This is a genomic window from Rhizobium sp. CFBP 8752 (assembly GCF_014842035.1).
GTDB lineage: Bacteria > Pseudomonadota > Alphaproteobacteria > Rhizobiales > Rhizobiaceae > Neorhizobium > Neorhizobium soli.
On sequence record NZ_JACYUZ010000001.1, the window covers coordinates 1 to 899,411 of the forward strand.

An 899,411-nucleotide genomic window follows, 5' to 3' on the forward strand; every position below is an offset into this window, starting at 1 on the left:
CTGAAGGCCGCAGGTTCAAATCCTGCCCCCGCAACCAAATCATCATTATCGAAAAACACCCGTAGCCATAAGCTGCGGGTGTTTTGCGTTTGTAGCCTGACCGAACCGCATCGACGGCCGATACGCCGTGTCCGCCAAAGACGGGTGACGCCGGATGCGATCGGGTTTGCACTGCATCCGGCAGTCTCTACTGATGGGTTGCAAGACAGGGGCACGGTGTGGCCGCCAGTCCCGCCCCCTCAGACCGTATTCCCGGCACGTGTATCGCGTGTCTTCACCAAGCTCCAGATAACGCCCGAGGCGATGATAGCGAAGGTGATACCGAGCGAGAGTGAAGCGGGAAACTTTTCGAGACCCAGGAGGTCAGCGACGAAGATTTTCGAGCCGATGAAGATCAGCACGATTGCGAGCGCCGGCTTCAGATATCGAAAGCGATGGATCATCGCGGCGAGTGCGAAATACAGTGCGCGCAGCCCAAGGATCGCGAACACATTCGACGTGTAGACGATGAACGGATCGGTCGTGATCGCAAAGATCGCAGGGACAGAGTCGACCGCGAAGATCACGTCGGCGATTTCGACCATGACGAGCGCCATGAACAGCGGCGTCATGAACCAGACCAGTTTGCCGGTCGTGGGATGGGGCTTCTTGACGAAGAAATCCTGACCGTGATGCTCTTCCGTGACGTTAAACCTGCGCCGCATGAAGCCGACAATGGGATTGTTGCCGATCTCGGGTTCCTTGTCGCCGATCAACAGCATCTTGATGCCGGTGATAACGAGGAAGGCGGCAAAGAGATAGAGGACCCATGAAAAGTTCGAAACCAGCGTCGCGCCAAGTCCGATCATGATGGCGCGCAGAACGATCACACCCAGCACGCCCCAAAAGAGGACGCGGTGCTGGTATTTGCGCGGCACTGCGAAGAAAGAGAAGATGAGCGCGATGACGAAGACGTTGTCCAGCGCCAGCGTTTTCTCGACCACGAAGCCCGTCAGGTAGTTCATCCCCTGCTCGTCGCCGAGCTGCCACCAGATCCAGCCGCCGAACGCAAGACCGAGCGCGATATACATCGAAGACAGGATCAGGCTCTCGCGGACACCAATCTCGCGGTTGTCGCGGTGAAGAACGCCGAGGTCCAAGGCCAAAAGGGCAACCACGATCGAAAGGAAACCGAGCCACATCCAGACGGGCTTGCCGAGCCAGTCTGCGAAGAAGAATGCAAAGTCCATGTGAACACTCCAGCCGGTCGTTCACGGTGGATGCGGCGTCCGACATCGCGAGAGGACCGGCAGCTCTCGCCAGAGGGGCCCGGACAGGGGCACAAGGAGTAAACCGCGGGCGCAGGACCCGCGGTAGCAGATGGAACTGGATCGTGATCAAGAGGGCTTGCGCGTTTCAGTCGGAGCGCCGCGATGGCCTTTCGAGGTCGAAGCCAGTTCCATCTTCGACCTCCTCTTTGATCAAAGACTGATCTGGCGATCCCATCGTCATTGCGCCAATTGATTGTTGAAATTGTCTCGATAGTGATCGACTATTGAGCATGCCGTTTCGCCCCAGTCTTCGCCAACTCGAATACGTCGTCGCGCTTGCTGAATGCGGTCATTTCGGAAAGGCCGCGAAGCAATGCCATGTCTCGCAACCAACACTCTCCGTCCAAGTGGGGATCGTGGAAGAAAATCTGGGCGTCCAGCTGTTCGAGCGGACGTCGACGACGGTTCTCCTCACGCCGGTCGGGGAACGTTTTGTGCATGGTGCCCGCGTGGCGCTTGCCGCAGTGGGCGATCTGCTCGAGACCGTCGCAAAGCACAGCGCAGCGCTTGGCGGCGTCATCAGGCTGGGCACGCCGCCGACTTTCGGGCCGTATTTCCTGCCCAGGTTCCTACCGTCCTTGCATAAACAATACCCCGATCTGAAGATCTACATCGTCGAAGATCGTCCTGCTGCGATCGAAACCGCTGTCGCGGAAGGAACGCTCGACTGTGGCCTCGGCCCCTTATTCGGCGAGCGGCCCCTGATGTTCGTGCCGATCGGCAGGGAGCGGCTGCTGCTGGGCGTTCCCGCTGACCATCGGCTTGCAAAACGTCGGGCTGTCTCCGTTCAAGAGCTGAAAGGCGAGCGTCTGCTGGCGCTTGGAAGCGGACACCAGTTGCTCGAGAGCGTTCAGCGACTGGCGAAGGCGTCCGGCGCGACTGTCATTGACGACTATGCCGGTACCAGCCTGGACGCGATCAGACAAATGGTGTCGATCGGCATGGGCTGCTCGCTGTTTCCCGAACTCTACGCACAGGCGGAGTTCCGCAACGCAGAAGACGTTCATCTCCTGGAAATCGAGGGCTGGAGTGAGACCCGTCAGGTCGGCGTCTATTTCAGGTCAACCAGCGGCCGGGTGGCGCATTTTCAGGAACTTGCCAGAAGGGCGACAGACGCTGCATTGGAGCTCGGGATCGGCTGACGCGCCGGCGGTCCTTTCTGCTCAGCAAGTCATTCCATTGGCCGCGAACCTTGCAGCAGCCAGTTTAAGCTCAGGCAGAACTGCGCGCGACCAGTCGGCACTCCACCTTCAGCTGGTCGTGATTGCTGGTCAGCCCGCCAGCCATATCGGAAAGCAGCTCGACGGCCATTACGCCCATCTCGAACATCGGGAGATGGAAGGTTGTCAGCGGCGGCATCGTGAACTGGGCAATGTCTCTGTTGTCGAAGCCGACGACGGAGACATCCTCCGGGACAGACTTGCCGAGTTCGTTCAGCGCTTCGATACAGCCGAGCGCCATGAGGTCGTTCGCGCAGAATATCCCGTCCGGGGGATTCTTCAGCTTCATCAGCGCATGCGTCTTTTCGTATCCGGACGGCGGTTCCCAGTTGCCATAGTGCACGAGGTCGGGGTCGTAGGAGAGATCGTTGCTGGCAAGAGCCTGCTTGTATCCGCGCAAGCGGTCGCGCGGATTGTCGAGACCTTCCTGGCCGTTGATCAGGGCTATCCGCTTGCGCCCGGCGCTGATCAGCCGTTCCGTCGCCGCCCGGCCGCCGGCGACGTCTCCCGGCAGGATGGACGGAAGCCGACGCTCTTGATCGTAGCAGTTGACCAGCACAGAGGGGACCTTCAGAAGCGGTTCCGGCGGATCGATCTTGCGGGTCAAAATAGTGCCGAAAATGTAGCCGATAAGTGCCTGTCCGTCACAGATCGAAAAGATGCCGCCATCCGGGTCCTCGCCTTTGCGGAAGACGCCAAGTGTGACGATAATCCCGAGTTCGAGTGCCTTTTCGCGGGCACCTTCGTAGGCAAGGGCCATCCATGGATCGGTGGTCAGTTCGTCGACGGCAAAAACGATTACCTTGTTGGCGGGCGCACTGCCGGGTCCGGAACTGGCTGATGACTTGTTCGCGAGACGATAGCCCAACTGATCCGCCGCGTCGAAGACCCGCTTGCGGGTGGCTTCGGTGAACCGGGCGCCGGAACTGCCATTGAGAATGAGGGAAACGGTCGCCTGAGATACGCCTGCCAGCGCGGCCACGTCCATCATCGTCGGTTTCAAGGCATTCTCCATGTCGGACACCGTGGTTTCCGGGGTATGGTGCCGTGTCAGGATCGAAAGTGCCGGACACGGTCGAAGGCTACGGCAACCACAATGAAGGTACCTATGAACATTCCTTGCCAGAATGTCGAGATGCCGAGCAGGATCAGAGAGTTGCGAATAACTTCTATCAACAGTGCTCCAACGACCGCACCGAGCGCATTGCCTTCGCCACCGGCCAGATTGGCACCACCGATGACGGCCGCGGCAATCACCGTCAGCTCCATGCCTTGGCCGAGATTGGTGGTCACGCTGCCGAGCCATCCAGCCATCAGAACGCCGGCGAGCCCGGCGGTGAGAGCCGACACGCCATAGATACTCACCTTCATGCGCCGCACGGGGATGCCTGTCAGGATGGCGGCGTTCTCATTGCTGCCGATCGCAAGCAGATGCTGCCCCCATCGGGTCCACCTGAAGACCAGCGACATTACAAGGGCTAGCGCAGCGAGGACGTACAGGGGGTGGGGTATGCCCAGCGTCGAGCCGCCGCCGACCCAGATCAGCAGGTCGTGGTCGGGGCCGAAATTCCAGATCATCTTGTTGTCCGACAGGACCATGGCCAGGGACCGAGCGGCCGAAAGAGTGCCCAAGGTGACGACGAAGGGTGGCATTCCGGCATAGGCGACAAGCACGCCGTTCAGTACGCCCACAAGGAGGGCTGCAAGCAGCGCAAGAGGAAATGCGAGGAGGAAGGGCATGCCACCCTCCATGGTGACGCTGATCACCATGGCACTCAACACGACGGTTGAGCCCACCGACAGATCGATGCCGCCCGAGGCGATTACGGTCGTCATTCCGATCGCGATGATGCCGACGAAGGCGAAGTTGCGCGCAACATTGAAGAGATTGCGCTCTGTTGCAAAGCTGTCCGTTAGAATGCTGAGCGCGAGGCAGGCAAGGACCGCAGCGATAAAGACCCAGAACAGCTGCCGGCTCGATACGCGTGAGATCCAGCTTCGATGCTCGCTGCGGGCAATCACGTCATCCAATGTGGTCATGGCGATCTCCTTTCAAGCGGCTTCGATGGCGCCGGTGATCAATCCTGTCACTTCTTCGGGCGACGACTGATCGGCGCGTTTGCTGGCGACGAGTTCGCCGCGCCGCAGCACCGCAATCTTGTCCGAAACACCGAAGACGTCGGGCATGCGGTGGCTGATGAGAATGACGCTGATGCCGTGATCACGCAGCCTGCGAATGACATCGAGAACCTCGGCCACCTGGCGGACGGAGATTGCGGCGGTCGGCTCGTCCATGATGACGATCTTGGGTTCGGACAGCAGCGTGCGGGCGATCGCAACCGCCTGGCGCTGGCCACCGGACATGCGGCGCACCAAATCGCGTGGTCTCGTTTCCGATTTCAGTTGCCGGAACAGCTCCGCTGCGACGCGGTTCATCTTGGCATAGTCGATGTAGCGCAGCGGCCCGAGGCTGCGCATGGTCTCTCGCCCCAGGAAGACATTGGAGGCAGCCGAGAGATTGTCGCACAGCGCAAGGTCCTGATAGACGACCTCGATGCCGTGTCGCTGTGCGTCGCGTGGGTTGTGAAAGGTCACCGGTTGATCATCGACGCGGATCTCTCCTGTCGATGGTGGGAAGTTGCCGGCGATAATTTTGACAAGCGTCGTCTTGCCGGCGCCGTTGTCCCCCATCAGTCCCAGAACCTCCCCTGGTTCGACGGTGACACTGACACGCGACAGCGCGTGTATTGCGCCGTAACTCTTTGAAATTGAATGCAATGAAAGCCGTGACACGCTCCGCCCTCCCTCGGCTGATCCCACGATGGCATTCTGTCGGCACCATAGCCTGCACGTTGCCCGCCCGTAAACGGGTATCAATAATGCTTGACTTAATATTATAACCAAATATTAATTATTCAACCTGAAAGCGAAAAGGGGGCGGTGATGCGGTTGCTCGTGACGGGCGCCACCGGAAAGGTGGGCCAAGCCTTCCTTCCCGCCTTCCTTTCCAATCCGCGCTTTGCGAAATGGAATGTCGTCGCGCTCTGCAACAACCGGGCCCTGGAACCCGGTCCCCGTGTCTCCGTCGTGAAGGGGTCCATGGCAGATCCGCAGATTGTCGGGAAGGCGCTCGAAGGTGTGACGCATGTGCTGCACTTGGCTGCCGTGAAAGAGACGCCCGATCAGGCCATCGATGTTGCTCTCAAGGGGCTCTACCTCCTGCTGGAGGGTTTCAGCCGTTCGGCTGCGAAACAGCAATTTATGCTGCTGAGCGGTGATTGTGTCGTTGGGCACATTTTTCATGGTTACAGCGCACCGATCACGGAGCAGTCGCCGAGGCGAGCCTATCGCGGTGTCTATGCCCTGACCAAGGTGCTGGAAGAGGCCATGGTGGAACAGTTCGGGGTCCAGGAGGGTCTCAACTGGACCACGCTTCGCGCGCCGTGGATCATGGAAAAGGACGACTTCCGCTACGCCCTAGAGGTCGGTCCTGATCAGTTCGGTGGGCCGCCCTGGTCAGCGATGATGGGAGCGGACGATCTCGACGAGATTAGGAAGAGCCGGGCCATACCTGCCATGCGGGATGGTCGCGGCGCCTATCTCAAGCGCAGCTTTCTTCATGTCGATGATCTCGTCAATGCGATGATCGCCGCGCTGGACAATCCGGCTGCGTATGGAGAACTGTTCAACGTCGCCATGGACCAGCCGGTCGATTACGGCGCGCTGGCCGGTATCCTGGAGGCTTCCGGCGATCGGCAGCGCCGCGACATCCCGACACCGTTTCACAGCAACTGGCTCGACAATTCAAAGGCCCGGATGGTTCTCGGCTGGCAACCGGAAATCGATGTCGAAGGACTTGTCGAGCGTGCCTGGAGCTACAGGCGTGCAGGAAATGATCCGCGCATCATTTGGTATCCCGGCTGAGCAGGAGGGTTTCGCCGGCGATTTGGAGGAGGAGAAAGGCAATGAAAACAAGATATTTGGCATTCACTGCAATACCTATTCTCATGTTGCTGGCCGGCGAGAGCGCTGCGGAGAGCAAAAAGACACTCGCCATCGTCGTCAAAGGGCTCGACAATCCGTTCTTCGAACAGATCAATCTGGGCTGCAAGAAGTGGCTGTCGGAAAATCCGAAGAGCGAATACGAGTGCCTCTATACGGGACCGGCCTCTTCGGCCGACGAAGCGGGTGAGGTCCAGATTGTCGACGATCTGCTGACGCGCGGTGTTGCAGCGATTGCAATCTCGCCGTCGAACGCGCCGGCCATGGCGAACCGCGTGCGCCAGATCGCGCCGCAAATTCCCGTCATGACCGTCGATGCGGACTTCCTCGAGAAAGACCATGATCTGCGCAAGACCTATCTCGGCACCGACAATTATCTGATGGGTGTGAAGATGGCTGAGCAGACGAAGAAGCTGAAGGCGAAGGGTGGCACGGTGTGTCTGCAACTCGGCAATGTTGGTGCCGCCAACATCAATGCGCGTGCCCAGGGTTTCCGTGACACGATTGCGGGAGCCAAGGACGTGAAGCGGCTGAGCGGACAGAACGGCTGGACTGAAATCGAGGGATGCCCCGTCTATACCAACGACCAGGCGGACCTCGCCAATCAGCAGATGTCGGATGTCTTTACAGCCCATCCCAAGCTCGATGCCTTCATCCTGATCGGCGGGTGGGCACAGTTCGCGCCACAGGCCTATACCCAGGTCACCGACCAGGTCATGAGCAAGCTGAAGTCGAAGGAACTGGTGATCGTGGCGGGGGATACGCTGCCACCGCAGACCCAGGCCTTTCGTGAGGGCCGCAGCCATGCGCAGGTCGGTCAGCGGCCCTTCGAGATGGGCTACAAGGCACCCGACGTGATGATTAAGCTGATCAAAGGCGAGAAGGTGGATGATCCGCTGTTTACCGGCCTCGACATCTGCAACGCCGAAGATCCCGGTTTCTGCAAGACCAACTGACGGCGCCGTGGCGCCCATGGCGCAGACGCTGAAACGGACCCGATAACCGGGCTGAGGCTTTGCATCGCTCGGTTGTCGCCCTTCAACCTGGAGCAGCCCTGGAGGAGTGGGTTGCGGGAGGACAAGATGAAAAGGATTACGATCACGGCCCTCGTGGCCATGGCGACCATGGTGGCTATGCCAGCGGTCGCCGCAGAGAAAAAGGCTCTCGCCTTCGTTGTCAATGCCGCTTCCGATTTCTGGAAGCTGGCTGAGGCAGGGGTCAAGGCGGCGCAGACCGAGCTTCCGGATTTCGAGTTGCAGTTCCGTTATCCCACGCAGGGCACGGCTGCACTGCAGAACGCCCTGATGGATGACCTCGTGGCTGCGGGGACCGACGCAATCATGATCTCGTCGGCTGACCCGAAGAATTCCGTCGATGCCTTCAACCGCATCGCAGCGCAGGTTCCGCTCTTCACGACGGACAGCGATGCGCCGCAGTCGAAGCGCATCGCCTATCTGGGTTCGTCCAATACCCAGGCCGGCATCCAGGCGGGGGAAATCGCGGTCAAGGCGCTCCCCAAGGGTGGTAAATGTATGGGATTTGTCGGCTTCCTTGGCGCTGATAACGCCAGGGAGCGGATCGACGGTTTTCGCCAGGCCGTGAAGGGCAAGTCGATCGAACTCGTCGATGTGCGGGGCGATGACGTCGATTTTGCCCGCGCGCGGTCCAATGTCGACGATGTCCTCGCGGCAAATCCGGACATCACCTGCATGGTGGGCTTTTATTCCTACAATCCACCAAAGATCTATGAAGCGTTGAAAGCGGCCGGAAAGCTCGGGAACATCACGGTGATCGCTTTCGATGAAGATCCGATCACGCTCGGAGCCGTGCGGCAAGGCGAGTTTGCAGGCACGGTCGTTCAGGACCCCTATCAATGGGGCTACCAGGGGATGAAGCTGATGGCGGCGTACCTGAAGGGGGACAAGTCGAAAGTGCCGGCAGATGGATTGATCATCGTGCCGACCAAAGTCATCGACAAGGCGAATGTCGATGCGTTCGAGAAGCAGCTCAAGGCGCGGATGGGCGGGTAATACGCGCCTGGACGCGGCCAGCGCGGATCTTTCGGGCTGCGCGCTGGCCCTCAACGCATTCGAGGTTCACGCCAGATGACAGCTGCCGCCCGCATATCTCTTGATCTCATCGGCATCACCAAGGTCTATCCAAGCGCTGTGGCGCTCAATCAGGTGTCGCTCGGCATCCGGGGCGGTGAAGTTGTCGGGTTGATCGGCGAAAACGGTGCTGGAAAATCCACGCTCATGAAGGTGCTTGGGGGCACGATCGTGCCCGATGAAGGTGAGATCGTCATCGATGGGAAGACGGCGTCCCATCTGACACCCGCCGAGGCCTTGGCCCGTGGCATCGCGTTCGTGCACCAGGAGCTCAACCCATTTTTCAATCTCGATGTGGCGGGCAACGTTCTCCTGGGCCGTGAGCCGCGCAGCCGCCGCTTCGGTTTTATCGACCATGCGGCCATGGCTAGGCGGGTGAAACCACTGCTCGACATGCTGGGCGCTCGCTTTCAGCCATCCACCCAGGCTTCGGAACTTTCGCTGGCGGACCAGCAGCTGATGGAAATCGCCAAGGCGCTCTCGACCAATGTCCGCTTTCTGATCCTCGACGAACCGACATCGAGCCTTACGCTTGCGGAAACCCAACGGTTGCTCGATGTGGTGCGCCGGTTGCGGGCAGATGGAGTGGCCATCCTGTTTATTACCCATCGCCTTGCCGAAGTCGAAGCCGTCGCAGACCGGGTGGTTGGGCTCAGGGACGGTCGAAATGCCGGGGAGCTCCGAAGCGGCAGCATCAATCGAGATGCTATGGTGCGATTGATGATCGGCCGCGATGTGACGCAATTCTACACGCCCCCGCATGTAAGGCAGGGGCCGGTGGTGCTTCGGACACGAAATCTCAAAACCGAAGCCTATCCGCAGGCCCCGGTCGATCTCGAGGTTCGAGGCGGGGAAATTCTCGGCCTTGCCGGTCTGGTCGGCGCAGGTCGGACGGAACTTGCGCGCGCGATCTTTGGCATCGATCCCGTCCAGGGCGGCCGTGTCGAGATGAACGACAAGCCGGTCGCATCCGGATCGGTGCCTGCAGCAATCGCCGCCGGCATCTGTTTGGTGCCGGAAGACCGCAAGGGTGAGGGACTGTTCCTCGACTTCTCTCTTTCTGAAAACGTGGTGATGCCGAACCTTTCGGAGATCGCGACCGCTGGCTTCGTCGATCGCGGGGCCGAAATGGAGATCGCTGATCGGTCCCGCAGCCGGCTATCGATCCGTGCGCCGCGGCTCGACCGTGCGGTCAGCGAATTGTCGGGCGGCAACCAGCAGAAGGTCGTTCTGGCAAAGTGGCTCGGGCTCGATCCCAGGCTCATCATTCTCGACGAGCCGACGAGAGGCATCGATGTCGGAGCAAAGGCTGAGGTTTACCGCCTCATGCGCGATCTCGCGGAAGGCGGAGCCGCGGTGCTGATGATCTCGTCCGATATGGAAGAAGTCATCGGCGTCTCGACGCGCGTGGCGGTGATGCGGCGCGGGGCCATTGCCGGCATCCTGTCGCGGGCGGATCTGTCCGAAGAATCGATCCTCAGTCTGGCGGTCGGATAGGAGATTGGCATGCACAAGAAAGACATCGGCCTTGCCGTCCTCGTTCTGACCGTGGGCGCCATCGTGACACTGGTCAATCCGCGTTTCATTTCTCCGGTCAATCTTGCCAACACAGCCAATCTGATTGGACTGTTCGGGCTGTTTTCGATTGCCGAGGCCTTCGTCATCGTCACTGCAGGGATCGAGCTTTCGATCGGCTCCGTCATCGCCCTTCTCGGCGTCATCTTCATCGACCTGATCGCCTCGCATGGCGTTCCCTGGCCTGTCGCCTTTGCGATCGTGCTGGTCCTGTCGGTTGTGATCGGATTGCTGCATGGCTGGCTCATTACACGGCTCAAGCTGCAGCCCTTCGTCGTCACACTGTGCGGTCTGCTGATCTACCGAGGCATAGCGCGCTTCTACACGAGGGACGGGACGGCCGGCTTTACCTTTGGGACGGATCTTCCCATGCTCGAATATCTGTTCGTCGGACGAACAGCGGGCGTTCCCCATTCCGTCATGGCTTTTGCCGTGTTTGCGGTGCTTGCATGGTTTCTCCTGCACCGAACCGTTTTCGGACGTCATCTTCTGGCCGTCGGAAAGAACGAGGAGGCGGCTCGTTATTGCGGGATCAATACAAAGCGCGTGATCGTCACGGCTTATGTTCTCTGTTCCTTCCTGACGGGCGTCTCGGCCATTTTCTTCGCCATGTACACGAAGTCCGTCCAGCCCTCGTCGCATGGGAATTTCTACGAGCTCTATGCCATCGCGGCTGCGGTCCTCGGCGGATTTTCCCTGCGCGGTGGGGAAGGCTCGATCGTCGGGGTGGTGCTCGGGGTCGTGTTGCTTCAGGTCCTCCAGAACCTCGTCAACCTGCTCGGCATTCCCTCATCGCTCAATTTTGCGGTGATGGGTGCGGTCATTCTGGTGGGTGTTATTGCCGATACGCAGTTCCATGCCTATCGGCAAAGGCGACATCATCAGGCGACCCGCTCTGCCTTGGCCGAGGTTTCCCGCATCCCGTCGGCAAACGGATGACGGATAGGTCGTCGACGATCGACACAGAGCTGGTCCCGGATGCTGGAAATGATCAGGGTGGCAGGAGCCTGAAGTCCGCGCCTTCCGGCAGGAGCTGTCCGCCATCGACGACAATGGTGGTGCCGGTCACATAGCTCGCATCGTCGGAGGCGAGAAACAGGAAAGCATTGGCAACGTCGCGCGGCGAGCCGAGGCGGGCGAGCGGAATTGCGTCCTCCATGTTCTTGATGAAGGCGGCGCTACGATGCAGCTGGATCGCTTCCGTCAATATGTTGCCGGGCTCGACGCCATTGACATTGATGCCATAGGACGAGAATTCCAGCGCTGCCGAACGAATGAAGCCGTTGATGCCAGCCTTGCTCGCCGCATAGTGGCCATGGCCCGGGCTTGTAACATGCGGGCCGGTGATGGATGACGTAAACAGGATACGCCCCGAGCCCTGGTTTTTCATCGGCGTCAGCGCGGCGCGCGCGGCGTTGAAGCATCCGCGCAGATTGACCCCCATCACGCTGTCCCAGTCTTCCGGAGACGTATTCTCGATGAGCTGCCACGGATAGATGCCGGCGTTCTGGACGATGATGTCGAGCCGCCCGTGACGTTCGAGTGTGAACTCGACCGCAGCAACGGCGTCTTCCATCTTCGAGATGTCGGTGTGGACGAAGTCGATACCGAGATCATCGGCTGCCGCCTTGCCTTCGTCAGCTTCGGAATCGGCCAGTACCAGCTTTGCGCCTTCCTCCTGAAAGCGGACGGCGATTGCCTTGCCGATGCCGCGCGATGCGCCGATGACCAGCGCCACCTTGTCTTTCAATCTGTCTGTCATGCGAGCCTCTGGCGGAGCCTTTGTTTGAACGTATCGAGTAGAACCGCTGCAAGCACCAGGAAGCCGTGGATGACCTGGGTATAGTTTGCCGGCAGACCCATCAGGTTGATGGCGGTGTTGATGGACGAGAGGAGCAGCACTCCGGCGTAGACGCCGGGCAGCGCACCGACACCGCCCTTGAGGCTGACACCACCGATGACGACTGCCGCAAAGGCGTTGAACAGCAGCCCAACGCCGAGGTTTGCCGTGGCGCCTGATGTGCGTATGGCAAGCAGCCATCCAGCCAGGCCGGCAATGGCGCCTGCCAGTACAAAGGCGATGATCAAGTTGCGGGTGACGCGAATGCCGGCGCGGTAAGCGGCGGTCTCGTTCCCGCCGATCATTACCAGGTGCCGGCCGAATGGCGTCTTGGCCATCAGCACCGAAAAGACCACGAAACAGGCAATCGCAATCCAGGCTGACAGCGGAATGCCAGCCACGCGCTCGATGGCGAACCAGCGGATGGCCGGATCCAGATCCTGGGCGGAGCGCCCGCCGGAAACCGCCAGCACGATGCCGCGCACCCAAATGAAGGAGGCAAGCGTGATGATGAAGGCGCTCATCTTGAGTTTCACGACAAGGAAGCCGTTGAAGAGACCGATCAATGCGCCGATCCCGCAGGCAACGAGCAGTGACGCTGGGATCATCAGCCATTGCGGTGAGAGCTTGATCCCCATGCCGATCCCTGCCGAGCAGAAAAGGATGCCGACCGCCATGGCCGCCAAAGCGGCAACGGATTCTACCGAAAGGTCCATATGGCCGGCGATGATCACCAGAGCCAGGCCGATCGACATCACGCCCAGCACGCTCGACGCTTCGATGATGTTTGTGAAAATGCCGATCTGGAAATAGTTCGGGATCAGGGCCGAAAACAGGGCAAGCACGACGATGAGCATGAACCAGACGAGGTTATCGAGTACAGATTCTAGACTTTTGCGCGTACGGGGCTTCATGCGGCAAATCCGGACTTGAGGGAAGGAGTCCGGGGTCTTTCGACCCCGGATGAAGGGTTGTTATTCGACGGATTTGATCGAGGCTGTCGGCGCTTTCATGTTGCCCCAGAAGGCCGGGTTGTCGACATTCTCCTTGGTGATCGCCGCACCCGGGATCTTGATGTTCGGCCCCCAGGCTTCCTTCGTCACGACCCCTTTCAGGCCAAGCACGTCATAGTCGCCGGCCTTAATTTCCTGCTTGCCGACGATCTTGTCCATGAACATGGCAATGGCTGCCGCCTGGGCATAAAGCGGTTGCTCGACTTCGGTATTGAGCCAGCCCTTGCGGATCAGATCGAGGCCGACGGGAGCGCCGTTCGAGCTCATCATCATGACGTCACCTGGCTTCTTGCCGGCTGATTCCAAAGAGGCGACGGCTGCAACCGAAAGATGGGCTGCATGCAGGAAGATCAGGTTGATATCGGGATTGGCCAGCATCTGATCGGAGACGATCGTCCCTGCATTGCTGGCTTCCCACTGCATGGCGGGCACAGAGATGATGGTCACCTTCGGGAAGGCCTTCATCTTCTCTTCGAAGCCCTTCTGGATATCGAGCGTGTAGGGATCGCCAGGGTCGCCCAGAACCTGCAGGATCTTGCCCTTCACGTCGCCATTCTTCGCCTTGAGCATCGCTTCAGCCTGTTGCGCGGCAACATGGCCGATCTCGATCGTCCCGGCGACCGAGGTGAAGTCTGACACGGTCGAGGTGACCTGACGGTCGAACTCGAAGACCGGAATACCGGCCGCACGGGCTGCCTCGATGGATGGTTTCAATGCGTTGAAGTCGACAGCGGCGAGGATGATCGCCGCCGGCTTCAAGGCGATGACATCGTTCATCTGCGACTGCTGTGCGTCAGTCTTGTTGTCGGCGTTAAGGGTTTTCATCTCGTAGCCGGTCTGCTTCAGAAACATTTCCAAGGCGCTGACCGAGCCTGTCTGGAATTCGTCGAGCAGTGTCGGCACAAGATAATAGACCGTACCCTTGGACTGTGCGGCCGCCGTTGTGAGCATTGAAAGGCCGAGCACCAAAACGCTCAGCAAGCTTAGCATTATTCGTCTCATGATCGTTCTCTCCAGTTTTACGCCGGACCCCTTGTCATTGTTTGCCCACCGGTCCGGCGCCGGTGAGGGTTTGCCCTGTGATCATTTCGATCACTGCATCCGGGCTTGTCTTGGTTCTGTCGACATCGCCGGCGACGACGCCGTGGCGGATGACGACGATGCGGTCTGCGACCTGAAAGGCCTGCTGCATGATGTGGGTGATGATGACGACACCGATGCCCTGGCTGGCGACATGGCGGATCATGTCCAATCCCCGCCGCGTCTGTTCGACCCCAAGTGCGGCAAACGGCTCGTCCAGCAAGAGGAGCTTGCCACCCCAATGGGCAAACGATTGAGCTCGATCGCCTGCCGCTGGCCGCCGGACAGATGCTCGACCTTGGTGCGCATGGAGGGAATGCGGGTGCCGGCACTGGTCAGTGCCTTGGTCGTGATTTCCTCCATCGCACGCTCATCGAGGAAGGGGATGCCCGCGATCTTGCGGGTGATCTCGCGGCCCATGAAGAAATTGGCGACGACGTCCACATTGGTGCAGAGAGACAGGTCCTGGTAGACCGTCTCGATGCCGGCTGCCTTGGCCTCGGCAGGCGTCTTTGCCTCGAACTCTTCGCCTTCGAAGAGCATCTGACCTGACGTGGGTTGCAGACCACCCGAGATGATCTTCACAAGCGTGGACTTGCCTGCGCCGTTGTCGCCGAGAAGGGCGACCACTTCTCCCTTTCCGATCGAGAAACTGATGCCCTTCAGCGCTTCGATCGCGCCGAAATTCTTGCGGATATCATTCAGGACAAGCAGTTTTTCGGTCATTCGACAGTCCCCTTCTCTGAAGTCTCGAACATCTGGCCGAAGCGCGGCGACAGGACGCCGAAAACGGCTAGCGCGGCTGCGCCTCGGAGTGCCGAATGCTGGCAGTCACTGGCGACGACGACACGTGGATGCGGGCGGTTGGTGCGGGCGGAAACCGAATTGCTCAGGCCGTCGGCCAGTGCGGCAAGCTGCTCGATCAAAGACTGCGGCGCCAGGCCACCGAGCACGACAGTCTCTGGATCGAAAAGGTTCTCGATCGTGCGGATGGCATTGCGAAAGATCGGCGCGATCTCGCGGACCCATTCGGCCTCGGGCAGGCCTCGCCGCGTGAAGGCCTCGAGCGAAAGATAGCGCTCAAGGCAGCCATTGTTGCCGCAGGGGCAGGGCTCGCCATCGGGAACGGCGGGGATATGGCCGATTTCGCCGGCATTGCCCCAGGCGCCGCGCATCACTGTCCCGTCATGCATCATCGCGCCGCCAAGGCCGACGCCGAAGAACAGGTAATAGTAATCCGAAATCTGTTGGCCGAGACCGTAGAGCTGCTCGCCGAGCGCCGCTGCCGCCATGTCGTTTTCCATAAAGGCCGGCAGACCTGTCGCCTCTGTGAGGCGGGAATTGATGTCGACGTCTTTCCAGCCGGTCATCGTTGTCGGGCCAACGAAGCTGATGGATTCCACGTCGAACGGCCCGGGCAAAGCCAGTCCGACGCCCAGCAGGCGGCCGCGGCATGGGCTTGCCTTGAGTTCGTCCACCATCTCGCCAATCAGAGCGAAGGCTTCGTCCGGTTTCGGGTTGGACGCGCTGCGGTGGCGGCTCTCGACGACATCACCGCGCAGATTGACCAAGGCAACGTCGATGCCAAGCGGCGTCAGGTGAATGCCGACCGCATGCCCACCCTCCGGATTGACGGTCAGCTTCGAGGGCGGAATACCGCGGCCCCGAGGCTTTTCGCGCACCGAGACGATGAGCTCTTGTTCTTCGAGTTCCCGGACAATGGTGGAGACAGTCTGTACGGTGAGGTGAACCCGTTCGGCAATTTCGCCACGCGTCGTCGGACCAGTCAGGCGGATCGCTTCCAAGACGATCCGTCTGTTGTAGGGCCTTCCGGATTCCTGGTTGGTACCGCGCAGCGCCATTTCGAATGTCTCCGAATGACGAAAGTGTGTCAGCGGTCACGTATTTAGTCAAATGGTTTTCAAAAAAGAAAAATGTGCGCGCGAAGGGCCCGATCGCGCTGACGTTGCAAAGGCTGACCTGACGGTTCGCGCGCGCTTTCCGCGAAAGAGTTCGCCTCACCCTCGGAGCCAGGAATCATGACCAGCGCCTGATCAACATGAGCACGAAAGCGTCATCCTCCGCCGGTAGGTCGCGCTATGTCACGGGGGTCGTACCCGCAAGGCGGCCGGGTGGGCACGCCAAACGGGAGGCGTTTGGCAAAAGCCTATGCCGTCGCCTCCAACGGTTGAGCGAGGGGCGAGAATATCGCCCGGCTGCGATCGACCATGTATGACGCTGTATGGGAAGGGGCATCCCGGGCGAGTTGGATCACCGCTTCAAGGATGAACCTGACTTTTTCCTCGGAATGGAGAACGCTCAGATTGAGCCGGGTGAAACCCGGTTTCTCGATTTCGTTGCCGTTCCGGATCGATTGCCTGATCCGCTCTGACTGTTCTTCGTCGATCGACAGGAGGCGGTGGACATAGGGGCCGGCGCAGGCGCAGCCGCCGCGGGCCTGGATGCCGAAACGATCCGAGAGCATGCGGGTGATCAGTTGCTGGTGCACGTAGCCGCCCTTTCCATCCCTGATGCGGAAGGAAAAAATCGGTAGTCTCGACATTGTCATTGAGCCCAGCAGCTCGATCTGGGGGACGCCCTGCCAAGCCTTGAGCGCGCGCGCGGTGAAATCCTCGTTCAGGCTCGCAATTCTCTCAAGGCCGATTGCGTGCTTGACCATGAATGCGAGTGCGGCGCGAATATCGCCGATGACGTTGGGGGTTCCGGCTTCTTCGCGCGCTTCGATATTGTCGCTGTAATCGTGGCCCGTCGGGGAGACGAATTTGACGGTGCCGCCGCCTGGCCAAGAGGGTTTTGTAGTGACGACTGCATCGCGTCTGACCACGAGGATACCGGAGGCACCGGGGCCACCGAGGAATTTATGGGGCGATACGACGATGGCGTCGATCTCGGCGCCTTCGGCCGGTGTCATCGTGATTGGGATATAGGGACCTGCGCCGGCGAAATCCCAGAGGATCTTTGCGCCTGCCGATTTTGCGAGCCGGGTGACCGCTTCGATATCCGTCATGATACCGGTGATGTTCGATGCGGCCGAAAACGAGCAGATCGTCAGAACGTCCCTGCTGTCCTTAAGAGCCTTTTCCAGGAGGATGAGGTCAGGGCCTCCATCGCAACCTTCCTGAATTTCGATGATCTCAGCGCCGCTTTCCCGCCAGGGGAGGATGTTCGAATGATGCTCGTAGGGGCCGATGATGACGCGGGCGGGTTTGCCGGTAGTGACCGCATCCTCGACGCCGAGCAACTTGACCAGGCGGTTAATGCCGGCCGTTGCACCGGATCCGGCAAAGATCACCGCGTGGCGGCTGTCGGCGCCACAGCATTCGGCGATAGTGGCACGCGCTTCACGGCGCATGCGGGTCATCATCGCTCCGCAAAAGGACGCTTCCGTATGGCTGTTGGCATAGTAAGGCAGGACCTCTTCAAGAACGAAGGTTTCCACCTGCCGGAGCGCCCGTCCTGACGCCACATAATCGGCATAGATGAGATCCTTCAGGCCGTATGGCCCGTCCACCTTGGCGGATGCGCCAATCATTCCCGAGGTCAGTGCTGCAATCGGATCGGCGACAGCCAGACTGCGACGAAATCCCTGAAGAGCAGTTTCGGGTTCGGTTCGTGGCATGCAGTCAGCCAGCTGGCGCATTGTCGATCTCCTTGACGAGTTGACTGCGATTATAAACTGAAGCAGGGTCTGAATTCTTCACCATACTTGCGCTGATTTTGCCAGGAACTGTGTCACATGATCGAGAAAGACCTGAATTTCGATGAAATCGATCTACGGATCCTCACGAGCCTGCAACGCAACTCGGCCTTGTCGCAGCGTGATTTGGCAGAGCATGTCGGACTTTCGCAAAATGCATGCTGGCGCAGGCTGCAGCGTCTGCAGGCAAGCGGGATCATCGGCAATGCCCGATCCGAGATCGATCTCGACCTGCTGGGCTTCGATCTGACGGTCATTGTGATGATTCGCACACGCCACCATTCCAAGGAATGGGCTGACGATTTTCGCAGGCATGTCGATCGCCTGCCGGAGGTGATCGACTTTTACAGGATCGGGGGAGATTGGGATTATCTGATCAAAGTCGTGACCCGCGGAATATCCGGGTATGACGCATTTTATCAGAAGCTCATCACGAATTTCGATCTCGCGACGGTGACGGGCTTTTTCGCGATGGAGGCGATCATTCGCAACCGTGCACTGGATCTCAGCCGAATGAACCGGTGAGACTTGGTTCGGTTTCCAGCCATATTTGGCGGCACAACCGATGGATTAACCCGCAGAATGTGCCTAGCCCACCCTAAAGCAGGCTAGGCGCTTTTTATCGTCGCTTAGAGAACCGAGACGTTTTCAGCCTTCGATTTACCGGTCTTGCGATCCTGTCCGACTTCGAAGCTGACCTTGTCACCTTCGCGAAGCGAGCCGCCGCGCTGCAGAGCAGAAACGTGAACGAACACGTCCTGGCCGCCATTCTCAGGCGTGATGAAGCCGAAGCCCTTGTCGTCGTTGAAGAATTTAACCGTACCTGTCGCCATGAGAAACCTGTTTCCTATGTAATCCGCGAAATTGCGATGGGCAAACTATAGCGCCACCGCTTCACTATCAACCCCAGCACCATGAACACCGTGATGCCCGGCCCGTATCAACGCCAAATTTTCTTGCCACCGACTACGCAAAGTATCTTAAGCATTGATATCTCTGGCGAGCAAGCCTGCCGCGACACCTAACTCCGTTATCTTGATCGGATATTGGTCGCATAGCGGGCAATAAGCCGTATAAACCAGGGGGTTGCCGCCGACCCGACGCTGTAAACGATGCTAGAATTTGAGGAAGCCCATGACCAAAAGCACGACGGTTTTCACCAATGCCAGGCTGGCGGAGGGCGTTCTGCGCGATATTCACGTCGAGTCGGGGCGGATATCTACGATCGAAGCCGCAGGCTCGGTTACTCCTTCTGCCGAGGTCATCGACATCGGCGGCGAGTTGCTGGTTCCGGGTCTTGTCGAAGGGCACATCCATCTGGATACGAGCTTCTACGGCGATAAATGGATGCCGCATCGGCCCTGCACCAACGGTTTCGACGTGCAGGAGCGGGTCACCTTCCAGGCGGAGAACATGGCCGCCGCGGCGCCGATGGACAAGCGGGCCCGCGATCAGCTCGATCTCTGCATCGCCAATGGCACGCTTTCCATGCGCAGCCACGTGATGGTCGATGGTTCGGTCGGGTTGAAATCGCTGGAGACAATCCTGGCGGTTCGCGAGGACTATAGGGATGTGATCGATATCCAGCTGGTGGCTTTTCCGCAGAGCGGCATCCTCAGGAGCCCCGGCACACCGGCGCTGCTGGACGAGGCCATCGGGCTGGGTGCCGATCTGGTCGGCGGTCTCGATCCAGCCAGTTTCGATCGTGACGTCACCGGCCATCTCGATGTGGTCTTCGGCGTTGCCGAAAAGCACGGTGTCGATATCGACATTCATCTCCACGATTCCGGCAGCATGGGCGCGTTTACCATCGAGGAAATCTGCGCCCGCACGGTGGCGCTCGGCATGCAGGGCCATGTCGCGATCAGCCATGCCTATGGGCTTGGGGATCTCGGCGCTGATGCGGCGCGCAAAATTGCCGCAACGATTGCGAAAAGCGGCGTTTCGATCATGACCAATGCGCCGGGCAACCACAATTTCCCGCCGGTCGCTCTGTTGCGGCGAGAAGGCGTCACCGTGTTCAGCGGCAGCGACAATATTCGCGACAGCTGGTGGCCCTATGGCGATGGCGACATGCTGCACCGGGCGGAAATCATCGGCTATCGCTCGGGCTTTTATACCGATGAGGACCTGAAGGCGGCTTTCGATATCGTCACGTCGGAAAGCGCCAAGGCGCTTTGGATCGAGTCCTATGGCATCGAGGTCGGCGGACAAGCGGATTTCGTGACGCTTTCGGCCGCCAATATTCCGGAAGCGGTGGTCGCGTTCCCCGGCAACAGGCGTGTGTTCAAGGGTGGACGTCTCGTTGCCCAGGGTGGCAAACGGGTCTGATTCGCTTCGAGATCGGTGACGGAGGGCGGCTTGAAACCGTAACTCCGCCGATCGGGATGGCGGGCATGGTGTTCTTCGTCCACATCATGATACCGGTCGAACAGCCGGAGTCGGACAGGCCTTTGCTATTACCGGAGGTCCTGGAGCGAATTACCCTGCAGCTCATTCGATACTGAGAGGAGATATTTCATGACATTCAACGCCGATACCAAGGGCGTCTACGCCATTGCCGCGACACCGTTTCACGAGGATGGTTCGATCGATTTCGATTCCGTCGATCGGCTGACCGATTTCTATCAGGAGAGCGGCTGCACCGGCATTACCATTCTCGGCATTATGGGAGAGGCGCCGAAGCTAGAGGCGGATGAAAGCCGGGCGATCATCAAGCGGGTGGTCTCCCGTGCCAAGGTGCCGATCATCGTCGGCGTGTCGGCGCCCGGTTTCGCCGCCATGCGGTCGCTCGCTCGGTCCTCCATGGACATGGGCGCTGCAGGCGTGATGATCGCGCCGGGGCAGGGCGCCAAGACCGACGACCAGACCATCAATTATTTTGCAGGCGCCGTGGAAGCGGTTGGTGAAGACGTGCCGTGGGTGCTGCAGGACTATCCGCTGACGCTCAACACGGTGATCGCAACCAGCGTGGTCGCCAAGATCATCACCAACCATCCCTCCTGCCTGATGCTGAAGCATGAGGACTGGCCGGGTCTTGAGAAGATTTCGAAGCTTCGCGCCATGCAGAAAGCCGGAGAGTTGCGGCCGTTCTCCATCCTCTGCGGCAATGGCGGCATGTTCCTTGATTTCGAGCCGGAGCGCGGCGCCGATGGGGCAATGACCGGCTACGGTTTCCCGGACATGCTGACCGAGCTGGTCGGGCTTTTTGCCGCTGGCAAACGCGACGAGGCGCATGACCTGTTCGACGCGCATCTTCCGCTGATCCGCTATGAGCAGCAGCTCGGCATCGGTCTCGCGGTGCGCAAGCACGTGCTCAAGCGCCGCGGCGTGATTGCGTCCGATGCGCAGCGCAAGCCGGCACAGATGCTGACAGCCGCCGCCAAGGCAGAGGTGGATTATCTGCTCGCACGCCTCGCCAAACACGACAAGCGCGCAGCACTCTGACATCGGACGGAGCGGGATATCCCGTACCCGCTCCTTCCTCCGCCCGATTTTCCATGGATGAGGGTGACTGCTGCCTATCGGCCGCGTTCCGTGATAGGTCTTGAGCCCCAAGATTCGGTCAGCGACGGAAAAACAGCATGCATTGCAAACTCATCGGCGTTCCCCTTCAGGATGGAGCATCCCAGCTCGGTTGCGAGATGGGACCGAGTGCGTTGCGCACGGCAGGGCTTGCCGGCGCGCTCGCCGATCTCGGCCATGAGGTCAGCGATCTCGGCAATCTGGCACTGCCGGCGGTCTCTGATATCACCCATCCCAACACGGCGGTTCGCCGCCTTCCTCAGATCGTCGCCTGGGTCGAACTGCTGACGAAGATCGCCCACCGCGAAAGTGCCGAGGGCATGCCGATCTTTCTCGGCGGCGATCATGCGATGTCGGCCGGAATTGTTGCGGGTCTGGCACGCACCGCGTCGGAAAAGCAGCGCCCGCTTTTTGTTCTCTGGGTCGATGCCCACACGGATTTCCACACGCTGGAAACGACCGGCAGCGGCAATCTGCACGGCGTTCCCGTTGCCTATTTCACGGGCCAACCGGGCTTTGAAGGGTATTTCCCGCCGCTGTCGCATCCGGTCGATCCGGCCAATGTCTGCATGATCGGCATCCGCAGCGTCGATCCGCAGGAGCGCTCCGCGATCAACAAGAGTGACATCACCGTGCATGACATGCGCGCGATCGACGAACACGGCGTGGGCGCCGTGCTGCGCTCCTTTATCGAAAAGGTCGAGGCCGCGGGCGGTCTGCTGCATGTCAGCCTCGACGTGGATTTTCTCGATCCTTCGGTCGCTCCCGCCGTCGGCACCACGGTGCCGGGCGGCGCTACGTTCCGCGAAGCGCATCTGGTGATGGAAATGCTGCATGACAGCGGTCTCGTCACCAGCCTCGATCTGGTCGAGCTCAACCCTTTCCTCGACGAACGCGGCCGCACGGCGACGCTCTTGGTGGATCTGACCGCCAGCCTGATGGGCCGCACCGTGCTTGACCGCCCGACGCGGCGGTTCTGACGGCTCGTCAGATGAGCATGCTTGCGCCGCGGTCGAGATAGGTATCGAGGAACTGGTCGAGACGCGGATGGCGCGGCTTGGCAAAGACTTCCGAGGGCGGGCCGGAAAACAGCAGCTTGCCATGGTCGAGAAACGAGATTTGCTGGCCGACGGTCGCGGCAAAACCGATCTCGTGGGTCACGACGACCATGGTCATGCCTTCCTCGGCAAGATCCCGCATCACTTTCAGCACTTCGCCCGTCAGTTCCGGGTCAAGCGCTGATGTCGCCTCGTCAAACAGCATGATCTTCGGCTCGAGTGCCAGGGCGCGGGCGATGGCGACGCGCTGCTGCTGGCCGCCGGACAATTGCGACGGGTAATGGCCGGCGCGGTTTTCCAAGCCAACCTTGCGCAGCTGCGCCATGGCCTTTTCCTCGGCGTCTGCCTTCGACAGCTTCCGGACGATCTTCAGGGCTTCGCTGACATTACCGAGCGCCGTCATATGCGGCCAGAGATTGAACTGCTGGAAGACCATCCCAGTTTGGGCGCGGACAGCGCGGATCTGCGCCGGTGGCAGTCGTTCGCGCTTGCCCTCGGGCTTTTCGAAAAAGCCCAGCGCCTCGCCGTTGATGGTGATCATGCCGCTGGTTGATTCCTCCAGAAACGCCAGGCATCGCAACAGCGTGCTCTTGCCCGAGCCGGAAGGGCCGATCAGGCAGGAAACCTTGCCCTCGGGTATTTCGAGATTGATATCCTGCAGAACGGCCGTTTCTCCGAACCGCTTGACCAGGTTGCGGATGGTGATGGCGGGTAGGGTCATGCTTTCGAAAACCTCAAACGGGAAAGCCGGTGTTCGGCGGCGCGGCCAAGCCGGTCTGTCAGCTCGACAAGTGCCCAGTAGACGACAGCGAGAATGAAGATTGCCTCGAGATAGGCATATTGCTGCGAGCCGATGGCGCTGACGGTGGCCGTCAGTTCCGGCACGGTGATGATCGACAGAACGGCGGATTCCTTCAGCAGGATGACCGAGAGATTGACTGCCGGCGGCAGCACGATCAGCGCCATTTCCGGGATCTGGATGCGGCGGATCGTCTGCAGGCGCGTCATGCCAAGGCAGCCGGCAGCCTCAACATGGCCAACAGGCACGGCGGCAAAACCGGCTCGGAAAATCTCGCTGTAATAGGCGGCGCTGTACACCGTCAAACCGATCAGGCCGCAGGGGATCGGATCCAGCATCAGACCGACGAACGGACCGCCGTAATAGAGAAGAAAGATCTGGATCAGGAAGGGCGTGCCGCGCAGCACTTCGACAACAGAGCCGAGGGCCGCGTTGGTCGCAAATCCACCGAAGCGGCGGGCGGTTGCCACGAGAAAGCCGATGACGACGCCACCGGCAATGCCGGCGATCCAGAGCAGAAGCGTGACGAACAGCCCGCTGCCGAGTTCCGGCAGCTTTTCGATGATGACCTGAGGATTGAACATCATGCGGAAGTCCTCGCCATGGATCTTTCCGCGTATCGACCGAGCAGAGCGATCGTTGAGCAGATCACGAAATAGACCAGTCCGGCACTGAGGAAGATCGGGATCGGCTGGTAGGTGCTGGAGGCCAGATCCTGCGCCATCTTTGTCAGCTCGATGATCCCCACGACCGACACGAGCGACGATGCTTTGAGGATCATGATCGATTCGTTGACCAGCGTCGGGAGCGTCAACCGCAGGGCGATCGGGACCTGGATGCGTGCAAAGATCTGCAGCGGACTAAACCCCGTCACTTCAGCAGCCTCGATCAAGCCTTTCGGCACGCTGGAGAAGCCGCCGCGCAGGTTTTCCGCCTGATAGGCCGCGGTGCAGAGCGACAATCCGATAATCGCCGCGACGATGCTGGGCACATTGAGACCGATCGCCGGCAGCAGCGTGTAGATCAGCAACAGCTGGACAAGCAGCGGCACGCCGCGGAAGAAGCTGACGAACAGTCGTGCGGGTGCCGAGTAGATCGTCTTGCCGGACAGGGTCGCGGCCGAAAGCAGGATCGCGATGACGAATCCGATCGCAATCGAGACCAGGCTGATGCCGATGGTCGACACCGCCGCCTGCAGAAGAAGCGTGAAAAGTTTGAACGTCATCTGTCGTCACGTCTCGCCCGGAGGATGCGGCGGGCGGATGGAGCAGTGGGTGAAGCGGGCAGGACACGACTGTCGTCTCCTGCCCGTTCGCAAGGTTTGTTAGAACGCAGGTTCTTTCACTTCGTCCGGCGTGTCGAACGTCGTGCCGAACCACTTTTCCTGCAGTTTGGCTAGGCGTCCGTCCTTCTTCATCTTGATGACTTCGGAATTGACGTATTCGACGAGGCTCGCGCTGTCGGCGTCCTTCTTGCCGATGAAGCCGAAATAGGCCTTCTTGCCGAAGGCGGGTGTCACTACTTCAAAGACGCCGGCGCGCTGCTTTGCGACGAAGGCAATGTTCGGCAGCGAATTTGCGACGGCGACGATACGGCCGGCCGCCAGATCCGCATAGGCGTCGTTGAAGGAAACGTATTCGCGGGCGGTCACCTTGGTCGGCAGCGTCTCGGAATATTGCTGCAGCTGAGCAAGCTGCGCGGTCGCCTTGCCGGCGCCGACGGCCTTGCCGGCAATGTCTTCAGGCTTGGTGATCGATGTATCGCCGGCTTTCTTCAGGATGGCGACGGTTGCCTCTGCAATCGGCGCGGTCATCTTGAAGCGTTCCAGGCGTGCCTTGGTGATGGTGGCAGGGCCGGCTACGAAATCGAACTTGCCGGCTTCCAGTGCCGGGAAGACGCCATCCCAGGGCAGCTCGACCCATTCGATCTTGACGCCGAGATCCTTGCCGAGTTCTGCGAAGAAATCGACGTTGAGGCCCGTATGCGTGCCGGCATCGATAAAGTCGAATGGAGCAAAGGCGGTTTCCGTGCCGACCTTCATGACGCCGGCCGCCTTGATGCGGGCAAGCGCGTCATCTGCGGCATGGGCGGAAAGTGCCGTGGTTACGAGAAGCGCGGCGCCGACGGCGGCCTTCAGCAGGTGTCTCTTCAGCATTGGTGATGTCTCCACGTTATCGGCATACGCGTGCCGATTGCTGTTCCCGTTTATTGGCTCGGCGGAGTGAACCGGCCAAGCATGGAACAAATAGACAGAGCTTCCCAAACAGAGTCAACGCGCTTTCGCACCGCAATATAGAACCTTGGTAAGTGTTCAGATACTTACTGATCAGCCGATCGCGAGCGCGTCTTTCAATCCGAGGCCCTGCTTCTCCTGCAGGTCGAGATCGGCCTCGATATGATCGATATGGTGCAGCATCAGGGCAGCCGCCCGTTCGCCATCGCCGTCCTTGAGGGCGTCGAGGATCGCGAAGTGCTCGCTGTGGCCGCAGCTCGACACGCCGGAGCGTCCGTAAAGCGCGATCACCAGTGAAGAGCGGGCTATCAATTCGTCCATGAAGCGCTGCAGAATGGAATTTCCGGCGACCGAAGCCAGCATCAGGTGGAAATCACCGGAAGCCTTGATCTCGGCGCGTCGTGCGGCCGGACCGCGCTCAGTCATGTAGCGCTCTTCTTCCTGAAGCTGGCGCCGGAATTCTTCGATGTCATCCTGTGTGATCCGCTCGAGCGCCGCCGCGACTATGCCGGGCTCGATCAGCCGGCGCGAAGCAAAGATCTGCCGTGCTTCGTCCGGCGACGGATTGGAGACGAAGGCGCCGCGGTTTCGCTCGGTCTTTACCAGGCCTTCAAAGGTCAGCATCTGCAGTGCGGCGCGGGCGACAGTGCGGCTGACATCGAACAGCGAGCCGACTTCGGCTTCCGAAAGCTTGGTTCCCGGCGCCAGGCGACGGTCGATGATCGCGTTGCGCAGCGCTTCGCGTATCGCCATAGACCGGTCTTCCGGCGTCGTCTCGTTGAGAATGATCTGCTCGCTGATACTCATCACCACATCCCGTTAATCTCCATTACTCCAGACAAATAGAGATTGCCAGAACGGATGTCTTCGATCCACGGCAAGGATTGCATACGATTTGCGCATGGGATCGGTATCGATCGCACGATTTTTGCGCAGTGCACTCAAACGGTTTTATCAGCGCAAACCGATGTTCCAGTGCGGTCAAAGGGTTATCGGAACTGGCACGGCGGATGCATCTCATTCTGGAAGCAGGGAGCACCGCATGAGCAAGGCCGCCGAAATTGATATCGCCTCCGTCACCAAGACCTATGGGACGACGACGGCGGTCCATGCGATCAGTCTCAAGATCCCAGCCGGCACCTATTGCTGCCTGCTCGGCCCGTCCGGCTGCGGCAAGACCTCGACGCTGAGAATGATCGCGGGCCACGAGAGCATCACGTCTGGCGACGTGCGGCTTGGCAACACGGTCGTGACAGACCTTCCGCCGGCCAAACGCGGCACGGCAATGATGTTCCAGTCCTACGCGCTGTTTCCGCATCTCGATCTGGTCGACAACGTCGCTTTTTCGCTCAAGATGAAGGGCGTCGACAAGGATGTCCGCCGCGCCAAGGCTATGGACCTGCTGCGGCTGATGCAGATGGAAGGCTATGCGACACGCCGTCCGGCCCAGCTTTCCGGCGGTCAACAGCAGCGCGTGGCGCTGGCGCGTGCGCTGATCACCGATCCCGAAGCCTTGCTGCTTGATGAGCCGCTTTCCGCGCTCGATCCGTTCTTGAAGATCCGTATGCGGGCGGAGCTGAAGAAGCTGCAGACCTCGCTCGGCATCACTTTCGTGCATGTGACGCACAGCCAAGAAGAGGCGATGGCGCTTGCCGACATCATCGTCATCATGAATGACGGTCGCATCGAGCAGGCGGCCCATCCGCGCGTCGTGTTCGAAAAGCCGGCGACAGCCTTCGTCGCTAAGTTCATGGGCGACCACAACGTCATTTCCGGTCGCGTCACCAAAAGCGCGGGCCAGGAACTGATGTTGTCGGTGCCGGCCGGTGCCGATTTTCTGGCCGTCGGCGACAATGGCGACCTGACCGATCAGGCCGATATCGCCATCCGTACCGATCACGTCCGGATCGGCCAGCCGTCCGAAACGGGCCTCGGTTTTACCGGCTCGATCACCAATATCGAATATCGCGGTTCCTCGGTGAAGCTGTCGGTCAACGGCGCCGGCATCGAGGATTTTATGGCGATCCTCTCCGACACCGATTTCTTCGCCAATCCGGTCAAGGTCGGAGAGGCGATCCCCCTATGCTGGGGCCGGGAGGACGCGATTGTCCTCGGGCGCCTCAAGCACTGATCCCGCTCACAATAATCAACTAGAGGAGAACATGGGAATGACTGAAATTCAAAAGACCGCAAAGGGACTTTCGCGCCGCTCGCTGCTGAAGACCGCATCCGCCGCTGCCGGCCTTGCTGCCGGCTCGGGCGCCATTACCGGCTTCCCGACCATCTGGGCGCAGAACCCGATCACGATCCGCCAGTTCGGTACCGGCGTTTCGAACCTCAATGCGATTGCCGAAAATTGCAAGGCGGATCTCGGCATCACGCTCGAGATGACGGCAACCGATTCCGATGCCGCTGCCCAGCGCGCCGTCACGCAGCCGAACTCCTACGACATTGCCGACATCGAATACTGGATCCTCAAGAAGGTCTATCCGGCCGGCGTCATCCAGCCGATGGATGTGAAGAAGCTGAAATATTACGACAAGGTCGTGCCGCTGTTTAAGAACGGCAAGCTGAAGCCCGACAGCGTGATCGCCCAGGGCACGGCGCCGCATACGGTCGGCTTCGTCGAAAAGGCAGGCGACAAGAAATTCGCCAAGGAAGAGACCCAGTGGTTCACCATGATGCCGACGATCTACAATGCCGATACGCTCGGCATTCGTCCGGATCTGGTCGGCCGTGAAATCACGACCTGGGCCGACATCATGGACCCGAAGTTCAAGGGCAAGACATCTATCCTGAACATCCCGTCGATCGGCATCATGGATGCCGCGATGATCATGGAAGCTATGGGCAACATCAAATATGCCGACAAGGGCAACATGACCAAGGCCGAGATCGATGCGACCATCGATTTCCTGATCAAGGCCAAGCAGGCTGGCCAGTTCCGCGCCTTCTGGAAGTCGTTCGACGAAAGCGTCAACCTGATGTCGTCGGGCGAAGTCATCATCCAGTCGATGTGGTCGCCGGCCGTTGCCGCTGTCCGCTCCAAGGGCATTGCCTGCAAATATCAGCCGCTCAAGGAAGGCTATCGCTCGTGGGGCGGCGGTCTCGGTCTTGCCGCGCATCTGTCCGGCGCCAAGCTCGATGCGGTCTATGAATATATCAACTGGTACACATCCGGTTGGGTCGGCGCCTACCTCAACCGCCAGGGTTACTACTCGGCTGCCATGGACACCGCCAAGGAACACATGTCGGCCGACGAGTGGGGCTACTGGATCGAAGGCAAGGCAGCAAAGGGCGATATCGTCGCGCCCGACGGCAAGGTCATGGAAAAGGCCGGTGCCGTGCGCGATGGCGGTTCCTTCGAGGAACGCATGGGCCATGTCGCCTGCTGGAACTCGGTGATGGACGAGGACCGCTACATGGTTCGCCGCTGGAACGAATTCATCGCGGCGTAACGGCAGGTACGACATGTTCCCTCCCCCTTGTGGGGAGGGTTAGGGAGGGGCCTTTCTTCAAAACCCCTCCCGGCCTGCCGGCCACCCTCCCCACAAGGGGGAGGGGAACTTGCGGCACCGCTCCATCTTTCGACGAAGGCAGGAAACACCGATGGTGACGATCACATCCGCGGACGCGGTGAAACCGGAAATGCCCAAAGCCCGCAGCTTTCGCATCCCGCTCGGCCTCGTCTCCTATCTGCAGGCGACGCCGCTGACGCTGATCCTTGGGTTCTTCCTGGCGCTTCCCATCCTGATGATCGTGATCGTCAGTTTCTGGGACTATGACTTCGCCCAGATGTATCCCGACTTTCTGACCATGAACTATGCGGAAACGCTCGGTTCCTGGGTCACCTGGAAGACCTATCTCAACACGCTGAAATTTGCGGCCATCGTCTGGGCAATCACGCTGTTCGTCGGATTCTGGGTTGCCTATTTTCTCGCCTTCCACATTCGCACCTCGGCGATGCAGATGGTGCTGTTTCTGGTCTGCACCGTGCCGTTCCTGACATCCAACATCATCAGGATGATTTCTTGGATCCCGGTTCTCGGGCGAAACGGGTTGATCAACAGCGCGCTCGTCAGTGCCGGCATTGTGCCGGAGCCGATCCAGTGGCTGCTCTATTCGGATTTCGCCGTCGTGCTTGCCATGGTGCATCTCTACACGCTGTTCATGGTGACGCCGATCTTCAACACGCTGATGCGGATCGACAAGTCGCTGGTCGAAGCGGCGCGTGATGCCGGTGCCACGTCCTTTCAGATCCTCACCAATGTCATCATTCCGCTTGCCAAGCCCGGCATGGCGATCGGCACGATCTTCGTGGTGACGCTGGTGATGGCCGACTTTTCCACCGTGCAGGTCATGTCCGGCGGTCAAAGCGCTTCGGTGGCGCTGATGATGAAGAACCAGATGTCGCTGCTGCAATATCCGGCTGCCGCTGCCAATGCGGTGGTGCTTCTGGTCCTCGTTCTTTTGATGGTCGCGGGCATCCTGCGCATCGTCGATATCCGCAAAGAACTGTGAAGATGGGGGAGCTTTGAGATGCACAGCGACAAGCGCGGCCGCGAATTCTATTTCCTCGCCCTATTCTTCGCCATCTTCGTGCTGTTTCTCTACGGGCCGCTGTCTGCGGTGCTGATCCTTTCATTCCAGGGGCCGAACGGCGGCCTGACGTTTCCGTTGAACGGCGTCTCCACCCGCTGGTTCGTCAACCTGTTCGAGACCCAGGCGGTCGGCGATTTCGGCGGTTCGTTCCGCCGTTCCACAGCGCTCGGGGTGATGGTGATGATTGTCACGGTCGTCGTGGCGCTTCTGGCGGGCCTTGCCTTTCGCCGCAAATTTGCCGGTGCCACAGCTCTCTTTTATCTGGCGGTCGCCAGTCTCGTCGTGCCGTCGATCATCGTCTCGCTCGGCATCGGCGTTGTTTTCCAGCAGTTCGGGTTCGAACCGTCCTGGTACACGTCTGCCTTCGGCGCGCATCTGACATGGACCCTGCCGTTCGGCGTGCTGATCATGTTTGCCGTGTTCAACCGCTTTTCGCCGGCCTATGAGGAGGCTGCACGCGATCTCGGCGCTTCGTCCTGGCAGACGTTTTCCAATGTGGTGCTGCCGATGATCGCACCCAGCCTGATCGGTGTCGGGCTGTTCGGATTCACGCTTTCCTATGACGAGTTTGCCCGCACGCTGATGACGGCGGGCACGTACAATACGCTGCCGCTCGAGATCTACGGCATGACGACCAATGTCACGACGCCGGTGCTTTATGCGCTCGGGACAGTCACGACGGTGTTCTCGTTCCTGGTCATTGCCGGAACGCTCGGCTTGATCGTCTATATCAACCGTCGCCGCCTGCGGAGCTGATCCCATACGATGCGTATTCTGATCGTCAACCCCAACACCACCGCCAGCATGACCGCGACCGTTGCCGACAGCGCCGCCCGTGTTGCCAATTCCGATACGCAGATCCACGCCGTCACATCGTCCATGGGGCCGGTGTCGATCGAGGGCTATTACGACGAGGTGTTTGCGGTCCCCGGCCTTTTGGTCGAGCTTGCCAAGGGCGAAAAGGCCGGTGCCGACGCGGCGATCATCGCCTGTTTCGATGATACGGGGCTCGATGCAGCCCGGGCTCTCGCCCATATCCCTGTTATAGGCATCTGCGAAGCGGCGCTTTCTGCCACCACCTTTATCGCGCAACGCTTCACGATCGTGACGACCATGGAACGTTCGCGCCTGCCGCTCGAGCATCTCGTCCATCGCTACGGCATGTCCGGTCGCTGCAAGGTGCGGGCCGCCGATATTCCGGTCCTGTCGCTGGAAGATCCGACATCCAATGCGCGTGAACGGCTCCGCTCCGAAATCGCGCTGGCCTTGAAGGAGGATAAGGCCGAGGCGATCGTGCTCGGGTGCGCCGGCATGGCCGACCTTACCGCAGAGCTGCGGGCCGAATTCGGGGTGCCGGTCGTGGATGGTGTCGCGGCTGCCGTCAAACAGGCGGAAATGCTGGTGGCACTCGGCCTGTCGACAGCTAAAAACGGCGCCTATGCGACGCCGGTCAACAAGCTGTATGCGGGGCTTCTCGAGGGTTTTGCGCCTAGCAGGCTTGCGGCGCGATGACAGGCTCAGCCGTCGTCCGGACGCTGGCACTTTCGGAGCTTGAATGCCTTCTCGACTGGGCGAGAGCGGAAGGCTGGAACCCCGGGCTTGCCGATGCGGCCACCTTTTATGCCGCGGATCCCGATGGTTTCTTCGGCTGTTTCGTCGATGGCGTGCTCGCATCAGGCATTTCGGCGGTGCGATACGGCAGCGATTTCGGGTTCATCGGCCTCTATATCGCGCATCCCGATTTTCGCGGGCAGGGTATGGGCCGGCGCGTATGGGATGCTGGCATGGCCCATCTGGAGGGGCGCACGATCGGTCTCGACGGCGTTGCGGAGCAACAGCAGCATTATCGCAGCATGGGGTTCGAGCCGTTCTACGAGACTATCCGCTGGAGTGGCCGCCTCAGAGGTACCACCATCGCCGGCGTGACCGATGCCAGCGTCGGTAATTTGCCGGCTATCATCCACTACGATGGCAACGTCTTCCCGCAAGTCCGCAAGGCGTTTCTTTCCGAGTGGCTGAAGCCGCCGAGGTCGACGAAGGTCCTGATCGATGATGGAGAGATCAGAGGATATGGCGTCTGCCGCAAATGTAGCGACGGGTTCAAGATCGGTCCGCTTTTCGCCGAGGGTGCGACCGAAGCCGTCACGCTACTGCAAAGCCTCGTCGCGGAAACCGGAGGCGAGACCGTGCATATCGATGTGCCGGCGCCGCAGCAGGAATTTTCGGACTATCTTTCAGAAGCCGGATTCCAAAAAGGTTTTACGACAGCCCGAATGTATCGCGGCTTGCCGCCGTCAGCGCAGACATCCGATGTCTTCGGGGTCACGACGTTGGAACTCGGGTAGAATCTGGGAAGCGCAGCTCGGCGGTCTTGTTGCCTGGCACGTTCTCCGCAGCATCCAGCGACGTGCGGATGCGGATTTTGCCGACGTCGATCACATGACGCATCGCCGACATCGCCTTTTGCGGATCGCGGGACGCGATGGCATGGGCGATGCGCAGATGGTTGGAGGCGACTTCGTCGATCATTTCCGGCGACGCGGCCGGTGACGACAGCTGGAAGGAAATCGCCAGTGCCGCCTCGATCAAAGCGCTTGCGGAGCGCATGAACGGATTGCCCGACATGCGGGCAATGGCCAGGTGGAATTCGAGATCCACGTTGGCGATCGATTCCGGCGTGTGGTTGAGATTGTCGAATTTGGCAGCGATCGCGTAAAGCGAAACGATGTCATCGCTCGTCGCCCTCAAAGCCGCCGCTGCCGCCGCTGCCGGCTCAAGCGCGGTGCGCATTTCGGCCAGATGCTCGATGAACTCGTAGTCGAGACTCGTCTCGAAACGCCAACTTAAGACATCCGCGTCGAAGAAATTCCAGCTCGAACTGTCGAGGACGCGGGTACCGACCTTCGCCTTGGCTTCGACCAGCCGCTTGGCGGACAGCGTCTTCATCGCCTCGCGTAACACCGTGCGCGATACGCCGAACCGTGCGGAAAGCTCGGTGTCGCCGGGCAGGAGAGAGCCTTCGGGGAACGTGCCGGAAACGATCCCGCGGCCAAGCCCAGCGACCACCGTTGCGTGGTTGCTACGGCGCTTTCGCCCGTTAATCGTCGTTTCCAGCAAACTCAAACTAGATCTCCTTAAGCCGACTCTCGGCCAATCGCCGGTTTGAATACCAGATGATACCGCGCTGCAACACAATGAACACGAAAAGGAGGATGCCGATGACGATCTTCGTCCACCAGGACGACAGGGTTCCGTCGAAGACAATGTAGGTCTGGATCAGCCCTTGGATAAGGATGCCGACGAACGTGCCGGCCACAAGCCCGACGCCGCCGGTCAAAAGCGTACCGCCGATGACGACGGCTGCAATCGCATCGAGTTCGACGCCGACGGTCGCAAGCGAATAACCCGACGAGGTATAAAGCGTGTATGCAATGCCGGCCAAGCCCGACAGAAAGCCTGACAGGGCATAGATGCCGATCGTCGTGGAGCCGACGGGTACGCCCATCAGTTCCGCAGACTGGATATTTCCACCGATCGCGTAGACATTCGCGCCGAACCGCGTCCTTCCGGCAATGAACCCGCCGATGATGAAGACCAGCAGCATCAGGATTGCCAGCGCCGTCAGCCGCCCGCCGCCGGGAAAGCGGAAGTAGAAGCCCTGGATCGCGTCGATCATCTCGTGGCTGATCGGAACCGACGCCGTGGAGATCAGGTAGGCAGCGCCGCGTGCGAGAAACATGCCGGCCAGTGTCACGACGAAAGGCGGAATGCCGAGATAGCGGATCATCGCCCCCATCAGACTGCCAAACAGCGTGGAGATGACGAGAACGGCTAAGAAGGCAGTGAGCGGGTGCAGGCCGAGCGAGCCGACTGCAACCGCCACGAACACGCTCGTGAAGGCGATCACCGAGCCGATCGAGAGATCGATGCCTCCCGACAGAATGACGAAGGTCATGCCGACAGCGGCGATGCCCAAAAACGCATTGTCTGTCAGCAGATTGCCGATCACCCTCGTCGACAGCATGTTTGGAAACTGCAGGATGCAGAGACCGTAAGCTATTACGAAGATCGCGAGCGTCGTTACGAAGGGAAGGTTGCGGGTGTGGATCATCGGGCCGCTCCTTCAACCTTGGAAACCGGGTTCTTGCTGGCTTTCGGCTGAGACCTCAAGAAGCCGAGCATGGTGATGACAGCGGGTGATTGCAGTGTCAGCACGATGATGATGATGCCGGCCTTGATGATGAGGTTGAATTCCGGCGGGAAGCCGGAAACGAGAATGCCGGTGTTGATCGACTGGATGATCAGCGCGCCGATCAGCGACGCCGTGATCGAGAAGCGACCGCCGTTCAGCGACGTTCCGCCGATCACGACCGCGAGGATCGCATCGAGTTCGAGCCAGAGGCCCGCATTGTTGGCATCGGCGCCACGGATATCGGCGGTCACGATCAGGCCGGCGACGGCGGCACAAAGGCCGGAGATCGCATAGACGAAGAACAGCAGGAAGCGGGCTTTGACGCCGGCAAGCGTTGCTGCACGGCGGTTGATGCCGGTTGCCTCGATCAGGAAGCCGAGCGCCGAGCGGCGGACCAGCAGGCCGACGAGAAGGCCGGTGCCGAGCCAGAGAAAGATCGGGATCGGAATGCCGGCGAACGAACCGGATCCGAGCGCCGAAAACGTGTCGTCATTGAAGGTGAGGATGACGCCCTCTGTGATCAGCTGGGCAATCCCGCGTCCCGCGACCATCAGGATCAGCGTCGCGATGATCGGCTGGATATCGAGGAGGGCAACCAGAATGCCGTTCCAGAGACCGCAGACGAGGCCGATGCCGAGCGATACGACGATGACGACGGGGATCGGATATCCATCGGCGATCAGCGTTGCGGCAACGGCACCGCAAATGGCGATGACGGCGCCGATCGAAAGATCGATACCGCGCGTCGCGATGACCAGCGTCATGCCGATGGTCAAAAGGGCCACCGGTGCGGCGCGCACCAGAATGTCGATCAGGCTGCCGTAGACGCGGCCGTTCTGGACCGAGATCGTAAGGAAGCCGGGCGCGATCGCCGTGATCATGCCGAGGATGATCGCAAGCGCGATCAGCTGCGGCGCAAGTCGCTTGAGGCGACGGGTTATCGGGTTCATCAGGCGGCCTCCGTCCGGTTCGGTGCGGCAATCGCCTGCATGATATTGTCGGCGTTGACGTCGCTGCCGGTGAGTTCCGCCACGTGGCGGCGGTCGGAAAGTACAATGACCCGATGAGCGATCGCCGTCAGTTCCTCCAGTTCGGAGGAAATCACAACAAGCGACATGCCTTCGGCACACAGCCGCTCGATCATTTTCAGGATTTCCGCGTGAGCGCCGATATCGATGCCGCGGGTCGGTTCGTCGAGGATCAGAAGCCGTGGTTCCGTCGCCAGCCAGCGGGCGAGGATCGCCTTTTGCTGGTTGCCGCCGGAGAGGAATTTGATCGGCCGCTGGGCATCCGCGGGGCGAATGTCCAAGGATTTGATAAACCCTTCAGCCAGAGCCTGGCGCTCACGCGACGAAATCGGTTTTGCCCAGCCCTGACGGGCCTGCAGTGCCAGGGCGATATTGTCGGCCACGGAAAGATCGCCGATGATCCCATCCGTCTTGCGTTCTTCCGGACAGAAGCCGAACCCGTTCGAAATGGCCGCGACCGGCGAGGAGAGGGCGATCTCCTTGCCGTCGATGCTGGCTGTGCCGCTGTCTGCGCGGTCGATGCCGAAAAGGAGGAAGGCCGTTTCGCTGCGGCCAGACCCGAGAAGTCCGGCGACGCCGACGACTTCGCCTGGGCGGATGTCGAGATCGAACGGGGCGACGCTGCCGCGTTTTCCGTAGCCGGCGAAACGAATGGGCGCCTCGCCGGTCGGGGCGATGGTTTCTTCCTGGACCTGATGCTCTCGGGTAATGTCCTGCAGCTCGCGGCCGAGCATCATCGAGATGAGTTCGAGACGCGGCAGTTCGGCCAGCGCCCGGCTGCCCACCAGCCTGCCATTGCGCAACACGGTGACCCTGTCGGCCACTGCATAAACCTGGTTCAGGAAGTGGGTGATGATGATGATGCCGAGACCTTGTTCGCGCAGCCTGCGCAGCACGACGAACAGCATTTCGACTTCCTGGCTGTCGAGACTTGCGGTCGGCTCGTCGAGAACAAGCACCTTGCCGGAAAGATCGACGGCACGGGCAATCGCGACGATCTGGCGGATCGCGACGGAATAGGAGGAGAGAAGCGCATCGACGTCGATATCGAGGCCGTATCTCGCGAGAAGCGCTTTCGCGCGCCGACGCATCTCGCGTCGGTCGATGAACCCGAAGCGGCTTGGTTGGCGACCGAGGAACAGGTTTTCGGCCACCGTGAGATTTTCGAGAAGATTGACTTCCTGGTAGACGGTGCCGATGCCGAGCGCCTGCGCTTCCGCGACGTTGGTCGGAGTCACGTCATGGCCATCCAGCCGCATCTCGCCGCGGTCACGCGTGTAGACACCTGTCAGGATCTTGATCAACGTGGATTTGCCGGCGCCATTTTCACCAAGCAGCGCATGGATCTCGCCCCGCTGCAGCGTGAAGTCCACGCCCTCAAGCGCGGTGACGCCGAGAAAGGATTTGCCGACGCCCCTTGCTTCCATGAGCGGATCATCGAGACGTTCTCGGTCTGTGGCGGAGAACGAATTTTCTGAGGAAGTCTGTATGTCTGTCATGCTCCAGCCCGCATAAGTGGAGGCCGGGACAGCTCTTGAAAAAGCTGCCCCGGTTGAAAACTGCCCGGCTCGGTCGAGAGCTAGATCGGGCGGCGGGAGATCAGTAGCCGAGGCCCTTCTTAGCTTCGTACACCTTCATCGGGTCATCAGAAGCCGTGTACAGCTTCGATTCTGTCTGGATCCACTTTGGTGGTTCCTTCTTGTCCTTCAGGTAGGCTTCGAGTGCGTCGAGCGCGGGGCCTGCCATGTTCGGCGTGAGCTCCACAGTCGCGTTTGCTTCACCCTTCGACATAGCCTGGAAAATATCCGGAACGGCGTCGATCGAGACGACCTTGATGTCGGTGCCCGGCTTCAGCCCGGCTTCCTTGATGGCCTGGATCGCGCCGACGGCCATGTCGTCATTATGAGCGTAAACGGCGCAGATGCCCTTGCCGCCGCCTTCTGCCTTGATGAAGCTTTCCATGACTTCCTTACCCTTGGTGCGGGTAAAGTCACCGGTCTGCGAACGCGCGATCTTGATGTTCGAATGCGAGGCAATAGCCTGTTCGAAACCCTTCTTGCGGTTGATGGCAGGTGAGGAACCGGTGGTTCCCTGCAGTTCCACGACCTTGCAGTCCTTGGAGCCGACATCCTTCACCAGCCAGTCGCCTGCAACCTTGCCTTCAAAGGTCTGGTCAGAGGTGACGGCCGTCAGGTAGAGATCTTTCGGTGCATCGATTTCGCGGTCGAGAAGGATGACAGGGATCTTTTCTTCCTTGGCTTCCTTCAGGACTGCGTCCCAGCCGGTGGCAACGACAGGTGCGATCAGGATCGCATCGACGCCCTGGGCGATAAAGCCGCGGATTGCCTTGATCTGGTTTTCCTGCTTCTGCTGCGCATCGGCAAACTTCAGGGTGATGCCGCGCTTTTCGGCCTGCTGCTTCGTCACTGTCGTTTCGGCAGCGCGCCAGCCGGATTCAGATCCGATCTGCGAGAAGCCGATTGTCAGGGATTTTGCGGAAACGCTCGACGCTAGGCATGCGGTAACAATGGCGGTAGCCGCCCATAGTGCTCTCTTCATCTTAAATCCTCCCAGAGATGATAAGAAAACTGACGGTCGAAGGTTTGGCATATAATCATACTTTTGCAAGACGCAAAATTGCGAAAAATCACGCTTTCGAAACGCGATTTTGCGAGATCCTCATTTATCTATATGATTCCACTCGCTATTTAGAATTCTCCCTTGTTTACGATGATGGCACTCTGAAGCCATCTCGTTCTTGACAGTACGTCCCGTTATCCAATAGTCGTATTAATGACGCATCGGATCGTGATCTGATGGGAGGGGTTGGCGCGGTTTCGGGAGACACTGCGCTTCAATATTATCAGACTTATCGGATGGCAGGGCATATGTTGCGAATTCTTCAGGTTGCGAGCTTGTCTGGCGATGTTCAGGTTGTCGCCTGGAGCGGAGAGACTCCGCGCGTCGTCAATGGCGTTTCCTCAACCTACGAGCTTGCCCAGAAGGCCATTGCAGCAGGCCTGAGTCTGGCGCAGCAGATCGAAGCACTCGGGCTTGGTGATGAAGTCGACCTCGACGTTGCCGCGCAGAGCGGACGTCTTGGTCTGCCGGTCTCGCATCCCGATCCAGCCCATTTCATCGTTGCCGGCACCGGCCTCACGCATCTCGGTTCCGCCGATGGTCGCGACAAGATGCACAAGGCAGCGCAGTCGGAAGAAAAGCCGACCGATTCCATGCGCATGTTCCTGATGGGCGTCGAGGGCGGCAAGCCGAAGGACGGCGAAGTCGGTGCTCAGCCGGAATGGTTCTACAAGGGCAATGGAACGCAGCTGCGCGCAACCGGCGAAGATCTCGTTTCTCCCTCGTTCGCGCTCGATGGCGGCGAGGAGCCGGAACTGGCGGCGATCTATCTGATCGGCCCCGATGGTACGCCTTTCCGTCTTGGCTTCTGTCTCTCCAACGAGTTTTCCGATCACGTGACCGAGAAGGGCAACTATCTCTGGCTTGCCCATTCCAAGCTGCGCCAGGCAGCGCTCGGGCCGGAACTTCTGGTCGGCGAACTGCCTGATCATGTCGAAGGCACGTCGCGCATCTGCCGTGGTGACGAGGTGATCTTCGAAAAGCCGTTCCTGTCGGGCGAAGCGAACATGTCGCACTCGATCGCCAACCTCGAATACCACAATTTCAAATACGACCTGTTCCGCCAGCCGGGCGATCTGCATGTGCATTTCTTCGGCACGGCGACACTGTCGGTCTCGCATGGCATCAAGACCGAAGCCGGCGATGTGTTCGAGATCGATGCGGCGCCGTTCAAGCTGCCGCTCGTGAACCGTCTGGCTGTGGCGGCGGAAACGCCCGTCACCATCAAGGCGCTCTGAGGTGGCCATGACACCCATCCGTCTCGCTATCGTCGGACTTGGCAAGATTGCCAGGGACCAGCATCTCGGCGCAATCGAAGCGACTGACGGGATCGATCTCGTCGCGGTCGCCAGCCGCAACGCCTCGCTCGAGAATGTCGCGTGTTTTGCCGATATCCATGAGATGCTGGCTTCCGGCGTGGAAGTCGACGCTGTTTCTCTCTGTACGCCGCCCCAGGGCCGGTTCGAGCAGGCAAAGGCAGCACTTGAAGCCGGCAAGCATGTGATGCTTGAAAAGCCCCCGGGTGCGACGCTTTCGGAAGTCTTTGCGCTGGAAACGCTGGCGAAAGACAAGGGCCTCAGCCTGTTTGCAACATGGCATTCCCGCGCTGCCGCAGCTGTCGAGCCTGCAAGGGCGTTGATCGCCGAGCGGACGTTGAAAAGCGTTTCGGTCGAGTGGAAGGAAGATGTTCGCCACTGGCATCCGGGTCAGGCGTGGATCTGGGAGCCGGGCGGTCTCGGCGTTTTCGATCCCGGCATCAATGCTCTGTCGATCGTCACGCGGATCATGCCCGAAACGTTTCATCTCGTGCGCTCCGAACTGACCTTCCCAGCCAATCGTGCAGCGCCGATCGCTGCAAGCCTTGCCTTCGAAACGAAAAGCGGCTTGCCTGTGGCGGCCGAATTCGACTGGCGTCAGACGGGGCCGCAGACCTGGGACATCCGGGTCGAGACCGAAGAGGGCACGATCGTCCTCACTCACGGCGGCAGCCGCCTGATCGTCGACGGCGAGGCGCAGATCGTCGAGGAAGATCGCGAATATCGCAATCTGTATCGGGATTTCGTGGCGCTCGTCACCAAGGGTGACAGCGATACGGATTTCTCACCGCTGGTGCATGTGGCGGATGCCTTCATGCTTGGCCGGCGCATTGAAACTGAAGCATTCGAGGACTGAAGATGAGCAATTCGGAAAACGCGCCCTCAAGTGAAATCGCCGAAACCGGAGAGCGCCGCCAGGACGCGCGTAAGCTGCGGTCGCGCGCCTGGTTCGACAATCCTGACAATGTCGACATGACCGCGCTCTATCTCGAGCGCTACATGAACTTCGGTCTCAGCCAGGCCGAACTTCAGTCGGACCGGCCGATCATCGGCATCGCCCAGACCGGTTCGGACCTGTCGCCGTGCAACCGCCACCACCTCGAGCTTGCCAACCGTATGCGCGAAGGTATTCGCGAAGCGGGCGGCATCGCCATCGAATTTCCGGTGCATCCGATCCAGGAAACCGGCAAGCGCCCGACCGCGGGCCTTGACCGCAACCTGGCCTATCTCGGCCTTGTCGAAGTTCTCTACGGTTACCCGCTCGATGGCGTCGTGCTGACGATCGGCTGCGACAAGACCACGCCAGCCTGTCTGATGGCCGCTGCCACCGTCAACATTCCAGCCATCGCCCTGTCGGTCGGCCCGATGCTGAACGGCTGGTTCCGCGGTGAGCGCACCGGTTCCGGCACGATCGTCTGGAAGGCACGCGAACTTCTGGCCAAGGGCGAGATCGATTACGCGGGCTTCGTGAAGCTTGTCGCGTCTTCGGCACCATCCACCGGCTATTGCAACACGATGGGTACGGCAACGACGATGAACTCGCTTGCCGAAGCGCTGGGCATGCAGCTGCCGGGTTCGGCCGCAATCCCGGCTCCTTACCGTGACCGCCAGGAAGTTTCCTATCTCACCGGCCTTCGCATTGTCGAAATGGTCAAGGAAGACCTGAAGCCTTCCGACATCCTGACCAAGGACGCTTTCATCAACGCTATCCGCGTCAACTCGGCGATCGGCGGCTCGACCAATGCGCCGATCCACTTGAACGCGCTCGCCCGCCATACCGGCGTGGAACTGACGGTCGACGACTGGCAGACCTATGGCGAGGAAGTGCCGCTTCTCGTCAACCTGCAGCCAGCCGGCGAATATCTCGGCGAAGACTATTACCATGCCGGCGGCGTTCCGGCGGTTGTCAACCAGCTGATGACGCAGGGCCTCATCAACGAAGATGCGATGACGGTGAACGGTAATACGATCGGCGACAACTGTCGCGGTGCGATCATCGAGGACGACAAGGTCATCAAGCGTTACGACGAACCGCTGAAGGCACGCGCCGGCTTCCGCGTTCTGCGCGGCAACCTGTTCTCTTCCGCAATCATGAAGACCAGCGTTATCTCGCCTGAGTTCCGCGAGCGTTACCTCTCCAATCCGAACGATCCGGAAGCCTTCGAAGGCCGTGCGATCGTGTTCGACGGTCCGGAAGATTATCACCACCGCATCGACGATCCGTCGCTCGAGATCGACGAGCATTCGGTTCTCTTCATGCGCGGTGCCGGTCCGATCGGTTATCCGGGCGCTGCCGAAGTCGTCAACATGCGCGCTCCCGATTACCTTCTGAAACGGGGTATCAGCTCGCTCGCCTGCATCGGTGATGGACGCCAGTCCGGCACGTCGGGCAGCCCGTCGATCCTCAACGCGTCTCCGGAAGCGGCAGCAGGTGGTGGTCTTGCACTTTTGAAGACCGGCGACCGTGTGCGCATCGATCTCGGTCGCGGCGAAGCCAACATCCTGATTTCGGATGATGAGCTTGCACAACGTCGAAGCACTCTGGACGCCGAGGGCGGCTATCGCTATCCGAAGCACCAGACGCCGTGGCAGGAAATCCAGCGCGGCATCGTCGGGCAGATGGAAACCGGCGCGGTTCTCGAACCGGCTGTCAAATACCAGCGCATTGCGCAGACCGAAGGTCTGCCGCGCGACAATCACTGACCTGAAAAAGGTCGTGAGGGGAGGCGGGGAGCCTCTCCCGGATAATACGGCAGCTTAATTGTGAGCTGCTTGAAACGGAGGAGTTACTTATGAAAATTTTGAAACTCATGACTACGGCTGCAATTTTCGCAGGTGTCGCTCTCGCGTCGCCTGTGTTTGCTGCAGACAAGGGTCTCGTCGGCGTCGCGATGCCGACCAAGTCTTCTGCCCGCTGGATCGCCGATGGCGACAACATGGTCAAGGTTCTGAAAGAACGTGGCTATGACGTGGACCTTCAGTACGCTGAAGACGATATCCCGAACCAGCTGTCGCAGATTGAAAACATGGTCACCAAGGGTGCCAAGGTTCTCGTGATTGCATCGATCGACGGCACGACACTGTCCGACGTTCTGCAGCAGGCTGCCGATCAGAAGATCAAGGTCATTGCCTATGACCGCCTCATCCGCGAAACACCGAATGTCGACTACTACGCGACCTTCGACAACTTCCAGGTCGGCGTTCAGCAGGCAACCTCGCTGGTAAAGGGTCTCAAGGCCGATACCGAAAAGGGCCCGTTCAACATCGAACTGTTCGGCGGTTCGCCGGACGACAACAACGCCTTCTTCTTCTATAACGGTGCGATGAGCGTCCTTCAGCCGCTGATCGACAAGGGCACGCTCAAGGTCGGCTCCGGCCAGACCGGCATGGACAAGGTCGCGACCCTTCGTTGGGATCCGGCAACTGCCCAGTCTCGCATGGACGCCATCCTGTCCTCGACCTATTCCGACAAGAAGCTGAACGGCGTTCTGTCTCCCTATGACGGTATCTCGCTCGGCATCATCTCGTCGCTGAAGGGCGTCGGCTACGGTTCCGGCGACATGCCGATGCCGATCGTCTCCGGTCAGGATGCGGAAGTGCCTTCGGTCAAGTCGATCATCGCCGGCGAACAGTATTCGACGATCTACAAGGACACGCGCGAACTCGCGAAGGTCACCGTAGACATGGTCGATGCTGCCATGAACGGCAAGGAACCGGTTGTCACCGACACTAAGACCTATGACAACGGCAAGAAGGTCGTTCCGTCCTACCTGCTGAAGCCAGTTGTCGTCGACAAGACGAACTGGAAGGTCCTCGTCGATACCGGCTACTACCAGGAATCGCAGCTCAAGTAAGTCTCTGGCCGCGCGGCGCAAGCGTCGCGCGGCTTCCTATTCCAGGAGTTCTCATGCTTGATCCTGTATTGTCGGCGGACAAACCGCCTATTTTGGAAATGCGCGGCATTTCAAAAAGTTTTGGCGCCGTTAAGGCGCTTTCGGACGTCAGCTTTACCGTCAAGGAAGGCGAGATTCACGCCCTTGTCGGCGAAAACGGTGCCGGCAAGTCGACGCTGATGAAGGTGCTTTCGGGCGTGTACCCGCATGGTTCCTACGAAGGCTCGATCCTGTTCGACGGCGAGGAACGCCACTTCCGCGACATCAACGATTCCGAAAAGCTCGGTATCATCATCATTCACCAGGAGCTCGCGCTCATCCCGCTGATGTCGATTGCCGAGAACATCTTTCTCGCGAACGCGCCATCCAAGTACGGAGTGATCGACCGCGATGCTCGCTACATCCGCACCAAGGCCCTGCTCGCCAAGGTCGGTCTCGTTGCCGAGGTGCCCGAAACCCTCATCACCAACCTCGGTGTCGGCAAGCAGCAGCTGGTCGAGATCGCCAAGGCACTCTCCAAGGACGTGCGCCTGCTGATCCTCGACGAGCCGACCGCTTCGCTCAACGAAACCGACAGCGCAGCCCTGCTCGAACTCCTCAAGGAATTCCGCCGCAACGGCATTACCTCGATCATGATCAGCCACAAGCTGAACGAGATCTCGGAAGTTGCGGACCGCATCACCGTGCTGCGCGACGGTCGTACGGTCGGCACGCTTGACTGTCACGAAGGTCCGGTCGACGAGGACGAGATCGTCCGCCGCATGGTCGATCGCGATCTCGAAAGCCGTTACCCGAAGCGCGAGCCGAAGATCGGCGAGGTGATCTTCGAGGTCGAGGACTGGTCCGTCCACCATCCGCAGCATTCGCACCGCAAGGTGGTCAAGAACGTGTCCATGAAGGTCCGGGCCGGCGAAGTCGTCGGCATCTCCGGCCTGATGGGGTCCGGCCGCACCGAGTTCGCGATGAGCGTGTTCGGTCGCGCCTATGGCCGCGATATTTCCGGCACCGTTAAGATCCATGGCAAGCCAGCGGATACATCGGACGTGCACCGGGCGATCAAGGCGGGCCTTGCCTATGTCACGGAAGACCGCAAACATCTCGGGCTGATCCTGTCTGAGGACATCCGCAAGAATGTCTCGCTCGCGCACCTGGGCGGCGTTTCGTCACGCGGCGTGATCGACGACATCCGTGAAATGAAGGTTGCCCAGGAATTCCGCGACCGTATGCGGATCCGCAGCCATAACGTCTACCAGGAAACCGGCAAGCTTTCCGGCGGCAACCAGCAAAAGGTCGTGCTGTCGAAATGGCTGTTCACCAACCCGGACATCCTGATCCTGGACGAACCCACACGCGGCATCGATGTCGGCGCCAAGTACGAAATCTATTCCATCATCAACGAACTTGCGGATGCCGGTAAGGCAGTCATCGTGATCTCGTCCGAAATGCCCGAGCTCATCGGCATCTGCGACAGGATCATGGTCATGCACGAGGGCGAATTTGTCGGCGAAGTCGCCGGCGAAGAGGCAACGCAGGAAAATATCATGCGCGCTATCATGCGCCGCAAGGGGAGATAATTATGAGCACTCCGCAGGAAGCAATTACCGCTCCCAAGGCGGCGACAGGTTTCTGGAAGGAAAATCTTCGTGACTACGGGATGCTGATCTCGCTGGTCGTGATCGTCATCTTCTTCCAGGTCGCAACGGGGGGCGTTCTGCTGAAGCCGCTCAACATCACCAACATCGTTCTCCAGAACAGCTATATCGTCATCATGGCGCTCGGCATGCTGATGGTGATCGTGACCGGCCACATCGACCTTTCGGTCGGTTCGGTCGCCGGTTTCGTCGGCGCGGTCGCGGCGATGCTGATGGTGCAGTACAGCTTCGACTTTGTCACGGCGAGCATCATCTGCCTCGTGCTCGGTGGCGTGATCGGCGCAATGCAGGGCTATTTCGTCGCCTATTTCAGGATTCCGTCCTTCATCGTGACGCTTGCTGGCATGCTGGTCTTCCGCGGGTTCATGATCGCGGTCCTTAGCGGCCGGTCGATCGGTCCCTTCGACCCGACCTTCCAGAAGCTTTCTTCCGGCTTCATCCCGGAACTGATCTCCTCGACGGGCGGCCTTTATCTGACGTCCTTCATCATCGGCCTGGTACTGGCCGCCCTGATGGTCTGGCAGAACTTCAGAAGCCGCGCACGGCGTGTCGAGCATGGCGTCGAATCCGAACCGATGGCTTTCTTCATCGGCAAGAACATCCTTGTCATGGCTGCCATCGGCTATGTCGCCTACCTGATCTCGTCGCACCGCGGCCTGCCCAACGTGCTGATCATCATGGCCGTGCTGATCGTCGCCTACGGCTTCTTCACCAACCGCACGATCATCGGACGGCAGATCTATGCGGTCGGTGGCAATGCCCGCGCAGCTGAACTGTCGGGCATCAAGACCGTGCGTCTGGTGTTCTGGACCTTCGTCAACATGGGTGTGCTGGCAGCGCTTGGCGGCCTCGTCGTTGCCGCTCGCCTCAACAGCGCGACCCCGAAGGCCGGCACGGGCTTCGAGCTCGACGTCATCGCGGCCTGCTTCATCGGCGGCGCCTCGGCTTACGGCGGCGTTGGCAAGGTCACGGGTGCCGTCATCGGCGCCTTCCTGATGGGCGTGATGAACAACGGCATGTCGATCCTCGGCATCGGCATCGACTATCAGCAGGTCATCAAGGGTCTGGTTCTGCTCGGCGCCGTCTGCGTCGACGTCTACAACCAGCGCCGTTGAACCCTCATCACAGAGAGACAGCGAAAGGCGGGAGCTTCAGCTTCCGCCTTTTTTATTGCGACGCCGATGCGCTAAACCCTTATTGAAAGTAGGCGAGCGCCTACGTAATGAGGGCGGCAACACAGACATATTATTGCCGCGATCGGGTCGCCTTAGCTGCCCGGCTCGTTCGGGGAGAAATCCCCGGCAATGCTTCAACAACCGGCATGACCATTGATGTCCACAGATCAGCAGAAGACCGGCCTCCGCGAGACGTTTGAAAACTATCGCGGCTATCTCGTTCCCTTCATCATCCTCGTGGTCTTCGGCTTCACGACGTTTGCGATCTACGATCTGACGACCGAAGTCAGTTATGACGACGTGCTTGCAGCGCTTGCGGCCACGAAGGCATCGTCCATCCTTCTCGCGATCTTCTTCACCGCGCTGAGTTTTGTTGCCCTGACCGGATACGACCTCAACGCACTCTCCTATATCGGCAAGAAGCTGCCACCGGTGCCGGTCGCGATGACCGCGTTCAGCGCCTACGCGGTTGGCAACACAGCCGGGTTCGGTGCCTTGAGCGGCGGCGCGATCCGGTTTCGCGGTTACTCGCGGCTGGGCCTCAGCCCCGACGACATCGGCCGCGTGATCGCCTTTGTCACGCTCGCCTTCGGGATCGGCCTGCTAGGGGTGACTGCGATCGCATCGCTTGTCACGGCGCCTCGGATCGGCAGCCTGCTCGGCATCGGCGAGGGCTGGGTGCGCGGCATTGCGGTTGCGATCATCGTGGTGCTCTCAGCGCTTGTCGTTGCCGGCTGGAATGGCCGCGAAGTGGCATTGGGCAGGCTGAAGCTGCGGCTTCCCGATACGAAAACCTCGTCGCAGCAGTTCCTGATCACGGCGCTCGATATCGCAGCCTCAGCGTCGGTTCTTTACGTGCTTCTGCCGCAGACGGATATCGGCTGGCCGTCGTTCCTGGCGATCTATGCCACAGCTGTCGGAGCCGGCGTTCTCAGCCACGTTCCGGCGGGGCTGGGCGTGTTCGAGACGATCATCGTTGCGGCGCTCGGAAGCACTGTCGATATCGATCAGGTTCTCGGCAGCCTTGTTCTCTACCGGGTCATCTATCACGTGCTGCCGCTTCTGGTCGCGACGCTGTTCGTGATCGGCATGGAGGTGCAGCAGCTTTCCAACCATCCGGTCGCCTCGACGCTGCGCAAGCTGGAATTCCGTCTGGCGCCGCTTCTGCTTGCCGCATTCGCGATGATCGCCGGTGCCATGCTGGTATTTTCGGGCGTCACGCCAACGCCGGATTCGGATCTCGATTTCCTCTATAACTATCTGCCGCTGCCGGTCGTCGAAGGTGCGCATTTTCTGTCCAGCATTCTCGGCATCGTTCTTTTTGCTTCGGCCCGCGGTGTTAGCCAGAGGCTCGACGGGGCGTGGTGGACGGCAACGGCTTGTACCGCGCTGGCTTTGCTGCTCGCCTTCGTGCGTGCGGTCGCGGTGTTTGAAGCGATCTTTCTGGTCATTCTGCTCGCCGGCCTGTTGCTCAGCGCCCGGCAGTTCACCCGTCCGGCGTCACTCCTCCGGCAGGTGCTGACGCCTGCGTGGGTCGTGGCGATGCTGGTGCTGGTGGCGGCAGCGATAACAGTTCTTCTGTTCGTCTATCGCGAGGTGGATTACAGCCGCGAGCTCTGGTGGCAGTTCGAGTTTTCGGCAGAAGCGCCGCGCGGGCTTCGTGCGATCCTGGGTGTGGCCATCGTTGCCGGCACGATTGCGATTGCCAGCCTGCTTCGGCCCGCTGCGACCCGCACGGCACACTCCACGCCGGAGGAGCTGGAGCGGGCGGTCTCGATCGTTCGGCAGCAGGACGTCGCCGACGCGAATGTCGTGCGCATGGCCGACAAGCGGTTGATGTTTTCCGCAAACGGCAAGGCCTTCATCATGTACGGCATCCAGGGTCGCTCCTGGATCGCCTTGTTCGATCCGGTCGGCCCGGCAGAGGAAATCCCCGAACTGGTCTGGAGCTTCGTGGAAGAGGCGAGGGCCCAGGGCGGACGGGCCGTCTTCTACCAGATTTCGCCGGCGCTTCTGCCTTACTGCGCCGATGCCGGCATGCGAGCCGTCAAGCTCGGAGAACTGGCGATCGTCGATCTGGAGCGCTTCGATCTCAAGGGAAGTCGTCTCGCCGGTCTGCGCCAGGCCGTCAACAAGGGTCTTCGCGAAGGGCTCGAATTCGACGTGATCGAGCAGGCGGATGTGATGGGCTCGATCGAGGATCTGCGCCGCGTGTCCGATACCTGGCTCGCAGCCCATGAGACACGCGAAAAGACGTTTTCGCTCGGGGCCTTCCAGGATGCCTATGTGGCATCCCAGCCGGTGGCGGTGCTGCGCACGCAGGGAAAGATCGTCGCCTTTGCAACGCTGTCGCTGACGGAGACGAAGCAGGAGGCAACCGTCGACCTTATGCGGTTTGCGCCGGATGCGCCGAGAGGCTCGATGGATTTCCTGTTCGTCCGCTGCATGGAATATCTGCAGGCCGCCGGCTACCGGACCTTCAACCTCGGCATGGCGCCGCTTTCCGGCATGGCACAGAGGGAAGCCGCCCCTGTCTGGGACCGGATCGGCAGCGTGATCTTCGAACACGGCGAGCGCTTCTACAATTTCAAAGGCCTGAAGGCATTCAAAACCAAGTTTCACCCGCACTGGGAACCCCGCTATCTGGCGGTGGCAAGCGTCAGTCCTGCCATTGCGATGGTCGATGCGACGCTGCTGATTGGTGGGGGCTTGAGAGGAGTGGTCGGAAAATGATGATGCTGTCCCGAATTCTCGCCGTCGGCATTCTGCTGGCCGGTGCCGGTTTCGCCTCCGCTCAGCAGCCTGCTTCCGAGCAAACCGGTTCGCAGACGGATGACTACAAGACCGGCATGATCGTCTCGCCGCATATCACTCTGCCCGCCGACAAGGATCTGAAGGCGATGGTCTTCCTGATCTCGAAGGGCGCAGGCTGGGGTGCCGAGGAAGAAAGCCAAGCCAAGGCGCTTGTCGATCAGGGGGCGGCGGTGGTCGGTATCGATTATCCCTCCTACATTGCGTCGCTCGCCAAGGATGACGGCGATTGTATCTACATGGTCTCCGATATCGAAGACCTGTCGCAGCAGGTGCAGCGCCGGATCGGCAATGCCAGTTACCGGCATCCGATCATTGCCGGAATCGGGGATGGCGCAGCACTTGCGCTCGGCATGATCGCGCAGAGCCCGTTTGCGACAGTCTCGAAAGCCATCGCAGTCGATCCGACGGCCGGCATTCCGCTCGAAAAGGTTCTCTGCACCCCCGCGACCAAGGAAAAGGCCGGAGACCGGACGATCTACGGCTTTACCGATGGAAAGCTGCCGGCCGACGTGACGATCGGCTTGACCGATGCGGCCGATGCCGCCGGCAAGGACCACGCCACCAGCCTCAAGGCCGGTTGGCCGGATCTTGAGCTCAAGGACGTATCCGGGCCTGCAACTGAAGCGCTCGCAGATCTCCTCGACACGGCGATTGAAGGTGACGGCAATAGCGATCAACTCGATCTGCCAGTAACGGTCCTGGACACGAAACCGACACTCGACACGATGGCGGTTGTCTATTCCGGCGATGGCGGATGGCGTGATATCGACAGCGAGCTCGGCGGTTATCTGCAGGCCCAGGGTGTGCCTGTGGTCGGGGTGGATTCGCTGCGGTATTTCTGGAAGGAACGCACGCCGCAGGAAACGGCGGATGATCTCGTCAAGATCATCGACACGTACCGGCGCCAGTGGAACGTGAAAAACGTGGTGCTGATCGGCTATTCATTCGGAGCCGACATCCTGCCGGCGACCTTCAACGTCCTGCCGGCTGCGACCAAAGCGAGGGTGAAACAGATTTCGCTGCTGGCGCTGTCGAAAGAGGTCGATTTCGAGATCTCCGTTACCGGTTGGCTTGGTGTTGCCGGTGAGGGCAAGAACGGCGACAGCATTTCCGATATCGCCAAGATCGATCCACATGTCGTGCAGTGCCTCTATGGTACCGACGAAGACGACGATCCTTGCCCGACGCTGAAACCGCAGGGTATCGAGACGGTCGGCATCGAAGGCGGACACCATTTCGATGAAGATTACGAGGGGCTTGGAAAGCTCATTCTTGAGAGCCTCCACAAGCGGCTGACCAAGTAGAAGCCGTTTTCCCGCGAAGAAATCACACTCCCGTGAGCTGGTTCGTGAGTTGGGGCTTGATTTCTGCGGCTCCCAAGATAAATCTCAGCGCACCAGGACCGGGCCCCTCTGGCAGTTCGCAGGAACTGTGATGTCGGACTGGATTGTTCAACTTCAGGTGCCTGGTGTTTGTGGGGGTCGTCACTCGACCTTGACGGCAATCGAATGGATAGCGGTGAATTTCCGCCCGTAATTCGTCGCCCCTCTCCACGACATGGGTGCTCCGTATTGAAAGATCGGGTACCAAATGATGGAATTCTTTACGCCGGAGGCACTGTCCGCCCTCGCGCAAGTAATCATGATCGACCTTGTTCTGGCGGGTGACAACGCAATCGTCATCGGCCTCGCCGCCGCCGGACTGCCCAAGGATCAGCGCGCCAAGGCGATCCTGATCGGTATCATTGCCGCCACCGTGCTGCGTATCGGTTTTGCGCTTGCTACGACCCAGCTTCTGCAAATCGTCGGCCTGCTTCTTGCCGGTGGTGTCCTGCTTCTGTGGGTCTGCTGGAAGATGTGGCGCGAGCTGCGCACCCCGCACAGCCATGAGGACGATGCCGAAAATGTCGTCTCGAAGGCCGTCGAGGAAGGCGAGAACGCGTCCGTCAGCGGTGCGCCACGCAAGACCTTCGCCCAGGCTGCCTGGCAGATCGTCATCGCCGACGTTTCCATGTCGCTCGACAACGTTCTGGCCGTTGCCGGTGCTGCACACGAACATCCCGAAGTGCTGATCTTCGGCCTCATTCTTTCGATCGCCTTGATGGGTATCGCGGCAAGCTTCATTGCCCGCCTGCTCAACAAGCATCGCTGGATTGCCTATGTCGGTCTGGTCGTCATCCTCTACGTTTCGCTGGAGATGATCTACCGCGGCGTTCTGGAAGTCATGCCTTACATCAACGGCTGAGTGCACAAGACCCTGCGGCGGTTTTTCCGCCGCGGGGTCCCTCAGGCAAAGCGGGCGCGCAGTCGCGTCAGGCTGGCCTGAACGGGCTTTGAAAGCCCAATGATCGCCCGTCTCGCGGCAGGCTCAACTGTTCTTGCGATGATCATCGCGACAGCCAACAATCCCCCAATCAACAAAGCCAGGATGGCGAAGCGATTGTCCGACGTGCCGAAATTGGCAAAGGCGGCATAGCCGATATTCTGATGCAGAAGGTAAAGCGGATAGGTCAGCCCGCCGAGCGAGATCGCGAGCCCTCTCTTGATCGGCAGTGTCGGCGCGTAGATCGCGATCGTCACGGCCGCAAGCGCCAGCGGCCCCATCGCGGCCAGGCCCGCGGTATTTCTCCCGAAACCGTACAGAGAAATCAATTCCGGCTCCGTTATGAACGGTGCAGCAATGGCCCAGCCGGCTGCGAGGCTGAGCACTGCAAAGCTTGCCTGGGAATTTTCCAGTCGCGTCCGAAACAGCGCCAATCCGAAGGCAAAATAGCCTGAATACTGGGTGATCAGCAGTTTCTGCAGCACGACGCTTTGCAGCGCTGTCTCGTTCAGCACCGAAATGGCAAGCCAGACCGTGACGATGAGACGCCAGTGCGACTTCAACAGGCCTGTCGCGATAGCGACGACGATCCAGCCGTAGAAGATGATCTCGTAGGCGATCGTCCAGTATGCTCCGTCGAGGAAGGGTTGGCCGAATACGCGCGACAGGATCACGAGATGGGCCAGCCATTGCCGCACCGTCGGGGCACTGAGCGCCGGGACCGGCCAGATCGACAGGACGACGGCGGTGATGGTGGCGCAGACGACGAATGTCGGCCAGAGCCTTGCAAGCCGTCCAGCGGCAAAATCAAAGGCCGATCGACCTTCTGCCGACATCATGATGACGTAGCCGGAGATGGCAAAGAAGATCAGCAGGCCGATATCGAACCACTTGGCTAGCGGCGCGAGCTCCGGAAAGCCGATCCCGGCGCCTTCGCCGGTGATCCGCATGCGAAAAGCGTAGTGGAAGAACAGGACGAGCAGGGCCGAGACCAGCCGGAGCAGATCGAGGTTCAAGAGCCGCACAGGCTTTGCTTCCGTCATCACAGCCTCCCGGCAACCGCAACATCGCTACAGCGTATCGCGGTCGCGTTGGGAAAGCGTGAATGAGGCGGGCTGCGCTTGCCGCTTTACCGGAATGTGGGTCCCAGCCTCTATCGGGAAGTCCGTTCTCGTCTATAACCGATTGATCGCGGTTATCCGGAGCGGGGGGCTCATGACGGTTTTTCTTTGCAATGCCTGTAGCACATCCTATCCCGATCGTGCCGAACCACCCGCATCGTGCCCCATCTGCTTGGACGACCGGCAATATGTCCCGGCTTCCGGCCAGGCGTGGGTTCCCGCTGAAAAGCTCGCGCAGGGGCATGCCAATAGCTGGCTCGAACTCGAACGGGGCCTGCTTTCCATCCGTACCGTTCCCGCGTTTGCTATCGGCCAGCGGGCGCTTCTGGTGCAAACGCCGTCCGGAAACATCCTCTGGGATTGTATCGCGCTCCTCGACGATGCGACGAAGACGCTGGTCAAATCGCTCGGCGGCTTGAGCGCTATCGCGATCTCTCATCCGCACTATTACTCAACCATGCAGGATTGGGCCGAGGCCTTCGATTGCCCGATCTATATCCACGCTCTGGACAGTAAGTGGATCCAGCGTCCGTCCGATCACGTCCGCCTGTGGGACGAGGATGCGCTCGTCCTGTCTTCTTCCGCGACGCTTGTCCATGCCGGCGGTCATTTCGCTGGCGGAACCGTGATGCATTGGACAGCGCGGGATGGGACAGGTGTGCTGCTCGCCGGCGATATTGTCCAGGTGACGCCGGGGGCCGACCGGGTTTCGTTCATGTGGAGCTACCCCAACATGATGCCGCTCAGCGCAGCTGAGGTGGCGGATGTCGCCGAACGGCTGGCGGCCTGGCCGTTCGAGCGGATCTACGGAGCCTTCGCCAAACAGGATATCCGCGGCAACGGCCAGGCGATCGTCGCGCGCTCGGCAAAAGACTATATCGCGCGGATTTCAGCCAGCGCAGGTTGACGCTCGTTCATCCATTCCGCGCTGGCGCGGATACCACCCAGCGGGAAGACGTGGATCTGCTCGATCAAGCTTTGCGGGTTGCGGGCCTTGTAGTCGGCGATCTCGGTCAGGAATTCGGTCGGCTCGTAGGGCACCAGGAGTTTGGAGATGTCCATGGCCCGCTTCTGGATGACGCTGATCGACGGGCCGACACCGCAGGTGAGGGCGAATTTGATCAGCGTCTGAAGCTTTGTCGGTCCAGCGACGCCGAGATGGATCGGCATGCGGACGCCGGTTGCGGCAATGCGTTCCGCCCAGAGGATCACCGGCCGTGAATCGAAGGCGAACTGGGTGACGATTGCGAGCTTCGCATCGGTGCTTTCGGAGTAGATCTGCTTGAACTTCAAGGCTTCGTCGACAAGCTTGGTCGTGCCGTCGAGGTCGATATCCCTGTTGCCTTCCGGATGGCCGGCGACATGCAGGCGCTTGAAGCCGTGACGGTCGAAGATGCCGGTTTCGATCAGCTGCAGCGAACTGTTGAGAGCGCCAGCAGGACGCGACAGACCGCCGCCGAGGACGAGCGCCTGGTCCACACCTGCCTCGGTGTGATATCGGCTCACCCAGTCTTCGAGCATGGCGCGGCTTTCGATGCTGCGGGCCGGAATGTGCGGCATGACCTCGAAGCCATCTTCACGCAGCCGTTTGGCCGTCTTCACCATATCGTCGATCGGTGTGCCATCGATATGGGCGATATAGACCCGGGTGTTTGCGGGAAGCAGCGTCGTGAAGTCGTCGATCTTGGCCGCGGTTCGCGGCATCACCTCGATCGAGTATCCCTCGACCAGGGACTTGAGCAAGGCGGGCTCCGGCGCTTTGTCCTGCTGCCTGCCTCTGAACAAGTTCAACAATGCCATGCCGCTACTCCCACCCTGCCACAATGACGCTCGCCGTTTTCCGGCGAGCTGGCAGAGGTTTCTTCTTGCATGACTTCTGATGCGAGAGATTTCTCTCTGCGTCAACTTCAAGCTCAATTCCGTGATAATGCCGACAGCTGCCGGCATTATCAGTGCATCTTAGGCGTTCAAGCGGCCGAGGCAGCCTTCTTCTTAGCAATACGAGCGCGGATCGATTCGACATCGGCGCGCGGCGTCGCCTTGAACAGGGTCTGGGTGTATTCGTGCTTCGGCGCGGAGAACACCTCTTCGCGGGTGCCGTATTCGACCGCCTCGCCGAAATACATTACCATCACCTCGTCGGCGATGTAGCGCACAACGGAAAGGTCGTGGCTGATGAAGACGTAGGTGAGGTTGAACTCGTCCTGCAGGTCGGCCAGCAGGTTCAGAACCTGTGCCTGAACCGAAAGATCGAGCGCCGAGACGGGTTCGTCGAGCACGAGAAGCTTCGGGTTCATCATCAGCGCACGGGCGATCGCGATGCGCTGGCGCTGGCCGCCGGAGAACATGTGCGGATAGCGGTTGTAGTGTTCCGGCCCGAGGCCGACCTTGATCAGCATCTCGGTTGCGCGGTCGCGCCGCTCGGATGCCGGCATCGACGTGTTGATCGCCAGCGGTTCGCCCAGAACGTCGCCGATCTTCTGGCGCGGGTTGAGCGAACCATAGGGGTTCTGGAACACGATCTGCACCTTCTGGCGCATTTCTGATGTCAGGTGGCCCGGACGCGTATCCATCTTCTGGCCGTCGATGATCAGTTCGCCGGCCGTCGGTTCGTCGATGAAGGTGATCATGCGGGCAAGCGTGGACTTGCCGCAGCCGCTTTCGCCGACGATTGCCAGCGTCTTGCCGCGTTCAAGCTTGAAGGAAACGCCCTTCACCGCATGCACGGTCTTTTTGGGCTTCATGAAGCCAGCCGGCAGTTCGTAGTCGCGCTTGATGTCGCGCACTTCCAGCATGATGTCGGTGTTGGTCATATCGGTCATGCATTCACTCCCGAAGGCTGGTCCGGATTTCCGTCGAAGAAGGCGGAGACGGTGGTCAGGCGGTCACCCGTCGCGTTTTCCGGCAGGGCTGCGAGAAGCGCCTTGGTATAGTTGCTCTGCGGGTTCTCAAACAGCGAAAGCACATCGGCTTCCTCCATCTTGCGGCCCTTGTACTGCACCACGACCCGGTCGGCGGTTTCGGCGACCACGCCCATGTCATGGGTAATCATGATCAGGCCCATGCCGGTGCGGGTCTGCAGGTCCATGATCAGGTCGAGGATCTGTTTCTGGATGGTGACGTCGAGTGCTGTCGTGGGTTCGTCGGCGATCAACAGCTTCGGGTCGCAGGCAATCGCGATGGCGATCATCACGCGCTGACACTGGCCGCCCGACATCTGGTGCGGAAAGCTGTTCAGCCGTTCCGCTGGGTCCGGCAAGCCGACCAGCTTGAACAGTTCGATGGCGCGGGCGCGGCGGGCTTGTCTGTCGAGGCCGAGGTGGATGCGCAGCACTTCCTCGATCTGGAAGCCGACCGTGAAGCAAGGGTTGAGGCTTGCCACCGGCTCCTGGAAGATCATCGCGATATCCTTGCCGATCAGCTTGCGACGATCGGCAGGGCTCAGTTTCTGGAAGTCCTTGCCTTCAAACAGCATGCGGTCGGCGGTGATCTTCGCCGTCCACGGCAGAAGCCCCATGACGGCCAGCATCGAAACGGACTTGCCGGAGCCGCTTTCGCCGACGATGGCGAGCACTTCGCCCTTTTCGACCGTGATCGAGACGCCGTCGACGGCCCGGAACCAGCCGGTCGCGGTTTCGAACTCAACGGTGAGATTGTCGATTTGCAGAAGCGCCATGATCAGGACCTCTTCAGTTTCGGGTCAAGCGCATCGCGCAGGCCGTCGCCCATCAGGTTGATGGCAAGAACGGTGATGAGAATTGCAAGGCCGGGGAAGGTGACGACCCACCAGGCGCGCAGGATGAACTCGCGTGCTTCGGCCAGCATCGTGCCCCATTCGGGCGCCGGCGGCTGTGCGCCCATGCCGAGGAAGCCCAGCGCCGCTGCATCGAGGATCGCGTTCGAGAAGGACAAAGTCGCCTGGACGATGAGCGGTCCGGTGCAGTTCGGCAGGATGGTGCGGAACATCAAACGGATCGGACCGGCGCCGGCGATGCGGGCAGCGGTGACGTAATCCTTCGTCTTCTCTTCCATGACGGCGGCGCGGGTCAGTCGCACGAAATGCGGCTGCAGGGTGAGCGCGATGGCGATCATGCCGTTGGTGAGGCTGGGCCCGAGGATTGCGACCAGAACGAGCGCCAGAAGCAACGACGGAAACGCCAGGATGATGTCCATCAGGCGCATGATCACCGTATCGATCCAGCCGCGATAGTAGCCTGCGATCAGGCCGACGAGAATGCCGCCGAGCAGCGACAGCGTCGTCACGAACAGGCCGATGAACAGCGAATACTGCGCGCCGTAGATGAGGCGCGAAAGAATGTCGCGACCGACGGGGTCTGTTCCGAGAAGAAAGCTCCAGCTGCCGCCTTCGGCCCATACCGGCGGCCGCAGCACGGCGTCACGATACTGTTCGAACGGTGAATGCGGGGCAATCACCGGAGCGAGGACGGCTACGACCACGAGAGCGATGAAAACGAACAGGCCGATGACGGCACCGCGGTTTTCGGAAAAGTAGAACCAGAACTCCTTGAGCATCTGGCGGCGCATCTGCCCGGTCGTGACGATCTCTGGCGTCTTGGCGGTTATTGCATCTGCCATGGGATTTTTCTCCTTCTTATCTCGGCGGATCAGTGGCGGATACGGGGATTGATGAGGCCGTACATGAGGTCGACGATGAGGTTGACCGTCATGATGATCGCCGCGATCAGAAGCAGGCCACCCTGGATGACCGGGTAGTCGCGACGGAAGACGCTATCGACCATCCACTTGCCGATGCCCGGCCAGGAGAAGATCGTCTCGGTCAGGATCGCGCCCGCAAGCATGACGCCGATCTGCAAACCGATGGTGGTGATGACCGGGATCATCGCGTTGCGCAGGGCATGCACGCCGACGACGCGGAACGGCGACAGGCCCTTGGCGCGGGCTGTGCGCACGTAGTCTTCGGACAGCACTTCCAGCATGGCCGAGCGGGTCTGGCGGGCGATGACGGCAAGCGGGATGGTGGCAAGCACGATCGACGGCAGCGCCAGGTGGCTGATGGCCGAGGAGAAGGCACCCTTTTGCCCGGACAGCAGCGAGTCGATCAGCATGAAGCCGGTGACCTGCGGGAAGTAGAACATAAGCGAGATGCGACCCGAAACCGGGAACCACTGCAACGTGCCGGAAAACAGAATGATCAGAAGCAGGCCCCACCAGAAGATCGGCATCGAATAGCCGACCAGCGCGATGCCCATCAGGCCCTGGTCGAAGATCGAACCCCGCTTCATGGCGGCGATGACGCCGGCGGGAATGCCGAGCGCAACGGCGATGATCATTGCGCAGATGGACAGCTCGACGGTCGCTGGAAACAGCGCCCAGAACTGGTCGAGGATCGGCTTCTTGGAGACGATCGAGGAGCCGAAGTCACCCGTCAGCACGCCGCCGAGATAATCGAAATACTGGATGACCATCGGGCGGTCCATGCCAAGCTGGGCGCTGATCTGCGCATGCCGCTCGGGCGACATGACGCGCTCACCGGACAAGAGCATGACCGGATCGCCCGGCAGGAGCCGGATGAAGGAAAAGGCGATGATCGAGACCCCGAGGAAGGTCGGGATCAGCACGGCGAGGCGCCGCAGTAGCAAACCAAACATTGTAAGCCTTTGTGGAAGGGGCTCCGGTCGATTTCAGACCGTGTCAAGCCACGAACCGAGCCATTTCGGCGTCGCGCCGCATTTTTGGGCGTCTCATAAGAAAATGCCGCGGGAAACGCAACGCTCCCCGCGGCAAAAAGTTGTGATTAGGCTGGATTACTCAGCGATATCGACGGTCTCGAACGTAAAGTCGCCAAGCGGGCTCTGGGTAAAGCCGGTCACACCCTTTGCCATCGGGACGATAGCAAGCGAGTGATCGAGGGTTGCCCAAGGTGCTTCCTTCTTGAAGACGACCTGCGCCTGCTCATAGAGCTTGGTGCGCTCCGCCATGTCGGACGTGACCTTGGCCTTCTTCACCAGTTCGTCGAACTCCTTGTTGCACCACTGAGCGCGGTTGTTGCCGCCAACGGCGTCACAACCCAGCAGGGTATCGAGGAAGTTGTCCGGATCACCGTTGTCGCCGGTCCAGCCGAGCATGGCAGCACCGTCGCGGTCCTTTGCCTTCGAACGCTGCAGGTATTCTGCCCATTCGTAGGAAACGATCTCGACCTTGACGCCGATCTTGGCGAAATCGTCCTGGATGATTTCAGCGGCGCGGCGCGCGTTCAGCATGTAGGGACGCGAAACCGGCATCGCCCAGACCTTCATGGAGAGGTCCTTGACGCCAGCATCGGCCAGCATCTTCTTGGCGGCTTCGAGGTCGTATGTGTCGTCCTTGACGGAGTTGTTGTAGGACCACATTGTCGGCGGGATCGGGTTGGTCGCAGGCGTTGCCATGCCCTGGAAGACGGCGTCGACGATCGCGTTCTTGTTGATCGCCTTGTTGAGCGCGATGCGCACTTCCGGCTTGTCGAACGGAGCCTGGGTCGTGTTGTAGGCGAGGTAGGCGATGTTGAGGCCTTCCTGCTCCAGAACCTGGAGGTTCGGGTCCGACTTCATCGACTGGACGTCAGCGGCGTTCGGGAAAGGCATCAGGTGGCATTCGCCGGCCTTGAGCTTCTGGTAACGAACGGCAGCGTCGCTGGTGATCGCAAAGACGAGGTCGTCGATCTTCGGAGCGGTGCCCCAGTAATCGGCGTTCTTCTTGAAGCGGATGATGGCATCCTGCTGGTAGGCGACGAAGGTGAACGGGCCGGTGCCAACCGGGTTCTGGTTCAGCTGTTCCTTCTTGCCGTCCTTGTCGAGGCTGTCTGCGTATTCCTTCGACAGGATCGAAGCGAAAGGCATGGCCAGGTTGGCGAGGAAAGGTGCTTCCGGACGGTTCAGCGTCATCTTCACGGTCAGGTCATCGACCTTTTCGATCGACTTGATCAGCTTCGGGAAGCCCATGCCGTCGGCATATTCCCAGGAAGCGCCGTTGATGTACTTGTTCCAGGCGTTCTTCTCGTCGATCTGACGACCGATGGAGAAGATCACGTCATCGGCATTCAGCGCGCGCGTCGGGGTGAAGAATTCCGTGGTCTGGAACTTCACGTTCGGGCGCAGCTTGAATGTGTAGACGGTGCCGTCGGACGAAATGTCCCAGCTCTCGGCAAGACCGGCTTCCGGCTGCGTCGTGCCAGGCTTGAATTCGAGCAGGCGGTTGTAGATCGGGTGGGCCGAAGCGTCGAACGTCGTGCCGGCGGTGTACATGCCGGGGTCGAAGCCTTCTGGCGAGCCTTCGGAGCAATACACGAAGGTCTTGGCGTTCGCAGCGCCTGCGAAAATTGTTGCCGACAGCAGGGCTGTGGCAAGGGCGAGCTTGTATTTCATATCGGTCTCCCAATGACCTTGAGCCGGCTAACTGCCAGGCTAGGCCGTGTTTTGAATTTGATGATACGCTTACGTGCGCGTCAATCCTGCTTGTGTGTCTCACCTCCTGGTCGCAAATCTTTTGTTTGCTGACCGTATTCTTCAGTCTTCGACGGATCTCCGATACCTTTTCGGCACTCAACCCACGTTTTCTCGAATTGACGACGGATTTCCAAGTATTCGGCTTTCATGAGCATGAACTCACGGCATCGGCCTTATTTACGCAAAATTGTTATCGTCTTCTGCGGTATCCTTGGTCTTCCTGTGACGTCGGGCGCGAGCATAGCGATTATGATGCACTTGTCGAGATACCAAGTTTCACGCGTTGCGTTGCCGAGCGCGGCGTGTTGATTTTTTCAGCCGCGCTTATTTTTTAAGCTGCCGGTCCATTGTCATTGGGCGGGAAACGGTTAGGGTTTGGCGCCTTCAGGACCGAATGCTTGATCGAGGCGCATATTATGACGACCGTAAATTCCAATCTTCCCCACATCTTAACTCTTATCGACCGCAAGACCGAGGTTTTCCGGGAGCTGTCCGACCGCGTCTGGGAGACGCCGGAAACCTGCTACATGGAAACCCTGTCCGCGGCAGCGCATCGGGAAATGCTGGAAACGCAAGGGTTCCGGATCACCGATAACGTGGCCGGCATTCCGACCGCGCTGATCGGCGAGGCTGGGGAAGGTGGACCGGTGATTGCCTTTCTCGGGGAGTTCGACGCTCTTGCAGGGTTGAGCCAGAAGGCGGGCGAAACCGCTTACGATCCGATCACTGCCGGCGCAAACGGCCATGGCTGCGGTCATAATCTTCTCGGATCCGCCTCGCTTCTTGCAGCCACGGCTCTCAAGGATTGGCTCGATGCCAACGGAACGCCGGGCCGCGTGCGCTATTACGGCTGCCCGGCGGAAGAGGGCGGTGCGGCCAAGGCGTTCATGGTGCAGTCCGGTGCGTTTGAAGATGTCGATATCGCCATCAGCTGGCACCCCAGCAATTTCGCAGGCGTCCAGCGCGAGACATCGCTTGCCAACTGCCGTGTCGATTTTACCTTTACCGGGCGTGCGGCGCATGCCGCGGCGGTTCCGGAACTTGGCCGCAGTGCGCTCGATGCCGTCGAGTTGATGAGTGTCGGCGTCAACTATATGCGCGAGCACATGCCATCCGATTGCCGGATCCACTACGCGGTTCTCGACAGCGGCGGCATTTCGCCAAACGTCGTCCAGGCGCATGCCAAGGTTCGCTACGTCATTCGCGCACCCGAATTGCCGGGCCTGCTGCCTCTGATCGAGCGGGTCAAGAAGGTCGCGGAAGGTGCGGCGCTGATGACCGAAACGAAGGTGGAAAGCACGATCCTTGCCGGCGTTTCCAACCTCGTCGTCAACACACCGCTGATGGACGCGATGCAGGATGTCTGGGAAAGCCTCGGCCCGCCGCCTTTTGATGCCGCCGACCAGGAATTTGCGGCCAAGATCCGTGCGACGCTGACGCCGGAGGATATCGCGGCCAGCTGGCGCCAGGAGCGGCTTGACGAACGCGATGTTCCCCTGGCGGATTTCGTGCTCCCGGCGCATGGCGAGCTTCGCCAGATGGGCGGCTCGACCGATGTCGGCGATGTCAGCTGGGTGGTGCCGACCGTTCAGGCCTATGGCGCAACGCTTGCCATCGGAACCCAGCTTCATACATGGCAGGTCGTCGCGCAAGGCAAGAGCGAGCTTGCTCACAAGGGCATGGTGTCCGTTGCCAAGGCGATGGCCGCCACGGGTCTTGCGGCGCTGGAAAGCGAGCAGCTGCGCGAGGCCGCCTGGGCGGATCTGAGGAAGCGGCTGAAGGGCCAGGCCTATATCAGCCCGATGCCTGCCGGTACCGAGCCGCCGGTCGCCGCAATGACGGTGAAGTGAACACGTCAGCCGTCGTGTCAACTATTTCGAACAGAGAAGTTCTTGGACAGTGTTTTGCGCTGTCCAAGATCGGCGTTTCGCCGTAAGAATGACGCCAAAATCAGTCAGGTGCAGAGGAGGCCCTTCGTGACGGTACAGCCCAATTCCATGGAAGCCCGCGACAAGGCTTATCACATGCACTCCTACACGAACGCCCGCGCTCTGGAGCGCGACGGTGCGCTCGTGATGGAACGCGGCGAAGGCATCTACGTCTACGACAACAACGGCAAGAAATATATCGAAGGCATGTCCGGCCTCTGGAGCGTCGCTGTCGGCTTTGGTGAAAACCGGCTGGTCGAGGCCGCCACGCGGCAGATGAGCAAGCTGCCCTATTACCATACGTTCACATCGCGGGCGAACGGCCCGTCGATCGAGCTTGCCGAAAAGCTGGTGCAGATGGCGCCGGTGCCGATGTCGAAGGCGTTTTTCACGAATTCGGGTTCGGAAGCCAACGATACGGCCATCAAGATGATCTGGTACCGGTCGAACGCCATGGGCAAGCCGGAGAAGAAGAAGATCATCTCCCGGATCAAGGGCTATCACGGCGTGACCGCCGTTTCCGCGAGCCTGACCGGTCTGCCGAACAACCACCGGTCGTTCGATCTGCCGCTGCCCGGCATCTTCCACACATCCTGCCCGCATTACCGCGCCTTCAAGCTTGAGGGCGAGAGCGAGGCTGCCTTCGTCGAACGGTGTGCCAAGGAACTCGAGGACCTGATCCTGCGCGAAGGCCCCGAAACCGTCGCAGCCTTTATCGGCGAGCCGGTGATGGGTGCTGGCGGCGTGATCGTGCCGCCTGCCGGTTACTGGCCGGCCATCCAGGCCATCCTCAAGAAATACGACATCCTGTTCATCGCCGACGAGGTGATCTGCGGCTTTGGCCGCACCGGCAATATGTTCGGAACGCAAACCTTCGATCTGCAACCGGATTTCATGACGCTGTCGAAGCAGATCTCCTCGTCCTACCAGCCAATCTCGGCGCTTCTCATCAACGAGAACGTCTACGCCCCGATCGCGGACGAATCCGCGAAGATCGGCACGTTCGGACACGGCGTCACCGCCGCCGGCCACCCGGTGGCGGCGGCCGTTGCGCTTGAGAATATCGCGATCATCGAAGAGCGCGATCTGGTCGGAAACGTCCGGGCGCTTGCGCCAAAATTCCAGTCGCGCCTGAAGGAACTGGAAGGTCATCCGCTGGCGATCGAAGCGCGTGGCATCGGTCTCATCGGTGCGCTCGAACTTGCTCCGCGCGAAGGGTTTGCCACCGGTCAGCTCGGCCCGAAACTGTTTTCGATCATGGTCGAGAAGGGGCTGATCAGCCGTGCGATCGGCGACTCGCTGGCGCTTTGCCCACCTCTCATCATCAACGAGTCTCAGCTGGATGTGCTGTTCGACACATTCGAAGCGTCGCTCGACGTGCTGAAAAAGCAGCTCGACGCCTGATGTCATCAGGAGCCGGGCTAACCTTTGTCCGGCTCCGATTGCCCAAAGCGATGGGGCGCATATATTCGCCTCATGCTTGACCTCTTCCATACCTACTGGCCGCACATCCTGTTCGTCTTTTCGCTCGTTGCCGGCACGGCGGCCGCGATCCATGCGGCCATGACGAAGGAAGAGGTGCGCTCGGCGATTGGCTGGGTCGGCATCATCGTCCTGTCGCCCATCATCGGCGCGTCGCTCTATATGCTTGCCGGCGTCAATCGCATCCGCCGAACGGTCATCAGTGATCGCCGTGCCCTGCTGCAGGGCCGCGAGTGGGCGCATTTTGCCTCCTACGACGCGACAGATGCCCTGATCATCAAGGATTTTGGTCACCGGTTCCGCGCGATGAAGACGCTGGGAGACCGGGTGACTTCCCATCACCTCACATCCGGAAATTCCATTCTTTCGCTGGATACCGGCGACGCCGCCTATGCCGCCATGCTGGGTGCGATCCGCAAGGCGAAGAAGAGCGTCATTCTGGAAACCTACATCTTCGATCGGGACAGGATCGGACGCCAGTTTGTCGAGGCCCTGATTGCTGCGGTAAAGCGGGGTGTGGAAGTGCGTGTGCTGATCGATGCGGTCGGCGCCCGCTACTCGGTTCCAAGCGTACTCGGCATGCTGCGCGATGGCGGCGTCGGGGTCAGCGTCTTCAACGGCAACGTCATCGTCGGCTTGCGGCTGCCTTACGCAAACCTTCGAACCCACCGCAAGATCCTGGTCGTGGATGGCCGCGTCGCGTTTACCGGCGGCATCAACATCCGCGAAAGTTTCTCGAGCGAATTCAATGGCGATGGGTTTTCGCTCGATACGCATTTCAAGGTTACCGGGCCATTGGTGGCCGACCTTTTTGCCGTTGCCGCAGCCGACTGGCAGTTCACCACGGGCGAGACATTGGAAGATGATGCGTGGGAGCTTGTCGCGCCCGCGGCGGAACCCGGCAAGGCGGTCATTGCCCGGGTCGTTTCGACCGGACCGGACCGTAGCGTCGAGACCAACCACAAGATGCTGATGGGCGCATTTTCCGTCGCCCGGTCATCGATCCGCATCGTGTCGCCCTATTTTCTGCCGGACCGGGAGCTGATTACCGCGCTGGTTACGGCGGCAAGGCGCGGTGTGCGGGTTGATATCGTCGTGCCCGGCGCGAACAACCTGACGCTTGTCGATCGGGCGATGACGGCGCAGTTCGACCAGATGCTGAAGAACTACTGCCGTATCTGGCGGGCAAGCGGCGCCTTCAATCATTCCAAGCTTCTGACCGTCGACAGCCGCTGGTCCTATGTGGGGTCTTCCAATCTCGATCCGCGTTCGCTGCGGCTGAATTTCGAGGTGGATCTGGAAGTGCTGGACGAGGCTTTTGCGCGAACTTTGGAACGAAGGATAGACTTGATGATTTCCTCTTCGACCGAGGTGACGCTTCACAGCCTGAGATCACGGCCGTTTCCCGTTCGCCTGATCGAGAAAGTTCTTTGGTTGGGATCGCCCTATCTTTAAACCGGCAAGACCGAAGCGCGATATCATGCATCAGAAACGTCCCAACCTTCCGGCCAGCATCCTGGCATCGATCAAGGCCCGCAAGAACCGCGGCGAAGGCGTTCATTCCGTGCATGACAGAGACAGCGGCATGCTGATTGCCTCCTACAACGTGCATAAATGCGTCGGCATCGACCGCAAGTTCGATCCGGCCCGTATCGCTCACGTGATCCGCGAAATCGGCGCGGATGTGATTGCTCTGCAGGAGGCGGACAGCCGGTTTGGCGAACGTCGCGGCCTGCTCGATCTCGGCTGGATGGAGCGTGAAACGGGGCTGCTTCCGGTGCCGATCTCCGGCGTCGCCAAGGCGCATGGCTGGCACGGCAATGTGATTTTTTTCCGCGAAGGTCTCGTCCGCGACGTGCATCAGGTCAAACTGCCGGGGCTGGAGCCGCGCGGGGCGCTGATCACCGAACTCGAGATGAAGGATGGCAGCACACTTCGCGTGATTGCGGCGCATCTTGGTCTTCTCAACCGGTCGCGTCAGCAGCAGGCGCGCATGCTGCTCGACATCGTCGGCTCCCGCGACGAGCATCCGACAGTGCTGATGGGCGATCTCAACGAGTGGCGGCTGGGTGACCGCTCGGCGCTCAACACACTCGCTACCGTATTCGGCCTGCCGCCGGCGGTTCCAAGCTTTCCGTCGCGCCTGCCGGTGCTGGCACTCGATCGGATCATGGCGAACCGGCCGGGCCTGATCGAGAGGGTCGTGACCCATGACACGCCGCTTGCGCGGCTCGCGTCCGACCATCTTCCAATCAAGACGGTGGTGAAACTCGGTTCAACGGCTGAAGGATAGCGGCACTTGTCGGTCCTCGGCATCTTTACGCCTGCAGTATCGGCGAATAGGTTCGGGGTCTCGCCTGTTCGTCCCCAAGGATTTCCCGATGACCGATATTGCTATGATCGAAGCCGCGCGCGGCCGTCTTTCCGGCCATGCCCGCCGCACGCCGCTTCTGTCCTCGTCATTTCTGGATGACATCGCCGGGCGGCGCATCTTCGTGAAACCCGAATGCCTGCAGCAGACCGGCTCGTTCAAGTTCCGTGGCGCGTGGTCGGCAATTTCGTATCTTCCGGCGGACGTTCGCGCGAAGGGCGTTATCGCCTTTTCGTCCGGGAACCATGCGCAGGGCGTGGCGCTGGCGGCCAGGATGCATGGCATTCCGGCCGTCATCATCATGCCCGCCGATGCGCCGCGCATCAAAATTGAAAACACGCGGGCCTACGGCGCCGAAGTGGTGCTCTACGATCGCGCCAGGGAGGATCGTGACGAGATCGGCCGGCAGCTTTCGAGCGAAAGAGGCCTGACCCTCATCAAGCCATTCGACGAACCGCTTGTCATCGCCGGGCAGGGGACGGCAGGTCTGGAAATCGCCGAACAGGCTGCGGAAGAGGGGATCACGCAGGCCAGTGTTCTGGTGCCGACCGGCGGGGGCGGCTTCATATCCGGGATTTCGCTGGCGCTCGAAGCACGTGCACCGGGCTTTACCGTGCATCCCTGCGAACCTGAAGGCTTTGACGATGTGACCCGTTCGCTTGCGAGCGGAACGATCCAGAAGAACGCCACACAATCAGGTTCGCTCTGCGACGCGATCGTCACGCCGCAGCCTGGCACGATTACCTTTCCGATCATGTCGCGTCTCTGCGGCCCGGGCATAGTGGTGACGGAAGATGAAGCGCTGCATGCGGTGGCGCTTGCCTTCAACCGTCTGAAGATCGTCGTTGAACCGGGCGGCGCGGTTGCGCTGGCGGCGGCGCTTTTCCATGGCGAGAGCCTTGGCGAGACGGTGATTGCGGTCTGCTCGGGCGGCAATATCGACCCGGACGTTTTCCGCCTGGCGCTCGACAGGTTTGCCGCCTGAGGTCTCGTTTTAGGCCGCAGGCATAATAAACCGTTAACCGGCACGTTGGGGCGTTAAGAAAAAAGTATTTTCCAAGGAACGTGGTGCTCAGGAGAAAGTTATCTCTATCAGCTTGGTAGAGTTAAGCTAAACTACATGGGAAGAGACACAAAACCGGGAGGTTCGCATGCAGCCGATCCAGCATCATACTCGGGCATTCCCTCACCGCGCCGCGGGCGTCGTCAGCAGGTGGCAGTGGGTCGCATATGCAGGCCTTGTGACTGCCGCCTTCGTGTTCATCGGTGCAGTCACGCTCGGTATTCTCGCCTAACACGTATCCAAAATTCAAGGTCTCAATAGCAACGAAGCCTTCCGATCCGCGCCCGGATCGGAAGGCTTATTGTTTCAGCCCTGTGTCGTCGGCAGATAGGCTTCTGCCAGTTCCACCCAGAAATTCGTCCCGATCGGCAAGGCGTCGTCGTTAAAGTCGAATTTCGGATGATGGAGCGGGGGATCGTTCTTGGTTCTTGCGGTGCCTAAGAAGAAATAGGTGCCTGGCTTCTCTGCAAGGAAATAACCGAAGTCCTCGGCGCCCATCATCGGCCGTTCGATTTCTGCAAGGTTTTCCGGGCCGACTACCTTCTTCGCCAGGTCCCTGACAAAGTCCGTCTCCGCTTTGTGGTTGACGGTCGCGTCGTAGCCGCGGGTATATTCGATCGTCGCTGTCATGCCGTAGCTTGCCGCCTGGCCAACTGCTACACCGCGGATCCGTTCCTCTAGCTTGTCTCGCACGGCAGGGTCGAAGGACCGGATGGAGATAACCATTTCTGCCCGCTCCGGAATGACATTGCTGGCGATGCCGGCGTTGAATGCGCCGACCGTGACGACGGCCGGATCGAGTGGATGGATGTTGCGAGAAACGACAGTCTGCAGCGCCATGATGATGCTGGCGCCGGCGACGATCGGGTCTGCGGCATCCTGAGGTTCGGCGCCATGGCCGCCGCGGCCGTTGACGACGATACGGCATTCGTCGACCGCCGCCATGATCGGCCCTTCCTTGACGAAGATCTTGCCGAAGGGCAGGCCTGGGTCATTGTGCAGGCCGAAGACGGCGTCGCAGGGAAAGCGATCGAACAGTCCGTCCTCCATCATCAGCCTGGCGCCGCCGAAATTTTCTTCTGCCGGCTGGAAGATCAGATTGAGTGTGCCGTCGAAGTTTTTGCGCTGTGCGAGTATCTTTGCGGCACCCAGAAGCATGGCGGTATGGCCATCGTGACCGCAGGCATGCATGACGCCCTTGTTGATGCTGGCATAGTCCGCGCCGGTTTCTTCCTCGATCGGAAGCGCGTCGATATCGGCGCGAATGCCGACCGATCGATCGCTCGATCCATTCTTCAGGGTCGCAACGATGCCGGTCTTGCCGAGGCCGCGGGTGACGGCGTAACCGAATTCCTCAAGCTTTGCCGCGATATAGTCCGAAGTGGTGAATTCTGAGAGGCCAAGTTCGGGATGCTGATGCAGAAAGCGGCGGGTTGCCACAACTTCGCTCATGTCGTTGGTAAACTTGATCGTCATCGTTCCATCACCCTATCTGCCTGCAAACGCGTCCAAGCTGCTCACTCGTATCGTTCACGTTTAGCAGTGCCATCATCGTTCAGGCAAATGAACAGCCTCGCATTCAGCATTTATTCAGGCTGTTGGCCCTAGAGCCGACAATGTCTTACTGCGTGAGCAGATGCGATAGCGATTGATCCACGATTTGCAATATAAGGATCGCTCTCTATCTCATGCTTCGCATCTTAGTTCGTGAAACGAAATTCATTCAGAAGTTCATCCATGTCCCCTGATATTCAGCCTTCGGCTTCTACCCGCGAAACGGAAAGCAAGCAGATCGATCATAACGATTCGATCCGCGCGACGTATTTTACGGCTGATGATCTTCGGCAATGTGGAGAAACGCTGGGTCGGCAAGGTGCAGCCGATCTGCCGGGCTTCATGAAATTCGAGTTTTTCACGCGCCACGCGGAAAACGAGAAGGAAATTCTCAGGGTCTATCGCGCCGCCGCGCAGGATGTCGATGCGGGTGCTTCGATCACGCCTGCCGCGGAATGGCTGCTCGACAACTATTACATTGTCGAGGAAGCGATCCAGGAAGTCCGCCGCGACTTCCCGAAGAAATTCTTCAAGCAATTGCCGACGACCAAGATCGGCAGCCAGGAAATCCCGCGCGTTCTCTCGCTGGCATGGCTTTATGTGGCGCACACCCACAGCAGCATCTCGCGCGAAACGCTGGCCGAGATGGTCGAGGGTTACCAGACCGACGAGCCGCTGGAGATCGGCGAACTCTGGGCGCTGCCATCGTTTATCCGCTTCGTTCTCATTGAGAACCTGCGTCGTATCGCCAGCCGAGTTGATCGCTCGCGCAACATGCGCCGCCGCGCCAACGATGCCGCCGACGAGATCATCCGTCTCAACGACGAGACTGCCGGTGGCGAGCTCCTGAAGAGCCTCGAAGGCCTTACCGACGACAACACGTTCACAAGCCAATTCCTCTATCGCCTGCGCAATGCCTCGCAGAATTCCGGCTTTGCCATCGAATGGCTCGAAAAGCGGCTGGTCGCGTCCGGCAAGGCTGTCGAAACCGTGATGCAGGCGGAACAGAGCCGCTTGTCGTCCGGCAACGTGACGATGGGCAACATCATCAAGAGCCTGCGCCTGATCGACGATACGGAGTGGAGCGTCTGGTTCGAAGAGGTCTCGCAGATCGACAAGATCTTCCGCGAGCATACGGATTACGAAGCGCTCGATTTCGGCTCGCGCAATGCTTTCCGCAGCCGCATCGAAAAGATCGCCCGCGTTTCCAAGCGCAGCGAAGCCGAGGTGACCCAGGCTGCCGTTGATCTTGCGATCGCGGCTAGGGCGCAAAATCCGGACGAGCGCGAAACCAATATCGGCGCCTTCATCGTCGGGCGCCGCCGCAAGGAGCTGGAGACGGCCGTCGGCTACCAGCCGCCGCTTCTGCAGCGGGCTGTGCGCGCCTACCGCAAGCTCGGCTGGTTCGCCATCGGCGGCCCAGTCATGCTTCTCACCTTTCTGGCGCTCGCCGTTACCGGCTATTTCCTCGTGGCGGCTGCCATTCCGCTGGTGGTCGTCTTCTTCCTGCTTCTGATGTTCGCGCTGCCCGCGTCGGAAGGCGCGACCGGTCTGTTCAATACGGTCGTGACCTATTTCGTCAAACCGGCCCGGCTTGTCGGATACGAATACAAGGAAGGCATTCCCGAGGAGGCGCGCACGCTGGTCGTGGTGCCCTGCCTGATCGCCGACCGGGATACGGTCGATGAACTCGTCCGCAATCTCGAAGTCCATTATCTGGCCAACCCCAAGGGCGAGATCTATTTTGCCCTCCTCAGCGACTGGCGCGATGCCAAGTTCGAGGAACAGGAAGCTGATCTTGAAATCCTCGAATATGCCAAGCGCGAGATTGCAGCGCTGAACACCCGCTACATGGAAGAGGCGGGGACGCGCTTTTACCTCCTGCACCGCCGCCGCCTGTTCAACCCGAACGAAGGCGCCTGGATGGGTTGGGAGCGCAAGCGTGGCAAGCTGCACGAACTCAATCTTCTGCTCCGCGGCGATCGTGACACGACCTATCTCCAGGGCGCCAACATGGTGCCGGAGAATGTCCAGTATGTCATGACGCTCGATGCCGACACCCGCCTGATCCGCGATGCGGTGACCAAGCTGGTCGGCAAAATGCATCACCCGATCAACCGTCCCGTCATCGATCCTGATACGCACCAGGTCGTGCGCGGCTACGGTCTGATGCAGCCGCGCGTGACGCCGTCATTGACGACCGGCAAGGAAGCCTCTGTCTTCCAGCGCGTGTTTTCGGTCGGCCGCGGTCTCGATCCCTATGTCTTTGCGGTCTCTGATGTCTATCAGGACCTGACGGCCGAAGGCTCGTTTACCGGCAAGGGCCTCTATCACGTCGACGCGTTCGAGACGTCCCTCAAGGGCCGTGTCGAAGAAAACGCCGTTCTCTCGCACGACCTTCTCGAAGGCTCGTTCTCGCGCTGCGCGCTGATCACCGATGTCGAGCTGGTCGAGGATTTCCCGGTTCGCTACGAGGTCGAGGTCTCGCGTCAGCATCGCTGGGCGCGTGGCGACTGGCAGCTCCTGCCTTATATCCTCGAAGCCAAACGGGGCGTCAGCGCTCTTGGCCGCTGGAAGATGCTCGATAACCTGCGCCGGTCGCTGACCCCGATCGCATGGTTCTTCGCCTCCATCCTCGGCTGGTACTTCATGGATCCGCTCGGTGCGCTGATCTGGCAAATTCTGCTGATCTTCTCGCTGTTCGTGGCGCCCACCATCTCGCTTCTCACCAACCTTCTGCCGCGCTCCAGCGACAATGTCACGAGCGCCCATTTCTATTCGGTCTGGTCGGATGTGCGCTCCACCAATGCGCAGGTGGCGCTCCGGATCGTGTTCATCGCCGATTCCGCTTGCATCATGACCGATGCGATCGCCCGTTCGCTCTATCGCCTGCTCGTCAGCCGCAAGCTGATGCTGGAATGGAAGACCGCGGCCTCGATCCAGTCGGGCGCCCAGGGCAGCCCTACCGATTACTACCGTGCCATGTGGCATGCGCCGGCGATTGCCGTTCTGTCGGTAATCCTTGCGGCACTTCCGGGCGACAACGCGTTCCTGGTCGGCATTCCGTTCGCCATCCTGTGGATCTTCTCGCCGCTCGTTGCCTGGTATGTCAGCCAGTCCGCTGAGACCGAAGACAAGCTGTTCGTACCGGAAAACGTCTCGATCGAGCTGCGCAAGATCGCGCGTCGGACCTGGCGCTATTTCGAAACCTTCGTCACGGCCGAGCAGAACTACCTGCCGCCTGACAACTACCAGGAAAAGCCAAATCCCTCGATCGCCAAGCGGACGTCACCGACCAATATCGGCGTCTATCTTCTGTCGATTGTCTCAGCACGGCATTTCGGCTGGATCTCGTTTACCGAAACGATCGAACGGATCGAGCAGACGCTTGCGACCGTCGAGCGTGCGGACAAGTTCCGCGGCCATATGTACAACTGGTATCACACCGATACCCTGAAGCCTCTGATGCCGCGCTATGTGTCGTCGGTCGACAGCGGCAATTTCGCGGGCCATCTGATCGCCATTTCGTCGGCCTGCCGTGTCTGGGCGGAAGCGCCTTCTGCGCATCTCCAGGGCAATCTCGATGGTCTCGGCGATGTCGTCGGCATTCTCGAAGAAACGCTGAAGTCGCTGCCGGACGATCGCAAGACCGTCCGTCCGCTGCGCCGCCGTCTTGAGGAGCGTATCATCGGCTTCTCAAACGCGCTCGCCGCCGTCAAGCGCGAGCACGAGTTTGCCTCGATCCGCATCATCAACCTGTCGGTGCTTGCCCGCGACATCCAGAAGCTGTCGCACAATCTCGATCATGAGGTGCGTTCCGCGCAGAGCGAGGAAGTGACCAAGTGGGCAGCGTCGCTGGTTGCCGTCTGCGAAGCGCATATCGGCGACAGCACGTTCGACAACGGCAATATCGAGGAACTGCGCGACCGTCTCGCCGTGTTGCGTGACCGTGCCCGCAAGATCGCCTTCGGAATGGACTTCAAGTTCCTGTTCCGCAAGGACCGCCGCCTTCTGTCGATCGGCTACCGGGTCGAAAGCAACGAGGTCGACGAGGCCTGCTACGACCTTCTCGCGTCCGAAGCGCGTCTCACCAGCCTGTTCGGGATTGCCAAGGGTGATCTGCCCACGGAACACTGGTACAAGCTTGGCCGTCACGTCGTGCCGATCGGCGCGCGCGGTGCGCTCGTCTCTTGGTCGGGTTCGATGTTCGAATACCTGATGCCGCCGCTCGTCATGCAGGAGCGTCAGGGTGGTATCCTCAACCAGACCAACAACCTGATCGTCAAGGAACAGATGAACCACGGCCGCCGTCTCGGCACGCCATGGGGCATTTCGGAAGCCGCGTTCAACGCGCTCGATCATCAGATGCACTATCAGTACACCAACTTCGGTGTGCCGACGCTGGGTCTGAAGCGCGGTCTCGGCCAGAATGCCGTTATCGCACCCTATGCCTCGATACTCGCCAGCCAGTACGATCCGATCGCGGCCGTCGAAAACCTCAACGAGTTGCGCAAGCTTGGCGCACTCGGCATCTACGGCTTCCACGATGCGGTCGACTTCACGCCGACCCGTGTGCCGGAAGGCAAGCGCTGTGCGGTCGTCTACAACTACTATGCCCACCACCATGGCATGTCGATTGCAGCCGTTGCCAACGTCGTCATGAACGGCCTGCTGCGCGAACTCTTCCATGCCGATCCTGTAATCGAGGCGGCGGAACTGCTGCTTCAGGAAAAGGCACCGCGCGACATTCCAGTGATGAGCGCCAAGCACGAGGAAAAGCCAGGTACCGGCGGCGGCGAACTGCTGCGTCCGGAAATCCGCACGGTCACCAACCCGGCCACCAAGGACCGCGAACTGGTTCTGCTCTCCAACGGCCATTACTCGCTGATGCTGACGGCGACCGGTTCCGGCTATTCGCGCTGGAACAACCTGTCGGTTTCCCGCTGGAAGGCGGATCCGACCGAAGACCGCTGGGGCCAGTTCATCTTCCTGCGCGACACGACATCCGGCGAATGGTGGTCCACCACCGCCGAGCCGCGCCGCGCCGAAGGCGAACAGACCAAAACGGTGTTCGGTGACGAAAAGGCCGAATTCCACAAGACGGTCGGCGAACTGACCAGCACGGTCGAAGTCATCGTCGGTACCGAACACGATGCCGAAGGGCGTCGCGTGACGTTGCTCAACATGGGCGACGAGGACCGCTTCATCGAAGTGACCTCCTACATGGAGCCGGTGATTGCCGGCGACGATGGCGATAGCGGCCATCCCGTGTTCTCGCGCATGTTCATCCGCACCGAGATCGGCAAGCGTGGCGATGTCATCCGCGCATGGCGCAACAAGCGCGATCCGAGCGATCCCGACATGATCGTCGCACATCTTGCCGCCGACAATGCCGGCTCTTCGCGCCCGACCGAATACGAAACCGACCGTCGCAAGTTCCTCGGCCGTGGCCGCACGCTGTCGGAAGCTGCCGCTTTCGATCCGGGTGCGTCGCTGTCCAACACCGACGGTTTCACGCTCGATCCTATCCTGTCGCTGCGCCGCACGGTTCGTGTGCCCGCCGGCAAGAAGGTCAGCGTTATCTTCTGGACGATCGCTGCGCCCCGGCGCGAGGATCTCGACAAGGCGATCGAACATTATCGTCATGCCGAAACCTTCCAGAACGAACTGACCCAGGCCTGGACCCGCACGCAGGTGCAGATGCGCCATCTCGGCGTTACCTCGCAGGATGCAGCGGCCTTCCAGCATCTCGCCCGCTATCTGGTCTATCCGGACATGCAGCTCAGGGTCGATCAGCCGACATTGAAGGCCGGCATGCAGGCACAGTCGGGCCTCTGGCCGTCGGCGGTGTCCGGCGACCTGCCGATCTTCACGCTGCGCATCAATGACGAAAACGATATTTCGGTCGCCAAGGAAGCGATCCTTGGCCAGCAATATCTGCGTTCGCGCGGCGTCGTGTCCGATCTCGTCATCTTCAACGAGCGGGCCGCAGACGGTGCGCAGGATGTGCAGACGTCGATCGAACACATGTCTGCCCGCATGGGCCAAGAAGGTGGACGCCAGCACGTCTTCACGCTGCGCCGCGACCTGATCGAAGGCGCCGGTGCCGATGGCCTGATCGCCGCGTCTCGCGTCGTTCTCCATGCCCGCAACGGCCGCATCAGCGACCAGTTGAACCGGACCAGCACGATCTTCGCCCCGCCGAAGGATCAGGAGATCGAGGTCGATCGCCGACCGCTGCTGAACGGCGAGATCTATGCGGCTCCCGTCGAGACCAGCGAAGGTCCGGCCGGCGTCGAATTCTGGAACGGGTTTGGCGGCTTCTCCGCTGATGGCAGCGAATATGTCGTGCGCCTCAACGGTGGTCAGTCGACGCCGCATCCGTGGATCAACGTCATCTCCAACGACAATTTCGGTTTCCACGTTTCCGCGGAAGGCGCAGGCTTTACCTGGGCGCAGAACTCGCGCGACTACCAGATGACGCCGTGGACCAACGATCTCGTCATCAACCGTCCCGGTGAAGGCTTCTACGTGGCCGATATCGACAAGGGCACCGTGGTCACGCCGTTCGCTGCTCTGTCGCGTCGTCCAGAAACCGTGTTCGAAACCCGTCACGGCCTCGGCTATTCGGTGTTCTCGACCGAGGAAGATGGCGTCAAGTTGTCGCTGACCCAGACGGTGGACCGCAACCGGTCCGCGAAGCTTTCGCATATGAAGCTTCGCAACACCGGTTCGGAAACGAAGAAGCTGCGCATCTACGGCTATGTCGAATGGCTGCTGGGCACCAATCCTGCCAAGACCTCGCCATTCATCCTGTCCAGCCGTGACGAGGCGACGGGCACGCTGTTTGCGACCAACCCGTTCAGCATCAACTTCTCGCGCTTTGCCTTCCTCGGCATGCACGAGACACCGTCGGGCTTCACGGCAAGCCGTCGGGAGTTTGTCGGCAAATTCGGTTCGGTGCAGTTGCCGGCAGCGGTTGTTTCCGGTTCAAGCCTCAGCGGCTCGCTCGATCTCGACGGCGACCCGTGCGGAGCACTTGCCTACGACGTCGAACTGGCGCCGGGTGAAGAAACCGAAGTCACCTTCTTCCTTGGCGATGCTGCCACGAAGCAGGAGGCGGAAAGCCTTGCACTGGCACTTCGCGGCGACCGGTTCGAGGATATCCTTGCGGGGAACCGTAGCTTCTGGAGCGGTTTCACCGGCCGCCTGAAGATCTCGACGCCGGACAAGTCGCTCGACAACATGGTCAATCACTGGCTGCCCTATCAGGCACTCGGTTGCCGCATCATGGCCCGTACCGCCTTCTACCAGGCATCGGGTGCCTTCGGCTTCCGCGACCAGTTGCAGGATACGCTCGCGTTCCTGCTGCATGAGCCGTCGCTTGCCCGCAAGCAGATCCTCAATGCGGCGTCGCGGCAGTTCCGCGAAGGCGATGTCATGCACTGGTGGCTTCCCAACACCGGCGCCGGCGTTCGCACGACGATCTCCGACGACGTGGTGTGGCTTGCCTACGCGATCCACCAGTATGTCTCGGTGACCGGCGATCTGTCGATGCTCGATGAGAAGCTGCCGTTCCTCACCGGACCGATGCTGGAAAAGAACAAGCACGACGCCTTTATCCAGCCGGAGATCTCCAACGAGGTCGCCGATCTCTACGAACACGCAGCACGCGCGCTCGATCTCGCGGTTGAGCGGACCGGAGACCTGGATCTTCCGCTCATTCTCGGTGGCGACTGGAACGACGGGATGAACCGTGTCGGCATTGCCTGTCGTGGTCAGAGCGTCTGGCTCGGTTGGTTCCTGGCGGCTGCGCTTCGAAACTTCCTGCCCTATGCGGAAGCCCGCAAGGATCGTTCGCGTGCCGATCGTTGGAGCAAGCATATCGATACGCTGAAGGCTGCGCTGGAATCGGATGGCTGGGACGGTGCGTATTACCGCCGCGGTTATTTCGACGACGGTTCTCCGCTCGGCTCGGCCAAGAGCGACGAATGCCGCATCGATTCGCTCGGCCAGTCCTGGAGTGTGCTGTCTGGCGAAGGCAGGCCGGATCGTTCCGAGCAGGCTATGAACGCGGTCATGGACAAGCTCGTGGACGAGGATGCGGGTATCATCCGCCTCTTCACCCCGCCTTTCCAGGACACGCGCAGGGATCCGGGCTACATCAAGGCCTACCCACCCGGTGTGCGTGAAAACGGTGGCCAGTATACCCATGGTGCAATCTGGGTCGTGCTCGCGCTCGCCCGGCTGAAGCGCGGCGACGATGCCTGGAAGTGCTTCCAGATGCTCAACCCGATCAACCATGCGCTTGACCGGAATGCCGCCGAAACCTACCGCGTCGAACCGTACGTGGTTGCAGCCGACGTCTACGGTGCCGGCGACTATCAGAGCCGCGGCGGCTGGACCTGGTATACGGGTTCCGCCGGCTGGCTCTACCGCGCCGCGGTCGAAGGCATTCTCGGCATTCGTCGTGCCGGCGACACGCTGTATGTCGATCCGGTCCTGCCAAGCGGCTGGGATGGCTTTACCGCCGAACTTACCCTCGATGGCGTCACCCACGAGATTGTGGTCAAGGACGGCAAGGCGTCGATCGGTGGCGTCGCTGTCGATCCGGTCAACGGCTTGAACCTTGCTGCGCCAGCGACCAGCGCATTGCCGGCTCCGCCCGCAGAAAGCTGATCCCACCGGACGTCGAACGTCCTGATGGTATCCCAAACAGAAACCCCGCTTCCAGCAATGGCAGCGGGGTTTTTTGTTGGTTTGTGCCCGGTGAGGAGAAGTGTCGGCCGATCCGGGGGAGGGGCGATGTCCTGCTCTGATGTCCACGTATCGTGCCAGCCGATCGGGATGCCGCTCACAATGCGCGGCATGGATCCCGGCAGGAACAGGTCGGGACCCAACCCGCGCGCCGCTCACGCGCTTTGTATGGCAAGCACTTGCAAAGCCGCGTAGGCAGAAGCTCACGCGAAAAAGCGGTGCTCCCGCATTACCTCACAAAAAACCCCCGCCTCCATTTCTGGAGGCGAGGAGTCTGATGTTCGATCGGTATAAGTGGTCGAGAGCTTAGGCGTGCTCGGCGGGTACCGGGAGCTTGTGGCCTTCCTCGTCCTCGTCGATGACGATGCCGCTGGCGGTGAGGAGCGACGTAAAGCGGCCGCCGCTGCGGCTCAGCTGGTCGTAGGTGCCCATTTCGGCAATCCGCCCACCCTCGAGGAAGATGACCTTGTTGGCGTCGCGGATGGTGGAGAGCCGGTGCGCGATGATGAACGTGGTGCGGTTCTGACGCAGCTTGTCGATCGCCGCCTTCACGCGCTGTTCCGTCTCCACATCAAGCGCCGAGGTTGCTTCGTCGAGAACGAGGATCGGTGCGTTTTTGAGGATCGCACGGGCGATGGCAATACGCTGGCGCTCTCCGCCCGACAGGCGGTTGCCACGCTCGCCGACCGTCGTGTCGTAGCCATTGAGACGCGTTTCGATGAATTCGGCCGCAGCGGCCGCTTCTGCCGCCCGGACGATGTCTTCCCGCGTTGCACCTTCTCGTCCCAGCTGGATGTTGTCGCTGATCGAGCGGTTGAGCAGGCCCGCGTCTTGGAACACGGTCGCGATGGAATGGCGCAGTGACTTGCGAGTGATGGTGCCGATATCGACGCCGTCGATCAGAATCTTGCCCTGCTGCGGATCATAGACCCGCTGGAGGAGATTGATCAGCGTCGTCTTGCCGGCACCGGTCGGGCCGACGATCGCAATCGTTTCCCCCGCTTGCGCGATGAACGATACGTCGTGAACGCCCTGGCTCGTGTTGGAGAAGCCGAAGGAGACGTCGCGGAACTCCACTTCGCCCCGGACCGTATCTCCCAGATCGCGTGCATCCGTCGGTTCGGCGCGCTCCTCGACGGAATCTTCCAGAACGAAGAAATCCTCGAGCTTGGCGCGGGCTTCGAAAATCTGGGTTGCGAACTGGCGCAGAAGATCGAGGCGGCCGATCAAAAGGTTGGCGAAGCCGATAAAGGCGACGACGTCACCAACGCGGATCTTGCCCTGTTGCACCAGCATAGTGCCGATCACAAGGATCACGCCCATCGAGACGGTCGATGCCGTGCGGTTAAGGCCGCCGGCCAAAGCCCACCAGTCCAGCACCGGATACTGCGCCTTCAGCAGATCCTTGGTGTAGTTCTTGAGGGCCGAAGTTTCGGCTTCGATGCGGTTGTAGCTGTGAATCACAGAGACGTTGCTGATCGAATCGCTGACATGGCTGAAAACCTGGTGGTAATGGGTTTCGACCGCGGCCTGGCCTTCCTTCGTGCGCTTCATCACGGCAACGCCGATGATCCAGTAGAAGATGCTCAGAATGAGAAGCACGATGCTGAGGCGCCAATCCATCGAGATGGCGGTCGGGATCAGCAGCAGGATTGCAACGGCGGTCGCGAGATGCGTTCGCATGAATTCCAGCCACAGACCGAACAGGCTTTCGGAGGCACGCAGCAGCGTATGTAGCGCGTTCGACGTGCCGCGCTGGTGGTGCCAGGACAGCGGCATTGAAATGATGCGTCCGAAGGCTTCCGTCAGCAGCGAAGCGCGGCGCCCGTGGGCCAGACGGTCGGCCTCGCGTGCAACGAGCACGAATGCGACGGTGTTAAAGACCCCGAAGCCTGCCCACAGAAGCAGAACGTTGGTGACGTCACTCTTGGAGGAGATCGCGTCGATGATTCGACCGAACAGAATCGGTTCGGCAATCGTGATGATGGCCAGAATAATGTTGGCGACGACGACCGCGGCGACCCGCCAGCGGTTCTTCGTCAGATATTGCAAAGCTCGGGCGTAAACTTGGAAGAGCGTCAACGGGCGCAACTCCTATTGAAGTGCAGGCATGAAACGATTGGCAGCATAGTTATGGCAAGGACAGGGCGAATCCGAGACGAACCTAGCCGGTGAACTTCTTTTCCGAAAATAATCCAGTGAGAGCAAGGGTTCGCCCGTAGTTAGGTTACCGATGCGGTATGCTGATGCCGATCCTGATCGCTGCGTCAATCACAAGATTTCGGCATGTACGTGGTATAAATGATAACTATGTTAAGCGGGCGGTCGGGTTCTATGCCGGCGTCGGTGTTTTATAAGAATAAAGCCGATCGTCGGGGAGACGGTCTGGGGGCGAATTTGAGCATCCAATTTGTTGTGCAGTTGCTTGTATTGGTTGAAGAGGCACGAACGACGAAGGAAGTGGCGAACAATCTTGCGTCACTCCTCAAAACCTACGGTTTCGAATTCTATGCAATCGTCCTGAGAAAAGGGCAAACGGATCCCGAGGGAATGACCTTGATCTCCCGCTGGCCGGACAGCTGGGTCGAGGTCTATCGCGCGCGCAAATATACCGTCATCGACCCTGTCATGCGGATGCTGAATGCGGCCCATCGCCCGTTCCGCTGGCGCGATTCGATCCTTGCCCTGAAGTCCGATCCGCATCGTTCGCGGATGGACCGGATGATGCAGGAAGCGGGCCGCCATGGTCTCGACGACGGCTACGTGTTTCCGATCCATGGACGCAACGGATTTCTCGGCAACATGATCATCGGCGGCAAACCGATCGATCTATCGCCGACCGAGATCTCACTGTTCGACACGGCCGCCAAGCGCATTTTCTGGAGACTGCTGGAGATCGCCGGCGACGCGACGGCGCTCGAGGCCTCGGCCAGACTGGATACCCAACTCACCCGTCGCGAGATGGAAGTCATGGCGCTCCTTGCCGACGGCATGACATCGCACGAGATCGCACGTTCGCTCGACATCTCCAACCACACGGTCGACTGGTATATCAACGGCCTCCAGGAAAAGCTGAAAGCGAAGAACCGACAGCATGTGGTGGCCATGGCATTTCGCCATGGACTGGTGACCTGAAGCGTAAGTGACGCCGGCTATCGACCAAATAGCCCTTGCCTAATGCGGGAGATGTTGATCTCTTGCGGTGCACCATTCGAGGCACCTGGGGAGGCTTGTCTTGCCGATATCGAAAATTCTCGTCGCCAATCGCTCCGAAATCGCCATCCGCGTCTTTCGTGCTGCCAATGAGCTCGGCATCAAGACGGTGGCGATCTGGGCGGAAGAAGACAAGCTCTCGCTGCACCGGTTCAAGGCGGACGAAAGCTATCAGGTCGGTCGCGGTCCGCATCTCGAAAAAGACCTCGGCCCGATCGAGAGCTACCTGTCGATCCCGGAAGTGATCCGGGTTGCCAAGCTCTCGGGCGCCGATGCGATCCATCCAGGTTACGGCCTTCTGTCGGAAAGCCCTGAATTCGTCGATGCCTGCGACGAGGCCGGCATCATCTTCATCGGCCCGCGTCCAGATACGATGCGCCAGCTCGGCAACAAGGTTGCGGCGCGCAATCTTGCGATTTCGGTCGGCGTGCCGGTGGTACCCGCAACCGAACCACTGCCTGACGACATGGATGTCGTGGCGAAGATGGCCGAGGAGATCGGTTATCCGGTCATGCTCAAGGCGTCCTGGGGCGGCGGCGGTCGCGGCATGCGTGCCATCCGCGATCCGAAGGACCTCGCCAGGGAAGTCGTCGAGGCCAAGCGCGAAGCAAAAGCGGCCTTCGGCAAGGACGAGGTCTATCTCGAAAAGCTGGTCGAGCGGGCCCGCCATGTGGAAAGCCAGATCCTTGGCGATACCCATGGCAACGTCGTGCATCTGTTCGAGCGTGACTGCTCGATCCAGCGGCGCAACCAGAAGGTCGTGGAACGCGCCCCGGCGCCTTATCTTTCCGAGGAGCAGCGGGCCGAACTCGCTGCCTATTCGCTGAAGATCGCTGGCGCCACCAATTATGTCGGCGCCGGCACGGTCGAATATCTGATGGATAGCGATACCGGCAAATTCTACTTCATCGAGGTCAATCCGCGCATCCAGGTGGAGCACACGGTGACCGAAGTCGTCACCGGCATCGATATCGTCAAGGCGCAGATCCACATCCTCGACGGCTTTGCCATCGGCACCCCGGAATCGGGCGTCCCGGCGCAGGAGAACATCTGGCTGAACGGCCATGCGCTGCAGTGCCGCATCACCACCGAGGACCCCGAGCACAATTTTATTCCGGACTACGGCCGAATCACCGCCTATCGCTCGGCGTCGGGTTTCGGCATCCGTCTCGATGGCGGCACATCCTATTCGGGCGCGATCATCACCCGTTTCTACGATCCGCTGCTCGTCAAGGTCACCGCCTGGGCGCCGCAGCCGCTGGAAGCGATCGCCCGCATGGACCGGGCGCTGCGCGAGTTCCGCATCCGCGGCGTCGCGACGAACCTTACCTTCCTCGAAGCGATCATCACCCACCCGAAATTCCGCGACAATTCCTATACGACGCGGTTTATCGACACGACGCCCGAACTGTTCGAACAGGTCAAGCGCGCCGACCGCGCCACCAAGCTTCTGACCTATCTGGCCGATGTCACCGTCAACGGCCATCCGGAAACCAAGGGTCGTCCGACCCCGTCGGAAAAGGCTGCGAAGCCCGTTCTGCCGTACATCAACGGCGATATTCCCGCTGGTACCAAGCAGAAGCTGGATGAACTCGGCCCGAAGAAATTCGCCGAGTGGATGCGGGGCGAAAGCCGGGCGCTGATCACCGACACGACGATGCGCGACGGCCACCAGTCGCTGCTCGCTACCCGCATGCGGACCTATGACATCGCCCGCGTGGCCGGGGTCTATGCACGCGCGCTGCCGAACCTGTTCTCGCTGGAATGCTGGGGTGGTGCCACCTTCGACGTGTCGATGCGGTTCCTGACCGAGGACCCGTGGGAACGGCTGGCGTTGATCCGCGAGGCGGCGCCCAACATCCTCCTGCAGATGCTGCTGCGCGGCGCAAACGGCGTCGGCTACAAGAACTATCCCGACAATGTCGTGAAATACTTCGTCCAACAGGCCGCCAAGGGCGGCATCGATGTCTTCCGCGTGTTCGATTGCCTGAACTGGGTCGACAACATGCGCGTCTCGATGGATGCGGTGAACGAGGAGAACCGGCTCTGCGAAGCCGCGATCTGCTATACCGGCGATCTCTTGAATTCGGCGCGCCCGAAATACGATCTCAAATATTACGTCGCACTGGCGGAAGAACTCGAAAAGGCCGGCGCTCATATCATCGCGCTGAAGGATATGGCGGGCCTGCTGAAACCCGCGGCTGCCCGCGTCCTTTTCAAGGCACTACGCGAAGCGACCTCGCTGCCGATCCACTTCCACACGCATGACACGTCGGGCATCTCGGCTGCGACCGTGCTTGCGGCTGTCGATGCCGGCGTCGACGTCGTCGATGCGGCGATGGATGCGCTGTCGGGCAACACGTCGCAGCCCTGCCTCGGTTCGATCGTCGAAGCGCTGTCGCGAACAGACCGCGATACCGGGCTTGATCCGGAATGGATCCGCAAGATCTCGTTCTACTGGGAAGCGGTGCGCGGCCAGTATGCGGCGTTCGAGAGCGATCTCAAGGGTCCGGCCTCGGAAGTCTACCTGCATGAAATGCCGGGTGGCCAGTTTACCAACCTCAAGGAACAGGCCCGTTCGCTCGGTCTCGAGAGCAAGTGGCACAAGGTCGCGCAGACCTATGCCGATGTGAACCGGATGTTCGGCGATATCGTCAAGGTCACGCCGTCGTCCAAGGTGGTGGGCGACATGGCGCTGATGATGGTCAGCCAGGATCTGAACGTGGCCGACGTTGAAAACCCGGCCAAGGACATCGCCTTCCCGGATTCGGTCGTGTCGATGCTGAAGGGCGATCTCGGCCAGCCTCCGGGCGGATGGCCGCAGGCGCTCCAGAAAAAAGCGCTGAAGGGCGATCAGCCCTATACGGACGTTCCCGGTTCGCTGCTGGCGCCGGCTGATCTCGATGCCGAGCGCAAGACGATCGAGGACAAGCTGGAGCGCAAGGTCGACGACTTCGAGTTCGCCTCGTATCTGATGTACCCGAAAGTGTTCACCGACTTCGCCCTGGCGTCGGAGACCTACGGTCCGGTCTCCGTGTTGCCGACGCATGCCTATTTCTACGGGATCGCGGATGGCGAAGAGCTGTTTGCCGATATCGAACGCGGCAAGACGCTTGTTATCGTCAACCAGGCGACGAGTGCGCCGGATGCGCAGGGCATGGTCACCGCCTTTTTCGAACTGAACGGCCAGCCGCGCCGCATCAAGGTGCCGGACCGGGCCCATGGCGGAAGCGGTTCGGCTGTGCGGGCCAAAGCGGATATCGCCAATCCCCTGCATTTGGGCGCGCCGATGCCGGGCGTGATTTCCCGCGTCTTCGTGGCGGCGGGTCAGGCGGTCAAGGCCGGCGACGTGCTGGTGTCCATCGAAGCGATGAAGATGGAAACCGCGCTGCACGCCGAAAAAGACGGCACGCTTGCCGAAGTGCTGGTCAAGGCCGGCGACCAGATCGACGCCAAGGATCTGCTCGTCGTCTACGGGGCCTGACGGGTCAAACTGTTGACGGCTCAGGCGCCCGCCGGTCCGTCCGATCCGTCCGCAGGTTGAGCGAGGCGATAGCGCCTCGCCGCCAGCCGCTCGCTGGCGACGATCAGCAGTCCGGCGCAGAAGATCAGTGCGGCACCGGCGGCGACATTGCTTGCGGGAATGTCCTGCCAGATGGCGTAGCCCAGCACGAACGCCCATATCAGCGAGGAATATTCGAACGGGGCAAGCACCGAGACCGGCGCCCGTCGCATCGCCTCGAACAGCGTCGCCTGGGCGGTGCCGCCGAGAATGCCGACGAGCGCCAGAAGCGCACCGCTTTTCAGATCGACCGGCTGCCATGTCAGCACGGCCATGACGAAGGTCATCACCACGAAGAAGAAGTTGGTGAGCGTCATCTGGACAAGGGTCTTCTCGTTCATCGCCGTCTTGCGCAAGAGAACGCTGCCGATGGCCCATAGGATTGCCGCGAGGAGCGCGAGACCGACCGGGAGCGAAAGTGTCAACCCGGCCGGATTTGCGGCAATCACCACGCCGACGAAGCCGAGGATGATCGCCACCCAGCGGACCGCGGGCACCTTTTCGCGCAGAACCGGAATAGCAAGCAGGGTGGCGACGATCGGATTGGCGTAATAGATCGTCGTCAGTTCGGCCAATTGCAGGGACTTGGCTGCGGTGTAGAAAGAAACCCATGCGGCGAGAAGGATAACGCTGCGCACCATCATCGGCCGCACGATCGGCGAGCGGACAACGCGCGGGATGAAACCGCGTCCCCCGATGACGAGGCAGGCGATCAGAACCGTCAGGCTTCGGAAGAAAATGATCTGCCAGACGCCGACATCGACCACCAGCAGCTTGATCACCGCATCATGAAGCGTGAACACGAAGTAGGAGGTACTGACGAGAAGAATGCCGCTGCCGATGCTGGATTTCAAGAAAGTCACACGCCGGATACCGACGCCTCATATCATTGCATATCCGAATGCTTAAGGCGTTCTGCAGCGATTGCAATCAGCTTCGTCGCGCTCCATCCGTCGTTGCTAAGGGGTGACAAGCGTGAACCGGAGACATAAATCGTGAAACTCATGCTGAGCGCGGAAGATTGCAATCTAAATCGATTTAATTAAATCTCAGCGCCTGGAGGAAGCAACCTGATGAACGATTTGTCTTCGCCGGCGGAAGCCAAGACCCGACGTGCGTTCATCACACCGCAGCGGATCGGCGTATCGCTGCTGTTTCTGATGAACGGCTTCATGATCGGTGCCTGGGCGCCAAAGATCCCGGAATTTGCGGCACGTCTGGCGCTCAGCGAAAAGTCGCTCGGCGTGATGATCCTGATCTTCGGGCTAGGCTCCATCGTGATGATGCCGATCGCCGGCAGCCAGATCGCGAGGTTCGGCTCCAGCATCGTCTCAAAGGTCACCGCAGTCCTTTTGACGCCGACGCTTCTTCTCCTGTCGCTGATCGGCAGCGTCTGGAGCGGAGCGGTTGCGTTGTTTCTGTTCGGCGGCCTGATCGGCGCGATGGATGTGGCAATGAATGCCAATGCCGTTGCGACTGAGAAAGGCATGCGCCGCGCGATCATGTCATCCTGCCACGCGTTCTGGAGCCTCGGCGGCCTGCTCGGCGCCTCGACCGGTGGCTTTCTTCTTGAACGGATCGGCGTTCTTCCGCATGCGCTTTTCGTAACCGTCGTCGCCGCCGTCATGATCGCCGTCGCCTGGAAAATGGTGCTTCAGGATGCGCCGCATCCGGAGGAGAGGGCGGCCGGTGCCGGACGCCGCCTGCCGTCGTCACCGCTTCCCTGGCTGCTCGGAATCATGGCGCTGTTCTGCATGATCCCCGAGGGATCCATTCTTGATTGGGGCGCTCTCTACATGCGCAACGAGCTTTCGGCGTCGCTGACACTGTCCGGCTTTGCGTTTGCGGCTTTCTCGTTCACGATGGCGGCAATGCGTTTTGCAGGCGATCTCATCCGCGACCGGTTCGGTGCCGTCAATACGCTTCGGGTCTGCGGCGTCATCGCCATGCTGGGCATGCTGACGATCGGTTTTGCGACCAGTTCGACGATGGCCATTGCAGGCTTTGCTCTCGCCGGCATCGGCATTTCCAACATCGTGCCGATCCTGTTTTCCGCGGCCGGCAATCTGCCGGGCATGGCAGCGGGCGTCAGTTTGTCCGTGGTCACCACGATGGGCTATTCCGGAATTCTCGTTGCACCGTCGGCGATCGGCTTTATCGCGGAGCATACGGGACTTGGCAGCATTTTCGCGGGATTGTCGGTGCTGATCCTGGTGACGCTGCTTCTCTCAAGCCTTGCCCGGCACGCGGACGGCGCGCATCACTAACCCAACTATTCATGGCCGCTGGTTGACAAGCCGGCGGTCATACGCCACCTGAAAGACGGTTTATGCCCCCAGTTAGCCCCAGGGCAAAGGCAACGAGACGATCCCATGAACGCACCGATTGACTATAATCCGAAGCCCCGCCGCGCCACGGTTGCCGTCGATGTCGGCGGTGTGATCGTCGGTGGTGGTGCGCCTGTCGTCGTCCAGTCGATGACCAATACGGATACGGCTGATGTGGATGCGACCGTCGCCCAAGTCGCCGCGCTCTACAAGGCAGGCTCCGAGATTGTCCGCATCACCGTCGATCGCGACGAGAGCGCTGCCGCCGTGCCGAAGGTGCGCGAGCGTCTGCTGCGCCTCGGCCTCGACGTGCCGCTGATCGGCGATTTTCATTATATCGGCCACAAGCTTCTGGCCGATCATCCGGCCTGCGCCGAAGCGCTGGCAAAATACCGCATCAACCCGGGCAATGTCGGGTTCAAGGACAAGAAGGACAAGCAGTTCGGCGACATCATCGAGATGGCGATCCGTTACGACAAGCCTGTCCGCATCGGCGTCAACTGGGGCTCGCTCGACCAGGATCTTTTGACGACGCTGATGGACCGCAATTCCGAAGCCGGTTCGCCGCTATCGGCCCGCCAGGTGATGCATGAGGCGATCGTCCAGTCGGCGCTGATTTCGGCCGAGCTTGCAGAAAACATCGGCCTGCCGCGCAACCGGATCATTCTCTCCGCAAAGGTCAGCCAGGTGCAGGATCTCATCGCCTGCTATTCGATGCTGGCCGAGCGCTCCAACCATGCGCTGCATCTTGGCCTCACCGAGGCGGGCATGGGCACCAAGGGCATCGTCGCCTCGTCGGCTGCCATGGGTTATGTCCTGCAGCACGGGATCGGCGATACGATCCGTGTCTCGCTGACGCCGGAACCGAACGGTGACCGCACCCGCGAAGTGCAGGTTGCGCAGGAAATCCTGCAGGTCATGGGGTTCCGCCAGTTCATTCCGGTGGTCGCCGCTTGTCCCGGTTGCGGGCGCACCACGTCGACGGTGTTCCAGGAGCTGGCTCAGAACATCCAGAACGATATCCGCAAGAACATGCCGATCTGGCGCGAAAAGTATCCGGGCGTCGAAGCCCTGAACGTCGCCGTCATGGGCTGCATCGTCAACGGCCCCGGCGAAAGCAAGCATGCCGATATCGGCATCTCGCTGCCCGGCACTGGCGAGACACCTGCCGCCCCGATCTTTATCGACGGTCAGAAGGCGATGACGCTGCGCGGCCCCAATATCGCTCAGGATTTCGAAAAGCTGGTGATCGATTACATCGAGAACCGCTTCGGCCAGAAAACCGCCGCCGAGTAAGCGTCATTCCCGGATAGGGATAATTCCTTATCCCGGCTGCCGCGGCCTCTCCTCGCTATTGCCGTATTTCATGGTAAATGAGGGGTACTACGGACGACGGGGAAACTGATTCATATGTTGAAAAAAATTGCTATCGTCGCAGCTTGCGCGACGTATCTCTCTGCCTGCACGACGACCGATCCCTATACGGGTCAGCAGAAAATGTCGAACACGGCTGGTGGCGCTGCCATCGGTGCCGGTCTCGGCGCGGTCGGCGGTCTGTTGATCGGCGGCGGCAACAAGGGCCGCAATGCGCTGATCGGCGCTGCGATCGGCGGTCTCGCCGGTGGCGCCATCGGCAATTACATGGATCGCCAGGAAGCCGAACTGCGCCAGCAGCTGCAGGGAACCGGCGTATCGGTGACCCGCAACGGCGACCGCATCATTCTCAACATGCCGTCGAACATCACCTTCGCCACCGATCAGGACCAGGTGATCCCGCCGTTCTATGCCACGCTCGATTCGGTTGCGATCGTGCTCAACAAGTTCGGCAAGACCTATATCGACGTCAACGGTCACACGGATTCGACCGGCAGCCTGCAGCACAACCAGGCGCTTTCGGAACGCCGTGCCGTCTCGGTCGCCAACTATCTCGGTGGTCGCGGCGTCGATCAGCGCCGTGTGTCGACGATGGGCTATGGCCCGTCGCAGCCGGTTGCCTCCAACGCCTCGCCGGATGGTCGCGCCCAGAACCGCCGCGTCGAAGTCGCGATCGCGCCGATCGAGCAGGGCTGAGTTCGGTCAGATATCGACGAGCCGGTCAGATCCGGCTCGTCAGCAGTTTCACGCCGGCAATGCTGTAGAACACCGCCATGGTGCCTTCGATCCAGCGCCGGGCGGCCTTGTAGGCGCGAAGCGCGTGGCGGGTCGAAAACAGAACCGCATATCCGGTGAAGATGACCAGGCTTGAGGTCGAGCAGATGCCGACGATCAGCAGGATTGCCGAAGGCGGTGCATCCGCCGGCAGGCCGAGCGAGATGATCGCCAGCCAGCCGAAGATTGCCTTCGGATTGGTGACGTGGATGGCATAGCCGCGCAGCCAGAGTTGCCTTGCCGTATAGGACGTCCTGCTCTCGCTCGATGCGGTCTCGATATCCGGGGTCCGCGCCGAGCGGTATGCCTTCCAGGCGAGATAGATCAGATAGAGCCCGCCGAGAACCTTCATGATTTCGAGCGCGATCGCGTAGCTGCGCAGGACTGCGGCGAGCCCTAGTGCGGCAGCGCAGGCCCAGGTCAGCGAGCCGCAGAAGACGCCGAGCGCAAGAATCACTCCGTTGCGACGGCCATGCGAAATCGCCATCCCGATAATGGCGAAATTGGCAGGTCCGGGGCTGAGGACGGCGATGAGATAGGCGAGATAGGCTGGCCAGATATAGGGCAGGTAGGCGAATACATCCGGCATGCTTTACTCCTCGGGGTTGATCCGGGAGGCTTGCCGTTGTCCCGTCTCGTCAGTTCTGACGGCTGGCGATAAAGCGCGCCGTCTGCTGCAGAATAAATGCCTTTTCGCCGTAGGGCGCAAGCAGGTCGACGGCCTCTGCCGTCAGCGTATCGAGCTTCTCTTCCGCCCAGCCTGTGCCATGCATGGCAACCAGCGTGCCCTTGCCGCGGGCGGCATCCTTGCCGGTCGCCTTGCCCATGGTCTCGGCATCGGAGGTGATGTCGAGAAGATCGTCGGCGAGCTGAAAGGCAAGCCCGATGACCTGGCCGAATTTTCTGAGGCGCTGACGATGTTCCTGATCTGCGCCCGCGATGATCGCACCTGCCTCGCAGGCGAAACGGATCAGTGCGCCGGTCTTCATCGCCTGAAGCTTGGTAATCCCTGCCTCGTCCGGTGCTGATTTTTCCGCAGCCAGATCGAGCGCCTGGCCACCCACCATGCCGCCGGAACCGGCGGCGCGGGCAAGGGCCAGAACAAGTTCCGTCTTTGCCCGGTCCGGCAGGGCTGTTTCAGGCGCTGCGATGATGTCGAAGGCGTAGGTCAGCAGGCTGTCGCCGGCAAGGATCGCGGTCGCCTCGTCGAATGCCCTGTGGACCGTCGGCTGACCACGGCGAAGGTCGTCGTCGTCCATGGCCGGCAGGTCGTCGTGGATCAGCGAATAACAGTGGAGACATTCGAGAGCCGCGCCGACGCGCAGGGCAGCCAGTTCGTTGCCACCAAGAAGAAGCGCGCTTTCGCGCAGCAGGAACGGTCGCAGGCGCTTTCCGCCATTCAGCGAACCATGGCGCATCGCCGCCATCAGATGGGCCGGGCGCGTGACTTCGTCGGGCAACGTTTGATCCGAAAGAAGCGACACAAGCAGCGCCTCGGTGGCGACTGCGCTGTCTTTCAACCGGCTTTCGAATGCAGGATCGGTCGTGTTCATGCCGGGCTGTTTGGCATGAGGCGACGATACAGGCAATGTCGATTTACCAGCATTGCCGAAGTTTCAGCCGGTGGACTGGCCTTCGAAAGCGCCACCGGCTATGAAACTTTAAACGGGCGGGTAGAAGCACCTTGGATATCGCACCTGAACAGCATGCCGAAGAAGACGAACCCGTGAGGCCCGCACGACGGTTTCGCCTGCCTAACGCCACGTGGCTCCGGCGCGTCATCCTGTTCGTCATTGCGCTGGTGGTGCTGCCCTATCTTCTCATCCCGGTCTATGCGCTGCCATTCACGCGGCCGGTGTCCACCCTCATGCTGTCGGAACTGTTTCTTCTGCGCGGGTATGACCGCCAGTGGGTTAATATCGAGGACATCTCGCCCAATCTCGTGCGGGCCGTGATGATGTCGGAGGACGGCCAGTTCTGTTTCCACGGCGGCGTCGACTGGCGCCAGATGCGCGGCGTCGTGCAGGATGCACTGGACGGCGAGGCAACGCGTGGCGCGAGCACCATTCCGATGCAGACGGCCAAAAACTTGTTTTTATGGAACGGCCGCTCCTTCATCCGTAAAGGGCTGGAACTGCCGCTGGCGCTGGCTGAGGATTTCATTTGGCCGAAATGGCGGTTGATGGAAATCTATCTCAACGTCGCAGAATGGGGACCTGGTATCTACGGGGCTGAAGCGGCGGCGCAGTATCATTTCAAGGTGCCAGCCGCCAAGCTGAGTGCCCGTCAGGCCGCGTTGCTCGCCGTCGCACTTCCCAATCCGCATACGCGGGTCGCCAGCAAGCCCGGCCGCGGAATGCAGCGGCTGGCGGGTGTCGTGGAACGGCGCGCCCGCGCATCCAGCGATTACATCAAATGCATTTATGGGTGACGTCAAAACTAAGCGTTAAACGTCCCTCATGTCATCTGTCAGTATCGACGCTGGCGTAAGAGCGCGTCGAGCACGCTTTGTGAGTGCGTTTACGTAGAAAGTGGACCGCCGATGGATGCCAGACTGATTTCGCCCGATCTCCTCAAATACTCGGCGACGCACAATCCAAAACCGCCGCCGCTGCTCGGAACGCGTTACGGACGGCGAGGCGGCTTTCTGCCCGAGCCCGGCAACACGATCGTCTGCCATCTGGAAAAAGGATCGGCAACGCAGGCGCTGCTTGTGTCGGCACGCGCGCGCTATCTCGAGATGCCGGAAGCTGAGCGTTTTCTTTTCACGCCGATCACCAGCCTGCACATGACGCTGTTCCAGGGTGTCATCGAGCATCGCCGCAAGCCTCGCTTCTGGCCGGACGATATGCCGCTCGAGACGCCAATCGAGGATATGACGGAAATCATGGCCGCGCGGCTTGAAGGTTTCTCGACGCTCGATCCGTTCCAGGTCGCCGTGAAAAGCGCCAAGCCGTCCGGTCTTGTGGTCGAGGGGAAGTCCGAGAATGACCGCAGGGCGATGAAGGCCTGGCGCGATGCGCTGGCGCGGCTCCTCGGGTATCGCCATCCGGATCACGACGACTATGCCTTCCACATTACCTTTGCCTATGTGATCGAGCGCCTGTCGGATGCAGCGCTGCCGGCCTGGCAGTTGATGCTCGACGAGGTGACCGCTGAGATCCAGCGCGCGGCCCCGGTGCTTCAATTGCGTCCGCCGGCATTCTGCTCGTTCGAGGACATGAACCATTTCCACGAACTGATGATTTTCGATTCCGAGACCTGATGGAAACCGCGCCGATGGAAAAACTCGTCCTCTATATTGCAAATAAGAACTATTCGTCCTGGTCCTTCCGGCCGTGGATTGCGCTCACAGCTGCCGGCGTTCCTTTCGAGGAAGTGCTGATCCCGTTCGATTATCCGGCAGGCAATCCACGCTACAAGACGATCTCGCCCAATGCCCAGGTGCCGGTGCTGCATCATGGCGACGTGCGCGTCTGGCAGTCGCTGTCGATCATCGAATACGCAGCCGAGCTGTTTCCGGAGAGCGGGCTCTGGCCGACATCCTCTGCGGATCGTGCCGTCGCCCGTTCCATCTCGATGGAGATGCTCTCGGGCTTTCGCGCGCTGCGCAATGCCTGCCCGATGAATTTTCGCCGGCCGAAGCGGCGTATCGAGCTTGCCGATGGGGTGATGGAAGACGTCGCGCGCATCTCCACGATCTGGCGGGAACTGCGGGCAAAATCCGGCGGTCCGTTCCTGTTTGGCGAGTTTACCGCAGCGGACGCGATGTTCGCACCGGTCGTCAATCGCTTTGCGGTCTATGATCTGGTAGACGACGCCGACACGCTTGCGTATATGGAGGCAATGACGTCGCATCCGGCCTGGGTTTCATGGCAGGAAGCGGCCCTTCAGGAGACAGCAATCGTCGAAGAAGACGAGGCCTGAGGTGTTTCGGCGTGGTTTGCGAAAAAATCCCGCCAATATCCCTGCAGGGACTGGTCAAGTACCCGGTTGGCATGTATAAGCGCGCCAAATTTCCGAGATCGAGACATGGAATGTTCGGCCTCAGTTCCGGCCGGAAATCCCTGTTTTGCACGAAGTGGAGTAACGAAAATGGCTGTACCTAAAAGAAAAACGAGCCCGTCGAAGCGCGGTATGCGCCGCTCTGCTGACGCTCTCAAGACCCCGACATTTGTCGAGGACAAGAACTCCGGCGAACTGCGCCGTCCGCACCATATCGATCTCAAGACCGGTATGTACCGCGGCCGTCAGGTTCTGACGCCGAAGGAAAGCGCATAAGCTTTTCTGATGATTGCTTGAAAGGCCGGCTTTGCCGGCCTTTTTTGTTGTGCGCTCGGTAAGGCGCGTTTCTTCCCGCAGCAGGTGCCGTTCAGGTGCTCATGCTGTCGAGACGACCCTGAAGCGCGCGGAGCTGCTCCTTCAGTTCGTCGATGTCCTTGGCTTCCGCCTTCTTGCCCGATGGTGGGGCGGACTGGTGCTGAGGCGGCGTCGCGGCACCGGCAAAGGGCGTGAACATCTGCATGGCCTGACGGAACATGTCCGTATTGCGCCGCACCTGTTCTTCCATCATCTGCATCGGAAGGTGCAGGTTCTTGGCGATCGGCGTGTCACCGAACGCACTCGTCATCTGCTCGCGCATCTGCACCTGCTGGTCCGAAAACGTCTTCATCGAATGTTCGAGGAAGGTCGGCACCACCATCTGCATCTGGTCGCCGTAGTAGGAAATCAGCTGTCGCAAGAAGGACACCGGCAGAAGCGTGTTTCCCGTCTTGGACTCCTGCTCGAAAATGATCTGGGTCAGAACCGAGTGCGTGATGTCCTCGCCCGTCTTGGCATCCTGAACCGTAAATACCTCGCCCTTCTTGACCATTTTCGCCAAGTCTTCGAGCGTCACGTATGTGCTTGTTCCGGTGTTGTAGAGACGCCGGTTAGCGTATTTCTTGATCGTCACGTCACCTTCGGTCTTTGCCATGATTTCCCTCCACTTCGCCATTCGCGCGATTATTAGTGCTTGGCATCTTCTCCCGCCTCGAATGTAAGCTTAAATTGGCGCAACTGACAATCGATTTGTGCGCCGCGATGGATCACCATGCTGCGCAGCAAATCGATGAAAAACCGGGTGTTTCGGGCGAAAACCGGGCGTTTGACAGGGCGCTCAGGCTTTGCCAGTCTCGGTGCCAAGAAACGGAAAGAGGAGACATCATGTCCAATCCATCCATCGTTATCGCAGCCGCAACAAGAACGGCCGTCGGCTCCTTCAACGGCGCATTTGCAAACGTGCCCGCACACGAACTTGGCGGCGCGGTAATCAAGGAGGTGCTGGCGCGCGGTGGCGTGGAGGCGGGGGAAGTGGACGAAGTCATCATGGGGCAGGTCCTGCCTGCCGGCGAGGGACAGAACCCCGCCCGCCAGGCAGCGATGAAGGCCGGGGTGCCGCAGGAGGCGACGGCCTGGGGCGTCAACCAGCTCTGCGGTTCCGGTCTTCGTGCGGTCGCACTGGGCATGCAGCAGATCGCGCTCGGCGACGCCAAAATCATCGTCGCGGGAGGCCAGGAATCCATGTCGATGGCCCCGCATTGCGCACATCTGCGCGGCGGCGTGAAGATGGGTGATTTCAAGATGATCGATACGATGATCAAGGATGGCCTGACCGACGCGTTCTACGGCTATCACATGGGCATCACCGCTGAAAACATCGCCCGACAGTGGCAGTTGTCGCGCGAGGAACAGGATCAGTTCGCGGTGTCCTCGCAAAACAAAGCGGAGGCAGCGCAGGTTGCTGGCCGCTTCAGGGACGAGATCGTTCCGTTCCTGATCCAAACCCGAAAGGGCGATGTTCGCGTCGAGAACGACGAATACATCCGTGCCGGTGCGACTTTGGAGGGGATGGCGAAGCTTCGGCCGGCCTTCGACAAGGAAGGCACAGTGACTGCCGCCAACGCATCCGGCCTTAACGATGGCGCCGCCGCAGCGTTGCTGATGACGGAGGAAGAAGCCGGTCGTCGTGGCATTGCGCCGCTCGCGCGCATCGTCTCCTGGGCCACCGCCGGCGTCGATCCGCAGATCATGGGAACCGGCCCCATCCCGGCTTCGCGTCGCGCGCTGGAAAAAGCCGGTTGGAAAATCGGCGATGTGGATCTGATCGAAGCGAATGAGGCGTTTGCCGCACAGTCCTGCGCGGTCACGCGGGATCTGGGCCTCGATCCGTCGCTCGTCAACGTCAACGGCGGAGCGATCGCCATCGGTCACCCGATCGGTGCGTCGGGTGCGCGAATTCTCAATACGCTGCTGTTCGAAATGAAGCGCCGTGGCGCGAAAAAGGGGCTTGCGACGCTCTGCATCGGGGGCGGTATGGGCGTCGCCATGTGTCTGGAAGCGCTCTAGCACTGGGTGGCAGCTGCCCACGTTATCGGCGTGAGCAGCTCCGTTACGCTGACGGCGGCGACGGTATGAAAGGAAGTTTACATGGCGCGTATCGCGTTGATTTCAGGAGGCACGCGCGGCATCGGGGCTGCGATCAGCACTGCCATGAAAGCGGCAGGCTATTCGGTCGCCGCAAATTTTGCGGGCAATACCGAAAAGGCCGCTGAGTTTCACGCGGCGACGGGCATTCCGGTGTTCCAGTGGGACGTGTCGGATTACGATGCCTGCGTGAAGGGCATCTTTGAAGTCGAAGCGCAGCTCGGGCCTGTCGACGTCCTCGTCAACAATGCCGGAATCACCCGCGACGGCATGTTTCACAAGATCACGCCACAGCAGTGGAAGGAGGTCATTGATACCAACCTTTCCGGCCTGTTCAACATGACCCATCCGGTGTGGCCCGGCATGCGCGAGCGCGGCTTCGGCCGCATCATCAACATCTCCTCGATCAATGGCCAGAGGGGCCAGATGGGGCAGGTGAACTATTCCGCCGCCAAGGCTGGCGATCTCGGCTTCACCAAGGCTCTTGCGCAGGAAGGGGCCTCGAAGAACATCACCGTCAATGCGATCTGCCCCGGCTATATCGGAACCGACATGGTGCGTGCCATCCCGCAAAAGGTGATGGATGAGAAGATCATCCCGCAGATCCCTGTCGGACGGTTGGGCGAACCGGAAGAAATCGCCCGCTGCGTGCTGTTTCTAGCCTCCGAAGAAGCCGGATTCATTACCGGCTCGACGCTCAGCGCAAATGGCGGTCAGTATTTCGCCGGGTAAGCGGATACAAAAAAACCGGCGCCCATGGGACGCCGGTTTCTATTCTGCGACTAAACGCAGGACTTAGCGGCAACGCGCTTCGTATGTACGGCCATAACGGTCGCGATAGACGCAGTAACCGTTGCGCTTCTGCGATTCGCCGATAGCAGCGCCAACCAGACCGCCGCCGACAGCGCCGACTGCAGCGCCACCCCAGCTGTTGGTTACAGCGCCACCGATAACGGCGCCTGAAGCAGCACCGATTGCAGTGCCCTTTTCAGTGGATGTGCAGGATGCCAGCATTCCGACGAGAGCGCCGACGAGCAAAACTTTTTTCATGTCACTTTCCTTCCCTTGGTAACGTGCGGCTTCGCCGCTTTTAGATCCTGCCCATCAGCAGGAGGATGATGATAATCAGCACAACGAGGCCGAGACCGCCGGACGGACCATAACCCCAGTTCCGGCTGTGCCCCCAATTCGGCAGCGCGCCGATCAAAAGCAAAATCAGTACGATAAGTAGGATGGTTCCGAGCATAGGCTTGTACTCCGCTGACCTCCCGGCTCGACATGTCCGGTTGGGATTGCCGAGAAAACGTAGCATGGTAACTTTTGTTCCACTCACCACTAGCTCGCCCGTGAAGTGTGGTTAACGGGTTACACTTTGGCCATGCGTCGGAAAGCCGGGTAATGTTCGAAACAGATCGAGAACGCTCCGGAATCCGCAATCGTCGCCGATTCGTTCACGTTTGTTCGAACGAAACTGGCGTGCGTATCGTACACATGTTGATCCTGGAAATCGTGGTCTCGCCTTGTCGAGGACAACATATCGGCTTGCGTTTATCGTCGAGCATGGCCATCTGATACTGCGATTGCGTTTCCGTGGAGGATCGCATCGGCGGATAAGCAGGAACTGGCTTTGCATTCTCAGCCCATGATTCTCAGCGGCCGCGGCGTCACGGCCGTGCTAGGCCCCACCAATACCGGCAAGACCCATTATGCCATCGAGCGCATGGTTGCGCACGGTTCCGGCGTCATCGGTCTGCCCCTTCGCCTGCTTGCACGCGAGGTCTACACGCGTGTCGTGGAGAAGGTGGGCTATCACAATGTTGCGCTGATCACGGGCGAGGAAAAAATCACGCCGCATATGGCGCGCTTTTCCGTTTGCACCGTCGAGGCGATGCCGCGCGAGACCAAGGCCGCCTTCGTCGCGATCGACGAGGTGCAGCTTGCCGGCGATCTCGAGCGCGGGCACATCTTTACCGACCGCATCCTGCATCTTCGCGGACGCGAGGAAACGTTGCTGCTCGGTGCCGGCACCATGCGGCCGATCCTCGAACGGCTGCTTCCCGGGATCACCGTGGTCGAACGGCCGCGCCTCTCGCAGTTGTTTTATGCCGGTCAGAAAAAGATCACCCGCCTGCCGCAGCGTTCCGCGATCGTCGCCTTCTCTGCGGAAGAGGTCTATGCGATCGCCGAACTGATCCGCCGCCAGCGCGGTGGTGCGGCTGTCGTGCTTGGCGCCTTGAGCCCGCGCACCCGCAATGCCCAGGTCGCTCTCTATCAGGAAGGCGATGTGGAATATCTCGTCGCAACCGATGCGATCGGCATGGGCCTCAATCTCGATGTGGATCACGTTGCCTTCGCTCAGGATCGCAAGTTCGACGGCTATCAGTTCCGCAATCTCAATCCGTCCGAAATGGCGCAGATTGCCGGGCGTGCGGGCCGCCACCTGCGTGACGGAACCTTTGGTGTCACCGGGCAGGTCCAGCCGTTCGACGACGAACTGGTCGAGCGGATCGAGGGTCATCATTTCGAGCCGGTGAAAGTGCTGCAGTGGCGCACGAAAAGCGTCGACTATTCCTCGCTTGCCGCTCTGCGCGCCAGTCTCGACCGGCCGCCGACCGTGGCGGGTCTTGCCCGCGCGCTGCCGGCAATCGATATCCAGGCGCTCGACTATCTGTCGCGCTACGCAGAAATCCGCGATACGGCGACAACGCCGGAGCGGGTGGAAAAATTGTGGGAGGCCTGCGCTCTGCCGGACTATCGGCGGATTGCCCCTGCGCAACACGCAGACCTCATTTCGACTCTTTTCTCGGATCTTGTGCGCTTCGGCACGGTGAACGAGCAATTCATGGCAGAACAGGTTCGCCGCGCCGACCGGACCGACGGAGAAATCGACACCCTGTCGGCCCGAATCGCGCAGATTCGTACCTGGACCTATGTTTCGAACCGCCCTGGCTGGCTTGCCGATCCGACACACTGGCAAGAAAAGACACGGGAAATCGAGGATAGGTTGTCGGACGCGTTACATGAACGGTTGACGAAACGCTTTGTTGATCGCAGGACATCTGTGCTCATGAAGCGCCTAAGAGAGAATGCGATGCTGGAAGCTGAAATCAGTGTGAATGGGGATGTCTTCGTCGAAGGCCATCATGTGGGGCAATTGGCTGGATTCCGATTCACGCCTATAGCCGGCACGGAGGGTCCCGATGCGAAGGCCGTCCAGGGTGCCGCGCAAAAGGCGCTTGCGCTGGAGTTCGAGGCACGCGCCGCGCGGCTTTATGCATCCGGCAACAACGACCTTGCTGTCGGCTCGGACGGTTCCGTGCGCTGGCTAGGCGAACCTGTCGGCCGGCTTGCGTCAAGCGACCATATCATGCGCCCGCGCCTGATCCTGCTTGCCGACGAGCAGTTGACCGGCAATGCCCGCGAACACGTCGTTGCGCGCATCGAGCGTTTCGTGAACCACCATATCGCGACCGTGCTGAAGCCGCTGGACGATCTGTCGCGCGCTGAAGACCTGCAGGGTCTCGCCAAGGGCCTGGCCTTCCAGCTGGTCGAAAACCTCGGCGTCATGTTCCGGCGCGATGTTGCCGAAGACGTGAAGACGCTCGATCAGGATGCGCGCGCTTCGATGCGCCGCTACGGCATCCGCTTCGGCGCCTACCATGTGTTCATGCCGGCGCTGCTGAAGCCTGCTCCGGCCGAGCTTATCACGCTTCTCTGGGCGCTGAAGAACGACGGCATCGACAAGCCGGGTTACGGCGATCTCATTCCGGCGCTTGCTGCCGGCCGCACATCGGTCGTCGCGGATCCTGCTTTCGAGCGTACCTTCTACAAGCTCGCCGGTTTCCGTTTCCTCGGCAAGCGTGCCGTTCGTATCGACATTCTCGAGCGTCTGGCTGATCTCATCCGTCCGCTGCTGCAGTGGAAGCCGGGCTCCAGCCCGCGTCCGGAAGGCGCCTATGACGGTCGCCGCTTCGTGACGACGACAGCCATGCTGTCGATCCTCGGTGCGACGCCTGACGATATGGAAGAAATTCTGAAAGGCCTCGGATATCGTGCCGATGCCGTGAAGCCTGAAGAGGCGCAGGCATTCCTGGCTGGCCAGGAGCCAGCTGCGGCTGCCCCTGCCACACCAACGGCTGCAGCAGACGAGGCCGCACCGACTGCCGAAGGCGATCAGGTCGAAGCAACTGAAGCAACCGAAGCTTCCGCTGAGGTTGCGGCGCCTGCCGAGGCTGCTGCTCCTGCAGAAGACGCTGCGAGTGAAGAAGCTGCGGCGCCTGACGTCGCCGCTTCCATGGAAGCTGAAACCGTTGAGGCACCTGCAACGGCCGAGCCGGACGCTCAGGCCGAGACAGCCGCCTCGACTCAATCTGCCGCTGCCGTCGAACCCGAAGAAGCAAAGCCTGTTCTCCTGTGGCGCCCGGGTGGCGGTCGCGAGAACAGCCAGCGCCAGGGTGGTCGGCCACAGCAGGGTGATCGCCGTGGTAACGGCCAGGGTCAGCGCAATGCCGGTGCTGCCTCAGCAGGCCGCACCCAGGAAGCCCGCCCCCAGGGCGAAGCCGCTCCCAAGGAAGGCCGCCGCGATGGTCGTCGGGATGGCGAGCGCCGTGACGGTGGTCGTCCAAACCGCGACAACAACAACCGTCGGCCTGAAAACCGGGGCGATCGTCCCGAGCGCGGAGATCGTAACGATCGTCCGGACCGTAACAAGGGACCGCAGCCCGCTCGCTTTGAGGCCAAGCCACCGCGCAAGGAAAAGCCGATCGATCCGGATTCGCCCTTTGCCAAGCTTGCTGCTCTCAAGGAGCAGATGAAGAAGTAGGCGCATGGTTGAAAAAGAGCTGCATGCAGGTTCGCGACAGCGCATCGACAAGTGGCTCTTTTTCGCGCGCATGGCAAAGTCACGCTCCATCGCGCAGTCGCTGATCCAGTCCAACTGCATCCGCATAAACGGCGCGCTGGTTTCTCAACCGAGCTATCAGGTCAAGACCGGGGACCGCCTCGACATCAAGCTGGAACGGCGCGATGTCGTTCTGGTCGTCAAGTCCGGGGGTGATCGGCGCGGACCGTTCGAAGAGGCGCGGCTTCTCTACGAAGATCTGACGCCGCCTCCGGAGGAACGCCAGAAGTTGACGGCGTTCGAGCAGGCGCAACGCCTGCCGGGCTCCGGGCGTCCGACGAAGAAGGAAAGGCGGGAGACCGAACGCCTGTTTCCCGAAGCGGGCGAAAACTAGGTTTAGAAAATCCGCCCTCAAGACCCGGTTTTTACGCACGGTTTATTCTTGCGCAGTTGCAGCAAAGGCATTAGGTGACACTCGAAAAGCATGACTTCCTTGAGTGCTGAAGCCTGCCGGCTTTTCGCCTGCCGCACCTTTCGTCGGCAGCGTGCCGCAATCTGCGATATTCGGAGTTTCGCATGACATTCGTCGTGACAGACAATTGCATCCGCTGCAAATACACAGACTGTGTCGAAGTATGCCCGGTCGATTGCTTCTACGAAGGTGAGAACTTTCTGGTCATTCACCCGGACGAATGCATCGATTGCGGCGTCTGCGAGCCTGAATGTCCGGCTGAGGCCATCAAGCCTGACACGGAACCAGGTCTCGACAAGTGGCTGAAGGTGAACTCCGACTTCGCGCAGATCTGGCCGAACATTACCGTGAAGCGGGATCCTCTTCCGGAGGCCAAGGAAATGGACGGCGAAGAGGGCAAGTATGAAAAGTACTTCTCGGCAGAGCCAGGTTCCGGCGATTAAACCCGGATGGTGACGGTGCGCCCGTCACCCGCTCGAATCAGCTGTCTTTTGGTTGGGCACTGTCCGACTGTCATGCGGCTTGCAAGAATAAAAGCAAATTATTGATTTCCGCACTTTTTTGTGGTAGAGCTTACTCACTGTTCCACAAGGTGGCACTCGCGTGCCCGAAAAACATCACGAAAGAAACAGATCGCTCCCCGCGTTCCCCGTGACATTGCAACACTTTGATGTTGTCGTCGCCGTTTCGCGAGTTGGTCTGTTTTTGCGCGCGTTGTCGGATCAGTATGGAGTGTCCCGACGGTTTCCCCCGTCTCATCCGGGCCTGACAGACCCGGTTTCCCCAGACCCGATAAAACGGGTGAGTCAAAGGGAGTTTGTGAATCGAATGACGACCCAACTGAAAAAGAATTCTCCCGCACGCCAGGGCTTTAGAACTGGTGAATCGATTGTTTATCCTGCGCATGGCGTCGGCACGATCACCTCTATCGAAGAACAGGAAGTCGCGGGCATGAAGCTCGAGCTTTTCGTGATCGATTTTGAAAAGGACAAAATGCGCCTGAAGGTTCCGGTCGCCAAGGCCTTGAGCATCGGCATGCGCAAGCTCTCCGAGACGGATTTCGTCGAACGTGCATTGAAGGTGGTCCAGGGCAAGGCCCGCGTGAAGCGCACGATGTGGTCGCGTCGCGCACAGGAATATGATGCCAAGATCAATTCCGGTGATCTGATTTCCATTGCAGAAGTGGTGCGCGATCTTTTCCGCGCCGAAAACCAGCCCGAGCAGTCTTATTCCGAGCGTCAGCTGTATGAAGCGGCGCTGGATCGCATGGCGCGCGAAATTGCCGCCGTCAATAAGATGTCCGATACGGAAGCTGTTCGCTTGATCGAGGTCAACCTTGCCAAGGGTCCCAAGCGCGGCAAGACAGTTGAGGAAGATGAAGCTCAGGAAGAAGAAGCAGCCTGATTTTGTCTCTGAAAGACAACACCAAAAACCCGGCCTAGTGCCGGGTTTTTTGTTGGAACCTTTACAACACAAGCGCGTTAACCCGCCGGAACGGCGAATTTAATGCTGCATCGTGCTGCGTGTTCTCCGTCCTAACCAATAGCGGGGCGATTGCCTAACCGGTCCAAGACCTCCGCGAGACACTTGAGGGACATCGGCAGAAACTCGCAAAAATCAAGGCTGGAATATCGGTAATCCCGCAATTCAGCGTTTTTTTTTGGTTCTGCCCTTTGTCGATCACGGCACCACGGAGAACACTATGACAGCCATGTCCGCAGACCGCACAATGATCAAGATAGCGATGTCGGCTCCGTATCTCGCCCGCGAGGAAGAGCGTGATCTGGCAATCCGTTGGAAAGACCGCCAGGATCAGGGTGCTCGAAACCAGATTGCACTCGCCCACATGCGTCTCGTCATCGCGATGGCGTCGAAATTCCGTGGGTTCGGTCTACCCATGAGCGATCTCGTTCAGGAAGGTTATGTGGGTTTGCTCGAGGCTGCGGCAAGGTTCGAACCGGCCCGCGATGTCCGGTTTTCCACATACGCCAGCTGGTGGATCCGTGCCTCCATGCAGGACTATATCCTGCGCAACTGGTCGATCGTACGCGGTGGTACGAGTTCAGCCCAGAAAGCGCTGTTCTTCAATCTGCGCCGCCTGCGCGCAAAACTTGCCCGCGGCGACTCCAACCTCACGGCCCAGGCCATCCATGAGGAAATTGCCGTCGCACTCGGCGTCAGCGTTTCCGACGTGCAGACCATGGATGCCCGTCTTTCCGGCAATGACTCGTCGCTTCAGGCTCCAACGATTTCCGGTGATGCAGACAGTGGCGAACGCCTCGACATGCTGGCCAGCGGCGAACCACTGCCGGACGAACAGGTCTCTGGGATGATTGACGGCGAGCGTCGTCTGAAATGGCTGCAGGGTGCCCTCACCAAGCTCAACGACCGCGAAAAGATGATCATCCGCGCCCGCAGGCTGACGGATGACGGTGCGACGCTGGAAGCGCTTGGCGCCAAGCTCGGCATCTCCAAGGAGCGTGTACGCCAGATCGAAAGCCGCGCGATCGAGAAACTGAAGTCGGCGCTCGTCACTGCAAATCCGCAGATGGCGCTCGTGTCTTAAGGACACGGTCCCCGCACCGCTCCGGCGGTCGCGACATCTCGACAAGATGCTTCAAAGCGCGCAGGCCCCTGAAACGGCCTTCGCGCTTTGAAGCGTTTATACGAGCCTTATTCCGAAATGATTTTGACCTTCTGGCCCGGCGACAGTGTCGCACCGACCGGAATGGCATTGATCAGCTTGAAAAGGTCAAGCTTTCGGTCGGTGCCCATCATCCGGCTTGAGAGCGATGCCATCGTATCCTGCGGCCCGACGCTCACGACGCGGACGCGGAGCGGCTTCAGCGACGCGATTTCAGGCTGTGTCATGCGGCGGAAGCTGTTGCGCAGGATTTGCGCGGTCGTGTCGAGCGCGGGACTGCCCTTCGGAACCGCCGTCAGGAACCGGAAGATCTGATCATTGACCTTGATCACGGTCACATCGAAATCCCAGCGTTCGGCAGAGGCGCGTGCGGTTGCGGCCGGCAGGCCGTTGACGGTTGTTTCCCGCACGGTTTCCGGCTGAAGGCCGGCTACCCAGCCACTGGTCAGGTAATTCGGCAGGCTGCTGGTGTCGCCAGCGGCGACGCCGTCGAAACGGATCGCGGTCTCGCCTGGTCCCGTCGCCAACACGGCTTCGACCTTGTTGTCGATGCGGAAGTCCGGCGGAACGTCGAAGCGTATTCCAAGGCCCCCGTGCAGGAAGGTCTGGCCTCGGACATAACCCTCCTGGGGGCTGTCGCCATAAAGAAGACCGTCAATGCCGGCGAGGAAATAGTCGCGACCCTTGTCGCCGACGCCTTCCTGGCCGAAATTGCGGGCATGCCGGCGGGCCAGATCGACGCGCTGGGCGGAGTTCGGGTGGCTGGACAGGAAGTCCAGGCTCTGGTCGCTGTCGGGATCGACAGCGGAATAGCGCGCATAGGCTGCCATCGAATCGAGGAAGCGGGCCGCGGCATAGGGGTCGTAGCCGGCTTCGCCGAGCATTCGCACGCCGATCACGTCTGCCTGCAGTTCCTGCTGGCGCGAAAACGCTGCCAGCCGCAGCTTGCCGCGGGCAAGCGCCTGCTTGCCCGCGATGTCGCTCGAGAGAACTTCGGCGACCACCCGGCTGGCGATCACTTCGGCTTCTTCGCGCCGCTGGCGTTCGATGCCGTGGTTGGCGGTCACGTGGCCCATCTCGTGCGACAGCACGGCTGCGACTTCAGAAGCGTCGTTGGCGAGCGCCAGAAGCCCACGCGTGACATAGAGATAGCCACCGGGCAGGGCGAAGGCATTGATCGCCGGGGAATTGAGAATGGTGATCCGGAAGGACTGCGTCGGATTTTCCGAAACGGCGGTCAGGGCGCCGGCAATCCGGGCAACCAGCCGTTCGGTCTTTGCGTCACGATATTCGCCGCCATAGCTTGCTACGATGCGGGGATGCTCGCGTGCACCCATCTGCGCCCGTGGATCGTTCTTTTGAACTTCGTCGACGATCTGCGGCGAGTCTGATGGAGAAACGTTCGGCGTATAGGCCTGGTCGAACACGGACTGACAGCCTGCGAGTGCTGCACTTGCGAGCAACACGACGGCAAAGCGTCTCCAACGGCGCGGTGCGCTGGTCTGCCCGGTCCTGCCGGGTGTCGCGTCCTCGCGTGCTTTGATCCGTGTCTTCTGCACCGTCAGTCCTGTTCACCTTCGCTTCGTACCGATTTTCGCATCGCATGCACAGATAAAAGAGATAGGTTCAGCCGGCGCGTTTGCAATTGACTTCTGATAAACCAAGGCGATGACATCGCCGCAAGACCAAATTGTGGCACTGCGATAACGTTGGTTTTCGCCTGTCTCTATTCGTGACGACGCTCCGTCGACTGGCCTCTAGCGGGCGTAAGGAATAGCCGTGTTTGCGGCGGCGTTGACGATGGTGCCATCGTCGACAGCGACCACCACGTCAGCAAGCTTTTGAACCTCGGCGCGGTCGTGGCTGACGATCACCACCGTATTGCCGGTTTCGCGGTGCAGGTCCAGAAGCAGCGACGCCATCGAAGACCTGAGTTCGGGATCAAGCGCCGCAAACGGCTCGTCCATCAGCAAAACGGGTCTCTTTCGCACCAGTACCCGCGCGAAGGCCGCGCGTTGCCGCTCGCCGCCGGACAGCGTTCCCGGTTTGCGCGTCTCGAAGCCGGCAAGCCCGACGCGGTCGAGTGAGTGCGATATTCTCATCCTGTCCTCACGCGAAAGCTTCAGGGACGGATCGACGCCGAGACCGATATTGGTGAGGAGGTCGAGATGGGCGAACAGGTTGTTGTCCTGAAACACCAGCGAAATCGGCCGCTGAGACGGGTGGGCGTGGGTCACATCCTCGCCGGCAATCAGGATGCGGCCGGACTCCGGTATCTCGAAACCTGCGATCAGGTTCAAGAGGGTCGATTTTCCTGAGCCCGACGGACCGGTTACGGCGGTAATCGCGCCGTCGGTCATCGCAATATCGAAGCTGAACCGTTTGGTGCCGAGTTGCAGCGCAGTCTTTTCCAGGCGGATGCCGTCAGCCATCGTATCCCTTTCGCCGGCCCAGACTTCCGAGGATCGTGAGCGCCAGACATATCATGCCCAAAAGCAGGGCAAGCCCGTCGGCGTCGTTCGTTCGGTAGCTCGACAGCCTGCTGTAGACGAGCCAGGGCAGGGTCGTCAGTTCCGTGGAGCCGAACAGTGCCACGGCTCCGAGATCGCCGAGCGAGAGCGCCATGGCAAACGACAGTGCCGTAAGGATTGGGCCGATCAGGAAGGGCAGGTCGATCCGCCGCAATCGCGAAAGGCCTGATACGCCGAGGCTCGCGGCCAGCCGTGCCGTCTGCCGCCGATGATCCTCGATCGAGGGCTCCAGGACCCGCATCACGAAGGGCAGCGCCATCAGCATGTTGATCGCCGCGACCAGTGCCGGGGCAAACCGCGAGACATCGCCAAACGGGCGAAGCAGCAGGAACCAGCCTGTCCCGATCACCACCGGCGGCACCAGCAGCACCAGCGACGACGTCGCGCCGAGCATCGCCGCCAGTCCACGCGCCGGGATGCCGGGATGGCGGAGGTCTCTTATGGCAATGCGCGCATGGATGATCGCCAATGCAACGCTGACGGCCAGCAGCCCGGACAAGAGCGCGATCGACAGGCTTGTATAGGCCGCGTTGAGGAAGGCGGGGCTTGAGGCCAGCCGCCAGAGATCGGCCTTGATGCCGGCTAGGAAGATCGAGGCAAGCGGCAGGACGAGAAACAGGGTCGCAGCGAGGATGGTCGAGCCGTCCCACAGCCTTGCGCCCCATGTCCGTCCATCGAAGCGGCGGGTGGCGCGGCCGGCAGTGACATGCGTGCCGTCGGGGGCGGGGAGAAACGCGAGGGCGGCGAGGATCAGGCCCGTCACAGCGATCTGTAGCACCGCCAGTCCGATGGCACGCGGCGGATCGAAATCGAAGCGCAGCGACTGGTAGATCGCCACTTCCAGCGTCGTCGCCGCCGGCCCGCCACCCAGGATGAGGACCAGCGTGAAACTGGTGGCACAGAGCATGAAGATCAGCCCGGCAATGCCTGGCACGACGCGGATGAGGGCGGGCCTCTCGATGAAACGGAAGATCGACAGGGGCTTCATGCCGAGGCTGGAGGACAAAAGCCAGTATTCCGCCGGCTGCCGCTCAAGCGCCACGAGAAACAACCGGGCGGCAAGCGGCAGGTTGAAGAAGACATGGGCCAGAAGAATGCCGGTCAGCCCGTAAATGCTGATCGGCTGCTCCAGTCCCAGCGTCGAGAGGACACCATTGACGGCACCCTGGCGACCCCAGATGCCGATCAGACCCAGCGCACCGATCAGAACCGGCAGACCCATCGGCAGCGCCATCAGCCGCACGATCCAGACACGACCGACGAAACGGGGCCGTCTTGCCAGGGCAAGTGCGACGGGAAGCGCCAGACACACCGAGAACAGGGTGGAGAGCGCCGCCTGCCACAGCGTGAACTGCAGGATCCGGCCGGTATAGGCCGAGAACAATCGCCCCTGCGTTTCAGGGGCATCCCAGAGCAGCAGGGCCGAGACCGCAATGCCGACGAAAAGCGCGATCGCGCCAAGGCTCATCACCCCGCCGGAAATCCCCCGTCTTCGCTCGGCAGCGGTCAGCAGCATACCCGGTTCAGCCGATCAGTTCATGCTCATGGCGTTGAGCCATTCGTCGATCCAGGCCTGGCGGTTTTTTGCGACTTCGTCGGATCCCATCAGGAATGTCTTTTCCGGCTGAACCAGCTTGCCGAAAGCGTCTGGCAGCGGTTGCGACGTCTTCGTTACCGGCATCATCCAGTTGGTGGTGGGGATCACATCCTGGAAGCCCGGCGACACCATGAATTTCAGGAAGTCACGGGCGAGATCCTTGTCACGGGCGCCCTTCAGCATGCCGGCCACTTCGATCTGCACGTAATGTCCCTCGGAAAACGCGGCGGCCTGGTAACGGTTCTCGTTCTCCTCCACCATGTGATAGGCAGGCGAGGTCGTATAGGACAGCACCATCGGCACTTCGCCCTTGGTAAACAGGCCATAGGCTTCCGACCAGCCGGGCGTGACGGTGAGGATGCGGCCCTTCAGCTTTGCCCAGGCTTCCGGCGCCTTGTCGCCATAGACGGATTTCATCCACAAAAGCAGGCCGAGGCCGGGTGTCGAGGTGCGCGGATCTTCGATCGCGATCTTCTGCGAAGGATCGCCCTCCACCAGTTCCTTCAGGCTCTTCGGCGGGTTCTTGATGGTTTTCGTGTCGTAGACGACGGCGAAATGACCGTAGTCATAGGGCAGGAACGTATCGTCGGCGTAATTGCCGGGAACGCTGATCCCGCCATTGCCGGAGGATGCCTGCAGTCCATGCGGTTCGAATAGGCCGGTCGCCTTCGCCTCCGAAATCAGGTTGGTGTCGAGCCCGAGCGCGATATCGGCCATGGTCGTCTCCCCCTCCAGCTTCAGCCTGGTCAAGAGTGCGACGCCATCGGCGACAGCCACGAATTCGACCTTGCAGGCGCAGGTTTTTTCGAAAGCGGCCTTCACCTTGGGGCCGGGGCCCCAGTCGGCGGTGAAGCTTTCATAGGTGTAGATGGTCAGCACCTTGTCTTCGGCCCTTGCGGCCGGTGACAGGATGATGGTGGCCGCAGCCACGGTGAGCGATAGCAAGAGTTTGCGCATCAACGCCTCCTTCAAAGTCAATCTACAAGGGGAATAGGCGCTGAGCGTGAGCCGTCTAATCCCTCCGCCGGTGTTAGCCGGATCAGGTTCCGCGGGTTGGCTGAAAGCCTCTCAGCCGCACGTTACCGCGCAGCACCCCGTTAGAGCGGGAGTAGATGTAACGGTGAAGGAATTGTCTGGCAAGTGGTGTCGAACCGGTGCCGGCTTGAGTTTGCGGGCTACGGAGGCCACCAATACGAACAAAGCCGCCCGGTGTGCCGGACGGCTATCTTCATTGCAGGATCAGTTCGCGTCAGGCGTTGAGCGAATAGCCCGACTGTGCCGCATTGCGGAAGATCTTGAGGTCGCGCGGCACGATCGCCATGCCGCCGAGACGGTTGGCGATAGCGTAGTCGATCGTCTGTTCCACAACATGCGGCATGACGGGCTTAGTCAGAACGCCCAGCGATCCTTCGACGCCGTCTTTCACGTCTTCCGGATTGGCCGTCATGAAGATGACGGTCAGACCATACTCGGCAGCGAGTTCGCGGCCGATTTCCGGACCTGTGCGGCCATCGGCGAGATTGACGTCGACCAGCGCGATATCGGCGTATGCACCGAGCGACAGGGCGTGCTTGCGGGCGCTGGCAAAGCCTGCAACCTTGAGACCCATGCTCTCGACAGTCTCGGCAACATCAAGCGCGATCAGGAATTCGTCCTCAACGATCAGAACGCGCTGTTCCATTGCATCACTCGCCAGCCGACGACGCATCACATTAGTCAGCATTGGACATTCCTAACCGTTTTGTTTCCATCTGGTCGGCATGTCGGCATTCATACCGCACTACGCATTTCGACCACTTGATGGATGCCGAACGTCACCGGGGAATGTTTGTTCCGGCTCGCGACAAATAAAACTGTGGATATTTATTTGTTAAGTATAGGAATTCTTTAACTATCCTTCAATCTGTTCTCGGAGCATCTCGAGTTCCAGCCATTCTTCTTCCATTTTGGCGACGCGATCGCGCAGTTTTGCCGTTTCTGCGGCAAGCTTTGAAAATGCCGACGGGTCTTTGGCAAAGAGTTTGGGATCGGCCATCTTGCGTTCGGACGTGGCGATGTCGTCCTGTGCCTTCGCCATTTCCTTGGGAAGGTTTTCGAGCGCGAATTTCTGCTTGAACGAAAGCTTGCCCTTTGCCTTAGTGACACCGGGCGCACTGCCTTCGGTCTTTGCCTTTTCCGCCTTATCGGCGCGGCGCTTTTCGTCGGCCATGCCTTTGCGCTGCTGCAGCATGTCGGTATAGCCGCCTGCATATTCGATCCAGCGTCCATCCGGCGCATCCGGATCTACCGGAGCGATCGTCGAGGTCACGGTGCGGTCGAGAAAGTCGCGGTCATGGCTGACGAGAATGACGGTGCCGGCATATCCCGCAACGATTTCTTGCAGAAGGTCCAGTGTCTCGATGTCGAGGTCGTTGGTCGGTTCGTCGAGGATCAAAAGGTTCGATGGTTTTGCCAGCATGCGGGCCAGCATCAGCCTTGCGCGCTCTCCGCCGGAGAGGTTCTTGATCGGCGTGCGGATCTGTTCCGGCTGGAACAGGAAGTCCTTCATGTAGCCCGCCACATGCCGCTGTTCGCCGTTGACCAGCAGCGTTTCGCCGCGGCCGTCTGTCAGGTAGTGGGACAGCGTGTCCGCAGGATCGAGGTCCTCGCGCTTCTGGTCGAGCGTGGCGATCTCGAGATTGGTGCCGAGCTTGATCCAGCCGCCATCGGGGGCGAGCTGGCCCGTCAGCATCTTCAGAAGCGTCGTCTTGCCAGCACCATTCGGGCCAACAAGACCGATGCGGTCGCCGCGATGGATGCGGATCGAGAATGGCGCAACGATCGGCTTGTCATAGGTCTTGGTGATGTTTTCCGCTTCCACCACCAGCTTGCCGGACTCGCGACCTTCGGCGACGGAGGCCTGAACGGAGCCCTGCGGCCCCTTGTGGCCACGGTAGTCGGCACGCATGGACTGCAGTTCGCCGACGCGGCGCATGTTGCGCTTGCGCCTTGCGGTCACGCCGTAGCGCATCCAGTGTTCTTCACGCTCAATCGCCTTGCCGAGCTTGTGCTGCTCGATCTCTTCCTCTTCGAGAACCTGATCGCGCCAGGCTTCGAAATGGCCGAAACCGCGCGACAGGCGGCGGGATGTGCCGCGGTCCAGCCAGACTGTGGCGTTGGACACCTTTTCGAGAAAGCGACGGTCATGGCTGATGACGACCAGTGCGCTGCGGGTCTTGCGCAGCTCGTCTTCCAGCCATTCGATGGTCGGCAGATCGAGATGGTTGGTCGGCTCGTCCAGCATCAGGATATCAGGTTCCGGTGCCATGACGCGGACAAGTGCTGCGCGTCGCGCCTCGCCACCGGAAAGCCTGACCGGATCTTCCTCTCCTGTCAGGCCCAGATTCTCCAGTAGATAGGTGACGCGGTAGGGGTCGTCGCCCGGTCCAAGCCCCGCTTCTGCATAGGCCTGCACGGTTTTGTAACCAGCAAAATCCGGCGCCTGTTCGAGATAGCGGATCGTCGCATTGGGGTGCCGGAAAACCTCGCCCGACTGTGCTTCCACCATGCCGGCGGCGATCTTCATCAGCGTCGATTTGCCCGACCCGTTGCGGCCGACGAGGGAGATGCGGTCGCCGGGCTCCACCTGCAGCGCAGCTCCGTTGAGAAGCGGCGTGCCGCCGAAGGTTAGAACGATATCGTCGAGTTTCAGAATAGGCGGTGCCATGCGGCGTCTATGCTCCGGAAAAATCGTTTGGACGGGCAAGGATCATCGCCCTGCCGTCACGTAAATGGAATTGGACCGGCCCTTCTGCAACGTTGGACACGGTGCGGGAGGAACCGAAGGGCAGCGCGTAATCCTTGAGTGGATAGCGCGCGCCGAGAATGTCGAGGCCTGCAAGGCCGGTAAAACCGATGACGGAAAACAGCGCGCCCTTCGGCAGGTCGAGCGTCATCGTGCCGGTGAGAAACGGCACAGCCTCTTCCTCGCCGGATGTCAGAAGAACGTCATGGCCGCGTTCGGCAAGGCTCATCGCATGCAGAAAATGCTGGAGCGCGTGGTCGGATCGTTCGCCGCCCAGTGCGCCGATCAGGATCAACCGCGTCGCGCCGCGTTCGATCGCTTCAGCCGTCGCAATCTCGCCGTCCGTCTCGTTCTTTTCAGGCGGATAGGTCCGGCGCTCGACATCCGGAAAGCGCTCGATCAGGGCGGCGTCGGAGGAATCGAAGTCGCCCACCCAGAGCTCCGGCATCACACCCAGCGCCTCTGCATGGCGCATGCCGCTGTCGGCCGCAATGAAGCGGCTTGCGGCAACTGCCTTTTGCAGTCGGTCGGTTACGGTGAGGTCACCGCCGAGCAGGATCGTGAAGGTCGAGTTGGCCATTGCCCATGCCCATATCCTAAAGCGGCTCGCAAGGGAAAGGCGCGTGTCGCACTGTTCGTGCGAAAGCGGTCATTTTTGCTGCCATTGACGGCGGGCGTGGCAGGGATTATTTGAAAAGTCGAAATTCCGTGGTGATTTGGCCGGCCGGCTTGCAGCCACGTAAAAAAAGTCGCTAAAGGGCCGCGAGAAGAGTTTCAAAAACTTCCCACGGGCCGGCTGCGATTCTTCGTGCCGGCTTTTTGTTTTTGGGTTGAAGAGATGCCGATCAAGATCCCCGATACGCTGCCTGCCTTCAACACGCTCGTTTCCGAGGGCGTGCGCGTGATGACCGAAACGATGGCGGTCAGGCAGGACATCCGGCCACTGCAGATCGGGCTTCTCAATCTCATGCCCAACAAGATCAAGACCGAGGTGCAGATGGCGCGCCTTGTCGGCGCCTCGCCGCTGCAGGTCGAATTCTCCCTGGTTCGCATCGGCGGCCACAAGGCCAAGAACACGTCGGAAGACCATCTCCTGTCGTTCTACGAAACGTGGGAAGAGGTGAAGCACCGCAAGTTCGATGGTTTCATCATCACCGGCGCGCCGGTGGAAACCCTGCCATACGAGGACGTCACCTACTGGCAGGAAATGAAGGAAATCTTCGACTGGACCACTACCAACGTGCATTCCACCATGAATGTCTGCTGGGGGGCGATGGCCGCCATCTATCATTTCCACGGCGTTCCAAAGCACGGGCTGAAGGAAAAGGCATTCGGGGTCTATCGCCACCGCAACCTGTCGCCGGCGTCGGTCTATCTCAACGGTTTCTCCGACGATTTCCAGGTTCCGGTGTCGCGCTGGACGGAAGTTCGTCGGGAGGATGTTGAGAAGGCCGGCAACGATCTCGAGATCCTGATGGAATCCGACGAGATGGGCCTCTGCCTCGTGCATGAGCGGGCCGGCCGGCGGTTGTTCATGTTCAATCACGTGGAATACGATTCCACCTCGCTCGCCGACGAGTATTTCCGCGATGTCGATGCCGGCATCCCCATCAAGATGCCGCACGACTATTTTCCGCACAACGACGATACGCTGGCTCCGCTCAACCGCTGGCGCGGCCATGCGCATCTGCTGTTTGGAAACTGGATCAACGAGATCTACCAGACGACGCCGTACGACCTCGAAAAAATCGGCACCGAGTGACCGAGACCGGTTTCTGCCCCGTCATCCTTGCTGGATGAGAGCCTGACGGAATTTTCCGCTGGCCTCGTTGCAGCTTTGATCGAAATCACGCAGTTTGCCGCAAACATTCGGGAGATGGGTTATGACGGGTCATGAATTCGAGATTTTCGGCACGACGAAGAGCGGCGAGGCGGTGCATCGGATCACGCTATCGGGCGGCGGGCTGACAGCCCAGGTTCTCACCTGGGGTTCGGTTATCCAGGATCTGCGGCTTGCCGGCCACGAGCCGCCTCTGGTGCTGGGGTTCGACAATTTTGCGGACTATGAGGCCTATTCTCCGTATTTCGGCGCCACGCCTGGTCGCTGTGCCAATCGCATCGGCGATGGCCGCTTCTCGATCGACGGCACAGAATACCAGCTGGAACTCAACGAAGACGGCGTAACCCATCTGCACGGCGGATCCGACGGTATCGCCCGGCGCATCTGGTCGATCGTCGATCACGCGGAAGACCGGGTCGTGCTGCAGATCACCGACCCGGATGGACGCGCCGGATATCCCGGCAACTGCACCGTCACCGCGACCTACCAGCTGATGGAAGACGGGGTGCTTTCGGTGATCTACGACACGGTGACCGACCAGCCGACGCCCGCCAACGTCTGCCAGCACTCCTATTTCAATCTCGACGGTCGCCCCGACATTTTCGGCCACGACATGATGATCGCCGCGGCTGAGCTGACGGCGGTGGATGAAAGGATGGTGCCGACCGGCGTCCTGATGCCGCTTGCTGGCACCACGTTCGACCTGAGCGAGATGGGTCCGATCCAGCGCACCGGCGCCGATGGCGAACAGGTGAAGTTCGATCATAACTACTGCCTCTCGGAGGAGAGGACTGCCAAGCGCTCGGTCGCGCTTGCCCGCAGCCTGTATTCCGGCGTGCAGCTCGAAGTGCGCACCACGGAGCCGGGGATCCAGTTCTACGCGGGCTTCAAGCTCGCCTTGCCGGTGCCCGGCATGGAAGGCCGTCCCTACGCGCCTTACGCCGGCTTCTGCCTGGAAACCCAGATCTGGCCCGACGCAATCAACCACGAGACTTTCCCCAATGCAGTGCTGCGCCCGGGCGAAACCCTGCGCCAGGAAACCGACTACGTGTTTTCGAAGAGCTGATGCGAGGGGGACGAGGCTGCCGCAAGGCGGCCTCGGTCTGGCTGCGAGGATGCAGGCAGCCAGCGAATGACGATAATAGACGAGGTACCCTACTGGGTACCAATACCGTTATTCGTTTTTTCGTCTGAAGGGAGAATTTGGAGCGGGCGAAGGGATTCGAACCCTCGACCCCAACCTTGGCAAGGTTGTGCTCTACCACTGAGCTACACCCGCTCATAAACCGTCGACCCGGTGGTAGTCTGGATCGTCGGTGCCGCTCGTTGCCGGCGACGGGCGGTATATGGCCCAGACTTTTTTTAAATGCAACAGGGAAATGACGATCTCGATGAAGAATTTTTCAGGCGCTTTGAAAGTCCCTGCGAAACAAGGGTTTGCGCCCAGGCGTGCATCTTGGCCGGTCGGAACAATCTGTCTATAGTCCGCCATCCTTACCCCGCCGGCCGGGGCCAACACCTCAAGAGCAGCCAAGATCGATCATGCCAAAAACTGCAGAAGACCTGTTCGCCTTTCTCGATAGCCTCGATATTGCCCACAAGACGAAAGCGCATGCACCGGTGTTTACGGTATCGGAATCAGCCAGTCTGCGTGACGAGATCCCGGGCGGGCATACCAAGAACCTGTTCGTCAAAGACAAGAAGGACCAGTTCTTCGTCATCACGGTTGAAGAAAACGCCAGCGTCGATCTAAAGACTGTCCACAAGGTGATCGGGGCCTCCAGTCGCGTGTCGTTCGGCAATCCTGAAAAGATGCTGGAATTTCTCGGCGTCGTGCCAGGCTCCGTCACCGTGTTCGGCGCGCTGAACGACACGGATAACAACGTCACGTTCGTGCTCGACGAAGACCTCATGCGCGAAGAGGTGATCAATGGCCATCCACTCTCAAACGATGCGACGACGTCGATTGGTCGCGACGATCTTATCCGCTTTCTGGAGGCGACGGGCCATACGCCGCTTGTCTTGAAAGTGACGGGCTGACATACGATCTTTGCAATTCAGAGTAAGACATAATGCGCATCGGCCGTGTGCCGATTGGACTTTTTCCGGGAGAACACTTTCATGAGCGGCACGAACAATCCTTATGGTGGCTCCTACGGCGCCGGTAACTACGGTGGCCAGAACGCGACGGTGAACTTCGGTTCGACGCCTGCAGCGGCCCCAGCGCCCGCGGCTTCCTCTGCCCCTGCTGCTGCCGGTAGCTATATCTCGGACACGACGACCGCAGGCTTCGGCAAGGACGTGATCGAGGCATCGCGCAGCCAGCCGGTTCTCGTCGATTTCTGGGCGCCCTGGTGCGGTCCGTGCAAGCAACTCACGCCCGTCATCGAAAAGGTCGTCAACGAAGCCCAGGGTCGCGTCAGGCTCGTCAAGATGAACATTGACGACCATCCCTCGATCGCTGGACAGCTCGGGATCCAGTCGATCCCGGCCGTGATCGCCTTTGCCGATGGCCGTCCGGTCGACGGGTTCATGGGTGCCATTCCGGAAAGCCAGATCCGCGAGTTCATCGAAAAGGTCGCAGGTCCAGAGGGCATGGACCAGGCGGCCGAGATCGAGGCGGTGCTCGGCGATGCGGAAACCCTGCTCGGACAGGACGATATCCAGGGTGCCGCACAGCTCTACGGCGCCGTGCTGCAGGCCGACCCGGAAAACCCCAAGGCTGCGGCAGGCATGATGCAGTGCCTGATCGGCATGGGCGAAACGGCCCGCGCCGGCGAGATGCTCGCCTCCCTGCCCGAAGAGATGGCTGCCGATCCCGCAATACAGGCGGTCGCCAAGAAGCTGGAGCAAATCGAGGAAGCCCGCAAGCTGGGTGACCCTGTCGCACTCGAGCAGCAGCTTGCCGCCAACCCCGACGATCACGAGGCGCGTATGAGCCTTGCCAAGATCCTCAACGTCCAGGGCGAACGCGAAAAGGCGGCCGATCATCTGCTGACCATCATGCGCAAGGACCGCACGTTCGACGACGATGGCGCGCGCCGCCAGCTGCTGCAATTCTTCGAGGTCTGGGGCCCGAAAGATCCGGCTACGATTTACGGGCGCCGCCGCCTTTCGTCGATCCTGTTCTCCTGATTGTGTTGCCGATTGATCGCTAAGCCGGATCGCAGCCTTGCGTTCCGGCGACGATGCCCCACATTAGTTTTATAGGTTTGGCTGAACGGCCAGGTTTGGACAACGGCCAGATTCGGACAGACATTTTTGTCCGGTGAATGTGGTCTGGGAGGTATCGGACCAATGCATGTGGGAAACGCGCGCTATCTGAAGCGGGAGGATCTTCCGGAAACGATCCCGGTCTTTCCGCTGACTGGGGCTTTGCTCCTGCCGGGAGGCCAGCTTCCTCTCAATATCTTCGAGCCGCGTTATCTGTCCCTGTTCGATGCAGCGCTTGCGGGCGACAGGTTGATCGGCATCGTGCAGCCATCATTGATGGAACCGGATGAGCCGCTCGGCGGCGGGCGCTCGGCGCTGTCGTCGATCGGTTGCGCCGGTCGGATCACGTCCTTTGCCGAAACCGGCGATGGCCGCTACATCATTTCGCTCAGCGGGATCTGCCGCTTCAGGCTGCTCGATGAGATCGGTGGCGGCCATCCGTTCCGCAAATTCAGACACGCGCCTTTCCTGTCCGATCTGACCGACGAGGATGATGAAAAAGCCGTCAATCGGCCGGAACTGCTGCGGGTCTTCAAGGCCTATCTCGACGCCAACAAGCTGGAGGCGGACTGGGAAAGCATTGAGCGGGCCGGAAACCGGACGCTGGTGAATTCGCTGTCGATGATGTCGCCCTTTGGCCCTGCCGAGAAACAGGCGCTTCTGGAGGCACCGGATCTGAAGAGCCGGGCTGATACGTTGATCGCAATCACCGAGATCCTGCTCGCGCAGGGGTCCGGGACTGCGAACGTGCTGCAGTAAGGCAAAGACCGGTCATGGACGAAAAACTCAGCAAGGTGGACCCGAAACTGCTCGATCTTCTCGTCTGCCCGATGACCAAGGGCAGGCTGTCACTCGATCGCGAAAACAACGAGCTCGTGTCGCAAGGCGCGCGCCTTGCCTATCCGATCCGCGACGGGATCCCGATCATGCTCATGTCGGAAGCCCGCAAGCTCGAGGACTAGCCTTCAGATCGAGCCGTGAGCAACCTTCAGATCGATCGGCCGCTCAGCAGTTTCGGGTTGTCCTTCACCGTCGTTCCGGCAGCCTGACCGATGAAGAAATCCTTGATCTTCGGAAGCCGCTCCACGACGCCCAAGCCGAAATCGCGGGCGATGCGGATTGGCGTGACGTCGTTTGAAAACAGCCGGTTCAGCACATCCGTCGTCACACCCATCCGGAACGTATCGAAACGCCGCCACGACTGGTAGCGCTCGAGCACATTGAGCGAGCCGATGTCGAGGCCGAGGCGATCCGCCTCGACGACGGTCTCGGCAAGCGCTGCCACATCCTTGAAGCCGAGGTTGAGGCCCTGGCCGGAGATCGGATGAATGCCGTGGGCGGCATCGCCGGCAAGCGCGAAGCGCGGTGCGACGAATGCACGCGACAGGGTGAGGCTGAGCGGATAGGCCTTGCGACCGCCGACCAGCCGGATCTCGCCCAGCTTGTGGCCGAAGCGCCGCTGCAGCTCTTCCTCGAAGATCAGGTCGTCCGATGCCATCAGGCGCTCGGCGGCATCGGTGCGCTCCGTCCAGACCAGCGACGAGCGATTGTTGGTGAGCGGCAGGATGGCGAACGGGCCGGACGGCAGGAAATGCTCTTCCGCCACGCCTTCGTGGTCGCGTTCATGGGCAACCGTCGCGACGATGCCGGACTGGTCGTATGTCCAGTTGACAGTGCGGATACCGGCCATGTCGCGCAGCTTTGAGCGCACGCCGTCGCACGCAACGAGAAGGCGGGTTTCCTCGGTCGAGTCATCGGAAAATTTCACGGTCGTATGCGTTGCGGTCGTCTCGAAGCCGGTGGCGGAAAGGCTGTGACGGATCGATACGCCGAGCCGTTCGGCGGCACCGCGCAGGGCGCGCACCATCGCGACGTTCGGCACCATATGGGCAAACGGCCTGCCTGCCTGGATCGTGCCGTCGAAGGTGAGAAAGACCGGGCGGACCGGATCGGATGTCCGGCTGTCGGTGACGATCATCCGGTTGATCGGCTGGGCGTGCGGCAAGATTTCGTCCCAGGTGCCGAGGATGTCGAGCATCTGGCTGGCGGCCGCGATGATCGCGGAGGCTCGCTCGTCCTTTTCCCAGACACCGGCCGGTGCGGCCTCGACGACCTGGACCTCCAGATGCGGCGCCGCCTGCTTGACCGCGACCGCCGCCGCAAGGCCCACATAACCACCACCCACAACCAGCATGTCCAGCATTGAAAAACTCCCGAGCACGTCAAACACTTCGTGGCGTTTCCATTTGAGCTCGAAACGCTTAGCCTTAGATATAGATCATCAAGTGCCCGCTTCCTACCGCCGGAGTCCGTCTTAATGTCGAGTTCTTCTACCCCGATCGATCCCATCAGCGCACTGCTGACCGTACTCGACCTCGAAAAGCTGGAGGAGAACCTGTTTCGCGGCAGGACCGGCCCCGACACGGGATGGCAGAGAGTGTTCGGGGGACAGGTGATCGGCCAGGCGCTGGTTGCGGCACAGCGGACGGTGGCCAGCGATCGCTTCGTGCACTCGCTGCATGCCTATTTCCTGCGGCCTGGAGATCCGCTGGTGCCGATCATCTACCAAGTGGAGCGTATCAGGGACGGGTCGAGCTTCACCACGCGACGGATTGTCGCCATCCAGCATGGTCATGCCATCTTTTCGATGTCCGCTTCGTTCCAGATCGACGAAGGCGGTTACGACCATCAGATGTCGATGCCGCCCGTCGCCATGCCGGAAGAGCTGATGCCGGAAAGCGAATTCAAGCAGATGTTCCTGAAGCACGGCTCGGATGCCGTGCGCCGCTACTGGTCTCGCGAGCGTCCGATCGAGATGCGGCCGACGTCGCTTGCGCATTATCTGTCCAAGGAGAAGCTGGAGCCGCGCCAGGATATCTGGGTGAGGACCACCGGCCCGGTGCCGGACGACCGGGCGATCCAGGCAGCGCTGCTTGCCTATCTCTCCGACATGACGCTTCTCGATGCATCTCTCTATCCGCACGGCACCTCGATCTTCGATCCAACCATCCAGGCTGCGAGTATCGACCATGCGATGTGGTTCCACCGTCCGATCCGTTTCGACGACTGGCTGCTCTATTCGCAGGACAGTCCCAGCGCATCCGGCGCGCGCGGCATGACCCGCGGCGCAATCTACAGTCGATCCGGCGAGCTCGTCGCATCCGTCGCGCAAGAAGGTTTGATTCGTAAAAGAGCAAATGAATAATATTTGGGCATTTTGAGAAAACTGCACAAGTTTTCGCCGCAATTTGGCCGGCGCGTTGCCCGTTATTTGGCGACGTTCTGAAAGGGTCATTCTTATCAATAGCTTAATCTGGCTTCTCAAACTGGCATGACCCTTGAATGTGTCATGTCAGTCGCTGCTCTTGATCAGGCAGTGATCCAGGAGAATCGGCCCCGAGCCGAGCAACAAAGGATGGGAAGCCAGATGAAAATTGTAATGGCCATTATCAAGCCATTCAAGCTGGATGAGGTGCGCGAAGCCCTCACCGCTGTCGGTATCCAGGGCCTTACCGTGACCGAAGTAAAGGGCTACGGACGCCAGAAGGGACACACGGAAATCTACCGTGGGACGGAATATGCGGTCAGCTTCCTGCCGAAGCTGAAAATCGAGATCGCGGTTCCGACCGACCTCGTCGAAAAAGCCGTTGAAGCAATCGCCTCTTCCGCCAAGACCGGCCAGATCGGCGACGGCAAGATCTTTGTCTATTCGATCGAGCAGGCCGTGCGCATCCGCACCGGCGAAACCAATACTGAAGCGCTGTAAGAACGGCTGACAGGGGAGTCTTCAAGCTATGCAATTCACCAAATTTTCCACTCTCGGGCGCCTCGGTGCCGCGGCTGCGGCCTTCGCCGCGCCCGCCGTCGCCTTTGCGCAGGACGCTGCCGCACCGGCAGTCGCTGCCGCGGCCGCGGCCCCGGTTGCCGACAAGGGCGACACCGCGTTCATGTTCATCTGCACGCTTCTCGTGCTGTTCATGCTGATGCCGGGCATCGCCCTGTTTTACGGCGGCCTCGTCCGCACCAAGAACATGCTGTCGGTCCTGATGCAGTGCACCGTTGCCGGCGCCGCCATCATGATCATCTGGGTCACCTACGGCTATTCCTTTGCCTTCGGCGGCAGCACCTCCGCCTTCTGGGGTGGTACGGCGAAAATGTTCCTGTCGGGTGTCAACATGGACTCGACGGCTGCAACCTTCTCCGACGGCGTGGTCATTCCGGAATTCATCTTCGTGATGTTCCAGATGACCTTTGCGGCTCTGACGCCTGCACTGATCATTGGCGCCTTCGCCGAGCGCATCAAGTTCTCGGCTTCGATCCTGTTCTGCATCCTGTGGGTTACCTTCGTCTACTTCCCGATCGCCCACATGGTCTGGGACGCAAACGGCCTGATCTTCGGCTGGGGCGCGCTTGACTTTGCCGGCGGCACCGTCGTTCACATCAATGCAGGTCTTGCAGGTCTGATCGGTGCGATCATGGTCGGCAAGCGCACCGGCTACGGCAAGGACATGATGGCTCCGCATTCGATGACGCTGACGCTGGTCGGCGCTGCAATGCTCTGGGTCGGCTGGTTCGGCTTCAACGCAGGCTCCAACCTCGAAGCTTCGGGCGGCGCAATGCTCGCAACGGTCAACACCTTTGTTGCAACCGCTGCAGCCGTCCTCTCCTGGTGCGTCGTCGAAACCTTCACCCGCGGCAAGGCTTCGCTGCTCGGTGCTGTCTCGGGCATGATCGCCGGTCTCGTCGCCATCACGCCGGCTGCCGGCATTGCCGGTCCGATGGGCGCCATCGTCATGGGCCTGATCGTCTCGCCGCTGTGCTACTTCTTCGTTGCCGTCATCAAGAACAAGTTCGGCTATGACGACACGGCAGACGTGTTCGGCGTCCACGGCATCGGCGGCCTGTTCGGCGCTCTTGCCACGGGCATCTTCGCATCCGCCTCGCTCGGCGGTATCGGCTATGCCGAAGGCGTCACGATGGGCGGTCAGTTCATGACCCAGGTCTATGCCGTTCTCGTCACCATCGCATGGTGCGGTATCGGCTCGCTGGTCATCTACAAGATCGTCGATCTCGTCGTCGGCCTGCGCGTCACCGTGGAAGCAGAACGCGAAGGTCTCGATCTCGCGTCGCACGGCGAAGCTGCCTACCACTCGTAAGAGGCTGCAACTGCCTCTCGAAGGCAGCGTCAATCTCTGATGACCATCACTCAAGCCCGGGCCTCTGGTCCGGGCTTTTGCGTTTTGCCAAGCGAATTCCAGCCGATCAATCTTGGTTAAAGTCGCGTTAACCATCGCGGGGGTATTCTGCCTGGAATTGCGTGACCGGCCGAAACCTGCCGGTTCATGAAACAGGCGGTTTTTCAGGACGGCGGGCAGACAAGATGGGCAGAAGCAGTTCGGCGGCTATGGCAAATCGATCCACCCGCCTGGTACTCACAGCCTTTGTCTGGCGACAGGCGCTTGCGCTGACAGGCTTTGGCATTTTCACGCTGCTGGCGCTGGCGGTGGCAGCCCTTGCCACGTGGAATGTCGCAGATCCGAGTTTCTCCTACGCCACCGACAACCCGCCTGCCAATATCCTCGGCTTTTCGGGCGCAGCCTTCGCCGACCTGATGATGCAGTTCCTCGGGCTTGCCAGCATCTTTGCGCTGCTCCCGATCCTTGCCCTGGCACTCGCTCTGATTTCCGGGCGTCGTTACGATCGCATTCCGGCGCGGCTTGCAGCATGGGGCGGCGGTACGCTTCTCGCCTCGGCGACGCTCGGCTGCTTTCCGGCGCCGGCGACCTGGCCGATCCCGAACGGCATCGGCGGCGTCATTGGCGACATGATCCTGCGCTTCCCGGCTCTCTTCGTCGGCGCCTATCCGACCGGCATGGTCGCAACCGTGCTCGGCTGCATCTTTACCATTCCCTGCATCTGGCTGATGCTGTTTGCCTCAGGCTTTGTCGGCGAGGCCGTCGAGACGGAAAGCGATGACGACGATGCGCCCGTGGCTGCCGTCTCCGCGCGCAACCGTCAGGATGAGGACGATGACGGCGACGACAATGGCCTCTTCGGGGGCTTCCTGGCGTTCGGCGCACTGGCCCATTACTGGTATATCGCTCAGGCGCGCCTGCGGCGGCTGACTGGCGCAAAGCCCCGCGCCCGTGTCGGTTTCGACCAGCCCTATGATTTCAACGACGACGAATTCGGCACCCTGAACGAGCCGGTCCGTGCCAAACAGGCCTCTGCCGGTGGCAGAAGCCGGATGGAGCCGTCGCTCGATGGCGCACCGGAGCGGGTCCTGTCGCCACGCCGGATCGTATCTGCACCGCCGATGCCCTCCAATGACGCGGATGACGACGATGATTCGTCGCTCGATACGGCAGACAATCCACGTCGCCCGGCCGGGATCCTTGCCGACCACGATGAGGATTTCGCGGCCGCGCGCGGGCCGAAATCTGCTGGCAACGGCTCTCCGCGCGTCGTCCCGGCGGCACCGCCTCCCAAGCCCAGCGCCCGCGTCGGTCGCGATGCGCAGGGCTCGTTCATTTCGCCGGAAGGGTTCCAACTGCCCTCCGTGCACCTGCTTGCCGAACCAAAGGCGATTGCCCGCGATGCTTCGCTGTCGGCTGACGCGCTGGAGCAGAACGCCCGCATGCTGGAAGGCGTGCTGGAGGATTTCGGCGTCAAGGGCGAGATCATCCACGTCCGCCCGGGCCCTGTCGTGACACTCTACGAACTGGAACCTGCGCCGGGCATCAAGTCGTCCCGCGTGATCGGACTTGCCGACGATATCGCCCGCTCCATGAGCGCCATTGCTGCCCGTGTCGCGGTCGTTCCCGGCCGCAACGCGATCGGGATCGAGCTGCCGAACCGAATTCGCGAAACCGTCTATCTGCGCGAAATGATCGGCTCGAAGGATTTCGAAACCAGCAAGGCAAAGCTTGCCATGGCACTCGGCAAGACGATCGGGGGCGAGCCTGTTGTCGCCGATCTCGCCAAGATGCCGCATCTTCTCGTGGCCGGTACCACCGGTTCGGGTAAGTCGGTTGCGATCAACACGATGATCCTCTCGCTTCTCTACCGCTACACGCCGGAGAAGTGCCGCCTGATCATGATCGACCCGAAGATGCTCGAACTTTCCGTCTATGACGGCATCCCGCATCTCCTTTCTCCGGTTGTCACCGATCCGAAGAAGGCTGTCGTTGCGCTCAAATGGACCGTCCGCGAGATGGAAGAGCGCTACAAGAAAATGTCGAAGATCGGCGTGCGCAATATCGACGGGTTCAATTCGCGCGTCGAGCAGGCGATGGAACGCGGCGAGGTTCTGACCCGTACCGTCCAGACTGGTTTCGATCGCCAGACCGGCGAGGCGGTTTACGAGACGGAAGAGTTCGACCTGCAGCCGATCCCATATATCGTCGTCATCATCGACGAAATGGCCGACCTGATGATGGTAGCGGGCAAGGATATCGAAGGCGCTGTCCAGCGTCTGGCGCAGATGGCGCGCGCGGCCGGCATCCATGTGATCATGGCGACGCAGCGCCCCTCGGTCGATGTCATTACCGGCACGATCAAGGCCAACTTCCCGACCCGTATCTCTTTCCAGGTCACGTCGAAGATTGACAGCCGTACCATTCTCGGCGAACAGGGTGCCGAACAGCTGCTGGGTCAGGGCGATATGCTCTATATGGCGGGCGGCGGTCGGATTCAGCGTGTCCACGGGCCTTTCGTCTCCGATACCGAGGTCGAAGAGATCGTCGCCTACTTGAAAACTCAAGGGTCGCCCCAATATCTCGAAGCTATCACGGCTGATGACGACGAGGATGGCGAGGGCGCAGGACCTGCCGGCACTTCCAACCTCTCCGACTCGGACGATCCTTACGACCAGGCGGTGGCGGTTGTGCTCAAAGACGGCAAGGCCTCCACATCCTACATCCAGCGCCGTCTCGGCATCGGCTACAACCGTGCGGCATCGCTGATCGAGCGGATGGAGCAGGAGGGCCTGATCGGCCCGGCCAACCATGCCGGAAAGCGCGAGATCCTCGTGCCGACCGAAGCGGATGTGCTGGATCGGTAAGGCCGGTAAAGCGGTCTTCAGGGGTTCGTGATCCGGCGCAAGCGGCCATCAAGACGCCGTGTTTCCACAACAGAAACACGGAAGGAGACCAGAATGACAGAACAAAAGACCACTCTTTCCAAAAGCATGACCGGACTTCTCGGCCGTCGCCAGTTCTCGCTCGGCCTTGCCGGCGGTGTTGCCGGACTGCTGGTTGCGGGAGCGGCCAAGCCCGTTCTGGCGCAGGCCGCAGCCGGTGCCTCGGCTCAGCGGATCGCCGACCATTTCTCGTCGGTGAAGACGATGATGGGCGAGTTCGTTCAGTTCGGGCCGCGCGGTGAACAGACCGGCGGCAAGTTCTTTATCGAACGCCCCGGCAAGCTGCGCTTCAACTTCGAGGATCCGTCGCCGCTGCGCGTGATTGCCGATGGTCGCAACGTGGTCGTGGGCAACGTCAAGCTCAAGACCTGGGATATCTACCCGCTGTCGAAGACGCCGCTCAGCCTGCTCTTGTCCGAGCGCATCGATTTGACATCCGCGACCGTGCGCAGCGTGCGTGAGGAAACCGACCTGACGACGATCGTGCTCGGCAACAAGTCGATCTTCGGCGACTCGACCATCACCATGATGTTCGACACCAAGACCTTCGACCTTCGCCAGTGGACGATCACCGACGCCCAGAACAAGGATACGTCCGTGATGGTCTATAACGTCCGCAACGGCGTGGCGATGGACGAGAGAGTGTTCACCATCCCCTATGATCAGGTGAAGTAAGACATATCGACTAGGACGGATCGCTTTTGGAGGGCTGCGGAAACGCGGCCCTTTTTGCTTTTACTGCTATCCGAAATTGCCTAGAGGTGATGCCCATCAGCGAGGGCAGGCATGACATTCTCCATCACCACCTGGAACATCAACTCGGTCCGGCTTCGCATGCCGATCGTGCAGCAGTTCATTACCCGCAACCAGCCGGACATTCTCTGCCTGCAGGAGATCAAGTGCCAGGAGCCTGAGTTCCCCTACCAGCCGCTGAGAGACCTCGGTTACGAGCATATCATCGTGCACGGCCAGAAGGGCTATCACGGCGTCGCCATCGCCTCGCGGATCCCGCTCTCGGAAGATCACCGCCAGAATTACTGCAATGTCGGCGATGCCCGGCACATCTCGGCGCTTTTCGGGACGGGTACCCGGCGCATCCGGGTGCATAATTTCTACGTGCCTGCGGGAGGCGACGAGCCGGACCGGACGATCAATCCGAAATTCGGCCACAAGCTGGATTTTGTCGAAGAGATGAAGGTTTTGCAGGCCGATGCGACGCCCGGCATTTCGTCGATCCTCGTCGGCGATCTGAATATCGCACCGCTGGAGCACGATGTGTGGTCGCACAAGCAGCTTCTGAAGATCGTCAGTCACACGCCGGTCGAGACTGAGGGCATGAAAGAGATCATCTCCAAGGGCGGCTGGCTGGACCTGATGCGCCAGTACACGCCGGAGCCGGAGAAGATCTATACCTGGTGGAGCTACCGAGCCAAGGACTGGGAGGCCGCCAACAAGGGCCGCCGTCTCGATCATATCTGGTCATCGCCGGACCTTGGCCCGTTTCTCGACCGGATCGAGGTGCTGAAGGAAGCCCGAGGCTGGACCCAGCCATCGGACCACGTTCCGGTAACGGCGGTGTTCAAGTTCTAAGCGGCGGGTGCCGTCTAGCGGCTGTGCTTATGTTCCGATGGATCGTCGCTTAGAGCATTGAAATAGGTTTGGTTTTCCGGCGTCATTCGCGATTGGAACCGGGCGCGTTGATCGATGAGACGGTTCATCTCGCGGTTTGATTTCCAGGACCAGATCAGCAAGCCCAAGAGATAAACGCCGCCCAAACCAGCGAAGATTTTAGTTGCCCAGAACGCGAATTCACCAGCTGGAGCTGGAAGCATCTCCCAGGAAATAAGCGATGCCATTATTCCGGCGAGGGCTCCGACAATGATTGCCGCTTTACCGATACTGCTTTTTTTGCCTTGCATGGCCACCCCTAAGCTTGTCCGCGCAAATTAACACGCAAAAATTGCCATGCGGGGTCGCTGCAATTTCGTGGTTAATCAAGCATTTAGGGTGAGGGATGGTCGACTAGGGAAGCAGCTAGCAGCCAAACTTCAGCGGAACCGGTGCTGCATGGCGAGCGCTGCCTTGGCGAGGTTGACGATGTTGTCGCGGATGCGGTTTTCGATGAGACGACCGACCTGGGGATATTCTTCCAGCAGGCGCTCGAACAGGGATCGGCCGATCCTGAGCGTTTCGGAATCTTCGGCCGCGATTGCCGTGAACTTGCGCTCGACCATGGTCACCAGCGCGAGCTCGGATAGAAGCGTGCCGGGCCCGACCGTCTTGTCGAGACGAACGGTGCCGTCGCGGGTGGTCGAGTAGAGGTCGAAACTGCCTTTGCAGACGATGAAGGCGGATTCGGCGGGGGAACGCTCGCGAAACAGCTCCTGGCCGCCGGATGTCGAGCGTCGTTCCGCCCCGAACGCAATCAGCCGCAGCTGGTCGCCATCCAGTTCCCTGAAAAGCGGCACTTGCGACAGAAGCCGGATATCGTCGGACAGTGCCATTTTACGGGTTTGCGGTCTTCGGGGTTAAGGAACGATCTTGTATCCACCGTTTTCCGTCACCAGAATCTCAGCATTCGAGGGGTCGCGCTCGATCTTCTGTCTCAGACGATAGACATGGGTTTCCAGTGTATGCGTTGTAACGCCGGAATTATAGCCCCATACTTCTTCCAGAAGAATATCGCGTGTGACGACCTTCAGCCCTGCGCGATAGAGATAGCGGATGATCGCCGCTTCCTTTTCGGTCAGACGGATCTTCTTGCCATCGTCCGTGGTCAGAAGCTTCTGGCTCGGCTTGAACAGGTAGGGGCCGACGGTGAACGTGGCGTCCTCGCTCTGTTCGTACTGGCGAAGCTGGGCGCGGATACGCGCAAGCAGCACGGCAAAGCGGAACGGCTTCGTCACGTAATCGTTGGCGCCTGCTTCGAGGCCGAGGATCGTGTCGGAATCGGTGTCGTGGCCGGTCAGCATGATGATCGGGGCCTTGAAGCCGTTCTTGCGCAGAACCTTGACCGCCTCGCGGCCGTCCATATCCGGCAAGCCGACATCCATGATCAGCAGATCGACCTGGGTCGCCTTGGCGGTATTGACCGCCTTGGTTGCATTGGCTTCCTGCAGGATCGAGAATTCGTCGTAGAAGCCGAGCTGCTCCACAAGGGTCTCGCGCAGATCATCGTCGTCATCGACCAGCAGTATCGTTCTCGCCATGCAGTTCTTGCCTTCCGTAGCGCCTATTGCGTTTGTAAGACGTATCTAGGGATCTTCGATGTAAAACCCAACCCGCTATGAATTCAAACGAAATCATATTCAAAGCAAAACCTTGTGAGTGAAATGCATCGTTTTCGCGAGAAAGATCACAAAATCGGACCCGTGGTCGTGGTTCGTACCGCGCCGCGAGACCGCCGGCGTGCCATCGTGACATGTGGCGGGATCACCGTTCAGGCAGCGCTGGGGCGATCCGGGACGACCGCCTTCAAGCGCGAAGGCGACGGAGGAACGCCGATTGCCGCGATGCGGATCCTCAGCGGCTTCATCCGCGGCGACCGTCTTTCCGTGCCGGGCACGCGGCTTCCGCTTCGCCGCATCGGCCACGACATGCTGTGGTGCGACGAGCCGAAGCACCCGGCCTACAACCGCCTGGTGAAGGCCCCGTTCAAACCCTCCCATGAGGAGATGCAACGGGCAGACGAACTCTACGATATCTGCCTCGTGCTCGACTGGAACATCACCTCGCGCAAGCGCCACGGCGGCTCGGCCATCTTCTTCCACCTGATCCGCCCAGGCTACCTGCCGACAGCCGGCTGTGTCGCGGTTCACCCGCGCGACATGAAGCGGCTGCTGCCGTTTCTGCGCAAGGGGACGGTGGTGCGGGTTTTGGGGTGAGGCTTTTCGGATGGGCTACCGGCCGATGGCAATCGCGCCGGCCGCCACGATGAGCCCTGCCACGATGCGCTTCGGTGTGAGTGTCTCGCCGAGGAACAGCCTGCCGATGATCATCGCGAAGACCACGCTCGTTTCGCGGATTGCGGTGATGGGACCGGCAGGTCCCATGGAGTAGGCGATGATGACGACGCCATAGGCGATCAGAACGAAGATGCCGGCCAGCAGGGCCTTGCGGGTTTCCCGCTCGCGGATGTCGAGGCGCAAGCGCCCCCGCATCAGCGTATACGCGACAATCAGCAGCACGCCATAGGTGAACAGCACCCAGGCTGCATAGGCACCTGGATCGGGCAGATCGCGTACGCCGATGGAATCAACCGTCGCGTAGGTGGCGATGATCAGGCCGGTCAGCAGCGCCCACAAAATGGACGTGGTCGGCGCGCGCTGGCTGCCGGTCGAGAGGCTCATGATGCCAGCCGCTACCAGGATTAAGCCGAGAATCTGGGAAGAGGTGAGCGTTTGTCCCATCATCAGGAAGCCGCCGAGTGACACCAGAAGCGGCACGGAGCCGCGCACGATCGGGTAGACCTGTCCGAGGTCGCCCAGCCGGTAGGCGAAGACGAGGAAGATGCTGTAGGCCACCTGCAGCATCGATGAGGCGAGGATAAACCCGAGGCCTGCGGCCGTCGGCCATGGAAACCACAGCATGACCGGGAGAGCGGCGAGAATGCCCGTGATGCCCATCACGGTGAGCGACCATAGCCTGTCGGCGCCCGAGCGCAGGAATGCATTCCAGCTGGCATGCATGACGGCGGCTGTAAGCGCCAGCGCGATGACGGTCGGGCTCATTGCTTGGCGATCCTTCCGGCCCGCGGCAAAAGACGGAGCGGGCAGACAGGCATTGCCGTACCGATCTCCTTAAAAATCTACCGTATTGGCGCGTCCCGAAAGGTCAAACGTGTTTTCCTGAACCGGCTGTGAGCGCTGCTCATCGCAGCAAAAAGCCGCCGGATGCTTTCACATCCAGCGGCTTCGCTTGTCTGGCATGAAGAGCCTTCAGCCTATTTCCAGTCGCGGATATCCACGAAGCGACCGGCGACGGCGGCAGCTGCTGCCATGGCCGGTGAGACCAGGTGGGTGCGGCCCTTGGAGCCCTGACGGCCCTCGAAATTGCGGTTCGAGGTCGAAGCGCAGCGTTCATAGGGGTTCAGGCGGTCGTCGTTCATAGCAAGGCACATGGAGCAGCCCGGCTCGCGCCAATCGAAACCGGCAGCCTTGAAGATCCGGTCGAGACCTTCGGCTTCCGCCTGTTCCTTGACGAGGCCGGAGCCCGGAACGACCATGGCCGACACCGTCGACGCAACGGTCTTGCCTTCGACCATCTTTGCCGCAGCGCGCAGATCCTCGATGCGGCCGTTGGTGCAGGAGCCGATGAAGACGCGATCGATGGTGATGTCGGTCATCTTCGTGCCCGGCGTCAGGCCCATATATTCGAGCGCGCGCCATTTGGAGGTGCGCTTGTTCTCGTCCTTGATCTGGTCCGGATCCGGCACCGTGCCTTCGATCGTGGTGACGTCCTCGGGCGAGGAGCCCCAGGAAACGATCGGGGGCAGGGCGGCGGCATCCAGCACGACGACCTTGTCGTAATGGGCGCCTTCGTCCGTGTGCAGCGTCTTCCAGTATTCGACGGCCATATCCCAGGCGGTGCCCTTCGGCGCGCGCGGCTTGCCCTTGATATACTCGAACGTCGTCTCGTCAGGCGCGATCAGGCCGGCACGGGCGCCGCCTTCGATCGTCATGTTGCAGACGGTCATGCGGCCTTCCATGGAGAGCGACCGGATCGCCTCGCCGGCGAACTCGATGACGTGTCCGGTGCCGCCGGCCGTGCCGATCTCGCCGATAATCGACAGGATGACGTCCTTTGCCGTGACGCCGGCGGGCAGTTTGCCGTCGACGCGGACCAGCATGTTCTTTGCTTTTGTCTGCAGCAGCGTCTGGGTGGCCAGAACGTGCTCCACTTCCGATGTGCCGATCCCGTGCGCCAGCGAACCGAAGGCGCCGTGCGTCGAGGTATGGCTGTCACCGCAGACGATCGTCATGCCCGGCAGGGTAAAACCCTGTTCCGGCCCGACGATATGGACGATACCCTGGCGGACATCGCTTTCGGAAAAGTATTCGACGCCGAAATCCCTGGCGTTTTCCGCCAGCGCCTCGACCTGGATGCGGCTCTCCTCGTTCTTGATCCCGAGGTGACGGTCAGGCGAGGTCGGCACGTTGTGGTCGACGACGGCGAGCGTGCGCTGTGGCGAGCGCACCTTGCGTCCGGCAAGGCGCAGGCCCTCGAAGGCCTGCGGGCTCGTCACCTCATGCACCAGGTGACGGTCGATATAGAGAAGACAGGTATCGTTTTCATCGCGGGAGACGACGTGGTCGTCCCAGATCTTGTCATACAAAGTACGAGGTGCGCTCATGGCTGCGGTCCAATAAGATTGAGAATGGGTGGGGAAATAGAGGCGGCATCTTAGGCCGCGCCGGACATGTCTGCCCGGTCAGCTAAGTCGGCTGCATAGAGCGCCGGATACGCGCGCAAAAAAGCGTGACGGCAGACGCTTGTGGTCCTGCAGCACGATCATGCGGTTCGCGAGACATCCGAATTTCGATCCCATGGCAAAGGGTGTAGCAGTTTTTTGAATTCTCGGCAATTGCCTCCAGAAAACGTACATGCGAGAACGCTACTAAAGGAACCCCCTCATGGGGGGCCGGTCTGCAGCGCCTCCCGGGCCTGAAAGAGGAGACGAGAATGGCTTTGCCAGCCCAGCTTCCCGACAACGAGGCTGAACGCCTGCTCTCTGTGCGGGCCCTGATTTCCGCCGACGGACCCTCCACGCCGGAGCTCGAGGCGCTTGTGAAGCTTGCCAAGGATGTGTTCACGACGCCTTATGCGGCCGTCAACATCGTCGACGCCGATTGGCATCGGGTGGCCTGCCAAGTTGGCATTCGAACGAGCGAATGCCCGCGCGACATCTCGATCTGCTCCCGTGTCGTGTTCGACAACGAGGTCGTGGTGGTTCCCGATCTTGCCCGCCATCCGGAACTGCGCGATCTTCCTTATGTGCTGGGCGAGCCGGGTTTCAGGTCCTATGCCGGTGCGCCGGTCGCGCTGGAGCCGGGTCTTCCCGTTGGTGCCTTCTGCCTTCTCGATACCGAGCCGCGCGAATTCAGCGACCGGGAGATCGCCAATCTCATGCATTTCGCCGAGGTGGCGAGCGGTCTTTTGCGGCTGCAGAAGGCAAATCATGTGATGGGTTTTGCCGAGGAAAAGCTGCGGCTGGCCGCAATCACCGATCCGATGACCGGGTTCTACAATCGCGCGGCGCTGGTCTCGATCGTCGACGGCATGCTGGCCGATGCGTTTTCGGCGCAGCAGACGGTCGGCGTTCTCTACATGGATATGGACGGGTTCAAGACGATCAACGACACGCTCGGCCATCCCGCTGGCGATGAAGTGCTGAAGCAGGCGGCGCAACGCATTACCGAATGCCTCGGTGTCCAGGAAATTGCCGTCAGGATGGGTGGCGACGAGTTCGCCGTCTTCGTACCGAACCTTGCCAATGCCGATGCGCTGGCCGGTCTTTCGGAACGCCTCGTGAAACGGTTCCGCAGCCCGTTTGCCGTGGGCAGGCATATCGTCAATGCACGTCTGAGCGTGGGTGCTGCCCTTGCGCCGCATGCAGGGTCGGATCGCCTCAGCCTGTTGCAGGCCGTGGACGAAGCGCTGTACGAGGCGAAGGCATCCGGCCGCGACAGGTTCGTCCTCAGGTCCTCCTGACGGCTCGCAAAGGAAACGTCCTTCGCCGCACTATCGGCGGCTTGCCTTTCTGATCCCCTGTTCCCGCATCTTCTTTTCGACCTGCCGCAAGGCGATCGACAGGCCGATCGTCAGGATCAGGTAGATATAGGCGACGATCGAATAGGTCTCGAAAAACCGGAACGAGCCGGACGCATAGATCTTGCCGGCCTGGCTGATATCGGCGACGCCGAGAACCGAGACGAGGGAACTGTCCTTCACCATGGCAACGAAGTCGTTCGAGAGCGGCGGGAAGATCACCCGTATCGCTTGCGGAAAGATGACGAGGCGAAAGCGCTGACCCCGCGTCAACCCGAGCGCCATGGCCGCTTCGACCTGGCCGCGATCGATGGACTGGAAACCGGCGCGAAAGATCTCGGCGATAAAGGCCGAATAGCCGATCGTCAGCGCAATGATCGCACGCCACATCAAAGAGAGATCACGGACCTGCATCGGCTCGAGAAAGCCGCCGTCGACCAGCGGCGCGATCAGGACATTGTAAAAACCGACGATCGCCGATGCGCCGGCAAAGGCAATGTAGAACAATAGAACCAGGATGGGGATGCCGCGCACGACTTCCACGTAGAATCGCGCCGCTTGCCGGAGCGCGAGGCGATCGGAAAGGCCCGCAAGGGCGATGGCCAGCCCCAGAGCGGTGGCAAGCACGAAGGCCGTGACCGTCACGAACACCGTCACCCAGATGCCGCGCGAGACGGTGGCGAAAACCTGGGCATAGAGATCGTTGACGACGATCACGGCTGCGAGCGCGAGGCCTATGACGACGACGGCTGCGAGCCACCACGGACGATCACCATCGCCGCCCGATGTCGGCAGGGTCTGAAAGGTCATCAGGTTTCGACCCTGTCCGCGGTGCCTGCCATCCTGATGGTCACTGGCCCATCTTGTAGTCGAGGAACCACTTTTTGTTCAGGGCATCCAGCGTGCCGTCGGCTTTCAGCGCGGCGATCGCGGCGTTGACGGGCGCTGCGAGATCCGATCCTTTCTTGAAGATGAAGCCGAAATCTTCGGCTCCGAGCGGGCCGCCGATCACCTTCAACCCGCCGTTCGACGCGTCGACATAGCCTTTGGCCGCGACGCTGTCGGTCAGCACGAGATCGACGTCGCCGCCTTTCAACGCCTGCACGGTTGCGCCAAAGGTCTCGAACAGCTTGATGCGCGGGTTCTGCTCGTTGCCGTCGAGGATGCTGTAGACTGACGTGTAGAAGGGCGATGTGCCCGGCTGGGCGCCGATCAGTGCGCCGTCTACGGCCGCAAAGGCCTTTTCATCGGCAAAGCGGGTTTCGTCGCCACGCACCAGCATGAACTGTTCGGAGCGCAGGTAGGGATCGGAGAAGTCGACCTGTGCCTTGCGTTCATCCTTGATGGTGATGCCGGTCATGCCGATGTCGTACTGGCCATCGGACACGGCCTGGATCATCGCGTCCCAGCTGACGTTCTGGTACTCGACCTTGAAATTCAACCGCTTGGCGATCTCGTTCATCGCATCATACTCCCAGCCGATCGCCTTGCCCGTCTTCGGATCGACGAACTGCAGGGGCGGGTAGGCGTTTTCGGTGACGACGACGACCGATCGGGCCTTCAGGTCCGGCAGGTTTTGCGCAAAAGCAGTGACCGGTGCCAGGCTTGCAACTGCGAGGGCGGCAATGACAAAACGTCTTTTCAGCATGGGGCGATCCTCAAGAGAAATATCTCAGCCAAATCTCACCAATTTCTGCGGGAAGACAAGCACAACCATTCCCTCAGACGAAGATCGCTGGGTTTGCCTTTGCAGACGCAACTGCAGTGGGGTCGATATCAATGCCCGAGGGCAATCGCAGGCAATAAAAAAGGCGGCCAAACGGCCGCCTTTTCGCATCCCATGAAGGGAAATCTTATTCAGCAGATGCTGCTTCTGCAGCCTTTGCTTCTTCCGCAGCCTTCGCTTCAGCGGCTTCTGCTGCTGCCTTGTCGGCGGCGAGAGCCTGTGCTGCTGCGATCTTTTCAGCTTCGATGCGTGCCTTTTCTTCGACAACTGCAGCGCGCTCGGCTTCGTTCAGCTTGCGTGCACGCGTGCCGGTGTTCTCGACGATACGAGCCGACTTACCGCGACGATCGCGCAGGTAGTACAGCTTGGCGCGACGGACGCGACCGCGGCGAACGATTTCGACGCCTTCGACGAGCGGCGAGTAGACCGGGAATACGCGCTCGACGCCTTCGCCGTAGGAGATCTTGCGAACGGTGAAGCTTTCGTTGATGCCGCCGCCGGAACGGGCGATGCAAACGCCTTCATAGGCCTGTACGCGGGTACGGGTGCCTTCCGTCACGCGGACGTTGACGCGGACGGTGTCGCCCGGGGAAAATTCTGGAAGCGAGCGCTTGGCTTCGATCTTGGCGACCTGTTCGGCCTCAAGCTGCTGGATGATGTTCATGTGTCAAACCTCAGGTTTTTCTGAAACAGCCAGAGCGCTCTTAGGATCCGTTGGTCAAAGCCTCTGGATCTGCCTTGCGGCAGAGCGTTTCGCCATTCTTTGTTGCTGGCAGACGGGACAGTTTTCCCATTTCCGTTCGCGCCATTACACGAAAGGCATGCGCTTGTCATCGGGCATGCCGCAATTTTGTGGCGATCGGTGGCGTTTTCGCCGCTTGCTGCCTCTCTATAGCAGGTCTAAAGGCTGACCGAAAAGAATTCGGGAGGATTCATGTCGATCACCATGGTGGTGCTGCTGGCCGCTGCCGGCTTTTTCTCGGGTGCCGCCAACGCGATTGCCGGCGGCGGAACGTTTCTCGTTTTCGGCGCCTTGACGCTTGCCGGCGTGCCGCCGATCGCGGCCAACGCAACATCGTCGATCGTGCAGTTTCCGGGCTATGTCACCTCGACGCTTGCCTATCGCCGCGAGATTGCCAGCCACTGGCGAAGTGCTTTGGCGCTCGCAATCGTCTCCGTCATCGGCTCGATTTTGGGAGCGTTGATCCTGCTGGCGCTCGACAATGACGCGTTTCGCCAGGTCGTGCCGTGGCTCCTGGGCGCTGCGACCGCCGTGTTTGCGGCAGGCCCGTGGCTGAAGCCGAAAGCCTCGTCCGAGCGCCCTGCCAACTCGCCGCTTTCGGTCATCGGTCAGTTCCTGACATCGATCTATGGTGGGTTCTTCGGGGCCGGAATGGGGATCATGATGTTGGCGGTGCTGGGGCTGACGACCGGCGGCAGCTATCACCATCTCAATGCGCTGAAGAACATGCTGGCGGCGCTGATTGCCGGCGTCGCGATCGTCGTCTTCGTCGGCGGCGGCGTGATTGCCTGGCCGGAAACGATCATCATGATGCCGGCCGGCGCGCTCGGCGGCTATTGCGGCGTGTGGCTCGCACGACGCGTTCCGCAGGCAGTGCTGCGCTGGTGCGTGGTGGCGGTCGGCGCAGGCCTGACCGTCTACTATTTCGTCACCGGCTAGCTTTCGTTCAGCAGGTCCGGGCGGCGTTCCCGAGTAAGCCGCAGCGACTGTTCGAGCCGCCATTTCTCGATCGCGGCATGGTTGCCGGAGGTCAGAATAGCGGGGATTGCCCGGTCTTCGAAGACCTGTGGACGCGTATAGTGCGGGTGTTCGAGCAGGCCGTGCTCGAAGCTTTCGTGGGTGCCGGACAGCGCATTGCCCATCACGCCCGGCAGAATGCGAACGACGCTGTCGAGCAGCGTCAAAGCGGCCGGCTCGCCGCCCGAAAGGATATAGTCGCCGATCGACACTTCCTCGAGCTGGCGTGCATCGATCACCCGCTGGTCGACGCCTTCGAAACGTCCGCAGACGATCACCACGCCCTCGCCCTCGCCAAGCTCGCGAACGCGCTTTTGGCTGAGCGGCTTTCCGCGCGGGCTCATCAGCAGGCGGGGACGGTTGTCATCTGCGAGGGAATCGATCGCCTTGCCGAGAATATCCGCCCGCAGCACCATGCCGGCGCCGCCGCCGGCCGGCGTGTCGTCCACGGTGCGGTGCTTGTCCTCGGCGAAATCACGGATCTGCATCGCCTCAAGCGACCACTGCCCGCGTTCCATCGCTTTTCCGGAGAGGGAAAAGCCGAGATGGCCGGGAAACATTTCCGGATAGAGGGTGAGCACCGTGGCGCGAAACGGCATCGCGGTCACTTGTCCTTACGCGGAAAATTCGAGTTCGCGCCGTCTTCGTCCGGGTTTTCGATGAGGCCTGCGGCTTCGGGATCAATCAGGATCTTGCCGCCTTCGAGATCGATCTCCAGAACGGCTGCCTCGGTAAACGGAATGAGCGACGGACGACGGCCGGGGCCTTTCAGCTCCAGAAGGTCGCCCGCGCCGAAATCGAACACGGCGCTGACCGTGCCAAAGCTCTTGCCGTCCTTGTCGACCGCTTCCAGGCCCTCTAGGTCGGCGTAGTAGAATTCGTCGTCGTCCAGTCCCTCGTCCGGCAGGTTGTCACGGTCGACGAACAGCTCGATGCCGTTCAGCGCTTCTGCATCCTCGCGGCTGTTGATGCCGCGGAAGCGGACGATGACGACGGTTTTCGCCTCGCGGATATCGAGGATCTCGAAGACCCGGCCGTCCGCGGTGTAAAGGTTGCCGTAGTCGCCGAGCGCCGTCGGATCCTCTGTAAAGGATTTCACCCGCACCTCGCCCCGCAGGCCCTGGGCAGCGCCGATCGTTGCCATCAGAACTGGGTTTTCGAGCTTGGTCATGCGGGAAGGCTCCGGTTTCTTCGCGCCCATTTAAGCGCAACACAGTGAAATGAAAACAGTCTCGGCGGAATGAAAACAGCAAAACGGGCGGTGCGTTGCCGCACCACCCGTCGAATCAAAAGAAGCGGATCTTATTCCGCGGCAGCAGCTGCCTTGGCGTCTTCGATCTTCTTTGCGCGCTCGGCAGTGCGTTCCTGAGCCTTCTTGCCCGGCTTTGCCTTTTCCGGGTTGCTCTTGGCATCGCGCTGGCCAACGCCGGCTTCTGCCAGGAAGCGCAGAACGCGGTCGGTCGGCTGTGCGCCGTTGTCGAGCCAATGCTGAACGCGCTCTACGTTGACTTCAACGCGCTTTGCGTCGTCCTTGGCAAGCATCGGGTTCCACGAACCGACCTTTTCCAGGAAGCGGCCGTCACGCGGCGAACGGGCGTCAGCGACGACGATCGTGTAGTAAGGACGCTTCTTCGAGCCACCACGGGCAAGACGGATCTTCAAGGGCATTGTATTCACTCCTAGGTTTGTCTGGGCCGCCGTCCCGGCGGGCCGTGTCGTTATTGGTTTAAGCTGTTTCCTTACCGCCGTGTTCGGCGGCGATGGCTTCATGATGCCGGATGACTTCCTTGATGACGAAGTTCAGGAACTTCTCGGCGAAATCCGGGTCCAGATGAGCGTCGTCGGCCAGGCGGCGAAGGCGTTCGATCTGGTATTCCTCGCGCGCCGGGTCTGCCGGCGGCAAATCGTATTGGGCTTTGAGGACGCCCACTTCCTTGGTGCAGCGAAAGCGTTCCGCCAGCATATGCACCAGTGCCGCATCGATATTGTCGATCGACTGGCGGTAGCTCGAAAGCTTTGCCTTGATTTCAGGGTCAACCATCGTGTCCTCCCCTTACTTCTTCTTGCCAGGCAGGCCGGGAAGACCCGGGAAGCCGCCGAGGCCGGGGAGCTTTCCGCCGCCAAGACCCGGCATTCCACCGCCGAGACCCGGCATGGAGCCAGGCTTCATGCCGGCAGCTTCGGCCTGCTTCTGCAGGGCTTCCAGCTGCTTCGGATCGAGCTTGGAAAGATCGGGCATGCCGCCCATTCCACCCATTCCGCCACCCATGCCACCAAGACCCATCTTGCCGGCAAGGCCGCCCATCATCTGCTTCATCATGCCGCCCTTGCCCTTGCCGCCCATCATTTTCATCATGTCGGCCATCTGGCGGTGCATTTTCAGCAGCTTGTTGATTTCGGATGCGTCCGTGCCGGAGCCGGCTGCGATGCGTTTCTTGCGGGAGTGCTTCAGCATATCCGGGTTGGCGCGTTCGGCCTTCGTCATCGAGCCGATGATGGCGATCTGGCGGTCGAACATCTTGTCGCTCATGCCGGATGCGGCAAGCTTGTCCTTCATGCCGGCCATGCCGGGCATCATTCCCATGATGCCGCCCATGCCGCCGAGCGATTTCATCTGGCGCAGCTGGTCGGCAAGGTCGTTCAGGTCGAACTTGCCCGACTGCATCTTCTTGGCCATCGCCGCGGCTTTTTCCGCGTCGATGTTTTCGGCTGCCTTTTCGACCAGGCTGACGATGTCGCCCATGCCGAGAATACGGTCGGCGATGCGGCGGGGATGGAACTCTTCGAGTTCGTTCATCCGTTCGCCGACACCGATCAGCTTGATCGGCTTTCCGGTGACAGCGCGCATCGAAAGCGCTGCACCGCCGCGGCCATCGCCATCCATGCGGGTCAGAACGAGGCCGGTAATGCCGACGCGTTCGTCGAAATTGCGCGCCAGGTTGACGGCGTCCTGGCCGGTCAGGCTGTCGGCCACCAGCAGGATTTCATGCGGGTTGGACTTCCGCTTGATTTCCGCCATTTCGGCCATCAGCGGTTCGTCGATATGCGTGCGGCCGGCGGTGTCGAGGATGACGACGTCATGGCCGCCGAGCTTGGCCGCCTGGACGGCGCGCGCGGCGATATCGGTCGGCGACTGGCCGGCAATGACCGGCAGCGTATCGACGCCGGTCTGGGCGCCAAGCTGGCGCAACTGTTCCTGAGCTGCCGGACGTCGCGTATCGAGCGACGCCATCAGCACCTTTTTCTTTTCGCGGTCGGTCAGCCGCTTGGCGATCTTGCCTGTGGTCGTGGTCTTACCCGAACCCTGCAGACCGACCATCATGATGACAACAGGGGCCGCGGCATGCAGGCTGATGCCGACGCCTTCGGTCCCGAGCATTTCGACCAGTTCGTCATGGACGATCTTGACGACCATCTGGCCGGGCTTGATCGATTTCAGAACCTCGGCGCCGACGGCCTTTTCACGAACCTTGTCGGTAAAGGCGCGCACCACTTCCAGCGCCACGTCGGCTTCCAGAAGCGCACGGCGAACCTCGCGCAGGGCGGCGGATACATCCGCTTCGCTCAATGCGCCACGGCCGGTCAGTCCATTCAGAATGGAGCCAAGACGGTCCTGGAGGTTTTCGAACATCGTGTATTCCTTCTTCGTTTCCGGGTGCCCAAAAACGTCGGTTCTTTCGCCGGCAAATACAAGGCACCAAGGAGTACGCAAAGCCAAATAGCACCCGAGGGCGCCACGCGCTGTCGGGTGTTGACCTCCGGGTTTCCGAATAGTTCGGCTCCCGGTCGGCGGCTCCAAGTTCTCGGACTTGTCAGCAGATTGCCGGGCTTAAACAGGAAATGGGGGTGGAAGTCAAGGCGCGCCGGGGTTTTGCCGCGGGCGAGGGCATCCGCTGACGAGATGCCGGAGATCTGATGTTGCCGCAAGCTTCCGCCCGTGCGCGAATTGCCGTATTCTATAGGGGATATATGCGAACCTAGATAGAGGTGGCCTTGATGGCGCAGCTCTTGCAAACCCTGGTGATCGAACAGACCTCATGAAACGTCGCAATTTTCTCAAATGGTCCGGGATCGGCGCAGTGGTAGCCCTTGCCGGCGGGTTGACCGCAAGAGGTGCCATGGCAGCCAACAGCTATTATTCCGGGCCGGTATCCGATCACTTCGACGGAACGCATTTCTTCAATCCCGGCGGAGAGGAGCCGCGCGGAACTCTCGATCTCCTGCGCTGGAAGTTCGGCAACGGCAATATTCCCTGGCCGGACACGTTTGCCAGCCCGTTTCCGCAGGCCGTGCCGGAGACGCGCGTGACCGGCAATCGTCTTGTCGTCACCATGGTCGGCCATGCGTCGCTGCTGATCCAGGTTGCCGGCGTCAATATTCTGACCGATCCGGTCTGGTCGGAGCGTGCCAGTCCGGTCTCCTTCGCCGGGCCCAAGCGGGTCAATCCGCCGGGTATCCGCATCGGTGATCTGCCGCCGATTGATATCGTGCTCGTTACCCACAATCACTACGACCACATGGATCTCGAGACGCTGTGGGTGCTTGAGGGCCGCGACAAGCCGCATTTCATCACACCGCTCGGCAATGATGCGATCATCCGCTCCAAGGTGCCGGATGCGAAGATCACGGTCATGGACTGGGGCGGCAGCGAGACCGTCGCGCCCGGCGTCGTGTTTCACTGCGAGCCCTGCCATCACTGGTCGGCGCGGGGTCTCGGTGACCGGCGCAAGGCGTTGTGGGCGGCCTTCGTGTTTGAAACGCCGGCCGGCAAGGTCTATCATGTGGGCGATACCGGATTTCACGAGGGCGTCAACTATCGCGCCGCGGGCAGTAAGCATGGTCCTTTCCGCCTCGCGAACCTGCCGTTCGGCGCCTATGAGCCGCGCTGGTTCATGAAGGCGCAGCATCAGGATCCGCAGGAAGCCGTCGAAGGTATGCAGCTTTGCGGAGCCTCCTTTGTTGCCGGGCATCATTGGGGCACGGTCAAGCTGACGGACGAGGGCATCGACCAGCCGGTCGAGGCGCTGTTTGCGGCGCTCGACAGTCGTGGTATTGCGCGTGAACGATTCCGGCCGATGCGGGCAGGTGAGGTTTTCGACGTTCCGGCGTGACGGAGCTTGACGAGCCGCTCCACAGTTTGCTTGATGCGGAAACATGAGTGAATGGGGCAAGATATGCAGATCGAACTGGACCGCCTGACGGACGCTACTCGCATCCAGCGCCTCAAGGCGCAGACAGCGGGTACGCATGATACGCTCGACAAGCGGATCATGCGGGCGGAGCCATTCGCCAATCGCGAGCGCTATGCCTTGTTTCTCGACGTGCAGCATCGGTTCCACGCCGATGTCGCGCCGCTCTACGCGGCCGCCGAACTCAACCGGCTGCTGCCCGGCCTTGCCGAGCGTTGCCGGTTGGAAGCGCTTCGCCACGACATCGCGGATCTCGGCGGCGTGCCGGAACAGCTGGGATCAACGACCGGCCCCCTCAATCCTGCGACCGCACTCGGCTGGCTCTATGTCGCCGAAGGCTCCAATCTCGGCGCAGCCTTCCTGCGCAAGGAAGCGGCCAAGCTCGGGTTGTCGGATGATTTCGGCGCGCGGCATCTGGCCGGCCACACGGACGGCCGCGGTCTGCATTGGCGCAATTTCGTTTCGGCCTATAACGAGCTTCTGCTGACCGAGGCGGAGGAACTCGAGGCGGCTGAAGGCGCCAGGGCGGCGTTCCGCCGGGTGCATGCGCTGGTCGACCAGATCTTCGGATGACACGATCGGAGAATGGCGATCGCAGCACAAGTTGCGCGCGCTACTGGCAATTCGTGGCGATTTCCGCCATATACGGCCGATGACCGGTAATTTACCGCACGGGTTGGCAATCATGGCAGAACAGGTCGAATTTGCGCGCATGAACGGGCTTGGCAACAAGATCCTGGTCATCGACATGCGCGGTCGCGCCGACAAGGTCACGCCGGAAGCAGCCGTTGCGCTCAACGCTGATGCTGCGACGCAGTTCGACCAGATCATGGCGATCCACGATCCGAAGATTGCGGGTACCGACGCGTTTATCGACATCCTGAACTGCGACGGCAGCAAGGCCCAGGCCTGCGGCAACGGCACGCGCTGCGTCGTGCAGGCCTTGAGCTCCGAGACTGGCCGCAAGGTTTTCACCTTCCAGACGGTTGCCGGCATTCTCAATGCGCGTGAGCACGAGGATGGCACGATCTCGGTCGATATGGGCAAGCCGGCCTTTGCCTGGGACAAGATCCCGTTGTCGGAAGAATTCTACGACACCAGCCGGATCGAGCTGCAGATCGGCCCGATCGATGCGCCGATCCTGCATTCGCCGTCCGCGATGGCGATCGGCAATCCGCACGCGATCTTCTGGGTCGACCGCGACCCGATGGACTTCGATCTGGAACGGTTCGGACCGCTTCTCGAAAACCATCCGATCTTTCCGGAAAAGGCGAATATCACGCTTGCGCAGGTGACATCGGAAACGTCGCTGCGTACCCGCACATGGGAACGCGGCGCGGGGCTGACGCTTGCCTGCGGTTCCGCCGCCTGTGCCGCCGGCGTGTCCGCTGCGCGCACCGGCCGCACGGGTCGCACCGTGACCATCGATGTTGCCTCAGCGCCCACCCGGCAGCCGCTCGTCATCGAGTGGCGTGAAGACGATCACGTGGTGATGACCGGGCCTGCGGAATGGGAATGGTCCGGCAAGGTCGATCCGGTCAGCGGTGAATTTTCGCGTGACGAGGAACTGGGGCAGGGCGCTCACCAAGGGGCGCAGGTCCATTGAGTGGCGTCGAGGTCATCACCTTTGGCTGTCGGCTGAACACCTACGAATCGGAAGTGATGCGGGCGGAGGCCGAAAAGGCCGGGCTCAACAATGCCGTGCTGGTCAATACTTGTGCGGTAACGTCCGAAGCGGTGCGCCAAGCCCGCCAGACGATCCGCCGCGTGCGCCGTGACAATCCGCATGCCCGTATCGTCGTCACGGGATGCGCCGCCCAGACCGAAAAGCAGGCGTTTGCCGAGATGCCCGAAGTGGACATGGTGCTCGGCAACGAGGAAAAGCTGAAGAGCCAATCCTACCGCGCGCTTCCGGATTTCGGCGTGTCGTCGGAAGAGAAACTTCGCGTCAACGACATCATGAGCATCAAGGCGACGGCGCCGCAGATGATCCGTCATATCGACGGTCACGTGAGGGCCTTCATCCAGGTCCAGAACGGCTGCGACCATCGCTGCACCTTCTGCATCATCCCTTATGGTCGCGGTAATTCCCGTTCGGTGCCAATGGGCGCGGTCGTCGAACAGGCGCGCCGGCTTGTCGAAGGCGGGTATCGTGAGATCGTGCTGACCGGCGTCGATGCCACCAGCTACGGCGGCGACCTTCCCGGCCAGCCGACGCTCGGGCTTCTCGCGAAGACGCTTCTGAAGCAGGTGCCTGAAATCCTGCGGCTGCGGCTGTCGTCTATCGACAGTATCGAGGCGGACAATCACCTCTGGGATCTGATCGCCGACGAGCCGCGCTTCATGCCGCATCTGCACCTCTCGTTGCAGCATGGCGACGACATGATCCTGAAGCGGATGAAACGCCGCCACAGTCGCCGCGAGGCTTTCGCCTTCGTCGAACAGGCGCGGCGCCTGCGGCCCGAAATCGCATTCGGCGCCGACATGATCGCCGGGTTTCCGACCGAGACGGAAGAGATGTTTGAGAATTCGGCGACGCTTGCGCAGGACGCCGCCATTTCCTTTCTGCATGTTTTCCCCTATAGCCCGCGTCCCGGAACGCCGGCCGCGCGGATGCCGCAGCTCGACCGGGCAGTGGTCAAGGAGCGTGCAGCACGGCTTCGTGCAACGGGTGAAGCGTTGCATAATGCCCATCTCGACCGCATGGTGGGGACCGAACAGATCGTCATCGTCGAAAACAACGGCCTGGCGCATACCGAAAACTTTTCGCTGGTCGCCGTGCCGGGGCTGGTTCCCCGGAACGTCCAGCGCATTATGATAACTGGCCATAACGGCAAACATCTCGACATGCGGGTCATGGCCGCTCCCGCCACAGAGCGGGCGGCCTGACCGGAACGGATTTCTTATGGCACTGAGTTTCATCAAACGCGTCTTCACCTTCGGCGACGTCCCCCCCGAACAGCAGGTCGAAGATCGCGCTCCGGCACCGATCACCGAAGCGGATTCCGTTCAGGCGGAGCTTGAACCCAAGACACGCGCGGAAGACCTGCCCGTTGCCGCTGTCGATCCGGTGGCCGCGATCGAGATGGAGACTGCCGGCGGACCGGTGTCAGATGCGCCGGCCGACATGGCTGACGTCGACGCGCCGGTTTCAGAGACCGCCATTGAGGACGACGCTGCCATTCTCCCGGGTGTCGAGGAAACCTCCGAACTCGGTATCGTGCCGCTGTCGCTGCTCGAAGCCGAAGCGGCGGCAGATGTTGATTCCGCCCCGCTGCCGGCGCCCGTTCTTCCCAAGGGCTTTTCCACCGCCAGCGCGGAACCGGAAACGGTCACCATTGTGCCGCCTGCCAAACTCACCTGGTTCCAGCGTCTGCGCGAAGGTCTGTCGCGGACTTCGTCGCAGCTGACTGGCCAGATCGCGGCGCTGTTTACCAAGCGCAAGCTGGACGACCAGACGCTCGAGGATCTCGAGGATCTGTTGATCCAGGCCGATCTCGGCGTCGAGACCGCGATGCGCATCACCGGCACGCTGTCTTCCGAACGCTACGGCAAGGACGTGACCGGCGAGGATGTGTCGCGCATCATGTCGGCTGAGATCACCAAGGTTCTGACGCCGGTTGCCAAGCCGTTGCAGCTCGATCTCAGCCACAAGCCGCATGTCATTCTCGTCGTCGGCGTCAACGGCACCGGCAAGACGACGACGATCGGCAAGCTTGCGGCAAAACTTTCGGGCTCGGGGCTGAAGGTGATGCTGGCGGCCGGCGATACGTTCCGTGCCGCTGCCATCGAGCAGCTGAAAATCTGGGCCGACCGGACGGAATCGCAGTTTATCGGCACCAAGCTCGGCGCCGATGCGGCGGGTCTTGCCTATGACGCTTTCGAACAGGCGCGTGCCAACAAGTCGGATGTGCTGATCATCGACACGGCCGGCCGGTTGCAGAACAAGACCGAGCTGATGGCGGAACTCGAAAAGATCGTTCGCGTGCTGAACAAGCTCGATCCGGACGCGCCGCATACGGTGCTGCAGACGCTCGATGCGACGACGGGCCAGAATGCGATGAACCAGGTCGAGATCTTCCGCAATATCGCCGGCGTCAGCGGTCTGATCATGACCAAGCTCGACGGCACCGCGCGCGGCGGTATCCTTGTCGCGATCGCCGCCAAGCACAAGCTGCCGGTCTATTTCGTCGGCGTCGGCGAAGGGGTCGACGATCTCGAGCCTTTCGAGGCCAAGGATTTCGCCGAAGCGATCGCCGGGCTGGCGCCCGCGCCCCATTGATGACACACAGAAACGAATTTGCTCCAGGCAATTACTGGCTTTAAAGTTGGACCCCATGCAGACGATTGAAAGCGACACCAAGCCGACCAAGGAAGAAAAGCAGCATCCGGGCCTGAAAATGGCGCTGGAGCTCGGGCCGCTCCTGGTGTTCTTCTTCGGCAACCTGCGCGGCGAATGGCTGGTGCAGAAATTCCCGGCGCTTTCGGCCGTCGGCGGCCCGCTTCTGGTGGCAACCGCGCTGTTCATGGTCGCCACGGTGATCTCGCTGGTGATCTCCAAGATCGTCTTCAAGCATCTGCCGGTCATGCCCTTCGTGTCGGGCGTGGTCGTCATGGTGTTCGGGTCGCTGTCGATCTGGCTGCAGGACGAAACCTTCATCAAGATGAAGCCGACCATCGTCAACACGCTGTTCGGCGTGGTGCTGCTCGGCGGGCTTTTCTTCGGCAAGTCGCTGCTCGGCTATGTCTTCAATGCCGCCTTCAGCCTGAATGAAGAGGGCTGGAGAAAGCTCACCCTGCGCTGGGGGATCTTCTTCCTGTTTCTCGCCGTGCTCAACGAAGTGGTCTGGCGCAATTTCTCCGACGAGGCCTGGGTCAACTTCAAGGTCTGGGGCACGATGCCGATCACCATCCTGTTCACGCTGTCGCAGATGCCGCTGATCATGCGGCACTCCGTCGAAGAGCCGAAATCAGGTTCCGAGGTGTGACTGCCGGGGTGCTGTCCTCAAGCGGTTCATCCGGACGGCGCTGGCTTGTCGCAGCACTCGTGCTGTTTGTGGCGCAGATCGTCATTCTCTACGCGATGGGCCGCGTTCCGATCTGCGAATGCGGCTACATAAAACTGTTCGAGCCTGAGGTGAACTCGCCGGGCAATTCCCAGCATCTGGGCGACTGGTATGTACCGTCCCACATCATCCATGGTTTTCTGTTCTACGGCTTCGGATGGCTGATCCTGCGCCGTGCGTCGGTGCCGGCCCGGTTCTCGCTTGCCGTCCTCCTCGAGGCCGCGTGGGAAATCGCCGAGAATTCGCCCGTCATCATCGACCGCTACCGGACCGCGACGATGGCGCTTGGGTATTCGGGCGACAGCATCATCAACTCGGCGATGGATACGGTGTTCATGGCGCTCGGCTTCCTGTTTGCCGCGCGCGCGCCCATCTGGCTCACCGTCTGCATCGCCCTGTTCTTCGAACTCTTCACCGGCTGGCTGATCCGCGACAACCTCGTCCTCAACGTGCTGATGCTGGTCTGGCCCGTCGATGCGATCAAGGTCTGGCAAAACTCGGTTTGAGGCGTTGAACAAGATTTAGAAGCAGCACGTGCCGGCTCAGCCTTTGCCTGCCGCTTTTTCGATGGCCGGTAGCAGATCCTGGGTGACGCTGCGGGTGTCGAAGGGGCCGACCTTCTTGTAGAGGATCGTGCCGTCGGGGCCGACCAGATAGCTTTCCGGAATGCCGTAGACGCCCCAATCGATCGCGGACTTGCCGTTCGGATCGATGCCGATCGCCTTGTAGGGGTTGCCGAGCTCGCCGAGGAAGCGCAGCGCGTTGTCGTTGCGGTCCTTGTAGTTGATGCCGACGATGGTGAGCCTGTTGTCTTCCGCCAGTTGCTTCAGGATCGGGTGTTCCTGCCGGCAGGGGACGCACCAGGAGGCGAAAACATTGACCAGCGTCAGCTTGCCGGCAATGGCCGGAGAGGTCAGTGCCGCGGTCCTCGAGCCTTCGAGAGGCGGTAGCGCGAGGGACGGCGCTTTCTTGCCGATCAGGGCTGACGGAATGGACGAGATGTCGCGTCCGTTGACATCCTGATCGTAGAGCATCTTGCCGGCGATTGTGGCAAAGCCCGCGAAAGCAAGAAGCGGGATCAGCGCGAAGGCATAACGGGCGAGACCGCGGCGCTTCGGCTGGATGTCCTGCGAGGACGAGGATTCGGTGCTCATGCCTTGCCGCCTTCCGGTACTTTCGCGGACCGGCGGCGGATGCCGGCTGCTTCGAGCTGCGCAAGCTCCCTTCGGCGGGCGCGGCCATCGAGCCAGACCCAGCCGATCAGACAGAGCGAGACGAGGCCGGCAATTCCATAGGACATGGCGATATAGAATGTGTGGCTCATGTCACGTGCTCATCTCAGTCGTCAGGCCGGGTTTGTCGCCGGCCATTCTTGCTGCCATCCGGCGCTGCGCCGACACGCGGCGGCGCCAGATCTCGTTGCGCATGGCGGCGATGTGCAGGGTGAAGAACAACATCGTGAAGGCCAGTGCCATCACAAGCAGCGGCCGCAGGAAAGACCCGTCGATGCTCGATCCGCCCATGCGAATGACGCTTGCCGGCTGATGCAGCGTGTTCCACCAATCCACCGAGAACTTGATGATCGGAATGTTGACGAAGCCGACCAGGATGAGGATGGCGCAAAGGCGTGCGGCCTTGCCGGGATCATCCATGGCGCGGTTGAGCGCGATCAGGCCGAGATACATCAGGAACAGCACGAAGACGGAGGTGAGGCGCGCATCCCAGACCCACCAGGTTCCCCACATCGGCTTGCCCCAGAGAGAGCCTGTGGCGAGTGCGATCAGGGTAAAGGCGGCGCCGAGCGGGGCGGCGGTCTTGTGGGCAACGTCTGCCAGCGGATGGCGCCAGACCAGCGTGCCGATCGCCGAAAGCGCCATCACCGTGTAGCACATCATCGACAGCCATGCCGCGGGCACGTGCACATACATGATGCGAACCGTCAGCCCCTGCTGATAGTCGCCTTCGCCGGCAAAGCTCAGATAGAGGCCTGCTGCAAACAGGATCGCGGTCACCGCCGACAGCCAGGGCAGGACGCGCGACGCCAGGCCGAGAAACCGGGTCGGGTTGGCGAGATCGCTGAATTTGGTGATGGCAAGGCTTTCGGACATCTGGGTTTTCTACTTCAGGACGAGAAGAGGTTCCATCTAATCAATCGCCGGCGTTTCGCAAAGCGAGCGCTGCGCCAAGGGGCCCAAGCACTGCAAAAAACATCGTGATTGCCACCAGTATCAGAAAAGGCGGCAGGAATGGAGCAGGATCCTCCACCGCCGCATAGGAAGCGCTTACCCCGAAGATCAGCACCGGCACGGCAAGCGGCAGGACGAGGATCGAGACAAGCAGCCCGCCGCGCGGCAGGGTGACCGCCACAGCTGCGCCGACGGCACCGATGAAGGTGAGTGCCGGCGTGCCGACCAGCAGCGTCAGCATGGTAGCGCCGATTGCCACCTCGTTCATGTTCATGAACAGGCCAAGCAGCGGCGAGGCGATGACCAGCGGCAAACCGTTGCCGATCCAGTGCGCCAGGCATTTGATAAGCACGGTCAGGACCAGCGGGTGCTCCTGCATCAACATCACGTCCAGCGATCCATCCTCACGGTCGGTCTGGAACATCCGGTCGAGGCCGAGCAGGGCGGAGAGGAGCGCTCCGATCCAGACGATAGCCGGACCGATTCGCGACAGGAGGTTGAGATCGGGACCGACGCCGAAGGGAATGACGGCGACAACCGTGATGAAGAACAAGACGCCGATCAGCGCGCCACCGCCGGCACGCACGGAGAGCTTCAGATCGCGCAGAAGGAGAGCGGTCATCACCAGACCTCCTCCGCAAAGCTGGCAAAACCCGCCATCTGCAATTCCTGGGCGTTCTCCAGCCCGAGCGGTTGGTGGGTGGCGGCGATCAGGATGCCGCCGTTTCGGAGATGTGATTCGATCAGCCCGGTGAACACGCGTTCCGCACTCACGTCGAGTGCCGCGGTCGGTTCATCGAGGATCCAGACCGGCCGGAAGGAGACGAGAAGCTTGGCAAATGCCATGCGCCGCTGCTGGCCGGCGGAAAGATATCCGAACGGCAGATGGGTGATGTCGGAAAGGCCGACCGCGTCGGCCGCTTCGTCGACCGGAAGAGATTTGCCCTGCGGCGAGGCTCCGAAAAACTTCTGCCAGAATGTCAGGTTCTCATGCACGGAAAGCTCGGCTTTCATGGCGTTGCGGTGGCCGAGGTAATGACAGGCTTCGGCGGCCCGCATGCCCTTGTCAGCCGTGTCCGCCTGCCAGGTGACGGTGCCGCTTTCGGGGCGCAGGAGGCCTGCGACGACGCGCAGCAGCGTGGATTTTCCTGATCCGTTTTTCCCCGTCAGAACAAGGCTTTCGCCGCCAGACAGTGCGAAGGAGACGCCCTGGAAGATCAGATCTTCGCCGCGCCGGGCGCTCAGATTTTCGGCAATCAGCCGCATATGGTCTATGCCTTTTCGGGCCGGATTAAGCCTTCGATCACACCGCTGCCAAAAAATGTTTGGCGACCTGCGTCAAAGTGTCTGGAACGCTTCTTAGAAATTATCTATAAGCATCGCAACACGCCAGCGGCCGGCGTGATTTTCATCTAGCGCCGAACTTGAGGATCATCAAAAGTCCTTTCGTGCGGACAGCGGAAATGGTCGTACCCGCATCCTGATGTGCATGAAGTGCATAGGCGTCCGCACGCGCGTGTTGGCTCTTACATCAGCGGGGTTTATCCGTGGCTAAATCTGTCGACAGTTTCAATTGTCGCTCCGTCCTTACCGTAGGCGGTAAGGACTATGTCTATTACAGCCTTCCGAAAGCCGAGCAGAATGGTCTGCCGGACGTTTCCAAGCTGCCCTTCTCGATGAAGGTTCTGCTTGAAAACCTGTTGCGCTTCGAAGACGGAAAGTCCGTTACCAAGGACCAGATCCTGTCGGTTGCCGAATGGCTCAACAACAAGGGTCTGGCCGAGGCTGAGATCGCTTATCGTCCAGCCCGCGTGCTGATGCAGGACTTCACCGGCGTTCCGGCAGTCGTCGATCTCGCAGCCATGCGCGACGGCATCAAGGCACTCGGCGGCGATCCTGAAAAGATCAACCCGCTGGTCCCGGTCGATCTCGTCATCGACCACTCGGTCATCGTCGACGAATTCGGCACACCGACTGCTTTTGCCCGCAACGTCGAGCTCGAATACGAGCGCAACGGCGAGCGCTACCGCTTCCTCAAGTGGGGCCAGCAGGCGTTCAAGAATTTCCGCGTCGTTCCGCCCGGCACCGGCATCTGCCACCAGGTGAACTTCGAATATCTCGGTCAGACGGTCTGGACCAGTGAAGAAGACGGCGAAACCGTCGCTTATCCGGATACCTGCGTCGGCACCGATTCGCACACGACCATGATCAATGGTCTCGGCGTTCTCGGCTGGGGCGTCGGCGGTATCGAAGCGGAAGCCTCGATGCTCGGCCAGCCGGTCTCGATGCTTCTGCCAGAAGTCATCGGCTTCAAGCTGACCGGCAAGCTCAAGGAAGGCGTTACCGCGACCGACCTCGTGCTGACAGTCGTGCAGATGCTGCGCAAGAAGGGCGTGGTTTCCAAATTCGTCGAATTCTTCGGCCCGGGCATGGACAACATGCCGGTCGCAGACCGCGCGACGATCGGCAACATGGGTCCGGAATACGGCGCGACTTGCGGCTTCTTCCCGGTCGATGCCGAAACCGTCAGCTACCTCCACATGTCCGGCCGCACGAAGGAGCGCATCGCGCTCGTCGAAGCCTATTCGAAGGCTCAGGGGATGTGGCGCGACACCGATGGTGCCGAGCTGGTCTTCACCGACACGCTGGAACTCGACCTCAACGACGTCGTGCCGTCGATGGCCGGCCCGAAGCGTCCGGAAGGTCGCATCTCGCTCGAGAACATCGCCTCCGGTTTTGCCGGCTCGATGGACACCGACTACAAGAAGCCCGGCCAGCTTGAAAACCGCTACCCGGTCGAAGGCACGGATTACGATCTTGGCCATGGCGATGTGGCGATTGCCGCCATCACGTCCTGCACCAACACGTCCAACCCGTCGGTGCTGATCGCTGCAGGCCTTCTCGCCCGCAACGCCGTTGCCAAGGGTCTGACGTCCAAGCCGTGGGTCAAGACGTCGCTTGCACCGGGATCTCAGGTTGTTGGCGAATATCTCGCCAAGTCGGGCCTGCAGGATTCGCTCGATGCGATCGGCTTCAACCTCGTTGGCTTCGGCTGCACGACCTGCATCGGCAATTCCGGTCCTCTGCCGGCGCCGATCTCCAAGACGATCAACGACAAGGGCCTGATTGCCGCCGGCGTTCTCTCCGGCAACCGCAATTTCGAAGGCCGTATCTCGCCTGACGTCCAGGCCAACTACCTGGCTTCGCCGCCGCTCGTCGTCGCTTATGCGCTGGCCGGCTCGGTGCGCAAGGACCTGACCACGGAACTGCTCGGCATCGGCAGCGATGGCCAGCCGGTATTCCTGAAGGACGTCTGGCCGACCTCCAAGGAAGTCCAGGAGTTCATCCAGAAATACGTCACCCGCGAACTGTTCGAAAGCAAGTATGCGGACGTGTTCAAGGGCGACGAGAACTGGCAGGCAGTCCAGATCCCTGACGGCGACACCTATGCATGGGACGACAAGTCGACCTATGTGCAGAACCCGCCGTATTTCGTCGGCATGGGCAAGACGGGAACCGGTCTCAAGAACATCCACGGCGCCCGCGTCCTGGGTCTGTTCGGCGACAAGATCACCACCGACCACATCTCGCCGGCCGGTTCGATCAAGGCAGCTTCGCCAGCCGGTGCCTACCTGTCGGAAAACGGCGTCGCCGTTGCCGACTTCAACCAGTACGGTACGCGTCGCGGCAATCATGAAGTCATGATGCGCGGCACGTTCGCGAACATCCGCATCCGCAACCACATGCTCGGCCCGAACGGCAAGGAAGGTGGCTACACCATCCACTATCCGTCCAAGGAAGAGATGTCGATTTACGATGCGGCCATGAAGTACAAGGATGAAGGCACGCCGCTGGTCATCTTTGCCGGCGTCGAATACGGCAACGGTTCCTCGCGTGACTGGGCTGCAAAGGGCACCAACCTGCTCGGCGTCAAGGCCGTCATCGCCCAGTCGTTCGAGCGTATCCACCGCTCCAACCTGGTCGGCATGGGCGTCGTTCCCTTCGTCTTCGAAGAGGGCGTGACCTGGGCTTCGCTCGACCTCAAGGGTGACGAGACGGTCGAGATCGTCGGTCTCGAAGGCGATATCAAGCCGCGCGAATGGAAGATCGCAAAGATCACCTATGGCGACGGTTCGGTGAAGGAAATCAACATCCTCTGCCGCATCGATACGCTGGACGAGGTGATCTACATGAACAACGGCGGCATTCTGCAGACCGTTCTTCGCGATCTGGTCGCTTAATAAAAAATCCTCCACCCGCCGGTCAGACCGGCGGGTGGAATTTCTTTAATGGCGATCGGCTCTCCCTCGTGGCTGCGCTGTCGCAACACTTCGTCAGCCCGGATTCCTGGGCTGTACGCTCAATTCCCCTGACCAGCACGGGGATGCGGTGGTGAGCATTTCGCCTTGGCCACCGACGTTAAGGTCTTCATTCCTTGTCCCTCATCATTTTTATCGGCATGGCCGTTACGGTTTTCCTGACGTCGCTTCTGTCTGGGATTTTCGGCATGGCGGGCGGGCTGATCCTCTTGTGGGTCCTGCTGTTTCTCTATCCGGTCGGCACCGCCATCGCGATCCAGGGCGTCATCCAGATGGTCTCCAACGGATCCCGCGCCTGGTTCTCCCGTGCCTATATCGACTGGAAGATCCTCTCGATCCTGTGCTCTGGTGTGGCGGTTTCCGCCCTCATCCTGTTTCTGACGAGCTATATGCCAAGCCTGATCGTGGTTCTGATCGGTGTCGGCCTGATGCCTGTTCTCGTCTGGTTGCCGGTCAACAGGCTGCAGCTCGATGCGTCCCGTCCCTCGCATGCGTTTCTGGCTGGACTGCTGTCGGGTGGGATGACGATCAGCGTCGGCGTGGCAGGTCCGACGGTCGATATCTTCTTCATTCGCACCGAGATGGACCGGCGCAAGGTCATCGCCACCAAGGCGTCGATCCAGACGATCTCGCATCTGGCAAAGATCGCCTTCTACTGGGATGCCGCTTCGAACCTTCCGACCGTCGACATGGTGGCGGTGCTGATCGCCGCGCCGATCGCCATCCTCGGCGCACGGGCGGGCAACGGTATCCTGCAAAAGATGACGGACGCCAATTTTCGGAGCTGGACCCGATGGGTGGTGACCGGCGTCGGCGCGGTCTACCTGACCCAGGGATTGCTGAGCTTTTTCTAACAGGCGGAACGGGCCGGACACGCGATCGCAGAGAGCGATCACATGTCGGATCCTCACCCGTTCGTGACTTCCTCTTGAACCGGTGCCGCGGTTACTTATCCGGCGTCCCACCGTTATGGCCTTGATTGCCCCTCGCAATCGTGGATAACAAACAACCTATCAAAGGGTTTGCCATTCATGCTGCTTCGTTTTCGCTCCATGGTCGTCGTTGCCGGTCTGCTGATAGCAGGCTCGGCTTCGGCAGGGGAATCGAAGGCCCCGAAGGGCGTCGTGGAACTGTTCACCTCGCAGGGCTGTGCCTCCTGTCCGCCTGCGGACACCACGTTCAGCCAGCTTGTGGCCCAGGGCGACGTCGTGGCGCTGTCCTATCACGTCGACTACTGGAACTATCTCGGCTGGACCGACACGCTTGCCTCCAAGGAAAATACCGAGCGTCAGTACGGCTATGCCAAGACGATGGGCCGCAGCGGCGTCTACACGCCGCAGGCCATCATCAACGGTCGCGACCATGTCAAAGGTACGGACCTGGTCGGCATCAACTCCAAGGTCGATGGTATGCGCAGCAAGGGAGAGGGCCTGGTTGTTCCCGTCTCGGCTGCCATGCACGGAGACGAGATCGAGATCGAGATCGGCGCCGGCAATGCACAGATACCGGCCGAGGCCGAAGTCGTCGTCGCCTACTTCACGAAGAAGCAGCAGGTCGAGGTGACGAAGGGCGAAAACAGCGGCAAGAACATGGATTACTGGCATAGCGTCTACGACGTGCAGTCGGTTGGCATGTGGAACGGCCAGACCATGTCGCTGAAGCTGCCAGGCAAGCTGATGGGCAAGTCCAAGAAGGACGGTTGCGCAATCCTGCTTCAGGCATCGGGCCCGAACGGCGAGCCGGCCGAAATCATCGGCGCAACAATCCTGATGGCCGGGCGCAAGAAGCTGGACGACTGACAGGGCATACCAACACCGCTCACCAGCAAGCTGGTCGCGGAGCGCCGCGCGCTCATTCTTTTCGACGGGAAGTTTGTTGGCGGCCCGGTCCAAATCCACTGGGGGGCTGGGGGTAAGGGTCAGCGAACCGAACCGGGCCAAATGGCGCTAAAGAACGCGCCAAACCAACATCTACAATCTCGCTTGCAATTCGGGCGCTGTTTTGACCGAAATACGGCTTTCTCAGAAAACATCGCGGCAGCCGGTAACCGGGTATGCCAGCGTTGCAATTTCTAAAATGTCGGGGCACACTGTCACTGCTTTGACATCTATGATTGGGAGTCTTGATGACCGATCAGCCTGAATTTCCGAGGGGCCACCGGCCTCACGATGCTGCCGTCGTCGTCAATCTCAGCGAATACCGACAGAGCCTCGATCCTGCGCCCGTGACGTTTCACCGTCGAGAGCTCGACTCCATCCTGTGGATCTATGGTCGGATGGTGGGCGAGGGCGAGTGGAAGGATTACGCGATCGACCACCTGAAGGACAAGGCCGTCTTTTCGATCTTCAAGCGATCGGGCGAGATGCCGCTGTTCAGGATCGAGAAGAACCCCAAGCTCGCCAACAAGCAGGGTGCCTATTCCGTCATCAACACGAACGGCGTGATCCTGAAGCGTGGTCACGAGCTGCCACAGGTGTTGAAAGTGTTCGACAAGGCGCTGAAGCTCATCGACTGAACTGGTTCACTCGGTGAACAGCGAACCGGGATAGACCGTCGGGTCAGGCGGTGTATCCCTAGCCGCGCCGAGTGCAATCTGCATCAGGACCGTGTCCAGCCACTGACCGTGCTTGAAGCCGGTGCCTTTCAGCGTACCGGTCATTTCGAAGCCTAGGCTCTTGTGGACCGCGACGGATGCGGGGCTTGCGCCACCGATCACGGCCACCATCTGGCGAAAGCCGAGCGCTGTGCAGCGGCTGAGCAGTTCCTGCAGCAGTGCTTTGCCGGCACCCTTTCCACGCGCCCCCGGAGAGAGATAGATCGAATCCTCTACCAGCCAGCAATAGGCCGGCCGCGTGCGGAAGGCGGATGCATAGGCATAGCCGATGAGGACGCCGGCGTCGTCGATGGCGGCGATGTAAGGATAGCCCTTCTCGCAGATGGCGTGGAAGCGCGCGGTCATCTCTTTCAGATCAGGCGGGGTGATCTCGTAGCTTGCGGTGCCGTTCAGCACACTGTCCCGGTAGATGGCCGTGATGGCGGGCAGGTCGTCGGTTGTGACGTCGCGAAGGTGCTGGGGCATGGCAGGACTTGGGGCTTGAGGTGAGGCAGAAAGCCTATGACGCAGCCTCCCGGCGGGCAACAAAAAAGGCGACCTTGCGGCCGCCTTCTTGTTTGTCGTCTGGTCTGTCTTCCACTTCGTGGATCAGTTGTTACGGTTGCCCATGAACTGAAGCAGGAAGGTGAACAGGTTGATGAAGTCGAGGTAGAGCGTCAGGGCGCCCATGATCGCCTTGCGGCCCATGACCGTCGCATCATCCGCGTCGTAGTACATTTCCTTGATCTTCTGCGTGTCGTAGGCGGTAAGGCCTGCGAAGATCAGCACGCCAATCGCGGAGATCGCGAAGCCGAGTGCCGAAGACGCCAGGAAGATGTTGACGATTGAGGCGATGATCAGGCCGAACAGGCCCATGATCAGGAACGAGCCCATTGCCGACAGGCTTCTCTTCGTCGTGTAGCCGTAGAGCGACAGAGCGCCGAACGAAGCTGCGGTCACGAAGAACGTCTGCACGATGCTCTGGCCGGTAAAGACCAGGAATATCGACGACAGCGAAAGACCCATCAGGGCAGCGTAGCCCCAGAAGGTTGCCTGGGCGGCGCTTACGCTCATCTTGTTGATCCTGAAGCTCAGGAAGAACACGACGGCGAGCGGCGACAGCATCACGACCCAGCGCAGCGGGCTTGCAAACAGCAGCTGGCCGAAGGGGGTCAGCTGGCCATCGGCGACGGCCATCTGCCAGGTCGCGAATGCCGCGATGCCGGTGATTGCCAGGCCGAGTGCCATCAGGTTGTAGACCTTGAGCATATAGGCGCGCAGGCCTTCATCGATCATCGCACCGGACTGCGCACCCGTCTGGGCGGCTCGGTTTTGATAGTTGTTGAAGTCAGCCATAGTATCCTCTTCAAGCTCCGGAATTTGTCACGGTGTCGGGCCCTAACGGTCAGACCCAGGCGCCGCTGCGGAGCCCAGCAAGCCTACCATCAAATATGAGGCGATAACCACGCCTATACAAGGGGGAAGGAACGCAATGGATCCCAAAGCTCCCGATCACAATTCCCGGAGGACCGGCGCCGCCTTCTGGCCCAGCACCCGCCACGTGCCGATAAGCCCGATGCCGACGGTCAGCACCAGCGAGGCCACAACCGTGATGATCGCCACATCTGGCAGGAAGGTCGAGGGAAGGCGCATGATGCGCGACACGATGAACCAGGCGGATACGCCGCCGGCCAGAAGCGCAAACACGGCGGTGGCGAAGCCGAGGATCATGTATTCGTAGCTAAAGGCACGAATGAGCATGGATCTCGTTCCCCCCAACGTCTTCAGGATCACGGCATCGTGGGTACGGGCGCGGTTTCCGGCCGCAAGCGCCCCGGCAAGCACCAGCACCGAAGCGATCAGCGCCACGGCGGCCGCTGCCCGGATCGCGGTTGCTAGCTGGCCGATCAACTGATCGACGATATCGATCGCATCCTTGACCCTAACACTCGTGATGGTCGGATAGGCATTGCTGACGGAGCGCAGGATTGTCGCTTCCTGCTGCGCCGTTGCCGATGGATCGGTGAGGGTCGCAAGCCAGGCATGCGGCGCGCCGCGGAACGTGTTGGGCGAGAAGACCATGACGAAGTTGATGGACAGCGATTCCCATTCGACGTTGCGGAAACTGGAGATCTTGGCGGTGATGTTGCGGCCGAGCACGTTGACGGTGACCGTATCACCGAGTTTCAGTCCGAGTTCGCCTGCCTCTTCCGCCGAAAATGAAACGAGAGGCTCGCCGTCATAGTCGGCCGGCCACCATTCACCCTGCGTCAGGGTCGAGCTTTCCGGCTTGTTCTTGGCGTAAGTGATGCCGCGATCGCCGCGCAGAACCCAACGGCCCTTTGCCGGAACATTCATCTGACTGACATCCTGACCGTTGAAGGCGAGGATGCGACCCCGCAGCATCGGCACCTCGAACAGCTTGGCGCCGGGTGCCTGCTCCTGCAGCAGCTTGCGGAAACCATCGACTTCGGCGCTCTGGACATCGACGAAGAAGAAGTTCGGCGCGTTGCGGGCGATGTTGCCGGTCAGCTGGTTGCGCATGTTGCCGTCGATCAGCGCCAGCGTCACCAGGAGTGCCAGACCGAGGCCGAGCGAGAGCACGACCGAGGGCGTCAGGGCGCCGGGACGGTGGATATTGCCGAGTGCCAGCCTCAAGGCCGGCGAACTGACGCGCGGGGCACGACGGGCAAGCCACGCAATGAGCGCCGCCACAAGCCGCAGCAGCACGAACGCGCAGGCGACCGCGCCGAGGAAGACCGAGGCGACGAAGTGATTTTCGGACGAGAAGATCGCAAGGATTGCGAGAGCGGCGAGTGCTGCGCCTGCGGCTGCCAGATACGGCCAGGATGGAAGCCGGCCCGTGTCGAAACTCTGTTCTCTGAACAAAGCTGTGGCAGGGACCTCGCGGGCATGTCCAAGCGGCAGAATGGCGAAGGCAAAGGTGATCAGCAGACCGAACAGGGCGGCAAGCCCAAGCGCCGACGGATAGATGTTGATGCCATCGGGTACCGGAAGCACGCCTTCGAGAAAGCGCAGTGCCACGATGGGCGAAACGGCGCCGATGACGAGGCCGGCCAGAATGCCGATCACTGCCAGAACCATGATCTGGAACAGGTAGATCAGCGTGACAACGGTTGCGGGCGCGCCGAGGCACTTGAACGTGGCGATCGTGGTGCGTTTCGCATCGAGGAAGGCCCGCACGGCGTTCGCCACGCCGACACCGCCGACGATCAGCGCGGTGAGGCCGACCAGCGTCAGAAACTGCGAGAAGCGCTCGACGTTTTCGGTAAGCGAGGGGGCTGCGCGGTCGCTGCTTCGGATCGACCAGCCGGCGGCCGGGAATTCGCGGTTGGCGCGATCGGCCAACCCGGTCCGGCTGGCAGGATCACGCAGCTTGATCTTGTAGGCGTGTTCGACAAGGCTGCCGTTTGCCATCAGGCCCGACGCCTGCAGCGCTTCCCGGCTGACCATCAGGCGGGGCGCAAAGCCGAAGCCATCGGACACCGCGTCCGGTTCCGACGCGATCGTGCCGCGCAGGACGAGCCTGATATTGCCAAGCAACAGTTCGTCGCCGGTCTTTATGCCGAGGCGCTCGAGCAGAAGCGGTGCGGCCAGCGCGCCGAAGGTCTCGCCCTGTTTGGCGACGAGTTCCTGCAGGGGCGCGGCCGGCTCGGCCTTAAACTCGCCGTAGAGCGGATAGGCGCCGTCGACGGCCTTGACCTCGACCAGCGCCTGTTCGGATCCATCCGGCTTGCGGGCCATGGAGCGCAGGCCGGTTGAGACAGACATTTCGCCGAGCCCGCTCAGAAAGGCGCGTTCCTGCTCGGTCGCTTCGCGGTTGTTCAGCTCAAAACGAATATCGCCGGCAAGCAGTTGCTGGCCCTGGCCGGCAATCGCCTCGGTAATGGCGCGCGAAACGGAATTGACGGCGGCGATCGAGCCGGTGCCAAGGGCGATGCAGGCGAGGAAGATGTAGAAGCCGCTAAGGCCACCGCGCATTTCCCGCAATGCCAGGCGCAGCGCAATCTTAAGCCGAGGGACCGCGACCATCATACGGATGCGACCTGAACGGCCGGAGCGCCTGCTCCGTCGTCGATTATTTCGCCGGAGCGGACGCGGATCTGGCGCGAGCAGCGGGCAGCGAGCGAAATGTCATGGGTGACGAGGATCATCGTCATGCCGCGCTCGGCCTGCTTGGAAAACAGAAGGTCGGCGATCTGGCGCCCGGTCTCGGTATCGAGATTGCCGGTCGGTTCGTCCGCGATCAGCACGGCGGGCGAGGGGGCGAGTGCGCGGGCAATCGCCACGCGCTGCTGTTCACCGCCAGAGAGCTGGCCGGGATAATGGTGCAGGCGTTCACCCAGGCCAACGGCTGTCAGCTCGCGGCGGGCGATCTCGAACGGATCTTTCGCATTTGCAAGCTCCAGCGGGACTGCGACGTTTTCGAGCGCGGTCATGTTGGCGATCAGATGGAAGGACTGGAAGACGATGCCGATATTACGGCCGCGGAAATCCGCCAGCGCATCTTCGGAAAGGTTGTGAAGCGCCTGGCCGTTAATGACGATCTCGCCGCTGTCGAGGCGTTCGAGGCCGGCCAGCACCATCAGCAGTGTCGATTTGCCGGAACCGGAGGGACCAACGATGCCGACCGCTTCTCCTGCGTCGACGTCAAGATCCATGCTCTTCAAAACGTGAACGGATGCCGCCGCGCTGCCGAGGGTGAGATCGGCTTTTCGCAGCGTGATGATGGTTTTAGTCAATGCAGACCGTCCTATATAGGCTTCAAGAGCAATTCATGCCGCGCTGCGGTTAAGCCCAAATCTAGGAGACCGATCGTGCGTTTTAAAGCAAGACCGCTTCAATTCCTCGTCATGATACTGGCAGCACTGACCGCAGCCCCGGTTTTCGCCCAGAACAAGACCCTCCAGATCGTCGGTTTTGGAGACAGTCTGATGGCCGGTTACCAACTGGCGCCGGCAGAATCCTACACCGCCCAGCTCGAGGCAGCGCTGAAGGCGAAGGGCCTCAATGTGGCGATCAACAATGCCGGCGTGTCCGGCGACACCAGTTCCGGCGGGCTTGGACGCATCGACTGGTCGGTTCCAGATGGCACTGATGGCGTGATCCTTGAGCTTGGCGCCAACGATGCGCTGCGCGGCATCGCACCCGAGCAGACGGAAAAGAACCTCGATGCGATGATCACGCGGCTGAAGGCGCGCAACATTGCGATCTATCTGGTTGGCATCATGGCGCCGCCGAACATGGGCAGCGACTATGCGCAGAAGTTCAACCCGATCTACGAAAGGCTCGCCAAGAAACACGCGCTGCCGCTCTATCCGTTCTTCCTTGATGGCGTGACCACGGTTGCCGGAATGCAGCTTGAAGACGGCATGCATCCAAACGCAAAGGGTGTCGCGGCCATGGTCGAAAAGAGCCTTCCTTCCGTCGAAGCCTTCCTTGGGGACATCGGTAGTCAGCAAAAATAATATCTTGCGCGGAAGCGAGTTGCATGTTCCGCTGTTAGCATCTGCAAAAGATTCGAGGAGGTCCCTATGCCGAGACTTTTCATCGCCCTCGAAGTTCCACGCAATGTCGCCATGAGCCTGTCGCTGCTTCGTGGCGGCATCCCCGGCGCACGGTGGATCGATGTGGAGAACTATCACATCACCCTTCGCTTCATCGGCGACATCGACGGACGGACCGCAGACGAGATCGTCGACCGGCTGGACCGGATCGACCGTCCGGAATTCCAGCTAAAGCTGACCGGGATAGGTTCGTTCGGGTCCAAGAAGCCGCACTCGATCTTTGCCGGTGTCTCCCCGTCGCCCGAACTTCACGCGCTGCAGGGGGAAACCGAGCGGATCTGCCAGCGTCTCGGACTGGCGCCGGATCCGCGGAAATTCACGCCGCATGTCACTCTGGCACGTCTCAAACACTGCCGACTCGATGAAGTCGTACATTACCTTTCAGGGCGCGGGAATTTTCACACCGCGCCCTTTGTCGTTCCGCGTTTCGTGCTGATGTCTTCCAAGGAATCCTGCGGTGGCGGGCCCTACCTGACGGAGGAAATCTTCCCGCTGCGCGAGCTCAGCTACGGCTATGCCCAGGACGAGATGGAAACAGCCGAGCACCGTTTCTAGTCTCTGGCGAAGGTATGCTGATGGCTTATGAGGTGCTGGACAGAGAAGCGATCGAGCGCGAGATCGCCACTCTCGATGGCTGGACGATGGGACTTGATGGCGACGCGATCACAAGGAGCTTTGTCTTTGCGTCTTTTCCCCAAGCCTTCGGGTTCATGACGGAATGCGCGTTGGCTGCTGAAAAACTCGACCATCATCCGGACTGGTCCAACAGCTATTCGCGAGTCGAGGTGCAGCTCACCACGCATGCGAAGAAGGGACTGACAGATCGTGATTTCAAGCTGGCGCGAGCCATGGACGAGGCATTTCGCGCACGGATCGTCACGCCCCGGAATTGAACTTCATACCGGCATTCCCATATGCTGATGCATTGAAGCGAGCATCTGGAGTGACGGAATGAGCGTGGATGACGTCAAGATCGGCGAGATCCTTCTGCCCGGCGACGAAAAAACGCAGGATCGCCGGGAAAAGCAGGTGCGTGCCAGGTTCTGGCCGACGATGCGGCGAGCCGCGCGGCAAATTCCATTCAGCCGCGATCTGGTCGCCGCCTATTACTGCGCCGTGGACCGAAAAACACCCTTGCGCGTTCGCGGGACCTTGCTGGCAGCGCTTGCCTATTTCATTCTCCCCATCGACATCGTCCCAGATTTCTTTGCGGTCGTCGGGTTCAGCGATGATATCGCGGTTCTTGCTGCGGCCCTGCGCATGATCCAGGGCCATATCAACGACGGACATTACGACGCAGCAGACAGCGCGCTTGCCGATCACCCCGATATTGCAGCCGGAATGAAGACGAGCGGCTGATCCGGCCGCCCCGCCGCTTCAGTTCGGTGAAGTCTCTTCCAGTGCTCGCCGCAGGCGCTCGAACGCCAGCCTGATGCGCGACTTTACGGTGCCCAGCGGAAGCCCGGTCGAAGCGGCGATTTCGGAATGGGACTGACCCAGGAAAAAGGCGGCCCGCACCAGCTTCATCTGCTCGTCCGGAATCTGAGAAAGGGCATCACGGACCCGCTCGTCGCGCTCCTTGCTTTCAAACAAGGTGTCGACGCCCGGTACCTCCGCCAAGGCAAGAAATGTCTCCTGGCCGTCAAACTTGCGGTTTCGGGCGCGGCGCTTGGCATCGATGTGGCGGTTTCGTGCGACCCGGAACAGCCAGGTCGACAGGCTTGATCTTGCGGGATCATAGAGGCTGGCACGATGCCAAAGGATGGTCATGACATCCTGGACGAGTTCTTCTGCCTCGTCCGAATTCATGCCGCGCTTCATCAGCCAGGATTTCAGGCGTGGCGCGAAATGATCAAAAAGCGCAGTGAACGCGTCTTGATCACGCGTTGCAGCCACTGCCCTGACCAGGCGGGCGAAGCGGTCTCTCTCGTCCCCTAGCATCTAACCGGCAGTAGGCTTTCTTTGTGAGTAGGCGTCAGCTTTGCGACTATCCTACCGTATCGGTAGAAAAACGGGTAGCGGTTTTAAGCAGGATTTATACGTAGTTTCAAAGTGCTGCGGCCTGCGTCATCGGACGGACAAACTCTTGCCCAAATCGTTGTTGAGTGATGCGCCCAGAAAACTCGACGTTTGGAACGGGCATCATCAAACGCAACCCTGCGCCGCATTCGACCACATCCCGGTTCACTACATATTCAGCATCCAACCGATAGTGTTGACTCTTTGGTAACCGGAATGAAGTCAAAATGGGACCCGACCGTTGGGACGCCGCATATGACGCCCAGACATGACGCCGAGAAGGCATGTCCGTACTGGCCCGGCTCGGGCCCTTGAAATTACGAAAATTGGCAGGAGATCATGGCCGCTAGAACCGTCGCAATCGCATTGGCGCTTACTCTCGCCGGAATTGGCGCAGGACTTGGCGCCGGCACGGGTACCGCTTCCGCCCAGACGCCGAACCGCATCCAGCAGTTCAAGGCGTGGGGTGCGTATTCCTACAAGCAGGGCGCGGCTACGGTCTGCTACGTCTTGTCCGTCCCGACGACCAAGGAGCCTGCAAGCGTCGATCACGGCGATATCTTCTTCATCGTGTCGCAGCGTCCAGGCCAGAACATCTCCTACGAGCCACAGGCGATGATGGGCTACACGATGCAGACCAATTCCAAGGTCGTCGTGACGATCGACAACAAGAACTTCACGATGTTCACCAAGGACAAGGCTGCCTGGGTCGAGAACGCTGCCGAAGAACCGGCTCTCGTTGCTGCGATGCGCACCGGTCAGAAGATGAGCGTCAGCGCCGTATCCGGTCGCGGTACCAAGACGTCCTACGCCTATTCGCTGCAGGGCATTTCAGCGGCTCTGAAGCAGGTCGAATCCTGCAAGTAAGCAGAGATTGCCACCACCGCATTGGAAGGCCGGTCATCGACCGGCCTTTTGCGTTTAACGAAGAATAGTGACGTGGCGTCGTTTTGATGATAAAGCGCCCGTCAAGATTAGTCCTGCGCGACCGTTCCTCGGAAAGTCGCTTACCCGGGACGCCATGATTTCACAGAAAGACATGCCACGGCGATGCGCGAAACCTGCGCTGGGCGAAGGCATGTTATTCGAACGGGATATGAAGAAATGTCGGTCTCCGAGGCCTTTGCGCCTGTCGCCATCAAGAAGCCGCTCGTCGCCAATCCGGACCTCTATAGCGAAAAGCCGTCGCTGATCGGTATGTCGCGCGATGATATGGGCGCGGCGCTGCGAGAAAAGGGCATACCGGAAAAGCAGGCGCGGATGCGTGTCAGCCAGCTCTGGCACTGGCTCTACATTCGCGGCGTGTCGGATTTCGACGCGATGACGAATGTCGCCAAGGACATGCGCGAAATGCTGAAGACGCATTTCACGATTGCGCGTCCCGAAGTGGTGGAAGAGCAGATCTCCAATGACGGCACGCGCAAGTGGCTGCTGCGCTTTCCGCCGCGCGGTGCCGGCCGTCCGGTCGAGGTCGAAACGGTCTATATTCCCGAAGAGGGCCGCGGCACGCTGTGCATATCCAGCCAGGTCGGCTGTTCGCTCACCTGTTCCTTCTGCCATACCGGCACCCAGCGCCTCGTGCGCAACCTGACGGCCGAGGAAATCCTTGGCCAGCTGCTTCTGGCGCGCGACCGGCTGGGGGATTTCCCCGGTGCCGACACGCCGCCCGGCGCTTTCGTGCCGACTGGCGACCGCAAGGTCACGAATGTCGTCATGATGGGCATGGGCGAGCCGCTCTACAATTTCGAAAGCGTCAAGACGGCGCTGCTGATCGCGACAGACGGCGACGGGCTTTCGCTGTCAAAGCGTCGTGTCACGCTGTCGACGTCGGGCGTCGTGCCGGAAATCTATCGGACCGGCACGGAAATCGGCGTGATGCTGGCGATCTCGCTGCATGCGGTCCGCGACGAACTGCGCGACATGCTGGTGCCGATCAACAAGAAGTATCCGTTGAAGGAACTGCTGGAAGCCTGCCGCCAGTATCCGAGCCTGTCCAACGCCCGTCGCATCACATTCGAATATGTGATGCTGAAGGACGTCAACGACAGCCTCGAGGATGCCAAGCTGCTGACCCAGATGCTGAAGGGCATTCCGGCTAAGATCAATCTCATCCCGTTCAACCCGTGGCCCGGTACCAATTACCAGTGCTCGGACTGGGAGACGATCACCAAGTTTGCCGATTTCATCAACCAGGCCGGCTATGCCTCGCCGATCCGCACGCCACGCGGCCGCGACATTCTCGCCGCCTGTGGCCAGCTGAAGTCGGAATCGGAGCGCATGCGCAAGACGGAGCGTCTCGCCTTCGAAGCGATGATGATCGCCGGCCATGGCGAAGACGACTGACGCCGGGAGGGCTTCGATTGCTGGCTGAACCGGCTCGAAGCCTGGAAACCTCTCATCAGTCCTTTCGTTTCCGACACCAAGCGCTCGATGGGCGGCAAAAATGCCGCCTGGCGCGTCGCAAATGCGCTTGATTCCGTTGTAGGGGTCATATGCAGTCTGCAATAATCTGATATCGATGTGGCTCATCCAGGTGCAACCGGAAGATGCCGCCATGTTTCAGCATCCCATTAGGAAGTCTGCATTTTATGTATCACTAACAGGCGGAACGATAGTTACTGCCTTAATTTCCACAACCGCAGAAGCGCATGTGAAATGGTTCGCACCCTACATCGTGGGTGCGCCACTGCAGCCGGTCGAAACTGTTCTGCGTGATATCTGGTTTTGGGTGGCGATCGCACTTGTTCTCGTTTGTTTCGCCGCAGCCCGGGTCATAGAAACCAGCCGTTTTGGACCGCTGATCTTCGAAGCGCTTGATCGCTTTACCTCGCCGCTCTGGGCGAGGATCGACGATTATGTCCGCGTCGTCATTGCCTCGTTCTTCGTCGCGATCTTTGCCACGGGTGGCGTTTACCTGACGCCGGACCTGAAGACGCCTGCCGAATGGGTGTCCTGGCTGCAGTTGCTGATCGCTGCCCTGATCTTCTCGCGGCGGACCATGCCTTTCGCCGGCCTTGGAATTGTTGCCCTATGGCTGCTCGCGGCGCGGGACTACGATCTCTTCCACTTGTTCGACTATTTGGCGCTCGGGCTCGGCGTTGCCGCCTACCTGATCATTGAGCCGATGATAGACGACTGGCGTGTCCACCGTTTTGAAGTGCTGCGCTGGGGGCTAGCCGTCGCGCTCATGTGGTCGAGCCTCGAAAAATTTGCCTATCCCGAATGGTTCTATCCGCTGGTGCTGGAAAAGCCCTTTCTCACGATGGGCATGCCCCGCGATGTCTTTATTCCCATGGCCGGTATCGCCGAATTCACCATGGGCTTCGGTCTTCTCTGGACCGCGCTTATCCGCCGCCTTTCGGCCATCGCAATGATCGTCATCTTCACCTCGGCCGTCTTGCCGTTCGGGCGTATCGACCTGATCGGCCACGGTTTGATCACCGCCATCCTGGTGGCGGTTGCCTGCGACCAGAACCGGGCAGACGGGCTGCTGCCCGGACTGAAGCAGAAGCTTTCGGCCATCCCTGCCGGGCTGGCTGTCGCCATCGTGGTTTTCATGAGTGGCTATTGGGGCCTGCATCTCGCCTTCTATGGTGCCGGAGGCTTTTCCGGGCCGATGACGGCCGAAAAGACCACCCATTCCCACAGCGTCGAATACCCGCATGGCCCGCAGTCCGACATCGGAATTGGTGCCCCGCCCACCCGCGGCCAGGGGGAGTAACAGAAGAGTCGTCCTTCGACGCGAAGCGAAGGTAGTTTGAAACGAAGGGGCGACCTTATCTCGACTGCGTCATGAAGATCTTCACGGCGAAGACAGAGAACACGCCGGCGAAGGTGTAGTCGAGGCCGCGCAGGACTTTCGGATTTCTCTGCAGCCAGTTTGCAAGCCGATCGGCAGCAAGCACGACGATCAGGTTTACCGGCATGCCGATGGCGATGAAGAAGATCCCGAAGAAGACCAGCTTGCCCGTCACATGCGGATCTGTCGCCGTCACGAACTGCGGCAGGAAAGTCATGAAGAAGATGATCACCTTCGGATTGAGGATGTTCACCCAAAAGCCGATCGAGATATTTGCGAGCGGGCTCGCCGTTGCGCGCTCCACGGTTTCGACGGAGAAGCTGGAGCCGAAGCGGATCGCCTGGATCGCCAGCCACAGCAGATAGGCGGCGCCGCCGGTTTTCAGGATGAAGAAGGCGGTGGGCGAGGCGGTAATCAGCGCCGAGATGCCGAAAGCGACCAGAAGCGTGTGGCAGACGACGCCAAGACTGGTGCCGAGCACCACGAACAGTGCCGATCTGCGCCCCTGCGCAAGCGCCCGGCTGATCGACAGCGTCATATCAGGCCCAGGCGTCAGAGCCAGAAGCAAGCCGGCTGCGGTGAAGGCCAGAAGCGATGCAAGGCTTGGCAGGAATTCCATTAAGTGTCCTCGAAAGCCGGATGACGGTTGTCGCTTTTTATCCGGCTTTCGAAGTCCTGCCAAACCTGTCGATCAACTGCCGCTGATGAATTCTTTTGATGCATCCGCAAAGTCCGGATGCCAGCGCGACAGAGGCGGACGGTTTTCGATGATGTCGCCGATCGCCCAGGCCATACGCCGCTCGTCCGTCTTGCGGTCGACGTCGTTGTCCGGGCAAAGGATGTAGAAATCCCCGCGTTCGAGACTTTCCAGCATGAACTGCACCGTCTGTTCTGAGGTCCAGGCGGCATCGGGCTTTTCGGTGCGGTCTCCCTTGGTCAGTCCGGTATAGACGAAGCCGGGGATGAGAAGGTGGGCGCTGACTTTGCATTCGGGCATGTTGCGCAATTCGTGCTGCAGGGCTTCGGTAAAGGCTTTTACGCCGGCCTTGGAGACATTGTAGGCGGGATCGCCGGGCGGCGTGGTGATGCCCTGTTTCGAGCCGGTGTTGATGATCAGCGCCGGTTCGCCATGGGCGATCATGCGGGGACCGAAGGTTCTGCTGCCATTGACGACGCCCATCAGGTTGACGGCCAGAACGTTGTCCCAGTTGACCTGCGGGCCGAACAGGCTGCTGCCGGGCTGGATGCCGGCATTGTTCATGAGCACGTGCACCCGGCCGAAGCGCTGCAGAACGGCACGTTCCAGAGCTTCGATCTCCGCCGGCTTCGAGACGTCGGTGCCGATTGCCACGATATCGGCCTCGCCATCGTCGGCAAGGGCGGCCACCTCGCGGCAGGCCTCTGACAGCCGGTCGCCCTCGAGATCCGCGAGGACGACGCACATGCCAAGTTTCGCAAATTCCTTGGCAGCGGCAAGGCCGATACCGGAGGCGGCGCCGGTGACGACGGCGACATTGTCTTTCTTCAGAGCAGGGTGAGTGATGGACATGGAAAGTCTCCTCTTTGACGCTTCTGTTGAAAGGTTTTGGCGTTCGAAGGTTCGGGCTGTTCTGAGACCCAAAGGTGTTCAACGGCTCGGCGCGATATGGTATGCTACAGCAGATCCGTCAACATGACGCGAGACCGAACCGGAGCCGGCATGATGGGCGAACTTGGATCTATCAAAGTTGACGAAAGACTGGCCGCCTTTGTTGAAAAGCAGGTCGAAGACGGACGATATGGCTCCGCCAGCGAAGTGATCGAGGACGCTCTGCGGATGCTGCAGGAAAGCGACGCGGCCTCGCTGGAGGCCATCCGCGCGGCAATCCAAGAAGGCGAAGATTCTGGTGAGCCAGAGCCGTTTGATTTCGATGAATTCATAGAGCAGAAGCGGGCGCGGCGCCTGCAGCCATGAAGGCGCTGGTTTTTGCGCCGAACGCCGTCGCCGATATTGATGGGATTTACGATCATACGGAAGAATTCTGGGGCTTCGAACAGGCTGAGGACTATACGTTCAGCCTGAGGCAGGCGTGCCGGATCCTCGCTGCGGGCGAACGACGCGGCCGGCATGTGCGCGGGATCAAGACCGGGTATCTGGCGCTGACCTATCGGTCTCACTTCATCATCTATCGTGAGACAAAAACCCAGGTCGTGATCATCCGCATCCTCCATCAACGCATGAACCTGTCGCGCCATCTCTGACGCGGTCGCTTCCGGGTTTTTCTTGCGCGGCTTTTGAAACTCGCTAAAAGTGCGCCATCCCAGACACGACGGTTGATCCAACCGCCGCCACCCGCAGACGGACAATTCGACATGGCACTTCCGAAAGACGTAAAAAAGGTCGTTCTCGCCTATTCCGGCGGTCTCGACACCTCGATCATCCTGAAATGGCTGCAGACCGAACTCAATGCGGAAGTGGTGACCTTCACCGCCGATCTCGGTCAGGGCGAAGAGCTGGAACCGGCGCGCAAGAAGGCCGAGATGCTGGGCATCAAGGAGATCTATATCGAGGACGTCCGCGAGGAATTCGTCCGCGACTTCGTCTTCCCGATGTTCCGTGCCAATGCCGTTTATGAAGGCGTCTACCTGCTCGGCACGTCGATCGCACGGCCGCTGATCTCCAAGCACCTGATCGAGATCGCCCGCAAGACCGGTGCTGATGCCATCGCGCACGGCGCGACCGGCAAGGGCAACGACCAGGTCCGCTTCGAGCTGTCGGCCTATGCGCTCAACCCGGATATCAAGGTCATCGCGCCTTGGCGCGACTGGGCTTTCAAGAGCCGCACGGACCTTCTGAACTTCGCCGAACAGAACCAGATCCCGGTTGCCAAGGACAAGAAGGGCGAAGCGCCGTTCTCGGTCGATGCCAACCTGCTGCACTCGTCTTCCGAGGGCAAGGTGCTGGAAGACCCGGCGGTCGAGGCTCCCGAATACGTGCATATGCGCACGATTTCTCCGGAAGCAGCACCGGATCAGGCGACAACCATCAAGGTCGGCTTCCGCAAGGGCGATGCCTGCTCGATCAATGGCGTCGAGATGTCTCCGGCAACCCTGCTCGCTGCGCTCAACACCTACGGTCGCGACAACGGTATCGGCCGTCTCGATCTGGTCGAGAACCGGTTCGTCGGCATGAAGTCGCGTGGCATCTACGAGACCCCCGGCGGCACGATCCTGCTCACCGCTCACCGCGCCATCGAATCGATCACGCTCGACCGGGGTGCAGCTCACCTCAAGGACGAGCTGATGCCGAAATATGCCGAGCTCATCTATTACGGCTTCTGGTACTCGCCGGAGCGCGAGATGCTGCAGGCCATGATCGACAAGAGCCAGGAGCATGTGGAAGGCGAAGTGACGCTGAAGCTCTACAAGGGCAACGTCATGGTCATCGGCCGCGAGAGCGCGAAGTCGCTCTATTCCGACCAGCTGGTCACGTTCGAGGACGATCAGGGCGCCTACGATCAGAAGGATGCAGCCGGCTTCATCAAGCTGAATGCTCTGCGCCTGCGTACGCTCGCCAAGCGCAACCAACTCCGCTAAGCGCCCTCGCATCGGATTAGTCTTAGAGGCCCGCTTCCGAAAACGGAGGCGGGCTTTTGTCATTGGCGGCGGTTGATGATCCGGTACGCGATGTAGCTGCCGACGGCGATATATTCCATGGCGGGAATGATCGTGCCGATCGCCGTCAGCGGGTCGCCGAAAAAAGCGGCGAGAAGGCCGCCGACAAAGCCGCCGCCCATCTGGATGAAACCCATCAGTGCGGAAGCGGAGCCTGCCGTCTTCGGGAATGGGGCGAGGCCGACCGTCACTGTGTAGGGCGAGATGAACGCGATGCCGAAGGTGGAGACGCCGACCGGCAGCATGATCGACAGGAAGGATGGCGGCAGCAGATATACGGAAAGCGCCATCATCGTGCCCCCGATACCGCTGAACATGAGCCCGATCACCACCGTCGTCGGCCCGCTGATGCGCCCGGACACAAGCCGCAGTGCAATCGACCCGCTGAGAAAAGCGCCGGTCTGGATGAGCATGCCGAGGCCGAACTGCGTCGGGGTCAGCCCCACTTCACCGATCAGCACGAAGGGAAGCATCGTTCCCTGGGCGTAGAGCGCGCCGATCGCGCCGCCGAGAACAAGCGAAGGAAGCAGAAAGCGCAGGTCCTTCAGAAGCGAAACGTAGGTCGCGACAAGGGTCGAGGGTCTGAGCCGGCTTCGGTCGGGAACCGTTGTTTCCTTGAGGAACAGCAGGCAGCTTGCAAGCACGATAACGCCGAAGATGACCATCAGCACGAAGACGGATTTCCAGCCGAATACCGACAGCGACAGGCCGCCGATCGTGGGGCCGATTGCTGGACCCACCGCCAGCATGATGCCGATCATGTTCATGATTCGGGTGGCTTCAAAACCGACGAACTGGTCGCGAACCGCGGCACGGGCAACGGTCATGCCGACGGAAGCGCCGATCCCCTGCACCAGCCGTCCGGCCAGGATCCAGTCGACCGAGGGCGCAAAGACCGCCATCAGCGAACCAACGAGGTAGATCAGCAAAAATGCGATGCTGGCAGAGCGGCGACCGAATGCATCGGATGCCGGGCCTGCCAGAAGCTGTGCGACGGCGAAGCCGCCGAAGTAAAGCGTCAGGCTGAGCTTGATCGCCGCTTCCGACGTGCCGAAGGCTTTCACGAGTTCCGGCATCGCCGGCGTGTAGATCGCCATCGAGACCGGGCCGATCGCCGTCAGCAGCGCGCCGAGCAGCGTGGTTCGCAGCGCGGTCATCCTGTTGGGCGGAGTCGTTGCGGAGGCGGCCAGCGTATCAGCCGTCATCAATGTCGGCCTGAGAAGAATTGAAGCTTTGCAGGTTGCCGTTGAAGATTTTCATGGCCGCTGCGATGCGTGTCGCGGTTTCGGCATCGAAGCCTTCAGTGGCGCAGGTGATGATGGCGCGCAGTTCCTGCTGGATTGCAGCCAGCATGTCGGCGGAGGTCGATGTCAGCATGATGCGCTTTGCCCGCCGGTCGGCGCAGCATTGCTGCCGCTCAATAAGGCCAAGCGCCTGCAGCCTGTCGAGATAGGCGCAGAGCGTCATCGGTTCGACGCCCATGCGCAAGGCTATGTCGAGCTGGCGGCTTCCGTCGACTTGCGCGATATGGATCAACGCTCTTGCCTCGCCGGCGGTGAGGCCAAGGCCCGCCTGGGCGATGCGACGTTCGAAAGCCGTGCGCAACAGCCGCGCCGCATCGGCGATCAGAAAGCCAAGCGTTTCACCGTGCACGTCCTGGCCGGGTGTTGTCGGGCACTGTTCAATCGCGAGCTTCATAAGGCTGCCTTACTATCTTTCCCCGACGAGGCAAATCGAAAAGCCGGGAAACCGCATGGCGGGGCCATTTCGGCGCGATGTGCGTCCCAAAAATCTGCTTCGACAGATGAAGCCCTTGCCGCGCCTGCCTATATATGGTCGCTCTATGCACTTAGACTGGATACCGAAGCAGCACAGTGAAGGACGACCCAATGGCAACTTTCTCAGCGAATTCTGCGCTTTTCGACTGGAGCGGGCATCATGGCCTGCCGCGCTTCGATCAGGTAAAGGACGAGGATTTTGCACCGGCCTTCGATGCCGCCATCGCCCTGCACGAGCAAGAAATTGCGGAAATCGCCGGCAATTCTGATGAGCCCACGTTCGAAAACACGATCGTTGCACTGGAAATCGCCGGCGACGAGCTGTCGCGCGTTTCGTCGGTCTTCTGGGGCAAGGCGGGTGCGCATACCAACGATACGATCCAGGCGCTGGAACGCGAAATCGCACCCAAGATGTCGCGCCACTATTCGAAGATCGGCACCAATGCCGAACTGTTCGCGCGTATAGACGCCCTCTGGCAGAAGCGGGACGACCTTGATCTGACGGTCGAGCAGCAGCGGGTGCTGGAACGTCACTGGAAGGGGTTCGTCAAATCAGGCGCCAATCTGCCTGAGGACCAGCAGAAGCGGCTGTCGAGCATCAACGAGACGCTTGCCGGTCTCGGGGCGAGCTTCGGCCAGAATGTTCTCGGCGACGAAAAGGCCTGGTCGTTGAAACTGACCGAAGAAGCCGATCTCGAGGGTCTGCCGGTTTTTGTGAAAGAGGCGATGGCGGAAGCTGCCAAGGAGCGCGGCGAGGGCTCAGGCTATCTCGTCACGCTGTCGCGCTCGATCATCGAACCGTTCCTGACCTTCTCGACCCGCCGGGATCTGCGCGAACAGGCGTTCAAGGCCTGGGTGGCGCGCGGCGAAAATGGCGGCGAGCGGGACAATGTCGCGATCGTTCGCGAAACGCTGGCGCTGAGGGCCGAAAAGGCCAAGCTGCTCGGCTATGAGAATTACGCCGCGTTGAAGCTCGACAACACGATGGCGAAGACACCGAAGGCGGTAAACGGTCTGCTCGGCCAGGTCTGGCAGAAGGCCCGCACCAAAGCGCTGGAGGAAGAGGCAAGTCTTTCAGGTCTGATCTCGGAAGCGGGCGGCAATCATCCGGTCATGCCCTGGGACTGGCGCCACTACGCCGAAAAGCTGCGCGAGCGGACCTTCTCTTTCTCCGAGAGTGAGCTGAAGCCCTATCTCCAGATCGAGAAGATCATCGAGGCGTCCTTCGATGTGGCCGAGCGGCTGTTCGGCATCAAGGCTGTCGAGGTGAAGGGCTTGCCGGTCTATCATCCTGACGTCCGGGTATTCGAAATCCATGACGAGGAAGGCAATCTAAAAGCGCTTTTCCTAGGCGATTATTTTGCTCGCTCGTCGAAGCGCTCCGGCGCCTGGATGAGTTCGTTCCAGTCGCAGCACAAGCTGACGCTGAAGAACGGCATGCAAGGTGAGCTGCCGATCATCTACAATGTCTGCAATTTCGCAAAGCCTGCCGAAGGCAAGCCGGCGCTTCTGTCGCTCGACGATGCGCGCACGTTGTTTCATGAATTCGGCCATGCGCTGCACGGCATGCTGTCCAACGTGACCTATCCCTCGGTTTCGGGCACTGGCGTCTCGCGCGATTTCGTGGAGTTGCCGTCGCAGCTTTACGAACACTGGCTGACGGTGCCGGAAATCTTCGAGAAATATGCCGTCCACTACAAGACCGGCGAGCCGATGCCGAAGGCGCTGCTCGACAAGGTTCTTGCCGCGCAGACATTCAATGCCGGTTTCTCAACGGTGGAATTCACCTCGTCGGCACTGGTCGATATGGCTTTCCACACCCAGGAAAGCACGGTCGAAGACCCGATGGCGGTGCAGGCCAAGGTGCTGGCCGAGCTCGACATGCCGGCCTCGATCGTCATGCGCCACGCCACGCCGCACTTCCAGCACGTGTTTGCCGGTGACGGATACTCGGCCGGCTACTATTCCTACATGTGGTCGGAAGTCCTTGATGCGGATGCATTTGCCGCGTTCGAGGAGGTCGGCAATGCTTTCGATCCGGTGACGGCGCGCAAGCTCAAGAACAATATCTATTCGGTCGGCGGCTCGATCGATCCGGAAGAAGCTTATGCAGCCTTCCGCGGCAAACTGCCGGATCCGACCGCAATGTTGAAGAAGCGGGGCCTCTCCATCATGGCCGAGCTTTCGGGCGGAGACGGCTGACAAAAGCCATTATCTTTAAAAGATGAAGAGCGGGCGTTGATCGCAGATCGCGCTCGCCCCCTTTCGCATTTGCGAAAAACAGGGTATGAGCGCGCCAACGAAATAGGTGCGGTCCGTCGATCTGCGCCCCGAAACATCCGAGATCTAAAAATGGCTATGCGGAATATCGCGATTATCGCGCACGTCGACCACGGCAAAACGACCCTTGTCGATGAACTTCTGAAGCAGTCCGGCTCGTTCCGCGACAATCAGCGCACCGTCGAGCGCATGATGGATTCGAACGACCTCGAAAAAGAACGCGGCATCACCATTCTCGCCAAGGCAACTTCGGTCGAGTGGAAGGGTGTTCGCATCAACATCGTCGACACCCCCGGCCACGCCGACTTCGGTGGCGAAGTCGAGCGCATCCTGTCGATGGTGGATGGCGCCATCGTTCTGGTCGATAGCTCGGAAGGCCCGATGCCGCAGACCAAGTTCGTGGTCGGTAAGGCGCTGAAGGTCGGTCTTCGCCCGATCGTCGCGATCAACAAGATCGACCGTCCGGACGGTCGCCACGAAGAAGTCATCAACGAAGTCTTCGACCTGTTCGCGAACCTCGACGCCACCGACGAGCAGCTCGACTTCCCGATCCTCTACGGTTCGGGTCGCGATGGCTGGATGAACGTCAACCCAGAAGGTCCGAAGGATGAAGGTCTTGCACCACTGCTCGATCTGGTCCTGAAGCACGTTCCGGAGCCGAATGTCGGCGAAGGCCCGTTCCGCATGATCGGTACGCTTCTCGAAGCCAACCCCTTCCTCGGTCGTCTCATCACGGGCCGCATCGCATCCGGCTCGATCAAGCCGAACCAGGCCGTCAAGGTTCTGTCGCAGGACGGCAAGACCGTCGAAACCGGCCGTATCTCCAAGATCCTCGCATTCCGCGGCATCGAGCGTCAGCCAATCGAAGAAGCCCATGCTGGTGACATCGTAGCGATCGCTGGCCTTTCCAAGGGTACGGTTGCCGACACGTTCTGCGATCCTGCGGTCACCGAAGCGATGACAGCGCAGCCGATCGATCCGCCGACCGTTACCATGTCCTTCCTCGTTAACGACAGCCCGCTTGCCGGCACCGAAGGCGACAAGGTTACCAGCCGCGTCATTCGTGACCGTCTGTTCAAGGAAGCCGAAGGCAACGTTGCGCTGAAGATCGAAGAGTCTGACGGCAAGGATTCGTTCTTCGTGTCCGGCCGCGGCGAATTGCAGCTTGCCGTTCTGATCGAGACCATGCGTCGCGAAGGCTTCGAGCTTGCCGTTTCGCGTCCGCGCGTCGTCATGCACAAGGACGAAGCAACCGGCCAGACGCTGGAGCCGATCGAAGAAGTCGTGATCGACGTCGACGAAGAGCATTCCGGTATCGTCGTGCAGAAGATGTCCGAGCGCAAGGCCGAGATGGTCGAGCTTCGTCCGTCCGGCGGCAGCCGCGTTCGCCTGGTATTCTACGCGCCGACCCGCGGCCTGATCGGCTACCAGTCGGAACTTCTGACAGACACGCGCGGCACGGCGATCATGAACCGCCTGTTCCACGACTATCAGCCTTACAAGGGTGCGATCGTCGGTCGCGTCAACGGTGTTCTCCTGTCGAACCAGTCCGGTGAAGCCGTCGCCTACGCGATGTTCAACCTGGAAGACCGTGGCCCGATGATCATCGAGCCAGGCGAAAAGGTTTATGCCGGTATGATCATCGGCATCCATACCCGCGACAACGACCTCGAAGTCAACGTTCTCAAGGGCAAGCAGCTGACCAACATCCGCTCGGCCGGCAAGGACGAAGCTGTTCGCCTGACGCCGCCGATCCGCATGACGCTCGACCGCGCGCTGTCCTGGATCCAGGACGACGAACTGATGGAAGTCACGCCGAAGTCGATCCGCCTGCGCAAGATCTATCTCGACGCAAACGACCGCAAGCGCTTCGACAAGTCGAAGGCCGCTCTCTAACAGCGCGCCTCCCAAGACCATCCAAGACCCCGGCAGAAATGCCGGGTTTTTTTTGTGGCTTGGTCTGGGCCACGCTTGTGGCGAAGGTAAAAAATGCGTTAACCTCCTTGCCATCGTCCACATGAGAAGCTTGTGGGCAATCCGCTTTACCCGGGTCTCGGGAATGGCGGAGAGCCCATGGCAGGACCTAGAATCGCGTTATGAAAACGTTATCGATCGATGTCAGGCGTGCGGAGCCGCAAGACGCCCCGGCTATCTCCGAGGTGCACCGCCAGGCATGGTCGCAAGCCTATGCCGGCCTCATTCCGCACAAGCCGCTGATCCAGATGCTGGAGCGCCGCGGCGAGGGTTGGTGGCGCAAGGCCGTCCGCGGGCCGGCGACGCTTCTGGTTCTGGATATCGGTGGCGTTATCGCGGGTTATGCGACGATCGGCCTCAACCGCGCCCGTGCGCTTCCCTATGACGGCGAGATCTACGAGATCTACCTGCGCCCGGAATATCAGGGCGTCGGCCTCGGCCGCCGCCTGTTCGGCGAAAGCCGCAGGCTGCTGAAATCGCTTGGCTGCAAGGGCTTGGTCGTCTGGTGCCTGGAAGACAGCGAGCATGCCGTCCGCTTTCTGCGATCCCATGGCGGGGCGGATCTTGCAGAGGGCATGGAGGACTTCGACGGAAAGTCCCTAAAGAAGATTGGTTTCGTCTGGCACTGACTTCGGGGCGGAAAGGTGCGCCACGACTTAACCTTGGCGGCAAACCTGTGTTGCCTTGCCAGCCAATTCCCGCTATCGACGGTTCACAAGTTCGTAAACCTCATCGGGGAAGACTATGCGCATCGATGCAATTTCTGTTGGCAAGAATCCGCCTGAAGACGTCAACGTAATCGTTGAAGTACCTGTCGGCGGCCAGCCCATCAAGTACGAGATGGACAAGGAAGCCGGCGCGCTGATCGTCGACCGTTTCCTGTACACACCGATGACCTATCCGGGCAATTACGGCTTCGTGCCGCATACGCTGTCCGAGGATGGTGATCCGATCGACGTTCTGATCTGCAACACCCGCCCGCTGGTTCCCGGTTGCGTCATCAATGTCCGCCCGATCGGCGTGATGGTGATGGAAGACGACGGCGGCAAGGACGAGAAGATCATTGCCGTGCCGGTTCCGAAGCTGACCCAGCGCTACGACAAGATCAAGAACTACACCGATATGCCAGAAATCACGCTGAAGCAGATCGAGCACTTCTTCACGCATTACAAGGATCTGGAGCCCGGCAAGTGGGTGAAGATCGAAGGCTGGAAGGACGTTGATGTCGCCAAGAAAATGATCGTCGCGGCGATCGAACGCTTCAACGCTCAGAAATAATCTTTACCGCTGATCGCTTCCAAAATCCTCCGGTTCGTCTCGAGCCGGGGGATTTTTTGTTTCAGCTCGTAAGCCCAAAACAAAAACGGCCCGCGCGGGAAATTTCCCACCGCGGGCCGACCGTGTCCGTGCTGAAAGTCTTTGGCTTCAGCCTGCGAGAGCAGGATAGATCGAGGTCCACATCAGCGAGCGAATGAAGAAGATGATCAGAAGCACGATGATGGGCGAAATGTCGATACCACCGAGGTTCGGCATGACCCGGCGGATCGGCGCGAGGACAGGCTCGGTGACATTGAAGAGAAACCGGCCGATTGCATCGACGAACTGGTTGCTCGAATTGATCACGTTGAAGGCGAACAGCCAGGAAAAGATGGCGCTGGCGATCAAGATCCAGGTGTAAAGGTTCAAGGCCAAGTCAATGGTCTGAAACAGGGCGAGCATTCACGTCTCCATTTCTTTGTTGACAGACATGTAGACATTGGCGAACTAACGGGCAAGTGCCGTCTATGGCCCGCGTCGCAGGATGTTTAACGGCGGCGTGTGCATATCGTGGGTTTCCGGCTTCGCTGAAAGTACAGGTTCCATGTCCATACCCACATCGGGTGATCGCTTCGCCGCCTTTCGTCACGCAGCTTATACGCGTTTCTTTCTCAGCCGGTTCTTCGCAGCCTTCGCGATCCAGATTGTCAGCGTCTCCGTCGGCTGGCAGATGTATGACGAGACGCGCAATCCGCTCTATCTCGGTCTGATCGGGCTTTTCCAGTTTCTGCCGTCGCTGCTTTTGATCCTGGTGACGGGTTCGGTCGCCGATCGCTACAACCGACGCATGATCATGGCGATCTGCATGGTCGTCGGCGGACTGTGTTCGGCGGCGCTTTTGGCGCTCACCATCACCGACTCATTCACGCCGTGGCTGGTGTTTTCGATCCTTGTCGTCTTCGGCATCGAGCGCGCCTTCATGGGGCCGGCGGTGCAGTCGCTCGGACCGAACCTCGTGCCGGAAGAAGACCTTCCCAACGCCATCGCCTGGAATTCCTCCTCCTGGCAGACGGCATCGATCCTCGGACCGGTATTCGGCGGGCTACTCTATGGCGCGAGTTCGATTGCAGCCTATTCGGTCGCCTGTTTTCTGATGACGGTCGCCGCCATCCTCGTCTTCCTGATCCCGAAGCCGGCGCAGCGTACACCTGCCTCCAAAGTCAGCTGGGACGAGATGCTGGCCGGTTTCCGCTTCATCGCCGGCGAGAAGATCGTGCTCGGTGCGATCTCGCTCGATCTGTTCGCCGTGCTACTCGGCGGCGCCGTGGCGCTGATGCCAATCTTTGCCCGTGACGTGCTGGAGCTTGGTCCCTGGGGCCTCGGCCTGCTGCGTGCGGCGCCTGGCATCGGCGCGATCGGCGTTGCGGTCTGGCTTGCCATCCATCCGATCCGTCACCATGCGGGTACGGCGATGTTCATCGGTGTAGCCCTGTTCGGTCTCGGAACGCTGATCTTCGGTCTGTCAGCTACGCCGTGGATCTCGATCGCGGCTTTAATGCTGATGGGTGCGGCCGACATGATCTCCGTCTATGTGCGTGAGACGCTGATTGCGCTCTGGACACCGGACGAGGTTCGCGGTCGGGTGAACGCCGTCAACATGGTGTTTGTCGGCGCCTCGAACGAGCTGGGCGAGTTCCGGGCCGGAACCATGGCGCATGCGATCGGCGCGGTCCCTGCCGTCGTCATCGGCGGCATCGGCACGCTGGCGGTTGCCGTCATCTGGTCGATCGGCTTTCCGAAGCTGCGCAAGATCGACAACCTCGAGGCGCCGCAGCGCTGAGTTATTCGTTGCTCTGGGCGGGATAGGCGGGCCCGGCGGGGCGGCTTGCTTCAGCGGCGGGCCGATCGAAGACGATGTCGAGGAAGTTCCACAGCCAGTCCTTCAACGCGTGGTCGAAGATCATCCGTCCTTCCAGATGCTGGCTTCCCTGCTGGGCATTCGGCATGCCGAAGCGTTCGGCGCCGTGCACCACCCAGCGATGCATCATGGCGCGGGTGAGTTCTGCATGGAACTGCACGCCCCAGGCATTCTCGCCGTAGCGGATCGCCTGATGCGGATAGGCGTCGCCTTCTGCCAGAAGCTTCGCGCCACGCGGCACGTCGAAGCCTTCGCGGTGGAAGTGGTAGACCATTTTCGGCCAGTGCATGAGAAGCCGGCCGTGCTCGGTGGCGCGTAGCGGATACCAGCCGATTTCGGTTACCTCGCCTTTCTGCGGCCCAACGCGGCCGCCGAGATTGCGCACCAGCATCTGGGCACCGAGGCAGATGCCAAGATACGGCTTGTTCTCCTTCAACGGCACGTCGATCCAGTCGATTTCCGTCTTGATGAACGGGTCCGGGTCGTTGGCACTCATCGGACCGCCGAAGACGACGGCGCCTGCGTGGCCGGACATCGTGTCGGGGAGGGGATCGCCGAGAGCGGGCCTGCGGATATCCAGCGCAAAGCCCTTGTCGACGAGCATCTGGCCGACGCGTCCGGCGGAGGAGGTTTCCTGATGCAGGATCGCGAGGATCGGGAGTTTAGAGGATGGGCGGGAAGGGGTTCTCATGACGTCACGTCCTGGAGCGTTCCGGGCTAAACCTTTTCTTCCTCTTCCCCTGCGACCGGATGAGACGAGGTGCGCGCGGCCGCCTCCTGCCGCTGCAGAACCCGATCACGGGCAGAGACGCCCAAGAGATCGGCGATCCGCCAGATCACATGATCCTCGATCTCGCTGCGCTGCCCGTCCGCATAGACGATATCCCAGAGAATGCCGAGAAGCTCGATCCGGTCCTCTTCGTCAACCAGATGCTTTCTGAGATCCGATGTGAACCGGTAATAGTCGACGGCTTCGCTTCCAGCCTGCCGGCCCGCCTCGATCAGCGACTGCAACCCTTCCGGGCTCAGATCGTAACGATCGCGCATCAGATCGCGGAATTTCTGCTGCTCTTCCTCGGACATGTTGCCATCGGCTTCCATGACCTGGAAACAGAGCGCCACGAACGCAACGCGCGGGTCGTCTGGCGCAAATTCATCCGTATGGTGCGGGGCTGTCAGCGTGTGGAGGAAGGCCTGGATGCGATCGAGCATATGTAATCTAGGCCTTCTCCGGTTTTTCTAATAAAGCCTCAGCCTCGTGGGAGACTTCTCGGCACTTGCGTCCTTGACACCGGGATCATCGGGCGGACGACCGAAAAAGGGAACGGTCTCGTCCTGCTTTTCTGCCTCCGGAGGCTGCTCCGCTGTCACATTCGTGGCCGTAGGTGTTTTTGCTGCAACAGCTAAGTCTTCCTGAGGCACTACAACGGGCTGCATGTCGGCAGCAACCTGATTGGTGCTCTCGTTTTCCGGTGTTTCGACAGCCGGCGTGACGTCTTCGCGAATCGTGATTGCCGGAAGCGTTGCGATCGCCTCGTCTGCGGCCAGGGTGCCGTCTTCCACGGGTCCTTCGATCTGGCCGAACGGGACTTTCCATTCGAAGGCATCAAGACGTCCTGTGACCGGCGAGAGCGGCAGCCATTTGTCCGAAACGATACCGTCGGCAACCCAGGCAGGATCACGGCCAGCACGCAGCGCTTGCGCCATCCAGTGACGGACGCGGCCCTGATCGCCGGTTTCCGCTTCCTCGATATCGGCCAGCAGGAGATAGGCGGCCTCACGCGACTGCATGCGGGCTGCAGCTTCCGCCTTGGCGCGCGCCTTGGGGAACTGCTGGGCATCGAGAGCTGCCTGCGCGACGACCAGCAGCGATTCGATGTTGTTGGGACGCAGCGCTTCGAGCTTTTCGGCACGCTTCAGACGGTCAAGCGTGCTATCGCCGCTGCGGGCGCGGACATAGGTCCGGCCGACATCCGGATGTGGCTCGAGCTTCCAGGCGCTTTCGAGGATGCTTGCTGCCTTGCGGATATTGTCTTCCCGGAGATAGGCTTTCGCAGCAATGATCGCGGCGGGCACGAGGCCCTTGGCGAGTTTCAATGCGGCCTTGGCATCATCGCGGGCGCCGTGCGGATCGCCTTCTAGGCGTTCGCTTGCCTTGGCGGTCAAAAGAACTGCCTTCAAACGCTCGGCTTCGCCGCGTTCCAGCACACTTGCCGCCCGCTGCTGGTCGAGGAGGTGGATAGCATCGTCCCAGCGTCCGGACTGGCTGCGCGATTCAAGCGTCGCCTGGGCTGCCCAGGGCAGGTAGGGCGCATTCTCGACAGCCTTCTCCGCATACTGGCGGGCAGCCTCGTTGGCGCCGAGGCGGCGTGCTTCCATGTAGAGGCCGCGCAGACCGAGTTCCCGGGTTTCCGGATCGTCGGCCATCTGTTCGAACTTCGCACGTGCGTCCGCGTGGCGGCCTTCGATCAGGGCTGCCTGGGCTTCCAAAAGGTGAATGAGCGGTTCCTGATCGGCGCTGAGCAGGCCGCGCGTGCGGATGCTCATCTTGCGGGCGAGAACCGCGTTACCGGCACCGGCCGCAATCAGGCCGGTCGACAGCGCCTGATAGCCGCGGTCACGCTTGCGGGTGCGGAAATAGCGGCGCACCGACAGCGGCGATGTCCAGATCACGCCGATGACCCACCATACGATCATAACCGCCGCGATCAACGCCACGACCATGGAAGCGGCTACCATGATGCTGGTTTCGATCAGATGGTCCTGCCAGGTGATCGAGATCAGCCCTGGGCGATCCGCAATCCAAGAAAAGCCCCAGCCGAGGCCCAGAACCACGAGAAGAAAAATGAAGAGCCTGATGATCATCCGTTTCTTTCTTCTTCAGCCTTAAGAGCCTGATTTCGTGCCAGCAAGCGCGCGCGAAAGAGTTCCGCTCACGAGATTTTCAACCTGTACCCGCGCATCGAGCTTGCGCTTGAAATCGGTAGACGCAGATTTCGCGGCGTCCGGCAGCGTATCCCACTGCTGGGCGGCAGCCTGCAGGTCGCCGTTGCGCAACCGGTCCTCGATGCGCGATACGATCGCGTCGATCGTGTCACCCTCGACATCGCCGACGCGGCGAACCTTGACCACCGACATGGCGGAGGACAGAAGCCGGCCGGCAATGCCCTGGTCGGGATCTGCAGGCACAGACGCCTGGATGATCGCATCCGCGACGGCGGGAAACTCGCTCTGCAGCTGTTCACGCGACGGCGCGCCGTCTGCGGCGAATGTCTTTAGCTCGGCGATCGCGGGATCGTCGCCGGCAATGTTCGTATAGGCCTGAAGCTCTGCCTCGAACGAGCCGCCACGATCGATGGCGGCCTTCAATCCGGCAGCAGCGACGGCGCGGGCAACCTGCTGTTCCGGGCCGCGATCGTTGATCTGGGCCTCTGCCGCTTCGAGGCGGCGGGAAAGCTCGGCCGTCTGCGTGGCTGCCGCAGCTTTGGTGTCTGCCAGCTGCTGCTGGAGGGCATTCAAGCTTTCTTCGGTCGGACCGCCGGAATTCTGCGCGACAGAACTTTCCAGCGCCTGAACGCGGCTTGCGAGTTCCGTATCGGGAGACGCCGGCTGGCTGCGCAGCGTCTGGATATCCTGGCGAAGAGCTTCGACTTCGTCCGACAGTTCGGTCGAGCCGGATGCTGCGGGGGTCGATGACGGAAGATAACCGGCATATTGCATGCTGCCCGCCAGCAGAAGCGCTACGATGCCGCCGAAAATGCCGGCAGCAATCAGCGTGGACGCCGAGGTCCCACTGGAGCGGCTGGCTGGCTGGGCGTCCGATGGCTTGTCAAAGGTTTCATGCTTAGCGGCAGGTTCGTCAAAACCTGGCGCGGGCGACGGGGTGAATTCCTCGGTCGGCGAGGGGTCAGCGTCACGAGCAGCGTCTGTCGCAATCGGCGCGTCCGGCTCGGTCACAACCGGATCGGCTGTTCCCGTCACACCTGGCTCGTCTCGCCCATGGGAGCTATCCGGCTGGCCGATCACGTGGGACGTGTCGGTCTCTTCAGGCACGGTCGATGTCACCGGCTCGCCGGCCAGCGGGATGGCATCCGTCGTCTCAGAAGCTTCGACTTTTTCCGAAGCGGTTTCCGGGATGTCGCTGTCATTGCTGCGCACGGGCTCGGCCACCACGCCAGCGCCATCGGCCGTCAGGTCGATCGTGACCGGTTCTTTCTCCGCCATCGATCGGCGGGGTGGTTTTTCCGTTACCATCTCGACCTCTTTTCGCATCTGCTCAGGGAAAGTAGTTGGTGGGGCAGGGTAAGGAAAGGGGAGCGAGAGAATTTGGCTTGGCACTATGGTGAAAGAAACGCGAAAAGTGCGTCTTCGTCGGGTGTTTCAGCGACGAAGATAGCAGGATGAAATTTTTCAGGCACCGCGGTAGCGACGTTTTTGCTGAGGCAGATGACCTGCAAATGTTCGATCGAGGCTGCAAACGGCTGCACGAGTTCGAAGAACAGCGCGGCGTTGTGGCGCGAATAGAGAAGGACTGCGTCGGCCGCCGGGCGGGTCAGAAGCGGTTCGATGATCTCGGTCCGGTAGCCGACCTTGACCATCCGGTAGATCTCGATCGTTTTGCAGGCGATGTCGCGGGCGTGTAACCCGTCCTCCAAATCCGGCGAACGCGGATTGCCGGCAAGATAGAGGAGACTGGATGTTTCGCCGACATCCTGGGCGATCCTCTCCACCAGATCATGCCCGGTGCCATCGCCGCAGCGGATATCGGTAAAGCCGAGGGTGCGTGCTGCCTCGCCGGTCGCTTCGCCGACGGCGTATATCTGCGTGGACAGGCGATGCCGGAGTTCGTGTCCAAGTTCGCCAAGCACGCGAACGGCTTCGGCGCTGGTCACGACAAGTGCGGAATGGGGTTCGGACAGCGCTTCTCGGGCGATCTCCAGGTGATGCTCGGCGCGGGTGAGCGGCAGGAAGACCGGCTGATGGCCGAGGGTTTCGAGCCGTGCTGCGGTTCGCCGGGCGGAATGGTCAGGGCGGGTAACGATGACCCGCATGCCGTCAGACCCAGCCTTCGAAGAAGCCCGGTCCGGCAGCGGCGCGGACGGTTTCTCCGGCCTGGCGACCAAGCGTTTCCGCATCCGCCCGTCGGCCGCTGATGTCGACCGCATGTTCGGTCGATCCGTCCGGCGTCAGGATCAGGCCTGAAAATTTCAGATGATCACCGTCGCAGATCGCGTAGCCGCCAATCGGCGTCCGGCATGAGCCATCGAGGGCTGCCAGAAACGCGCGCTCGCAACTGACCGCGTCAAAGGTGGGACAGTCGTTGACGGCTTTCAGCAGGTCATCGATGGCCGTGTCGCCGATGCGGCTCTCGAGGCAGATCGCGCCCTGTGCAGGCGCTGGCGGAAAATCGACGGGGTCGAGCAGTTCGGTCGCAACTTCCTCGCGGGCCAGCCGCTTCAGCCCGGCATACGCCAAAAGCGTCGCGTCCACATGGCCTTCATTGAGCTTGCGAAGGCGCGTGCCGACCGATCCGCGAAAAATCGCGACCTGGATATCGGGACGAAGACGGCGCACCAGCGCCTGACGCCTCAGAGATGCGGTTCCGACCGTCGCGCCGTCGGGCAGAGCTTTGAGGCTCGGCGCCGTGCGGCCGATGACGGCATCGCGGATATCCTCGCGGGGCAAGTAGGCGGAGATGTAAAGGTCTTCCGGAAGCTTGGTCGGCATGTCCTTGGAGGAATGCACCGCGAAGTCGAGATCTCCCGAGGAGAGCTTTTCTTCGAGCTCCAGCGTGAACATGCCCTTGCCGCCGATCTCGCTCAGGGCGCGGTCGGTGATGCGGTCGCCGGTCGTGGACAGGACGACAATTTCGAACATTTCCTCCGGAAGGTCATGGGCTGCCATCAACCGTGCACGGGTTTCGGCCGCCTGGGCGAGCGCCAGCGGGCTGCCCCGCGTTCCTATCCGGAAAGGTTTTGTTTGCATCCGCGTCATTCCATTGTTACCGGAAGCCCTCGTAAACCTGTTTTCCTCTTCAATCAACGATAGGTCATGGCGGCATTTCTTCGCATCCTCGGCATTGAAACAAGCTGCGACGAAACCGCGGCCGCAATCGTCGTGCGCCACGAGGACGGTCGCGGCGAGATTCTCTCTGATGTCGTGTTCTCGCAGCTCGACGAGCACAGTGCCTATGGCGGCGTCGTGCCCGAGATTGCGGCGCGAGCCCATGTGGAGGCGCTGGACGGTCTGATCGAGGAAGCCCTGTCGCGAGCTGGCGTCTCGCTGGATGAGATCGACGCGGTGGCGGCGACCTCCGGTCCCGGCCTGATCGGCGGATTGATCGTCGGGCTGATGACGGCGAAGGCGATTGCACGCGCCACCGGCAAGCCGCTGATGGCGATCAACCATCTCGAGGGACATGCGCTGACGGCGCGGCTGACGGACGGATTGTCGTTCCCTTATCTTATGCTGCTGGTCTCCGGCGGGCATACGCAGCTGGTTCTGGTGCGTGGCGTCGGCGATTATGAGCGCTGGGGCACCACGATCGACGACGCTCTGGGCGAAGCCTTCGACAAGACGGCAAAGCTGCTCGGCCTGCCATACCCGGGCGGTCCCGCCGTCGAGAAGGCGGCGCTGACGGGCGATCCCGATCGTTTTCAATTGCCGCGGCCGCTGGTCGGCGAAGCCCGGCTGGACTTCTCGTTCTCCGGTCTCAAGACCGCCGTGCGTCAGGCTGCGACCGAGATCGCGCCGCTGTCCGAGCAGGATATCGCCGACATCTGCGCCTCGTTCCAGAAGGCGATCTCGCGAACGCTGCGCGACCGGATCGGGCGTGGACTTGCGCGGTTTGCCAAGGAATTCGGCCATCTGGATGTCGGTCCTGCGCTGGTGGTTGCCGGCGGCGTTGCCGCCAACCAAGAGATACGCCGGACGCTGCAGGCGCTCTGCATCGAACACGGATTTCGCTTTATTGCGCCGCCGATGAAGCTTTGCACCGACAATGCCGCGATGATTGCATGGGCAGGGCTTGAACGTCTCGCCGAAGACATGCCGTTCGACGGCATGGATGTTGCGCCGCGCTCGCGCTGGCCGCTGGATGCCAATGCGCAGACGCTGCTTGGCTCCGGCAAACGGGGTGCCAAGGCATGAACGGGGCAGACACCTCGCAGGAGCGGATCGTCGTGATCGGGGCAGGCGCCTTCGGCACGGCACTGGCAGCCGTCATCGCGCTCGAAGGTCGTCACCCGGTAACGCTGATCGGTCGAAATACCGGCCTGATGGCCGATCTCAGAAACGACCGTGTGCATGACGCGGCACTTCCCGGCGTGCAGCTGCCGGATGATCTCGAATTTTCAGCCGAACCCGACGCCATCTCGGAGGCGAGCATCGTGCTGTTTGCCATGCCTTCGCAGGCGCAGAGCGATGCGGCGCGGTATTACGGTCCGTATATCGCAAAGGATGCGGCGGTCGTTACCTGTGCCAAAGGCATAGACCGCGTGTCAGGGCTTTTGCTGACGGACGTTCTGGAGGCATCGCTTCCGAGCCACCCGATCGCGGTTCTCTCCGGCCCCGGTTTTGCATTCGACATTGCGCGCGGGCTTCCGACGGCGATGGCGCTTGCGGCGGAGGATCGGCTGCTTGCCGAGCGTCTGGCGACCGTGCTGTCCAGCCGCACCTTCCGGCTTTACGCCTCGTCCGACCGGATCGGCGTGCAGCTCGGCGGCGCGATGAAGAACGTGCTGGCGATCGCCTGCGGCATCGGCGAGGGCGCAGGCCTTGGTGATTCGGCCCGTGCCGCGCTCATTTCGCGCGGACTTGCGGAAATGTCGCGTCTGGTCGAGGCGATGGGCGGCAAGGCGGATACGGTTCGGGGCCTGTCCGGTCTCGGCGATCTGGTGCTGACCGGAACCAGCCACCAGTCCCGCAATCTGCGCTTCGGCATTTCGCTCGGGCAGGGGCAACCGGCATCGGCGTCCGGCGGGCCGCTGGTCGAAGGCGCCTTTGCCGCGTCGGTCGCTGCCCAACTCGCGCAGACCCACTCCGTCGATCTGCCGGTGACGGAGGCCGTTGCCGCAATCATCGACGGACGGCTTGGCGTGGCCGACGCGATGGAACGCCTGATGACCCGCCCGATTACGACGGAATAGATCAACCCCAGGAGAGAACGATGCTGTTTGCCTTCCTCTGCACCGACAAGCCCGGCCATCTCAACGTCCGGATGGAAACCCGTCCGGTCCATCTCGAGCATCTCAACAAGCTGAATGCCGACGGCACGCTGAAGTTTGCCGGTCCTTTCCTGGACGATGAAGGCAAGCCGAATGGCAGCCTGGTCGTGGTCGAGGCTGCCGATATGGCGGCGGCCCGCACGCTTGCCGAGGCCGATCCCTATTACCTCGCCGGCCTGTTCGAAAAGGTCGACGTGAAGCCGTGGAACTGGACGATCAACAAGCCTGCGGAGTGAGATAACCATGGCCTATTGGCTCTATAAATCCGAACCGGATGTCTGGTCCTGGGAGCAGCAGAAGGCCAAGGGAAAAGCTGGCGAGGAATGGACCGGCGTGCGCAACTATCAGGCCCGCAACAACATGCGGGCCATGAAGATTGGCGACAAGGGGTTCTTCTATCACTCGAACGAGGGGCTGGAGATCGTCGGCATCGTCGAGGTCTGCGCGCTGTCGCATCCGGATTCCTCGGCCAAGGGCGATCCGAAGTGGGACTGCGTCGATATTCGCGCCGTCGAGGATGTGCCGAAGCCGATCACGCTGAAGGACATCAAGGCCAATCCGCAGTTCGAGAAGATGGCGCTGGTCACCTCGATGCGGCTTTCGGTGCAGCCGGTGACGGAAGAGGAATATCTCGAGATCTGCCGGTTGGGTGGTGTCAAGAACCCGCCCCGTTCACCGGACTGACGCGTCTTTGAAAACCGACCCTGCGACCTTCATCCTCGCCAACACGGATATCACGGCGCCGCCGCATGTTCCTGAGATCCGGCTTCATCTGGCGACCGAGGCGCATGATCTGTGGCTGAAGACGGAGGAAGAGTTGCAGGCGATCGGTCTGCCGCCGCCGTTCTGGGCCTTTGCCTGGGCCGGCGGGCAGGGGCTCGCCCGCTATATTCTCGATCATCCCGATACGGTTGCGGGCAAGCGGGTGCTGGATTTCGCCTCAGGATCCGGGCTGGTGGCGATTGCGGCGAAACAGGCTGACGCAGCGCATGTGTTGGCCGCCGATATCGATCCCTGGACGGAAGCGGCGGTGAGGCTCAACGCTGCAGAGAACGACGTCTCTATATCCTTCACGTCGCAAGATCTGATCGGGCGAGAGATCGAGGCGGATGTGCTGCTCGCCGGCGACGTGTTCTACGATCGCGGCATGGCCGATCTGTTGATACCGTGGTTTACCCGGTTATCGGAAGCGGGAAAGGTCGTTCTGGTCGGTGATCCCGGCAGGAGCTACTGCCCCAAGGATCGGCTTACCGAGATGGCCGTCTACCAGGTACCCGTCACCCGGGCACTTGAAGACAGCGAGGTCAAAAAGACGACCGTATGGCAGTTCGCCTGAGACGACTATCGGCCGCCGCGAATGACGCAGACGCCGGCTTCAAACGAGCAGGATTTGTTCGAGGCCACCGCGTTGCCGCCCATCTCCTGCGCTACATCGATCACCTTGGCTTTCGGGGCGAGTGCCAGACTGCGGCGTTCCTGCTGCGGCCAGTAGATATCGTCGCGCACAAAATAGGTCCCATTGCCAGGGATCGAGTAGGCCTGGATCGAGCCTGCATAGGTATCAATCCCGCGCGTGAAGGATGACGAGCCCCGATCAAAGCGACCCGATGCATAAGTACGGGTCATCCGGTTGATCTCGGCAGGACGGTTGCGTCGTCCGTCACCCTGGCGATCCCAGCGATTGTTTTCGACGAACTGGTGGCGATGGCCTCTGTCGTATCCACGGTCGGCATAGCCCTGATGGTGATGCCTGCGATCTGCCGCAGAAGCGACCGATGCGAAGGCTACGAGCGCTGCTGCGGCGATGACAAGGGGCTTGATCCGGTGACTGATCATGACGAACTCCGCGACACACAGGTTAACGAAACATTAACATGGAGCGAAAGCGGGTTTCTGGCAAGAAACCAATTGTTCGGGTTTGCCAGATATCGTGCCGCGATCTGGCAAACCCGAGACCTTGAGAAAAACACAATCGATTAAATTCTCGATCGTTTAGAATTGTTCTTGTCGTTGGGGAATTCCAAGATTAAACCACGCGAATGATGCAATGCACATTTTCTCGGCAGCGTGCATTGCCAAGGGCTCCCGCTCTTTGACGCATTACGACGCCGCGAGGTTCTGATGGCGAATGTGACTAACAACCGGCCTCTGTCGCCGCATCTCTCAATCTACAAGCCAATCCCCACAATGGTCATGTCGATCGTTCACCGTATCACCGGTGGCGCTCTGTATTTCGGCACGATCCTTGTCGCGTGGTGGCTGATCGCTGCAGCAAGCGGCCCGGCCTATTACGACTGGGCCAACTGGGCGCTCGGCAGCATTCCCGGCAAGCTGGTTCTTCTCGGCTATACATGGGCGCTGATCCACCACATGCTCGGCGGCTTCCGCCACTTCATGTGGGACTTGGGCCGTGGCTTCGAGAAGGAATTTTCGACCAAGCTCGCCATCGCCAACATCATCGCATCGCTCTGTCTGACCGTGCTGGTCTGGGTGGTCGGCTTCATCGTTCGCTAAGGAACAGCTTCCATGGATATGCGCACCCCGCTCGGTAAGGTCCGCGGACTGGGCTCCGCCAAAGACGGCACCGAACATTTCTGGCGCCAGCGAATGACCGCCGTCGCCAACGTGCCGTTGATGACCTTTTTCGTGATCTTCATGATCATCTATGCCGGCAAGCCGTTTGCCGAAGTGGTCGAGGCGCTGTCGAACCCGTTCGTCGCTGTTGTCATGGGCCTTGTCGTGATCTCGGGCATCATCCACATGAAGCTCGGCATGCAGGTCATCATCGAGGACTACGTGCACAGCGAGTTCGCGAAGGTCCTGTTCGTCATGCTCAACACATTCTTCTCGATCCTGATCGCCGGGCTCTGTCTGTTCGCCGTTCTGAAGATCGCTTTCGTAGGATAATCCGTCATGGCATCCGTCACCCCCATCGCTTCAGGCGCCTCTCAGACCGGCAAGGCCTATACCTATGTCGACCATTCCTACGACGTGATCGTCGTGGGTGCCGGCGGTGCAGGATTGCGCGCCACGCTCGGCATGGCCGAACAGGGCTTCAAGACGGCCTGCATCACCAAGGTCTTCCCGACCCGTTCGCACACCGTCGCCGCACAGGGCGGCATTGCCGCCTCGCTGCAGAATATGACACCGGATTCGTGGCAGTGGCATCTCTATGACACCGTCAAGGGTTCCGACTGGCTTGGCGACGTTGACGCCATGCAGTACATGGTCATGGAAGCACCCAAGGCCGTTTACGAACTCGAACATTACGGCGTGCCTTTCTCGCGCAACGAAGAAGGCAAGATCTACCAGCGCCCGTTCGGCGGCCACATGCAGAACTTCGGTGCCGGCCCGCCGGTGCAGCGCACCTGCGCTGCCGCAGACCGCACCGGCCACGCCATCCTGCACACGCTCTACGGCCAGTCGCTGAAGCACAACGCGGAATTCTTCATCGAATATTTCGCGCTCGACCTGATTATGTCGGACGACGGCCGTTGCACAGGCGTCGTTGCCTGGAACCTCGACGACGGCACGATCCATCGCTTCACCGCCAAGATGGTGGTTCTGGCGACCGGCGGTTACGGCCGCGCCTATTTCTCGGCTACCTCTGCCCATACCTGCACCGGCGACGGCGGCGGCATGGTGGCGCGTGCCGGCATGCCTCTTCAGGACATGGAATTCGTCCAGTTCCACCCGACCGGCATCTATGGTTCGGGCTGTCTCATCACCGAGGGTGCACGCGGCGAAGGCGGCTACCTCGTGAATTCCGAGGGCGAGCGCTTCATGGAGCGCTATGCGCCATCCGCGAAGGATCTGGCCTCCCGTGACGTGGTCTCGCGTTGCATGACGCTGGAAATCCGCGAAGGCCGCGGCGTCGGCAAGAACAAGGACCACATCTTCCTGCATCTCGACCATCTCGACCCGGCCGTCCTGCACGAACGTCTTCCCGGCATTTCCGAGAGCGCCAAGATCTTTGCGGGCGTCGACGTGACGCGCGAGCCGATCCCGGTTCTGCCGACCGTGCATTACAACATGGGCGGCATTCCCACCAATTACTGGGGCGAGGTGCTCAACGCAGACGCCAACAATCCGGAACGCATCCTGCCTGGCCTTATGGCCGTCGGTGAAGCGGGTTGCGCCTCGGTGCACGGTGCCAACCGTCTCGGCTCCAACTCGCTGATCGATCTCGTCGTGTTCGGTCGTGCCGCCGCCATTCGCGCCGGCCAGGTGATCGACCGCGTCGGACCGATCCCGGCACTGAACACGGCCGCCTGCGACAAGATCATGGACCGCTTCGACAGCCTGCGCCACGCCAGCGGCTCCACGCCGACGGCGATCCTGCGCGACAAGATGCAGCGCACCATGCAGGATGATGCCGCCGTGTTCCGCACACAGGAGTCGCTGGAATCCGGTTGCAAGCGCATGTCGGCAATCTGGGGCGAAATGCGCGACGTGAAGGTCACCGACCATTCGATGATCTGGAACTCGGATCTCGTCGAAACGCTCGAACTGCATAACCTGATGGCGAACGCGATCACCACGGTCTACGGCGCCGAAGCGCGCAAGGAAAGCCGCGGTTCTCACGCACGCGAGGACTATACGGACGGCGCGTTTTCCGGCCGCGACGACGTGACCTGGCGCAAGCATACGCTTGCCTGGGTCAACGACGCGGGCGACGTGAAGCTCGACTATCGCCCGGTCCACACGGACCTGATCGCCGACGGCATCGATCCTTACAAGATCGAGCCGAAAGCGCGCGTGTATTGATCTGAGGAAACTGGAACATGGTTGAACTCGCTCTGCCCAAGAATTCCCAGATGACCGAAGGCAAGGTCTGGCCGAAGCCGGATGGTGCCACGAACGTCCGGGAATACCGCGTCTACCGCTGGAGCCCGGATGACGGCCAGAACCCGCGCATCGATACGTTCTACATCGATATCGACGACTGCGGCCCGATGGTTCTCGATGGTCTTCTCTACATCAAGAACAATATCGACCCGACGCTGACACTGCGCCGTTCGTGCCGCGAAGGCATTTGCGGTTCCTGCGCCATGAACATCGACGGCACAAACACGCTTGCCTGCACCAAGGGCATGGACGACGTGAAGGGAACGGTCAAAGTCTATCCGCTGCCGCATATGCCTGTGGTCAAGGACCTGGTTCCGGATCTCACGAACTTCTACGCCCAGCACCGCTCGATCGAGCCCTGGCTGAAGACCGTCTCGCCGACGCCTGCCAAGGAGTGGAAGCAGAGCCACGACGACCGCCAGAAGCTCGACGGTCTCTACGAGTGCATTCTCTGCGCCTGCTGCTCGGCATCCTGTCCCAGCTACTGGTGGAACGGCGACCGCTATCTCGGTCCGGCTGTTCTGCTTCAGGCCTATCGCTGGCTGATCGACTCCAGAGACGAAGCCAAGGGCGAACGCCTCGACAATCTCGAGGATCCGTTCCGGCTCTATCGCTGCCACACGATCATGAACTGCGCGCAGACCTGCCCGAAGGGTCTGAACCCTGCCAAGGCGATTGCCGAAATCAAGAAGATGATGGTCGAGCGCCGCGTCTAGTAAAACCTTACAGTATCCCGACCCTGCAGACGCACGGTCGGGATTTTTCGATTAAAACAGCTCGCGTAATCGTGACAGTTGTCGTGCCTTCGCCAAATAGCGCCGGTATGACTTGATTAACTAAGTCCTTTTACGGTAATTCCGTCTCAATTGAATGGATCAGTTCCATGCAGAGATGCGGCTGAAAGCAGGAGTTTTGTGATGCAGTTCAGATATGTGGCGACAGGCGTTGTTCTTGCGCTGGCTCTTGCCGGTTGCCAGCGGACGTCCAATACCTCCTCTTATGCTGATCTGCCAGCACAGCCGTCCCGGCCCGCGCCGCTCCAGGCACAGCCTGTTCAGGGTGTGCAGGGCGGCCAGCTTCCACCTCCGGGTGGTGCAGCCCAATATCCGACGGCGCCTCAGGGTGGCCAGCAGATGGCATCCGTCGATCCGAATGCTGCGGCGCCTGGCAATGCTCTCGATATTACCAAGCAGCAGATGGTCGGCAACTGGCGCGTTGCCAATGGCGGCTCGTCCTGCGACATGTTCCTGACGCTGACCAATCTCGGCAGCGGATCGCGCGGCGGCACCCGTGGCTGCTCCGGCGAACTGACGACGATGGGTTCGTGGGAGGTGTCGGGCAAGATGGTTCAGTTCAAGAACCGCGCCGGCGACGTCATCGGCCGCGTCTACAAGAGCGGCGATACCCGTTTCGACGGCACCACCAATTCGGGCCAGCCTCTCGGTCTCAGCCGGTAAACGGTCTGCGGAGGCGGCAGGGTGGAGCCGATCCCGGACTACACATCAAGCGTCGGTGAAGAGCTGAAGGCACTGGCGGCGTCCGGGGTGCTGACGCCGGACACTGCGCAGATGCAGGTGGCCGCCAAGCTCGACCACATACTCAAATGCTTCAGAGACACGAAGCCAGCCAAGAAGACGAGTGCTCTCGGCTGGCTGTTTGCCCGCGGTGGCGGCAAGCCGCGGGAAATCCGCGGGCTTTATGTGCATGGCAGCGTCGGTCGCGGCAAGACCATGCTGATGGACATGTTCTTCAAGAAGGCATCCATCGCAAAAAAGCGGCGTCTGCACTTTCACGAATTCATGGCTGACGTGCATGGACGTATCCACGAGCACCGTCAAAAGCTGAAACGCGGCGAGACGAAACAGGCAGATCCGGTGCCGCCAATCGCTGCGGCCCTGTTCGCAGAAGCGGAACTTCTCTGCTTCGACGAATTCTCGGTGACCGATATCACTGATGCTATGATCCTTGCACGTCTGTTCACGGAATTGTTCGGCCTTGGATGCGTTCTCGTCGCGACATCGAACGTAGCCCCCGACGATCTCTACAGGGATGGCCTCAACCGCGGTCTGTTCACGCCGTTCATCGCGCTGCTCGGCCGCTACGTGGATGTCGTCACGCTGGACTCGCCAACCGACTACCGGATGCAGAAGCTGGCGAGCCTGCCCGTCTATGTGACGCCTCTCAGCCCCCAAGCGGATCTCGCGATCGAAAACACCTGGCATCAGGTGATCGACGGCGAGAAGGCGAGCCCTGTCGAGTTGCCGATGAAAGGTCGCACCATCAAGGTGCCGCTGGCGTCCGGCCGGGCTGCACGGTTCAGCTTCTCGGACTTGTGTGAAAAACCGCTAGGCGCGTCGGACTATCTGGCGATCGCCGATCGCTTTGACGCTGTCTTCATTGAGCACGTCCCGCAGCTCGGACCCGAAAAGCGCAACGCAACCAAGCGCTTCATCAATCTCGTCGATGCGTTCTACGACCATTCGGTCAGACTCTACGTCTCCGCCGCGAGCGAACCGGATCAGCTTTTGTTGGAGAAGCGCGGCACCGAGGGGTTCGAGTTCGATCGAACAATCTCCCGTCTCTGGGAGATGCGGAGCACCGATTACCTCGCCCTGCACAACGCAAAGCGTCAAGAAGCCTGACACTTTCATGACAGAAGTTCTTACGTTTACGTAAGGTAATTGATATCTAACCGATTGAAAAATATCACTCCGAAATAATCGATTGCGATTTTTCCGATATGGCGCTATCGGTGGCGCCGCACGTGAACCTGCTATGACTTGACGCAGGTAAAGTCTTGAGAGGAAGCTTTTCGATGGCGCGCAAGAAAATTGCACTTATTGGTTCGGGCATGATCGGTGGCACGCTGGCGCATCTTGCCAGCCTGAAGGAGCTGGGCGACATCGTCCTCTTCGACATTGCTGACGGTATCCCGCAGGGCAAGGGCCTCGATATTGCCCAGTCCGGTCCCGTCGAAGGCTTCAACGCCAAGCTTTCCGGTGCCAGCGACTATTCCGCCATCGAAGGCGCTGACGTCTGCATCGTCACGGCCGGCGTTGCCCGCAAGCCCGGCATGAGCCGCGACGATCTGCTCGGCATCAACCTGAAGGTGATGGAACAGGTCGGCGCCGGCATCAAGAAATATGCCCCGAACGCATTCGTCATCTGCATCACCAACCCGCTCGACGCGATGGTCTGGGCGCTGCAGAAGTTCTCCGGCCTGCCAAAGAACATGGTCGTCGGCATGGCCGGCGTGCTCGACTCGGCTCGCTTCCGCCTGTTCCTGTCGGAAGAGTTCAACGTTTCCGTCCAGGACGTCACGGCCTTCGTTCTTGGCGGCCATGGCGACACGATGGTGCCGCTCGCCCGCTACTCGACTGTCGGCGGCGTTCCGCTGACCGATCTCGTCAAGATGGGCTGGGTCACTGCCGAGCGTCTCGAAGAAATCATCCAGCGCACCCGTGACGGTGGCGCAGAAATCGTCGGCCTGTTGAAGACCGGTTCTGCCTACTACGCTCCGGCTGCTTCGGCGATCGAGATGGCCGAATCCTTCCTCAAGGACAAGAAGCGCGTTCTGCCTGCCGCGGCTTACCTGTCCGGCCAGTACGGCGTGAAGGACATGTATGTCGGCGTTCCCACGATCATCGGTGCCGGTGGTATCGAGCGGATCATCGAAGTCGAATTCAACAAAGACGAAGAAGCTGCCTTCGCGAAGTCGGTCGGCGCTGTTTCGGCTCTCTGCGAAGCCTGCATCAATATCGCGCCTGCGCTGAAGTAATCGCCTTCGGGCGCACGGATTTAAGGATACGTCGATGAACATTCATGAATATCAGGCCAAGGCCCTCCTGAAGGGTTATGGCGCACCGGTTGCGGAAGGTGTTGCAATCTTCTCCGCAGAAGAAGCCGAAGCTGCTGCAAAGCAGCTGCCGGGTCCGCTTTACGTGGTCAAGAGCCAGATCCACGCAGGTGGCCGCGGCAAGGGCAAGTTCAAGGAACTCGGACCGGAAGCCAAGGGCGGCGTTCGCCTGGCTTTCTCGATCGATGAAGCCAAGAGCCATGCCAAGGAAATGTTCGGCAACACGCTGGTGACCGCGCAGACCGGCGATGCCGGCAAGCAGGTCAACCGCCTCTATATCGAAGATGGCGCAGACATTGCCCGCGAACTCTATTGCTCGCTGCTCGTCGACCGCTCGGTCGGCCGCGTTGCCTTCGTCGTTTCGACCGAAGGCGGCATGGACATCGAAGCTGTCGCTCACGACACGCCCGAGAAGATCCACACGATCGCGATCGATCCGGAAGCCGGCGTGACTGAAGCAGACATCGCTGCGATCTCTTCGGCGCTTGAACTGTCGGGTGCTGCTGCGGAAGATGCAAAGTCGCTGTTCCCGCTGCTTTACAAGGCCTTCAACGAGAAGGACATGGCGCTCCTCGAGATCAACCCGCTGATCGTCATGAAGGACGATCATCTGCGCGTTCTCGATGCCAAGATGTCGTTCGACGGCAACGCGATCTTCCGCCATGACGACGTCAAGGCGCTGCGCGACGAGTCGGAAGAAGACGCCAAGGAAATCGAAGCGTCCAAGTGGGACCTCGCTTACGTGGCGCTCGACGGCAACATCGGCTGCATGGTCAACGGTGCCGGTCTCGCGATGGCGACGATGGACATCATCAAGCTGTACGGCAAAGAGCCTGCAAACTTCTGCGACGTCGGCGGTGGCGCCGGCAAGGAGAAGGTCGCTGCAGCCTTCAAGATCATCACGGCTGACCCGAAGGTCGAGGGCATCCTCGTCAACATCTTCGGCGGCATCATGAAGTGCGACGTCATCGCCGAAGGCGTTGTCGCAGCGGTTCAGGAAGTCGGCCTCAAGGTTCCGCTCGTCGTGCGCCTCGAAGGCACCAATGTCGAGCTGGGCAAGAAGATCCTCAACGAATCGGGTCTTGCGATCACGGCTGCTGACGATCTCGACGATGCTGCCAAGAAGATCGTCGCGGCGATCAAAGCCTAATTTGGGGACCTGATAATGTCTATTCTCGTCAATAAGAATACCAAGGTCCTGGTTCAGGGCCTGACCGGCAAGACCGGCACGTTCCACACCGAACAGGCGCTTGCCTACTACGGCACGCAGATGGTCGGCGGTATCCATCCGAAGAAGGGTGGCGAAACCTGGACCGGTTCGAAGGGCGAAAGCCTGCCGATCTATGCGACTGTCGCCGAAGCCAAGGAAAAGACCGGCGCCGATGCGTCCGTGATCTACGTTCCGCCGGCCGGTGCAGCTGACGCGATCATCGAGGCGATCGAAGCCGAGATCCCGTTCATCACCTGCATCACCGAAGGCATTCCGGTCATGGACATGGTTCGCGTCAAGGCCCGCCTCGACCGTTCCAACTCGCGCCTGCTCGGCCCGAACTGCCCGGGCGTTCTGACGCCGGAAGAATGCAAGATCGGCATCATGCCGGGCTCGATCTTCCGCAAGGGTTCGGTCGGTATCGTGTCGCGCTCCGGCACGCTGACTTACGAAGCTGTATTCCAGACATCCAACGAAGGCCTCGGCCAGACGACGGCTGTCGGCATCGGTGGTGACCCGGTCAAGGGCACCGAGTTCATCGACATCCTGGAAATGTTCCTCGCAGACGAAGCCACGCAGTCGATCATCATGATCGGCGAAATCGGCGGCTCGGCTGAAGAAGAAGCGGCACAGTTCCTGATCGACGAAGCCAAGAAGGGCCGCAAGAAGCCGATGGCAGGCTTCATCGCCGGCCGGACCGCTCCGAAGGGTCGCACCATGGGCCATGCCGGTGCTGTCGTTTCCGGCGGCAAGGGCGATGCGGAATCCAAGATCGCTGCCATGGAAGCAGCCGGTATCAAGGTTTCGCCTTCACCGGCACGTCTCGGCACGACGCTGGTTGAAGTCCTCAAGGGCTAACGCCACATAAAGGTCACCCATCGCCGATAGATAGACGGCGATGGACCAGACATCAAATGACCCGCGGGTTGCTGCATGCGACCTGCGGGTAAGTCGCTCCAGGGTAGGTCTACCCCAGGTAGGTCTATAAAAGAGCGGCGCCGCTCGCAGCGGTATCGAGCCATACGTCAGAGAATGCGGTTTCCGGTCAATTCATCCGGTGCCGATCAGGTCAGGAGGCGGGCGCGGCGCCCGCGGGAAGCAATGGCACGGCAAGAAGCCAACGAACAGTTCCTCATCACGTCTTTCCTCGATGGTGCGAACGCTGCCTATATCGAGCAGCTCTATGGGCGCTACGAAAGTGATCCAACGTCGCTTTCCGAGGAATGGCAGGCCTTCTTCAAGGCGCTGGCAGACAGCCCCGAAGATGTCAGGAAGGCCGCGCAGGGCGCCTCCTGGAAACGTTCGAACTGGCCGATCCCTGCCAATGGCGATCTGATCTCGGCACTCGACGGCAACTGGCCGATCGTCGAAAAGGCGATCGAGACCAAGGTCAAGGCAAAGGCGGAAGCATCTGCCGCAGTGACCGGCCAGCCGGTGCAGCAGACCGACGTTCTGCAGGCGACCCGCGACAGCGTGCGCGCCATCATGATGATCCGTGCCTACCGCATGCGCGGCCACCTTCATGCCAAGCTCGATCCGCTCGGGATCGCGAGCCCGGTCGACGATTACAACGAGCTGTCGCCGAAGTCCTACGGCTTCGAAGAGAGCGATTACGATCGCAAGATCTTCATCGACAACGTTCTCGGCCTTGAATACGCGTCCGTTCGCGAAATGATCGAGATCCTCGAGCGCACCTATTGCTCGACCATCGGCGTCGAATTCATGCACATGTCCAACCCCGAGGAAAAGGGCTGGATCCAGGAGCGTATCGAAGGTCCCGCCAAGGGCGTCACGTTCACGCCTGAAGGCAAGAAGGCAATCCTTTCGAAGCTGGTCGAAGCCGAAGGCTACGAGCAGTTCCTCGACGTGCGCTTCAAGGGCACCAAGCGTTTCGGCCTGGATGGCGGTGAATCGCTTATCCCGGCGTTGGAGCAGATCATCAAGCGCGGCGGTCAGGAAGGCCTCGAGGAAGTCATCCTCGGCATGGCCCACCGCGGTCGTCTGAACGTCTTGACCAACGTCCTCGGTAAGCCACATCGCGCCGTGTTCCACGAGTTCAAGGGCGGTTCGTTCAAGCCCGACGAAGTCGAGGGTTCGGGCGACGTGAAGTACCATCTGGGTGCCTCGTCGGACCGCGAGTTCGACGGCAACAAGGTTCACCTGTCGCTGACCGCCAACCCGTCTCACCTGGAAATCGTTAACCCTGTCGTCATGGGCAAGGCCCGCGCCAAGCAGGACATGTTGACCAAGGTCTGGGACAAGGACAACATCATTCCGCTGTCCGAGCGCGCCAAGGTTCTGCCGCTGCTGCTGCACGGTGATGCGGCCTTTGCCGGCCAGGGCGTGACGGCTGAAATTCTCGGCCTGTCGGGTCTGCGCGGCCACCGCGTGGCCGGCACGATGCATGTCATCATCAACAACCAGATCGGCTTTACCACCAATCCTGGCTTCTCGCGTTCGTCGCCTTATCCGTCTGATGTTGCCAAGATGATCGAGGCACCGATCTTCCACGTCAACGGCGACGATCCTGAAGCGGTCGTCTACGCGGCCAAGATCGCCATCGAATACCGGATGAAGTTCCACAAGCCGGTCGTGGTTGATATGTTCTGCTACCGCCGGTTCGGCCATAACGAAGGCGACGAGCCTGCGTTCACGCAGCCGAAAATGTACAAGGTCATCCGCGCGCACAAGGCCGTGGCCGAGATCTATGCCGAACGTCTGATCGGCGAAGGTGTCATCACCGAAGGCGAATTCGAGAAGATGAAGGCCGACTGGCGCGCCAATCTCGAAACCGAGTTCGAGGCCGGCCAGAGCTACAAGCCCAACAAGGCCGACTGGCTTGACGGCCAGTGGTCGGGTCTTCGCTCCGCCGACAATGCCGACGAGCAGCGCCGCGGCAAGACCGCGATGCCGATCAAGGATCTGAGAGAGATCGGTCGCAAGCTTTCGACCATTCCGGAAGGCTTCAACGCCCACCGTACGATCAAGCGTTTCATGGATAACCGTGCGCAGATGATCGAGACCGGTGAAGGGATCGACTGGGCCATGGCGGAAGCGCTGGCGTTTGGATCGCTCACCGTCGAAGGCACGAAGATCCGTCTTTCGGGTCAGGATTGCGAACGCGGCACGTTCTCCCAGCGTCACTCGGTTCTATACGATCAGGAAACCGAAGAGCGCTACATCCCGCTTTCCAACCTTCAGGCTGGCCAGGGCAAGTACGAAGTCATCAACTCGATGCTGTCGGAAGAAGCGGTGCTCGGGTTCGAATACGGCTACTCGCTGGCGCGTCCAAACGCGCTGACGCTCTGGGAAGCCCAGTTCGGTGACTTCGCCAACGGCGCGCAGGTCGTGTTCGACCAGTTCATCTCGTCGGGCGAACGCAAGTGGCTGCGCATGTCCGGTCTCGTCTGCCTTCTGCCGCACGGCTACGAAGGGCAGGGTCCGGAGCACTCCTCCGCCCGCCTGGAACGCTGGCTCCAGATGTGCGCCGAAGACAACATGCAGGTCGCAAACGTCACGACGCCATCCAACTACTTCCACATCCTGCGCCGTCAGGTGAAGCGCGACTTCCGCAAGCCGCTGATCCTGATGACGCCGAAGTCGCTGCTGCGCCACAAGCGCGCGACCTCGACGCTGGCGGAAATGGCGGGCGAAAGCTCGTTCCACCGCCTGCTGTGGGACGATGCGGAGATGATCAAGGACGGTCCGATCAAGCTGCAGAAGGATGCGAAGATCCGTCGCGTCGTGATGTGCTCGGGCAAGGTCTATTACGATCTGCTGGAAGAGCGCGAAAAGCGCGGCATCGACGACATCTACCTGCTGCGCATCGAACAGCTCTATCCGTTCCCTGCCAAGGCGCTCATCAACGAGCTCAGCCGCTTCCGCAATGCGGAAATGGTCTGGTGCCAGGAAGAGCCGAAGAACATGGGTTCGTGGTCGTTCATCGATCCGTATCTGGAATGGGTTCTGGCGCATATCGATGCCAAGTATCAGCGCGTCCGTTACACGGGCCGTCCGGCAGCAGCATCGCCTGCAACCGGCCTGATGTCCAAGCATCTGGCACAGCTGGAAGCCTTCCTCGAAGACGCTCTCGGCGGCTGATTTTTCAGCCGTCTCCACCAATTGCTCCGAAACGATATCTGACAAACACGGAAAATAGATCATGGCCACCGAAATCCGCGTCCCTACCCTCGGCGAGTCCGTCAGCGAGGCAACCGTCGGCACCTGGTTCAAGAAGGTCGGCGACACGGTCAAGGCCGATGAGCCGCTGGTCGAACTGGAAACCGACAAGGTTACCGTCGAAGTCCCAGCTCCAGCATCCGGCGTTCTGACAGAGATCGTCGCCCAGAACGGCGAGACCGTCGGCCTCGACGCGCTGCTCGGCCAGATCTCGGCCGGCGGTGCTGCTGCCGGCACTGCAGCTCCTGCTGCACAGCCGGTCGAAGCTGCTCCGGCAAAGGCTGCCGAACCCGCTGCTGCTGCTCAGGCACCTGCTGCCGCCGCAGCGCCTGCTGGTGGCTCGTCCATGCCGCCAGCACCGGCTGCCGCCAAGGTTGCTGCCGACAACAACATCTCCACCTCGGATGTCGACGGTTCGGGCAAGCGCGGTCAGGTCCTGAAGGGCGATGTGATCGCTGCCATTTCCAAGGGCCCGGCTGCTCCTGCCGCTCCGGCTTCGGTTCCGGCAGCTCCGCGCCCGGTTTCGTCGGCTGACGATGCATCGCGCGAAGAGCGCGTGAAGATGACGCGTCTGCGCCAGACGATCGCCAAGCGCCTCAAGGATGCCCAGAACACAGCCGCCATGCTCACCACCTATAACGAGGTGGACATGAAGGCCGTGATGGATCTTCGCAACCGCTACAAGGACGTGTTCGAGAAGAAGCACGGCGTGAAGCTGGGCTTCATGGGCTTCTTCACCAAGGCCGTCACGCACGCGCTGAAGGAACTCCCGGCCGTCAACGCCGAGATCGACGGCACAGACCTCATCTACAAGAACTACTGCCACGTCGGCATGGCCGTCGGCACCGACAAGGGGCTCGTCGTTCCTGTCATCCGCGATGCCGACCAGCGCTCGATCGCCGGTGTCGAAAAGGAACTTGGCCGTCTCGCCAAGGCTGCCCGCGATGGTACGCTGTCGATGGCAGACATGCAGGGCGGCACGTTCACGATCACCAACGGTGGCGTCTACGGTTCGCTGATGTCGTCGCCGATCCTCAACGCGCCGCAGTCGGGTATCCTCGGCATGCACAAGATCCAGGAGCGTCCGGTCGCGATCGGCGGTCAGGTCGTGATCCGTCCTATGATGTATCTGGCGCTGTCCTACGATCACCGTATCGTCGACGGCAAGGAAGCGGTCACCTTCCTCGTGCGCGTCAAGGAAAGCCTCGAAGATCCGGAACGTCTGGTTCTCGATCTGTAAGCTACGGAGAGCAAAATGGACGCCGCTTCAGCCAATGCGACCTATCTCCTGGTACTTCTGTGCCTGAGTGTCGTCCTGCTTCTCGTGCATATTCTGCTGCAGGGGAATTTCGCCACCAAGGATCGCGGCACGGCATGGAATGCCGGTCCGCGTGACGGCGACAACGAACCCCAGAGCGTGATGGCCGGTCGTGCGGCCCGCGCTTCGCGAAACTACCAGGAAACCTATCCCGCCTTTATCGGCTTGCTGCTGGCGATGATCCTGACGGGTGACTCGTCGGGCTTCGGTCTGTTCGGGGCTGCGGTCTGGCTGGTGGCGCGGATCGTCTACATTCCACTTTATCTCAAGGGCATTCCGTATGTCCGCTCGCTTGTATGGCTGGTCAGCCTCGTCGGCCTCGCGCTGATGATGATCGCACTGTTCGTGTGACCGCCTCCTGCTCAATCAAAAGGATAGTCTGATGGCTTATGATGTTGTCGTAATCGGATCCGGCCCGGGCGGCTATGTCTGCGCAATCAAGGCGGCCCAGCTTGGGCTGAAAGTCGCCGTCGTCGAAAAGCGCTCCACCTATGGCGGTACCTGCCTCAACATCGGCTGCATTCCCTCCAAGGCGCTGCTGCATGCTTCGGAAATGTTTGCGCATGTGGCGCATGGCGTCGAAGAACTCGGCGTCGAGGTTCCGGCACCCACGCTGAACCTTTCGAAGATGATGGCGCACAAGGATGCGACGGTAAAGTCGAACACCGACGGCGTCGCCTTCCTGTTCAAGAAGAACAAGATCGACGGTTTCATCGGCACCGGCAAGATCGTTTCGGCCGGCAAGGTTTCGGTGACCGGTGAAGACGGCAAGGTCCAGGAAATCGAGACGAAGAACATCGTCATCGCCACCGGCTCCGACATCGCCGGGATTCCCGGCGTCAATGTCGACATCGACGAGAAGGTCATCGTCTCCTCGACGGGCGGTCTCACGCTCGACAAGGTCCCGGCCAACATGATCGTCGTCGGCGGCGGTGTCATCGGTATGGAACTCGGTTCGGTCTGGTCGCGTCTCGGCGCCAAGGTCACCGTGATCGAATATCTCGACAAGCTGCTCGGCTCGATGGACGCGGACGTTTCCAAGCAGTTCCAGCGCATGATGGCCAAGCAGGGCATGGACATCCGTACCGAAGCCAAGGTTACCGGCGTCGAGAAGACTGAAACCGGCGCCAAGGTCACCTATGAGCCGGTCAAGGGTGGCGATGCCGTCAGCCTCGAAGCCGATGTCGTGCTGATCTCCACCGGCCGCAAGCCATACACAGCAGGCCTTGGCCTCGAAGAAGCAGGCGTTGCGCTCGACAATCGCGGTCGCGTCGAAATCGACGGCGGCTACAAGACCAATGTTGCCGGCATTTACGCGATCGGCGACGTGGTGAAGGGCCCGATGCTGGCCCACAAGGCCGAAGACGAGGGCGTCGCGCTTGCCGAAATCCTGTCCGGCCAGCACGGACACGTGAACTACGACGTCATTCCGTCTGTCGTTTACACCCAGCCGGAAGTGGCATCGGTCGGCCGCACGGAAGAAGAGTTGAAGGCTGCAGGCATCGCCTACAAGGTCGGCAAGTTCCCGTTCACGGCGAACGGTCGCGCCCGCGCGATGCTTGCCACCGACGGCTTCGTCAAGATCCTCGCCGACAAGGAAACCGATCGCGTTCTCGGCGGCCATATCGTCAGCTTCGGCGCCGGCGACATGATCCACGAGATTGCCGTGCTGATGGAATTCAGCGGTTCGTCGGAAGATCTCGGCCGGACCTGCCACGCTCACCCGACCCTGTCGGAAGCCGTCAAGGAAGCCGCACTCGCGACCTTTGCCAAGCCGATCCATATGTAATCGGCGACAATATCGCATCGGAAAACCGGCCCGGTAACAGGGTCGGTTTTTTTGTGTCCGGTTGACGGGTGTACGTCCCTCGCCAGGGGGCTCAGTTCACAGCGGTGACTGTGAAACCCTGTTTGCGCAAAAGCTCGACCAGGCCGTCATTGCCCGGCAGGTGCAGTGCGCCGACGGCGATGAAGGTGCTGCCTTCGTTGAGGATGGGTGCTGCGCGTTCGGCCATCAGCAGGTTGCGCTTGCGCACCACCAGTTCCTCGAATTCGGCATAGCCGCTATCATCGTCCTCGCCCTCAGGCACGACGGTCTTCAGGAAGGGGATGGTCATGCCCATGTCGCCGGACAGATAGAGCCCGGTCATCGTCTCGAACACGTCGTCCAGCTTGGGACCGAGCTTGATCGCCTCGATCAGCGACTTCATGTGGATATCGACCGGAATGGCAGCCAACGTCGAAAGCTGCTCGGCAAAGGTCTCAAGCCCCTTCACCGACTTGCCGGCTTTCGCCGCATCGAGCGCCAGCTGCTTGTCGAGGAAGGCGGTGTTCTGGGTCTTGCGGGCCATCTCGCAGGCGGGCATCGAGACCAGGCCCATCAGCAGCCAGGGCTTCATGCGTGAGACGGCAGCGAGCGGCACGCCGCGCTGTTTCAGGGCATCGGTGAGAAGTGCGAGATCGTCCTTCGTCAGCAGGCTCTCGATCGAGCTGCCGTCGGTAAACATCGTCAGCTCCGGCTTGGACAGCATGCCCGCCATCGCCTTCTGCTCGTCGAGCACTTCGTCCGATTCGACGACGATAGTCTTTGCTTCCTCGCGCGCGGCATCTGCGCCCTCAGGCATTTTCAGAACGCGTGGATCGGTCACATGCATGGTGCCGAGAAGGTAGGACGGGGGGAGGCCGGCTTTCTCGATTTTCCAGAAGATGCCGCGGCCGTTGGGAATTTTTTCGCCCTCTGCGACAACCTGCCGATAGGCGGCCGGATCGTTGGCCTTCATCTCCGCGATCAGGTCCCGCCCGGTGCAGGCCGGCGTCTCCGCGCGTGCGGCAAGCGAGGTGATCACGAGGCAGACCGAGGCCAGCAGCAGAACGTGCAGGGCGGCAAGCAACCAAAGCGCAGCCGTCTGGGCGCGTTGAAGGATTGTGCCGGCGAAAATGCTGCGGATCATGTCATCAGTCCCAATTGTAGGGCTCACCCTAGCGGGACTGCTCGAACAGCGGCTTAACCGATGTGGTTAAGGATGGGTTCATGCCCTTGGATGGGCGCGGTCGTAGACTTCGAGCAGTCTCGACGTATCGACGCCCGTATAGACCTGCGTGGTGGAAAGGCTGGCATGTCCCAGCAGTTCCTGGATCGTGCGCAGATCGCCGCCTCCGGCGAGAAGATGGGTCGCAAACGAATGGCGCAGCGCATGCGGCGTGGCGCTGTCCGGCAGGTTGAACGCGCTTCTGAGCTTCTGCATCTCGCGCTGGATGATCGCCGGCTGAAGCGTCTTGCCGCGCGCACCGCGGAACATCGGGGCATCGGCGGCGAGGTGGTAGGGGCAGAGTTTCCTATAGGTCTCGACCGCTTCGAGGATGACCGGAAGCAGCGGCACGATGCGCATTTTGCCGCCTTTGCCGAGAATGCGAAGGGAGGTTGCGCCTGCGTCGACATCGGCGGGCGTCAGGCCCAGCGCTTCGGAAATGCGCAGGCCGCAGCCGTAGAGCAGCGTCAGGATGGCTGCATCCCGTGCCGCGATCCACGGCTCCTCGTGTAGTTGCGCCTCTGAGGTGACGATGTTCAGAGCCTGGGTGTCAGTCAGCGGCTTTGGCAGCGATTTCGGCTGGCGCGGGGCACGGATGGCACCGGCTGCTGCGGCGTTCACCAGTCCCTTGCGCTCCAGATACCGCAGGAACGACCGCAGTCCCGCGAGGTGACGGCCGAGCGAACGCGCACCGGAGCCTTCGCGGCGACGTGCAGCCAGAAAACTTCTCAAGTCTGCCGGACGCAGCGTATGGATGTCCGCAATCGTCGGCGGTCCGGCGAGGTGCGTGGTCAGAAAAGTCAGGAATTGTCGGGTGTCGCGCTCATAGGCGTCAAGCGTGTTGGGCGACAGCCGGCGCTCGCCACTCAGGCTTTCCAGCCATTCGCGGCGCCTCTCGAGAAGATCGGGAGCGGCGATAATGAGCAGTTCGTTCATGAGGGCGACGTTGATTTCCGTGGCATGCCGCCCCAGATTGCTCCCAGCATCGTTACGGAATCCCTAAAGGCGCGGTAACCCTGCCATCGTAATATCATGCGGGCCTGCTCCAGTGGGGACCCGCTTCAAGGAGTTTTAATGGACCGCCGTGATTCCATGACGAGCTTCGGCCAGGTCGCCGAAGCCATCGCACGCGTATCTCAAGGGCGTCCGGGCCACATCGTCGATACCCTCATCGCCGAGCGGGGCAAGCGGATCGTCGGCAGTCCGTTCTGGCCGGTCATGCGTCCGTTTCTCTACACGCTGCTGCGCTACGGCCGGGCGATCGAGTTCGCCGACGATATCGCGCCGAAATCCGGCTACCAGTGTTTCGAATATTTGAGCGCGCATCTGAAGCTGAAGCTTTCGGTCAAAAACGAGGAGCGGATCCCCGAAAAGGGCGGTTTCATCCTCGTCAGCAACCATCCGACCGGCATTGCCGACGGCGTCGCCGTGTTCGACCTGTTGAAGTCGCGCCGTCCGGACCTGATGGTGTTTGCCAACCGCGATGCGGTGCGGGTCAATCCGCGTTTTGCCGAGATGATCATTCCCGTCGAATGGCGAGACGATCACAAGAGCAAGCTCAAGACCCGCGAGACGCTGGTTCTCACCAACAAGGCGGTCGAGGAGGGCAAGGTGATGATCCTGTTCCCGTCCGGCCGTATCGCCTACTGGGAAAATGGTCGGCTGAACGAGCGTCCGTGGAAGACCTCGGCCGTCGGACTTGCCCGCAAATACAATCTGCCGATCCTGCCGGTCCACATGACGGCGCGCAATTCCGGGCTGTTCTACTGGCTTGCCAAATGGTCGACCGAGCTGCGCGACATGACGGTGTTCCATGAGCTCCTCAACAAGAAGGGCAACCAGTTCGATTTCACCATCGGGCACATGATCCAACCGGACCAGCTGGAGGGTGACGTCGTCGAGGTCACCAAGGCGCTGGAGCGGCATACGGTTTTCGGTCTCGCAGCCGACGGCGATGCGCAGTTTGTGCCACAATCAGTAGTCCTCGAGGAAGCGCTCCAGGCCCCGGTTCAGGCGTAGATACTGCTGGCGATCGAGCTCTTTGATCGCCCGCTCTTCGGTCGCAGACACTGCCGATGTCGCAGGCTGTTGCCTCGGCCGCGCGGGCGCCGTCGGCGTCATCTTCTGCGGCTTCGGTTTTTGTCTCAGTTTCTCTTTCTCTTCCGTCAGCGTCGGCATGGAGAGTGCAAACAGCAGCCGGTGCTTGTGGATGCGCGACGCGGAATTCGTCATGCCGAGGCTCGATATCGTGACACCTGAGGTCACCGGGTTGAGCTCGATCTTCGGATCGATATTTCCCTTCAGCGTGGTCGAGAATTCCAGCGTATCGGCCATGGTGATCACGTCGGTGCCGCTTGGGGCTTTGAGATTGCCTTTCTCGTTAAGCCACACGAATGTCTCGAGCGTTTCCTTCAAGCCGATCCGTCCGACGATCGGGTAGATGAGGTTGCCGCTTCTCGCTTTCGGCGCACAGTATAAATCGTTGACCTCGGTCGCCAGCTTCGCAAATTCATCGGTGACACGAAAGCTGCGGTTGTTTTGGCGGGACAGATCGACGCTGCTGCCCAGTCCGAGACTGCGGGTGCCGTTCGAGAACGGGTTGAGCAGGCCCAACGAAAACCCGTGGCTGTCCATTTCTGTCATGTTGAGCTGAAAGTCGTAAGCGATGAACGACTTGGCATAGCGGTCGAAATAGAGACTGATGTCCGGGCTGTAGCGGCGTGTGAAAGCATCGGCATAGGTTACCGTCCCGGCTAGAAGCTCTGCAGAGAGCTGCTTCTCCGCCGGGGATCCGTATTCGCGCAGTAGCCCCGTGGCGATCTCGCGGATGGCATCGCGCGCCTCGCAGCGCACCTTGGCGACAATCTGGTAGGTCGTATCCGGCTTGGAGAAATCCTCTGGCAGAGGATGAATATTGCAGCCGGCCAGCAGAATAGCAGGCACGACAAGCGTCGTCATCGACTTGCAGAACATCCGTAGCCCCCACTCCGGTTAGGACTCTACCTATAGTTAATATTTATTTATGATACAACCTAAATTTCACGCCGCGATGTGTGTCGTCAACGGCGGGGAGCGCCAAACAGCGGTTCCCTTTCGTTCCGGTTTTGGGCATGGTCCCGCCATGGACACAGATTCGTCCGACCTGTTCGGTCCGCTCCTCGATAAGCCCGTCGCGGCCGTCGTGCCGGTCCTGGTGCCTTTGCCGGTGCCGGGTCCGTATAGCTATGCCGTGCCCGAGGGACTGACTGTTGTGCCCGGTTCGGTCGTGCAGGTGCCGGTCGGCCCACGCCAGATGATCGGCGTCGTGTGGGATGGCGCAGACGACAGCACGCTCGACCCGAAGAAGCTTCGACCGATCACGCTCGCTTTCGATTGCCCGCCGCTCTCCAAGGAGATGCGCGATTTCGTCGACTGGGTCTCGGCCTACACGCTGTCGCCGCCGGGTTTCGTGGCCCGCATGGCGATCCGGGCTCCGGCAGCGCTCGATCCGGAACCTATGGTGGAGGGGCTGCGCTTTATCGGCGGCGAGCCGTCGCGACTGACACCGGCCAGAACCCGGGTGCTGGACCTTGCGAAAGAGCAGGAAGCGCCCTGGACCCGCAGCGGCCTTGCGCATGCGGCCGGCGTTTCACTGAGCGTCGTCGACGGATTGATCAAGCAGGGTGTGTTCGACACGATTTTCCTGCCGCCGCCGCCGGTCGTGGCAAGGCCGGACCCGGAATACACCGCGCCCCGTATCGAGGGACCTCAGAAGGGGGCGGCCGAAGAGATCGTCGCTTCGGTTAGCGCCGGCGGGTTTGCCGCCTCGCTGATCGATGGCGTCACCGGGTCCGGCAAGACGGAAGTCTATTTCGAGGCGATTGCCCAGGCGCTCCGACAAGACAAGCAGGTTCTGATCCTGTTGCCGGAAATCGCACTCACGTCGAGCTTTCTCGATCGGTTCGAGCAGCGGTTCGGGGCAAAGCCTGCCGAATGGCATTCGGATCTATCCCCCCGTATCCGTGAGAAAGTCTGGCGCGGCGTCGTGACGGGGGAGGTGAGGGTGGTTGCCGGGGCCCGTTCGGCTCTGTTCCTGCCGTTCGAGGATCTGGGGCTGATCGTCATCGACGAAGAACACGACCCTGCCTACAAGCAGGAGGACCGCGTCTTCTACAATGCCCGCGACATGGCGGTGGTGCGGGCCCGGATCGGCGATTTTCCGATCGTGCTGGTGTCGGCGACGCCTTCAGTGGAAAGCCAGGTCAACGGGCTCTCCGGGCGCTACACGACGGTCCACCTGCCGACCCGCTTTGGTGATGCAGCACTGCCGGACCTGCATCTCGTCGACATGCGCCGCCATCCGCCGGAACGCGGTGGGTTCCTCTCGCCCATTCTCCTGCGCGGCATGAAGAAGGCGCTGGAGCGCGGCGAGCAGTCGCTGCTGTTTCTGAACCGTCGCGGCTATGCGCCGCTGACGCTCTGCCGTGTCTGCGGCCACCGCTTCCAGTGCCCGCAATGTTCGAGCTGGCTGGTGGAGCATCGCTTCAGAAACCAGATCCAGTGCCATCAGTGCGGCTATCACGAACATACGCCGGAAGCCTGCCCGGAATGCGGGACGTTCGACCACCTCGTCGCCTGCGGGCCGGGCGTGGAGCGGATCGCGGAAGAGGTGGAGAAGCATTTTCCGGAAGCGCGCACCATCGTCATGTCGTCGGACCTGCTCGGCGGCGTCAAACGGCTGCGGATGGAGCTCGATGCGATCGCCAAGGGCGATGTGGATATAGTGATCGGCACGCAGCTGGTGGCGAAGGGCCACAACTTTCCGCTGATGACGCTGGTCGGCATCGTCGATGCAGATCTCGGCCTGTCGAACGGCGACCCGCGGGCCGCCGAGAGGACGTTCCAGTTGCTCAGCCAGGTAACGGGCCGCGCCGGGCGAACAGGGTTGAAGAGCCATGGCCTGATCCAGACGTTCCAGCCGCAGCATCCCGTCATGCAGGCAATCGTCTCAGGCGATGCGGGCGCGTTCTACGAGCGTGAGATCGCAGAGCGCGAAAAGGCGATCCTGCCGCCGTTCGGGCGGCTTGCGTCGCTGATCGTCTCGGCCGATACGCGCGCCGATGCGGAAACCCATGCACGGGGATTGCGCGCGGCCGCACCAAGGGTGACCGGGATTTCCGTGCTTGGTCCAGCTGAAGCGCCGCTCGCGCTGGTACGCGGCCGCCATCGATTCCGGCTTTTGGTGCACGGACGGCGCAATTCCGACATGCAGGCTTTCCTGAAGGCGATGATGTCTGCCGGCCCGAAGGTCCGTGGTACGGTGCAGATCCAGCTCGATATCGATCCTCAGAGTTTTCTCTGATCCTATCTTTGCGAGTTGTTTACCGCTTTCGATAAAATCGCCGCACAAGAACGATTCGAGGATTCCATGGAATTGTATTTCCCCACCGAGACCGGCGAGCAGCTGGCGTTTGTCTGCGCTGCCGCGACGGCTCTCATCGGGCTCCTCATCCTCCTGTTTCCCGGCCCCTGCCTGCGGCTTTCGGCGTTCCGTGTCGGCGATGTCCGGCCGGAGGGTTATGGATCGGTGCGGGCCGCCGGCGCTCAGTATGTCGGCCTCGGCGTCGTGCCGATCATCTTTGCCCAGGACTGGTTCTATATGGTGCTCGGCATCGTGCTTGGTCTGGGGGCATTCGGAAGGCTGGTCTCGTTTGCTTTCGATCGTGGCGCAACTGTGAAAAACACGCTGATTTTCCTACTACAAGTTGTCCTTTCAGCCGGCCCGCTCGCCTATGTCTTCGGCTATCTCTGAGCTATCCAATCAAGAGCGTTCATCTCAGACGCGGTCAATTCCAGCGGAGTCCGACATAAAAACGACTCAAGCTCTAGTCCCAGGGGCGTTTTCCCGCCTCTCCCGTGTTGCGAGTCCCTACATCCTATGCTAGACGGACCGCGAAAGTCGGAAAGGGTGGGGTGGAGGCCCCGCTGGTTCTGATTAAAAATCAAATATTTTCAAGGTCTTGCTGATCCTCTAAAAAAGGGCGCAGCGCTTGGATGGCAATTCAGGGAAACTGTGCCCGTGGCTGACACGTCCCCGCTTATTTCCGGTGTCGCAGAGCGTTACGCTTCTTCGCTTTTTGAGCTCGCGCTCGAAACCGGTTCCATCGATAAAGTCAGCGCCGATCTCGATCGGTTTCAGGCGTTGCTGGATGAGAGCGAAGACCTTCGGCGTCTGGTTGCAAGCCCGGTGTTTTCCGCCCATGATCAGCAGAACGCGGTGACAGCCGTTGCCGAAAAGGCTGGCATCACCGGTGCCGTTCTCAACTTCATCAAGGTCGTTGCCGGCAACCGCCGTCTGTTTGCTCTGCCGGGCATGATCCGTAGCTTCCGTCAAATCGCTGCCGAGCATCGTGGCGAGGTTACCGCAGAGGTAACGTCTGCCCACGCGCTCACCCCAGCGCAGGAAACTGAACTTAAGTCGGCGCTGAAGGGCGTCACCGGCAAGGATGTGACAATCGCCGTTACGATCGATCCGTCGATCCTCGGTGGCCTGATCGTCAAGGTCGGGTCGCGTCAGATCGATACGTCCCTTCGCACCAAACTTTCCACCCTTAAGCTTGCATTGAAAGAGGTCGGCTGATGGATATCCGTGCAGCGGAAATTTCCGCAATTCTCAAGGACCAGATCAAGAACTTCGGCCAGGAAGCCGAAGTTTCTGAAGTCGGCCAGGTTCTGTCCGTCGGTGACGGTATCGCTCGCGTTTACGGCCTCGACAATGTCCAGGCTGGTGAAATGGTCGAGTTCCCGGGCGGTGTCCGCGGTATGGCGCTGAACCTCGAATCCGACAATGTCGGCGTGGTTATCTTCGGCTCCGACCGTAACATCAAGGAAGGCGACACCGTCAAGCGGACCGGCGCCATCGTTGACGTTCCTGTTGGTTCAGAACTGCTTGGCCGCGTCGTTGACGCGCTCGGCAACCCGATCGACGGCAAGGGCCCGATCAACGCGACCCGCCGTTCGCGCGTCGACGTCAAGGCTCCTGGCATCATCCCGCGCAAGTCGGTTCATGAACCGATGTCGACCGGCCTCAAGGCCATCGATGCTCTGATCCCGGTTGGCCGCGGCCAGCGCGAGCTCGTCATCGGCGACCGTCAGACCGGCAAGACCGCGATCATTCTCGACGCGTTCCTGAACCAGAAGGCCATTCACGAGAACGGCCCGGAAAACGACAAGCTGTTCTGCGTGTACGTGGCCATCGGCCAGAAGCGCTCGACGGTTGCCCAGTTCGTCAAGGTTCTCGAAGAACGCGGCGCACTGCCATACTCGATCATCGTCGCTGCGACGGCTTCCGACGCTGCTCCTATGCAGTATCTTGCTCCGTTCGCCGGTTGCGCGATGGGCGAATACTTCCGCGACAACGGTCAGCACGCGCTGATCGCTTATGACGACCTTTCCAAGCAGGCCGTTGCATATCGTCAGATGTCCCTGCTGCTGCGTCGTCCTCCGGGCCGCGAAGCTTACCCCGGCGACGTCTTCTATCTGCACTCGCGTCTTCTCGAGCGCGCTGCCAAGCTCTCCGACGAGCGTGGCGCCGGTTCGCTGACGGCTCTGCCTGTCATCGAAACCCAGGGTAACGACGTTTCGGCGTTTATTCCGACCAACGTGATCTCGATCACCGATGGCCAGATCTTCCTTGAAACCGACCTGTTCTACCAGGGTATCCGTCCGGCCGTGAACGTCGGTCTGTCGGTGTCCCGCGTTGGCTCGGCCGCGCAGATCAAGGCGATGAAGCAGGTTGCCGGCTCGATCAAGGGCGAGCTTGCCCAGTATCGTGAAATGGCTGCGTTCGCGCAGTTCGGCTCCGACCTCGACGCCTCGACCCAGCGCCTGCTCAACCGCGGTGCACGCCTGACCGAACTTCTGAAGCAGCCGCAGTTCTCGCCGCTGAAGACCGAAGAACAGGTTGCGGTGATCTTTGCTGGCGTCAACGGCTACCTCGACAAGATCGCGGTTTCCGATGTCGGAAAGTTCGAGCAGGGTCTGCTCTCCTACCTTCGTTCCGAAGGCAAGGCGGTTCTCGAAACGATCCGCAGCGAGAAGCAGGTTTCCGACGACACGAAGGCAAAGCTCAAGGCAGCTCTCGACAGCTACGCCAAGTCTTTCGCCTAAAACGGATCTAGATCGAGGACCGATAACGGATGCCTTCACTTAAGGATCTGAAAAACCGGATCGCCTCCGTCAAGGCGACGCAGAAGATCACCAGGGCGATGAAAATGGTCGCCGCTGCGAAACTGCGCCGTGCACAGGAGGCGGCCGAGGCTGCCCGTCCTTATGCGGAGCGTATGACCAAGGTGTTGGCCAGCCTCACGGCTGCCAATGCCGGCAATGCCGAAGCACCGCTTCTCTTGTCCGGGACTGGCAAGGATCAGGTTCATCTCCTGATCGTTGCGACCGGCGAGCGTGGTCTGGCGGGGGGCTTCAACTCCTCGATCGTCCGTCTGGCACGCGAGCATGCGCTGAAGCTGATTGCACAGGGCAAGACGGTCAAGATCCTGACCGTCGGCCGCAAGGGCAACGACGTGCTTCGCCGTACGTTCAAGGACAACATCGTCCACTACGTGACCTTCCGCGAAGTCAAGCAGCTTGGTTTCGTCCAGGCCGACGAAGTGGCCCACAAGGTGCTCGAGCTGTTCAACGCCGGAGAATTCGACGTTGCGACGCTTTTCTTTGCGCGCTTCCAGTCGGTTATCGCACAGGTGGCAACTGCCCAGCAGATCATCCCCGCAAAGTTCGACGTCAGGGATGCAGCACAGCCGGATGCCGGTTCTGCCGCACTCTACGAATACGAGCCGAGCGAACAGGAAATCCTGGAAGATCTGCTGCCGAAGAACATCGCAGTGCAGATCTTCCGTGCACTTCTTGAAAACAACGCTTCCTTCTATGGCGCGCAGATGTCTGCAATGGACAACGCGACGCGCAATGCCGGTGACATGATCAACAAGCTGACGCTCTCCTACAACCGTCAGCGCCAGGCACAGATCACCAAGGAACTCATCGAAATCATTTCGGGCGCGGAAGCGCTCTGAGGTAAAGAAAGAGGGTAATAATCATGGCTACCGCAACGGGCACGTCCCTCGGCAAAGTGACCCAGGTTATCGGCGCTGTCGTCGACGTGGCGTTCGACGGCGAACTGCCGGCGATCCTCAACGCGCTTGAAACAGAGAACAACGGCAACCGCCTCGTTCTCGAAGTCGCGCAGCATCTTGGTGAAAACCAGGTTCGCACCATCGCCATGGACTCGACCGAAGGTCTTGTCCGCGGTCAGCGCGTGACCGATACCGGCGCTCCGATCACCGTTCCGGTTGGTCCAGAAACGCTCGGCCGCATCATGAACGTCATCGGCGAGCCGGTCGACGAAGCTGGTCCGCTGATCACGTCGGGCAAGCGCTCGATCCACCAGGAAGCACCGTCCTACGTCGAGCAGTCGACTGAAGGCCAGATCCTGGTAACCGGCATCAAGGTCGTCGATCTCTTGGCACCCTATTCCAAGGGCGGTAAGGTTGGCCTGTTCGGCGGTGCCGGCGTTGGCAAGACCGTTCTCATCATGGAACTGATCAACAACGTCGCCAAGGCGCACGGTGGTTACTCGGTATTTGCTGGCGTGGGTGAACGTACCCGCGAAGGCAACGACCTTTACCACGAAATGATCGAATCCGGCGTGAACAAGCATGGCGGCGGCGAAGGCTCGAAGGCAGCTCTCGTTTACGGCCAGATGAACGAACCTCCGGGTGCGCGCGCTCGCGTCGCTCTGACGGGTCTGACGATCGCTGAAGACTTCCGCGACAAGGGCCAGGACGTTCTGTTCTTCGTGGACAACATCTTCCGCTTTACCCAGGCAGGTTCCGAAGTGTCGGCTCTTCTCGGCCGTATTCCTTCGGCCGTTGGTTATCAGCCGACGCTTGCGACCGACATGGGTCAGATGCAGGAACGCATCACCACCACGACCAAGGGTTCGATCACCTCGGTTCAGGCCATCTACGTTCCCGCCGACGACTTGACCGACCCGGCTCCTGCAACCTCGTTCGCCCACTTGGACGCAACGACGGTTCTGTCGCGCTCGATCGCTGAAAAGGGTATCTACCCGGCTGTGGATCCGCTCGACTCGACCTCGCGCATGCTCGACCCGCTGGTTGTCGGCGAAGAGCACTACGAGATCGCTCGTAAGGTTCAGACGACGCTTCAGCGCTACAAGGCTCTGCAGGACATCATCGCCATCCTCGGCATGGACGAACTGTCCGAAGAGGACAAGATGACCGTTCAGCGCGCCCGCAAGATCGAGCGCTTCCTGTCGCAGCCATTCTTCGTCGCCGAAGTCTTCACCGGTGCGCCGGGCAAGCTGGTTGCTCTCGAAGACACGATCAAGGGCTTCAAGGGCCTCGTTGCCGGCGAATACGATCACCTGCCGGAAGCTGCCTTCTACATGGTCGGCTCGATCGAAGAAGCGATTGAAAAGGCCAAGAAGCTTTCCGAAGCTGCTTGATCCTATAAGACGGCGCGCGGGACATGATCCGGCGCGCCATTCCTGCTTGAAACACTCGAGGGAAGTGGACCTTAATGGCCGACGCTTTCAAATTTGAACTGGTATCGCCCGAGCGCCTGCTCGTTTCGGAGAATGTCTCCGAAGTGGTGATCCCGGCAACGCTTGGCGAAATGACGGTGCTTGCCAACCATGCGCCGACGATGACGACGATCAAGCCGGGCGTCGTGTCCGTGAAGCTTGCCTCGGGTCAGGTCACCAAATACGTCGTCTTCGGTGGTTTTGCCGACATCGTCCAGGACAGCTGCACGCTGCTGGCGGAATCCGCTGTGCCGGTGACCGAACTGAACCAGGACACGCTGCAGAAGCGCATCGATGCCACGCAGGCTGCCATCGACAACGCCAACAGCGACGAGCACAAGACGAAGCTCGAACAGTTCCTGTCCGAACTGACGCATCTGAACGGCATCGTCGTTCCGGCCTGATTTTTCAGCGTTAGCTATAATTTACGAAGGGCGGTCCATCGGGCCGCCTTTCGCGTTTTAGCGCTTTCGGTGCCTATGGGTTTCCAAGCAGGTGCTGGTGGAGACGTGCGGCGCCGGGGGTGAGTGAGCGGTAGCGCGGCATGCCGAGATAGTAGCCATAGCCCGTATCCAGCTGCGCCGTACCAAGCTCCACCAGTGTTCCGGACGCGAGCTCCTCGGCGATCAATCCCCTGCTGCCAAGCGTCACGCCCTCGCCACGCAAGGCTGCATCGATCGCCAGTGAATAGGTCGAGAATGACAGGCGCGGCTTGATCGCTGCCTTGGGTGGCTTCGGCAGGCGCGCGAACCATTGCCTGAGCGAAATCCAGTGGGCGTTGGCTCGCTCGTAATCGATCAGGTCCAGCTGGGTCATGGCGTCTGCGGTGAGCGAGGCTGCATCGAGCCCCCGTCTTTCCACATAGGCGGGGGAGGCGACGGGCACGAGGCTTTCCCGGATCAACAAAGTGAGGTTCCACCGCGGGTGTTCGCCGGCGGCATAGAGGATGACGAGGTCGTTGGCTTCCGAGGCCAGTTCCGACGGCACGTCGGTTGTCAGCAAACGCACGGAGACAGACGGGCTCTCATTGTCGAAATCCTTCAAGCGCTTGCCGAGCCACAGATGCGAGACCGAGCTGCTGGCGGCGATCGAGATGGTTTCCCTTCCGCCGCCCCGGAACGGCTCCAGACTTTCCTCCAGATATTCCAGCGTTGCGCGCACCCTTTGGGCAAGCCGGTCTCCCTCCGATGTCAGGCTGAGATTGCGGCCGCGCCGCGTGAAGAGTTTTGCGCCGAGTTGGTCTTCCAGCCCCTGGATACGCCGGCTGACGGCGGCCTGGGTGATATGAAGCTCACGACCGGCGCGGGAGAAATTCATGAGCCGGCAGGCGGCATCGAAGACGCGGAAGGCTTCCAGCGGAATTCTGTCCAGCATCGACGTCTCCATGATCTGAAGTCATCATTAAGCCTGAAAAACTGATGGATTTGAAGATGTGAAATTGTGTTGCACACTCACGGCTAGCGTTCCTGTCAGGGTGTTTCCGTCATGCAGTTTCAGACGTCATCAGTACCAGATATCCGCTTCGGCTCCGGCCTGTTTGGCGATCTCGCCTCCGCGGCCAAGGGCTTCGAAGACGTGGCGATCGCAACCGTGGTCATGGACGGGTTTCTGGCGTCGACAGGTCTCGCCGCAGCACTTGCGGATGAGTTGGTCGCCGCCGGGATCGAGCCGCGACTCTATTGCGATTTCTCGGGCGAACCCAAACTCGCGCATCTTCGCGCGGCAAGTGAACTCGCAAAGGGTTCCGATCTTGTCATCGGTATCGGCGGTGGATCGGCGCTGGATATCGCCAAGATTGCTGCCTGCTGCGCCGCGTCCGGCGAGGACCCGATGCATTATGCGCTGGCCGCCAATCCGCTTCCACGCAACCCCCTGAAGAAGATCATGGTGCCGACGACGGCGGGCACTGGCTCGGAAACATCAGCGACCAATATCTTTGCCGGGCCGGAAGGCAAGAAGCTGTGGATCTGGGGAGGGGAGACCAAGGCGGATCTCGTTATCCTCGATCCGGATCTCACCATCTCGCTGCCGCCGCATCTGACGGCGTGGTGCGGCCTGGATGCCCTTATTCACGCGTTCGAGGCGGCAACGAACCGCAACACCCATGCCGGCGCGAAACTCTATGCCCATGAGGCCATGCGGCTGGTGGCAGGTTCGCTGGAGACAGCCGTCAAGGCTCCAGGCAATCTCGATGCCCGCGGAAAGGTGCTGCTCGGCTCCTGCTATGCCGGTATCGCGATCGACAACTGCGGCACGGCTGTCGCCCACAATATCAGCCATGCGCTGGCCGGGCTTGCGCCGGTTCATCACGGGCTTGCAACGGCGCTCGGCTTCGAGGCGACGCTTTCTTGGCTGTGCGATGTCGACACGCCGGACCTGAACGACGCGGCTCATGTGTTGGGTCTTGCCGATGCACAGGCGCTGCCCGGCTTCGTTACCGATCTCATGGATCGCTGCGGGGTGAAGCGCGCGCTGCCGAAGGCATTCGACGTCTTTTCAGCGTCAGACCTTGCCGCCGAAATGCGGGCGCCGGAAAACCAGCCGATGCGCCGCTCGACCGTGCGCGAAGTTTCCGACGCCGACATCGATACCTTCGCGACCACGATCATGGCGCTGCCGAAGACGCTTTAGGAACAGGGACACTCCGATGACCACGACCTATACCCGCGATTACTGGGAAAGCGCGCTTTCCTCGCTCAAGCTCGAAGGCCGTCTTTTCATAGAAGGCGACTACCGCCCGGCGCAGTCAGGCGAGACCTTCACCCGTCCACGCCCCATGGACGGCAAGCCGGGTGTGGCACTCGCGCGCGGGGTCGGCGTAGATATCGACGCCGCCGTCGCGTCTGCCCGCGCAGCCTTCGAAAGCGGTGTGTGGCGCAAGAAGGAGCCGCTCGAGAAAAAGAAGATCATGCTCCGATGGGCCGAACTCATCCGCGCGCATGCCGAAGAGCTTGCGATGCTGGAAACGCTCGATGTCGGCAAGCCGGTTCTGGCGTCGCTCAATGTCGATGTGCGCCTCTGCGCCGATGGCATCCAGTATTACGGTGAAATGATCGACAAGCAGTATGACGAGGTCGCACCGACCGGCCCGAATGCCCGCGCACTGGTGCGAAAAGTGCCGCTCGGCGTGATCGGGGTCATCACGCCCTGGAACTACCCGATGATCATCGACGCCTGGAAGCTTGGTCCGGCAATCGCGGCCGGCAATAGCGTCGTCCTCAAACCGGCCGAACAATCGTCTCTCTCGGCGCTCCGGCTTGCGGCACTGGCGGTGGAGGCCGGTCTTCCCCCCGGCGTGTTCAATGTCGTCACCGGCTACGGCGAAGAGGCGGGTAAGCCGCTGGCGCTGCATATGGATGTGGACATGATCGCGTTCACCGGTTCGACCGAAGTCGGCAAGCTGATCATGGGGTATGCAGCCCAATCCAACGTCAAGCGCGTGGCGCTTGAGCTCGGTGGCAAGTCGCCCATCGTCGTGTTCGAGGATGCAGACCTTGATGCCGCAGCATCTGCCGCCGCCTGGGGATGCTTTTACAATGCCGGCGAGACCTGCCATGCCTCGACCCGCCTTCTGGTGCAGCGCTCGGTTCAAGAGAGATTGATCGCCAAGATTGAGGCGGTGACCGCAAGCGACATAGCGCTCGCGCATCCGTTCGAGCCTTCCTCCCAGATCGGCGCCCTGATCGACCAAGCGCATATGGAAAAAGTACTCGGCATGATCGCTGCCGGCGAGACGGAGGGTGCCAAACGTGTCTTCGGGGCCGAGCGGGTGCTTTCCGAAACGGGGGGCTTCTACATCTCGCCCGGCGTCTTTATCGACATGACCAACGACATGAGCCTGGCGCGGCAGGAAATATTCGGCCCGGTGCTTGCCGTCATCCCCTTCGATACGGAGGAGGAGGCGCTGCGGCTTGCCAATGATACGATCTATGGTCTGGCTGGCGCGGTGTTTACCAAAGACATGGACCGCGCCCACCGCGTTTCGGAAGCGATCCATGCGGGCACGGTGTGGATCAACACCTATGACATGGCAAATTTCTCGACACCCTTCGGCGGCTTCAAGCAATCCGGTTTCGGACGCGACCGGTCGGTGCATGCGATCGACAAGTACTGCGACTACAAAACCATCTGGCAGCAGTTTGGGTAGGAAGGCCCTCTCTGGCCTGCCGGCCATCTCCCCCACAAGGGGGGAGAAGACTCGTGGCGGTCGCTCGTCTGGAATTGATCTCCGGCGTTGCGGCGGGTTAAAGCCCTCCCCCTCGTGGGGAGGGTGGGGAGGGGTCTTCGTCAGTCCGGCAACATCAGCGGAGGAAAGAACATGAGCCGTATCGCATCGATCGAGATCACCCATCATCGCCTGCCGCTCGATCCGCCGTTCAAGGCGAGCTGGGATGGCAGGCCGCGGCGGCATTTCGACGCCACCATCGTGCGCGTCAAGGACGACGAGGGCCGGGAGGGGATCGGGTCGGGCGACCTGATGAAGGGTTTCGAGGGTCACGAGGACCTGTTCATCGGCCAGGACCCACGTCATCTGGAGCGGCACTACGAGGTGCTCTCACATATCAACTTTCACTATGGCCGATGCTGGCCGCTGGATCTGGCTCTGTGGGATCTGTCGGGCAAGATCAATGGAGAGCCCGTCTGGCGGATGCTCGGAGGGCGGTCGGACAAGGTGCGCCTCTACGCATCCTCGGGCGTGCTGCGCGATCCACAGGCGATGGCGGATCAGGCGGAGCGTTACGTCGAGGAGGGGTTTCCGGCCATGAAGGTGCGCTTCTCGTCCTCTGCCGGCGGACGGTCGAGCTGGCGGGATGACATCAAGGCGCTGGGAGCGATCCGTGCCCGCGTCGGCGATCGCCTGGAACTGATGGTCGACTGCAATCAGGGCTGGCGCATGCCCTGGGATACGACACTGCCATGGACGTTCAAGGATGCACTTGCGGTTGCGAAGGAACTGGAAAGGCTCGACATCTACTGGATGGAAGAACCGCTGTTCCGGTCCGACCGCAAGGGCATGCGAGCGTTGAAGGAGGCGACGTCGGTGAGGATCGCGGGCGGCGAGATGACCCGCGAGCTCTCGGAATTCCGCGATATCATCGAGGAGCGTGCGTTTGACGTGATCCAGCCGGATGTTGCGCTGGTGGGCGGCATTACCGGTTGCCGGCGGCTCGTCTATCAGGCGCGGGAGGCGGGGGTGACGTTTACGCCGCACAGCTGGACCAACGGAATCGGCGTGCTCGCCAACGCGCATCTGACTGCCGGCGTGGGGGACGCGCCTTTCCTCGAATACCCATATGACAATCCGGAATGGAGCGGGGCGCGGCGGGATTATCCAATGGCTTCGCCGCTGAAGCACAGTCACGGCTGGCTGGAACTGGGCGATGCGCCGGGTCTCGGCATCGTGCTGGAAGAGGATCGTCTCGCGTCAACCCGGATTGCCTGATCCCGGGTGGTGCGCGCCCTGAGTTCGCAGAGCCTGCGGTCTACCAGCGTCGACCAACGAAGAGGTGATTGACGACGCCGAAATCTCCTGCGCATTCGATTTCTTTTGCCGCTATAAGTTGCCGGCAGAGTGATTTGATAGGATGTGGCGCCGGAAGTTCCGGCAAGTCAAAGCCATATCGTGTGGGAGCGGGCTTTGATCGACAAGCTGGAATTCTTCATTGCGCTGGCACGGGAAGGCCATTTCGGTCGCGCGGCCGAGGAATGCGGCATTGCCCAACCTTCCCTGTCGGCGGCGATCCGGCACCTCGAAGACAGTCTCGGCGTCCAGCTCGTGGTGCGCGGTTCGCGCTATCAGGGCCTGACGCCCGAGGGACAGCGCGTGCTGGAATGGGCAAAACGCATTGTGGGCGATGCCCGCACGATGCGCGAGGAAATGCGCGCCGCCCGCAAGGGTCTTGCGGGCCACATCCGTCTTGCCGTCATCCCGACGGCGCTTGCCATGGTGCCCAGCCTGACTGGGCCCTTCCAGACCCGGTATCCGGATGTGACGTTTTCGGTCGTGTCCCGCACATCGTTGCAGATCCTGACGCAGCTCGACAATTTCGAGATCGATGCGGGCATTACCTATCTCGACAACGAGCCGCTCGGTCGTGTCGTCAGCATTCCGCTCTATTCAGAAAGCTACAATCTCGTCACGGCCGACGGCACGCAGCTTTCCGATCGTAAACAGGTGACCTGGACCGAAATGGCCGGGTTGCAGCTCTGCCTTTTGACGCCGGATATGCAGAACCGCCGGATTATAAGCCAGCACCTCGCGGAAGCCGGCGTGACGGCGAGGCCGATGCTTGAATCCAATTCGATGGTCACGCTGCTGGCGCATGTCGGTACCGGTCGCTGGGCCAGCATCATGCCGCAGAACGTGGCCGAGTCCTTCGGTTTCTCGCAGAATATCCGCACCATTCCGATCGTGGAGCCGCATGTCAGCCATACGGTTGGTCTTGTCGCTCCGCATCGCGAACCCAATACGCCACTGGTTTCAGCGCTGCTCCACGAGGCGCGCCTGCTCGGAAAGTCCTGATGTCCACGTTGAATGATGAACACAAGGGCGGCATCGCGCCGACCGTTTCGCTGGCTGAAACGTCCTATCGCGATGGGCTCGTCAAGGAAACGAGCCGGTTCGTACCCGAGGAGGTGCCGATCGCCTTTTCCTACGGTGGCTCAACCCAGGCGGTGATGATGGGCACGCCTGCCGATCTCGAGGACTTCGCGGCCGGTTTCACGCTGACGGAAGGCATCATTGCCTCCATCGCCGAGATTGAAGGGATCGAGGTGCTCCAGGAGGGCGACGGTCTCGATGTTCAGGTCACGCTTGCCGAAGACAAGGAAGATGCTCTGCGCGCCAGACGACGCCATATGGCAGGACCCGTCGGCTGCGGTCTTTGCGGCATCGAATCGATCGAGCAGGCCATGCGTCCGGTGCCTGATGTCTCCGGTGTCGACATGCTTCTGTCAGCCGCCGACATTGCGCGTGCCAGCAACGCGCTCAACTCCGCCCAGCCGTTGCATGCCCAGACTCGCGCGGTTCACGGAGCCGGTTTCTATGTCCTCGGCGAGGGACTGGTTGCGGTGCGCGAGGATGTCGGCCGGCACAATGCGCTCGACAAGCTTGCGGGCGCCGTGATGCGCGCAGGCCGCACGGGCGCCGAAGGCGTCGTCGTCGTTACCAGCCGCATCTCGGTAGAAATGGTGCAGAAGGCCGCCATTCTCGGTGCCCCAGTCTTGATCGCCATATCGGCGCCGACCGCACTGGCCATCCGCACGGCGGACGCCGCAGGCATGACCCTTGTCGCACTCTCACGCGGCGAGGATTTCGAGATCTTCACGCATCCGCACCGGATCCGTTTCGAGCCAGCCGAGGTTGCCTGAACGCCGCCCCGGCTGCTCTTGAGGGTGTCTCAGAAATCTTCCCAGCCACCGGCGGCTTTCAGATTACCTTGAACCATGCGCAGCGGCGCCACGTTGGCTGCTGCCGGCATATAGTTCGACTCCGGCCTGCGGACCTGGGAGGTGACGGAGCCGATATCGAATTGGCTGAGCAGAGCCTTCAGGCTATCGGCCTCGTTGGCCAGTGAATAGCTGGCAGCGGTGGTTTCCTCCACCATCGCGGCGTTCTTCTGGGTCGCCTGGTCCATGTGATTGACCGCGCTGCTGATCTCTCGCAGGCTGGTTGCCTGTTCACGGGATGCCTCGACGATCGCGCCGACATTTTCATGGATGCTTGCCACCTGCACGAGGATTTCCTGCAGTGATCGGCCGGTACGCCCGACCAGTTCGACACCGCTGGAGACCTGATGCGCCGAGGTGTTGATCAGAGTCTTGATTTCCTTGGCGGCCTTGGCCGAGCGCTGAGCGAGTTCGCGCACTTCCTGAGCAACCACGGCAAATCCCTTGCCCGCTTCACCCGCGCGCGCCGCCTCGACACCGGCGTTCAGGGCCAGGAGGTTGGTCTGGAAGGCGATGTCGTCGATTACACCGATAATGTTGTTGATCTCGTTCGACGAGGCGGCGATCTCGTCCATCGCCGAAATGGCACTGCGGACGACAAGGCCGGATTGTTCGGCATTTTCCTTGGTGGCCCTGACCTGCTTGCCGGCCTCGTCGGCGCGGCTGCTGGAATCGGTGACGGTGCGCGTCACTTCCTCAAGGGCTGCTGCGGCCTGCTCAAGTGCGGCTGCCGCCTGCTCAGTGCGCTTTGCGAGCTCTCCAGATGCGTCACGGACTTCGGTTGAAGCCGCGGCAATACCGGCTGCATTCTGCGCCACGGTACGCATGGCATCGGTCAGCTTGGCGGCGACCTCGTTGAAGTCGCTTCGGGTGGTTTCCATGCTCGGCACGAAGGGCGTATCGAGCGACTGGTCAAGCTTGCCGTCCGCGAGATTGCGCAGGCCTTTGCTCAGCATGCCGATTGCGTTCATGCGCGGCGTCACGTCGGTTGCAAACTTGACGACCTTCGTGACCTTACCGTTGAGATCGCGGATCGGGTTATAGGCGGCCTGGATCCAGATCTCGCGGCCACCCCTTCCGTAGCGGACAAACTCGTCGGCAATGAACTCGCCTTCCGACAGCTTCTTCCAGAATTCCGCATAGGCAGGTGACGCCGCATAGCCAGGCTCGCAGAACATCCGGTGGTGGCGTCCCTTGATCTCGGCCAGATCGTAGCCGACAGCGTTGCAGAGATTTTCGTTGGCGTCGAGGATTTCGCCCTGTGGTGTGAATTCGATGACGGCCTGCGACCGGCTGATCGCCGAAAGCTTGCTCGCGTCATCGGCTGCCTTCAGCTTCGTGGCCGTGATATCGGTCGCGAACTTGATGACCTTGTATGGTTTGCCGTTGCGCATGACCGGGTTGTAGGAGGCCTGGATCCAGATTTCCCCGCCTGATTTGGTGATACGCTTGTACTCCCGCGCCTCGAACTTGCCGGCAGCGAGGTCTTTCCAGAAAGAGCGGTATTCGTCGGACGCAACGAAAGCGGGCTCGCAGAACATGCGGTGATGCTTGCCTTTTATTTCTGCGAGCGTGTACCCCAGCGCCTGGCAGAAATTCTCGTTGGCATCCAGGATGGTGCCGGTCAGATCAAATTCAATAACGGCCTGCGAACGCGATATGGCGTCGAAGATCCGCGCCACATCCCCGGCTTTACCCAATCCCAGCATGATGATCCCCTTGCCGCGCCGCGTCGGACACTTGGCTGCGTACTTTTGACGCCTTTTCCCAACAGCGGGATGGTCGTCGCCCCGGGATAATATTAGAAAGCATAAATATTAAAAAGTGATGGATGAAAACGGATTGTGAGCAAGTATTACGAAGCAAACGACAAAGGCCGCATGACTTAGTCATGCGGCCTTTGTTCAAATCGCGGGGATGGTTTAGGCAGCGAGTTCTTCTACTTCGGTGCCCTTGAACATCTTTGACAGGTTGAGGAAGCAGATCATGCCGTTTTCGTTGGCGATGATGCCTTCAGAGAATGACTTGTCGAACGAAGCGGAGACTTCCGGAACCGGCTGAACCGTGTTTGCGGGAATGGTCAGGATGTCGGACACGCGATCGACCAGCATGCCGATGACCATGTTATGCACCTCGGCGACGACGATCGCGCTCCGCTCGTTGGCGACAGTGCTCTTCATGCCCAGCTTGAAGGCCAGATCGATGATCGGGATGACGGATCCACGCAGGTTCATGACGCCGATGACGTCGGCCGGTGCATGCGGGAGCGGTGTCGACGGGGCCCAACCGCGAATTTCGCGGATGGTGGTGGTCTTCACGCAGAACTCCTGATCGTGAAGGCGGAAGGCGATGATCTCAAGCGTATCGCCACTGTAAGTCTTCGAGTTGATCGTCGCGGACATCAAAGTTCTTCCCGGTTCGTGCAGGCCTTTACGGCGACAGCGGCAGGTCCGGTTCAAGGCTTTCAGCTGGCGCTGCTGACCTTTCCGCAACGGTGCTGCAAACCGTATGGCAAGTTTCAATTCGCTAACTGTATGCGAAGAGTATTTCGCAATTCTAAACTTGCTCACCAGTTCGCTAATGTTCTGGCATGTCTCCGCAGGCAGGGCAGCTCTTGCTGCGCCCGGTTGCCGGCCACGTTCAGGGCAGTCGGATGTTTCCCGTCTGGTGGGCTGTGGGTGGCTCTACGTCACCTGGTCAGTATTCTTTTTCGTAGAATACGCCTGCGGTGCCGCCTTCGCTGCCGGCGCCGGCCTTCAGCTTGACGCCACGCCCGACATCCAGATTGATGGTGGCCTGAGCGCCGTTCTGGCCGCCCTGCTCGACCTGGAAGTAGGTGCGCTTGTTGATGTAGCGCCCCACCGATACCGTCGTCTGGCCCGTATCGTCTGTGCTGATGTCGAGGTCATCGACGCCGAGGTTGCTGCGCAGCTTTTCGAGCAGCGACGTCGAGCCCCCGCCGGCAAGCTGGGTCACGGCATCGGCCAGCTGTGCAATCTGCAGCGGCGACAGACGCGACATCGACTGGTTGAAGATCAGTCGTGCCAGAACCTCGTCCTGCGGCAGGGCAGGGGCGGAGGAGAAGGAAATCGTCGGATCGTTGGCAACCCCGGTAATGTTCACCGTGATCGTCGTCTGGCCGGAGCTCGTGTTTGCTTCCATGTCGAGGATCGGTACCAGACCGCCGCCGAAGGTGATCTTGCCTTCGGTAAAGTCCAGCCGCTTTGACAGGATGACAATACGGCCTCTACGCATGTCGAAGCCACCGGAAATGACAGGGGTGACTGCGTCGCCCCTGATCGTCAGGTCGCCGCCGAGCTCGGCGTCGATACCGCGGCCTCGCACGAAGATACCGTTCGGTGCCAGGATTTGCAGGTCGAGTGCAATCGGCTCGCTGGCACCCTTTGCGCTTTTCGGCCGGATTTCCTCCATCTGGCGCACAACGTCGCGTGGGGCGTTGCGGTGGCGGATATCGATCGATGACAGTGATGACGGAAGCCGGGCCGGCACGGTGATTGCAGCCTTGGTCAGCGACACCTTGCCCTTCAGCGCCGGGCCCGACAGCAGCGGGCCGTTGATCGTGAGATCTCCGTCAGCGGTGACCGCAAACAGGTTTCCGTCCGCATAGCTCGCCTTGTTGAGGACGATGCGCAGATCGGCCGGAAAGCCCTCGGTCGTCTCTACAGAGCCTGTCACGGCGACGGTGCCGCCGCTTGCAAGCGTTCCGCCCAGCCGCTCGATCGTGGCGCGGGTGCCGTCGAGCCGAACGTTGAGAGCGAGATTGTTGATGGCGAGATTGCGCCTGGCATCGACGAACTTCGCCCCTGAGGAGGTGACGCTGCCCGAGAGAAGCGGTGCCTTGGCCGTTCCGCGAATGCCGAGATCGACATTGCCGGTGCCTGTCAGCACGAAGCCCTGGGCGGCAAGTTGGCCCGCGAGTATGGAAAACGGAAAGCGCCCATCGAATTTAAGGTTCAGCGCCTTGTCGCCTTCGAGCGAGACAGCGCCGCCACCGGTGAGCGAAATACCGCCGCCGCCGGTGAGACCGAGGTCGACGGTTACGCGCGTACCCTCATAGGTACCCTCGGCAGTCACATCCACCGAAGCAACGCCTGCGGATGTCGACTGGCTGACGGAGGCGTTCGCCCAACGCAGATCGTAACGAACGGCCGGCGCCTGGGGACTTCCGGTTGCCACCACGGTCCCGGAGATCGCGCCTTTTGCGCCGAGGCCCGGTACGAAGGCATTTGCGAGACTGGCCGGGACAGATCTGGCCCGGGCATTGATGTCGAGCGCCGGCGCGCCGTCGGCGTTGAGGATCACGCGTCCGTCGGCGGTCAGTTCCAGACCATCGGATCCCGTGAGACGGGTGCGGTCTAGTGTGACTGTACGGTCGGCGAAGCTTCCGGCAGCCTGGAGTCGAAAGGGTGTGATGCCAGCGTCGCGCATCTGGCGAAGCTGTGCATCACTCCATTCCAAATCATATTTGATCGCCGGGGCAGAGGTCGTGCCCGTTGCATTGATCGTGCCGGAAATGACGCCGGCTGCATTGATCGAAGGTACGAACGTGTTGATCAGGCTGGCCGGCAGGGACGTGATCTTGGCGGAAAGATCAAGCGCCGTGCCGGCGGTCCCGTTCAGAGACAGACGGCCGTTGCCTGTGGCAATGGTAAAGTCGGTAAACCGCGCGTTGCCGTTCTCGACAACGATCCGGGTTGGGGCAGCGAGGCGCACGGGGATCTTGCGCGGAGTCGCATTGAAGCTGTTGATCTCGACAGCAAGCCCGTCCGCGGTCTGGATCGCGCCGGCACCCTCGAGTGGCGCATTGTCGTAGGTCGCGGACAGCTTGAAGTCCGTCGTCGTACCACCGTGGGTGATACCCAACTGCATGTTATCGATGACGTTGGTGCCGCTGCCGATGCGCGCCGCACTGATCGAACCGGCAGCCGCAATCGCCTTCAGGTCCGGGATCGTCAGGTCGACCTTGGGTTGGGTGATCTCGATAGCACCTCGCTTCAGCAAGGAAGCTTCGGCCTTCACGACAGCGCTCGCCTTGCCGTCGACATTGGCAAAGGTCGCCGAACCGCGAAGGTCGCCTTGCGCCTGCTGGGCTGCGAGTGCGGCAAGAAGTGCCACATCGGGGAAGTTGAATGTGACTTCCCCGGTGGGAAGGAATTCCGGCGAGAAGGTCAGTGCGCCGTTCAGGCGGTTCGGGCCGATTTCGGCGACGATATTGGGGGCAGACGTCTGGCCGTTCGCCGACTGCACATCGGCATTGATGCGGATCGGCTGGCTGTCCAGAGTGCCCTTGGCGACGATCGTGCCCTGCGGCGCCTGTGGATTGGCGGTGCCATTGATCGTGAAGCTCAGATCTTCGAGCTTGCGGCCTACGAGCCTTGCCTCGGCGGAGTTGACGACGGCCTTGACGGCCAGTGCCGTGGTGGGGCCGCTGGTGGTGATGTCAAAGCCTGCGGCGCCTTCGGCGTCCGGCAGCCAGCGCTTGATGTCCGGAAGGCGTCCGGCAAGGTGGCTGACCAGCGTGCCGTTCTCATAGAGCACGTTGCCGCGGGCTTCGAGTGCGTTCGATTTCAGCGTGACGTTTTCCAGGCTGATGCGGTTTGCCGAGGAGGCGTCGACATAGCCTTCGGCGGCAATTGCGCCCTCAAACTTCGGTGCCAGCGACGGCGGCAGGACCGAGGCATTGGTCGAAATGCGGAAATTGCCGGTGACTGTCTGCTTCGACGTATCGAATGCGCCGCTGACCGTGCCGCTGATGCCGGCGCTTTCGAGCGTCGCTGCATCCAGGCCGATGGCCGGTGGTGCCAGCCGAAGTGGTGCGTCGAGCGTCAGCGGCCCGCGGATCACACGGTTGAGGTCGGGATTGACGAAGCTCATCTGACCAATTGTCAGGCGGCTGCGGATGCTGCCGGCCCGTTGGATGAGGTCGAGATCCTCGCTTTCAGCCTGCAGCCGCACCTGGCCAAACCGGCCTTGCGGAAGTTCGGCGGAATTCAGCGCTGCCGTCGCATTGAAACGGGCAGAGGCTGCGGCGCCGGTCAGGGTGAAATTGATCGTATCAATGGAGAAGCGGCTCTCCTGGCCGTTGATCGGCCACGCGATCGAGACCGGGCCCTTGGTGCCGGAAACGCCGGCCGTCAGGCTGTTGTCGCCGTTCGGGTCCCATGCGCCCTTGGCGGTAATCTTCACGGCGCCGGAGGTGAGGTCGCCGCGCTGGATGTCGACGCGACCCGAAGGCGCGTAGATGGCGGCCACATTGATGTCCGTTGTACCTTCGACCAGCGACCGGAAGGCTGGCGGCATCAGCGTTGCAAGCTGGCCGCCACCGATGATTTCCACGCGGTGGGCGCCGTTGTCGACCAGGACATGTTTTCCATCGACGGAGATGACAGGTGCGCCATCGACATTGCCGACGAGACGGCCGGCCCAGTTCGAGAGAGGTCCTTCGCCATCCAGCCCCAATGCGACGGCAGGAGCGCCGGGAAGGCGCAACAGGCGGGCGAGCAGTCCGCCCTGCGGTTCGGAGACCGAGGCCTTCAGCTGCAGGCGGTTTTCCGACGGTGCGTAGACGATATCGGCGGATGCCTTCGCATCCATCTCGTCCTTGCGGGTTGCTTCCAGCTTGAGCGAGATGTTGGGGCCGGTCGCATCGATCGAGCCCTTCACCGACAGCGCAAAATCGCGTCCGGAGAGGGCCTGCGACAGGTTGATATCCGGCAGATCTATCTGCGCGACCCGAATGCCGACCGGCAGCGGCGAGCCGGACGACTTTGTCGTGCTCTGCGTCGTTATGGTCGCATCCGGCTGCGGCGGACGAATGAAGTTCACGGTCGTTGCGGAAACCCGGTCTGCGCGGAAGACGCCGGAGACCAGCGCCGATGGCGACCAGTCGACCTCGATGCCGCCGATTTCGGCATAGGCACCGTCCTTGTCCGACAGCGTCAGGCTGTCGATGCGCAGATCACCCGACAGCAGACCTTCCGGTCGAGAGAAACTGACCTTGCGGTCCGGGGTGGACACCAGCGCCGAGATCCGCTCTGCCGCAATGTTTCCGCCGAACGGCGTCAATGCAACGAACAGGACGACGCCGAGCGCCATGACGAAAAGGACCCCGACCGCGGCAATCGCGGCCTTGAAGACCCATCTCAGCAGGCGAACGAAAAGCGTCATGCTGGCAACTTTACCTTTCAGAATGCCTGGCCAATGCCGGCATAAATTCCATACTGGCTACCGTCGTCATAGCGTCGCAACGGAAGCGCGACGTCCAGCCTGATCGGCCCGAAAGGAGTGGCGTAACGCAACCCGATCCCCGCTCCAGCTCTTATATCAGAAAAATCAGGCACGATTTCGGTCGAAACCGTACCGACGTCGAGAAACGGTACGATGCCGATGCTATCTGACACTTTTACGCGCATTTCAAAAGAGGCCACAGTGTAGGATCGTCCGCCCAGCGCTTCGTCATCGCCGTTATAAGGCGAAATTTCGCGATAGGAATAGCCGCGCACCGATCCGCCGCCGCCGGCATAAAAGCGCCTGGTGGCTGGGATGTCCTGCAGCTCGTCGGCGCCGACCAGCGTCCCCGCACTCAGCTTGCCTGCAAACACGACCCGATCCTCTGCACCCAAACCGAGATACCCGGAAATCGAGCCCTCGAAAGACGAGAAAATGCTCTGATTGAAGAACTCATAACTAGGCTTGGCGGAAAGCGTTGCGCGGTAACCTTCGGTTGGGTCCAGTTTGTTGTCACGCGCGTCGCGTTCGAAGCCGACAGGCACGCTGAACGTCAGGTACTCATTCTTTCCGAAGGCATCGTCGGCGAGAATATACGCGACTTCACCGCCGGCGGTGAGCTTGTCGGTGTCGTTGAGTTCGTAGGAAAAGCCGGCCGAATAGGCGATCGACTGCGCGTCGTAGATATCGTCTGGATTTTCGCTCTTGGCTTCCAGGCGCGATTCGAACGTTGCCTCAGGCACGGGAAAGCCCGGCTTGGTAAAGACGATACCGGCGGAATAGTCGAATGTGGTGACGTCGGTCGTTGCGCCGATGCCGGAAACCTTGCCTTCCACGCGCAGCGATTCGGCCTGGCCAAACAGATTGCGATGCCCCCAGTAACCCGAGAGACCCGCTCCATCGAGCGAAGAGTATTCGGCACCAAAGCCGAAATACCGCTGCTTGCCGTCCGAAACCTCGATCATCAGCGGCAGCGATCCATCCGGTGCAAGAGCATCGGATTCCTGAATCGTGACGCTCGAAAACACGCCGAGCTCGCGCAGCCGGTCATTGGCCTTTTTCAGCTGCACCGGTGAATAGCGGCCGCCCTTGTCGAGGCGGGAATAGCGTTTGATGAAGGCTGGGTCGACTGTGCGCGAGCCTTTGACCGTGACCATGCCGAACGGTGCGATCGGGCCCGAGATGGCGCCAAGCACGACATCGACCGTGTTGGTGCGATGGTCGGCGGTCACCTGCCGTTCGGTCAGCTTGGCAAGCGGTCGACCTTCTGCCTTGACGTCGACCAGCAGCTTTTCGCCGGCTTTCAGAATCACGCGCGAGCCGGCTTCGCCGCCAGGCTCCAGATCGTAGTCCGCGGGGTTACGACCGGCCGCATCCTTGTCGAACCGCACCGAGCCAAGTTTGAAAACCGGTCCGGGTTCGATCTGAACCGTCACGGGAACGGGTGATGAGTGGTCGAAGGTGGGGTTGGGTGGCAGCGCGTCGATATCCGTTCCGGCAACAGAGATACGGACGACCCCGCCATACCGGGCTTCTTCGTAGAGAACAGCAACCAGGCGGTCCCGGTCTTCGCGGGCCTTGATGACGATGCCGAGATCACCGGATACAGGCTCGTCCTTGTCGGCGATCAGCGATGCCGCGGTTTCCAGGCGATCCTTGAGTTTCTTGTCCGCATCACCGGCTTCCAGAGTCGCGTCGTAGCGGACCGGGTCGATCACCTCGACCTTGTCCTCGTCGTCGCCAAACAGTGTAATGCCGAAAAGCTTGAAAGCGTAGGCGCTCTCGATGAGCGCAGGCGAACAAAGAAGGGCGGCCGCAATCGCTGCGACGGAACCGGTCCTCCGGTAATTCATCTTCTTCCGCCCGCTGCTTACGTTCTGCATACGCTAACTTATTGCCGACTTATCACCGCCCCGGCCATCATGACCAGCTCCTGGTCTTGTGTAGCCGCAAATTGTTTAACGGGGTACCCCCGTCTCGTCGATAAGTATGTCTTCATAAATGAAAAAGCCCTGGAGCATGCTCCAGGGCCACAGTCTTGCGGTGCTCGTCGAGCGCCGCTCCGATTAGTAACGGCGCGGGCAATCGTCGATGTAGCGACGGCCGTAGCGATCGCGATAATAGCACTGGCCCGGCTGTTCCGACACGTTGCCGATGACCGCACCGGAAACGCCGCCGATGGCTGCGCCGACTGCTGCGCCGCGGACGTTACCGGTAACTGCGCCGCCAATGATGGCGCCGGATGCAGCGCCGATACCGGCACCCTTTTCAGTCGCGGTGCAGCTCGCGAGAGATGCGCCGAGCACGAGAAGCATCAAAGCCTTTTTCATGAATTCCTCCTGAGTAGTTCCTGCCGATTGATTGTGTCCGGCGAAACCCTTGCAGGTGCGCACGCCGGGCTTTTGTGCATCCGATGAACAATAGGCCGGCTCTTCAAATAGTCCATATAAGCAAGACACATTCTGCTCTCATTCTTCGATGGCTGTGGCAAAAATCCGCTTTCAGTCAGGTTTCGCCGGTATGAAATGGGGATTGATCGGCTGGCCGACTTGGGGAATGATGAGAAGGTGGGGGAAGTCGCATCACGCCAGCTCGAGCCGATTGTTCGGAAAGTCTTTCGTCTTTTCGGGGTCGCCTGACTCGTAACGATTTCGGCAGATTTCAATGGTAGTTTCGCTTCATTGGAATTGTTCCAAAAAATCGGACTTTTCGCCGCAGGTCGGGGCAAATTGACGTATTCGGGCTTGACGCATGGCGAAACCGGACCCAAAACCGGGGTAGGTTCTGGAGTGTGACATGGATTTCGAGGCATTTTTCAAAAGCGAACTGGACGGACTTCATTCGGAAGGCCGCTACCGCGTGTTCGCCGATCTCGAGCGGCATCGCGGAAGTTTTCCGCGCGCGACGCGTCATACGCCCGAGGGACCGAGAGAGGTTACCGTCTGGTGTTCCAACGATTATCTCGGCATGGGCCAGAACCCGGCCGTGATCGAGGCCATGCACGAGGCCATTGATCACTGTGGCGCGGGTGCGGGAGGCACCCGGAATATTTCTGGCACCACCCACTACCATGTTCTTCTGGAGCAGGAGCTCGCTGACCTTCACGGCAAGGAATCCTCGCTCGTGTTCACGTCCGGATATATCTCCAACTGGGCGACGCTGGGTACGCTTGGCCAGAAGATCCCCGGTCTGATCATTTTTTCCGACGCGTTGAACCATGCCTCGATGATCGAGGGCATCCGCTATGCCAAATGCGACCGGGTGATCTGGAAGCATAACGATCTGAACGATCTGGAAGCAAAGCTTGCGGCAGCCGATCCGAAGGCGCCCAAGATGATCGCGTTCGAGAGCGTCTACTCGATGGACGGCGATATCTCGCCGATCAAGGAGATCTGCGATCTCGCCGACAAATACGGTGCGATGACCTATCTCGACGAAGTTCATGCGGTCGGGATGTACGGCCCGCGCGGCGGCGGCATTGCCGAACGCGAAGGCCTCATGGACCGTCTGACAATCATCGAAGGTACGCTTGGCAAGGCTTTCGGCGTCATGGGCGGCTATATCGCGGCATCGACGGCGCTGTGCGACTTCATTCGTTCGTTCGCATCCGGTTTCATCTTCACCACGGCTTTGCCACCGACACTTGCGGCCGGCGCGATCGCCTCCATTCGCCACCTCAAGGCAAGTCCGTTCGAGCGCGTGCGTCACCAGGACCGCGTCAAGAAGCTGCGGATGATGCTTGATCAGCAGGGCATCCCGCATATGCACAACCCAAGCCATATCGTGCCTGTCATGGTCGGCGATGCGGCCAAGTGCAAGTGGATCTCCGATATCCTGCTCGACACCTGCGACGTCTATGTCCAGCCGATCAACTATCCGACGGTTGCGAAAAAGACCGAGCGCCTGCGCATCACACCGACGCCGCTGCATACGGATGCGGATCTGGAACATCTGGTCAGCTCGCTGCATCAGCTGTGGTCGCGCTGCGCATTGGCACGCCAGGTCGCCTGACACGACGTCTGCCTCATCCCCGTGCGTGTCACGGGGATGCCGGGCGCTCCAAGTCGCCCCGTCTTCACATCACGCAATGAACTTGTCTGATCACTCGGCCGTCCCGCCGTAGCCGATGGCTTTCGGCGCTTAGGCGGCCAGTTCCCGTTTGTCGATGATTTCGTCGGCACGGCGGCGTGCTTCAGCGTCTGCTGCAAACACGGCATCCATCGTTGTTGCCGCGTGACCCATCATCGCGTCCATTACGTCTTCGACCACATCCGCCATGGTGAGGAAGCCGATCCTGCCGGCGCAGAAGGCATGAAACGCCATCTCTTCCGCGGCATTCATGATCGCGCCCTGCGCGCCGCCGCGCTCCAGGGCAGTTCGGGCGAGCCTGAGTGCCGGGAATCGAACCTCGTCCGGCGCCTCGAAATCGAGCCTTGCCAGCTTGGCGAAATCGAGCCGCTCCACATTCAGCTTCGGCCGCTCGGGATAGGTCAGCGCATAGCCGATGGCGGTGCGCATATCCGGGCTGCCGAGCTGCGCAATGACGGATCCATCCTGGTAACCCACCATGGAATGAATGATGGACTGCGGATGCACGATCACCTCGATCTGGTCCGGCCTGATATTGAACAGGTGCTTCGCCTCGATGATTTCAAGCGCCTTGTTGAACATCGAGGCGCTGCCGATTGAGATCTTTAGCCCCATGGACCAGTTGGGATGGGCGCGGGCAACCTCTGCCGTGACGCCGGCCATCTCCTCGCGGCTCCATGTCCGGAACGGTCCGCCGGACGCGGTCAGAACAATGCGTTCGACTGCATGGTGCTGGTCGTCTTCCAGCGACTGGAAGATCGCGCTGTGCTCACTGTCGACCGGGATCAGCCGACCGCCGCCCTCGGCCACCGCCCGAACGAAGAGTTCGCCGGCGGAAACAAGGCACTCCTTGTTGGCAAGGGCGATGTCTGCTCCGCGCTCCGCAGCAGCAAGCGTCGGCGCAAGGCCGGCAGTCCCGACGATTGCCGCCATCACCAGGTCGGACGGTCGTGCACCCGCTTCGATCAGCGCCGAGCGTCCTGCCGCGACCTCGATCCCGGTGCCTGACAGTGCTGATTTCAGCGCGTCGTAATGGGCATCATCGGCGGTTACGGCCAGCGCTGCACCGCAGGCTATCGCCTGCTCGGCCAGCAATGTGACATTGGCGTTGCCGGTAATTGCCACGACATCGAATGCGTCGCGCCCGCCAAGCTGGCTCACGACATCGAGCGTGTTGACGCCGATCGAGCCGGTGGAACCAAGAATGCTGATGCGACGCTTGCCGGTTTCGGCCATGGTATGTCCTGTCTTTACGGTGACCGCTGGTCTAAAAGAGAAAGCGGCGGCTCACAAGTGTAAGCGCTCAACTCCGAACTTTCGAAGAGCCCGGTAGGTCATGACGGATATGCAGACGATCGAGACCCAGACGATCGAAACCCAGAAGATCGAAACCCAGTGTGTCATCGCCGGGGCAGGGCCGGCGGGCCTGATGCTGGGCTTTCTTCTGGCGCGGGCCGGCGCCGATGTGGTCGTGCTCGAAAAGCACGCGGATTTCCTGCGCGATTTCCGTGGCGATACCATCCATCCCTCGACGCTGGAAGTGATCACAGAGCTCGGCCTGATCAATGACTTTCTGGCACTGCCGCATACAAGGGCGCCAAAGCTTTCCGCGCAGATGGGCGGCGAGACGATCACCATGGCGGATTTCTCCCGTCTCCCGGTCAAGAACCGTTTCATCGCCTTCATGCCGCAATGGGATTTTTTGAATTTCATGGCAAGGCAGGCGCAAAGCTATCCCAATTTCAAGCTGATCATGGATGCCAAGGTAACCGGGCTCATCGAGGAGAAGGACGCAATTGCCGGCCTCTGCGTCGAAACGCCGGATGGTCCGCTGACCATCCGCTCGCAACTCGTCGTCGGGGCCGATGGCCGCAATTCCATCATCCGGGAAAAGGCCGGCCTCACTGTCGAAAGCTTTGGAGAGCCGAGCGAAGTCCTGTGGATGAAGCTTTCCAAGCAGAAGGATGACCCGAACGAGGTGATGGGGCATGCCGGTCCAAGCCAGGGTCTGGTGCTGATCGACCGGGGTGACTACTGGCAATGCGGCTATGTGGTCCGTCGCACGACCTATGCAGACATCCGCGAAAAAGGCATCGAGGCTTTTCGTCAGCGAGTGGTGGACGTTTCGCCGCTTCCGGCCGCGCGGATGGCGGAGATCTCCTCCTTCGACGACGTCAGCCTTTTGACCGTACGGATCGACCGGCTGACACAATGGTGGCGCAGCGGCCTGATCTGCATCGGCGATGCGGCGCATGCGATGTCGCCGATCGGCGGCGTTGGCGTCAACCTTGCCATCCAGGATGCGGTGGCGACGGCAAACATTCTGGCAAAGCCGCTGCGCGAAAACAGGCTCTCGGATGCGGATCTCGCGGCCGTGGAAAAGCGCCGCAGCTTTCCGACGCGCGCCACGCAGAAACTGCAGCTGATGATGCGCTCGAGCCGCCGCAGCGATGAGGTCGATGCGCAAAAACGCAAAGGCCCGCCAGCTTTTATCCGCGGCATCGCCCGATTTCCGCTTCTCGCCCATCTCTCGGGACGACTGATGGGCCTCGGCTTCCGTATGGAGCATGTCCGCAAGACCTGAACCGTTTGCCGTGGGTTTTCAGATCGACGAGGTCGGCGCAGCGGGTAACGCGCAACTTTGAGGCGCCTCAAAATGCCACCAGTATTCCTGCCCGCAACCTTTCCAGGTATCTCCCGTTGTGAAAGGGGTCCACGAACGGGGTGATGCGATGCTGATGTTCGGACGAATGCTGACGATGGCTGCAGCGATACTGGGCGGCCTGTTTTTCTCTCAGGCGCCCGAGTTTGCCCAGCAATACCGCCAGCGCATCGGCGGCGCGCTCGATGAGCTGAAGGTGATGATCACCCAGTTCGACACCCAGGCCAACCACCACGGTCTTGGCCGGCAAGAAGCGCTCAACGTCTATTCGAGCTCGCCGGAAACCTTTCTGCGCGACCAGGGCGACACGATGCGCGGCATCTTTCAGCGTTACGAGACTTTGCTGACGCAGCAGGATGAACTGATCAAGGCCTCGCTGCCGATCAAGCCATTCGTGGTGATGCGCAACGCCGACCCAATGACCTTCACCAATACCTGGCGCGACTACGTGCCGGCGGTGCCGATCGACGCCGCAGGCCTCATCTGGGCCGGCGGCGGCTTCTTCGCCGGCTGGCTGCTCGCCGGCATTCTCGGTTTTGTGCTCAAGGGGGCGACCCGCCCATTTCGCACAAACCGCGGCAGCAAGCAGGCCACGCCGCAAGTATAGACGAGGAGGGTGCGGAATTGGTGATTCCGAATGGACGGCGAAATCTCCGAGAACGTAATCCCGGGAATACGGAATTTTCGTAGGGAGAAACGCGACATCCTTCCGACAGCGCGCGTTCTCAGCCACGGGAGCGGCCTTCGGGAAATGAAAGGCGTGGCGCAGTATGTAGACATCGTGCACTGGTATAAGAGTTTGGCCTGCTAGCGCCACACGTTGGCCAAGTACCCGCTTTCTATAGGTATCGACCTCAAGTCGATCTCGTACGGTGGCGCCGATCTACTACATCGCCAGGTCTTCGTTCCCACACGACAGTCACCAGCCCCGCTCAAGTATTGCTCGCTAAATTAGCTCTACTTGCGGATTGGGCGAGCATAGCCATGGCTGAATGGGACAACGTCGTCACCATCGAGTTGCGGGGGGAAACCAAGACCTTTGTGCGTATCAAAAGCACGAAGGAGGCGGCGAAGTATTTGATCGAAGCGTGGCCGGGTTCCCGGGACGCAGCTTACTATGATGCCGTGGTCGCCTGCGCTGGAGCATTGAGGGGCCTCACGAACGAAAGACGCGTTGTCGAAGTGCTGTGTAAGGCGGCTTCGTCGTCCAACCTGATCGCCTACGACAGCATCGATGCTTTTGAGGCAGAGATGATCAGCGCAATCAGAATGGCCTTGGACACCGATCTTCAATCTTGTCTCGAGGCAACGTTAGATAAATTCGAGCCAAACAGTATAAATTTCGTCGAGGTCGGGATTTAGTTGATCCGCTGTTTGATGAAGTTTGCAGGCGCTCTATTGTGTGTGAAAGAGCCATGCGAAAATTGAAGCCTGGCCAAAATCGAGACGTTGAGCATGGCCGCAGCAAAGCAGTTACGATGGCTTGGGTCGAAGCAAATCCTTTGCAACTACGAGTTCTCGCCACGGTTCTGAGTTTGCGTATTTCGACGGTAGCGGATGGTTGTGGTGCTGAGCTGTTTTTACTGTGCAGCAACGCATCACGTCGCGGGTAACGGCTGAGCGAACTCGGACGTAATCAGCCAGCGAATGATCAGTTTGTGGGAACGCGGGAACGCGGACGTCCCAAAAGTCCTGCAAATGTGGTGATCCCAATTGGATTCGAACCAATGGCCTCAAGATTAGGAATCTTGCGCTCTATCCTGCTGAGCTATGGGACCACTCGGCAAAACCCATACAAAAGGTGATGCGTTTAGCCAAGTGTTTTTCTGCGGGTTATGGTGACAGGCGCTGCTCCGTGAGCTTGACCCAGTAGGAGATGCCGTAGGCGAGGGCTTCGTCGTCGAAGTCGTAGTTGGGGTTGTGCAGCGCTGCCGTATCGCCGTTGCCGATGAAGATGAAGGCGCCGGGGCGGCGTTTGAGCATGAAGGCGAAGTCTTCGCCGGCCATGGTCGGTTCGACGTTGGCATCCACATTGGCGGCGCCGACGATCGATGAGGCGACGCCGATTGCGTGGTCGGTCTCGCTGTCGTGGTTGGAGGTGACAGGGCATTTGCGCTCATAGTCGATCGACCAGCCGGCGCCGTGGGCGCTTGCCAAGCCTTCGACGATCTGGCGGATGCGGTTTTCGGCGAGATCGCGGGTGTCCTCGTTCAGCGTGCGCACGGTGCCCATGATGATCGCGTTGTCGGGGATGATATTGTGTGTCGTTCCGGCATCGAAGCGGGTCACTGATATCACCACCGACTGGACGGGGTCCGCATTGCGGGCGGCGATTGCCTGCAGGCTGCCCACCAGCTGCGAGCCGATGAAGATCGGGTCGATCGTCTTGTGAGGCTGGGCCGCGTGGCCGCCGCGACCCTTGATGGTGATGGTGAAGCGGTCGGGTGCGGCCATGATGCCGCCCTTGCGGATGGCAAACTGGCCGACCGGAATGCCCGGCATATTGTGCATGCCGTAGACTTCGTCGATGCCGAAGCGCTCCATCATGCCGTCTTCGATCATCGCCAGCGCGCCGGCGCCGCCTTCTTCGGCGGGCTGGAAGATCAGCGCCACGGAGCCTTCGAAATTGCGGGTTTCGGCAAGGTATTTTGCAGCACCCAGCAGCATGGACGTGTGCCCGTCATGGCCGCAGGCATGCATCTTGCCAGGGGTTTTCGAGGCCCAGGTCTTTCCCGTGAGTTCGGTCAGCGGCAGCGCGTCCATGTCGGCGCGCAGACCGATCGTGCGTCCACTGCTCCCTGCGCCTGAGCCCGCGGCGCCCTTGCCCCTGATGATGCCGACAACGCCGGTGCGGCCGATGCCGGTCGCGACCTCGTCGACGCCGAATTCCTTCAGCTTAGCGGCTACGAAGGCTGCGGTCTCAACGACGTCATAGAGGATTTCGGGGGTCTGATGGAGGTGTCGGCGCCATTCGCTGACTTCGCCTTGAAGTTCGGCGGCTCGGTTCAAGATGGGCATTCGGATTTCCTGTCGCTGCTGCTGTTCATAAGGTTGTGACCCATCCTCCCGAAGGGAGTGTGCCTCGCCTGATTGACGTAATCAATCATCTTTGCCATTGCTTGGCCACAGTGGCCACATATGCGCCAAACGTTTCGGGCCTCCATTCCCGGCTCCAGCGACGAGGAACGCTCTTGTCATTCTTGCATCTGAAATCCGCGACCGCCGTTCGGGTGGTCTCCGCCATTGCGGCACTAGGCCTCCTCGTTTCCGCCGGCAGCGCTGCGGCCAATCCGCGGCTGATCGTCGATGTGAAGAGCGGGCGGGTCATCGCCCATCAGGATGCGTTCCTGAAATGGTATCCGGCTTCGCTGACCAAGCTGATGACGGCCTATGTCACCTTCAAGGCGATCAAAAGCGGCCGTCTTTCGCTCGAAACCCAGGTGGTGATGAGCAAGAAGGCGACGGACCAGCCGGCCAGCAAGATGTATTTCAAACCGGGCACGCGGCTGACGCTCGACAATGCGATGAAGATCCTTCTCGTCAAGTCTGCCAACGATATCGCCGTGGCCGTCGCCGAAACGGTGGGTGGCTCGCTCGACCAGTTCGTGGAAATGATGAATTCCGAAGCGCAGGGGCTCGGCATGGCATCGAGCCATTTCATCAATCCGCATGGCTTGCCGGGCAAGGGCCAGTTTACCACGGCGCGCGATCTCGCCGTGCTGACGCTGGCGCTGAAGCGGGAATTTCCGCAGTACCAGAGCTATTTCTCGCTTGAAGGCATCGATACCGGCAAGAAGCAGTATCCGAACTTCAACACGCTGATCGGCCGCTTTGATGGGGCCGACGGCATGAAGACCGGTTTCATCTGCGCCGCCGGCTTCAACCAGATCGGCTCGGCCACCCGCAACGGCCGCACGGTGATTTCGGTCGTGCTCGGGTCCGACAGTCTCGCCGGCCGGGCGGATGATACTGCGAACCTTCTGCAGCAGGGGCTCACCTCCCAGGCAAACGAAGGCGTGCCGCTCGCCTCGCTGCCGCCCTATGGAAACACGGCCGAGGTGAATGATGTCAGCGCCGAGATCTGCAATCCGAAGGCTGCCAAAGTCCGCAGTGAAAATCGCGACGATGCCGGGCGAACCGTTCTGCATTCGCCCTTTATCCACGAGATGACGCGGCCACCGCAATATGCGGTGACAAGCCTCATCCTCGGCGGCGAAGACGTGCCGGATGCCAATACGGGCACAAAGTCCGTGCCGATCCCGCAGCCGCGCCCAGCCAATCTCTAAAGAGCGGGCTGAACTTTAAGGTACTAAAACATGTCCTTTAGCGGTCGCATTCCGGTTTCCATCCTCACCGGCTTTCTGGGGGCGGGCAAGTCCACGCTTCTCAACCGGATCCTGAAGGATCCGGCCGCCAGCAACACGGCCGTCATCATCAACGAATTCGGCGATGTGAGCATCGACAATTTCCTGGTCGAAAGCTCCGGCGATGCGCTGCTTGAACTTTCCAACGGCTGCCTGTGCTGCACCGTGCGCGGAGAGCTGATCGATACGCTCGCCACGCTGATGGACGGCGTGCAGACCGGGCGGCTGAAGCCGATCCACCGGGTGGTCATCGAAACGACAGGCCTTGCCGATCCGGCGCCGGTCATGCATTCGGTCATGGGAAACCCGGTCATCGCGCAGAATTTCGAGCTCGACGGCGTCGTCACCGTTGTCGATGCGGTCAACGGTATCTCGACGCTCGATCGTCATCCGGAAGCGGTCAAGCAGGCTGCGGTCGCCGACCGGCTGGTTCTCTCCAAGCTTTCCATGTCCACACCGGAGGAGAGCGACGCGCTGCGGGCCCGGCTGCGCGCGCTCAACCCGCGGGCACCCATCGTCGATGGCGATGACGAAAGCACCGGTGCCGCCGCGATCCTCGTCAACGGGCTCTACGATCCGGAAACAAAGATCGCCGATGTCGGCCGCTGGCTGCGGGAAGAAGTGGCGCACGATCACGCGCATGAGGCTCATGGGCACGGGCACGACCATCACGACCATAAGCACGATCCCCATGATCACGGCCATCATCATCACGATGTAAACCGGCACGGCGCCAACATCCGCTCCTTCTCGATCGTCCACGACAAGCCGATCGAGCCGATGGCGCTCAGCATGTTCGTGGATCTGCTGCGTTCGGCGCATGGCGAAAAGCTTCTTCGCATGAAGGCGATCGTGGCGATGTCTGATAATCTCGAGCGTCCGCTGGTGCTGCACGGCGTGCAGAGCATTTTCCATCCGCCGGAACGGTTGGCGAAATGGCCTGAAGGCTCCGATCGGCTGACGCGGATGGTGCTGATCACCCAGGATCTGCCGGAGGCGTTCGTGCAGGATCTTTTCGCGGCCTTCACGGGCAAGCCGCAGATCGATCGTCCGGATCGTGCGGCGCTCGAAGACAATCCGCTGGCCGTGCCGGGCATGCAGTTCTAAGGCTGCATCGCCAGTTCCAATTTTCGATTTGATGCTGTTGCGCAATCAACCCTTGCGGATCACGAACCTGTGGCCCGTCTCGGTCCGCTCGGACGAGAGCAGGACGTGGCCGTCCTGGCTGCAGAAATGCGGGATATCGATGCCTGCAAGCGGATCGGTGGTTTCCAGGGTAAGAGACGCGCCCGTCTCCATGGACTTCAGACGCTTGCGGGTCTTCAGCACGGGCAGGGGGCATTTCAGCCCGCGAAGATCATAGGTCTCTCCGAGGGCTTCCCCAGGCACTGGCGTCAGTCCTTGGACCAGAACTTCCAGGCGGGCTTCTTGGCGGTCTCGGTCACCGGCTGTGTTGCCGTATAGGCAAGCGGGTTCTGTTCCGGCACAGGAACGGCAACGGTCGTGCCCTGCGCTGTCTGAACGGTCGGCGTTGCAGCCTGTGGTGCCGGCGCCGATGGAACGCTGGCGGTCTGGGCGCCACGCAACTGCGTATTGGCAATCGAGCCGGTCGTCGTTGCAGGCAGGCGGTCCTGCTTTACCATCATACGCTCGTTGATCGAGGCTGTACGGGCAGACGTCGGGCCAGCGGAGGCAAGCACGGTGGTCGCCGGCTTCTCGCCGCCTGAGGCCATGCGCTTTTCCATCATCTGCTTGAATTCCGACTGGCTCAGCAGCTTGCCGGCTTCCAGCGAGGTGCCTGTCGGCGCATAGGCGAGTTCACGGCCCTTGCGCTTGCCGGCAACGACGGCCTTGCGCTCGGCTTCCGTCGGTTCGTACCAGACTTTGCCGTCATACTTGTCCATCGCCTTCTGATAGGCGAGTTCGTAGGTCTTGGAATAGGACGACAGTGCGGATACCAGCGTCGGCGGCGTCGACATGGTCGGGCAGGCGGCGGCCGGTGCGAACTTGCCGTTGCTGTCGGTCTGCTGGTTGAAAACGTACTTCTTTTCGCAGACGTTCACTTCCGGCGGGCGCTTCGTCACTTCGAAATTGTCGTAGCCGGTCTTGATCATCTTCCAGAAGTCGTAGTTCTGGTTGTCGCGGTGGCGCACCATGTTTTCCGCGCTCATGCGGAAGGGAAGCGCCTGCAGCTGGATCGAGGTCTGGCCGCCCTTGAAGGCGTCGCGTGCAAAGGCGTAGATTTCCAGAACCTGTTCGTCGGTCATGGAGTAGCAACCCGACGACGAGCAGGCGCCGTGGATCATCAGATTGGTGCCGCTGCGGCCGTTGGCGGCGTCATAGCGGTTCGGAAAGCCGGTGTTGATCGCGAGATAATACTGCGAATTGGGGTTCAGGTGCGCAGGGGTCAGGCTGTAGAAGCCTTCAGGCGCCTGGCGGTCGCCTTCCTTCACCTTCGGTCCGAGCTTGCCGGACCAGGCGCATATATCATAGCTCTTGATGACGTCGAAGCGGTTGTCGGCCTTTGCCTTCCAGATCTCGAGCTTACCCTCTTCCTTGAGGATACGGATCATGATCGGCGACTGGCGCGGCATGTTCCTCTTTTGCATCTCGGCAACGATGCTGGAAGGAAGAGGCTGCTCCTTCTTGTTCTTGACGGTCGAGAGATCGATCTTTGCAGAGTCCAGCGTATCGTTACAGCCGGTAAGGGCCGTTGCGACAAGAAGGGCGAAGGCGATGTGTTTCAGGCGCATCGAGACAAACCACATATCAGGAATGGCGAACAAAACCGTACGAGACACGATCAATAAGACGGTAAGCTTTACATCTTCTTAAACGCTTGCACGCGGCTGTCTAGCGAAACCGCCGCGGTTTTCACCGCACACCGGCAATTGCCAAAGTCCTATACCGGCGATTTTGGCAATTTCAGGGGCAGACGATCGGTTTTACGCCTAATCCTACAGGTTGCGGCCGATATCGAGGAATTTCTGCCGGCGCTGGTTGCGCAACTCGATGCCGGAGAGCTTCCCAAGTTCTTCCAGAGCCGAAGCAATCACCTTGCCGGTGGCAGCAATAACGGTTTCCGGGTCGCGATGCGCGCCGCCGATCGGCTCCGGAATGATCTCGTCGATGATGCCGAGACCCTTCAGGTCGTCGGAGGTGATCTTCATGTTAGTCGCAGCTTCACGGGCGCGGGTCGAATCGCGCCACAGGATGGAGGCGGCGCCTTCCGGCGAGATGACCGAATAGATCGAGTGCTCGAGCATATAGACCCGGTTGCCGGTGGCGATGGCAATCGCACCGCCGGAGCCGCCTTCGCCGATGACGATGGAGATCAACGGGACTTTCACGCCAAGGCACATTTCCGTCGAGCGGGCGATGGCTTCCGCCTGGCCGCGCTCTTCCGCGCCGACGCCCGGATAGGCGCCTGCCGTATCAATCAGGGAGATGATCGGAAGACCGAAGCGGTCGGCCATTTCCATGATGCGGATCGCCTTGCGATAGCCTTCGGGACGCGGGCTGCCGAAATTGTGCTTCAGGCGGCTCTTGGTGTCGTGACCCTTTTCCTGGCCCATCAGCGCGACAGGCATACCGTTGAAACGGGCAAGGCCTGCCTGGATCGCCGCGTCTTCACCGAAATTGCGGTCGCCGGCAAGCGGCGTGAAATCGGTAAACAGCTTTGCGGCATAATCGACGAAATGCGGGCGCTGCGGATGGCGGGCAACCTGCGTCTTCTCCCAGGCGCCGAGCTTGGAATAGATGTCCTTGACCGCTTCCTTCACCCGGCCTTCAAGGCGGGTAATCTCGTCGGTCGTGTCTATGCCTTCATTCTCGTCCGTGAGCTTCTTGAGCTCGTGGATCTTGCCCTCGAGGTCAGAGATTGGCTTTTCGAAGTCGAGATACGTTTGCATGAGATCCGGTTTCCGGTTGTTTTTCTCTTGAGGAACGTAGCGTTCCAATTTTCGATCGGGGCTTCTAATCCCGGTTTTTGGCCTGTTTTGCAAGAGGGTGATGTGTTTGCACCGTCTGGCGAAGCCGTTCTTCCAGGACATGAGTGTATATTTGAGTGGTGGAAATGTCTGAATGTCCAAGCAGTTCCTGTACCACTCGAAGGTCGGCGCCGTTTGCCAAAAGATGGCTTGCAAAGGCGTGACGCATCACATGCGGCGAGATCGCAGCGGTTTTTAAGCCCGCCCGCGCCGCCAGTCCCTTGAGGTCGCGGGCGAAAACCTGGCGGGGAAGATAACCTTCCTTGCTGCTGGAAGGGAAGAGCCAGATGCTCTCCGCATCTTTTTCGCGGCTGCTCCGCATTTCGCCATAAACTTTCATCGCGGCGATGGCCGAGCGGGAGAGCGGCACCAGCCGTTCTTTGTTGCCCTTGCCGCGCACCATCAGGAACCGGCCTTCCTGGTCCAGCACCTTTGCCGGCAGTGAGACGAGTTCGCTCACCCGCATCCCCGTTGCATACAGAAGCTCGAGCAGCGCCAGCATGCGGGCGCGGGAAATCTGATCGGGTCCCGGCTGTGCCGCTTCCTCGATGGCAAGACTTAAGAGACGTGTCACGTCTGCCTCGGTCATGATCTTCGGCAGCGAACGGCCCTTCTTCGGGGCGTCCAGAATGGATGTCGGATCGTCGGTCCGAAGGCCTTCGGCATAGAGGAACTTGTAGAATTGCCGCATGGCAGAAAGGCGTCTTGCCTGCGAGGACGCGGCAAAGCCCTGCTTGCCGAGATGGCTAAGATAGGCCGACAGATCGGCGCTTTGCGCAGACGACGGCGTCGATTTGTGGGTCGCGAGGAAGGAATGCATGTCCTCCAGATCGCGCTCATAGGACGAAAGCGTGTTCATCGCCGCACCGCGTTCGGCGCTCATCATTTCCAGAAAGGCTTCGATGTGAGCGCGAGACAGGTCGGCCATTGGTTCGTCCTATCCTTGTCAGGCGGTCAGGGCTTCTGGGCGGGCGGGTTCAGCCGTTCGGAGGGCACGCGCACGGTGACATCGCGTTCGCGCGGCTCCACCAGAAAGACCAGTGCCACCATGCTTCCGTAGATGATGCCAGCGATCACCGCGAGCACGAATAGAAACCGGAACAGGGTAGGCATCGAGAACTCCGCTTCGTTGCGCTGCACTATATCCGTAAATGTTTATAGATCGACAAGAAGAAACGGTGAGGGCGGTGTTTCAGGCGCCGCGCGGCTTGACGCCCATCCCGCATTTGTCGATACCGTTTCGCAAACGGACGAGACGATGAACGAAGTTGCATCCATTGCGGAACAGTCGCTCAAGCAGCGGGCGAGCGCGGCACTCGATGGCCGCAACCTGACCCTTGTCGGCCTGATGGGAGCGGGCAAGTCGGTGATCGGAAAGCTGGTCGCCCAGGCTCTCAACGTGCCCTTCGTCGATACGGACGCGGAAATCGAAAAAGTCTCCCGCATGACGATCTCGGAGCTTTTCGCATCATACGGCGAAACGGAGTTCCGGGCGCTGGAAACGCGGGTTATCGAGCGGTTGCTGAAGCAGGGACCGCGGGTGGTCTCCACCGGCGGCGGTGCCTTCATCAACGAGGCGACCCGCGCGCAGATCAAGGCCGGCGGCGTTTCGCTGTGGCTGAAGGCGGATCTGGATGTTCTGTGGGAGCGCGTCAACCGGCGCGATCACCGCCCGCTTCTGAAAACCGAAAACCCGAAGCAGACGCTGGAGAACCTGATGATCCAGCGCTACCCGATCTATGCCGAAGCCGATCTCACCGTGCTGTCGCATAATGTCCGCAAGGACGTGATGGTCAACGAGGTGCTAAAAGCGCTGGCCGGGCTTCCCAAGGCCGGCCTTGCAAAGACAGGTGACATGCCATGAACCAATTCTCCCGTGCTTCCGAACGCCTGGTGCATGTGCCGCTCCAAGGGCGCGCCTACGATATTCTGATCGGCCCCGGCCTCATCGAGCGCGCCGGCGGCGAGATCACCTCGCGGCTGAAAGGTCGCCGTGCAGCCATCGTCACGGACGAAAATGTGGCGCCGCTCTATCTCGAAGCACTGATGGACAGTCTGCAGACCGACGGCATCGAAGCCGTGTCGTTGACGCTGCCGGCTGGCGAAAAGACCAAGAGCCTCGAACACCTGTCAACCGTCTGCGACATGGTTCTGTCGGCGCGGATTGAACGTAACGATGCGGTGATCGCGCTTGGCGGCGGCGTGATCGGCGATCTCGCAGGGTTTGCGGCGGGCATCGTGCGGCGCGGCGTGCGCTTCGTGCAGATCCCGACCTCGCTTCTGGCGCAGGTGGATTCGTCCGTCGGCGGCAAGACGGGCATCAACACCCGTCACGGCAAGAACCTGCTCGGCGTCTTCCACCAGCCGGATCTGGTTCTCGCCGATACCGCAGCACTCGACACGCTGTCCGAGCGGGAGTTTCGGGCAGGTTACGCCGAAGTCGCCAAATACGGACTGATTGACCAGCCGGATTTCTTCGACTGGCTGGAAAAGAACTGGAAGGCGGTGTTCTCAGGTGCGCCCGAGCGGATCGAGGCGATTGCCAGAAGCTGCCAGTCGAAATCCGATGTGGTCGTGGAAGACGAGCGGGAAACCGGCCGTCGCGCGCTCCTCAATCTCGGCCACACGTTCGGCCATGCGCTGGAAGCCGCCGTCGACTATGACGGGAAGCGCCTCGTTCATGGCGAAGGCGTCGCGATCGGCATGGTGCTGGCCTACCAGTTTTCGGCCCGCATGAACCTTGCAAGCCCTGATGATGCCAGCCGGGTCGAGGCGCATCTGAAAGCCGTCGGCCTGCCGACCAGGATCAGCGACATTCCAGGTGACTTGCCGCCGACGCAAAAGCTTCTCGATGCGATTGCGCAGGACAAGAAGGTCAAGAGCGGCAAGCTCACCTTCATCCTCACCCACGGGATCGGCCAGTCCTTTGTTGCCGACGATGTACCGTCTTCCGAAGTGCTGAGCTTTCTTGACGAAAAGCGGAGCCGATGAGCGCGAAACGCAGCCTGCCATCGCGCCTGCTGAACGCGGTCATCCGCCGCCTGCTTCGCATGTCCGGCCTGTCGCTGTCACCGGAAACGCTGGTCTTTGCGGACCGCGACGATCTGCATTCGGCACTCGAGGCCCGGCACCGGGAGCGCGATCCCGTGCAGCGGGACCGCAACCGGCTGAGCGGACTGTTCGAGCTTCAGGAGCTCGAAGTCTCCGACGTTATGCGGCATCGCACCGTCATGCGCGCCTTGAACGCCGACGATCCGCCCGAGGTTCTGGTGCGCACCGTGTTGGAAAGCCCCTATACCCGCATGCCGGTGTGGCGCAATTCGACCGAAAACATTATCGGCGTGCTGCATGCCAAGGACCTGTTGCGCACACTTGCCGACGTGGAGGCCGACGGGGCCCCTGTCGATGTTGTGAAGATCGCCCAGCGGCCGTGGTTTGTGCCTGATAGTACCAGCCTCAAGGACCAGCTTGCCGCATTCCTGAAGCGCAAGGTGCATTTCGCCGTCGTGGTCGACGAATATGGCGAGGTGCAGGGCATCGTCACGCTGGAGGATATTCTCGAGGAAATCGTCGGCGATATCGCAGACGAGCATGATATCGAGGTCCGTGGCGTGCGCCAGGAAGCCGACGGCTCGATCCTGGTCGATGGCTCGGTGCCGATCCGCGATCTCAACCGGGCGCTCGGCTGGAGCCTTCCCGATCAAGAGGCGACGACGATCGCCGGCCTCGTCATCCACGAATCGAAGCTCATCCCCGAAGAGCGTCAGGCCTTCACCTTCCACGGCAAGCGCTTCATCGTCCTGAAGCGCGAGAAGAACCGCATCACGCGGCTCAGAATCCGCCCGGCAGTTGAGACGGCTCTACCAGGCGAATAAGTCTCCGCTACCAGCGGGTGGCTTCGCCCGGTGCTGCGGCTTCCACGGCCAGCGCGTGCAGGCCTGCGTCGAGTTCGGGCTTCAGCAGCGCATTCACGGCCCGGTGCCGGTCGAGACGGCTCTTTCCCGCAAATGCCGGAGACACGATCCGCACCCGCATATGGGTCTCGCCGGTTCCTGTAATATCCGGCTGATGTCCGGCGTGATGCTGGCTCTCGTCGATCACCTCAAGCCGATCGGGGGCAAGGTTGTCGCGAAGCGTAGCTTCGATGCGGGCTCTTACGGTCATGTTCGGCTTCCTTTGATGGCAGGCAGGGCGACGCAGAAGGGCATCTCAGAAACCAGCAACAAACCGGTTTGTCAATTCTTGTCCCGTCCTGAAGGCGGCCCCATAATAGGAGCCTTATGAAACTCGATTCCAAATATTTCGACCGTATCCGGACGCGCCGGAACAGGCAGCAGGAAACGGCTGCGCAGGCTCCGACCTGCCAGTGGGACGGGTGCGACAAGCCCGGCGCCCACCGCGCGCCCGTGGGTCGAAATGCGGAAGGACAGTTCTTCCTGTTCTGCTTCGAGCATGTGAAGGAATACAACAAGGGTTACAACTATTTCTCCGGCCTGTCGGATGGTGAGATTGCGCGCTACCAGAAGGAAGCGATCACCGGTCATCGCCCCACATGGACGGTTGGCGTCAACAAGGCGGCGAAAGACGGGCCATTGCATTCGAGCGCGCGCTCCAGTGCAGGCGGCGCCAGCGGAACTGCTTACGCGCAGCAGCGTTTCAAGGATCCGTTCGGTTTCGTTTCTCAGGCCCGGGCGGGCACCGGTGGACGGTTCGAAACGCAGGGACGAAAGCTGAAAACGCTGGAAGCCAAGGCTTTCGATACGCTGGAACTGGCGGCAAACTCGAATTCGACCGATATCAAGCGGCGCTACAAGGAACTGGTCAAGAAGCACCACCCGGATGCCAATGGCGGAGACCGCGGTTCTGAAGACCGTTTTCGCGCTGTCATTCAAGCATACCAGTTGTTGAAGCAGGCGGGTTTCTGCTAAGCCGTAAAAACATATGGCAGCGAGGATGAAGGCCGGGCATTTGCCCGTGCCCTGGAGTTATGATGAGCAAGATCGACTTAGACATTTCCAACCTTCCCGACACCACAGTATCTGTCCGGGATGTTTTCGGCATTGATACCGATTTGAGGGTTCCGGCCTACAGCCACGGCGACCCTTACGTTCCGGACCTCGATCCGGACTACCTGTTCGACCGCGACACGACGCTCGCTATCCTCGCAGGCTTTGCCCATAACCGCCGCGTCATGGTGTCCGGTTTCCACGGGACCGGCAAATCAACCCATATCGAGCAGGTTGCCGCCCGCCTCAACTGGCCTTGCGTGCGCGTCAACCTCGACAGCCACGTCAGCCGTATCGATCTCGTCGGCAAGGACGCGATCGTCCTGAAGGACGGCAAGCAGGTTACCGAATTCAAGGACGGCATCCTGCCCTGGGCCTACCAGCACAATGTCGCACTTGTGTTCGATGAGTACGATGCAGGCCGTCCCGACGTGATGTTCGTCATTCAGCGCGTGCTGGAATCGTCGGGCCGCCTGACGCTTCTCGACCAGAGCCGCGTCATTCGTCCGCACCCTGCGTTCCGCATCTTCTCGACCGCCAACACGGTTGGTCTGGGAGATACGACCGGCCTTTATCACGGCACCCAGCAGATCAACCAGGCACAGATGGACCGCTGGTCGATCGTGACAACGTTGAACTACCTGCCGCACCAGAAGGAAGTCGATATCGTTGCCGCCAAGGTGAAGTCGTTCGGCAAGACGGCGGAAGGTCGCGAGACCGTGTCAAAGATGGTGCGCGTCGCCGATCTGACCCGCTCCGCCTTCATCAACGGCGACCTCTCCACCGTGATGAGCCCGCGTACGGTCATCACCTGGGCCGAGAATGCCGAGATCTTCGGTGATGTCGCCTTTGCCTTCCGCATCACCTTCCTCAACAAGTGCGACGAGCTTGAGCGCACGCTGGTGGCCGAACAGTATCAGCGCGCCTTCGGCGTCGAGCTCAAGGAAAGTGCCGCCAACATGGTTCTCGGCGCTTAACGTCGTCAGGGGCGTGACCTAACGCGCCAAGCGAAGGAAATGCAGGCCATGTCAGGTCGTGGAGACAATTCGAAGCCCAAGTCCAGCGGCATGGTCGATACCGAGCCGTTGCGCCGGGCGATCACCGGCTGCGTCCGGTCGATTGCCGCCAATGGCGAGGTCGAGGTGTCGTTCGCCAACGAGCGCCCCGGCCTTGCCGGTGATCGCATTCGTCTGCCTGAAATCTCAAGGCGTCCGACGGCTCATGAGCTTGCCGTCACAAGGGGCCTCGGCGATTCTATGGCGCTGCGGATTGCCTGCCACGATACGGCCATGCATGCCAATCTGGCGCCGCAGGGATCGGATGCGCGCACCGTGTTCGATGCGGTCGAGCAGGCCCGGATCGAATCGATCGGCGCGCTGCGAATGACCGGCGTTGCCTCCAACCTCAACTCGATGCATCAGGAGAAATACGCCAAGGCAAATTTCACCGGCGTCGAGCGTCAGGAAGACGCACCGATCGGCGAAGCAATCGCCATGCTGGTTCGCGAAAAGCTGACCGGCGTGAAGCCGCCCGAGAGCGCCGGCAAGGTGCTCGACCTCTGGCGTCCGTTCATCGAGGACAAGGCGTCCGGCGATCTCGACAATCTGAGAAATGTCATCGAGGACCAGCAGGCCTTCTCCAAGGTCGTGCGCCGCATGTTGTCATCCATGCAGATGGCAGAGGATCTCGCCGGCGACGAGAGCGAGCCTGAGGACATCGACAACCAGAACGACGAGGAACAGCCGAGCAGCGGCGAGACCGAGAACGAGGAAGTCGAAGAAGAAGCAGGATCGGACGCCGCGCCCGCCGAACAGAGCGACGTTGCCGACGACGACATGGACGAAGGCGAGATGGACGGCGCCGAAATGTCGGACGAGGAGATGTCCGACGAAAGCGACGATCACTCCGAGACACCAGGCGAAACCCGCCGCCCGAACAGCCCGTTCGACGATTTCAACGAGAAGGTGGATTATCACATCTTCACGCAGGAGTTCGACGAGGAGATCACCGCCGAAGAGCTGTGTGACGAAGCGGAACTCGACCGGCTGCGCGCTTTCCTCGACAAGCAGCTCGCGCATCTGCAGGGCGCCGTCGGCCGTCTGGCCAACCGGCTGCAGCGTCGCCTGATGGCGCAGCAGAACCGGTCCTGGGATTTCGACCTGGAGGAAGGCTATCTCGATCCGGCACGCCTGGTGCGTCTGATCATTGACCCGATGCAGCCGCTTTCCTTTAAGAAGGAGCGCGATACACAGTTCCGCGATACGGTCGTGACGCTGGTGATCGACAATTCCGGCTCCATGCGCGGCCGGCCGATCACGGTTGCGGCAACCTGCGCCGATATTCTCGCGCGCACGCTGGAACGCTGCGGCGTGAAGGTCGAGATCCTCGGCTTTACCACCAAAGCCTGGAAGGGCGGCCAGAGCCGCGAGAACTGGCTTGCGAACGGCAAGCCCGCGACGCCCGGCCGTCTCAACGATCTGCGCCACATCGTCTACAAGTCCGCCGATGCTCCGTGGCGCCGCTCGCGCCGCAATCTCGGCCTGATGATGCGCGAAGGCCTGCTAAAGGAAAACATCGACGGCGAGGCGCTGATGTGGGCGCATAACCGTCTCATCGCGCGGCCGGAACAGCGCAAGATCCTGATGATGATCTCCGACGGCGCGCCGGTCGACGATTCGACGCTTTCGGTCAATCCGGGCAATTATCTGGAGCGGCACCTGCGCGCCGTGATCGAACAGGTCGAGACCAAGTCTCCGGTCGAACTGCTGGCGATTGGTATCGGCCATGATGTGACGCGCTACTATCGCAATGCTGTCACCATCGTCGACGCAGACGAGTTGGCAGGCGCGATGACCGAGCAGCTGGCTGAACTGTTTGCCGACCGGTCGGCGCAGGGTGGCCGTGGCGCGCGTGGCGCCCGCATGCGACGAGCAGGCTGAGGGCTTCGGTGAAGTCCTTGCGCGTGGCCGTTGCTGCGGCACTGATGTCGACCGTAGTGTTCGCTCTGCCGGCCGGTGCCGCAGGTCCTGATATAGAGGCGAGCGTCCATACCATCTCCCGTTTCAAGACGGGCTCTGACGCCACCCGTTTCGGCAAGCTCGAATTTCTGGGCGGGCTGCAGTTCTCCTCAAACGACAGCATGCTGCAATCGCTTTCGGCGATCCGATTCCGGCCGGACGGTAAGAGTTTTGTTTCGGTGCTCGATACCGGTCACTGGCTGACCGGGCAGATCGAACGGGATGCGGAGGGCCGTCTCTCGGGTCTCAGCCGCCTGCAGGTGTCGCCACTGCTCTACAGAGGCGGGCGGCCGGGGTCGAAGTTCCATTCGGATGCGGAGGGTCTTGCCCTGCGTAAGGGCGAGGCGGTGGTGAGCTTCGAGCAGCTGCACCGGATCGAGACCTATCCGGATCCTGGTTTCGAGGCTTCAGGCCCGACGCGCACCATAGACTTCGTCTTTCCCCGTAGGGAATTGCGGATGAATGCCGGCATGGAAACGCTGGCACTCTCGCCTGAAGACAGCCCGCTGAAGGGCTCGCTCGTGACGGTCACGGAACACAGCCTCGATCAGAACGGCAACATGTTTGCGGCCATTCTCGAGGGACCGCTGAAGGGCGTTTTCAAGATCGTCCGTCACGACCCCTATGACGCGACCGATGGCGCATTTCTGCCTGACGGCGACTTTCTGCTGCTGGAGCGCCGTTTCAGCTTCCTCGGCGGCCTCGGCATGCGCATCCGCCGCTTCGACGCCGCACAGATCCGTCCGGATGCCCTAATCGACGGTGAAATCCTGCTCGAAGCGGACATGACCTACGCGATCGACAATATGGAAGGTCTCGACGTGATCGAGGCACCCGACGGCCGCCCGCATCTCATCCTCGTCTCGGACGACAACGGCAACTTCCTGCAGCGCAATCTGATGCTGGAATTCCGGCTCGCGGAATAAGAAAGGGGAGCTGCAGGCTCCCCTTGATTATGTCACACGGTCTTTGCAGTGACCTGCGGCATCGGCCGCAACACGGTCATCAGCGCGCCATAGGGCAGCAACAGAACGATGCCGACTAGGATCTTGACCACGAGGTCGCCGAGCGCCCAGGAGACCCAGCGCGGGGCTTCGGTCGAGAGTGCGCCCAGAATCGGAGACCAGCCGACGGCGAAGTCGTCATTGGCGCCGAGGAAGGCGAAGATCGGGGCAAATGCCAGCGAGAAGAACAGCAGCGTATCAAGCGCCGATCCGAGCAGCGAGCCTGCCAGCGGCGCCTGCCACCAGGACTGGCGACGCAGGCGGTTGAACACCGAGATGTCCAGAAGCTGGCCGACCAGATAGGCGGTGCCCGAGGCGATGGCGATGCGCGGAGCGGATGCCCAGAGCGACAACGTTACGCCGAAGATGAAGCCGACCAGAACCACACGGCGTGCGATTGTCGTCCCGAACTGGCGATTGGTAAGGTCAGTGACGAGGAAGGCGAAGGGATAGGTGAAAGCGCCCCAGGTCAGGAGATCGCCAAGGGCTACTCCGAAAAGGCTTCCTGTGACAGGGAACTGTACGAGGAAGTTCGAGGCGACGACGACCGCTGCCATCAGCAGGGCATAGATAAGGGTATAGCGTTTCGCTTGCATTTTTTTATCCTGGGGTATGCCACCAGTTGCGGATATGACCATGAGAAAGGGCTTGTCCGGTTATCCGGTCAAGCCCTCTTCAAAGCCGGTGATGTCGAAGGTGCTGATTAAGCAGCAGCAGTCGCTGCTTCTGCAGTCTTCTTGGCAATCTGGCGACGCAGAAGACGAGCGCGCATGGACAGCTCAGTCTCGCTGGACTTCAGAAGGAAAGCGTCAAGACCGCCGCGATGCTCAACGGAGCGAAGCGCGTGAGCGGAAACCCGCAGACGGAAGCGCTGGCCGAGCGAATCGGAGATCAGAGTGACCTGGCACAGGTTCGGCAGGAACCGACGACGGGTCTTGTTGTTGGCATGGCTGACGTTATTGCCGGTCATTACGCCCTTGCCGGTCAGTTCGCATACACGAGACATGGGATACACCTTTGTTCTATTCTGCAATTGGAAGCAATTTCCGGGCAATGCCCGACATGCCGATCCAACTGGTCCTGAGTGGAAAGTTGCGGTTCTATAGTCAGTGGGGTCCGGCGCGTCAAGCCAAAACCTTGCGTTTCGGACTCTCAAGGCGTCGCTTGGCGCTTTTGCGGCTGGCGCGTCGCTGTTTTCTTGCCATTATGGTCAGTCACACTCGTCAGGCACGTCGCTTCCATCTCATCCGTCAGGGCCGTTCATGCTTTCTCGCACATATTTCGCCGTCGCCCTGTCCTCTCTGGTGAGTTTCGGTGCCGCAATGCCCTCGATCGCGGCCGAAACCCGGCAGGTCAGCCAATACAGTATCACGCTCGGGATACTGCCGATCGCGACAGCGAGCTTTTCGAGCGAATTCGACGGCGGGCAGTACAAGATCAACGGAACGTTCAAATCTGCCGGTATCGCCGATATCATCAGCAAGGTTTCTGCGGAAACCAGCGTGACGGGTCGCATCCAGGGCGAAAAGCTGCAGGCCGACCGCTACAGTCTCGTCTACAATGTCGGAAAGCGGAAGCGCGTCTACGATATCTCCTACAGCAACGGCAATGTGACGGATACGAAGATCACCCCGCCGCCGCGTCGCAACCGGGAAAACTGGGTGCCGGTGACGGACAAGGATCTTCGCTCCGTGCTCGACCCGTTGAGCGGGCTGATCTTTCCGGCGGATGCCAAGATCTGCCCGAACCGGTTGCCGATCTATGACGGAGAATCGCGCATGGATCTGGTGCTGTCACCGATGGGCACCAAGCCGTTTGCGGCGGAAGGGTTCAAGGGAGAGGCCATCGTCTGCTCCATCCGCTACACGCCCAAATCCGGGTTCCGTCGCGGGCGCACCGATATCGAGTATCTGCGCAAGACGCCGATGGAAATCTGGTTTGCCAAGGCCGATGGCGCAAATGTATATGCTCCTGTCTATGCCCGTATCCCGACCAGGATGGGGCCGCTTTACGTGACGGCCGTGAAGATCGGCGATTAGAAGATCGGCTTATGCCGAAGGAGGCATAGTGAAGATCCGGGGGACGCTGATCGGTTTTACGGCCATTCTGATGTGGTCGCTTTTGGCGCTGATGACGGCGGCATCCGGCAAGGTTCCGCCCTTCCAGATGAACGCGATGACGTTTGCGATCGGCAGTCTGCCGGGGCTGATCCTGTTCGCCTTCAGGCCGCAGCGCATCCGGTTGCTCAAACAGCCCGCCAAGGTGTGGATCATCGGCATCGGCGGGCTTTTCGGCTACCACTTCCTGTATTTCACGGCGCTGCGCAATGCGCCGGCCGTCGAGGCGGGTCTGATCGCCTATCTCTGGCCGCTGCTCATCGTCGTCGGCTCGGCGCTTCTGCCAGGCGAGCGGCTGCGCTGGTACCATGTCGCCGGTGCCGTTGCCGGACTTTGTGGCACGATCGCCATCGTCTCGCGCAACGGCCTGTCGTTCGACGGTGCCTATACGCTGGGCTACGGCACGGCATTCATCTGCGCCTTCACCTGGGCGGGGTACTCGCTGCTGACCCGCAGCTTCGACCGTGTCTCGACCGACGTGGTGACCGGGTTCTGCCTCGCCACATCGCTATTGTCGCTTGTGTGTCATCTGGCGCTGGAGACCACGGTCTGGCCGGCGGACGCCAATCAATGGGCGGCGGTCGTCGGTCTTGGCCTGCTCCCGGTGGGGGCCGCCTTCTACGCCTGGGACTACGGCGTGAAGAACGGCGATATCCAGGTGATCGGCGCCGCAAGCTATGCCGCGCCGCTGCTCTCGACCCTGATCCTGGTGCTTTCGGGCTTTGCCGAACCGGACTGGCGCATTCTCGCGGCCTGCGTGCTGATCACCGGTGGAGCGGTGCTTGCTGCACGTGATATGCTGCGGCCGAGGAAACCAGTTCAGCTTCCGGTGGAGTAAGGTATGTCGGCGGCAGACAACGAACGCGTGAAGTATGTCGCCAACGCATTTGATCGTGCGTCCACGTCCTCCCTGACAGTCGGCGTCTTCGCGCCGATCGCGGCGGCGATCTATGCGCCGGCAAGCTCCGTCGGGAACTTATGGGTGCTTTCAATCGCCGGCCCCTGTTGGCTTTTCACGGCAGGCATACTACATTTCGTAGGAAGGTTCATTTTACGGAGGCTGCTATGACTGGCTTGCAGATCTATGCATTCATCGTGTTACCGCTCTCGATCGCGGCGGTTGGATCTGCCTACGCGTACTTTTTCGTGAAGAGTGAAGAGCGCAAACGCAAGCTTCCGCCTGCTGAATAAGCCGATCCTTTTCCGGCGCCCTTAACCCGGCTCCCAGCCAGGCGCTGCCATCTCGAAGCTCGCAAACTCGAATCCCGGCGCCACCGTGCAGCCCACCAGCGTATAGGCGCCGAGCGGTTCTGCTGCCTGCCAGACATCGGCCGGCACCACGGCCTGTGGCCGCTCGCCGTTCAACAGATCCACACCGAGCCGGATTTCCTCGACGGTCTTTCCGTCCGATATCTTCAGCAGCAGCGGATCGCCGGCATAATAGTGCCAGACCTCCGCTGCATCGCGAACCCGGTGCCAGTGAGATTTCTCGCCGGCCTGCAGCAGATAGTAGATCGCCGTCGAGGCGCCGCGCCCGGTACCGTCTCCATCGCGAAACGTCTCCGCATACCAGCCGCCTTCCGGGTGGCGCTGCATGTGAAGCGTGGTGATGATCTCTTGCGCCGACATCGCTTTAGAAACTGTCCTTGCGCTTGCGGATTTCGGCAAACACTTCCTCGTTGGTTTTGCCTTCCATGATCAGGTTGCGGCGGATCGCCGGATCTGCGGGGCGCAGGAAGGGGTTTGTTTCCTTCTCCAGGCCCATCATCGTCGGAATGGTGAACTTTCCGTCGGCGCGCAGTTCCTCGATCTCGGCGGCGCGGGTCTTCAGCCGCTCGTTATCCGGATCGATCGTCAACGCGAAACGGGCGTTGGACAGCGTGTATTCATGGCCGAAATAGATCGCCGTCTCATCCGGCAGGACCGCGAGCTTCTGCAGCGAAGACCACATGTCGGCGGCTGGGCGTTCGAACAGGCGACCGCAACCGAGCGCAAACAGCGTATCGGCGGCAAACAAGATCTTGTCGTCCGGGAAGTGGAAGCAGATGTGTCCAGCCGTGTGGCCCGGCGTTTCGATGACGCGAACGAGATGGTCACCGAAATGGAACTCGTCGCCATCTGCAACCGTCCGGTCGAGGCCGGGGATCGCCACCGCCTCGTTGACCGGGCCGATGATCTCCAGTCCAAACTTCTGCTTCAGCGCGAGGTTTGCTTCCACGTGATCGGTGTGGTGGTGGGTGGTGAAGATGTGGGTGATCGTCCAGCCGCGGCGGGCGGCGGCATCGATGATCGGCTTTTCTTCCGGCGCATCGATCGAAGCGGTCAGTCCGCTTTCGGGATCATGCACGAGAACGCCGAAATTATCGCTCCGGCAGGGAAAAACTTCGAGTTCCAACGGCTTCATTCTGCCTCACCTCTTGCTCAATTCCACTTGGCAGACAATGTAGAGACTGGTGCCTTGAAGTCCAACCACCTTCAGCGAGCAATTAATCTTGTCCGTCGATATCGTCGATCTGCGTGAGTTCTATCATTCTGCCCTTGGCCGGTTTGCCGAGCAGTCGATCGTCGTGGCGTTGTCGTCGCTCTGGGCGCGCCTGCCGGAGGAGCGCCTGGTCGGGCTTGGATATGCCGTGCCTTATCTCGATCACTTCCGGGCCGATACCGAGCGCACCTTCGCCTTCATGCCGGCCGGGCAGGGGGCCGTGAACTGGCCGCCGGGCGAGCTTTCGAGCACAGCTCTGGTGTTTGATGAGGAATTGCCGCTCCCGGACAGTTCGGTCGATCGCGTGCTGCTGGTGCATTCGCTGGAATTTGCTGAAAACCCGCGCGAGACGCTGAAAGAAATCTGGCGGGTGCTGGCGCCGGGCGGGCGGTTGGTGATCGTCGTTCCAAACCGTCGCGGTGTCTGGGCACGCATGGAACATACGCCCTTCGGCTCCGGTCGCCCCTATTCGCGCGGGCAGTTGACGACGCTGATGCGCGAGACGAACTTCACGCCAGGCGCCAGCGCCGAGGCACTGTTCTTTCCGCCGTCGAAGGCGCGAACGATCATGAAGATGCGGCAGGTGTTCGATCGTATCGGTCGTCGCTTCTGGCCGGTGTTTTCCGGCGTCATCGTGCTGGAAGCGCAAAAGCGGCTCTATCAGGGGCTGCCGGTTGCGGCGCGCGCATCGAGACGCGTGTTCGTGCCGGTCATGGCACCACGCGGCGTTCCGACGACGCGGACGCAGCCCGACGCGCCCAAAGGCTCTTAAAACCGGCTCGACATTGGGCCTTTTGAGCTTTAATGCCTGAGCATACCCGCCCACAGACACTACCGAGAAGGTCAATCGATGAGCATCGTTGCGAGTGAGCCCGTTCCGCGTCCAGGCATTCTGGATATCGCCGCCTATGTGCCCGGCAAGGATCATGCTCCCGGCGTTGCGCGGGTGTTCAAGCTCTCGTCCAACGAAACGCCGCTTGGTGCGAGCCCGGCTGCGATCGAAGCCTTTCGCGAGGCGGCCGGTCACCTCGAGCTCTATCCCGATGGCCAGGCTTTGGCGCTGCGCGAAGCGATCGGCTCGGTGCACGGCCTGAACGCTGCCAACATCATCTGCGGCAATGGTTCGGATGAACTGCTCGGCCTGCTTTGCCATGTCTATCTCGGAGCCGGCGACGAGGCGATCATCACCCAGCACGGGTTCCTGGTCTACAAGATCCAGATCACAGGTGCCGGCGCCAAGGCGATCGAAGTGCCGGAGAAGGATTGCATCGTCGATGTCGACGCGATCCTCGCGGCTGTGACGGAGAACACGAAGATGGTGTTCATCGCCAATCCGGGCAATCCGACGGGCACCTATGTTCCGGTTTCCGATATCCGCCGCCTGCATGCCGGCCTGCCGAAAAGCGTCATCCTGGTTCTCGACGCGGCCTATGCGGAATACGTGAAGAAGAACGATTACGAGGCTGGCCTCGAGCTCGTCTCGAACAGCAAAAACGTCGTGATGTGCCGGACCTTCTCGAAGGCCTACGGTCTTGCGGCGCTGCGGATCGGCTGGATGTACGGCCCGGCCGCGATCCTCGATGCGCTCAACCGTGTTCGCGGACCGTTCAACCTGAATGCGCCGGCGATTGCCGCAGGTGCTGCGGCCATCCGCGATCGGGCGTTCGTCGAGAAGGCCGTCGAGCACAACACGCTCTGGCTCGACAAGCTGACCCATGCGTTCGAGACGCTCGGGCTCAAGGTCACGCCGTCGGTCACCAATTTCGTGCTGATCCACTTCCCTGATCTGGACGGCAAGCGTGCGCCGGATGCCGATGCGTTCCTCACCAGCCGTGGCTATATCCTGCGGGTCGTCAAGGGCTATGGCCTGCCGAACGCGCTGCGCATGACGATCGGCTCGGAAGAGGCCAATCGCGGCGTTATCGAAACGCTCGGCGAATTTCTGGCACGCTGACAGCAACGGGACCGACATCATGACCCATCCGCAGTTCGATCGGATCGCTCTGATCGGCATCGGCCTGATCGGCTCATCTATTGCGCGCGACGTGAAGGAGCTCGGGCTCGCCAATCACGTCGTCATCTCGACACGCAGCGCCGACACGCTGAAGCGAGCCGAAGAGCTGGAGCTTGGCACCGAATATACCGCGTCTGCAGCCGACGCGGTGAAGGATGCCGATCTCGTCATCGTCTCCGTTCCCGTTGGTGCGTCGGAAACGGTCGCAAAGCAGATTGCGGGCAGCCTCAAGCCAGGTGCGATCGTCACCGATGTGGGTTCAACCAAGGCGTCTGTCATCGCGCAGATGGCGCCGCATATGCCTGAAGGCGTGCATTTCATTCCCGGTCACCCGCTGGCCGGGACCGAGAAGTCCGGTCCGGATGCGGGCTTTCCGGGTCTGTTTCGCGATCGTTGGTGCATCTTCACGCCGCTGCCGGAAACGGATCAGGCGGCGCTCGAGCAGTTGAAGGCCTTCTGGGTGGCGCTCGGTTCGCGCATCGACGAGATGGATCCCGAACACCACGACAAGGTGCTCGCGATCGTTTCCCACCTGCCGCATATCATCGCCTATAATATCGTCGGCACGGCGGATGATCTGGAAACGGTCACCGAATCGGAAGTCATCAAGTATTCCGCCTCCGGTTTCCGCGATTTCACGCGTCTTGCGGCCTCCGATCCCACCATGTGGCGGGACGTCTGCCTGCACAACAAGGATGCGATCCTGGAAATGCTGGCCCGGTTTTCGGAAGATCTTGCCTACCTGCAGCGGGCAATCCGCTGGGGCGAGGGCGACAAGCTGTTCGAACTGTTCAGCCGCACCCGCACCATCCGCCGCTCCATCGTTCAGGCCGGCCAGGATGTGGACGCGCCGGACTTTGGCCGGCACGCACTGGATGTGAAGAAATAAGCAGGCCGATTGTCTCAGATCCGCGGAATTTCGCCGATCTCGATCAGCCCGCCGGCCAGAACCTTGCCGCGCCGGATGGTGATGTCGAGTGAGGCATTTTCACCACCGCCAAGCGCTGCCAGCATGTTTGCCGCGGTCTTGATGGTCGATGCGAGATCCGGAAACACTTCGCCGAGGCTCTGCTGCCACGCGTCGATCTTTTCCACGCGCAGTTTGAGCTTGCCTGACATGCGCCCTTCGTCATCGAAGGAGAAGGGGCCGGAGATAGTGGCAACCCGTCCCTCGCCAAGATCGGCCTTCAGGGAACGAAGCTCGCCCTTGGTATTGTAGAGTGCCGTGCCGTTCGGATCGCTGCCGTCGATCATGCCGGCGCGACCGGCAAGCGTCACGTCCACGAGAGCGTTGAGCTTGGGCAGAAGCTCTGCCACGCCCTCGGCTGTCGTCGAGGTGCCGTCGAGCGAGATCGCGGCATCGAGATCGTCGCCGTTCTGGCGCAGATGGATTTCCGTCCGGTCGGTGGTGATGTCGAAGGGCTGGGTGTTCGTCGCGGAAACGACGCTTGCGCGCGAGCCCTCGATGACCATCGACGCCCGCTCGACGCCTTTCAGCTTGGCAGCGATACTGGATTGCAGCGATTTCCAGGTGGTGGATACGGAGAAGCCATGGCTGGTGCGGACTTCAGAGGGTGCGTCGAGTTCCCAGACGATGTGACCAGGCGCATAGACCTGGGCTGCCGAGCGCAAAGCGCCGAACGTGCCCGAGATGCCGTTTTCACGGTCATCCACCGTCACCTTGGAGCAGAACAGGCCTATACGGAAAGGATAGCCGCGATATTCGGCGTCGGTGCATTCGGCGACGATGCCGCGCTTCTGCTGGCTGCCCAGGAGCGCCAGCGTGTTTTGCTTCAGGACCGATGCGGCATAGAACCAGCCGGCCGTATAAAGGGCTATCGCCAGAATGACGGCACTCGCCAGGATCCATAGTTTTCTGCTGACGCCGCTTCGGCTTGACGCTGCCATGTTGTTCTCCCAATGGTCTTTTCGCAAATCTCGATGACGGCATGGCGTGCGATATGGACGAATTTTGGGTGTTTGGCTACGGATCGCTGATGTGGAACCCGGGCTTTCCGTTCGAAGAGAAGGCGCAGGCCCGCGTTTACGGCTTTCGCCGGTCGCTGTGCATCTGGTCGACAGTGCACCGTGGAACGCCGGATCGTCCGGGTCTGGTCATGGGGCTCGATCGTGGCGGATCGTGCAGGGGCGCGGCCTTCCGGGTAGCTGGCGGCGAATGGGACGATGCGATCGAGTATCTGCGTCGTCGCGAACTTGTCACCAATGTCTATCTCGAAAAGATCGTGCCGATCACGCTGTTGGACGGACGGCAGGTCAAGGCGGTTACCTATGTGGTCGATCGCTCACATCGGCAATATGCCGGTGCGATAGGTGTCGAGAAAGCCTCCGAGATCGTGCGCCACGCGGCCGGCCAGTCGGGGCCCAACGATGCCTATGTGTTCAACACCGTCGAGCATCTCGCCCAGAACGGCATTCGCGATCTTTGGCTGGAAGGCGTCGCCGCAGCCCTTGCCGCGTGAGGCGATCCGTTCAAACCGGCGTCGGCTCTGTCTTCTGTTCGGCCTTCAGTTCCGCCAGTCGTTTTACAGCAGTCGGAGGCAGCGGCACATGCGGGTTTGCCGCAACGGTCTCGACCAGCAGCTGATCGCTTGCCGTTTCCAGCGTTTCGATCAGGTGCTTGTAGAAGGCATCCGGCTGCATTCCCGGCTGGATGGGCGGAAGGATGCGGACCTTGAAATGACCGGGGTATTTCACCAGCTTGCGGCGTCCCCAGAACAGGCCCCAATGGGCGACGACCGGGACGACCGGAACCTTCGCATCGCGATAGATGCGGGCGATGCCGTAGCGATAGTCCGGCTCGGCGCCAGGCGAGCGACGGGTTCCCTCGGGGTAGATGATCAGCTGGCGGCCGCTCGCCATCTCTTCCTTGGTGCGCTTCATCACCTCGACCATGACCTTGCCGCGGGCACCGCGGTTGACCGGGATCATCCGCTGCCTGGCCAGATACCATCCGAACAGCGGGATCCACAGAAGCTCGCGCTTCAGGATATAGACCGGGTCGGGATAGTGGGGCATCAGCGCAAAGGTGTCCCACACAGACTGGTGCTTGGGCGTAAAGATGCAGCCGCCTTCCGGAATATTCTCGAGCCCCTCGATTTCGAAGGTCGCGCCGACAATCTTGCCCATCAACCAGTTGCTGGATGAAGCCCAGCCCTTGGGGACGCTGAAGGCGGCCTTTCGCGAAGCCAGGAAGTAGTAGGGAGCAAACACGATCATCCGCAGGATCATGTTGGCGTAGAAGGCGGTATTGAACACGACGGAGCGGATGAGAAGCATGGAGCGGGCTTTCTTGCAGACTGCCCGTTGCCTACACGAGAACTCGAGCGGACAAAAGCGCGAGATCGACGGCCTGCTCAGATCAGGGAGATTTTTTCGGCACCGACCCGGTCGGATCGCCGTCGGTTCGAAGCCCGCTGCCCTTCTGCATGCCCACCCAGTCGCGAATGGTTGCCAGCACCACCTTGACGTATTCCGACAGCATCGTGCGCAGAGTATCCGGCTCGGCGAACCAGGCGCGGCGGGCGAGATCTGCATTGATGACCGGATAGGGAATGAATTCCGTCGCGGGATCGGCGCGGCGCAGTTCGTGCAGACTGCGCAGCATGTGGTAGTTGTTGGTCACGACGAGCACGGATTTGTAGTCGTTGTCGTGGATCCAGCGGGAGATCTCGTTGGCATTGCCGATCGTATCGATCGCATCATAGCCGATATCGACGCAGCACTTGAAAAGGTCGGGCGAGGCCTGCGTGACCTTGCGGATCTGGGTCGGCGTGGTGGATGGATGCGCGCCGGAAATCAGAAGCCGCCTGCCGGCCCCGTCGCGCAGCAGACCGAGCGCCTGTTCTATGCGCAGATATCCACCTGTCAGAACAACGATTGCATCGGCCTTGACGCCATCGGGCGCTCGCAACGATGTGACCGCGTCCGCGAACCAGAGGAAACCGCCGACGACGATCGCAACGCAGATGAACGCCACCATGACGATCCGTCTTGCTATTCGTCTAAACGTGCTCCGGCGCGAGAGCAAAGCCCTTCGTCTCCGGTCCGAAGTCCGGTCGTCCGTCACATCGGGAGGGGTCTGGCCGAGTGTCATGATTTCGTTGATAGACCTAGATTTCGTTGTCGCCTAGCCCCACAACGGGTTCACTTCAAAAAACACGTGCGGGTTATGATTTCGGCGCGCCATCCGCCCGTGCCGGATCGGAGCGGATCAGGTCGATCTCGTCGATGGTTTTCATCACCGTCAGGCGGGCGGTCAGCGTCGTCAGAAGGGCGATCACCAGGATCGTCGCGAAGATCCCGAGATAGCCGCCGAATCCGATCGTGAAGGATCCGAACAAGGCGGTCGCCTGCTCGCTCTGTGGCGTCGCGCGCGAATTCGACTGCCACAGATTGGCGGCCGCAAACAGCAGTGCCGCCAGCGCGCCGCCGGCTGCCGATCCCTTGATGCTGATCTTCAGGAAATGCTTCTGGAATTCGCGGGCGACGAAACCGCTTTCGGCGCCGACGAAATGCAGGACTTCGATGATATGCCGGTTGCCGGACAGGGCGCCGCGGGTGGCAAACACGACGGTCAGGATCATCGCGGTAAAGACGAGGATCAGCACACCCATGCCGATCAGCACCGTGGTGCGCGCCATCGAGACCAGCCGGTCCACCCAGGTACGGTGGTCATCGAGAAAGGCTTGCGGCACCTCGGTCTTCAGGAGGTCGCGCATGGCTGCGAAATCGGGCGGGTTCTGCTCGTCGATCGTGATGATCACCAGCCGCGGCACGGGCAGGTCGGCAAGGTCGAGGCCGGTGCCGAGCCAAGGTTCCAGCAGCCGCGCGGTGGCGCTGTCATCCATGATCGTGCCGTCCCGGGTGCCGACAAAGGTCAGTGCGACATCGCGCGCCTTCTTCAGCGCCGCATCCATGTCGAGGCCATCGTCCGGCTTGATCTGGATGGTGATTTCGCGGGCGATCTCGCTCTGCCAGCCGGCCGCGGTGGCGCGCACCATGCTGACCCCGCCGAGCGTCAGGCATGCGAGGAAGGCCATGATGGCGATCACCACCATCAGCGCATTGCCCTGGATATTGGAGGGAGGCAGGATCGGGGCCGTCGGGCGCACGCGCATCGAGGCGCGGCGCGGACCCTGGTCGTTCGCTGTCTCGGCGCCTTTCTCCTGCCAAGCGTTTGCCGGTGCCGGGGCTTTCTCCGTCTTAGCCGGTTTGGTCTTCTTGGGAGGGCGCGGCTCATTCATAGATATCAAGCCGCCCTTCGGTGAGGATCATCCGCCGTGCATCGACCTGATCCATCAGCGCCAGATCGTGCGTCGCGATGACGACGGCGGTGCCGAGCCGGTTGAGCTCGAGGAACAGGCTGAGCAGCCGGCGGGCCATGGGCGGGTCGACATTGCCGGTGGGTTCGTCGGCGAGCAGGATTTCCGGACGGTCCATCAGCGCACGGGCAATCGCCGCACGCTGCTTTTCGCCGCCTGAAAGCACCGCGGGCAGCACATTGATGCGCTCGCCGAGGCCGACCCATTTGAGGAGCTCGATCACATCATTGCGATAGGAAGCCTCGTCCTTGCCGCGCACACGGAGCGGCAGGGCGACGTTCTCGTAGGTGGTCAGATGGTCGAGCAGGCGAAAGTCCTGGTAGACGATGCCGATCCGCCGGCGCAGCATCGGCAGCTCGCTGCGAGGGATCTGCGACAGCTCACGGCCGAACATGCGGATGATGCCGCGGGTGGGGTAGAGCGAGGTGAAAAGCAGGCGCAGAAGCGTCGTCTTGCCGGCACCGGACGGGCCGGTCAGGAACTGAAATGACCGTTTCGGGATGTCGAACGTCATGTCCCGGAGAATCTCCGGGCCCATGCCGTATCGCAACCCAACATTTTCGAAATGAATCAACGGAAGACCAAATCCCTGAACCCTTCAGATTCGCACCTGACCATCTCTTAACGATGAAGGTAAACGAAAGGTAAAACGCCGGTCAAAAAGGGCTTATTTCGGGCGCTGTTTGCAAACGGTTAACCAATCGAATTTACGACTAGGGGGGATTCGTTTCAATGGCCGCCTCTTTCGATATCGGGGGACAAGCGGCGCCGAAGAGGTCCGATGAACACGTTCAGCAGCCGCGCCGGCAAGACGATTGTCCGCATGGACATCCTGCCGCCCGAAATCACAACAGGCCCCAAAGGCCGGGTGAAGGCGCGTGGTCCCGTGGTGGATGCGCAGTTCGTGCCCGTGACTGATGGCGGGTGGCAGCGGTCCAGACCGCGTTCGCACAACGACAATTCAGACAACAGGACCAAGAACCGGGCGACCGGTAAGCCTGCAGAGAGGGTGAGGTCCGGTGCTCCGGCCCCGGTGCCGAATGGCTTCGTCGGCAAGGTCGAGCGCGTGCTGAATACGCTTTCGGCCGATCTGTTCTGCGCTCTTGTGGCTGCCGCTTTCGTGCTGGTCTTTGCGAGTGCCGGTGGCTTCTCGTTCCTGTTCAACGACAGCGGAGAAGCCCAAGCCGAGCCATCGCTCGATATTACTCACATCACCATGACGCCACGCGATGCGGATGGCATGCGGGTTCTACTGATCAACGGAATCGTCGAGAACCGGACCAGTGACGCAAAGACCATGCCCGCGATCCGGGCCGAATTCATGGCCGGCGACACGCTGGTCGCCTCGACGTTGATTGCCCCGCCGGCTTCCGCCATTGCTGCCGGCCACAGCCGCGGGTTTTCTGCGCGGGTGCCGCATCCCGGCGGAAAACTCCCGGATTTGCGCCTGACCTTTGCGGAACGGGATGCGTCCCGCCTCTGATTGTGCTATCGCGGCGCTTCCGATCTATCAGGAGTATCCGTATGCCCGTCGTCCGCGGCAAAAACATCGAGCCGCTTTTCACTGCCGAACAGATCGCCGTGCGCAATCACCAAATCGCAGCGCAGATCGCGACCGGTCCCACGAAGGATCTGCTCGTCATCGCCGTCCTCAAGGGCTCGTTCATTTTCGCAGCGGATCTTCTGCGCGCGCTGCATGAGACGGGCCTTGCACCGGAAGTGGAGTTCATCACACTTTCGAGCTACGGCACCGGCACGGTCTCGCAGGGCGTTCGCATCGTCAAGGATATCGACAGCGACGTGAAGGACCGCGATGTTCTTCTGATCGACGACATCCTGGAATCCGGCCGCACGCTGAAATTCGCCAAGGAACTGCTCTATGAGCGCGGCGCCCGCCATGTTTCGCTGGCCGTTCTTCTCGACAAGAAGGTGAAGCGCAAGGAAGAGCTTGAGGCGGATTACGTCGGCTTCGAATGCCCCGACTACTTCGTCGTCGGCTACGGCATGGACGTCGCCTACGCGTTCCGCGAACTGCCTTTCGTCGGCGTCGTGACTGGCGACGCGTGAGTTGATTTTGGTTCGGAAGGGGGCAGAAATCTGCCGCCATCCGGTCGCAAGGTGTTAACCATGGCGCGGTTTGAGCCTCGCCTGTTTACTCCTCGACAACCAAACTCTGGTGAATTGCTCCCGGATTGATACACAAAACGGGAGCGATGATCGCTATGGCCAAGATCCTTATTACCGAGGATGAACACACGTTGCGCATGTTTGTTGCGCGCGCTCTCCGGATGGATGGCCATGAGACGCATGAGGCCGGCGATGGCGCCGAAGGCCTCGAAAAGCTCGAGCAGGGCGCGTTCGATCTTCTGCTTTCCGACATACGCATGCCTGTCATGGATGGCATTGCGCTGGCGCACGAAGCCGCCGCCCAGTATCCCGACATGAAGATCCTGCTGATGACCGGCTATGCCGAACAGCGCGAACGCGCCGATGACCTGTCGTCGAAGATCGTCGATGTGGTGCAGAAGCCTTTCGCATTGCCAGAAATCCGCAAGGCTGTCGCCATGGCGCTTGCCGTGCAGACTTCCTGCGCGGCCTGATCTCTCGCAGGTGGATTTAGCGGATCTCGAGCAGCCGCTCGAGATACTGCCGCTCGGCATCGCCTGATAGGGCGTTGCCCAGCTTCTCGCGGATCGCATCGAGGATCTCGCGGGCGCGCTGCACGTCGATTTCATCCGGCACCTTCACCTGATCGCCGAAGTCCGGGCCTGACGTTGCGCGGGGGCGACCTAGGGGATCGCGACCGTTCTGGCCGCCCTGGTTGGCCATGCCCTGTCCCTGGCCGTCCTGCTGGCCTTCGCCTTGGCCCTGGCCCTGCTGCATCGCCTGCATCATCTGCTGCATCATGCTCTGGGCGCCTTGGCGAAGCGCGTTGAGTGCGTTGCCCTGGCCTTCGACGGCCTGTTCGCCCTGGCCGTCACCGAGCGCCTTGCCGGCGCTGCCCATTTCACTCTGGGCTTCCCCGAAGCCTTGGCCTGGATCCATGCCCATGCCCTTCAGCGCCTGCTGTAGCTCGCCGAGCTGTTTTCCGAGGCCTTCCTGCTGGGCACGCAGGTTCTTCAGCGCCTCACGCAGCTGCTCGGCTGTCATCTGGTCGGTATTCTGTTCGCCGCCCTGGCCGTTCTGACCCTGACCTTGCTGGCCCTGCTGCCCGCGCTGTGCCTGCTGGCCTTGCTGACCCGGTTGGCCCTGCTGACCCTGTTGGCCGTTCTGGCCCTGCTGCTGCTCGCCCTGTTCACCGCTCTGCGGATCGGGGTCGCCGCGCTGCATGCGATCACGCAATGCCTGGTCCAGCTTGAATGTCTGGTCCATCAGCCGCTGCTGTTCCTGCATGATCTGGCCGAGCTTGTCGATCTGCTGGCGCATCTGGCTGTTCTGCTGCTGTTGCTGACCCTGCTGGCCCCGCTGCGGGCGTCCGGCCTGCAGGTTGTTCATCATCCGCTGCATCTGCGACAGCATCTCCTTGGCCGCGTCACGATTGCCGGATCGAGCGAGGTTTTCGATCTGGTCCATCATGTTCTGCAGGTCGCGCTGGCGAATGACATTCTGCGCCTGCATGTTCTGCTGGCCCGGCGGTGCGTTTTGCATGCGCTGCACGAGCTCGTTCATAAACTGCTGCATCGCCTCGCGCAGTTCCTTCATGAGGGCAGCGATTTCCTGATCCCCGGCACCTTTCTCGAGCGCGTCCGACAGATTGCGCTGGGCATCGCGCAAACGGCGTTCGGCGGCGGAAAGATCGCCGTCCTCGATGCCGAGCGCGATTTCCCAGAGGTAGTCGGCGGCGTCCTTCAGCTGTTCCTCGTTGCGGGCAATCTTCATGCGCTCGCGGGCCGAGCGGATTGCCAGGAAGTGGCCAAGGTTCGGAATGGTCTCGTCGGGACGGATCGCCAGCGCGTCGTTGAGCTCGATCGCGCGCGGCACCTGGCGCGTGTCGAGCGCGAAAACCTGGCGCTGTTCGGCAACGGCTGCCGCCAGCGGTTCCGAGAAGCCGCGGCCCGGCATTACCATTTCATGGGCGGGGCTGCGGCCGGTCTGGCCTGCGCCGTCCTTGGCAATCAACGTAATCCTGACCCGCTTTCCGGACAGCGGATGCTCGACCAGGCTACGGCTGGTCAGTGCCTTCACCTCTTGGCCGCGGTTCTGGCGCGGCAGGTCGAGGCGGTATTCTGGCGCCGGGTAAAGCGGCGTGGCCGCCGGGTCGACAGGGCCGACAGGCTCGATCAGCGCATGGGCTTCCCGAATGCCGTAATCATCCTTGCCGCGGAAACCGATTTCCAGCGCGCCATTGACGGACCGCTTCGGCTGGCCGTCGAAGGCGATCTCCGGCGGCCGGTCGGGAATGACGTCGAAGGTCCATGTCTGGCCATTGACGGTGAGTTCGCCGCTTTCGTCCACGTTGAAGGCGTAGCTGCGCGGCGGCACAGTCTGTGCGGTCTGCGGCTGTTTGACGGGTGGCTGCGGCTTGGCCTGCTGGCCCTCGGGCAATGGCGTGCCTGGTGCCTTACCTTGTGCCTGCTTGCTTGCGTCTTCAGCCGCCTTGCGCGCTTCCTCGGTGATCAGCGTCAGCGGCTCTCCGCCGGATTTCGGCGTGAAGACGACCGCTTCCTCGCCCTCGCCACCGGTTACGCGCACGGTCAGGCCGGAATTCTGCGGCACAGATGCCGTGTTGCCGGCCGTATCGCCCGCAGTTGCGGGCGCCGTGTCGCGGCCGGTCAGGAATATCGGGGCGCGCCCGGTGTAGGATGGCGGCGTCAGCCAGGCGTCGATGCGCAGGTCAGGGTTGGTGCTTGCAGCCAGTGGTGCCGGACGGAAGGCGTCCGCAGGCGACCCGCCGCCGTTCGAGAAGGAATAGCCGAGCGCCACGGCAAACACGAGCGCCGGCACGGCGCGCAGCGCGAAACGGTCATGGCTTGCAATATCGGGGCGCGGCATGCCCGTATCGAGCGCTGCGATCCGCTCGGCCATGCGGATCTGGTGTTCTTTCCAGAGCGCGCGGGCAAACGGTGTCTCGAACGCCGGCTGGTCTTCCTGCACGGCGACGGGCTGGTGCGGCAGGCCGTTGCGATCTTCCAGCAACCGATCCGCATCGGCGGCGTCTGGCCAACGAAGTCTCGCCAAAGGAAGGAGAGAGGTCAGGAACGCGAAGGTGAAGAAGCCGAGCAGGATCCAGCGCAGCAGATCAGGCGTGACGCGGAAAAGACCGAACCAGGAGACGGAGAAAAACAGGGCGACGACCGCGAGGGGGGCCAGAAGCTTCGGCAGAAGGCGTTCGGAGAAAAGCACGAAACGGGCAAACGACCGTTTCAGCGCAACGCGTCTTGCGAGCGCCGGATGTGTTTCGAATGCACCTTTGCGGATCAAGCTCATGCGGTCCGTCTCCGATCGTGGCGGCCCAAATCAAGCTATCAACATAACAATGTTTGTGGCGAAGACGAGGGCGGCGACATGCCGGCCCCGATATTTCCAGGCGGTTTGCCGCAAAAGTGAACGTTTCTGCGCGGGTCTAACCAAGCCAGGCAGGCATGGAATCCAGTCCGATCAGGTCATCATAGGAGCCGCGCGGGCGGATTACATGGAACTCCGAGCCCTTCACCAGCACTTCCGGCACCAGCAGGCGGGAATTGTAGGTACCGGCCTGCACGGCGCCATAGGCACCGGCAGAACCGACGGCGATCAGGTCGCCGGGCTTCGGTTCCGCCATCTCGCGGTCGAGCGCCAGATAGTCTCCGGTCTCGCAGACGGGGCCGACCACGTCGCCCTTGATCCGCGGCGCATCCGCCGCCGGCACCACGACCGGGCGGATCGAGTGATAGGCTTCATAGAGCGTCGGGCGGATCAGGTCGTTCATCGCGCCGTCGACGATCACGAAAGTCTTTTCGCCGCCATCCTTCACATAGATGACTTCGGTCACGAGAATACCGGCATTGCCGACGATCAGGCGGCCGGGCTCGGTGACGATCTTGCAGTCGAGCGTGCGCAGCTGCCGCTTGATCGTTTCCGCATAGGCGTCCGGCAGCGGCGGCGGGGTGTTGTCGTCCTTGTAGGGAATGCCGAGACCGCCGCCGACATCGACGTGGCTGATCGTGTGGCCGTCGCCGCGGAGAACATCGACGAGTTCGCGCAGAAGTCGGTAGGCATCCTCGAACGGCTGGAGCTCGGTGATCTGGCTGCCGATATGCATGTCGATGCCGGTCACTTCGATGCCGGCAAGCGTTGCCGCATGGGCATAGACGTCACGGGCCCGGTCATAGGCGATGCCGAACTTGTTTTCCTTCTTCCCCGTCGAAATCTTGGCATGGGTGCCCGCATCCACATCCGGATTGATGCGGAAGGAGACATGCGCGCGTTTGCCGACTTTGAGGGCGCGCAGGTTCAGCACTTCCAGTTCCGGCTCGGATTCGACGTTGAAGCAGTAGATGCCGGCCTCGAGCGCCAGATCCATTTCCGCCACGGTCTTGCCGACGCCCGAAAACATGATGCGGGAGGCGGGGATGCCGGCCGCCAGCGCACGCCGCAATTCGCCGCCGGAGACCACGTCGACGCCGGCGCCGAGCTTTGCCAGCGTCTTCAGCACGGCCTGGTTGGAGTTCGCCTTCATGGCGTAGCAGACCATCGTGTCCACATCGGAAAACGCCTGCGCGAACACCTTGTAATGGCGCTCCAGCGTGGCGGTCGAATAGACGTAGAATGGCGTGCCGACGGCTTTTGCGATTTCCGGGATGGCGACGTTTTCGGCGTGAAGGACGCCGTCGATGTAGTGGAAATGATTCACGTCAAAACTCGGAAAACTGAAGGGGTCTGGGAACTACAGAAGCGGGTCGAGGACGAATGGTCGCTCGGCAACCGGGTCCTTGTTGGCCTCACCAGGTTTGTTGTTCTTGCGGATGTTCTGCTGTTCGACGGGCGTGCTGGGGCGGTCGAGGTCGCCCTTGCGGCCGCAACCGGCGACAACGAGGCTGACGACGCCCAGGATCAGGCTGACATGGGCGATTTTCACCAGGGATTTCGACATTCTCTTCCTTCTCCGGCACGGGCACGCAGACTTCATAGCGAAGTTCCGCGCGCTTGTGCAGTATCCTTGCCGCTTCATTCGTCGCGCAGGCGTCAGTTTCTCTCGCGCCACCAGGCGATCTGCTTGCGCACCTCGGAGGGAGCCGTACCGCCGAAACTGACGCGGCTGGCAACCGATGCATCCACCGAGAGAACGTCGAAGACCTTGTCGGTGATGGCAGGGTTGATCGCCTGCAGTTCTTCAAGGGAGAGCTCGGAAAGGTCGCAGCCCTTTTTCTCCGCCAGCGCCACGGCATGGCCGGTGGCATGGTGGGCTTCGCGGAAGGGCAGGCCGACTTCGCGGACCAGCCAGTCGGCAAGGTCGGTCGCGGTCGAGAAGCCGGCGCCGGCAGCGGCGCGCATCTTGTCGGCGCGGATGGTCATGTCGCGCATCATGCCGGTCATGGCGGCAATCGCCAGTTCCAGGTTCTCGGCGCAGTCGAACACCTGCTCCTTGTCTTCCTGCATGTCCTTGGAATAGGCGAGCGGCAGACCCTTCATGACGGTCAGCAGCGCGACCAGCGAACCGTTGATGCGGCCGGTCTTGGCGCGCACCAGTTCGGCGGCATCCGGGTTCTTCTTCTGCGGCATGATCGAGGAGCCGGTCGAAAACGCGTCGGACAGGCGCACGAAGCCGAATTGCGGCGTCGACCAGATGACGATTTCTTCGGCAAGACGCGACAGATGCACGGCGCAGATGGCAGCAACCGACAGGAATTCCAGCGCGAAATCGCGGTCGGAAACGGTGTCGATCGAGTTGCGGGTCGGTTCGCGGAAGCCGAGGGCCTTTGCCGTCATGTGGCGGTCGATCGGGTAGGGCGTGCCGGCAAGCGCCGCAGCACCGATCGGGCTTTCGTCCAGATGGTCGATCGCGTGGCGAACGCGGGCGCGGTCACGGCCGAACATTTCGACATAGGCCATGCAGTGATGGCCGAAAGTGACCGGCTGTGCCGTCTGCAGATGGGTAAAGCCGGGCATGACCGTATCTGCATGCTCTTCGGCGCGGTCAAGAAACGCGGCGATCAGGCCCGTCAGCATCTTCTCGGTCTTGACGAGCTCTTCCTTGACCCAGAGGCGGAAATCGAGCGCGACCTGGTCATTGCGGGAGCGGGCGGTGTGGAGGCGACCGGCGGCGGGACCGATCAGGTCTGCCAGCCGCGCCTCGATGTTCATGTGAATGTCCTCGAGCTTGCGCGAGAACTGGAACTGTCCGCTTTCGATCTCTGACATGATCGTGTTCAGGCCGGAAACGATCTTGTCTTTATCTTCGTGCGAAATAATGCCTTGTTCCGCCAGCATCGTCGCATGGGCGATCGAACCGCGGATATCCTGGGCGAACAGCTTCTTGTCGAAACCGATCGAGGCATTTATCTCCTCCATGATCGCATCCGGCCCGGAAGCGAAGCGCCCGCCCCACATCTGGTTGGAAGATGTCGCGTCCTTCGTGTCGGCCATGAATTCAGTCCTGGAGTAGTTGATGACGTCCAAAAGACCGCTTGGCCTTCCGTCTGTCCGATTGATCCTGATTGCCGCCGTCCTCGGGATCGTCGCCGGCACTGTCGCCGTATACGTGACGAACATGGGGTCTGGCAATGGTTCGGGTGGGGGTTTGGATGGGGCGGCAGAGGCCTCACTCTCCCCGTCGGCCGGCCAATGCGAGGGCTCGGCCGAACTCGCAAAGTCCGTCGGTGCCTTCTCCAAGGGCCAGGTTGCCGCCATGGTCGAGGCACAGCCACCGCGCCCGCTCTCCCTGTCCTTCAAGGGACCGGCGGGGCAGGACATGACGACGGCCGATCTCGCCGGCAAAACGGTGCTGCTTAACCTCTGGGCCACCTGGTGCGTGCCCTGCCGCGAAGAGATGCCGGCGCTGAACGGGTTGCAGGCGGCGATGGGTGGCATTGATTTCGAGGTCGTCGCCATCAACATCGATACCGGCAGCGACGAGAAGCCGAAGACCTTTCTTGAAGAGTACAAGATCGACAAGCTCGGCTTCTACCGCGACAGTTCGATGGGCACGTTCAACGCCCTGAAAAAGGAAGGCCTCGCCTTCGGCCTGCCGGCAACGCTGATCCTCGACAAGAAGGGCTGCCTGATCGGCGCCATGAACGGCCCCGCGGCCTGGGACAGCGACGACGCGAAGGCGCTGGTGACGGCCGCCAAGGGCGCTTGAGGGCTGCAAATGAAGGTCTTGCCCTTCACCTCAGTCGACCCCTTCTAGCAGCCAGTCAAACGGGTGCGGAGCGAACCGCCACAAGGCTGATCCTTACCGCGTCGGGACCGGGACTTCGCCGCGATAGTCGTAGAAGCCGCGGCCGGATTTGCGGCCGAGCCAGCCGGCTTCTACGTATTTGACGAGAAGCGGGCAGGGGCGGTATTTGCTGTCTGCGAGGCCGTCATGCAGAACCTGCATGATCGACAGGCAGGTGTCGAGGCCGATGAAATCGGCGAGCTGCAGCGGTCCCATCGGGTGGTTGGCGCCTAGCCTCATGGCCGTATCGATCGCCTCGACCGAGCCGACGCCTTCGTAGAGCGTATAGATCGCCTCGTTGATCATCGGCAGCAGGATGCGGTTGACGATGAAGGCGGGAAAATCCTCGGCAACGGTCGCGGTCTTTTCGAGTGCGACCACGTATTCCTTGGCGGCCCGGAAGGTTGGCTCGTCGGTTGCGATACCGCGCACCAGTTCCACCAGCTTCATCAGCGGCACCGGGTTCATGAAATGTATGCCCATGAAGCGTTCGGGACGGTCGGTCGCGGCGGCAAGCCTGGTGATGGACAGCGACGAGGTGTTGGTGGCGAGAAGCGCTTCGGGTTTGAGAACCGGACAGACCTGCGCATAGATCTTGCGCTTGACGCTTTCGTCTTCGGTCGCAGCTTCGATGACCATGTCCATCGGTGCGAGGTCGTTGACATCGGCGGAGCCGGTGATGCGGGACAGGGCTGAGTTGCGATCCTCGTCGGAAAGCTTGTTGCTGGAAACCTGGCGGGCGAGGTTGCCGTTAATGGTTGCAAGTGCGCCTTCGATCCGGTCCTTGGAGAGATCATAGATATGCACGTGATAGCCGGCGAGCGCCGAAACATGTGCAATTCCGCAGCCCATCTGGCCTGCGCCGATGACGCCGATATTCTTCATGATCTCACTCGCTCCCTGGGTGCGGTTTTCGCCCGCGTCTCGCATTCATCATAACCGTACGGCGTCTCACAGCAAAATGCCGGGTTGCGTGAGACAGCCCGGCATTTTTCTAGTCTGCTAGCGTGTTTTTTGCCAGCATTTTCGCGTCGCCGAACTGCGGTGCGAAAAAGCCGGTCGGCCTCACAGGGCCTTTTCGAGCTGCGGCAGGATCTCGAAGAGATCACCGACGAGACCGTAGTCGGCCACCTGGAAGATCGGGGCCTCCTCGTCCTTGTTGATCGCAACGATGACCTTGGAATCCTTCATGCCGGCCAGATGCTGGATGGCTCCGGAAATGCCGACAGCGATGTAGAGCTGCGGTGCAACCACCTTGCCGGTCTGGCCGACCTGCCAGTCGTTCGGAGCATAGCCTGCGTCGACCGCTGCGCGCGAAGCGCCAACGGCCGCACCCAGCTTGTCGGCGACGGGCAGGATGACTTCCTGGAATTTTTCCGAGGAACCGAGTGCACGGCCACCGGAGATGATGATCTTGGCGGATGCGAGTTCAGGACGGTCCGAGGAGGCGAGTGCATCGGAGACGAAGGACGAAACGTCAGGGTTTGCTGCGGCGGCCACTGTCTCCACGGAAGCGGAACCGCCTTCGTCCGCTGCCGCGAAAGATGCCGTGCGCACGGTGATCACCTTCTTGGCGTCGGTTGCCTGGACGGTCTGGATGGCGTTGCCGGCATAGATCGGGCGACGGAACGTATCTGGCGAAATCACCTCGATGATTTCGGAAACCTGCGCCACATCGAGCAACGCTGCAACGCGCGGCATGACGTTCTTGGCGGACGCTGTCGCCGAGGACATGATGACATCGTAGGAGCCGGCCAGCGACACGATCAGTGCTGCAAGCGGTTCGGCAAGGCTGTTGGCAAGGCTTGCGTCGTCTGCAAGCAGGACCTTCGAGACGCCGGAGAGTTTCGCCGCCGCGTCGGCTGCGGATTGCGCGCCCGAACCGGCGACCAGAACGTGGACCTCGCCACCGATCTGCGAAGCTGCCGTCAGCGCCTTGGCGGTCTGGTCGTTGAGGCTGGCATTGTCGTGTTCTGCCAGAAGAAGAATGGCCATGAGTTTATCTCCCTAAAATCAGATCACGCCGGCGGTCTTCAAGGCGCCGACCAGTTCCTCGACGGACTTTACCTTGATGCCTGCCTTGCGGCCGCCCGGCTCCTCGGTCTTCAGAACCTTGAGGCGAGGGGCGATGTCGACGCCGAAATCCGCTGCCGTCTTCTTGTCGAGCGGCTTCTTCTTCGCCTTCATGATGTTCGGCAAGGACGCGTAGCGCGGCTCGTTCAGGCGCAGGTCGGTGGTGACGACGGCTGGAAGCTTGACCTCGACGGTCTGCAGGCCGCCATCGACTTCGCGGGTAACCACAGCCTTGTCGGCGGAAAGTTCGATCTTCGAGGCAAAGGTTGCCTGGCCGGTTCCGAGCAATGCTGCCAGCATTTGGCCGGTCTGGTTGGAATCGTCGTCGATCGCCTGCTTGCCGACAATGATGAGGCCCGGCTGTTCGGCGTCGACGACGCCCTTCAGGAGCTTCGCAACGGCAAGCGGTTCGACCGTTTCGTCGGTCTCGATCAGGATCGCCCGATCGGCGCCCATTGCAAGCGCGGTGCGCAGCGTTTCTTCGGCCTTTGCCGGACCGATCGATACGACGATCACTTCCTCGGCCTTGCCGGCCTCTTTCAGGCGCAGTGCTTCCTCGACGGAAATCTCGTCGAACGGGTTCATCGACATCTTGACGTTGGCAAGCTCGACACCGGATCCATCCGGCTTGACGCGGATCTTCACGTTGTAGTCGACGACGCGCTTTACAGGCACCAGGATCTTCATGGGGTCCTTCCTTGACTTTTCTCCAGCCGCAGATTGCGACATTTGCGGCTTATCCATTTGTCAGTGGGCGACATGGATACCCATTTTTGCCCTGATGACAACGTGGATTATCCCATCTGGGTTGCGGTTTTCTCATAGGCCTATTCGGCCGGTCGCGTCTCTTGCGATATGCTCTGCTTGTGCAGCACGGCCTTCGGCGTGACGATCTCGCGGTCGAACAGGGGAACGCCCCGGCGCCGCATCACGATGACGAGTGCGGCGCCCGCCAGAATTCCGCCGACATGCGCGCCCCAGGACACTGCACTATCGGCTTCGAGCCAAAGCATCACGAATTGCTGAACGATCCACAGCGTCAGCGGAACGAAAGCGGGCAGCGGCAGCGGAATTCGAAACAGAACAAGCACCCATACCCGAACGCGCGGATGCAAAAGGAAATACGCGGCGACGACACCGGAGATCGCGCCCGATGCGCCGATCAGTGGCCCCTCGGACATCGGGCCGACCAGGCCGTGCACCAGCGCGCCGGCTGCGGCACAAAGCAGGTAGAATATCAGGAAGCGGACATGCCCCAGTGCATCCTCGACATTATCGCCGAACACCCAGAGAAACAGCATGTTCGATGCAAGGTGCCAGAAATCCAGATGCAGGAAGGCGTAGGTGACGAAGGTCGCGTCTTCGGGGACGAGGATGGCAGAGGGGTCTAGCACCGCATAGTCGAAGATGATCGCCGGAATGAAGCCGAGACCCAGCGAGGCGATCTCCGTCGTTTCCGACGGAGCAAGCGTCGTGAATACCCACATGAGCACGTTCGCGGCGATCAGCGAGATCGTCACCCACTGGACACGGATATATTTCAGCGCGACGGCATCATGCAGCGGAATGAACATGCGTCGCTTCCTCTCCTCCCGTCCGTCGCGCCTTGGTCGCGCTTTCGCCTAGCGGTTCTTGCCGGGCACCCACAGAATGTCGGTCCTGCCATTCTCGTTGGCGACGCGCGCCGCGACAAACAGGAAATCCGACAGGCGGTTGATATATTTCAGCGCAGCCGGGCCGATCGCCTCATGCCGCGAAAGCTCGACCATCAGCCGTTCGGCACGCCGCGACACGGTGCGGGCGAGATGCAGATAGGCGGATGCCGGCGAACCACCGGGCAGCACGAAGGATTTCAGCGGTTCGAGATAGGTGTTCAGCGCGTCGATCTCGGTTTCGAGACGTGTCGCCTGCGCTTCGATGATCCGCAGAGGCTCGTATTCGGGCTTTTCGCCGGTGTCTGGAGTTGCTAGATCGGCACCGAGATCGAACAGGTCGTTCTGGATGCGAAACAGCATTTGGTCGACTTCCGCCATCCCGTTCGTATGAAGCCGCGCCATGCCGATCGTCGAGTTGACCTCGTCGACCGTGCCATAGGCCTCGACCCTGATGTCGTGCTTGTCGCGTCGCGGGCCGGATACCAGTGCGGTGGTGCCGTCGTCGCCGGTGCGCGTGTAGATCTTGTTGAGCTTGACCATGAAGACTGTAATTTCCTTAGTTCGGCATTTGCCTAGCTAGGCCGGCCGCCGCCGGTCAGCCAGAGCGTGAACATGATGAGGATGACGGCTACGGCCTGCAGTAGCAGACGCAGTTGCATCAGCTTGTTCGACCGGTTGGCATCGGTGCCCTTCACCATGTTGAACAGGCCCTTGATCAAAACGAGCACGACTAGGCCGATGACGATCACGGTCAGAACGGTGGTAAAGGTGGCCATCAAGATTTTGCTTTCCGCTTGCGGGCGATCAGTCGATCCGTTGCATCAATTTGTAGAAGAGTGCTGCCGGCAGGATGCGTTTCAGAAACGCGCCCTGCTTGGCCGGCTTCGTCACCAGATAATGTGGCTTCGGGTTGTCGGCGGTCAAGGCATGGTTCAGTACCTTATGAACGGCATCTGGCCCGAGCTTGTGGCGGTTGACCGGCCCGCTCCCGTCCAGGCGCTGCAATTGCCGCTTGTACTGTGCGGCATGCGGTGAATTGACGAGGTCGATATGCTCCTTGACCTTGGCGAGCGCGTTGGCCGTAAACTGCGTGTCGATCGGTCCGGGCTCGATCAGGCTCACATGGATGCCGCTTCCGTAAAGCTCCATCCGCATCGTCACGGTCAGACCTTCCAGCGCGAATTTCGAGGCGGTGTAGGCGCCTCGGTAGCGATAGGGAACGATGCCGAGAATGGAGGAGCAGTTGACGATGCGTCCATGACCCTGTCGCCGCATGACAGGGATGATGCGGGTCGTCAGGTCATGCCAGCCGAACAGATTGGTCTCGAACTGGATCCTGAGCACGTCGGTCGAAAGGTCTTCCACAGCACCTGGCTGGCCATAGGCGCCGTTGTTGAAGAGCGCATCAATGCGGCCGCCGGTGCGGGCGAGAACGGTGTCGACCAACGCCGCGATCGTTTCAGGCTTGGTGTAGTCCATCACCAGGGCTTCGATGCCGGCCTCATCCAGCGCTGCCAGATCGGCCTCTTTGCGCACGGTCGCGAACACCCGCCATCCCTCGGATTTCAGCGCGCGGGCACAATGAGCGCCGATCCCTGAGGAACAGCCTGTCACGATAATCGTTCTTCCGTCTGTCATGCCGATTGCATACCGTTAAGGTCTCTCTGTACAAGTTGCCGCCTACCTTCCATATTTTGTCATAAGCCTCAACTCATCCTCCACCGAAGCCCTCAGGGAGATGCCGCCTTTGGAAGAAAACTCCCCGGTCAGGTGGCCGAGACTGGCGTTCAAGGTGCTCTGGGATGCCTATTGGCATTTCTCGGAGGATGATGGGTGGGCCATGGCGAGCCACGTGGCGCTGTCGGGCCTTCTGGCGCTGTTCCCCTTCCTGATCTTCGGCACGGCACTTGCCGGCTTCCTCGGTGCAGGCGGGTTTTCGCAAACGACAGTACATCTCCTGTTCGATACATGGCCGGCCGATGTTGCCGATCCGATCGCGTCTGAACTGCAGCGGGTGCTGGAGATTCCGCGCGGCGGGTTGCTGACCGTATCGGTGCTGGCGGCTGCATACTTTGCGTCGAACGGCGTCGAGGCGCTGCGCATCTCGCTCAACCGCGCCTACCGGGTCACCGAAACGCGACCCTGGTATGTGACGCGCCTTGCCAGTCTCGGCTATGTCATCCTGGCGGTGGTGATCTTTGCGGTCATCAGCATTCTTCTGCTGGCGGTCCCCGTCGCATCGCGGTTTGCCCAGACCCGTTTCCCCTGGCTGATCAGCGATCTCAACGCCGCTGCCAACTGGGGTCTCGTCGGCACGGCGTTTCTCCTGATGATCGGCCTGCTCGGGTCGCACAAATACCTTCCGGCGGGAGATCGCCGGCTGATCGACATCATGCCGGGCGTGGCGCTGACGGTGCTTCTGTGGACATGCTTTGGGTTCGGTTTCGCGGCCTATCTTTCGACCTTCGCCAATTACGCAGCGACCTATGCGGGTCTGGCGTCGATCATGATCGTGCTGATCTTCCTTTATATGGTGGGCGTGATCTTCATGCTGGGAGCGGAGTTCAATGCGGCGCTGATGAAGTACCGGATCTATTCGGTCTTCTCCCGAGTCCGGAAAGAGCGTCGCCGCCGTGGCGATGCTTCGGCTCTAGCCCTTAAGGCCGAGGAGGCGGCGAATGTCGAGCGGGCTGAGGCCCGCGTCGCGCAGAGCCGCAAGCCCGGTTGATCCCTCGCTTTTCGAGAGCTTCCGGCGGTCCGTGCCAAGAATGAGCCGGTGATGGTGGTAGAGCGGCTGCGGCAGACCGAGCAGATCCTGCAGAAGCCGGTGAACCGAGGTTGCGTGATAGAGATCCATGCCGCGCACCACGTGGGTAATGCCCTGCGCCGCGTCGTCGACGGTGACGGAGAGATGGTAGCTCGAGGGGGCATCGGAGCGCGACAGGACGACATCGCCCCAGGCTGCCGGATCCGCCGGGACTAGCCATTCGGCGCCGTCGCTTATCTCCCGCCATGTCAAAGCGTCCGAAACTCTCGCCAGCGCCTTGTCCATGTCGAGCCGCCAGCTGTGGCGGATGCCGCTTTCGATCCGCGTCTTTCGTTTGGTCTCGCTCAGGTGCCGGTCATGATCGGGATAGAGCGGTGACCCATCCGGGTCGCGCGGCCATGTCGCGCCATCGGCCTCGAAATCTGCGACCCTTGCCTTCACCTCGCCGCGCGTCATGAAGGCCGGATAGACGAGCCCCATCTCCATCAATTCAGCAAGTGCCTGGCGGTAGGTCTCGAAATGCTCGGACTGGCGGCGCGGCGGTTCTTCCCAGGAAAGGCCAAGCCAGTGAAGGTCGCGGTAGATGGCGTCCTCGTAGTTAGGCGTCGAGCGAGCAAGGTCGATATCCTCGATCCGCAGCAGGAAGCGGCCATTTATGTCCCGGGCCATGTCGTGGTTGAGGATGGCCGACAGCGCGTGCCCGAGATGCAGCAGTCCGTTCGGGCTTGGCGCGAAACGCAGGATTGGTCTATCAGGATTGGTGGCGATTTGGGCGGCTGGCATGCCTCCTTGTGCCATGATTTGTGATGCGCAACCATGGAGAAAACCGTGCGGATCATCCGCGATCGATCGGATATCAATGAGGGGCTCGCCGAACTGGTGATCGCCGATCCGCGACTTGCACCCATCATCGAGGTGTCCGGCGAACTGCCACTGCGGCTCATCGAGCCGGGTTTTGCCGGCCTTGCTTCCATCATCGTCTCGCAAGTGGTTTCGCGGGCGAGCGCCGACGCGATCTGGAAGCGCATGGCAGCTGTTGGTGCCACCGAAGCTGAAGCTTTTGCAGCGCTTGATCCCGAGGTGGTGGCGAGCTTCGGTCTATCGCGGGCCAAGGCTGCGACGCTGATGCATCTTGCGACGGCGATTGCGGAGAAGGGCTTCGACCTCGATGCAATCGGAGGCTTGGAGGCGTCCGAGGCGACACGGCAGTTGATCGCACTGCCCGGTATCGGTCCCTGGACGGCAGAGTGCTACATGATGTTTTCCGCGGGCCATGCGGATTTCTTCCCCGCTGGCGACGTGGCGCTGCAGGCAGCGGTTGCCGATGGGCTTGGCATGGAAGCACGCCCGACAGAAAAGCAGCTCGCCGCCATCGCGCTCATCTGGCGTCCGTGGCGCTCGGTCGCGACGAGGCTTTTCTGGTCCTATTACGGGGTGAGGACCAAGCGTGACGTCTCGCCGATTTTGTGAAGTTTGAGTGACGGAGCCGCCTGTATTTAAAGGGCTTCACAATCCTGTAACAACGGTCCTAATATAGAGGTGATAGATGCCGAATCCGTTAGGAGCGTCATTTGACGATTGCAGTCTCCCCGCAGGCCTTACCGGCGCTCGTGTTGAACGCTGACTATCGGCCACTGAGCTATTATCCCTTGTCGTTGTGGTCCTGGCAGGACGCGATCAAGGCGGTTTTCCTCGACCGTGTGAACATCATTGCCGAATATGAGCATTCGGTGTGTTCGCCCAGCTTCTCGATGAAACTGCCAAGCGTCGTCAGCCTGAAGACCTATATCCAGCCGACCCGCAACCCCGCCTTTACCCGCTTCAACGTGTTCCTTCGCGACAAGTTCGAGTGCCAGTATTGCGGCGATCATGACGATCTGACCTTCGATCACGTGATCCCGCGGGCCCATGGCGGCGAAACAACCTGGCAGAATGTCGTGGCGGCGTGTTCGCCCTGCAATTTGCGCAAGGGCAGCAAGCTGCCCAAGCAGGCCGGCATGTTCCCGCACCAGAAGCCTTATGCGCCGACCGTGCAGGACCTGCATAACAACGGCCGGCTGTTTCCGCCCAACTATCTGCACGAAAGCTGGATGGATTATCTTTACTGGGATTCCGAGCTGCAGCCGTAAGAGTTACGGCTTACGCTGCCTTCTTAGCGCCGATGAAGGCGATGGCCGCGAGGATGACGCTGGCGATCACGTTCCAGCCTGCAAAGGAAAGACCGAGCACGCGGAGTGCTGCTTCCGTGCAGGATGGTCCGTGCACCGTGTTGAGGTCGGAGAGAAGGCTGCCGGCATTGGTGGTGACGCCCGCGCCGCCGCCGCAGCTTGCGGGACCTTCCCAGAAAGCCCATTCGACGCCCGCGTGATAAACGCCCATGCCGGCGCCAACCAGCATCATCAGGCCGACAAGGATCAGAAGCGTGCGGCCGATCCAGGCGGGCATGCCGAAGGCGAGGGCGCCCATGGCAAGAATGCCGACCGGGATTGCGTAGTAATAGGGTTCGCGCTGCAGCAGGCACATCGCGCAGGGAATATAGCCGCCGAGATACTGGAAGCCAAGGGCCGTGCCGACGGTTGCCGCCATGCCGAGCGTGACGATGACCGCATGGCCGAGACCCTTGCGGGCATGGGTGGTGGAAGCTGTCAGCGCCATCGGCTTATCCTTGTATTCCCGACGAGATTTCGGGCGAAGCTGTAAATCAGAACCGGTCATCCTGTAAACCGTGTGCCCCTTGTCAGGCAGGCCGTGTGCGGCACATTGCCGTGATGGCCCCATCCGATTTCCCATTTCTTACGAAAAGGTGCCTTCTTACTAAAAGTTACTATGGATGATATTGAAGCGCATCAGCAGCATTGGAGAATGCAAATGGATTTCACGAAAGCAACAATCCTGATCACCGGCGGCAATTCCGGCATCGGCCGCGGTCTCGCCATCGCCCTTTCCGAACGCGGCGCGAAGGTGATCGTTACGGGGCGCAACGAGGCGAGTCTGAATGAAACGCTGAAGGACAATCCGGCGCTGTCCGGATATCAGCTCGATGTGACGGACAAGGACAGTCTCAACGAGTTTGCCGCATCGGTCGTGAGGGATCATCCGGATCTCAACGTCGTCATCCACAATGCCGGCATCATGGAGCGCGAGAACGTGCTCGCTGATGTCTATGACGTCGATGTGGCCGAGCGCACCATCACCACCAACCTTCTCGCGCCGATCTGGCTGACCTCGGCCCTGCTTCCGCATTTGCGTCAGAAGCCCGAAGCGGCGATCGTCACCGTCTCCTCCGGCCTCGCCTTCGTGCCGCGCACCGATTCCATGACCTACAGCGCCACCAAGGCGGCTATTCACTCGTGGACGACAAGCTTGCGGCACGAATTGCGCAGCACCAAGATTGCCGTGGTGGAGCTTGCGCCGCCGCAGGTGGCGACGGAGCTGACACCCGGTCAGTCGAAATTCGCGACGGCCATGCCGCTGGCTGATTTCGTGTCCGAGTCCGTCGGTCTGCTCTGCGCTGATCCAACGCCGTCAGAAGTCATGGTTCAGCGGGTGATGCGGCAGCGCACGGCCGAAGCCACGGGCAATTTCGACCAGGTGTTTGCGATGATCAACCCGAGCTGACGGCGGCAATCTCTGGAGGCGCCGGTATCGTCGGCGCCTTCATTCTTCGTCGTCGAATGCTGTCCTCGCCTTTGCCACCGCATCGTGGTTCTCGACTGCCCAGATCCACACATTGCAAAAGGCTGCCCCCAGTGTGAGGCCGAGCGGCGAAAGGCTGTATTCCACCTTGGGCGGCACGCAGGCATAGGTCTTGCGGATGACCAGACCGTCGCGTTCCATGCGCCGGAGCGTCTGGGTCAGCATTTTCTGGCTGATGCCGGTAACGCGGCGGGCGAGGTCGGAAAACCTTAAAACACCTTCGTCCCACAGCGTATCGAGGATGACCACCGTCCACTTGTCGGCGAAGCCCGAGATCATCTGGCGGACGAGGTCTTCCACCTTGGGATCGACATTGTCAGGATAATCGCGGGCCTTGTAGCTCTCTGCCCGCGCCACGTCGTCGGCCGTGAAGACCGGCTTCTGCTGGATGCTCATGGTGGCGTTTTCCTTGGGCTCGAACCTTGAGTGTGTTTGTATCGAAAAGAGAGTTAGGCAGCAAGACGAGCGCCTTCGATCCATCCACCGTGCGTTGTGGAACTATTGCGCCGGTGGGACATTCGGACTCCCTAGCCGTGCCGGGAGCGTTCCATGTCCGATACTCTTTCAACCTACCGCAGCAAGCGTGATTTCAAGAAGACCAAGGAGCCGAGCGGCGCCGCTGAAGTGCGGCCGTCCAAGCGCGGCCGCTTCGTCATTCAGAAGCACGATGCGACGCGGTTGCATTACGATCTGCGGCTGGAAATGGATGGCGTGTTCAAGTCCTGGGCGGTCACCCGCGGTCCCTCCCTCGATCCTCAGGACAAGCGCCTTGCCGTCGAGGTCGAGGACCATCCGCTCGACTATGGCGACTTCGAAGGCACCATTCCGAAAGGCGAGTATGGCGGCGGTACTGTCATGCTCTGGGATCGGGGATATTGGGAAGTCGACGGCGCGCTTTCACTCGAGAAGGCGCTCGCCAAGGGCGATTTCAAGTTCATTCTGGATGGCGAAAGGCTGCAGGGCGGTTTCGTGCTGGTGCGCATGAAAAAGGACCGCGATGGCGGCAAGCGCACCAACTGGCTGCTGATCAAGCATCACGACGATCACTCGGTCGACAAGGACGGCGATGCCATCCTGAAGGAGACCGAAACCTCGGTCGCTTCCGGTCGCGACATGGCGACCATTGCTGCGGGCAAGGGGCGCAAGCCGAAGCCTTTCATGCTGACCAGCAGCGCGGTCGATGCGGATGCGGTGTGGGACAGCAGCGAAGGACTGGCGGCTGAAGAACGGCGCGGCAAGGCCAAGGACAAGGGCGCAGATAAGGGTAAGAGTGCAGATAAGGCCAAGCCTGCTTCGGTAAAGATGCCGGATTTCATCGCACCGCAGCTCTGCCAGATCCGCGACCGTCCACCATCGGCAGAAGGCTGGCTGCATGAGATCAAGTTCGATGGATATCGGGTTCAGATGCGCGTGCAGGATGGCAAGATCATCTTGAGAACCCGCAAGGGGCTCGACTGGACGGAGCGGTTTTCGCAGATCGCCGAAGATGCTGCGGTCCTGCCAGATACGGTCATCGACGGGGAGATCTGCGCGCTCGATCATGACGGTGCGCCAGATTTCGCCGCGCTGCAGGCAGCACTTTCCGAGGACAAGACAGACGACCTCGTCTATTTCGCCTTCGATCTCCTCTTCCACGAGGGCCAAGACCTGCGCGACATGCCGCTCGATGAGCGCAAATCGAGACTTTCGCAGTTGATTGCCGAGGCGGAAGCGGGCGCCCGGATCCGCTATGTCGACCATTTCGAAACCGGTGGCGATGCGGTTCTGCGTTCCGCCTGCCGTCTCTCGCTCGAAGGCATCGTCTCGAAACAGGCGGACGCGCCGTACCGGTCGGGGCGAAGCGACACCTGGGTCAAGGCCAAGTGCCGGGCCGGCCACGAAGTGGTGATCGGCGGCTATGCGACAACCGAAGGCAAGTTCCGCTCGCTTCTCGCCGGGGTCTATCGCGACAACCATTTCGTCTATGTCGGACGCGTCGGAACCGGTTTTGGTGCGGGCAGGGCTGCGGATCTGATGTCCAAGCTCGAACCACTTTCAGCCGAGAAAAGTCCGTTTACCGGTATCGGAGCGCCGAAGAAGACCAAGGACATGCATTGGGTGAAACCGGAGCTGGTTGCCGAGATCCAGTTCGCGGGCTGGACCAATGATGGTCAGGTGCGCCAGGCGGCATTCAAGGGCCTGCGCGAAGACAAGCCGGCTGATGAAGTTGAGGCGGAAAAGCCGGCTTCACCGGATCAGGAGACGCCGCAGCCAAAGGCGGAAAAGACCGCCAGCGCTGCAAAGACGACGAAGGTGCCGCGCGGCAGGGGCGGCAAGGCGGAAGTGATGGGCGTGATGCTCTCCAATCCCGACAAGCCGCTCTGGCCAAGCGATGCGCAGAACGGCGATACGCCTGTTACCAAGGAGGATCTCGGCCGTTACTACGAATCGGTCGCGGGCTGGATGATAGAGCACATCAAGGGTCGGCCCTGCTCGGTCATCCGCGCGCCAGACGGGATCGGCGGCGAGCAGTTCTTCCAGCGACATGCCATGCAGGGCACGTCGAACCTCCTGGAGCTGGTCAAGGTCCATGGCGACAAGAAGGCCTATCTGCAGGTCGATCGCATCGAGGGACTGGCGGCGCTGGCGCAGGTCGGATCGCTTGAGCTGCACCCGTGGAACTGCCAGCCGAACAAGCCCGAGGTTCCGGGCCGGCTTGTTTTCGACCTCGACCCGGCTCCCGATGTCGCCTTCCCAAGGGTGGTCGAAGCCGCGCGGGAAATCCGCGATCGGCTCGACGAACTGGGGCTGATGAGCTTTTGCAAGACGACAGGCGGCAAGGGCTTGCATGTGGTCGTGCCGCTGAAGACGGGCGGCCGCAAGGAACTGACTTGGGATGAAGCGAAGGATTTTGCGCACCGGGTTTCGAACCTGATGGCGCAGGACGATCCCGACCTCTACCTCACCAAGATGTCGAAGAAGCTGCGTGAAGGCCGCATCTTCATCGACTACCTCCGCAACGACCGCATGGCGACGGCCGTCGCGCCGCTTTCGCCGCGTGCGCGCGAGGGTGCGACGGTGTCCATGCCGCTCACCTGGACCCAGGTCAAAGCCGACCTCGACCCGCAACGCTTCACCATTCATACGGTGCCGGCGCTGATTGCGAAAAGCGAAGCGTGGAAAGACTATTGCGACGCCGAGCGGCCGCTTGCAGAGGCGATCAAGCGATTGAAGAAGGTTGAGGCTCGAGGCTGAGTGGTGAGGACAGTAGGCCGGCGTTCGGCCTACTCACGCAGCTGACAATGCTGTTATTGAACAACTCTACAGTCAATTGGAAAAGTGAGCCTAGTCCCAAACGCCCCTCATCCTCGCCCTTGTGGCGTGGATCCAGTCAGCTCAAGTCCTTGAGCTGACAAGAGCCTTCGACCCGACAGGCGTCGTGTAGCTGGATCCCCGCCACAAGGGTGAGGATGAGGGAAGTGGGGCGTCGCTCTCGTCAAGCAACGCGCGGCTGGGGGACTTTCAAGGCCTGCGCGACCGAGGTATCGCCTGCATCCTGAGCAGTAGCTTCTTCAGTGGTTGTCAGCAGCCTGAGGCCACCGTTCCCCAAAAGCCGTTAGCCTACTTGCTTTTCCGCTTGTCGGCCGCCAGCGAGCGTTTCAGCGCATCCATGATGTCGATGACGTTGCTGGGCTTCTCCGAGTCTTCCTGTTCGGCTTTCTTTGCTGTCGGCCGGCGCTGTTTCTTTTTCGACTTGATGATGTCGAGCAGATTGTCCTGCACCGGATCGGTCACGAATTTCGCGTCCCAGGGGCGGGTCTGCTGTTTGATCAGCTTGCGGATCAGCGGCAGTGTCTCTTTCTCGGGCTCGGCCTTGTCCAGTCCGTCAAAATAGTCCTTGGCTTCGCGCACCTCGTCGCCGAAGCGCAGCGTCCAGAGAACGATGCCCTTGCCGCGGGGCTCGATCATCACGGCCCGTTCGCGCCGGCCGAGCACCAGTCGCGAAATGCCGACCATCTCCTGGCTGTCCATCGCGGCACGGATCACCGAGAATGCCTCTTCGCTGACCTTCTCGTTGGGGGTCAGGTAATACGGTGTATCGAGCCAGATCCAGTCGATGTCGGAACGCGGCGTGAAGGTCGAGATATCGATCGTCTTGGTGCTTTCGAGCGCGACATTGTCGAGCTCCTCGTCTTCTAGCATCACGTAGTCGTCTTCGCCTCGCTGATAGCCTTTGACTTCATCGTCATCGCGCACGGGCTTGCCGGTCACCGAATCCACGTAGTGGCTCTGCACCCGGTTGCCGGTTTCGCGGTTAAGCGTGTGGAAGCGCACCTTCTCGCTTTCCGAGGTCGCCGGTGTCATCTCGACGGAGCAGGTGACGAGCGAAAGCTTCAGATAGCCTTTCCAGTAGGGACGTATCGCCATGGCTGTCGTTTCCCTTAACCGGCCTTGCGGCGCGTGCTTGTCGAGGATGATGGTGCGGATTTGGCAGTCTTGCGTGGCGTCTTGTTGGTGTTGGCGGATTTCGGCTTGGCGGGCGCCTTGGTCTTTGCCTTCGGCTTGTCCGTTGATCCGGACTTGCCGCCCATGCCAGCGCTTTCACGCAGGGCCTGCAGAAGATCGGATGGCTTGGAGGCTGTCGGGGCCTTCCGCTTCGGGATCTTCTTGCCCTCGAGCTTCGCCTTCACCAGTTCGGCCAGCGCTTCTTCATACCGGTCGTCGAACTTGGTCGGGTCGTAGCTACCCTTCTTGGTGCCGATGATATGGGAGGCGAGTTCGAGCATCTCCTTGTCGATCTTGACCTCTGTCACGTCTTCGAAGGCCTTGTCCGTCGAGCGGACCTCGTAATCGAAATTGAGCGTGGTGCCGATCAGCCCGTCGCCGTGGGGACGGATCAGCACGGTGCGCAGCCGCCGGAAAAGCACGGTGCTGGCGATCGCTGCGACGCCCGCCTCCTTCATGCCGTCGCGCAGAAGCGCAAAGGCTTCCTCGCCGAGCTTTTGGGGCGCGAGATAATAGGGCTTGTCGAAATAGATGTCGTCGATTTCCGAGCATGGAATGAACGCGTCGATATCGAGTGTCTTGTCGCTCTCGGGGATAGCGGCGGCGATTTCCTCGGGTTCCAGCACCACGTATTTGCCGCTGCCGGTCTCGTAGCCCTTCACCTGGTCGTCGTGCTCGACGGGGTCACCTGTCTCGCTGTCCACAAACTCGCGGCGCACGCGATTTCCGGTCTTGCGATTGAGGATGTTGAAGCTGATCCGGTCCGACGATGAAACCGCCGTATAGAGCGCGACGGGGCAACTCACCTCGCCGAACTTGATATGACCTTTCCAGTTGGCACGTGGTGCACTCATATCGGCCTGCTCCCTTGCTTGACGGCGGGATCGTCAACGAAGCTGACGTAACGGAGCCAGAGGGCGATAGTTCCTTTTCGCGAGCGGTTGTCATGAAGTTCGATGCGACGCGGCCCTTAACGCTTATCGTTTCCACAGGGCAAAAAATTTTCGTTTGGGCTGGGAACAAAATTCGAAGTCGTGCATTGCGCCTGTTCGAGCCGGGGGTGAAGAGCAGAATGAACGATGACCGCGTGACCGGCGACAGCCGGCCAACCCGATCTCAAACCTATTTCGACGATGTCATCGTCCGCGCCCTTCTGCCTGCGGCGAAAGCGATCCTCTCCCTAATTCTCCTCTGTCCGCTGATGGTTTCCTGCTCCGGCGTGCAGTCGGTGCTTGATCCTGCGGGACGGGAAGCCGCGGGTGTCGCGACACTGTTCTTCGCAATGCTGATCGGCGGCGTCGTGATCTGGGTCGGCGTCGTGGCGGTTCTGTTTTATGCGGCGCGCAAGAAGAACGCCCATTCCGAAGCGGGGGCGGGGCGGTTGATCCTCTGGGGCGGCGCCGTAATGCCCTGCATCATTCTCGGCGCGCTTTTATCCTACGCCATGTGGCTGATGCCCAATGTCCGTCCGTTTTTCTCAGGCGGCGGTGAGGGGCTGCGGCAGATCGATGTCACCGGCGAGCAGTACTGGTGGCGCGTCCGTTATCTCAATCCGGATGGATCGGTCGCCTTCGAGACCGCCAATGAGATCCGCATGCCGGTCGGCGAGCGGGTCGCGTTTCAGCTGACCTCACCCGATGTCATCCATTCGTTCTGGATCCCGGTGCTCGGCGGCAAGATGGACATGATCCCTGGTCGTCGCAACGTGCTGACGCTGGAGGGTGACAAGCCCGGCTCCTATCGCGGTGTCTGCGCCGAATTCTGCGGCACCTCGCATGCGCTGATGGGCTTTACCGTGGAGGTGATGGAAAAGCCGGCCTATGACGCCTGGCTCGCCTCCCGCCGCAGCGCTTCCGGTGGCGGCGATGCCGAGGGACTGGCGCTGTTTCTGAAACACGGCTGTTCCGCCTGCCATGCGATTTCCGGCACCGAGGCGCGCGGCGTCATCGGCCCGGATCTGACTGCATTCGGCGAACGCGGTTCGGTCGGGGCCGGAACGCTTGGCAATTCGACCGCCGATATCGCCCGCTTCCTGCGCGATCCCGCCGGCATCAAGCCCGGCGTGCGGATGCCGCATTACAACATGTTGCCTGAAGCCGAAACCGATCGCATTGCACAGTATCTGAAGGGGCTTCGATGAGCGTTGAACTCGGAAATTTCTCGCCCGAGGAGCGCGCCGCCCAGGAAAAGAGGCTGCGCGATACCTGGGAAACGCCAAAGGGCTGGCGCTACTGGACCTCGGTCAACAACAGCGAGATCGGGCTTTGGTATGGCGTCACGGCATTCGTCTTCATGCTGTTTGCCGGCGTTCTCGGGCTGCTGATCCGGCTGCAGCTGGTCGTTCCCAACAACGATTTCATGTCGGCCGAGCTGTTCAACCAGGTCTTCACCCTGCATGGCACGGTCATGATGTTCCTGTTCGCGGTGCCGATCTTCGAGGCGATCGCGATCTTTCTTCTGCCGTCCATGCTTGGCGCGCGCGAACTGCCGTTTCCGCGGCTATCGGCCTTCGGCTACTGGAGCTTTCTGCTCGGCGGCATCTTCGTCTGCGGCTCTATCTTCTTCAACGCGGCGCCGAATGCCGGCTGGTTCATGTATCCGCCGCTTGCCACCGACAAGGAATATGCAGGCATCGGCGCCGACATCTGGCTGCTTGGCCTCTCCTTCATCGAGGTCGCATCGATTGCCGCGGCTGTCGAGATCATCGTCGGCATCATGAAATGCCGCGCGCCCGGCATGCGCATCAACATGATGCCGATGTTTGCCTGGTATCTCCTGATCGTCGCGGGCATGATCCTGTTTGCCTTCCCGCCGCTGATTGCCGGCGACATCCTGTTCGAGATGGAGCGGATGTTCAACTGGCCGTTCTTCGATCCATCGCGCGGCGGCGATCCCTTGCTCTGGCAGCACCTGTTCTGGATCTTCGGGCATCCGGAAGTCTACATCGTCTTCCTGCCGGCCATCGCGTTGATGGCGATGATCGTGCCGACGTTTTCGCAGCGTCCGATCGTCGGCTATTCCTGGATCGTGCTGGCGGCGGTCGGCACGGGTTTCCTGAGTTTCGGGCTGTGGGTCCACCACATGTTCGCGACCGGCCTGCCGCAGATTTCGCTCGCCTTCTTCTCGGCGGCATCGGAAGCGGTGGCGATCCCGACCGGGGTGCAGATCTTCGTGTTCATCGCCACCATGCTTGCGGGCCGGGTGATCTTTTCCGTGCCGATGCTGTTTGGCGCAGGCGGGCTCATCATCTTCGTAATCGGCGGGCTGACCGGCGTCATGGTGGCGCTCGTTCCGTTCGACTGGCAGGCGCATGACACCTATTTCATCGTGGCGCACCTGCATTACGTGCTGATCGGCGGCATGTTCTTCCCGATCGTCGCCGGCATCTACTATTACTTCCCTTTCGTGACCGGCAAAAAGCTGTCGGATAGCTGGGGCAAGGTGTCGTTCTGGCTGATGTTTACAGGCTTCAACACCGCGTTCTTCCCGATGCATTTTTCCGGGCTGCGGGGCATGCCGCGGCGCGTCTTCACCTACCCGGAAGAATTCGGCTGGGATATTTTCAACCTCGTCTCGACCATCGGCGCCTTCATCTTTGCAGCCGGTGTCGCCACCTTCGTGATCGACATCTTCCGCCCGAAACCCAAGCCGGCAGAGCGCAATCTCAACCCGTGGAATTCCGGCACGCTGGAATGGACCAACGATCCGGATGAGAGCTGGGGCATGCGCTCCGTCCCAATCATCACCAGCCGCTACCCGCTGTGGGATCAGCCCAACCTGCAGGCTGACATCGAGGCCGGCCGGTTCTATCTGCCGGACGCAAAATCCGGCCGGCGTGAGACGCTGGTTACGTCGGTGCTGGATGCAAAGCCGATCCAGTGTCTGCGCGTCGGCGGCGTGTCCTATGTCACCATCATCGCCGCGCTGGCGCTCGGCGGCGTGTTCATCGCGCTCACCTTCCACTGGTGGATCCCCACCATCATCTGCGCCATCATCACCTTTATCGCAATCATCTACTGGCTGTGGACGGGCACGGCACAGATTCCGGAGGCGGCTGAAACCGATGTCGGGCTGGGCCTCAGCCTGCCGGTCTATGTTTCAGGCCCCGCGTCCGTCGGATGGTGGGCGATGTTCATCACTATGGTCGGTGACGGTACCGCCTTTGCCAGCCTGATCTTCGGCTATTTCTTCTACTGGACGGTGCATGACGATTATACCGGCGTCAGTGCCGGGCCCGGCGTGTTCTGGCCGATGGTGGCACTACTGCTTTATCTAGCGGCCTGGGGCCTGACGATGCTGGCCCGGCAGCTGAACGAGAAGGGCCCAACGGGTTGCCGCTTTGCCCTCGTTGCAGCCGCAGCCGTTACCATCGCCGCCTCGCTTGCCGGTCTCGCCGGTCCATATCTTACCGGCATGGACCCGACTTCCAACGTCTATCCGGCCACCGTCTGGGTGATTGCCCTCTGGACCGTCATCCACGGCGTGGTCGGCGTCGTGATGCAGCTCTACTGCCTTGCCCGCAGCCTCACGGGCAACATGACCGGCGAATACGATCAGGATATCCGCAACGTCACGCTCTACTGGCATTTCATGGCGTTTACCGCTGTCGTCACATTTGGCGTGCTCGGTCTCTTTCCGCTGGTGGCATCATGAAGAGCGTTATCCCCCGCGAGGTCGAAACTCTCTGGACCCTGTTTACGGCGCCAGTGGTTTGGGCGCTGCATTTCATCATCTGCTATGCGACGGTCGCGGTTTTCTGCGCCAAGCGTCTGCCGGCGTCGTTCAGCTTCGATACGGTCCGGATCGTGCTTGTCGTCGTGACACTCGCCGCCCTCGCGATGATCGTGCTTTCGGCCTATCTCGCCTGGCGCCAGTGGGGGTTCGGTGCCAAGGACGCGCCGCATGACGAACCGACGCGCTCGTCGCGCACGCTGTTCCAAGGGTTTGCAACGCTGCTTCTGTCGGGCCTGAGCTTCGTGTCGGTCGTCTATGCGGCCATTCCGCTGATCTTCATTGCGGAGTGCCAGCCATGAAACGTCTTGCGCTGATCGCGGGGGCGCTGGTCCTCGGTCTGCTCTGGTTAGGCATCCTGCCGTTTTCCGATCGCGGCTCGTTCTCGGTGCATATGGTCGCCCATATGGGTGTCGTTGCCATCGCGTCGCCGCTGATCGCGTTTGGCATTTCCGGAAGCCGCTTCGATTTCACGGCCGGTCATCTCTGGCTCACACCGATGCTCGCCTCGGTACTCGAACTGTTTGCCGTCTGGGGTTGGCATATTCCGGCCATGCGGTCACTTTCGGAAGGTTCGGTGCCGTTCGCCGCGCTCGAGCAATTGGTGTTTCTCACCGCCGGGCTGACCCTGTGGCTCACCTGTCTCGGCGGTGCGGCATCGGGACGCGAGGCGCGTCGACTTGCCGGCACGTTCGGCCTCTTGTTTACCTCGATGCATATGACGCTGCTCGGCGCGCTCCTGTCGCTTTCGCCGCGGCCGCTATACGGGGCGGGCGAGGTGAGCTGTTTCGGTATACCACTCACCGCACTCGCCGATCAGCAGACAGGCGGTGTGGTGATGCTGCTGGTCGGTGCTATCGTCTATCTTGCAGGCGGCGTGGCGCTGCTCGCCGGCATGCTGAGGCATGATCCGGCTCCTGAGCTTGAGGGGAACGCATGATGACGATCCGCTGGAAGCATCTGATCATTCTTGCCATCCTTGCGCCGATCCTCGGCTTCGGCGTCGCCTGGTCGGGCCTGATCAGCGTGCGCGCCTCGTCGGGACACTGGGCAGCGACCGACTGGTTCCTGCATTGGGTGATGCGCAATTCGGTCAGCACCGCGTCGATGTCAGTTGATCCGCCACCGCTCGACAATCCGGCTTTGGTGCCGGCCGCTGCCGGCCATTTCGAAAGCGGATGCGCTACCTGTCACGGGTCGCCGGCGCAGGGCCGGTCCGATGCCGTGCTGTCGATGCTGCCGCCTCCGCCGGATCTGAAAGTAGTCGTGCCGACCTGGACCGACGCGCAGCTGTTCGAGATCGTCAAGCACGGCGTTCGCTTTACCGGCATGCCGGCCTGGCCGGTGCAGACCCGCGACGACGAAGTCTGGGCGATGGTAGCGTTTCTGCGGAAACTGCCCGAGATGGACGGCAAGGCCTATATCGCCGCATCAGGGCTGCACGGCATGGGAACCGCCGGCGAAGTGTCGCCGCTGCCGATCACCTGCGAAAGCTGCCATGCGGAGGCAAAGCTCAACGATGGCAGCATAATCCCTAGGCTGGCGGGGCAGTCGGAAACCTATCTGCTGGAAAGCCTCAAGGCCTATCACGAAAACCGGCGGCCGAGCGGTATCATGGGTGTCGCAGTCGGGACGCTCCCGGAAGAAAGCCTGCCGGAACTGGCGCGCTACTATGCCGGTCAGCAAAGTCCGAAACGCGATCTGCAGCCGAAGGACCAGGCGCTTGTGGAAAGAGGCCGCGAGCTTGCCGAGAAGGGACGGTCAGCGGACAAAATTCCCGTCTGTCTCAGCTGTCATGACAAGGATGGTGCGAACCCGGGATATCCGAAATTGTCGGGGCAGAATGCCGCCTATCTGAAGCAGCAGCTCGATCTGTTTCGAGGCGATGTTCGTGGCGGCACGTCGTCGAGCCATCTGATGGTGAATGCTGCGAAATATCTTCAGGATGACGATATCGACGCGCTGTCGGCTTTCTTCAGCCAGCGCTGAAGCCTGAAAGAGATCGGCCGGGCGCAACGGGTGTTGCGTCCGGCCGGTTTTGTTTTTAGGCGCGCAGGTCGAAACGGTCTGCGTTCATCACCTTCACCCATGCGGCAACGAAATCCTTGACGAACTTCGTCTTGGCATCGGCCTGGGCATAGATTTCGGCAATCGCGCGCAGCTGCGAATGCGAGCCGAAGATCAGGTCGGCGCGGGTGGCAGTCCACTTCTGCGCGCTGGTGCTGCGGTCGCGACCTTCATAGACGCCCCGCTCGCCGGCAACAGGTGCCCAGACGGTGCCCATGTCGAGGAGGTTGACGAAGAAGTCGTTCGTCAGCGTCTCCTTGGCAGTCGTGAACACGCCATGCTCAGGGGTGCCGACGTTCAGAACACGAAGGCCGCCGACCAGAACGGTCATTTCCGGTGCCGTCAGGGTCAGAAGCTGGGCACGGTCGACCAGTGCTTCTTCCGCCTGCATGAACTGCGTGCGCTTTTCGTTCACGTAGTTGCGGAAACCGTCGATGCGGGGCTCGAGTGCTGCAAACGACAGGGCGTCGGTCTGCGCCTCGGAGGCATCCATCCGGCCTGGCGAGAAGGGCACGACGACATCGTGACCAGCAGCCTTCGCCGCCTTTTCAACGCCGGCAGCACCCGCCAGCACGATCAGGTCGGCAAGCGAGACCTTCTTTGCACCGGCATGGGCCGTGTTGAAGGCGTTCTGGATGTCTTCCAGCTGACGAAGAACCTTGGCAAGCTGTTCCGGCTGGTTGACTTCCCAGTCCTTCTGCGGGCTCAGACGGATGCGGGCACCGTTGGCACCGCCGCGCTTGTCGGAACCGCGGAAGCTGGACGCCGAAGCCCAGGCGGTGGACACCAGTTCCTGAACCGAAAGCCCCGTTGCCAGAACCTTTTCCTTGAGGTTGGCGATGTCGCTGTCGTCGATCAGCGGATGATCGACCGGCGGAATGACGTCCTGCCAGATCAGGTCTTCGGCTGGCACTTCCGGACCGAGGTAGCGAACCTTCGGGCCCATGTCGCGGTGGGTCAGCTTGAACCAGGCGCGGGCAAACGCGTCGGCAAATTCAGCCGGGTTTTCGAGGAAGCGGCGCGAGATCGGCTCGTAGATCGGGTCGAAACGCAGCGCCAGGTCAGACGTCAGCATCGTCGGCACATGCTTGCGGCCCGGGATATGGGCGTCCGGCACCGAAGCGTCGGCGTTCTTTGCCTGCCACTGGTGGGCACCACCCGGGCTCTTCGTCAGTTCCCATTCAAAGCCGAACAGGTTCTCGAAGAAGTAGTTGCTCCACTGGGTCGGTGTCTGCGACCAGGTCACTTCAAGGCCGCTGCCGATCGTGTCGGCGCCCATGCCGGTGCCGTGCTTGCTCGCCCAGCCGAGGCCCTGCGATTCCAGCTCGCCGCCTTCCGGGTCGGTTCCGACCAGCGACGGATCACCGGCGCCATGGGTCTTGCCGAACGTGTGGCCGCCGGCGACCAGCGCCACGGTTTCCTCGTCGTTCATCGCCATGCGGGCAAAGGTGCTTCTGATGTCGCGGGCAGACGCCAGCGGGTCCGGGTTGCCGTTCGGGCCTTCCGGGTTGACGTAGATGAGGCCCATCTGCACGGCGCCGAGTGGTTCGGCCAGCTCGCGCTCGCCGCTGTAGCGCTCGTCGCCCAGCCAGCTGCCTTCGGGACCCCAATAGAGTTCTTCCGGCTCCCACACGTCGGCGCGGCCGCCGGCAAAACCGAAGGTCTTGAAGCCCATCGATTCCAGCGCAACGTTGCCGGTCAGGATCATCAGGTCGGCCCAGGAGATCTTGTTGCCGTATTTCTGCTTGATCGGCCACAGAAGGCGGCGGGCCTTGTCGAGGTTGACGTTGTCAGGCCAGCTGTTGAGCGGTGCGAAACGCTGCTGGCCCATGCCGGCGCCGCCGCGGCCGTCGGTGATGCGATAGGTGCCGGCGCTGTGCCAGGCCATGCGGATGAACAGGCCGCCGTAATGGCCGAAATCGGCCGGCCACCAGTCCTTGCTATCGGTCATCAGCGCGTGAAGGTCCTGCTTCACGGCGTCGAGATCGAGCGTCTTGAATTCTTCCGCATAGTCGAACGACTTGCCCAGCGGGTTGGCCAGTGCCGTGTGGGTATGCAGGATCTGAACGTTCAGCTGGCTTGGCCACCAGTCGCGGTTCGAGCGACCGCGCGGCGTATTGCCCTGGGGGTTCTGGCCATGTGCAACGGGACACTTGCCCGCAGTGTCAGTTTTCGTGTCCATGACATTCTCCTTAGATTGCCTGTCGTGTAGTGCATGAAAAAGGGAGGATTGTATGTCGCAACCCGTTGTCTCAAGTCCTACAGGAACATTTCGATAAATTTAAGTTGGATTTCCTGATCGTTGCGATAATTTCGCCTTATGACTAATTTCACTCTCAAACAGCTCCGCTATTTCGAAGCTTTGGCCCGTGACGCGAGTTTCCGCAAGGCGGCGGAAGCCTGCGCCATCTCGCAGCCTGCATTGTCGATGCAGATCAAGGAACTCGAAGATCAGGTCGGCCGCGCCCTGTTCGACCGGGGCACGCGCGACGTTCGGCTGACCGCGTTCGGAGAGCTTTTTGCGCTCAGGGCGCGCGACATCGTGCGGGCCGCCGACGAACTCGCGGATCTGTCGCGGGCCTCGCGGGACCGGTTTCTGTCACGGCTTCGCATCGGCGTCATCCCGACCGTGGCACCCTATCTGCTGCCGTCCGTCATCAACGAGCTCAACCGGGCATTCGACGGTATCCGGGTCGAGATCCGCGAGACGCAGACGACCAGACTGGTGCAGGAAGTGATGCAAGGCGGGCTCGATGTGGCGATCGTCGCGCTGCCGGTCTCCGAGCCGTCACTGACGGAGCTGAAACTGTTCGACGAGGAATTCGTGCTGGTGCGAAGCCAGGAGGATGGGGCGAAGCCGGTGCCTGAGCCGGACGCGCTGAAGGAAATGCGGCTTCTTCTTCTCGAAGAGGGGCATTGTTTCCGCGATCAGGCGCTGTCCTTCTGCGGCATCGGGTCGAACCGGCCGCGCGAGATCCTGTCGCGGGAAATCATGGAGGGAAGCTCGCTGTCGACGCTGGTGCAGATGGTCGGTGCCGGCATCGGCGTCACGCTCATTCCGGAAATGGCGGTGCCGGTCGAGACCCGCTCCGCGCGGGTCTCCATTTCGCGTTTTCAGTCGCCGCCACCGGCCCGCAGCATCGGCATGATCTGGCGCAATTCGACGCCGCTTGCCAAGCAGCTGCTGCAGGTGGCCGATGTGGTGCTTAGCGCTGCCGCCATCATGCGGCAGCAGCAGACGGCCTATACGAGGCCGTCGTCCGATGCGCTTGAGATCGACGACGTAGGCGCTGCATCGTCGTTGATCTCGTAGGCATGGATATAGTCGATGACCATCTTGGCTCCGCCGGACAGATCACCCGGCTTGCCGGCCGCGCCGCCGACGGCCAGATTGACCAGAAGGTACATCGGGTCATGCATGTCTGACGGTGTCTCGGCGCTGGCAATCGCCACGTCGTCGAAATACCAGACGATTTCCTCTTCGGTCCACAGCATGCCGTAGGTGTGGAAGCCTTCGGTGCTGGGAACGCTGATCGCCGACGTCTGCGTGGTCTGCTTGCCGGTCTCGTTGGAATGCGCGGAAACCTGGATTGTGTTCGGGTCCTGTCCCCGCATTTCCACCACGTCGATTTCCGGCGGCCATGAGCCATCCTCGGGCAGCAGCCAGAAGGCGGGCCATGTCGCCTGATCGGTCGGCATGTCGGCGCGCATCTCAAAATAACCGTAGGTCTGCGAGAATGTCGAATGGGTGTTCAACATTCCAGACACGTAGTCGTAGCCGTTGACCGCGTCCGAGATCGCATCCGGCGTATTCTTGGCGGTGATCGTCAGCGCGCCGTTTGAGACCGAGAACGGGCTGTAGCCGGCGGTCGGCGCATAAAGCGGGTTCACGTACCATTGGCTTTCGCCATTCGTCGGCAGGGAACTGCCCTGGTCCGGCGCCCAGTGGAAGTTTGCGTCCCACGTGCCGCTCGTGCCGTTATTCAGGGAAAGCGCGTTGAACTCGTCGCCGAATGTCTTCGTCAGGACCGAGCGGTCGAGGCTGAGCGCAAACTGGTCCGCAGACAGGTCATCGGCTGTCGTGCCCGCAAACACGAGGCTGTCGCCGTCCCCGAGGTCAAGCCGCAGATTGGCGCCTTCCTGGGTCAGGCTGTTGCCCACCTGTTCGAAGGAGGTGAAGCTGTAGCCATCGAGGCGGATCTTGTCGTCGGCACTGAAATCGGTGATCAGGTCGCTGCCATTGCCCTTGGCGACGATAAATGTGTCGGCGCCGCCGCCACCGGTCAGCACGTCGTTCCCCGCACCGCCATCGAAGGTCTGGCGCGAGGACGAGCCCGAGATGATGTTGTCGAGATCGTTGCCGAAGGCGAAGCGGTTGTCACCGGTGACGCGCAGGTTTTCGATATTGGTCGGCAGCGTGTAGCTCATCCAGGTATCGACCGTGTCGATGCCATGGCCTGCCGCTTCAGCGGCCCGGTTGATGCTGGAATAGAGATAATAGACATCGTCGCCGGCGCCGCCGCTCATGGTCACGTTGACGGCGCTGTCGCCGTACATGGAGTCATTGGCCGCTGTGCCTGAGAGTGCGGTGCCGGCACCCGTCGCCGAAATCCAGGCTTTGGATGTGCCGCTGTAATACAAAGTTTCGCCAAGGGCGTTCAAAACGGTTTTGGTCATCAAAGTGTCTCCTGTTTGAAAAACGTTGACCTTTGGTCTTCTCCTCCGTTTCGTCAGAGCTCCCTGTTTCAGGCTACCGCGTCGATGCTGCACCGCACAGCGCGAACCGCTGGAGGGCTGAACAAGCTGTTCCCATTTCTGGACGCGACTGTTCGTGCCGTCCTTTTTTGCGACAGAAGCGTGCGGGCATGGGGCAGGTGTGCCAGATCTGGCTGTGGACAGTCGCGGTTACGGGCGATCCAGTTCAGGTCCCAGCTGCGCGGTCAACCATGTCTTGAATGTCAGCATGGACGGGCTGGAATGGATATGGGGCGTGCTGAACCAGTAGCCGAAATCGCTCCGGTAACCGAGGCCGGCCGGATTGATGAGCCTGCCGGTAGCAATCTCGTCGAGGATCAGGCCGCGTGGGATCAGTGCCAAGCCCTGGCCGGCAAGTGCGGCGCGGATCACCATCGTGTAATAGCCGAAGCGGGTAATGTGGCGAACAGTAGCCCCGTCGCGGTTGTGATGAGCTACAAAATGTTGCCAGTGAAACGGCGTCTGGGGATGTTCGAGCATCACGTGTTCGGCAAGGTCGTCGATGTCACAAGGCGTTCCGGCCTTGGCGAAATAGTTCGGTGCGCTCACCAGAAGCACGTCTTGACCGAAGAGATAGGTGCTGTTGTCTCGGTGTTGTGGCGTCGCCGCAAACTCGAAAATGCCGTCCGGGACTTCAGACTGCGATGGCGAGATGAAGGTCGTGAACTGCACCTCGATGTCAGGATGCTGTTCCGCAAACAGATGAAACTTCGGCAACAGCCAGCGATCGCCGAAAATCGGCAGGACCTGCAGGCGCAGCACGCCCGGGCCGGGCTTCAGCCGTGCGACCAGCAGGGCCGCATCCTCCATGGCCTTCAGGGCCGTGCGCGCGTGGTCGATATAGATGCGGCCGGCCTCGGTTGCCACCATGCCGCGCGGCGTGCGCAGGAAGGCGGGGCTGCCGATCAATTCCTCCAGCGCCAGCAGCTGCTTGCTCACAGCACTCTGGGAGAGCGCCGTCGTTTCCGCGGCAGCACTCGTCGATCCGCGTTCGGCCACCGCCAGCAGAACCTGAAGCGATGCGGTGGACGGCAGGCGCCTGCGACGTTGCTCCATCAGGGTCTCGCTGTTTTGTCGGGATGCGTTCGATCCATTATCGCCAGCGCGCCGTTTCGCGCTAGTCGTTTTTGTCATAGGGCCAAGGAAATAAGTTCGCTTGCCCATTCGTGGTGCACATGGGATCCCTGCCCATTATCTGAACAGAAGGGTTTGCTCATGTCGGCATCCGCACAGCTCTGGGGTGGACGTTTCAAGTCCGGCCCTTCCGAAGCTCTGGCCAATCTTTCACGGGCACCTGCCTCCTATTTCCGTCTCTATCGCGAAGACATCGCCGGCTCACGGGCGCATGCGTCCGAACTGAAGCGCGCCGGCGTGCTCGATGCGGCCGAGTTTTCGGCCATCCGCTCGACGCTCGACACGATCGAGGCCGATGTCGCGGCAGGCCGCGAAACGCCTGTAGCCGGCGATGAGGATGTGCATACGTTTCTCGAGCGGTTGCTGATGGCCCGTCTCGGCGCTCTCGGCGGCAAGCTGCGCGCCGGTCGGTCGCGCAACGACCAGACCGCCAACAACACCCGTCTTTATCTGCGCCGCATGGCACGCGAGCTCTCCGCCGGCCTGATCGAGGTCGAGGACGCGATCCGCGAGCAGGCGGTACGCCATGTCGAAACGGTCATGCCCGGTTTCACCCATCTGCAGCCGGCGCAGCCCGTCGTTCTCGGTCATCACCTGATGGCACATGCCCAGTCGCTGCTGCGCGATCTGGAGCGCTTTGGCGATTTCGACCGCCGCTTCGACCGGTCTCCGCTTGGTGCGGCAGCACTTGCCGGTTCCGGCATCGTCAACCGGCCGGACCTTTCGGCACTCGAACTCGGATATTCGGCAGCTGCCGAGAACTCGATCGACTCGGTCGCCTCGCGCGATATCGTCGCCGAATTCCTGTTCATCGCCTCGCTGATCGGCGTCAACCTGTCGCGTCTGGCCGAGGAAATCTGCATCTGGAGCTCCAAGCAGTTCTCCTGGGTGCGCCTGCATGACAGCTATTCCACCGGCTCCTCGATCATGCCGCAGAAGAAGAACCCTGATATCGCCGAGCTGACGCGCGGCATGTCCGGCACGCTGATCGGCAATGTCACCGGCTTCCTTGCCACGATGAAGGCAATGCCGCTCGCCTATAACCGCGATCTTGCCGAGGACAAGAAGGTCCTGTTCGAGACGATCGATACGCTGCAGCTCATCCTTCCCGCCTTTGCCGGCATGGTCGCGACGCTTGAGTTCGACGTCGAGAAGCTCAGGGCAGAAGCGCCGCGCGGCTTTACGCTCGCAACGGAAGTGGCCGACTGGCTGGTCAGCCAGAACGTCACCTTTGCCGAAGCCCACGAAATCACCGGCGCTGTGGTGCGCTACTGCGAAGAGCGCGGCCATGATCTTGAAGGGCTGACCGTCGAAGATCTGCCGAAGATCGATCCGCGCCTCGGCCCCGGCCTGCTCGAAGCGATAACGCTCGAACATGCGCTTGCCAGCCGCACCGGTTACGGCTGCACGGCACCCGCTGCGGTGCGCGACCAGATCCGCCGGTTCGAGGTAGCAATCGACGCCCGCCGTCAGTTCGCGCTGGAAGAGATCGGCGCAAAGACGGCTGTTGCCGCAAACTCTGCGGAGGCTGGCACACGATGAGCGCACCCACGACCGTTGCTGTAGACGACAGCGCAAAATACGAGGTCGCCCATCTGAAGCTGGTGCCGAAGCGGCATATCGGCCGCAATGTGGCCGCCGGCATCGTCATTCTGCTGATGGCAGCGCTTATCCGCGCCTTCAGCGTCGGCCAGATCGAATGGTCCTATGTGCGCGACTTCCTGTTTGCGCCCGTCATTCTGCAGGGCCTCGTCAACACGCTGGTCATGACGGTTGCTGCCATGGCGATCGGCATCGTGCTCGGCGTCGTCATCGCCATCATGCGCATCTCCGGCAACCCGGTTCTGTCGTGGATCGCGATCGGCTATCTGTGGATCTTCCGCGGCGCGCCGGCACTGCTGCAGCTGATGCTGTGGTTCAATCTGGCGCTGATCTTTCCGACGCTCGGCATTCCCGGCCTGTTCGAATTCCGCACTGTCGATATCATGACGCCGTTTGTGGCCGCCATGCTCGGTCTCGGTATCCAGCAGGGCGCCTATACGTCGGAAGTGGTGCGAAGCGGCCTTCTGTCGGTTGATAGTGGCCAGTATGAAGCGGCCCGCACGATCGGCATGACGCAGATGAAGATGCTGCGCCGCATCGTTCTGCCGCAGGCCATGCGTGTCATGGTGCCGCCTGTCGGCAATGAGGTGATCGGCATGGTCAAGCTCACCTCGCTTGCCAGCGTCATCCAGTTTTCCGAAATCCTGCACAATGCGCAGGTCATCTACTACGCCAACACCCGCGTTCTCGAACTGCTGCTGGTGGCAAGCTTCTGGTATCTCGTCGTGGTGTCCGTTCTGTCCGTCATCCAGCAGCGCATCGAGCGCTATTATGGCCGCGGATCGAAATCTATCAGAGCATCGATGTGAGGTTGGACATGACGAAAGATATTCTGGTCAAGGCAATCGACGTCACCAAGAGCTTTGATGCGTTCAAGGCGCTCGACAAGGTGAGCCTGGAAGTCCGGCGCGGCGAAGTCGCCTGCATCGTCGGACCCTCCGGCTCCGGCAAGAGCACGTTCCTGCGCTGCATCAACCTTCTGGAGCGGATGGACGAAGGTGCCATCTGGGTCAATGACGAGCTGATGGGCTATCGCCGCGAAGGCGACAACCTGCATGAACTGGCGGACAAGGAAATTTCCCGCCAGCGTCGCCGCATCGGCATGGTGTTCCAGCGTTTCAACCTGTTTCCGCATCTGACGGCTGTCGAAAACGTCATGGAAGGGCCGATCCAGGTTCTAGGCCAGCCGGCCGCCAAGGCGCGCGAAGATGCGCTTGCGCTTCTCGCCCGCGTCGGCCTGTCCGACAAGGCGAACCATTACCCTTCAGAACTCTCCGGCGGCCAGCAGCAGCGCGTCGCGATCGCCCGTGCCATGGGCATGCAGCCCGATCTGATCCTGTTCGACGAGCCGACGTCGGCGCTCGATCCGGAGCTCGTATCGGAAGTGCTCGACGTGATGAAGGATCTGGCCGCGTCCGGCATGACCATGATCGTCGTCACCCACGAAATGGGGTTTGCACGCAACGTTGCCAACACCGTCACGTTCATGGAAGCGGGCAAGGTCGTGGAAACCGGCCCCGCTTCGGAAGTGTTGTCGTCACCGAAAAGCGCGCGCACCGCGGAATTCATCCGGGCGGTCCATAACTGACCGCGTCAACGTTCAACCAGACGACCAAAAACAAGAGAACAGGGGATTTCATGACCAAGACATTCGCAATCGTCGCCCTCGCAGCCGTTGCGGCGGCCAGCTCGGTTTCAGCTCAGGCCCTGCCGGAGCGTATCAAGACCGCCGGCAAGATCGTCGTCGCCAACACGCCGAACTATCCGCCGATGGAATACAAGGACCCGGCCACCAACACGCTGATGGGCCTTGATATCGATCTTGGTCTGGCGCTTGCCAAGCAGCTCGGCGTGACTGTCGAATGGTCGGATATCGGCTTTGAACAGATGGTGCCGTCGGTTGCCACCGGCCGCGTCGACATTATCCATTCGGGCATGAGCGATCTGCCGAAGCGCCGCGATGCTCTCGATTTCGTCGACTACATGAAGTCCGGCGCCCAGTTCTATACGACGGCGGCCCGCAAGGACGAACTGAAGTCCGAAACCGATCTCTGCGGGAAGAATGTCGGCATGAGCCGCCGTACCTCGTTCCCGGACGAAACGGCAAAGTGGAGCGCGGCCAACTGCGAAGCCAAGGGCCTGCCGGCCGTCAAGGTCGTCGGCACTGAAGGTTCGGCCGATGCCCGCACACAGCTGAAGCAGGGTCGCGTCGATGCAGCCGTGCAGGGTTCGGAAACCGTTCCCTACCTGATGACGCTCGAAAAGGGTGCATACGTTTCGATCGGCGCGCCGTTCACCGCCATCTACCAGGGAATCGGTTTCTCCAAGAAGGATGCCGAGCTGCGTGACGCCTATATCGGCGCAATGAAGGCCCTGATGGCCAGCGGCGAATACAAGACGATCCTTGCCAAGTGGAACCTGGAATCGGCTGCCCTCGACGGCATCTACGTCAACAGCGAAGCCCAGAAGTAATCTTTCACGTGTCGCAGAACGGGTGCCTCCGGCCTGATCTCCTTCAGGCCGGACGGTCGGCGGACCAGTCCGTTTTGCATCGGAAGCCGGGCTATCTGTTCAGCGGTGGCCCGGCTTTGCATTCTTCCCGACCGGAGGTTTTATAATGCCCTTCGACCTTTCCCCCCGTCCGCTCAATCCGGCGCCTGCCACACCCGAGATGGTCTGGCCGAACGGCGCGAAAAGCGCCGTCTTCATCGGCTTCGACGTGGACGCGGAAACCGCCTGGATCGGCAACAATCCTTCCAATGTCGACCGCATGGTGACGACGTCGCATGGCGGCTACGACGCCCGCGTCGGGATCTCCAAAATCGTGTCGCTGATGGATGAACTGTCGCTGCCGGCGACCTTCTTCATTCCCGGCTGGACGGCACTTGCGCATCCCGCCCAGTGCGAAGCGATCCTCAAGGCCGGCCACGAGATCGGCCATCACGGCTATCTCCACAAGCTGCCCGACCGGGACAAGCTTGACGAGGCCTTCGAGGAAATCGATCGCGGCTATGAGGCGCTGCAACAGGTGCTCGGCGTGCGGCCGATCGGCTACCGCGCGCCATCGGGTGAGAATTTCCCGGAACTGCTCGCCTATCTCTCGAAATCCGGCATGCGCTATTCCAGCTCCTTCCGCGACGATATCCTGCCTTACAGGCATGCGGATCATGGCGGCGAGCGCGGTCTGATCGAGATCCCGGTCAACTTCGCCTTCGACGACTGGAATTTCGGCATGACGAGCCGCACCAGTTCACGGCCGATCTTCGGACGCGACGCGGTGCTGCAGCTGTGGATTGACGAATTCGAGGCGACACATGCTTGGGGCGGCGTCACGACGCTGGTCCTCCATCCGCAGGTTTCGGGACGGCCGATGCGCTGGCATCTGCTGCGCGATTTCCTGATCCATGTGCAAAGCAGAACCGATGTCTGGATTGCCACGGGCGCCGAGATATCGGACCATTTCGACGCGCTGGAAGCGGCCCGCGCAGAGCTTTAAGAAAGACCTGGAGAAACCGACATGACGTTCGACACGAAAAAGCTGGAAGAGCTTCGAGCAAAATACGGCGAAGGCCACGGCGGCAGCATCCATGATCCGGAATTTCGCGCCGTCGCCGACCGGATCTTTTCCGCAAGCGGCACGCGCTCGGCCCCCTATGCGGGCGTTCCGACGCTTCTCGATGCGCCGCTCGTCCACATCGATGCGGACAATCCGGATTTCGGCGATCTTCAGGTAGCGCTGATCGGCGTGCCGATGGATCTCGGCGTCACCAACCGTCCGGGCTCCCGCTTTGGGCCGCGGGCACTGCGCACGATCGAGCGCGTCGGTCCCTATAACCATGTCCTGAAGACGGCCCCGACCTTCGAGATGAAGGTGGCCGATATCGGCGACGTGCCGTTCCGCAGCCGTTACCGGCTGGAAATGAGCCATGACGATATCGAGGCGCATTTCAACAAGGTGGTCGATGCGGGCGTCATCCCGTTATCGGTCGGCGGCGATCATTCGATCACCCACCCGATCCTCAAGGCGGTCGGCCGCGACCGTCCGGTCGGGATGATCCATATCGATGCGCACTGCGATACGGGCGGCGCCTACGATCTCACCAAGTTCCACCATGGCGGTCCGTTCCGCAACGCGGTTCTCGATGGCGTCCTTGATCCGACACGGGTGATCCAGATCGGCATTCGCGGCGCGGCCGAATATCTGTGGGAGTTCTCCTTCGAAAGCGGCATGACCGTCATTCATGCCGAAGAGATCGGCAAAATGGGCATCGACGCCGTCATCGCCAAGGCGCGCGAGATTGTCGGTGATGGCCCGACCTATCTCTCCTTCGATATCGACAGCCTCGATCCGGCCTATGCGCCGGGCACCGGCACGCCTGAAATCGGCGGGCTGACGAGCCGCCAGGCGCTCGATATCCTGCATGGGCTGAAGGGTCTGAATTTCGTCGGCGGCGACGTCGTCGAAGTGGCGCCGCAATACGATACGACCACCAACACGGCGCATGCGGGCGCCCAGATGCTGTTTGAAATCCTCAGCCTGATCCGTTTCAGCCCGGCGCTGAAGGGCTGATTTCTCACGCCTTCTGACAGTAATGCGCCGTCGGTGCGTTACTGTCAGGCTCGGCAACGCCGGGCTGCGGCGACACGATCGGCTTGAACAGGCTCCGGTCGGGCTTGAGATCAAGAAGCGGCGTGCCATCGAGGCAATCCATGCCGCGCACCAGAAGCACATTGCCCTCGACGCCTTCGAGAACCACGATCGACGTCCCGATCGGGTTCGGCCGCACCGGTGAGCGCAGCGAGAAGGTGCCGTGCACCTTGCCGCTGCTGGCCGGGCTCTGCAGGACCAGATCGCGGCGCGCCTGGTGCAGCCAGTAGAGGATTTCCAGCCGCTCGAATGTCTCGACGCCCTTCAAGGCCGCAACCCAGGGCTCGAAGATCTCGATCCGGCAGATCGGTCCGGTATGGCTGCCCTGACGCGGCGTTTCGCTGCGTGCGGTCCAGGGGGTCGAAATGCGTCCGATGAAGATCAGCCCCGCATCGTTCGCCTCCGGCGGAGTCACCTGAACCTCGTTCTCGCGGATGCCGTTATCCTGCGCCATGTCATTCTCCGATCAACCGGTCCTGCTTCACGTTTCGCGAAGCAACCAGATCTCCCCAGCATGGCTGAAATACTGCTGTTTCGCAAAATGTGAAGCTGCGCGGAACAGTTTCCTGCTTTCCGGATTTCTTATTGCGAATAATTTGCAACTACGATCTTTATGTGCGAATGAATTGCAATTGCAACAACGAGAGCACGATCGACGATGGATATCCGATCCAAGATAAATTCCACCGGCTGGCTCAAAAGCGGCGGTGATGCCTCGTTGATGGATGTTCATCGCTCCATCCCGGTGCGCGGACAGGGCTCCAAGCTTCGCCGGGCGTTTGCGTTCTTCGGTCCGGGTTATCTCGTTGCGGTCGGCTACATGGATCCGGGCAACTGGGCGACGTCCCTCGCCGGTGGTTCGCAGTTCGGTTACCTGCTTCTGTCAGTCGCACTCCTGTCGAACATCATGGCGATCGTGCTGCAATCGCTCTGCGCCCGGCTAGCGGTCGCCTCCGGCCGAGACCTCGCACAGGCCTGTCGCGACGCCTTCCCGCGTCCCGTCGCCTACATGCTCTGGCTGTTTGCCGAAATCGCCATCATCGCCACCGATATCGCCGAGGTGATCGGCACCGCGATCGGCCTCAACCTGATTTTCGGCATACCGCTGGAGATCGGCGTTCTCATCACAGCGCTCGACGTCTTCCTCATTCTCTACCTGCAGAAGCTCGGCTTCCGCTTCCTGGAAGCCTTCGTCATCGGCTTGCTGGGCGTGATCACCGCCTGTTTCGCCATCCAGATCGCCATGGCCGATCCGAACTGGGGCGAGGTGATCCGCGGCTTTGCGCCGACTACCGAGATCGTCACCAACCCCAACATGCTCTACCTAGCGCTGGGCATCCTTGGCGCCACCGTCATGCCGCATAACCTTTATCTGCATTCCGGCATCGTCCAGACCCGCAATTACGGGGACAGCGTCGAGGAGAAGCGGGAGGCGATCAAGTTCGCCACGATCGACAGCACCGTCGCCTTGATGTTCGCGCTTCTGATCAACGCATCGATCCTCATTCTCGCTGCCGCCGCTTTTCATGCCAACGGCCATACGGCGGTGGCGGAACTCGGCGATGCGCATAATCTTCTCTCACCGGTTCTCGGTTACGCCATCGCGCCAACACTGTTCGGCATCGCGCTCCTGTGCTGCGGCCTGAATTCCACGGTGACAGCGACCTTGGCCGGGCAGATCGTCATGGAAGGGTTCCTGCATATCCGGCTGGCAGCCTGGGTACGGCGGCTGATCACCCGCGGCATCGCCATCATTCCGGCGGCAGCGGTCACCATCTTCTACGGCGATGGCGGCACGGCGGAGCTTCTGATCCTGACGCAGGTCGTGCTCAGCCTGCAACTGTCCTTCGCAGTCTTCCCGCTGGTGATGTTCACGTCCGACAAGCGCAAAATGGGCGTGTTCGTTGCACCTCTCTGGCTGCGTGCCTTTGCCTGGCTGATCGCCATCGTCATCGGCGCCCTCAACATCAAGCTGCTGGTGGATTTCGTCCTGTAACCGGAAAAGGCATCGAGCCCAGGATGTGTTCGGCCGTGCGAGCGATCGTCTCGGCTGCCGCTCCCTTTTTCCACGCAAGCGACAGATGCATGTCGTAGGCCTCGGGAAGCGCGATCGCCGCCATCCGCTCGTCCGGCTGCGGAATGGCCCAGAGCGGCAGAAGCGCGATATAGCCGTGATCGCTGACGAGATTGGCGATGACGGGAATGGAATCGATTTCGACGAAGGTCAGTGCCGCCCGTTCGGATGCGGTCAGGATGTCCTCTGTCAGCGCCCCGAATTTCTGCCGCAACCCGCTTTTGAGGCTCGGCAGCGCTATCGGATGACGCAGCAGCAGTTGCCGCAGATCGCCGCGTTGGTCAGCGATCACATCAGCGGCTCCAACCATGGCAAGTCCGCTCCGCGAAATCACCCGGTGTTCGACGCCGGGCGGCATGTCGAGCGTGTCGACCAGCACGAGATCGTAGGTCCGGTCGGTAATGCCGGACAGCAGCTCCTCGGCATTGGTGCTGGAGATATAGAGCGGCCGTCGCGGCATGTGCTTCGGCCAGTCGGCGGCAAGTTTTGCGAGGATCCGGGCAATCAGGCTTTCGCGTCCGAGCGGCGTCACCGAGCCGACGCGGGTCGTCGATGCGGCACGCCGGAAACGGTCGCCGGCATGGTCAGAAATTTTCAGCCAGATCGCTTCGAGCTCTTCTCCGAGAGCGATCACCCGTTGCCCGCTCGCATTGGGAACGGCGCCGGCGGCCGCCCGGTCGAGAAGGGGAAGGCCGAGATCGCGCTCCAGACTGCGGATCTGCCGCGTCAGCTGCGGCTGGCCGATGCCGATCTCCTGCGCCGCCCGCCTTATGCTGCCGCTGCGGCCGACCACGAGGAAACGCTGCAGCGCCAGAAGCGGTACGGAAAGCCGGGCTCCGTCTTCGGGCGAGCCGTCCTTGTCGCCGAGACCCGAGAGCTCGCCGACCAGCATGGCAGCTCGCTGCAGATCGCGACCGATCCTGACGCCCTCAAGCGTTGGCTGGATGCGGTTGCCGGATGTCGTCGTCAGCGGTGTGGCGATATGAAACTGCAGCCTTGCCAGCGCGGCAGAGACGCTGGAGACCGGTCGGTCCAGCACCTTCGCCGTTTCGCGGATGCCGCCCAAGGCGAGCACATGATGGGCGATCAGCAGCGAGGCAAGGTCCATGACGGCTTCCGGGTGAGCATATAAGAGGATGACAGCAATGATATCGTGCGTTCACGATATGGGATATCCCTCTGCCGATCAAATTCTCCTAGTCTGCCCCCAAGCGGTTCCGATCGAACGCGCGCCCCAAGGCTAAAGGGCTCAAGGCTTCAAGGCTTCAAGGAGACAGGCCGATGTCGGATTTCGATCTTGTTCTGAAAGGCACGCTGGTCCTTGCCGACCGCATCGTTCCCGAAGGTTATGTGGCGGTCCGCGACGGGCTGGTTGCGTCAGTCGGTCAGGGCCAGATGCCGTCCGCGCGCGAAAGCCACGATCTCGGCGCGTCGCTGATCCTTCCGGGTGCCGTCGATGCGCAGGTGCATTCGCTCTCCCAGAAGAACCAGGAGGATTTCATCTGGTCGACCCGCTCGGCAGCTGCCGGCGGCGTCACCACCATCGTCGACATGCCCTATGACGAGGGCAATCTGGTCTGCTCGGCGGATGCGGCGCGAAGCAAAGTTACTCATGCGGAAAGCCAAGCGCGGGTCGATTTTGCGCTTTATGGCACCGTCGATCCGCAGGAGGGCGCGCTGCGTATCCGCGAGCAGGTGGAGGCCGGCGTCGCGGCCTTCAAGTTCTCCACGTTCGGGACCGATCCGAAGCGCTTTCCGCGCATCTTCGCGCCGCTGATGGCTGAGTGCTTTGCCGCGATTGCGCCAACCGGCCTGACGGCCGGCGTCCACAACGAGAACGACGAATATGTGCGCTGGGCGATGGACCGGGTGAAGGCCTCCGGCATTACCGATTACCGTGCCCACGAAATGTCGCGTCCGCCACTGACCGAGCTTCTGGCGATGACCGAAATTTACGAGATAGGTGCGGCCACCGGCTGTCCGGCCCATGTGGTGCATTGCTCGCTCGGTCGCGGTTACGAGATCGCCGCCGGTTACCGCGCGCAGGGGCATCGCGCCACGGTCGAATGCCTGATCCATTACCTGACGCTCGACCAGGAGACCGATGCGAGGCGGCTCGGTGGCAAGTCGAAATGCAATCCGCCGATCCGGCCGCGGGCGGAGGTGGAAAAGCTCTGGCGACATCTGGCGGCCGGCAATGTCACGCTTCTCTCCACCGATCACGTCAGCTGGTCGCTCGACCGCAAGACCAATCCGGACATGCTCGCCAACGCCTCCGGCCTGCCGGGTCTCGAAGCGATGGTGCCACTGTTTATCAAGGGCGCGCTGGAGCGCGGCGTGTCGCTCACCTGGGCCGCGAGGCTGATGGCACTCAATCCCGCCCGGCATTTCCGCATCGATCACGTCAAGGGCGCGCTTGAAGTTGGCAAACACGCAGATATCGCGGTGCTGACGGCGGAAGAGCATGTGTTCGACGCGTCGAAGAGCGGCAACAACGTCGTCGGATGGTCGCCCTATGACGGAATGACCTTGCCCTACAAGGTGGCCGGAACCTATCTTCGCGGCGCACTCGCCTATGACGGATCGACGGTGGTGGCCGAGCCCGGCAACGGCCGGTTTGTGCGGCCCCCGGCCAACCTTTCACTTCAGGATTTTTGATCGCATGACATCCAATCTCGCCGTTAACGCCGACCGGATCGCTGCCGATATCAAAGCGCTGGCCGATATCACCGAACCAGACAGGCCCTGGACCCGGCGTGCCTTCACGCCGATGTTTCTCAAAGGTCGCGCTCACGTCGAAAAGATCTTTCGCGAGGCCGGGCTCGAAACCCACATCGATGCTGCCGGCAACATGACCGGGCGCCGCAAGGGAACGGTGGAGGGCAAGGGCACGATCATGCTCGGTTCCCATACGGATACGGTGCCGAACGGCGGCCGGTTCGATGGCATTGCCGGGGTGATTGCTGGTCTGGAAGTGGCGCGCGCGCTTGACGATGCCGGTATCGCGCTCGAACACGATCTGGAAATCGCCGATTTTCTCGCCGAGGAAGTCTCGATCTTCGGCGTGTCCTGCATCGGCAGCCGCGGCATGACGGGCGTTCGCCCGCCCGAATGGCTGGAGCGCAGCACCGACGGCGTCACGCTCGCAGAGGGCATCCGTCAGGTCGGCGGCGATCCGGATGCCGTGTTCACGCGCACCGATATCAAGGCATTCCTCGAACTGCATATCGAGCAGGGCACGGTGCTGGAGCGCGAAAACGTCGACATCGGCATCGTCGGCGCCATTACCGGCATCTCCCGGTTCGAGATCCTGGTGGAAGGCCGCGCCGATCACGCCGGTACCACGCCGATGAATGCCCGCTATGATGCGCTGGGGGCCGCATCGATCATCGTGCTCGGCATCGAGGAAATCGCCCGGGAGCTCGCCTCGGGCAAGAGCTATTTCGCCGGCACCGTCGGCGAGTTCTCGATGGAGCCGAACGCCGCCAACGTCATCCCCTCGCATGTCCGCATGCTGATTGATGCGCGTGCTGTCGATGACGCGGTGATGGACGAATTCGTCGACTCGGTGACAGCACTTTGCGCACAGACCGCCGTCAAGCGCAGCGTGACGATCGCCGACCCGCGGCGCGTCTCGCATGCCGCGCCAACGCCGATGTCTGACATGGTGACCGGCGTGCTTGCCGAAAGTGCGCAGCGGATCGGCGCGACCAGCCGGCCGATGGTGTCGGGCGCCGGTCACGATGCGGCCTTCCTTTCCAAGGTGGCGCCGGCTGCGATGATCTTTATCGCCAGCAAGGATGGTCGCAGTCACGCGGCGGAAGAATGGTCCGACAACGACGATATCGCACTGGGTGCTGCCGTTCTCTACGAGGCGGTCTTGGCACTCGACAAACAATAGGAGCCCGGGATGGGTCGCATACTGACGGAGAAGGATGTCGAGGCGGCGGTGCGCGGCGGCTCGGTCTATGCGGCGGGCGGCGGCGGCTGGTCGGATCACGGGCGCATGCTCGGCTATGCGGCCGTCTCGGTCGGCCGGCCCGAACTCGTCTCCATCGACGAGCTGTCCGACGACGACTGGGTGGCGACGGCTGCCGCGATCGGAGCCCCGGCGTCGACCACGGCCTGGGAAATGCAGGGCATCGACTATGTGAAGGCCGTGCAGCTGCTGCAGGATGCGCTGGGCGAAAAGGTTGCGGCGCTGATGATCGGCCAGAACGGCAAGTCCTCGACGCTTAACGGCTGGCTGCCATCGGCCATCCTCGGCACCAAGGTGCTCGATGCGGTCGGTGACGTGCGCGCCCATCCGACAGGCGATATGGGCTCGATCGGCATGGCGAATTCGCCCGAGCAGATGATCCAGACCGCAGTCGGCGGCAACCGGGCGGAAAACCGCTATATCGAACTCGTCGTGCGCGGCGCCACCGCCAAGGTCTCGCCGATCCTGCGCACCGCCTCGGACATGTCCGGCGGCTTCATCGCCTCGTGCCGCAATCCGCTGCGGGTGTCCTATGTGCGCAACAATGCAGCGCTCGGCGGCATCAGCCTTGCGCTGGCATTAGGCGAAGCGATCATTGAGGCCGATGACAAGGGTGGATCCGCCGTCATCGACGCGATCGTCAGGACCACCGGCGGGACGATCCTTGTAGAGGCCGAGGTGACGGCCAAATCGGTGGTCTATACGAAGGAAGCCTTTGACGTCGGCACGATCATGCTTGGGTCAGGCGACGGGGCGATTACGCTGCATGTCATGAACGAATACATGGCGGTGGACGATGCCGGCGGCAACCGCCTCGCCACCTTCCCGGACATCATCGCGACGCTGTCTCCGCAGGGCGAACCCTTAAGCGTCGGGCAGTTGGAGATCGGCATGCCGGTGTTTCTCCTGCATGTGCCGAAGACGCTCATTCCGCTGTCCTCCAGCGTCAAGGATCCGTCGGTCTATCCGATCTGCGAGACGGCGCTGGGGATCAGCATCGCGGATTATGCGCTGGGGTAGGGCGGAACAAGACCCCGCCCCAAACCCCCCCTCCCCACAAGGGGGAGGGGCTTAACCTGCCGCACCGTCACAGCCTTTTGGGGACACGACAGTGCCGCAGATTTTCTCCCCCCTTGTGGGGGAGATGGCCGGCAGGCCAGAGGGGGTTTGATTGCCCTCACCTAACTCTCTCTCCCCGCGAGCAGGGAGAGGCGACGCGCCTCGATTGGGGCAGGGAGAGTGCCGCTGGTTTTCTCCCCCCTTGTGGGGGAGATGGCCGGCAGGCCAGAGGGGGTTTGGCTGCCCCTCATCCTGCGAGCAGGGTGAGGCGACGTGCCTCGATTGGGGCAGGGAGCGTGCGGCTGGTTTTCTCCCCCCTTGTGGGGGAGATGGCCGGCAGGCCAGAGGGGGCCTGGCTGCCCTCACCCTAATCCTAACCCCGCTTGCGGGGAGAGGCGACGTGCCTCGATAGGGGCAGGGAGAGTGCCGCAGATTTTCTCCCCCCTTGTGGGGGAGATGGCCGGCAGGCCGGAGGGGGCTTTCTTGGCCCGGCACTACATTGGGTGAGGCAATCCTCACGAGACAGGAGATCACGCCATGCCAAAGCCCAATCCGCGCCATCCGAAATTCCCGATCCCCGGCGGCCCCGAGCTGCGCGCCAAGGGCTGGCGGCAGGAGGCGTTGCTGCGGTTGCTGGAAAACGTGCTGTCGGTGGGTGAGGATCCGGACAATCTGATCGTCTATGCGGCGCTGGGCAAGGCGGCGCGCAACTGGGCGGCGCATGAGGCGATCGTGCGCACATTGAAGACGATGGATGAGGATCAGACGCTGATCATCCAGTCCGGCAAGCCGGTCGGGCTGTTGAAGACCCATGACAGGGCGCCGCTGGTGATCATGGCCAATTGCAACATCGTCGGTCAGTGGGCGAAGGCCGAGTATTTCTACGCGTTGCAGGAAAAGGGCCTGATCTGCTGGGGCGGGCTGACGGCCGGGGCGTGGCAGTATATCGGCAGCCAGGGCGTCATCCAGGGCACCTATGAAATCTTCATGCGGATCGCCGAGAAGCGCTTCGGCGGCTCGCTTGCCGGGCGCTTCATCCTTACCGCCGGCCTCGGCGGCATGGGCGGCGCGCAACCGCTTGCCGGTCGCATGGCGGGCGCTGCGATCCTGGTGATCGATATCGATCCGGAGCGGGTCGCCAAGCGCCGCGAGATCGGGTTTCTCGACGAGGTTGCGCCGGATCTCGATACGGCGATTGCGATGATCGATGCGGCGGTCAGCGAAAAACGCGCCGTCTCGATCGGTCTGGTCGGCAATGCCGCCGACATCTACCCGCAGATCGTCAAGCGCGGCATCGTGCCCGATATCGTCTCCGACCAGACTTCGGCGCATGATCTCGTCTATGGCTACGTCCCGAAAGGGATGAGCCTTGAGGAAGTGCGGCGTCTTCGCAAGGAAGGCCAGGGCCAGTTGATGGCCGCGAGCCGCGCCTCGATTGCCGATCATGTCCGCGCCATGCTGGCCCTGCAGGAACGGGGTGCGGAAGTGTTCGACAACGGCAACCTCATCCGCACCCAGGCGCGGGAAGGTGGCGTTGCCAACGCGTTCGATATTCCGATTTTCACCGAAGCCTATCTGCGGCCGCTGTTTAGCAAGGCGATCGGGCCCTTTCGCTGGATGGCGCTATCGGGCGAAGATAGCGATATCGCCCGCATCGACGATCTCGTGCTCGAGCTTTTCCCGGATAATTTCATCGTCACCAACTGGATACGGCTGGCGCGCGAAAACGTGCCCTTCGAGGGCCTGCCGGCGCGCATCGCCTGGCTCGGGCATGGCGAGCGCACGAAGCTCGCGTTGGCCGTGAACGCGCTGGTCGCAAGCGGCGAACTTGCCGGGCCGATCGCGTTTTCGCGCGATCATCTCGATGCCGGCGCGATGGCGCATCCCAATATCATGACCGAGAACATGAAGGACGGATCGGACGCGATCGCCGACTGGCCGCTGATCAACGCGATGACCATGTGCGCGTCGATGGCCGATCTCGTCGTCATCCACTCGGGCGGCGGCGGTTACGCCGGTTACATGACGTCAGCCGGTGTCACGATCATTGCCGATGGGACGGAAAAGGCAGCCGAACGGCTTGAACATTCGATCACCAACGACACCTCGCTCGGCATTATCCGCTACGCGGATGCCGGCTACGACGAGGCGATCGAGGCTGCCGAAACGGCCGGACTGAAATTGCCTTAGAACGGGTCTTCGTTAAAGCTTTGGAGGGGTGCGTTAACCTTTTGTTAACCACCCCGGCGCTACATCTAACGTCAACGATTTGTTTACGTAGATGACCAAAGTGCTAACAGACGCTCGCTCAATCCGTATCAAGGGCCGCTCGTTTTTGGCGGTCGTCTTGTCCCCCGATCTGCCGCTCGACAACTGGCTCGCGCGCCTTGACGATCTGGCAGCCCGCTCGGCCGGCTTCTTTCTCGACCGGCCGGTCGTGCTCGATATTTCCGAGGTCTCGATCGACAAGATCGAGCTGAAGGACCTGCTCGAACAGCTGGCCGAACGCAATGTCCGGATCATGGGTATCGAAGGCGCTCGCCCGTCGATGCTTGGCCCCGGCATGCCGCCGGCGATGCGGGGCGGCAAGGCTGCATCCGATTTCGAAGTCCCGGAAAAGTCCGAGGATAAGTCGGCTCAAGAAAGCTCCGGACAAGTTGGCGTTGCTACCAAGCAAGGTGCCAAGCAGCCGGAAACGGATACCGACAGTCAGCTCCGCAACGAGCCGATCAAGGTTGCCGAGGTCCGGCCGGTCATCCAGTCGCTGGTGATCAACGAGCCGGTTCGCTCCGGTCAGTCGGTCATCTTCGCGGAAGGTGACGTGACCGTTATCGGTTCGGTTGCCTCCGGTGCCGAAGTGATTGCCGGCGGTTCGGTGCATGTCTACGGCGCAATACGCGGCCGAGTCATGGCTGGATCATTGGGGAATGCAACGGCTCGGATCTTTTGCCGCAAGCTCGAGGCCGAACTGGTCGCGATCGACGGCATCTACAAGATGGCCGAGGACATGGACGCAAGCCTTCGCGGGCAGCCGGTCCAGCTCTGGCTCGACGGCGACATCATCATGGCAGAAACGCTCAGTTAAGAAATGAAAAAAAGCAAATGATAACGGGCCGGCAGGACACAGGAGAGATTGGTATGGGGAAAGTCATAGTTGTGACTTCGGGCAAGGGAGGGGTCGGCAAGACGACCTCGACCGCGGCCCTCGGCGCGGCGCTCGCCAGCCGCGGCGAAAAGGTCGTCGTCGTCGATTTCGATGTCGGGTTGCGTAACCTCGATCTCGTCATGGGGGCCGAGCGCCGGGTCGTCTACGACCTCGTCAACGTCATCCAGGGCGATGCGAAGCTTCCGCAGGCCCTGATCCGCGACAAGCGCCTCGACAACCTGTTCCTGCTGCCCGCCTCGCAGACACGCGACAAGGATGCCCTGACATCCGAAGGCGTCGAGCGCGTGATGGCCGATCTGAAGCGCTACTTCGACTGGATCATCTGCGACAGCCCTGCCGGCATCGAGCGCGGTGCGACACTTGCCATGCGCCATGCGGATATGGCCGTCGTGGTCACCAATCCGGAAGTCTCCTCGGTGCGCGACAGCGATCGCATCATCGGTCTTCTCGATTCCAAGACGCTCAAGGCCGAAAACGGCGAGCGGATGGAAAAGTATCTTTTGCTGACCCGCTACGACGTCAACCGTGCCGAGCGTGGCGACATGCTGAAGGTGGACGACGTTCTGGAAATCCTGTCGATCCCGCTGATCGGCATCATTCCGGAAAGCATGGATGTGCTGCGCGCCTCCAACATCGGTGCACCGGTGACGCTGGCCGACGCCAAGAGCGCTCCGGCCCAAGCTTATTTCGATGCCGCGCGGCGTCTCGCCGGCGAGGTCCTGCCAATGACCATCCCGGGCGAAAAGCGCGGTCTCTTCGGCAAGATCTTCGGAAGGAAGGCCGCATGAACATGTTCCGCCTTTTCAACAGGCCGAAATCAGCGCCCGCGGCCCGCGAGCGTCTCCAGGTACTGCTTGCTCATGAACGCATGGTTGTCGGCACCGATCTGGTCGCCGTGCTGCGCGAGGAAATTCTGGCCGTCATCGCCAAACACGTCCAGCTGGACGCCGACCGCGTAACGGTAAAGATGGATCGCGACGAGCACTGCACTATCCTGGAGATCGACGTCGAGATCCCGCTCAATGCGAGCGCCCAGGCCGCAGCCTGAACGTCTCTATCGAGTTAGCCTCCCAAGGCTGGTTTGAAAGGCGGGTATGTCCGGCGGGACATGCCCGCCTTTTGCGTCGTCCCAGCGGACTTCCAGATGGCCGCCGAGCGCCCGGACACCCTTGTCGATGGCTTTGAAATCCGGGTAGCGGCTCTTGTATCCGCGGGTCTGGAAATACTGGCCGGTGCCGGCCTCTTCATCCATATCGCGCATGATCCACCGGATCGCGTAGCAGCGGCTTCGCAGCTGATCCAGCGCCGGAATGCCTGTCAGCTTGTAGGGCTTCCGGCTGCGGCGAAAACCGTAATAGCGGGCCGCCGCCTGGATCCGGTCCCAGCTGACGCCCGGAAACGCGTCGCAGATCTCTTTCCGGTCTGCGGCGGGATAGAGCCTGCGCAATTTCTGCCGGGCCGACCATCCCCAGGCCTGCCGGCGTGGTGCAAGACCCAGTCTCTGGCAGCGTGTCTGTATGGCCTTTTTCGACCGGGCATGCAGAACCTGGCTTATGGCAAAGTAATCGGGATGAAAGATCCGGCAGATCAGGTCTTCCTCATCCGTCCAGAGCTTGTGTCCGCTGACGGTGAAGCCCGAACGCAGTATCTTCAGTCGTGTCCGCTCGGTGAGAGCTAAGTCTTTCGCAAGCTGCGCCAGGTCCATCGCAGGGTCCTCTGACGCTGGCGGCTATGGCTTCTTGACGTTCAGCGCCCGGAATGAGTTGAACGTTCCTCCCTTGTCGGTGAACAGGTCCACAAGCGGCTTCGGCAGACCGTTCAGCTCCCGCAGCTTGAGCGCGAGGAAGGCAAATTCCAGCTTGAGGCGATCGATTTCCTGCGCCCGGGCATCGAGAATGCGTGCCTCGATCTCAGCTTTCTGGCGAAGAAGATCATCCAGTACGGACATGACAACGCTCCAAAATATGACGTTTGAATTTGGCTTTCTTGAAAAATTGCATGCGGGAAAAACCGTGTGCGGTCACACGTTCGGACAAGCTGTCACGGAAATTCGATTTTGCCAATCGCCGTCGCCATTTCCAACGTCACCCGATTCTGATGTCGCTACGCTGGCGCGTGTTTACAGAGGTGCTATACAGGCCAATGATTTAGGTAGGCGTCTTGGGCAGTCGCAAATGCGAGACGTCACGATCGCAGCCAATGACCATGCCTTCGGAGTGCCAGATGAATTTCCATTCGCCCTATAGCCACGGCTTCATTCGCGGCGCCGCCTGCACGCCCGTCTGCGAACTCGGCGACCCGGACTTCAACGCGCGTGCGACGCTGGATCTGGCCCGTGAAGGTCACGCGCGCAGCGTTGCGCTGATGGTGTTTCCGGAACTTGGCATTTCCGGCTATTCGATCGACGACCTGCTCGGCCAGGACGTTCTTCTCGATGCGGTCGAAAGCGCGCTTGCAACGATCGTCGAGGAAAGCAAGGCGCTGCTTCCCGTGCTTCTTGTCGGCGCACCGCTGCGTCACGAAGGGCGTCTGTTCAACTGCGCCGTCGTCATCCATGCAGGCCGCATTCTCGGTGTGGTGCCGAAGACCCATATCCCGAATTACCGCGAATTCTACGAGAAGCGCTGGTTCGCATCCGGCCGCAGCGTGCGCGACATGATGATTTCGGTTGCCGGACAATCGGTGCCCTTCGGCATCGATCTGCAGTTTGCCGCTGAAAATATCCGCGATTTCATCTTCCACGTGGAGATCTGCGAAGACGTCTGGCTGCCGGCGCCGCCGAGCGATTTCGGCGCGATGGCCGGTGCTCTGATCCTCACCAACCTGTCGGCCAGCAACATCACCGTCGGCAAGGCGGAGATGCGCAAGCTGCTTTGCGCCACCCAGTCGGCGCGCAACTTTGCGGCCTATCTCTATTCGGCGGCCGGCCCCGGCGAATCCACCACCGATCTGGCCTGGGACGGCCAGGCCTGCATCTACGAACTGGGCGATCTGTTGGGCGAGACCAAGCGGTTTCCGGCCGGCCCGCAGATGTGCGTCGCCGATATCGATGTCGAGCGGCTGCGTCTCGAGAGAATGCGCACCGGCACGTTCAACGATGCCGCAACGCTGCATCTGACGGCAGGCAAGACGTTCCGGCGCGTCCTGTTCGACTTCGAGCGGCCGCAAGAAACGCTTGATCTGGAGCGGGCCATCCAGCGCTATCCGTTCGTGCCATCAGATCCGAGACGGCTCGATCAGGATTGCTACGAGACCTTCAACATCCAGGTCCAGGGCCTGATGAAGCGGTTGAAATCGACCGGCATAAAGCGGCTCTGCATCGGCATCTCAGGCGGCCTCGATTCGACCCATGCGCTGCTGGTCGCAGCCAAGGCCTATGACCAGCTCGGCTGGCCGCGCACCGATATTCTCGGCTTTACCATGCCGGGTTTTGCCACCGGCGACGACACGAAGTCGAATGCCTGGGCGCTGATGCGCGGCATGGGCATTACGGCCGAAGAGGTCGACATCAAGCCTCTCTCGACCCAGCTCCTGCACGATCTCAAACATCCGTTCAGCGGCGGCGAGCCGGTCTATGACGTGACGTTTGAAAATGTGCAGGCGGGTCTGCGAACCGATTTCCTGTTCCGCGCCGCCAACCAGCGCAACGCGCTTGTGCTCGGTACCGGCGACCTGTCGGAGATCGCGCTCGGCTGGTCGACCTACGGCGTCGGTGACCAGATGAGCCATTACAACGTCAACGCTTCGGTGCCGAAGACGCTCATCCAGCACCTCATCCGCTGGGTCATCGAGGCCGAGAGCTTCGATGACGAAACCAATGCAACGCTGCAGCGCATCCTCAACACGCTGATCTCGCCGGAACTGGTGCCGGCGGGCGCCGATGGCGCCATGCAGAGCACGGAAGACAAGATCGGCCCCTACGATCTGCATGATTTCACGCTCTACTATCTCACCCGTTTCGGCCTGAAGCCGTCGAAGATCGCCTATATGGCGCTGCAGGCCTGGAAGGATGCCGGCGCTGGCGCCTGGCCGTCGCATTTCCCGGAGGAGAAGAAGCGGCAGTTCGATCTGCCCGTCATCAAGCGCTGGATGGAGACGTTCCTGTTCCGGTTCTTCACAATCAGCCAGTTCAAGCGCTCCGCATCGCCGAACGGGCCGAAGGTGACATCCGGCGGATCGCTGTCGCCGCGCGGCGACTGGCGGGCGCCGTCGGATGGCAACGGCCGGATCTGGATCAAAGAGCTCAAGGACAACGTGCCGGACGCATGACGTCCGTGCTCCGCAACACGCAATTGTCAGGCGGAATCGGCGAAATCGGGAAACCGATGGGCGCCTAAGGGGTTGTTCCTTCCAGAGACAACAGGGAAGGAGCTCAATTCATGGAACTCAACCGTCGAACCGTTCTCACCGCAACCGCTTTCACAGCGGCCGCTGCGGTGTTTCCAATTCCCAATATTGCACGGGCCGCCGCGCCGTTTGCACAGCCGAAGCTGCCATTCGGCGAGGGCGATCTGGCACCCGTCATTTCCGCAAAGACCGTGGGCCTGCATTACGGCAAGCATCACAAGGCCTATTTCGACAAGCTGAACACGCTGTCGACCGGCACCAAGTATGCCGACATGGATCTTGAGGCGATCGTTGTGGAATCAGCCAAGTCCGATGCCGATGCGGACAAGAAGATCTTCAACAATGCCGCCCAGGCCTGGAACCATGTGGCCTACTGGGATCAGTTCGTACCCGGTGGCCCGAACCGGCCGCAGGGCGAGGTTGCGACGACGATCAACGAGACGTTCGGCGACTATGATGGCTTCATCAAGCGCGCCGTCGATATCTCGGATACGGTCTTCGGCACAGGCTGGGTGTGGCTCACTCGTGATGACGCTGGCAAGCTGGCACTGATCGGCTATGAGGACGGCAAGAACCCGATTGCTGTCGGACGTCCCGCCTATCTCGGCATCGATATATGGGAACATGCCTATTACGTCGATTACGAGAACCGAAAGCCGGAGCATATCCGCGCCGTCCTCGACAAGCTCGTGAACTGGCGTTCGGTCGAGGAACGCATGGCCGCCTGAGGCTGCGATGTTCCCTTTAGTCAACAGAGAGAGGAGTGCCCATGGCCCAGGATCCATTTGAACCCGTACCCGGCCCAATCCCGCCAACACCCGCTCCGCCGGTCCCTCCGATCGGTGAGCCGGAGCCCGACAGGTTGCCGGATGAAGATCCGGTGCCGAACCCGGATGAAAACGACGATCCGCCGCAATACGCCTGAGTTAGCGGCTCACCACGAAGAACGGACGGCCGGTCAAGGGACCGGCTGTCTTTCTGTCTGCTTCGCCGGAAGGCGCCACAGGCCCGTCCGCTTTCCCCTCACCAGTGCCTGCATCGGCCGCTCCAGCGCCTCATAGGCGAGGACGCCGACCAGCGTGCCGGCGACCACGGCGATCGTGGTTGCCGCGACAGGCGGCAGGGATGCAGACGACAGGATCTTGACGGCGACCGAGACCGCAAACGTATGCCAGATGTAGATTGAGTATGACGCATCGCCGAGATAGGCGAGGGCAGGGATCTTTGGGACCGAGCGGCTCTTTTCAAGGCTGAGCGCGCCGGTCACCAGCATGATCGCAAGCGGTCCACAGGACCACGCATCGAATTCAAGCTTGAAAATCTGGATCGCCGCGAACCCGGCGATCGAAAGGCAGATCAGCGCCAGCCCGATCGGGGCCGGCGGGACCGCGCCGCGCTGCCAGAGTTTCGCAAGCGCTGCACCTGCCACGAATTCCAGAATGACCGGGGCCGTGTAGAAGCCAACCGACGGATTTTCGGGCGGCATGACGAGGCCGATTGCGACAAGCGTTCCGAACACCAGCGCCAGCAACGGAAGCCGGGCCGATGGGCGCGCAAACAGGGTGAGCGCAAACACGGCGTAGAAGAAGATCTCGTAGTTCAGCGTCCAGCCCTGCACGAGGACAGGCCACAGTGCGCCGGTGCTGGGCGAGGCAACGGGCAGGAACAGCAGCGAGCCCAGCACATGCGGCAGGCTCAGCACGAGGTTTGGAAACGCACCGGCGAGGGCGCCGGCGATCATCAGAAGTGTCGCCGCCCAGTAGATCGGCACGATGCGCAGCAGCCGGTTTTTGAAGAACTTGCCGGGACTTGCCGAGCGGGCGTCGCTGATCGCCATCATGATAAAGCCGCTGACGACGAAGAACACGTCGACACCCGCCGCACCGATGGTGAAGTGCAGGCCGCTTTTCTCGCCGGCATGAAACAGCACCACGGCCAGCGCCGCAAAGGCTCTTAGATACTGGATCGAATAGAGAGTAGGCATTGTCTTCACGTCCTTCGACGCCCGTTTGGGCGTGTCAGCCTGCCGGAATGCCCGGTTCGCCATTTTGCCCGCGCTCAGGCCCCGTGGGTGAATTCGGCATGAAACCGTATTGAGGGCGGTCCGCCTTTGCCTTGACCGGTCTTACCGCCAGCGTCAGGCGACCGGCCATGAAGTAGAACAGGAAAGACCCGACCTGGTATGGGTTGAGGATGTCGATCTCCACGAAGGACCGAATCACAAGCAGGGTCGACAGCCCGACAAACAGCAGCGATTCCGGCGTGCGCGAGATGGTCAGCAGCCGTTTCAGATGGCCGGTGAGGCAGGCGATCAGGATGAAGACAAGCAGGCCCGTGCCGATGATTCCAGTCTCCACCATGCTTTCGATATAGGTGTTGTGGAAATGGAATCCGCTGCGGCCGGTAATGAAGAATTCCTGCCAGAGGCGTTCGGCCTCGGAGGCGCCTGGAACCCAGTATCCCTGGTAGCCCATGCCGATGATGGGAGACTGTGCAGCGGCGGCAATGCCCTGCTGCCATAGATAGGTGCGGCCCGTCAGGGTCGAGTCCTTGCCGAACACGCCGAGGATCGCATCCATCGCGCCGAACTGCAGCGCACCGACGATGCCGGCAAGCCCGAACACGAGCGCAATCGCAAAGAAGCCGCGTCGGTGCTTCGGCGAAAAGAACATGAACCCCTGCAGGCCGATGCAGAGCGCCACGACACCGGCCGTGGTGATGACAGAGGTCGCAGACTGCGAGGCGAGGAGGCAATAGGCCGACAGAAGCGCGCTGCCGCCGGCACCGATCATCCAGATGCCGCGCATGCGAAACAGCATCACCGCCGCATAGGAGAAGATCACGCCGAGGGACGCGAAGAAACCCAGCTGGTTCTTGGAGGAAAATGCGCCGACGAAGCTGAACGTATTGTCCATCGCGTCCATCAGATAGGTGCCGAACAGGATCGAATAGACGAGCACGATCCCGGTTCCGATCAGGCCGCCGCGCAGCAGCGTCTTGGTGCTGAGCATCCGCATGGCAATCAATGCGCAGACGATATGCGTCAGATACTGGATGGCGGTGCGCAGCGACACGCCAAAGGCTGGCGACCAGAAAGCGGAGATGAAGCAGAAGATGCCGAACGAGAAGATCCAGAGAAACCGGGAATAGCGGCCCAGCACCCGTCGGTAGTCGGTTACGACCGGAAGGAACCATACGCCGTAATAGGCAAGGATCGAGATCTGCCCGAACCTGCTCGAATAGGCGAAGACGAAAAAGGACAGCGCGACGGCGGCAATCCCGTAGATCTCATTCTTCTCCGGGTCGATCAGGGACGACTTGACAATCTTCATCCGGTTACCCCTATTGCATCAGCAGTTCGGAGGTCACCTTCACCACGTCGCCCGGCATCAGACGGGCATTCTCGTCGACGGCCAGTTCCTTGGGGCCGTCGCCTTCGTCGCGCACGACAGTGTATTTGATCGTCGCGGCTGTCTTGCTCGGGTCGAAGCGCAGCGCCTCGGCAGACTGTGCAACTGCCTCCGAGATCAGTTGGCGGCTGGTGGTCAGCTGCAGGCCGAGCTTTTCAAGTTCCGCTTCGGTATCCTGAAGCTCCTTTGCCCGGTCTGCTTCCCAGTCGTTGCGCAGGTTGATCTCGTCCTGGTTCGCCTGGCTGATATCCTGCTTTGCCTTCAAGGTCGACGTGTCGATGTCGAGCAGGGTCGACTGGATGCTGGCCGTGCGCTCCTCGATGGTCAGAAGGCGGCTGCTGGTTGCCAGACCCTGTTCGGTGAGCCGGGACATCTTGTCCCGGTTTTCCGACACGAGATCGAGCTGGCGCTGTTGCGTCTCTGTCTTTTGCGCGAGCGACTTCACTTCGCTTTCGAGAAGGCTGCGCAGCTCGTTGAGGGCCTGCAGCTGCAGCTCATAGCGGTCGCGGCGCGATTTCATCAGCGATGTCTCGCTGGCAATCAGCTGCGCGGCATTGGGCACGTCTTTCAGTTCCGCCGGGATTGGCAGATCGCGCGATCCGGAAACCTCGGCCACAAGCCGTGCCCGGCGGGCAATCAGGCGGCCGCGCTGGTTGTCGTAGACGGCAACGTCGCCCTGCGCGTTGATGAAATCCTTGGCGAAGCGCTGACCAGCATCTGAACGGCGCAAGCCGCCGGCAAGGCTTACCGCCTTCAGCACGGTCAGGTTCGGGGAATAGGGAAACTCTCCCGGTGTCGTGACGTCGCCGGCGAGATAGACCGGCCGGTACTGGCTGATTTCAACCGAGGCAGAGGGCAGGTTTCGAAGTGCGAACTTGTCGCGCAGCTGCTGGCCGATCAGACCGGCAACTTCGGCGGTCGTCTTTCCGGCTGCGTCGAGATCGCCGATAAACGGAAGCGACAGCGCCCCGGACGGGCCGACCGTGTATTCGCCGCCGACCACGTCCCAGTCGCGCACCGTGCCATCGGCCGGCTGCCATTCGGCCACGCGGATGCGCAGCTTGTCCATGACGCCGAGCTTATAGCCGCCGCTGGCGGGACCGCTTGCGGCAGCCGCTGCAGGGGTCTTGGGTGCCGCAGCCTTGCCAGGTGTTGCGGTTTCGGCCTCAGTGGAGGTCTGTTGTGTGGTCTTCGGGGCTTTGTCCTGCGCCAGGACTGGCGCGACTGAACTCAGCAGCAGGGCGCCGGCTGCAAAAAGGAGCGCCGGCGAACCGCTTTTCGAATGATCGTTCTTCAACATCTACGGGTCCTTCAATCGCATTCAAACGCAAATCCGTGGGAGGTCGGCTTGCGCTTGTTTCGACTGTTGAGTTCGTCTGGTGACTTGTTCTTGGTTTTTCTTGCGGCCGGTGACCGACCAGGATTTCTCAGGCTATCAAAAGAAACTCAGATCAATAGCTGCCGCGGGCAAAGCAGACCGCAGGGATGGTCTTTGCAATGATGGCGATGTCGCGAACCAGCGACCAGTTCTGGACGTATTGCGTGTCGAAAGCGATGCGGGTCTCGTATGACACATCGTTGCGACCGCTGATCTGCCACAGGCCTGTGAGGCCGGGACGGGTGCGAAGGTAGTAGACGGCAAAGGCGTCATAGACTTTCAGTTCCTCGTCCACGACCGGACGCGGTCCCACCACGCTCATTTCGCCACGCACGATGTTGAGCAACTGCGGCAGCTCGTCGAGAGAGAGCTTGCGCAGGACTTTGCCAACGGAAGTCACGCGTGGGTCGTCTTTCAGCTTGCGCGTCAGACGCCATTCTTCCGCGGCATGCGGATTGTCACGCAGATAGTTGCGCAGCAATTCGTCGCCGTCGGTCGCCATGGTCCGGAACTTGAGGCATTTGAAAATGCGTCCGTTATGGCCAATGCGGCTATGGCCGTAAAAGGCCGGGCCCTTATCGGTGAGTTTCACCAGGGCCATGATCATCAGAAATAGCGGGCTGAACAGGATCAGCGCGCATGCAGCTGCGGTCATATCGAAGCTGCGTTTAGCGAGGCCACCGATCGGGAGGGTACCGAAGGCCTGGTCGGAGTCTACAAACGGCGAACTAGCCGAACGTGTCGCTGACTTCATAGAGGGTAACTCCATTTAGGTTTTGCGATAGTCGGTGATGCCTTTCGGCGGGTCTTTTCGTCGACAATTTGATAATAAGTCTGTGTTCGGAATTTGATGCCAGCCAATTTTTTCCGGGAGCGCTGTCCCGATGCGGGTCGATGCGCGCCGAAATCCGATCAGCACTCCGATTTTTTTACAATCGATTGAATAGCGACCCCAGGTCTACTGTTCTTTTCTGGCAACTATACCCGTACTTAGAATAATACCCGTGCCATTAGCGTATTGGGGGGCTTCTGCGCAGGGCCAGTCCAGAGCTAAACCTGTGATTGCTTCTTTGAGCAGGGCCAGGAAGTAGCTTGCGTATAAGACCAAAGGCCTACGCATTTCGCACCGCAATACAATGATGCAGCGCAATATGGCTTCGTCGGGCCTCGTCACCTTTGTAACAAAAGTTGAACGCCGGTGACCCCGAGTCTGCGACATCCAGCAGCGGAATGTTCCAGACGGCGAGCTTCACGTCCAAATTGTGGCGGAAATGCGATTGGGCGCTGTGGTACCAAGGTAAGAATCCATTCACGCTAATCGCAAGGAACTGCCAAGGCGGGGCAGGGAACCGGCAAACCTTACGAAAGTTTCATTAATACTCGGCATAGCAGATGCTGTATTGCTTGCATCCGACTACTGCCGGTCCTATCGTGACGGTGCAGGGAGGAGCCTGCGTCTAGAAGCCAAGAACTATAAGCTGCTCGGGAGGGCGATCATGTATGCGCCGCGCGTATTTATAAGTATCCTTTGCGTCCTGGTCGTTTTCGCGCTCGCGTCCTTTTTCATCAGCGGGTCCGTCTACACAGCATTTATACACACGCTCCTCTGCGCGGTTATTATCCAGGTGGGTTATTTCGTTGGCATCGTTTACCTCGTTCACCGCGAGAAGCTCGCGGGTAGCAGGGGTCGGACAGATACCGCCGTCGCTGCGCGCTCCAGAGAGGTTTCCAACCTTCCGTCCGACGTGACGTCACACCTGCCTGCCCGGGATATCTAGCCGGCGCTCACAGTCCCATTTCGGTTTTTGTTGCAGTGCTTCCATATGGAGGCCATCTTCCTGCGTTCAGGTCCTCGCACGACGAACGATGGAGACAGTCTCATGGAGAGCGCAACGGCCCACCCCGATGTTCAGACGATTTGCGTCGTCATCGCAGCCAAGAACGCGGCAGACACGATCGCCACCGCCGTCCGGTCCGCCTTGCATGAAGCGCTTGTCAGCGAAGTCGTCGTGGTCGATGACGGCTCGAGCGACGACACGGCCGGCGCTGCCCGCAGTGTGGATGATGGCAGCGGGCGGCTCCAGATCATCTCGCTGGAGAAGAACCAGGGCCCGTCTGCTGCGAGAAACCGGGCGATCGCCGCCTCCAGTGCACCGCTGATCGCCATTCTCGATGCGGACGATTTCTTCTTTCCTGGACGGTTCGAGCCAATGCTGGCGCTTGGCGACTGGGACATGCTGGCCGACAACATCGCCTTCATCTCCGATCCTGCCGCCGCATTGCCGCCCGAAAAGTTCGAGTCGAGGGCGCGGACGATCTCGCTCATCGAATTCGTCGAGGGCAATATTTCCGAGCGCGGAAAGCCGCGCGGCGAGACAGGGTTTCTGAAGCCGATCATTCGTCGCTCGTTCCTCGATGCCCATCGTCTTCGGTACGACGAGGGCCTGAGGCTTGGCGAGGATTACGATCTCTATCTGCGGGCTCTGGCCAAGGGTGCGCGCTACAAGGTGATCGAGCATTGCGGCTACGGCGCCGTCGTCAGGGCCGATTCGCTCAGCAGCCGCCACCGGACCCATGACCTCAAGACGCTATACGAAGCGGACGAGGCGATCCTGTCGGATCCGCTTCTGCCGACGCAGGCCAGGGCGGTGATTACCCGTCACCGCGACCACATCCGGGAACGCTACGAGCATCGCGCCTTCCTTGATACCAAGTCGAATTCGGGGATTGTCGCAGCCGCTAGCTACATGTTCGGCCGGCCGCAGTTCCTGCCCTATGTCGCGCAGGCGATCCTGCTGGACAAGATGGAGGCAAGACGTGGCGGACCGGTTCCGGTCGCCACGCCGCATGCCATGCGCTATCTGCTTGCCGGGGTTCCGGCCGCAGCGGACCCTGCCGCCGTTCAGAAGTAGTCGCGGCGGATCTCGTCCAGAACAGCGCGAAAACGCTGCTTCTTGTCTTGAAGCATCTCATCCGGGCTGAGCTGTGGCTCGGTCCGGCTGGCCTGCCAGAGCGCCAGGATCGACGGTGCCGCAAGGACCTGCTTCGCCATGCCGCGAAGGCCTGACTGAGCAGGAGCCGCAGGGGCAGCGGTCCGCGTCATTACCGATGCATCTGCGCTTGCAGGTTCGTGATGGGCCGGCTGCTGCTGGCCGCCGCCGCCGTCGAAGCTCATTCCCCAGAACTTGGTTTTCTTGGCCACTGCCTCGGCGCGTGTCGAAACCGGCACGAAGTGCGGATTGTAGGTCGCACCGACGGACTGTGCCCAGTCGTTCCACTTGAAATTGTTGATAGATCTGGATGTGCTCACCGCAATCCACGGCACCCGGAATGCATCGGCCAGGATCGCGCCATGCATGGATTCGGCAACGATCATCTCGGACTGGGCAATCGCCCGGATGACCGATTTCGCCTCGCCGCGCGGGTCGAGCCAGGTCAGTCCGGCGGGCTCGCAGACCGATTGCCACATGCCGAATTCCGCCGATTCCCAATGGGGAACGAAGGTCTTCTTGTGGATCTTCGGCAGGTTCTGGAATTCCGGCATATCGGGGATGAGGGCCGCGGGGTCAGTGATCCCCCTGTCGAGGGGAAGACCGAGCTTCGCCGCCGTCAATGGTCCGCGCACGCAGCGCACGTCCCATTCGGGATCATTGATATCGGGTGCCTCGCCATAGCCATAGCCGCTGCCGATCACCAGTTTCTTCTGCCCGGGCGGAAGCAGGACGGGGTTGAGAACGGTACCGACGCCGACCAGCATCGTATCGGCGTGGACGTCGCGAAAGCCCGGAAGAAGATAATCCCAGAGCCACAGATTGAGGTCGTCGCCGAAATTGCCGTGGTGGGATGCCCAGTAATAAGGTTGCATGCAAGCCTCCTGATGGGAGTGAAGTCTTTGTAAAAAATGCGAAGTTTACGTCGCCGAGCGCTCGCGCGCACCCATACCGAGTTTCCCTGCGCCCAGTTCGAAGGCCGCGCGGATCAGCGCCGGATCGCGCATCACCCATTTGGCCAGCAGGCCGAATTCCGGGCTCTGGCGCCGCTTCATCCGCCCGGCCTGGCTCCACAATGCCTGCCGTCTTGCGGTGTTCTTATAACCTGCAATCGACGCGACGTCGCCCGGCCTGTTGCTGAAACGCTGTTCCAGCGTATCAAGCGCCACCCAGGTGTTGAACTGCTGGCGCAGGAATTCCGGCGACTGGTTGTCGATCGAATGGAAGATGTTGATGCCCATGCCGCGGGCAGCGCCCGGCTCGTCGCAGAGGATCGTCCGCTTCGATTTCAGGATGCAGTCGCAGAAGAACAGCACGTCTTCGGCGGCCAGTCTCAATTCGGGCTCGAAGCGGACAGCCTCGAAGACCGGACGGGACATCACCATGCAGGTGAGATGCAGAAAGCTCCAGTTGCGCAGCATGACGCTTGCCAGGTCCTGAAGCTCGATGATGAGCGGCTTTTCCGATAGCCGTGTGCCGCCTTCGGTCTTCTCCAACTGCGCCATGCCGAAGTGGTAATAGAACTCTTCGCTCGCCTGCATCGAGGCCCAGTAGCACTCGGCGCCGAAGCGGCTCATGCTCTCGAATGCGTTGGTGAGATGATCCGGAAGCCACACGTCGTCGCTGTCGAGAAGCGCCACAAAACGCGTTTCGGCGGGCACCGCGTCCAGCCCAGTATTGCGCGCCGCCCCCGGCCCGCCATTCTTTTGTTCGATGATTCGGATGCGCTCGAGCCAGGTCGGATCGGCGTCCTGAAGTTCGATTTTTGCGTTATGGGGTGACTCGTCGTCCACGACGATGATATCAAAATCCACGAAGCTCTGGCTGAAAACAGATTGCAGGGCCCGGGTAAGGATACCCGGTTCCCGTTGATAAAATGGAATAATTACGGTGAATGTCGCCATGTTTCTGCCCCTGCTTTTTTCAAGAATTGCAAACCGCTAGCCGCCTGGACGGCTTGGATTGCGGCTTCACGCTGGCTCTCAATCAGTATCCAACAATAGGAATTCGAAGATGGCCCCAACCCAAGGCGTGAAGACGATCACGACAAATGTCGGTTGGAGTGTGCTGTCAAAGACCGCCACATTCGGGCTGAAATTTGTCACTGTACCGATATTGGCAAGACTGTTGACCCCGGAAGATTTCGGAACGGTGGCTGTCGCACTCACCGTCGTACAGTTTTTGGCGATGATCGGTGGTGCCGGTTTGACGTCGGCACTGATCGTCGATCGGGACAGTGGCATGGATACGGTGCACACCGTTTTCTGGGCCAATCTCGCGATGTCTTTGATCATGTCGGTGATCCTTTTCCTCGGTGCAAACGGCATCGGCAGCTGGATGGGTGCGGCCCAGAGCGCCGATCTCCTGCGTATCATGGCCTTTCTCATTCCGCTGCAGCTGACGGCCGATGTCGCCTATTCGCTGCTCGCCCGCGAGATGAATTTCAGCAAGGACGCGATCCTCAGCACGGTGTCGGAAACCACGGCGGCGCTGGTCGCCCTGGCGCTTGCCTTCATGGGGTTCGGCATCTGGGCGCTGGTCGTGCAGCTGTTTTCCTCGGCGGTGATCCGGCTTGTCGGCCTCTACTCGATCACGCGCTATGTGCCGCGTTTCGTCATCAAGCCGGATCGGATGGGGCCGCTGGTGCGCTATTCTTCGGGGCTGATGGGGTCGGAGATCGCCAATTTCGTGACTTTCCAGGCGCCGATGGTGGTGATCGCGCGGATGTTGACGCTTGCCGATGCGGGCGCCTATTCGGCCGCCAACCGGTTTGCCAGCATTCCGAACCAGGTCGTGCTGTCGGCGGTAATGGGCGTGCTGTTCCCCGCCTTCAGCCTGATGGGCGACGACCGCAAGCGCCGCACCGACGCCCTGATGCTGTCCACTCAGGTAATGACGGTGGTGCTGGCGCCGGCCATGTTCGGGCTGTGGGCGGTGGCGGAACCGGCGATGCTGGTGCTGTTCGGGCCGCAATGGGCCTATGCCTGGCCGGTGCTTGGCCTGCTCGCGCTGTCGAAGGCGATCGTGACGCCCTGCAGCACGTTCATACCCTATCTCAAGGGCACCGGCCAAAGCCGGGTGCTGTTCTGGTCGGCGGTGCTGCGGGCCGTTGCAACGACACTCGCCATCATCCTCGGTGCCACCTATGGCAACCTTGTCGATGCAATGGTGGCGCTCTGCGTCGTCAACGCCATCACGCTGGTCGGTTATTCCTGGGCCGTGTTCCGGGTCGACGGCATTCCGTTCTTTTGGGGTCTGATGACCAGCAGCCGGTCGATGCTCACCTCGCTCGTCATGGGCGTCGGGGTCCGGTTGACCCTTTCCACCTTCGAAGCACAGCTCACCAGTCCCTATCTCCAGCTCCTCGTTGGCGCTGTCGTGGGCGGCGTGCTCTACGGCGCCATGTTCCTCGTGACGGAAAGGGCGCTCGTCAAAAAAATAATCGGCATGGTCAAGCGGCGTCGTGGTGGGTCGGTTGCGGACGCACCTCCTGCATAACGAAGGATGCCCTTGCCTCATCGTTGAGACGCATTTTCGCCTTAATCGCGCCGCAATCGGGCGAGGATGCGAACCGATTTGATTGAGTGTCGTCTGAGGTCGAAGTTATTTTCACGACGAATTGATTTTTTTCTCTGTTGTGCAGTGCAGCATAAGAAATCAGTGATCCCCCCGGAATCCATAGCGTTTCAGCACTCGCGAAAGTAGAACTCGCGAATGGAACGGGTAACGGGATGCCGCTGCGGACCGGGCGGATCCCGGCTTTTCGCTGCGCCGCCACATTTTGTGCCAAACTGCACCTGATCCTTGGCACTCGAAAATGCGGGCTCAAAGTCTGCTCTGATTGAAACGGTGGTGACGGGAGGCGCCGCCCAAAAAGGGTAGTTCGTTTGACTGTTGATCAAACCATTTCCTCCCGTATCAATTTGATGCGCATCCTTCTGATCTCGGGCATCGTGTTCGTCCACGTCCCGTTCGATCCGCAGACCAGCCCGTTCCTCGGCCAGAACGGTTTCTTCGATTGGCTCCGCGTGTTTTTTGGCGACAGCCTGTTTCGTATCGGCGTACCGTGCCTCAGCGCGATTTCCGGCTATCTGCTGTTTCGCCGTGGCTGGGATGCTTTCGACTACGGCAAGGTGATGCAATCCAAGGCGCGAACCGTGCTTGTGCCGTTCCTGTTGTGGAACCTCGGCCTGTTCGCCGTCGTCCTTCTGGTGCAGCGCGCCGGCATGGGCATCGGGTATTTCCCGGACCTGTGGAATGCATCCTCCCGTGAACTGGCGAACTATGCGTTTGCGAGCGAGAATTTTCCCGTCGACATCCCGCTCTATTTCCTGCGTGACCTTGTCGTCTGCATCGCCCTGTCGCCAATCCTTTCCTTCTTCGTGCGCAAGGCTGCGGTGCCGACGCTGGTCATCCTGTTCGTGGTGGCGATCTTGCCGGATCTCACGCTCTTCATCGTTTTGAAGAAGTCGATCCTGTTCTCCTTTACCTTCGGCATCTTCCTCGCTTTGAACCGGATCGATCTCTCGGTGCTCGACCGTTTCGCCATTCCCGGAACGGCACTGGTTGTCGCCGCCGCCGTCCTGTTGTCGATCGCGCTTTATCAGACGGGACCGGACTATTCCTGGTCGCTTGAGCTTCTGCGCAACGCGCTGTCGATCATCGGTGCGGGCGGATTCTGGCTGATGTCGGCACTTGCTATCCGCTCGACGCTCGGCAAACGGCTGGCCGCCACCGGCAGCCTCAGCTTCTGGATCTTCTGCGCCCATTACCCGCTGCTCGTGGTGATGTGGATGGTCTGGAACCGCATTGCGGGCGATCAGCTTTACCCGCTGTTCTATGTCGGCGCGATTTCCTCGGCCCTCGTGATCCTGGTGATTTCGAATGCGCTGGTGTCGCGCCTTATGCCCGGCCTTTATCAGACGCTGACGGGCAGTCGCGGCCGCAAGGCAAAGCTTGCGCAGACACAGAACTCCAATTCGTCCGGGCATTCCGCGCATGGCCGCGAGCCCGCCCTGACCCACAGAAGAGGTGAAACATGACGGCACCAGCCAGACAGATTCGACCCGCTTTCCGAGCCGCTGCAACGGCATTCGCCGCGTTGACGGTGCTCGCCTGCGCTCCAGCTTTTGCCCAGGCGCCTCAGCCTCCGGCGCCTCCCGGGACAGCCCCTAATGCTCCAGATCAGGCAGCCAGCAAGCATCCGGGTGGCAAACCCCACCCGGGTGGCAAGCCGCAGCCGGATGCCAAGGGCACGTCCTTCGTCGAAAATTTCGATCGGCTCGACCGGTCGTTCTGGTTCGTTTCGAACGGCTGGAACAACGGCGCCCATCAGAACTGCACCTGGTCGCAGCGCCAGGTCACGACGGATGGCGGCAATCTCAAGCTCACCTTCGAGGAGCGCCAGAACAAGGACCGCAAAAACGTCTGCGGCGAGATCCAGACCCGCGCCCGCTTCGGTTACGGTACCTATGAGGCGCGCTACAAGTCGGCGACCGGTCCTGGCCTCAACTCAGCCTTCTTCACCTATATCGGCCCGACCGACAAAAAGCCGTGGGACGAGATCGACTTCGAGGTGCTCGGCAAGAATGTCGATCAGGTTCAGCTCAACCAGTATATCAATGGCAAGGGCAAGAACGAGAAGATCGTTCCCGTCCCCGGTGGCGCCGACAAGGGCTTCAACGACTACGCCTTCATCTGGGAGCCGGAGCGGTTGCGCTACTTCCTCAACGGCAAGCTGGTGCAGGAAGTTACCGATCCGTCGAAGATCCCGCAGAACGCCCAGAAGATCTTTCTGAGCCTGTGGGGCAGTGATACGCTGAAATCCTGGATGGGCCCGTTCGCCTATTCCGGCCCCACCACGATGGAAGTCGATCGCATCGCCTATACGGCGCTCGGCGAAGACTGTGCTTTCCCGCAATCCGTGCTCTGCACGCTCGACTGATCTTTCGACAGGGAGTTGAACGACGTGACACTGCAGGTCCTCTATCTGGCCCATGATCTTGCCGACCCGGCCATTCGCCGGCGGGTGCTGACGTTGAAGACCGGCGGCGCCAGCGTCACGGTCGCAGGCTTCAGGCGCGCGGGAAACCTGCTGGGTCAGGAGGAAGGCGTGCGCTCCATCGATCTCGGTTCAACGCAGGACGGACAGTTCAGCCAGCGCATCAAGGCCGTGATTGCTGCCCGGATGCAGCTGCAGAAGAGGCTTGTCGGCGTTCCGATGCCGGATGTCATCATCGCCCGCAATCTGGAAATGCTGGTTCTCGCCGATGGCGCCGCGTCGCTGTTCGGCGGCGACGTGCCCGTCGTCTACGAATGTCTCGATATCCACCGCCTGCTGCTCGACGAGGGTGTGAAGGGGCGGGTGCTGCGTGCCGTGCAGCGGCATTTCGCAAAGTCGGCCCGCCTGCTGATCACCAGCTCGCCGGCGTTTGTCGAAAACTTCTTCAAGCCGAAATCCGGGCTCGATCTTCCGGTCCTTCTGCTCGAAAACAAGGTCCTGCAGCTGGGCGAAGTGTCTGTCACAAAGCCTGAACCGCGTTTGCCGAAAATGGGTGAACCCTGGAAGATCGGCTGGTTCGGTGCGATCCGATGCCGCAAGTCGCTCGATATCCTGACGGCCTTCGCCGAAAAGATGAACGGCGGGGTCGAGGTCATCATCCGGGGACGGCCGGCCTATAGCGAGTTTGCCGATTTCGACGCGCAGGTGAAGAACGCGCCGTTCGTTCGGTTCGAGGGTCCCTACCGCAATCCGGAGGATCTGGCAGAGATCTACAACGAGGTCCAGTTCACCTGGACGATCGATTTCTTCGAGGAAGGTCTGAACTCCGAGTGGCTTTTGCCGAACCGCCTCTATGAAGGCGGGCTGCATGGCGCGGTTCCGATCGCGCTGGCGCGCACCGAGACCGGCCGCTTTGTGGCTAAGCGCGATATCGGCATCCTTCTCGACAACGCGACGCCTTCGGATCTGGAAATCCTGTTCTCGGGCATGACCGACGCACTCTACCTCGATCGGTTTACCCGGCTTGCGGCCGTCGATCGCAGCCAGTGGGTTACTGATGCTAACGATTGCCGCGCCCTGGTCGACAGGCTTGCGGGCCTCAATCGCAATATTTCGCTGGCCGTACCGTCGGTACCGGCCATTTCAACCGTGCAGTCGTGAGGTGAGATAGGTCATGCGTGTGCCTTCGAATGCCGATGTTTCCACTGGCGACCTGTCCTTGATCCGGACACTGATCGTCGTCCCGTGCCTGGATGAGGCAAAGACCATCGAGCCGCTTTTACGCAAGCTCGACCAGCAGCGTAGCTCGGCCAGCGACATGATCGTGGTTGCCGATGGCGGCAGCAAGGACGGCACGCAGGAGATCGTCCTTCGCGTCGCTCAGGAACTGCCGAACGTGGCGCTGATGCACAATGCCAAGCGCATCCAGAGTGCGGCGATCAATCTCGCCGTCCAGCGCTTCGGCGCGGAGTTCGAATATCTGATCCGCATCGACGCGCATGGCGATTATCCCGACGATTATTGCCGGACGCTTCTGCAGGAAGCGGTGTCGCTTGAGGCGGATTCCATCGTGGTCGGCATGGAAACGGTCGGCTTTGGCCTGTTCCAGCGGGCAACGGCTGCGGCGCAGAATTCCAAGCTCGGCAATGGCGGCTCCAAGCACCGGGCCGGCGGCGGCGGCGAGTGGGTCGATCACGGCCACCACGCGCTGATGCGCATCTTCGCCTTCCAGGCTGTCGGCGGTTACGACGAGAGCTTCAGCCATAACGAGGATGCGGAACTGGATTTCCGCCTTCGCCAATCCGGCTTTCGCATCTGGATGACCGGCAAGACCTACATGACCTATTATCCGCGCTCCAGCGCGTCGGCGCTGTTCCGGCAGTATCTCGGCTATGGCCGCGGCCGGGCGAAGAACCTTCTGAAGCATCGGTCGATCCCCAAGATCCGCCAGGCCATTCCGCTGGCGGTCGCACCGGTCGTGATCGGCGCCGTGCTTGCCGTCCTCTACTGGTGGGCGGCAATTCCGCTGGTTGTCTGGGCGGTCGCCTGCCTCGGCTACGGCGTCTGGATGGCTGTGGGCCAGAATAACCCGCTCGGTCCGCTTGCTGCGGTGTCGGCGATGATCATGCATTTCGCCTGGTCGGCAGGCTTCTGGCTGGAACTGATCGGCATCAAATCGAGGAGGCGTGCATGATCGTGGCTGGCAGCGGCAAGCTCCGCATCGATATCGGCATCTGCACCTATCGGCGCCCGGAACTGGAGGTCACGTTGCGGTCGCTGTTCGCGCTCGACGTGCCTGAACATACGCAGGTCCGGCTGATCGTCGCCGACAATGACGCGGAGCCGAGTGCGCAAGCCCTGGTCGAGCGGCTGAAGGCCGTCTCGCCCTTCGAGATCGAGTATGTCCATTGCCCGAAATCGAACATCTCGATTGCGCGTAATGCCTGCCTTGCCGCCTGCCAGGCGGATTATCTGGCGTTTATCGACGATGACGAGACGGCCGGTCCTGGTTGGCTTGCAGCGCTTGTCGATCGCGCTGAAGCGACGTCGGCCGATGCGGTTCTAGGACCCGTGCGCGCCATCTATCCGGATGATGTTCCGGCCTGGATGCGCAGCGGTGATTTCCACTCGACCAATCCCGTCTGGGTCGATGGCCGTATCATCACCGGCTATACCTGCAACGTGCTTCTCGACATGCGCTCGCCGAAGCTTGCGGCCCGCAAGTTCGCGCTGTCGCTCGGCCAGAGCGGTGGCGAGGATACGCACTATTTCACCCAGCTGACCGATGCCGGCGGGCAGATCGAGTTTGCCCGCGAGGCCATGCTGGAAGAGCCTGTGCCGCAGAAGCGCGCCAGCTTCTCCTGGCTTGCCAAACGCCGCTTCCGCTCCGGCCAGACCCATGGCCGCATCGTTGCGGCAAAAAGTGCCGGTCTCTCGCGGTTCAAGAAAGCAGCAATCGCCGGGCTGAAATTCGCCTATTGCGCCGTGGTCACGGTCGCAACTGTCGCAATTCCGGTCACCCGCACGCGCTATGCTCTCCGGGCAGCGCTCCACGCCGGGTCTGTGATGGGGACGCTCGGCATGCGCGAGATCCGTCAGTACGGCATGGTGGAGGCCACATGATCTCTGTCGTCCAAGAGCCCGATGTCAGCTTTGTCATCGCCGCCTACAATGCTGAGGAGACGCTGGAAAGCGCGATCGATAGCGCGCTCTCCCAGGTCGACGTGTCCCTGGAAGTGATCGTCGTCGACGACTGCTCCAGCGACGGCACCCGCGAGCTTGCGCTTCGCTGCCGCGATCGCGACGATCGCGTCAAGCTCATCGTCCAGCCCGCCAATGGCGGACCGGCGGCCGCGCGCAATGCCGGGTTCGATGCGGCAACCGGCCGCTGGATCGCCGTGCTCGATGCCGACGACACGATCCATCCGCAGCGCCTGAAGCGGATGATCGCACGCGCCGAGACGATGGATGCTCGGATCGTGGTCGACAATATCGATGTCGTCCCGCTCGAGGGCGGTCAGCCCACGGCGATGTTTTCGCGCACCGATCTCGAGACGCGCAAGGTGCTGGATCTCGCCGATTTCATCCAGTCCAACATCATCTTCGGCAGCACTTTCAATTTCGGCTATATGAAGCCGATCTTCCGCCGCGATTTCCTCAACGAGCACGGTCTGCGGTTTGACGAAAACCTGCGGATCGGCGAGGATTACATCCTGCTTGCCTCTGCGATCGCGAGCGGCGGCATCTGCGCCATCGAGCCCGAGGCCGGTTACGTCTACCATCTGCGCCACGGTTCGATCTCGCGGGTGCTGAAGCCCGAACATCTCACGGCGATGCTTGCCGGCGACGAGAAGTTCCTCAAGCGCTTCTCTCTCGAGCCGCGGGCAATGAGCGCCCAGCGGCGCCGCACGCAGAGCATTCGCGAAGCGGCTTCCTTCCTCACACTCGTCGACGAGATCAAGAAACGATCGTTCGGCGGGATTCTGAAAACGGCAATCGACAACCCGCGGGCGCTCAAGCACCTGCGCATGCCGATTGCCGTCCGTATGCGCCGGTTCGCAAGAGCTGCCGGCGTTTCTTGACAATCCGATCGACGGGGCGGGGGCGTCCCGGAAAGGACAACGACACTATGGAAATGAGACCTGTTCGCAAGGCGGTCATTCCGGTTGCAGGCAATGGAACACGGTTCCTGCCGGCTACCAAGGCGATGCCAAAGGAAATGCTGACGATCGTCGACAGGCCCGTCGTGCAATATGCGGTGGATGAGGCCATGCAGGCCGGTATCGAGCACATCATCTTCGTGACCAGCCGCAACAAGACTGCGATCGAAGACTATTTCGACAGCAATCCTGAACTGATCGCCAGCCTCACCCGCGCCGGCAAGACCGTTCAGGTGACACAGCTCGAAAAGATGCTGCCGCTTGCCGGCACCGTCAGCTACACCCGCCAGCAGGTTCCGCTCGGTCTCGGCCACGCCGTCTGGTGCGCCCGCGAACTGGTGGGCAACGAGCCCTTCGCTCTGCTTTTGCCGGATATGGTGTCTTATGGCGCCCGCGGCTGCATGGCAGGCCTCGTCGATCTCTATGAGGAAGTCGGCGGCAACGTCTTTGGCGTCGAGCAGTGTGCGCCCGAGGAGACGTCCAGCTACGGCGTCGTCGCGATCGGCGAAAGCAAGCAGCATGGCTTCGAAGTGACCGGCATGGTCGAAAAGCCCGCACCTGCCGATGCACCGTCGAACTATTACCTTAATGGTCGCTATATCCTGCAGCCGCAGATCTTCGAACTGCTGGAAAGCCAGGAACGCGGAGCCGGCAACGAGATCCAGCTGACCGACAGCATGCAGAAACTGCTGCAGAAGCAGCCGTTCCACGCACAGCCCTATACCGGACGGACCTTCGACTGCGGTTCCAAGCGCGGTTTCATCGAAGCCAATGTGGCCTTCGCGATGTTGCGGAGCGATATGGGCGAGGAGATCTATCACTCCGTCAAGGAGCTTCTCGCCAACCACGAATCGAAGGTTAAGGCGGCTTAAGGGCCGCTCCAACGTCGCAGTCAGACCAAAGCCCGAGGAACGGCAGTCCATTTCTGCCGTTCCTCTCGACAATTCCGGAAAGCGGACAAAGCCATGGACCAGGTTAATTATAGGCCGATGAACATCTTCCCGAACGAGCAAAAAGAAACTGACACGTTCATCGACCTCGACAAGCTGTGGTCGGCAGCCATGCGTCGGCTTGGCGTGATCATCATCTGCGTGGTCGCCATGGTCGCGCTTGCGGCAGCCTATCTGTTTACCGCGCAGCCGAAATACACGGCCGCGACGCAGATTTTGGTGGACGACAACCTGTCCCGCTATGCGGAAGAGGAAACCGAAGGCCAGACCGCGCAGCAGATCGACAACCGCATGTCCAGTTCGGTCGAGATCCTGAAATCCAAGGCGCTGGCGCTCAGCGTCGTCGACAAGGGCAAGTTTGCGGAAAACGACCTGATCGTCGATCCGCCCAAATCGCCGGTCGATCTTGCCAAGGACATGGTGAAAAGCGTTGTCTCGCTGGTTTCATCAGGCGGCCCGTTGCCGAGCGAAGACCAGGTGCGCGCCGGACGCCGTGAAAAGGCTGCCGCCATCCTTCAGCAGTCGATCACCGTCGAGCGCGTCGGACGCAGCTCGGTCATCTCGCTCTCCGTCCGCTCGCCAGACCCGGTTCTTTCCGCCCAGCTTGCCAAGACCTATGCCAGTTCCTTCCTGACGGAAGAGCTCAATGCCAATTTCGACGCGACCGAGCGCGCTTCCGTGTGGCTCCAGGAGCGTTTGAACGACCTCAACATCCGGGCACAGCAGGCATCGCTGACGGTCGAGCAGTATAAGCGCGACAACGGCCTCGTATCGCCGCGCGGCGAGCTGATGTCGGCCCAGCAGCTGTCCGATCTCAATACCCAGCTGATCTCGGCACAGGCCGAAGTCGCCAGCGCCCAAGCCCGCTACAACCAGTACAAGGTGATCATCGACAAGGGCTCGGAAGCAGCCGTCGCAAATGCTGTCGTCGCCAACCGCGATACCGACAACACGGTGCTGCAGAACCTTCGCCAGCGCTACACGACGGTCAACGATCGTGAAAAGGGCGTGGTCGAGCAGTTCGGCGCCGATCATCCGCAGGCAGTCGCACTTCGCTCCGAAAAGCAGGACCTGGCACAACAGATCCTGCGCGAGTTGCAGCAGCTGACCGGTTCGTTCCGCAACGAGCTGGATGTCGCAAGCTCGCGCGAGCAGTCGTTGCGCGCCAGCATCGAAAGCGTCGCCGGCCGCAACCAGGATGCCAATGTCTCCATGGTGCAGTTGCAGGAGCTGCAGCAGCGTGCCGATGCGCTGAAGACGCTCTACCAGTCCTATCTGCAGCGGTTCGAACAGGCGTCGCAGCTGCAGTCGCTGCCGATCGCCAAGGCCCGCGTCATCTCGGAAGCCGGCGTGCCGATCTCGCCGTCCAGCCCGCGCAAGACGCTCACCATGGCTCTGTCCGTCGTGCTTGGACTGCTGCTCGGCGGCGCACTTGCAGCGCTTCTGGAATTTCGCGAGCGCTTCTTCCGCACCGGCGCCGACGTGCAGGACAAGCTCGGCGTCCGCTTCCTCGGTTACCTCCCGAAGATTGGCAGCGCCCAGACCGACGACAACGGCTCCGACAAGCCAGCCGACGCCATCGACGGCCAGATCCTGCCGGAGGGTGATCCGATCGCGCTTCGCCGCAAGATGCGGGTTGCCGTCGAAGCGCCGCGCTCGCAGTTTGCCGAGACGCTGCGCAATGCCAAGCTTGCCGCCGATATCGTGCTGCAGGGTCGCAAATGCTCGGTCATCGGCGTCGTCTCCTGCCTTCCCGGCGAAGGCAAGTCGATGGTTGCAGCCAACCTTGCCGGCCTCATCTCATCCAACGGCGTTCGCACGCTGGTCATCGATGGCGATCTGCGCAATCCGGGTCTGTCCAAGATGCTGGCGAGCGAACCGGATGTCGGCCTGATCGACGTCGTGCTGCAGAAGGTTCCGTGGACGGCGGCCGCCCGCGTCGACCGCCGCTCGCGCCTGACGATCCTGCCGATGACCACCCGCAGCCGCCAGCTTGCCCATACATCGGAGCTTCTCGCCTCGACCGGCATGAGCCAGTTCCTCGAAAGCATCAAGGACACGTTTGACGTCATCATCGTCGACCTGGCACCGCTGATCCCGGTCATCGATGCGAAGGCCTTCGAGCCCTATGTCGATGGCTTCATCTTCGTCACCGAATGGGGTGTCACGCCGGTCAAGGCCGTGCAGAGCGTGCTTCAGTCGGAACCGCAGATTGCCGCAAAGACGATCGGCGTCATTCTCAACAAGACCGAGATGGGCGAGCTGCGCAAATATGCCGATCCGGGCGCGCCAGAGCGCCTGCATTCAAGCTATTCATCCTATTACAAGGATGCCATTCCCGGCGTGCCGCGCTAAGTTGCGGCACGTTCCGAAAGACTGATCGAAGGCCGCCGCTCCCTGAGGAACCGGCGGCCTTTCACGTTTCAGTGGTTGCCGTGTGCCTTTAGCGCCAATGCGTGCTTCCGTGCGGGAACAAAATTCCCTACCATGTCCCCAGTCCGATGATCCGCGAGGCCGATTTCATGAGCACTCTCAACCGTTTCTCCGTTCACCCGCTGGCATCCATGACGCGATTGCTCGCCGACGTCGCGTCGGCACGGCGCGAGCCTGATCTGGTCATCCGGGATGCACGGATGCTGTCGACCTATTCGGAGCGCATCCTGCCCGGGCGGGAAATCTGGCTCTCCGGCGGCCGTATCGCCGCGGTAAAGCCCACCGGTTCCTACAAGGGAACATCGGCCAAGATTTACGACGCAAAGGGCGGCATTCTCGCGCCTGGCCTCGTCGATCCGCATATCCATATCGAATCCTCGATGGTGACGGCCTGCGCCTATGCGGAGGCTGCCCTTCTCAATGGCACCACCACGATCTTCTGCGACAGCCACGAGATCGGCAATGTCATGGATGTCGCCGGTGTCGAGGCGATGCTGGAAGACGCGCGCATGGCGCCGCTGTCGATCTTCCTGACGGTGCCGAGCACGGTTCCCGCCACCTCGCCGGAGCTGGAAACCGCCGGCGGCGACCTGACGCCGGACAAGATTGCAGCGCTGTTCGACAAATGGCCGGAAGCGGTGGCGCTCGGCGAAAAGATGGATTTCGTTCCCGTCGCGATGGGCGACGAACGCAGCCATGCGATCCTCGCTGCCGCTCTGTCACGCGGCCGTCCCGTATCGGGCCATGTCTATGGCCGTGAATTCGTCGCGGCCTATGCCGCCTCGGGCGTCACCGACACCCATGAGGCGATCGACCGCGATATTGCCGACGATCTGCTGGAGGCGGGCGTCTGGCTGTTCCTGCGCGGCGGCCCGCCGACCACGCCCTGGCATTCGCTGCCACAGGCGATCAAGACCATCACCGAGCTTGGCGCCTCGCACAAGCGCGTCGCCGTTTGCACCGACGACCGCGACGCCGAGGATCTGCTCGCCTTCGGCATGGACTGGGTGACCCGCGAGGCGGTCAAATACGGCATGACGCCGGAACAGGCCTGGGCGATGGGTTCGCTGCATGGCGCCACCCGCTTCGGCATGGAAAACGAGATCGGCGGTCTCGGCGGCGGACGCAGGGCGGATCTGGTGCTCCTCTCCGACAACCTGGAGCCGGTCAGTACCTGGTACGGCGGCGAACTGGTCGTGGACCAGAAGAAGATCACGCCGGTTCTCGATGAGGCACTGTCCAAACCCTATCGCTATCCGGAAGCCGCCTATCATACGGTGAAGCTGCCGAAGAACCTCAAGCTGACGCCTGAACTGCCGACCGAGACCGTCATTGCCCACACGATCAAGACGGAGCTGCCCGGCATCACGCTCGGCCATGTCACCGTCACGCTCGAACCCGCCAACGACTGGCAGACCCAGTTCGATCGCCACGGGCTCTGCTTTGTCACGGTGGTGGAACGTCACGGCAAGTCGCCAGGCAATGTTGCTCACGGTCTGCTCAACGGCTTCGGGCTGAAGAAGGGCGCAGTCGCCTCCTCAGTCGGGCATGACAGCCACAATATCATCGTCGCCGGCACCAATGAACGCGACATGCAGGTGGCGCTCGACGCGATCGAGGCCGTCCAGGGCGGCGTCTGCGTGGTGATGGATGGCAAGGTGACCGCCATGGTGCCGCTGCCGATCGCCGGGCTTCTGTCCGACAAGCGCGTCCACGCGGTCGCCGACGAGGTGAAGGCCTTGAAGCTCGAATGGGAAAAGGCCGAATGCACGATCGCCTATATGGGCTTCAATCTCATTCCGCTGTCCGTCATTCCGGATATCCGCATTACCGACAAGGGCCTCGTGCTGGTGCCGGAAATGCAGATCCAGACCCTGTTCGAACCGGCATGAGAGCTTGAGCATGACATCTGAAAACACCGATCTCGTCCGCGTTCTCGCCCATATCGATGCCAACAGCGACAGTTTTGTCGAACGGGTGATGGAGTATGTGAAGCACAAATCGATCAGCGCCTCCAACGAGGGGATCACGGAAGCCGCCGATATCCTTGTCGGCATCCTCGACGGGCTCGGCATGCAGGCCCAGGCGATCACCACCCGCAACCACCCGATGGTGATCGGCCGGATGGAGAACCAGCCCGGCAAGCCGACCGTGCTGCTCTACGGCCATTACGACGTGCAACCGCCGGAGCCGCTGGATCTCTGGAAAAGCCCGCCCTTCGAGCCTGAGATCCGCGACGGCCGCATCTATGCGCGTGGCATCGGCGACAACAAGGGCCAGCATTTCGCCCAGTTGCTGGCGATCGAATCCTATCTCAAGGTGGTCGGCGAACTGCCCTGCAATGTGATCTTCCTGCTCGAAGGCGAGGAGGAGATCGGCAGTCCCCATATGGCGGAATTCGTCGCCGAACATGCCGACAAGCTCAATGCCGATCTCGTCGTCACCTCGGATGGCTCGCTGCACGACAGCGGCCGCCCCGTCGTCACGTTTGGCGTCCGCGGTGTCGCCTCGTTCGAGCTGCGGGCAAAGACCGCCAATCGCGATGCCCATTCCGGCAATTTCGGCGGCGTCATGCCGAATGCGATCTGGAAGCTCGTGCATCTTCTCGCAACGATGAAGAACGACCGCGGCGAGATCACCATAGATGGCATCTACGATCCGGTGGTGCCGCCGACCGATCTGGAACTGCAGGCGATGGCCGCGCTGCCGCTCGATGTCGACAAGATCAAGGCCGAGCTTGGCATGACGGCGATCGAAGAGCCGGTGGATCGTCCCTATTACGAGCGGCTGATGTTCCAGCCGACTCTCACCATCAACGGGTTGCATGGCGGCTATGGCGGGCCCGGGCAGAAGACGGTTCTCCCGAGCGAAGCCTATGCCAAATGCGATATCCGCCTCGTCGAGAGCCTGACGCCGGACTACGTGTTCGAAAAAGTCCGGGCGCATGTTGAAAAGCACGCACCCGACGTGGAGTTCGTGCCGCAAAACTCCATGCTGCCATCGAAAACGCCGATGGACAGCCCGTTCGCATCCGTGATCCGCGAGGCGATCGTCGCTGCCCGCGGCGTCGAGCCACTGCTCTACCCAAGCCTCGGCGGCAGCCTTCCAGACTACGTCTTCACCAAAATCCTCGGCAAGCCTGCTTTCGTCGTCCCCTATGCCAATGCCGACCAGGCAAACCACGCGCCCAACGAAAACCTCAAGCTCGACCTCTTCCACGCCGGCATCCGCACCGGTGCTGCACTGCTGGCGAAGCTGGGCGAGATGAAGGGGTGAATGGTAGGGCAGGGATGGTGGATTTCGCGAAACCGCTCAGTCGATCACCAGCATGTCGGCAACGGCCTGTCTAAGGTCGATGCCGAGGCTGTGATCGTAGGCTGCCCAAGCGCTGGTGACGAGAAGTGCCCATAGGACGCTGAACAGGGATCCGACCAGAAAATATTCGGCGAATTCACGCTGATCCAGCTTCTGGAACCGGGCAACCGTTTTCAGTGCGATCACGGCGGCGAGGATCTCCCAACTGTGAACAACGATCCCGGCCGCGAGTATCAGCCTCTCCAGAATGCCGATCACTCGTCCGGCGCTGATGGTCGAGGGAGGACTTTCCGAGACCATGTCCTTCAGGCCGGTCAGATCGAAAAGCTTGCGACATAGCCAGTTGCCTCCGTAAGTCAGCAAGCCCAGTGCGACAGCCGTATAGACGAGTGCGTGGATCATGCGTGCTGCCTTTCGAGCGACAAGGAACCGTCCAGTTCGGCAAGGGCCTCTTGAATGGCATTCCATTGAAGCAGGTAAAGATCAAAGTCTCCAGAGTTTCTGACCTTGTAGATGCTGTGCACGGAAACATTGCGTAGTTTCGCGATCTCGCTTGCCGTCTTTCCCGCCAGAAAGGCCTGGATGTCGTGACGCTGGGTCGGCGTCCATCGACGTTCGATGGCGGTCAGCGTTGCGCCGCCTGCCTCCAGCAGGGTCTCGAGCACCTGATAGCCTGGAATGTGGAACCGGTAATAGGTGGTGGCCGCTTTCTCGTTGAGCTTCGCCCTCGTGGCGGCGAGACCCGTCCCCATCATGTTCCAGGCGCGCTCTGGGTTGAGCGGCGTTTTCAACGCGGCAACTCCGATTGCAAACCGGCAGTCGATGGAATCGCGCATCAAATCGTATCGAATCTTGCGGGCAATCCGCATCGCACCAGCAAGCGAGGTCGCGAAACCCTGGAACTCGTCTCCCAAGGTGATCGTAAGCGGCGAGGCCAGGATTCGAGCAGATTCGGTGTTCTGACGGTCGATCGCTGCGTTAAATTGTTCATGGAGGCGTTCGATAGATGGGCTGATCTCGCTTTGAACGATATCACCCATGATGATCGCAAGAGGATTTTTGTTTGACCCTATCATGGGTCAAATCTACGATTTACCCAAAAAAGGGTCAATCAGAAAATTGACCCCAATCTGGTTCAAAGCTCCTGCCCCTTTCCAACCGGTTCAAACCCCACTGCAACGCTGCAGTTTACATTGCCGCGCTGGCCGCCTAGGCAGGGTGCCACATCAGGAACGGGTAGGTTACGGGTCATGTTGATCAAGCAGAGCGACTATCACCGCATTTATCGGGTCATCAACAGCCTGCTCGTAAACGAGAACGCCAACACCGCCGTTGCCGGGATGTATTTCAGCACGTTCGGGGCGTTCATCCTGCGCCAGCATTATGGTGTGACTGCCACGCCGAAAAGCGGGCTGGCCGCCTACAATCTCGGCGGCACCCGCATCCTCTTCGCAGACCAGCGCGAAGACGGGTATGTCACGGGTGCTGGCGAGAATTTTCATTGCTGGGTGGAGGCCGACGGCTGGGCGATAGATTTCATGGCGCCGGCGTTTTCGCAGAGCGCGTCCGAGCTTCGGGTGCCCTCTAAGATGTTCCAGAGGCCTCTTTCGGCCATGGCTTCAAGCATCAACGATCTCGAGCAATCCGGCGATTTCTTCTATCAGTCGGAGCCGCAAGCAAGCGCAAGGCGCTTCGCGGATTGGCACAAGCACGCGATGATCGGTGATCTCGCCTCGGTTGCCGCAAACTGGTTCCGGAAGTCGCCTAAGCAGATGCCGAAGTCACTGTCCATCGCGAGCGAGCCGGGAAAGAGCGTACCGTTGCTGGGGAATGCGCTTTCGGGCGCCTGGTGATGGCGGAGGCTTGCGGGCCGGGACAGGTTCGCCGATAGCGGCCAGCTCCGCTACGGGGGCGTTAGAGGGCGGGATGCTGTCGCACCCCGCCGCACGTGATGTCAGCCCTTCTTCAGCGCAGCGTAGGCCACTGCCATCTTGGCAGCGAGGCGGGCGTTGTTTCTGACCAGTTCGATATTGGCTTTCAGGCTTTCGCCCTTCGAAAGCTCGTTGATGCGGGCGAGCAGGAACGGGGTCAGTTCCTTGCGGCCGATGCCGCGCTCATCTGCTTCGCGCACCGCATCGGCAATCGTGCCGTCGATGAAGTCAGGGGTCAGTGCGGCTTCTTCCGGGATCGGGTTGGCGATCAGGAGGCCGGTGCCGGTGCCGAGCTGGTGGTGGTGGTGCATAGCGCGGGCAATCTCTTCTGCCGTATCCAGTCGGTGATCGGCCTTGTAGCCGCTCTGGCGGGTGAAGAAGGCCGGGAAGTCCTCGGTGCCATAGGCAATCACCGGCACGCGCTGGGTTTCCAGATATTCCAGCGTCTTCGCAATATCGAGGATCGATTTCACGCCGGCGCAGACGACGGCCGTCTTGGTGCGGCCAAGCTCTGTCAGGTCGGCGGAGATGTCGAATGTCTGTTCGGCGCCGCGATGCACACCGCCGACGCCGCCGGTTGCGAAGATCTCAATGCCGGCGAGGTCTGCCAGAAGCATCGTTGCGGAAACCGTCGTACCCGCCGTCTGGCCGCGCACCATGGCAACGGCGAGATCGCGGCCCGACGCCTTCACGACGCCCTTGGCCTGAGCCAGCTTTTCCAGCTCATCGTGCTCGAGGCCGACGCGGAGTTCACCGTCGATGACGGCGATGGTGGCAGGCACGGCGCCGTTTTCACGCACGACAGCCTCGACCGACAGCGCCGTCTCCAGATTGGCCGGGTAGGGCATGCCATGGGTGATGATGGTCGATTCGAGCGCCACGATGGCGCCGCCGTTTGCGAGAGCGTCTGCAACTTCCGGGCTGAGTTTCGGCTTCAGCAATGACATGGGATTTCCTTTCTGGAAGCAGTTCCGGCAAAGCCGTGGAGCGGTTTTGCGTCTGGACCTGCGTTGGGATTAAACACTGGAAGCACTCACGTGCTTCAGGACAAACGGTGCATATGGGCCTGCAAAAAGGCCTCGGAGAGGTCGGGGTGGACGCTTGCCGCACTTTCGGTGGTGAGCGTCGCCACCAGCGCGCCGATCCGGGCAGCGGTGTGGATTTCGTCGCCGGCAATCACCCGGTGCAGGGTGCCGGCAATCATAGCGTCGCCGGCGCCGGTCATGTCGATCGCCTTGGCTTCGACTGCTTCGAAACTGCCCGAAGCGTCTATGCCGGCAACCGCAATGCCGGCGGCACCCATCGTCACCACCGCCTCACGGGCGCCGGCTGCCTGCAGGCCGTGTGCCGCCTTCAGCGCGTCGTCGATCGTCTCGCGGGCCGACAGGCCGAGAATGGCGTTGGCCTCGTCGATATTCATGAACAGAAGGTCGATACCGGCAAGGTCCTTCGGCAGGCGCATGGCCTTGACGGTCGAGACCGCATCGATCGCCAGCCGGAACCGCGCGTCGCGTCGCCGCGTGATCAGCGCTGCCAGCGTCTCGGCGGGCGGGTTACAGTCGGAGAACACGAAGCTTGCCGACGCCAGATGCGGCCAGACGCGGTCGAGATGTTCGGGTCGCAGCAGATCGAATATGCCCATGTCAGCGATACCGAGCGAAAGATCGCCGCGCGGATCGAGGATGGCCGCATATTCGGCGGTCGGTCGCTCGGTGCTGATGATCATCTGGCTGACGTCGATGCCGCGCTCGCGCATATAGGTCATCAGCGTGCGGCCGCCCTCGTCGTCGCCGACGATCGAGATGAAACCGGTTTGCGTGCCGAGACGGGCGAGGTTTTCAGCCACGTTGCGGGCAACGCCACCCATCGATCGGGTGCTGTCGACGGGGTTGGAGGTGCCCTGAACGATTTCCTGCTTCGCGTGATATTTCCGGTCGAGAACGGCGCCGCCGAGGCAGATGGCGCGCGACGGCTGCGGCATCACATAGCCGCGGCCGAGAACATGGCCCTTCTGCATCAGCTGCACGATATGCGCCGCCACTGTGGAGCGGGCGAGGCCCAGCATCTCGGCAATCTCCTGCTGTCCGGCAAAGGGATTGTCCCTGATAATGCCGAGAACGGCGGCTTCCTGGCTGGTCAGATCGTCCATCGTGGCTTCCCATGAAGGTTCACGGTGTATAAACAACTGTTTCTTTCGTCAACAGTTGTTTTGGATCGCGCTTCACGCCGTCAGCTGCGCACCCGAAGACCGTCCATCAAAAGCATGATCAGACGATTGCCGCTGGCGCGCCACTCGGGGGAATCGGGAATGGAATAGATGCTCGACATGGCATGCATCAGGTCCGCCTGGCCGATATCGCTGCGGATGAGATTTGCCTCGCGACCGTTTGTTAGAAGCCTGTCGAGTGCCTGCCGTATTGTCCCGAACCCCTCCGCAAACAGTGTCGTGTTGGAACTGGCGATGATTTTCAGGCTGTTGGCCATGCCGCGCTTGGTCGCCATATAGCCGACGAAGCGCAGCATCCAGAGCTCCAGTGCCTTGTCGGCCGGATGGTTGGCGGCAAGTTCGTCCGCTGCTGCCGCCAGTGCCGTCAGCTCGCGGCGATAGACGAGTTCGACCAGATGTTCGCGGGTCGGGAAATGCCTATAGAGCGTGCCAATGCCGACGCCGGCCTGGCGGGCAATCTCTTCCAGCGAGGTCTCGACGCCTTTTTCCGCAAATGCCTGGGCTGCCACCTCGACCAGCTTATCGCGGTTGCGGCGAGCATCCGCGCGAAGTTTCGGAGCCGGGGTCTGTGCATTATTCGGCGTGGCCAAAGCCCGAAATCCTGTTCCAGTGGTTAGGCTCTCTGGGGTCGTAATCCTGGTTTCCGGCATCCTGAAACGGATGTTTTCGAAATCCAGCCTTGACTGATCTCAGCGAGCGGCTAGTTTAAACGGAGTTGCCTCCGTTTGAGGTGGCGCATATGTCTTTTTAGATCAGAAGGCGGCTGGATGTCATGTCGAAAGATTTCGCTCCGCCTTTTCGACCGCGATCGGCGGCGCGCGTTTAGACGATATCAGGGACCCATGCCCTCGCCAGACGGCCGGTCCAGCCTAGTTCTTTGAAATTCTCTTCGTGAAGATTGCAGGAGCCTGTCATGACACGAACCATTCACCTCAACCTCGATATCAACGGCAAGGGTTACGACCTCGATGTCGAGCCGCGCGTGACGCTGCTCGATGCGCTGCGCGACCATCTTGTTCTCACCGGAACCAAAAAGGGTTGCGACCAGGGCCAGTGCGGCGCCTGCACCTGCCATGTGGATGGCAGACGGGTGTTATCCTGTCTCACCCTGGCGGCCCAGGTCGAAGGCCGTCAGGTAGAAACGATCGAAGGACTGTCCGGGGCCGACGGAACCTTGCATGCGGTTCAGGCGGCTTTCCTGGAGCAGGACGCCTTCCAGTGCGGTTATTGCACGCCGGGCCAGATCATGTCGGCAGTCGCCTGTATCCGTGAGGGTCATGCGGGATCGGATGCGGAAATCCGCGAATATATGTCCGGCAATCTCTGTCGCTGCGGCGCCTATAACAGCATCGTGGCTGCGGTGCGCCAGGCGGCGCAGGCCGTCGTTCCCTCGAATAAGGAGATGGCCGATGCGTGATTTTTCCTATCTTCGCGCCGCCACCCTCGATGAGGCCCGCCAGGCGGTGCTGCAGGCAGGGGCATCCATTCTGGCGGGCGGCACAACCCTGATCGACCTTGCCAAATGCGGCGTTGCCGAACCGGAGACGGTCGTCGATATCTCCCATCTCAAAGGGCTCTCCAGCATCGAGGTCACGCCCCAGTCCGTCACCATCGGCGCGCTTTCGCGCATGTCTGATGTTGCCGATCATGCGGGCATCCAGGCGGAACTGCCGGCTGTGTCGGAATCGCTGCTGCTTGCGGCGTCGGCGCAGCTGCGCAACATGGCGACGATCGGCGGTAACGTGATGCAGCGCACGCGCTGTCCGTATTTCCGCGATCCCGGCACGTTTCCAGCCTGCAACAAGCGCAATCCCGGCTCTGGCTGTTCGGCGCTTGGCGGCATCACCCGCAACCATGCGGTTCTCGGCACCAGCGAGCACTGTCTCGCCTCCAATCCCGGCGATCTGGCTGTGGCGCTTGTCGCCTTCGATGCCGTCGTCGATCTCGGTTCCCGCACGGTTCCATTCGACGAGTTCTTCCTCCTGCCCGGCGATACCCCGGACCGGGAAACCGTGCTTCAGCCCGGCGAGATGATCGTCGGTCTGTCGATCCCGAAAAGCGCTGCCGCGAAAAACTCCACCTACCTGAAGGTCCGCGATCGCCAGTCCTACGAGTTTGCGGCCGCAAGCGCTGCCGTCGGCCTGGAACTGGAAGACGATGGCCGCACGGTCAGGGATATCCGCGTTGGGCTCGGCGGCGTTGCCACCAAGCCATGGCGGTCTCGCGCCGTCGAACAGGCGCTGATCGGCAAAGTGCTCGACGCTGCCACCATCAAAGCGGCGAGCCTGCTTGCCATGGAGGGCGCCGTTGCCCAGAGCGATAACACATACAAGATCGATCTTGTGCCGCGGGTCGTGGCCCGGGCGATCGAGACGGTCTCGACGGACAAATCTGGAGGTCTCGCATGACTATTATGCCCCCCCGCAAACACGGCGATGCCTCCGATGGCATGGTCGGCGGACGTCTGACCCGGTTCGAAGGCAGCCTCAAGCTCACAGGTGCTGCCACCTATGCGCTGGAATACCCGATCGATAACCTCGCCCACGCGGCCCTCGTGCAGAGCACGATTGCCGCAGGCCGCGTCGTCAGCGTCGATGTGACCCGCGCGCTCGCCTCGCCCGGCGTCCTGATGGTGCTGACACCGGAAGACGATCTCGGACTGCGCGTGTCCGCCGACTGGCAGGGCAACCGGCCGGAAGACAAGCCCTATCATCCGCTGCCGCGCGAGGTGCAGTTCAACGGCCAGTCGATTGCAGCCGTGATTGCCGAAAGCCGCGAACAGGCGACAGAAGCCGCAAAGCTTGTTGTCGTCACTTATGAAGAAACGTCGCCGGTCATGAGCATCGACGATCCGGCGGCTGGCGAAGGCAAGCTGATGGACAATCTCACCATCGGCTGGGGAGATGCGGAAGCAGCCCTTGCGGCATCACCGGTGCGGATCGAAAGCGAATACAGCACGCCGCGCGAATACCATTGCGCCATGGAGCCGCACGGGCTGGCCGCCAAGTGGGACGGCGACGAGCTGACGATCTGGGAACCAAGCCAGTGGTCGCACGGCATGGCCCGCATGTATGCCGAATGGTTCGGCATGGACTATGAAAAGGTGCGGATCATCTCGCCCTATATCGGCGGTGGTTTCGGCTCCAAGGGCCAGCCGCTCGCTTATGGCGCGGTGGCGGTTGCGGCGGCGAGAAAGCTTGGCCGACCGGTCCAGCTTGCCGTCACACGGCCGCAGAACTTCACCAGCTATGGCGGTCGTGCGGCAACCCGCCAGACGATTGCGCTCGGCGCCACCGAAGACGGGGTGCTGCAGGCGATCGTCCATCGCGGCAGGACCGAGACGTCAGTCTATATGGATTACCCGGAACAGACGGGGGCGGCGACCCCCATCCTCTACAAGGTGGAAAACTTCTCGTCCCAGTCGCGCGTCGTGCCGGTCAATACCGTCACACCCGGCGCGCTTCGGGGACCGGGCAAGAACCCCAGCGCCTACGGCATCGAAAGCGCCATGGAAGAGCTTGCCTACAAGCTCGATATGGATCCGCTGGAACTGCGGCTGAAGAACTATGCCGATCACGACTATCAGTCGGGCAAGCCGTGGTCGACGCGGATGCTGCGCGAAGCATTGACGCAAGGGGCTGCTGCCTTCGGCTGGGAAAAGCGCAGCCATCAGCCCCGCTCGATGCGGGACGGCAAGACGCTGATCGGCTGGGGCATCGGCTGCGGCACGTTCCCGGTTATCCGGGCACCGTCGGAAGCGATGATCCGCGTTCTCGCGAACGGCCGCGTCGAGGTGATCAGTGGATCGATCGACATGGGGCAGGGCACCTATACAATCCTTGCCCAGACGGCAGCCGAAGCGCTCGGCGTGCCGGTTTCGCAGGTCGATGTGCTCCTGGGTGACAGCCGCATGCCGGGTTCGTCGATCGCCGGCGGATCGATGCTGGCGGGATCCATCACCGGTGCCGTGCACAAGGCCGCGATCGCAGCCCGCGACGAACTGATCGGCCTTGCGCTCAACGAGACCGGTTCGCCGTTCCGCGATACCGGCGCCAACACTCTCTCGCTGGTTGGCGGGCGGATCGAGGCATCACGTGGCGGTGGACCTTCGCTCTCGCTGCAGGAGTTGATGCAGGCTCTCGGCCGCAATGAGCTGGAGATCCGCCGCAACACGCTTGCCGAAAACGCGCAGTCGCCTGATGATCAGAAACAGGCCTGGACGACCATGTCGAAAGTGCAGGGGCCGACCTCGGGCGACCTTTCCATGCACAGCTGGGCTGCCCATTTCGTCGAGGTCCGGATCGATGAGGATTTCGGGACGATCCGGGTGTCGCGCATGGTCTCTGCCTTCGATTGCGGCCGTCTCTACAATCCGAAGCTGGTGGAAAGCCAGTGGAAGGGCGGCATCATCATGGGCATCGGCCAGGCGCTGCTGGAGGAAGGTGTCGTCGATCCGCGCAACGGCCGCACCATCAACAGCAACATGGCCGACTATCTCGTGCCGACCAATGCCGACATTCCGGATATCGAGGTGATCTCGGTGGGCGTGCCGGATCTCGACGCATCCACGCTCGGCGGCAAAGGAGTTGGCGAAGTCGGCATCGTCGGCGTCGCCCCGGCAATCGCCAACGCCGTCTTCCACGCGACCGGCAAACGCATCCGCGACCTGCCGATCACGCTGGAAAAACTGATGTGATCTTATGGGCTGTCGCCTCTGGCGGCAGCCTTAGACTGCTGTCTCCTCATCCTCGCTCTTGTGGCGAGGATCCAGTCAGCTCAAGTCCTTGAGCTGAAAAGGCTCTTTGACCCGACAGACGTCGTGTCGCTGGATCCCCGCCGCAAGGGCGAGGATGAGGGAGCGCGGGGTTTCCACTCCGCTCAATCCTCCGAATACCGTTCCTCGGCCCAAGGGTCACCGCGCATGTGGTAGCCGTTCTTTTCCCAGAAGCCGGCATTGTCGATGCCGAGGAAGTCGATCCGCTTCAACCATTTGGCGCTTTTCCAGAAGTAGAGATGCGGCACGACGAGGCGCACCGGTCCGCCATGCTCTTCGGTCAGCGGCTTGCCGTCCCAGTGGGTCACGATGAGCGCGTCGGCCACGGCGAAATCGGAGAGGAGAACGTTGGTCGTGTAGCCGTCATAGGCGGTCAGCATCACCGCGGTTGCCTTGTCGGTCGGCTCCACGGCATCAAGCAGGTCGCGGGTGGACACGCCCTTCCAGTCGTTGTCGTAGCGCGACCAGGTCGTCACGCAGTGGATATCGGAGCGCATCTCGGTCTGCGGCAGCGCCTGGAAACTGTCCCAGTTGAAGGTCGTCGGCTTGTTGACGAGCCCGTAGATGTCGAGCTTCCACTGCGACGGCGAAATGCTGGGCTGCTGGCCGAGATCGAGCACCGGCCAGTTCTTGACCAGATGCTGGCCGGGCGGCAGGCGGTCGGTATCGGGCCGTGCATGCCGGCCCGTCAGGAATTTCCCCTCATCAGCCCATTTGCGCTTGGTGCTGGTGAGCTTGGAATCCTGCGGAAGATTGTCGTCCATAAGTGGTTCTCCTTGCCTCCGAGGATAATCTGATAAACAACAAGGGCAATCAATTCCTGACTTCCCCCGCCCGAGATTTCGTCGAGACCCCATGCCCGCCACCCATCCGCGCCTGAATGCCCGCTTCAATCCCTTGATCGAACAACTGTCCCTGCCACCGGTTCCAGCCGTCGCGGCCTGGGGTCGTGCCTATGACAAGGCTCTGGGGCCGCTGATCGACCTGTCGCAGGCGGTGCCCGGCTATCCCGCCCATCCGGACATGCTTCGTTTCCTGGGCGAGGCGGCGTCGTCCAAGGCCTATACCGGCTACGGCCCGATCGAGGGCGAGACGGTTCTGCGCACCGCCTATGCAAGCCATGTCTCCGAGGTCTATGGCGCAGCGCTTGCCGAGGAAAACATCCACATCACCTCCGGCTGCAACCAGGCTTTCGTCTGCGCGGCGATGACGGTTGCGGGTCCCGGCAGCACCATCCTGATGACCGAGCCGTTCTATTTCAACCATGAAACGACGCTTGCCATGATGGGCATCGGCACCGCCTTCGTGCCTTGTTCTGCCGAAAACGGGTTCCTGCCGGATCTGGTGTCGCTCGAAGCGGCGATGACGGATGGGGTGAATGCGCTGGCGCTGGTGTCGCCCAACAATCCGACCGGCGCCATCTATCCGGCGTCGCTGCTCGAGGCGATCTTCAAGCTATGCCAGGAAAAGGGCATCTGGCTGATCCTCGACGAGACCTATCGCGATTTCCTGCCGCAAGCCGGAAGCCGGGCCCATAGCCTGTTTTCGCAGTCCGGCTGGGAAGAAACGCTGATCAGCCTCTACAGCTTTTCCAAATCCTTCTGCATTCCCGGCCATCGTCTCGGCGCCATCACGGCCGGCGAAGAGGCGATCGGTCAGATCGCCAAGATCATGGACAATCTGCAGATCTGCGCGCCGCGAGCCGCCCAGGCAGCCGTTGCCGAAGCACTGCCGCTGCTGACTGCCTGGCGCGAGGAAAACCGCCAGGAAATCGGCCGCCGCGCCGAAGCGCTGAAAACGGTCATGCGCAGCGTGTCCGGTTGGAAGCTCGATGCGATCGGTGCCTATTTCGCCTTCGTTCGGCATCCTTTTCCGGGCAGGGGCTCGGCGGAAGTGGCCGAACAGCTTGCCAAACGCGCCGGCATCAGCTGCATCCCCGGCGTCTATTTCGGGCAAGGCCAGGATGGCTATTTGCGGTTTGCCTTCGCCAATGCGGATGTCGAAACCATCGGTCTTCTGGAAGAACGTTTGCGGAACTTTTCGCTGTCGTAACGGCCCGACCGGCTCTATAAGGAACCATGGTTCAACGAGCAGGCAGCGCCGATCTTCCGCTTCATGGTGGCCGGGTTCCCCGGTGGCTGGGCGACCGCATGACCAAGCTCGGTGCCGTCATTACCGAAGCCATCGTCCTGCATTACGGCCGTGACGAATTGCTCAGCCGGTTGGCGCATCCGTTCTGGTTTCAATCCTTCGGGTCGGTGATGGGCATGGACTGGCATTCGTCCGGCATCACCACCTGCGTCATCGGCGCGCTCAAACGCGGGCTGACGCCGATGTCGGGCGAACTCGGCATTCACGTCTGCGGCGGTCGCGGCCGCAATTCGCGGCAGACGCCGGACGAGCTGATCGCCATCGGCAACCGCGTCGGCATCGATGGTTTCGCGCTTGCCAAGACCAACCGGCTCGTCGCCAAGGTCGACAGCGCCGCGGTGCAGGATGGTTTCGACCTCTATCTGCACGGCTTCATCGTTACCGACGATGGCAAATGGGTAGTCGTCCAGCAGGGCATGAACGGCGACAGGAAGCAGGCGCGGCGCTATCACTGGCAGTCGCAGGGCCTCAAAAGCTTCGTGGATTCGCCGCATGCGGCGATCGAAGGACGCGGTCAGGGCGACATCGTCAACCTCGCCGATCACCGCGCACAGGCGTCGCGGAACGGCCAACTGGATCTGCTCGCATCGCTCGGTCCCGACCGCATTGTCCGCGAAGTGATCGCGATCGATCCGGGCCGGCAGCGCAAGAAGGATCTGTCGCAGCCGATGCTGCCGCATCTGATCATGCCCAATCATCACGACGTCCGCGAGGAGGACGTCAACATGAGGCGCCTGCACGGCACGCTTGCGGCTGCTGCAGACCGTGGGCCTAGGGATTTCGAGGATCTGCTTCTGACGCCTGGCGTCGGCGCCCGCACGGTGTCGGCGCTCGCCATGGTCGCCGAAGTCGTGCACGGCGCACCCTGCCGGTTTTCCGATCCGGCGCGGTTTTCGCTCGCCCATGGCGGCAAGGACCGGCATCCGTTCCCGGTGCCGATCCGGGTCTATGACGAGACGATCAGGGTGATGAAATCGGCCGTCGGCAAGGCAAGGCTTGGCCGCGACGAGGAAATGCAGGCACTGCGCCGCCTCGACGACCAAGCCCGCCAGCTCGAAAAATACGTGACCGGCCCCGACCTCAAGGAAATCGTCGCCGGCGAATTTTCCCGCTCGCACGAATGGGGCGGACGCAGTGTGTTCGGCTGGGAGCCGGCGGCGGAAGACGATAAACGGACGGGATAGTTGCCTTCTGCGATCGTCCCATATCCACCGAAACTGAAGGCACCTCGTTCCAGAGATGGCCGGGAGACCAGCAATTTGACGCATGAAACGGAGACGCGAAGCGCCGGGTGGCGATCCTTCGCGGCTGATACCTTAGCCCTCATCCTGTTCTTCACCACGACCGGCATTATCAACGAGCGGTTCGTTGCGGGAATGAGCTGGGAGCAGGTGTTTGACGCGCGCCTTCTCGGTGCCGTGCTCATGGTTCCGTCGGGACGTCCATACGGTCTCTGGCGAGACTGGGTGATGCGCTTTGCCGGCCCCGGGCGCATGTCGCAGATCCTGTGGGATACGCTCGCGCTCGTCAGCTTCCAGGTGCCGCTCTATGCCGCAATCCTCGCCATCACCGGGGCTGATAGCGCTGAGCTTTTGCGGGGAACACTGGGTGTGATCGTTATCATGCTGGCATCGGGTCGGCCCTACGGAGCCTTCCTCAACTTCATCAGGCGCCGCTTCGGTCTGTCGCCGGGCGGAACGAAGCCAATGTCGCTCAACACGTGAATGCGCCCGGGAAGAACGCCCGGGCGCATGATTCTATCGGCGCTCGCTTCCTTACGGGATCAGACGGTTTGCGCGCAGATCTTCGAACAGATCGAAGAAGGCATCGTCGGTTGGCTGGTACTCAAGGAAGCCGAGACGGCGGCTCTTCGACATGTCGGTGACGACTTCGATCGGGCGTCCGAGATCGGCATCCGTATGCCAGGGCGACACGAGGCGGTTCATGTCCGGTTCGGCCAGATTGTGGCGTTCTGCAATCTCGCGCCAGATCGCGGCATCCTCGGCCATCTGCTTTTCGAGCGGCTGTACGGTGCCGTCGAAGGTGGCGGGTTCCAGCTCGAACCAGGCGGCAATGCGGCTCCACATCCACTTCCAGCGGAAGACATCGCCGTTGACGACGTTGAATTCGCCGTTGGCTGCACCCGGTGTCGTGGAAGCCCAGAGGAGATGGCGGGCGAGAAGGTTGGCGCTGGTCATGTCGGTCAGCCCCTCCCACTGCATCTCGACGCCCGGGAAGCGGAAGGGGCGGCCGGTGTGCTTGCAGATGGCAGCGTAGACGGCAAGCGTCGTGCCCATGTTCATGGCATTGCCGACAGCCTTGCCGACAATCGTATGCGGGCGATGGACGCTCCAGGTAAAGCCGTCGCGGGCGGCTGCCGCAAACACTTCGTCTTCCTGGGCGTAGTAGAAATTATCGACCTCGAGCCGGCCCTGTTCCTCGCGGAACGGGGTCTGCGGCAGGGCGCCCTTGCCGTAGTTTTCGAACGGGCCGAGGTAATGCTTGAGGCCCGTCACCAGCGCCACGTGCTTGACGGAGCCTGCCGGAGACAGCGCTTCGAGGACGTTGCGTACCATCGACGAATTAACGCGGATGTTTTCGGCTTCCGTCGACTGCCGCAGCCAGCTCGAGATGAACACATGCGAGGGATCAAGACCCGCCAGCGCTTTTTTAAGCGAGGCCGGATCGAGAAGATCCGCCGCCACCGGTGTCACGTTGGTCTGCTGCTGCGGTGTGCGCGACAGGCCGAGAACCTGCCAGCCGTCGTCACCCAGAACCTTTGCTGTTGCGCTGCCGACAATGCCGCTTGCGCCCACGATCAATGCTTTTTTCGTCATAATTGCTCCTGTCGTTCTGACGGTGATCTAGTGTCTTGCGGCAGACTGTGCCAGAAGGCACCCGAATGGGACATAGGCACCCTGACGTAACCAGATGGGGAACAGATCATGCAGCCCGGCACACCTGACAACGAATGGCGAGAAGACTGCGCACCGCGCCGCGTCCTCGACCTTTTCTCTTCCAAGTGGACGAGCATGATCCTGCATGTGCTCGATACGCGGCTGGAGGGCTGTGCGCGCACCGGCGTTCTGCTGCGCAGCCTGCCCGGCATTTCCAAGAAGATGCTGACCCAGACCCTGCGCGACATGGAAGCCTCGGGTCTTGTCATCAGGCGCGTCTATGGCACGGTGCCCCCGGCAGTCGATTATACGCTGACGCCGCTCGGCAAGCGTTTCGTCGAGCTGATCGATCTGCTCTACGGTTGGGGTCGAGACAATGCCGATGCGCTGGACGCGCTCAAAGCGAAGAAGGGCGAGGGAGCCTAGATCAGGGATTGGGCCTCCCAGTTCGGATGGAACGATGGTGGCCGGCCCGTGTTCTCCTTGGGAACAAGGGAGACTTGCTATGTCAGACCACAAAGACGTCGACCCTGCAGCCGATACGGCTTCCAAGGAAGCGACCCGGTTCGGCAGCAGCCAGCCCAAGGTTTCCGAACAGTCAAGGGATAGCATCCACCCGGCCGCCGATGCGGCTGAGGATGTACAGGCTGACCACAAGGTCGAGAAGAGCTTTGGTACCGGCGAGGATGGGTCAGTGCGCAAGACGGATGCGGCAACCGTCGAACTCAATCGCGCCCGCAAGGCGGCTGGAGCCGAGGGCTCCGGCGTCCCAAGCGATCATGAGGCCGACGCCGGCGACATCGGCGGCTGAGACTTCCACCCGCGGTCGCCGCGGGTGAGAAACTACTGGATATGCGGCGGCGCTTCTTCGCGCGCCGCGATCCGGCCGGCGAGTTCGCCGATGCGGCGGATCGCTCCCTCCAGCACAACATCAGGCACCGTCAGCGATATGCGTAGAAAGCCTGCCGCTTGATCGCCGAAGGATGTGCCGGGCATGACTGCCACCTTTTCCTCGCGCAGCAGTTCCCAGGCAAATTCCTCGCCACCGAGGCCTGTTGCCGTCACGTCGAGCAGGATGAACATCCCACCTTCCGGCATCATCGGCTTGACCAGATTGTTGCCCTTCAGCACAGTTTCGACGATCGCGGCGCGCCTGTGATAATTGGCGCGCATCACGTCGGCTGTCGGGAAGTTTTCAGACAGCGCCATTGCGGTCATGTCGGCAATAAAGGGCTGCACGCCGAACAGCATGATTTCGGACACCGGCAGCAGACGTTCGCAAAATTCCTCCGGGCCGGCTGCCCAGCCGGATCTGAATCCGGGTGCCGCGTGCGACTTGGAGATGGACGAGACCACGATCGTGCGCTCCGCCAGTTCCGCCATGTCAAAGGGTGAGGCAAAGCTGGTGCCGTCGAAGATCAGCTGCTCATAAACCTCGTCGCAGATGATCCAGAGATCGTGCTTGCGGCAGATCTCGCCGATCCTTGCGATTTCGGAGGCTGACAGAACGGCACCGGTCGGGTTGTGCGGCGTGTTCAGAAGCAGCACGCGTGCTTCCGGCGTCACTGCCCGTTCCAGATCGTCCGGCTGCATGTGGAATTTCTTCTCCGGCCGCAGCGGCACGGGGATCATATGGGCGCCGGTGGAGGCGATGACGCCTTCATAGGTCGCGTAGAGCGGATCGCCGACCAGCACGCCATCGCCAGCGCCAACCAGACCGGTCATGACGCAGTAAAGCGCGCTCTGGGTGCCTGGAAAGCAGAGGAAGTTCTTTTCCGTCACGCTGCTGCGGCGTTTCGAATATTTCGCAACAAGCGCCTTCAGCGTATCCGGCTCGCCTCTTCCGTTGGAATAGCGGGTGCGGCCGGCATACATGGCGCGCGCGGCTTCATCCAGCAGCGCCTTGTCGGGCACGACGTCAGGCTCGCCGATCGTCAGCTCGACCACGTCCTCCCCCTCGGCCTTCATGCGCCTTGCGGTCAGATGCAGCGCCCAGCGGCCTGAACCGAGATGGGCGAGACGGTCGGTGATCGTGGCATAGCGCATGAATAGGCCTCATGTTCGAGGATTAGGATGGGCCGCCTCTAGCAAATACGCCGCGCCGGAGCAAATGGCGCGGCATGGGTGATCGGCACTCAATCCTTGTTTCCCGTCCGGTAACGACCGCCCACATGCCGGGCCGGCAATCTCGGTGCACCGAACAGTTTTTCGCGCAGCGTGCCCTCGCGATAGCCGGTTTTGTAGACGCCGCGTTCCTGCAGAATGGGGATCACCAGCTCGATCACGTCGTCGAAACATTCCGGCACCACGGTGCGCGACAGGTTGAAGCCGTCGACATCGGCTTTCTCCATCCACTCCTGGAGACGGTCGGCGATCTGCTCGGCAGAGCCCACCATCGGCATCTGGCGGCTGCCGAGAATCATCTGGTCCAGCAGCTTTCGCTTCGTCCATTGCGGTCCGGCGCTGCGGGTCATCGCCTCGACATTGGAGACGATGGCATCGCTTTTTCCGGTCTGGATCGGTTCGTCGAGATCGTAGCGCGCAAAATCGATGCCGAGCGATGCGCTGGCATGCACAAGGGCCGCCTCGGAACTGGCATGGCTGCGATAATCCTCGAACTTCTCCTGCGCTTCCTTTTCCGTGCGGCCGGTGATGATCGTTGCGCCAACAAAGACTTTGAGATCATCGGCGGTTCGGCCTCCGGCAATCGCGCGGGCGCGAATATCGTCGACGAGGTCCCGCACGCCTTCCATCTTCTGGCCGTTGACGAAGACGCATTCGGCATGGGTGGCGGCAAAGGCGCGGCCGCGGGTGGAAGAGCCGGCCTGATAGAGAACCGGCGTTCTCTGCGGGGAGGGGGCGGAAAGATGCATCGCGTCCAGCCGGTACTGCCGGCCTTCGTGGCTGATCTTTCGAACCTTGGCCGGATCGGCATAGACTCCGGCGGCGCGATCGAACACGACGGCATCGTCGTCCCAACTGCCTTCCAGCAGCTTGTAGATCACGTCCATGTATTCGTCGGCGAGATCGTAGCGATCGTCATGCGCCATCTGCGCATCGAGGCCGATCGCCTTGGCCGCGCTGTCGAGATAGCCCGTCACGATATTCCAGCCGATGCGACCACCGGTCAGGTGATCGAGCGTCGACATGCGGCGGGCAAACAGGAAGGGTTGCTCGTAGGTGAGGTTCGCGGTGACCCCGAAAGATAGGTGCTTGGTCACGGCGGCCATCGCCGGCACCAGCAGCATCGGATCGTTGACCGGCACCTGCACGGCGCCCCTCAAGGCCGCATCCGGGCTTTCGCCGTAGACGTCGTAGACGCCCACCACGTCGGCCAGGAAAATCCCGTCGAACAGGCCGGCCTCCAGCCGTTTGGCGTAATCCGTCCAATAGGCAAGCTCGGTGTAACGGTTGGACTGGTCGCGCGGATGCGTCCACAATCCGTGCTGGATATGGCTGACACAGTTCATGTCGAAGGCGTTGAATCGGATTTCGCGCAAAGAGCATTCCCCCGCGTTGCAGATCTGGTGCGTCTCTTATAAGTTCCTATCGTCCACTATAGAAGACGATCGTTCGGAGGCAAGCGGATAAAGCCATGGAAGCAGATGTTGGAGATGCTATTGCATCGCGTCTCAAAACGGAACGCGAGACACGCAAATGGTCGCTTGCGGACCTCGCCGAACGCTCTGGCGTGTCGAAGGCGATGATCAGCAAGATCGAGCGTGGCGAGGCGAGCCCCTCGGCCGCCGTGCTTGGCCGGCTGTCCGGCGCCTTCGGCCTGCCGCTGTCGGTGCTTCTGGCACTGGCGGAAGGCGGGGAGGAGCGGCTGCGCGTCCAGTCCGGTCAGCCGGTCTGGACCGATCCCGAGACCGGCTATACCCGCCGGGCACTGTCGCCGCCCAATGCGCCGCTCGAACTGATCGAGGTTCTGCTGCCGCCTGCCGTGCGCGTTCCCTATCCGGCCTCCGCCTTCGCCTTCCAGCATCAGCAGATCTGGCTTCTCGCGGGCGCGCTCGATTTCATCGAAGGCACGGTGCTGCATTCTTTGAAGGAGGGCGATTGTCTCATGCTGGGGCCGCCCGCCGAAGGCGTCTTCTTCAATCCCGGTAAGGTCCCGGCGCGTTACGTTGTGGCGCTTTCCCGAAGGTAACGGAGCAGAACGGCAGACGTGAAAAAGGCGCTTCCCGAAGGAAGCGCCAGTTGGGGAGATTGTGACTTTGCCGGTCGCGCTGATGGATGCGACCTACAAGTCCGTGAACACGAACCCCTGGCGGTTTGTTCCCGCAGAAAGTGTGAAATCCTTTTCTTGCCCGGAACGATCCGATATCCTGTCGGTTACACCGCAAGAACGGATCGAAGCCTGGGAGGAGGATGCGATGCTGGGATTGGGTCATTTCTGGAAACAGGTGCAGGCCCGCAAGGCGGAAACGGCAACGCCCGAGTTTGCCGATCGCAGTGATGCCGGCCGGCAGCTGGCCGAGGCACTGCATATCTCACAAGCCTTGTCCTCTGTCGCCGGCGATCCCGTGGTGGTCGCCGTGCCGCGCGGCGGCGTGCCGGTGGCGTTCGAAGTGGCGCAGCGGCTTGGACTGCATCTCGATCTCTTGATCCTGCGCAGGATCGCTGCCCCCGGCCACCCGGAATTTAGCATCGGCGCCGTTGTCGACGCCAAAGAACCAATCGTCCATATCGACGAGGCAAGCGTGCGGCGCTTTCCCCTGCCTCCTGGCTATCTTAACACGGAGCGGCAGCATCAGATCGCCGAGGTCGACCGCCATCACCGGATGTATTTCGGCGAGGATCACGCCGACGAGCACGATCTTGCCGGGCGTCACGTCATTCTGATCGATGAGGGGCTTTCCGATGCCGGGTCGATGGAGGTCAGCATCCACGCGCTCAGGCAGCTGGGTGTCGCGATCATTACCCTTGCCGTACCGGTCGCCTCGCAGGACACGCTCGATGCAATCAGGGACAAGGTTGAAGACGTGGTCTGCCTGTCGATCCCGCCATCATTCGGCGATGTCGGTGACCACTACGAGGATTTCCCGGAAACCACCGATCAGGACGTCGTCCGGCTGCTCACGGAAGCCAGACGGTCGGAGCGGTTGCTCAACTAGATTTCAATCGTCGCCAACAACGGCAAGTGGTCGGATGCCCGCCGCGTCAGCGGTGTCGAGACCACTTCGGCATCGATCACCTTGATGCTGTCGGAAACAAAGATGTGGTCGAGCCGAAGCAGCGGAAAGCGGGACGGAAACGTTGCCCGCCAAGGTTTGATCAGCGCCGTCTGCACGTCGGTCAGGCGCTTGGCCGCATGCCGGTAGGTCCTCGTGATCGGTGTCGAGTTGAAGTCGCCGATCAGGATGCGCGCCGGGTTTTCCTTCTCGAGGCCGCCGAGCCAGTCCGGGCCCGTCAGCTCCGTCATCTGCGCCATCCGGTCTTTACCGCGGAGTCCGAGATGGGTGTTGAAGACCTGCAGCGGTTTGCCACCGACGTCGATTTCCACCCAGACTGCGCCGCGCTGCTCGCCGATCGAGGAAAGCATGTCGGCCTTGATCACTTTCAGCGGTAGGGATGTCAGAATGGCGTCGCCGTAGCGTTCCTCGGCCACATGCAGCGCCGCGTGAAAATGGTAGTCCATCTCCACCTCGCGGGCAATGATATCGACCTGATCGACGCCACCGGTGCGCGAGCGGCCGACATCCAGTTCCTGCAGGCCGATGATATCAGGCTTCAACTCCGAGATGACGTCGGCGATCCGCGCGGGATCGAGCCGTCGATCGGTGCCGATGCAGCTATGCACGTTGTAGCTCAGGATTTTCAGGCGGCGCCGGGAAGGAGTTTGAGGCGAGGTGTCGGAGGGCGGTTTGGGAAGCGCATCGATCATAGCGCGGGAACACCTTGGACAGTCATTTCGTTCCACCCTGCACAGCATGAATGGAGATGGAATGAAGATCTGGCGGCCCCTCATCAAATGTCTTGTGGTTGCCGCGGTCTGCCTTGCCGCACTCCTCGTCTACCGCAGCCTGCAACGCTACACATGGGACGAAATCGAGGAGTCAGTGCTGTCCATCGCCGGCATTCGGTTGGTGGCCGCGTTCGGCTTCGTCATTCTCTCCTATGCCTGCCTTGGCATGTTCGATGCGCTTGGCGTGCGCTATGCGGGCAAGCCGCTTGCCTACCATAAGACGGCACTCGCATCCTTCACAAGCCTGTCGATCGGCCACAATGTCGGCATGGCAGCGCTCAGCAGCGGCGCGGTCCGTTACCGGTTCTACTCCCGCTGGGGCCTTCAGCCTCAGGACATCGCCAAGGTCATCGTGTTTTGCGGCGCGACTGTTGGGTTGGGGCTTGCCACACTGGGCGGCATTGCCATGCTGCTCGATGTCAATGGATCGGACGACTTCTTCGGTCTTGGCAGGGGAAAGAGGGCTGCCATCGGCGTCGCCTGTCTGGCCGTGCCGGCTTCCTATCTACTGCTTTGCGCTTTGGTGCGCCGGCCGTTGCCAGTCCGCTCCTGGCGTTTCACGCCGCCGGATCTGTCGCTCGCGATCGGCCAGATCATCGTCGGCACACTGAATTTCCTCTGTGTCGCCTCCGCGATCCGCCAGCTGCTGCTTGCGTTTACCGATGTCGGATTCCTGCAGGTCGCCAGCGCCTACGTGACCGCCAATCTCGGCGCGCTGGTTAGCCACGTGCCTGGCGGTCTCGGCGTGCTGGAAGCGGTCATGCTGAACCTGTTGCCGGGCACATCGGCGATCGGCGCACTGATCGCCTTCCGCGTCCTCTACTTCTTCGTGCCGCTCGCGATCGGCGTACCGGTGCTGATCGCAAGCGAGGCCTATTACCGGCGTCAGGGAAGTGCTTATTCAGGCCGCACGGCGGAAGGAAAGGCGTGAAAACAGCTTCATGATCCCGGACTTGATCTCCGGGATCGGCCAGAACGGCTGTTTCGGATCGACAATACCGGTGCCGAACAGCGAGGTAATCTCGCCCTTCAGCGTATCCACCTCGAACGGCCGCAGGCAACGTGGGTTGACGTTCAGGATGTCGATCGCCGCCAGCATCGATCCGGTCTGCTGAATGATGCGGGACACGTCTTCCTTGTTGGCGCAGAGATGCTCGGCCAGAAGATCGTCGCGCAGATCAAGGATTGCCTTTTGCGACGCAGCCTCGACGGTCTCGAGCGCGATATCGCATTCCGTATCGAGCCCTTCCGACCGGTTGTTGAGATTGGACGAGCCAACCCGCACGAAGCGGTCGTCGACCACGATCAGCTTGGAATGAACAATGATCTCGCGATCGTTGCCATCGGCATCCGGGGTCGTGGCGTAGTAGATCCGCAGCCGGCCGTAGCGATCCGCGCGCTTCAGGCGGCGGATCAGGCGGGTGCGGTTGTTGCCCATCATCAGCTTTTCGAGAAAGCCGTGGGATTCGCGCGTCACGATGATGACGATTTCCGGGCCCTGCGCTGCCTTGAGCTTGCGGGCAAGCGTGCGCGCCACGCCGAAGGAGGCGAGATACTGCGTCTCGATATAGAGGTGCCGCTCGGCTGCCTTCAGCGCATCATGGGTGAGCTTGATCGCCTCGCGATGACCGCGGCGACCCTTCCATTTCCAGGGTTCGGTCAGCGCAAGTCCGCTGCGGCAATTCGTGAGATTGGGTTCGAGATCCCGCGGCCAGGCGGCTTCGCCCGCAACCGTGACCGGTTCGAGCTCGATCTTCGTCACCTTTTTCCAGCGCCGGCGCGTCACGTCGCCGATCAGCCGGGCGATATCGCCGGTGACGATCGTCTGCATGTCGTGAACGGGACCATAGGTCGTGCCGTCGGGGGAGGTCCGAGCCGGGTTGATGCAGGCATGCCCGCGGTCGTCCCAGCGGCGCGCGGTCAGATCGATGCCGCCGACAAAGGCGGTCCTATCGTCGACCACGACGATTTTCTGGTGATGGCTGGCACGCAGCGGATGCTCGAAATCGAAGCGCAATTCGATGCGCGGATGGTCGTTCCAGTCCATCTTGCCGAACATCTTCAGGCTCTTGCCGGAATAGACCGGACCCATGCCCCAGACGAGGATACGGATTTCCAGTTCCGGCTTTTCCTCGACCATGCGGCGCAGCGTGGCACCAAGCGTCGGGCAATCAGGATCGCGCGGACGCAGCTTGATACCAGGGTTAAAGTCCCAGCCGAGGATCATCACGGACCGTTCGGCCTGCTTCAACACGTCGTCCAGGCGCTGGTAGTATTCCTCGCCATCGATCAGGAAGCCGACGCGCTCGGCCTCGGCGCTGCGCCAGACGTTGCGGCCGGGTCGAATGATTGCACGGCCGGATGGCTCCGACCGGCGCCAGGACGAAAGTGCGGAAGAGCCTGTATGGCTCGGCGAAGTTTTTAAAGAAAAATTAGACACGTCCACCTTTTGACCCCCGTCAATTGCGTGGCCCATTAACGCGCTAAGCTGCAAGATGTTCCAGGGACGCTGGAACATCGCGGACGTTGACGGGTTTACAGTCGTTGCGTACCAAATCGACCCGGGGGAAGACGTAACGAGGAGGACGTGAACATGACGCATGCGCGGGACAATTTCATTACTTGGCTACGCAATGCCCATGCGATGGAGGAACAGGCAGTCACGCTTCTGACAGCTCAGGCACGCCGGATCGAAAGCTACCCGGATCTCAAGGACCGCGTTCTGGAGCATCTCGAGGAAACCCGCGGCCACGTCGCGGCGCTGACCGAGATGCTGGAGAAGTTCGCCGTGACGACGCCGACCTTCAAGGACATGACCGCCAAGCTTGCCGCAACGGCCCAAGGTGTCGGCGGATTGCTGGTCAGCGACGAGGTCATCAAGACCATGACGACTGCCTTCGCATTCGAGCACACGGAAATCGCGACCTACAAGGTGCTGATAGCCGCTGCCGACGAACTGGACGAACCGGAAGCCGTCGCCGTCTTCGAACACATCCTGTCCGAGGAAGAGGACATGGCGGAATGGCTGAACGACAATATCGACAGCATCACGCGGATATTCCTGATGCGCGACGAGCGGGACCTCCAGGCGAAGCGGTAGTAGACGCCTCTGCTTCAGTCCTGACTTTTCAGAAGACCTGACAGGTCCAGCCGATGCTGGAGGGCACCTTCGTCGCAGGCGCCGTGCTGGTAGAGATCGATGATCTCGGCCGCGAGGTTCTTTGCCGCCGTGCTTTCGCCAGACAAGCCGCGTTCGGCGCAGGCGGCATCGAAGACGTGCTGCAGGAAATCCAGTTCCCGCGGTTCCATTGCCGCATTGAATGCAGGTGTATTCATCTGTGGCCTCCCGTCGTGGAATGGATGTTGGGGGAGATCGCTCTGATATCTTCCCGTCGCCGGCGGCCTTCGATTGTGCCGACGATGGGTGAAGTCTAAGCAAACTCCCCCCCGTTGCAAAGGGAGGGAGAAGGTTAAATTCCTGTAATGACGGGATTGTCAGTGAGCGCGCCGCAGCGCGTGAACGCCCCGTCATTCCGGATGGTTTCGTCAGCCTGCCGGCTTCATCGACTGGACCACGGTCGGCCACAGTTCCGAAACGGTGGGGTGGATGGGCACGGCCCAGCGCAGGGCATCATAAGTCGCGCCGGCATTCATCATGTCCAGCACGCCGTGGATCGCCTCGTCGCCGCCGGTGCCGAGAAGGGCGGCGCCCAGGATCTTTTTCGTCTGCGCATCGGCCACGATCTTCATCAGGCCGATCGTCTCGCCCTTTTCCACGGCGCGTCCCACCTGGCTCATCGGCCGCGTGCCGACGAGAACCTTGTGGCCAGCCTTCACCGCCTGGTGTTCGGTCATCCCGACCCGGCCGAGCGGCGGGTCGGTATAGAGCGCATACCCGAGCAGGCGGTCGGAGACCTTGCGGCTCTCGCCATCGAACAGATTGGCCGCAACGATCTCGAAATCGTTGTAGGCGGTGTGGGTAAACGCGCCGCGGCCGTTGCAGTCGCCCATCGCCCAGATGCCCTCGACATTGGTCGACAGATCGTCGCCCACCTCAATGTAGCCGCGCTCATCGAGCGTTACGCCTGCCTTGTCGAGCCCGAGATCGTCGGTGTTGGGACGGCGTCCGACCGCCAGCAGCACGTCGGAGCCGATGACTTCAGGCTCGCCTTCGTCGCAACTGAGGCCGACTGCAATGCCGTCGTCCGTCTTCCTGAAGCGGATGCAGTCGGCACCCGTTCTGATGACGATCCCTTCGGCTTCCAGCATCTCATGGATGGATTGCGAGATCTCCGCATCCTCGCGGCTGACGATACGCTCGCCGCGCTCCACGACGGTTACCTTCGCGCCGAAGCGGCGATACATCTGCGCATATTCAAGCCCGATATAACTGCCGCCGATGATCACCAGATGCTCCGGCACCCTGTCCAGCCCGACGATGTCGCTGTTGGTCATATAGGGGATGTCGTCGACGCCCTCGAAATCCGGAATGGTGGCGCGGGCGCCGACATTCAGGAAAATCTGCGGCGCCGTCAGCAATTCGTCGCCGACGCGGATCGTCTCGGCGCTCTCAAAGCGCGCATGGCCGCGGATCAGCGTGCAGTGGGGCATCTTCTCCAGCCAGCTTTCGTTGCTGCCGCGGCTGTCCATCGTCACTTTCAACGCCCGCCGCATCACAGCCGGCATGTCGATCGTCACGTCGCCGCCGATGCCGATGCCGTAATCGGCGCTGCGGCGCGCGAGATGCGCCGCATAGGCGCTGGCCACCAGCGTCTTGGTCGGCTTGCAGCCGGTGTTGACGCAGGTGCCGCCCACATGCTTGCGCTCGACGATGGCGACGGTCTTGCCCGCGTCGTTGAAGCGTCCGGCAAGCGATGGCCCGGCCTGGCCGGCGCCGATGATGATCGCGTCGAATGTCTGCATGATGCTCAGATCTCCGTTAGGCGGCCGGCGTTCCCGGCAAAAGCAGGATGACAATCAGGGCTGCGACGACGGCCACGCCGTCCTCGATAAAGGCTGCCGGTGCATCCTTGCCGAAATGGGCGGCAAGCTTTGCCCGCACTGCGGCGCCACCCAGCGTTCCGATCACGGCGCCGATAATGCCGGAGACGAGGCCGGCCAGCCAGTAGCCGTAGGGCATTCCAATCGCAGCACCCGAGAGCGCGCCGGTCAAGATGCGCGCACCGAATTGCTGCGGCACCTTGCGGCTCGGCGTCGAGGGCAACTGGTCGGTGATGAATTCGACGATGGCGATCAGCGTCAGGATCAGCACGGCCCATTTGGAGCCCATGAAGGCGAGCCAGGTGCCGGAGAGATCGAGCCAGCCGAGACCGGCCGCCCAGCTGACGATCGCCGGTGCCGTCATGGCGCGAAGCCCGGCCACCGCGCCGATGACGAGTGCAAGCATGTAACTCATGATGATTCCCTTTGCCGCCGCCGACGGATGCCGGTGAAATCAAGTCTTCGCAAGTTTTAGTGGAATTCGCCAGTGCCGGATTTTAAGGTGTCTGATGAGGACGAGTTGGGAGGAGGAGCCCGGCATCTGGTGAGATACGCAATTCTTGCAGCGGCGGGCGTGGCGGTCATGATCGGTCTGGGCATCTATGTCCAGGGCGCCGGCATGATCGCGAGCGGCTACATGGAGGAGGCGAAGGCGCAGGCCAACACCACGCTGAGGCTTGCCGTTTCCGGTCTCGACGGGCACCTGAAGCGCTACGAGGCGCTGCCGGCCCTGATCGCCGACCAGCAGAATGTCGAGGCTTTCGTGCTCGATCCGTCCAACACAACCCTGCAGGCCGCCACCAACGCCTATTTGAAAGACACCAACGCGCTCCTCAAATCCTCCGACATCTATCTGATGACGATGGACGGGCAGACCATTGCCGCCAGCAACCATGACAGCGACGTCAGTTTCATCGGCGAGAACTTTTCCTACCGTCCGTATTTCCAGGAGGCTGCTAAGGGCCGCCAGTCGCGCTTTTATGCGCTCGGCACGACGTCGCTCAAACGCGGCTACTACTTCTCGTCGCCGATCGAGATCGCCGGGGTGATCCGCGGCGTCATCGTCTTCAAGGTCGATATCGATCTGGTCGAGGACAGCTGGGGGAAGGGGACCGCCCAAGGCACCGAAGACCGCATCTTCGTTGCCGACCCCGAGGGCATAATCTTCATGACCAGCCGGCCGGAATGGCTCTATGCCACGACCCTGCCGCTGTCGCCGGGCCGGATCGCCCGCACCCAGACCTCGCGGCGCTATGCGGATGCGAAACTGCGCGAATTGCCGGTCCGCCGTGGCGAATTCGCCGGTCACGAGGTGATGACGATTGCCGATAATGATGGCGACCGGGAATATCTCGTCGTGTCGCAACCGATGCCCGATGCCGGATGGACCGTCAGCGTGCTGATGGATACCGGGTCCGTGCATGCCCAGGCAAAGACCACCGTCGCCGCCCTGCTGCTTTCCCTCTGTCTCGCCGTCCTCGGCCTTGCCGTCATCCTGCAGCGCCGGGCGCGGCTTGCCGAGCGCATGCATCTCCAGGCAGAAGCGCAGAATGCGCTCGAGCACCGGGTTGCCGAGCGCACCGCCGATCTTGCCCGCGTCAACGCCCAGATCGAGGAGGAGGTGGCTGAGCGCCGGGCCACCGAACAGCGGCTGCGCCAGACCCAGGCGGATCTCATCCAGGCCGGCAAGCTTGCCGGTCTCGGCCAGATGTCGGCAGCACTGTCGCATGAGCTCAACCAGCCGCTTGCGGCCGCGAAAACCTATGCGGAGACGGCCGGCGTGCTGATGGACCTCGACCGCACGGAAGAGGCCCGCGACAACGTTAGACGCATATCGGCGCTGATCGATCGCATGGCCTCGATCAGCAAGCATCTGCGCAACTTCGCCCGCAAGCCGAACGAGAAGCTCGGTGCCGTCTCGCTGCAGGAGGTGATGGACGACACACTGGAAATCGTCGCGGCGCGTCTGAAGGCGGCCGATGCGGATCTCGTCGTCGATATCCCCGCAAACCTGCCGAAGGTGAGGGCCGGCTCCATCCGTCTGCAGCAGGTTCTGGTCAACGTGATCGGCAATGCGGCCGATGCCGTCGAGGGACTTGCCGACCGGCGCATCGCCGTGTCGGCGTCGAGAACCCACGATACCGTGACGGTGCATGTGCGCGATGGCGGGCCGGGTGTGCCGGCGTCGATCCGCGAGCGTATCTTCGACCCGTTCTTTACCACCAAGGGCATCGGCAAGGGGCTCGGGCTCGGGCTGTCGATCTCCTACAACATCGTCAAGGATTTCGGTGGTAGCCTTTCCGTCACCGATGATCCCGATGGGGGTGCCGTGTTCACCATCGAGCTCGACATTGCCGATGAAAACCTGATGGAGGCTGCCGAGTGAGCGAAGCAAGGGATGCGGCGCAAAGGGTTTTGCTGGTTGACGACGAAGAGGAACTGCGCCGGTCCACCGCCCAGGCGCTGGAGCTGTTTGGTCTCTCGGTGCAGACGTTTTCCAATGCCGATCATGTTCTCGAACTCGCCGGTTTCGGCTTTGACGGCGTTATCGTCAGCGATATTCGCATGCCCGGAACAGACGGCATGACACTGTTGCAGCGGGTGCGTGAGCTCGATGCGGAAATCCCGATCATTCTCGTCACCGGCCATGGCGATGTGCAGCTGGCGGTGAAGGCGATGCGCGAGGGCGCCTATGATTTCCTCGAAAAGCCGTTCACGCCGCAGCATCTGGCCGGTGTCATCCGCAGGGCGCTCGATCGCCGCGCGCTGGTCATGGAAAACCGCCGGCTGAAGGCGGTGGCCGGCAAGCGCGACGATCTGGAAACCCGCATGCCTGGCCGCACCCAGGTGATGGTCGATCTGCGCTACCGCATCCGCGCGATCGGCGCCACCGATGCCGATACGCTGATCATTGGCGAGACCGGTGCCGGCAAGGAAGTGGTGGCGCGGGCGCTGCACGATGTCAGCCCGCGCGCCAACCGGCCGTTCATCGCCATCAACTGCGCAGCACTTCCGGAAACGCTGATCGAGAGCGAACTGTTTGGCCACGAGGCGGGCGCCTTTCCGGGAGCCATCCGGCCGCGATACGGCAAGTTCGAACATGGCCGCGGCGGCACGATCCTGCTCGACGAGATCGGCTCGATGCCCTTCGACCTGCAGGCAAAATTCCTGCGCGTCCTGCAGGAGCGTGTCATTACAAGGCTCGGCTCGAACGAAACCGTGGCCCTCGACGTGCGCTTTATCGCCACCAGCAAGGTGGACCTGGAGGCGGAAGTCGCAGCCGGCCGGTTCCGGGCCGATCTTCTCTACCGTCTCAACGTCGCAACCATCCATGTGCCGTCTCTGCGCGAACGGCGGGCCGATATCGCGCTTCTGTTTCTGCAGCTGGTCCGCGAAGCCTCCGCCCGCTATGGCCGTGACGATCTCGATGTCCCCGTCGATGTGATCGCCACGATCGGCGACCAGGCCTGGCCCGGCAATGTCCGCGAGTTGCGCAACGCCGCCGACCGGCTGGTGCTGGGTCTCGATCTTCCGTCGACGGATTCCAACGGCAGGCTTCGTGATCCGGCGGGACGGCTGGCAGACAAGGTGGCCGCTTTCGAGCGCAATCTGATCGCCGGCGAAATTGCAGCGCATGGCGGTGCACTGCGGCCCGTCTACGAATCGCTCGGCATATCGCGCAAGACGCTCTACGAAAAGATGCAGAAACACGGGCTGGACAAGCGGCTTATCTCGGCCGACCAGATGCTTCAGGACGATCTGAACGGGTGACGAAACACGCCCATAACCCCGCGCTGGGTGGATTTCCACCCAGGCTTTGACGCGATTGTTCCCTAATCCACCCATGCTGCATTGCACGCCAGCGATAAACTTGGCGGTGCTGCCTCCCGCCTGATTGCGGCCAGCGAAATCCGCACTGCAAATGGCACCACGCTGGCGAGGGAGGACTGTCGCCAGCACACAGTTTGCATGCTGATTTTCACGCTCGGGAGGACAAATCATGAAAATCGTCAACGCCATGATCGGCGCAACGGCTCTTGCCGCCATTTCGCTGTTTTCGGCTTCTGCCAATGCGCAGAGCTATCCGGATCGCCAGATCACGATGATCGTACCGTTTGCGGCCGGCGGCCCGACCGATACGGTCGCACGTCTCGTGGCTGAATCCATGTCGCGCGATCTCGGCCAGCAGATCGTCGTGGAAAATGTCGGCGGTGCCGGCGGTTCGCTCGGTGCCGGACGCGTCGCCAATGCGGAAGCGGACGGTTACACCGTTCTCCTGCACCATATCGGCATGGCGACCAGCGCCACGCTCTATCGCAAGCTCGCCTATGACACGCTGAACGCGTTCGAATATGTCGGTCTCGTCACGGAAGTGCCGATGACGCTTCTCGCCCGCAAGGACATGGAAGCCACCGACCTCAAGGGCCTGATCGAATACGCCAAGGCGAACAAGGACAAGGTGACGGTCGCCAATGCCGGCATCGGCGCTGCATCGCATCTCTGCGGCATGCTGTTCATGAGCTCGATCGAAACACCGCTCGTGACCGTTCCCTACAAGGGCACCGGCCCGGCGATGACCGATCTTCTCGGCGGCCAGGTCGATATCATGTGCGACCAGACCACCAATACGACAAAGCAGATCCAGGGCGGCACGGTAAAGGCCTACGCCGTCACCTCCGCTGACCGCCTCGACATCCTGAAGGACCTGCCGACCGTCAAGGAAGCCGGTTATCCGCAGATGGAAGTGGGCATCTGGCACGGCATCTACACGCCGAAGGGCACGCCGAAGGAAGCCAACGACAAGCTGTCTGCGGCGCTTAAAGTCGCACTGAAAGACCCGAACGTCGTTGCCCGTTTCGGTGAACTCGGCACCAAGCCTTCACCGGAAGCCGACGCCACGCCTGAGGCGCTGAAGACCAAGCTGGAAAGCGAAATCGCCCGCTGGAAGCCGGTCATCGAGGCAGCCGGCCAGTACGCCGACTGATCTCTCGTCACGGCACTGCCCCTCACCCTGGCCCCTCTCTGGGCAGGGTGAGGAGTTCTGCTCGATCGGCCTTGGAGCCCGCAACCTTTCGTCCTTCTCCCCCGCGGGGGAGAAATTGCCGGCAAGCTGATCGCTCAGATCGACCGCTGATCGGCGCGAACGTCTGCAAGGACCCCACCGGCAAGCGACACTCCTGCAAGCGACACTCCTGCTAGCGACCATGCCGACCCGCGGCGCAGATCCACAGAGCTCTTCCAATATTTCGGAGCCATCATGAATTCACTCAATATCGACAGGACCAATCTGGTCTGCGGGCTGGCGCTCATGCTGACCGGCCTGTTCTTTGCCTATCAATCGATCGAACTGGAACTCGGCACGGCGCTTCGCATGGGGCCGGGCTATTTTCCGTTCATCCTCGCTTGCGTGCTTATGCTCTTGGGCGGCGTGATCGTCTTTCAGGCCATCCGTGTTGAGGGCGAACCGGTCGGGGCGCTTGCCTGGCGCGGGATGGCCTTCATTCTGCCGGCACCGATCTTTTTCGGTCTGACCGTGCGCGGTTTGGGCTTCGTGCCGGCGATCTTCTTCACGGCGCTGATCGCGGCATTCGCCTCTCACAAGATGAAGCCGCTGATGGCCGTCATCCTGTCGGCTCTGCTCACGGTCTTTTCGGTTCTCGTCTTCAGCTATGGTCTTGGCCTGCCGTTCCGGCGGTTCGGGCCGTGGCTTGGCATGTAAGGGGCTCGGTTCATGGAATTATTTGCAAATCTCGCCCTCGGTTTCTCCACCGCCACGTCGATCGAGAACCTGTTCTTCTGCCTGATCGGGGTGCTGCTCGGCACGCTGATCGGCGTTCTGCCCGGCATCGGCGCAACGGCGACGATCGCCATGCTGTTGCCGATCACCTTCCAGCTCGAACCCGTGTCGTCGCTGATCATGCTCGCGGGCATCTATTACGGCGCGCAGTATGGCGGCTCCACCACGGCCATCCTCATCAACATGCCGGGTGAATCCTCGTCGGCGGTCACGGCGCTCGACGGTTACCAGATGGCGCGCAAGGGCAGGGCCGGGCCGGCGCTGGCCATCGCCGCCCTCGGGTCGTTCTTCGCCGGCACGGTATCGACATTCCTGGTGGCGATCTTCGCGCTGCCGCTCACCGCGATTGCCCTGCAATTCGGCGCGGCGGAGTATTTCTCCCTGATGGTCGTCGGCCTCGTTTCGTCAATTGCGCTGGCGCATGGCTCTATCCTCAAGGCCTTGGCCATGGTCTGCCTCGGCCTGCTGCTCGGCCTTGTCGGCACCGATATCTACACCGGCACGCCACGTTTCACGCTCGGTATCCGTGAATATGCCGACGGGCTGAACTTCGTCGCGGTCGCGGTCGGTATTTTCGGCATCGCCGAAATCCTGCGCAATCTCGAAAGCGAGAAGACCCGCACCGTGCTGATGGCGAAGGTATCGAACCTGATGCCGTCGCGCGAGGATTTCAAGGCGATGGTCGGCCCCGTGCTGCGCGGCACGGCAATCGGCTCCATCCTCGGCATCCTGCCCGGCGGCGGCGCCATCCTTGCGGCGTTCGCCTCCTATACGGTCGAGAAGAAGGTGTCGAAACATCCGGAAGAGTTCGGCCATGGCGCGGTTGCCGGTGTCGCAGGTCCGGAATCGGCCAACAATGCGGGCGCCCAGACCTCGTTCATCCCGCTCCTGACGCTCGGCATTCCGGCCAACCCGGTCATGGCGCTGATGGTCGGCGCGATGATCATCCAGGGCATCGTTCCCGGTCCGAACGTTGCCGTCGAACAGCCGGCGCTGTTCTGGGGCATCATCGCCTCGATGTGGATCGGCAACCTGATGCTGGTGGTCCTCAACTTGCCGCTAATCGGGCTGTGGGTGAAGCTTCTGACGATCCCCTATTACGTCCTCTTCCCGATCATCATGGCGTTCTGCGCCATCGGGGTCTACAGCGTCAATTCCAACGTCTACGACCTCTACGCCGTCGCCTTCTTCGGCCTGCTCGGATACGTGCTGTTGAAGCTTCGCTGCGAACCGGCACCGCTTCTGCTCGGCTTCGTGCTCGGCCCGCTCCTGGAAGAAAACCTGCGGCGCGCGATGATCCTCTCGCGCGGCGACGCCACCACCTTCATCACCCGCCCCATCAGCGCCGGCCTGCTAGCACTCGCTGCACTCGTGCTCATCGTCGTCTTCCTGCCAAGCGTCCGCAAGAAGCGCGAAGAGGTGTTTGTCGAGGAGGATTAAGGGGTAGCGCCTTTTGGAGGGGAGAGGTGGAAGTGCCACCTCTCCTCCTCATCCCTGTGCTTGTCACAGGGATCCAGCCACGCGAAGTCATTCGCGTGAAAAGACCCTTCCGCGTCGCAGACGCGACGCTGCTGGATTCCTGTGACAAGCACAGGAATGAGGGAGGTTGGGGATTGCGAAGCCCCCGTCATCACACCGTCTGCAGCGCCTGCAACTCCTCGACCGACACCTCTCCACCCATCTGCTTCAGAAGCAGCGCGGCCATCAGTCGTCCGGCTTCCGCCAGGTCCTCGTAGATCGTTTCGATGCGGGGGCGGACCTGGTCGAACAGGCCGGACGTCTGTTTGGCGACGAGGCGCACGTCGTGGCCGATGGTGCGGCCGGTGTCGTAGGCTGCCGACATCACGGCCATGGCGGAGACTTCGCCGCCGCAGATGAAGCCGTCGGGGGCGTCGGCGGCTTCCAGTCTTTCCGCCACATGGTCGCGGATCGCATCGGACTTGCTGTCGAGCGTTACGCGGTCGGAAATCTCGAAGCCGACGCCTTCCTCGCGCACCGCGGTCATGAAGCCGTGGCGCATGTGGTGGGCGAAGGTGAACCTTGCGGGCGGCAGGATGATGAACAGCCGCCGACAGCCAGCAGCGATCAGGCTTTTCGCGGCGCGGTAGCTGAAGGCGTAATTGTCGTAATCTACGTAAGGATGCGGCGTCGCAAGTTCGGTGCGGCCATGGCACACGAAGGGAAAGCCCTGTTCCATCAGGAATTTGACGCGCTCGTCGGCGGCTTCGGTGCGGCTGAACAGGATGCCGTCGGCCATCCGGTTGCGAACGATGTGCTTCACCGGATCGATCTGCGGCGTGTCTGAAAAATGCGGCGTGATGACGAGATGGTACCTCGTGCCGCGCAGCGCCGCACTCATGCCGCGGATCATCGAGGTGCCGTAGCCGAGGATTTCCTCGTGCGGGTCGAGCACCAGGCTGATCACGTTGGTGCGTCCGGTGCGCAACCGCTGGGCCGCCCGATCCGGCAGATAGCCGACATCTTCCGCTGCCTGGCGCACGCGGATGCGGGTTTCGAGCGCGATCTGCGGATCGTCGGAAAGCGCTCGCGATACGGTCGTCACCGCAAGCTCGGTCAGTTCGGCGACGGTCTTCAGCGTCGGTTTTTTCTGAGCTGTATCGCGGGGCTTAAGGTTCGCGCGCGGCCGTGCCGGGCGTTCTTCCGCGTCCATGTCCTCGCCCCGGTCGTCAAGCGGCATTGCTGTCTCCTCCAGCGCCCCTCCAGGCGGCCTGTTTATATCGTTGCAAAATGACACAAATTCGGCAAGTGCAAATCATCGCCCGATTGAGGTGCATCGCATAAATTGAATTTGTTGTTTTAGAACATGATGATGGTGGTTTTCACCATCCCTGAAGATCTGTCAGATTCAGGCTTGACACTCGCATGAGTTATATCGTTATAAATCGATGTCCGGAGAGGAGCCCGGCTTTGAGGGAGAGAGTTCAATGACTATTCGTTTGATCGGCAAACTGGCCGCGGGTGCGGCTATGATTGCGCTGATGGCCGGTGCCGCGAAGGCAGCCGAACAGGTTGAAGTTCTGCACTGGTGGACGTCTGGCGGCGAAGCCGCGGCGCTCAACGTGCTCAAGGAAAATCTGGCCAAGCAGGGTATCGGCTGGAAAGACATGCCGGTTGCCGGCGGTGCCGGTTCTGCCGCGATGACGGCGCTGCGCGCCCGCGTGACCGCCGGCGATCCGCCGACCGCCGTCCAGCTGCTCGGCTTCGACCTGCGCGACTGGTCCGAGATGGGCGTTGCCGCCAATCTCGACGATCTCGCCGCCAAGGAAGGTTGGGACAAGGTCATTCCGGCAGCGCTGCAGGCGTTCTCCAAGTATGACGGCCACTGGATTGCTGCCCCCGTCAACATCCACTCCACCAACTGGCTGTGGCTGAACAAGGCTGCCTTCGACAAGGCCGGCGGCAAGCAGCCGACCAATATGGACGAGCTGTTCACCATGCTCGACGCTTTCAAGGCGCAGGGCATCACGGCGCTCGCCCATGGCGGCGTTCCATGGCAGGACGGCACGCTCTGGGAAGCCGTGGTTCTCTCCGTCGGCGGTCCTGATTTCTACAAGAAGGCCGTGCTCGACGCCGATCCGACCGCTCTGTCGGGCGATACGATGAAGAAGGTGTTCGACGACATGTCGAAGCTGCGCACCTATTTCGACCCCAACTTCTCCGGCCGCGAATGGAACCTCTCCACTGCGCTCGTCATCGAAGGCAAGGCTGGCGCTCAGGAAATGGGCGACTGGTCGAAGGGCGAATGGCTGCGCGCCAAGAAGACCCCCGGCACCGATTTCGTCTGCATGCGCTTCCCCGGCACGCAGGGCTCCGTCCTGTTCAATGCCGATCAGTTCATGATGTTCGACGTGGGTGAAGAGCAGAAGGCCGCGCAGATGAAGATGGCATCCGCCGTCGAAGATCCCGCGTTCCAGATTGCCTTCAACACGGTCAAGGGTTCCGTGCCTGCCCGTACCGACATCTCGGACGAAAAGTTCGACGATTGCGCCAAGAAGGGCATGAAGGATCTGGCGGAAGCCTCGTCCAAGGGCACGCTGATGGGCTCGCTCGCCCATGGTTACGCCCAGCCGGCCGCCGTCAAGGAAGCCATGCTCGACGTCATCACGCAGCACCTCAACGGTCAGCTGACCACGGATGCCGCGCTGAAGCGCCTGCCGGAAGCGGTTGCTGCCGCGAAGTAGTCAAAAAAACCCCGCCCCAAACCCCTCCCCACAAGGGGGAGGGACTTAACCCAGCCGCACTGTCTGGGCCCGATTTGGTCGGTGGGTGCCCACAGGTTTTCTCCCCCCTTGTGGGGGAGATGGCCGGCAGGCCAGAGGGGGCTTTTTTGTTGGCGCACCTTCAAACGTCTCTATTCGCATCCGGAGATCCCCCATGACGACAATCGAACCGGCTCCGATGGTGACGCCGACCAGGCCGCGGCGGTCCATGGCCGATGGTTTGCGCAACGGCTTGCCGAAGCTTGTTCTGGCGCCGTCCTTTGCCATCATTCTGGTGTTCGTCTACGGCTTCATCCTGTGGACGGTCTATCTGTCGTTCACCACGTCGAAGATGATGCCGATCTACAAGTGGGGCGGGTTCGATGCCTATTACCGGCTATGGTCGCAGCCCAACTGGTATGTGGCGATGCAGAACCTCGCCATATTCGGCGTGCTCTACATCGTGCTCTGCACCGCGATCGGGCTTTTCATCGCGATCCTGATGGATCAGCGCATCCGCGCCGAGGGCGTTCTGCGGCCGATCTTTCTCTATCCGATGGCGCTGTCCTTCGTCGTGACAGGTACGGCCTGGAAGTGGTTCCTCAATCCGGGCCTCGGGCTTGAGAACACGATGCACAATCTCGGCTGGGAAAGCTTCAAGTTCGACTGGCTGGTCAACCCGAAAATGGCGATCTACACCGTCGTCATTGCCGGCGTCTGGCAGGCCTCGGGCTTCATCATGGCGATGTTTCTGGCGGGCCTGCGCGGCATCGACGGCGAAATCGTCAAAGCCGCCCAGATCGATGGCGCCTCGACCGTGTCGATCTATCGCCGCATCATCATTCCCATGCTGCGTCCGGTCTTCCTGTCGGCCTTCATCGTGCTCGCTCATATGGCGATCAAGTCCTATGACCTTGTCATCGCGCTCACGGGCGGCGGGCCGGGCAATGCCACCGAACTTCCGTCCACCTTCATGTATTCCTACACGTTTACCCGCAACCAGATGAATGTGGGCTCGGCCAGCGCCGTAATGATGCTGATGGGCATTACCGCGATCATCGTCCCCTATCTCTATTCCGAGCTTCGGGAGAAGAACCATTGAGCGCGATCCCTGAAAATGTCAGCGCCGGGTCGGTCCGCACCGTCCGCTATTTCATCTATGGCGCACTGATCATCCTTGCCGCCGTCTATCTGCTGCCGCTCTATGTGATGCTCACCACGTCGCTGAAGTCGCTCGACGAGATCCGCGGCGGCGACATGCTGGCGCTGCCCTCCGATCCCTCCATCGCCGCCTGGGTCAAGGCCTGGGGCGAAGCCTGCATCGGCGTCTCCTGCGTCGGCATCAAGGGCTATTTCTGGAACTCGCTAAAAATGGTGGTTCCGGCTGTCGCCATCTCGACGCTGCTCGGCGCGCTCAACGGCTACGTGCTCACCAAGTGGCGCTTCCCTGGGCATAAGCTCGTGTTCGGGATGATGCTGTTTGCCTGCTTCATCCCGTTCCAGGCGGTGCTGATCCCGATGGCGCGGCTGCTGGGTGCGATGGGCATGTCGAATTCCACCGCCGGCCTCGTCTTCGTCCATGTAGTCTACGGCCTCGGCTTCACGACGCTTTTCTTCCGCAACTATTACGAGGCGTTTCCGGACGAGCTGGTCAAGGCTGCGATGATGGATGGCGCCGGCTTTTTCAAGATCTTCTGGCGCATCCTGCTGCCGAGCTCCGGCCCGATCATCGTCGTCACGGTCATCTACCAGTTCACCAATATCTGGAACGACTTCCTGTTCGGCGTCTCCTTCTCGTCGGGCGAGGCATCGCCGATGACGGTGGCGCTCAACAACCTCGTTTCGTCTTCCACCGGCGTGAAGGAATACAATGTCGACATGGCCGCCGCCGTGTTCGCGGCATTGCCGACGCTGTTCGTCTATGTCGTCGCCGGACGTTATTTCGTGCGTGGCCTGATGGCCGGCGCAGTCAAGGGTTGATCCAACATGAGCTTTCTCGAGATCAAGAATATCCGCAAGAAGATCGGCAATGTCGAGATCCTCAAGGGCATCGACATCGATCTGGAAAAGGGCGGCTTCCTGGTGCTGGTCGGTCCGTCCGGCTGCGGCAAGTCCACGCTGCTTAACGCCATTGCCGGCCTGCTGCCGCCGACATCCGGTGACATCGTCATCGATGGCGAGGTGGTGACGGACCTGCATCCGTCCAAGCGCGACATCGCCATGGTGTTCCAGTCCTACGCGCTCTATCCGAACATGACGGTGGAGGAGAACATCGCGTTTGCGCTGGAGATGCGCGGCATCGACAAGGCGGAGCGGGAAACGGCCGTCGCAAGCGTGGCAAAGACCCTGCAGATCGAGCATCTCCTGAAGCGTCGTCCGAGCCAGCTTTCCGGCGGCCAGCGTCAGCGCGTCGCCATGGGCCGGGCGCTGGTTCGCAAGCCGCGCGTGTTCCTGTTTGATGAACCGCTCTCCAACCTCGATGCAAAGCTGCGCGTCGAGGTGCGGGCCGAGATCAAGGCGCTGCACCAGAACACCAATGCGACGATCGTCTATGTCACCCACGACCAGATCGAGGCGATGACGCTTGCGACCAAGATCGTCGTCCTCAAGGAAGGCATCGTACAGCAGGTCGGAACGCCTGCCGAAATCTACAATCTGCCGGCCAATCTGTTTGTCGCCGATTTCATGGGCTCGCCGGCAATGAATATGCTGAAAGGCAAGGTCGTCTCCGGGGGCGTCGCCCTGTTCGGCGGTTCAACGACGGTTGCCGTGCCGCCGACGGTGACATCCGTTCTGCCCGCGGGCAAGGATGTCATTCTCGGCCTGCGCCCCGAAGCGATCACCGATTCCGGCCTTGCCGATCCGACAGCCCATGCGATTGCCTTCGTTGATGCGCAGGTAACGATGGTCGAGCCGACCGGCTCCGACACGTTCGTGACCGGGCGGATGGACGGGGTCAATTTCACGGGACGCGCTCGCGCCGAAGTACCGGTCACGCTTGGCCAGACATTCCGCTTCGCCTTCAATCTCGACAAGGCCGTCGTGTTTGATCCGGAAAGCGGCAACCGCATCGGCTAAGTCCATGATCGGGCCAGAAAATTGACTTGACAAAAGACAATTTTCCTATCCCGAATCCGGTCGTTACGGGGCAATAGGGAACTATTCCTGTCCGCCCCGTGTTTCCCTTGTGACTGAAACAAGGGAGAGATGCCATGTCGCTGACCCGCGATTTCACGCCCTACGATTCGCGCCGGACCGCTTCCGGCCACGTCTCGTCCGGCGCGCCCGTGCGCCGATCCTTCCCCAAATCCTGGGGTGCCGAACATGTCGGCGAAAACAGCGTTCTGTTCCGCCTCTGGGCGCCGGACATCGAGCGCCTGCGCCTCCGCATCGCCGGCCGCAACCGCGAAATGCTGCCGGCCGGGCAGGGCTGGTTCACGCTGACCGTCGAAGGCGTCGAGCCCGGCACGCCCTACCAGTTCGTCATGCCCGACGGTAAGGCCTTCGCGGATCCCGCATCGCGAGCGCAGGACGGTGGCGTCGATGGCCACTCGATGATCGTCGATCCGGCCTTCTACCGCTGGAACATGCCGGCCTGGAAGGGGCATGCCTGGGAAGAGGCTGTGATTTACGAGATGCATATCGGCACCTTCACGGCCGAGGGTACGTTTCGCGCCGCAGCGTCTCGTCTCGCCGATCTTGCCGATCTCGGCTTCACTGTCATTCAGCTGATGCCGGTCAGCGAATTTCCGGGCGATCGCGGCTGGGGCTATGACAGCGCGCTTCCCTATGCCCCCCATCACACCTACGGTTCGCCTGATGACATGAAGGCTTTCGTCGATGCCGCCCACCGGGTCGGCCTGTCGGTCATGCTGGATATCGTCTACAACCACTTCGGCCCGGCTGGAAACCTGATCGTCTCGAACATCCCGTCTTTCTTCGATCTGCAGTTTATCACGCCGTGGGGTCCGTCGATCAACTTTGCCCAACCAGCCGTGCGTGCTTTCTTCATCGAAAACGCGCTCTACTGGCTGGAAGAGTTCAATCTTGATGGCCTTCGCATCGATGCGGTGGACGAGATTCTGGACGAAACGTCAGAGAAGCACATTCTCGTCGAACTGGCAGAGCGCGTTCATTCCGAAACGACGGGTCGGCGGCGCCATCTCGTGATGGAGGACCATCGCGCCATCCTGCGCAACCCGGAACGTGGCGGGACACCGGATGCGTTTGTGGCCGGATGGAACAACGACGCCTACCACGCCGCACATGTGATCGCGACAGGCGAGGCCGTGGGCCATGCCGGACCTTTTGCCGCGCAGCCGGTCGCCAAGCTCGCCGCTTGCCTCGCGCATGGCGGCATGCCGTCGCGGGACGATGACGAGCAAGACGCGAGGTCAGACGCGGACGCGGGCGGATCTTCGCCGCTCACTTCGTATATCCACTTCCTGCAGAACCATGATCATGTGGGCAATCGCGCCCATGGCGAACGATTGATCTCCCTGTCGGAGCCGGGGCTTCTCGACGTCATGACTTCAATGCTGCTTCTGTCGCCGCAGGTGCCGATGATGTTCATGGGCGAGGAATATGGGGAAGTGCAGCCGTTCGCGTTCTTTGCCGAATACGAGGGCGACATCGCCATGACCACCTGGGCCAACCGGTTGATCGAGGCGGAAAAATTCGGCGGCCTGCCGGAAGGCGTCACAGAACCTTGGCAGTTGGACAATCCGAATGCGCCGGAAGCGTTCGAGAAATCGAAACTGCGCTGGGAGCGTCGCGACACGGCGGAGGGCTCTGCCGCCTACGGGAAGATCCGGGATCTGATCGGAAAGCGGCGCGAGCACGTGGTTCCAGGGCTTTCCGGCATGCCTCACAGCGTCGGTCGCGTTCTTGCCTCGGCGCCGGAGACAATCGCAATCGACTGGCAGCTGTCGGATCGTCTCGTGCAACTGCGTGCCAATCTGAGCGCGTCTGAGGTCGAAGCACCTGGCATTTCCGGGTTTGTGATCCACCGGGTGCCGGAAACCGTCGTTGCCGATGGAACTGGCCGCTCGTCATGCCGGCAACGTCGCTGCTTGCCGCGATTTCGCGGCACTGAATATTCGAATATTCATCGGAAAGGTGACGGCCGCATCACCAAGTCCTTGGCCAGTGTTCCAAAAGCCGCTAGAACTCATGGCGTTGCTTTCAAAGCCAAGGGACGGGGCTAAGAATGGATCACCAGCGCGGCGGCTCTGCTGCCTGCCAACCATCCCGCGCAACGGTCGTGCGGGATGGCTAGGTTTGCGCGGCTCTTCCCGACGGCACCGATCGGGGCTTATCTGATCGCGCTCGTCGTGGGCGTGGCTTTACCGCTGCTTGTCTTCGGCGCCTTTCTCATGCTGCAGCTGGAAGAGCACGAACGGGACATGCTCTCCTCGAATACGGCAGAAGACGCCCAGATGATCGCTCGTGCGGTCGACCGCGAGCTGCAGGACATGGCAACGACGCTGCGCCTGCTGGTCAGTTCTCCCGAGCTGGAGTCCGGTGACCTTCGCGCCTTCCACGAGCGAACCCGGTCGAGCCTGCGTTCCACCAAGCTTTTCGTGATCGTCGCAGACCGGGACGGACAGCTTCGGCTGAATACCCGCGTCCCCTTCTATACGCCGCTCGGCAAGACCGCCAACATGCCAGCGCTCGAATCCATGCTGCGCAGCGGCTTGACGGAAGCCTCCAGCATGTTTCGCGGCACGACCAGCGGAAAGTGGGTCTTCAACGTCGCGATGCCGCTGTCTGAGAAGACAAACGCCTCGGGCGCTGCGATGATCATCACGCAGGATGCCGAGGATCTGCAAAAGCTACTGTCCGTCGATGGCCTGCCGGATGGCTGGTCTGCCGCGGTCCTCGATGGCAGCGGTCAGGTTGTCACCTCGGTCGGTGCCGCAAAGATGGCGGAGGGCGCCAGGTTTCCCAGCGAAACTCTGCGGCTGATGACCGGTTTTCGCGGCACGATCGAAGATGTCGATGGTGCGGGCAAACAGATGTACGGTTATGCGCAGATTACCGGCTGGGCCTGGAAGACCGTCGTCTGGGGGCCGATCGCGTCCGCGCAGGAAAACATTATCTCCACCTGGCGGCAGCTCGTTGCGGGCGGCATCGTCTTTCTCGCCATAGCCATGGTCGTCGCCTACCTCGTCGCCTGGCAGCTGCGGATCCCGATTAGGCAGATCGCCGACATGGCCGAACGGATCGGCAAGGGCGAAATCGTCTCGCCGGTGGAGACCAAGATCACCGAGGCGAACCAGATCGCCGTCGCGCTTTCGAACGCCTCGTTCGACCGGAGCCAGGCGGAAGACCGTATCCATCTCATCCTGCACGAGCTGGTTCACCGGACAAAGAACATCCTCACGCTTGTCCAGGCGATGATGCGCCAGCTGGCACGCAAGGATACGCCGATGGACGAGTTCCAGAGGGCAATCAGCACCCGCCTCCAGGGGCTCGGGAAATCGATCGAGGCTCTCGCCGAAGAGCAATGGGGCGGTGTTCCGATGCATCGGGTCGTCGAGATCCACATGAGCACGTTTGCGGAAGCGGCGGACCGCGTCCAGATCCAGGGCGAGGATTTCGTGCTGAAGGCGGGAGCAGTTCAGAATCTCGGCTTGGTGCTGCATGAACTCGCCACCAATTCCGTCAAATATGGCGCATTGTCTGTACCCCATGGTACGGTACGGATCTCATGGAGCGATATCGCCGAGGAGACCGTCTCGGATGCAGACGGCGAGAGCAGTGGTGTGAACCTGCTTCTGGTCTGGGAAGAAAGCGGCGGCCCGACGGTAAAGCCGCCCACCCGCACCGGGTTCGGCACGACCATCATCAAGCGCCACGCGACCGCTGCATTCAGCGGCACTGTCGATATCGATTTCCGGCCCGGCGGCCTGGTCTGGCGGATGACGGTACCGCGTGCCAACCTGGAGCGCCCGGACGCTTCGGAAGGCTTGCGCGACGTCCCTCTTTAAGTTCTCCGGGTGTTTCAACGCGTGGGAACGAAGCGATATCCATCTCAGTTTAGCGGTTATGGATACGTTAGTCAGCACCATTGAAATTGACGTCGAGTCTCTCAAGACGATCGGCCTCACCTATGTCAACGATACCGAACCCGGCATTCGGCGGGAACGACGCGGCAAGGGGTTCAGTTACCGGTTGCCGGATGGTGGCTTGCTGGTTGAGGATGACCACCATACCCGCATTTCCGCACTCGGCCTGCCGCCAGCTTACGAAAACGTCTGGATCTGTCTCGATGCCAGCGGCCATCTGCAGGCAACCGGCTATGACAGCCGCGGCCGCAAGCAGTATCGTTATCACACGGACTGGCAGAATTTCCGCAGCGAGCGAAAGTTCGACCAGCTTGCCCAGTTTGGCGAGGCCTTGCCGCGCATCCGGTCCAGAGCTGCCCGCGATCTGTCGCATGGTCTCGACAAGTCCGAGGCGGTGATTGCAGCGCTTGTGGCGCTGATGGATATGACACATCTGAGGGTCGGCAACCGCGCCTATGCCAAGGAAAACCGCACCTATGGCGCAACGACGCTTCTGAAGCGGCACATGGTTTTGTCCGGTGACGGTATCCTTTTGAAATTCACCGCCAAGGGTGGAAAGCGGGTGCAGCACACGCTGAAACATCCGCGTCTCCAACGTATCCTGGAAGACGTCGCCGACCTTCCGGGACGCCAGCTGTTTTCGTTTCCCGATGAACACGGTACGCCGCGACCGATCGATTCTGGCCGGCTTAACGCGTATCTTGCCAAGGCCGCCGGTTTTCCGGTCACGGCAAAGACGTTCCGCACCTGGGGCGGAAGCCTCGCAGCCTTCATGTCAGCCTGGAATACAATGGCTGAGGACGGACACCGTCCCAAGATCAAGGCACTGTGCAACGCAGCTTCCGAAGCGCTGCACAACACGCCTGCCGTCTGCCGCACCAGCTATATCCATCCGCAGATCCTGGGCCTTGCCGAGGATGTCTCGCCGCTCGAAAAGATCATGAACGCGAAGACCCTGCCGACGGACGGCCGCCGTGGTCTGCGCATGAACGAGCGCCGGCTTCTGGCATTCCTGAAGCAGGAACAGACCTGACCTGACCGGTTCTCGCTCCGTCAGCCAGCGTATGATCTCGTTGCACCCAGACAAGAGAAAGCCCGCACCGACCATGTCGGAGCGGGCTTTCGTTACCAGTCATCCTGCAATCAAGCGGCCTGTCTGTTGTGACGGCCTTCGTTGACTTCCTCGACGATCTTGTCGACGAACTGCTGCAGGTCGTCGGGCGACCGCGATGTGATGATGCCGTTATCGCAGACCACGGCTTCGTCCTGCCAGGACGCGCCTGCATTGCGAACGTCGGTCCGGATCGACGGGTAGGATGTCGCCTTGCGGCCACGCAGGGCATCCGCCTCTATCAGCAGCCATGGACCATGGCAGATGGCAGCAACAGGCTTGCCGCTCGCCACAAAATCTCGCACGACGCTGATCGCCGTTTCATCCTTGCGCAGCACATCGGGATTGATCTGTCCGCCGGGCAGAACCAGCGCATCAAAATCGCTTGCCTTGACGTCCTTCGCTTCAAGGTCGACCGCGACAGAGTCACCCCAGTCGGTCTCGTCCCAGCTTCTGATCTCTCCAGACTTGATCGAAGCGATCTTCACGTCGGCACCACGTTTGCGCAGTTCATCGAGCGGAAACCGGAGCTCCGAGCGCTCGTAGCCGTCGGTTGCTAGAATCAGGATGGAAGCGGACTTCATGTCAGCCATGTTTCACTCCTTTTTATTGTCATGGACTGTTGTCGTGGGCCGGCCCGGTTACAGGCGGCCAGTCGAGAGATCCCTGCCATTGATCGACGCGGGGACACTGATCTCCTCTCGCGCTGTTCTGGGAAGCGGCAGTACGACGGCATCGGGCACCAGGACCCTAAGCTCCTCCGGGCGTTTGGCCGCAAGATGCTTTGGCTGGCCGAAGCTGCGATGCGAAAGGAACCGGTTCTTCAGCATTGTCAGAACGTGATGCATGATGGATCTCCCGTCGTGAACACAAGGTTTGTCGCCCGGTCACTGGATGTCCAACCCGACCGGTGTCATTTCGTTCCAGATCTTACACGATGTAATAGTACGTTACTGAACGACTCGAACGCGCCAAGCTCACAGGAAGTCTCGCCGATAAAAAGTTGACGTCAGCGAAGAGGCCAGCCACAGTCATGTGTCGCTGGTGTCAGTCAATGGGATGACCGGTCGATCGCTAGATCGGAACGACCATCATGTAACAGGCCGCGATGACCATCACAAAACCTGCAGCCTCGATCCATTCCTTGACCATGATTGCCTCCCGCCACACTCCTAAAGCCTATCAACTGCGATACGGAATCATGGTTCCACGAAATGGCCACAAATGCGGCGAAACGGCCTTATTCATAAAATTTGATTAACTCTTGTCGGCTTCTGCCCTTGCACGTGCCGCTTCCAACACCGAGCGCACTTCGCGGGCCATGGCGTTTTCGATCGCGAAGGCACCATCGGGGGAGAAACCGGGATCTTCCTCGTTGTCCTTGAACGTGGCGTCGTCACGCAACCGCTGCACGAACCGGGTGGTCGTCAGCTCGCCGCCAATCATTGCAGCGATCAAATCGATCATCAGTTCGCGATGCGCGTTCAGCCGGCCTTCGAGCTCTTCCGGGGGCATGGTCGTCATGGTCTTCTCCCTGTTGTTATGGGTACCATTAGAGAGATAGGGGAGGCGGCCCATCCGGAAACGCGTGCCGCCCTCAAAATTTCGCGGGCAACTTGCGAAACCTCCTAAATTGCAGGGCCTCTGGAACGAATTGCAGCCTCGCACCTTCTATAGGCGAAAGTTTCAATTGGTATGACCAGCGGGGAAATATGGATACGAAATCGAGCCACTTTGTCGTTCACCCGGGTTCCTGGCTTCAGCTGGGTGCAAATTACGACGGCGATGGCGTCAACTTCGCGATTTTCTCGGCGCATGCCGAGCGCGTCGAACTCTGCCTGTACGACCCGAGCGGCAAGGTGGAAATCGCCCGCCTCGAGCTGCCGGAATACACCCACGAGATCTGGCACGGCTATATCCCCGGCCTGAAGCCCGGCGCTCTTTACGGCTATCGCGTGCATGGCCCCTATGACCCGGAAAACGGCCATCGCTTCAACCCCAACAAGCTGCTGATCGACCCCTATGCACGCGAACTGTTCGGCGACGTTGAGTGGAACGAGGCACATTTTGCCTATGATCTCCTTGCCGAAGACAAGGACCTGACCTTCGACGAACGCGACAGCGGTCCCTACACGCCGAAGGGCGTTGTCATCGACCCGAATTTCGACTGGCACGACAACAACCGTCCGAAGATCAGCTGGCCGCAGACAGTCCTCTACGAAACGCATGTGAAGGGCTTTACCCAGCTCAACCCCGGCGTTCCGATCGACTTGCGCGGCACGTACGAAGGCATGGGCCACAAGGCGACTGTCGATTACATCAAGAACCTCGGCATCACCTCGGTGGAGCTGCTGCCGGTCCACTCCTTCCCGGACGACCAGCACCTGCTCGATCGTGGCCTGAAGAATTTCTGGGGCTACAACACCCTCAACTTCTTCTCGCCGGCCTCGCGCTACTTCGGACCGAAGGGCATCCAGGGTTTCCGCGAGATGGTGCGGAACTTTCATGATGCCGGCGTCGAGGTCATTCTCGACGTGGTGTACAACCACACGGCCGAAGGCAACGAGCTTGGACCGACCCTGTCGTTCAAGGGCATCGACAACTTTTCCTACTACCGCACGATGCCCGACCAGCATCGTTACTACATCAACGACACCGGCACCGGTAACACCGTCAACACTTCGCATCCGCGCGTACTGCAGATGGTCACCGACTCCCTGCGCTACTGGGCCGAAGCGATGCATATCGACGGCTTCCGCTTCGATCTTGGCACCATTCTCGGTCGTGAGCCGGAAGGCTTCAACGAGCGCGGTGGCTTCTTCGATGCCATCACGCAGGATCCGGTCCTTTCCAAGGTCAAGCTGATCGGCGAGCCTTGGGATATCGGTCCGGGCGGCTACCAGGTCGGCGGCTTTCCGCCTGGCTGGGCCGAATGGAACGACAAGTACCGCGATACGGTGCGCGAATACTGGAAGGGCGACAACGTCTCGACGGACTTTGCGGCGCGCCTTCTCGGTTCCGGCGATCTTTACGATCAGCGCGGTCGTCGTCCCTGGGCATCGGTCAACTTCATCACCGCCCATGACGGCTTCACCTTGAACGACATGGTTTCGTACAACGAGAAGCACAACGACGAGAACGGCGAAGACAATAACGACGGCCATAACGACAACCGTAGCTACAATTACGGTGAGGAAGGCCCGACGGAAGACGAGGGCATCAACGCGGTGCGTGAGCGCCAGAAGCGCAACTTCCTCGCCACGCTCATGTTCTCGCACGGCACGCCGATGCTGCTGGCCGGTGACGAGTTCGGTCGCAGCCAGCTCGGCAATAACAACGGCTACTGCCAGGACAGCGAGATCTCCTGGGTTGCCTGGGAAAACCTGCCTGAAAGCAACGAGCAGCTGCGCGAGTTTACCCGCCAGATCATCAAGCTCCGGCACGAGCAGCCATTGCTGCGCCGCGAGAACTGGCGCGATGGCATGGACATCAAGTGGTTCAACGCCGGCGGTGGTTTCCAGACCTCCGAACAGTGGGACGAAGGCTCGACGATCGGTCTGTACATTGGCCGTGGCGACCTGAAGGAAGAGGAAGGCATCTGGCACGACGTGCTGCTGCTGTTCAACCCGTTCGAAGGCAACGTGCCGTTCCAGATCCCGCAGTTCGGCGAAGGTGGCTGGGTGCTGGAGATGACCACGTCGGATTATTCCAAGAAGGGTCTCGTGATCACCAAGGAACGGGACTTCGAACTCGAAGGCCGCAGCCTGGCACTGTTCCGCCGTCCGTGATGGCAGCCTGAATACTCTGATCTCCAAGCCCCGCCGGTCTCCGGCGGGGTTTTTCGTTTGGGTGGTATGCCCCAAAGGCAGAACTCACCAGCCTTCAGCCGAACTCATTCGATGACAGCTTTTCCTCATGCTATGTCTCTGTTCACACCACGATGCAGGGAAGGGAAGCACAGCATGTCGGCAGAAAAGGTAGCGATCGTCACAGCGGGCGGAAGCGGTATGGGAGCGGCGTCTGCGAAGAAGCTCGCGGCCGATGGGTTCAAGGTGGCGATCCTGTCCTCTTCAGGTAAGGGCGAGGCCTTGGCGCAGGAACTCGGGGGGCTCGGCATCACCGGCTCCAACCAGTCCAACGACGATCTCAAGCGGCTCGTTGATGCGACTATGGAGACATGGGGACGGATCGACGTGCTGGTCAACAGCGCCGGCCATGGACCACGTGCGCAGATCGTCGAAATCACCGACGACCAGTGGCATACCGGCCTCGATGTCTACTTGCTCAACGTCATCCGTCCGGTGCGGCTGGTGGCGCCGATCATGCAGGCCCAGAAGTCGGGCTCGATCGTCAATATCTCGACCGCTTGGGCCTTCGAGCCGTCCGCGATGTTCCCGACATCGGCGGTGTTTCGCGCCGGGCTCGCCGCTTTTACGAAAATCTTTGCAGATACCTATGCGGCCGACAATGTGCGCATCAACAACGTTTTGCCCGGATGGATCGACAGCCTGCCGGCAACCGATGATCGGCGCGACAGCGTGCCGATGAAGCGCTACGGCACAAGCGAGGAAATCGCCGCAACGGTCGCGTTCCTGGCATCCGAGGGCGCCGGTTACATCACCGGGCAGAACCTGAAGGTGGACGGTGGTTTGACGCGGTCGGTCTGAGACCTGCGGTTTTCGTTAGCCGAACGCTGTGTGCGCCGTGCGCCGTTTTCGTCAAGGAATCAAACGACGCAGGTGCCGATCACGGCACCTGCCGGATCAAAAGCTCGCTCGTCGGTCCGCGGAGGAGTTGCCGGCCTTGCGCACCAGGTTGGTGTAGACGGTGGCGTATTGCTGGGCACTGCGCTCCCAGGAGAATTTCGCCTTCATCGCCTGGTTCTGCAACCGGGCCCACATTTTCGGTTCCTGGTAGGCGTGCATGGCCCGGCGCAGCGCGAGCCGCAGCCCGTCGGTCGTGACGGGGTGGAACTGGAAGCCGGTCGCAACCCGTGCCGACATCGCTGCATCATTGGCATCGATGATGGTTTCCGACAGCCCGCCGGTGCGCGAGACGACGGGCACGGTGCCGTAGCGAAGCGCGTAAAGCTGCGTCAGGCCGCAGGGCTCGAACCGCGAGGGCTGGACGATCGCATCCGAACCGGCATGGATGAGATGCGCGGTCGGTTCGTCGTAGCCGATGTGGACGGCCATCTTGCCGGGATAGCGCGCAGCCGTATCCAGCAGCGCCTGTTCGATATCCTTGTCGCCTTGGCCGAACACGATGATACGACCGCCATTGTGGATGACCTCGTCCGCCGTATCGGCGAACATGTCGAAACCCTTTTGCCAGGTGAGGCGGCTGACGGCGGAAAAGATCGGTCCGTTGCCTTCAGGGTCGAGCCCGAACTTTTCCATCAATACGGTCTTGTTGTCGCGCTTGCGCTTCAGCGAACTGACATCGTAATTGCGCGGAATATGCGGATCCGTTGCCGGGTCCCAGATGTCGAGGTCTGTGCCGTTGACGATGCCGCGCAACACGGTCACGCGCTCGTTCAGGACACCGTCAAGGCCCATGCCGAAACGCGGCGTGAGGATCTCCCGGGCATAGGTGGGGCTGACTGTGGTGATGGCATCGGCCGTCAGCAATCCGCCCTTCAGGTAGCTGATGCCCCCGAAATATTCGATCCCGTTGATTGAAAACAGCGAGCTGGGAAGGCCGATCGCGGGGAGAATGTCTGCGGAATACTGGCCTTGGAACGCGATGTTGTGGATGGTGATCACGCTCGGAATGGCGCAGCCCATTTCGCGCATGTAGACCGACGTCATCGCCGACTGCCAGTCATGGGTATGAACGACATCGGGTACGAAACCAGGCAGAAGCCCACCGGCGATTTCCGCCGCAGCCTTCGACAGAGCTGCGAAGCGCCGCCAATTGTCGTGGTGGTCGTTGCCATGCTCGTCGACATAAGGTCCGCCCAGCCGGTCATAGAGTTCCGGCGCGTCGAGCACGAACAGGTTCAGGCCTTCGATCTTCACATGCAGCAGCGACGCGCGGGTACCGAGCAGGTCGTCGAACAGAGCAAGTGGCGTCACGCCGGAGCTTACCTGGGCCATCACTTTCGGATAACCCGGAATGAGCGTTATGGTATCGATCCCGAGGGCAGCAAGCGCCTTCGGCAGGGATCCTGTCACATCGGCCAATCCGCCGGTCTTGACCAGCGGGAAGATTTCCGAGGTGACCGACAATACTTTCATCGCGAAATTTTCCCCACTGCGTCCCCCAAGGCTCCGCTGCGTGCTACGCCCGGGAACGGCGTCCGACGACTGCGAACGGTCAGTACTCTGACTGGCAACCGGGTCATCAACTGATGCTATTTCGATGGGGCCATCCAAGGGGCCGTACGCGTCCATCATGCCAACTCCCACCCTTGTCCATGCCATTTCACATCAGTGCCGGAGGGGAGACCTGTGTCAGCGACCGCCGAAATGGGAAAACCAGTCAGAGAAATACACGAATACGCAAAAGCCATTGCCGTCTTTCAGATGTAATGATTACCCCGCGGCAGAGGCTGCCGCGGCCCGTCATGTCCGCTCTTGTCTGCGTGACCCGGCTGGCGTCAAAGGCCAGCCCGGCCTATCGGGACCGCTTCTTGGCAGGCTGTTTGCCCGCGGGAACCGGGGCCGGAGAAACCGGCACGGACTTCTTTTCGCTTGAGGCCTCGGAGGCGAGCGCTTTTTTCGATTTTTCGGACCCCGCCGCCGCTGACTTGGCAGGCTTAGCTGCTTTGGCGGTGGAATCCTTGGCATTTGCGGTGGGCAGTTTCGGCGCGGATGCTGCAGGCTGTTCGTGGGCGGCCGGTGCCGACGCAGTCGGCTTCAGCGTCGCAAACTCCAGTTTGGCGCGCTCCCAGTGCTCCGTATCTTTGCCTGAAGGATACCCCTCTTCCTCCCAGAGCGCGTACGCGCGGTGCTTGATCCAGTCTTGTTCGGAATCAGCCATCTTTGTCTCCATTCACCCAAAAGCCGAAACGACCTTGTTGGGAATAAGTTCCATGGATTTCACGACAGAAATTCGATTGATTCAAATCGTGTTGGCACAAACAACCGACCGGACGGAACTATTCGAGGAGTTACGCGTTTGAGACCGCCGGGAGGAGACGCTGCAATGCAAAACTACTGCGATATTGTTCCAGACGCAACGGGCTGGGTCTATGTAATTGACGGGGTACATTCAACTTCGTACTTCCATACAGTGGAACTTGCCGTGGAGGCGGCGAAGGTCCAACTGATGCGGCGTGGACGATTCCATGCCGGAGTTTTCCGCAGGCTTGGTGTGGATGGAAAGATGGCTCCGATCGAAATGCTGCCGAAATCCGGCATTCCGAAAGCCGCTTACCATAGTTGATTGACACCATTTTCTAGCTGCCACGTCATTCATACGTCTTCGCAATCCTGTGGGACTGAGGAGCGTTTTTGTTTTGGCGATAGTCCGCGCGCCGATGTCGCAGACCGCAAATCAATCCAAAAAAGTCCGGCATGTGCCGGACTTTTCGTTTTTCTGGCGTCACGTTCGCGAGGAGACACCCGATCTGGTGATCGGGCGTTTGTCGCTGTGGCGATCAGGCTGCCTTCTTGGCAGCGGCGTTGACGGTGGACTGTGCCAGCGCAGACAGCGCTTCGTCGGTCTTGCTTTCTTCGGCAAGCGTCTCGTCGAGAAGCTTTGCTACGTCCTTCAGGCCGAGTTCGGTCGCCCATGTGCGCAGCGTGCCGTAACGGCTGATCTCATAGTGTTCGACTGCCTGCGCAGCGGCCAGAAGGCCGGCGTCGAGGGCCGATGTGCCCTTGAATTCTTCGAGGATTTCCTCGCCTTCGGACAGGATGCCTTCGATCGCGTCGCAGGTCTTGCCCTGAGCGCGCTTGCCGATCAGTTCGAAAACCTGCTTCAGGCGTTCGATCTGGCCTTCGGTCTCTTCCTTATGGGTCTCGAAAGCGGCCTTCAGCTTCGGATCCTGGGCACCGCGGGCCATTTTCGGCAGCGCTTTTACGATCTGGCGCTCGGCGTAGTAGATGTCCTTCAGCGTTTCGTAGAACAGGTCTTCGAGGGTTTTGTCTTTAGCCATGGTGGATCTCCTTGAGAGTCGAATTCGCACCCAATGAACCAAAGCAGAAGCTGAAAGTTCCTCACATATTTGTGAAAAAGGTCGAGAAGGGGCGACAGCTTGCGGTTGGTCCGCAGATCAGATGTTCGCGCATGCGCCGGCGGGCGCTCATCTCGAGGTCAGGCGGTCAGCTGCCTTTACCGTCGAGCTTTTCGGACAATTCCTTCTGAAGCTGCAGGGCAAGACCGAGCAGGCGATCGGGCACGTCTTCCTTCTGGATCTCCGCCAACAGAACGGAAACCTTGCGGTTGACGCTGCGTCCGAAACTCGCGTCTTTTTCTTCCACCGGCTTGCTCTGCTTCTTCATTCCGACCTCTGACGTCACCGCCACCGAAAACACCCTCTGCCGGACGCGTTCGCCCGCATTCCCTAAGCCCTTTAGAAACCTCTTATACCAATAAGATTAATTTCGGATATCCCGAAAAAGTCACAGCGAAGAACGAAAAAGGGCGACCTCCTATTCGGAGGCCGCCCACTTTGTTCCAATGGTCCGGGTCGGTATCAGTTCTTCGGCGGCTCCGGGGTGCCGGCCGGAATGGACGTTATTGTTGCGGCGACCGGATCGCTTGCCGGAAACGTATCTTCCAGGCCCTCGTCGAGTTGCTGTTCGAGGTCAGCGTCGCTGCCCTTTTCGCGCGCCGACTGCTCAGCCTTCTTGGCCTTCCACTCGTCGCTCTGTGCGCTGTTCTGGTCGTTGTCGTTGGTTTTGTCGGTAAAGCTCATGACATTCCCTCCTTGGCGTTGCCGATGATGCTGAAAAAACGGCGTGCTGCTTCTGTTTGTTCCGGCAGGCCGGCAAGAGCTCCATATTTTCAAGGTGATCTGCCGGCAATCTCCGGGTGGGGTTGAGAGGGCGGAACCAAAATGAAGGGGCACGCGTTTGCAGAAGTCAATCCGGCCGTCGAGACTTGGGAGAGGTAGGCAACGGTGTCTGAATCACAGTTGAATGGCGATCCTGCGCGGGCAGATATCGTGAAGCTTATACCGGCGCTTCGTGCCTTCGCGCGTACGTTCTGCCGCAATACGACGGATGCCGACGATCTCGTGCAGGAAACACTGATGAAGGCGCTGGCCAACCTCGACAAGTTCGAGCGCGGCACGCGGCTGAAGTCCTGGCTCTTCACCATCATGCGCAACACGTTCTATACCCGATCCAAGATTTTAGGCCGCGAGGCTCCAGGGCTCGAAGAAAACGTGTCTGGCGATACGCCGATAGCTGCTTCGCAGGAAATGGCAATCAGGGCGAAGGAAGTTCGCGACGCTCTCGTAAAGCTGCCTCCCCATTACCGCGAGGTACTGACGCTGGTTGCCATTCTCGGTGAGAGCTACGAGGCAACGGCCGAAATCTGCGGCTGCGCTGTTGGAACGGTCAAGAGTCGTCTCAATCGCGCACGGCACCAGATCCTTCAGGAACTGGGGGAGGAAGCAAGATAACCCCGCTCGTCATCCAAACGCGGCTGCCCGAAGAGGCAGCCATCAATGCTCAGGAGCGCAAGGACATGAAGTTCGTACTGATCGCGACCGCGATCATGATAGCCACGGTCGCTCCTGTCTTCGCATTTATCTAGCCAGAAACGTCAAGGCGCCGAAGCGCCTACGCCGGATCCTCGTCGAGTTCGGGATAGTGGCGAAAGATACCGCTCTCGTTGAAAGCGATGCGGCGCTCCGATTTGAGATAGGCTGCGATCCTCGGCCTTTTCCCAACGGCGTCGCGAAGTCTCGCCACGTTCGGATACCGGCTGTCCAGCGATGCCATTGCCCGCGGGAAAGCGTAGGTCAACCCTTCGGCGATCTGGAAGAGCGACAGGTCCACATAGGTGATCGCGCCGCCGACAGCCCAGCCTTCGCCGGTCGGGTTTGATCCGATCACGCCGTCGAAATAACCGAGAAACTTTGGCACCCTCTGCGCAAGAAACGCCTTTGTGCGCGCCTTGGCTTCCGGCTTCTGATCCTCGTAATAGTCCCCGGTGCTGATCGGATGGTGGGTGTCGTGAACCTCGGCCACGAAGTCGGTGATCGTCAGCTGCAGACCCTGCGCAAACACACGCAACCGTTCGTCATCGGGAGCAAGCCCGAGCTTCGGGCCGAGATAGTGCAGGATGTTGGCGACATGCGAGACGACGATCTCGCCGTCTCTCAGAAACGGCGGAGCGAATGGCAGGTCGGGATAGGCTTGGCTGCCCTTCAGGTAATTCATCATCTTTTCGGACCCGTCCGTGGTTCTCGCCACGTCGAGATAGTCCGCACCGGCGTCTTCCAGCGCCAATCTGACGAATTCGCCGCGACCCTGCAGGCCGTCCCAGTAGTAGAGTTCATATGCCATGGCTGTGCTTGCAATCCCTGTTTGAGTGGGTCGCCGTCGATCGCTGCGGCGTTCTCTTTCCGAACGAGCAGAGCGCCCGTTTGTTCTCGCACTTCTGCACGGCTGGCATTCCGTATCGTATCTTGAACATCTCCGGAGAGCGCTAGATTACCACGCGACACCGGCTGAATGTCCGGCTTGCCACCTATAATGCCCGTCTTCAGTTCGGAACGGAAACCACCATGGCTCTCAAGATCACCGCCATCATCTTCACCCTGCTCGGGCTCGCTCTCGCCATCGGCGGCGGACAGCTCGTCATGCTGGGGGGTAGTGTTTATTATCTCATCTGCGGCCTTGCCTTTGTGCTGACCGCCATTCTGCTTTTCCTTAAGAAACGCGCGGCACTGCATGTCTATGCCGGTATTGTCATCGTTTCGCTCGTCTGGGCGCTTTGGGAAGTCGGTTTCGACTGGTGGCAGCTCGGCCCGCGCGGCGGTCTCATCATCGTCCTCGGCTTCTGGCTGCTGACCCCGTGGATCCGCAAGCCGCTCGGCTTTCTCAGCCCATCCGGCATGCAATACAGCGCCAGTGCCGTACCGCTGGCCATCGCCTCGGTCATTGCCGTGGTCGTCGCCGTCGCCTCGATGTTCTTCGACCCCTACGACCAGAGCGGCGAGCTGCCGGACCAGTCGGTCGCAGCCGCCCCAAAGCTCGGTGGTGATGTGCCGGATGGCGAATGGCACCAGTATGGCCGCACGCCCTATGGCCAGCGCTATTCGCCGCTCGACCAGGTCAATGTGGACAACGTTGCCAACCTCACGGAAGTTTGGCGCTACCAGACCGGTGACGTAAAGCGGCCGGACGACGTGGGCGAGACCACCTATCAGGTCACGCCGCTCAAGGTCGGTAGCTCGCTTTACATCTGCACGCCGCACAATCTCGCCATCGCGCTCGATGCTACGACCGGCAAGGAGAAATGGCGCTACGATCCGAATTCCGGCATGAACCCGGACCGCCAGCACCAAACCTGCCGCGGCGTCAGCTATTACAAGGACCAGGCGGCAGCCGCGGGTTCGGCATGCGCCGAGCGCGTCTATCTCCCGACATCCGATGCCCGTCTGATCGCGCTTGATGCGGCCAACGGTCAGGTCTGCCCGGCCTTTGCACAAAACGGCACGCTGCGTCTGGAAACCGGCATGCAGCACAATCCGGCCGGCTACTACTATTCCACATCGCCGCCTGCGATCGTCGGCAACAAGATCATCATCGGCGGCGCCGTCAACGACAACTACTCGACGCAGGAACAGTCCGGCGTCATCCGCGCCTTCGATGTCAACACCGGCGCATTGATCTGGAACTGGGATTCGGGCAATCCGAGCCAGACCCAGCCGATTGCCGAGGGCCAGACCTACACGACCAATTCGCCCAACAGCTGGTCGGTCTTCTCGGTCGATGAGGAACTCGGCCTCGTCTACATTCCGCTCGGCAACCAGGTGCCCGACCAGCTCGGCATGAACCGTTCGGAAAGCGTCGAGAAATACTCGTCCTCGATCGTTGCGCTCGACATCAATACCGGTGCCGACCGTTGGGTTCGCCAGACGGTGCATCACGATCTCTGGGACATGGACGTGCCGGCGCAGCCGGTGCTGATCGACCTGTCGCGCCCGGATAATTCCGTGGTGCCGGCGCTGGTTGGCCCTACCAAGCAGGGCGACATCTACGTTCTCGACCGTCGCACCGGCGAGCCGATCTTCCCGATCACCGAAGAGCCTGCTCCGAAGGGTGCCATTCCGGAAGACTTTTCCGCGCCGACCCAGCCCACCTCGGCCGTCTCCTTCAAGCCGGAGCCGCTGAAGGAAAGCGACATGTGGGGCGTTTCGATGCTCGACCAGATGGTGTGCCGCATCTGGTACCACCAGTATAACTACGAGGGTCGCTATACCCCGCCGTCGCTCAACGGTTCGATCATCTATCCCGGCAATTTCGGCACGTTCAACTGGGGCTCCGTCGCAGTCGATCCCGAACGCCAGGTGATGTTCGGCATGCCGACCTATCTCGCCTTTACCTCCAAGCTGGTTCCGCGTGCGGATATCCCGGCGAAGGGTCAGGACGAAAAGGGTTCGGAACAGGGTCTCAACCGCAATGATGGCGCTCCTTACGGCGTGTTGATGGGTCCGTTCCTCGGTCCGTTGAACATTCCTTGCCAGGCACCGCCATGGGGTTATGTCGCCGGCGTCGATCTTCGCACCGGCAAGACCGCCTACAAGCATCGCAACGGTACTGTCCACGACATGACCCCGCTGCCGCTGCCGTTCAAGGTCGGCGTTCCCGGCATCGGTGGCCCGATGATCACCAAGGGTGGCGTTGCCTTCCTCGGTGCCGCCGTCGACAACTACCTGCGTGCCTATGACCTGAAGAACGGCAAGACGCTGTGGGAAGCCCGGCTTCCGGCCGGCGGTCAGGCGACGCCGATGACCTACGCGGTCGAGGACGGACGCCAGTTCGTCGTCATGGTCGCAGGCGGCCACGGCTCGGTCGGCACCACACCCGGCGACTACGTCATCGCCTACGCGCTGCCGCGTTAAGCGGCAGTCGCTCAGGCGGCCTGCTCTCAGCCAACAAAAAAGCCCGGAAGCGTCTGCTTCCGGGCTTTTTGCATTGAAGGCTTTCGAACCCTCAGGTGAGATGGCTGCCGGCTTCGGCGGTGATGCTGTTGCGCACATCCGTCACGCCTTCGACGCTGCGGACCACTTCCTCGGCGCGGGCGATCTCGCGGGCGTCGGCGACCCGGCCTGCGAGAGCAATGGAGCTTCCGGTGACGGTGACGGTCACTTCGCTTGCATCAATGCCGCCCGCCGAGGCAAGCGCATCGGCGACCTTGCCTTCCAGCTGGGCGTAAGCCGGGAACTCGACTTCGATCTCCGGCGCGGTTTCGTTAAATTGCGGATGTTTGAATACCATGTGACGTTCTCCCTGATGTCGTCGCGTCCGGCAGGAGATGAGGGCGAAACGACCCTCGCGCGGCACCTGCGGATCATCAGGAGATACAACGCGGCGCACAGCCGTTGGTTCAGCTCGCGCTTCCGAGCATGGTGGCGATCACGTCCGCCAGCTGGTTCTGGGAGAACGGCTTCGGCAATCGCGGCAGTTGCAGGCGGTCGTCCTCGCCGGGCGGCAGTTCGGCATAGCCGGTGGCCAGCACCACCGGCAGGCCCGGCCACTGGCGGTTGATCTCCGACGCGAGTTCGCTTCCGGTCATTCCCGGCATGGAATGGTCCGTGACGACGAGATCGATCGTATCCGTGCGGGCTAGCGCAGCCAGCGCTTCGCGGCCGTTATGGGCTTCGATCACCGTGTGGCCGAGATCCTCCAGCATCAGGGATGTGTTTATCAGCACCAGCGCGTCGTCGTCGACGGCGAGCACCGTCAGCCTCTCCTTTGGTCGCGCCGCAGGGAGATCCGAGGCGGGCTTCTTCTCCTCCGGGCAGTCTTCAAGACGGGCAACGGGCAGAAACAGGGAAACCGTGGTTCCCTTGCCCTCTTCGCTGTCGATCGAAAGCCGGCCGCCCGACTGCTCGGTCAGGCCCTGCACCATGGGCAGGCCGAGACCCGTTCCCTTGCCGACGCCCTTGGTGGTGAAGAACGGTGTGGTGGCGCGGGCAAGCGTTTCCGGATCCATGCCTTCGCCCGTATCGGAAACGCTGATCTTGACGTAGCGACCCGGCTGGAGCTTGTCGTCGCCTTGCGCGAAGTGCACATCAATGGCGGTGATCGTCACGGTTCCGCCTGTTGTCATCGCGTCACGGGCATTGACGACGAGGTTCAGAAGCGCGCTCTCGAGCTGCACCGCGTCACTTAGAACCGGGGGCAGGCTGTCGGGAATGTCGGTTCTGATTGTGAGGTCCGATCTCAGCGAACGCTCGAAGAAATTCATCATGCCATCGATCAGACCGGCGACACCGATCGGGGCCATGTGGAGTTCCTGCCGCCTCGAAAAGGCCAGCATGCGCTGCGTCAGCGCTGCACCGCGCTCGGCGCCCTGAATGGCGTTTTGCAGAAGCGGCATTAGCGACGGGTCGTCCGGCAATCTCTTCTTGAGGATTTCGAGGCTTCCCAGCACCGCCATCAGCAGGTTGTTGAAGTCATGGGCGATGCCGCCAGTCAGTTGGCCGATCGCTTCCAGTTTCTGCGCCTGGAACAGATCCTCACGGGCGACGGTCAGCGCCTTCTGCGCCTCGACCTTTTCCGTGATGTCGCGGGTGATCTTGGCGAACCCTTTAAGCTCTCCAGTCTCGTCGCGGATCGCGTCAATGATCACATGCGCCCAGAAACGGGTGCCGTCCTTGCGGTGGCGCCAACCCTCGCCCTCGAAGCGGCCGTCCCGCAGGGCCGTTGCAAGATTTTTTGTCGGTTCGCCGGCGGCGCGGTCGTCCACCGTGTAGAAGGTCGAAAAATGCTCGCCGACGATCTCCTCGGCGCGGTAGCCCTTGATGCGTTCGGCACCGTGGTTCCAGTTGCTGACATTGCCCTTGCCATCGAGCATGTAGAGCGCGTAGTCGCTGACCCCTTGCACCAGGACCTCGAACTGCCGCTCGCTGCGTTTCAGGTCTGCTTCGGCATTCCTGCGCTCGGTGAGATCGCGGGTGACCTTGGCAAAGCCGAGGAGCTGGCCATCGCCGTCGCGGATAGGATCGATGATGACATGCGCCCAGAAACGGCTGCCGTCCTTGCGAACCCTCCAGCCTTCGTTCTCGAACCGGCCTTCCGCCGCGGCAATCCTCAGTGCGCGTTCCGGCAGATGGTCAAGCCGATCTTCTTCCGTATAGAATCTGGAGAAATGCTGGCCGAGGATTTCGGATTCCTCGAACCCCTTGAAGCGCCGGGCGCCCGGATTCCAGCTGGCGATGTGGCCTTTCGGATCCAGCATGTAGATCGCGTAATCCGTGATGGAATCAATCAGAAGCCGATACCGCTCCTCGTTAAACGGGGATACCTGATGGCCTTCCTGCACGGTCTTCAACTTTCCCACCGCCCAAACTCAATATGCGATGTACCCCGAGCTTACGTCTCGAGGCGCCAGTGGGTCCACCATGCCTTGCATTGCAGAAAAATACGAGTGCCTTGACACAATGAGGTTAAAGATGAATAGTGACGAAAAATGAAATTCGTCAGTCGTTAATTGAAAGCCATTCCGTTATGGACGTTCCCGTCAGCACTCCCGAGGATACACGCCAGGAAAACGTGGTCCGCATCCTCGAAGCGGCCGAGCGACTGTTCAAGCATTACGGTTACGCCAAGACGACAGTGGCCGATATCGCCAAGGATCTCGGCATGTCGCCGGCCAATATCTACCGGTTCTTCGGGTCGAAATCCGAGATCCACAAGGCGCTTGCCAACCGGATGCTCGAGGCGAGCCGAGCCGTTGCCTGGGAGAATGCAAAGCGCGCTGTCAGTGCCACCGAGCGACTGCGTGACCATTTTCTGCAGCAGCACCGCATCACGGTCGAGACGCTGCTGCACGAAAACAAGGTCCACGAGATGGTTGTCGTAGCGATCGAGGAACAGTGGTCGGTGATCGAAGACCATATCATGCAGCTTCGAGCGATCGTCGCAGGCCTCGTCGAGGAGGGGATTGCAATGGGAGAGTTCCGCGCACAGGACGCTGAGCTTGCCGCAGAATGCCTCTGTGATTGCACGGTTACGCTGTGTCACCCGCAGATCATTGCCGAATGTCTGTTTGAAACCCGGCGCGCCGCGCCGGCCGATGTCGTCGACTTCGCCCTCAGGGCGCTGAAATAAGAACCTGCGCTTGTCGCGCTCACCGTAACCCGCCTTATGGAGTGGGATCATGTCTTTCCGAGGAAAGTCTTTCGTCGCAGCCCGTCATTTTTCTTCCGCCTTGAAAGGCGTTGCAGTCGCTGCGGCGCTTCTTTCGCTCGCGGCATGTTCCGAAGAGAAAAAGGCCGAGGCGCCGGAGATCGTGCGGCCGGTCAAGGTGACGCAGATCGGTGCGCCGGATGAGGGCCGCAAGCTCGTCTATTCCGGTTCCGTGCGTGCCCGCACCGAAATGAATCTCGGCTTCAGGGTCGCGGGCAAGATCACCGAGCGGCTTGTGGATGTAGGCGACCGCGTCACGCCGGGCGAAGTGCTCGCTCGGATCGATTCCACCGATTACAAGCTTGATCTCGGCAGCGCCGAAGCCGATCTCGCATCGGCCACCAAGCAGGTCGAGATTTCCGGTCTGGCGCTTCGCCGCGCGGAAACGCTGGCGGCCAAGGACGTCACGTCGAAATCGCAGCTGGAACAGGCGCAGCTCAGCAGCGAGCAGGCCTTGGCACAGCGGGATTCAGCGCAGTCTGCGCTCGAAAAGGCCCGCAATCAGGTTGCCTATTCCGAACTCAAATCCGACCGCGACGGTATCGTCACGGCCGTCAGCGCCGATCGCGGCCAGGTGGTGAGCACCGGCACCTCCGTCGTCACGGTCGCCGTCGATGGCGAGAAGGAAGTCCAGATCGCGGTTCCGGAAATGGATGTCTCGCATTTCAAGCCGGGCGACGGGGTCAAGGCGCGGATCTGGTCGTCTGCCGATCTCGTGATCGGCGGCAAGGTGCGTGAAGTTGCGCAGAGCGCCGATGCCCAGTCACGCACGTTCGCGGTGCGGGTGAGCCTTCCCGCCGACCCGAAGATCCTGCTCGGCATGACCGCATCGATCGAGACTTTCGCCGGAAACGCGGTCAAGGCCTTTGCCATTCCGCTTGCAGCGCTTTCCAAGAAGGGTGACCAGCCGATCGTCTGGGTGGTTGATCGCGGCAAGGGAATTGTCGCGTCGCGTCCGGTTAAGGTGGCGGATTTTTCCGATGACGGCGTGCGCATCTCGGAAGGACTTGCCGAAGGCGATCTCATCGTCTCGGCCGGCACCCAGTTCATGAAGGACGATATGAAGGTGAAGCTGCCGGAAACGGTCGCGACACGCTTCGGCTCGGTGTCGAGCCAGTCCACCGCTTCCGTCCAGCCCTGATATTTCCGGTTAGAGGATCAAGATCATGAGTTCCGATCATCAGGCCAATCCGCTGGAAAAGCAGAAGGAAAAGGGCAGTTTCAACCTGTCCCGCTGGGCCATCGGCCATCCCAGCATCGCGCGTTTTCTGTTCGGTCTCATTATCGTCATGGGTGCGCTTGGCATCATGAACATGGGCCAGAAGGAAGATCCGGACTTTACCTTCCGCGTCATGGTGGTGCAGGCCCAGTGGCCGGGTGCCTCGATCGAGGACATGCAGAACCAGGTGGTCAACAAGATCGAGCGCAAGCTGCAGGAAACCCCGCATCTCGACTGGGTCAAATCCTACACCCGCGCCGGCATCTCGATCACCACGATCCAGGTCAAGGGCGACACGAATGCGCAGGACGTTGCAGATGCCTTCTACCAGGTGCGCAAGAAGATCGGCGACATTCGCCAGGATCTCCCGTCCGGTATCTACGGGCCCTATTTCAACGACGAGTTCGGCGATACCTATATCACCCTCAACGCCATTACCGGCGAGGGCTACAGCTATCCGGAGCTGAAGCAATACGCCATCCAGGCCCGCGACATGCTGCTGGCCACGCCCGGCGTCGAAAAGGCAACGATCCTCGGCGACCAGCCGCAGAAGATCTTCATCGACGTGTCGTCGCAGGCGCTTGCCGAGCGCGGCCTCACCGTCAATGACATCAGCACCGCGCTGGCCGGCCAGAACGATGTCGATGCGTCCGGCTCGGTGGAAACCGCCGATCGCTCCGTGCGGATCTCGGTCGAGGGTGGCGTGACCACGCCAGATGATATCAAGGCGCTGCGGCTGCGCGCCGGCGACCAGGTCTTCCGTCTCGGCGATATCGCCACGGTGAAGGAAGGTCTCGAGGACCCGTATCAGCGCAAGTTCCGCTTCAACGGCCATGACAGCGTGCAGCTCGGCGTGGTGATGGCGAACGGCTACAAAGTGACCGACGTCGGTCATGCGGTGGAGGAAACCTACAAGCGCTTCGAGGAGACGCTGCCGGTCGGCGTCCAGGTAGAGCAGATCTCCAACCAGCCTGAGGTCGTCACTGAAGCCGTCGGCGAGTTCACGCAGGCGCTTCTCGAAGCGCTGGTCATCGTGCTGGTCGTGTCGCTGATCTCGATCGGCTGGCGCTCGGGCATCGTGATTGCGATCGCCATTCCGCTGGTTCTGTCGGCAACGCTTGCCATCATGTTCTATCTCGGCATCGAGCTGCAGCGTATCTCGCTCGGCGCGCTGATCATCGCGCTTGGACTGCTCGTCGACGATGCGATGATCGTCGTCGAGTTGATGGAAAGAAAGCTGGAGGAGGGGTTCGAGCGGCTCGATGCGGCAAGCTTTGCCTATTCCTCCACCGCCTTCCCGATGCTGACCGGGACGCTGATCACCACCGCCGGCTTTATCCCGGTCGGCTTCGCGGATTCGACCGCCGGCGAATATGTGCGGTCGCTGTTCTATGTCGTCGGCATTGCGCTCGTCGTATCCTGGTTCGTGGCCGTCTATTTCACCCCATGGCTCGGCTACATGATCCTCAAGCAGCGCAGTCATGCGGGCAGCGGCGATCATCACGATGCCTATGATACCCGTATGTATCGTAGCGTGCGCCATGCAGTTGGCTGGTCCGTGCGCCACAAGGCGATCGTGCTTATCGCCACGCTTGGGGCGTTTGCGGCAAGTCTCTGGTCGTTTCAGTTCATTCCGCAGAGCTTCTTCCCGCAGTCGTCGCGACCAGAAATTCTGGTCGACATGTGGCTGCCGGAGGGCACCGCGATCAAGGAAGTGGAACGCCAGGCAAAGGCGCTCGAAGACCGGATCCTCAACGACCCCGACAAGAGCTTTGTCGCCACCTATATCGGCGAGGGCGCGCCGCGGTTCTTCCTGCCGCTCGACCAGCAGCTGCGCAACCCGAACTACGCCCAGCTCCTGATCATGTCGAACGGTCTTGAAGAGCGTGAGCGGATGATCGTCAAGCTGCGCAAGATCCTTGCCGAAGAATTCCCGACGGTGCGCGGCAAGGTCGACCGTCTCTTCCTCGGCCCGCCCACGGGCTGGGCCGTGCAGATGCGCGTCGTTGGCCCGGACAAGGCGGAAGTCCGCCGCATCGCCGACCAGGTCAAGGCACGTTACGAACAGCAGCCAGACTTCGGCGCCATTCACGACGACTGGATGGAGCCGGTCGCGGGCATGAAGCTCGTCATCGACCAGGACCGTGCCCGTGCGCTCGGCGTCTCGTCGCAGCGGGTGCGGCAGATGCTGCAGGCCGCAACGTCAGGCGCTCCGATCAGCGACTTCCGCGATGGCGAGGAGACCGTTTCGATCGTGGTGCGCGAGCCGGATGCCACCCGCAACCTGCTGGCCGCCGTCCAGTCGGTCTATATTCCGACAGATCTCGGCACCTTCGTGCCGGCTTCGCAGGTGGCCCGTGTCGAGCCTGTCCTCGAACAGGGTATCGAGTGGCGTCGCGACCGTCTGCCGACGATTACCGTCAAGGCGACCCTGCCTGACGGCGTCGAGCCGACGCAGGCCTCGGTAAACCTCTATAACTCGATGGCCGACCTGCGGGCGGCCCTGCCGGCCGGCTATTCCGTGGACATCCAGGGCGGCGCCGAAGATGCGGCCGAAAGCCAGGCCTCGATCGCGGCAAAGGCCCCGATCATGCTGCTTGTCATCATGCTGCTCCTGATGATGCAGCTCAAGCATTTCGGCAAGGCGATGCTGGTTCTGTCGACCGGTCCGCTCGGCATCATCGGCGCTGCAATGGCGCTTCTGATCACCGGTGCACCGTTCGGCTTCGTCGCCATCCTCGGCGTCATCGCGCTGCTCGGCATCATCATTCGCAACTCGATCATCCTGATCGACCAGATCGACCAGGATATCGCGGCGGGCATGCATCGCCAGGAAGCGATCGTAGGCGCCGCCGTCAGGCGTTTCCGGCCGATCATGCTGACCGCGCTCACGGCGGTGCTGGCACTGATCCCGATCTCGCGCGGCCTGTTCTGGGGACCGCTCGCCTATGCCATGATGGGCGGCATCCTCGTCGCCACCGTCCTCACCATCATCGTGCTCCCTGCCGGCTACTCCCTCTTCTTCGGCCGCGAGCCGAAGGTGAAGAAAGACGACAAGTCCGAGACGCCCGCCAACCAGGGCGAGCTGTTCGAGGACAAGCATGATATGCCGATGGCGGCGGAGTGAGCGGCTTTCCCGGTGGGACAGCGCCATAATCTCCCTCATCCCTGTGCTTGTCACAGGGATCCAGCTGCCCCAAGTCCTTGGGGCTGCAAACCCTCTTTCGCCACGCAGACGCGTGTCGGCTGGATCCCTGTGACGAGCACAGGAATGAGGGTGGGTGGGGTAGAGGGAGGAGGACACAATGGCCAATCCAGTGCAACCTGCAACTGAAGCCGAGGTGCTGTTCAGTCGCCGCGGGTCTGCTGCGGTGGTCTCGCTCAACCGGCCGAAGGCGCTGAACAGCCTCAATCTGTCCATGGTGCGGGCGCTCGATGAGATACTCGACCGCTGTGCTGCCGATACCGATATTTCCTGCGTGATCATCAGGGGCGAGGGAGAGCGTGGTCTGTGTGCGGGGGGTGATATCCGGGCCATTCATCAGGCAGGGCGGGCGTCCGACCCCGAGGTGACGCGGTTCTGGCGGGAGGAGATGCCGTTTAATTATCGCATCTCGCGCTATGAGAAGCCCTATGTGGCGCTGATGGACGGGATTGTGATGGGCGGCGGTGTCGGCATTTCGGCGCATGGGAGCCACCGCATCGTTACCGAGCGCACGAAACTCGCCATGCCTGAAACCGGGATCGGCTATGTGCCGGATGTGGGCGCGACGTGGCTTTTGCCCCGGGCGCCCGGCGAGGCGGGAACCTGGATGGGCCTGACCGGTGACGTGGTTGACGGTGCCGATGCGATCCATGCCGGGTTGGCAGATTTTCTTGTCCCGTCAGAGAGGCTGGGTGATCTCGTCGACGCACTCGGGCAGCTTGCTGGAGACTCAGAGGCTGAGGCAGTGCAGGCCGTGATCGATGCTTTTGCCGTGTCTGGCGAAGGTGGCACGCTTGCGCAGAACCGTGACGTAATCGACCGAACCTTTGCGCATGATACGGTCGAGGAGATCCTCGCGGCGCTCAGCCGCGAGACGGGAGAATTCGCCGCCCGAACCCGCGAGACTCTGTCGAAACGCTCGCCGACCAGCCTCAAGCTGACGCTGAAACTGCTGCGTCTCGGCCGTGACAGTTCAAGCCTCGTCGAATGCCTGGAGCGGGAATTTACCGCCGCTTGCGAACTGCTGAAACACCATGATTTCTACGAGGGCGTGCGGGCCGCCGTGATCGACAAGGACCGCAATCCGCGCTGGCAACCGGCAAGCCTTGCCGAGGTGACAGAAGCCGATCTTGCTCCCTACCTTGCGGCGGGCCACCCGGTCCTGTTTGCCGATCATCGGATGTAGCAGCAAAACCATCCACACCGGCGAAACCGGCGTGGTTGAAACGGGAATGGGGCAGGCAGCGGTATCGTGGGTATGAGGGAGATGATGATCTGCCTGCCCCGATCGAGTTTCCTGCGATATTTTCGGGAGATGTCAGTTCCCGAGAGACCGCATGTCGTTCGACCATCACCGGAAACCGAGCTTCGTCCTCAGAAGCGCTGAACCGTCGGGGACCGGTTCGCGAAAACGGTTTCCCATCCGATGACGACGCCATTATCGCGTGGCTTTCAGGCGTGAGGATGAAAAAGGCTACGACGAATTTTTCTTCGCTTGTCTTTCAGGGGCTTAACAAAAACATGCTGCCCGTTTCGTCCTCACGGCCCAAAACGGCCGTATCCTCTTTGCCCCGGATCGGGGCGATCCACTGCGCTTTGGCGCCTTCCGGCAAAACCATCGCCGAATGCTGCGATAAATGGATGAAATTTCTCCGTGTATCACCTGCAGGAGAGGGCAGTTCCTCGCGGTCTACCGATACTCCCGGTAGTGTCGCCTCAACTTCCCATTCCGGAGACACTGATGAACCGCCTTCTTATTCTCGGCACGGCACTTGCCGCCCTCTTCGTGCAGCCGGCGTTTGCGCAGGAGCAGAAACTGCTCAACGCTTCCTATGACGTCGCCCGCGAGCTGTTCGTGGCCGAGAACGAGGCCTTCGTGAAGGCGCATCCGGGCGTCACGATCGATCAGTCGCATGCGGGTACGTCCAAGCAGGCACGCTCGATCGTCGAGGGGCTCGAGGCTGACGTCGTCACCTTCAACCAGTCGACCGACGTCGATTTCCTGGCAAAGCAGGGTTTTGTTGCCGCGGACTGGAACAAGGCGTTTCCGAACAACGCCTCGCCCTTCTATTCCTTCCCGGCCTTCCTTGTGCGCGCCGGCAATCCGAAGAATATCAAGGACTGGGGTGATCTCGCCCGTGACGACGTCCACGCGATCTTCCCGAATCCGAAAACATCCGGCAACGCCCGCTACACCTATCTCGCGGCAACAGCCTGGGCGAAGGAAGAGTTCAAGGACGACCAGGAGAAGATCGAAGCCTATATCACCAAGATCTTCGACAACGTTCCGGTGTTTGATACCGGTGGCCGCGCCGCCACGACGACCTTCGTCGAACGCGGCCAGGGCGACGTGCTGATCACCTTTGAGGCCGAAACCCGCAACATCGAAAAGCAGTTCGGCAAGGACAAGGTCGAAAACGTCATTCCGTCGGTCTCGCTGCTTGCCGAATTCCCGGTCGCAGTCGTCGACAAGGTCGCGAAGAAGCATGGCACGGAAGCGCTGGCAAAGACCTATCTGGAATTCCTCTACACCGAGGAAGGCCAGAAGATCGCCGCCGAATTCGGCCACCGCGTCCATAACGAAAAGGTCGCGGCCGAGTTCAAGAGCCAGTTCCCCGAAATCCGCCTCGTCAAGGTCGACGATGTGTTCGGCGGCTGGGCCAAGATCCAATCCGAACACTTCGCCTCCGGCGGCACGCTCGACAAGCTCTACGGCAGCCGCTGATTGGACTGGGGTTGATTGGCTGAGGTGAGTTGTCTCTCAAGGATTGCTACCCATTCACCCTCATTCCTGTGCTTGTCACAGGAATCCAGCCAGCCTAAGTCCTTAGGCTGAAAAAACCCTTCAACCCGGCACGCGTCGGGTCCTGTGGCCGCCACAAGAATGGGGGACGCTAAAGAACTGCGAAACCAGACCGGTGGATATTCGTCCGCCGGTTCTTGCTGTTGAAGACTTTGTTGCAGTTGAAAACGAGGAACTGATCATTTGAGACGACGCAATGTCCTGCCTGGCTTGCCGCTATCGCTGGGCGTGACCCTGTTTTATGTCGGCCTGATCGTCGTGCTGCCGCTGGCGGCGCTTGTCATCAAGGCCGCGAGCCTGGGGCCTGAAGACTATTGGCGGATCGTCTCCTCGTCGCGGGCGCTTGCCAGTTACCGGGTGACCGTGCTGTCGGCGCTTGGTGCCACCGTGTTCAACCTGTTTTTCGGGCTGTCACTTGCCTGGGTCATTACCCGCTACCGGTTTCCCGGCCGCCGCATCATCGATGCGATGGTCGATCTGCCGTTTGCGCTGCCAACGGCGGTTGCCGGCATTGCGCTAACGGCGCTGTTTGCCAACAATGGCTGGTTCGGTTCGGTGCTGGAAGGTTACGGCATCAAGGTCGCCTATACGCCGCTCGGCATCATGATCGCCATGTGTTTCACTTCGCTGCCGTTTATCGTGCGCACGGTGCAGCCGGTGCTGGAGGATCTTGATCCGGCGCTCGAAGAAGCGGCGCAATCGCTCGGCGGTTCCGACTGGACGATTTTTACCAAGGTCATCCTGCCGCTACTGACACCGGCACTGCTGGCCGGCCTTTCCCTGTCGTTTGCCCGCAGCCTTGGCGAATTCGGGGCGATCATCTTCATCGCCGGCAACCAGCCGATGTCGACGGAAATCACAGCACTGCTGATCTTCATCCGGCTTGAGGAATACGATTACCAGGCGGCGGCGGCGATTGCCTCCGTGCTGCTGCTCGCCGCGTTCACGATGCTGGCCGTTACCAACTGGCTGCAGTCGCGGGCGCTGCGTTACACGGTGAAGGGATAAGACCATGAGTGCCGTTTCCTCTCATCGCAAACCGCCGCGCGTCGGCGATAACAAGGTGTTTCGCCGCACGCTGATCGGCATCGTGCTGGTTCTCGTCGGCTTCGTCATCGTCGCGCCGCTGATCATCATCGGTGTCGAGGCCTTTTCGAAGGGCTGGGCGGTCTATCGCGACACGATCCTTCATCCGGATACCCGACACGCGATCATGCTGACCGTGGTAGCGGCGCTGATCGCCGTTCCCGTCAACACCGCCTTCGGCATCGCCGCCGCCTGGGCGATCACCAAGTTCGATTTCTGGGGACGCCGCTTTCTGCTAGTGGTGATCGAGATCCCGTTTTCCGTCTCGCCCATCGTTGCCGGCGTCGCCTATCTGTTCGTCTATGGGCTGCAGGGCCTGTTCGGGCCTGTTCTCGATGCCTACGGGATCAAGATCCTGTTTGCGGTGCCCGGCATCATCATCGCCTCGATGTTCGTGACCGCACCCTTCGTTGCCCGCGAACTCATTCCGCTGATGCAGGCGCAGGGGCGCGATCTCGAGGAGGCCTCGACCTCGCTTGGCGCATCCGGCTTCCGCACCTTCTTTTCGGTGACGCTGCCAAACGTCAAATGGGCGCTGCTCTACGGCGTCATTCTCTGCAATGCGCGCGTGATGGGCGAATTCGGCGCCGTCTCGGTCGTATCGGGCAATATTCGCGGCCAGACCAATACGCTGCCTTTGCATATCGAGCTGCTCTATCACGACTATCAGGCGGCGGGTGCCTTCGCGTCGGCCTCCATTCTGGCGTTGATCGCCGTCCTTACCATCATCGCCAAGGTCGCGCTCGAGCGCCAGGGTGCGGGCCGCGTCCGCAAAACCGCCATTCCGGCAGAGAAAACAGCATGAAGATCCGTCTCGAAAACGTCGTCAAAACCTTCGACACCTTCCGTGCCGTGAAGGGCGTGTCGCTCGATATCGAAAGCGGCGAACTGGTGGCGCTGCTCGGGCCCTCCGGCTCCGGCAAGACGACCATTCTGCGCATGGTGGCCGGGCTCGAATATGCCGATGGCGGCGCCATCTATTTCGGCGATCAGGATGCCACCGACATCCCGGTGCGCGCCCGCGGCGTCGGCTTCGTGTTCCAGCATTATGCGCTCTTCCCGCATATGACGGTGGCGCAGAACATCGCCTTCGGCATGAAGGTTTCCAAGGTGAAGCGCGACAAGGCGGCGATCGATGCCCGCGTCACCGACCTGTTGCGGCTGGTGCGGCTGGACGGTCTCGGCGACCGGTTCCCGGCGCAGATTTCCGGCGGCCAGCGGCAGCGCGTGGCGCTCGCACGGGCGCTGTCGGTCGATCCGAAGGTGCTGCTGCTCGACGAACCGTTCGGCGCGCTCGATGCCAACGTCCGGCACGATCTCCGCCGCTGGCTGCGCGAGATCCATTCGGAACTCGGCATCACCACGATCTTCGTCACCCATGACCAGGAAGAGGCGCTCGATCTCGCCGACCGGGTGGTGATCCTGAAGGACGGTCAGATCGTGCAGCAGGGCACGCCGCAGCAAGTCTGCCGCGATCCGCAATCGGCCTTCGTGATGAAATTTCTGGGCGATGCCAACGTGCTCTCAGCCCAGGTCCGCGACGGCCGCGCCCATGCCGGCGGCCTTTCGGTGGATGCACTGGGGATACCAGACGGCAAGGCCGAACTCTACGCCCGCCCCGCAGATCTCGACTGGTCGGCGCAGGCACCCGGCATTGCCGCAACGATCTCCCGCGTCCTCGACCGCCCCGACAGCCGACGCGTGCTGGCGGTAACGGGAACCGGCGAACAGCTGGAATTCGACGTGGAACCGGAACGCCAGGTTTCAGCCGGTGAGGGCGGGTTTGTGACGCTGCGGCGGGCGAAGGTGTTTGCGGTTTAGGGGGACGCCCCACCTACACCCCTCATTCCTGTGCTCGTCACAGGAATCCAGACACGCGAGTGGAAAGACCCTTTTGCGCCGCAGACGCGACCCTGCTAGGTTCCTGTGAGGAGCACAGGAATGAGGGAGGTCAGACGTCGGCATCGCAAGACGCGGGCATTGCGGATGATCGCGAGGCATCATCATCTGCCGGACGCATGACCGTCGTCAGTGAACGTGAAGCGTCAGTTTTCAAACGTTGAGATTGGCGACTTCTCTAATCCGCCATTTGCCGTCATCGCAGCGCTCCTGTCGCAAATCGGTGGTAGCGTCGGCAAACTGCGTCTTTCTACGATTGCCGAGGACAGAATGAGTGCGACATTCAAGGAGCTGAGTGACCGGATTGGTCAAGTCGGCGACCTCTATGCCAGGGTGCATGCCATTGAACGGAGCGCCGACTGGTATCTTTTGAAGCTGACCGAGGAACTTGGTGAACTGACAGCTGAGCATCTCCTGATCACCGGTCGGGCGAAGCCAAATGCCTATGGTTCAGGCGGTACCCGCGAAGCCCTGGAAAACGAAGCGGCCGACTTGTTCGGGCAGTTCGTTTTGTATCTTCGGGCGAACGAAATCGACATCGAGGCGGCCATCGAGCGCAAATGGCTCAGGCATCTCGATCAGTATGTTGCTCTCGGCACGGAAATTTAAGCGCTCTGGCGGCTATGAGAGGTCGTGGAGGTCTTTGCCCAACGCCTGACCGATCTGCCACTCACTGAATCTCACCTCCAGGCCGGCTCTTTCGGGAGTACAGCACATCGGGCCAACGAAATAATGATCCGCTTTTGGGAATGGGCAAAGGCGGACGAGTGGCCAAGTTTTTCCATCGCCTGACGCCTGTATTCTGAGAACGCCGCTCTGGACGGTCACTCTTATCCAAAAATCTGATGGGTCGCCGTCGTATCGTCCTGTGGCCCAGTCGGAGGCTTCATTCGTCAGCACACTGCCGAGCAAGCCATAGCCGTCCGAGAACTCGATCCCTGTCTTGACCCAGCGTCTTTCGTCAAGCCTGACCATGAGGCCAGCCTGGTCGTAAAGATGCTCAAAATGCGCCTGGACGCGAACCTGGGCGGTGAAATCGCCGTCGGCCTTGAATGCGTAGAAGTGGCCGTTGTCGCGGACAAAGCCATAATGGGTCTCTCGCCAGAAATCCGTGCTGGCGTCGGTCGTGACAGAGAGTGCGAGATCCGAAGCTTCTGAATTTGCGGGCTGATTGAGCCACCGTCCATTCTTAAGGCTCTGCAATAGTAACTCCTATGACAACCGGCGGGCTTGCTTTGCCGCGTATTTCGTCGAGAGATTATTGCTAGAGCGCATGAACTGCCAATGAAAAAGGACTGACAGAAAAATTCTGCGTTGCGCCAACAGCGGCCGGGAGAATGCGGAATGATAGCGCACGACGATCACTCTTCCTTCGGCCAGCGGCATAGCGGCTGCGCGGCGCAGGAGTGGTCGTGGTGGGGCATAAAACGATAGGGCATTCCTCTCTCATTCGGGCCGAACTCAGCTCCGCGTCCTGACATCGGTCGGGGTGAGGGACAGATCTACTCGCGACCAAACGCGACACCGCGGCCACCCATCCTTTGACTTTTCGCGCCGAAGCCTATAGGGACGGCGCAAACGTTCGGCTGCGATCGTTGCAGCCATGGGGCCTTTGAGCCCGACATATCCGAAAGACAGATTTGATGACCGATATCAACGGCGCCGCCCCGGCGATCGCGAAGGCTTTGCAAAAGCGCGGCTATGAGACGCTAACCCCCGTCCAGCTGGCCATGCTTGATCCCGCGCTTGAAACCGCCGATGCGCTCGTTTCCGCCCAGACCGGCTCCGGCAAGACGGTTGCCTTCGGCATGGCCATGGCGCGCACGTTGCTCGACGATGGCGAGAAATTCGGCCGGGCTGCGGCACCTCTCGCACTCGTCATTGCGCCGACACGCGAGCTTGCCATGCAGGTGAAGCGCGAGCTCGACTGGCTCTATGCCGAAGCGGACGCCGTGATCACCTCCTGCGTCGGCGGCATGGATATCCGCGCCGAGCGTCGTTCGCTGGAACGCGGCGCCCATATCGTCGTCGGCACGCCTGGCCGTATCTGCGACCATATCCGCCGCAACGCGCTCGACATGACGGAAATCCGCGTGGCCGTGCTCGACGAAGCCGACGAGATGCTCGATCTCGGTTTCCGCGAAGATCTCGAATACATTCTCGAGGCAGCCCCTGCCGAACGCCGCACGCTGATGTTCTCGGCAACCGTTCCGTCGGCCATTGCCAAGCTTGCTAAGAGCTACCAGCGCAATGCCGTGCGCATTGCCACCGCATCTGAACAGAAGCAGCATGTGGATATCGAATATCGCGCGCTGGTCGTGACCCCGTCGGACCGCGAGCATGCGATCGTCAATGCGTTGCGTTTTTATGAGGCGCCAAACGCCATCGTGTTCTGCTCGACGCGTGCTGCCGTCAACCATCTGCACGCCCGTCTTGCCAATCGCAATTTCTCCGTCGTGGCGCTGTCGGGCGAGCTGACGCAGACCGAGCGCACCCATGCGCTGCAGGCCATGCGTGATGGCCGCGCTCGCGTCTGCATTGCAACCGACGTCGCTGCCCGCGGCATCGATCTGCCGGGTCTCGAACTCGTCATCCATGCGGACCTGCCGACCAATTCGGAAACGCTGCTGCACCGTTCGGGCCGCACCGGCCGTGCGGGGCGCAAGGGCGTCAGCGCCCTGATCGTTCCGGTCAGCCAGCGCCGCAAGGCCGAGCGTCTTCTCGCCGGCGCGCAGGTCGAGCCCACCTGGGCCCGCCCGCCATCGGCCGAAGAGGTGACCGCGCGCGACGAGGAACGTCTGTTTGCCGATCCGATCTTTGAAGAGATCGCCAAGGACGAGGAAGAACAGGGCCTGATCGACAAGCTGGTGGCGCGTTTTGACGCGACGAAGCTGGCCTCCGCCTTCGTCAGCCTCTATCGCGGCAAGAATTCGGCGCCGGAAGATATTACCGAAGTGTCGCTGGAGACCCGCAAGCCCCGCGAAGGCGGCAACGATTCCGCACCGCGGCCGCTGACGCCGCGTGGCGATTTCGGCGCAGCCGTATGGTTCTCGCTGTCGGTCGGTCGCAAGCAGCGCGCCGAACCGCGCTGGCTGATCCCCACCATCTGCCGCGCCGGTGATCTCACCAAGCACGAGATCGGCGCGATCAAGATGCAGGCCGACGAGACTTTCGTGGAAATTGCCGCCGCCCATGCCGACAAGTTCATGGCCAAGCTCGGCAAGGACGGGATGATGGAACGCGGCGTGCGCGTGACGCGTCTCGACGGCGTTCCGGATTTCAGCAAGTTCTCGCGCGGCGATGACGAAGGCTTCGTCAAGCGCGAAGGCCCGCGTCTCGACAAGCCCTACAAGGACAACAAGCCGTTCAGCAAGGATGGCCCGCGCAGCGACAAGCCGTTCAACAAAGACAAGCCCTACGGCGACAAGCCTTTCAACAAGGACAAGCCGGCCGGTGCCAAGCCTTACGGCGATGCGCCGCGCAAGGACTGGAAAGCCAAGCCCGCCGGCGCCAATGCCGATCGCCGCGTCGATGACGAAGTCTGGGGCGAAAAGCCGAAGTCCAGCTTCGCAAAGAAGCCGGGCGACAAGCCGTTCAACAAGGCTGGCGGCGACAAGCCATTCAAGAAGCCGGCCCCCAAGGGTGGGTTCGACAAGCGCAAGTAGTTGATAGCGGGGGGCGAGGTTTCGTCCCCCGTTTGCTTATTGGGATACCTGGCGGGCAGGTTACATCCCCTAGCCCTCAAAGCTGCCGCCATAGTCCTTCGGGACGAGGTCGGCTTGCGCATTGCCGCTCCGCACAAGCTCAAGGATCATGTCTGCCACGCGTTCGGGCGGATGTGCGAAGGATGCGGTTTGGATCTCCTGTGTCTTTGCCGATTCCAGCCCAGACCTGACAGCGCCATAAAACTCGGTCGCGGTGATGAACGGATGCATGATCGAGACGGCAATACCAGCATCGGCAAGCTCCAGGCGCGCGACACTTGAAAGCATGTTCAGCGCTGCCTTGGAACTGGTATAGGCGGCCGAGCCCGGATAGGTGGCAAGCGTTGCGCCCGAGCTGACATTGACGATGCTGCCGGCACCTTGCCTGCGCATATGGGGAATGACCGCCTGCATCATGACCAGCGGCGCGACGCAGTTGAGATCGAGCACATCTTTGAAATCATCAATGCCGATGTCTTCGATCGTGGCATGCAGGCCCTGTCCGGCGTTGTTGACCAGAACATCGATGCGACCGTATTTCTGAGCGGCGGCCTGGACGGCGTGTTCAACCTGCTCAGGGTGCGTGACATCACACACCACCGCGAGCGCCTCATTGCCAATCTCCCGTGCCAGCGCTTCGATGCGATCTTTCCTGCGGGCCAGCAAAACGACCCGCGCGCCGGACAAGGCCGCAGCGCGCGCCGTTGCTTCGCCGATACCCGAGGAAGCGCCGGTGACAATCACAACTGCGTCTCTGATTTCCATCTGCATTTTCCTTCATAAAATGGTGTGCCGCGCAGCATCGCGACAAGGCGGCGCTGGTCAGTATCCGTAGACCGGAGGCAATCCCGTCGCGTGTCCGATCCGGTCTGAAACTTGCACATTCCTGCTTATGCGTTGCTCTGGACGGAAAGCCGTGCCACATCTCTGCTCATGAGCGATGCCATCAGGATGTTGAAGGAGTTTGTGGAAGAACGCGCTGCAGGCGTGCTCACGACCACGGGCATTCCCCGCGTCGAAATCCTCAAGGTGACCGAACCGACCGAGCTGTTTCCCGAAATCTATCAGCCTCTGGTTAGCCTGATCCTGCAGGGAGAAAAGCGCCTGCTGATCGGGAGCGAGGTGATGAATTACACGGCCGGGCAGACATTCATCGCCTCCGTGGCGCTGCCCGTCATCGGCGAGATCGTTCATGCGAGTGTGAAGGGCCCCTATCTCGCGGTCAGGCTCACCTTCGATCGCGCGATGATCGCCGATTTGCTGCTGGACGATCCTGGCCCGGCTGTGTCGGCCGACACGCCCAGTTTTTGCGTCAGTCACGCAAGCGACAGACTGATCGACGCCTGGTTCAGGATGCTAAACCTGATGGAGCAGCTGGACGAGATTGCGGTGATGGCACCCCTGCTGGAACGGGAAATCCTATTCCGACTGCTGCGCGGCCCGCAAGGCGCCGTGCTGCGGCAAGTCGCCAGCATCGACGATCGGTTCGCGCAGATCAGGAACGCGCTGGTCCGGCTGCGCAAGGACTATGCCACCACCTTCCATGTGGATGAGCTTGCTTCCGCTTCAAACATGAGCCCATCCGCCTTTCAGCGGCGCTTCAAGACGAGCACCGGCCTGTCGCCGATCCAGTATCAAAAGCGGATCCGGCTATACGAGGCGCGCGGCATGCTGTTTGCACGGCCGGGCGATGTGGCAGCCGTCGCACTTGCCGTCGGCTATGAAAGCCTGTCCCAGTTCACCCGGGAATACGCAAGAATGTTCGGATCGCCACCCGCCCGCGATATCAGGAATTTGCGGGCGACCTCGCCGGTGGGGCCGCCGGGGTATGGTGGGGCCGCGGCGGGGTAGGTGGGGGCGGCTTGGGTGTTGAGCGGCGGGGCGTTTGGGTCGCCGGCGCGGGTACGGCGGATTGCGGCAAGTCTAAGGGGTCGCCGTAGCGTCTGTCATCACGAATTTCTTTGCATCCGTTGTGCGAATATAGACGGTCTCGGCTGCCGCAGACATGAGCGGGCTGTCGACCACTCCGAGAACACGATAGCGCACAACGAGTGGCATTGGCCCAAACGGAGTGCTGTCGCCAGTCGGATGGACAAGCGTTATGAAGTCACCCGGCTTGATTGATAGTTGTTTCGAAAGGTTTGCACCGACGAAACCGCCTTCGCCGAGCCTGAACTTATCTAACGCGCCATCGATGGTCGAACTCGATAGCGACTTGAGCGCAAAGGCCTTGTCGGCATCGATACCCAAGATCAAAACCCCGAGGCTTTCCCCTGATGCTGCGGCTAAAGCCATTCCCTCGACGAGAGAACCTGCGGGCTGTCCGCTGCGTCCAGATTCGACAGCAACCGTAAGAGTGGCCAAGCAAGTCGCGAGGAAAAGTGCTCGTGAGAAAAAGGGACGTTCAGAAAGTATCACAGCGTTTCCTATTGATCCTTACCAAGCGGTATCTGTTCGACAGTCCATTTTCATCTAGATGAGCAACCGGCGCAATGGAGGTTTGTGCTGCAAACTCCTCATCCCACCATGCCTGCCCCAGTTTAAGCCATCGGCACCATACAAAACATATCTCGTTCCCTTCTACGCCGCGACGCCTTCGGAACCGCAGCCGGGATACCTTGACGGCGCCGAGGGGGACTTCGGCAAGCCGTTGCGGTCGATGGTCGGCATGCCAATATGCCGGTTGCCGTCGAAGCGAACGCGGCGTGTTGATCCAAGCGCAAAGCAAATATCTTCTAATTATTTTATTAATATTATAAAATGTTCGGAAATTTGTGAATTTACGTATTCATTGAAGTCCGATATGCCGAAATGCTTGGCGCAAGCTTCGCATTCGATAGTGCAGTACCATTTCTATACTTAAGGTATTGCTACAATGAAAATCGACACAGCAACAAGTCGCCGCTACGCGAGCCAGAGCACGCAGACATCTGCGGCTTCCGACGACACCTCGGCCTCGTTTTCGGCCGCGCTGAACACGGCAGATGCGTCCACGTCGGATGCAGAGGACGCCGAACAGACTGACTTTGCCAGTATGACCCGCCAGGAAATGCAGGAGTGGAGCAATGAACAGATCCGCAGCGGGAATATGTCGCTTGATGAAGGCCTGCCCTTTATGGCGATGACGATGAAAATTCCGGTGGGTGGGGGTACTGCCGGCGCGTTGCAGGCTTCCGATGATGGCGAACGCGTTGATTTCACGGAAAAGGTTCGCGCCGGTATCGAGGGGGCGATGTCGCGCCATGACGAGGTCACGCGCGGAATGCTCGAGAAGGCCATGGAGACTATGCAGCAGTATCAGGACGAGACTGCCAGCGACGACGCCCGGGCTTAAAACCCCTCAGCCCAACATGCCTGCCTGAACCGACACCATCGCCCAAAACAAAAAAAACGGCCGGAGCTTTCACTCCGGCCGTTCCGCATTTCACCAATCAGCCGATCAGTTCATCTGGCTGACATACTTCGTTTCCAGATAGGCCGCGACGGCTTCGGAGCCGCCTTCGGTGCCGTAGCCGGAATCCTTGACGCCGCCGAAGGGGACTTCGGGCAGCGCGAGGCCGTTGTGGTTGATGGTCAGCATGCCGGCTTCGACTTCACGGCCGAGTGCGTGGGCGGTCTTGACCGAGCCGGTGAAGGCGTAGGAAGCGAGGCCGAACGGCAGGCGGTTTGCCTCGGTGATGGCTTCTTCATAGGTCGAGAAGCGGTTGACGATGGCGATCGGGCCGAAGGGCTCGTCGTTCATGATCTTGGCTGAGGTCGGCACGTTGGCAAGAACCGTCGGTTCGAAGAAGTTGCCCTTGTTGCCGATGCGCTTGCCGCCGGTCTTCAGTTCGGCGCCGGACGAGACTGCGTCCTGGATCAGCGCTTCCATGGCCGGGATGCGGCGTTCGTTGGCAAGCGGGCCCATCGTGGTGCCGGCGTCCATGCCGTTACCAACCTTGAGGGCTTCTGCAGCCTTGACGAAACCTTCGAGGAACTTGTCGGCGACGCCATCCTGGATAAGGAAGCGGGTGGGCGCGACGCAGACCTGGCCGGCATTGCGGAACTTGGACATAGCGGTCACTTCGATCGCCTTGTCGAGATCGGCGTCATTGAAGATCAGGACCGGTGCGTGGCCGCCGAGTTCCATCGTGGCGCGCTTCATGTGCTTGCCGGCGAGGCTCGCGAGATGCTTGCCGATTGGCGTCGAGCCGGTGAACGAGATCTTGCGGATGACCGGGTGCGGAATGAGATATTCTGAAACTTCCGACGGAATGCCGTAGACCAGGCCGATGACGCCTGCAGGTACGCCGGCATCTGCAAAGGCGCGGATCAGTTCGGCCGGCGATGCCGGAGTTTCCTCAGGTGCCTTGACGATGATCGAGCAGCCGGTGGCAACCGCTGCAGACAGCTTGCGGACGATCTGGTTGATCGGGAAGTTCCACGGCGTAAAGGCTGCGACCGGGCCGACCGGCAGCTTGATCGTCATCTGGTTGACGCCGGAGAAACGGGCCGGAATGATCTGGCCGTAGGTGCGGCGGGCTTCTTCGGCAAACCAGTCGATCGTATCGGCGGCGCCCATGATTTCCATCTTCGACTGGGCAAGCGGCTTGCCCTGTTCGCGGGTCATCATAAAGGCGATGCTATCGGCGCGCTCACGCAGCAGGTCGGCTGCCTTGCGCATCATCTTGGAACGATCGAAGGGCGCGGTGTCGCGCCAGATCTTGAAACCCTTGTCGGCCGCTTCGAGCGCGAGATCGAGATCCGCCTTACGGGCATGGGCAATTTTGCCGATCACTTCGTCGGTCGCGGGATCGGTGACTTCGATTGTCTCGCCGGCGATCGCATCGCGCCATTCGCCGTTGATGAAGAGCTTTACGTCGGGATAGGTCTGCATAGGGTCCACTTTCGTTCGTGAAATTCGCGCAAGGGCAGGGGCCGAGGAGGTTCGTCCGGCCGCCGGCAGAGGTGTCAAATGTTCCGGTGCCTGAGTTAAGACAAAGACGGGAGACAATCAACGGCGGGCATCGAATAAGTCATACTTATATCGATTAAACCGGGCAGCGTTATCAGCTGCCGTGCCCCCGCGTGCTCTATAGATAGGGAGGCGTGACGGCGCTGACCACCTCGCAGCGCACAGGTCCGACATTTCGGTAGCGATGCGGCAGGCGGCTGTCGAACAGATAGGCATCGCCGCGCTTCAGGATACGGGTCTGGGTGCCGACGGTGACTTCCAGTTCGCCGGCAACAACGACGCCGCCTTCCTCCGCCTCGTGGGAAAGCATGGTTTCGCCGGTATCGGCGCCCGGCTCGTAGAATTCGTGAAACACCTGCACGCTGTGATATTTGGCATCACCCACCTGCAACAGCGTCAGCGCGCCTGTCGACAAGGGCGTCAGTTCGTCGGCGCGGTAAAAGATCTGGTCGACGGGCGGCAGCGTCAGCGCGAAGAAATCGGTCATCGGATAGTTGATCGCTTCCAGGATCTTCTTCAGCGATGCGACCGAGGGGCTGACCTTGTTCTTTTCAATCAGCGACACCAGCGAATGGGTAACACCGGCCTTCACCGCCAGGGCCCGCTGCGACAGCCCGTGCGCCTGGCGCACCAGCCGGAGCCGATCGCCGACATCGAACGCCGCTTCGGGTTCGCTGTGCGGGTTATCGGTTTCCGGTTTTTCCGTTCCGTGCATTCTTCGCGCGCGCCTTCATGCATCGCCACGCCCGAGCGGCGGCAGGGACTTGTGATACACCGAAGGGTGGGAGATGGCCAATGACGAAAAGCGGCGTGGGTGGTGAGGGGGTATGGGGTGTTTGGGATGGGTGAAGAGCCTAGTTCTCTGTCTTGGTTTCTCCAATCAAAATTTCCTCCTGCCGTGATCGAAACATCTTTGACACCTGAGCCGCCTTATCGGCCTCGTCCGCGTCTTCAACCCACGGCCAAGCTAACGGCAGAAGGCCGTCGATAGGCCCTTCGGTGCTAATGCTATCAACAATGACATACCAGCGGTCGCTTTTGGTTTCGTACTTGTGCTTTCTGCCGATAGCTGCCGCCGCGGCGTGGCTTCGTTCCGAAGCGTCCAAGGTAACTGCATATGTAAGCCCGCCGCTTTCAGTTGGGAGGGAAAATGCCTTGAGCGCTTTCCTTGTCTTTGCGACCTCGTCCCGAAGCATTGCAATGTTACTGCCAACCTCTTTAAGAGCCGCACCCGAAAACTCATAAAGCTCGATCACAACTGCTGCGATTTCGGGAGGAGCGGTCCTCAAATCCGAAAGAAGCTCCCTGATTATCGGGATTTCTATCGTTTCCAATACGCCCTTGGGCCGCTTTGGCTCGACGCCCATATCGGCGGAGATCATGTAGTCGTCCACAACCGTTGCGAAGTCGCGGTCTATCACCATGAAATCCGCCTCAGGCAGTAGCGCCAGTTTTGCCCGTATATGATAGCCAAGGAAGTTATGCTCGCTATCCGATATGATGCGGTCAAAAACGTCGCCGCGGGCCTTCAAATAGAAGAGCATCTCGATAGGCGACGGCAGCATGCGCGATGCACAATCAAAAAACCCCATATCCCAAATGACTGGGGCTGGATCGCCTTTTTTTCGTTCGAGCATGGAACGCGACAGGTTTGTGGCGGCGGGGAACATATCGCTTAGCAGCACGATCGGAAATACCCGAGGGAACTTGGGGAGGCGGATGGTCATTCCGTCAGCATCCACACATTTGATGCCTGCCTTGATCAGTTCGCCACTCGCCAATGCCTGCTCATAGGGATCCTTGATAGCTCCCTTGAAATCCGTCTTAAGCGCTTCTGGATCGCCCGCGCGCGCTTTGAGAGTAATCCGCTTGGATTTCGCCTGAACCACCAAGACAAATTCACCATACCGGACGAGAACGTCGACTTCTTCGCCCTTGTTATTTGCGGCCTCGGGAAAACGAGCATTTAAGAAGACGTTTTCGTCTCCAAAAACCTTACGCATGACATGCGCCGCCGTTTCCTCAAGAAAGAGCCCGCGGTTTGCCGCCGCCTCGTCACAATAATCCTTGTCCCCAACCATCCAGTAGAAAGGACTCTCATAGATGGACTCCATCAGCCGATATTGGCTGGGCACATAGAGGTATTCACCAAAGTCGATTAATGGCGCGATAAAGGTGCTGTTGATTGAAAACGGTGTACTGAAACCTACGTTCGAACCTATGACAGGCGTTGCAAACTTGGCGATGAAATCCTTGCCCTTCGAACCAAATTTCTTGCTCAAAACAGCTTTTGAGATGAGCAAGCTGTTAGTAAGGTCGCCGTTATCAGGCGCTTCGCCCGCCCTGCGCGCGCGACCGGTGGCATCCATTTGAGCCGTTATCTGCCCGACTATAAATGTCGCTATCTCAATCATCGGCCGGATTGAGATACCCGCCTTCTGCAATAGCCATGTACCGTCGGCTCTGTATCGATGCCGTGCAAACTTTGCGAACTGATGGATGTAGAAGCTTGCTGCACCATAATAGATAGCCTCCCGCGCAAACATGCCTAAAGACTCTGGCTTCTCAAGGAACTTTCGAGATTCTGGATCAAACACCGATGCCGCGTCAGCGTTAATCCTGTCGTGCAACTCACGCAGCAAGCGATCCGCCTCTGAAGAAAATCCTGATTTGACTTTGATATTGGCGTAGGTGCGGTTGTCGGGCGCCTGAACGAGCAACCCTAACAAGAGTAGCAGTTCGTTGGTGTTGAGCTTGTCCGAGGACCACCTGTCCGAGGGCGCGTCCGTAACTTTGCCCTCTTTCAGGTCGACATTCACCACCCAGTCGCGATAAATTATTTCGGAGATGTCGTGGAGTGCTCCGTCGGCCTGTGCGAGTGACCGCAAATCTTCGAAAATGGCATCCATTGATCTGGGTGTTACATCGGTCATGGTTGCTCTCCCTCGACACACATGATGTGACAATTCCAGTGGGGGGCGCTAGCAAATTTTGTCGCCTTCTCGCGACCTTCTCTGAGGAGCCAAGACCTGTAACTTCAACCTAGGGATAGGTAGCGGCAAGTCGAAAACATCAATCTCGATGTCCCTTCCCCCCAAACCAACCATCCCGACCTCGCGCAAAAAAGCCCGGCACGCAAAAGCGGGCCGGGCATGCTGCGGTTTCACCAAATCCCGCCTCAGAAAAACGCCTGAATCCCCGTCTGCGCACGGCCTAAAATCAGCGCATGGACGTCATGCGTGCCTTCATACGTGTTGACCGTTTCGAGGTTCTGGGCGTGGCGCATGACGTGGTATTCGATCTGGATGCCGTTGCCGCCGTGCATGTCGCGGGCTTGGCGGGCGATGTCGAGTGCCTTGCCGCAATTGTTGCGCTTGACGATGGAGATCATTTCCGGGGCCATCTTGTGCTGGTCCATCAGCTGGCCGACGCGAAGCGATGCCTGTAGCCCGAGCGTGATTTCGGTCTGCATGTCGGCAAGCTTCTTCTGGTAGAGCTGGGTGCCGGCGAGCGGCTTGCCGAACTGCTTGCGATCCAGCCCATACTGGCGGGCGCGGAACCAGCAGTCTTCGGCAGCGCCCATCACGCCCCAGGAAATGCCGTAGCGGGCGCGGTTGAGGCAACCGAACGGACCTTTCAGGCCCGACACGTTGGGCAGGATGGCATCTTCGGTCACCTCGACGCCGTCCATGACGATTTCGCCTGTGATCGAGGCGCGCAGAGAAAGCTTGCCGCCGATCTTCGGGGCCGAAAGACCCTTCATGCCCTTTTCGAGCACAAAGCCGCGGATCTCGTTGTTATGGGCTTCCGATTTCGCCCAGACGACGAAGACGTCGGCGATCGGTGCGTTGGAGATCCAGGTTTTTGCGCCGCGCAGGCGATAACCACCCTCGATTTTTTCGGCGCGGGTCTTCATGCCGCCGGGGTCGGAGCCGGCGTCCGGTTCGGTCAGGCCGAAACAGCCGATCAGATCACCGGAGACGAGGCCGGGCAGATACTTCTGTTTCTGCTCATCGGAGCCGTAGGTGAAGATCGGATAGATCACCAGCGAGGACTGGACGCTCATCATCGAGCGATAGCCAGAGTCGATGCGCTCGATCTCGCGGGCGACGAGGCCGTAGGCGACGTAGGAGGCGTTGGCTGCGCCATATTCCTCGGGCAGCGTCACGCCGAGAAGGCCGGTCTGGCCCATCAGCTTGAACAGGTCCTTGTCGGTGGTCTCGTCGAGATAGGCATCGTTGATGCGGGGCGCGAGTTCGGCCTTGGCAAAGCTTGCGGCCGCATCGCGGATCATCCGCTCTTCGTCGCTCAGTTGGTCTTCGATGAGAAAGGGATCGTTCCAGTTAAACGCCATGCTTCTCGGGCCTCCGGATTTCAGCAATTCTGTTGATGGCGATTATCGCCGTGGGGCGCGCAAGGGCAAGACCCGTTTACTCAAGCCGTCATGATCTATAGTCATAGGGCATGCTCACCCTGTCGCGAAAGCTTCTGCCGTCCACCTCGGCGCTTGCCGCCTTCGATTCCGTTGCCAGGCTCGGCAGTTTTTCGGCGGCTGCCGAAGAGCTGTCCTTGACCCAAGGGGCTATCAGCCGGCAGGTTTCCGGGCTCGAGGAGCAGCTGGGCATGTCGCTGTTCGAGCGCACCAGCCGCGGCGTGGTGCTGACCGAGACCGGGGCGGACTATGCCAAATCGATCAGCGTGGCGCTCTCTCAGATCCGCTCGGCCTCGCTTGCCGCCATGAGCAAACGACATGGCGACCAGCTGAACCTTGCGATATTGCCGACCTTCGGCACCCGCTGGCTGATGCCGCGCATTCCGCAATTCGTCGCCCGGCATCCGCAGGTGACGCTGAATTTCGCGACCCGCATCGGCGTGTTCGATTTCGACCGCGAAGGCATCGACATGGCGATCCATGTGGGCACGCCCGACTGGCCGGGGGCCGAGTGCACCTATCTGATGAGCGAAATGGTGGCGCCCGTCTGCTCGCCGGAGTTTCTGGCCAGCCACCCGATCCGCGCGGGCGAAGACCTGCTGCGGCTGCCGCTTCTGCACATGGCATCGCGCCCCGGCGCCTGGAGCCACTGGTTCGCAAGCCTTGGCATCGACACGGCACCCTCCCAGGCAATGCGCTTTGAACAGTTCTCAAGCGTTGCGCAGGCGGCGATTGCGGGGCTGGGCGTGGCGCTGATGCCGCTGTTCCTGATCGATTCCGAACTGGCGAGCGGCCAGCTCGTCGAAGCCTTCCCGCATGAAGTTACGAGCCCCAGCGCCTATTACGCGGTCGCACCCATCAGCAAACGCGATTTTAGGCCGGTGGTGGCGTTTCGGGAGTGGCTGCTGGAGGAGGTGGCGCGGTATGGGCAGGAGGTGGTGGGGTGGTGAAGGGTGACGGAACGGTGCGTCCCGCCCCTTCACCATGATCCATCCATCGCTCCTTGAGCCTATTCATCGTTGATGGTCGCAAACAGCAACGACCGGTGAACAGCCACACCCGCCAGGCTTCCATCGCCGACCGCGAGTGCAACAGAGGCCATCGGCCGCGCGGCGTCGCCGCAGGCGAAGACGCCGGGCAGGCTGGTTTCCTTCATCGCATCAGTCTTGATGGTGGCGCCAAGGGGGCCTTGTTCCATGTCGAGGCCGAGCTGCTGCGCGATCGAGGTGGAGACCTCGAAGGGAGCAAGCGCGAACAGGCCGGAGAAAGACAGGGTCCTTCCATCTACAAGCTGTACATCGGCGTGATCGGTGAGGGCCTTCACGGGGGAGCGCTCGATGACGACGCCGCGCGCTGCGAGGGATTGAAGCTGATCTCTATCCGGCTCGAATGCCTGGTTGAGAAGCAGGGTTGTCGGTCCCCAATCGGGAAGCATCAGCGCATGGTGCATCGAGAGCGCTGAGCCGGCGATGACGCCGATCTTGCCCTGGTTGAGTTCGTAGCCGTGGCAGTAGGGGCAATGGAACACGCTTTTGCCCCAACGCTCCTTCAGCCCCTCGATGTCAGGAAGAATGTCGCGTACGCCCAGCGCCAGAATCAGCCGGCGTGAACGGTAACGCGTGTCTCTCACCAAAACGGTGACATGAGCCGCTCCGGAGCCTTTCTCACCGTTGTGCTGAACGGTATCTGCGCGACCCGAGACCCAATCCACCGTTGGGTACTCCATGACCTGTGACCGGGCCTCGGCTGCAATTTCAGCGGGATTGACACGGTCCTGGGTGAGGAAGCCATGCGAGTGGGATGCAAACCGATTGCGCCTGAGGCCTTCGTCGATCATCAGAACCTTTCGACGCGCGCGGCCGAGTTGAAGCGCTGCCGACAGGCCGGCGTAGCTGCCTCCGATGATGATGACGTCGTAGATCGTGTCGCTCATGACTTTCTCCTTTATCTCGCAACAACATAAGTGTCATGAAAAGATGGGTCAAGCCTCATGACACTTCGATTGTATCGTGAATAACGATCGTGCTAGTGTCGGTTGGGAAAGCACGAGAGGGAGCATAGGATGAGGCAGGACAGTCGGCTATCGCGCATGCTGCATGTGTTGATCCATATGGGGCGACATGACGGGGCGATGACATCCGAGATGATCGCACAGATGCTCGACGCCAACCCTGTCGTCATCCGGCGAACCATGGCGGGACTGCGCGACGAAGGGTATGTCAGCTCCGTAAAAGGGCATGGTGGCGGCTGGACGCTGGCGCGTCCTCTCGAGGAGCTGACGCTTCTCGATATCTACCGGGCGGTCGGAGAACCGTCGATCTTTGCGGTTGGACCCGCTTACGACATGCCGGGATGTCCGATCGAACAGGCGGTCAACGGGACTTTGACGGACGTCTTCAACGAAGCAGAGGAGCTGCTGCGCAAGAGGTTTGCCGGGGTAACGCTTGCCGATATTGCCAACGGGTTTCAAGGCTCAAGCGAACAGGACGGCGGTCAACGATGCACGCCATGACCGCAGGCGACATCCCAGCCATGTCTTCGACCGCGGATTGACCCCTTAGTAGACCAAGCCCTCTGCTTCACGCTGGGTGTGCCCCAAGCCCATGCTGTGGTGCCGGATTTTCGCTCTGGCCGCCCAGGGTGTGAGTTTTCAACCATTCGGCGGGACTCGACTCCTCATCCGTTTTCTGCTTTTCTGATTAAACGATTAATCAGAGCGCCTCGATGGCTCCCATCCGCCCCGGTTCGAACATGAGTGCGATAGCGAGCGCCCTTGGCGTGTCGGCGGCGACCGTGTCGAATGCGCTTTCGGGCAAGGGGCGGGTTTCGCCGGAGCTTGGGGCGAGGATCCGGGCGAAGGCGGAAGAGCTTGGGTATGTGCCGAGCGTGACGGCGCGGGCGCTTCGCACGGGGCGCAGCCGCGTCATCGGGCTGGTGCTTCCCGATATTGCCAATCCGCTTTTCCCGCAGATTGCCCAGGCGATCGAGAATGCTGCAGCCGATGCCGGTTACGGCGTTTTGATCGCCGACAGCCGTGGCGACAGTTCGATGCAGACGCTTGCGATCCAGCGGCTGGTCGAGCGCCAGGTCGACGGGATCGTCATCGTGCCGCGGCTCGGTACCCGCATTGCCGACCTCGGTTGCCCGGTCGCCGTCATCGACAGCCCGTCGACTCCAGGCAACACGGTTTCTTCCGATCATTGGCAGGGTGGCCAGGTGGTTGCCGATCATCTGGTCTCGCTCGGTCACCGGAATTTCGTGCTGATTGGCGCCAGTCCGCTTTCGAACGTTCAGAACGACCGCATCGGCGGCATGAAATCGCGGCTGCCGAAGGGTGCCCGTGTCGAGACGATCTGGATCGAAAAGCTTGAGGCGCTTTCTGGAGCCGGATGTTCGCTTGGGTTGAAGCAGAAGGTCGAGCTCGGTTTTACCGCGTTTGCCGCCACGAGCGATCTGCATGCGCTGCGTGCGCTGACGGAACTGCAGCAGGCCGGCATCCGCATTCCGCAGCAGGCAAGCGTTACCGGTTTCGACGATCTCGTCTGGTCGTCGGTGGTTTCGCCCGGCCTTACCACCGTGCGTCAGGATATGGCGGCGATCGCCGAGATTGCCGTCGGCGCGCTGGTCGGTGTGATCGGCGACGATGCGGCCGAGCCTGATGCCGCGACCATCACGGTCGGCGTCACTGCCGTTGCAAAGACCGATCGCGTGCCGATGACACTCGTTGCCCGCCAGACCACCGCATCCGTTTCCAGCCCCGATTTTTCACCCGCATCCCCAGCCTTGGAAGGGAATGACCCATGAAGACCCTGATTACCGCATCCGCCGCAGTTTTGCTTGCCACGACAGGCCTTGCCCAGGCCCAGGAAAAGACGCTGACCATTTCCGTCTATGCGCTGGCGCAGGACGAATACAAGCAGATCGTCTATGATCCTTTCCAAGCGATCTGCGGCTGCAAGCTGGTGGTCGAGACGGGCAACAGCGTCGAGCGGGTTGCCAAGATGGAGGCCAACAAGGCCAATCCGGTCATCGACATGGCCGTCGTCTCGATGGCCGATGCGCTGTCCGCGTCCCGCAAGGATCTGACCGACACGATCGACACGGCCAAGCTCAAGAGCTTCAACGCGCTGTACGACATCGCCAAGGATCCGAACCAGGACGGCAAGAGCGTCGGCTACACGTTCTACGCCAACTCGATCGTCTACCGCTCCGACAAGATGAAGATTGAAAGCTGGGCGGATCTGTTCAAGCCGGAATATGTCGGCCATATCGCGTTTCCGAACATCACCACCAATGGCGCGGCACCAACGCTCTACATGCTCGGCCAGGCGCTGGGCAAGGATACGCCTGACCTTGCAGCCCCGATTGCGACGATCGGCGAAAACAAGGACGAGATCGTCACCTTCTACGAGAAGTCCTCGCAGCTGGTGCAGCTGATGAAGCAGGAAGAGATCTGGGCGGCACCGGCCGGGCGTTTCGCCTGGGCGCCGTTTACCAAGCTCGGCCTGCCGATGGCATGGGCGACGCCTAAGGAAGGCCAGGCGGGCGGCATGAATGTCATGGTCGTCACCAAGGGTTCCAAGAACCGCGACCTGGCGCTGCAGTTCATGGATTTCTGGCTGTCGACCGAGATCCAGACCAAGCTTGCCGAGAAGCTGGTGGACAGCCCTGCCAACAGCGAGGTGAAGGTGTCGGACGCGATCGCCGGCAATCTCACCTTCGGCAAGGCAACCGCCGAAAGCCTCAAGTTCATCCCCTCGGCCATCGCTCTCGATAACCGCGCCGGCTGGATCAAGACCTGGAACGACAAGGTCGGGCAGTAAGCTTCAGCAAACCGCGCGCCTTGCGGCGCCGCAAACCTTTCGGCCCGGGTTCCGGGCTGAAAGGGCGCGACCTGCGAAGCGCGCGGGAATGATGACGAGACACAGTTCGACGATACCACCGGAGACCAAGCATGTTTCAAAACCGGGCCGAGGCGTTTGCACTGGCGCTGCCTGCCGCGATTTTCGCGGCGGCGGTGTTTATTGTGCCCGTGCTGATCCTGCTGTCCGATGGGTTCAGGAGCCTTGATGGCGGCTGGACGTTTGCGGCTTACGGCGAGTTCTTCTCCTCGCCGCTCAATCAGGCGGTGTTTCTGCGCACACTGAAACTCGGCGCGCTGGTGACGGTGGTTTCGGCGGTGATCGGCTATGCGGCGGCGTTTTCCATTGTCAGCCTGTCGCCCGCCGCAAAGGGACGGATGACAGGGCTTGTCGTTTTGCCGCTGATGATCTCGCCGGTGGCGCGCACCTATGCATGGATCGTCATTCTCGGCCGGACCGGCATCGTCAACCAGGCCTTCCAGGCGCTGGGGCTGAGCGAGGCGCCGCTGCGCATCCTGTTTTCCGAAACGGCGATCTTTATCGGCCTGCTGCAGCTGTTCCTGCCGCTGATGATCATCTCGCTGATCTCGGCGCTCGAGAATATGCCGAAGGATGCGGTTCCGGCAGCACGGGTGCTCGGCGCCAACTGGTTCCAGGTGTTCTGGAAGGTGATCCTGCCGCTCACCAAGGAAGGTCTCGTGATTGGGGGAACGCTGGTCTTCACCGGTTGCCTCACCGCCTATATCACGCCGGCCATCCTTGGCGGCTCCAAGGTGCTGATGCTGGAAACGCTGATGTACCAGCAGGTTGCCGTCAGCAACAATTTTGTCGCCGCAAGCGTCATCGCCTGCATCCTGATCGTCATGAGCTTTGCCGCCAACCTTCTCCTGAAGCGGGTGGCAACGGCGCGCAACACGCAGAGAAAGGCCGCCCGATGACCGCTCGCAGCCTGTTCGTCCCCGCCACGCTATTTCTGCTCGCGACCTTTCTTATCGGGCCGTTCCTGATCATCGTCGCGGCGTCGTTTTCGGCCGGCGAGACGCTGGCCTTTCCGCCGCAGGGCTTTTCGCTGCAATGGATCCTCAAGGTCTTCACGGTCGAAAGTTTCCGCGCCTCGTTCGCGATGTCGATTTTTCTGGCGATCGGCGGCACGGCGGCAGCGCTGGTGCTTGGCATTCCCGCATCCTACGCGCTGTCGCGCTACCGGCTGCCGGGGGCAGAAATCATCCGCACCATCGTTTCGGCGCCGATCATCGTACCCGGCATCATCGTCGGCCTTTCGCTGCTGCGCTATGTGGTCGTGCCGTTCGGCGTCGGCATCACGCTTGCGCTGTTTCTCGCCCATACCGCGCTGATCCTGCCCTATGCGGTGCGCGTCGTTTCGGCGAGCCTCGACAACCTGCGCTCGGATATCGAGGAGGCGGCGGTGTTGCTTGGTTCCTCCCGGCTTGGTGCCTTCTTCCGGGTGGTCATGCCCAACATCAAGGGCGGCATTCTTTCGGCCTTCATCCTCGGCTTCGTCACCTCGTTCAACCAGGTGCCCGTATCGCTGTTCCTGTCCGGTCCCGGCGTGCGCACGCTGCCGATCGACATGATGGCCTATATGGAAATCGTCTTCGATCCGTCGGTTGCGGCGCTCTCGTCGCTGCTCGCCTTCCTGTCCATCGGCATCGTTTTTGCTGCTGAACGCTTTCTCGGATTTTCCCGCTATGTCTGATCAATCCTATCTCTCGCTTGAAAAGCTGACGCTTGCCTATGGCGACAGCGTGGCCGTTGCCGATCTCGACCTGTCGGTCCGGCGTGGCGAACTCATCGCGCTACTCGGCCCCTCCGGCTGCGGCAAGACGACGACCATGCGGGCAATCGCCGGGCTGTTGCCGGTGAAATCCGGCAAGGTCATTCTCGACGGCGAGGACATGACGCGCACGGCGCCGAACAAGCGTGCCGTCGGGCTGGTGTTCCAGTCCTACGCACTGTTCCCGCATCTCTCCGTCTACGAAAACGTTGCCTTCGGGTTGCGGCTGAAGGGCATGAAGGGTGCGGAACTGGATGCCAAGGTGCAGTCCGGCATCGCCTCCGTCGGGCTTGCAAAATTTGCCGACCGCAAGCCGGCCGAGCTTTCCGGCGGCCAGCAGCAGCGCGTGGCGCTGGCGCGCTCGATGGTGATGGAGCCGAAGGTTCTGCTGCTCGACGAGCCGCTGTCCAATCTCGATGCCCGGCTGCGGCTGGAAATGCGTACCGAATTGCAGCGCGTCCAGCGCGAGACTGGCGTGACGATGATCTTCGTTACCCACGACCAGGCCGAAGCCCTGTCGCTTGCCGACCGGATCGTTGTGATGAAGAACGGCGCGATCGAGCAGATCGGCACGCCGGAAGATATCTACAACCGGCCGACCTCCTCCTTCGTGGCGGATTTCGTCGGTTTCGAGAACATCTTCCGGCTCGAAGGCGGTGCGCTGAAGACGGAAAATGGCAGCGTTCCGCTCTCGGTTGCACCCGGCAGCGAGGCGCTTTCAGCTGCGGGTCTCGCCTGGCGTCCGCGCATGGTGACGCTTGGAACCGGTCCGTTTCGCGGAACCGTGCGCGGCACATCGTTTGCCGGCCATTCCCGCGAATATTTGCTGGACAGCGCGCTCGGTCCGATCAAGGCTGAGGTGGATGCTTCCGAACCGGTGCATGTGTCCGGCTCGGACCTGTCCTTCGACCTGCCGGTACACAAGGCCGCGCAACTTTCGCGCATTGCCTGAGGAGATATAGCCATGGGCATCTGGATCGACACCGATATGGGCTTCGACGACATCGCAGCGATCATGGTCGCAGCGCATGCCGGCCTCGGCGTGGACGGGGTTTCGCTTGTGTTCGGCAATGCACCGATTGAACGGGTGCGCGGCAATGCGGCCGGTGCCTGTGCGGCCTTCGTCTGGCCGTTCCCGGTTCACGCGGGCCGCGCCTTTCCGGTGATGGGCAGGCTTGAGACGGCGCAGGACGTGCTGGGCGATGAAGGCATGCCGAGCGCCGGTCTGCACCTGCCGGACATGCCCGACACATTTCACGACGATGCTTTCGAGGCGCTGTGCCGGTGGCTGGAAACGAGCGACGGCGACGCGCGCCGGATCCTGGCCCTTGGGCCGCTCACCAATATCGCAGCCGTTGCGCTGGCACGGCCGGATCTTGCCGCCAAAATCACCGATCTCACCTGGATGGGCGGAAGCCTGACGGCCGGCAATCACACCGCATCTGCCGAATTCAACGCCTATGCCGATCCGGAAGCGGTTGCGATCGTGCTTGCGCATCAGATCCCGCTCAGGATGGTCGATCTCGATATCTGCCGCAGGGTTTTGTGCTTTCCGGATGACGTGGCGCCGATCCGCGCTGCCGGCGGACGCAATGCGACGCTGGTGGCCGATCTTCTGGCCGGCTTCGTCGAGATCGCCACCAGCCGCGGCCGGCCGGCGATGGCGCTTTACGATGCGGTTGCCGCTTTCGCCTTCGCCTATCCGGATCACGTCACCTGGCGCGAGGCGCGCATCGACATGGAAACCGCCGGTACCGTGACGCGTGGGCGGACCGTGGTGGAGACCCGGGCGGCCAAGGTTAGCGGTTTCAACGGATCCTATGCGGCCGAGATAGACGTCGAAAAGGCGCGCGATACGATCCTTGAAACCCTCAAGGCGGAGGCAACGTGGTGATGAGCGGCGAGATGAAGACCATCGTGACTGACATCTACGGGTTTACCGATGCGGGCTTGCGCGACCGGGCAGTGATCGCTGCCCGCGGTGATGCGCCTTTCGACATCCTGATCACCGGCGGCACCCTGGTCGACATGGTGACGGGCGAACTCCGCGCAGCCGATATCGGCCTTGTCGGACCGCTGATTGCCAGCGTCCACGCGCCGGCAAGCCGCAGCGATGCGGACCGTGTGATCGATGCCGGCGGAGCCTTCGTGTCGCCGGGGCTGATCGATACGCATATGCATATCGAAAGCTCGATGGTAACGCCCGCCACCTACGCACAAACCGTGCTGCCGCGCGGGGTGACGACCGTCGTGTGGGATCCGCACGAATTCGGCAACGTCAACGGTATCGAGGGCGTGTGCTGGGCGGTCGAGGCGGTCAAATCGCTGCCGCTGCGGTGCCTGGTTCTTGCGCCGTCCTGCGTGCCATCGGCGCCGGGGCTCGAAATGGCGGGCGCCAGTTTCGACGCTGATGCGATCGAGGAAATGCTTTACTGGCCGAAGATCGCCGGTCTGGCCGAAGTGATGAACATGCGCGGCGTGATTGATCGCGACCCGCGCATGAGCGAGATCGTCCAAGTGGCGCTGGCTGCGGAAAAGCTGGTCTGCGGCCATGCCCGCGGGCTTGCCGATGCGGATCTCAATGCCTTCATGGCATCCGGCATCACCTCCGACCACGAGCTTGTTTCCGGCGCCGACCTGATCGCCAAGCTGCGCGCCGGACTGACGGTGGAGCTGCGCGGCAGCCATGACCATCTTCTGCCGGAGTTCGTCGCAGCGCTTGGCGAACTCGGCCGTCTGCCGCAGACGCTGACGCTTTGCACCGACGACGTGTTTCCCGACGATCTCGTCGATGGCGGCGGGCTGGACGATGTGGTGCGCAGGCTGGTGCGCTACGGCATGAAGCCGGAATGGGCGCTTCAGGCCGCAACGCTGAACGCGGCCCAGCGCATCGGACGCGCCGATCTCGGCCTGATTGCCGCCGGGCGTCGTGCCGATATCGCCATCTTCGAGGATCTCACGGAATTTCGCCCCCGGCATGTGCTGGCCAGCGGTACGGAAGTTGGCTGCCGCGGAGCGATTTCGGTCGAGATCAAACCGACCGATCCGGCCCCGCTGACGGCTTCGGTCAAGCTCAAGCCTTTGCAGGCAGACGATTTCCGGGTTCGGTCGGAGGGCACGAAGGTGCGCCTTGCCACGATCGACCGGCCACGGTTCACCCGCTGGGGGACAGCGGATGCCGATGTCGTCGATGGTTTCGTGGTGCCGCCTGAGGGTGCGACACTGATTGCCGTGACCCACCGCCACGGCCGGGCGGACTGCCGCACCCGGGTCGGTTTCCTCACCGGCTGGGGCACATGGCGCGGCGCTTTTGCCACCACGCTTGCGCATGACAGCCATAACCTGACCGTGTTCGGCGCCGATCCAGTCGATATGGCCGTTGCCGCCAATGCGGTGATTTCTGCCGGCGGCGGCATGGCGGTGGCGATCAACGGCAAGGTGGAAGTCCTGCTGCCGCTGCCGCTTTCCGGCCTGGTTTCGGAAGCGCCGATGGAAGAAGTGGCCGACGGCTTTCGGGCCATCCGCGCCGCGATGGACGGCATTGTCGACTGGACGCCGCCCTATCTCGTGTTCAAGGCCTGCTTCGGCGCAACGCTTGCCTGCAATCCCGGGCCGCACCAGACCGACAGGGGCATCGCCGATGTCGCAACAGGCAAGGTGCTGGAAAGCCCCGTTCTCGAAATTCTCGGATAAGGGGCGTTCATGCAGCCGCACGACTTCTGGCAGGAGATGCATCCGGCGGGCACGTTTTCATGCGAGGCGCCGTTTTCTGGGTTCTTTCCCGTCAGCCTCGATGACGGGCGGCAGCTGCGCCTGCCGATCCGCCCGCTTTCCGACGGCAAACACGCGCTCGCCTCGCTGATCATCAACCAGGCGAGTTTCGAGGTGCAGGATGCGCTGGCTGCGGACCTTGCAAAGAAGCTCGAACCCTACCGCCCCGACGTGATCGTCGGCCTGCCGACGCTCGGCCTCACTCTGGCGGCAGCCGTCGCCCGCGCGCTCGGCCTGCCACGCTACGTTCCCCTCGGGACCTCCCGCAAATTTTGGTACGACGAGGCGATGTCCGTGCCGCTATCATCGATCACCACGCCCGACCAGGTGAAGCGCCTCTATGTCGATCCGCGCATGCTGCCTCTCATCACGGGCAAGCGCGTGGTGCTGGTGGACGACGTCATTTCCTCCGGTACCTCGATCGTCGCCGGTCTGACGCTGCTGGCGTCGCAGGGCATCGAACCGGTCGCGATCGGGGCGGCAATGCTGCAATCGGTGCGCTGGCATGACAGGCTCGACGGGTATGGCGCCGAGTGGCGGGAGAAGGTCGTGGGAGTGTTCGGGACGCCGATGCTGGTGACGGCGGGTGAGGGGTTGTGGGGTTTGTGATGTCTGTCCAAAAAGTGTTCTCTCACGCGAAGGACTTCGCGCGGCTGGGTTCCTGTGACGAGCAAAGTGATGAGGGAGCTTGTCACAGGAATCCAGTGCCATCGCGTCCGCAATGCGGGGAGCTCTTGATTGGCTATGATTTCGACAGGTGCATCAGAGCGCATTTCCACCTTGCGAAACACGGCCGGCGGGATAGGATCGCGATCACCCACCGCTTCTGACAATCACGATATCGGGAATGAAATCATGCAATTGGTGTTCGACGGCCATAACGATGTGCTTTTGCGGCTTTGGCGGAACATGAAGGCTGGTGGGGATCCGGTGGCGGAGTTTGCCGGGGGGACGGCGGGGGGGCATATTGATGCGCCGCGCGCGAAAAAGGGCGGTCTTGGTGGGGGGCTTTGTGCCATCTACATTCCCTCGGGCGATCTGGTTCTGTCGGATCCGGATGCGGATGGATATTATGCGACGCCGCTGGCGGCGCCGCTCGATTATGCGCCGTCGCTGGATATAGCGCTGGAAATGGCCTCCATCGCGCTGCGGCTAGACCGGGCAGGGGCTTGGCGGTTGTGCCGGTCGGTGGCGGAGATCCGCAAGGCGATGGCGGATGGTGTGTTTGCGGCGGTGATGCATATGGAGGGCTGCGAGGCGATCGATGTGGATCTTGTCAATCTCGACGTGTTCCATGCGGCGGGCTTGCGGTCGCTCGGGCCGGTATGGAGCCGCCACAACATTTTTGGCCATGGCGTGCCGTTTGCCTTTCCGATGACGACCGATACGGGGCCGGGGCTGACCGATGCCGGCTTCCGGCTGGTGACGGAATGCAATCGTCTCGGGATCGCGATCGATCTTTCGCATATCACCGAAAAGGGGTTCTGGGATGTGGCGAAGACCAGCGACCAGCCGCTGATCGCCAGCCATTCCAACGCGCATGCGCTGACGCCGGTTGCCCGCAACCTGACGGACAGGCAGATGGACGCGATCAAGGAAAGTGGCGGTCTGGCCGGGCTGAACTATGCGGTGACCATGCTGCGGCCCGACGGGCGCGACGATGCGGCGACCCCGCTTTCCGACATGGTGCGCCACATCAACTACATGGTCGAGCGGATGGGGATCGACTGCGTGGCGCTTGGATCGGACTTCGACGGCGCCACGATACCGCAGCAGATCAGCGATGCTGCAGGCAATCAAAATCTGGTTGCGGCCCTCAAAACTGAGGGATACGCTGACGAGGATCTCGCAAAGCTTTGCCGTGAAAACTGGTTGAGGGTTCTGGGCAAGGCTTGGCAGGAATAGGCTCGGAAGACGGGCTTCGAACGGGTTAGAAACAGGCTTCCGCAACGTACGGAACAGGGGAAATCATATGCTTCATCTTCGCTCCCACACTCTTCGAATGCTGTCGGCGACCGCCGCGCTGTCGCTGCTTTCGTTTGCCGCACCCTATGGTCTTTCCGGAGAGGCGATGGCCGCAACGCCGGCCGATACGCTGGTCGAAGGCTTTGCGATCGACGACATTATCAGCATCGATCCGGGCGAAGCCTTCGAGCTTTCGGCGGCCGAGGTGACCGCCAACAGCTATAGCAAGCTCGTGACGCTCGATCCGTCCGACACGTCGAAGGTGATCGGCGATCTCGCCGACAGCTGGACGGTGTCCGACGATGGCATGACCTATACGTTCAAGCTGAAGCCCAACCTGAAATTTGCGTCCGGCAACCCGATCACCGCAGAAGACGTCGCCTTCTCGTTCGAGCGCGCCGTCAAGCTCGACAAGTCGCCGGCGTTCCTTCTGACCCAGTTCGGCCTGAAGGCTGACAACGTCACCGAAAAGGCGAAGGCATCCGGCGCCGATACGTTTACCTTCATCGTCGACAAGGCCTATGCGCCGAGCTTCGTGCTCAACGTGCTGACCGCAACCGTCGCCGCCGTGGTCGACAAGAAGGTGGTGATGGAACATGCGAAGTCCGTCACCCCGACTGCCGAATACAAGTTCGACACCGATTTCGGCAACGAATGGATGAAGACCGGCTATGCCGGCTCCGGCCCGTTCAAGGTTCTCGCCTGGCGCGCCAACGAGGCCGTCGTGATGGAAGCCAACCCCAATTATTACGGCGAAAAGCCGAAGCTGAAGCGGGTCATCTACCGCCACATGAAGGAAAGCTCGGGCCAGCGCCTGGCGCTGGAGAACGGCGATATCGATGTTGCCCGCAATCTCGAGCCGAACGACATGGATGCCGTGTCGAAGAAGGAGGGCATCGCTCTCACGTCCGCGCCGAAGGGTACCGTCTACTATTTCAGCCTCAACCAGAAGAACAAGAACCTCGCCAAGCCGGAAGTGGTCGAGGCGATGAAGTATCTGGTCGACTACGATGCGATCGGCGCGACCCTGATCAAGGGTATCGGCGAAATCCACCAGACCTTCCTGCCGAAGGGCCAGCTCGGCGCTCTCTCCGACAACCCGTACAAGCTGGACGTGGCCAAGGCGAAGGAACTGCTGGCCAAGGCGGGTCTGGCTGACGGCTTTACCGTGACCATGGACGTGCGCAACACGCAGCCGGTGACCGGCATTGCTGAAAGCGTGCAGCAGACGCTGGCGCAGGCCAATATCAAGCTGGAAATCATTCCGGGCGATGGCAAGCAGACCCTGACCAAGTTCCGCGCCCGTACCCACGACATCTATATCGGCCAGTGGGGTTCGGACTATTTCGATCCGAACTCGAATGCCGAGACGTTTACAGTCAATCCTGACAATGCCGATACCGGCACGACGAAGACGCTCGCCTGGCGCAATGCCTGGGACGTGCCGAAGGAACTGTCTGACGCCAGCAAGGGTGCGCTTCTCGAAAAGGATGCCGCCAAGCGCGCGGCCACCTACGAGGACCTGCAGAGAAAGGTTCTCGCCACCAGCCCGTTCGTGATCGTCTTCCAGCAGACCGAAGTGGCCGGCTATTCATCCAAGGTGAAGAATTACAAGCTCGGCCCGAGCTTCGACACCAACTTCGTTGCTCCGGTCTCGAAGGAATAGCCGATAGGGGACGATTTCCTTGACGCTTCCTGATGTAACGACTGTGACACGGCGCAACAGGCGCCGTGCTCCCTCCATTGTCAAAGGTACGCTGCGGTTTCTGATCACCGCGGCGACCACTTTTCTCGGCCTGTTGGCCGTTACCTTCTTCATCGGCCGCGTGGTGCCGATCGATCCGGCGCTGGCGATCGTCGGTGACCGGGCGCCAGCCCATGTGGTGGAGCGGGTGCGCGAGCAACTGGGCCTCAACCTGCCGCTCTATCATCAGTTCTGGATCTACATAAAACAGGCGCTGACCGGCGATTTTGGCACCTCGGTGCTGACGACGAACCCTGTGATGACCGATATCGCGCGGGTGTTTCCGGCAACGATCGAGCTTGCCACGATCGGCACGCTGATCGGTGCCGTCATCGGCGTGCCGCTCGGCGTGCTGGCGGCCGTCAAGCGCGGCTCGATCGCCGACCAGATCGTGCGCATCATTGGCCTGATCGGCTATTCGGTGCCGATCTTCTGGCTGGGACTGCTGTCGCTTGTCGTGTTCTATGCCAAGCTGCGCTGGGTCGCCTATCCCGGCCGGATCGATATCGCCTACGAATACACGTTCACGTCCGCGACCGGCTTCTTTCTGGTCGATGCCATCTGGCAGGGGGAGTGGGAGGTGGTGTGGGACCTGTTCCGTCACATCATCCTGCCCGGATGTCTGCTCGGCTATTTCTCGCTCGCCTATATCAGCCGCATGACGCGCTCGTTCATGCTGACCGAGCTTTCGCAGGAGTATGTGGTCGCGGCGCGGGCCAAAGGCCTGTCGGAAACGCGGATCATCTGGTTCCACGCGCTGCGCAACGCGGCCGTGCCCCTGATCACGGTCATCGCATTGTCCTATGCGGGCCTGCTGGAAGGCTCGGTTCTGACCGAGACCATCTTCTCCTGGCCGGGGCTTGGCCTCTACATCACCAACTCGCTGCAAAATGCCGATATGAATGCGGTGCTCGGCGGCACGCTTGTGATCGGCATGGTGTTCGTCGCCATCAACCTGTTTTCCGATCTTCTCTATCGGACGCTCGACCCGAGGACGCGCCGATGAGTGTCGTTGAACCGTTGAAACCCTATAGCCGGGCGTGGCTTTTGTCCGACCGGCCGGCCTCGCGTCATCAGGCGCGTATCGGCCGTGCCTATGTGGTCTGGCGGCAGTTTTCCGAAAACCGGCTGGCGCTGCTCGGCCTGTTCATCATTCTGGGCCTGATCTTCATCGCCATCTTCGCCAATGTTCTTGCGCCGCATAACCCGGTGCAGGGCGACCTGCGCAATTCCCGGCTGCTGCCGCCGGGTTCGGCCGGCTTCCTGCTCGGCACCGACGACCAGGGCCGCGACATTCTCTCGCGGCTGCTTTACGGCTCAAGACTGACGCTGTTCGTCGTGGTGCTGGTGGCTGTCATCGCCGCGCCAGTCGGGCTGATCGTCGGCACGGTCTCCGGTTATGCCGGCGGCTGGGTGGATGCGGTCCTGATGCGGATCACCGACATCTTTCTCGCCTTTCCGAAGCTCGTGCTGGCGCTTGCTCTGGTGGCGGCATTGGGACCCGGCATCGAGAACGCGGTGCTTGCCATCGCGGTCACGTCCTGGCCGCCCTATGCGCGTATTGCCCGCGCCGAAACGATGACGTTCCGCAACTCGGAATTCATTTCGGCCGTGAAGCTGATGGGTGCTTCGCCATTCCGCATTGTGCTGCGCCATGTCATGCCGCTCTGCATGTCGTCGCTGATCGTGCGCGTCACGCTCGATATGGCGGGCATCATCCTGACCGCCGCCGGCCTCGGCTTTCTGGGTCTCGGTGCACAGCCGCCGCTGCCGGAATGGGGCGCGATGATCGCATCCGGTCGCCGTTTCATTCTCGACCAGTGGTGGGTAGCCGCCATGCCCGGTATCGCCATCCTGATCGTCAGCCTCGGCTTCAACCTTCTCGGCGACGGATTGCGCGATGCGCTGGATCCGAAGGAGGCCGGACAATGACGGAGAAAGGCCAATGATGATGGGCAATCCTTCCGTCAACATGACTGCTACCACCGAAGCGCCGCTGCTTGCGGTCGACGACCTGCGCGTGACGTTTCCGACCCGCACCGGCGAGGTAACCGCTGTGCGAGGCGTTTCGTTCACGCTCGGCAAGGAACGTCTCGGCATCGTCGGCGAATCCGGTTCCGGCAAGTCGCAGACCGGTCGCGCCATCATGGGGCTGACGGCGGGGCATGCGAAGATCACCGCGAACAAGCTGGAATTTCGAGGTCGCGATCTTCTGTCGATGCCGAAGTCCGAGCGGCGGCATATTCGCGGCAAGCAGATCGCGATGATTCTGCAGGACCCGAAATATTCGCTCAATCCGGTCATGACCATCGGCCGGCAGATCGTCGAAACGCTGAAGACCCATGAGAAAGTCTCGGGAGCGCAGGCGAAGGAGCGGGTGATTGCGATGCTGGAAGCGGTGCAGATCCGCGATCCGGGCCGCGTCTACGATCTCTATCCGCACGAGGTTTCCGGCGGCATGGGGCAGCGGGTGATGATCGCGATGATGCTGATCTGCGGGCCGGAGCTTCTGATCGCCGACGAACCGACCTCGGCGCTCGACGTGACCGTGCAGCTCGATGTTCTCGACATTCTCGACAAGCTGGTGTCCGAGCGCGGCATGGGGCTGATCTTCGTGTCTCACGATCTGCGTCTGGTCTCCTCCTTCTGCGACCGGGTGCTGGTGATGTATGCCGGACGGGTGGTGGAGGAACTGGCGTCTGCCGATCTTTCCAAGGCGAGCCATCCCTATACGCTCGGGCTTCTCAATTGCCTGCCGACGATAGGCTCGAACCGGCATCCGCTGCCGGTGCTCGACCGCAAGCCGGAGTGGTCGCTATGAGTGCCATCATCTCCATCAGGGACATGCTCGTCACCTATGACGATTTTGCAGCACTCGATCATGTCAGCATGGATGTGGAAGAGGGCGAAAGTTTCGGGATCGTCGGTGAATCGGGCTCGGGGAAATCGACGCTGTTGCGCGCCGTTTCCGGGCTGGCAGGGTTCGACAGCGGCACGCTGACGGTCGCGGGAAAGACCTATTCGGGGCAGGCGAGGACCAAGGAATTCTACCGCACCGTCCAGATGGTGTTCCAGGATCCCTACGGATCGCTGCATCCGCGCCAGACGGTGGACCGGCTGCTGCTGGAGCCGCTGGCGATTCATGGCTTTACCGATGTCGATGTGCGGATTGCCCGCGCGCTGGATGAGGTCGGGCTGGGAGCGGGTTTCCGGTTCCGCTATTCGCACCAGCTTTCCGGCGGCCAGCGGCAGCGGATTGCGATTGCCCGGGCACTCATCCTCGAACCGAAGATCCTGCTGCTGGATGAGCCGACCTCGGCGCTCGATGCGTCGATCCAGGCGGAAATCCTCAATTTGCTGGAGCAGGCAAAGCGCGACCGCGGATTGACCTTTGTGATGGTCAGCCATGATCTCGGTGTGATCAGCCATATGTGCGGCCGTCTTGCGGTGATGAAGAGCGGCAAGGTGGTGGAAACCGTGCCGGCGCAGGCGCTGGAAAACCGCGAGTTCTCGGCGGATTACACCCGACAGCTGCTGGTGGCGAGCGAAGGCTTCAGCCGCGGCTAATCCTTGTGGCGGGCGGCAGAATGCTATTGTGCACCTGCGAAATGCCCGTAAGATCGCGGTCAAGAGATCAATAAGCAGGGGAACAATGCCATGAAGACGGTTGCTGGTTGGGGTGTGTTTTCGCGCCGGAGCGTGATTGCGGCGTCTGTTGCGCTTGGCCTTGCCGCCTCGATGGGAAGCGGGGCGTTTGCCGCGGCAAAGACGTCGGTCACGATCGGCATGACGATCGAACCCATCGGTCTCGATCCGACGATTGCCGCCCCTGTCGCGATCGGGCAGGTGAGCTGGCAGAATATCTTTGAGGGCCTGACGACGGTCGACAGCGCCGGCAAGGTGCAGCCGCAGCTTGCGGAAAGCTGGGAGATTTCCTCGGATGGGAAGACCTATACGTTCAAGCTGCGCCAGGGCGTGACCTTCCACAACGGCGTCGCCTTCGACTCGTCCGTTGCGAAATTTGCGATCGACCGGGCTCGCGGCGCCGACAGCGTCAATCCGCAGAAGCGCTATTTCGCCTCGATCGAGACAGTGGAGACGCCCGATGCCGCAACGCTGGTGCTGAAGCTGAAGCAGCCGGCGGGCAGCCTGCTCTACTGGCTCGGCTGGCCGGCCTCGGTGATGGTGGAGCCGAAATCCGCTGCCGACAACAAGACCACGCCGGTCGGCACCGGTCCGTTCAAGTTCGTGTCCTGGCAGAAGGGCTCGAAGGTCGATCTGGCGAAGAACACTGACTACTGGAACAAGTCCGTTTCGGTGAAGCTCGAGACAGCGGTTTTCCGGTTCATCGCCGATCCGCAGGCGCAGGCAGCGGCCCTGAAGGCCGGCGATGTCGACGCGTTTCCGGAGTTCGGCGCGCCGGAACTGGTCTCCTCCTTCGAGGGCGACACGAAGCTCACGACCGTGATCGGCAATACCGAGCTCAAGGTCGTGGCTGGCATGAACAATTCGCGCAAGCCATTCGACGACAAGAAGGTTCGCCAGGCGCTGATGATGGCGGTGGATCGTGCGACCGTTGTCGAAGGTGCATGGTCGGGTTACGGCACGCCGATCGGCAGCCACTACACGCCGAACGACCGCGGCTTCAAGGACCTCACCGGCGTCTACCCCTACGACGCCGAAAAGGCGAAGGCGCTTTTGAGCGAGGCCGGATATCCGAACGGCTTCTCCTTCACCATGAAGGCGCCGCAGATGGCCTATGCGCAGCGCTCGTCGCAGATCCTGCAGGCGATGTTTGCCGAAATCGGCGTGACGATGAATATCGAAACGACCGAGTTTCCCGCAAAATGGGTATCGGACGTGCTGAAAGCCGGCGACTACGACATGACCATCGTTGCCCATGCGGAGCCGATGGACATCGATATCTACGCCCGCGACCCCTATTACTTCCACTACAAGAACCCCGCCTTCAACGAGATCCTCGCCAAGGTCGAGGCGACCGCCGATCCTGCGGAACAGGACAAGCTCTACGGCGAGGCGCAGACGATCCTCGCAGAGGACGTGCCGGCACTGTTCCTGTTCGTAATGCCGAAGCTCGGCATATGGGACGCGAAGCTGAAGGGGCTGTGGGAGAACGAGCCGATCCCATCGAACGTGCTGACCGAGGTGTTCTGGGAAGAATGACGATGCGTCTCGCCGTGATCTGCGCCGGTGACGTTTCCGACAACGCGAGAGGCGTTAAGCTTTGCGATGAGGTGGCCTTGGGAAAGATGGGGCTTAATCGCGGATGACTGAAATCCCCCTCTGGCCTGCCGGCCATCTCCCCCACAAGGGGGGAGAAGGTATGCGGCACCCGATTGCCTCGATCGTGGCCCGGCGGTTCGGCTGGGTTAAGCCCTCCCCCTTGTTGGGAGGGTGGGGAGGGGCGACTGGCGTAGGCATGGTGGATGTTGGAGGGTGCGGCCCATGATCTCCATCCTTATCCGCCGCATCCTGTCGCTCATCGTCACGCTTCTCGTCGTGTCGCTGCTGATCTTCGTCGTCATGGATCTCTTGCCGGGTGATCCCGCGGCGATTGTGCTGGGGACGTCAGCAAGCCCGGAAACGCTGGCGGCGCTCAGAACCCAGATGGGGCTCGATCAGCCCCTGCCGATGCGTTATCTCGCCTGGTTATGGGGTGTTTTTCAGGGCGATTTCGGGCAGTCCTATACCTATGGCGTACCGGTCGCGGGGCTGATTGCGGAGCGGTTGACGGTGACGCTGCCGTTGGCGTTGATGGCGGTTCTACTCTCGGTCGGAATTGCCGTTCCTCTCGGCGTGCAGGCGGCGAAAAAGCATAACGGCATGTTCGATGCCATTGTCGGCGCGGTGTCCTATGTCAGTATCGCGGTGCCGGCCTTCTGGGTGGGGTTGCTGTCGATCATCCTGTTTTCGACGCTGCTCGGCTGGATGCCGGCGGGTGGATTTCCGGGCTGGGACGCGGGGCTGCTGGCCGGGTTGCAGGCGTTGCTGCTGCCAGCGATCGCGCTGGCGCTGCCGCAGGCGGGCGTGTTGACACGCGTTGCGCGGGCCGCGGTGCTGGACGTGATGAACGAGGATTATGTGCGCACCGCCCGCGCCAAGGGGCTGGGCGAGGGGGCGGCACTCTGGCGCCATGCGGTGCCGAATGCGCTTGTGCCTGTGGTGACGATGATCGGCATGCAGTTCACCTTTCTGATCGCCGGTGCAGTGCTGGTCGAAAACGTCTTCAACCTGCCGGGTCTCGGACGGCTTGCCTACCAGTCGCTGGCGCAGCGTGACATCGTTGTCATGCAGGACGTCGTCCTGTTTTTCTCAGCCCTTGTCATCGTCGTCAATTTCCTCGTCGACCTTCTTTACCTGGTGATCGATCCGCGGCTGAGGGTGGGGGTGAGATGAGGCAACTTCTGCGCCGTCCCGTTCTTCTTGCCGGGCTTGTCGTGACGCTGTTCCTGTTTCTAGTGGCGTTGCTTTCGCTGGTCTGGACGCCTTATCCGCCGTCGAAGATGAACATCGTCCACAAGCTGAAGCCGCCATTCGAATTCGGCCTGCTCGGGACCGACCAGTTCGGACGCGATGTGGCTTCCGCGCTGATGGTCGGCGCCTGGAATTCGCTGTCGACGGCGCTGCTTGCGGTGGCGATCGGTGCCACGATCGGCACGGCGGTCGGCACCGTGGTGGCAATGCGGCGCGGTTGGGTCGAACAGATCGTGATGCGCGGCTGCGACATCATCTTCGCGGTTCCGCCGATCCTGTCGGCGATGATGCTCGGCGCCTTTATTGGATCCGGCCGGTTCACGGCGGTCATTGCCATCGCCACGTTCATGGTGCCGGTGTTTGCACGGCTGACGCTTGCCGCGGCACGGCAGATCTGGACGCGCGACTATGTGGCGGCGGCTATCGGCATGGGGCGTTCGAAACTGAAGATCACGTTCGTTCACATTCTTCCCAATATTTCGAACCAGATCATCGTGCAGGTGACGATCCAGCTCGGTCTCGCGATCCTGACCGAGGCGGGGCTTTCCTATCTCGGGCTCGGCATGCCGCCGCCGAACCCGACCTGGGGGCGGATGCTTGCGGATTCGCAGACGTTCCTTGGGCAGGCGCCTTGGCTCGCCTTGATGCCGGGGCTGGCGATCGCGATCGCGGTGCTGGGCCTCAACATGCTCGGCGATGGTCTGCGCGACCTTCTCGATCCGCGCTCGACACCATGATTTTCAAACGACGACCTGAGTGAAAGACTTTTCATGAACGCCCTTTTGAAACTGACGATCCGGGACATACTTTCTCTTTATGCGCAGAAGAAGCTTTCGCCGCTCGAATACTGGGAGGTGGTCGAGGCACGGGTTGCGGCGTTCGAACACCAAGTTCAGGCGCTCTACCTCTACGATCCGGACAGCGCACGGCAACAGGCGAAAGCCTCCACCGAGCGCTGGGCGAAGGGCGAGACGCTGGGGATGCTCGACGGCATTCCGGTGACGATCAAGGAACTGATCGCCACGAAAGGGCATCCGGTGCCGCTCGGAACCGCCGCGACGGAGCTGACGGCAGCGGCCAGCGATGCGCCGGCCGCTGCACGGCTGCGCGAGGACGGCGCGGTGATCTTCGCAAAGACCACATGTCCCGATTACGGCATGCTGTCGTCAGGGCTTTCCAGCTTTCACCCCTTAAGCCGCAATCCCTGGGACCTGACGCAGAACCCGGGCGGATCCAGTGCCGGCGCGGCGTCGGCTGCGGCTTCGAGCTTCGGACCCCTGCATATCGGCACCGATATCGGCGGTTCGATCCGGCTGCCGGCCGGCTGGACGGGGCTTTTCGGCTTCAAGCCCAGCCAGGGCCGCATTCCGGTCGATCCGTTCTTTGTCGGGCGCTGTGCCGGCCCGATGACGCGGACGGTGGAAGACAGTGCGATCGCCATGGCGACCCTGTCGCGCCCCGACTGGCGCGACGCGACATCGCTGCCGCCCAACGCCTTCGACTGGGTGGATCTCGACATCGACGTCAGGGGGATGAAGATCGGGCTTATGCTGGATGCGGGCATCGGGATCTCTCTCGACGACGAGGTCCGCGCGGCGGTGACGGCTGCGGCAAAGCGGTTCGAGGCGGCGGGGGCCGAGATCGTGGAGGTTGCGCCCGTCATGACGCGGACGATGCTGGACGGGCTCGACAGTTTCTGGCGGGCGCGGTTCTGGGGCGATATCGAGGCGATGCCGGACGAGCGCAAGGCGCAGATCCTGCCCTACATCTTCGAATGGGCAAAGGGTGGCGCTTCGGTTTCCGGCGTGGAGGCGGTGCGCGGTTTCAACCAGACGATCGAGATGCGCAAGGCCTGTGCGAAACTCTTCTCCGGCGTCGATGCGGTTTTGTCGCCGACCAACCCGATCGTCTCCTATCCGGCCGACTGGGCATCGCCGACCAACGATCCTCTGAAACCGTTCGAGCATATCGGCTACACGGTGCCGTGGAACATGTCGGAGCAGCCGGCCGCCTCGATCAACTGCGGTTTCTCCCGCAGCGGAATGCCAATCGGGATGCAGATCGTCGGGCCCCGGTTCGCAGACGTGCTCGTTCTGAAGCTGTCGCATGCGTTTGAGCAGTGGACCGGCGGCGTGACCAACTGGCCAGAGCCGAGACTTACGCCCTGATCTGCGCATCGAGTGACGGTCCGAGCGCAAAAATCGGCGATGGAACCTTCACGGTTTCGCCGCGTTTCATTTTGGCAGACGAATGCGTGCACTTTGCGTCTGGTGGAGTATGATGTGCGAGAGGCATCCTTTCGAACATGACTGGGCCTGATATCCCGATCTTCGCCTAGCCTCACAGTTTGCATGTCGTTTGAACCTTTCCGCAAAGCCCGCGCCTTCCGCGCGGCGCCAAGATCCGTAGAAACAGGAGATCTCCATGGCCGCAGCTACTTCCACGAATGCCGAAATTGCCCGCGCTCGCACCGCCGCCGGTGCTGCTACGACGTCTGACATCGAAGCGCAGCTGCAGCAGCTCCGCGAAGATATCTCGTCGCTTGCCAAGACCGTCGGCGCCGTCGGCAGCAGCACGGCGAGTGAAGTGAAGGGCAAGGCCCGTCGCGCCGCATCCGATGCGACCGATGCGTCCATGCAGATGGTTGAAGCTGCCCGCGAGCAGGCGATCTCGTTCGAGCGCGACCTGGAAGCGAAGATCCGCAAGGCACCGATCCAGTCGATCGCGATCGCAGCCGGCGTTGGCTTCGTCTTCGCTCTCCTGTCGCGTCGCTAAAGATGATGGGCCTTGGTCCCCTTATCGCTTCGTTTGCCGCGATGGATATTGCGGCATTTACGGAGCGGCTGAAGCGCAACATCATGCTGTATGGGCTCGCTGCACTTTTCGTGCTGACGGCCTATGTGCTGGGCGTTGCGGCACTTGCCGTTCATCTGTCGCAGTTCTGGGGCCTTCCCATAGCGCTTCTGGTGGTTGCAGGCGGCGCATTGCTGCTGGCCGTGATTTTCTACCTTTCGGTGACGCTCACCGCGAGAGCGGAAGTCAAGCGCAAGAAGCAGGCAGTGGCCGCCAATAGCGGCAAGACGCTGGCTTTGACGGCAGCACTCACAGCGGTTCCGCTTCTTCTGAAGTCGAAGCCCCTGATGTTTGCATCGATCGCGGGGGGCCTCGGCTTCCTCGCCCTGAGCGGTGGCAGGACGCGTCGTCGCTTTACAAATCCTGGAGAGTAACACCAGCCGTTACTCGTCTTTCGATCATCGAGCTGCCGGACAAATTCCGGCAGCTTTTTTTGTGTCTTGTCGGATTGTCATGAGGCTCTGGTCGACGCTCGCGCGGAGCGAAGGGATGCGTGCTATTCAGAATTCTGCAAACACGGGGGAGGGCAGTTGTCTGGCGCTACGCGAAACACACAAAAACGCCGCCCGTGAAGGCGGCGTCTATGAGTTTACATGTACTTCGCTGAACGTTCAGCCGCCGAAGGCGCGGGACGTGATGGCTGCGTCACCGGCATCCGGGCCGTAATCGACCTCGCCGGATACGCCAAGCAGCTCCTGCAAGCGGGTACGAGCGCGCGAGACACGGCTCTTGATCGTGCCGACAGCGCAACCGCAGATCTCCGCCGCTTCCTCATAGGCAAAGCCTGCTGCGCCGACGAGAACAATCGCTTCGCGCTGATCGTCCGGAAGCTTGTCGAGCGCTGCACGAAAGTCCTGCAGGTCGAGGCGACCATACTGTTCGGGGTGCACGGAAAATCGTTCGGAGAACAGGCCGTCGCTGTCTTGCACTTCGCGGCCACGCTTGCGCATCTGGCTGTAGAATTCGTTGCGCAGGATCGTGAACAGCCAGGCCCGCATGTTGGTGCCGGCCGTAAAGCTCTTCTGGTTCGCCCACGCCTTCATGATCGTGTCCTGGACAAGGTCATCGGCCTTGTCGTGACGACCGGTCAGCGAGACGGCAAAAGCGCGCAGGTTCGGCAGCGATGCCAAAAGGTCGCGCTTAAAAATGCGATCGTCGTTGTCTTCTTCCTTGCTCATTTCGCATCCACCGACTTGGCGTTGCGCTCGGCATGGTCGAGCCGTTCGAGCAGATCGAGGAAGCGATCGGGGATACCCTCCTCCTGGACTGCGTCATAAAATTCACGCAGTTTGCGAGAGATCGAGGCGTTGGGAGACACTGACCCAGGCCTTGCTTCTTGAGATTGGCTTGTTGTCATGTCATCTTTTTTTGTGTTGTCGTCACTCATCACTCAAATGGCCTGTTCGATATCGTCACCTCACAATTCGCGGATCGAAAAAAAGTTCCACCCTTGCGGAACTTTTTTTAAGTACCCACGTTATTAGTCCGTCAATTGCCCTCATTGGGTCCCGGGGAGTATTTTTTTATGTCACTGACCTCACGCGTTGCGTCTCATCTTCCATATCTGCGCCGCTATGCGCGGGCCGTTACCGGATCGCAGACATCGGGAGACGCCTATGTCGCGGCGGTCCTCGAGGCCCTGATCGCGGACGTCTCCATCTTTCCGGAGTCGTCTAAGGATCGTGTATCGCTTTACAAACTGTTTGTCGCAATTTTTGGTTCCACTTCAATCGAGATCCGGCCGATCGACTCGCCGTTTGCTTGGGAACAGCGCGCAGCGGCTAACCTTTCGAACCTTCCGTCGCAGTCCCGTCATGCCTTCCTTCTGATTTCGGTCGAAGGCTTCACGATCGAGGAAGCGGCTGAAGTTCTCGATATCAGCGTTGGTGAAGTGAACAAGCTTCTCGACGAAGCCTCGCGCGAAATCTCCCGCCAGGTCGCGACCGATATCATGATCATCGAAGACGAGCCGCTGATCGCGCTCGACATCGAGCAGATGGTACAGGACCTTGGTCACCGCGTCACGGGTATCGCCCGTACCCACAAGGAAGCGGTATCGCTGTTCCAGACATCGCAGCCGAAGATGGTTCTCGCCGATATCCAGCTGGCGGACGGAAGCTCCGGCATCGACGCGGTCAACGAGATCCTGAAGTCCTCCAATGTCCCTGTGATCTTCATCACGGCATTCCCGGAGCGTCTGCTGACCGGCGAGCGGCCTGAGCCTGCTTTCCTCGTCACCAAGCCTTTCAATCCGGATATGGTGAAGGCTCTGATCAGCCAGGCCTTGTTCTTCAATGACGCGGTTAAGGCTGCTGCCTGATCTATCTGCCATCGATCGATTTTAGGCAGGAACAAACCCCAAAGAGAGGCGTTCTGGGATATCGGAACGCCCCGCTTGCTTTCCCGTTATGATGCCGAGCGATGTCTCCCCTTGATTTAAAGCGTCCGTGGGATACTTACCGGCGGATATTGAAAAAGAGATTTGGCCTGGTTGGTACGTCTCGTTAGAGCTAAGGATTACCAAAGGGTTGGGTTGTTTCGACAAGACCGACACTTTATAAGATTTTGAACTTGAATGAGTTGCGGAAGTCTATATTCAGACTTCCGTTCGCCTGGAAGTCGCAACGGAGTTTACCAAGTGACGCATCCGCTGACATGGCAGCAAGCTGGTCAGAGTGATGACAAGTTGCGTGAGTTTTTCATGCCAGCGCTGATTGATCTCGGCGCATGCATCATTATCCAGGACACCCAGCAGAATTACCTCCTCGTTGCCAACCTGCCTCAGGTCTGGTCGCTTCAAGGCGTGGATGCGCCAAGCGATGCAAGCCTGTTCGGCGACGACGTGGCCGCGAAACTCCACACGCTGAAATCGGAAATGACCGAGCTTGGCCGCAAAGGCCATATCGAGGTCACGGCGGGTTCGGACCAGGTCTTCGAATTCCGCGTCCAGGCCGTCGGCGTCGAAGGCGGGAACCTGCATCTGGTCACCACGATCAATGACCGGTCGGAAGAGCGGCATCGTGAGCGGTTGCTCCGGGCCCTGCTGCGCGAAGTCAGTCACCGCTCCAAGAACCTGCTTGCGATCATCCAGAGCATCGCGCTGCAGACGGCGCGCTACTCGGGGTCGCTCGATCTTTTCCTGCACAAGTTCCGTGGGCGGCTCTATTCGCTGTCGCAGAGTCAGGACCTTATCACCGATTCGAGTTGGCGCGGCGCCTATCTTTTCGATCTGGTTCAGCAACAGACCGAAAAGTATCTTCCTGATAACAAGCATCTCGTCCGCATGGGCGGTGACAACGTGCTGCTGACGCCCAATGCATCGCTGCATGTGGGGCTGGCACTGCACGAGCTGGTGGTCAACGCCGTCAGTCACGGCTCCGTCATGCGCAGCCGCCTGCCGATCGAAGTGGCGGCCAACCGGGTGCACGTGGATGGGCATGACGTTCTTGAGATCGTCTGGGACGAGGCGTTGATAGAAAACGACAGCGTCGACGTCAGCGAGGATGGGATGCGATCGCATTTCGGCAGCACCGTTCTCGAACGGGTGGTACCTGCGTCCGTCAACGGCAAGGCACGATATGTGATCTCCAACGATCGCATTCAGTACCGCCTGAGCTTTCCGCTCGAAGGCGCCAGCGACTGAAGGTCGGGCCTACCAATTCCCCTCATGACGCGGAGGCCCGATGATCGAAGCATCGGGCTGTTCGCGAATGTCGAGCCACAGGGATAGCCCCATGTGGGGCTCGTTGCTCGGCGCCATGTTTTCACGTCACAAGGAAATAAGTCGTGCCGGCGATAGCGGCTGCCCAAAACGGAGCTGGCTCGGTTCCACTAGGGAGCCGAGCCAGTTCTTCTCTTCGAGGGGGATTGAAGAGTATGTCCGAAGGCTCTTTGTAGGGCGGGGGACGGGGGGTCGCCTTCAGACATCAGTAGAACGGGCGTCCGGGAATAAGGTTCCGGCAGATTTTCAAAAAATCGAAGAAAAAATGAGAGCGGACGACGCAACGGAAAACGGCGGCTTTTGCCGCCGTTCCGGGTCGTATCTGAAGCGCTGAAATCAGCGCTTCAGGGTTCTCGGATCGAGCGCATCGCGGATTGCATCGCCCATGTAGTTGACGCTCAGAACCGTTGCAGAAATCGCAAGGCCTGGCCACAGCACGCGTGATGGCGTCAGCTGCAGGAAGTTGGCGCCGTCAAACAGCAATCGTCCCCAGGTCGGGAAATCCGACGGGAAGCCGAGGCCGAGGAAGGACAGCGACGATTCCGTGATGATGGCCGAGGCAATGCCGAGCGTCGCAGACACCATGATCGAGGACAGGACGTTGGGCAGGATATGCCTCAGCACGATCCGGTATTCCCGCATGCCGCTCGATTTCGCGGCCAGGATGAATTCCTGGCTTTTGACCGCAAGCACATCGCCACGCACGATACGTGCCGTGTGCATCCAGCTCGTGACGCCGATGACGACCACGATCAGGATGAAGATGCCGGTTTCCGGTCCGAAGGCTGCGCGCAGCGTATCGCGGAACAGAAGCAGGATCACGAGCAGGAGCGGCAGAAGCGGCAGGGCCAGGAACAGGTCCGTCAACCGCATCAACGGCCCATCGAGCCTGCGGAAGTAGCCCGAGAGGACCCCCACCAGCGTGCCGAGGAAGAGCGCGAGAAGCATGGCGGTGATGCCGACCGCAAGCGAGATGCGGCCGCCGGCCAGAACCTGGGCAAGCATGTCCTTGCCGAGGTTATCGGTGCCGAACGGATGCGCCAGCGATGGCCACTGGTTCTTCTCGCGGATGTTCAGCTGGTTGGGCGCGACCCTGTGGATATAGGGACCGACATAGACGGCGAGCACGATGAAGGTGAAGACGATGAGGCCGGCGACGCCGCCCTTGTGCGCCCGGAACTGCCGCCACATGTCGGCGAACGCGGAGCGGGTCGGCGATGACGCCTTGGCGGGTGCGGGGGTTGCGATTGTCGCGTCAGTCATACCGGATCCTCGGGTCAAGAATGCCGTAGAGAACGTCGGCGATCAGGTTGAAGAGTACGATCAGCACCGCAAAAATGAAGGTCAGTGTCTGAACGAGAGGAATATCGGCGCCCTGGACGGCGACGATCAGCAATTGCCCCAGCCCGTTCACGCGAAAGATCTGTTCGGTGATGATGGCGCCGGAAAAGATGGTGGGGACGCCGAGCGCAATGACAGTCACGACCGGGATCAGGCTGTTGCGCAGCACGTGGACGAGCAGCACGACGTTTTCCTTGACGCCCTTGGCGCGGGCGGTGCGGACATAGTCCTGATGCAGGTTGTCGAGCATGGAGGCGCGCACGAAGCGGGTGATCTGGGACGCATTGTAGAGCGCCAGAACCGCGACCGGCATGGCCATCTGCTTTGCCTGCGCAACGAAGGTGGCAAAGTTCGTGACCTGCAGATTGGTGTCGTAGACCGACGGGAACCACTGGAGGTAGGACGAGAAGATGACGATCAGAAGCACGCCGGTGAAGAAGGTCGGCACCGAATAGCCGACCATCGAGACGAAGGTGCCGACCTGGTCGAAGATCGAATACTGCTTGTAGGCGGAGATGACGCCGATCGGAACGGCGATCAGAATGCCGAACAGATAGGCGAGGCCAACGACCCAGAGCGTCTGCGGCAGGCGCTGGACGATGAGATCAACGACAGGGCTGCGCGTTGCCCAGGAGAGGACACGCATGCGCTGCCCATCGCCGAACTGCCAGCCTGTGAGGCGTTCGAGAATATTCAGCGGCTCGTTGATGAAGAACTGTTGCAGCCAGTAGAGATAGCGCATGAAAAACGGCTGATCCATGCCGAGCGAGGCGCGGATCTGTTCGCGGACTTCCGGCGGGATCGTCAGAGGCAGGTCGCCGGTCGGATCGTTTGGTGCCAGATCGAGCAACGCGAAAATGACGAAGCTGATGACCAGCAGGGTCGGTATTGCGAAGAACAATCGTCGCAACGTGTATGTGAACATGTACGAATTACTCCAGACGACGCCGGATCATGCCGCATAGTGCGGTGATAGGGCGCGAAGTCCTGATGTGCCGCATCGGATCTTCCCGAGCCCGAAGTTCGGAAAGATCATGCCAGTCTCAAGCGGGAAGGACGCCGGCAGCTTTGTGTGCTGCCGGCTGCTTTGCTTTACTTCTTGCGCGACCAGTCAGCGATGTTCCACACCTGGCTGTCCCACGAGTTCATCTTGATGCCTTCGAGGGTGGCTGCGAAGGACGACTGGTCACCGCGGTGGACGAGCGTGATATGCGCGCCTTCCTCGGTCAGCATGTCGTTGAGCTGCTTGGCGAGCGCTGCGCGCTTGTCGAGATCGGCGGTTCTGGAGAGTTCGCCGACCAGCTTGTCGTAGTCAGGGTTGCAGTAGCGCGGGATGTTCTGTCCCTGCCAGCCGTTTGCCGGGCCGGGGATTTTGTCGCACAGCCATTCCGCCAGATACTTTTCAGGATCCGTGCCATCGAAGTTGTTGGTGTACATTTCGACGTCGGCATAGAACTTCTGGAACGTGTCCGGGCTTGCCGGGTCGCCACCGAAGAAGACGGAGGCAGACGCGTTGCGGAGTTCCGCATCAACGCCGATTTCCGCCCACATCGCCTTGACCAGTTCCTGGGTCGCCTGGCGAACCGAGTTGGTCGAGGTGGAGTAGAGGTAGGAAAGGCGTACGCCATCCTTGGCGCGAATGCCGTCGGAACCCTTCTTCCAGCCGGCATCTTCGAGCAGCTTGTTGGCGCCTTCGATATCCTGCTTCAGGCACCAGCTGTCGTTCTTGGTGGAGGCGACGACTTCCGGTGCGGGCACGATGTTGCAGGTTGCCCTGCCGGACTGGCCGTAGCCGGCCTCGACGATGATGTCGCGGTCGATGGCAAGCGACAGTGCACGGCGCACGGCCGGATCGCTCAGGGACGGATGCGGGCCTGCTTCCTTGGTGGAGCGCTTGGCGCCCAGCGACGGATCGGCGTTGAAGTGGTTGAGGTTGATACGCTCGACCTGGGTGCCGAACGAGATTTCAAGACGGCCCTTGCCGGCAGCGAGCATGGTCTGCAGCACTTCCGGCTCGACCTGGGCGTTCCAGGCGTAATCGTATTCGCCGGTTTCAAGCACGGCGCGGGCAGCAGAGGCAGCGTCGCCACCGCCCTTCAGGGTGATCGACGCGAAGGCGGGCTTTGCCGGATCGCGGTAGTTCGGGTTGGCCTTGAAGGTGATGACGTCGTTCGGCTTGAAATCGGCGACCATGAAGGCGCCGGTGCCGATCGGACCGAAGTTGGCGGCCGTGCAGCCGGGAGCCTTGGCGCCGACGCAATCCTTGAACTGCTTGGCCTGGATGACCGGCGACTGGGCGCCGACAAAGGCCGAGTAGGGGTATGGCTTGGGTTCGGTGAAGGTGATCTTGACGGTGTTCGGGTCGATCGCCTCGACATTCTTGACACCTTCGTACTGGGCCGCCTGGGCGCAGCCGCCATCCGGCGCCGTGCAGTATTTCCAGGTGAAGATCACGTCTTCAGCCGTAAACGCCGTGCCATCAGACCATTTGACGCCCGGCTTGATCTTCCAGGTCATGCTGAGAAGGTCTTTTGCAACGCCGCCGTTTTCGACCGTCGGGATCTCGGTGACGAGCCACGGAACCAGTTCGCCCTTTTCGTCGTAGCGGGCGAGGGGCTCAATCACGATCGAGGATGCAAAGACTTCCTTCGTGCCGCCCGAAAGATACGGATTCAACGTGGAAACGGCCTGCCAGAACAGGGCCTTCAGGTCTCCGTCAGTGCCGCGCTCGGCGTGGGCTGCGGTGCCACCCAGGGCGAGCACGGCCACCGTGCCGACCAATAGGTGCTTCAACTTCTTCATGCTGCTATTCCCCTTGATGTTGATTTGTCTCGATTTTAGTGCCCGGATCGCCCGTTTGCCGGTGTCGATGCCGTCGAGCTGCATGGCGCCCTGTCTTCCCTGGCGCGTCGCAGAATAGAATTCCCGCATCCTCCTGAAAAGTAAGTCAGATATTACATTTGATACCCGCAATATGCCGAGGTGATCAAAATTTGAGCCATCTAAGCATAGGCCTATTTTGTGTTCAAGGGCGAAAATTGACGCTTGCAAATTCCGACGAAGCCGTCGCAATATCGCAGCCTTCGAGACCGGAAATACTAATAAATCTAGAGGATTGCCCAAATGCCTGTCATCAATCGCGTCGCCGAAATGCAGGATCAGGTTGCAGAATGGAGACGCCATCTGCACGAGAATCCGGAGCTTCTCTACGACGTTCACTACACATCCGCCTTCGTTGCCGAGAAGCTGAAAGCCTTTGGTTGCGACGTGGTTGAGAGCGGCATCGGCAAGACGGGCGTCGTCGGCATCATCAAGGGCAGCCAGGGCGATGGCCCGGTTATCGGCTTCCGCGCCGACATGGATGCGCTGCCGATTCTTGAGACATCGGGCGTGCCGTGGGCTTCGAAGACTCCAGGCAAGGCGCATTCCTGCGGCCATGACGGACATACCGCAATGCTTCTAGGTGCTGCGCAGTATCTTTCCGAGACCCGCAATTTCAAAGGGTCAGTGGCTGTGATCTTCCAGCCGGCCGAAGAAGGCGGTGCGGGCGCACTTGCGATGATCGAGGACGGCATGATGGACAAGTTTTCCATCAAGGAAGTCTATGGCATGCACAACGCGCCGGCGCTCCCGGTCGGCAGTTTCTCGATCCGCAAGGGCGGCATCATGGCGGCGGCCGATACGTTCGAGATCACCATTTCCGGCCGTGGCAGCCATGCCGCCCAGCCGCATCTTTCGATCGACCCGGTGCTGACCGCATCGCATGTGGTGATCGCGCTGCAATCGGTCGTGTCGCGCGAGACGGATCCTCTCAAATCGCTGGTGGTCACGGTCGCATCGATCCATGGCGGCCAGGCAAGCAACGTCATTCCGGCCTTCGTGACGCTGGCCGGCACCGTGCGCACGCTGCTGCCGGAAACGCGCGACTTTGCCGAAAAGCGCCTCAAGGAAGTGGCCGAAGCGACGGCGATCGCGCATGGTGCGACGGCCAAGGTCGTCTACAATCGCGGCTATCCGGTCACCTTCAACCATGACAACGAGACCGATTTTGCCGTCGGGATCGCCTCGAAAGTGGCAGGTCAGGGCAAGGTCGACGCCAATGCGGCACCGCATATGGGCGCTGAAGACTTCTCCTACATGCTGGAGCAGCGGCCGGGTGCCTTCATCTTCCTCGGCAATGGCGATACCGCCAATCTTCACAATGCGGCCTACGACTTCAACGACGAGGCCATTCCCTACGGCGTGAGCTACTGGGTTTCGCTTGCCGAAACGGCGCTCGCCGCCTGATCGTATCCTCTTCCGACCGGCCCCTCGCGATGCCGCCACCAGTCGCGACGGGGCCGCCCAAATCAAGGAAACATGCATGCTGCTTTCCGGACCTGCGATGGAACAGTCTGGCGGATCGGTCACTCCGGTCCTGTCTGTGAAGAACCTGACGACGTCGTTCAAGGTGAACGACGAATGGAAGACGGTTGTGCGCAACATCTCGTTTGATGTGGCACCGCGCGAGACGGTTGCGATCGTGGGCGAAAGCGGCTCCGGCAAATCGGTGACGTCGCTGTCGATCATGCGGCTGTTGCAGAAGAATTCGAGCCGGATCGAGGGGCAGGTCTTTCTTCAGGGCAAGGAGCTTCTGGCCCTGCCGGAGGAGGAGATGCGGCGGGTGCGCGGCAACGACATCTCGATGATCTTCCAGGAGCCGATGACCTCGCTCAATCCGATCTTCCCGATTGGAAAGCAGATCGCAGAGGCGCTGACGGTTCACACCAACATCTCCAAGGCCGAGGCAAAGGCGGAGGTGATACGGCTTCTCGAGAAGGTTCGCATCCCCAACGCCAAGAGCCGTTTCGACGAATACCCGCACCAGTTTTCCGGCGGCATGCGCCAGCGCGTGATGATCGCCATGGCGCTTGCGGCCAAGCCGAAGCTTCTGATTGCCGACGAGCCGACGACGGCGCTGGACGTGACGATCCAGGGGCAGATCCTCGACCTCATCAAGATGCTGCAGGAAGAAGAGGGCATGTCTGTCCTGTTCATCACCCATGACATGGGCGTTGTGGCGGAAGTGGCTGACCGGACGATCGTGATGTTCCGTGGCGATGCGGTGGAAACCGGCCAGACCGGCGATATTTTCCACCGCGGCCAGCATGCCTACACGCGAGCGCTTCTTTCGGCCGTGCCGCGGCTGGGCTCGATGGGGCAGAGCAAGCTGCCGATGCGGTTTCCGCTGATCGATGTCAACACAGGCGAACAGCAGGTTCTGGGCGAAGTGTTCGACACGGTTGCCAAGGGCAAGACGCCGATCCTCGACGTGAAGGACCTGACGACGCGGTTCGACATCCATTCCGGCCTTCTCGGACGCAAGTCCGGGGCAGTGCATGCGGTGGAAAAGGTCTCGTTCGATCTCTATGCCGGCGAAACGCTTGCGCTGGTGGGTGAATCCGGTTGCGGCAAGTCGACCACCGGACGATCCGTGACGCGGCTGATCACGCCGACCAGCGGTACCGTTCAGGTGGACGGCTACGACGTGATGAGCCTCGACCAGCATGCGCTTCGAACCATGCGCCGGTCGATCCAGATGGTGTTCCAGGATCCGTTCGCCTCGCTCAACCCGCGCATGAGCGTGGGGTCGGCTGTCGCCGAACCGTTTATCGAGCACAAGCTCGGCACCAAGGCGCAGGCGCGTGAAAAGGCGGCGAACCTTCTCGAAAAGGTCGGACTTTCGGCCGACATGATGCGGCGCTTCCCGCACGAGTTTTCCGGCGGCCAGCGGCAGCGCATCGCGATCGCCAGGGCTTTGATGCTCGATCCGAAGGTGATCGTTGCCGACGAAGCGGTGTCGGCGCTGGACGTGTCGATCAAGGCGCAGGTCTGCAACCTGCTGCTCGACCTGCAGCAGTCTCTGAACCTCGCCTTCCTGTTCATCTCCCACGACATGGCCGTGGTGGAGCGCGTCAGCCACCGGGTGGCGGTGATGTATCTGGGCGAAATCGTCGAAATCGGTCCGCGGGCGGCCGTGTTTGAAAATCCGCAGCATCCCTATACGAAGAAGTTGATGTCGGCGGTGCCGGTGCCGGATCCCTCGCGACGCCGGATCAAGCGCAACCTTTCCACCGAAGAGATCAAGAGCCCGATCCGGTCGGTCGATTTCGTGCCGCCGGTGCGGGAATATCGCGAAGTCGGCGCAGGCCACGTCGTGCAGGTGGCCTGACGTCGGACGGCCCGGAACGAACGCGAAGGCGGCGCCAACTGGGGCGCCGCCTCGCATCTATCATTTGTCGGATTTCGCGATCTGCAGTATGATGGCTGCATGAGCGACAGGGATGATATCCGCCAGCGGACACTGGAAGCAGCGCATTTGCAGACGATCGAGGGCAACCCGCTCGACGCTGACGATTTAGCCATGTTCGAAATGTTCGATCGAGAGGGGTTTTCGGTCGAGCAGCAGCTCGATTACGTGCGTCGAGACTTGAGGCGGCGAGCAGGTCTGGACGGCAAGGAGCAGGCTTCGGCGGCGTCCAGCCGATGATCCGAACACCCGATGAGTGACGATCCTTACGTCTATCCGGGGACCAGACTGTTACGAAACAAGTTCGATATTCGCGATGCAGCCGTGCTGGACCTTGCGGAACGTCGATATTCCACCATCCGCAGCATCCAGAAAATCCCCACGGGTGATTTCGACCTGAAGCATCTGCGGGCCATCCACCGTCATCTCTTCCAGGACGTCTACGACTGGGCGGGCGAGATCCGGACGGTGGAGATTTCCAAAGGGTCGAGCCAGTTCCAGTTCCGGCAGTATATCGAGACCGGCATGGCCGATGTGCATCGACGCATCACGGCGGGCAATTATCTGCGTGGTCTCCAGAGATCGGAATTTGCCGCAAAAGTCGCGCCGATCATTGGTGATGTGAACTATGTCCATCCGTTCCGCGAGGGCAATGGCCGCACGCAGGCACATTATCTGAAACAGCTTTGCGGACAGGCCGGACATTGGCTCGATCTGACGAAAATCGATCCCGCAGGTTGGATCGAGGCTTCGAAACAGGCGCAAATTAGCAATTATCAAATGATGGAGACCGTCCTCTCCGAGGCGCTGAGCAAAAGCTCTCTTTGAGGGCGTCGTTGCACCATCGCCATTTGACAGCCCCTCAAAAAACATGTCAGCAAATCGAACAGAGGAGATTTACTGCCATGGCTAAGCGGAGTGACACCCAAGGCCGGCTCGACGATGCTGCGCGCGCGGGCTGGCTCTATTACGTCGCGGGGAGGACCCAGGACGAGATCGCCAATGCCATGGGCATTTCCCGCCAGTCGGCCCAGCGGCTCGTGTCGCTTGCGGTTGCCGAGCGGTTGATCAAGGTCCGGCTCGACCATCCGATCTCCGCCTGTCTCGAACTCGCTGAAGGGCTGCGCAAGAAATACGATCTCAAGCATGCGGAAATCGTGCCAAGCGATCCGGGCGGCAGCTCGTCCACCGTCGGCATTGCCGAAGCCGGGGCGGGCGAGATCGAGCGCTGGCTGAAACGGCCGGATCCGATCATCATCGCCGTCGGGACAGGTCGGACGCTGAAAGCCGCTGTCGATCAGCTGCCGCCGATGGAATGCCCGCAGCACCGTATCGTGTCGCTGACCGGCAATATCGGGCCGGACGGGTCGGCCGCCTATTACAACGTCATCTTCTCGATGGCCGATGCCATCAAGGCGCGGCATTTTCCCATGCCGCTGCCGGTCCTTTGTGCCTCCATCGAGGAGCGCGACACGCTGCATGACCAGGCGCTCGTGCGCTCGACACTTGCGCTCGGGGCACAAGCCGACGTCACCTTTGTCGGGATCGGCGAACTCGGCGTCGATGCGCCGCTTTGCGTCGACGGATTTCTGGATCGCGACGAAATGGTGTCGCTGGTGGATCGCGGTGCCGCGGGTGAAATTTGCGGCTGGATTTACGATCAGCAGGGTGAGTTGCTCGACAGTGCCGTCAACGGCCGGGTGGCCTCCGTGCCGATCCCGTCGCGCGAGACCTGCTGTGTCATTGGCATTGCCCAAGGCAAGAAGAAGTGGGTCGCCATGCGCGCAGCCCTGAAAGGCGGACTGCTCAACGGCATCATCACCGACGAGGCCGCAGCGCGGTATCTGCTTACTGCTTAAGCGCGGCAGATAGAATTCTGCCTGAAATTTCAGTGAATTGTCGCTTTCGGTTGCATCGCAGCGATGAATTCCCATTGACTTGCGCTAGCTTTATGTGGGTAATTGCCCATGAGCAAAGCGAATGCTCGCATTCCATCTTCTCGGGAGGAAGATATGACTATGAAAACTATTCTGCTGGGCGCCTGCTCAGCTCTGGCCTTTGTGGCCACGACTGCATCTGCCGAAACCCTCACCATTGCGACAGTCAACAACGGCGACATGGTCCGCATGCAGGGCCTGACGTCCGAGTTCACCAAGGCGAACCCGGACATCCAGGTCGAGTGGGTCACGCTCGAAGAAAACGTCCTGCGCGAACGCGTGACGACGGATATCGCGGCCGGTGGCGGCCAGTACGATATCGTCACGATCGGCAACTACGAAGTTCCGATCTGGGCCAAACAGAAGTGGCTTCTGCCGCTCGAAGGTCTCGGCGACAAGTACGACATGGACGACCTGCTGCCGGCGATCCGCGGTGGTCTTTCGGTTGAAAACAAGCTCTATGCGGCACCGTTCTACGGTGAATCCGCCATGATCATGTACCGCAAGGACCTGTTCGAAAAAGCCGGCCTGAAAATGCCGGAAACCCCGACCTGGGAATTCATCGCTGACGCTGCCAAGAAGATGACCGACCGCAAGGCCGACATCAGCGGCATGTGCCTTCGTGGCAAGGCCGGCTGGGGCGAGAACATGGCCTTCGTTTCGGCGCTGACCAACTCGTTCGGCGGACGCTGGTTCGACGAAAACTGGAAGCCGCAGTTCGATCAGCCGGAATGGAAGGCAGCACTTACCTTCTACGCCGACATGATGAAGAATTCCGGCCCGTCGGGCGCTTCTTCCAACGGCTTCAACGAAAACCTGACGCTGTTCCAGCAGGGCAAGTGCGGCATGTGGATCGACGCGACCGTCGCTGCATCGTTCGTATCGAACCCGAAGGACTCCAAGGTTGCCGACAAGGTCGGTTATGCGCTCTTCCCAAGCAAGGAAGGCGTTGCCAACCACGGCAACTGGCTGTGGTCCTGGAACCTTGCCGTTCCGGCATCGTCCAAGAAGGCTGAATCGGCTCAGAAGTTCATCTCCTGGGCAACCAGCAAGGAATACACGACGCTTGTTGCTGCCAAGGAAGGCTGGGCCAACGTTCCTCCGGGCACGCGCACCTCGCTCTACAAGAACGCGGACTATCAGAAGGCCGCTGCCTTCGCAGCTCCGACGCTTGCTGCCATGGACGCTGCCGACATCACCAAGCCAACGGTCAAGCCGGTTCCTTATACCGGTGGCCAGTTCGTCGCGATCCCTGAATTCCAGGCTCTCGGCACCACTGTCGGTCAGTTGTTCTCGGCTGTCATCGCCGGCCAGTCCACGGTCGACGACGCGCTTGCCGCCGCTCAGGCAACGGCAACCCGCGACATGACCCGCGCCGGTTACATCAAGTAAGCTTGGTCAAGACACTGCTGTCCGGCATCCGTGCCGGGCAGCAGATCACAGGATAACGATTGGATGCTGAACCGCATCTCGCTGTTCCAGCACGCTACCCTATAAAAACAAGATCATGCCTTCGCGTCCTCCTCTGGCCGCGTGCGGCGCGCTTACCTCCGGGGAGGGGCCTCAAAGATGGCAACGCAAAATACCAAGACGTTGGCACGCCTGATGATGGCGCCCTCCGTCATCGTTCTTTTGGTTTGGATGGCCGTACCGCTCGCAATGACGCTGTACTACTCGTTCCAGAACTACAACCTGCTGACGCCGCAGAACGTGAGCTTCGCAGGCTTCTTCAATTACCAGTATTTCTACACGGACCCGGCCTTCTTCCAGTCGATCTGGAACACGATGCTGCTGGTGCTCGGCGTGCTCGGCATTACCGTCATCGGCGGTGTCGCGATCGCGCTTCTGCTCGACCAGCCGATCTTCGGCCAGGGCATTGTCCGCATTCTGGTGATCTCGCCGTTCTTCGTGATGCCGCCGGTGGCCGCGCTGATCTGGAAGAACATGATCATGCATCCGGGCTACGGCGTGCTGGCGGATCTCGCGCGGTTCTTCGGGGTTCAGCCGATCGACTGGTTTGCCCAGTATCCGCTGTTTGCGGTGATCATCATCGTTGCCTGGCAATGGTTGCCGTTTGCGACGCTTATCCTTCTGACGGCGCTTCAGTCGCTCGACAGCGAGCAGCGCGAAGCAGCCGAAATGGATGGCGCCAACTTCTTCAACCGCTTCATCTACCTGACGCTGCCGCATCTTTCGCGCGCGATCACTGTCGTCATCCTGATCCAGACGATCTTCCTGCTCGGCATCTACGCTGAAATCCTGGTCACCACCAATGGCGGTCCGGGCTATGCGTCCACCAACCTCACCTTCCTCATCTACCGCACTGCACGTCTCGGCTATGACGTCGGCGGGGGTGCAGCGGGTGGTATCATCGCCGTCGTGCTTGCCAACATCGTCGCCTTCTTCCTGATGCGCGCCGTCGGCAAGAACCTGGACAAGTAGGAGGAACGATCATGGCTCGCAAAGTAACAACCGGAGCGAAGATCGGCTGGACAATCCTGGCCTGGGTCGTCGCACTCCTGATCTTCTTCCCCATCCTCTACGCGCTGATCACCAGCCTGAAGACGGAGCAGGAAGCGATCGCCGGCTTCAGCCTGATCCCATCGGGCACGCTTGAGAACTACATCACGGTGCAGACGCAGCGCGATTACTTCAAGCCGTTCATGAACTCGGTGATCCTGTCGGTCGGCTCCACCATCCTCGCGCTGATCATCGCGATCCCCGGGGCCTGGGCGATGGCGTTTGCGCCCGGCAAGCGTACCAAGGACATCCTGATGTGGATGCTGTCGACCAAGATGATGCCGGCCGTGGCGGTGCTGCTACCGATCTTCATCCTGTTCCGCAACTTCGGCCTGCTCGACAGCCGCATCGGCCTCACCATCATGCTGACGCTGATCAACCTACCGATCGTGGTGTGGATGCTCTACACATATTTCCGCGAAATTCCGGGCGAAATCCTGGAAGCGGCTCGGATGGACGGCGCCAACCTGTGGAAGGAAATCGTCTACGTGCTGACGCCGATGGCGGTTCCCGGCATCGCCTCGACGCTGCTCCTCAACATCATCCTTGCCTGGAACGAAGCGTTCTGGACGATCCAGCTGACCACGACCAACGCGGCTCCGCTGACGGCCTTCATCGCCTCGTTCTCCTCGCCGCAGGGTCTGTTCTGGGCAAAGCTTTCGGCGGCCTCGACCATGGCCATCGCGCCGATCCTCATCCTCGGCTGGTTCAGCCAGAAGCAACTCGTTCGCGGCCTCACGTTTGGCGCGGTTAAGTAAGGATCACTCTTATGGGCAGCATTACTCTTTCCAAAGTCTCGAAGACGTTCGGCGAAGCCAAGGTCATCCCGTCGATCGATCTCGAAATCAACGACGGCGAATTCGTCGTGTTCGTCGGACCTTCGGGTTGCGGCAAGTCCACGCTTCTGCGTCTCATTGCGGGGCTTGAAGACGTGACCGGCGGCCAGATCAAGATCGACGGTCGCGACGTGACGGACGCCGCTCCGGCCGAACGCGGCCTTGCGATGGTGTTCCAGTCCTATGCGCTCTATCCGCATATGAGCGTGCGCAAGAACATCGCCTTCCCGCTCAAGATGGCGAAGATGGAACAGTCGGCGATCGACAAGAAGGTCGCCGATGCGGCGCACATCCTCAACCTCACCGATTATCTCGAGCGTCGCCCCGGCCAGCTTTCGGGCGGCCAGCGCCAGCGCGTGGCGATCGGCCGTGCGATCGTGCGCGAACCTTCGGCCTTCCTGTTCGACGAGCCGCTCTCCAACCTCGATGCGGCGCTGCGGGGCACGATGCGTCTTGAGATCAGCGACCTGCACAACCAGCTGAAGACCACGATGGTCTACGTTACGCACGACCAGATCGAAGCCATGACCATGGCCGACAAGATCGTGGTGCTCAACCGCGGCAATATCGAGCAGGTCGGTTCGCCGCTCGAGCTCTACAAGTCGCCGCGCAATCTGTTTGTCGCAGGCTTTATCGGTTCGCCGAAGATGAACCTGCTCGAAGGCGATTACGCCAAGGCAAAGAACGGCAAGACCGTGGGCGTTCGTCCCGAACATATCGGGCTTTCCAAGGACAGCGGTCTGTGGACCGGCCGGGTTTCGGTTGCCGAACATCTGGGCGCCGACACGTTCCTGCATCTCGACGTTGATGGTATCGGCCCGATCACGGCGCGTGCCGGCGGCGAGTTCGGCGCGAGCTACGGCGACACGGTCTACCTGACGCCGGATGAAACCAAACTGCATCGCTTCGACGACAAGGGTCTTGCGATCCGGGCCTGAATGATCCCAAAGGCCTGAACAGCAGGCCAATCGGAGTATGAGAAAATGACTGTGAAGCTTTCGTTGGCAACTCTCAAGGATGCCGCAGCGACCGCTGGCGTGCCCGCCTACGATCCGAAGACACTCTCCCCCGGCATCGTGCATTTCGGCGTCGGCAACTTCCACCGCGCCCACCAGGCGATCTACCTGGACGACCTGTTCAACATCGGCAAGGGCCATGACTGGGCCATCATCGGCGCAGGCGTGATGCCGTCCGATGCGGCCATGCGCGACAAGCTGAAGGCGCAGGATTTCCTCACCACCGTCGTGGAGCAGGACAACAACAAGACCGGCGCCCGCGTGACCGCGCCGATGATCGACATCATTGCGCCTGATGACAAGCAGGCGCTGATCGAGAAGCTGGCCGATCCGACCATCCGCATCGTCTCCATGACGATCACCGAGGGCGGCTATTTCATCGACGCGTCCGGCCACTTCAACCCGGCCCATCCGGCCATGGTGGAAGACGGCAGCAACCCTGATGCGCCGAAGACGGTGTTCGGCCTGATCCTTGCCGGCCTCAAGCTTCGCCGTTCGCGCGGCCTTGCGCCATTCACAATCATGTCCTGCGACAACATTCCCGGCAACGGTCACGTGACGGAAAACACCGTCGTTGGTCTCGCCAAGCTTTCGGATCCGGATTTCGCGACCTGGATCCACGACAATGTCGCCTTCCCGAATTCGATGGTCGACCGCATCACGCCGGCGACCGGCCAGCGCGAAGTCGATATCTTGAAGAATGACTACAATATCGACGATAACTGGCCGGTGTTCTGCGAAGAGTTCAAGCAGTGGGTGATGGAAGATCATTTCCCGCTCGGCCGTCCGGCGCTTGAAGAAGTCGGCGTTCAGTTCGTGCCCGACGTCGCGCCCTACGAGCTGATGAAGCTGCGCATCCTCAACGGCGGCCATGCGACGATCGCTTATCCCGGCGAGTTGCTGGACATCCATTTCGTGCACGAGGCAATGGAGCATCCGCTGATCCGGGCCTTCCTTGCCAAGCTCGAGAAGGAAGAGATCATCCCGATCGTGCCGCCGGTTCCAGATACCAGCCTCGACGACTATTTCGACCTGATCGAGCACCGCTTCCTCAACCCGAAGATCGGCGACACTATTCCGCGCCTGGCGCAGGACGGTTCCAACCGCCAGCCGAAGTTCATCCTGCCATCGACCCGCGACCGGCTGGACCAGGGTCTCGATATCGTTGGCCTGTCGCTTGTATCGGCGCTGTGGTGCCGTTATTTTGCGGGCACGTCGGACAGCGGTCGCCAGATCGTGTTCAACGATACGAGTGCCGAGAAGCTGCAGGCGGCCGCGATCAAGGCCAAGGACGACCCGGATGCGTTCCTGGTGTTCGACGAGATCTTCGGCGAAGTCTCGACGTCTGAGCTGTTCCGCAAGCGGTTTGCGCATGCGCTGAAGACGCTCTGGACGGAGGGCACGGCCAAGACGCTGCAGCTCTATCTCGACGACCAGCTCGTCAAGGATTGAGGTGAACACCGTGACGGGAATTAGCGCAATCAAACCACGCCATCTCGTGATCTTCGATTGCGACGGCGTCCTTGTCGACAGCGAGCCGTTGTCGGTGCGGGTTCTGGTGGCTGCGCTCAACCGCCACGGTATCGAAATGGCCGAGGAGGAAGCCTATGAGCGCTTCCTCGGCCGCAGCCTGGCGACCATGCGCCAGGTCATGGACGAGGAATACGGTTTCCACACCGGGCCGGAATTTCTCGAGGGTATGCGCACCGATCTCTACAGCCTGTTCAAGGCCGAGCTGAAGCCGATCCCCGGCATCGCCGAAACGCTCGAGGCGCTCGGGCTTCAAGCCTGCGTCGCATCCTCCAGCAATCCCGACCGCATCCGGCTGTCGCTGACGATCACCGGCCTGATCGACAAGCTCGATCCCCATATCTTTAGCGCCACAATGGTGAAGAACGGCAAGCCCGCGCCGGACCTCTTCCTGCTGGCAGCAAGCGAAATGGGGTTCGCGCCGGAAGATTGCATCGTCATTGAAGACAGCCCCGCGGGCATCGAGGCGGCCCAGCGGGCGGGCATGGCGTCATTCGCCTTTACCGGCGGATCGCACACCCACACTTCCGGATACCGTGACCGGATCGAGGCGCTATCGCCCGACGTCGTGTTTGACGCGATGCCGGATTTGCTCCACCTTGTCCAAAAATATATCGAGGATCGCAACGGTTCGGTTTCCGCGAACACCTGAAGCTCGGCTTTCAGGCTGGCGGGACGCGACGGGGACAGTCTGCGCGACTTACAGGGACAGGAAACAAATCGGGATGCGTGATTTTCTCGTTGCGGTCGATATCGGCACGGCAAGCGCCCGTGCCGGCGTGTTCGGCCCCGACGGAACGCTGATTGCGAAATCCAAACATCCGATCCTGATGTTCCGCCCGCGGGATAAGCACGCCGAACATTCCTCCGAAGACATCTGGTCCGCAACCTGCATCTCCGTGAAAGCGGCGTTGGCCGAGGCTGGGATTTCTGCATCCCAGGTGGCGGCCATCGGCTTTGACGCGACCTGCTCGCTTGTGGCGCGGGACCGCGATGGGGAACCGCTGAGCGTTTCGGTCAGCGGGAACGCGCATCAGGATACGATTGTCTGGCACGACCACCGGGCGATCAGTCAGGCGGAGACGCTGTCAAGAAGCGGCCATGCGGTGCTCGATTTCGCTGGCGGATCGATCTCGCCGGAAATGGAAATGCCCAAGCTGATGTGGCTGAAGCAGAACCTTCCAGACAGCTGGAGCCGGGCCGGTTATTTCTTCGATCTTGCCGATTTCCTGACCTGGAAAGCCACAGGTTCCGCGTCGCGTTCGCGCTGCACGCTGACGGCCAAATGGAATTACCTGGCGCATGAGACGCCGGGCTGGAGCGCGGATTATCTGGCGCTTGCCGGGCTCGACGACCTTATTGAGAAGGGCGGTCTGCCGGACGATACGATCGGTGTCGGCGGCTCGATCGGACCGCTCAGCGAAAAGGCGGCGGCCGAACTTGGCCTCGATACCAGCGTTCAGGTCGCGCCGGGAATGATCGACGCTTACGCGGGTGCCTATGGCGTGCTTGGCGGTGTTGGGGCGAAAAGCCTGCCAGGCTCGTCGCTGGAAACGAGCGTTGCGCTTATCGGAGGTACATCGAGCTGCATCGTCGCCTTCACCAGGGAGCCGAAACCCGGTCGCAGCCTTTGGGGCCCATATTACGAGGCGGTACTGCCCGACCATTGGCTGGTCGAAGGCGGACAGTCGGCGGCGGGCGCTCTGCTCGATCATATCGTCATGATGCACGCAGCCGGCGGCGAGCCGACCACCGAGCTGCATGAGCGGATCATTGCCCGTGTCGGCGAGATGCGGGCGGCAGCAGGCGATGACGAGATTGCGCCGGATCTGCACATTCTGCCCGACTTTCACGGCAACCGGTCGCCGCTTGCGGACCCGCATGCGACCGGCGTCATCAGCGGATTGACGCTCGATACGTCCTTCGACGGGCTTTGCCGCCGCTATTGGCGGACCTGCGTGTCGATCGCGCTCGGCATCCGTCATATTCTCGATGCGATGGCTGACTTTGGGTACCGGTTCGAGACGCTGCACGTGACCGGCGGGCATGTGAACAACCCGCTGCTGGTGGAACTCTATGCGGATGTCACGGGCTGCAAGGTGGTCATCCCGCACAACCGCGATGCGGTTCTGCTCGGAACGGCCATGGCTGCCGCGGTCGCGGGCGGTCTGCATGGCTCGTTGCTTGATGCCGGACATGCGATGAACAGCGGCGGCAGCGAGCGGCTGCCCAGTGCGGGGCGGGGCCGTTACGAGCGCGACTATCGGCGCTTTCTGGCGATGATCCGTCACCGTGAAGAGCTGCGGTCGCTGGACTAAGCTGCAACTCAGCCCGAAAGCTGATCCGCCTCGACGATGCGCTCGCCCTTTTCACCGCCGATCGCTGCATCCAGCAGAACTTTTGCCACCACATGGGCCGGGCTGATGCGCAGCCGTCGCGGCAGGAGGGGATGGGCGATCTTCAGCGCGATGCTGGCAAGCCGTTCGCCGAGCCGGAATTCGCTGCGGTCGCCACCCAAAAAGCCGGGCCTGACGATGGTGAGCATGGAAAAGCCGGTGGCGCGGATGGCATCTTCAAGCTCGCCCTTGGTGCGCAGGTAAAGCAGGCTGGACTTCGAATTGGCGCCGGTGGACGAGACGAGCGAGAAACGGGTCGCACCTCGTTCATGCGCGCGCCGGGCCGCACCGAGCGGCGTGGCGTAATCCACCAGACGGAAGGCCTCGTCCGATCCCGCCTTTGCCCGCGTGGTGCCGAGCGCCGAAATGACCGCGTCGACGGTCCACCAGTCCGCGTCGGGAAGACCGCTGCTAAGATCGGTGATGGGATTTTCGAGCTTCGGATGGGCCGGCAAGGCGGTCGGAGGCAGCGGCCGGCGGGTGGGCGCGACGACGCGGGTGACCCGGTCGTCCTTGAGCGCCAGTTCGAGGACGTGGCCGCCGACCAATCCGGTCGCGCCAAGGAGCAGCAGGCTTGTCATGCGGATCTCCGTCACTACCACGTCGGTGCGGGTGTATGCCGTGAGTATACGTTCCTCGCAGCCGGATTCCTATATCCACCGGCGCTTGTTCCCGGGCGATGGTTGACCTACATGCTGCGGGCTTAACCTGGAGACGCCGATGATCCTCGACGCCGCACGCCTATCGCTGATCAACCTGTTTGCGCCCGAGACGAGATCGGCCTTCTGGAAGACGCTGGGGCTGACATTCCTGATCCTGATCGGGTTGTGGTTCGGCTTGCGCGAGCTTTTCGCGCTTTACCTCTGGCCCTGGTTTGCCGCCTTTTTTCCGGATGTGCCGGATTGGACGGGATGGCTGACGCTGTTTGCGGCAATTGCGGCCGGGATCGGGCTCGCGCTGGTGCTGGCTTTGCTGATCGCGCCGATCACTGCGCTGATTGCCGGCCTGTTTCTCGACGACGTGGCGGCGGTGATCGAAAAGCGCGACTATCCCGATGACGTGCCGGGCAAGGAAATGCCGCTCGGCCAGGCGATCATGGGGTCGATCCAGTTTCTCGGCATCGTCATCATCGGCAATATTATCGCGCTGCTTTTGCTGTTCATCCCCGGCGTCAACCTGATCGCGTTCTTCCTGGTGAACGGGTATCTGCTGGGGCGGGAGTTCTTCGAGTTCGCCGCGATGCGGTTCCGGCCGCCGGCAGAGGCGCGGGCTTTCCGCTCGAAGCATTCCTCCACCGTGTTCGTGGCGGGCCTGCTGATCGCCGGCTTCCTGGCGATCCCCTTCGTCAACCTGCTGACGCCGCTGTTTGCAGCCGGGCTGATGGTGCATCTGCACAAGAAGGTATCGAAGCGCGATCCGTCCTTCCGGCTTCAGGCGCCGATCACCTGAGGCGGTAGCTCGATAAGCGGCGCTGGGATAGGACAGGTCTTTTCGGGCGACCGACAGAGGTCGGCGATAACGCAGTGCTCGCATTCGGGCTTGCGGGCCTTGCAGGTATAGCGGCCGTGCAGGATCAGCCAGTGATGGGCGTGGAACAGGTACTGGTCGGGGATGACCTTCAGGAACTGCTCTTCGACCTCATCCGGCGTTTTACCGGGCGCCATCAGGCAGCGGTTGCCGATGCGAAACACGTGGGTATCGACGGCAAGCGTCGGGATGCCGAAGGCCATGGACATCACCACATTGGCCGTCTTGCGGCCGACGCCCGGCAGGCGCACCAGGTCCTCGCGTGTGCTTGGCACCTCGGATCCGAACTCGTCGATCAGCATGCGACAGAGCGCGATGACGTTCTTGGCCTTGTTGCGGTAGAGCCCGATCGTCCTGATATGGGCGATGACGCCGTCCTCGCCGAGCGCCAGCATCTTTTCCGGCGTGTCGGCGATCTTGAACAGCTCGCGGGTCGCCCTGTTGACGCCGACATCGGTTGCCTGCGCCGACAGCGCCACGGCGACCACGAGCGTAAACGGGTTCACGTGCTCGAGCTCGCCCTTCGGCTCCGGCCGCTGCACCGAGAAGCGGCGGAAGATCTCCACCATTTCGTCAGGCGTATAGGCCGGCTTGAAGCGCTTGGGCTTCCGGCCTTTGGTGGTGCTGCTTTTTGTCGCCGGGGTTTTCGCGGATTTGATTTTCGCAAGGGCCATGACACTGTATAGTCTCGCCCCATGACGGAAATCAACGCGCAGCCGATCAATGAGAAACCGGTCTTTGCGGCCGAACTGACGCCCTATCGGTCGCTCGGCCGACGCGGGTTTTTCGTCGTGCTGTCGATATCGGGTGCCGTCTGCCTGTTCTACGGCCTTTTCTTCCTGGCGACCGGCGCTTGGCCGATCGGGCTGTTTCTCGGTTTTGATTTCCTGCTTCTCTATGGCGCGCTGAAACTCAGCTACCGTTCCGGCCGGCAGCGCGAGGAAGTCACGGTGTCGAGGACCAATCTGTCGATCCGGAAATTTTCTCCAACGGGGCGGATGGTGGAGCATCGCTACAACCCGTTCTGGGCGCGATTCAATGTCAGCAGGCACGAGGAATTCGGGATTACGGCGATGCAGGTCTCGGGTGAGGGACGGCAGACCGAAATCGGTTCGTTTCTGAACCCGGACGATCGTGAGAGCTTTGCGAGGGCATTTCGCGGAGCGCTTGCGACCGTCACGAGACGGTTGTGATCCTGTCAAGAAACGGGTGGCTCTGATGGGATCGAGCGTGCATCTATAGGGCACAGGGAGATTGCCATGAACGCTCTTGCTTCGCTTTCCAGGCCCGAGATGTCCGCACCCGGCATCGACGTGACGCCTGACGGCTCCGACTATGAAACCGTGCGGCGTGTCATCGAGATGCTGACGCTCGATTATCGCGCGCAGCCTTCGCTCGAAACGATCGCGGCCGAACTTGGCCAGTCGCCGACGCAGCTGCAAAAGGTGTTCACCCGTTGGGCGGGCCTATCGCCCAAGGCGTTCCTGCAGGCGGTGACGCTCGATCATGCCAAGCGGCTGCTCGGCCAGGAAGGTCTGCCGCTTCTCGAAACCTCCTATGAACTCGGTCTGTCAGGACCAGGGCGGCTGCATGATCTGTTCGTGACGCATGAGGCGATGTCGCCGGGGGAATGGAAGGGCCGCGGGGCAGGGCTGACGATCCGCTACGGGTTCCACCCGTCGCCATTCGGCATGGCGCTTGTCATGGCGACGGAGCGTGGGCTTTCTGGCCTGGCGTTTTCCGATCTCGGCGGCGAAAAGCCGGCCTTCGAGGACATGGTGCGGCGCTGGCCGAATGCGGCCTATGTCGAGGACAGTGAAGCGACGGCGCCTTATATCGGCCGCATCTTCGACCGGGGCCAATGGACGGCCGACCGGCCGCTCAATGTCGTTCTGATCGGCACTGATTTTCAGCTCAAGGTGTGGCAAAGCCTGTTGAAGATCCCGTTCGGCAAGGCGGTCACCTATTCCGCCGTCGCCTCCGATATCGGCCAGCCGACGGCAAGCCGGGCAGTGGGTGCCGCAATCGGCGCCAACCCGATCTCCTTCGTCGTGCCCTGCCACCGGGCTGTGGCGAAGAACGGGGCTTTGACCGGGTATCACTGGGGTCTGACCCGCAAGCGGGCGATCCTGGGCTGGGAGACAGGCAACGCCTGAGCCGCACAGTCCGCCCGACAACCTGCCGTCCTTCAGGTGCGTGTCAGCAAACAGGCCGAAATGATTGCCATCCTGCACTTCAACGGACGGCAGCATGGAACAGTCACGCGTCAGAAGCTGGTTTCGCATGGGAGCCTCGGCGATTTTCGCTGCCGCTCTGGGGTTGGGGGCCTATCTCGGGTATCTGCAGCTCAGCGGCAATTTCCATACGGTGATCGACGGCGAGCTCTACCGGTCTGCCCAGCCGAGTGCCGCCGATATCGAGACCTATGCAAAGACCTACGGCATCCGCACCATCGTCAACCTGCGCGGTGAGGACGACAAGGCCGGATGGTATGCCGAGGAGGTCTCCGCCGCAAAAAGGCTTGGCCTGACGCATCTCGATTTCCGGATGTCGGCTTCCAGGCAGTTGAGCGAAGCGGAGGCGGACCGGCTTGTCACGATGATGCGGGACGCACCGAAGCCGATCCTGATCCATTGCCGCTCGGGTTCCGACCGCACCGGCCTTGCCGCCGGACTTTACAGCAGCGCGATTGCCGGCATGTCCGAAGAGATCGCCGAGCGCCAGCTTTCCCTCTACTTCGGCCATATCGGCATTCCGGTCATCTCGTCGGCTTATGCCATGGACAGGACATGGGAGCGGCTCGAGCACCATTCCTGGCGCGACAGGATTGCATTGCTGACAACGGATATCGATCTCTGACGTCGTTGCGGCCGAGGCTGGGAAACTCTGCCGGCAGTTGGCGGGTCGTGCCCAATGCGCTAGGATCTCGGCCAGTTCCAAGGAGCCATCATGCCACCATGCAACGTCGTTCTGACAGAGCACCACCAGCAGGTGATCGAGCGGCTTCTGGAAACGGGACGCTATCAGAACGCCGGCGAAATCGTGGGCGATGCACTGCGGCTTATCGAGCAGCGTGAAGCGCTGGATGGGGCAAAACTCGCGCTATTGCAGAGCGCTGCAGCGACCGGTTTCGACGACCTAGAAACCGGCCGTTTTGCCGGTGTGCCGGTGACCGGGCTGGAGCAATTCATTGCCGGTCTTGGCGACACGCCGAGCCAACGGTAGTGGGTATGGCGACAGTCCGCTTTTCCGCGACTGCCCAAGCCGACATCACCAAGACCATTGCCTATACGGATGAGAACTTCGGACGCGGCGCAAGGCGCCGTGACGAACAGCTTCTCGTGACTGCCTTTCGCGATTTGTCGCAAGACCCGACCGGGTTCAATCGATAGGGCGGAGCTTGGGGCAGGCATACGCCGCTTCCATCTCAGGCATAGCCGGACGAGGGCTAAGCACGCAAGCGGACTGGTCGTGCAGCTTCGCCCCTTCATTCTCTATCGGTATCTTAAGCCGTCGCTTATCGGGATCGGTCGCGTGCTTCATGACGCTGTCGATCCCGACAGGCATCTCCCGCCCGCATTCGGCGATGAGGCAGGCCCGTCCTAATCCGCTTCCGCCAGCCGCAGCAGTTCCACTGCGGCGGTTTCGTCGGTGATCAGGGTGTTGCAGCCGATGCGGCGGATGGTGGCGCGGATGGCGATGGCGCGGTGTGTGCCGCCGGAGGAGAGGACGATGTGTTTTGCCTTGGCGAGCGTATCGAGGTCGACAGACATCACCCGCTCGTTGAGCTTCTGATCGACCGACCGGCCTTCCTCGTCGAGAAAATTGAACATCGTATCGCAGACGCAGCCGGCGGCGATCAGCCGCTCGAGTTCGGTGGCTGAAATGAAGCCTTCCGACAGCGAGGTCGAATGCGGGCCGATATCACCGCAGCTGACGACGGCGAGATCGAGGTTCTCGGCGAGGTCATAGACGGCATCGAGGCCGCATTTGTCGATCAGAGCCCGTTTGGTGGCGACGCTGTCGACCAGAAGCGGGGCGAGGAACATGAAGCATTCGGCGCCCAGCTGGCCGGCAAAGCGCCAGGTGAAGTCGATCGGGTTGGTCTGGTGGACAGCGACAATGCCGCCGAGCAGCGAGACGACCTTGCAGCGTTCGCGACGGGGCGGGCGGAAGCTCGAAAGCGCTGCCGTCATCGTGCGGCCCCAGCCGACGCCGATCGTCATGTCGTTCTGGATTGCTTCCGACAGGAACTGGCCGAGCGCCAGACCGACGGCGCCGGCCAGTGCATCGGCGCTGTTGTCGCGCGGGGCGGGCACCACGACCGCCTCATCCAGTCCGTAGGCGCGTTCCAGCTTGGTCGCCAGCTCGACGCAGGTGTCGATGCCTTCCGAGATCCAGATCTGCACTTCGGAGCGTTTCATTGCCTCGTCGAGAAGGCGGATGACGGTCGAGCGACTGATGCCGAGCCGCTCGGCTACCTCCTTCTGCGTCAGGCCCTGGTTGTAGTAGAGCCAGGCAGCGCGAAGCCGCAGGGAGGACGCTTCCGAATATGCGGTGTGGGTATCGCGTCTCAGCTTGGCCAAATTCTGATGTCCTTTTTCATTCAGGACCATAGGGCTGACGTGAAACATATGTCAATTGTGAAGGACAAATGTCTTGACTTCTTTACCCTGAAGGGTTGTTATCCGGTCAACAGCGATCCAGAAACCATACGACGCCCCGAGCGTTTGTATTCGCTTAACAAGGATTTATTCGGATGACGTCGAAACTAGAGCAGCTTCGTTCCATGACAACGGTCGTCGCCGACACGGGCGACATCGAGGCGGTGACCCGCCTCAAGCCGGTCGATTGCACCACCAACCCGTCGATCGTTCTAAAGGCGATCGGTTCGCCGGCATTTGCCGACACGTTCCAGGAAACGGTTGCCTGGGGCCGCAAACAGGGCGGCAGCGACGACGCGATCACGGTTGCCGTGGCTGACAAGCTGGCGATCGACGTGGGCGCGGCGCTTGCGGGGATTGTCCCCGGCCGTGTTTCGACCGAAGTCGACGCCGACCTTTCTTTCGACACCGAAGGTTCGATCACCAAGGCGCACAAGATCATCGCAGCCTACAAGGATCGCGGCATCGAGCGCGAACGCATCCTGATCAAGCTGGCATCGACCTGGGAAGGCATCAAGGCCGCCGAAGTTCTGCAGGCCGAAGGGATCGACTGCAACCTGACGCTTCTGTTCAGCCACGCCCAGGCCGTTGCCTGCGCGGACGCCAAGGCGTTCCTGATCTCGCCTTTCGTCGGGCGCATTCTCGATTGGTACAAGAAGTCGACCGGTGAAGACTACACGTCCGAGACCGATCCCGGCGTCGTCTCGGTGCGTTCGATCTACAATTACTACAAGGCGAACGGCATCTCGACGATCGTCATGGGCGCCTCGTTCCGCAATGTCGGCGAGATCGAAGCTCTTGCCGGTTGCGACCGCCTGACGATTTCGCCGAACCTGCTCGACGAGCTCGACAAGGCGGAAGGCACGCTGGAGCGCAAGCTTTCGCCTGAAAAGTTCGAGCCGGCCGCGCCGATCAAGATGGACGAAAAGACCTTCCGCTGGATGCTCAACGAAGACCAGATGGCGACCGAAAAGCTTTCGGACGGTATCCGGGCGTTCAACAAGGATCTCGGCGCGCTTCGCGAGCTCGTGAAGAAGGAACTGGTCCGCGCCGCGGCCTGATTTCCTCAACGTTTTCCAATGACAAGGCCCGCCTCGTGCGGGTCTTTTTCGTTTTCCTAATGTGCACGGCCGAGGCACAGGGTTAACCGAACGTTTAGCCGGAACTCCTAGATCTTTCAGCCTACAAATCACTTTGAAGCTGGAGCGCATCGATGGCTGGGATTCCTTTTGGCCGTATCTTGTCCAACGCCGCCGTGATCAAGGCCCTCAACCGGTCGCAGGCGATCATCGAATTCGATCTGAAGGGCATCATACTCGATGCCAACGAAAACTTCTGCAATGCGCTCGGCTACCGCCTGGACGAGATCGTCGGCAGGCATCACAGCATGTTCGTCGATCCGGCCGATGCAGCTTCCTCAGATTACTCGGCGTTCTGGGCACGGCTTTCCACAGGCGCGTTCGATCAGGGCAAATACAAACGCGTGGGCAAAGGCGGCCGCGAGATCTGGATCGAAGCCACCTACAATCCGATTCTGAAAGGCGGCAAGCCTTACAAGGTCGTGAAGTTTGCGACCGACATCACGGAAGCGCGCAAGCGGGCGCTCGAGGACCGGGGCAAGCTTGAGGCACTGTCGCGGGCGCAGGCGATCATCGAATTTTCGCCGACAGGCAAGATTCTCAACGCCAACGACAATTTCTGTGCCGCCGTCGGCTACCGTCTCGATGAGATCGTCGGCAAGCACCATTCTATCTTCTGCGAACCCGACTATGCGCGCTCGCCGGACTATCAGGAGTTCTGGAAGAAGCTCGGACGCGGCACCTTTTCGGCCGATCAGTTCACCCGCATCACCAAGACCGGCGAGAAGATCTATATCCAGGCATCCTACAACCCGATCATCGACGACAGCGGACGGGTGTTCAAGGTCGTCAAGTTCGCAACGGATGTGAGCGAACGGGTAAGGGTGGTCAACGATCTCGGCACCGGACTTGCACGTCTCGCCGATTGCAATATCCAGCAGACGCTGGATACGCCCTTCATCGTGGAATTCGAGCCGCTGCGCCGGGACTTCAACGCCTCGATCGGGGCGTTCCAGCAGACGCTGATGGGGGTCCTCCAGCAGACTTCCAGCCTCAACGACAGCAGCCAGGACATGCAGGTGGCGGCCGACCAGCTGTCCGCCCGCACCAAGGAGCAGGCAGCGTCGCTTCGAGAAACGACAGCGGCGCTGGAGCAGGTGACGGAGACGGTAAGGTCCTCCAACACCAATGCGGAGGAAACCCGCAAGCTGGTCGAGGGGGCGCTGCAATCTGCGACCACGTCCTCCTGCGTGGTGCAGGAAACCATCACGGCGATGAAGCGGATCGAAGGCGCATCGTCCGAGATTACCAAGATCATCAGCGTGATCGACGAGATCGCGTTCCAGACCAATCTTCTGGCGCTCAATGCCGGCGTCGAGGCGGCCCGTGCGGGCGAGGCGGGCAAGGGCTTTGCGGTTGTGGCACAGGAGGTGCGTGAACTGGCGCAGCGTTCCGCCAAAGCGGCCAAGGAGATCAAGGGACTGATCGAGAATTCTGGCCGGCAGGTCACGGAGGGCGTGCGCCTTGTCGACGCGACGGGCGCCGCGCTGCACGAGATCGAACGGTTTGTCGCCTCGATCGACCAGAATGTCCAGTCGCTGGCCACTGCGGCGCAGGAACAGTCGGGTGGCCTGTCCGACATCAACCAGACGGTTTCGCAGCTCGACCGGATGACGCAGCAGAACGCGGCGATGGTGGAGCACACGACCGGCATCAGCCGCCAGCTTGCAAGCGGCGCGGCTCTGTTGTCGGAACTGGTCGGACATTTCAAGCTCAACAGGCGCGGCGAAATGCGCGAAACGGGTTCACCGCGTGCCGGCGGCGGCCGCAGGGCCGCTTGACGCAACAGCGAGCGACGACTGGTGGAGAGGCCCGCGTCATGCGGGCCTTTGTCGTCTGAAGGTCAGGCATGATGGGCGATGTGCCGGCCGGAGCGTGGATGCGCTTCGGGAGCCTCATTCCGGGACAGGCGTTGGGCGAAGGAAAAGCCCAGGCTTAAAGCTTCTTCAATCAGAGTAGCGCAGACTGCGGCTTGAGTATTCCATGTCTTGTTGTGCGTGATGGGGTGAAGATGCCGGAGTTCGGCGCGTGACGATCCGGCTATCGAAGAAGCTGCTCGCGGTCGTCGGCGGTGTTTCCGTGCTCTGCGCCGGCAGCGGCGCGGCGGCCGTGTTCGTGGGCAAGGAAAAGTTTTTCGGCCCGTCCTACGCCGATCTCAACGGCCTGACCTGTTCTGTGTTGCAGACGTTCACGACCAAGCGCGACGGACGCACCTGGGTGCGCCGCTATGTGAATGCCGACGAGGTTGCCTCGGCGGATGGCGCCGGTGACGGCATGGCCCGCATCCGCACCGCGTTGCGCGTGGCAAAATCCATCCAGGAAAAGGAAAAGGCCGACATCGTCCAGGTGGCGATGGTCTCCAAGGCAGGTCCGAAGGACCGTGCCGAAATGCGCGGCCGCATGATTGGCGCGCAGGTCGTCTACATTCCAGATGTTTCCAAGGCACCTGACGGCGCGGCGCGGGAACCCTATTCCGCATTTTATGTCGAGGGCGCTGCGACGTCCAAGGGCGAGTATTACGGCCAGCGCATCGACATGCCGCTCGCCGATATCGAGCATCTCGAAGCAAGTCTCACCGACAAAACCGACTGTATCGACCCGGTGGCGATCGCCGCGGCCGAGGCTGCAGCTGCGGGAGGACACGGCGCGGCCACGGGGCATGACAAGAAGCCTGCCAAGGGGCATGAACCTGCCGGACATGGCGAAGCCTCCGGTGGGCATGACGCACCTGCAGCTGAAGGAGAGGCCCCGGCAGCCGAGCACGGCAGCGCGCCTACGGAAGGCCATGGCGAGGCAGCGGCCTCGGGCCATGGCGAGGGCGGAGAACCTGCCGCCAAGGAAAGCGGCGGTCTCCTGAGTTCGGTTACTGGCATGCTCTTCGGTTCGAAAGAGGAAGCAGCGCCTGCCGCCGCCGCGCATGCGCCGGACGGCGAGGGGCACGCTGCACCGCAAGGCGGCGAGCATCCAATCGACTCGAAGCAGGATGGTCATGCACCAGCTCCAGCCGCAGCGGGGGATGACACAGCCGAGGGTTCGAAAGAGCATGCCGCAAAGGGTGAGCCTATCTCTGCGCCGGCAGAAACACCTGCACCGACCGAAGAGAAGAGTTTTGTCTCTTCCATGAAGGAGATGCTCTTCGGTTCCAGTGACAAGGCTCCGGACGCGGCGCCGGATGCCACACATGACGAAGCCTCGGCTGAGCCGGCTTCGCCAAAGACCGAGCCCGCGCCAGAGCCCCGCGCCTCTGCCGAGGGCGGCAAGCGCTGGTCGAAGCAGGATGGCAGCGACGAGATCCGTTCCGGCGGGCCTTCAGCAAGCGACGCCGCACATGACGACAAGGCCGCTGAACCAGCCGCTACGGTCGCGTCGGATCAGCCGGGCGCGGCAGCAGGCGGGTCGAATGCCGCGGATGCGGCCGGTGCCGCGTGGCTTGAGAAGCTGCGGGCGCAACAGGCTGGTTCGGCCAGCAAGCCCTAAAAAAAGCAACCTGCCGGTTGCTCCATCGTCCAGAGAGGCCCGTGCCATCGAGCCCCGTTGGCGCGGCGGGCCGGGAACAGCATGGTGGCTGTTGCTGCGTATGGTCGGAACTTGCGAGAAGATCCACTAATCCTCTGCCCGTTTTAGGGAGTGGAGTCAGGCTGCTGACAAAGGTTTTATCAAACAACTCTTGATGTCACTTTGGAACCGATGCGGTTCGCAACCTCCCCTCATCCCCGCCCTTTTGGCGGGGATCCCGTCAGCTCAAGTCCTTGAGCTGAGAGAGTCTTTGACCCGACGGACGTCGTGTCGCTGGATCCCCGCCACAAGGGCGAGGATGAGGGAGGGTGGGGCGTCGCTCTCGTCAAGCAAGCTTCTTCAGCGTTTGTCGGCAGTCTGACCCTCTCCCTGTTTCAGGGGAGAGGAGCAGGTCTGGCTGATCAATCCGCCTTGGCGCGGCGGGCCGGGAAGAGGATGACGTCGCGGATCGATGGGGCGTTGGTGAGCAGCATGATCAGGCGGTCGACACCAATGCCGAGGCCGCCGGCGGGGGGCATGCCCTGGTCGATGGCGTCGAGGAATTCGTCGTCGAGCTGCTTGTCCTTTTCACCGCGGGCATGGGCCTGTTCGAGCTGCTCGACCATGCGCTTGCGCTGCTCTTCAGGGTCGTTCAGTTCCGAGAAGGCATTGCCCAGTTCCCAGGCGTTGCAATAGGTCTCGAAACGTTCAACGAGGCGCGGTTCGCCCGGGACTTCCTTGGCAAAGGGCGAGATGTCCTTCGGGAAATGGGTGACGTGGCTCGGCTGGATCAGCGTGGCCTCGACCTTTTCCTCGAAGATGAAGGCGAGGCATTCGCCCCAGGTCCAGTCCTTCTCGACTTCGAAGCCGGCGGCCTTGGCTGCAGTGCGGGCTTCCTCGTCGGTCTTCATGGCGAGGAAGTCGATGCCGGTGACTTCCTTGACGGCGTCTGGCATCGGCACGCGCTTGAACGGGCCCTTGAACGACAGTTGCTTGTCGCCATAGGCGAACTCGGTCGAGCCGTGGATCTTCATGGCAAGGTCGGCGAACAGGCGTTCGACGAGGTCCATGATGTCCTCGTAGTCGGCATAGGCCCAGTAGCATTCCATCATGGTGAATTCAGGATTGTGCCGGGTGGAGACGCCTTCGTTGCGGAAGTTGCGGTTGATCTCGAACACCTTGTCGGTCAGGCCCGACACCAGCGTGCGCTTCAAGAACAGTTCCGGCGCGATGCGCAGGTACATGTCGAGCTTCAGCGTGTTGTGGTGGGTCTTGAAGGGTTCGGCCGTGGCGCCGCCATAGACGGAATGCAGCATCGGCGTTTCGACTTCCATGAAGCCGTCGTCTTCCATGAACCGGCGGATGCCGGAGACGATCTTCGAGCGCTGCTGGAAGCGGAGCTTGCTTTCCTCGTTGCTGAGGATGTCGAGGTGGCGCTTGCGATAGCGGATCTCGACATCGGCAATGCCGTTCCACTTTTCCGGCATCGGCAGAAGCGACTTGGTCAGCATGGTGATTTCGCGGGCGCTGATGGACAACTCGCCGCGCTTGGTGCGGCGCACGATGCCGGTGACGCCGATGATGTCGCCAAGATCGATCATCGACAGCATCGCCCGGGCTTCCTCGGGCGTCACGTCCTTGTGGGAGAAGATCTGGATCTTGCCGCCGGCGTCATGGATATCCATGAACATGCCTGAATTGCGCGAGGAAAAGACGCGGCCGGCAACCGTGACGACATCGGTGGTTTCGACGTCCGCCTCGAGATCCTTGTACTTTTCCGCCAGTTCCGCATTGGTCATCGTGCGGTGGAAATGGGCCGGATAGACGTCGCCGACGGTTTCGCGCAGCTTTGCCAGTTTCTGGGCGCGCACTTCGGTCGCGTCGGAGGAGAGGGCGGTTTCGGTCTTGGTGTTCTTGGTCATGGTTTTATTCCTGTAACGGCGCTGCCGCGGCGAGCTTCGCTTCCGTATCCCTCATTCCTGTGCTTGTCACAGCAATCCAGTGCGGCCAAGTATTTGGGCGCGGAATACTCTTTTCATTCTTTCACGGCGCAGACGCGCCGTGGCTGGATTCCTGTGACAAGCACAGGAATGAGGGAGGCGAAGGTGAGACCTCGCCTCCGCAGTTATTACTTCTGCGCACCCACCATGGATGACACCACGGCGGCGGCGATCTTCAGGCGCTGGCGCACGACCGAGCGGCCGAGGATTGCCATGCTGTCGAACAGCGGTAGCGAGCGCTGCGAGCCGGACATGGCGATGAACAGCGGCGGGGTGACGACGCGCAGCTTCTTTTCGAGCTTGTCGGCGACGGAGCGCAGTTCGGCATCGATCGCCTCGACGTTCCACTCGATCATCTTCTCGATGTCGGCCTGGACCATGGTGATGATCGCGAGCGTGTCTTCCGGCGAGGTCTTGAGACCGGCAAACGAGGCCGGGCTCAGGTTGACGTCGGCGGCGAGCAGGAAGCCGGCGAGGTTCGGCAGGTCGCCGAGCTTGGAAACGCGGCTCTGCGAGTGCTTGAGGCCCTCGATCAGGCGCTGGTTTTCCATCGCCCATTCCAGCGTGCGCGACACGAACTCTTCCGGCGACAGCTTTTCGCGCAGCCAGCGGCCGTTCACCCAGTCCAGCTTCTGCAGGTCGAAGATCGCGCCGGCCTTGGACAGGGCTTCCGGATCGAAGCTGCTGATCATCTCATCCATGGTCAGAAGCTCTTCGCCTTCTGCGATCTGCACGAAGAACAGGCCGAGGAAGTTCATCAGGGCTTCCGGCAGGTAGCCGAGCGCCGAGTAATAGCTGATCGAGGTCGGGTTCTTGCGCTTGGACAGTTTCGACTTGTCGGCATTTCTCATGAGGGAGAGATGCATGAAGACCGGCGCTTCCCAGCCGAAATAGCGATAGAGAAGAATGTGCTTGGGCACCGATGCCAGCCACTCTTCGCCGCGCGCGACATGGGTGATCTTCATCAGATGGTCGTCGATGACGTTGGCCATGTGATAGGTCGGCATGCCGTCGCCCTTGATCAGGACCTGCATGTCGACCGAATCCCACGGGATCGAGACATCGCCATAGACGCCGTCGGTGAAATCGCACGAGCCTTCGGTCGGTATCTTCATGCGCACGACGGACTGTTCGCCGGCCGCCATCTTTTCGGTGACTTCCTCGGCCGAGTATTTCAGGCAGAGACCGTCATACTTCGGCGGCTTGCCGGCGGCACGCTGGCCTTCGCGCATCTGCTCCAGACGCTCCGGCGTGCAAAAGCAGCGGAAGGCGTGGCCTTTGTCGAGCAGGTCCTGCGCGTGCGGCCAGTACATGTCCTTGCGGTCCGACTGACGGTAGGGGCCGTAGGGGCCGCCGATATCAGGACCTTCGGCCCAGGTGAGACCGGTCCATTTCAGCGCGTCCAGCACCTTCTGCTCGTATTCGAGCGTCGAGCGGGTCGCATCTGTATCCTCGATGCGCAGGATGAATTCGCCGCCGTGCTTTTTCGCGAAAAGGTAGTTGAAGAGGGCGATGTAAGCGGTGCCGACATGGGGCTCGCCGGTGGGCGATGGAGCGATGCGGACGCGAGGGGTCGGATTGATCATGGATGCTGCTCTTTCCACGGCGCGCATGGCTGCGCAAAGCCTGTGCCTTTGAATAGGGATTGGCGCAGGCTTAGGCCATATTCAGGCGGGAGCGTCAAGGTTTTTGGCGAAAACGGCCGCCACCCCGTCCCTCATTGAGGGGCGGGGTAAGCCTGGGTGGGTCGAGCGCGGAAAGGACTAGTTCACCGGCCAGATATAGAGGAGGGCCGGGACGCTGACGACAATGATCAGGAACGACAAAGGCAGGCCAAGTCGCGGGTAATCGGAAAACTTGTAGCCGCCCGGGCCGAACACCAGAGTGTTGCACTGGTGGCCGACCGGGGTGAGGAAATCGCAGCCTGCGCCGATCGCCACCGCCATCAGGAAGGGCTCGGGGCGAAAGCCGAGATTGGTGGCAAAGCTTGCGGCGATCGGCCCCATGACCAGCACGGTTGCTGCGTTGTTGAGGAAGGGGGTGACGGCCATGGCGGTGATGAGGATCAGACCGATCGCGCCCCAGGCAGGCAAGGTCGCCGCGGCTTGGCCAAGCCAGCCGGCGATCAGTTCACTGCCACCGGAGGTTCGCAGAGAATCCGAAACCGGGATGAGCGCCGCCAGCATGACGAGGATCGGGCCATCAACGGATTTGTAGAAATCGGTCAGCGGAATGGCGCGGAAAACCACCATACCGAGAGCGGCCGCGAAGAAAGCGACCGGCACAGGGGCAAGCCCGACGGCCGTCGTGCCCATCGCCAGTGCCAGGATGATCAGTGGAATGAAGGCCTGCCTCCGCGTGCCGAGCAGCACTTCGCGCTGAGCGAGCGGCAAAAGCGAGAAGTCCTGCATCACCGTCGGCATGTTCTTGCGGCTGCCCTGCAACACGATCACGTCGCCCGCCATCAGGGTGATGGTGCCAAGACGCTGCTTGAGGCGTTCGCCATGCCGGCTGATTGCCAGAAGATTGACGCCACGGGTGTAGGAGAGCGCCAGTTCCTTGGCGGAAAGCCCCTTGAGCGGGGAATCCTGGGTGATGATCGCCTCGATGGAGATGACATCGGCCTGGGCCTGTCCGTTTTCCATCAGCGGCTTGCCGGAGAGCTGCAGCCTGCCGCCGGAGACCATCCGGTCGAGCGCCTTTGACGGGCCTTCGAGCAGCACGACATCGTTTTCACGCAGGATGAGGTCCGGGAACGGCGCCATGCGCGATGGACCGCGCAGGACGGCATTGGCAATCACCTCGCCGTCACCGATCTTCAACAGCTCGGCGACCGTTTTTTCAAGAACAGTCGACAGCGGGGTAATCATCACCTCGGACGTATAGTTGGTGATCTCGACTGCTTCCTCGAGGGAATCGTTCTGCTTTGTGCGGCTGGGCACCAGCCAGTGGAAGAACAACAGGAAGGTAATGCCGACAAAGGCGAGGATCGCACCCATCGGGGTGAAGTCGAACATCGTGAAGGATTCGCCGGTCAGTTCCTGGCGGATCCGCGACACGACGATATTGGGCGAGGTGCCGATCTGCGTCATCAGGCCACCGAGCAGAGCGGCGAAAGCCATCGGCATCAGGTATTTCGACGGCGAGGCGCCGGATTTGCGGGCGAACTGGAACGCCACCGGCATCATGATCGCAAGCGCGCCGATATTCTTGATGAAGGCCGACAGCACGGCGACGACGATCATCAGCAAGGCCAGCTGGGTGTGCAGCGTGTTGAGGTTGGGGAAGAATTTCTTGATCGCCATGTCGACGATGCCGGAGCGGGCAACGCCTGCCGAAACGACCAGCGCGCTGCCGACGATGATGACGATATCATCCGAGAACCCGGAAAACGCCTGGTCGACCGGAACGATCCCCACCGTCACCGCCACGACGAGCGCACAGCAGGCGACCACATCGTAGCGGAAGCGATCCCAGATGAAGACGGCCATCATCACGGCGATGACGGAAAAGGCAAGGATCTGCTGGGTTGTCATGTGGCTCCGGGGGCGCTGGAAATGGGATGCAGCGAGAGGCGATGATCGGCGTAGTGATAAGATCGTGCCCTAGAATGCCCCAGTGCCACAAATGTTGCAAAGTCTGATGACGTTTCGCAAAAGGCGTCTATCGCCGCTCAGGGCGTGTCTGCTGGACAAACCGTGGTGGACGAATAAGTAGACGATATCAACTGCAGTTGTTTGCGCCAATTCCCCTGCGCCAAAGCCCCCGGAGCCGTCATGACCGATATCCTTGCCATCCCCGTCAAGCTTGCCGACGGCCGGAACACGACGCTTGCCGAATACCGTGGAAAAGTCATGCTGGTGGTCAACGTCGCCTCCAAATGCGGCCTGACCACGCAGTATGAAGGGTTGGAAAAACTCTACGAGCAAAAGCGGGACAGAGGCTTTGTCATCGTAGCCTTCCCGGCCAACGACTTCATGGGGCAGGAGCCCGGTTCGGATACGGAGATCGTCGAATTCTGCCAGCTGACCTACGACGTGAAGTTTCCGATCTTCTCAAAGATTTCCGTCAAGGGCGATGCCAAGCATCCGCTCTACAAGGCGCTGACCGCAGATCCGGTGCCCACCACCGGCGACGGTCCGATGAAGGCGCGCCTGCGCGGCCGCGGCATGGACATCAAAGATGGCGAGATCGTCTGGAATTTCGAAAAGTTTCTGATCGGACGCGATGGCCGGATCAAGGCACGCTTCGCGCCTGACGTGACCGCAGACGATAACCGGCTGCTCGAAGCGCTGGACCGGGAACTGTCCGAGCGGTGATCCGCCGGGACCAGGCGTTTGGACTGAACACAAAAAAGGGCGCCTCGCGGGCGCCCTTTGCGTGTCGATGTTTGTAGCAACGTCAATGCAGCGTGCCGGAGGCCTTTTTCTTGGCGCGGGCGCCTTTCGCGAACATGTTGAGGGCCTCGACGCCGGCCGAGAAGGCCATGGCGGCGTAGATATAGCCCTTCGGAACGTGCACGCCGAAGCCTTCGACGATCAAGGTGCCGCCGATCATCAGCAGGAAGGCGAGAGCCAGCATGACGATGGTCGGGTTTCTCTCGATGAAGTTGGCAAGCGGGGTTGCTGCCAGAAGCATCACGGTGACAGCGGCGACGACGGCCACGATCATGATCGGCAGATGCGGCGTCATGCCGACTGCGGTGATGATGCTGTCGATCGAGAAAACCAGGTCGAGGATCAGGATCTGCACGATGGCGGCGCTGAAGCTCATCTGCACGACTTCCTTGCCGGCGCCGACCATGTCTTCCTTGTTGTCGACCACATCCACGGAATGGTGGATTTCCTTGGTCGCCTTGTAAACGAGGAACAGACCACCGGCGATCAGGATCATGTCCTTCCAGGAGAAGGGGTGACCGAAGGCTTCAAAGACCGGATTGGTAAGCTGAACGATCCAGGCAACGGTGCCGAGCAGACCAAGACGCATGACCAGCGCCAGGCCGATACCGATCTTGCGTGCCTTTTCCCGATGCTCAGGTGGCAGCTTGTTGGTGAGGATGGAGATGAAGATCAGGTTGTCGATGCCAAGCACCACTTCCATGACCACAAGTGTAACGAGCGCTACCCAGGCCGTCGGGTCTGCTACCAGCGCTGCAATGTCCATCCATCTCTCCTGTTTTCAATCAAAGGGCGCAATTTCCCGCCGCATTTGGGGATCGACCCATTAAAAACAAGAGTAGGTTGAATATGGACCGACCAGAATCAGGCGGAATCAGCCCCATTATCGATCACGGGTTTGTTATGACAACCGTAGGCCGCCATGAAAACGCGGACTGCACCTTGGATGGTCCGGTGGATTTCCTCGTCTGACGGGGCGTCTTCCATGGACCCGAACAGACGAACCTTGAAATAGCCGCCGCTAACGAGGTCGATATACTGGCCTGCGGCAAGTTCGATATCGTCGATATTCAGCCTGCCGGCCTCGACGTGGAGGGCGAGAAAGTCGCGCATCACTGTGCGCAGGTTTTCGGGTCCGCGGAAAAAGCGCCGACACAGGTCCGGCATACGCTCGCGGACGCCAAGCACGGTCCGCATCGCGGTGATGATTTTCTCTTCCGTCATGTGGCTGAGGAACGAGACGCCAAAATCGTAGAGGCTCTTTTCCACGTTGCCGTTGGTCGACAGAACGGACCGAACAGTGGCGAGGAAGGCGGCGCGCTCCTGTTCCACCATGGCGACGAACAGATCTTCCTTGTTCTGGAAGTAGACGTAGATCGTTCCCTTCGAAACGCCGGCCTCGCGCGTGATGTCGTTCATGCTTGCGGCTTCGAACCCAAGCTTCATGAAAACCCGCGTCGCGCCTTCCATGATCTGGCTGCGCTTGGCTGGATCCTCGCCCGCAGCAAAACGCCCTGCAGTGCGGGGGGACGTGTCTCGCGGCGCGGATCTCTTTAACGGTTTCGGCATTATAATTCAGCATTCCGGTTTTTTTTCGAACCGATTGGTTCGATGTGGTCTTGATATGTGTGATCGAAGGCTTTATGTCAACGCTCCGAACTGATCGGTTCGATCGGTTTTCGCTTTTCAAAGATGGTTACGACAATGACGGCCTCCAAGAATGCCGGCGCGCTGCGCACCGTAAAAAACGAAGATGTGAATGCCGATGACACGGCGCGCGACGACGCGTCGCCGGCTGCCGAGAAACCTGCGGCACCTGTTGCAACGCCATCGCCCGAAGCCAAGGCCGACGCACCGGCAAAGAAGGGCAAGCGTGGCCTTATCCTGCCGATCATCGTGCTGGCGCTGCTCGCCGGTGGCGGCTGGTATGGATATCAGTGGTGGACGACGGGCCGGTTCATGGTGTCGACGGACGATGCCTATCTCGAAGGCGATATTGCCACGATTTCCCCAAAGGTCACGGCTTTCGTTTCGAAAGTGAATGTCGCCGCCAACCAGCAGGTCAAGGCCGGCGATGTGCTGGCGACGCTCGACAATGGCGATTACCAGAACGCGCTTGATCAGGCCAATGCCGCCATCGAAACCGGCAAGCTGTCGCTGACCCGCATCGACGCACAGGTCGAAGGTGCGCAGGCAACCCTTGCCCAGGCGCAGGCCTCCAAGGTTGCACTGCAGGCAGCGGTCCGCGGTGCCGAGATCACGCTCAAGCGCCAGACCGAGCTTGCCGCCAAGTCGGTCGGCACGACCGCCGATCTCGACAGCGCCACGATTGCGCTCGATCAGGCCAAGGCCAACCTTGTCGGCGGCGATGCGTCGATCAAGTCGGCAGAAGCCAACATCACCATTCTTGAAGCGCAGCGCAAGGAAGCCGAAGGCCAGGTCCGGACGCTGGAACTGCAGCGCGACAAAGCGGCCCGCGACTTGTCCTTTACCGTTCTGAAGGCGCCCTATGACGGGATTGTCGGCAATCGCTCGGTGCAGGAAGGCGATCTCGTTTCGCCGGGACAGCGGCTGATGGCGCTGGTGCCGACGCGCCAGCTCTATATCGACGCCAATTTCAAGGAAACGCAGATCCAGCATCTGGAGATCGGCTCCAAGGTGGAAGTGCATGTAGATGCCTATAGCGAGGAGCCGATCATCGGGACGGTAGAATCGCTTGCGCCGGCTTCCGGCTCGGTATTCTCGCTGCTGCCGCCGGAAAACGCGACGGGCAACTTTACCAAGATCATCCAGCGCGTTCCGGTCAGGATCGCCCTGCCGCAGGATGCGCTCGACAGCGGTCGTCTCAGGGCGGGTCTGAGCGTTGTCGTCGACGTGGACATCCGCACCGCACCCAAGACGTAACTGGGCTTTGGCCTAACAGCCCCATCGGGGCGGAGGTGGTCCCATGGCTGGGAGCGCAACGACAACTGCAGGATCGATATCGTCTGCTGCGCCGGCATCGGCTGCGCCAAAAGTGGACGAGAAGATGCCGACCGGCCGGCTGATCGCGTTTTTCGCGATGGTCGTCGGCATGTTCATGTCGATCCTCGACATCCAGATCGTGTCTGCCTCGCTGTCTGAAATCCAGGCGGGCCTTTCGGCAGGTTCCGACGAGATCGGCTGGGTGCAGACGTCGTATCTGATCGCCGAAGTCATCATGATCCCGCTTTCTGGCACCTTGGCGCGTATCGTCTCGACGCGCTATCTGTTTGCGTTCTCGGCTGCCGGCTTTACGGCTGCGAGCGCGCTTGCGGCGACGGCATCCAATATCGACCAGATGATCGTCTACCGCGCGATCCAGGGTTTTATCGGCGGCGGCATGATTCCATCTGTGTTTGCCGCAGCCTTCACCATTTTCCCGCCGTCGAAGCGGGCGTTCGTCTCGCCGATCATCGGGCTCATCGCGACGCTTGCGCCCACGATCGGACCAACGGTCGGCGGTTATCTCTCGAACGCGTTTTCGTGGCACTGGCTGTTTCTGGTCAACATCATTCCCGGCATCTTCGTGACGATCCTGACCTGGCGGTTCATCGACTTCGACAAGCCGGAACTGTCGCTGTTCAAGAAGTTCGACTGGTGGGGTCTTGTAGCGATGGGCGTGTTCCTCGGCGGTCTCGAGTATGTGCTGGAAGAGGGCAATTCCAACGACTGGTTCAACGACCACATGATCGTCATCGGTGCCATCGCATCGGGGCTTGGCTGCCTGGTCTTCTTCTATCGCGCCTTTACCTCGGAATTTCCCGTCGTGGACCTGACGGCGTTTACGAACCGGAACTTCGCGTTCGGCTCGATCTTCTCCTTCGTGATGGGTATCGGGCTCTACGGGCTCACCTATATCTACCCGGTCTATCTCAGCCGCATCCGCGGTTACGACAGCCAGATGATCGGCGAGACGATGTTCGTCTCGGGTCTTGCCATGTTCGTCACGGCGCCGATCGCAGGCAAGCTGTCGACCAAGATGGACCTGAGAGCGATGATGGTGATCGGTTTCATCAGCTTTGCCTCCGGCACGTATATCATGACCGGCATCACCGCCGATTGGGACTTCTACGAGCTTCTGATCCCGCAGATCCTGCGCGGTTTTGGCCTGATGATGTGCATGGTGCCGATCAATAATATCGCGCTTGGCACTTTGTCTCCGGCCCGCATCCGGGGGGCGTCCGGCCTGTTCAACCTGACCCGCAACCTTGGTGGCGCGGTGGGGCTTGCGATCATCAGCACGCTTCTGTCCAACCGCCAGGACGTGCATTACGAGCGGCTGCGCGAGCATCTCGACTGGGGCAACCGGATAGCTTCCGACCAGCTCGACTCGATGGCGTCCAATCTGAACACCTACGGTCTAGATGGCGCGACCGGCGCGATCCGGCAGATGGTGCAGCTGGTGACCAAGCAGGCCGTGGTGATGTCGTTCTCGGACGTTTTCCTGATCCTGACCGTGCTGTTTGCGATGATGATCCTCGGCGTTGCCGCCATCGAAAAGCCAGCACCCCAGGGCGGTGGGGGTGGCAGCGGCCACTGATCGCGGACTTCGCGCTTAAGATTTCAAAGAACCACCGCCTGCAGAGGGGTCGTCGCAATCCGCGGCGGCCCCTTTGCGATTCGTAAGGCGGAGCGTGATGAAATAAATCTGATTTACGTACCTCAAAAACTTGGTTACGAAGATCGGTGGAGGACCGCATGAAGCCAACCGTACACGATATCGCGCGTAGCGCCGGCGTCAGCCTGGCGACCGTCGACCGTGTGCTCAACGGTCGGCCTGGCGTGCGGCGCATCACCCAGGAGAAGGTCGAGGAGGCGATCGCCGTCCTCGGCTACGTGCGCGACGTGGCGGCTGCCAACCTTGCCAAGGGGCGGACTTACGCTTTCACTTTCGTTCTGCCGGAGAACGACAACTCGTTCATGATCGGCTTGCGCGAAGAGGTGGAGCAGGCGGTTGGTCGCTCCGGTGCCGAGCGAACCCGTATCCGCGTCGTCGACGTGCCGCCTTTCGACGGGCAGGCCTTGTCGACCATGCTGGACGGCGTGCTTGCCGACAGGCCTGACGGCGTCGCGTTCGTGGCGGTGGAAAGTAGCGACGTGCAGGCCGCAGTCGCAAGGCTGCGGGAGGCGGGCATCGCCGTCGTGACGCTGGTGTCGGATCTGCCGGGCTCGCAGCGGCACCATTTCGCCGGGATCGACAACCACGCGGCCGGGCGCACCGCTGCCAATCTCCTCGGAAGGTTTCTCAGCGGTCGCGACGGGCGGGTGGCGATGGTTGCCGGATCGATGCTGGTGCGCGATCACCGCGAGCGGCTGGAAGGGTTTCTGTCCGTGCTATCGGAGGATTTTCCGCGGCTTGCGATCCTTCCGGTGATCGAAGCGCGCGACGATCCTGCTATTGCCGAGGAGCTGGTGACGGCCCTGTTTCGCCGCTATCCGGATGTGATCGGGCTCTACAGTCTCGGCGCCGGCAATCGCGGCATTCTGAAGGCTGTGCGCAGCCTGCCGGAAGCGCGAAGGCCTGTGATCATCGCGCATGAGCTGACGCGATCGACGCGGGCAGCGCTTGCCGACGGTGTCGTCGATGCGGTGCTGAACCAGGATGCGGGCCATGAAGTGCGCAGCGCCATAAGGGTGCTGAAGGCGAAGGCGGACGGGCTTCCCGTGATCGCCGCACAGGAGCGCATTCGTATCGACATATTCTTGAAGGATAACCTGCCCTGACGGGCAATCGTGCTCCGGACCATTTCAAGCGGACCGAACACGACGTGTGACGAAACAAAGATCTGCCGAAACGCGGCAGCAACAGGAGAAGGCAAGCATGTATCTCGGTCTCGATCTGGGCACTTCCGGCGTCAAGGCGATGCTGATCGACGGCGATCAGACGATCATCGGCTCGGGGAACGGGACGCTCGACGTATCGCGCCCGCATTCCGGTTGGTCGGAACAGGAGCCGGCTCACTGGATCCGCGCCTGCGAAGAGGCGATCGACGGGCTGAAGGCGAAGTTTCCCAAGGAGCTTGCCGCAGTCAAGGGCATCGGCCTTTCCGGCCAGATGCATGGCGCGACGCTGCTTGATGCCGACGACAAGGTGCTGCGGCCCTGCATTCTCTGGAACGACACCCGCTCCTTTAAGGAGGCAGCGGCGCTCGATGCGGATCCGCGTTTCCGGGCCATCACCGGCAATATCGTGTTTCCGGGGTTTACCGCGCCGAAGCTTGCCTGGGTGAAGAACAACGAGCCGGAGATCTTTGCGAAGGTCGCCAAGGTTCTGCTGCCCAAGGATTACCTGCGGCTATGGCTGACGGGTGAACACATTTCGGAAATGTCCGATTCGGCCGGCACGTCCTGGCTCGATACGGGCGCGCGCAAGTGGTCATCGGAACTCTTGGCAGCGACCGATCTTACCGAGGATCAGATGCCGTCGTTGGTCGAGGGCACCGAGGAAGCCGGTCGCCTGCGGGGCGAGCTGAAATCGAAATGGGGGATTGCCGGCGATGTCGTGGTGGCCGGTGGGGCCGGCGACAATGCGGCGTCTGCCTGCGGCATGGGCACGGTCGCCGAGGGAAATGCGTTCGTCTCGCTGGGAACATCCGGCGTGCTGTTTGCCGCCAACGCCTCCTATCTGCCGAAGCCGGAAAGTGCCGTACATGCGTTCTGCCACGCGCTGCCGACGACCTGGCACCAGATGGGCGTCATCCTGTCGGCCACGGATGCGCTCAACTGGCATTCGAAAGTGTCCGGCAAGCCTGCTGCCGATCTGGTTGCCGAGCTTGGCGAAGGCCTCAAGGCCCCGACCGGCGTCACCTTCTTGCCCTACCTTTCCGGCGAGCGCACGCCGCATAACGATGCCGTCATTCGCGGTGCCTTTCTCGGGCTAGAACATGAGAGCAGCCGTGCGGTGCTGACCCAGGCGGTGCTGGAAGGCGTGACCTTTGCGATCCGCGACAATCTCGAAGCGCTGAAATCGGCGGGAACCTCGATCTCCCGCGTGACCGCGATCGGCGGCGGTTCGCGCTCGCGCTACTGGCTGTCGTCGATTGCGACCTCGCTTGGCGTTCCCGTGGATATTCCGGCCGACGGCGATTTCGGTGCGGCGTTTGGCGCGGCCCGGCTCGGACTGATCGCGGCAACCGGTGCCGATCCGGTTGCCGTTTGCTCCGCTCCCAAAACGGAAGCGGTGATCGAACCGGAAGCTGGCCTTCACGGCGCCTATGAGGCGGCATACCAGCGCTACCGGGCTGCCTATCCTGCAATTCGCGGCTTGATGAACTAACCGGCAAAGGGGAGGAGACATCTCCTCCCCCCAAGTCGGGCAACTCGAACCACGCTTTACCGGCTATAGTGAGGTACGTACCTCACCGTGGCGCATTTACCAGAACCAAGTTTCTACCAAGGAGGAAACCACCATGAGCACAGGCTTTTTCGGCGATATCACCAAGATCAAGTACGAAGGTCCTGACAGCACCAATCCGCTGGCATTCCGGCACTACAACCCGGATGAAATGGTCGGCGGCAAGCGGATGGAAGAGCATCTGCGGTTTGCCGTTGCCTATTGGCACACGTTCACATGGCCGGGCGGCGATCCCTTCGGCGGCCAGACATTCGAGCGTCCGTGGTTCGACGACAGCATGCAGGCAGCCAAGCTGAAGGCGGATGTTGCCTTCGAATTCTTCGATCTGCTCGGGTCGCCTTACTACTGCTTCCACGATGCGGATGTGCGTCCTGAAGGCGCAAACTTTGCGGAAAACACGAAGAACCTCAACGAGATCGTCGACTACTTCGAAAAGAAGCAGGCCGAGACCGGCGTGAAGCTTCTGTGGGGCACGGCGAACCTGTTTTCGCATCGCCGTTACATGTCCGGCGCTGCTACCAATCCCGATCCCGACGTGTTTGCCTTTTCGGCGGCGACCGTCAAAACCTGCCTGGACGCCACCAAGCGTCTCGGCGGTGCGAACTATGTCCTGTGGGGCGGTCGCGAGGGTTACGAGACGATCCTCAATACCGATTTCACCCGCGAGCTCGACCAGATGGGCCGCTTCCTCAACCTGGTCGTCGAATACAAGTACAAGATCGGCTTTGAAGGTACGATCCTGATCGAGCCGAAGCCGCAGGAGCCGACGAAGCACCAGTACGACTACGACGTTTCCACCGTCTATGCCTTCCTGCAGAAGCACGGGCTGGACAAGGAAGTGAAGGTCAATATCGAGCAGGGCCACGCGGTTCTTGCCGGCCATTCCTTCGAGCACGAGATCGCGATGGCGAACACGTTCGGCATTTTCGGCTCGATCGACATGAACCGCAACGACTACCAGTCGGGCTGGGATACGGACCAGTTCCCGAACAACGTGCCGGAAATGGCGCTTGCCTATTATCACGTGCTCGCAGGCGGCGGGTTCAAGAACGGCGGCACCAACTTCGATTCCAAGCTGCGCCGCCAGTCGCTCGATCCGGCAGATCTGCTGATCGGTCATATCGGCGGCATGGATTGCTGCGCCCGTGGCCTGAAGGCTGCAGCGAAGATGATCGATGACGGTGCGCTGAAGACACCGCTCGATGCACGCTACGAAAAGTGGGACAGCCCGGAGGCGCAAAAGATGCTGCGCGGCGAGTACAAGCTCGACGAAATCGCTGCCCGCGTCGAGAAGGAAGGGATCAATCCCGAGCCGAAGTCCGGACGCCAGGAATATCTCGAAAACGTGATAAACCGCTACGTCTGATCAACGCTACCCCATCGTGCTGTGACAAAGCTGTGAACGGCCCCGAAATGCTGACCTTCAGCGCAACATTTCGGGGCTGGAAACGTTTGATCCCGTGCTTATGTTAAGGCTTGGCGAACGGGATCATCCTGCGACCCTTTCAAACGTGAGTTCTGCCGAGGCCTCGGTCGCGAAAGCGGTCGGCAAAGGCCTCCAACGACACGAAGGAGAATGACATGAAGTGGACTGCACCTAAGTTTGTCGAAGTAAGCTGCGGCATGGAAATCAACCGTTACGCACCTGCAGACGGCAGCGAGCCGGTTCTGTTTTAATTATGAAGAGCACGGGACCCATGACCGGTCTCCGGTTTCTGGTGCTCGGCTCTGCAGCCGGCGGCGGATTACCGCAGTGGAACTGCAATTGTTCCAACTGCGCCGCCGCCCGCGATCCGTCTTCGGGACTTCAGCCGCAGACGCAGTCGTCGCTCGCCGTCAGTATTGACGGAGAGACCTGGGCGATCTTCAACGCCTCGCCGGATATTGGACAGCAAATCCAGCAGACGCTGCAGCTTCATCCGAAAGCACTCCGCCACAGCCCGATCGCAAGCGTCGTCATCACCAATGCCGATGTGGATCATATCGGCGGTCTCCTGACGATCCGCGAGAAGCAGGCGTTTTCGCTGTTTTCGACGGCCGCGATCGGCTCGGTGCTCGATGCGAGCCCTGTCTTCCGGGTGCTCGATCCTGATTTCGTGGCGCGCAAGACGATCCGTCTTGACGAGGATTTTTCACCGCTCGACGGGCTAGAGGCACGCATTTTCGCGGTGCCGGGCAAGGTTGCCTTGTTTCTCGAGGATGGCGAGCCTGAGCTTGGTCTCGAAGGCGAGCAGACAATCGGCGTCGAATTCGTGGCAAACGGCAAGCGAGCCTACTATATTCCGGGCTGTGCGACGCTGCCGGACTGGCTTTGCGACCGCATCCGCGGCGCCGACCTCGTGTTCTTCGACGGCACCGTGTTTACCGATGACGAGATGATCCGCGTCGGTACCGGCATCAAGACCGGGCAGCGCATGGGGCACATGCCGATTACTGGCGACGACGCCGGGGGCGGCAGCCTCGAAGCGCTGTCGAAACTTGGCATAGGCCGCATGGTCTATGTCCATATCAACAATACGAACCCGATCTGGCGCCAAGGCCCGGAGCGGGACGCGGTCACAGATGCCGGCTTCGAAGTCGGCCATGACGGCATGGAGATCGAACTTGCCTGACGCCCTGAAGCTTGCCCTGAACAGAACCGATTTTGAAGCCCGGCTGCGCGCCATCGGTGCTGCGCGCTATCACGACAAGCATCCGTTTCACGGCATGCTGCATGGTGGCGGTTGCTCGATGACGCAGGTGCGCGCCTGGGTGATCAACCGCTTCTACTACCAGAGCCGCATTCCGCTGAAGGATGCCGCTTTCATGTCTCGCTGCGAGGACATCTCGATCCGGCGGGCCTGGCGCAAGCGGATCGAGGATCATGACGGCGGCCGGGAAGAGGGCGGCGGTATCCGGCGCTGGCTGAAGCTTGCCGAAGCGGTCGGGCTTGATCCGGATTACGTCGAATCAACCCGGGGCGTTCTGCCGGGCACGCGGTTTGCCTGCGACGCCTATGTGCGTTTCGTGCGCGACATGCCGATGCTCGATGCGGTTGCCGCTTCGCTGACCGAGCTTTTTGCGCCGACGATCCACAAGAACCGCATTGCCGGACTGCTCGAGCATTACGCGTTTGCCAATGAGGACGCGCTCTCCTATTTCCGCAAGCGGCTGGACGAGGCGCCGGTCGATGTCGCCTTCGGGCTCAACTACGTGCTCGACCATGCGGACACGCTGGAAAAGCAGGATGCGGCTGCCGCTGCGCTGACCTTCAAGACGGATGTGCTTTGGGCGCAGCTCGATGCGTTGCAGAGCGCTTACGTATCGCCGGCACTTCTGCCGCCGGGTGGCTGGGACGGCAGGGAGGGCGTCATCGGCGCTCTCGACCAGCCGGCTCTGAGAGAACCTGTGTGGGGAGCTGCGGAATGAGCGAACCTTCCGCAGTCACCGTCACGGCGCAGACGATTGCGAAGCTTGCCCGCGGTGTGCGGCTTCGGGAAGACCCGGTGCGCGGCCAGACGGTGCTGCTTGCGCCGGAACGGGCGCTTGCGCTCGACGAGATCGCCGTGATGATCGTCAACGCGCTCGACGGCGAGCGGGATCTCGATGCAATCGCGCAGGAATTCTCCGTGAAATTCGAAGCGCCCAAGGCGCAGATCCTGGTCGACGTGATTGCTTTCGTCGACGAGTTTTCCAAGCGGCGCATGCTGGAGTTGAAATCGTGAACGAGCATGTCAGCATTGCGCGGACAAGTGCCAAGACCAGTGACAGAACGAGCGAATGGACTGACCGGGACGGCGTAACGGGTCGTATCCGCATTCCCGCACCGATCGCCATGCTCGCGGAGCTGACGCATCGCTGTCCGCTGGCTTGCCCCTATTGCTCCAATCCGCTGGAGCTGGAAGGCATCAGCACCGAGCTTTCCACGCAGGAATGGATCCGGGTGTTTCAGGAAGCAGCAGCACTTGGCGTTCTGCACCTGCATCTCTCTGGCGGCGAACCGGCGTCAAGGCGCGATCTGGTGGAACTGACGGCGGCTGCCGCCAAGGCCGGGCTTTACACCAACCTGATCACGTCCGGCATCGGCCTCAACGAAAAGCGCATCGCCGAGCTGTCCGCAGCCGGGCTCGACCATCTGCAGCTCTCGATCCAGGGCGCGACGCCTGTTCTGGCCGACAAGGTGGGTGGTTACAAAGGCGGTTACGATCGCAAGATCGCGGTCGCCGAGTGGACACATGCGGCCGGCATTCCGCTGACCGTCAACGCCGTTTGCCACAAGCAGAACATGGACGAGCTGGGCGCCATGCTGGATCTTGCCGTCGAACTCGGTGCGCGCCGCATCGAGATCGCCACCGTGCAGTTTCACGGCTGGGCCGAGAAGAACCGCAAAGCGCTGATGCCGACCAAGGAACAGGTGCTGCACGCCAACGCCTTTGTTGAAGAAGCGCGCAAACGGCTGGAAGGCATCATCGTCATCGATTACGTGCCGGCCGATCACCATTCGACTTTTCCGAAGGCCTGCATGGGCGGCTGGGGACGCACGGGTCTCAATGTGACGCCATCGGGCAAGGTTCTGCCCTGCCATGCAGCCGAAAGCATTCCGTCGCTCAACTTCGAGACCGTGCGCAACATGTCGCTGACCGACATCTGGTATGACAGCCAGGCGTTCAACGCCTATAGGGGCGATAGCTGGATGCCGGATCTCTGCCGGTCCTGCGATCGCAAGGGCGTGGATTTTGGCGGTTGCCGTTGCCAGGCGATGGCGTTGGCCGGCGACGCCGCCACCACCGACCCGGTCTGCATCCTGTCGCCAATGCGCCATCTCCTGGTCGAGCAGGCAGAGATCGACAGCCGCGCCGAGCCGCCTGAATTCGTCTATCGCGGCCGCTAACGCCACTTCCGGTGGTGTCGCGAATGTGAACGAAGCTCATGAGCTGAAACTGCTTTACGTACCTCAAATTCTTCGATAGCCTGAAATTCAGGGAGGAATTTCAGTGCATCACACCACTTGCGAGGAGGCAGGTGTTGTGGGCGTGCCGCGTTGCGGCTGCTTCACGACGCTTCTGATTTTGAGGCCGGTGCATGGTTGATGCGCCCGGGCAAACGGCTGCGCCTCTGCTCGATGCGCGCGGCCTTTCAAAGACGTTCGGCATTGTCGAAGTCCTCAAGGATATCGCGCTCACTGTTCGTGCCGGAGAGGTCCACGCGATCATCGGCGAAAACGGCGCCGGCAAATCCACCTTGATGAAGATCCTTGCCGGCAACCATCAGCCGACAAGCGGCGAACTTGCGATCGACGGGCAGGTCGTCAGCTTTTCGGGGCCGGTCGATGCGGAAAAGCATGGCATCGTGCTGGTGCATCAGGAAATCCTTCTCGCACCGGATCTGACGGTGGCGCAGAACATCTATCTCGGTCGCGAGGTTCGAAAGGGCATCGCGCTTGATGACCGGGCGATGAATGCGGGCGCAGCAGACGCGATCCGCGATCTGGGTGCCGATATCGATCCCGAGACCATCGTCTCAAGACTTTCGATCGCGCAGCGCCAGCTGGTGCAGATCGCCCGCGTGCTGCTGGTGCCGCACCGCATCGTCATCTTCGACGAGCCGACAGCGTCGCTCACGCCGCACGAAACCGAAGCGCTCCTGAAGGTCATCACCGATATCCGCGCCAAGGGCGTCGGCGTGCTCTACATCTCGCACCGGCTGCCGGAGGTAAAGGAGATCGCCGACCGCGTGACGGTGCTGCGCGACGGGCGACTGGTCGCTTCGCACCCGACAAGCGAGCTGGAACCGGCCGACATGGCGCGTCTGATGGTGGGCCGCGATGTGGCAAAGCTCTACCCGGACCGGCAGGCGGCCGTTGAGCCCGAAACGGTGCTTCAGGTGGAAGGATTCGATGTGCCGGGCTACGCGCGCGATGCCGGGTTTACCCTGCACAAGGGTGAGATCCTCGGTTTTGCCGGGCTGATCGGCGCCGGTCGCACCGAACTGATGGAAGGGCTGGTCGGACTTCGACCGGCCAAGGGCAAGGTGACGCTACGGGGCCGGCCGGTTCAGTTTACCGACGTGCATTCGAGCCTCAAGGCGGGCGTCGCCTATCTGTCCGAGGACCGTAAGGGCAAGGGCCTGCTCTTGACCAAGGACCTGACCGTCAACCTGACGCTCGCCTCGCTCGGCAAGTTCATCCGTGGCCTGCAGATCGATCGCAAGCGAGAGGCGCAGGCGCTCGACAAGGCGATCGAGGATTTCGACATCCGGACCGGCACGAAGACGATCCTCGCAGGACAGCTTTCCGGCGGCAACCAGCAGAAGTTGCTGCTTGCCAAGATGATGCTACTCGACCCTCAGGTTGTCATCATCGACGAGCCGACGCGCGGCATCGATATCGGCAACAAGGAACAGATCTACAAATTCATCGCCGCTCTGGCTGCGGAAGGGCGCTCGATCATCGTCGTCTCTTCCGAAATGCCGGAGCTGATCGGCATCTGCGACCGCATTCTGGTGATGCGCGGCGGCCGGATCGTCGGCGAAGTTCAGGGAGACCACATGACGGAAAACGAGATCGTCCAGCTTGCAACCGGTGTCAATGTCGGCGCGGGGGAGGCGGCATGAGTGCGGTCGTAACCGAGACGAAGGCGCCGAAGACTTCGCGCGACTGGGACATGGCGGCCATCGCGCCGTTTGTTGCGCTGGCGCTGCTTCTGGTGCTCGGCTATTTCGCCAACCCGAATTTCGTGTCGCTGGCCAACCTTACCAATGTCATCACCCGCAGCGCTTTTATCGCGGTGATCGCGCTTGGGGCGACCTATGTGATTTCGGCCGGGGGACTGGATCTCTCGGTCGGGGCGATGGTCGCTTTCGTCGCAAGCCTGATGATCCTGTTCATGAATTCCGGCGTGATTGCCGATCCGATGCTGATGCTGATGGCCGGCATGGCGGTGGCGCTGGTTCTGGGGGCGGCCTGCGGGCTGGCGAACGGGCTGATCACGACGCTCGGGCGGATCGAGCCGTTTATTGCGACGCTCGGCACGATGGGCATCTATCGCGGCCTGACGACCTGGCTTTCCCAGGGCGGCGCGATCACGCTCAAGGACCGGCAGTTGCAGCAGCTTTACCGGCCGGTCTATTTCGGCGACGTGTTCGGCGTGCCGATCCCGATCATCGTGATCTTCGTGACGGCGGCGCTCGCTGCCTTCGTGCTCTACCGCACCCGGTATGGCCGTCATGTGATCGCCGTCGGATCGAACGAGGAAGTGGCGCGCTATTCGGGCATTTCGGTCAACAAGGTGCGCACCATCGCCTATGTGGTGCAGGGCCTCTGCGTGGCTGTTGCTGTCATGATCTACGTGCCGCGGCTGGGATCGACGTCTGCGACGACAGGCATCCTGTGGGAGTTGCAGGCGATCACGGCCGTGGTCGTCGGCGGGACGGCACTTCGGGGCGGGGTGGGTCGCATCTGGGGCACGATCTGCGGCGCCTTCATTCTGGAAATCGTCGGCAACATCATGATCCTGTCGAACTTCGTGTCGGAATATCTGATCGGAGCGATCCAGGGCGCGATCATCATCATCGCCATGCTGGTGCAGAGGTCGCTGATGCGAAAGTAAGAGGTTGTTACGGGACCCCTCCGGCCTGCCGGCCATCTCCCCCACAAGGGGGGGAGAAGACTTGACGCAATCGCCTGCCTCGATCGAGTGTTGGCGATAGCTGCCGGGTTGAGCCCGCCCCCTTGTGGGCAGGGCGGGGAGGGGTTTCGGGTCGCGGAGACCAATGGTTTGGCCGGGCCTCTGGGGCGGGTCCGGTTTCGGGAGGATGACCCCTTAAACTCTGGGAGAGAGAACATGCATAGAAGAACATTCGGTCTTGGCGTTGCAGGTCTTGCAGCGTCGGTTGCCGCCGCACCAAGTCTCGGGCTTGCACAGGAGGCGAAGAAGGTCACGATCGGCGTGTCCATTCCGGCAGCCGACCATGGCTGGACGGCGGGCGTGGTGTTCCATGCCGAACGCGTCGCGAAACTTCTGATGGCCGAGCACAAGGGCCTCAATGTCATCGTGAAGACCTCGGCGGATCCGGCGAGCCAGGCAAACGCGGTGCAGGATCTGGCGGTGCAGGGCATCGATGCGCTCGTCATCCTGCCGAGCGATCCGGATCAGCTGGTCACCGCGATCCAGCAGGTGAAGGACGACGGCAAGTTCGTGGCGCTGGTCGACCGTGCACCATCGGTCAACGACAACACGATCCGCAATCTCTACGTGGCCGGCAACAACCCGGCGCTTGGCGAAGTAGCCGGAAAGTATATCGCCGAGAAGACGCCGGAAGCGCAGGTTGTCGTGATCCGCGGCCTGCCGATCCCGATCGACCAGCAGCGCCAGGACGGTTTCGACAAGGGGATTGCCGGTTCCAAGGTGAAGGTGCTGGAGCGCCAATACGGCAACTGGAGCCGCGACGACGCCTTCAAGGTGATGCAGGACTTCCTGACCAAGCATCAGAAGATCGATGTGGTCTGGTGCCAGGACGACGACATGGCCGTCGGTGTGCTGGAAGCGATCGAGCAGGCCAAGCGCACCGACATTCAGTATGTCGTTGGTGGTGCCGGCTCCAAGGACATGATCAAGCGCGTCATGGACGGCGACAAGATGATGCCGGTTGACGTGCTCTATCCGCCGGCGATGGTGGCAACCGCCATGCAGCTGACGGCGGCCAACTTCTACGATCAGGTCCCGGTCAGCGGCAACTATATCCTCGACGCCACGCTGGTGACGAAGGAGAATGCGCAGAACTTCTACTTCGCCGACTCGCCGTTCTGAGATCGACAAGGCGAGAGAGGGCGTTTGTCGCAGGACGCCCTCTTTCCTCGCGTCATCCCTGTGCTCGTGCCAGGGATTTAAGCCAGCCCAAGTCGCTGGGCTGAAGAAAGTTTCTCTGACCCGACGGAAATCGGGTCACTGGATTCCTGTGACAAGCACAGGAATGCCGGAGAGTTTGCGGAACGCACCGAGCCCGACATCGAGGGCGGCATATCGGAAAGGAAACACCATGAAGACGATCAAGGGTCCGGGCATTTTTCTCGGTCAGTTTGCCGGAGACAAGGCGCCGTTTGACAGCTGGGACGGCATCACCAAATGGGCGGCCGACAAGGGTTATCTCGGTGTGCAGGTGCCGACCTGGGCTGGCCAGCTGATCGACCTCAGACAAGCTGCCTCGTCGAAGGATTACTGCGACGAGTTCGCCGGTGTCGCCCGCCAGAACGGTGTCGAAGTGACCGAATTGTCCACCCATCTTCAGGGGCAGCTGGTCGCCGTGCATCCGGCCTATGATGACGCCTTCGACGGCTTCGCTGCGCCGGAAGTGCGCGGCAATCCGAAGGCACGTCAGGAATGGGCGGTCGAGCAGGTGAAGATGGCGATCACAGCCTCGAAGCATCTCGGCATCACGGCGCATGCCACCTTTTCCGGCGCGCTCGCCTGGCCCTACATCTATCCGTGGCCGCAGCGCCCGGCCGGTCTGGTCGAGACCGCCTTTGACGAGCTTGCCCGCCGCTGGACGCCGATCCTCGATCATGCGGACGAAAACGGCGTCGACGTGTGTTACGAGATCCATCCCGGTGAGGACCTGCATGACGGCGTCACGTTCGAGATGTTCCTGGAGCGGGTGAAGAACCATCCGCGCGCCAACATGCTCTACGATCCGTCGCATTACGTGCTGCAATGCCTGGATTATCTCGATAATATCGACATCTACAAAGACCGGATCAAGATGTTCCACGTCAAGGACGCGGAGTTCAATCCGACCGGGCGGCAGGGCGTCTATGGCGGCTTCCAGAGCTGGGTGAACCGGGCCGGACGGTTCCGTTCGCCGGGCGATGGTCAGGTGGATTTCGGGGCGATCTTTTCCAAGATGGCGGCCAACGATTTCGACGGCTGGGCCGTGGTCGAATGGGAATGCGCCCTGAAGCATCCCGAAGACGGAGCCCGCGAAGGCGCGGAATTCGTCAAGCACCACATCATCCGCGTGACGGAACATGCATTCGACGACTTTGCCGCCGGCGGCACGGACGAGGCGGCCAACAGGCGGATGCTGGGGCTTTCATAGAAACCCCTCCCCACAAGGGGAGGGCTTAACCTGCCGCACCCTTCGGTCATGACCCGAGACGTTGCGGAGGGGTCTCTCCCCCTTGTGGGGGAGATGGCCTGCAGGCCAGAGGGGACTTTCCCCGCAATGAATTTCCAAGGAGACATCATCGTGACCATCGAAGCCAAGGACGAACAGACACGCGCACCCCGTATCCGGCTCGGCATGGTCGGCGGCGGATCAGGTGCCTTTATCGGCGCGGTGCACCGGATGGCGGCGCGGCTGGATGACCGGTTCGAGCTTGTCGCCGGCGCGCTTTCCTCGACGGCGGAGAAATCGGCGGCATCGGGGCGGGAACTCGGGCTTGATACGGACCGAACCTACGGCTCCTATGAGGAGATGGCGAGCCGCGAGGCGGAGCGTGAGGACGGCATCGAGGCGGTGTCGATCGTGACGCCGAACCATGTTCATTTCGATGCCGCCAAAGCTTTTCTCAAGCGCGGTATCCACGTCATCTGCGACAAGCCGCTGACCTCCAACCTTGCCGACGCGAAGGCGCTCAAGCAGGTGGCTGACGAGAGCGGTGCGCTGTTTATCCTGACGCACAATTACACCGGCTATCCGATGGTGCGCCAGGCCCGCGAGATGGTCGAGAGTGGCGTTCTCGGCGATATCCGCATCGTCCAGGCGGAATATCCGCAGGACTGGCTGACCGAGGCGGTCGAACAGACCGGCGCCAAGCAGGCGGTGTGGCGTACCGATCCGGCCCAATCGGGTGCCGGCGGCTCGACCGGCGATATCGGCACGCATGCCTATAACCTTGCCTGCTTCATCACCGGCTTGAAGCTCGATAGCCTTGCCGCGGATCTAGACAGTTTCGTTGAGGGCCGCCGGCTCGACGACAATGCCCATGTCATGCTGCGCTTCACGGCAAGACACGGCGAGAAGCCGGCCAAAGGCATGCTCTGGTGTAGCCAGGTGGCGCCGGGCCACGAGAACGGCCTGAAGATCCGCGTCTACGGCACCAAGGGCGGCATCGAATGGGTGCAGGCCGATCCGAACTACCTGTGGTTCACGCCGTTCGGGCAAGAAAAGCGGCTGATCACCCGCAATGGCGCCGGTTCCGGCGCCGCTGCTGCGCGTGTCTCCCGCATTCCATCGGGTCATCCGGAAGGTTATCTCGAAGCCTTCGCGACGATCTACACCGAGGCGGCACTGGCAATCCATGCGCACCGGACGGGCGCAAAGCTGGATGATGCGGTGATTTATCCGACGGTCGACGACGGCGTGAAGGGTGTTGCGTTTGTCGAGGCGTGCGTGGAGTCGTCTCGGAACAATGGTGCTTGGGTGAAGGTGTAAAGACTGGTGGGCGGCGTCTGCCCCTCACCCTAACCCTCTCCCCGTAGACGGGGAAAGGGGACGTGGCTCGATCGGGGCAAGGCGCGTGAGGCAAAGGACCTTCTCCCCGCCTGCGGGGAGAAGGGTCCGCAGGACGCAGCCGGATGAGGGGCCTGGGGAAGAGGTGGCGGCACCCGGATAGGCGTTGGAACCCTCGCCGCGGCCGGATCTACCTCCAGTGTCAGGAGCCCAATATTGACATTTCCATTCAATCTGTACAGATATATGTACATTCTGAGAGGAGAGCATTGTGGCCCACGTTCGTTTGACCGAGTTTAGGCAGAACATTGCGACCCACTTCGACAACGTGATCGCCTCTCGCGCTCCTTTGCTGGTCACGCGTCAGGGGTCAGAGGCGTTGGTTCTGATTGCTGAGGGCGAATACGAGAGCATGCAGGAAACTCTGCACCTTCTTTCCACTCCAGCGAATTCTGATCGGCTGCGCGAGAGTATTGCGCAGCTTCGCGGAGAAGAGCTGATCGAAAAAGACCCGACTCTCTGACATGAACCTTCTCTGGACGGGAAACGCCTGGGAAGAGTACCAATACTGGCAAAGCGTCGATCAATCGATGGTCGAGAAAATCAACGAGCTGATCAGGGATACGAAGAGATCGCCCTTCAAGGGGCTTGGAAAACCGGAACCGCTGAAGGGCAGTCTCTCCGGGTTTTGGTCGAGGCGCATTCTTGGGGAGCATCGACTGGTGTATTGTGTGTCGGGTAAAGGAAGCACCCAGCAACTTCAAATCATCCAGTGCCGTTTTCACTATGAGAGATAGTATAGAGCGCACTTAAGGCGATAATCCCGAACGACATCGTCGCGCTGAACGGGTTTTCGCGCTCCAAAACCTGTACAACGGGCGGGCATTTGGGTACACGTCGCTGCTATGACGGCCGGGGTCATTGTCTCGGTCGCACCTCCATATGGCGGCATCCTGATGACTGATCCCAAAATCCTCGCAGCCCGCTTCCCGGGCGATTTCACCTTTGGCGTTGCGACCGCCGCCTACCAGATCGAGGGATCGACCAAGGCGGATGGCAGGAAGCCTTCCATCTGGGATGCGTTTTCCAACATGCCGGGGCGGGTGCATAATCGCGACAATGGCGATATTGCCTGCGATCACTACAATCGCTGGGAAGCGGATCTCGATCTGATCGCGGAGATGGGTGTTTCCGCTTACCGGTTCTCGCTGGCCTGGCCGCGGATCATTCCTGAGGGCACCGGCCGGATCAACGAGCAGGGGCTCGATTTCTATGACAAGCTGATCGACGGATTGAAGGCGCGCGGCATCAAGGCATTTGCGACCCTCTATCACTGGGACCTGCCGCTGGCGCTGATGGGCGACGGCGGATGGGCCGCGCGATCGACCGCTTATGCGTTCCAGCGCTATGCCAAGGTGGTGATGGCGCGTCTTGGGGACCGGCTGGATTCGGTTGCGACATTCAACGAGCCGTGGTGCTCTGTGTGGCTCAGCCACCTCTACGGCGAGCATGCTCCGGGCGAGCGCAACATGGAGGCGGCCCTTGCCGCCATGCACCACACCAATCTCGCGCATGGACTGGCGGTCGAAGCGATCCGGCATGTGACGCCGAACGTGCCTGTTGGTCTCGTCCTCAACGCCCATTCCGTCATTGCAGGTTCCGATAGCGCAGATGATAGCGCTGCTGCCGAGCGTGCCTTCGACTTTCACAACGGCGCGTTTTTCGGCCCGGTGTTCAAGGGCGAATATCCGGCGTCGCTGATGTCGGCGCTCGGCGATCGCATGCCGAAAGTGGAAGAGGGCGATCTTGCCGTCATCAGTCAGAAACTCGACTGGTGGGGCCTCAATTATTACACGCCGATGCGCGTTCTTGCAGATACCGCTGAGGGTGCGGAATTCCCGGCGACAAAGCCCGCGCCTTTCGTCGAAACGGCGGTGACCGATATCGGCTGGGAAATCTATGCGCCCGCCATGAAATTGCTGGTCGAGGATCTCTACCGTCGCTACGACCTGCCGGAATGCTACGTCACCGAAAATGGCGCCTGCGACAATACCGACATTGGCGCCGACGGCACGATCGATGACACGATGCGGCTCGACTACTATGTCGAACATCTCGGCGTCGTCGCGGATCTCGCCCGCGACGGTTACCCGATGAAGGGCTACTTCGCGTGGAGCCTGATGGACAATTTCGAGTGGGCCAAGGGCTATCAGATGCGGTTCGGCCTCGTCCATGTCGACTATCAGACGCAGGTTCGCACGATCAAGCAGAGCGGCAAATGGTATCGGGATCTGGCTGCAGAGTTCCCCAAGGGTAACCACGCACCGGCTTAATTTTGCGCTGCGTAGAAGATTTTTTCTCGTTTTCGCCGAATTTGAAATCTCATCCCTGTAAAATGTGGCGCAGGCGGGGCATTGATGCGCCATCAATAACGAGGCCTCCCGGCTTCATTGAAAGCCGATCGAATGCTCCGCAAAGTCACCTGCCATCGAATGTGCCGCTTGGCTGCATGAATTGAGACGGCGACCCTTGTCGCCGGGATGACCTGACTGAACGTGTGAGCTTATCATGACACTTGTTACTGCCGTGGCCGATGCCGCTTCGCCTGACGTGGCGAATGCTGCGCCCATGGTGTCGTTCGAAAAGGTGGTGAAGCGGTTCGGCGGTGCGTCCGGGCAGCCCGAATTCACCGCGCTCGACGGTATCGATTTTTCGGTCGCCCGCGGCTCCATCGCCGGTATCATTGGCCGATCCGGGGCCGGGAAGTCGACTCTGATCCGGCTGGTCAACGGGCTTGAAAAGGCGACGTCCGGCACGGTCGTGGTCGATGGCGTCGAAGTGGGCGGGCTCGGCGAAGATGGTTTGCGTTCGCTGCGCCGCCAGGTCGGCATGATCTTCCAGCATTTCAATCTGCTGTCCTCGCGAACCGCGTTCGACAATGTGGCGCTGCCGCTCGAGATTGCCGGTGTGGACAAGGCGGCGATCAAGGCCAAGGTCGGGCCTCTGCTCGATCTCGTCGGTCTCGGCGACAAGGCCGGGCGTTACCCGTCCGAGCTGTCGGGTGGGCAAAAGCAGCGCGTCGGCATTGCCCGCGCGCTGGCGACCGATCCGAAACTGCTGCTCTCAGACGAAGCCACCTCGGCGCTCGATCCGGAGACCACGCATTCGATCCTTGATCTTCTGAAGCGCATCAATGCCGAACTTGGGCTGACGGTGCTTCTGATCACGCACGAAATGGAAGTGGTGAAAACGGTCGCCAGCCATGTGGCGGTGATCGATGCCGGTCGCATCGTCGAGGCCGGGCGCACGTTCGATGTCTATGCCGATCCAAGGCACGACACGACGCGTACGCTGCTTGCCTCCTCGCTCAATCTGCCGGAATGGCTGCGCGGCGGCATCAAGCGGCAGCCGTCGGCGGGGGACCGGGCGGTTGTGCGACTAGTGTTCTTCGGCGACACGGCCTTCAAGCCGCTGACGGGCCGCCTGGTTTCCGAACTCGGCGCCGACGTCAACATTCTGGCGGGCGCGATCGAGGAGATCGCGGGCGAGCCGTTCGGATCGCTGGTCGTTTCCTATTCCGCCGACCCGGCCGTGATGGCGCGGGCGCAACAATTCTATGCCGAGACCGGCCTGAAGACGGAGGTGCTCGGCTATGTCGCTTGAGATGCTCATCAACCTTCTCACCAAGGCGCTGACCCAGACGCTGCAGATGGTGGCGATCGCCGGCTTGATCGGCTCGGCCATTGGGCTGCCGATCGGCATTTTTCTTGCCACCAGCGGCCGTGGCGAGCTGTTTCCGGCACCGGCGGCCAACCGCGTCATCGGCCTCATCGTCAATGCCGCGCGCTCGACGCCGTTCATTATTCTGGTCGTTGCGATCATACCGTTTACCCGGTTGATCACGGGAACCTCGATCGGCACCAATGCGGCTATCGTGCCTTTGACGATCGCCACCATTCCGTTCTTTGCGCGGCTCGTGGAGGCGGCGATCCGCGAGATCGACAGCGGTCTCATCGAGGCGGCCCGCGCCATGGGGGCTTCGCCGATGCAGATCGTCTTCAAGGTGCTGCTCGCGGAAGCCCGGCCCGGCCTGATCCTCGCGCTCACCATGACCATGGTCAGCCTGATCGGCTATTCGGCGATGGTCGGTGCGGTCGGCGGCGGTGGTCTCGGCGATCTCGGGATCCGCTACGGTTACCAGCGCTTCATGCCGGAAGTCATGCTTGCCGTCGTCGTGGTGCTGATCGTTCTGGTTCAGCTGGTCCAGAGCGCCGGCGACAGTCTTGCCCGACGGTTCGACAGGCGCAACCGCAAGACCTGATCAAGAACAAGCCATTCATTCTTTCAAATCCAAGGAGACAGACATGAAGAACATCATTCTCGCGGCCGCCTTCAGTGCGCTCACTGCCGCATCGGCCTTTGCCGAAGACATCAAGATCGGCGTGACGCCCGGTCCGCACGCGCAGATCATGGAAAAGGTCAAGGAAATCGCAGCCCCCAAGGGCCTCAACATCGATATCCTCGAATTCTCCGACTATGTCGTCCCGAACCAGGCGCTGGCTGATGGCGAGCTTCAGGCCAATTCCTTCCAGCACAAGCCGTATCTCGACAATCAGGTGACCGACCGCAAGTTCGACCTGATCGCCGTCGGCACAACCGTCAACTTCCCGATGGGTGTCTATTCCAAGAAGGTGAAGAGCCTCGACGAACTGAAGGAAGGTGCTACGGTTTCGATCCCCAACGACCCGACCAATGGCGGTCGCGCGCTGCTGATCCTGGCCGACAAGGGTCTCATCAAGCTCAATGCCGAAAAGGGCCTCAAGGTAACGCCGGCCGACGTCACCGAAAACCCGAAGAAGATCGAATTTGCCGAGCTCGACGCAGCTCAGCTTCCGCGTTCGCTCGATGACGTCGATGCGGCCGTGATCAACACCAACTTCGCCGTCGAGGGTGGCCTCAACCCGGCCAAGGACACGATCGCGAAGGAAGGCGAAAAGGCACCTTACATCAACATCATCGCGATCAACGCGAAGGACAAGGATGCCGCCTGGGTGAAGACGCTTGTCGACAGCTACCACAGCCCTGAGGTGAAGCAGTTCGTGCTCGACACGTTCAAGGGCGTCGTCATTCCGTCCTGGTAACACGTCGAAAGACGGTAGGATCTCAGAGTGAAGTGATCTAATCGAGGCCGGTCTCCGCGGAGACCGGCTTTTCTTATTGAAGTTAACGATATCTGAAGAGATCGCCGTCCAATGTGGCCCCCTTAATGAAGGGGCGGGCTATTGTTGTTCATGCCGTCACATTTCCGGCGTTCCGTTCCGGCCGGCCGTCGGTCTGTCGTGGCGATGCAACTTGTCCTGTTCGCAGTCGTCGTCACGCTCGTGACCGTCTTCATTCTGACGGCCGTCGGCCGCATTGCAGATTATGCCAACCGGTATGACGACAGCCGCTCGATGCAGACCACCGAAGGCGCGCTGCAGACCTTCCGAACCCAGCTTCAGGCCACTCTCAACGATTATTCGGCATGGGATGATGCTGCCCAGTTCGTCTATGCCCCGGATGGCCAGGATTGGGTTGTCAGCAATTACGGCGATATGACGTCCAACAGCGGTCTGTTCGATATCGCGATCGTGATGGACACCGAGCGCAACGTGCTGATGTCCTATCAGGAGGGACGTCCGGCAGAATGGAACCCACGCGAGTATTTCGATACGTCGCTCTGGACCTTGTTCGATCGGGTCCTGTCCACGGGTCGCGACGGTCTGCCGGAAGCCACGGGCTTTGTTCAGACACGCGACGGCGTTGCGGCTGTCGGCGTCGCCCTGGTGCGCGAAAAATCCGGCGCGCTCGACAAGCCGCTCTCGGAGAGACGGTTTCTCGTCTTTGCCCGCCAGCTGGACGAAAAGAAGGTGGCGGAACTTGCAAGGACCTATGTTGTCGAGGGTTTGCGGTTCATCGACAAGACCGATCAGACCAGCAACAGTGTCGAACTTCGCAACCTGCACGGCAAGCTTTTGGTCAAGCTTTCGTGGCAGCCGCGGCGTCCGGGCGACCTCGGCTTCTCCCAGGTGCAGCCTCTGGTCTATGGCGCGCTTGCCATGGTCGGGCTGTTTTTCCTGCTGCTCGTGGTCAGTGGCAGCATCACCCTAAATCAGCTCAAGCGCGACGAAGCCGATGCGAGACGGCTCGCGATGTGCGACCGGTTGAGCGGGCTTTTGAACCGTTCAGGTTTCTTTACCGCTCTCGACGCCCTTGTTCTCGAAAGCCGGGCGCAGGGCGCGCATGTTTTACTTCTCTATCTGGATCTCGATGGCTTCAAGGAAGTCAACGATGCCTATGGTCACGGGACCGGCGACAAGCTGATCCGCGGCGTGGCGGCCGGGTTGAAGACGCTTGTTGGCAGCGAGGCGATCCTGGCGCGCGTCGGCGGCGACGAATTCGCCATCGCTCTGCCGGTGATGGGGGCATCTCCGGTGGCACCTGTTCTCTGCGACCGCATTCTCGGCTTCTTCGGCGAGCCCTTCGTCATCGGCGAGCGCGTGGCTGTGATCGGAACCAGTATCGGTGTCGCCATCTCGCCGCGCGGCAACGTGCCGGGAGAGGAGCTTGTCCGTCGGGCCGACATGGCGATGTACCGTGCCAAGGAAACCGGCCGCGGTCGCTATGAGAATTACCGGCCGGAAATGGATGCCGAGCGCGAGGAGCGCAACCGGCTGGAAGTGGACCTGCGGATCGCCATCGAGCGGCGCGAAATCAACATCGTCTACCAGCCCGTAGTGGATGCAACGAACTGGCGGCTGATCGGCATCGAGGCGCTCGCCCGCTGGACCCGCAAGGGTTACGGACCGGTGCCGCCGGATGTGTTCATTCCGATTGCGGAATCAAGCGGACTGATCGACCAGCTGGGTCTGTTCGTCATGCACCGGGCCTGCGAGCGCATCGCCGACTGGCCCGGCATCAAGCTTGCCGTCAATATCTCGCCCGGCCAGTTCCGTGATCCCGAATTTTCGCAGCATGTGGCCTCGATGTTCCGCAAGACCGGAACCGATCCATCGCGCATCACGCTGGAAATGACCGAGGGGTATTTCATTCAGAACCCAGACCGCGCTCGCGCAGCGATTGCCAGGCTGAAAAAGCTCGGTGTCGAGATCGCTCTCGACGATTTCGGCGCTGGTTTTTCGAGCGTCGGATATCTGCGGCAGTTCGGTTTCGACCGGATGAAGATCGATCGCTCGCTGGTGCATGCGATGTCCGAGGGTGACCACGCGGTTCAGACGTTGCAGGCGACCGTGGCGCTTGCCCGTTCGCTTGGCATGCCGGTGACGGCGGAAGGCGTCGAGAGCGAGGACCAGGCGTTGAAGTTGCGGATGACGGGCTGTGATGAATTGCAGGGCTATTTCTTCGGTCGGCCGATGGAAGCCCATGAGATCGACGTCATCTACCGCACCGACCGGGGACGGGACGGAAAGCGGATTGCCTGAAAACGTCTCAGGCTAGAGATGCCGCGGCACCTTTGTCTTCAGGATTGCAATCAGGCCCGCATCCATGAAGTCGTAATCGTCAGGTATATCGAGACAGATCAGCCGCTTGCCCTTGAGCTTCGATCGGTATCTCTGCTGGATCTTTGCCCGGTGGGTCCGTTCCATGACGAAGAGGATGTCGGCCCATTCGATCAATTCGGCTGAGAGAGGGTTTTCGGCATCATTGTTGGTGCCGGCGGACGACACCTCGATGCCGGGCCATTCTGCAAAAACCTGCTCGGCCGTCGGGCTGCGCAGCTTGTTCTGGCTGCAGACGAAAAGGATGTTTTTCAGGTTACTCCATCCTTCTCGTGGACGCTTTAGCTGCCGATATGCTTGACGCCGCGCTGTTTGGCGAGGGCGATCTGGAGCTGCCGCTGACGGTAGCGCAACCGGTCTTCCTCGGTGCGGCTGTCGTAGCAATGGGAACAGGAGACGCCTTCCTCATACTTGGGCGAGGTGATCTCTTCGGCGGTGATCGGGTTGCGGCAGGCGTGGCAGAGCTTGTGGTTGCCTTCCTTCAGGCCGTGCTCAACGGAGACGCGCTCGTCGAACACGAAACACGCGCCTTCCCAGAGGCTTTCTTCTTCCGGCACCTGTTCGAGATATTTCAGGATGCCGCCCTTCAGGTGGTAGACGTCCTCGAAACCCTGCTGCTTCATGAAGGCTGTCGCCTTTTCGCAGCGGATGCCGCCGGTGCAGTACATGGCGATCTTTGGCTTGTTGTGCAGGCCGGTATTGTTCTTCACCCAGTCCGGGAATTCGCGAAACGTCTTGGTGTTGGGGTCGACTGCGCCCTTGAAAATCCCGATCGCGGTCTCGTAATCGTTGCGGGTATCGATGACGATGGTCTCGGGATCCGAGATCAGCGCGTTCCAGTCCTTGGCCTCGACATAGGTGCCGACGATTCTGTTGGGATCGATATCCTCGACCCCCATCGTGACGATTTCCTTCTTGAGCTTTACCTTCATGCGCACGAAGGGCATTTTCGATGCGCGGCTTTCCTTGTGCTCCAGACTGGTGAATTCGGGCTGGGCGCGCAGAAATGTCAGAAGCTCGGCGATGTCACTGTCGGAACCCGCCACCGTACCGTTGATGCCTTCGCGCGCGATCAGCAGCGTGCCTTTGATGCCGCGCGCGTCGCAGAAGGCCTGCAGCGGCGTCTGGAAATCCGCAAAACGTTCGAACCGCGCAAAGTGATAGAGCGCGGCAACGAGAAATGCGCCCGTGGCTTCGGGGCGGGGGAGAAGGTGGCTTTCGGTCATGCCGGTCCCATACAACCAGATGCGCTGTTGCGCAATGGATCGGGCGTCGTCGTCGTCACGACGCCGCGTGTTTCCAGAGGAGTGCGACAAGCTTGCTTTCCGTGGCGGCACTGTCGGAAAACACCGATTGGGCGATCGGCAGTGCTTCTTTCCGGAGTGCCTGCTGGCGGGCGATGATGGCGGCGAGTAGCCGCGCCAGCGTGTCGCTGTCGCCGAACAGGTCGGGGCTTTCGTTGACGAGGCCCGAGAGAACGGAAAGATCGTGCTCGTGACCTAAAAGATCGACCAGTGATTTCGCCTCGGCCTGTTTGGCGCGCATCGCCGACGGCCAGATGTCGCGCAGGAGGGCAAGATGCATCCAGTAGGTCTGGCCGCTCTTGCGCAATTCGTGGAATGCCTCGGCATGGGCATTGCCTTCGCATTCCTTGATCGCCGCCAGCGCCTGCAGGCGCTGTTTCTTCCAGACCTTGGCAAGCCGGTGGGCGGTCTTTTCCGGCTTGTCGTCCAGCGACAGGCCGTGCAGCGCGTCGATTGCCTCGTGACAGATGATCACCGCCGTCGCCATGCGGGCGGGCAGGTCTTCCTGGCTCTCGGCAATCTCGTCGCGGCGTTTGGAAAGCGCGTCGCGGGCGAATGCAAGGGCTGCCTGTTCTTCCGGCAGAGTAGATTGACCGGCGAGATAATCGACCGTTTCGACAAGTGCCGTTGCATCGCGCACGGCAGAGAGGCTGCGGCCCATGTCGCCAATCCGGGTGTTTTCCCGGCTTCTGAATTCCTTGGCGTCCGGCTGGATCAGGCGGTACAGCGCCCGCACGCGCTTGAAACGCTTGCGCGCATCGTGGATCGCCGTGTGAGCCCCATCGGGCTTGTCGGCTAAATAGCGGACCGCCTTCGACAGCTGCTGCTCCGCAACCGCGACAAACTCGGCGGTAAACGGCTTATCGGGTCGCAGGTGGTAGGCCATCGAGAAGCTCCCTGCTCAGATCCTGGTTGGCCATGACGGCGTTGGAATAGCGGCGATCGCCGGTGACGTCGTCACCGATCCAGTCCGGTATCGGCGGACTATCGGTTTCGTTTTCAAGTTCGACCTCGGCTACGACGAGCCCATCGTATACGCCCGCGTAGACATCGACTTCCCAGGTATAGCCCTGATGCTCGACATTGAAGCGCGTCTTGTCGAGGACGATGCCGGTGGCACCTGCGGCCATGTCCTTCGCATCGGCCAGCGGGATTTCGTATTCGAACTCCGAGCGCGAGAACAATTCCGAGCCGATCTTGATCGTCAGCTTGGCCTTCTCGTCATCCATGATGCGAACGCGAACCGAGCGATCAGCGGCAACGGCGATATAGGCCTGCAGGAACCGCGAGGAGGATGCGACCTCGTTCCGCCAGGCATCGTTCTTGACCAGATACTTGCGCTCGATTTCCTGTCCCATGGGCCTCGTCTTGGTTGTGGAGATGTACCGTAGCGCAAAGATGCACAAGGGCAAGAGTATCGGCAAGAGCATGGTAAAGCGGTGCTTCGGCCGGGTGCTTAAGAGAAGTCTGCAAGGGGCCCGAGGTTGCGTGGATCGGGGGATTTGTTCTCGACAATGACGTGATCGACCGTTATTTCCGGGCAAGGGATTTCAATCGTTTTAGGGAGTGTTCTTCATGGCTGACCAGAATCCGGGCCAGAACCCAAGCAAGACTGAAAAGCTGCTGACCATCCTGAAATTGCAGCCCGTCGTTCCGGTGCTGATCGTTGATGATGCGAAGTCGGCTGTCGGGCTTGCGCGGGCGCTGGTCGCCGGCGGGCTCCGGGCGATCGAGATCACCATGCGCACGCCGGCAGCACTCGACGCCGTGAAGGCGGTTGCAGCCGAAGTCGAAGGCGCCAATGTCGGAGCCGGCACGATCCTCAACGCGAAAGACTGGGAAGCCGCCGTGAAGGCGGGCTCCACCTTTATCGTGTCGCCGGGCGTTTCTCCGGGCGTGCTGTCGGCCGCCAAGGATTCGCCGGTTCCGCTTTTGCCGGGTGCAGCGACTGCCAGCGAAGTGATGACGCTCCGGGAAGCCGGTTACAACGTGATGAAGTTCTTTCCTGCCGAACAGGCCGGTGGCGCCGCCTATCTGAAGGCCCTGTCGTCACCACTCGCTGGCACGCTGTTTTGCCCGACCGGCGGCATTTCGCTGAAGAATGCCAACGACTACCTGTCGCTCCCCAACGTCATCTGCGTCGGCGGCTCGTGGGTAGCCCCGAAGGAACTCGTCGCCGCCGGCGACTGGGCCGCCATCACCAAGCTCGCCTCCGAGGCCTTCGCGCTCAGAGCTTAAATCCGTTCTGACAATTTCGTTATCGGCGGCGCGGGAAAATTGTTTTCCTGGGTTGCCGTTCCTATCTCCGTGTTCGAATTCAACAGTAGGAGATACGGATGTTCGACGCAAAAAAGCTTCTTGACCAGTTCCTGGGTTCGCAGGTTCCCGGTCTTTCGGGAAGCGTGAAGGGCCGGGCTGGGCAGTTCGGCGATATGGCGAAGAACAATCCGTTGAAGTCTGCCGGCATTGCCGCCGCACTTCTCGGCACCAAGACCGGCCGCAAGATTGCCGGCAATGTGGTGACGGTGGGCGGCATCGCAGCCGTCGCGGGTCTCGGCTATCTCGCCTACAAGAACTACAAATCCGGGCAGTCGCCGCAGGCCGCGATTCAGCCGACGCCGTCTGCTGCAGAGCCTATCGCGCTGCCGCCGCCGGACAGCCCGTTTTCGCTGCAGTCGCCTGAGCTTACCAACGATTTCGCCCTGACCCTGGTGCGCGCCATGATCGCCGCCGCCAAGGCGGACGGTCATATCGATGCGGCCGAGCGGGCCAACATCATGAACAAGGTGCATGAGGTCGATCTCGGCGACGAGGCGGAAGCCTTCATCCGCGACGAGCTTGCGAACCCCGTCGATATCGACGATCTGGTCGCCGCTGCCCGCACCGAGGAGCAGAAGGTGGAGCTTTACACCGCGACCCGCATGACCATCGATCCCGATACACGGGCCGAGCGCGGTTACCTCGATCTTCTCGCGGGACGCCTGGGTCTGCCCGATGCTCTGCTCGAGCATATCGATGCGACGGTCACCGCGGCAAAAGTGCCCGCTTAAAGGGCGAGAACATGGGTAACGATCTCGGTGACATCTACCGCGATTACATCCATTGCCTGAACCGGCAGGACTGGGAGCGGCTCGGGGACTTTGTGGATGACGGTGTCATCCATAATGACCGGCCGCTCGGGCTGTCCGGCTACCGCGACATGCTTGTCGGGAATTTCAGCGATATTCCCGACCTTCGCTTCAGCATTGATCTGCTGGTCGTCGATCAGCCGCATGTGGTCAGCCGGTTGCTGTTCGAGTGTTCGCCTCGGGCCGAGTTTCTCGGGCTTCCGGTCAATGGGCGCCGGGTGTCGTTTAGTGAAAACGTCTTTTATCGGTTCCGCGACGGCAAGATCGTGCAGGTCTGGTCGATTGTCGACAAGGCCGCCATCGAAGCGCAGCTGTGAGCTCCATCGATCGTCTCCGCCGGTTGCCTTTCGACAGGTGCTGGCCTAAGCCTTGATGCCTCATCTGCAGCGGTTGCGACGCAGCCGCTGCGCATCTTGCTGGACCTGCCCGAATGCGCGATCTTTTCAATTACAAAGTTGCCGCCCCCAGCCCCGTCACCCTGGCCGGACGGTTCTTGACGCTCGAACCCTATGACCGGGAGAAGCATCTGGCTGATCTTTGGGATGCACTTGGGGGTGCCGAGGGGATCAACGAGCTGATCCGCTATTTTCCGAACGATCAATATTCGACCGCCGAAGAGTTTGGCGCGTGGCTGGACAATGTGAATGCGAACCTTGGCTTCGTGACGCTGGTCGCGCGCGAAAACGCCTCCGGCGCCGTTGTCGGCATGGCGAGCTATATGCGGCCGGACCCGAAGAACGGTGTGATCGAGGTGGGGTCCGTGGCGCATGGGCTTGCCATGAAGCGGTCGCCGATGTCGACAGAGCTGCATTACCTGATGGCTCGCCACGTGTTCGAGACGCTTGATTATCGTCGCTACGAATGGAAATGCCACAACGAGAACGAGCCTTCCAAGGTGACGGCGCTGCGTTACGGCTTCACATTCGAAGGCGTGTTCCGCCAGCACATCATTTCGCGCGGCGCAAACCGCGATACGGCCTGGTTCTCGATGATCGACAGTGAGTGGCCGGTGATCAAGGCCGGGTTCGAGGCCTGGCTCTCGCCCGATAATTTCGATGAAGACGGCCGGCAGAAAAAGCGGCTGGAAGATCTCAGGGCCGAATTTGCCGGCGGGAAAACCACATGACGCCAGAAGCGAAATCACAGGCGATCGCGGCTGCCGCCATTCTCTTCGGCGCGGCGGTGGTCATCTATCTCATGCCGACCATCGTGTTGTGGATCGGCAATTACTCGCCGCTGCTGGCGTTTTTCGTCGGCGCGCTGCTGGTTCTCGGCTTCTTCCTGATCTTCTGGCTGCGAGCAAGGTATCAGCGGCGGAAGTAATTGCAGGGTATGGTCGGGCGCAAACGTGAAGACGTTCTCATCCCTGTGCCTGTCACAGGGATGAGTGTGGAAAGCTAGCCGCTCGCCCTTAAGCCGCTTTGGCGCCGATCGCTTCCAGCTCCGCCATCACATCCGCCGACAGTTCGATGTCGGCGACGGCGAGGTTTTCGCGCAGGTGCCCGCGCGACGAGGTGCCCGGGATCAGCAGGATGTTCGGCGAGCGCTTCAGCAGCCAGGCCAGTGCCACCTGCATCGGCGTTGCGTCGAGCTTTGCTGCTACATCCGACAGCGTCGAGGATTGCAGGGGCGAGAAGCCGCCGAGCGGGAAGAAGGGGACGTAAGCCGTGCCTTCTGCCGCCAGATGATCGATGAGGTCATCGTCATCGCGGTGCGCGAGATTGTACTGGTTCTGGACGCAGACGATCTCGGTGATCTTGCGGCCATCCTCGACCTGCTTTCGCGTCACGTTCGAGAGGCCGATATGCTTGATGAGGCCCTCGCGCTGGAGTTCGGCGAGGACCGTCAGCGGTTCTTCCAGCGAGCCTTCGGCCGGACCGTGGACATCCAGCATGGAACGCAGATTGACCACCTCCATCGCATCGAGACCGAGGTTCCTGAGGTTATCGTGGACGGCCTTCGTGAGTGCTTTTTTCGAAAAGGCCGGGTTCCACGATGCGTCGTCGCCTCTGATGGCGCCGACCTTGGTGACGATAACGAGATCGTCGCTATAGGGATGCAGCGCTTCGCGGATGATCTCGTTGGTAATATGCGGACCGTAGAAGTCGCTGGTGTCGATATGGTCGACGCCGGCTTCGATGGCCTCGCGCAGCACCGCAACGGCTTCCGCGCGGTCCTTCGGCGGGCCGAACACGCCCTTGCCGGCAAGCTGCATGGCGCCGTAGCCGAGACGTTTTACGGGGCGGTCGCCGAGTTTATAGGTGCCGGCTTTTTCAAGATTGGTCATGGTTTTACTCCCTATCGGTGAGGCAGAGATAGGGCTATCCAGCCCGCGCGATAATCGGTTACAATTCGGACGGGCTGTACGGCAGGGCGGACAATGAAATACGACGCTGGTGATCTCGGAGCATTCGTCGCGGTGGCGAGGACGAAAGGGTTTCGCGATGCGGCCCGGCTGACTGGCGGAAGCGCTTCCGGGCTGAGCGATGCAGTCCGGCGTCTGGAAGAAAAGATCGGCGTCCGGCTTCTCAACCGCACGACCCGCAGCGTGACGCCGACGGAGGCGGGGAGGGCACTGCTCGACCGGCTGGGACCGGCGCTATCGGAAATGGAAGCGGCGCTCGACATGGCTGCCGGGTTTCGGGGGCGGCCGGCGGGACTGTTGACGCTGAATGTGCCGGCCAGTGCGGCGCGGATTGTCCTGCCGCAGATCGTGCCGGCGTTTCTGGCCGCCTATCCGGATATCCGTCTCGACATCATGACCGACGAGAGTTTCGTCGATATCATCGCCGCCGGCTGCGACGCGGGCATCCGCTATGACGAGCGGCTGGAGCAGGACATGATCGCCGTGCCGATCGGTCCACGCGTTCAGCGTTTCGCACTCGCTGCGTCGCCAGCCTATCTTGCCGCGCGCGGCCGGCCGGACCATCCGCGGGATCTTTTGGCGCACTCCTGCATCCGGAGCCGGTTCAGGGACCGTCCGGTCACGCCCTGGGAATTCGAACGCGATGGCGAGGAGGTGGTGGTCGATCCGCCGGCGCAACTGATCGTGCAGGCGGGTGGCGGGTCCGATCTCGGTGTGGACGCGGCGATTGCCGGCACCGGTATCGTCGCGCTGTTCGAGGACTGGCTGAAGCCGCATTTTGACAGTGGTGCGCTGGAACCGGTGCTCGAGCCGTGGTGGCCCTCATTCTCAGGGCCGTTTCTCTATTATCCCGGGCGACGACTGGTACCGGCTCCGCTGCGCACCTTCATCGATTTTATCAAGGCGATGCCGCAGACGCGCTGAGCGTTCAGCCCTGCAGCGAGGCGCCGAGCAGGGAAAGGCCGATCAGCAGGATGAACAGGGCGCCGCCGATCTCGATCGCATGGCCGATGCGTCGTCCGCTGCGCGAGCCGGGGCCTGCGAATTTCAGCGCGATATCCTTGGCGCCGACGGCAAGGGTTGCAAGGATCGTCACCGTGATCGCCGTACCGATCGACATGGCGAGAACGGACAGCACGCCGCCGAGATAAAGGCCGTTCAGAAGCGAGAAGCTCATGACGAGGATGGCGCCCGAGCAGGGACGAAGTCCGACGGCAATAATCGCCGACCAGGCTTCCTTCAGGTTAAAGTTGCGGGCACCGAGCGTCGACGGGTCCGGCATGTGACTGATGCCGCAGGCCTCGCAGGTGTCGCTGTCTCCCTGAAATGCGTGGTCGTCGATCTCGACTGCCTGGAATTTGAGACCGGTCGCGCGTCGTCCGTCAGATGAGCCGTCGAACAGCATCGCGGTCGATCCGCCGGCTGAAGTCGCCGCTGCCGCTGTCCGGCCGCGGTCTGGAGCGCGCACGACCCGCATGCGGAGTGCCCGGATCTTCTTGACCAGCAGCCAGGCGCCGAACAGGGAGACCATGGCAAAGCTTGCAACTTCCATGGTCCAGGTGGCCTGGGTCATGGTGATGCCGGTGCCGCGGAGCAGGACGAAGGCAGCGCCGACCACGAGGATCGCGACGAGGCCCTGCAGAAGCGCCGAGATGAAGGAGATCGTAACGCCGCGGCGCAGTTCGACTTCGTTGGCGATCATGTAGGAGGAAATCACCGCCTTGCCGTGGCCGGGGCCGGCGGCGTGGAAGACGCCATAGGCAAAAGACAGGCCGATCAGGCCGACAAGTGCAGACGGATCCTCGCGCATCGCCCGCAGCGCGCCGGTCAGAGAGCGGTAGAAGCCCTGCTGGTAGGCGTTGATCCACTGGAAGAAGGGGGCAAGCGGCCCGCCCACCGAGAAGGAGGGTTCCGCTGCACCGACGCCGAGCGGCGACTGGGCGTGCGCGGCGGTGGCGACCAGCGCCGCCGCGAGAGCGGCAAACAGCAGGCTGGTCGACGCTTTCCTCAGCATGTCACTTCCATGCGGGTGGCAAAGAGCTTGGTCATGTCGGTCCCCGTCGGATCGTTGAAGAAAGCATCGGTGAGCGAAGCGCTGTTTTGCGAAATCACGTCGTCTGGATCGGGCCGTACGACCTTGTGCTGGCACTTCTCGAAGCCCGCACCCTTCAGCACCAGATCCTTGTCGGTGGGGAAGTCGATCGCCGTGTACATGGTGGGGTCGTAGATGCCGAAGGTGAGCTTGCCCTTGAGAGGGACCGGCTTTTCAGGCTTCACCGCAAAGATCAGCATCAACTGCTTGTCCTGCATCGTGGTGTGAAAGACGTCCGGCTTCTGGATGCCGATCTGTGCGCCATCCAGCGTCACGGTGGAGAAGTAGTGGTAGTCGGCAAGCGAGGTGCGGATGGTTTCGCCGAGTTCGGCGAGTTCATGCGGATCGAGCTTGAGATCGCCGTTCTTGTCGAAATCCAGGATGACGCTCGAGGAGAACACTTCATCGAAGCGCCAGACATTGCGCAGTTCCTGCACGGTGCCATTGGCGCCTGCGACAATTTCCAGCCGCGCCTCGGCGAAGATATGCGGATGGGCAAGAGCCGGTGCGGGAACGGCCAGGGGTGCAGCCAGGGCCGCTGCCGTCAGAATTGTCGCAAGTCTGTTTCGCATATCCGAGCAGGTCCAGCATAGTTGCGCAGCGGCATTGCGTCCGGACCTGCGCCAAATCAAAAGGGGTGTCGTTCGTCCGTCCGCAAGCTGTGGTCTGGCCCCGAAATGGGACGGAATTTCGACTTCGACGTTATAGAATTACAGGTCAGCGCGGTTGGCGGAACCAGTTGGCGAGGAAATCCACGAAGCTTCTCACCTTGGCCGGGAGGTAGCGGCGATGCGGATAGACCGCATAGATGCCGCGTTCACGGGTGATGTATTCGTCGAACAGGTTGACCAGTTCGCCCGACTGGATCGAGGCCATGGCGACGAAGTCGGGGATGATCGCGACGCCGAGACCGGCGCGGGCCGCGCGCAAGGTTGCCTGCGGACTGTTCACCTCGATCGGGCCCGAGACCGCGACTGAAATCATCGAGCCATCAGTATCGACGAAGCGGATATTGTTGTGCCAGCGCGAATTGGTGTCGATAATGAACGGCACCTTGTTCAGCTGCTGCGGATGCGTGAGGGGCCCGTATTGCGCCACGACATCGGGCGTCGCGACCGCATGGACCCGGAAATCGGCAAGCTTCTTGGCGATCAGGCCGGAATCCTCCAGCCGGGTGATTCGGATCGCCAGGTCGAAATTTTCCTCGATCAGGTCGACAAACCGGTCATCGGCGACGATTTCCAACTGGACGTCCGGATGCGCCTTGGCGAAGTCGATGAACGACTGGCCGACATCCGCATCGATGAAGGTGCGCGGCACGGAGATCCGCAGGCGGCCCTTGAGATCGGCATTGTTCTCGCGCACGAGGTCCGCGAGATTGTCGATCTCCTTCAGGATATCGGCAGCGGTGCGGTAATAGGTGTGGCCCGCCTCCGTCATCGAGAACTGGCGGGTGGTCCGGTTGAGAAGAAGCGCGCCGAGATCGTCTTCCAGTTCGCGGACATATTTCGACAGCAGCGCCTTGGAACGGCCGGTGCGGCGTGCGGCGGCCGAAAAGCCCTCTGCCTCGACCACGTCGATAAAGGCGCGCATGCGGGTGAGTGTGTCCATGTGGCGAATCTGCTCCGGGAAATCGATCAGCCTTGAAGGCCTAGCGCATAGGTTAGCGCCACATTCAGGCGTAATATATCTTGTTGGCTTAGGCAGCCGATGACGGCACCGATTTTATGGCGAACCACCGTTGCCGGTTTGTCTGCCATAATATCGGACCTGACACGCAGCCCATTTTCTGGAGTTGGATCAACCGTCACACGAAAGTCGGCCAGTTCGTTGATGGTTGAAGTTAGTTGGCAGACTGCAACAGCTTGATGGCCATCTTCCAGGAGAGCATTTTGCGTGACGATGACCGCAGGGCGCGGCTTTCCAAAATCTCCCGCCGTGGCCACCGTTACGACATCGCCGCGCTTCATTCCAGATCGCGGTCCTCATTGTGGAACATCGACACAGCCTCTATCCAGCGCATCACATCCGCTTCCTCTTCGGGGTCCATAGCGGCAATGGCTGCCTTGAGACGAGCGCGGAAGACCGGATCGTTTGCATCCGGGACCGACACCAGTCTTTCAGGGTGCAAGACCTCCCTCAACGGCGTCTCGACGGCTTCTGGCTTTCTTGCTGTAGGCATCTGATTTCTCCAGTCGTGCCTCTATTTCCGTAATGTAAACCGACGCGTGCCCGTGCGCAAATTCTACCGGGGGCTGCCTTCCCATTATTTTCCCCCCGGCCCAAAATACCGCTTGATTATGACCGCGAATATTCTTATCTCCCGTGCAGCCCAAAGTCGCACGTGCCCGTGGGTGTCCGCCGACCCTCTATTTGGTGAGGTCATCGGTAAGGTACCTGGAACTAACCCCTCCAGTCGCTATTCCGGCCATCCGGGAAATGCGAGGACATCTAAAGCAACGACGGTGCGGGCCTTTTTGTTCTCTCCCGGCTTTCCAACAGCCGGGGTTACTGAAGAGGCACACCATCATTGCCGGAAGTGCGGTAGGGACCTCCCTCCAATCCATGGCAGACAAAGCCGGATTTTCGTTCTTGGCAGAACGTTGATCCACTTACCGCGCGTTTGAGCGTGTCAGGGAACCGGTGTCTCCACCGACTGGATCCTGGCGCATGTTCATCCGTCCTTTGTCCTCCGGTTCGCAAGCCGGAGCCTTTGAGATTTGGAAGGGATTGACCATGACCACTGCCCGCATCCTCGACTTCATCAAGACCCAGCGTCCCGATGGTCCCTACCTCGTGGTCGATCTCGATGTCGTGCGCGACAATTTCAACGCCTTCCGTCATGCCCTGCCGGACAGCGCGATCTACTACGCCGTGAAGGCCAATCCCGAGCCGGCAATCCTCAAGCTTCTTGCTTCGATGGGTTCCAACTTCGACTGCGCCTCCGTCGCCGAAATCCAGATGGCACTCGATGCCGGTGCAAACGCATCGCGCATCTCGTTCGGCAACACGATCAAGAAGGAACGCGACATTGCGCGTGCTTTCGCGCTCGGCGTTGGCCTCTATGCCGTCGACAGCCATGAGGAAGTCGAAAAGATTTCCCGTGCAGCTCCCGGTGCAAAGGTGTTCTGCCGCGTGCTGACAGATGGCGAAGGCGCCGAATGGCCGCTGTCGCGCAAGTTCGGCTGCGTGCCGCAGATGGCCGTCGACGTTCTCGTCTACGCACACCAGCTTGGTCTCGAAAGCTACGGCGTCTCGTTCCATGTCGGTTCGCAGATGACGAAGGTCGATGCCTGGGATGCGGCTCTGGCCGATGCCAAGCGCGTGTTCAGCCAGCTCGCAAAGCAGGGTATCGTTCTGCAGATGGTCAACATGGGCGGCGGTTTCCCGACCAAGTACCTGCGCGACGTGCCGAAGGCTGAAGAATACGGCCAGGCGATCTTTGCTTCGCTGCGCAAGCATTTCGGCAACAACCTGCCGAAGACGATCATCGAGCCGGGTCGCGGCATGGTCGGCAATGCAGGCGTCATCAAGGCTGAAGTCGTTCTCGTGTCGAAGAAGTCCGACAACGACAACCACCGTTGGGTCTTCCTCGACATCGGCAAGTTCGGTGGTCTCGCCGAAACCATGGACGAGGCTATCCGTTACCCGATCCGCACCGAGCGGGACGGCGACGCGATGGAGCCTTGCGTTCTGGCCGGCCCGACCTGCGATTCGGCCGACGTGATGTACGAGAAGAACATGTATCCGCTGCCGATCTCGCTTTCGATCGGCGACGAGGTTCTGATCGAGGGCACCGGCGCCTACACGACCACCTATTCGGCGGTTGCGTTTAACGGCTTCGATCCGCTCAAGGCCTACGTCATCTAAGGCGTTACAAGCGTCACTACTTTCGCGGTTCCCGACCTCCAGACGGGAGCCGCAAATTCACAATGATCGTCCGATACCGTTTGAAACGGTTTTAAGTGCGGGAGGCCAAGATGGCCACTGTTCTTGATTCTGTCCGTGCGCTGTTTGCGCCCGCGTCCACATTCACCATCACTGCCGAAACGCCGGCCGACGTGGTGGCTCGTGAAACTCTGCTCGATCGCGCCATGGGCGCCGACCGACGCTTGAAGTCGTCCGAAAAGATCCGCCAGAACCGCGTGCCGGCCGAAGGCCTGGCGCTCGTTGCGCGCGATGAGGACGGCCATGTCATCGGCACGGTACGTCTGTGGAACATCGAGGCCGGCATCTCGCCAGAAGGCAACGCCATCGACGCGCTTCTGCTTGGACCGCTCGCCGTCTGCTCGTCGCATGAGGGCAAGGGCATCGGTGCGGCTCTGATGCGTGCGGCGATCGGCCAGGCGCATGATCGTGGCCATGGCGCCGTGCTTCTGGTCGGTGACGCCGCCTATTACGAGCGCTTCGGCTTCTTCGGTGGCAAGACCCAGCATCTGGTGATGCCCGGCCCCTGCGACCGCGCGCGCTTCCTGGCGCTCGAGCTGAAAGCCGGTTGGCTCGAAGGTGCAGCCGGCATGATCGTTGCGAGTGGGCGCAAGCTCGCCTGAGCTGCATTTGCTTTTGAGAGATTCATAGGACCCCGTCTTCCCATAGAGGAGGCGGGGTCTTTCGTTTTTCGACGGGCGAGAGCTGGCGCAATGGTCTCACGCTCCGTCACCTTCGCGTGAATCGTTGGGCTCGGCCATAGTCGCGTGCGGGTCTCGACCTAGATTGACCTCCATGATCACACGCCGCACAGCCCTTCTTTCCGCTCCCTTCGTCCTCGCGTCAGTGCGGGCCTTCGCGCAGCAGCCCGGCGGGGCGGGCGTGGCGCAGGCGCCGCAGACGTTGAAGGCCGTGCTGGATAGGGCGGCGGATCTGGAGCCGTTGAAGGTTGTGATGGTGTCGCGCAAGGGCGAGACGATCGCGAGGGAAGCGTTCAACGGCAGCAGTCCTAACGCCGCGACCAATATCAAGTCGGCGTCGAAATCGATCATCTCCTGCCTTGTCGGCATCGCGATTGATCGCAAGCTGCTTGAGGGGCCGGACCAGAAGATCGCCTCGATCCTGAAGGCCGATCTGCCGCGCAATGCCGATCCGCGGCTCGCAGACGTCACCATCGGCAATCTTCTCTCCATGCAGGCCGGTCTGTCTCGGATGTCCGGCCCGAATTACGGGCGCTGGGTGGCAAGTTCCAACTGGGTGCGGTTTGCGTTGTCGGAACCGTTCGACGGCGAGCCAGGCGGTCAGATGCTCTATTCGACAGCATCGACGCATCTACTTTCCGCCATCCTCACCCGCGTCGGCAAACGCCCGACACTTGCGCTGGCGCGCGAATGGCTGGAGCCGGTCGACGGGTTTCGCATCGGGGCCTGGGAGCGCGATCCGCAGGGCGTCTATCTCGGCGGCAACCAGATGGCGATGACGGCGGCGTCCCTGCTGGCATTCGGCGAGCTCTATCGCAATGGCGGGAAAACCAAGAGCGGCCGGCAGGTGGTATCTCAGACCTGGATCGACCAGTCCTGGACGCCCCGCACGAACTCGCGCTTTTCCGGCGATGGCTATGGCTATGGCTGGTTTCTGCGCCAGATAGGCGGACGCGATGTGAAGTTCGGCTGGGGTTATGGCGGGCAGATGGTCTACGTGGTTCCGTCGCTCGATATGACCGTGGTGATGACATCAAGGGAAAGCGGTCCGTCTGCCCGAAACGGCTACCGTGACCAGTTGCACGACCTTCTCGCCGAGATTATCGGCGCTGTCGCGTCGGCGTAAGCGCCAAGCTCCGCCGTGATATGGGGGACTAGCATGCGGGGCAGACCCCGCATGTTTCACTGGGAATTCAGACAGTCGGCTCAGCCGGAAATGTCGATCACGCCGCAGTCGCCGGCTTCAGACGAGAATGCGAGCAGCTTACCGCTGGCACTCCAGCTCAAGCCCGTGATGGCGCCCTTACCGGGCCGGCGCAGCAGCGCTTCCTTGCCGTCGGCAATGCGCACACCGAGGACCATGCCGTCGATAAAGCCGATGGCGAGCACTTCCTCGAGCGGATGAAACGCAACCTGCGTCACCATGATGTTGGCGCGCGTGCCGAGTTCCATCGGTGCCTTGCCCATCGGGCCGTCCTTGGCCGAAAACGGCCAGACGATCGCGGCCGGTGCGCCGGAAGAGGCGAGCCATTTGCCCTTGACCGACCAGGACAGCGATTTCACCTTGGCCGGATAGCCGGTCATGCGCATATGGCGGCTCTCGCCCGACTTGCTGTCGAGCTTCCAGCCGTGCAGCGCGTTTTCCTGCATCATGGTAACAAGGAAACGGCCGTCCGGAGAGAAGGTGACGCCGGTATGGGCGCCCTTCCAGTCGAGATCTTGCATCGGACTGTTGGTGCCGACCCAATGCAAGGATACGCCGTTATAGCGTGCAGCGGCAATCCGCAGCCCCTTCGGTGCGAAGGCGATGGCTTCAACGCTGCGCTCTTCCTTCACTTCCTTGAGGGTGCCGTCGGAGAGCTTGACGAAACTGGACTTGCCTTGCGCCCAGGCGACCGCACCCTGCGGCCCGCCGGCGACGACGGAGATCCATTTGCGCGGCGTTTCCGAAATCGTGGTGACGGTGCCATCATGGGAAATGCGCTGCACCCTGCCGTCTTCGCCGCCACTCAATAGGGTGGCGCTGAAGGGATCGCGGATACAGGTCAACAGGCCATGGTGGGCATCCGTTACCTTTTCACCGCCGTCGAGGCGGTGAATGGTGCCGGCAGCAGTGGCAAAGATCGGGATGTCGCCGAGAAAGTGAGCCGCGACGACATGACCATCGATATCAAGAGGTGCAACGGTTGGCATCAGGCGACAGCAACCTCAGCCTGGCAAGCCATGAAGCTCTTCTGGATCTTGTCGAAATCGAGCTCGCGGCCGATGAAGACGAGACGGCTTTCACGCTTTTCGCCATCCTTCCACGGACGCTGGTGATCACCTTCGACGATCATGTGCACGCCCTGGATGACATAACGCTCCTCGTCGCCCTTGAAGGCGATGATGCCCTTGAGGCGCAGGATGTTTGGACCTTCCGCCTGGGTAATCTTCTGGATCCACGGGAAGAAGCGATCCGGGTTCATCTCGCCGCCGCGCAGAGAGACAGACTTCACCGTGATATCATGGATCGGCGACATCGCATCGTGATGCGCATGATGGCCGTGGTCATGATGCTTGTGATCATGATGCCCGTGATCATGATGATCGTGGTCGTGCGCGTGATGGTCATGCCCGTGATGGTCGTGGCTGTGGTCGTGACCGCAATCGGGGCCGCAGACATGGTCTTCGTGGTCGTGGTCGAGGAAATGCGGATCGTTTTCCAGCGCCCGTTCCAGATTGAAGGCGCCCTGATCCAGCACGCGGGCGAGATCGATGCCCGAGCGGCTGGTGTTGTAGATGCGGGCAGTCGGGTTGATGGCGCGCACGACGTCTTCGACGATGGCGAGCTCTTCCGGGGTCACAAGATCGGTCTTGTTGATCAGTACGACGTCGGCAAACGCGATCTGGTCTTCGGCCTCGCGGGAATCCTTGAGTCGCAGCGGCAGATGCTTGGCATCGACCAGAGCAATGACGGCGTCGAGTTCGGTCTTTGCGCGAACATCGTCGTCCATGAAGAAGGTCTGGGCGACCGGAACCGGATCGGCCAGGCCCGTCGTCTCGACGATAATGCCGTCGAAGCGGCCCGGGCGGCGCATGAGGCCCTCAACGACACGGATCAGGTCGCCACGAACCGTGCAGCAGACGCAGCCGTTGTTCATCTCGTAGATCTCTTCGTCGGACTCGACGATCAGATCGTTGTCGATGCCGATTTCGCCGAATTCGTTGACGATCACGGCGTATTTCTTGCCGTGGCTCTCCGACAGGATGCGGTTGAGCAAGGTCGTCTTGCCGGCGCCGAGATAGCCGGTCAGCACGGTCACAGGAATTGGCTTTGCAGCGACGGGAGCGGTGTTTTCAGTCATGGGAAACCTCTAAGGGTTCTGGAGCGCTCGGGGGAGCGCGGAAGCGTGTTGGCCTCATATAAGGGCAAGGCCGCGCGAGTTCAAAGGGGTTTTGAATGTTATATGATCACATGATCAGGGGAAGGCGTGCGCTGAGGCGATATCCGTCTTTGCGAAGTCTTCGCCGATGTACAGGAGGGGGCAGCCGAACTCCTTGGCTGTCGCATAAGCGAAGCAGTCGCCAAAGTTGAGCCCTGCCGGATGGAAGCCCTTGCCGAACTGTCGGTAGGCGGAAGAAGCGATTTCGGCACGGGCGGCGGTGACGTCTATGATGCTGAACGGGAGCGATGCGAGCAACTCGTCCAGCCCGGACCGGCATCCTTTCCTGGCGGCAACAATCTGTGCTTCCAGCAACGTACCTGCTGATAGGATGAAATGTTCTGTCGGGACTTCGAGAACCGTAATGCAGTGACTGGCCATCGGTTCGTTGCCGACGATTGCGATCAGCGCCGACGTGTCGAACGAGATCATACGGGCAGTCCGTCCTCATCGTAGAGATCATCGTGGCTTCGGTCGGCTGTGGGTTCCCCGGGTGGAAACGGGGGAGCCATCGCGCGGACCCGATCGAGGATAGCGCGCCGCTCTTCGCGGCTGAGCTGTGGCGCCGACCGGACGATCCGGGCAACCGTTACGCCGTCTTTTGTGAGCACAATGTCCTCGCCACTTTCGACGCGATCAAGCAACACACTCAGATTTTTCTGGGCTTCCTGTACCGATACCTGCATGCCGTCAGCCTCCGGTGTCCTGCGAAAGGTATGCGGTCTGGCAGAATGGTGCAAGGCTATCGAAACGGGGACACGTCAAACCGTGCCACATCCCGTAGCAACTCGATGATGCCGTTCACCGCGTGCTTCACCAGGTGCTCGCCCCGTTCTGCGGTGGCAGCGGTTGCGTTGCCGGCGGCGCCCTTTTCGTTTAGGTCCGACATTTTCCACCCGAACGCATGTGGGCCGTACGCGCGCAGGTGGCGAAAGTCTTTCGCGAAATCTGTCTGGCGCGATGGGAAGTTTTCGGCCCTTTCCATGCTCACACGGTCCGGCCACAGTGCCAGCATGACGGAGGTCTCGATATCGCCGCCGTGGATATCGATTGCCTTGTCCTCCGGAGCGATCCAGCCTTCGGGCTGGCCGAAGCGGGTCCAGCTTGTTGCGACCGCCAGCATGTTGAAACGGACGCGGGCCTCTGTCGTGACGATCGTCAGCAGCGGCGCGTTGCCGCCATGGGCGTTCAGCATCACCAGTTTGCGGATGCCTTGCTTGTGAAGTTCCTCGGCGATGCCGAGCCAGCGGCGGACAGCCTCGTCGAAGGCCAACGTCTTCGTTCCTGCCACATCCATATGCTCGATCGAGTAGCCGACCGGCTCCACCGGGAGGAAGGTGACCGGAAGATCAGCCGGAAGGGCAGGGATGATGCGGTCGACAAGGCCCTGTGCGATCAGCGTATCGGTCTCGAAAGGCAGGTGCGGACCGTGCTGTTCGTAGGCGCCGAGCGGCAGAACGGCGATCCAGTCGCCTCTTTTAGCGCTTTCTGTGGACGGGGGCGTAACATCGTTGTCATGATAGCGCGGCAAGGGATGCGGCATCTGGCGGTCAATTCCGGGTTTCGATAAGGGTGGCGTGGTATAGTTATAGCGCCGACTTCCATGACGCAAAACGGGCGGAGCCTATGAGCAAGAAAAAAGGCGACAAGAAATCCAAGTCGGGCAAGAAGAAGGACGGCGCTGGTCTTTCCGCAACCGACCTTGCGCCTGTCATTACACAGACCGCCCGGTCAATGCGCACCGCCTTGTCCCGCAGTCTGGTCGAAAGCGGCCTTTATGCCGGGCAGGACGGGGTGATCCTAGCGCTTTCCGAGGAAGACGGCATGACGCCGGGTCATCTTGCCAACCGCATGGGCGTCAAGGCTCCCACCATGACCCGCACGATCGGCCGCATGGAAGCGCAGGGATTTCTGGAGCGCCGGTCGGATGGAACGGATGGTCGCCTGACCAAGGTGCATCTGACGGAGACTGGTCTGAAGAGCGTCGAGCAGATCGGCCGCGCGGTGGCCGAGTGCGGCGAACTGGCCGTCAAAGGTCTTTCGGACAAGGAGGTTCGCACCCTTCTCAAACTTCTCAAAGCCGTCGAGCACAATCTTCAGTCGGATGAGGGCGATCGCGACTGAGGGTTGCGTTTGGCAACCTGCTCGTCCGAAAAATCCCGTCACAGGATTGTCGCATGGAATTAAATTGTTTATTTAAACTTTAATTCGGGTGCTCTGCGTGGGAATGCAGGCTGCATGAGAACGCGGGGCTAGATGGCGCAGAAAATCAAACTGTCGACGATTGCCGAAAGTCTCGGTCTTTCTACAGCTACGATTTCGCTTGCTCTCCGGGACAGTCCGCTCGTGGCTTCTGATACCCGCGAGAAGATCAAGGAACAAGCGCGGGCGCTTGGCTATATCTACAATCGCCGTGCCGCCAGTCTGCGCACCTCGCGGTCCGGCATTATCGGTGTCGTCGTGCATGACGTGATGAACCCGTTTTACGGTGAAATCCTGAAAGCCATCGAGAGCGAGCTCGACCGCAGCCGTCATACGTTCATCCTCTCCAACCATTACGACTCGGTCGAAAAGCAGCGCACGTTCATCGAGACGCTGCTGCAGCTGGGTGGCGACGGCGTGATCATGTCGCCGGCGATCGGGACGCCGATCGAGGATATGAAGCTTGCCGAAGAAAACGGCATGCCGGCCATTCTTGTTGCCCGCTCGATGGAAGGCCTCGACCTGCCGACCTATCGTGGCGACGATGCTTATGGCATTTCGCTGGCCACCAACCATCTGATTGGCCTCGGCCACCGGGCGATCGCCATGATCGGCGGCACCGACCAGACATCGACCGGTCGCGACCGTTACCAGGGCTACGTCAACGCGCTGCTGAAAGCCAATATCGAGGTCGATCCGAACCTGCGCATTCCGGGACCCCGTTCGATGCAGGGCGGGTTCGAGGCGGCGGTGCATTTCCTGTCCCTACCGCAAAAGCCGACGGCTGCGGTCTGCTGGAACGATCTGGTGGCGATCGGCCTGATGAACGGCATCGCGCGGGCCGGGTTGACACCGGGCGTCGATATTTCCGTCACCGGCTATGACGATCTGGAACAAGCTTCGATCTCGACGCCGTCTCTGACCACCGTTTCCAACGGACAGGCCGATGTCGGGCGCTTAGCGGCGCGGGCACTGCTCGATCGTCTTGCCGGGAGCCATGAGCCTGACGGTCTCCATCTGATCAAGCCGGAAATGCGTCTGCGCCAGTCGACCGGCGTCTTTCGTCCACGCTGATTATTCTTCATAAAGAGGTTGCTGCATGTCTGAGAATCCTGCCACCATCTTCGTGCCGGGCCGTATCCATCCGCGCGTTCTGGAGCGTCTGAACGACAGTTTCGAGGTCATCTCGGCTGCGAATGCGGAACTGGCATCCGTCGACGCCGAAACGAAAGCGCGCGTGCGTGGCATCGCGGTTTCCGGCAAATGCGATGCTGCCGTCATCGACGCGTTTCCCAATCTCGAAGTCATCTCCAGCTTCGGCGTCGGTTACGACGGCACCGATACGAAGACGGCGGCCGAACGGGGCGTCATCGTCACCAACACGCCTGACGTCCTGAACGATGAAGTGGCCGATACGGCGATCGCGCTGCTCCTCAATACGCTACGTCAGTTTCCGAAGGCGGAAACCTATCTGCGCGAAGGCCGGTGGGCGAGCGAAGGGCCGTTTCCGCTGTCGCCGTTTTCACTGAAGGGCCGCAGCATCGGCATTCTCGGCCTTGGCCGCATCGGTCTCGAAATCGCAAAGCGGCTTGAGCCGTTCAAGGTGACGATCGGCTATTATAGCCGCAGCCAGCGCTCGGATGTCGGCTATATCTACTATCCGTCCTTAAAGGAGATGGCTGAGGCCGTCGATACGCTGATCTGCATCGCGCCCGGGACGCCGGATACGTTCAAGATCATCAATGCGGAGATCTTCGAAGCGCTTGGGCCGGGCGGCGTGTTTATCAATGTCGGACGTGGATCGAGCGTTGACGAGGAGGCAATGATTGCCGCCCTCAGCGACAAGACGATTGCCGCGGCCGGGCTTGACGTGTTCTTCGACGAGCCGAACGTACCGGCGGAGCTGATCGCTCTCGACAATACCTGCCTTCTGCCGCATGTCGCATCCGCGTCGGTTCAGACCCGCAATGCGATGGCCGATCTTGTCGTCGACAACCTGATCGGCTGGTTCAAGGACGGCCGCGTGCTGACGCCGGTTCCGGAAACCCCCGTCAAGGGCTAACCGGCAAAGACGACGAGGCGCTTCAGGCGGTACGGGCAACCGGCGCACTTGTCTCGCCGCTTGTCGATGCGGCATAGGCGCGGGCCGCATCGCCGAACGCCCGGAACAGGGCGCCCGACGGTGCGTCGGTTTCGGCCCAGTATTCCGGATGCCACTGGACGCCAACGGCGAAATTCTTCGCGTCGATCACCGACACCGCCTCGATCGTGCCGTCTGCGGCCGTCGCCTCCACCTTCAGGCGGGGAGCGGTCTTTGCAATCGCCTGGCGGTGGAGCGAATTCACCTGGACTTCGCCGGCAAATCCGAGGAAATCCGCGATGCAGGAGCCTTCCTTGACGAAGACCGGCTGGCGGATCGCGTACATCGCGTCGCGGTCTGGCACGTCGGGCTTGCGGTGGTCCCAGTTGCCCGGCTGATCCTGGATCTCGCTTGCCAGCGTGCCACCCAGCGCGACATTCAGCTCCTGGATGCCGCGACAGATGGCGAGAAGCGGAATGCCGCGCTCAATCGCGCGGCGGATCATCGGCAGCGAGGTGGCGTCGCGGCCGTGATCGAAGGGGCCGTCTGCCTCGGTCGCTTCGCGGCCGTAGAGCGACGGGTGGACATTGCTGACGGCGCCGGAGACCAGCACGCCGTCGACCCGGTCGAGGATCGTTTCGACATCGTTGCCCTCTTCGAAGGCGGGAACGATGAAGCTCATGACGTCCGCCACTTTCAGCGCCGCATTGACATACTGGTTGGGTGTGGCGTGCCAGAGGGCGCCTTCGAATTGCCTGAGATCGGCGGGAACGGCGACGATGGGCTTGCGGCACGAGACGGGCATGAACAATCTCCAGGCGGGGCAGTGGTTCTCATCCCGTATTGCTGCCGGAGGCGGGGTGAAGTCAAGCCGTAGCACGCCGTGCAGCGTGAACCACGACGACTCGCGGAAGACGAAAGTATAATGCGGTTTAACCTTGGCCCGCCGTCATTGTTACATGGTCTGCTTGCAAGCATTCAAGCAACATGATTACCTCATCTAGGACTGGCGAGGTATGGGAGGAGACATCTTCGCGGTCTGTTCAACCCGGGAGGATTTTTGATGGATCGTCGTTCATTCCTGAAAAAGACGGCAGTCGGCGGCGCGGGAGCCGCTGCAGCCACAGTGCTTGCTGTTCCGCTTTCGACACCTGCCATTGCCCAGCAGAACCCGAAGATCAACTGGCGCCTGACATCGTCATTTCCGAAATCGCTGGACACGATTTATGGCGGCGCCGACGATATCGCGAAGCATGTTGCAGCCGCCACCGACGGCAATTTCACGATCCAGCCGTTTGCAGGTGGTGAGATCGTCCCGGGTCTGCAGGCGGCCGATGCGGTCTCCGCTGGCACGGTCGAGATGTGCCATACCTGCTCCTACTATTTTGTCGGCAAGGACCCGACCTTTGCGATCGGCACGGCGATCCCCTTCGGCATGAATGCGCGCCTGACGAACTCGTGGTTCTACCAGGGCAACGGCAATACGCTGATGAACGAGTTCTATGCCAAGCATCAGATCTACGGCATTCCGGCCGGCAATACCGGCGCCCAGATGGGCGGCTGGTTCCGCAAGGAAATCAACACCGTCGACGACTTTAAGGGCGTGAAGATGCGCATTGCCGGCATTGCCGGGAAGGTGCTCGAAAAGCTCGGCGCCGTACCGCAGCAGATTGCCGGCGGCGATATCTATCCGGCGCTGGAAAAGGGCACGATCGATGCGGCGGAGTGGGTCGGTCCCTATGACGACCACAAGCTCGGCTTCTACAAGGTGGCCAAGTATTACTACTATCCGGCTTTCTGGGAAGGCGGCCCGACAATCCATGCCTTCATCAACCTCGACAAGTGGAACAGCCTGCCAAAGCATTATCAGTCGGCGCTGACCGATGCCTGCGCTTTCGCCAATACCAACATGATGGCGAAATACGATCTGAAGAACCCGATGGCGATCAAGCAGATCGTATCGCAGGGGACGACGTTGCGGCCATTCAGCCAGGATATCCTCGAGGCCTGCTACACGGCTGCAATGGACGTCTACAAAGGTATTTCCGCAACCAACGCGGATTTCAAGAAGGTCTACGACGACCAGGTCGCATTCAAGAAGGAAGGTTACCTCTGGATGCAGCTTTCGGAGTACACATTCGACACGTTCATGATGATCCAGCAGCGAAACGGCAAGATCTGATCTTTCCATAGCGTTGCTACGACACGTACCCCGGATCGCAAGGTCCGGGGTTTTGTTTTGCAGCTGAGGGATGGCGCCGGACTGGATTCACGCAATAGACGCGCTGCACGTATGACCGGTTGCGTCGGCTCGACAATCACACGCTGTTATCTATGATGGCAGTGTTCGGAAGCAGAAGCAGAGCACTCCGTGGCCAGCCGGAGTATCGGTGAAGACGGGCTTCCCCGACTTTTAGGCAAAAGCCTTGCCGTCGAACAGGAGGTGATGCGATGTGGTTTCCACTGAGCATTACGTTGCTGGTTAGGAAATACCGGACGGGCTGGTCAGTGTCCGTCCGGCTCAATTTCCTAGTCAAATAACAAACGGAGGGCAGAGTTCGCGCTTTGCTCTCCACTCCAATGTACTACTGCACCGGTTTTCTGGCAAGACGAAGCCGTTACGGGTTGATCTTGGGTGGCTCGCCGAAGTTGGGCATGCCGGGTAGTCCGGGGGCAGGTTGCGCGCCGCCGCCCTGACCGGGCGCACCATCCATCGGCGGCAGGCCGAAATTGGGCATCTGGTTGTTGCCGCTATCATTGCCGAAGCCGGGGATTTCGATCTTGATCGTATTGAGATCGACGTCCGGAGCCTTGTCCAGCCAGTAGGTGACGGATTCCGGCCAGAAGATGATGATGGCGACGAGGATCAACTGCATCCCGAGCCAAGGAATGGCGCCGAGATAGATGTCCTTCGTCTTCACGGTCTTCGGCGCGATCGAACGCAGGTAGAAGAGTGCGAAGCCGAATGGCGGGTGCATGAACGAGGTCTGCATGTTGACGCAGAGCAGCACGCCGAACCAGATCAGGTCGATGCCGAGCGCGGTTGCGACCGGTGCCAGCATCGGCAGGACGATAAAGGCGATCTCGAAGAAATCCAGGAAGAACGCCAGGAAGAAAATGAAGATGTTGACGAAGATCAGGAAGCCGAGGGCGCCGCCCGGAATATGAGACAGCAGGAATTCGATCCAGAGCCCGCCGTTCATGCCCTGGAAGACCAGGCTGAAGCAGGTGGCGCCGACCAGGATGAAGACGACCATCGAGGTGATCGTCATTGTCGAATGCATGGCCTGCTTGACGAGGTCCCAGGTCAGGCGGCGGTGCATGGCAGCAAGCGCCATGGCGCCGACGACGCCGAGCGCGCCGGCTTCCGTCGGTGTGGCAAGTCCCATGAACAGGGTGCCGAGGACAAGGAAGATCAGCACGACCGAAGGGACCATGCCCCACAGCACTCTCAACACCAGCGCGGCATTGAGTTCGCCGCGGGCCTCCGGCGGCAGCGCCGGAACATCCTGGGGCCGGACGATCGAGGTGAAGAGAATGAACAGCAGGAAGATCACGACCTGCAGGATCGAAGGACCGATGGCGCCGAGATACATGTCGCCGACCGAACGGCCGAGCTGATCGGCCAGAACGATGAGGACGAGCGACGGCGGAATGACCTGGGTGATCGTGCCGGAGGCTGCGATTACGCCGGTCGCCAGCCGCGGATTGTAGCCGTATTTCAGCATGATCGGCAGGGAAATCACACCCATGGTGATGACGGATGCGGCAACCGTGCCGGTGATGGCGCCGAGGATCGCGCCCACGATGATCACCGCATAGGCAAGGCCGCCGGGAATTGCGCCGAACAGTTTTCCGGTGCCTTCGAGCAGGTCCTCGGCAAGACCGCAGCGTTCAAGAATGGCACCCATGAAGGTGAAGAAGGGAATGGCGAGAAGCAGGTCGTTGGAGACGATGCCGAAAATGCGCAGCGGCAGGGCCTGCATGAACGCATATTCGAAATGACCGGTGTAGATACCCAGGAAGCCGAAAAACAGCCCGACCGCGGAAAGGGAAAAGGCGACCGGAAAGCCGTAAAGCATGAAAATGATCATGCCCAGAAACATGGCCGGTGGCATTACGCCGTATTCAAACATGAGCTTGGTTTCCCCCCGGAATGGCGCGGTCTTATTGCAGTGGCTTTTCGTAGGTCGTGTCGACCTGGAGGGTGCCTGTAAGGCCGGCGATCCGCTTAATCAGCTCGGACAGGCCCTGAAAGGCAAGGAGCACGAACCCCGAGACGATGATGAATTTGACGGGCCAGCGGATCAGGCCGCCGGCATTCGAAGACACTTCGCCTTGCATGAAAGACAGGGAGAAGAACGGCCAGGACAGCCATGCCAGAAAGAGGCATGCTGGGATCAGAAAGATCACCAGGCCGATCGCATCGATCCACAACCGCTTGCGATCCGAGACGGCGCCGTAGATCAGATCGACGCGGACGTGTTCGTTGAGACGAAGCGTATGGGATGCGCCCAAGAGAACGATAAACGCGAACAGATACCACTGGATTTCCAGCCAGCCATTCGAGCTGTAGTTGAACGCATAGCGAATGCAGGCATTACCGGCACTGATCAGGCAGCAGGCCAGAACGAGATAACCCGCAAATTTTCCGACGATTTCGCTGACACGGTCAATTAACGCGCTGAATTTCAACAGGCCCGCCATACTCGCTCGCTCCCCAGCAGGTCTTTACCTCTGCCCGAATGAGGCGATGTAAACGAACGCTTATTAAAAGAAAAGACCCCCATAGGTCGCATAAATGCCGTTTCCAGGCATTGCGCGAAATATTATTGCGAAGGTGGTCGCGAGAGCGCATAATTGAGTTTGGAGAGTTTTAGCAATCCCTGTTACCGTTCATTGATCGCTTTTCGACGAACCCCCACAATCCAAGGGGTCGCACTCCGACAACAATCAATTTTTAAAACGTTTTCTCCATTGTCGGTCTGATGGCAAGGGAATGTGCCCCTATGAAGAATGCGGAAGCGCAAACGCTGCCGACAGAAGTGTATCTGTCGTTCGTCGAATCGCTGTTTAGAAATCGTGGAACGCTGTGGACTGGAATGGTGGTCCATATCCTGTCGTGCGCAGTGATTTTTGCGACGACGGGCTCTACCTTCTATATCATGCTGATTGCGGTGTTCTTGGCCGTCTTCACGTTCCGGGTCATCTCGTTCCGCCGCTTCGACAGTCTCGACCGTGCGGTTCTTTCCCGCGACGAGATCGAAAGCTGGGAAACACGCTACGTCTACGGCGCCGCGGCGACTGCTTTCCTTCTCGGTATCAGCAGCGCCTATGCGGTTCTTGTCCTGCGGGACATGATGGCCGCCTTCATGTGCATCGCGGTCACCATGGCGTCGATGGTGTCGATCGTCGGCCGCAACTACGGGTCTGCTCGCGCGGTTGCGCTGCAGACGACCGGCTGCTGCTTGCCGCTGATCATTGCCTGCGTGCTGACCGGCGAAATCAATCTTGCGCTGATGGCGCTCTTTCTCGTGCCGTTCGGGTTGACCACCCAGTCGATGGCGACGGGGGTGCGGGAATTTCTCTACAAGAACGTCATCGTTTCGCGCGAGATGAAGACGGTTGCCGACCAGCTCGACAGTGCGCTCAGCACCATGACGCATGCGCTGATCATGCTGGACGCCGATGGCCGGGTGCAGGTCGTCAACCGGCGCGCGCACGAATTGCTGGGACTGGGCGATGCCGAAGACCTGATGGGCGCGAGTTTCATTGCCGCCCTGCGCGACCGCGAAAACGCGTTTCCGGACGAGATCCTGACGCAGATCGGCGGCCTACTGGAAGGGCAGGCGGGCAAGACGCTGCTGCGTCTCAGTGACGACACCTATCTGGAATTCTCGCTCAGCCGCCGTTCCGAGGGCGGTCTCGTGATGATCTTCGAGGATGTCAGCGCAAGGGTCGCTGCCGAAGAGAAAATCCTTCACCTTGTTCGTTTCGACACGCTGACCGGCCTGCCGACACGGGGACATTTCACCGAACAGGTCAAACGTCGGCTGGCAAATGCAGGTCCGGAGATGTGGGCCGGGCTTGCTATTCTTGATGTCGACGGGTTCAAGCATGTCAACGACATGCGCGGCCACGTGGTGGGCGACAAGCTCCTTGCAGCAATTGCCGAACGGGCAGCGGCGTTTGCGAGCGACGAGGTTCTGATCGGCCGGCTGGTCGGTGACGAGTTCGTTCTGCTGGTGACCGGCAAAGACGGTTCTTGCGCGATCGAGGCGCGTATCCGCGAGATTCATCGGACATTCGAGGGGGATTACCGGGTCGACGGGCTTAGTCTTTCGGTATCGCTCAACAGCGGTTGCGTCATTCTGCCCGCTGAAGATTTCGACATGGAATCCTGGCAGATCAAGGCGGACCTTGCCCTCAACGAGGCAAAGTCGACCGGCAACGGCACGGTTAGAACCTTCAGGCCGGAAATGGATGGTCGGTATGTGGCCGAGCAGCGTCTGCGGACCGATCTGCGCCATGCCATCGAAAACGGCCATCTGTCCGTCGTCTACCAGCCGATGTACCGGCCGGACGGGTCCGAGATGGAATGCTGCGAGGCACTGGTGAGATGGTCGCATCCCGAGCGCGGCTGGATCGGCCCCAACATCTTCATCCCGCTTGCCGAAAGCATGGGCCTGATTTCGGACGTCACCCGGTTCGTGCTGGACAAGGCATGCGCCGACTGCGCCGAATGGTCGGGCGGCATGGCGGTCTCCGTCAATCTCTCGGTCAAGGATCTTCGTGGCGGTGCGATCACGGCAATGGTGGCCGAGACTTTGGCGCGCTACAGTCTGCCTGCGGCACGGCTGCATCTGGAAGTAACCGAAAGCTGCTTCATGGAGGAGCCTGTCGCCGTGAGTGCGACGCTCAGCCGGTTGCGCGCCAACGGCGTGACGATCGCAATCGACGATTTCGGCACCGGGTTCTCGAGCCTCAGCTATCTGGATTCCCTGCCGATCGATATCGTCAAGATCGACCGCGCCTTCGTGCGCGACATCGGTACCGATCCGCGCCGCATGAAGCTTTTGAGCGGCATCGTGCATCTTTCACGCGAGCTCGATCTCCGCATCGTTCTCGAAGGCGTCGAAACCCAGGAACAGCTGGATCTCGTGCGCAAGCACAATTTTGCGGACCTGGTTCAGGGCTACATCTTCTCGCCGCCGGTACCGGTCGATGCGTTGGAGAGTCTGCGCGTTAACGGCGTTGCTCTCAGCAAGGCGGGTAGTCGTGCCGTATCGGGCCGCAAGAACGACGCGCCGCGGTCACTGAGCGCGGCTGGCTAGACGCGTTTCCCCATATCTTCACGGGCTATTTTTTGCACTCGCGGCATAAGGTTACCGCTGGTGGTTAACTATTTCTGTTTAAAATTTGTTAAACATAATTTCGGCGATTGCGATCAAGGCTCAGTTCACGGTTAATCCTGGGTTAACGTCCCATGGATAATTCACATGCCGATAAAGCAATCTGTTCCTGAAGCACCATTTTCCGAAAAGCTCCTCGCATCCCTCGACCACATCGAATACCGCCGCATTCAGAGCGCCGAAGATTTCGAAGATATCGCCAGATTAAGATACAAAGCCTACAAGGCGCAGGATGTTCTCCCCGTCGGTGCGGTGGACATGCTCGATGAGATCGATTTCGACCGCAACGCCTATGTCTTCGGCATTCATCATTACGAAGAACTCATCGCGACGATCCGCGTCCATTACGTGACGCCGGACCATCGTGTGTGCCAGTCGACAGGCGTGTTTCCCGACGCGGTCCACGCTTTCCTCGATGCCGGGATGACGCTGATCGACCCGGCCCGGTTTGCGGTCGATCCGGCTGTCGTCGCCGAATTGCCGACGATCCCCTATATCACGCTGCGGCCCAGCATCATGGCTGCGATCCATTTCGATGCCGACCGGGTGTTGCAGCATATCCGCCCGCCGCATGCCTCGTTCTACAAGCGCATCTTCCTGGCGGATATCGTCGTGCCGCCAACGATGGCCGGCATCTACGGCTTCGAGCTCACGCTTCTTGCGTCACGCGTCAAGGAGGTAAGGCCGCAGTTGATGCGGCGGTTCCCGTTGTTCCGGTCGGAGGCCTATGAACGGCGGATGATGTTCGGCAACGAAGCGCAGTTCGACAGTCCGCCACTCACCGTTCTGCCGACCGCGAGGATCGCGGGAAGGCCGACCTCTCAGGAAATGGCGTTCGCCGAGTAGGTGTTAAAGCACCAGCCGCGGCGTGGCGCGATTGCGCTTTGAAGCGGTGTGTGTAATCTGGATCGAGAGGCGCTTTTCGGTGATCTTCCAAGGATTCGAAGAGCGAGGAGGAGGCTACCGCGCCACCCCGCCGTGATCGGCTCGTGGGCGCGGCGTTGAAGGAGATCGATGATGGACAATCACCAGAGCGGACCTATGGAGACCGGTGCTCCCATGGATTATCGCGAGCACGAGAAAACCTACGAGGGTTTTCTGGCCGCTGCAAAATGGGGCACGATGTCTACCGTCGTTCTGATGATCGCCATGGCGGCCGGCTTCTTCGGCGGCGCCGGACTTCTCGGCGGCCTCATCGTTTTCATCATCCTAAATATCGCTGGCGTCTTCCTGCTGCGCTAAGCCGGATCTGTTTCTGTCGGAGCGCGGGTGTGACGTTGCACCCGCGCGACCCTGCCGACAGGTACTCCAGACGCTATTTCATTCCATCTTCACAACACTCGTTCGCAATCTGCGAACAATCCGTCTGCGCCCAATTCGCGGCAGGGCCCTAACGGATGCTGCTCCGGCATGCCATGTAGGGGGCAACACCTCTTCTCATGCGCATATTGCCGGAGCCCTATTATGAAGAAAATCGGTTTCCTATCATTCGGCCACTGGACGCCGTCGCCACAATCGCAGACGCGCTCTGCGGGCGACGTGCTGTTGCAGTCGATCGATCTTGCCGTCGCTGCCGAAGAACTCGGTGCCGACGGCGCCTATTTCCGCGTTCACCATTTCGCCCGCCAGCTGGCTTCGCCGTTTCCGCTTCTGGCCGCCGTCGGTGCGCGCACGTCGAAGATCGAGATCGGCACCGGCGTCATCGATATGCGCTATGAAAACCCCCTCTACATGGCGGAGGACGCGGGATCCGCGGATCTGATTTCGAAAGGACGCCTGCAGCTCGGCATCAGCCGCGGTTCGCCGGAACAGGTGATCGAAGGCTGGCGCTATTTTGGCTACGAGCCGGGCGAGGGGATGACGGATGCCGATATGGGCCGCCGCCACGCCGAAGTCTTTCTCGACGTGCTGAAGGGCGAGGGTTTTGCCAAACCCAACCCGCGCCCGATGTTTCCGAACCCGCCGGGCATGCTGCGTCTGGAGCCGCATTCGGAAGGGCTGCGAGACCGCATCTGGTGGGGCGCAAGCTCCGATGCAACGGCAGTCTGGGCGGCCGGGAAGGGCATGCATCTGCAGAGCTCGACCCTGAAGAACGACGAGACGGGCGAGCCTTTCCACATCCAGCAGGCAAAGCAGATCCGCGCCTATCGCGACGCCTGGAAAGCGGCCGGCCATCAGCGCGAACCGCGGGTATCGGTCAGCCGCTCGATCTTCGCGCTGACGGACGATCGCGACCGGGCCTATTTTGGCCGCGGCGGCAAGGAGCAGGACTCGGTCGGATATATCGACGATAGCACGCGGGCGATTTTTGGTCGTTCCTATGCGGCAGAACCGGAAGCCCTGATCGAGGAGCTGCGCCAGGATGAGGGCATTGCCGAGGCCGATACGCTGCTTCTGACCGTGCCGAACCAGCTCGGCGTCGACTACAACGCCCATGTCATCGAGTCGATCCTGAAGCATGTGGCGCCGGCGCTCGGCTGGCGCTGAGGGCTGTCAGCTAAAGCGCGACAGACGGTAGGGGGCGAGAAGAGGTTCTTGCGCCCCTTCCAGGATTTCGGTGGCGGCGAACAGGCCGATCGCCGGAGCGAGAGTGATGCCCGAATGGGTGACGGCAATATAGAGGCCGGGGAGGGTTTGGCCGGTCTGATCTTCGGCACGTCCGATGATCGGAAAGCCGTCCTTTGGCGTGGGGCGATAACCGACGGTGTAGAAGTCCATGACCAGGCTGTCGCCGCCTTTGACGAACCGCTTCAGTTTGCCGAACAGCTCCTCCGCCGCGCCATCCGGACCGGTACCCGGATCCATGCCGCCGAAATCGGTTCCGGCGACTAGCCGACCGTCGGCGGTTTGCCGGACATGCAGTTCCGGCGCAATGACGAGGCCGTTGAGCATCGGTGCGACCGGCGTCGAGTGGACGAGGAGACCCGGTGGTGTTTCGACCGGAACGTCTATTCCGACAGAAGCGGTAAGGGTCGTGGTGCCGGCGCCGGCGGCGAGCACGATTTCACGGGCTGTGAATTCGCCGCTGTCGGTGACCACAGTTGCAACATGGCCTTCGCCATTGCGCCTGAGGGCAGTGACCCGGATGCCTTCGGTGAGAAGCATGCCGCGTCTTTGGGCGTCTGCGATGAGGATCTCGGAGCTCGCCTGCGGCTCGGCTACACCCTCCATCGCGGCGTAAAGCGCGGTGTTAGGCACGTCGTTCAAGGCAGGTTCGATGGCGGCAATCCTGACGGCATCGACCTCAGCGATATCGTAGCCCCAGCCGGAATGCTGACTGGCGTAGGTCGTCAAGTCAGCCTGCGACATGTCCCAGCATAGGCCGCCCGCGAAAGATAGGGGTAGGGTGGGGACGTCCTTCGCAAGGCGTTTCCATTCGGCGATGGCGCGCATGCGCAGGTCGAAATAGGCGCGCGGATTGCCCCAGCTGGCGTTGATCCAGGCGAAGGAATTCGGCGTCGCTATGCCGCCCGGTTTCTCAGAAAGAAGATGAACTTTGGCGCCTGACACCGTGAGGTGCCAGGCAATCGAGGCGCCGACAATCCCGCCGCCGATGACGATGATATCATGGCGACCGGACTGCTGCATCGTCATGGCTCCGCTTAGCTATTGCCGCCGCGCGTACGTGCCGCGCCGTCCTGGGCCGGCTTGTAGTTCGGGTCCAGGCGGACGGCATGCGAGAACGAACGGTTGGCGCGGGCACGGTCGCCGCGATGCTCATACACCAGTGCCTGGTTGGCCCAGGATTCGGCAAGCTTGTCGTTCAGCTCGATGGCACGGTTGAAGTCGGCAAACGCATTCTCGTCGTCGTTCATGGCGAGATAGGAAATACCGCGACCGTTATAAGGCTCGGCCGAGCTGGAGGAGAGCGAGATCGCCTTGGAGAAGTCGTCGATCGCCTGCGCGTGCTGATTGCGGGCCTGATAGATCAGGCCGCGGTTGTGATAAGCGCGACCGTCGGTCGTATCGAGATCGATTGCCTTGTTGAAGTCACTGAAGGCTTCGTTGAGGCGGCCGGCCTGGCGATAGATATTGCCGCGGCCGATCAGGGCGACGTCGTAATTGGCATTGATCTGGAGCGCGCGGTTGTAATCGTTCGCGGCTTCGACAGGCTTGCCCATGTTGCGATAGACGAGCGCCCGGTTCGCATAGGCCTGGTAGAACTGCGGATTGATCTGGAGCGCGCGATTGAAATCGTCCAGCGCCCGCTTGAATTCGCCGGCGCGGCCGTAGGCCGACCCGCGAATGTTGTAGCCTTCCGGATCAGACGGGTTGGAGCTGATGACGGAGGACAGGGACGAGATGTTCTGTTCCGACCCCTGGGCGCGATCGACGCTGATCATGTCCGTCGACGTGGTCGTCGAGCAGCCAGCAAGCGCGAGCATTGCTACGATACCGATCGGAGCGAGGGCCTTGCGAATTGGGGCGACGGTCAAGGAATGGCCGGAGTTTCGGGTTCCATCGGAAAAAACGGCAGTCTTGGCGGCCATCAGGCGCTTGTCCTCGTATCGGGCTGTCAGGATCGGCAGAACGTGTCGGAATGTCGACTGTTCCGAATCAAAAAAGCGGCGGCGCCCATGTCGCCACCGCTCATAATCACATGAAAACGTCGAAAAAACGACCGATCAACGAGCAGCCGGACGGGCGGTTGCCGGGCGCGGCGTTGCCGGAAGAAGACCTTCGCGCTGCATGCGCTTGCGGGCCAGCTTGCGGACGCGGCGAACGGCTTCAGCCTTTTCGCGGGCGCGCTTTTCCGAAGGCTTTTCGTAGTAATCACGCATCTTCATTTCACGGAAAATGCCTTCGCGCTGCATCTTCTTCTTGAGAGCGCGAAGAGCCTGATCAACGTTGTTGTCCCGGACAAGTACCTGCACGTGAAATCCCGTTCCTTTGGTTTGTTATCGCCAGGGAATCTGCAGGATTCGAGGCGAGAGAATGTCGGAGCCCGGCGGATAGCCGAAGCGATTGGTGAAGGCACTTAACAGAGGAGATGTCAAAAGTCTACCCGCGGCTGCGGGCTTCTCAAGAATTTTACAGCCGCTGCTCCGCGCGGGGTTATATCAGCCTAGCGATGTCCTATATCCGCCACCAAGCCATAGTCGATTTGCGCCCATGCGGGAACCTGTTCCCAACCGGCCCAAGCCTTGTCCTGCCGAGCCACGCGGGACCGAACGGAGAAATCTCATGCGTAGTGCCATTCATTCCAGTTTCGGCGATCCGTCTTCCGTCCTGTCGATCGAGGATCGCCCAATTCCGCAGCCCGGCCCCGGCCAGATCCGGATCCGCATGTCGATGGCGGCGATCCACAATCACGATCTTCTGACGGTTTCCGGCGATTACGGCTACAAGCCCGACCTGCCCGCCGTCGCCGGCACCGAAGGAACCGGTATCGTCGATGCGCTGGGCGAGGGCGTCTCGCACCTGAAGGTCGGGCAGCGTGTGGCGGCCTCAGGGCAGGGCACCTGGGCGGAGTATTATATCGCGTCGGCCATGGCGGCCGTGCCGCTGCCCGATTCGATTTCCGATGAGGCTGGCGCGCAGCTGATCTCGATGCCGCTCAGCGCCCTGACACTGCTCGATTTTGCGGGTGTCGAAAAAGGTGACTGGATCATCCAGAACGCGGCCAATGGTGCGGTCGGCAAGACGCTCGCGATGTTTGCCAAGCCGCGTCAGATCAATGTCATCAACCTCGTCCGACGTGACGAGGCGGTGCGCGAACTGGCGGATCTCGGCATCCAGAATGTCGTCTCGACGTCGCAGACCGGATGGCGCGAGACGGTCAATGCGCTCTCGGGCGGATCCTCGATCAAGGCGGGGGTTGATGGCGTCGGCGGCCCGGCCTCCGGAGACCTGCTGTCGGTGCTTGGCGAAAACGGACTGCTGATCTCGTTCGGATTGATGTCGGGAACGCCGATGCAGCTTTCTGCCAGCGACATGATTTTCAAGCAGGCTGTGGTCAAGGGTTTCTGGCTCGCCAAGATCGCGCCCAAGCTTCCTGCGGAAAAGATGAAGAGCCATATCAGCGAGATCGTCGAAGCCGTCGCCAACGGCACCGTGACCCTCACCGTCTCCGAGGTCTTTGGTCTCGATGACATCGCCAAGGCGGCCAAGGCAGCCGGCGAGCACGGCCGCACCGGCAAGGTGCTGCTCCGGGCCTGATTTTGCCTCTCGATGACAAACCGGGGAAACTTTCCCCGGTTTGTGTCTGTCCAAATTTCACAGGAAGCCTGTGGCCGCGTTAACGGCCGGTCGCTCTAACGTCACGACCCCATCTTCGCCTGGCGCCGTCGTCACATGAACGTCGGCCGGGCCTTTCGTCCGAGGTTCCCGGGCCTGTTTTCCGCGCGTGTCGAAACAATCCTCTGAGGCGTCGCAAAACGGCCATTGCGGCGCATATTGATTTGCGATGGGTATGGTTCTACCCAAGAGCCTTACCCGGCGGATCAAGGAGACGCGGCCTCATGCGCAAATATTCGGTTTTCGCCATAGCCCGCGAGGCAATGCGTGCCCACAAGGGATGGGAGGCGCAGTGGACCTCTCCCGAGCCGCGCAGCTCTTACGACGTGATCATCGTCGGTGCCGGCGGTCATGGTCTCGGTGCCGCCTATTATCTCGCCAAGGAACACGGCATCACCAATGTCGCGGTGATCGAGAAGGGCTGGCTCGGCGGCGGCAACACCGGCCGCAACACGACCATCATCCGCTCCAACTATCTCTATGAAGAGAGCATGGATATCTACGAGCATTCCCTCAAGCTGTGGGAAGGCCTGAGCCAGGAGCTCAACTACAACGTCATGTATTCGCCGCGCGGCGTGATGATGCTGTCGCACAACATTCATGACCAGCAGTCGTTCAAGCGCCATATCAATGCCAACAGGCTCTACGGTATCGACAACGAATGGCTGACGCCGGAACAGGCCAAGGCCTTCGTTCCGGTTCTCGATATTTCGAAGACGGCACGCTACGCCATCAATGGCGCCGCCCTGCAGCGGCGCGGCGGCACAGCCCGCCACGATGCCGTTGCCTGGGGCTATGCGCGCGCGGCGGCCGATCGCGGCGTCCATATCATTCAGAACTGCGAAGTCACCGGCATCCGCCGCGGACCGGGTGGCGAAGTTCAGGGCGTCGAGACTTCCAAGGGCTTTATCGGTGCCAACAAGGTCGGCGTATCGGCTGCCGGCCATTCGTCGGTCGTGATGGAAATGGCGGGCGTTCGCGTGCCCCTGCATTCCAACCCGCTGCAGGCGCTGGTGTCGGAACCGCTGAAACCCATCTTCCCTTGCGTCGTCATGTCGAACACGGTGCATGCCTATATCTCGCAGTCCGACAAGGGCGAGCTGGTGATCGGCGCCGGTACCGACCAGTATAATTCATACTCGCAGACCGGCGGCCTGCAGATCATCACCCATACGCTCGATGCGATCTGCGAACTGTTTCCGATCTTCCGCAGGGTCAAGATGATGCGGCAGTGGGGCGGCATTACCGACAACACGCCGGACAGGTCGCCGATCCAGGGTGTCACGCCGGTTCCTGGACTTTTCGTCAACTGCGGCTGGGGTACCGGCGGCTTTAAGGCGACGCCCGGCTCGGCCAACCTGTTTGCGCATCTGATCGCCAAGGGCGAACCGCATAAACTGGCGTCGGGTCTCAATCTCGACCGGTTCCGCACGGGCCGGCTGATCGACGAGGCGGCAGCCGCTGCCGTCGCGCACTGATAGTGAGGGGATAGACCAGATGCTTTTGATCCACTGCCCCTATTGCGAAGAAGATCGCTCGGAACTGGAGTTCCGCTGGGCCGGCGAGGCGCATATCGCCCGGCCGGAGAATATCGCGGCAATTTCCGACGAGGAGTTCGCGGAGTTCTTCTTCCTGCGCAACAACGAGAAGGGTCTCACCTATGAACGGTGGCGGCATATTCACGGCTGCGGCCGCTTCTTCAACGCGGCCCGCGATACGGTGAGCGACAGGTTCCTGATGACCTACAAGGCAGGTCTGCCGAAACAGCCGATCCCGGTCGCAAGCAAGGCGGCGGCGATTGCCGAGGAAAAGACCGTCGAAACCTGGGAAGCTACGGAAGGAGACGCAAGATGAGTTCTTCCTCCAACTCGGGCGAATTCCGCATCAAGGGCGCCGGCCGTCATACGCCGGCCCGCACCGCGCGCTTCACCTTCGACGGCAAAAGTTACACGGCGCTGGAGGGCGATACGGTCGCGTCAGCGCTTCTGGCGCATGGCGTGCATCTGCTCGGCCGCTCGTTCAAATACCACCGCCCGCGCGGCATCCTGACATCAGGTCCGGAAGAGCCGAATGCGCTGCTCGACGTGTCGCGCGATGCTGCTCGCCGTCAGCCGAACGTGCGCGCCACGGTGCAGGAAGTGTTCGATGGCGCAAAGATCGCCTCGCAGAACCGCTGGCCGTCGCTTAAATACGATATCGGCGCGTTCAACGACATGCTGTCGCCGTTCTTTGCCGCAGGTTTCTACTACAAGACCTTCATGTGGCCGCGGGAAGCCTGGCACAAACTCTATGAGCCGATCATCCGTCGCGCTGCGGGTCTGGGCGAAGCGCCGAAGGAAGCGGATCCCGATCATTACGCCAGCCGCTACGTGCATTGCGACATCCTGATCGCTGGCGCCGGTATTGCCGGCCTGACGGCGGCACTTTCGGCGGCTGCGACCGGAAAGAAGGTCATTCTCGTTGACGAACAGCCTGAAGTCGGCGGTGCTCTGCATTTCGACAGTTCCACGGTGATCGATGGACAGAACGGTTTCGACTGGGCACAGGCCACGGCTGCAAAGCTGAAGGCGATGCCGAATGTCACGGTGCTGGCGCGCACCACCGTGTTCGGCTATTACAATCACGGTTTCATCGGCCTTGTGGAACGGGTGACCGACCATGTGGCGCTTCCGGGCCGAGATCTGCCGCGCGAGCGTCTCTGGCAGGTGCGTGCGAAAAAGGTCGTGCTGGCGACCGGCTCGATCGAACGGCATATGGTGTTTGCCAACAATGACCGACCGGGCATCATGCTGGCGTCTGCCGCGCGCAGTTTCCTCAACCATCACGGCGTTGCCGTCGGCCGCAATGTCGGCGTCTATACCGCCCATGACAGCGCCTATGAGGCGGCGTTCGACCTGAAGCGGGCGGGTGTGTCGATCGCTGCCATCATCGACAGCCGCAGCCATCCGGGCGATGCGGTGCTGGCGGAGGCCCGCGCGCTCGGGATCGACGTGCTGACAGGCCATGCCGTGACCGACACGTCCGGCCGGCTGCGGATCAACTCCATCACCGTCACCCGCAATGGCGGCGCCAATGCGCGCAAGATCAAAGTCGACGCGCTGCTCATCTCGGCAGGCTGGACTCCGTCAGTGCATCTGTTCTCGCAGTCTCGCGGGAAACTGCGCTTCGACGAGGCAAACCAGCGGTTCCTGCCGGATATCTACGCCCAGAACAGCATCTCGGTCGGGGCCTGCAACGGAACCGACGATCTGGCCGATCTGATCGACGAGGCGATTGCTGCAGGCGGCGGTGCAGCTGTGGTCTCGGGCGAAAACCGGTTCGAATGGACCGGCGGCATGATCGGGGCGGCCGAAGGGGCGGGACCGGAGGATGCGGTCAAGGCGTTCGTCGATTTCCAGCATGACGTGACCGCCAAGGACATCCGTCTTGCGGTGCGCGAGGGCATGCATTCGATCGAGCATATCAAGCGCTTTACCACCAATGGCATGGCGTCCGATCAGGGCAAGCTTTCCAACATGCATGGCCTCGCCATCGCGTCGGAAATGCTCGACCGGCCGATCCCGCAAGTGGGTCTCACCACGTTCCGCGCGCCCTATACGCCTGTCACCTACGGCACGCTGATCGCCCATTCGCGCGGCGACCTGTTCGATCCCGCCCGCAAGACGCCGATGCATGCGCTGGAAGCGGCAGAAGGCGCCGAGTTCGAGGATGTCGGCAACTGGAAGCGCGCCTGGTATTTCCCAAAGCGCGGCGAAGACATGCACGCGGCCGTCAACCGCGAGTGCAGAACCGTGCGTGAGGTCGGCGGCGTGTTCGATGCCTCGACGCTCGGCAAGATCGAAGTGGTCGGTCCGGATGCCGCGAAATTCCTCAACCTGCTCTACACCAATGCCTGGGATACGCTGAAACCCGGCAAGAGCCGTTATGGGATCATGACGCGGGAAGACGGGTTCATCTATGACGACGGTGTCGTCGGGCGCCTGGCAGAAGACCGTTTCCATGTGACGACCACGACCGGCGGTGCGCCGCGGGTGCTGCAGCATATGGAAGACTATCTGCAGACGGAATTCCCGCATCTCAACGTATGGCTGACATCGACCACCGAACAATGGGCTGTCATCGCGGTACAGGGTCCGAAGGCGCGCGAGATCATTGCGCCCTTCATCGACGGGCTCGACATTTCCAACGAAGCCTTCCCGCATATGAGCGTTGCCGAGTGCACGATCATGGGCGTTCCGGGGCGGTTGTTCCGCATGTCGTTTACCGGCGAGCTCGGGTTCGAAGTCAATGTGCCCGCCGATTTCGGGGCGGCGGTTTGGAAGGCGATCTGGGAACGCGCGCAATCGATGGGGGCCTGCCTCTACGGCACGGAAACCATGCACGTTCTCCGCGCCGAAAAGGGCTATATCATCGTCGGCCAGGATACGGACGGCACGGTCACCCCTGACGATTCCGGTTATGGCTGGGCTGTCTCGAAGAAGAAGACCGATTTCGTCGGCATCAGAGGGCTGAAGCGTCCGGACCTTGTGCGCGAGGGACGCAAGCAGCTGGTCGGCCTGTTCACCAAGGATCCGAAGGATGTGCTGGAAGAGGGCGCGCAGATCGTTGCCGATCCGAACCAGCCGAAGCCGATGACCATGCTCGGCCATGTGACCTCGTCCTACTGGTCGGAAACTCTCGGCCGATCGATCGCGATCGCGCTGGTTGCCGGCGGACGCGCAAAGATGGGCAGCACGCTCTACGTGCCGATGGCCGACAGGACGATTTCGGTGGAAGTGACCGACATGGTGTTCTTCGACAAGGAAGGAGGCCGCATCAATGGCTGATATTGCAATGGCTCAGCGCGTACTCCCGATGACCGGCGTCCACGGCGGTTCCTCCGTCGTCCGGCTCGAACCGGCAGCTCCGGCCGGCCGCATTTCGCTGCGGGCGAAGGCGGAGGATGTATCCGCACTTTCAGGCTCGCTCGGCGTCGATCTGCCGGTCAGGCCGAAGACGTCCGCATCCGCCAATGGCCGCACCGCGCTATGGCTCGGACCGGACGAGTGGCTGGTGATCGACGAAAGCGAAAGCGGGTTGATGACCGCTGCCGCAAATTCCGGCGTGCTGCATTCGGCGACCGACGTGTCTCACCGCAACACCGCGATCCTGATTTCGGGTCCGGGTGCGGAGGCCGCGATCAACACGGGTTGCCCGCAGGATCTGTCGCTTTCAGTCTTTCCGGTCGGTGCCTGCTCGCGCACGCTGTTTGGCAAGGTGGAAGTGGTGCTTCTGCGCACGGGCGAGGAGGCGTTCCGAATGGAAGTCTGGCGGTCGTTTTCCGACTACGCCTTCGGCCTTCTCTCGGAAGGCGCGAAAGACGCTGCGCTTTAGCTCTTCGACCATCGCCTGACTTGAATTGGGTTCGACAATACCGCACCCTCCCATTGCAGAATGGGAGGGTTTTTTATGGTGGACGCTGGTTGGCCGGATATTCAGTGGGTCTTGCTCGGGATCGCTGCCGCCATCGCCGGGGGCGCGGTAGCGGCGAAGTTGTCCGGTGTCGAACTGTGGAAGGGCATTCTGGTCGGCGGAGTAGCGGTCATTGCGGCGCTACTGGCTTCGCTCGTGCCGGGGATCGACCGCAGTCTGTCGATGCCGATCGCCGGGTTGATCGCGGCCGGGATTTCCGGTTCTGCGCTGGGGCTGACGGCATCCCGGACGGCGCCCCTTCTGATCGGTGCCGCCTTGCCGCCGCTCATCGGGTTGCTGATGCTGGAATTGCGATGACGCGACAGGAGATGAACGGGAGGTAACTCAGGCGTCTTCCGGCCGATCCTTCGGGTCGAACTGGACGATGGTGATCCATGTGGCGGTCAGTGCCGGCTTTTTCTCGTTCTCGATCTCGATCGAAACCTCGTATGTGGTCATCAGCATGCCGGCGCCGCGGAAGCGGCTGTCGGCCAGCGTGAAGTGGCCGCGGACCCGCGCGCCGCTCTTGACGGGCGACATGAAGCGGACCTTGTCGAACCCGTAGTTGATCCCCATCGTCTGTTCGCGGATTTTCGGCATGGTTTCGTAGTTCATGGCCGACAGCAGCGACAGCGACAGAAAGCCGTGGGCGATGGTGCCGCCGAATGGGCTTTCGGCCTTGGCACGCTCTGGATCCACGTGGATAAACTGGTGATCGAGGGTCGCATCGGCGAACTGGTCGATCATTGTCTGGTTGACGGTAATCCAGTCGGAAACACCCAGTTCCTGACCGACCAGTCCTGCAACATCGGCGAGGGAAATTTCACGCATGCGCTGCTCTTTCCGTTGGTTGTGATGCGGACTCTTACAGGCTTTGAAGGACTTGGCGACAGGTTTTTGCAGTGCATCAATTTTCGATGCAAAAGCGGACCGACCGGGGGGCAAGTGCCGTATCCCACGGCTGGTTATCAGGATAACAACGCCAGTTCAGGCCGGGAAGGGCGAAGGTTTGCGGGGTGTGGCCGCGGTTGATGATGATGGCGAGCCGCGTGGCTTTTCCGGTCGTTGCATCGTCGGTTTTCAGCATGAAACCGAGGACCGGATTGGCGGGGTTTTCCCAGTCGGACACCTGCATCGGCTGGCCGCGTGGCGAGATCCATTCGATATCGCCATCGCCCGTGAGCAGGCTGGTTTCGGAGAATACGGAGAACCGTTTGCGGAGGGCTGAAAGCATTGCCGTGTGCTCGACCAGCGCCTTGTCGAGCGTGGCCCAGTCCATCCAGGTGATCTCGTTATCCTGCGCGTAGGCGTTGTTGTTGCCGCGCTGGGAGCGACCGGCCTCGTCGCCCATCGTCAGCATGATCGTGCCTCGGCTGGCAAACAGCGTCGAGAGCAGGGCTTCGGCGTCCCTTCGACGGTCGGCGAGGATATCGCGGTCCCTTGTCACGCCCTCGGCGCCGTTGTTCCAGGACATGTTGTCGCCGTGACCGTCGCGGTTGTCTTCGCCGTTCGCCTCATTGTGCTTGTGCTCGTTGGACACGAGATCCATCAGCGTGAAGCCGTCATGGGCGGCGAGGAAATTGACCGTGCGCGTGTGTCCGGAGAAAAGGTCAGACGAGCCGGCAAGCCGGGTGGCGAGCGCGCCTGTCGTCCACTCGTCGCCGCGCCAGTAACGGCGGATGTCGTCGCGGGCGCGGTCGTTCCACTCGAGGAATTTTTCCGGAAAATTGCCGAGCTGATAGCCGCCGGGGCCGATATCCCAGGGTTCGGCGATCATGACGCGGTCTTTCAGGACCTCGTCTTCGAGCATCGCGGTCAGCGTTTCGCTATCGGCGTCGAAACCGTTCGAGGTGCGACCGAGGATCGGCGCCAGATCGAAGCGGAAGCCGTCGACGCCAGCGTGGATCACGAAATGGCGCAACGTATCGACGATCAGGCGCCGGACTTCGGGATGGTCGCAGGCGAGCGTGTTGCCGGTACCGGTGTCGTTGATGAGAAGGCCCGGCTCGTCTTTCGCGTGGCGATAGTAGGCGAGGTTGTCGATCCCGCGCATCGACAGCGTGGCACCGTAGCGATCGCTTTCGCCCGAATGGTTGAACACGAGATCAAGGATGACGCCGATGCCGGCCTCGTGCAGGGTGGCGACGGTGTCGCGCAGTTCCTCAACCCCGCCCGGGCAAAGGCGCGGGTCGAGCGCCATGAAGGCGATGGGATTGTAGCCCCAGCCATTGGTGAGACCGAGCGACGGGAGGTGCCGTTCGTCGATCCAGGCGGTGATTGGCATCAGCTCGATCGCGTCGACGCTGATCCTTTTGAGATGGGCGATGATCGCTGGATGCGCAAGCGCTGCGACCGTGCCGCGGATATCTTCCGGCACGTCGGGGTGGAGAATGGTGAAGGGTTTTACGGCGACTTCGTAGATCAGTCCGCCGGGGGTAAACCGCGGCGCCTCGATCTTGGCTGCGACGTGCTCCGTGACGATTGCCTTGGGCACCAGGCCGGCCGTGTCGAAGTTGAACTGCGAGAGGTTCGGATCGTAGACGAAGGGGCGGTCGAGTTCTTTGGCGTAGGGGTCGACAAGCAGTTTCGACGGGTCGAACCAGAGGCCTTTATCCGGATCGTAGATGCCATGGGCACGAAAACCGTAGCGCTGGCCGGGCCGGATCGAGGGGAGGTCGATGCGGTGGAGGTTGTCGTCGCCGCGCGTCATCGGGTGGCGGGCGGTTTCGGTCTCGCCATCGGCATCGAACAGGCAGAGTTCGATCTTTTCCGCATGCTGCGACCAGACGGAGAATTCGGCCATCTTATCCAGGAGAACAGCGCCGCGTCTTTGAGCGTGTGCGTGAGACATATCGGGTTCCTTATCGCTCATCCATTTCGCCAGCGACCGTGCGTTCGCGGCTGACAATCAGCCTTCCTTCTCTGGGCTTCGTGGGAAGAAGAGACGTGTCCTATGGAAGTAGGGTCCCGTGTCGCTGCGGCAAATCCTTCTCCCCGATTGCGGGGAGAAGGTTGCTGTCGCCGGATGAGGGGCAATGTCACCCGGCAGCCTCGATCAGGTGATCACCGTCGGGGCATCCCGGCCGGACCGCTTCTTGAGATCCGAAATCTCGTCTGCCACTGCGATCAGGTCGGCGAGCGCCGTCTGGGTCTCGATGTCGTGGCGGCTGGCATCGGGTTCGTAGCGCTCGACATAGACGCGGATCGTCGCACCCGACGTGCCGGTGCCCGACAGGCGGAACACGACGCGGGAGCCACCTTCGAACAGGATGCGGATGCCCTGGTTCTTCGAAACGGAGCCGTCGATCGGGTCGAGATAGGCGAAATCGTCAGCAAATTCGACCTTGAGTGCGCCGAAGGTCTGGCCGGGGAGCGTCGGGAGCTTTTCGCGCAGGGCCGCCACGAGAGCGTTCGCTGCATCCGAATCCACTTCCTCGTAGTCGTGGCGGGAATAGTAGTTGCGGCCGTATTCGGCCCAATGCGACTTGACGATTTCAGCGACGCTCTCGTTTCTGGCTGCCATGATATTCAGCCAGAACAGAACCGCCCAGAGGCCGTCCTTTTCGCGCACGTGGTCGGAACCGGTGCCGAAGCTTTCCTCGCCGCAGACGGTGGCCTTGCCGGCATCGAGCAGATTGCCGAAGAACTTCCAGCCGGTCGGCGTTTCGTACATGCCGATCTTCAGCTTTTCGGCCACGCGGTCGGCTGCCGCACTTGTCGGCATCGAACGGGCAATGCCTGCAATACCCTTGGCGTAGCCCGGTGCGAGCGTCGCGTTTGCTGCGATGATCGCCAGGCTGTCCGACGGTGTCACGAACATGCCCTTGCCGACGACCATGTTGCGGTCGCCGTCGCCATCGGAGGCGGCACCGAAATGCGGGCCGCTCTTGCTCATCACGTCGTCATAGAGTTCCTTGGCATGGACAAGGTTCGGGTCCGGATGATGACCGCCGAAGTCGGGAAGCGGGATCGCGTTGCGTACCGAGCCCTCGGGCGCGCCAAGCCGGTTCTCGAAGATTTCCACGGCATAGGGGCCTGTGACGGCGCCCATCGAATCGATCGCAATGCGGACGCCGCTCGCAAGCAGGGCGCGGATTGCCACGAAATCGAACAGCTGCTCCATCAGTTCGGCATAATCAGCGACCGGATCGATGACCTGGACTTCCATTCCGGAGATCTTGAATGTTCCGACGTCATCGAGGTCGATATCGGCCGCATCAGCGATCTTGTAGGTGTCGATCACCTTGGTGCGGGCATAGATCGCGTCGGTGATCTTTTCAGGCGCCGGGCCGCCGTTGCCGGTGTTGTACTTGATGCCGAAATCTTCGTTCGGGCCGCCGGGATTGTGGCTGGCCGACAGGATCAGGCCGCCGAAGGCGTGGTATTTGCGAATGATGTTGGAAGCGGCCGGCGTCGACAGGATACCGCCCTGGCCGACCATGACCTTGCCGAAGCCGGAAGCCGCGGCCATCTTGATCGCCTTCTGGATGACTTCGCGGTTGTAATAGCGGCCGTCGCCGCCGATCACCAGCGTCTTGCCGGCAAATCCCTCGAGACTGTCGAAGATCGCCTGGATGAAGTTTTCGGCGTAGTTTTCCTGGGCGAAGACGGGTACCTTCTTGCGCAGGCCGGAGGTTCCAGGCTTCTGATCCTGATAGGGCGTGGTCGATACGGTTTTGATCATCTCAAATGCCTTTTCTTGCAAGTAGGTCGGAATAGAGCGCGGCATAGAGGCCAGCACTCCTGTCCCAGGAAACGTCGGATTTCATGCCCTGCTTCTGCATTTCCGTCCAGACATCAGGGTCTTTGTAGAGACGGATGGCGCGGCGCAGGGCGCGGCCAAGATTGTCGGCTGTTGCCGGGCCGAAGGAGACACCGGTTGCGGCCTTCGCAGCGAGTGCGGCGGGGCTAGCGTCGATGACCGTGTCGTTGAGGCCACCGGTGCGGGCAACGACCGGGATGCAGCCGTAACGCAGACCGTAAAGCTGGGTGAGGCCACACGGCTCGAACCGGGAGGGGATGATGATGGCATCGGAGCCGCCCTGAAGCAGGTGCGACAGCGGCTCGTCATAGGTAGTCAGAACCGAAACGCTGCCCGGATGGCGGCCTGCAGCGGCGTGAAATGCGGTTTCGAGCGCCTGATCGCCGGAGCCGAGCACCGCCAGCCTGCCGCCGGCTTCGACAAGGTTGTCGATCTCCTGCGCCAGCAGATCCATGCCCTTCTGCGAGGTGAGGCGGGAGATGACGCAAAACAGCGGACCGTCGCTTTCGACGAGGCCGAACCGCTCCTCGATCGCCCGCTTGTTGCCGGCGCGGCTTGCAAGGCTTTCGGCACCGTAGCGGGTGTGCAGGTTGATGTCGGTTTCCGGGTCCCAGATTTCAGCGTCGATGCCGTTGACGATACCCGTCAGATCCACGGAGCGGCGGGAGAGCAGACCCTCGAGCCCCATGCCGTATTCGCCGCTCAGAATTTCCTCGGCATAGGAGGGAGAAACGGTAGAGATTGCCCAGCTCGTCTCCAGCCCGGCTTTCAAATAGCTGATGCCGCCGAAATATTCGATCCCGTCCATCGCAAAGGCATGGTCCGGCAGACCGAGAAAGGGGAAGATATCGGCGCCGAACATGCCCTGGAACGCGATGTTGTGAATGGTGATCAGCGTCGGGATTTCGGGCGTTTCCGAGTAGCGCATAAAGGCCGGAAGCATGGCCGCCTGCCAGTCATGGACATGTGCGATGTCGGGCCGCCAGCCCGCGATACCGTCCTGCGCGATGATCGCACCCGCCTTGGACAGTGCCGCGAAGCGTCTCCAGTTGTCGGGATGGTCCATGCCCGTCTGATCGAGATAGGGGCCGCCCGGCCTGTCGAAGAACATGGGGCAGTCGAGCACCAGGAGGTCTAGCCCCTGGTGCGTGACTTCGAGGATATCGGCACTGGCACCGAGAAGGTCGTCGAAACTCATGACGAGTTTTGCATCCTTCAGCACCCGCATGACAGCCGGATAGCCCGGCATCAGGGTCTTCATCGAGACGCCCTGGCTCTTGAGTGCCAGCGGCAGTGCGCCGGCCACATCGGCGAGGCCGCCGGTTTTTACCAGCGGAAAGACTTCGGACGCGACCGACAGAACATTCATCGGAGGATCCCGTTCACAGCTCGAGCTTGTCGATCATCGCCTGGGTGATCAGGCAGATACCGCTCTCGGTGCGGCGAAAGCGCTTAGCATCGAGTTCGGGATCCTCTCCGACGATCAGGCCTTCCGGAATGGTGACGCCGTGGTCGATGATGACGTCGCGAAGCTGGGCGCGCCGTCCGATCCGCACGTTCGGCAGCACAACCGCGCCTTCGAGCTTGGAATAGGAATTGGCACGCACGCCGGTGAAGAGAAGGCTTCGGTTGAGCGACGAACCGGAAATGATGCAGTCGCCGGAAATGACCGAGGATGTTGCGGACCCGCGGCGGTTTTCGTCGTCATGCACAAACTTTGCCGGTGGGGTAATTTCACCGAAGGTCCAGATCGGCCAGGACTTGTCGTAGAGATCAAGGCCGGGCACGATTTCTGTCAGGTCGATGTTGGCCTGCCAGTATGCGTCCACCGTCCCTGCATCGCGCCAGTAGGGCTCGCGCTCGAAATCGGACCGGACGCAGCTATCGGCAAAGCGGTGCGCGACGGCCTTACCGTGCTCGACGATGTAGGGAATGATATCCTTGCCGAAGTCGCGGCTTGAGCCTTCGGCTTCCGCGTCGCGTTTCAGCGCTTCGATCAGGAATTTCGTGTGGAAGACGTAGATGCCCATCGAGGCCAGCGCGAAATCCGGATTGCCGGGAATTCCCGGTGGGTCGGCCGGCTTTTCGACGAAATCGATGATCTCGTCCTTCTCGTTGACATGCATGACGCCGAAGCCCGTGGCTTCCATGCGCGGAACCTCGAGGCAACCGACGGTGACGTCGGCGCCGGAGTTCACGTGCTGCTGCAGCATGTACTCGTAGTCCATCTTGTAGACATGGTCGCCGGCAAGGATGACCATGTATTCCGGCGCGTAGCCCTCGATGATGTCGATGTTCTGGAACACCGCGTCGGCCGTGCCTTCATACCATTGCGTTTCCGAAACGCGCTGGGAGGCGGGCAGGATGTCGAAGCTTTCATTGCGCTCTGAACGCAGGAAGTTCCAGCCGCGCTGCATGTGGCGGATCAGCGAATGCGCCTTGTACTGGGTCGCAACGCCGATGCGGCGGATGCCGGAATTCAGCGCGTTCGACAGCGCGAAATCGATGATGCGCGCCTTGCCGCCGAAGTAGACCGCGGGCTTGGCGCGGCGATCCGTCAGTTCCTTCAGGCGACTGCCGCGGCCGCCGGCCAGGACATAGGCCATCGCGTCGCGTGAGAGTGGCTGTATGCGTTTGTCGTTCATGGTTCTCCCTCCCGGTCGTTATTGCAATTCCAGCATGATCGTCGCCAGAGGCGGCAACGTGATGTCGGCGGTGATCGTTCCTCCCGCATTCACCGCCTGCACGCGTCCGCCATTCCCTTTGCCGGTGCCGCCATAGATCTCGGCATCGGTGTTGAGGATTTCCCGCCATCTGCCCTCGCTTGGCAAGGGAATACGGTAATTTTCCCGGTAGACCGGGGTAAAATTCGTGATCACCGCCACCGGCTTTTCCCCCGGCGCCATACGCAGCCAGGCAAACACGGAGTTTTCGGCATCATCGGCAATCAGCCAGCGGAACCCTTCGCTCTCGCAATCGCGGGCATGCAGGGCGGGCTTGGAGCGGTAGCAGAAGTTCAGATCGCGGACGAGACGGCGCATGCCTTCGTGCGGGCTGTATTGCAGCAGATTCCAGTCCAGCGACCGCTCCTCGCTCCATTCGCTCCACTGGGCAAATTCCTGGCCCATGAACAGCAGCTTCTTGCCCGGATAACCCCACATGAACCCGTAATAGGCGCGCAGATTGGCGAATTTCTGCCAGTCGTCGCCGGCCATCTTGGCGATCAGCGACCCCTTGCCGTGCACGACTTCATCATGGCTGAGCGGCAGGACGAAGTTTTCGGAATAGGCGTAGATCATGCCGAAGGTCATAGTGTTGTGGTGATGCTTGCGGTGAACAGGCTCACGCGCGAGATAACTCAGCGTGTCATGCATGAAACCCATGTTCCACTTGAACCCGAAGCCGAGACCGCCTTCGTGGACCGGCGCCGAGACCTTCGGCCAGGATGTGGATTCCTCGGCAATGGTCATCACACCGGGATGATTGCCGTAGGAAAGCGAGTTCATCTTCTGCAGGAAGCGGACAGATTCCAGGTTCTCGCGGCCGCCATACTCGTTCGGCACCCATTCGCCCTCGCGGCGGGAATAGTCGAGATAGAGCATCGAGGCGACCGCATCGACACGCAGGCCATCGAGGTGGAATTTCTCCGACCAGTAGAGCGCGTTGTTGACGAGATAGGACAGGACTTCGAGACGTCCGAAATTGTAGATCGCCGTGTTCCAGTCGGGGTGGAACCCCTGGCGCGGATCTTCATGCTCGTAGAGTGCGGTGCCGTCGAAATGGCGAAGCCCGTGGGCGTCGACCGGGAAGTGGGCTGGCACCCAGTCGAGGATGACGCCGATGCCGACCTTGTGGCAGCCGTTGACGAAGCGGGCAAAGCCTTCCGGCTCGCCGAAACGGGCCGACGGAGCATAGAGGCCGGTGGTCTGGTAGCCCCAGGACGGATCATAGGGATGTTCGGTAATCGGAAGGAATTCGATATGGGTAAAGCCCATGTCGGTGCAGTAGGGGATTAGTTCGGCGGCAAGCTCGTCCCAGGAGAGGAACGAACCATCCTGCTTGCGGCGCCATGAACCGGCGTGCACTTCGTAGATCGAGATCGCCTGCCGGCGATGATCAGCCTTTTCCCAGAATTCGCGGTGGGCTTCGTCATCCCACTTCTGCACCAGTTCCGGCGTGGTGACGGACGCCGTCTTCGGGCGCATTTCGGCGCGCCGGGCGTAAGGGTCGGCCTTGAGGGGCAAAACTTCGCCGTCGCTGCCGACGATCTCGAACTTGTAGGGGGTGCCGGCCAGGATATCGGGCGCGAAGATTTCCCAGATGCCGGTGTCCTGACGCAGCCGCATGATGTGGCGGCGGCCATCCCAGGTGTTGAAATCACCGACGACGGAAACGCGCTTGGCATTCGGTGCCCAGACGGCGAAATGATATCCCTCGACGCCCTCGTGCTTGAGGGGATGGGCGCCCATCTTGTCGAACAGGCGCAGATGCGATCCCTCGCGGACGAAATAATCGTCCATCGGTCCCAGAACCGGGCCGAACGAGTAGGGGTCCGTCACCGCCCACTCGTCATCACCGCGGCGGGCGCGATAACGGACGGGCTGGCGTTGCGACGCGGAGACGATGCCTTCGAAATAACCGGCTTCGTGGCGGCAGGTGAGTTCCCCCAGTTCCGTGCCGTTCAGCGCCGTGGCCGTGACAGCCTCGGCGCCGGGGATGAAACAGCGGACCCTGTAGACGTCCCCGACCTTGTGCAGGCCGAGAACGGCAAAGAGGTTTGTATGCCTGCCTTCCAAAATCGCCTCGATCTCGGATAACGGGATTTCTCCAGGAGCTCTCCCGTCATCGAGCATACGCGGCGCTTTTGTCATCAGGCTCTCCAGATTTCCGACGCGTATTGGCGAATGGTTCTATCGGAGGAGAACCAACCCATGCGGGCGGTGTTGAGAATAGTCTTCGAATACCATGATTTAGGGTCCGACCAGATTTGGTCAACGCTGCGCTGCGCTGCTGCATAGGCATCGAAGTCGGCGGCAACCATGAACCAGTCGTGATTGTAGATCCCGTCCATCAGGACCGTGAAACGCGACCGGTCATCCGGCGAGAACACGCCTGTCGCAATGGCATTCAGGGCCTGTGCAAGTTCCGGAGACTGGTCGATAACGGCGCGGGGATCGTGGCCCTCGTCGCGGACCTTCTGCACCTCGTCCGCTTTCAGGCCGAAGATGACGATGTTGTCTTCCCCGACATGGTCGCGCATTTCGACATTGGCGCCGTCGAGCGTGCCGATCGTCAGTGCCCCGTTCAGGGCAAACTTCATGTTGCCGGTTCCCGACGCTTCCATACCGGCCGTCGAGATCTGCTCGGAAAGATCGGCTGCGGGGACCATGATCTCGGCGAGAGACACGTTGTAGTTCGGTATGAAGACGATCTTCAGGAGACCGCGCACCGACGGGTCGTTGTTGATGACGCGGGCCACATCGTTGGCGAGCTTGATGATCAGCTTGGCGTTGTGGTAGCTCGGCGCCGCCTTGCCGGCGAACAGTTTGACACGCGGCACCCAGTCGAGTTCGGGATGCGAGCGGATCTGGTCGTAGAGTGCTACCGCCTCGATGATGTTGAGGAGCTGGCGCTTGTATTCGTGGATGCGCTTGATCTGGATGTCGAACATGGCCGACGGATCGAGCCTGATGCCCATGCGGCTGCCGACCAGATTGGCGAGTGCGATCTTGTTGGTGCGCTTGATCGCAGCAAACTTGTCCTGGAACGAGCTGTCGCTTGAGAATTTCTCAAGATCTGTCAGCGCCTCGGTGTCATCAAGGAATTTGTCGCCGATGGCGTCCTGGATCAGCGAAGTGAGGCCCGGATTGCACTGCATCAGCCAGCGGCGAGGGGTGATGCCGTTGGTCTTGTTGTTGATGCGTGTGGGATAGAGCGTGTGCAGGTCCTGGAACACGGTGACCTTCATCAGGTCCGTATGCAGGGCCGAGACGCCGTTGATCGAATGCGAGCCGACGAAGGCAAGGTTGCCCATGCGCACGCGGCGCTCGCCGCCCTCGTCGATCAGCGAGATCGAACGGATCTGGGTTTCGGAGAAATTCTTCAGCTTGCGCGCTTCGAGCAAGATCTTGGTGTTGATCGCATAGACGAGCTGCATGTGGCGCGGCAGCAGGCGCTCGAACAACGGTACCGGCCAGCTTTCCAGCGCCTCGGGCAGAAGCGTGTGGTTGGTGTAGGAGAAGGTCTTGCGGACGATTTCCCAGCTCTCGTCGAAATCCACGCCGTGGATGTCGACCAGAAGGCGCATCAGTTCTCCGATCGAGATCGCCGGGTGGGTGTCGTTGAGCTGGATCGCGACCTTGTCGGGAAGATTGGTGAAATCCGGATACTGCTGCAGGTGGCGGCGCAGGATGTCCTGAAGCGAGGCGGACGAGAAGAAGAATTCCTGGCGCAGGCGCAGTTCCTGGCCGGCCGGATTGGCATCGGCCGGGTAGAGGACGCGGGTGAGGCTTTCGGCCTTGTTGCTTTCGCGCAGCGCACCGATGTGGTCGCCGGCGTTGAAGGCATCGAGCAGGATCGGATCGATCGGCTGGGCCGACCAGAGGCGCAGCGTGTTGACGCGCTTGCCACGCCAGCCGACGATCGGCGTGTCGTAGGCCATGGCGATGACGCGTTCGGCCGGCTTCCAGACATAGCGCGGCGCATCGTCGTAACCGCCGACGGTATCGACCGTGCCGCCGAAGCCGATTTCGTAGGAGCTTTCGCGGCGCTCGAATTCCCAGGGGTTGCCGTGGGCGAGCCAGGTTTCCGGCAGTTCCACCTGCCAGCCATCGGCCATCTGCTGACGGAACAGGCCGTGGACATAACGGATGCCGTAGCCATAGGCCGGGATCTCGACAGTTGCCATGCTCTCCATGAAACAGGCGGCCAGACGGCCGAGGCCGCCGTTGCCGAGGGCTGCATCGGGTTCGAGGCCGGCGATGACAGCCACGTCGACGCCGAGCGATGTCAGCGCGTCGCGGATTTCCGACATCAGGCCGAGATTGCTGACGGCATCGCGCATCAGGCGGCCGATCAGGAATTCCAGCGATAGATAGTAAACGCGCTTCTCGCCTGTTTTGTAGACCTTGCGGGTCGAATCCATCCACCGGTCGATAATGCGGTCGCGCACCACGAGGATCGTTGCGGTCAGCCAGTCATGCGGCTTGGCGACCTGCGCATCCTTGCCGATCCGGTAGGTCAGGCGCTCAATGATCTCCTCTGCCATGATTTCAGGCCGGGAGCTGCGTGGTGCCGGAAAGGGGAGTTCGACGTTAGAAGAGGTCTTGTCCATGTCGCGCTAACTTTCTGGTTAAGCGTGAGAATTGCGTCCGATTCGGACCCTCGTTGAAGATCTGGGAAACCAGTTATGCACCGTTACGAAACGCTTGCAACGGGCAATGATATTGGTCTTGAAATATGTCATGGGCATGTAAAATCGCAAAAAAGCAAAACCCCGCCGGTTGGACGGGGTTCTGCAAATAATCAAACGTTCCGAGAGACTTAGACTGCCGCCTAGTTGGTGAGGCGAACCGCGGATTTTGCCGCCTTGTTGGCGATATCGCCGAACGCGTTGACGAGATCGGTCATGTCTTCAGGCTCGTAATAGTAGTCGCTGGCGCTTGCGCAGGTGCTCAGCAGCGACTTGCCCTTGTCCGGCGCCATGAAGGCAACGGTGAAGATCTTGATGCCATCGGCCTTGGCGGTTTCGCACTGGCTGCGCACTGTTCTGTCCAGCGCCGGATTCCAGTTGGCGCTTTTGCCGGTCATCTCGCCATCCGTCATCAGCACGATGTAGCGGTTGAAGGTGGCATTGCCCTTGGCCGTATGCGCAGTTGCCTCGGTCGTGTTGCTCGATTTCAGCGCATTCAGTGCGAGGGTCATCGCGCCGCTGGCATCGGTGCCGCCGGTCGGAACGCTTGGAAGCGCCGCCACGTACTTGGCAGCCTCGGTCGTGCCCCATGTCATCGGTGTCGGAGACTGCGTCTCATCGGTGTAGGAAACCGCACCGACACGGATCAGCGTATTTTTCGGGTCGGACGTCTTCAGCGACGTGAACAGCCCCGTTGCCGCCGTCTGCAGGGCCTCGATCTTGCGGATGTAGCAGGGCCAGTAGAAGGCGACCGACGGCCAGTCAGCGTTGGTGTAGTTGTCACAGTAGGACCGTAGTGTATTCCTGTCGCTGGTGACAAAGGACATCGAGCCGGACCGGTCAAGCGCCAGGTACATCGAGATGCCGTTGGTCGTTTCCGAACTGCTGGATGCCGTGGCCGCAATATTCAGCGTGATGGACTGGCCGCCGATCATGCTGGTGATCGGGTTCAGCTTCATCGTGTACTTGGTGTTGAGCGCCACCGTATAGCCCTTGCTGGAAGCGCTGTTGTTGGTGGTCTTGGCGCTGACGGCGGTGGCCTTGCGGATCGCCTCCTGCTGCGCTGCCTTTTCTTCAGGTGTGGCGTTCGCGTCTATGCCATTGGCAAGGATCTGGCCGGCAAGGTAGTCGGTCGCCAGTTCCTGGGCGTCCTTCTCGTTCATGCCTTTCTGGGCCATCGATGAGGCAGCTGCCAGTGCCGCGGAATCCGCCAGACCCTGCATCTTGCTCTTGATCTGCATGGCATTGGTAAAATCAAGCGCGACGCCCGCCGAACCCAGGAGGATGGGCAGGAGCACCGCTGTCATAAGGCCGAAATTTCCGTCGCGGTTCTTGGCAAACCGCGTCCAAATTGATGCTGTCATCGCACTTACCCCCGTGCCGTAACCGCGCAACTCATTTGCACTAACACGTGGTCTTGATAGCGCGGAGCGGGTGGAGGAACCGCTAAATCAACCCTTAAAAATTGAACCAACACGACGATTCAGCGCCAAAACGGGTCTATCTGACCGGTATCACATCAACCGCCTGGATGATCTTTCGATTTCCGTAACCTTTGAGCACGCCGATGACAGGTGCGATATCGGAATAGTCACGGCCGTAGGCGACGACGATATGGTCGGTGCCGGCCATGATGTCGTTGGTGGGGTCCAGTTCGACATAGCCGACCGCCTCGCCGCACCAGACCTTGACCCAGGCATGCATCGCGTCGGCGCCTTCCAAACGCTCCTTGCCCGGGGGCGGCAGAGTGCGCAGGAAGCCCGAAACATAACCTGCGGGGATGCCGAGGCTGCGCAGCGCCGTGATCATGATATGGGCAAAGTCCTGGCAGACGCCGCGCTTCAGCTTGAAGGCCTCGCGCGGGGTTGTGTCGACCTTGGTCGCCTTGGAGTCATACTTGAAGTCGTCGTAGATGCGGGTGCAGAGCTCCTTTGCAATCTCCAGCACCGTCTGGCCCGGCTTGACGACGTCGCGGGCATAGGCGGCAATCTGCGGATCTTCGGGCAGGCGAGGGCTTGCGCCGGTCAGGTTGTGCGGCGAGCTGCCGTCGACGCTAAGATACGCTGCAAGCTCCCGCCTCAAGCCATCGAGCCGTGGCGACAGATCCGCGGAGATTGTCGGGGTCTCGACCATGACGCGCGCCTGCATACGGATGTCGAACCGTTCATGCGGCGCGCGCAGCAGGATGGAGGTCGCCTGCTGGCCGAAGAAATCGATGAAGGTGGCTTTCTCCTCTGCGTTCGGCGTGACGGTGATCGTGCCTGCAATCAGCCGTTGGCGGCCGGGCAGCGACAGGGGCAGGACCCGGATCACATGCCGTGCGACCGAGGCCGGCTGGTCATAGACATAGCCCATGTGCATGGAGAGGTCGTAAAGCATGGCGTGTCCTCTCTCCCGCTCAGTTGAAATAGGTTCGGGCGAGAATATCGGAAAGCCGTTCAAGCTCTTGCTCGAGCTTACGGTAAACTTCCACGTCCATGCCCTCGGGGGTCATGACTGCAAGGCCCGAATGCAGTCGCACTGCTTCCCGATAGAAGGGCGACATCTGGCCGTTCACAACGGCATTCGGCAGCTGCTCGACCTCGGTGCGGATCTCGTTCAACTGGAAGAGAATGGAACGCGGGTTGAGCGGATCGAGGGCCAGGAGGTCGGCGACGGTCAGCCGCGCGGTGTTGACGTTGTAGCGGCGCCGGTGGGTCATGACGCTGTCGCCGATTTCGAGCAGCATGTCGAGCGAACCGTCCGGCGCGTCGGGGCCGGACATGTGGGCGAGCAGCCGCGTCATATGCAGACCGCGCTCGAGATAGCGGCCGATCGACAGAAAACGCCAGCCCGTGAAGCGATACATGTTTTCGTGCACGAGACCGGCAAACCCCGCCAGCTTGCGCAGAAGGATGGTGCTGGCATGGGCGGCATCGTCGCCGGGTTGTGCCGATTCATGGAAGCGCTTGGCGGTCTTGGCAAGGTCCGTCAGTGCCAGCCAGCCATCCGGTGAAAAGCGGTCGCGGATGTTGCTGGCCGAATAGATGGCGCTGTTGAGGTGCGACAGGAGCGGTGCCGGCACGGCCTTTGCCATGTCCATATCGATGGATTTCAGGTAGTCGGCCACATCGACCAGAAGCGGCGCGTCCGGATCGGCGGATTCCGCGTATCGCAGGTGCCAGGAGCGCAGGATGCGCAACGCACCTTCGGAGCGCTCGATATAGCGGCCGAGCCAGAACAGATTGTCGGCGGCGCGCGAGGGCAGCGAACCCGGCATGTTGCGGGTAAAGCTTTCTTCCGGTGGCAGCAGCGTCGGCTTGTCGACGGGCTTGTCGGAAACGATCCAGACATCGGCCGCGGTCCCGCCGGCCTGCATGGCGATTGCGGCCACGTCGTCGCCCGAACCGATACGGGCAAAACCGCCGGGCATAAGCTGCCAGCCATCTTCGGTGCGGGCCGCAAAGACGCGCAGCGACATCGGACGCGGGACCAGCTTGCCGTCGACATAGGCAGGCGTCGTCGACAGCGTCACGACTTCCTGGCCGACGAGCTTGGCGCCTTCGCTCGACAGCCACTCGCCGATCGATTCTCTTGCGGTCTCTCTCAAGGACGATCCGAGCACCGACTGGCCGTTGTCGTCGAAGAAGGGCAGGCCGGAATAGGCCGGGCCGATCACCATCCGCCCGATATTCTTGGCCACATGGTCCCGCTCGGCCTTCTGGCCGCACCACCAGGTCGCAATCGAGGGCATGATCGGCGCTTCGCCGAGTAGGCGGCGGCAGATGGCGGGCATGAAGGCGAGCAGCGCCCGGGTTTCGAGAATGCCGGAGCCGAGCGCATTGACGAGTGTCAGCGACCCGGACCGCAGCGCCTGCACCATGCCGGGCGTGCCGATATGGGAGCTCTGGTTCAATTCCATCGGATCGGCGTAGGATGCGTCGAGGCGGCGCCAGAGAACGCCGATGGGTTTCAGACCCGCAGCAGTGCGGACCATGACGCGGTTGTTGAGAACGGTCAGGTCCTCGCCTTCCAGAAGCATGAAACCGAGATAGCGGGCGATATAGGCGTGTTCGAAATAGGTTTCGTTGGCGGGGCCGGGGGAAAGAACCGCGATCCGGTCGTCGGGATATTGCTTGTGGCTCTGCAGCGCATCGCGGAACGCGCCGAAGAAGGAGGCGAGGCGGTGGACATGGCTTTCGGCATAGATATCCGACAGCGCGCGTGTGGTGGCGACGCGGTTTTCGAGAGCAAAGCCTGCGCCTGACGGGGCCTGCGTGCGGTCTGCCAGAACCCACCAGTCGCCATCCGGGCCGCGGCCGATTTCGAACGAACAGAAATGCAGGTAGTGGCCGCTGACCGGCTTTATGCCCACCAGCGGACGCAGAAACTCCGGGTTGCCGGCGACGAGCTGCGGCGGCAGGAAGCCTTCCTCGACCAGCTTGTTGTCGCCATAGATATCGGCAAGCATCGCTTCCAGAAGGTCGGCGCGTTGCTTGAGGCCGCGGGAAATTTCTTCCCATTCCTTTTCCGCGATCAGGACCGGAATATGGCTGATCGGCCAGGCACGTTCGCCGCTGCCGCTTCCGGCCGTGGAGCCGGGTGCGGCATAGGTTCGGTAGAACACGCCGGCATCGCGCAGGTAGCGGTCGGCGCGGGCAAAGCGTTCATGCAGCTCGGCTTCCGAGAGACGGCTCAGATGCGCGATCAGGTTCTCCCAGACCGGCTTGATACGACCTTCGGCGTCCAGCATCTCGTCGGTGACGCCGGCCAAGGCCGCGTAGCCGAGGATCGGGTCAATGCCGATCTCGCCAACGCCTGTCTCGCCAATGGCGGCTTCCGCCTTGGCGTGCTCTGTTGCCGGTCCGTTGGACATGGCTTGCTGTCAACTCCAGTTAAAACCCAGGTGGTTCAGTTAAATCCCGGGTGGCCGGCGCAGATCGAGTGTCAGCGGAAATTCGGGCGACGGCATTTCCTGCATCAAACCATAACTGCCGGCCGTGTGTCCCCACGGTTCGAACCGTGCGAGCCTTCGCGCTTCCGCTTCGTTGCCATTGACCGGAAAGGTCTCATAGTTGCGACCGCCCGGATGGGCAACATGATAGATGCAGCCACCGATCGAGCGGCTGGACCATGTATCATAGATATCGAATGTCAGCGGTGTATTGACCGGCAGAACCGGATGCAGGCCGGAGGACGGCTGCCAGGCCTTGAAGCGCACGCCGGCGACCGAAACACCGGATATGCCCGTCGGCGTCAAGGGGACGGCGCGACCGTTGCAGGCGACCGTATAGCGCTGCGGATTGCTGGTTTCGAGCCGCACCTGCAGGCGTTCTACTGAACTGTCGACATAGCGCACCGTGCCGCCGATCGCGCCCTGTTCGCCCATCACATGCCAGGGCTCCAGCGCCTGGCGCAGTTCCAGCTTGGCGCCTTCGTACTCGACTTCACCGAAGAATGGGAAGCGGAACTCGAGCTGTGCCTCGAACCATTCGGGCCTAAGGTCGAAGCCGTTTTCGCGAAGGTCCGCCAGCACGTCCATGAAATCGGCCCAGATGTAATGGGACAGCATGAACCGGTCCGCCAGCGCCGTGCCCCAGCGGGTAAACCTGCCCTGAACCGGGTTTTTCCAGAAGCGGGCGATCAGTGCCCGCACAAGCAGCTGCTGCGCCAGCGACATGCGCGCATTCGGCGGCATTTCGAAGCCGCGGAATTCCACGAGGCCGAGGCGACCGGTCGGACCGTCGGGGGAAAATAGCTTGTCGATGCAGATTTCCGAACGGTGGGTGTTGCCGGTGACGTCGGTCAAAAGGTTGCGGAACAGTCGGTCCACGAGCCATGGCAGCGGTGCGGCACCCTGGCCCGGCATCGGCACCTGTGCCATCGCGATTTCAAGCTCGTACATCGAATCGTGGCGGGCTTCGTCGAGGCGCGGTGCCTGGCTGGTCGGGCCGATGAACAGGCCGGAGAACAGGTAGGACAGCGACGGATGGCGCTGCCAGTGCAGCACGAGGCTTTTGAGCAGGTCCGGGCGACGCAGGAACGGGCTGTCGTTCGGGTTGGCGCCGCCGACCACGACGTGGTTGCCGCCGCCGGTGCCGGTGTGGCGGCCGTCGATCATGAACTTGTCGGCGCCGAGACGGCTCTGGCGGGCCTCTTCATAGATCGCCGTTGTCGTCTCGACCGTCTCCTTCCAGCTTGCGGCCGGATGGATGTTGACCTCGATGACGCCAGGATCGGGCGCGACGCGGATGACGTTGATGCGCTCGTCATGCGGCGGCGCGTAGCCTTCGATATGGACGGCAAGACCGAGCTTCGTCGCAGCGTTTTCGGCAGCGGCGATCAGTTCGAGATAGTCCTCGATCTTTTCGACCGGCGGCATGAAAACGCAGAGCCGGCCGTCGCGCGGCTCGACGGAAATCGCCGTGCGCACCGCGCCGCCGATTTCACCGAGCGTCTGCTCGACGCGGCCGGGATTGACCGGGTCGCCTGCCGTGAACGACTGCTCCGGCATCGCGCGGCCTTCCGTCGCCTCGTGACCGGGCGGGACGATCACGTCGGGCAGGGCGGTGCGGGGGATCGAGGGATCGGCCTCGTGGATATAGGGGAACTGCGATGGCGGGATATAGGGAAGCGTGCCGAGCGGCAGGCGGTAGCCGACCGGGCTGTCGCCGGGCACAAGAAAGATCTTGCCGCGACGGGTGCTCCATTTTTCGCTGATCCAGCGCTTTGCGCCCATGCTGCCGCCTCTCGCATGCGACTGCCAGGCCTGCACAGGCAGGATATAACCGGACGGGTTGGTCAGGCCGCGTTCGAAGACGCGGGCGATGCGGTTGCGCTCTTCCGGGTCCTTGAGTTTCGAATTGGATGGATCGACATTATCAGGCAGCGAGCCCTCCTTGATGATCCACTCGGCCGGATCCTCATAAGCGGGCACAACCATCTCTGCGCCGATATCGAGTTCCGCTGCGAGTGCCGTCAGGAATTGCTGCGAGTCCTGTTCGCCGCTGCCATAGTCGCGGCCTTCCTCGGCCACCAAATCCGGATTGCTCCAGATCGGCTTGCCGTCCTTGCGCCAGTAGAGCGAGAACGTCCAGCGCGGCAGGCTTTCGCCCGGATACCATTTACCCTGGCCGTAATGCAGGAAGCCGCCAGGCGCGAATTTTTCGCGCAGCTTGCGGATGAGGACGTCGGCCTTTTCGCGCTTGGTAGGGCCGACGGCGCCGGTGTTCCATTCGTCGGATTCGAAGTCGTCGATCGACACGAAGGTCGGTTCGCCGCCCATGGTGAGGCGCACGTCCTGGGCTTCCAGCACGCGGTCCACCTGTTCACCGAGATCGTTCAGCGCGTCCCAGCTGTCATCCGAGAAGGGCTTGGTGATGCGCGGATGTTCGGCAACGCGCGTGACGTTCATGGCGAAGTCGAACGACGTGTTCGCCTCGCCGAAGTAACCGCCTGAAATCGGCGCGGCGTTGCGGTAATGGGGCGTGGCGGCCAGCGGAATGTGGCTTTCGCCGGTCAGCAGGCCCGATGTCGGATCAAGGCCGATCCAGCCGGCGCCTGGCAGATAGACTTCGCACCAGGCATGCAGATCGGTGAAATCGACTTCGGTGCCGGAGGGGCCGTCGAGCGCCTTCAGGTCCGGCGTCAGCTGGATGAGGTAACCGGAGACGAAACGGGCGGCAAAGCCCAGATGGCGCAGGATCTGCACCAGCAGCCAGCTCGAATCGCGGCAGGAGCCCATGGCCGAGGTCAGCGTCTGCTCGGGCGTCTGGACGCCGGGTTCCATGCGGATGACATAACCGATCGCCTGCTGCAGGCGGGCATTGATGCCGACAACCATGTCCACGGTCGGCTGGCCGGGCGACATGTCCAGCGTCTTCAGGTATTCAATGAGCGCCGGTTCCGGCGGCTCGGGCGTGCGGTAGATCGACAGGTCTTCGATAAGGTCGGCCGGATAGGTGAACGGCCAGGCCTGCGCCTCTTCCTCAACGAAGAAGTCGAAGGGATTGTAAACCGTCATGTCGGCGACGAGGTCGACCTCGATCTTGAATTCGGTCACCGGTTCGGGAAACACGAAGCGGGCGAGGTAGTTGCCGTAGGGGTCCTGCTGCAGGTTGACGAAGTGATTCTCCGGCGTGACCTTCAGCGAATGCGACAGCACTTTTGTGCGGGAATGGGCGGCGGGCTTCAGCCGGATGATCTGCGGCCCCATGCGGACCGGCCTGTCATAGCTGTAATGGGTGAGGTGGTAGATGCTCGCCTTGATCGACATTATGCCCCTTGCCGGCCTTGTTGAACGGGCCGTTACGTCATCGTTGCCGCGAGTTTGTGCAATGCATGAAAAGAATGCAAGGCGGGGCAGGCTGTTTTCCCGCTCACGTCGAAAGGTGAGCTTCGTTCGGTTTTCGATCGTTGTGCCGGGTAAGGGTCATCCGGCTGAGATTGCCCCTCATCCGCCTACCGGCACCTTCTCCCCGCGGGCGGGGAGAAGGACGCAGGCTGCGCGCTCAGAGTCAGATCAGGGTACGTGCCCACTCCCCGCGAGCGGGGAGTGGGCATTCCCAGGTATTTCCGTTAGGCCGCGACGGCTTCCGTCGGGACCTTGGCGCCGGTCATGAAGGCGACCGCGTCGGACATCGTGTAGTCTTTCGGGTTGATGACGGTCAGTCGTTTTCCGAGCCGGTGGATGTGGATACGGTCGGCCACTTCAAAGACATGCGGCATGTTGTGGCTGATCAGCACGATCGGAATGCCGCGCGAGCGCACGTCGAGGATCAGTTCCAGAACCTTGCGGCTTTCCTTGACGCCAAGCGCCGCCGTCGGTTCGTCGAGGATGATCACCTTGGAACCGAAGGCCGCAGCGCGCGCCACCGCCACACCCTGGCGCTGGCCGCCCGAGAGGGTCTCCACCGCCTGGTTGATGTTCTGGATGGTCATCAGGCCGAGTTCGGAGAGCTTGCCGCGGGCAAATTTTTCCATGGCGCCATGATCGAGCTTGCGCAGGTATTTGCCCATGAAGCCCTTGCTGCGGATTTCGCGGCCGAGGAACATGTTGTCGGCGATGGAGAGCGCCGGCGACAGCGCGAGGTTCTGGTAGACGGTCTCGATGCCCGCATCGCGGGCCTCGATCGGCGAGCGGAACTGGACCGGCTTGCCTTCCAGCGTGATCTCGCCCTCGTCGGGACGGATCGCGCCTGAGATCGCCTTGATCAGCGACGACTTGCCGGCGCCGTTATCGCCGATGACGGCGAGGATTTCACCCGGATAGAGGTCGAAATCCGCGTTGTCGAGGGCGGTCACGCGGCCGTAGCGCTTGACCAGTCCGCGGGCGGCGAGGATGGGTTGAGTGTTCGGATCGCGTGCCATCAGCCGGCTGCCTTTCTGATCCATTGATCGATTGCGACGGCGGCGATGATCAGCACGCCGATCAGGAGGTAGGTCCACTGGACGTCGGTGCCGAGCATTCGAAGGCCGAACGAGAACACGCCGACGATGAGGGCGCCGAACACCATGCCGAGGATCGAGCCGCGGCCGCCGAACAGCGATATGCCGCCGATCACCACGGCGGTGATGGATTCGATGTTGGCGAACTGGCCCACTGTCGGGGAAACCGAACCGTTGCGGCCGATCGAGACCCAGCCGGCAAGCGCGCAGATGGTGCCGGCCAGAACGTAGACCGAAATCAGCATGCGCTTGACGTTGACGCCGGAAAGCTCTGCCGCTTCGGGATCGTCACCGACTGCGTAAAGATGTCTGCCCCAGGCGGTCTGGTTGAGCACGTACCAGAGGACGGCGACCAGCAGCACCATCGCGACAACGCCGAAGGTGAAGACGGCGCCGCCGACCTTGAACGTCGTGCCGAGGAACTGCAGAAGCGGAGCCGTCGCCTCGATTTCCTGCGAGCGGATCGTCTCGTTGGAGGAATAGAGGAAGTTGGTGGCAAGCACGATCTGCCACATGCCGAGCGTGACGATGAAGGGCGGCAGTTTCACGCGGGCGATCAGGAAGCCGTTGATGAAGCCGCAAATCGCGCCGACCGCGAAGCCGCAGGGAATGGCGATTTCAACAGGAACCCCGTAGCGGAAGACCATCTGGCCCATGACGACAGAGGAAAGGACCATGATGGCGCCGACCGAAAGATCGATGCCGGCGGTCATGATGACAAGCGTCTGTGCCGCGCCGATAATGCCGGTGATTGCCACCTGCTGCAGGATCAGCGTCAGGGAGAAGGCGTTGAAGAATTTTCCGCCGAGAAGGATGCCGAACACCAGCAGGGCTGCGACGAGGACGATCAGCGAAACCGCCGACGGACTGGTGTGCAGGAAGTGCTGAAATTTCTGGACTGGCGTTTTCTTGTCGCCGTCGAAGGACGCGACGTCGGTCGAACTGTCCTTCAGAACCTTTTCGTAGTCATGATGCGGCGATGCCGCCGTTGGCTCGGTCATGGATGTTCCTCCGAGAAATTCCGTTGTCGCTCGACAGTGAGAGACCCTCTCCGGCCTGCCGGCCATCTCTCCCACCCCGGTGGGAGAAGACTTGCGGCGGACGCAGGGATTGTCTGAGCGGTTGCCGCCGGATCAAGCCCTCCCCGTTGCGGGGAGGGTAGTGGTTTGATCTTTCAAATGCAGGTGGGGATCAGCCCCAGCACTTGTTCAGACCTTCCTTGGTGTCGATCGACTTGATCGCGGGAACCGGCTTGTCGGTCACGAGCGTCACGCCTGTATCGAAGAAGTCCTTGCCGGCAGTCGGCTTCGGCTTTTCACCGGTATCGGCGAACTTCTTGATCGCCTCGATGCCGAGCGACGCCATCTGCAGCGGATACTGCTGCGAGGTTGCACCGATGACACCGCCGGCAACGTTCTTGACGCCTGGGCAGCCGCCGTCGACGGAGACTAGAAGCACGTCCTTCTCGCGACCGACGGCCTTCAGCGCTTCATAGGCGCCGGCTGCTGCCGGTTCGTTGATCGTGTGGACGACGTTGATGGTCGGATCCTTCTGCAGAAGGTTTTCCATCGCGGTGCGGCCGCCTTCTTCATTGCCGTTGGTCACGTCATGGCCGACGATGCGCGGATCGTCCTCGTCGCCGATCTTGTTCGGATCCTTCGGATCGATGCCGAAACCGATCATGAAGCCCTGGTCGCGCAGGATGTCGACGGAAGGCTGCGACGGGGTAAGGTCGAGGAAGGCCACCTTGGCATCCTTGGCCTTGTCGCCGAGCGTTTCCTTGGCCCACTGGCCAATCAGCTTGCCGGCCAGAAGGTTGTCCGTCGCAAACGTCATATCGGCCGCATTGATCGGCTCCAGCGGCGTGTCGAGCGCGATGATCAGCATGCCGGCGTCGCGGGCCTTCTTGAGGTTCGGCACGATGCCCTTGGTGTCGGACGCGGTGATCAGAATACCTTTGGCGCCATCGGCGATGCAGGTTTCGATCGCGGCAACCTGGCTTTCGGAATCGCCATCGATCTTGCCGGCATAGGATTTCAGCGTGACGCCGAGTTCCTTGGCTTTCGCAGTCGCACCGTCCTTCATCTTCACGAAGAACGGATTGGTATCTGTCTTGGTGATGAGGCAGGCGGAGACGCCGGCTGCGTGCGCCGGAGCGGAAAACGCAACGCCGAGGACAAGCGCCGCAAAGGCGCCAGAAAGCACAGTCTTTTTCATGATATCTCCTCCCGAGAGATCTTTTCCCCAAGCCTGGGGCGATTGATGCAAATGTTCAGAAACACCGGGTGCCATCGAATTCGACGAGCGCCGTCTCCAAGCCTCCCATGTCCTCTGCAGCCCGGATTAAGACCAGTTTTCCATGAGCTGTCAATAATTAATTCCGATTGAATTATTTATCCACGGTGGCATATTCGGCATGCGTGGAGCGACGATCCACGGCGAGTTTCGGGAGGAGTTCCAATGTCGATCGCGGGAAGTACCGCGACAGGGTCGATGCCGCTCGGCAGTTTTTCGGGCGGATCGAACCAGGTTCGCGTGCGTGCCTATAACGAGAGGCTGGTCCTTTCGCTTGTTCGCATGCACGGCGAAATGTCGAAGGCGGACATTACCCGCGCCAGCGGACTGTCGGCGCAGACTGTGTCGGTGATCATGCGATCGCTCGAAAAGGACGGGCTTCTGCTGCGCGGCGAACCGATCCGCGGCCGGGTGGGGCAGCCGTCGGTCCCGATGCGGCTCAATCCCGATGCCGTGTTTTCCTTCGGGGTGAAAATCGGCCGGCGCAGCGCCGATCTGGTGCTGATGGATTTCGTCGGGCAGATCCGGATGCATCATCACGAAACCTACGCCTACCCAGTGCCGCAGAAGATCATCGAGATCATCGGCAAGGGGATCGGCAGGCTCGAGGGCCAGCTCAGCATGGTCGAGCGTGAGCGGATCGCCGGCATCGGGATCTCGGCGCCGTTCGAACTGTGGAACTGGGCAGACGAGGTCGGCGCGCCTGCGGGCGCGATGGACCTCTGGCGCGATTTCGACCTGCAGCAGGAGGTCTCCGCCTCGACCAAGCATGCCGTCTACCTGCAGAACGACGCGACCAGCGCCTGCGGTGCGGAGCTGGTGTTTGGGATCGGTCCGTCCTATCCGGACTTCGTCTATTTCTTCATCGGGTCATTTATCGGCGGCGGCATCGTTCTGAACTCCGCGGTGTTTTCCGGCCGTACCGGGACGGCAGGCGCCGTCGCGCCACTTCCGGTGCGCGGCAGGGACGGTTCAACCCGGCAGTTGCTCGACGTCGCTTCAATTTTCGTTCTCGAGAACATGCTGAAGGAAAAGGGGATCGATCCGGAGCCGCTCTGGTATTCGGCCGACGAATGGATCGATTTCGGCGCGCCGCTCGATCTGTGGATCGGCGAGACGGCGGCAGCGCTTGCCCAGGCCATCATTGCCAGCGCCTCGATCATCGATTTCGGGGCTGCCGTGATCGATGGCGGCTTTCCGTCATGGGTGCGCAAGCGGATCGTCACCGAGACGATCGAGGCCGTCAAGCGGCTGGACCTGCAAGGCGTCATCATCCCCGATATCATCGAGGGCAAGGTCGGCAGCCACGCCCGCGCCATCGGCGGCGCCAGCCTGCCGATCTTTGCAAAATACCTCACCGATCCGAGTGTGCTGTTCAAGGCGATGTGACGAGGGGACGTCCGCATTCGATCGTGGGACGCTCGACGCTGTTCCCGGTCAGCCGTGAACGGCACGCCTTTCTCGCACCTTCGCAATTCCCTTGTGGTAGTTAGGACTCGACACAGACAGGCAGGAGCCGGCGGCAGATGGTGAATTCGCAAGATAAGGCGGAGCCCTATGAACTTCCTCTGTCTGGCCAGCTCAAAATGATGACAGGGGCGTTCTGGGCGTCCCCGGTGCGCAATCCCGTTCTCGCGCTCACGGCCGCGCTGCTCTGCGTCATCTTTGCGACCACCTACGCCACCTATCGGCTGAACGAGTGGAACGGACCGTTCTACGATGCCTTGGCGCGGCGCGACATGCCCGAATTCCTCCACCAGCTTGTGGTGTTCGGAGTCCTCGCCTCGCTCCTGACACTGCTCAACGTCATCCAGCAATGGCTGAACCAGATCGCCGCGATGCGGATGCGAGAGGGGCTGGCCCGCGATCTCGCCGATGTCTGGCTGACGCCGGGGCGGGCCCTGAAGCTTGCCGGTGCCGGCGCGATCGCCGACAATCCGGACCAGAGACTGCATGAGGACACCCGCATCCTGGCCGAAAACACGACGTCACTGTCGATCGGTCTCGTCAATTCGACCATTCTTCTTGCAAGTTTCATCGGCGTGCTATGGTCGATCTCGACCGATTTCGGCCTGCAGATCGGCGGTCGTACCATTGTCATTCCCGGCTATATGCTGTGGGCGACGATCCTCTACGCCCTTTTCGGATCCGTCATGAGCAACGTCGTCGGCAGCCGGCTGGCGCGGCTGAATGCGCAGCGCTATGCCCGCGAGGCTGATCTGCGCGCGACTCTTGTCCGAGCGAACGAGAACATGAAGCCGATCACGCTTGCGCGTGGCGAGGAAAGCGAGCTTTTTCGCGTTCACGCCGCAATCGATGGTGTGCTCGGCATGCTGCGCAAGCTTGCCTGGGCGCTTACCAACCTGACCTGGGTGTCGGCCGGTTTCGGCTGGCTGGCGTTGGTGGCGCCGATCATCATTGCCTCGCCGATGTATTTTTCCGGCAATCTTTCGTTCGGCGGTCTGATGATGGCGGTCGGCGCCTTCAACCAGGTCAACCAGGCGCTGCGCTGGTATGTGGCGAATTTCAGCGTCATCGCCGACTGGCGGGCGACGCTCGGCCGTGTCTCCTCGTTCCGCAATGCCCTGGTTTCGATGGATACGCCGGCGATGGAAGGCTCCGTCCTCACCTACCGGAAAAGCGATGGGGAGGACGTGCTGTCCGTGACCGACCTTGCGGTCTTCGGCGAACCCGACAAGGGTGGGGACGGCCATGGCATCAGGGTCGCGGAAGGCGCCTTCACCATCCGGCCCGGCGAGCGGGTGCTGATCAACGGCAATCCGGGGACAGACCGGCATCTTCTGTTCCAGGCACTGTCCGGTATCTGGCCCTGGGGCAAGGGCGAGATCCGACTGCCGGCCGCAGATCGGATGATCATGATGCCGCAGGAAGGTTATCTGCCGACCGCATCACTGCGCGAGGTCATGACCTATCCGGCGACTGGGCCTGCTGGCATGCGCGATGGCATTCCCGACATGACCGACGCGGCGCTGGCGCAAGCGTTGGAGAAAGTCGGTCTGCATCGGCTCGTCGATAAACTCGACGAGGTGGAGCGATGGGACCGGCTGCTCGACAAGGACGAGGAAGTGGCGCTGCAGATCGCCAATGCCGTGCTTCGAAAGCCGGACTGGCTGATCATGGACGACGTCCTGGAAGGGCTCGAACCGGAGACGCAGGCGCTGTTGCTCGACGTGCTGGCCGGGCTTACCGGCTCGACACTGATCTATATCGGCCGCTCCGACGCGTTTTCGGACAGATTTTCACCAAAGGTATTTCATCTGGCGCCGCTCCTGGCTGTCGATACGAAGAACGAGGCTTGAGACAATGGGTAAGCATGCTTCTCAAACGACAGGGAGAACCGGGCAATGCCTCATCTGCGGTCGCACGTTTGCGGTATCGAAGCTTCACAAGGCGGGCACTCTAAGGCCGCATCTCTTCGAGATGATCGCGGAGGAGGTAAAGACCTGTAGCGCCGACAGTCTGATCTGCGACGAGGATCTGGCGCGCTTCAGGCGGCGCTACGTGGAGGCACTGCTGGAAGAGGAGCGGGGCGAGATCACCGAGCTCGACGCCCGCGTGCTCGACAGTTTCGAAAAGGGAACGCTCACGGTTCAGGCGGGCGCACCCGCCGCAGTCGACCAGGCGGAAACGTTCGGGGAAAGGGTCGCCGACAGGGTCGCCGCCTTCGGAGGCTCCTGGACCTTCATCCTGTCCTTTGTAGCCGTGCTGGTTTTGTGGATGGCGCTCAACGTGGTTGGTTTGTCCGCCGATCCGTTTGACCCCTATCCGTTCATCCTGCTCAATCTCGTCCTGTCCTCGCTTGCCGCCCTGCAGGCACCCGTCATCATGATGAGTCAGAGGCGGCAGGAGGACAAGGACCGGCTGCGCAGCGAAAACGACTACATGGTCAACCTTCGAGCCGAACTCGAAATCCGCCAGCTGCATGAAAAGATCGATCACCAGATGGCCAAGCAGTGGGAACGGCTCGCAGAACTCCAGCAGATCCAGATCGAGTTGCTGGAGAAGCGGTGACGAGTTGCGCAAGGGGATACGCTTTACGTGGATGTCGAAGATTGATAATTTCGGTGAAACAAGGGTGGATCTTATGCCTTCCAGTTATGAACTCGGAGCCCATTACGAAAGCTTCGTGCGCAAACTGGTGGAAAGCGGACGCTATGCGAGCGAAAGCGAGGTCATGCGCGATAGCCTTCGCCTGCTCGAAGAGATGGAGGAGCACGGCAAGGCTGGGCTCGATGCACTGAAGGCGGATATCCGCACCGGGATCGAGAGTGGGCCGGGCATTCCGGCGGATGACGTCTTCCATCGGCTTGAAGCCAGATATGGCGGACGCCGCTCCTGATGCGCGACCGGGCTTCGTTGCATCCACTTCAAACGGTACGTGATGTTCTACACCGTGTCCCAGGATGGTGTGAGAATTGAGCGCATCCTGCACGGCGCGCGCGATATCCCCGCAGCATTCAAGGAACAAGACTAAACCGATCTCACGGCGGCGTCTGTTGGATTCTTCCGGCGTTCGGGCGTCGCAGGTTGAAGAGGTTGCCGGCGAGGATGAGGATTGCGCCGGCGGCGGTCAGGCCGTCGATGGCTTCGGCGTAGAGAAGGTAGCCGATGAGGGCCGAGGCCGGCACACGGAGATAATCCATCGGCATCGCCACCGTCGCATCGGCATAAGACAGCGCCTTTGCCATGCAGTAATGCGCGAATGTCCCGGTGAACGCGATCAGGAAGATCCACGGCCAGATCCCCGCGGACGGCCAGGTCCATACCCTGATTGCCGGGATCAGCCCGATGATCGACTGGATGATCAGCATCCAGAAGATGATCTTGGTGGCGCTGTCGGTGCGCGTCAGGAGCTTGGTGGTGATGAAGGAGATGGCGAAGAAGAAGGCAGCGCCCAGCACGATCAGGTGGCCGGGGTTGAGCGGGGCGGCGCCTGGCCGCAGGATCAAAAGCACGCCGGCGAGCCCAAAGCCGATCGCCGCACCCTTGCGCCATGTCAGCTTCTCCCCGAGAAACGCCGCTGCCATGAGCGCGGCCCAGATCGGGGCGGTGAATTCGATGGCGATCACCTGCGCGAGCGGGATGAGCGTCAGGCCCATCAGCCAGGCGAACTGGCCGATATAGTGGGCGACGTTGCGGCCGATATGGGCCGGCAGGATGGTGGTCCGCATGGCTTTGAAGCCGCCCTCGCGAAACACCAGCGGCAAAAGCATGAAGAAGGCGATGATCGAGCGCATTTCCATCACCTGGAAGACGTCGATCTCGCGGGTGATGATCCGGCCGGAAATCGCCATCAGCAGCAGCAGGCTGATCGACGTCAGCATCCACGCTGCAGCCTTCTTCGTCGACGGGGCCGGCTGGGCTGACGACGTCGCCCGCGAGGCCCTTGCCGATTGATTGCTGTCCACTTCAGTCTCCTTCGACGCAGAACGGTCGCTCTAATGCTTTTTCGGTTTGAAAGGAAAGCCTTTCCGCCCACCGGTTGTGTCTGCTGCTTATCCCGACGTCAGAATTCCCATCGAGCGGAGCAGGTTTTCGTGCTGGTCGCGGCTGACAGTCATGCCCTTGAACGACGCCATGGCTGCAAGATCCATCTCGTCGAAGGTCGCCTGCGAGAGGTTGGCGAAATCAAGCGTCGCGCCGGTGAAATCGATATTGTTGAGGCTCGATCCCATCAGGCTGACGCGGCTGAGATTGCTTTCGACAAACGAGCAGTCTCTGAGATCGCAGCTCTCGAACCGGCTCTCTTCGTAGCTTGAGGCCGCAAACACCGCGTACTGCAGCTTGCAACGCTGTAAGACGACGCCGCCAAACATCATGCGCTTGCTGATCTTGCGATGAACCTCGGCGTCGAACTGCAGACCGACGGCCGACGAATCGGTGATCTCGAGCAGGAAGGCTTCGCATTTGACGATGCGGTTGTTGGAAAGGTTGCAGGCCTTAAACTTCGCCTCGTTGAGGTCGCAGTAATTCCACGCAGATCCTGCCTGCGTTTCGCGATCGACGAAGATGCAGTTGAAAAACTCGGCTTCCTTGAAGGAGCAGTTGGAAAAGCTGCAGCCGATGAATTCGCATTCTCTGATCTTCGCGCCATCGAAGATGCAATCGTTGAACCGGCAATCCGAAAATTTCGATTCGGACGTGATGAAATCGGACAGGTCTTCGGATGCAAATCGGAGGCCGATGACCGGCTCCTTCATCGAGAATGCGGTTTCAAGCGACGATATTTCCAACACGCAATCTCCATTGTCAGGCAGCTTGCCTATACGTTCGCGCAACTTGTGACGGTCAGCGCCACATGCCGCGCATTCTTGCGGTTACGTCGATGCGGATCTGGTGGCGGGCTTGGCGTTCGGCTTCGGTCATTTGCGCCACCACCGGCCAGGCGGTGCTTTCGAAGAACTGCAGCAGCGTTGCCGGGATAAAGCGGGAGCGTGAGGCGTAGACGTGCCTGTCGCCTTGGGAATGCTGGCCGTGGGTAAAGAAACGCTGCGGCGTGATCAGGTGAAGGTGATCCTTCGCGCGCGTCATCGCCACGTAGAGCAGCCGCCGTTCCTCCTCGATTTCGGCTGTCGTGCCGGTGCCGAGATCGGAGGGAATGCAGCCGTCGACACAGTTGAGCAGGAAAACCGAGCGCCATTCCTGGCCCTTGGCGGAATGGATGGTCGAAAGGATCAGGTAATCCTCGTCCAGCAGCGGAACGCCGGCCTGATCGCTCGTCGCATCCGGCGGATCGAGCGTCAGTTCGGTGAGGAAGCGTTCGCGCGACGCGTAGCCCGAGGCGATCTGCTCCAGTTGCAGAAGGTCGGCCTTGCGGGTGTCGGCATCTTCGTGGATGCGGCTAAGATGCGGCTCGTACCATTGGCGGGCGAGCCCGATCTCGGAAGGCCAGCCTTCGCTTTTCCTGACGGCGCCGAGCATCTCGACAAAGGCCGGCCAGTCTTCTCCGGACCTCGGAGGCGAGGGGATTTCCTGGAGTGCCGCCAGCGGTTCCGGATCAGCTGCGATCGCATCGAGGATCTTTGCCGCCGTTTGCGGGCCGATACCCGGAATGAGCTGCAGAAGCCTGAACCCCGCAACCCGGTCACGCGGGTTCTGGGCAAAGCGCAGAGCCGCCAGCATGTCCTTCACATGGGCGCTATCGAGGAATTTCAGGCCGCCGAACTTGACGAAGGGAATGTTGCGGCGCGTGAGTTCCACTTCCAGCGGACCGGAATGGTGCGAGGCGCGAAACAGCACGGCCTGCTGCTTCAGCAACATGCCGGTTTCGCGGTTCTCGAGGATTTTTTCCACGATATAGCTCGCCTGTTCAGTCTCGTCCTTGACGGTGACCAGACGCGGTCTCTCCTCCGACTGCCGGTCGGTCCACAGGTTTTTCGTGAACCGCTCGCGGGCAAGTTCGATGACGCCATTGGCGGCTGCCAGAATGGTGGTGGTCGAGCGGTAGTTGCGGTCGAGCGTGACGATGTTGGCCGGCGGATCGAAGGTCGCGGGGAAATCGAGGATGTTGCGGATCGTGGCGGCGCGGAACGAATAGATCGACTGGGCGTCGTCGCCCACCACCGTCAGGCCGCGGCCGCCGGGTTTCATCGCCATCAGGATCGAGGATTGCAGCCGGTTGGTGTCCTGGTATTCGTCGACCATGACGTGATCGAACCGTTCGCCGACATCCTGCGCAATCAGCGGCTCGCTCATCATCTGCGCCCAGTAGAGCAGAAGATCGTCGTAATCGAGAACGTTCTGCGCCTGCTTGGCGTCCACATAGGAGGCGAACAGGTCGCGCAGCTGCGGTTCCCAGGCGAGGCACCATGGGAAGGAGGTCTTCAGCACCTCGTCCAGCGGCGTCTCGGAATTGACGGCGCGCGAATAGATCGCAAGGCAGGTGCCCTTGGTCGGAAACCGGCTCTCCGTCTTGGAGAAGCCGAGCTCGTGGCGAACGAGGTTCATCAGGTCGGCGGAATCCTCACGGTCGTGGATGGTGAATTCCTGGTCGAGGCCGATCTGTTCGGCATAGATCCGCAACAGCCTTGCGCCGATGCCGTGAAACGTGCCGGCCCAGGCGAGCGCATCGGTCATGACGCCGGACTTCGCCCCCATCACTTCGCGGCAGATGCGCTGGACGCGGCGGCCCATTTCGGAGGCCGCACGGCGGGAAAACGTCATCAGCAGCAGGCGGCGAGGATCGGCACCTGACACGATCAGGTGGGCAACGCGATGGGCAAGCGTATTGGTCTTGCCCGAGCCTGCGCCTGCAATCACCAGAAGCGGTCCCGCAGCGCCGCCATCCGGAACGTCCGAACCATGCTCGACCGCGCGGCGCTGGGCCTCGTTCAATTTTTCCAGATAAGCAACCGACATTCAGCTTCCGCGGCTTGTTCTTGATGTGTTCGTTTCAGCTCTACCTGATTCGCCGGCATTTGCCGCAATCGGTCTCCATCCCCGTTCGATTCTTAAACTTGACTACGCAGGTCGGCTTTGGCTATCGATGCGATGACGCTTATAAATTGGAGGCAAACTTGAAAATTCTGTCTGCTCTTTCGGCCGGAGCTTCGCTCGCCGTTTCGCTACTTGCTCTGTCCATGCCGGCCAACGCGCAGGTCGCCGACAGCCTGACGATCTACAATGCCCAGCACGAGGGCCTGACCAAGGAATGGGTCGAGGCCTTCAAGGAAGAGACCGGCATCGTCATTACGGTGCGCAACGGATCCGACCTCGAAATGGCAAACCAGATTGTGCAGGAAGGCGCCAACTCGCCGGCCGACCTGTTTCTGACGGAAAATTCGCCGGCCATGGCGCTTGTCGATGGCAAGGGGCTGTTTGAGCCTGTCGACAAGGCAACGCTCGATCTCGTTCCCGAGCAGTTCCGCCCGGCCAACGGTCACTGGACCGGAATTGCCGCGCGCTCCACCGTGTTTGCCTATGACAAGACCAAGCTCACCGAGGACAAGCTGCCGAAATCGATGCTCGATCTCGCCAAGCCCGAATGGAAGGGCCGTTGGGCCGCATCTCCGTCGGGTGCCGATTTCCAGGCGATCGTCGGCGCGTTTCTGCAGCTGAAGGGTGAGCCGGAAACCGCTGCCTGGCTGAAGGGCATGAAAGAGAACTTCACTGCCGTGCGTGGCAATTCCACCGCCATGAAGGCCGTCAATGCGGGCCAGTTCGAAGGCGCGCTGATCTATCACTACTACTATTTCGGCGATCAGGCGAAGACCGGCGAAAACAGCAAGAACGTTGCGCTGCATTACTTCAAGAACCAGGATCCGGGCGCCTTCGTGTCGATCTCCGGCGGTGGCATTCTGGCCTCTTCCAAGCACAAGGAGCAGGCGCAGGCATTTCTGAAATGGCTTGCCGGCAAGGGCGGCCAGAAGATTCTGCGTGACGGCACCTCGTTCGAATACGCCGTCGGCAAGGACGAGGCTTCCAACAAGGCGCTCGTTCCGATTGCCGACCTTCAGGCGCCGAAGGTCGAGCCTTCGAGCCTCAACAATGCCAAGGTCACCGACATGATGACAGCCGCCGGCATTCTCTAAACACCATCGAATCCTGTTGCGCACGGACATCGCAGGGCGTACCTGCGATGTCTCTTCTTTCTTGAGCACGCGATGACGTTTACCACCGAGAGCATGGTTGCCAGCCGGCCGCGCCGGAAGCCTGCGGGGAAACCCCTTGCCGGATCGTCTTGGACGCTGGCAATCGCCGTTGCGATTGCCGCCCTGACGCTGACGCCGCTCGGGTTCGTGTTCTGGGCAACGGTTGCGACCGGCTGGGAAACGGCATCGCAGCTGATCTTCCGTTCCCGTGTCGGCGACCTCCTGTTCAATACCGTTGCGCTGATCGTCTTCACGGTGCCGGTCGCGACGGTTCTTGCAACAGCGCTTGCATGGCTGACGGAGCGCACCGACCTGCCGGGTGCAAAGCTATGGGCCTGGCTTGCCATCGTGCCGCTCGCCATTCCCGCTTTCGTGCAGTCCTATGCCTGGATCGGTATGTGGCCGCGGCTGAACGGGCTTGGAGCGGGCGTCGCGATCTCGGTCGTGACCTACTTTCCCTTCGTCTACCTTCCCGTGTCGGCGGCCCTTCGGCTGATCGATCCGGCACTGGAGGATCAGGCGGCCTCTCTCGGTCTTTCGCCCGCTGCTGTCATGCGGCGTGTTGTGTTGCCGCAACTCAGACTGTCACTGTGTGGCGGGGCGCTGCTGATCAGCCTGCATCTCCTGTCGGAATACGGGCTCTATGCGATGATCCGGTTCGACACATTCACGACGGCAATTCTTGACCAGTTCCAGTCCACCTACAACGGCGTTGCAGCGCATATGCTGGCGCTGGTGCTGGTGGCCTGCTGCTTCGTGCTGATCGGCGTCGATGCCGCTGTGCGGGGCCGCCGTCGCTATGCCCGGCTGGGCTCGGGCGTTGCCCGCCATCCGGTGCGCGCCTCGCTTGGCGTCTGGCGATATCCCTGCCTGCTGCTGCCGGTCGTGACTACTGCGGTTTCGCTTGGCGTGCCGGTGCTGACGCTCGGGCGCTGGCTGATCGCCGGTGGTGCTGATATCTGGCAATTCAGCGAGATCGGGTTGGCCCTTTCCCAGACGCTGACGATCTGCGTGATCGGCGGTGTGGCGACGGCTGCTGCCGCCGTGCCGATCGCCTGGCTTTCGGTGCGCCGCCCGACGCGTTCCAGTCGGTTTCTCGAAGGCTGCTATTATCTCGCAAGCTCGATGCCGGGCGTGGTTGTTGCGCTCGCTCTGGTAACGATCTCGATCCGGGTGATGCTGCCGCTTTACCAGACGGTGGCGACGATCGTCATCGCCTACGTCATCATGTTTCTGCCGCGGGCGCTGGTCAGCCTGCGCGCCAGCATCGCGCAGGTGCCGGCAGAGCTGGAACAGGCGGCCGAAAGTCTCGGACGTTCGCCCGCGCGGGCGCTCTGGTCCACCACAGTGCGGCTGGCGGCGCCCGGCGCTGCATCTGCCATGGCGCTTTCCTCGCTCGGCATCATGAACGAGCTGACCGCGACCCAGATGCTGGCGCCCAACGGCACGCGCACGCTTGCCATGGCATTCTGGGCGCTGACCAGCGAGATCGACTATGCGGGAGCCGCACCGTATGCGCTGCTGATGATCCTGTTTTCGCTGCCGCTCACCCTTCTCCTTCACCACCAGTCAAAAAAGATCGCCGGGCGATGACGCTGCTTACCCTTTCCTCCGTTGCCAAGAGCTACGGTTCCGTCGCAGCCGTTGCCGGTGTCGACCTTGCAGCCCAAAGCGGAAGCCGCACGGCCATCGTCGGCCCTTCCGGCTGCGGCAAGACCACGCTTTTGCGGCTGATTGCCGGGTTCGAGGTTCCTGACGCCGGCTCGATCACGCTTGGCGGCGAGATCATGTCCAATGCGGACGCGCATGTTGCTGCCTACCGACGTAATATCGGCATCGTGGCGCAGGACGGCTGCCTGTTTCCGCATCTTTCGGTGCTCGACAATATCGGTTTCGGCATGGACGCGGATCGCGACGCCAAACAGACAAGGGCTGCGGAACTGATGGAGATGGTCGGGCTTGACGGGGCGATGCTTGCCCGCAAGCCGGATCAGCTTTCCGGCGGCCAGCAGCAGCGCGTGGCGCTGGCAAGGGCGCTTGCCCGCAGGCCGCGGCTGATGCTGCTGGACGAACCCTTCTCGGCGCTCGACATGGGCCTGAGGACCGCCACCCGAAAGGCTGTGGCCGACGTACTGTCTGCTGCCGGCGTCACCACCATTCTCGTTACCCATGACCAGGCGGAAGCGCTTGCCTTCGCCGATGAGCTGGTCGTGATGCGGGCGGGAAAATTCGCCCAGGTCGGCACGCCGCGCGAGGTCTATCTTAAACCCGTCGACCGGGCGACGGCCACCTTCCTCGGAGAAGCGGTCGTGCTGCCGGCCATGGTGAGCGACGGGATAGCAGACAGCCCGATCGGCCGGCTAGAGGTTGCGGACGTCACCTATCGCGGCCGGGCGCAGATCATGATCCGGCCTGAGCAGTTTACCGTCAGCCGGATCGAATACGCGCCGGACAACGGGGTCTCGGCTATGGTCAGCGACGTGGTTTTCTGCGGCCCGTCGCTTGATGCGAGGATAACACTCGCCGGAGACGGTATCGCCGAGGGCGAGATTTCCTTCCGCCTGGATATCCCCGGCCGCGAGCTGATTGCGTCAGGCGACCGGGTGTCGATCGGCATCTCGGGACGAGTGCATCTGCTTGCCGACGCGTAGTTCACATTTTTGCCGGAATATTTCTTCGCGGCCATCACGGCGCTGGAACCTGGAACCTTTTGTCACGTTGTTCCCGCATCAAATATGAAGGAATAATACCATGCTGAAATGGGCTCTCATCTTTCTCGTCATCTCCGTGATTTCAGGCTTCCTCGGCTTCTCCGGCGTCTCCTCTGCCACCGCGGGCATCGCGAAAATCCTGTTCTTTATCGCTATCGTGATCTTCCTGATCTTCTTGGTTCTGGCACTGACGGCAGGCGCCGTGGTCTTCTAAGAAAGACCCCAGGGATCAAAACAGCAAAGCCGCCCTGGAGCTTCCACGGGCGGCTTTTGTTTGCGGTAAATTCGGGAAGTGAAGCGCTATTGAAGCGGCCGGAGCCCCACACGACCCCGGCCGCCTGAGTGCCACTGGCCGAGAGGCCAGCCACAAACTCAGACCCACAAGCTCCCGCATCCGCAAGCCTCGCGCTATTGGTATTGTTACGGATGGAAGAATGGTGACGAGACGTTATGCGGTCGGTTAACGGCTTGAAACGAAAAAGGCTTCCGGTTTCCCGGAAGCCTTTCGTGCCTTGCGGCTAATCAGGATGGTGGGCGTAACAGGGATTGAACCTGTGACCCCTACGATGTCAACGTAGTGCTCTCCCGCTGAGCTATACGCCCATCCGATGGGCGGCTTAAGACCACAGAAACCGATGTGCCGTCAATAGGCTTTTTCCGGTTTTGTGAAGTCTTTTTGACAGCCGCCGGAAAACCGGGCTTACGCGGCCAGAAGCTTGTTCACTTCATCCACAAGATCGCGCAGGTGGAAGGGCTTGGAGAGAACCTTTGCATCCTTCGGGGCCTTCGAATCAGAATTCAGAGCGACGGCGGCAAACCCTGTGATGAACATGACCTTGAGATCGGGGTCGAGTTCGGTCGCGCGGCGGGCAAGCTCGATGCCGTCCATCTCGGGCATGACGATGTCGGTCAGGAGCAGCGAGAAAGGCTCTTCGCGGAGCCGGTCGTAGGCGCTGGCGCCGTTGTCGAAGGAAATGACCTTGTAGCCCGCCTTTTCCAACGCTTTCACCAGGAACCGGCGCATGTCGTTGTCATCTTCGGCGAGAAGGATTTTTGGAAGCATCTCGGGGACCGCTATCTGTCTATGAGTCGTGGCTGTATGGCCGTCTACACTCTCAATTGACGGTAAACATCCGTTTAATAAGAGCCGAAGCAGCCTTGGTGGGATTACATAGTATGGACTTCCCGCCGGGCAACTGGCAACATACCTCATCCGACTTGTTCATGACATGGTAAAAACGGAATGGATTTCAACGCCGGCGATCCTGAGCATTTCGAGGTAAGGGAACCTGCCAGGCAAACCATTCCCTTCGTGTACAACTCTCCCCATAGCGGCCGGTGCTACCCGGAAAGCTTTCTTGCCGACAGCAATCTCGACTCGATGGCGATTCGCCGTTCGGCAGATCATTATGTCGACGATCTCTTCGCTGATGCGCCGGAACTTGGCGCGCCCTTGCTGGCCGCCCATTTCCCCCGGGCCTATCTCGACGTCAATCGCGAGCCGTTCGAACTCGATCCGCGTATGTTCGATGGTCCGTTGCCGCCTTACGCCAATATCGGATCGATGCGCGTTGCCGGTGGCCTCGGCACCATTCCGCGCATCGTCGCCGAGAACATGGATATCTACCGGCGCAAGCTTTCGGTGGCGGAGGGCCTGTCCCGGATCGAGGCAATCTACAAGCCATACCATGCCTGCCTGCGCCGGCTGATCGCGGCCACGCATGCCCGGTTCGGCATCTGCGTGTTGATTGATTGTCATTCGATGCCTGGCAATATCCGGCTTTCGGGTTCGAACGTGAAGCCCGACTTCATCATCGGCGATCGTTACGGCACAAGCGCGTCTGCCGAAATTTCGCGCGCAGCGCTCAGCTTCCTGAGCGAGATGGGTTTTGCCGCCGTGCGCAACAAGCCCTATGCTGGCGGCTTCATCACCGAACACTACGGCCGGCCCGTGCGCGGCCTGCACGCGCTGCAGATCGAGATCAACCGCGGGCTTTACGTGGATGAGGGGACGCTTTCGAAGCGGCCGGAATTTGATGCGATCGCCGCCGCACTCTCGCTCTTCATGCGCCAGATGGCGGACTTCGTCGCTGATTTCTCGGCCGGCGATACCGCGCTCGCCGCGGAATAGTATCCCCGCATCAGGCTGACTTCGATCGCCGAGGTAGCCGACTTCCCTGACAGAACGCATTCGATGCCGCTGGACGCAGAAATCTGCGTGCTCATCGCGATACCCTTCCACCCCTGTATTTTGGACAAAAAAAACCGCGCTTACAGCGCGGCTAAGTCTAGGGAGGAAACACCCAAGGAGGGTATTTACAGTCAAAGACTGTATGAAGACGCTACGTCCGTTATGCACATTTGTCAATCAATTATTTTGTGTGATGAAAATTGCATCATTATTTGGCGATGTGACCGCGTTTTGGTCACTCGAAGAACGGTTCAGGCCTTTCTAAGCGTCAAGACCTGCTTTAGAACGGGGGCAGCTTTTCTGGGACGGAGTTGTTGATGCTGCCTGATCGCGCCTTTTTCGATACGCTCGCCGATGCCGCCCGCGAGCAGACGCTGCCGCGCTTCCGCACCGGTGTCTCCGTCGTCAACAAGCTGGCCGGCGGTTTCGATCCGGTGACCGAGGGCGACAGGGCGGCGGAAACCGCGATCCGGACCCTGATCGAGGCGCGTTTCCCCGAACACGGCATCCTGGGCGAAGAGCATGGCAATGTCGGGCTCGACCGCGAGCATGTCTGGGTCATCGATCCGATCGACGGGACGCGGGCCTTTATCTCAGGCGTGCCGCTGTGGGGCACGCTGATCGGCTTGCAGTGGAATGGTCGCGCCACGATGGGCATGATGGACCAGCCGTTTACCGGCGAACGCTATTTTGCCGATGGCAAGGTTGCGACCTATCGCGGGCCGGGCGGCGAGGCCGTGCTTTCGGTGCGTGACTGCGGACAGCTGTCCGACGCCGTTCTCTTCACCACGTCACCGCATATTTTCGAGGGCGAGGATCTGGCCCTTTACCGCTCGATCGAAGAAAAGGTGCGGTTGTTCCGCTATGGCTGCGATTGCTACGCCTATTGCCTTCTGGCGGGCGGTCATATCGATCTCGTGGTTGAGAACAATCTTCAGCCCTATGATGTCGGTGCGCTGATCCCGATCATCGAGCAGGCCGGCGGCATCATCACCGATTGGGATGGTGGCCGGCCGGAGAACGGCGGCAATATCATCGCCGCCGGTTCGCGTAGCGTGCACGCCGAAGCGCTTGCGCTGCTGGCGCGCCGATAAGACGGGTCAGGCCGCGGTTTCGCTGAGGTCTATGCCGCCATCGAGCCCAGGCATGAAGGCCTCGAGCGCCGCCATCACCTGGGCCCGGTAGATATTCTTTTCCTGCAGCAGCTCATGGCGGCCGCCGGTGATGGTGATGAGCTGTGCCGCGCGGAAATTTCGCGATAGTTCCTCCTGCGCAGAATAGGGCACGACGCCATCGAGGACAGGCGCGATGATCAGCGTCGGAATGGTGATCCGTGTCAGATGCGCCTGCGACGAGACGCGCCGGCCTGCGCGAAGGGTCTCGTGAACCCAGCCGGCCGTCGGTGCGCCGACCGTCAGTTCCGGATAGGCGGCGTAGAGGCCGAGATTTCGCTCGAAGCGGGTGCGATCGCCGGTCAGGCCGTTTCGTTCGAAGGGTATGAAGCGCTTGTCTCCGCCAAGCTGGATCTTGCCGAACCCGGTCCAGCGCATGACCGTCGAAAGCGGCCAGACGATGCGTTCCGGCAGGGCCTGGCCCTGAAAGCCGATATAGGGCGACAGCAGCGCCATGCGGCTGATCCGGTTGGCGAGTTTCGGCGCCGACGACAGGGCGATCAGCGCGCCGGTGGAATGGGCGATCAGAAAAAACGGCAGGCGCGCATCCGGAAGCACGATCTGCTCGAGAAAGATGTCGAGGTCTTTCTGGTAGTCGGAGAAATGTCTGACATGGCCTTTTTTCGGATGCCGCGTCTCGCGGTCGGAACCGCCCTGGCCGCGCAGATCGTAGGTCGCGACCCACAGGCCCATCGCGTTGAGCTCGCGGATAGTCTCGAAATATTTCTCGATGAACTCATTGCGCCCCTGCAGCAGCACGATCGTGCCGCGGGCTGGTGAGACCGGTGAGCGGAAAAGCGCGTAACGCAGCTTCGTGCCGCGGTGACCGGTGAAATGGCCAGCGGTGTAATCGGCCGGCGCCGGGTTTTCCGGCGTCGATCGCAACAGGGTCTGTGAGGCGTGGGGCGTGTCAGTCATGCCGACAGGCTCAAGCGATCCGGGCCGCCACGTCAAGTGAAATCATCTGAAATGGTGGATGCGGATAGAGGCGAGGCCGGAGCGGAGAACTCTGACCTGTCGGCCTATAACCAGGAAGCCGAGCCCGTCACGGGATGAATTCCCCCAATGAAAAAACCTCTTGAATGACGGAAAATCAATTCCCATCTTTCCTCTGCAGGCGCCGAAAGGGCCTGCAGAACGGGGTCTTCATCGCCAGAACGGGGTGAGACGCCAAACCTAAACCGCAACGTCGCTTCAATGGAGGACTTTATGCGTCACGTCGATTTTTCCCCCCTGTACCGCTCCACCGTCGGTTTCGACCGTCTCTTCAATCTGCTTGACAATCGCAACCTTGGCGATCAGGCGCAGAGCTATCCGCCCTACAATATCGAGCGGACCGGCGACAACACCTATCGCATCACGATGGCTGTCGCGGGATTTGACGAGAAGGAACTCTCGATCGAATTCCAGGCCCATTCGCTGACCGTGAAGGGCGAGAAGAGCGATGACGAAGCCGGTGCCGAGACCGAATATCTCTACCGCGGCATCGCCAAGCGCGCCTTCGAGCGCCGCTTCCAGCTCGCCGATCACGTGGAAGTCGAAACCGCTTCGCTGAAGAATGGTCTCTTGCACATCGATCTGGTGCGCAACATTCCGGAAGCGCTCAAGCCACGCCGTATCTCGATTGCGGCCGATGCGTCCGACAGCGTCAAGACGATCGAAGCACAGATCGCTCCGCAGCAGGTCAACTGACCCGCCACGGAGAGTAATGACAGCCCAATGACCTCCAGTCACGGGTAGCATACAGACGCCTCTTCCCACGCCGGGAGGGGGCGTTTTTGGTTGGCATTGACCGGGTTTGCCGGGCGGCCTACCGTATCGACATTATCTCAGCCTGATCTTCAACGTGAGGGAGTGCCGATGCGTGTTACTGTCAAGAAATCGCGCGACAGCGCTTCTGTTCGCATTCCGGCAGCTGTCATGGAAGCGGCAAACCTCAAGCCGGATTCCGTCGTCGAAGTATCCGAAGAAAACGGCCGTATCGTTATCCAGGCTGTTACCGAACTGGACACAACGCTAGACCACCTTGTTGCCGGTATGAACGCCGACAATCTGCATGACGAGGCCGACTTTGGTGCGCCGGTCGGCAGAGAAGCGTTGTGAACGCTCAGTCCAACGTTCCCGATGCCGGCGACATCCTCTGGCTTGATTTCTCGCCGCAGTCCGGACACGAGCAAGCGGGGCGGCGGCCTGCAGTCGTCCTTAGTCCCGCAAGCTACAATCGTTTCGGACTGATGCTCTGCTGCCCGATGACGACGAAGGTGAAAGGGTATCCATTCGAGGTCGTTCTGAAGGACGACAAAGGATGCGTCCTTGCAGATCAGGTAAAAAGCCTCGACTGGCGCTCACGCCGCGCCGAACGCAAGAGCCGTGTTTCAGCCTCTGAGCTTCAGGAAATCAGGGCCAAAGCTTCGGCCCTGATTGGCAGACCTTAAGGTCTGTACGCCGGTTTCAGGCTGCGGCGACCTTGGCGAGGGCTTCTTCCTTGGCCCTGGCGCGATCGGCGTATTTCTGGGCGATCGCGGCGCAGGCCATCAGCTGGATCTGATGGAACAGCATGATCGGCAGGACGATGGCGCCGATCGAGGCCGACTGGCCGGAGAAGATGGCGTTGGCCATTGGTACGCCGCTTGCCAGCGATTTTTTCGAGCCGCAGAAGGTGATGGTGATCTCGTCTTCCTTCTTGAAGCCGAGCAGTCTGCTGCCGAACATGGTGATGCAGATGACGACGGTCAGAAGCAGCATGTCGATGACGACGACTGCCGCGATGTCGCTCACCGAAAATCGGCTCCAGATTCCTTCGATGACCGCTTCCGAGAAGGCGAGGTAGACGACCATCAGGATCGAGCCGCGGTCGACGGGCGAGAGGATCTTCTTCTTGGAGCGGATCCAGTTGCCGATCCACGGCTGCAGGATCTGGCCGGCGATGAACGGTGCCAGAAGCTGAAGACCAATCTTCTGGATGGCATCGGTCGAAACGCCGGCGTCGCCGGTCGTCGACAGAAGCAGGCCGACCAGAAGCGGGGTCAGGAACATGCCGAGAATGTTGGAGCCGGATGCCGCGACGATCGCCGCCGGCACGTTGCCGCCCGCCATCGAGGTAAAGGCGATCGACGACTGCACGGTGGACGGCAGCACACAGAGGAAGAGGATGCCCATGTAAAGCGGTGCCGGCAGGATGTCTTCTGGAACGAACCCGATCATGAGCCCAAGGATCGGGAAGATCGCGAACGTCGTCAAAAGGATCGTCAGATGCAGGCGCCAGTGCAGGACGCCTGCGACCACCACATCCCGCGACAGGCGAGCGCCATGCAGAAAGAAGAGGAGGCCGATGGCGATGTCTGTCGCCACCCCGAACCATTCCGCCCATACGCCCTGGATCGGCAGGAAGGAGGCGAGGATGACGGTGCAGACGAGCATGACGGTGAAGCGATCCGGCAGGTAGCGGCGCATGGAAAATCCTTCGACGATTTCATTGTTTGTCGAGGCTGTCTTCGCTTATCATGAATTTGAATGCAAACACTAACAGCTATCGTGAAGTCGGATAACCATGCTCAACCTGCATCACCTGAACAGTTTTCTCGTGCTGGAGCAGACGGGAAGTTTTACCGATACGGCAGCGCGGCTGGGGCTCGGGCAGTCGACCGTTACCCAGCATATCCAGCGGTTGGAAAAGTCGCTCGGGCGTCAGCTCGTTTCGCGGGATACGCACCACGTGCGGCTGACGACGGAAGGGGAGGCGCTGCTGGGCTATGCGCGCGGAATGCTGGATCTCAACAGCAAGGTGTCCTCGCTGTTCGGCGAAAGCCGGCTGCGTGGCAGATTGCGGCTCGGCGTTTCCGAGGATGTGGTTGCGAGCCGGCTGACGGGCATTCTCGAAGATTTTATTCGTTTGCATCCACTCGTCGATCTGGAGCTGACCGTGGCGCTGTCGGCCGTGCTCAATCAGATGCAGGACGCGGGCGATCTCGATCTGGTTCTCGCCAAACGGCATGTGGGGGAAACCCATGGGCGTCTGCTCTACCGCGAGCCGCTTGTGTGGCTGGCGCGGGATCCGGAGCGCATGATCGACCGGACCGATGCTCTGCCGCTGATCGCCTTCCCGTCGCCCTCGATCACGCGGCGGGTGGCGCAAGAGGCGCTGGATGGAGCCGGTATGTCCTGGCGGATCGTCTGCACCTGCGGCAGTCTCAGCGGTTTGACGGCTGCGGCGCGGGCGGGAATGGGCGTGCTCGTGCAGCCGCGCAGCATGGCGCCCGAAGGCCTCAAGGAGATCACCGGGGACCGTTTGCCAACGCTGCAGGATGTCGAGTTCGTGCTGATTTCCAGGCGCGGCGCAGATGCAGCGCTGGTCGAGGCCCTGTCCAGCCTGATTACGGCGCAGATTGCGCCGCAAAAGCAGGGCTGACGATTAGGTGGAAGCGCAGATCGACAGGAACTGGTCGACGTCTTCTTCCGTGGTCGCAAACGATGTGACCATGCGGATGAGCACTTCGTCTGCCTTGACCTTTTCCGGAATGTCGCGGGGCGCCGGCCAGTTGTAGAAGCGTGCGCCCTGTTCTTCGGCGGCCTTGGCGGAGGCTTTCGGTAGGACCGCGAACACTTCGTTCGATGTCGTCGGCCAGGCAAGCCGGGCGCTGTTGAGCGCGCCGAAGCCGGTGCGCAGGCGATCGGCCATGGTGTTGGCATGGCCGGCGAGACCCATCCACAGGTCGTCCTTCAGATAGGCGTCGAACTGGGCTGCGATAAAGCGCGATTTCGAAAACAGCTGTGCGCTGCGCTTGCGCAGGAATGCAAAATCCTTGGCGAGATCAGGATTGAAAAACACGATCGCCTCGGCGCACCAGCAGCCGTTCTTGGTGCCGCCGAAGGACAGCACGTCGACGCCGCGCTTCCAGGTCATCTCGGCGGGCGAGCAATCAAGCGCGACCAGAGCATTGGCGAAGCGGGCGCCGTCCATGTGCAGCGGCAGACCGTTGTCCTTGGCGATCTTTGCGATCGCGTCGATTTCATCGAGCGTATAGATCGTGCCAACTTCTGTTGCCTGCGTCATGGTGATGGCGGCGGCGCGGCCGTGGTGAATGGCGTCTTGCGGGTAGCGTGAGATGCGCTCCACAAGGTTTTCCGGCAGCATTTTGCCGGCCGGACCCTCGACCGCGACCATGCGCATGCCCGAGAAGAAGTCGGGTGCTCCGCATTCGTCCTCGATCACATGCGCTTCGGAATGACAAAAGGTGAGGCCGCCGGGGCGGGCGACGCTGGCAAGCGCTAGCGAATTGGCTGCCGTGCCGGTCGCGACAAAGAAGACGGCGACGTCGCGTTCAAACATCTCGTTGAAGCGAGCCTCGATCGAGCGGTCGAGCTCGCTGTTGCCGTAGGCCGCGGCAAAGCGGGTGGATTCCTTCGACAAGCGTTCATTGATTGCGGGATGGGCGCCAGCCCAGTTGTCCGAGGCGAAGAACATGACGTTACCTTGCAAGCGATGTGGGATAAGATGCGGGGCTTTGAGCGAGGCGGACCATAAGCCTTTTGGACCGTTGATCAATCCGGAAACATGCCGAATGAGCGGTGTCTGCTCGTGCCGCGTAATCAAAGCCGAGTTTTGTCATTTGCGGCGCAAGATTATTTCAAGCTGGCATCGCAACCAGTAATCAACTGTCGTTTAGCCTTAACTTTTTCGTGGGCCGGGGATTGAAGACAGGCGGCACTTATGTCATAAAATTCGAGAATTAGGACAGAATTGTTGTCCTAATTTTTGAAATGAAGGCGGTTTTTCGTTTCCGAGCGGTGACCGTCGACGTGTTCAAGGGTATGCTTCGTGCTCTCAAGGGCTTCCTGCTTCCGCAGTCTGCCACCTGAAAGGACGAGGCATTTCTTCGGGTGAAATGAAGAATACGCCGTTTGCAAGCTCGATCGTGAGTGGCCAACAGGAGGAATAGCAATGACGAAGAATGTTCCTGAAGTGCACTGTCTGCCCGCCACCGCAACCGCGGCGGAAGCTGGCTCGGGCGTCGAACAGCGTCTGCCATTCATTGCCTCCGGTATTCCGGCAGCGCAGGGGCTTTACAACCCGCGCAACGAGCACGATGCCTGCGGCGTCGGCTTCATCGCCCATATGAAGGGCCAGAAGTCGCACCAGATCATCAAGGATGGCCTGTTCATTCTCGAAAACCTCACCCATCGCGGCGCCGTCGGTGCAGATCCGCTGATGGGCGATGGTGCGGGCATCCTCCTGCAGATCCCCGACAAGTTCTTCCGCGAAGAAATGGCAAAGCAGGGCATCACCCTGCCAAAGGCTGGCGAATACGCCGTCGGTCACTTCTTCCTGCCGCGCGACCCGGATCAGATCGAGCACTTCAAGAAGGTCATCGTCGATGTGACGGCCGAAGAGGGCCAGCAGTTCATCGGCTTCCGCGAAGTGCCCGTCGACAACTCCTCGCTGTCCAAGGCGCCGGATATTGCCGGTACCGAACCCTATCACCTGCAGGTGTTTATCGGCGCCGGCCGCGATGCCGCGACCAATCAGGATTTCGAGCGCAAGCTCTTCCTCATTCGCAAGGTCATCTCCAACCGTATCTACGATCAGTTCGGTGGTCAGGAAACCGGCTTCTATCCGGTGTCGCTGTCATCGACGACGATCGTCTACAAGGGCATGTTCCTCGCCTATCAGGTCGGTGCCTATTACAAGGATCTGGCCGACCCGCGGTTTGAAAGTGCTGTGGCCCTCGTGCACCAGCGGTTCTCCACCAACACGTTCCCGTCCTGGAAGCTCGCGCATCCATACCGCATGGTTGCCCATAACGGCGAAATCAACACGCTGCGGTCCAACGTCAACTGGATGGCCGCGCGTCAGGCATCGGTGTCCTCGCCGCTGTTCGGCGACGACATTTCCAAGCTCTGGCCGATCTCCTACGAGGGTCAGTCCGATACCGCCTGCTTCGACAACGCGCTCGAATTCCTGCTGCGCGGCGGCTATTCGCTGGCGCATGCGATGATGATGCTGATCCCCGAAGCCTGGGCCGGCAACCAGTCAATGTCGAAGGAGCGCAAGGCGTTCTACGAATACCATGCGGCTCTGATGGAGCCATGGGATGGTCCGGCTGCCGTCTGCTTTACCGATGGCCGCCAGATCGGCGCGACGCTCGACCGCAACGGTCTGCGCCCGGCGCGTTACCTCGTCACCGACGACGATCGCATTATTCTCGCGTCCGAAGCCGGCACGCTGCCGGTGCCGGAAGAAAGCATCATCAAGAAGTGGCGGCTGCAGCCGGGCAAGATGCTGCTGATCGACATGGAAAAGGGTCAGATCATCTCCGACGAGGAGTTGAAGACCACGCTTGCAACCCGCCATCCTTACGAAAAGTGGCTGGATCGCACGCAGCTGATCCTCGAGGACCTGAAGCCGGTCGAACCGCGGGCGCTGCGCCGCGACGTCTCGCTGCTCGATCGCCAGCAGGCGTTCGGCTACACATCCGAGGACACCAAGATCCTGATGTCGCCGATGGCGACGACCGGTCAGGAAGCCGTGGGCTCGATGGGCACCGACACGCCGATCTCGGCGATGTCGCAAAAGTCGAAGCTGCTCTACACCTACTTCAAGCAGAATTTCGCGCAGGTGACGAACCCGCCGATCGATCCGATCCGCGAAGAGCTCGTCATGAGCCTCGTCTCGTTCATCGGGCCGCGGCCGAACATTCTCGACCATGAAGGTGCTGCAAACGCCAAGCGCCTGGAAGTGCGCCAGCCGATCCTCACCAATGGCGATCTCGAAAAAATCCGCTCGATCGGTCACACGGAAGACCGGTTCGACACCAAGACGCTCGATTTCACCTACGATATCGAGCGCGGCGCCGAAGGCATGCCGGAAATGCTCGATCGCCTCTGCGAGCGTGCGGAAGCGGCGGTCAAGGGCGGCTATAACATCATCGTCCTCTCCGACCGCCAGATCGGACCGGACCGGATTGCCATCCCGGCGCTTCTCGCGACAGCTGCCGTGCACCACCATCTGATCCGCAAGGGTCTTCGCACCTCGGTCGGTCTCGTCGTCGAATCGGGCGAGCCGCGCGAGATCCACCATTTCTGCCTTCTCGCCGGTTACGGTGCCGAAGCCATCAACCCTTATCTCGCCTTCGACACGCTGACTGACATGCATATGCGCGGCGAGTTTCCGAAGGAAGTGGACAGTTCCGAGATCGTCTCGCGCTACATCAAGGCGGTCGGCAAGGGCATCCTCAAGGTCATGTCCAAGATGGGCATCTCGACCTACCAGTCCTATTGCGGCGGCCAGATCTTCGATGCCGTCGGTCTGAACACGGAGCTGGTCAACCAGTATTTCTTCGGCACTGCGACATCGATCGAAGGCATCGGCCTCGATCATATCGCCGAGGAAACCGTCACCCGCCACCGTGCAGCCTTCGGCAAGGATCCGGTTCTTGCCTCGTCGCTCGATATCGGCGGCGAATATGCCTACCGCATGCGTGGCGAAAGCCATGCCTGGACGCCGGATGTGGTCGCCACCCTGCAGCATGCCGTGCGCGGCAACAGCCAGGATCGCTACCGCGAATTCGCCGAAATGGTGAACGAGAGCGCGGTGCGGATGAACACCATTCGCGGCCTGTTCAAGATCAAGTCGGCGGAACGGTCCGGCCGCAAGCCGGTGTCGCTCGACGAGGTGGAGCCCGCAGTCGATATCGTCAAGCGGTTCTCGACCGGCGCCATGTCGTTCGGCTCGATTTCCCGTGAGGCGCATACGACGCTTGCGATTGCCATGAACCGCATCGGCGGCAAGTCGAACACCGGTGAAGGCGGCGAGGAAAGCGATCGTTATCTGCCGCTCGCCGACGGTTCGATGAACCCGGAGCGTTCGGCGATCAAGCAGATCGCATCCGGCCGCTTCGGTGTGACGACCGAGTATCTGGTCAATGCGGATATGCTGCAGATCAAGGTGGCGCAGGGTGCAAAGCCCGGCGAGGGCGGTCAGTTGCCCGGCCACAAGGTGGATGCGACCGTTGCCAAGACCCGTCACTCGACGCCGGGGGTCGGCCTCATCTCGCCGCCGCCGCATCACGATATCTATTCGATCGAAGATCTGGCGCAGCTGATCTATGACCTGAAGAACGTCAACCCGACCTCCGACATCTCCGTCAAGCTGGTCTCGGAAGTGGGCGTTGGCACGGTTGCGGCTGGCGTTGCGAAGGCACGCGCCGACCATATCACGGTCGCAGGCTTCGACGGCGGCACGGGTGCTTCGCCACTGACGTCGCTGAAGCATGCGGGTTCGCCTTGGGAAATCGGCCTTGCCGAGACCCAGCAGACGCTGGTGCTGAACGGTTTGCGGTCGCGTATCGCGCTGCAGGTCGATGGTGGCCTGAAGACCGGCCGCGACGTCATCATCGGTGCCCTGCTTGGAGCCGACGAGTTCGGCTTTGCGACGGCTCCTGTCATTGCTGCCGGCTGCATCATGATGCGCAAGTGCCATCTCAACACCTGCCCCGTCGGTGTCGCGACGCAGGACCCGGTTCTGCGCAAGCGCTTCAAGGGCACGCCGGAACACGTGATCAACTACTTCTTCTTCGTGGCTGAGGAAGTGCGCGAGATCCTCGCATCGCTTGGCTTTACCAAGTTCGACGAGATCATCGGCCTTTCCGAGCTGCTCGAGAAGGACGACATGCTGGCGCATTGGAAGTCGCAGGGCCTCGACTTCACCAAGCTGTTCCACAAGGTTGAGGCTCCGAAGTCTGCTACCTACTGGACCGAGCGGCAGAAGCATCCGATCGACGACATTCTCGATCGCAAGCTGATCGAGAAGTCGCAGGCGGCCCTTGATAGCAAGGAGCCTGTTGTCTTCGAAGTGCCGATCAAGAACGTCGACCGGTCCGTTGGTGCCATGCTCTCCGGTGCGCTCGTCAAGCGCTGGGGCCAGAAGGGCCTGAAGGACGACACGATCCATGTGACGCTGCGCGGCACGGCCGGACAGTCGTTCGCGGCGTTCCTCGCGCGCGGCATCACGTTCGACCTGATCGGTGACGGCAACGACTATGTCGGCAAGGGTCTGTCGGGTGGACGCATCATCGTGCGGCCGCCGGAAAACTCCAACATCGTCGCCGAGAACTCGATCATCGTCGGAAACACCGTGCTTTACGGCGCAACGACCGGCGAGTGCTACTTCCGCGGCGTCGCCGGCGAGCGTTTCTCGGTGCGCAACTCGGGCGCCATCGCGGTGGTCGAGGGCGTGGGCGACCATGGCTGCGAATACATGACCGGCGGTATCGTCGTCGTGCTCGGCGAAACCGGCCGCAACTTCGCAGCCGGCATGTCGGGCGGTGTTGCTTACGTGCTCGACGAGACGGGCGATTTCGCCAAGCGCTGCAACATGGCGATGGTGGAACTGGAGCCGGTTCCGGAAGAGGACGACATGCTGGAAAAGCTGCACCACCACGGCGGCGACATCATGCACAAGGGACGCGTGGACGTTTCCGAAGACATGACGCGTCACGACGAGGAACGGCTCTACCAGCTGATCTCCAACCACATGCACTATACCGGCTCGACACGCGCCAAGGACATTCTCGACCGCTGGAGCGAGTTCCGTCCGAAATTCCGCAAGGTCATGCCGGTCGAATACCGCCGCGCACTGGTGGAAATGGAACGGATGCGGATGGGCGTGGCCGCGGAGTGAACCGCAAGGGACGCATCGTTCATGCCGGAGTGGCCGTGGCAATCGCCGTGGCCGTTCCAACGGTCGCCGCACTGGTCAATGGTGCGCTAGTTTTGGAATTTGTGGTGCTGGGGGCGGTGATCGGTTTCGCCTACTGGTACTGGGGGCCGCAATGGCCGCCTCTGTGAACTGAGGGAAAGACTATGGGCAAAGTTACGGGATTCATGGAAATCGACCGGCAGGTTGGCAAGTACCAGCCGGCGTCCGATCGTATCCGCCATTTCCGCGAATTCACCATTCCGATGTCGGATGCGGAAGTGACGAAACAGGCGGCGCGCTGCATGGACTGTGGCATTCCCTATTGCCACGGCCCGACCGGCTGCCCTGTTCATAACCAGATCCCCGACTGGAACGACCTCGTCTACAACAACAAGTGGGAGGAGGCGATCCGCAACCTTCATTCCACCAACAACTTCCCGGAATTCACGGGTCGCGTTTGTCCCGCGCCGTGCGAGGAAGCCTGCACGCTCAATCTCGAAGATGCGCCGGTCGCCATCAAGACCGTCGAGCAGGCGATTGCCGACAAGGCCTATGAGCTCGGCTATATCGTGCCGCAGCCGGCGACGGTGAAGAGTGGCCGCAAGGTTGCCGTGATCGGTTCGGGTCCGGCCGGCATGGCGGCGGCCCAGCAGCTTTCGCGCGCCGGTCACGACGTGCATCTGTTCGAGCGGGAATCGAAGGCCGGCGGTCTGCTGCGTTACGGCATTCCTGACTTCAAGATGGAGAAGAATTTCATCGACCGCCGCGTCGAGCAGATGACCGGCGAAGGCGTGACCTTCCACTACGGCGTCAATATCGGTGTCGACAAGAAGGTGGAAGAACTGACCGCGGAATTCGATGCCGTGCTTTATTGCGGCGGTTCCGAAACCCCGCGTCCGGCCGGCATTCCCGGCACGGAACTGCACGGCGTCTATGATGCGATGCCGTATCTCGTGCAGCAGAACCGCCGCATCGGCCGCGAAAATATCGATAGCGTCGCCTGGGCCGCCGAGCCGATCCTTGCCGGTGGCAAGCATATCGTCGTTGTCGGCGGTGGCGATACCGCGTCTGACTGCGTCGGCACCGCGTTCCGTCAGGGTGCGGTCAAGGTGACCCAACTCGACATCCGCCCGCAGCCGCCGGAAAAGGAAGACAAGCTTGCCGTCTGGCCATTCTGGGCCACCAAGATGCGCACCTCGTCCAGCCAGGCCGAAGGCGCGATCCGCGAGTTTCAGGTAGCAACGCTCGAATTCGTCGGAGAAGACGGCCAGCTGACCGGCGTTCGCTGCTGCGAAGTGGATGATCGCCGCCAGCCGATCGCGGGCACCGACTTCATCATCAAGGCCGATCTCGCCTTCATCGCCATCGGCTTCTCGGGCCCCGCGACCGACAGCGTGCTGTCCGAACTCGACGGCAAGCTGGCGCTCAATGTCGATCGTCGCGGCTCGACCAACGTCATCGCCAACGAGCGCGACTACAAGACCTCGGTCGACAAGCTGTGGACCGCCGGCGACGTTCGCCGCGGCCAGTCGTTGGTGGTGTGGGCGATCCGCGAAGGCCGTCAGGCAGCAAGAGCCATCGACGAAGCGCTGATGGGATCGAGCGTCCTGCCGCGCTAACTGATATGTCAAAATGAACGGCCTCTCTCCGTTTCGCGGGGAGGGGCGTTTTTGTTTCGGCAGAATCAGGTCATGCTTGCCGAATGTACATCCTGAAAAGCGGCATCAAGAAAGACCCCGTGCGTCGTTGGATGCTGCCCGACCGAATTTTCTTCGGGCATGGAGCATGCCATATTCTGGCCGGTACCTATCTGCTTCACCCGCCCGTCGCGGGTTTTTATGCGGAACGGATTGTTCCGGCGGATGGATTTCCTGGGGCGCATGTCTATGTGACGGATGGCACTGTCGCTTTCGACTACCATGGCTACAGCTTGCGAGCACGCCTGCTCGCCCATCACAAAAAGGGATGGTCCCGTCATCGCGCTGGCTGGACTTGCGAAATGGTAGCGGTCAATTTCGATCTGCTCGATACGCTGGAACTGAACCTCCGCAAAATGCTGGGGCCGGATCAGTATCTTCACGATCCAATCCCAAGGGCGCAGACGTTCATCAGAACGATCGACCATAACGACTGCTACGCGGACACTTGCGTTCCACGATAAGCGTCTGGTCTAACGATCGCATCACTCGCTGCTGGAGAGAAACGCGTCGATCATCTTGACGGTGGCATCCGGCTGTTCTTCCATCAGCCAGTGGCCGGCATCGGCGATTACGCCTTCGCTGACCTGCGTGGCTGCGGTGCGCATGACTGCCGCCATGCCCGGCCCGAAGGACTTTTCACCGCCAACGGCCAGAATGGTCATTTCCAGTTTTGCGCCCGTGGCTGCCCAGGCGCGGTTGTCGATCGCATCCTGGTCGAAGGCCGCGAACTGGGCGAAGCCTGAGTGCATGGCGCCGGGCAAGGCATAGAGGGCGGCATAGTGTTTGCGTGATGCTTCGTCGAACCGCTTTGGGTCGGCGGAAAATTCGTTCCAGAACCGGTCCAGATAGAGCCGCTCGCGCCCGGCGACGAGACGCTCCATGTCCGGCCCCCCGAAGCGGAAATGCCAGAGAAGCGGGTTTTTCAGGATCTCGTCCCATGGGCCGATGCCGGGAACGGGCGCATCGAGCAGCGCGAAGCGGGTCACGCGGGCGGGTTGCTGCGTCGCGAGGGCGAAGCCCACCATGTTGCCGATATCGTGCGTGACCAGCGAGAAACGATCAATGTGCAGTCCGTTCAGAATGGTGGCCAGGTCGCGGGCCTGGCTTGCCTTGTCGAAGCCGCCTTCGGGGTGTGATGACAGACCCATGCCGCGAAGATCGGGAACGATGACCAGATGATCCATCTCGAGCTTTGCAGCGAGCGGCGCCCACATGTCGCCGGTTTCGCCGTAGCCATGTAGCAGAACGACGGCAGGTCCCTTGCCGCCAATCCGGAGATGGATGTCTACGTTGCCGACATGGACAGTTTGGGTCCTGAAGGTGGATGGAAACGGCGGAACGTCTGCAAGGACCGGCGTCGCAAGCAGAATCGTGGATACGATAACGCGAAAAAGCAGGTTCATGCGGGCACTCCGATAAAAGAGATCAGCTAGGCCATGCACGTCTGAACTGGGAATTTATGACTATGTAGCACGTTTTTTCACGAAGCTACCGGCGAGAGCTCGCGCTCGTGTCAAAGACCTACTGGGTCGTGAGCCGGTAGTCGTCGATCCGACCGGCCGGGGCGGGCTCGAGTTCGCCGCGTTTGACCAGTTTGTCGCGCGGCGTTTCCGTCAGACGGGCCGGTGGCGCATTGCCGCCCAGAAGCTCCTGGCCGCCGTCCAGCTCCGGGTCAACCAGGCTGATCGGCCGTACGGGCACTTCGGGGTTGGCAGGAGATTCGAGCGTCTGGAGCGGCGGGAGGGTGCTGCTGTCGAATTTTGCGAGATCGGGGCTTGCCATGTCGCCCAGATGCCGGCGCAGGACCTTGTCGACATAGAAGGCGAGCTTTTCCTTGCCGGGCTTGGTGAGCGTGATGCCGTCGGAATTGCGCAGGCGTACCTGCTGTCCGTTGACGTCCGAGCCAGTCAGGACGAACCTGCCGTCCTCGTCGACGAAGCCGTCCCAGATGTCGACGAATTCGCCGCCGACCTTCTCCACCTGTCCCCGATAAAGCGTGTTGAGCGTGACCGCGTCCGCCATCATCGATGGCGACTGGAACGCCGGCAGGCCGACCCAAAGCAGCGTCAGCTTGCGCTGCGCGATCATGCCGGCAAGCTCCGCGACACGGGTTTCATATTGTTTGAACCAGGCATCCGTGCGGAATTTCTCGCGGCCGCTGGCGGTGTCCATTTGCTGGCGGTCGTTGGCACCCAGCATGACGACCACGATCGCGGGTTTGGCCTCGTCGAGAATAGCCGGCAGTTGGCCAAGCCAGTCGTAATGGTCGTCGCGCACCAGGCCGGAGGATCCGTCGCTGCGGCTGATGATCGAAACCCCCGGGGAGGTCGCAAACGTCGTTTCCAGCTCACCCCCGATATTGCCGGCGAGAAAATCGCCGATAACGAGTATTTTCTTGGCGGTTTCCAGTTTGGCGACGGGTTCGGCCTGGGGCTGAAAGGGTATCGGCGCCGTCCTCGCGCGGGGAACCGCAGCCTGCGGAGTGGCACGGCTTCTTTGCCGGCGTGGCGCCATCTCGATGATCGATCCATCCTGCCGGTCATATCGCCGGGTCGGACGTTCGTAGCGTTCATATCGCTCTGTGCGCGGCGCACCGAACAGCATGTTGAACAGGTTGCGCCGATCGCCGCCGTCCTGGGCAAACGAAACGGTTGATGGCAGCGACAGCATGAGGCTGGTCGCTACCATGAATACCGTCCGGACCAGGCGTCGGTTTGGCCTGTTGTGGCGCAAGAGCTTCATCGTTTTCATGCCTTTTGGCCGCACCGTTCACGATGCGGCGCATCGCATGCTAGCCTCAACGGATCGCCTTGAGAAGAGAATGCGACGGCTCACCATCCGGCTGCATGCCGAGACGCTTCTGGATGGCGGAGATCGCGGCCTTCGAGCCGGAGCCGAAATTGCCGTCCACTTCGCCTTCGTAATAGCCGAGTTCCTTCATGCGGCTCTGCAGCTCGAACTTCTCCTTGATGTCGAGCGTGCCGTTGGGGCGCGGCCACGACTGCTGTACACCGCCGAAACCGGCGATCTCGTCGGCGAGAAGACCGACCGCGAGCGCGTAGCTGTCGGCTGCGTTGTAGCGCTTGATGGTGAAGAAGTTGGAGAGCATCAGGTAGGCTGGACCGTTCGCGCCGGCCATCAGCTTCAATGTCGCGCGGTCTGCTCCGCGCGGAAAACCCTTGCCGTTCGGACGCTGGAAGCCAAGTGCCGCCCACTGTGCCAGGGTCTTGCTCTGGCCTTCGTATTTTGCGGCGCCTGCAGGAAGCACGGATTCGTAGCCCCAGGTCTTGCCGGCAGTCCAGCCGTTCTTGGCCAGGAGGTTGGCGGAGGTCGCCAGCGCATCGGGAACCGAATGCCAGATGTCGCGCTTGCCGTTGCCATCAGCGTCGACCGCATAGAGCAGGTAGCTCGTCGGGATGAACTGGGTATGGCCCATCGCGCCTGCCCAGGAACCGGTCAGCTGCTTGGGGGATACGTCGCCTGCCTGAAGAATCTTCAAGGCGGCGATCAGCTGGTTGCGCGCGAACTTGCCGCGCTTCGGATCGCCCCAGCCGAGCGTCGCCAGTGCCTGCGGCACGTGGTGCAGACGTTCGGGGTTTTCCAGAGCTGCGCCATAGTTGGATTCCATCGACCAGATGGCGAGGAGAATGTTTCTGTCGACACCGAAATGCCGCTCCACGGCGTTCAGCGTCGCGCCATGGCGGGCAGCCATTTCGCGGCCGATCTTGACCGTGTAGGGATTGACGCGGCTGTCGAGATAATCCCAGATTTTCGACTTGAATTCCGGCTGGTACTCGGCCTTGCGCAGGACTTCCTGATCGGGACCGCTGATGCCTGCAAAGGCGCGATCATAGGTCGAGCGACTGATTCCGCTTTTGGCAGCAGTCGAATAGAAATTTGCAACCCACGTCTTGAAACCGGCATCGGCGCGGGCATCTATCGCGCAGGTCGATATGGCAAGGCCGGCGACAAGCGAGAAGATCGTTGCGCGGAAGCGATTGGGGCTGATTTTTTTCATCGGCAGTCGGTCCATTTTTATTCTGGCCATCATGGCGAGATCGGGATGCGGCTCAACGATGTGATAACAGGATAGGGTCAACAAATTCTTTACCATGAAACGCGCGGCCGGGGCAGATCTTTGCTAAAAGGTAGCAAATGTTTATTACAGCCGACAAAAGACCCGAAACCGCACAGCGAAATGCATCAGGAGGCATGAGTGTCACAAGAACGGAAAATTCGTAAAGCAGTCTTCCCTGTTGCGGGCCTCGGCACCCGCTTCCTGCCGGCCACAAAGGCTGTGCCAAAAGAAATGCTGACGGTCGTCGACAAGCCGGTCATCCAGTATGTGGTCGATGAAGCGGCGGAAGCCGGCATCGAACATTTCGTATTCGTGACCGGCCGTGGCAAAGGTGTGATCGAAGACTATTTCGATATTCAGTTCGAACTCGAGCAGATGCTGCGCGAGCGCAACAAGAATGCCGAACTGACGCTGCTCTCGCATATCCTGCCGAAGGCCGGTACGGCGAGCTTCACCCGCCAGCAGGTTCCGCTCGGTCTCGGTCACGCCGTATGGTGTGCGCGCGACATCGTCGGCAACGAACCCTTCGCGGTCCTGCTGCCGGATATGATCATGTCGTCGGAGAAGAGCTGCCTCAAGGGCATGGTCGAACTCTACGACCAGACCGGCGGCAACGTTCTCGCGGTCGAGGAATGCGATCCGGACCAGGCCCACAAATACGGTATCGTCGGCAAGGGTGAGACCGTCGGCGACGGTTTCAAGATCACCGAGATGGTCGAGAAGCCTGCCAAGGGTACGGCCCCTTCGAATTTCTTCATCAACGGCCGCTACATCCTGCAGCCGGAGATCTTCAAGATCCTGGAAACCCAGGAACGTGGCGCCGGCAACGAGATCCAGTTGACCGACGGCATGCTGGCGCTGGCCAAGAGCCAGGAATTTGCCGGCTACCACTTCAAGGGCGAGACCTACGACTGCGGCGCCAAGGACGGCTTCATCATGGCCAATATCGCCTTTGCCCTGCAGCGCCCGGACATTCGCCCGGCGATCGAAGAGCCGCTGAAGGCGCTCGTCTCGAAGCTGATGTAAGCCTATCCGTTACTGCAAAAGAAAACGCCCCCGCGAGACGATCGCGGGGGCGTTTTTCGTTTCAGGGATCCATGCCTTCGATCAGGCGGCCCTGTGACCCTTGAGGCCGTAGTAGGCGATGTAGAGGTAGCAGATCGCCGGCATCAGGAAGGCGAGGTGGATGCCGACCGTATCGGCCAGCATGCCCTGCACGACCGGCAGGATGGCACCGCCGACGATCGCCAGGCACAGGATGCCCGATCCCTGGCTGGTGTGGCGACCAAGACCCTTAAGTGCCAGGCTGAAGATGGTCGGGAACATGATCGAGTTGAACAGGCCGATGGCGAGAACCGACCACATTGCCAGCGAGCCGCCGGCAAACACCGTGAGCAGGATGAGCAGGATCGCAACACCGGCATTGAACGCCAGCGCCTTGCCGTCGTCGACGAAGCGCATGACATAGGCGCCGACGAAACGACCGATCATGGCGCCGCCCCAGAAATAGGCGACGTAATGGGCGGCTTCCGATTCCGGCATGCCGGCGATGCTTGGTTCTGCTAGGTAATTGACCAGGAACGAGCCGATCGACACTTCGGCACCGACATAGACGAACAGGCCGATCGCGCCGAGAACGAGGTGACGGTAGGCCCACGCGGAGCTACGTTCGCCGCCTTCAGCGACCGTCGTGTCTTCCGTTTCGACATGCGGCAGCTTCAGGGCTGCAAAGACGGCGGCCAGCACGAGGAAGGCGATTGCCAGAAGCATGTAAGGGAAGCGGACGGCATCGGCCTCTGCGAGGCGCAAGGCCTCGAGTTGTTCGCCGCTCGCGTTCTGGATGTCGCCGGTCGCGGCCGACAGGATGAGGAAGGCGCCGAAGAGCGGTGCGATCGTGGTTCCGAGCGAGTTGAAGGCCTGGGTCAGCGTCAGCCGGCTCGAGGCAGTTTCAGGGGCGCCCAGCTCCGTCACATAGGGATTGGCGGCAACCTGCAGAATGGTGACACCGCTTGCCAGAACAAACAGCGCGCCGAGAAACAGCGCATAGACGCGGTAGCTGGCAGCCGGGATGAACAGCGCACAGCCGATCGCTGCAATCAGCAGGCCGACGACGATGCCCCATTTGTAGCTGATGCGCTTCACAAGCGCGCCGGCCGGCAGCGACACGATGAAATAGGCGCCGAAGAAGCACAGCTGGATCATCATCGACTGGGTGTAGTTGAGCTGGAAGACGTTCTTCAGGTGCGGGATCAGAATGTCGTTCAGGCAGGTGATAAAGCCCCACATGAAAAACAGGGAAGTCAGGGCAACGAGAGCGAAGCGGTAATTGTTACCTGCCGTCGAACTTGTTGCTGTGCGCGGTGTGGTCGCGCTGTCTGTTGGAATTCCAGCCACGTTGAGCCTCTAATCTATCAGGATGTATCGATGGAGTGCATTAATGCTGCACTGCGACAATTCGTCGTGAGCGCTTATATGTTGCGCACAGTCCTGAGGGGAAGTGGGCGGAAGCCCGGGTGCAAGCTTTGTACAACGTGCATGGACGGCGTGATCGGCTGGAGAAGCCATGCGCTGGAGGAGTAGCTCGAGCAACGATTGCTGCAGTGCGGAAATAATTGTTCGCGGGAAGGTATGTTGGAGACAGAACCCATTCCGATCCCGGGCCGTTTAGCGCGGCTTCGTACTTTATGCCTATTGTGAAGGCACACATGTCGAAGCATTGGCGCCGAGTGGCGGCAGTACCGGGCTAGATATCACGGAAACGTGATTGCCTGATGGACGCTATCGCTTCAGAGTCAGCCCCATGCCCGCGCGAACGATGTTCTGTTCGGTGCCGCCCGTGGTTTTCTCGTATTCAACGTCGCTCGTGAGATCGAGATAGCGGTTGATCGCCCATGTTATCCCCGCGCCGGCAAGCCAGGTGACCTCGTCTTCGCTGCCGGAATCAAAGTTGCGGAACACGGTGCTGCCGCTCAGGCGTGCCACGACGCTGTCGCGCATCTCGTGCGCAAGCGCTGCGGTGAGCTCATACTCCACCCATCCGCCTTCGCCGGGCGTTGTGGAATCCTGGACTGTCGTGCGCAGACCGAGATTGACGTCGGTGCCGCGCTGTGGTGACCAGGTCGCATCGCCATCAAAGCTGATGCCACCGACATTCTTGAGGCGGTTATCCTCGTAGTCGACGACCTCATAGCCCGTTCCCAACTCGCCGCGCAGTTTCTCGCCGAAATCGAACTCGACGCCGGTGCGCGCGGCATAGGTCTGCGATGAGCGCTGATAGCCAGAAGCATCGCGCTTGCGATCGTAGAATGTGTGGCCCGATGCGATTTCCCCAAACGGGATGAGGGCAGGCGAAAGTTCATAGCCGAGGCGCAGTCGACCATCGATGCCGCTGCGATTGCGGTCTTTCGTGTTGAGCGTGCCGCCGTCCGCAAGCTTTGCCTCGGTATAGACATATCGAGAGCCGTTGACGGCGGCGAGTGCTCTGATCTTGCCGATGTCGCGACCGATCGAGGCCCCGGTCTGGAACAGGTGCACGCCGGACTGGACGTCGGCGCCACCGACGGCGTTCGGGTCGTCATTGTCCTCACGGGTAAAGCTGTAACCGCTGGTCAGATGCGCAACGGTATCGTCTGCGAGATCGAGACGCAGATCCGCGCTGATCTTGCCCTCCGGATCCTCGCCTTCCTTGCTCTTGGTGAAATTGTGCTCGATCGTGGTTTCGCCGGTAACTGTCAGCGCATGCCGTGACCAGTCGGAGGTCAGCGTTCCGCGAATCCCGGTTGCCGCGTAATTGCGCGTTTCCTTCGATCCGTTCTCGCGGGTGATTTCTGTGTTGATGCTCTGATTGATCGACGGGCGCAGCATGAACGTGCCGAGCCGGATGCCGGTCGGATCCACCTCTTGACGCGGAGCCTCCTGCGGATCGATTGCCTCGGGACCATCATCGAGCGGCTCGAGATCGGACGGACCGATCGGCTGGTTGAGATCGACTTCCGGCTCCTGAACACGCGCGGCCGCACTCTGTTGCGCCGTCGTATCGGCGGCCCGTTCGTCTCCGGCGACGGCGACTACGCCGGGAATCGTCCCGCCGACCGGTGCAGTCGGGGTGTTGCGGGTAATCGTCGATGTTCCGGCTGTTCCGACCTGGCTGCTGGGAATGGCTGGAAGCGCGCTGCCGCTGTCTGGAAAAAGGCTCTGCGAAACGGCAGCCGTCGGGAGGATCAGCGCCGAGCCGGCAAGCAGCAGTCCATACGCACGGCCGCGCAACGAAAGCGTCGTGGCTTTTGTCCTGCTGATAATCATCGGACTGCCCGGAAATCGGAAAAGCTGATCCAAAGGCAAAGTACAGCGTCGCTCCGCATCCACAGGTCCGTCCTGGCTAAGTGTATGCTTTGAAACACGAATGTCACCTTGTCGGATTTATCGCGAAGTATGCCTCGAAAGGGTTAGTTTATGGTTAACAGTTGGTGAAACCGGCCGCGTGGGGCTGCGCGACTGCCCTTCACGCTATCCGTCCACTCGCCAGGAGATGCCACTACATTTGCATGAACATTCCCAGCGCGCATGGATGGTCGCAGGGCACAAACGCCGGTTGCCCAAGGCTGGCGAATTCGCGCGTTTACGGTGATTTAACCAAGTCAAACGTGACATTTACACACATTGGATTTGTTGAAGCGCATTAAGAAAATGTATCTACAGTTCAAGTATAGAAACTTGATATCGGAGCAATTCCGTTCCGAGGGGGCGAGTCAGGGAAGAGTTATATGTCAATTCTTGCACGCATGATGAAGGATGAGTCGGGCGCGACTGCCATCGAATATGGCCTCATTGCCGCACTTATTTCCGTTGCTTTGATTGCCGGCGCAACAACGCTCGGCGGCGCTTTGAATAACCAGTTCAGCAACATAGCAGGAAAGCTCACCTGCGACGGAAGTGCCACCACTTGCTGATTGCAGTCTGCGAAATGCCATAGAAGGAGCCGTCTCGACATTCGAGGGGGCTCCGTTCGTCATCAGGCTGCAGTGTGCTGGGGGCCGTTGGACGTATTTATTCCGCGAATATCTTGGAACGCTGAGCGCGTCAGTGATGTACGCCAACAGCCGTGCGATTTCCCGTTGCCTGGTCCTTTCCTTGCTCAGCGACGCTCTAGCCAGCGACCGGTTTCGAAGATCGACGCATTGTTTTCTCGAAGTCCGCAATACTTGCTCAGCGGCTAATGCGATGGACTTGACCAGGAAAAAGCGCTAAGCCTGCGACATGATAAAGAGAGCGTTGCAGGCCGCAGAGGTCGATGTCATTGATTCCGCCCTGCGGACGATTGCCTTTGGAAAACAGGGCCTTGTAGCCCTTGATCATGCCCTTCAGAATGGCCTTGGCGGCCCGTTCCGCGCAGCGGCCGAGCTGATCGGCGGCATCAGCGGTCGTGTCATCGTGACCGGCATCGGCAAGAGCGGCCATATCGGCAAGAAGATCGCTGCAAGCTTTGCCTCGACAGGAACGCCGGCCTTCTTCGTGCATCCGGTCGAAGCAAACCACGGCGATCTCGGCATGATTGCGCCCGGCGATGTCGTGCTGGCGCTGTCCTGGAGCGGCGAGACCGCCGAGTTGCAGGGGATCGTATCGTTCACCCGTCGTTTTTCTATTCCTTTGATCGCACTCACGTCTGGTGAGGTCTCAGCGCTCGGCAGAGCGGCAGATGTCGTTCTGCTTCTGCCGAAGGAACAGGAAGCCTGTCCGCACGGACTGGCTCCAACCACCTCGACGCTGATGCAGCTTGCGATGGGCGATGCGCTTGCTGTTGCGCTGCTGGAAGCGCGCGGTTTTTCGGCAACCGATTTCCGCGTCTATCATCCTGGCGGCAAGCTCGGCGCCATGCTGTCGCATGTCAGCGACCTCATGCATGTCGGCGACAGCATTCCGTTGGTGCGCCAGGGCGTTCTGATGCCGGAAGCGGTGCAGGAACTGTCGCGCAAGCGGTTCGGTTGCGTCGGTGTTACCGATGATGAGGGCCGGCTTGTCGGCGTCGTCACCGATGGCGATATTGCGCGCCATCTCGATGTCGACCTGACGAAGATGCCCGTGGACGAGGTCATGACCGTGCGCCCGAAGACTGTCGGCAAGGATACGCTGGCGACTGCGGCTCTTGCGCTTCTCAACCAGTACAGTATCGGTGCACTTCTCGTCGTCGGCGAAGATCAGCGCCCGATCGGCATCGTCCATTTCCACGATCTGCTGCGCGTCGGCGTCGCCTGAAACCCATCTGAGTTTCAGGTGGGACGCAAGACGGTCGCGGTTGCTTCGACGCGAAGATCGCGGCCATTTGATTCGATGATCACCACCTGAGTGCCGGCTGGCAGGTCCGGCCCGATGATCGACCACCACGTATCATCAAGCCTGATCCGTCCGCGACCTTCCGCGATCGGCTCGTGCAGCGTTGCGGTGCGCCCGACGAGGCTTTCGCCACGCCGGTTGAGGTTCGGCTGATCGCTCTCGCCGCCACGGCCGGAATAGAAGCGACGCCCAACCACCGCCAATCCGACCGCTAGCACGGCAAACAGCAGAAGCTGCACCTGCCAGGTCCAGATGCCGGTATCCCAGAGTGCCAGAGACAGCGTGCCGATGATGATGGCAGCAAGCCCGATCCAGATCAGGAAGGCACCGGGAACGGCCAGTTCTGCTGCGAGCAGGACGAGGCCGAGGAGCCACCAGCTCCACGAGCCGAGGCTGCGTACCAGATCGATGATCATTGCAGCCTCATTTGTCGGAGGAGGGCGTATAGGGCGGGATGACAGCGGTCACGCTGGGCGTGCTGCGGGTGGTGCGCGAAGGCTGGCCGGGTTGCGTGCGGGGCGCTGCCGGGGCAGGGCCGTCGCCATTTCCGAAGACTTCCTTGGCGATGGCGCCGATGCCGCCGAGCGAACCGATCAGCGACGAGGCTTCAAGCGGCATCAGCACGATCTTGGAATTGTTCGCCTTGCCGATCTCGACCAGAGCTTCGGTATATTTCTGCGCCACGAAGTAGTTGATCGCCTGCACGTTGCCGGAGGCGATTGCTTCGGAGACGACCTGCGTCGCGCGCGCTTCGGCTTCTGCAAGACGCTCGCGCGCCTCGGCATCGCGGAACGCTGCTTCGCGCTCGCCTTCGGCCTGCAGCACGGCTGCCTGTTTCGCGCCCTCGGCCCGCAGGATCTGCGCATTGCGCGAGCCTTCGGCCTCGAGGATCTGGGCGCGCTTCTCGCGCTCCGCCTTCATCTGGCGGCCCATCGATTGCACGAGGTCTGCCGGCGGCTGGATGTCCTTGATCTCGACGCGGGTGACCTTGATGCCCCAGGGATGAACCGCCTGGTCGACGACGCGCAGCAGCCGTTCGTTGATGACTTCGCGGTTGGACAACAGCTCGTCGAGGTCCATCGAACCCATGACCGAGCGAATATTGGTCATCGTGAGGTTCTGGATGGCGAGCTGGAGATTGGTGATCTGGTAGGCGGCCTGCGCGGCGTTGAGCACCTGATAGAAGGCGACGGCATCGGCCGAAACGCTGGCATTGTCCCGGGTGATGACTTCCTGGGTGGGAATGTCGAGCACCTGTTCCATGACGTTCATCCGCGCGCCGATGCGCTCGATGAACGGTGTCAGGATATTGAGGCCCGGCTCCAGCGTGCGCGTGTAGCGGCCGAACCGCTCGACAGTGTAGTTATAGCCCTGCGGCACGGTCTTCACGAGGGCAAAGAGCAGCAGTATCGCGAGGATTACGATACCGATGACGAAATAGTCGAAACCGTCCAGGCTCATGAAGAGGCCTCCTGCCCAATAAATTGCGTTCGTTTCATACCCGACAACCCTAGAGATGTGCGGAGGTGTTCACAAGCGCATGTTCTTGCACTAGAAACCGCCGGACACACGGGTCGCAGCCTACCCCGACAAAACAAGGACCAAAACCATGAAGACCATCGTCGTCTGTTCCGGCGGACTGGATTCCGTTTCGCTTGCCCACAAGATTGATGCCGAGCAGGATTTGATCGGGCTCGTCTCGTTCGATTACGGCCAGCGACACAGGAAGGAACTCGACTATGCCGCGGCCTGTGCGCTGCGGCTGGGCGTACCTCACCAGATCATCGATATGCGCTCGATCGGTGCCCAGCTGACGGGATCGGCGCTGACGGACGATCTGGACGTGCCGGATGGTCATTACGCTGAGGAAACGATGCGGGTCACCGTCGTGCCGAACCGCAACGCGATCATGCTCGCGGTCGCGTTCGGCGTGGCGGCGGCCCAGAGCGCGGATGCGGTGGCGATTGCCGTCCATGGCGGCGACCATTTCATCTATCCCGATTGCCGGCCGGGCTTTATCGACGCGTTCCAGACGATGCAGGATCACGCGCTCGACGGATACGCCTCGGTGCGGCTGCTGGCGCCTTATGTGAATGGGTCGAAGGCCGATATCGTCACCGACGGCGCGAAGCATGGCACACCGTTCGGCGACACCTGGTCCTGCTACAAGGGTGGCGAAAACCATTGCGGCCGGTGCGGCACCTGCGTCGAGCGTCGCGAAGCGTTTCATCTCGCTGGCGTCGCGGATCCGACCGAGTATGAGGATGCCAATTTCTGGAAGGCTGCAACGGACGGGTTTCGCGCCGACGAAGTGCGGTAAGCGCTATTCGGCGTAGATCATCTTTTTCGTCATGCCGCCGTCGAGGGTCAGGACCTGGCCGGTCATGAAGCCGGCACCCGTCAGATAGAGGACGGCGGCGGCAATGTCCTTCGGGCGACCGACGCGGCCGACAGGGTGCTGTGCGTGGTCCTCGTCGCTCAGCTTCGTCTCATTGGTGATCCAGCCCGGCGCGATGGCATTGACCCGGATTTTCGGGCCAAGGCTGATCGCAAGTGCATGGGTGAAGGCGACCAATGCGCCCTTGGACGCGGCATAGGCTTCCGTATCCGGTTCCGACATGAAGGCGCGCGTCGACACCATGTTGACGATGGACCCACCTGATGACATCAGCGGCACCGCAGCGCGGGTCATCAGGAAGGCACCGGTGAGATGGCTATCGGTCACGCGGCGCCAGTCGGCCAGCGACAGTTGCGCAATCGGGCCATGGTTCGGGCTGGCGATGCCGGCATTGTTGACGAGCAGGTCGAGACTGTCCCAGCCGAGCAGCGCGAACGCTGCCTCGACCGAGGCTTCGTCGGAGACATCGCAGAGGACGGGCTGAACGCCCTTCGGGACATCAGCCGTTTCGCTGAAGTCGAACGAGGCGACCTCGAAACCGTGGTCGGCCAGTTCGGCGCAGATCCCGCTTCCGATCAGGCCGGCACCGCCGGTGACGATGGCTCGCTTCATCGCGATCTCCCTAAAGCTCAGACCCAGCCCTGCAACTCGCGGCGAACCACCGTCTCAAGCACGTTGATGCCGTCGACGCTGTCGTTGAGGCAGGGGATATGCACGAATTTCTCGCCGCCGTGATGCATGAAGATCTCGCCAGCCTCGCCGGCAATTTCCTCAAGCGTTTCCAGGCAGTCGGAGACGAAGCCGGGGTTCATGATGGCGACGCGCTTGATGCCTTCGGCGGCAAGCGTTTCCATCGTCTTGTCGGTATAGGGCTGCAGCCATTCCTCGGGTCCGAAGCGCGACTGGAAGGTCAGGCGCAACTGCTTCTCGGTATAGCCGAGCTCTTCGCGCAGCAACCGTGCGGTCTTGTAGCAGAAACAGTGATAGGGGTCGCCCGCCTTGAAGTAGGACTGCGGAATGCCGTGGAACGAGGTGATCAGCAGCTGCGGTTCCCACTCGAGCGTCGACAGCGTCTGGCGAACGGAATTGGCCAGCGCCACGATATAGGCGGGGTCATCGTGATAGGTTGGCACCGTGCGCAAGGCCGGCTGCCAGCGCTGCTTCATCAGGTATTCGAACGCCTTGTCGTTGACGGTCGCCGTCGTTGCAGCCGCGTATTGCGGGTAAAGCGGAAACAGCAGGATCCGGTCGCAGCCCTGCGCCTTCAGCGCATCCATGCGCTCGGCGATCGAGGGCTTGCCGTAGCGCATGCCCCAGTCGACCACGACGTTCGGCAGATCGGCCAGCCGTTCGGCCATTTTCTCGCCCTGGCTGCGGGTGTAGGTGCGCAGATAGCTCTCGTCGAGATCCTTGTTCCAGATCTCCTCATAGGCCTTGCCGACCTTCTGCGGGCGCTTGTTGAGGACGATGCCGTAGAGGATCGGATACCAGAACAGCCGCGACCATTCGATCACGCGCTTGTCGGACAGGAATTCGGCGAGATAACGCCGCATCGACCAGTAGTCCGTGCCGTCGGGCGTGCCGAGATTGACGAGCAGGACGCCAACTTTGCCGAAGGTAACCTTCGGATGACCGGTGGGCAGTTTTGAGGGCACGATATTCATGCGGTCACTTCCGATCGGGTTCGACCGCAGGATGCGGCCGGAGGATTGTCTGGCTCTATTTAGAAACAATCAACGGCCCGGGGAAGCCCCGAGCCGTCGGTTGCATCAGGACAAATTGTCCCGCTTTCGATTTTATCTGGCCGGCAGTTCCAGCTCCTTGCCGATCTGGATGACATCCGGGTTGCGAAGGCTATTGGCCTTGGAGATGTCCATCCACTTCTCGCCGTCGCCATAGGTGCTTTCGGCGATCTTCCACAGCGAGTCACCCTTGACCACGGTGTATTTGCTCGGGCCAGCAGGAGCCGGGGACGCCGTTGTAGCTGCCGGAGCCGGCGTGGCCGGTGCAGGGGTGGCCGGTGCCGGTGCGGCTGGTGCAGGTGCTGCCGGTTCCGTTGTCATGGGCACGGGAGCGGTTGGAGCGGCTGGTGCAGGAGCCGGTGCTGCTGGTGCGGGGGTCGCAGGTGCCGGGGTTGCCGGTGCCGCTGGCGCAGGAGTGGCCGGAGCAGGAGTAGCAGGAGTGGCCGGTGCAGGGGTAGCCGGGGCAGCGGGGGCAGGAGTGGCAGGAGCCTGGGCCGTCGTTGCCGGTGCAGCCGGTGCAGGAGTTGTAGCAGGCGCCGGAGCAGGCGTTGCAGCCGGTGCCGGTGCCGGGGCGGCAGCTGCCTTCGGTAACGGCTTGTAGTCTGCCGGTGTCAGGTCGGTGATGCGGCCATCGGTATAGGGCTTGTAGGGGCTGTTGGCCGAGATGTAGTCGGCAACGGCGTTTTCGAGGTTGGGTCCGAAGTCGTAGGCGTTGACGGCCGCGGTGTTGAAGATCTTGTAGCCGTCGCCGCCGGTGCGGACGTAGTTGTTGGTAACGACGCCGTATGTCTTGTTCGGGTCGATCGGAACGAAGGCCTCGCCTTCCTTGACCTGAACGTCGCTGATGCGGCTGCCGCTCGACTTCGACCGGTCGAAGGAGAACTTCATGCCTGCCACCTGCGGGAAGCGACCGGCGCCGTCGTCGATCTGGCTGACGCCGTTTTCAAGGGCGGTGACGACATCCGAGCCTTTCAGCTGGAAGGTTGCGATCGTGTTCTGGAACGGCAGGACGGTAAGGATTTCGCCCATCGTCACTTCGCCGGAATCGATCGAGGCACGCAGGCCGCCGCCGTTCTGGATGGAGAGCGTGATGCCCTGATCCTTGACGCGGTCAAGCTGTGCATCGGCAAGCAGGTTGCCCATCGTGCATTCCTTGGCGCGGCAGTTGAGGCGATCGCCATCGATGACGCCTTCGGTCGAGCCGACGACCTTCTTCTTGATCTCTTCGAGCGGGCCGCCGAGTTCCTTGACCTTGGCGACAAACGCCGCGTCCTGCGGAACGCTGGAATCGAGCAGCTTCGGTGCCCCCGCTGAAGACCTCACGACGCCGTTGTCATCAAACACGACGGAGAGATCACCGAGATACTTGGAGTAGGCGTAGGAGGTCACGATCGGAATATCGACGCCGGCAGGGCTTTTGACAATGGTCGGGTAGGGGCCGGATGCCTTGGGGTCGGTACTCGACAGGAAGGTGTGGCTGTGGCCGCCGACGATCACGTCGATGCCGGCAACGGCTGCCGCGATTTCCTTGTCCTTGACGTAGCCGACATGGGACAGGAGCACGATCTTGTTGATGCCCTGCGACTGGAGATCAGCCACGGCATTCTTCACATAGGTGATCTCTTCCTCGAAGGTGATGTCGGGACCAGGCGAAGAGGTTTCGCTCGTATCTTTCGCGAGAACGGAGACGATGGCAACACGCTGGCCGCCGAAATCCTTGATCACGTAACCCTTGTACTTGTCGGCCAGCGGTGTTCCAGCCTTGGCGATGGTATTGCCGGAAATGATCGGAAACTTCAGCGCGGTAATGAACTTCAGCAGTTCCTGCGGGCCGTCGTCGAACTCGTGGTTGCCGATCGCCATCGCATCGAAGCCGATGCCGTTCATGAATTCGGCAACGGGCGCGCTCTTGTAGGTGCTGTAAAACAGCGATCCCTGGAACTGGTCGCCGGCATCTAGAACGAGAACGTTCTTGCCCTGCAATTCGCTGCGGCGGGCGTCGATGGCCGACTTCACGCGCGCGATGCCACCGAAGCATTCGTTCTTTTCGGTCTCGGCCGGCGTGCAGGTGGAATCGTATTTGTTGATCGGCTCGATACGGGAATGCAGGTCGTTGATGTGGAGAATGTTGAGTTCGAAGTCGGCCATCGCGACGCCGCTCGAAAGGGCAATGACCGATGCGGTCACGATCCCCAATCCGATAGTTCTCATCATCATCTCTCTCCTTTTATGATTGCGCGCGTGTGGGCGTGCATGTTCCCGATTTTTGTATCACGCCATGGTGACGATCGTTGTGCAGCGCATGTTTTCACCAAGCAAAACTGGTTTCAAGGTAAATGTGACAAGGCCAGAGCTATTCGCCCTCGCGCACAACGCGAAAGGCCCCGCATCAAGCGAGGCCCTCCCTAACTCTGGAATGACTGTGAAGCTGGGCGATCAGCTGCGGCGGGCGAGCGAAAACTGCGCACCGCTATCCTGCGTGCAGTTCAGCTGGCTCTGGGTGACCAACGAGCAGTTGACGCGCGACTGCGTCTTGCGCACGAGCGAGGTCATGTTGATCTCGACCAGCGTCGGCGAGAGCTTGTTATAGGTGCCGGAGGCGAGAAGCGCGTTGCTGTCGCTTGCACGGGTGTTGAACGTGCCCGCCTGGAAGGTGGAGACGATACCGTTCGGATCGACCCATGCGCCCTCGACGCCCTGCGGCTGCACTGGTGCTGATACCATGCGTGGCGGCGGAGAAGAGACGCAGGCCGTGAGGCTGGCTGCCGCAATGAGCACGAGGCCCGTTTTGAAGTTCATGATCTGTCTCCCGCGATTCGGTCCGGCTTGTGGTCTGCAACCATGCCTTCTGGAGCCTATGTAAAGCAAGACTGCGGATTGGGAAGACTGGGGACAGGCAGGAGTTTTCGCTTTGTGAAGAACGGGCGCGGGTGTGGCTTTTATACGCTCCAGCCGGTTCTTCCCGTCATGGCCTGGGAGAGGCCGCAAGTTGCCGCCGCAAGGCGCGATCGAGGCGGGGTTCCGCTCCGCGCAAGCGGGAGAGGGGGTGGGGCCCGCGGCTGACGCGAGCCCCCTCATTGATTCCTAGCGAACCAGGATGTTCTTGAACTGCCAGGCGTCCTTTTCGTCGATGTCTTCCGGGAACAGACCCGGGCGACCTTCGAGCGGGGTCCAGTCGGTGTAGTGGCCTTCGACCGGGCCGAGATACGGCATCTGCACTTCGAGGCAGCGCTTGTAATCCACCTCGTCGGCTTCGACGATGCCGGCCTTCGGGTTTTCGAGTGCCCAGACCATGCCGGCGAGAACCGCCGAAGTTACCTGCAGGCCGGTTGCGTTCTGGTAAGGCGCGATGCGGCGGGTTTCTTCCAGCGACAGGCGCGAGCCGTACCAGTAGGCGTTCTTCTCGTGACCGTAGAGCAGCACGCCGAGTTCATCGACACCGTCTTCCAGTTCATGCTCGTCGAGCACGTGCAGGACGGGCTGCTGAGTGCCGCCATTGCCGAACATTTCGTGCAGCGACAGAACCGCGTCATTGGCCGGGTGATAGGCATAGTGGCAGGTCGGACGGTAGACGACTTCGCCGTCCTTTTCGACGGTGAAATAGTCGGCGATCGAGATCGACTCGTTGTGGGTGACGAGGAAACCGTATTGCGGACCCGGCGTCGGGCACCAGGTGCGAACGCGGGTGTTGGCGCCCGGCTGTTCGAGATAGATCGCGGCCTGGCAGCCCTTCTTGTGCTTCTTGGCGTTCTTCGGCATCCAGTTTTCGTGGGTGCCCCAACCGAGTTCGGCCGGCTGCAGACCTTCCGAGATGAAGCCTTCGACCGACCAGGTGTTCCAGAACACGTTGAGCGGCTTGGGGTTCTTGGTGCGCTGGGTGTCGCGCTCGGCAATGTGGACGCCCTTGACGCCCAGCTTCTTCATCAGCTTCGCCCAGCCTTCGCGGTCGTGCTGGTCCGGCTCGTCGAATTTGAGGCCGGTGTCATTGGCAAGGTTGACCAGCGCCTGCTTGACGAACCAGGAAACCATGCCCGGGTTTGCGCCGCAGGTGGAAACGGCCGTGGTGCCGCCCGGGTTCTTCTTCTTCTCGTGGCGCACGGTCTCGCGCAGCGCATAGTTGGTGCGCTCGGAGTTCTTCATGCTCTTGTCGAAATAGAAGCCGAGCCAGGGTTCGACGACGGTGTCGATATAAAGGACGTCAAGCTTGCGGCACATCTTCATCAGATCGAGCGAGCCCGTGTCGACCGACAGGTTGACGCAGAAGCCCTGGCCTTCGCCTTCGGTCAGAAGCGGCTTCAGCAGCTCCTTGTAGTTTTCCTTGGTGACATGGTCCTTGATGTGACGGATGCCGTGCTTCTTGAGGATCTCCATGTCGGAGGGCTCTTCGCGCGGGTCGATAACCACCATCCGGCTCTTGTCGAACTTGAAATGGCGTTCGATCAACGGCAGCGTGCCGCGGCCGATCGATCCGAAACCGATCATCACGATCGGACCGGTGATTTCGCCATATACCGGATAGGTCTCGTCTTTCATCGTATTCTCCCTATGGGTCGACTGCTCTTCCACCGCCGCAGCCTGCGTTTTGCAGGCGTAACGGACCCGTGTGACATGCATCTGATGCCCGGCCTAGATCACAAAATTTCGTCACAATAAAGGGGTCGCGTTTGAGGCCTACGCTGGAATAACGGTCCCGAGGTTGTTTTCGCCCGACCGGCGCGCCGGGCGCCCAAAATGTGGTTTCCGCTCGGTTGGTCCGTTTTGCGTGGATAATGCTAAATCTAGCACCTGTCCCTTGGATCCGTTTTCGCGCACCCTAAAATCTGCTGGGAACGACCAGGGGAATGTCATGTTGAAATTCGGTTTGCGCTTGTCGCCGAATAGGTCAGGGCGCGGGGGCATCGGGGCGATCCTGGTGCCGTCGAAGCTTAGCAGGATCCGTCGCGGCAACGTGTCGATGGCACGTGCTTTTCCGGCGTGGGGATTGTGGGTCGTGTTCTGGTTGGTGCTGGCGCTTGGGTGCACCATGGCGGTGGCTGTCGCCCGGTCGCCCGCCTGACATCACTCATCTGGTCCCTTGCAGGTGATCCACCAGAGCGCGCAGTTTTGGCGCCATGTTCCGCTTGCTCGGATAGTAGAGATAGAAGCCCGGAAACCACGGGCTGAATTCTTCGAGCACCGGCACCAGCTCGCCCGTGGCGATCGCCGGGCGGAAGCTCTCTTCCATGCCGAAGCTGATGCCCGCGCCGGCAATGGCCAGGCGAACCATCAGCGCCATGTCGGTCGTGGTGATGGTGTCAGAAACGGCGACCGAGAATTCCTTGCCGTCTTGCGAAAACTCCCAGCGATAGGGCGCCTGATGGACGGAAGCCCGCCACCCGATGCAACGGTGAACGCCAAGTTCGCGTGGGTGAGCTGGGGTGCCGTAGCCTTTGAGGTAGCCCGGCGAGGCGACGGCGATCTGGCGCTGGTTTCCGGAAACCGGCACGGCGATCATGTCCTGCGCGATGACTTCGCCGAGCCTCACGCCCGCATCATAGCCCTCCGCAACGATATCGAATTCTTCGTCGGTCACAGTGATATGCAATGTCACCTCCGGATGTTCCTCGGCGAAGGACGCGAGCACGGGGCCGGATAGAAAGCTCTCGGCAATGGAGGAGACCGCAAGGTTCAGGCGGCCGCGCGGACGTCCGTGCAGGTTTGCTGCCGCTTCGGTGGCGCTGCGCATCTCCGACAGCGCTGGCGCGACCTCGGAATAGAGCCGCTCACCCGCCTCCGTCAGGGCAACGCTGCGGGTGGTGCGTGCAACGAGCGCGATGCCGAGCGTCTCTTCCAGCCGGCGGATCGTCTGGCTGACGGCCGAGCGGGTGACGCCGAGGCGGTCGGCGGCGGCACGAAAGCTTTTTTCTTCTGCAACCAGCGTGAAGACCGCGAGCGCATTGTAATCAGTCGGCATTGGTTAGAATTCCTTGCCACTGTGGAAACAACTAGGCGGCTTATCGCGACAATGGAGGAGGAATAGGGTCCTTGCAATCCGCAGGCAAGCGGAGAGCGAAGGAGCTAATCACATGGACAAGGTTGTTCTCATCACCGGCGCATCGAGCGGGATCGGTGCAGGTATCGCCCGCGAACTGGCAAAAGCCGGGGCGACACTGATGCTGGGCGCCCGCCGCACGGACCGGCTGGAGGAGCTCGCCTGGGAACTCCGGGACTTGGGCGCCAAGGTCGCGACACGCAGGCTTGACGTCACCGATCGCGCCGATGTGGCGGCGTTCGCGCAGGCGGCGGTGGCGGAATTCGGCCGGGTCGACGTGATCGTCAACAATGCGGGCGTCATGCCGCTATCGCTGATGTCGTCGCTCAAGGTCGACGAGTGGGACCGGATGATCGACGTGAATATCAAGGGCGTGCTCTACGGCATCGCCGCCGTACTGCCGCAGATGACGGCGCAGGGCTCAGGCCAGATCATCAATATCGCATCGGTCGGCGCTCTCAGTGTTTCACCCACGGCTGCAGTATATTGCGCCACCAAATACGCGGTTCGGGCGATCTCCGACGGTCTGCGGCAGGAGCATGACAATCTGCGCGTCACCTGCATCCATCCGGGCGTGGTGGAAAGCGAGCTTGCCGATACCATCACCGATGCCGTGGCTGCCCAGGCCATGAAGACCTACCGCGCCATTGCCCTGAAGCCGGATGCGATCGGTCGCGCCGTGCGCTTCGCGATCGAGCAGCCCGACGATGTCGATGTGAACGAGATTGTCGTTCGCCCGACGCGGGCGCAGTGAAGGGTACGGCTGCCATGAACCGCCGCCATCTCCTCCTCGTTGCCGCCGCGTCTTTTGGCGCGGCGCTTCCTTCCCATGCAGAGGACATCATGGACAACAAGATCCAACCCGCGAGGCATCCCTACGTCGGAATGTGGGTAACGGCAGACGGACATATCCGCCACGAGCTGCAGCAAGATAACCGCTATGATGAAGCACGCGGCTCTCGCAAAAGCGCGTATCAGGGCCGGTATCTCGTGACCGGCGATCACATCGATTATTGGGACGATACCGGGTTCACCGCCGATGGCGACTTCATCGACGGCGTGCTGCATCATGCGGGCATGGTGCTTTACCGGGAACAGTAGGGGCTTCGCTTCAGACCAATTCGGCCCGGATCAGGCCGCGCAGGGAATTGCCGACGAAGAGGCGTTTCCCGGCAAGGTCGGTCTGTTTCACAAGGCCAGACTTCGCGCGGCCCTCGCGGATCAGATCGCCGCGCAGGATCCCCGCAAGCAGACCGGATGAGATCGGCGGTGTCGTCAGCGTGCCGTCGGCCTGCTCCACGAAGAGATTGGTGCGCGTGCCTTCGCAGACCTCTGCGCGTTCGTTGAGCAGGATCACCTCGTCCACATCTTCAGAGAATTCGGCGCGGGCGGCGTCATAGACTTCGCGGCGCGATGTCTTGTGGCGATACATCGGATCATCCGAGGGCAGGCGCGTCTGCGCGATCCCGATCCGCCAGATCGCGTCCTTGGCAACGGGCGCGAACGGCGTGGCGACGATCTCGACCTTGCCGCGGAACGTCATCTCCAGCCGCACGCGAAGCGGCGTCTCGCCTTCGACCGCGGCCTGGAGCTGTTTCATCAGGTCTGGCGGGGCCGGGCGAAAGCCCAGGGCGTCGGCTGAACGGTTCAGCCGACGCAAATGCTGGTCGATCCGGGTAAAACCGGAACCCGGCTCCCAGCGCATGGTTTCGATCAGCGAAAGATCCACCGGTTTTGCACCGCGACCCTTGGCCTTCACAGACATCGCAACCCCTCCGACCTGCGTTTGACCGTCCGTTGATCAGACAGTCTTGTCCAAAGCTTCCAACTCGTCGATCAGACCCTCGATCATCGACAGGCCCTTCGACCAGAAGGACGGGTCGGTGGCATCGAGGCCGAATGGCTTGAGCAATTCCGAATGATGCTTGGTGCCGCCTGCCTTCAGGAGGTCGAAATACTTGTCCTGGAAGCCGGGTGCGGCGTTCTGGTAGACCGCGTAGAGCGAGTTCACCAGGCAGTCGCCGAAGGCATAGGCATAGACGTAGAAAGGCGAATGGATGAAGTGGGGGATATAGGTCCACCACGTCTCGTAGCCTTCCGAGATCCGGATTGCCGGGCCGAGGCTCTCGTTCTGGACGGACAGCCACAGTTCGCCGATCTGCTCCGACGTCAGTTCGCCCTGCTTGCGGGCCGTGTGGATCTTGCGCTCGAACTGGTAGAAGGCGATCTGGCGGACGACCGTATTGATCATATCCTCCACCTTCTGGGCGAGCATCGCCTTGCGTTCGCGCTTGTCCCTGGTCTTTTCCAAGAGTGCCCGGAACGTCAGCATCTCGCCGAACACGGAGGCGGTTTCGGCAAGCGTCAGCGGTGTCTGGCACATCAGCGCGCCCTGGCCGCCGGCGAGAACCTGATGCACGCCGTGGCCAAGCTCATGGGCAAGCGTCATCACGTCGCGCGGCTTACCCATATAGTTGACGAGAACGTAAGGGTGCGCAGACGGCACGACCGGATGCGCGAACGCGCCCGGTGCCTTGCCGGGCCGTGCCGGCGCGTCGATCCATTCCTCGTCGAAGAAGCGGCCGGCGATGGCGGCCATCTCGGGCGAGAAGGCGCCGTAGGCGGATAATACGGTGTCCTTTGCTTCCGGCCAGGAAATGAGGCCCTTCGGCGTTTCCGGCAGCGGCGCGTTGCGGTCCCAGTAGTTCAGCTGGTCGACGCCGAGCCATTTCGCTTTCATCGCGTAATAGCGGTGCGACAGGCGCGGATAGGCTTGCGTGACAGCTTCTGAAAGCGCGTCGACGACCTCTCGTTCGACACGGTTCGCCAGGTGACGGCTGTCGGCGATATCCTCAAAGCCGCGCCAGCGGTCGGAAATTTCCTTGTCCTTGGCGAGCGTGTTGGTGATCAGCGTGAAGACGCGCAGGTTCTCGCCAAAGGTTTTTGACAGTGCTACGGCCGCCTTGGCGCGGGTTTCCGGCTCGGGCTCTACCAGCATGTTGAGCGTGATTTCGAGCGGTTGTTTTTCGCCATCCACCTCGAAGCGAAGTTCCGACATGGTTTCGTCGAACAGGCGGTTGAAGGCTGCGGCCGACGTCATCGACTTTTCGAGGAAAAGCTGCTCGAGCTTGTCGTCCAGCTGGAAGGGCTTATCCATTCTCAAGTCCACCAGCCAGGGGCGGAAATGGCCGGTTGCGGGATCGCGGTCCATCGCCGCATTGATGACCGCATCGTCGATCCGGTTCAGTTCCAGCGCGAAAAACAGGAGATGCGAGGAGAGATCCGTCAGCTTTGTCTGGATGTCGCCGTAGAACTTGCCGTTTGCCGGGTTGGACGTGTCTGAAAAATAGGTGAGGCCGGCGAACGAGCCGATCTTGCCGAGGAGGTCGTCGAGCGCGTCATATTCCGACAAGGCCTCGCCAAGTCCGCCGGCACCGGTCTTTGCGGCAGCGTCTGCAAGCTTGCCCTTCCACTTTTCCTCGAAAGCCAGCGACAGCGTGCGCGCTTTTTCCAGATCGGCCACAAATTCCGGGGGGTCCTTGGCAGCGTAGAGATCGGACAATTTCCAGACTGGCAGGACACCGAGCGCGGGGTCGGCGGGCGAAGCAGCGGGCGACGCGCCGGAAAAAGCAGGAGAGGCGGTCATGGTGTGCCAGTTACGGAAATTTCTCACGGTTTTCTCCTGTCGACGGCGATCCTGTGCCAGAACCGACTGTTTTCCCCCTCGGCCGTTAAAATGCAAGCTTTTCTCAAAAGGGGATGTTCAAGCCTCTCTGACACAACTTGCAGCATAAGAGCCCATCAAGGGTGCACGATGAACGTTGCAGGAGCCGAGCATGATTGCCCATGTCCTAGTCGTAGATGACGATCCGATCCAGCGCCGCCTCTTGAAGAATGCCGTCGAACGGTTCGGACATGTCGCCCATCTCGCCGAGAACGGCCTCGTTGCTCTCGACTTTCTCCAGAACCTCAGCGGACCGGTCAATGTCATCGTGCTTGACCTGATGATGCCGGAAATGGACGGGCTGAGCTTTCTTTCAACCATCCGCAGCATGGGCATCGATACGCCCGTCATCGTGCAGACCGGCCAGGGCGGCATCGAAACGGTGGTGGAAGCCATGCGCGCCGGTGCCTTCGATTTCGTCGTCAAACCGGTGTCACCGGAGCGGATCGGTGCGTCGATCGGCAATGCCTTGAAGGTTGGCCAGAAGGAAACCAAGTCGCGCACCGGTCGACGTCGCGCCGGCATCGTCGGTTTCAACGATATCGTTTCGGCAAGCCCGGACATGCTGCGCGTCATCGATCTGGCCCAGCGCGCCGCGCATTCCAACATTCCGGTGGTGCTCGAAGGCGAATCGGGCGTTGGCAAGGAAATGGTGGCCCGCGCCATCCAGTCCGCCAGCGACCGCGCAGGAAAGCCATTCATCACCGTCAATTGCGGTGCCATCCCGCACAATCTTGTCGAGAGCATCCTGTTCGGTCACGAGAAGGGCGCGTTTACCGGCGCCTCCGAGCGGCACACGGGCAAGTTCGTCGAGGCTGACGGCGGCACGCTGTTCCTGGACGAGATCGGTGATCTTCCACTTGAAGTTCAGGTGAAGCTTCTGCGCGCCGTGCAGCAGGGTGAAATCGAGACGGTTGGGGCCGGCAAGGTCCAGAAGGTCAACGTGCGGCTGATTTCGGCGACCAACAAGGACCTGATCGAGGAAGTCCGGGCAGGGCGGTTCCGCGAGGACCTCTATTACCGTCTCAACGTCTTCCCCATCACCATCCCGGCGCTGCGTCGCCGCAAGGAAGACATTCCGCATCTGGTCCGGGTTTTCGCCGAGCGCTTTTCGGCGGAACAGAAACTCGAACGCAGTGTCGGGATCAGCGCCAGCGCGATGGCACTTCTGACCGCCTACGACTGGCCGGGCAATATCCGCCAGCTGGAAAACGCGATCTTCCGCGCCGTGGTTCTGACCCAGGGCGACAAGCTGACGGACGAAGATTTCCCGCAGATTGCAGCTCAGCTGCCGGAATTCCGCAGCGAAGAATTGGCCGCGACCGGCGCTGCTGTGCAGCCTTCATCGCTCGAGACGGATCCGCGTCCGCGTCTGCGGCACGAGGCCGTTGTCGATGGTGGCTTCCCGATCCCGGTACGGTCCGCCATGCATACCCAGCCGATGCGGCCCGATCCGCGCGCGCTGCTGGCGGCCGCCTATCCGGCTTCCGACAACGTCATCGTCAGCACGGACGACACCGGCGAGGTGCGTAAACTGGCCGACGTGGAAGAAGAGCTGATCCGTTTTGCACTGAAATTTTATCGCGGACAGATGAGCCAGGTGGCACGCAAACTCGGCATCGGGCGCTCGACTCTCTACAGAAAACTCAAGGATTATGGCATCGATCCCGACGATCCGCTGAAGGAAGCGGCCTGAATCGGCGCGAAATCGGGATTTTTATGACGATAATCTTCGCGCAAGCCTCTTCCCCTAACCTTGTCAATCTCTCATTAGCAATTCATTGACTATACGAGAGGTGCTTGTGCTTGTGTGACACATTTGCCATGCTGTCACCGCATTTAGCAGTCAGATGAGACGACGAGGGTAGTTGTCGACAGGACGGGGAACGCTTTGCCGTATTTCAAAGTTCAGAAAACGCCTTCGGGTGTGCGCTCTGACGATGACCGTGCGGCGCGCGTTGGCGCCGGATCTGGTCGTCTTGCAGGGATCAGATCGTCGATCTTCAAGCGGATCGCCAAGCGTTTCGTCGTGGCGTCGACCCTTGCTGCAATCGCATTTACGATTCTTCCAGCTTCGGTGCACGAGGCAGAGGCCGCTGGCGATACCCGCAGCCTGAAGCTCTATTTCGTCCACACCGGCGAGAAGGCCACCATCACCTACAAGCGCAATGGCCGATTCGATCCGCGCGGTCTGGCACAGCTCAACCAGTTCCTCCGCGACTGGCGCCAGAACCAGCCGACGAAGATGGATCCGCGCCTGTTCGACCTGGTTTGGGAAGTCTACCAGCGCTCCGGCGCCACCGATTCCATCCACATCGTCTCCGCTTTCCGTTCGCCGACCACAAACGGCATGCTGCGCGGTCGCTCGCGCAAGACCGGCGTCGCGAAGAACAGCCAGCACATGCTCGGCAAGGCGATGGACTTTTATATTCCGGGCGTGAAGCTCTCGACCCTGCGGGCGCTCGCCATGCAGATGCAGGTGGGCGGCGTCGGCTTCTACCCGACTTCCGGTTCCCCTTTCGTGCATCTCGATGTTGGCGGCGTTCGTGCCTGGCCGCGCATGACCCGCAAGGAACTGGTTCAGATCTTCCCGAAGGGCAACACGCTGCATCTCCCGGCTGACGGCAATCCGTTGCCGGGCTACGAGGTCGCTCTCGCCGATTACAAGAAGCGTGTTGGTTCTGATTCGATTGCGATTGCCAGCACAGCCGGCGGCTCGATCCGCGGCGAAGCACCCAAGCGTCGCGGGTTCCTTGCCGCACTGTTTGGCGGCGGTGGTGCCGACGAGGTCGAAGACAACGAAGACATGAAGGCACCAATGGTCGCCAGCCGTGGAGCACCGCGCTCCGCGCCGGCTGCCGACGATGGCGAAGAGGCACCGGTCGCGACTGCACGGGTTGCGCCGACGCCGACTGCCCCGACGCCGACTGCACCGACACTCGTTGCTGCTGCTGAGCCGGTCGAGCCGGCGATTGCAGCGCCTGTGCCGCTGTCACGGCCGGCCTTCCGTTCCGATTCCAGCACCGCGGGTCCGGGTGGGCTTGCCACGGCGCTCTATCAGCCGACCCGCAATGCGGCGCAGGACGCGCTTGCCATGCAGACGGCTGCTGCAGCCGATGTGCAGCGGGCTGAAAATTTCGCCGATCTGTCCGGTTACGCCATTCCGGTTCCGACCCTCCTTGGCCCTCGCGGGCTGAAGGGTGATGCGGAAACCAGCGTCTTGACTGCCTCGATAGAGCCGGCGCCATTCGAAAACCTTGGCTCCGTGCCAGTTCCGATCCACCGCCCGGGTGCTCCAGCAGCGCCGCTCGTTGCATCGCGCCCGCAGAGCGATCAGCAGAGCCTCACGCCGGAACTGGTGGCAGCGCTGTCGCGAAGCGTCGAAGCGCCGGTTGTTCCGGCACCGCAGGCGGCGCCAGCAAGAGCGCCAGCCCAGGCGGTCGCCGTGTCGGCACCGGTGCCGATGGCCGCGCCTGCGCAGCGCCAGATGGCGGCTCTTTCGCCCAAGGTGATTCAGCCGTCCACCAAGCAGATGCAGTTCGGCGACGGGTTTGACGCGCCGCGTCCTGCAACGGCGTCGCTGAGTACCATGCCGAGCTACGGCACCGCCAAGAGCGGCCGCGCTGGCAAGCCTGCGACTGCACAGGGGCAGGCCAAAGCTGGCAAGAACGGCTTGACCGGTGACATGGTGGCGAAATGGGCGGTGAACAACAATCGCGCCGAAGGTCAGAACCCGGTTTCGATGAAGGCGCCTCGCGTGGTCAGCCGGACGCTCGATCGTGATTATTCGGCCGGTTACACCAGCAGCGGCTTCAAGCCTGTGAGTGCTGCCGTCGCCATCGATCCCAACCGGTTCAGCGGCCAGGACTGAGTTTCAGGACTTTGGCCGCCACCTGTTTGCCGGCGACGATTGCCCCCTCGACATAGCCCGGGAAAGACGGCGACAGTTCCGACGATGCGAAATGTACCGGCGGCATTCCGGTTGTCAGGGTCGCTTCCGCGTCGGTGGCGTCGAGACTGGTGATCACGTCACTATAGGCGCCGTCGCTCCAGCGGTCGTCGACCCAGTCACGCATGCGAATGCCCAGACTGCGTCTGGCCTCCTCGCCCAACGCCTCCGCCAGTTTCTCAATTACGAACGTTTCAAGCTCACGGGCGGGCTTGTCGTGCCACGTCGCCGCCAAAGGTCCGCTAACGAAGACGATCAGTCCGGCGTAACCGTCGCGACTGGCGTCGCAGGCAAACAGGCCTTGCGGATCATTCCACATGGTCATGCCGCTGAGATCCCGGTCTCGCCAGAAGGGTCGCTCAAAGCGGATGTTGAGCTTGATGACCATGCCGGGGATCCACGCATCCAGTGCTCTTGTTAGATGCGGCGGGAGTGCTGGGGCGTAGGACAGGCGGCGCGCCATGATGGGCGGCACGGCGAGCACGACCTGCGCGGCCGTCATTTTTCCCGTGCCGGTCATCAACGTGACGCCGTCACCGGAAATGGCAAGCTCAGTGACAGGCATGCCAAGCCTTAGCCGATCGCCGAGAGTTGCCGCCAGATCGTCGGCCAGCGCATGCATCGTTCCGGCGAGAAACAGCTCGAGCTCGGACGTGGTGTTGGTGATGCGTCTGTCATTTGCCGCGAGATAGGTGAAGGCAATCTCCTCCGGCGCGCGGCACCAGAGGCCGGTCACCATGCGCAAAAACCCCTGCCGTATATCGTCCTCGACCGGCTGTCTCTGCGCCCAGTCGTAAGCCGTCAGCGTTCTGAGCGCCGGATCGGAAAGATCGCTCGCGATCATCGTCTCGCGCAGTGCATCGACGCCGTTCCAGACTGCTTCTGCCCGCCCGCGGGGGACTTCGGGAAGATATGTGGTGTCGCCCTCGGCATAGGTCTTCACAAAGGTCCTGCCGAACTCTCTTGCCAATGAGACCACTTCCGGCATGTCGCGGCAAAAGAACTGTCCGCCTGCATCGACGGCCGTGCCATCCTCAAAAACCTGCGCCTCGACGCGGCCGCCGACGCGCTCCTGCGCTTCGAGCAGAACAACGTTCACGCCCGCTTTCATCAGCTGCGTTGCAGCAGTCAGACCGGTAAAGCCGGCGCCGACGACGATGACATCATAATCCATGACCGATTCCGAGCGTCTCTGAGGAAGATGCGATGCTTGCGCCCATGAAAAAACCCGCCGTGGCCGGCGGGTTCCTTGTCGTCTTCGAAATTGTTTAAGCGGCGTCCTGTTCGGCCGGGCTTTCGATCATGCCGAGGGCGGCCAGATAGGTGTCGAGGATGAGGTCCTCTTCCATCCGCTCCTGATCGTCCTTCTTGCGAAGGGCGATGACCTTTTTCATGATCTTGGTATCGTAGCCCATGCCCTTTGCCTCGCCGTAGACATCCTTGATGTCGTCGGCGATGGTCTTCTTCTCTTCTTCCAGTCGCTCGATACGCTCGATAAATGCGCGGAGCTGGTCGCGGGCGACGCCATGAGCATCAGACATCGGGGCCTCCTGATCTTGATCTGTGTTGATTGGCTGTCACCTGCCGAAAAGCGGCGGCAAGGTCAAGGCCCAAATACGCGGGCCTTGTCCGTGGGCGTCAGCCATGGGTCGGCTTGTTGCCCTCGAATGCGGCTTTTTGAGCGCCTGTGGATTCCGACTGGTGCAGATTTTTCCAGTCCTCGTAGGGCATGCCATAGACGATCTCGCGGGATGCATCCTTCGTGAGAGCAAGGCCTGCCTCGTCGGCCGCGTCCTTAAACCAGTTGGACAGGCAGTTGCGGCAGAAACCGGCCATGTTCATCAGGTCGATGTTCTGGACGTCGGTCCGCTCGCGCAGATGTGACACGAGGCGACGGAAGGCTGCAGCCTCGAGCTCGGTCTGCTGTTCCTTGGAAAGTTCGGTCATCGTGACCTCCTTTGTCTGAACGCTCACGCGGGGTAGGGGCCGGTGCGCGACGGAAAGATTTGATACGCGTGCAATGTGGGGTCGGCATTGAGCGTCGTGAAGATCGGCGCCAATCTTTGTGCCCAGTCCTCGATGCCTTGCTCGTCGCCGATCAGGTCCTGGCGCACTTCCAGCAGGGTGTGGGGAATACCGGGGATCATGCAGTGCCGGTACATGGTGTCACCCTTCAGGGCGCCGTCATAGGGTTCGTTGTCGCCGACGACGATATCGCCGGGAAGGCGAAGCTGCTCGATCAGCGGCACCACGACCCGATCGTCGGTATCCCACAGTACGCCCGCATGCCAGGGCCGCGGCGTTTCGCGCCAGAACGGCGTGAAGGAATGCAGCGACAGAACAAGCGGTGCCCGGCCGGACGCGCTGGCCCTTGAAATCGTCTGCTCGACGGCGCGGTGATAGGGCCGGTGGTAGGTGGCAAGCCTGAAATCCCATTCTTCCTGGGTGATCGGGTGGTTGCCGGAAACGATGGCGCCGTCGGAGATCTTCATGATCAGCGTCGGATCATCTTCGCCGCGGTTCGGATCGATCAGCAGGCGGGAAAAGCAACTGAGCACGGCCGGCACGTTCAGAATGTCGGCCAACCGGCGGGTCAATCCCTCGATGCCGATATCGAAGGCGATGTGGCGCCGGAATGCGTCTTCTGGCAGGCCAAGATCGCCGTAGCGGGCGGGCAGGCGGTTCATTGCGTGGTCGGCGAGAAGAACCATCCCGCCGTCATAATCGCCGTCTATGATTTCGAACGGTTGGAAGTCGTCTGTGTCCATCGGGGCTTGTACCATTGTTTTGCGCAGCCTGTCCCGGTGATATCTCGGCCGTTTCCTGCCATGGTCGCCGCGGACAAGGCAAGCGGCCCCCGGCGGGCGTTCAGAATATAATCGATTAGATTGCGTTGACTTTCAAACCCTGCCGCGCGAGAAAGTGCATCACGAATAACCATGGAGTCCTGACGGAAACCGTGTCGAAAAAATCCCTTAGAACATATCTTTCCGCCCTGTTTTCAGTGCCTGGCGTGGCATCCGCGCTCTGCGTCAGTGCGCCGCTGTTGATGGCGTCTCCGGCACTTGCGGATTTCCGCGTCTGCAACGGAACCCAGAACCTCGTCGGCGTGGCGATCGGCTACCGTGCCAAGGATGGGTGGAACACCGAAGGCTGGTGGCAGGTACCCGCATCAACCTGCGCGACGCTGATCGAAGGCGAGCTGCAGTCCCGCTATTATTATCTCTATGCGGAGGACGCGGCCCGCGGCGGCCGCTGGACCGGCGGCGTCAACATGTGCGTCGCCGAGAACGAGTTCAAGGTCGTCGGCGTCGACGACTGCTTCACCCGTGGCTTCCAGCGCATGGGTTTCAAGGAATATGACACGGGCCGTCAGGGCAGCTGGATGGTCCAGCTTTCAGACACGTCCGGATCCCAGGAAGGCCAGAATTGATGAGGCGATACCGCAAAGTTAAGATCCTTGCCACACTCGGCCCGGCATCCTCCGACGAGGAAATGATTGCCAAGCTGCACGAGGCAGGCGCGGATCTTTTCCGCATCAACATGAGCCATTCGAGCCATGAGATGATGCGGACGCTGATCGAGCGTATTCGCTCTGTCGAAAAGAAGTCCGGTCGCCCGATCGGCATCCTCGCCGACCTCCAGGGTCCGAAACTGCGCGTTGGCAAGTTTGCCGATACCAAGGTGACGCTGGTCCCAGGCCAGACATTTACACTCGACAATAACGAGGCTCCCGGCGACGAGAACCGAGTCTTCCTGCCGCATCCCGAAATTCTCGAATCGGTGAAGGTCGGCGATCGCCTGCTGATCGATGACGGCAAGCTGGCGCTGCGGGCCGAAAAGGTCGACGGCACGTCGATCACCTGCACTGTCGTTGCCGGCACCGGCATTTCCGACCGCAAAGGTGTGAGCCTTCCCGATACGTTGCTCGCCGTTGGCGTGCTCACCGACAAAGACCGGGCCGATCTCGACGCCGTGCTTGAGACCGACGATGTCGACTGGGTCGCTTTGTCCTTCGTTCAGCGGCCGGAAGATCTCGCAGAAGTTCGCAAGATTGCCCGCGGCCGCGTCGGCATCATGTCTAAGATCGAAAAGCCGCAGGCACTTGAGCGGATCGACGAGATCATCGATCTCTCCGACGCCGTCATGGTGGCCCGTGGAGATCTTGGCGTCGAAATGCCGATCGAGGCGGTCCCCGGCATCCAGAAGCAGCTGACACGCGCATGTCGCCGCGCCGGCAAGCCGGTCGTGGTCGCGACCCAGATGCTGGAATCGATGATCAGCGCGCCGGTTCCGACCCGCGCCGAAGTCTCCGACGTCTCGATCGCCGTATTCGAAGGCGCCGATGCGATCATGCTGTCGGCCGAATCGGCGTCCGGTCAGTATCCGGTCGAAGCCGTTTCGATGATGGCGTCGATTGCCCGCAAGGTGGAAGACGATCCGCTTTATCCAAGCATCATCTACGCGCAGCGCGCCACACCGGAAGCAACCGGTGCCGATGCGATCTCGCTTGCTGCCCGCCAGATTGCAGAGACGCTGCGGCTCGCCGTGATCGTCACCTACACATCGTCGGGCACAACAGGCCTTCGCGCCTCGCGCGAGCGTCCGAACGTTCCGATCCTGGCACTGTCGCCGAGCGTCAAGACCGCGCGTCGACTGTCGATCGGCTGGGGCATGCACTGCGTCGTCACCCACGACGCGACTGACCTCGACGACATGGTCAACAACGCCTGCCGCATCGTCGCCTCCGAAGGTTTTGGTAAGCCGGGCGACCGGATCATCATCTCGGCCGGCGTGCCACTGGGCACACCTGGCGCCACCAACATGCTGCGCATCGCCTATATCGGTGCAGATGGGCAGAGTGGGGTTTAAACCCGCTATCAACAGCGTGAAATGAAAACGGCCGTCGGAGTGATCCGGCGGCCGTTGTCGTTTCAGGTCTTTTCGATCGAGAAATCCATGTCCGGCATCGGCTCGTCGACCACTTTCGCCAGTCGCGCCTCGACCCTGCGGGCAACGGACTGCAGGTCGCGGTGGTGACCCGCAAGCTTCTCGATCCCGGCGATGGCGAGATCGGTCGCGAGGTAATCCGGCTTGTGGCCGAGGCCGCGGATGACGACCAGTTCGGCGCCGGCGACGGCGGCCGTCAGCGCCTTCGCATGGATATCCATCGAGACGATCTTGTCGCTGTCGCCGTTGATGATCAGCGTCGGTGCGGTGATCTCGCTGTAGCGCGGTGCGACCCTGGTGACGTAGTCGTTGAGATTGGCGACGTCGATCGCGTTGTTGCGGAAGTTCTCAGGCCGCAACACCAGTGCGGTGGCGCCGCCGTCGAGGTAGCGGTCCGGACGGGGGTTGGGATGGAAGACGGCATGGGTTGCCTTCTCCATCAGCACCAGCCCGGCAGGCAGCGCCAGGAAGCGAGTAAACAGGCGTCCGAGATAAGGGCGGGCTGCGAGATTGTAGTACCAGTCGACGCCGCCCGGCCAGGGATGGGTGGCGGGCGCGAGAAGAAGCAGGCCTGCCGTCTTTTCCGGATGGTAGAGCGCGAAGGATGTGGCGATCGCACCCCCGAAGGAATGGCCGACGATGATCGCCTTCTCGATGCCGTAGCGATCCATGAGGCGAGCGATCGTTTCGGCCTGGCCATCCGGAAAGCCGTTCTCTTCGCCGCCACGCTCGGAATAGCCGTGACCGGGACGGTCGACGAACAGCATTTCGGCGCGCCCTTCTAGCGGTCTGCGGAACGCTGCTTCCTGGTCCTTCAGATTGCCGCTGGCGCCGTGGATGAAGACGATGGGGGGAAGGTCGCCCTCGGCTGGGGCTGCGACATGAAGGGCGTTGATACGGATATCGCCGAGATCGGTGAGTTCACCGTCGTTCGGAAGGTTGGCCTCGATCGCTTTCGCCTTCCAGGCCGTGAAGCCGAAGCCGAATGCGATGAGAGACAAGATAAGAGGTACAATCCCCATGGCGGCCCATCAGGTTCGGTTGCCGGCGATCTTTTCGGATAGCTTGGTCACAGCCTCCTGCGCCTCGCGATCGGCGGGGTAGATGTCGAGATAACGCTCCCACGCATTCAGCGCCTGGCTGTCCCGTCCGGCTTCGGTAAGGATTCCGGCAAGACCGGCCAGCGCGCCGAAATGGCGAGGCTCACGCTTCAGCACTTCGGCAATATCGGCCATCGCCTTGCGCTGGTCGCCCATCGCGTAATGCATTGTGGCGCGGCGGTTCCAGCCTTCGACATAGGCGGGGTCGATGAGAGTGACGCGGTCGAGGAAGTCGAGGGCGGCGGCGTTGCGCTTTTCCTTGGCGGCCGTGGCCGCCCAGCCCATCAGAAGATTGACTGTGGGACTGCCCGACTCACCCGTGTTCATGGCGATCTGCGTGGCGATTCCGCGCGCCTTTTCCGGATTGCGCTCACGTTTCAGCGCCGCAAATAGCGGGTCGACCCTGGCGTTGAGAGGCTGGCCGGCATTTGGTGCTGCCTGCGGACCTCCCTGCTGCGGACTTTCCAGCGGCGAAGCGGGCGGCATCGGTTGGGATGGCGGCATGGGCTGGGGCAGCGTCTGCGCAAAGGCAGGCACCGCAACACACACAGCAAGGATCACGAAGCTTGAACGAAAATAGCGCATGCGGATAAAGTAATCCGCATGCGCCGAAGGTCAAACCCGAAATTTCACGCTACCGACAATTTGATCGTCTCAGGCGTGCCCGGACAACCCGTCGATATCAGCGCAAATCAGCCCTGGCGGGCCTTGAAGCGCGGGTTCTGCTTGTTGATGATGTAAACGCGGCCCTTGCGGCGAACCAGACGGTTATCGCGATGACGAGCCTTCAGCGCCTTGAGCGAGTTCTTGATCTTCATTGTACTGGTCCAGAAGTCTGTGGGCTCAAAGAGCCGCTTGTCTCTATCAATCGAAAGCGTGCCGCCTATCTGTCGACGAGGGGCGCGCTCAGGTTGGCGTGCAGATAACCCGTGGCTGGATGCGTGTCAACCTTGTGACGCACTTTATGACCGGGTTTTCCGCCCCTTCAGCTCCGTGACATGGCCCATTTTCCGGCCCGGACGGGATTCCGTCTTGCCGTAGAGGTGGACCAGCACGTCGGTCCTCGCGAGCCAGCCGGGCACGTCGAGGATGTCGTCGCCGATCAGGTTGGTCATCACGCAATCGGAATGACGGCGCGGATCGCCGAGCCTTGAGCCGGCCACCGCGCGGATATGCTGCTCGAACTGCGAGACCACGCAGGCAGCCTCTGTCCAATGGCCGGAATTGTGCACGCGCGGTGCGATCTCGTTGGCAATCAGGGTGCCATCGGCCATCACGAAGAATTCCATGCCGATCACGCCGACATAGTCGAGGGCAGCGAGGAGCTTTTCGGCGGCACTGCGCGCGGTCTGCGCGGTCGTGTCTGGAATGGTCGCGGGCAGGGTGGAGGTATGAAGGATGCCGTTGCGGTGGATGTTCTCGGCCGGATCGTAGCAGGAGACCGTGCCGTCCTTGGCGCGCGCGGCGATGATCGAGATTTCGCGCTCGAAGGGCACGAAGCTTTCAAGAACCGTCGGCACCGAGCCGAGGTCCGCATAGGCGCCATCGGCCTTGTCGTCGCTGGAGCGGAACACGCGCTGGCCCTTGCCGTCGTAGCCCATACGGCGGGTCTTCAAGACACCCTTGCCGCCGAAGTCTGCAAGCGCTGCTTCGAGATCGGACTGGCTGTCGACGGAATGAAACCTTGCGGTCTCGATGCCGCAGCCGTTGAGGAACTGCTTTTCAACAATCCTGTCCTGCGCCACTTCCAGGGCCTTGGCCGGCGGGTAGACTGGAACCGACTGCTGCAGGAACTCGGCTGCCTCGACCGGTACGTTTTCGAATTCGTAGGTCACGACGTCGCAGCGGCTGGCGAGATCGGCCAGCGCCGTCCTGTCGTCGTAGGCCGCCGTGATCTGTTCGTTCGCGACCTGGGCGGCCGGGCAGTCGGCCTGCGGCTCAAGGATGATGATGCGGTAGTTCAGGCGTGCGGCAGCGATCGCCAGCATGCGGCCGAGCTGGCCGCCGCCGATTATGCCGATGGTGCGGATCGTCATGATGTTTCTCAGGGTGCTTCGTCGATGGGATATTCGGCGACCGATGCGGTGTGGTGCGCGCGATAGGCGTCGAGCCGGTCGGCAAGGTCATCGTCGGAAAGGGCAAGCACCGCTGCAGCAAGAAGGGCGGCATTGATCGCGCCGGCTCGGCCGATGGCCAGCGTGCCGACGGGAATTCCGGCCGGCATCTGGACGATCGAGTAGAGGCTGTCGGTGCCGCTCATCGTTTTCGACTGGACGGGCACGCCGAACACCGGAAGCGGCGTCAGGGCCGCCGTCATGCCCGGCAGGTGGGCAGCGCCGCCGGCACCGGCGATGATGACCTTGAAGCCCTCGTCGCGGGCGCTCTTGGCGAATTCGTACATCCGGTCCGGCGTGCGGTGTGCCGAGACGATCCGTGCTTCGTAACCGATGTCGAGCGTATCAAGCGTGTCGGCGGCGTTCTTCATGGTCTCCCAGTCGGACTGGCTGCCCATGATGATGGCGACTGCGGGTCTTTCTGACATTCCAGGCCCTTTAAGGTGAACTCAAGCGATGATGTCGGGAATGATCTGGTCTTCGATCTGGGTCATCCGGTCCTTGATGGCCAGCTTCTTCTTCTTCATGCGCTGGATGCGAAGAGCCTCACAGCCGACCTTGATCATGGCATTGATCGCGGCGTCGTAATCTTCGTGTTCCTGGCGAAGTTTCGCGAGTACCAGCCGGTTATCCGCCTGTTCCTGATCACGCATGCTCAGTCCCCATTCTTTACGCCGGCTTTTTGCAAACCCCGGCTTCATCCGCAAGCTCCTACCATCAAACCGCGTTAACTGGAAGTTAGCCGACGCCACGAATTTGCCGCTGAGAGACCATGATTTCTCCTTCGACAAAGCGGACCAACCGTGTCACACTTCTGTTGCAAACCTGAAGCCTTGGCTCAGAGGAGTGCCAAGGCAGGTACCTAAGGAAGGAACATGCCACATGACCGTCCAGGCGCATATCGCATCGCTTGAAAAGAAGCACGGCGACCTCGAAGAGGAACTCCAGTCAGTTCTCGCATCTCCATCCGCCGACGATCGTGAGATCGCAGAGCTCAAGCGCCGCAAGCTGCGCATCAAAGACGAGGTGGAGCGGTTAAAGACCGACACCCGTCATTAGGCGATCAAAAGCGCCACGCGCCTCACGTACATTCGTGAGAGGGTGCCCACAGCGGCACGATAAATTCCAAGACTAAAAGCAACAGTTCTGGTCGTAACGTCACAGTCGCGGCCAGAATTTACGTCCAGAACTGGTCGAGCCACAGGTTGAGCCGGGTGAAGCCGCTGCCGTTCACGGCATAGATGCGCCGCGTTCCCTCTGGTGTGACAGTCACGAGATCGCTGTCCAGCAGTGCTTTCAGATGCTGCGAGACGGCCGGCCTGCTGATCGGCAGTCCTTGTGCAAGTTCATTCACGGTTTTCGGCGCGCGTCTCAGCTCTTCGAGGAGATGGCGCCGGTTCGGGTCGGCAATGGCTGAAAACGGATCGAGTGTCATATTTTGAAGCTAAGCATAACTTGACGAAGCATCAACCGTTTTCGTGTCTCGCGACCGGCGGAAGGCCTTTTTGTAATTGGGTTTTTTATGATGTTCGGACGGACCGGTCAGATCGGCAGGCCGTCCCACAGAAGCTTTACGCCTGCAACGAGCGCGAGCGCGTAGGTCATCGGATAGAACACTTCCGACTTCAGATGCTTGACGATCGCGGCACCGAGCATGGTCGAGACCAGGGCTGCCGGCAGCAATGTCGCCGAGATCGTCAGGTTTTCGGCCCCCAATGCGCCGAGAAGGAAATAGGGGATGATCTTGACGGCGTTGACGATGGCGAAGAAGCGGATGCTGGCCCCGGTGTATTTCTTAGGATCCAGCTTCATCGGAAGAACGTAGATCTGGAAAGGCGGGCCGCCGGCATGCGCCACGAAACTGGCATAGCCCGACAGCGCGCCCCAGAACGTGGCGGCCGCCGGACGATGCGGCAGTGCGGCGGCCGGACGGTTCTTATCCGGGCCGTAGACCTGCCAGAAGTAGCGGAGGGCGAAGAAGATGGTTGCTGCCGCAATGACGATCCGCAATGCGTCGTCGGAGACATAGGCCGATGTTGCCCAGCCGAGCGCGATGCCGATGACGCCGCCCGGCAGGATCATCAGCAGGGTTTTTCTGTCGTTGAAATGGCGCCAGGACCAGAGTGCCACGATATCCATCAGGATCAGGATCGGCAGGAAGATCGCCGCCGCTTTGACCGGGTCGACTGCAAGCGACATCAGCGGCATGCCCATCAGGCCGATCGCGCCGCCAATGCCGCCCTTGGAAAGCCCGACCAGCATCACGGCGGGCACCGCTACGGCAAAGAAGGCGAGGCTGAGCGTATCGGAGGAAAATATGTCTGGCATGGGCACTTCAGGCTTGCACCGTTGAGGCGGGCAGATGGGATGAGCGGTTGATTGCGCAATCCTTCCGGTCTATCGAATCATTCAAGAGAAAACGAGTGCGGATCGCCGGGTTGCGGTTCGCTGCATGGGAAGAAACATGAAGAAACAGGAAGAGCGTTGCCGTCTGGTGCTGATCGTGCCGCAGAATGCGGATGCGAAAGCGCAGGCGGACCGGTTGGAGAAGGCGCTTGCGGGCGGCGATGTCGCCTCGGTGATCCTGCCGCAATACGATGAAGACGATACTGCATTCCAGGACCGCGCCGAACTCATGGTGCCGATGATCCAGGCCGCGGGTGCCGCTGCGCTGATCGCTGGAGACAGCCGCGTCGCAGGTCGCGTCAAGGCCGACGGCCTGCATATGGCCGGTTCGATGGAAGAGCTGGAAGAAACGATCGAGAAATTCAGCCCGAAGATGATCGTCGGTGCCGGTGGTGCATCCGAGCGTCACACGGCGCTCGAAGTGGGCGAGCGCCGCCCCGACTATATTTTCTTCGGCAAGCTCGATGGCGACATCAAGCCGGAGGCGCATCCCAAGAACCTCGCGCTTGCGGAATGGTGGGCTTCGATGGTGGAAATTCCCTGCATCGCCATGGGCGGCACGGACATTTCCTCGGCGCTCGAGGTTGCCGAAAACGGAGCGGAATTCGTGGCTTTGAGACTGGCTGTCTTCGATCATCCCGAAGGACCGCAGGAAGCAGTTCGACTGGTCAACGCCGATCTGGACGAAAAAGCGCCACGGTTTGAGGCTTGATGGTCTCCATGCCATCGATTCGTCGCGCCTCATCCACCGTCCTGATGCTTGCCGCCAGCCTTTCCGCGTCGGCCGTCTTGCCGCATTCGGCAATTGCGCAGGTGCAGCAACCCGGTGCGGTGGAGCAGGAGGGGCCGACGGCGGCGCAGGCGCGTCAAGTGGTGACGAGACCGGTCGCGCCGGATGCAATGGGCGTCGAACGCGGTGCACAGCCCGATGGCATCGTGCCGTCCGCCGGTGTCGAACTCTATCAGCGCATGGGCGTGACCTTGCCGCCACTGCCGCCGGAGAAGCCCTATACGGGCCCGATCGACGAGGCCTATGGTGCGTTCCAGCGCGGCTTGTACGTCAAGGCGCTCGATGTCGCACTGAAGCGTGCGTCGGCCGGCGATGCGGCGTCGCAGACGCTTGTCGCCGAAATGATGAGCAAGGGGCTCGGCATCAACCGCGACGCAAAGACCGCGGCCTTCTGGTACGGGCAGGCTGCCGAGCGCGGCGATCCTGCCGCCATGTTCCAGTATTCGCTTCTTTTGATGAGCGGCCGTTACGTGCCCGCCGACAAAAAGAAGGCCGACGACTATATGCGCAAGGCGGCGGAAGCCGGCAATTCGTCGGCGCAGTTCAACTGGGGCCAGATCCTGGTGTCGGACAATCCGGGCGACAAAGGTTTCAAGCTGGCGTTGCCATTTTACGAGCGGGCGGCAAAGCAGGGCGTGGCGGATGCGCAATATGCGGTGGCCCAGCTCTACGTGAACATGAAGGGCGTGCCCGAGGAGAAGAAGGCCGAGGCTCGCCGTTGGCTGGAGCGCGCGGCGAAGGCCGGGTTCGACACGGCGCAACTCGACATGGGCATCTGGTTCGTCAACGGCGTCGGCGGCGAACGCAACTACGACAAGGGCTTCGAATGGCTGCGGATTGCGGCCCATCGCGGCAATGTGGTTGCCCAGAACAAGCTGTCGCATCTCTATATCGAGGCGCTGGGGACACGACCGAACCCGGTCGAGGCCGCCAAGTGGTATGTGCTTTCCCGTCGCGCCGGACTTCAGGACGCGGCGCTAGAGGATTTCTACCTCGGCATCAACGACGAGCAGCAGCGCCAGGCGATAGACGCGGCGAACCGCTTCCGACGCCAGTAATTGACGTGATCAGGCGGTTGCCTTCATCGCCGCCAGCGTGAACAGGGCGTGGCGGATGATAAAGCCGTGGGCAAGCGCCAGGATCAGCAGCGTTACCAGCCAGACGATCAGGTAGATGCCCGGCGAGGCCTTGATACGGCCGCCCATGCGGGGGCCAAGTGCGAACATGGCTGTCACGAAGAGCGCGCAGGCCGGCAGAAGCAGCAGCGCGATCATGGCCGGTGCCGTGCTGGTCGGTGTGCCGGTCAGGGTGAAGTGGATCGGCAGCTGGGTATCGGCCGGCAGCGCCGAGATCAGACCCAGCGACAGCATGGTCATCACGCCCACAAGTCCGAGGCTGATGCCGAATGGCAATGCGATCTTCACGGCGATACTCCTATAATCTCGATAGCCGGCGTTCTGGCAGATCGCAGGCAGGCGGGCAATGTCGCATTTTGTCCGTTCACGCGGGCTTTGTCGGCTTCGACTTGAATTTCCCTTGGTTTTGTGGTCTTGAACCGGCCAATCAAGACAATTCGCCACAGACACGTCCCGGCTGATGCATGTTCGGGACCATACGATCAGGATTTCCCGCATGGCCCGCTCAGCCCTTCTCAACGTCATGGTTCAGGCCGCCCTCAAGGCAGGCAAGTCGCTCTCCAGGGATTTCGGCGAAGTTCAGAACCTGCAGGTTTCGGTCAAGGGACCGGGCGATTTCGTGACCCAGGCGGACCTCAAGGCGGAAAAGATCGTCCATGACGAGCTGATGAAGGCGCGCCCGACCTACGGCTTCCTCGGTGAGGAAAGCCAGGAGGAGAAGGGCACGGACGGCGCCCATCGCTGGATCGTCGATCCGCTCGACGGCACGACCAACTTCCTGCACGGCATTCCGCAGTTCGCGGTGTCGATCGCGCTGGAGCGCAATGGCGAAATCGTCGCCGGCGTGATCTTCAACCCGGGCACCGACGAACTCTATACGGCAGAAAAGGGCGGCGGCGCGTTCCTGAACGACCGTCGCATTCGCGTTGCCGCACGCCGGGTCCTGTCCGATTGCGTGGTTGGTTGCGGCGTGCCGCATCTCGGCCGCGGCGATCACGGCAAGTTCCTGGTCGAACTGCGCCATGTGATGGGCGAAGTGGCGGGCGTTCGTCGCCTTGGCGCTGCGTCGCTTGATCTTGCCTATGTCGCTGCCGGTCGCTTCGACGGTCACTGGGAAATTGGTCTTTCGCCGTGGGACATTGCTGCCGGCCTCGTCCTCATCCGCGAAGCGGGCGGCTTTGTCAGCGACATCAAGGGCTCGACCGATATGTTCGGCACCAAGAGCATTGTTGCCGGCAACGAGCTGATCCAGAAGGCGCTGCTGGAAGTTTCCAATCGTCCGGTTCCGTCGCGCTGATTGCTGATGCGGTGACGGCCCGAGTGCTGCTTGTCATTTGAAATGGCGAGGAAAAAACTTCGGCTTGTCCCGGTCTTTGCACCGTGGCGACACTTCAATTCGTCGCAATTTTGCTCTAGCCTCCGCGCGACGCGACCCAGAGGCGAGGCTTATTATGGCGAATGCGACAGTGGACGATCTGGACGAAACTGAAGCTAACCGCCGCCGTTTTACCGAAAAGCTTTCCAACCCGGCTTCCTTCCTCTGGACGATGCTGATCTTCCTGATCATCGTCGGTTTTGTCTGCTCGATCCTGTACCGCCAGGCCGCACAAGCGTTCCAGACCAATCCGGGTCTGAACGGTCTAATCCTCGGCGTCCTGTTGATCGGTATCGTTCTGGTTTTCCTGCAGGTCATCGGCCTTATTCCGGAAGTGCGCTGGTTCAACTCGTTCCGCGCTGCCGGCACCGTCGACAAGGTGGGCCGCGAGCCGAAACTTCTGGCGCCGATGCGCTCGCTGATCGGTGGTCGCCGCAAGACGGCGCTTTCGACCGCAACCTTGCGCTCCATTCTCGATTCGATCGGCACCCGCCTCGACGAATCTCGGGATACGTCCCGTTACCTGATCGGGCTCCTGGTGTTTCTCGGCCTGCTTGGCACGTTCTGGGGCCTGATCGGCACGATCGGCTCGATCAGCGACGTCATCGGTGCGCTCGATCCGGGCGCCGGCGGCTCCAACGACATTCTGTCGGCTATCAAGACCGGTCTTGCGCAGCCGCTTGCCGGTATGGGCACGGCGTTCTCCTCGTCGCTGCTCGGCCTCTCGGGCTCGCTGATCCTCGGCTTCCTCGATCTCCAGGCAGGACGTGCCCAGAACCGGTTCTATACGGAACTCGAAAATTGGCTCTCATCGGTGACCGATACGGGATCGGACGCGCCGGTTGCGGCGGCAGGGCTTTCAGCTGGTTCCTCCGGCGAATTCAAGACGCTCGCCGACGAGCTGCGCAAGATTGCGGCGGCTCAGGGCAGAACCGGCAGCGGTGATGTCCAGCAGAACGAGAAGTCGCTTGCTGCCATGGCAAACCTTGCCGAAGGCATTCAGGGGCTGGTCAAGAACATGCGCAACGAGCAGCAGATGCTGCGTGACTGGATCGAGGCGCAGCAGGAGGAGGCCAAGGCCCTGCGGCGCACGCTGGACCGGCTCTCCGACAAGATCGGTCAGTCCGACAAGATCGGGAGCAAGTAGACCATGGCGCTGGGCAAGAACCGTCGCCGCCAGCACGGCGTGGACTACTGGCCGGGCTTCGTCGACGCGCTGACCACGCTTCTGATGGCGATCATGTTCCTACTGACGGTGTTCGTGCTGGCGCAGTTTCTGCTTACCCGCGAGATTTCCGGTCGCGACGAGGTTCTGAACCGGCTGAACAGCCAGATCGCGGAACTGACAGAGCTTCTGGCGCTGGAAAAGGGCAACAATCAGGATATCGAAGACCAGCTCGCCAACCTGCAATCGTCGCTGGCGGTTGCTGAAAGCGACCGGTCGCGACTGCAGCAGCTTCTCAACCAGGGCAGTGGTGCAAGCGACGCGGCCAATTCCCGCGTGACCACTCTGACGGGTGAACTCTCCAACGAGCGGCAGGTCAGCGCCCGGGCGATGAGCCAGATCGAGCTTCTCAACCAGCAGATCGCGGCGCTGCGGGCCCAGATCGCCGCCGTCGAACAGGCGCTGCAGGCGTCGGAAACGAAGGACGCCAACTCGCAGGCGCAGATTTCGGATCTTGGTCGTCGCCTCAACGTGGCGCTTGCGGCCCGCGTGCAGGAGCTCAATCGCTACCGCTCCGACTTCTTCGGGCGTCTGCGTGAGATTCTCTCCGATCGCGAAAACATCCGCATCGTCGGCGATCGGTTCGTGTTCCAGTCGGAAGTTCTCTTCCCGATCGGCGGCAACGAACTCGATGCGGCCGGTCTCGTGGAGATGGACAAGCTTGCCGCCGCACTTCTCGATCTCGCCAAGGAAATTCCGGCCGAGATCAACTGGGTGCTGCGGGTCGATGGGCATACGGACAATGCGCCGCTTTCCGGCACCGGACGCTACCGCGACAACTGGGAGCTTTCGTCTGCGCGCGCGACGTCCGTGGTCAAGTATCTGATCTCGAAGGGCGTGCCGGCCAACCGGCTGGTGGCCGCGGGCTTTGGCGAGTTCCAGCCGATCGCGGCTGGCGATACGCCGGATGCCAGAAACCAGAACCGCCGCATCGAACTGAAGCTTACCGAACGCTGACATGACCTACAGCAAACCCGACATCGACGCGATCGCCAAGGCGGTGGCAGATACGCCTCGCCGCGACAATACCGCCTATCACGAGGCGATGGCGCAGGCGCGCCGTGCTTTCGAGGAGGCGCAGGCTGCGTTCGGGGAGCAATCGGTCCAGCTGAAGATGAAGACCAAGATCAAGCGCAATGGCGATCATGTCGTCAAATGGACGTTCAAACGCGCGAAGTGATCAGGTGCCGGCGTTTTTGTGCTCGAGCGGAGTGGCCGGATAGCGGAATCCCAGCCGGTCGAGGCCGCGGCGAACTTCCGGAGCGGCCATGAACAGTTTCCACAACAGACCCGAGCGGTGGTTCTCGATCATCGCGACGATCGGACCCTGGTCGATAGCGATGTAGGTCGATGCGACCCAGCCGGTCTTCGGCGCGAAGGCGTCGGCGAAGCCGAAGCGGTTGACCAGCCGTCCGTTCTCATAGGCAAGGAGGGCGCGCAAGGCTTCTTCCGCATGGCCGGGAACGAAGGGAAAGCTCGACAGTGCTGCAGACGGTGCAATCGCGCCGAAATCGACCAGCGGCGAATTGGCGGCGTAGCCGGCCTGGGCTTCCGATGCCGTCAGGCCCCAGACGCCGGCTGCAGCATAGTCCGGCACCGTCAGGCAATAGGCGCGGTTGATCCGTGAATGCGCGACCGCCTGGCGCCAGTAATCGGCGTAGCGATCGGACAGGCCGCGTGGATTGAGCGCACAGAAGGAATATTGCGACAGGAATAGCGGCCCGCCCATGGGTTCGCCCAGCGGCAGCTGTATGCCGAAATATTCCTCGCCGTTCTTCATGGCGCCGTTGCGTGCCCATCCGCAGTGATAGTTCTGCGGATCGATCGGAAACGTGTCCGAGCCGGCGGCAAAGACATAGGTTGACAGCGCCTCGTTCCAGCCGGTGATCGGCAGGTTCATCGCCCATTCGTTGATCGGGCTCCAGTGCCAGTAGATCGGGCCGTCGGTCTTGCCGCGGGTGTACCAGGTCCACTCGACTTCGTCGAACAGCCGGGTGATCGCGGTGCGCAGCGATTTCTCGGAAATGGTCTCTGCCGCGAAATATTCACGGGCGCAGATCAGGCCCTGTAGGAGAAGCGTCGTTTCGACGATGTCGCCCCCATCATCCAGCGCCGAAAACGGAATCATTGCGCTGGTAGCGGGATTGATGAAGTGAGAGAACGCGCCGTGGTAGCGCGGTGCCAGTTCGAGGCTCTCGACAATCGTGGTGATGCGAACCAGCGCCTCGTCGCTGGTGATCCAGCCGCGTTCGCAGGCAACCAGGATCGCCATCAGGCCGAAGCCGGTGCCGCTGATCGAGATCGCATCGATGCCGGGTGTGCCGTCGAGAAGGCATTTGTCATAAGGGAGGCCGCTCTGCGGATGAGCACCATCCCAGAAATACCGGAAGGTGCGCTGCTGAACGTCATCGAGCAGACTATCCAGATCTGCGGAGATGATGGGGGTAGCGTCCATCAGATCGCGCTGACGGAAGTTTGCTCGAGATCATGGAATTGCAGCCGCGCGAGCTTCGCATAGAGACCGCCAGCCGCCACCAGGCTCTGGTGCGTGCCTTCCTCGACGACGCGACCGTTTTCCAGGACGAGGATCCGGTCTGCCTTCAACACGGTCGCAAGGCGATGGGCGATGACGAGCGTGGTGCGGTTGCGCATCAATCCGTCGAGCGCCTTTTGCACCAGTGTTTCGCTTTCCGCATCGAGCGCCGAGGTGGCTTCGTCGAGCAGCAGGACCGGAGCATCTTTCAGGATGGCGCGGGCGATGGCGATCCGCTGGCGCTGGCCGCCGGACAGGGTGATGCCGCGTTCGCCGGCGAGCGTGTCATAGCCGTTGTCGAGCTTCGCGATGAACTCGTCCGCCTGTGCGGCGATTGCTGCTGCACGCACGGCCTCGCGTGTCGCGTCTGGTACGCCGAAGGCGATGTTGTCGTGGATGGAGGCTGCAAAGATCGTCACGTCCTGTGGCACGATCGCAAGCCGTGAGCGGATATCCTGAAGCGTCGCATGGCGCAGATCGACGCCATCGAGCCGGATCGATCCGGCCGTCGGATCGTAAAAGCGCAGCAGCAGCGAAAAGATCGTGCTCTTGCCGGCGCCCGAGGGACCGACGATGGCGACGGTTTCTCCCGGTGCCACATGCAGGGAAAGCGCATTGAGCGTGATGGCGCTGACGCGGGCCGGATAGGCGAAGGAGACGCTGTCGAACGTGACATCGCCGCGCGGGGGTGAGGGGAGGGCTTTCGGGTGTTCCGGATCACGGACGGCAGAAACTTCATCAAGCAGTTCGGACAGCCGTTCGGCGGCGCCGCCTGCAGAAGACAGCTCGCCCCAGACTTCCGACAGTGTGCCGAGCGAGCTTGCCGCAATCACCGAATAAAGCACGAACTGGCCGAGCGTGCCCGGTGTCATCGTGCCGGCAAGCACGCTCTGGGCGCCGTACCAGAGGACGCCGACGATCGATCCGAAGATCAGCACGATGCCGAAGCCGGTCAGAAGCGCGCGGGCGCGGATCGACTTGCGGGCGGCCTCAAAGGCATTCTCGACCGTGTCGCTGTAGCGCGAGGTGGCGACAGCCTCGCCGGTGAAGGCCTGAACGGTGCGTGTGGCGCCGATCGTCTCGGCTGCATAGGCGGAGGTCGCTGCCAGCATGTCCTGGGCAGCGCGCGACCGGCGGCGCACCGAGCGGCCGAAGCCAACGAGGGGGAACACGATCAGCGGGATAGCGCCAAGCGCCAGAGCCGAGAGTTTAGGGCTCGTATACACCATCATGCCCATCGCTCCGAGACAGAGGATGGTGTTGCGCAGGGCCTGGGACGCGGCAGAGCCGAAGGCAGACTTGATCTGGGTCGTATCGGCGGTTAGCCGCGAAACGATCTCGCCGGACTGGTTGACGTCGAAGAAGGAAGCGGACAGCCGCGTCACATGCGAAAAGACCTCGCGGCGAAGATCCGCCACCACGCGCTCGCCGATGGTGATGACATAATAGTAGCGCATGCCGCTTGCGATCGCGAGAAGGACCGCCAGAACGAACAGCATGACAAAATAGTTGTTGATGAAATGTCCGTCGGAGGATGCGAATCCATGATCCACCATGCGGCGGACAGCCAGCGGCAGCGCTAGTGTGGTGCAGGCGGCAAGGACGAGAAAAAAAGTCGCGCCGGCGACCATGGCTCGATAGCGGGAAAGGTAGGGGAGCAGTCGGGAAAGCGGCTTGAGACTGCGGTTTTTCTTCTGATTTTCTCGGCTTTCGGCCATGTCGTCTCCATGGCCCCCGGGCAGCGGAATCTCAGCCTTTCGGGGACTTGTACTTGCGGCGCCCTTCCTGTATAGGCTCCGCATCCAATTGGGAAGCCGTGACCGCGCCGGTTTGCGGCTTCATTCATTAAAGACGGTTCTTGCTCGCGCAATGCGACGAATGGACCTCGCAGAGCAGGAATATCGACATGAAGGCTGGCATCCATCCCGACTACCACAAGATCAAGGTCGTCATGACCGACGGTACCGAATACGAGACGTTCTCGACCTGGGGCACCGAAGGCGCCACGATGAACCTCGAAATCGACCCGACGTCGCACCCGGCCTGGACCGGCGGCAACCAGCAGATGCTGGACCGCGGTGGCCGCGTTTCCAAGTTCAACAAGCGTTTCGGCGGTCTCGGCCTCTAATCGCTTTTTGCATTTTGACAAAAGAAGCCTGGCGAAAGCCGGGCTTTTTTGTTTTTCTAGAAGGCATGGAGGAGAATGTCGATCTTTTGTCGAAGCTACCCCATCCGCTTCGTCGCGTGCTGATCTTCGGCAATGGCGGATCGGGCAAGACGTGGCTTGCGACCAGATTGGGAAAGGTGCTCGGCCATGCTCCCGTCCACCTGGACGATGTCCGTTGGGAGCCCGGACGGTACGGCATCGGCCGCGACAGGCAGGTCGTGGACGAGGACGTGCGCAGCATCGCCGCACGAGATTTTTGGTTGATCGAAGGCGTGTATGGCAGGCTTGCCAGTCTCGCGATCACGCGGGCAACGACACTGATCTTTCTCGACTTGCCCGACGACGTCTGCCTCGAAAACATTCGCCATCGCGGTCTTCAGGGCGGGGGAAGCGTTGCGTCCTTCGAAGAGCTACTCCATTGGGTGGCGGGCTATCGCTTCCGACACAACAACTGGAATTCATTCGAGGCGCATGACCGGATGTTCAGCGCCTTCGAGGGCCCGAAACATCGGCTTGACTGTCGTGACAGTGTCAACGCCTATCTGGCGTCGCTATCTCTATAGTCCCAAACGCAAAAAGGCAGGCCAATGCCTGCCTTTGGACCGTCGACGTTCAGATCTCAGCCACCAAATGCGGTGTGAAGCAGGTTCTGCTGGGCGCGGACGCTGTTTTCGTTGTCGGAGATGACAACGGCTTCCGGGGCGCGATAGATTTCGCGGTCCAGAAGAGCGACGCGGTTCTGCAAACGAAGCGAGCGTTCGACAAGATCACGGAAGCTTTCCGGCAGATCGAGCCAGCCCGGAGCATTGCGATCGACATTGAAGCCGTCGAGACGCACCTTGCTCTTTTCCGAAAGAACCTGATCGCGGCTCATCTCGCCGTTGTTGACGGCACGCTGGAGCAGAAGCCACGATGCCATCTGCATCAGGCGAGTCGTCAGACGCATGGATTCAGCTGCATACAGAACCGAGGCCATGCGCGGCAGAACCTTGGATGCAGCACGACCCTGACCGTCCAGATAGCTTGCTGTCTCTTCAACAAGAGCCATGCCTTCGGAGTATAGTGACTTGAACTGGGCAGAGCTTGCGGCGCGGCCCGCAAAACTCACTGTGTTCAATCCCTGCTCGGACATCGAATTCATTCCTGCTAATGCTTTCTTACTCAGGCAATGGCGAAGTGGCTCAAAAAGTTCCATCTGGCCCGCTGAATGAAGTGAACATGATCCTTATACTGGAAATCCGCAAGGCGTTTCTTAATGAAAGGTTAATACCCACAGGAACCGGTAAACGCCCTCGATCTTCTTGAAATGAAACAGATCTTGCGAAAGCGCAAGTCCCCTGAAAATGGCCTTTGGAACGGGTTTTTGATGGCTGCGTGAGCTTGTGCGGACTGACAGCCAAAAAAAAGAGCCGCAAAAGCGGCTCTCAAGGTAAAACAGGGAGAAATCAGACCATTCGCCGAGCGGTGAAACTGTCTGAGTCCGGCAGAACCGAACATCGCTATATTCTCTGTTAATGATTAATGTTTGCTTAAGATTGGTCGTGGTTTTGCGGTTTATTCTTAGTGCGGCACATCAGGTCCGGAAAAAGCTGTCAGCGGCCTTGCGACCCTCAGCCTTCCTCGCCTTCTCTGCTTCCAGTCTCGCGATCTCTTCCTGCAGGATGGTGATGCGCATCTGCAGTTCGTCCGCAGAGAGCAGCGATAGGTCGGCGCCGATCTCGTGAGCTGCGGGTTTCTTCGGGCGGTCGTCGTCGAGAAATGACATTTCAAGCCTCCTTGGCCGTTATGGCGTCGTCTGCTGTTCAGACGCGGCTGCATCCTTGGGTCTTGCGCGCGGATCGAGCGAGAGGCCCTCGGGTGTCGCGAGTGGTCCGTTGGTTCCTGTCACCGTCGTGTAGGCATCGCGTTCGCCGGCAGGGACGGGTGCGCGCTGCCGGCTTCGGACAATCGCATAGACAGTGATCATCAGATGGGCGACAGCCGTGACGCCAAACAAAGCGTGCGGGCCGGCCCAGGTCATGACAGGACCTCCGAGCGTCGGGCCGATGATCGTCCCGATGCCGTAAAGAAGCAACAGGCCGCCGGAGACCTTTACGAAGTCCTCGGGCTGGGCGAAGTCGTTGGCATGGGCAACGGCGATCGGGTAGAGCGCGTTCGCGGCGGCGCCGTAGGTCGCGACGAGGATAACGATCGTGTAGACGTTGGTCGGCGCAACCAGCACAACGGCAAGGCCTGCCAGCGCACTGACGCCGGAGAGGACTGCAAGGACATGACGGCGGTCCAGCCTGTCCGACAACCGGCCCGCCGGAAACTGCATGATCGCGCCGGCAAAGATGGTGATCGATACCATTGCGGCGACCGATCCCTTGTCGAGGCCGACCTTGGTCGCGAACACGGCGCCGAGCGTGCCATAGGCCCCGTTGGCGATGCCGACCAAGAGAATGCCTACGCAGGAGATCGGCGAGTTTCGAAACAGTCCCTTGAGATCCAGCCGCGCGCGTTTCAGCGGTTGTGGTGACGCAGCCTTGGACAGCGTCGTCGGCAGGGCGGCGATCGAGTAGAGGATGCCGCAGACCATGAACAGCGTCGGCAGCGTCACATCGGCAAACGGCACCATCAACTGGCCACCGACAACGCCGAACAGGGTGATGGAGATATAGAAGGAAAAGATCGTGCCCCGGTTTTCCGGTGTGGCACGTTCGTTGAGCCAGCTTTCGATGATCATCGACGTACCGGCAGTGCAAAAGCCGGTGATTGCCCGCAGGATGAGCCACGCGACGTCATCGACCAGCAGGCCGGTCATAAGCACGTTGAGGCAGATCAGGGCCAGGAAGCCGGAGAAAGCGCGAACGTGCCCGATGCGGCGCACGACATTCGGTGCCACGAAGCAACCGATGACGAAGCCTGAGGCCCAGGTTGTGCCGAGCAGGCCAAGAACCTCGTTCGAGTAACCTTCGATCGAACCGCGCACCGGCAACAAAAGACCCTGCAGGCCATTGCCGAGGAACAGAAAGAGCGTACCAGTGAGGAGGGCGAGAACGGGAAGGAGATTACGGCTCATCGTCTATACTGTCAGCTCTCTTCGTGGTCGGTGATCCGCCCTGCCGTGCCGGAGCGATGTTGCGCAGACCGGCACAGGACGTTAACGAAGGTAAGGCAGATCAGAGATCATGACGCAACAGACCCCGATTCTCCTCCCGGTCTAACTGTGGTGGAGAGCAAAAATGTCCAGCCTGTGGCGAGCCTTTGAAACAGTGACGAAAGACAGATGACAAAAACAATCTCCGTCCTGTTGATGCTGGCCATGGTCGTGCAGATCATCAAGCCATTGAACCTCCCGGGCCTCAGGCGCCGGATGGATTTCTGGAAGCTGGCGCTGGTCGCCTTCGCGCTCTGGTCCGTGGCACTGCTGCTGCGCGAGTTCGTCGGCTGATTACAGCTCGATCCGGCCGCTCATCACCTTCACGCAGCTTCCGCTGATCCGCACATCGGTGACGCGACCCTGTCTTTTGACCATGGCGAGCTCGATCACGCTGCGGCGGCCCATCTCCACACCCTGTTCGACGGTCATGCGGATATCGGCTTCGGTTTCAGGGGCAAGCGTCGCGAGGAACGCGCCGAGCGCTGCAGACGCGCTACCCGTTGCCGGGTCTTCCGGCACATTGTCGAGCGGTGCGAACATGCGGGCACGGATATGCAGGGGATCCTTGGCATCACGGACATAGAGAAACAGCGAAAACTCCATCTGATCGCCCGGGCTGATCTCGGCTGCGCGATGGAATGACGTGAGATCCGGCCTGGCCGCGGCGAGCGCCTGCAGGCCGTCCAACTCAGCAATTGCGAATGGCAGGCCGACCGATGCGAAGACGGGTGCGTGATTGTGCATGACGACATGCCCGACGCCGATGGATGCGCAGTCGGCGATACGTTCAGGTTCGATCTCGGCGCCCAGTTCAAGTGGCCGCGGTGCCCGGATGGTTGCGCCGACAACCACACCGCCCTCCCGGATCAGGTCGATCTCGACCAGTCCGGCGATTTCCTCGAAGCGGAGCATTTTGCCTAAAGCGTTGCCGAACAGGTCGGGCAGATTGCCAAGGACGAAGGCAGTTCCGACATTCGGATGGCCGGCAAAGGGAACCTCTGTCGTCGGCGTGAAGATACGCACGCGCGCCGTGTTGGCTGGATTGTCCGGTGGAAGCACGAACGTGGTTTCGGAATAGCCGAACTCCGTTGCGATCGCCTGCATCTCATCGCCCGAAAGGCCGCGGGCGTCTGTGATGACCGCAAGCGGATTGCCGAAGAAGCGCTGGTCGGTAAAGACATCGACGGTGACGAAATCGACGACAGGCATGGACGGGCTCCCCAGTTGAGAACGTAACTTCTAGAGCCTGCGATCTCCCATCACCAGACAATGGTTTTGATGGAAGACATCAATCCTGATTGTCTGGGCAGGGTCTGGAAACGAGAAAGGCCGCACCCCCCGGTGCGGCCTCTTCCTCCCATGAAAAGGGCCAGAGCTATTAAAGCTGAGGCGGCCTTTTCCAGGTTCGTGTTCCCGATGCCGCAGCATCAGGGTTAGAGCATCAGGCCTTGTTGACGCTCGCGGAATAGATCCCGTCGATGGTTTCAGCCAGGCTCGCGTCGAAATCTGCATCGCTCATTGAGACGCGCAGGTTTTCGGTGAGCGCGCGCGAGAAGCTCGCGATCATGTCGCGGTTGTGGCTCAGCTTTTCGCAGGCATCGACGCGGCTGTAGCCGCCGGACAGGGCAACGAGGCGAACGACCGACTTGTGAGCGGCGAGATCCGCATAGAAATCGGCGACCGTTGGGATCGTTACCTTCAGCATCACGTCTTCGCCCGGACCGAGCGTGTCGAGCTGCTGGGCGATCTCGTCGCGCAGGATAGTCTCAGCTTCAGCCTTGGTCGGGCTGTTAATGAGGATCTCCGGTTCGATGATCGGAACGAGGCCCTGTGCGATGATCTGGCGCGCGACTTCGAACTGCTGCTGCACGACATCAGCGATACCGGCCTTGTCGGCAGAGGCAATCACCGAGCGCATCTTTGTGCCGAAAATTCCCTTTTCGCGGCCGCGGATCAGGAGAGCGTCGAGATCCGGCATCGGCTTCATCAGCTGAACGCCGTTTTCTTCGGCAGCGAGGCCCTTGTCGATCTTCAGGAAAGGCACGACGCCGCGCTTGTTCCAGAGGTAGGAGGGAACCGGTTCGCCGTCGACATCACCATCCATGGTGCGTTCGAACAGAATTGCGCCGACAACCTTGTCGCCTGTGAAGGCCGGTGCCTTCATGATGCGGGCGCGCATGGCGTGCATCAGGCGGAACATCTCTTCGTCGCCCTCGTAGTCGGTTTCGGCAATGCCGTAGAGCAGCAGCGCTTTGGGTGTCGAACCACCGCTCTGATCAAGCGCCGCAATGAAACCGGGCGCCGACCTGACTTTGTCCAACATCTTCGCGTCTACCATAATCGCTCCTATCCCTCACAATGGCGCGTTGCGCGCTTATGCCCATTCAATCTTCGGAAAAGCCGATATTAAAAGCAATATCCGAAGTTCTCTCCCGCCGATAACAGAAGTTCTTTTAAAGGGAAATGATGCTCTAAGCCATTGAAACGATTGAAATGGTTTCAATCGTTTAAAATATTGAATTTATTTAAACTTAGCTTGCAGATCGGGCGCGGAAACCTATTTCCCGCGCCACTGAACCCATCGAGGGTTGCGTTCTGGGAAGCCGGTCGATCAGGCCTTGGTCAGCACCGAGACGCCGGGCAGTTCCTTGCCTTCCATCCATTCCAGGAAGGCGCCGCCTGCGGTCGAGACGTAGGAGAAATCGTCGGCAACGCCCGCATGGTTGAGCGCCGCCACCGTATCGCCGCCACCGGCGACCGAAACCAGCTTGCCGGCCTTGGTCTCACTTGCTGCGAATTTTGCAGCGGAGACCGTCGCGGTGTCGAACGGGGTGATCTCGAAGGCGCCGAGCGGGCCGTTCCACACCAGCGTCGAGGCCTTGCCGATCCATTCGTTGACGGCTTCGACGGATTTCGGGCCGACGTCGAGCATCATCGCGTCGGAGGGGATGGCGTCGATCGCGACAGTTTCGTTTGCGGCATTCGCCTTGAATTCGCGTGCCACAACGCCGTCGGTCGGCAACACGATCGTGCAGCCGGACGCTTCGGCTTCCGCCATGATGGCGCGGGCAGTGTCTGCGAGATCATGCTCGCAGAGCGACTTGCCGACATCGATGCCTTGTGCGGCAATGAACGTGTTGGCCATGCCGCCGCCGATCACCAGCGCATCCACCTTTTTCACGAGGTTCTGCAGCAGATCGATCTTGCTGGACACTTTGGCGCCGCCGACGATGGCAACGACCGGGCGGGCAGGATCGCCGAGGCCCTTTTCCAGCGCTTCGAGTTCAGCCTGCATGGTGCGGCCGGCATAGGCGGGCAGGCGGTGGGCAAGGCCTTCCGTGGAGGCATGGGCACGGTGGGCGGCCGAGAAGGCGTCGTTGACATAGATGTCGCCGTTCTTAGCCAGTTCTTCGGTAAAGCCGGTGTCGTTCTTTTCCTCGCCCTTGTGGAAGCGGGTGTTTTCGAGAAGCAGAATATCGCCGTTCTTCATCGAGGCGACAGCCTGATCGGCTTCCGGGCCGATGCAATCGGATGCAAACAGGATCTTCTGACCGAGCACTTCATTGACGGCCATGACGATCTGGGACAGCGACATGTCGGCGACCGGTTCACCCTTGGGGCGGCCGAAATGGGCGAGAAGGATGACCTTGGCGCCCTTCTTCGACAGTTCCGTGATCGTCGGGGCAACGCGCTCGATACGGGTTGCGTCCGTCACCTTGCCGTCGCTCACGGGAACGTTGAGGTCGACGCGGACGAGAATGCGCTTACCTGCGATATCGGTGAGGTCGTCGAGGGTCTTGAAGGCCGGCATGGTACTGATCCCGTTGCTTGATAAAGGGTGGCGGGACCATACTATTCTTGTCCGACGGCGCAAGGCTGTCGGGTCAATGAAATGACCTGAGTACCCGTTGCCGAGAGGCCGCCCGACCTTCAGGCGGACCGGCGGGTCGGGACCGGCTTGCCACGATACTTGCGGATCTGGTCACGGATGCGGTGGGCGATTTCGCGCATGTTGATGAAGATCGGCAGCTTGGTGGCGGGCTCCACCGGCTCCAGGGAGACGCCGATCTTGGTGACATGGTCGAGCTCGTCGGTTTCCCGGACGATCAGCACGATCGAGCCGAAGCGCACGCGGTCGGCATATTCCGTCTTGCCGCCCAACCTTGAATGCATGAGTTCGCCGATCGTCAGTGCCTGTTCGGTTGCCGAGAGAAGGCCCGGGCCATAGGCAAGGTCGAGCTCGGTTGCAGGCCGTGTCGGCGAAATCGCGAAGGCGCCGAAGAACTCCGCGTCGTCATCATCGACGGGGATGCGGCTCGCAAATAGCCGATCGAGCAGTTTCGTGTAGTTCGGCGTCACGAACAGGTAGACCTGATCGTTCTCCCGCAGGCGTCCGGCATACTGGTAGCGCAGGCTGCGGCCGTCGCGGATCACCAGCGAGGGCATGGCCCAGCGGGGAATGCGCTCGCCCGACAGGATCGGGCTGTCTTTGAGGACACGGTAGGAGATCAGCTCGTGCGTCGCCTTGCCGGGAAGATCGAGTTCCAGCTTGTCGACGGCGCCGATGCGCGGCGGAATGATTAACCCGAGATACCGCGCCACCGGCTTGATCGTCCAACCCTGGAGAAGAAGCGAGACGAGCACGATGATGAAGGTGACGTTGAAGAAGACGGACCCGTTTTCGGCGCCCGACAGGATCGGCGTGATGGCGAGCAGGATGGACACCGCACCGCGCAGGCCGACCCAGGACAGGAAGCCGATTTCCTGCTGCGTGAAGTCATAGGCCATCAGGCTGATCCAGACGGCAATCGGGCGGGCGACGAAAATCAGGAACAGCGCCAGACCGATCGCTGGCACGAGCAGGATCGGAAACTGGGACGGCGTCGCGAGCAGGCCGAGCACCAGGAACATGATGATCTGCGCAAGCCAGGTCAGCCCTTCGTTGAAGCGCGTGATCTGGTGCTTGGCAAACATCTTGCGATTGCCCGAGTAGATGCCGGCCACATAGACGGCGAGGAACCCACTGCCGCCCATCGCGCCGGTGAAGGCGAACACGAGCAGAGCAAGCGTCAGGACGAGGATTGGCGCCAGACCCCGATCGGAGGTGAAGCGGTTCAGCACCCAGACGATCATCAAGCCGCCGAGCAGGCCGAAGATGACGCCGAGCCCCATTTCCTCGAGGAACATGACAGCGAAATGCAGGTCGAGGCCGCCGAAGCCCTGGCCGGTGGCCAGAAGCTCGGACAGCGCGATCGTCAGGAAGATCGCCATCGGGTCGTTGGTGCCGGATTCCACTTCGAGCGTCGAGCGCACCTTGTCGCGGATGTTGATGCCGCCGATGCGCAGCAGAAAGAACACCGCGGCTGCGTCAGTCGAGGCGACGATCGACCCGAGCAGAAAGCCTTCAAGCCAGCTGAAGCCTAGGAAATACTTCGCCGCGACGCCGAAGACGCCGGCGGTCAACAGCACGCCGACGGACGCGAGCGTCAGCGCCGGAACCGCGGCTATCCGGAAGGAGTGGAGCGAGGTGCCGAAGCCGCTGTCGAACAGGATGATGGCGAGCGCCAACGACCCCAGCATGAAGGTGAAGGAGTAGTTCTCGAAACGTATGCCAAGACCATCGACACCGGCCAGCAGGCCGATCGACAGGAAGACGAGAAGCAGGGGAGCGCCGAACCGGAAGGCAAGCAGGCTGGAAAAGGCCGCAGCCAACACCAGAACCGTGCCGACCAGCAGGATGATGTAGAAAGCCTCCAATGTCCCCGTCCTTCCTCTCGCCGCCGTTTACGGAAATCCATCCATCAGCAGGCCCGGCGATTGTCGGATCCTGTGCCGTTGCCGCGATCGGCAAGATAGCCATGGAGCAGATCCCGGTCAGTGGCCGGGCGATTCGATGTGCATATTCAAATAGACGGGAACAAATCCGGCAAGAGAAGGGCCGGTGGTGAAGAAAAATCACGTCGGTGCGAAGTGAATAGCTGACGCAGGCCCGCCCGGCGGCGACCTCGGCCACGATGGCGTCGATGTCGATCAGCACGTCGTGAAGGTAGGCGTGGTCGCGGACACGCCGAAGAGCTGACCCCAGGACCGAGTCAAGGAGCCGGAAAACGTTGCCGGTCGCTGCTACTACTCAGCGGCGACCCTGCCGATCACCGTCAGTGGATCGGCCGCACCGGCCGTGACGAACAGGAGTTCGCCGCTGGCAGGAACGATGTTGGTAAGGCCTGTTATGTTGACCTGATGGGTGACCAGCACAACCGGCCGGCCCGGCGGCAGGCCCGTCATCCAGGCGCGCAGGGCCTGCGTCTGCGGCCTGCCATCTTCGGGACTGCCAAAGAAAGAGTTGAGCAGCGGCTGCGGCTCGACCGACCCAAGACCAAGACCCTTGGCGGTATCGAGGCAGCGGCACCACTGGCTGGAAAAAACCCGCGCCTGCGTCACGCCATTTTTTCGCAAGAGCTCGCCGATACGGCTCGCCTGGGCGATGCCCTGCGCGGAGAGATTGCGCTGCGTGCTGCAATCATTGACCGCAAAGTTCGCGGGATCGCCGGTTCCGGGCGCAATCGCGTGGCGAAGCAGCACCAGAGCTGCACCAGTGCGAAGCTCGGCCCATGGATCTGATTGCGCCCTTGCATTGCTGGTCAGGGCAAGAGCGGAGGCGATCAGCAACTGGCGTCGCAGAAACATGGCGTATCTCCAAGTGGTGCCGGCGTTTGTCTGTCCAAAGCTAATACGTGCAATGATACTGCGTGGTTTCCACCCTCACGGAAAATAACATCCCTTGGATGGGGTATGTACCGACGCCGGCAGTCATGATCGCAATTGGGTCGTGCCAGAAAGTGTGCTAAGCGCCGGCGAAACAATGACTGGAGCATGACATGAGCGAACCGAACGTAGCCGAAGCGACAAACCGCATTTATGAATCGCTTCAGGCCAACAATGCCGATCTCGATACGCATATCGCCACCCTCAAGGCAGCGCTGACCCAAGCTGGCCAGAAGGAAGCCGAGTTCGACCCGGCGCGGATCGTGCAGAACAATCGTCAGGGCCGCAAGCTGATGCAGGCCTATTTTCGCCAGCGCGGCGTGACGGTGAAGTTTACGGCGTCCTGAGGGATTTACGCGCGGGCGACCCCTCTCCCGACCATGTCCCAAAACGCAAAACCCCCTCCTTTTAAGGGGAGGGGGTCAAAAGCCTGAGCGTGAGGACCGGTCCTCAAGGACCGGCATGCACGTTTCAGTGATTAGATCAGCTTGCCCATGGCAACTGCGGTGTCCGACATGCGGTTGGAGAAGCCCCACTCGTTGTCGTACCAGGTCAGGATGCGCACGAACGTGCCTTCGAGAACCTTTGTCTGGTCGAAAGCGAAGATCGAGGAGTGGCTGTCGTGGTTGAAGTCGCGGGAAACCAGCGGTTCGTCTGTGTAGCCGAGGATGCCCTTCAGCTTGCCGTCGGCGGCAGACTTGATGGCATCGTTGATTTCGGCAACGGTGGTGGCGCGCTTCGCAACAAAGTTGAAGTCGACAACCGAGACGTTCGGGGTCGGAACGCGGATCGACGTGCCGTCGAGCTTGCCCTTCAGTTCCGGCAGAACGAGGCCGACGGCCTTGGCTGCACCGGTCGAAGTCGGGATCATCGACAGAGCCGCTGCACGGGCGCGGTAGAGGTCCTTGTGCATCGTGTCGAGGGTCGGCTGGTCGCCGGTGTAGGAATGGATCGTGGTCATGAAGCCGTGGTCGATGCCGACGGCGTCGTTCAGCACCTTGACGACCGGAACCAGGCAGTTCGTGGTGCAGGATGCGTTGGAGATGACCAGGTGGTCCTTGGTCAGCTGGTCGTCGTTGACGCCGAACACGACCGTGAGGTCGGCATTGTCGCCGGGCGCCGAGATGATGACGCGCTTGGCGCCAGCCGTCAGGTGGGCGGCGGCCTTGTCGCGGGCGGTGAAGATGCCGGTGCACTCAAGCGCGATATCGACGCCCATTTCAGCGTGCGGCAGCTGGGCCGGGTCACGCACTGCGGTCACCTTGATCGGCTTGCCGCCGGCAACGATGATCGTGTCGCCTTCGACCTTGACGTCCGCCGGGAACTTGCCGTGGATCGAGTCGTAGCGCAGCAGATGGGCATTGGTCTCGACCGGGCCGAGATCGTTGATCGCGACCACTTCAATGTCGGTGCGGCCGGATTCGACGATCGCGCGCAGGACGTTGCGGCCGATACGGCCAAAGCCGTTGATGGCAACCTTTACAGTCATAGAGTTCTCCCGAGAAAATTATGGCAAGCAGGACGGGGCGGGCGGATTGACCGTCGCCCCGTCATCGAAAATATCAAGCGAGCTTTGCTTGCGCTGCGGCGACAACGGCGTCAGCCGTGATGCCGAAGTGCTTGAAGACATCCTTGGCAGGACCCGAAGCGCCAAAGCCCTTCATGCCGACGAACGTGCCTTCCGGACCGATGAACGCATCCCAGCCTTCGCGGACAGCTGCTTCAACCGCGATCTTGACCGGCGAGTTGCCGAGGATCTCGCGGCGATAGTCGTCCGGCTGTTCGAAGAACAGTTCGGTGCAGGGCACGGAAACGACGCGTGTGCTGACGCCCTTTTCCTCAAGCGTCTTTGCCGCCGCAATCGCCAGTTCGACTTCCGAACCGGATGCGAAGATGGTCACCTTGGCATCCGCATTGCCCGAAAGCGTGTAGGCGCCGAGCGTGCAGAGGTTCTTTTCCGAATATTCGGTGCGGGCCGGTGCAAGGTTCTGACGCGTCAGCGCGAGAGCCGACGGACGATCCTTGGTTTCGAGCGCGATCTGCCAGCATTCTGCCGTCTCGGTCGCATCGGCCGGGCGGAACACCATCAGGTTCGGGATGGCGCGAAGGCTTGCCACTTGTTCAACCGGCTGGTGGGTCGGGCCATCTTCGCCAACGCCGATCGAGTCATGCGTGAGCACGTGGATGACGCGGATACCCATCAGGGACGCGAGGCGGATCGGCGGACGGCAGTAGTCCGAGAAGATCATGAAGCCGCCGCCGTAGGGGATCAGACCGCCATGCAGGGTGACGCCGTTCATGGCGGATGCCATGCCGTGTTCGCGGATGCCCCAGTGCATGTAGCGGCCGGAGAAGTCGGTCGGCGTGACCGAAATCATCTGGCTGGTCTTGGTGTTGTTCGACGGCGTCAGGTCGGCGGAGCCGCCGAGCGTTTCCGGCAGGAAGCCATTGATGACTTCCAGCACGTCCTCGGACGCCTTGCGGGTGGCGACGGTCGGCTTGGTTTCGGCAAGCTTCTTCTTGTAGTCGTTGATGGCAGTGTCGAAACCTGCAGGCAGGTCACCGGCAAAGCGGCGGTCGAACTCGGCCTTGTGGGCAGACGCTGCAAGGCGGTCTTCCCAAGCCTTGACGGCTTCCAAAGAGCGGATGCCGGCTTCGCGCCAGTCGGACAGAACGTCGTTCGGGATGACGAAGGGTTCGTATTCCCAGTTCAGGGCCTTGCGGGTCGCTGCAATTTCCTCGGCGCCGAGTGGCGAGCCGTGAACCTTGTGGCTGCCGGCCTTGTTCGGCGAACCGAAGCCGATCGTGGTCTTGCAGGCGATGAAGGTCGGGCGGTCGGACTTGTGGGCCTGCTCGATCGCGTCTGCGATGGCGGCCTGGTCGTGACCGTCGATCTCGATCGTGTTCCAGTGCACGGCTTTGAAGCGGGCGATCTGGTCCGTCGAGTCCGACAGCGACACCGCGCCGTCGATGGTGATCGAGTTGTTGTCCCAGAACAGGACCAGCTTGTTCAGCTTCAGGTGGCCGGCAAGCGCGATCGACTCGTGGGAGATGCCTTCCATCAGGCAGCCGTCGCCGTTGATCACGTATGTGTAGTGATCCTGCAGGTCGGCGCCGAATTCTTCGCGCAGCTTGCGTTCGGCGATTGCCATGCCGACGGCGTTGCCGATGCCCTGGCCAAGCGGACCAGTGGTGGTCTCGATGCCGGTCGCATGGCCATATTCCGGGTGTCCGGCAGTCTTGGAACCAAGCTGACGGAAGCCCTTCAGGTCGTCGATGGACATGTCAGGGTAGCCGGTCAGATACAGTACCGAGTACAGCAGCATCGAGCCGTGGCCGGCCGACAGCACAAAGCGGTCGCGGTCGGGCCAATGCGGCTTGGTCGGGTCGAATTTCAGGTATTTGGTAAACAGGACCGTTGCGACGTCAGCCATGCCCATGGGCATGCCCGGGTGTCCGGAATTCGCCTTTTCGACGGCATCCATGGCAAGGAAACGGATCGCATTGGCCATCCGGTCGTGTTGTTCGCGAGAAATCATGGCTAATCCACTATCGTCCGAGTGTCGGTCAGGCCCTATGATCGGGCCTCGTCAGGAAGCGTCCGATCCATATCAGGTGGGGCGCGCAAGTCAACAAAAGGCGGGCCACCGGTGGCACATAATGATCGGGTTTAGCACAGTCTGCCTGCTATTTCGGCAGGGCCGCCGAGTGCCCTTGATCAGCGATGATCCACAGTTCGATGCGGTATCGTCTGCGTGTTTTATTGACCGGCTTTCAAGCGGTGAATAGTCTACGGCGCTTGTTGGCGAGGCGCTGCCGTACGATTCGGCGCCGATCGCGACCTCACGGGATATATGCATGCCGGCAGAAAAGACGGTGGATCTGGCGCTTTCGGAACTTCGGGCTGCGATAAGCGGGCTGGAGAATGCCGTCGATGTGCGCATCGAGCAGCAAAGAGACCAGGGCGAGATGGAAGGCGAGGTCAAGCGCGTGCATGCCGATCGATCGCGCCTGGCGCAGGAACTGGACCAGTCGCAGTTTCGGGCCAATCGTCTCGAAGAGGTCAACCGCGAGGTTTCCCGCCGTCTGGTGACGGCGATGGAGACGATCCGCGCGGTTCTGGACCGGTAAGGAAAAAGAGATGGCCCAGGTAACGGTAACGATCGACGGCAAAGCCTATCGGATGGCTTGCGAAGAAGGTCAGGAACAGCACCTGACGGATCTCGCCGACCAATTCGACCGCTATGTCGGACATCTGAAGGGCCAGTTCGGCGAGATCGGTGATCTTCGCATCACGGTCATGGCCGGGATCATGATCATGGATGAGCTTTCCGAGCTGACCCGCAAGGTCGGTGCGCTCGAAGGCGAGGTGCAGTCGCTGAAATCCAACCGCGCCGGTGCCGCTGAAAACCAGAGCCGCAGCGACGAGCTTGTCGTCTCCGCCCTGAGCGAGCTTTCATCCAGACTCGAAGGCCTGACCGCCAAGCTCAACGGCCGTGTGCCGGCGAACTAAGATCGTCTCACGCCGGTGTTCAGCGTCGCTGAAAAGCCTGCAGAAAAAAATGCCTCGCGATGCCACTGGCGCGCCATCGACTTCAGCCTTATATTGAAAATGCGTTCTGCGCTTCTCGACAGGAACCACAATCCCTGGGGCCATACTCGATCCAAAGGGAGCTGTCCCTGGCCAGGCCCGTGGGCTTGGACATATGGCGCCCACCTACGTTTGTAGGCACCCAGGATCGTAAAAATCCATCGGTCGCCGCGGATCGCACCCTACAGAATTCGGGCTCGATCATTCATAATGGTCGCGCCCAAAAACGAAAAACCCCGCTCAAGGCGGGGTTTTGCACGTCTAGTCGATTGGGATGCTTACGAGCGCTTTTCGATCGAGCAGACCAGGACGCGGGAAAGAACGCGCTCATAGCCGACGATTTCGCGAGCGATCCGCATAACGCGGGCATGGTCGCCACTGGAGCTGACAACGCCTTCAAGAACAATGAAGTCGCCGGTCACGTCGACAGTGAGGTTGCTGCTGTCGAAGTTGGGGAGGTAACTCAGTTCCGTTTCGATAGCGGTCTTTTCCATCATCATGCCGTGGTCATGGGCAAAGGCGAATGAAGCGGTAGGCTGAAGGCTGCTCAAGAACATTGTCGAAACTCCCAACATGAACGTCTGATGAATGAACTGTTGTCTTACGTTTATGTTCCGAATGTGTCCGCGCTTTTTCTAATTTCTTTTTCCAGTACACGAGTTCGTCAGATTGCCAGTCCGGTTTTCCCCTGATGTGGCATCAGGCGCCCCTGTCTGACGCTTGACAATGGCCGCGCCGTTTCCGAGTAAGTCTGCGTGTTTTCAATCGGCGGACTTCTTCATGCCCAACGCAAAAGCCACGTTCGCCCGCTCGTCGCTCCTGATGCTCGTCATCGGCGCGGCCATCTTGCTCGGCATCGTGATGTCTTCTTTCTTCCTGGCGCAGATGACCAGGACCTATTTCGATGACGTTACGAAGCTGAGAGCATTGCGGGCGACCACTGCCGATCTGCTTTTGCTTGTGCAAACCGCCGAGACCGGACAGCGCGGCTACCTGCTGGTGCAGGATCCGCTGTTCCTCGAGCCCTACCGGACATCCATCGGTGCGCTGCCGCTCCAGCTGCAGAAGGTGGAGCGGACGGCGGCCAATCAGGACATAGTCAGCGTTCCGCTGGACGAGATCCGCAGCCTGATCGCGCTAAAGACCAATGAGATGCAGGAGACGCTGTCGCTCGCAAGTTCGGGTCAGGTCGAGCAGGCAGTCGCCATCGTTCGCAACCAGTCGGGCCTTGAGGCTATGCAGAAATTGCGCGCCCTGCTTGGCGGCGTGATCGGCGAACTGGATGGACACCTGATTTCCGGCATTGGCGAGATTCGCGGAAGTTCCGAAAAGCTGCAGTGGTTTACCGTCGGCGGCGGTATTCTGATCATTCTCGTTCTCGGCGGCGCGATTGCCATCGTCTTCCAGCATGTCCGCCAGCTTCAGAAGGCCCGTGCCGAGGTGGAAACCTTGAATGCCGGGTTGGAGGAGCGGGTCAACGAGCGTACCGAAGACCTCATCCAGGCAAACCGCGAGATCCAGCGATACGCCTATATCGTCTCGCACGATCTGAGAGCGCCGCTTGTCAACATCATGGGCTTTACCAGCGAGCTGGATAGTTCGCTCAAATCGATCTCCGCCTACGTGCTGGCCGATGACGTCAAGCCGAGCGAACTTCAGGTGAGGGACGCCCGGCTTGCAGTCGAGGAAGATCTTCCAGAGGCAATCGGTTTTATCCGTTCGTCGACCAAGAAGATGGATGGCCTAATCAACGCCATCCTGAAGATCTCCCGCGACGGTCGGCGTGAGCTGAAGCCGGAGCGGATCGACCTGAGCGAACTCCTGGAGGCAACTGCCGCGAGTGTCTACCATCAGGTCAACGAGGGCGGCGGCGAAGTGGCGATTTCCACGTCGGCCGCAAAGACCCTCGTCACCGACCGGTTCTCGCTGGAGCAGGTTTTCGGTAACCTGTTCGACAATGCGGTCAAATACCAGCATCCCGACCGGCCGCTGGCGCTGTCAATCACGTCAACGCCGCTCGGGCGAAGCTTTGTCCGGATCGAGGTTGCCGATAACGGGCGCGGCATTGCGCCGGAAGACCACGAACGGGTGTTCGAGCTGTTCCGCCGTTCCGGCGTGCAGAACCAGCCCGGCGAGGGCATCGGCCTTGCGCATGTGCGATCATTAGTCAGAAATTTAGGTGGCGAGATTACGATCACGTCAACCTTGGGCGGCGGTGCGACATTCATCATCCGTCTGCCCACCGATCTGTCCCAATATGTCAGGAGTCATGGGTCATGAATGCTGCCGGCAAAGAAGTTACCATCGTTATGGTCGAGGACGACGAGGGGCATGCGCGCCTCATCGAAAAGAATGTCCGTCGAGCAGGCGTCAACAACGAGATCGTACCGTTCACGAACGGAAACGCAGCGCTCGATTATATTCTCGGCGCTGACCGCCTGGGAGCGGCCAATGCGGATCGGTATTTGCTGATCCTTCTCGACCTCAACCTCCCCGATATGTCGGGTATTGACATACTTGAGAAGGTGAAGTCCAACCCTCACTCGAAGCGACTGCCTGTGGTCATCTTGACCACGACCGACGACGAGCGAGAGATCCAGCGGTGCTACGATCTCGGTGCCAACGTTTATATAACGAAGCCAGTGGATTATGAGAGTTTCGCGCACGCCATCAGACAGCTCGGTCTGTTCTTTGCCGTGATGCAGATTCCCGGACAATGACGAGACGTGATGCAGCACACCATTCTCTACGTCGATGACGACCTTGCCCTTGCGCGGCTTGCCGTGCGCAATCTGGGTCGCTTCGGCTATCAGGTCGTCCATGCCGTGGATCTGTCCGCGGCAATGGAGACCGTTGAGAAGGGTGGCGTACACGCAGTGGTTCTCGACCACTATCTCAGCACCGGTACCGGCCTCGAAATCCTTCACAGGCTGAACGAGATGGGGGCGGGGCTCCCGGTCATCTATGTCACCGGTTCAAGCGATGCGACGATTGCGATCGATGCGCTGAAGAACGGTGCGTCCGACTACGTCATCAAGACGGTGGGCGACGAGTTCTGGCCGCTGATGCAGAGCGCGATCGGCCAGGGGATTGCGACCGCCGAGCTTCGCCGCGCAAAGGAGCGCGCCGATCAGGAGATCCGGCTTGGCAAGGAACGCGCCGAGGTGCTGTTGACGGAAGTCAACCACCGCGTCGCCAACAGCCTGGCGCTGGTCGCCGCGCTGATCCGTCTCCAGGTGTCGAGCAGCAAGAACGACGACGTCAAGGCGGCCCTGTCGGAGACGCAGGCGCGCATCTCCGCGATCGCCGGCATGCACCGCAGCCTCTACACGTCCGACGACGTGCGCCAGGTGGAGATGGACAAGTATCTCGGCACTCTGGTCAAGGAAGTCCAGGGTACGGTCAACGATCACCAGAGCGCGACGATCCTTTTGCAGGCCGACGAACTCTCGCTGAAGTCCGACCGGGCCGTCTCCGTCGGGATGATCGTGACCGAACTTCTCACCAATGCGCTGAAATATGCTTATCCGCCGGGCGCTGAGGGCGAGGTTCGCGTGCTTCTCAAGCGGCAGGATGATGACAAGGCGCTGCTTGCGGTGGAGGACGACGGCGTCGGCTGGAAGGAAGGCGACATGCCGAAGGGCACGGGTCTTGGCAGTCGAATCGTCAAGTCGATGGCGGCAACGCTTGGTGCTTCCATCCAGTATGTGCCGCGCGAAAGCGGCACTCGCGCCGAACTGCTGATCGACCTGACGGCGTGATTTCTCCCTTTCCGACCGGACGCTCGCAAGTTCCACAGTGACGGCCATTGCATTGGACGCATGCTGACCCTATGATTTCCACCGCGAGCGAAGGTGCATAGCTCCGAGAACCCCCAAGGATTGCGGGCGGTTTTCCGAACTGTGCGCGAAGCAGCGCCGACGCTCCCATAGGGTGCGTTCGATAACGGTTCTCGTTGAAGTGGGCCGTGGCGTCAGTTTTGCAGGCAGGATATTGTTCCAGATTAAGAGCCCCTTTTGTTAACCGAAATATTCATCGTCGTTGCACTCACCATTCTCAATGGTGTCCTCGCAATGTCGGAACTTGCCGTCGTGTCCTCGCGTCCCGTGCGCCTCCGGGTCATGGCAGAGCAGGGAAATCGTGGCGCAGCTGCCGCCATCAAGCTGGCTGAAGATCCAGGCCGCTTCCTTTCCTCCGTTCAGATCGGCATCACTCTTGTCGGCGTTCTCTCCGGTGCGTTTTCCGGTGCAACGCTCGGCACCCGTCTGACCAACTGGCTGTCCGAGCAGGGTATGCCGCAAAACTTCGCCGACTGGCTCGGCGTCGGCGGTGTCGTTGTGGTCATCACCTATATGTCGCTGATTGTCGGCGAACTCGTGCCGAAGCAGATCGCATTGCGGGCGCCTGAGCTCGTGGCCGCCAAAGTGGCGCCGGCGATGAAGATGGTCGCGACAATCGGTGCCCCGGTCGTGTGGTTTCTCGACATCTCGGGTCGGTTTCTTCTGGCCCTTCTCGGCCAGAGCGGGGAATCGAACGAGAAAGTCACCGACGAGGAAATCCGCACCGTGCTTGCCGAGGCACATAGCGCGGGCGTGATCGAGACCGAGGAATCGGCGATGATCTCCGGCGTCATGCGACTGGCCGACCGTACCGCGCGCGGCCTCATGACGCCACGCCGCGATGTGGAGGTGCTCGATACCGAAGATGAGCCGGAAGAGCTTCGTGCCCAGCTGCGGGCGACGACACGCTCGCGTCTGCCTGTACGCAAGGGCTCGTCGGACGAGATCCAGGGCGTGCTCTTCGTCAAGGACGCCTATGAATTCATGGCCGGCGGCAGGGGCGGCGATCCCGCCTCGCTGATGCGCGAAGCGCCTGTCGTTTCCGACCTGACCGGCGCGCTCGACGTCATTCAGGCTTTGCGCAAGTCCCCGGCGCACATGGTTCTCGTCTATGACGAATACGGCCATTTCGAAGGTATCATCACCTCCGGCGACGTGCTCGAAGCCATTACCGGCGTGTTTCAGGAGGACGAGGTTGAAGAACCCGCCATCGTCGCGCGCGACGACGGATCCTATCTCGTCGCCGGCTGGATGGCAGTCGACGAGTTCTCCGCGCAGATGGGCGTGCCGATCGAGGATGACCCGGGTTACGAGACCGTTGCAGGCTTCGTTCTCGACGAGCTGAAGCATCTGCCGGAACTGGGCGAGAAGTTCACAACACGAGGCTGGACCTTCGAGGTGATCGATCTCGACGGACGTCGTATCGACAAGCTGCTGCTCAGCCGAGCACCAGACTGACGGTACGGGACCGATGAGCGAGGCTTTTTCCGACAATCGCATGCGCAAGACGGAACTGCGGCGCCAGAGCCTCGCCGCGAGAGACGCTCTGTCTATTTCGGATAGGGTCGGAAAGAACCAGGCGCTTGCCGTTCATGGCGCCGGGGCAATCGAGTTGCATACCGGAGCGATCGTGTCGGGCTTTCTGCCGATCCGATCCGAGGTGGATCTCCATCCTCTGATGGCATTGCTGCGGGATCGCGGCGGGCGCATCTGCGTGCCGGTCGTCCTCGACAAGGAAACGATCGTGTTTCGCGAACTGACGCCTGAGACGGTGCTTGTGCCCGGTACGTTCGGGACCTCGGGTCCTCGACCCGAGGCGGAAGAACTCGAGCCCGAGATCATGCTCGTGCCATTAGCCGCATTCGATGCGCGGGGCCACCGGATCGGCTATGGCGGCGGATATTATGACCGGGCCATTCACCGTTTGCGCGAAAAAGGCTTGAACCCGCGGTTGATCGGCATTGCATTCGACTGCCAGGAAGTGGCATCAGTGCCTGAAGAACCTCATGATATGAAGCTCGATGCCGTCTTGACCGAAAGCGGCTATCGGCCGTTCGCGGATATGCTCGCGTAGATTGGACAAGCATGCGTCTTTTGTTTCTGGGTGACATGGTCGGCAAAACCGGCCGTACGGCGGTTTGGGACAAGTTGCCGGGGCTGGTGTCCGACCTGAAACTCGACTTCGTCATCGTCAACGGCGAGAATGCCGCTGGTGGCTTCGGCATTACCGAGGAGATCTTTCTCGAGACGATCAATGCCGGTGCCGACGTCGTCACCACCGGCAACCATGTCTGGGACCAGAAGGAAGCCGTCGGCTTTGCCGGTCGCCACGACCAGTTCCTGCGCCCGGCCAACTATCCGGCCGGCACGCCCGGCAAGGGATCCGGCATCTTCTACGGCCGCAACGGCGCGCGCATCCTCGTCGCCAACATCATGGGCCGGGTCTTCATGCATCCGGAACTCGACGATCCCTTCAAGTCCGCCGAGGCGATCCTTGCCGCGGCCCCGCTGAAGGAACAGGCGGATGCCATCATCTTCGACTTCCATGCGGAAGCCACCAGCGAAAAGCAGTGTTTCGGCCATTTCGTCGATGGTCGTGCGTCGCTCGTCGTCGGCACGCACACGCATGTGCCGACCGCCGACTGCCAGATCCTGAACGGCGGCACCGGCTACATGTCGGATGCCGGAATGTGCGGCGACTACGACTCGTCGCTTGGCATGGACAAGGAAGAGCCGCTCAACCGGTTCATCTCGAAAATGCCGAAAGGCCGTTTCGAGGCGGCAAACGGCCCCGCAACGATCTGCGGTCTCGGCATCGAGATTTCCGACACCACGGGACTGGCCGAGAAGATCGAGCCGCTCCGGATCGGGCCGCGGCTCGCGGAGACCATTCCGAGCTTCTGGCGGTAGAATGGTTCGGGCGCTGCTTCTGTTTGCGGTTCTGATGCTTCCGGTTTTCGGGGCATCGGCACAGCAAAGCGTCCAGCCTTCAGCCGCAACGTGGGCTCAGAAGAAGTGCAGTTTCTACGCCAAAGCCTGGCAAGACCTGCTTTCCATGTCCAAAGATCGGGACATTACCCGCGCCTTTATCGATGGAAACAATGCTTTTATTGCAGCCGGCTGCTCCAACGGTGCGGATGTGTGCCCGTCGTCCAAGGGTGATATCGATCTTGCCAATCGCCTCACCATGGCCGCGATGAACTTTGGGACAGCGAGCTCATTTCTGCCCTTCGTCTGCCGGACGCGTTGAGGCGCTAACCACTCAATGACATGATTGTGAGACGACCACGGCGCTTCGTCGCTGGACGCTTCGCCATGCTTGCCGCATCCTGAGCCCCGGAATGGCATGAACGCATCGGCTCGATTTTTCGCAACGCGGTTCGGGGTGTGGCATGAAGCTGCGAACGCTGGCATTCGGTTTTTCGGCTCTCATTCTATCCGCCATATCGGCGCTGGCGCAGGAGGGCGGGTTGCCGGTCAGCCAATGCCAGGCGATTGCGCAGAACCTGCCGGGCGAGAATTTCCCCCATGTCCGCTATGCCAGCTTCAATCCCTCGGGTCCCACGCTTGCGCCAGTCATCAAACCGGTAAACCTGTCGGCGCGGGAAGAGGTGAAGATAACCTTCGTCGGCCACTCGACCTATTTTATCGAGAGCCCCGACGGTATCGGCATCGCCACCGATTACAGCGGCGTTCACCAGCCGTCGCGGATGCCTGACGTGGTGACGATGAACAAGGCGCATTCCACCCACTACACGATGATGCCGGATCCTGCGATCGCCCACGTGATGCGCGGATGGAGCGATGTGCCGGGTGAAAAGGCCGAGCATCGGGAAATGGTCGGGGATGTCTATATCCGCAATGTCGTCTCGGATATCCGCAACTGGGGCGGCGGGATCGAGCCGGACGGCAACTCGATCTTCATCTTCGAAGTCGCCGGTCTCTGCATCGGGCATCTCGGCCACCTGCATTTCGAACTCAACGAACAGCAGTACACGCAGATCGGTCGGCTCGATATTCTGATGGTGCCGGTCGATGGTGGTTTGACGATGGGGGCGGACAGCATGAGCCGCGTCGTTCAACGGCTGCGGTCGTCGCTGATCCTGCCGATGCACCGTTTCGGACCGCCGCTCGAGCGGTTCCTGTCGATGTTCGACGGCAAGTTCGAGATCGCCTACGCGCCAAGCGAGACGATCACCGTGTCGATGCGCAGCCTGCCGAAGAAGCCGACGATCATGGTGCCGCGAGGGCTGTGACAGGGGCTGTTTAAGCCCCTGTCTTTCGTTTGATCAGGCGTGACGCGTGAAGGTCAGGCGCTTGTTGACGCCGACTTCCGGCATCTTCTCGTCGTTGAGGTTCGCCTTGGCGATTTCCCAGCCGAACTTGAGCGTGCTGTCGGTCGACGCCCAGATTTCGGCGTCGTCGACGCGGAAGGCCAGCATGGTCAGATGCGGATCGGACTTACCGTGTTCGTACCAGGCAGCCGTCACGGCGCTCCAGTATTCATCGATCTTCGCCTCGTCCTTGCGGACTTCCAGGGTGCCCGAGAGGCAGGCGTGGTAATCGTGATCCTTGCCGACCACGTTGAAGTGGGCGCGGGAGGCTGTGCCGAGCGCCTTCACCAGATCCGTATCGGTCCTGGTATAGAACCAGATCGTGTTGGTCTCGGAATCGACATTCGGCGCCATCGGCTGGAAGTGGATGTGCGCACCTTCGATGCCGAGCATGCCCGCATGGATTCCGTTGATTTCGTCCCACATCTGACGTTCGGGGGCTTCGCGTGCTTCGGTAAGGCTCGCCATCTATAATTCTCCTTCTTTGTCGTGCGGTTGAAGAACGGAGGCGGGGCGGGGTTTGTTCCTCATCCGAAAGGCTCTTGAACGGCCTCCGCTTCGAAACTATAAGGCGGCACAATTCCAGATAATGATGCAGACAGGGGTGCCATGGCTGGCCATTCACAGTTCAAGAACATCATGCACCGCAAGGGCAAGCAGGACGGTATCCGTTCCAAGATGTTCTCCAAGCTTGCACGCGAAATCACCGTTGCGGCAAAATCCGGTCTACCCGACCCGGATATGAACGCGGCGCTGCGCCTTGCCGTTCAAAACGCCAAAGCGCAGTCGATGCCGAAGGACAATATCGACCGCGCCATCAAGAAGGCGTCGGGCGCCGATGCTGAGAACTATGACGCGGTGCGTTACGAGGGCTACGGTCCCGGCGGCACAGCCGTGATCGTCGAAGCGCTGACCGATAACCGCAATCGTACCGCCTCCAACGTCCGCTCGATCTTTACCAAGGCCGGCGGCGCTCTTGGCGAAACCGGTTCGGTGTCCTTCTCCTTCGACCATGTCGGCGAGATCACCTACAAGGCGTCGGTCGGCGATGCGGATACGGTCATGGAAGCTGCGATCGAAGCGGGTGCCGACGATGTGATTTCCGACGAGGAAGGCCACACGATCATCTGCGGGTTTGAGGCGCTCGGTGAAGTCTCCAAGGCGCTCGACGCCACGCTCGGTGGTGCCGAGACCGTCAAGTCGATCTGGAAGCCGCAGAACACGATCGAAGTCGACGAGGAACGCGCGCTGTCGCTGATGAAGCTGATCGGCAATCTCGAAGACGACGACGACGTGCAGAACGTCTATTCGAACTTCGAAGTCTCGGATGAGGTCATGGCCAAGTTGTCGGCCTGATCGCCTCTCTAGTCCTGAAATGAAGCGGGCCGGTCGTTGAGACCGGCCCGTATTCGTTTACGCGGCTCGCTGCAGCTGGCTATCCATCAGCGACAGCTGCGAAAACAATTCCACCGAGCGGAGACGCTTGTCGATATCGTGGATCGGCATCGAGATGATGAGCTCGTCGGCCTGGGTTTCGGCCAGGAACTCACCAAGCTTGCGTTCGATGGTTCGCGGCGAGCCGACCGCTGCGTAGCGCAACGTGTGCTCCACATTCATCTTCTCCATCGGCGTCCAGAATCCGTCCATCGTATCGAGCGGTTTCGGGAAAAGGCCGCGGACGTTCTTGCGCAGGTTGACAAACTGCTGCTGCGACGAGGTGAAGAGCCTGTTTGCTTCCTCATCCGTATCTGCTGCCACACCCATGACACCGGCCATCACATACGGTTTGTCGAGATCCGCCGAGGGCTGGAAGCGATCGCGGTAGATGGCGATCGCGTCGAGCAGCATATCTGGCGCAAAGTGCGAGGCAAACGCGTAGGGGAGACCCAAAGCGGCCGCCACGTGGGCGCTGTAGGTCGAGGAGCCGAGCAGCCAGATCGGCACATTCGCCTCGGTTCCCGGCACGGCAAGGATTGCCTGGTTCGGGACGGGCGTTCCGAGCAGATGCTTGAGCTCGACGATATCCTGCGGGAAGTTCTCCGCGCCGGCATCGAGATTGCGTCTCAGCGCATTTGCCGTTCGCATGTCGGTTCCGGGCGCACGGCCGAGGCCGAGATCGACGCGGCCGGGGAGCAGCGCTTCCAGCGTGCCGAACTGTTCGGCGATCACGAGGGGAGAGTGGTTCGGCAGCATGATGCCACCGGAGCCAACCCGGATGGTCTTGGTCGCGGCCCCGACATGGGCGATGACGAGCGCCGTAGCAGCGCTGGCAATGCCCGGCATGCCATGGTGTTCGGCAAGCCAGAGACGGTTATAGCCATGCTGTTCGGCCTTGATCGCAAGCCTGCGGGACTGGTCGAGAGCCTGGCTGACGGAATACCCTTCGCCGATCAGCGAAAGGTCGAGAATGGAAAACGGGATCATCGGCATATCCTGAAATGGATAGGAAAACGTGTTCTCCCTATCTAGGCAGCCGGTCTTGCAAATACGACCCCGCCGGCGATGAAAGTCGCTAGGCGGGGTCGGTGGAGGTCCGACAGTGAGGTCGCTGCCTCAGGTCTTGATCAGGCGCAGGAAGGGCTTGCGACCTCCCGACGACGGGGGCGATCCTTCAGGCGGAAAGACTGGCGGCGCCGGCAAAATGGTCACGTCGGAGTAGCGTGCGGCAGCGCGATCGATCTCGCCGATGCTGCGGTTCAGGCTGTCGAGAACAAGCGGCGTGGTCAGGATTTCGGGGGCCTGGGCATCCTTTGCCTTGGCCATTTCGTCGAGTTCGCCACGGATAGCCTCGGCCTCGGCCGCCTGAGCATCGGCGGATTCGGTCAGTTCCTCGACATTCTGGGCCAATGCATCGACGTAAAGGCCGATCGCACGCAGTTCGCGCTCGATCTCTTCGGTCTTGGCGCGGATTGCGCTCATGCCTGTAGCACTGGGCGTGCCGGCCGACAGTTCCATAGTCTCGATCAGCTTCAACGCGGCAGCAACCGCTTCGCGCGGTCGGCGCATGTCGAGCTTGGTGTTGTGGGCGATCGTGCCGACATGACGGGTAATTGCCTGACGCTGCTTGGCGCTTCTCTCATGCGCGCTGGTCTTTGACTTGGCGCGGGTAATTCTGTCTGCCTGATCCTGGCGGGCCTGAGCCTGGCTGCGCAGGATGGCGGCCATGGCTTCGGTGTCGGCCCGCATCGTCTCGACACTCGAAACGACGGTGCCGATGGTCCGGTCGATTGTTGCGAGTCCACGATTGAAATCGCGGCGCATGCCCTCGAAACGCAGGGGCATGGGTTCATCAAGTGTGGTGCGGATATCACCGCTTGCAAAGCGGCGCAGACCGCCGTCCAGGATGTCGGCGGTTCTGCGAAGATCGCGCAGCTCGGTCTCATTCCGATCATAGTCCCGTATCATTCGGGCGCCTCCTCGTGATTCTTAAGAAACCCTTTGTGACGAACCAACGCCATTAGGAAAAGGTTGTTGCGGTTGGATCACCACTTCTGCCCAAAACGATGCGGTTATGGTTAACAAAATATGAACGCTTCCGACGGCTTCGGTCCGCATGTTGGCCTTCAGAGTCACTCCGCGTTTCGGCCTTGGCGCAGGATTCCCGGCGTGACACAACAGTTGCCATGACAAAACCGATTCGCATCATCGGCATCGATCCGGGGCTTCGCCGCACAGGGTGGGGTGTTATCGAGACACTGGGAAACTCGTTGCGCTTTGTGGCATCGGGGACGGTCGTGTCCGACGGTGACATCGACCTCGCCTCGCGCCTCTGCCAGCTGCACGATGGTCTGGCCGAAGTTGTGCATACCTACACGCCAGACGAGGCGGCGGTCGAGCAGACGTTCGTCAACAAGGATGCGGTGGCGACGCTGAAGCTTGGTCAGGCGCGTGGCGTCGTGATGCTGGTGCCGGCGCGTGCCGGGTTGCCTGTTTCGGAATATGCGCCAAACGCTGTCAAGAAAGCGGTCATCGGCGTTGGCCACGGCGAGAAGCAGCAGATCCACATGATGGTGAAGATTCTGATGCCGAAGGCGGAGTTCAAGGGTAATGATGCCGCCGACGCGCTGGCGATCGCCATCTGCCACGCCCATAACCGCGTTGCAAACCGCATGCGCCAAGCTTTGGCCGGCTGACGCATCAGCCTCCTCTGTTCTTGACTTGTTCTGACGCCCTCAGTAGGTATTTCGGCAGAGGCCGTACGCTCGCATCGGCTTCTAACGCGCGATGCAGCGCGCTATCGTGCCTGTTTCCCGATGCTCGGCATCATGATTTCCGGAACCCATTCTCCTTCATCCTCAGCGGCGGACCTAAGACATGATCGGCAAGCTCAAAGGCACTATCGACGAGATCGGCGAGGACTACGCGCTCGTTGACGTGCACGGCGTCTGCTACGAAGCCTTCTGTTCGGCCCGCACGCTGGCCCGCCTCAATGTGGGCGAAGCGGCAGTGCTGTTTATCGAGACCTATGTGCGCGAGGACCAGCTGAAACTGTTCGGCTTCCTGTCGGCACTGGAGCGCGAGTGGTTCAACCTCCTGCAGAGCGTGCAGGGCGTCGGCGCCAAGGTGGCGCTGGCCTTGCTCTCAACGCTGACACCGGGCGAACTGGCCAATGCGATTGCGCTGCAGGACAAGACCGCAGTTTCGCGGGCACCCGGCGTCGGCCCCAAGGTCGCCGTCCGCATTGTCACAGAACTCAAGAACAAGGCGCCCGCCTTTGCCGGCGAGGCATCCGCCAATATCGGCTTCAAGCAGGAACTGGGCGAGGGCGTGGCGTCTGCGCCCGTCAGCGATGCGGTCTCGGCGCTCACCAATCTTGGCTATTCCCGAGACCAGGCGGCCAATGCCGTCGCCGCAGCTTTGAAGGCAGCCGGTGAGGATGCCGACAGCGCCAAGCTGATCCGGCTGGGTCTGAAGGAACTGGCGAGGTCGTGATATCCGGGGTAAGCACTGGGATATCGATAGGGCCAGACGATTACGGGAAGTAACAGATTGGGTGCGTTCACGACCATGGCTCTTGAAGGTCAGATCACGATAGCGATCAAGGATCGCGACGTTGCGAGAGTTGCTGCTCCACATGGCCGGTGCCACTGCTCCATGACATCAGACACAAAGGCCGCATCCTGCGCGCCCGAGATGGAAATTCTTGCATGACCGACGAAAACCGCCTCATCTCGCCGGAAAAACGGGGCGAAGATTTCGATACGGCGCTGCGCCCGCAGTCGCTCGACGAGTTTACCGGGCAGGCAGAGGCTCGCGCCAACCTCAAGATCTTCATCGAGGCCGCCAAGAACCGGGGCGAGGCCCTGGATCACGTGCTGTTCGTCGGCCCGCCGGGTCTCGGCAAGACCACGCTTGCGCAGATCATGGCCAAGGAACTGGGCGTGAATTTCCGCTCGACCTCCGGTCCTGTCATTGCCAAGGCCGGTGATCTTGCGGCGCTTCTGACCAATCTCGAAGACCGCGACGTGCTGTTCATCGATGAAATCCACCGTCTCAACCCGGCGGTCGAGGAAATCCTCTATCCGGCGATGGAGGATTTCCAGCTCGATCTGATCATCGGCGAAGGGCCGTCGGCCCGGTCGGTCAAGATCGACCTGTCGAAATTCACGCTGGTTGCTGCCACGACCCGTATCGGGCTTTTGACGACGCCGCTGCGCGACCGGTTCGGCATTCCCGTGCGCTTGTCGTTCTACACGGTCGAGGAACTGGAAGGCATCGTCCGGCGTGGTGCGCGCCTGATGAACCTGCCGATGACCGATGGCGGCGCGCGCGAGATCGCACGGCGCGCCCGTGGCACGCCGCGTATCGCCGGACGGCTGTTGCGCCGTGTGCGTGATTTCGCCGAAGTGGCGCGTGCGGAAGCCGTGACCAAGGAGATCGCCGACGAGGCGCTGATCCGCCTCAATGTCGACCACGCCGGTTTCGACCAGCTCGACAAGCGGTATCTCAACATGATCGCCGTCAACTTCGGCGGCGGGCCCGTGGGCATCGAGACGATTGCGGCGGGGCTCTCCGAGCCGCGCGACGCGATCGAGGACATTATCGAGCCCTACATGATCCAGCAGGGCTTTATCCAGCGCACGCCGCGGGGACGGGTGCTGACGGCAGTCGCCTGGAAGCATCTCGGCCTGCAGCCGCCCAAGGATATGGAAGCGGCCCAGTTCAGGATCAGTTTCGACGATGAGTAAAAGCGACGAACCCCGGGATCTGCGCATCCGGATAAAGTTCAAGCCGAAGCGCATTTTTCAGATGCGCATCGCGGGGCTTGGTTTTCGCGACGGCCATGTGCTGGTGCACCGCGCCGTGCATGAGACGTTCTGGACCTTTCCCGGCGGACGCGCGGAAGTGGGCGAAACCTCCGAGGAGACCCTGAAACGCGAGATGGTCGAGGAACTCGGGGTCGAGGTGAAGGTCGGACGGCTGCTCTGGGCGGTCGAGAACTTCTTCCACTACGAAGACCGCGACTGGCACGAACTCGGCTTCTACTACCTGATGGAGCTGCCGGAGAGCTTTCCGTTTCATCCGACCGATATCGTCCATCGGATCGTCGACACGCACGAACTCGAGTTCAAGTGGGTGAAGGCGACGAGGGACTCGCTGAAGGCGCTGGATATCCCGCCCTATTTCATCGCGGACGAGATCGAAGATCTGCCCATCAGCCCGAAACACGTGGTCTGGCGCGATGGCGATCTCGATCTGAAAGACTGATGTTGGAACATCCTTTGCTCGCTTGAGTTTTTTCAGGAGTAGAAGGAGATGATCCATGCAGAAGATCAGCGTCGGAAACGAAGTCGAATGGAAATGGGGAAAGTCGAAGGCCGAAGGTAAGGTCGCCGAGAAGTTCACCAAGGATGTCGAGCGCAAGATCAAGGGCAAGACGATCAAGCGCAAGGCAGATGCCGACAAGCCCGCCTTCCTCGTCAAGCAGGAAGACGGCGACAAGGTTTTGAAAAGCCAATCGGAGCTGAAGAAGACCGATGGCTGAAAGATCTTCGCACGAACATCAGCACGAGCAGTCTAAGACTCGCGCGCGCAGCCCGTCCAAACCATCGCAGCTTGACCACAAGCCGCCAGCCGACGTTGCGGCTGCGGCGGAGAAGGGCTTGAAGCTGCGCGCCGAATATCGCCGTGGCGGCACGACGGTCGGGATAGCACGCGCTCGCGATCTTCAGCATCGCAAGCATCTGTCGGAACAGACGGTGAAGCGGATGGTAAGCTACTTCAAGCGTCACAATGTCGACAAGCGCTCCGACAATTTCGGCGACGACGGCAACCCATCTGCTGGTTACATTGCCTGGCTTTTGTGGGGCGGCGACGCCGGCCAGAAATGGGCCGAAGAGCACATGAAGCAGATCGACAAGACGAAGCAAGAGGCCAAGACGCAACGCACCTCGTCCCACTAGGATCGTAGCGGGGATAAGATCAGGAGGAGGCGAGGCGGCGGATTGTTTGTGCAAGCAACGGTTTGCCACCGCCCCTCCAGCCAAGCGCCTCGATCTTTGCCGTCGGCATGACGCGCACTCGCGACAGATCAGCCTTCTCGGGCAAGCGGCGGCCATTGTCGACGTGACTGAGGATCTCGCTTCGATCGGTGAGTATGCCTGACACGTTGAAACTTTCGCCGGCGATCCTGGAGGCTTCGGCTTCCAGCATCAGACGAACGGCGGAGCCGACATCGCTGCCGTGTACTTCCGTTCCCGCACGCGGTTCGATGACGCCGCCGGAACGGTAGGTTTCAAACATCTGATCCCATTTGTTGGGTCTCAGATCTCCGTAGACACCAGTCAACCGCAGGCTTGCGGCCGTAAAGCTCGGGCCGCAAAGTCCGGCGACTGCCAATTCGCCTTTATGCTTGATTTCGCCGTAGAGACTTGTCGGTGACAGATCCGCGTCTTCGGTGAGGGGCAAGCCTTCCGGCAGGCCGTCATAGACGGCGCGACTGGAGATGAAGACTGCGCGGCGGAGACCGGCTCGTTTGGCGGTCTCGAACAGTTTGATCGTGCCATGGAGGTTCATGCGGGCAAACCGCTTGGGATCGTCGCCTTCTCCGCCCCGGTATTTCCCCGCGACGTGGTCGAAGGCGGCGTGGATGAAGAAATCGGCACCGGTGAAGACATCAACCTGGTCGAGATCGGGATCGAGCGAGAGGGGGACGAATTCGAAGGGTTTCGAGAACAGGTAAGGTTGCGGCCGTGTCCGGCCGCCGACAGTCACCTCATAGCCAGCGTCCAGCAGCGCTTCGACGATATAGCGGCCAACGAGCCCGGTCCCGCCCGAGACGAGGACTTTCATGGGAGGCGCGCCGGATTGGGGAGCGCGGCGATGTCGGGCAGGCGCCCTTCGTAGAAGTCCCACCAGAGATCGATCAGAGGTCTCAACTGCTGCGCCTTCGGGTGATCCTTCTCCCAGGGCTTTTCATACTGGTAGTGGAGGATGCCGATGCTTTCCCAGTTCCAGAGATCGGGCATTGCGAACCACACATATTGCAGCATGTTCATGGTCACCGGCAGGCCGTGCCAGTCCGGAAAGAAGTGTTCCAGAAACGTCTGGTCGGTGCGCCGCCAGAAGGCGTCGGGAACGTCCAGCGCTGCCATCATACCGTCGAAGGTCTGCAGCGATGGCTTGGCCACAAACACGCCGGAGTTCATCCGATGGAAGTCGGCCATGCTCTCGTAGACGTTCGGTGCCGCGGAAAACTCCGGATAGGCGAACAGCTTGTCGATGTTCTTCAGCACCAGCGCGTCGGCATCGATGAAAACTGTTGTGTCGTACTCGGTCAGTTGCCACAGGCGCAGCTTGCAGAAGTTGTCGAGCGGCGTGTGGAACTCCGGCTTGTTGCCTTTGGTAAAGGGCGCCGCCCCATGCAGGTTCTTTCGGGCGTGACGGTCGTTGAACGCGTCGGACAGCGGAAGGTGTGTGACTTCCACCATACGGCAGCCCAGGGCTTCGAGGGGGCCAAGGTCGGATGCTGAGACCGCCGCCGTATGCAGCACGACGATCTCGGCCGTGGTCCCGGTCAACCTGATCGACCGGGCCAATGCCGTGGCGCCCATCGCGTAATCGGCATTGGTGACGAGGGTGACGAAGGCGTTTTTCATTGCGCCATCACGAGACGGATTTCAGCCGCATGCCTTCCGGATCGTGCTCCACTTTGGCGGCGATATCGCGCGTCCAGGCGGAAACGGCGGGGACACGGCTGCGATCGACGCGGTAGGCATATTTCTTCGCGACATCAACGATCTCGGCGAGCAGGCCTTCGCCGAGCGTCGTCGGCTGCAGGCCGAGGCTCAGGAACTTGTCGTTCTTCACGACGAGATCGTTTTCCGGGGCTTCCTTGCGCGGGTTGGGCAGCCAGGCAATCTGGGCGCCGCTCATCTTGGAGATCATTTCGGCCAGATCGCGCACCCGGTGGGTTTCCGTCATCTGGTTGAAGATCTCGACGCGGTTGTTGCGGGCGGGCGGTGTGTTGAGCGCGATTTCGATGCAGCGTACCGAATCCTGGATGTGGATGAAGGCCCGCGTCTGGCCGCCGGTTCCGTGTACCGTCAGCGGATAGCCGATCGCCGACTGGATCAGGAAGCGGTTGAGAACCGTGCCGTAATCGCCGTCGTAGTCGAACCGGTTGATCAGCTGCTCGTGCCGGCGTGTCTGCTCCGTGTGGGTTCCCCAGACGATGCCCTGATGGAGGTCGGTGATCCGCAGGCCGTCGTTCTTAGCATAGAAGGCAAACAGCTGCTGATCGAGGCATTTCGTCATGTGGTAGATCGAGCCGGGATTGCTTGGATAGAGGATCTCCTGGCTGACCGTGCGCCCATCCATCGTCTCGATGCCAACAGGAAGGTAGCCTTCCGGGATCGCCGCACCGACGGTCGAGTAGCCATAGACACCCATCGTGCCCAGGTGGATGAGATGCGCGTCGAGGTCGAGCTCGACCATGGCGTTCAACAGATTGTGCGTGGCGTTGACGTTGTTGTTGACAGTGTAGTTCTTGTGGCGGTCGCTCTTCATCGAATAGGGGGCTGCCCGCTGTTCGGCGAAGTGGATGATGGCGTCTGGACGGTTCGCCGCCAGCCAACCCTTCAGAAGCTCGTAATCCTTGGCAAGGTCGATAAGGTGAAAGTGGATGCGGCGGCCGGTCTCGGCGTGCCAGATGCGGGTCCGTTCCTGAATGCTGTCCATCGGCGTCAGCGACTGAACACCGAGTTCCGTATCGATCCAGCGGCGCGACAGGTTATCGAGAATATGCACCTCGTGGCCGGCATCGGACAGGTGAAGCGATGTCGGCCAGCCGACGAAACCATCGCCGCCAAGGACTGCAATCTTCATGAATGTTCTCTCCGTTCGCGGGTGCCCTATTTTATGCGGGCGGGAAGTATGACAGGACACCGAAAGTGGATCGGTATTCCGCCTTTATCCAGGGGATGAAGATGGAATTTCAAGGCAAGCTTATGACAGAGCAGAATTTTTTGTTATCCGGAGAACTGATCGAGGGCGGTCACAGCCTCGTCCAGCGGGTCTATTACGAGGACACGGACTTCTCCGGCCTCGTCTATCACGCCCGCTACCTACACTTTCTCGAGCGCGGCCGAACAGACTATCTGCGGTGCCTCGGCTGCGAGCAGGGTGCGCTTCTGTCGGCGGATGAGGAGGGGCTGGTCTTCGTTGTTCACCGCATGGAGATCGACTTCAAGCAACCGGCCCGGATGGACGATATCCTGACGATCCGGACGATCACCGAAAAGGCCGGTGGCGCCAAGATGGTTCTCACCCAGGAAATCCGCCGCGGCGAAACGCTGCTGATTGCGGCGAAGGTGGTCATCGCCGTCATCAACAGATACGGCCGTCCACGACGACTGCCGGAGGCGATCGCGGAGAAGTTTCTAACAGCGCCGATCTGAGCTTCAGACAATAGAGCCAAAGCGCTGATCAAGCTTGCGGCCGTAACACATTATTAACGATAATGTAGTCTTACTAACCCGTGAGGAATTTGTGCAACGCACGCCTTCCTTTGACCAAATTTGAAGGCGAGAAGCCAAGCTGAAAACTCAGGACATCTTGGGCGTTAGGCGGCGATCTCGGCGGACAGAAACATTCTCGCGAGAGCGCGCTTTGGAACCCGCCCGGTTGTGAAATGCCGGGCGTTTGGATTCGGGGATTGAAGACAGATGGAACAGGTAGCTCTGGAAGCTGCGACGCATGACGTGAGCCTTTGGGCGCTGTTCATGCAGGCCGGACTGATCGTCAAGATGGTGATGATCGGGCTGATGGGTGCCTCGGTCTGGACCTGGGCGATCGTCATCGACAAATATATGGCCTTTTCAAAGGCGCGGCGTCAGTTCGATCAGTTCGAACAGGTGTTCTGGTCGGGTCAGTCGCTCGAAGAACTCTACCGCACCCTTGGCGAGCGCCAGAATACAGGCCTTGCCGCCATCTTCGTCGCTGCCATGCGCGAGTGGAAAAAGAGCTTTGAACGCGGCGCCCGTTCGCCGATCGGTCTCCAGATGCGTATCGACCGCGCCATGGACGTGACGATGTCGCGTGAAGGCGAGGCCTACGAGGCGCGTCTTGGGTCGCTCGCAACCATCGGTTCGGCCGGTCCGTTCATCGGTCTGTTCGGTACCGTCATCGGTATCATGACCTCCTTCCAGGCGATCGCCGGATCGAAGTCCACTAACCTTGCGGTCGTTGCACCGGGTATCGCCGAAGCGCTCTTGGCAACCGCCATCGGCCTTGTTGCCGCTATCCCGGCAGTTATCGCCTACAACCGTTTCATGGGTGAGGCCGGCAAGCTTTCATCGCGGATGGAAGGTTTTGCCGACGAATTCTCGGCCATCCTTTCGCGCCAGATCGACGAGAAGCTGCAGCCACGCCAGGCCGCTCAGTAATCAGGCACAACGCCAGGAGTAAGCACCATGGGCATGTCGGCCGGAGGAGCAAAGTCGGGAGGCGGTCGTCGCGGACGTCGCGGTGGGCGCAGCCGTAGCGGCGCGATCAGCGAAATCAACGTCACGCCGCTTGTCGACGTCATGCTCGTGCTTCTGATCATCTTCATGGTGGCAGCGCCGATGATGACCGTCGGCGTGCCGATCGACCTGCCTGAAACCCAGGCCAAAGCGATGAATTCCGATACGCAGCCGATCACCGTTTCGGTCAATCCGGAAGGGCAGATCTTCCTGCAGGAAACCCCGATCACGATCGACGAAATCCTGCCGAAGCTGCAGGCGATCGCCACGACCGGCTATAACGAGCGCATCTATGTGCGTGGCGACACTGCCGCTGCCTATGGCGTGGTGATGAAGGTCATGGCTCGCATTTCGTCTGCCGGTTACAAGAACCTCGGCCTCGTCACCCTTCAGGAACAGGAGCAGTGATCCCACGCCATGAAGGGTAGTATCGGCACATCGCTGGTTCTCCATTCGGTGCTTCTCGGCTGGGCGCTTGTCTCGCTGAGTTCACCGATGCAGCTCAACGTCGCCGACGTCGAGGCGCTTCCGGTCGACATTGTCCCGGTGGAATCGATCACCCAGATGCAGCAGGGTGACAAGAAGGCGCCTCTCACCGAAAAGCCTTCGGTGAAGGAAACTAAGAACCAGAAGGTCGTCGAAAACGCCGAGAATGCCGGCGAGAGCGACATCGACCTGAAGTCCCCGCCGACGCCGGCCAAGAAGCCCCTGAAGACCGAAGCCGCCGCCGCGCCAAAGCCGGTGGAGCGCCCGACGCCGACCCCGACGGACGAGGACAACCAGGTCAAGGATATCGTCAAGGAAGAGACGGCACCGAAGCCTCAGGAAGTGGCAGCATTGCCGCAGCCGAAGCCGGAACCGACCCCGCCAAAGCCCGAGCCGACGCCCCCCAAGGCCGAGACACCGCCACCGACCCCAACTCCGACCGAAGCCAAGACCGAGGAAGCGCCGCTTCCAGACAGCGTTCCGCTGCCCGCTGCCAAGCCGAAGCAGGAACCGCCGAGGGAGCAGGCAAAGCCCGTCGAAAAGCCGGTCGAGAAAAAGCCTGACCCGCCGAAGCCGACCGAAACCGCCAAGGCGGATACCAAGGCGACGGAAGCTTCAAAGCCGACCGACAAGAAGGAAGGCAAGAAGCAGGAGACGGCCAAGTCCTCGTCTTCCAAGGCCAGCGACTTCAATGCCGACCAGATTGCAGCGCTTCTCAACAAGCAGGATGCGTCCGGCGGCGGTGCGAAGCGTTCCACGTCGCCTGCCTCCACGGGCAGCACGAAGCCGTCGACCGGTTCGAAGCTCAGCGTCAGCGAAATGGACGCGTTGCGCGGGCAGATCGGCAAGAACTGGTCCTATATCGCCGGCATCGAAGGTGCAGAAGGCGTGGTCATCCGCGTCCATATGCGGCTCGACCAGTCGGGCATGATCGTCGGCGAACCCGAAGTTTCCTCAAGCGGCGGTTCAGATACGGCCCGCCGGACGCTCGAATCCAGCGCGCGCCGCGCTGTCTTGCGTTCGTCGCCGTTCAAGAACCTGCCGGCAGACAAATACGATGCGTGGAGCGAAGTCATCGTGAACTTCAGCCCCAGCGATCTTGATATGCTTTGAAAGGCCAAACCATGATCAGACGTTCCTTCCTCGGGCTCATGATGGCGTCCGCCGGTGCCGCCGCGATCTCCAACCCCGCAAACGCGGTGGTCGAGATCAACATCAACAAGGGCAATGTCGAGCCGCTGCCGATCGCGATTACCGATTTCCTGTCCAACAACGAGCTTGGACCGCAGATTTCGCAGGTTATCGCCGCCGATCTTCAGCGTTCGGGATTGTTCGCGCCTGTCAACAAGCAGGCGTTCATCGAAAAGATCACCGATCCGGGCCGCGCGCCGCGTTTCGAAGACTGGAAGGCGATCAACGCCCAGGCGCTGGTCGTCGGCCGTGTCAGCCGTGAAGGCGACGGTCGTCTGCGCGCCGAATTCCGTCTCTGGGATACGTTTGCCGGCCAGCAGATGACCGGCCAGCAGTTCTTTACTCAGCCGGAAAACTGGCGTCGTCTGGCGCACATCATCGCCGACGCGATCTATAAGCAGATCACCGGCGAGCAGGGCTACTTTGACACCCGCGTCGTGTTCGTATCCGAAAGCGGTCCGAAGACTGCCCGTCAGCGTCAGTTGGCAATCATGGACCAGGACGGTTTCAACGTCCGCATGCTGACCGGCACCAAGGATCTCGTGCTGACGCCGCGCTTTTCGCCAAGCCGTCAGGAAGTCACCTACATGTCGTTCGAGGGCAACCAGCCGCGGGTCTACCTGCTGCAGCTGGAAACCGGACAGCGCGAAGTGGTGGGCAATTTCCCCGGCATGACGTTCTCGCCGCGCTTCTCGCCTGACGGTCAGAAGGTGATCATGAGCCTTCAGCAGGAAGGCAACGCGAATATTTACACGATGGACCTGCGTTCGCGCACGACGACGCGCCTGACGTCGACGGCTGCGATCGATACCGCGCCATCCTATTCGCCCGATGGTGCGCGCATCACGTTCGAAAGCGACCGTGGCGGCCGCCAGCAGATCTACGTGATGGGGGCCGACGGTTCGGGCCAGAGCCGCGTCTCGTTCGGCGATGGTTCCTATTCGACGCCGGTCTGGTCGCCGCGTGGCGATCTGATCGCGTTCACCAAGCAGTCGGGCGGCAAGTTCTCGATCGGCGTGATGCGTCCGGACGGTTCTGGCGAGCGCATTCTGACATCGGGCTTCCATAACGAGGGTCCGACCTGGGCACCGAACGGGCGTGTTCTGATGTTCTTCCGCCAGAACGCCGGCGCCGGTGGTCCGCAGTTGTATTCGATCGATCTCAGCGGCTATAACGAGCAGATGGTCAAGACACCGGCATTCGGGTCCGACCCGGCCTGGTCGCCGCTTCTTGAATAGGAGGCACGTTTGAGGCGCGGCAGATCTGCCGCGCTTGCGTTCCAACCGGCAGCGAACGACTGAAAAATAGGGCACCGGAAGGAATTCGTTAACCATAAGCGTTTGATCATGGTTAACCTCAATCCGTTAGAGTTCGGCAACTCTTAAATTAAATGATCAAGGAGAGAACGGCCATGAGCCGCATTCATACCCCGGCGATGAGCCGTATGCAGACCCTCGCTCGCAACCCGGCCGTCATCGCTCTGACGCTGGCCCTCGCTCTCGCAGGCTGCGCCAACAAGAAGAACCTTCCGAACAACGCGGGTGACCTTGGCCTCAACGGTGGTGGTGCCGGCGGCTCGGCAACACCTGGCTCGAGCCAGGACTTCACGGTCAATGTCGGCGACCGGATCTTCTTCGATACGGACTCGACCTCGATCCGTGCAGATGCCCAGCAGACGCTCGATCGTCAGGCTCAGTGGCTGCAGCGTTACCCGAACTACGCGATCACCGTCGAAGGCCATGCCGACGAACGCGGTACCCGCGAATACAACCTGGCACTCGGCGCCCGTCGCGCTTCGTCCACCAAGGAATATCTTGCTTCGCGCGGCATTCCTGCCAACCGCATCAAGACCATCTCCTTCGGCAAGGAACGTCCGGTCGCCGTTTGCGACGACATCTCCTGCTGGTCGCAGAACCGCCGCGCGGTTACCGTTCTCGGTGGCGCTGGCATGTAATGCCGGTGAGGGGCGGGGCCAGTCTCCGTTCCACACATGACATTTTGGTGAGAAAAGGTGGCCTTCGCGCCACCTTTTTTGTTTTTCCTTAGTTTGGCCCCGTTTCCCTTGATTTTGAACGTCGACTTGGTTGCTTTTTGACGGCAGTTCAGAAAAATCCGTATTGCGCCAATCCGGCGCAAGCTACAGCGCCGCGCACCGGGTTTCCGATGCGCACAGCGCGTTGTAGAACATAGGTTGCGCTTCGTTCTTTCCGAAAGCCATTCCGGCTTGAGGGCCGAAGCGCGGGAAGCAGGACGGACGACATGAAGAAAATTGTCTTGGCAGCGATGCTGGGGCTGGCGGCGATGGCGGGCCCTGCTGGGGCCTTCTCATTTCCGAAACTCTTCCAGGGCGAGCAAAGCGTTCCGCAACAGCCGCAGGCCGAACAACGGCCTGTGATCCTCGCGCAGGGCGGCGATGCCGTCCGGACGCAGCAGCTTCAGGAAGAGGTACGGCAGCTTAACGGCCGTATCGAGGAAATGAGTTATCAGCTCCTGCAGATGCAGGAACAACTGCGCAAAACGCAGGAAGATAACGAATTCCGTTTCCAGGACCTGGAAAAGAAGAAGAGAAGCGACTTGGGCGACACGGGCGGGCAACCGGCCGTGGCGTCCAACCGCCCTTCGTCTTCGGCTTCCTCCGGCGAAACCTCCCCACCTGCTGCGCAAGGCGCCGACGACGTGGCTCGCATCATCGGTGAGCCATCCAGCCCATCCGCGACCACAGGCAACCGCGCCGCACCAGCGCCAACAACGCTTGGATCGATGAATCTCGACACGAGCGGAAATACTGTCGGTGCGTCCCGCAACGACAATGCCCGCAATTCGGCCGGTCTTCCCGGTGTTGCTTCCGGCTCGTCGCGCAGCGGTGGGTCGCAGGATCCGCAGCAGACGGCCTCGCTTGGCAGTGAGGGCGACAGCTACAAGATCGCCTATGACCATGTTCTTTCCGGCGACTACCCGCTCGCCGAGAAAGAATTCTCCAGCTACCTCGCCAGCTACCCGAAGAGCTCAAGGGCCGCAGACGCCAATTTCTGGCTCGGCGAAGCGCAGTTCTCGCAGGCGAAATATGCCGATGCGGCAAAGACCTTTCTCAACGCGCACCAGACCTACGGCAAGTCCGCCAAGGCGCCGGAAATGCTGCTGAAGCTCGGCATGTCGCTTGCGGCTCTCGACAACAAGGATACGGCCTGCGCGACGCTTCGCGAGGTACCCAAGCGCTATCCAAATGCGCAGCGCGCCGTGCTCGGCAAGGTGACGACCGAGCAGAAGCGGCTGTCCTGCTGATCCTGCGGCGGTGACCACCCCGGATCCATCCCCGCAGTCAGCGGTTCGTGAATTTCTCGCCGGTCTTTCAAGGCCGGCGAAACTGCTTGTGGGGATATCCGGCGGCAGTGATTCGACCGGGCTTCTGCTCGCGCTTCAGGAGGCGCTGGCTACTGACCCGGAAGGCGGGATCGAACTTGCCGCTGCCACGATCGATCATGCGCTGCGGGCCGAATCAGGCGCGGAGGCCGGCGCGGTGGCATCTCTTTGCGCACGCAAGGGCATTCCCCACACGATCCGCCGCTGGGACGGCGACAAACCAACGACCGGCATTCCGGCTGCTGCACGAGAAGCTCGCTACCGGCTGCTGATGGAGATCGCTGATGAGATCGCAGCCACCGCCATCCTCACGGGCCATACGCTGGACGACCAGATCGAAACGGTGGCGATGCGCGCAGTGCGCAACGGCACGAAGGGCAAGCTGGGTCTGGCGGGCATGGCAGGTGCAGTCCTGCTCGACAGACGGCGCTGGCTGCTGCGACCGTTTCTGTCTGTGCGTCGCTCAGCGATCCGGGATTTTCTTGCAGCGGGAGGCGAGGGCTGGATCGACGACCCGAGCAATCTCGACAGCCATTACGAGAGGGTCAGAACTCGAAATGCCCTCACGGGCATCGAAACGGTGACGATGGACGAGATCGCTGCGGCCGGCGCTTCGCGAACGCGTCTGTCCCGCCAAGCGGCGGAACTGGCCCGCGAGCAGCTGACCATCAGCCATGGGGTTCTCTCCTACCTGCGGGTCGAAGCATTGGGCGGCGATCCACTGGCTCGGGACCATCTGCTCGGACATCTCATCGCGCTCCTGGGCGGACGGGAACACGTTCCTTCGACCGAGACGATGACACGGGTCGCGGCATTTTTGGATGGCCGGCACCTCGGCCGAATGTCTGCAGGGCGGGTCATCTTCGATCTGCGTCGGGATGGGCTGTATCTTTACCGGGAAAGCCGCAATCTGAACCCTGTTCGCATCGCGGCGGGGGCGTTGAAGGTCTGGGATGGCCGATACCGCGTCCACAACCCAACCAATAGCGAAATCGTGATCGGGCCGACAATTCCCGATCGCACGCTGGCGGGCTCGCTTTTCCCAAATGCGCCCGGGTCGGTCGCGATGCGGGCCATGGCGGCAATGCCACAGGTGCAAACACTCGAAACTGGCCTGCTGCACGCGATTGACATGCACCCGGTCCTGGGGACGTTCGAACGCTTCCTGTCGCAGTTCGAGCTCGAGATTGCAGCCCGGTTCGCCGATTTGGTCGGATGCGACGATATACCCCCGCTTCCGGTTAAGCTTTCGCAGCGGAAAAGCTAGGCGTCCGTGCCGGTTCGCCTTGGCAATGCCAAAGCTCAACCCTATGTTAGGTTCCAAGAAGGGCGGTCGCCATGATGTGACCGTTGGCATACTGGGGAGTTCGATGAACCCAAATTTTCGCAATTTTGCCCTCTGGGCCATTATAGCCCTGCTGCTGATCGCTTTGTTCAGCATGTTCCAGACGGCGCCGTCGCAGACGTCCTCGCGCGAAATTCCGTATTCGCAGTTCCTGCGTGACGTGGATTCCGGCCGCGTTCGCGACGTCGTCGTGACCGGCAATCGTGTCCTCGGCACCTATACCGAGAACGGCACCAATTTCCAGACATACTCCCCGGTCATCGATGACAGCCTGATGGAGCGTCTTCAGTCGAAGAACGTCTCGATCATGGCTCGCCCCGAGACAGACGGATCGTCTGGCTTCCTGAGCTATATCGGCACGCTTCTGCCGATGCTGCTGATCCTCGGTGTCTGGCTGTTCTTCATGCGTCAGATGCAGGGTGGCTCACGCGGTGCGATGGGCTTCGGCAAGTCGAAGGCGAAGCTTCTGACCGAAGCGCATGGCCGCGTCACGTTTGAGGACGTTGCCGGCGTCGATGAAGCCAAGGCTGACCTCGAGGAAATCGTCGAGTTCCTGCGCGATCCGCAGAAGTTCCAGCGTCTGGGCGGCCGCATTCCGCGCGGTGTTCTGCTTGTCGGCCCTCCGGGCACCGGTAAGACGCTGCTCGCCCGTTCGGTGGCAGGTGAAGCCAACGTGCCGTTCTTCACGATCTCCGGTTCGGACTTCGTGGAAATGTTCGTCGGTGTCGGTGCATCCCGTGTGCGCGACATGTTCGAGCAGGCCAAGAAGAATGCGCCCTGCATCATCTTCATCGACGAAATCGACGCCGTCGGCCGTCACCGTGGCGCAGGCCTCGGCGGTGGTAACGACGAACGCGAGCAGACGCTGAACCAGCTCCTGGTCGAGATGGACGGCTTTGAGGCGAACGAGGGTATCATCCTCATCGCCGCAACCAACCGTCCCGACGTTCTCGATCCCGCACTTCTGCGTCCAGGCCGTTTCGACCGTCAGGTCGTCGTGCCAAACCCGGACATTGTCGGTCGCGAACGCATCCTCAAGGTTCACGCGCGCAACGTGCCGCTTGCTCCCAACGTGGATCTCAAGGTTCTTGCCCGTGGTACGCCTGGTTTCTCCGGTGCCGACCTCATGAACCTCGTCAACGAATCTGCCCTGATGGCAGCGCGCCGCAACAAGCGTCTCGTCACCATGCAGGAATTCGAAGACGCCAAGGACAAGATCATGATGGGTGCCGAGCGTCGCTCGTCCGCCATGACCGAAGCCGAAAAGAAGCTTACCGCCTATCACGAAGCCGGTCATGCGATCACTGCCCTCAAGGTGGCCGTTGCCGATCCGCTGCACAAGGCGACCATCATTCCGCGCGGCCGTGCGCTCGGCATGGTCATGCAGTTGCCGGAAGGCGACCGCTATTCGATGAGCTACAAGTGGATGGTGTCGCGCCTGACCATCATGATGGGTGGCCGCGTTGCTGAAGAACTGACGTTCGGCAAGGAAAACATCACGTCCGGTGCATCCTCCGACATCGAGCAGGCAACCAAGCTTGCCCGTGCCATGGTGACCCAGTGGGGCTTTTCCGACATCCTCGGTCAGGTCGCCTACGGTGAAAACCAGCAGGAAGTCTTCCTCGGCCACTCGGTTTCGCAGTCGAAGAACGTCTCCGAATCAACGGCCCAGAAGATCGATAGCGAAGTGCGCCGTCTGATCGACGAAGCCTATACGGAAGCGCGCCATATCCTGACCGAATACCACGATCAGTTCGTGGCCATCGCTGAGGGCCTTCTCGAGTACGAAACCCTTTCGGGTGACGAAATCAGAGCGCTGATTCTCGGCCAGAAGCCGTCGCGCGACCTTGGCGACGATTCGACGCCAAGCCGTGGTTCGGCTGTGCCGAGCGCCGGTGCAAAGAAGGACGAGCCGAAGGGCGATGCGCCCGAAGGCGGTCTTGAACCGCAGCCGCACTGATCTCTGCTGCATCAAACCTATCGAAGCCGCTGCGGAAACATCCGCGGCGGCTTTTGCTTATCGACCTTAGCGGGGCTGGTTCGGTAACGGGATATAAGCGATTTTGACGGTAATTTAGGTGCCAACGCAGATGAACTGTGGCATGAGCCGATCTTGGACGGCAGTGCCGCCGATCCGCTCGGGCATGTTGCACATACAGACATAACCGGGCGAAGACCGCGCTTTTGAGAGCGCGTGTACCAGGGAGCTTACATGACACGCCGCTATTTTGGGACTGATGGCATCCGCGGGCATTCCAACGTCTATCCGATGACGCCAGATCTTGCGATGCGCGTCGGTATTGCCGTCGGAACAATTTTTCGCAACGGAACGCACCGCCACCGCGTGGTGATCGGCAAGGATACCCGTCTTTCCGGCTACATGCTGGAAAATGCCATGGTCGCAGGCTTTACCGCAGCCGGCCTCGACGTGTTTTTGCTTGGCCCGATCCCGACGCCCGCGGTTGCCATGCTGACGCGCTCCCTGCGTGCGGATGTCGGCGTGATGATTTCCGCTTCACACAACCCGTTCGAGGATAACGGCATCAAGCTGTTCGGCCCCGACGGCTACAAGCTTTCCGATGAGCTGGAAATGCGGATCGAGGATCTGCTCGACAGCGACCTCCATTCGCAGCTGGCAAAATCGGCCGATATCGGTCGCGCCAAGCGCGTCGAGGGCGATATCTACCGTTATATCGAACAGGCCAAGCGCACGCTCCCGCGTGACGTGACGCTGCACGGTCTTCGGGTCGCGATCGATTGCGCCAATGGTGCCGCCTACAAGGTCGCGCCGCTGGCTCTGTGGGAGCTCGGCGCCGAAGTGGTCACGATCGGCAACGAGCCGAACGGCACCAACATCAATCTCGATTGCGGCTCAACCAGCCCGGCGGCGCTGCAGCGCAAGGTCCACGAGACGCGCTCCGATATCGGCATTGCGCTCGACGGCGACGCGGACCGTGTCATCATCGTCGACGAGAATGGCGATATCATCGATGGCGACCAGCTGATGGCGGTCATCGGCGAAAGCTGGGCGGAAGACGACAAGCTGACCGGCGGCGGCATTGTCGCGACCGTCATGTCCAATCTCGGGCTCGAGCGCTTCATGGAGACCAAGGGCCTGACGCTTGCGCGCACCAAGGTCGGCGACCGGTATGTGGTCGAGCACATGCGCAATCACGATTTCAACGTGGGTGGCGAACAGTCCGGTCATATCGTGCTGTCGGATTTCGGCACCACCGGTGACGGTCTTGTCGCAGCCTTGCAGATCCTTGCCCGCGTCAAGCGGCTCGATCGCCCGGTGAGCGAAGTCTGCCGCCGGTTCGAGCCGGTGCCGCAGCTGTTGAAGAATGTCCGCTTTGCCGGTGGCAAGCCGCTGGAAAACGCCATTGTGCGGCAGGCGATCGCGGATGCGGAAGCCGAGCTTGCCACCAAGGGCCGCCTCGTCATCCGCCCGTCGGGCACCGAGCCGCTGATCCGTGTCATGGCTGAAGGCGATGACCGGGCCCAGGTGGAGCGCATCGTCGGCGATCTCGTCACGGTGATTGCCAACGCCAGACCGGAAGCGGCCTGACGGATCGTTCGGATCTAGCCTCTCCCGGCTATGACGGGAGAGGGATGGGCCACGACCTCGTGGCCGTTCGCTGTTACGGCCGCCACTGCCTGAACTTGCCGTCCAGAGCGCCGTCGAGGTAGAAGGCGGCGCTGATCAGGGCGAGGTGGGTAAAGGCCTGCGGGAAGTTGCCGAGGAACTCACCGCGCGGATCGAATTCTTCCGCATAGAGCTGCAGGTGATTGCCGAACAGAAGCAGCTTTTCCATGTTGATCTCGGCTTCGGCCAGACGACCGGCGCGGGCGAGGCATTCCACATACCAGAATGAACAGGCGGCGAAGAAGCCTTCATCGCCGTCCAGGCCGTCCTTGCGCTTGTAGCGCATGACGAGCGCATCATCGGCAAGTTCGTTGCCAATAGCATCGAGCGTCGCCAGCCAGGCCGGGTCGGTGGCACTGATGAAGCGCACGAGCGGCATCATCAGCATGGACGCGTCGAGATCACTGCCGCCCTTGGCATGAACGAAGTGCCCGAGATCGGCATTCCAGAAGTTTGCCCAGATGTCGTCGCTGATGGCATTGCGTGCCTCGACCCAGCGTCCGAACGGAGCTGTTAGCGACCGCTTCTGAGCCAGCCGGATGGCGCGATCGACAGCGACCCAGCACATGAGCCGGGAATGCAGATGTTCCTGCGGCTCGCTGCGGATTTCCCAGATGCCGGCATCGGCGTCCTGCCAGATGTCGCAGACATGGTCGACGATGCGCCGGACAGCATTCCAGTTGTCGTGGGAGATCGCCTCGCCGTATTTGTTGCTGATATAGACCGAATCGAGAAGCTCGCCGTAGATGTCGAGCTGGATCTGTTCGGCGGCATTGTTGCCGACGCGGATGGGTTTGGCACCGCCATAGCCCGAGAGGTGGTCGAGTTCCTGTTCGGTGTCGACGCGACTGCCATCGAGATTGTACATGATCTGTATTTCCCCACCTGGCGACCGGTCCGTCCTGTCGACGAGCCAATGGGAAAATGCGTTCGCTTCGTCCTGATAGCCAAGGCGCATCAGCGCGTAGATCGTGAAGGAGGCATCCCGGATCCAGGTCGCACGGTAATCCCAGTTTCGCGGGCCGCCCGGAGCTTCGGGCAAACCGAATGTGCCCGCTGCGGCGATGGAACCGTTCTTTTGCGAGGTCAAAAGCTTGAGCGCCAGTGCCGAGCGGGTGACGGAGGAGCGCCAGCGACCGGTATAGGTCGAGCGTTTTGCCCAGCCCTGCCAGTATTCTATGGCGTCCTCGATTGCAGCGCTGACAGCGTCCTTATCCCAGACGTCGCCGTCATTTCCGTCCAGAACAAAGTCGGCCGTCTCTCCGGCTTTCAACGAAAACCTGGCGCTGACGCCGCCGTCTTCGTTTTCGAAGGTCACCGGGCCCGAGAGGCGAAGGGTGAAATCACCGCAGCGGAACGTTGACACGCCGCCGTCGACCGTGACCTCGGGCACCTTGCGCGCATAGTCGAAGCGCGGCCAGCAACGCAGCGAAAACGTCATCTCGCCGCGGGTGACTTCAACCCGGCGGATCAGGTTCTCCACCCCGTCCTCGGTTTTTGGCACCGGCATCAGATCGACCACTTCGGCGCTCTGGTGCTGTCCGAGCCAGCGGGTGAGGAGGACGTTGGTCTCGGGGATATACATCTGCAGACGACGGGCATCGTCGATGTCAGGCGAAAGCTCGAACGCGCCGCCCTTTACCGGATCGAGGAGTGCGGCGAAGATGCTGGGACTGTCCAGATCCGGCCAGCAGAGAAAATCGATCGCACCATCGCGCGCAACCAGCGCCAGGGTTCTCAGATTGCCGACCGCACCATGTTCGGCGATCGGTCGCGGCACGTCGGCGTGGACCGCCAATGATTTCCCAGTATCGGTATTCAGTTGTGTCAAAACCTGACCCTTTCCTATGCAGAACGGACAACTCCGAAGCAGCAGATCGGTTCGCCGATAACGTCTTGGCTCGCCAAGAAGTTACCCCTGATTTTTTAGGGATCGAACTTCGAGATGGTGCGTTCTCTTTCCCGCAAGGACGGGATGGAAGAGATGCAGCACGTTAAAATCGAAGCTGTCCGCAGGGCAGCGGTCAAACTTGTCGCAAGGCATGAGCAGGAAAAACTGAGGACTGCGCTCGCCGACCATCTTCGATCCGTGGCCGAGCTGAAACGCAAAGCCAAAGCGGACCGGGAAGGCTGACCGACGCGAGAGGGCGGCAGGCGAGGGCGTCATTCACGAAAAATTCGCACATAATTTTTTAGAATTCACTTATATAATGTGAACATGTCGTTAAGAGCAGTGTGCTGTTAACCGCAAATCTTCACGAATATAACCTTGCTGGGGTTATAGTTAATCAGCATTTAACCTTTTTTCTTCATTCTTCATTGTCAAAGAGGTGGCCGGGCGTCGTGCCTGCCATTGACGCGACAAGCTTGGAGATGAGCCATGAAGAAGTGCCTAGCAGCCACGATGGCGTTCTTGCTGACGACCACCGTTGCCTATTCCGCGGATGTCTATCAGCCGCAGCCGGAAGCCTTTCAGGATGCACCGGAAGTGACCGTTCAGGAGTCGACCGGGTGGTACCTGCGCGGCGACGTCGGTTATTCCTTCAACAAGCTGCGCGGCGCCAAGTTCTTTCAGGGCGGCAGCTCGGCAAGCGAAACGGATTTCCGGTCGACGGATATCGACGACAGCTTCACGTTCGGCGGTGGTGTCGGTTACCAGATCAACAACTACCTTCGCTCGGACGTGACTTTCGACTACCTGACGAAGAGCGACTTTGAAGGGTCGACGAGCGGCAGCTGCGGCGTGGCGGCGGACTGCATCTCCAAGGATCGTGCATCGATGAGGGCCTATAGCCTTCTCGCCAACGTTTATGTCGATCTCGGCACATACGCCTATTTCACGCCCTATGTCGGCGCCGGTATCGGTGCGACCTACGTGAAATGGGACAAGCTGCGCAACACGTCCTGCGCCACCGGAAACCCGGCGCTGTGCGATGATTCGGTTGAACACGGCGGCAAGGGCTCGTGGCGCGCGACCGGTGCCCTGATGGCTGGCGCGACCATCGACGTGACCTGCAACGTCAAGGCCGATGTCGGCTACCGCTTCCGCTATGTCGACGGCGGCGACATGTTCGGTTACGCCTCGAATGGTGGTCCGGGCCGCGACAAGGGCTTCTACAGCCACGAAGCACGCCTTGGCGCTCGCTACGTCTTCGGCGGCTGCGCGACACCCGTCGCCTACGAGCCGGAACCGGCTCCGCTGGTCTACAAGTAAGCTTCATCTCGACCTCGAGAAAAAAGGGTCGCCTTCCGGGCGGCCTTTTGTCGTTTGGCGGCCCAGACGAAGACGAATTTCCGTCTGGCCCCGCTGCTTCGCCCTGTCATCTCACTGGGACACCGGAACCGTTACGGGGACTGCACGATAGAGCCCGGTCACAGCACCAACCGCATCGGCAGCCATTCACGAACTCTTGACGAACGCACTCTCCGCCCAAATTGTCGATAAACGCGATTTGATCGCGCAGTGGGAGAGGATGAATGAAGAAGTATTTTGTTTCGGCGGTTGTAGCTGGCCTTGCATTATCAGCGTTTGCCGGTTCGGCATCGGCCCAGAGATACCTTGATGACTACGTTGGACGGCGCATCAATGCCGTGAAAGACGACCTGCGCGACCAGGGCTTTCGCGATGTTGGGCGCATTTCGGACCGGCGCGGCAGCTACGCGCTGATGTTTGATGGCCGAACCTGCCTCGCGTTGCACGGAGGCAGAGGCGTCATTGACGACATCGACAGGCTTGATCGCCAGGATTGTGATCCAAGACGTCGGCCACGTTACTGACAACAGGGAAGTCTCACCGACGGTCAGTCATCGAACGGACCGTCGATCCTGTGTCTGTCGATTATGCGCAGGCTACGATCAGGTTCGATGACGTAAGTTTCGCTGATCCGTTCACCGAACTGGTTGCGAAATTCATGGGGTATCCTGCTTCCCACCGGTGCGTTTTTCAGCCGCGTGTGAGGCTGCCCTTTGTATGTGATGCTCCCGGGGATGGGGGAAAGGTCGACTTGTGATGTCGAGCAGGCCGTGAGGAGGCCTGCTGCAGCCAGTACAAAAAAGCGTTTCATGGTCTGCTCCTGGATTTGTAGGTAAGCTGTCAAACAGCCTGGGCGGAGAAAAGTTTCCCGATAGGCTGCGGGCTTCAGACTCATATTGCTGGAGACGCACTGACGTTGCAGGGCTGCAAGCCATATCGACACTATCGGCGCGATAGTCTTTTGGACTTTGCAAGGGTGATCAGTCGGGGAATCGGCATATCATACATATGCTAGCGGACCGATCTTGGTCTTGTGCTACTCCGCGTCCATCAGCGCGATCTTGCTAGCCGCACTCTCCAGAAATCCATTTTCACTTGCGCTTTTCTCATCTTTCCACTATCCACGGCGGCGGGACACTCCTCCCCAACGAGGAGCCAATTACCTGGAAGGGTATACATATGGCCAATGCCGCAAAGCCGGACCTGCGTCCGAATAACGCCCATTTTTCTTCTGGCCCTTGCTCGAAGCGCCCCGGTTGGTCGCTCGACGCTCTCTCCGATGCCCCGCTCGGTCGTTCGCACCGCGCCAAGGTTGGCAAGGACAAGCTCAAGCAGGCCATCGATCTCACCCGTGAAGTTCTGAACGTTCCGGCCGATTACCGTATCGGCATCGTTCCCGCGTCCGACACCGGCGCCGTTGAAATGGCGATGTGGTCGCTGCTTGGCGAACGTGGCGTCGACATGGTCGCCTGGGAAAGCTTTGGTGCCGGCTGGGTCACCGACGTGGTCAAGCAGCTGAAGCTGAAGGATGTGCGCAAGATCGAGGCCGATTACGGCGTTCTTCCCGATCTTTCCACTATCGATTTCGACCGTGACGTGGTCTTTACCTGGAACGGCACGACCTCGGGCGTTCGCGTTCCGAATGCCGACTTCATCCCTGATGACCGCAAGGGCCTCACCATCTGCGACGCAACGTCGGCCGCATTTGCGCAGGACCTCGATTTCTCCAAGCTCGATGTCACCACCTTCTCCTGGCAGAAGGTGCTGGGCGGCGAGGGCGGCCACGGCATGATCATCCTGTCGCCGCGCGCTGTCGCCCGTCTTGAAAGCTACGTCCCGGCTTGGCCGCTGCCGAAGATCTTCCGCATGACATCCGGCGGCAAGATTTCCGAAGGCATCTTTAAGGGTGAGACGATCAACACGCCGTCGATGCTCTGCGTCGAGGATTATATCGATGCGCTGAAATGGGCGAAGTCGCTCGGTGGCCTGAAGGCGCTGATTGCCCGTGCCGACGCCAATGCCAAGGTCATCTTCGATTTCGTGGCCGCGAACGACTGGATCGCCAATCTGGCGCAGGTCGATGAGACCCGCTCCAACACCTCGGTCTGCCTGAAGATCGCCGATGCCGATGTCGCCGCTCTCGACGCTGACGCACAGGCAGCCTTTGCCAAGGGCGTGACCTCGATCCTCGAAAAGGAAGGCGTCGCACTCGACGTCGGCGCTTACCGCGACGCACCGTCGGGCTTGCGCATCTGGGCTGGCGCCACCGTCGAAGAGGCGGACATGAAGGCGCTGATGCCGTGGCTCACCTATGCGTTCGAAACGCAGAAGGCCGCGCTGTCCAAGGCCGCCGCCTGATCGAATTCCGGTGCCGCCGCTCACCCGTCTAGGGACGCGGCACCGTTTCATCCGCATTTAGAGATTACACCCCTTATCAGGAGCCCAACCCATGGCACCTCGCGTTCTCGTATCCGACGAACTCTCCGAAACCGCCGTCCAGATCTTTCGCGATCGCGGCGTGGAAGTCGATTTTCAGCCGAAGCTCGGCAAGGACAAGGACAAGCTTGCCGAAATCATCGGCAACTACGATGGCCTCGCCATCCGTTCCGCCACAAAGGCGACCGAGAAGCTGATCGCTGCTGCGACCAACCTCAAGGTCATCGGCCGCGCCGGTATCGGCGTCGACAATGTCGACATCCCGGCTGCCTCGAAGCGCGGCATCATCGTCATGAACACGCCGTTCGGCAACTCGATCACGACGGCTGAACACGCGATCGCGCTGATGTTTGCCGTTGCCCGGCAGTTGCCGCAGGCCGATGCCTCGACGCAGGCCGGCAAGTGGGAAAAGTCGAAGTTCATGGGTGTCGAAATCACCGGCAAGACGCTTGGCGTCATCGGCGCCGGCAATATCGGCGGCATCGTCTGCAAGAAGGCGATCGGCATCGGCATGCATGTCATCGCATACGACCCCTTCCTCTCGGCTGAACGCGCGCTGGACATGGGCGTCGAGAAGGTCGAGCTGGACGATCTACTGGCGCGCGCCGACTTCATCACCCTGCATGTTCCGATGACCGACAAGACCCGCGGCATTCTCGGCAAGGAAAACCTTGCCAAGACCAAGAAGGGCGTGCGGATCATCAACTGCGCCCGCGGCGGTCTCGTCGATGAGGCAGCGCTTGCAGAAGCCATCAAGTCCGGCCATGTCGCCGGTGCCGGTTTCGACGTGTTCGAAGTCGAGCCTGCGACGGAAAGCCCGCTGTTTGGCCTCGACAACGTCGTGTGCACGCCGCATCTGGGCGCCTCCACCACGGAAGCCCAGGAGAACGTTGCGCTGCAGGTGGCTGAACAAATGTCGGACTACCTGGTCAAGGGTGCCGTTTCCAACGCCATCAACATGCCCTCGATCACCGCTGAAGAAGCACCGATCCTGAAGCCGTTCATCCGTCTTGCCGATGTTCTCGGTGCCTTCGTTGGTCAGGTCACGGAAGATCCGATCAAGGAAATCGAGATCCTGTTTGATGGCGCAACGGCCGGAATGAACACCAAGGCGCTCACCTCCGCGCTTCTGGCTGGTTTGATCCGTAACCAGGTGGCAGACGTGAACATGGTTTCCGCGCCGATCATGATCAAGGAAAAAGGCATCGTCCTGTCCGAGGTCAAGCGCGACAAGACCGGTGTCTATGACGGCTACATCAAGCTGACGGTCACCACCGACAAGCAGAGCCGTTCCGTCGCCGGCACCGTGTTTTCCGACGGCAAGCCGCGGTTCATCCAGATCAAGGGCATCAACATGGACGCCGATGTCGGCGCCAACATGGTCTACATCTCCAATACCGACGTACCCGGCATGATCGGCTTCATGGGCACCACGCTCGGTGATGCCGGCGTCAACATCGCCAACTTCCATCTCGGCCGCGAGAAGGATGGCGGCGATGCGATCGCGCTGCTTTATGTCGATGGTCCTGTTTCGAACGACGTTCTCGCCCGCCTGACCGCCAACCCGGCGATCCGTCAGGCCCGCCAGCTGGTCTTCAACGTCGAATAAACCATCCTCCCGGATGACCAAGACAAAGCCCGGTGCCAGCGCGCCGGGCTTTTTCGTTGTGATCAAGCCGATGTGATCGGTCCATACGCTAAATCTCCCGCTGGTTGTATTTGCATCGCTTGGCTCCCGTTTCATCGTCCGATATCTACTTCGGCGGGAAAAGATGGTGGTAGCTCTAAAATTCTTGCCTACCGCTCTCTATATCTAGGATCACGACCGCATCGGGCGGCCAGAGGAGAAACCAATGTTATCCAAGCTTCGGCGTTTCCAGAAACTCTTCGCGATCTTCGCGGTCGGAATGGCAGTTTCGCTAACAGCCGTCGATATGGCGGAGGCGCGCCGCGCCGGCGGCGGTTCCAGCTTCGGCAGCCGCGGTACACGCACATTCGCACCGCCGCCGACCACGAACACGGCACCAGGCACGGCAACCGGCATCAATCGTTCGATGACGCCCAACACGCAGCAGAACGCAGCGTCTCCTGCTAACGGCGCAGGCGCTCAGGCGGCTCAGCCGCGTCGTGGCCTGTTCGGCGGCATGGCCGGTGGTCTTCTCGGCGGTCTGGCTCTCGGTGGCCTGTTCGGCATGATGATGGGCAACGGTTTTGGCGGTATGGCCGGCATGTTCGGCATGCTGTTGCAGATCGCGCTGATCGCGGGTCTTGCCATGCTGGCCTTCCGCTTCTTCGCCCGTCGTCGCCAGCAGCAGCACCCGGCGGGTCCTGCCGGCAACGCGCGCGATAACGGTTTCGGCGGTAACAGCCGTGACAACAACAACCATGCCTACCAGGCACCGCAGAACAACGGTGGCGGCTTCCAGATCCCTAAGATCGGTTCTGGCGGCGGTGCGATGGGTGGCTTCGGTGCCACGCAGGCTGCGTCTGCTCCGCGTCAGGCGGGTCCCGACACGGATGAAGTCGGTATCACCGGTCGCGATCTCGGCCTGTTTGAAAAGATGCTGACGGATGTCCAGGCTGCCTATGGCGCGGAAGACTACGCGAAGCTTCGCAATCTCACCACGCCGGAAGCCATGTCCTATCTGGCCGAAGAGCTTGGTGAAAACGCCACCAATGGCGTGAAGAACGAAGTCCGCGACGTGACCCTGTTGCAGGGCGACCTTTCGGAAGCTTGGCGCGAAAACGGCCAGGAATACGCAACGGTTGCGATGCGCTACTCGAGCGTCGACTTCCTCAGCGATCGCAACACCGGCGCTGTCGCCGAAGGTGATCCGAATGCCGTGACGGAAACGGTCGAGATCTGGACCTTCGTGCGCAAGCCGGCCAATGACTGGAAGGTCTCGGCCATCCAGTCGGCTGCCTGATCAGCCAATTCCCAGCAGCGCGATCGTCTTGTCGTCGCGCTGACCGCCGAAGAACTTCTCAAGGGCTCGCTCGAAAGGCGAGCCCTTTTCTGTTGCGGCTTTATCGAACAGCGTCATCGAACTGCGAAACTTCATGTCGTCGGGGGACCCGAGGATGGTGCGCGCCGTAAGTCCTTCATGCGGAAGCATGGCGTGCGTGCATTCGAGGAGACGTGGTCCAAGCACCGGATGGTCGAGATAGGTCTGGGCTTCTTCCAGAGAGGTAAGTGCGAAGCGTTGTGACATGATCGAGGGACCAAGACCGGCGATCTGCGGGAAAATGTACCACATCCAGTGCGACTCTTTGCGGCCGTTTCGCAGTTCGCTCATGACCTGCGCGTAGACCGGGTCTTGTGCATCCACGAACCGGGTAAGGTCGGATTTTCCGTTATCGACAGTCATGCCGCGCTCCTCGCATCATCTCCCAACGGCCGCCATGAAGACACCGCAACTGTGAAATTTTTGCGGCAGGGGTGTTTCATGCTGCACTGCACCCTAAATCGGTTGGATGGATTTTTTGATTACAGAGTTTCGTCAATATACCGACTGGCTGCCGAACTGGATGGTGAGCGTCGGCCTTCTCGTGGGCGCGGTCCTGATTGGTCTGGCGATCCACCGTTTCGCGTTCGGTATCTTCAAGCGGCTGGTGGAAGACAAGGACCTGTTCTGGCGATCGCTGGTGTCGCGCGGGCGCCGGCCGATGCGTTTGACGGTTCTGACATTCACTGTATCGTTTGCATCATCTATCGCACCGCTTGCGGCTCGACCCGCCGAAATCATCCGGCATGTGCTGCTGCTGGGTTTCATCCTCGTGCTCGGCTGGGTCGCAAAGACGGCTTTGCATATTTGGATGACGGTCTATCTGCGCCGCTTCAAGCTGGATGCGGAAGACAACCTTCTTGCCCGCACCCACGTGACCCAGTCGCGGATTGCCGAGCGCATTGCCGGCGCGATGATCGTCATCGTCACGGTCGCCGCGATGCTGATGACCTTCCCGGCCGTCCAGCAATACGGCGTCAGCGTGCTCGCCTCCGCCGGTGTCGCCGGTATCGTGCTGGGTCTTGCCCTGCAGCCCATGCTGAAAAACATCTTTGCCGGCATCCAGCTTGCCATTACGCAGCCGATCCGCATCGACGATGCGCTGATCGTCGAAGGGGAGTGGGGCAATGTCGAGGAGATCACCTCGACTTATGTGGTGGTGAAGCTGTGGGACTGGCGGCGCATGATTCTGCCGCTCTCCTATTTCATCGAGAATCCGTTCCAGAACTGGACCCGCGAAGGTTCGGCCCTGATTGGCACTGTGATGATCTATCTCGATTATTCCGTTCCCGTCAGCGCCATCAGGCGCAGGGTCGAGGAAATCGCCAACGAGTCGAAGATCTGGGACAGGCGCGTGGTCAATGTTCAGGTGACGGATTTCAAGGAAAGCGTGATGGAGATCCGTATCCTGGTCTCCGCCAACAACGCGCCGAAGACGTTCGACATGCGTTGCGAGATGCGCGAGAAGATCATCGACTTCGTTCAGCGGGAATATCCGGCAGCGCTGCCTCGTCTAAGGGCCGAAGGTGCGAGCAACAGCAACGGGCACGCAAACGGCGCCGTCGCGGATACGGCCCTGCGTCACGCGAACTTCCAGTCCTGATGTTGCTGCTCTCTGACACTGAGGGCACAGATGGGGTGAACGGGCTTCTCTTGCGCGCCAGCTCATTCCTTTCTATATCCTCTTTCTGAAAGCCTTTGCGCGGACGATCCCGCACATCTGGTGCCACTCTGCCGGCGTGCTTGCTGCCGCGGCCTGAGAGACTTTAAGAGAGTACCCCGTGAATACGCTGGATTTTGACAAGAAGCCGGAAGATACGCGCGTCGTGGTCGCCATGTCGGGCGGCGTGGATTCCTCCGTCGTGGCCGGCCTTTTGAAGCGCGAAGGCTATGACGTGATCGGGATCACGCTTCAGCTCTATGATCACGGCGCTGCCGTCCACCGCGCAGGATCCTGCTGCGCCGGCCAGGATATCGACGATGCCCGCCGGGTCTGCGAGACATTGGGCATTCCGCATTACGTTCTCGACTATGAGAAGCGGTTCCGCGAGACGGTGATCAATCCGTTTGCCGAAGCCTATGCGATGGGCGAAACGCCGGTTCCCTGTGTTGCCTGCAACCAGACGGTCAAGTTTGCCGATCTTTTGGCGACCGCGCGCGAGCTCGGCGCCGATGCGCTGGCAACCGGCCATTACATCCGTTCGGCGCCGAACCCCACGGCCGACAATCCGGGCCGGCGTGCGCTGTTCAGGCCGATCGATGCCGACCGCGACCAGAGCTGGTTCCTGTTTGCGACAACGCAGGAGCAGATCGACTACCTGCGCTTTCCTTTGGGTGGCATGGGCAAGGCGCAGGTGCGCGAGCTGGCCGAAGACATGGGGCTGGTGGTTGCCAAGAAGGCCGACAGCCAGGATATCTGTTTCGTCCCCGCCGGCAAATATGCCGATATTATCGCCAAGGTGAAGCCGAACTCGGCTTTGGTGGGCGATATCGTCCACATGGACGGCCGCGTGCTGGGCCGCCACGAGGGGATTGTCCATTACACGATCGGTCAGCGCAAGGGTCTGGGCGTTGCGACCGGCGAGCCGCTCTACGTGGTTTATCTCGATGCCCGCTCGCGCCGCGTCATCGTCGGGCCGAAGGAAGCGCTCGATACGCACCGGGTCTATCTGCGCGACGTCAACTGGATCGGCGACGGGACGCTGCAGGATGATGCGGGCAACGGCTTTGCGTGCTTTGCCAAGGTACGCTCGACGCGCCCGCCGTCACCTGCCACGCTGCATACGGATGAGCGCGGCGTCTATGTCGATCTGGCGATCGGCGAGCAGGGCGTGGCACCCGGTCAGGCCTGCGTTCTCTATTCCGCCGAAGGTGCCGATGCGCGCGTCCACGGCGGCGGCTTCGTCGAACGGTCCGAACGGGCGGCCGATGCCGAGGCATCGTTGCGGGCGCTTCTGGCGACCCCTGTAGCCGCTTGAAAGACCGGTTTTATTCGGCCTGGAGAATGAACGAGGGATCGGGAAAATAGCGGTTCAAATCTCGCCGTTTTTCTCCCATCCTGCGCTTGACACTTCAGTGACGCGGGTTCTATAAGCCGCACATCCAAACGGATCGAGACACTCGATCCACCCTGTGGCGGGGTAGCTCAGTTGGTGAGAGCGCAGGATTCATAACCCTGAGGTCGGCAGTTCAATTCTGCCCTCCGCTACCAAATTTCCCTAAATTTCTATCTGATCTCAGCTGTATCCTGCGGGTGATATCCGAGGCTTGGCCCGGATGCTTCTGCGCCCGCAGCTTCTCGGTGCGAAGTGCTGCAGCCCGCACATTTTCACAGGCAGCAGCTGTTGCGGAAAATCACTTCGCCCGCGCGGCCAGCGCCTTTGCGCGCTTCATCCTGGCGAGGCGTTTCTTTGCGAGGTTGCGGCGGTGCTTGCGAGCTCTGATCTTGAGCTTGGCCTCCCGGTTCTCCAGTCTTCGCTGCAGGCGGACCTGATCGCGGAAGTGCTTGTCGTACGCAAGCGCGCGCGCGCGAACTGCGAAGAACACGGCTGCAATCAGAAGGACCAGGAAACCCAGCATTGTTACGAGAATGGTGACCATTATTGCGATGCGAACCTTTTTGCTCGCATGAGTAATAGCTCACTTTCCGATAGGGTCAATGTCGCGAAGTTGCAGGAGTGCGCGGGCGTCCGTCGAGAGCGCACTCCTGCGCATCTTTGCGCGTCCCGGATCAACCGGTACGTTCGATGCGCTTTCCGGCGCTGTCGAAAAGATGAAGATGGTGGGGCGCTGTCGTCACGGGCAGTTTCTCGCCGATCGCGATGCGGGAGCGGCCGGGGACCCGGAAGACAAGAGGGCTTCCGTCCGACGTCGCACCATGGACGTAGCTTTCTGCTCCGACCAGTTCGACGGCGATGACCTCGACCTCGGCTCTGAAAGGCGAGGAAACCTCTCCCTCGGCAATCACGATGTCTTCCGGACGAATGCCGACGGTGGCGACAGTGGAGGGAAGGCCTTCGGCCACGCTCCAGCCGCCGGCCTTGCCGAGCGTCATCAGGTTCATCGAGGGCGATCCGATGAAGGTTGCAACGAAGGTCGTTGCGGGTTTCTCGTAGAGCTCGATCGGCGTGCCGACCTGCTCGATCCGGCCGGCATTGAGGACGACGAGGCGGTCGGCGAGCGTCATCGCTTCCATCTGGTCGTGGGTGACGTAGACCGACGTCGTGGCCAAGGACCGCTGCAGACGGCGGATCTCGACGCGCATCTGCACGCGCAGTTTCGCGTCGAGGTTCGACAGCGGCTCGTCGAACAGGAAGGCTGCGGGCTTGCGCACGATCGCGCGGCCCATCGCCACACGCTGCCGCTGGCCGCCGGAAAGCTGCCGTGGCTTGCGGGCGAGGAACGGCTCGATTTCGAGTGCGCGCGCGGCCTCGGTGATGCGCCGTTCGATCTCGTCCTTCGAGGTTCCGCGGTTCTTCAGACCGTAGGCAAGGTTCTGCTTGACCGTCATGTGCGGATAGAGCGCGTAGTTCTGGAACACCATCGCGATATCGCGCTCGGCCGGTTCCATGTCGTTGACGCGCTTGCCGTTGATGATGACGTCGCCACCGGTGATGCTTTCGAGCCCGGCGACCATGCGCAGCAGCGTGGACTTGCCGCAGCCGGATGGGCCGACCAGAACGATCATCTCGCCGTCTGCGATGTCCAGTGACACGCCCTTGATGGCGTCGATATTGCCGCCATAGACCTTGCGGACGTCTTTCAGTTCAATTGTTGCCATTACTTTTCGGTCTCCACCAAACCTTTGACGAACCAGCGCTGCATGAGCACCACGACGATGACGGGAGGGATGATTGCCAGGATCGCCGTGACCATGACGTAGTTCCAAGGAGTTGATGCATCAGTGAAATCGACCATGCGGCGCAGGCCGATGATGATCGTGTTCATCTCCGCACGGTCGGTGACAAGCAGCGGCCAGAGATACTGGGTCCAGCCGTAGATAAACAGGATGACGAACAGCGCCGCGATATTGGTCGTCGACAGCGGCAGCAGGATATCGCGCATGAAGCGGAACGGGCCGGCATTGTCGATCCGCGCCGCCTCGACCATTTCGCCGGGAATGGTGAGGAAAAACTGGCGAAACAGGAAGGTCGCCGTTGCCGATGCCATCAGCGGCAGGGTGAGGCCGGCATAGGTGTTGAGCAGGCCGAGATCGACGATCACCTTGTAGGTCGGCAGGATGCGCACTTCGACCGGCAACATCAGGGTGATGAAGATCATCCAGAAGAAACCCATGCGGAACGGGAAGCGGAAGAAGACGATCGCGAATGCCGACAGGAACGAGATGATGATCTTGCCGACGGCGATTGCTACCGCCACCACGAAGCTGTTGAACAGCAGTCTTTCCAGACTGACGCCGACGACGCGTTCGACGCCGCCGGAGATGGACTCGCTGTAGTTCTCGACCATATGGCCGCCAGGCAGCAGCGACAGCGGTGGTCGGATGATCGCGCTCGACGTCGCCGTCGAGGCAATGAATGTGTAGTAGATGGGGAAGGCGACGATGATGATCCCAAGGATCAGCATCAGATGCGCCATCAGGCGTGCGACAGGACGGTTCTCGATCATCTGATAATTTACCCGTAATGGACGCGTCGCTCGACGAAGCGGAACTGGAAGGCGGTCAGCGCGATGACGATGACCATCAGGATCACCGACTGGGCCGCAGACGAACCGAGGTTGAGGTTCACGAAGCCGTCGTTGTAGACCTTGTAGACCAGCGTTTCGGTGGCCTTTGCCGGTCCGCCGCCGGTCACCGAATGGATGATGCCGAACGTGTCGAAGAAGGCGTAGACGGTGTTGACGACCAAAAGGAAGAAGGTGGTCGGTGCAAGCAGCGGGAAGACGATCGTCCAGAACCTTCGGCTGCCTCGCGCACCATCGATCGCGGCGGCTTCGAGCAGGGATTTCGGGATTGCCTGCAGGCCGGCGACGAAGAACAGGAAATTGTAGCTGATCTGTTTCCAGGCGGCTGCCACTACGACGAGGGACATGGCTTGATCGCCGTTCAGCAGCGGGTCCCATGCAATGCCGTTGCGCCGCAGGATATAGGCGAACGTGCCCATGGCCGGGTTGAACATGAACAGCCACAGCATGCCGGCAACCGCCGGCGCCACCGCATAGGGGATGATCATCATCGTGCGGTAGAAACCCTTACCACGCACGACGGTATCGGCAGCTGTCGCCAGCAGAAGCGCGACACCCATGGAAAGCAGCGCGGTTGCCACGCTGAAGACGACGGTGACGCGGAGCGCGTGAAGATAGCTCTCGTCGGCCAGGATGGCGGAAAAGTTGGCGAAGCCGACAAAGCTGCTCTGCAGCCCGAACGGATCTTCGCGCATGGCCGACTGGTAGAGCGCCTGGCTGGCTGGCCAGAAGAAGAACACGACGGTCAGGACAATCTGCGGCGCCACCAGAAAATACGGCAGCACCTTGTTGGGAAATACGACGCTTTGCACGGGCAGGCTCCGTTGAAATGCTGCAGGCCGCCCGCGACAGTCGCCGGGGCGGCCCTTATGCTTACCGCTTACTTGCCGATGGCTTGCTGAATGGCGGCATTGCCCCGCTGGACAGCCTTGTCGAGGGCGGCCTTGGCATCCTGCTTGCCGGCGAGCATCGATTCGAACTCTTCGTTCATGATGTCGCGGACCTGCGGCAGGTTGACGAGGCGAACGCCCTTGGAGTTCTCGGTCGGAGCCTTGCCCATCATCTGCAGCAACGGCGTTTCGCGCGCCGGGTTCTTCTCGTAGAAGCCGGATTTCTTGGTATCCTCGTAGGCTGCCATCGTGACCGGCATGTAGCCGGAGACCTGGTGCAGTCGCGACTGGATCTTGGTCTGCGACAGGAAGTTGAAGAAGGTCGCGACCCCCTTGTATTCGGCATCGCTCTTTCCGCCGAAGACCCAGAGGCTGGCGCCGCCGGGGATGGTGTTCTGCGGGCGTCCCGGACCTTCTGCATAGGGCAGCTGGCCGATGCCGTATTTCAGGCCGGACTTGACGATGTCGCCCAGACCGCCGGAGGATTCGGTCAGGATGGCGCATTCTCCTGAAGTGAACAGCTGCTTGGCTTCAGACGTGCGGCCGCCGTAACGGAACGTGCCGTCCTTGGCGAGATCGGCGATTGCCTGAAAATGCTTGACGAAGGGTTCGGCGTTGAAGGCAAGCTTGACGTCGGTGCCGCCAAGGCCGTTTTCATTGCTGCCGTAGGAAAGGTTGTTCCAGGCCGCAAAATTTTCCGTCTGGATCCATGTGAGCCATGTCGAGGTAAAGCCGCAGGGAGCGGCACCGCTGGTCTTGATCTTCTTGGCGGCGTCAAACACTTCGCCCCAGGTCTTCGGCGGCGTGTCGGGGTTGAGCCCGGCCTTCTCGAAGATATCCTTGTTATAATAGAGGATTGGCGAGGACGAATTGTAGGGGAAGGACAGCATCGTGCCGTCAGGCTTCGAATAGTAGGCAACGATCCCCGGCAGGTACTGGCTCTTGTCGAATTTGAAGCCGCCCTTTTCCAGAACGTCCGCAACCGGCACGATGGCGCCTTGGGCGCCCATCATGACGCCGCTGCCGGCATCGAAGACCTGCATGATGGCCGGCGGCTGCTTGGCGCGGAAGGCGGCGATGCCGGCGTTCAGCGTTTCCGGGTAGGTGCCCTTGAAGACAGGCATGACCTTGAAGTCCGACTGGCTTTCGTTGAATTCCTTGGCGAGCTGGTCGACAACCTCATTGTTGGCGCCGGTCATGGCGTGCCACCACGAGATTTCCGTTGCGGCCATGGCGGTTGATCCCATCAGAAACGATGCGGTCGCCAGAATTGCCGAGCCTGTAATGACTTTCATGAAAATTCCTCCCTTGGCATGAATACCGGTCGAGATCCTCCAATCCCGATCGACGCACCGTGTCGATGACGGCGCATTGGCGGCGACTATGTGTTGGCGAGAGCGCCCACGTCAACACCTGTCGTTCGCGGCGAGCCGATGGTTGTGGATAGAGAAAGCAGATTAAGCGGTGTCACTTCAGCCTTCAAAGCGGCTGACCGGCCCGAAGCGTGATCCTGGTCAGTTCGGAGGGAACACCGGTCCGCAGCGCGAAACCGGGCCAAATGCCCGTGCCGTTGTTGACGTAGAGGGTCATCCCACCGATCTGATAGCGGCCCGAAACAAAGCCGTTGTTGGCGCGTGCGACCACGCGATCAAGGCCGACAACCATGCCGCCATGGGTATGTCCCGACAGTTGGAGGGCGATCCCCGATGCGGCGACTTTCTGTGCCAACCTGGGCTGATGGTCGAGAAGAATGATCGGCGCGTCGGCGGGGGCGCCCGCAATAGCCGTATCGAGGTCCGGGGCCGGCGCTCCGTGTCCGCGTGCCGAAAGGTCCGTGACACCGGCCAGCACGAGCCTGCCGTTCCCTCGCGTCAGCACAACGTGGGCATTCTGAAGCATCGTCATGTTCAAGGTTGCGAGGTGGCGCATCCAGTCCCGGTAATCGAAGAAGTATTCGTGGTTGCCAGGGATGGCATAGACCCCATCGCGCGCCCGCAGGCTTGCCAGCGATGCGACGTCGCTGCGGCGGTGTGCGACGCTGCCGTCGATAAAGTCTCCCGTGATGACGATGAGGTCCGCATCGAGCGCGTTGGTTTTCGATACGACCGCCTCGGCCCATTTCGCTGGGAACAGCCGGCTGATGTGGAGATCGGTCAGCTGGACGAGGCGATAGCCCTCGAATTCCGGCGGCAGGTTTGCGATTGCAATCTCGATGTCGTTGAGTGGCGGCACACGGATTGCCTGGCTGACACCATAGGCGGAAAGGCAGAGCGCGACGCCACCCATGGCATAACGGAGCCCGGCGGGTACGGCGGGGAAGTGTCCGTTGAAGGGCATGATCAGGAGCGAGGCGACATCGAGCGCGATCTGGAAGACGGCCACGAAAACGATCGCGCCAAACAGGAGGTTGAACGCAATGATCAGCGGTCGCGGAAACTCCGGCGAAAAGACCGAGCCGGACGAGAGCCGGCTGAAGAAATGGTATTGCGAGGCGATCAGCAGAAGCACCGCCACTACCACCTTCGCCGACCAGTGCCAGGGCAGCGGCTGAATGAAGCGGAGGACGACAATCAGCCAGGGCAGTCCAAAGATGAGATGAAACATTGGGTACTTTCAGTTGCGCATGTCGACTGCGGCGCCGGTTCCGCAATCCTACCTATCCCTCGTCGATAGGGTGTGAAAGAGCCGAGCGGGCCGTGTCTACTCGAAGTAGCGCAGATCAGTCCCGTATCTTTCCGTTTGATGGCTTGAGGCAAGTGCCATGTTCGTGGCTGCGGCTGTTTGATCCTCCCCTTGAGTCGCGGCTGGAGTTCGTTAACATGCCTGTTGGAGGAGGGGCTTCGCTTCTCGATGGAAACCGCGGAGACTGACGGTCCAGCTGTGCGAAGTCATGCGCAGGCTGACTGTGTGTTCGCGCGATCGGTCGAGGAAGCGGACGTGTGATGCCGTCGTTTACGGCTGTGGCGCATCCCTCGAAGCTGGCTATCTGGTTTCTCGAAGAAAGGATGCGACCTTGGACATCAAACAGATCATCGGCGGCCAGTTGGCCGACGCCATTTCGGGCCAGACGTTCGAACGGATCAATCCCTTTACGGGTGATGTCGCGAGCCGATCGCCGGCGTCCGGCATCGAGGATGCCAAGGCAGCCGTCGCCGCAGCGCAGACCGCCTTTCCGGCATGGTCGACGACCGGTCCCGGCGCACGTCGCGCGCTTCTCAACAAGGCGGCCGACGTGCTTGCCTCCAAGGGTGGCGAACTCACGGAGCTGATGACCGCCGAAACCGGGGCGACTGGCGGGTGGGCTGGCTTCAACGCCCATCTTGCGGCCAACATGCTGCGCGAGGCGGCGGCCATGACGACCCAGATCCAGGGTGAGATCATCCCGTCGGACAAGCCCGGAAACCTGTCGATGGCGATGCGCCAACCGGTCGGCGTCTGCCTTGGCATCGCGCCGTGGAATGCACCGATCATTCTCGGCGTGCGGGCCATCGCCATGGCGCTTGCCTGCGGTAACACGGTCATCCTCAAGGCCTCCGAAGCATGCCCCGGACTGCATGTCGCGATCGGCAAGGTGTTTATCGAGGCCGGTTTCCCGGATGGAGTCGTCAACGTCATCACCAATGCACCCGAGGATGCCGCCGTCGTTGTCGAGGCGCTGGTTTCGGCACCCGAAGTCCGCCGCGTCAACTTTACCGGTTCCACCAAGGTCGGCCGCATCATCGGCGAACTCTGCGGCCGCCATCTGAAGCCGGCGCTTCTCGAACTGGGCGGCAAGGCACCGATGCTCGTGCTTGAGGACGCCGATATCGATGCGGCCGTCAACGGCGCGATCTTCGGCTCGTTCATCAACATGGGCCAGGTCTGCATGGCGACCGAAAAGCTGATCGTCCACGACAAGATCGCCGACGAATTCGTGGCTAAACTGTCCGAGCGCGCAGCCAAGCTTCCGGCGGGCGATCCCCGCGGTCACGTCGTGCTCGGTTCGCTGGTGACGATCGGTGCCGCGGAGAAGATGGAAGAGATCATTGCCGACGCGATCGCCAAGGGGGCCAGTCTCACCGCGGGCGGCAAGCGCACCGGCAGCGTCGTGGAGGCTACGGTGCTCGATCACGTCAAGCCCGGCATGCGCATCTATGACGAGGAGTGCTTCGGTCCGGTCAAGCCGATCATCCGGGTCAAGGACGAGGAGGAGGCGATCCGGATCGCCAATGATACGCAATATGGTCTCTCGGGTTCGGTCTACAGCCGCGATATCCAGCGCGCGCTCGCCGTCGCCGGAAGGGTCCAATCGGGGATCTGCCACATCAACGGCCCCTCTGTCGCGGATGAGGCACAGATGCCGTTCGGCGGCGTCAAGGGCTCCGGCTATGGCCGCTTCGGCGGCAGGGCTGCGATCAACGAATTCACCGATCTGCGCTGGATCACCATCGAGGATCCGCACCAGCACTATCCGTTCTAGCGCGAACGCGGCTGAAGAGGGAGGCCGGCCATTGCGTACGGCGCGCGGGGTTACCTCGTGACGTCGATCACGATCCGGCCGCGCACCTTGCCGGCGATGATCTCTTCTGCCAGTTGCGGCAGGTTGGACATCGGTTCCGTTCTGGTCATGGCGGCAAGTTTTCGGCTGTCGAGATCGCGGGCAAGGCGCGACCAGGCGGTGAGGCGTTGTTGGCGCGAGGCCATGACCGAATCGACCCCGATCAACGTGACGGCGCGCAGGATATGGGGAAGGACCGTCGCTGGCAGGTCGGGTCCGCCGGCAAGGCCGCAGGCTGCGATTGCGCAGCCCCGCATGGTCTGCGACAGGGCGTTGGCAAGCGTCGTCGAGCCGACGCTGTCGATGCCGCCGGTCCAGCGCTCCGTCTGCAGCGGGCCGCCCTTTTCGGCAAGCGTCGCGCGATCGATGAAGCTGGTGGCACCGAGCGAGGCCAGATAGTCGTGGGTTTCCGGACGCCCGGTCGAGGCTGTGACGACGTAGCCGCGCGCCGCCAGAAGCGCGATCGCCACCGAGCCGACGCCACCGGCGGCGCCGGTCACCAGGACTTCGCCCGCGCCGGGTTTGATCGAGCCCCATTTTTCAAGCGCGTCGACGCAGAGCGCCGCGGTATAGCCGGCCGTGCCGATTGCCATCGCCTGTTCCATCGTGAAGGCGTCGGGCAGCGGGATCAGCCATTCCGGTTTGACCCGCTGGTAGCGGGTATAGGCGCCCCATTCCGTTTCTGACAGGCCCCAGCCGTTCACGACCACCTTGTCGCCCGGCTCCCAATCCGGGGAGCGTGATTCGACCACGGTTCCGGCAAGATCGATGCCGCCGACCATCGGCATCCGGCGGGCGATCCGGCCCTTGCCGGTGATGGCCAGACCGTCCTTGTAGTTGACCGTCGAATAGGCAATCTCGACCAGAACGTCATTGTCAGGCAGATCGGCGAGGGAGATTTTTCGGAAGGCGCCTTTCGGCTTGCCGTCGACGGTATCGATCACCATGGCGGTAAATGTCTCGGTCATGTCCATGCCTCCCGGGCTCTTCAGGTCTTGACGAGTTGATCCTTGTCTATCCAGATCTCGATGCACTCAGGCGCGTCGGTATCGAGGACCCCACAGGTTAGGCCTGCCTGCGGGGTGCTCCGATCACGCGACGAGCAGCGTGGTCTTGCGCTCGCGAGGCCGGCCGATCCGCTTCGGCGCCTTGATCTCGACCGCCTGGGCGGTGGTCAGCGCGCCACGAACCGCATCGGAAATGGTGGTGACGACAAAGTCTGCATCGATGTCCTCTGTCGCAAGGGGGCTTTCCCGCTGACCGTCGACGCCGGTGATCATGATCCCCACCCGAACCGACGGCTTCTGTCGCTTGAACCGGCGGACGGCCTGGCGGGCGTGGGCTTTGGAGCCGCCATTGAGGAAAGCGATGAGGACCGTGTCGACGTCGGTCAGGTTCATCAGGCTTACCGTCTTGCCGCTCACGGCCGTGTGGTCGGCCTGAGACACGGTGGCGCCCTGAATGGCGAGAACCTGCGACAACATGGCGGCCGCGGCATCGTCGATCGCGCCTCTGCCGCCGAGGCAGAGAACGGATTTCCCTTCGCCGCTGGGCAGGTCGATTTCACCGGTGATCTGCTCTGTGACAGCGGCTTCCCCTTCGACCGGATCGTCTTCCGCTTCTTCCTCGATCGCGATCTCCGCCAGATTGCCAATCAGCGTCTGGGTGGTGGAGGCAAACAGGGCGATCTGGGCCTCGCTCATCACGCCGCGCTGCCGGTCCAGTTCACCCAGCCTGAGTGCAGGCAGTCCGACTTTTTCATAATAGTCGACGAGATACTCCTCCTCGAGAAAATCCTCCGCGTTGTCGGTCGCCTCGTTGGGATCGCCGGCAAGCAGCCTCTGGTAGAGTTTTTCCTGCGGCTGCAGAACCGGCTCGTTGCCGAGCAGCACGTCGAGAAAGCTGAACTGCGGGACGTAGCGACCGAGAACGACGAGACAGACGGTGAGGGGGGTCGACAGCATCAGTCCGACAGGCCCCCAGAGCCACGACCAGAAGATGGCCGAGACGATGATGGCGAGCGGCGAAAGGCCCGTATGGCTTCCATAGAGCCACGGTTCGACGACGTTGTTGCTGACGAGTTCGGTGACGATAAACAGTGCGGCGACCCAGGCAACCAGCGACCATCCGGGGGCAATCGCCAGTGCCAGAAACAGCGGCAGGATCATGCCGATGACCGGACCGATGTAGGGGACAAAGCGCAGGACGAGCGTCAACAGTCCCCACAGGATGGCGTTCGGGATGCCGAGCAGCCAGAGGCCGATCGAGATCGGCAAGGCATACAGCGCGTTGACGACCAACTGCATCAGCAGATATTTGCCGACGCGTTTTCCCGCGTCCTGAAGAGCCGCCGTTGTCCTGTGGAGATCGCCGAGGCCGACAAGGCGTATGAACCGGTCGCGCAGTTCCTCCCGCTCAAGCAGCATGAAAATCACGAGGACGATAACCAGACCCGCGGTTGCAAAGGGACTGATGAGTGGCAGAATGAAATTGCCGAGCGTTTCGATCGGGTTGGCGCGGGTTACGATCTCGACAGGCATCGGATCGCGACGCTTGATCTGTGGCGGCGCGTCTTCCTTGCTTTCTTCGGCGTTGTCCTGCAGTTCCGAGCCTATGCGCTCGACGACCTTACTGAGATGTTCGAAAACGCCGTTGCCGGAGCCCGCCTGGCTGAGAGAGTGCACCTTCGCGACGATGTTGCGCTGATAGGTCGGAATATTGTCCGCGAGATTGGCGACCTGTCCGGCCACGATGAAACCGAAGGCTGCAATGACAAAAAACGCGGTGGCGACGGCGAGGAGGACGGCGGCGATCCTCGGGACGTAGCGCTTGCGCAGGAAACTGACGATGGGTGCGAGCGTGAAGGTAAGAAGGAGTGCGAGCGCAAGCGGCACAAACACTTCCTGGCCGACATAGAGGATCACCGCCACGCCGATGAGAATAAGGATCGTTCGGCCCGAAAGGGTCGGCGCGCTCAGCCCGACAGGCTTGTTCGCGATCCCCGCCGCTGCGATAGCCCCTTTACTCATGTCGCTCATAGCCGTCCCCGATTGAATGCGCTGCTGCCAGAACCCAGGCATGACAGTGTAAATGCGCTTGGAACAAAACTTATCGAGCGGTGACGCAAAAATAATTCGCGACAGCCGCTTGCGGGTAACGCTGACGGGGAAAGTGGAAGCATTCAAGCCGAGCAAAACCGCAAGTCGTTGCGGCACGGTTTGTCCCAGAAACGATTAGCTGGACGCAAATCGCGAGAGCGAGACCTCGGCCGACCATTCGAGGTCGCTGGGGTTGTAGTGGACGTCTCGTTCCGAGAACGACAGCGGATTGAGGCCGTAGCACTCGGTCCAGCTGCCGCCCGGCTCGATGATCTTGTCGCTTCGAAGCGTTGCCCTGTAGATCAGCGAGCTGTGACCCGCCTGGCGTGCACTCAGCGTGAAGGATGTCGCGAGCAGCTGTCTGTCCGCGTTGTTGGTGAAGGTAACGGATACGGGCGCGCCAGGTGCCTTGCATGTCTCGCCTGAGGAGCTTGCGACCACGGCGACGGATTGGTTGGTCGGGACGTGCGAATTGATCTGGCCCGACATCAGCAAGAGCCCGACATAAAGCACCGCCAGAACGGCGACCGCCGCGATGCCCGCCCGTCGCGAGTACAGGAAGAGAACCACGACGGCTGCTGCGCCTATTACCCAAATCATCGCGCACCTATCTTTTCCGGAGTGATATCAACTCCGTATATGTAAGGATTTGGAGGTTAAACCGCAAACGGAACTCCGCAACCGAGCTCTTCCAAGTGGCGGCCGGCACGATCTCGTCACGGGGTCCCGCCTGCAAATTCCTATGCGGTTTATATTTCTTAGCCTTCCGAGCCATCTCGAATCCCTATGGGGATCGGCCGCATATAGGGTTGGAGACGGATCGTGATCGTCTCCAGCCAGAGAGAATGAGGCGTCAGCAGAATGGCGCCTTTCCTGGCTTCATCCACGAACAACCAGGATTCCAGAACAATGATGGACCTTATTCTCGTCGCGGCGACCGTTGGCTTCTTCGGTCTCTGCCTGGTCTATACCCGCGCCTGCGACAGGCTTTGAGGAGGGGATGCCATGACCCTCGATTATATCCTCGGCGGCGGTGTGACCGTCTTCCTCGCCCTCTACCTCACCTATGCTCTCATTCGCCCCGAACGCTTCTGACCAAAGCTTCAGCTTGCCCGAAAGTCTCTTCCCATGACCTTCAACGGATGGCTACAGATCCTCGTCTATTGCGGGATCCTCCTTCTGCTCGTCAAACCGCTCGGGGCCTATATGACCCTTGTGTTTTCCGGCGGGCGCACCTTTCTCTCCCCCGTGTTCGGTCCGATCGAACGCGGGCTTTACGCGCTGGCCGGCACCAGCGAGCGTGAAGAGCAGCATTGGACCGCCTATGCGTTTTCCGTGCTGATGTTCAATCTTGCCGGTTTCCTGCTGCTCTACGGTATCCTGCGCCTCCAGGACGTTCTGCCGATGAACCCGGCAGGTCTCGCATCGCCCGGACCGGAATTGTCGTTCAACACCGCTGTCAGCTTTGTCGCCAACACCAACTGGCAGAGTTACGGCGGCGAAAGCACCATGTCCTATTTCAGCCAGATGACTGGTCTCGCGGTGCAGAACTTCGCGTCTGCTGCGACAGGCATGGCGATCGCCATCGGCCTCATTCGCGCGTTTTCGCGGGCATCGGGCAAGGCGACCGGCAATTTCTGGGTCGATACGACCCGCGCCACGCTCTACATCCTCTTGCCGCTCTGCGTCGTGCTGACGCTCATCTATGTCTCGCTCGGCGTTCCCCAGACGTTTTCGGCATACGTCAATGCCACGACGCTTGAAGGCGTCCAGCAGACGATCGCCGTCGGCCCTGTCGCGTCGCAGCTTGCCATCAAGATGCTCGGCACGAATGGCGGCGGTTTCTTCAACGCCAACTCGGCGCATCCTTTCGAAAACCCCGACAGCATTTCCAACATGATCCAGATGCTGTCGATCTTTGCGATCGGTGCCGCCTTTACCAACGTGTTCGGCCGGATGGTCGGCAATCAGCGCCAGGGCTGGGCGATCCTCGCCTCGATGGGCATCCTGTTTCTGGCAGGCGTCACCGTTGTCTACTGGGCAGAAGCGTCCGGAAACCCGATCATGCATACGCTCGGCCTTTCGGGCGGCAACATGGAGGGCAAGGAAGTCCGCTTCGGCGTCGTCATGTCGTCGCTGTTTGCGGTCATCACCACGGCGGCCTCATGCGGTGCGGTCAATGCCATGCACGGCTCGTTCACGGCACTCGGCGGACTTATCCCGCTCATCAACATGCAGCTTGGCGAAGTCATCGTCGGCGGTGTCGGCGCAGGCTTCTACGGTATCGTGCTGTTCATCATCGTCGCCGTGTTCGTGGCGGGTCTGATGGTTGGCCGCACGCCGGAATATCTGGGCAAGAAGATCGAGGGCAAGGACATGAAGATGGCGCTTCTCGCCATTCTCTGCCTGCCGCTCGCCATGCTGATCTTCACGGCTGTCGCCAGCGTGTTGCCGTCGGCGGTCGCCTCGATCGGGACTGCCGGTCCGCACGGCTTCTCCGAGATCCTCTATGCCTATACCTCGGCTGCCGCCAATAACGGCTCCGCGTTCGGGGGACTATCGGCCAACACGCCCTGGTTCAACATCACTCTCGGCATCGGCATGCTGATGGGCCGCTTCCTGGTCATCATTCCGGCGCTTGCAATTGCCGGTTCGCTGGTCGCGAAGAAGACCGTTCCGGCATCGGCCGGCACGTTCCCGACCGACGGCCCGCTGTTTGTCGGTCTGCTGGTTGGCACGATCATGATCGTCGGTGGCCTGACTTTCCTGCCGTCACTGGCGCTCGGTCCTGTCGTCGAGCACCTGATGATGATCGCCGGCCAGACGTTCTGAGGTCGCACCATGGGTCACCGTCAGACGCACCCCGCACTGTCTCCTCCCGTCACGCCAAAGCGTGGCGGGACGGTCCCCCGCTGGTGGTGCGGATCGAACGCCATTCTCGTGATGATGACGGCCGTGCTCGCCATCGTCGCAACACTAGAAATCCTTCGTGGCTGACCTTTCCCCGGTCGCCTCCCTTTCCAAGGCTGGAGCCTCATATGAGCCAGGCAAAATCCGATAGCGCACCAAGATCCGCAAGTATCCTGGACAAGCGCATCCTCGTTCCGGCAATCGGCGGTGCTTTTACCAAGCTGAACCCGAAAACCCTCGTCAAAAACCCGGTCATGTTCGTCGTGGCCACGGTGTCTGTGCTGACCACCGTTCTGTTCCTGCGCGATCTTGCCGCCGGCAGCGACGACCTGGGCTTCTCCCTGCAGCTCAACATCTGGCTCTGGTTCACCGTCCTGTTCGCCAATTTCGCGGAAGCCGTTGCCGAAGGACGTGGCAAGGCGCAGGCGGAATCGCTGCGCAAGGCCCGCACCGAGGTCCAGGCAAAACTTCTCACCGGCAAAGAGCGGACCGATTTCCAGATGGTCGCCGGCACCACTCTCAAGCTGAACGACATCGTTCTCGTCGAAGCCGGGGACATCATTCCCTCGGATGGGGAAGTGATCGAGGGCGTCGCCTCCGTCAACGAAGCCGCGATCACGGGTGAATCTGCTCCGGTCATCCGCGAATCCGGTGGTGACCGCTCGGCCGTCACAGGCGGCACGCAGGTCCTGTCCGACTGGATCCGCGTGCGCATCACGGCAGCCGCCGGTTCGACCTTTATCGACCGGATGATTTCGCTCGTCGAAGGCGCGGAACGTCAGAAGACGCCGAACGAGATCGCGCTCAACATCCTTCTCGCCGGCATGACGCTGATCTTCGTTCTGGCAACTGCGACCATTCCGGCGTTTGCCTCCTATGCGGGCGGCTCCATCCCGGTCATCGTGCTGGTCGCGCTGTTCGTGACACTGATCCCGACGACGATCGGCGCCCTGTTGTCGGCGATCGGCATTGCCGGCATGGACCGTCTGGTGCGCTTCAACGTGCTCGCCATGTCCGGCCGCGCAGTTGAGGCTGCCGGCGATGTGGATACGCTTCTCCTCGACAAGACCGGCACGATCACGCTCGGCAACCGCCAGGCGACGTCCTTCCGTCCGGTCAAGGGCGTGTCGGAACAGGACCTTGCCGATGCAGCCCAACTGGCCTCGCTTGCCGACGAAACGCCTGAGGGACGTTCCGTCGTCGTGCTTGCCAAGGAAAAGTACGCGATCCGCAGCCGCGACATGGCGAGCCTCAAGGCAACCTTCGTCCCGTTCACCGCACAGACCCGCATGAGCGGTGTCGATCTGGACGGAGAGCAGATCCGCAAGGGTGCGGTCGATTCCATCCTTTCCTATATCCGCCAGAATGCCGTGGCCGGTGGGCCCGTCACGCAGGACGCCGTTCTGGTGGAATGCCAGGCGATCGCCGACGAGATCGCCAAGGCCGGCGGCACGCCGCTGGCCGTTGCCCGCGGCGGGAGGCTGCTCGGCGTCATCCAGCTCAAGGATATCGTCAAGGGCGGCATCCGCGAGCGGTTTGCCGAATTGCGCCGCATGGGTATCCGTACCGTGATGATCACCGGCGACAATCCGATGACGGCGGCAGCGATTGCGGCCGAGGCGGGGGTCGACGACTTCCTTGCCCAGGCCACGCCCGAAAACAAGCTGTCGCTGATCCGCGAGGAGCAGGCCAAGGGCAAACTGGTCGCCATGTGCGGCGACGGCACCAACGATGCGCCGGCGCTCGCCCAGGCCGATGTCGGCGTCGCCATGAACACCGGCACGGTGGCGGCGCGCGAAGCCGGCAACATGGTCGATCTCGACAGCGATCCGACCAAGCTCATCGAGATCGTCGAGATCGGCAAACAGTTGCTGATGACCCGCGGCGCGCTGACGACGTTTTCCATCGCCAACGACATCGCCAAGTATTTCGCGATCATCCCGGCCATGTTCCTGGCCTTCTATCCGCAGCTCGGCGTTCTCAACGTGATGGGACTGGCGACACCGCAAAGCGCCATCCTGTCGGCGATCATCTTCAACGCGCTGATCATCGTTGCCCTGATCCCGCTGTCGCTGCGCGGCGTCAAATACCGCGCCGTCGGTGCAGGCGCTCTGCTGTCGCGAAACCTTCTGATTTACGGCCTCGGCGGCATCATCCTTCCCTTCTTTGCCATCAAGGCGATCGACATGGTCATCACGACCATCGGTCTTGCCTAAGGAGCATTCGTCATGTTGAAACAGATCCGTCCGGCAATCGTCATGATCGTTGCCGTTACTGTCATCACCGGCCTCATCTATCCGTTTGCCATGACCGGCATTGCCCAGGCGATCTTCCCCGTCCAGGCGAATGGCAGCCTGATCGAACAGAACGGCAAGGTCGTCGGCTCGTCGCTGATCGGCCAGGCGTTCACCGGCGAGCAGTATTTCCATGGTCGCCCGTCCGCTGCTGGCGATGGCTATAACGCGGCCTCGTCGTCCGGCTCCAACCTCGGCCCGACCAGCCAGAAGCTGATCGATCGCGTGAAGGCCGACACGGAGGCTGCGAAAGCGACCAACCCGGGCGCGGATGTGCCGATCGACCTCGTCACCGCATCGGGCAGTGGTCTCGATCCGCATATCTCGCCGGAAGCGGCGCTGTTTCAGGTGCAGCGTGTTGCAAGGGCACGCAGCATGGATGAAGCCGCGGTTCGCGCCCTGGTCGAGCGTCATATCGAACAGCGAGAACTCGGCTTTCTGGGTGAGCCCGTGGTGAATGTGTTGGCGCTCAATATGGCGCTCGACGCCGAGAAGTCGTAGTTGAACGAGCGGCGGTCAGTTTGGCCGCCGCTCGTTTGCGGAACGAAAGACCTCCATGCCGGAAGCAAAACACGAAGGCGCTAGCAGACCATCACCGGACGCTCTTCTCGAGTACGCCCGGCAGGAGGGGCGTGGCCGGCTGAAGATCTTTCTCGGGGCCGCACCCGGCGTCGGCAAGACCTATGAAATGTTGATGTCCGGCCGCAGCCGAAAGGCCGACGGCATCGATGTGGCGATCGGCGTGGTTGAAACACACGGGCGGAAGGAAACCGAAGCGCTGGTCGAGGGTTTCGAAATGATCCCCCGCCGCGTGTTCGACTATCGCGGCCAGCAGCTCGACGAGATGGATCTCGATGCGATCCTTGCCAGGAAGCCCCGTCTGGTGCTGGTCGATGAACTGGCCCATACCAACGCCCCCGGCAGCCGCCACCCGAAGCGATATCTCGATGTCCTCGAAATCCTTGCCAGTGGCATCGACGTCTTTTCGACGCTCAATATCCAGCATGTCGAGAGCCTGAACGACATCGTCGCGCAGATCACCCGTATCCGCGTTCGGGAAACGGTGCCGGACTCGGTGATCGACCGCGCCGACGATATCGAGATCATCGATATTACCCCGCAGGATCTGATCAAGCGCCTGCATGACGGCAAGGTCTATCTGCCGACGACGGCGCGGCGTGCGGTCGAGAACTATTTTTCTCCGGGCAACCTGACGGCTCTGCGCGAGCTGGCGCTGCGTCGCACGGCGCAGCGGGTCGATGATCAGCTCCTCAATCACATGCAGGCGCATGCCATTGCGGGTCCCTGGGCTGCGGGCGAACGCATTCTCGTTTGCCTCGATCATGGCCGAAACGGCGCGGCGCTGGTGCGCTACGCCAGACGCCAGGCCGACAGGCTGCGCGCGCCCTTGACGGCGCTGCATCTGGAGACGCCCGGATCTGCCAATCTGGGCGAGGCCGACAAGGACCGGCTATCGGCTGCGATGCGGCTCGCCGAACAGCTCGGCGCCGAAACCGTGACGCTGCCCGCGTCGCGGGTGTCGCGGGAAATCATCGCTTACGCCAATGCTCACAACTTCAATCACCTGATCATCGGCAAGTCGACCAAGCCGCGCTGGCGAGAGCTGTGGGATGGGTCGATCACGCACGATCTCATCCGCTATTCCGGGGCAATCAGCGTTCATGTCATGTCCGGCGGCAGCGAGGAGGCTGTCTCGACGGGCGTCAGGACAGCGCCGCCGACGAGAAGGCTCAATCCGAAACACTATATCCGCGCATCGCTGTTCATGACGGCGGCGGTTGCGATCGGCACGCTGCTCGACCGGGCGCTCGACGTGCAGAACCTGGCGCTCGTCTTTCTGATGGGCGTGCTCGCTTCGGCAATCCGGGGAGGGCTGGGGCCGGGTCTCTATGCGTCCTTCATCGGCGCTCTCGCCTTCAATTTCTTCTTTCTCGAGCCGCGCTACACGTTCACGATCCGTGATCCGGAAAGCGTCGTTGCGCTTCTCTCGTTTCTCGGAACAGCCGTTGTCGCGAGCAATTTGGCCGCTTCGGTTCAACGGCAGGCGATCGCCGCCCGGCAGAGAGCGCGCACGACCGAGGATCTCTACCTGTTCTCGAAGAAGCTTGCTGGAACCGGGACGCTTGACGACGTGCTCTGGGCAACCGCGTTCCAGATTGCCTCCATGCTGAAGGTTCGGGTTGTCATTCTGTTGCCCGAGAACGACACCCTCGCCGTCCGGGCCGGCTATCCGCCTGATGACACGCTTGTCGATGCCGACATCGCGGCGGCGAAGTGGACATGGGAACACAATCGTCCGGCCGGCCGCGCGGCCGATACGTTACCCGGCGCCAAGCGATTGTACCTGCCGTTGCGCACGGGACGCGGGGCGATCGGCGTTGTCGGCCTCGACAACGACAGGCAGGGACCGTTGCTCACCCCGGACCAGCAGCGTCTGTTCGATGCGCTGGCCGATCAGGCCGCACTCGCGATCGAGCGGATCCAGCTCGTCGCTGACGTCGACAAGGCAAAGCTTGCCGCCGAAACGGACAAACTGCGCACCGCACTGCTGACCTCGCTTTCGCATGATCTGAAGACGCCGCTTTCGGCCGTGCTCGGGTCGGCGAGCACGCTCAAGGATTTCGGGGCGAACCTGACCGATCACTCGCGAGATGAACTTCTGACCACCGTGATCGAAGAGTCGGAGCGGCTCAACCGGTTCATCGTCAACCTGCTCGACATGACGCGCATCGGTTCGGGCGCCATGGAGCCAAACTTTGCGCTTCATTATGTCGGCGATATCGTCGGGACGGCCTTGAAGCGGGCACAGAAAATCACCGCCGATCACAGGCTGAAGGTGGCTATTCCATCCGAAATGCCGATGATCAGAAGCGATCCGGTCCTTCTGGAGCAGGCACTCTTCAATCTCATCGACAATGCGGCCAAATATGCGCCAGAGGGCACAACGATCGAAGTTCTGGGCTGGTCAGATGCGAAATACGTCACCCTCGCCGTTCTGGACGAGGGGCCGGGGATCCCCGATGCCGACCTGGAACGGGTGTTCGACACCTTCTACCGGGTGCGCAAGATCGATCATGTCAAGGCCGGCACCGGCCTTGGACTGTCCATCAGCCGTGGTTTCATCGAAGCGATGGGCGGGCGTCTGACGGCCGGAAACAGACCAGCAGGTGAGGGAGCGATCTTTACGATCCGTATGCCAATTCCGGCCCAGCTGCAGATTGACGGAGACATGCGATGAACCAGGCCGCCACGAGAATTCTGGTCGTCGATGACGAGCCGCCGATCCGCAAGCTATTGCGGGTCGGGCTTTCGACGCAGGATTTCGTCATCATCGAAGCACCGAACGCGAGGACCGCGATGGAGCTCGTGGCTGCCGATCAGCCCGACCTCGTTCTGCTGGATCTCGGCCTGCCCGATATGGCCGGGCACGATCTTCTGGCGAAATGGCGGGCCGAGGGGCTGACGCTGCCGATCGTGATCCTGTCGAGCCGGACGGATGAGGAGGGGATCGTCAAGGCGCTGGAAATGGGTGCCGACGACTATCTCACCAAGCCGTTCAACATGAACGAGCTGATTGCGCGGATCCGGGTTGCGTTGCGCCACCGGCTGCAGACCCAGGGCGAAAAGCCGATCTTCCAGACGGGTGATCTCAGTGTCGATCTCGTCCGGCGCGTGGTCAAGGTGAAGGGCGAGGAGGTGAAGTTCTCCCGCAAGGAATACGACATCCTGCGAATCCTCGTGCAGCATGCGGGGCGCGTGCTGACCCACCGGTACCTGATCGATCAGGTCTGGGGGGAGGTCACCGACATCCAGTATCTGCGCATCTACGTGCGCCAGATCCGCCAGAAGATCGAGGAAATGCCCGACCAGCCGCGATACATCCTGACCGAAACGGGCGTCGGCTACCGGCTGGCCGAAAGCTGAAATCCGGCCGCGGGGTGATCTGGCCGGTTGATCGGTGTATGTCTGCAGCCTGATTCCCGACTGTGATGCGCATCCATGGAAACCTCCCTCTATCTACCGGTCAAATCCTTCCTCGAGACTGCAGGCTATGTGGTGAAGGGCGAAGTCGGCGGCTGTGATCTCGTTGGTCTGAGCGAGGGCGATCCCACCGTCGTCGTCATCTGCGAGCTCAAGCTGAGCTTCAATCTGGAGCTTATTCTCCAGGCGGTCGACAGGGCGGCTGTTGCGGACGAGGTCTGGATTGCGGCAAAGCTTTCGCTCAAGGGCAAGGGCCGCGAAACGGACAAGCGGTACCGCGACCTCTGCCGCCGGCTTGGCATCGGTATTCTCGGCGTTTCGGCCGCAGGAGATGTGAGCGTCATCGTCGGCTCCGTGTCGCCCATGCCGCGGACCAATCCGAAACGGCGTTCGAGGCTGATGCGCGAACACCAGAAGAGACGCGGCGATCCCGTGCTGGGCGGGAGTACGCGGGTTCCCGTCATGACCGCCTATCGCCAGCAGGCGCTTAGCTGCGCCGCCGTTGTCTCCGGCGGGCCGTCCCGCGTGCGCGATATCAGGGCGGTTGCCCCGGATGCCGGCAAGATCCTGCTTTCCAACGTCTATGGATGGTTCGAGCGGCTCGACAGAGGCGTCTACGGCCTCACCGACGCTGGCCGTGAGGCATTGGAGAGATGGCCTCAGACTGATCCCCGCCCTTCTGACGTTTGATTACGGGCAGGGGCTCCCACGATTACACCAATGTTCCATGGCTGCATCAATTTGACGAGGAAATACGAGAATTATTTGCGACACTTAATCGCAAATTAACTTGTGTTCGGATTCACGAAGTCTCAATGCGTTTGTAGTTCAGTGTGGCGAGCTGAAAGCCGCCAGGCGCGTCCGCGTGGTCGTTTCGAACCGTATTGGAATTACCGCATGCTTGCTTTGATCGACCGCTACATCAAGCAGGCCTGTGCGTCGGACCGGTTCGAGACACGACGCAAAGTCCTCGCATTCGCATTGCTCATGACCATTTGCGTCACAGTTGTTGCCGACATTCTCAACGTTGCGGCCCACTACACGCTTCATGCCTTGGGATGGCTGCCGTATGACGTCGTGCCCGCGGCAACAGTTGGGGTTATCATCTCGACTGTCGTTGCATCGGCGCTGACATTTTCGATCGTCTATATCGTTGGTCTAGCAATCCATCACCTCACGATCTCCCGGGCGGCTTTCGAGCATTTGAGCCGGACGGACATGTTGTCGGGGCTGATGAATCGGCGAGCGTTCCTGGATGAGGTGACGCGCGCTCCCGCCGCATCTTCTCTCATCCTGTTCGATATTGATAAGTTCAAGGCGATCAACGACCGCTTTGGCCACGATATCGGGGACCAGGCCATCATTGCAGTTGCGCATCAGCTCGCCGAGATCTTTTCGCAAAGTCGTGCCGTCGCCCGGATCGGTGGTGAGGAGTTCGCAGTCCTCGTGTCAGCGCTTTCGCCGACGGAGCGTCTCTCGCTCGCGCACCGCTGCAGGGCCCTGATTGCTGCGCGGCCCATACAAGCGGGCAAAAGGCAGGTCGATATCACGGTGTCCGGTGGCGTTGCGGACCAGGAGGACTACCCTACGTTCGAGGCTCTCTACCAGGCCTCCGACAAGGCGCTGTTCGTTGCCAAGGCGTCCGGGCGCAATTGTGTCGTGCACAGCAACGACATCGCGGTCATTCTCGACGCCCATAAGGTGGCCACGATGTAACGGCCTGTCCGGTAGGCGGCGAGAACACGCTCCAATTCGTTCAGGCCGCTGTCAGCTTGCCGTCATACCCATCCGGTGATGACAACCGGAGGTAAACCCATGCTCACAATCCGAAACACCGCTATTGCACTTGCCCTTTTCGTTGCTGCAACGCCTGCACTGGCCGGCTCTATGGTCAAGGTTGTCGAGTCCGGCGAAGCGGGTGAGCCGATGACGTTGACGATGGATCAGACGACCGTTCCGGCAGGCGACACCACGTTTATGGTCCACAACGACGCGACGACCGAGGAGCATGAAATGGTGCTCGTCAAGTTGAAGTCGCCAGATCAGACACTCACGGTGGTCAAGGCCAAACATCGCGTCGATGAGAAGACGCTGAAAAGCCTTGGTGAAGTTGCCGATCTGAAGCCCGGTGCCGATGGCCAGTTGAAGGCCAAGCTTGTCCCCGGAACGTATATGCTCTTTTGCAACATCAAGGGCCATTACGAAGCCGGCATGCATGCGACCCTCACGGTGACGAAGTAATCACCGCTTGCTTGTGGGCTCCGCCGCCTCATAGCGGCGGCCAAGTCACGCTCGCATCGTCAGGCAGACGTGGTGGCCAGCGAAAGGCGTTGCAGCTTGTGCAACGCCTCAGGTTGGACCGCGGCTCGATGTCAGGGACGAGCGGTTTCGCGGGAGATAGCGGCCGCGGCTTTCGGGCCCGGTCAGCTCTCCGTCCTTGACGATGGTCCTGCCGCCCAGCAGCATTTGCACCGGCCAGCCGCGGATATCGAGCCCTTCATAGGGCGTATAGTCCGCGCCGTGTTTCAGGAGGTCGTTCGTGACGGTGACGCGCTTGTCCGGATCCCAAAGCGCGATGTCTGCATCGGCGCCGATCGCGATCGTGCCCTTGCGGGGATAGAGACCGTATAGTTTGGCATGATTGGTCGAGGTCACAGCAACGAACGTGTTGATGTCGATGCGGCCCTTCATGACGCCCTCTGAAAACAGGATCGGCAGACGGGTGGCGACGCCCGGTATGCCGTTCGGGATCCAGCGGAAATTGCGCTTGCCCTTTTCGTTCAGCTTGCCTTCGGGATCGTCGAAGCGGAAAGGGCAGTGGTCGGAGGAGAACAGGTCGAAGACGCCCTGTTCCAGTCCCTCCCAGCAGGCATCCTGGCTCGCCTTGTCGCGCGGCGGCGGCGAGCAGACGAATTTGGCGCCCTCCATCTCCGTCTGGTCGAGATCATCGGCGGTCAGCATCAGATATTGCGGGCAGGTCTCGCCGGCAATCTTCTGGCCCCGCTGACGGGCGCGGCGGATCTCCTCCATCGCCTCGCGGTTGGAGACATGCACGATGACAACAGGCACATCGACGATTTCGGCCAGTGACAGCGCCCGGTGGGTGGCTTCGCGCTCGGCGGCGATTGGTCTGGTCGTGGCATGGAATTTTGGCGCGAACTTGCCCTCTTCCTCATGCCGGCCGATCAGGTAGCGGATCGCATCCTCGTTCTCGCAATGGACCATGACCAGCGCGCCGGTGCGCCGTGCGGTATCGAGCGTCGCCAGGATCTCGTCGTCGCGCAGCCGCAGACCCTCATAGGTCATGAACACCTTGAGCGAGGTGTAGCCGTCCTCGACAAGTGCCGGAAGTTCCTGGCCGAGGACGTCAGGCGTCGGATCGGTGATAACAAGATGGAAGGCGACATCGACATGGCATTTGCCGTCTGCCTTGGCGTGATAGATCTTCAGCGCCTCACGCAGGCTCTGGCCCTTCTCCTGCATGCAGAAGGCGAGAACGGTGCTGTTGCCGCCAATCGCCGCCGACCGGGTGCCCGAGTCGAAGTCGTCGGCCATGACGATGCCGTCGCCGGACGGCTGGTCGAGATGGACATGGCTGTCGATACCACCCGGCAGGACGAACAGTCCTGTCGCGTCGATCACCTCATCGGCTTCGGTAAGCTCTGCCGCAAGGGCAGCGATGCGGCCGTCCTTGATGCCCACATCGCTCACGAACGTGTCGCTCGCTGTGACCACCGTGCCGTGTCTGATGACCGTATCGAAGCGCATGATCCGTTCCCTTCTTAAGCGGCAGCGGCCGCGCGACCGGCGTCGGTTGCGAGGATCCGGTCGAGTGCTTCGGTAAAGCGATCGATCTCGTCCAGCGTGTTGTAGTGGACCATCGACACGCGAACCATGCCGCCGTGGTCTGTCAGGTCGAGATATTCGGCAAGCCGGCGCGAGTGGAAATCGCCGAAGCGGATGGCGATCTTTTCGCCGTCCATCGCCTTGCAGATTTCGCCGGCGTCGCGGCCATCGAAGCGGAAGGCGATCGTCGGGACCCTCGTGCTGCCGCTGTTCGTCGTCTGGCCGACGATGCGGCAGTCGTTGCGCGAGCGGAGGTACGCGAGAAGGCGTTCCGCCAAGAGGTTTTCCTGGGCCGTGATTGCCGCGAAAGCCGCTTCGATCTTCTGGCGCACCGTGCCGGTCTCGCCGGCCTGTTCGCCGAGCGCCGTCAGGTAGTCGACGATGCCGCAGGTCGAATAGGCAAGCTCGTAGTTCGGGTTACCCGGCTCGAGCTTGCCCGGCACTTTGTCCTTGCCGTAGAAGTAATGATAGAGCGTATCGAGCTCGGCCAGCAGATCGTATTTGCCATACATCAGCGCGTAGTGTGGACCATAGGTCTTGTAGAGGCTGAAGACGTAGTAATCGACATCCAGCGCCTGCACGTCGACGGCGCGGTGCGGGGCATAGGCCACGGCATCGACGCAGATTTTCGCGCCGCGGGCATGGACGAAATCGGCGATATCTCTGATCGGGTTAATTGATCCGAGAATGTTGGACACGTGTGTGACACAGACGAGCTTGGTGCGATCGCTCATCAGCGGCGCAAGGTCGGCGAGATCGAGCGTCAGCGTGTCCTTGTTGAGCGGCCAGAACTTAAGTGTAATGCCGCGCTCCTGCAGCCGGTCCCAGGGGCCGATATTGGATTCGTGATCGCTGACGGTGACGATGATCTCGTCGCCGGGCGAGAGCTGGCTCTGCATGGCGCGGGCAAGGTTTTGCAGCAGCTGAGTGGTGGAAGCGCCGAAGACGATTTCTTCCGGACGCGAGGCGTTGAGCAGATGCATGGCCGCGGTGCGCGATTCGTAGAGAGCTGCGGCTGCCGCCTGCGATACGGCGTAGGAGCCGCCGATCTGGACGTTCTTCTCGATGAGGAATGTGTTGATGCGCTCGACGGCACCTTTGAGGATCTGCGATCCGCCGGCGTTGTCGAACAGCGTCCAGCCGCGCGAGAGGCCTGGAAACTGGCTGCGCACGTAATCGAGATCGAGTGGAGAGGTGGTGTTCATCCCTGTGGTCCTGCGTTTGTTGTTCTTGTCAATGATTGAGCACGGCGCGCAGGAAACTGCGTGTCCGTTCTTCCCGAGGATTGTCGAAGATCTCGGCCGGCGTGCCCGCCTCGACAAGGCGTCCCGCATCCATGAAGATCACCCGGTCGGCGACCTGGCGGGCAAAGCCCATCTCGTGGGTGACGATGATCATGGTGACGCCGGTGCCGGCAAGCTTGCGCATCACGTCCAGAACTTCGCCGACCATTTCGGGATCCAGCGAAGAGGTCGGCTCGTCGAACAGCAGCACGCCGGGTTCCATGGCGAGCGCCCGGGCAATTGCCACGCGCTGCTGCTGGCCGCCGGAAAGCTGGCCCGGAAACTTTTCCGCCTGTTCGGAAATACCGACGCGTGCCAGCAGTTCGCGGGCCTTGCGCTCGGCGTCTTCGGGCGATGCCTTCCTGACGCGCATCGGTGCCAGCATGACGTTTCTCAGCACCGTCATATGCGGGAAGAGGTTGAACGACTGGAATACCATGCCGACCTCGGCGCGCACTTTCGCAAGCGCAGGTCCCGGCGCGACACGGATGCCGTCGACGGTGATGGTACTTTCGGGCGAGAAGGCTTCTAGGTGGTTGATGCAGCGGATCAGCGTCGATTTGCCGGAGCCGGAGGGGCCGATGATGCAGACCACTTCGCCTTCGGCCACATCGAGATCGATATCGTGGAGAACGGTGAATGTGCCATAGGCCTTTTTCAGGCGGCGGATCGAGATCAGGGGGCCGGTTGTCTTCGCCATCAGCGTTTCCCCCGGCTGTAGTGCTTTTCGAGACGCGCGACGACGGCCACCATCGGCCAGAGCAGCGCGATATAGATGAGAGCTGCCCCGATCAGCGGCGTCGGGTTGGCGTTGAGCGCCTGCGCCTGGGTTGCCTGCTTGAGCAGATCCGGCATGGCGACGACGGAGGCGAGCGCCGTATCCTTCATGACGTTGATGCAATTGTTGGTAAGTGGCGGAATGACGATGCGGATCGCCTGCGGCAGGATGATATCCATCATCGTGCTGCGGCCCGAAAGGCCAAGCGCTGATGATGCCTCGAACTGTCCGCTCGGAATGGCCTCGATGCCGGCGCGAAAGATCTCGGCGGTATAGGCGGCAGAGACGAGCGACAGCGCGGTCACCGCCGACAGGAACGGCGACAGGCGGATGCCGACGAAGGGGAGGGCGTAGTAGACGACGATCAGCAGAACCAGCAGCGGTATCGAGCGAAAAATGTCGATATAGATGCGGATCAGGACCTGAAAGAATGCCGGCGCATAAAGCCTTGCCACCGCCAGAAACAGTCCGCCGGCCAGGCCGACCAGAATGCTGGTAATACCGATCTGCAGCGTCACGACCAGGCCCCAGAGCAGCTGCGGCAGGCTGTTCAGGAAGACCGGTATGTTGAAAAATGTATTGAGAAGGTTCATGCCGGATCGGCTCCCTTGGCAAGCCGACGGAGCGTTTGGCGCTCCGTCGGATGCAATTCAAGCTTGCTCGGGTGAGCCTTACTTGGCCTTCGGCATGTCGAGGACTGCGACGGTCGAGGTCGTGTCTTCGGCCTTGGCGCCGAACCATGTCTGGTGCAGCTTGGCGATAAAGCCTTCGCCCTTGAGCGTGGTGATGACGGCGTTGACTTCGGTTGCCAGCGGATCGCCCTTGTTGAACATGATCGAGTATTTTTCGCCGGTCGGAATGCGCTCGACGACCTTCAGTTCCGGCTTGTCCTTGGCGTAGTAGAGCAGGGCCGGGATGTCGGAGATGTAGCCATCGACGCGGCCGGCAACGAGATCGAGCATGGCCGGCTGCAGGCCTTCGAAGCGGCGGATTTCGCCGAGCTTGTATTCGCCCTTGTGGCTGTCTGCCCACATGTCGCCGGTTGAGCCGGTATCGACGCCGACGACCTTGCCGCTCATGCCCTTGAGGCCGGTGATGCCGGAAGCGGCCGTGACGGTCAGCGACTGGTCGCTATCGTAATAGGGCTGCGCGAATGACACCGACTGCAGGCGCTTCTCAGTGATGGTGATCGACGACACCGCCATGTTGATGCGGCCCGACTGGACGGCCGGGAACAGGCCGTTGAACGGCGTGTTGACGAATTCGACGGTCTTGCCGAGCCGCTTGGCGATCTCGTTGACGAGATCGATCTCGAAACCGGTCACCTTGCCGCTGGCATCTTCGAATTCCCAGGGCACATTGCCGATATTGGCGCCGACGGTAAGATCGGCAGCGTGAACGCCGATTGCGCCGAGCGCTGTAAACAGGCCGGCGAGAACTGTGGTTTTGATGCGTGACGCGTGTAGCATTGAGAGAACCCCTTGTTTTTATGATGAGACGCAATCTATGTTGGTCTAACTGGTCAGACCAGTCCGACCAAACAAGCACGGCACTTTGGGCTTTGCAAGATAGCTCGGGGAAAAATATATCTGACAGGCCGCAGGGGCCCAGCTGGAATAGGTTCGCATGCTCAACAAAACGCTCGTTCCGCAGTCGGTGGCCCGCGAAATCCAGACGATGATCCAGGCCGGCCAGTTGAAGGCCGGCGAAAAAATCCCGTCGCAACGGGAGTTTTCCCAGAAATTCGGGATCAGCCGGGCGTCGTTGCGCGAGGCGCTGCTGACTTTGGAAACGCTAGGATTGCTGAAGACCGAAGCCGGTCGCGGCACGTTCGTGACGGCGGGTTCGAGCTCGGCCTCGGACGGAGGCATGAGCCAGTCGGGTCACATGGCGCCATGGCGTTACTCCGACAGCTATTCTGTGTTCGACGTGTTCCAGACACGCATCCTTCTGGAAGGCGAGATCGCGCGTCTGTCCGCGGGCCGCCTGTCGCAGGCGCAACTCGAGAAGATGGAAATGGCAACGCAGACGATGGAGGATTGCTGGGCGCGCCAGGACCTGCTCGCAAACGTCGAGGCGGATCTCGATTTCCACGGCACGATCGTTTCGGCCTGCGCAAACACGATGCTCAAGGCGCTCTACCAGACGGTGCGCGACCAGGTCACCGAGACCCAGCGGCAGCCGATCCCGATGACCGATCCCGAACGGATGCGACAATCGATCGCCGAGCACCGGCGCATCATTGCGGCCCTGAGATTGAACGACGCGGCGTTGGCGAGGAGCGAAATGGAAACGCATATCCGCAACACGGCACGCTGCGCGGGTCTTCAGCCATAGGCTGAAGGCGGCCGCATCCGGTGGCCGAAGGGTCACCCGGGCGGCAACCCGAGTGGTGGTGGATGCTCTGATAAATTGTGCCTTTGCCCTCTAGTGTCTGTTGCATAAAGGCTTTAGCGTTCTGCTTTTCGGATTCCTCAATGTCAGAGTTCCCCCATGACTGAGCCTTCTCTGTTTGCCCGCGTCGTCGCCTTTATCGGCCAGGGCGCTGTTCTTATTCGTCATTCGGGGGATGGCCCGCGACAGCCGGTGTTTGGCACGACGCCGGCCATTCCGGCCGCAAAGCCGCAGGGCAAGATCCCGACCTTGAAGATGCCGACAGCCAAGGGCTGGGAGGGCGATCACAAGCCGACGGCAGCGGCGGGGCTCAAGGTCAATGCATTCGCACGCGGGCTCGTGCATCCGCGCAACATGCATGTTCTGCCGAATGGCGATGTGCTGGTGGCGGAATCGATGGGCGAGCGCGGCAATCCGCGCAGTCTCTTCGACCATGCCATGTCGGCGACGATGCAGCGGGCGCGCGCTTCCGGCGACAGCCCCAACCGTGTGACGCTTCTGCGCGACGCCGATGGCGACGGCGTGGCCGAGCAAAGTTTCGCCTATATCGAAAACGTGCGCCAGCCCTATGGCATCGCGCTTGTCGGTGACACGCTCTATGTGGGAGCGAGCGATGCGCTTCTGGCCTATCCCTACGAGGCCGGCGCGACGAAGATTACCGCGCAGCCGAAGAAGCTGATGGATCTGGTTCCCGGCGGACACTGGACGCGCAACCTGATCGTCAGCAAGGACGGCACCAAGCTTTATGTGGCCGTCGGATCGCTCAGCAATATTGCCGACGAAGGCATGGGCGTGGAAGAAAACCGCGCCTGCATTCACGAATACGACCTTCAGACGGGCCAGTCGCGCATCTTTGCCGGCGGTCTTCGCAATCCCGTCGGCATGGCCTTCGAGCCCGAAGGCGGCATGCTGTGGACGGTTGTGAACGAACGTGACGGGCTGGGCGATGAAACGCCGCCGGATTATCTGACATCGGTTCGCGACGGCGGGTTCTACGGCTGGCCCTACTGCTACTGGAACCGGGTCGTGGACGACCGGGTTCCGCAGGATGCCGCAAAGGTGGCATCCGCGCAGCAGCCCGACTATGCGCTGGGCGGCCATACGGCGTCGCTCGGGCTCTGCTGGTTGCCGGCGGGCACGCTGCCGGGCTTTCCGGCGGGGATGGCCATCGGCCAGCACGGGTCGTGGAACCGGTCCAAGCTTTCCGGCTACAAGCTCGCCTTCGTCGCTTTTGAGAACGGCAAGCCCGTGGGAATGCCGCGCGAAATCCTCACCGACTTCCTGTCCAAGGACGAAAAGCACTCCTTCGGCCGTCCGGTCGGAGTGGCTCTCGCCGCCGACGGTGCCGTGCTGATGGCGGACGATGTGGGCGATGTCATCTGGCGCGTCACCGGCGCTTGATCGCGCGACGTAGAACATTTGAGTTGATTGCTGCGTGCCACCCGATGGGTGCGCAGCAATCGCGTTCCGTCGCTGCAGGCCCGACCGAAGCGGCGATGATCAATCCGCAAGCTCTTGCGTCAGGATCCGTCCGGCAAGGCGGGCAATGGCCATGAGGCGGTCCAGTTCCAATCCGCTGCGGGCCTTGGCGGAGAGGCCGGTCATTGTGGTCGAGACGAAATCGGTCACGCTTTCCGCCTTTTCCGGATGCCGCGCTGCGATAAAGCCGCGGATCACATCCTCCGCTGCTGCCTGCAATGCACGGGTCGCCGCGCGTGCCTCCGGATCATCGCAATGGGTTCCCTCCAGAACGAGACAGCCAGCGGTAGCCGGGTCGGACGCATAGCGCCGGCAGGCGTCTTCCAGCACGGCCGCAAGGCATTCGGCAACCGGGCGGTCGGGCCTCAGGATATCAGCAAGCGGAATCGCCGCCGTTAGCGAGTAGCGTTCAAGAACGCGCGCGTAGAGCCCGGCCTTGTTGCCGAAGGCGGCATAGAAGCTCGGCGGGTTGATGCCGAGTGCCTGCGTGACATCGGCAACCCCCACGGCATCATAGCCGCGCGCATGGAACAGCTTCTGGGCGATCTCCACACCTTGGTCGGCATCAAAACGACGTGGGCGACCGCGGGTACGCGGAATATCTGTAGTCATTATTACAAAATACCTTGACGATGAACCCTGATGATTTATGTAGCAGTCATTACTGTATTTCTCAAGGATCTCAGATGACGACTTTTCAGGGAAAATCCGTTCTGGTTCTCGGCGGTAGCCGGGGTATCGGCGCCGCCATCGTGCGGCGGTTTGCAAACGACGGTGCCAACGTGACCTTCACCTATGCCGGCTCTCGCGCGGCGGCGGATGAGCTGGCGGCAGAGACCAAGACTACGGCTGTTCAGACCGACAGCTCCAGCCGCGATGCCGTGATTGCCCGGGTGCGAGAAAGCGGCCCGCTGGACGTGCTGGTGGTCAATGCCGGAATTGCTGTCTTCGGCGATGCGCTTGAACAGGATCCGGACGCGATCGACCGGCTTTTCCAGATCAATATCCATGCGCCCTATCACGCCTCGGTCGAAGCGGCGCGTCAGATGCCGGACGGCGGGCGGATCATCGTCATCGGTTCCGTCAATGGGGACCGGATGCCCATTCCGGGCATGGCGTCTTATGCGGTGAGCAAATCCGCCCTGCAGGGACTGGCCCGCGGGCTGGCGCGCGATTTCGGGCCGCTCGGCATCACCATCAACGTCGTCCAGCCGGGGCCGATCGATACGGATGCCAATCCGGAAAACGGACCGATGAAAGACCTGATGCACAGCTTCATGGCAATCAAGCGCCATGGTCGACCGGAGGAGGTTGCCGGAATGGTCGCTTGGCTCGCGGGGCCGGAGGCGGGGTTCGTGACGGGGGCAATGCACACGATCGACGGTGCGTTCGGAGCGTAATCCCGGCATACCCCATCCGTGGCGACATCGCATAAGGCCAGTCGCACGACTGGCCTTACAGCTCTGGATTCAGCAATCTGCGATCTGCTTGCCCAAGTCTTTCAGCGCGTGGGAACAACGGCGCGGGTTTTCGGTTCCTCTCTCTCAGAAAAGAGAGGATTATCGATGACGCAGATCGTTTTCGTGCATGGCATGTTTCAAAATCCCAAAAGCTGGGACAACTGGGTTCGCTACTTCAGCGACAAAGGCTACGACTGCAGCGCCCCGGCATGGCCTCTCCACGATGGCGATCCGAAGGCATTGCGAGACAACCCGCCAGCCGGGCTCGGTGAGCTGAGCCTCGATGCCATCTATGCATCCATCACATCGGCGGTCGCAGGCCTCGATAAGCCTGTCGTCATCGGTCACTCTGTCGGCGGTCTCATCGCGCAGAAGCTGCTCGCGGATGGCCACGTCTCGGGTGCAGTGGCGATCTCGTCGGTTGCGCCGAATGCCATGCTCGATTTCGACTGGGGCTTCATCAAGAACAGCGCCATCATCACCAATCCGCTGAAGGGCGACGAGCCGGTCTACATGGATGCAAAGACGTTTCATGGCTCCTTCGCCAACACGCTGTCGGAAGAGCAGGCGGCTGTCGAGTTCGAGAAGACGGCGACCCACGACAGCCGCAACGTTCTGCGCGACTGCATGGGATCGTCTGGCAAGATCGATCTCAGCCGCCCGCATGAACCTCTGCTTCTGGTTGCCGGCGAGAAGGATGAAATCATTCCGGCCGATCTCAACGAGAAGAATTTCAAGGCCTACGAGAATACGGGCAGCGTGACCGACTTCCGCGAGTTTCCCAACCGTGGCCACTACATCTGCGGCGAACCCGGCTGGGAAGAGGTCGCCGCCTATATCGACGGCTGGCTTCAGCAGAACCGGTTCGACGTCGACAACCGTATCTATGCTCCAAGCGCGATCTGAGGGACAACCATGACCAATATCAAAGCACGCGGGTTCGAAAGCACCGCTCTTCTTAATGAACATCTCGACGAGTTGGACGACGTCGCCTATGGCGATCGCGGCGCATCGGCCGGGGCCATGTCCGGCAGCGAAGCCGAAATCGAACGGCTGCGTCGGGAAGTCGTCTATCTGCGCCAACGGATTGCCGAGATCGAAGGGGAGGGCCAGACCCGGCGTGCATCGCCGTCCTCCCAGACCCCAGAAAATTCGTGGGTGAAGCTGATCGGAACCGCCACGGCAACCTTCGTTCTTGGTCGGCTTGCACAACGGTTGCGGCTTGGACCCGTGGGGACGGCTGCCGTTCCGCTGATCGCCGGACAGCTTCTCAGCCGTATCCGCTGAACCACTGACATATTGCACCGGCGGCAGAGCTGCGGCCGGTGCATTCTTTGCATGGATTACGCTTGGTCTGGTGGCTGAACGAAGCCTCCCGTGAAGATAGACAGGCGAATCTGGGAACACTCCCCGTCCACCTTAGTTCTTGGGTTATAATCCAGGAACATTATCGTGCCGACATTCCCATCGTTCATTCTTTCCCGCCGACACATGCTTGCGTCCACCACAGCGGCGCTCGCCGCTTCGGCGTTGCCGGCATTTTCTCAAGATACGACTGTAAAGGCATCCATTATGGAAGACCCGACGACCAAGTACCCGCAGCCTCCGTTTCAGGAGCAGACCCAGCCATTCCCAGGCTTGGCCGGCAAGATGACGCCGAAGCCGGATCACGGCGAGACCTCGTATAAGGGCTCGGGCCGGCTGGCTGGACGCAAAGCTCTGATCACCGGCGGCGATTCCGGGATGGGCCGTGCGGCTGCCATTGCCTATGCCCGCGAGGGTGCCGATGTCGCGATCAACTATCTGCCCGATGAAGAGCCGGATGCCAAAGAAGTCATCGCCCTGATCGAAAAGGAAGGTCGCAAGGGCATCGCACTTCCCGGCGATCTGCGCGACGAGGCATTCTGCGTGAAGCTCGTCGAAGATGCCGCAAAGGCTCTGGGTGGTCTCGACATTTTGGTCAACAATGCGGGCCGTCAGCAGCAGTCCCAGTCGCTGTCGGATATCACCACCGAAGCCTTCGACGCGACGATGAAGACGAACATCTACGCGATGTTCTGGCTGACCAAGGCGGCGCTCAAGCATCTGCAGCCGGGATCGTCGATCATCCAGACGACGTCCGAACAGGCCTACGATCCGTCCGAGAACCTGGTCGACTATGCCATCACCAAGGCGGCCGGCATGAGCTTCACGAAGTCGATGGCCAAGCAGCTCGGCCCGAAGGGCATACGCGTCAACGGCGTTGCGCCGGGCCCGGTCTGGACGCCGCTGCAGGTGTCGGGCGGCGCGACGATGGAAAAGCTGGTCGAGTTTGGTGGCGATACGCCGCTCGGCCGACCGGGTCAGCCTGCCGAGCTTGCGTCGATCTACGTCCAGCTTGCCGACAACGGCGCAAGCTTCTCGACGGGACAGATCTACGGTGCTGCCGGTGGCAGCGGGCAACCTTGAACATGAACATGCGCATGAACACCAACGCGAATGCAACACGACCGGAGGTTAGAACGTGAAAGCTCTTACATGGCACGGCAGCGGTGATATCCGCTGCGAAGAAGTAGACGATCCAATCATTCAGCATGACCGCGATGCGATCATCAAGGTCACGAGCTGCGCCATCTGCGGCTCGGATCTTCACCTTTATGGTGGTTTCGTTCCCGGCATGCACGCAGGCGACGTGATGGGCCATGAAACGATGGGTGAGGTGGTCGAAGTCGGCCGCGGAAACTCGAAGCTCAAGGTCGGCGACCGCGTCGTCGTGCCGTTCACGATTTCCTGCGGCGAGTGCCGTCAGTGCAAATGGGGTCAGTTCTCGCTTTGCGAACGATCCAACCCCAACGGCGCGATGCAGGCCAAGCAGATCGGTTATCCGACGGCCGGCCTGTTCGGCTTCTCGGAAATGTACGGCCAGATCCCGGGCGGCCAGGCCCAGTACCTGCGCATTCCCTACGCCGATGTCGGGCCGATCGTGGTGCCGGATGGATTGACCGACGAACAGGTCCTGTTCCTCTCCGACATCTTCCCGACAGGCTACATGGCGGCCGAAAACTGCGACATCAAGCAGGGCCAGACGGTTGCCGTGTTCGGTTGTGGTCCAGTCGGCCTGTTTGCGATCAAGTCGGCGTTCTTGCTCGGTGCAGAGCGCGTGATTGCGATCGACACCGTGCCGGAGCGCTTGGCGCTTGCTCAACAGTCCGGTGCCGAAACGCTTGACTATGCGGATGAGGATCTGCAGCAGCGCATTCTCGACATGACGAACGGTCTTGGGCCGGATGCGGTCATCGAGGCGGTGGGTCTTGAGAGCCATGGCGCCGGTGGCGTGATGGAAACGCTTCAGACCAAGCTGTCGGCAACCGAGCGTCCTTACGCGCTCAACCAGGCAATCCTCGCCTGCCGGCCCGGTGGTACGGTCTCTCTTCCCGGCGTGTTTGTCGGTCCGGCCGTTCCGACGTCGCTGGGCGCCTTCATGGGCAAGGGCCTGACCCTCAAGACCGGTCAGACCCACGTTCAGCGTTATCTCGAGCCGCTGATGAAGCTGATCCAGGATGGCAAGATCGATCCGTCATTCCTGATCACGCACCGCATCGGACTTGAGGAAGGTCCGGAGGCCTACAAGACGTTCCGCGATAAGCAGGACGGCTGCGTCAAGGTCGTGATACGCCCGAACGGCTAAACAGATCGAATGGCCTGCGGCATCTGCCGCAGGCCATTCCCTTGTAAGCATGAGAGGATGCGGCGAAGCACCGGGCACGTACCGTGCATTCAACCGCATTGTCGTTTTGATACCTTGATTTTAACGGAAGATGCCGGTCGCGAGCGCGCGCTGTATGCCGCGCACATCGGTGCCCTTTTTCAGCGTTTTCGCAATCGGGCTGTCGCTACCCGATACCCAGATTTTCAGCTCCGAATCCAGATCGAACGTTCCCGCAGTCTCGACCGAAAACCGGGTGATCGACCGGTAGGGAATAGACATGTAGTCGACCTTACTTCCCGTCATGCCCTGGATGTCGACCATAATGATGCGATACTGGGTGAAGACGAAGAAATCGCGGATGAGTTTGAAGGCGAGTTGCGGCTGTTCTCCATCGATCAGCACGCCATCGAGGCGCTTGTTCAGGTCCGCCGGGTCGACCGTCGATCCATGGCCCAGAAATGCGTCAAAAAGGCCCATGATTGCAATCTCCCGGCAAAGGTTTTTGGTTTTTAGTCCTGAAGCGGCTTGATCGTCTCGATCACACCACCGGCGTCGATGACGCCGCGAGAGAGATCGGTTCGGCCACGCGCAATTTCAATGACGGTGTAGAGCTTTTCGTCCCGGAACGCGCTGGCGAAGTCGGTGCTGACGCCTTCGGCAGGCGCTGCGTCAACTTGCTGGAAGTCAACTTCCTGGCTGGTCGCGACAATCCTTGCATCGCCGGCAGTCCTTGCGGCAACCGTGACTGCGCCCTGCATGGGAGCATTCTGCCACCGCGGATCGTCGCTACGGGCGGTCGGTTCGAGCCTGTAGATGTTGAGCGTTTCGCCGGGCGTGGTCGTCACCGACGCGTCTCTGATCTGGGCCTGGCTTTCGACCGATTGCCCAACCCTTGTCTCGCTGATCGAGGTGTCCGAGAATTTGTCACCGTGGATGTCGTCGATATCAGACATTGCGTTTTCTCCTGCAAGGTTCCCGAACTGACGGCGGGTTGCACAGTTCCACTGCTCTGCTCGTTTACCGACAAGTGTTGCGATCGGTCGTTCGAGCCGTCTGGTTAAATGCGGAAGGCGACACCATATATTGGCGAGACGGACGAACAGGAGATACATCATGACAACCGAACGCGCAGTTTTAGCAGGCGGCTGCTTTTGGGGAATGCAGGATCTGATCCGCAAGCTTCCCGGTGTCCAATCCACACGCGTGGGCTATACGGGCGGAAGTGTTGCAAACGCGACCTATCGCAATCACGAGGGCCACGCGGAGGCGATCGAGATCAATTTCGATCCGACCAAGACGACCTACCGCGACCTGCTGGAGTTCTTCTTCCAGATCCACGATCCAAGCACCCGCAATCGGCAGGGTAACGACGTCGGCTCGAGCTATCGCTCCGCGATCTTCTTCACCAGTGACGAACAGAAGAATGTTGCCGCTGACACGATCGCCGATGTGGATGCGTCCGGTATCTGGCCGGGCAAGGTCGTGACGGAAGTCGTGCCTGAGGCAGAATTCTGGGAGGCGGAGCCTGAGCATCAGGATTATCTGGTGCGAATCCCCAATGGCTATACCTGCCACTTCCCGCGGCCCAACTGGCGGCTGCCGAAGCGTGCAGCGTAACGGGTCGCCCGATAACATTATCCCGAAACGCACTTGGGCCCGGTGGAAACACCGGGCCCAAGTCGTAATGCCATCCCACTTGGGGACAGATCAGCTTACAGCGAGATCTGGCCTTCGTCGCTGCCGTCCCAATAGCGGATCGTCTTAGCCGTCACGCGGATCATCACGACACCGGGGGTGTCGATCCCCTCCGGGAAATACCGGTCGAGGTCCTTGGTCCAGTGATCCTTGAATGTCGCTTTGTCGGTGATGAGCGTTGCCGAGCCTTCAACGCCGACAAAGAGCGGCGAACCACCCAGCATGCCGACTGCGCCCGTATAGGTAAGGCCGACTGCGCTGTCGGCGCGGATTTCCGCAATCTTTCTCGACTGCTCGTAGGCGAAGAAATAGCTGTCGCCGTCGTACTCGACGTCGCCGTTGTTGCTCATCGGCCGCGAAGTGAGATTGCCGGATGATGTCGTGGTGGTCAGCATGGCAAAGTCCAGCTTTGCCATCTTCTTCGACAGGTCGTGCAGCGTAAGTTCGGACATGGTTGCTCCAGGTGTTGCTCGAATGGAGTAGGAACTGGCGGTTCTCTTGTTGGTTCCGGTGCGCCAGTCTCGGGCGCCATAGACCGGCATCCGGTCGCCTACCTACGTACGTTAACGTACCCTTCCCGGATTGGGCTTCATCGAACGGAACGATGAGCGCAACTGCGACTTGAGTTACCTCTAGTAGGAGGAGACGAGAATGGATGCCGATCTCAGATTGCACCACGAAGTCGTAGCACTTATTCCAGCGCTGAGGCGCTTTGCGATGCGCTTCCATCGAAACGCGACCGATGCTGACGACCTTGTCCAGGAAACCTTGCTCCGGGGCCTCGCGGCGCTGCCTTCGTTCGCCACCGGGACCAACCTCAAATCATGGTTGTTCACGATCATGCGCAATACTCATCATACCGCCTTTCAGCGGGCAAAGCGCATGAGCATCGGAACCGAAAATCTCGAGCACCTCATGCCTGCAGCGTCTTCGCCCCAGGAGTGGGCCATCCGCAAGAGCGAGTTCGACCGGGCACTGATGGCGATGCCGGAGACGTACCGGGATGCCTACAAGCTGGTGATCGAGGACGGTCAGTCCTATGACGTTGCAGCTGATAAATGCAATGTCGCCGTCGGTACGGTTAAGAGCCGGATCAGCCGGGCACGGCATTTCCTCGCCGCCCAGATGGGCGAGACTGTTTCCACCGTGGCATCGATCTGAATGCCAGATGACCGGATCGCGTCAGGCTGAACAGAGTGTCAGCCAAACGACGCCGGTGAAGCAGAAGGCAGTCGAGAACAGGGCGGCGATCGACACGTAGATCGCGACGCCGTTGATGAAGCTGGAGGTCTCGGAAACCGGTTCCTTCAGGCGCGGTCGTAACTGGCGCAGCAGGATGACGACAACCGCCGCAACGCTGGCGATCATCATCGTTATCAACAGCAGCCGGAGCGGCGATGTCCAGGCTTCAAGGTTGCCACTCTGCCAGTCCAGGCTGCAGCCGGTCGCCTGAACCGCGTAGATCGTCAGGAATGCACCACTCCAGACCACGAACGCCGAGATAGCAAGCAGAAGCGGGTGGCGCATCTAGAGGCCTCCTTCGCCGATCAGGCTTTGCAGAGCCAGATAGAATGCCGCGGCACTGATGCCTGCTGCTGCCGTATAGTCATGCCAGAGCCTGCCAATCCGGAGATCAAGGGAGAGAATAGCCTTGCTGTTTCCGATGCTCGTCCACAGAGCGTGGGCCGCAAACACGGCGCCGATCGTCCCGTGCAGGGCGGCATAGATGAAGATCACGAACACGGAGGCGATCGCGGCGTGGCCTGACGGGGCGGGAAGGACCAGCAACGCGATGGCGAGGAACAGCCCGGTCGAAATCAGGTGTCCGAGCAGCGCCAGCGCGCTGCCCACCGTCACTGCCCCGTTGCGACCTGCGGCGAGACGAGCTCCAACACAGCTCATGATCACCCCGCCGACGGCGAGCGCCAGCAGCTTCACGTCGACGACAAAGCCGGCCGGCGGCCAGTTGGGGGCGGAAACCCACAGGAAAAGGCAGCCGAACAACAGGGATATGTAGAGCGTCGCATCAGCGACAAGCGTGAGAACCATCGCCAGATAGGATGGCGGCGTGCTCGCATGGAGGTGAACCGGCACGCTCAGGCCGTGGCCGATCGGAACGAGATCGTTTTCCACGGGGAGGGGGTCGCGGCGTGTCCAAAGCCAGAAGCAAACGATGATGGAGATCAGCGCCAGGGGCGTTGCCCAATAGAGCTTGAACAGCATCATCAGGAAGAATGCGCCTGTGGCGATCGCGGTCCAGAGCGGCAGGTATGTCTGGCGCGGAAGCATCACCACCTGGTCCGGCTCTCCCGTTACCGGATCCACGCCCAGCACTTCCATACGATCATTGCGCGGCATGCCGAGGTAGCCGCGTCCAGCCGCAAGGTAGGGGCCGAGCGTATCCGGATCGAGCAGGTCCGCGCGTTTGTTCACCCTCGGAATGGAAGCGAAGTTGTAGGACGGGGGCGGTGTCGGCATCGCCCATTCCAGCGTCCCGGCCTTCCACGGATTTCGTCTGAACGGCCGACCGAACTTGAACAGAAGGATGAAATCGAGCGCCACCAGCGCAAACCCCATCGCCATGATGAAGCTTCCCATCGACGAGATGAAATTCAGGGTCTCCCATCCGAACTCGGTCGGATATTCGAAGACGCGCCGCGGCATGCCGAGCAGACCCGTCAGGTGCATGAAGAAGAAGGTGACGTTGAACCCGACGAAGATCATCCAGAACGCCGCATTCGACAGGTGTTGAACGGGTTGTTTTCCGGTCAAATGCGGCAGCCAGTAATAGGCCATCGCCAGCATCGGGAAGATAAAGCCGCCGACGAGAACGTAATGCAGGTGGGCAACGACGAAATGGGTATCGTGGGCCTGCCAGTCGAACGGCACCATGGCCAGCATAACCCCCGTCAGGCCCCCGATGACAAAGACGAAGAAGAACCCGAAAATATGCAGCATCGGAATGGAAAAGCGCGGGCGTCCATGCGCCATGGTGGCGAGCCAGGCGAAGATCTGGACCGCCGTCGGCACGGCGACCAGCGCACTCGCCGCCGAGAAGAAGGAGAGCGCCACATGCGGTATGCCGACCGTATACATGTGATGCACCCAGAGGCCGAAGGACAGAAACGCCATCGAGACGATGGCCGCGACAATCACCCGGTAACCCGCGAGCGGCGTGCCTGAGAGCACGGGGAGAATGGTCGAGATCGCGCCGGCTGCGGGCAGAAAGATGATGTAGACTTCCGGGTGACCGAACAGCCAGAACAGATGCTGCCACAAAAGCGGATCGCCGCCTCGCGTGGGGTCGAAGAACGGCAGGTCGAAGGCGCGTTCCACCTCGAGCAGGATCGATCCGAGGATGAGCGGCGGAAATCCGACCAGCATCATGGTTGCGACCACGAGCATGTACCAGGCGAAGATCGGCATCCGGTCAAGCGACATGCCGGCGGCGCGGATCTTCACGATCGTCACGATGATCTCGACGGCAGCGGAGAGGGCAGAGATCTCCACGAAGGTGATGCCGAGCAGCCAGACGTCGGAATTGATTCCGCGAGAATAGACCGATGAAGATAGCGGCGTGTACATGAACCAGCCGCCGGAGGGCGCAACGCCGCCGATCAGCGCGCCGATCAGGATCATGCCGCCGAACAGGTAGCACCAGTAGCCGTAGGCCCCGAGACGGGGAAAGGCGAGGTCGCGGGTGCCGAGCAGTTTCGGCAAGAGGTAGATCGCCATGCCCTCGAAGAAGGGGATCGCGAACAGGAACATCATGATGGTGCCATGCATCGTGAACACCTGACCGTAGGTCTCGGCGTCCATGAACACGCTGTTGGCGGAGGCAAGCTGGGTGCGGATCAACATTGCCAGGATGCCGCCGATCGCAAAGAACACGAGAGCGGTCAGCATGAAACGGACGCCAACCACATTGTGGTTGACGGCAGCGAGACGACCCCAGCCCGGCTTTCCAGCCCATAAGCGGTCCAGCGCGCGATGCAGCGCAATCGGGTCGTGCCCGGGTGACGTGGGTTCGGTCATCGGGCGAGTTCCCCGATGATTGCCTTTTCGAAATCGTCAGCCGTGTGCGCCTGTACCTCGAAACGCATGCCGGCATGTCCGGTGCCGCAATATTCCGAGCAGACGCCGCCATATCGTCCGGGTTGGTCGGCGCGGATGCGCAGCCGGTTGGCATGGCCGGGAACGGCATCAATCTTGCCGCCAAGGCGGGGAACCCAGAAACTGTGAATGACGTCCTCGCTTTCGGCGATGATTTCGATGGTTCTGCCCGCCGGGATATGCAGGAGGTCGGTTGCGGTCCGGCTGCCCGGCAGGGACGGGTAGGAGAACTGCCATTGCCACATGCTGCCGACAGCCCTGACCTCGAGCACATCCTCTGTCTTCGCGCTGCCGCCGCTCAACAGAAATTCGCCATGAGAAAACGCATAGAAGGTCAGTGCGGTGAGGACGGGCAGGGGAAGAACGAGGCCGCCCCATACAATCCAGCCGCTCTGGGAGAGGCCGCGGCCAAAGCGCGGGCGAAACAGGGTGGCGGCAAAGAGCCCGACGACGAGGGAAAAGAGGACGACAGACCCCCACAGCATCACCCACCACAGCTGGGCAATCGAACCCGCGGATGGTCCGGCGGGGTCGAGCGCGGAGAGGTCGCCGGTGCAACTGCTGAGCGCTGCAGAAACAGAGGCCAGCGCGAGGACGCGGAACCAAGTGCGGACCTGATGGATTTGCCCTGCGAACGGAGGGACGTAATGAAAGACGATACCGAAACGACGAACCCGGTCGTGGCCGATGTCAGGGACAAGGATGCCAGCTCGGCAATTGCCGTCGCCGGGCACCCGCTGCATGCGATAAGCGTGCACTTCCCGATCGCCCTTGCCTTCATAACGCTTGCGGTCGATGCGCTGTTCTGGTGGTCCGCCGATCCGTTCTGGCTGCGGGCCGGCCTCTGGAGTTCCGGCGGCGTCTTCTTCTTCGGTCTCGCAGCCGGTGCTGTCGGCACGATCGAGCTTTTGTCGGTGCCGGGCATTCGCGGCCGCGTCGCCAGCTGGGCACATGCGATCGCCGCGGTGACGCTGATCGCCTGCGCCGGCCTCAACTGGGGTCTGCGGGTCACTGGCGCCGGCGAAGTGTTGCCGCATGGAATTCTTGTGTCTCTGCTCACCTGCATCATGACGGGCATGGCTGGATGGCATGGCGGCAAGCTGATTTTCGATCATGGTGTCGGCCTCATGGTATCGGCCAAGGACTGATGCGCTCGGCAAGCGTGCGCAGGCCGCCCGGGCGCATGAATTCGCCGGGCAATTCCAGTCCGATAAACGGTTTGGCGAGGGCGACGAAAACGATTGCTCCAACGACCGCGGTGGTGACGATGGTTGCCGCAACAAAGCGCCAGACGGGATACGTCTCTCCCTCCTTGAAAAGCCGGATGATGATCAGGCCGGTCAGGACATGCAAGATGGCGAGCAGGCCAACGAACAGCAGCTTGATCGAAAACCACCCGGCAAACGTCTGCTGTCCAAAAATCAGAGCCGTGCCGCTGGCCACCGCCACGAAAGCCGCGGGCGAAATGATCGCCACATAGGCGTAGCGTACGATCATCTGAAGACGGTAAAGCGCATCCTTATCCTTCACATGGGCACGTTGCACGTAGAGGCCCGGTAAGCTGATCAACCCGGCTGCCCAGATGGCAATCGTGGTGATGTGAACGAATTTCAGAAATGCGATGATCAATACCGGCCCAATGCATGACGGATGTGGTGCAAGCGTGCGTAAATGGAGCCGTGTACCCGTCTTTCCAGGACACGAATCTGTGAGGACCTCGTAGCGGCCGTCCGTGCGCGGCGAGATCGAAGGCTGTGGGACTATCCGAGCAACCCGTCGCGCCCGAATTCTTCCCAGCCCGACAGGCCCGCGCCCTCGTTGTCATCAGCCGTTTTTCCAGCCGTCGATTGGCGTTTGGCGGCGGTCTTCAGCGAGCGGGTCAGCTTCGTCTTGAGCGCGGCCCGCCGTCTGTTTTCCGCCGCCATCGCCTTGTCGTCCTCCCGCCACTCGTCGACGGTGCCACCGTCGAGGAGTTCTTCGACGAAGCGTGGATCGAAGACATGGAAGGTGATCTTCTTTGCGCGTCCCGCCAGCCGCACGGTGCGAGTTCCGGCGCTGGGCAAGCGGCCATCGGTGAGCCAGCGAAGTCTTTCGGTCGCGGAAATCGTCAGGATATCCTGGATTTCGCGCGGTATCACGGCGAGGCCTTCGATGCCGACGAGCGCTTGGCTTACAACGCCCGACACAAAACGGAATTCGGTCTTCGACGTCTCGGGCATCGCAAGCACAAGGCTGCCTCCATCGAGATCCAGCAACTTGCGCGAAGCGGCAGGCAGGCGCGCGCGGATCTCCAGCAGGATCCCCTTGGCGCGGACCGCCGAGCCGAGCGTTGCCTTGGGAGGCAGGGGCCACTGTTTAAACAGTTCCGGCCCCTCATTCGTCTTTTGTTTTGGCATCAAGGATAAATGGTCCGCGGGGTCACTAGCGTCAATGCCGTTGTTGGCTGAGACTTGGCCGATGCTGTGCGTTGTATGAAACACAGACGAAACGCTCTCATTTGGCTGTGTCGGCAAAGACTGTGCCTTCAACTTGTTAGGAACACATTCTCATGACATGGTCTGCGCATCGGCATTGCTGATGAGCGTCGGGCTATTCGATGTTCGCAACTGCCGCTTTCGCTTCCTACCTTTGACCACGGATGTACTGGCACCGGTGAATGAAGCGACGATGAGGAAGGTCGGTGCAATTTTGCCCGGCCTTTTTTCATTCTAAACATACCGAAAGACAATCATGAAAAAGACCGATGCGGCGCTGCTTCTCAAGAAGGCTGAGCGACAGATTGCAAATACCAGCGGCGGTGGTCATCTCGGTGGCACAAATCACGGCCAAGGCTATGATGCCAAGACGACCGGCGCGCACAGCCAGGGCCGCAAGGCGTCGCCCCGCGGCGGCCCTGCCAAGAAGTAAACGAGCTACCAGACCATTGATCAGACCCGTCGTTCACCACGGCGGGTTTTGTCGTTTTAGGGCTTGGGTATCTTCCCCCTCCATCGCTGCCCGTCTTGTTTTGACGCCACCTCAGGCGATGAGGGACGCGGTTCGCACCGGCTCTGGCCGAACCGCCGCCGGACTGCACACGAAAGTGTAATCGCCGACGGGCAATCGTTGCCGCGGGTTTCCGGAACGATTTGGGATGGCTGTGGTTTCGGGTGGGATCAATCAGGAATACCCATGCCGCGCCTGAACTTCGCCGTCCCGTTCACATCTGCTTCCATCTTCTTGATGACGCTTCTGTCCAGCCCGGCTCATGCCGTGGATGCCTCGGGAACGCGCGCTGACCTGCGCGCGCCAAAACCGGTTGCAGGGCCGATCGAGGCGGGCGTCCCTCTTGTCGATCAGGCGAAAGGAGCCGTTGCCATCAAAACCTCTCAAACGAAACCGCGTCGTCTGGTGATCTTCCTGCACGGCATCAGAGGCTCCGGTTCGGTCATGGCGGCCATCGGCACTTCCTGGCAGTCGATCCTGACGGACACGCGGTTCGTCGCGCCGGATGCGCCGTTTGCGCATCGGTCCGGCGGTCGTCAGTGGTTTGCGGTCGACGATCAGGTGCTGCGGCCGGACCGTATTGAGGGCGCGAGAAAGGCTTTCGACAAGCTGATGGCCGGCGTCGTCGAACGCGAAGGTTTCAAAGGTGATCTGGAAAGTGTCGCCTTTGTCGGCGTGTCTCAGGGTGCAATCATGGCGCTGGACGCCGTGTCCTCCGGGCGCTGGAAGGTCGGCGCAGTCGTCAGTATCGCCGGCCTGTTGCCGCTGCCGCCCAAGGCCTCGGCCTCGGCCTCGAAGATACCGGTTCTTCTGATGCATGGCGAGGCGGATCAGACGATACCGTCCGTGGCATCCGTTGCCGCCGCCGGCCAGCTGCGGGGCGCGGGTTACGACGTTACTTTGAAACTCTATCCCCAGGTCGGGCACACGATCTCGTCCGAAGAGGCGAGGCAAGCCGTGCTTTTTCTGCGCGACCGGTTTGATCGTTAGCAACAGGCGCGGGGCACCGCCCGGGAGCTAAGGTCGGTCCTCGTCAAACTGTTCCGCGTCCGGCAACGCGACAAGCCATGGCTCCCGTCGTTTGATCCAGAGTTCGTAGGTCGGCACGATACCCGAAGGCGCGTCGTGCAGGCTTCCGAGCTTGACCTCGGCCTCGTGCTCGTCGCAGACGAAAAGCCGTGAACCGCACGACGGACAGAAGCGCCGTCCCCCATGTTCGGCCGTCGTTCCTTCACTCAAGAAAGCATGAGCAGGCCAGATGCCGAAATAGGTGAAAGCCGATCCGCTCTCCTGACGGCAGTCGGTACAGTGACAGAGCCCAACCCGCGTGGGTTCGCCCGCCACACTGAATGTCACCTTGCCGCAGAGGCAACCACCCATTAGCACGACCGTCATGACGACCTCCTCCGGAATGCGCTTCGTCTTTGTCCGGAACATCATCGTCCGGTGCTGGTTCAAATTGCAAGATCCAAGAAGGAACCGATATGACCCAACTGACCGACAATTTCATCGCTGCACTTCATCGCCCGGAAAAGTCCAGCGAGGTCGATGCCATCGCCGGCGTGTTCCGCGACGATGCTGTCCTGTCCAACCCGTTGTCGATCCATGATTCAGCCGAGTCGGGAGCCGCACAGACATTCTGGACGGCCTATCGCGCCGCGTTTTCGACGATCGAGTCCGAATTCATCAACGTCGTCGAAACCGATGGCGTCGCGATACTCGAATGGCGCAGTGACGCTGTTGTCGAGGGGCAGTCCGTGGCCTATTCAGGCGTCAGCGTTCTCGAAAGCGATGGCGAAAAGATCAAGTCGTTCCGGGCCTATTTCGATCCTCGCGAGCTTGTCGCCAAAGTCGATACCCGTGCGGTGGATGCAACGCCGAGCGACGTTGAGCCCGCCTGACTTTATGTCGAGATCGTCATCGCTGCCAAATCCCGTCTGCCGAAGCCCCGTCAGACCAGGGCGGCAACGTTCTCCCGGGCGCTGTTCAGGCGCCCGGTCTGGATCTTGCCATGAAGCTCGAACCGCACGCCGTCGAAATTGTAGAGGGTCTTGCCTTCGCCTTCAAAATACGCGGGCACGATCTTGTTGGTCAGCCGTGATCCAAATCCCGTCCTGGCCGGAGCCATCACGGGTGGGCCCCCGGTTTCCTGCCAGACGAGATGGAACGTCCCGTCCGCTGTGACTTCCCACGAAATTCCGATCCGCCCGGTCTCTGTGGATAAGGCGCCGTATTTCACGGCGTTTGTGGCAAGTTCGTACACCGCGAGCGAGAGTCCGATCGCCTGTTGCGATGCCACGTAGAGGTCCGGTCCGGAGATCACCGCACGATCGGGCCGATCGAGATGCGCTGTAAGGGCTGCCTCGACGATCCCCCGGACGGGGGTGTTGTCGGCAGAATCGTGCAGAAGTTCCTGCGCGCTCCCAAGCGCGGCGATCCGGTCCGAGACGGTGGCCCTTGCCTGGTCGAGGCTGCTTGCCTGACGCAGCGTCGAGGAAACGACCGCGGCTGTTACCGCAAGCGTATTCTTGACGCGGTGTACCAGCTCGCGCTGCAATGCGCGCTGGTTCCTGCGGGCTAGCACTCCCGGCGTTGCGTCGAGGGCGATGTTGATCATGCCCTTGATCTCGCCCTTCTCGTAGAGCGGGCTGTAGGAAAAGGTCCAGAAGGTCTCTTCGTCGTATCCGTTGCGCCGCATCGTCAGAGGAAGTTCCTCGGCCCAGGTTCCGTCGCCCGACAGCGCCTGGTTGACGAAAGGCTCGATATCCGGCCAGATTTCCGACCAGACCTGTTTGGCAGGCTGACCGAGGGCGCCGGCTTCCTTTGCGCCCAGAAGCGGTGCGTAGGCATCGTTATAGAGCATGTTGAGTTGCTCACCCCAGAACACGCAGATCGCATGCTTTTGGCCCAGCATCATTTCGATGACAGAGGTCAGCGCTTCGGACCATGACGAAATCGGTCCCAGCGATGTTGGCGACCAGTCGTACTCGGCCGTCAGCCTCGCCATGCGGCCGTTGCCAATATTGGACAGAGGTCTTGTCATGTCATGGTTCTTTCGCGGTGGGCGATCTCGATGTACCTCATTCAGATCGTTGAAGATAATCCCAATTCGAAGAGCGCGACGCTTAGCTGGCGTTCCGAGATCGGTTTCGACAGGAAGCGTGCTCCCTGCGGCAAACTACCCTGATCGGGCGAGAAACGTCCAGAGATGACGATGATTCTGCATTCCGGCCACCGCGAAGCCGTCAGGTTTGCGAGTTTGATGCCGTTCATCGATCCCGGCATGTCGATATCCGTCAGCATCGCCTTGACCGGAATGCCGGCCTCCAGAAGCGCAAGCGCCTGATCGGCATTGGCGGCTTCGACCACATCGAAGCCGCTGTCGCTGAGGACGTCCGCCAGATCCATGCGGATCAGGCCGTCGTCTTCGACCACGAGGATGGGATGATGTTTCATCAATGTTCCTGCTGGAAACCCTGGAGGTCTGCGTCAATCCGGAAGGTGAGACCTGAAGGCTGGAATGTGAAGGCGACGGTACTGTCTGCGGTCCCGTTGAGCCCGGCATTGATCAGACGCAAACCGGAACCGGGGCCTTCGGGTTGTTGCACCGGCGGTCCGCCTGTCTCGGTCCAGATGAGTTCGAAGCGATCCGATTTCGGGCCGGCGATCTTCCACTGGATATTGACCCGCCCGTCCGGAAGCGAAAGGGCTCCGTATTTGACCGCATTCGTCGCCAGCTCGTGCAGGATCAACGAGAGAGAGAGGGAAGGGCGCGAGCCGACCTTGATATTCGTGCCTGTAACGGTGATGCGGGGATTTGCAGGGTCGTCATGAAGGGACGTCATCTTGTCGACGAGCTGCGTGACAGTCGAGGCGCCCATACCGCCTAGCAGAATGGTATCGTGGGCGGCGCTGAGGACGGCGATCCGGTCCGAAAGGCGGACTCTGGCGCTGGCGAGGTCTGTCGAATTTCTAAGCGTTTGCGATGCGATCGCCTGCACCATTGCAAGCTGGTTTTTCAGGCGGTGCCCCAGTTCATGCGACAGCTGTGCCTGTTTTTCCTCCTCCGCTCGAAGCTCCGTGACATCGATTGCCTGAACGAGAATGCCGATGACCTTGCCGTCGTCCTCCACCATGGGCTGATAGGCGAGATCGATGACCCGGTCTTGCTTTTCGCCGGCGGTTCCTCTGTTCAATTCGATCCGAAGGTTTTTCGCAACGAAGGGTTCGCCCGTCTGGTAAACTCTGTCGAGGATGTCGATGTAACCCTGGCGGACCACTTCCGACACGGCCTCGGCGACCGTCTTGCCGATGATGTCGCGGCCGCTGCCGATCATCGAATAGTAGACTTCGTTGGCGTATTCAAAGACGTGATTGGGTCCGGTCAGCATGGCGATACCGCCGGGGCTGAGCTCGAAGACCTGCTCGAAGCGCTCCCGCAGGGTCCGTTCGGCGTTTCGTGCCGCCACGGTCGATGTCTGCTCGGTGCAGGCGCAGAACATTCCCAGCACCGTTCCCCAGGGGTCTCGGACCGGCGTGTAGGAAAAGGCGAAATGCGTTTCTTCGGGAACGCCGTTGCGATGCATGACGAACTCGATATCGTCCATCGACGTACCTTGTCCGGCATAGGCTGCAGAAATGATCGGCTCCACCTGATCCCAGATGTCGTGCCACAGTTCGCCGAAGGGTTTTCCAAATGCGGCCGGGTGCCGCTTGCCGCACATTTCGGCGTAGCCGTCGTTGTAGAGCGTGGTCTGTGAAGGGCCCCACACGATCAGCATCGGTTGCAGCGACCCGAGCATGACGTTCACCAGAGTCCGCAACTCCACGGCCCAGCGATCCTTCGGGCCGATATCTGAGGATTCCCAGTCATATACGTCGAATAGATTTCGACACTCTGGATTGGTTTCCAGCGTCAATTCCTTACCGTCCTTCATCAGCGCGCGCACAGGAACGCGGTTACCGGTCGTTTGTTCCAGGTGCTAGAAGAGTCTTCTACGGCCGCTCATAAATCATAACTTTCCCCTGCTTCCAATGGCTGGGAAGCAGGGAGCAACGACGGAGCTGCTTCGTACGGGGGCGGACTTAGCGGATCAAGCTCAGCTCATGGAGCGGGCTGCGATGTAACCGCAGGCGCTGGCGATGCCCGTCAGGACTGTTCCCCAGATCATGTCGATGACGACAAGCGAAGCCGGCCAGTTTTTCAAAGTCGAGAGATTGGTGATGTCATAGGTGCCGTAGGCGGCCAGACCGAGCAATGCGCCACATCCGATCGCAACCCACAAGGACCCTCCATCGAGACCCGGTTTTACCGCCAGGATGACGATCGCAACCGCGAAGAAGAGGTAGAAGATCGCAGCGATCCCGAGATTGGGAGAGGGAAGCATGAGGTCGCCGAGTTTTTCCCGGTACATCTTGCCGGCAACAAGGCCGAGCCACACAGCGTCGATTGCGAGAAAGGAAACGAGAGTAGCCACATAGGCAATGGCGAGAGATTTCATGAGGCGTTCCACATCAGGGTTGAAGTGCAGAGATAACCCTGTGTTGTTCACCTTGTTCCGCCCGACCAATGTGGTTGTGATCGCAAGCGGCGAGGACCGTTTGCGCAGCGGTCAATCGACGACTTTCTCGAGACGGAAATAATACCGGCGTGGGTCGCCTTCGACGATCATCTTGCCCGCGATCTCTGTATCGGAGATCCGCCGGAACATGTCGGTAATCGGTTGCTGGTCGTAGACCATCGCAGCAGTCAACACGTCGCGATCCATCCTGTTTTCCAGGGATGCGGTGGTGGATTTTGCGCGCACGCGCGGGCGTATGTGGGAAAACAGGTTTACGGCGCTCGAGGTGCGGCCGAACCTTGCAAGCCGGATCGCCCACCGGATGGGAAACACTTTCGGGTCGACTGCAACCAACCTGCCCGGTGCGCCCTCAAACAGCAGCGCATCAGCCCGCCCGTCCGGATGGAAGCGCTTTCCGAACCAGCGCAGGTTTTCAAGGACGCCATCGAGCGGATGGCCGGACGGGTGGCCGCGGCCTCTCCACAGGCCGACCATGTCCTGTGGCCTGACCGGCTCAAGGGACGCGAACCACTCGGCGCTTTCATCCTGCAATGCCTGCGCTGGGCTTTTTGTCATTATTTTCGCGGTCCTCAGCCGCCGCCCGGCGAAACGCTCTCGTCATCCGTATCCGGCAACGAGCCTGTGCCAGGCGTCTTGCTCTCATCCATCAGTTCAGGCTTGGCGTGCGGACCGGCGGCGGGGCTATCCGATGTCGCCGGCGCTTTCTTGCCAGTTTCTTCGACGGCTTCCTGAGCGTTCTTGTTATCGTCCATGATATCTCCCATTCGGCTGCTACAAGACTGTAGAGGCTCAGTCAGGAATGGGTGGGCACGGCAAAATGTTCCATGGGGCCGTTGTCCGCCGCATCACCGGTTGGCAAAACTCTGTGTCAACGGCCTGAGCGCGCGTCCGTGTCCAGGCGCGATCGCATCGCGGCGGCCATCTCGACTGCTTCTTCTCTGGCATTGTGAAAATAGCTGATAAGGCCCGGCGTCATGCCGATGAACCAGAGGCCTGGAATATCAGGACCGCTCGGGGATGGGACTTGACCGTTCTCGATGGCCAGCTCGCCAAGAAGCGATTGATGGTGCGCGCCGTAACCGGTCGCGTAGATGATCACATCCGGGGCTGTCACCACGCCGTTCTTGTGCAGAACGGTGCCGGCTTGCGTGAATTCGACAACTTCGCCGACAACCTTGATGCGGCCTTCACGTACGGCCTTGATAGCGCCGTCATCCACCGGGATCGCCACATGATCGCGGGCAAGCCGCGTTGCGGCCTTGTGCGATGATCTGGGAAACCCGAGCTTGGTCAGATCCCCGAAGGCCATGCGTTCCGTCAGCGAGATCGCGATATCGACCAAAGGCGTGGGAAGACGTGCCAGCCATGGCGAGAATTTATGGACGGCCACGCCGAACAATCGCTTGGGAAGAACCGATGAACCGGTGCGAACGGAAAACCAGCAGTCGGCCAGATCGACCTTCGCCAGGTGATTGGCAATGTCGAACCCCGAATTGCCGGCGCCGACGATCAGCACCCGCTTTCCCCGGTACTGCTTCGCATCCCCGAAGTCGCAAGCGTGTATGCTTTGTCCGCCGAAGTTTTCCGCACCCTTGAACAGAGGTTGCCACGGATCGCCATCGCGTCCTGTGGCGACCACGACGTTGCGGCACAAAACCGGACCGGCGGATGTTGCAAGATGGAAGACGCCGTCGCGTCTGCTCAACGCCTCAACCGAAACGCAGTGTTCAATATCAAGGGCGTTGTCACGGGCAAACTGCGCCAGATGCTCGGCCACCACGTCGCGTTTTGGAAAAGCCGAGGTTCCGCTCGGGTATTGCAGCCCCGGCATGTGGGAAATGTCGCGATGCGTGTTGAGAGAGAGCTGCGGATGGCGCTTGCGCCAGGTCGATCCGACCTGCTCTTCACGGGCAATGATTCGGGCGCGGATGCCGCGCCTTCCCAGCTCATAGGCGGCGGTCATTCCAGAAAGCCCGGCACCAATGACCACGACATCTTCGATTTGGAGAGGCTCAGCGGGCAGATTCATGGCCAGACAATGCTGAAAAACATGCGCTGCTGCAACACCCAATCCTGAAACAGCGGGGAGATGCCCTCCCAGTTTAGAATATCTCTATGTACCGTAAGACGCGCGTGCCAAAAGTGCGGACATCGACTTTGAGGAAAATCGTATGGCAGGCCTCCGCGGGTATATCGACTCGGTTCTTGACCGTGGCCTTCCGCATCTCGCGTCCGCTCAGTTGTCAGATGAACGCAGGATGGAGCTTTGCCGGCAACACGGCGACTTCTCGCTGGCGTATTCGACGGCGGTTCAGAAGAACCTCAGCCACTTCGGCGACGACAAGGGATATATCGCCTACGCGACGAAGATGGGGCACATGTTTGCCTTGGGCGATCCTGTCGCCGACAAGGCCGATCGTGCCCGGTACGTGTCCGATTTCGTCGCAGCGGCCGAACGTCCCTGTTTCGTGCAGATCGGCCGGCAGACGGCAGAGACACTGTCTCGGCTCGGCTACCGGATCAATCAGATGGGCGTCGATACCCGTCTCGTGCTCAACGAGCATTCGTTTGCGGGAAAGAAGAACGAGACGGTCCGCTATTCAGAGCGGTGGCTGCTGAAGAACGGCTACCGGATTGTCGAGTGTGACGGCAGTCTGGCCAGGCCCGACCAGATCAAGGCCGTTTCCGAAGAATGGCGCGCTGGCCGCATCGTCCGTCGGCGGGAAATGTGTTTCCTGAACAGGCCGTTCAAAGCCGAGCTGTCGGCGCATATGCGCCGGTTCCTCATCCTCGATCCGCAAGGCGAAACCATCGCCGTGCTCGATTTCGATCCGATTTTCGATGCGGGGCAGGTGACGGGATACACGTCCACGTTCAAGCGGAAGAAGACAGGGACGACCCCGCATGCCGAGATCGGTCTGACGAAGTTTGCGACGGACCGCTTCAGGGAAGAGGGCAGGTCGCTGGTGACGCTTGGGCTTTCGCCCCTTGCGGCGATCACGACAAGCGGGTTTGCGGAAAGCGCATTCTGGCGCGGCAGGTTCGAATATGCCTACAAGTCGCCGGCCATCAACAAGAGGATCTTCAACCTGCAGGGACAGGCGGCATTCAAGCGCCGGTTCCATGGCGCCGAAGAGCCGACCTACATCGCCTTCAAGCGTCGCAGCCCTCTGGAAATGCTTGCTCTTTTGAGACTGCTCAAGACGCTCTGAGCCGAGGTCACTTCTTAGCCGGCTTTCCGTAAGCCGCAGAATAGGCGAGGGCCACGAAGGCTCCGCCGATCACATTCCCGATCGTTGCCGGCAGCAAGTTGCCGAAGATGTCGCTGATGCCCAACAGCGCCGTCGAGGGTTCAAGCATGCCCTGGACGAGAGTGGCATAGGTCAGCAGATACATGTTGGCGATGGAGTGCTCGAAGCCTGCCGCGACAAATGCTGTGACCGGCAGAAGCAGACCGAAAATCTTCTGCGTGACCGTGTGGCCCGCATAGGCCAGCCAGACACCGAGACAGACAAGCGTGTTGGCAAGGATGCCGCTTGCAAGCGTCGTTGCGAACCCCTTGGCAGTCTTCGTTTCAGCAAGCTCGAATGCCGCGCGACCGACCGCTCCGTCGCCGGCCTCATGCAAGCCGGCGAAAACCGCGACGACAGCAAGCGCAATCGAACCGGCGAAGTTGGCCAGATAGACAGTCGTCAACGCCCCCGCCGCCCGGCCAGCGGGGATCCGTCCGGCAACCACCGGACCGATCATCAGTGTGTTGCCGGTGAACAATTCTGCGCCGGCGACCATCACCAGTGCGAGACCAAGCGAAAACACCGTGCCGGCGAGGATCTGCGCGACGCCGAAGGGAAGGCTGTCGGCGCCAGCCAGTGCCACTGTCGCAAACAGTCCACCGAAGCCGATGTAAATGCCGGCAAGCATGCCGAGAATGATCATCTTACTGAGGGGAAGGCCGGCTTTGTCCTCGCAGGCAGAAAAGACCGTCTCGCAAAGGTCGGGCGGTGGCGGCAGTGCATTGGTGTCCGACATGACATCCTCCTGTCGATCGTGTCCGGCGAGGACGTAAATGAGACAGTTGACGGATCCGGGAAGGGCACGATCCCGTGAGCCTGTTTTGAGGAGGGTGTCGTGGGACTGCGTCCTTAGAGGTCCGACGTGGTTCCACTCAGTTTCGCGCTGAGAGCGTTTATTGTCGCCAAGGTCGCGTTGACTTGAGGCTGATCCATGCCGACGGCATCAACGATGCACTTCGTCACGGCGTCCGACTTCTCCTGCAGGGCGCGGCCTTTTTCCGTCAGGTAGATATCGACGCGGCGCTCGTCGTCGTCCCTGCGCATCTTTGTCACGAGACCCATCAGCGAAAGCCGCTTGATCAATGGCGTGGTCGTGCCGGAATCGACGCCGAGCCTTAGCGAGATCTCGCCCACGGAAAGGCTGCCCTCGCTCCACAGAAGCTTCATCGTGAGAAACTGCGGATAGGTCAGCCCCGTCGGCGCCAGCGCAGTCCGGTAGACCCGGTTGAAGGCCTGTTCGGCTCTATAGACGGCGAAGCACAGCATTTGGTCGAGTTCGACCGATGCCGGTTTTTCAGGGATATCTGTCATTAGCGCAATCTATATTGTGCGCAAGGTAATTGCAAGCAATTGACATGCACTGCCGAGCGCGATATCAATGGCGTGCAATTGAGTTGCGAATTAAGAAAATTGATCCGCCCCAACCCAGGAGAAGACTATGTCTGTCGACGCGAAGTACAAGACCAGCGCAACTGCATCCGGCGGTGGCCGTGACGGCAAGACGGCGCTTTCCGACGGGACGCTAGAACTGCAGCTGGTCGTGCCGAAGGAACTCGGTGGCCCCGGTGGTGATGGCGCCAATCCGGAGAAGCTGTTTGCACTTGGATATTCGGCCTGCTTCCTCGGCGCCCTGCGCGTCGGCGCTACGCAGCTGAAGACCAAGGTTCCGGATGGTTCGACCGTTGATGCAACCGTCGGCATTGGCCCGCGCTCGGAAGGTGGCTTTGGCATCACCGCTGCCCTGGATGTTTATCTGCCGGGTATGTCGGAAGCCGACGCACAGAAGCTCGTCGAGGTAACCCACGACATCTGCCCGTATTCCAACGCGATCAAGGCAAGCGTCGACGTCGATTTTACGATCCGCACCTGATCGAAAACGGAAGTCGTTCGATTGGGAAAATGTGATGGACGGCTCTGGAATAACGCCGCCCAATAGTAATTCTGTCTGACAACTATCGCAGGCGGCCGGCAACGGTCGCCTGTCGGTTTTGGCCGCTACTCGCCGTCGCCGCACCCCGCAAGCGGTGTCCGCCGAAAATCAGCATCTTTAGATTAGCATCTGAAAAAACAGCATTATCTGGAACATAAGGCCATCGTCCCGGTTAGCTAGCCATCTAAACCGGAGACCCAACATGAAGTCCTCAATGTTTGCGAAAGCACTTCCTCTCGCACTGGTAATGGCCGCCCCGCTTGCCGCCCCGTCGTTTGCGCAGGAGATGGCAAAACCCACCACAGATATGCAGGCGGTGCTCGACAAGCTTGGTGCGCTAGACGCCAAGCCGTTTTCGAGCTTGAGCGTTCCGGAAGCCCGCACACAGGCAAGCCCTGCCGATGCTGCGAAGGCTGTCCAGTGGGAAAAGCGCCTGTCGTCCAATCCCGAAGCCCAGGTGACCACCAAGGACATCACCATTCCGACGGCTGAAGGCGGTATCGCCGCGCGCGTCTACATGCCGGCCGGCAAGGGTCCGTTCCCCGTCGTCGTCTACTATCACGGCGGTGGCTGGGTGGTTGCCGACCTCAACGTCTATGACGGCGCACCGCGTGCCCTCTCGCTCGGCGCCAAAGCCATCGTCGTCTCCGTCGAGTACCGTCATGCGCCGGAGCACAAGTTCCCGGCTGCTCATAACGATGCCTGGACGGCGTATAAGTGGGTTGTCGAGAACATCCACGACATGAACGGCAACTCCGACAAGATCGCGGTTGCGGGCGAAAGCGCCGGCGGCAACCTGGCGGCCAACGTCGCCCTGATGGCCAAGGAGATGAAGGCGAAGCAGCCGGTTCACCAGCTTCTCGTCTACCCGGTCGCCGGCAACGACATGGAAACGGCGTCCTACAAGGAAAACGCCAATGCCAAGCCGCTCGGCAAGGCCGATATGGAATGGTTCGTGAAGAACACGGTCACGTCCATGGATGAGACCAAGGACCCGCGCATCAACCTCAACGGTCGCTCGGACCTTGCAGGAGTTGCTCCGGCAACCGTGATCCTCGCGCAGATCGATCCGCTGCGGTCCGACGGTGAAACCTATGCGTCCAAGCTCAAGGACGCCGGCGTTGCGGTAAATACCAAGACCTATAACGGCGTGACACACGAGTTCTTCGGCATGGGCAAGGTGGTTCCGGAAGCCAAGCAGGCACTGGATCTCGCCGTCGCCGATCTCACCGCAGCCTTCGACAAAGCCAAGTAAGGAGAGCCCCTATGAACAAGATGATTTCAGCCTCGCTCGTATCGCTCTCGCTTCTGATGTCCTCGGCAAGCTTTGCGGCACAGCCCGCCAGCGCCGACAAAGCCGCTGCCGCGTTCAACGTCGACAAGGCTTCCTTCGTCAAAGCCGTCACCAGCTCCAACGCCTTCGAGATCGAGTCGAGCAAGCTCGCCGAACAAAACGCCAAGGATGCCGACGTGAAGAAGTTCGCGTCAGAGATGATCAAGGATCATACGATGGCGGGCGAAGAACTCAAAAAGGCGGCCAAGCTCGGAGACGAGGCACCAGTTATGTCGCCAAAGCACGCGGCCATGCTTGAAATGCTGAAGGGTGCATCTGACCAGGACTTCGAGCCGCTCTATATCGACATGCAGGCAACAGCGCATATGGAAGCGGTCAGCTTGTTTGCGACCTATGCCAAGGGCGGTGACGATGCGGCGGTCAAGGAGTTCGCGGCCAAGACTCTGCCGAAGCTTGAAATGCATAAGATGCACGTGACGAAGCTCGTCGCGGCTCACTGAGGCGGGCAGCATCTGGAGCCTGCGTCTCAGCAGGCCGGGTGAATGTCGAGACGTTTAAAACAATGGCCGCTCCGGGAACGGGGCGGCCATTGTTGTTCCAGGGGTTGGGGAGAGGACGGTTCAAGCTGGAACGGGTGACGATCCTGCGGCCGTTTTCGGCAATGTGATGGTTTGGCGCAGTCCCTTATCGTCTTGATTGCGAAGCGCAATTTTTCCGCCATAGAGCTGTGCGAGTTCATTGGCGATCGTCAGGCCGAACCCATCTCCAGCGACCGTCTCATCCATCCGCACACCCGGCAGAAATGCCTTCTCGATCGTATCGTCGGAGATGCCGGGGCCATCGTCTTCGAGCGTGATGACGATCGAGCGTCCGTCCGTGCGGGCATCGATCGCGACAAGGCTGCCAGCCCATTTGAACGCGTTGTCGAGGAGATTGCCGACGATCTCGTCGAAATCCTCGGCCGCACAGGCAACCGAAATTTGCGGCTCGATCGTGCATTGCACCGAGATGCCCCGGTCAGCGTGGATGCGCGACATGACAAGCACGAGATCGTCTATGCGGGGGTTCACCTGCGTTGCTGAAACGGTGCCGCTGGAGGCAGTCTTGCGGGCACGGGCGAGATGATGGCGGATGCGCTGGTCGATCCTGTCGACCAGATCGCGCATCTCGTTGGTGGGGTCGTTGGCGCCGTTCAAGGCTAATTGCAGGCTTGCGACGGGTGTCTTCAGGCCGTGCGCGAGGTTTGCGAAATGCAGGCGTGTTTCGGCGAGCCTCTCGGCATTCTTGTCCACGAGGCGGTTGATCTCGCGGGATGCGGGCTGCAACTCCTCGACGTCCTGATCCGGCAACCGCGGCAGCGCGCCTGCGGAAATGGATGCGATGTCTGACGTCAGTTGTCTCAGCGGTCGAAGCCCGTAGCGGACCTGCAGCAGGATGCCGCCGACGAGAACGCCACCCAAAAGAAGCATCGCAGGAACCAGCCACAACAATGCCCGCCCGGCGGGTGCGCTCAGGGAAGATTGCGGCGCCGATGCAATGATCTCGACCGTCCGATCTCCGACCATGGTTTCCAGCGTTCGCAGATACAGTGTCTCTTCGCGGAAGGCGACACGATCGGCCGGAAGTGGCTTGGGCTTCGCCGCGTGGCGCCAGTCGAAAGGGCGAGGCGGGCTTTCCAGGGTTTCCTCGGCCAGCGAGCGGGAGGTTATGCGGGTCCGATCGTCGGACACCTGCCAGTACCATCCGGAGCGCGGACGATCGAATGGCGGGCCGTCGAGGTCTGCAGAGAGGACGACGTCGCCGGCACTGTCGGTGGTCAGTGCATTTCGCAATCCCTCGATCTGGGTGTCGAGCCGCTGATCGATCTGCTCCCTCACCACGCCCGCCACGATCAGGTAGAGAATGACGGATGCGACGATCACTGTCGCCGTTACGAAGATGATGGAAAAGCCGGCGAGCCGCCGGGCGATCGACGCCTGGCCGGATAGGTTGAGCCCGGTCATGGCGCTGCCGTCAGCATGTAGCCGCGGCCGCGAACCGTTTCGATCAGTTCCGCGCCGATCTTGCGGCGCAGGCGCGCGACGATCACCTCGATCGAATTGGAATCGACCTCGGCATCGCCTTCGTAGACGCGCTCGATCAGCTCGCGCCGATCGACGATGACGTCCTTGCGCAGGATCAGGCAGGAGAGCACGCGCCATTCCAGCGCGGTCAGTTTCAGCGACAGGCCGTTGAACTCGAACGTGCCGAGCTGGGCGTCGAACTCCAACGGTCCGCAGAGGATTTTCGAGGACGCATGGCCGGTCGCGCGCCGGACGAGGGCGCGCATGCGCAGTACTAGTTCCTCGATCTTGAACGGCTTGGTGAGGAAATCGTCGGCGCCCGCCTTGAAGCTCTCGACCTTGTCCGGCCATCCGTCGCGGGCCGTCAGGATCAGGACGGGGAGGGTGCGCCCCGCGGCCCGCCACGATTTCAGAACCGAAACGCCATCAATCTTCGGTAGGCCCAGATCGAGAATGGCAACGTCGTAGAGTTCGGTCAGGCCTGCGTGCTCGGCATCCTCGCCGTTCTTTGCAATGTCCACGACAAAACTTTCGGCCCGCAGGCTGGCTGCGATGCGTTTGGAAAGATCGGTGTCGTCTTCGACCAGAAGTACGCGCATGTGCAACCCGTTTGCCGTGGTGGAGAGACGCTGTCCTATGGCGGCAAGGCTTAACTCAAACTGAACCACAAGGTTCAGGCTGTTATCGGTCGTCGGCTGATAAATCTCTCCTGGCATACAAAAACAGGAGAAGACCATGTCAATTTCGGACAACAACACGACCGTCGATCAGAAGGATGGTTCGGCCGACAAGCCGCATGCACCCAAGCCCCCGCACAAGACCGGCAACCGGCGTATGGCAACCTTCGGCGTCACGGCCTTGGCGATCCTTGCCATCGGGGCCGCGGCCGGAGCCGGCGCAATGAAGCTGACCGGGCCGAGCGTCGAGCTTGCGCCCATGAACCCGGTCGCCATCTCCGCCGTCAAGGAGGACAGCCTGGTGACGGTTAAGGGGACGGTAGCCGAGGTATTCGGCAACAAGTTCGTCGTTCAGGACGACAGCGGACGGGCACTGGTTGAAACCGGGCCATCGGGTGACGACGGCAAGCTTGTCGATCTCAACGAAGCCGTCAGTGTCCAGGGTCGCTTCGACAACGGCTTCCTGCACGCGACCTATATCGTTCGCCAGGACGGCAGCATGGAAGCGCTCGGCCCGGCCGGCGGCCCTCCGCGTCACGGACCAGCTGGTGGCCCTCCGCCTCATGGCCCGGCCGGCGGCCCTCCGTATGACGGTCCGCGCGGTGATATGCCGACACCCCCTGCGCCAAAAGGGTAAAGCCCTGGTTGCAAAACCTGGTGGCGGAGCCCTGACGGCAGGGTTGTAACGGGAAAGCGTTGCCCGATCTTCTTTCGGGCACGCTGGAACCCCGCGTCCGCCACCGGCGTTGGACGCCACAATTTTCAAGCATGTAGCATGATGAAGCGAGGCTGGCATGCGATCCACCCTACAGACAGGCCTGACTGATCGATCCCTGGTGGCACTTGCCGTCCTCAACTTCTTTCTCGCCGACGCCCGCGACGGGCTTGGACCGTTTCTCGACGGGTTTCTCGCCACCCACGGGTGGTCGCCGATGACGCTCGGCTTCATCGCCACGCTTGGCGGTGTACTCGGAATGATCGCCACGCCGCTGTTTGGGGCGTGGGTGGATGCCTCCAAGCGTAAACGCACGCTCATCATCATCCCGGTGATCCTGGTGACGGCGGCAGCCTTGTGGACGCTTGCCAGCCCCGGAAACGCATCGGTGTTCGGCGGCCAGTCGGCAACCGCCATCGTTGGCGCCGTCGTCGGTCCGGCGCTGATGGGGCTGACGCTTGGCCTTGTCGGCGAAAAGGCGTTTTCCCGTCAGGTGTCGCGAAACGAATTCTGGAACCATCTCGGCAACGTTGTCTCGCTCGCCGGCATCTATTTAGCGACGGTCTACTTCGGCGTCAGCGGTGTCATCGGATTGATGATCGTCACGGCGGTCGCCGCCATTCTGGCAGCGCTTGCGATCGACCCGGAGCGGATCAATCACAACGCGGCGCGCGGTCTGGCGCATGACGATGGAGCGCCGGGTCCCTCCGGCTATTCCGTCCTCGTGGGCAGCAAGGGGCTGATCCTGCTCGCCGTGACGCTGATGATCTTCCACTTCGGCAACGCGCCGATCAGCCGCCTCATTGCCCAGGACTTCTCGATCCATCTCGGGACGCCGTTCCAAACGACGGCGGTGACGACCGGCGTGTCGCAGCTGTCGATGATCGTCATGGCTTTAGCGGCGCCTTTCCTTATCCGGCGGTTCGGGCTGGCGACGGTGTTCCTCATCGCGCTGCTTGCATTGCCGATCCGCGGTGCGATTGCGGGCTCCTTCAGCAATTTCGCTGTGATCTATCCGGTGCAGATCCTCGATGGAGTTGGCGCAGGCCTGATCGGTATCGCGACCCCGATTGCTGCGGAACGGATCCTCGCGGGGACCGGTCGTTTCAATGTCGGACTGGCTGCGGTCATGACCGTTCAGGGCATCGGCGCATCGCTGAGCAACGTCGTCGCCGGCTGGCTGACGGATGTCGGCGGCTATGCGCTCGCCTACTGGGTGCATGGCGGTGTCGCAGCGCTGGCCGTTGCTGCCTTTCTCGCCGGGCGCAAGAGCATTGCCCCTTCCCAAAAAGACGCGAACAAGGCAGGAGACGATCGCAAGATCCCTGTCGCACCATAATCGTTTCGGTTGGACCATTCATGAACGCATTGACCCTGACCTGGAGCATCGCCGGCCTGACAGCGCTCGGCGTCATTACCCGGCCGTTTGCCTGGCCGGAAGCGATATGGGCGGTGCTTGGCGCATCGCTGCTCCTGGCTTTTGGCCTGATCGCGCCTTGGGATGCGTGGGCCGGGGTCGCCAAGGGGCTCGACGTCTACTTGTTCCTGATCGGCATGATGCTGCTGTCGGAACTTGCCAGACGGGAAGGGCTGTTCGACTGGCTGGCATCGATTGCGACCGCCTATGCAAAAGGCTCGCCGAAGCGATTGTTCGTCCTGATCTATGGGGTCGGCATCGTCGTCACCGCGTTCCTGTCGAACGATGCGACAGCGGTCGTGCTGACGCCTGCCGTTTATGCGGCGTGCCGCACGGCAAAGGTGAAGGATCCGATGCCCTATCTTCTCATTTGCGCCTTCATCGCCAATGCCGCAAGCTTCGTGCTGCCCATCTCCAACCCGGCCAATCTGGTGATTTTCGGCGGCGGAACGATGCCGCCTCTGTCGCGCTGGCTCGCCACGTTCGGTCTTCCCTCGATCGTCTCAATCGTCGTGACGTTTATCACGCTTTATTGGACGCAGCGCTCGACCATCGCGGCCGACAGCGTGTCACCCGTGGTTGAAAGCGTGCCGCTGTCGCATAGCGCAAGGCTGACGGGGATTGCGTTGTGCGCGACGGCGGTCCTGCTGCTCGGCGCGTCGGCGCTGCATTTCGATCTCGGGTTGCCCACCTTTGTGGCTGGCTGCATCGCGACGGCGGCTGTTCTCGCGATCACGCGGCAGAGCCCTGTCGAAACGCTGAAGGGCGTGTCCTGGAGCGTGCTGCCGCTCGTCGCCGGCCTGTTCGTCGTGGTTGAAGCCCTGAACCGGACGGGCCTGATCGATGCATTGGCGCATCAGCTGACCCAGAATGCCTCGCTTTATCCCGCCCAGACGGCAGCGTTCGCCGGCACGGTTGTGGCGCTCGGCTCCAATCTCGTCAACAATCTGCCGGCCGGCCTTGTTGCCGGAAGCGCCGTGGAGCTGGCGCATGTGTCCGACAAGATTGCCGGCGCGGTGCTGATCGGCGTCGATCTCGGCCCCAACCTCTCGGTCACGGGGTCGCTCGCGACCATTCTGTGGCTGACGGCGCTGAAGCGCGAAGGGTTGCACATCGGCGCCCTGAGCTTTCTCAAGCTGGGCGCCGTCGTCATGCTTCCGGCGCTCGCCCTGTCGCTTGCAGTCCTCCTCATCCAGTGAGGCGCCGGCGCGCATTGCTCGCTAGCCCATCAATAAACCATCGCATCGAGGTCGGAGATCAGCGTCGGGCCGGTCGGGTGCCAGTCGAGCTTTGCTTGTGTCTTCGCGCTCGACGCCCTCATGTCCAGACCGACGAACCGCGCCATCGCGCCAAAATGCTCCGAAGCCTCGTCGGCTGAGAGGGAAACAACAGGGGCATTCAAGCCGCGACCCAACGCTTCGGCGATAAGGCGCATCTCCACGCCCTCTTGGCCGACCGCGTGATAGCGCGCACCTGGTTCCGCTTTCTCGATGGCAAGGCGGTAGAGGCGCGCAACATCGCCAAGGTGACCGGCCGACCAGCGGTTCGTTCCGTCCCCCACGTAAGCTGAAACGCCTTTTGCTCTGGCAATGTCGAGGAGCGGCGAGATGAGGCCCTGCTTGAACGTGTTGTGCACCTGCGGCAGACGGAGCACGGAGACGTTGATCCCTCCGTCCAGAAGCCGGTTTCCAGCGCGCTCAGAAGCAATGCGCGGGTTTGGGTGATCCGTATCGAAGACGTCTTCGACAGCGAGCTCGCCTTTGCCGCGCGCGCCCATCGCGATGCTCGAGGTGATCAGCAGCGGGCGGTCGGAGCCGGTAAGGGCTGATCCCAGCGCTTCGATGACCCGCCGGTCCTTTTCGCAATTCTCGGCGAACCGTTCGAAGTTGTGGTCGAACGCCGTATGGATGACGGCATCCGCATTCCGGGCGCCGCGTTCGATGCTTTCGAGGTCTTCGAGCGTCGCCAGATGTGGCTCGACCCCTGATGCGATCAGCTTTTCGGCGCCTGCCTGCGAGCGGGTCATGCCGATGACTTCGTGGCCCGCGTCGAGAAGTTCAGGAACCAGTGCCGAGCCGATGAAGCCCGTGGCTCCGGTGAGAAACACACGCATTGTCATTCTCCAGTTGCTTTCACACCGGGACTATCTGCGCTCTTGTTATTCCGTTAAAGTAGTGACCGTATCAGGGTATAATTGCTAACAGGGTATCGATGCCGGACATCACGCCGAATTCATTGGCAGCGTTTCTGAAAGATCGCCGCACGAGGCTCGACCCTGCTGCCTTCGGGTTTTCGGGACGACGACGGACGCCTGGGCTGCGCAGGGAGGAGGTTGCTCAACGCGCCAATATCAGCCCGACTTGGTACACGTGGCTGGAGCAGGGCCGCGGCGGCGCGCCCTCGGCGGACGTTCTGAACCGGATCGCTTCTGGGTTGATGCTGACGGAGCCGGAACGCGAACACCTTTTCATGCTCGGTCTCGGACGGCCGCCGGAGGTTCGCTACAAGTCTACGGACGGGATTACGCCACGGCTCCAGCGTTTGCTGGATACGCTCGATGCGAGCCCCGCTTTCGTCAAGACCGCGACATGGGACGTGGTGGCGTGGAATGCGGCGGCGGCCGTGGTTCTGACCGACTACGGGAAACTGCCCGAAGGCCAGCGAAACCTCCTGCGACAGATTTTCTCGAGCCCGTCGCTCCGCGCCAAGCAACATGACTGGGAAGGGCTCGCCCGGTTTGTCGTCGGCGCCTTTCGCGCCGATGCCGCGCGGGCTGGCGCAATGTCGGAGGTTTCGGATCTCGTCGACGAGCTCTCGAAGTCCAGTCCGGAATTTGCGGCATTCTGGGGTGAGAACGACGTGAGGCTTCAAAGCGATGGCCTGAAGCGGATCGAACATCCGGATCTCGGCACGGTCGAGCTGGAATATTCCGCATTCTCCGTCGACGGTCGGCCGGATCTCGGCATGATGGTCTACAACCCGGTCGATCCGGCGATGGCCGCGAGAATCCGGCAGCGCGTCGCGGAGCGCACGGCATCAGCTAAACCCTGACCGCTCTATCTTACCAGGGAATACTGCTTCCATCATAGGCGACGAAAGAGCCGGAATTCTCCGGGGCGAGGCTGTTGAGCGTTGAGAGGATCGACGCTGCCGCCTGTTCCGGGCTGACCGTGTTGTGACCGCGTGAATAGGGGTCTGATAGACCCGTGCGAACCGTCCCCGGATGAATGGCGGTGATGACCGCTGCCGGATGGGTGCGGCCATATTCGATCGAAACGGTGCGGACAATCTGGTTGAGCGCCGCCTTGGCGGATCTGTAGGACACCCAGCCGCCGAGCCTGTTGTCGCCGATCGATCCGACACGGGCTGACAGGAATGCGGCGATCGAGCGGGTTTCGCGATCAAACAGTGGGAGAAAGTGTTTCGCGACAAGGGCGGGGCCGACGGCGTTGGTGCGGAACTGGGCCATCATCGTTTCGGGATCGAGCTGCCGCAGAGACTTTTCCGGGCCGCGGCCATCGGTCGTCAGGATGCCGGTGGCGCAAATGAGGAGGTGGATCGGCTTTGCCGAGATTGAGCCTGCAGCGTCCGCCACGCTCGCCTCGTCGGCGAAGTCCAGACCGTCGCGGCTGCGGGAAAAGGCGATCAGTTCGCCGAGATGCGGCTCGTTTTGGAGACACTCGCAGATCGCGGAACCGATACCGCCTCTTGCCCCGATCACTGCCGCCCGGAACCCGTTCGGCAGCGATGCGAGAAGACTGGTTTCAGTGCCGGCCATGTCTGACATATCCGAGATACGCGCGTGTAGGTCGCTTCTTCATCGCACTATGCCCGAACTCCACGGTATTGGGTAGGCGTCGTTAGTCGGAGTTGATGGTCGGAAGATGCGTCTCGACTTCGCGCAGGCGCGCGGCTTCCAGCGGCTCGATCTGCGTCTTCCAGAACTCGTCTGCCTCGGCCGGTTCGTCATCCCACTTGCGGACGTCGGCGATGTTGTCATCGAGCTTCGCGCGGCGTGTGCCGCCGAGTTCGAGATACTTCATCGCGAGTTTCTTGGTCGAGGTTTCCTGATCGGTCATGAACCGGTTCCTTCCGTTGCGTCAATCGTGTGCCAAGTCGCCTCGACCCCGCTCAAGCGCTGTCGCAAGCGCTCGTAAGATCGGACCTTGAGTTAGATTAACGGCGCCCCGGTCATCCTGTTCCTGCCGCTGCACGTTTCCGGTGCAAGATATCGGCGGGTCTGGAACAGAAGCCAAGCTCGCCAGTTGACCCGCGTCATCAAAAGGAGAAATCGCATGGCTCACATCGAAGACGAACACGAGAAGGTCTGGGACCTTGCGGAGAAGATCGGATTTTGCATGCTCACGACCCAGTCGGGTACGGATCTGCGGGCTCGGCCGATGGCGGCCTATGCCGAGCGTCTTGAGAATGCGTTCTACTTTCTGACGGATGTGGCAAGCCACAAGGACGAGGAAATCGCGCGCTACCCGAACGTTTGCCTGGCGTTTGCCGATTCCAAGGGCCAGAAATACGTGTCCATTTCGGCGACGGCAGAAGTGCAGAACGATCGCGAGAAGATCCGCGACCTCTGGGCGACACCGGCAAAGGCTTGGTGGGACAGCCCCGAGGATCCTTCGATCCGCGTCCTGAAGATCACGCCGTCAGCAGCGGAATACTGGGATAGCCCTGGCACCGTCATCAGCTACATCAAGATGGCAGCAGCCGCCGTTTCCAGTTCGAAGCCCGACATGGGCGACAATGCCAAGGTTCAGATGTGACCTTCATGGCGGACGGGCAACCGTCCGCCATTCTTCTGCGGCCCGCATAGACGGGCCGGCGTCTCAGTTGAAATCGCCGATCGTTCCGGTTTGAAAGATAATCACCGGTTCGCCTTCCTCACCAATAGCTGGCGATGCCTCGCGCTTCCAGACCACCACGCCGGCATGTCGATCGCCGAGTTTGCGGGCCTCATCGATCGCAGCCGTCTCGTCTTGTGCTTCCCTTACCGCGAACGCCGGAACGGTCTGCCCTCTCTCATCGAGATCGAAGGCGAGGACGAAGATAGATTTGAACGCTCCGGGCATCAGTTTTCATTCCTTGATATGGCTTTGGACGCCGGCACACTCGCTCTGATCGCGACCGAAAACAACGGCGTCTCGATCTTCCGCAAATATCGCGGAGGATTCATGCTGCCAGGGTCCATTGAGGTATTTCCACAGATCAACACCTGTAATCTCGATGGTGTGAGGCTGAAACGTCGCGCGGAGCTGCTGATACAGCCGGTCGGCCCGGTCCTTCGATACCTTGTTCTGGATCGTGATATGCGGCTGCCATTTCTGCATATCCTGCGGACCGAGCCATGGTAGGAAGGCCTCCTTCAACTGGGCTCGCACATCCTGAAGCGCGGCACTGTCGATCGTGAAGGCGACGCCCGCACCGAGATGGCGGACGCCGCTGACCTCGGCTTTGATCGATGACCCTGCCTCGGCGACCCGTTTGAGGTGCTCGACGATCCGCTCCGTATATTCGCCGGGTAGCCGATGAAACATCGTCAGATGCGCATCGAGGAAATTCCGGTCCGGCGGGAAATGGGTTTTCCGCAACAGATCGAAAGGCGCTCTGTCGCCTTCCGCAATACGGGCTGTCAGGATCAGCGGCTGAAGCGTCTTCACTGGGATTGAACCTTCCGGGCCAGGTTTCGAACGGGTCTTTGAAGCCGAGATCTGGGATCCGGGCCCGCGATATCAATCCTTCAGTTTCGCGAACCAGTCCGCATAGGGCGTGTTCTTGGCCATATGCCGGTTGAGATCGGGCTCGCCGTCATCCCACCAGACAGGGCCGCGTTCGCCAAGCTGAACCTTGGCATCGTCGACCCGCCGGCGCGCTTCGGCCATCGCGTCGGGTTTGCCTTTCGCATCGCGGACGGCCCGGCGTGCCGACATCAGGTCCGAGACCAGGCGTTGACGCGTCTCCGCGTCCAGCGCCGGGTTGCTTCGACGCCAGAGCCTGCCGCGGACGACGAAGTATTTGCCGTCGGGTGTGTCAGGATACGTCTCGCTCATCGTCCAACCCCGGTTTTCGCCATACCGATTACAGGAGCGTCCCCTGTGGCGGGTCAACGGCGGCGGGCTGTGGTTGTTCACCGCGGCGCGTCAGTTCGGTGCGGGCGCTGAAGCGGATATCGATATCCCGGTCTTCCGCGAGGTCCCGAAGCGCATCTTCGCTGATTCGGTCCCAGGTCTTGCCGCGATCCGCGCCTGATGGCACGCGCGGCAGCAGACCCGGCTCGCTGCTCCAGGCCAGGAGGTCTCCGAGTGATGCCTCGTTGAGGAGGTCGCGCAGGTGGTGCGCCGTGACATAGGCATCAGGCATGGCGCGATGCGCCGGCAGGCCGATCTCGTGGACCAGACCTTCGGGCATGCGCAGGTAGCGCAGCATCTGGTTGGAGAAGCGCGGCAGTTCGGGCCAGACCCGCAGGCTGCATTTCCAGGTGCAGATCCAGGGCAGGCCACCCGTCAGCCGCGGTGTACAGTATCGCTGTTCGAAGGCGGCGCGATGGGCGGCAAGCGCTTCGATCCGGTGCGGGGGACGCAGGACAGTCGGTGCGATATCTTTCCAGAACGGCGCGTCGGCGACATGGCTGTCAAGGATGTGATGGATCGCGATCGTGTCGGGCGACATCGGACGGCCGGGATTGACCAGAAGCGCACCGCGGTCCTCGTTGACCTGCCATCTTCCGTCTGCCCCTTGGGTGACATCCTGCCAGCCGATCTCGCAGACGTCGTTCGGTCCGTTGCCGCCGGTCTCGAGGTCGATGACGCGGATGGTGGGATTGCTCATGTCGAAGTCCTTACCCGGCGCTCTTGATGTGCTTGTCGATTATAAATCGAGACCGAGCTGCGGTTGTTCCACATCATCCGGCCCGGCGCCGACCAGCGACGAGAGGGACACACCCAGCAGCCTTACCGAACGCCGGAACGGATAGACGGTTGCCAGGAGCCCCGATGCCGCCGCCAGCACTTCCGCGACGCTTGCATAGGGGAGGGACGCCGTGCGGCTGCGTGTCGCCTGGGTGAAGTCGGAATATTTGATCTTCACGGTGACCGTCTTGCCCGAAATGCGATGCGCTTCGCAGTGGCGCCAGACCTTTTCGGCAAGTGGCCTCAGTTCGGCGGTCGCAAGGTCGAGGGCGTCGATATCCTCGACGAACGTATCCTCGGCGCCGACGGATTTGCGGATCCGGTCGGGACGCACCTGGCGCTCGTCGATGCCGCGGGCGATGCCGTAGAAATAGGGTCCGGATTTGCCAAAGCTCTCGGCGAGAAACTGCAGCGACTTCGACTTGAGGTCAGCGCCGGTCTCGATGCCGTATTTTTTCATCCGCTCGGCAGTCGCCGGCCCGACGCCGTGGAATTTCTTGACCGGCAGCGATTCCACGAAGCCCGGACCGTTCTTTGGCGTGATCACGGCCTGACCGTTCGGCTTGTTGAGATCGCTTGCCATCTTGGCGAGGAACTTGTTGTAGGAAATGCCGGCCGATGCGTTGAGGCCCGTCACCTGCTTGATCTTGGCCCGGATCTCCAGCGCAATCTCGGTGGCGATCTCCATGCCCTTCAGGTTCTCGGTGACGTCGAGATAGGCCTCATCAAGCGACAGCGGTTCGATCAGCGGCGTATATTCCGCAAAGATCTCCCGGATCTGCTGGGATACCGATTTGTAGACCTCGAATCGCGGCGGCACGAAGATCAGGTCCGGACATTTGCGCTTGGCCGTGACGGAGGGCATGGCGGAGTGAACGCCGAAGGCGCGCGCCTCGTAGCTTGCGGCCGCCACCACACCGCGCGCCGCAGATCCGCCGACCGCCAGCGGCTTGCCGCGCAGGTCAGGATTGTCGCGCTGCTCGACGGAGGCGTAGAACGCATCCATGTCGACATGGATGATCTTGCGGGTGGATATGGGGACCGTGACATTCATGCGGGCGTGCGGTTTGCTGGATCGTATGGAAACAAAAAGAGAACATAGCAGTCTTCCGACAAATATCCAAGCTCTCTGACCAGCTTCCTGTGCATGAGGGAAACAAGCGGGCTTTGAAGGCGTTTGCTTCTGGTGATCTAGCAACAGGAGACAGTTTCATGGCTGACGACAGCACGACAACCATTCGAGCGACTTTCGACACCCGTGCGGCGGCAGACCTTGCGGTCGAACATCTGGTTCAGCAGCACGGTATCTCGCGTCCGGATATCTTCATCCAGTCCGTCGGTGCCGACAACACGGTCGGATCCGCTCCGTCGGGTGGCGATGCGTCGCATGATGGCGGAGAGCGCACCGATGGCCCGCTGGAGGGCGAGATCGAGGTTTCCGCCGATATCACTGAGAGCAAGATGGCGGCGGTTCAGAAGAGTTTTGGCGAAGCCGGCGCGATACGCGTAACCGGTCGCTGATTCGAGCCGACCAGGGGGCCGGCACGCAGCCGGCTCCGTATGGCGGCGAGCTCAGAGGTTTGCCGCAATCGAATCGGCGACGAGCAGCGCATGTTCCGCAACCTGCGGAAAGCCCATCAGCTCGCCAAAATGTCCGCGTGCCAGCGGGCCGGCGATGAAAAGCTTTGGTTCGGGCTTGCCATCCGCGTCTATCGCGTTGGACTGCTCGTTGCAGGAAAGACCAAGCCCCGTCGGATCAAGGTGCAGAAAGCCGTGATCGCCGAGTTGCCGCAGCCATTGCTGGCTCTGCAGCACGTTGCCGTGGGCGGGGCCGGTCGTGACCGCGACGGCATCGAACTGGTGGACTTCGACACCATCCTGCCCGCGCCGCTTGATGGTGACATCGATGATGTCTCCGTCGGTGCTGACGTCGACGATGCCTGCGGCGAGGATGTCGAGCCTGCCGGCTGCCGCTTCCGCGTCGAGCACGTCTTCCACCTGCGGCGCAATCCGGAAGCGGTGGACGTCCCAATAGGGACGCAGGTGTCGCACGATCCGGCGGCGTGCCTCGAGCGGCAGATGCTTCCAGATGCCGCCGCCTTGCGAGCGCAACTGGTCGAGAACCGCATGCCAGGTCTGACCATCTGCCTGTGCTTCCCTGATCGCGGCCCGCACGCGGTGTAGGATCTCGGATGCGCTAGTGGCGGGATGGTCGAGAAAGTCGCCGAACGGTTCCTGCGCGAAGGTGGCGTGTCCGCGCGAGCGGAGGCCACGGCGCGAGAGGGCGGTAATGCTGCCGCTATGCCCGCAACGCTTCAACGAAGCGATGACATCTGCGGAGGTCAGCCCGTTGCCGACGACGAGGACCCGATCGTCGGCCCGGATCGGCGCCAATGCGTTCGGCGCTGTCGGGTCCGCGACATAGCGCGGATGCTCGGCCAGTCGTCTCAAGGAGCGTGGGGCAACGGGAGCAGGGTGGGTGGCAGCGATCACCAGGATATCGGCAACCAGCGTCTGCCCGGTGGTATCGGTGACATGCCATTGGTCGTGCCGCTTTTCGACGCCGTTCACCGCGGCGCAGATATGGCGGACGGCTCCTGATGCCAAAAGAGGTTGAAGGTTGGACAGGACATAGTTTCCGAAGATGCCCCGGCGCGGAAACACGTTGCCATCGGCGCGAAATGCCGCCTCATCGTCCGCAACGGAGCCGGTCGTTTCCATCCATCTCGAAAAATGCTCGGGATCGCCAGGAAGTATGCTCATTCGCGTTGCCGGGACGTTGATCCGGTGCACCGGGTCCCGCGTATCGTACGCGAGGCCCCTGCCGATTTCGGCACGCGGCTCGAAAATGGTGATGTCGACGGCGTCCGAGTGGCCCGTCGCGAGATGGAAAGCGACCGCTGCCCCGGTCACGCCGCCGCCGATAATGGCGATTGAAGATCGTGTTTGTTCAGGCCGTTCAGACGTCTTCGATGCTGTCACTGTCAGTCACTTCGGTTAGACGCGGTCGCTCTCTTAAATTCGCACGGCACGTCGTTGAATCAAAAATCGATAGGCGCTGCGCTTGCAAAAACGGGCTTTTTCCAATGCATCGGAAACGGAGCACGTTTATCCCTTCGCGCGGCAAAATTTAGTCCAGGGTTCTCGCAGGCAATATTGTTCACGACTCCCTCTGACGCGACATTACACATGAAAGATCGGGAAGGAATGGAGAGCGTGATGAATGGTGGCGGCTTTTCGATATTTGGGATCGATCTGTTCGGATCGACAAGGCAGTTGGCCGGTGACCGAAAAGAAGAAGCCGCGGCATTGCCACGGCTCGAGACGCAGAAGGTCGAGGAGACTGATGCCGATCGACTGACGGATACCGACCAGCAGGACATTTTTCTCTGGAGTACGTCTCTCGCCTACTGAGACATGACGCGGAAGCCGGTCTCAGCCGGGCCTTCGTCATGTCTCAACCGTCCGGATGACGGGAATCGCAAGCAGTTTTCATCAGATAGAAGTTCGGGCGCCCGCAGTGGAGCGCCCGAAACCATTAATCGAGAAGTTCGGCAGGCACCTTGCCGCCGTTTTCGGACAGCTTCTTCAGCAGCGCCTTGTGCAGCCACATGTTCATCGTGGCGGAATCGCTCTGGTCGCCGGTGTAGCCGAGTTCTTCGGCCAGTTCCTTGCGCTCCGAAAGGCTCGCGTCCATGCCGAGCGCCTTCATCAGGTCGACGATCGAATGCTTCCAGTCGAGCTTCTGGCCGCTCTTCTTGACGGCTGCGTCGAGGACCGGTGCGATATCGACGGTCTGCATCGTGGCAGAGGTCGAGCCTGGAGTTGCGACTGGCGGTGCGCCTGCAGTCTTCGGCGCAGCCTGGGCTGTTCCGCCGACCGGCGGGGCTGTGGTCGCAGCAGGTTCTGGCGTTGCCATGGACGTCGGTGTCGGCTCGGCGCCTGTTGGCGAAGCCGGTGCAGCCGCGGCAGGATGGCCGAAGATGGCGTCCTTGATCTTGCTGAATATGCTCATGGATAGTTCCTCCGTTGGTTTATGCCATACATGGTACGAGATCACGTCGATGACGGATCACTTTAGTTCTGCGGGACAACGACGCGATCGCCGCGTGAGCCGCGGTCTGAACGGTCCGGTCCGCCACGACCGCTGGAACGGTCACGGCCATCGCGACCACCTCGATCATTGCGGCCGTCGCGGTCGTTGCGGATGTAGCCGGGGCGCTCCGGGCGGTCGCCGCGGTTCCAGTCACGGTGCGGGCGATCGTTGTCGCGGTCGGGCCGGCGTCCGTCGTGACGGCCGTGGTGGCGATCGCGGTCGCGGTTATGCCGGTAACGGTAGTTCGGACCGTCGTAACGGTTGAACCGGTCGTATCGATCGGAACTGCGGTACTCGGTGTAGGTGCCGCCTTCACTGACGCAGCCCGCCAGCATCAGGCAGGCAAGACCGACAGCGGTCACCGCCTTCAATGCTCTGAATTTCATGTGATTGCCCCTGTTACCATTTTATCGAGTGCTAAACAGGAGAAGGGGCCAAGAAGTTCCTCATATACCTCTTCGGGCGTGCGTGGCGCTGCAACAGTTTTTGATGTCGTAATCTGAGGTGACCTGTCGCGTCTGTCCCTCTAGTATCGCGGCTTCACTCGGTTGGGGCATGCAATGGCAGAATTTCCGCAAAAGGCTAAGGTCGTCATCATCGGGCTCGGTGGCATCGTCGGTGCGTCCATCGCGCACCACCTCGTCGAGCGCGGCTGGGACGATATCGTCGGCATCGACAAGTCAGGCATCCCGACCGATATCGGCTCGACCGCCCATGCCTCCGATTTCTGCTACACGACCAGCCACGACTACCTGTCGGTCTGGACCACGCAATATTCGATCGATTTCTACGAGAAGATGGGCCACTACGCCCGCATCGGCGGTCTCGAAGTCGCCCGCACCGGCGACGATGCCTGGATGGAAGAGATCAAGCGCAAGCTGACCTCGGCCAAGGCCTTCGGCACCCGTGCACATTACGTGTCGCCGGCCGAAATCAAGGCGATGTTCCCGCTGATCGAGGAGGATCAGGTGCAGGGCGGTCTGTTCGATCCGGATGCAGGTCTGGTCATTCCGCGTTCGCAGACGGTTGCCGGCAAGCTGGTGGACGCTGCCGAGAAGGCCGGAAAGCTCAGTGTGTTCGGCAATACGGCGGCACAGTCGCTGATCATCGAGGGTGGCCGCATCAAGGGCGTCGTCACCCACCGCGGCACGATCATGGCCGACCATGTCGTCGTCTGTGCCGGCATATGGGGCCGCCTGATTGCGGAAATGGCGGGCGAGGATCTGCCGGTCATGCCGGTCGATCATCCGCTGACCTTCTTCGGGCCCTATAACGAGTTCGAAGGCACCGGCAAGGAAATCGGCTATCCGCTTTTGCGCGACCAGGGCAATTCGGCCTATATGCGCGACACCGGCGATCCGAAGACGACCGAAGGCGGGCAGATCGAGTGGGGTTATTACGAGACCACCCATCCGCGCCTCTGTCACCCGCGCGACATTCTCGAAAAGCACGAGGCGCGCCTGTCGCCATCGCAGCGCGATCTCGACATGGAACAGATCATCGAGCCGCTCGAAAAGGCGATCGAGCTGACGCCGATCCTTGGCGAGCTCGGCTATAACGAAGGGCATTCGTTCAACGGCCTCTTGCAGGTGTCGGCCGGCGGCGGTGCCTCCTGCGGCGAAAGCCAGAAGGTGCGCGGGCTCTGGTACTGCGTTGCCATCTGGGTCAAGGACGGCCCGGCCTATGGCAAGCTGATCGCCGACTGGATGACCGACGGCCGCACCGAGATCGACCACAACTCGATTGATTACGCGCGCTTCTATCCGCATCAGCTGACGGAAGAGTTCATCGAGGGCCGCACCTTCGAGGCTGCCCAGAAGATCTATTTCCCGGCCGTCCACCCGCGCGAACCCTATGCGACCGGTCGCGGCGCCAAGCGCTCGCCGTTCCACGACCGCGAAAAGGAACTCGGCGGTTACTTCATGGAGCTGGGGGGGTGGGAGCGTGCCCACGGTTACGCCGCCAACGAGCATCTTCTGGAGAAATACGGCGACCGGGTGCCGAAGCGCGAAAACGAGTGGGACAGCCGCCACTTCTGGCGCGTGTCGAACGCCGAGCATCTGGCGATGAGCGAGGATTGCGGCATCGTCAACCTCTCGCATTTCCACATGGTCGATATCGAGGGGCCCGATCATGTCGAGCTGCTCGAATGGCTGTGTGCGGCCAAGATCGGCGGCGATGGCAATATCGGCAAGGGCATCTATACCCACTTCCTCGACGACGAGGGCATGGTGCGGGCCGATTTCACCGTGTTCCGCCTGGCTGATCGCGGCCGTCTCGTCAACGGCGCGGATGCAGGGCCGCGTGACCTGCTCTACATGAAGCGTGTCGCGCAGGATCGCGGGCTCGACGTCACGATTACCGATGTCTCGGAAAAGTACATCACCATCGGCATCTGGGGCCCGAACGCGCGCGAGACGCTGAAGAAGGTCGTGGCCGACCCCGATGGTCTTAATGTCGAGAACTTCGCCTTCGCCGCGATCAAGCCTATCGAGATCGCCGGCAAGCATGTCACGGCATTCCGCATCTCCTATGTGGGCGAGCAGGGCTGGGAACTGCATATGAAATACGAAGACGGCGTTGCCGTCTGGGACGCGCTGCGCGCCACCGGCGTGATGGCCTTCGGCGTCGAGACCTATGCCAACTCACGCCGCCTGGAAAAGAGCCTGCGCCTGCAGAACGGCGATCTCCTGACCCAGTACAACCTGATCGAGGCCGATCTTGCCCGTCCGAAGGTCAAGGAAGCGGATTTCTGCGGCAAGGCGAAACATCTCGAATACAAGGCCCGCGACCATCAGCCGGCGATGCTCTGCACGCTCGTGATGACCGACAATGTCGATGCGTCCGGTGTCGCCCGCTATCCGGTCGGCTCGCTGCCGGTGATGGATCCGGACACGGGCGAGGTTCTAATCGACGACCTTGGACGGCGTTCCTATACGACCTCGATCGCCTACGGCCCGACCATCGGCCGGAACATCGCGCTCGCCTATCTGCCCTGGTCGCATTGCCAGGTCGGCCGGAAACTGACGGTGGATTATTTCAACGAGGCCTTCCCGGTGGAAGTCGCAGCGGTCGGTTACAAGCCGCTCTATGATCCTGAGAACCTCAAGCCGAGAAGCTGACCGGCTTCGGGTCCGACAAACAAAAAACGCTCCGCGGATATCCACGGAGCGTTTTTTTATTGGCTGAGTCTGGTCTTAGTACTGCGCAGTCGGGGACGAAGAGCCCTGCTGGTTGCCGTTGAGGCCGGTTGCGACGACCGACACGCGGAACTTGCCGTCGAGGTTCTTGTCGAAGATCGCGCCGACGACGATGTCGGCCTCGGCTTCGACTTCGTCACGGATGCGGCTCGCAGCTTCATCGACTTCGAACAGTGTCATGTCGGTACCGCCTGAGATCGAGATCAGCACGCCCTTGGCGCCCTTCATCGAGATGTCGTCGAGCAGCGGATTGGCGATTGCGGCTTCGGCAGCGATCAGCGCGCGGCCATCGCCGGATGCTTCGCCGGTTCCCATCATCGCACGACCCATGCCCTTCATCACCGATTTCACGTCGGCGAAGTCGAGGTTGATCAGGCCTTCCTTGACGATCAGGTCGGTGATGCAGCTGACGCCCGAAAACAGCACGCGGTCCGCGATCATGAAGGCGTCGGCGAAGCTGGTCTTGGCGTCGGCAATTCGAAACAGGTTCTGGTTCGGAATGACGATGACCGTATCGGCGGCTTCACGCAGGGCTTCGATACCCTCGTTGGCCGTCTTCATGCGGCGGTGCCCTTCAAACGAGAAGGGTTTTGTGACGACCGCAACCGTCAGGATTCCGGCAGAGCGCGCTGCGCGTGCAATCGCTGGCGCGGCACCGGTTCCGGTTCCACCACCCATGCCGGCGGTGACGAAACACATGTGCGAGCCGGCGAGATGATCCATGATCTCGTCGATCGATTCTTCGGCGGCCGCGCGGCCGATATCCGGCAGCGAGCCAGCACCGAGACCTTCGGTCACCTGCGCACCCAGCTGGATGCGGCGCGACGCCTTGGATGTCGCCAGAACCTGGGCATCCGTATTGGCGGCGATGAATTCCACGCCGTGGAGATTTTCCGTGATCATGTTGTTGATCGCGTTACCGCCACCGCCTCCGACACCGATCACGGTTATCTGCGGTTTCAATTCGGTCAAGCCGCTCTTAATATCCGTCATCTTCGTCTCCTTCAGCTCCTTCCGGTCGTCCCATACCAGAAGGACGGCGAATCGCCCCGCAGGCTATCTGTCCGCAAGGTCATAGACCAGAGCGCTGTCAGGCCAAAGAGGCAGGAGTAGGGTGAGGGCGATGTCATCGCAATTTAATGTACAGCATCCCTGAATTGAGCGACTCACGAAGGTCGTGACCAATACAAAATAGACCGTTGCGTAGATTGGTATGTTATACTATTACACTCGGCAACGGCAGAGATCGCGCGGGGATCGCTCTGGACAAGCACCGGCGTGTTCCCTATCAGTTGGGGCGCTACGGTTCTGCAATCGCAGATGAAAAGGGAATGCGGTGAAGCTTTCGGGCCCACTCCGCGACTGCCCTCGCAACTGTAAGCGGCGAGCCAGCCATCGATACCACTGATCATCCGATCGGGAAGGCGATGGAAGGCGTTCGAGCCGCAAGTCAGGAGACCTGCCGTGGCATGGACAACCAACACCGGACGAGGGGTTCCGGCAGGGAGATGATTATGACGCAAGCAATGCGCTCGTGCGCCATTTTGACGTCGAGCCGCGATGCGGCTTCAGGTCGTCCTGCCCTTTTTTCCGATCATTGAAGGACAGGACATGAAATCAGGGCTTATCGCCGCCTTAGTTGCGGCACTTCCCACATTCGCCTTTGCCGCACCGACCAGCTACCCGCTGACGATCGAGAATTGCGGTCGCCCCGTCACGTTCGACAAGGCGCCCGAGAAGATCGTCTCGATCGGTCAGGGCATGACCGAAGTGCTTTATTCGCTCGGGTTGGCCGACAAGGTGGCGGGCACCGCGGTCTGGGTCGGGCCGGTGCTTTCGCCCTATGCCGGGGTGGATGCGAAGATCAAACGGCTTGCCGACAACGACCCAAGCTTTGAATCGGTCGTTAGTCTCGAACCGGATCTGGTCGCTGCCGAGTTCGAGTGGCATGTCGGGCCGATGGGATCCGTCGGCAAGCGTGAGCAGTTTTCCGATCTCGGCATCAACACCTACGTCTCGCCCGCCGATTGCGTCGCGAAGACCAATGCCGACGGCGGCGATGGCGTTCGCAACGAACTGTTCAAGATGGACCTGATCTACCGCGAGATTACCGAGCTTTCGAAGATCTTCGATGTCGAGGACAAGGGTGCCGCCCTCATCGCAGACCTGAAACAGCGCGAAGCCGCAGCCGTCGCATCGATCAAGGGCGTTGAGCTAAAGAACCTGCCGATCGTCTTCTGGTATTCCAGCAAGGAAACCAAGGGCGATGCCTTTATAGCCGGCAAGAACAGCGCACCGGCTTATATCCTTGAGACGATCGGCGCCCGCAATGTGGTGACGACGGAAGAAGAATGGCCGCTGGTCGGCTGGGAAACGATTGCTGAGGCCAACCCCTCCGTCATCGTCGTCGCCACCATGGACCGTCGCCGCTATGCCGCGGATGATCCTGCCGTGAAGATCAAGTTCCTCGAGACTGATCCCGTCGTCAGCCAGCTGGATGCGGTGAGAAAGAAGCGTTTCGTGATGATGGACGCCCAGTCGATGAACCCGACGATCCGCACGATCGAGGGCATCGAGACACTCGCCCGGGGCATCCAGTCCTTCGGCCTTGCGAACTAGGGTGCGGCGGGAGATGATATCTTTCCCTTTTTCCGCCATCGTCGATGAGGCGAATTTGCCCGACCTGCCCAGGCGCCCCAAGTGACGCGATCCCGTATCGGACGTTGGGCGCTAGGTGCCGCAGGCGTGTTCCTGGTGCTCTCAGCGCTTCTCGTCGCCATCGTCGCCGGTGTGGCGATCGGTGAGATGACCATTCCCATGGAGACGACGATTGCGGCGGTGACGAACCGGCTCGGTCTGACCGCCATGGCACTGCCGCGCATCCAGGAAGCGGTGATCTGGGATTATCGCCTGTCACGGTCGCTGGTCGCGGCGTTTTGCGGCGCCGGACTGGCGCTGTCGGGGGCGATCCTGCAGTCGCTGCTGCGGAACTCGCTGGCCGAACCCTATGTGCTCGGCATTTCTGCGGGAGCATCAACCGGTGCGGTCAGTGTCATGCTGCTCGGCTTTGGTGCAGGCGCGATCTCGCTTTCCGCCGGGGCCTTTGCCGGCGCGCTGATCGCCTTTGTCTTCGTGGTGATGCTGTCGAGCGGACGCCAGACGGCGGACCGGACGATTCTTGCGGGCGTTGCCGCCTCGCAATTGTTCAACGCGCTCACCTCCTACATCGTCTCGACGTCTGCCAATGCCGAACAGGCGCGCAGCGTGATGTTCTGGCTGCTCGGCAGCCTTGCCGGCGTCCGCTGGCCGGAGGTGACGCTCGCCGCATCGGTGGTGACCGTCGGGCTCATCGTCTGCATCTGGCATGCGCGGGCGCTCGACGCGTTTACCTTCGGCGAGGATGCGGCGCGGTCGCTCGGCATCGCGGTCCGACGGGTCCGCGTGGTGCTGCTGCTCGTCACGGCGCTGATGACAGCGACGATCGTCAGCATGGTGGGTGCGATCGGCTTTGTCGGGCTCGTCATTCCGCATGCGGCCCGGTTTATCGTCGGTCCCGGCCATATCCGGCTTCTGCCTGCCTGTGCGCTGATCGGTGCGTTGTTCATGGTGCTCGCCGATATCGTCTCGCGCATCGTCATCGCACCGCAGATCCTGCCGATCGGGGTGGTGACGGCGCTGGTCGGCGTTCCCTTCTTCTGCGTCATTCTTTACCGGGCAAGGAGGGTCGCATGACAACCGATCCCATCTCTACCCCGGTCTTGACCGCAACCGCCGTGCGCTGGCTTGCCGGGCGCAAGGTGATCGTCGATGGCGTCACGATTTCGGTCGGTAAGGGCCGGACGCTCGGCCTGATCGGACCCAACGGTTCCGGCAAGTCGACGCTGATCCGGCTGCTGGCCGGTCTGCGGCCACCCGCCGCCGGCAATGTCACGCTCGACGGCAAGCCGATGAGCGGTTTCGCGCGGCGCGAGCTTGCCAAGCGGGTTTCAGTCGTCGAACAGCATTCGGCAACCGAGGCGAATGTCACCGTCATCGACGTGGTCCGGCTTGGACGCACACCATACCGGTCGGCTCTGTCTCCCTGGACGCAAGAGGACGACCGGATCGTGACCGAGGCACTGGTTCGCGTCGGGCTGGACGATCGCCGCGAGCAGTTCTGGCATACGCTGTCGGGGGGAGAGCGTCAGCGCGTGCAGCTTGCCAGGGCTCTGGCGCAGTCGCCGTCGGTGCTGATCCTCGACGAACCGACCAACCATCTCGACATCCAGCATCAGATCGACATCCTGCGGCTCGTCTCGGAGCTGCCGCTGACGACGGTCGTTGCGATCCACGATCTCAACCTCGCCGCCCGGTTCTGCGATGTGATCGCCGTGCTTTCCGAAGGACGCCTTGTCGCCTTCGGTCCGCCCACCGATATTCTGACCGAGAAGACGATCGCCGACGTGTTCGGCGTTGAAGCCCATGTTTCGACCTCGCCGCATCACGGCCGGCTGCATATCCAGTTCCTGATGTGAACCGGTCTAGGCGGCGGCGATCTGTAGCAGGTTGCGCAGCAGCATCGCACGGGTGAGCGCGCCGACCGAACCCTGCGGCGGCGTTACCCAACCTGCGACCTCAGCGACATCGGCGGCCACGTCCGAGACCATCGAACCTTCTGCGCCGTAGCTGATGCCGACGCCGACGACGGCGGCACCGGGTTTGACCATGTCTGCGGTGACGAAACCGGGTTGGCCAAGGGCGGCGATGACGATATCGGCGCGCCTGACGTCCTCGGCGATATCCCGAGAGCCGCTATGCAGCAGGGTCACCGTCGCATCGATTCCCCGAGCCGAAAGAAGCATGGCAAGCGGGCGACCGACGAGCTGGCCGCGGCCGATGATGGCCACCCGGCGTCCCGTAAGCGGAACGGCATTGTCCTGCAGAAGCGCGAGGATGGCGGCCGGGGTGCAGGGCAGGAGGCCCGGTTTACCCGACAGCAGCAGCCCGAGATTCTGCGGGTGCAGGCCGTCGATATCCTTGGCCGGCGACACGGCGGTCATGACGCGTGTCTCGTCGATCTGAGGCGGCAGCGGCAGTTGCACCATCTGGCCGTGGATGGCTGGATCGGCATTGACAGTGGCAATCCGTTCGAGCAGGGCTTCGGTGGTCGTATCCGAGGGCAGGCGCAGGTCGACGGCCTCGATACCGACCTCGACACAGTCCGCATGCTTTCGGCCGATATAGGTGGCGCTGGCCGGATCGTCTCCCACCAGCACCGTCACCATCTTCGGCGCAATGCCGCGCGCGCGGAGATCGGCAACCTGCGCTGCCATTTCGCGCCGCAGCCGAGCGGCGAGGGCTTCGCCGTCCAGCAGTGTTGCGGGCGTTCTTGGCGTTGTCACGCTCATTTCAGGCCGATCGAGGGATCGATGAAGCGGTTGGTCACGACCTGATCCGGCTTCACATCCGGATCGGCGCGCTCGTCGAAACGGGGCTTCACCAGTTTCAGCATCTCGGCGACGCGGTCCATATCGAAATCGCCGATCGTCGCGTTGGGGCCGTTGCCGATAATGCCGGTCTCGACCATCGTCTTTGCGGCATAGGCCATCAGCTCGGGCGCCGTCTTCCACCAGCTGGCCGCATGGCCGGCAGCGTTGAAGTCAACGATCACCTTGTTTGCCTCGGCCGGATCCTTGGCGTAGTCGGCGGTCGCCTGCTGCAGAAGCGGAACGAGCTTTGCCAGGCACGGTGCGAGCTCTTCCATCCTCGCTGTGGCGACGGAGAGCATGCCGGTGTAGTTGCGATAGCCGAGGTCGTTCATGTTGAGGTAGCCGATCGGCTTGCCCCAGTTGTTGCCGTGCTCGAACTTGTAGACTTCGCTGGTGACAAAGCCCTGGTTCAGCCATGTGCCGTTGTTGGTGACGAAATTCTCGCCGTCGCCGCGATATCCCTCGACGAACACATCCGCGGGGACGCCCTGCTCGACGAGATAGAGACCGAAGGTGCGCTTGATGGTCGAGACGTAGATCTTGCCCTTGCCGCTCTCCGCAAAGGTCTTGAGATCGGCGATCGACTTGAAGCCGTCAGGATAGGTGGCCTTGTCCCACAGGAGAACAGTCGGCGCGATATCGAGCGGCGCCATGACGCCGACAACGGGGAAGCGCTTGGAGAAGATAAAGGCGTTGTCCAGTTCCTGATAGCCGAGATGCGGCGTGACGCCGGCCTTGGAGTTGCCCATGTAGAGCGCCGAATAGGCGGTCTCGCCATCGCCCATGCCAAGCCCGCCGCCACCTTCGAGGATGGTCAGCTCGATGCCGGTCGAGCCGAGGGGACCGGTATATTGGCCGGACGTCATCTCCCCTCCCGAGCCGATCAGCTGATAGAGCGGACCTTGCTCGGCCTGGGCCAGCCAGTCTTTCTGGATGATGAACGGGCTGGGGCAGACATCGGCGAGCGGCGTCTTGTAGCGGCTCTTGGCGAACTCGCCGGCGGTCGCGCCATTTGTAGACAAGGCCGTTGCGAACGTGGCGATCACCACTGCGGTGGTCAGTGTGGCAGTCAGTTTATTTGTCATTTTCGTTCCCCTGATTGCTTTTTTTCTAGGTCATTTCAGCGGCGGTGTCAGCGTTGCCTGTCGCTCGATTCGTGCCAATGCGCAAACAGCCGGTTCCCGAGCCAGTTGAAGGTCAGGTAGACGGTGATCGACAGGGCGGAGGCGACGATCAGTGCGGCATACATCTGCTCGTATTTGAAATCGATCTTGGCGTTCATCAGCAGCTGACCGAGACCTCCCTTGCCGGACAGGAAGAACAGTTCCGAGACGATCGCGGCGATGACGGCGAGACTTCCGGAAATCCGCAGGCCCGCAAACAGGGTCGGCGCGGCAGATGGCAGCGCCGCCTTGCGCAGCATCACCCACCAGGAGGCATTCTGCAGCTTGAAAAGTTCGAGAATGTTGCGGTCGACGCTTTTGAGGCCGAGCAGCAGCGTCGTTGGAATGGCGAAGAAGGTGAAGAGCGCGACGATCAGCACCTTGGGCAGAAAGCCGAAGCCGAGGGCGCTCTGGATCAGCGGAATGATCGCCATGATCGGGATCGACTGCAGCGCCACGAGATAGGGGAAGACGGCTTTTTCCAGCGCATAGACGCGGAACATGACGATGCCGAGCATGATGCCGACGGGAATCGAGACGGCAAGTCCCGTGATGGCGATGGAGATCGTGGTCAGCGCCCGCATCAGCAGCTCAGAGCGGAAGGCTGCAATGCCGAATGCCTGGCTCCACAGGCCCTCCGCACTCGGCATCAGGAACTGGCGATGTGCCGGAAGGTCGGCACGTATCAGCGCGTAGGCGGCAACGATCAGGATGCCGAGGAGCAGAGGCGGCGCGAAGCTTAAGACGAGGCGGCGACCGACGCTTGGCGCCGGTGCAAGCGGGACGGGGCGGTAGCGCTCCACCTGGGCCTTCAGCGGCGTCGATTTGTAAGCTGCGGCAATAGGCTCGGACATGGCGCTCAGGCCTCCATGGCATTGCGAAGGGCACGCGATACCGCTCCGCACAGTTTCGAGAATTCCGGCTCGTAACGCAGGTCCGGCTGGCGCGGGAAGGGAAGGCCGATGTCGAACGTATCGATGATCCGGCCCGGACGGCGCGACATCACCACGACCTTGCTCGACATGTAGACGGCCTCGGGAATGGAGTGGGTGACGAAAATGCCGGTGAAACCTTCGCGGCAATGAAGGTCGATCACCTCGTCGTTTAACCGTTCGCGGGTGATTTCGTCGAGCGCGCCGAACGGTTCGTCGAACATGAAGACGTTGGGATTGAGCGCCAAGGACCGCGCCAGCGATGCGCGCATCCGCATACCGCCGGAAAGCCTTCGCGGATAATGGGCCTCGAAGCCGGAAAGGCCGACGAGCTCGATCTTTTCCTTGGCGATTTCGCGGCGCTTCGCGGCCGGGTAACCGCGCAGCTCCATCAGCAGTTCGACATTCCCCTGCACCCGGCGCCATGGCAGAAGGGTCGCATCCTGGAACGTGTAGCCGAGCTGTTGCCGATCGACCCAGACATCGCCGGAACTGTGGCTCGACAGGCCGCTCGCGATCCGCAGCAGCGTCGATTTCCCGCAGCCGGACGGGCCGACGATCGACACGAACTCGCCATGGCCGATGGCAAGATCGACATCGGACAGCGCTTCCGTTCCATCCGGGAACGTCATCGAGACCTTTTCGAACACGACGGCATTGCCGCCGGGCAGGGGCGGGTGGGGACGTGCACCAATATCGGTCGCAGCGACTGTCGGCGATCCCGTCATGACAAATCCCCTTTTCTCATCTCAGACCCGTCTCTCAAAACCGCAGCATGGACGTGCGGACCTGCTCGATGAAGGCCTCCGTGCGCTCATTGGTGACGTTGTTGATATCGTAGAGCGCGTGATATTTCACCTTGACCCGCGGATTGCAGACGACGCGCAGGAAGCGGGTGGCATTGCGTCGTGGCGGATCGCCGAGAACCATCGCACGCCAGCGTTTCGAGCCGTAGGTGGTGACGGTCGCGAGCTTGCGGATATTGGTGAGGCCCGGCGAAAGCTGGCCGTCCTGCAGCTTGAACGACACGTCGGGCAGAAACACCCGGTCGAAATAGCCCTTGAGGATCGCCGGCCAGCCGAAATTCCACACGGGATGGCAAAGAACCAGCGCATCGCAGGACATCAGCCGGTCGACATAGGGCGCGACGCGGCTGCGATTGATGGAAAGGTCGTGATAATCGCGCCGATCCTCCGCCGACAGAACCGGATCGAACCCTTCGGCGTAAAGATCCAGATCGTCCACCGTATGCCCGGCCTCGAGCAGGCTCGCGACGACCGTATCGTGCAGACGCGAGGCGAGGCTTCCCTTCAGCGGGTGGGCGTAAATGACATGTACCTTCATCGGTCCATAATTCTCGTTATCGGTTGAAAAGGAAGATGCGGCCGGGGGCAGGGACCCAGTCAGGATGCGTCCATGCGATCATCTTGCCGGGGTTGAGAAGGCCTTTCGGATCCGTCTGGCGCTTGAATTCGAGCTGGGCCGGATCTGTGCGTTTCATGCCGCCTTCTTCGAGCGTTACCCGATGCGGGTTGAACACGGTGACGCCCAGCGTGACTTCAAGGATCTCGATCACCTCTTCGAGCCGCTCGGGGCTCTCATAGCGCAGCAGCGGCATGGCGACGGCGGCGACCTTGCCGGAAAACCGTGTGAATTCGAAATGCAGGATCAGCTCATCGCCGAAGGTTTCAGCGATGCGGTCGATCGCGCCGTAGAGATCGTCCTGCGGCAGCATCATCTGCAGGTAGGTGATCGACGGATCGATCTTGATTGCCCGAAGCGTCGTGTGGTTCCAGGCCAGCTCATAGGCCGGAGGCAGGCGCATGCCGGCACCATCGCGGTCGGCGCGGAAGCGGATGGCGGCGCCGGCGTCTTCCTCGACTGCGGTCACCAGCCTATCGAGATCCTGTCTTGCAACCATGACCGCAACCAGGGCTTCGCCGGATTTCAGGAACGGTGCATGCCGGGTAAAAAAGCGATCGGGGATGGCGCTTTCGAAGGTCGAAAGCATGCGCAGCGTGATCGCGTCATCTTCACCGAGACGAAAGGCAAGACGGTTCGCGGAGGCAAAATCGGGTGCGCCGATCAGCACGTCGACCCAGTCTCCGGCCGGGTCGACCGGGATCTCGATCTCGATGATGACGCCGTTGACGCCGTAGGCGTGCGCCGCCTTGGCAATGTCGTCGCCGACAAGGTCGATGACGCGGGGCTCTGCCTCCATCGTCACGAGACGCAGGCGGCGGATATTGGCGGGATTGCGCAGGCCGCCCCAGCGGATGGCGCCGACACCGCTCGATCCGCCGGCGATGAAACCGCCGAGCGTCGCAGTTGCCGTGGTGGACGGAAACAGGCGGATTTCCAGGCCCTTTTCACGCGCCGCCTGTTCAAGATCCGCCATGACGGCGCCGGCTTGGGCAACGAGATGATCTTCACCGATGCGAACGACCTCGTTCATGTGTTTCATATGCAGAACGACGCCGCCCTGCAGCGGCATGGACTGGCCGTAATTGCCGGTTCCGGCACCCCTGACGGTGACGGGCACGTTGCAGCGGTGGCAGATCGAAAGGATCTCGATCACCTCGGCCTCGCTGCGGGGCGCAACAACCAGATCGCCGCAGACGTCTTTCAGGAGATCCTTCAGGATTGGGCTATACCAGTAGAAGTCCCGGCTTTTCTGCTGAACCGTGCGCGGATTGTCGTCGATATCGAACCGGGCGAGCGCTGTCCGGCAGGCTTCGAGATCTGCACTCACGCGCGCCTCCGTTCGATCCCGACTGCCTCGGCAGTGGCAGCACCCAAGGCTTTGCCGTTGCGCAAAACCGTGCGGGCGGTGTTCGTTCGGGAGAAAAGGTCGGTCCAGCTGGTTGCCTCGAAGAGGATAGCATCCGCCGGTCCGCCGGCGCGGATCATGCCGGCGCCGTCGAGCCCCATGGCGGCCGCCGGTCCTGCATTGCAGGCGGTGGCCCAGCCGGCGGGATCGCCTTCGAGCTGGCCCAGGAACTGCGCCTGGCGCATCACATCCAGCATGTCGAAATCGCCGTAGGGGTAGAATGCGTCCTGCACGTTGTCCGACGCGAAGGCGACGTTGACGCCGGCGGCGCGCAGTTCGGTGACCGGCGCAAGGCCGCGCAGACGCGGCGTGCGGCCGGTTTTGCGGTCCTGCAGGAAGCCGTTGGTGAGCGGCAGCGCCACGACATGGATGCCGGCTTCGGCAATGCCGGCGATCAGGGCTTGCGCTTCGATCTCGTTCTTTTGAGCAAGCGCGCAACAATGTCCGGCGACGATGCGTCCGGCAAACTTGTGCCGCAGGGCCGTTTCGACGACGAGCGAAAGGCCGTCAGCGGATGCGTCCGTCGTTTCGTCCACGTGAAGATCGAGGTCGAGCCCGTGTCTTGCGGCTGCCAGAAACAGCCTGTCGATCCGCTCAGGCGTGGCGCTGCCCGGTCCGATAAAGGCGCCGAGCGTGCCGTCGCGCTTCGCGATTTGCGCGCAGCGTCGATCGAAACCGTCCTGCTCCACCCGAAACAGAGCCATCAGGGCGACCGCCTGCAGGGTCAGACGGTGCTTCCAGGCGGACTGGATTTCGCCAAAGGCGATCCAGGCGGGGCTGGCATCCGGTTCCTCAAACGTATCGAGATGGGTGCGCAGCGCGACCGTGCCATGCTGTTCGGCCCTAGTGAGTGCGCGGTCCATACGCTGCACGATATCCTCGACGGTCCGGTTGGGCGCATCGGCCATCGCCAGTTCGACAGCTCCGGCAAGGCCGTTGTCGGAAAACCCGGTTCGCTCGGACGTGAAAGCCTTGTCGAGATGGACGTGCATGTCGATGAAGCCGGGCAAAGCGAGGCGTCCCTGTGCATCCCACTCGCGCTCGCTTGAGCTTGGCGCATGAAAACGACCGTCGCGGATCGTGACGTCGAAGGTGACGAGGCCGCTGCGGCTGTCTGCTGCGTGGTGGGGAAGGCCATCGACCAGCGCTGCCGGTGCACGCATATTGCGGACGGTGAGCGGCGCGTCGCCGAATGGGGGGGTAACGGCGTTCATAGCGGCGGTGTCCCGATGGCAGGCATGCCCGGATGGGCGGCGACCTCGTCCAATAACTTGGCGTAACGGGTTGCTGCATGGGCAACGATGGCGGCGCCGATCGCAGGCGTTGCGGATGCCGCATCGCCGGCGACGCCTGCCGGGTGCAGATCCTCCGCGACCCAGCCGGCGCTAATCGGGCCGAGCAGGCGAAGGACCTCGTTGTTCTCGGCGACGGCTGCCGAGGCCGGCACGAAATTGCGGGCTTCGTTCATATCGACCAGATCGGGCCGGAAATGCAGCATGGCCGCGGTCTCGACCAATCCGCCATGGATGCCGTCGCGCTGTTCGAGCGGTGAGACGAGGCCCGGCGGAAAGCCCATCGAGATCCAGCCGGCCGATACCACGAACAGCTCCGTTTCCAGCCGCAGGCTTCTCGCCGCGATCTGGAGGACCGGAACGTTGCCGCCATGGGCATTGAGAAATACCATCTTGCGGAAGCCTGCGCGGGCGACACTGTGACCGATCTGGGTGAGGCTTGCCAGAAGCGTCGCGGCATCGAGCGTGAGGGTTCCGGGGAACGACAGATGCTCGTCGGATTTCGCGTAAGTGATGGTCGGGAGGATGTAGACATCAGCATCCTCGACACGCTGGGCTGCCTCCATCGCCATACGTTCGGCAAGGATGCTGTCGGTCGCCAGCGGCAGGTGCGGGCCGTGCTGCTCCGTTGCGCCGACAGGCAGGACCGCGACAGCGCGACCTTTGTCGATGGCTGCGAAATCGGTGGTCCTGAGGTCTTGCCAAAACTGAAACGACATGGTCTGTTCGCTTATCGAGCAATTGTTCGCTAAATCGTAACGGAAGTCGCCGGTTCGTCAAGGTGAAAAATGTTGCGGTGCGGAAAAGATAGGCAGATCGGGGCTGGCGCTCTGATCTGGAAGGAGCGCCGGTGCTGGATGAAAACGACAAGGAAGTCTCGCTGACCTTCGCCAAGGGGCTGGCCGTCCTGCTTGCCTTCGACGCAAAGGATCGCGCCATCACGATCAGCGAGATTGCCGACAAGGTCCAGCTCAACCGCGCCGTTGCACGGCGGCTGGTGCGGACGCTGGAGCAGCTTGGCTATCTCGCCTGCGATCGCGGCCGCTATGAGCTGACCCCCCATGTGCTGCGGCTGAGCCAGGGTTTTATCGAGGGCCGGGGCATTCCGCAGATCATCCAGCCGGTGCTGCGCAATGCGGCGCAGGAAGTCGGCGAGTCCGTGTCTTATGCGATGCTGGACGAGACGGATGCCGTTTATGTCGCCCATGCTTTCCTACCGTCGAAATTCACGCTCAACCGGGTCACGACAGGCACGCGGGTGCCGTTGCTGCCGACAGCTTCGGGGCGGGCGATCCTCGCATTCCTCGATACCGTCCGGCTGGATGCGATCCTCGACAGTGCCGCCTACTCTGCCCATACCGACCAGACCGAGACCCACCGGGATCGCCTGGAGGACGCGCTGAAACAGATCCGCGAGCGCGGCTATGCGCTGACCGATAGCGAATATGTGAGCGGCGTCGCATCGCTGGCGGCCCCCGTGTTTCACCCCGGCATCGGCGAGGTCGTCGGTGCCGTGTCGATCATCTTCGAGCATGGACAGTATGACGAGGCGGCGCTTTCCGAAATGGCTTCACGGCTGAAGGTCTGCGCCGGGCAGATCGGCTCCACACTCTAGGGAAGTCACATGCTTGAGATCGTAACAGGGTTCGAAATTGCAGCCGGGATCAATTCCGAAACACGCCGGCGCATTTCGGCAAGCGGCCGCGCGGTTCGCTGCGTCGTGCTGCTCGATGATGGCAACCCCGGCATGGCCGCCTATGCGCGTCGCCAGAAGGCCAGTGCGCAGGAGGTCGGCATAGACCTGCAGCTCGAAGCTTATCCGTCAGACGTAGTGAGGCTCACGGCTCGACTGGAAGAACTGGCCGCTCGGGACGAAATCGATGCGGTTGCGACGCTTTACCCGTTGCCGGCCGGCATGGATGCCCGCACGGCTGCGCTTCTGATCGGGCCGGACAAGGATGTGGACGGGCTGCACCCCCTCAATGCGGGTGATCTCGCGCTCGGCGCCGTAACACGTCCGCCGGCGACGGCGAAGGCCTGTCTCCTGATGGCGCAGGCGCTGGCCGGTTCGCTCAAAGGGCGCGAGATCGTGCTGGTCGGCGCATCGCGCATCGTCGGTCGACCGCTCGCTAATATGCTGCTGGACGCGGAGGCGACCGTGACGATCGCGCATGCGGCGACACGGGATCTGGCGGCTCATACGCGACGCGCCGATATCGTCGTCACCGCGGCGGGTGTTGCCGGGCTGATCGGTTCCGACCATCTTCGCGATGGCGCGATCGTGCTTGATGTCTCCATCAATCGCGGCCCAGGTGGACTTGTCGGCGATGTCGATCTCGATGCGGTTGCGGGTCGCAACGTGACGGTGACGCATGTGCCGGATGGCATCGGACCAATCACGACGGCTTGCCTGATGCGCAATGTCGCGGATGCGGCGTTGAGATCTTCCTGACAGAAATCAGTACGGTGATATTGCGCTGCACCAGAATTTGCGCTTTTCTACTTATATCCGAACACAAGTTCGATAAACGAACAATAACGGGGAACTCATAATGACCTTCCATCTTCGCGCTTTCGTGCTCAAAACGCTTTCCGCCGCTCTCGTCGTCGCCTCCGTCGGCTCGGCTCAGGCGGCAGACATCCGTCCCGGTGTGACCTACGCGGGCACGCCCTCCACCGATCCCGCGCGTGCCGCCATGGAGAACCTGGTCTTCGACCTCGCCTCCGCCTGGGCCTCCTGCAACGCCGACCTCCTGAAGAATGCGGTCACCGAAGACGTCGCCTTCTCCTATCCGACCAGCAGCGTTACCGGCCGTGACAAGATGCTGGCTGACCTCGACACGTTCTGCAAGGCGGCCAAGGATACCAGCATCTACCTTCCGGAAGACGCGTTCTTCATCGATACGACGACCGGCCGCATCGCGGTCGAGCTGCAGTTCCGCACGTTCCAGCGCGGCAACCGTCAGGTCGTCAACGATGTCTGGATCGCCCATGTGAAGGACGGCAAGATTTCGGTGATCAAGGAATATCTCGACGGAAGGGTGAAGGATCTGCAGGCGCTCGGCGTGCTTCAGCTCGAGGAAAGCCCGAAGACGCTGACCCCTTGGCCGGCCCGTACTGAGCAGTGGAAGGGTTGCTTCCCGATCGTCAAGGCGGCACCGGTCAACACTTGCCCCTGATCCTCATGGCGTGAAGGCAGCACGCGAGCCTTGGGGTCGCGTGCTGCAGATTTCCGGTTAAGCGGAGAGCAGGACGCTCATCTGATAGCCGCCTTCGAGTTCCACCACGACGCGACCGGCGCCGGGCAGCGGCATTGCGCCCGAGAGCGCGCCCGTCGTGACCGCCATGCCTGAGGTGAGGGACGTGGCAGGGCGCTTGGCGTCATTGGCATAGGCAACCAGCCAGGCGAGCACGTCTCCGACCGGATGGGCCACTGGTCCGTCATAGACCGGGCTGCTGTCATGGGTGACCTTGAGTGTAAGCCCACCAACCGTGTCGATCAGCGTCTTCGGGACCTTCGGGCCGAGCGCATAGCCGCCATTGCCGATGCGGTCGGCGAGGTAGAGCGGGAAGGAAACGCTGCCACCTTCCTCAACTGCGGTGACAAGCAGTTCCGAGCCGAGATAGGCATCCGCCACCGCGTCCAGCACTTCCGCCCTTGTATAGGCTTCGGACCTCACCGGTAGATCCGCGCCGAGCTTAACGGCGATCTCGACTTCGAACCGTGTGCCGGGGGAGTAGGGAAGCTTCGCTTCGCTGGTGGTCTCCACATAAGGGAACAGCGGCGCCATGACTGGCTGCTTGTCCGTCGACATCGCGACCTTGATCATCTTCGCGCTGGCGCCGATCCTCTGTGTCACGGCGTTCTGTGCCGCCATGCCGGCGCTCAAATCCTGGGGCAGGGCAAAGCTTGCGGACGGCGCCTTGCGGCCTTCGTTGCGCAGCGTGATCAGGCTCTCGGCCAGCGTTTCGGGGTTGAACGCCTGGGTTGAGAGTTCGGCCATGAATGTCTCCGATCGAATGATTTGCGGCTGAGCTTTGTGGGGCTCGTGCCAACGTTTCGCTGTGGTTCAGCGGGGTGGAGATCGTCGCGAACGCAGAGCCGTCCGTCAAGGCTTTGCGGGCAATATCCCGGCCCGACGCGCATGGATCTGTTCAGCAGGCCGACTTAACCTGCTGATATCGTTCGTTGAGAGGACAGGATTCTTGGTCAGTCGACGAGATACTTGTCGTTCTTGGCGCTCGGTATCTTCACCACTGTCAGCGTAGCGTCCGTCAGCGCTTCGAACGCGTTGACCGTGCCGGGTTCGATGACGATCAGGCTGCCTTCGCCCCATTCCCTGTCCAGCATGCGGACACGGCCGGAGACGACGAGCGTGATTTCCCGGGCGATCTTGTGGTAGTGGCGGGCATCGCGATCGCCCGCCTTGTAGCTCTTGACGCCCACTTCGAACGCGTCGGTCTTGACGACGCTCGGATCGAAATCGCCGACGAACCAGCCGCCGATCATGTTGTCGAGATTATAGGACGGTTCGCTCATCTTAACCTCTCAGATCGACAGTTCGCTCAGCTGGCGGTCCGATTTGATCGGATGATAGTCTTTCGCGTCGATCGGGTAGACGCCGATCTTCTTGTCCTCGAGAACGAGCTCGTTATAGACCGGGCAGACATAGAACATGTCGTTGTGCCGGGCATCCTTGCGGATCGCCGCCTTGGCTGCCTTGACGAAATCGGACCCTTTGCGGAAGTAGTAAAAGCCCGCCGTCGCATTGTCGCTGATCGGGTGCTTTTCGGCCGCTTCGACCACCATCTGGCGCTCGTCGAGCCGGACGAAGGAATAGCGCGGATGCACCGACCGGAAGGTGACGGTGCCGCCATCGAGCTCGCGCCGGCTGAAATCGGCGATGATGGTTTCCATCGGAACGGTCAGGAATTCGTCGCCGTTGAGGATCAGAAGCGGTGTGTCGTTGTCGATGCTGCCGGCGGCAAGCAGGGCGGTGCAGGCAGCACCGTGGGTCTTGTCCTTGACGGCAACGATCTCGGCGGTCGGATCGATCAGCCGCACGACGTCGTCGAGATGATAGCGGCGCAATTCCTTTTCCTGCAGCGCGATGATCACCCGGTGACCGGTGATGCGAGCGCATTGTTCGAGCAGACGCTGCACCAGCGGCATACCGTCTACCTCGACCAGCGGGGTCGGGAAACTTTCGGAGGAAAAGATGCGGGGCTCGCCCGCCATCAGGATCAGGATGTTCATGCGACCACCTGCAGGGCCGGAAGCTCGAACGATGCCTGCAGTTTGTCGATGGACTTGCAGATCGACTGATAGTTCACCTCGGACACGTCGTTGACGACCATGACATGGGCACCGGAGGCGCGCGCTGCCCGGATCCCGTGGTCGTTGTCCTCGACGATCAGGCATTCTTCAGGCGCAAGGCCGAGGATGCCGATGGCCTTCAGGTAGATTTCAGGGCTGGGCTTGCCGACGCTCACGTCTTCGTTGCTGAGCTGGAATTCGAGATAATCCTCGAGGCCGGCCTTTGCCATCATCAGGTTGACGGTGCTGCGGATGGAGTTCGAGGCGACGCCGAGGCGGTAGCCTTCGCCGCGCAGGCGAGCCAGGGCATACTGCTGGCGAAACACCGGCTTGCACTTGGTATGGATCAGCTCGGTCGTGTAGCGCTGCTTCATCTCGTTGACGAAGCCGTGCAGGGATTCCGGAAGTCCGCGGGTGGCGGTCAGCATCTGCAGCTTGGTGCGGGTCGGCAGGCCGTCGAACGTGGTCAGGTGCTCGTGCAGCGGAATGGTGAAGCCGAACAGTTCCAGCGCGCGGTTGAGCGCTTCGTAATGCCACTCGCGGGCATCGATCAGCACACCATCCATGTCGAAAATTACAGCCTTAATCATCGTCATCAAACCTCGTGCGCCAGACCTTGCGCTATACGCGCAGCAGTTCCTTGGCTTTCTCGGGAAAATCGGTGCAGATCATCAGCCCTTCGCGATCGCGCAGGCCGGACGAGACCAGCCAGTGCAGGAAGGGTTCGTATTCGTCGTGGCGGCGGTGCAGGTCGGGCGCGACCAGCGCGACCAGCTTGCCGTCATCCAGCAGCTTTTCGACCAGCGGCGCTTCGTACCAGCGGCCGGGCAGGAAATTGTCCAGCCAGACGCCGGTGATGCCGGGCTCGCTGTAAAGCGATGGCACGCGCTCGTATTCGCTCAGCCGGGTGAACGAGGTCATGCCGCGCTTCACACCCTGGATCAGGTCCGGAACCGAGCTGTCGAACAGGAAATAGTTGTCGTAGCCTTCGGCGGTCAGCACCTCGGCCAGCATGTCATGCAGCCCGTCGGCCTTGATATTGAGTGCCAGCGTCGGAGACCCGTGCTGTCTGGCGAGGCTCAGAAGATAAGCGAAGGAGATTTCGGTACCGTTCGGAATGTCGTGCGAGATGACCAGCCGCGGCTTGCCGCCAACGAGGCAGTCGCGCACATCGGTCTCGGTGCCGTAGCCGAGCGAGAACGACCGGACGAAGGCCTCGACCGTGTTCTTTTCTTCGGGGAATTTCCAGTATCCCCGATGACTGAGGATCTGGATCATGCCGGTTCCTTGATGGACTGTGTCACTCTCAGAGACAGCGGCAGATTGCGGAAGCTCTCAAGATCTTCGGGAACGCCGAGGCCGTGCATGCCCTTGTCGACGGAGCCGATCGAGTAGGCGCCGATCTTCATGCCGTCCTCGATCATGAAATTGTAGACGGGAGCCACGTAGAACTCACCGTTGACGCGGAAGTCGCGCTCGATCATCCGGTCGGCATGGGCGACGAAATCCGATCCCTTGCCGAAATTGTAGATGCCGACGGTGGCATGGTTGGAGATCACCTGTTTTTCGACGACGTTGTCGATAAAGCCGTTGTCGCCGAAGGAGACAAAGCTCCACTTCGGATCGTCCGCCGACATGGTCATGATCAGGCCATCGAGACCGTCTGCGGCGGCAAGGTAGGCGTTGATGTCGACATCGACATACTGATCGCAGTTGGCGATCATCATCGGGTTGCCGTTGTCGATGGCGTCGCGCGCCAGAAGCACGGTGCAGGCGGCGCCCTCGGTGACGGTTTCGACCAGATAGATATCGCAACCCGGCGCCCACTGGCGGAGATGCGCGTCGAGACCGTAGTCCCTCACATGCGATGCCTGGCAGATGAAGATGAAGCGGTGCTCGACATCAGGCTTCAGGTTCTCGATCACGAGGCGGATCATCGCGACGTCATGCACGGGCAGGAGCGGTTTTGGAAGCGTGTAGCCGGCTTTTGCAAAGCGGCTTCCATGACCTGCCATCGGCACGACGATATTGAGCATCTGCGGCGGTATCCAAAATAAAAGTTTGCAGTTGATCTAGTGCCTGAAACCTTAAGGCTTGAAGCTGGTGCCAAGCTGTCAAACAGGTCAATTTCCAGCGCCCGCGCCCGACCGCGGGCAAGGTCGAAACGCCTATTCGGCCTGGATTTCGCCGAGCTGCATGCCCATCGACGGGGACGGCGTGGTCAGTCGCGGTCGGTTGAAGATCTTGTAGAGCGGGTTGTCGCATTCCGGATTGGCAAACAGCGTGTTGGAATCGAAGTAGCCGTCTTCGATGAAGCGCAGGTTTGCGTGCATGGTGCGCAGGAAATAATACATCAGATGCAGGTGAGCGCGGCCCGAAAGCTGGTTCATGATCATGGCATTGTAGAAATGTGAAATAGCGCTCTTGCCGATCACATGCACGGCGTCGCCGACGCGCCAGTGGTCACGCCAGTAGGATTTGTATTCCTTGAAAGGAAAGTAGATGCTGTCGCGGCTGATATCGACATTCCAGTCCGTGATCTTCTTCCTGAACTGCAGGTCGAAGCGGATCACGGCGAGCGCATCGTATTCGTCTTGGGCGAAGACGTGCTTCAGGCCTTCCTTGTAGGTCTCGATCTGCGAGCTGCCCTGCGCATCCAGCTTGATCAGCTCGCACGGTCCAAGCTTATCCTGAAGCTCGGCCAGGGCCGGGCTGTCATAGGTGGCGAGGTAGATTTTCGCATCGGGATTGCTTTCACGCACCGGCGCGACAATGTTCTCGATGATCGAGTCGATGTTCTTGCGCGCATCCATCGGCAGGCCGAAACGGTCCTTCTCGATGTAATTGTTGCCCCGGATCAGTACGGAAAGTCTCAACGTTGCCCCCTATGGAAACGATTATCGCAGTCGCTGATCAACGTCTTGCCCCCGCCGATCCTGTCTCTCTGCGATAGTCCCCGTAGCTGGTGCGGAGCAGGTCAGGCCCTCTTTCAGGCCGGAATCGACGCCGCCTGCAGATCGGTCGTGGTCTGTTTCGGCTTGCCGTAGAGCCCGATATTCTCGTCGCCCCATGCCTTTAACGCGGTCAGGATCGGTTTGATGGTGAGGCCGAGCGGCGAGAGGCTGTATTCCACCTTGGGCGGCACCTGGGCATAGACCTTGCGAGTGATCAACCCGTCCGCCTCCAGCTCGCGTAGCTGGTTGGTCAGCATGCGCTGGGTCACGGCGGGAATCTGGCGGCGGATTTCGTTGAAGCGCAGCGTGCCGTCCAACAGATGAAACAGGATGACGGACTTCCACTTGCCGTCGATCAGGCCGATCGCCGCTTCCACCGAGCAGCCGGGGCTGCAGTCGAACCTGGTATGGTGGGCCTTGGCCATCACGGTATCCTTTTTGACACTATAGGCTGTTTTTGTGCGTATTGGCTTTGGATGATCATAGCGCCATATGAGGCTTACATCAATTCTGCAAGCAAAGGAGAACGCCATGAAAGCCATAGCCTACAGAACTGCCGGATCGCTCGATCGGGACGACGCGCTTGAAAATGTCGAACTGGACCGGCCGAAGGCGACGGGGCGGGATATTCTCGTTGCGGTGAAAGCGATTTCGGTCAATCCGGTCGATTACAAGATCCGCAAGAACGTCTCGGCTGAAGACGGCCAGTGGAAGGTGCTGGGCTGGGATGTGGCGGGCGAGGTGGTCGAAGTCGGCGATGACGTGTCCGCCTTCAAGCCGGGCGACGAAGTGTTCTATTCGGGTTCGCTGATCCGGCAAGGTGCTAACAGCGAGTTCCATCTGGTCGATGAGCGGATCGTCGGCCACAAGCCGAAGTCGCTCTCGAATGCGCAGGCGGCCGCCTTGCCGCTGACGGCGATCACCGCGTGGGAAATGCTGTTCGACCGGCTCGATGTCGAAAAGCCGGTCCCGGGTGCAGCCAATGCGATCGTCATCATCGGTGGTGCCGGCGGTGTCGGATCGATCGCCATCCAGCTTGTCCGGGCTCTGACCGACCTCACCGTGATTGCGACGGCGTCACGGCCGGAGACCCAGGCCTGGGTCAAGGAACTGGGCGCCCATCACGTCATCGATCATTCCAGGCCGATCGCCGAACGGGTGAAGGCGCTCGGGATCGGCGCGCCCGGTTTCGTCTTCTCGACGACCGAAACGCCACGTCATACGAAGGAGATCATCGAACTGATCGCGCCGCAGGGTCGATTCGGGCTGATCGACGATCCGGAAACCTTCGACATCACCGGTTTCAAGCGCAAGGCTCTTTCTGTGCATTGGGAGCTGATGTTCACCCGGTCGATCTATGAAACGGCCGACATGGACGAGCAGGGAGAGCTTCTGAACGAAGTCGCCGCACTGATCGATGCCGGCCGGATCCGCACCACCGTCACCGATGTGATGAGCCCGATCAATGCGGAAAACCTGAAGAAGGCGCATGCCACGCTGGAAAGCGGCAAGGCCCGCGGCAAGATCGTGCTCGAAGGGTTCTGAGGCCTGCGAAACAATGATCCGGGGTCAGCCCCGGATCACCTCTTCCGCTCCCATCGCGGCGGCGAGGAGCATCTCGTCGTCGTGAGCAACCGCCGACAGGAGGAATCCGACCGGCATGCCGGCTTCGCCGGTTCCGCAGGGGATCGACACGCCGCACCAGTCGAGGAAATTGCCGTAGCCGGTATTGCGGAGCGTCCTGCCGTTGGCCGCGAAAAACGCCTCGTCGTCGGCCTTCAATGGCGCAATGGCTGGTGCTACATGGGCGACGGAGGGGAAGGCGACGAGGCGACCGGCGATCAGTGCCTCGGTCTCTGCCGTCATCCGGGCGCGAGCATCGATGATTGCGAGATAGTCGGCGGTCGTGGTCTTTTCGCCAAGTCTGGTGCGGGCAACGACGCGCGGGTCCATTCCGCCAGCATCCGCACCCGCCAGTCGTTCTCGATGGAGCGCAAAGGCTTCCGCCGTCACCATCGGTCCGTATTTCGCCATCAGTTGCGGCAGTTCGTCGAAGGACGGGAAGGCGAGGCGGGTGATGCGGGCACCGCCTGCTGCCAGCCTCTCGATCGCTGCCTCGAACGCCTCGACCACACCCGGCTCGGCGCCGTCGAACACGCCATTGGTGGGGATGACGATATCGAGCGGCTGCGTGGGCTTTCGTGGTGTCAGCGGTGTGCCGAGACCCCGCATTGCCGCGTCGATCCACACGGCGTCCTGTACGGTATTGCAAAGCGGTCCCAGCGAATCGAGGCTTCTCGCCAGCGGGAAGACGCCGTCCATGGCATATCGGCCACGGGTTGCCTTGTAGCCGACGACGCCGTTGAAGGCAGCCGGGATGCGGACCGAGCCGCCCGTGTCGGTCCCCATGGCAACCGGCACGAGGCCAGCGGCCACGGCCACGCCAGCACCTGACGAGGATCCGCCCGGCACGCGGGGCATGTCTGTCGAGCGCGGGTTTTCCGGCGTGCCGTAGGTCGGATTGATGCCGATGCCCGAAAATGCGAATTCGCTCATGTTGGTGCGGCCCATCGCGACCATGCCGGCCTGTTTCAGGAGATCGACGACCGCTGCATCCTTGGTCGCCGCCGGATCTTTGGCCATCACGCTCGAGCCTGCCGTGGTCGAAAGGCCTTCGATGTCGAATAAGTCCTTCCAGGCGATCGGGATACCATCGAGAATTCCGAGCGAGCGGTTTTCGCGCAGGCGCTTTGACGCAGCTTGGGCTTCGGAAAGCGCACGGTCCCGCAGAAGCGTCACGAACACGGCCTTGTCGGAATAGGATTCAATCGTCGACAGGACCGATTCAGTCACTTCAACCGCATCAACCTTGCCGAGCTGCAAAAGCGTCGAAAGCTCGGCAATCGACATCGATCCGTAAGACTTGGTCACAGTGCTCATCCTTTATCCGTTCACCTGGGATCAGAGGTGTAACGGATTCGTGCAAAAGGAGAAGACGTTGCCGCTCCAGCTTCAGGAAGCGTGTTCCGGCTTTCCCTTGCGTTTCGTGGAGGCCAGTTCGTCGAGCTGCTTTTCGCTCATCGACTTCTCCATGCTTTTGGAAGCACCCTTCAGTTCCGATTTCTTGGTCTCGCCGCGCTTTGCGGAAAGCGCGGCGCCTGCTGCCTTTTGCTGCGCACTTGATTTTGCCGGCATGTCGTCCTCCTTCGTTTCCGCTTAAAACTTGGCAAACCGTGTCCCGGTTCCCGACAGCACGGAACCTCTGCAGCGTCTCGGCGGTTTCCCCACCGGCTCGCCACATTGCTGGCCTGACGACGTAAAAGGAGACCCTGATGGAAAACGAAAAGCACGAAGACGACAAGGCGCGCGAACCGGTTCGTGACGAATTGAGCGAGCAGATGGAAACGACCAACCCGGCAGCCGTGCGCGAAGCCGCGCGTCGCGGCGAAATCGACCGTTTCATGGTCAAGACCGATCTTGAAGACATCGACCAGCGCGAAGACGGCGACCAGCCGGACGGACGCCCAAGCCCGATGGCCAATGCGGACAACCAGGAAAAGCCGTGAGGCTGAGCCTGACGCTCAGGCGGGAAACAGCGAGAAAACGCGCTGTTCCCGCTACCCACTGACATTCGGAGAAAACCGATGAATGCCGATGTAGAAAAGCGCCATGGGCTCGCCCCCGCACCGACGGCGGCGCGAGAAACGCCGCCCCATCCGCTCCAGGCAATGCCCGATCTCGAGGTCAAGGCGGCACCGTTTCTGGCCGATGCCGATGCGGAGGCCTTCGTTGCCGTGGCGCTGGAGGATCTGGTCGATTGCCACATCCCGTTCCTTCTGGCCGGCACGTTCGCGCTCAGCGCCTATACCGGCATTACCCGTCAGACCAAGGATCTCGATATCTTCTGCAAGGCCGGCGACTACGCCCGGATCCTCTCGCATTTCAAGCAGAAGGGATATGAGATCGAGGTCGAAGACGACCGCTGGCTGGGCAAGGTGAAGAAGGGCAAGCACTTCTTCGATGTGATCTTTGCAGCCTCCAACGGCACGATGCCGATCAGCGACAGCTGGTTCGAGAATGCCAGACAGATCGAGATGAACGGCCACAAGGTCCGTATTATCGCCCCGACGGAGCTGATCTGGTCGAAATGCTTCGTCCAGCTTCGTCACCGCTACGACGGCGGCGACATCGTCCACACGATCCTGCGCGCCCATGACCAGATCGACTGGGAGCGGCTGCTCAACCATATGGAAGTGCATTGGGAAGTGCTGCTGATCCACCTTCTCAATTTCCGCTGGATCTACCCGACCGAGCGCGACAAGGTTCCTGATTGGCTGCTCGACGAGCTTCTCGACCGCCTGAAGGCGCAGCGCGAACTGCCCCTGCCGCAGATGAAGGTCTGCCGTGGCCGCATGTTCAGCCGCATCGATTTCGAGATCGATGTCAAGGAATGGGGTTTCGCCGACGTCGGTGGCGAAGGAGAACTGCGCGCGGGCGTCGATGAAAAAACTTTGGAAGGAGGCCCGGTATGAGCAAGTCTGACAAGGCTGCCGAAAAACAGAAGAGCGATCGCAAGAAGCCTGCGGGCCTGCAGCGCATCGCTGCCATGGGCGATCTCCACGTCAAGGAACACGGCTCGGAATCCTACAAGGACCTGTTTGCCGAGATCTCGCTGGAGGCGGACATTCTGGTCCTGACCGGCGACCTGACCGACCTCGGCAAGGTCAAGGAAGCCGAACTGCTGGCCGCCGATCTGCGCTCATGCTCGATCCCGATGGTCGCCGTACTCGGCAACCACGATTATGAATGTGGCTGCGTCGAGGAAGTCACCCACATACTGAAGGACGCCGGCGTCCACCTTCTCGAAGGTCAGGCAGTCGAAATCAACGGCGTCGGTTTCGCCGGAGCCAAGGGTTTTGCCGGTGGCTTCGGGCGTCACATGCTGGGTTCCTTCGGCGAGCCGGCGATCAAGGCGATGGTGGCCGAAAGCGTCGAGGAAACGATGCGGCTCGAAAACGCGCTGCGTCAGGTTCGCTCCGAACGCGCCATGGTCGTGCTCCACTACGCTCCGATCCGCGAGACGGTGGAAGGCGAACCGGAGGAAATCTTCCCCTTCCTCGGCTCGTCGCGTCTGGCCGAAACGATCGACCGCTTCCCGGTCAAGGCCGTTGTCCACGGCCATGCCCACCGCGGCCGCTACGAAGGCAGGACGCCAGGGGGCGCGCCGGTCTATAACGTTGCTTCGCATATCGAAAAGCCGACAGGTCGGCCTTATGCGCTGCTCGATCTCTGAGCGCTTTCCAGGCTGAAAAACATCAGCCTGCGAAAATCACTGATCGTGAAAGGTTTGCCTGTTCCATGATGGAACTGTCACGCCTTTCACTCGTTTGCCGGTCGCTCTCAACCTGATGAAAGGGACCCCATGTCGGACGTCAATGCCGTCGCCGAACTCCGAAGCTTTCCGAAAACCTGGGGAGCGGAATATGTCGCTGCTGGCGAGGTAAGGTTCCGTCTCTGGGCTCCGGGCCAGGAAACGGTCGTGCTCCGTCTCGACGGCAAGGATGCCGAGATGAGCCGCAGCGACGGATGGTTCGAGATCCTGGCAACCGGCGTCGAACCAGGCGCGGAATACAACTACGTGCTGGCCGATGGTACCGTTGTCGCCGATCCCGCATCCCGTGCCCAGAAGTCCGAGGTCAATGGCGCTTCGCTTGTCATCGATCCGACCAGCTACGACTGGCAGACAACGGAGTGGACTGGGCGCCCCTGGGAAGAAACCGTCGTTTACGAGATGCATGTCGGCACCTTCACCCCTGACGGCACGTTCCGCGCCGCGATCGAGAAGCTGCCCTATCTCGCCGAACTCGGCATCACCATGGTCGAGATCCTGCCGATTGCGCAGTTCGGCGGCAACCGTGGCTGGGGTTACGACGGCGTTCTTCTTTATGCGCCGCATGCCGCTTATGGCTCACCAGATGATGTCAAAGCCTTCGTCGATGCCGCTCACGCGCATGGCATCTCCATCGTGCTTGACCTCGTGCTCAATCATTTCGGCCCCGAGGGCAATTATCTGCCGCTTCTGGCGCCCGACTTCTTCCACAAGGAGCGTCAGACACCGTGGGGTGCGGCCATCGCCTATGACGTCGATGCGACCCGCCGCTACATCGTTGAGGCCGCGCTCTACTGGCTGCATGAATACAATTTCGACGGCCTTCGCTTCGATGCGATCGACCAGATCGAGGATATTTCCGACAGCCACGTGTTGAACGAGATCGCCGAGCGCATCCGCGCCGAGATTACCGACCGGCCGATCCACCTGACGACCGAGGACGCCCGCAACATCATCGACCTGCATCCGCGCGACGAAGACGGCAACGCACCTCTGTTTACCGCGGAGTGGAACGACGACTTTCACAATGCCGTCCATGTTTTCGCGACCGGCGAAACGCACGCCTATTACGAGGATTTCGCCAAGCAGCCGGAAAAGCTCGTCGCCCGGGTTCTGGCCGAAGGGTTTGCCTATCAGGGCGAAGTCTCGCCGCATGCCGGCGAAAAGCGCGGCGTGAAAAGCGCAGGCCAGCCGCCCGTCGCTTTCGTGGATTTCATCCAGAACCACGACCAGGTCGGCAACCGCGCCGAGGGCGAACGTCTGATCGAGCTTGCCGGTGCCGATCGCACCAAGGTCCTTTACGCCTCGCTTCTGTTCTCGCCGCATATTCCGCTTCTGTTCATGGGCGAGGAATATGGTGAGACGAATCCGTTCCTCTTCTTCACCGATTTCCACGGCGACCTTGCCAAGGCCGTGCGCGAGGGCCGTGCGAAGGAATTCCAGGGCCATGCCGGCCACGAGGGCGATGTCGTCCCCGATCCGAATGCCAAGACGACCTTCGACGCCTCCAAGCTCGACTGGAAGAAGCACGATAGCCGCGACGGCAAGGAGTGGCTTGCGCTGACGAAGGAGCTGCTTTCCCTTCGTCAGCAGCACATCGTGCCGATGCTTGCAACGGCCACCGGCAATTCCGGCAAGGTTCTGAAGACCGACGAGGGCTTCCTGGCCGTCACCTGGACTTTCCCGAAAGGCACGTTGTCGATCGCGCTCAACATCGGCGAAAAGGTGCAGCCGCTTCCCGATCTGCCGGGTGAGACGCTCTTTGCCTGGCCGTCCGAAACGCCGGATCTGCCCCAGAACTCCATCATCGTCCGCCTCGCGCCCGCCGGAGACACCAAGTGAAAATCCCCACATCGACCTACCGTATCCAGTTTCGCAACGGCATGACCTTCGATCGCGCGAGCGAGCTCGTGCCTTACATGAAGCGCCTCGGCATCAGCCACCTCTACGCATCGCCGATCTTCACGGCCACGTCGGAGTCAACCCATGGCTATGACGTGACCGACGCCAACGAGATCGAACCCTCGATCGGTGGTCGCGAAGGCTTCGATCGCATGGTGAAAACGTTGAAGGACGTAGGTCTTGGCCTGATCCTCGATATCGTGCCCAACCACATGGCCGCGTCGCTTGAAAACACGTGGTGGCGCGATGTTATCGAAAATGGCCAGAACAGCCGGTTCGCAAAGCATTTCGACATCAACTGGTCGCGCCCGCTGACGCTGCCTTTCCTCGGCGACTCGTTCGAGACCGCACTTTCCAATGGCGATATCTCGGTGAAGCTCGACCCGAAGACCGGCAAGCCGGCTTTCGCCTATTACGACAGCTACTATCCGCTCGCGCCGGAAACTTATCAGGGCCGCGAGACCGAGGTGACCAAGCTCACCGACAAGACATCTCTTCTAGAGCTGCACGAGCGCCAGCCCTACCGGCTGATGTCGTGGCGGGAAGCGCCGCGCGATCTCTCCTACCGCCGCTTCTTCGAGATCACCGGCCTTGCCGGCGTCCGCGTCGAAGACAGACAGGTATTTGACGACACCCACCGCCTGATCCTCGAACTGGTTCACTCCGGCGCCGTCGACGGTCTGCGCGTGGACCACGTGGACGGTCTCGCCGATCCGAAGGCCTATATCGAGCTTCTGCGCCAGGAAGCTGGTCCCGATTGCTACATCACCGTTGAAAAGATCCTCGGCGAAGGTGAGCACATCCCGAGTGACTGGCCGATCTCAGGCACGACGGGTTACGAGTTCATCGCCTCGCTGTCCGACGCTCTTGTGGACGGCGCAAAGATCGCCGGTCTGCGCAAAGCCTATGACGACGTCGTCGGCAAGCCGGTCGACATGCCGGCCGAACTGCGCGCTGCCAAGCTTCTGATGGCCGACAAGAACTTCGAGGGCGAGTTCACGACGCTGCTGAAACTTGCTGTCGCGATCGCCAACACGGATGGCTTCAGCGTGGACGAGAAAACCACGAGGTCGGCACTGCGCGAACTGCTGGTCGCATTCCCGGTCTACCGGACCTATGGGACGGAAACAGGTCTGCCGCCGGAGGGCCATGAGATGCTGAAGAGCGTCGTCGACAAGGTCAGGCAGGGCCCGAATGCGCCGGATCAGGCAGGCCTCGATCTGATCACCCGCATCCTCGGCAACGACGTGTCCGAGAAAGCCTCTCATGATGCGGCGAATTTCCGCACCCGCTTCCAGCAGCTGACCGGCCCGCTGATGGCAAAGTCCGTCGAGGACACGCTGTTCTTCCGTCAGCATATGGCGCTCGCACTCAACGAAGTCGGCGCCGAACCGCTGCCGCGCGATTTCTCGATCGAGCGTTTCCACCACGACATGGAAACAAGGCTGCAGCGTCAGCCGGATGCGCTGTCTGGGACATCCACGCACGACACCAAGCGCGGCGAAGATGCCCGTGCCCGTCTCTACGTGCTGACCGAGGCGCCGGAACTCTGGTCGGAATGCATTGCCCGCTGGCGCAAGATGAACGAGACGAAGGTTGTCTCGCTGGATGATGGCCCGGCACCGGAGCCTGCGGTCGAATGGATGCTCTATCAGGCGCTCGCAGGCGTCTGGCCGACGATGCTGCAGCCGAAGGACGAGACCGGCCTCAAGGCACTCGAGGAGCGTTTCCTTGCCTATGTCGAGAAGTCGATCAAGGAAGCCAAGCTGCGCACCAACTGGGGCGACAGCAACGAGGCGTACGAGAAAGCTGTGCTCGACTACGCCCGTTACATGCTGTCGCCGAAAAACCAGGAATTCCTGGCGGACTTCTCCTCGGCGCTCCAGCCCTTCATCCGGGCCGGTCTGGTCAACAGCCTGACCCAGACGATCGTCAAGCTGACGGCACCGGGCGTGCCTGACATCTATCAGGGCAGTGAAGCCCTCGATTTCAGCCTTGTCGACCCCGACAACCGGCGCGAACCGGATTTCGCCATGCTGCAGGACCTCCCTGCGGAGAACGACAATCCGGACTCCTCGACAGAGGACGGATGGTTGAGCGGACGGCTGAAACAGCACCTGATCCAGCGTCTGCTGCACCAGCGTCGCGACGCGCCGGACCTGTTCCGCAAGGGCGACTACATGCCGCTCAAGGCGACCGGAAACCGGGCCGAAAACATCCTGGCCTTCGCCCGCACCGATGGCGATCAAGCCGTGATCGTGATCGTACCGCGGCTGGTCTTCGGCGCGCTCAACGGCGACGTCTATCCGTCACGGGGCGAGCGCTGGGCTGAGACGGAAGTGGAGCTGCCTACACAGCTCGCCAACCGTCGCTACCGCGATCTCTCCACCGGCAAGGACGTCGAGGCCAAGGACAGCATCGCCGTCAACCTCGCCTTTGCCGATCATCCGTTTGCACTGCTGACTGCCGAATAGGCGAGCCCTCATCTAATCACACTGCTCGCCGAAGTGACGGCGGGCAGTAACCCACCCAGGCGGGACGTCACCAATACGAAAAAGGCGCCGGTTCGATCAGAACCGGCGCCTTTTTGTTTCTCCACCTGAACGTGAAGTTCAGTGGAAAAGGGCAATAAAATCAAGCAAATCCAACGAGGTTCAGAACCGCGATTACGATGACGACTGCGCCTACCAACCATACGATGCTATTCATGATAGTGTCTCCTTTTGCTGTTGGGAGGTGAACGGTGAGGCGTAAAAAAGGTTCCTGAAAACGTGATCTCTGCGTCGACAGATGTGAGTCCGCCTCAGGCGCCGGGTGCTGCACTGCCATCGCCCCGTCGCAACCGCTTCAGCTGGTTGACGACGCGCAGGGAATTGTTGGCTCGGAGGGCCGATCCGTCGGAGCTTGTGGACAGGATGCGAAGCATGTCTTCTGCCTCATCCACCGAAATGGTGCCTCTTGCGGCAAGGCCGTCGATCATCAGCAGCATTGCGCCCTCAAGCGCCAGCGACCGCCGCTGTGCTTCCGTCTCAGTCTCTTGCATTTCCGGCATGACAGGCTCCTTGCTTGTCATGTCGAATGGTTGGCGCGGGAAATTGTTCCGGTACTCGCGCGACGAGCGGCAGTCGGAGACCACCCGGTCGCACCAGAATCAGACGTCGTTCGGGCTTCCTTGCAATCTGCCCTCCCGCGCCCGGTAGATATATTGGCTGGCGACGAGCCAGCCTTTCAGCGGTCGCAGCGGCAGGATGCAGGTCAGAAGCAGGAAGGGGAGAGAGATGAGAAGATGCACCCAGAACGGCGGCGAAAACACCGTTTCGATCCACACTGCGAGTGCCACCGAGGGCACGCAGGCAAAGCAGATCACGAAGAAGGCCGGACCGTCTGCGGGATCCGCAAAGGCGTAATCAAGCCCGCACGCTTCGCATCGCGGCCTGATCGTCAGAAAGCCCTTGAAGAGATGGCCCTGGCCGCAGCGCGGGCAGCGCCCTTGCACGCCCGTTGCGTAAGGCGAAAGCGGCGCCCAGTTCCCGTCGTCTGCCATGTTGCCTCCCAATCATGCCATGTCGATCTACCCGACACGGAATAAGTGCAACGGCTGCAACCCACAAGAGGCGCGCGTGAGGCGCGTCAATCTGCCTCGCCCGACGAAAGTCGATCGGGGGGCGCCCTCTAGTCGGAGAAAGACTCTGAAATCACGTGCCGATCGATGATGCGCAGGCTGCGGTCCGGCTCGATCACATAGGTCTCGCTCACCCGGTCGCCGAACTGGTCGATGAACTCATGCGGAAACGTGCTGCCGATGGGGGATTTGGTCAGCTTCGAACGCGGCTGGCCGCCATAGGTGATGCTCCCCTTGATCGGGGCAATGTCAGATCCGCCACCACTGGCGCCGGCGGTCGTGCAACTGCTGAGCGCCAGGGCAAGTCCCAGAAGGCCGGCAGAGAAGGCGACGATTTTCATGACATTATCCTCATTGGTTAGCACACGCTGCACCCACCTCTATCCAACTTAGGGTCCAGAGCGCTTTTGGCTAGATTGAACCATTCTGCCTGTGCGCTCATGCCGTCGGCAGCGGGCGAGCGGGAACCGCGGGCGCCATTTCTTCTCGACGCAACGGTGTCAGTGGGGCATTCTTGTAAACGGACAACCTCCTGAAAGCTCACAGATCGAGCTCGATTCCAATCAACGATCGAAGGGATGAAACAATGGCGCCACGGACGATACCCGCAGAACTCGATGCTGCCTTAACGGCGTTGCCTCTGAGGACCGGCATCTATGTGCCGGAAGATCTTCTGGAAGACTGGTTTGCGCCAGGCACGGGCATGAGCCCTGTCAGTGCCGAGGCGTTGTCGCAGGCCGAAACCTACGGCCGAAAACTCGAGTGCGAGTTCAAATATTACCCGGAAAGATTGGAAGGCGTGTTCTGGAAATGGGTGCCGGCTCTTTAAGGAGCCTGTTGTCCGCTGATCCGCGCTGCTGCGCAAATCGTGTAGGTTCGGAAATTATCCAATCCGAACCTACATCACTTACAGGCTCGCGTAACGATCGCGCAAAGCCTCGAATTTCACCAGCTGATCCGCCATCAGTTCGCGGCCAGCGTCGCGCTTGACGAAAACCTTGCACATGGCGGCGCCCTTCTGGTTCATGAACCAGACCGAGCAGGAACGGCGACCATGGAACGCACGGTCGACGAAGGTGATAGAGGCGCAGTTGTCCTTGCGGATGTGGCCACCGATCGGGCTGTCGCCGTGGATGTTGAACCAGCCGTGGCTTTCCGATCCGGCCGGAAGGATGCCGTCGATCTCGGCCACCACGTCCTCCGTGTGAACGAGAAACAGCACGACGCCCCAGGTGGTCAGCTCCGACCAGATTTCGTCGAAGCGTTCCTTGCCGGCAATGACGGCCGACCCCTCCGGCAGGACTGCCAGGATTTCTGCCGCCGTCACATCGGCGCCTGCTGCAATCGATTCAACGACGCCGTCGGGCTTTTCTGAGAGGGCTTTGAGCGCGCGTTCGCGGCGGTCGGGCGCGATCTCCGAGTGGGTGTCCATTGCGGACCTCAGGCTGCGTCGGCGGCGCGGACGCCGTTCTTGTCTTCACTGATGATGACTTCGAAACCTTCAAACTGCGGGCCGGAGAGGTATTCGACCTTGCCGCGGTTCTGGCCGGCATTGGCATGGGCTGCACGGAACTGTTCGGACTTTGTCCAGGCCTGAAAATGCTCAACGGTTTCCCAGATCGTGTGGGAGGCATAGAGCGTGTGATCGTCGGCCTTCGGTCCCTTCAGCATGTGAAACTCGACGTAGCCTGGCACTTCGGCAAGCCGGCCCTGGCGGCTTTTCCACATGTCTTCAAATGCTTGCTCGAAGCCCGGCACGACGCGGAAACGGTTCATGGCGATGTACATGGAATCAATCCTCACATAAGTTTCACTTCGCACTCAAGTTATCTCTTGATGCCTGTCTTGAAAACCGGAAAAAACTTGTCTAGTCAACTCAAGTTATAGGGCGGCTGGGGCGGATCGCATCGCAACCGAGTTTGCCCTCTGGTATCACAAGGGCGGGTCTCATGGTTTTCTCTCTCCGGGTTTCCTCACCAAGGTTTGCACATCTGCTTGCGCTTGCCGTCGTCTCTTCCGCGGTCGCATTCGGTGGCGCGGCGGCATCGGAAACGGGCAATCCGGACGCCCGGCGCATCGTTTCGATCGGCGGCACGATCACCGAAATCCTCTACGATCTGGGCGCCGAGGACCGTATTGTAGCGCGAGATTCCACCAGTTCCTATCCTGCCGCCGCAAATTCCAAGCCTGACGTCGGCTATATCAGGGCACTCTCTGCCGAGGGCATTCTGGGCCAGAAACCGGATCTCATTCTGATGGAAGAGGGGTCCGGTCCGCCACCGGTGCTGGAAATCCTTACGGCCAGCGAGATCCCTGTCGTGGTCATCCCGACGCCGCCGGCTGCGGACAAGATCGGCCAGAAGATCCGCGACGTCGGTGCGGCCGTCGGCCTTGGCGACAAGGCGGGGGTACTCGCCGCAAAGACCGAGGATGGGCTGAAGGCGCTCGCTGACGATGTGGTGAAGATTGCCGGCGAAAAGAAGAAGGTGCTGTTCGTTCTCTCCGTTGCCAACGGGCGGCTGATGGCGGGCGGTGCCGATACGGAAGCCGGCGCGATCATCGAAATGGCGGGTGGCGTCAATGCCGCGCCCTCGATCAAAGGCTACAAGCCGCTGTCCGACGAGGCGGTGATTGCCGCGGCTCCTGACGTGATCCTCTCCATGTCACGCGGCGACCATTCGACCACGCCGGATGAGATGTTCGCGCTGCCGTCGATGCAGACGACCCCGGCTGCCGCATCCAAGGCGCTGATCTCCATGGACGGGTTGCTGCTCTTGGGCTTTGGTCCGCGCACGCCCGAGGCCGGCCGGGCACTTGCTGCAAAACTCTATCCAGATGCGATGCACTGATGATGAAGACGCTGGCCATGCCGTTTCGCAACACGGGCGAGGGCGATCGTACGTCGCAGGGCGTTGTCGTCATCGTGCTTCTCGTGGTGCTCCTGATCGCCGCCTGCCTACTGTCGCTCGGCGTCGGCCCGACCGGCGTTGGCCTTCGCGATCTCTTCGCCTACCTGACCGGAAACGGCGACAGCCTCACCACCCAGGAACGGGTCATCCTCGAAGCCGTCCGCCTGCCGCGCACGGCGCTCGGCCTCTTGGTCGGCGCGGGGCTCGCTGTATCGGGTGCGATGATGCAGGGCCTGTTTCGCAATCCGCTCGCCGATCCCGGCATCGTCGGCGTCACATCCGGCGCCGGGCTTGCGGCGGTGCTGGCGATCGTGCTTGGCGGCACGGTGCTTGCCCCGGTCTCGATGCTGCTTGGAAACCAGTTCCTGCCGCTGATGGCGTTTTTCGGCGGCCTGATCAACACCTGGATGCTCTATGTTATCGCCACCCGCGACGGCCGAACCTCGACCACGGCGCTGATCCTTTGCGGCATCGCGATCGGTGCCCTGTCGGGCGCCTTCATGGGGCTTCTGATCGTCATGGCCGATGACCGGCAGTTGCGCGACATCACGTTCTGGAGCCTCGGTTCCCTCGGCGGTGCCACCTACGGGCGGGTGCTGTCGATCCTTCCGTTCATCGTCTTTGTGATGGCGATCATCCCCTTCGTCGCGCGCGGTCTCGATGCGCTTGTGCTTGGCGATGCGGCGGCCTTCCACATGGGCGTGCCGGTGCAGCGGCTGAAGCGGATCGTCATCGTCGCGGTTGCAGCGGCCTGCGGCTCCACGGTCGCCGTCGCCGGCTCGATCGGTTTTGTCGGGATCGTGGTGCCGCATCTGCTGCGGCTTGCGATGGGGCCGTCGCACCGGTTTCTGCTGCCGGGCTCGGCGCTCGGCGGCGGCGCGCTTCTGCTGATCGCCGATGCCGTGGCTCGTACCGTTGCGGCACCCGCGGAACTGCCGATCGGGGTGATTACGGCGCTGTTCGGCGCGCCGGTCTTTCTGTTCCTGCTGATCGGACGCAACGGCATCGGCATGCGGGACCTGCCATGAGGGGCATACGAGGAGGACGGGCATGATCAGGGCAGAAAACGTCACCGTCAGCCGCGCCGGTCGCAAGCTGATCGAACAAGTCAGCCTAACGCTGGAGCCCGGCCGTTTCAGCGTGGTGATTGGCCCGAACGGTGCCGGAAAATCGACGCTGATGAAGGTCCTGTCCGGCGAGATGGTGCCGGATAGCGGGCATGTTTCCTATTACGGTGCCGATGTGGCGGCCTGCAAGCCGGTCGATCTGGCGAGGCGCCGAGCGGTGCTACCGCAGGCGACGCAGCTGGCCTTTCCCTTCTCGGCGCTGGAGATCGCCCGCATGGGTGCGGTTGCCAACGGTTCGCTCAATCCGGGAGAGGAAGCGCGCAAGGCTCTGGCACGGGTGGGCCTGCGCGGTTTCGAAAGCCGGCCCTATCCGTCGATGTCCGGCGGCGAGCAGCAGCGCGTCCAGTTTGCCCGCGCGCTGGCGCAGGTGCCAAGGGCGGTGGTCGACGGCGTGCCGTGCGCGCTGTTTCTCGACGAGCCGACCGCCAGTCTCGATCTGGGCCACCAGATCTCGGTGCTGGAAACCGCCCGCGATTTTGCGGCTGCCGGTGGCATGGTTCTCGCCATCCTGCACGACCTCAACCTTGCTGCGGAATTTGCCGACCATTTGGTGGTTTTGAACCACGGCTGCGTGGTGGCGGAAGGTCCGTGCCATGACACCGTGAGCGACGAGATGATTGCTTCCGTCTATGGCATCGCCGGTGCCGTCGGTCGCGTGCCGGCAGCGCATGTGCCTTACGTTCTGCCGCAGTCGCGGCATCGCTAGCTCAGGCGTCCGGTCGCGTCAGCATGAAGATGGCCGGGCCGATCATCAGCGCGGCGACCAGAATGGCGAGCCAGGCTGCCGGGTGCGAGCCGAACCAGAAGCCGGTATAGCTGACGGCCATCAGCGAGATCGCCGTGACCTTTGCCCTTCGCGAAATAGCGCCGCGCTCGCGCCAGTTCCTGAGCGGCGGGCCCAGCGTCTCATGGTCCATCAGCCATGCCTCCAGCTTTGGCGACGAGCGCGCAAAGCAGGCGACGGCCAGCAGCAGGAACGGCGTCGTCGGCAGGATCGGCAGGAAGGCGCCGATCACGCCGAGACCCACGAACAGCCAGCCGAGACTGAGAAAGATGTAACGCATCAAAGGACCTACGGGAATCTGCTGACGAGGATAGACAAGTTCGCGGCGCCCGTCTTCATGTAAAGAATCAACTGCACGCGGATGCTGTCTGGTGTTCTGCCATGGGGAGCGGGACCCCTGATATGGCCTCTACCCTTCCCATTTGAAACCCTGTCGGTATAGTGCCGCCGATTTCGAAGAAGCAGGAGCGATGATGTCTAAGAAAAAGGTGCTTGTCGTTGGTGGGGCAGGGTATATCGGGTCCCATACGTGCCTCGTTCTGGCGGACCGGGGTTACGAGCCCGTCGTCTTCGACAATCTCTCCAACGGCCATGCGGAATTTGTCCGTTGGGGCGAGCTCGAACAGGGCGATATCCGCGACCGTGCACGGCTCGACGAAGTGCTCGCCAAGCACAAGCCGGACGCCATCCTGCATTTCGCTGCGCTGATCGAAGTCGGCGAATCCGTCAAGAACCCGGTCGGTTTCTACGACAACAATGTCATCGGTGCGCTGACGCTTCTGTCGGCCGCGATCGACGCTGGCGTGAAGGCCTTCGTGTTCTCCTCGACCTGCGCAACTTACGGTCTTCCAGACCGGGTGCCGATGGACGAGACTCACAAGCAGGCGCCGATCAACCCTTACGGCCGCACCAAATTCATCATCGAGCAGGCGCTGAAGGACTACGGCACCTACAAGGACCTGAAATCGGTCATGCTGCGCTATTTCAACGCCGCCGGTGCCGATTTCGAAGGCCGGATCGGCGAATGGCATACGCCCGAAACCCATGCGATCCCGCTCGCCATCGAGGCAGCGCTTGGCCGTCGCCAGGGCTTCAAGGTGTTCGGCGACGATTACGATACCCGTGATGGTACCTGCGTCCGCGACTATATCCATGTTCTCGATCTGGCCGACGCGCATGTCCGCGCCGTCGATTACCTGCTCGCGGGCGGCGATACGGTCGAGCTCAATCTCGGCACCGGCACCGGCACCACGGTGAAGGAACTTCTGGACGCCATTTCCGACGTGTCGGGCAAGCCCTTCCCGGTCGAATATGTCGGCCGCCGCGAAGGCGATTCCACCTCGCTCGTCGCCAACAACGACAAGGCCAAGGCCGTGCTCGGCTGGGAGCCCCAATATTCCCTGCAAGACATCATCCGCTCAGCCTGGGACTGGCATTCCAAGTCCAACCACATCCTTCGTTAAGGAGCGCTCCGATGGCAAAGATGGTGCATTCGATGATCCGCGTGCTGGACGAAGCGCGCTCGGTCGAGTTCTACGACAAGGCGTTCGGCCTGAAGGTCGCCGATCGCCGGCCGTTCGACGGGTTCACGCTGATCTACCTCTCCAATCTCGAAACCGGTTTCGAGCTGGAACTGACGGTCAACGGCAATCGTTCTGAACCCTACAACCTTGGAGACGGTTACGGCCATCTGGCGGTGACGGTCGAGGATGTCGAGGCGGAACACAAGCGCTTCTCCGAACTGGGCCTGACGGTGGGCAAGCTTGCGGACATGCCGCATGAGGGCCGGCCGTTTGCAAAATTCTTCTTCGTCACCGATCCGGATGGCTACAGGACCGAAGTCATCCAGCGCGGCGGACGTTTCACCTAAAGGACACCTGTATGGCGGACGGCGATATCAAGCTCGAGGAAACCTGGAAATTCGCGCTCGAAACAGAGTTCGAGGATCCTTATATGGCCGATCTCAAGAGCTTCCTTGTGTCCGAGAAGAAGGCGGGAAAGCTCATCTTTCCAAAGGGTTCGGAGTATTTCCGTGCACTTGACCTGACGCCGCTCGATGAGGTGAAGGTGGTGATCCTCGGACAGGACCCCTATCACGGCGAAGGCCAGGCGCATGGCCTCTGCTTCTCCGTCCGTCCCGGTGTTCGTATCCCGCCGTCACTCGTCAACATCTACAAGGAAATGGAAGCAGATCTCGGCATCGCGCCGGCAAAGCACGGTTTTCTCGAACACTGGGCCGAACAGGGCGTGCTGCTTTTGAACAGCGTGCTGACCGTGGAAGAGGGCAAGGCCGCCGCGCATCAGGGCAAGGGTTGGGAACGCTTCACGGACGCTGTCATCCGCACCGTCAACGAGGAATGCGACGGCGTCGTATTCATTCTCTGGGGAGCCTATGCCCAGAAGAAGGCGGCTTTTGTCGATGAGGAACGGCATCTCGTCATCAAGTCCGCCCACCCGTCGCCGCTCTCGGCCCATAACGGGTTTCTGGGCTCCAAGCCGTTTTCCAAGGCGAATGAGTATCTGCAGTCCATCGGCAAGGATCCCGTCGACTGGGAGCTGCCGGAAACTGTCTGAGCGGTGAACGCTTCGGTCACCTCGTCAACGAAAAATGAACAATCCGTTCGGATGTGATCCTCTATCCAATTCGCATGCGATCACCAATTATCACCCCAGACAACGGCTCGCTCCCGAGCCGACAAATTGAAAAGGGGTTTGACATGATTAACCAGATCAAGGGCCTCCACCACGTCACGTCGATGGCGGCCAGCGCGTCCACAAACAACAAGTTCTTCACCGATACGCTCGGCCTGCGCCGGGTCAAGAAGACCGTCAACTTCGATGCGCCTGACGTCTACCATCTCTATTACGGCGACGAAATCGGCACGCCCGGCTCGGTCATGACCTATTTCCCGTTCCCGCATATCGCCAGGGGCCGCCCCGGCTCAGGCGAAGTGGGCACGACCGTATTCTCTGTGCCGCAGGGCTCGCTCGGCTACTGGACGGATCGTCTGACGAAAGCCGGTGCCGATGGTTTGAAGGCCGACGAAGCCTTTGGCGAAAAGCGCCTGCAGTTTGCAGGTCCAGACGGCGACGGGTTTGCGCTGGTCGAAGTCAAGGATGACGACCGTGCCCAGTGGACCGGCAATGGCGTCGGTGCCGACGAAGCGATCCGCGGCTTTCACTCCGCGTCGCTCCGACTGCGCGACGACGGTGCCAATGCCGAGCTCTTGAAGTTCATGGGCTACGAGCAGGTTGATGCCAGAGACGGTGTCACCCGCTTCGGCATGCCCGGCGGCAACGGCGCCGACTTCATCGACGTCGAGACGATGCCGAACATTGCGGGCGCCCGTCTCGGTGCCGGCTCCGTGCATCACCTGGCCTTTGCGGTCGAAAACCGTGAAAAGCAGCTCGAAGTCCGCAAGGCGTTGATGGATACGGGGTACCAGGTCACGCCGGTGATCGACCGCGATTACTTCTGGGCCATCTACTTCCGCACCCCCGGCGGCGTACTGTTTGAGATCGCGACCAATGAACCCGGTTTCGACCGCGACGAGGATACCGCGCATCTGGGCGAGGCCCTGAAGCTGCCGACCCAGCACGAGCATCTGCGCTCGACGCTGGAGGAGCACTTGGAACCGCTGGCCTAAGGAGAGATACGATGAGTTTCGACAGTTATGAGCACCGGGCGCGGCCCGGTGCTCCAGGAGCGCCGATCCTGTTCACCTTTCATGGCACCGGCGGCGACGAGAACCAGTTCTTCGATTTTGCGAGCCGGCTCGTGCCGGGTGCTACGATCGTCTCTCCGCGCGGCGACGTCGCCGAGCATGGGGCTGCGCGCTTTTTCCGACGCAAGGCGGAAGGGGTCTACGATCTCGACGATCTCGCCCGCGCCACCAAGCGGATGTCGGAATTCGTGGAGGCCAATCGCGACCGCTACGAATCCTCGACCGTGCTGGGCCTCGGGTTTTCGAACGGCGCCAACATCCTCGCCAATGTGATGATCGAAAAGCCCGGCCTGTTCGAGGCGGGCGTGCTGATGCATCCGCTCATCCCGTTCACGCCGCCTAAGCGGACGACGGGCGAAAAGGCGCATGCGCTGATCACCGCCGGCGAGCGGGATCCGATCTGCCCGGTCCCGCAGACGCAGGCACTTGCGGATTATCTCCGCGCGGCCGGTGACGAGGTCACGCTGGAATGGCATGCCAGCGGTCACGAGATCCGCCCGAACGAGATCGAAGCGATCAAGACGTTCCTGGCGCCCTACGGCGCCCGAAGCGAATAAACAAGTCCGCCGAGCCCGCAGATCCGCGAGTTTGGCGGAACCGTCAGATATGCGGCTCGGAATAGGCCGTGCACTCGCCGACATCCTGCCATGTCGGCTTTCTGCCGGCGCGCTTTGCCTTGCGGTCGGAATGGCCGAGATAGAGATCGAGGCGGCGGTCGTGCAGGCCGGGAACCAGGCTCAGCGGTGAGAAGGGCAGCGGCGAGAACGGATTGGTGCGGTGATAGGCATGTAGTTCCACCCGCATCGTGTGCTTGAAGCTGACCGCGCGCGAATGGAACGCATAGGTATCGGCAACGACAAGCGTATTGGCCGGCACAGTCACCTTCTTCGGCTCGAAATCACCAAGCGTGGTCAGCTCTTCAGGCGTGATGCGGAATGATCCGTCCGCGTGATGGGCGCGGTTGTCCGTGCTGGCGATCAGGCTTTGCCGATATTCCCATTCGATCCGCTTTTCCGTCAGCTTGTGGCTGCCCGGCACGAATACGAAGGGACCGTTGTCCGCCTCCACATCATCGAGAAACAGCCAGGCCTTGGAGGTCGAGTGAAACGTGTCCGCGTGCAGTGCGGTCTGCGGATCGGCCTTGGCCAGCGCCGGTTCGGCAATCACCGTCTGGATGAAGTGGATCGGATCGCCGCCGGCACCGCCGACATAGCGCAGGAGGCCGGCGATCGACTGGTTGTGGCTGAAGCGAGCCAGATCCGGCAGGCGCTTCAGCGCTGTCGGGCCGATCGGAATCATCCGCGTCACCGCCTGTCCCTGCCGCATCTCGCGTGCCGGCAGAGGCTCGCTCTTGAGGAAATCGCGGATGCGCAGGAAGACGTCCTGCGGCAATGCGTTTTGCCGGATCACGAACCCGTCGCGATCAAACGCGCTGCGTTCCTCCGGTCTGACCTGTGACCCCAGGATGCGGCGACGGTAGTCTGCCATCCGAGCGGCTATCCGCACCCGCTCCCGATGCAGGCCAAGCTCGTTCAGGTGCGGATGGCCGATCAGCGGGTTTTTGCGAAACGACTTGTCGCTGCCAAGAATGCCAAGCGCCAGCCGCGGATAGCGCCACCATTGAATTGTTTGCTGCGCCATACCCAACCCCGTATCTTCGTCGCTGCGATCATACCATCAGGCATTGAGGCCGCAAGGGATCAGGTCGCCTGCTCTTTGCCCCGTCCCAGGCTCGTTTTCAGGGGAGGGTTGGCTTGCAGCGTCGGCCGTTGAGAGGTCTAGTGCGCCATTGCCATGCTTTGAAGAGAGTAGCATTCCTCGATGAAGACGACATTCAATCCGCCATCCGTCCGTCAGCCGTTCGGCGCCTACAATCACGGTCTGCTCGTGCCGCCAGGAGCCAGTCTGCTGGTCACCTCAGGCCAGCTCGGCATTGGCCTCGACGATGCAATCCCGGCCGATGTTACCGCCCAGGCAGAACTCTGCTTTAAGGCGATTGGGGCGATCCTTGACGAGGCCAAGATGACCTATGCCGACGTCATCCGCATTTCCGGCTTCGTGACGAGGCGCGAGGACTTCCAGGCCTACATGGCGGTGCGCGATCGTTTCACGCTCGACCCAAAGCCAGTCTCGACGCTGATCATCGTCGGCGGATTCACCCGCGCGGAATTTCTGGTCGAGGTCGAGGTGACGGCTGCAAAGGTACTTTAGGGCAGATCTCGCTTTGCCACGATACTATCAGGTTCAAATGGCAATAGTCTTGTCAGTTGATGGCTTTTTTTCGAAATTTACTGTGCCGATTAAACAAAATTCAAAATAATCAACGACGGGCACGCTAGACTATATTGAAACGTTTCTCGCAAAGTGATGATGTCTTTTCAGGGTAAGGGGCTTTCCGGGGGACATTTCATGCGCCACTACATGGTTGGAGCTGCACTGTTTTCGTGCGCGCTTGTCTTTGCGTCGTCGGCACTGTCCGCCGGCCTGGTCGCCAGCGTCAGCCTGTCGTCCCAGACGATGACGGTGAGCGAAGACGGTGTTGATGTCTACCGCTGGCCGGTATCGACCGCTCGGAAAGGCTACAGCACGCCGCTCGGCAGCTGGAGCGCAAAATGGCTGTCGAGGAGCCACAGGTCGCGCAAGTACGACAACGCGCCAATGCCGTTCGCCGTGTTCTACAATGGCGGCTATGCCGTGCATGCGACGTTCGATACCAAGCGCCTCGGTCGACCAGCCTCCCATGGCTGTATCAGGCTGCATCCGGAAAATGCCGCAACCTTTTTCGCGCTGACGAGCCGGTATGGAACCGCTAACACCCGCATCGTCGTCGGCTACTAGGCCGTGTGCAGCTTAGCCTGCACGGGAACCAAGGTTCAGTATCCGCAACGGCGCAGTTGCGCCTCGTATCTGGCTGCCATGGCGGCAGATTTCTTTGCGGTCTGGCGAACCCCGCCGCCGAACTGGCCGCGCTCATAGCCGCCGTGGCCGGTATAGTAGGCGAGGTAGAGGTTGTAGGTATCGCTGAGGGGGATGTTGTTCCGGATATGGCTCTGGTGGTGATACCAGCCGACAAAGCGGATGGCATCGCCGAAGTCACTGCGGCTGGCGGCCCAGCGACCCGTCGATTTGCGGTAACCGTCCCAGGTTCCGTCCAGCGCCTGTGCGTAGCCATAGGCCGAAGAGATACGGCCCCAGGGAATGATGCCGAGCACATATTTGCGCGGCGGGCGGGCGCGGGCGCGGAAACTCGACTCGACGTAGATCGTCGCCATCAGGATCGGGACCGGCACGCCGTATTCGCGGCTTGCTGCGCGCGCCTGGCGGGCCCAGTTGTTGAAAAGCCCGTCTCTCTGCTCGAAAATCGCGCAGGCATCTCCGATCCGGCTCGGCGCGGAGGCGCAAGCCGTGAGGGACATCATCAGAAGGGCGATGTAAAACGCATTACGCATCGCGCGTTCTTTCAGGCTTGGACTTAAGGCTCTATCTCTGAGGTTTCAGACTGGAACAATGCCACTAAAACTTAACGAAAAGTTTAACGGCCCAGAAAGCAGCCGAAAGGCTCCACGCGCTCGCCTCGGCGCGATGGTTTGCGATCGTCGACATTGAAGGGGTTGCGGAGACTCGGACTAATCGTCGAGGTATCGTTCGCGGTCCTCGACCATCACTTTTTTGGAGAAGGCTGACTGGATCAGCGCTGCGGGCAAAAGCACGATAAACGCGACCACGGTGGCGACACCGTAGGCGAGGGCGGCCAGCGCCCATAGAATGCGGTTGATCATCGGCTTCATCCAGGTTGCCCGATCGGTTGCCTCGGCCCGCACACATAGCACGAAGATCTCTCCAATTCATGAGTATGTTTTCACATACACGAGCTGCGCAGAAAAGTTTTATAGCGCAGTCGCAGGGGCGTTCGCTGAAGCCCCGATATCGAAAGAAAAAGGCCGCTCAATGAAGCGGCCTTGATCATGTCTGCGATACGCCAGAGGGCGATCAGCAAGTTGGATTGGTTTCCATGGTCATCATGGCTCCACCGGCGGTACCAGTGTTGGTGCTGGCGCCCGGATTGGAGTTGTTGCCGGAAGCCACGCCCGGATCCTTCATCGTGCCTGCCTGGCAGTTGGTCGATGGCGTTGTGCCGGATGTGCTGTTGGTCGAGGACGAATCCACGCCCGGCAGCGACGTTGTCGGCGCGGTCTGTTCGACACCGGACATCGGCATCGACTTGCCGGTGCTTCCGGATCCGTCATTGCCGCCCGAACCGGAGCCGCTGGTCTGTGCAAAAGCCGAGGTTGCGAGACCGAGCGAAAGGGCTGCGACGGTGATTAGTTTAATGCTCATGGGAATGTTTCCTTCTTGTTGTCCTCACAGTTACCAAACCGCCCCAGGTGCAGTTGGTTCCAGCTATTGCGCGCCAATTCCTTTTGTGTGCCAGCGCGGGAAAAAAATGGATTTCAATAAAATTGCATCTATTCGTTTAAGCGCGCCGCAAACCTGGCTGCGTATGGTCGTCCCATAACGAAACGAGATGGCAACAGAGCCATCCGCCAAACAGGGTACGGGCCATGATCAAGAAGCTCATCATTTCCGCGATCGTACTGACCGCGCTGGTTGCAGGCAAGGAAGCCAATGCTGCAGGTCCGGGCTCGTTTGCCCGCTCGCTCTCAGGCGTTTCCGCTCTCCACATGCAGGTCGCCCAGAACCGTACCCATGGCGCTGAAGGCTCCAACACGATTTCCGAATTTACCATCGACCAGGCCGTTGAGCTGAAGCGCGTCAACGACGCGGTCGACGGCACGCTTGCAGCCGTCGACGGCTATCTCGACACGTTCGCCGACGACCTTGCTGCCGATCAGGATCTCTGCCTCGATTGCGCCGATCTCAAGCGCGACCATCTCGTTTCCATCGGCTGGGATAGCCGCAACCTGACGATCGGCTACGCTCTCAACGACGAGGGCCGGATCGAACGGGTCCTGGTTGTTGCAACGCCGCGCGGCGACATCGTGCTCTCGCATGGCGGCCTGACGGTCGACAGGACTGCCCAGACGATGACCGAGACCACGAAGGCTAGCGATGCTCTGCCTTCGCCAGCTGCCACTGCCGACCATTACGATATCTAAAGCTCACTGACCCTGCTGGCCGGTGGCGTCGACGTGCCCTGACGCTGCCGGCCCTTTTTTTCCAAGTTGTCGCCCGTTCGCGTCTATCGCTGTGCGGGCTTTCCCCATTCTGCGATGGCAATGCCGCCAAGCGCCAGAACCAGCGCCACGATGTGGAATGCCTGCAGGTTTTCGCCAAGAACGATCACCGAAAGCAGGGTGCCAAAAACAGGCACGAGATTGATGAACAGGCCGGCCCGGTTGGCACCGATCTCCTCGACGCCGCGGATATAGAGCACCTGCGCGATCAGCGATGCGAAGACGGCGGTGTAGACTGCGATGATCCAGCCGTTGGCGTCCGGCCAGATCATTCGGTCAGCCGAATATTCCCACGCGGCGGCGGGAATGCTGCCGAGCAGGGCGAACAGCGCCGGCATTGCCATCAGGCTGCGCCAGCTGATGGCCGGGCGAAAACGCAGCGTCACCGTATAGACCGCATAGGCGACGATCGCGATCATCATGACCGCATCGCCGAAATTGACGCTGAGCGTGACGATGGTCGACAGGTCGCCATGGGCTGCCGTCAAAAGCCCGCCCATCAGGGTCAGCGCGAAGCCGACGATCTGCAGCCAGGATACTTTCATCCGGAACAGCACGAAATTGAACAGGAAGATCAGCACCGGAATAAGCGTCTGCTCGACGGTGACGTTGATCGCCGTGGTGTAATTGACCGCGGTGTAGAGCGCCGCATTGAAGACGACGTAGCCGACGAGGCCGAGAAAGGCGAGAAGCGGCAGGTTCGACCGGATCACCGGCCAATCGCGGCGAAGATCGGGTATGGAGATCGCGAAAATGATGACGGTCGCGAACGCCCATCGCCAGAAGGTCAGGAGCATCGGGCTGATATGACCGATGGCAAGCTTGCCCGCGACCGCATTGCCTCCCCAGCACAGCGTCGCGACGATCAGGAAGATATAGGCTCTGCGGTACACGATAATCTCCTCCGCGTGCCGTGTCGACGGCCCGTCCTTGCCCTATCGTCTTTCGTCAGCGCCGACCTTGGCCGGAACGCTTGGCGTGGGCCATAGCGTGGGAATTTGCAAATTGTCACGCAAAAACCGTCCAGCATTCACAAACAGGTCGCTTTCCTCGGGCCAAGGCATTATAGATGCGCGCGTTTGCAGGGGCGGGTCCGGCGCGGTTTCGGACGAGCGCCCTTGTGGGAGAGAACTCTATCTGGCGCTCGCAACGCCGCTGTCTCAGAGCAGCGGTGCTGTCGCGGCGCTGTGGCGTGCTTGAAGGGCAGGCCCGAAACGCAGGAAAGCAAAGATGACGAATGTAGTCGTGGTTGGTTCGCAGTGGGGTGACGAGGGCAAGGGCAAGATCGTCGACTGGCTCTCTGAACGGGCGGATATCGTCGTTCGGTTCCAGGGCGGCCACAATGCCGGCCATACGCTCGTCATCGACGGTGTCAGCTACAAGCTGTCGCTGCTGCCCTCCGGTATCGTCCGCGGCAAGCTTTCGGTTATCGGCAACGGCGTCGTCGTCGATCCGCACGCGCTGGTCGCTGAAATCGCAAAGCTCGACGGGCAGGGCGTCAAGGTCACCCCGGACGTGCTGCGCATCGCCGACAACGCGACGCTGATCCTGTCGCTGCACCGCGAGCTGGACGGCCTGCGCGAAGATGCGGCGTCCAACACCGGCACCAAGATCGGCACCACTCGCCGCGGCATCGGCCCGGCCTATGAAGACAAGGTCGGCCGCCGCGCCATCCGCGTCATGGATCTTGCCGACCTCGATACGCTGTCGGCCAAGGTCGATCGCATCCTCACCCATCACAACGCGCTGCGCCGCGGTCTGGGCGAGCCGGAAGTCAGCCATGAGACGATCATGCAGGAACTGACCTCGGTCGCCGAACAGGTTCTGCCGTTCCGCGAAACCGTCTGGGAACTGCTGGACAAGGAGCGCCGCAAGGGTTCGCGCATCCTGTTTGAAGGCGCGCAGGGCTCGCTGCTCGACATCGACCACGGCACCTATCCGTTCGTGACGTCGTCGAACACGGTTGCCGGCCAGGCTGCTGCCGGTTCCGGCATGGGCCCGGGCTCGCTGGGCTACATCCTCGGCATCACCAAGGCCTACACGACGCGCGTCGGCGAAGGCCCGTTCCCGACCGAACTCCATGACGAAATTGGCCAGTTCCTCGGTGAAAAGGGCCATGAGTTCGGCACCGTCACGGGTCGCAAGCGTCGCTGTGGCTGGTTCGACGCGGCGCTGGTGCGCCAGTCGGTCGCGACCAACGGCATCACCGGGATCGCGCTGACGAAACTCGACGTTCTCGACGGTCTGGAAGAACTGAAGATCTGCGTCGGCTACATGCTCGACGGCCAGCGGATCGACCATCTTCCCGCAAGCCAGGCGGCGCAGGCTCGGGTCGAGCCGATCTACGTGACGCTGGAAGGCTGGAAGGAATCCACCGTTGGTGCAAGGTCCTGGGCGGACCTGCCGGCACAGGCGATCAAATACGTTCGTCAGGTTGAGGAATTGATTGGCGCGCCAGTTGCGCTACTTTCCACAAGTCCGGAACGCGACGACACCATACTTGTGACGGACCCGTTTGAAGATTAATGTCAACTATTGATTATCCATTCAGCCGGCTTGAGCCCGGCGACAATGAGAAGTGCTGATGGCAGATTTTGTAGCGGTGATCCGCCGCGCTGTTGATGGTCTGGCGACAAACTCGCCTGAAGCCCGCGCGAAAGTGTATGAAAAAGCGCGTGGTGCCGTTCAACGGCAGCTCGAGAACATGAAGCCGCGGCCGCCGGAAGAAATGCTTCGGCGGCAGATGGACAAGCTCGAAACGGCGATCGTCGAAGTCGAGAGCGAGCACGCGGAGGCGCTGGCGCCGTTCGAGAACGAGGCTGGTTTCGCCGACGACGAATTTGCCGCCGGCCAGCCTGCGCCCGCTGAAGAGACGGTGCTGCCGGCTCCAGCGGAGCCCGAGCAGGAACCGGCACCCGCTCCGGGCGAAGAGCCCGAACAGGCAGCACCGCTCGCCGCTACTGAGCCGGCTGGCTATTCGTATGACGAGCCGCCGCGCTATGATGAACGGCACGAGCCTGTTGCTTCTGTTGCAGCCGAAGAACGCGAACCTGACGTTGCCCATTACGAACCGGCTGTAGAGCCGGAGACGTATGAGGCACGCACGGCCTACGAAGAGCGTCCGCTTTACGAAGAGCCTGTGCCGTCCGAGGAGCAGGACACTGTTCATCAAGGTGGATGGCCGGTCGGCGATGTCGCTGCCGTCGGTGAACGCGATGAGCAGGTCCACAACGAACCTGTGGCCGATGACGGCCGGGCACATTCCGTCGACGCGCCGATCGAGCAGTATCCCGGGACTGTCGACGAGCCTGTTGCAAACGAGCGGGATGATGATCTTCCCTACTCGGCTGCCCGTCAGGACGATGACGTCGCCCACGTCCAGTGGCCACCGCAGACCAGTGCGGAGCCAGCGCGCACGGAACATGCGCCGCTTTTCGAAGAGCCCACCTGGCAGGAGCCGGCGCATTCCGAAAACACCGCCGCAGCCGCTTGGGACGACGTCCCGGAACTGGTGCCGGCCGGTCCCGTCGAGCCGGTCCATCAGCACCAGCCGCAGGCCGATCTACACAGTGGTGATCGCGTCGACGCGCATTTCGACCAGGAAACCCATGTTTCTGCCGATGCAGTTCGCATGCCATCGGTCGCTGAGCTCCCAAGTTTCGGCCAGACCGGGACGGAGACCGGGCGCAAAGACGACAGCGACGATTTCTTCGCAGGCTACCAGCTTGACGCAAAAGCGGATGAGCAGGCACAAAAACCTGCCGGCAAGGATCACGAGAAGGATCCCTGGAGCGATCTGGATGACCTGATCGGGTACAGCAAGGGCGCGGCAGTTGCCGGCGCCGGCGCTGCCGCCTCGAGCCCGAGACAGGCCCAGTCGGATGACAATCTCGAAGACCTGATGCCGACCCCGGCTAAGCCATACCGGGTGACGACGACGCGCAAGCGCAATTACGGTGGCCTCGCACTCGGACTGGTCGGCCTTCTGCTGCTGGGTGGCGCTGGTTATGCCGCCTGGATGAACCGCGACGCGCTGAGCGAGATGGTCGAAGGCTTCATGCCGTCTTCCTCGACGGACACGGCGGTCTCGCCCGCGACCTCGCAACCGGCCTCCGGGAACGCAACTACGGCTCCGGCAACAGCGCCGGCCAACCCGACGCCTTCGACGCAGCAGGCAAATGGCCAGCCCGCCGGTCAGACGAGCCCGCCGCCAGCCGCGGACGGTTCGACCGCCAGCCCGAAATTCACCCAGCGTCTGATGCCGGATGGCACAGAGGTGGATGAAGGTCCGGGTTCGGCCGGAAGCCTTGCCCAGAACGCCGAAGGGCAGTCGGTGGCGCAGCTCAACGCCCCGCCGACCACGCCGCCTGCGGCGCCTGGTGCTGCCGCGACGGCTGCAACCGCGCCCGGCGCACCTGCAGCGCCTGCCCCCGACGCCAACCCGGCAGCGACCCCTGCGGTCTCCGGCGAAAAGATGTTCCTCTATGAAGAGCGTCTTGGCCAGACCGCGCCGACCGCGATCGACGGAAGCGTTTCCTGGTCTCTGCAGCGCGAACCGGGTTCCAACGGCGGTCCGCCTCAGGCTGAAGTCCAGGCCCGCATCACCATACCCGGTCGTGGTCTGACCGCGCTTGTGACGTTCAAGCGCAACTCGGATCCGTCGCTGCCCGCGAGCCATCTGATCGAGATCGTCTTTGCCGTCCCGCCGGACTTCGAGGGCGGTGCCATCGACAGCGTCCAGCGCATTGCGATGAAGACATCCGAGCAGGATCGCGGCAACGCCCTGATCGCGGTTCCGGCCAAGATCACCGACGACTTCCACATGATCGCGCTCAACGATTTCCCGGATGCCCGCAACACCAATATGGAGCTGCTGCGCACCCGCAACTGGATCGACATCCCGGTCGCCTATCGCAACGGACGCCGCGCGCTGTTCACGCTCCAGAAGGGGCCTGAAGGCGAGAAGGCGTTCAACGAGGCCATCCGCGAATGGGGCCAGGCCGGCGGCGGCCAGACGGGCCAGTAATCGACCGGTCGCAGGACATAGGTCATTCGAGAAGGGTCGCGAGAGCGGCCCTTTTCCATTTCCAGCCTCCCGTTGCGAACTCCCATGGCTTCGGCCAAAGAAAAAGGCCGCAAGATGCGGCCTTCGGTCTGCGAGTGCTGGTGTCTCTCGTTACGCGTCGACGACGCGCAGGGCCTGAGCCTGGGCGAGCGCTTCCTTGCGCACCGCATCCTGCACCTTTTCGAAGGCGCGAACCTCGATCTGGCGAACGCGTTCGCGGCTGATGTCGAACTCGGTCGAGAGTTCTTCGAGCGTCACCGGGTCTTCCGACAGACGGCGGGCTTCGAAGATGCGGCGTTCGCGTTCGTTCAGCACGGCGAGTGCCTTGCCGAGCATGCGGCGGCGCGTGTCGAGTTCGTCCTGCTGGATCAGGACCGCTTCCTGGCTCTCGTGATCGTCGACCAGCCAATCCTGCCACTGGCCGGCTTCGCCTTCAGCCGCCCGGATCGGGGCGTTGAGCGAAGCGTCGCCGGAGAGGCGGCGGTTCATCGAGATCACTTCTTCCTCGGATACGTTCAGCTTGGTGGCGATCTCGGTCACCTGGTGCGGCTTCAGATCGCCTTCCTCGATCGCCTGGATCTTGCCCTTGAGGCGGCGCAGGTTGAAGAACAGCCGCTTCTGGTTGGCGGTCGTGCCCATCTTGACCAACGACCAGGAGCGCAGGATGTATTCCTGGATCGAGGCCTTGATCCACCACATTGCATAGGTCGCCAGACGGAAGCCGCGTTCCGGGTCGAATTTCTTGACGGCCTGCATCAGACCGACATTGCCTTCCGACACGACTTCGCCGATCGGCAGGCCGTAGCCGCGATAGCCCATGGCGATCTTTGCGACGAGACGCAGGTGGCTCGTCACCATCTTGTGGGCGGCCGCGCGATCACCATGCTCGGCGTAACGCTTCGCGAGCATGTATTCCTGCTGTGGCTCCAGCATCGGGAACTTGCGGATTTCGTCGAGATAGCGATTGAGACCGGCTTCGCCGGCGGTAATCGAAGGCAGATTGTTACGGGCCATGAAGCACCCCTTTCCGATCGTTGTCGGTTCCCGGCAGATTTCATCTGCCCTTACGGCGAACCGATTATGGCGCGGATCGTTCCCGACCCCGCACCAATGCAAGTGTCAGGTAAGTGTGGCGGAACAGCGATTCAAGCGTTCACACCAACGTTATGACATTACAATTGCGTAATGATCGGCCGGACTTCCGGCGACGGTCAGGCCGTCATTGCCGCAGGGCTTCGATCAACTGTTCCAGGTCGTCGGGGATCGGAGCCTCGAATTCCATCACCTCGCCGGTGCGGGGATGTTCGAACACAAGCAGATAGGCGTGCAGCGCCTGGCGCGGGAAGGCGCTGACGACGGTGCGGGCGGGCTCGGGGATCTTGTTGACCTTGGTCTTGAAGCCGCCGGCATAATCGAGGTCGCCGATCAGCGGATGGCCGATATGAGCCATGTGGACTCGGATCTGGTGCGTGCGGCCGGTTTCCAGACGGCATTCGATCAGGGCCGCCAGCGAGGTTGCCTCGGGCGTCTCGTGAAAACGCTCGATCACCTCATAATGGGTCACCGCCTCGCGCGCGTCCACGGCATTCTCGCGGGTGACGGCGCGCTTGGTGCGGTCGCCACCGGCGCGGCCGAGCGGCGCGTCGATCGTGCCCTTCAAACCTTTCGGGCGACCCCAGACGACGGCCATATAGGCGCGTTCCAGAGGACCCGAACGGCCATGGTCGGCGAACTGGTCGGCGAGGTGGCGATGCGCCAGATCGTTCTTGGCGGCAACCATCACGCCCGACGTATCCTTGTCGAGCCTGTGCACGATACCCGGCCGCTTGACGCCACCGATGCCGGAAAGAGTGTCGCCGCAATGGTGGATCAGAGCGTTGACGAGGGTCCCCGTCCAGTTGCCGGCGCCCGGATGCACGACGAGACCCGGCGGTTTGGCGATGACGATCAGGTCCTCGTCCTCATAGAGAACATCAAGCGGAATATCCTCGCCCTTGGGTTCGGGATCCTCCGGTTCCGGCAATGTGATCTCGATTTGATCGCCGGGGGACACTTTCTTCTTCGGCTCGGTGCAGGCCTTGCCGTTCAGCAGTACGACACCCTGTTCGATCAGCGCCTTGATGCGGTTTCTGGAGAATTCGCCGTCCAGAACCTGTGTCAGCCACGCATCCAACCGCCCTTCTGCTGCCTCATCGGCAGTCAGGACTTTCCTCGGGGCTTCGGCTTGTTTAAAGGGGTCGTTCATTCCGGTTTCCGTCAATTCGCAATCTTGCACGCATAAGGACAATTCATGCCCCAACCAGAAGTCGAGGAAAAGGAAGAGCCGCTTGATCCGGCGATGGAGAGAATCCGCCGGAAGATGGTGCTTCTGCAGCTCGTTTCGGGCGGGATCCTGTTTGTCTGCTTTATGGCGGTCCTCGCCGCGATTGTCTATAAGATCTCCCAGCGTCCCGCAGACGGCCCCGCAACGGTCGCGACGTCCGGAAGTTTCACCGTCCCGTCCGACCAGCCGCTGAAGGCCACCGCCGCACTGCCGACCGGTTTCCAAATCGACAATGTGTCGATGTCCGGCAGCCAGCTCGTCTTCCTCGGCCAGCTGAACGGCGCCCGCAAGGTGTTCGTGTTCGATATCGTGCTCGGCCGCATCGTCGCCGATGTGACGATCGCCACCGGTCCGTGATGGAGCCTATCCGCATCGAGGATGCGGACGACCCGCGGATCGCCGAATTTCAGGCGGTCCGCGATCGCGACCTGACGGGCAGGGGCGGGCGGTTTATCGCCGAGGGCACTGTCGTGCTGCGCATGCTGGCGCAGGCACACCGGGCCAAGTCCGGCTTCGTCGCGGAGAAGCTTCTGCTTCTGGAAAATCGGGTGTCCGGGCTGGAAGACATCCTTGGCCGTTTCCCTGACGATGTTTCGGTCTATGTCGCATCCTCTGCCGTTCTCGACCGGATTGTCGGCTTCCACCTCCACCGCGGCGTGCTGGCGATCGGTCGCAGGGCTGAGGAGCCGTCGATTGCGGACCTCCTGCAGAACCTGCCGGAAAAGGCATTGGTCGTTGCGGCCTTCGGCATTTCCAACCACGACAATATCGGCTCGATCTTCCGCAATGCGGCCGCTTTCGGCGCCGATGCGGTGCTGCTGGATGCCGCCTGCTGCGATCCGCTCTATCGAAAGTCGCTGCGGGTTTCTGTCGGCTCCGTGCTCTCGGTGCCCTATGCCCGCACCGGGACGATGACGGAGCTTCTGGACGCGCTGATGTCGCGCGACTTCGCGATCTGGGGCTTGTCGCCTGCCGGACATGCCGAAATCCGCGACGTACCGGCGCATCCGCTGATGGCGCTGATCACCGGGACCGAGGGCGAGGGGCTTCCAGCGCATATCCTGTCGGCGGTCAAGACCGCCCGCATCGCCCAGATGCCGGGACTGGATAGTCTCAACGCCGCAACCGCGACCGGTATCGCGCTCTACGAGATCGCCATGCGGCAGGGCCGGCTCTAAAGCGTTTCCGTGAGGGTTACGACGACTGCTCGTTCAGTTTCGCCATGGCCTTCTTGGCCTTGGTAGCCAGGCTTTCGCGATCGCTGTTGCCGGATTTGCCCGACAAAATCGTATTGATCGGCGAGGCCTTGCCTTCGCGCGCGGCCGTCAGCGCCACAAGGCTTGCGGCGATGGTTGCAAGCTCCTGCCGAAGCGCTGCATCGTTAGCGCCATCGCGCCTCTTTAAAAGCCGTTCCGACACGGCGGTCGCCCGGTTGCGCGCATCGTCTGCGAGATCGATCATGGCCGGTGTCATCATCGCAGCTGTCATCATGGTGGGCTCTGGGTCCATGCCCGTCGGGCGGGCGACGGCTAACACACCCTCCTCGAGGAGATGCGCCTCCTGGATGTCTTCGGGACCGGGCGTGTTGATCTTGCCTGAATTCGACTTCGGTTTTGATCCGGCTGGCGACCCGGTCTTGCGCAGGGCCCGGCTCGCGTCACGGGCTTCCGCATTGGCAGTTTTCAGTTTTTCGCGCAGCCGTTCGATTTCCTGCTGACGGCGGTCCAGCGCCTCTGCCCTGTCGGCACCCTTTGCGATCTCCCGGTCCAGCCTTTCCTGCAGCGCTATCCGGCGTTGCTCTTCCAGCTTGACCTTGCTCTCGGCTTCTTTGGCGCGGGTGGTCATGTCGCGAATTTCCGTGCGCAGCGTCTCGCGTTCGTCGCGAAGATTGCCGATCCGGGCCTTGAGCCCTTCCATCTCTGCCGCATGAGACGAGAGGTCGATGCGGAAATTGTCCGTATCGGCAATCAGCCGGGCAACGTGCTGCTGGCGTTCGCCGATCTCGACATCGCGCATCCGCAGGTCGTCGTGGGACTGTTCCAGCGCCACCTTCAGCTCCTGGATATAGCTGTCTTCCTGGCGAAGACGCGAGCGGGTGGCGGCAGCCTCGACATCCAGCGTGTCGGCCTGCATCTTCAGGTCCTGCCGGTCGTCTTCAAGCGTGCGGATGGTCGCGTTCAGCGCCTCGATATCGAGCATCAGGCGGGTGTTTTTCTCGCGCGCCTGGATCAGTTCCTGAGAGGTCCGGGCGTTTTCCGCCGCATAGACGGCACGTGCCATATCACGCTGGGCACGCACTTCCTCAGGGCTGATCGGCAGTGTCGCGCGGATGCGGTTTTCCGTGTAGCGCACGATCCGCCTGTGGATCGCCGGCGAAATCAGGATGGCAAGCAGCGCCGCGCTGAGGAAACCCAGGCCAAACAGGAGTGCGTATTGGATCACGGAAAGCCGTTCTTTGTGTCTGGAGCGGACAGGCTCTTTTTAAGCACGGGCGCCTGCACCCGGCAAGTGGGCTCGCCCGGTGGAGGCGTCTGCCTGCCGCTCAGAAGGGGTTCCAGGTGGCTTCGCGGGTCATCTTCAGATAGCCGACATTGATGCCGAGACGGGCGCCAAGGCCGGTGCGGATCGGCACCAGGATCACGTTGTTGTTGCGCAGGACAGTCATCCCGACGCCGGCGACTACGAAGGCCGAGCCGGAAACGCCGCCGAAGCGGGCATAGAGCGAATCGACCGTCGGCAGGTCATAGACCAGCATCATAGCGCGGGTGCCCTGGCCGCCGTAATCGATGCCGAGCGATGGGCCCTGCCAGTAGGTCGGATGCTGTCCGGCGTTTTTCGTGTATAGCTGGCCTTCGCCATAGGTCAGGCCGGCGATGAAGGCGCCGGAGCCTTCCTGGCCGAGAATGTAACCGTTGGGCAGGCCGTATTTCGAGAAAGCGTTTTCCACCACCTTGGCGAGACCGCCGCTGGTGGAGCCGAAAAAGCCGTGGCCGGCATCGACAATTTCCTGCATCGAATACTGCGAAGCATTCTGCTGGGCGGATGCCCTTTCGATTGTGACACAGAAAGCGGTTGCCATGACCACGAAAGCGGTGGCAAAGCGAGCGAAGGCGGAAAGGTTCTGGCGGCGCATATTGAAGTCCGTTTGTTAAATCTTCCGTTATCAAGCGTCATGCTTAAGCCGCCTCTATCTTGGCGGCATGACGTTAACAATCGGTTTACCACAAATGGTGTCATTATGGCGGCACCTATACACATTGACCGTCGACAATCCCCGCGCAATGTTGCTGTGGCACATGCGCGAGGGAATATTTTCATCCAGCCGGAGACACGCATGCCTAAAAATCCCAATCTAACCCTCGGCGGTCCGGATCTGGCAGCTCTCCTCTGCAGCCGGGTCTGCCACGATATCATCTCGCCGGTCGGAGCCATCAACAATGGCCTGGAGCTTCTCGATGAGGGAGCCGCCGACGCGGATGCGCTCGACCTGATCCGTACATCGGCCATGAACGCCTCGGTGCGTCTGAAATTCGCGCGGCTTGCTTTCGGCGCCTCCGGCTCTGTTGGTGCCTCGATCGATACGGGCGAGGCCGAAAAGGCTGCCAAGGAGTTCGCGGTCGCCGAAAAGAAGACGGAAGTCTCCTGGAACGGCCCGCGCGCCATCATCCCGAAGAACCGGGTCAAGCTGCTCCTCAACCTCTTCACTGTCGCTTACGGCGGCATTCCGCGCGGCGGCTCTCTCGATGTGACACTCGAAAACCCGGAATTCGACGCGAAGTTCATCATCACCATCAAAGGCCGGATGATGCGCGTGCCGGCGAAATTCGTCGAAGTGCTGTCGGGTGCCATGGAAGAGGCGGTCGATGCCCACACGATCCAGCCCTATTACACGGTTCTGCTGGCCGACGAATGCGGCATGGATTTGAAATACGTGGTGTCTGAAGACAAGATCACATTCATCGCGGAAACCGTCCCTGCCGAAGTGCCGGCCGTTTCCGAAGAGGTCTGAGACCCGATCAAGCGCTCTGACATGTGAAAAGCGCGGGTTGCCCTGAGGCGGCCCGCGCTTTTCGCGCTGCGCCTGACGCGTAACTCTTTCTTAGCTTCATTCGGGTCATGGTGGATGTTGCCTAGGGACGGGCACAGCATCAGGGGAAACACGATGCAGCGAATGATGATTGCAGACAGTTCGGACATCGTGCGCAAAGTGGGCAAGCGCATTCTCTCGGAGATCGGCTTCCTGGTTTCCGAAGCGGGCACTGCGCAGGAAGCACTGACCGGCTGCCGTGCAACCTTGCCGAACTTCCTGATCGTCGATGCAGGCCTCGACGACGCGCTCGGTCTGATCGCTTCCGTCCGGGCAATGGACCGCGGCAAGGACGTCAAGATCTTCTACTGCGTCATCGAGACGGACCTGAAGAAGATGATGGCCGGCAAACGCGCCGGCGCCAGCGATTTTCTCCTCAAACCTTTCGACCGCAAGATCCTGACATCGGTGTTCGGCGGCTTTGCTGTTGCGGCTTGATAGTTTCAGCGTTTGCGGCGTGCGCTGAGTGAAGCCGCGTCTCGGAGGTGTCCTGTGAGCGAAGAAGAACTTCTCGTTCTCTACCCCGTACCCAGTCTCATCGCGACGCTACTTCAAAGCGAGAGAGCGAAGGGGAGCCCTCTGACGGAAAACGAGGTCCTCGAGATCACCGACACGTGTGAGGTCATCGCAGTTTCCCGTGATGTTGCTCAGCGAATGGACGAGCAGCGCGGCTATCTCGACATCGATCCTGAGAACTGCTGGGTTGAGTGGCAACAAGCTCGAACCGTGTTTATGGAAACTTGATCCGGACACCGCGCTAAGGCGTCGATCCTCAGCGCTTCCACCTCGGCAATCCTCAAACGCAAAAACACCCGCTTGCGCGGGTGCTCTTCAATCCGGGATAGGGAAAGTTTTCAGGCTCAGGCGGTTTCTGCGAGCTCGACATTGTCAGGTTCGCGCAGCACGTAGCCGCGGCCCCAGACTGTTTCGATGTAGTTCGCGCCACCGGCCGCATTTGCGAGCTTCTTGCGCAGCTTGCAGATGAAGACGTCGATGATCTTCAGTTCCGGCTCGTCCATACCGCCATAAAGGTGGTTGAGGAACATTTCCTTGGTGAGCGTGGTCCCCTTGCGGAGCGAAAGAAGCTCCAGCATCTGGTATTCCTTGCCCGTCAGGTGCACACGCTGGCCGCCGACTTCGACGGTCTTGGCGTCGAGGTTCACGATCAGTTCGCCGGTGATGATGATCGACTGGGCATGGCCCTTCGAACGTCGAACGATGGCGTGGATGCGTGCAACCAGTTCGTCCTTGTGGAACGGCTTGGTCATGTAGTCGTCTGCGCCGAAACCAAGGCCTCGTACCTTGTCTTCGATGCCCGCCATGCCCGACAGGATCAGGATTGGCGTCTTGACCTTTGACAATCTCAGAGTGCGAAGCACTTCATAACCCGACATGTCGGGGAGATTGAGGTCAAGAAGAATGATATCGTAGTCATACAACTTACCAAGGTCGACGCCTTCTTCGCCAAGGTCGGTCGTATAGCAGTTGAAGCTTTCCGATTTCAGCATCAGCTCGATCGACTGGGCCGTCGCGCTGTCATCTTCGATGAGTAGAACCCGCATAATTTTCCCCTTTACCGCCGCGTAAGGTTACCGATGCCCCCTTACTCGATACGGATCCAGACTGAGCCTGATTTGGAAGCTGCCAGAAACTGGTTAACAAATTATGAGCGGTCCTGGCAAGGTGCATCATTTTGTTAAGCAAAATTAGTAGCAGCCTGTTTTACTTTAAGGATTGGCCATCGCCAGCTTGATTCAGCGGAGGAGGAAACCCCGCTAAGTGATTCAAACGACTCCGACATTGTCGTGACCGAAAACCGGCCTTGGCATTTACCGACCCTTAAATGATCAGGCTTATTGTTAATGATGCCTGTAAATGAAAGGTTAACGCGGCGCCAAATTTGTTAACGCCTCGGAAATTTTTTGAGCCTCGCACTGTATTGAACAGGGGTTTACCGGCCTGGGTCTCGCTATCCACGGAGTATTGCGTATGAAATCGCGTGACAATCTTGTTCGCCTGAAGAACTTTCAGGTTAACGAAAAGCGTCGTCAACTGCAGCAGTTGCAGACGATGATGGCCGAATTCGAAAGAATGGCGAAGGAACTGGAGCACCAGATCACCGTCGAGGAGAAGAAATCGGGAATTTCCGACCCGAATCACTTCGCCTATCCAACTTTTGCCAAGGCTGCCCGCCAGCGGGCCGACAATCTGCAAGTCTCGATCCGGGAACTTCGGATCCAGCAGGATGCCGCCGAGCTTGCGCTGGAAGAGGCGGAAGCCGAATTTGCAAAGGCGTCGGCGCTCGAAGAGCGCGACACCGGTATGCGCGCCCGCGCCTGATGCCTTACGGCTGGTTGCCAGCCGAGCGCATCACACGATAGCGAGAGGACTCTGACGAGGGGACCGCATAACGGTGCCCCCGTTTTTGCTTTTTCGACGTTTCCCACGGAGCGGCAGGGCAGACGTGTGGCCCAAGCTTTGCTATGGGTGCCGGATGAGAAGGCTTATCTGGTTTTCGCTTTATGCGGCCGCTTGCGTTTTTCTGGTCCTGGGACTTTCCCTGCCGATCATTCGCTTCGAGCGGCTGTATTTCTTTCGCGAGACGCCGTCGCTGGTCGAACTCGTTTCTGCTCTATGGGGGCAGGGCGATGTCGCGCTTGCGCTCATCGTCGGACTGTTCTCGATTGTCTTTCCCATCACGAAGCTTATGGCGCTCGGTGTCCAAGCCTTTCGCGGCGATCCTCAGCCGGGATTTTTCGCGCGCGTGATGCCGCATCTTGCGAAATGGTCGATGATGGATGTGATGCTGGTGGCACTCGTGGTGTTTGCGGCGAAGACATCCGGCCTCGCGCAGGCGGTGACGCAACCCGGCCTGTGGTTCTATGCGGCCTCGGCGATCATCGCGGGCATATTGCCGCAACTGGCCCGGCGAGAACCGTCCTTGTCCCGTTAAGATTCAAACCAGGGCAAATAAAAAGTGCCGCTGCGGTGAGGCAACGGCACTTCGATTTTACCGATGAACAGTGGTCTGCTGACTTCGCCTAATGGCGGTACTGCTGAATGCGGGTGGTCCGAAGACCGGCTAGGCCGTGGTCGTTGATAGACGCTTGCCAGGACAGGAATTCTTCGACGGTGAGCGTATAACGCTCGCAGGCTTCTTCCAAGCTCAACAGGCCGCCGCGAACCGCGGCGACAACCTCTGCCTTACGACGGATAACCCAGCGGCGCGTATTGGCCGGCGGAAGATCCGCAATCGTAAGCGGGCTGCCATCGGGACCGATGACATATTTAACTCGGGGACGTATCATTTCGGTCATTGGACTCTCTACACAACGCAAGACCACAAACGAGAGCCTACCGGGGCAGTTTTAACATTTGACTAAACGAGACGCGCCATTTGTGGCCAAACCCGCATTGGTCGCAATTCACTTGATTCGAGCCGACAAAAACCTTTTAAAACAAGGCATTGTTAGAGTTGTCTTAAGTGATGAATTTCTTGTTTTATTTCATGGCTGCTCCGGAAGAGGACACATTGTCGCCACCGCGCGGGTAAAATGGCCGATCTTTGCAACTGGAATTGCGATAATCGGCCACGTCGATTTTAGTCAGAGCAGGGTCAGCGAGAGCTCCGTCTTGCCGGCACCCAGTGTCACCTGTGCGGTGCCGGAGTGCTGAAGCGTCAGGCTATCGCCTGCGCTCAGCGAAAACACGCCGCTTGCGCCTTGCGACTGCGCGCCACCCGTTATGCCGTTGAGTGTCATCAGTGTCTCCGTACCGTTGCGCAGCAGCACCGCCCCATGCCCAGACGATGTGGTGACGACGAGATTGAGGGTAACGAGGTAGATGCCGGCTGCTGGAACCGTCATCGCGTTGCCGCCGCCGGCTGCCGAAGCGCCAAGTCCGAAACTGCCCTGGTTGAGGGCGTAGGTGGTAAAGCCGCTCTGCTGGCCTGATGTCGGCGTGAATGTGGTGCCGGTGCGATAGGCGCGCGCTGCCGGCTGGTTGGGTCGGCTGACACGACCTGTCGGGCTGATGGCGAGAGCCGTGCGCCAGGTGGTGCCGTCGCTGATCTTGATGGAGAATTCGGTGTTTCCGGCAAGCCCCATTTCTGCGAACCCGGTCCAGTTGGACTGGAACAGCAGCGATGCGGTGTCGGTTGCGGCCGCCTTGTTGACCTTGATCTGGTGGCCGTTGCCGGCGTGGTTGAAGAGGCTTGCAGGAGACGACAGCGACAATCGGTTGGTGGCATCGGCGACAGCGTTTATGCCGAGCAGGCTCAGGGTGCCCTGATCCGGCAGCGGAACATCCCGCCATGCAGCGCCATCAAACACACGCAGGCGAGAAGTTTCCGCAAACCATGCCCGCCATCCCGTCTTCACGGTCAGGAAGGTCCAGGCGCCGTCCTGCCAGGCGGCGACGCACCCGGTCTTGCCCGTCCATTCACCGGTTGCGCCAGCGCCGACCAGATGGCGATTGCCCTCGGCCGGCGTCGTCGGCGGAGCCGACAGTTCGGAGAGGATTGTCAGATGCACCAGCGTGTCCAGAACAAGCAGCGCCTCGTTGTGAGTGATGTGTTTTTGCGCCTGGGACGGCAGGATGAAGGGCATGTCGAGTTGGGTGGTCGTATCGGGCATGTCGCGCTCCCAAAGGTTGGCCAGTGTTGGTCGCGTGGATTTTACGGCCGTGCCCGCGCGTGAGGATGTAACTCGTGTTAAGTGACTGAAACATAATACGTGCCTGCGCCAAAATCGGCGCCCGCAACGTCCGGCGTGGCGGGACGGCAACGGTGTGGGGGCTTGTCTCGCCATGGCTTCAAACAGGCGTTCTGATGTCCCGATTGCCCTTGTTTCTTCGTCCGCATGTGCGAATGTGGGCGCAACGAGCACGGGAACACGGCATGCGATATTCCGCCTTATCGATCATCAAGCAGGCGCTTTCGGGCAATCGTCGCTGGACGCCGGCATGGCGCGAGCCGGAGCCGAAACCGCATTACGATGTGATCATCGTCGGCGGTGGCGGGCATGGTCTGGCGACGGCCTACTACCTTGCCAAGGAATTCGGCATCACCAATGTCGCTGTGATCGAGAAGGGCTATATCGGGTCGGGCAATGTCGGCCGCAACACCACGATCATCCGGTCCAACTACCTGCTGGAAGGCAATAATCCGTTCTACGAGATGTCCTTGAAGTTGTGGGAAGGGCTGGAGCGGGACTTCAACTACAATGCCATGGTGTCGCAGCGTGGCGTGCTGAATCTTTTCCATTCCGACGGCCAGCGCGATGAATACGCGCGTCGCGGCAATGCGATGCGGCTTCACGGCGTCGATGCGGATCTGCTCGACCGCGAACAGGTGCGAAGGCTCGCGCCCTATCTTAATTTCGACCACGGCCGCTTTCCCGTCATGGGCGGTCTCCTGCAAAAGCGCGGCGGCACGGTGCGTCACGATGCGGTCGCCTGGGGCTACGCACGGGGTGCCGATGCGAGAGGTGTCGATATCATCCAGCATTGCGAGGTGACGGGCATTCGCCGTGGACCGGGCGGCGAAGTCGAGGGCGTCGAGACGACCAAGGGCTTTATCGGCTGCAACCGGCTGGCGCTGGCCGCTGCCGGCAACACGACGACGGTCGGGCGGATGGCGGATCTGGCTTTGCCCATCGAGACGCATGTGCTGCAGGCTTTCGTGTCGGAGGGGCTGAAGCCTGTCATCGACAACGTCATCACCTATGGCGCGGGACATTTCTACATCTCGCAGTCGGACAAGGGCGGTCTCGTGTTCGGTGCCAATATCGACTACTATTCCTCCTATGCTCAGCGCGGCAATCTTGCGACCGTCGAGGAGACGATGCAGGAGGGCGTGTCGCTGATCCCCGGACTTTCGCGCGCCAAGGCGCTGCGGGCCTGGGGTGGCGTGATGGACATGTCGATGGACGGATCACCGATCATCGACCGCACGCCGATCGACAATCTCTATCTCAACGCCGGCTGGTGCTACGGCGGCTTCAAGGCCACGCCGGCCTCAGGATTCTGCTTCGCGCATCTGATTGCCAAGAACGAAACCCATCACGTCTCGCGCTTCATGCGGCTCGACCGGTTCGAGCGAGGCTATGTGCTCGACGAGGGCGGCAAAGGCCCGCAACCGAACATGCACTGAGCCGTATCCGCACCGAGACGAAGACCCAAGACTGAGCCTGACACAAAGACCGAGATTAAGACATGGCAAGCCTGATTACCTGCCCCCATTGCGGAACGCGGCCGAAGGAAGAGTTTTCGGTGCGCGGTGCCGTGATTGCCCGCCCGTCGGCGTCCGAAAAGGACGAGGCCTGGCACCGCTATGTCTATGTCCGCGACAATCCGAAGGGTCGATATCAGGAATACTGGCATCACGCGGCCGGCTGCCGCCGCTGGCTGGTGGTCGATCGCGACAACCTCACGCATGAGGTCTTCGGTGTGACGGATGCGCAAGCATCTCAGGAGGGGAGCCGATGAGCGCCTATCGTCTTGATGCCGGCGGTCTCGTCAACCGGGCCAATCCCCTGACATTCACATTCGACGGCAAGAGCTATACCGGGTTCGACGGCGATACGCTCGCCTCGGCGCTGATTGCCAACGACCAGATGCTGATGGGCCGCAGCTTCAAGTATCACCGCCCCCGTGGACCGGTGACGGCCGGTTCCGCGGAGCCGAATGCATTGATGACGATCGGTAGCGGCGCCCGTTCCGAGCCGAACGTGCGCGCGACGGTCGCCGAGCTCTACAACGGCCTCACCGCCGTCAGCCAGAACCGCTGGCCGTCGCTCGCCTTCGATATGGGGGCCGTCAACGGCTTGCTGTCGCCGTTTCTTGGCGCCGGCTTCTACTACAAGACATTCATGTGGCCGGCGATGCTTTGGGAAAAGCTCTACGAGCCTGTCATCCGTCGTGCCGCCGGTCTCGGCAAGCTGACCATGGAGGCGGATCCGGATCGCTACGAGAAAGCCTGGGCGCATTGCGACCTGCTCGTCGTCGGCTCAGGGCCTGCGGGACTGATGGCAGCACTTTCTGCCGCCCGGGCCGGTGCGCGCGTGCTGATTGCCGATGAAAGCGCCCGCTTGGGAGGCTCGCTTCTGTCTGAAAACGTCGTGATTGGCGGGCAGGCGGCGAGCGACTACGCGGCAACTCTGGTCGAGGAACTCGCGTCCTTTCCGAACGTGACGATGATGCCGCGCACGACCGTGTTCGGCTGGTATGACGATATGGTGTTCGGCGCCGTCGAGCGGGTTCAGAAGCACGTGGAAACGCCGTCGCCGGATCTGCCGGTCGAGTGTGTCTGGCGCATCGTCGCCAAACGGGCGATCCTTGCCTCCGGTGCCGAAGAGCGGCCTCTCGTGTTCGGCGGCAACGACCGGCCGGGCGTGATGACCGCCAATGCGGCGCGCACCTATCTCAATCGCTATGGCGTGGCTGTCGGCTCCAAAGTGGCCGTCTTTACCAATGGTGGCTCCGGTTATCGTACGGCGGGTGATCTTTCCGCCCGTGGCGTCGAGGTCTCCGCGATCATCGATGCGCGCGCCGCCTCCACCGATCCGGCACCCTACGGCGTTCGTGTCATCCATGGCGGTGCCGTCGTCGCCACCAAAGGCCGCAACCGCATCGATGCGCTGATTGCAGAGCGTATGGGTTTCGAGGAGGAGATCGCCTGCGATGCGCTCGCCATGGCCGGCGGCTGGTCGCCGATCGTGCATCTGATGTGCCAGCGTGGCGCCAAACCCGTCTGGTCGGAGGCGGCGAAGGCGTTTCTGGCGCCGGATGTGGGAGCAAGCTTTGTCGCTGCCGGCTCGGCTGCCGGTGCCGACAGCATCGCCGCCTGCCTTCGTGACGGGGCATCGAAGGCAGCTGCGTTTTCGACCGAACTCGGCTTTGCCGCCTATGAAGCAAAGATTCCCGAGGTGGAAGGCGAATACGATCCTGATTTCGCGCCGCTCTGGTATGTGCCGGGGGCCAAGGACAAGGCCTTCGTCGACTTTCAGAACGACGTGCATGTCAGCGATCTCGGTCTCGCGCAGCGCGAGGGTTTCCGGCATATCGAGCATACCAAGCGCTATACCACGACCGGCATGGCGACCGATCAGGGCAAGCTCGGCAATGTCGCGACGATCGGGATTGTCGCTGCCATGCGCGGCGTGTCGCCGGCCGAAATCGGCACCACGACCTTCCGGCCGTTCTACACGCCGGTCTCGATGGGTGCGCTTGCCGGCACGTCGCGGGCCGAGCATGCAGCGCCCGTCAGGACCTCGCCGCTGCATGGCTGGGCGAAGAAGAACGGCGCGACCTTCGTGGAAAGCGGCCTCTGGTACCGCTCATCCTGGTTCGCGCGCGACGGAGAAAAGACCTGGCGCGACAGCGTTGACCGTGAAGTGCGCAATGTGCGCGAAAACGCCGGTCTCTGCGATGTCTCGACGCTCGGCAAGATCGAGATTTTTGGCACAGGTGCTGCTGAATTCCTGAACCGGGTCTATTCCAACGCCTTCCTGAAGCTGCCGGTCGGCAAGGCGCGTTACGGCCTGATGCTGCGCGAGGATGGGATGGTGTTCGACGACGGCACGACCAGCCGCCTGTCGGAAAACCACTATGTGATGACCACCACGACGGCTTACGCGACAGAGGTGATGGCGCATCTGAAATTTGCAAGCCAGACCTTCTGGCCTCATCTCGACGTGCGCTTCGTGTCCTCCTCCGACCAGTGGGCGCAGATGTCGCTGGCCGGACCGAAGGCGCGGATCATCCTTGCCCGGATCGTGGAAGACGACATTTCCGATGCGGCAATACCGTTTCTCGGTGCGAAGGTCGTCACGCTCAAGGGCGGGCTGAAGGCGCGCCTGTTCCGCATCTCGTTTTCGGGCGAACTCGCCTACGAACTGGCGGTACCCGCAGGCTATGGCGAAGCCGTGGCCGATGCGATCATGCAAGCGGGCCGCGAGGACGGGATCTGCGCCTACGGCGTCGAGGCGCTCAACGTCCTGCGCATCGAAAAAGGCTTTGTCACCCATGCCGAACTGGAAGGCCGCACGACACCCGACGATCTCGGTTACGGGAAGATGATGGCGATGACCAAGCCGGATTTCATCGGCAAGCGCCTCTCGACCCGTTTCGGCCTCACCGCCGCCGATCGCCTTCAACTCGTCGGCCTGAAGCCTGTGGAAACCGACAAGGAGTTCATGGCGGGCGCCCATCTGTTGAAAGATGGCGCGGCCGCGACGCTTGCGGGCGACCAGGGGTTCGTATCATCAGCCTGCTATTCGCCGACGCTCGGACACACGATCGGTCTCGGCCTTCTCAAATCCGGCCGCGAGCGGATCGGCGAGAAGATCACTGTCTGGGATGGACTTCGCGGCACCGAAGTCGCGGCGGAAGTCTGCCTGCCGGTCTTTGTCGATCCACAAAACACAAAACAACATCTTTGAGGGCATGACGATGGCTTTGACACTTCTCCACCGCCATGCGCTCGAAGATCACATCCTGGGCTTCGAGACGAGCGCCAACCCCAACCACCTGTCCGTCGCGCGGCGGCCGGTGATCTTTTCGGTGCTTGCCCATGCGGGCCAGGAGCAGGCCGTGGGCCTAGCACTCGAGGCTGCCCCGGATATCGCGCCGCGCTTCTGCGGCCCGGCGGAATGGCTGGCGGTGTCGCTCACCGCAGGCTCAGAGACCGTTGCCGGTCACTTATCCGAAATATCCGGCGCCTCCGTCGTTGATCAGAGCGACGGCAAGGTGCTGATGGCGATTTCGGGACCCAGCGTGCGGCAGATCCTTGCAAAATGCGTCGGCGTCGATCTGCATCCGCAGGCGCTTGCGCAGGGGCATTCCGCAAACATGCTGTTCGGCCACGTCGCAGTGAATTTGGCGCGCACCGGCCCCGATGCCTTCGAGATCATCACGCCCCGGTCGTTCGCCGGCTCGGTCTACGAGGACCTGATGGAAATGGGCCGCGCATTCGCCCTGACGGCATCGTTTTCGGGCGGGTGACGGTGGTGGGCGGTTGCCCAAACTCCCCTCATCCTCGCCCTTGTGGCGGGGATCCAGCGACACGACGTCTGTCGGGTCAAAGACTCCTTCAGCTCAAGGACTTGAGCTGACTGGATCCCCGCCACAAGGGCGAGGATGAGGGAGGATAGGGTGTCGCTCTCGTCAAATGAGCTTCTTTAGGGTTGTAAGCGGTCTGAGCATCGAAGCGCTTAGTGCTTCTCGCGAACGAAGCTCCAGAGGCCCTTTTCCTGCGATGCTGCCATGACGAGGTCCGGCCGCTTTTCGAGCGCCGGGACGAGACTGGAAAGGCCTTCGACGCGGTTCAGGAGGTCGACGAATTCGGGGGCGAGGTCCTCGGCGAAATCGCGGCAGAAGCCCTGGATCACGCCGAACTCGATTGTCTTGCGCGGTGTCGCATCGCGCATCGTGGTCAGTACGCTGCCTACCAGTTCATCGAAGCTCAGCACGTTTGTCATGGCGCTATTCCCTGTTGCGTGGCGTTCATGACAAGGCATACGCGGCGATTGAAAAATTAGTTTCAGGCTCCGGTCGCAAGATGGCGCGAAACGAACAGCGACTATGTCGGAAACGACAAATCCGGGTTCGCAGAACAGCCTATTGGCAATTCTCGGGAGGTTCTAGGCTCACCCCAAACAGGCATCAAGTTAGGGGAACGGGATCCATGAAAAGCCATGCTCGAGTTGTCGTCATCGGTGGCGGTGTCGTCGGATGTTCGGTCCTCTACCATCTGACCAAGCTCGGCTGGAGCGATGTCGTGTTGCTCGAGCGTTCGGAACTTACCTCCGGCTCCACCTGGCATGCAGCGGGGGGCATGCATACGATCAACGGCGATCCGAACGTTGCCAAGCTGCAGAAATACACGGTCGAACTCTACAAGGAGATCGAGGCCTATTCCGGCCAGGATATCGGCCTGCACATGACCTCCGGCCTGATGCTGGCGGCGACGCCCGAGCGCTTCGACTGGTTCAAGTCGCTGCTCGCCAAAGGTAAATACGCAAACGGCGAAGCGCGGCTCGTCTCGGTCGAGGAAGCGCATGCGATGATGCCGTTGCTCGACCCGACGCAGTTCGTGGGCGCCGTGTTCGATCCGCATGAGGGCCATCTCGACCCCTACGGCACCACCCATGCCTATGCGAAATCGGCTAAGAAGAACGGTGCCGAGATCTACCTGCATACCAAGGTCGAGGATCTGGTGCAGCTTCCCGACGGAACCTGGCGGGTGATCACGGACAAGGGCGAGATCCGCTGCGAACATGTGGTGAATGCGGCCGGTCTCTGGGCCCGCGAAGTGGGGCGCATGGTCGGGCTGGAGCTGCCAGTGCTGGCCATGGAGCACATGTATCTGATCACCGAGGACATGCCTGAGGTCATCGACTTCAACAAGACGTCCGGCCGCGAACTGATGCACTGCGTCGATTTCGACGGCGAGATCTACATTCGCCAGGAACGCAACGGCATGCTGATGGGCACCTATGAAAAGGACTGCCGGCCGTGGTCGCCAATCGAGACGCCCTGGACGTTCGGCCATGAACTCTTGGCCGAGGACCTTGAGCGCATCACGAACGAGCTGGAGGTTGGCTTCCGGCATTTCCCGGCCTTCAACAATGCCGGCATCAAGACGATCATCAACGGGCCCTTCACCTTTTCGCCAGACGGCAACCCGCTTGTCGGGCCCGTGCGCGGCATGACGAATTTCTGGTCGGCCTGCGCTGTCATGGCCGGGTTCAGCCAGGGCGGCGGCGTCGGGCTCGCGCTTGCCAACTGGATCGTCGAGGGCGATCCCGGCTTCGACGTGTTCGCCATGGATGTCACCCGCTACGGCGATTATGCGTCGCTTGCCTATACCAATGCGAAGGTGCGCGAAAACTATTCCCGCCGCTTCTCGATCCGCTATCCTAACGAGGAACTGCCGGCGGCGCGGCCGCTGCTGACGACGCCGATCTACGACGCGCTGAAGGCGAGGGGTGCCGTGTTCGGCGCATCTTACGGGCTGGAAACGCCGCTGTGGTTTGCGCCTGAAGGCATCGAGGATGCGTTTTCCTGGAGCCGATCCACCGATTTCGAGCATGTCGGCCGCGAGGCGAAGGCGGTCCGCGACAGTGTCGGGTTGATGGAGACCTCGGGGTTCGCCAAATATTCGATCGGGGGCGAGGGGGCGCATGCCTGGCTCGACCATATTCTTGCGGGCAAGGTTCCGCCCGTCGGCCGCATGGCGCTTTCGCCGATGCTGAACGAGGCCGGCAAGCTGATCGGCGATTTCACGCTCGCCAATCTCGGCGACGATGCGTTCCTGCTGATCGGCTCCGGCATTGCCGAAGACTATCATATGCGATGGTTCGAAACACATCTGCCGGATGACGATTCGGTTTCGTTCGATTGCCTCAATCTCGGTCTCGTCGGCCTGTCGATTGCTGGCCCCCGGTCACGCGATGTGCTGCAGAAGCTTACCCATCTCGACCTTTCGGATCAGGCTCTGCCGTTCATGGGCATCGTCGAGATCGATCTCGGCATGGCGCCGGTCATCCTCGGCCGTGTCAGCTATACCGGCGATCTCGGCTTCGAGCTTTGGATGAAGCCGGAATATCAGCGCTATCTGTTCGATCTCATCATGGAGGCCGGTGCGGAGTTCGGGATCACCCTGTTCGGCCTCCGCGCCTTGAATGCGCTACGCGTCGAAAAATCCTTCGGCAGCTGGTCTCGCGAATACCGGCCGCTTTACGGTCCCGTGGAAGCGGGGCTCGGTCGCTTCATCGCCTATGGCAAGGAGGCCGATTTCATCGGAAAGGCCGCGGCGATCGAGGAAAAGGCGGAGGGCGGCGCGCTGCGTCTCGTCACCTTCGTCGTCGATGCAAAAGATGCGGACGTGCTCGGCGACGAGCCGATCTCGCTTGATGGCCAGGTCTGCGGCTGGGTGACCTCGGGTGGATACGCCCATGCCGCCGGCGTGTCGGTCGCCATGGGCTATGTGCCGAAAGAGGTCTCCCGAACGGAGGAGGGGTGGCAGATCGAGGTGCTCGGCGAGATGCTCATCGCCCGGCTTCAGCCGCATCCGATCTTTGACGCCAACGGGTCGCGCATGCGGTCCTGACCGTCGAAAGCTGAAGAAGCGGATAAGCCAAGACCGAAGCAGACCAGAGGTTATTTCTCTATAGTTTTTGCCATTCGTGTGGAAATCGTGCCGTTTTTTCAACAATGCCAAGCGGATTTGCGTCACGTGCTGCAAAAGCCACTGAAATTATGTCTGCCTCTTTCTTTTGCACTTCACATTTCGATCGAAACCGGTAGGAATCAAAAAAATTGAAGATCCTATCAGGGACATTCAAGCGAAAGATGCGGCCGCCAAGGATCGCATCCGCAGGGGAAAATATATGGAATATTTTATCCAGCAGCTCATAAACGGGCTGACTCTCGGATCCATCTATGGGCTCGTGGCAATCGGCTATACGATGGTTTACGGCATCATCGGCATGATCAACTTTGCCCATGGTGACATCTTCATGCTCGGCGGCTTTGCCGCCCTGATCGTGTTCCTGCTTGCCACATCCTTCTTCGCCGGCATTCCGGTGGCGCTGCTGCTTTTGCTGATGCTGCTCGTCGGCATGCTGATGACAGGCCTGTGGAACTGGACGATCGAGCGGATCGCCTACCGTCCGCTGCGCGGCTCGTTCCGCCTGGCGCCGCTGATCACCGCGATCGGCATGTCGATCTTCCTGTCGAACTTCATCCAGGTGACGCAGGGTCCGCGCAACAAGCCGATCCCGCCGCTGGTCACCGACACCTATCATTTCGGTGCGATCACGGTGTCGCTGAAGCAGATCCTGATCGTCGTGATCACCTCGATCCTGCTGTTTGCGTTCTGGTACATCGTCAACAAGACGCCGCTCGGCCGTGCCCAGCGCGCCACCGAACAGGATCGCAAGATGGCGGCTCTGCTCGGCGTCGACGTCGACAAGACGATCTCGATCACCTTCATCATGGGCGCGGCTCTCGCTGCCGTCGCCGGTGCCATGTACCTGATGTATTACGGTGTCGCCTCGTTCAACGACGGCTTCATTCCGGGTGTGAAGGCATTCACCGCAGCCGTTCTCGGCGGCATCGGCTCGCTGCCGGGCGCTGTTCTCGGCGGGTTGCTGATCGGCCTCATCGAAAGCCTGTGGTCGGCGTATTTCTCGATCGCCTACAAGGATGTCGCGACCTTTGCGATCCTCGCCTTCGTGCTGATCTTCAAGCCGACCGGCATCCTCGGTCGTCCTGAAGTGGAGAAGGTGTAACATGGCGACCGTATCGGAAACCGTTCCCAACAACGTCATGGCCAAGGCGATCAAGGAAGGCATCTTTGCAGGCGTCATCGCCTTGCTGATGTTCTCCCTGTTCGTCGGCATCGAGACCTATCAGGATATCAACAACCAGCTCGTCTGGCGCACCCGCTGGGGCCTGCTTGCGGTGTTCGTCGCGGTCGCTGCCATCGGTCGCTTCCTGACAGTCGCCTTTATCAAGCCGCATCTCGACCGCCGCAAGCTTGCCAAGGCAAAGGCCGGCATTCTCGAGATCTCGGACGAGAAGAGCTTCTTCCATCGCCACTTCCTCAAGTTCGCGCTGGTCTTCCTGCTCATCTATCCATTCCTGTCGCTGCTGATCGTTGGCAAGCAGGGCTCGCTGAAATATGTCGACAACTTCGGCATCCAGATCCTCATCTATGTGATGCTCGCCTGGGGCCTCAACATCGTCGTCGGTCTCGCCGGTCTGCTCGATCTTGGCTATGTCGCCTTCTATGCGGTCGGCGCCTATTCCTACGCGCTTCTGTCATCCTATTTCGGCTTCTCGTTCTGGCTGCTGCTGCCGATGTCCGGCATTCTCGCCGCGCTCTGGGGCGTCATCCTCGGCTTCCCGGTGTTGAGATTGCGGGGTGACTACCTTGCCATCGTGACGCTCGCCTTCGGGGAAATTATCCGGCTTGTTCTGATCAACTGGACTGACGTCACCAAGGGCACGTTCGGTATCTCGGGCATCGCCAAAGCGTCGTTCTTCGGCATATGGTCGTTCGATACGGGCTCCCCGAACAACTTCGTCAAGGCCTGGGGCCTCTCGGCTTCGTCGGTCTATTACAAGATCTTCCTGTTCTACATCATCCTCGCGCTCTGCATGCTGACGGCCTACGTCACCATTCGCCTGCGTCGCATGCCGATCGGTCGCGCATGGGAAGCGTTGCGCGAAGATGAAATCGCCTGCCGCTCGCTCGGCATCAACACCGTCACCACCAAGCTCACGGCATTTGCCACGGGCGCGATGTTCGGCGGTTTTGCAGGCTCGTTCTTTGCGACCCGCCAGGGTTTCGTGTCTCCGGAAAGCTTCGTCTTCCTGGAATCGGCGGTCATCCTGGCCATCGTGGTTCTCGGCGGCATGGGTTCGCTGACCGGTATCGCGATCGCCGCTGTCATCATGGTCGGCGGCACCGAAATCCTGCGCGAGATGTCGTTCCTGAAGATCATCTTCGGCCCCGACTTCACCCCGGAACTCTACCGCATGCTGCTGTTCGGGCTGGCGATGATCATCGTCATGCTGTTCAAGCCGCGTGGCTTCGTGGGCTCGCGTGAGCCGACAGCCTTCCTGAAGGAGCGCAAGGCCATCTCCGGCAGCTTCACCAAGGAAGGCCACGGCTGATGGCGACGGATATGACGACTATGACGAAAGACACGATCCTGAGGGTCGAGCATCTGTCGATGCGGTTTGGTGGCCTGATGGCGATCGACGACTTCTCGTTCGAAGCCAAGCGCGGCGAAATCACCGCGCTGATCGGCCCGAACGGCGCCGGCAAGACGACGGTGTTCAACTGCATCACCGGCTTTTACAAGCCGACGATGGGCATGCTGACCCTGCATCGCAGCAACGGCCGCGAGTTCCTTTTGGAACGCCTTCGCGATTTCGAGATCAACAAGGTCGCGGGTGTTGCCCGTACCTTCCAGAACATCCGGCTGTTTTCCGGCCTGACGGTTCTCGAAAACCTGCTGGTCGCGCAGCACAACGTGCTGATGAAGGCTTCGGGTTACACGATCCTCGGCCTCTTGGGTCTGCCGACCTACAAGAACGCTGCCAAAGCCGCGATCGAAAAGGCTGAATACTGGTTGGACAAGGCGGATCTGACGGACCGCGCCGACGACCCGGCCGGCGACCTTTCCTATGGTGCCCAGCGCCGGCTGGAAATCGCCCGCGCCATGTGCACCGGGCCGGAGCTTCTGTGCCTGGACGAGCCCGCCGCCGGCCTCAACCCGAAGGAATCGCTCACGCTCAACGCGCTGTTGCGCGGCATCCGCGACGAAGGCACGTCTCTGCTCCTGATCGAGCACGACATGTCCGTCGTCATGGAGATTTCGGATCACGTCGTGGTTCTGGAATACGGCCAGAAGATTTCCGACGGAACGCCTGATCACGTGAAGAACGACCCGAGGGTGATCGCAGCCTATCTCGGCGTCGAGGATGATGAAGTTGAAGAAATCGAGGAAAAGCTCGACAAGGGCATTATTGAAGAGGGGTCCGTCTGATGGCCGGTGAACCCCTTCTGAAAGTCCAGGGCGTCGAAACCTACTACGGCAACATCCGGGCCCTCGACGGCGTCAATGTCGAAGTCAACAAGGGCGAGATTGTCAGTCTGATCGGCGCCAACGGTGCCGGCAAGTCGACGCTGATGATGACGATCTGCGGCAGCCCGCAGGCCCGCAAGGGTCAGGTCATCTTCGACGGCGAAGACATCACGCAGGTGCCGACGCATTTGATTGCGCGTCGGCGTATCGCCCAGTCGCCGGAAGGCCGCCGCATCTTTCCGCGCATGACCGTGCACGAAAACCTGCAGATGGGCGCCGGTCTCGACAACCTCAAGTATTTCAAAGAGGACGTCGAAAAGATCTTCACCCTGTTTCCGCGCCTCAAGGAACGCCAGGCCCAACGCGGCGGCACGCTGTCGGGCGGCGAGCAGCAGATGCTGTCGATCGGCCGTGCGCTGATGGCGCGTCCGAAACTGCTTCTCCTGGACGAGCCGTCGCTCGGCCTCGCACCACTGATCGTCAAGGGCATTTTCGAGGCGATCAAGAAGCTGAACAAGGAAGAGGGGCTCACCGTCTTCCTCGTCGAGCAGAACGCGTTTGCGGCACTCAAACTGTCCGATCGCGCCTATGTGATGGTCAATGGCAAGGTGACGATGTCCGGCTCCGGCAAGGAACTGCTCGCAAATCCCGAAGTCCGCGCCGCCTATCTCGAGGGGGGCCGGCATTGAGCACCATGATCATCATTCCGGCGACCGGGGGACACTGAGATGCAGGGCCTGTTTTTCGAAACCGATACTGGCGTGCGTTATTTCCTGCGCGCACTCGTCATGGTCCTCGGCTTCTGGACGGCGTGGCGCGCCGGCAAGGCGGTCGCAGAAGGCTGGAACGGCTATGGCCATGTCATCGCCTACACGCTGCTTCTGGCCGTCGCGATGCAGTTCATGCACTACGCGCTGTTCCAGGGACCGTTCATCAGCCCGTTCCATTACATCATCGATGTGGTGCTGCTGATGGCGTTTTCCATCTCCGGATTCCGCATTCGCCGCACCCGTCAGATGGTTCAGAACTACTACTGGCTCTATCAGCCTGTCTCCGCTTTCTCATGGAAGAAGAAAGATTGACAGTCGCTCATTTCTGACTTCAGATTGGGTTGGGTCAAATAAGAATACACCAGAGGGTGGAACATTTCTCCGGCGCAATGATGGTGGGTATTGCGTCCGGGTCCCAAAAAACCGCTCACCTAAAAACTGGGAGTAAATCAATGAAGAAGTCTCTTCTTTCCGCCGTCGCGCTGACGGCGATGGTCGCATTCAGCGGCAACGCCTGGGCCGATATCATCATCGGCGTTGGCGGCCCGCTGACCGGCCCGAATGCTGCATTCGGCGCGCAGCTGCAGAAGGGTGCTGAACAGGCTATCGCCGATATCAATGCCGCCGGCGGCATCAACGGCGAAAAGCTGGTCATCGCGCTCGGCGACGACGTTTCCGATCCGAAGCAGGGCATTTCCGTCGCCAACAAGTTCGCGTCCGATGGCGTGAAGTATGTTGTCGGTCACTTCAACTCGGGCGTTTCGATCCCGGCTTCGCAGGAAGTCTATGCCGAAAACGGCATGCTCGAAGTCACCCCTGCAGCAACCAACCCTGTCTTCACCGAGCGCGGCCTGTGGAACACGTTCCGCACCTGCGGCCGTGACGACCAGCAGGGCGGCGTCGCCGGCAAGTATCTTGCCGAGAAGTTCGCCGATGCAAAGATCGCGATCATCGACGACAAGACACCTTACGGCCAGGGTCTCGCTGAAGAAACCATGAAAGCCTACAACGCGGCCGGCAAGAAGCAGGTCATCCGCGAAGGCGTCAACGTCGGCGACAAGGACTTCTCGGCGCTGATTTCCAAGATGAAGGAAGCCGGCGTTTCGATCATCTACTGGGGTGGTCTCCACACGGAAGCCGGCCTGATCATCCGTCAGGCGAAGGATGCTGGCCTCAAGGCAACGCTCGTATCGGGTGACGGTATCGTCTCCAACGAACTGGCCTCGATCGCTGGCGATGCAGTCGAAGGCACGCTGAACACGTTCGGCCCCGATCCGACACTGCGTCCTGAGAACAAGGAACTGGTTGCCAAGTTCAAGGCTGCCGGCTTCAACCCTGAAGCCTACACGCTCTATTCCTACGCAGCCGTTCAGGTCATCGCCGAAGGCATCAAGCTAGCTGGCAGCCCTGATGACGCAGAAGTCGTTGCCAAGGCTCTCAAGGAAAAGGGTCCGTTCAAGACCGTTCTCGGCGACATGGCTTTCGACGCCAAGGGCGACCCGAAGCTCCCAGGCTACGTCATGTACGAGTGGAAGAAGGGTCCGGACGGCAAGTACAGCTACTTCCCGCAGGGCTGAGCCTTCAAGGCTTGAACCATCGATTGACAGGAAGCCCGGCCATTGACCGGGCTTTTTGCATTGATGCCTGCAGGGTTCAGATATCGAGCTGGAAGTTTCCCGAGCTCAAACCCTGAAAATCCCATCAGAAACTTTCGGGGGTGAAACTGGCAAACCGCGCCGCGGGAAGAGGGCCGGCGGTCATCAGTGTGAAATCGAAATTCGACTTTGCTTCCGATCCAAGAACGTATTGACGGTGCACGCGCAGGAAATCGCGCTTGATCCTGTTGTAGCGCTCGGGCGCCATCATCCGCTTGACCCTGATGAAGGCAAGCGTCGCCTGGGGTGCATCTTCATGTCCTGCCAGCGCCACGATGCGGCTCTTGTAGAAATGAATGCTGTCGGTGAGGCACTGAACCTCCAGCCAGAAGATCTGTGGCGATCGGGCAATGCGGCCGACACATTCGCGCAATGTCGTAGCGGGCCGCAGCAGCGAGCATTGCAGGATCGCGCCACCGAGCGTCACGAAGCTCACCTTGCGTTCGCTCCGAGCGGGGCCCCGCCTGAACGCATCAGGACTTTCCGCAAGCAGCATGCCGATCACGTGGGTCGCGACAGCCGATCCCATGCTGTGCGACGTGATGAGATATTCGTCCGCATCCTCAGTCAGTGCCTCGCGGACACCCTCCATGCAGCTCGCCAGCCAGGCGTTGACATCGGGCCTGTCGAGATTGCCCATCGCGTCGGCCATCTCCCAGTCGGCAAACAGGTGCAGCGTGTGAAACCGTGCCATGAAGGGGAGGAAGGCGTAGCGGAACAGCGCAAGACCAAGCGGGATGCTCCACAACAGATGCAACATATTGAGCCCGAGCAGCGCGGGCAGGGCAGCGATCACGGCGGTGAGCCCAAGGACTACAGCCACCAGCAGGAACGGAAACAGGAAGAACAGGCCGAACCGCCACGCATGCCTGAGATAGCCGGCCATGCCGCCCTGGGTGACGATACGCAAGGCGCTTCGATAACCGTCGAGGATACGGCGCGGCAGCGGCTTGCCGTTCAGGCTGTTGACCAGCGCGCAGTGGTCGAAGATGTAGAACCGGCTTTGCGTGACGCCGTCGCCCGCATCCCGCACCCGACAGGTTATGTCGAAATACGCCGTCTTTGCGGTCCGCTGCAGCTCACCTGTCTGGAGATCCAGGTTCCATGTCTTGGCGCTCTGTGCCGCCGCGCGCACATAGCGGGCATGGTGCATGCCGGCGTCGAGCGGCTCGAAGCCCGGGAAATGCAGGACGACGCGTTTCCTCACCCGTTCCGCCGTCGGGGAGTTATCTGCGTCGTGGGGCGTCTGTGCCGTCAAAGGCGATTGAGTAGTCATGACTGCGGAGTTCCGGATGCGGCTTGTCTAAGCCGTTGAGGGTGCGCGCGGATCTATCCCTTGGCATCGCCGACTGCAAGTGTCTGGCCCCGGTCGGTCCGTTTGCGTCTAGTCCGGCCGGTCGCCTGTGTGCAGGACGTTCGCCGCCATAACCGCTGCCGAGGCGCGGTTTTCGACGCCGAGCTTGATGTAGATCTGCTCGAGATGCTTGTTCACGGTGCGGGCCGACAGACCGAGGATATCGCCGATATCCTTGTTCGCCTTGCCCTTGGCGATCCATAAGAGCACTTCCGACTCCCGTTGCGTCAGCGGAAAGTGCTGGCGCAGGATTTCGTCGTCCGGCCGCTTGATGACAGCGGCCGACAGCCGGAACAGGAATTCGTCGGCGCCGATCGCGCCGAGAAACGCAAACTGCAGGCTGGTCTGCAGGTTTTCGGACAGCGAGAAGGCGGCGTTGCGGGCAAAGCCTGCCGTATCGCGCTCTGCCATCCAGGCGCCGATGCGGCCTGCGACGATCGCAATGCCGTCGTCGCTTTCCGTTGCGGCATTCATCAGCCGCGTTGCCTGCGGTGTCGACCAGCGGATCGAGCCGTCGTTTCTGACCGCAAGCAGATGCCGGCCGGCGGCATCGAGCGCGACGCGGGCGCTCTGGGCGGAGCGGGCGTTGGAAAGATGCACCCGTATTCTCGCCCGCAGCTCGTCGATATTGATCGGCTTGCTCAGATAGTCGACGCCGCCGCTGTCGAGCGCGTTGACGACGTGTTCGGTTTCGGTCAGGCCCGTCATGAAGATCACTGGCACTTGAGCTGCCGCATGCGCCTTCAGTCTGCGGCAGGTCTCGAACCCGTCCATGCCGGGCATCACGGCGTCGAGCAGGATCAGATCGGGCGTGATGCGCTCGACGATCGAAAGCGCTGCCTGACCCGACGTGGCGATCAGCACCGAAAAGCCGGATTGCTCCAGCGCCTCGGTCAGGAAGCCGAGCGTGTCGGGACTGTCGTCCACCAGGAGGACGATATCGCGCGGTGTCGTCGCGTCAGCCATCGCTGTTTTCCTGTTTTTCGAGTTCCTGTGTCTCCATGCGTTCCAGATATTTCATGTAACCGGCCATGTCGAAGGCCTTTACATAGGTTCCGAGCTCTTCCGCGAACGGACGGTGGGATTGGTCCGTGGCGAGATCCGCGAGCTTGGCTTCGATGCCGCGGACGTAGCCGATTTCACCGAGCCGCAGGAGATCCTGAAGATGGCCCGTCCCGGGACTGATGACCGGCTGCTTGATCAGTGCCGAAAGCGCCAGTGCCGGCGCTTCGTCCTCGTAGACCCATTTGAGGGAGAGATGCGAGGCGAGCTTGTCGGCAAGGCGGCGCAGGTTGACGGGCTTTGACAGCGTGTCGTCATGCCCTTCGCCACCGGCATCGGCAGTCGTGCCATCGCCGATATTGGCCGAGAGCATGATCATGGGCGCCGTCTGTCCTTCCTCGCGCAACCTCGAAACAAGCTGCCAGCCGCTCATGCCAGGCATGGAGATGTCGACCAGAAACAGATCCGGCCGCACACCTTCGATCAGCGTCAGGCATTCCGGCCCGTCGACGGCCGTCAGGATGACGAAATCCATCGGCGCCAGCACTTCGCGCATCAGGTCGCGGTGATCCTGGTTGTCGTCCACCACGACGATGGTGCGGCGCGGCCCGGTATAGGAGACGATCTTGCGCTCGGCCTCCGGCGTCGTGTTCGGCCGTTCGATGGCCGAGAGCATGAGACGCACCTTGAAGGTCGAGCCTTCACCCTTCGTACTGGCAACCGAGATTTCGCCGCCGAGCGTGTTGGTCAGAAGCTGGGTGATCGTCAGCCCAAGCCCAAGCCCCGGCATCGGCCGGATGCTTTCCGCTTCGCCGCGCTGGAACGGTTCGTAGATGCGGCCGAGATCCTTTTCCGCGATGCCACGGCCGGTATCGGTCACGGTGAAAGTCGCGACCTGACTGCGATAGGCGATCTCGAAACGAACAGTTCCCTCGTCGGTGAATTTGACCGCGTTGGAAAGGATGTTGACGAGGATCTGGCGAAGCCGCTTTTCGTCGGTGCGGACATATTGCGGAAGCGTGCGGGCGCGCACGTGTTCGAAGGCAAGGCCCTTGGCCTGCGCCTGGAGGCTGAACATCTCGACGATCTGGTCGAGGAAATCCTGGATGTTGATCTCGTTGGAATAGACCTGCAGCCGCCCGGCCTCGATCTTGGAAATGTCCAGCAGCCCGTCGATCAGGCCGGAAAGATGATCCGCGCTGCGCTTGATGACCTTGATTGCCGACTGCCGCGGGGCAGGGATGGTGTCGTCGCGCTCCAGGATCTGGGCATAGCCCAACACGGCGTTGAGGGGCGTGCGCAGCTCGTGGCTGAGGCCGACGACATACCGGCTCTTGGCGCGGTTGGCGGCTTCGGCGGTTTCCTTGGCATCCTGAAGCGCCGCATCGGTCTTTTTGTGCGCCGAGATTTCCTTGAGCAGAAGCGTGTTCTGTCGCGAGGATTCCTCTTCGGCCACCATCCGGCTGTCATGCGCCAGCACGTAGAACCAGGAGAAGATGCCGGTAATGATGGCAAACACGAAGAAAACGATCAGGATCGTGCCGTAGATGACATCGGCATTGGCAGGCGCTGCCTGGCCTACCTGATAGGCGATCAGCGACAGGATGGCACCGATTGCCGAGATGGAGATCACCGCCGTCATCCCGTAGCGGCCTAGCCGGGTCGTGAGCTTTGCAATGACGCTTTCGGTGAGGAATGTGCGCGCCACGGTGCCGATCTGTGTGTTCAGCCGCGCATGCGGCTTGCACATGTCGTGGCAGCGGCTGTCGAGCGAACAGCACAGAGAACAGATCGGCGCCGCATAGGCCGGGCACCAGGCCATGTCCTCATGCTCGAACGGGTGTTCGCAGATCGAGCAGGTGATCGAGCCCAATGTCTTCCAGCTCTGGCGCGGTTTTCGGGCGAGATAGTATTTGCCCTTGGTGGCAAAGGCGATCGCCGGCGACACCACGAAGGCGCTGAGCGTCAGATAGGTGGCGAGCGACGCCATCAGCGGGCCGAACAGGCCGAAATGGGCGGTCAGCGCAATGCCTGTCGCACCGAACATGGCGCCGAGACCGACCGGATTGACGTCATAGAGATGGGCGCGCTTGAACTCGATGCCGGGCGGCGACAGACCGAGCGGCTTGTTGATGAAGAGATCCGCCGAAATCGTGCAGAGCCAGCTCATCGCGACGATCGAGAAAATGCCGAGCGTTTCCTCCAGCAGCCGGTAGATGCCAAGCTCCATCAGAAGCAGCGCGATGATGACGTTGAACACCAGCCAGACGACGCGGCCGGGATGGCTGTGGGTCAGGCGCGAGAAAAAGTTCGACCAGGCAAGCGACCCCGCATAGGCGTTCATCACGTTGATCTTCAGCTGCGACACGACCACGAAAGCCGCCATCAGCATCAGCGCCGCGGTCTCGTTGGGGATCATGTAGCCGAAGGCGGCGAGATACATATGGGCGGGATCGGCCGCGTCCTCGACCGGCACAGCGCTCGAGAGCGTCAGCACTGCGAGGAAGGAGCCCGCGAGAAGTTTTGGCACGCCGACCAGAACCCAGCCGGGTCCAGCCAGAAACACCGCGAACCGGTGGCGCCATTTGCGCTGCCCTTCCGGCGGCAGGAAGCGCAGGAAATCGACCTGCTCACCGATCTGCGGCATCAGCGCCAGAATGACGGCAGACGCTGCCCCAAATTCCACCAGATCAAACGGCGCCGCCCCGCCGACTTCTCCGTTCGAATGGCCGATGCCGGCAAAGGCGCGCCAGAGGTCGAATTTCTGCCAGTCCATGAAAGCGATAAAGACGAAGGGCAGGATGTTGAGGATGATCCAGAACGGCTGGGTCAGAAGCTGGAACCGCGAGATCAGCTGCACGCCGTAGATGACGAGCGGGATCACCACGGCCGCCGAAATGATATAGCCGATCCAGGGCGGTATCCCGAAGGCGAGATCCAGCGCGCCGGTCATGATGGACGCTTCGATCGCAAACAGCATGAAGGTAAAGCTCGCATAGATCAGCGAGGTGATGGTGGAGCCGATATAACCGAACGAGGCGCCGCGGGTGAGGAGATCGATATCGACCCCGTGGCGGATCGCATAGCGGCTGATCGGCAATCCCACGACCAGCATGACGAGTGCGGCCACCAGAATGGCGAAAAACGCGTTGGTCGTGCCGTAGGACAGCGTGATCGCCCCGCCGATCGCTTCCAACGCCAGAAACGAGATCGCGCCGATTGCCGTCTGCGAAATACGGCTGGATGAAAACCGGCGGGCGCTCTTTGCGGTGAAGCGCAGCGCATAGTCTTCCAGCGTCTGGTTCGCGACCCAGCGATTGTACTCACGGCGAACCGGTATGATGCGTTGGCGTGCTGCCATGCCTAAAAACGATCGCCTTTATCGGAGAGACTGATATTTAGGCAGTTTCGACTTTGGTACGGGGTTTTGCAAGGGCGGTTTTACCGCCGCTCACACCTCGCTGCGCTTCAGCAGGTAATCCAGCCCGCCGGCGCGATACCAGCGATAGCCATAGGGCTCGATCACGATGTGATGCTTGCCTTTTTCGTCCGCTGTGCTGTCCGAGTCATCGGCGATGTCAATCAGGTTCTTGCCCGCATCTTTGAGGCCCACGTCGAAGGTGATCTCCACCGGCCGGTCGTGGAAATTGTGGAGGATCACCAGCGCGTTGTCGCGCCAGTCGTAGCGCATGGCGAGTACGCCGTCATCGCCGGTATCGAGGCATTCGAACGTGCCCCAGCCGATCTCCGGCGCCTCCTTGCGCATGCGGATCATCCGCTCCGTCCAGTTGAGCATGGAATCCGGATCGCGACGCTGGATGGCGACGTTGACGTGGTCGAAGCCGTAGGGGCCCTCGTGGATGACGGGCAGGATCGGTTTGTCGCTCTTGGTGAAGCCGCCCTGCGGCTCGTTCGACCACTGCATCGGCGTGCGAGCGCAGTTGCGCTCGGGCAGCGACAGGTCGTCGCCCATGCCGATTTCGTCGCCGTAGCGCAGAACCGGCGTGCCGGGCAGGGAATACATCAGGCTGTAGGCCAGCTTCAACCGGCGCGGATCGCCACCGAGCATCGGCGCCAGACGACGGCGGATGCCGCGGTCGTAGAGCTGCATGTCCTTGTCCGGACCCATCTTGTCGAACACCGTCTGGCGCTGCTTGTCGGTCAGGCGGCCGAGGTCGAGTTCGTCGTGGTTGCGCAGGAAAATGCCCCACTGGCCGGTCGCCGGGCGTTCCTTGGTGTCGTTCATCGCCTTTGCGAGCGGCCTCACGTCGGCGCTGGCCATCGCGTAAAACAGCGACTGGTTGACGTGGAAGTTGAACATCATCTGCATCCGGTCGCCGTCGTCGCCGAAATATTGCAGGTTCTCCTTCGGAACGACATTCGCTTCGGCCAGAATGATGCTGTCACCCTGGCGCCATTGCAGGAATTCGCGGAAGGACCGCAGCATGTCGAACTGCTCCTTCGGCTTTGTGACGTCGGCGCCCTTTTCGGCAATCACGAAGGGAACCGCATCCATGCGGAAGCCGGAGACGCCGAGCTGCAGCCAAAAGCCCATGATCTTCAGGATCTCGGCCTGCACATGCGGGTTGGCGGTGTTGAGATCCGGCTGGAATTCGTAGAAGCGGTGGAAGTAGTACTCGCCGGAAGCCTTGTCGCGCGTCCATGTCGTCTTCTGGATGCCCGGAAACACCATGCCTTCATCGGCATTGGCCGGTTTCGTCTTCGACCAGACATACCAGTCGCGGTAGCGCGAATTCTTGTCGGCACGGGCTTCCTTGAACCAGGGGTGTTCGTCCGATGTGTGGTTGACGACGAGATCGATCAGGACGCGGATGCCGCGTTGCTTGGCACTGTGGGTGAACTCGACGAAATCGCCGAGCGTGCCGTAGCGGGGATCGACATTGTAATAGTCTGAGACATCATATCCGTCGTCGCGGCCGGGAGACGCCTGGAACGGCATCAGCCAGATCGCGGTCACGCCGAGGCCGGCGAGGTAGTCCAGGCGCCGCTGCACCCCTTGAAAATCACCGACCCCGTCGCCGTTGGAATCCATGAAGGTTTCGACATTGAGGCAATAGAAGACGGCATTTTTGTACCAGAGGTCGTTGATCACGGGATGCTCCACGGCTTCGATCGATCCGGGGCAATTGCATCAGACGTTGAATTGTTCCCGTCCGAGTGTGAGTTTGCGATCAAGCGTCGGAAAATGCCCTATCAAACCGGTGTAATAACGCTTGCTATTTTACCCGGATCAGAGGCTATGCTTCACCATCAACATGAGGAGATAGGTCATGGCCAAGGGTCAGGTACGCGGCAACAAGGAAACGCGCAAACCCAAGAAGGACAAGGCCGCTCCAGCGGCTGCGCCGACTTTGGGTTCGCAGGTCAAGTCGGCCGAAAGCAACACCAAAAAGAAGTAGTCTGCTCCGTCGTCATGCCGCGATCTCCTTGGTCGCCGGCAGACACAGGACGGCTTCAAGACCTCCCATATGCGATCGGGAGAGGCTCAGCTTCCCGCCGTAAGCATTTGCGATGTCGCCGGAAATCGCCAGGCCAAGGCCTGTTCCGGCGCCATCGTTGTCTTTCTCCTGCTGGCCGCGGACACCGCGCTTCAGCATGGAGGCGTAACGCTCCGGCGTGACGCCCGGGCCATCGTCCGCGATACGCAGCAACACCATCCCGCCATCGCCTCTCGATGCCGTCAGCTCGATGCGCCGTCTTGCAAAACGGACAGCGTTGTCGAGAATGTTGCCGATGGCTTCGGCCGCATCGGCCGGATCCGCCTGGACGGTGAGATCCGGATCGATGTCGAGCTCCCAGTCGATCCCGCGGTTTTCGGTGACCGGCGAAAGCACGCTCACAAGCTTTCCCGAAATACCGAGAAGCGATGTCGTCGCCATCTGTTCGACGCCCATTCGTGCGGCCTGCAGCTGCCGGTCGGCGCGCTGGCGCACCAGCTCGATCTGCTGCAGGGCCGTTTCGCGACGGGCGCCCGGCAGATCCTCGACGAGATGGGACAGGACGGTCAGTGGCGTTTTCAGGCCGTGTGCAAGATCGCTTGCCCGGGCGCGCGCCCGCTCGACGGCATTTTCCCGCTCCGACAGAAGAAGGTTGATCTCGTTGACGAGCGGCGTGACTTCGCTTGGCCCCTGCGCACCGATGCTCGGCAGGCGACCCGCCCGGATATCGGCTACATCCTGGCGCAGGCGGGAAAGCGGCCTCAGACCGACGAGGCTCTGCAGGAGTGCGGCAAGGAAAAGCAGGGCGCCGATGGCAACCAGCATCATGACCAGCGGCCGGTGATAGGTGGCGAGCGCTTCCTCCATGTCGTTCTTGGAGAAGGCTGTGTAGAGGGTAAAGCGCTGCAGGGCATCGCCTTCGCCGATCGACATCTCCCTGACCGTGATCAGGATCGGGCCACCATCGGGTCCCTCGGTCTGGTAGAAGCCGCAATAGAGATCGGGAGAAAACAACTGCCGCGAAAGTTCCTGGTCCCAAAGCGAGCGCGAGCGCAGCGGCGGTTTCCCGTCGGCCGGCGATATCTGCCAGTAGAGGCCACCGGCCGGGATCTGGAAGCGTGCATCGGACGGCTCGCTGGCCAGGGAGAGACCGTTCTGCTGAATGGTCAGCCGGGCGCCGAGCGCGTCCGAGACGGCCGTCATCTCCGCGGAATACTGGTCGGCGACATAGTCCTCGAACAGGTGACCGAGCACGAACCAGGCGAGCCACAGGGCCACGCCGATCGATATCAGGGCACCGATTGCCAGACGGAAACGTAAGGAGCGGATCACGGGCGTTTCTCCGGCAGAACGTATCCAAAGCCACGGCGGGTCTCGATCGCGTCGCTGTCGGTTTTCTTGCGCAAGCGGGCAACCATCGCCTCGACGGCGTTCTTGGCGGCGTCGTCGTCGCGGCCCTGAACCTGGCTTGCAAGCTCCGCCGGCGTCAGGACGGCACCCGGACGGTCAATGAACAGGGAAATCATCCGGTATTCCAGAGGGCTCAGATCCAGCTCGCGTCCGTCGAACGTCACGCGGCGGGCCTGCTCGTCCAGCGTGAACCGGTCGGCCGATTTGACGCGGGCCTGAACCTTGCCGGTTCGGCGAAGCAGCGCCTTCAGCCGGGCGAGCAGCTCCTCGCTGCGAAACGGTTTCGGCAGGTAGTCGTCGGCGCCGGCGTCGAAGCCATCGACGCGTTCCATCCAGGAACCGCGCGCCGTCAGCACGAGGACGGGCGTTTCGACGCCGCTTGCCCGCCAGCGCTTGAGAATTGAAAGCCCATCCATCCCCGGCAGGCCGAGATCAAGAATGATGGCTGCATGGTCGCCTGTCTCGCCCCGTTCCCAAATGTCTGGTCCGTTCGACAGAGTTTCGACAAAATAGCCCTCGCGACTGAGCTTCTCGACAACGAGCGCTGCGATCTGGGGATCGTCTTCGGCAAGCAGGATCTTCATGATATCAACCGCCTCCCAGAAGCGAGCCGCTTCTCGCATCGACCCGCAGGGTGCGGATGGCACCGGTGTTGTCGCGCAGTTTCAGTTGGTAGACGTCGCGCTGCGGCGAGCGGCTGAGACGGATGTCGATGATGCGACCATACCTGGTGGCGTCGATCTTTCTCAGCATCGTCTTTAGCGGCATGATCTGACCGCTGCGGACCGCATCGCGGGCCCGATCGGAATCGTTTGGGCCATAGCCGCCCCCCGAAGCGTCATGGCCTCCCGCACCGTCCTTGCCGTGGTCATCACCGCCATCGTCATCACCGCCGTGGTTATCGCCATCATCGCCACCGCCGTCATTGCCCGAGCCGCTACCGCCCGAACCGGAAGATCCGCCGCCATCGCTGCCGCCATCGCCGTCCTTGGCGAATGCGGGCGCAACGGGTGCGACAATCGCCGACCCGAGTGTGGCCGCGAGCAGCGCAGCAAGACAGATACGACGGGTCACGCCCATTGATACTCCGGATAGGACTGTGTGGCAGCGCTTTTGAGCCGCGAAACACTACTCTGCCATGATGGCGATGTTGCTGCAAACGGCCGCACCCCCGCCGGCATCCGGCGGGGGTGCGGCCAGTGGTCGGACAAAGCCTATTTGTGGCCGCCGCGCTTTCCGCCCTTGTGGTCGTTCTTGTTGTGGTTTGCAGAGTCGTCGCTGCTTTTGCCGCCGCGCTTTCCGCCCTTGTCGTCGTTCTTGTCGTGAGTCGCGGCGTCATCGCTGCTTTTGCCGCCGCGCTTTCCGCCCTTGTCGTCGTTCTTGTCGTGAGTTGCGGCGTCATCGCTGCTTTTGCCGCCGCGCTTTCCGCCCTTGTCGTCGTTCTTGTCATGGGTTGCAGCGTCGTCGCGGCTCTTGCCGCCGCGCTTGCCACCCTTGTCGTCATTGGCATCATGGTTCGGACCATCGTCCGCACCCTGGCGGGCAAAGGCTGCGGATGTGCCGGCAAAGGGAACGGCTGCCTGGAACAGTGGCAGCGAAGCGGTGAGGGCGAGTGCGGCGGCGAAGGTCGTCAGAGCAAGTTTCGTTTTCATGGCATGTTTCCTCTCGTATTTGGTTGACGAGTGCAGAATGCCATCGGGGCCCTGACAGGCTACTGAGTGCCGCTGTCAGCAAACTGTCAGACTGGCGAGGGCTTGCCCTCCAACGGGCCGGTTCACCCCTCTCGATACGTCATTCGACGTATACGTTTTTGCGGTGCAGCAGCCGATAGTCCGGTTAAGCAACGGTTAAATCTCCGGTTGCTTGAACGAACAAGAAGAGGGGTTCGACCAATGACATTCAGGGTGAAACTTACCGGCGCGCTGCTTGCCGCTGCCATGTCCGCCACGGCGCTTTCGGGCGCATTCGCTGCCGACGATACGATCAAGATCGGCGTTCTGCATTCGCTGTCCGGTACGATGGCGATTTCCGAGACGACGCTGAAAGACGCCATGCTGATGATGGTGGAAGAGCAGAACAAGAAGGGCGGCGTTCTCGGCAAGAAGCTCGAGGCCGTCGTCGTCGATCCGGCCTCCGACTGGCCGCTGTTTGCCGAAAAGGCCCGCCAGCTGATCAGCCAGGACAAGGTTGCAGCCGTGTTCGGTTGCTGGACCTCGTCGTCGCGCAAGTCGGTTCTTCCTGTCTTCGAAGAACTGAACTCGATCCTGTTCTACCCGGTCCAGTACGAGGGTGAAGAATCCTCGCGCAACATCTTCTACACCGGTGCCGCGCCGAACCAGCAGGCCATTCCTGCGGTCGATTATCTTGCCAAGGAAGAAGGCGTGCAGCGCTGGGTTCTCGCCGGCACCGACTATGTCTATCCGCAGACGACCAACAAGATCCTCAAGGCCTACCTGATGTCGAAGGGCGTCGCCGAGGCCGATATCATGGTCAACTACACGCCGTTCGGTCATTCCGACTGGCAGACCATTGTTTCCGACATCAAGAAGTTCGGCTCTGCCGGCAAGAAGACTGCCGTCGTTTCCACCATCAACGGCGATGCCAACGTGCCGTTCTACAAGGAACTGGGCAACCAGGGCATCAAGGCCGAAGACATTCCGGTCGTGGCCTTCTCGGTCGGCGAAGAAGAGCTAGCCGGTCTCGACACCAAGCCGCTGGTCGGCCATCTCGCCGCCTGGAACTACTTCCAGTCCGTCGATGCCGAGGTCAATGCGTCCTTCATCAAGGAATGGCACGCCTTTACCAAGAACGAAAAGCGCGTGACCAACGATCCGATGGAAGCCGCCTATATCGGTTTCCAGGCCTGGGTTAAGGCCGTCGAATCCGCCGGGACGACCGACACGAACGCGGTTCTGGACTCGATCATCGGCGTCTCGGTGCCGAACCTGTCGGGCGGCTATTCCACTGTCATGCCGAACCATCACATCACCAAGCCGGTGCTGATCGGTGAAATTCAGGCCGATGGCCAGTTCGAAATCGTCCAGGAAACACCTGCCGTTGTCGGTGACGAATGGTCGGATTACCTGCCGGACTCCAAGGACCTGATCTCCGACTGGCGCAAGCCGATGTCCTGCGGCAACTTCAACGTTGCAACCGGCAAGTGCGGCGGCAAGGGTAGCTGATTCTGTCGCGGCCATAGTTAAGGTTGCCCCTCACCCTAACCCTCTCCCCGCAAGCGGGGCGAGGGGACGTGCCACGCTTGAGCGTGACCGGGGGTCGGTGAGGGCGTGACGATCATCCTTCTCCCCGCTTGCGGGGAGAAGGTGCCGGCAGGCGGATGAGGGGCGATCGAGCCCTCCGCCCCACGCGGCCATCCGGGGGACAAAGATATGCCTATCCGTTTTTTCACGCTGATTTTTCTGATCTTTTCGTTTGCAGCACCGGCCTTTTCGCAAGGGGCTGATCCGAAGCCGCTGTTTAACCAGCTCGCCGATGCCGATTTCGGCCAGGCTGAATCGATCGTCGCACAGATCGCCAACAGCGGCGATATCCGCGTCGTGCCGGCGCTCGAGGCGTTTGCCGAGGGCGATCTCTATTTCCGCAAGGCCGACAAGACCGTGTTCGTGGTAAAACCCGCCGGCGCGCAGCTGGATCTGATCGATCCCGTGACGGCGGAAAGCGCCGGCCAGGTCGCCAAGGGCGCCGTCACCAAGATCCGCGTCAACAATACGCTGCGGCGCGCCATTCGTGCAGCGCTTGGCGGTCTGACGCTGATGAGCCCGGATCGCGGTGTCCGTCTTGCCGCAGCCGATGCGATCCTTTTGTCGCCGAGTGCGGAGGCGCTCGATCTGGTCGAGGCTGCCATTGCCAAGGAAACCGACCGCGACGTCAAGTTCCGCATGGAAGAGGCGCGCGCCGTCTCGGTGCTCTCCTCCGACCGCTCGCTCGACGAAAAGCGTGCCGCGATCCAGACCATGGGCAATCTTGGCGGGCGAAGCGCGCTCGGCATCCTCAGTTCGGTCTCGTCAACGATCGATCCGAGCCTGAAGGGCGATCTCGATGCGGCGATCAAAGCCATCCAGAACGAGCAGCAGCTGTGGGATCTGGCCCAGAACGTCTGGTACGGCGTGTCGCTCGGTTCCGTGCTGCTCTTGGCCGCCATCGGGCTTGCCATCACCTTCGGCGTGATGGGCATCATCAACATGGCGCATGGCGAAATGGTCATGCTCGGCGCCTATTCCACCTATGTGGTGCAGGAGGTGATCCGCAGTCACGCGCCCGGCCTGTTCGACTGGTCGCTGACGATTGCGCTGCCGGTCGCCTTTCTCGTGACCGGTGCCGTTGGCTTCGTCGTGGAGCGCGGCATCATCCGCTTTCTCTATGGCCGGCCGCTGGAAACCCTGCTCGCCACCTGGGGCGTGTCGCTGATCCTGCAGCAGACGATCCGCTCCATCTTCGGCCCCACCAACAAGGAAGTCGGCAATCCGTCCTGGATGTCCGGTTCGTTTCCGCTCGGCGGCATGACGATCACCTGGAACCGCATGTGGATCGTGATCTTCTCGCTGTCGATCTTCTTCGCGCTGCTGGTGGTAATGAAGAAATCCGCCTTCGGCCTCAACATGCGCGCCGTCACCCAGAACCGCCGCATGGCATCCTCCATGGGCATCCGCACGCCATGGGTCGATGCGCTGACCTTCGCGCTCGGCTCCGGCATTGCCGGTATCGCGGGCGTCGCGCTCAGCCAAATCGACAACGTCTCGCCCAATCTCGGCCAGAGCTACATTATCGACAGTTTCATGGTCGTGGTGTTCGGCGGCGTCGGCAATCTCTGGGGCACGCTGGTCGGGGCACTTTCGCTCGGGGTGCTCAACAAGTTCCTCGAACCCTCGGTCGGTGCCGTTCTCGGCAAGATCCTGGTTCTGGTTCTCATCATCCTCTTCATCCAGAAACGTCCGCGCGGTCTTTTCGCGCTCAAGGGAAGGGCGATCGAAGCATGATTACCGGCTTCATTCTGCGTGCACTCGAAGGCAAGATCGTCGTGGCCATCGCCATCCTGCTCGGCGTCGCCATTCTCGTCCCGGCGCTCAATCTCCTGACGTCGCCCGACAGCGCGCTCCACATCCCGACCTATGCGATGGCGCTGATGGGCAAGTATCTCTGCTATGCGCTGTTGGCGCTGGCGCTGGATCTGGTCTGGGGCTATTGCGGCATCCTCTCGCTCGGCCACGGCGCGTTCTTTGCGCTCGGCGGCTATGCGATGGGTATGTATCTGATGCGCCAGATCGGCTCGCGCGGCACCTACGGCAATCCGCTGCTGCCCGATTTCATGGTCTTCCTCAACTGGAAGGAACTGCCCTGGTTCTGGTACGGGTTCGATCACTTCGCCTTTGCGATGCTGATGGTTCTGGTCGTGCCGGGCCTGCTTGCCTTCGTGTTCGGCTGGTTCGCCTTCCGCAGCCGCGTCAACGGCGTCTACCTGTCGATCATCACCCAGGCGATGACCTATGCGCTTCTGCTTGCCTTCTTCCGCAACGACATGGGGTTCGGCGGCAATAACGGCCTGACAGATTTCAAGGAAATCCTCGGCTTCAACGTGCAGGCCGGCGGCACCCGTGCGGGGCTGTTTGCGATTTCGGCCATCATGCTGGCGCTCTGCCTGCTGGTCGCCTCGGCCATCACCCGCTCGAAATTCGGCAAGGTGCTGGTTGGCGTGCGCGATGCGGAAAGCCGCGTCCGCTTCCTCGGCTTCCGGGTGGAGAATATCAAGCTCTTCACATTCGTCGTTTCGGCCATGTTTGCCGGCATTGCCGGTGCGCTGTTCGTGCCGCAGGTCGGCATCATCAATCCGGGCGAATTTGCCCCCGCCAACTCGATCGAAGTCGTCGTCTGGACGGCGGTCGGCGGCCGCGGCACGCTGATCGGCCCGATCATCGGCGCTATCCTCGTCAATGCCGGCAAAAGCTATTTCACCGGCGCCTTTCCGGAGATCTGGCTGTTTGCGCTGGGCGGCCTGTTCATTGCCGTCACGCTGTTCCTGCCGCGGGGCATCGTCGGCACCATCCAGCACGGCTTTGCTGGCCGCAAGGCGCTGAAGGCGGCGGTCGAGGCGGAAAAGGGCAGGGATGCCGGGGCGGTCCCGGTTGCGCGACAGGTTCAGGCAGCGGAGTGAGACGATGAACACGATTGCCGAAACACGCACGAAAAGCCTGCTCTATCTCGAAGACGTCTCCGTCTCCTTCGACGGGTTCAAGGCGATCAATTCGCTGTCGCTCGTGGTCGAACCGGGAGAGCTTCGCGCCATCATCGGCCCGAACGGTGCCGGCAAGACGACGATGATGGACATCATCACGGGCAAGACGCGTCCCGACACCGGCCGGGTGATCTTCGAGGACACGATCGACCTCACCAAGAAGGACGAGGCCGATATCGCCCAGCTCGGCATCGGCCGCAAATTCCAGAAGCCGACCGTGTTCGAAAGCCACACCGTGTGGGACAATCTCGAACTGGCGCTCAACCGGTCGCGCAGCGTGTTCGGCACGCTGTTCTATACGCTGTCTGCAGACGACAAGGCTCGCATCGAGGAAATCCTCGAGACGATCCGCATGTCCTACCGCAAAAACGAATATGCCGCCAATCTTTCGCACGGCCAGAAACAGTGGCTCGAGATCGGCATGCTGCTCGCGCAGGAACCGAAACTGCTTCTTGTCGACGAGCCGGTCGCCGGCATGACGGATGCCGAGACATCCGAGACCGCATTGCTGCTGAAGGAAATCGCCAAGACCCGCTCGGTCGTGGTGGTGGAACACGACATGGGCTTCATCCGCGATCTCGGCGTCAAGGTGACGTGTCTTGCGGAAGGGTCGGTGCTGGCCGAAGGGTCGATCGATTTCGTGTCGAACGATCCGAAGGTGATCGAGAATTATCTCGGACGGTGAGGGATTACCCTCCCCTTGAGGGGGAGGGTCGGCGCAAAGCGCCGGGGTGGGGTGATCTTTGGGATCCCGGCGGTCACCCGCAGCTTCGCTGCGACCTCCCCCTTAAGGGCGAGGTGGAAGGATGCCGCAAGCTTGTCGATCCTCCAACGGCCGACACAAAGAGAAAAGAGACCAACCATGCTGACAGTCGAAAACGTCAATCTCCATTACGGTGCGGCACAGGCCCTGCGCGGCGTGTCGATCAAGGCCGATATGGGCAAGATCACCTGCGTTCTCGGTCGCAACGGCGTCGGCAAGTCGTCGCTGCTCCGCGCCGTCACCGGGCAGCATCCGGTGTCAGCGGGGACGATCAGCTTTCAGGGCGAGACGTTGAACGGGCTTGCACCCTATCACCGCGCCAGGCACGGCATCGGCTATGTGCCGCAGGGGCGCGAAATCTTCCCGCTGCTCACCGTTCAGGAAAACCTGCAAAGCGGTTACGCACCGCTGGAGCGCAAGGACAAGTTCATCCCGGACGACATCTTCGCGCTGTTCCCGGTGCTCAAATCCATGCTCGGGCGCCGCGGCGGCGATCTGTCCGGCGGCCAGCAGCAGCAGCTGGCGATCGGACGCGCCATGGTCACGCGGCCGAAAATCCTGGTGCTGGACGAGCCGACCGAAGGCATCCAGCCGTCGATCATCAAGGATATCGGCCGGGCTATCCGTTACCTGCGCGACAGTACCGGCATGGCGATCCTGCTGGTCGAACAGTATCTCGACTTCTGCCGGGAGCTGGCAGATCATGTCTATATTATGGATCGTGGCGAGATCGTGCACGAAGGCGCCTCTGAGACACTGGATACGGCAGAAGCAAGGCGACACCTAACTGTTTAGGGGTCAATGTTTGCATGGCTTCTATTCGTTAACGCGGTTTCAAAGCCTGGGCCTGTGTGCTAGATGAACAGCAGATGAACGCATCTTCCGAACATCGTAGATAACCCCCGCACCCCATGATGAGGCGCTGATGGTCTTTGAACGCATTGTTGGTTCTCGTTCCCGCTCCGCCCTTCGCGCTACCGCGACCGGAGCGTTTTTCTTGGCCGCAGGTGCCGCTTTTGCCGGCTGTGGCCAGCCTATGACGCCGGGTCTCCACCCGGTCACCATCGAGACCGACGGTATCGAACGCCAGGCCGTCTACTTCGTGCCGTCGTCCTATACAGGCAAGGACAAACTGCCCGTCGTGTTCGATTTTCACGGCAGCAACTCCAATCCGGTCGGCCAGTTGAAGCGCTCTTCCTGGGACAAGGTTGCCGAAAAGAACGGGTTTATCGCCGTGGCGCTGCAAGGCAGCCTGTCCGGCAAGGCGCCGGGCACCTATGGCTGGAACGTTCCGCATGTGCAGGTGAGCCAGGCTATTCTTCCCAATGGCGCCCAGGGCGGCCAGGACGAGATCGCCTTTATCGAGGATGCCGTCGAAGAGGTGAAGGATGACCTCTGCGTCGATCCGAACCGGATCTTTGCCTCGGGTTATTCCGGTGGCGGCCGCATGCTGTCGGCCTATGTCTGCTCCGGTCAGGACGATTTCGTCGCGGCAGGTTTTGTGAATTCGCTGCGCGCCGGTCGTCCCGTCGAGACCGATGGCAAGTGGGGGCCCGATGCCGCCAACTGCAATCCGGCCAAGCCGATCTCGATCGTGGCCTTTGCCGGCGAAAAGGATGCGCAGAACCCCTATGCGGGCGGCGGCAGCGCCTATTGGCAGTATGGTTTCAAGACCGCGATCAAGCGCTGGACCGATCTCGACGGCTGCAAGGGCAACGGTAACGCAAAGACTGTCGAAGGCGTGACCTACACGATGTACGGCACCTGCACCAACGGCGCCCGCATCGCCACCTACGTGTTCGAAAAGGGCACGCATGACTGGCCGAAGCCTTCAGAAGCCCGGGAAGCGGTGATGGCTGCCGCCAAGGATGGCGTTGCCGGCGTGACCAAGGTTTCGAGCGTCGTACCAGCCAAGCCTGCCTTCGACGCCAATGTCGATCCGGCTTTCCGGATGTGGGATTTCTTCTCGAAGGCCGACACGACGGATATGGTTGCGACGGCAGCACCGGCGAAATCCTCCGGTGGTTCGAAGTCTGGCACGACTGTTGCGTCTGACTGCTCGACACAGATCAACATGCAGGACACGACGTGCAGCAGCATTCAGCCGACGACACCCCGCCGCAGCGGGCAAGGGGTTCGGGACGCCTTGTAACCAAGGCGTTTGCCGGGCGCACACGGCTTGACCAGTTCTTCCAGGAAGGCTGCGCAAAAATACGCCTTCCGGAAACCTTTTCGCCTGAAATGGAGGCGATCCTCATCAACACGTCAGGGGGACTGACGGGCGGCGACGTGATCGATTGGTCCGTCGCCGCATCCGATTCCACCCGCCTCTCGGTCACCACGCAGGCCAACGAGAAAATCTACAAGGCGGCCGCAGACACCGCTTCCGTCTCCACCCACATCACCGTCGGCGAAAACGCTTCCGTGCATTGGCTGCCGCAGGAAACCATCCTGTTCGACCGTTCGTCGCTGACGCGAAGGCTCGATGTGGATCTGGCCGAAACCGCCGAATTTCTGGCGGTCGAAGCCGTCATCCTCGGTCGCAAGATGATGGGGGAAGCGGTCAATCTCGGCTTCTTCCGGGATCGCTGGCGTGTCCGGCGCGCGGGCTCGCTCATTCATGCAGAAGAAATGCGTTTCGACGGCGAGATCGCGAGGCTTGCGGAAGCAGCGGCCGTCCTTTCGGGCCAGGTTGCCTTCGCGACGCTGTTTTATTCCGGACCGCTGGCAGAAGCTCTCTTTCCGAAGCTGCGGGACTGTCTCGGGCCTACATCCGGCGGGGCCAGCTTCTTCAACGGCAAGATCGTTGCGCGTCTCACGGCACCGACCGGGTTCGAGCTCAGAAAAATCCTGGTACCGGCAATTTCCGTATTGCGTAACGGCGCGCCAGTGCCGAAAGTCTGGAACATCTGATTTGTCATTGATGACGCCGATTGCGGGAAGCCCATGAACCTCACCCCACGCGAAAAAGACAAGCTCTTGATTTCCATGGCCGCGGTCGTCGCCCGTCGTCGCCTGGAGCGGGGCGTCAAGCTGAACTATCCGGAAGCGATCGCGCTGATCACCGATTATGTGGTGGAAGGTGCCCGCGATGGGCGCTCCGTGGCCGCTTTGATGGAAGAGGGCGCGCATGTCATCACCCGCGACCAGGTGATGGATGGCATTCCCGAAATGATCCACGACGTGCAGGTGGAAGCGACGTTCCCGGACGGAACCAAGCTCGTCACCGTGCACGAACCGATCCGCTGAGGAGTTGGTCATGGCTCTCGAACTGCGCCCCAACTGCGAATGCTGCGACAAGGACCTCGCGCCCGACAGCCGCGAGGCGATGATCTGCACGTTCGAATGCACCTATTGCATCGATTGCGCCACCGGCGTGCTTGCCGGTACATGCCCGAATTGCAATGGTGAACTGGTGCGTCGTCCGGTGCGCCCGGCTGCTGCACTCGTCAACAATCCGGCCTCGACGGTGCGTGTTCTAAAGGCCGAAGGCTGCCAGCCAAAACTCTTATTGAGCGCCTGAGGAGGTGGACCATGATACCCGGTGAAGTCTTTACCGTTGCAGGCGAGATAGAACTCAATGTCGGCGCTCCGACGATCTCGATCGAGGTTTCCAATACCGGCGACCGGCCGGTGCAGGTGGGCAGCCACTACCATTTCTTCGAGACCAATAACGGCCTTGCGTTCGATCGCGACAAGGCGCGCGGCATGCGGCTCGATATCCCGGCCGGCACCGCCGTTCGCTTCGAACCGGGTCAGACCCGGTCAATCACGCTGATCCCGCTGTCCGGCGCCCGCAAGGTCTACGGGTTCCAGCAGAAGATCATGGGTGCCCTATGAAATCGCTGGCGCTTCTAGCCGCCTGTGGCTGCGTGCTGCTGATCGATGCCCCGGCGTCCGGCGAGGACAGGCCTGATGTGGACTGCGACAACGCCCAGGTCCAGATGGAACTGACCTACTGCGCCGAGCAGGAATTCATCGCCGCCGACAAGCTTCTCAACACGCAGTACAAGAAGACCCGCGACCTGATGCGGGCCCGTGATGCGGATGCCGATCCCTCCACGGCAGGTGCGGAGAAAGCCCTCGTCGCAGCGCAACGCGCCTGGGTCGCCTACCGCGACGCCCAATGCGCCTCCTACGGCTTCCAGGCCCGCGGCGGCTCGATGGAACCGATGCTGATCTATGGCTGCCAGGCGGGGCTGACTGCGAAGCGGACGGACGAGCTGAAGGAGCTGACGGAAGAGGGGAACTGAGCCTTTTTTGCGCCAGAAGCGACATTGGTTAGGCAGGAATTTTTGCGGTAAACTAGGCGCTTTCGATAGCGCCGGAGCACGATAATGGGCAGGTTCGAAGCCAAAACATCGACGGATGGAGAAGCAACGATCCCGGTCGAGGTGCGTCAGGCGCTCGGCCTGAAGCCTGGGGGCTCGCTGCAGTTCATCGTTGATGACGAGGGCAAGGTCACCGTCGAGGCGAAGAAGAGCGATCTCGCGCATTTGCGCGGCATCTTCGGCAAGCACGACGGCCCGCCAATGGATATCGAGGAGGCGATCACAGAGACGGTCGCCCGCCGAACGTCTCCCAGTCGCTCGGAGGATGATCCTTGATCGGTCTCGATACCAATATTCTTGCTCGATATTTTCTGGACGATGACCCTCTTTGGTCGCCACGGGTGGCGCAATTTTTTCACGAAAGACTTTCCACGAGCCGGCCGGGGTTCATCAATCCCATCACGCTGGTTGAACTCGTCTGGGTACTTCGTCGCAAAACCGGTTACGATCGCGAACGACTGGCCAGCCTTATCGAAGGACTTATCTCGTCCGATCGTCTTGTCATCGGCGACGCTGATGCGGTGGTCAGAGCGCTTGCGTCGTTCAGGACGGGAACTGCCGGTTTTGCGGATTACTTTATTGCCGAACTCAACACGGCTGCCGGCGCGTCACCAACCGTGACACTCGACCACGCCGCCGCCAAGAACATGCCTTTCATTCTGCTTTCTCAGGAAGTCTGATCCATGCCCTACAAAATGTCCCGCGCGTCCTATGCTTCCATGTTCGGCCCGACCACCGGTGACAAGGTGCGGCTTGCCGATACCGAACTCATCATCGAAGTCGAGAAGGATTTCACCGTCTATGGCGAGGAGGTCAAGTTCGGCGGCGGCAAGGTCATTCGTGACGGCATGGGACAGAGCCAGGCAACGCGGGCCGAGGGCGCTGTCGATACTGTCATCACCAATGCGCTGATCGTCGATCACTCCGGCATCTACAAGGCCGATGTCGGTCTGAAGGACGGCCGGATCCATGCGATCGGCAAGGCGGGCAATCCGGATACGCAACCGGGCGTGACGATCATCGTCGGACCATCCACCGAGGCGATTGCCGGCGAAGGCAAGATCCTGACCGCCGGCGGCATGGATGCGCATATCCATTTCATCTGCCCGCAGCAGATCGAGGAAGCGCTGATGTCGGGCATCACGACGATGCTTGGTGGCGGGTCGGGACCGGCGCACGGTACGCTTGCCACCACCTGCACCGGCGCCTGGCATATCGAGCGGATGATCGAAAGCTTTGATGCGTTTCCGATGAACCTCGCGCTGGCCGGGAAGGGCAATGCCTCGCTGCCGGCGCCGCTCGAGGAAATGATCCTCGCCGGCGCGTCATCGCTGAAGCTGCACGAGGACTGGGGCACGACGCCCGCTGCCATCGACAACTGCCTGACAGTCGCCGACGCCTTTGACGTGCAGGTGATGATCCACACCGATACGCTCAACGAAAGCGGCTTCGTGGAAGACACGATCGGCGCCATCAAGGGCCGCACCATTCATGCCTTCCACACGGAAGGGGCCGGCGGCGGTCACGCGCCTGACATCATCAAGATCTGCGGCAATCCTAACGTCATTCCGTCCTCGACCAATCCGACGCGGCCCTACACGATCAACACGCTGGCCGAACATCTCGATATGCTGATGGTCTGCCACCACCTGTCGCCGTCGATCCCGGAAGACATCGCCTTTGCCGAAAGCCGTATCCGCAAGGAGACGATCGCAGCCGAAGACATCCTGCACGATATCGGCGCCTTCTCGATCATCTCGTCGGACAGTCAGGCGATGGGCCGCGTCGGCGAAGTTGCCATCCGCACCTGGCAGACGGCCGACAAGATGAAACGCCAGCGCGGTCATCTGCCCGACGAAACCGGTGATAACGACAATTTCCGCGTCAAACGCTATATCGCCAAATACACGATCAACCCCGCGGTCGCGCACGGCATCAGCCATGAAATCGGCTCGGTCGAAGTCGGCAAGCGCGCCGATCTGGTGCTCTGGAGCCCTGCCTTTTTCGGCGTAAAGCCGGAAATGGTGCTGCTCGGCGGCTCGATTGCGGCAGCACCGATGGGTGATCCAAACGCATCGATCCCGACGCCGCAGCCGATGCACTATCGCCCGATGTTTGCAGCCTATGGCAAGCTGCGCACCAATTCCTCCGTCACCTTCGTCTCCCAGGCGTCGCTCGACGCGGGCATCGTCGGCAGGCTGGGGGTCGCTAAAAAGCTTCTCGCTGTGCGCAATACCCGTGGCGGCATCTCCAAGGCGTCGATGATTCACAATTCGCTGACGCCGCATGTGGAGGTCGATCCGGAAACCTACGAAGTGCGCGCCGATGGAGAGCTCCTGACCTGCAAGCCGGCAACGGTTCTGCCGATGGCACAGCGGTACTTCCTCTTCTGATGCAATACCTTCCCGGACACGGCGCATGAAGAGGCTTGCAAGGCGGTTGCTGCTGGCGATCCCGGCAATCGCTATCCTGATCGTTCTCGCCGTCGCCGTTGGCACATTCGTGCCGCGGCCATTGTTTGCGCCGGATCGGCCCCACGCTTCCGAAAACACGCGCCGGATTCTGGTTCTTTCGAACCCGATCCATACGGATCTCGTCATCCCGCTCGATGCGGAAACGCGGGCGTCCTATTCGTTTCTGGAAGCATCAGGCATTCCCGTCGCCGATCCCGCGGCAGAATGGCTGGTGATCGGCTGGGGAGGGCGGTCCTTCTATCTGGAAACGCCGACCTGGGCCGATCTCAAACCCATGCCGGCCTTCCGCGCGCTGACCATCGATTCCTCGGTCATGCATGTCGATGTCGCCGGCGGCATAGACGACACGCATCCGGCAGTGCAGGCGTTCGATCTCGATGCTGATGAATTCCAAGCCATGTCCGACTTCATTCGTGCGAGTTTCGTGGAGGTGGATAACAAGGTCGTGCCCATCCCCGGCGCAGGCTACGGCGTCTACGACCGCTTCTTTGAAGCACACGGTTCTTTCAACGCGCTTGCCGGCTGCAACACCTGGACAGCAGGGGCGCTGAGGGCCGCGGGACTGCGCACGGGACTGTGGAACCCCCTGCCGCAATTGCTGGCGCTGTCGCTCCGGATTTTCAATTGACGGCCCATGCTTTTCCCGGCCACGGATTTTGCAGCCGGGGCGTAACTAGGCCTTGTGCCGAGCATCGCGCTTGGTGATTATGCCGCCTTCAAGGAGACTTTCATGCAGCATATCCATTCCTATCGTCCCGCCGGTGAAATCAGCGATCCGCCGGTGGATGTCGTCACCTTGCCGCATGATCTGCGGCACCTGCGCCGCAAGCTGCTGCATTTGTCGAACGGCGACATGGTGATGCTCGATCTCAAGGAAGCGGTGCTGTTTCACCATGGTGACCGGCTGGTGCTTGAGAACGGTGATACGGTGGAAGTGCAGGCGGCGCCGGAAAAGCTGTTCGAGGTCAAGGCGCGCGATACGCTGCACCTGATCGAGCTTGCCTGGCATCTCGGCAACCGGCACCTGTCGGCGCAGATCGAGGACGGCCGTATCCTCATCCTGCGCGATCACGTCATCCGTTCCATGCTGCAGGGCCTCGGCGCAACCGTCACCGACATTGACGAACCCTTCCAGCCGGCCCGCGGCGCCTATCACGTGCATGGCGGCCATGATCACGGCAGTCACGGTCATCATGCCCATGACTGAATCGGTATGATGCAAGACGTGGGTCTGCAGGGTAAGCTTGGGCAGGGGCTAGATACGCACGCCTTGCTCCGTCTGATGGCATGGCTGTCTCCGGCTTTTCCGATCGGCGGCTTTGCCTGGTCGGGCGGGCTGGAACGCGCGGTGGCGGATCGGCTGGTGACATCGGCCTCGGATCTCGCATCCTGGCTCGAAACCATCCTGCTTCACGGTTCGCTCTGGAACGATGCGGTTCTGTTTTCGAGCGCTTTCGAGGCTGTCGATCAACCCGACGCGTTGAAGGACCTCTCCGAACTCGGTCTGGCGCTGGTAGGCTCGGCAGAGCGTCATGCGGAAACGTTATCGCTCGGCCAGGCCTTCGTCACGGCGGCCATCGCCTGGCCGCACGCTGTGCTGCAGCTTTTGCCGAAACAGGTGCCCTTTCCGGTCGCGGTCGGCGCCATCTCGGCGGCCCATGGCGTGCCGAAGACGAGCGCAATCGCCGCCTATCTGCATGCGGCTGTCTCGCAATCGGTCTCGGCCGGCATCCGCCTTGGTGTGTGCGGTCAGGCCCACGGCGTCGGCATTCTGGCCGGTCTCGAGGCTCTGGTCGGCGAGATTGCGACCAAGGCACAAGGCGCAACGCTCGATGATCTCGGCGGTGCCGCCGTGCAGGCGGAGATCGCCTCGCTTCGCCACGAAACACAGCATTCGCGGCTGTTCCGGTCCTAGCGACCGGGATAAGCTGTTGCAGCAATCGAAAGGAATGTCCTCATGAAATCGGCAAACGGACCGCTTCGCGTCGGGATCGGCGGGCCGGTCGGCTCCGGCAAGACGGCGCTCACCGAAAAGCTCTGCAAGGCGATGCGCGACAAATATTCGGTCGCCGTCGTCACCAACGATATCTACACGAAAGAGGATGCCGAAGCGCTGGTGCGGATGCAGGCGCTGTCGTCTGACCGGATCGTCGGCGTTGAGACGGGCGGATGTCCGCATACGGCGATCCGCGAGGATGCGACGATCAATCTTCAGGCGATCGCCGGTCTCAACGAGCGCATTCCGGATCTCGATGTCGTGTTCATCGAATCCGGCGGCGACAATCTGGCGGCGACGTTTTCTCCTGACCTTGCCGACATCACCATCTACGTGATCTCGACGTGCCAGGGAGAGGAAATTCCCCGCAAGGGCGGACCGGGTATCACCCGCTCCGATCTCCTGATCATCAACAAGAAGGACCTGGCGCCTTACGTCGATGTCGATATCGACGTGATGGACAGGGATGCTTCACGGATGCGCGAGATGAAGCCACATGTCTTTACCGACCTCAAGCGCGGCGAGGGCGTCGAGCATGTGGTGCGGTTCCTGGAGACGCAGGGCGGGCTGTGAGATCGCAATGACGAGGTCTGCGGTTTCCTGATCCGTTGAGGCAAGCCATGCTGACGCGAGTGGCCGGCCTGCTTAGGCCGGCCTCCCGGGTTACTTGCTTCGACGGTTCAGATTTCCCGCAGCGCCTGCACGTCCACCACCTGGATGATGCGGCCGCGAACCGTGACGCCTGTCTTGCGCAGGGACGAAAAGGCGCGCGACAGGGCTTCGGGAGCCAGTCCCAGCATGCCGGCGAGCAGGCTTTTCTGGAACGGCAGGCGGATGGCTGCCGGTCCACCGTCAACCGGGCAGCGGCTGAGGATGTAGTTTGCCACCCGTTGCGGCGCCGTGAACAGCCGGTCGTTGGCAACACAGTCCATCGTGCTGATCAGATGACGCGACAGGGTCGTCATCACGGCGCGGGAGATACCGGGATCCTCTTCAGCCAGATCCTTGACCGTCTGCAGGTCGAAACGCACCAGCGTGCAGGTCTCTGCGGCCTGGGCGAAAAAGGGATACTTCCGGTCCGCATAAAGCATGCACTCGCCGAACGTATCTCCCGGTGCGGAAATGCGGATATCCGCATCGCGCCCGTCTCGGCTCAGCCGGTAGAGGCGGACATAGCCATTCAGCACACAGTAAAACGCTTCGGCACGTTGGCCCTCTCGCACGATGAGGTCACGGGCGGACACTGTCTCGACACTCATCGCCGACAGCATCTTGACCAGCGAGTTACCGGTCAGGCCGTGCATGAAAGGCGTTTTCATGAGAACCGCGCGGTCGCGATTGTTGAGTTTGATGTCGCCGTTGCCCATGTCCGTTCTTCTTTTCTGGCGGGGAGCTTCCTAGAATGTAATTATTCTAAATTAACACGTGCTCCGAAGCGCGTTTTGACGTCGATCAAATCGTCCAAGATTCTTTGCGATCGGGATGCGCTTTTGCATTTCCGCACCCTTCGACGTCTTCTGCCCCACCCGGAATCGCTTGCTCGGACCGGTGATTTTACTCCGCAGCCATAGGCGGAAGCCGCAGGACCTTGGCGCCGCCAGAGGCGCTGAGCATATCGTGGTCGATGCCGTTTTCGCGTTCCAGCCGGCGAAGCCGCTCGCCGAGGTCACGGTTCTCCTGGGTCAGTTCCTCGTTGGAAAGGCCGAAATCCTCCTCTTCTTTCTTGCCGACCAAGCGACCGAAGATCCGCCCGAGCAGGCCGGAAAGATCGTCCATGATGAGGAAGAAGGCGGGGACAACGAGGAGCGACAGGACGGTGGAAACGATGATGCCGCCGATCACGGCGATTGCCATCGGGGCGCGGAACGATCCGCCTTCGCCGATACCCATCGCCGAGGGCAGCATGCCGGCCGACATGGCGATAGACGTCATGATGATCGGGCGGGCGCGCTTGCGGCCGGCTTCGACCATGGCGTGAACACGCTCCAGTCCGTGGCGTTTCATCTCGATGGCGAAATCCACGAGCAGGATGGCGTTCTTCGTGACAATCCCCATCAGCATCAGGATACCGATCAGAACCGGCATCGACAGCGCGTTCTGGGTGACGATCAGGGCCACCGCCACGCCGCCGATCGCAAGCGGCAGCGAGAACAGGATGGTCAGCGGCTGGATGACGTCCTTGAACAGCAGGATCAGCACGACCAGAACCAGAAGCAGGCCCATCAGCATGGCATTGCCGAAGCTCTGGGTCATTTCCGCCTGCACCTTGGCGTCGCCGCTTTCGGCCAGCCGAACGGATGGCGGAAGGTTGGTTTCGTCGACGATGCGTTTGAACTCGGCCGACGACGTGTCGAGTGCCGTGCCGAAGGGCACATCCGAGCCGATCGCCACGACGCGGTTGCGGTCGTTGCGCGTGATCGAGCTCGGGCCTTCCGAATAATCCACGTCGGCAACACTGGTGAGTGGCACCGTGGCACCGCTTGCGGTCCTCAGCTTCAACGCCTTGATCGCTGCTAGATCACGCCGCACATCGAGTGAGGTCTGGACACGGATCGGGATCTGCCGGTCATCCAGGTTGATCTTGGCGAGATTGGCGTCGATATCGCCGATGGTCGCGACGCGCACCGTTTCGGAGATCTGCTGCGGCGTAATGCCGAGGCGCGCGGCTTCCGCCATGCGCGGACGGATCTGCAGTTCCGGCCGGGGCAGGGCGCCGTCGGAGGAAACATTGGCAAGGATCGGCGAAGCGCGCAGGCGCGATTCCAGGAGCCCGATCGCATCGTTCAGGTCCGCCTCGTTGTCGGAGAGGAAGTTGAACGCTAGTTCGCGCTCGGCACGGTCGTTGACCTTCGAGATACGCACGTCCGGGATATCGCGGATTGCGGCAAAAATGTCCTTTTCCACGTCCCATTGCGGACGGGTACGGCCATGTTCTTCCATTTTCGGCAAAGAAGAGCCGATCAGCGGCAGGCTGCCCAGCCCCTTGTTGACCAGCGTCTTGATCAGCGAATGGTCGATGTTTTCGAGGATGACACGAACGGTCGAACGACGCAGTTCGAGATCGCCCTTGGGCGATGCGCCACCGAGCACGAAGACGCTTTCGACGCCGTCGATATCGCGAACCGCGCGGTCGATCTTTTCAGACGTCTCGGCGGTCTCTTCCAGTGTCGCATTGGGCGGCAGCTCGACGGAGAGAACGACGCGCGAGGAATCGTCGGGCGGCAGGAAGCTGCCGGGCACCTTGCTCAGCAGCATGAGCGAGCCGGCGAGGAAGGCGATGGCGCCAAGAAGCGTCGCATAGCGCCAGTACCATTTGCGGGTCGTGCCGGTGACGAGGCGCGTATAGGCGCGCATGATCCAGCCGTCATTGTCGTGATGGTCTTCCATCCCGTCTTCGGCGCGCATCAGATAGGCTGCCATCAGCGGCGTGATCAGGCGCGCGACTGCCAGCGAGAAGAAGACCGAGAATGCAACGGTCAGACCGAACTGGATGAAATACTGGCCGGGAACGCCCGGCATGAAGGAGACGGGCACGAACACGGCAATGATCGTGAAGCTTGTTGCGATGACCGCGAGCCCGATCTCGTCGGCCGCCTCGAGTGCGGCCTTGTATGGCGTCTTGCCCATCTTGATATGGCGGGCGATGTTTTCGATCTCGACGATCGCGTCATCCACCAGAATGCCGGTCGCAAGCGTCAGCGCCAGGAACGAGACAAGGTTGAGCGAGAACCCCATCAGGTCCATGACCCAGAAGGTCGGGATTGCCGACAGCGGCAGGGCGACGGCCGCAATCAGCGTTGCGCGCCAGTTGCGCAGGAACAGCATGACGACGATGATGGCAAGGATCGAGCCTTCGACCAGCGTGTGCAGGGCCGCTTCGTAATTGCCGTAGGTGAAATAGACGGAGTCGTCGACCATGGCGATCGCAACGTCGGGATGCGCCTTGCGCACGCCGTCGAGGCTTTCCGCCACGGTTTCGGCGACCGAGACTTCGCTCGCACCCTTGGCGCGGAAGACCGCGAAGGTGACGGCCGGCGTGCCGTTGAAGCGCGAGAAGGATTTCTGCTCCTCGAAGGTATCGGTGACGGTCCCGAGTTCCGACAGGCGCACGAAGCGATTGTTGGAAAGGCTGATCGACGTCTCGGCCAGCTGCGCCACATCGCGGGCATCGCCGAGCGTGCGGATTGTCTGTTCGTTGCCGGCCACCTGGCCGCGGCCGGAGCCGAGGTTGACGTTGGTGCCGCGGATCTGCTGGTTCACGTCGGCTGCCGTGATGCCATAGGCATCGAGCTTGGCGGGATTGAGCGACACGCGCACTTCGCGATCGGAGCCGCCGTAACGGTCGATCCGGCCGATCCCGGCCTGGCCTTCCAGCGCCCGCGTCACCGTGTCGTCGACGAACCAGGAGAGTTCTTCGAGCGTCATGTTCGGCGACGAGACGGCGAATGTCTGGATCGCCTGTCCTTCGACATCGACCTTGGTGACGATCGGTTCCTCGATGCCGGCCGGCAGGTCGCCGCGGATCTTGTCGATCGCGTCCTTGGTATCCTGCACCGCTTCGGGCGTTGGCTTTTCGATGCGGAAGACGACGACCGTCTGCGACTGGCCATCGGTGATGGTGGACTGGACCTCGTCGATGCCGCTGATCGAGGCGACGGCATCCTCGATCTCCTTGGTCACCTGTACTTCCAGTTCGGCAGGCGATGCGCCGGACTGGACGACGGTGACGGAGACGACGGGCACGTCGATATTCGGGAAGCGGGTGATCGGCAGCGCATAGAAGGACTGAATGCCGACGTACAGCAACAGGGCAAAGCCGAGAAGCGGCGCGATCGGGTTGCGGATGGACCAGGCGGAGAAGTTCATCTTCGCGTCCTCAATTTGAAACGGCGGCGGGCGGGGCCCGGTCAGCTTCGGCCTTGTCGGCGCCAGCCTTTGAGCCCGGCAGGACCGGGTTGATCTTGTCGCCGTCGCGCACAAAGGCGCCGGCCTTGGCGACGACCCGGTCGCCCTCGGCAATGCCACTGACGATCTGGATGAAGCCGCCGTCCTGAATGCCGGTTTCTATCTTGACCTGCGTGACGGTGTCGCCTTCCACCTTGCGGGTGACCGAGCCCGAAGGCGCGGTGGTCACGGCCGAGAGCGGTAGGGCAAGCGCTGTCGTTTGCGTGATGACGACCTCGGCGCTGCCATACATGCCCGATCGGGCGCCGCTTTCGTCGTCGACGACGATATGCACGGCACCGAGACGGGTGGTTGCATCGACGGAGGGCGAAACGATCCGCACCTTGCCTTCGATCTTGCGTGTGCCGCCGGCAATGGTGATGATCGCCTTCTGGCCGAGCTTCACCTTCTGGATGTCTGTTTCCGAAAGATCGGCCACGAGTTCGATCGCGCCGTCCTTGATGATGGTGAAGAGCGGTTCGCCGGCGCCGGCGGCAATCGCGCCGATCCGCGCATTCTTGGCCGTGACGACGCCATCAACCGGGCTTTTGACGCCGGTGCGGGCAAGGTTGAGGTCGACGTCCTTGATCTGCGCATCGACGACCTTGACGTCGGCCTCACCGACGGAAACGGCCTGTTTCGCCGCGTTCAGCCGTGCTTCGGCGACTTCAACCTGGGCCTGCGTCTGTTCGACCTGGCTCTGGCTGCTCGTGCCGTTTTGTCCGAGTTTTCTGGTGCGGTCGCGCTGGCGGATGGCGTCGGCAAGATTGGCTTCGGCCTCGATCACCTGCGCCTTGTATTGCGCGACGCCGGCCTCGGCCTTGGCCCTGTTTGCCTCAAGCTGGCTTTTTTGCAGAATGAGCGAGTCGTCGTTGAGGGTTGCGAGAACCGCGTCCTGCTTCACCTCGTCGCCGACATCGGCATCGACGCTGCGGATAGAGAGACCGTCGACCAGAGGCTGGATGTAGATTTCCTCGATCGGGCGGATCGTACCGGTCGCGATGACCCGATCGGTCATCGGGCGGGTTTTGGCCTCGGTCACGATGATCGACGGAAGGTTCTTCTGCGGTGCGGTCGGCTGTGCTTGCTGCGCCAATGCCGGAAAGGCGAGGAGCGTGATCAGGGCAGGGGCGAGGGACGCCGCCAACAACGCGAGCTTTGACGAAATGCGAAACATGCGACGACTTCCGATGCACCAGAGGGTCTTTATTTCGCTGTCCGGGATCCGCGCCCCTCCCTGCGCAGTTCCTGATGAGGTGGTGACGACCCAAAGCCGCCACAAGTCCGTCACCCGACAAATTCATGTCCCGTGTTTTTACGGCTTCCGTCGCCGCAAATCAATCTGCTCGCGGAAATGCCAAGACCAAGATCAGTGATGGTTACCGCCCCATAAAATATGCCCGGCAGCGCGCCGGGCATATACTGTTTTCGGCAGGTTAGATCGGCTCGATCAGGCCCTGCTTATTTAAGAGCGGCGGTCGTTACATCGGTCGTGTAGCCACCATCCGGCTGCTTGGTGATGATCTTCTGGTCGAGCAGCGCCTTTACCGTGCGCTCGTAGGTCGCCATGTCCAGCTTGCCGTCGCCGATCAGCTTTGCCACTTCGCCCATCATGCGCTTCTGGTGGTTCTCGTCCTGGCCGCCATTGTCCATGACGATCTCTGCGGCTTCTTCCGGGTTCTCGATCGCGTATTTCCAGCCCTTCATCGAAGCGCGCACGAACTTGACCATGTTCTCCTTGAACTTCGGATCGGCCAGCTTGGTATCGAGAGCGTAGAGCCCGTCTTCCAGAAGGTCGTTGCCGAGCTTGGTATAGTTGAAGACGACCAGATCTTCGGCCTTGAAGCCGGCGTCGATCGCCTGCCAGTATTCGTTATAGGTCATGACGGAGATGCAGTCCGCCTGCTTCTGGATCAGCGGCTGGACGTCGAAGCTCTGCTTCAGAACCGTCACGCCATCCGTACCGCCCTCGGTCTTCAAGCCGATCTTGTTCATCCAGGCAAAGAACGGATACTCGTTGCCGAAGAACCAGACGCCGAGCGTCTTGCCCTTGAAATCGGCTTCCGTC

The 899,411-nt window shown here is 61.1% G+C and carries 858 protein-coding genes, 4 tRNA genes, 1 other RNA gene, 4 pseudogenes and 3 riboswitches (1 of these 870 running past the window's edge); of the genes and pseudogenes, 494 read left to right on the top strand and 373 right to left on the bottom strand.

Annotation, left to right across the window (positions count from 1 at the left end; translation table 11 throughout):
- Positions 1-239: 239 nt before the first annotated feature.
- Positions 240-1,229: a TerC family protein gene (locus IFT59_RS00005; RefSeq protein ID WP_192085562.1), complete on the bottom strand. Its 990-nt coding sequence runs from the start codon at positions 1,227-1,229 to the stop codon at positions 240-242.
- Between the two features lie 311 nt (positions 1,230-1,540).
- Here IFT59_RS00005 and IFT59_RS00010 point away from each other — a divergent pair, with 311 nt between their 5' ends.
- Positions 1,541-2,452: a LysR substrate-binding domain-containing protein gene (locus IFT59_RS00010; protein ID WP_192085564.1), complete on the top strand. Its 912-nt coding sequence runs from the start codon at positions 1,541-1,543 to the stop codon at positions 2,450-2,452.
- A gap of 70 nt (positions 2,453-2,522) precedes the next feature.
- Here IFT59_RS00010 and IFT59_RS00015 read toward each other — a convergent pair whose 3' ends face one another.
- Genes IFT59_RS00015 through IFT59_RS00025 form a run of 3 tightly spaced genes read right to left on the bottom strand, consistent with a single transcriptional unit; the run spans position 2,523 to position 5,221 of the window.
- Entirely contained in the window at positions 2,523-3,545 is a 1,023-nt protein-coding gene (locus IFT59_RS00015) for a LacI family DNA-binding transcriptional regulator (protein WP_249407538.1), read from the bottom strand.
- 35 nt (positions 3,546-3,580) lie between these two features.
- Complete coding sequence (locus tag IFT59_RS00020; protein WP_092659134.1) at positions 3,581-4,570, bottom strand: ABC transporter permease; 990 nt, start codon at positions 4,568-4,570, stop codon at positions 3,581-3,583.
- Between the two features lie 12 nt (positions 4,571-4,582).
- Positions 4,583-5,221 (bottom strand): ATP-binding cassette domain-containing protein, encoded by a 639-nt coding sequence (locus IFT59_RS00025; RefSeq protein WP_244476247.1) that lies wholly within the window; start codon positions 5,219-5,221, stop codon positions 4,583-4,585.
- Between the two features lie 252 nt (positions 5,222-5,473).
- On the opposite strand from IFT59_RS00025, the gene IFT59_RS00030 reads away from it, so the two are divergent.
- The 5 genes from IFT59_RS00030 to IFT59_RS00050 all read left to right on the top strand — a co-directional run bounded on the left by IFT59_RS00030 (position 5,474) and on the right by IFT59_RS00050 (position 11,154).
- Positions 5,474-6,454, top strand: coding sequence for an NAD-dependent epimerase/dehydratase family protein (locus tag IFT59_RS00030; RefSeq protein WP_192085566.1), 981 nt, complete (start codon positions 5,474-5,476; stop codon positions 6,452-6,454).
- 41 nt (positions 6,455-6,495) lie between these two features.
- Positions 6,496-7,488 carry a sugar-binding protein gene (locus tag IFT59_RS00035; RefSeq protein ID WP_092659140.1) on the top strand — a complete coding sequence of 331 codons (993 nt, stop codon included), beginning with the start codon at positions 6,496-6,498 and terminating at the stop codon, positions 7,486-7,488.
- Positions 7,489-7,614: 126 nt separating this feature from the next.
- A complete protein-coding gene (locus IFT59_RS00040; RefSeq protein ID WP_092660899.1) occupies positions 7,615-8,562 on the top strand; it encodes a sugar-binding protein in 948 nt (315 codons plus the stop codon).
- Positions 8,563-8,637: 75 nt separating this feature from the next.
- Positions 8,638-10,137 (top strand): sugar ABC transporter ATP-binding protein, encoded by a 1,500-nt coding sequence (locus tag IFT59_RS00045; protein ID WP_192085568.1) that lies wholly within the window; start codon positions 8,638-8,640, stop codon positions 10,135-10,137.
- A 9-nt stretch (positions 10,138-10,146) separates the two neighbouring features.
- Entirely contained in the window at positions 10,147-11,154 is a 1,008-nt protein-coding gene (locus IFT59_RS00050; protein WP_092659144.1) for an ABC transporter permease, read from the top strand.
- A gap of 52 nt (positions 11,155-11,206) precedes the next feature.
- On the opposite strand, the gene IFT59_RS00055 is transcribed toward IFT59_RS00050, so the two are convergent.
- From IFT59_RS00055 to IFT59_RS00080, 6 genes and pseudogenes are all read right to left on the bottom strand, one after another.
- Positions 11,207-11,977, bottom strand: coding sequence for an SDR family NAD(P)-dependent oxidoreductase (locus tag IFT59_RS00055; protein WP_192085570.1), 771 nt, complete (start codon positions 11,975-11,977; stop codon positions 11,207-11,209).
- Positions 11,974-12,969 carry an ABC transporter permease gene (locus tag IFT59_RS00060; RefSeq protein WP_192085572.1) on the bottom strand — a complete coding sequence of 332 codons (996 nt, stop codon included), beginning with the start codon at positions 12,967-12,969 and terminating at the stop codon, positions 11,974-11,976. The genes IFT59_RS00055 and IFT59_RS00060 overlap by 4 nt, the downstream gene beginning before the upstream one ends.
- 60 nt (positions 12,970-13,029) lie before the next feature.
- Entirely contained in the window at positions 13,030-14,070 is a 1,041-nt protein-coding gene (locus tag IFT59_RS00065) for a sugar ABC transporter substrate-binding protein (RefSeq protein WP_192085574.1), read from the bottom strand.
- A 34-nt stretch (positions 14,071-14,104) separates the two neighbouring features.
- Positions 14,105-14,874, bottom strand: a pseudogene (locus IFT59_RS00070) (ATP-binding cassette domain-containing protein).
- Complete coding sequence (locus IFT59_RS00075) at positions 14,871-16,010, bottom strand: ROK family transcriptional regulator (RefSeq protein WP_192085576.1); 1,140 nt, start codon at positions 16,008-16,010, stop codon at positions 14,871-14,873. Before IFT59_RS00075 ends, IFT59_RS00070 begins: the two are co-directional and overlap by 4 nt.
- A 305-nt stretch (positions 16,011-16,315) precedes the next feature.
- Positions 16,316-17,809: an aminotransferase class V-fold PLP-dependent enzyme gene (locus IFT59_RS00080; protein ID WP_192085578.1), complete on the bottom strand. Its 1,494-nt coding sequence runs from the start codon at positions 17,807-17,809 to the stop codon at positions 16,316-16,318.
- A 96-nt stretch (positions 17,810-17,905) separates the two neighbouring features.
- Between IFT59_RS00080 and IFT59_RS00085 the strand changes: the two genes are divergently transcribed.
- Complete coding sequence (locus IFT59_RS00085) at positions 17,906-18,391, top strand: Lrp/AsnC family transcriptional regulator (RefSeq protein ID WP_062462056.1); 486 nt, start codon at positions 17,906-17,908, stop codon at positions 18,389-18,391.
- A 104-nt stretch (positions 18,392-18,495) separates the two neighbouring features.
- On the opposite strand, the gene IFT59_RS00090 is transcribed toward IFT59_RS00085, so the two are convergent.
- A complete protein-coding gene (locus IFT59_RS00090) occupies positions 18,496-18,699 on the bottom strand; it encodes a cold-shock protein (protein ID WP_012760580.1) in 204 nt (67 codons plus the stop codon).
- 301 nt (positions 18,700-19,000) lie between these two features.
- Between IFT59_RS00090 and IFT59_RS00095 the strand changes: the two genes are divergently transcribed.
- The 3 genes from IFT59_RS00095 (at position 19,001) to rocF (ending at position 22,371) form a co-directional block, all read left to right on the top strand.
- Positions 19,001-20,197, top strand: a complete 1,197-nt coding sequence (locus IFT59_RS00095; RefSeq protein WP_192085580.1) for an amidohydrolase family protein — start codon at positions 19,001-19,003, stop codon at positions 20,195-20,197.
- 189 nt (positions 20,198-20,386) lie between these two features.
- Positions 20,387-21,313: a dihydrodipicolinate synthase family protein gene (locus tag IFT59_RS00100; RefSeq protein WP_192085582.1), complete on the top strand. Its 927-nt coding sequence runs from the start codon at positions 20,387-20,389 to the stop codon at positions 21,311-21,313.
- 137 nt (positions 21,314-21,450) lie between these two features.
- Positions 21,451-22,371 carry an arginase gene (gene rocF, locus IFT59_RS00105; protein ID WP_192085584.1) on the top strand — a complete coding sequence of 307 codons (921 nt, stop codon included), beginning with the start codon at positions 21,451-21,453 and terminating at the stop codon, positions 22,369-22,371.
- Positions 22,372-22,378: 7 nt separating this feature from the next.
- On the opposite strand, the gene IFT59_RS00110 is transcribed toward rocF, so the two are convergent.
- From IFT59_RS00110 to IFT59_RS00130, 5 genes are all read right to left on the bottom strand, one after another.
- Complete coding sequence (locus tag IFT59_RS00110; protein WP_192085586.1) at positions 22,379-23,170, bottom strand: amino acid ABC transporter ATP-binding protein; 792 nt, start codon at positions 23,168-23,170, stop codon at positions 22,379-22,381.
- Complete coding sequence (locus tag IFT59_RS00115) at positions 23,167-23,835, bottom strand: amino acid ABC transporter permease (RefSeq protein WP_192085588.1); 669 nt, start codon at positions 23,833-23,835, stop codon at positions 23,167-23,169. Before IFT59_RS00115 ends, IFT59_RS00110 begins: the two co-directional genes overlap by 4 nt.
- Positions 23,832-24,473 carry an amino acid ABC transporter permease gene (locus IFT59_RS00120; protein ID WP_184654669.1) on the bottom strand — a complete coding sequence of 214 codons (642 nt, stop codon included), beginning with the start codon at positions 24,471-24,473 and terminating at the stop codon, positions 23,832-23,834. Before IFT59_RS00120 ends, IFT59_RS00115 begins: the two co-directional genes overlap by 4 nt.
- Before the next feature lie 99 nt (positions 24,474-24,572).
- Positions 24,573-25,403, bottom strand: coding sequence for a transporter substrate-binding domain-containing protein (locus IFT59_RS00125; RefSeq protein WP_092659166.1), 831 nt, complete (start codon positions 25,401-25,403; stop codon positions 24,573-24,575).
- 171 nt (positions 25,404-25,574) lie between these two features.
- The gene (locus IFT59_RS00130) at positions 25,575-26,288 is read right to left on the bottom strand and encodes a GntR family transcriptional regulator (protein ID WP_192085590.1); all 714 of its coding nucleotides are present in this window, start codon (positions 26,286-26,288) and stop codon (positions 25,575-25,577) included.
- Between the two features lie 235 nt (positions 26,289-26,523).
- On the opposite strand from IFT59_RS00130, the gene IFT59_RS00135 reads away from it, so the two are divergent.
- The 6 genes from IFT59_RS00135 (at position 26,524) to IFT59_RS00160 (ending at position 32,428) form a co-directional block, all read left to right on the top strand.
- On the top strand, positions 26,524-27,612 hold the full coding sequence (locus IFT59_RS00135; protein WP_192085592.1) for an ABC transporter ATP-binding protein: 1,089 nt from the start codon (positions 26,524-26,526) through the stop codon (positions 27,610-27,612).
- A gap of 37 nt (positions 27,613-27,649) precedes the next feature.
- On the top strand, positions 27,650-28,939 hold the full coding sequence (locus tag IFT59_RS00140; protein ID WP_192085594.1) for an ABC transporter substrate-binding protein: 1,290 nt from the start codon (positions 27,650-27,652) through the stop codon (positions 28,937-28,939).
- A gap of 151 nt (positions 28,940-29,090) precedes the next feature.
- Complete coding sequence (locus IFT59_RS00145; protein ID WP_192085596.1) at positions 29,091-30,002, top strand: ABC transporter permease; 912 nt, start codon at positions 29,091-29,093, stop codon at positions 30,000-30,002.
- An 18-nt stretch (positions 30,003-30,020) separates the two neighbouring features.
- Positions 30,021-30,839, top strand: coding sequence for an ABC transporter permease (locus tag IFT59_RS00150; protein WP_113165633.1), 819 nt, complete (start codon positions 30,021-30,023; stop codon positions 30,837-30,839).
- 9 nt (positions 30,840-30,848) lie between these two features.
- Positions 30,849-31,595: an aspartate/glutamate racemase family protein gene (locus IFT59_RS00155; protein WP_192085598.1), complete on the top strand. Its 747-nt coding sequence runs from the start codon at positions 30,849-30,851 to the stop codon at positions 31,593-31,595.
- Positions 31,592-32,428, top strand: coding sequence for a GNAT family N-acetyltransferase (locus IFT59_RS00160; protein WP_192085600.1), 837 nt, complete (start codon positions 31,592-31,594; stop codon positions 32,426-32,428). Before IFT59_RS00155 ends, IFT59_RS00160 begins: the two co-directional genes overlap by 4 nt.
- Here the strand turns inward: IFT59_RS00160 and IFT59_RS00165 are convergent.
- The 5 genes from IFT59_RS00165 to ytfQ all read right to left on the bottom strand — a co-directional run bounded on the left by IFT59_RS00165 (position 32,406) and on the right by ytfQ (position 37,862).
- Positions 32,406-33,206 (bottom strand): FadR/GntR family transcriptional regulator, encoded by an 801-nt coding sequence (locus tag IFT59_RS00165; RefSeq protein WP_082471960.1) that lies wholly within the window; start codon positions 33,204-33,206, stop codon positions 32,406-32,408. The two genes, IFT59_RS00160 and IFT59_RS00165, sit on opposite strands and share 23 nt — an antisense overlap.
- A 1-nt stretch (position 33,207) precedes the next feature.
- The gene (gene yjfF, locus IFT59_RS00170; RefSeq protein ID WP_082471961.1) at positions 33,208-34,194 is read right to left on the bottom strand and encodes a galactofuranose ABC transporter, permease protein YjfF; all 987 of its coding nucleotides are present in this window, start codon (positions 34,192-34,194) and stop codon (positions 33,208-33,210) included.
- Positions 34,191-35,225 carry an ABC transporter permease gene (locus tag IFT59_RS00175; RefSeq protein WP_062462101.1) on the bottom strand — a complete coding sequence of 345 codons (1,035 nt, stop codon included), beginning with the start codon at positions 35,223-35,225 and terminating at the stop codon, positions 34,191-34,193. Before IFT59_RS00175 ends, yjfF begins: the two co-directional genes overlap by 4 nt.
- Positions 35,225-36,730: a sugar ABC transporter ATP-binding protein gene (locus IFT59_RS00180; protein ID WP_249407445.1), complete on the bottom strand. Its 1,506-nt coding sequence runs from the start codon at positions 36,728-36,730 to the stop codon at positions 35,225-35,227. The genes IFT59_RS00175 and IFT59_RS00180 overlap by 1 nt, the downstream gene beginning before the upstream one ends.
- Positions 36,731-36,902: 172 nt before the next feature.
- Positions 36,903-37,862: a galactofuranose ABC transporter, galactofuranose-binding protein YtfQ gene (ytfQ, locus tag IFT59_RS00185; protein ID WP_113111665.1), complete on the bottom strand. Its 960-nt coding sequence runs from the start codon at positions 37,860-37,862 to the stop codon at positions 36,903-36,905.
- Between the two features lie 329 nt (positions 37,863-38,191).
- On the opposite strand from ytfQ, the gene araD1 reads away from it, so the two are divergent.
- From araD1 to IFT59_RS00230, 9 genes are all read left to right on the top strand, one after another.
- Positions 38,192-39,181: an AraD1 family protein gene (araD1, locus tag IFT59_RS00190; protein WP_192085604.1), complete on the top strand. Its 990-nt coding sequence runs from the start codon at positions 38,192-38,194 to the stop codon at positions 39,179-39,181.
- A gap of 1 nt (position 39,182) precedes the next feature.
- Entirely contained in the window at positions 39,183-40,115 is a 933-nt protein-coding gene (locus IFT59_RS00195; RefSeq protein ID WP_192085606.1) for a Gfo/Idh/MocA family oxidoreductase, read from the top strand.
- A gap of 2 nt (positions 40,116-40,117) precedes the next feature.
- On the top strand, positions 40,118-41,962 hold the full coding sequence (locus IFT59_RS00200; protein WP_197978006.1) for an IlvD/Edd family dehydratase: 1,845 nt from the start codon (positions 40,118-40,120) through the stop codon (positions 41,960-41,962).
- Between the two features lie 107 nt (positions 41,963-42,069).
- Entirely contained in the window at positions 42,070-43,113 is a 1,044-nt protein-coding gene (gene chvE / locus IFT59_RS00205; protein ID WP_371816222.1) for a multiple monosaccharide ABC transporter substrate-binding protein, read from the top strand.
- A 53-nt stretch (positions 43,114-43,166) separates the two neighbouring features.
- On the top strand, positions 43,167-44,726 hold the full coding sequence (gene mmsA / locus IFT59_RS00210; protein ID WP_192085608.1) for a multiple monosaccharide ABC transporter ATP-binding protein: 1,560 nt from the start codon (positions 43,167-43,169) through the stop codon (positions 44,724-44,726).
- Between the two features lie 2 nt (positions 44,727-44,728).
- Entirely contained in the window at positions 44,729-45,919 is a 1,191-nt protein-coding gene (gene mmsB / locus IFT59_RS00215; protein ID WP_062462120.1) for a multiple monosaccharide ABC transporter permease, read from the top strand.
- Between the two features lie 216 nt (positions 45,920-46,135).
- Positions 46,136-48,712: a bifunctional lysylphosphatidylglycerol flippase/synthetase MprF gene (gene mprF / locus IFT59_RS00220; protein ID WP_192085610.1), complete on the top strand. Its 2,577-nt coding sequence runs from the start codon at positions 46,136-46,138 to the stop codon at positions 48,710-48,712.
- Positions 48,709-50,097: a virulence factor family protein gene (locus IFT59_RS00225; RefSeq protein WP_274598242.1), complete on the top strand. Its 1,389-nt coding sequence runs from the start codon at positions 48,709-48,711 to the stop codon at positions 50,095-50,097. Before mprF ends, IFT59_RS00225 begins: the two co-directional genes overlap by 4 nt.
- Before the next feature lie 286 nt (positions 50,098-50,383).
- Positions 50,384-51,037, top strand: a complete 654-nt coding sequence (locus tag IFT59_RS00230; protein WP_062462125.1) for a TerC family protein — start codon at positions 50,384-50,386, stop codon at positions 51,035-51,037.
- 41 nt (positions 51,038-51,078) lie between these two features.
- On the opposite strand, the gene IFT59_RS00235 is transcribed toward IFT59_RS00230, so the two are convergent.
- Positions 51,079-52,158: an acyltransferase family protein gene (locus tag IFT59_RS00235; protein ID WP_192085612.1), complete on the bottom strand. Its 1,080-nt coding sequence runs from the start codon at positions 52,156-52,158 to the stop codon at positions 51,079-51,081.
- Positions 52,159-52,330: 172 nt separating this feature from the next.
- Here IFT59_RS00235 and IFT59_RS00240 point away from each other — a divergent pair, with 172 nt between their 5' ends.
- Positions 52,331-53,143, top strand: coding sequence for an MBL fold metallo-hydrolase (locus IFT59_RS00240; protein ID WP_192085614.1), 813 nt, complete (start codon positions 52,331-52,333; stop codon positions 53,141-53,143).
- Here the strand turns inward: IFT59_RS00240 and IFT59_RS00245 are convergent.
- The 6 genes from IFT59_RS00245 to IFT59_RS00270 all read right to left on the bottom strand — a co-directional run bounded on the left by IFT59_RS00245 (position 53,110) and on the right by IFT59_RS00270 (position 59,618).
- Complete coding sequence (locus IFT59_RS00245) at positions 53,110-53,979, bottom strand: methylenetetrahydrofolate reductase (RefSeq protein WP_249407446.1); 870 nt, start codon at positions 53,977-53,979, stop codon at positions 53,110-53,112. The two genes, IFT59_RS00240 and IFT59_RS00245, sit on opposite strands and share 34 nt — an antisense overlap.
- Before the next feature lie 224 nt (positions 53,980-54,203).
- Positions 54,204-55,049 (bottom strand): dipeptide ABC transporter ATP-binding protein, encoded by an 846-nt coding sequence (locus IFT59_RS00250; protein ID WP_062462611.1) that lies wholly within the window; start codon positions 55,047-55,049, stop codon positions 54,204-54,206.
- Positions 55,050-55,054: 5 nt separating this feature from the next.
- Positions 55,055-55,912: an ABC transporter ATP-binding protein gene (locus tag IFT59_RS00255; protein WP_082471963.1), complete on the bottom strand. Its 858-nt coding sequence runs from the start codon at positions 55,910-55,912 to the stop codon at positions 55,055-55,057.
- A gap of 2 nt (positions 55,913-55,914) precedes the next feature.
- The gene (locus IFT59_RS00260) at positions 55,915-56,832 is read right to left on the bottom strand and encodes an ABC transporter permease subunit (protein ID WP_062462138.1); all 918 of its coding nucleotides are present in this window, start codon (positions 56,830-56,832) and stop codon (positions 55,915-55,917) included.
- 29 nt (positions 56,833-56,861) lie between these two features.
- A complete protein-coding gene (locus IFT59_RS00265; RefSeq protein WP_062462141.1) occupies positions 56,862-57,866 on the bottom strand; it encodes an ABC transporter permease subunit in 1,005 nt (334 codons plus the stop codon).
- A gap of 156 nt (positions 57,867-58,022) precedes the next feature.
- Positions 58,023-59,618 carry an ABC transporter substrate-binding protein gene (locus IFT59_RS00270; protein WP_062581538.1) on the bottom strand — a complete coding sequence of 532 codons (1,596 nt, stop codon included), beginning with the start codon at positions 59,616-59,618 and terminating at the stop codon, positions 58,023-58,025.
- A gap of 497 nt (positions 59,619-60,115) precedes the next feature.
- Between IFT59_RS00270 and IFT59_RS00275 the strand changes: the two genes are divergently transcribed.
- The 5 genes from IFT59_RS00275 to IFT59_RS00295 all read left to right on the top strand — a co-directional run bounded on the left by IFT59_RS00275 (position 60,116) and on the right by IFT59_RS00295 (position 66,465).
- Positions 60,116-61,549 (top strand): M20 family metallopeptidase, encoded by a 1,434-nt coding sequence (locus tag IFT59_RS00275; RefSeq protein ID WP_192085618.1) that lies wholly within the window; start codon positions 60,116-60,118, stop codon positions 61,547-61,549.
- A 126-nt stretch (positions 61,550-61,675) separates the two neighbouring features.
- Positions 61,676-63,031, top strand: coding sequence for an aspartate aminotransferase family protein (locus IFT59_RS00280; protein ID WP_092659196.1), 1,356 nt, complete (start codon positions 61,676-61,678; stop codon positions 63,029-63,031).
- Positions 63,032-63,103: 72 nt separating this feature from the next.
- On the top strand, positions 63,104-64,564 hold the full coding sequence (locus tag IFT59_RS00285) for a phospholipase D-like domain-containing protein (RefSeq protein WP_062462148.1): 1,461 nt from the start codon (positions 63,104-63,106) through the stop codon (positions 64,562-64,564).
- A 25-nt stretch (positions 64,565-64,589) separates the two neighbouring features.
- Positions 64,590-65,402 carry an endonuclease/exonuclease/phosphatase family protein gene (locus IFT59_RS00290; protein ID WP_092659200.1) on the top strand — a complete coding sequence of 271 codons (813 nt, stop codon included), beginning with the start codon at positions 64,590-64,592 and terminating at the stop codon, positions 65,400-65,402.
- Between the two features lie 88 nt (positions 65,403-65,490).
- Positions 65,491-66,465 carry a threonine ammonia-lyase gene (locus IFT59_RS00295; protein ID WP_184654653.1) on the top strand — a complete coding sequence of 325 codons (975 nt, stop codon included), beginning with the start codon at positions 65,491-65,493 and terminating at the stop codon, positions 66,463-66,465.
- 384 nt (positions 66,466-66,849) lie between these two features.
- On the opposite strand, the gene IFT59_RS00300 is transcribed toward IFT59_RS00295, so the two are convergent.
- Positions 66,850-68,019: a M20 aminoacylase family protein gene (locus IFT59_RS00300; protein WP_249407448.1), complete on the bottom strand. Its 1,170-nt coding sequence runs from the start codon at positions 68,017-68,019 to the stop codon at positions 66,850-66,852.
- 261 nt (positions 68,020-68,280) lie between these two features.
- On the opposite strand from IFT59_RS00300, the gene IFT59_RS00305 reads away from it, so the two are divergent.
- Entirely contained in the window at positions 68,281-76,776 is an 8,496-nt protein-coding gene (locus IFT59_RS00305) for a GH36-type glycosyl hydrolase domain-containing protein (RefSeq protein WP_192085620.1), read from the top strand.
- Positions 76,777-77,160: 384 nt separating this feature from the next.
- Here the strand turns inward: IFT59_RS00305 and IFT59_RS00310 are convergent, their stop codons facing one another.
- On the bottom strand, positions 77,161-78,936 hold the full coding sequence (locus IFT59_RS00310; protein ID WP_062581549.1) for a glucan ABC transporter ATP-binding protein/ permease: 1,776 nt from the start codon (positions 78,934-78,936) through the stop codon (positions 77,161-77,163).
- A gap of 315 nt (positions 78,937-79,251) precedes the next feature.
- Here IFT59_RS00310 and IFT59_RS00315 point away from each other — a divergent pair, with 315 nt between their 5' ends.
- Entirely contained in the window at positions 79,252-79,989 is a 738-nt protein-coding gene (locus IFT59_RS00315; protein ID WP_062462620.1) for a helix-turn-helix transcriptional regulator, read from the top strand.
- Between the two features lie 100 nt (positions 79,990-80,089).
- On the top strand, positions 80,090-83,551 hold the full coding sequence (gene pyc / locus IFT59_RS00320; RefSeq protein ID WP_192085622.1) for a pyruvate carboxylase: 3,462 nt from the start codon (positions 80,090-80,092) through the stop codon (positions 83,549-83,551).
- A gap of 20 nt (positions 83,552-83,571) precedes the next feature.
- On the opposite strand, the gene IFT59_RS00325 is transcribed toward pyc, so the two are convergent.
- Positions 83,572-84,483 (bottom strand): DMT family transporter, encoded by a 912-nt coding sequence (locus IFT59_RS00325; RefSeq protein WP_062462167.1) that lies wholly within the window; start codon positions 84,481-84,483, stop codon positions 83,572-83,574.
- 219 nt (positions 84,484-84,702) lie between these two features.
- On the opposite strand from IFT59_RS00325, the gene IFT59_RS00330 reads away from it, so the two are divergent.
- The 3 genes from IFT59_RS00330 to IFT59_RS00340 all read left to right on the top strand — a co-directional run bounded on the left by IFT59_RS00330 (position 84,703) and on the right by IFT59_RS00340 (position 88,026).
- Positions 84,703-85,896, top strand: a complete 1,194-nt coding sequence (locus IFT59_RS00330; protein ID WP_192085624.1) for an MFS transporter — start codon at positions 84,703-84,705, stop codon at positions 85,894-85,896.
- Positions 85,897-86,001: 105 nt separating this feature from the next.
- Positions 86,002-87,252 carry a flavodoxin-dependent (E)-4-hydroxy-3-methylbut-2-enyl-diphosphate synthase gene (ispG, locus tag IFT59_RS00335; RefSeq protein WP_062462173.1) on the top strand — a complete coding sequence of 417 codons (1,251 nt, stop codon included), beginning with the start codon at positions 86,002-86,004 and terminating at the stop codon, positions 87,250-87,252.
- A 114-nt stretch (positions 87,253-87,366) separates the two neighbouring features.
- Entirely contained in the window at positions 87,367-88,026 is a 660-nt protein-coding gene (locus IFT59_RS00340; protein ID WP_062462176.1) for an OmpA family protein, read from the top strand.
- A gap of 25 nt (positions 88,027-88,051) precedes the next feature.
- Here the strand turns inward: IFT59_RS00340 and IFT59_RS00345 are convergent, their stop codons facing one another.
- Both IFT59_RS00345 and IFT59_RS00350 read right to left on the bottom strand, forming a co-directional pair.
- Entirely contained in the window at positions 88,052-88,693 is a 642-nt protein-coding gene (locus IFT59_RS00345; RefSeq protein ID WP_192085626.1) for a LysE family translocator, read from the bottom strand.
- Positions 88,694-88,742: 49 nt separating this feature from the next.
- Complete coding sequence (locus IFT59_RS00350; protein WP_192085628.1) at positions 88,743-89,657, bottom strand: polyprenyl synthetase family protein; 915 nt, start codon at positions 89,655-89,657, stop codon at positions 88,743-88,745.
- A 131-nt stretch (positions 89,658-89,788) separates the two neighbouring features.
- Between IFT59_RS00350 and mtgA the strand changes: the two genes are divergently transcribed.
- The 4 genes from mtgA (at position 89,789) to rpmF (ending at position 92,385) form a co-directional block, all read left to right on the top strand.
- Positions 89,789-90,535, top strand: a complete 747-nt coding sequence (gene mtgA, locus IFT59_RS00355; protein WP_192085630.1) for a monofunctional biosynthetic peptidoglycan transglycosylase — start codon at positions 89,789-89,791, stop codon at positions 90,533-90,535.
- A 111-nt stretch (positions 90,536-90,646) separates the two neighbouring features.
- On the top strand, positions 90,647-91,369 hold the full coding sequence (locus IFT59_RS00360; protein ID WP_192085632.1) for a DUF1868 domain-containing protein: 723 nt from the start codon (positions 90,647-90,649) through the stop codon (positions 91,367-91,369).
- 14 nt (positions 91,370-91,383) lie between these two features.
- Complete coding sequence (locus IFT59_RS00365) at positions 91,384-92,031, top strand: glutathione S-transferase family protein (protein WP_184654643.1); 648 nt, start codon at positions 91,384-91,386, stop codon at positions 92,029-92,031.
- A gap of 168 nt (positions 92,032-92,199) precedes the next feature.
- On the top strand, positions 92,200-92,385 hold the full coding sequence (gene rpmF, locus IFT59_RS00370) for a 50S ribosomal protein L32 (RefSeq protein WP_062462189.1): 186 nt from the start codon (positions 92,200-92,202) through the stop codon (positions 92,383-92,385).
- A 91-nt stretch (positions 92,386-92,476) separates the two neighbouring features.
- Here the strand turns inward: rpmF and phaR are convergent, their stop codons facing one another.
- On the bottom strand, positions 92,477-93,079 hold the full coding sequence (gene phaR / locus IFT59_RS00375; RefSeq protein ID WP_113165692.1) for a polyhydroxyalkanoate synthesis repressor PhaR: 603 nt from the start codon (positions 93,077-93,079) through the stop codon (positions 92,477-92,479).
- Positions 93,080-93,309: 230 nt separating this feature from the next.
- On the opposite strand from phaR, the gene IFT59_RS00380 reads away from it, so the two are divergent.
- Entirely contained in the window at positions 93,310-94,491 is a 1,182-nt protein-coding gene (locus IFT59_RS00380) for an acetyl-CoA C-acetyltransferase (RefSeq protein WP_192085634.1), read from the top strand.
- 81 nt (positions 94,492-94,572) lie between these two features.
- Positions 94,573-95,301, top strand: coding sequence for a beta-ketoacyl-ACP reductase (gene phbB, locus IFT59_RS00385; protein WP_062462195.1), 729 nt, complete (start codon positions 94,573-94,575; stop codon positions 95,299-95,301).
- Positions 95,302-95,364: 63 nt separating this feature from the next.
- On the opposite strand, the gene IFT59_RS00390 is transcribed toward phbB, so the two are convergent.
- Positions 95,365-95,619, bottom strand: coding sequence for a glycine zipper domain-containing protein (locus IFT59_RS00390; RefSeq protein WP_062462199.1), 255 nt, complete (start codon positions 95,617-95,619; stop codon positions 95,365-95,367).
- Positions 95,620-95,659: 40 nt separating this feature from the next.
- Positions 95,660-95,815 (bottom strand): DUF3309 family protein, encoded by a 156-nt coding sequence (locus IFT59_RS00395; RefSeq protein WP_082471964.1) that lies wholly within the window; start codon positions 95,813-95,815, stop codon positions 95,660-95,662.
- A 375-nt stretch (positions 95,816-96,190) separates the two neighbouring features.
- Between IFT59_RS00395 and IFT59_RS00400 the strand changes: the two genes are divergently transcribed.
- From IFT59_RS00400 to IFT59_RS00420, 5 genes are all read left to right on the top strand, one after another.
- The gene (locus IFT59_RS00400) at positions 96,191-99,391 is read left to right on the top strand and encodes a helicase-related protein (RefSeq protein ID WP_192087064.1); all 3,201 of its coding nucleotides are present in this window, start codon (positions 96,191-96,193) and stop codon (positions 99,389-99,391) included.
- A 4-nt stretch (positions 99,392-99,395) separates the two neighbouring features.
- Positions 99,396-99,803, top strand: a complete 408-nt coding sequence (locus IFT59_RS00405; protein WP_062462206.1) for an RNA-binding S4 domain-containing protein — start codon at positions 99,396-99,398, stop codon at positions 99,801-99,803.
- Positions 99,804-99,985: 182 nt separating this feature from the next.
- On the top strand, positions 99,986-100,324 hold the full coding sequence (gene fdxA / locus IFT59_RS00410) for a ferredoxin FdxA (RefSeq protein ID WP_062462209.1): 339 nt from the start codon (positions 99,986-99,988) through the stop codon (positions 100,322-100,324).
- Between the two features lie 385 nt (positions 100,325-100,709).
- Positions 100,710-101,285 (top strand): CarD family transcriptional regulator, encoded by a 576-nt coding sequence (locus IFT59_RS00415; RefSeq protein WP_062462212.1) that lies wholly within the window; start codon positions 100,710-100,712, stop codon positions 101,283-101,285.
- A 298-nt stretch (positions 101,286-101,583) separates the two neighbouring features.
- Positions 101,584-102,447 carry an RNA polymerase factor sigma-32 gene (locus tag IFT59_RS00420; protein ID WP_062462213.1) on the top strand — a complete coding sequence of 288 codons (864 nt, stop codon included), beginning with the start codon at positions 101,584-101,586 and terminating at the stop codon, positions 102,445-102,447.
- A gap of 107 nt (positions 102,448-102,554) precedes the next feature.
- Here the strand turns inward: IFT59_RS00420 and IFT59_RS00425 are convergent, their stop codons facing one another.
- The 7 genes from IFT59_RS00425 to IFT59_RS00455 form a co-directional block, all read right to left on the bottom strand.
- A complete protein-coding gene (locus IFT59_RS00425; protein WP_446737820.1) occupies positions 102,555-104,069 on the bottom strand; it encodes a M48 family metalloprotease in 1,515 nt (504 codons plus the stop codon).
- A gap of 213 nt (positions 104,070-104,282) precedes the next feature.
- On the bottom strand, positions 104,283-104,957 hold the full coding sequence (locus IFT59_RS00430; protein WP_192085637.1) for a thiamine ABC transporter ATP-binding protein: 675 nt from the start codon (positions 104,955-104,957) through the stop codon (positions 104,283-104,285).
- Positions 104,950-106,572 carry a thiamine/thiamine pyrophosphate ABC transporter permease ThiP gene (gene thiP, locus IFT59_RS00435; RefSeq protein ID WP_192085639.1) on the bottom strand — a complete coding sequence of 541 codons (1,623 nt, stop codon included), beginning with the start codon at positions 106,570-106,572 and terminating at the stop codon, positions 104,950-104,952. The genes IFT59_RS00430 and thiP overlap by 8 nt, the downstream gene beginning before the upstream one ends.
- Positions 106,573-106,587: 15 nt before the next feature.
- A complete protein-coding gene (gene thiB, locus IFT59_RS00440) occupies positions 106,588-107,610 on the bottom strand; it encodes a thiamine ABC transporter substrate binding subunit (protein ID WP_192085641.1) in 1,023 nt (340 codons plus the stop codon).
- 42 nt (positions 107,611-107,652) lie between these two features.
- Positions 107,653-107,760, bottom strand: a riboswitch (TPP riboswitch).
- A gap of 142 nt (positions 107,761-107,902) precedes the next feature.
- A complete protein-coding gene (locus tag IFT59_RS00445; protein WP_192085643.1) occupies positions 107,903-108,376 on the bottom strand; it encodes a response regulator in 474 nt (157 codons plus the stop codon).
- A 168-nt stretch (positions 108,377-108,544) separates the two neighbouring features.
- Positions 108,545-110,359: an ABC-F family ATP-binding cassette domain-containing protein gene (locus tag IFT59_RS00450; RefSeq protein ID WP_192085645.1), complete on the bottom strand. Its 1,815-nt coding sequence runs from the start codon at positions 110,357-110,359 to the stop codon at positions 108,545-108,547.
- 7 nt (positions 110,360-110,366) lie between these two features.
- Entirely contained in the window at positions 110,367-111,017 is a 651-nt protein-coding gene (locus tag IFT59_RS00455) for a thiamine diphosphokinase (protein ID WP_192085646.1), read from the bottom strand.
- Positions 111,018-111,135: 118 nt separating this feature from the next.
- Positions 111,136-111,213: riboswitch (SAM riboswitch) on the top strand.
- A 62-nt stretch (positions 111,214-111,275) separates the two neighbouring features.
- Here IFT59_RS00455 and metA point away from each other — a divergent pair.
- Positions 111,276-112,199 (top strand): homoserine O-acetyltransferase MetA, encoded by a 924-nt coding sequence (gene metA, locus IFT59_RS00460; RefSeq protein WP_113111691.1) that lies wholly within the window; start codon positions 111,276-111,278, stop codon positions 112,197-112,199.
- Positions 112,200-112,320: 121 nt separating this feature from the next.
- The gene (locus tag IFT59_RS00465) at positions 112,321-113,343 is read left to right on the top strand and encodes an aldose epimerase family protein (protein ID WP_192085648.1); all 1,023 of its coding nucleotides are present in this window, start codon (positions 112,321-112,323) and stop codon (positions 113,341-113,343) included.
- A gap of 138 nt (positions 113,344-113,481) precedes the next feature.
- Here IFT59_RS00465 and IFT59_RS00470 read toward each other — a convergent pair.
- Together IFT59_RS00470 and IFT59_RS00475 are read right to left on the bottom strand one after the other, a co-directional pair.
- Positions 113,482-113,556 (bottom strand) — tRNA-Gly (locus IFT59_RS00470).
- Positions 113,557-113,769, bottom strand: a complete 213-nt coding sequence (locus IFT59_RS00475) for a hypothetical protein (RefSeq protein ID WP_162734794.1) — start codon at positions 113,767-113,769, stop codon at positions 113,557-113,559. It abuts the tRNA gene before it with no gap.
- Positions 113,770-113,819: 50 nt separating this feature from the next.
- On the opposite strand from IFT59_RS00475, the gene IFT59_RS00480 reads away from it, so the two are divergent.
- The 4 genes from IFT59_RS00480 to IFT59_RS00495 all read left to right on the top strand — a co-directional run bounded on the left by IFT59_RS00480 (position 113,820) and on the right by IFT59_RS00495 (position 116,452).
- Positions 113,820-114,317: a prolyl-tRNA synthetase associated domain-containing protein gene (locus IFT59_RS00480; RefSeq protein ID WP_062462247.1), complete on the top strand. Its 498-nt coding sequence runs from the start codon at positions 113,820-113,822 to the stop codon at positions 114,315-114,317.
- Positions 114,318-114,398: 81 nt separating this feature from the next.
- Positions 114,399-115,412: a thioredoxin gene (trxA, locus tag IFT59_RS00485; RefSeq protein ID WP_192085650.1), complete on the top strand. Its 1,014-nt coding sequence runs from the start codon at positions 114,399-114,401 to the stop codon at positions 115,410-115,412.
- A 162-nt stretch (positions 115,413-115,574) separates the two neighbouring features.
- On the top strand, positions 115,575-116,249 hold the full coding sequence (locus IFT59_RS00490; RefSeq protein ID WP_062462253.1) for an LON peptidase substrate-binding domain-containing protein: 675 nt from the start codon (positions 115,575-115,577) through the stop codon (positions 116,247-116,249).
- 14 nt (positions 116,250-116,263) lie between these two features.
- Positions 116,264-116,452, top strand: a complete 189-nt coding sequence (locus IFT59_RS00495; protein ID WP_062462256.1) for a Trm112 family protein — start codon at positions 116,264-116,266, stop codon at positions 116,450-116,452.
- A gap of 26 nt (positions 116,453-116,478) precedes the next feature.
- On the opposite strand, the gene IFT59_RS00500 is transcribed toward IFT59_RS00495, so the two are convergent.
- Entirely contained in the window at positions 116,479-117,693 is a 1,215-nt protein-coding gene (locus IFT59_RS00500) for a ubiquinone biosynthesis hydroxylase (protein WP_192085652.1), read from the bottom strand.
- 114 nt (positions 117,694-117,807) lie between these two features.
- Between IFT59_RS00500 and tesB the strand changes: the two genes are divergently transcribed.
- The 6 genes from tesB (at position 117,808) to IFT59_RS00530 (ending at position 125,220) form a co-directional block, all read left to right on the top strand.
- Positions 117,808-118,695 (top strand): acyl-CoA thioesterase II, encoded by an 888-nt coding sequence (gene tesB / locus IFT59_RS00505; RefSeq protein WP_062581589.1) that lies wholly within the window; start codon positions 117,808-117,810, stop codon positions 118,693-118,695.
- Positions 118,696-118,905: 210 nt separating this feature from the next.
- A complete protein-coding gene (locus IFT59_RS00510) occupies positions 118,906-119,256 on the top strand; it encodes a P-II family nitrogen regulator (protein WP_062462263.1) in 351 nt (116 codons plus the stop codon).
- 28 nt (positions 119,257-119,284) lie between these two features.
- Entirely contained in the window at positions 119,285-120,646 is a 1,362-nt protein-coding gene (locus IFT59_RS00515) for an ammonium transporter (protein ID WP_062462266.1), read from the top strand.
- Between the two features lie 224 nt (positions 120,647-120,870).
- The gene (locus IFT59_RS00520; RefSeq protein WP_192085653.1) at positions 120,871-123,552 is read left to right on the top strand and encodes an FtsK/SpoIIIE family DNA translocase; all 2,682 of its coding nucleotides are present in this window, start codon (positions 120,871-120,873) and stop codon (positions 123,550-123,552) included.
- 93 nt (positions 123,553-123,645) lie between these two features.
- Positions 123,646-124,305 (top strand): outer membrane lipoprotein carrier protein LolA, encoded by a 660-nt coding sequence (locus IFT59_RS00525; protein ID WP_062581593.1) that lies wholly within the window; start codon positions 123,646-123,648, stop codon positions 124,303-124,305.
- 111 nt (positions 124,306-124,416) lie between these two features.
- Positions 124,417-125,220, top strand: coding sequence for an exodeoxyribonuclease III (locus IFT59_RS00530; RefSeq protein ID WP_092659247.1), 804 nt, complete (start codon positions 124,417-124,419; stop codon positions 125,218-125,220).
- A gap of 14 nt (positions 125,221-125,234) precedes the next feature.
- Here IFT59_RS00530 and IFT59_RS00535 read toward each other — a convergent pair whose 3' ends face one another.
- From IFT59_RS00535 to IFT59_RS00545, 3 genes are all read right to left on the bottom strand, one after another.
- Complete coding sequence (locus IFT59_RS00535) at positions 125,235-125,549, bottom strand: hypothetical protein (protein ID WP_192085655.1); 315 nt, start codon at positions 125,547-125,549, stop codon at positions 125,235-125,237.
- Between the two features lie 129 nt (positions 125,550-125,678).
- Entirely contained in the window at positions 125,679-126,134 is a 456-nt protein-coding gene (locus IFT59_RS00540; protein WP_192085657.1) for a cyclic nucleotide-binding domain-containing protein, read from the bottom strand.
- Between the two features lie 24 nt (positions 126,135-126,158).
- Positions 126,159-126,839, bottom strand: a complete 681-nt coding sequence (locus IFT59_RS00545) for a response regulator transcription factor (protein ID WP_062462280.1) — start codon at positions 126,837-126,839, stop codon at positions 126,159-126,161.
- A gap of 123 nt (positions 126,840-126,962) precedes the next feature.
- Between IFT59_RS00545 and IFT59_RS00550 the strand changes: the two genes are divergently transcribed.
- Entirely contained in the window at positions 126,963-127,514 is a 552-nt protein-coding gene (locus tag IFT59_RS00550) for a L,D-transpeptidase family protein (RefSeq protein WP_192087066.1), read from the top strand.
- A 15-nt stretch (positions 127,515-127,529) separates the two neighbouring features.
- On the opposite strand, the gene IFT59_RS00555 is transcribed toward IFT59_RS00550, so the two are convergent.
- Together IFT59_RS00555 and leuC are read right to left on the bottom strand one after the other, a co-directional pair.
- Positions 127,530-128,360, bottom strand: coding sequence for an EamA family transporter (locus tag IFT59_RS00555; RefSeq protein ID WP_192085659.1), 831 nt, complete (start codon positions 128,358-128,360; stop codon positions 127,530-127,532).
- Between the two features lie 212 nt (positions 128,361-128,572).
- The gene (leuC, locus tag IFT59_RS00560; RefSeq protein WP_192085661.1) at positions 128,573-129,982 is read right to left on the bottom strand and encodes a 3-isopropylmalate dehydratase large subunit; all 1,410 of its coding nucleotides are present in this window, start codon (positions 129,980-129,982) and stop codon (positions 128,573-128,575) included.
- A 329-nt stretch (positions 129,983-130,311) separates the two neighbouring features.
- Between leuC and IFT59_RS00565 the strand changes: the two genes are divergently transcribed.
- Complete coding sequence (locus tag IFT59_RS00565; protein WP_092659257.1) at positions 130,312-131,340, top strand: sensor domain-containing diguanylate cyclase; 1,029 nt, start codon at positions 130,312-130,314, stop codon at positions 131,338-131,340.
- A gap of 30 nt (positions 131,341-131,370) precedes the next feature.
- Here IFT59_RS00565 and IFT59_RS00570 read toward each other — a convergent pair whose 3' ends face one another.
- The 3 genes from IFT59_RS00570 to rplS all read right to left on the bottom strand — a co-directional run bounded on the left by IFT59_RS00570 (position 131,371) and on the right by rplS (position 133,787).
- Positions 131,371-132,207, bottom strand: a complete 837-nt coding sequence (locus tag IFT59_RS00570) for an amino acid ABC transporter permease (protein ID WP_192085663.1) — start codon at positions 132,205-132,207, stop codon at positions 131,371-131,373.
- A 40-nt stretch (positions 132,208-132,247) separates the two neighbouring features.
- Complete coding sequence (locus IFT59_RS00575) at positions 132,248-133,045, bottom strand: transporter substrate-binding domain-containing protein (RefSeq protein WP_192077865.1); 798 nt, start codon at positions 133,043-133,045, stop codon at positions 132,248-132,250.
- A gap of 205 nt (positions 133,046-133,250) precedes the next feature.
- A complete protein-coding gene (gene rplS, locus IFT59_RS00580) occupies positions 133,251-133,787 on the bottom strand; it encodes a 50S ribosomal protein L19 (RefSeq protein ID WP_062462300.1) in 537 nt (178 codons plus the stop codon).
- A 270-nt stretch (positions 133,788-134,057) separates the two neighbouring features.
- Between rplS and IFT59_RS00585 the strand changes: the two genes are divergently transcribed.
- Positions 134,058-134,804 carry a sulfite exporter TauE/SafE family protein gene (locus IFT59_RS00585; protein ID WP_192085665.1) on the top strand — a complete coding sequence of 249 codons (747 nt, stop codon included), beginning with the start codon at positions 134,058-134,060 and terminating at the stop codon, positions 134,802-134,804.
- Here IFT59_RS00585 and trmD read toward each other — a convergent pair.
- The 5 genes from trmD to ffh form a co-directional block, all read right to left on the bottom strand.
- Positions 134,801-135,481: a tRNA (guanosine(37)-N1)-methyltransferase TrmD gene (gene trmD / locus IFT59_RS00590; RefSeq protein WP_192085666.1), complete on the bottom strand. Its 681-nt coding sequence runs from the start codon at positions 135,479-135,481 to the stop codon at positions 134,801-134,803. The genes IFT59_RS00585 and trmD overlap by 4 nt on opposite strands.
- A 5-nt stretch (positions 135,482-135,486) precedes the next feature.
- On the bottom strand, positions 135,487-136,053 hold the full coding sequence (gene rimM / locus IFT59_RS00595) for a ribosome maturation factor RimM (protein ID WP_192085668.1): 567 nt from the start codon (positions 136,051-136,053) through the stop codon (positions 135,487-135,489).
- A gap of 131 nt (positions 136,054-136,184) precedes the next feature.
- Positions 136,185-136,550, bottom strand: coding sequence for a 30S ribosomal protein S16 (gene rpsP / locus IFT59_RS00600; protein WP_062462306.1), 366 nt, complete (start codon positions 136,548-136,550; stop codon positions 136,185-136,187).
- A gap of 58 nt (positions 136,551-136,608) precedes the next feature.
- Positions 136,609-136,923, bottom strand: a complete 315-nt coding sequence (locus IFT59_RS00605) for a chorismate mutase (RefSeq protein WP_062462309.1) — start codon at positions 136,921-136,923, stop codon at positions 136,609-136,611.
- Positions 136,924-136,935: 12 nt separating this feature from the next.
- Complete coding sequence (gene ffh, locus IFT59_RS00610; protein ID WP_192085670.1) at positions 136,936-138,513, bottom strand: signal recognition particle protein; 1,578 nt, start codon at positions 138,511-138,513, stop codon at positions 136,936-136,938.
- A gap of 406 nt (positions 138,514-138,919) precedes the next feature.
- Between ffh and IFT59_RS00615 the strand changes: the two genes are divergently transcribed.
- The 7 genes from IFT59_RS00615 (at position 138,920) to IFT59_RS00645 (ending at position 145,643) form a co-directional block, all read left to right on the top strand.
- Positions 138,920-139,993 carry an MBL fold metallo-hydrolase gene (locus IFT59_RS00615; protein WP_062462318.1) on the top strand — a complete coding sequence of 358 codons (1,074 nt, stop codon included), beginning with the start codon at positions 138,920-138,922 and terminating at the stop codon, positions 139,991-139,993.
- A gap of 63 nt (positions 139,994-140,056) precedes the next feature.
- Positions 140,057-140,644 carry a biliverdin-producing heme oxygenase gene (locus IFT59_RS00620; protein ID WP_092659269.1) on the top strand — a complete coding sequence of 196 codons (588 nt, stop codon included), beginning with the start codon at positions 140,057-140,059 and terminating at the stop codon, positions 140,642-140,644.
- Positions 140,645-140,756: 112 nt separating this feature from the next.
- Positions 140,757-141,677, top strand: a complete 921-nt coding sequence (gene dapF / locus IFT59_RS00625; RefSeq protein ID WP_192085672.1) for a diaminopimelate epimerase — start codon at positions 140,757-140,759, stop codon at positions 141,675-141,677.
- The gene (gene mtaB / locus IFT59_RS00630; protein WP_192085674.1) at positions 141,674-142,960 is read left to right on the top strand and encodes a tRNA (N(6)-L-threonylcarbamoyladenosine(37)-C(2))-methylthiotransferase MtaB; all 1,287 of its coding nucleotides are present in this window, start codon (positions 141,674-141,676) and stop codon (positions 142,958-142,960) included. Before dapF ends, mtaB begins: the two co-directional genes overlap by 4 nt.
- Positions 142,961-142,976: 16 nt before the next feature.
- Complete coding sequence (ftsY, locus tag IFT59_RS00635; RefSeq protein WP_192085676.1) at positions 142,977-144,353, top strand: signal recognition particle-docking protein FtsY; 1,377 nt, start codon at positions 142,977-142,979, stop codon at positions 144,351-144,353.
- 55 nt (positions 144,354-144,408) lie between these two features.
- Entirely contained in the window at positions 144,409-145,059 is a 651-nt protein-coding gene (locus IFT59_RS00640) for a septation protein A (protein WP_062462334.1), read from the top strand.
- A gap of 8 nt (positions 145,060-145,067) precedes the next feature.
- On the top strand, positions 145,068-145,643 hold the full coding sequence (locus IFT59_RS00645) for a DUF2585 domain-containing protein (protein WP_446737821.1): 576 nt from the start codon (positions 145,068-145,070) through the stop codon (positions 145,641-145,643).
- 36 nt (positions 145,644-145,679) lie between these two features.
- Here IFT59_RS00645 and IFT59_RS00650 read toward each other — a convergent pair whose 3' ends face one another.
- Genes IFT59_RS00650 through ccmA form a run of 5 tightly spaced genes read right to left on the bottom strand, consistent with a single transcriptional unit; the run spans position 145,680 to position 148,589 of the window.
- Positions 145,680-146,291, bottom strand: coding sequence for a DsbE family thiol:disulfide interchange protein (locus tag IFT59_RS00650; RefSeq protein WP_192085680.1), 612 nt, complete (start codon positions 146,289-146,291; stop codon positions 145,680-145,682).
- The gene (gene ccmD, locus IFT59_RS00655) at positions 146,288-146,461 is read right to left on the bottom strand and encodes a heme exporter protein CcmD (protein ID WP_192085682.1); all 174 of its coding nucleotides are present in this window, start codon (positions 146,459-146,461) and stop codon (positions 146,288-146,290) included. The genes IFT59_RS00650 and ccmD overlap by 4 nt, the downstream gene beginning before the upstream one ends.
- A 1-nt stretch (position 146,462) precedes the next feature.
- Complete coding sequence (locus tag IFT59_RS00660; protein WP_192085684.1) at positions 146,463-147,245, bottom strand: heme ABC transporter permease; 783 nt, start codon at positions 147,243-147,245, stop codon at positions 146,463-146,465.
- 40 nt (positions 147,246-147,285) lie between these two features.
- Positions 147,286-147,945, bottom strand: coding sequence for a heme exporter protein CcmB (ccmB, locus tag IFT59_RS00665; RefSeq protein WP_192085686.1), 660 nt, complete (start codon positions 147,943-147,945; stop codon positions 147,286-147,288).
- Positions 147,945-148,589, bottom strand: a complete 645-nt coding sequence (ccmA, locus tag IFT59_RS00670; RefSeq protein WP_192085688.1) for a heme ABC exporter ATP-binding protein CcmA — start codon at positions 148,587-148,589, stop codon at positions 147,945-147,947. Before ccmA ends, ccmB begins: the two co-directional genes overlap by 1 nt.
- 281 nt (positions 148,590-148,870) lie before the next feature.
- On the opposite strand from ccmA, the gene acnA reads away from it, so the two are divergent.
- The 4 genes from acnA (at position 148,871) to IFT59_RS00690 (ending at position 154,157) form a co-directional block, all read left to right on the top strand.
- Positions 148,871-151,564, top strand: coding sequence for an aconitate hydratase AcnA (gene acnA / locus IFT59_RS00675; protein ID WP_192085690.1), 2,694 nt, complete (start codon positions 148,871-148,873; stop codon positions 151,562-151,564).
- A 194-nt stretch (positions 151,565-151,758) separates the two neighbouring features.
- Entirely contained in the window at positions 151,759-152,496 is a 738-nt protein-coding gene (locus tag IFT59_RS00680) for a sulfite exporter TauE/SafE family protein (protein ID WP_062462359.1), read from the top strand.
- A gap of 177 nt (positions 152,497-152,673) precedes the next feature.
- A complete protein-coding gene (locus tag IFT59_RS00685; RefSeq protein WP_192085692.1) occupies positions 152,674-153,441 on the top strand; it encodes a DUF1223 domain-containing protein in 768 nt (255 codons plus the stop codon).
- A 326-nt stretch (positions 153,442-153,767) separates the two neighbouring features.
- Positions 153,768-154,157, top strand: a complete 390-nt coding sequence (locus IFT59_RS00690) for a DUF2794 domain-containing protein (RefSeq protein WP_192085694.1) — start codon at positions 153,768-153,770, stop codon at positions 154,155-154,157.
- A gap of 6 nt (positions 154,158-154,163) precedes the next feature.
- Here IFT59_RS00690 and IFT59_RS00695 read toward each other — a convergent pair whose 3' ends face one another.
- The 4 genes from IFT59_RS00695 to IFT59_RS00710 all read right to left on the bottom strand — a co-directional run bounded on the left by IFT59_RS00695 (position 154,164) and on the right by IFT59_RS00710 (position 158,998).
- A complete protein-coding gene (locus IFT59_RS00695) occupies positions 154,164-154,721 on the bottom strand; it encodes a GNAT family N-acetyltransferase (protein ID WP_192085696.1) in 558 nt (185 codons plus the stop codon).
- Between the two features lie 123 nt (positions 154,722-154,844).
- Positions 154,845-155,591 (bottom strand): Bax inhibitor-1/YccA family protein, encoded by a 747-nt coding sequence (locus IFT59_RS00700; protein WP_062581634.1) that lies wholly within the window; start codon positions 155,589-155,591, stop codon positions 154,845-154,847.
- Positions 155,592-155,747: 156 nt separating this feature from the next.
- Positions 155,748-158,291, bottom strand: a complete 2,544-nt coding sequence (locus tag IFT59_RS00705; RefSeq protein WP_092659287.1) for an ABC transporter permease — start codon at positions 158,289-158,291, stop codon at positions 155,748-155,750.
- The gene (locus tag IFT59_RS00710; RefSeq protein WP_062581638.1) at positions 158,288-158,998 is read right to left on the bottom strand and encodes an ABC transporter ATP-binding protein; all 711 of its coding nucleotides are present in this window, start codon (positions 158,996-158,998) and stop codon (positions 158,288-158,290) included. The genes IFT59_RS00705 and IFT59_RS00710 overlap by 4 nt, the downstream gene beginning before the upstream one ends.
- Positions 158,999-159,073: 75 nt before the next feature.
- Here IFT59_RS00710 and IFT59_RS00715 point away from each other — a divergent pair, with 75 nt between their 5' ends.
- From IFT59_RS00715 to IFT59_RS00730, 4 genes are all read left to right on the top strand, one after another.
- Entirely contained in the window at positions 159,074-159,724 is a 651-nt protein-coding gene (locus IFT59_RS00715; protein WP_062462382.1) for an arylesterase, read from the top strand.
- A 66-nt stretch (positions 159,725-159,790) separates the two neighbouring features.
- Entirely contained in the window at positions 159,791-160,378 is a 588-nt protein-coding gene (thpR, locus tag IFT59_RS00720) for an RNA 2',3'-cyclic phosphodiesterase (RefSeq protein ID WP_092659293.1), read from the top strand.
- A gap of 20 nt (positions 160,379-160,398) precedes the next feature.
- The gene (locus IFT59_RS00725) at positions 160,399-160,716 is read left to right on the top strand and encodes a 4a-hydroxytetrahydrobiopterin dehydratase (RefSeq protein WP_192087067.1); all 318 of its coding nucleotides are present in this window, start codon (positions 160,399-160,401) and stop codon (positions 160,714-160,716) included.
- Positions 160,717-160,780: 64 nt separating this feature from the next.
- A complete protein-coding gene (locus IFT59_RS00730) occupies positions 160,781-161,182 on the top strand; it encodes a YkvA family protein (protein ID WP_062462639.1) in 402 nt (133 codons plus the stop codon).
- 18 nt (positions 161,183-161,200) lie between these two features.
- Here the strand turns inward: IFT59_RS00730 and IFT59_RS00735 are convergent, their stop codons facing one another.
- Positions 161,201-161,764 carry a sigma-70 family RNA polymerase sigma factor gene (locus IFT59_RS00735; protein WP_062462388.1) on the bottom strand — a complete coding sequence of 188 codons (564 nt, stop codon included), beginning with the start codon at positions 161,762-161,764 and terminating at the stop codon, positions 161,201-161,203.
- A 417-nt stretch (positions 161,765-162,181) separates the two neighbouring features.
- On the opposite strand from IFT59_RS00735, the gene IFT59_RS00740 reads away from it, so the two are divergent.
- From IFT59_RS00740 to IFT59_RS00750, 3 genes are all read left to right on the top strand, one after another.
- A complete protein-coding gene (locus tag IFT59_RS00740) occupies positions 162,182-162,709 on the top strand; it encodes an invasion associated locus B family protein (RefSeq protein ID WP_192085698.1) in 528 nt (175 codons plus the stop codon).
- Positions 162,710-162,946: 237 nt separating this feature from the next.
- Complete coding sequence (rlmN, locus tag IFT59_RS00745; protein ID WP_192085700.1) at positions 162,947-164,185, top strand: 23S rRNA (adenine(2503)-C(2))-methyltransferase RlmN; 1,239 nt, start codon at positions 162,947-162,949, stop codon at positions 164,183-164,185.
- 307 nt (positions 164,186-164,492) lie between these two features.
- Positions 164,493-165,563, top strand: coding sequence for a hypothetical protein (locus tag IFT59_RS00750; RefSeq protein WP_342366065.1), 1,071 nt, complete (start codon positions 164,493-164,495; stop codon positions 165,561-165,563).
- Positions 165,564-165,618: 55 nt separating this feature from the next.
- On the opposite strand, the gene IFT59_RS00755 is transcribed toward IFT59_RS00750, so the two are convergent.
- Entirely contained in the window at positions 165,619-166,260 is a 642-nt protein-coding gene (locus tag IFT59_RS00755; RefSeq protein ID WP_062462396.1) for a LysE family translocator, read from the bottom strand.
- Between the two features lie 72 nt (positions 166,261-166,332).
- Positions 166,333-167,190: an SDR family NAD(P)-dependent oxidoreductase gene (locus tag IFT59_RS00760; protein WP_192085702.1), complete on the bottom strand. Its 858-nt coding sequence runs from the start codon at positions 167,188-167,190 to the stop codon at positions 166,333-166,335.
- A 150-nt stretch (positions 167,191-167,340) separates the two neighbouring features.
- Between IFT59_RS00760 and IFT59_RS00765 the strand changes: the two genes are divergently transcribed.
- From IFT59_RS00765 to IFT59_RS00775, 3 genes are all read left to right on the top strand, one after another.
- A complete protein-coding gene (locus IFT59_RS00765; protein WP_245341568.1) occupies positions 167,341-167,595 on the top strand; it encodes a type II toxin-antitoxin system ParD family antitoxin in 255 nt (84 codons plus the stop codon).
- Entirely contained in the window at positions 167,592-167,882 is a 291-nt protein-coding gene (locus tag IFT59_RS00770) for a type II toxin-antitoxin system RelE/ParE family toxin (protein WP_062462402.1), read from the top strand. The genes IFT59_RS00765 and IFT59_RS00770 overlap by 4 nt, the downstream gene beginning before the upstream one ends.
- 111 nt (positions 167,883-167,993) lie before the next feature.
- On the top strand, positions 167,994-169,217 hold the full coding sequence (locus IFT59_RS00775) for an argininosuccinate synthase (RefSeq protein WP_113111722.1): 1,224 nt from the start codon (positions 167,994-167,996) through the stop codon (positions 169,215-169,217).
- 59 nt (positions 169,218-169,276) lie between these two features.
- On the opposite strand, the gene IFT59_RS00780 is transcribed toward IFT59_RS00775, so the two are convergent.
- Both IFT59_RS00780 and IFT59_RS00785 read right to left on the bottom strand, forming a co-directional pair.
- On the bottom strand, positions 169,277-170,452 hold the full coding sequence (locus tag IFT59_RS00780) for a multidrug effflux MFS transporter (RefSeq protein ID WP_062581648.1): 1,176 nt from the start codon (positions 170,450-170,452) through the stop codon (positions 169,277-169,279).
- A 37-nt stretch (positions 170,453-170,489) separates the two neighbouring features.
- The gene (locus tag IFT59_RS00785) at positions 170,490-170,993 is read right to left on the bottom strand and encodes a MarR family winged helix-turn-helix transcriptional regulator (RefSeq protein WP_192085704.1); all 504 of its coding nucleotides are present in this window, start codon (positions 170,991-170,993) and stop codon (positions 170,490-170,492) included.
- A 191-nt stretch (positions 170,994-171,184) separates the two neighbouring features.
- Here IFT59_RS00785 and IFT59_RS00790 point away from each other — a divergent pair, with 191 nt between their 5' ends.
- The 4 genes from IFT59_RS00790 to ppa all read left to right on the top strand — a co-directional run bounded on the left by IFT59_RS00790 (position 171,185) and on the right by ppa (position 176,605).
- A complete protein-coding gene (locus IFT59_RS00790) occupies positions 171,185-173,275 on the top strand; it encodes a M3 family metallopeptidase (protein ID WP_192085706.1) in 2,091 nt (696 codons plus the stop codon).
- A gap of 150 nt (positions 173,276-173,425) precedes the next feature.
- Positions 173,426-175,249 carry a translational GTPase TypA gene (gene typA, locus IFT59_RS00795; protein ID WP_062581654.1) on the top strand — a complete coding sequence of 608 codons (1,824 nt, stop codon included), beginning with the start codon at positions 173,426-173,428 and terminating at the stop codon, positions 175,247-175,249.
- Between the two features lie 200 nt (positions 175,250-175,449).
- Positions 175,450-175,956 carry a GNAT family N-acetyltransferase gene (locus IFT59_RS00800; protein ID WP_062462422.1) on the top strand — a complete coding sequence of 169 codons (507 nt, stop codon included), beginning with the start codon at positions 175,450-175,452 and terminating at the stop codon, positions 175,954-175,956.
- Positions 175,957-176,071: 115 nt separating this feature from the next.
- Positions 176,072-176,605, top strand: coding sequence for an inorganic diphosphatase (gene ppa, locus IFT59_RS00805; RefSeq protein WP_062462425.1), 534 nt, complete (start codon positions 176,072-176,074; stop codon positions 176,603-176,605).
- A gap of 147 nt (positions 176,606-176,752) precedes the next feature.
- Here the strand turns inward: ppa and IFT59_RS00810 are convergent, their stop codons facing one another.
- Positions 176,753-177,046, bottom strand: a complete 294-nt coding sequence (locus IFT59_RS00810) for a YggT family protein (protein ID WP_062462428.1) — start codon at positions 177,044-177,046, stop codon at positions 176,753-176,755.
- Positions 177,047-177,188: 142 nt separating this feature from the next.
- Between IFT59_RS00810 and IFT59_RS00815 the strand changes: the two genes are divergently transcribed.
- Positions 177,189-178,424 (top strand): MFS transporter, encoded by a 1,236-nt coding sequence (locus IFT59_RS00815; protein ID WP_192085707.1) that lies wholly within the window; start codon positions 177,189-177,191, stop codon positions 178,422-178,424.
- A gap of 1 nt (position 178,425) precedes the next feature.
- On the opposite strand, the gene IFT59_RS00820 is transcribed toward IFT59_RS00815, so the two are convergent.
- The 6 genes from IFT59_RS00820 to hemC form a co-directional block, all read right to left on the bottom strand.
- A complete protein-coding gene (locus IFT59_RS00820) occupies positions 178,426-179,193 on the bottom strand; it encodes a glutamine amidotransferase (protein ID WP_192085709.1) in 768 nt (255 codons plus the stop codon).
- A 26-nt stretch (positions 179,194-179,219) separates the two neighbouring features.
- Entirely contained in the window at positions 179,220-179,714 is a 495-nt protein-coding gene (locus IFT59_RS00825) for a tellurite resistance TerB family protein (RefSeq protein WP_092659306.1), read from the bottom strand.
- 27 nt (positions 179,715-179,741) lie between these two features.
- Positions 179,742-181,367 carry a heme biosynthesis protein HemY gene (locus tag IFT59_RS00830; RefSeq protein ID WP_192085711.1) on the bottom strand — a complete coding sequence of 542 codons (1,626 nt, stop codon included), beginning with the start codon at positions 181,365-181,367 and terminating at the stop codon, positions 179,742-179,744.
- A 21-nt stretch (positions 181,368-181,388) separates the two neighbouring features.
- On the bottom strand, positions 181,389-182,756 hold the full coding sequence (locus tag IFT59_RS00835; RefSeq protein WP_192085713.1) for a COG4223 family protein: 1,368 nt from the start codon (positions 182,754-182,756) through the stop codon (positions 181,389-181,391).
- An 83-nt stretch (positions 182,757-182,839) separates the two neighbouring features.
- Complete coding sequence (locus IFT59_RS00840) at positions 182,840-183,553, bottom strand: uroporphyrinogen-III synthase (protein ID WP_062462456.1); 714 nt, start codon at positions 183,551-183,553, stop codon at positions 182,840-182,842.
- A gap of 4 nt (positions 183,554-183,557) precedes the next feature.
- Positions 183,558-184,487: a hydroxymethylbilane synthase gene (gene hemC / locus IFT59_RS00845; protein ID WP_062462652.1), complete on the bottom strand. Its 930-nt coding sequence runs from the start codon at positions 184,485-184,487 to the stop codon at positions 183,558-183,560.
- A gap of 66 nt (positions 184,488-184,553) precedes the next feature.
- On the opposite strand from hemC, the gene tsaD reads away from it, so the two are divergent.
- The 5 genes from tsaD to IFT59_RS00870 are packed head-to-tail and all read left to right on the top strand — an operon-like array spanning position 184,554 to position 188,063.
- Positions 184,554-185,651, top strand: coding sequence for a tRNA (adenosine(37)-N6)-threonylcarbamoyltransferase complex transferase subunit TsaD (gene tsaD / locus IFT59_RS00850; protein ID WP_184654597.1), 1,098 nt, complete (start codon positions 184,554-184,556; stop codon positions 185,649-185,651).
- Positions 185,648-186,649, top strand: coding sequence for an NAD(P)H-dependent glycerol-3-phosphate dehydrogenase (locus IFT59_RS00855; protein ID WP_192085715.1), 1,002 nt, complete (start codon positions 185,648-185,650; stop codon positions 186,647-186,649). Before tsaD ends, IFT59_RS00855 begins: the two co-directional genes overlap by 4 nt.
- A gap of 20 nt (positions 186,650-186,669) precedes the next feature.
- On the top strand, positions 186,670-186,963 hold the full coding sequence (locus IFT59_RS00860; protein WP_062581670.1) for a YciI-like protein: 294 nt from the start codon (positions 186,670-186,672) through the stop codon (positions 186,961-186,963).
- A 7-nt stretch (positions 186,964-186,970) separates the two neighbouring features.
- Positions 186,971-187,411, top strand: coding sequence for an EVE domain-containing protein (locus IFT59_RS00865; protein WP_062462467.1), 441 nt, complete (start codon positions 186,971-186,973; stop codon positions 187,409-187,411).
- 7 nt (positions 187,412-187,418) lie between these two features.
- Positions 187,419-188,063: a class I SAM-dependent methyltransferase gene (locus IFT59_RS00870; RefSeq protein WP_174197141.1), complete on the top strand. Its 645-nt coding sequence runs from the start codon at positions 187,419-187,421 to the stop codon at positions 188,061-188,063.
- A 5-nt stretch (positions 188,064-188,068) separates the two neighbouring features.
- On the opposite strand, the gene IFT59_RS00875 is transcribed toward IFT59_RS00870, so the two are convergent.
- Complete coding sequence (locus tag IFT59_RS00875) at positions 188,069-188,563, bottom strand: hypothetical protein (RefSeq protein ID WP_192085717.1); 495 nt, start codon at positions 188,561-188,563, stop codon at positions 188,069-188,071.
- 285 nt (positions 188,564-188,848) lie between these two features.
- Between IFT59_RS00875 and sdhC the strand changes: the two genes are divergently transcribed.
- The 13 genes from sdhC (at position 188,849) to lpdA (ending at position 203,927) form a co-directional block, all read left to right on the top strand.
- Positions 188,849-189,241 (top strand): succinate dehydrogenase, cytochrome b556 subunit, encoded by a 393-nt coding sequence (sdhC, locus tag IFT59_RS00880; RefSeq protein ID WP_062462475.1) that lies wholly within the window; start codon positions 188,849-188,851, stop codon positions 189,239-189,241.
- A gap of 12 nt (positions 189,242-189,253) precedes the next feature.
- Complete coding sequence (gene sdhD / locus IFT59_RS00885) at positions 189,254-189,634, top strand: succinate dehydrogenase, hydrophobic membrane anchor protein (protein ID WP_062462477.1); 381 nt, start codon at positions 189,254-189,256, stop codon at positions 189,632-189,634.
- A 6-nt stretch (positions 189,635-189,640) separates the two neighbouring features.
- On the top strand, positions 189,641-191,494 hold the full coding sequence (gene sdhA / locus IFT59_RS00890; protein ID WP_192085719.1) for a succinate dehydrogenase flavoprotein subunit: 1,854 nt from the start codon (positions 189,641-189,643) through the stop codon (positions 191,492-191,494).
- A gap of 17 nt (positions 191,495-191,511) precedes the next feature.
- Positions 191,512-192,291, top strand: coding sequence for a succinate dehydrogenase iron-sulfur subunit (locus tag IFT59_RS00895; RefSeq protein ID WP_062462483.1), 780 nt, complete (start codon positions 191,512-191,514; stop codon positions 192,289-192,291).
- A gap of 201 nt (positions 192,292-192,492) precedes the next feature.
- The gene (locus IFT59_RS00900; RefSeq protein ID WP_192085720.1) at positions 192,493-193,032 is read left to right on the top strand and encodes a protease inhibitor Inh/omp19 family protein; all 540 of its coding nucleotides are present in this window, start codon (positions 192,493-192,495) and stop codon (positions 193,030-193,032) included.
- A gap of 21 nt (positions 193,033-193,053) precedes the next feature.
- Positions 193,054-194,217 (top strand): cell division protein ZapE, encoded by a 1,164-nt coding sequence (gene zapE / locus IFT59_RS00905; RefSeq protein ID WP_113166658.1) that lies wholly within the window; start codon positions 193,054-193,056, stop codon positions 194,215-194,217.
- Between the two features lie 173 nt (positions 194,218-194,390).
- Entirely contained in the window at positions 194,391-195,353 is a 963-nt protein-coding gene (gene mdh, locus IFT59_RS00910) for a malate dehydrogenase (RefSeq protein ID WP_092659322.1), read from the top strand.
- A 34-nt stretch (positions 195,354-195,387) separates the two neighbouring features.
- A complete protein-coding gene (sucC, locus tag IFT59_RS00915; protein WP_062581685.1) occupies positions 195,388-196,581 on the top strand; it encodes an ADP-forming succinate--CoA ligase subunit beta in 1,194 nt (397 codons plus the stop codon).
- Positions 196,582-196,596: 15 nt separating this feature from the next.
- Positions 196,597-197,499 (top strand): succinate--CoA ligase subunit alpha, encoded by a 903-nt coding sequence (sucD, locus tag IFT59_RS00920; RefSeq protein WP_174197137.1) that lies wholly within the window; start codon positions 196,597-196,599, stop codon positions 197,497-197,499.
- A 243-nt stretch (positions 197,500-197,742) separates the two neighbouring features.
- Positions 197,743-200,742 (top strand): 2-oxoglutarate dehydrogenase E1 component, encoded by a 3,000-nt coding sequence (locus IFT59_RS00925; protein ID WP_062581691.1) that lies wholly within the window; start codon positions 197,743-197,745, stop codon positions 200,740-200,742.
- 61 nt (positions 200,743-200,803) lie between these two features.
- Entirely contained in the window at positions 200,804-202,060 is a 1,257-nt protein-coding gene (odhB, locus tag IFT59_RS00930) for a 2-oxoglutarate dehydrogenase complex dihydrolipoyllysine-residue succinyltransferase (protein WP_192085721.1), read from the top strand.
- Positions 202,061-202,075: 15 nt separating this feature from the next.
- Positions 202,076-202,489 carry an MAPEG family protein gene (locus tag IFT59_RS00935; protein WP_062581695.1) on the top strand — a complete coding sequence of 138 codons (414 nt, stop codon included), beginning with the start codon at positions 202,076-202,078 and terminating at the stop codon, positions 202,487-202,489.
- 31 nt (positions 202,490-202,520) lie between these two features.
- Positions 202,521-203,927 carry a dihydrolipoyl dehydrogenase gene (lpdA, locus tag IFT59_RS00940; protein WP_092659328.1) on the top strand — a complete coding sequence of 469 codons (1,407 nt, stop codon included), beginning with the start codon at positions 202,521-202,523 and terminating at the stop codon, positions 203,925-203,927.
- A 91-nt stretch (positions 203,928-204,018) separates the two neighbouring features.
- Here lpdA and IFT59_RS00945 read toward each other — a convergent pair whose 3' ends face one another.
- Positions 204,019-205,089: a TraB/GumN family protein gene (locus IFT59_RS00945; protein WP_192085726.1), complete on the bottom strand. Its 1,071-nt coding sequence runs from the start codon at positions 205,087-205,089 to the stop codon at positions 204,019-204,021.
- A gap of 78 nt (positions 205,090-205,167) precedes the next feature.
- Positions 205,168-206,103, bottom strand: coding sequence for a tyrosine recombinase XerC (locus IFT59_RS00950; protein ID WP_192085728.1), 936 nt, complete (start codon positions 206,101-206,103; stop codon positions 205,168-205,170).
- A gap of 138 nt (positions 206,104-206,241) precedes the next feature.
- Between IFT59_RS00950 and IFT59_RS00955 the strand changes: the two genes are divergently transcribed.
- Complete coding sequence (locus IFT59_RS00955) at positions 206,242-207,186, top strand: GNAT family N-acetyltransferase (protein ID WP_192085730.1); 945 nt, start codon at positions 206,242-206,244, stop codon at positions 207,184-207,186.
- Here the strand turns inward: IFT59_RS00955 and IFT59_RS00960 are convergent.
- Positions 207,142-208,140 (bottom strand): hypothetical protein, encoded by a 999-nt coding sequence (locus IFT59_RS00960; protein ID WP_062462522.1) that lies wholly within the window; start codon positions 208,138-208,140, stop codon positions 207,142-207,144. The genes IFT59_RS00955 and IFT59_RS00960 overlap by 45 nt on opposite strands.
- 148 nt (positions 208,141-208,288) lie before the next feature.
- Between IFT59_RS00960 and IFT59_RS00965 the strand changes: the two genes are divergently transcribed.
- The 7 genes from IFT59_RS00965 to IFT59_RS00995 all read left to right on the top strand — a co-directional run bounded on the left by IFT59_RS00965 (position 208,289) and on the right by IFT59_RS00995 (position 216,168).
- Positions 208,289-210,508, top strand: a complete 2,220-nt coding sequence (locus tag IFT59_RS00965) for a primosomal protein N' (protein WP_192085732.1) — start codon at positions 208,289-208,291, stop codon at positions 210,506-210,508.
- 66 nt (positions 210,509-210,574) lie between these two features.
- Complete coding sequence (locus IFT59_RS00970; RefSeq protein WP_062462528.1) at positions 210,575-210,958, top strand: AGROH133_08824 family phage infection protein; 384 nt, start codon at positions 210,575-210,577, stop codon at positions 210,956-210,958.
- Positions 210,959-211,219: 261 nt separating this feature from the next.
- On the top strand, positions 211,220-211,786 hold the full coding sequence (locus IFT59_RS00975) for a F0F1 ATP synthase subunit delta (protein ID WP_062581709.1): 567 nt from the start codon (positions 211,220-211,222) through the stop codon (positions 211,784-211,786).
- Positions 211,786-213,315: a F0F1 ATP synthase subunit alpha gene (gene atpA, locus IFT59_RS00980; protein ID WP_192085734.1), complete on the top strand. Its 1,530-nt coding sequence runs from the start codon at positions 211,786-211,788 to the stop codon at positions 213,313-213,315. Before IFT59_RS00975 ends, atpA begins: the two co-directional genes overlap by 1 nt.
- A gap of 29 nt (positions 213,316-213,344) precedes the next feature.
- Entirely contained in the window at positions 213,345-214,232 is an 888-nt protein-coding gene (locus tag IFT59_RS00985) for a F0F1 ATP synthase subunit gamma (RefSeq protein WP_062581712.1), read from the top strand.
- Positions 214,233-214,255: 23 nt separating this feature from the next.
- The gene (gene atpD, locus IFT59_RS00990; RefSeq protein ID WP_062581713.1) at positions 214,256-215,686 is read left to right on the top strand and encodes a F0F1 ATP synthase subunit beta; all 1,431 of its coding nucleotides are present in this window, start codon (positions 214,256-214,258) and stop codon (positions 215,684-215,686) included.
- A 74-nt stretch (positions 215,687-215,760) separates the two neighbouring features.
- Complete coding sequence (locus tag IFT59_RS00995; protein ID WP_062462547.1) at positions 215,761-216,168, top strand: F0F1 ATP synthase subunit epsilon; 408 nt, start codon at positions 215,761-215,763, stop codon at positions 216,166-216,168.
- A gap of 73 nt (positions 216,169-216,241) precedes the next feature.
- On the opposite strand, the gene IFT59_RS01000 is transcribed toward IFT59_RS00995, so the two are convergent.
- The gene (locus IFT59_RS01000; RefSeq protein WP_174197128.1) at positions 216,242-217,138 is read right to left on the bottom strand and encodes a LysR substrate-binding domain-containing protein; all 897 of its coding nucleotides are present in this window, start codon (positions 217,136-217,138) and stop codon (positions 216,242-216,244) included.
- A gap of 111 nt (positions 217,139-217,249) precedes the next feature.
- Here IFT59_RS01000 and IFT59_RS01005 point away from each other — a divergent pair, with 111 nt between their 5' ends.
- From IFT59_RS01005 to fdhD, 5 genes are all read left to right on the top strand, one after another.
- Positions 217,250-218,395: an iron-containing alcohol dehydrogenase gene (locus IFT59_RS01005; protein ID WP_192085736.1), complete on the top strand. Its 1,146-nt coding sequence runs from the start codon at positions 217,250-217,252 to the stop codon at positions 218,393-218,395.
- Between the two features lie 16 nt (positions 218,396-218,411).
- Positions 218,412-219,911, top strand: a complete 1,500-nt coding sequence (locus IFT59_RS01010; RefSeq protein WP_192085738.1) for an aldehyde dehydrogenase family protein — start codon at positions 218,412-218,414, stop codon at positions 219,909-219,911.
- A gap of 171 nt (positions 219,912-220,082) precedes the next feature.
- A complete protein-coding gene (locus IFT59_RS01015; RefSeq protein ID WP_192085740.1) occupies positions 220,083-221,207 on the top strand; it encodes a mandelate racemase/muconate lactonizing enzyme family protein in 1,125 nt (374 codons plus the stop codon).
- 195 nt (positions 221,208-221,402) lie between these two features.
- Complete coding sequence (locus tag IFT59_RS01020) at positions 221,403-222,287, top strand: LysR family transcriptional regulator (RefSeq protein ID WP_092659346.1); 885 nt, start codon at positions 221,403-221,405, stop codon at positions 222,285-222,287.
- Entirely contained in the window at positions 222,287-223,135 is an 849-nt protein-coding gene (gene fdhD / locus IFT59_RS01025; RefSeq protein ID WP_092659348.1) for a formate dehydrogenase accessory sulfurtransferase FdhD, read from the top strand. The genes IFT59_RS01020 and fdhD overlap by 1 nt, the downstream gene beginning before the upstream one ends.
- A 29-nt stretch (positions 223,136-223,164) precedes the next feature.
- Here the strand turns inward: fdhD and IFT59_RS01030 are convergent, their stop codons facing one another.
- The 5 genes from IFT59_RS01030 to IFT59_RS01050 all read right to left on the bottom strand — a co-directional run bounded on the left by IFT59_RS01030 (position 223,165) and on the right by IFT59_RS01050 (position 232,791).
- A complete protein-coding gene (locus tag IFT59_RS01030; RefSeq protein ID WP_092659350.1) occupies positions 223,165-224,922 on the bottom strand; it encodes a methyl-accepting chemotaxis protein in 1,758 nt (585 codons plus the stop codon).
- Positions 224,923-225,135: 213 nt separating this feature from the next.
- On the bottom strand, positions 225,136-225,615 hold the full coding sequence (locus tag IFT59_RS01035) for a chemotaxis protein CheW (RefSeq protein WP_062462566.1): 480 nt from the start codon (positions 225,613-225,615) through the stop codon (positions 225,136-225,138).
- A 295-nt stretch (positions 225,616-225,910) separates the two neighbouring features.
- On the bottom strand, positions 225,911-230,401 hold the full coding sequence (locus IFT59_RS01040) for a translocation/assembly module TamB domain-containing protein (protein ID WP_192085742.1): 4,491 nt from the start codon (positions 230,399-230,401) through the stop codon (positions 225,911-225,913).
- A 17-nt stretch (positions 230,402-230,418) separates the two neighbouring features.
- Entirely contained in the window at positions 230,419-232,344 is a 1,926-nt protein-coding gene (locus IFT59_RS01045) for an autotransporter assembly complex protein TamA (protein ID WP_092659354.1), read from the bottom strand.
- A gap of 183 nt (positions 232,345-232,527) precedes the next feature.
- The gene (locus tag IFT59_RS01050; RefSeq protein ID WP_062462576.1) at positions 232,528-232,791 is read right to left on the bottom strand and encodes a glycine zipper domain-containing protein; all 264 of its coding nucleotides are present in this window, start codon (positions 232,789-232,791) and stop codon (positions 232,528-232,530) included.
- A 466-nt stretch (positions 232,792-233,257) separates the two neighbouring features.
- Here IFT59_RS01050 and hemA point away from each other — a divergent pair, with 466 nt between their 5' ends.
- Positions 233,258-234,472, top strand: coding sequence for a 5-aminolevulinate synthase (hemA, locus tag IFT59_RS01055; RefSeq protein WP_062581729.1), 1,215 nt, complete (start codon positions 233,258-233,260; stop codon positions 234,470-234,472).
- 129 nt (positions 234,473-234,601) lie between these two features.
- Here the strand turns inward: hemA and dxr are convergent, their stop codons facing one another.
- The gene (gene dxr, locus IFT59_RS01060; protein WP_192085744.1) at positions 234,602-235,786 is read right to left on the bottom strand and encodes a 1-deoxy-D-xylulose-5-phosphate reductoisomerase; all 1,185 of its coding nucleotides are present in this window, start codon (positions 235,784-235,786) and stop codon (positions 234,602-234,604) included.
- Between the two features lie 100 nt (positions 235,787-235,886).
- On the opposite strand from dxr, the gene IFT59_RS01065 reads away from it, so the two are divergent.
- From IFT59_RS01065 to IFT59_RS01075, 3 genes are all read left to right on the top strand, one after another.
- Complete coding sequence (locus IFT59_RS01065) at positions 235,887-237,134, top strand: FAD-dependent oxidoreductase (protein ID WP_192085746.1); 1,248 nt, start codon at positions 235,887-235,889, stop codon at positions 237,132-237,134.
- A 148-nt stretch (positions 237,135-237,282) separates the two neighbouring features.
- The gene (locus IFT59_RS01070; RefSeq protein WP_062462586.1) at positions 237,283-237,819 is read left to right on the top strand and encodes a DUF2937 family protein; all 537 of its coding nucleotides are present in this window, start codon (positions 237,283-237,285) and stop codon (positions 237,817-237,819) included.
- Positions 237,820-238,196: 377 nt separating this feature from the next.
- Entirely contained in the window at positions 238,197-238,574 is a 378-nt protein-coding gene (locus IFT59_RS01075) for a DUF982 domain-containing protein (protein ID WP_192085748.1), read from the top strand.
- A 339-nt stretch (positions 238,575-238,913) separates the two neighbouring features.
- On the opposite strand, the gene IFT59_RS01080 is transcribed toward IFT59_RS01075, so the two are convergent.
- Both IFT59_RS01080 and IFT59_RS01085 read right to left on the bottom strand, forming a co-directional pair.
- Positions 238,914-238,990 (bottom strand) — tRNA-Arg (locus tag IFT59_RS01080).
- Between the two features lie 55 nt (positions 238,991-239,045).
- Positions 239,046-240,230, bottom strand: coding sequence for a M20 aminoacylase family protein (locus IFT59_RS01085; RefSeq protein WP_113166672.1), 1,185 nt, complete (start codon positions 240,228-240,230; stop codon positions 239,046-239,048).
- Between the two features lie 182 nt (positions 240,231-240,412).
- Between IFT59_RS01085 and IFT59_RS01090 the strand changes: the two genes are divergently transcribed.
- Positions 240,413-241,498: a D-alanyl-D-alanine carboxypeptidase family protein gene (locus IFT59_RS01090; protein WP_244476246.1), complete on the top strand. Its 1,086-nt coding sequence runs from the start codon at positions 240,413-240,415 to the stop codon at positions 241,496-241,498.
- A 30-nt stretch (positions 241,499-241,528) separates the two neighbouring features.
- Complete coding sequence (locus IFT59_RS01095) at positions 241,529-242,683, top strand: CobW family GTP-binding protein (RefSeq protein WP_192085750.1); 1,155 nt, start codon at positions 241,529-241,531, stop codon at positions 242,681-242,683.
- A 45-nt stretch (positions 242,684-242,728) separates the two neighbouring features.
- Here the strand turns inward: IFT59_RS01095 and IFT59_RS01100 are convergent, their stop codons facing one another.
- From IFT59_RS01100 to IFT59_RS01120, 5 genes are all read right to left on the bottom strand, one after another.
- Positions 242,729-242,965 carry a sulfurtransferase TusA family protein gene (locus IFT59_RS01100; RefSeq protein WP_062461809.1) on the bottom strand — a complete coding sequence of 79 codons (237 nt, stop codon included), beginning with the start codon at positions 242,963-242,965 and terminating at the stop codon, positions 242,729-242,731.
- A gap of 5 nt (positions 242,966-242,970) precedes the next feature.
- The gene (locus IFT59_RS01105; RefSeq protein ID WP_113166688.1) at positions 242,971-244,329 is read right to left on the bottom strand and encodes a L,D-transpeptidase family protein; all 1,359 of its coding nucleotides are present in this window, start codon (positions 244,327-244,329) and stop codon (positions 242,971-242,973) included.
- 204 nt (positions 244,330-244,533) lie between these two features.
- Positions 244,534-245,487, bottom strand: coding sequence for an acetyl-CoA carboxylase carboxyltransferase subunit alpha (locus IFT59_RS01110; protein ID WP_092659372.1), 954 nt, complete (start codon positions 245,485-245,487; stop codon positions 244,534-244,536).
- 64 nt (positions 245,488-245,551) lie between these two features.
- A complete protein-coding gene (xerD, locus tag IFT59_RS01115) occupies positions 245,552-246,493 on the bottom strand; it encodes a site-specific tyrosine recombinase XerD (RefSeq protein ID WP_192085752.1) in 942 nt (313 codons plus the stop codon).
- A 26-nt stretch (positions 246,494-246,519) separates the two neighbouring features.
- Positions 246,520-246,678: a hypothetical protein gene (locus tag IFT59_RS01120; protein WP_092660944.1), complete on the bottom strand. Its 159-nt coding sequence runs from the start codon at positions 246,676-246,678 to the stop codon at positions 246,520-246,522.
- A 145-nt stretch (positions 246,679-246,823) separates the two neighbouring features.
- Between IFT59_RS01120 and IFT59_RS01125 the strand changes: the two genes are divergently transcribed.
- From IFT59_RS01125 to IFT59_RS01135, 3 genes and pseudogenes are all read left to right on the top strand, one after another.
- Positions 246,824-247,429 (top strand): shikimate kinase, encoded by a 606-nt coding sequence (locus IFT59_RS01125; RefSeq protein WP_192077813.1) that lies wholly within the window; start codon positions 246,824-246,826, stop codon positions 247,427-247,429.
- Complete coding sequence (aroB, locus tag IFT59_RS01130; protein WP_192085754.1) at positions 247,426-248,556, top strand: 3-dehydroquinate synthase; 1,131 nt, start codon at positions 247,426-247,428, stop codon at positions 248,554-248,556. Before IFT59_RS01125 ends, aroB begins: the two co-directional genes overlap by 4 nt.
- 20 nt (positions 248,557-248,576) lie before the next feature.
- Positions 248,577-249,440, top strand: a pseudogene (locus IFT59_RS01135) (transporter associated domain-containing protein); the annotation flags it as partial.
- A gap of 7 nt (positions 249,441-249,447) precedes the next feature.
- Here IFT59_RS01135 and IFT59_RS01140 read toward each other — a convergent pair.
- Positions 249,448-249,729 (bottom strand): BolA family protein, encoded by a 282-nt coding sequence (locus IFT59_RS01140; RefSeq protein ID WP_113111775.1) that lies wholly within the window; start codon positions 249,727-249,729, stop codon positions 249,448-249,450.
- A gap of 116 nt (positions 249,730-249,845) precedes the next feature.
- On the opposite strand from IFT59_RS01140, the gene IFT59_RS01145 reads away from it, so the two are divergent.
- The 4 genes from IFT59_RS01145 to IFT59_RS01160 all read left to right on the top strand — a co-directional run bounded on the left by IFT59_RS01145 (position 249,846) and on the right by IFT59_RS01160 (position 254,514).
- Positions 249,846-250,493, top strand: coding sequence for a J domain-containing protein (locus IFT59_RS01145; protein ID WP_062461786.1), 648 nt, complete (start codon positions 249,846-249,848; stop codon positions 250,491-250,493).
- A gap of 62 nt (positions 250,494-250,555) precedes the next feature.
- Entirely contained in the window at positions 250,556-251,548 is a 993-nt protein-coding gene (cobS, locus tag IFT59_RS01150) for a cobaltochelatase subunit CobS (RefSeq protein ID WP_092660946.1), read from the top strand.
- 48 nt (positions 251,549-251,596) lie between these two features.
- Positions 251,597-253,510, top strand: a complete 1,914-nt coding sequence (gene cobT, locus IFT59_RS01155) for a cobaltochelatase subunit CobT (RefSeq protein WP_192085757.1) — start codon at positions 251,597-251,599, stop codon at positions 253,508-253,510.
- Between the two features lie 44 nt (positions 253,511-253,554).
- Positions 253,555-254,514, top strand: a complete 960-nt coding sequence (locus IFT59_RS01160; RefSeq protein ID WP_113166689.1) for an esterase-like activity of phytase family protein — start codon at positions 253,555-253,557, stop codon at positions 254,512-254,514.
- A 32-nt stretch (positions 254,515-254,546) separates the two neighbouring features.
- Here IFT59_RS01160 and IFT59_RS01165 read toward each other — a convergent pair whose 3' ends face one another.
- On the bottom strand, positions 254,547-255,188 hold the full coding sequence (locus IFT59_RS01165) for a queuosine precursor transporter (protein ID WP_062461780.1): 642 nt from the start codon (positions 255,186-255,188) through the stop codon (positions 254,547-254,549).
- A gap of 107 nt (positions 255,189-255,295) precedes the next feature.
- A complete protein-coding gene (gene rpmB, locus IFT59_RS01170; protein WP_062461777.1) occupies positions 255,296-255,598 on the bottom strand; it encodes a 50S ribosomal protein L28 in 303 nt (100 codons plus the stop codon).
- A gap of 256 nt (positions 255,599-255,854) precedes the next feature.
- Here rpmB and IFT59_RS01175 point away from each other — a divergent pair, with 256 nt between their 5' ends.
- On the top strand, positions 255,855-256,631 hold the full coding sequence (locus tag IFT59_RS01175; protein WP_192085759.1) for a DUF3108 domain-containing protein: 777 nt from the start codon (positions 255,855-255,857) through the stop codon (positions 256,629-256,631).
- Between the two features lie 28 nt (positions 256,632-256,659).
- Positions 256,660-257,547 (top strand): aromatic amino acid exporter YddG, encoded by an 888-nt coding sequence (gene yddG, locus IFT59_RS01180; protein ID WP_192085761.1) that lies wholly within the window; start codon positions 256,660-256,662, stop codon positions 257,545-257,547.
- Between the two features lie 374 nt (positions 257,548-257,921).
- Here yddG and IFT59_RS01185 read toward each other — a convergent pair whose 3' ends face one another.
- Together IFT59_RS01185 and gloB are read right to left on the bottom strand one after the other, a co-directional pair.
- Positions 257,922-258,338 carry a cupin domain-containing protein gene (locus IFT59_RS01185; protein WP_192085763.1) on the bottom strand — a complete coding sequence of 139 codons (417 nt, stop codon included), beginning with the start codon at positions 258,336-258,338 and terminating at the stop codon, positions 257,922-257,924.
- A gap of 4 nt (positions 258,339-258,342) precedes the next feature.
- Positions 258,343-259,113 (bottom strand): hydroxyacylglutathione hydrolase, encoded by a 771-nt coding sequence (gloB, locus tag IFT59_RS01190; RefSeq protein ID WP_192085765.1) that lies wholly within the window; start codon positions 259,111-259,113, stop codon positions 258,343-258,345.
- 88 nt (positions 259,114-259,201) lie between these two features.
- On the opposite strand from gloB, the gene IFT59_RS01195 reads away from it, so the two are divergent.
- The 3 genes from IFT59_RS01195 (at position 259,202) to IFT59_RS01205 (ending at position 262,094) form a co-directional block, all read left to right on the top strand.
- Entirely contained in the window at positions 259,202-259,963 is a 762-nt protein-coding gene (locus IFT59_RS01195; protein ID WP_192085767.1) for a class I SAM-dependent methyltransferase, read from the top strand.
- 78 nt (positions 259,964-260,041) lie between these two features.
- Positions 260,042-261,145 carry a histidinol-phosphate transaminase gene (gene hisC, locus IFT59_RS01200; protein ID WP_192085768.1) on the top strand — a complete coding sequence of 368 codons (1,104 nt, stop codon included), beginning with the start codon at positions 260,042-260,044 and terminating at the stop codon, positions 261,143-261,145.
- Between the two features lie 19 nt (positions 261,146-261,164).
- Complete coding sequence (locus IFT59_RS01205; RefSeq protein WP_192085770.1) at positions 261,165-262,094, top strand: prephenate/arogenate dehydrogenase family protein; 930 nt, start codon at positions 261,165-261,167, stop codon at positions 262,092-262,094.
- Between the two features lie 14 nt (positions 262,095-262,108).
- Here the strand turns inward: IFT59_RS01205 and IFT59_RS01210 are convergent, their stop codons facing one another.
- The gene (locus IFT59_RS01210; protein WP_113111788.1) at positions 262,109-263,113 is read right to left on the bottom strand and encodes a DUF2125 domain-containing protein; all 1,005 of its coding nucleotides are present in this window, start codon (positions 263,111-263,113) and stop codon (positions 262,109-262,111) included.
- 53 nt (positions 263,114-263,166) lie between these two features.
- Between IFT59_RS01210 and IFT59_RS01215 the strand changes: the two genes are divergently transcribed.
- On the top strand, positions 263,167-263,685 hold the full coding sequence (locus IFT59_RS01215; RefSeq protein WP_192085772.1) for a gamma-glutamylcyclotransferase: 519 nt from the start codon (positions 263,167-263,169) through the stop codon (positions 263,683-263,685).
- Between the two features lie 10 nt (positions 263,686-263,695).
- Here IFT59_RS01215 and IFT59_RS01220 read toward each other — a convergent pair whose 3' ends face one another.
- The 4 genes from IFT59_RS01220 to ftsE form a co-directional block, all read right to left on the bottom strand.
- Positions 263,696-264,502, bottom strand: coding sequence for a lysophospholipid acyltransferase family protein (locus tag IFT59_RS01220; RefSeq protein WP_192085774.1), 807 nt, complete (start codon positions 264,500-264,502; stop codon positions 263,696-263,698).
- A gap of 82 nt (positions 264,503-264,584) precedes the next feature.
- A complete protein-coding gene (locus tag IFT59_RS01225; RefSeq protein WP_062581780.1) occupies positions 264,585-265,319 on the bottom strand; it encodes a YdcF family protein in 735 nt (244 codons plus the stop codon).
- Between the two features lie 73 nt (positions 265,320-265,392).
- Positions 265,393-266,469: a cell division protein FtsX gene (locus IFT59_RS01230; RefSeq protein ID WP_371816218.1), complete on the bottom strand. Its 1,077-nt coding sequence runs from the start codon at positions 266,467-266,469 to the stop codon at positions 265,393-265,395.
- Complete coding sequence (ftsE, locus tag IFT59_RS01235) at positions 266,462-267,121, bottom strand: cell division ATP-binding protein FtsE (protein WP_062461741.1); 660 nt, start codon at positions 267,119-267,121, stop codon at positions 266,462-266,464. Before ftsE ends, IFT59_RS01230 begins: the two co-directional genes overlap by 8 nt.
- Before the next feature lie 207 nt (positions 267,122-267,328).
- On the opposite strand from ftsE, the gene IFT59_RS01240 reads away from it, so the two are divergent.
- From IFT59_RS01240 to IFT59_RS01250, 3 genes are all read left to right on the top strand, one after another.
- Complete coding sequence (locus IFT59_RS01240) at positions 267,329-268,030, top strand: hypothetical protein (RefSeq protein ID WP_192077802.1); 702 nt, start codon at positions 267,329-267,331, stop codon at positions 268,028-268,030.
- Positions 268,031-268,071: 41 nt separating this feature from the next.
- The gene (hpt, locus tag IFT59_RS01245) at positions 268,072-268,614 is read left to right on the top strand and encodes a hypoxanthine phosphoribosyltransferase (RefSeq protein WP_092659399.1); all 543 of its coding nucleotides are present in this window, start codon (positions 268,072-268,074) and stop codon (positions 268,612-268,614) included.
- Between the two features lie 155 nt (positions 268,615-268,769).
- Positions 268,770-269,147: a response regulator gene (locus IFT59_RS01250; protein WP_062462002.1), complete on the top strand. Its 378-nt coding sequence runs from the start codon at positions 268,770-268,772 to the stop codon at positions 269,145-269,147.
- Between the two features lie 16 nt (positions 269,148-269,163).
- Here the strand turns inward: IFT59_RS01250 and IFT59_RS01255 are convergent, their stop codons facing one another.
- From IFT59_RS01255 to argH (IFT59_RS01270), 4 genes are all read right to left on the bottom strand, one after another.
- Positions 269,164-271,974 (bottom strand): TIGR02302 family protein, encoded by a 2,811-nt coding sequence (locus IFT59_RS01255; RefSeq protein ID WP_192085776.1) that lies wholly within the window; start codon positions 271,972-271,974, stop codon positions 269,164-269,166.
- A 136-nt stretch (positions 271,975-272,110) separates the two neighbouring features.
- Positions 272,111-273,379, bottom strand: a complete 1,269-nt coding sequence (lysA, locus tag IFT59_RS01260) for a diaminopimelate decarboxylase (protein WP_192085778.1) — start codon at positions 273,377-273,379, stop codon at positions 272,111-272,113.
- Between the two features lie 33 nt (positions 273,380-273,412).
- Positions 273,413-273,619, bottom strand: coding sequence for an LPS translocon maturation chaperone LptM (gene lptM / locus IFT59_RS01265; protein ID WP_192085780.1), 207 nt, complete (start codon positions 273,617-273,619; stop codon positions 273,413-273,415).
- 92 nt (positions 273,620-273,711) lie between these two features.
- A complete protein-coding gene (gene argH, locus IFT59_RS01270) occupies positions 273,712-275,112 on the bottom strand; it encodes an argininosuccinate lyase (protein ID WP_192085782.1) in 1,401 nt (466 codons plus the stop codon).
- Between the two features lie 22 nt (positions 275,113-275,134).
- Between argH (IFT59_RS01270) and tlpA the strand changes: the two genes are divergently transcribed.
- Positions 275,135-275,827, top strand: coding sequence for a thiol:disulfide interchange protein TlpA (gene tlpA, locus IFT59_RS01275; RefSeq protein ID WP_192077796.1), 693 nt, complete (start codon positions 275,135-275,137; stop codon positions 275,825-275,827).
- Between the two features lie 93 nt (positions 275,828-275,920).
- Here the strand turns inward: tlpA and IFT59_RS01280 are convergent, their stop codons facing one another.
- The 7 genes from IFT59_RS01280 to IFT59_RS01310 form a co-directional block, all read right to left on the bottom strand.
- Complete coding sequence (locus tag IFT59_RS01280; RefSeq protein ID WP_082476452.1) at positions 275,921-276,790, bottom strand: 3-hydroxybutyryl-CoA dehydrogenase; 870 nt, start codon at positions 276,788-276,790, stop codon at positions 275,921-275,923.
- A 180-nt stretch (positions 276,791-276,970) separates the two neighbouring features.
- Positions 276,971-277,900 (bottom strand): electron transfer flavoprotein subunit alpha/FixB family protein, encoded by a 930-nt coding sequence (locus IFT59_RS01285; protein ID WP_192085784.1) that lies wholly within the window; start codon positions 277,898-277,900, stop codon positions 276,971-276,973.
- 18 nt (positions 277,901-277,918) lie between these two features.
- Positions 277,919-278,665 carry an electron transfer flavoprotein subunit beta/FixA family protein gene (locus IFT59_RS01290; RefSeq protein ID WP_062461709.1) on the bottom strand — a complete coding sequence of 249 codons (747 nt, stop codon included), beginning with the start codon at positions 278,663-278,665 and terminating at the stop codon, positions 277,919-277,921.
- A gap of 140 nt (positions 278,666-278,805) precedes the next feature.
- Positions 278,806-279,552, bottom strand: a complete 747-nt coding sequence (locus IFT59_RS01295) for a rhomboid family intramembrane serine protease (RefSeq protein WP_113166421.1) — start codon at positions 279,550-279,552, stop codon at positions 278,806-278,808.
- Between the two features lie 48 nt (positions 279,553-279,600).
- Complete coding sequence (locus IFT59_RS01300) at positions 279,601-280,173, bottom strand: cob(I)yrinic acid a,c-diamide adenosyltransferase (protein WP_062581802.1); 573 nt, start codon at positions 280,171-280,173, stop codon at positions 279,601-279,603.
- A 32-nt stretch (positions 280,174-280,205) separates the two neighbouring features.
- Positions 280,206-280,409 (bottom strand): twin transmembrane helix small protein, encoded by a 204-nt coding sequence (locus IFT59_RS01305; RefSeq protein ID WP_062461700.1) that lies wholly within the window; start codon positions 280,407-280,409, stop codon positions 280,206-280,208.
- 28 nt (positions 280,410-280,437) lie between these two features.
- Positions 280,438-281,271 carry an SDR family oxidoreductase gene (locus tag IFT59_RS01310; protein ID WP_192085787.1) on the bottom strand — a complete coding sequence of 278 codons (834 nt, stop codon included), beginning with the start codon at positions 281,269-281,271 and terminating at the stop codon, positions 280,438-280,440.
- Between the two features lie 100 nt (positions 281,272-281,371).
- Between IFT59_RS01310 and IFT59_RS01315 the strand changes: the two genes are divergently transcribed.
- Positions 281,372-282,361 (top strand): YihY/virulence factor BrkB family protein, encoded by a 990-nt coding sequence (locus IFT59_RS01315; protein WP_192085789.1) that lies wholly within the window; start codon positions 281,372-281,374, stop codon positions 282,359-282,361.
- Here IFT59_RS01315 and gluQRS read toward each other — a convergent pair.
- Positions 282,284-283,183 (bottom strand): tRNA glutamyl-Q(34) synthetase GluQRS, encoded by a 900-nt coding sequence (gluQRS, locus tag IFT59_RS01320; RefSeq protein ID WP_192085791.1) that lies wholly within the window; start codon positions 283,181-283,183, stop codon positions 282,284-282,286. The two genes, IFT59_RS01315 and gluQRS, sit on opposite strands and share 78 nt — an antisense overlap.
- Positions 283,184-283,216: 33 nt before the next feature.
- Here gluQRS and IFT59_RS01325 point away from each other — a divergent pair, with 33 nt between their 5' ends.
- Together IFT59_RS01325 and IFT59_RS01330 are read left to right on the top strand one after the other, a co-directional pair.
- Positions 283,217-283,870 (top strand): DNA-3-methyladenine glycosylase family protein, encoded by a 654-nt coding sequence (locus IFT59_RS01325; RefSeq protein ID WP_192085793.1) that lies wholly within the window; start codon positions 283,217-283,219, stop codon positions 283,868-283,870.
- A 101-nt stretch (positions 283,871-283,971) separates the two neighbouring features.
- The gene (locus IFT59_RS01330) at positions 283,972-284,529 is read left to right on the top strand and encodes an HNH endonuclease (protein ID WP_062581810.1); all 558 of its coding nucleotides are present in this window, start codon (positions 283,972-283,974) and stop codon (positions 284,527-284,529) included.
- 10 nt (positions 284,530-284,539) lie between these two features.
- Here the strand turns inward: IFT59_RS01330 and IFT59_RS01335 are convergent, their stop codons facing one another.
- Complete coding sequence (locus IFT59_RS01335; RefSeq protein WP_062583038.1) at positions 284,540-285,049, bottom strand: disulfide bond formation protein B; 510 nt, start codon at positions 285,047-285,049, stop codon at positions 284,540-284,542.
- Positions 285,050-285,268: 219 nt separating this feature from the next.
- Here IFT59_RS01335 and IFT59_RS01340 point away from each other — a divergent pair, with 219 nt between their 5' ends.
- On the top strand, positions 285,269-286,018 hold the full coding sequence (locus tag IFT59_RS01340; protein ID WP_192085795.1) for an SDR family oxidoreductase: 750 nt from the start codon (positions 285,269-285,271) through the stop codon (positions 286,016-286,018).
- Between the two features lie 39 nt (positions 286,019-286,057).
- On the opposite strand, the gene IFT59_RS01345 is transcribed toward IFT59_RS01340, so the two are convergent.
- On the bottom strand, positions 286,058-286,492 hold the full coding sequence (locus IFT59_RS01345) for a winged helix-turn-helix transcriptional regulator (protein ID WP_192085797.1): 435 nt from the start codon (positions 286,490-286,492) through the stop codon (positions 286,058-286,060).
- A gap of 153 nt (positions 286,493-286,645) precedes the next feature.
- On the opposite strand from IFT59_RS01345, the gene ligD reads away from it, so the two are divergent.
- Positions 286,646-289,330 carry a DNA ligase D gene (gene ligD / locus IFT59_RS01350; RefSeq protein WP_192085799.1) on the top strand — a complete coding sequence of 895 codons (2,685 nt, stop codon included), beginning with the start codon at positions 286,646-286,648 and terminating at the stop codon, positions 289,328-289,330.
- A 366-nt stretch (positions 289,331-289,696) separates the two neighbouring features.
- Here the strand turns inward: ligD and ku (IFT59_RS01355) are convergent, their stop codons facing one another.
- Positions 289,697-290,503, bottom strand: coding sequence for a non-homologous end joining protein Ku (gene ku / locus IFT59_RS01355; RefSeq protein WP_192085805.1), 807 nt, complete (start codon positions 290,501-290,503; stop codon positions 289,697-289,699).
- 14 nt (positions 290,504-290,517) lie between these two features.
- Positions 290,518-291,435: a non-homologous end joining protein Ku gene (gene ku / locus IFT59_RS01360; protein WP_092659426.1), complete on the bottom strand. Its 918-nt coding sequence runs from the start codon at positions 291,433-291,435 to the stop codon at positions 290,518-290,520.
- Between the two features lie 218 nt (positions 291,436-291,653).
- Here ku (IFT59_RS01360) and coxB (IFT59_RS01365) point away from each other — a divergent pair, with 218 nt between their 5' ends.
- From coxB (IFT59_RS01365) to IFT59_RS01385, 5 genes are read left to right on the top strand one after another with little or no spacing between them, the layout of a single operon-like run.
- Positions 291,654-292,721 carry a cytochrome c oxidase subunit II gene (gene coxB / locus IFT59_RS01365; protein ID WP_192085807.1) on the top strand — a complete coding sequence of 356 codons (1,068 nt, stop codon included), beginning with the start codon at positions 291,654-291,656 and terminating at the stop codon, positions 292,719-292,721.
- The gene (gene ctaD / locus IFT59_RS01370; protein ID WP_192085809.1) at positions 292,718-295,234 is read left to right on the top strand and encodes a cytochrome c oxidase subunit I; all 2,517 of its coding nucleotides are present in this window, start codon (positions 292,718-292,720) and stop codon (positions 295,232-295,234) included. Before coxB (IFT59_RS01365) ends, ctaD (IFT59_RS01370) begins: the two co-directional genes overlap by 4 nt.
- Positions 295,231-295,614 (top strand): hypothetical protein, encoded by a 384-nt coding sequence (locus tag IFT59_RS01375; RefSeq protein WP_062461668.1) that lies wholly within the window; start codon positions 295,231-295,233, stop codon positions 295,612-295,614. Before ctaD (IFT59_RS01370) ends, IFT59_RS01375 begins: the two co-directional genes overlap by 4 nt.
- Entirely contained in the window at positions 295,611-296,252 is a 642-nt protein-coding gene (locus IFT59_RS01380) for a cytochrome c oxidase assembly protein (RefSeq protein ID WP_192085811.1), read from the top strand. The genes IFT59_RS01375 and IFT59_RS01380 overlap by 4 nt, the downstream gene beginning before the upstream one ends.
- Positions 296,249-297,301, top strand: a complete 1,053-nt coding sequence (locus IFT59_RS01385; protein ID WP_249407451.1) for a c-type cytochrome — start codon at positions 296,249-296,251, stop codon at positions 297,299-297,301. The genes IFT59_RS01380 and IFT59_RS01385 overlap by 4 nt, the downstream gene beginning before the upstream one ends.
- Before the next feature lie 55 nt (positions 297,302-297,356).
- Here the strand turns inward: IFT59_RS01385 and katG are convergent, their stop codons facing one another.
- Entirely contained in the window at positions 297,357-299,561 is a 2,205-nt protein-coding gene (katG, locus tag IFT59_RS01390) for a catalase/peroxidase HPI (protein ID WP_192085813.1), read from the bottom strand.
- 138 nt (positions 299,562-299,699) lie between these two features.
- Between katG and IFT59_RS01395 the strand changes: the two genes are divergently transcribed.
- Positions 299,700-300,692, top strand: coding sequence for a hydrogen peroxide-inducible genes activator (locus tag IFT59_RS01395; RefSeq protein WP_192085814.1), 993 nt, complete (start codon positions 299,700-299,702; stop codon positions 300,690-300,692).
- Here IFT59_RS01395 and IFT59_RS01400 read toward each other — a convergent pair.
- Positions 300,623-302,056, bottom strand: coding sequence for a family 16 glycosylhydrolase (locus tag IFT59_RS01400; RefSeq protein ID WP_192085815.1), 1,434 nt, complete (start codon positions 302,054-302,056; stop codon positions 300,623-300,625). The two genes, IFT59_RS01395 and IFT59_RS01400, sit on opposite strands and share 70 nt — an antisense overlap.
- Positions 302,057-302,284: 228 nt before the next feature.
- On the bottom strand, positions 302,285-303,190 hold the full coding sequence (locus IFT59_RS01405; protein WP_062461655.1) for a LysR substrate-binding domain-containing protein: 906 nt from the start codon (positions 303,188-303,190) through the stop codon (positions 302,285-302,287).
- Positions 303,191-303,349: 159 nt separating this feature from the next.
- On the opposite strand from IFT59_RS01405, the gene argH (IFT59_RS01410) reads away from it, so the two are divergent.
- The 6 genes from argH (IFT59_RS01410) to speB all read left to right on the top strand — a co-directional run bounded on the left by argH (IFT59_RS01410) (position 303,350) and on the right by speB (position 309,440).
- On the top strand, positions 303,350-304,810 hold the full coding sequence (gene argH / locus IFT59_RS01410; protein WP_192085816.1) for an argininosuccinate lyase: 1,461 nt from the start codon (positions 303,350-303,352) through the stop codon (positions 304,808-304,810).
- Entirely contained in the window at positions 304,807-305,679 is an 873-nt protein-coding gene (locus IFT59_RS01415) for an amino acid ABC transporter permease (RefSeq protein ID WP_092659444.1), read from the top strand. The genes argH (IFT59_RS01410) and IFT59_RS01415 overlap by 4 nt, the downstream gene beginning before the upstream one ends.
- Positions 305,680-305,687: 8 nt before the next feature.
- Positions 305,688-306,458 carry an amino acid ABC transporter ATP-binding protein gene (locus IFT59_RS01420; RefSeq protein WP_192085818.1) on the top strand — a complete coding sequence of 257 codons (771 nt, stop codon included), beginning with the start codon at positions 305,688-305,690 and terminating at the stop codon, positions 306,456-306,458.
- 50 nt (positions 306,459-306,508) lie between these two features.
- Positions 306,509-307,342, top strand: a complete 834-nt coding sequence (locus IFT59_RS01425) for an ABC transporter substrate-binding protein (RefSeq protein WP_192085819.1) — start codon at positions 306,509-306,511, stop codon at positions 307,340-307,342.
- 145 nt (positions 307,343-307,487) lie between these two features.
- Positions 307,488-308,366, top strand: coding sequence for a polysaccharide deacetylase family protein (locus IFT59_RS01430; RefSeq protein ID WP_192085821.1), 879 nt, complete (start codon positions 307,488-307,490; stop codon positions 308,364-308,366).
- 21 nt (positions 308,367-308,387) lie between these two features.
- Positions 308,388-309,440, top strand: coding sequence for an agmatinase (gene speB, locus IFT59_RS01435; protein WP_062461637.1), 1,053 nt, complete (start codon positions 308,388-308,390; stop codon positions 309,438-309,440).
- A gap of 4 nt (positions 309,441-309,444) precedes the next feature.
- On the opposite strand, the gene tsaA is transcribed toward speB, so the two are convergent.
- A complete protein-coding gene (tsaA, locus tag IFT59_RS01440) occupies positions 309,445-309,972 on the bottom strand; it encodes a tRNA (N6-threonylcarbamoyladenosine(37)-N6)-methyltransferase TrmO (RefSeq protein ID WP_192085823.1) in 528 nt (175 codons plus the stop codon).
- Positions 309,973-310,176: 204 nt separating this feature from the next.
- Between tsaA and IFT59_RS01445 the strand changes: the two genes are divergently transcribed.
- Entirely contained in the window at positions 310,177-311,514 is a 1,338-nt protein-coding gene (locus IFT59_RS01445; protein WP_192085825.1) for an Nramp family divalent metal transporter, read from the top strand.
- Here IFT59_RS01445 and IFT59_RS01450 read toward each other — a convergent pair.
- A complete protein-coding gene (locus IFT59_RS01450) occupies positions 311,486-312,700 on the bottom strand; it encodes a LysR family transcriptional regulator (protein ID WP_192085827.1) in 1,215 nt (404 codons plus the stop codon). The two genes, IFT59_RS01445 and IFT59_RS01450, sit on opposite strands and share 29 nt — an antisense overlap.
- 173 nt (positions 312,701-312,873) lie before the next feature.
- Here IFT59_RS01450 and IFT59_RS01455 point away from each other — a divergent pair, with 173 nt between their 5' ends.
- From IFT59_RS01455 to minE, 7 genes are all read left to right on the top strand, one after another.
- The gene (locus IFT59_RS01455) at positions 312,874-314,250 is read left to right on the top strand and encodes a dihydroorotase (RefSeq protein WP_192085828.1); all 1,377 of its coding nucleotides are present in this window, start codon (positions 312,874-312,876) and stop codon (positions 314,248-314,250) included.
- A 4-nt stretch (positions 314,251-314,254) separates the two neighbouring features.
- The gene (locus IFT59_RS01460; RefSeq protein ID WP_192085829.1) at positions 314,255-315,493 is read left to right on the top strand and encodes a Zn-dependent hydrolase; all 1,239 of its coding nucleotides are present in this window, start codon (positions 314,255-314,257) and stop codon (positions 315,491-315,493) included.
- Between the two features lie 9 nt (positions 315,494-315,502).
- Complete coding sequence (locus IFT59_RS01465; protein ID WP_192085830.1) at positions 315,503-316,591, top strand: DUF917 domain-containing protein; 1,089 nt, start codon at positions 315,503-315,505, stop codon at positions 316,589-316,591.
- Between the two features lie 576 nt (positions 316,592-317,167).
- The gene (locus IFT59_RS01470) at positions 317,168-318,820 is read left to right on the top strand and encodes a urocanate hydratase (protein WP_192085831.1); all 1,653 of its coding nucleotides are present in this window, start codon (positions 317,168-317,170) and stop codon (positions 318,818-318,820) included.
- A gap of 91 nt (positions 318,821-318,911) precedes the next feature.
- Complete coding sequence (gene minC / locus IFT59_RS01475; RefSeq protein ID WP_062461613.1) at positions 318,912-319,715, top strand: septum site-determining protein MinC; 804 nt, start codon at positions 318,912-318,914, stop codon at positions 319,713-319,715.
- Positions 319,716-319,768: 53 nt separating this feature from the next.
- Complete coding sequence (minD, locus tag IFT59_RS01480; RefSeq protein WP_062461610.1) at positions 319,769-320,584, top strand: septum site-determining protein MinD; 816 nt, start codon at positions 319,769-319,771, stop codon at positions 320,582-320,584.
- On the top strand, positions 320,581-320,844 hold the full coding sequence (minE, locus tag IFT59_RS01485) for a cell division topological specificity factor MinE (protein ID WP_062461607.1): 264 nt from the start codon (positions 320,581-320,583) through the stop codon (positions 320,842-320,844). The genes minD and minE overlap by 4 nt, the downstream gene beginning before the upstream one ends.
- 6 nt (positions 320,845-320,850) lie before the next feature.
- Here minE and IFT59_RS01490 read toward each other — a convergent pair whose 3' ends face one another.
- The gene (locus IFT59_RS01490) at positions 320,851-321,501 is read right to left on the bottom strand and encodes a hypothetical protein (protein WP_174197076.1); all 651 of its coding nucleotides are present in this window, start codon (positions 321,499-321,501) and stop codon (positions 320,851-320,853) included.
- Between the two features lie 24 nt (positions 321,502-321,525).
- On the bottom strand, positions 321,526-321,744 hold the full coding sequence (locus tag IFT59_RS01495) for a hypothetical protein (RefSeq protein ID WP_062461605.1): 219 nt from the start codon (positions 321,742-321,744) through the stop codon (positions 321,526-321,528).
- 275 nt (positions 321,745-322,019) lie between these two features.
- On the opposite strand from IFT59_RS01495, the gene IFT59_RS01500 reads away from it, so the two are divergent.
- From IFT59_RS01500 to IFT59_RS01510, 3 genes are all read left to right on the top strand, one after another.
- Positions 322,020-324,065 carry an NAD(+) synthase gene (locus IFT59_RS01500; protein ID WP_192085832.1) on the top strand — a complete coding sequence of 682 codons (2,046 nt, stop codon included), beginning with the start codon at positions 322,020-322,022 and terminating at the stop codon, positions 324,063-324,065.
- Between the two features lie 110 nt (positions 324,066-324,175).
- On the top strand, positions 324,176-324,871 hold the full coding sequence (locus IFT59_RS01505) for a superoxide dismutase (protein WP_062581865.1): 696 nt from the start codon (positions 324,176-324,178) through the stop codon (positions 324,869-324,871).
- 41 nt (positions 324,872-324,912) lie between these two features.
- A complete protein-coding gene (locus IFT59_RS01510) occupies positions 324,913-325,068 on the top strand; it encodes a hypothetical protein (RefSeq protein ID WP_092659468.1) in 156 nt (51 codons plus the stop codon).
- Between the two features lie 33 nt (positions 325,069-325,101).
- Here IFT59_RS01510 and IFT59_RS01515 read toward each other — a convergent pair whose 3' ends face one another.
- The 4 genes from IFT59_RS01515 to IFT59_RS01530 form a co-directional block, all read right to left on the bottom strand.
- Entirely contained in the window at positions 325,102-326,127 is a 1,026-nt protein-coding gene (locus IFT59_RS01515; RefSeq protein ID WP_192085834.1) for an acyltransferase family protein, read from the bottom strand.
- Positions 326,128-326,161: 34 nt separating this feature from the next.
- Positions 326,162-327,475 carry an O-antigen ligase family protein gene (locus tag IFT59_RS01520; protein ID WP_192085835.1) on the bottom strand — a complete coding sequence of 438 codons (1,314 nt, stop codon included), beginning with the start codon at positions 327,473-327,475 and terminating at the stop codon, positions 326,162-326,164.
- A gap of 10 nt (positions 327,476-327,485) precedes the next feature.
- Complete coding sequence (locus IFT59_RS01525; protein WP_192085838.1) at positions 327,486-328,853, bottom strand: polysaccharide biosynthesis/export family protein; 1,368 nt, start codon at positions 328,851-328,853, stop codon at positions 327,486-327,488.
- A gap of 151 nt (positions 328,854-329,004) precedes the next feature.
- Positions 329,005-329,685: a sugar transferase gene (locus IFT59_RS01530; protein ID WP_062461596.1), complete on the bottom strand. Its 681-nt coding sequence runs from the start codon at positions 329,683-329,685 to the stop codon at positions 329,005-329,007.
- Positions 329,686-330,427: 742 nt separating this feature from the next.
- Between IFT59_RS01530 and IFT59_RS01535 the strand changes: the two genes are divergently transcribed.
- Entirely contained in the window at positions 330,428-330,709 is a 282-nt protein-coding gene (locus IFT59_RS01535) for an exopolysaccharide production repressor protein (protein ID WP_082472025.1), read from the top strand.
- A gap of 102 nt (positions 330,710-330,811) precedes the next feature.
- Positions 330,812-331,843: a glycosyltransferase family 2 protein gene (locus IFT59_RS01540; protein WP_184654523.1), complete on the top strand. Its 1,032-nt coding sequence runs from the start codon at positions 330,812-330,814 to the stop codon at positions 331,841-331,843.
- On the opposite strand, the gene IFT59_RS01545 is transcribed toward IFT59_RS01540, so the two are convergent.
- Both IFT59_RS01545 and IFT59_RS01550 read right to left on the bottom strand, forming a co-directional pair.
- Complete coding sequence (locus tag IFT59_RS01545; protein WP_192085839.1) at positions 331,834-332,796, bottom strand: polysaccharide pyruvyl transferase family protein; 963 nt, start codon at positions 332,794-332,796, stop codon at positions 331,834-331,836. The two genes, IFT59_RS01540 and IFT59_RS01545, sit on opposite strands and share 10 nt — an antisense overlap.
- A gap of 45 nt (positions 332,797-332,841) precedes the next feature.
- Positions 332,842-333,825, bottom strand: coding sequence for a glycosyltransferase family 2 protein (locus tag IFT59_RS01550; protein ID WP_062461584.1), 984 nt, complete (start codon positions 333,823-333,825; stop codon positions 332,842-332,844).
- Between the two features lie 109 nt (positions 333,826-333,934).
- On the opposite strand from IFT59_RS01550, the gene IFT59_RS01555 reads away from it, so the two are divergent.
- The 11 genes from IFT59_RS01555 (at position 333,935) to IFT59_RS01605 (ending at position 348,741) form a co-directional block, all read left to right on the top strand.
- Entirely contained in the window at positions 333,935-335,419 is a 1,485-nt protein-coding gene (locus IFT59_RS01555) for a lipopolysaccharide biosynthesis protein (protein ID WP_192085841.1), read from the top strand.
- Positions 335,420-335,808: 389 nt separating this feature from the next.
- On the top strand, positions 335,809-336,963 hold the full coding sequence (locus IFT59_RS01560) for an acyltransferase family protein (RefSeq protein ID WP_249407453.1): 1,155 nt from the start codon (positions 335,809-335,811) through the stop codon (positions 336,961-336,963).
- The gene (gene exoK / locus IFT59_RS01565) at positions 336,960-337,865 is read left to right on the top strand and encodes an endo-1,3-1,4-beta-glycanase ExoK (RefSeq protein WP_192085843.1); all 906 of its coding nucleotides are present in this window, start codon (positions 336,960-336,962) and stop codon (positions 337,863-337,865) included. The genes IFT59_RS01560 and exoK overlap by 4 nt, the downstream gene beginning before the upstream one ends.
- A gap of 24 nt (positions 337,866-337,889) precedes the next feature.
- Complete coding sequence (locus IFT59_RS01570) at positions 337,890-339,083, top strand: glycosyl transferase family 1 (RefSeq protein ID WP_192085845.1); 1,194 nt, start codon at positions 337,890-337,892, stop codon at positions 339,081-339,083.
- A gap of 13 nt (positions 339,084-339,096) precedes the next feature.
- Positions 339,097-340,116 carry a glycosyltransferase family 2 protein gene (locus tag IFT59_RS01575; RefSeq protein WP_192085847.1) on the top strand — a complete coding sequence of 340 codons (1,020 nt, stop codon included), beginning with the start codon at positions 339,097-339,099 and terminating at the stop codon, positions 340,114-340,116.
- Complete coding sequence (locus tag IFT59_RS01580) at positions 340,113-341,045, top strand: glycosyltransferase (RefSeq protein WP_192085849.1); 933 nt, start codon at positions 340,113-340,115, stop codon at positions 341,043-341,045. Before IFT59_RS01575 ends, IFT59_RS01580 begins: the two co-directional genes overlap by 4 nt.
- Positions 341,042-342,004 (top strand): glycosyltransferase family 2 protein, encoded by a 963-nt coding sequence (locus IFT59_RS01585; protein ID WP_192085851.1) that lies wholly within the window; start codon positions 341,042-341,044, stop codon positions 342,002-342,004. The genes IFT59_RS01580 and IFT59_RS01585 overlap by 4 nt, the downstream gene beginning before the upstream one ends.
- 47 nt (positions 342,005-342,051) lie before the next feature.
- Positions 342,052-342,954 carry a UTP--glucose-1-phosphate uridylyltransferase gene (locus tag IFT59_RS01590; protein WP_062461568.1) on the top strand — a complete coding sequence of 301 codons (903 nt, stop codon included), beginning with the start codon at positions 342,052-342,054 and terminating at the stop codon, positions 342,952-342,954.
- A 93-nt stretch (positions 342,955-343,047) separates the two neighbouring features.
- Positions 343,048-345,387 carry a Wzz/FepE/Etk N-terminal domain-containing protein gene (locus IFT59_RS01595; RefSeq protein WP_174197064.1) on the top strand — a complete coding sequence of 780 codons (2,340 nt, stop codon included), beginning with the start codon at positions 343,048-343,050 and terminating at the stop codon, positions 345,385-345,387.
- Between the two features lie 167 nt (positions 345,388-345,554).
- Positions 345,555-347,357, top strand: a complete 1,803-nt coding sequence (locus tag IFT59_RS01600) for an adenine deaminase (RefSeq protein WP_192085853.1) — start codon at positions 345,555-345,557, stop codon at positions 347,355-347,357.
- A 10-nt stretch (positions 347,358-347,367) separates the two neighbouring features.
- The gene (locus tag IFT59_RS01605; protein WP_192085855.1) at positions 347,368-348,741 is read left to right on the top strand and encodes a M20/M25/M40 family metallo-hydrolase; all 1,374 of its coding nucleotides are present in this window, start codon (positions 347,368-347,370) and stop codon (positions 348,739-348,741) included.
- A gap of 36 nt (positions 348,742-348,777) precedes the next feature.
- On the opposite strand, the gene IFT59_RS01610 is transcribed toward IFT59_RS01605, so the two are convergent.
- Positions 348,778-349,182 (bottom strand): hypothetical protein, encoded by a 405-nt coding sequence (locus IFT59_RS01610; protein ID WP_192085857.1) that lies wholly within the window; start codon positions 349,180-349,182, stop codon positions 348,778-348,780.
- Positions 349,179-349,820 carry a SatD family protein gene (locus IFT59_RS01615; RefSeq protein WP_113111834.1) on the bottom strand — a complete coding sequence of 214 codons (642 nt, stop codon included), beginning with the start codon at positions 349,818-349,820 and terminating at the stop codon, positions 349,179-349,181. Before IFT59_RS01615 ends, IFT59_RS01610 begins: the two co-directional genes overlap by 4 nt.
- Positions 349,821-350,030: 210 nt before the next feature.
- On the opposite strand from IFT59_RS01615, the gene IFT59_RS01620 reads away from it, so the two are divergent.
- Complete coding sequence (locus IFT59_RS01620; protein ID WP_092659498.1) at positions 350,031-350,633, top strand: DUF2026 family protein; 603 nt, start codon at positions 350,031-350,033, stop codon at positions 350,631-350,633.
- A 101-nt stretch (positions 350,634-350,734) separates the two neighbouring features.
- On the opposite strand, the gene IFT59_RS01625 is transcribed toward IFT59_RS01620, so the two are convergent.
- The 3 genes from IFT59_RS01625 to IFT59_RS01635 form a co-directional block, all read right to left on the bottom strand.
- Positions 350,735-351,658 (bottom strand): pseudouridine-5'-phosphate glycosidase, encoded by a 924-nt coding sequence (locus tag IFT59_RS01625; protein ID WP_192085859.1) that lies wholly within the window; start codon positions 351,656-351,658, stop codon positions 350,735-350,737.
- A 95-nt stretch (positions 351,659-351,753) separates the two neighbouring features.
- Entirely contained in the window at positions 351,754-352,860 is a 1,107-nt protein-coding gene (locus tag IFT59_RS01630; protein WP_192085861.1) for a carbohydrate kinase, read from the bottom strand.
- An 80-nt stretch (positions 352,861-352,940) separates the two neighbouring features.
- Complete coding sequence (locus tag IFT59_RS01635; protein WP_192085863.1) at positions 352,941-353,588, bottom strand: TetR/AcrR family transcriptional regulator; 648 nt, start codon at positions 353,586-353,588, stop codon at positions 352,941-352,943.
- A 263-nt stretch (positions 353,589-353,851) separates the two neighbouring features.
- Between IFT59_RS01635 and IFT59_RS01640 the strand changes: the two genes are divergently transcribed.
- From IFT59_RS01640 to IFT59_RS01650, 3 genes are read left to right on the top strand one after another with little or no spacing between them, the layout of a single operon-like run.
- Positions 353,852-354,355 (top strand): (2Fe-2S)-binding protein, encoded by a 504-nt coding sequence (locus IFT59_RS01640; RefSeq protein ID WP_192085865.1) that lies wholly within the window; start codon positions 353,852-353,854, stop codon positions 354,353-354,355.
- Positions 354,348-355,346 carry an FAD binding domain-containing protein gene (locus IFT59_RS01645; RefSeq protein WP_192085867.1) on the top strand — a complete coding sequence of 333 codons (999 nt, stop codon included), beginning with the start codon at positions 354,348-354,350 and terminating at the stop codon, positions 355,344-355,346. The genes IFT59_RS01640 and IFT59_RS01645 overlap by 8 nt, the downstream gene beginning before the upstream one ends.
- Positions 355,343-357,634, top strand: a complete 2,292-nt coding sequence (locus IFT59_RS01650) for a xanthine dehydrogenase family protein molybdopterin-binding subunit (protein ID WP_192085869.1) — start codon at positions 355,343-355,345, stop codon at positions 357,632-357,634. Before IFT59_RS01645 ends, IFT59_RS01650 begins: the two co-directional genes overlap by 4 nt.
- A gap of 182 nt (positions 357,635-357,816) precedes the next feature.
- Here the strand turns inward: IFT59_RS01650 and IFT59_RS01655 are convergent, their stop codons facing one another.
- Complete coding sequence (locus tag IFT59_RS01655) at positions 357,817-358,476, bottom strand: sulfite oxidase-like oxidoreductase (protein WP_092659511.1); 660 nt, start codon at positions 358,474-358,476, stop codon at positions 357,817-357,819.
- Positions 358,477-358,567: 91 nt separating this feature from the next.
- Between IFT59_RS01655 and IFT59_RS01660 the strand changes: the two genes are divergently transcribed.
- The 3 genes from IFT59_RS01660 to alaE all read left to right on the top strand — a co-directional run bounded on the left by IFT59_RS01660 (position 358,568) and on the right by alaE (position 361,587).
- Positions 358,568-359,764 (top strand): aminotransferase, encoded by a 1,197-nt coding sequence (locus IFT59_RS01660; protein WP_192085871.1) that lies wholly within the window; start codon positions 358,568-358,570, stop codon positions 359,762-359,764.
- 26 nt (positions 359,765-359,790) lie between these two features.
- Complete coding sequence (locus tag IFT59_RS01665; RefSeq protein WP_192085873.1) at positions 359,791-361,047, top strand: DUF763 domain-containing protein; 1,257 nt, start codon at positions 359,791-359,793, stop codon at positions 361,045-361,047.
- 75 nt (positions 361,048-361,122) lie between these two features.
- Positions 361,123-361,587 (top strand): L-alanine exporter AlaE, encoded by a 465-nt coding sequence (alaE, locus tag IFT59_RS01670; RefSeq protein WP_113111843.1) that lies wholly within the window; start codon positions 361,123-361,125, stop codon positions 361,585-361,587.
- Between the two features lie 51 nt (positions 361,588-361,638).
- Here alaE and IFT59_RS01675 read toward each other — a convergent pair whose 3' ends face one another.
- Entirely contained in the window at positions 361,639-362,700 is a 1,062-nt protein-coding gene (locus IFT59_RS01675) for an SDR family oxidoreductase (RefSeq protein WP_192085875.1), read from the bottom strand.
- Positions 362,701-362,808: 108 nt separating this feature from the next.
- Here IFT59_RS01675 and IFT59_RS01680 point away from each other — a divergent pair, with 108 nt between their 5' ends.
- Both IFT59_RS01680 and IFT59_RS01685 read left to right on the top strand, forming a co-directional pair.
- On the top strand, positions 362,809-363,186 hold the full coding sequence (locus IFT59_RS01680; RefSeq protein WP_113111845.1) for a winged helix-turn-helix transcriptional regulator: 378 nt from the start codon (positions 362,809-362,811) through the stop codon (positions 363,184-363,186).
- 79 nt (positions 363,187-363,265) lie between these two features.
- Positions 363,266-363,571 carry a hypothetical protein gene (locus IFT59_RS01685; protein ID WP_092659522.1) on the top strand — a complete coding sequence of 102 codons (306 nt, stop codon included), beginning with the start codon at positions 363,266-363,268 and terminating at the stop codon, positions 363,569-363,571.
- 32 nt (positions 363,572-363,603) lie between these two features.
- Here IFT59_RS01685 and IFT59_RS01690 read toward each other — a convergent pair whose 3' ends face one another.
- Positions 363,604-364,806 (bottom strand): pyridoxal phosphate-dependent aminotransferase, encoded by a 1,203-nt coding sequence (locus tag IFT59_RS01690; protein WP_192085877.1) that lies wholly within the window; start codon positions 364,804-364,806, stop codon positions 363,604-363,606.
- 89 nt (positions 364,807-364,895) lie between these two features.
- The gene (locus tag IFT59_RS01695) at positions 364,896-366,260 is read right to left on the bottom strand and encodes an LLM class flavin-dependent oxidoreductase (protein ID WP_244631492.1); all 1,365 of its coding nucleotides are present in this window, start codon (positions 366,258-366,260) and stop codon (positions 364,896-364,898) included.
- 95 nt (positions 366,261-366,355) lie between these two features.
- Between IFT59_RS01695 and IFT59_RS01700 the strand changes: the two genes are divergently transcribed.
- On the top strand, positions 366,356-366,910 hold the full coding sequence (locus IFT59_RS01700) for a helix-turn-helix domain-containing protein (RefSeq protein ID WP_192085878.1): 555 nt from the start codon (positions 366,356-366,358) through the stop codon (positions 366,908-366,910).
- 61 nt (positions 366,911-366,971) lie between these two features.
- On the top strand, positions 366,972-367,877 hold the full coding sequence (locus IFT59_RS01705; RefSeq protein WP_342366066.1) for a phosphoribosyltransferase: 906 nt from the start codon (positions 366,972-366,974) through the stop codon (positions 367,875-367,877).
- On the opposite strand, the gene IFT59_RS01710 is transcribed toward IFT59_RS01705, so the two are convergent.
- Complete coding sequence (locus IFT59_RS01710; RefSeq protein ID WP_192085880.1) at positions 367,874-368,647, bottom strand: endonuclease/exonuclease/phosphatase family protein; 774 nt, start codon at positions 368,645-368,647, stop codon at positions 367,874-367,876. The two genes, IFT59_RS01705 and IFT59_RS01710, sit on opposite strands and share 4 nt — an antisense overlap.
- A gap of 61 nt (positions 368,648-368,708) precedes the next feature.
- Between IFT59_RS01710 and IFT59_RS01715 the strand changes: the two genes are divergently transcribed.
- Complete coding sequence (locus IFT59_RS01715; RefSeq protein ID WP_192085882.1) at positions 368,709-369,659, top strand: lysylphosphatidylglycerol synthase domain-containing protein; 951 nt, start codon at positions 368,709-368,711, stop codon at positions 369,657-369,659.
- Here the strand turns inward: IFT59_RS01715 and IFT59_RS23340 are convergent.
- Complete coding sequence (locus IFT59_RS23340; RefSeq protein WP_342366067.1) at positions 369,630-371,168, bottom strand: phospholipase D-like domain-containing protein; 1,539 nt, start codon at positions 371,166-371,168, stop codon at positions 369,630-369,632. The two genes, IFT59_RS01715 and IFT59_RS23340, sit on opposite strands and share 30 nt — an antisense overlap.
- A 153-nt stretch (positions 371,169-371,321) precedes the next feature.
- Between IFT59_RS23340 and IFT59_RS01725 the strand changes: the two genes are divergently transcribed.
- On the top strand, positions 371,322-371,828 hold the full coding sequence (locus IFT59_RS01725) for a ferritin-like domain-containing protein (RefSeq protein WP_062461507.1): 507 nt from the start codon (positions 371,322-371,324) through the stop codon (positions 371,826-371,828).
- Positions 371,829-371,842: 14 nt separating this feature from the next.
- Here IFT59_RS01725 and IFT59_RS01730 read toward each other — a convergent pair whose 3' ends face one another.
- The 3 genes from IFT59_RS01730 to IFT59_RS01740 form a co-directional block, all read right to left on the bottom strand.
- Complete coding sequence (locus tag IFT59_RS01730; protein ID WP_062461504.1) at positions 371,843-372,064, bottom strand: hypothetical protein; 222 nt, start codon at positions 372,062-372,064, stop codon at positions 371,843-371,845.
- 210 nt (positions 372,065-372,274) lie between these two features.
- Positions 372,275-373,654 carry an FAD-containing oxidoreductase gene (locus tag IFT59_RS01735; RefSeq protein WP_210184905.1) on the bottom strand — a complete coding sequence of 460 codons (1,380 nt, stop codon included), beginning with the start codon at positions 373,652-373,654 and terminating at the stop codon, positions 372,275-372,277.
- A 13-nt stretch (positions 373,655-373,667) separates the two neighbouring features.
- On the bottom strand, positions 373,668-374,144 hold the full coding sequence (locus tag IFT59_RS01740; RefSeq protein ID WP_062461499.1) for a DUF4126 family protein: 477 nt from the start codon (positions 374,142-374,144) through the stop codon (positions 373,668-373,670).
- A gap of 129 nt (positions 374,145-374,273) precedes the next feature.
- On the opposite strand from IFT59_RS01740, the gene IFT59_RS01745 reads away from it, so the two are divergent.
- The 5 genes from IFT59_RS01745 (at position 374,274) to IFT59_RS01765 (ending at position 380,966) form a co-directional block, all read left to right on the top strand.
- Positions 374,274-376,115, top strand: a complete 1,842-nt coding sequence (locus IFT59_RS01745; protein WP_446737783.1) for a sensor histidine kinase — start codon at positions 374,274-374,276, stop codon at positions 376,113-376,115.
- A complete protein-coding gene (locus tag IFT59_RS01750) occupies positions 376,112-377,500 on the top strand; it encodes a sigma-54-dependent transcriptional regulator (RefSeq protein WP_062461496.1) in 1,389 nt (462 codons plus the stop codon). Before IFT59_RS01745 ends, IFT59_RS01750 begins: the two co-directional genes overlap by 4 nt.
- Before the next feature lie 229 nt (positions 377,501-377,729).
- Positions 377,730-378,713 carry a tripartite tricarboxylate transporter substrate-binding protein gene (locus IFT59_RS01755; RefSeq protein WP_192085886.1) on the top strand — a complete coding sequence of 328 codons (984 nt, stop codon included), beginning with the start codon at positions 377,730-377,732 and terminating at the stop codon, positions 378,711-378,713.
- 273 nt (positions 378,714-378,986) lie between these two features.
- Positions 378,987-379,448 (top strand): tripartite tricarboxylate transporter TctB family protein, encoded by a 462-nt coding sequence (locus IFT59_RS01760; protein ID WP_192085889.1) that lies wholly within the window; start codon positions 378,987-378,989, stop codon positions 379,446-379,448.
- Between the two features lie 12 nt (positions 379,449-379,460).
- The gene (locus IFT59_RS01765; RefSeq protein WP_192085890.1) at positions 379,461-380,966 is read left to right on the top strand and encodes a tripartite tricarboxylate transporter permease; all 1,506 of its coding nucleotides are present in this window, start codon (positions 379,461-379,463) and stop codon (positions 380,964-380,966) included.
- Positions 380,967-381,156: 190 nt separating this feature from the next.
- On the opposite strand, the gene IFT59_RS01770 is transcribed toward IFT59_RS01765, so the two are convergent.
- The gene (locus IFT59_RS01770; RefSeq protein ID WP_249407455.1) at positions 381,157-382,224 is read right to left on the bottom strand and encodes a LacI family transcriptional regulator; all 1,068 of its coding nucleotides are present in this window, start codon (positions 382,222-382,224) and stop codon (positions 381,157-381,159) included.
- Positions 382,225-382,471: 247 nt separating this feature from the next.
- Here IFT59_RS01770 and IFT59_RS01775 point away from each other — a divergent pair, with 247 nt between their 5' ends.
- From IFT59_RS01775 to IFT59_RS01805, 7 genes are all read left to right on the top strand, one after another.
- Entirely contained in the window at positions 382,472-383,728 is a 1,257-nt protein-coding gene (locus IFT59_RS01775; protein WP_197978008.1) for an ABC transporter substrate-binding protein, read from the top strand.
- A gap of 193 nt (positions 383,729-383,921) precedes the next feature.
- A complete protein-coding gene (locus IFT59_RS01780) occupies positions 383,922-384,848 on the top strand; it encodes a carbohydrate ABC transporter permease (RefSeq protein ID WP_082471979.1) in 927 nt (308 codons plus the stop codon).
- Positions 384,845-385,726, top strand: coding sequence for a carbohydrate ABC transporter permease (locus IFT59_RS01785; RefSeq protein ID WP_062461481.1), 882 nt, complete (start codon positions 384,845-384,847; stop codon positions 385,724-385,726). The genes IFT59_RS01780 and IFT59_RS01785 overlap by 4 nt, the downstream gene beginning before the upstream one ends.
- Positions 385,727-385,732: 6 nt before the next feature.
- A complete protein-coding gene (locus tag IFT59_RS01790) occupies positions 385,733-386,824 on the top strand; it encodes an ABC transporter ATP-binding protein (RefSeq protein ID WP_192077736.1) in 1,092 nt (363 codons plus the stop codon).
- Positions 386,825-386,958: 134 nt separating this feature from the next.
- Positions 386,959-388,953, top strand: coding sequence for a malto-oligosyltrehalose trehalohydrolase (gene treZ / locus IFT59_RS01795; RefSeq protein ID WP_192085892.1), 1,995 nt, complete (start codon positions 386,959-386,961; stop codon positions 388,951-388,953).
- Between the two features lie 63 nt (positions 388,954-389,016).
- Complete coding sequence (locus tag IFT59_RS01800; RefSeq protein WP_192085894.1) at positions 389,017-390,738, top strand: sensor histidine kinase; 1,722 nt, start codon at positions 389,017-389,019, stop codon at positions 390,736-390,738.
- 85 nt (positions 390,739-390,823) lie between these two features.
- On the top strand, positions 390,824-391,849 hold the full coding sequence (locus IFT59_RS01805) for a DNA topoisomerase IB (RefSeq protein ID WP_062583059.1): 1,026 nt from the start codon (positions 390,824-390,826) through the stop codon (positions 391,847-391,849).
- Between the two features lie 110 nt (positions 391,850-391,959).
- On the opposite strand, the gene IFT59_RS01810 is transcribed toward IFT59_RS01805, so the two are convergent.
- From IFT59_RS01810 to IFT59_RS01820, 3 genes are all read right to left on the bottom strand, one after another.
- Entirely contained in the window at positions 391,960-392,520 is a 561-nt protein-coding gene (locus tag IFT59_RS01810; protein ID WP_062461469.1) for a type 1 glutamine amidotransferase domain-containing protein, read from the bottom strand.
- Between the two features lie 48 nt (positions 392,521-392,568).
- Positions 392,569-392,775 (bottom strand): hypothetical protein, encoded by a 207-nt coding sequence (locus IFT59_RS01815; protein WP_192085896.1) that lies wholly within the window; start codon positions 392,773-392,775, stop codon positions 392,569-392,571.
- A gap of 409 nt (positions 392,776-393,184) precedes the next feature.
- Complete coding sequence (locus IFT59_RS01820) at positions 393,185-393,451, bottom strand: hypothetical protein (protein WP_192077734.1); 267 nt, start codon at positions 393,449-393,451, stop codon at positions 393,185-393,187.
- Positions 393,452-393,639: 188 nt separating this feature from the next.
- Between IFT59_RS01820 and glgX (IFT59_RS01825) the strand changes: the two genes are divergently transcribed.
- Together glgX (IFT59_RS01825) and IFT59_RS01830 are read left to right on the top strand one after the other, a co-directional pair.
- Positions 393,640-395,715, top strand: a complete 2,076-nt coding sequence (gene glgX, locus IFT59_RS01825) for a glycogen debranching protein GlgX (RefSeq protein ID WP_062461460.1) — start codon at positions 393,640-393,642, stop codon at positions 395,713-395,715.
- Positions 395,716-395,889: 174 nt separating this feature from the next.
- Positions 395,890-396,594: an SDR family oxidoreductase gene (locus IFT59_RS01830; RefSeq protein WP_192085898.1), complete on the top strand. Its 705-nt coding sequence runs from the start codon at positions 395,890-395,892 to the stop codon at positions 396,592-396,594.
- A 96-nt stretch (positions 396,595-396,690) separates the two neighbouring features.
- On the opposite strand, the gene glgA (IFT59_RS01835) is transcribed toward IFT59_RS01830, so the two are convergent.
- Both glgA (IFT59_RS01835) and IFT59_RS01840 read right to left on the bottom strand, forming a co-directional pair.
- Positions 396,691-398,166: a glycogen synthase GlgA gene (glgA, locus tag IFT59_RS01835; RefSeq protein ID WP_162728410.1), complete on the bottom strand. Its 1,476-nt coding sequence runs from the start codon at positions 398,164-398,166 to the stop codon at positions 396,691-396,693.
- Between the two features lie 379 nt (positions 398,167-398,545).
- The gene (locus IFT59_RS01840) at positions 398,546-398,911 is read right to left on the bottom strand and encodes a DUF2934 domain-containing protein (protein ID WP_062461451.1); all 366 of its coding nucleotides are present in this window, start codon (positions 398,909-398,911) and stop codon (positions 398,546-398,548) included.
- Between the two features lie 165 nt (positions 398,912-399,076).
- Between IFT59_RS01840 and IFT59_RS01845 the strand changes: the two genes are divergently transcribed.
- Positions 399,077-399,316 (top strand): hypothetical protein, encoded by a 240-nt coding sequence (locus tag IFT59_RS01845; RefSeq protein ID WP_192085900.1) that lies wholly within the window; start codon positions 399,077-399,079, stop codon positions 399,314-399,316.
- A gap of 214 nt (positions 399,317-399,530) precedes the next feature.
- On the opposite strand, the gene IFT59_RS01850 is transcribed toward IFT59_RS01845, so the two are convergent.
- From IFT59_RS01850 to IFT59_RS01860, 3 genes are all read right to left on the bottom strand, one after another.
- The gene (locus IFT59_RS01850; protein ID WP_062461448.1) at positions 399,531-400,031 is read right to left on the bottom strand and encodes a YciE/YciF ferroxidase family protein; all 501 of its coding nucleotides are present in this window, start codon (positions 400,029-400,031) and stop codon (positions 399,531-399,533) included.
- Between the two features lie 166 nt (positions 400,032-400,197).
- Positions 400,198-400,377, bottom strand: a complete 180-nt coding sequence (locus tag IFT59_RS01855; RefSeq protein WP_192085903.1) for a hypothetical protein — start codon at positions 400,375-400,377, stop codon at positions 400,198-400,200.
- A 194-nt stretch (positions 400,378-400,571) separates the two neighbouring features.
- Positions 400,572-400,793 carry a hypothetical protein gene (locus IFT59_RS01860; RefSeq protein ID WP_062581961.1) on the bottom strand — a complete coding sequence of 74 codons (222 nt, stop codon included), beginning with the start codon at positions 400,791-400,793 and terminating at the stop codon, positions 400,572-400,574.
- A gap of 204 nt (positions 400,794-400,997) precedes the next feature.
- Between IFT59_RS01860 and IFT59_RS01865 the strand changes: the two genes are divergently transcribed.
- The gene (locus tag IFT59_RS01865) at positions 400,998-401,504 is read left to right on the top strand and encodes a sigma-70 family RNA polymerase sigma factor (RefSeq protein WP_244474083.1); all 507 of its coding nucleotides are present in this window, start codon (positions 400,998-401,000) and stop codon (positions 401,502-401,504) included.
- Between the two features lie 160 nt (positions 401,505-401,664).
- Here IFT59_RS01865 and IFT59_RS01870 read toward each other — a convergent pair whose 3' ends face one another.
- Entirely contained in the window at positions 401,665-402,393 is a 729-nt protein-coding gene (locus IFT59_RS01870) for a glutathione S-transferase (RefSeq protein WP_192085905.1), read from the bottom strand.
- A 221-nt stretch (positions 402,394-402,614) separates the two neighbouring features.
- Here IFT59_RS01870 and IFT59_RS01875 point away from each other — a divergent pair, with 221 nt between their 5' ends.
- The gene (locus IFT59_RS01875; protein WP_174197033.1) at positions 402,615-404,957 is read left to right on the top strand and encodes a glucose/quinate/shikimate family membrane-bound PQQ-dependent dehydrogenase; all 2,343 of its coding nucleotides are present in this window, start codon (positions 402,615-402,617) and stop codon (positions 404,955-404,957) included.
- A gap of 91 nt (positions 404,958-405,048) precedes the next feature.
- Here IFT59_RS01875 and IFT59_RS01880 read toward each other — a convergent pair whose 3' ends face one another.
- Both IFT59_RS01880 and IFT59_RS01885 read right to left on the bottom strand, forming a co-directional pair.
- A complete protein-coding gene (locus IFT59_RS01880; protein WP_113111862.1) occupies positions 405,049-405,333 on the bottom strand; it encodes a BON domain-containing protein in 285 nt (94 codons plus the stop codon).
- 109 nt (positions 405,334-405,442) lie between these two features.
- Positions 405,443-407,401, bottom strand: coding sequence for a hybrid sensor histidine kinase/response regulator (locus tag IFT59_RS01885; RefSeq protein WP_342366069.1), 1,959 nt, complete (start codon positions 407,399-407,401; stop codon positions 405,443-405,445).
- A 167-nt stretch (positions 407,402-407,568) separates the two neighbouring features.
- On the opposite strand from IFT59_RS01885, the gene IFT59_RS01890 reads away from it, so the two are divergent.
- The 9 genes from IFT59_RS01890 to IFT59_RS23040 all read left to right on the top strand — a co-directional run bounded on the left by IFT59_RS01890 (position 407,569) and on the right by IFT59_RS23040 (position 419,070).
- On the top strand, positions 407,569-408,171 hold the full coding sequence (locus tag IFT59_RS01890) for a TetR/AcrR family transcriptional regulator (protein WP_062461428.1): 603 nt from the start codon (positions 407,569-407,571) through the stop codon (positions 408,169-408,171).
- Positions 408,172-408,220: 49 nt separating this feature from the next.
- Positions 408,221-409,390 (top strand): efflux RND transporter periplasmic adaptor subunit, encoded by a 1,170-nt coding sequence (locus IFT59_RS01895; RefSeq protein ID WP_192085907.1) that lies wholly within the window; start codon positions 408,221-408,223, stop codon positions 409,388-409,390.
- 25 nt (positions 409,391-409,415) lie between these two features.
- Positions 409,416-412,595 (top strand): efflux RND transporter permease subunit, encoded by a 3,180-nt coding sequence (locus IFT59_RS01900; RefSeq protein WP_192085909.1) that lies wholly within the window; start codon positions 409,416-409,418, stop codon positions 412,593-412,595.
- A 178-nt stretch (positions 412,596-412,773) separates the two neighbouring features.
- Complete coding sequence (locus tag IFT59_RS01905) at positions 412,774-413,859, top strand: enoyl-CoA hydratase/isomerase family protein (RefSeq protein ID WP_197978009.1); 1,086 nt, start codon at positions 412,774-412,776, stop codon at positions 413,857-413,859.
- 555 nt (positions 413,860-414,414) lie between these two features.
- Positions 414,415-415,398: a thiosulfate ABC transporter substrate-binding protein CysP gene (gene cysP, locus IFT59_RS01910; RefSeq protein WP_192085911.1), complete on the top strand. Its 984-nt coding sequence runs from the start codon at positions 414,415-414,417 to the stop codon at positions 415,396-415,398.
- 261 nt (positions 415,399-415,659) lie between these two features.
- On the top strand, positions 415,660-416,484 hold the full coding sequence (gene cysT / locus IFT59_RS01915; RefSeq protein WP_062581975.1) for a sulfate ABC transporter permease subunit CysT: 825 nt from the start codon (positions 415,660-415,662) through the stop codon (positions 416,482-416,484).
- A 4-nt stretch (positions 416,485-416,488) separates the two neighbouring features.
- The gene (cysW, locus tag IFT59_RS01920) at positions 416,489-417,367 is read left to right on the top strand and encodes a sulfate ABC transporter permease subunit CysW (protein WP_192085913.1); all 879 of its coding nucleotides are present in this window, start codon (positions 416,489-416,491) and stop codon (positions 417,365-417,367) included.
- Positions 417,364-418,383, top strand: a complete 1,020-nt coding sequence (locus IFT59_RS01925) for a sulfate/molybdate ABC transporter ATP-binding protein (RefSeq protein ID WP_192085915.1) — start codon at positions 417,364-417,366, stop codon at positions 418,381-418,383. Before cysW ends, IFT59_RS01925 begins: the two co-directional genes overlap by 4 nt.
- Positions 418,384-418,593: 210 nt before the next feature.
- The gene (locus tag IFT59_RS23040; RefSeq protein WP_249407456.1) at positions 418,594-419,070 is read left to right on the top strand and encodes a hypothetical protein; all 477 of its coding nucleotides are present in this window, start codon (positions 418,594-418,596) and stop codon (positions 419,068-419,070) included.
- A 12-nt stretch (positions 419,071-419,082) separates the two neighbouring features.
- On the opposite strand, the gene IFT59_RS01935 is transcribed toward IFT59_RS23040, so the two are convergent.
- On the bottom strand, positions 419,083-419,664 hold the full coding sequence (locus tag IFT59_RS01935) for a DUF1349 domain-containing protein (protein WP_192085917.1): 582 nt from the start codon (positions 419,662-419,664) through the stop codon (positions 419,083-419,085).
- 440 nt (positions 419,665-420,104) lie between these two features.
- On the opposite strand from IFT59_RS01935, the gene IFT59_RS01940 reads away from it, so the two are divergent.
- Complete coding sequence (locus tag IFT59_RS01940) at positions 420,105-422,126, top strand: DEAD/DEAH box helicase (protein ID WP_192085919.1); 2,022 nt, start codon at positions 420,105-420,107, stop codon at positions 422,124-422,126.
- Positions 422,127-422,195: 69 nt separating this feature from the next.
- Here the strand turns inward: IFT59_RS01940 and IFT59_RS01945 are convergent, their stop codons facing one another.
- Positions 422,196-422,930, bottom strand: a complete 735-nt coding sequence (locus tag IFT59_RS01945; RefSeq protein WP_192085920.1) for an SDR family oxidoreductase — start codon at positions 422,928-422,930, stop codon at positions 422,196-422,198.
- Positions 422,931-423,116: 186 nt separating this feature from the next.
- Here IFT59_RS01945 and IFT59_RS01950 point away from each other — a divergent pair, with 186 nt between their 5' ends.
- On the top strand, positions 423,117-424,016 hold the full coding sequence (locus IFT59_RS01950) for an AraC family transcriptional regulator (protein WP_249407458.1): 900 nt from the start codon (positions 423,117-423,119) through the stop codon (positions 424,014-424,016).
- Between the two features lie 72 nt (positions 424,017-424,088).
- Here IFT59_RS01950 and IFT59_RS01955 read toward each other — a convergent pair whose 3' ends face one another.
- Positions 424,089-424,583 (bottom strand): hypothetical protein, encoded by a 495-nt coding sequence (locus IFT59_RS01955; protein WP_192085923.1) that lies wholly within the window; start codon positions 424,581-424,583, stop codon positions 424,089-424,091.
- 457 nt (positions 424,584-425,040) lie between these two features.
- Between IFT59_RS01955 and IFT59_RS01960 the strand changes: the two genes are divergently transcribed.
- Positions 425,041-425,499: a hypothetical protein gene (locus IFT59_RS01960; protein WP_192085925.1), complete on the top strand. Its 459-nt coding sequence runs from the start codon at positions 425,041-425,043 to the stop codon at positions 425,497-425,499.
- Positions 425,500-425,604: 105 nt separating this feature from the next.
- On the opposite strand, the gene IFT59_RS01965 is transcribed toward IFT59_RS01960, so the two are convergent.
- The 4 genes from IFT59_RS01965 to IFT59_RS01980 all read right to left on the bottom strand — a co-directional run bounded on the left by IFT59_RS01965 (position 425,605) and on the right by IFT59_RS01980 (position 431,473).
- Complete coding sequence (locus IFT59_RS01965; protein WP_192077721.1) at positions 425,605-427,041, bottom strand: NAD-dependent succinate-semialdehyde dehydrogenase; 1,437 nt, start codon at positions 427,039-427,041, stop codon at positions 425,605-425,607.
- A 196-nt stretch (positions 427,042-427,237) separates the two neighbouring features.
- Positions 427,238-427,834, bottom strand: coding sequence for a cupin domain-containing protein (locus tag IFT59_RS01970; protein ID WP_192085927.1), 597 nt, complete (start codon positions 427,832-427,834; stop codon positions 427,238-427,240).
- Between the two features lie 139 nt (positions 427,835-427,973).
- Positions 427,974-430,052 (bottom strand): hypothetical protein, encoded by a 2,079-nt coding sequence (locus IFT59_RS01975; RefSeq protein WP_192085929.1) that lies wholly within the window; start codon positions 430,050-430,052, stop codon positions 427,974-427,976.
- A gap of 245 nt (positions 430,053-430,297) precedes the next feature.
- Entirely contained in the window at positions 430,298-431,473 is a 1,176-nt protein-coding gene (locus IFT59_RS01980; protein WP_062461376.1) for an acyl-CoA dehydrogenase, read from the bottom strand.
- 110 nt (positions 431,474-431,583) lie between these two features.
- On the opposite strand from IFT59_RS01980, the gene IFT59_RS01985 reads away from it, so the two are divergent.
- The gene (locus IFT59_RS01985; protein WP_192085931.1) at positions 431,584-432,501 is read left to right on the top strand and encodes a LysR family transcriptional regulator; all 918 of its coding nucleotides are present in this window, start codon (positions 431,584-431,586) and stop codon (positions 432,499-432,501) included.
- A 59-nt stretch (positions 432,502-432,560) separates the two neighbouring features.
- On the opposite strand, the gene IFT59_RS01990 is transcribed toward IFT59_RS01985, so the two are convergent.
- The gene (locus IFT59_RS01990) at positions 432,561-433,484 is read right to left on the bottom strand and encodes an NAD(P)/FAD-dependent oxidoreductase (protein WP_192085933.1); all 924 of its coding nucleotides are present in this window, start codon (positions 433,482-433,484) and stop codon (positions 432,561-432,563) included.
- Between the two features lie 129 nt (positions 433,485-433,613).
- Here IFT59_RS01990 and IFT59_RS01995 point away from each other — a divergent pair, with 129 nt between their 5' ends.
- The 21 genes from IFT59_RS01995 (at position 433,614) to IFT59_RS02095 (ending at position 455,410) form a co-directional block, all read left to right on the top strand.
- The gene (locus IFT59_RS01995) at positions 433,614-434,063 is read left to right on the top strand and encodes an Rrf2 family transcriptional regulator (RefSeq protein ID WP_062581994.1); all 450 of its coding nucleotides are present in this window, start codon (positions 433,614-433,616) and stop codon (positions 434,061-434,063) included.
- A 212-nt stretch (positions 434,064-434,275) separates the two neighbouring features.
- Positions 434,276-435,355: a LacI family DNA-binding transcriptional regulator gene (locus tag IFT59_RS02000; RefSeq protein WP_192085935.1), complete on the top strand. Its 1,080-nt coding sequence runs from the start codon at positions 434,276-434,278 to the stop codon at positions 435,353-435,355.
- Positions 435,352-436,374, top strand: a complete 1,023-nt coding sequence (locus IFT59_RS02005) for an ABC transporter substrate-binding protein (protein WP_192085937.1) — start codon at positions 435,352-435,354, stop codon at positions 436,372-436,374. The genes IFT59_RS02000 and IFT59_RS02005 overlap by 4 nt, the downstream gene beginning before the upstream one ends.
- 131 nt (positions 436,375-436,505) lie before the next feature.
- Complete coding sequence (locus tag IFT59_RS02010) at positions 436,506-437,351, top strand: ABC transporter permease (protein ID WP_174196871.1); 846 nt, start codon at positions 436,506-436,508, stop codon at positions 437,349-437,351.
- The gene (locus IFT59_RS02015) at positions 437,348-438,130 is read left to right on the top strand and encodes an ABC transporter permease (RefSeq protein ID WP_192085939.1); all 783 of its coding nucleotides are present in this window, start codon (positions 437,348-437,350) and stop codon (positions 438,128-438,130) included. The genes IFT59_RS02010 and IFT59_RS02015 overlap by 4 nt, the downstream gene beginning before the upstream one ends.
- Entirely contained in the window at positions 438,123-439,160 is a 1,038-nt protein-coding gene (locus IFT59_RS02020) for an ABC transporter ATP-binding protein (RefSeq protein ID WP_192085941.1), read from the top strand. Before IFT59_RS02015 ends, IFT59_RS02020 begins: the two co-directional genes overlap by 8 nt.
- A gap of 12 nt (positions 439,161-439,172) precedes the next feature.
- Complete coding sequence (locus tag IFT59_RS02025) at positions 439,173-440,102, top strand: nucleoside hydrolase (RefSeq protein WP_192085943.1); 930 nt, start codon at positions 439,173-439,175, stop codon at positions 440,100-440,102.
- Positions 440,102-441,901, top strand: a complete 1,800-nt coding sequence (locus IFT59_RS02030; protein ID WP_192085945.1) for an adenine deaminase — start codon at positions 440,102-440,104, stop codon at positions 441,899-441,901. The genes IFT59_RS02025 and IFT59_RS02030 overlap by 1 nt, the downstream gene beginning before the upstream one ends.
- A 9-nt stretch (positions 441,902-441,910) precedes the next feature.
- Entirely contained in the window at positions 441,911-442,588 is a 678-nt protein-coding gene (locus IFT59_RS02035) for a phosphoribosyltransferase (RefSeq protein ID WP_192085947.1), read from the top strand.
- A gap of 246 nt (positions 442,589-442,834) precedes the next feature.
- Positions 442,835-443,884, top strand: a complete 1,050-nt coding sequence (locus tag IFT59_RS02040; protein ID WP_192085949.1) for a dipeptidase — start codon at positions 442,835-442,837, stop codon at positions 443,882-443,884.
- 67 nt (positions 443,885-443,951) lie between these two features.
- On the top strand, positions 443,952-445,610 hold the full coding sequence (locus IFT59_RS02045; RefSeq protein WP_192085951.1) for an ABC transporter substrate-binding protein: 1,659 nt from the start codon (positions 443,952-443,954) through the stop codon (positions 445,608-445,610).
- 43 nt (positions 445,611-445,653) lie between these two features.
- Positions 445,654-446,694, top strand: coding sequence for an ABC transporter permease (locus tag IFT59_RS02050; protein WP_446737822.1), 1,041 nt, complete (start codon positions 445,654-445,656; stop codon positions 446,692-446,694).
- Positions 446,691-447,620 carry an ABC transporter permease gene (locus tag IFT59_RS02055; RefSeq protein WP_192085955.1) on the top strand — a complete coding sequence of 310 codons (930 nt, stop codon included), beginning with the start codon at positions 446,691-446,693 and terminating at the stop codon, positions 447,618-447,620. Before IFT59_RS02050 ends, IFT59_RS02055 begins: the two co-directional genes overlap by 4 nt.
- A gap of 40 nt (positions 447,621-447,660) precedes the next feature.
- Positions 447,661-448,509: an ABC transporter ATP-binding protein gene (locus tag IFT59_RS02060; RefSeq protein ID WP_192087078.1), complete on the top strand. Its 849-nt coding sequence runs from the start codon at positions 447,661-447,663 to the stop codon at positions 448,507-448,509.
- Entirely contained in the window at positions 448,506-449,255 is a 750-nt protein-coding gene (locus tag IFT59_RS02065) for an ABC transporter ATP-binding protein (RefSeq protein WP_192085957.1), read from the top strand. The genes IFT59_RS02060 and IFT59_RS02065 overlap by 4 nt, the downstream gene beginning before the upstream one ends.
- Positions 449,256-449,345: 90 nt before the next feature.
- On the top strand, positions 449,346-450,872 hold the full coding sequence (locus IFT59_RS02070; RefSeq protein WP_062582017.1) for an ABC transporter substrate-binding protein: 1,527 nt from the start codon (positions 449,346-449,348) through the stop codon (positions 450,870-450,872).
- Between the two features lie 282 nt (positions 450,873-451,154).
- A complete protein-coding gene (locus tag IFT59_RS02075) occupies positions 451,155-452,105 on the top strand; it encodes an ABC transporter permease (RefSeq protein WP_192085959.1) in 951 nt (316 codons plus the stop codon).
- Entirely contained in the window at positions 452,102-452,920 is an 819-nt protein-coding gene (locus IFT59_RS02080; RefSeq protein ID WP_092659649.1) for an ABC transporter permease, read from the top strand. The genes IFT59_RS02075 and IFT59_RS02080 overlap by 4 nt, the downstream gene beginning before the upstream one ends.
- Positions 452,921-452,953: 33 nt before the next feature.
- Positions 452,954-454,351: an amidase gene (locus IFT59_RS02085; protein WP_192085961.1), complete on the top strand. Its 1,398-nt coding sequence runs from the start codon at positions 452,954-452,956 to the stop codon at positions 454,349-454,351.
- A gap of 256 nt (positions 454,352-454,607) precedes the next feature.
- Positions 454,608-454,958, top strand: a complete 351-nt coding sequence (locus IFT59_RS02090) for a DUF883 family protein (RefSeq protein ID WP_062461311.1) — start codon at positions 454,608-454,610, stop codon at positions 454,956-454,958.
- Between the two features lie 5 nt (positions 454,959-454,963).
- Positions 454,964-455,410, top strand: coding sequence for a hypothetical protein (locus tag IFT59_RS02095; protein WP_113469344.1), 447 nt, complete (start codon positions 454,964-454,966; stop codon positions 455,408-455,410).
- A 237-nt stretch (positions 455,411-455,647) separates the two neighbouring features.
- On the opposite strand, the gene IFT59_RS02100 is transcribed toward IFT59_RS02095, so the two are convergent.
- Positions 455,648-456,214 carry an RNA polymerase sigma factor gene (locus IFT59_RS02100; RefSeq protein ID WP_062461307.1) on the bottom strand — a complete coding sequence of 189 codons (567 nt, stop codon included), beginning with the start codon at positions 456,212-456,214 and terminating at the stop codon, positions 455,648-455,650.
- On the bottom strand, positions 456,211-456,393 hold the full coding sequence (locus IFT59_RS02105) for a NepR family anti-sigma factor (RefSeq protein ID WP_062461941.1): 183 nt from the start codon (positions 456,391-456,393) through the stop codon (positions 456,211-456,213). Before IFT59_RS02105 ends, IFT59_RS02100 begins: the two co-directional genes overlap by 4 nt.
- Positions 456,394-456,561: 168 nt before the next feature.
- On the opposite strand from IFT59_RS02105, the gene IFT59_RS02110 reads away from it, so the two are divergent.
- Positions 456,562-457,356 carry a response regulator gene (locus tag IFT59_RS02110; protein ID WP_062461304.1) on the top strand — a complete coding sequence of 265 codons (795 nt, stop codon included), beginning with the start codon at positions 456,562-456,564 and terminating at the stop codon, positions 457,354-457,356.
- A 381-nt stretch (positions 457,357-457,737) separates the two neighbouring features.
- The gene (locus tag IFT59_RS02115; RefSeq protein WP_244474087.1) at positions 457,738-458,679 is read left to right on the top strand and encodes an HWE histidine kinase domain-containing protein; all 942 of its coding nucleotides are present in this window, start codon (positions 457,738-457,740) and stop codon (positions 458,677-458,679) included.
- Positions 458,680-459,093: 414 nt separating this feature from the next.
- Here the strand turns inward: IFT59_RS02115 and IFT59_RS02120 are convergent, their stop codons facing one another.
- The 3 genes from IFT59_RS02120 to IFT59_RS02130 form a co-directional block, all read right to left on the bottom strand.
- A complete protein-coding gene (locus IFT59_RS02120) occupies positions 459,094-460,020 on the bottom strand; it encodes an ABC transporter permease (RefSeq protein ID WP_192085964.1) in 927 nt (308 codons plus the stop codon).
- Complete coding sequence (locus IFT59_RS02125; protein WP_062461290.1) at positions 460,013-461,023, bottom strand: ABC transporter permease; 1,011 nt, start codon at positions 461,021-461,023, stop codon at positions 460,013-460,015. The genes IFT59_RS02120 and IFT59_RS02125 overlap by 8 nt, the downstream gene beginning before the upstream one ends.
- 167 nt (positions 461,024-461,190) lie before the next feature.
- On the bottom strand, positions 461,191-462,900 hold the full coding sequence (locus IFT59_RS02130; RefSeq protein ID WP_062461938.1) for a peptide ABC transporter substrate-binding protein: 1,710 nt from the start codon (positions 462,898-462,900) through the stop codon (positions 461,191-461,193).
- A 321-nt stretch (positions 462,901-463,221) separates the two neighbouring features.
- Between IFT59_RS02130 and IFT59_RS02135 the strand changes: the two genes are divergently transcribed.
- The 12 genes from IFT59_RS02135 (at position 463,222) to IFT59_RS02190 (ending at position 476,544) form a co-directional block, all read left to right on the top strand.
- Positions 463,222-464,385, top strand: coding sequence for a M20 aminoacylase family protein (locus IFT59_RS02135; RefSeq protein ID WP_113111928.1), 1,164 nt, complete (start codon positions 463,222-463,224; stop codon positions 464,383-464,385).
- A gap of 76 nt (positions 464,386-464,461) precedes the next feature.
- The gene (locus tag IFT59_RS02140) at positions 464,462-466,309 is read left to right on the top strand and encodes an ABC transporter ATP-binding protein (RefSeq protein ID WP_192077696.1); all 1,848 of its coding nucleotides are present in this window, start codon (positions 464,462-464,464) and stop codon (positions 466,307-466,309) included.
- A 99-nt stretch (positions 466,310-466,408) separates the two neighbouring features.
- The gene (locus IFT59_RS02145) at positions 466,409-466,627 is read left to right on the top strand and encodes a hypothetical protein (RefSeq protein WP_192085966.1); all 219 of its coding nucleotides are present in this window, start codon (positions 466,409-466,411) and stop codon (positions 466,625-466,627) included.
- Positions 466,628-466,639: 12 nt separating this feature from the next.
- Complete coding sequence (locus IFT59_RS02150; protein WP_192085968.1) at positions 466,640-467,215, top strand: Fic/DOC family protein; 576 nt, start codon at positions 466,640-466,642, stop codon at positions 467,213-467,215.
- A gap of 77 nt (positions 467,216-467,292) precedes the next feature.
- Entirely contained in the window at positions 467,293-468,246 is a 954-nt protein-coding gene (locus tag IFT59_RS02155) for a sugar-binding transcriptional regulator (RefSeq protein ID WP_062461275.1), read from the top strand.
- Positions 468,247-468,399: 153 nt separating this feature from the next.
- A complete protein-coding gene (locus IFT59_RS02160) occupies positions 468,400-469,716 on the top strand; it encodes an ABC transporter substrate-binding protein (RefSeq protein WP_092659665.1) in 1,317 nt (438 codons plus the stop codon).
- A 177-nt stretch (positions 469,717-469,893) separates the two neighbouring features.
- Positions 469,894-470,766, top strand: coding sequence for a carbohydrate ABC transporter permease (locus tag IFT59_RS02165; RefSeq protein ID WP_062461269.1), 873 nt, complete (start codon positions 469,894-469,896; stop codon positions 470,764-470,766).
- 11 nt (positions 470,767-470,777) lie between these two features.
- Positions 470,778-471,602, top strand: coding sequence for a carbohydrate ABC transporter permease (locus tag IFT59_RS02170; RefSeq protein WP_062461266.1), 825 nt, complete (start codon positions 470,778-470,780; stop codon positions 471,600-471,602).
- A gap of 11 nt (positions 471,603-471,613) precedes the next feature.
- Positions 471,614-472,618, top strand: a complete 1,005-nt coding sequence (locus tag IFT59_RS02175) for an ABC transporter ATP-binding protein (RefSeq protein WP_113111924.1) — start codon at positions 471,614-471,616, stop codon at positions 472,616-472,618.
- A gap of 45 nt (positions 472,619-472,663) precedes the next feature.
- Positions 472,664-474,148 (top strand): mannitol dehydrogenase family protein, encoded by a 1,485-nt coding sequence (locus IFT59_RS02180; protein WP_192085970.1) that lies wholly within the window; start codon positions 472,664-472,666, stop codon positions 474,146-474,148.
- A 19-nt stretch (positions 474,149-474,167) separates the two neighbouring features.
- Complete coding sequence (locus IFT59_RS02185; RefSeq protein ID WP_174196854.1) at positions 474,168-474,878, top strand: HAD-IA family hydrolase; 711 nt, start codon at positions 474,168-474,170, stop codon at positions 474,876-474,878.
- Positions 474,879-474,951: 73 nt separating this feature from the next.
- Positions 474,952-476,544: an FGGY-family carbohydrate kinase gene (locus IFT59_RS02190; protein ID WP_192085972.1), complete on the top strand. Its 1,593-nt coding sequence runs from the start codon at positions 474,952-474,954 to the stop codon at positions 476,542-476,544.
- A gap of 8 nt (positions 476,545-476,552) precedes the next feature.
- Here the strand turns inward: IFT59_RS02190 and IFT59_RS02195 are convergent, their stop codons facing one another.
- Positions 476,553-477,203, bottom strand: coding sequence for an NAD(P)H-binding protein (locus tag IFT59_RS02195; protein ID WP_192085974.1), 651 nt, complete (start codon positions 477,201-477,203; stop codon positions 476,553-476,555).
- A 139-nt stretch (positions 477,204-477,342) separates the two neighbouring features.
- Between IFT59_RS02195 and IFT59_RS02200 the strand changes: the two genes are divergently transcribed.
- Positions 477,343-478,071: a sulfate transporter family protein gene (locus IFT59_RS02200; RefSeq protein ID WP_192085976.1), complete on the top strand. Its 729-nt coding sequence runs from the start codon at positions 477,343-477,345 to the stop codon at positions 478,069-478,071.
- Here IFT59_RS02200 and nth read toward each other — a convergent pair.
- Entirely contained in the window at positions 478,053-478,823 is a 771-nt protein-coding gene (nth, locus tag IFT59_RS02205) for an endonuclease III (protein ID WP_192085978.1), read from the bottom strand. The genes IFT59_RS02200 and nth overlap by 19 nt on opposite strands.
- A 21-nt stretch (positions 478,824-478,844) precedes the next feature.
- On the opposite strand from nth, the gene IFT59_RS02210 reads away from it, so the two are divergent.
- The 5 genes from IFT59_RS02210 (at position 478,845) to IFT59_RS23045 (ending at position 481,541) form a co-directional block, all read left to right on the top strand.
- Positions 478,845-479,342 (top strand): DUF2244 domain-containing protein, encoded by a 498-nt coding sequence (locus tag IFT59_RS02210; protein WP_192085979.1) that lies wholly within the window; start codon positions 478,845-478,847, stop codon positions 479,340-479,342.
- Positions 479,343-479,408: 66 nt separating this feature from the next.
- The gene (locus IFT59_RS02215) at positions 479,409-480,305 is read left to right on the top strand and encodes a methylated-DNA--[protein]-cysteine S-methyltransferase (protein ID WP_192085980.1); all 897 of its coding nucleotides are present in this window, start codon (positions 479,409-479,411) and stop codon (positions 480,303-480,305) included.
- A 94-nt stretch (positions 480,306-480,399) separates the two neighbouring features.
- Positions 480,400-481,008 carry a dual specificity protein phosphatase family protein gene (locus tag IFT59_RS02220; protein ID WP_249407459.1) on the top strand — a complete coding sequence of 203 codons (609 nt, stop codon included), beginning with the start codon at positions 480,400-480,402 and terminating at the stop codon, positions 481,006-481,008.
- 90 nt (positions 481,009-481,098) lie between these two features.
- Positions 481,099-481,374 (top strand): ribbon-helix-helix domain-containing protein, encoded by a 276-nt coding sequence (locus IFT59_RS02225; protein ID WP_192085981.1) that lies wholly within the window; start codon positions 481,099-481,101, stop codon positions 481,372-481,374.
- A 5-nt stretch (positions 481,375-481,379) separates the two neighbouring features.
- Complete coding sequence (locus tag IFT59_RS23045) at positions 481,380-481,541, top strand: type II toxin-antitoxin system RelE/ParE family toxin (RefSeq protein ID WP_249407461.1); 162 nt, start codon at positions 481,380-481,382, stop codon at positions 481,539-481,541.
- A gap of 210 nt (positions 481,542-481,751) precedes the next feature.
- On the opposite strand, the gene IFT59_RS02235 is transcribed toward IFT59_RS23045, so the two are convergent.
- Positions 481,752-482,735: a sugar-binding transcriptional regulator gene (locus tag IFT59_RS02235; RefSeq protein WP_192077686.1), complete on the bottom strand. Its 984-nt coding sequence runs from the start codon at positions 482,733-482,735 to the stop codon at positions 481,752-481,754.
- Between the two features lie 173 nt (positions 482,736-482,908).
- Between IFT59_RS02235 and tal the strand changes: the two genes are divergently transcribed.
- The 3 genes from tal (at position 482,909) to IFT59_RS02250 (ending at position 487,429) form a co-directional block, all read left to right on the top strand.
- Complete coding sequence (gene tal / locus IFT59_RS02240; RefSeq protein ID WP_113111915.1) at positions 482,909-483,874, top strand: transaldolase; 966 nt, start codon at positions 482,909-482,911, stop codon at positions 483,872-483,874.
- A gap of 152 nt (positions 483,875-484,026) precedes the next feature.
- Positions 484,027-485,733, top strand: coding sequence for a methyl-accepting chemotaxis protein (locus tag IFT59_RS02245; RefSeq protein WP_192085982.1), 1,707 nt, complete (start codon positions 484,027-484,029; stop codon positions 485,731-485,733).
- Between the two features lie 247 nt (positions 485,734-485,980).
- Positions 485,981-487,429, top strand: coding sequence for a hypothetical protein (locus IFT59_RS02250; RefSeq protein WP_192085983.1), 1,449 nt, complete (start codon positions 485,981-485,983; stop codon positions 487,427-487,429).
- Positions 487,430-487,869: 440 nt separating this feature from the next.
- Here IFT59_RS02250 and lysS read toward each other — a convergent pair whose 3' ends face one another.
- The 3 genes from lysS to IFT59_RS02265 form a co-directional block, all read right to left on the bottom strand.
- Positions 487,870-489,369 (bottom strand): lysine--tRNA ligase, encoded by a 1,500-nt coding sequence (lysS, locus tag IFT59_RS02255; RefSeq protein WP_192085984.1) that lies wholly within the window; start codon positions 489,367-489,369, stop codon positions 487,870-487,872.
- Between the two features lie 206 nt (positions 489,370-489,575).
- Complete coding sequence (gene gltX, locus IFT59_RS02260; protein ID WP_192085985.1) at positions 489,576-491,033, bottom strand: glutamate--tRNA ligase; 1,458 nt, start codon at positions 491,031-491,033, stop codon at positions 489,576-489,578.
- A gap of 177 nt (positions 491,034-491,210) precedes the next feature.
- Positions 491,211-492,983 carry an SLC13 family permease gene (locus IFT59_RS02265; protein ID WP_062461221.1) on the bottom strand — a complete coding sequence of 591 codons (1,773 nt, stop codon included), beginning with the start codon at positions 492,981-492,983 and terminating at the stop codon, positions 491,211-491,213.
- Positions 492,984-493,223: 240 nt separating this feature from the next.
- Between IFT59_RS02265 and IFT59_RS02270 the strand changes: the two genes are divergently transcribed.
- Positions 493,224-493,766, top strand: a complete 543-nt coding sequence (locus IFT59_RS02270; RefSeq protein ID WP_192085986.1) for a glutathione peroxidase — start codon at positions 493,224-493,226, stop codon at positions 493,764-493,766.
- A gap of 82 nt (positions 493,767-493,848) precedes the next feature.
- Here IFT59_RS02270 and IFT59_RS02275 read toward each other — a convergent pair whose 3' ends face one another.
- Both IFT59_RS02275 and IFT59_RS02280 read right to left on the bottom strand, forming a co-directional pair.
- Complete coding sequence (locus tag IFT59_RS02275; protein WP_062461215.1) at positions 493,849-494,610, bottom strand: TerC family protein; 762 nt, start codon at positions 494,608-494,610, stop codon at positions 493,849-493,851.
- Between the two features lie 98 nt (positions 494,611-494,708).
- The gene (locus IFT59_RS02280) at positions 494,709-495,413 is read right to left on the bottom strand and encodes a TetR/AcrR family transcriptional regulator (protein WP_062461212.1); all 705 of its coding nucleotides are present in this window, start codon (positions 495,411-495,413) and stop codon (positions 494,709-494,711) included.
- Positions 495,414-495,548: 135 nt separating this feature from the next.
- On the opposite strand from IFT59_RS02280, the gene IFT59_RS02285 reads away from it, so the two are divergent.
- The 22 genes from IFT59_RS02285 (at position 495,549) to IFT59_RS02390 (ending at position 520,127) form a co-directional block, all read left to right on the top strand.
- Complete coding sequence (locus IFT59_RS02285; RefSeq protein ID WP_192085987.1) at positions 495,549-496,748, top strand: HlyD family secretion protein; 1,200 nt, start codon at positions 495,549-495,551, stop codon at positions 496,746-496,748.
- 43 nt (positions 496,749-496,791) lie between these two features.
- Entirely contained in the window at positions 496,792-498,405 is a 1,614-nt protein-coding gene (locus tag IFT59_RS02290) for a DHA2 family efflux MFS transporter permease subunit (RefSeq protein ID WP_192085988.1), read from the top strand.
- Positions 498,406-498,563: 158 nt separating this feature from the next.
- Positions 498,564-499,589: a LacI family DNA-binding transcriptional regulator gene (locus IFT59_RS02295; RefSeq protein WP_192085989.1), complete on the top strand. Its 1,026-nt coding sequence runs from the start codon at positions 498,564-498,566 to the stop codon at positions 499,587-499,589.
- A 97-nt stretch (positions 499,590-499,686) separates the two neighbouring features.
- Entirely contained in the window at positions 499,687-501,141 is a 1,455-nt protein-coding gene (gene xylB, locus IFT59_RS02300) for a xylulokinase (RefSeq protein WP_192085990.1), read from the top strand.
- 133 nt (positions 501,142-501,274) lie between these two features.
- Positions 501,275-502,585: a xylose isomerase gene (xylA, locus tag IFT59_RS02305; protein ID WP_184654438.1), complete on the top strand. Its 1,311-nt coding sequence runs from the start codon at positions 501,275-501,277 to the stop codon at positions 502,583-502,585.
- A gap of 215 nt (positions 502,586-502,800) precedes the next feature.
- Positions 502,801-502,896 carry a pyrroloquinoline quinone precursor peptide PqqA gene (gene pqqA / locus IFT59_RS02310; RefSeq protein WP_062461193.1) on the top strand — a complete coding sequence of 32 codons (96 nt, stop codon included), beginning with the start codon at positions 502,801-502,803 and terminating at the stop codon, positions 502,894-502,896.
- A 20-nt stretch (positions 502,897-502,916) separates the two neighbouring features.
- Positions 502,917-503,831 carry a pyrroloquinoline quinone biosynthesis protein PqqB gene (gene pqqB, locus IFT59_RS02315; protein WP_249407462.1) on the top strand — a complete coding sequence of 305 codons (915 nt, stop codon included), beginning with the start codon at positions 502,917-502,919 and terminating at the stop codon, positions 503,829-503,831.
- Positions 503,803-504,627: a pyrroloquinoline-quinone synthase PqqC gene (gene pqqC, locus IFT59_RS02320; protein ID WP_192085992.1), complete on the top strand. Its 825-nt coding sequence runs from the start codon at positions 503,803-503,805 to the stop codon at positions 504,625-504,627. The genes pqqB and pqqC overlap by 29 nt, the downstream gene beginning before the upstream one ends.
- A complete protein-coding gene (gene pqqD / locus IFT59_RS02325; RefSeq protein WP_192085993.1) occupies positions 504,624-504,923 on the top strand; it encodes a pyrroloquinoline quinone biosynthesis peptide chaperone PqqD in 300 nt (99 codons plus the stop codon). The genes pqqC and pqqD overlap by 4 nt, the downstream gene beginning before the upstream one ends.
- Before the next feature lie 86 nt (positions 504,924-505,009).
- Positions 505,010-506,089, top strand: coding sequence for a pyrroloquinoline quinone biosynthesis protein PqqE (pqqE, locus tag IFT59_RS02330; RefSeq protein ID WP_342366092.1), 1,080 nt, complete (start codon positions 505,010-505,012; stop codon positions 506,087-506,089).
- Between the two features lie 191 nt (positions 506,090-506,280).
- On the top strand, positions 506,281-507,810 hold the full coding sequence (locus tag IFT59_RS02335) for a sugar ABC transporter ATP-binding protein (RefSeq protein WP_192085994.1): 1,530 nt from the start codon (positions 506,281-506,283) through the stop codon (positions 507,808-507,810).
- Positions 507,807-508,805, top strand: coding sequence for an ABC transporter permease (locus IFT59_RS02340; RefSeq protein WP_062461179.1), 999 nt, complete (start codon positions 507,807-507,809; stop codon positions 508,803-508,805). Before IFT59_RS02335 ends, IFT59_RS02340 begins: the two co-directional genes overlap by 4 nt.
- 234 nt (positions 508,806-509,039) lie before the next feature.
- Positions 509,040-510,005 carry a substrate-binding domain-containing protein gene (locus IFT59_RS02345; RefSeq protein WP_062582095.1) on the top strand — a complete coding sequence of 322 codons (966 nt, stop codon included), beginning with the start codon at positions 509,040-509,042 and terminating at the stop codon, positions 510,003-510,005.
- A 229-nt stretch (positions 510,006-510,234) separates the two neighbouring features.
- Positions 510,235-511,290, top strand: a complete 1,056-nt coding sequence (locus IFT59_RS02350) for a sugar phosphate isomerase/epimerase family protein (RefSeq protein ID WP_062461174.1) — start codon at positions 510,235-510,237, stop codon at positions 511,288-511,290.
- A gap of 150 nt (positions 511,291-511,440) precedes the next feature.
- Positions 511,441-512,628 (top strand): Gfo/Idh/MocA family protein, encoded by a 1,188-nt coding sequence (locus IFT59_RS02355; protein WP_192085995.1) that lies wholly within the window; start codon positions 511,441-511,443, stop codon positions 512,626-512,628.
- Between the two features lie 289 nt (positions 512,629-512,917).
- Positions 512,918-513,169 carry a type II toxin-antitoxin system Phd/YefM family antitoxin gene (locus tag IFT59_RS02360; protein WP_092659709.1) on the top strand — a complete coding sequence of 84 codons (252 nt, stop codon included), beginning with the start codon at positions 512,918-512,920 and terminating at the stop codon, positions 513,167-513,169.
- Between the two features lies 1 nt (position 513,170).
- Positions 513,171-513,443: a Txe/YoeB family addiction module toxin gene (locus IFT59_RS02365; RefSeq protein WP_062461172.1), complete on the top strand. Its 273-nt coding sequence runs from the start codon at positions 513,171-513,173 to the stop codon at positions 513,441-513,443.
- A gap of 159 nt (positions 513,444-513,602) precedes the next feature.
- Positions 513,603-514,979, top strand: coding sequence for a GH1 family beta-glucosidase (locus IFT59_RS02370; RefSeq protein ID WP_192085996.1), 1,377 nt, complete (start codon positions 513,603-513,605; stop codon positions 514,977-514,979).
- 295 nt (positions 514,980-515,274) lie between these two features.
- On the top strand, positions 515,275-516,309 hold the full coding sequence (locus IFT59_RS02375; protein ID WP_192087081.1) for a methionine ABC transporter ATP-binding protein: 1,035 nt from the start codon (positions 515,275-515,277) through the stop codon (positions 516,307-516,309).
- The gene (locus IFT59_RS02380; protein WP_062461169.1) at positions 516,299-516,967 is read left to right on the top strand and encodes a methionine ABC transporter permease; all 669 of its coding nucleotides are present in this window, start codon (positions 516,299-516,301) and stop codon (positions 516,965-516,967) included. The genes IFT59_RS02375 and IFT59_RS02380 overlap by 11 nt, the downstream gene beginning before the upstream one ends.
- A 43-nt stretch (positions 516,968-517,010) precedes the next feature.
- Entirely contained in the window at positions 517,011-517,787 is a 777-nt protein-coding gene (locus tag IFT59_RS02385; RefSeq protein WP_092659711.1) for a MetQ/NlpA family ABC transporter substrate-binding protein, read from the top strand.
- A gap of 204 nt (positions 517,788-517,991) precedes the next feature.
- A complete protein-coding gene (locus IFT59_RS02390) occupies positions 517,992-520,127 on the top strand; it encodes a bifunctional diguanylate cyclase/phosphodiesterase (RefSeq protein WP_249407547.1) in 2,136 nt (711 codons plus the stop codon).
- 12 nt (positions 520,128-520,139) lie between these two features.
- On the opposite strand, the gene IFT59_RS02395 is transcribed toward IFT59_RS02390, so the two are convergent.
- From IFT59_RS02395 to IFT59_RS02410, 4 genes are read right to left on the bottom strand one after another with little or no spacing between them, the layout of a single operon-like run.
- Positions 520,140-520,460: a low molecular weight protein tyrosine phosphatase family protein gene (locus tag IFT59_RS02395; RefSeq protein WP_192087082.1), complete on the bottom strand. Its 321-nt coding sequence runs from the start codon at positions 520,458-520,460 to the stop codon at positions 520,140-520,142.
- 26 nt (positions 520,461-520,486) lie between these two features.
- A complete protein-coding gene (gene trhO / locus IFT59_RS02400; protein ID WP_113167548.1) occupies positions 520,487-521,431 on the bottom strand; it encodes an oxygen-dependent tRNA uridine(34) hydroxylase TrhO in 945 nt (314 codons plus the stop codon).
- Between the two features lie 55 nt (positions 521,432-521,486).
- Positions 521,487-522,395 (bottom strand): CHAD domain-containing protein, encoded by a 909-nt coding sequence (locus tag IFT59_RS02405; protein WP_192085998.1) that lies wholly within the window; start codon positions 522,393-522,395, stop codon positions 521,487-521,489.
- A complete protein-coding gene (locus tag IFT59_RS02410; RefSeq protein ID WP_192085999.1) occupies positions 522,370-522,867 on the bottom strand; it encodes a CYTH domain-containing protein in 498 nt (165 codons plus the stop codon). Before IFT59_RS02410 ends, IFT59_RS02405 begins: the two co-directional genes overlap by 26 nt.
- A 217-nt stretch (positions 522,868-523,084) precedes the next feature.
- On the opposite strand from IFT59_RS02410, the gene IFT59_RS02415 reads away from it, so the two are divergent.
- The 5 genes from IFT59_RS02415 to IFT59_RS02435 all read left to right on the top strand — a co-directional run bounded on the left by IFT59_RS02415 (position 523,085) and on the right by IFT59_RS02435 (position 525,960).
- Positions 523,085-523,747: a 2-dehydro-3-deoxy-phosphogluconate aldolase gene (locus IFT59_RS02415; protein ID WP_062582114.1), complete on the top strand. Its 663-nt coding sequence runs from the start codon at positions 523,085-523,087 to the stop codon at positions 523,745-523,747.
- Between the two features lie 98 nt (positions 523,748-523,845).
- Positions 523,846-524,559, top strand: coding sequence for a tellurite resistance TerB family protein (locus IFT59_RS02420; RefSeq protein WP_062461148.1), 714 nt, complete (start codon positions 523,846-523,848; stop codon positions 524,557-524,559).
- Positions 524,560-524,570: 11 nt separating this feature from the next.
- A complete protein-coding gene (locus IFT59_RS02425) occupies positions 524,571-524,954 on the top strand; it encodes an ester cyclase (protein ID WP_192086000.1) in 384 nt (127 codons plus the stop codon).
- 113 nt (positions 524,955-525,067) lie between these two features.
- Positions 525,068-525,763, top strand: coding sequence for a GNAT family N-acetyltransferase (locus tag IFT59_RS02430; protein WP_192086001.1), 696 nt, complete (start codon positions 525,068-525,070; stop codon positions 525,761-525,763).
- Positions 525,760-525,960, top strand: coding sequence for a hypothetical protein (locus IFT59_RS02435; protein ID WP_062582124.1), 201 nt, complete (start codon positions 525,760-525,762; stop codon positions 525,958-525,960). The genes IFT59_RS02430 and IFT59_RS02435 overlap by 4 nt, the downstream gene beginning before the upstream one ends.
- Before the next feature lie 88 nt (positions 525,961-526,048).
- On the opposite strand, the gene IFT59_RS02440 is transcribed toward IFT59_RS02435, so the two are convergent.
- The gene (locus tag IFT59_RS02440; RefSeq protein WP_192086002.1) at positions 526,049-526,924 is read right to left on the bottom strand and encodes an aldo/keto reductase family oxidoreductase; all 876 of its coding nucleotides are present in this window, start codon (positions 526,922-526,924) and stop codon (positions 526,049-526,051) included.
- Between the two features lie 93 nt (positions 526,925-527,017).
- On the opposite strand from IFT59_RS02440, the gene IFT59_RS02445 reads away from it, so the two are divergent.
- A complete protein-coding gene (locus IFT59_RS02445) occupies positions 527,018-527,926 on the top strand; it encodes a LysR family transcriptional regulator (protein ID WP_113109716.1) in 909 nt (302 codons plus the stop codon).
- Between the two features lie 4 nt (positions 527,927-527,930).
- Here IFT59_RS02445 and IFT59_RS02450 read toward each other — a convergent pair whose 3' ends face one another.
- From IFT59_RS02450 to IFT59_RS02470, 5 genes are all read right to left on the bottom strand, one after another.
- Positions 527,931-529,016, bottom strand: a complete 1,086-nt coding sequence (locus IFT59_RS02450) for a nickel/cobalt transporter (protein WP_192086003.1) — start codon at positions 529,014-529,016, stop codon at positions 527,931-527,933.
- Complete coding sequence (locus IFT59_RS02455; protein WP_192086004.1) at positions 529,010-529,666, bottom strand: DUF1007 family protein; 657 nt, start codon at positions 529,664-529,666, stop codon at positions 529,010-529,012. The genes IFT59_RS02450 and IFT59_RS02455 overlap by 7 nt, the downstream gene beginning before the upstream one ends.
- 145 nt (positions 529,667-529,811) lie before the next feature.
- A complete protein-coding gene (locus IFT59_RS02460; RefSeq protein WP_192086005.1) occupies positions 529,812-530,705 on the bottom strand; it encodes a LysR family transcriptional regulator in 894 nt (297 codons plus the stop codon).
- A gap of 26 nt (positions 530,706-530,731) precedes the next feature.
- Positions 530,732-531,064, bottom strand: a complete 333-nt coding sequence (locus IFT59_RS02465; protein ID WP_192086006.1) for a type II toxin-antitoxin system PemK/MazF family toxin — start codon at positions 531,062-531,064, stop codon at positions 530,732-530,734.
- The gene (locus tag IFT59_RS02470) at positions 531,061-531,276 is read right to left on the bottom strand and encodes a hypothetical protein (protein ID WP_192086007.1); all 216 of its coding nucleotides are present in this window, start codon (positions 531,274-531,276) and stop codon (positions 531,061-531,063) included. Before IFT59_RS02470 ends, IFT59_RS02465 begins: the two co-directional genes overlap by 4 nt.
- 554 nt (positions 531,277-531,830) lie before the next feature.
- Between IFT59_RS02470 and odc2 the strand changes: the two genes are divergently transcribed.
- From odc2 to IFT59_RS02485, 3 genes are all read left to right on the top strand, one after another.
- On the top strand, positions 531,831-532,964 hold the full coding sequence (odc2, locus tag IFT59_RS02475; RefSeq protein WP_062461910.1) for an ornithine/lysine decarboxylase: 1,134 nt from the start codon (positions 531,831-531,833) through the stop codon (positions 532,962-532,964).
- A 110-nt stretch (positions 532,965-533,074) separates the two neighbouring features.
- The gene (locus tag IFT59_RS02480; RefSeq protein WP_062461118.1) at positions 533,075-533,644 is read left to right on the top strand and encodes a GNAT family N-acetyltransferase; all 570 of its coding nucleotides are present in this window, start codon (positions 533,075-533,077) and stop codon (positions 533,642-533,644) included.
- Positions 533,645-533,816: 172 nt separating this feature from the next.
- On the top strand, positions 533,817-534,848 hold the full coding sequence (locus IFT59_RS02485; protein ID WP_192086008.1) for a serine hydrolase domain-containing protein: 1,032 nt from the start codon (positions 533,817-533,819) through the stop codon (positions 534,846-534,848).
- An 80-nt stretch (positions 534,849-534,928) separates the two neighbouring features.
- Here the strand turns inward: IFT59_RS02485 and IFT59_RS02490 are convergent, their stop codons facing one another.
- From IFT59_RS02490 to IFT59_RS02510, 5 genes are all read right to left on the bottom strand, one after another.
- Positions 534,929-535,915: a WD40 repeat domain-containing protein gene (locus IFT59_RS02490; protein WP_192086009.1), complete on the bottom strand. Its 987-nt coding sequence runs from the start codon at positions 535,913-535,915 to the stop codon at positions 534,929-534,931.
- Positions 535,915-537,066, bottom strand: a complete 1,152-nt coding sequence (locus tag IFT59_RS02495) for a CobW family GTP-binding protein (RefSeq protein ID WP_113469218.1) — start codon at positions 537,064-537,066, stop codon at positions 535,915-535,917. Before IFT59_RS02495 ends, IFT59_RS02490 begins: the two co-directional genes overlap by 1 nt.
- Before the next feature lie 114 nt (positions 537,067-537,180).
- Positions 537,181-537,576 carry a type II toxin-antitoxin system VapC family toxin gene (locus tag IFT59_RS02500; RefSeq protein WP_192086010.1) on the bottom strand — a complete coding sequence of 132 codons (396 nt, stop codon included), beginning with the start codon at positions 537,574-537,576 and terminating at the stop codon, positions 537,181-537,183.
- On the bottom strand, positions 537,573-537,830 hold the full coding sequence (locus IFT59_RS02505) for a type II toxin-antitoxin system Phd/YefM family antitoxin (protein ID WP_192086011.1): 258 nt from the start codon (positions 537,828-537,830) through the stop codon (positions 537,573-537,575). Before IFT59_RS02505 ends, IFT59_RS02500 begins: the two co-directional genes overlap by 4 nt.
- 56 nt (positions 537,831-537,886) lie before the next feature.
- Positions 537,887-538,687: a creatininase family protein gene (locus tag IFT59_RS02510; protein ID WP_192086012.1), complete on the bottom strand. Its 801-nt coding sequence runs from the start codon at positions 538,685-538,687 to the stop codon at positions 537,887-537,889.
- 83 nt (positions 538,688-538,770) lie between these two features.
- On the opposite strand from IFT59_RS02510, the gene IFT59_RS02515 reads away from it, so the two are divergent.
- The 3 genes from IFT59_RS02515 to IFT59_RS02525 all read left to right on the top strand — a co-directional run bounded on the left by IFT59_RS02515 (position 538,771) and on the right by IFT59_RS02525 (position 541,408).
- Positions 538,771-539,268, top strand: a complete 498-nt coding sequence (locus tag IFT59_RS02515) for a MarR family winged helix-turn-helix transcriptional regulator (RefSeq protein ID WP_062461102.1) — start codon at positions 538,771-538,773, stop codon at positions 539,266-539,268.
- A 132-nt stretch (positions 539,269-539,400) separates the two neighbouring features.
- On the top strand, positions 539,401-540,420 hold the full coding sequence (locus IFT59_RS02520; protein WP_062461099.1) for a LacI family DNA-binding transcriptional regulator: 1,020 nt from the start codon (positions 539,401-539,403) through the stop codon (positions 540,418-540,420).
- 25 nt (positions 540,421-540,445) lie between these two features.
- Positions 540,446-541,408, top strand: coding sequence for a 2-hydroxyacid dehydrogenase (locus tag IFT59_RS02525; RefSeq protein WP_192086013.1), 963 nt, complete (start codon positions 540,446-540,448; stop codon positions 541,406-541,408).
- A 22-nt stretch (positions 541,409-541,430) separates the two neighbouring features.
- Here the strand turns inward: IFT59_RS02525 and IFT59_RS02530 are convergent, their stop codons facing one another.
- On the bottom strand, positions 541,431-542,231 hold the full coding sequence (locus IFT59_RS02530; RefSeq protein WP_192086014.1) for a gamma-glutamyl-gamma-aminobutyrate hydrolase family protein: 801 nt from the start codon (positions 542,229-542,231) through the stop codon (positions 541,431-541,433).
- A gap of 258 nt (positions 542,232-542,489) precedes the next feature.
- Here IFT59_RS02530 and IFT59_RS02535 point away from each other — a divergent pair, with 258 nt between their 5' ends.
- The gene (locus IFT59_RS02535; RefSeq protein WP_192086015.1) at positions 542,490-543,608 is read left to right on the top strand and encodes a TRAP transporter substrate-binding protein; all 1,119 of its coding nucleotides are present in this window, start codon (positions 542,490-542,492) and stop codon (positions 543,606-543,608) included.
- Positions 543,609-544,044: 436 nt separating this feature from the next.
- Here IFT59_RS02535 and IFT59_RS02540 read toward each other — a convergent pair whose 3' ends face one another.
- The gene (locus tag IFT59_RS02540) at positions 544,045-545,562 is read right to left on the bottom strand and encodes a TRAP transporter large permease (protein WP_062461083.1); all 1,518 of its coding nucleotides are present in this window, start codon (positions 545,560-545,562) and stop codon (positions 544,045-544,047) included.
- Between the two features lie 31 nt (positions 545,563-545,593).
- The gene (locus IFT59_RS02545) at positions 545,594-546,133 is read right to left on the bottom strand and encodes a TRAP transporter small permease subunit (protein WP_062461080.1); all 540 of its coding nucleotides are present in this window, start codon (positions 546,131-546,133) and stop codon (positions 545,594-545,596) included.
- Between the two features lie 302 nt (positions 546,134-546,435).
- Here IFT59_RS02545 and IFT59_RS02550 point away from each other — a divergent pair, with 302 nt between their 5' ends.
- The 4 genes from IFT59_RS02550 to IFT59_RS02565 all read left to right on the top strand — a co-directional run bounded on the left by IFT59_RS02550 (position 546,436) and on the right by IFT59_RS02565 (position 551,325).
- The gene (locus IFT59_RS02550) at positions 546,436-548,760 is read left to right on the top strand and encodes a putative bifunctional diguanylate cyclase/phosphodiesterase (RefSeq protein ID WP_249407464.1); all 2,325 of its coding nucleotides are present in this window, start codon (positions 546,436-546,438) and stop codon (positions 548,758-548,760) included.
- 165 nt (positions 548,761-548,925) lie between these two features.
- Entirely contained in the window at positions 548,926-549,684 is a 759-nt protein-coding gene (locus tag IFT59_RS02555; protein WP_180215465.1) for an N-acyl amino acid synthase FeeM domain-containing protein, read from the top strand.
- A gap of 171 nt (positions 549,685-549,855) precedes the next feature.
- Positions 549,856-550,080 (top strand): aa3-type cytochrome c oxidase subunit IV, encoded by a 225-nt coding sequence (locus tag IFT59_RS02560; RefSeq protein ID WP_062582159.1) that lies wholly within the window; start codon positions 549,856-549,858, stop codon positions 550,078-550,080.
- Positions 550,081-550,302: 222 nt separating this feature from the next.
- Entirely contained in the window at positions 550,303-551,325 is a 1,023-nt protein-coding gene (locus IFT59_RS02565) for an LLM class flavin-dependent oxidoreductase (RefSeq protein WP_062461071.1), read from the top strand.
- Between the two features lie 6 nt (positions 551,326-551,331).
- On the opposite strand, the gene IFT59_RS02570 is transcribed toward IFT59_RS02565, so the two are convergent.
- The 3 genes from IFT59_RS02570 to rpsU form a co-directional block, all read right to left on the bottom strand.
- Positions 551,332-552,426, bottom strand: a complete 1,095-nt coding sequence (locus IFT59_RS02570; RefSeq protein WP_192086017.1) for an NAD(P)/FAD-dependent oxidoreductase — start codon at positions 552,424-552,426, stop codon at positions 551,332-551,334.
- 14 nt (positions 552,427-552,440) lie between these two features.
- A complete protein-coding gene (locus tag IFT59_RS02575; protein WP_446737823.1) occupies positions 552,441-553,223 on the bottom strand; it encodes a tetratricopeptide repeat protein in 783 nt (260 codons plus the stop codon).
- 240 nt (positions 553,224-553,463) lie between these two features.
- Complete coding sequence (rpsU, locus tag IFT59_RS02580; RefSeq protein ID WP_062461068.1) at positions 553,464-553,712, bottom strand: 30S ribosomal protein S21; 249 nt, start codon at positions 553,710-553,712, stop codon at positions 553,464-553,466.
- Positions 553,713-554,022: 310 nt separating this feature from the next.
- Between rpsU and IFT59_RS02585 the strand changes: the two genes are divergently transcribed.
- The 6 genes from IFT59_RS02585 (at position 554,023) to IFT59_RS02610 (ending at position 560,844) form a co-directional block, all read left to right on the top strand.
- Positions 554,023-554,997 (top strand): zinc-binding dehydrogenase, encoded by a 975-nt coding sequence (locus IFT59_RS02585; RefSeq protein WP_192086018.1) that lies wholly within the window; start codon positions 554,023-554,025, stop codon positions 554,995-554,997.
- A gap of 302 nt (positions 554,998-555,299) precedes the next feature.
- Complete coding sequence (locus tag IFT59_RS02590) at positions 555,300-556,553, top strand: sarcosine oxidase subunit beta family protein (RefSeq protein WP_062461061.1); 1,254 nt, start codon at positions 555,300-555,302, stop codon at positions 556,551-556,553.
- Between the two features lie 19 nt (positions 556,554-556,572).
- On the top strand, positions 556,573-556,929 hold the full coding sequence (locus tag IFT59_RS02595) for a sarcosine oxidase subunit delta (protein ID WP_062461058.1): 357 nt from the start codon (positions 556,573-556,575) through the stop codon (positions 556,927-556,929).
- Complete coding sequence (locus tag IFT59_RS02600) at positions 556,926-559,901, top strand: sarcosine oxidase subunit alpha (protein WP_192086019.1); 2,976 nt, start codon at positions 556,926-556,928, stop codon at positions 559,899-559,901. Before IFT59_RS02595 ends, IFT59_RS02600 begins: the two co-directional genes overlap by 4 nt.
- Entirely contained in the window at positions 559,894-560,448 is a 555-nt protein-coding gene (locus tag IFT59_RS02605; protein WP_192086020.1) for a sarcosine oxidase subunit gamma, read from the top strand. Before IFT59_RS02600 ends, IFT59_RS02605 begins: the two co-directional genes overlap by 8 nt.
- A 75-nt stretch (positions 560,449-560,523) precedes the next feature.
- Positions 560,524-560,844, top strand: coding sequence for a hypothetical protein (locus IFT59_RS02610; protein WP_192086021.1), 321 nt, complete (start codon positions 560,524-560,526; stop codon positions 560,842-560,844).
- Between the two features lie 27 nt (positions 560,845-560,871).
- Here the strand turns inward: IFT59_RS02610 and IFT59_RS02615 are convergent, their stop codons facing one another.
- From IFT59_RS02615 to IFT59_RS02680, 14 genes are all read right to left on the bottom strand, one after another.
- A complete protein-coding gene (locus tag IFT59_RS02615) occupies positions 560,872-561,357 on the bottom strand; it encodes a MaoC family dehydratase (RefSeq protein WP_062461045.1) in 486 nt (161 codons plus the stop codon).
- A gap of 76 nt (positions 561,358-561,433) precedes the next feature.
- A complete protein-coding gene (gene glgX / locus IFT59_RS02620) occupies positions 561,434-563,377 on the bottom strand; it encodes a glycogen debranching protein GlgX (protein WP_192086022.1) in 1,944 nt (647 codons plus the stop codon).
- A gap of 204 nt (positions 563,378-563,581) precedes the next feature.
- Entirely contained in the window at positions 563,582-565,210 is a 1,629-nt protein-coding gene (locus IFT59_RS02625; RefSeq protein WP_192077642.1) for an alpha-D-glucose phosphate-specific phosphoglucomutase, read from the bottom strand.
- Between the two features lies 1 nt (position 565,211).
- Positions 565,212-566,657, bottom strand: coding sequence for a glycogen synthase GlgA (gene glgA, locus IFT59_RS02630; RefSeq protein WP_192086023.1), 1,446 nt, complete (start codon positions 566,655-566,657; stop codon positions 565,212-565,214).
- A 13-nt stretch (positions 566,658-566,670) separates the two neighbouring features.
- Positions 566,671-567,933, bottom strand: coding sequence for a glucose-1-phosphate adenylyltransferase (gene glgC, locus IFT59_RS02635; protein WP_062461037.1), 1,263 nt, complete (start codon positions 567,931-567,933; stop codon positions 566,671-566,673).
- An 18-nt stretch (positions 567,934-567,951) separates the two neighbouring features.
- The gene (gene glgB / locus IFT59_RS02640) at positions 567,952-570,141 is read right to left on the bottom strand and encodes a 1,4-alpha-glucan branching protein GlgB (protein WP_249407548.1); all 2,190 of its coding nucleotides are present in this window, start codon (positions 570,139-570,141) and stop codon (positions 567,952-567,954) included.
- Between the two features lie 17 nt (positions 570,142-570,158).
- Positions 570,159-572,621 carry a glycogen/starch/alpha-glucan phosphorylase gene (locus IFT59_RS02645; protein ID WP_062461031.1) on the bottom strand — a complete coding sequence of 821 codons (2,463 nt, stop codon included), beginning with the start codon at positions 572,619-572,621 and terminating at the stop codon, positions 570,159-570,161.
- Positions 572,622-572,842: 221 nt separating this feature from the next.
- A complete protein-coding gene (locus IFT59_RS02650) occupies positions 572,843-574,063 on the bottom strand; it encodes a vWA domain-containing protein (RefSeq protein ID WP_062461028.1) in 1,221 nt (406 codons plus the stop codon).
- A 136-nt stretch (positions 574,064-574,199) separates the two neighbouring features.
- Positions 574,200-575,078 (bottom strand): transglutaminase family protein, encoded by an 879-nt coding sequence (locus IFT59_RS02655; protein WP_192077638.1) that lies wholly within the window; start codon positions 575,076-575,078, stop codon positions 574,200-574,202.
- A 19-nt stretch (positions 575,079-575,097) separates the two neighbouring features.
- Positions 575,098-577,554: a circularly permuted type 2 ATP-grasp protein gene (locus IFT59_RS02660; RefSeq protein ID WP_192086025.1), complete on the bottom strand. Its 2,457-nt coding sequence runs from the start codon at positions 577,552-577,554 to the stop codon at positions 575,098-575,100.
- Positions 577,555-577,593: 39 nt separating this feature from the next.
- On the bottom strand, positions 577,594-580,953 hold the full coding sequence (locus tag IFT59_RS02665; RefSeq protein ID WP_192086026.1) for a transglutaminase family protein: 3,360 nt from the start codon (positions 580,951-580,953) through the stop codon (positions 577,594-577,596).
- A 302-nt stretch (positions 580,954-581,255) separates the two neighbouring features.
- Entirely contained in the window at positions 581,256-582,047 is a 792-nt protein-coding gene (locus IFT59_RS02670) for an ATP-binding cassette domain-containing protein (RefSeq protein ID WP_062461891.1), read from the bottom strand.
- Complete coding sequence (locus IFT59_RS02675) at positions 582,047-583,126, bottom strand: ABC transporter permease (RefSeq protein ID WP_062461017.1); 1,080 nt, start codon at positions 583,124-583,126, stop codon at positions 582,047-582,049. The genes IFT59_RS02670 and IFT59_RS02675 overlap by 1 nt, the downstream gene beginning before the upstream one ends.
- Positions 583,127-583,316: 190 nt before the next feature.
- Positions 583,317-584,342, bottom strand: coding sequence for a sugar ABC transporter substrate-binding protein (locus tag IFT59_RS02680; RefSeq protein ID WP_192086027.1), 1,026 nt, complete (start codon positions 584,340-584,342; stop codon positions 583,317-583,319).
- Between the two features lie 243 nt (positions 584,343-584,585).
- On the opposite strand from IFT59_RS02680, the gene IFT59_RS02685 reads away from it, so the two are divergent.
- The 5 genes from IFT59_RS02685 to IFT59_RS02705 all read left to right on the top strand — a co-directional run bounded on the left by IFT59_RS02685 (position 584,586) and on the right by IFT59_RS02705 (position 588,915).
- Positions 584,586-585,809, top strand: coding sequence for an ROK family transcriptional regulator (locus tag IFT59_RS02685; RefSeq protein WP_062461012.1), 1,224 nt, complete (start codon positions 584,586-584,588; stop codon positions 585,807-585,809).
- Positions 585,810-585,946: 137 nt separating this feature from the next.
- Complete coding sequence (locus IFT59_RS02690; RefSeq protein WP_192086028.1) at positions 585,947-587,740, top strand: ABC transporter ATP-binding protein/permease; 1,794 nt, start codon at positions 585,947-585,949, stop codon at positions 587,738-587,740.
- A gap of 4 nt (positions 587,741-587,744) precedes the next feature.
- Positions 587,745-588,452 carry a DUF1003 domain-containing protein gene (locus tag IFT59_RS02695; protein ID WP_192086029.1) on the top strand — a complete coding sequence of 236 codons (708 nt, stop codon included), beginning with the start codon at positions 587,745-587,747 and terminating at the stop codon, positions 588,450-588,452.
- 73 nt (positions 588,453-588,525) lie between these two features.
- Complete coding sequence (locus tag IFT59_RS02700) at positions 588,526-588,780, top strand: type II toxin-antitoxin system ParD family antitoxin (RefSeq protein WP_192086030.1); 255 nt, start codon at positions 588,526-588,528, stop codon at positions 588,778-588,780.
- Between the two features lie 21 nt (positions 588,781-588,801).
- Positions 588,802-588,915: a type II toxin-antitoxin system RelE/ParE family toxin gene (locus IFT59_RS02705; RefSeq protein WP_280136960.1), complete on the top strand. Its 114-nt coding sequence runs from the start codon at positions 588,802-588,804 to the stop codon at positions 588,913-588,915.
- Between the two features lie 7 nt (positions 588,916-588,922).
- On the opposite strand, the gene IFT59_RS02710 is transcribed toward IFT59_RS02705, so the two are convergent.
- The 3 genes from IFT59_RS02710 to IFT59_RS02720 form a co-directional block, all read right to left on the bottom strand.
- Positions 588,923-589,765 carry a DMT family transporter gene (locus IFT59_RS02710; RefSeq protein ID WP_174196783.1) on the bottom strand — a complete coding sequence of 281 codons (843 nt, stop codon included), beginning with the start codon at positions 589,763-589,765 and terminating at the stop codon, positions 588,923-588,925.
- A gap of 171 nt (positions 589,766-589,936) precedes the next feature.
- Complete coding sequence (locus IFT59_RS02715) at positions 589,937-590,677, bottom strand: pentapeptide repeat-containing protein (protein WP_184654401.1); 741 nt, start codon at positions 590,675-590,677, stop codon at positions 589,937-589,939.
- 52 nt (positions 590,678-590,729) lie between these two features.
- The gene (locus tag IFT59_RS02720) at positions 590,730-592,799 is read right to left on the bottom strand and encodes an ATP-dependent helicase (RefSeq protein WP_192086031.1); all 2,070 of its coding nucleotides are present in this window, start codon (positions 592,797-592,799) and stop codon (positions 590,730-590,732) included.
- 221 nt (positions 592,800-593,020) lie between these two features.
- Here IFT59_RS02720 and IFT59_RS02725 point away from each other — a divergent pair, with 221 nt between their 5' ends.
- The 4 genes from IFT59_RS02725 to IFT59_RS02740 all read left to right on the top strand — a co-directional run bounded on the left by IFT59_RS02725 (position 593,021) and on the right by IFT59_RS02740 (position 596,956).
- A complete protein-coding gene (locus tag IFT59_RS02725) occupies positions 593,021-593,971 on the top strand; it encodes an iron ABC transporter substrate-binding protein (RefSeq protein WP_162238006.1) in 951 nt (316 codons plus the stop codon).
- 72 nt (positions 593,972-594,043) lie between these two features.
- Complete coding sequence (locus IFT59_RS02730; RefSeq protein WP_113165480.1) at positions 594,044-595,624, top strand: ABC transporter permease; 1,581 nt, start codon at positions 594,044-594,046, stop codon at positions 595,622-595,624.
- Positions 595,621-596,682, top strand: coding sequence for an ABC transporter ATP-binding protein (locus tag IFT59_RS02735; RefSeq protein WP_192086032.1), 1,062 nt, complete (start codon positions 595,621-595,623; stop codon positions 596,680-596,682). The genes IFT59_RS02730 and IFT59_RS02735 overlap by 4 nt, the downstream gene beginning before the upstream one ends.
- A gap of 100 nt (positions 596,683-596,782) precedes the next feature.
- The gene (locus tag IFT59_RS02740) at positions 596,783-596,956 is read left to right on the top strand and encodes a DUF1328 domain-containing protein (protein ID WP_082471987.1); all 174 of its coding nucleotides are present in this window, start codon (positions 596,783-596,785) and stop codon (positions 596,954-596,956) included.
- Positions 596,957-597,270: 314 nt separating this feature from the next.
- Here IFT59_RS02740 and IFT59_RS02745 read toward each other — a convergent pair.
- A tRNA-Val gene (locus IFT59_RS02745) sits at positions 597,271-597,345 on the bottom strand.
- A 97-nt stretch (positions 597,346-597,442) separates the two neighbouring features.
- A complete protein-coding gene (cpdR1, locus tag IFT59_RS02750; RefSeq protein WP_062460988.1) occupies positions 597,443-597,805 on the bottom strand; it encodes a response regulator CpdR1 in 363 nt (120 codons plus the stop codon).
- Positions 597,806-597,985: 180 nt separating this feature from the next.
- On the opposite strand from cpdR1, the gene IFT59_RS02755 reads away from it, so the two are divergent.
- Together IFT59_RS02755 and hisN are read left to right on the top strand one after the other, a co-directional pair.
- Positions 597,986-598,873 carry an N-formylglutamate amidohydrolase gene (locus tag IFT59_RS02755; RefSeq protein WP_192086033.1) on the top strand — a complete coding sequence of 296 codons (888 nt, stop codon included), beginning with the start codon at positions 597,986-597,988 and terminating at the stop codon, positions 598,871-598,873.
- A 377-nt stretch (positions 598,874-599,250) separates the two neighbouring features.
- Positions 599,251-600,027, top strand: a complete 777-nt coding sequence (gene hisN, locus IFT59_RS02760) for a histidinol-phosphatase (protein ID WP_174196123.1) — start codon at positions 599,251-599,253, stop codon at positions 600,025-600,027.
- Between the two features lie 6 nt (positions 600,028-600,033).
- Here hisN and IFT59_RS02765 read toward each other — a convergent pair whose 3' ends face one another.
- Positions 600,034-601,023 carry an alpha/beta fold hydrolase gene (locus IFT59_RS02765; RefSeq protein WP_062582322.1) on the bottom strand — a complete coding sequence of 330 codons (990 nt, stop codon included), beginning with the start codon at positions 601,021-601,023 and terminating at the stop codon, positions 600,034-600,036.
- 291 nt (positions 601,024-601,314) lie between these two features.
- Between IFT59_RS02765 and IFT59_RS02770 the strand changes: the two genes are divergently transcribed.
- The 3 genes from IFT59_RS02770 (at position 601,315) to mazF (ending at position 602,540) form a co-directional block, all read left to right on the top strand.
- Positions 601,315-601,797, top strand: a complete 483-nt coding sequence (locus tag IFT59_RS02770; protein ID WP_062460976.1) for an Hsp20 family protein — start codon at positions 601,315-601,317, stop codon at positions 601,795-601,797.
- Positions 601,798-601,965: 168 nt separating this feature from the next.
- Entirely contained in the window at positions 601,966-602,208 is a 243-nt protein-coding gene (locus IFT59_RS02775; RefSeq protein ID WP_192086034.1) for an AbrB/MazE/SpoVT family DNA-binding domain-containing protein, read from the top strand.
- A complete protein-coding gene (gene mazF / locus IFT59_RS02780; protein WP_192086035.1) occupies positions 602,205-602,540 on the top strand; it encodes an endoribonuclease MazF in 336 nt (111 codons plus the stop codon). The genes IFT59_RS02775 and mazF overlap by 4 nt, the downstream gene beginning before the upstream one ends.
- A 16-nt stretch (positions 602,541-602,556) precedes the next feature.
- Here the strand turns inward: mazF and IFT59_RS02785 are convergent, their stop codons facing one another.
- The gene (locus IFT59_RS02785) at positions 602,557-603,558 is read right to left on the bottom strand and encodes a bile acid:sodium symporter family protein (protein ID WP_062582327.1); all 1,002 of its coding nucleotides are present in this window, start codon (positions 603,556-603,558) and stop codon (positions 602,557-602,559) included.
- A gap of 97 nt (positions 603,559-603,655) precedes the next feature.
- Between IFT59_RS02785 and IFT59_RS02790 the strand changes: the two genes are divergently transcribed.
- Positions 603,656-604,513 carry a LysR family transcriptional regulator gene (locus IFT59_RS02790; protein WP_062460971.1) on the top strand — a complete coding sequence of 286 codons (858 nt, stop codon included), beginning with the start codon at positions 603,656-603,658 and terminating at the stop codon, positions 604,511-604,513.
- Positions 604,514-604,516: 3 nt separating this feature from the next.
- Here the strand turns inward: IFT59_RS02790 and IFT59_RS02795 are convergent, their stop codons facing one another.
- Positions 604,517-605,569: a threonine aldolase family protein gene (locus IFT59_RS02795; RefSeq protein ID WP_113109752.1), complete on the bottom strand. Its 1,053-nt coding sequence runs from the start codon at positions 605,567-605,569 to the stop codon at positions 604,517-604,519.
- 477 nt (positions 605,570-606,046) lie between these two features.
- On the opposite strand from IFT59_RS02795, the gene gltB reads away from it, so the two are divergent.
- From gltB to IFT59_RS23050, 4 genes are all read left to right on the top strand, one after another.
- Positions 606,047-610,783 (top strand): glutamate synthase large subunit, encoded by a 4,737-nt coding sequence (gltB, locus tag IFT59_RS02800; RefSeq protein ID WP_192086036.1) that lies wholly within the window; start codon positions 606,047-606,049, stop codon positions 610,781-610,783.
- A gap of 35 nt (positions 610,784-610,818) precedes the next feature.
- Positions 610,819-610,950 carry a hypothetical protein gene (locus IFT59_RS23245; RefSeq protein WP_274598243.1) on the top strand — a complete coding sequence of 44 codons (132 nt, stop codon included), beginning with the start codon at positions 610,819-610,821 and terminating at the stop codon, positions 610,948-610,950.
- 15 nt (positions 610,951-610,965) lie between these two features.
- The gene (locus IFT59_RS02805) at positions 610,966-612,420 is read left to right on the top strand and encodes a glutamate synthase subunit beta (RefSeq protein WP_062582335.1); all 1,455 of its coding nucleotides are present in this window, start codon (positions 610,966-610,968) and stop codon (positions 612,418-612,420) included.
- A gap of 83 nt (positions 612,421-612,503) precedes the next feature.
- Complete coding sequence (locus IFT59_RS23050) at positions 612,504-612,962, top strand: hypothetical protein (protein WP_249407466.1); 459 nt, start codon at positions 612,504-612,506, stop codon at positions 612,960-612,962.
- 21 nt (positions 612,963-612,983) lie between these two features.
- Here IFT59_RS23050 and IFT59_RS02815 read toward each other — a convergent pair whose 3' ends face one another.
- The 3 genes from IFT59_RS02815 to IFT59_RS02825 form a co-directional block, all read right to left on the bottom strand.
- On the bottom strand, positions 612,984-613,904 hold the full coding sequence (locus IFT59_RS02815) for an alpha/beta fold hydrolase (protein WP_192086038.1): 921 nt from the start codon (positions 613,902-613,904) through the stop codon (positions 612,984-612,986).
- A gap of 118 nt (positions 613,905-614,022) precedes the next feature.
- On the bottom strand, positions 614,023-615,189 hold the full coding sequence (locus IFT59_RS02820; protein ID WP_113109917.1) for an SGNH/GDSL hydrolase family protein: 1,167 nt from the start codon (positions 615,187-615,189) through the stop codon (positions 614,023-614,025).
- 109 nt (positions 615,190-615,298) lie between these two features.
- Positions 615,299-616,519: a lytic murein transglycosylase gene (locus tag IFT59_RS02825; protein WP_082472037.1), complete on the bottom strand. Its 1,221-nt coding sequence runs from the start codon at positions 616,517-616,519 to the stop codon at positions 615,299-615,301.
- Positions 616,520-616,717: 198 nt separating this feature from the next.
- Between IFT59_RS02825 and galU the strand changes: the two genes are divergently transcribed.
- Positions 616,718-617,605 carry a UTP--glucose-1-phosphate uridylyltransferase GalU gene (gene galU / locus IFT59_RS02830; protein WP_062460958.1) on the top strand — a complete coding sequence of 296 codons (888 nt, stop codon included), beginning with the start codon at positions 616,718-616,720 and terminating at the stop codon, positions 617,603-617,605.
- 81 nt (positions 617,606-617,686) lie between these two features.
- Here galU and fucP read toward each other — a convergent pair whose 3' ends face one another.
- Positions 617,687-618,964: an L-fucose:H+ symporter permease gene (gene fucP / locus IFT59_RS02835; RefSeq protein ID WP_244474112.1), complete on the bottom strand. Its 1,278-nt coding sequence runs from the start codon at positions 618,962-618,964 to the stop codon at positions 617,687-617,689.
- A gap of 393 nt (positions 618,965-619,357) precedes the next feature.
- The gene (locus IFT59_RS02840; RefSeq protein ID WP_192086039.1) at positions 619,358-620,881 is read right to left on the bottom strand and encodes an outer membrane beta-barrel protein; all 1,524 of its coding nucleotides are present in this window, start codon (positions 620,879-620,881) and stop codon (positions 619,358-619,360) included.
- 461 nt (positions 620,882-621,342) lie between these two features.
- Between IFT59_RS02840 and IFT59_RS02845 the strand changes: the two genes are divergently transcribed.
- Together IFT59_RS02845 and IFT59_RS02850 are read left to right on the top strand one after the other, a co-directional pair.
- Positions 621,343-621,528 (top strand): Flp family type IVb pilin, encoded by a 186-nt coding sequence (locus IFT59_RS02845; protein ID WP_062460949.1) that lies wholly within the window; start codon positions 621,343-621,345, stop codon positions 621,526-621,528.
- Positions 621,529-621,835: 307 nt separating this feature from the next.
- Complete coding sequence (locus IFT59_RS02850; protein WP_062582344.1) at positions 621,836-622,831, top strand: KpsF/GutQ family sugar-phosphate isomerase; 996 nt, start codon at positions 621,836-621,838, stop codon at positions 622,829-622,831.
- A gap of 14 nt (positions 622,832-622,845) precedes the next feature.
- On the opposite strand, the gene IFT59_RS02855 is transcribed toward IFT59_RS02850, so the two are convergent.
- Positions 622,846-623,325: an NfeD family protein gene (locus tag IFT59_RS02855; RefSeq protein ID WP_192086040.1), complete on the bottom strand. Its 480-nt coding sequence runs from the start codon at positions 623,323-623,325 to the stop codon at positions 622,846-622,848.
- Between the two features lie 7 nt (positions 623,326-623,332).
- Positions 623,333-624,370 (bottom strand): SPFH domain-containing protein, encoded by a 1,038-nt coding sequence (locus tag IFT59_RS02860; RefSeq protein ID WP_092659823.1) that lies wholly within the window; start codon positions 624,368-624,370, stop codon positions 623,333-623,335.
- Between the two features lie 148 nt (positions 624,371-624,518).
- On the opposite strand from IFT59_RS02860, the gene queC reads away from it, so the two are divergent.
- The gene (gene queC, locus IFT59_RS02865; protein ID WP_192086041.1) at positions 624,519-625,229 is read left to right on the top strand and encodes a 7-cyano-7-deazaguanine synthase QueC; all 711 of its coding nucleotides are present in this window, start codon (positions 624,519-624,521) and stop codon (positions 625,227-625,229) included.
- Positions 625,230-625,232: 3 nt separating this feature from the next.
- On the opposite strand, the gene IFT59_RS02870 is transcribed toward queC, so the two are convergent.
- The 6 genes from IFT59_RS02870 to IFT59_RS02895 form a co-directional block, all read right to left on the bottom strand.
- The gene (locus IFT59_RS02870; RefSeq protein ID WP_192086042.1) at positions 625,233-625,919 is read right to left on the bottom strand and encodes an SDR family oxidoreductase; all 687 of its coding nucleotides are present in this window, start codon (positions 625,917-625,919) and stop codon (positions 625,233-625,235) included.
- Positions 625,920-625,936: 17 nt separating this feature from the next.
- Positions 625,937-626,971 carry a ferrochelatase gene (gene hemH, locus IFT59_RS02875; protein ID WP_062460932.1) on the bottom strand — a complete coding sequence of 345 codons (1,035 nt, stop codon included), beginning with the start codon at positions 626,969-626,971 and terminating at the stop codon, positions 625,937-625,939.
- A 132-nt stretch (positions 626,972-627,103) separates the two neighbouring features.
- Positions 627,104-629,263: a 5'-nucleotidase C-terminal domain-containing protein gene (locus tag IFT59_RS02880; RefSeq protein WP_192086043.1), complete on the bottom strand. Its 2,160-nt coding sequence runs from the start codon at positions 629,261-629,263 to the stop codon at positions 627,104-627,106.
- Positions 629,264-629,485: 222 nt separating this feature from the next.
- Positions 629,486-629,848 (bottom strand): outer membrane lipoprotein Omp10, encoded by a 363-nt coding sequence (gene omp10 / locus IFT59_RS02885; RefSeq protein ID WP_062460929.1) that lies wholly within the window; start codon positions 629,846-629,848, stop codon positions 629,486-629,488.
- A 285-nt stretch (positions 629,849-630,133) separates the two neighbouring features.
- Positions 630,134-631,582 carry a homospermidine synthase gene (locus IFT59_RS02890; RefSeq protein WP_092659833.1) on the bottom strand — a complete coding sequence of 483 codons (1,449 nt, stop codon included), beginning with the start codon at positions 631,580-631,582 and terminating at the stop codon, positions 630,134-630,136.
- A gap of 529 nt (positions 631,583-632,111) precedes the next feature.
- Complete coding sequence (locus IFT59_RS02895; protein ID WP_192086044.1) at positions 632,112-633,002, bottom strand: LysR family transcriptional regulator; 891 nt, start codon at positions 633,000-633,002, stop codon at positions 632,112-632,114.
- 112 nt (positions 633,003-633,114) lie between these two features.
- Here IFT59_RS02895 and IFT59_RS02900 point away from each other — a divergent pair, with 112 nt between their 5' ends.
- Positions 633,115-633,834, top strand: coding sequence for an SDR family oxidoreductase (locus IFT59_RS02900; protein WP_192086045.1), 720 nt, complete (start codon positions 633,115-633,117; stop codon positions 633,832-633,834).
- A gap of 14 nt (positions 633,835-633,848) precedes the next feature.
- Positions 633,849-634,181, top strand: a complete 333-nt coding sequence (locus IFT59_RS02905; protein WP_192086046.1) for an Atu4866 domain-containing protein — start codon at positions 633,849-633,851, stop codon at positions 634,179-634,181.
- Between the two features lie 10 nt (positions 634,182-634,191).
- Here the strand turns inward: IFT59_RS02905 and IFT59_RS02910 are convergent, their stop codons facing one another.
- Complete coding sequence (locus IFT59_RS02910) at positions 634,192-634,845, bottom strand: aminotransferase class IV family protein (RefSeq protein ID WP_192086047.1); 654 nt, start codon at positions 634,843-634,845, stop codon at positions 634,192-634,194.
- Positions 634,846-634,881: 36 nt separating this feature from the next.
- Positions 634,882-636,726, bottom strand: a complete 1,845-nt coding sequence (locus IFT59_RS02915; RefSeq protein WP_192087083.1) for a M3 family oligoendopeptidase — start codon at positions 636,724-636,726, stop codon at positions 634,882-634,884.
- Between the two features lie 190 nt (positions 636,727-636,916).
- On the opposite strand from IFT59_RS02915, the gene IFT59_RS02920 reads away from it, so the two are divergent.
- A complete protein-coding gene (locus tag IFT59_RS02920; protein ID WP_192086048.1) occupies positions 636,917-638,500 on the top strand; it encodes a sigma-54-dependent transcriptional regulator in 1,584 nt (527 codons plus the stop codon).
- Between the two features lie 195 nt (positions 638,501-638,695).
- The gene (locus tag IFT59_RS02925) at positions 638,696-640,675 is read left to right on the top strand and encodes a DUF882 domain-containing protein (RefSeq protein WP_197978011.1); all 1,980 of its coding nucleotides are present in this window, start codon (positions 638,696-638,698) and stop codon (positions 640,673-640,675) included.
- Here the strand turns inward: IFT59_RS02925 and IFT59_RS02930 are convergent.
- From IFT59_RS02930 to IFT59_RS02945, 4 genes and pseudogenes are all read right to left on the bottom strand, one after another.
- A pseudogene (locus IFT59_RS02930) lies at positions 640,659-641,948 on the bottom strand (flavin monoamine oxidase family protein); the annotation flags it as partial. The gene IFT59_RS02925 and the pseudogene IFT59_RS02930 sit on opposite strands and share 17 nt — an antisense overlap.
- Positions 641,949-642,021: 73 nt before the next feature.
- On the bottom strand, positions 642,022-642,294 hold the full coding sequence (locus IFT59_RS02935) for a DUF2312 domain-containing protein (protein WP_062460899.1): 273 nt from the start codon (positions 642,292-642,294) through the stop codon (positions 642,022-642,024).
- A gap of 97 nt (positions 642,295-642,391) precedes the next feature.
- Complete coding sequence (locus IFT59_RS02940) at positions 642,392-642,700, bottom strand: DUF1244 domain-containing protein (protein ID WP_062582373.1); 309 nt, start codon at positions 642,698-642,700, stop codon at positions 642,392-642,394.
- Positions 642,701-642,723: 23 nt separating this feature from the next.
- The gene (locus IFT59_RS02945) at positions 642,724-643,521 is read right to left on the bottom strand and encodes an N-formylglutamate amidohydrolase (RefSeq protein ID WP_192086050.1); all 798 of its coding nucleotides are present in this window, start codon (positions 643,519-643,521) and stop codon (positions 642,724-642,726) included.
- Between the two features lie 290 nt (positions 643,522-643,811).
- Between IFT59_RS02945 and IFT59_RS02950 the strand changes: the two are divergent.
- Both IFT59_RS02950 and pyk read left to right on the top strand, forming a co-directional pair.
- Positions 643,812-644,186: pseudogene (locus IFT59_RS02950) on the top strand (DUF1036 domain-containing protein); the annotation flags it as partial.
- Positions 644,186-645,625, top strand: a complete 1,440-nt coding sequence (pyk, locus tag IFT59_RS02955; protein ID WP_062460890.1) for a pyruvate kinase — start codon at positions 644,186-644,188, stop codon at positions 645,623-645,625. The pseudogene IFT59_RS02950 and the gene pyk, both read left to right, overlap by 1 nt.
- A gap of 62 nt (positions 645,626-645,687) precedes the next feature.
- Here pyk and IFT59_RS02960 read toward each other — a convergent pair whose 3' ends face one another.
- The 6 genes from IFT59_RS02960 to IFT59_RS02985 form a co-directional block, all read right to left on the bottom strand.
- Positions 645,688-646,725, bottom strand: coding sequence for an alpha/beta fold hydrolase (locus IFT59_RS02960; RefSeq protein WP_174196138.1), 1,038 nt, complete (start codon positions 646,723-646,725; stop codon positions 645,688-645,690).
- 9 nt (positions 646,726-646,734) lie between these two features.
- Positions 646,735-647,388: a tetratricopeptide repeat protein gene (locus IFT59_RS02965; RefSeq protein ID WP_192086051.1), complete on the bottom strand. Its 654-nt coding sequence runs from the start codon at positions 647,386-647,388 to the stop codon at positions 646,735-646,737.
- 107 nt (positions 647,389-647,495) lie between these two features.
- On the bottom strand, positions 647,496-647,621 hold the full coding sequence (gene ykgO / locus IFT59_RS02970; RefSeq protein ID WP_003497670.1) for a type B 50S ribosomal protein L36: 126 nt from the start codon (positions 647,619-647,621) through the stop codon (positions 647,496-647,498).
- 144 nt (positions 647,622-647,765) lie between these two features.
- Positions 647,766-648,839, bottom strand: a complete 1,074-nt coding sequence (locus IFT59_RS02975) for a 5-(carboxyamino)imidazole ribonucleotide synthase (protein ID WP_192086052.1) — start codon at positions 648,837-648,839, stop codon at positions 647,766-647,768.
- An 8-nt stretch (positions 648,840-648,847) separates the two neighbouring features.
- Positions 648,848-649,345 carry a 5-(carboxyamino)imidazole ribonucleotide mutase gene (gene purE, locus IFT59_RS02980; RefSeq protein ID WP_062582383.1) on the bottom strand — a complete coding sequence of 166 codons (498 nt, stop codon included), beginning with the start codon at positions 649,343-649,345 and terminating at the stop codon, positions 648,848-648,850.
- Positions 649,346-649,366: 21 nt separating this feature from the next.
- The gene (locus IFT59_RS02985) at positions 649,367-649,570 is read right to left on the bottom strand and encodes a YdcH family protein (RefSeq protein WP_062461867.1); all 204 of its coding nucleotides are present in this window, start codon (positions 649,568-649,570) and stop codon (positions 649,367-649,369) included.
- Between the two features lie 229 nt (positions 649,571-649,799).
- On the opposite strand from IFT59_RS02985, the gene IFT59_RS02990 reads away from it, so the two are divergent.
- Entirely contained in the window at positions 649,800-649,976 is a 177-nt protein-coding gene (locus tag IFT59_RS02990; RefSeq protein WP_082471995.1) for a YdcH family protein, read from the top strand.
- Between the two features lie 118 nt (positions 649,977-650,094).
- On the opposite strand, the gene IFT59_RS02995 is transcribed toward IFT59_RS02990, so the two are convergent.
- On the bottom strand, positions 650,095-650,352 hold the full coding sequence (locus IFT59_RS02995; RefSeq protein ID WP_062460875.1) for an ArsR/SmtB family transcription factor: 258 nt from the start codon (positions 650,350-650,352) through the stop codon (positions 650,095-650,097).
- A 107-nt stretch (positions 650,353-650,459) separates the two neighbouring features.
- Positions 650,460-651,245, bottom strand: coding sequence for a sulfite exporter TauE/SafE family protein (locus IFT59_RS03000; RefSeq protein WP_192086053.1), 786 nt, complete (start codon positions 651,243-651,245; stop codon positions 650,460-650,462).
- A 136-nt stretch (positions 651,246-651,381) separates the two neighbouring features.
- Between IFT59_RS03000 and IFT59_RS03005 the strand changes: the two genes are divergently transcribed.
- Complete coding sequence (locus tag IFT59_RS03005) at positions 651,382-652,035, top strand: thiamine phosphate synthase (protein ID WP_192086054.1); 654 nt, start codon at positions 651,382-651,384, stop codon at positions 652,033-652,035.
- An 8-nt stretch (positions 652,036-652,043) separates the two neighbouring features.
- Positions 652,044-653,171 (top strand): tetratricopeptide repeat protein, encoded by a 1,128-nt coding sequence (locus IFT59_RS03010; RefSeq protein ID WP_446737789.1) that lies wholly within the window; start codon positions 652,044-652,046, stop codon positions 653,169-653,171.
- Between the two features lie 9 nt (positions 653,172-653,180).
- Here IFT59_RS03010 and IFT59_RS03015 read toward each other — a convergent pair whose 3' ends face one another.
- Positions 653,181-653,537, bottom strand: a complete 357-nt coding sequence (locus IFT59_RS03015; RefSeq protein ID WP_062460866.1) for a hypothetical protein — start codon at positions 653,535-653,537, stop codon at positions 653,181-653,183.
- Positions 653,538-653,745: 208 nt separating this feature from the next.
- Between IFT59_RS03015 and IFT59_RS03020 the strand changes: the two genes are divergently transcribed.
- From IFT59_RS03020 to IFT59_RS03035, 4 genes are all read left to right on the top strand, one after another.
- A complete protein-coding gene (locus IFT59_RS03020) occupies positions 653,746-654,546 on the top strand; it encodes an inositol monophosphatase family protein (RefSeq protein ID WP_062461861.1) in 801 nt (266 codons plus the stop codon).
- Between the two features lie 154 nt (positions 654,547-654,700).
- The gene (locus IFT59_RS03025) at positions 654,701-655,771 is read left to right on the top strand and encodes a flagellar motor protein MotA (RefSeq protein WP_192086056.1); all 1,071 of its coding nucleotides are present in this window, start codon (positions 654,701-654,703) and stop codon (positions 655,769-655,771) included.
- A gap of 3 nt (positions 655,772-655,774) precedes the next feature.
- A complete protein-coding gene (locus IFT59_RS03030) occupies positions 655,775-656,806 on the top strand; it encodes a peptidoglycan -binding protein (RefSeq protein ID WP_062582385.1) in 1,032 nt (343 codons plus the stop codon).
- Position 656,807: 1 nt separating this feature from the next.
- Complete coding sequence (locus IFT59_RS03035; protein ID WP_062460856.1) at positions 656,808-657,029, top strand: hypothetical protein; 222 nt, start codon at positions 656,808-656,810, stop codon at positions 657,027-657,029.
- Here the strand turns inward: IFT59_RS03035 and IFT59_RS03040 are convergent, their stop codons facing one another.
- Together IFT59_RS03040 and IFT59_RS03045 are read right to left on the bottom strand one after the other, a co-directional pair.
- Positions 657,030-658,304 carry a glucoamylase family protein gene (locus IFT59_RS03040; protein WP_113109774.1) on the bottom strand — a complete coding sequence of 425 codons (1,275 nt, stop codon included), beginning with the start codon at positions 658,302-658,304 and terminating at the stop codon, positions 657,030-657,032.
- Entirely contained in the window at positions 658,304-660,100 is a 1,797-nt protein-coding gene (locus IFT59_RS03045) for an ABC transporter transmembrane domain-containing protein (RefSeq protein ID WP_192086057.1), read from the bottom strand. The genes IFT59_RS03040 and IFT59_RS03045 overlap by 1 nt, the downstream gene beginning before the upstream one ends.
- Before the next feature lie 188 nt (positions 660,101-660,288).
- Between IFT59_RS03045 and rpmE the strand changes: the two genes are divergently transcribed.
- Both rpmE and IFT59_RS03055 read left to right on the top strand, forming a co-directional pair.
- Positions 660,289-660,510: a 50S ribosomal protein L31 gene (gene rpmE, locus IFT59_RS03050; protein WP_062460846.1), complete on the top strand. Its 222-nt coding sequence runs from the start codon at positions 660,289-660,291 to the stop codon at positions 660,508-660,510.
- An 86-nt stretch (positions 660,511-660,596) separates the two neighbouring features.
- Positions 660,597-661,112 carry an AAA family ATPase gene (locus tag IFT59_RS03055; RefSeq protein WP_249407468.1) on the top strand — a complete coding sequence of 172 codons (516 nt, stop codon included), beginning with the start codon at positions 660,597-660,599 and terminating at the stop codon, positions 661,110-661,112.
- A 56-nt stretch (positions 661,113-661,168) separates the two neighbouring features.
- Here the strand turns inward: IFT59_RS03055 and rcdA are convergent, their stop codons facing one another.
- From rcdA to IFT59_RS03070, 3 genes are all read right to left on the bottom strand, one after another.
- The gene (rcdA, locus tag IFT59_RS03060; protein WP_062461855.1) at positions 661,169-661,681 is read right to left on the bottom strand and encodes a protease adaptor protein RcdA; all 513 of its coding nucleotides are present in this window, start codon (positions 661,679-661,681) and stop codon (positions 661,169-661,171) included.
- 441 nt (positions 661,682-662,122) lie between these two features.
- Complete coding sequence (locus tag IFT59_RS03065; RefSeq protein WP_174196146.1) at positions 662,123-662,314, bottom strand: DUF1192 domain-containing protein; 192 nt, start codon at positions 662,312-662,314, stop codon at positions 662,123-662,125.
- A gap of 18 nt (positions 662,315-662,332) precedes the next feature.
- Positions 662,333-663,610: an MFS transporter gene (locus tag IFT59_RS03070; RefSeq protein WP_062582392.1), complete on the bottom strand. Its 1,278-nt coding sequence runs from the start codon at positions 663,608-663,610 to the stop codon at positions 662,333-662,335.
- Between the two features lie 207 nt (positions 663,611-663,817).
- Between IFT59_RS03070 and IFT59_RS03075 the strand changes: the two genes are divergently transcribed.
- Positions 663,818-663,982, top strand: coding sequence for a hypothetical protein (locus IFT59_RS03075; RefSeq protein WP_092659869.1), 165 nt, complete (start codon positions 663,818-663,820; stop codon positions 663,980-663,982).
- Here the strand turns inward: IFT59_RS03075 and IFT59_RS03080 are convergent, their stop codons facing one another.
- From IFT59_RS03080 to IFT59_RS03100, 5 genes are all read right to left on the bottom strand, one after another.
- Positions 663,983-664,900 carry a PhzF family phenazine biosynthesis protein gene (locus IFT59_RS03080; RefSeq protein WP_192086058.1) on the bottom strand — a complete coding sequence of 306 codons (918 nt, stop codon included), beginning with the start codon at positions 664,898-664,900 and terminating at the stop codon, positions 663,983-663,985.
- 232 nt (positions 664,901-665,132) lie between these two features.
- Positions 665,133-666,029 (bottom strand): fructose bisphosphate aldolase, encoded by an 897-nt coding sequence (locus IFT59_RS03085; RefSeq protein WP_192086059.1) that lies wholly within the window; start codon positions 666,027-666,029, stop codon positions 665,133-665,135.
- Positions 666,030-666,302: 273 nt separating this feature from the next.
- Entirely contained in the window at positions 666,303-667,502 is a 1,200-nt protein-coding gene (locus IFT59_RS03090; protein WP_192086060.1) for a phosphoglycerate kinase, read from the bottom strand.
- Between the two features lie 119 nt (positions 667,503-667,621).
- Positions 667,622-669,448: a potassium/proton antiporter gene (locus IFT59_RS03095; RefSeq protein WP_192086061.1), complete on the bottom strand. Its 1,827-nt coding sequence runs from the start codon at positions 669,446-669,448 to the stop codon at positions 667,622-667,624.
- Positions 669,449-669,817: 369 nt separating this feature from the next.
- On the bottom strand, positions 669,818-670,378 hold the full coding sequence (locus tag IFT59_RS03100; RefSeq protein ID WP_192086062.1) for a histidine phosphatase family protein: 561 nt from the start codon (positions 670,376-670,378) through the stop codon (positions 669,818-669,820).
- Between the two features lie 191 nt (positions 670,379-670,569).
- Here IFT59_RS03100 and IFT59_RS03105 point away from each other — a divergent pair, with 191 nt between their 5' ends.
- Positions 670,570-670,803: a hypothetical protein gene (locus IFT59_RS03105; RefSeq protein ID WP_192086063.1), complete on the top strand. Its 234-nt coding sequence runs from the start codon at positions 670,570-670,572 to the stop codon at positions 670,801-670,803.
- A 131-nt stretch (positions 670,804-670,934) separates the two neighbouring features.
- On the opposite strand, the gene gap is transcribed toward IFT59_RS03105, so the two are convergent.
- Both gap and tkt read right to left on the bottom strand, forming a co-directional pair.
- Positions 670,935-671,945 (bottom strand): type I glyceraldehyde-3-phosphate dehydrogenase, encoded by a 1,011-nt coding sequence (gene gap, locus IFT59_RS03110; protein WP_062460824.1) that lies wholly within the window; start codon positions 671,943-671,945, stop codon positions 670,935-670,937.
- Between the two features lie 73 nt (positions 671,946-672,018).
- Positions 672,019-673,995: a transketolase gene (tkt, locus tag IFT59_RS03115; RefSeq protein WP_192086064.1), complete on the bottom strand. Its 1,977-nt coding sequence runs from the start codon at positions 673,993-673,995 to the stop codon at positions 672,019-672,021.
- A gap of 319 nt (positions 673,996-674,314) precedes the next feature.
- Here tkt and IFT59_RS03120 point away from each other — a divergent pair, with 319 nt between their 5' ends.
- The 3 genes from IFT59_RS03120 (at position 674,315) to ssrS (ending at position 675,228) form a co-directional block, all read left to right on the top strand.
- On the top strand, positions 674,315-674,587 hold the full coding sequence (locus IFT59_RS03120) for a DUF4164 domain-containing protein (RefSeq protein WP_062460818.1): 273 nt from the start codon (positions 674,315-674,317) through the stop codon (positions 674,585-674,587).
- Positions 674,588-674,597: 10 nt separating this feature from the next.
- Complete coding sequence (locus IFT59_RS03125; RefSeq protein ID WP_062460814.1) at positions 674,598-674,969, top strand: cell division protein ZapA; 372 nt, start codon at positions 674,598-674,600, stop codon at positions 674,967-674,969.
- Between the two features lie 100 nt (positions 674,970-675,069).
- Positions 675,070-675,228: non-coding RNA, 6S RNA (ssrS, locus tag IFT59_RS03130), on the top strand.
- A gap of 97 nt (positions 675,229-675,325) precedes the next feature.
- Here the strand turns inward: ssrS and IFT59_RS03135 are convergent.
- Positions 675,326-675,604: a BON domain-containing protein gene (locus IFT59_RS03135; RefSeq protein WP_062460811.1), complete on the bottom strand. Its 279-nt coding sequence runs from the start codon at positions 675,602-675,604 to the stop codon at positions 675,326-675,328.
- 223 nt (positions 675,605-675,827) lie between these two features.
- Here IFT59_RS03135 and IFT59_RS03140 point away from each other — a divergent pair, with 223 nt between their 5' ends.
- The 8 genes from IFT59_RS03140 to IFT59_RS03175 all read left to right on the top strand — a co-directional run bounded on the left by IFT59_RS03140 (position 675,828) and on the right by IFT59_RS03175 (position 683,142).
- Entirely contained in the window at positions 675,828-677,327 is a 1,500-nt protein-coding gene (locus IFT59_RS03140; protein WP_192086065.1) for a sensor histidine kinase, read from the top strand.
- The gene (locus tag IFT59_RS03145) at positions 677,324-677,767 is read left to right on the top strand and encodes a response regulator (RefSeq protein WP_062460808.1); all 444 of its coding nucleotides are present in this window, start codon (positions 677,324-677,326) and stop codon (positions 677,765-677,767) included. Before IFT59_RS03140 ends, IFT59_RS03145 begins: the two co-directional genes overlap by 4 nt.
- 9 nt (positions 677,768-677,776) lie before the next feature.
- Positions 677,777-678,808 carry a sensor histidine kinase gene (locus IFT59_RS03150; protein WP_062460805.1) on the top strand — a complete coding sequence of 344 codons (1,032 nt, stop codon included), beginning with the start codon at positions 677,777-677,779 and terminating at the stop codon, positions 678,806-678,808.
- A 255-nt stretch (positions 678,809-679,063) separates the two neighbouring features.
- Positions 679,064-680,344 (top strand): hemolysin family protein, encoded by a 1,281-nt coding sequence (locus IFT59_RS03155; protein ID WP_082476442.1) that lies wholly within the window; start codon positions 679,064-679,066, stop codon positions 680,342-680,344.
- 13 nt (positions 680,345-680,357) lie between these two features.
- Positions 680,358-680,960: a 5-formyltetrahydrofolate cyclo-ligase gene (locus IFT59_RS03160; RefSeq protein ID WP_249407470.1), complete on the top strand. Its 603-nt coding sequence runs from the start codon at positions 680,358-680,360 to the stop codon at positions 680,958-680,960.
- Between the two features lie 11 nt (positions 680,961-680,971).
- Positions 680,972-681,796, top strand: a complete 825-nt coding sequence (locus IFT59_RS03165; protein WP_062460799.1) for a TIGR00282 family metallophosphoesterase — start codon at positions 680,972-680,974, stop codon at positions 681,794-681,796.
- A 145-nt stretch (positions 681,797-681,941) separates the two neighbouring features.
- On the top strand, positions 681,942-682,136 hold the full coding sequence (locus IFT59_RS03170; protein ID WP_156461898.1) for a hypothetical protein: 195 nt from the start codon (positions 681,942-681,944) through the stop codon (positions 682,134-682,136).
- Between the two features lie 142 nt (positions 682,137-682,278).
- The gene (locus tag IFT59_RS03175) at positions 682,279-683,142 is read left to right on the top strand and encodes an MBL fold metallo-hydrolase (RefSeq protein WP_192086066.1); all 864 of its coding nucleotides are present in this window, start codon (positions 682,279-682,281) and stop codon (positions 683,140-683,142) included.
- 33 nt (positions 683,143-683,175) lie between these two features.
- Here IFT59_RS03175 and IFT59_RS03180 read toward each other — a convergent pair whose 3' ends face one another.
- Positions 683,176-683,688 (bottom strand): pyridoxamine 5'-phosphate oxidase family protein, encoded by a 513-nt coding sequence (locus IFT59_RS03180; protein WP_192086067.1) that lies wholly within the window; start codon positions 683,686-683,688, stop codon positions 683,176-683,178.
- Between the two features lie 141 nt (positions 683,689-683,829).
- Between IFT59_RS03180 and IFT59_RS03185 the strand changes: the two genes are divergently transcribed.
- Positions 683,830-684,576, top strand: a complete 747-nt coding sequence (locus IFT59_RS03185) for a YebC/PmpR family DNA-binding transcriptional regulator (protein ID WP_062460788.1) — start codon at positions 683,830-683,832, stop codon at positions 684,574-684,576.
- A 57-nt stretch (positions 684,577-684,633) separates the two neighbouring features.
- Here the strand turns inward: IFT59_RS03185 and IFT59_RS03190 are convergent, their stop codons facing one another.
- Entirely contained in the window at positions 684,634-685,644 is a 1,011-nt protein-coding gene (locus IFT59_RS03190; protein WP_062461844.1) for an LLM class flavin-dependent oxidoreductase, read from the bottom strand.
- A gap of 129 nt (positions 685,645-685,773) precedes the next feature.
- Positions 685,774-686,625, bottom strand: a complete 852-nt coding sequence (locus IFT59_RS03195) for a methyl-accepting chemotaxis protein (RefSeq protein WP_192086068.1) — start codon at positions 686,623-686,625, stop codon at positions 685,774-685,776.
- Positions 686,626-686,843: 218 nt separating this feature from the next.
- On the opposite strand from IFT59_RS03195, the gene ruvC reads away from it, so the two are divergent.
- The 6 genes from ruvC to IFT59_RS03225 all read left to right on the top strand — a co-directional run bounded on the left by ruvC (position 686,844) and on the right by IFT59_RS03225 (position 690,623).
- Positions 686,844-687,353 carry a crossover junction endodeoxyribonuclease RuvC gene (ruvC, locus tag IFT59_RS03200; protein ID WP_062460782.1) on the top strand — a complete coding sequence of 170 codons (510 nt, stop codon included), beginning with the start codon at positions 686,844-686,846 and terminating at the stop codon, positions 687,351-687,353.
- 181 nt (positions 687,354-687,534) lie between these two features.
- Positions 687,535-688,152, top strand: a complete 618-nt coding sequence (gene ruvA / locus IFT59_RS03205; protein ID WP_062460779.1) for a Holliday junction branch migration protein RuvA — start codon at positions 687,535-687,537, stop codon at positions 688,150-688,152.
- A gap of 215 nt (positions 688,153-688,367) precedes the next feature.
- Complete coding sequence (gene ruvB, locus IFT59_RS03210) at positions 688,368-689,408, top strand: Holliday junction branch migration DNA helicase RuvB (protein ID WP_062460777.1); 1,041 nt, start codon at positions 688,368-688,370, stop codon at positions 689,406-689,408.
- 61 nt (positions 689,409-689,469) lie between these two features.
- Positions 689,470-689,928 (top strand): NUDIX hydrolase, encoded by a 459-nt coding sequence (locus IFT59_RS03215; RefSeq protein WP_446737824.1) that lies wholly within the window; start codon positions 689,470-689,472, stop codon positions 689,926-689,928.
- A 55-nt stretch (positions 689,929-689,983) separates the two neighbouring features.
- The gene (locus IFT59_RS03220) at positions 689,984-690,205 is read left to right on the top strand and encodes a DUF2945 domain-containing protein (protein WP_062460771.1); all 222 of its coding nucleotides are present in this window, start codon (positions 689,984-689,986) and stop codon (positions 690,203-690,205) included.
- Complete coding sequence (locus IFT59_RS03225; RefSeq protein ID WP_325263012.1) at positions 690,198-690,623, top strand: hypothetical protein; 426 nt, start codon at positions 690,198-690,200, stop codon at positions 690,621-690,623. Before IFT59_RS03220 ends, IFT59_RS03225 begins: the two co-directional genes overlap by 8 nt.
- A gap of 19 nt (positions 690,624-690,642) precedes the next feature.
- Here the strand turns inward: IFT59_RS03225 and IFT59_RS03230 are convergent, their stop codons facing one another.
- Genes IFT59_RS03230 through IFT59_RS03240 form a run of 3 tightly spaced genes read right to left on the bottom strand, consistent with a single transcriptional unit; the run spans position 690,643 to position 693,546 of the window.
- Positions 690,643-691,512, bottom strand: a complete 870-nt coding sequence (locus tag IFT59_RS03230; protein WP_192086070.1) for an NAD-dependent epimerase/dehydratase family protein — start codon at positions 691,510-691,512, stop codon at positions 690,643-690,645.
- The gene (locus IFT59_RS03235; RefSeq protein WP_192086071.1) at positions 691,509-692,318 is read right to left on the bottom strand and encodes a glycosyltransferase; all 810 of its coding nucleotides are present in this window, start codon (positions 692,316-692,318) and stop codon (positions 691,509-691,511) included. Before IFT59_RS03235 ends, IFT59_RS03230 begins: the two co-directional genes overlap by 4 nt.
- Positions 692,319-692,325: 7 nt before the next feature.
- A complete protein-coding gene (locus IFT59_RS03240) occupies positions 692,326-693,546 on the bottom strand; it encodes an NAD-dependent epimerase/dehydratase family protein (RefSeq protein ID WP_113165977.1) in 1,221 nt (406 codons plus the stop codon).
- A 122-nt stretch (positions 693,547-693,668) separates the two neighbouring features.
- On the opposite strand from IFT59_RS03240, the gene ybgC reads away from it, so the two are divergent.
- From ybgC to glmM, 10 genes are all read left to right on the top strand, one after another.
- Positions 693,669-694,118: a tol-pal system-associated acyl-CoA thioesterase gene (gene ybgC / locus IFT59_RS03245; protein ID WP_192087087.1), complete on the top strand. Its 450-nt coding sequence runs from the start codon at positions 693,669-693,671 to the stop codon at positions 694,116-694,118.
- Between the two features lie 267 nt (positions 694,119-694,385).
- Positions 694,386-695,105: a protein TolQ gene (gene tolQ, locus IFT59_RS03250; RefSeq protein ID WP_062582426.1), complete on the top strand. Its 720-nt coding sequence runs from the start codon at positions 694,386-694,388 to the stop codon at positions 695,103-695,105.
- Positions 695,106-695,132: 27 nt separating this feature from the next.
- Positions 695,133-695,591, top strand: coding sequence for a protein TolR (gene tolR / locus IFT59_RS03255; RefSeq protein ID WP_062460755.1), 459 nt, complete (start codon positions 695,133-695,135; stop codon positions 695,589-695,591).
- A 9-nt stretch (positions 695,592-695,600) separates the two neighbouring features.
- Positions 695,601-696,782: a hypothetical protein gene (locus IFT59_RS03260; protein ID WP_192086072.1), complete on the top strand. Its 1,182-nt coding sequence runs from the start codon at positions 695,601-695,603 to the stop codon at positions 696,780-696,782.
- An 11-nt stretch (positions 696,783-696,793) separates the two neighbouring features.
- Complete coding sequence (gene tolB / locus IFT59_RS03265; protein ID WP_062460748.1) at positions 696,794-698,098, top strand: Tol-Pal system beta propeller repeat protein TolB; 1,305 nt, start codon at positions 696,794-696,796, stop codon at positions 698,096-698,098.
- A gap of 173 nt (positions 698,099-698,271) precedes the next feature.
- Positions 698,272-698,814 carry a peptidoglycan-associated lipoprotein Pal gene (gene pal / locus IFT59_RS03270; protein ID WP_062460745.1) on the top strand — a complete coding sequence of 181 codons (543 nt, stop codon included), beginning with the start codon at positions 698,272-698,274 and terminating at the stop codon, positions 698,812-698,814.
- A gap of 305 nt (positions 698,815-699,119) precedes the next feature.
- Entirely contained in the window at positions 699,120-700,142 is a 1,023-nt protein-coding gene (gene ybgF / locus IFT59_RS03275; protein ID WP_113109796.1) for a tol-pal system protein YbgF, read from the top strand.
- A 10-nt stretch (positions 700,143-700,152) separates the two neighbouring features.
- On the top strand, positions 700,153-701,487 hold the full coding sequence (gene tilS, locus IFT59_RS03280; protein ID WP_192086073.1) for a tRNA lysidine(34) synthetase TilS: 1,335 nt from the start codon (positions 700,153-700,155) through the stop codon (positions 701,485-701,487).
- A 103-nt stretch (positions 701,488-701,590) separates the two neighbouring features.
- On the top strand, positions 701,591-703,525 hold the full coding sequence (ftsH, locus tag IFT59_RS03285) for an ATP-dependent zinc metalloprotease FtsH (protein WP_062461836.1): 1,935 nt from the start codon (positions 701,591-701,593) through the stop codon (positions 703,523-703,525).
- Positions 703,526-703,777: 252 nt separating this feature from the next.
- A complete protein-coding gene (gene glmM, locus IFT59_RS03290) occupies positions 703,778-705,133 on the top strand; it encodes a phosphoglucosamine mutase (protein ID WP_192086074.1) in 1,356 nt (451 codons plus the stop codon).
- 73 nt (positions 705,134-705,206) lie between these two features.
- On the opposite strand, the gene IFT59_RS03295 is transcribed toward glmM, so the two are convergent.
- Positions 705,207-707,042, bottom strand: coding sequence for a glycoside hydrolase family 15 protein (locus IFT59_RS03295; protein ID WP_197978012.1), 1,836 nt, complete (start codon positions 707,040-707,042; stop codon positions 705,207-705,209).
- A 144-nt stretch (positions 707,043-707,186) separates the two neighbouring features.
- Here IFT59_RS03295 and IFT59_RS03300 point away from each other — a divergent pair, with 144 nt between their 5' ends.
- From IFT59_RS03300 to IFT59_RS03310, 3 genes are all read left to right on the top strand, one after another.
- Positions 707,187-707,345 (top strand): hypothetical protein, encoded by a 159-nt coding sequence (locus IFT59_RS03300; protein WP_156466565.1) that lies wholly within the window; start codon positions 707,187-707,189, stop codon positions 707,343-707,345.
- 246 nt (positions 707,346-707,591) lie between these two features.
- Complete coding sequence (locus IFT59_RS03305) at positions 707,592-708,425, top strand: outer membrane protein (protein WP_062460728.1); 834 nt, start codon at positions 707,592-707,594, stop codon at positions 708,423-708,425.
- A gap of 263 nt (positions 708,426-708,688) precedes the next feature.
- The gene (locus tag IFT59_RS03310; RefSeq protein WP_174196168.1) at positions 708,689-708,988 is read left to right on the top strand and encodes a hypothetical protein; all 300 of its coding nucleotides are present in this window, start codon (positions 708,689-708,691) and stop codon (positions 708,986-708,988) included.
- Between the two features lie 23 nt (positions 708,989-709,011).
- On the opposite strand, the gene IFT59_RS03315 is transcribed toward IFT59_RS03310, so the two are convergent.
- A complete protein-coding gene (locus tag IFT59_RS03315) occupies positions 709,012-709,275 on the bottom strand; it encodes a hypothetical protein (protein ID WP_062583120.1) in 264 nt (87 codons plus the stop codon).
- Positions 709,276-709,643: 368 nt separating this feature from the next.
- Here IFT59_RS03315 and IFT59_RS03320 point away from each other — a divergent pair, with 368 nt between their 5' ends.
- The 3 genes from IFT59_RS03320 (at position 709,644) to IFT59_RS03330 (ending at position 713,827) form a co-directional block, all read left to right on the top strand.
- Positions 709,644-710,822, top strand: a complete 1,179-nt coding sequence (locus tag IFT59_RS03320) for a phosphoserine transaminase (protein ID WP_192086075.1) — start codon at positions 709,644-709,646, stop codon at positions 710,820-710,822.
- Positions 710,823-710,913: 91 nt separating this feature from the next.
- Positions 710,914-712,509, top strand: a complete 1,596-nt coding sequence (gene serA / locus IFT59_RS03325) for a phosphoglycerate dehydrogenase (protein ID WP_062460720.1) — start codon at positions 710,914-710,916, stop codon at positions 712,507-712,509.
- A gap of 244 nt (positions 712,510-712,753) precedes the next feature.
- The gene (locus IFT59_RS03330) at positions 712,754-713,827 is read left to right on the top strand and encodes a Tim44 domain-containing protein (protein WP_062460715.1); all 1,074 of its coding nucleotides are present in this window, start codon (positions 712,754-712,756) and stop codon (positions 713,825-713,827) included.
- Here the strand turns inward: IFT59_RS03330 and IFT59_RS03335 are convergent, their stop codons facing one another.
- The gene (locus tag IFT59_RS03335) at positions 713,828-714,268 is read right to left on the bottom strand and encodes a DUF1810 domain-containing protein (RefSeq protein ID WP_092659917.1); all 441 of its coding nucleotides are present in this window, start codon (positions 714,266-714,268) and stop codon (positions 713,828-713,830) included.
- Positions 714,269-714,374: 106 nt separating this feature from the next.
- Between IFT59_RS03335 and IFT59_RS03340 the strand changes: the two genes are divergently transcribed.
- From IFT59_RS03340 to IFT59_RS03350, 3 genes are all read left to right on the top strand, one after another.
- Entirely contained in the window at positions 714,375-715,508 is a 1,134-nt protein-coding gene (locus tag IFT59_RS03340; protein ID WP_062582441.1) for a mechanosensitive ion channel family protein, read from the top strand.
- A 178-nt stretch (positions 715,509-715,686) separates the two neighbouring features.
- Complete coding sequence (gene mnmA, locus IFT59_RS03345; RefSeq protein WP_062460702.1) at positions 715,687-716,883, top strand: tRNA 2-thiouridine(34) synthase MnmA; 1,197 nt, start codon at positions 715,687-715,689, stop codon at positions 716,881-716,883.
- A 156-nt stretch (positions 716,884-717,039) separates the two neighbouring features.
- Positions 717,040-717,116 (top strand) — tRNA-Met (locus IFT59_RS03350).
- 143 nt (positions 717,117-717,259) lie between these two features.
- Here the strand turns inward: IFT59_RS03350 and IFT59_RS03355 are convergent.
- From IFT59_RS03355 to IFT59_RS03380, 6 genes are all read right to left on the bottom strand, one after another.
- Positions 717,260-717,505 carry a hypothetical protein gene (locus IFT59_RS03355; RefSeq protein WP_192086076.1) on the bottom strand — a complete coding sequence of 82 codons (246 nt, stop codon included), beginning with the start codon at positions 717,503-717,505 and terminating at the stop codon, positions 717,260-717,262.
- A gap of 130 nt (positions 717,506-717,635) precedes the next feature.
- Complete coding sequence (locus IFT59_RS03360; RefSeq protein ID WP_192086077.1) at positions 717,636-718,685, bottom strand: sn-glycerol-3-phosphate import ATP-binding protein UgpC; 1,050 nt, start codon at positions 718,683-718,685, stop codon at positions 717,636-717,638.
- Positions 718,685-719,533, bottom strand: coding sequence for a sn-glycerol-3-phosphate ABC transporter permease UgpE (ugpE, locus tag IFT59_RS03365; protein WP_062460693.1), 849 nt, complete (start codon positions 719,531-719,533; stop codon positions 718,685-718,687). Before ugpE ends, IFT59_RS03360 begins: the two co-directional genes overlap by 1 nt.
- 8 nt (positions 719,534-719,541) lie before the next feature.
- The gene (gene ugpA, locus IFT59_RS03370) at positions 719,542-720,423 is read right to left on the bottom strand and encodes a sn-glycerol-3-phosphate ABC transporter permease UgpA (protein ID WP_062460690.1); all 882 of its coding nucleotides are present in this window, start codon (positions 720,421-720,423) and stop codon (positions 719,542-719,544) included.
- Between the two features lie 68 nt (positions 720,424-720,491).
- The gene (gene ugpB / locus IFT59_RS03375; RefSeq protein WP_062460687.1) at positions 720,492-721,796 is read right to left on the bottom strand and encodes a sn-glycerol-3-phosphate ABC transporter substrate-binding protein UgpB; all 1,305 of its coding nucleotides are present in this window, start codon (positions 721,794-721,796) and stop codon (positions 720,492-720,494) included.
- 184 nt (positions 721,797-721,980) lie between these two features.
- A complete protein-coding gene (locus IFT59_RS03380) occupies positions 721,981-723,105 on the bottom strand; it encodes a metallophosphoesterase (RefSeq protein WP_192086078.1) in 1,125 nt (374 codons plus the stop codon).
- Between the two features lie 409 nt (positions 723,106-723,514).
- On the opposite strand from IFT59_RS03380, the gene IFT59_RS03385 reads away from it, so the two are divergent.
- Positions 723,515-724,960: an aldehyde dehydrogenase gene (locus IFT59_RS03385; RefSeq protein ID WP_249407472.1), complete on the top strand. Its 1,446-nt coding sequence runs from the start codon at positions 723,515-723,517 to the stop codon at positions 724,958-724,960.
- A gap of 50 nt (positions 724,961-725,010) precedes the next feature.
- Here the strand turns inward: IFT59_RS03385 and IFT59_RS03390 are convergent, their stop codons facing one another.
- The 3 genes from IFT59_RS03390 to IFT59_RS03400 all read right to left on the bottom strand — a co-directional run bounded on the left by IFT59_RS03390 (position 725,011) and on the right by IFT59_RS03400 (position 728,736).
- Positions 725,011-726,006, bottom strand: a complete 996-nt coding sequence (locus tag IFT59_RS03390; protein WP_192086080.1) for an MDR family oxidoreductase — start codon at positions 726,004-726,006, stop codon at positions 725,011-725,013.
- 123 nt (positions 726,007-726,129) lie between these two features.
- Positions 726,130-728,076 (bottom strand): AI-2E family transporter, encoded by a 1,947-nt coding sequence (locus tag IFT59_RS03395; RefSeq protein ID WP_192086081.1) that lies wholly within the window; start codon positions 728,074-728,076, stop codon positions 726,130-726,132.
- A gap of 195 nt (positions 728,077-728,271) precedes the next feature.
- The gene (locus IFT59_RS03400) at positions 728,272-728,736 is read right to left on the bottom strand and encodes a hypothetical protein (RefSeq protein ID WP_192086082.1); all 465 of its coding nucleotides are present in this window, start codon (positions 728,734-728,736) and stop codon (positions 728,272-728,274) included.
- A 261-nt stretch (positions 728,737-728,997) separates the two neighbouring features.
- Here IFT59_RS03400 and IFT59_RS23250 point away from each other — a divergent pair, with 261 nt between their 5' ends.
- From IFT59_RS23250 to IFT59_RS03450, 11 genes are all read left to right on the top strand, one after another.
- On the top strand, positions 728,998-729,129 hold the full coding sequence (locus IFT59_RS23250; RefSeq protein WP_274598244.1) for a hypothetical protein: 132 nt from the start codon (positions 728,998-729,000) through the stop codon (positions 729,127-729,129).
- A gap of 12 nt (positions 729,130-729,141) precedes the next feature.
- Positions 729,142-729,231: a K(+)-transporting ATPase subunit F gene (gene kdpF / locus IFT59_RS03405; protein WP_062460674.1), complete on the top strand. Its 90-nt coding sequence runs from the start codon at positions 729,142-729,144 to the stop codon at positions 729,229-729,231.
- Positions 729,232-729,264: 33 nt separating this feature from the next.
- Positions 729,265-730,968, top strand: coding sequence for a potassium-transporting ATPase subunit KdpA (gene kdpA / locus IFT59_RS03410; RefSeq protein ID WP_192086083.1), 1,704 nt, complete (start codon positions 729,265-729,267; stop codon positions 730,966-730,968).
- A gap of 9 nt (positions 730,969-730,977) precedes the next feature.
- Complete coding sequence (locus IFT59_RS03415) at positions 730,978-731,133, top strand: hypothetical protein (protein ID WP_192086084.1); 156 nt, start codon at positions 730,978-730,980, stop codon at positions 731,131-731,133.
- Positions 731,134-731,174: 41 nt separating this feature from the next.
- The gene (kdpB, locus tag IFT59_RS03420; protein ID WP_062460668.1) at positions 731,175-733,262 is read left to right on the top strand and encodes a potassium-transporting ATPase subunit KdpB; all 2,088 of its coding nucleotides are present in this window, start codon (positions 731,175-731,177) and stop codon (positions 733,260-733,262) included.
- A gap of 12 nt (positions 733,263-733,274) precedes the next feature.
- Positions 733,275-733,841 carry a potassium-transporting ATPase subunit KdpC gene (gene kdpC, locus IFT59_RS03425; protein WP_192086085.1) on the top strand — a complete coding sequence of 189 codons (567 nt, stop codon included), beginning with the start codon at positions 733,275-733,277 and terminating at the stop codon, positions 733,839-733,841.
- A 55-nt stretch (positions 733,842-733,896) separates the two neighbouring features.
- Positions 733,897-736,599, top strand: coding sequence for a sensor histidine kinase (locus tag IFT59_RS03430; RefSeq protein ID WP_192086086.1), 2,703 nt, complete (start codon positions 733,897-733,899; stop codon positions 736,597-736,599).
- Entirely contained in the window at positions 736,596-737,285 is a 690-nt protein-coding gene (locus tag IFT59_RS03435) for a response regulator transcription factor (RefSeq protein ID WP_174196249.1), read from the top strand. Before IFT59_RS03430 ends, IFT59_RS03435 begins: the two co-directional genes overlap by 4 nt.
- Positions 737,286-737,360: 75 nt before the next feature.
- Complete coding sequence (locus tag IFT59_RS03440; RefSeq protein ID WP_192086087.1) at positions 737,361-738,032, top strand: DUF2161 domain-containing phosphodiesterase; 672 nt, start codon at positions 737,361-737,363, stop codon at positions 738,030-738,032.
- A 207-nt stretch (positions 738,033-738,239) separates the two neighbouring features.
- Positions 738,240-739,058 carry a GGDEF domain-containing protein gene (locus IFT59_RS03445; RefSeq protein ID WP_192086088.1) on the top strand — a complete coding sequence of 273 codons (819 nt, stop codon included), beginning with the start codon at positions 738,240-738,242 and terminating at the stop codon, positions 739,056-739,058.
- A 99-nt stretch (positions 739,059-739,157) separates the two neighbouring features.
- Positions 739,158-739,583, top strand: a complete 426-nt coding sequence (locus tag IFT59_RS03450) for a plastocyanin/azurin family copper-binding protein (RefSeq protein ID WP_062582465.1) — start codon at positions 739,158-739,160, stop codon at positions 739,581-739,583.
- A 108-nt stretch (positions 739,584-739,691) separates the two neighbouring features.
- On the opposite strand, the gene hydA is transcribed toward IFT59_RS03450, so the two are convergent.
- The 5 genes from hydA to IFT59_RS03475 form a co-directional block, all read right to left on the bottom strand.
- A complete protein-coding gene (gene hydA, locus IFT59_RS03455; RefSeq protein ID WP_192086089.1) occupies positions 739,692-741,110 on the bottom strand; it encodes a dihydropyrimidinase in 1,419 nt (472 codons plus the stop codon).
- A 14-nt stretch (positions 741,111-741,124) separates the two neighbouring features.
- Positions 741,125-742,393, bottom strand: coding sequence for a cysteine desulfurase-like protein (locus tag IFT59_RS03460; RefSeq protein ID WP_192086090.1), 1,269 nt, complete (start codon positions 742,391-742,393; stop codon positions 741,125-741,127).
- Positions 742,394-742,421: 28 nt separating this feature from the next.
- Positions 742,422-743,171, bottom strand: a complete 750-nt coding sequence (locus IFT59_RS03465) for an amino acid ABC transporter ATP-binding protein (RefSeq protein ID WP_274598245.1) — start codon at positions 743,169-743,171, stop codon at positions 742,422-742,424.
- Positions 743,171-743,842 carry an amino acid ABC transporter permease gene (locus IFT59_RS03470; RefSeq protein WP_192086091.1) on the bottom strand — a complete coding sequence of 224 codons (672 nt, stop codon included), beginning with the start codon at positions 743,840-743,842 and terminating at the stop codon, positions 743,171-743,173. The genes IFT59_RS03465 and IFT59_RS03470 overlap by 1 nt, the downstream gene beginning before the upstream one ends.
- A gap of 78 nt (positions 743,843-743,920) precedes the next feature.
- Positions 743,921-744,718 (bottom strand): transporter substrate-binding domain-containing protein, encoded by a 798-nt coding sequence (locus tag IFT59_RS03475; protein WP_062582473.1) that lies wholly within the window; start codon positions 744,716-744,718, stop codon positions 743,921-743,923.
- Between the two features lie 157 nt (positions 744,719-744,875).
- Here IFT59_RS03475 and IFT59_RS03480 point away from each other — a divergent pair, with 157 nt between their 5' ends.
- Both IFT59_RS03480 and IFT59_RS03485 read left to right on the top strand, forming a co-directional pair.
- Positions 744,876-745,586 (top strand): FadR/GntR family transcriptional regulator, encoded by a 711-nt coding sequence (locus IFT59_RS03480; protein WP_192086092.1) that lies wholly within the window; start codon positions 744,876-744,878, stop codon positions 745,584-745,586.
- Positions 745,587-745,742: 156 nt separating this feature from the next.
- Positions 745,743-747,044 (top strand): PQQ-dependent sugar dehydrogenase, encoded by a 1,302-nt coding sequence (locus tag IFT59_RS03485; protein ID WP_174196256.1) that lies wholly within the window; start codon positions 745,743-745,745, stop codon positions 747,042-747,044.
- A 99-nt stretch (positions 747,045-747,143) separates the two neighbouring features.
- On the opposite strand, the gene IFT59_RS03490 is transcribed toward IFT59_RS03485, so the two are convergent.
- Positions 747,144-747,734 carry a TetR/AcrR family transcriptional regulator gene (locus IFT59_RS03490; protein WP_062460626.1) on the bottom strand — a complete coding sequence of 197 codons (591 nt, stop codon included), beginning with the start codon at positions 747,732-747,734 and terminating at the stop codon, positions 747,144-747,146.
- 74 nt (positions 747,735-747,808) lie between these two features.
- Here IFT59_RS03490 and bdcA point away from each other — a divergent pair, with 74 nt between their 5' ends.
- The 5 genes from bdcA (at position 747,809) to IFT59_RS03515 (ending at position 752,249) form a co-directional block, all read left to right on the top strand.
- Positions 747,809-748,522: an SDR family oxidoreductase gene (gene bdcA, locus IFT59_RS03495; RefSeq protein WP_192086093.1), complete on the top strand. Its 714-nt coding sequence runs from the start codon at positions 747,809-747,811 to the stop codon at positions 748,520-748,522.
- A gap of 165 nt (positions 748,523-748,687) precedes the next feature.
- A complete protein-coding gene (locus tag IFT59_RS03500; protein ID WP_192086094.1) occupies positions 748,688-749,488 on the top strand; it encodes an alpha/beta hydrolase in 801 nt (266 codons plus the stop codon).
- Positions 749,489-749,497: 9 nt separating this feature from the next.
- A complete protein-coding gene (locus IFT59_RS03505; RefSeq protein WP_113165505.1) occupies positions 749,498-749,869 on the top strand; it encodes a hypothetical protein in 372 nt (123 codons plus the stop codon).
- Positions 749,870-750,073: 204 nt separating this feature from the next.
- Positions 750,074-751,030 (top strand): SDR family oxidoreductase, encoded by a 957-nt coding sequence (locus IFT59_RS03510; RefSeq protein WP_192087090.1) that lies wholly within the window; start codon positions 750,074-750,076, stop codon positions 751,028-751,030.
- A gap of 55 nt (positions 751,031-751,085) precedes the next feature.
- Positions 751,086-752,249 carry a zinc-dependent alcohol dehydrogenase gene (locus IFT59_RS03515; protein ID WP_062460610.1) on the top strand — a complete coding sequence of 388 codons (1,164 nt, stop codon included), beginning with the start codon at positions 751,086-751,088 and terminating at the stop codon, positions 752,247-752,249.
- A 120-nt stretch (positions 752,250-752,369) separates the two neighbouring features.
- Here the strand turns inward: IFT59_RS03515 and IFT59_RS03520 are convergent, their stop codons facing one another.
- Complete coding sequence (locus tag IFT59_RS03520; RefSeq protein ID WP_174196258.1) at positions 752,370-752,747, bottom strand: PH domain-containing protein; 378 nt, start codon at positions 752,745-752,747, stop codon at positions 752,370-752,372.
- 32 nt (positions 752,748-752,779) lie between these two features.
- Complete coding sequence (locus tag IFT59_RS03525) at positions 752,780-753,223, bottom strand: hypothetical protein (RefSeq protein WP_113165507.1); 444 nt, start codon at positions 753,221-753,223, stop codon at positions 752,780-752,782.
- Positions 753,224-753,383: 160 nt separating this feature from the next.
- Between IFT59_RS03525 and msrA the strand changes: the two genes are divergently transcribed.
- Positions 753,384-753,887: a peptide-methionine (S)-S-oxide reductase MsrA gene (gene msrA, locus IFT59_RS03530; RefSeq protein ID WP_062460601.1), complete on the top strand. Its 504-nt coding sequence runs from the start codon at positions 753,384-753,386 to the stop codon at positions 753,885-753,887.
- A 95-nt stretch (positions 753,888-753,982) separates the two neighbouring features.
- Here msrA and IFT59_RS03535 read toward each other — a convergent pair whose 3' ends face one another.
- On the bottom strand, positions 753,983-754,417 hold the full coding sequence (locus IFT59_RS03535) for a pyridoxamine 5'-phosphate oxidase family protein (RefSeq protein ID WP_113165509.1): 435 nt from the start codon (positions 754,415-754,417) through the stop codon (positions 753,983-753,985).
- 199 nt (positions 754,418-754,616) lie between these two features.
- On the opposite strand from IFT59_RS03535, the gene IFT59_RS03540 reads away from it, so the two are divergent.
- Positions 754,617-755,126, top strand: a complete 510-nt coding sequence (locus IFT59_RS03540) for a sigma-70 family RNA polymerase sigma factor (protein WP_062460596.1) — start codon at positions 754,617-754,619, stop codon at positions 755,124-755,126.
- 21 nt (positions 755,127-755,147) lie between these two features.
- Here IFT59_RS03540 and IFT59_RS03545 read toward each other — a convergent pair whose 3' ends face one another.
- The 3 genes from IFT59_RS03545 to coxB (IFT59_RS03555) are packed head-to-tail and all read right to left on the bottom strand — an operon-like array spanning position 755,148 to position 758,737.
- Entirely contained in the window at positions 755,148-755,492 is a 345-nt protein-coding gene (locus IFT59_RS03545; RefSeq protein ID WP_192086095.1) for a hypothetical protein, read from the bottom strand.
- Positions 755,493-758,000: a cytochrome c oxidase subunit I gene (gene ctaD, locus IFT59_RS03550; protein ID WP_192086096.1), complete on the bottom strand. Its 2,508-nt coding sequence runs from the start codon at positions 757,998-758,000 to the stop codon at positions 755,493-755,495. It lies immediately after the preceding gene.
- On the bottom strand, positions 757,997-758,737 hold the full coding sequence (gene coxB, locus IFT59_RS03555) for a cytochrome c oxidase subunit II (RefSeq protein ID WP_446737825.1): 741 nt from the start codon (positions 758,735-758,737) through the stop codon (positions 757,997-757,999). The genes ctaD (IFT59_RS03550) and coxB (IFT59_RS03555) overlap by 4 nt, the downstream gene beginning before the upstream one ends.
- Here coxB (IFT59_RS03555) and IFT59_RS03560 point away from each other — a divergent pair.
- Positions 758,726-759,226, top strand: a complete 501-nt coding sequence (locus tag IFT59_RS03560) for a DUF2231 domain-containing protein (protein WP_192086098.1) — start codon at positions 758,726-758,728, stop codon at positions 759,224-759,226. The two genes, coxB (IFT59_RS03555) and IFT59_RS03560, sit on opposite strands and share 12 nt — an antisense overlap.
- Here IFT59_RS03560 and IFT59_RS03565 read toward each other — a convergent pair.
- Together IFT59_RS03565 and IFT59_RS03570 are read right to left on the bottom strand one after the other, a co-directional pair.
- Positions 759,204-759,707 (bottom strand): CopD family protein, encoded by a 504-nt coding sequence (locus IFT59_RS03565; protein ID WP_180215467.1) that lies wholly within the window; start codon positions 759,705-759,707, stop codon positions 759,204-759,206. The genes IFT59_RS03560 and IFT59_RS03565 overlap by 23 nt on opposite strands.
- Positions 759,708-759,838: 131 nt before the next feature.
- Positions 759,839-760,474, bottom strand: a complete 636-nt coding sequence (locus tag IFT59_RS03570; protein ID WP_192086099.1) for a hypothetical protein — start codon at positions 760,472-760,474, stop codon at positions 759,839-759,841.
- A 334-nt stretch (positions 760,475-760,808) separates the two neighbouring features.
- Between IFT59_RS03570 and IFT59_RS03575 the strand changes: the two genes are divergently transcribed.
- Both IFT59_RS03575 and IFT59_RS03580 read left to right on the top strand, forming a co-directional pair.
- Positions 760,809-760,985: a hypothetical protein gene (locus IFT59_RS03575; RefSeq protein ID WP_174196266.1), complete on the top strand. Its 177-nt coding sequence runs from the start codon at positions 760,809-760,811 to the stop codon at positions 760,983-760,985.
- Positions 760,986-761,249: 264 nt separating this feature from the next.
- Positions 761,250-762,053, top strand: coding sequence for an alpha/beta hydrolase (locus IFT59_RS03580; protein WP_244474095.1), 804 nt, complete (start codon positions 761,250-761,252; stop codon positions 762,051-762,053).
- 27 nt (positions 762,054-762,080) lie between these two features.
- On the opposite strand, the gene IFT59_RS03585 is transcribed toward IFT59_RS03580, so the two are convergent.
- Entirely contained in the window at positions 762,081-762,458 is a 378-nt protein-coding gene (locus IFT59_RS03585) for a GFA family protein (protein ID WP_192086100.1), read from the bottom strand.
- 89 nt (positions 762,459-762,547) lie between these two features.
- Here IFT59_RS03585 and IFT59_RS03590 point away from each other — a divergent pair, with 89 nt between their 5' ends.
- A complete protein-coding gene (locus tag IFT59_RS03590; protein ID WP_192086101.1) occupies positions 762,548-762,964 on the top strand; it encodes a nuclear transport factor 2 family protein in 417 nt (138 codons plus the stop codon).
- Positions 762,965-763,014: 50 nt separating this feature from the next.
- Here the strand turns inward: IFT59_RS03590 and IFT59_RS03595 are convergent, their stop codons facing one another.
- The 7 genes from IFT59_RS03595 to IFT59_RS03625 all read right to left on the bottom strand — a co-directional run bounded on the left by IFT59_RS03595 (position 763,015) and on the right by IFT59_RS03625 (position 768,674).
- Positions 763,015-764,106 carry a sensor histidine kinase gene (locus tag IFT59_RS03595; RefSeq protein WP_249407475.1) on the bottom strand — a complete coding sequence of 364 codons (1,092 nt, stop codon included), beginning with the start codon at positions 764,104-764,106 and terminating at the stop codon, positions 763,015-763,017.
- A 41-nt stretch (positions 764,107-764,147) separates the two neighbouring features.
- Complete coding sequence (locus IFT59_RS03600; protein WP_062455024.1) at positions 764,148-764,519, bottom strand: response regulator; 372 nt, start codon at positions 764,517-764,519, stop codon at positions 764,148-764,150.
- Positions 764,519-765,892 carry a PAS domain-containing sensor histidine kinase gene (locus IFT59_RS03605; protein ID WP_162238002.1) on the bottom strand — a complete coding sequence of 458 codons (1,374 nt, stop codon included), beginning with the start codon at positions 765,890-765,892 and terminating at the stop codon, positions 764,519-764,521. The genes IFT59_RS03600 and IFT59_RS03605 overlap by 1 nt, the downstream gene beginning before the upstream one ends.
- 270 nt (positions 765,893-766,162) lie before the next feature.
- Positions 766,163-766,564, bottom strand: a complete 402-nt coding sequence (locus IFT59_RS03610) for a DUF2177 family protein (RefSeq protein WP_092659988.1) — start codon at positions 766,562-766,564, stop codon at positions 766,163-766,165.
- A gap of 111 nt (positions 766,565-766,675) precedes the next feature.
- Positions 766,676-767,200, bottom strand: a complete 525-nt coding sequence (locus tag IFT59_RS03615; RefSeq protein WP_062582513.1) for a GXWXG domain-containing protein — start codon at positions 767,198-767,200, stop codon at positions 766,676-766,678.
- Positions 767,201-767,214: 14 nt separating this feature from the next.
- Positions 767,215-767,397 (bottom strand): hypothetical protein, encoded by a 183-nt coding sequence (locus IFT59_RS03620; protein WP_062582515.1) that lies wholly within the window; start codon positions 767,395-767,397, stop codon positions 767,215-767,217.
- Between the two features lie 116 nt (positions 767,398-767,513).
- Positions 767,514-768,674 carry a flavin-containing monooxygenase gene (locus IFT59_RS03625; RefSeq protein ID WP_192086102.1) on the bottom strand — a complete coding sequence of 387 codons (1,161 nt, stop codon included), beginning with the start codon at positions 768,672-768,674 and terminating at the stop codon, positions 767,514-767,516.
- Between the two features lie 142 nt (positions 768,675-768,816).
- Here IFT59_RS03625 and IFT59_RS03630 point away from each other — a divergent pair, with 142 nt between their 5' ends.
- Entirely contained in the window at positions 768,817-769,857 is a 1,041-nt protein-coding gene (locus IFT59_RS03630; protein ID WP_062582519.1) for a phosphatidylglycerol lysyltransferase domain-containing protein, read from the top strand.
- Between the two features lie 7 nt (positions 769,858-769,864).
- On the opposite strand, the gene IFT59_RS03635 is transcribed toward IFT59_RS03630, so the two are convergent.
- Together IFT59_RS03635 and IFT59_RS03640 are read right to left on the bottom strand one after the other, a co-directional pair.
- Positions 769,865-770,674 carry a formate/nitrite transporter family protein gene (locus tag IFT59_RS03635; protein ID WP_192086103.1) on the bottom strand — a complete coding sequence of 270 codons (810 nt, stop codon included), beginning with the start codon at positions 770,672-770,674 and terminating at the stop codon, positions 769,865-769,867.
- Between the two features lie 113 nt (positions 770,675-770,787).
- On the bottom strand, positions 770,788-771,249 hold the full coding sequence (locus tag IFT59_RS03640; RefSeq protein ID WP_082472002.1) for a MarR family winged helix-turn-helix transcriptional regulator: 462 nt from the start codon (positions 771,247-771,249) through the stop codon (positions 770,788-770,790).
- Positions 771,250-771,376: 127 nt separating this feature from the next.
- Between IFT59_RS03640 and IFT59_RS03645 the strand changes: the two genes are divergently transcribed.
- The 3 genes from IFT59_RS03645 to IFT59_RS03655 all read left to right on the top strand — a co-directional run bounded on the left by IFT59_RS03645 (position 771,377) and on the right by IFT59_RS03655 (position 773,662).
- Positions 771,377-771,808, top strand: coding sequence for an organic hydroperoxide resistance protein (locus tag IFT59_RS03645; protein ID WP_062582523.1), 432 nt, complete (start codon positions 771,377-771,379; stop codon positions 771,806-771,808).
- 262 nt (positions 771,809-772,070) lie between these two features.
- On the top strand, positions 772,071-773,123 hold the full coding sequence (locus IFT59_RS03650; RefSeq protein WP_197978013.1) for an alpha/beta hydrolase: 1,053 nt from the start codon (positions 772,071-772,073) through the stop codon (positions 773,121-773,123).
- Between the two features lie 11 nt (positions 773,124-773,134).
- Entirely contained in the window at positions 773,135-773,662 is a 528-nt protein-coding gene (locus IFT59_RS03655) for a DUF4142 domain-containing protein (RefSeq protein WP_249407476.1), read from the top strand.
- Positions 773,663-773,782: 120 nt separating this feature from the next.
- Here IFT59_RS03655 and IFT59_RS03660 read toward each other — a convergent pair whose 3' ends face one another.
- Positions 773,783-775,165, bottom strand: a complete 1,383-nt coding sequence (locus IFT59_RS03660; RefSeq protein ID WP_192086104.1) for a sensor histidine kinase — start codon at positions 775,163-775,165, stop codon at positions 773,783-773,785.
- The gene (locus tag IFT59_RS03665) at positions 775,162-775,824 is read right to left on the bottom strand and encodes a response regulator transcription factor (protein ID WP_062583141.1); all 663 of its coding nucleotides are present in this window, start codon (positions 775,822-775,824) and stop codon (positions 775,162-775,164) included. Before IFT59_RS03665 ends, IFT59_RS03660 begins: the two co-directional genes overlap by 4 nt.
- A 136-nt stretch (positions 775,825-775,960) precedes the next feature.
- Between IFT59_RS03665 and IFT59_RS03670 the strand changes: the two genes are divergently transcribed.
- The 3 genes from IFT59_RS03670 (at position 775,961) to IFT59_RS03680 (ending at position 779,233) form a co-directional block, all read left to right on the top strand.
- Positions 775,961-776,539, top strand: a complete 579-nt coding sequence (locus IFT59_RS03670) for a hypothetical protein (RefSeq protein ID WP_175487238.1) — start codon at positions 775,961-775,963, stop codon at positions 776,537-776,539.
- 157 nt (positions 776,540-776,696) lie between these two features.
- A complete protein-coding gene (locus IFT59_RS03675) occupies positions 776,697-777,956 on the top strand; it encodes an MFS transporter (RefSeq protein ID WP_192086105.1) in 1,260 nt (419 codons plus the stop codon).
- Positions 777,957-777,976: 20 nt separating this feature from the next.
- Complete coding sequence (locus IFT59_RS03680; protein ID WP_192086106.1) at positions 777,977-779,233, top strand: arsenic transporter; 1,257 nt, start codon at positions 777,977-777,979, stop codon at positions 779,231-779,233.
- A 29-nt stretch (positions 779,234-779,262) separates the two neighbouring features.
- On the opposite strand, the gene IFT59_RS03685 is transcribed toward IFT59_RS03680, so the two are convergent.
- Positions 779,263-780,147 carry an SDR family oxidoreductase gene (locus IFT59_RS03685; protein WP_192086107.1) on the bottom strand — a complete coding sequence of 295 codons (885 nt, stop codon included), beginning with the start codon at positions 780,145-780,147 and terminating at the stop codon, positions 779,263-779,265.
- Positions 780,148-780,245: 98 nt separating this feature from the next.
- Here IFT59_RS03685 and IFT59_RS03690 point away from each other — a divergent pair, with 98 nt between their 5' ends.
- Positions 780,246-781,085 (top strand): helix-turn-helix transcriptional regulator, encoded by an 840-nt coding sequence (locus IFT59_RS03690; RefSeq protein ID WP_192086108.1) that lies wholly within the window; start codon positions 780,246-780,248, stop codon positions 781,083-781,085.
- A gap of 10 nt (positions 781,086-781,095) precedes the next feature.
- On the opposite strand, the gene IFT59_RS03695 is transcribed toward IFT59_RS03690, so the two are convergent.
- Together IFT59_RS03695 and IFT59_RS03700 are read right to left on the bottom strand one after the other, a co-directional pair.
- The gene (locus tag IFT59_RS03695; protein WP_249407478.1) at positions 781,096-781,812 is read right to left on the bottom strand and encodes an SDR family oxidoreductase; all 717 of its coding nucleotides are present in this window, start codon (positions 781,810-781,812) and stop codon (positions 781,096-781,098) included.
- 82 nt (positions 781,813-781,894) lie between these two features.
- Positions 781,895-782,113 (bottom strand): hypothetical protein, encoded by a 219-nt coding sequence (locus IFT59_RS03700; RefSeq protein ID WP_062455061.1) that lies wholly within the window; start codon positions 782,111-782,113, stop codon positions 781,895-781,897.
- A 216-nt stretch (positions 782,114-782,329) separates the two neighbouring features.
- Between IFT59_RS03700 and IFT59_RS03705 the strand changes: the two genes are divergently transcribed.
- Positions 782,330-782,812: a pyridoxamine 5'-phosphate oxidase family protein gene (locus tag IFT59_RS03705; RefSeq protein ID WP_062455064.1), complete on the top strand. Its 483-nt coding sequence runs from the start codon at positions 782,330-782,332 to the stop codon at positions 782,810-782,812.
- Positions 782,813-782,875: 63 nt separating this feature from the next.
- Here the strand turns inward: IFT59_RS03705 and IFT59_RS03710 are convergent, their stop codons facing one another.
- The 5 genes from IFT59_RS03710 to dinB all read right to left on the bottom strand — a co-directional run bounded on the left by IFT59_RS03710 (position 782,876) and on the right by dinB (position 786,008).
- Positions 782,876-783,118, bottom strand: coding sequence for a hypothetical protein (locus IFT59_RS03710; protein ID WP_192086110.1), 243 nt, complete (start codon positions 783,116-783,118; stop codon positions 782,876-782,878).
- A 6-nt stretch (positions 783,119-783,124) separates the two neighbouring features.
- On the bottom strand, positions 783,125-783,706 hold the full coding sequence (locus tag IFT59_RS03715; RefSeq protein ID WP_192086111.1) for a 2'-5' RNA ligase family protein: 582 nt from the start codon (positions 783,704-783,706) through the stop codon (positions 783,125-783,127).
- Positions 783,707-783,778: 72 nt separating this feature from the next.
- The gene (locus IFT59_RS03720; RefSeq protein ID WP_192086112.1) at positions 783,779-784,096 is read right to left on the bottom strand and encodes a hypothetical protein; all 318 of its coding nucleotides are present in this window, start codon (positions 784,094-784,096) and stop codon (positions 783,779-783,781) included.
- 28 nt (positions 784,097-784,124) lie between these two features.
- Positions 784,125-784,874, bottom strand: a complete 750-nt coding sequence (locus IFT59_RS03725) for a DNA polymerase III subunit epsilon (RefSeq protein WP_192086113.1) — start codon at positions 784,872-784,874, stop codon at positions 784,125-784,127.
- Positions 784,875-784,913: 39 nt separating this feature from the next.
- Positions 784,914-786,008 (bottom strand): DNA polymerase IV, encoded by a 1,095-nt coding sequence (dinB, locus tag IFT59_RS03730; protein ID WP_192086114.1) that lies wholly within the window; start codon positions 786,006-786,008, stop codon positions 784,914-784,916.
- Between the two features lie 158 nt (positions 786,009-786,166).
- Here dinB and IFT59_RS03735 point away from each other — a divergent pair, with 158 nt between their 5' ends.
- Complete coding sequence (locus IFT59_RS03735) at positions 786,167-786,475, top strand: hypothetical protein (RefSeq protein ID WP_062455075.1); 309 nt, start codon at positions 786,167-786,169, stop codon at positions 786,473-786,475.
- Positions 786,476-786,526: 51 nt separating this feature from the next.
- On the opposite strand, the gene IFT59_RS03740 is transcribed toward IFT59_RS03735, so the two are convergent.
- Positions 786,527-787,936 carry an FAD/NAD(P)-binding protein gene (locus IFT59_RS03740; protein ID WP_192086115.1) on the bottom strand — a complete coding sequence of 470 codons (1,410 nt, stop codon included), beginning with the start codon at positions 787,934-787,936 and terminating at the stop codon, positions 786,527-786,529.
- Positions 787,937-788,143: 207 nt separating this feature from the next.
- Here IFT59_RS03740 and IFT59_RS03745 point away from each other — a divergent pair, with 207 nt between their 5' ends.
- On the top strand, positions 788,144-788,368 hold the full coding sequence (locus IFT59_RS03745) for a hypothetical protein (RefSeq protein WP_162728262.1): 225 nt from the start codon (positions 788,144-788,146) through the stop codon (positions 788,366-788,368).
- A 124-nt stretch (positions 788,369-788,492) separates the two neighbouring features.
- Here the strand turns inward: IFT59_RS03745 and IFT59_RS03750 are convergent, their stop codons facing one another.
- Together IFT59_RS03750 and IFT59_RS03755 are read right to left on the bottom strand one after the other, a co-directional pair.
- On the bottom strand, positions 788,493-788,969 hold the full coding sequence (locus tag IFT59_RS03750) for a DUF3597 domain-containing protein (RefSeq protein WP_113109845.1): 477 nt from the start codon (positions 788,967-788,969) through the stop codon (positions 788,493-788,495).
- A 62-nt stretch (positions 788,970-789,031) separates the two neighbouring features.
- Complete coding sequence (locus tag IFT59_RS03755; RefSeq protein WP_139283781.1) at positions 789,032-789,436, bottom strand: hypothetical protein; 405 nt, start codon at positions 789,434-789,436, stop codon at positions 789,032-789,034.
- A gap of 174 nt (positions 789,437-789,610) precedes the next feature.
- Here IFT59_RS03755 and IFT59_RS03760 point away from each other — a divergent pair, with 174 nt between their 5' ends.
- The gene (locus tag IFT59_RS03760; RefSeq protein WP_192086116.1) at positions 789,611-792,172 is read left to right on the top strand and encodes a GcvT family protein; all 2,562 of its coding nucleotides are present in this window, start codon (positions 789,611-789,613) and stop codon (positions 792,170-792,172) included.
- Positions 792,173-792,247: 75 nt separating this feature from the next.
- Here the strand turns inward: IFT59_RS03760 and ftsZ are convergent, their stop codons facing one another.
- Complete coding sequence (ftsZ, locus tag IFT59_RS03765) at positions 792,248-793,243, bottom strand: cell division protein FtsZ (RefSeq protein ID WP_062455086.1); 996 nt, start codon at positions 793,241-793,243, stop codon at positions 792,248-792,250.
- 293 nt (positions 793,244-793,536) lie between these two features.
- Positions 793,537-793,731: riboswitch (cobalamin riboswitch) on the top strand.
- Between the two features lie 130 nt (positions 793,732-793,861).
- On the opposite strand from ftsZ, the gene IFT59_RS03770 reads away from it, so the two are divergent.
- From IFT59_RS03770 to IFT59_RS03780, 3 genes are all read left to right on the top strand, one after another.
- The gene (locus tag IFT59_RS03770) at positions 793,862-794,869 is read left to right on the top strand and encodes an ABC transporter substrate-binding protein (protein WP_192086117.1); all 1,008 of its coding nucleotides are present in this window, start codon (positions 793,862-793,864) and stop codon (positions 794,867-794,869) included.
- 81 nt (positions 794,870-794,950) lie between these two features.
- Positions 794,951-795,982, top strand: a complete 1,032-nt coding sequence (locus IFT59_RS03775; RefSeq protein WP_192086118.1) for an iron chelate uptake ABC transporter family permease subunit — start codon at positions 794,951-794,953, stop codon at positions 795,980-795,982.
- Positions 795,979-796,764, top strand: coding sequence for an ABC transporter ATP-binding protein (locus IFT59_RS03780; protein WP_192086119.1), 786 nt, complete (start codon positions 795,979-795,981; stop codon positions 796,762-796,764). Before IFT59_RS03775 ends, IFT59_RS03780 begins: the two co-directional genes overlap by 4 nt.
- 6 nt (positions 796,765-796,770) lie before the next feature.
- Here the strand turns inward: IFT59_RS03780 and IFT59_RS03785 are convergent, their stop codons facing one another.
- The 8 genes from IFT59_RS03785 to IFT59_RS03820 are packed head-to-tail and all read right to left on the bottom strand — an operon-like array spanning position 796,771 to position 804,654.
- Positions 796,771-797,631, bottom strand: a complete 861-nt coding sequence (locus IFT59_RS03785; RefSeq protein WP_197978014.1) for a tetrahydrofolate dehydrogenase/cyclohydrolase catalytic domain-containing protein — start codon at positions 797,629-797,631, stop codon at positions 796,771-796,773.
- Positions 797,632-797,633: 2 nt separating this feature from the next.
- A complete protein-coding gene (locus IFT59_RS03790; protein ID WP_197978015.1) occupies positions 797,634-798,803 on the bottom strand; it encodes a hypothetical protein in 1,170 nt (389 codons plus the stop codon).
- 47 nt (positions 798,804-798,850) lie between these two features.
- Positions 798,851-799,735: an ABC transporter permease gene (locus tag IFT59_RS03795; protein ID WP_192086121.1), complete on the bottom strand. Its 885-nt coding sequence runs from the start codon at positions 799,733-799,735 to the stop codon at positions 798,851-798,853.
- A gap of 5 nt (positions 799,736-799,740) precedes the next feature.
- Positions 799,741-800,541: an ABC transporter ATP-binding protein gene (locus tag IFT59_RS03800; RefSeq protein ID WP_192086122.1), complete on the bottom strand. Its 801-nt coding sequence runs from the start codon at positions 800,539-800,541 to the stop codon at positions 799,741-799,743.
- Positions 800,542-800,575: 34 nt separating this feature from the next.
- Complete coding sequence (locus IFT59_RS03805; RefSeq protein ID WP_192086123.1) at positions 800,576-801,157, bottom strand: NAD(P)H-dependent oxidoreductase; 582 nt, start codon at positions 801,155-801,157, stop codon at positions 800,576-800,578.
- A gap of 16 nt (positions 801,158-801,173) precedes the next feature.
- Positions 801,174-802,565 (bottom strand): FAD-binding protein, encoded by a 1,392-nt coding sequence (locus IFT59_RS03810; RefSeq protein WP_192086124.1) that lies wholly within the window; start codon positions 802,563-802,565, stop codon positions 801,174-801,176.
- The gene (locus tag IFT59_RS03815; protein WP_192086125.1) at positions 802,562-803,857 is read right to left on the bottom strand and encodes a cytosine deaminase; all 1,296 of its coding nucleotides are present in this window, start codon (positions 803,855-803,857) and stop codon (positions 802,562-802,564) included. Before IFT59_RS03815 ends, IFT59_RS03810 begins: the two co-directional genes overlap by 4 nt.
- Complete coding sequence (locus tag IFT59_RS03820) at positions 803,854-804,654, bottom strand: creatininase family protein (RefSeq protein ID WP_192086126.1); 801 nt, start codon at positions 804,652-804,654, stop codon at positions 803,854-803,856. Before IFT59_RS03820 ends, IFT59_RS03815 begins: the two co-directional genes overlap by 4 nt.
- A 131-nt stretch (positions 804,655-804,785) precedes the next feature.
- Here IFT59_RS03820 and IFT59_RS03825 point away from each other — a divergent pair, with 131 nt between their 5' ends.
- From IFT59_RS03825 to IFT59_RS03835, 3 genes are all read left to right on the top strand, one after another.
- Positions 804,786-805,550 (top strand): IclR family transcriptional regulator domain-containing protein, encoded by a 765-nt coding sequence (locus IFT59_RS03825; RefSeq protein ID WP_192077478.1) that lies wholly within the window; start codon positions 804,786-804,788, stop codon positions 805,548-805,550.
- 9 nt (positions 805,551-805,559) lie between these two features.
- Entirely contained in the window at positions 805,560-806,387 is an 828-nt protein-coding gene (locus tag IFT59_RS03830; protein ID WP_192086127.1) for a bifunctional 5,10-methylenetetrahydrofolate dehydrogenase/5,10-methenyltetrahydrofolate cyclohydrolase, read from the top strand.
- A 100-nt stretch (positions 806,388-806,487) separates the two neighbouring features.
- Complete coding sequence (locus IFT59_RS03835; protein ID WP_197978016.1) at positions 806,488-807,114, top strand: nuclear transport factor 2 family protein; 627 nt, start codon at positions 806,488-806,490, stop codon at positions 807,112-807,114.
- A 57-nt stretch (positions 807,115-807,171) separates the two neighbouring features.
- Here IFT59_RS03835 and IFT59_RS03840 read toward each other — a convergent pair whose 3' ends face one another.
- The 8 genes from IFT59_RS03840 to IFT59_RS03875 form a co-directional block, all read right to left on the bottom strand.
- Entirely contained in the window at positions 807,172-807,939 is a 768-nt protein-coding gene (locus IFT59_RS03840; protein ID WP_192086128.1) for a 2-keto-4-pentenoate hydratase, read from the bottom strand.
- Positions 807,940-808,145: 206 nt separating this feature from the next.
- Entirely contained in the window at positions 808,146-808,475 is a 330-nt protein-coding gene (locus IFT59_RS03845; protein WP_062582577.1) for a cupin domain-containing protein, read from the bottom strand.
- A 9-nt stretch (positions 808,476-808,484) separates the two neighbouring features.
- Positions 808,485-809,192, bottom strand: a complete 708-nt coding sequence (locus IFT59_RS03850; RefSeq protein ID WP_192086129.1) for a glycosyltransferase family 2 protein — start codon at positions 809,190-809,192, stop codon at positions 808,485-808,487.
- The gene (locus IFT59_RS03855) at positions 809,189-809,848 is read right to left on the bottom strand and encodes an HAD family hydrolase (protein ID WP_192086130.1); all 660 of its coding nucleotides are present in this window, start codon (positions 809,846-809,848) and stop codon (positions 809,189-809,191) included. The genes IFT59_RS03850 and IFT59_RS03855 overlap by 4 nt, the downstream gene beginning before the upstream one ends.
- Before the next feature lie 25 nt (positions 809,849-809,873).
- On the bottom strand, positions 809,874-810,530 hold the full coding sequence (locus IFT59_RS03860) for a hypothetical protein (protein ID WP_192086131.1): 657 nt from the start codon (positions 810,528-810,530) through the stop codon (positions 809,874-809,876).
- A complete protein-coding gene (locus tag IFT59_RS03865; RefSeq protein ID WP_192086132.1) occupies positions 810,527-811,288 on the bottom strand; it encodes a glycosyltransferase family 2 protein in 762 nt (253 codons plus the stop codon). Before IFT59_RS03865 ends, IFT59_RS03860 begins: the two co-directional genes overlap by 4 nt.
- Positions 811,289-811,420: 132 nt before the next feature.
- A complete protein-coding gene (locus IFT59_RS03870; protein ID WP_062455117.1) occupies positions 811,421-812,128 on the bottom strand; it encodes a hypothetical protein in 708 nt (235 codons plus the stop codon).
- A 113-nt stretch (positions 812,129-812,241) separates the two neighbouring features.
- Entirely contained in the window at positions 812,242-812,631 is a 390-nt protein-coding gene (locus IFT59_RS03875; protein ID WP_062582587.1) for a winged helix-turn-helix transcriptional regulator, read from the bottom strand.
- Between the two features lie 106 nt (positions 812,632-812,737).
- On the opposite strand from IFT59_RS03875, the gene IFT59_RS03880 reads away from it, so the two are divergent.
- Entirely contained in the window at positions 812,738-813,751 is a 1,014-nt protein-coding gene (locus IFT59_RS03880) for a zinc-binding alcohol dehydrogenase family protein (RefSeq protein WP_192086133.1), read from the top strand.
- A 24-nt stretch (positions 813,752-813,775) separates the two neighbouring features.
- Here the strand turns inward: IFT59_RS03880 and IFT59_RS03885 are convergent, their stop codons facing one another.
- Both IFT59_RS03885 and IFT59_RS03890 read right to left on the bottom strand, forming a co-directional pair.
- Positions 813,776-815,137: an amidase gene (locus tag IFT59_RS03885; RefSeq protein WP_192087096.1), complete on the bottom strand. Its 1,362-nt coding sequence runs from the start codon at positions 815,135-815,137 to the stop codon at positions 813,776-813,778.
- A gap of 81 nt (positions 815,138-815,218) precedes the next feature.
- Positions 815,219-815,401: a DUF3008 family protein gene (locus tag IFT59_RS03890; protein WP_062582591.1), complete on the bottom strand. Its 183-nt coding sequence runs from the start codon at positions 815,399-815,401 to the stop codon at positions 815,219-815,221.
- Between the two features lie 137 nt (positions 815,402-815,538).
- Between IFT59_RS03890 and IFT59_RS03895 the strand changes: the two genes are divergently transcribed.
- The 5 genes from IFT59_RS03895 (at position 815,539) to treY (ending at position 821,971) form a co-directional block, all read left to right on the top strand.
- Positions 815,539-815,772 carry a hypothetical protein gene (locus IFT59_RS03895; RefSeq protein WP_062455125.1) on the top strand — a complete coding sequence of 78 codons (234 nt, stop codon included), beginning with the start codon at positions 815,539-815,541 and terminating at the stop codon, positions 815,770-815,772.
- Between the two features lie 162 nt (positions 815,773-815,934).
- Positions 815,935-816,738: a nucleotidyltransferase family protein gene (locus IFT59_RS03900; RefSeq protein WP_062457812.1), complete on the top strand. Its 804-nt coding sequence runs from the start codon at positions 815,935-815,937 to the stop codon at positions 816,736-816,738.
- A gap of 74 nt (positions 816,739-816,812) precedes the next feature.
- On the top strand, positions 816,813-817,499 hold the full coding sequence (locus IFT59_RS03905) for a metallophosphoesterase family protein (RefSeq protein WP_192087097.1): 687 nt from the start codon (positions 816,813-816,815) through the stop codon (positions 817,497-817,499).
- Between the two features lie 129 nt (positions 817,500-817,628).
- Positions 817,629-819,437: a malto-oligosyltrehalose trehalohydrolase gene (gene treZ / locus IFT59_RS03910; protein WP_192086134.1), complete on the top strand. Its 1,809-nt coding sequence runs from the start codon at positions 817,629-817,631 to the stop codon at positions 819,435-819,437.
- Positions 819,434-821,971: a malto-oligosyltrehalose synthase gene (treY, locus tag IFT59_RS03915; RefSeq protein WP_192086135.1), complete on the top strand. Its 2,538-nt coding sequence runs from the start codon at positions 819,434-819,436 to the stop codon at positions 821,969-821,971. The genes treZ (IFT59_RS03910) and treY overlap by 4 nt, the downstream gene beginning before the upstream one ends.
- Before the next feature lie 329 nt (positions 821,972-822,300).
- On the opposite strand, the gene IFT59_RS03920 is transcribed toward treY, so the two are convergent.
- The 3 genes from IFT59_RS03920 to IFT59_RS03930 form a co-directional block, all read right to left on the bottom strand.
- Positions 822,301-822,549 (bottom strand): hypothetical protein, encoded by a 249-nt coding sequence (locus IFT59_RS03920; protein WP_139283784.1) that lies wholly within the window; start codon positions 822,547-822,549, stop codon positions 822,301-822,303.
- Positions 822,550-822,648: 99 nt separating this feature from the next.
- Positions 822,649-823,041, bottom strand: a complete 393-nt coding sequence (locus tag IFT59_RS03925; protein ID WP_192086136.1) for a DUF983 domain-containing protein — start codon at positions 823,039-823,041, stop codon at positions 822,649-822,651.
- A gap of 128 nt (positions 823,042-823,169) precedes the next feature.
- The gene (locus tag IFT59_RS03930) at positions 823,170-823,460 is read right to left on the bottom strand and encodes a hypothetical protein (protein ID WP_062455134.1); all 291 of its coding nucleotides are present in this window, start codon (positions 823,458-823,460) and stop codon (positions 823,170-823,172) included.
- 245 nt (positions 823,461-823,705) lie between these two features.
- Here IFT59_RS03930 and IFT59_RS03935 point away from each other — a divergent pair, with 245 nt between their 5' ends.
- Positions 823,706-823,948 (top strand): hypothetical protein, encoded by a 243-nt coding sequence (locus IFT59_RS03935; RefSeq protein ID WP_062455136.1) that lies wholly within the window; start codon positions 823,706-823,708, stop codon positions 823,946-823,948.
- A 78-nt stretch (positions 823,949-824,026) separates the two neighbouring features.
- On the opposite strand, the gene hutX is transcribed toward IFT59_RS03935, so the two are convergent.
- Both hutX and IFT59_RS03945 read right to left on the bottom strand, forming a co-directional pair.
- Positions 824,027-824,551, bottom strand: a complete 525-nt coding sequence (gene hutX, locus IFT59_RS03940; protein ID WP_192086137.1) for a heme utilization cystosolic carrier protein HutX — start codon at positions 824,549-824,551, stop codon at positions 824,027-824,029.
- An 8-nt stretch (positions 824,552-824,559) separates the two neighbouring features.
- Entirely contained in the window at positions 824,560-824,907 is a 348-nt protein-coding gene (locus IFT59_RS03945) for an antibiotic biosynthesis monooxygenase family protein (protein WP_062582599.1), read from the bottom strand.
- Between the two features lie 161 nt (positions 824,908-825,068).
- Between IFT59_RS03945 and IFT59_RS03950 the strand changes: the two genes are divergently transcribed.
- The 3 genes from IFT59_RS03950 to IFT59_RS03960 are packed head-to-tail and all read left to right on the top strand — an operon-like array spanning position 825,069 to position 827,861.
- Complete coding sequence (locus IFT59_RS03950; protein ID WP_192086138.1) at positions 825,069-825,968, top strand: heme/hemin ABC transporter substrate-binding protein; 900 nt, start codon at positions 825,069-825,071, stop codon at positions 825,966-825,968.
- Positions 825,968-827,056 (top strand): FecCD family ABC transporter permease, encoded by a 1,089-nt coding sequence (locus IFT59_RS03955; protein ID WP_192086139.1) that lies wholly within the window; start codon positions 825,968-825,970, stop codon positions 827,054-827,056. Before IFT59_RS03950 ends, IFT59_RS03955 begins: the two co-directional genes overlap by 1 nt.
- 22 nt (positions 827,057-827,078) lie before the next feature.
- Positions 827,079-827,861: a heme ABC transporter ATP-binding protein gene (locus IFT59_RS03960; RefSeq protein ID WP_192086140.1), complete on the top strand. Its 783-nt coding sequence runs from the start codon at positions 827,079-827,081 to the stop codon at positions 827,859-827,861.
- Position 827,862: 1 nt separating this feature from the next.
- On the opposite strand, the gene IFT59_RS03965 is transcribed toward IFT59_RS03960, so the two are convergent.
- Complete coding sequence (locus IFT59_RS03965; RefSeq protein WP_062582604.1) at positions 827,863-828,219, bottom strand: YbaN family protein; 357 nt, start codon at positions 828,217-828,219, stop codon at positions 827,863-827,865.
- A 193-nt stretch (positions 828,220-828,412) separates the two neighbouring features.
- Between IFT59_RS03965 and galE the strand changes: the two genes are divergently transcribed.
- The 5 genes from galE (at position 828,413) to IFT59_RS03990 (ending at position 832,221) form a co-directional block, all read left to right on the top strand.
- Positions 828,413-829,402 carry a UDP-glucose 4-epimerase GalE gene (gene galE / locus IFT59_RS03970; RefSeq protein ID WP_062583162.1) on the top strand — a complete coding sequence of 330 codons (990 nt, stop codon included), beginning with the start codon at positions 828,413-828,415 and terminating at the stop codon, positions 829,400-829,402.
- 11 nt (positions 829,403-829,413) lie between these two features.
- Positions 829,414-829,809: a VOC family protein gene (locus IFT59_RS03975; RefSeq protein WP_113164972.1), complete on the top strand. Its 396-nt coding sequence runs from the start codon at positions 829,414-829,416 to the stop codon at positions 829,807-829,809.
- A gap of 11 nt (positions 829,810-829,820) precedes the next feature.
- Positions 829,821-830,513: a uracil-DNA glycosylase gene (ung, locus tag IFT59_RS03980; protein WP_113109867.1), complete on the top strand. Its 693-nt coding sequence runs from the start codon at positions 829,821-829,823 to the stop codon at positions 830,511-830,513.
- Positions 830,514-830,656: 143 nt separating this feature from the next.
- A complete protein-coding gene (locus IFT59_RS03985; protein ID WP_192086141.1) occupies positions 830,657-831,586 on the top strand; it encodes a VOC family protein in 930 nt (309 codons plus the stop codon).
- An 11-nt stretch (positions 831,587-831,597) separates the two neighbouring features.
- Positions 831,598-832,221: an alpha/beta hydrolase gene (locus IFT59_RS03990; RefSeq protein ID WP_192086142.1), complete on the top strand. Its 624-nt coding sequence runs from the start codon at positions 831,598-831,600 to the stop codon at positions 832,219-832,221.
- A 43-nt stretch (positions 832,222-832,264) separates the two neighbouring features.
- Here the strand turns inward: IFT59_RS03990 and IFT59_RS03995 are convergent, their stop codons facing one another.
- Positions 832,265-833,305, bottom strand: a complete 1,041-nt coding sequence (locus IFT59_RS03995; RefSeq protein WP_113109870.1) for a phytanoyl-CoA dioxygenase family protein — start codon at positions 833,303-833,305, stop codon at positions 832,265-832,267.
- Positions 833,306-833,485: 180 nt separating this feature from the next.
- Here IFT59_RS03995 and IFT59_RS04000 point away from each other — a divergent pair, with 180 nt between their 5' ends.
- Together IFT59_RS04000 and IFT59_RS04005 are read left to right on the top strand one after the other, a co-directional pair.
- Positions 833,486-833,875 (top strand): RidA family protein, encoded by a 390-nt coding sequence (locus tag IFT59_RS04000; protein WP_192086143.1) that lies wholly within the window; start codon positions 833,486-833,488, stop codon positions 833,873-833,875.
- 210 nt (positions 833,876-834,085) lie between these two features.
- Positions 834,086-834,502, top strand: coding sequence for a L,D-transpeptidase (locus IFT59_RS04005; RefSeq protein WP_371816180.1), 417 nt, complete (start codon positions 834,086-834,088; stop codon positions 834,500-834,502).
- A gap of 35 nt (positions 834,503-834,537) precedes the next feature.
- Here the strand turns inward: IFT59_RS04005 and IFT59_RS04010 are convergent, their stop codons facing one another.
- From IFT59_RS04010 to IFT59_RS04020, 3 genes are all read right to left on the bottom strand, one after another.
- Positions 834,538-835,113, bottom strand: coding sequence for a transglycosylase SLT domain-containing protein (locus tag IFT59_RS04010; RefSeq protein WP_062455153.1), 576 nt, complete (start codon positions 835,111-835,113; stop codon positions 834,538-834,540).
- A gap of 177 nt (positions 835,114-835,290) precedes the next feature.
- Positions 835,291-835,452 carry a hypothetical protein gene (locus tag IFT59_RS04015; protein ID WP_156461904.1) on the bottom strand — a complete coding sequence of 54 codons (162 nt, stop codon included), beginning with the start codon at positions 835,450-835,452 and terminating at the stop codon, positions 835,291-835,293.
- A 202-nt stretch (positions 835,453-835,654) separates the two neighbouring features.
- A complete protein-coding gene (locus IFT59_RS04020) occupies positions 835,655-836,002 on the bottom strand; it encodes a hypothetical protein (protein WP_092660075.1) in 348 nt (115 codons plus the stop codon).
- Between the two features lie 224 nt (positions 836,003-836,226).
- Here IFT59_RS04020 and IFT59_RS04025 point away from each other — a divergent pair, with 224 nt between their 5' ends.
- Positions 836,227-836,781, top strand: coding sequence for a transglutaminase-like cysteine peptidase (locus tag IFT59_RS04025; RefSeq protein ID WP_192086144.1), 555 nt, complete (start codon positions 836,227-836,229; stop codon positions 836,779-836,781).
- Between the two features lie 83 nt (positions 836,782-836,864).
- On the opposite strand, the gene IFT59_RS04030 is transcribed toward IFT59_RS04025, so the two are convergent.
- Positions 836,865-837,752: an EamA family transporter gene (locus IFT59_RS04030; RefSeq protein WP_192086145.1), complete on the bottom strand. Its 888-nt coding sequence runs from the start codon at positions 837,750-837,752 to the stop codon at positions 836,865-836,867.
- Between the two features lie 337 nt (positions 837,753-838,089).
- Here IFT59_RS04030 and IFT59_RS04035 point away from each other — a divergent pair, with 337 nt between their 5' ends.
- Both IFT59_RS04035 and IFT59_RS04040 read left to right on the top strand, forming a co-directional pair.
- Positions 838,090-839,385, top strand: coding sequence for an adenylosuccinate synthase (locus IFT59_RS04035; RefSeq protein WP_062455165.1), 1,296 nt, complete (start codon positions 838,090-838,092; stop codon positions 839,383-839,385).
- A 58-nt stretch (positions 839,386-839,443) separates the two neighbouring features.
- On the top strand, positions 839,444-841,885 hold the full coding sequence (locus IFT59_RS04040; protein ID WP_192086146.1) for a hypothetical protein: 2,442 nt from the start codon (positions 839,444-839,446) through the stop codon (positions 841,883-841,885).
- Positions 841,886-842,035: 150 nt separating this feature from the next.
- Here IFT59_RS04040 and rpoH read toward each other — a convergent pair whose 3' ends face one another.
- Positions 842,036-842,938, bottom strand: a complete 903-nt coding sequence (rpoH, locus tag IFT59_RS04045) for an RNA polymerase sigma factor RpoH (protein WP_062455169.1) — start codon at positions 842,936-842,938, stop codon at positions 842,036-842,038.
- Positions 842,939-843,143: 205 nt separating this feature from the next.
- Entirely contained in the window at positions 843,144-844,169 is a 1,026-nt protein-coding gene (locus IFT59_RS04050) for an RluA family pseudouridine synthase (RefSeq protein ID WP_092660092.1), read from the bottom strand.
- A 45-nt stretch (positions 844,170-844,214) separates the two neighbouring features.
- Between IFT59_RS04050 and IFT59_RS04055 the strand changes: the two genes are divergently transcribed.
- Positions 844,215-844,604 carry a hypothetical protein gene (locus IFT59_RS04055; RefSeq protein ID WP_092660094.1) on the top strand — a complete coding sequence of 130 codons (390 nt, stop codon included), beginning with the start codon at positions 844,215-844,217 and terminating at the stop codon, positions 844,602-844,604.
- A complete protein-coding gene (locus IFT59_RS04060; RefSeq protein WP_192087098.1) occupies positions 844,604-845,425 on the top strand; it encodes a TrmH family RNA methyltransferase in 822 nt (273 codons plus the stop codon). The genes IFT59_RS04055 and IFT59_RS04060 overlap by 1 nt, the downstream gene beginning before the upstream one ends.
- A 16-nt stretch (positions 845,426-845,441) precedes the next feature.
- Here the strand turns inward: IFT59_RS04060 and IFT59_RS04065 are convergent, their stop codons facing one another.
- On the bottom strand, positions 845,442-846,689 hold the full coding sequence (locus IFT59_RS04065; protein ID WP_192086147.1) for a hypothetical protein: 1,248 nt from the start codon (positions 846,687-846,689) through the stop codon (positions 845,442-845,444).
- A gap of 100 nt (positions 846,690-846,789) precedes the next feature.
- Complete coding sequence (locus IFT59_RS04070) at positions 846,790-847,326, bottom strand: DUF1134 domain-containing protein (protein WP_062457827.1); 537 nt, start codon at positions 847,324-847,326, stop codon at positions 846,790-846,792.
- A gap of 255 nt (positions 847,327-847,581) precedes the next feature.
- Between IFT59_RS04070 and chpT the strand changes: the two genes are divergently transcribed.
- From chpT to IFT59_RS04085, 3 genes are all read left to right on the top strand, one after another.
- Complete coding sequence (chpT, locus tag IFT59_RS04075; protein WP_062455179.1) at positions 847,582-848,256, top strand: histidine phosphotransferase ChpT; 675 nt, start codon at positions 847,582-847,584, stop codon at positions 848,254-848,256.
- Between the two features lie 153 nt (positions 848,257-848,409).
- The gene (locus IFT59_RS04080) at positions 848,410-848,772 is read left to right on the top strand and encodes a response regulator (protein WP_062455181.1); all 363 of its coding nucleotides are present in this window, start codon (positions 848,410-848,412) and stop codon (positions 848,770-848,772) included.
- Positions 848,773-848,826: 54 nt separating this feature from the next.
- Positions 848,827-849,078, top strand: a complete 252-nt coding sequence (locus IFT59_RS04085; RefSeq protein WP_192086148.1) for a hypothetical protein — start codon at positions 848,827-848,829, stop codon at positions 849,076-849,078.
- 116 nt (positions 849,079-849,194) lie between these two features.
- Here the strand turns inward: IFT59_RS04085 and ctrA are convergent, their stop codons facing one another.
- Positions 849,195-849,896, bottom strand: coding sequence for a response regulator transcription factor CtrA (gene ctrA / locus IFT59_RS04090; protein WP_062455185.1), 702 nt, complete (start codon positions 849,894-849,896; stop codon positions 849,195-849,197).
- A 427-nt stretch (positions 849,897-850,323) separates the two neighbouring features.
- Here ctrA and IFT59_RS04095 point away from each other — a divergent pair, with 427 nt between their 5' ends.
- Both IFT59_RS04095 and IFT59_RS04100 read left to right on the top strand, forming a co-directional pair.
- Positions 850,324-850,674, top strand: a complete 351-nt coding sequence (locus IFT59_RS04095; protein WP_062455186.1) for a hypothetical protein — start codon at positions 850,324-850,326, stop codon at positions 850,672-850,674.
- 154 nt (positions 850,675-850,828) lie between these two features.
- Entirely contained in the window at positions 850,829-851,287 is a 459-nt protein-coding gene (locus IFT59_RS04100; RefSeq protein WP_192086149.1) for a paraquat-inducible protein A, read from the top strand.
- Positions 851,288-851,375: 88 nt separating this feature from the next.
- Here the strand turns inward: IFT59_RS04100 and sciP are convergent, their stop codons facing one another.
- Together sciP and IFT59_RS04110 are read right to left on the bottom strand one after the other, a co-directional pair.
- Entirely contained in the window at positions 851,376-851,651 is a 276-nt protein-coding gene (gene sciP / locus IFT59_RS04105) for a CtrA inhibitor SciP (RefSeq protein WP_062455190.1), read from the bottom strand.
- A gap of 288 nt (positions 851,652-851,939) precedes the next feature.
- Entirely contained in the window at positions 851,940-852,968 is a 1,029-nt protein-coding gene (locus IFT59_RS04110) for a DUF2793 domain-containing protein (RefSeq protein ID WP_192086150.1), read from the bottom strand.
- A gap of 263 nt (positions 852,969-853,231) precedes the next feature.
- On the opposite strand from IFT59_RS04110, the gene IFT59_RS04115 reads away from it, so the two are divergent.
- The 4 genes from IFT59_RS04115 to IFT59_RS04130 all read left to right on the top strand — a co-directional run bounded on the left by IFT59_RS04115 (position 853,232) and on the right by IFT59_RS04130 (position 858,336).
- A complete protein-coding gene (locus IFT59_RS04115) occupies positions 853,232-854,485 on the top strand; it encodes a sarcosine oxidase subunit beta family protein (RefSeq protein WP_062455194.1) in 1,254 nt (417 codons plus the stop codon).
- Between the two features lie 62 nt (positions 854,486-854,547).
- A complete protein-coding gene (locus IFT59_RS04120) occupies positions 854,548-854,820 on the top strand; it encodes a sarcosine oxidase subunit delta (RefSeq protein WP_062582640.1) in 273 nt (90 codons plus the stop codon).
- On the top strand, positions 854,817-857,774 hold the full coding sequence (locus IFT59_RS04125) for a sarcosine oxidase subunit alpha family protein (protein ID WP_192086151.1): 2,958 nt from the start codon (positions 854,817-854,819) through the stop codon (positions 857,772-857,774). The genes IFT59_RS04120 and IFT59_RS04125 overlap by 4 nt, the downstream gene beginning before the upstream one ends.
- 10 nt (positions 857,775-857,784) lie before the next feature.
- Positions 857,785-858,336: a sarcosine oxidase subunit gamma gene (locus IFT59_RS04130; RefSeq protein WP_192086152.1), complete on the top strand. Its 552-nt coding sequence runs from the start codon at positions 857,785-857,787 to the stop codon at positions 858,334-858,336.
- A gap of 209 nt (positions 858,337-858,545) precedes the next feature.
- Here the strand turns inward: IFT59_RS04130 and IFT59_RS04135 are convergent, their stop codons facing one another.
- On the bottom strand, positions 858,546-858,812 hold the full coding sequence (locus IFT59_RS04135; protein WP_192086153.1) for a hypothetical protein: 267 nt from the start codon (positions 858,810-858,812) through the stop codon (positions 858,546-858,548).
- A 206-nt stretch (positions 858,813-859,018) separates the two neighbouring features.
- Between IFT59_RS04135 and IFT59_RS04140 the strand changes: the two genes are divergently transcribed.
- The 7 genes from IFT59_RS04140 to IFT59_RS04170 all read left to right on the top strand — a co-directional run bounded on the left by IFT59_RS04140 (position 859,019) and on the right by IFT59_RS04170 (position 867,282).
- Complete coding sequence (locus IFT59_RS04140; RefSeq protein WP_192086154.1) at positions 859,019-861,445, top strand: GcvT family protein; 2,427 nt, start codon at positions 859,019-859,021, stop codon at positions 861,443-861,445.
- A gap of 280 nt (positions 861,446-861,725) precedes the next feature.
- Complete coding sequence (locus IFT59_RS04145) at positions 861,726-862,628, top strand: branched-chain amino acid ABC transporter permease (RefSeq protein WP_062455207.1); 903 nt, start codon at positions 861,726-861,728, stop codon at positions 862,626-862,628.
- Positions 862,629-862,665: 37 nt separating this feature from the next.
- A complete protein-coding gene (gene livM / locus IFT59_RS04150) occupies positions 862,666-864,018 on the top strand; it encodes a high-affinity branched-chain amino acid ABC transporter permease LivM (protein WP_446737826.1) in 1,353 nt (450 codons plus the stop codon).
- Positions 864,018-864,896, top strand: coding sequence for an ABC transporter ATP-binding protein (locus IFT59_RS04155; protein ID WP_062455210.1), 879 nt, complete (start codon positions 864,018-864,020; stop codon positions 864,894-864,896). The genes livM and IFT59_RS04155 overlap by 1 nt, the downstream gene beginning before the upstream one ends.
- The gene (locus tag IFT59_RS04160) at positions 864,896-865,624 is read left to right on the top strand and encodes an ABC transporter ATP-binding protein (protein WP_062455212.1); all 729 of its coding nucleotides are present in this window, start codon (positions 864,896-864,898) and stop codon (positions 865,622-865,624) included. The genes IFT59_RS04155 and IFT59_RS04160 overlap by 1 nt, the downstream gene beginning before the upstream one ends.
- 39 nt (positions 865,625-865,663) lie before the next feature.
- A complete protein-coding gene (locus IFT59_RS04165) occupies positions 865,664-866,017 on the top strand; it encodes a DUF6867 family protein (protein WP_062455213.1) in 354 nt (117 codons plus the stop codon).
- 140 nt (positions 866,018-866,157) lie between these two features.
- The gene (locus IFT59_RS04170) at positions 866,158-867,282 is read left to right on the top strand and encodes a branched-chain amino acid ABC transporter substrate-binding protein (RefSeq protein ID WP_062455215.1); all 1,125 of its coding nucleotides are present in this window, start codon (positions 866,158-866,160) and stop codon (positions 867,280-867,282) included.
- Positions 867,283-867,406: 124 nt separating this feature from the next.
- On the opposite strand, the gene IFT59_RS04175 is transcribed toward IFT59_RS04170, so the two are convergent.
- The 4 genes from IFT59_RS04175 to IFT59_RS04190 form a co-directional block, all read right to left on the bottom strand.
- Positions 867,407-868,636 carry a hypothetical protein gene (locus IFT59_RS04175; protein WP_249407479.1) on the bottom strand — a complete coding sequence of 410 codons (1,230 nt, stop codon included), beginning with the start codon at positions 868,634-868,636 and terminating at the stop codon, positions 867,407-867,409.
- Positions 868,637-868,744: 108 nt separating this feature from the next.
- Positions 868,745-869,680, bottom strand: a complete 936-nt coding sequence (locus IFT59_RS04180; RefSeq protein ID WP_062455217.1) for a response regulator transcription factor — start codon at positions 869,678-869,680, stop codon at positions 868,745-868,747.
- Positions 869,673-873,077, bottom strand: a complete 3,405-nt coding sequence (locus tag IFT59_RS04185; RefSeq protein WP_192086156.1) for a hybrid sensor histidine kinase/response regulator — start codon at positions 873,075-873,077, stop codon at positions 869,673-869,675. Before IFT59_RS04185 ends, IFT59_RS04180 begins: the two co-directional genes overlap by 8 nt.
- 90 nt (positions 873,078-873,167) lie before the next feature.
- On the bottom strand, positions 873,168-874,829 hold the full coding sequence (locus IFT59_RS04190; protein WP_192086157.1) for an alpha-amylase family glycosyl hydrolase: 1,662 nt from the start codon (positions 874,827-874,829) through the stop codon (positions 873,168-873,170).
- A gap of 178 nt (positions 874,830-875,007) precedes the next feature.
- On the opposite strand from IFT59_RS04190, the gene IFT59_RS23255 reads away from it, so the two are divergent.
- Positions 875,008-875,136 carry a hypothetical protein gene (locus tag IFT59_RS23255; RefSeq protein ID WP_256413792.1) on the top strand — a complete coding sequence of 43 codons (129 nt, stop codon included), beginning with the start codon at positions 875,008-875,010 and terminating at the stop codon, positions 875,134-875,136.
- A gap of 12 nt (positions 875,137-875,148) precedes the next feature.
- Here IFT59_RS23255 and IFT59_RS04195 read toward each other — a convergent pair whose 3' ends face one another.
- From IFT59_RS04195 to IFT59_RS04210, 4 genes are all read right to left on the bottom strand, one after another.
- Entirely contained in the window at positions 875,149-876,507 is a 1,359-nt protein-coding gene (locus IFT59_RS04195; protein WP_192086158.1) for an ATP-binding protein, read from the bottom strand.
- Entirely contained in the window at positions 876,504-877,169 is a 666-nt protein-coding gene (locus IFT59_RS04200) for a response regulator transcription factor (protein ID WP_062582661.1), read from the bottom strand. Before IFT59_RS04200 ends, IFT59_RS04195 begins: the two co-directional genes overlap by 4 nt.
- 4 nt (positions 877,170-877,173) lie before the next feature.
- Complete coding sequence (locus tag IFT59_RS04205; RefSeq protein WP_192086159.1) at positions 877,174-877,665, bottom strand: PepSY domain-containing protein; 492 nt, start codon at positions 877,663-877,665, stop codon at positions 877,174-877,176.
- 134 nt (positions 877,666-877,799) lie between these two features.
- Entirely contained in the window at positions 877,800-878,237 is a 438-nt protein-coding gene (locus IFT59_RS04210; protein ID WP_192086160.1) for a hypothetical protein, read from the bottom strand.
- Positions 878,238-878,477: 240 nt separating this feature from the next.
- On the opposite strand from IFT59_RS04210, the gene urtA reads away from it, so the two are divergent.
- From urtA to ureG, 18 genes are all read left to right on the top strand, one after another.
- Positions 878,478-879,767: an urea ABC transporter substrate-binding protein gene (gene urtA / locus IFT59_RS04215; RefSeq protein WP_192086161.1), complete on the top strand. Its 1,290-nt coding sequence runs from the start codon at positions 878,478-878,480 to the stop codon at positions 879,765-879,767.
- Between the two features lie 207 nt (positions 879,768-879,974).
- Positions 879,975-881,582 carry an urea ABC transporter permease subunit UrtB gene (gene urtB / locus IFT59_RS04220; RefSeq protein WP_192086162.1) on the top strand — a complete coding sequence of 536 codons (1,608 nt, stop codon included), beginning with the start codon at positions 879,975-879,977 and terminating at the stop codon, positions 881,580-881,582.
- On the top strand, positions 881,579-882,754 hold the full coding sequence (gene urtC, locus IFT59_RS04225) for an urea ABC transporter permease subunit UrtC (protein WP_192086163.1): 1,176 nt from the start codon (positions 881,579-881,581) through the stop codon (positions 882,752-882,754). The genes urtB and urtC overlap by 4 nt, the downstream gene beginning before the upstream one ends.
- Positions 882,755-882,758: 4 nt before the next feature.
- Positions 882,759-883,520 (top strand): urea ABC transporter ATP-binding protein UrtD, encoded by a 762-nt coding sequence (gene urtD / locus IFT59_RS04230; RefSeq protein WP_192086164.1) that lies wholly within the window; start codon positions 882,759-882,761, stop codon positions 883,518-883,520.
- A gap of 177 nt (positions 883,521-883,697) precedes the next feature.
- The gene (gene urtE, locus IFT59_RS04235) at positions 883,698-884,393 is read left to right on the top strand and encodes an urea ABC transporter ATP-binding subunit UrtE (protein WP_192086165.1); all 696 of its coding nucleotides are present in this window, start codon (positions 883,698-883,700) and stop codon (positions 884,391-884,393) included.
- Between the two features lie 202 nt (positions 884,394-884,595).
- On the top strand, positions 884,596-885,750 hold the full coding sequence (locus IFT59_RS04240; RefSeq protein ID WP_192086166.1) for an alpha/beta hydrolase family esterase: 1,155 nt from the start codon (positions 884,596-884,598) through the stop codon (positions 885,748-885,750).
- Positions 885,687-886,511, top strand: coding sequence for an urease accessory protein UreD (locus tag IFT59_RS04245; protein ID WP_192086167.1), 825 nt, complete (start codon positions 885,687-885,689; stop codon positions 886,509-886,511). The genes IFT59_RS04240 and IFT59_RS04245 overlap by 64 nt, the downstream gene beginning before the upstream one ends.
- Positions 886,512-886,544: 33 nt before the next feature.
- Positions 886,545-886,847, top strand: coding sequence for an urease subunit gamma (locus IFT59_RS04250; RefSeq protein ID WP_062455242.1), 303 nt, complete (start codon positions 886,545-886,547; stop codon positions 886,845-886,847).
- A gap of 10 nt (positions 886,848-886,857) precedes the next feature.
- Complete coding sequence (locus tag IFT59_RS04255; protein WP_192086168.1) at positions 886,858-887,121, top strand: DUF1272 domain-containing protein; 264 nt, start codon at positions 886,858-886,860, stop codon at positions 887,119-887,121.
- Positions 887,122-887,132: 11 nt separating this feature from the next.
- The gene (locus IFT59_RS04260; protein ID WP_062455246.1) at positions 887,133-887,438 is read left to right on the top strand and encodes an urease subunit beta; all 306 of its coding nucleotides are present in this window, start codon (positions 887,133-887,135) and stop codon (positions 887,436-887,438) included.
- Positions 887,435-887,851 carry a lysozyme inhibitor LprI family protein gene (locus tag IFT59_RS04265; protein ID WP_174196334.1) on the top strand — a complete coding sequence of 139 codons (417 nt, stop codon included), beginning with the start codon at positions 887,435-887,437 and terminating at the stop codon, positions 887,849-887,851. The genes IFT59_RS04260 and IFT59_RS04265 overlap by 4 nt, the downstream gene beginning before the upstream one ends.
- Positions 887,852-887,935: 84 nt before the next feature.
- Positions 887,936-888,205, top strand: coding sequence for an AbrB/MazE/SpoVT family DNA-binding domain-containing protein (locus IFT59_RS04270; protein WP_062455249.1), 270 nt, complete (start codon positions 887,936-887,938; stop codon positions 888,203-888,205).
- Positions 888,202-888,609: a PIN domain-containing protein gene (locus IFT59_RS04275; protein ID WP_113109901.1), complete on the top strand. Its 408-nt coding sequence runs from the start codon at positions 888,202-888,204 to the stop codon at positions 888,607-888,609. The genes IFT59_RS04270 and IFT59_RS04275 overlap by 4 nt, the downstream gene beginning before the upstream one ends.
- A 3-nt stretch (positions 888,610-888,612) precedes the next feature.
- Positions 888,613-890,322: an urease subunit alpha gene (gene ureC / locus IFT59_RS04280; protein WP_192086169.1), complete on the top strand. Its 1,710-nt coding sequence runs from the start codon at positions 888,613-888,615 to the stop codon at positions 890,320-890,322.
- A gap of 25 nt (positions 890,323-890,347) precedes the next feature.
- Positions 890,348-891,031, top strand: coding sequence for a TIGR02117 family protein (locus tag IFT59_RS04285; RefSeq protein WP_192086170.1), 684 nt, complete (start codon positions 890,348-890,350; stop codon positions 891,029-891,031).
- A gap of 102 nt (positions 891,032-891,133) precedes the next feature.
- Positions 891,134-891,610 (top strand): urease accessory protein UreE, encoded by a 477-nt coding sequence (gene ureE / locus IFT59_RS04290; RefSeq protein WP_192086171.1) that lies wholly within the window; start codon positions 891,134-891,136, stop codon positions 891,608-891,610.
- A 6-nt stretch (positions 891,611-891,616) separates the two neighbouring features.
- Positions 891,617-892,318, top strand: coding sequence for an urease accessory protein UreF (locus tag IFT59_RS04295; protein ID WP_249407481.1), 702 nt, complete (start codon positions 891,617-891,619; stop codon positions 892,316-892,318).
- A gap of 42 nt (positions 892,319-892,360) precedes the next feature.
- The gene (ureG, locus tag IFT59_RS04300) at positions 892,361-892,972 is read left to right on the top strand and encodes an urease accessory protein UreG (protein WP_062455257.1); all 612 of its coding nucleotides are present in this window, start codon (positions 892,361-892,363) and stop codon (positions 892,970-892,972) included.
- Between the two features lie 107 nt (positions 892,973-893,079).
- On the opposite strand, the gene IFT59_RS04305 is transcribed toward ureG, so the two are convergent.
- From IFT59_RS04305 to IFT59_RS04320, 4 genes are all read right to left on the bottom strand, one after another.
- Entirely contained in the window at positions 893,080-893,766 is a 687-nt protein-coding gene (locus tag IFT59_RS04305; protein WP_062455259.1) for a Crp/Fnr family transcriptional regulator, read from the bottom strand.
- Positions 893,767-893,953: 187 nt separating this feature from the next.
- Positions 893,954-897,265, bottom strand: a complete 3,312-nt coding sequence (locus IFT59_RS04310) for an efflux RND transporter permease subunit (RefSeq protein ID WP_192086172.1) — start codon at positions 897,263-897,265, stop codon at positions 893,954-893,956.
- 10 nt (positions 897,266-897,275) lie between these two features.
- Positions 897,276-898,520, bottom strand: a complete 1,245-nt coding sequence (locus IFT59_RS04315) for an efflux RND transporter periplasmic adaptor subunit (protein WP_192086173.1) — start codon at positions 898,518-898,520, stop codon at positions 897,276-897,278.
- Positions 898,521-898,804: 284 nt separating this feature from the next.
- Positions 898,805-899,411, bottom strand: the 3' portion of a protein-coding gene (locus IFT59_RS04320) for an ABC transporter substrate-binding protein (RefSeq protein WP_062455262.1). The gene runs 359 nt beyond the window's last position; only the last 607 of its 966 coding nucleotides appear in the window; its start codon lies off the right edge, out of view; it ends in the stop codon at positions 898,805-898,807.

What these genes read in the sequence shown, in the direction of transcription:
- IFT59_RS00005 (WP_192085562.1), bottom strand. Translation starts at nt 1,229, where the DNA reads ATGGACTTTGCATTCTTCTTCGCAGACTGGCTCGGCAAGCCCGTCTGG.
- IFT59_RS00010 (WP_192085564.1), top strand. Translation starts at nt 1,541, where the DNA reads ATGCCGTTTCGCCCCAGTCTTCGCCAACTCGAATACGTCGTCGCGCTT.
- IFT59_RS00015 (WP_249407538.1), bottom strand. Translation starts at nt 3,545, where the DNA reads ATGGAGAATGCCTTGAAACCGACGATGATGGACGTGGCCGCGCTGGCA.
- IFT59_RS00020 (WP_092659134.1), bottom strand. Translation starts at nt 4,570, where the DNA reads ATGACCACATTGGATGACGTGATTGCCCGCAGCGAGCATCGAAGCTGG.
- IFT59_RS00025 (WP_244476247.1), bottom strand. Translation starts at nt 5,221, where the DNA reads ATGGGGGACAACGGCGCCGGCAAGACGACGCTTGTCAAAATTATCGCC.
- IFT59_RS00030 (WP_192085566.1), top strand. Translation starts at nt 5,474, where the DNA reads ATGCGGTTGCTCGTGACGGGCGCCACCGGAAAGGTGGGCCAAGCCTTC.
- IFT59_RS00035 (WP_092659140.1), top strand. Translation starts at nt 6,496, where the DNA reads ATGAAAACAAGATATTTGGCATTCACTGCAATACCTATTCTCATGTTG.
- IFT59_RS00040 (WP_092660899.1), top strand. Translation starts at nt 7,615, where the DNA reads ATGAAAAGGATTACGATCACGGCCCTCGTGGCCATGGCGACCATGGTG.
- IFT59_RS00045 (WP_192085568.1), top strand. Translation starts at nt 8,638, where the DNA reads ATGACAGCTGCCGCCCGCATATCTCTTGATCTCATCGGCATCACCAAG.
- IFT59_RS00050 (WP_092659144.1), top strand. Translation starts at nt 10,147, where the DNA reads ATGCACAAGAAAGACATCGGCCTTGCCGTCCTCGTTCTGACCGTGGGC.
- IFT59_RS00055 (WP_192085570.1), bottom strand. Translation starts at nt 11,977, where the DNA reads ATGACAGACAGATTGAAAGACAAGGTGGCGCTGGTCATCGGCGCATCG.
- IFT59_RS00060 (WP_192085572.1), bottom strand. Translation starts at nt 12,969, where the DNA reads ATGAAGCCCCGTACGCGCAAAAGTCTAGAATCTGTACTCGATAACCTC.
- IFT59_RS00065 (WP_192085574.1), bottom strand. Translation starts at nt 14,070, where the DNA reads ATGAGACGAATAATGCTAAGCTTGCTGAGCGTTTTGGTGCTCGGCCTT.
- IFT59_RS00075 (WP_192085576.1), bottom strand. Translation starts at nt 16,010, where the DNA reads ATGGCGCTGCGCGGTACCAACCAGGAATCCGGAAGGCCCTACAACAGA.
- IFT59_RS00080 (WP_192085578.1), bottom strand. Translation starts at nt 17,809, where the DNA reads ATGCGCCAGCTGGCTGACTGCATGCCACGAACCGAACCCGAAACTGCT.
- IFT59_RS00085 (WP_062462056.1), top strand. Translation starts at nt 17,906, where the DNA reads ATGATCGAGAAAGACCTGAATTTCGATGAAATCGATCTACGGATCCTC.
- IFT59_RS00090 (WP_012760580.1), bottom strand. Translation starts at nt 18,699, where the DNA reads ATGGCGACAGGTACGGTTAAATTCTTCAACGACGACAAGGGCTTCGGC.
- IFT59_RS00095 (WP_192085580.1), top strand. Translation starts at nt 19,001, where the DNA reads ATGACCAAAAGCACGACGGTTTTCACCAATGCCAGGCTGGCGGAGGGC.
- IFT59_RS00100 (WP_192085582.1), top strand. Translation starts at nt 20,387, where the DNA reads ATGACATTCAACGCCGATACCAAGGGCGTCTACGCCATTGCCGCGACA.
- rocF (WP_192085584.1), top strand. Translation starts at nt 21,451, where the DNA reads ATGCATTGCAAACTCATCGGCGTTCCCCTTCAGGATGGAGCATCCCAG.
- IFT59_RS00110 (WP_192085586.1), bottom strand. Translation starts at nt 23,170, where the DNA reads ATGACCCTACCCGCCATCACCATCCGCAACCTGGTCAAGCGGTTCGGA.
- IFT59_RS00115 (WP_192085588.1), bottom strand. Translation starts at nt 23,835, where the DNA reads ATGATGTTCAATCCTCAGGTCATCATCGAAAAGCTGCCGGAACTCGGC.
- IFT59_RS00120 (WP_184654669.1), bottom strand. Translation starts at nt 24,473, where the DNA reads ATGACGTTCAAACTTTTCACGCTTCTTCTGCAGGCGGCGGTGTCGACC.
- IFT59_RS00125 (WP_092659166.1), bottom strand. Translation starts at nt 25,403, where the DNA reads ATGCTGAAGAGACACCTGCTGAAGGCCGCCGTCGGCGCCGCGCTTCTC.
- IFT59_RS00130 (WP_192085590.1), bottom strand. Translation starts at nt 26,288, where the DNA reads ATGAGTATCAGCGAGCAGATCATTCTCAACGAGACGACGCCGGAAGAC.
- IFT59_RS00135 (WP_192085592.1), top strand. Translation starts at nt 26,524, where the DNA reads ATGAGCAAGGCCGCCGAAATTGATATCGCCTCCGTCACCAAGACCTAT.
- IFT59_RS00140 (WP_192085594.1), top strand. Translation starts at nt 27,650, where the DNA reads ATGACTGAAATTCAAAAGACCGCAAAGGGACTTTCGCGCCGCTCGCTG.
- IFT59_RS00145 (WP_192085596.1), top strand. Translation starts at nt 29,091, where the DNA reads ATGGTGACGATCACATCCGCGGACGCGGTGAAACCGGAAATGCCCAAA.
- IFT59_RS00150 (WP_113165633.1), top strand. Translation starts at nt 30,021, where the DNA reads ATGCACAGCGACAAGCGCGGCCGCGAATTCTATTTCCTCGCCCTATTC.
- IFT59_RS00155 (WP_192085598.1), top strand. Translation starts at nt 30,849, where the DNA reads ATGCGTATTCTGATCGTCAACCCCAACACCACCGCCAGCATGACCGCG.
- IFT59_RS00160 (WP_192085600.1), top strand. Translation starts at nt 31,592, where the DNA reads ATGACAGGCTCAGCCGTCGTCCGGACGCTGGCACTTTCGGAGCTTGAA.
- yjfF (WP_082471961.1), bottom strand. Translation starts at nt 34,194, where the DNA reads ATGATCCACACCCGCAACCTTCCCTTCGTAACGACGCTCGCGATCTTC.
- IFT59_RS00175 (WP_062462101.1), bottom strand. Translation starts at nt 35,225, where the DNA reads ATGAACCCGATAACCCGTCGCCTCAAGCGACTTGCGCCGCAGCTGATC.
- IFT59_RS00180 (WP_249407445.1), bottom strand. Translation starts at nt 36,730, where the DNA reads ATGGAAGCAAGGGGCGTCGGCAAATCCTTTCTCGGCGTCACCGCGCTT.
- ytfQ (WP_113111665.1), bottom strand. Translation starts at nt 37,862, where the DNA reads ATGAAGAGAGCACTATGGGCGGCTACCGCCATTGTTACCGCATGCCTA.
- araD1 (WP_192085604.1), top strand. Translation starts at nt 38,192, where the DNA reads ATGTTGCGAATTCTTCAGGTTGCGAGCTTGTCTGGCGATGTTCAGGTT.
- IFT59_RS00200 (WP_197978006.1), top strand. Translation starts at nt 40,118, where the DNA reads ATGAGCAATTCGGAAAACGCGCCCTCAAGTGAAATCGCCGAAACCGGA.
- chvE (WP_371816222.1), top strand. Translation starts at nt 42,070, where the DNA reads ATGACTACGGCTGCAATTTTCGCAGGTGTCGCTCTCGCGTCGCCTGTG.
- mmsA (WP_192085608.1), top strand. Translation starts at nt 43,167, where the DNA reads ATGCTTGATCCTGTATTGTCGGCGGACAAACCGCCTATTTTGGAAATG.
- mmsB (WP_062462120.1), top strand. Translation starts at nt 44,729, where the DNA reads ATGAGCACTCCGCAGGAAGCAATTACCGCTCCCAAGGCGGCGACAGGT.
- mprF (WP_192085610.1), top strand. Translation starts at nt 46,136, where the DNA reads ATGTCCACAGATCAGCAGAAGACCGGCCTCCGCGAGACGTTTGAAAAC.
- IFT59_RS00225 (WP_274598242.1), top strand. Translation starts at nt 48,709, where the DNA reads ATGATGATGCTGTCCCGAATTCTCGCCGTCGGCATTCTGCTGGCCGGT.
- IFT59_RS00230 (WP_062462125.1), top strand. Translation starts at nt 50,384, where the DNA reads ATGATGGAATTCTTTACGCCGGAGGCACTGTCCGCCCTCGCGCAAGTA.
- IFT59_RS00235 (WP_192085612.1), bottom strand. Translation starts at nt 52,158, where the DNA reads ATGACGGAAGCAAAGCCTGTGCGGCTCTTGAACCTCGATCTGCTCCGG.
- IFT59_RS00240 (WP_192085614.1), top strand. Translation starts at nt 52,331, where the DNA reads ATGACGGTTTTTCTTTGCAATGCCTGTAGCACATCCTATCCCGATCGT.
- IFT59_RS00250 (WP_062462611.1), bottom strand. Translation starts at nt 55,049, where the DNA reads ATGACCAACACCGACATCATGCTGGAAGTGCGCGACATCAAGCGCGAC.
- IFT59_RS00255 (WP_082471963.1), bottom strand. Translation starts at nt 55,912, where the DNA reads ATGGCGCTTCTGCAAATCGACAATCTCACCGTTGAGTTCGAAACCGCG.
- IFT59_RS00260 (WP_062462138.1), bottom strand. Translation starts at nt 56,832, where the DNA reads ATGGCAGATGCAATAACCGCCAAGACGCCAGAGATCGTCACGACCGGG.
- IFT59_RS00265 (WP_062462141.1), bottom strand. Translation starts at nt 57,866, where the DNA reads ATGTTTGGTTTGCTACTGCGGCGCCTCGCCGTGCTGATCCCGACCTTC.
- IFT59_RS00270 (WP_062581538.1), bottom strand. Translation starts at nt 59,618, where the DNA reads ATGAAATACAAGCTCGCCCTTGCCACAGCCCTGCTGTCGGCAACAATT.
- IFT59_RS00275 (WP_192085618.1), top strand. Translation starts at nt 60,116, where the DNA reads ATGACGACCGTAAATTCCAATCTTCCCCACATCTTAACTCTTATCGAC.
- IFT59_RS00285 (WP_062462148.1), top strand. Translation starts at nt 63,104, where the DNA reads ATGCTTGACCTCTTCCATACCTACTGGCCGCACATCCTGTTCGTCTTT.
- IFT59_RS00290 (WP_092659200.1), top strand. Translation starts at nt 64,590, where the DNA reads ATGCATCAGAAACGTCCCAACCTTCCGGCCAGCATCCTGGCATCGATC.
- IFT59_RS00295 (WP_184654653.1), top strand. Translation starts at nt 65,491, where the DNA reads ATGACCGATATTGCTATGATCGAAGCCGCGCGCGGCCGTCTTTCCGGC.
- IFT59_RS00300 (WP_249407448.1), bottom strand. Translation starts at nt 68,019, where the DNA reads ATGACGATCAAGTTTACCAACGACATGAGCGAAGTTGTGGCAACCCGC.
- IFT59_RS00305 (WP_192085620.1), top strand. Translation starts at nt 68,281, where the DNA reads ATGTCCCCTGATATTCAGCCTTCGGCTTCTACCCGCGAAACGGAAAGC.
- IFT59_RS00330 (WP_192085624.1), top strand. Translation starts at nt 84,703, where the DNA reads ATGAACGATTTGTCTTCGCCGGCGGAAGCCAAGACCCGACGTGCGTTC.
- ispG (WP_062462173.1), top strand. Translation starts at nt 86,002, where the DNA reads ATGAACGCACCGATTGACTATAATCCGAAGCCCCGCCGCGCCACGGTT.
- IFT59_RS00340 (WP_062462176.1), top strand. Translation starts at nt 87,367, where the DNA reads ATGTTGAAAAAAATTGCTATCGTCGCAGCTTGCGCGACGTATCTCTCT.
- IFT59_RS00345 (WP_192085626.1), bottom strand. Translation starts at nt 88,693, where the DNA reads ATGCCGGATGTATTCGCCTACCTGCCCTATATCTGGCCAGCCTATCTC.
- IFT59_RS00350 (WP_192085628.1), bottom strand. Translation starts at nt 89,657, where the DNA reads ATGAACACGACCGATCCTGCATTCGAAAGCCGGTTGAAAGACAGCGCA.
- IFT59_RS00360 (WP_192085632.1), top strand. Translation starts at nt 90,647, where the DNA reads ATGGATGCCAGACTGATTTCGCCCGATCTCCTCAAATACTCGGCGACG.
- IFT59_RS00365 (WP_184654643.1), top strand. Translation starts at nt 91,384, where the DNA reads ATGGAAAAACTCGTCCTCTATATTGCAAATAAGAACTATTCGTCCTGG.
- rpmF (WP_062462189.1), top strand. Translation starts at nt 92,200, where the DNA reads ATGGCTGTACCTAAAAGAAAAACGAGCCCGTCGAAGCGCGGTATGCGC.
- phaR (WP_113165692.1), bottom strand. Translation starts at nt 93,079, where the DNA reads ATGGCAAAGACCGAAGGTGACGTGACGATCAAGAAATACGCTAACCGG.
- IFT59_RS00380 (WP_192085634.1), top strand. Translation starts at nt 93,310, where the DNA reads ATGTCCAATCCATCCATCGTTATCGCAGCCGCAACAAGAACGGCCGTC.
- phbB (WP_062462195.1), top strand. Translation starts at nt 94,573, where the DNA reads ATGGCGCGTATCGCGTTGATTTCAGGAGGCACGCGCGGCATCGGGGCT.
- IFT59_RS00390 (WP_062462199.1), bottom strand. Translation starts at nt 95,619, where the DNA reads ATGAAAAAAGTTTTGCTCGTCGGCGCTCTCGTCGGAATGCTGGCATCC.
- IFT59_RS00395 (WP_082471964.1), bottom strand. Translation starts at nt 95,815, where the DNA reads ATGCTCGGAACCATCCTACTTATCGTACTGATTTTGCTTTTGATCGGC.
- IFT59_RS00405 (WP_062462206.1), top strand. Translation starts at nt 99,396, where the DNA reads ATGGTTGAAAAAGAGCTGCATGCAGGTTCGCGACAGCGCATCGACAAG.
- fdxA (WP_062462209.1), top strand. Translation starts at nt 99,986, where the DNA reads ATGACATTCGTCGTGACAGACAATTGCATCCGCTGCAAATACACAGAC.
- IFT59_RS00415 (WP_062462212.1), top strand. Translation starts at nt 100,710, where the DNA reads ATGACGACCCAACTGAAAAAGAATTCTCCCGCACGCCAGGGCTTTAGA.
- IFT59_RS00420 (WP_062462213.1), top strand. Translation starts at nt 101,584, where the DNA reads ATGACAGCCATGTCCGCAGACCGCACAATGATCAAGATAGCGATGTCG.
- IFT59_RS00430 (WP_192085637.1), bottom strand. Translation starts at nt 104,957, where the DNA reads ATGGCTGACGGCATCCGCCTGGAAAAGACTGCGCTGCAACTCGGCACC.
- thiP (WP_192085639.1), bottom strand. Translation starts at nt 106,572, where the DNA reads ATGCTGCTGACCGCTGCCGAGCGAAGACGGGGGATTTCCGGCGGGGTG.
- thiB (WP_192085641.1), bottom strand. Translation starts at nt 107,610, where the DNA reads ATGCGCAAACTCTTGCTATCGCTCACCGTGGCTGCGGCCACCATCATC.
- IFT59_RS00445 (WP_192085643.1), bottom strand. Translation starts at nt 108,376, where the DNA reads ATGCTGACTAATGTGATGCGTCGTCGGCTGGCGAGTGATGCAATGGAA.
- IFT59_RS00450 (WP_192085645.1), bottom strand. Translation starts at nt 110,359, where the DNA reads ATGGCACCGCCTATTCTGAAACTCGACGATATCGTTCTAACCTTCGGC.
- IFT59_RS00455 (WP_192085646.1), bottom strand. Translation starts at nt 111,017, where the DNA reads ATGGCCAACTCGACCTTCACGATCCTGCTCGGCGGTGACCTCACCGTA.
- metA (WP_113111691.1), top strand. Translation starts at nt 111,276, where the DNA reads ATGCCGATCAAGATCCCCGATACGCTGCCTGCCTTCAACACGCTCGTT.
- IFT59_RS00465 (WP_192085648.1), top strand. Translation starts at nt 112,321, where the DNA reads ATGACGGGTCATGAATTCGAGATTTTCGGCACGACGAAGAGCGGCGAG.
- IFT59_RS00475 (WP_162734794.1), bottom strand. Translation starts at nt 113,769, where the DNA reads ATGGCGGACTATAGACAGATTGTTCCGACCGGCCAAGATGCACGCCTG.
- IFT59_RS00480 (WP_062462247.1), top strand. Translation starts at nt 113,820, where the DNA reads ATGCCAAAAACTGCAGAAGACCTGTTCGCCTTTCTCGATAGCCTCGAT.
- trxA (WP_192085650.1), top strand. Translation starts at nt 114,399, where the DNA reads ATGAGCGGCACGAACAATCCTTATGGTGGCTCCTACGGCGCCGGTAAC.
- IFT59_RS00490 (WP_062462253.1), top strand. Translation starts at nt 115,575, where the DNA reads ATGCATGTGGGAAACGCGCGCTATCTGAAGCGGGAGGATCTTCCGGAA.
- IFT59_RS00495 (WP_062462256.1), top strand. Translation starts at nt 116,264, where the DNA reads ATGGACGAAAAACTCAGCAAGGTGGACCCGAAACTGCTCGATCTTCTC.
- IFT59_RS00500 (WP_192085652.1), bottom strand. Translation starts at nt 117,693, where the DNA reads ATGCTGGACATGCTGGTTGTGGGTGGTGGTTATGTGGGCCTTGCGGCG.
- tesB (WP_062581589.1), top strand. Translation starts at nt 117,808, where the DNA reads ATGTCGAGTTCTTCTACCCCGATCGATCCCATCAGCGCACTGCTGACC.
- IFT59_RS00510 (WP_062462263.1), top strand. Translation starts at nt 118,906, where the DNA reads ATGGGAAGCCAGATGAAAATTGTAATGGCCATTATCAAGCCATTCAAG.
- IFT59_RS00515 (WP_062462266.1), top strand. Translation starts at nt 119,285, where the DNA reads ATGCAATTCACCAAATTTTCCACTCTCGGGCGCCTCGGTGCCGCGGCT.
- IFT59_RS00520 (WP_192085653.1), top strand. Translation starts at nt 120,871, where the DNA reads ATGGGCAGAAGCAGTTCGGCGGCTATGGCAAATCGATCCACCCGCCTG.
- IFT59_RS00525 (WP_062581593.1), top strand. Translation starts at nt 123,646, where the DNA reads ATGACAGAACAAAAGACCACTCTTTCCAAAAGCATGACCGGACTTCTC.
- IFT59_RS00530 (WP_092659247.1), top strand. Translation starts at nt 124,417, where the DNA reads ATGACATTCTCCATCACCACCTGGAACATCAACTCGGTCCGGCTTCGC.
- IFT59_RS00535 (WP_192085655.1), bottom strand. Translation starts at nt 125,549, where the DNA reads ATGCAAGGCAAAAAAAGCAGTATCGGTAAAGCGGCAATCATTGTCGGA.
- IFT59_RS00540 (WP_192085657.1), bottom strand. Translation starts at nt 126,134, where the DNA reads ATGGCACTGTCCGACGATATCCGGCTTCTGTCGCAAGTGCCGCTTTTC.
- IFT59_RS00545 (WP_062462280.1), bottom strand. Translation starts at nt 126,839, where the DNA reads ATGGCGAGAACGATACTGCTGGTCGATGACGACGATGATCTGCGCGAG.
- IFT59_RS00550 (WP_192087066.1), top strand. Translation starts at nt 126,963, where the DNA reads ATGCATCGTTTTCGCGAGAAAGATCACAAAATCGGACCCGTGGTCGTG.
- IFT59_RS00555 (WP_192085659.1), bottom strand. Translation starts at nt 128,360, where the DNA reads ATGAGCCCGACCGTCATCGCGCTGGCGCTTACAGCCGCCGTCATGCAT.
- leuC (WP_192085661.1), bottom strand. Translation starts at nt 129,982, where the DNA reads ATGAGCGCACCTCGTACTTTGTATGACAAGATCTGGGACGACCACGTC.
- IFT59_RS00565 (WP_092659257.1), top strand. Translation starts at nt 130,312, where the DNA reads ATGGCTTTGCCAGCCCAGCTTCCCGACAACGAGGCTGAACGCCTGCTC.
- IFT59_RS00570 (WP_192085663.1), bottom strand. Translation starts at nt 132,207, where the DNA reads ATGACCTTTCAGACCCTGCCGACATCGGGCGGCGATGGTGATCGTCCG.
- IFT59_RS00575 (WP_192077865.1), bottom strand. Translation starts at nt 133,045, where the DNA reads ATGCTGAAAAGACGTTTTGTCATTGCCGCCCTCGCAGTTGCAAGCCTG.
- rplS (WP_062462300.1), bottom strand. Translation starts at nt 133,787, where the DNA reads ATGAACATCATCCAGCAGCTTGAGGCCGAACAGGTCGCCAAGATCGAA.
- IFT59_RS00585 (WP_192085665.1), top strand. Translation starts at nt 134,058, where the DNA reads ATGTCGATCACCATGGTGGTGCTGCTGGCCGCTGCCGGCTTTTTCTCG.
- trmD (WP_192085666.1), bottom strand. Translation starts at nt 135,481, where the DNA reads ATGCCGTTTCGCGCCACGGTGCTCACCCTCTATCCGGAAATGTTTCCC.
- rimM (WP_192085668.1), bottom strand. Translation starts at nt 136,053, where the DNA reads ATGACCAAGCTCGAAAACCCAGTTCTGATGGCAACGATCGGCGCTGCC.
- rpsP (WP_062462306.1), bottom strand. Translation starts at nt 136,550, where the DNA reads ATGCCCTTGAAGATCCGTCTTGCCCGTGGTGGCTCGAAGAAGCGTCCT.
- IFT59_RS00605 (WP_062462309.1), bottom strand. Translation starts at nt 136,923, where the DNA reads ATGGTTGACCCTGAAATCAAGGCAAAGCTTTCGAGCTACCGCCAGTCG.
- ffh (WP_192085670.1), bottom strand. Translation starts at nt 138,513, where the DNA reads ATGTTCGAAAACCTCCAGGACCGTCTTGGCTCCATTCTGAATGGACTG.
- IFT59_RS00615 (WP_062462318.1), top strand. Translation starts at nt 138,920, where the DNA reads ATGAAACGTCGCAATTTTCTCAAATGGTCCGGGATCGGCGCAGTGGTA.
- IFT59_RS00620 (WP_092659269.1), top strand. Translation starts at nt 140,057, where the DNA reads ATGCAGATCGAACTGGACCGCCTGACGGACGCTACTCGCATCCAGCGC.
- dapF (WP_192085672.1), top strand. Translation starts at nt 140,757, where the DNA reads ATGGCAGAACAGGTCGAATTTGCGCGCATGAACGGGCTTGGCAACAAG.
- ftsY (WP_192085676.1), top strand. Translation starts at nt 142,977, where the DNA reads ATGGCACTGAGTTTCATCAAACGCGTCTTCACCTTCGGCGACGTCCCC.
- IFT59_RS00640 (WP_062462334.1), top strand. Translation starts at nt 144,409, where the DNA reads ATGCAGACGATTGAAAGCGACACCAAGCCGACCAAGGAAGAAAAGCAG.
- IFT59_RS00650 (WP_192085680.1), bottom strand. Translation starts at nt 146,291, where the DNA reads ATGAGCACCGAATCCTCGTCCTCGCAGGACATCCAGCCGAAGCGCCGC.
- ccmD (WP_192085682.1), bottom strand. Translation starts at nt 146,461, where the DNA reads ATGAGCCACACATTCTATATCGCCATGTCCTATGGAATTGCCGGCCTC.
- IFT59_RS00660 (WP_192085684.1), bottom strand. Translation starts at nt 147,245, where the DNA reads ATGTCCGAAAGCCTTGCCATCACCAAATTCAGCGATCTCGCCAACCCG.
- ccmB (WP_192085686.1), bottom strand. Translation starts at nt 147,945, where the DNA reads ATGACCGCTCTCCTTCTGCGCGATCTGAAGCTCTCCGTGCGTGCCGGC.
- ccmA (WP_192085688.1), bottom strand. Translation starts at nt 148,589, where the DNA reads ATGCGGCTGATTGCCGAAAATCTGAGCGCCCGGCGCGGCGAAGATCTG.
- IFT59_RS00685 (WP_192085692.1), top strand. Translation starts at nt 152,674, where the DNA reads ATGCTGCTTCGTTTTCGCTCCATGGTCGTCGTTGCCGGTCTGCTGATA.
- IFT59_RS00690 (WP_192085694.1), top strand. Translation starts at nt 153,768, where the DNA reads ATGACCGATCAGCCTGAATTTCCGAGGGGCCACCGGCCTCACGATGCT.
- IFT59_RS00695 (WP_192085696.1), bottom strand. Translation starts at nt 154,721, where the DNA reads ATGCCCCAGCACCTTCGCGACGTCACAACCGACGACCTGCCCGCCATC.
- IFT59_RS00700 (WP_062581634.1), bottom strand. Translation starts at nt 155,591, where the DNA reads ATGGCTGACTTCAACAACTATCAAAACCGAGCCGCCCAGACGGGTGCG.
- IFT59_RS00705 (WP_092659287.1), bottom strand. Translation starts at nt 158,291, where the DNA reads ATGATGGTCGCGGTCCCTCGGCTTAAGATTGCGCTGCGCCTGGCATTG.
- thpR (WP_092659293.1), top strand. Translation starts at nt 159,791, where the DNA reads ATGCCGAGACTTTTCATCGCCCTCGAAGTTCCACGCAATGTCGCCATG.
- IFT59_RS00725 (WP_192087067.1), top strand. Translation starts at nt 160,399, where the DNA reads ATGGCTTATGAGGTGCTGGACAGAGAAGCGATCGAGCGCGAGATCGCC.
- IFT59_RS00735 (WP_062462388.1), bottom strand. Translation starts at nt 161,764, where the DNA reads ATGCTAGGGGACGAGAGAGACCGCTTCGCCCGCCTGGTCAGGGCAGTG.
- IFT59_RS00740 (WP_192085698.1), top strand. Translation starts at nt 162,182, where the DNA reads ATGGCCGCTAGAACCGTCGCAATCGCATTGGCGCTTACTCTCGCCGGA.
- rlmN (WP_192085700.1), top strand. Translation starts at nt 162,947, where the DNA reads ATGTCGGTCTCCGAGGCCTTTGCGCCTGTCGCCATCAAGAAGCCGCTC.
- IFT59_RS00755 (WP_062462396.1), bottom strand. Translation starts at nt 166,260, where the DNA reads ATGGAATTCCTGCCAAGCCTTGCATCGCTTCTGGCCTTCACCGCAGCC.
- IFT59_RS00760 (WP_192085702.1), bottom strand. Translation starts at nt 167,190, where the DNA reads ATGTCCATCACTCACCCTGCTCTGAAGAAAGACAATGTCGCCGTCGTC.
- IFT59_RS00765 (WP_245341568.1), top strand. Translation starts at nt 167,341, where the DNA reads ATGATGGGCGAACTTGGATCTATCAAAGTTGACGAAAGACTGGCCGCC.
- IFT59_RS00770 (WP_062462402.1), top strand. Translation starts at nt 167,592, where the DNA reads ATGAAGGCGCTGGTTTTTGCGCCGAACGCCGTCGCCGATATTGATGGG.
- IFT59_RS00775 (WP_113111722.1), top strand. Translation starts at nt 167,994, where the DNA reads ATGGCACTTCCGAAAGACGTAAAAAAGGTCGTTCTCGCCTATTCCGGC.
- IFT59_RS00780 (WP_062581648.1), bottom strand. Translation starts at nt 170,452, where the DNA reads ATGACCGCGCTGCGAACCACGCTGCTCGGCGCGCTGCTGACGGCGATC.
- IFT59_RS00785 (WP_192085704.1), bottom strand. Translation starts at nt 170,993, where the DNA reads ATGAAGCTCGCGATTGAACAGTGCCCGACAACACCCGGCCAGGACGTG.
- IFT59_RS00790 (WP_192085706.1), top strand. Translation starts at nt 171,185, where the DNA reads ATGGCAACTTTCTCAGCGAATTCTGCGCTTTTCGACTGGAGCGGGCAT.
- typA (WP_062581654.1), top strand. Translation starts at nt 173,426, where the DNA reads ATGGCTATGCGGAATATCGCGATTATCGCGCACGTCGACCACGGCAAA.
- IFT59_RS00800 (WP_062462422.1), top strand. Translation starts at nt 175,450, where the DNA reads ATGAAAACGTTATCGATCGATGTCAGGCGTGCGGAGCCGCAAGACGCC.
- ppa (WP_062462425.1), top strand. Translation starts at nt 176,072, where the DNA reads ATGCGCATCGATGCAATTTCTGTTGGCAAGAATCCGCCTGAAGACGTC.
- IFT59_RS00810 (WP_062462428.1), bottom strand. Translation starts at nt 177,046, where the DNA reads ATGCTCGCCCTGTTTCAGACCATTGACTTGGCCTTGAACCTTTACACC.
- IFT59_RS00815 (WP_192085707.1), top strand. Translation starts at nt 177,189, where the DNA reads ATGTCCATACCCACATCGGGTGATCGCTTCGCCGCCTTTCGTCACGCA.
- IFT59_RS00820 (WP_192085709.1), bottom strand. Translation starts at nt 179,193, where the DNA reads ATGAGAACCCCTTCCCGCCCATCCTCTAAACTCCCGATCCTCGCGATC.
- IFT59_RS00825 (WP_092659306.1), bottom strand. Translation starts at nt 179,714, where the DNA reads ATGCTCGATCGCATCCAGGCCTTCCTCCACACGCTGACAGCCCCGCAC.
- IFT59_RS00830 (WP_192085711.1), bottom strand. Translation starts at nt 181,367, where the DNA reads ATGATCATCAGGCTCTTCATTTTTCTTCTCGTGGTTCTGGGCCTCGGC.
- IFT59_RS00835 (WP_192085713.1), bottom strand. Translation starts at nt 182,756, where the DNA reads ATGGTAACGGAAAAACCACCCCGCCGATCGATGGCGGAGAAAGAACCG.
- IFT59_RS00840 (WP_062462456.1), bottom strand. Translation starts at nt 183,553, where the DNA reads ATGCGGGTCATCGTTACCCGCCCTGACCATTCCGCCCGGCGAACCGCA.
- hemC (WP_062462652.1), bottom strand. Translation starts at nt 184,487, where the DNA reads ATGCAAACAAAACCTTTCCGGATAGGAACGCGGGGCAGCCCGCTGGCG.
- tsaD (WP_184654597.1), top strand. Translation starts at nt 184,554, where the DNA reads ATGGCGGCATTTCTTCGCATCCTCGGCATTGAAACAAGCTGCGACGAA.
- IFT59_RS00855 (WP_192085715.1), top strand. Translation starts at nt 185,648, where the DNA reads ATGAACGGGGCAGACACCTCGCAGGAGCGGATCGTCGTGATCGGGGCA.
- IFT59_RS00860 (WP_062581670.1), top strand. Translation starts at nt 186,670, where the DNA reads ATGCTGTTTGCCTTCCTCTGCACCGACAAGCCCGGCCATCTCAACGTC.
- IFT59_RS00865 (WP_062462467.1), top strand. Translation starts at nt 186,971, where the DNA reads ATGGCCTATTGGCTCTATAAATCCGAACCGGATGTCTGGTCCTGGGAG.
- IFT59_RS00875 (WP_192085717.1), bottom strand. Translation starts at nt 188,563, where the DNA reads ATGATCAGTCACCGGATCAAGCCCCTTGTCATCGCCGCAGCAGCGCTC.
- sdhC (WP_062462475.1), top strand. Translation starts at nt 188,849, where the DNA reads ATGGCGAATGTGACTAACAACCGGCCTCTGTCGCCGCATCTCTCAATC.
- sdhD (WP_062462477.1), top strand. Translation starts at nt 189,254, where the DNA reads ATGGATATGCGCACCCCGCTCGGTAAGGTCCGCGGACTGGGCTCCGCC.
- sdhA (WP_192085719.1), top strand. Translation starts at nt 189,641, where the DNA reads ATGGCATCCGTCACCCCCATCGCTTCAGGCGCCTCTCAGACCGGCAAG.
- IFT59_RS00895 (WP_062462483.1), top strand. Translation starts at nt 191,512, where the DNA reads ATGGTTGAACTCGCTCTGCCCAAGAATTCCCAGATGACCGAAGGCAAG.
- IFT59_RS00900 (WP_192085720.1), top strand. Translation starts at nt 192,493, where the DNA reads ATGCAGTTCAGATATGTGGCGACAGGCGTTGTTCTTGCGCTGGCTCTT.
- mdh (WP_092659322.1), top strand. Translation starts at nt 194,391, where the DNA reads ATGGCGCGCAAGAAAATTGCACTTATTGGTTCGGGCATGATCGGTGGC.
- sucC (WP_062581685.1), top strand. Translation starts at nt 195,388, where the DNA reads ATGAACATTCATGAATATCAGGCCAAGGCCCTCCTGAAGGGTTATGGC.
- sucD (WP_174197137.1), top strand. Translation starts at nt 196,597, where the DNA reads ATGTCTATTCTCGTCAATAAGAATACCAAGGTCCTGGTTCAGGGCCTG.
- IFT59_RS00925 (WP_062581691.1), top strand. Translation starts at nt 197,743, where the DNA reads ATGGCACGGCAAGAAGCCAACGAACAGTTCCTCATCACGTCTTTCCTC.
- odhB (WP_192085721.1), top strand. Translation starts at nt 200,804, where the DNA reads ATGGCCACCGAAATCCGCGTCCCTACCCTCGGCGAGTCCGTCAGCGAG.
- IFT59_RS00935 (WP_062581695.1), top strand. Translation starts at nt 202,076, where the DNA reads ATGGACGCCGCTTCAGCCAATGCGACCTATCTCCTGGTACTTCTGTGC.
- lpdA (WP_092659328.1), top strand. Translation starts at nt 202,521, where the DNA reads ATGGCTTATGATGTTGTCGTAATCGGATCCGGCCCGGGCGGCTATGTC.
- IFT59_RS00945 (WP_192085726.1), bottom strand. Translation starts at nt 205,089, where the DNA reads ATGATCCGCAGCATTTTCGCCGGCACAATCCTTCAACGCGCCCAGACG.
- IFT59_RS00950 (WP_192085728.1), bottom strand. Translation starts at nt 206,103, where the DNA reads ATGAACGAACTGCTCATTATCGCCGCTCCCGATCTTCTCGAGAGGCGC.
- IFT59_RS00955 (WP_192085730.1), top strand. Translation starts at nt 206,242, where the DNA reads ATGGACCGCCGTGATTCCATGACGAGCTTCGGCCAGGTCGCCGAAGCC.
- IFT59_RS00960 (WP_062462522.1), bottom strand. Translation starts at nt 208,140, where the DNA reads ATGTTCTGCAAGTCGATGACGACGCTTGTCGTGCCTGCTATTCTGCTG.
- IFT59_RS00965 (WP_192085732.1), top strand. Translation starts at nt 208,289, where the DNA reads ATGGACACAGATTCGTCCGACCTGTTCGGTCCGCTCCTCGATAAGCCC.
- IFT59_RS00970 (WP_062462528.1), top strand. Translation starts at nt 210,575, where the DNA reads ATGGAATTGTATTTCCCCACCGAGACCGGCGAGCAGCTGGCGTTTGTC.
- atpA (WP_192085734.1), top strand. Translation starts at nt 211,786, where the DNA reads ATGGATATCCGTGCAGCGGAAATTTCCGCAATTCTCAAGGACCAGATC.
- IFT59_RS00985 (WP_062581712.1), top strand. Translation starts at nt 213,345, where the DNA reads ATGCCTTCACTTAAGGATCTGAAAAACCGGATCGCCTCCGTCAAGGCG.
- atpD (WP_062581713.1), top strand. Translation starts at nt 214,256, where the DNA reads ATGGCTACCGCAACGGGCACGTCCCTCGGCAAAGTGACCCAGGTTATC.
- IFT59_RS00995 (WP_062462547.1), top strand. Translation starts at nt 215,761, where the DNA reads ATGGCCGACGCTTTCAAATTTGAACTGGTATCGCCCGAGCGCCTGCTC.
- IFT59_RS01000 (WP_174197128.1), bottom strand. Translation starts at nt 217,138, where the DNA reads ATGCTGGACAGAATTCCGCTGGAAGCCTTCCGCGTCTTCGATGCCGCC.
- IFT59_RS01005 (WP_192085736.1), top strand. Translation starts at nt 217,250, where the DNA reads ATGCAGTTTCAGACGTCATCAGTACCAGATATCCGCTTCGGCTCCGGC.
- IFT59_RS01010 (WP_192085738.1), top strand. Translation starts at nt 218,412, where the DNA reads ATGACCACGACCTATACCCGCGATTACTGGGAAAGCGCGCTTTCCTCG.
- IFT59_RS01015 (WP_192085740.1), top strand. Translation starts at nt 220,083, where the DNA reads ATGAGCCGTATCGCATCGATCGAGATCACCCATCATCGCCTGCCGCTC.
- fdhD (WP_092659348.1), top strand. Translation starts at nt 222,287, where the DNA reads ATGTCCACGTTGAATGATGAACACAAGGGCGGCATCGCGCCGACCGTT.
- IFT59_RS01030 (WP_092659350.1), bottom strand. Translation starts at nt 224,922, where the DNA reads ATGCTGGGATTGGGTAAAGCCGGGGATGTGGCGCGGATCTTCGACGCC.
- IFT59_RS01035 (WP_062462566.1), bottom strand. Translation starts at nt 225,615, where the DNA reads ATGTCCGCGACGATCAACTCGAAGACTTACAGTGGCGATACGCTTGAG.
- IFT59_RS01040 (WP_192085742.1), bottom strand. Translation starts at nt 230,401, where the DNA reads ATGACGCTTTTCGTTCGCCTGCTGAGATGGGTCTTCAAGGCCGCGATT.
- IFT59_RS01045 (WP_092659354.1), bottom strand. Translation starts at nt 232,344, where the DNA reads ATGCAGAACGTAAGCAGCGGGCGGAAGAAGATGAATTACCGGAGGACC.
- IFT59_RS01050 (WP_062462576.1), bottom strand. Translation starts at nt 232,791, where the DNA reads ATGAAAAAGGCTTTGATGCTTCTCGTGCTCGGCGCATCTCTCGCGAGC.
- hemA (WP_062581729.1), top strand. Translation starts at nt 233,258, where the DNA reads ATGGATTTCGAGGCATTTTTCAAAAGCGAACTGGACGGACTTCATTCG.
- dxr (WP_192085744.1), bottom strand. Translation starts at nt 235,786, where the DNA reads ATGGCCGAAACCGGCAAGCGTCGCATCAGCATTCTTGGTTCCACCGGC.
- IFT59_RS01065 (WP_192085746.1), top strand. Translation starts at nt 235,887, where the DNA reads ATGACGGATATGCAGACGATCGAGACCCAGACGATCGAAACCCAGAAG.
- IFT59_RS01070 (WP_062462586.1), top strand. Translation starts at nt 237,283, where the DNA reads ATGCTGATGTTCGGACGAATGCTGACGATGGCTGCAGCGATACTGGGC.
- IFT59_RS01075 (WP_192085748.1), top strand. Translation starts at nt 238,197, where the DNA reads ATGGCTGAATGGGACAACGTCGTCACCATCGAGTTGCGGGGGGAAACC.
- IFT59_RS01085 (WP_113166672.1), bottom strand. Translation starts at nt 240,230, where the DNA reads ATGCCCATCTTGAACCGAGCCGCCGAACTTCAAGGCGAAGTCAGCGAA.
- IFT59_RS01095 (WP_192085750.1), top strand. Translation starts at nt 241,529, where the DNA reads ATGTCCTTTAGCGGTCGCATTCCGGTTTCCATCCTCACCGGCTTTCTG.
- IFT59_RS01105 (WP_113166688.1), bottom strand. Translation starts at nt 244,329, where the DNA reads ATGCGCCTGAAACACATCGCCTTCGCCCTTCTTGTCGCAACGGCCCTT.
- IFT59_RS01110 (WP_092659372.1), bottom strand. Translation starts at nt 245,487, where the DNA reads ATGCAAACGTATCTCGACTTCGAAAAGCCAATCTCTGACCTCGAGGGC.
- xerD (WP_192085752.1), bottom strand. Translation starts at nt 246,493, where the DNA reads ATGGCCGACCTGTCTCGCGCTCACATCGAAGCCTTTCTGGAAATGATG.
- IFT59_RS01120 (WP_092660944.1), bottom strand. Translation starts at nt 246,678, where the DNA reads ATGCCTACCCTGTTCCGGTTTCTATTCGTGCTCGCGGTGATCGCTGGC.
- IFT59_RS01125 (WP_192077813.1), top strand. Translation starts at nt 246,824, where the DNA reads ATGAACGAAGTTGCATCCATTGCGGAACAGTCGCTCAAGCAGCGGGCG.
- aroB (WP_192085754.1), top strand. Translation starts at nt 247,426, where the DNA reads ATGAACCAATTCTCCCGTGCTTCCGAACGCCTGGTGCATGTGCCGCTC.
- IFT59_RS01140 (WP_113111775.1), bottom strand. Translation starts at nt 249,729, where the DNA reads ATGACCGTAAGAGCCCGCATCGAAGCTACGCTTCGCGACAACCTTGCC.
- IFT59_RS01145 (WP_062461786.1), top strand. Translation starts at nt 249,846, where the DNA reads ATGAAACTCGATTCCAAATATTTCGACCGTATCCGGACGCGCCGGAAC.
- cobS (WP_092660946.1), top strand. Translation starts at nt 250,556, where the DNA reads ATGAGCAAGATCGACTTAGACATTTCCAACCTTCCCGACACCACAGTA.
- cobT (WP_192085757.1), top strand. Translation starts at nt 251,597, where the DNA reads ATGTCAGGTCGTGGAGACAATTCGAAGCCCAAGTCCAGCGGCATGGTC.
- IFT59_RS01160 (WP_113166689.1), top strand. Translation starts at nt 253,555, where the DNA reads ATGTCGACCGTAGTGTTCGCTCTGCCGGCCGGTGCCGCAGGTCCTGAT.
- IFT59_RS01165 (WP_062461780.1), bottom strand. Translation starts at nt 255,188, where the DNA reads ATGCAAGCGAAACGCTATACCCTTATCTATGCCCTGCTGATGGCAGCG.
- rpmB (WP_062461777.1), bottom strand. Translation starts at nt 255,598, where the DNA reads ATGTCTCGTGTATGCGAACTGACCGGCAAGGGCGTAATGACCGGCAAT.
- IFT59_RS01175 (WP_192085759.1), top strand. Translation starts at nt 255,855, where the DNA reads ATGCTTTCTCGCACATATTTCGCCGTCGCCCTGTCCTCTCTGGTGAGT.
- IFT59_RS01185 (WP_192085763.1), bottom strand. Translation starts at nt 258,338, where the DNA reads ATGTCGGCGCAAGAGATCATCACCACGCTTCACATGCAGCGCCACCCG.
- gloB (WP_192085765.1), bottom strand. Translation starts at nt 259,113, where the DNA reads ATGAAGCCGTTGGAACTCGAAGTTTTTCCCTGCCGGAGCGATAATTTC.
- hisC (WP_192085768.1), top strand. Translation starts at nt 260,042, where the DNA reads ATGAGCATCGTTGCGAGTGAGCCCGTTCCGCGTCCAGGCATTCTGGAT.
- IFT59_RS01205 (WP_192085770.1), top strand. Translation starts at nt 261,165, where the DNA reads ATGACCCATCCGCAGTTCGATCGGATCGCTCTGATCGGCATCGGCCTG.
- IFT59_RS01210 (WP_113111788.1), bottom strand. Translation starts at nt 263,113, where the DNA reads ATGGCAGCGTCAAGCCGAAGCGGCGTCAGCAGAAAACTATGGATCCTG.
- IFT59_RS01215 (WP_192085772.1), top strand. Translation starts at nt 263,167, where the DNA reads ATGGACGAATTTTGGGTGTTTGGCTACGGATCGCTGATGTGGAACCCG.
- IFT59_RS01220 (WP_192085774.1), bottom strand. Translation starts at nt 264,502, where the DNA reads ATGCTTCTCATCCGCTCCGTCGTGTTCAATACCGCCTTCTACGCCAAC.
- IFT59_RS01225 (WP_062581780.1), bottom strand. Translation starts at nt 265,319, where the DNA reads ATGACACTCGGCCAGACCCCTCCCGATGTGACGGACGACCGGACTTCG.
- IFT59_RS01230 (WP_371816218.1), bottom strand. Translation starts at nt 266,469, where the DNA reads ATGAATGAGCCGCGCCCTCCCAAGAAGACCAAACCGGCTAAGACGGAG.
- IFT59_RS01240 (WP_192077802.1), top strand. Translation starts at nt 267,329, where the DNA reads ATGAACACGTTCAGCAGCCGCGCCGGCAAGACGATTGTCCGCATGGAC.
- hpt (WP_092659399.1), top strand. Translation starts at nt 268,072, where the DNA reads ATGCCCGTCGTCCGCGGCAAAAACATCGAGCCGCTTTTCACTGCCGAA.
- IFT59_RS01250 (WP_062462002.1), top strand. Translation starts at nt 268,770, where the DNA reads ATGGCCAAGATCCTTATTACCGAGGATGAACACACGTTGCGCATGTTT.
- IFT59_RS01255 (WP_192085776.1), bottom strand. Translation starts at nt 271,974, where the DNA reads ATGAGCTTGATCCGCAAAGGTGCATTCGAAACACATCCGGCGCTCGCA.
- lptM (WP_192085780.1), bottom strand. Translation starts at nt 273,619, where the DNA reads ATGTCGAAATCCCTGGTGAAAATCGCCCATGTCAGCCTGATCCTGGGC.
- argH (WP_192085782.1), bottom strand. Translation starts at nt 275,112, where the DNA reads ATGGCCGACACGAAGGACGCGACATCTTCCAACCAGATGTGGGGCGGG.
- tlpA (WP_192077796.1), top strand. Translation starts at nt 275,135, where the DNA reads ATGACGTCCAAAAGACCGCTTGGCCTTCCGTCTGTCCGATTGATCCTG.
- IFT59_RS01280 (WP_082476452.1), bottom strand. Translation starts at nt 276,790, where the DNA reads ATGAAGAATATCGGCGTCATCGGCGCAGGCCAGATGGGCTGCGGAATT.
- IFT59_RS01285 (WP_192085784.1), bottom strand. Translation starts at nt 277,900, where the DNA reads ATGGCCATTCTTCTTCTGGCAGAACACGACAATGCCAGCCTCAACGAC.
- IFT59_RS01290 (WP_062461709.1), bottom strand. Translation starts at nt 278,665, where the DNA reads ATGAAGATCCTGGTGCCTGTAAAGCGCGTCGTCGACTACAACGTGAAG.
- IFT59_RS01295 (WP_113166421.1), bottom strand. Translation starts at nt 279,552, where the DNA reads ATGTTCATTCCGCTGCATGATGCCGTCGCGCTGAAATATATCCGTGTC.
- IFT59_RS01300 (WP_062581802.1), bottom strand. Translation starts at nt 280,173, where the DNA reads ATGGTCAAGCTCAACAAGATCTACACGCGCACCGGCGACGACGGCACC.
- IFT59_RS01305 (WP_062461700.1), bottom strand. Translation starts at nt 280,409, where the DNA reads ATGGCCACCTTTACCACCGTTCTGACCGTGATCGTCATCGGCCTAGTC.
- IFT59_RS01310 (WP_192085787.1), bottom strand. Translation starts at nt 281,271, where the DNA reads ATGACAGACGGAAGAACGATTATCGTGACAGGCTGTTCCTCAGGGATC.
- IFT59_RS01315 (WP_192085789.1), top strand. Translation starts at nt 281,372, where the DNA reads ATGCCGCCTTTGGAAGAAAACTCCCCGGTCAGGTGGCCGAGACTGGCG.
- gluQRS (WP_192085791.1), bottom strand. Translation starts at nt 283,183, where the DNA reads ATGCCAGCCGCCCAAATCGCCACCAATCCTGATAGACCAATCCTGCGT.
- IFT59_RS01325 (WP_192085793.1), top strand. Translation starts at nt 283,217, where the DNA reads ATGGAGAAAACCGTGCGGATCATCCGCGATCGATCGGATATCAATGAG.
- IFT59_RS01340 (WP_192085795.1), top strand. Translation starts at nt 285,269, where the DNA reads ATGGATTTCACGAAAGCAACAATCCTGATCACCGGCGGCAATTCCGGC.
- IFT59_RS01345 (WP_192085797.1), bottom strand. Translation starts at nt 286,492, where the DNA reads ATGAGCATCCAGCAGAAGCCGGTCTTCACGGCCGACGACGTGGCGCGG.
- ligD (WP_192085799.1), top strand. Translation starts at nt 286,646, where the DNA reads ATGTCCGATACTCTTTCAACCTACCGCAGCAAGCGTGATTTCAAGAAG.
- ku (WP_192085805.1), bottom strand. Translation starts at nt 290,503, where the DNA reads ATGGCGATACGTCCCTACTGGAAAGGCTATCTGAAGCTTTCGCTCGTC.
- ku (WP_092659426.1), bottom strand. Translation starts at nt 291,435, where the DNA reads ATGAGTGCACCACGTGCCAACTGGAAAGGTCATATCAAGTTCGGCGAG.
- coxB (WP_192085807.1), top strand. Translation starts at nt 291,654, where the DNA reads ATGAACGATGACCGCGTGACCGGCGACAGCCGGCCAACCCGATCTCAA.
- ctaD (WP_192085809.1), top strand. Translation starts at nt 292,718, where the DNA reads ATGAGCGTTGAACTCGGAAATTTCTCGCCCGAGGAGCGCGCCGCCCAG.
- IFT59_RS01375 (WP_062461668.1), top strand. Translation starts at nt 295,231, where the DNA reads ATGAAGAGCGTTATCCCCCGCGAGGTCGAAACTCTCTGGACCCTGTTT.
- IFT59_RS01380 (WP_192085811.1), top strand. Translation starts at nt 295,611, where the DNA reads ATGAAACGTCTTGCGCTGATCGCGGGGGCGCTGGTCCTCGGTCTGCTC.
- IFT59_RS01385 (WP_249407451.1), top strand. Translation starts at nt 296,249, where the DNA reads ATGATGACGATCCGCTGGAAGCATCTGATCATTCTTGCCATCCTTGCG.
- katG (WP_192085813.1), bottom strand. Translation starts at nt 299,561, where the DNA reads ATGGACACGAAAACTGACACTGCGGGCAAGTGTCCCGTTGCACATGGC.
- IFT59_RS01395 (WP_192085814.1), top strand. Translation starts at nt 299,700, where the DNA reads ATGACTAATTTCACTCTCAAACAGCTCCGCTATTTCGAAGCTTTGGCC.
- IFT59_RS01400 (WP_192085815.1), bottom strand. Translation starts at nt 302,056, where the DNA reads ATGACCAAAACCGTTTTGAACGCCCTTGGCGAAACTTTGTATTACAGC.
- IFT59_RS01405 (WP_062461655.1), bottom strand. Translation starts at nt 303,190, where the DNA reads ATGGAGCAACGTCGCAGGCGCCTGCCGTCCACCGCATCGCTTCAGGTT.
- argH (WP_192085816.1), top strand. Translation starts at nt 303,350, where the DNA reads ATGTCGGCATCCGCACAGCTCTGGGGTGGACGTTTCAAGTCCGGCCCT.
- IFT59_RS01415 (WP_092659444.1), top strand. Translation starts at nt 304,807, where the DNA reads ATGAGCGCACCCACGACCGTTGCTGTAGACGACAGCGCAAAATACGAG.
- IFT59_RS01420 (WP_192085818.1), top strand. Translation starts at nt 305,688, where the DNA reads ATGACGAAAGATATTCTGGTCAAGGCAATCGACGTCACCAAGAGCTTT.
- IFT59_RS01425 (WP_192085819.1), top strand. Translation starts at nt 306,509, where the DNA reads ATGACCAAGACATTCGCAATCGTCGCCCTCGCAGCCGTTGCGGCGGCC.
- IFT59_RS01430 (WP_192085821.1), top strand. Translation starts at nt 307,488, where the DNA reads ATGCCCTTCGACCTTTCCCCCCGTCCGCTCAATCCGGCGCCTGCCACA.
- speB (WP_062461637.1), top strand. Translation starts at nt 308,388, where the DNA reads ATGACGTTCGACACGAAAAAGCTGGAAGAGCTTCGAGCAAAATACGGC.
- tsaA (WP_192085823.1), bottom strand. Translation starts at nt 309,972, where the DNA reads ATGGCGCAGGATAACGGCATCCGCGAGAACGAGGTTCAGGTGACTCCG.
- IFT59_RS01445 (WP_192085825.1), top strand. Translation starts at nt 310,177, where the DNA reads ATGGATATCCGATCCAAGATAAATTCCACCGGCTGGCTCAAAAGCGGC.
- IFT59_RS01450 (WP_192085827.1), bottom strand. Translation starts at nt 312,700, where the DNA reads ATGGACCTTGCCTCGCTGCTGATCGCCCATCATGTGCTCGCCTTGGGC.
- IFT59_RS01455 (WP_192085828.1), top strand. Translation starts at nt 312,874, where the DNA reads ATGTCGGATTTCGATCTTGTTCTGAAAGGCACGCTGGTCCTTGCCGAC.
- IFT59_RS01460 (WP_192085829.1), top strand. Translation starts at nt 314,255, where the DNA reads ATGACATCCAATCTCGCCGTTAACGCCGACCGGATCGCTGCCGATATC.
- IFT59_RS01465 (WP_192085830.1), top strand. Translation starts at nt 315,503, where the DNA reads ATGGGTCGCATACTGACGGAGAAGGATGTCGAGGCGGCGGTGCGCGGC.
- IFT59_RS01470 (WP_192085831.1), top strand. Translation starts at nt 317,168, where the DNA reads ATGCCAAAGCCCAATCCGCGCCATCCGAAATTCCCGATCCCCGGCGGC.
- minC (WP_062461613.1), top strand. Translation starts at nt 318,912, where the DNA reads ATGACCAAAGTGCTAACAGACGCTCGCTCAATCCGTATCAAGGGCCGC.
- minD (WP_062461610.1), top strand. Translation starts at nt 319,769, where the DNA reads ATGGGGAAAGTCATAGTTGTGACTTCGGGCAAGGGAGGGGTCGGCAAG.
- minE (WP_062461607.1), top strand. Translation starts at nt 320,581, where the DNA reads ATGAACATGTTCCGCCTTTTCAACAGGCCGAAATCAGCGCCCGCGGCC.
- IFT59_RS01490 (WP_174197076.1), bottom strand. Translation starts at nt 321,501, where the DNA reads ATGGACCTGGCGCAGCTTGCGAAAGACTTAGCTCTCACCGAGCGGACA.
- IFT59_RS01495 (WP_062461605.1), bottom strand. Translation starts at nt 321,744, where the DNA reads ATGTCCGTACTGGATGATCTTCTTCGCCAGAAAGCTGAGATCGAGGCA.
- IFT59_RS01500 (WP_192085832.1), top strand. Translation starts at nt 322,020, where the DNA reads ATGAATTTCCATTCGCCCTATAGCCACGGCTTCATTCGCGGCGCCGCC.
- IFT59_RS01505 (WP_062581865.1), top strand. Translation starts at nt 324,176, where the DNA reads ATGGAACTCAACCGTCGAACCGTTCTCACCGCAACCGCTTTCACAGCG.
- IFT59_RS01510 (WP_092659468.1), top strand. Translation starts at nt 324,913, where the DNA reads ATGGCCCAGGATCCATTTGAACCCGTACCCGGCCCAATCCCGCCAACA.
- IFT59_RS01515 (WP_192085834.1), bottom strand. Translation starts at nt 326,127, where the DNA reads ATGCCTACTCTCTATTCGATCCAGTATCTAAGAGCCTTTGCGGCGCTG.
- IFT59_RS01520 (WP_192085835.1), bottom strand. Translation starts at nt 327,475, where the DNA reads ATGAAGATTGTCAAGTCGTCCCTGATCGACCCGGAGAAGAATGAGATC.
- IFT59_RS01525 (WP_192085838.1), bottom strand. Translation starts at nt 328,853, where the DNA reads ATGTTGAAGAACGATCATTCGAAAAGCGGTTCGCCGGCGCTCCTTTTT.
- IFT59_RS01530 (WP_062461596.1), bottom strand. Translation starts at nt 329,685, where the DNA reads ATGAAGTCAGCGACACGTTCGGCTAGTTCGCCGTTTGTAGACTCCGAC.
- IFT59_RS01535 (WP_082472025.1), top strand. Translation starts at nt 330,428, where the DNA reads ATGTATGCGCCGCGCGTATTTATAAGTATCCTTTGCGTCCTGGTCGTT.
- IFT59_RS01540 (WP_184654523.1), top strand. Translation starts at nt 330,812, where the DNA reads ATGGAGAGCGCAACGGCCCACCCCGATGTTCAGACGATTTGCGTCGTC.
- IFT59_RS01545 (WP_192085839.1), bottom strand. Translation starts at nt 332,796, where the DNA reads ATGCAACCTTATTACTGGGCATCCCACCACGGCAATTTCGGCGACGAC.
- IFT59_RS01550 (WP_062461584.1), bottom strand. Translation starts at nt 333,825, where the DNA reads ATGGCGACATTCACCGTAATTATTCCATTTTATCAACGGGAACCGGGT.
- IFT59_RS01555 (WP_192085841.1), top strand. Translation starts at nt 333,935, where the DNA reads ATGGCCCCAACCCAAGGCGTGAAGACGATCACGACAAATGTCGGTTGG.
- exoK (WP_192085843.1), top strand. Translation starts at nt 336,960, where the DNA reads ATGACGGCACCAGCCAGACAGATTCGACCCGCTTTCCGAGCCGCTGCA.
- IFT59_RS01575 (WP_192085847.1), top strand. Translation starts at nt 339,097, where the DNA reads ATGCGTGTGCCTTCGAATGCCGATGTTTCCACTGGCGACCTGTCCTTG.
- IFT59_RS01580 (WP_192085849.1), top strand. Translation starts at nt 340,113, where the DNA reads ATGATCGTGGCTGGCAGCGGCAAGCTCCGCATCGATATCGGCATCTGC.
- IFT59_RS01585 (WP_192085851.1), top strand. Translation starts at nt 341,042, where the DNA reads ATGATCTCTGTCGTCCAAGAGCCCGATGTCAGCTTTGTCATCGCCGCC.
- IFT59_RS01590 (WP_062461568.1), top strand. Translation starts at nt 342,052, where the DNA reads ATGGAAATGAGACCTGTTCGCAAGGCGGTCATTCCGGTTGCAGGCAAT.
- IFT59_RS01595 (WP_174197064.1), top strand. Translation starts at nt 343,048, where the DNA reads ATGGACCAGGTTAATTATAGGCCGATGAACATCTTCCCGAACGAGCAA.
- IFT59_RS01600 (WP_192085853.1), top strand. Translation starts at nt 345,555, where the DNA reads ATGAGCACTCTCAACCGTTTCTCCGTTCACCCGCTGGCATCCATGACG.
- IFT59_RS01605 (WP_192085855.1), top strand. Translation starts at nt 347,368, where the DNA reads ATGACATCTGAAAACACCGATCTCGTCCGCGTTCTCGCCCATATCGAT.
- IFT59_RS01610 (WP_192085857.1), bottom strand. Translation starts at nt 349,182, where the DNA reads ATGATCCACGCACTCGTCTATACGGCTGTCGCACTGGGCTTGCTGACT.
- IFT59_RS01615 (WP_113111834.1), bottom strand. Translation starts at nt 349,820, where the DNA reads ATGGGTGATATCGTTCAAAGCGAGATCAGCCCATCTATCGAACGCCTC.
- IFT59_RS01620 (WP_092659498.1), top strand. Translation starts at nt 350,031, where the DNA reads ATGTTGATCAAGCAGAGCGACTATCACCGCATTTATCGGGTCATCAAC.
- IFT59_RS01625 (WP_192085859.1), bottom strand. Translation starts at nt 351,658, where the DNA reads ATGTCATTGCTGAAGCCGAAACTCAGCCCGGAAGTTGCAGACGCTCTC.
- IFT59_RS01630 (WP_192085861.1), bottom strand. Translation starts at nt 352,860, where the DNA reads ATGGACGATCTGACCAGCCAGGAAGCCGCCGTTCTCGGCATTATCAGG.
- IFT59_RS01635 (WP_192085863.1), bottom strand. Translation starts at nt 353,588, where the DNA reads ATGCCGGAAACCAGGATTACGACCCCAGAGAGCCTAACCACTGGAACA.
- IFT59_RS01640 (WP_192085865.1), top strand. Translation starts at nt 353,852, where the DNA reads ATGACACGAACCATTCACCTCAACCTCGATATCAACGGCAAGGGTTAC.
- IFT59_RS01645 (WP_192085867.1), top strand. Translation starts at nt 354,348, where the DNA reads ATGCGTGATTTTTCCTATCTTCGCGCCGCCACCCTCGATGAGGCCCGC.
- IFT59_RS01650 (WP_192085869.1), top strand. Translation starts at nt 355,343, where the DNA reads ATGACTATTATGCCCCCCCGCAAACACGGCGATGCCTCCGATGGCATG.
- IFT59_RS01655 (WP_092659511.1), bottom strand. Translation starts at nt 358,476, where the DNA reads ATGGACGACAATCTTCCGCAGGATTCCAAGCTCACCAGCACCAAGCGC.
- IFT59_RS01660 (WP_192085871.1), top strand. Translation starts at nt 358,568, where the DNA reads ATGCCCGCCACCCATCCGCGCCTGAATGCCCGCTTCAATCCCTTGATC.
- IFT59_RS01665 (WP_192085873.1), top strand. Translation starts at nt 359,791, where the DNA reads ATGGTTCAACGAGCAGGCAGCGCCGATCTTCCGCTTCATGGTGGCCGG.
- IFT59_RS01675 (WP_192085875.1), bottom strand. Translation starts at nt 362,700, where the DNA reads ATGACGAAAAAAGCATTGATCGTGGGCGCAAGCGGCATTGTCGGCAGC.
- IFT59_RS01680 (WP_113111845.1), top strand. Translation starts at nt 362,809, where the DNA reads ATGCAGCCCGGCACACCTGACAACGAATGGCGAGAAGACTGCGCACCG.
- IFT59_RS01685 (WP_092659522.1), top strand. Translation starts at nt 363,266, where the DNA reads ATGTCAGACCACAAAGACGTCGACCCTGCAGCCGATACGGCTTCCAAG.
- IFT59_RS01690 (WP_192085877.1), bottom strand. Translation starts at nt 364,806, where the DNA reads ATGCGCTATGCCACGATCACCGACCGTCTCGCCCATCTCGGTTCAGGC.
- IFT59_RS01700 (WP_192085878.1), top strand. Translation starts at nt 366,356, where the DNA reads ATGGAAGCAGATGTTGGAGATGCTATTGCATCGCGTCTCAAAACGGAA.
- IFT59_RS01710 (WP_192085880.1), bottom strand. Translation starts at nt 368,647, where the DNA reads ATGATCGATGCGCTTCCCAAACCGCCCTCCGACACCTCGCCTCAAACT.
- IFT59_RS01715 (WP_192085882.1), top strand. Translation starts at nt 368,709, where the DNA reads ATGAAGATCTGGCGGCCCCTCATCAAATGTCTTGTGGTTGCCGCGGTC.
- IFT59_RS01725 (WP_062461507.1), top strand. Translation starts at nt 371,322, where the DNA reads ATGACGCATGCGCGGGACAATTTCATTACTTGGCTACGCAATGCCCAT.
- IFT59_RS01730 (WP_062461504.1), bottom strand. Translation starts at nt 372,064, where the DNA reads ATGAATACACCTGCATTCAATGCGGCAATGGAACCGCGGGAACTGGAT.
- IFT59_RS01740 (WP_062461499.1), bottom strand. Translation starts at nt 374,144, where the DNA reads ATGAGTTACATGCTTGCACTCGTCATCGGCGCGGTGGCCGGGCTTCGC.
- IFT59_RS01755 (WP_192085886.1), top strand. Translation starts at nt 377,730, where the DNA reads ATGAAAATCGTCAACGCCATGATCGGCGCAACGGCTCTTGCCGCCATT.
- IFT59_RS01760 (WP_192085889.1), top strand. Translation starts at nt 378,987, where the DNA reads ATGAATTCACTCAATATCGACAGGACCAATCTGGTCTGCGGGCTGGCG.
- IFT59_RS01765 (WP_192085890.1), top strand. Translation starts at nt 379,461, where the DNA reads ATGGAATTATTTGCAAATCTCGCCCTCGGTTTCTCCACCGCCACGTCG.
- IFT59_RS01770 (WP_249407455.1), bottom strand. Translation starts at nt 382,224, where the DNA reads ATGCCGCTTGACGACCGGGGCGAGGACATGGACGCGGAAGAACGCCCG.
- IFT59_RS01775 (WP_197978008.1), top strand. Translation starts at nt 382,472, where the DNA reads ATGACTATTCGTTTGATCGGCAAACTGGCCGCGGGTGCGGCTATGATT.
- IFT59_RS01780 (WP_082471979.1), top strand. Translation starts at nt 383,922, where the DNA reads ATGACGACAATCGAACCGGCTCCGATGGTGACGCCGACCAGGCCGCGG.
- IFT59_RS01790 (WP_192077736.1), top strand. Translation starts at nt 385,733, where the DNA reads ATGAGCTTTCTCGAGATCAAGAATATCCGCAAGAAGATCGGCAATGTC.
- treZ (WP_192085892.1), top strand. Translation starts at nt 386,959, where the DNA reads ATGTCGCTGACCCGCGATTTCACGCCCTACGATTCGCGCCGGACCGCT.
- IFT59_RS01800 (WP_192085894.1), top strand. Translation starts at nt 389,017, where the DNA reads ATGGCTAGGTTTGCGCGGCTCTTCCCGACGGCACCGATCGGGGCTTAT.
- IFT59_RS01810 (WP_062461469.1), bottom strand. Translation starts at nt 392,520, where the DNA reads ATGGCTGACATGAAGTCCGCTTCCATCCTGATTCTAGCAACCGACGGC.
- IFT59_RS01815 (WP_192085896.1), bottom strand. Translation starts at nt 392,775, where the DNA reads ATGCATCACGTTCTGACAATGCTGAAGAACCGGTTCCTTTCGCATCGC.
- IFT59_RS01820 (WP_192077734.1), bottom strand. Translation starts at nt 393,451, where the DNA reads ATGACGACCATGCCCCCGGAAGAGCTCGAAGGCCGGCTGAACGCGCAT.
- glgX (WP_062461460.1), top strand. Translation starts at nt 393,640, where the DNA reads ATGGATACGAAATCGAGCCACTTTGTCGTTCACCCGGGTTCCTGGCTT.
- IFT59_RS01830 (WP_192085898.1), top strand. Translation starts at nt 395,890, where the DNA reads ATGTCGGCAGAAAAGGTAGCGATCGTCACAGCGGGCGGAAGCGGTATG.
- glgA (WP_162728410.1), bottom strand. Translation starts at nt 398,166, where the DNA reads ATGAAAGTATTGTCGGTCACCTCGGAAATCTTCCCGCTGGTCAAGACC.
- IFT59_RS01840 (WP_062461451.1), bottom strand. Translation starts at nt 398,911, where the DNA reads ATGGCTGATTCCGAACAAGACTGGATCAAGCACCGCGCGTACGCGCTC.
- IFT59_RS01845 (WP_192085900.1), top strand. Translation starts at nt 399,077, where the DNA reads ATGCAAAACTACTGCGATATTGTTCCAGACGCAACGGGCTGGGTCTAT.
- IFT59_RS01850 (WP_062461448.1), bottom strand. Translation starts at nt 400,031, where the DNA reads ATGGCTAAAGACAAAACCCTCGAAGACCTGTTCTACGAAACGCTGAAG.
- IFT59_RS01855 (WP_192085903.1), bottom strand. Translation starts at nt 400,377, where the DNA reads ATGAAGAAGCAGAGCAAGCCGGTGGAAGAAAAAGACGCGAGTTTCGGA.
- IFT59_RS01860 (WP_062581961.1), bottom strand. Translation starts at nt 400,793, where the DNA reads ATGAGCTTTACCGACAAAACCAACGACAACGACCAGAACAGCGCACAG.
- IFT59_RS01870 (WP_192085905.1), bottom strand. Translation starts at nt 402,393, where the DNA reads ATGGCATATGAACTCTACTACTGGGACGGCCTGCAGGGTCGCGGCGAA.
- IFT59_RS01875 (WP_174197033.1), top strand. Translation starts at nt 402,615, where the DNA reads ATGGCTCTCAAGATCACCGCCATCATCTTCACCCTGCTCGGGCTCGCT.
- IFT59_RS01880 (WP_113111862.1), bottom strand. Translation starts at nt 405,333, where the DNA reads ATGGTATTCAAACATCCGCAATTTAACGAAACCGCGCCGGAGATCGAA.
- IFT59_RS01890 (WP_062461428.1), top strand. Translation starts at nt 407,569, where the DNA reads ATGGACGTTCCCGTCAGCACTCCCGAGGATACACGCCAGGAAAACGTG.
- IFT59_RS01895 (WP_192085907.1), top strand. Translation starts at nt 408,221, where the DNA reads ATGTCTTTCCGAGGAAAGTCTTTCGTCGCAGCCCGTCATTTTTCTTCC.
- IFT59_RS01900 (WP_192085909.1), top strand. Translation starts at nt 409,416, where the DNA reads ATGAGTTCCGATCATCAGGCCAATCCGCTGGAAAAGCAGAAGGAAAAG.
- IFT59_RS01905 (WP_197978009.1), top strand. Translation starts at nt 412,774, where the DNA reads ATGGCCAATCCAGTGCAACCTGCAACTGAAGCCGAGGTGCTGTTCAGT.
- cysP (WP_192085911.1), top strand. Translation starts at nt 414,415, where the DNA reads ATGAACCGCCTTCTTATTCTCGGCACGGCACTTGCCGCCCTCTTCGTG.
- cysW (WP_192085913.1), top strand. Translation starts at nt 416,489, where the DNA reads ATGAGTGCCGTTTCCTCTCATCGCAAACCGCCGCGCGTCGGCGATAAC.
- IFT59_RS01925 (WP_192085915.1), top strand. Translation starts at nt 417,364, where the DNA reads ATGAAGATCCGTCTCGAAAACGTCGTCAAAACCTTCGACACCTTCCGT.
- IFT59_RS01940 (WP_192085919.1), top strand. Translation starts at nt 420,105, where the DNA reads ATGACCGATATCAACGGCGCCGCCCCGGCGATCGCGAAGGCTTTGCAA.
- IFT59_RS01945 (WP_192085920.1), bottom strand. Translation starts at nt 422,930, where the DNA reads ATGGAAATCAGAGACGCAGTTGTGATTGTCACCGGCGCTTCCTCGGGT.
- IFT59_RS01950 (WP_249407458.1), top strand. Translation starts at nt 423,117, where the DNA reads ATGTTGAAGGAGTTTGTGGAAGAACGCGCTGCAGGCGTGCTCACGACC.
- IFT59_RS01960 (WP_192085925.1), top strand. Translation starts at nt 425,041, where the DNA reads ATGAAAATCGACACAGCAACAAGTCGCCGCTACGCGAGCCAGAGCACG.
- IFT59_RS01965 (WP_192077721.1), bottom strand. Translation starts at nt 427,041, where the DNA reads ATGCAGACCTATCCCGACGTAAAGCTCTTCATCAACGGCGAATGGCGC.
- IFT59_RS01970 (WP_192085927.1), bottom strand. Translation starts at nt 427,834, where the DNA reads ATGCACGGAACGGAAAAACCGGAAACCGATAACCCGCACAGCGAACCC.
- IFT59_RS01975 (WP_192085929.1), bottom strand. Translation starts at nt 430,052, where the DNA reads ATGACCGATGTAACACCCAGATCAATGGATGCCATTTTCGAAGATTTG.
- IFT59_RS01980 (WP_062461376.1), bottom strand. Translation starts at nt 431,473, where the DNA reads ATGGCGTTTAACTGGAACGATCCCTTTCTCATCGAAGACCAACTGAGC.
- IFT59_RS01985 (WP_192085931.1), top strand. Translation starts at nt 431,584, where the DNA reads ATGCTCACCCTGTCGCGAAAGCTTCTGCCGTCCACCTCGGCGCTTGCC.
- IFT59_RS01990 (WP_192085933.1), bottom strand. Translation starts at nt 433,484, where the DNA reads ATGAGCGACACGATCTACGACGTCATCATCATCGGAGGCAGCTACGCC.
- IFT59_RS01995 (WP_062581994.1), top strand. Translation starts at nt 433,614, where the DNA reads ATGAGGCAGGACAGTCGGCTATCGCGCATGCTGCATGTGTTGATCCAT.
- IFT59_RS02000 (WP_192085935.1), top strand. Translation starts at nt 434,276, where the DNA reads ATGGCTCCCATCCGCCCCGGTTCGAACATGAGTGCGATAGCGAGCGCC.
- IFT59_RS02005 (WP_192085937.1), top strand. Translation starts at nt 435,352, where the DNA reads ATGAAGACCCTGATTACCGCATCCGCCGCAGTTTTGCTTGCCACGACA.
- IFT59_RS02010 (WP_174196871.1), top strand. Translation starts at nt 436,506, where the DNA reads ATGTTTCAAAACCGGGCCGAGGCGTTTGCACTGGCGCTGCCTGCCGCG.
- IFT59_RS02015 (WP_192085939.1), top strand. Translation starts at nt 437,348, where the DNA reads ATGACCGCTCGCAGCCTGTTCGTCCCCGCCACGCTATTTCTGCTCGCG.
- IFT59_RS02020 (WP_192085941.1), top strand. Translation starts at nt 438,123, where the DNA reads ATGTCTGATCAATCCTATCTCTCGCTTGAAAAGCTGACGCTTGCCTAT.
- IFT59_RS02025 (WP_192085943.1), top strand. Translation starts at nt 439,173, where the DNA reads ATGGGCATCTGGATCGACACCGATATGGGCTTCGACGACATCGCAGCG.
- IFT59_RS02030 (WP_192085945.1), top strand. Translation starts at nt 440,102, where the DNA reads ATGAGCGGCGAGATGAAGACCATCGTGACTGACATCTACGGGTTTACC.
- IFT59_RS02035 (WP_192085947.1), top strand. Translation starts at nt 441,911, where the DNA reads ATGCAGCCGCACGACTTCTGGCAGGAGATGCATCCGGCGGGCACGTTT.
- IFT59_RS02040 (WP_192085949.1), top strand. Translation starts at nt 442,835, where the DNA reads ATGCAATTGGTGTTCGACGGCCATAACGATGTGCTTTTGCGGCTTTGG.
- IFT59_RS02045 (WP_192085951.1), top strand. Translation starts at nt 443,952, where the DNA reads ATGCTTCATCTTCGCTCCCACACTCTTCGAATGCTGTCGGCGACCGCC.
- IFT59_RS02055 (WP_192085955.1), top strand. Translation starts at nt 446,691, where the DNA reads ATGAGTGTCGTTGAACCGTTGAAACCCTATAGCCGGGCGTGGCTTTTG.
- IFT59_RS02060 (WP_192087078.1), top strand. Translation starts at nt 447,661, where the DNA reads ATGACTGCTACCACCGAAGCGCCGCTGCTTGCGGTCGACGACCTGCGC.
- IFT59_RS02065 (WP_192085957.1), top strand. Translation starts at nt 448,506, where the DNA reads ATGAGTGCCATCATCTCCATCAGGGACATGCTCGTCACCTATGACGAT.
- IFT59_RS02070 (WP_062582017.1), top strand. Translation starts at nt 449,346, where the DNA reads ATGAAGACGGTTGCTGGTTGGGGTGTGTTTTCGCGCCGGAGCGTGATT.
- IFT59_RS02075 (WP_192085959.1), top strand. Translation starts at nt 451,155, where the DNA reads ATGATCTCCATCCTTATCCGCCGCATCCTGTCGCTCATCGTCACGCTT.
- IFT59_RS02080 (WP_092659649.1), top strand. Translation starts at nt 452,102, where the DNA reads ATGAGGCAACTTCTGCGCCGTCCCGTTCTTCTTGCCGGGCTTGTCGTG.
- IFT59_RS02085 (WP_192085961.1), top strand. Translation starts at nt 452,954, where the DNA reads ATGAACGCCCTTTTGAAACTGACGATCCGGGACATACTTTCTCTTTAT.
- IFT59_RS02090 (WP_062461311.1), top strand. Translation starts at nt 454,608, where the DNA reads ATGGCCGCAGCTACTTCCACGAATGCCGAAATTGCCCGCGCTCGCACC.
- IFT59_RS02095 (WP_113469344.1), top strand. Translation starts at nt 454,964, where the DNA reads ATGGGCCTTGGTCCCCTTATCGCTTCGTTTGCCGCGATGGATATTGCG.
- IFT59_RS02100 (WP_062461307.1), bottom strand. Translation starts at nt 456,214, where the DNA reads ATGAGCAAGGAAGAAGACAACGACGATCGCATTTTTAAGCGCGACCTT.
- IFT59_RS02105 (WP_062461941.1), bottom strand. Translation starts at nt 456,393, where the DNA reads ATGACAACAAGCCAATCTCAAGAAGCAAGGCCTGGGTCAGTGTCTCCC.
- IFT59_RS02110 (WP_062461304.1), top strand. Translation starts at nt 456,562, where the DNA reads ATGTCACTGACCTCACGCGTTGCGTCTCATCTTCCATATCTGCGCCGC.
- IFT59_RS02115 (WP_244474087.1), top strand. Translation starts at nt 457,738, where the DNA reads ATGCCAGCGCTGATTGATCTCGGCGCATGCATCATTATCCAGGACACC.
- IFT59_RS02120 (WP_192085964.1), bottom strand. Translation starts at nt 460,020, where the DNA reads ATGACTGACGCGACAATCGCAACCCCCGCACCCGCCAAGGCGTCATCG.
- IFT59_RS02125 (WP_062461290.1), bottom strand. Translation starts at nt 461,023, where the DNA reads ATGTTCACATACACGTTGCGACGATTGTTCTTCGCAATACCGACCCTG.
- IFT59_RS02130 (WP_062461938.1), bottom strand. Translation starts at nt 462,900, where the DNA reads ATGAAGAAGTTGAAGCACCTATTGGTCGGCACGGTGGCCGTGCTCGCC.
- IFT59_RS02135 (WP_113111928.1), top strand. Translation starts at nt 463,222, where the DNA reads ATGCCTGTCATCAATCGCGTCGCCGAAATGCAGGATCAGGTTGCAGAA.
- IFT59_RS02140 (WP_192077696.1), top strand. Translation starts at nt 464,462, where the DNA reads ATGCTGCTTTCCGGACCTGCGATGGAACAGTCTGGCGGATCGGTCACT.
- IFT59_RS02145 (WP_192085966.1), top strand. Translation starts at nt 466,409, where the DNA reads ATGAGCGACAGGGATGATATCCGCCAGCGGACACTGGAAGCAGCGCAT.
- IFT59_RS02150 (WP_192085968.1), top strand. Translation starts at nt 466,640, where the DNA reads ATGAGTGACGATCCTTACGTCTATCCGGGGACCAGACTGTTACGAAAC.
- IFT59_RS02155 (WP_062461275.1), top strand. Translation starts at nt 467,293, where the DNA reads ATGGCTAAGCGGAGTGACACCCAAGGCCGGCTCGACGATGCTGCGCGC.
- IFT59_RS02160 (WP_092659665.1), top strand. Translation starts at nt 468,400, where the DNA reads ATGACTATGAAAACTATTCTGCTGGGCGCCTGCTCAGCTCTGGCCTTT.
- IFT59_RS02165 (WP_062461269.1), top strand. Translation starts at nt 469,894, where the DNA reads ATGGCAACGCAAAATACCAAGACGTTGGCACGCCTGATGATGGCGCCC.
- IFT59_RS02170 (WP_062461266.1), top strand. Translation starts at nt 470,778, where the DNA reads ATGGCTCGCAAAGTAACAACCGGAGCGAAGATCGGCTGGACAATCCTG.
- IFT59_RS02175 (WP_113111924.1), top strand. Translation starts at nt 471,614, where the DNA reads ATGGGCAGCATTACTCTTTCCAAAGTCTCGAAGACGTTCGGCGAAGCC.
- IFT59_RS02180 (WP_192085970.1), top strand. Translation starts at nt 472,664, where the DNA reads ATGACTGTGAAGCTTTCGTTGGCAACTCTCAAGGATGCCGCAGCGACC.
- IFT59_RS02190 (WP_192085972.1), top strand. Translation starts at nt 474,952, where the DNA reads ATGCGTGATTTTCTCGTTGCGGTCGATATCGGCACGGCAAGCGCCCGT.
- IFT59_RS02195 (WP_192085974.1), bottom strand. Translation starts at nt 477,203, where the DNA reads ATGACAAGCCTGCTGCTCCTTGGCGCGACCGGATTGGTCGGCGGCCAC.
- IFT59_RS02200 (WP_192085976.1), top strand. Translation starts at nt 477,343, where the DNA reads ATGATCCTCGACGCCGCACGCCTATCGCTGATCAACCTGTTTGCGCCC.
- nth (WP_192085978.1), bottom strand. Translation starts at nt 478,823, where the DNA reads ATGGCCCTTGCGAAAATCAAATCCGCGAAAACCCCGGCGACAAAAAGC.
- IFT59_RS02210 (WP_192085979.1), top strand. Translation starts at nt 478,845, where the DNA reads ATGACGGAAATCAACGCGCAGCCGATCAATGAGAAACCGGTCTTTGCG.
- IFT59_RS02215 (WP_192085980.1), top strand. Translation starts at nt 479,409, where the DNA reads ATGAACGCTCTTGCTTCGCTTTCCAGGCCCGAGATGTCCGCACCCGGC.
- IFT59_RS02220 (WP_249407459.1), top strand. Translation starts at nt 480,400, where the DNA reads ATGGAACAGTCACGCGTCAGAAGCTGGTTTCGCATGGGAGCCTCGGCG.
- IFT59_RS02225 (WP_192085981.1), top strand. Translation starts at nt 481,099, where the DNA reads ATGCCACCATGCAACGTCGTTCTGACAGAGCACCACCAGCAGGTGATC.
- IFT59_RS23045 (WP_249407461.1), top strand. Translation starts at nt 481,380, where the DNA reads ATGGCGACAGTCCGCTTTTCCGCGACTGCCCAAGCCGACATCACCAAG.
- tal (WP_113111915.1), top strand. Translation starts at nt 482,909, where the DNA reads ATGACGTCGAAACTAGAGCAGCTTCGTTCCATGACAACGGTCGTCGCC.
- IFT59_RS02245 (WP_192085982.1), top strand. Translation starts at nt 484,027, where the DNA reads ATGGCTGGGATTCCTTTTGGCCGTATCTTGTCCAACGCCGCCGTGATC.
- lysS (WP_192085984.1), bottom strand. Translation starts at nt 489,369, where the DNA reads ATGACCAAGAACACCAAGACCGAAACCGCCCTCTCCTCCGACGCGACC.
- gltX (WP_192085985.1), bottom strand. Translation starts at nt 491,033, where the DNA reads ATGATCAATCCGACCCCTCGCGTCCGCATCGCTCCATCGCCCACCGGC.
- IFT59_RS02265 (WP_062461221.1), bottom strand. Translation starts at nt 492,983, where the DNA reads ATGACAACCCAGCAGATCCTTGCCTTTTCCGTCATCGCCGTGATGATG.
- IFT59_RS02270 (WP_192085986.1), top strand. Translation starts at nt 493,224, where the DNA reads ATGACCGATATCCTTGCCATCCCCGTCAAGCTTGCCGACGGCCGGAAC.
- IFT59_RS02275 (WP_062461215.1), bottom strand. Translation starts at nt 494,610, where the DNA reads ATGGACATTGCAGCGCTGGTAGCAGACCCGACGGCCTGGGTAGCGCTC.
- IFT59_RS02280 (WP_062461212.1), bottom strand. Translation starts at nt 495,413, where the DNA reads ATGCCGAAACCGTTAAAGAGATCCGCGCCGCGAGACACGTCCCCCCGC.
- IFT59_RS02285 (WP_192085987.1), top strand. Translation starts at nt 495,549, where the DNA reads ATGACGGCCTCCAAGAATGCCGGCGCGCTGCGCACCGTAAAAAACGAA.
- IFT59_RS02290 (WP_192085988.1), top strand. Translation starts at nt 496,792, where the DNA reads ATGGCTGGGAGCGCAACGACAACTGCAGGATCGATATCGTCTGCTGCG.
- IFT59_RS02295 (WP_192085989.1), top strand. Translation starts at nt 498,564, where the DNA reads ATGAAGCCAACCGTACACGATATCGCGCGTAGCGCCGGCGTCAGCCTG.
- xylB (WP_192085990.1), top strand. Translation starts at nt 499,687, where the DNA reads ATGTATCTCGGTCTCGATCTGGGCACTTCCGGCGTCAAGGCGATGCTG.
- xylA (WP_184654438.1), top strand. Translation starts at nt 501,275, where the DNA reads ATGAGCACAGGCTTTTTCGGCGATATCACCAAGATCAAGTACGAAGGT.
- pqqA (WP_062461193.1), top strand. Translation starts at nt 502,801, where the DNA reads ATGAAGTGGACTGCACCTAAGTTTGTCGAAGTAAGCTGCGGCATGGAA.
- pqqB (WP_249407462.1), top strand. Translation starts at nt 502,917, where the DNA reads ATGACCGGTCTCCGGTTTCTGGTGCTCGGCTCTGCAGCCGGCGGCGGA.
- pqqC (WP_192085992.1), top strand. Translation starts at nt 503,803, where the DNA reads ATGACGGCATGGAGATCGAACTTGCCTGACGCCCTGAAGCTTGCCCTG.
- pqqD (WP_192085993.1), top strand. Translation starts at nt 504,624, where the DNA reads ATGAGCGAACCTTCCGCAGTCACCGTCACGGCGCAGACGATTGCGAAG.
- IFT59_RS02335 (WP_192085994.1), top strand. Translation starts at nt 506,281, where the DNA reads ATGGTTGATGCGCCCGGGCAAACGGCTGCGCCTCTGCTCGATGCGCGC.
- IFT59_RS02340 (WP_062461179.1), top strand. Translation starts at nt 507,807, where the DNA reads ATGAGTGCGGTCGTAACCGAGACGAAGGCGCCGAAGACTTCGCGCGAC.
- IFT59_RS02345 (WP_062582095.1), top strand. Translation starts at nt 509,040, where the DNA reads ATGCATAGAAGAACATTCGGTCTTGGCGTTGCAGGTCTTGCAGCGTCG.
- IFT59_RS02350 (WP_062461174.1), top strand. Translation starts at nt 510,235, where the DNA reads ATGAAGACGATCAAGGGTCCGGGCATTTTTCTCGGTCAGTTTGCCGGA.
- IFT59_RS02365 (WP_062461172.1), top strand. Translation starts at nt 513,171, where the DNA reads ATGAACCTTCTCTGGACGGGAAACGCCTGGGAAGAGTACCAATACTGG.
- IFT59_RS02370 (WP_192085996.1), top strand. Translation starts at nt 513,603, where the DNA reads ATGACTGATCCCAAAATCCTCGCAGCCCGCTTCCCGGGCGATTTCACC.
- IFT59_RS02375 (WP_192087081.1), top strand. Translation starts at nt 515,275, where the DNA reads ATGGTGTCGTTCGAAAAGGTGGTGAAGCGGTTCGGCGGTGCGTCCGGG.
- IFT59_RS02380 (WP_062461169.1), top strand. Translation starts at nt 516,299, where the DNA reads ATGTCGCTTGAGATGCTCATCAACCTTCTCACCAAGGCGCTGACCCAG.
- IFT59_RS02385 (WP_092659711.1), top strand. Translation starts at nt 517,011, where the DNA reads ATGAAGAACATCATTCTCGCGGCCGCCTTCAGTGCGCTCACTGCCGCA.
- IFT59_RS02390 (WP_249407547.1), top strand. Translation starts at nt 517,992, where the DNA reads ATGCAACTTGTCCTGTTCGCAGTCGTCGTCACGCTCGTGACCGTCTTC.
- trhO (WP_113167548.1), bottom strand. Translation starts at nt 521,431, where the DNA reads ATGACCGAAAGCCACCTTCTCCCCCGCCCCGAAGCCACGGGCGCATTT.
- IFT59_RS02405 (WP_192085998.1), bottom strand. Translation starts at nt 522,395, where the DNA reads ATGGCCTACCACCTGCGACCCGATAAGCCGTTTACCGCCGAGTTTGTC.
- IFT59_RS02410 (WP_192085999.1), bottom strand. Translation starts at nt 522,867, where the DNA reads ATGGGACAGGAAATCGAGCGCAAGTATCTGGTCAAGAACGATGCCTGG.
- IFT59_RS02415 (WP_062582114.1), top strand. Translation starts at nt 523,085, where the DNA reads ATGGCTGACCAGAATCCGGGCCAGAACCCAAGCAAGACTGAAAAGCTG.
- IFT59_RS02420 (WP_062461148.1), top strand. Translation starts at nt 523,846, where the DNA reads ATGTTCGACGCAAAAAAGCTTCTTGACCAGTTCCTGGGTTCGCAGGTT.
- IFT59_RS02425 (WP_192086000.1), top strand. Translation starts at nt 524,571, where the DNA reads ATGGGTAACGATCTCGGTGACATCTACCGCGATTACATCCATTGCCTG.
- IFT59_RS02430 (WP_192086001.1), top strand. Translation starts at nt 525,068, where the DNA reads ATGCGCGATCTTTTCAATTACAAAGTTGCCGCCCCCAGCCCCGTCACC.
- IFT59_RS02435 (WP_062582124.1), top strand. Translation starts at nt 525,760, where the DNA reads ATGACGCCAGAAGCGAAATCACAGGCGATCGCGGCTGCCGCCATTCTC.
- IFT59_RS02440 (WP_192086002.1), bottom strand. Translation starts at nt 526,924, where the DNA reads ATGACCAATCTTGAAAAAGCCGGCACCTATAAACTCGGCGACCGCCCC.
- IFT59_RS02445 (WP_113109716.1), top strand. Translation starts at nt 527,018, where the DNA reads ATGAAATACGACGCTGGTGATCTCGGAGCATTCGTCGCGGTGGCGAGG.
- IFT59_RS02450 (WP_192086003.1), bottom strand. Translation starts at nt 529,016, where the DNA reads ATGCTGAGGAAAGCGTCGACCAGCCTGCTGTTTGCCGCTCTCGCGGCG.
- IFT59_RS02455 (WP_192086004.1), bottom strand. Translation starts at nt 529,666, where the DNA reads ATGCGAAACAGACTTGCGACAATTCTGACGGCAGCGGCCCTGGCTGCA.
- IFT59_RS02460 (WP_192086005.1), bottom strand. Translation starts at nt 530,705, where the DNA reads ATGGACACACTCACCCGCATGCGCGCCTTTATCGACGTGGTCGAGGCA.
- IFT59_RS02465 (WP_192086006.1), bottom strand. Translation starts at nt 531,064, where the DNA reads ATGAAGCGCGGCGATGTCGTAACGGTGGCCACGGCGGGAGATTTTGGA.
- IFT59_RS02470 (WP_192086007.1), bottom strand. Translation starts at nt 531,276, where the DNA reads ATGCCTACAGCAAGAAAGCCAGAAGCCGTCGAGACGCCGTTGAGGGAG.
- odc2 (WP_062461910.1), top strand. Translation starts at nt 531,831, where the DNA reads ATGACCACTGCCCGCATCCTCGACTTCATCAAGACCCAGCGTCCCGAT.
- IFT59_RS02480 (WP_062461118.1), top strand. Translation starts at nt 533,075, where the DNA reads ATGGCCACTGTTCTTGATTCTGTCCGTGCGCTGTTTGCGCCCGCGTCC.
- IFT59_RS02485 (WP_192086008.1), top strand. Translation starts at nt 533,817, where the DNA reads ATGATCACACGCCGCACAGCCCTTCTTTCCGCTCCCTTCGTCCTCGCG.
- IFT59_RS02490 (WP_192086009.1), bottom strand. Translation starts at nt 535,915, where the DNA reads ATGCCAACCGTTGCACCTCTTGATATCGATGGTCATGTCGTCGCGGCT.
- IFT59_RS02495 (WP_113469218.1), bottom strand. Translation starts at nt 537,066, where the DNA reads ATGACTGAAAACACCGCTCCCGTCGCTGCAAAGCCAATTCCTGTGACC.
- IFT59_RS02500 (WP_192086010.1), bottom strand. Translation starts at nt 537,576, where the DNA reads ATGATCTCGTTCGACACGTCGGCGCTGATCGCAATCGTCGGCAACGAA.
- IFT59_RS02505 (WP_192086011.1), bottom strand. Translation starts at nt 537,830, where the DNA reads ATGCAGGTATCGGTACAGGAAGCCCAGAAAAATCTGAGTGTGTTGCTT.
- IFT59_RS02510 (WP_192086012.1), bottom strand. Translation starts at nt 538,687, where the DNA reads ATGCCGCATCCCTTGCCGCGCTATCATGACAACGATGTTACGCCCCCG.
- IFT59_RS02515 (WP_062461102.1), top strand. Translation starts at nt 538,771, where the DNA reads ATGAGCAAGAAAAAAGGCGACAAGAAATCCAAGTCGGGCAAGAAGAAG.
- IFT59_RS02520 (WP_062461099.1), top strand. Translation starts at nt 539,401, where the DNA reads ATGGCGCAGAAAATCAAACTGTCGACGATTGCCGAAAGTCTCGGTCTT.
- IFT59_RS02525 (WP_192086013.1), top strand. Translation starts at nt 540,446, where the DNA reads ATGTCTGAGAATCCTGCCACCATCTTCGTGCCGGGCCGTATCCATCCG.
- IFT59_RS02530 (WP_192086014.1), bottom strand. Translation starts at nt 542,231, where the DNA reads ATGCCCGTCTCGTGCCGCAAGCCCATCGTCGCCGTTCCCGCCGATCTC.
- IFT59_RS02535 (WP_192086015.1), top strand. Translation starts at nt 542,490, where the DNA reads ATGGATCGTCGTTCATTCCTGAAAAAGACGGCAGTCGGCGGCGCGGGA.
- IFT59_RS02540 (WP_062461083.1), bottom strand. Translation starts at nt 545,562, where the DNA reads ATGTTTGAATACGGCGTAATGCCACCGGCCATGTTTCTGGGCATGATC.
- IFT59_RS02545 (WP_062461080.1), bottom strand. Translation starts at nt 546,133, where the DNA reads ATGGCGGGCCTGTTGAAATTCAGCGCGTTAATTGACCGTGTCAGCGAA.
- IFT59_RS02550 (WP_249407464.1), top strand. Translation starts at nt 546,436, where the DNA reads ATGAAGAATGCGGAAGCGCAAACGCTGCCGACAGAAGTGTATCTGTCG.
- IFT59_RS02555 (WP_180215465.1), top strand. Translation starts at nt 548,926, where the DNA reads ATGCCGATAAAGCAATCTGTTCCTGAAGCACCATTTTCCGAAAAGCTC.
- IFT59_RS02560 (WP_062582159.1), top strand. Translation starts at nt 549,856, where the DNA reads ATGGACAATCACCAGAGCGGACCTATGGAGACCGGTGCTCCCATGGAT.
- IFT59_RS02565 (WP_062461071.1), top strand. Translation starts at nt 550,303, where the DNA reads ATGAAGAAAATCGGTTTCCTATCATTCGGCCACTGGACGCCGTCGCCA.
- IFT59_RS02570 (WP_192086017.1), bottom strand. Translation starts at nt 552,426, where the DNA reads ATGCAGCAGTCCGGTCGCCATGATATCATCGTCATCGGCGGCGGGATT.
- IFT59_RS02575 (WP_446737823.1), bottom strand. Translation starts at nt 553,223, where the DNA reads ATGCTCGCGCTTGCTGGCTGCTCGACGACCACGTCGACGGACATGATC.
- IFT59_RS02585 (WP_192086018.1), top strand. Translation starts at nt 554,023, where the DNA reads ATGCGTAGTGCCATTCATTCCAGTTTCGGCGATCCGTCTTCCGTCCTG.
- IFT59_RS02590 (WP_062461061.1), top strand. Translation starts at nt 555,300, where the DNA reads ATGCGCAAATATTCGGTTTTCGCCATAGCCCGCGAGGCAATGCGTGCC.
- IFT59_RS02595 (WP_062461058.1), top strand. Translation starts at nt 556,573, where the DNA reads ATGCTTTTGATCCACTGCCCCTATTGCGAAGAAGATCGCTCGGAACTG.
- IFT59_RS02600 (WP_192086019.1), top strand. Translation starts at nt 556,926, where the DNA reads ATGAGTTCTTCCTCCAACTCGGGCGAATTCCGCATCAAGGGCGCCGGC.
- IFT59_RS02605 (WP_192086020.1), top strand. Translation starts at nt 559,894, where the DNA reads ATGGCTGATATTGCAATGGCTCAGCGCGTACTCCCGATGACCGGCGTC.
- IFT59_RS02610 (WP_192086021.1), top strand. Translation starts at nt 560,524, where the DNA reads ATGGTGGACGCTGGTTGGCCGGATATTCAGTGGGTCTTGCTCGGGATC.
- IFT59_RS02615 (WP_062461045.1), bottom strand. Translation starts at nt 561,357, where the DNA reads ATGCGTGAAATTTCCCTCGCCGATGTTGCAGGACTGGTCGGTCAGGAA.
- glgX (WP_192086022.1), bottom strand. Translation starts at nt 563,377, where the DNA reads ATGTCTCACGCACACGCTCAAAGACGCGGCGCTGTTCTCCTGGATAAG.
- IFT59_RS02625 (WP_192077642.1), bottom strand. Translation starts at nt 565,210, where the DNA reads ATGATCAAAACCGTATCGACCACGCCCTATCAGGATCAGAAGCCTGGA.
- glgA (WP_192086023.1), bottom strand. Translation starts at nt 566,657, where the DNA reads ATGAATGTTCTGTCGGTCGCGTCCGAAGTCTTTCCGCTGGTAAAAACC.
- glgC (WP_062461037.1), bottom strand. Translation starts at nt 567,933, where the DNA reads ATGAACGACAAACGCATACAGCCACTCTCACGCGACGCGATGGCCTAT.
- glgB (WP_249407548.1), bottom strand. Translation starts at nt 570,141, where the DNA reads ATGCTCGATGACGGGAGAGCTCCTGGAGAAATCCCGTTATCCGAGATC.
- IFT59_RS02645 (WP_062461031.1), bottom strand. Translation starts at nt 572,621, where the DNA reads ATGGACAAGACCTCTTCTAACGTCGAACTCCCCTTTCCGGCACCACGC.
- IFT59_RS02650 (WP_062461028.1), bottom strand. Translation starts at nt 574,063, where the DNA reads ATGACAGCATCAATTTGGACGCGGTTTGCCAAGAACCGCGACGGAAAT.
- IFT59_RS02655 (WP_192077638.1), bottom strand. Translation starts at nt 575,078, where the DNA reads ATGCTTTACGACCTCTCCATGCACATGGGCTATGTCTATGACCAGCCG.
- IFT59_RS02660 (WP_192086025.1), bottom strand. Translation starts at nt 577,554, where the DNA reads ATGTCCAACGGACCGGCAACAGAGCACGCCAAGGCGGAAGCCGCCATT.
- IFT59_RS02665 (WP_192086026.1), bottom strand. Translation starts at nt 580,953, where the DNA reads ATGTCGATCAAGGCGAGCATCTACCACCTCACCCATTACAGCTATGAC.
- IFT59_RS02670 (WP_062461891.1), bottom strand. Translation starts at nt 582,047, where the DNA reads ATGGCACGCGATCCGAACACTCAACCCATCCTCGCCGCCCGCGGACTG.
- IFT59_RS02675 (WP_062461017.1), bottom strand. Translation starts at nt 583,126, where the DNA reads ATGACCGAGCCAACGGCGGCATCGCCGCATCATGACTACGAAAAGGTT.
- IFT59_RS02680 (WP_192086027.1), bottom strand. Translation starts at nt 584,342, where the DNA reads ATGAAAAAGACTGTGCTTTCTGGCGCCTTTGCGGCGCTTGTCCTCGGC.
- IFT59_RS02685 (WP_062461012.1), top strand. Translation starts at nt 584,586, where the DNA reads ATGTCGATCGCGGGAAGTACCGCGACAGGGTCGATGCCGCTCGGCAGT.
- IFT59_RS02690 (WP_192086028.1), top strand. Translation starts at nt 585,947, where the DNA reads ATGGTGAATTCGCAAGATAAGGCGGAGCCCTATGAACTTCCTCTGTCT.
- IFT59_RS02695 (WP_192086029.1), top strand. Translation starts at nt 587,745, where the DNA reads ATGGGTAAGCATGCTTCTCAAACGACAGGGAGAACCGGGCAATGCCTC.
- IFT59_RS02700 (WP_192086030.1), top strand. Translation starts at nt 588,526, where the DNA reads ATGCCTTCCAGTTATGAACTCGGAGCCCATTACGAAAGCTTCGTGCGC.
- IFT59_RS02710 (WP_174196783.1), bottom strand. Translation starts at nt 589,765, where the DNA reads ATGCTGACGTCGATCAGCCTGCTGCTGCTGATGGCGATTTCCGGCCGG.
- IFT59_RS02720 (WP_192086031.1), bottom strand. Translation starts at nt 592,799, where the DNA reads ATGTCGGTTGCTTATCTGGAAAAATTGAACGAGGCCCAGCGCCGCGCG.
- IFT59_RS02725 (WP_162238006.1), top strand. Translation starts at nt 593,021, where the DNA reads ATGCCGGCCAACGCGCAGGTCGCCGACAGCCTGACGATCTACAATGCC.
- IFT59_RS02730 (WP_113165480.1), top strand. Translation starts at nt 594,044, where the DNA reads ATGACGTTTACCACCGAGAGCATGGTTGCCAGCCGGCCGCGCCGGAAG.
- IFT59_RS02735 (WP_192086032.1), top strand. Translation starts at nt 595,621, where the DNA reads ATGACGCTGCTTACCCTTTCCTCCGTTGCCAAGAGCTACGGTTCCGTC.
- IFT59_RS02740 (WP_082471987.1), top strand. Translation starts at nt 596,783, where the DNA reads ATGCTGAAATGGGCTCTCATCTTTCTCGTCATCTCCGTGATTTCAGGC.
- cpdR1 (WP_062460988.1), bottom strand. Translation starts at nt 597,805, where the DNA reads ATGCTTCCAAAAATCCTTCTCGCCGAAGATGACAACGACATGCGCCGG.
- IFT59_RS02755 (WP_192086033.1), top strand. Translation starts at nt 597,986, where the DNA reads ATGGATTTCAACGCCGGCGATCCTGAGCATTTCGAGGTAAGGGAACCT.
- hisN (WP_174196123.1), top strand. Translation starts at nt 599,251, where the DNA reads ATGCTGCCTGATCGCGCCTTTTTCGATACGCTCGCCGATGCCGCCCGC.
- IFT59_RS02765 (WP_062582322.1), bottom strand. Translation starts at nt 601,023, where the DNA reads ATGACTGACACGCCCCACGCCTCACAGACCCTGTTGCGATCGACGCCG.
- IFT59_RS02770 (WP_062460976.1), top strand. Translation starts at nt 601,315, where the DNA reads ATGCGTCACGTCGATTTTTCCCCCCTGTACCGCTCCACCGTCGGTTTC.
- IFT59_RS02775 (WP_192086034.1), top strand. Translation starts at nt 601,966, where the DNA reads ATGCGTGTTACTGTCAAGAAATCGCGCGACAGCGCTTCTGTTCGCATT.
- IFT59_RS02785 (WP_062582327.1), bottom strand. Translation starts at nt 603,558, where the DNA reads ATGCGCCGCTACCTGCCGGATCGCTTCACCGTCATGCTCGTCTGCACC.
- IFT59_RS02790 (WP_062460971.1), top strand. Translation starts at nt 603,656, where the DNA reads ATGCTCAACCTGCATCACCTGAACAGTTTTCTCGTGCTGGAGCAGACG.
- IFT59_RS02795 (WP_113109752.1), bottom strand. Translation starts at nt 605,569, where the DNA reads ATGTTCTTCGCCTCGGACAACTGGGCTGGCGCCCATCCCGCAATCAAT.
- gltB (WP_192086036.1), top strand. Translation starts at nt 606,047, where the DNA reads ATGACGAAGAATGTTCCTGAAGTGCACTGTCTGCCCGCCACCGCAACC.
- IFT59_RS02805 (WP_062582335.1), top strand. Translation starts at nt 610,966, where the DNA reads ATGGGCAAAGTTACGGGATTCATGGAAATCGACCGGCAGGTTGGCAAG.
- IFT59_RS23050 (WP_249407466.1), top strand. Translation starts at nt 612,504, where the DNA reads ATGTACATCCTGAAAAGCGGCATCAAGAAAGACCCCGTGCGTCGTTGG.
- IFT59_RS02815 (WP_192086038.1), bottom strand. Translation starts at nt 613,904, where the DNA reads ATGAACCTGCTTTTTCGCGTTATCGTATCCACGATTCTGCTTGCGACG.
- IFT59_RS02820 (WP_113109917.1), bottom strand. Translation starts at nt 615,189, where the DNA reads ATGGTAGCGACCAGCCTCATGCTGTCGCTGCCATCAACCGTTTCGTTT.
- IFT59_RS02825 (WP_082472037.1), bottom strand. Translation starts at nt 616,519, where the DNA reads ATGAAAAAAATCAGCCCCAATCGCTTCCGCGCAACGATCTTCTCGCTT.
- IFT59_RS02840 (WP_192086039.1), bottom strand. Translation starts at nt 620,881, where the DNA reads ATGATTATCAGCAGGACAAAAGCCACGACGCTTTCGTTGCGCGGCCGT.
- IFT59_RS02845 (WP_062460949.1), top strand. Translation starts at nt 621,343, where the DNA reads ATGTCAATTCTTGCACGCATGATGAAGGATGAGTCGGGCGCGACTGCC.
- IFT59_RS02850 (WP_062582344.1), top strand. Translation starts at nt 621,836, where the DNA reads ATGATAAAGAGAGCGTTGCAGGCCGCAGAGGTCGATGTCATTGATTCC.
- IFT59_RS02855 (WP_192086040.1), bottom strand. Translation starts at nt 623,325, where the DNA reads ATGATCATCGATCTGGTACGCAGCCTCGGCTCGTGGAGCTGGTGGCTC.
- IFT59_RS02860 (WP_092659823.1), bottom strand. Translation starts at nt 624,370, where the DNA reads ATGAGCCTGGACGGTTTCGACTATTTCGTCATCGGTATCGTAATCCTC.
- queC (WP_192086041.1), top strand. Translation starts at nt 624,519, where the DNA reads ATGAAGACCATCGTCGTCTGTTCCGGCGGACTGGATTCCGTTTCGCTT.
- IFT59_RS02870 (WP_192086042.1), bottom strand. Translation starts at nt 625,919, where the DNA reads ATGAAGCGAGCCATCGTCACCGGCGGTGCCGGCCTGATCGGAAGCGGG.
- hemH (WP_062460932.1), bottom strand. Translation starts at nt 626,971, where the DNA reads ATGAATATCGTGCCCTCAAAACTGCCCACCGGTCATCCGAAGGTTACC.
- IFT59_RS02880 (WP_192086043.1), bottom strand. Translation starts at nt 629,263, where the DNA reads ATGATGAGAACTATCGGATTGGGGATCGTGACCGCATCGGTCATTGCC.
- omp10 (WP_062460929.1), bottom strand. Translation starts at nt 629,848, where the DNA reads ATGAACTTCAAAACGGGCCTCGTGCTCATTGCGGCAGCCAGCCTCACG.
- IFT59_RS02890 (WP_092659833.1), bottom strand. Translation starts at nt 631,582, where the DNA reads ATGAAAGACGAGACCTATCCGGTATATGGCGAAATCACCGGTCCGATC.
- IFT59_RS02895 (WP_192086044.1), bottom strand. Translation starts at nt 633,002, where the DNA reads ATGCCGACTGATTACAATGCGCTCGCGGTCTTCACGCTGGTTGCAGAA.
- IFT59_RS02900 (WP_192086045.1), top strand. Translation starts at nt 633,115, where the DNA reads ATGGACAAGGTTGTTCTCATCACCGGCGCATCGAGCGGGATCGGTGCA.
- IFT59_RS02905 (WP_192086046.1), top strand. Translation starts at nt 633,849, where the DNA reads ATGAACCGCCGCCATCTCCTCCTCGTTGCCGCCGCGTCTTTTGGCGCG.
- IFT59_RS02910 (WP_192086047.1), bottom strand. Translation starts at nt 634,845, where the DNA reads ATGTCTGTGAAGGCCAAGGGTCGCGGTGCAAAACCGGTGGATCTTTCG.
- IFT59_RS02915 (WP_192087083.1), bottom strand. Translation starts at nt 636,726, where the DNA reads ATGACCGCCTCTCCTGCTTTTTCCGGCGCGTCGCCCGCTGCTTCGCCC.
- IFT59_RS02920 (WP_192086048.1), top strand. Translation starts at nt 636,917, where the DNA reads ATGATTGCCCATGTCCTAGTCGTAGATGACGATCCGATCCAGCGCCGC.
- IFT59_RS02935 (WP_062460899.1), bottom strand. Translation starts at nt 642,294, where the DNA reads ATGTCTGATGCTCATGGCGTCGCCCGCGACCAGCTCCGCGCATTTATC.
- IFT59_RS02940 (WP_062582373.1), bottom strand. Translation starts at nt 642,700, where the DNA reads ATGACCGAACTTTCCAAGGAACAGCAGACCGAGCTCGAGGCTGCAGCC.
- IFT59_RS02945 (WP_192086050.1), bottom strand. Translation starts at nt 643,521, where the DNA reads ATGGACACAGACGACTTCCAACCGTTCGAAATCATAGACGGCGATTAT.
- pyk (WP_062460890.1), top strand. Translation starts at nt 644,186, where the DNA reads ATGAGGCGATACCGCAAAGTTAAGATCCTTGCCACACTCGGCCCGGCA.
- IFT59_RS02960 (WP_174196138.1), bottom strand. Translation starts at nt 646,725, where the DNA reads ATGGGGATTGTACCTCTTATCTTGTCTCTCATCGCATTCGGCTTCGGC.
- IFT59_RS02965 (WP_192086051.1), bottom strand. Translation starts at nt 647,388, where the DNA reads ATGCGCTATTTTCGTTCAAGCTTCGTGATCCTTGCTGTGTGTGTTGCG.
- ykgO (WP_003497670.1), bottom strand. Translation starts at nt 647,621, where the DNA reads ATGAAGATCAAGAACTCGCTCAAGGCGCTGAAGGCTCGTCATCGCGAT.
- IFT59_RS02975 (WP_192086052.1), bottom strand. Translation starts at nt 648,839, where the DNA reads ATGACGATCCGCACCATCGGCATAATCGGCGGCGGCCAGCTCGGCCGC.
- purE (WP_062582383.1), bottom strand. Translation starts at nt 649,345, where the DNA reads ATGTCAGAAAGACCCGCAGTCGCCATCATCATGGGCAGCCAGTCCGAC.
- IFT59_RS02985 (WP_062461867.1), bottom strand. Translation starts at nt 649,570, where the DNA reads ATGCGTGATCAGGAACAGGCGGATAACCGGCTGGTACTCGCGAAACTT.
- IFT59_RS02990 (WP_082471995.1), top strand. Translation starts at nt 649,800, where the DNA reads ATGACCGTCCAGGCGCATATCGCATCGCTTGAAAAGAAGCACGGCGAC.
- IFT59_RS02995 (WP_062460875.1), bottom strand. Translation starts at nt 650,352, where the DNA reads ATGACACTCGATCCGTTTTCAGCCATTGCCGACCCGAACCGGCGCCAT.
- IFT59_RS03000 (WP_192086053.1), bottom strand. Translation starts at nt 651,245, where the DNA reads ATGCCAGACATATTTTCCTCCGATACGCTCAGCCTCGCCTTCTTTGCC.
- IFT59_RS03005 (WP_192086054.1), top strand. Translation starts at nt 651,382, where the DNA reads ATGAAGAAACAGGAAGAGCGTTGCCGTCTGGTGCTGATCGTGCCGCAG.
- IFT59_RS03010 (WP_446737789.1), top strand. Translation starts at nt 652,044, where the DNA reads ATGCCATCGATTCGTCGCGCCTCATCCACCGTCCTGATGCTTGCCGCC.
- IFT59_RS03020 (WP_062461861.1), top strand. Translation starts at nt 653,746, where the DNA reads ATGGCCCGCTCAGCCCTTCTCAACGTCATGGTTCAGGCCGCCCTCAAG.
- IFT59_RS03025 (WP_192086056.1), top strand. Translation starts at nt 654,701, where the DNA reads ATGGCGAATGCGACAGTGGACGATCTGGACGAAACTGAAGCTAACCGC.
- IFT59_RS03030 (WP_062582385.1), top strand. Translation starts at nt 655,775, where the DNA reads ATGGCGCTGGGCAAGAACCGTCGCCGCCAGCACGGCGTGGACTACTGG.
- IFT59_RS03035 (WP_062460856.1), top strand. Translation starts at nt 656,808, where the DNA reads ATGACCTACAGCAAACCCGACATCGACGCGATCGCCAAGGCGGTGGCA.
- IFT59_RS03040 (WP_113109774.1), bottom strand. Translation starts at nt 658,304, where the DNA reads ATGGACGCTACCCCCATCATCTCCGCAGATCTGGATAGTCTGCTCGAT.
- IFT59_RS03045 (WP_192086057.1), bottom strand. Translation starts at nt 660,100, where the DNA reads ATGGCCGAAAGCCGAGAAAATCAGAAGAAAAACCGCAGTCTCAAGCCG.
- rpmE (WP_062460846.1), top strand. Translation starts at nt 660,289, where the DNA reads ATGAAGGCTGGCATCCATCCCGACTACCACAAGATCAAGGTCGTCATG.
- rcdA (WP_062461855.1), bottom strand. Translation starts at nt 661,681, where the DNA reads ATGTCCGAGCAGGGATTGAACACAGTGAGTTTTGCGGGCCGCGCCGCA.
- IFT59_RS03065 (WP_174196146.1), bottom strand. Translation starts at nt 662,314, where the DNA reads ATGTCATTTCTCGACGACGACCGCCCGAAGAAACCCGCAGCTCACGAG.
- IFT59_RS03070 (WP_062582392.1), bottom strand. Translation starts at nt 663,610, where the DNA reads ATGAGCCGTAATCTCCTTCCCGTTCTCGCCCTCCTCACTGGTACGCTC.
- IFT59_RS03075 (WP_092659869.1), top strand. Translation starts at nt 663,818, where the DNA reads ATGACAAAAACAATCTCCGTCCTGTTGATGCTGGCCATGGTCGTGCAG.
- IFT59_RS03080 (WP_192086058.1), bottom strand. Translation starts at nt 664,900, where the DNA reads ATGCCTGTCGTCGATTTCGTCACCGTCGATGTCTTTACCGACCAGCGC.
- IFT59_RS03085 (WP_192086059.1), bottom strand. Translation starts at nt 666,029, where the DNA reads ATGGTAGACGCGAAGATGTTGGACAAAGTCAGGTCGGCGCCCGGTTTC.
- IFT59_RS03090 (WP_192086060.1), bottom strand. Translation starts at nt 667,502, where the DNA reads ATGCCGGCCTTCAAGACCCTCGACGACCTCACCGATATCGCAGGTAAG.
- IFT59_RS03100 (WP_192086062.1), bottom strand. Translation starts at nt 670,378, where the DNA reads ATGTTTCTGCGACGCCAGTTGCTGATCGCCTCCGCTCTTGCCCTGACC.
- IFT59_RS03105 (WP_192086063.1), top strand. Translation starts at nt 670,570, where the DNA reads ATGAGCGAACCGAACGTAGCCGAAGCGACAAACCGCATTTATGAATCG.
- gap (WP_062460824.1), bottom strand. Translation starts at nt 671,945, where the DNA reads ATGACTGTAAAGGTTGCCATCAACGGCTTTGGCCGTATCGGCCGCAAC.
- tkt (WP_192086064.1), bottom strand. Translation starts at nt 673,995, where the DNA reads ATGATTTCTCGCGAACAACACGACCGGATGGCCAATGCGATCCGTTTC.
- IFT59_RS03120 (WP_062460818.1), top strand. Translation starts at nt 674,315, where the DNA reads ATGCCGGCAGAAAAGACGGTGGATCTGGCGCTTTCGGAACTTCGGGCT.
- IFT59_RS03125 (WP_062460814.1), top strand. Translation starts at nt 674,598, where the DNA reads ATGGCCCAGGTAACGGTAACGATCGACGGCAAAGCCTATCGGATGGCT.
- IFT59_RS03135 (WP_062460811.1), bottom strand. Translation starts at nt 675,604, where the DNA reads ATGTTCTTGAGCAGCCTTCAGCCTACCGCTTCATTCGCCTTTGCCCAT.
- IFT59_RS03140 (WP_192086065.1), top strand. Translation starts at nt 675,828, where the DNA reads ATGCCCAACGCAAAAGCCACGTTCGCCCGCTCGTCGCTCCTGATGCTC.
- IFT59_RS03145 (WP_062460808.1), top strand. Translation starts at nt 677,324, where the DNA reads ATGAATGCTGCCGGCAAAGAAGTTACCATCGTTATGGTCGAGGACGAC.
- IFT59_RS03150 (WP_062460805.1), top strand. Translation starts at nt 677,777, where the DNA reads ATGCAGCACACCATTCTCTACGTCGATGACGACCTTGCCCTTGCGCGG.
- IFT59_RS03160 (WP_249407470.1), top strand. Translation starts at nt 680,358, where the DNA reads ATGAGCGAGGCTTTTTCCGACAATCGCATGCGCAAGACGGAACTGCGG.
- IFT59_RS03165 (WP_062460799.1), top strand. Translation starts at nt 680,972, where the DNA reads ATGCGTCTTTTGTTTCTGGGTGACATGGTCGGCAAAACCGGCCGTACG.
- IFT59_RS03170 (WP_156461898.1), top strand. Translation starts at nt 681,942, where the DNA reads ATGTCCAAAGATCGGGACATTACCCGCGCCTTTATCGATGGAAACAAT.
- IFT59_RS03175 (WP_192086066.1), top strand. Translation starts at nt 682,279, where the DNA reads ATGAAGCTGCGAACGCTGGCATTCGGTTTTTCGGCTCTCATTCTATCC.
- IFT59_RS03180 (WP_192086067.1), bottom strand. Translation starts at nt 683,688, where the DNA reads ATGGCGAGCCTTACCGAAGCACGCGAAGCCCCCGAACGTCAGATGTGG.
- IFT59_RS03185 (WP_062460788.1), top strand. Translation starts at nt 683,830, where the DNA reads ATGGCTGGCCATTCACAGTTCAAGAACATCATGCACCGCAAGGGCAAG.
- IFT59_RS03190 (WP_062461844.1), bottom strand. Translation starts at nt 685,644, where the DNA reads ATGATCCCGTTTTCCATTCTCGACCTTTCGCTGATCGGCGAAGGGTAT.
- IFT59_RS03195 (WP_192086068.1), bottom strand. Translation starts at nt 686,625, where the DNA reads ATGATACGGGACTATGATCGGAATGAGACCGAGCTGCGCGATCTTCGC.
- ruvC (WP_062460782.1), top strand. Translation starts at nt 686,844, where the DNA reads ATGACAAAACCGATTCGCATCATCGGCATCGATCCGGGGCTTCGCCGC.
- ruvA (WP_062460779.1), top strand. Translation starts at nt 687,535, where the DNA reads ATGATCGGCAAGCTCAAAGGCACTATCGACGAGATCGGCGAGGACTAC.
- ruvB (WP_062460777.1), top strand. Translation starts at nt 688,368, where the DNA reads ATGACCGACGAAAACCGCCTCATCTCGCCGGAAAAACGGGGCGAAGAT.
- IFT59_RS03215 (WP_446737824.1), top strand. Translation starts at nt 689,470, where the DNA reads ATGCGCATCGCGGGGCTTGGTTTTCGCGACGGCCATGTGCTGGTGCAC.
- IFT59_RS03220 (WP_062460771.1), top strand. Translation starts at nt 689,984, where the DNA reads ATGCAGAAGATCAGCGTCGGAAACGAAGTCGAATGGAAATGGGGAAAG.
- IFT59_RS03225 (WP_325263012.1), top strand. Translation starts at nt 690,198, where the DNA reads ATGGCTGAAAGATCTTCGCACGAACATCAGCACGAGCAGTCTAAGACT.
- IFT59_RS03230 (WP_192086070.1), bottom strand. Translation starts at nt 691,512, where the DNA reads ATGAAAGTCCTCGTCTCGGGCGGGACCGGGCTCGTTGGCCGCTATATC.
- IFT59_RS03235 (WP_192086071.1), bottom strand. Translation starts at nt 692,318, where the DNA reads ATGAAAAACGCCTTCGTCACCCTCGTCACCAATGCCGATTACGCGATG.
- IFT59_RS03240 (WP_113165977.1), bottom strand. Translation starts at nt 693,546, where the DNA reads ATGAAGATTGCAGTCCTTGGCGGCGATGGTTTCGTCGGCTGGCCGACA.
- ybgC (WP_192087087.1), top strand. Translation starts at nt 693,669, where the DNA reads ATGACAGAGCAGAATTTTTTGTTATCCGGAGAACTGATCGAGGGCGGT.
- tolQ (WP_062582426.1), top strand. Translation starts at nt 694,386, where the DNA reads ATGGAACAGGTAGCTCTGGAAGCTGCGACGCATGACGTGAGCCTTTGG.
- tolR (WP_062460755.1), top strand. Translation starts at nt 695,133, where the DNA reads ATGGGCATGTCGGCCGGAGGAGCAAAGTCGGGAGGCGGTCGTCGCGGA.
- IFT59_RS03260 (WP_192086072.1), top strand. Translation starts at nt 695,601, where the DNA reads ATGAAGGGTAGTATCGGCACATCGCTGGTTCTCCATTCGGTGCTTCTC.
- tolB (WP_062460748.1), top strand. Translation starts at nt 696,794, where the DNA reads ATGATCAGACGTTCCTTCCTCGGGCTCATGATGGCGTCCGCCGGTGCC.
- pal (WP_062460745.1), top strand. Translation starts at nt 698,272, where the DNA reads ATGAGCCGCATTCATACCCCGGCGATGAGCCGTATGCAGACCCTCGCT.
- ybgF (WP_113109796.1), top strand. Translation starts at nt 699,120, where the DNA reads ATGAAGAAAATTGTCTTGGCAGCGATGCTGGGGCTGGCGGCGATGGCG.
- ftsH (WP_062461836.1), top strand. Translation starts at nt 701,591, where the DNA reads ATGAACCCAAATTTTCGCAATTTTGCCCTCTGGGCCATTATAGCCCTG.
- glmM (WP_192086074.1), top strand. Translation starts at nt 703,778, where the DNA reads ATGACACGCCGCTATTTTGGGACTGATGGCATCCGCGGGCATTCCAAC.
- IFT59_RS03300 (WP_156466565.1), top strand. Translation starts at nt 707,187, where the DNA reads ATGGAAGAGATGCAGCACGTTAAAATCGAAGCTGTCCGCAGGGCAGCG.
- IFT59_RS03305 (WP_062460728.1), top strand. Translation starts at nt 707,592, where the DNA reads ATGAAGAAGTGCCTAGCAGCCACGATGGCGTTCTTGCTGACGACCACC.
- IFT59_RS03310 (WP_174196168.1), top strand. Translation starts at nt 708,689, where the DNA reads ATGAAGAAGTATTTTGTTTCGGCGGTTGTAGCTGGCCTTGCATTATCA.
- IFT59_RS03315 (WP_062583120.1), bottom strand. Translation starts at nt 709,275, where the DNA reads ATGAAACGCTTTTTTGTACTGGCTGCAGCAGGCCTCCTCACGGCCTGC.
- IFT59_RS03320 (WP_192086075.1), top strand. Translation starts at nt 709,644, where the DNA reads ATGGCCAATGCCGCAAAGCCGGACCTGCGTCCGAATAACGCCCATTTT.
- serA (WP_062460720.1), top strand. Translation starts at nt 710,914, where the DNA reads ATGGCACCTCGCGTTCTCGTATCCGACGAACTCTCCGAAACCGCCGTC.
- IFT59_RS03330 (WP_062460715.1), top strand. Translation starts at nt 712,754, where the DNA reads ATGTTATCCAAGCTTCGGCGTTTCCAGAAACTCTTCGCGATCTTCGCG.
- IFT59_RS03335 (WP_092659917.1), bottom strand. Translation starts at nt 714,268, where the DNA reads ATGACTGTCGATAACGGAAAATCCGACCTTACCCGGTTCGTGGATGCA.
- IFT59_RS03340 (WP_062582441.1), top strand. Translation starts at nt 714,375, where the DNA reads ATGGATTTTTTGATTACAGAGTTTCGTCAATATACCGACTGGCTGCCG.
- IFT59_RS03355 (WP_192086076.1), bottom strand. Translation starts at nt 717,505, where the DNA reads ATGGTCACCATTCTCGTAACAATGCTGGGTTTCCTGGTCCTTCTGATT.
- IFT59_RS03360 (WP_192086077.1), bottom strand. Translation starts at nt 718,685, where the DNA reads ATGGCAACAATTGAACTGAAAGACGTCCGCAAGGTCTATGGCGGCAAT.
- ugpE (WP_062460693.1), bottom strand. Translation starts at nt 719,533, where the DNA reads ATGATCGAGAACCGTCCTGTCGCACGCCTGATGGCGCATCTGATGCTG.
- ugpB (WP_062460687.1), bottom strand. Translation starts at nt 721,796, where the DNA reads ATGAAAGTCATTACAGGCTCGGCAATTCTGGCGACCGCATCGTTTCTG.
- IFT59_RS03380 (WP_192086078.1), bottom strand. Translation starts at nt 723,105, where the DNA reads ATGTTTCATCTCATCTTTGGACTGCCCTGGCTGATTGTCGTCCTCCGC.
- IFT59_RS03390 (WP_192086080.1), bottom strand. Translation starts at nt 726,006, where the DNA reads ATGACCGAGACATTTACCGCCATGGTGATCGATACCGTCGACGGCAAG.
- IFT59_RS03395 (WP_192086081.1), bottom strand. Translation starts at nt 728,076, where the DNA reads ATGAGCGACATGAGTAAAGGGGCTATCGCAGCGGCGGGGATCGCGAAC.
- IFT59_RS03400 (WP_192086082.1), bottom strand. Translation starts at nt 728,736, where the DNA reads ATGATTTGGGTAATAGGCGCAGCAGCCGTCGTGGTTCTCTTCCTGTAC.
- IFT59_RS23250 (WP_274598244.1), top strand. Translation starts at nt 728,998, where the DNA reads ATGGCGCCTTTCCTGGCTTCATCCACGAACAACCAGGATTCCAGAACA.
- kdpF (WP_062460674.1), top strand. Translation starts at nt 729,142, where the DNA reads ATGACCCTCGATTATATCCTCGGCGGCGGTGTGACCGTCTTCCTCGCC.
- kdpA (WP_192086083.1), top strand. Translation starts at nt 729,265, where the DNA reads ATGACCTTCAACGGATGGCTACAGATCCTCGTCTATTGCGGGATCCTC.
- IFT59_RS03415 (WP_192086084.1), top strand. Translation starts at nt 730,978, where the DNA reads ATGGGTCACCGTCAGACGCACCCCGCACTGTCTCCTCCCGTCACGCCA.
- kdpB (WP_062460668.1), top strand. Translation starts at nt 731,175, where the DNA reads ATGAGCCAGGCAAAATCCGATAGCGCACCAAGATCCGCAAGTATCCTG.
- kdpC (WP_192086085.1), top strand. Translation starts at nt 733,275, where the DNA reads ATGTTGAAACAGATCCGTCCGGCAATCGTCATGATCGTTGCCGTTACT.
- IFT59_RS03430 (WP_192086086.1), top strand. Translation starts at nt 733,897, where the DNA reads ATGCCGGAAGCAAAACACGAAGGCGCTAGCAGACCATCACCGGACGCT.
- IFT59_RS03435 (WP_174196249.1), top strand. Translation starts at nt 736,596, where the DNA reads ATGAACCAGGCCGCCACGAGAATTCTGGTCGTCGATGACGAGCCGCCG.
- IFT59_RS03440 (WP_192086087.1), top strand. Translation starts at nt 737,361, where the DNA reads ATGGAAACCTCCCTCTATCTACCGGTCAAATCCTTCCTCGAGACTGCA.
- IFT59_RS03445 (WP_192086088.1), top strand. Translation starts at nt 738,240, where the DNA reads ATGCTTGCTTTGATCGACCGCTACATCAAGCAGGCCTGTGCGTCGGAC.
- IFT59_RS03450 (WP_062582465.1), top strand. Translation starts at nt 739,158, where the DNA reads ATGCTCACAATCCGAAACACCGCTATTGCACTTGCCCTTTTCGTTGCT.
- hydA (WP_192086089.1), bottom strand. Translation starts at nt 741,110, where the DNA reads ATGCGCTTCGATACGGTCATCAGACACGGCACGGTGGTCACAGCGAGC.
- IFT59_RS03460 (WP_192086090.1), bottom strand. Translation starts at nt 742,393, where the DNA reads ATGAACACCACCTCTCCACTCGATCTCGATTACGTGCGCAGCCAGTTT.
- IFT59_RS03465 (WP_274598245.1), bottom strand. Translation starts at nt 743,171, where the DNA reads ATGGCGAAGACAACCGGCCCCCTGATCTCGATCCGCCGCCTGAAAAAG.
- IFT59_RS03470 (WP_192086091.1), bottom strand. Translation starts at nt 743,842, where the DNA reads ATGAACCTTCTCAATACATTTTTCAACATACCGGTCTTCCTGAACAGC.
- IFT59_RS03475 (WP_062582473.1), bottom strand. Translation starts at nt 744,718, where the DNA reads ATGCTACACGCGTCACGCATCAAAACCACAGTTCTCGCCGGCCTGTTT.
- IFT59_RS03480 (WP_192086092.1), top strand. Translation starts at nt 744,876, where the DNA reads ATGCTCAACAAAACGCTCGTTCCGCAGTCGGTGGCCCGCGAAATCCAG.
- IFT59_RS03485 (WP_174196256.1), top strand. Translation starts at nt 745,743, where the DNA reads ATGACTGAGCCTTCTCTGTTTGCCCGCGTCGTCGCCTTTATCGGCCAG.
- IFT59_RS03490 (WP_062460626.1), bottom strand. Translation starts at nt 747,734, where the DNA reads ATGACTACAGATATTCCGCGTACCCGCGGTCGCCCACGTCGTTTTGAT.
- bdcA (WP_192086093.1), top strand. Translation starts at nt 747,809, where the DNA reads ATGACGACTTTTCAGGGAAAATCCGTTCTGGTTCTCGGCGGTAGCCGG.
- IFT59_RS03500 (WP_192086094.1), top strand. Translation starts at nt 748,688, where the DNA reads ATGACGCAGATCGTTTTCGTGCATGGCATGTTTCAAAATCCCAAAAGC.
- IFT59_RS03505 (WP_113165505.1), top strand. Translation starts at nt 749,498, where the DNA reads ATGACCAATATCAAAGCACGCGGGTTCGAAAGCACCGCTCTTCTTAAT.
- IFT59_RS03510 (WP_192087090.1), top strand. Translation starts at nt 750,074, where the DNA reads ATGCTTGCGTCCACCACAGCGGCGCTCGCCGCTTCGGCGTTGCCGGCA.
- IFT59_RS03520 (WP_174196258.1), bottom strand. Translation starts at nt 752,747, where the DNA reads ATGGGCCTTTTTGACGCATTTCTGGGCCATGGATCGACGGTCGACCCG.
- IFT59_RS03525 (WP_113165507.1), bottom strand. Translation starts at nt 753,223, where the DNA reads ATGTCTGATATCGACGACATCCACGGTGACAAATTCTCGGACACCTCG.
- msrA (WP_062460601.1), top strand. Translation starts at nt 753,384, where the DNA reads ATGACAACCGAACGCGCAGTTTTAGCAGGCGGCTGCTTTTGGGGAATG.
- IFT59_RS03535 (WP_113165509.1), bottom strand. Translation starts at nt 754,417, where the DNA reads ATGTCCGAACTTACGCTGCACGACCTGTCGAAGAAGATGGCAAAGCTG.
- IFT59_RS03540 (WP_062460596.1), top strand. Translation starts at nt 754,617, where the DNA reads ATGGATGCCGATCTCAGATTGCACCACGAAGTCGTAGCACTTATTCCA.
- IFT59_RS03545 (WP_192086095.1), bottom strand. Translation starts at nt 755,492, where the DNA reads ATGCGCCACCCGCTTCTGCTTGCTATCTCGGCGTTCGTGGTCTGGAGT.
- ctaD (WP_192086096.1), bottom strand. Translation starts at nt 758,000, where the DNA reads ATGACCGAACCCACGTCACCCGGGCACGACCCGATTGCGCTGCATCGC.
- IFT59_RS03560 (WP_192086098.1), top strand. Translation starts at nt 758,726, where the DNA reads ATGAAAGACGATACCGAAACGACGAACCCGGTCGTGGCCGATGTCAGG.
- IFT59_RS03570 (WP_192086099.1), bottom strand. Translation starts at nt 760,474, where the DNA reads ATGCCAAAACAAAAGACGAATGAGGGGCCGGAACTGTTTAAACAGTGG.
- IFT59_RS03575 (WP_174196266.1), top strand. Translation starts at nt 760,809, where the DNA reads ATGAAAAAGACCGATGCGGCGCTGCTTCTCAAGAAGGCTGAGCGACAG.
- IFT59_RS03580 (WP_244474095.1), top strand. Translation starts at nt 761,250, where the DNA reads ATGCCGCGCCTGAACTTCGCCGTCCCGTTCACATCTGCTTCCATCTTC.
- IFT59_RS03585 (WP_192086100.1), bottom strand. Translation starts at nt 762,458, where the DNA reads ATGACGGTCGTGCTAATGGGTGGTTGCCTCTGCGGCAAGGTGACATTC.
- IFT59_RS03590 (WP_192086101.1), top strand. Translation starts at nt 762,548, where the DNA reads ATGACCCAACTGACCGACAATTTCATCGCTGCACTTCATCGCCCGGAA.
- IFT59_RS03595 (WP_249407475.1), bottom strand. Translation starts at nt 764,106, where the DNA reads ATGACAAGACCTCTGTCCAATATTGGCAACGGCCGCATGGCGAGGCTG.
- IFT59_RS03600 (WP_062455024.1), bottom strand. Translation starts at nt 764,519, where the DNA reads ATGAAACATCATCCCATCCTCGTGGTCGAAGACGACGGCCTGATCCGC.
- IFT59_RS03610 (WP_092659988.1), bottom strand. Translation starts at nt 766,564, where the DNA reads ATGAAATCTCTCGCCATTGCCTATGTGGCTACTCTCGTTTCCTTTCTC.
- IFT59_RS03615 (WP_062582513.1), bottom strand. Translation starts at nt 767,200, where the DNA reads ATGACAAAAAGCCCAGCGCAGGCATTGCAGGATGAAAGCGCCGAGTGG.
- IFT59_RS03620 (WP_062582515.1), bottom strand. Translation starts at nt 767,397, where the DNA reads ATGGACGATAACAAGAACGCTCAGGAAGCCGTCGAAGAAACTGGCAAG.
- IFT59_RS03625 (WP_192086102.1), bottom strand. Translation starts at nt 768,674, where the DNA reads ATGAATCTGCCCGCTGAGCCTCTCCAAATCGAAGATGTCGTGGTCATT.
- IFT59_RS03630 (WP_062582519.1), top strand. Translation starts at nt 768,817, where the DNA reads ATGGCAGGCCTCCGCGGGTATATCGACTCGGTTCTTGACCGTGGCCTT.
- IFT59_RS03635 (WP_192086103.1), bottom strand. Translation starts at nt 770,674, where the DNA reads ATGTCGGACACCAATGCACTGCCGCCACCGCCCGACCTTTGCGAGACG.
- IFT59_RS03640 (WP_082472002.1), bottom strand. Translation starts at nt 771,249, where the DNA reads ATGACAGATATCCCTGAAAAACCGGCATCGGTCGAACTCGACCAAATG.
- IFT59_RS03645 (WP_062582523.1), top strand. Translation starts at nt 771,377, where the DNA reads ATGTCTGTCGACGCGAAGTACAAGACCAGCGCAACTGCATCCGGCGGT.
- IFT59_RS03650 (WP_197978013.1), top strand. Translation starts at nt 772,071, where the DNA reads ATGAAGTCCTCAATGTTTGCGAAAGCACTTCCTCTCGCACTGGTAATG.
- IFT59_RS03655 (WP_249407476.1), top strand. Translation starts at nt 773,135, where the DNA reads ATGAACAAGATGATTTCAGCCTCGCTCGTATCGCTCTCGCTTCTGATG.
- IFT59_RS03660 (WP_192086104.1), bottom strand. Translation starts at nt 775,165, where the DNA reads ATGACCGGGCTCAACCTATCCGGCCAGGCGTCGATCGCCCGGCGGCTC.
- IFT59_RS03665 (WP_062583141.1), bottom strand. Translation starts at nt 775,824, where the DNA reads ATGCGCGTACTTCTGGTCGAAGACGACACCGATCTTTCCAAACGCATC.
- IFT59_RS03670 (WP_175487238.1), top strand. Translation starts at nt 775,961, where the DNA reads ATGTCAATTTCGGACAACAACACGACCGTCGATCAGAAGGATGGTTCG.
- IFT59_RS03675 (WP_192086105.1), top strand. Translation starts at nt 776,697, where the DNA reads ATGCGATCCACCCTACAGACAGGCCTGACTGATCGATCCCTGGTGGCA.
- IFT59_RS03680 (WP_192086106.1), top strand. Translation starts at nt 777,977, where the DNA reads ATGAACGCATTGACCCTGACCTGGAGCATCGCCGGCCTGACAGCGCTC.
- IFT59_RS03685 (WP_192086107.1), bottom strand. Translation starts at nt 780,147, where the DNA reads ATGCGTGTGTTTCTCACCGGAGCCACGGGCTTCATCGGCTCGGCACTG.
- IFT59_RS03690 (WP_192086108.1), top strand. Translation starts at nt 780,246, where the DNA reads ATGCCGGACATCACGCCGAATTCATTGGCAGCGTTTCTGAAAGATCGC.
- IFT59_RS03695 (WP_249407478.1), bottom strand. Translation starts at nt 781,812, where the DNA reads ATGGCCGGCACTGAAACCAGTCTTCTCGCATCGCTGCCGAACGGGTTC.
- IFT59_RS03700 (WP_062455061.1), bottom strand. Translation starts at nt 782,113, where the DNA reads ATGACCGATCAGGAAACCTCGACCAAGAAACTCGCGATGAAGTATCTC.
- IFT59_RS03705 (WP_062455064.1), top strand. Translation starts at nt 782,330, where the DNA reads ATGGCTCACATCGAAGACGAACACGAGAAGGTCTGGGACCTTGCGGAG.
- IFT59_RS03710 (WP_192086110.1), bottom strand. Translation starts at nt 783,118, where the DNA reads ATGCCCGGAGCGTTCAAATCTATCTTCGTCCTCGCCTTCGATCTCGAT.
- IFT59_RS03720 (WP_192086112.1), bottom strand. Translation starts at nt 784,096, where the DNA reads ATGAGCGAGACGTATCCTGACACACCCGACGGCAAATACTTCGTCGTC.
- IFT59_RS03725 (WP_192086113.1), bottom strand. Translation starts at nt 784,874, where the DNA reads ATGAGCAATCCCACCATCCGCGTCATCGACCTCGAGACCGGCGGCAAC.
- dinB (WP_192086114.1), bottom strand. Translation starts at nt 786,008, where the DNA reads ATGAATGTCACGGTCCCCATATCCACCCGCAAGATCATCCATGTCGAC.
- IFT59_RS03735 (WP_062455075.1), top strand. Translation starts at nt 786,167, where the DNA reads ATGGCTGACGACAGCACGACAACCATTCGAGCGACTTTCGACACCCGT.
- IFT59_RS03745 (WP_162728262.1), top strand. Translation starts at nt 788,144, where the DNA reads ATGAAAGATCGGGAAGGAATGGAGAGCGTGATGAATGGTGGCGGCTTT.
- IFT59_RS03750 (WP_113109845.1), bottom strand. Translation starts at nt 788,969, where the DNA reads ATGAGCATATTCAGCAAGATCAAGGACGCCATCTTCGGCCATCCTGCC.
- IFT59_RS03755 (WP_139283781.1), bottom strand. Translation starts at nt 789,436, where the DNA reads ATGAAATTCAGAGCATTGAAGGCGGTGACCGCTGTCGGTCTTGCCTGC.
- IFT59_RS03760 (WP_192086116.1), top strand. Translation starts at nt 789,611, where the DNA reads ATGGCAGAATTTCCGCAAAAGGCTAAGGTCGTCATCATCGGGCTCGGT.
- ftsZ (WP_062455086.1), bottom strand. Translation starts at nt 793,243, where the DNA reads ATGACGGATATTAAGAGCGGCTTGACCGAATTGAAACCGCAGATAACC.
- IFT59_RS03770 (WP_192086117.1), top strand. Translation starts at nt 793,862, where the DNA reads ATGAAATCAGGGCTTATCGCCGCCTTAGTTGCGGCACTTCCCACATTC.
- IFT59_RS03780 (WP_192086119.1), top strand. Translation starts at nt 795,979, where the DNA reads ATGACAACCGATCCCATCTCTACCCCGGTCTTGACCGCAACCGCCGTG.
- IFT59_RS03790 (WP_197978015.1), bottom strand. Translation starts at nt 798,803, where the DNA reads ATGACAAATAAACTGACTGCCACACTGACCACCGCAGTGGTGATCGCC.
- IFT59_RS03795 (WP_192086121.1), bottom strand. Translation starts at nt 799,735, where the DNA reads ATGTCCGAGCCTATTGCCGCAGCTTACAAATCGACGCCGCTGAAGGCC.
- IFT59_RS03800 (WP_192086122.1), bottom strand. Translation starts at nt 800,541, where the DNA reads ATGACGGGATCGCCGACAGTCGCTGCGACCGATATTGGTGCACGTCCC.
- IFT59_RS03805 (WP_192086123.1), bottom strand. Translation starts at nt 801,157, where the DNA reads ATGAAGGTACATGTCATTTACGCCCACCCGCTGAAGGGAAGCCTCGCC.
- IFT59_RS03815 (WP_192086125.1), bottom strand. Translation starts at nt 803,857, where the DNA reads ATGAACGCCGTTACCCCCCCATTCGGCGACGCGCCGCTCACCGTCCGC.
- IFT59_RS03820 (WP_192086126.1), bottom strand. Translation starts at nt 804,654, where the DNA reads ATGTCGTTTCAGTTTTGGCAAGACCTCAGGACCACCGATTTCGCAGCC.
- IFT59_RS03830 (WP_192086127.1), top strand. Translation starts at nt 805,560, where the DNA reads ATGCTTGAGATCGTAACAGGGTTCGAAATTGCAGCCGGGATCAATTCC.
- IFT59_RS03835 (WP_197978016.1), top strand. Translation starts at nt 806,488, where the DNA reads ATGACCTTCCATCTTCGCGCTTTCGTGCTCAAAACGCTTTCCGCCGCT.
- IFT59_RS03840 (WP_192086128.1), bottom strand. Translation starts at nt 807,939, where the DNA reads ATGGCCGAACTCTCAACCCAGGCGTTCAACCCCGAAACGCTGGCCGAG.
- IFT59_RS03845 (WP_062582577.1), bottom strand. Translation starts at nt 808,475, where the DNA reads ATGAGCGAACCGTCCTATAATCTCGACAACATGATCGGCGGCTGGTTC.
- IFT59_RS03850 (WP_192086129.1), bottom strand. Translation starts at nt 809,192, where the DNA reads ATGAACATCCTGATCCTGATGGCGGGCGAGCCCCGCATCTTTTCCTCC.
- IFT59_RS03855 (WP_192086130.1), bottom strand. Translation starts at nt 809,848, where the DNA reads ATGACGATGATTAAGGCTGTAATTTTCGACATGGATGGTGTGCTGATC.
- IFT59_RS03860 (WP_192086131.1), bottom strand. Translation starts at nt 810,530, where the DNA reads ATGATCCAGATCCTCAGTCATCGGGGATACTGGAAATTCCCCGAAGAA.
- IFT59_RS03865 (WP_192086132.1), bottom strand. Translation starts at nt 811,288, where the DNA reads ATGCTCAATATCGTCGTGCCGATGGCAGGTCATGGAAGCCGCTTTGCA.
- IFT59_RS03875 (WP_062582587.1), bottom strand. Translation starts at nt 812,631, where the DNA reads ATGGCCAAGGCCCACCATACCAGGTTCGACTGCAGCCCCGGCTGCTCG.
- IFT59_RS03880 (WP_192086133.1), top strand. Translation starts at nt 812,738, where the DNA reads ATGAAAGCCATAGCCTACAGAACTGCCGGATCGCTCGATCGGGACGAC.
- IFT59_RS03890 (WP_062582591.1), bottom strand. Translation starts at nt 815,401, where the DNA reads ATGCCGGCAAAATCAAGTGCGCAGCAAAAGGCAGCAGGCGCCGCGCTT.
- IFT59_RS03895 (WP_062455125.1), top strand. Translation starts at nt 815,539, where the DNA reads ATGGAAAACGAAAAGCACGAAGACGACAAGGCGCGCGAACCGGTTCGT.
- IFT59_RS03900 (WP_062457812.1), top strand. Translation starts at nt 815,935, where the DNA reads ATGCCCGATCTCGAGGTCAAGGCGGCACCGTTTCTGGCCGATGCCGAT.
- IFT59_RS03905 (WP_192087097.1), top strand. Translation starts at nt 816,813, where the DNA reads ATGGGCGATCTCCACGTCAAGGAACACGGCTCGGAATCCTACAAGGAC.
- treZ (WP_192086134.1), top strand. Translation starts at nt 817,629, where the DNA reads ATGTCGGACGTCAATGCCGTCGCCGAACTCCGAAGCTTTCCGAAAACC.
- IFT59_RS03920 (WP_139283784.1), bottom strand. Translation starts at nt 822,549, where the DNA reads ATGCCGGAAATGCAAGAGACTGAGACGGAAGCACAGCGGCGGTCGCTG.
- IFT59_RS03925 (WP_192086136.1), bottom strand. Translation starts at nt 823,041, where the DNA reads ATGGCAGACGACGGGAACTGGGCGCCGCTTTCGCCTTACGCAACGGGC.
- IFT59_RS03930 (WP_062455134.1), bottom strand. Translation starts at nt 823,460, where the DNA reads ATGAAAATCGTCGCCTTCTCTGCCGGCCTTCTGGGACTTGCCCTGGCG.
- IFT59_RS03935 (WP_062455136.1), top strand. Translation starts at nt 823,706, where the DNA reads ATGGCGCCACGGACGATACCCGCAGAACTCGATGCTGCCTTAACGGCG.
- hutX (WP_192086137.1), bottom strand. Translation starts at nt 824,551, where the DNA reads ATGGACACCCACTCGGAGATCGCGCCCGACCGCCGCGAACGCGCGCTC.
- IFT59_RS03945 (WP_062582599.1), bottom strand. Translation starts at nt 824,907, where the DNA reads ATGTACATCGCCATGAACCGTTTCCGCGTCGTGCCGGGCTTCGAGCAA.
- IFT59_RS03950 (WP_192086138.1), top strand. Translation starts at nt 825,069, where the DNA reads ATGGTTTTCTCTCTCCGGGTTTCCTCACCAAGGTTTGCACATCTGCTT.
- IFT59_RS03955 (WP_192086139.1), top strand. Translation starts at nt 825,968, where the DNA reads ATGATGAAGACGCTGGCCATGCCGTTTCGCAACACGGGCGAGGGCGAT.
- IFT59_RS03960 (WP_192086140.1), top strand. Translation starts at nt 827,079, where the DNA reads ATGATCAGGGCAGAAAACGTCACCGTCAGCCGCGCCGGTCGCAAGCTG.
- IFT59_RS03965 (WP_062582604.1), bottom strand. Translation starts at nt 828,219, where the DNA reads ATGCGTTACATCTTTCTCAGTCTCGGCTGGCTGTTCGTGGGTCTCGGC.
- galE (WP_062583162.1), top strand. Translation starts at nt 828,413, where the DNA reads ATGTCTAAGAAAAAGGTGCTTGTCGTTGGTGGGGCAGGGTATATCGGG.
- IFT59_RS03975 (WP_113164972.1), top strand. Translation starts at nt 829,414, where the DNA reads ATGGCAAAGATGGTGCATTCGATGATCCGCGTGCTGGACGAAGCGCGC.
- ung (WP_113109867.1), top strand. Translation starts at nt 829,821, where the DNA reads ATGGCGGACGGCGATATCAAGCTCGAGGAAACCTGGAAATTCGCGCTC.
- IFT59_RS03985 (WP_192086141.1), top strand. Translation starts at nt 830,657, where the DNA reads ATGATTAACCAGATCAAGGGCCTCCACCACGTCACGTCGATGGCGGCC.
- IFT59_RS03990 (WP_192086142.1), top strand. Translation starts at nt 831,598, where the DNA reads ATGAGTTTCGACAGTTATGAGCACCGGGCGCGGCCCGGTGCTCCAGGA.
- IFT59_RS03995 (WP_113109870.1), bottom strand. Translation starts at nt 833,305, where the DNA reads ATGGCGCAGCAAACAATTCAATGGTGGCGCTATCCGCGGCTGGCGCTT.
- IFT59_RS04000 (WP_192086143.1), top strand. Translation starts at nt 833,486, where the DNA reads ATGAAGACGACATTCAATCCGCCATCCGTCCGTCAGCCGTTCGGCGCC.
- IFT59_RS04005 (WP_371816180.1), top strand. Translation starts at nt 834,086, where the DNA reads ATGGTTGGAGCTGCACTGTTTTCGTGCGCGCTTGTCTTTGCGTCGTCG.
- IFT59_RS04010 (WP_062455153.1), bottom strand. Translation starts at nt 835,113, where the DNA reads ATGCGTAATGCGTTTTACATCGCCCTTCTGATGATGTCCCTCACGGCT.
- IFT59_RS04015 (WP_156461904.1), bottom strand. Translation starts at nt 835,452, where the DNA reads ATGAAGCCGATGATCAACCGCATTCTATGGGCGCTGGCCGCCCTCGCC.
- IFT59_RS04020 (WP_092660075.1), bottom strand. Translation starts at nt 836,002, where the DNA reads ATGAGCATTAAACTAATCACCGTCGCAGCCCTTTCGCTCGGTCTCGCA.
- IFT59_RS04025 (WP_192086144.1), top strand. Translation starts at nt 836,227, where the DNA reads ATGATCAAGAAGCTCATCATTTCCGCGATCGTACTGACCGCGCTGGTT.
- IFT59_RS04035 (WP_062455165.1), top strand. Translation starts at nt 838,090, where the DNA reads ATGACGAATGTAGTCGTGGTTGGTTCGCAGTGGGGTGACGAGGGCAAG.
- IFT59_RS04040 (WP_192086146.1), top strand. Translation starts at nt 839,444, where the DNA reads ATGGCAGATTTTGTAGCGGTGATCCGCCGCGCTGTTGATGGTCTGGCG.
- rpoH (WP_062455169.1), bottom strand. Translation starts at nt 842,938, where the DNA reads ATGGCCCGTAACAATCTGCCTTCGATTACCGCCGGCGAAGCCGGTCTC.
- IFT59_RS04050 (WP_092660092.1), bottom strand. Translation starts at nt 844,169, where the DNA reads ATGAACGACCCCTTTAAACAAGCCGAAGCCCCGAGGAAAGTCCTGACT.
- IFT59_RS04055 (WP_092660094.1), top strand. Translation starts at nt 844,215, where the DNA reads ATGCCCCAACCAGAAGTCGAGGAAAAGGAAGAGCCGCTTGATCCGGCG.
- IFT59_RS04060 (WP_192087098.1), top strand. Translation starts at nt 844,604, where the DNA reads ATGGAGCCTATCCGCATCGAGGATGCGGACGACCCGCGGATCGCCGAA.
- IFT59_RS04070 (WP_062457827.1), bottom strand. Translation starts at nt 847,326, where the DNA reads ATGGCAACCGCTTTCTGTGTCACAATCGAAAGGGCATCCGCCCAGCAG.
- chpT (WP_062455179.1), top strand. Translation starts at nt 847,582, where the DNA reads ATGCCTAAAAATCCCAATCTAACCCTCGGCGGTCCGGATCTGGCAGCT.
- IFT59_RS04080 (WP_062455181.1), top strand. Translation starts at nt 848,410, where the DNA reads ATGCAGCGAATGATGATTGCAGACAGTTCGGACATCGTGCGCAAAGTG.
- ctrA (WP_062455185.1), bottom strand. Translation starts at nt 849,896, where the DNA reads ATGCGGGTTCTACTCATCGAAGATGACAGCGCGACGGCCCAGTCGATC.
- IFT59_RS04095 (WP_062455186.1), top strand. Translation starts at nt 850,324, where the DNA reads ATGAAATCGCGTGACAATCTTGTTCGCCTGAAGAACTTTCAGGTTAAC.
- IFT59_RS04100 (WP_192086149.1), top strand. Translation starts at nt 850,829, where the DNA reads ATGAGAAGGCTTATCTGGTTTTCGCTTTATGCGGCCGCTTGCGTTTTT.
- sciP (WP_062455190.1), bottom strand. Translation starts at nt 851,651, where the DNA reads ATGACCGAAATGATACGTCCCCGAGTTAAATATGTCATCGGTCCCGAT.
- IFT59_RS04110 (WP_192086150.1), bottom strand. Translation starts at nt 852,968, where the DNA reads ATGCCCGATACGACCACCCAACTCGACATGCCCTTCATCCTGCCGTCC.
- IFT59_RS04115 (WP_062455194.1), top strand. Translation starts at nt 853,232, where the DNA reads ATGCGATATTCCGCCTTATCGATCATCAAGCAGGCGCTTTCGGGCAAT.
- IFT59_RS04120 (WP_062582640.1), top strand. Translation starts at nt 854,548, where the DNA reads ATGGCAAGCCTGATTACCTGCCCCCATTGCGGAACGCGGCCGAAGGAA.
- IFT59_RS04125 (WP_192086151.1), top strand. Translation starts at nt 854,817, where the DNA reads ATGAGCGCCTATCGTCTTGATGCCGGCGGTCTCGTCAACCGGGCCAAT.
- IFT59_RS04130 (WP_192086152.1), top strand. Translation starts at nt 857,785, where the DNA reads ATGGCTTTGACACTTCTCCACCGCCATGCGCTCGAAGATCACATCCTG.
- IFT59_RS04135 (WP_192086153.1), bottom strand. Translation starts at nt 858,812, where the DNA reads ATGACAAACGTGCTGAGCTTCGATGAACTGGTAGGCAGCGTACTGACC.
- IFT59_RS04140 (WP_192086154.1), top strand. Translation starts at nt 859,019, where the DNA reads ATGAAAAGCCATGCTCGAGTTGTCGTCATCGGTGGCGGTGTCGTCGGA.
- IFT59_RS04145 (WP_062455207.1), top strand. Translation starts at nt 861,726, where the DNA reads ATGGAATATTTTATCCAGCAGCTCATAAACGGGCTGACTCTCGGATCC.
- livM (WP_446737826.1), top strand. Translation starts at nt 862,666, where the DNA reads ATGGCCAAGGCGATCAAGGAAGGCATCTTTGCAGGCGTCATCGCCTTG.
- IFT59_RS04155 (WP_062455210.1), top strand. Translation starts at nt 864,018, where the DNA reads ATGGCGACGGATATGACGACTATGACGAAAGACACGATCCTGAGGGTC.
- IFT59_RS04160 (WP_062455212.1), top strand. Translation starts at nt 864,896, where the DNA reads ATGGCCGGTGAACCCCTTCTGAAAGTCCAGGGCGTCGAAACCTACTAC.
- IFT59_RS04165 (WP_062455213.1), top strand. Translation starts at nt 865,664, where the DNA reads ATGCAGGGCCTGTTTTTCGAAACCGATACTGGCGTGCGTTATTTCCTG.
- IFT59_RS04170 (WP_062455215.1), top strand. Translation starts at nt 866,158, where the DNA reads ATGAAGAAGTCTCTTCTTTCCGCCGTCGCGCTGACGGCGATGGTCGCA.
- IFT59_RS04175 (WP_249407479.1), bottom strand. Translation starts at nt 868,636, where the DNA reads ATGACTACTCAATCGCCTTTGACGGCACAGACGCCCCACGACGCAGAT.
- IFT59_RS04180 (WP_062455217.1), bottom strand. Translation starts at nt 869,680, where the DNA reads ATGGCTGACGCGACGACACCGCGCGATATCGTCCTCCTGGTGGACGAC.
- IFT59_RS04185 (WP_192086156.1), bottom strand. Translation starts at nt 873,077, where the DNA reads ATGGCAGCACGCCAACGCATCATACCGGTTCGCCGTGAGTACAATCGC.
- IFT59_RS23255 (WP_256413792.1), top strand. Translation starts at nt 875,008, where the DNA reads ATGGCCAAGGGTCAGGTACGCGGCAACAAGGAAACGCGCAAACCCAAG.
- IFT59_RS04200 (WP_062582661.1), bottom strand. Translation starts at nt 877,169, where the DNA reads ATGAAGATCCTGCTTGCCGAAGACGATCCCCAGATCGCAGCGCTCGTT.
- IFT59_RS04205 (WP_192086159.1), bottom strand. Translation starts at nt 877,665, where the DNA reads ATGGGCGTGACCCGTCGTATCTGTCTTGCTGCGCTGCTCGCGGCCACA.
- IFT59_RS04210 (WP_192086160.1), bottom strand. Translation starts at nt 878,237, where the DNA reads ATGAAAACGAAACTTGCTCTGACGACCTTCGCCGCCGCACTCGCCCTC.
- urtA (WP_192086161.1), top strand. Translation starts at nt 878,478, where the DNA reads ATGACATTCAGGGTGAAACTTACCGGCGCGCTGCTTGCCGCTGCCATG.
- urtB (WP_192086162.1), top strand. Translation starts at nt 879,975, where the DNA reads ATGCCTATCCGTTTTTTCACGCTGATTTTTCTGATCTTTTCGTTTGCA.
- urtC (WP_192086163.1), top strand. Translation starts at nt 881,579, where the DNA reads ATGATTACCGGCTTCATTCTGCGTGCACTCGAAGGCAAGATCGTCGTG.
- urtD (WP_192086164.1), top strand. Translation starts at nt 882,759, where the DNA reads ATGAACACGATTGCCGAAACACGCACGAAAAGCCTGCTCTATCTCGAA.
- urtE (WP_192086165.1), top strand. Translation starts at nt 883,698, where the DNA reads ATGCTGACAGTCGAAAACGTCAATCTCCATTACGGTGCGGCACAGGCC.
- IFT59_RS04250 (WP_062455242.1), top strand. Translation starts at nt 886,545, where the DNA reads ATGAACCTCACCCCACGCGAAAAAGACAAGCTCTTGATTTCCATGGCC.
- IFT59_RS04255 (WP_192086168.1), top strand. Translation starts at nt 886,858, where the DNA reads ATGGCTCTCGAACTGCGCCCCAACTGCGAATGCTGCGACAAGGACCTC.
- IFT59_RS04260 (WP_062455246.1), top strand. Translation starts at nt 887,133, where the DNA reads ATGATACCCGGTGAAGTCTTTACCGTTGCAGGCGAGATAGAACTCAAT.
- IFT59_RS04265 (WP_174196334.1), top strand. Translation starts at nt 887,435, where the DNA reads ATGAAATCGCTGGCGCTTCTAGCCGCCTGTGGCTGCGTGCTGCTGATC.
- IFT59_RS04270 (WP_062455249.1), top strand. Translation starts at nt 887,936, where the DNA reads ATGGGCAGGTTCGAAGCCAAAACATCGACGGATGGAGAAGCAACGATC.
- ureC (WP_192086169.1), top strand. Translation starts at nt 888,613, where the DNA reads ATGCCCTACAAAATGTCCCGCGCGTCCTATGCTTCCATGTTCGGCCCG.
- IFT59_RS04285 (WP_192086170.1), top strand. Translation starts at nt 890,348, where the DNA reads ATGAAGAGGCTTGCAAGGCGGTTGCTGCTGGCGATCCCGGCAATCGCT.
- ureE (WP_192086171.1), top strand. Translation starts at nt 891,134, where the DNA reads ATGCAGCATATCCATTCCTATCGTCCCGCCGGTGAAATCAGCGATCCG.
- IFT59_RS04295 (WP_249407481.1), top strand. Translation starts at nt 891,617, where the DNA reads ATGATGCAAGACGTGGGTCTGCAGGGTAAGCTTGGGCAGGGGCTAGAT.
- ureG (WP_062455257.1), top strand. Translation starts at nt 892,361, where the DNA reads ATGAAATCGGCAAACGGACCGCTTCGCGTCGGGATCGGCGGGCCGGTC.
- IFT59_RS04305 (WP_062455259.1), bottom strand. Translation starts at nt 893,766, where the DNA reads ATGGGCAACGGCGACATCAAACTCAACAATCGCGACCGCGCGGTTCTC.
- IFT59_RS04310 (WP_192086172.1), bottom strand. Translation starts at nt 897,265, where the DNA reads ATGAACTTCTCCGCCTGGTCCATCCGCAACCCGATCGCGCCGCTTCTC.
- IFT59_RS04315 (WP_192086173.1), bottom strand. Translation starts at nt 898,520, where the DNA reads ATGTTTCGCATTTCGTCAAAGCTCGCGTTGTTGGCGGCGTCCCTCGCC.